The organism is Austwickia sp., assembly GCA_016699675.1.
GTDB lineage: Bacteria > Actinomycetota > Actinomycetes > Actinomycetales > Dermatophilaceae > Austwickia.
The window spans coordinates 286,887-1,209,632 of record CP064985.1 but is presented as its reverse complement, the minus strand read 5'-3'; the positions used below and the strand labels follow the sequence as shown (position 1 = coordinate 1,209,632).

The following is a 922,746-nucleotide window of genomic DNA, read 5'->3' as shown; positions in this document are numbered from 1 at the left end:
GCGTGGCGTTCCTGGAGGCGATCGGCTTCACGCCGGTGGCGCTCTATTGGTCGGAGAGCGACCCGGCCCTCCTCGACCACGGCGAGTTCGCCTGGCGCGGCACCGGCGCCCTGATGTGCGGGTCTGCGGCGCGGGAGGCCCCCGGCGCGTACGAGCGTCGGGTCGGGACCGCCTCGATCTACTGCGTGGTCGCGACGGACGCAGACGTGGACGACGTCTACGCCCGGGCCCTCGCTGCCGGCGCGACCGAGGCGTTGGCCCCGGCGGACCAGGACTACGGCGGCCGCAGCGCGACCGTGCGGGACGCCGAGGGCAATCAGTGGAGCTTCGGGTCGTACGCCGGGGCGGCTGGCGCTTCCGACTGAGACCAGCGCCAGCTCCCAGGCCGCGGTCGCCCGCCAGCAGCATCCGACAGGCGTGGCGCCGTTCAGAGAGCGGCGCTGCGCCAGAACCGTTTTCGGAGTTCACCGGGGAGTAGGCTCCCCGTTCACGAAAACCACGGACGGCATGGCGGTGAGCGACGATGAGTGACCTGGGACCCGAGGTCGGCGGCGGATTCCTCCCGAACCTGGCGAGTCGGGGCGAGGCGGATGAGGCCTCGCCTCGCGACCCCGACGAGTGGGCCGACGACCGTCAGCCCGGCGAGCCCGCGGAGCCGCTCATTCGCGCCTCGGCCGACGCCTGAGACCCGGAGGCTTGCCGCCTGGGGCTCAGCGCGTCCCGGTCGGCGCCGACAGGCTCCGCGCGCCCTGGAGCAGGCTGCAGCCCGTGGCCGCGACCGCGGTCACCCCGGCGAGGACGAGCAGGCCGGAGGCGTCGATCAGGATCCCCACGACGAAGAGCACGGCGGCGGCCACGGCGAGCGCGCCCGCCTCGAACGAGATGTAGTCCCGGGGGTCGAGGCCCACCCGCTGGGTGGCCGGCTGCGCGTCGTTCAGGGGCGCCGCGGTCGCGGCGGTGGGGGCGTCGAGAAGGTCGGGCATGGAAGGTCCTTCCTGTCGCGCAGGAAGGCACGACGGCGCATCCTGCACGGCCGTCGTGCGCCCGGATCGGGCGACGTATTGCGTTGTCGAATCGATTCGTTCGACAGGCTCAATGATCCTCTTCCGGTGCGGCCCGCGCAAATTCGGCCATTTCGTCGATGCCCGCGGCGGGTGCCGTGGGTACCCTGACGCAGTGACCGCTCGTCCGTCGGTGCTGGTGGTGGAGGACGACGCCGCCATCGCCGGCCTGCTGTCGTTGCGGTTGCAGGGCGCCGGCTACGACGTACGGCACACTCCGCACGGCGAAGCCGTCCCCACCCTCACGGCCGAGCGGCGGCCTTCCGTGATCCTCCTCGACATCGGGCTGCCCGGCATCGACGGCATCGAGGTCTGCCGGCGGCTGCGGGCCAAGGGCGACTGGACCCCCGTCGTCTTCCTGACGGCCCGCGACGACGAGGTCGACCGCGTTCTCGGCCTGGAGCTCGGCGCCGACGACTATGTGACCAAGCCGTTCTCGCCGCGGGAGGTGCTGGCGCGGGTGGCGGCCCTGATCCGCCGGTCGAGCCTGCCGCCGAGCCACGAGCCGGCGACCGGCGGCGACGGCCTCCTCACGGCCGCGGGCGTCAGCCTCGACCGGCGTACCCGCGTCGTCCTCGTCGACGACACCGAGGTCGAGTTCACCGCGCGCGAGTTCGACCTGCTCGCCTACCTGCTCCTCGCTCCCGGGCAGGTCTTCAGCCGAGGTCAGCTGCTCCGGGACGTGTGGGGCTCTCGGCGAGGCTCCCTCGCTGACGGACCTGGACAACGGCGACCTCAAGGCGACCACGGATTTCCGGGCGGTGTACGCCGAGCTGGTCCGCCGGTTGCTCGGGGCGGACCCCGGCCGGGTCGTGCCGGGCGCTCCCGCGGAGCTCGGCGTCCTGGCCTGACCCCTCCGGTGGTCCGACCCTTCGCGGATGCGGCGGTCGCTCGCGCTCACGGGTGTGGTTGCCGCTCACGGGTGGGGCTGCGGCTCGCGGTTGCGGTTGTCGCTCGCGGTTGTGGTTGTCGCCACCACCGTGAGCGCTACCCACAACCGTCAGGGGGAGTGGGACCGGCAGGGCGGCACCGCCGCGGCCTCCCGCTCGCCGGACCGGCCGATCGACACAATGCGACCATGACCGCACTCACGCCGCCGCGTGTCGTCGTCGTCACGGGCGCCGGCTCCGGGCTGGGCCGGGCGATGGCCGTCGCCCTGGTGTTCGGGGGCCACAGCGTGGTCCTGGCCGGCCGACGCGAGGACCCGCTGCAGGAGACGATCGCCGTCGCGGCGCAGGAGGCCGCCGACCGCGGCGTACCGCTTGATCTGGCCGACCGCATGCTCGCCGTACCCGCCGACGTGACCCGTCCGGAGCAGGTGGCGGCGTTGTTCGACGCGACGATCGGCCGGTACGGGCGCGTCGACGTCCTCGTCAACAACGCCGGCGGGTGGGCGGCGCCCGGCTCGGCCGACGAGCTTTCGGTCGAGGACTGGCAGGCGGCGGTGACCGGCAACCTGACCGGCCCGTTCCTGGCGGCCGCCGAGGCGATGCGCCGGATGAAGGCCCAGGACCCCCGCGGTGGCCGGATCGTCAACAACGGCTCGATCTCGGCGCACGTCCCGCGCCCGCGCAGCGCCGCCTACACGATCACCAAGCACGCCATCACGGGCCTGACCAGGTCGATCGAGCTCGACGGCCGGGGGTTCATGATCCGGTGCACCCAGCTCGACATCGGCAACGCCGCCACGGACATGACCGCGCGGATGGCCGACGGTGTACCCCAGCCCGACGGGTCCGTACGGCCCGAACCCACCTTCGACCCGGCGCACGTGGGGCGGTTGGTCCGCTACGTGGTGGAGCTCCCGCTGGAGGTCACCCTCCCGTACGTCACCATCGCCGCCGCCGAGATGCCCTGGCTCGCGCGCGGATGACCCGCGCCTCAACCGGCCGCCGCACCCGCGGGGGCGCCTCCGGGGCCGGTTTCCCCCCGCGTTAGCGTGGGTGCGTCAGGTACGGCGAGACGGCGGCGGCGTGAAGGTGCTCGCGGCGCGCAAGGAGGCGACACGATGACGGGGCAGGTCAGCGAGCATCCCTACCGTGGCTTCACCCCCCGCGCGGGCGTCTACAGCATCACCTGTCGGCCGACGGGCCGGATGTACGTCGGGTGCACCGACCATCTCGTCGGCGCCATGAACGGCCACCGGTTCAACCTGTCCAACGGCATGCACCCCAACCGGGAACTTCAGGCGGACTGGGACGCGTACGGCGACGGCGCGTTCGACTTCAACATCCACGACGAGCTGGCGAGCGACGACCTGGCCGCCCCGGCCGATCGGATGGGCCGGGAGCTTGAAGCGCTGCGCGACCTCTGGGTCGACCAGCTCGGCCTGGACGAGGGCACGACGTACTGACGTCCGGTATCCCAAGGGCCGTGCTTGGCATGATCTGTGGGGTGCGCGTCATTGCGCCATCGAGCCCGGTCCGGTCAGGATGGCTGCGTGGAGCCGATGGTCGTGGTCGCGTATGACGGCGTGCAACCCATCGACGTCGTCGGACCGTACGAGGCCTTCGCCTTCGCCAACGATGCCCTGACGAGACGGGGCGAGGCTCCGGCGTACGACCTGTCCATCGTCGGCCCGACGCGCGAGGTGACGGGCGGCTCGGGGGTGCGGCTCGGCGCCGACCCGCTCGGGGAGCACGGCCCGGTTCAGGGCGGCACGCTGCTCATCCCGGGAGGGCGGGGCGCGCGGGGGCCGGTTGCGCCCGAGCTGACGGACTGGCTGGCGCGGGCGCGGCCGCGCCGGCTGCTGGTGGTCTGCACGGGCGCCTATCTCGCGGCGGACGCGGGCCTGATCGGCGGCCCCATGGGCTTCGGTGGCTGCCGGGTGACGACGCACTGGAAGTACGCCGACGACCTCGCCCACGCCCACCCCGGCCTTCGGGTCGACCCCGAACCGGTCTGGCTTCGCGACGGCAACGTGTGGAGCTCCGGGGGCATCACCGCGGGCCTCGATCTCGCCGTGGCCGTGATCGGGCACGATCTGGGCGCCGCGATCGCCCAAGACGTGGCGCGCACGCTGGTGATGTACGTCCAGCGACCCGGCAACCAGTCCCAGTTCGCCGAGCCCGTCTGGGTGGAGCGCGCCAACGATGACCGGATTCGGGCGGTCGAGCGTGCGATGGCCGCGCGCCCCGGCGACGACCACAGCGTCGGCGCGCTCGCCGCCCGCGCCGGCATGTCCCCGCGCCATTTCCAGCGCCTGTTCTCCGCTCAGACGGGGCGCCCAGTGGGGGCGTACCTCGCTGACCTGCGCCTCGGCGCGGCGGAACGCCTGCTCACCCAGACCGACCATCCCACGCCGACCGTGGCGCGGCTGGCCGGCTTCGGCTCGGAGGAGTCGATGCGCCGGGTCTTCACCAGCCAGTTGGGGGTCGCGCCCACGGCGTACCGCTCCCGATTCCACCCCGCCACCGAGCACTGAGCACACCAAGGACGCGCCCGTGACCCCTCTCTCTGCCCCCACCGACCGGCGGCCCGCCTGGCGACACCGCGCGTGGCTGGTCGCCGCGGTGACGCTGGGCGCCCTCGTGGCGGGCTCGTCGTTCCGCTCCTCCACGGGCGTGCTGATGGAACCGCTGGAGCGCGAGTTCGGCTGGTCCCGGACCGTCACCTCCGGGGCCGTCACCGTGAACCTGCTGTTTTACGGGCTGACCGCCCCGTTCGCGGCGGCCATCATGGAGCGGTTCGGGGTACGTCGGGTGGTGACCGCCGCCCTGGTCTTCGTGGGCCTGGGAAGCGGGCTGACGTGTGTGATGACCGCGGCGTGGCAGCTCTACCTGCTCTGGGGCCTGTTCATCGGCGCCGGGACCGGCTGCACCGCCCTCGTGTTCGGCGCGATCGTGGCGAACCGCTGGTTCGCTACCCACCGGGGCCTCGTGACGGGGATCTTCTCCGCCGCGAACGCCCTGGGGCAGCTCGCGTTTCTCCCGCTGATCGCGGCGGCCGCGGAGGGCCCGGGGTGGCGCTTCGCCGCCGCGGTGGTGGCGGTCCTCGCGCTGGCGTTGGCGCCCCTCGTGTGGTTCCTGCTGCATGACTACCCGCACGAGGTGGGCGTCGAGCCGTACGGCGCCGCCGCCACGCCCAGCTCGGTTCCCGGCCCGCCCGACACCGGCGTGGCCGACCGGGCGAACACTGACCACGCCGAGCCGCACGACGCGCCCGACCCGGCCCTCGATGCGGTCGGGGTGACCACGGATCTGCCGGCGCCCCCGCAGGTCGAGGCGGCCCGCGGTCCGGCCCGCGTCGCGCTGCACACGCTGCGCGAGGCCCGCGACAGCTGGGCGTTCTGGGTGTTGGCGGGGACGTTCTTCGTCTGCGGCTGGAGCACCAACGGGCTGATCCAGACCCATTTCGTGCCCGCGGCGCACGACCACGGCATGCCCGCCACGACGGCGGCCGGGCTGCTCGCCGTCGTCGGCGTCTTCGATGTGGTGGGGACCGTCGCTTCCGGCTGGCTCACCGACCGGGTGGACTCGCGGCTGCTGCTCTGGGCGTACTACGGGCTGCGCGGCCTCTCGCTGATCGGGCTGCCCTGGTTGTGGGCGCCGGACGTCCAGCCGGGCATGTGGGCGTTCATCATCTTCTACGGCCTGGACTGGGTGGCGACCGTGCCGCCGACGCTGGCGCTGTGCCGGCAGCACTTCGGCATCGAGCGGTCCGGGATCGTGTTCGGCTGGGTGTTCGCCGCGCACATGATCGGCGCGGCCGCCGGGGCTAGCGTCGCCGGCTGGATCCGGGAGGCCCACGGCGACTACCGGCTGGCCTGGTGGGCGGCGGGGTTGCTCTGCGCGGCGGCCGCCGCGAGCGTGTTCACGATCCGCAAGCCTGAGGTCCCCGCCCGAGCCGAACGGGTGCCGGAGCCGGTCTGAGCGCGGGGCGCCGGACCCGGTCTGAGCCCGGCCGGAACTAGCGGTCGCGAACGGATCGCGGGCCGGCCACCCCCACACCGAGCCCGCCCAGCCGGGCGATCAGACCCCGGTCCGCGCTGGCCAGGGTCACCGTCGTCCCCTCGGCGACCAGCTGGGTGCACGTCGCCACGATCTGGTCGTCGCCGCTACCTGGGGCATGCACGGTGCGCACGGCGGCCGTCTGGCCCTCGGGCACCCCGCGCCGCGCCTGTCCCTCGACGACCAGCACCACCTCGTCGTACGGCAGCGTCCCGCCGGTGTGATCCGATCGAGCAGGCCGGCGTGCAGCCGCGCGGTCGCGCCCGGACGGTCCCGCCACCAGCCGTCGGGCACATCGCCGACGACATTGGCGGCGTCGACGACCAGCACCCGTCGCGCGGCCTCCATGGCGCGCCAGTCTGCCCGACCGCGGCATCGCTGCACACGACTGCGAGAATGGCGCGGACCGCATCCGCCGTCCCCCAGGAGGCCCGATGTGCCGCAATATCCGGCCGCTGCACAACCTCACCCCGCCGGCGACCAGCGCGGAGGTCCATGACGCGGCGCTGCAATATGTCCGCAAGATCGCGGGCAGCCGCACCCCGAGCCGGGCCAACCAGACGGCGTACGACGAGGCCGTGACGGCTATCACCCTGGCGAGCCAGGCCCTCCTGGACAGCCTGAGCACCTCGGCCCCGCCGCGCACCCGCGAACAGCTCGCCGACCAGGCCCGAGCCCGCTACGTGCGCCGTACCGGCGGATCTGTCATAACTTCGTACCATGGTACGAAGTTATGACGGGCTGGGTGACTGGCTGGTGACCGCACTCTCCGGCATTGGCACGCGGCCTGTGTCGCGCCTCACCCGCAAACCGTGAACGTGCGCTCACGCGCCTTGGTTATGGTCACTTGCATGAGGCAACGATCCGAGTCGGAAGCCATCCGCGACGTACTCGAGCAACTGATGGTCCGCTTCCCGGACGTGCCGCCCGAGGTGGTCGAGGCCGCCGTACGGACCGAGCACCAGGCCCTCGACGGTCCCATTCGCGACTTCATCCCCCTGCTCGTCCAGAAGCACGCCGGGCGCCGCCTGGCGAGCCTGGTACCCGCCGCCGGCTAGCCCAGCCGCCACCCACCGCCCCTGTCGGGTGGCCTACGCGGCCGGTAGGTTCGGGCGCATGAGCGCCGCCGAGTACGACCGTTGCCAGGCCCCCTTCATGGCCGTCGTCGACGCCCTCGCGCCGACCGACTGGTCCCGGCCCTCGCCGTGCGCCGGCTGGACCGCCGCCGACGTCCTCGCCCACGTCATCGACACCCAACGCGACGTGATGATGCGCGCGGGTCACGACCTGGGGCTGCCCCCCGACCTCGCCGATCCGCCCATCGGGTGGCGCACGCACGCCGAGGCCGTCGCCCGCTACCTGGCCGATCCGGTTGTGGCGGATCAGGAGGTGCCCTCGATGGGCGGTACGTCGACGCTCGGCGAGGTCATGACCCGGTTCTACGGGTTCGACATGCTCGTGCACCGCTGGGACCTGGCCCGGGCCGCGGGCCGCGACGCCGCCTGGACCGACGCCGAGCTCGACGCCATCGAAGCCGCGCTGGACGGGTTCGGCGAGCACCTGTATGGCGAGGGCATTTGCGCACCCGCCGTACCCGTTCCCGACGACGCCCCGCGCGCCGACCGCCTGCTCGCGCGGATGGGTCGCGACCCGCGCTGGGCGCCCGCGTCGTGACGCTCGACGCGCTGCTACCGGGCCTGTCGGCCCGTCCCGAGGCACGGCTGACGGTCGCGGGGGAGTCGATGTCGTACGCCGAGGCCGGCGGGGTGGCCCTGGCGCTCGGCGGGCGGCTCCGCGCGCTGGGCGCGGACCGGGTCGCCGTCCTGGCCCAGCCCACTCTCGACACCGTGCTGGCGGTCGTGGGCATCCTGGCCGGCGGACTCACGGCGGTGCCAGTCCCCAAGGACGCCGGCGCGACCGAGCTGGCGCACATCCTGGCCGATTCCGCCGTGTCCCACTGGGTCGGGCCGGCACCGGAACCGGGCACGGCGGCCGCGGCGGCGGGTGGCGCGCTGCCCGTCGTGCCGGTTCGTGGGGTTCCCACTGGAGTGCCGACGACGCCCGGCTTACCCGCCGCCCCGGACCCTGAAGCGATCGCGATGATCCTCTACACCTCGGGCACGACCGGCCTGCCGAAGGGCGTCCAGCTCTCCCGGCGCGCGATCGCCGCCGGCCTGGACGGGGTGGCCGACGCCTGGGGATGGACGGCCGCCGACACCCTCGTGCACGGGCTGCCGCTGTTCCACGTCCACGGGTTGATCGTCGGCTGCCTCGGCCCGCTGCGGGTCGGCGGGTCGCTGATCCACCCGGGTCGGCCGACCCCCGAGAGTTACGCCGACGCCGTCGAATCCGCGCTGGCCCAGGGCGCGAGCGCGATGTGCTTCGGCGTACCGACGATCTGGGGCCGCATCGCCGCCGAGCCCGCCGCCGTCCGCCGGCTCGCCCCCGCGCGGCTCCTGGTGAGCGGGTCGGCGCCGCTGCCCGTGCCGGTCTTCGAGCGGATGCGCGAGCTGACGGGTCAGGAGATGGTGGAGCGGTACGGGATGACGGAGACGCTGCTTACGGTCAGCGCCCGGCACGACGGTCCCCGGGTCGCCGGGCACGTGGGCTGGCCGGTGGCGGGGGTGCAGACCCGGCTGCGCGACGAGCACGGCGCCGCGGTGCCCTCCGACGGCGAGGCGGTCGGGCGGCTGGAGGTGCGGGGACGGTCGCTGTTCAGCGGGTACCTGAACCGCCCCGACGCCACCGCCGAATCCTTTACGGCCGATGGTTGGTTCGTGACCGGCGACGTAGCGACGATCGGTCCGGATGGAAACCACCGCATCGTCGGCCGCGAGTCGGTGGACCTGATCAAGTCCGGGGGCTACCGCATCGGCGCCGGCGAGATCGAGACGTTCCTGCTCGGGCAGCCGGGGGTCGCGGAGGTCGCCGTCATCGGCGAAGCGGACGACGACCTGGGGCAACGGATCGTGGCGTACGTCGTGCCGGCCGACGCGACCGACCCGCCCGACGGCGACCGGTTGGCCCAGGCCGTGGCCGACGGGCTGAGCGTGCACAAGCGCCCCCGTGAGGTGCGCTTCGTCGCGTCCCTGCCGCGCAACGAGATGGGCAAGGTCCAAAAGAAGCAGCTGCTGCAGCCCTGACTGGCGGGGTCACCCCGCTCGTCCAGGCTGGCGGGCCCAGCCCTGATCTCCGGTGCGTCAGCCCGCGGCTACCGCCACCTCGCGGCGCTCGACCGAGCTGATCCGGGCGGCGTCGATCACGGCCAGCGTGTGAACCGCCTCCTCGGGGTCGACGGGCATGGCCGCCTGCCGCGCGGCGTACCCCTCCGGGCCCGCCGGACAGGCCTTCAGAGCCGCCGCCACCCCCCGGTAGAAATCCGCCGCCCCGTCGGCGGCACGGTCGGGGAGTGGCGCGGGGCGGCGCGTCGCCCCCGCCACCACCCAGCCCGAGGATCCCGGTGCGTCGCGCAGGTCCGGATAGGCCCCCTCGTCCTCGAAGTCGTCCCAGACGTACGCCGCACGGGTGCCCACGGCCCGCAACCGCGGCCCCGGGGCAGGCTGCACCGACGAGACCCACAGCACCGACGTCGCCCCGCCAGCGCTACCGTCCGCGTCGCCACCAACCTCGTCGCCGCCACGGTCGCCAACCCCGCCGCCCGCGCCGCCGCCAACCCCGCCGCCCGCGTGGCGACAGAACAGCACGGCGTCGTCGTCGGCGGTGGTCGTCACCGACGCCACCTGCGCCGTCACGCTCGTGACGGGGCCGAGCACCTGCACCGCCAGGTCCACCACGTGGCTGCCCAGGTCCAGCAGCACGCCGCCGCCGGCCTGCCACGGCGAGTCCTCGCGCCACCGGTGCCGCGGCTCCGGCCGCCACCGCTCGTACCGCATTTCCAACCGCCGCACCGTCCCCAATTCCCCGCCGGCCAGCAGCGCCCCGAGCGCGCGCGGGCCCTCGTCGTACCGCCGGTTCTGGTACACCGTCAGCGGCACCCGCGCCGTCCGCGCCGTCGCCACCAGCGCCGCCGCGGAAGCCGCCTCGCACGCCAGCGGCTTGTCGACGACGCAAGGCAACCCCGCGTCGAGCACCGCCCTGACGTGCTCCGCGTGCAGGCCCGTCGGGGTGGCCAAAACCACCAGGTCAACCCCCAGAGCGGGCGCCGTCGCCAGCATTGCGAGCAGGTCGGGCACCACCCGCACGCCGGGCCAATCCGCCTCGGCCTGCGCCATCCGCGCGGGGTCGCCGGTGGCGGCGAGCACGACCTGGGCGCCGGCGGCCCGGAGGAACGGGGCGTGGATGCTGCGGGCGTAGGCGTACCCGGCGAGTGCGACGCGCATGGGCCCCAGCTTGACCCGTCGCACCGGACCGCGCCACGCCGACGCGGGGATCGAACCCTCGCTCGCCAGGCTGGAGGCACCGGTTTCGGGCAAACTGGGCCGGTGGCGAACAGTGGCAGTCCCTCCCCGCGCAGCGCGGCGACGACCATCCCCTGGCAGGAGGGTGATCCGATCCGGGCGGATCTGTTCAGCCCCGAACGGTTCGAGGAGCACGCGGTCTCGCTGGCCGACGGCCACACGACCGTACGCCGTCCGCCGCGCGTCAAGACCCTGTTGGCGCGGCTGAACGACGACGCGTTGGCGCTGACCAAGGCGTACGACGTGCTCAACCACGACATCGCCGAGAAGCGCGCCCTGACCCCCGCGGGGGAGTGGCTGGTCGACAACTTCCACCTGGTCGAGCGGCACATCCGCCAGATCCGGCTCGGGCTGCCGGGCAACGCCCTGGACGACCTGCCCCGGCTCGGCAGTGGCTTCCTGGAGGGCTACCCACGGGTCTTTGCCATCGCGTGGGCGTACGTCGCGCACAGCGACTCGGTGTTCGACCCGATGCTGCTGGCCCGCTTCGTTCGGGCGTACGAATCACGCAAGGCCCTGACCGTGGCCGAGCTGAGCGCGCTGCCGCTGATGCTGAGCCTGGTCCTCATCGAGAACATGCGGCGCCTCTCCGACAGCCTCGCCGACAGCTCCCGCCAGTTGGCGGCGGCCGACGCGGCGGCCGACCGGCTCCTGGGCCTCGGCCCGGACGCGCATGGTCCCGCCGAGGCGTCCCAGGTGCTGCCCAACGGCCTGACCGGCCAGGGCCGCACCTTCGTCGTGCGGCTGATGCGCCGCCTGACCGGCACCAACCTGGACGAGACGCTCGCCTGGCTGGACAACGACCTGGAGTCGCGCGGCCTGGAGCCCTCGGCGCTGGTCCACGAGGAGCACCAGCTCGTGGCGCGCGACTCGGTCACGATGCGCAACATCTTCCAGAGCCTGCGCCTCATCAACGACGTGTCGTGGAGCGAGTGGTTCGAGAGCGTCTCGCTCATCGAGCGCGAGCTGCGTACCAACCCGGACTACGCCGCCCTCGACGCTGCCAGCCGCGGGCTCTACCGGCAGGCCGTCGAGGAGCTGGCCCGCGGCTCCCGGCAGAACGAGATCGACGTCACCCGGGCGGTGCTGCAGCAGAGCGCCTATTCGTCCGACGAGGTGCGCCAGGACGTCGGCTACTGGCTGATCGACGAGGGCCGCCCCACCTTCGAGGCGCGGCTCGGCTACCGGCCGGATCGTCACCAGCGCGTCGTGCGGCTGATGCGCGGCGCCGGGCTGCCCGGCTACCTGGGCGCGCTCACCGTCCTGACGCTGGCCATGTCCGTGCTCGCGACGTACGTCATGTGGCGCCTGGTCGACCCCGCCGTCGGGGTGCCGGGCCTCGGCACGCACCGGTTCGGGTCGCTGCCGCCCACCTGGACCCTCATCGCCGCGGTGCTGCTCGGCCTGCCCGCCAGCGACCTGGCCCTGAGCATCGTCAACTACTGGTCGACCCGCCTCATGCCCGAGACTCCGCTGCCGGGGCTGGCGCTGACCCGCGGGGTGCCGGAACGGCTGCGGACCCTCGTCGTCATCCCGACGATGATCACCTCTCCGGAGGGCGTCGATGAGCTGGTCTCGGACCTGGAGGTGCACTACCTCGCCAACAAGGACCAGGAGCTGTACTTCGGCGCCGCCACCGACTGGAAGGACGCCGACGCGGAGATCCTGGACGGCGACGAGGCCCTGCTGCAGCGGGCCGTCGACGGGATCAACCAGCTCAACGGCCAGTACGGCGACCGCTTCCTCCTCTTCCACCGCCCGCGCCGCTGGAACCCCAGTGAGGGCAAGTGGATGGGCTGGGAACGCAAGCGCGGCAAGCTCGAGCAGCTCAACCACCTGCTCCAGGGCGACCAGAGCAACGACATGGAGGTCAAGGCCGGCCGGCTGCCGGGGCCGTTCCGCTACGTCGTGACCCTCGACTCCGACACCCGGCTGCCGCGCGAGTCCGTGCGCCAGCTCGTCGGCAAGATGGCCCACCCGCTCAACGTGGCGCGCCTGCACCCCTCGGGGCAGGTCCTGCGCGGCTACGGCATCCTGCAGCCGCGGGTCAGCCCCTCCCTGCCGTTGGCGGAGGAGAGCTCGACGTACCAGCGGATCTTCTCCACCCCGCAGGGCACCAACCCCTACGCGACGACGGTCTCCGACGTCTACCAGGACCTCTTCGACGAGGGCTCGTTCTCCGGCAAGGGCATCTACGACCTGGCGGCGGTCACCGCGGCCTGGGAGGGGCGCATCCCGGAGAACACGCTGCTGTCCCACGACCTGCTCGAGGGCAACTACGCCCGGTCCGGCATGGCCACCGACGTCGAGGTCGTCGAGGCCTACCCGACCAGCTACTTCGTCGCCTCCCGGCGCGACCACCGCTGGATCCGCGGCGACTGGCAGCTGCTGCCCTGGATCCTGTTCCGGCGCCAGGGTATCAACGGCCTCGGCCTGTGGAAGATGATCGACAACCTGCGGCGCTCCCTCGTCCCGATCGCGGTCGTCGTCGGCATCATCACGCTGCTCGCCCTGCTGCCGCCGCTGGCGGCCTGCGTGGCGATCTTCGCGCTGCTCGCGGCGTACTTCATCCCGCCGCTGTTCTCGCTGCCCGCCGCCCTGAGCCGGCGCGAGAAGGGCGTGATCCGCTCCAGCTACTTGGGCGCGGTCATGGAGGACGCCCGCGACGGCATCATCCTCGGCCTCACCAACACGGTGCTGCTCGCGCACCGGGCGACCCTGTGCCTCGACGCCATCTTCCGGACGATGTTCCGCCTGCTGGTCTCCCGCAAGCACCTGCTGGAATGGACCACCGCCGCCGCGTCCGCGGCCGCGAACAAGAACACGTTGCGGTTCTTCACCCGCGCCATGGCGGTCGGCCTGATCCCGGCGTTCATCCTGCTCGCCGTGGCGATCTGGCGCGGCCCGTGGTCGCTGCTCGTGGCCGCTCCGCTGGTCCTGGCCTGGCTCGCGGCGCCCCTGGTGGCCTGGCTCATCAGCCGCCCGCACTCCTCGACCGACCTGCACGCCTCGCCCGACGACCTGCGCTCGCTGCGGCTGGTCGCCCGCCGGACCTGGCACTTCTTCGAGACCTTCGTGGGCCCGAGCGAGAACCACCTGCCGCCGGACAACTTCCAGGAGGCGCCGGTCCCGGTCGTGGCGCACCGCACCTCCCCGACCAACATCGGGCTCTACATGCTCGTCTGCGTGGCCGCGGCCGACAACGGCTGGATCGGCGCGGAGGAGGCCGTGACCCGCATCGAGGGCACGCTGGAGACCGTCGACCGGCTGGAGAAGCACAAGGGGCACCTGCTCAACTGGTACGACACCCAGAGCCTCGTCCCGCTGCCCCCGGCGTACGTCTCCTCCGTCGACTCCGGCAACTTCGCCGGCCACCTCATCGCGCTGCGCCAGTCCTGCCTGGACTGGGTCGGCGGCATCAAGACCCCCGGCGTGGACCGCGTCGAGGGCGTCCGCGACACGCTCGGCGTCCTGCGGCAGGTGCTGGAGGAGCAAGAGACCGTACGTCGCATCGGCGCGCCCGGCATCGCCCGCATCGAGGAGGCCGTCTCGACCGTGGAGCGGGCCCTGGAGCCCGGCTCCGACGGCGAGGTCAACCTGGCCCGGGCGGCCGACATGGCCACCGCGCTCGTCGAGGTCGTCGGCGCGACCGACCCGGACCACCGCACCGGCGACCCGCACGACCCGGCCGGGGCGGGCACCCCCACCGCCTGGGCGCAGGCCGTGGCCCGCGCGGTGGTCGGCCTGCGCGCCGACCGGCTGCCCGACGGCGAGCGGTCCGCGCTCGACGGGCGGCTCATGGACATCGCCCGCCGCTGCACCGAGCTGGCCAACGCACACGACTTCAAGTTCCTCGTCGACCCGCGCCGCGGCCTGCTCTCGATCGGCTACCACGTGCCCGACGCGCAGCTGGACGACAGCTGCTACGACCTGCTCGCCTCCGAGGCGCGGCTGGCCAGCTTCTTCGCCATCGCCAAGGGCGACGTCAAGACCCGCCACTGGGTCATGCTCGGGCGGCCGCTGTGCGCGGCCGGCGGCGGCGCGGCGCTCGCGTCCTGGTCGGGCTCGATGTTCGAGTACCTGATGCCCGGCCTCGTCATGCGCCAGCCCTCGACCGGCCTGCTCGCCAAGACGATGCGGCTGGTCGTGCGGGCGCAGATGAGCTACGCGTCCCGCTTCGACATCCCGTGGGGCATTTCGGAGTCGGCGTACAACGCCCGCGACCCGCAGCACACCTACCAATACAGCCCGTTCGGCGTCCCCGACCTCGGCCTGGTGCGCGGGCTCTCGGACAATCTCGTCATCGCGCCGTACGCCACCGGCCTCGCCGCGATGGTCGACCCCGGCGACGCCGCGGCGAACTACGACCGGCTGCGGGGCCTCGGGGCGCGTGGGCCGTTCGGCTTCTACGAGGCCGTCGACTTCACCGGGGCGCGCCTGCCGCAGGGCGAGAAGTACGCCGTCGTGCAGTGCTACATGGCCCACCACCACGGCATGACCCTGCTCGCGATCCACAACGCCGTCCACGACGGGCTGATGCGGGAGCGGTTCCACGCCGAGCCGATGATCGCGGCCTGCGAGCTGCTGCTGCAGGAGCGGGCGCCGCGCTATGTGCCGGTGTCCCCGAAGAAGACCCGCGAGCAGGGACTGCGGACCGGCCGCGACGCGATGATGGCGCCGACCGAGCGCGCCTACATCGGCAGCTCGGCCTTCTCCCCGGCCGTGCACCACCTGTCCAACGGCCGGCTCTCCCTCACGCTCACCCCGGCGGGCGGCAGCCAACTGCGTTGGAACGGCAACGCGCTCACCCGCTGGCGGGTCGACCGCAGCACCGAGCAGCTCGGCGACTTCGTCTACCTGCGCGACGACGAGACGGGCCGGTACTGGTCCGCGACCGGCATGCCGGTCCGCGGCGCCACCGGCGAATACGAGGTGCGGTTCAACCAGGACAGCGCGATCTACCGGCGGCATCGCGGCACGATCACGTCGATCCTCGACTGGCGCGTGTCGCCGGAGTCGGACGTCGCCGTACGCCGGGTGACGTTGACCAACGAGGGCGACGACGCCCGCACGATCACGCTGGCCAGCTACGCCGAGCTCGTGCTGGGCGCCGCTGCCGACGACGACGCCCACCCGGTGTTCAGCCGGATGTTCGTGCACACGGAGTACGACCCGGGCCTCGGCGCGATCATCGCCTACCGTCGGCCGCGCGCCTCGGGGGCTCCCAATGTCTGGCTGGGCCACATGCTCGTCGTGGAGACCCCGCTGGCCCGGCGGGGCACCCCCGACGCGGCGAGCGTGGTGGAGGCCCCCGAGGTGGGGCCGCTGGTGCCGCAGACCAACCGCCGAGCGTTCCTCGGCCGCGGCGGCAGCACCCGCGCGCCGGCCGCGATGGAGAACGGCTGGCCCTACAGCGACGGTCGCGCCGTCGGCGCCGACGACCCGGAGGCCCTCGGCTACACCCTCGACCCGATCGCCGCGCTGGGCCAGCGCGTCTCGGTGCCGCCCGGCGGGCGGGTCCGGGTGTTCCTGTGGACCGCTGCGGCGGCCACCCGGGAAGACCTGGTCCGGCTGCTGGATCAGCACCGACAGACCTCGGCGTACGAGCGCATCGCCTCGCTGGGCTGGACCGAGGCCCAGATCCAGCTGCGCTACCTGGGTGTGGCGGCCGACGAGGCCGACCAGTTCCAGACGCTCGCCGGGCACGTGCTCTACCCGCACCCAGTGCTGCGTCCCGACGAGCAGCTGATGATCCGCTCGGCCGCGCCGCAGAGCTCGCTGTGGCCGTTGGGGATCTCCGGCGACCTGCCGATCGTGCTGGTCAACATCGCCGACGGCAGCGAGCTGCCGCTGGTGCGGCAGATGGTCCGGGCGTTCGAGTTCTGGCGGCTGCGCCGGTTCGCGGTCGACCTCGTGGTCGTCAACCTGCACTCCACGAGCTACGCCGAGGACCTGCAGCAGCGCCTGGAACACCTGGTGGTGTCGATCCAGCCGCGGACCGGGTCGCCGGACTCGACCGGGCGCATCTTCCTGCTGCGTGCCGACCAGACCGACCCAGAGGTGCTCGCCTCGCTGACGGCGGCCGCCCGGGTCGTCCTCGACGCGCGCCGCGGCGACCTCGCCGCGCAGCTCCCGCTCGCGGCGTCGGCGACGCTGCCCGCGGAGCCCGCCACCGAGACCAGGGCGGTTGGCGCAGGGACGGGCGCCACCGCGCGTCCCGCCGCCCTGCCGGCGGTCCTGCCCGCCGCGCGGTCCGCGGCAAGCCCGGCCCGGCGCCCCGCGCCCGAGATCCCGCCGACCCCCGTCCCGGACCCGCTGCTGTTCTTCAACAGCTACGGCGGGTTCGCCGCCGACGGCAGCGAATACGTCACGGTCCTGGAGGAGGGCCGGCACACCCCGGCGCCGTGGACCAACGTCGTGGCCAACCCGACGTTCGGCTTCCACGCCACGGCCGAGGGGGCCGGCTACACCTGGTGGCGCAACAGCCGGGACAACCAGATCACGCCGTGGGGCAACGACCCGGTCAGCGCCCCCGTTTGCGAGGTCGTCTACGTCCGCGACGACGAGTCCGGCACCGTGCTCTCGCCGATGGCGGGGGCGATCGGCACCGGCCGGCACGTCGTCCACCACGGGTTCGGCTACACCCGCTACCGGCACCACCGGGCCGGGCTGGAGCTGGACCTGACCCAGTACGTCGCGGGCGACGACCCCGTCAAGGTGTCCTGGCTCAAGATCCGCAACGCCACCGGCACGGCGCGGACGGTCACGATCACGTCGTACGCCGACCTGCTCCTCGGCTTCAAGCGCGACGACGGGCCGCGGCACCTGCTCACCGAGGTCGACCGGGCCACCGGTGCGCTGTTCGTGCGTAACCCGTGGAGTACGGCGTTCGCGGACCAGGTCGTCGCCTTCGACATGGGCGGGCGCCAGGATTCACTGACCGCCGCCCGGCGCGAGGTCCTCGGGCTGCACGGCGACCTGACGGCCCCGCGGGCCGTGATGCTCGGCGAGAAGCTGGCCGGCCGGGTCGGCGCCGGGTTCGACCCGTGCGCCGCGCTGCAGGGCACCTTCACGATCGGGGCGGGCGAGACGCTGTCCGTGCCGATGACGATGTGCGCCGCCACCGACGCCGACGGCGCCCGGCGACTGGTGCAGGCCTACCGCGCCGCCGACCCCGGCGAGACGCTGGAGACGGTGCGGGCGAGCTGGCGGCACCGGCTCGGCAAGGTCGCGGTGCGCACCCCGGACCGCGCGTTCGACCTCATGATGAACGGCTGGCTGCTCTATCAGACCCTGGCCTGCCGGCTGTTCGCGCGGTCGGGCTACTACCAGACGTCCGGTGCCTACGGCTTCCGCGACCAGCTGCAGGACTCGATGGCGACGCTCCTCGTCGACCCGGGCCCGGCGCGGGAGCACCTGCTGCGTGCCGCGTCGCGCCAGTTCGTCGAGGGCGACGTGCAGCACTGGTGGCTGCCGGCCACCGGCGCCGGCGTACGGACCCGCATCTCCGACGACGTCGTCTGGCTCGTCCACGCGACGGCGCACTACCTGCGGGTGACCGGCGACGTCGCCGTGCTGGACGAGCAGGTCCCCTTCCTCGTCGGCCCGACCCTCGAGGACGACCAGCACGAGAACTTCTTCACCCCGGAGCGGTCGCGGCGCACCGCCTCGCTGCAGGATCACGTCATCCTTGCGCTGCAGCGCGCCTTCACGGCGGGCGTGCACGGCCTGCCGCTGATGGGCTGCGGCGACTGGAACGACGGGATGAACCGCGTCGGCGAGCGCGGCAAGGGCGAGAGCGTCTGGCTGGGCTGGTTCCTGCACAAGACGATCTCCGACATCATGCCGACGCTCTCGGAGCGGGCCCCGCAGCTCGCCGAGCACGCGAAGGCCTACCAGCGCAAACTCCTGGAAGCACTGGAGGGGCACGGCTGGGACGGCGACTGGTACCGGCGCGGCTACTTCGACGACGGCACCCCGCTGGGGTCGAAGGCCCGCACCGAATGCCGCATCGACGCCATCGCCCAGAGCTGGGCGGCGCTGTCCGGCGCGGCCAAGCCGGAGCGCGCGTTGAGCGCGATGCGGCAGGTCGACGAGCACCTGATCATGACCGAAGAGAAGGTCGCCCGCCTGTTCACGCCCCCGTTCGAGACCTCCGACCCCGACCCGGGCTACGTGCGGGCCTACCCGCCGGGCGTCAGGGAGAACGGCGGGCAATACACGCACGGCGCCCTCTGGTCGATCTTCGCCAACGCCGCCCTGGGGCGGCAGGACCGGGCGGGCGAGCTGTTCTCGCTGATCAACCCCATCAATCACGCCCTCGACGGGGACGCGGCGGACGTCTACCGCACCGAGCCGTACGTCATCGCCGCGGACGTCTACTCCGTCGAACCGTACGTCGGGCGCGGCGGCTGGACCTGGTACACGGGCAGCTCCGGCTGGATGTTCCGGGCCGGGCTCGAAGGCATCCTCGGCGTGCGGCGGATGGAGGACCGCCTGGTCCTCGACCCGAGCCTGCCGGGCGCCTGGACGACGGCCAGTGTCACCTACCGGCATGGCGGCGCGACGTACGAGATCACCATCGACGCCAAGGGCCAGGCCCCGCGGCGGGTGACGGCGATCGAGGTCGACGGCGTACGGCGGGCCGGGTCGCGCACCGTGCAGCTCGTGGACGACGGCGAGACCCACAAGGTGACGGTCCTGCTGGAACACGCCCCCGAGCTGGAGGCCGTGCTGCGGCGCCTGGAGGAGGGCCCGGACGGGGACGAGTGATGGCTGGTCATCGGCACACCTACGACGTCGTGGTGACCTGGACCGGGAACCGCGGCCCGGGGACCACGACGTACGCCGGGTACGGCCGCGACCACGAGGTGACCGCCGCCGCGGGCCTGCCGGGCGGGCCGCCCGTGCTCCTGGGCAGCGCGGACCCGGCGTTCCGGGGCGATCCGACGCGGTGGAACCCGGAGCAGCTGCTGGTCGCGGCGCTGAGTCAATGCCACATGTTGTGGTACCTGCACCTGGCCGCGGCCTCGGGCGTGGTCGTCACGGCGTACGAGGATCGCGCCCACGGGGTGATGGTGACGGACGCCTCGGGCGGCGGCCGGTTCGAGCGGGTCGCGCTGCGTCCGGTCGTCACCCTGGCGGCCTCGAACGAGGGGGGTGACGCGGCCGACGCGCGCGAGGCTGGCGACGCGCCCCGCTCTCCCGATGCGCCCCCCTCTCCCGATGTGCAGGCGCGGGCGCTACTCGCCCACGAGGAAGCGCACGAGCGCTGCTTCGTCGCGAATTCGGTGAACTTCCCCGTCGTGGTCGACCCGCAGCTCCGCTGGGACTGAGGTCCGGCGGGGTTAGTTCTCGACCAGCTTGGCGAGGCGTTCGAGGGTGGCCGCCATGGCCTTCTCGTACCGCGCGGCCTGGCCGGTCCGCTCCATGATCGGCCCGACGACACCGGCCTGCGACAGGTCGTAGGACTCCCGCACCAGCGTGCCGTCCTCGCGCGGCTCGACCTCGTACCGCCAGATCTGTCCGCCCGCGACGCGTCGGCCGGCGAGCTCGCTGGAGGTGGCCCACGCGATGCGGCGGCCCTCCTCGAACTCGACCACGTCGTTCACCGAGCGGTACGGGAACGGCCCCACCTTCTGGGCCATCGTGAAGCGGACGCCGGGGGCGAGCCGTCCCGGCCCGTGCGGGGTGCCCTTGACCATCCCAGAGCCGTCGAAGTCGGCGTGCCGGAACGGGTTGGCGATGACGTCGAAGATGAGATCGGAGTCGGCGTGGATGAGGCGTTCGACGCTGCGCGTCGCGGGGCTCGTCATGGCGACCAGGCTATCCGCGTGCCTTAACGTGGCGGCCGTGAGTCCGTCGCCGATCCACCGCCTCTACGCCTCGGCGCCCCTCCTGTTGTGCCTGGCCATCCTCGGCTGGTCGGGCAACTTCGTGGTGGGGCGACTGGTCGGCGGAACCGTCCCCCCGATCCAACTGTCCTTCCTGCGTTGGACGATCGCGACGGCGCTGCTGACGCCGTTGGCGTGGCGGGGGGTGCGGGCGGACACCGGCGAGTTGCGGGCGCGCTGGAAGACCGTGCTGGTGTTGGCGGTGACCGGGATCGCCATCTTCAACACGTTCGTCTACCGGGGGCTGGAGACCACCACGGTCGTGAACGGGGTGCTGTTGCAGTCGGTGTGCCCCGTCCTCATCGTGCTCCTGACGCTCGCCGCGCACCGGGAGCGGCCGCACCTGGCGCAGCTCGCCGGGCTGGTCGTCTCGCTGCTCGGCGTGTGGCTCGTGGTCTCCCAGGGGCGGGTGATCGGCGGCGCGGGTTTGTCGGCCAACGCCGGGGATGCCTGGATCCTGGCGGCCGTCGCGGCGTACGCCGTCTACACCGTCGTGCTGCGCGACAAACCGGCGGTCCGGCCGCTGACGCTGCTGGTGACGACGTTCGGGCTGGGGGCGCTCATGGTGGCGCCGTTCGCGGCGGCCGAGCTGGCCGGGGGGCGGGCGGTGCGGGCGACGCCGGGGGCGCTGGCGGCGGTCGCGTACGTCGGGGTCATCCCCTCCATCGTTTCGTTCTTCTGCTTCAACCGCGGCGTGGAGCTGATGGGCGCCTCGCGGGCCGGGCAGTTCATCCACCTGATGCCCGTGTTCGGGGCGGCCCTGGCGTTCCTGTTCGTAGGGGAACGATTGGCCTGGTACCACCTGCTCGGCGGTGCCGTTATCGGGTGTGGCATCTGGCTGTCGGGGCGGCAGATCAGTGGCGGCAATCCGGCGGACAAGGAGTCGGTGGGCGGCCCGGCGGGCGACTGAGTCCCCAGCCCGCAGGCCCCCTCGCGCGCGGGCCCGGCGCACCCGGCATGCTGGAGGGGTGACCGACTACAACACCGAACAGCCGCTGCGCGCGGACGTCGACGCGATGCGCGGCCCGGCGGTCGTGGCGTTCGGCACCGACTGGTGCGGCTACTGCCTCGCGGCCGAGCGCCACATCGCGCCCGCCCTGGCCGCGCACCCCGACGTCCCCGTGCTGTCGGTCGAGGACGGGCCGGGTCGGCCCCTGGGCCGGTCCTACCGGGTCAAGCTCTGGCCGACGCTGATCTTCCTGCGCGACGGGGTCGAGGTGGAGCGGCTGGTGCGGCCCACGGATCGGGGCAGCGTGGACCGCGCGCTGGCCGCCATCACCGAGCCGTCCTGATCACCGCGCCGGGCTGACACGAGAGCGCAAGCGAAGCGTTATCCACAGGCCGACCGTTCGTGACCTGCCCTTTTGGTGCCATGGCACCCTTTGCGCAGGTCGTGAGCGGTCAGTGGGGGGCAGGGGTGGTGACCGAGTCGTGAGCGATCACTTGGAGCGCTTTGCGCACCACCTCGAGCGCGGGGCTCTCGCCCGCGCTCGCCCGCCAGGCCGCCTCGACGCTGCGGGTGGGGGCCGGGTCAACCGGCAGCGCCACGAGGCCGGGCGGCAGTGGCGGCCGGGCCAGGCGCGGCACGAGGGCGATGCCGCCGCCGGCCGCGACCAGCGCCAGCTGGGTGGAGAAGTCGTCGATGCGATGCCGGACCAGGGGCTGCGGGGTGCCGGCGAAGAGCCGCTGAAACCAGTCGTGACACGCCGTACCCGGCGGGCTCGTCACCCACGCGTCGCCCTGCAGGTCCGGCGCGGCGACGCGGGCGCGGCCGGCCAGCGGATGGTCCTCGCGCACGATGACGTCGCCGACGTCGAGCAGGATCAGGTCGGTGCGCAGCTGCCGGCGTACGTTCGTCTCGCCCGCGCCCGCCGCCCCCGTCCACGCGGGCAGGGCCGCGGAGTCGTGCAGGATCGCGAGGTCCGCGGCGCCGGAGGCCAGGGCCGCGGCGGCCTCCGCGGGGTCGGCCTCGGTGAGGGCCAGGTGGAGAGTGGGATGGCGTACGGCGAGCGCGGCCAGACACGGCGCCACCAGGCCCCGGATCGCCGTCGAGAAGGCGACCAACCGCACCGTCCCGGTGGGCTTGGCCGCCCGGGCGAGCGCGCCCTGCGTCGCGCGCTCCATCGCCGCGAAGACGTCGGGTGCCGCGGCGCTGAGGGATTCGCCGGCCGGGGTGAGCACCACGCCGCGGCCCGCGCGGGCCAGCAGGGGTACCCCGATCTGAGCCTCCAGCCGCTTGACCTGCTGCGAGACGGCCGACGGGGTGAAGCCCAGCGCGTCCGCCGCGCCCGCCACGGAGCCGACCTCGGCGATGACGCTCAGGGCGCGGAGCGCGGCGGGATCGAGCATGTCCCGACGATAACCGGGCCCCGCTCGATCATGAAGCGTTCGTACCGAATAACGAGCGAAATCCATCGCTAGACCTGAGCAATCCTGTGGGGCAGGCTAGGGGCCATGACCCAGACCCCCGCGCGCCCCTTCGGTTCCGTCCTCACGGCGATGGTCTCGCCCATGAAGCCCGACGGCTCGCTGGACTTCGACGGCGCGCGCGCCCTCGTGGAACACCTGCTGGCCACGGGTCACGACGGCATCGTCGTGAACGGCACCACCGGTGAGTCGGCCACCCTGTCCGACGACGAGAGCGTCGAGATGATGCGCGTCGTCGTGGAGGCCGTGGGTGGGCGCGCCCAGGTCGTGGCCGGGGTGGGCAGCAACGACACCCGCCACGTCCTGGAGATGGTGCAGCGGGCCGAGGGCGCCGGGGCGACCGGGCTGCTGCTGGTCTCGCCGTACTACAACAAGCCCACCCAGCGCGGCCTCATCGCGCACTCCCGGACCGTGGCCGAGGCCACCGAGCTGCCGATCCTGCTCTACGACATCCCGGGCCGCACCGGGATCCCCTTCACCACCGAGACCCTGATCGAGCTGGCCGCCCTCCCCAACGTGAAGGGCGTCAAGGACGCCAAGGGCGACCAGTGGGCCGCGACGCGGCTGATGGCCGAGACCGACCTGGCCTGGTACTCCGGCGCCGACGAGGACAACCTGGCCCTCCTGGCGCTCGGCGCCGCGGGCGTGGTGAGCGTCGTGGGGCACGTGGCCGGGCGCGAGTACCGGGCGATGATCGACGCCGTCGACGCCGGTGACCTGACCGCGGCCCGCGAGATCCACCGCCGGCTCGCCCCGGTTGTGAACGCGATCATGCACACCTCCCAGGGCGCCATCATGGCCAAGGCCGCCCTGGTCGAGCTGGGCGTCATCGAGCACGCGACGGTGCGGCTGCCGCTCGTGGAGTCGACCGAGGACGACCTTCGCGTACTGCGCGAGGGGCTGCGCGGCTCGCAGATCGGCGCGCTCGCGCCGGCCTGACCCGAGAGCGTGCTCCCGCTCGACTAGATCCGGACCACGCCGCCGGCGTGCTCGACGATGTTGGCGAGCACCCGCGGGAGGCCGGCGGCGATGGACCGCCCGACGAGGGCACCCCACACCGCCGCCGCGGGGCCGCTGAAGCGGACGCGGTGCACCAGCTCGTACGTCGCGCCATCGGCGGACACCTCGGCCCCGGCCAAGGCCCCATCGGGCGCTCCCGTCGGCCGCATCTGGTGCTCGAAATGCATGGTGGCGCCGGGGAATCGGGTGTGCAGGTCGAAGCGCCAGTCGGTGCGGTCCGCGCGAATCACCGTGAAGTGCGACAGCGGGCCCTTCGCCGGCTTGACCCAGCCGGTGGTGCCGGGCTGCGGCGTACGGTCGGTGGCGGCGTGCTCCAGTCCCGCGGAAGGTGAGGGCGCGGGCTCGCTGGACGCGGCGCGAAGGGGCCTGTGCTCCGGCGCGGCCCAGGCGTCCGGCGGCGTGCCGGCGTGGTCGTACCCCGCGGCCTTCGTGTCCGGGTCGTCCTCAGTCCAGTACGTCGTGTCGACCCAGCGACGCCAGACCGCCTCCGGGTCGACCTGCGCCACCACCCGGTGTTCGCCTGTCCACATGGGCCCACGGTCTCACGAACCGAGCCAGGCGCGATCCGAGACGACCCGGTGCGCGGCTCGGTGGGATGCAACGCGCGGTGGGCGGCGCCTCGGGGTCAGGGCGAGGCCAGCGCCGGCAAGGCATCCGGGCGGGGTCAACCCGCCGACGGGGCGGCGGCCGCCAGCGCACCCTGCACGAGGGCACCGGCGGCCAGCACCGCATCGTCGTCGCCCGGCAGGCCCTGCACGGTGACCCCCACGGGAAGGTCGCCGCTCGCCACGGGTACGGGGAGCGTCAGCATGGGTGCCCGCAGCAGCGTGCCGGGTGCGGTGTGCCGGGTCATCAGCGCAAACACCGGGAGCTGGTCGCCGCGGTGCCACACCAGATCGTCCTGCACGAGCCGGGTCGCCGGGCGCGGGGTCGTGGGGAACAGCATGAGGTGGCACCCGGCGGCGGCGAGGACGGCGTCGTACGTCGTGCGGGCCGCGAACACCGCCTCCCGGGCGGCGCCGTATTCCGCCGGGGCGACCGGCCGGGCGTCGCTGCGGCGCAGCGCCTCGGCGACATCGGGAGTGACCACGCCGTCCAGCAGCACCTGCCAGGCCTGCTCCGGCGGACGATTCAGGGCCGCAGCAGCGAACTGCGCGAAGAGCATTCGCGATTCGTAGCCGACGATCTGCCACGCCGGCCGGCGCAGCGGGGCCAACACGTCGGCCAGCGACACTGGCACGATGTCCCACTCGACGCCGACCGCGTCGAGGGCCCGGCGCCAGGCGGCCTCGGTGCGCTCGTCGAGCCCGACCGTGAACTCGGCGGGGACGGCGACCCGCCCCGGGCGGGGGGAATCGGCCTGGGGCGCCGCGCGATCGGTGATCCAGGCGTCCGCGGTGCGGATCGTCTCCACCGACCGGCCGAAGAGGCCGGCGGTGTCGCGCGTCCACGTCATCCGCACGATCCCGTCCGCCGGGTAGCGGCCCACGGTGGGCCGGAACCCGACGACCCCGCAGACGCTGGCCGGGATGGACACAGAGCCACCGGTGTCGGTCCCGATGGCCAGGTCGGCCTGCCTGGTGGCGACGACGGCCGCGCTGCCGCCGCTGGAGCCGCCGGGCGATCGGTCCGGATGGGTGGGGTGGGTGCCGGCGCCCAGCCAGGCGTTGGCTCCCGTGATGCCGAAGGCCAGCTCGTGACAATGCGTGGTACCGACGACGTGGCCGCCGCGGGGGCGAAGGGCGGCGACGATCGACGCGTCGACGTCGGCCGTGTGGTCGGCGAACACCGGGCAGCCCGCCGACAGCACCGCCCCCTGCACCGCGACGGTCGCCTTGACCGCGAGCCGGAATCCCGTTCCGCGGCTTCCCGATTCGGCGTCGGACCGCGGCGCGGCTGCAGCGATGTCGCGCTCCACCCAGGCGTTCTCGAGCATGCCGCTCACTCTCCAGGCTCAGCCGGCGAGCCGGACGGGGATGCGCCGCGAGCCGAAGGAGCCGGGCTCGGCGTCGAACCGGCCCGCCACTGGGGCCGCGCAGGCCGGACAGCGGCCATCTGGGGTGAGCCGATAGGACCGGATCTCATACCAGTCCCGCTCGATCAGCGTGGCGCCGCAGGCCGGGCAGGACGTCGTGTCCCCCTCCCGGTGGTGCACATTGCCCGTGTAGACGTGCCGGAGCCCCTCCGCTCGGGCGATGTCCCGGGCCATGACGAGGGTTTTCAGCGGTGTCCGGCGCACGTCCCGCATCCGGTGATCCGGGTGGAAGGCCGAGAAGTGCAGCGGCACATCGGGCCCGAGTTCGGCTGCCACCCAAGCGGAGAGGGCGCGCAGCTCGGCGGGGTCGTCGTTGTGTCCGGGGATCAGCAGGGTCGTGATCTCCACCCAGACGTCGGTCTCGTGCACCAGATAGGCGAGCGTCTCCAGGACCGTGGCGAGCCGCGCCCCGGTGAGGCGCTCGTAGAACTCCTCGGTGAAGCCCTTGAGGTCGACATTGGCCGCGTCCATCACCGAGAAGAAGTCGCGTCGGGCCTGTCCCTGCACGTAGCCCGCGGTGACGGCGACATTGCGCAGCCCGCGCGCGGTGCAGGCCGCGGCCACGTCCATCGCGTACTCGGTGAAGATCACCGGATCGTTGTACGTGTAGGCCACGCTGCGACAACCGAATTCGGCGGCGGCCCGGGCGATGTCGTCGGGCCCGGCGGCATCCTGCAGCCGGTCCATCTCCCGGGCCTTCGAGATGTCGTGGTTCTGGCAGAACTTGCAGCCCAGGTTGCAGCCCGCCGTACCGAACGAGAGCACCGACGTGCCCGGGTAGAAGTGGTTGAGGGGCTTCTTCTCGATCGGGTCGATGCAGAAGCCGGAGGATCGGCCGTACGTCGTGAGTTCCAGCCGTCCGCCGGCGTTGGCTCGGACGAAGCAGAACCCGCGCTGGCCGTCACGCAGGCGGCACTCCCGCGGGCACAGGTCGCACTGGATCCGCCCGTCGTCGAGGGCTTGCCAGTAGCGCGCCGGGTGATGCTCCGCAGTCATGGCGTGCTCTCCGCGGGTCCGGGCCCGAGCTCGGGCGAGGGCAGCGGGTGCGCGGGCGGCTGTGGGTACGCCGTGACGGTGTACCGCCACAGCACGATGTCGTCCGACCAAAAGCCCTGGGGGAGGCGGGCCTTCGTCACCAATGAGGCGAGGAAGTCGGCGGGGTCCGGGATCTGGTCCCACACCTGCGGCAGGTAGGTGCCGCGGCGACCGCCGTACTCCAGCACCAGCCCGTCCACGCCCGGCCGCAGCTGGGCGACGAGGTCCGCCCGGTCGGCGTACGGCAGCGGCTCCCGCGGCGACAGCACCGAGACCTCGATGTCCAGGTGGGCGAGCTCCGGCGCGGTGAGCGCCGGGAACCGCGGGTCCGAGAACGCCGCGGCCCGCGCGTTGCCCTGCACGTCCTCGCGCAGCGACCGGTAGGGCTCGATGGTGCCGATGCAGCCCCGCAGCCGCGGCCGACCGCCCCCGCCGGGAACGTGCAGCGTCACGAAGGCAGCGCCGGGCTCGGCCAGCCACGCCGGTTCGGGCTGCGGGCCCGCGGACGAGTCGACCACCGGGACCGGCAGGTCGAGTCCCGCGCGGATCGCGCGCTCCGCGAGGCCGACCAGAATCTCGCCGCGATCGTGAGTCATGCGGCGACCACGGGGGATTCGGCGGGGAACTCGAACGACGCGTACCCGACCACCCGGTCGCGATCCCCGGCGGTGTCGCCGGAGTTGCAGGAACCCAGGAGGCGGGGCGCCAGGCCGCGCCGACGGGCCGCGAGGACCAGCCCGTTCACCGGCGTCGCCCCGCAGGCCTGGTCGTGATCGACGGGATCCGAGGCGGCGAGCACCTGTTCGATGGTGGCCTGGTCGACGGCGCGGGCGCGGTCGTACGGCAGGTAGTGCGACAGGTCCGAGCTGGCCACGATGAGGGTCTCGGGGCCGCCCCACAGCGCGTCGACGACCTCGGCGACCTGGTCGGGCGTGGCGCGGCCGACCGCCAGGGGCACCAGGGTGAACTCGTCGAGGACCACCTGCAGGAACGGCACGTGCACCTCCAGGGAGTGCTCCCAGGCGTGTGCCTCGCGGCTCTGCGTCACCTGCGGCAGCGACGTGATCGCCGCCACCGCGGAGGCGTCGACCAGCACCGTCCCGAGCGGGGTCTCGAAGGCCGCGTCGCCGGGCAGCGCCAGCCCGGGGACGGCGACACGGTGGCAGGGGCCGAGCAGGACGACCCGCCGTACGACGTCGCGCGCCGCCTCCACCCGCGCGTAGGCGAGCGCGGCCGTCGAGCCCGAGTAGACGTACCCAGCGTGCGGGGCCACGACGGCCTTCGGCGCGGGCATCGGGTCCCGGGCCAGCGCCGTGCGCGCCGGGGCGAGCAGCTCGTGCAGCATGGCGGCCAGCGCCTGCGCGGAGCCGGGGTAGAAGCTGCCGGCCACGGCCGGCGGGCGGGCGGCGGTCATGGTGTCGAGCGTAGTTCGCCCCGCCCGGATCGGCATGGGGGCGGCGCCCGGCCTGGCCGCCGTCTCTGTCCCCAAATGACCGCTCACGACCTGCGCAAAGGGTGCCATGGCACCAAAAGGGCAGGTCACGAACGGTCGTCCTGTGGATAACAGGATCCCGTCCCACGCCCCGGATCGGGCCAGGGTCGCTCGTGTCCGCACCGTGACCCGGCGCCCCGCGCGCAAGCTCCTGACCTGGGCCAAGAGGTTGTTATCCGGACGTGACGTCACGATTGCGCGCCGGGGGTAACGGTTGTCGGACCCATCGCGTATTCCAGAGGTAGCAGCCCCCCGACCCGACGGGTCCCCTACCGAGGAAGTCCCATGCGTGCCAGCAGCTTTCGTCCCTCCGCCCGACGCCTCGCCAGCCTCGGCGCAGCCCTGACCGTGAGCCTGGGCTCTGCGGTCGCGCTGGCCGGCTGCGGGGGGCCGGCGACGCCCGCCGGCGCCGAGGGGGGCACCCTGGTCGCGGCCTCCGCACCGGCCGAGGGAGCGACCCGCGCTGGCACGTCCGCCGCGTCGAACTCGGCGACCGGCGCGGCGCCCACGGCCGCAGCCTCGGGGCCGACGGATGCGGCCACGGTGGACGGCGCACCGGCGGCGGGCGGCGCCGCCAGCCGCGCGGCGACCGGCCAGTCCCCGGATCCGCAGGCCGGGTCCACCCCGCCGGCATCCGGCGCCGTGGCACCCGCCGGGTCGCCGGCCCCCAGCGCCGTGCCGCCGCACCGCCCCATCGGTGGGGCACTGGAAGGCCTCGACTGCCGCGCTCGCCTGCACTCGGCGGTCGGCCGGTCCCTGTTCTCGCACCAGATCGCCGGCACCGCAGCCCGCCTGGCCGAGCAGGAGGGGACGCTGGGGTTCGAGCCGGTGCGGCTGGGCTATGGCGGCGGGGCGGGCGACATCGCCAGTGGGCTGGAGTCGTTCGTGGCGACCGACGCGCAGGGGCGGCTGCACTACCTGGAGGTCGAGATCCTGCGCGAGAACACCGACGGGCCGGTGGTCACGAACGTCGCGACCGACGTCGTGCTGGTCGAGGGCCTGGCGGGCGCGAAGGCGGTCGCCGCCGCCATCGTGGGGCACGCGTACGGCGACCCGGAGGTCTTCGTCGTCGATGCGGGCGGGCGGCTGCTGCGCTACACGGTGGCCGCGCGGGGGTCGGCCTTGTCGGCGTCCGAGCCCGCGGTCCTCGCCACGGGGCTGACCAACGTGACGGCGCTCGGCGCCGACGTGTTCGACCTCGACGGGGACCTGTCCCAGGAGCGGGCGGCCGCCACCCGGCTCGTGCTGGTGGACGGGGACGTGGTCCGCCAGATGATCGTGCACCGCGACGGCAGCCACGACGCGCCGACCGCCGTCTTCGGGCCCCAGAGCGCTCTGACCGGGGCGTCGGCGGTGACCCGGATGTGGTGCGCCCGCCCGAGCGGCCTCATGGCCGACCAGGGCGCGCTGGTCGTCGTGGACGGTGCCGGCGCGGGGCTGGTCCTCGCGGGCACCTACACCCCGGCGGTGCGCGAGCCTCGCCTGACCGAGACGGCCACCGTGGACGCCGTACCGGGTCTTCTCGCCGGCTGAGCCACCCGCCGGGTCGCCGCCCCCGCCTTGGTGGGCCACGGCCGGACCGGCCGCGCAAGTGAAGCCGGCGGGCCGCGTCCTACGCCCGGCCTGCCTCCGCCAGCCCGGCGGGCGCCACCCGCCCGTCGCCCTTCGCCGACATGCTCAGCGCGGACAGGCCGGCGCTCGGCAGCGTGAACCGAAAGGTGGTCCCGCCCCAGGCGTTGCCCTCGGCGCGGATGGTGCCACCGTGGCGTTCGACGACGGACTTGCACAGCGCCAGGCCCAGTCCGATGCCGCGGCGCCGCTTCCCGTCGCCCCCGCCTCTGACGCCGCCGTCGCCATCGGTGCCCGCGCCGTCGAGCCGGCCGGCGCGTCCGCCGCCCCCGGACGATCCGCCGGATTCGCCGGAACCGCGCGTGTACGACGAGAAGATGCGCTCCTCGTCGCCCGGTTGGAGCCCGATGCCCCGATCGGCGCAGCGGATCTCGACCCAGGCCGGGTCCGCCGCCGGCACGGCCGTCACCTGAACCCAGGGCGTGGTGTCGGGCCGGGCGTACTTGACGGCGTTGTCCAGCACGTTGCGGAACAGCTGCCGGAGCAACGTCGGGCCGGCCAGCACCGCCTCGTCCGCGGCCATCTCGAGGGTGAGCTGGGGGTACGGCGCCGCGGCCTCGGCCAGCACCGCGGCCGGAGCCGTCACCACGGGGCGCAGCGCCCCGTGCCGCGAGACGGCGTGGGCCAGGTAGTCGTCGATGAGGGCGCGCAGCGCGCCGGCAGCCGCCTGCGCTTGAGCCAGCTCGGCCAGGCTCTCGTCGAGCTCACCCTCGCGGAGACTGAGCTGCGCCGACTCGATCCACAACGCGAGCCCCGCCAGCGGATTCTTGAGGTCGTGCGCCACCGCGCCCGCGAAGGCCTCCAGCTGTTGCTGTCGCTCCTTCGCCCCGGTGCTGTCGCGCAGGAGCACGAGCCGGTGCGCGGCGCCGCGGAAGATCACGGGCCGCTCGGTGAGCGTGAGGATCGGGCCGGGGCGGCCGACCCGGGCCGGCGCGCGGAGGGTGACCGTGCGGGCCGCGCCGGGCTCGGGCCGCTCGGGCTCGGAAGGTTCGGGATCGGGCCGCTCGGACTCCGTGAACTCGTCCGGCGCCCGCCCAGGTCTGCGGCCGGATGTCGGCGGGCAGCGTGGGGCCGAGCAGGGCGCGCGCCGCCGGGTTTGCCAGGCGCAGCGCGCCGGTCTCGTCGGCGAGCAGGACGCCGTCGGTCATCACGGTCAGGACGCCCTCGAGGAGCATGTTCTGCGCCCGCGCACTGCGGCGCCGCACCTGGACGTCCTCGGTCCGCCGCGCGGTGTCCTCGCGCTGGTAGACGATGAGCCACGCCACCCCGGTCACCGCGGCGAGCGCGATCCCGAGGATGCTGTCGGAGGGCATCCAGGTGCCGTTCTCCACGCTCCACACGCCGCGGTAGGACCCGATGACGGAGGCGAGCGCGCCCACATGGCACAGGACGGCCACGGAGCGGGGCGGGTATCGCAACGCGACCCACACGCCGGGCACGAACACCAGCCAGGCGACGGGGTAGTCGCGGACCAGGAACGGGGCGAACAGGCAGGCGAGGCTGAGCAAGACCCCCACGGCGTCCGATCGGTGGGGGCGGTGTTTGAGCACGAACCGGCGGTCGTCGACGATGAGCAGCAGGCAGGCGGGGATGCCCAGCGTGTTGCTGACGAGGATCCGCACGTCCCACAGGATCATCCCGGCGACGCCGTCCGGGGTGGCCGGCAGGCCCACCATGCCACCGGCCAGGAGGAGTGCGGGCGCCGCGGTCCAGCACAGCGCGACGAGCTGGACGGTGTCGGTGGCGTTCCCCGGCGCCCAGTCGGCGGCGGAGTTGAGCCGCCGCCAGGCCGCCAGGACGGCGATAGCGACGGCCACGTGGACCAGGCTCATCCAGGCGGCGGGTCCGGCGGCGACGCCCCAGCTCAGCAGGGCCACGCCGAGTGCCTCGCCCTGGCCGGCGGTGGCCGCCGCAAACAGCCGGCGCGCGGCCCGTCTGGCGACCGCGGCCAGAACAGGGCCAGGGTGATGACGGCGTGGGGAAAGGTGGCCCACATCGGCGTGGTGCCGTAGCTGCGCTGGAACAGCACGAGGCTCAGCCACGAGAAGGAGCTGGCTGAGCGTCTGGGCGACGAGCGTGGACCGGGAGGGCGCGCCGGTTGACCACAAGGGTGACCTCACGACGGCCCCTCCCGAGTCGCGTCGGTCAACGGCAGGGTGAAGTGGAATGTCGCGCCACCCCAGTCGTTGGCCGCGGCCCCGATCGCGCCGCCGTGTCGGGCCACGATCGTGGCGCACAGCGACAACCCCAGGCCGATCCCGGGAGCGGCGTCGGCGTCCTTCGCGGACCGCGCGAAGGCCTCGAAGATCCGCTCCTCGTCCCCGGGTTGCAGTCCCCGGCCGTGGTCGGCGACCTCGACCCGAACCCCCCCGCGGTCGCCGGCAGGCTCCGGACCAGCACGGAGGTGCCCTCGCCGGGCCGAGAGTACTTGACGGCGTTGCCGATGAGGTTGCGGAAGAGCTGCCGGACGAGGGCGGCGTCCGCCCGTACGACGTGTGGGGTGTCGATCACGACCCGCACGGCCCGATCGGTGCCGCCGTACAGGGCTGCGATGTCCTCGACCAGCGGCCGCAGCGGGACCGGCGCGAGGGTCAGCGCGCCCTTGTGGGCGACGGTGAAGGCGAGGTACTCATCGATCAACCCACACATGCGATCCGTCGCACCCAGGGCCGACCGACCGCGGCCTCGCCGCTGGCCACGTCGAGGGCCCGGAGCTCGTCCTCGGCCGTCTCGAGCCAGCCGGTGAGCGCCGCCAACGGGCCGCGCAGGTCGTGGGCGACCGTCCCCGCGAAGGACTCGAGGTCGTGTTGCCGCGCATGCTCGGCCGTGATGTCGGTGAGCAGGTGCAGGGACAGGTCCCTGCCGCCGACCCCGAGCGGTAGGTGGGAGACCGACAGGCGGCGGCGCTCCCCGGTGGGCAGGGGGACGACCACCTCGCGGTGCCGAGGCACCTGCCGGAGCTCGCTCGGGGTGCCCGCGGCCGGCAGGGCCGCGCTGTGCGTCGGCATCGCCGCCGCGCCCGGCAGCGCCGTCGCGACCGGTAGCGCCGTCGCGCCCGGTAGCGCCGTGCCCGGCAGCGTCACACCCGCGATGCGGCGCGCATCCTCGACCTGAAGCTCGGCCGCGGCCGCCCAGGCTTCGGTGATCTTGGCGGGCACCGGCCGTCCGATGAGGCGCGCGGCGGCGGGGTTGGACATCGTCACCGCGCCCTGCGGGTCGGCCAGGACGAGGCCGTCGCTCATCGAGGCGTACACGGTGGACAGCAGCTCGATGCGCTCCTGCTCCTCCGCGACGGCGTCGGCCACGTCGGCGGCGAGGCGGGCCAGGTGGTCTCGCCCGACCGCGACGAGCAACGCGACGAGGGAGGCGAACGCGACGAGCAGATCGAGGAACACCACGGCGGGCAACCAGCTCAGGCGGCCGGGATGGTACTGGGGATACGGCATCGCCAGCTGCACCACGCACATGAGGAACATGAGCAGCCCCAGCGCGCGGGGGCTGAGGACCAGCGCGGCGACGAGCGGGCCGACAACGAACACCCAGGACAGCGGCAGGTTCGGTGCGGCGAGCAGCACCGGATGAGGAATGAGACACATCACCGCGCAGATCGCCCAGGTCCTCAACCCACCGACGCGGGCCGCGGGGGGAGGACTGGAGATCGCTGGGAAGATCGTGGTCAACCCGACCACCATGCCGCCCGCCGCCCGCAACAGGACGAGGTGGGACTCGGAGACCAGCGTGTGCGGGTTGGGGTCCAGCGCGAGCCAGGCCACCAGCTGCAACGGCGAGACGGCCACGGCCCAGGCGGCCACTCGCAGCACCTCGGCCGCGGTGCGCGGGGCCCAGCCCGCGGACACGCGCCGGTGCATGACGCCGACCAGGACCGCGTTGACCAGGGACACCACGGCCACCAGGCCGAAGCGCCACACGGACTCGCCCATGGCGGCGGCCACGCCCATGACGATCAGGACGTGGGCGGCTGCCGTCGCTCCGAAGGCTGTGGTGCGCGGCATCGATCGGTCCGGCCACTGCGCCGCCAGGGCTCCCAGCATCGAGCCGGGCACGGCCAGGCAGGCCGGGGCCGCCCCGGTGGTGTCCATCGCGAGCGTGAACAGCACCGTGCCCGCCGCGGCCAGGAGCTGCGCCAGCCACAGCGGTGTGGCGAGATCGGGGGCGGGCGTCCCCCTGCTGATCTGCCACATTCCGCGCCGCACGGCCGTCCACCTGTCGCTGTCGCGTCGAGGGTCTCCGCATGGACTATCGGCAGGTAGCGCAGCTTTCTCAGGCCGGGCGTCGAGGTGTGCGGATTCCTCAGCGGCGGGTGTCGGCGGGCTCGCCGCCCGCCAACAGGCGCATCAGTCGGGCCGTCTCGGCGCGTACGGCGTCGCGGGCCGGCCCGAAGAACCGTCGCGTGTCGACGACGTCGGGGTTCGCGGCGAGGTAGTCCCGCAGCGCCGCCGAGAACACCGCGTTGAGGTGCGTCGCGATGTTCACCTTGGTCATGCCCGCGGCGACCGCGGCGGCGAGGGTCTGATCCGGCACGCCCGAGCTGCCGTGCAGGACCAGCGGCACCGGGACGGCGTCGGCGAGCGCCGTGATCAGCGGGAGGTCGAGCGACGCCGTACGTTGCGTCATCGCGTGTTCCGAGCCCACCGCGACGGCAAGCGCGTCGACGCCGGTCGCCGCGACGAACTCGCGCGCCTGCGTCGGATCGGTGCGTACCCCGGGTGCGTGGGTGCCCTTCCCGCCGACCTCGCCCAGCTCCGCCTCCAGGCTCGCGCCGACCTCGAGGCACTCGCCGACCAGCGCGGCGGTCCGGGCCACGTTCTCCGCGTAGGGGAGCGTGGACCCGTCGTACATCACCGACGTAAACCCCAACCGCAGCGCCTCCCGGATGAGGTCGACGTCCGTCGCGTGGTCCAGGTGCAGCACGCACGGCGTCTCGGCGGCGGCCGCGAGCGCCCGGGTCGCGGCCGCGATCGGTGCGAGGGCGCCGTGGTACCGCACGCAGTTCTGGCTGATCTGCAGCACCACGGGCAGGCCGGTCTCGATCGACGCGCCGACCAGCGCCTCGGCGTGCTCGATCTGGATGACGTTGAAGGCGCCGACGCCGCGTCCGGCGGCGCGGGCGGGTTGCAGGATGTCGGCCAGCGTGGCCAGGCTCATCAGATCTCCTCGATCCGCACATGGGGGAGCAGCTCCGCCGCTCGGTCTGGGTCGGCCGTCCCCGCGATCGGCGCGAGCACCGCGGCGGCCGACCAGGCGATGCCGCGCCGCAGGAGGTCGACGGTGTCGCATCCGTCGGCCAAGCCGCTGGCCAGGGCCGCGGCGAACGCGTCGCCGGCGCCGGTGGGGTTGCCGGCGAGCGGCGCGTCCAGCCAGGCCCGGTAGGAGGGCCCGTCGGCGGGGACGAAGACGATCCCGCGCGGGCCGTCGGTGACCAGCACGTTCTCCGCGCCGCGGCGGCGCAGGTCGTGGGCGCCGGTCAGCAGGTCATCGCGGCCGGCCGTGGCCGCCAGCTCGGCTCGATTGGGCTTGACGATCGTCGGGTGTGCCGCGCACGCGCGCAGCAGCGCGGGGCCTTCGGCGTCGACGATCGTCGCTGCGTCCGGTCCCGCGGCCGCGACGAGCCGGGCGTAGGAGTCCTCGCCCGCGCCGGGTGGCAGGCTCCCGGATAGCACCAGGGCGGTGCCCCGCGGGTCCGCCATCAGCTCGGCGACGGTCTGCTCCAGGCGGGTCCAGGTCGGGGGGTCGATCGTCGGCCCGGTCTCGTTCAGCAGGGTGGAGACGCCGTCGGAGACGATGTTGACCGTACGTCGGGTGGCGCCGGCCGACGCCACGAAACAGCTGGGGTCGATGCCCCGCGCGGTCAGGTCCGCCCGGATGAACTCGCCGGAGAGGCCGCCGAGCACGCCCGTGGCCCGCACGTCGTACCCGAACCCGAGCAGCACCGAGGCCACGTTGATGCCCTTGCCGCCGGCGACCGCCCGCTGCGTGGTCGGCCGCTGGCTTTCGCCGAGCCGCAGGTGATCGAGGGTGTAGGTGATGTCCAGCGCCGGGTTGGCGGTGACCGTGACGATCATGCGCGCTCCAGCAGGCGCAGGGCGAGCCGGCCCGCCCCGAGGCAGCCGGCGAATTCGCCGAGCGTCGCTGGGACGACGCGCAGGGGGCGCAGGGTGCCGCCGTACGTCGTGACGCCGGCCTGCAGCGGTCGCAGCAGCGCGTCCCCGGCCTGGGCCAGGCCACCCCCGACGACGAGGAGCTGCGCGCCGGAGGCCAGCGCCAGCATGGCGAGGACGCGGGAGATCTGGTCGACGGCCTCGCCCCACACCGCGATGGCGACGGGGTCCCCGGCGGCCACGAGCTCGGCGACCCGCCGCGCGTCGACCTCGACGGCGGAGCTGTCGCTGCGCTGGGCGCTGTCGGCGCGGCCGGTGCCGTCGCCGCGACCCGAGTCGCCGCGACCCGAGCCGCCGCGGCCCGTGCCGTCGCGGCCCGTGCCGTCGGAGCGGCCGGTGCGCTCGGCGTACGTGCGGGCGATCGCCGCGGCGGACGCCACCGCCTCCAGGCAACCGCGGCCGCCACACCCGCAGGCCGGTCCGCCCGGGGCGACGACGACGTGCCCTATCTCGCCCGCGAAGCCGCCGGCCACCAGTTCGCGGCCGTCGACGAGCAGCGCCGCGGAGATGCCGGTGCCGATGGGGACGAAGGCCACGTCGGAGCAGCCCTGCGCCGCACCCACCCAGGCCTCTGCGACGAGCCCGGCCCGGACGTCGTGACCGACGGCGACGGGCAAGCCCGTCGCCTCGGCGATGGGCCTGCGCAGGTCGAGGGCCCGCCACCCGAGGTTGGCCGAGAAGACGCCGATCGCGCGAGTGTCATCGACGAGGCCGGGGGCGGCGAGGCCAACCGCCGCGGGCCGGCGCCCGAGATCCAGCGCGAGTTCCTGGACGATCTGGCCGACGACCTCGCCGAGGCGAAACTCAAGGTCGGGTGGCGTCGGGAAGGTCCGCGCAAGTTCGTGGGTGCCGTCGTCGTGCACGATCGCGGCCTTCAGACGCGTCCCCCCGATGTCGACCGCCGCAACGTCGGCCACGCCTACCTCCGCCCCTGCTGAAGCCCCCCGCGGACCCGCCCGGGCGTGTCGACACGTGCCGTGGCAAGCCGGGACCCCGATGATCGACGCTGCTCGCTAGAACGTCGAATCAATCGTTATCGATCATAGGTCGCGCGGCCTGCGCTGTCGACCCGATCCCGCCGACAGCGTGCCGGACAGAAGGGAATCTACTGGGCCCTAGCATAATTCATCACATCCCAGGTGCGGATGCCGCCGTCGAGATTGCGGACCGGGCGATCGTGCTGCGCGAGCAGGGCCGCAGCGATGTAACCGCGCAGGCCGACGGCGCAATGCACCACCATGTCACCCGGCGGGACCTCGTCGAGCCGATCGCGAAGCTCGTCCACGGGGATGTTCACCGCGCCCGGGATCGCCCCGGCGGCGAACTCGGCGGCCGTACGCACGTCGAGGACGGCGGCCCCGGAAGCCACTGCAGCATCCAGCTCGTGCCACTGGATCGTGTCCACCTGGCCCGTGGCCATGTTGTCGGCGATGAAGCCGAGCATGTTGACGGGGTCCTTGGCGGACCCGAACTGGGGGGCGTAGGCCAGCTCGAGGTCGGCCAGGTCGCTCGCGGTCAGGCCACCGCGGATGGCCGTCGCGATGACGTCGATGCGCTTGTCCACGCCCGCGCCACCCACGCCCTGGGCGCCGAGGATGGCGTCGGTCTCCGCGTCCACCAGGAGTTTCAGGCTCATCTGCTCGGCGCCGGGGTAGTACCCGGCGTGGTGGGCCGGGTGGGTGTGGATCACCCGGATCGGCCGGCCCGCGGCCCGCAGCCGCTTCTCGTTCCAGCCGGTGGCAGCGACGACGAGGCCGAAGACGCCGACGATCGCGGTGCCGAGGACCGGCAGCGCGGCGGTGTCCCTGCCGGTGATCACGTCCGCGACCAGGCGGCCGTGGCGGTTGGCGGTCTGGGCCAGGGGGACCATCGCCGGGCCGCCGTCGATGGCGTCCCGCTTCTGCACGGCGTCGCCGACGGCGAAGATCGCCGGGTCCGACGTGCGTTGCTGCTCGTCCACGACGATGCCGCCGCGGTCGTTGACCTCCAGACCGGCGTCGGTCGCCAGCCGGGAGTCCGCCCGTACGCCGATCGCCGCTACCAGCAACTCCGCCGGGACGGTCGAGCCGTCGGCCAGGGTCGCCGTCCGCCCGTCGTACGAACTGACCTGCGTCCCCCTGCGCACCTGGACGCCGCGCTCCGCGAGGCGATGCTGCACCAGCGCGGCCATCTCGGGATCGAGTGGCGCCAGGACCTGGTCTGCCAGCTCGACGATCGTCACCGCGATGCCGCGCTCGACGAGGTTCTCCGCGACCTCCAGGCCGATGAAGCCGGCGCCGAGGACGAGGGCGCTGGTGGGGTGATGCGTGACGGCCGCGTGCATCGCGTCGACATCGGCGATATTGCGCAGCGTCAGCGCCCGCTCCGCGCCCGGGAAGGCGGGCACGAACGGCGCCGCGCCGGGGGCCAGGACGAGGGCGTCGTAGGGCTCGGTGGTCTCGGTGTCCGTCGCGAGGTCGCGGACCCGCACCGTCTTGGCCGCGCGGTCGATGCCGGTGACCTCGTGGCGCACCCGCACGTCGATCCGGAACCGGGCCGCGAGGCTCTGCGGCGTCTGCAGCAGCAGAGACCGCCGGTCGGCGATGGCACCGCCCACGTAATACGGCAGCCCGCAGTTCGCGAACGACACGTGCTCGCTGCGCTCGAAGACGACGATCTCGGCGAACTCGTCACGGCGCCGCAGGCGCGTCGCCGTCGACATCCCGCCGGCGACGCCGCCGACGATGACCACCTTCATGGACCCTGCCCCTTTCCTCTGGCGCAACCTCTAGCGCACTTCCGCAGCCAGTCTGCGCTGAATCCGGCCTTGTGCGGGCCGGCGCGAGCCGGTCAGCGGCCGAAGAGCTTGGCCATGAACCCGCCCCCGGAGCTACCGGCGGCGTTGTCGCGGGGGCAGCTGCAGCGCTGCGCCGCGGGGACGCCCCGCATGACCTGGTCGACGTGTTGGCCGCAGCCGGCCCACGTGGTCTTGCCGCACTTCTTGCAGGTGGCCGCACGGCACATGGCGGTGCTCCTTTGTCTTGACGTGATGGTGGTCGTGGCGGTGTCGCCGAGGGTGATCGCGGTCGAGGCGCCGCTCCGTCGCAGAGCTGGCGGTGGCATCGCGGGGCGATATCCCTAATATACCCCTGGGGGTATCTAGATCGCAACCGGAGGTGCCGCGGCCAGCGGTCAGTCGGCGGTCGGGGAGTGATAGTCGTAGGCGTGGTGCGGCGCGAACCCGTGCCCGGCGTACAGCTCGCGTGCCGCGGTGTTCGCCTCGGCGACCTGCAGGTACGCGAACTTGGCCCCCGCCCGCACCCCCTCGGCGAGCATCGCCTCCAGCGCCCGGCGACCGTGCCCCTGCCCGCGCTTGGCCGGCAGCACGGTCAGGTTGGTCAGTCCGCACCAGTCGTGAACCAGCGCCAGCCGCCCCGCGGCGACGACGCCGCCGCCCTGCTCGCGCACGGTGATGTAGCGCGCGGGCGCGGCCAGGGTCTCCACCCGCCGACCGCCCGTGCTCCCGTCGAGCGCCCACCACGCCTCGTCCGGGGCGTCGGTCCAGGTGGAGCGCAGGGGGTACGGCGTCGCCCGCGGGGGCATCCGGCGCAGGTCGCCCACCAGGACGAGGGTGGGCTTCGCGGTCGCCCAGCCGCGCGCCGTCAGCTCGGCCGCCAGGGCCTCGGGCGGCCGGCGGAATGCGGGGAACCGCGGCCCCAGCGCCCTCGGCAGCTGGATCTGGGGCGGCAGCCCGCGCTCGGCATACCAGTCGATCACCCGCTGCACCGCCGCGCCCACCGGCAGCCCCGGATCCCCCGTGGGGAGGGCGCTGTTGGCGCGGCTGCTCGCGCCCGCTCCCGCGCGCAGCAGCCACCCGCCGAGCCGCTCCTGTTCGGCGCCGGGCCAGCCGCGGGCCGCGAGCAGCTCGAGGTCCTCGATGGGGGAGACGAGCCGGACGACGCGCGGCGGCACGGCCCGCGCGGCGGAGATGGCGCCGCGGGGGACGACGACGGGAGCCGCGCCGTCGGGCAGGACCGTGAGGGTCTCCGCGTCGATCTCCGTCACCTCGCCGACGGCCTCGGTGAGGCCGTCGGGACCGCGGTACCGGATCGCCACGCGCTCGCCGACGCGAGCCGGCACGGGAGTCGACATCCGCACAGGTTAGCGCGGCTATTGCTGCGTTACTGCGGCACCAGTGCACCGTCGGTTGCGCACGCGACGGGCCACCGATTCGACAAGACGGGTGGCGAGGAAGTAACCGGTACGGAACCATCCGAACATGGATTCCGGACGGGCGGGGACCGCGCGCGACGAGGCGCGCGGGGAGATGAGGGGCCAGGGCCGCGGGGATAGCGAGGACGACGTCCTGGTCATCGGCTCGGGCTTCGGTGGCTCGGTGAGCGCGCTGCGGTTGGCCGAGAAGGGCTACCGGGTGCGGGTGCTGGAGGCGGGGCGGCGGTTCGCGGACGTCGACCACCGGCGGTCGACACGGCTGGACCGGTTCTTGTTCGCGCCCCGGCTCGGCCTGCTGGGGATCCAGCGGATCCACGTGCTGCCCGACGTCCTGGTGCTCGCCGGGGCCGGCGTCGGCGGTGGCTCGCTCAACTACGCCAACACGCTCTACGAGCCGGCCGCGGACTCGTTCTACCGGGACCGGCAGTGGGGGCACATCACGGACTGGCGGGCCGAGCTCGCGCCGTACTACGCCCTCGCCCGCCGCATGCTCGGCGTCGTCACCAACCCGACGATCACGCCCGCGGACGAGATGATCCGCGAGCTGGCCGACGCCTCGGGGCGGGGGCCCACGTTCCGGCTCACCCCGGTCGGGGTGTTCTTCGGTCGGGACGGGCGCAAGGAGCCGGGTCGCACGGTCCCGGACCCCTACTTCGGGGGCGCGGGCCCCGAGCGCACCGGCTGCCGCGAGTGCGGGGACTGCATGTCGGGTTGTCGGTACGGCGCCAAGAACACCCTGGTGAAGAACTACCTTTACCTCGCCGAGCGGCTGGGGGCGGTCGTCGAGGAACGCCGTACGGTCACCGACGTCCGCCCGAGCGCGGGGGGCGGGTACGTCGTGACGACGCGCCGTACCGGCCCGTTCTGGGGGCGCCGCGACGTGCGCACCCACAGGGCCGACCAGGTGGTCGTCGCGGCGGGCGCGTGGGGCACCCAGCTCTTGCTGTCCCGGCTCAAGGCGGAGGGCTCGCTACCCGGCCTGTCGGATCGCCTCGGCGAGCTCACCCGCACGAACTCCGAGGCGCTGTGCGGGGCGACCACAGGGGTCCGCGCCGCGCCGGTGGACTTCTCGCGGGGCGTGGCGATCACGAGCTCGTACCACCCGGACGAGGCGACCCACATCGAGCCGTGCCGGTACGGACCCGGCTCCAACACGATGGGCCTGCTCACGACGCTGATGACGGACGGGGGCGGGCGCTGGCCGCGCCCGCTGCGGTGGCTCGGGCAGATGCTGCGGCATCCCGGGCGGTTCGCGTCGCTGACCGCCGGCCTGCCCCGCTGGTCCGAGCGGACGTTCATCGCGCTGGTCATGCAGAGCTACGACAACTCCCTGACCGTGCGGGGCCGCCGCAGCCGGTTGCGGGGCTGGCATTTGGCGTCCCGGCAGGGCCACGGGGAGCCGAATCCCCGCTGGATCCCCGCCGGGAACGCCGCGATGCGGTTCGTGGCCCGCCGGATCGGTGGCTTCCCGCTGTCGAGCATCGGCGAGATCGCCGACATCCCGATGACCGCGCACTACCTCGGGGGCGCCGTCATCGGCGACTCCCCGGCGACGGGCGTGATCGATGCGTACCACCGGGCGTACGGCCACCCTGGTCTGCACATCGTCGACGGCTCGGCGGTCTCGGCGAACCTCGGGGTGAACCCCTCGCTCACCATCACGGCGCAGGCGGAGCGGGCGATGGCGCTGTGGCCGGTTCGGGGGGAGGCGGACGCCAGGCCGGCGCTGGGCGCGGCGTACGAGCGTCTCGAGCCGATCCCGCCCCAACGGCCGCTGCTGGCTGGCTGGCTGCCGACACCGGCCACCACAGCCTCGACTCCCGCGGCGGTGGCACCCTAACGGCGGTGGCTAGCCGACCGGCACGAGCGTGAGCCGCGGCGGCAGCTCCTCGACCTCCGCGAAGTCGGCGTCGTCGGGAACGCGCGGCTCGGGCTGGGTGTGGCTCGCGAGGTAGCCGATCGGGGCCAGCGTGTCGATGCGGCGCGCGACCCGGGCGCGGGCGTCGGCGGTGCGGCGGGCCAGCGCGGCCGGACGGTGCGGCATCGCGAACAGCCAGCGCAGGCCGAGGTGCTGGGCGGCCTCGTGGACGGCGACGGCGGCCAGCACGATGGCGGCCGTCGCCACGAGTGGGTACACCCACCGGCCGGTGGGGCTGGCGAGCAGCGCGCGGTCGAGGTCGTACAGGCGGCCCGACGCCACCGTCGAGACGGCCATGATCGCCAGGTAGTGCAGCGCGTAGATCGACAGCGTGCGTCGCCCCAGCCAGGCGAGGGGCTTGGTCAGTGGCGCGGCGTCCCGGGTGGCCAGCGAGGCCGCCCCGAAGACGGCGGCGACGCCGGCGAGGGACTGGGCGACGACCAACGGGTACGTCGGGAGGCCGCCCTCCTGCAGCGTGCCGGCGATCTCCCCCAGCATGACGGCGGAGCCGACTCCGCCGGCGAGCGCCAGGGCGGGGCGCGCGCCGATGGCCTCGATGGCGGGCTTGGCGTAGACGCCGATCGCGAAGTAGATCGCCATGTGCGGGATGTTCGCCCACAGCCCCATCTCGACCGGCCACAGGTTGGTGCTCAGCCACCCGAGGGCGAACAGCCCGGTCAGGACGACCGGAGCCGGCACGCGGCGCAGGGCGGCCAAGCCGGCGGTGTACCAGGCCAGGGCGGCGAGGAACCACAGCGTGCTGTACGGCATGAGCAGTTCAGGCAGGAACGTCTGCGGGGTCGGCGCCTGGGCCATCTCCGTGGCGCCGAGCGCCACCGCCGCGGCGGCGTAGATCGCCAGCCACAGCACGTACAGGTAGGCGTTGGCGGCGATCGTCCGGCGGGTTCTCGCGCTGCCCAGCCCCGCCCGCACCCGCGACGAGGCGAGCCAGCCGGACAGGATGAGCAGGGACGGCATCCGCAGGACCTGCAGGACGGAGTTGACCTCGGTCCAGAAGGCGTTGCTCGACTCGCCGGTGGTCATCGGCAGGAAGTGATAGATGCCGAGGTGCATGACCACCACCATCACGACGACGAACCCGCGCGCGACGTCGACCCAGGCCTGCCGCGGCCGCGGCTGCGGGGCGGGTAGCCCCAGCGCGGGCGTGGTGCGGGCAGGCGCGATGGTCACGGGGAAACTCCTTCTCGGGGAACGTCTTCACGATCGGTTGTTAACCTCTGAAATTGCTGTGACCTTCCCCAGGGCGTGCCATGAGCGCGAGCGGTGTCGGCGCAGGTGTCAAGGGGGATGACGACCCCGGTCGCCCCAATCCGACCGTTCGGCGCGCGATGAGCGGTCGAGACTTCTCGACGAGCGGTCACTTCTGGACGAACGCCCTGTTCCATAGGGTGGGACGCCGTGCGCTCAACGGGCGCCGCGGGGGTGTCGCCTGTCGCCGAGCGGTGGTTCGAGGCGGGCTGCCATGAGCAGGCCGTGGCCGGGGCTGAGCGAGCCGGGACGCGCAAAGGCGCCGGGGTGAAAAACTGCTCACCCCGGCGCCACTACCGGTCCGATGGTGCCTTGCGCGTGTGTCAGGCACTGCGTCGGACGTACCCCTCCCCATTCGATTACGCCTGGGGTGGTTGCGCGGTTGCATCGCCGCCAAGATTTTTTTCGGGGGCGCCGGTGGCCGCGTCGACGGGCAGCAGGATCCGGTACGCGTCGTAGGGCCGCGCGTGCGCTGGATGGTCCTCGATGGAGCGGTCGGCGAAGCGCTGCGTCACCGCGGCCAAGGCGTCCGTGACCTCGGCAAACTCCTCAGGGGACAGCCACAGCCGACCGCGGCTCAGCACGCCGGACACGTGCGGCGGCGCGTCCCGGGGTTGCTCGGAGAGCTGGCTGGCGAGTCGCAGCGCCGCCTCGTTGAGGGGGGCCAGGAAGGCAGCCAGGTACGTCGCCACCTCCGCGACCGGAACCCCCGTCAGCGCGCTCGGCCCGACGTTGAGCGATGAGCCGACGGCGCGCCAGGGCCGCTCCCGGCCGTCGCTCGCGGACGCGTCGCGCTCGACGATGCCCCATCGCTCCAGGGCGCGCAGGTGGTAGCTCATGGCCGACGGGGACAGCCCGCACTCGGCCGCGGCCTGGGTCGCGGTGATGGCCACGTCGTGGTCGTACAGCAGGTCCACCACTCGCTGCCGGGCGGGATGGGCTAGAGCCTTGAGGGCCCGCGGGTCGGAGATCGACAGCGCGGGGGCGTCCGTACGGCGTCGCGTCGTCTCCCCGGTGGTCTGCCGAGCCGGGGCGTCGGTACGGCGTCGCGGCGTCTCTTCGGCCATCGTCCGAGCGTATCCGGGGCTTCTTCAGGTGGCCGATCACGACCTGCCCTTTGGGTGCCGCGGCACCAAAAGGGCAGCTCACGAACGGTCGCTATCCACAGAGGCAATGGCGCGAGGTCTGAAGCTCGCGCGTCACATACGTGAAGTGTTAGCTTCGTAACTATGAAGGATGCGCTTCAAGACTCACCGCCGCCCATGCGACGGAGCAGGGCCGCGGCGCCGTACGACGTACCGCTCGTCGTCGGCGCCCGCGCTCTCTCGGTCGCCGGCGACGCAGCGGCGATGATCGCGTTGCTGCTCCGAGCCCACGCCTGGGGGTTGGGGCCGGTGGCGGTCACCGCGCTGCTGGCGGCGTTCGGGTTGCCGATCGTCGCGCTGATGGGGGTGCCGGGTCGGGTGGCCGACCGCTGCGACTCCCGGCGGATCCTCGTCGTCGGCGGACTGGTGCAGGCGGGGGCCGCGGGGCTGCTCGCAACCGCCGACGACCTCGTGAGCACCTGCGCGCTGGTGGTGGTCGTGCAGAGCGCGCACGCCGTCCTGCAACCGACCTGGTCGGCGCTGGTGCCGCGGATGGTGGGGGAGCAGCGCGTGGGCCGGGTGATCGCGCTGCAACAGGGTTGGTCGGCGGTGGCCGCGCCGCTGGGGGCGGCGGCGGGTGGGGTGCTCGTGGGACGGTACGGCGACCGGGCCGCGTTCCTGGCCGACGCGGCGACCTTCGCCGCGGTGGCGCTGGCGGGCCTCGTCGTGCGGACCCGCCGGGGTGGGCGCCGTGATGACCGTCTCGCCGGCGCGTCGGGCGCGGGGCGCCGGGTGGTCGAGCCGGGCCGCGGGGAGCCTGCGGCTGCTCTTCGCCGAACCGGTCTTACGGCCCGTGCTGCTGGCCCTCATCCCGCTGGGCGTCACGCTCGAGGCGGTCAACGTCGTCGAGATCTTCCTCCTGCGGGATGCTCTGGGCGTTCCCCCGGAACAGGTGGGGATCCTGACCGTGGCCCTCGGCGGCGGGGCCGTCGCGGGTTCGGCGGCGGCCGGCCGGATCGACCGCGCAGCAACGCGCGTCCGGGTCATCTTCGCGGCGTTCGGCGCGATGGGGCTGCTCACCGCGGCGAGCGGGGTCGCGCCGTCGTACGGCGTACTGCTCGCGCTTCAGGCCTCCTGCGGAGCGGCGAACGCCCTGTCGAACGGGCTGCTCATGGCCCTGGTCGTGGATCGGATCCCGGACGAGCGGAGCGGCGACGCCAACGCCGCGCTCAACGGCATGGCACGCGCGTTGGGGACCGTGGCGCTGCTGCTCGGCGGCTGGCTGGGTGGGCTCATCGGGCCGCGGCCGACGTTCCTGCTCTGCGGCGCCGTGAGCAGCGTCATCGTGGTCGCGGTCGTGGTGCGCCGGGCTCGGTCGGTGACCGAGGGATCGTCAGCCGCCGAGCTCACGTCCAGCGATGCAGCACGGTGAACCGCTCCAGCACCAGGGGCATGTCGTCGCGAAACCCCCGGTCGTGGGCCGCGTGCTCGTTGAAGAAGCGCTCATGCTCCGCGCGCCAGCTCGCCAGGGTCCGGTCGCCCTCGCCCTCGGCGTACGCATGCTCCTCGCCCACCTCGCGGAACGGCACGATCTGGACATCGTCGGTGCGGACCAGCGCCCGTGGGTGGCCGGCGCCGTCGAGCACGATCGAGAGCATTCCCGGCGTGGGCAGCTCGTCGCCCTCGGCCTCGTAGTCCCACAGCGCCCCCGCGGTCGCCGTCTTGATCCCGTCGAGGACGAGCTGCAGCAGCCGGTCCGCCTGCTCGGGGGTCGCCCCGAAGGACCACGCCGGCGGTTGGATGGCCGAGAGGGGCGTGGCGCCGACGTACGACGCGAGCTCGGTCAGCCCCACGTGGATGCGGGCGTCCTCCCAGAAGGCGTCGATCTCGCTCCGCGACATGCGGTTCAGGCTACGGCGTACCGCCCGGGCCCGGCCCCTCCAGACTGCCCTCGCGGATGCCGTTCCGCTCGATCAGCACCGCCGCGCCCTGGACGACGGGCCCGCAGCCCGGCCCGTTGACCGCGTGGGAGACCGGATGGACCTCGACGTCCTGCGGGCCGACGAGCGCCGCGCCGGTGGCGGCCCGCAGCAGCGTGACGCGCACGGTGACCGGCTCGCTGGGGAGCGCGTCGAGTGGCACCCAGGCCCGCGGGCGCTGGGGGTTCTGGGTGGGGATGACGTCCACCGGTACGTCGTGGCAGCTCTCGCGCAGGCACACCCGGACGCTGAGGCCGCTGGGCTGCGGCTCGTCCCGGATGCGGGCGGTCGGGACTACGGGCGCAAGGTCCGGCGCGACCCACACGGTGACGCCGCTGCTACCACCCATGGCGGTGCACGCCCGGGAAAGACCACACGCCGGCACGAGGGCGACCAACCCCACGACGGCGGCGACGGCGGCGATGCGAGGACTCACGTCCATACAGAGCGCCCAAGCGGGCCGCCCGGTTGCCGCGGGAGTGAGCCCTCCGGATGGGTATGCCATGCGTTGCGCTAGGGCGGCTGGGGGCTGCGGCTCAGGAGACGTCATGTCGAACTGACCGCTTCTTGGTGATCCGGTCTGACCGGCCGACGTGCCCTGGGAGGCCGCGCAGGAAGCTCAGTTCGCGACGAGCGAAATGTCTGGGGCGTTATGCGCTCCCGGGCACGCATAACGCCCCAGTCACGTGGGAAGCGCCCCTTGTCCCCACCCCGGGAGCACCACGTGGCGGTCCACAGCCCGAACTGGCGCGGACCCGAGACCCCACGGGGGTCAGCACCCTAGGGCCATGGTCCAGACATTTCGGCCCGGCCAGGGCAGCACTCGACGTCGGAGCCCGGCGGAACAGCGCCGCCGTCGCGCGCTCGCCGTGGCGGCCTCGCAGTCGGCGGACGATGGCGTCGTCCATCGCGCGGAGCTTCGCGCGCTCGGCGTGACGAAGGAGGACGTCCGCGCCGAGGTCAGGGCCGGCCGATGGCATCGCGCCGGGCGACACACGATCGTCGTCGCGGGCACCACGCCGCAGGGGCGCGGGATGCTGTGGCAGGCGGTGTGGGAGAGCGGCCCGGGCGCCGTCCTGGACGGAGCGGCCGCGTTGGTCGCGCACGGCCTGACCGGTTTCCGGCTGGACGTGATCGACGTGTCGGTGCCCACCGGCAACGACCGGCACCCCATGCCCGGCGTCGTGGCGCGCCGGTGCCGGTCGTGGGCATCGGCCTGCCGCGCGTCACCCCCGACTGGGCCGTGATCCACGCGGCGCAGCTGGCCGTCTCGGACCGGCAGGCGGCCTTGCTCATCTGCCTCGCCGTGCAGCAGCGGCTGGTCGCGCCGGCTCGGCTGCTCGCGGCGTGGCAGACCGTACGGCGGAGCCCGCGTCGCGCCCTCATCGATGCCGTGATCCGGGACGTCTGCGATGGCGTGCACTCGCTCGGCGAGCTGGACTTCGCCCGGATGTGCCGACGGCACGGGCTCCCGCGGCCGAGCCACCAGGTCGTGCGTTCCCTCCCGGGCGGTCGGATCTACCTCGACGTCGAGTGGGAAGACATCGGCCTCGTCGTGGAGATCGATGGGGGCCAGCACGCGCTCGCGCTGAACCCGGTCGATGACGCGCTGCGCCAGAACGAGGTGACCCTCACCCGCCGTGCGGTGCTGCGCATCCCGGTGGTGGGGCTGCGCCTTGCGCCGGAGCGCTTCCTGGATCAGATCGAGCGGGGGCTCGCGGCGCTGCGGGCCGATCGAGCGAGCGACCCCGCCGCGGTGGCCGGCTGACGCCAAACGAACAGGTCGCGGCCGGCCTGACCTTGCGACCAGGGCTCCTCGTGACCGGGGGCAGTGACTGGGGTATGCGCTCCGGGGAACTCATAACGCCCCAGTCACCTCGTTCGGCGATCGTGCAGTGGCCATGAGCACCAAGCGTCCACGCGCCTGCGCAGGTGGCGGACCCGGCGAGGCGGCGGGGCAAATGGGACGATGGGGCATGACGAATGTCGACGACGGGCAGATCGACGGCGAGCGGTTTCTCGAGATCCTCATCGACCGGCTGGGCCCGGACCTCGTCGGGGGCGTGCGACACGAGTATCCCCGGGGTTACACCATCGGGATCGTCGGCCTCGCGCCCATCCAGCGTGGCCGGTCCGCCGAGGGGTTCCGCGTGTCGATGGAGTTCGTCCCCGCGCGCTACTCGGACGCTGAGCTGCGCGTGGGGCAACGTCGACTCTCGGAGGCGTTGGACTGGGAGGCTCTGGGGGTGGTGCGCATGGGCCGCACGGCTGAGGACCTCATCGGGATCGGCGTCTTGTCGCCCTCGCCGCACATCGTCAGCGTCATCGAGAGCGAGGCCCGGGTGCCGGTCCGGGTTTGAAATCACCGCCCTTCGTCGCGCTCTGAGCCTCCAACAGGCCGCGTCCGGCTGACCTTGAGGCCCCAGCAGCTGGACCACCGCATGACTGGGGCGTTATGCGCTCCGGGGAACGCATAACGCCCCAGTCACACCGCAGACTCATCCCGCGACGAGGCGATGGGGGCGGTCCGTGACGCGAAGCGGCGCCGCCCCGAGACCTGGGACGGCGCCGCCTCACGACGTACGAATTAACGGCCGGCTTGCGTGTCGCTCTCGCGGATCGCCTCCGGCTGCTTCGCCTTGGCCTTGTCGGGGTCATTGCCGGGGCCGCCGTCGGCCTGGCCCTTCTGGACCTCGGCCTTGATCCGGGCGCCGATGGTGGCGTCGACGGAGGACCAGTACCAGAACGCCCGCTCCAGCACCGGCGGCGTCACGTCCTGCAGCAACGCCCCGGCGATGGTCTCCACGAACCGGTCCCGGGCAGCGTCGTCGAAGACCTCGCGCACCAGCGTGCCCGCCTGGCCGAAGTCGTCGTCATCCGGGCGCAGGGCCTGCGCGCAGCGGATCATCTCGCCGTCGGCCTCCCAGCCCGCCTCGTCGCGACCGTCGTTGTCGGCGTACCCGCGGCCGGTCGAGTTCGCGGCATAGGTGGCCTGGCCGCCGCTGTGGTAGTACCGCATCGGCCCGTCGAAGGTGTAGACGTTGTACTTCGCCTCGACCTCCGGCAGCGGCCGGTTCACCGGCAGCTGGTCGTGGTTCACGCCGACCCGGGCGCGGTGCGCGTCGGAGTAGGCGAACACCCGCGCCAGCAGCATCCGGTCCGGGCTGAACCCGATGCCCGGCACGATGTTGCTCGGCGCGAACGAGGCCTGGTCGATCTGGGCGAAGAAGTTCTCCGGGTTCTCCTTCAGCGTCATCCGACCCACCTCGATCAGCGGGTAATCCGAGTGCGGCCAGATCTTCGTCAGGTCGAAGGGGTTGAAGTGATAGGTCTTCGCCTCGTCGTACGGCATGATCTGCACCTTCAGCGTCCAGCTTGGGTACTCCCCGCGCTCGATGGCCTGGAACAGATCCCGCCGGTGGAAGTCGGCGTCCTCGCCCGCGATCTTCTCGGCGTCGGCGCCCTTCCAGTTCTCCACGCCCTGGTCGCTGTGGAAGTGGAACTTCACCCAGAACCGCTCGCCGGAGGCGTTGACCAGCATGTAGGTGTGGCTGCCGTAGCCGTTCATGAATCGCCAGCTCCGCGGCAGCCCCCGGTCGCCCATCAGATAGGTGACCTGGTGGGCGCTTTCGGGGTTCAGCGTCCAGAAGTCCCACTGCATGTTCTGGTCGCGCAGCCCGGAATCGCCGAGTCGCTTCTGGCTGCGGATGAAGTTCGGGAACTTCATGGGGTCGCGCAGGAAGAAGATCGGGGTGTTGTTGCCGACGAGGTCCCAGTTGCCCTCGGTCGTGTAGAACTTCAGCGCGAAACCGCGCACGTCGCGCCACGTGTCGGGGGACCCGGCCTCGCCCGCGACCGTCGAGAACCGCGCCAGCATCCGGGTCTTGGTGCCGGGCTGGAACACCGCGGCCTTCGTGTACCTCGTGATGTCGTGCGTGATCTCCAGCTCGCCGAACGCGCCGGAGCCCTTGGCGTGCGGCTTGCGGTCCGGGATGTTCTCCCGGTTGAAGTGCGCGAGGGCGTTGACGAGGTGGTGATCGTGCAGCAGCAGCGGCCCATCGGGACCGAGAGTCAGGCTGTGGCGGTCACTCGGCGCGGGGGCGCCGTTGAGCATCGTCGAGCCGGTGTCGTTTCCGGGGTTGGGCGGCGGGGTCGTCGGCTGAGTCATGGGCCCAGCCAACCCCACAATCCGGCGAAATGCACCCCGAGACCTCGGCCTTTCGCCGACCGCGAACGAGGTTCACCCGAAAGGGTGGGTAGCGATCACCGGCCGCCCGACCTCCGCCGGCCAGTTCGCGGCTCCAGGGAGCGCGCTCAGTCCTTGCCGGTGGCCTTCTCCTCGGCCTCGAGGATGTCGCCCTCGGTGAACAGGTAGGTCTTGAGCTCCTCGCCGAACTGCGGGTACGTCCGCCGCAGCCACTCGATCAACATCGCGGCGTGCTCGGCCTCCTCGTCCCGGTTGTGCTCCAGGATCCGGCGCAGCGACTCGTCGCTGGTGGCCTCGACGCGCTGGTTGTACCAGTCGACGGCCTCCAGCTCCTCCATCAGCGAGACGATGGCGCGGTGCCGGTCCAGGGCCTGCGCGCTGAGGTTCTGCTCGTGGAGTTGCTCGCTGCTCATGGGATCCCCTTCGTCATCGTCGGCCCGGTCGGGTCGGGTTCGCCCACCGGGTACGCCGGGTGCGGATGGCACCGTACGCCGGGTGCGGCTGGGCACCGTACGCCGGGTGCGGCTGGCACCCGCACTCCATCCTGCCTCGCATCGGATCGGGACGGCACCCGGGGCCGCCAACTGTGGCGCGGCCCTCGGCGTCGGCCGCCTGCGGTGGTCCGTCAGGCGCCGAGTTCCACGGATCCCGTGATCACCGTGCGGGCCGCCCCGCCCACCCAGACGACGCCCGCCTCGTCGCGGCTCACGTGGACCCGGCCGCGTCGCCCCAGGGCGGTGCCCTGGGCTGCGACGTACGTCGTGGGCAGCCGCCCCGTCCCGATCAGCCACATCGCAAGCGCGGCGTTGAGGGACCCGGTCACCGGGTCCTCGGGGACGCCGTACCCCGGGCAGAACGCCCGCACCTCCACGTCGGCTGGGCCGCCGGTCGGGTGGGGGCCCACCACCCCCACCTTGGCGTCGCCGAGCGCGGCGAAGTCGGGGCGCAGCGCGAGCACCGTGGCGGCGTCGGTGAGCAGCAGCCCCATCCAGCCGGGGCCGTTGTCGGCCCACGCCGCGTCGACGACGTCCCTCGGGCCGAGCCCGAGTGCCACCGCCACCCGCTGTACGTCGTCCGCGGCCACCGGCCCCGAACGCAGCAGCGGGGGCGCCGCGAAGGCGATCCGATCCGCCTCGATGCGCAGGGCGACCAGCCCGATCCCGCACTCCTGCAACACCGTCGCCGACCCGCCACCCGGCCGGGCCCCGCGCGCCAGCCACGCGTGACAGCTGCCGATCGTGGGGTGCCCGGCGAACGGCAGCTCCCCACCCGGGGTGAAGATGCGGACTCGGTAGTCGGCGCCCTGCGCCCGCCCTTCCGCCGTCGGCGGCAGCAGGAAGGTCGTCTCCGAGAGGTTCGTCCACCGCGCGAACTCGACCATCGGATCCTCGGTGAGGCCGTCGGCGTCGTGCACCACCGCCAGCGGGTTGCCACCCGGCGGCTCGGGGCAGAAGACGTCGATCTGGTCGAAGGGGTACGTCGCCATGCGCGGAGAGTAGCCCCCTGTCGATCAGCCCCCGACGCTTCGGCCACCCGCGTCCCGAAGGACGACGAGGGCGACCAGGATGCCCACCGCGACGGCGGCGCCGACCAGGGCGAGGGCGCCGTAGCCGGCGAGCTGCAACACCACGCCCGCGCCCGCCCCGGCGCCGCCGCCGGCCAGCCCCATCACGAGGTCCGACACCCCCTGCGTGGCCGGCCGGTCGTGCACCGGGAGGGCCCGCGTGATGAGCGTCGAGCCGCTCACCAGCGTGCCGGACCAGCCGAGACCGAGCAGGAACAGCGCGACCGCGAGCAGCGTGGACATGCCCTCGTGGGCGCGGGAGGCCAGCAGGCACGACGCCAGCAGGATGAGCGCGCCGCCGGCGGCCACCGGCCGCCCGCCGAACCGGTCGGTGAGCAGGCCCGTGACGGGTGACAGGGCGTACATCCCAAGGATGTGGATGCTGATGACCAGGCCGATCAGGCGCAGGCCGGCCCCAGCGTGGTCCATGTGCAGCGGGGTCATCACCATCACCCCGACCATCACGGCGTGACCGCCGGCCAGGACGAGCAGCCCCAGCAGCGCCCGCGGGTGGCTGGCGATGATCCGCAGCCCCGACCAGACCGAGCCGTGCATGCGCGTGCCGGGTTGCGCCTCCCGCTGCCTCGGGTCGGACCGCGTCCCCGGCGTCGCGCCGGACGCCGCGCCGGGTGTCGGGCCGGACGCCTCGCCGGGCGTTGCGCTGGCCGCCTCGGCCTCCAGCGCCCGCGCCACCAGCAGCGGGTCCGGCCGCAGGAAGGCCTGCAGCACCGCGATAGCCAGCGCGAACCCGGCCATCGAGAAGACGAACGAGCCCGCCATCTCCGGCAGGCCCAGCGCCGAGCCCACGGTCTCCGCCGGGCCGACGAGGTTGGGCCCCAGCACCGAACCGACCGTGGTGGCCCACACGACGAGGCTCAGGTCCCGGCCGATGTGTTGGGGCTCGGCGAGGTCGCTGGCGGCGTACCGGCTCTGGCTGTTCGACGCCGTCGCCCCGCCGAACAGCGCCGTGCCGAGCAGCAGGAGCGGGAACAGGGACAGGATGGCCGCGGCGACGACCAGCGCCGCGCCGGCGGCGGCGACGACGTACCCCAGCGCCAGCCCCGACCGGCGACCCCGCCTGGCCATCCGGCGCGCGAGCGGTACGGCGAGCAGGGCGCCCCCGAAGACCTGCGCCGTCGTGCCCAGCCCCGCGAGGGCCTCCGACCCGGACACCCGCCGGGCCAGTAGGGCGGTGACCGCGATGCCGCTCGCGACGCCCACGCCGCCGAGCACCTGGGCGCCGACCAGCGTCGTCAGCGTGCGCCGCTGGACGGCGCGGCGGTCGGGTGCGGGAGCGGGGGCCGGGGCCGACGCGTCGCGGTACGGCGGGCCGGGCGCGGCGGCGGAGGGGGTGGGCACGGGCGTCAGTATCGCCGAGGCCCCCCGGCATTCCCGCCGGTATTCCCGTCGTTGACCCCGCCGCCCGGCGGAGGATGGGTCCATGCCCGCCTCGACGTACCTGCGTGACGCCGCGGAACGCGGCGCCGTCCGCGCCCTCGCCCGCTCCCCGCGCCTGCTGCACCGCGCCGTCGGGATCCGGTCGCGCAATCTCGCCGGAGCCGACCTCGACCCCGCGGTGGGCGCGGCGCTGCGCTTCATGCGGCTGTCGTCCGGCCCCAGCTTCGAGGAGCTCCCGCTCGCGCAGGCCCGCGCGGCGATCGACCACGAGGCGAAGCTGTACGCCGGCCGGATGGAGCCCTGCGCCGTCGTGCGCGACGTGACGATCCCGACTCCCGAGGGTGCGATTCGGGGGCGCCTCTACCGGGCCGATGCCGGCGACACGGACCGGCTGCTGGTCTACTTCCACGGCGGCGGATTCGTCCTCGGCGGCCTGGACAGCACCGACGGTGTGGCCCGATTCCTGGCCCGCTATTCGGGTGTTTCGGTGCTCTCCGTGGAATACCGTCTGGCGCCCGAACATCCGTTCCCGGCCGCGCCGGACGATGCGCTCGCGGCGTACCGGTTCGCCGAGCAGATGGCGCCCGACTGGGGCCACGACCCCGAACTCATCGCGGTGGGTGGCGACAGCGCCGGAGCAAATCTGGCCACGGTGCTCTGCGCGGATCGGCAGCGGGCCGGGTTGCCGATGCCCGCGTTTCAGCTGCTGTTCTTCCCGGTCACCGACTTCTCGCGCAAGCGCGCGTCGTACGCCGAGTTCGCGGACGGCTTCTTCCTCACGGATCGGCAGATGGACTGGTACACGGAGCAGTACCTCCCCGGTCGCGTCGACGTGGCCGATCCTCGGGCGTCGCCCCTGCTCGCGGGCGATCTGGCCGGGCTCCCCCCGGCGTACATCGCAGTGGCCGGATTCGACGTCCTGCGTGACGAAGGCGAGGACTACGCCCGGGCCCTGGACGCGGCCGGGGTGCGGGTGGCGCTGCGGCGGCACGACGGTCTGGTGCACGCATTCGTCAACGCGACCGGGCTGTTCGCGGCGGGCAAGGAGGCTACTCTCGAGGCGGCCGGCGCCATGCGCATGGGGGTCGGCGGCGGGCTCGCTCGCTACCGTTAGCGTCCCTCGCCTGGCGGTCGGCCGGGCAGGACCGCTTTTTCCGTGGGGCGGGCAGCGGCTTCCGCGCCCGCGCCTGCACGGTTATCATAATCCCCGGGGTAAGCCGGAACATGTGCTGCGGGCGGTCACGCAGGTGCCGGGCGTTTTGATCAGTTATGCCCCGATTTGTTGGCAGACTCGCGAGGGGTGACCCCCCTCGGGGTTCGCGGCGACACGACCAGCTGCTTCGCCGCAGCGACAGGCAAAGGCGGCACGAGTGCATGAGCGGGACTGAGAAGCCGGTGAACACGCCGGCCCGACAGCGTCGGGCGGAGCGGCGGCGGGCGACGTACGAGGAGATGCTGTCGCTCGCCCGCGACGCGCTCCGCGAGGGACGGCCGGTCTCGTTGCGGGCCATCGCCGCGGACATGGGCATGACGGCGCCGGCGCTGTACCGGTACGTCGACTCGCACGCCGCCCTGCAGGAGGTGCTCGGCGAGTCGATCCTCGACGACGTGCTGGGCCGGATGCGGGAGGCGGCGGACTCGTGGCCACCCGAGCGGCACGGGCATCGGCTGGTCTGCTCGCTGTACGCCTTCCGGAGCTGGGCGCTCTCCCGCCCCGAGGAGTTCCGGCTGGTCTTCGGGCAGCCGCGCACGCCCGAGGACGCAGAGGCGACGCTCGCGGGGCGGCTGCCCCATCGGATCCGGTTCACCTGGCACCTGATGAGCTGCCTCGCCGGGATGCACCGCGCCGGTCGGGTCGGTGCCGCGCTGGACGAGGAGGTCCCGGAGGAATTCCGCGCCGAGCTGGTGCGCCTCCAGGAGCTGTGCGCGCAGGACGGCCACGAGATCGACGCGCCGATCGGGTTGTGGTGGACCGCGGTCACCCACTGGATCGTGCTGTGCGGCGTGGTCCGCATGGAGGTCGACCGGATGCCGGGGGAGGCCCTGGTGGCCGACGGCATCCTGTTCCGCGAGGCGCTCGCGCTGTGTGGCCAGGGGATCGGCGTCCCCGCCGACCGGGTGAGTGAGACCGTCGGCGAGGCCGTCCGCCGCTGCTGACGGGCTCCCTTTGACGGCCCCCGACTGGGGTCGCATCGGCTGGGGACTTCACCGGCTGAACCGCCTGACATGCTGGGCTCGTGCCTGCCAACACCGTCGTTTCCCTCGAGCCCGTTGCTCCCGTTGCCTTCGGCCGGTTGGCCGCATGCCGCCGCGGGCGCCGTCGGCCGTTCGCTGCCGTGGTCTGCGGGATGCTGCTGGCGGCTCTCGCGGCGGGCTGCGCGGACTCGGGCGGGTCGCCGGCGGCGGCGAGCGATGCGGCGACGGGGGCCGGCCCGGCGCCGACCTCGCTGTCGGGTTGGCCGACGCCGGCGGGCCGCCTGTCCGACGCCGAATCCACGACGGTATTCGACCGCGCGTCCGCGGCCCTGGCGGCCCAGCAGACCATGCTGGTCAACTTCTCGTACGAGCGCACCGACGGCTTCTGCGTCCCGCAGGTCCTCAACCCCGTCATCCGGCTGGACGCGCGCGACCGGTCGGCGCCCGTGGCCTCGCTCGGCCTGAGCATCCTCGCCAGCAACGTCGCCGTCGGCGGGAAGGTCTACCGGCAGCAGCCCGACCCGTCCGGCTCCTCGACGGTGTGGGTGGTCGGCCCCGAAGCGCGGACCGCCCTGGAGTTCGTGCTGTGGAAGCCGGGGGCGGCCGGGTCCGCCGTGGCCTACCTCGGCAGCGAGCAGGTGGCCGGTCGCAACGCCCGGCACTACCGCGCGTACGACCCCGCCGCGTACGCCGGGCCGACCTCGCCGTCGGCGTCCGGTGCCACGTCCGGCGCATCGGGCGCGCCGGGGGCGTCCGCGTCGCCGACCCCGTGCCGGACGCCCCCCGCTGCGGCGACCCCGACCGGCACGTCGAGCGGTACGGCGAGCGGCGGTGCCAGCGCGGGTACGGCGAGCGCGGGTACGCCGAGCCCGGGCGGGACCACCGCGCCCGCCCCGACCACGAAGGCCACCGGCCCCGGCGGGTCCGGGGGGATCGGCGGGATCGGCGACTACGACGACTTCTGGCTCGGCGACGACGGGACGCTGCTGCGGATGGGCAGCGTCCTCGGCGAGCTCAAGCTCACGTCGCACACGATCACCTACGGGCGCGACCTGCGCGTCGACGTACCGGACGTGCGCGCGGCGATCACCGAGGAGGACTACGCGCGGCGCCAGTCGTCCGGCTCGGCCACCGCATCGCCCTCCGCACTGGGGTGACCGCGACCGTTCGTGACCTGCACGTTTGGTGCCATGGCACCCAAAGCGCAGGTCACGAACGGTCGAACTGCCCAACCACGGCTCGCGCGAGTCATGATGAGGCATGCCGAGACTCGCCGTGCCCCGCTCGCCAGCGCGACCCCGGGACCGGCGCCGTCGCGTCGCCGCCGGCATGGCGGTGGCGGCCGCGCTGGCGGCGACGGGCTGCTCCAGCAGCCAGCCGGGCACGCATGTCCCCACGGCCGGCTCGCCCACCCCGGCGTCGGGGTCGGGTGGCGCCGCCGGGCCAGGAACCGGCGCCGCGCTCGACGTACAGGTTCTGACCCGCGGCATCAGCCACGGCTGGGACGTGGGCTTTCTCCCGGACGGGAACCTCCTCGTCAGCGAGCGCGGCGGCCGGTTCGTCGTCGCCGACCCGCGGCGCGCTCCGGACCAGCCGCGGGCCGTCGAGGGCGACCTGTCGCAGGTGTACGCGCGCGGCGAGGGCGGGCTCCTCGGATTCGTGCTGCACCCCGACTTCGCGACGAGCGGCCTGCTCACCGCGTGCCTCGACCACGCCGAGGGGGGCGCGCCGGTCGACGTCCGGTTGGTGACCTACCGGCTGTCCACCGCGGGATCCAACGGCGCCCGGCGCATCGAACGGGTGAAGGACCTGCTCACCGGCCTGCCGATCAACCCCAGCGGACGGCACTCCGGCTGCCGGCCGACGATCGCCGCCGACGGCGCGCTCGTCGTGGGCACCGGGGATACGGCGAACGGCGCGCTGCCGCAGGACCGCGGCAGCCTGGGCGGCAAGACGCTGCGGCTGGACCTGACGACGGGGCAGCCGGCGGCGGGCAACCCGTTCGCGTCGGCCGGGAATCCGAAGGAGCGGTACGTCTACACCTACGGCCACCGCAACGTGCAGGGCGTCGCCGTGCAGCCCGGGACCGGGGCCTTGTACTCGGTCGAGCACGGCCCGGATCGCGACGACGAGGTCAACCGCCTGAAGGCCGGCGCGAACTACGGATGGGACCCCGCCCAGGGCGGCACGCGCGGCGGGTACGACGAGTCGGTCCCCATGACCGACCTCAAGCGCTTTCCGGACGCCGTACCGGCGGTGTGGAGCTCCGGCGACCCCACCCTCGCGACCAGCGGCGCCGCGTTCGTCGCGGGGTCGGAATGGGGACCGTACGACGGGGCGCTCGCGGTCACCGCGCTCAAGGCGAGCAAGCTGCTGTTCCTGCGCGTCGGCGCCGACGGGAAGGTCACGTCGGTGACGGTGCCAAAGGAGCTGGACGGGACGTACGGGCGGCTGCGCGCGGCCCGAGTCGGCCCCGACAAGGCGCTCTACGTCACGAGCAGCAACGGGGACGGCGACGTGCTGGTGCGCATCACCCGCAAGCCGTGACGCCGGCCAGGTGCTCGCGGAGCGCCGGAATGACCAGGTCCGGGGCCTCCTCCACGAGGAAATGCCCGGCCGGTACGCCGTAGCCGGTGACGTTCGGGAACCACCGGCGCCAGCACGCCAGCGGATCCACCTGCGCGCCCACGACCCCCTTGGTCCCCCACAGGAGCAGGGCGGGGAGGTCGGCAGTGCGACCCTCGTCGGCGCGGTCGTGGTCGAGATCGATGGTCGCGCCCGCCCGGTAGTCCCCGCACCACGCCGCCACGACACTGGGCTTGCGGGCCGCCTGCTCGTACGCCGCGAGCGCGCCCGGGTCGAACACGTCGAGCGGCCCGGAGAGCCCGCCGAGGGCATCGCGCAGGTAGCCGACCGGATCGGACCCGATGAGCCGCTCCGGCATCCCGCCCGGCTGGGCGAGGAACGGCCAGTGGTAGTACTTCATCGCGAGCCACGCGTCCATCTGTGCCCAGACGTCGAGCGTCGGCAGGATGTCGAGCAGCGCGACCGAGGCCACGGCGTCCGCGGAGTCGAGGACCATGCGGTGGGCCGTCCGGGCGCCGCGGTCGTGGGCGATGACGTGGAACCGCTCGTGACCGAGCGCGCGCATGAGCGCGACCTGGTCGGCGGCCATCGCGCGGAACGTGTAGTCGGTCTCGTGGGTGATCGAGTCTCCGTAGCCGCGCAGGTCGGCGGCGACCACGGCGTACGTCGTGGCCAGCTCGGCCGCCGCCCGATGCCACATGGCGTGCGTTTGCGGGTACCCGTGCAGCAGCAGGACCGGCGCGCCCTCGGGAGCGCCGCCCACGCGGGCATGGATGAGCGCGCCGGGCACCTCGACGTCGATCTCCCGAAAGCCCTCGAACATGGGCCGACCCTACCGACCCCGACGCTCACGCTCACCCGGCCCCGACGCTCACGCCCACCCGCTGGCGACCTTCCCCCGCTTTGTCACCATGGTTGCGTTCCAGGGGCCGATTGCCGCAACCATGGTTGCGGCGCCACGGCCGAATCTCGCAACCATGGTTGCGTTCCAGGGGCTGATTTCCGCAACCATGGTGACGGGTTAGGGCAGCCCGTCCACGTAGGCGACGCCGCGCGCCACCCATCCGGCCAGGGCCTCGTCGTCCGCCAGCGCCGCGGGGTCGACGAGCAGCCAGCCCTTGAGCTCGCTGCCGCGCATCACCATCCGCGCCACCCGGTCGCCGTCGAGCAGCCCGTCCGCGTCAGCCGGGTCGACGCGGACCATGAGGCTGCCCGCGCTCGCCGCGGCGACCGCCATGTGTCCGTCGACCAGGAACGCCAGGCCACCGAACATCCGCTTCTCCCGTACGCCGTCGCGCCCCGCCAGCGCAGCACGGATGCGGTGGGCCAGCTCCTCGTCGTACGCCATGCGCGCCAGTATCCCGCCAGCCCACCGAACACCGACAAGCTCCGCCGGGCCGCGTTCTTCTGGGGGCACCCCCGCTGCGCGGGGGACAGCGCTCGTCTTGACGGGAGCGCTTCCTCGAACTCCGCTGCGCTGCGTTCTTCGTCAGCGCTCGTAGACCGTGATGTCGAACGCGTACTGGTCCGCCCGGTAGCAGTGGTCACCGAACTCGACGGCCGCGCCCGACCCGTCGTATGCCTTCCGCGTCATCGTCAACAACGGGTCCGACTTACTCAACCCCAGCAACCGCTGCTCGCGAGTCGACGGGCTCCGTGCCCCGATCGTCTGGTGCGCCACCGCCGGGCGAACCCCGCGACCGCGCAACAGCTCGTACAGGCTGCGCTCGGTCAGGTCGGCCGCCGTCAGGTCCGCGAACTCCGGCGGCAACCAGTTCCGCAGCACCCCGATCGGCGTATCGTCCGCGAGCCGCAGCCGCTCCACCAGCACCAGCGGGGTGTCCGCGCGCACTTTCAGCGCCTCGGCCGCGCGGTCGTCGTACGACTCCGTCTCGAACAGGAGCACCTCCGTGCGGGGCACCCGCCCCTGCCGCCGCAGGTCGTCGTACAGGCTGGTCAGCTCGTCGCGACGGTGAATGACCTCGTTCGCGACGGTCGTCCCGACCCCCCGCCGCCGGACCAGCAGCCCCCGCGACACCATCTCCGCGATGGCGCGCCGCACCGTCGGACGTGAGAGCTGGAGTCGCTCGGCCAGGGCGATCTCGTTCTCGAACGGATCGCCCGGTTTGAGCACGCCGTTCTCGACCGCGGCGGTCAGCTGCTGGGCGAGCTGGTGGTACAGCGGGACCGGGCTCGTCCGGTCGATCACCACCGGTAGCTCTGTGCTCATCTCCCGAGGGTAAACGCTCACACCCGGACATACCTATTCATTGGTCGTGCTGTATGGACGTCCAGACAAAACCCACTGCCTGCCCCGACGCTTGGCCACGGTCCAGGCGGCGGTCGCGCCCGCACCCAAACGCCGGTGCGACGTCCCGCACATTCGCGCTATTGATCTATTGACAGGACAAACCCCTCAGGCGCTAGCGTGGGGCTACCCCAGCTCGCCCGCACTCGAAGGACTCGCGCCATGACGCAGGACAAGTCCCGCAACACCGACCCGCGCTTCAGCAAGCTCGCCATCGGGGTCTGCCCCGACCAGTGGGGCGTGTGGTTCCCCGAGGACCCGGTCCAGATCCCCTGGCGGCAGGCGTTGCAGGAGATGGCGGATGCGGGCTTCTCGATCATGGAGACGGGCCCGTTCGGCTACTTCCCGACCGACCCGAAGGAGCTCAAGACGGTCATGGACGACCACGGCTTCAAGGTCGTCGCCGGCACCGGCTGGGGGATCCTGCACAAGGAGGAGGCCTGGGCCGCAACGGAGGCCACGTTCCGGGCCATCGGCGAGACGCATGCGGCGGTCGGCGCCGAGTACGTCGTGCACCTGCCCCCCATGTTCCGAGACGAGAAGACCGGCGAGTTCACCGACGAGCGGGTCCTGACGGGCAAGGCCTGGGACCTCTACATCGCCAACGCCAACCGGCTGGGCCGGCTCCTCAAGGACGACTACGGCCTGCAGATGGTGCTGCACCCGCACGGCGACAGCCACATCGAGACCCGCGGGGACATCGACCGGATCTTCCAGGCCACCGACCCCGAGTACGTCGGGTTCTGCCTCGACACCGGCCACATCGTCTACGGCCAGGGCGACTGCATCGACCTCATCAAGACCTACCCCGAGCGCATCTCCTACGTCCACATCAAGGCGATGGACCCGCAGCTGGTCAAGCAGGCCCACGACGACGACTGGCCGTTCGTCGCGGCCGTCCACAAGGGCGTCTCGGTGGCCCCGCCGGAGGGCGAGCCAAAGATGCCCAGCCTGATCGAGGCGCTCGCGGACCTGGACAAGGAGCTGTACGTCGTGTGCGAGCAGGACATGTACGGCTGCGACCCCTCCTACCCCAAGCCCAACGCCATCAAGACCCGCGAGTACCTCGCCTCGTGCGGCCTCGGGCTTAAGTGACCACCCCCGCGTACGTCGTTCGCCGCGAGCAAAAGGACTCCTGACATGGCACTGCGCATCGGCATGATCGGCCCCGGCGGCATGGGGCAGGCCCACCTCGACCGCATCCGCACGGTCATCTCCGGCGGCGAGATCGCCGGGGTCAGCGACATCGCCGCGGACAACACGGCGACGGTGGCCAGCAAGTACGGCGTTCGCGCGTTCGCAAGCTCGGCGGAGCTCATCAACTCCCCGGACGTCGACGCGGTGATGATCTGCAGCTTCGGCCCCGCCCACGAGGCGGACGTGCTGGCCTGCATCGCGGCCGGCAAGCCGGTCTTCTGCGAGAAGCCGCTCACCCCGGACGCGCAGGGCTCGCTCAACATCATGGCCGCCGAGGAGGCGGCGGGCCGCAAGTTCACGACCGTGGGGTTCATGCGCCGGTTCGACGAGTCCTATCGCCAGATGAAGACGATCCTCGACTCCGGTGAGATCGGCGCGGCGCTCATGGTGCACTGCGCCCACCGCAACCCGACCGTGCCCGAGCGCTACACCTGGGACATGGCCATCAACGACACGGCCATCCACGAGATCGACACGATGCGCTGGCTGCTCGGCCAGGAGTTCGTGTCCGTGCGGGTGGACAAGCCCAAGCGCACCTCGAAGCGGTTCGAGCACCTGCAAGACCCGCTGGTCCTCATCCTCACCACCGAGTCCGGGGTGCGGGTCGACGACGAGGTGTTCGTCAACTGCCAGTACGGCTACGACATTCGCTGCGAGCTGGTCGCCGAGGAGGGCATCGTCGCCCTCGGTGACCAGGAGAAGGTGCTGCGCCGCGACCGGCGCGGCGCCCACAACCACATCGTCATGGACCACAACGAGCGGTTCTGGGGCGCTTTCGTCACCGAGGTGCAGGAGTGGATCGCGGCCGCCTCGCGCGGCGAGCACACCGGCTCGTCGGCCTGGGATGGGTACGCCGCGGCCGTGGTCTGCGACGCCGGCGTCAAGGCGCTCACCGAGGACGGCGAGGTCGCCATCGAGATGATCCCCAAGCCGGCCCTCTACGCCTGACGCTCGCCCGCAGCCCCGACGTACGCCGTACGACCGTTCGTGACCTGCCCGTTTGGTGCCATGGCACCCTTTGCGCAGGTCACGAACGGTCGAGCCGACATAAGGAGCACCGATGGTGAAGATCCTGCTCGACCCGAGCATGTACCACCCCCACCTCTCGGTCGCCGAGGAGTGTCAGAAGGCCGCCGACCTGGGCTACCAGTACCTCGAACTCAGCCCCCGCTGGGACTTCCACGAGTGGCACCACTACCCGAAGGTGGATCGCGCCGAGCTCGCCAAGGTCAAGGCCGCGATGGCGACCACCGGGGTGAAGATCTGGACCTTCAACCCGGTGTTCAACTGGGCCAGCCCGGACGAGCAGGAACGCCAGGCGCAGGTCCGCAACTTCCGCCGCTTGCTGCAGTTGGCGCACGAGCTGGAGGTCCCGCTCATCGCGACCGAGCTGTCCGGCGATCCGACCGAGCCGCTGAAGTCCGAGCACCAGTTCTTCCGCAGCATCGAGGAACTCGCGCCGGACTTCGAGAAGTACGGCATCGAGTGCACGATCGAGGCACACCCCTACGACTTCGTCGAGACCAACGCGCGGGCGGTCGGCATCGTCCGGGGCGTGGACCGGGACTGGTTCAACTACGAGTTCTGCTGCCCGCACATGTTCCACCTGAGCCAGGGGGCGGGGAACGCGCGGGCGATGCTGGAGTACGCCGGCCCGCGGCTGAAGCACGTGCACATCGCCGACGTCTACAACCACCTGGCCAACGTGGGGAACCGCTACATCGTCAACCCGCCCGGCGTGGACGCCCGCATCCACCAGCACAACGAGATCGGCAACGGCGAGGTCCCCTGGGACGAGGTGTTCGGCTACCTGCGCGACACGTCGTACGACGGCCCGGTCAGCGTCTGCGTGTTCGGCTGGGAGGAACGCGCCGATGACATCCACGTCGCGATGCGGGAACGTATCACTCAGGAGCTGGGCGCCTAGGCACGGCTCGCCCGAGCCCGGGGCAGGCTCGTCTCCCGCGCTCAGTGGGTGCGACGCGCGTCCTCCCACCGGGCCAAGGCCTCGTCGAGGTCGCTCGCGGCTGCGCCGTCCGCGAGCGCCCTCGCGAGCACGTCGGCCATCGTCGGCGGCGACATCCCGTCCAGCGGTGGGTCGCGGTCCAGGTTGGTCGGGAACGCGTACCCCTCCGCCGCCGCCGCGATGACGTTCGCCACGCTGTACGTCGTGGGCTCGCCCCGCTCGGCGTACGGCGTGGTCTCGCCCCGCTCGGCGTACCGGCGGAGTTGCGGGTAGATCGCGCGGACGATCCGCGCCCGGCCGACGCTCTCCATGGCCCGGCCGAAGGCGGAGCTGACCTGCAGGAGGTTGGCCATGCGGCGCACGTCGGCGGTGCGATTGGCCCCCGCCGCGTGGAAGAGGGCCGGGTTGAAGAAGACCGCGTCCCCGAGCGCCAGCGGCAGCTGCACGTGGTGCGCCGCGAAGTAGTCCGCGAACTCGGGGAGCCAGTAGGCGAGGTAGCCCAGCTCGTACTTCTGGCTGTGCGGCAGATAGAGCGTCGGGCCGGTCTCGACCGGCATGTCGGTGTGGGCCACGGCGCCCTGCAGGGTCAGGTACGGCGAGAGCTGGTGCACGTGGCGCGGATAGGTCTCGGAGATGTCCGGGCTCTGGAAGCCCAGGTGGTAGTCGCGGTGCACCAGCTGGGCGGCGCCGCCGGGGTTGACCACGTTGACCTGGCTGGTCACCTGGTAGCCGGGGCCGAGCCAGGCCCGGCAGACCAGCGCGAGCGCGTCGTTGGCGTAGTAGTCGACGAAGGCGGCGGGGTCGTCGACGGCCAGCTTCTCCAGCGCGTTCCACAGCCGGTCGTTCGCGCCCGCGGCCGCGAAGTGGTCTCCGGCCGCGGCGCCCGCGGCCTTCTCCGCCGCGATGATGCGTTCGAACGCGGCCGTCACGGGCGCCAGGACCGCGGGGTCGAAGGCGCCCTCGAAGACGACGATGCCCGGACCGTCGGCCAGGGCGAAGGCCAGCTCCGCCAGCAGGGCGTCGGTCGGCCGCAGGGCGGCCGCGTCGTACACCGGCACCCCCGCCTCGACCCGTGTGGCATGCGGCAGATCCTCGGCCCGCGTCGGTACGCTCACGGTGGCGACCAGGTCCGCCACCTGACAGTCCGTACGCCGGACGTGGTGCGGGCGAGGACTCATGGGACGACCTCCTTGATCCGATCGGTGCCGCCACTGTGCCGGTCCGCGCGGCCGGCGTCCACCGTGAGGGACCACCTTGCGCGAGACGTCATCACATTGTTCATATGTATTGACATCAATCCAGGCGGTGGCTACGGTCGCTGTGACTGGTCACGAGGACGTGGCCGGACGAACGGCGAAGGCGGCAGCTTCTCGTCGGGCCAGAGAGGGAATGTGGCAATGAAGCACGGACTCAAGATGGCGGGCCTCGTGCTCGCGACGTCGGGCCTGGTCGCGGGCTGCGGCTCCACCGGTTCGACCGGCTCGTCGGCAACCACCAGCGGCGGCGCCAGCGGCTCGGGCTCGAGTACCGGCGCCGGTTCGGGCAAGACCGTCGACTACGCGGCCGGCGCCGCGGTCAAGCCGAAGGACGGCAAGAAGCTGAAGATCGGGGTGTCCTTCCCCGAACTCGACCAGTTCCTGCAGAAGGTCGCCGACGGCGTCAAGGCCCGCGCGGCCGAGGACGGCGTCGAGGTCAGCGTGGTCTCCGCCGAGAAGAAGGTCGAGGTCCAGCTCGGCCAGATCGAGAACTTCATCTCCCAGAAGGTCGACGGCATCATCGTCCTGCCGGAGAACACCGATGCCACCGACCAGATCACCTCCAAGGTCAAGGCGGCCAACATCCCGCTGGTCTATGTCAACCGTCGGCCGGCCAAGCTCGACGCGGCGACGCCGTACGTCGGGTCCGACTCCATCGTCGCCGGCCAGCTGCAGGGCCAGGAGCTCGCCAAGCTGCTGGGCAACAAGGGCAACGTCGCGATCCTCAACGGCGACCTGGCCCAGGAGGCGGCGCAGCTGCGCACCAAGGGGTGCAAGGAGGCCCTGGAGAAGGCCGGCCTGAAGGTGACGCTGGAGCAGGAAGGCAAGTGGTACCGCGACAAGGGCCTGTCCATCACCGAGAACTGGCTGCAGACCGGCAAGGAGATCAACGGGATCTGCGCCAATAACGACGAGATGGCCCTCGGCGCGATCCAGGCCCTGAAGAACGCGGGCAAGCTGGCCAACGTCAAGGTCGCCGGCGTGGACGCGACCGCGGACGCCCTCAAGGCCATGGCGGCGGGCGACCTGCCCGTCACCGTGTTCCAGGACGCGAAGGGTCAGGGCGCCGGTGGCGTCGACACCATCGTGCAGATGTACAACAAGGAGTCCGTGCCGAGCGTCGTCAACGTGCCGTATCGGCTCGTGACCCCGGCGAACATGGCCGAGTTCCAGGGCAAGTAGCCCCTCTGGCGACCCGGGCGGACCATGCGGTCCGCCCGGGTCGCCGTCCCCAGGCCCGGCACATCGATGGAGATGGAAGACATGGCCGATGAATTCCTCCTCGAGATGAAGGGGATCCGCAAGACCTTCCCCGGCGTCGTCGCCCTCGACGACGTGGATCTCGAGGTCCGACCCGGCACCGTGCACGCCCTCATGGGCGAGAACGGCGCCGGCAAGTCCACGCTCATGAAGGTGCTCATCGGCATGTACGCCGAGGACTCCGGCACCATCACGTTCGACGGTCAGCAGGTGAAGATCCCGGACACCAAGACGGGTCTCGGGATGGGGATCTCGATGATCCACCAGGAACTCGCCCCGGTTCCCGAGATGACCGTCGCCGAGAACATCTACCTGGGTCGTGAGCCCCGCAACGCCCTCGGCCTGGTCGGTCGGCGGCAGATGGTGGTGGACGCCCAGGCCGTGCTGGACGAGTGGGGCATCAAGATCGACCCGCGCGCCCAGCTGAAGCACCTATCGGTCGCCCAGCAGCAGATGGTCGAGATCGCGAAGGCGGTCAGCTACGACGCGAAGCTCGTAATCATGGACGAGCCCACCTCGGCCATCACCGAGCGCGAGGTCGCCCACCTACACGAGATGATCCGCAAGCTCACGGAGCGAGGCGTCGCGATCATCTACATCACCCACAAGATGGACGAGGTCTTCAAGATCTCGGACTACGTGACGATCTTCCGCGACGGCAAGCTCATCCAGACGCTGCCCGCGGCCGAGCTGGACCGGGACAAGCTCATCACCCTCATGGTGGGGCGCGAGCTGACCAACCTCTTTTCCAAGGAGGACGCCGAGATCGGCGAGGTCATGCTGTCCGTGCGCGGCCTCAACCGGGGCCCGCTGGTGCGGGACGTCAGCTTCGAGGTCCGGCGGGGCGAGATCCTCGGCGTCGCCGGCCTGATGGGCGCCGGCCGCACCGAGGTGCTGGAGACGATCTTCGGCATGTACCCCGCCGAGAGCGGCGAGATCGTCGTCCACGGCAAGACGGTGAAGATCGGCTCGCCCGCCGACGCCATCAAGAACGACCTGGCCCTCCTGACGGAGGACCGCAAGGCCACCGGGATCATGGGCGTGCTGTCGGTGCGCGACAACATGATCGCCGCGGCCCTGCCGAAGTACAGCCCCAAGGGGCTCCTGCAGCTCGGTCGCATCAAGACCGACACCGAGGCCCAGCGGGCCGCCCTGCGGGTCAAGACGCCCACCCTGGATCAGCTCATCCAGAACCTGTCGGGTGGCAACCAGCAGAAGGCGCTGATCGCGCGCTGGATGCTCACCCTCCCGGACATCCTGATGATCGACGAGCCCACCCGAGGCATCGACGTCGGGGCCAAGTCGGAGATCCACCGGCTGATGAGCAAGCTCGCCCAGAGCGGCAAGGCCGTCATCATGGTCAGCTCCGAGATGCCGGAGATCCTGGGCATGAGCGACCGCATCATCGTCATGCACGAGGGCCAGGTCACCGGCGAGCTGAGCCGGGCCGAGGCGACCCAAGAGAAGATCATGCAGCTCGCCACGGCTTCGGCAGTGGTCTCGGTCTGAGAGAGGCAACCATGTCTACCGCTACCCCCGAGGAGACGCGACGCTCCGTCGACACGGGCGAACTCGTCCGCAAGTACGCGATCGTGCTGGTCTTCGTCCTCGTCGTGGTCGTGTTCGCGATCCTCACGCAGGGCAACAACCTGCAGACGCAGAACATGTTCAACATCGTGGTGCAGATGGCGCCGATTGGGATCATCGCCCTCGGGATGATGTTCGCGATCATCACCAAGGGCATCGACCTCTCGGTCGGGTCCACGGTCGCGATCTCCGCCGTCGTGGCCGCCAGCCTGGCCCAGATCCCCAGCGCGACCTCGAAGTTCAACTTCGGTGAGGCCGGCATCCCGGTCATCCTGCCGATCCTGGCCGGCCTGGGCGTGGGTGCGTTGGTCGGCTTCATCAACGGGTCGATCATCGCGATGTTCCGCATCGCGCCGTTCGTCATGACCCTGGGCATGATGTCGATGGCCCGCGGGTCGGCGCTGACCTACACCGAGGGCCGGCCCATCTCTGGGCTGGCGCCGCAGTACAACTTCCTCGGCAACGGCTCCGTGCTCGGCATCCCCATGCCGATCTGGCTGCTCGCCCTGGTGGCCGTGATCACCTGGGTCATCCTGGAACGCACCCGGTTCGGCCGGCACGTGTACGCCGTCGGTGGCAACGACCAGGCCGCCAAGGTCTCCGGGATCAACATCCGGCGCGTGCACCTCGGCATCTACACGTTCATCGGGCTGCTCGCGGGCCTGGCCGGCATGATCGTCACAGGTCGCGTCGGGTCGGCGAACCCCGGCATGGGCAACATGTGGGAGCTCGACGCCATCACCGCCACCGTCATCGGCGGCACCAGCTTCGCCGGTGGCGTCGGCACCGTCTGGGGCACGATCGTGGGCGCCCTGATCATCCAGGTCATCGACAACGGCCTCGACCTGATGGGCGTCAACCCCTACGCAAAGATCATCGTCAAGGGCGCCATCATCGTGGTCGCCATCATCCTCGACGAGCGCAAGAACCGCGGCCGCTGACGGCGCGCGGCGTCACAGCGAACGATCAGTACCCCCGTTTCCGGCCCAGTGGGCTCGGAAATCGGGGGTATTGATCGTTCTGGCGAACTGGCGAACTGGCCGCTGTCGCGGTCGGCCGCGGCCGCTGCGAGGTGTTCTCCGCGCTTGTTATCCACAGGGTGACCGTTCGTGACCTGCGCTTTGGGTGCCATGGCACCTAAGGCGCAGGTCACGAACGGTCGCGTCGTGGAAGTGCGCGTCGTGAAAGGTCGCGTCGTCAAACGGTGGCGTCGCGACGCCGGCCGTCGCACTACGGGTATCGACGTGTCGACGTGGTCCGGCCACCTGGGGCAGGAACTACAGGCCGGCCTTCGCGGCCGCGGCCAGGAGGGTCTTGGCGGAGATCGCGAGCCCCTCGACCTGCCCGTAGTCACCGTCCTCGTGCTCGATGTTGATCGACATCTCCGGGTCGACCGCGGCGCAGGCCTGCAGGAAGTCGGCCCAGTAGTCGACGTCGTGCCCGTTGCCCAGGGCCACGAACCGCCACGCCGGGTCGGCCGGCCAGTTGTTGCACCAGTGGCCGTAGCCCGTGGGCACCTTGCCCGGTGCGTCGGCGGGCACCCGGGTGAACGTGGTGTCGAGGACGCCACGGATCGCCGCCCCCGGGAAGATCCGGGTGTCCTTGGCGTGCACGTGCCGTACGTGCCGGCCCAGGTAGCGCACGCACTCGATCGGCTCCATCTGCTGCCACAACAGGTGGCTCGGGTCCATGTTGACGGCGACGTGGGTGACGCCGGCCCGCTCGATGAGCTGCATGAACGTCACCGGCGAGAACAGCACGTTGGCCGGGTGCAGCTCCAGGCACACATAGACGCCGTTCTCCCGGGCCAGCGCGTCGATCTCCTGCCAGAACGGAATCAGCACCGACCACTGGTAGTCGAGGATGTCCAGGTCGACGCCGTTCCACGGGTTGACGACCCAGCTCGGGTAGAGCGCCTTCGGGTCCGACCCCGGCGTACCGGACATCGCCACCACCTCCGGCACCCCGAGCGCACCCGCCAGCCGGATCGCCTGGCGCAGGTCGTGCGCGTGCTTCGGGCCGACGCCGGGCAGCGGGGACAGCGGGTTGCCGGAGGTGTTCAGGCCTGTCAGGCGCATCCCGCGGTCGGCGAACACCTGCAGGTACGCCGCGCGCGCCGCCGCGTCCTCCAGGAGCAGGTCGACGTGGCAGTGCGGGGCGGGGATGAAGCCGCCGACGTTGACCTCCGCGCCGGTCAGCCCCTGCGCGGCCAGCACGTCGAGTGCTGCCTCCAGCGAGCGGTCCTGCAGGCAGGCGGTGTAGGCGCCGTAGGTGAGAGCCATGGTGGGATCCTTCCGGTACGTCGAGTGGGGTGGCGAAGCAGGGATCAGGAGATGGCGATCGCGGCGCCGCCGGCGGCGGCGGAGCGGGCCACGGCGTCGAGGATGCGCATCTCCCGGTAGCCGTCGGCGAAGCTCGCGCACGGCGGCAGGGCGCCGTCGGTGACGCCGGCGACCTGCTGCAGGAACGCGTACGCCTGGTAGGTGAACTGCTCGATCTGCGTCAGGCCGACCCCGCCGAACGCCATCGAGGAGCCCCGGGCGAAGTAGGGGAACGTCGGGTTGACCAGGACCTGCCGGGCCCCGCCGAGGCCGTCGGCCGAGCCGGCCCCGTCGTCGTACCCGATCTCCCCGCCCCGGGCGAGGTCCCAGGAGACCCGGGCCCGGGTGCCGAGCACGTTGACCATGAACGCGTTGGGCATGCCGACGACGACCCGGGACACCGAGAACGTGCCCGCGGCGCCGGAGGCGAAGTGGGCCGTGAAGGTGGCGACGTCGTCGTTCTCCACGGGCTCGCGCACGGCGGAGTCGCCGGCGCTCGCCGACCCGGCGCCGCGGCCGCCGGCGACGACCGCGGTGGGCACGGGCCGCTCGGTGATCGCCGTCGTCAGCACGGCGCCGGAGACGGACGCGATCGGGCCACAGACGAACTCGGCGGCGTCGACCAGGTGGGAGCCGATGTCGCCGAGGGCGCCGGAACCCATCGGACCCTTGTAGCGCCAGGCCATCGGCACGTTCGGGTCCACGCCGTAGTCGCACCAGTAGCGGCCGTCGAAGTGGATGAGGTCGCCCAGGGCGCCCTCATCGGCCAGGGTCTTGATCCGGGCCAGGGCCGGGTTGCGCCGGTAGGTGTAGCCGATCGCGGTGACGCGATCCGTGGCCGCCTCCAGCTCGGCCATCGCGGCGGCGTCGGCGAGGGTGTCCGAGAGGGGCTTCTCGCAGAGCACGTGCTTGCCCGCGGCGACGAGCGCCTCGGCCATCTCGCGGTGCAGGGCGTTGCCCACCACGATCGAGACGATGTCGATCGAGTCGTCGGCGACGATGTCGCGCCAGTCGGCAGTCGCGGTCGCATAGCCGTACCGCTGCGCGCAGTCCTGCGCGAACGGCAGGTGCGCGTCGGCGATCGTCGCGAGCCGGACCTTCGGGAGGCCCAGGTCGAAGACGGTGCCGACCTGGCGCCAGGCGTTCGCGTGCGTCGTGCCCGCCATGCCGGCCCCGATGACCGCGGCAGAAAGGGTCTGGGTCATGTGCTGCCTCCAGCGCGAATCAAGAGTGAGCCGAAACGTTTCGGTTTCCTTGTCAGAACATTAGCACCCACGCATCGCGGGGGGAAGGGCGTGAGCGGATCAGGGCGGGGGGCAAGGCCGTGGCGACGAAGGCGTGGCTACGAAGGCGTGGCTACGAAGGCGTGGCGACGACGGCGTGCCGACGATCCGTGCGGCGGGCGAACCGGAGCGCCGTTCAGCGCCCTGTGGCCGCGGTGGAAGCGCGCACGATCAGCGTGGTCGGCACCTGTTGATGGCGTCGGGAGAGGGCCGTGGGTGCCCACCGGGGGTCGGCGGCGGCCGGACCGGCCAGCACGTCGTCGTCGCGCAGACGATGCGCCAGCCGCCCCACCGCGGCGACGGCCAGGCCGGTGACATCGTGGCGCACCGTCGTCAGGCCGACGGCGGCCGCCAGGGCCGCGTCGTCGTACCCCGCCACCGCCGTCCCGGCGGGCGTCTCGATCCCGCGGCGGCGTAGTTCCAGCAAGGCCCCGAGCGCCACCTGGTCGTTGAAGCCGAGGATGGCCTCCGGCGGAGGGCCGTCGGCCAGGAGTCTGGCCGTGGCCGTGATCCCGTCGGCCTCGGTCCGTCCCCCGGCGATCACCCGGGTCCGCTCGGTCAGCCCCGCGCGGTCCATGGCGGCGCGGTACGCCGTGCGCCGGCGAGCCGCCATCGCCGAGGCGGCGCCGTCCACATAGGCGATGTCGCGCCGGTCCGTCGCCAGGATGTGGGCCATGAGAGCCCCCATCCCCTCGGCGTCGGCCGACGTCACGGTGTCCACGCCCGGCGCCCGTACGTCGTGGCTGATCAGGACCACCGGAAGGCGGGCGCACAGGTCCGCGAGGTCAGGGCGCGGCAGGCTGGACCCCACCAGCAGGATGGCCTCACAGCGGTTGGCCACCAGGGAGCGGACGCCGGCCGCCTGGGCGTGCCCGGGGGTGGTCGCGGCCAGCACGAGGTCGTAGTCGATGACCGCGGCGGCGCGGTAGACGGCGTCGAGAACGTCCGCCTGGAAGCTCTGCCCGGCCTCGAAGCACAGCCCGAGCAGGCGCCGACGTCGCCGCCTCAGCCGACGCGCCTGGGCGTCCGGGACGTAGCCCATCTCCGCGGCCAGCGCCGCGATCGCCGTCCGGGTCGCGGTGGACACGCCGGGCCCCCCGTTGAGAGCCGCTGAGACGGTCGAGATCGCACAGCCATAGCGCGCCGCGACGTCGTGAATCGTCACCGCGGCCCTACCCATGCGATCAGCATGACAGGCCGACGCCCACTCCGTGCCCGCCGACTGGCTGACGTTAATATGTCCTGACAAAGTCTTGACAGCGCTGCTCGCACTCGGCAGGGTTGGACCCAGCGGAAGTGGGCCGCTCGCCCCGCCGGCCGACTCACCGCCCTCAGCTTTCCGACCCCGCAAGGAGCGATCATGGCCGGCCACCCGCCGTACGATCTCGTCGCCATCGGCCGCTGCGGCGTCGACCTCTACCCGATGCAGACGGGCGTGGGCCTGGAGGACGTGACGACGTTCGGCAAGTTCCTCGGCGGCAGCGCCGCGAACGTCGCGGTGGCCGCCGCGCGCTACGGCCACTCCTCGGCCCTCATCAGCCACACGGGGGAGGACCCCTTCGGGAGCTTCGTCAAGCGCAGCCTCCGGGAGCTCGGGGTCGACGACGCGTACGTCGGGAGCGTGGCCGCCTACCCGACGCCCGTGACGTTCTGCGAGATCTTCCCGCCGGACGACTTCCCGCTGTACTTCTACCGCCACCCCGTCGCCCCCGACCTGCTCATCACCCCGCAGGACGTGCCGCTGGACGCGGTCCGGGACGCCCGCGTCTACTGGGCGACCGCCACGGGCCTGTCCCGCGAGCCGAGCCGCGCCGCGCACCGCGCCGCCTGGACCGCGCGCGGCCGCCGCACCCACACGGTGCTCGACCTGGACCACCGGCCGCAGTTCTGGGACGACGAGGCCAACGCCTCGGGGCAGATCCGCGCGGCGCTGGACTGGTGCACGGTCGCGGTCGGCAACAAGGAGGAGTGCCGGGTCGCGATCGGCGAGACCGAACCGGAGCGAGCGGCCGACGCCCTCCTGGACCGCGGGGTGGAGATCGCCATCGTGAAGATGGGGCCGCGCGGGGTGCTCGGCAAGACGGCGACCGGCGAGCGCGTCGTCGTCCCGCCGACTCCCGTCGACGTCGTCAACGGCCTCGGCGCCGGCGACGCGTTCGGCGGGGCGCTGTGCCACGGCCTGCTGGCGGGCTGGGACCTGGAGCGCATCCTCACCTTCGCCAACGCCGCGGGCGCGCTGGTCGCGTCCCGGCTGGAGTGCGCGACGGCGATGCCCGATCAGGCGCAGGTCGAGCAGCTGATGGCGACCGGGTCCGCGGACGTGGGCACTGCCGTGGGCGGGCGCGTGGTCGCGGGATCGCCCGCCCCGGGCGGTGCGTCGTGACCGCGGCCCCGCTGGTGGGGACGCCGTACGACGAAGCCATCGCCGGCCTGCCCCGCCGCCGCGCCGAGCAGCCCGACTCCGTGGCCGCCGCGTGGGCCGGCCGGCGCCGCCGACCGTTGCTGCGCGAGGACGGGCGCCTGCTCATCGTCGCGGCCGACCATCCCGCCCGCGGCGCCCTCGCCGTGGCCGGGGACGCCGACGCGATGGCGTCGCGGACCGACCTGCTGCGCCGGCTCGCGGTGGCGCTGGCCCGGCCGGGCGTGGACGGGGTGTTGGGCACCGCGGACATCCTGGAGGACCTGCTGCTGCTGGGCCTGCTGGAGGACAAGGTCGCGTTCGGGTCGATGAACCGTGGCGGCCTGGCCGGGGCGTCGTACGAGCTCGACGACCGCTTTACCGGCTACACCGCGCAGGCCATCGCCGCGCACCGCCTGGAGGGCGGCAAGATGCTGACCCGCATCTGCCTGACCGACTCCGCGTCGGCCGCCACGATGGAGGCGAGCGCGCGGGCCGTGACCGACCTGGCCGACCGGGGGCTGGTCGCGATGGTCGAGCCGTTCTGGTCCGAGCGGGCCGGGACCGGCGCCATCCGCAACCTGCTCGACCCCGACTCGGTGATCCGGTCCATGCACGTGGCGGCGGGCCTCGGCGCGACTAGCGCGTACACCTGGCTCAAGCTTCCCGTCGTTCCCGAGATGGGGCGGGTCCTGGACGCCACGACGCTGCCGGTCCTGCTGCTCGGCGGCGACCCGGGCAGCCGGGCGGACGAGACGTACTCGGCCTGGGCGCAGGCGCTGCAGAGCCCGACCACGATCGGCCTGGTCGTGGGCAGGGCGCTGCTCTACCCCGGCGACGGGGACGTGGCCGGGGCGGTCGACGCCGCGGCGCGGCTGGTGCACGGCAGCGGCCCCTCTTCATCCGGCTCCGGATCCGGAGCGAGATCGTGACCATGATCCAGGCCGAGCCCTGCGACAGACCCGACTGAACTGACGAAGGAGCATCGATGAGCGACTGGTTCCGGCGGGCCGGAACGGCCGGCGACGGCGACTACGACCTGGTGGTGAGCCCCGGCGACCTGCCCGAATGGCAGTGCACGGGGTTGCGGACGGCCACGCTGGCCGCGGGGGAGTCCCGCACGGTCGCGGCCGGGTCCTGGGAGTGGATCGTGCTGCCGCTGTCGGGCTCGTTCCGGGTGTCGGCGAGCGCTGGGTCGGGGGCTGGCGCTGGGGAGTTTGTCGCCGAACTGGCCGGACGCTCCAGCGTGTTCGCGGGGCCGAGCGACTCGGCGTACATCGGTCGCGACACGGAGTTCACGGTGACCGCGCTGACCGACGGCCGCGTCGCCCTCCCGCACGCGACCGCGCGGCGCGCCTTCCCTTGCGCCTACGTGCCCGCGGCCGCCGTCGGGGTCGAGCTGCGCGGCGCGGGGCAGGCGTCGCGGCAGGTACAGAACTTCGGTACGCCGGACGCGGTGGAGGCCGACTCGATCATCGCCTGCGAGGTGATCACGCCGGCGGGCAACTGGTCCAGCTACCCGCCACACAAGCACGACACCGAGATCGAGGGCATGGAGTCGGCGCTCGAGGAGATCTACTACTACGAGCTGCGCACCGATGCGGCCTTCGGTCCGCAGTCGGCGGCGGGGCACGGCGCCCCGGATCCGATCGGCTACCAGCGCGTCTACGGCACGGACGAGCGGCCCATGAACGTGCTAGAGGAGGTCCGCACCGGGGATGCCGTGCTGATTCCGCACGGCTGGCACGGACCGTCGATGGCCCCGACGGGCTACGACATGTACTACCTCAACGTCATGGCCGGCCCCGGCGAGCAGCGGGTCTGGCTGATCTGCGACGACCCCGCGCACGCGTGGGTGCGCACGACGTGGGATTACCAAAAGGTCGACCCGCGCCTGCCCTTCCCGGCGCGGTGAGTTTTCCACAGGCCGACCGCTCACGACCTGCCCTTTTGGTGCCATGGCACCCAAAGGGCAGGTCACGAACGGTCATCTGGACATAACCGCAAGCCTTTCGCTCGGGGCACCACACCGAATTCCAGGCCTGGGCCAGCGGCCCAGCCCATAGAGAAACCAGTCAGCCGGCGACGACGTACGAATTAGCCAGCCACGACGTACGAAATTCACCCAGCCACGACGTACGCACCTTTTCATCCACCATGAAGGGAACCACCGTGACCACCCGAATCACCCACCTGATCGGCCACTCCTCCTGGGAGGGCACCGCCGAGCGGACCGGCGACGTCTACAACCCGGCCACCGGCGAGGTCACCCGGACGGTCGATTTCGCGAGCAAGGCCCTCGTCGACGAGGTCGTGGCCAAGGCGGCCGAGGCGGCCAAGGAGTGGGGGAGCACCTCGATCGCGCGGCGGACGCAGGTGCTGTTCGCCTTCCGGGAGCTGCTCATGGCGCGGCGCGACGAGATCGCGAAGATCATCGTGGCCGAGCACGGCAAGACCTACCCCGACGCGGTCGGCGAGATCAACCGCGGCCTGGAGGTCGCCGACTTCGCGTGCGGGATCGGGCACATCCTCAAGGGCGGGTTCAGCGAGAACGTCTCGACGGACGTCGACGCCTACTCGATCCTGCAGCCGCTCGGCGTGGTCGGCGTGATCAGCCCGTTCAACTTCCCCGCGATGGTGCCGCTGTGGTTCGTGCCGGTCGCCGTGGCCTGCGGGAACGCCGTCGTCGTCAAGCCGAGCGAGAAGGACCCGAGCGCCACGATCGCGATCGCGGACCTGTGGCGCGAGGCGGGCCTGCCGGACGGCGCGATGAACGTGATCAACGGCGACAAGGAGGCCGTGGACGCGCTGCTGGACAACCCGACGGTGAAGTCGATCTCGTTCGTGGGCTCGACGCCGATTGCGCGGTACATCTACGAGAAGGGCGTGCTCTCCGGCAAGCGGGTCCAGGCTCTGGGCGGGGCCAAGAACCACATGCTGGTGCTGCCGGACGCCGACCTCGACCTGGCCGCGGACGCCGCGGTTAACGCCGGGTTCGGCGCGGCCGGCGAGCGCTGCATGGCGATCTCCGCCCTGCTTGCTGTGGACAGCATCGCGGATGAGTTGATCGGCAAGATCACCGACCGGATGGGCAAGCTGACCACGGGCGAGGGCATGGCCGACGGCGTCGACATGGGCCCGTTGGTGACCGGGGCGCACCGGGACAAGGTGAAGGGCTACATCGACGCGGGCGAGGCCGCCGGCGCGCGGCTGGTCGTGGACGGCCGCCAGGGCGAGTGGCAGGGCGGCAGCAAGGACGGCTTCTTCGTGTTGCCGACGCTGTTCGACGCGGTCAAGCCCGACATGTCGATCTACCGCGAGGAGATCTTCGGGCCGGTGCTGTCGGTGGTGCGGGTGAAGTCGTACGAGGACGGGCTGAAGCTCATCAACGACAACGAGTTCGGCAACGGCACAGCCATCTTCACGAACGACGGCGGCGCGGCGCGGCGGTTCCAGCGCGAGGTGCAGGTCGGCATGGTCGGCGTGAACGTGCCGATCCCGACGCCGATGGCGTACTACAGCTTCGGCGGCTGGAAGAACTCGCTGTTCGGCGACACCCACGCGCACGGCATGGAAGGGGTCCACTTCTTCACGAAGACCAAGGCCGTGACGGCGCGCTGGCTCGACCCGAGCCACGGGGGCCTCAACCTGGGCTTCCCGCAGAACGTCTGACGACGGACGCAGGGAACGGTACGCCGGGCGCAGGCCCCCTGTCATAACTTGGTGAGCATGAGGATATGGGCCGAAGCCCCCGCCGTTTCTGGGGGTTTCGGCCCATATCGCGCGAGTCGGGCGTTGAGAATGTGACGGATGGGGGTGCGGCCAGCCGATTCATGGCCCATTTGGTGACAAATCATCGCGACGCCTCACCAAGGCCCCAGGCGTTTCCAGAGCGCTCACACTGGGCCCGGGCTCACGCCCGACAGGACTCTGTGGAAGTCCTGTCCCGCCCTCTGTGATGGGAGCGGCCGCCGGATCGTCAAGGGCTGACCGAACGGGACGGTGAGGATGCAACCAGGAAGGGCCGTCGCCAACCGCGGCGGCCCTTCCGTGATGGCGTACCCAGTGACCCGCTGGACAGATCGTGGCCAAGGCGAGCCCAGCTGATTGCCGAAGTCCCTACGCGGGCCGATGGCCCAATAGTGTCCTGCCGACTGGTCAGGACGGGAATAGACCCGGATTTACTTCGGCGGCAGGAGAATTAAATGAATATAGCTGACGTCATGCCTGTGATGCGCACTGCCGGGTTGCGAATCCCGATCTGGCTAGGGGTCGTGCTGATCGTTGTCGGCGTCGTGGCATGGCTTTATTCCAAGCAGCGGGGCCGGTAGTGGCCCTGCGTTCGCCGCGTGGCGTGGCGGGCCTGGTGCTCGCGGTTAGCGCAGCCGCGCTGTTCGGCAGCGCCGGTTGCGCGGACAACGGAGCCATGACCTGCGCCGACTACGGGCAGAAAGACGACAACGAGCGCGGCGCCGTGGTTCGAGAGATGATCCGGGACCACGGTCTTGATCCCCAGAGCAGTGCGATGGGAGCCGCCAAGGTGGGCTCGGACGTCGACGCGTTCTGTGGAACCCTGAGCTTTCCCGGCACCATCCGGCCGGCCACGAAGAATAGCACCCAGAGTATCGAAAATGGTGTGGCGTGGTCCGCATATACACGTTGACCTGCGGCGTTCGGGGCGGGCGCGACAGCAAAGCGCGCTGGACGGATAAGTCATGACGGGCGTTCTCGGGTTCCTCGCCTTCTTATTGCTGGCATGGGCTGCCGTCCGCATAAGCGACTCATTCTGGAGAAAAACGATGCGCACCGTGCGTCCCGGGACGCATCGCCGCGGTCAACAGCTGGCCCATGAGGCCACGGTGGTCAGCGCCCCCGTCTCCCCTCAGCGGCTGCTGGCCGAAATCGTCGCGGCGGTGAACGCGCGGCCTGACCCACCCGCGGTGGTGGCGGAGGTGTATCTCGCCCAGCGCACCCCGACCATGGCCCAGTTCGTCATGGGCACGCGACACGCGACAGGGTTCGTCTTCGCCGTGGAGGTCCGCGGCGACGAGTCGACATCCCAGGGGACAGCGAGTTGCCGGTCGTGGACGGAATCGGACGGCTTGGTTCAGCGGATCGACCGCCTGGAGTTGCTGCATGTCCGGGTCGGCGCAGCGGCCATGCACCTGGGCGGCAGCGTGCAGAGTGCCCCGACCAGAGCGACAGCCGATCAGAGCGACGGAGGAGCGGATCATGGAGCCTGACACCAGCCAACGTCCCTATCTCGGAGACGAACCAACGGTGCGACGAGAAGACGGCGACCGCATGATCCGGTCGGGCATCGGCATCTTCATCGTCGGGGTCGTCCTCGTGGTTCTGCAGTTGGCCTTCCACCTGAGCACGGTCCGGATCTCGCTGGCCGCGTTGATCGGCGGTCCCCTCTGTGTGGCTCTGGGGGTCGTGGTGCGAGCGCGGCGGTGAACCCGGCGTCCAGGTGGGGGCCGTCCGGCTCCTCCAGCCCGGGACGGTCACACGTGACGAATCTCGCGGCGGGGGCGCGCGCGGCCGACGTACCGATCAGCGACGATGGGACGGCGGCGACATTGCTGATGATGACGCCGACACGCGACCCGAGGAGCGATCCATGGCCAAGTACGACATCAACTCCACCACCCTGGGCGAGTTGCTGGACGACCCCGAGGTCGTCGGCATCTTCGACAAGCACGCCCCCGGCCTGACCAGCAACCCGATGATCGGCATGGCCAAGGGCATGACCGCGGCCCAGGCCATGGGCATGGCCGGCTCGATGATCGGCCAGGACAAGCTCGACGGGATCAAGTCCGAGGTCGAGGCGCTCTGACGCCACCCCGTACGGCGTACCTCTGCGGCGCCCGTCCCGATCAGGGGACGGGCGCCGCGGCCATGGCGGCCCGCAACCCGGCCGCGCTGGCCGCGAAGGCGGCGTCCTCGGCGGCGTCCAGGTCGAGTTCGATGACGTGCCGGGCGCCGCGGCGACCGACGCTGGTCGGCACGCCAATGAACAGGTCGGATTGCCCGTACTCGCCGCTCAGCAGCGTCGACACCGGCAGCGACACCTTCTCGTTGCGGAACACCGCCCGGGTGACCCGGGCCAGCGCCATCCCAATCCCGTAGCTGGTGGAACCCTTGGCGTCGATGATGTCGTACGCCGCATCGCGGGTCGCCACGAAGATGTCGTCGAGGTCGGCCCGCAGCTCCGGCCGCTCGGCCAGGCGACGGTGCAGCGATCGCCCGGCGATGTTGGCCGCGCTCCACACGGGCAGTTCGGAGTCGCCGTGCTCCCCGATGATGAGCGCGTGCACGTTGGACGTGGCCACCTCGAAATAGCGGCCGAGGTTGAACCGCAGCCGGGCCGTGTCCAGAGTGGTGCCCGAGCCCAGGACCTGCGCCGACGGCAGGCCGGACAGGCGCCACGTCGCGTACGACAGCACGTCCACCGGGTTGGTCGCCACCAGGATGATGCCGTCGAAGCCGGAGGCCATGATGCGCCCGACGATGTCCGCGAAGATCTTGAGGTTGATGCCGAGCAGGTCCAGGCGCGTCTGGCCGGGCCGCTGGGCCGCGCCGGCGCAAATGACGACGAGCGCCGCGTCACGGCATTCGTCGTAGTCCCCGAAGGACACCGAGACCGGGCTGGGCGCCCACGCCTCGCCGTGGTTGAGGTCGAGCACGTCGGCGCGGGACTTGCGTTCGTCGAGGTCGATGAGCACGAGCTCGTCGATGAGGCCCTGGTTGACGACGGCGTACGCGTAGGCCATGCCGACCGCCCCGGTGCCGACGAGGACGACCTTGTTGTCGACGTATTTCATGGGCCGATCCTGCCAGTACGCCGGGCCCACGCGACACGGTCGATCTCGTAGACGACGTCGCCGTGTTCGGCGCCGGGCAGGGGATCGGACCACGACCGTACGTCGGTGCTCACGTGCCGCATTCCCAGGGCCCGCATGACGCCCCGGGAGCCGGCGTTCACCGCCATCGTCTCGGCCCAGATCACGTCGAGACCCGCGGCGTCGAAGCCGTGGGCGACGAGCGCCCGGGCGCCCTCGGTGGCCAGCCCCTGGCGCCACAGCGCACGCCGTACCCGCCAGCCCGCCTCCGCCCGCCGGGGCTGGTCGGGGCCGGCGACGGTCGCCGCGTCCCCTGCCTGGCTGCCGGCGCCGGCCTGGTCGCCCCACTGCGCCACGTCGGCGCGCGCCGGCGACAGGTCCCACCAGCCGAGGAAGTCGCCCTCCGCCACCCCGGGCACCATTGCGGCGCAGGCCGCGGTGGCGAACCCGGCCCACCAGCCGAGGGCGAGGTGGTCCGCGTAGGCGTCCCCGCAGATCGGGCCCCAGAAGTCGCACGCCTCGGTCTCCGTGCGGGCGCGGCCCAGGATGTAGCGGAGGACCTGTGGGTCGGCGTCCAGCTCGATGAGGTGCGGCAGGTGGTCCAGCGTCAGGGGCCGCAGCTCGATGCGCTGCGTGCGCAGAACGGGGCGGCTCACGCGACCATCATGGCCGCGGTGATTCGTCGGGCGCAGGGCAGCGACATCGCCGGCCACCGAAGGCGCTGGCCATAGACGTCGGCGGCCGCAGACGCCGCAGGCCACCGGCGCCGCAGGCCACCGACGCGCGCGTGGCGTGCCGGTGGCCTGCGGAGCGACGTCAGTGCTTGCCGTTGCCGTTCGCGGGGGCCTCGAACAGCGGCGGGTACTTGCGCTCCTCGCGCGGCACCCACTTCTGGTCGACCGGGCCCACGTAGACCTGCCGCGGCCGGTAAATGCGGCCCTTCGGGTCCTCGTGGATCTCCTTCCAGTTGGCGATCCAGCCGGGCATGCGCCCGATCGCGAACATGACCGTGAACATGTTCAGCGGGATGCCGATGGCGCGCAGGATGATGCCCGAGTAGAAGTCGACGTTCGGGTAGAGCTTGCGCTCCACGAAGTAGTCGTCCTCCAGCGCCGCCTCGGCCAGATCGTGACCCAGGTCGAGGAGCGGGTCCTCGATCTTCATCTCGGTCAGCAGGTCCTCGGCCGCCTCGCGCAGGATCTTCGAGCGCGGGTCGAAGTTGCGGTAGACGCGGTGTCCGAAGCCCATCAGCTTGACGCCGCTGTCCTTGTCCTTGACCTTGCTGACGTATTCCTTGACGTCCATGCCGGACTCGCGGATCTTCTGCAGCATCTCGATCACCGCGACGTTGGCGCCCCCGTGCAGCGGGCCCCACAGCGCGCAGACGCCCGCGGAGCAGGAGGCGAACATGTTGGCCTCGGAGGAGGCCACCATGCGCACGGTGGAGGTGGAGCAGTTCTGCTCGTGGTCGGCGTGCAGCAGCAGGAACAGGTTGAGCGCCTTGGTCTCGGTCTCGCTCGGCTCGTAGTTCCGGTAGGGCACCGAGAACATCATGTGCAGGAAGTTCTCGACGTACTTCAGGTCGTAGCGCGGGTAGACGATCGGCTCGCCGATGCTCGACTTGTACGACGCCGCCGCGATCGTGCGGACCTTGCTCATGAGCACCGCGGCGGCCCGCTCGACGGACTGGTCTTCGTCGGCGTGCCACACGTCGTCGTTGTGGGCCGAGAGCGTGTTGATCATGGCCGACAGGATCGCCATCGGCGGGGCGAAGGTCGGGAAGCCGTCGAAGTGCTTGCGCATGTTCTCATCGAGCATTGAGTTCTCGGTGAGCAGGTGTGCGAAGCGCTCGCGGTCCTCGATGGTGGGCAGCCGCCCGAAGATGACCAGCCAGGCCGCCTCGACGAACGAGCTCTTGCCGGCGATGTCCTCGATCGGGATGCCCCGGTAGCGCAGGATGCCCGCGTCGCCGTCGATGTAGGTGATCGCCGACTTGCAGGACCCGGTGTTGCCGTAGCCGTCGTCCAGCGTGATGTAGCCGGTCTTCGAGCGCAGCCCGCTGATGTCGATGGCCTTCTCGTGCTCCGTGCCCTCAATGATGGGGACTTCGTAGGTCGTGCCGTCCAGCTCGATCCGGCTGATCTCGCTCATACCGTCGTCTCCTTTGTGACAGGGTCGCCGCTGCGTTCAGCGTAGTCAGCCGGGACAGGCGCGGCGCCCTGAGGGGGACCGGGGCTTGGTCACCCGTCCGGACCCGGCCGGTGGTCGGTCGCCGCGGCGTGGGCCCGGGCCGGGAGGAAGAGGGCCCGCTCCAGGCGGGCCCCATCGAGGCGGCATCCGCGCAGGTCAGCACCCAGCAGGCAGGCGTCCGCGAGGTCCGCGCCGCGCAGGTCGGCCCCCAGGAGGCTCGCCCCCGTCAGGTCGGCGCCGCGCAGGTCTGCGCCCCGTAGGCGGCGCCCGGCGAGGTCCGCGCCGGGAGCGCGGGAGGACAGATCGGTGGCGAGCGCGGACGGGGGGCGGGTCCGCACGGACGACGCGCGGGCGATCGCCGCCGTTCGGCGCAGCAGGCCTCCGGCGAGCGCGCGGAGGGGAGCAGGGTCGTACGTCGTCAGGGCCTCGGCCGCCCGGAAGGCCGCGAGTTCGACCTCCCGTTCGGCGGCGGCCAGCTCGTGGGCCAGCCCGGGGTCCTGGGCCAGCGCCGGGTCGTGCGCCCGACCGCCGGGCCCGACCAGCGCCCGGGCCTCCGCGAGGTATCGGCCGACCTCGAAGACGCCGAGTAGCGCGCGGAACACGGCGTACTGCTCCGGCGTCCATGCGGGGGTCGCGCCGCCGGGTTCGCTGGCCCAACCGCGCCCGCCGTACGTCGTGTGCACGGCATGCGGACCGGCGCCGGCGCAGTCGAAGGCGACGCAGCCGCGCCACCCGCGGTCGGCGAGGTGGGCGTGAATGGCGCAGGCGTACGGGCCCTCGGGGCTGCCCAGGTGGCGGCAGGGTCGCCCGGCCGGCTTGCTCTCGGGGAAGTCGGCCGAGCGCTGGTAGGGCAGCGCGACGCAACACAGCCCCGCGCAGCGGGCGCAATCGGCGACGAAGCTCAGGGTCATGGGTGGTATTTCGGCGCGATCAGACCAGGCCGAGGGGCAGGCCCGTGGCGTACTCGCCGTCGACCACCGGCCCGGAGTCGCCGGTCACGCCGACGCGCTCGGCCAACGCGACGAGGGCCTCGCCGAGCCCGGCGTCGAGGTGGTGCGTCGCCTCGGCGTCCCCGCGCGTCCGGCCGCGGGTGATGACGGCGACCGGCGTACCGCGTTTGTGGGCGTGCCGCACGAACCGGTAGCCGCTCATGACCTGCAGACTCGACCCCAGCACGAGGAGCGTGGCCGCGGCGTCGACGGCGGCGTACGCGCGTTCCACGCGGTCCTTCGGGACGGACTCGCCGAAGTACACGACGTCCGGCTTGAGCGTGTCCGCGCCGCAGCGCAGGCAGCGGGCGAGGCGGAAGGACCGTACGGCGTCGTCGGCGATCGCCACGTCGCCGTCGGGGCGCACCTCGCGGGTGCGAATGTGTTCGGCGAAGCCGGGATTCGCGGCCGCCAGCCGGGCCTGGACCTGCTCGCGGGCGGTGCGGTCCGCGCAGGTGAGGCAGCGGACGACCGAGAGCGTGCCGTGCAGTTCGAGGACGTCGTCGGCGCCCGCCTCCTGGTGCAGCCCGTCGACGTTCTGGGTGATGATCGGGCCCACGAGCCCAGCGCGCTGGAGCGCCGCGACGACGCGGTGGCCGGCGTTCGGCCGGGAGGCGGCGAAGCGATCCCACCCGACGTACGCGCGGGCCCAATACCGTTGCCGCGCAGCCGAGGTGGCGACGAACTCGCCATACTCCATGGGTTTGACGCGGCGCTGCCCGTCCGGGCCTCGGTAGTCCGGGATGCCCGACTCGGTGCTCATGCCCGCCCCGGACAGGACGCACACGCCACCGTCGGCGACGAGGTCGGCGATGGCGTCCAGGACCGCCAGGTCCGGGTGGGGCGCAGGCACCCGCCCAGTATGGCCCGCCCCGAGTTCCCGCGGATCGGCGCCCGAAACTCGTCACCACGGTTGCAGGGGGGATCACCACGCGGGGCCCCGGGCGCCCGAAACCCGTCACCACGGTTGCAAGGGGGATCACCACGCGGGGCCCTGGGCGCCCGAAATCCGTCACCACGGTTGCCACAGGTGGGGTGGGCTGGCTGGGGTGGGGTCGCGCGTGGTGAATGTTGGTTCATCGCCGCGGATTGGCGCCGAAACCCTTGCCGTGGCGCAGTTTCGGCCGATGAGAGTACGCCTTCACGTCCAGTCACGAGGAGAGCCCCATGGCGCACCCGAAGCCCGTCGAAGAGCATTCCAGAGGTACGTCGGGACGGGGTCACGCCTTGGGGACGGTGGCGAAGATCCTGAGCGTCATCGCGCTGGTGGCCCTGACGACGCTCGCCGTGGGTGCCGTCGGGGTGTACTCGATTCGCACCGTCGCCGACCTCAACACCGCCACCTCGGAACGCGACGTCGACGGCATCACCAAGGCGTCCGCCCTCAAGTCGGGCTTCGTCACGGTGCGCTTCCTGGCGTCCAGCACCCAGCTGCAGACCGACCCCGCGGCCAAGAAGACGACGGGAGACCAGCGCGACGCGGTCCTGACCCAGACGGCCCAGGACGCCAAGGCCTTCGCTGAGCGGCCGGACCTCTCCGCGGCCGAGCGGACGACGGCCGGCGAGGTCGCCACGGAGCTATCGGACTACAAGAAGGCGATGGACGACGTCAACGCGCTCTTCGCGGCGGGCAAGGCCAACGAGGCCAACGTCCTGCGGGCGCAGACCCTCGGCCCGTTGTCGACCAAGCTCGCGGGCAACCTCGACAAGATCATCGCGATGAAGGTCGAGACCGCCGCTCGGGCGCAGGCCGAGGGTCAGGACACCGCGCGGCGGGTCATGCTGGCCATCGTGGTCGTCGGGCTCCTCGGGATCGTTGCGGCGCTCGCCGTGGGCCTGCGCGTCGGCCGATCGATCGTGTCCGGCCTCAACCGCATCCAGACGGTCGCCCGGGCCGCCGCCGGCGGCGACCTGTCCCAGCGCACCGGTGTCACCAGCGCCGACGAGACCGGGGAAGCCGCCCGCGCGCTGGACGCCTCGCTGACCCAGATCGGTGGCCTGATGACGCAGGTGACGGTGACCGCGGATCGGGTCGCCGAGGCCGTCGGCGGCCTGCAGGGCTCAGCCCGCACCGTCGTCCAGCAGGCGGAGGGTGCGGCCGACGCCGCCGGCCAGGTGTCGGCGGCCGCCGGAAACGTCTCGAGCAATGTGCAGACGGTGGCGGCGGGTACCGAGGAGATGACGGCGTCGATTCGGGAGATCGCGAAGAACGCTAACGACGCGGCGGGTGTCGCCGCCTCTGCGGTGCAGGTGGCCGATCAGACCAATGCGACGGTGGCCAAGCTGGGCGAGTCCAGCGCGCAGATCGGCGATGTGATCAAGTCGATCACGAGCATCGCCGAGCAGACGAACCTGTTGGCGCTGAACGCGACGATCGAGGCGGCTCGGGCCGGTGAGGCGGGTAAGGGCTTCGCGGTGGTGGCCAATGAGGTTAAGGACCTGGCCCAGGAGACGGCCAAGGCGACCGAGGACATCAGCCACCGGGTGGAGCAGATTCAGGTCGACACCGAGGCCGCGGTGGCGGCGATTGCGGAGATCAGTGGCATCATCGCCCGGATCAACGACACCCAGTCCACGATCGCCTCGGCGGTGGAGGAGCAGACCGCCACGACGAACGAGATGGGCCGCAACGTCAACGAGGCGGCGACGAGCAGCTCCCAGATCGCCACGAGCATCGACGCGATCGCTGGCGGCGCGCGGAGCTCGCGAGAAACGGTGCAGGCCATGGGCGGCGCGCTCGACGAGCTCGCGACCATGAGCGGAGAGCTGAAGGCGCGGGTCAGCGCGTTCACGATCTGAGCAGACACCGATCTGAGCAGACACCTCTGCGCAGTCCACACCAGCGCCGACCGGCCGCCGAACATCCCGCGCGGCGTCCGGTCGGCAACGCGGGCGGCCCTGTCGACGACCGGGCCGCCCGCGCCTCGCTGCGGCGGCACGACACCTCCTAGCCAAATGGCGCGATCCCAGGCACTCTTGAACGAGCGACCTGTTATCGCACAGGCGACGGATCAGGAGGTGCACGTGTCGAGGACAGCGCGGTTGGCCGCCGGAATCGGTGGCGTACTCGTGGCGGCCGCGATCGGCGTGACCGGTGCCGCCGTCTCGAACGGGACCTCGACGTTGCCCGCCGCCCCCGTCGCCGCGACCATGACCCCGACCAGCGACGCCCCGGCTCCCCGCCAGCCCGGCAATGCTCCCGCCCATGGCCACCACCAGGACGGATCGCTGACCCAGCTCGCCACGGCGTTGGGCGTCGACGAGGCCACCATGCGGTCGGCCCTGGACAGCGCCCGTGCCGAGGTGCGGGCCCAGCGCCCGAAGCCCGCCGGAGCGGCGGCCGCCCAGGCCGCGATGATCAAGGCCGTCGCCGCCAAGCTCGGCAAGAGCGAAACCCAGGTCCGCGAGGCCTTCCAGGCCTTCCTGGCCGCCCACCAGGCGGGATCGCGGGACGCGCTCACTCGCCGTCTCGACGCGGCGGTCGCCGCGGGCCGGCTCACCGCGGCGGAGCGAGCGGCCGTGCTGAAGGCGTACGACGCCGGCGTGCTCGGCCGCGGCCCCGGCGCGATGGGCCGCATGGGCCACCCGGGCAGCCCCACGAAGTCCCCGGCCCCCCGCGCCTAACCCTCCGCCTCCTGCGCCGACCCCAGCACCCGTACGCCGAGCTGCGCGGCGAAGCTCCCCGCCAGGTCGAGGCACTGCTCCGGCGAGATCGTCGCTCCGGCCAGGCCAGTCAGCCCGTCGAGCCTCCTGAGGGTCGCGCCGGTGAGATCGACGTCGGACAGGCGCGCCTCGTGGAGATCCAGCCGCTCCACGGTCACGTCGACCAGCGTCAGACGCCGTACCGTCGCACCCCCCAGGTCCAGGTCCCCGAGGTGCACCCCCTCGAACCGCACCTCCTCCAGCTCGGCACCGCGCAGGTTCACGTAGTCCCAGCGCCCGTCCACCACGCCCACCCGGGTCCACGAGGCGGATCGCGCATCGAGCACCCCCCACCGGCACGACCGCAGCAGGACGTCGCGGAACTGCGCATGCGCGACCATGAGGGCCGTCGCGGCGACGTTCTGGAAGAGGCAGTCGGCCAGCCGTGCCCCGGTCAGCACCGCGTCGTCCCAGTGGCCGCCGGACACCAGGCACTCCAGCAGGACCGCGTCCGGGGCGACCGCCCCCGGCTGATCGATCCCGCGGAGCTCGACGGCGTCGTACGTCTCGCCGGCGGCGAGCCTGCCGTCGTACGGCGTACGCGGGCCCTCCGTCGGCTCGGGGAGCTGCACCGGCCCGGCCGGCGGGACCGACCGCGAAGCGCGGCGACCCCGACCCGCGCGACCCCCACCCACACCCCCTGCGCGACCTGCGCGAGCCGCGCCGTCCCCGGGGGCACCCCCGACGGCACCCCCGCTGGCCGGTCTCATGCCGACTCCTGCCCCGCGCCCGGCCCCGTGCTCGGCTCCGCGGCCAGTGCGATCGTCAGCTCGAGCACCGCGTTCGGGTCGTCCAGCGCGTCCCCGAACAGCTCCCGCAGCTGGCCCATGCGATAACGCACCGTCTGGGCGTGCACGAACAGCTCCTCCGCAACCTGTTCGCGCTTGCCGTGGTGGAGCAGCCAGGAGCGCAGGGTCTCCGCCAGCCGGGCCCGGGCTGCGGGCCGCAGGCCGTCCAGCGGGGCGAGGACCCGGGCGCGGAGGTCGCCGTACGCCTCGTCGTCGGCCAGCAGCACCAGGTCCACGAGCCGTTCGTCGGTGTCGACGGTGTCGGTGTCCTGCACGAGGCGCAGCCCGCGGAGGGCCCGCGCCACGGAGGCATGGGCCTGCGGCCAGGGGCGGGTCGGTCCGATCACGGCCCCCCGGTCCTGCAGTCGGCGGTGCAGCGCGGCGCGGGTGGCCGGCGTCACGTCCGGGACCAGGAGCAGGGTGAGGTCGTCGTCGAGCCCGGGAACGTCGCCGGTGGCCTGCAGCGTGTGCGGATGCAGCCCGGTGACGACGCCCGCCGCCCGCCGGGCCGGCAGCAGCACCGCCGTCAGCGTCGCCGGCGGCTCCCAACCCGCCCGGTCGGCGCGGCGAAGCAGCTCCTCGCGGTCGGCCCCGCCCGCGACGGCGCGGACGATGCGCTCCTGAAGCCGCTCGTGCGCCCGCCCGCTCGTGGCCAGCTCGTCGGCGTGCCCGGACACGCTCGCGCCGGACAGCTCATCGATGAACGCGAACACGTGGTCCGCGAACTGCCGGACCGCCGCCGCCGGCATGCCGCTGGCCACCGCCTCGCGGGAGAGCCCGCGCCAGGCGACGCGGGCGCCGAGCCGGTACGCCGAGTGCAGCGCCTCCATCGACCGCCCCGAGCGGGCCTCGCCCCGGCCGAGGTCGTACGCCTCCGCCGTGGCCCGTGCCATCGCCGCCGTCACGACCTCCTCGCGAGTCTCGCGCAGCCCGATGTTGAGGAAGACGTCGAGCGCCAGCTGGACGGCCTCTCGGATCCGCTGGCCCCGTTGGCCGGTGAACGGCCCGCGATAGCTCGGGACCTGCTCGATGATGGTCGCCACGGCCTCGTCGGCGACATCGGACAGAACGGACCTCATCCGCTCATAGGTCGCCTCGTCCAGCCGCCACGTCGACGGCTCGGGACGGTCGCGGTCGTCCGGGTCGATCTTCACTCCCGCAGGATAGAAGTTCCCGTCCGATTCACGCGATTCGGTCAGGGATTTATCCCCGCGGAAGCGAATACTGGTCTTGTGGCCACCATGACATCGTCACCCCCTGCCCCGGCGCGGCCGCGTCGAGGCCTGCGGCTTCGGGACGCGGCGCTGAAGGTCGCCTCCTGGGCGACCACGCCGCTGTTGCCGACGGACTATCTCGACCTCATCGATCCGCTGCGGCTGGGCAGCCAGCTCCGCGGCCGGATCGTCGCCCGCCGCCTGGAGACCCCCGACATGGCGACGTTGATCATCCGGCCGGGACGCGGCTGGCAGGGGCACGTCCCCGGCCAGTACGTGCGCGTGGGCGTGGACGTGAATGGCGTCCGGCACTGGCGGTCCTACTCCCTGACCCATCGCGCCGACGCCCGCGACGGGCTGATCTCGATCTCGGTGAAGCGCGGTGGCCGGATCTCCGCCTACCTCATCGACGACATCGCCCCCGGCGACCTGATCCAGCTCGAGCAGGCGGCCGGCGAGTTCGTCCTGACGGCCCAGCTGCCCGCGAAGATCCTCTTCCTCACGGCGGGCAGCGGCATCACCCCGATCCTGGGAATGCTGCGCAACAGCGCCACCCGCGGCGCGGACGTGGTGCACGTGCACTGCGGGCCCGATGCCGACTCGCTGCTATTCGGCGCCGAGATCGCGCTGCTGGGCGCCGCTGGCACGATCACCTTCAAGCCCTGGCACACGCGCGAGCGGGGCCGGATCGACCTGACCGATTCGGCGGCCCTGGATGACCTCGTGCCCGACTGGCGCGAGCGGCAGGCCTGGGTGTGTGGCCCCGGCGCCCTGCTCGATGCGGCCGCCGAGCTGTGGGACCAGGCCGGCTGCCCCGACGCGCTGCACGTCGAGCGCTACCAGGCGGCCCGGGCCGCCGTCGGGGAGGGCGGTGTCGTCTCCTTCTCGCGCAGCGCCGTGGCCGTCGAGACGGACGGTACGACGCCGCTGCTCGACGCCGGCGAGGAGATGGGTGTGCTCATGCCCTCCGGGTGCCGGATGGGCATCTGCTTCGGCTGCTGCGCCTCCCTGACCTCCGGCAGCGTCCGTGACCTGCGCACGGGCGATGTCACCAGCGCTCCCGTGGACGGCCAAATCGTGGTTCAGACCTGCATCAACGCGGCCGCAGGCCCCTGCACCGTCGACCTGTGACGCGAAGGACATCTCGATGACTCTCACCGCCCCCCAACCGACCGCCCCGACCCTGCCGGCGGCCCTCGTGGCTCCAGCCGCGGCGGCCCTGCGCCCCGTCCCCTCGGTGTCCGGCGAGGGCGTCCCGGCCGACGGGCCGCGCGCGGCCAGTCACCATGACGTGAGCACCCGAGTGAACGCGGCCACGATGGAGCGGCACTGGCGTCCCAAGCCCTCCGGGGGCGTCGACCCCGCCGGGCACCTGACCCCGGCGCAGATCGACGAGCTGGGTCGCACCTTCGATGCGATGCGCGAGGAGCTGCTCGCGTCGCGGGGCGCGGACGACGCGGCGTACATCCGGAACATCATCACCGTGCAGCGGCGCCTCGAACTGGGCGCGCGCGTCGTGCTGCTGTTCTCGGGGGCACCGCTGGCCTGGATCGCCGGCACGGCGGCCCTGTCGGTGGCCAAGATCCTGGAGAACATGGAGATCGGCCACAACGTGCTGCACGGTCAGTGGGACTGGATGCGCGACCCCAAGATCCACTCCACGACGTGGGAGTGGGACAACGTGGCCACGGCCAAGGGCTGGAAATACACCCACAACCAGCTGCACCACACGTACACGAACGTCATCGGCATGGACAACGACCTGGGCTACGGACTGATCCGGGTCGACCCCGACCAGCCCTGGCACCCCAGCTACCTGCTGCAGCCGATCTCGAACTTCCTCAACGCGGTGATCTTCCAAGAGGGCATCGCGATGTACGACCTCGACCTCGACCGCAACACGCGCCCCGACGTCACCCCCGAGGAGAAGGCCGAGTTCCACGCGAACGTCAAGGCCACGGCCAAGAAGTTCGGGCGGCACGTGTTCCGGGACTACCTGCTCCACCCCGCGCTGTCCGGGCCGAACTTCGTCTCCACCTTCACGGCCAACCTCGTGGCGAACCTGGCCCGCAACATGTGGAGCAACGCCGTCATCATCTGCGGTCACTTCCCCTCCGGGGTGGCGACCTTCAGCAAGGAATCGATCGAGGACGAGACCCGCGGGGAGTGGTACCTCCGCCAGATCCTCGGCTCGGCCAACATCTCGGGCGGCAAGCTCATCCACCTCATGAGCGGGAACCTGAGCCACCAGATCGAGCACCACATGTTCCCGGACGTGCCGAGCAACAAATACATCGAGGTCGCGCCGCGGGTGCGGGCCCTGTGCGACGAATACGGCCTGCACTACGAGACGGGCCCGATGCCCGAGCAGCTCGCCAGCGTGTGGCACAAGGTGTTCGTCTACGCCCTGCCCAACGGCGCCTGGACCGACCTGCGACGCCAGCCGGTGCGCACCCTGGCCAAGGGCGCTCGCTGGGCCGCGCGCGCCACCGCCTCCGCGGTCGCGAGCAAGGCGGGCGAGGTGGCCCAGGCCACCGGCGAGGCGGCGCGGGCCGGCGGCGAGCGGGGCAAGGCCGCGGTCGTCGGGGTGGTCAAGCGCACCCCCGTGGTCGCCGCCTGAGCACGGCAACGGTGGGTATAGCGTCACGGCTATGCCGAAGCCTCCGTTCTTCGTCTTCGTCCACGACCTGGGCCAGACGCCGCTGCAATGGGAGGACGTGGTCATCGCGCTGCCTCCGGGCGTCGGCGCCGCCTGCCCCTGGCTGCGTGGGACGAGGCCGGGCGGTGCCGCGGTGCCGTTTCGCCCCGCCGACGCCGCCGCGAGCCTGCTGACGGCGCTCGACGAGAACGGCGCCGAGACCGGGACGCTCGTGGGCGTGGGAGTGGGGGCCTCCATCGCCCTGCGGTGCGCCGCGGAGGTGCCGGACCGGGTCGACGCGGTGATTGCCGTGTCGACCCCGTTGCACCCCACGCGCCGGCAGTTGGCGGCCCAGCGCACGGCCGTGCGGCTCATGCCCCGCCGGGCGCTCGCCGCCCGCAACGTGGACAAGGACCGCCTGATGGCCGCGTTGCACGGGTTGGCGGAGGATGCGCAGGCGATGCCGCTGGAAGCAGTGCGCGCCCCCGTGACGCTGGTGGTGGGGGCCGGCGATCGGGCCGGGCTGGTGGCCGCCCGCTCGCTCGCCGCGACGCTGCCCCAGGCCGTGATCCGCGAGCTGCCGGGCGTATCGGGCGACCTGCCCCGCGTGGCGGCGGCGCCCCTCGCCGAACTCGTCTTCGCCGGGGTGCCGAGTCTGGACGCGCTCGAGCCCTGGGACCTCTCGTGACCGCCGCCCCCGCGCCCGCCAGCGGTGCACGCGACCACGCCGTACCCCCGGTGGTCGGCCTCCTCGGGGTGGGGCTCGTGGCGCCGGACCAGCCCATCCTCACCGCCGACGACTGGGGCGCGACCCGCGGCGACGGCTGTTTCGACTCGACGCGCGTCGTCACCGACGCCCGCGGCGAGGCCCGCGCGGATCACCTCGTCGACCACCTCGACCGGCTGGCGGCCTCGGCGGCCGCCCTGGACATCGACGCTCCCACCCACGCCGAATGGCTGCGGCTCCTGGAGGAGATGCTGCGGGCCTGGCACACCCCGGGTGAGGCCGTGCTCAAGCTCGTCCTCACCCGGGGCCGGGAATGGAGTCCGGGCCGGCCCACGGCGTACGCGACGATCGTGCACCACGGGGCCGCGCCCGACCCCGACGCGGCCCCCGATGCTGACTCGGCGCCCGATCCGTTCGCCGCCCGGCGGGGCATCTCGGTCGTCACGCTCAGCAAGGGTCATCCCAGCGACGCGTACGCCGCCGCCCCCTGGCTGCTGGGTGGGGTGAAGACGCTCTCGTACGTCGTGAACGTGGCCGCCCAACGCGAGGCGGCCCGCCGGGGCGCCGACGACGTGCTGTTCACCACGACGGACGGGTACTGCCTGGACGGGCCCACATCCGGGCTGATCGTGGTGACCGGCGACCGGCTGCGCACCACCCCCACCGGCGCGACCGGGCTGCTCGGCTCGGTCACGGTGGCGACGATCGTCGACGCGGCGCGGGAAGCCGGGATGAGCGCCGACTACGAACTCATCCCGGTGGCCGAGCTGGAGACCGCCGACGGGCTGTGGCTGGTGAGCAGCGGCCGGGGCGCGGCACCGATCCGCGTGCTCAACGGACGGCCCTGCGCGGTGTCGGCGGAGTTAACTGACAGGATCGCTCGATTCGCCGGGTTCTGATGGCTTCTCATCCGGCGCCCAACCCCTGAGGAAGGAATGACTGTGGCCCTGACCACCGTGAAGATCAACGGCATGACCTGCGCTAACTGCGTCAAGCACGTCACCGAGGAGCTCACCGCCCTGCCGGGGGTGACCGACGTGGCAGTCAGCCTGGTGCCCGACGGGACCTCGACGGCCACCCTGACCTCGGACGCCCCCCTCGCCAGCGAAGCGGTGGCGGCCGCGGTCGACGAGGCGGGCTACACCGTGGTGACGATGGGTTAAGGGCGCTACCGGCCCGGCCAGCTCCAGCGCACGGAGATCTGGCTGGGCGGGAAGTCCTGCCGCGCGACCACGAGCGTCGAACCGCGCAGGGCGGTGCGCTCGTAGCGCGGCTCGGCGGTGAACGGGCCCATGTAGAGCTCCACGGTCTCGGGCAGGTCGTCCGGGCGGAACTCGATGCGGATGAGGCCTTCCCTGGTGTCGGAGAGATAGGCCCGGGAGAACCAGTCCATCGCCGCCTCGCCGCCGATGAGCCGCACCTCGTGCTCCATGACGTGCGCCGAGCCCTCGGGCACCGGGCGTTCCAGCAGCAGCTCGGCGACCGTGACGAGGTGCGCGGGCAGCACCCGGGACCGCCCGAGGCGACACCCGAGGCGCCCGGTGACCACGGCGAGGCGACCCGCCTCGCCGCCGATGCGGGCCATGACCACCCGGTCCACCCCCGGACCCCGCGAGACCACGACGTCGCGGGTCGTATGCCGCACGGGACGCCGGTCGGCGCCCATGACAGGAGGTCGTGCTGGACCACGCGGTCGACGTCGCCGTCCCAGGTCAGCCCCATCTCGGCCACGATCGCGTCGGCGGCCTCCGCGCCGCTGCTCTGCGAGAGCCAGCCGGTGTGGTCCGGGACGCGCACCTCGGGTGGGTCGACGAGCGCACGGCGGGCCGCCTGGGATTCCAGCAACGCGCGCGCGAGGCTGCCGCGCTCGGCGCGAAGGATGACCTCGAGCGTGCCGATGGCGTCGATGGAGGCCCGTCGCACGGGTGCGCTGCGCCCGGTCTGCCAATAGCTGAGGGTTGCGACCGACATCTCGTGGCCCGCCGCGACCAGGTGCGCCCGGACCCGGTCCAGGGCCAGGCCGCGTGCCGCCAACGCCGCGCGGAGCGCCTCGGCGAAGGCGTCGGGGCTGCCCGAGGGCCCCGAGGGCCCCGAGGGCGAGGCGTGGCCGGCCGGCTCGTCGTGGGCAGCCAAGGGCACCGTGGGTTCGACACCCGTGCCCGGGAGCGCGCGCACGCCTCAGTCCTCCGCCGGCCGACGCATCGGTTGGATGAACGACTCCGGCTCCTCCGGCCAGGCCCATCGCATCGCGAAGAGGCCGGGGCCGAAGTCGTGCACCGTAGCCGTGAACTCGTCACCGGTGACGCGCACGGGCTCGTAGGCCGGGTCGTCCGTCGTGGGCCCCACGTAGACCCAGCACTGCGGCGGGTCCGCGGGGCAGAACGACAGCGTCAACGTGGTGGTGCGGATGGGCTCCAGGTGGGTGCGGTCCCAGTCGCGGATCACCACGCCGGGGGTGTCGTGGCGAGCGAGCGTCTGATAGCGGTAGGCCTCGCCGGAGCGCAGCGGCTGATCAAGCATCACCTCGGTGACGGTGAGGGTCTCGGTGAGGACGGTCGCCGTCCGACCGATTCGGCATCCCTCCACCGCGCTCACCTCGATGAGCACGCCAGGGATGTCGGTGCGGTAGCCCACGAGCAGTCGGTCCAGACCATCGCGCGTGGCCATCACGACGGTGTCCACGGAGATGCCGGAGCACTCCCGCGAGGCGTTGACGTGGACGGTCTGTTCTTGGGAGATGGCCTCGTAGCCCTCGTGGAAGCCGATCCCGAAGGCCGCCGTGATGCGGTTGACACCGGTGGGGGCCAGATGCGGACCCACCGGGTGGCTCACCTGGGGGAGCGTTCGCCTCCCCTGCTGAGACGGCAGTTTCGAGGCCAGCGTCCCGCGCGGGACCTGCAGGATGGTCTCCAGCGCTCCCAGCGCCTGCAGCGAGGCCCGCCGCACGGGCACGCTGCGGCCGGTCTGCCAGTACGACAAGGTGGCCACCGACACGTCGTGGCCGTAGGTGACCAGGTGGGCCCGGACGCGGTCCAGGCTCAGGCCGCGAGCGGCGATGGCGTCGCGGAGGGCGTCGGCGAACTGCTGACTACGCACCTCTCCCATCGCTCACCCCCTGACCTAGTTGTCACGACATCGTGACACAGCGTGCCGCCCTGGTGACGACGCTTGCGCGGCATTACTCGGACGTTCGACCACCTTGCGAGATCCGGCCGCCGGCCGAGGTTGCGGCCAGCGGAGGGGACCGTCGCTGAGCGGCCGGCAACCGCGCCGGGTGGCGTGGCGCGTGTTGGCCCCCGCCTCGACGTACGGGCCGGTCTGCGAACGTGCAACGACGTACGTCGTGCGTAGGCTGGCCAGATGGCGCGCTATCTCGACGTGCATCCCCGCAATCCCCAGGAGCGCCTCATCCGGCAGGCGGTCGACGTGCTGCGGGAGGGGGGCCTCGTCGCGTATCCGACGGACTCCGGCTACGCCCTGGGAAGCCGGCTCGACAACGCCGAGGGGCGGGACCGGATCGTGGCGATCCGGCGGCTGGGCAACCAGCACCACTTCGCGCTGATGTGCGCGGACTTCGCCCAGCTGGGGCAGTTCGTGCACGTGAGCAATGCCGTGTTCCGGGCCGTGAAGGCGGCCACGCCGGGGCCGTACACGTTCGTGCTGCCGGCCACCCCGGAGGTGCCCCGCCGCCTGATGCATCCGAAGAAACACACGGTGGGGGTGCGGATCAGCGCCGACTCGCTCGTTCAGGCGCTGCTCACGGAGCTCGGCGAGGCGATGCTCACGACCACCCTGATCCTGCCGGGCCAGGACGCGCCCATGACCGACGGCTGGGAGGTCAAGGAGGCCCTCGATCACGCGGTCGACGTCGTCATCGACACCGGCGAGTGCGGGATCGAGCCGACCACGGTCATCGACCTGTCCAGCGGGGTGGCCGAGGTGCTGCGGTACGGCGCGGGCGACGCGGCACCCTTCGAGGAGGAGTAGCCGCGCGCGACGAGGGCCCCGCCGGGTGGCGGGGCCCTCGTGACGTGGACTCCCACCCGGACCCGAGAGTGGACATCGGGGGCGGGCGGGGGGCTTGGGGGACTTCAGTTGTCGACGACCGTCAGGACGGGCCAGGCGTTCGGGGCGAAGACCGTGCGGTCGACGACCTCGCCCTCCTCGGCGGTGTCCCGGTGCGCCACCAGCAGGGCCGACGTCGCGCTGTCGCGGGCCACAGCCTTGGCCAAGGCGACCGCCACGGCCTCCTTGGTGGTGTGCGTCCGGTCGAACCCGGGCTGCTCCGGCGTCGTGGTCTCGCCAAGCAGTCCCTCCTCGATCACGAAGTAGCGCGGGTTGTTGCGCCGCGGGTCGTGGATCGAGAGTTTGAGCACGCGCACCCGCGATCCGTCGGTGGCCTGGAATTCGATGCGCATGCCACGGGAATCGGCTGCCCGGGAACGGAGCTGAGCCGAATCGGGACATTCCTCGACGGACGACCGAGGGCCTCGACTCGGCCGCTGCGGCGCCGAATGTCGTCCTGTCCGGGCCCCGCTCGTTCCGCGGTTATCGTGAGGTTAACGACCTCCGGCGCGCAGGCGTACGGGAGGGAGCCCGGCAACGGGCCGCCAAACAGGAGAGACAGTGACGACGCAACCCGGAGGTTCTGGCCAGCCGACCCGTCGCCGGGGATCACGCCCGGTGCGCCGGGTGCTCACCTGGCTGGGGGCCACGGCGTTCCTGCTGGCGGTGGCGGTGCTGGGCTATGCGGTCTTCGAGTACCACAGCCTCGACAGCAACCTGCAGCGCTCCGACATCCTGGGCAAGATCCACCCCGACCAGCCCACGGAGCGGGGGCTCGCGTCCGACACCAACATCCTCATCATGGGCCTGGACAGCCGGCTCGACCTGCAGGGCAATCCGTTGCCGCAGGAGATGTACGACGCCATGCACACCGGCGACAGCTCCATCGGCGGCATGAACTCGAACGTCATGATGATCCTGCACATCCCCGCCGACGGCCGCCAGGCGACGGTCATGCAGATTCCTCGGGACGACTTCGTCGAGTACGCGGATTGCTACGACGCCCCGGCGGCCGGGCGGCGCTGCGACGGCAAGATCAAGGAGGCGTACGACCACGCCTTCGAGGCGAAGAAGGCCACGCTGGCCGGCGACCCTGCCATGAGCGAGCAGGAAAAGCACCGGCAGGCTCGGGACGCGGGGCGCGCGGCCCAAATGCTCACCGTCGAGAAGTTCCTCGGCAACGGGATCCGGTTCGATCACTGGATCGAGGTGACAATGGTGGCGTTCTACCAGATTGCCCAACAAGTGCAGCCGATCACGGTGTGCCTGAAGAACGACACCAAGGACAGCTTCTCGGGTGCGGACTTCAAGGCCGGCAAGCAGGAGATCGACGCGCAACAGGCGATTCGCTTCGTGCGACAGCGGCGCGATCAACTCGGCGACGAGTCCTTCAGTGATCTGGATCGGGAGCGGCGGCAACAGGCCTTCATCGCGTCGCTGATGTACCAGCTCAAGCAGCGCGGGACCTTCGCCAATCCGGCGCGGTTGAACGGGCTGGTCGATGTCGCGACCAAGAACGTCGCCGTCGACAAGGACCTCAACATCCTCGAATTCGCTGGGCAGGCCAAGCAGCTCTCCGACGGCAAGGTGACGTTCTACACCCTCCCCATCGAGGGGTACTTCACCGATCAATACGGGGGCTATGCCAACAAGGTCGACGTCCCCCGCATCCAGGCGACCGTGAAGAAGCTGCTCGACCCCGGCCAGTCCGCGTCCACGCCGCAGCCGACGACCACAACGAGCGGCGCCAAGCCGACCGTTACCGTCGTCAACGCCTCCGGCGTGCAGGGCCTCGCCGGGCGGGTGCTCACGGGACTGGTCGGTGCCGGCTACGGCCGCGGTGGCGATCCGGCCACGGCGGTGGCCCCGGAGGCGGGGACGATGGTCGAATACCCCGCCGGCCAGACCGAGGCGGCCGCGCAGCTCGCTACGCTGCTCGGTGGCAACGTCACCACGGTCGAGTCGTCCGAGGTCTCCTCGGGTTCCCTGCGGGTGACCCTCGGCACGGGCTATCAGGTGCCGGCGGGCTTCGGAACGGCGTCGCAGTCGCCGGGCGCGGCGGCATCCCCGGGGGGCCCGTCGACCCCCGTGACCCCGTCCACGTCGGCGACCCCGCTGTCGCCGACGACCGTGGGAACCGGCGGGCCCAACGAGGACACCTCGTTTACCACCTTGACCGCGCTGACAGGAGGCTCCATCCCGTGCGTGAAGTGAGGCCAGCATGACCGATGCCCGCCAACGGATCGCTTATCAGGGAGAGCCCGGCTGCAACGGCCACCTCGCCTGCCGGGAGATGTACCCGGGTTGGGAGGCCGTCCCCTCCGCCAGCTTCGAGGACGCGTTTGCCGAGGTCACCGGGGGTGCCGCGGAGCTGGCGATGATCCCCATCGACAACTCGCTCGCCGGCCGCGTCGCCGACATTCACAACCTGCTGCCGTCGGCCGGCCTGCACATCGTGGGCGAGCATTTCCTGCGGATCCGCTTCGACCTCCTCGGCGTGCCGGGCGCCACCATCGAGGGCGCGCGCACCGTGCACAGCCACATCCACGCGCTGGGGCAATGTCGCCGGCTGATCAGTCGGCACGGCCTGCGTCCCGTCATCGCCGGCGACACGGCGGGCTCGGCCCGCGAGGTCCGCGACTGGGGCGACCCGACCCGGCTCTCGATCGCGCCGCGCGGCGCGGCGGAGCTCTACGGCCTGGAGATCCTGGCCGCCGACGTGGAAGACGACCCCACCAACACCACGCGGTTCATCGTCCTGGCCCGCGAGGGACGCTTCCCCTCGCGGGCCGAGCTGCGGGGCCCCGCCATGACGAGCTTCGTCTTCCGCGTCCGCAACATCCCGGCCGCGCTCTACAAAGCCCTCGGGGGGTTCGCCACCAATGGCGTGAACATGACCAAGCTGGAGAGCTATATGGTCGGCGACCAATTCGCCGCCACGATGTTCATGGCCGAGGTCGAGGGGCACCCAGAGGACCGATCCCTGGCGCTGGCCCTGGAGGAGCTGGGCTTCTTCACGACCGAATTCCGGATGCTCGGGGTGTATCCCGCGCACGCGTTCCGCCGTCGGGCGAACGTCCTGGACGATTGACAAACAGGAATCCGTAACAATTTGCGGCGCGGCCGTTGGCCAGCGGCGGTTCCCTACTTACGATGAGCCGGTGGCCACCGAGCACGAACGTCAGCCCCTCGCGCCGGATTCGGCGCCCGCAGAACGCTCGGAGGCCCTGCTCACCCGGCGTATGCGGCGGGCCGACCATACCCGCCGCGCGGCCCCGAACCGCCGCCCCTGGCGGGCGTCGCGGGGAGGGCCCGCGCCCCGGCCGGCCCTCGGCGGGGCAGAACAGATGGTCGGATCGGTGCCGCACGTGAATCGGGATGGCAGGTTGTCGGAGGCCGTGGTCGAACGCGCCGGGGCCACGCTCGTCGGCGCGCTCGCCGTGCTCGCCGTGGCCGGCTCGCTGGCCTGGGCCGACGGCGGCGACGACACGGCGCGGACGGTGGCGGCGCTCACCGGCTGGGGAGCGCCGGCCTTCGCCCTGCTCGCGGGCTACCGCTGGACCGCCGGTCTGCCGCTGAGGCAGGCGATGGGCGAGCTCTGGCGGGCGCTGCTGCGACCGTACGTCGGGTGGCTGGCGATGCTCGGCCTGCCCGTGCTGGCCTGGGAATCGGCCTCCGCGGGGACCGTGGCGCGGGAGCGGGCTCGGTCCCTGGCGTGGGGCGGCCTCGCGCTGACGCCGCCCCTCTGGGGCCTGTGGCTGGTGGGGGGTCTGATCGTGGCGCTCGCCCTCGCGCGCTGCGCCGTTGCCTGGCTGGACGTCGACCTCGGGTGGCTCCTGCCGACGGCGCTCGCGCTGACGTACGGCGGACCGCTGCTCGTGGGGCTGCCGGCCGCGATGGGCCTGGGCGGCACGCTGCTCAGCTGGGTCGCCCTGGGCAGACTCCTGCGGCTCCTGCGGCCTCGCCTCGCGAGCCCGGCGCGCGGCACCCTGATCGGCGCCGTGCTGGCGCTCGGGGGCGGGGTGGCGACCCTGTCGTTCGCGGGTCCGGTCGACGTCCGCTCGGGATCGGGCGGCCCCGCCGTCCTCGGCCCCCTGGCGTCGGGGGCGATGGTGGCCGGCCTCGTCGTGCTGGCAGAGCATCTGGCCGGCTCACGGCGGGTGGCGCGCGCCGCGGTGGGTCGGCTCGCCGCCGCCGACCGCCTCCTGCTCGTCGCGCTGATCGCGCTCGGCATCGGCCCGGCCATCGCCGCGGCCCTCGGGCACGGCGGCACCCCCGGGCTCGCGATGGCGGCCGCGCTGGGCGGCGCGGTGGCGACGGCCGCTCTGGTCGCGCTGCTGCCCCGGTCGTCCTGGCTGACGGGAATCGCCCCGGACCCGAGGGGTGGCGGGCGCCACGTGCGTCGGCGGACGGGCGTGCGCGTTCCGGCCAGCGGAACGGGCGATGCGGCCGTGCCGCGGTTCTGAGACGGTGCGGCAGCCCGCGTTGCCGTCCCCGCCTGCGGCCTTTCGTCTGGCCGAAGTTCGCGGCGAACTTGGGGGAGACGAGAACCTGAACGACCGCTACAGTCACGGCCATGACTGCGCAGGCGAACACTGACAAGATCGTTATTCTCGACGGCGCCCGGACGCCGATCGGCACCTTCGGCGGAATCTTCAAGGATGTCGACGGCTACGAACTCGGCGCGCACGCCGTCGTCGAGGCCATCAAGCGCTCCGGTGTCAACAACGAAGACATCGGCGAGGTCGTCATGGGCTGCATCGGGCAGGTCGGCCCGGACGCCTACAACGCCCGCCGCGTTGCCCTCAAGGCCGGACTCCCCGAGAACACCCCCGCTTTCACCGTCAACCGACTCTGCGGCTCCGGCCTGCAGGCCATCTGGTGCGCGGCGCAGGAGCTGCGTTGGGGCGGCATCGACTTCGCCATCGGTGGCGGCAACGAGTCGATGACCCGGATGCCCTACTACGACTTCACCGCGCGCCGCGGTTACAAGCTCGGCGACGGCAAGCTCATGGACGGCACCGTCATGATGCTCACTGACCCGTTCACCGGCGCCCACATGGGCATCACCGCGGAGAACGTCGCCGAGAAGTACGGCGTGAGCCGCCAGGAGCAGGACGAGTTCGCGCTGCAGAGCCAGCAGCGTGCCGCCAGCGAGAAGGCCAAGGCGGCCTTCGCCGAGGAGATCGTCCCGGTCGAGGTCGGCGGCCGCAAGCCGTTCACGGCGAGCGAGGACGAGCACCCCAAGCCCAACACCACGATGGAGACCCTGGGCAAGCTCCGCCCCGCCTTCAAGAAGGACGGCACGGTCACCGCGGGCAACGCCTCCGGCGTCAACGACGGCGGCGCGGCCGTGGTCCTGACCCGCGAGTCGGTCGCCAAGGAGCGGGGCCTCAAGCCGCTGGTCAGCATCGAGGCCGTCGTCACCGCCGCGAACGAGCCGAGCCTGATGGGCTACGCCCCGACGTACGCCCTGAAGAAGCTCTTCGAGCAGACCGGCACCTCGCCCGCGAGCATCGACGTCGTCGAGCTCAACGAGGCGTTCGCCGCCCAGGCCGTCGCCGTCATGCGCGACGCGGGGCTGGACAACGAGAAGACCAACCCGTACGGCGGCGCCATCGCCCTCGGCCACCCCGTGGGCTGCACTGCGGCCGCGCTGACCGTCCGCATCATGAAGGACATGGTTCGCCGCGACCTGGAGACCGGCGTCGTCTCCATGTGCATCGGTGGCGGTCAGGCCCTCGCGGCCCTCTTCAAGCGGTACGACGGCTGATCCTCGGTCGGGCCGGCCGTAGTCGGCTGCGCGGCGTCGCGCGGGTGCGAGACTGCACCTCGTGACGCTGCGCATCGGCTACAAGGCCTCTGCCGAACAGTTCGGCCCCGCCGAGCTGGCCCGCTATGCGGTGCTGGCCGAGCAGGTCGGACTGGACTCGGTCTTCGTCTCCGATCACGTGCAACCTTGGCGGGAGCGCGGCGGGCATGCGCCCGCGGCGCTCCCGCTGTCGTCGTTCATTGCGGCCCGCACCGAGCGCGTCGTGCTCGGGACGAGCGTGCTGACCCCCACGTTCCGCTACCACCCCGGCGTCATCGCCCAGGAGGTCGCCACGCTCGCCGGCCTGGCCCCGGGCCGGGTCGTGCTCGGCGTCGGCACGGGGGAGGCACTCAATGAAGAGGTCATGGGCGCGGTGGCGGGCGGGTGGCCGAAGTTCGGCGAGCGGATGGGTCGCCTCGCGCAGGCCGTCGACCTGATGCGCCGGCTCTGGGCCGGCGAACGCGTCACGGCGGAGCCGGATCCGTCCGGCGCCCCGCCGTACTGGCCGGTGCGGGGGCTGCGGCTCTATGACCTGCCCGACGCCCCCGTGCCGATCTGGGTGGCCGGCGGCGGCCCGAAGATCGCCGCGTTCGCCGGCCGGGTCGGCGACGGCTTCATCGCCACCTCCGGCAAGGGCCGCGAGCTATACGCCGACGAGCTGCTGCCCGCCGTCGCGAACGGTCTCGCCGACCGCGGTGAGGCGGTCGCGCCGGCCCCGGCGTACGAACGGATGCTCGAACTCAAGCTGTCCTACGATCCCGACCCCGCGCGGGCCCTGGAGAACTGCCGGTTCTGGGCGCCGCTCTCGCTCCCCGCGGAGACCAAGCACTCCCTCGGCGACGCCGCCGCCATGGAGGCGGCGGCCGACGAGCTGCCGATCGAGCAGGTGGCGAAGCGCTGGATCGTGGCAAGCGAACCGGAGCAGGTGGTGGCGGCGGCCCGGGAGTACGTCGACATGGGGTTCACCCACCTGGTCGTGCACGGCCCCGGCCCCGACCAGGAGCGCTTCCTGCGGACCTTCGCGGCCGACGTCATGCCGGGCCTGCGTGGGCTCGGGGCGACGCCGTGAGCGGGCCCGCCGCCGACCCCGCGGACGGCTGGGCGGGGATGACCTTCGCGGAGCTGATGACCTACGAGCAGCGGGTCCGCGCCGAGACGGCCACGCCGGTGCCCGAATGGGCGACCCGCGGCAGCGCCGTCGGCGGCCAGTCCTATGCCCGGCTGGTCGAGGCCCTGCGCAGCACCCGCGACGCGATCGCGGACGCCCGCCTGGACGAGGCCGCCTGCGCCTACCTCTCGGAGCGGCTCGACGAGGTGACGGCCTACGTGGGGCAGCTGCGTGCGCAGCCCGGCGAGCGGGTCTGGGCCAACCGGTTCGACCTCACCGCCCGCGGGTCCTCGCTGCCGCCGGCCATGGACGACCTGCGGATCGATCCGGTGCACGGTCGCGTGCGGGCGCGGGTGTCGTTCGGGACGTCGTACGCCGGCGCCGGCGAGGCCGCCCATGGCGGGGCGGTCGCGCTGCTGTTCGACGAGATGCTCGGCCTGTGCGCCAACGCCGGGCGGCCGGCATCGCGCACGGCGTACCTGCACGTCGACTACCGCGCCATCGCCCCCCTGAACGTGCCCTTGGTGGCCCGGGCGCGGATCGACCGGGTGGAGGGCCGCAAGCGTTGGGTGTCGGGCGAACTGTGCCGCAGCGACGCCCCGCAGCAGGCGGTGGCCGAGTCCGAGGGGCTCTTCGTGGAGCTGCGGCCCTGGCACGCGTGAGCTCGGGGATCCTCTCGGCGTGACCGGTGGGCGATCATGCGCCCTTCCGCTCGCCGACCGCTCGGCGCGCAGGGCAGTCTGGGCGCATGACGAAGGACAAACCGGGTGGTCCGCTCGCGGGTCTGCGCGTGGTCGAGATGGCGGGGATCGGCCCGGCGCCGTACGCCTGCCTGATCCTGGCGGAGCTGGGCGCCGACGTCCTGCGCATCGACCGGCCGGGGGGCACCGGCCCGCTCGCCGGGGTGACCGGCGGGTTGAACCGGTCCCGGCCGTGCGCGGCGGTGGACCTCAAGCACCCGGACGGCGCCGAGGTGGTGTTGGCGCTGGTCGACCAGGCGGACGTCCTCGTCGAGGGGCTGCGGCCGGGCGTGATGGAACGCCTGGGTCTGGGCCCCGAGGCGTGCCTGGCACGCAACCCGCGCCTGATCTACGGGCGCATGACCGGGTGGGGCCAGCGCGGCCCCCGCGCGCACGAGGTGGGCCACGACATCACGTACGCCGCCCTCACGGGCGCGCTGCATGCGGTCGGCCCGGCCGACGCGCCCCTGCCCCCGATCAACCTCGTCGCCGATTTCGGCGGCGGGTCGATGTTCTTGCTGGTGGGCATCCTGTCGGCGCTGCACGCCCGGGAGCGCACCGGCGCGGGCCAGGTCATCGACGCCGCGATGGTCGACGGCGCCGCGAGCCTGATGACGATGGTCTACACGCTGCTCGGGCAGGGCCAGTGGACGGACGCGCGGGCCGCCAACCTGCTCGATGGCGGGTGCCCCTACTACCGGACCTACCGGTGTGCCGACGGCGAATTCGTCGCTGTGGGGGCGTTGGAGCCCGCGTTCTTCGCCGAGCTGATCGAGGGGCTGGGGCTGGCCGGCCGCGAGGTCGGCGGCCAGCGGCTGCCCGCGGGCCAGGACGACCGCCGGTCCTGGCCGGAGCTGGAGCGGCTGATCGGGGAGGCGTTCGCGGCGCGGCGCCGGGACGAGTGGGCGGCGACCTTCGCGGGGACGCAGGCCTGCGTGGCGCCCGTGCGCACGCTGCGGGAGGCGGCGAACGATCCGCACCTGGCGGCCCGCGGGGTGTTCGCGACCGTCGGCGGGATCCCGCAGCCGCGGGTCGCGCCGCGGTTCTCCGCCACTCCGGAACTCGACCCGAGCCCGCCGCGCCAGAGCGGTCAGGACACCATCGAGTCGCTCGGCGCGTGGGGCTTCCCGCCCGAGAAGATCGACGCGCTGCTGGCCGCGGGCGTGGTCGTACAGAAGTAGCTGCCGACGCGGGTGGCCTCCGCTCGCGGCCGCCAACGCGGGTGGTCGCCGGCAGTGCGGCGGGACGGCGGCCGGGGCGGGCCTCGCTTCGCGGGCGCCTCAGTTGGCGACGGGCTGGGCGGGGGTGTAGCCGCCGGGGTAGGCGCTGAGCTCCCGCTGCAGGGTCGCCTCGCGCCGGGTCAGGGCGAGCGCCATCCGCAGCCGGGTGTCGACGTCCTTGGCCTCCAGCAGCCGCTGCCGGTCGGCGCGCTCCATCATGACGTGCCGCATCGCCTGGTGGGACAGCTCGACCGGGTCGTCGGGCAGCATCACGTCGGCCAGGCGCAGCTCCGCGCGGTACGCCGTGACCGCGGCACGGAGCCGCTTGGTCAGGGCCATCACCAGCTCGGTGTCGCGGATCCGCTCGGGTAGCCAGGTGACATAGGCGGCAAGGTACGGCGTGCGGCGCCCCTCGACCAGCGCGTCCAGCCGGAAGCGCCGGGTACCCTCGGCGACCACGTCGTACGAGCCGTCGTTCCGCTCGCTCACCTCGACCAACCGGGCCGCCGACCCGACGTCGTGCAGGGCGACCGCGTTGCCGTCGCCGACCTCGTGACCGGCGCGGATGCCGATGACGCCGAACTCCGCCAGGCCCGCTTCGCGGCGCACCCGGAGCAGGTCTCGCAGGAGCACGACGTACCGTCGCTCGAACACCCGCAGCGGCAGCCGCTCGCTGGGCGCGAGCACCGCGCCCAGCGGGAAGAGCGGCAGGGTGGGCATGGCCACACTGTAGGCCGCGCCGAGGCCTGCCCGCTCCCGCCCCGCCGGGTGGGTGCTTCCGAGCGGCCCCCGCGCGAACCCCGGCCGAACCGCGCCCGGCCCCCGCCCGATTGGCCCGGTTCGGAACGGGTAGGGGCCGACCATGAGCACTCCCGGTCACGACCCCCACGGCCCGCAGGATCGCCTCCCGGGCGAGAGCCCGTACGACGGCCCGCCGCCCGCCGCGGGATACCCCGGCGGCATCCAGGACCAGCCGTACGACGAGCCGGCGCCGCGCGGCCGCTGGAGCGCGTTCCCGTTCCCGAACTACACCACCCGCACCCGCGGGGGCTCGCAGGTGACGGTCGGCGGCTGCTGTCTGCCGCTGCCGATCGGGTGCCTGACGGTGCTGGCGGGCGCCGCCGTGGCCGCCGTCGCCGCCCACCGCCGCGGCTGAGGCCTCAGCCGGTCCAGTACGTCGGGTTGGGCGTGCCCGTCGATCCCGGCACCGATCCGGTGGGAACGGGTACGCCGGGAGGGGTGGCGCCGGGGACCGTCCGGGCGGGTGACGTCGCGGTCGGCGCCGACGGCCGGACGCTGACGGTGGAGCGTGTCGGGGTCGGCCGCGGCGGCTCCGGGGTCTCGGCGTTCGAGCGCTGGTAGAAGAAGGCGATCGCGCCGAGCAGGAGCAGCGCCGCGAGGACGGTGGCCACGATCTTGGGCACGCTGTAGGGCCGCTCGCCGACCACGTGCCCGTCGTGGGCGTTGATGTAGACCGTGTAGGTCTTGCCGGCGTACAGGTAGCCGGCCACCCACACCGGCAGCAGCATGAGCTTGAAGGTCAGGTCCCAGTAGCGGGTGTCCATGTCGTGCACCTGCTGCACGTCACCGCCGATGTCGGCACGGACGTCGCCGTCGATCACCCCCCGCATGCGCTCTTTGGCGGTGCCCAGCCCCGCCGCGGGTTCGATGTCGTAGCGCAGCGTGCTGTAGCCCGACAGGAACGCCCGCTGAAACGGCTCGGCGCCGGTCAGCGACCAGGGCTCGAGCTTGCTGACCTCGTCCGGCGCGAGGCGGGACGAGCCGATGACCAGCACGTCGTCGAAGCCGCGGGCCACCGTGCCGGAGGCGGGCCACCACCGGGTGTGCTGCACCATCCGGGTCTGGGTCTTGCCCTGGCCGTCCGTGTAGGTCTCGGTCGTGTAGTAGTAGTCGCCCCGCATGCCCGTGTAGTGCGTCTCGGTCTGCGCGTCGTACGTCCAGTGCGGCACATAGGTGCCGTTGATCCGTTCCGCCGAGCTGACCCTCTTCAGCCCGTTCGGGGCGAACCAACGCGAACCGGTCCAGGCCCGCATCGCCGCCGTGGCCTGGGCATTCGTCAGCGTGAACGGGACGATGCCCTCGGGCACGATCTGTTCGCTCGGGTCCACGGCGATGACGATGGGCGCCGAACAGAACGGGCAGGCCAGCGACAGGTCGTCGGTGGTGACGTTGGCCGCGCAGCGCGGGCAGGCGACGACGTGCGGGCCGGTGACCCCGGTGGGCTTGTCCGGGCTGTTCAGCCATTCCTCGTAGCCGTGCTCGTCGATCGCCCCGTCGCCGTCGCTGTCGGCCTGTCCGGCCTGCGGGACCGGCTGTTCCGCCCCGCAGTACGGGCAGCTCAGCGACATCGTCCCCGGCAGGTAGCGCAGTTGCGCGCCACACGAGCGGCACGCGAACGTGTGCGCGCCCTGCTGCGGACGTGTCGACGTCGCCGGCGACGGGGGCGGTGGCGGGGGTAGGGGTCCGGCGGGTGCCGGATCCGGTACGTCGGGTGGGCCGGCCGCCGGCGGCATGGCCGGGGGCTGACTCACTGGCCGGGCAGCGCCGGGGGCAGCTGACCGGGATCGCCGGCGAGCTCGGGGACGCCGTCCGCGGCGGCCCAGGCGTCCATGCCGGTGCGCCAGACCAGCGTCTGGGCGTCGTATTCCCCCGAGCGCAGCCGACTCTGTAGGTCCGCCTTGCTCATGGGACCGACCTGCTGCCCGGCGACCCCGGCGTACCACTGCTCGGTCGCCGGGAGCGGCGGGGGACCGGCGGGCGTGGGTGCCGGGGCCGGCTGCGCCCCCGCGTTCCCGGGCCCGGCCTGCGGTCCGCCGCCCTGCGGGGCGCCGCCTTGCCCGCCCTGGGCGCGCATGGACTCGGCGGCGGCCTGGCCCATGCCCATCCCCATGCCCATCCCCATCGAGGCGCCCATCCCGCCCGAGGGGTTGTTCGCGGCGGCCTCCATCGCGTCGGCGGCCTGCATCTTCGTGTACCGGTCCAGGTCGCCGAGCACCCCCATCGAGGTCCGGTTGTCCATGGCGGCCTCGACCTCGGGCGGGACGGAGATGTTCTCGATGTAGAAGGCCGGGATCGTGATGCCGACCTGGCCCAGGTCCTCGGACAGGACGGCGGCAACGGAGTTGCCGATCTCGTTCTGCCGGGCGGTGAGGTCGAGCATGCTCACGCCGGCGGTGGCGAGCGCCTTCGACAGGCGCGCCACGATCATCTGGCGCAGGTACTCGCTCACCTCCTCCGTGCGGAACTGGGGATCGGTGCCCACCAACTCGGAGAGCAGGCGCGGCGGGTCGATGACCCGCATCGCGTAGCCCCCGAACGCCCGCAGCCGGACCATCCCGAACTCGGGATCGCGGACCATGACGGGGTTCTGGGTGCCCCACTTCAGGTCGGTGAACTGACGCATGTTGACGAAGTAGACCTCGGCCTTGAAGGGGCTCTCAAACCCGTACTTCCACCCCTTGAGGTCCGACAGGACCGGCAGGTTCGCCGTGGTCAGCTCGTACGTGCCGGGTCGGAACGCGTCCGCGACCCGACCCTCGCTGACGAACACGGCCGCCTGCGACTCGCGCACGATGAGCTTGGCGCCGTTCTTGATCTCGTTGTCGCCGCGCGGATAGCGCCACACGATCGTGTCGCGGCTGTCGTCCAGCCACTCGATGATGTCGATGAACTGGCCCCGGATGCCGTCGAACAGGCCCATCGGGCTCCCCCGTCGTCGTCGGTACGGCGCGCCGCGGCCGGCGCGTCCTGAGGGAATCCTAAACGGCGCGGTACGGCGGGCTCCCTGGCTCCACGGAAACTCCGCCGCCGGCCCGGTCCTGGGCGGGACGAAATGGGTGAAATGGTATTCCGGTTGGGCCCATCGCCAGCCGAACTCGGCCGACTTGCTCTCGGAGCCCGCAATCGCGCGCTCATGCTTCGACCCGGGAGTGGGATATGGCGCGGCGGAACGAGTCGACCGGAGCGGCCACGACGAAGGGCGGCCGGTCACGCGGCCTGCTGCAGCGGGCCGCGGATGTGCGGATCGCCAACAAGCTGCGCGCGGCGGGCGTCTGGGCGGTGCTGGGGATGCTGTGCATCGCCCTGGTGTCCTGGGCGTCGAACAACGCCATGCGGGACAACAGCAGCGCGCTCGCCCGGTCCGCCAGTCGCGCGGCCGCCTCGGCCCAGCTGAAGTACCTCTACTCCGACATGATCGTCTCCTACCAGGAGTTCTCCAAGGACGTCATGACGCGCGGCGCCCCGGCGCTCGATGACGCGGCGCCCGCCCGGGCGGAGTCCGTGAAGTCCATGGGCCGGCTGTCCGATGCCCTCGCCAAGTACCCCACCGAGGGCATCAGCGACGAGCAGAAGACGCGCCTGGAGAAGCTGCGCACGCTGTTCCGGCAGACCAGCGAGGCGGGCGACAAGGCCACCGCGGCGATGAAGAAGGGCACCCAGGAGGGTGCGGCCGAGGCGGCCGCCGCGATCGTGCCCGTCGCCGACTACTACGACGACTACAACGCCACCGCGGACGGGATGATCACCCGCGCGAACAACCAGGTCAACACCTTCACCAAGGCGATCGCCGACACCGGCGACAGCACGCAACTGCGCCTCATCGTGGTCGTGGCCCTCGTCGCCCTCAGCATCTTCGTCGCGGTCCAGTGGCTGATCGGCCGGCTCGTCAGCAGCGTCGCCGCGCTGCGCGGCTCGATCGATGCGCTCGGACGCGGCGACCTGACCGTGCCCGCCGTGGCCCTCAGCCGTGACGAGATCGGCCAGATGGCGGTGGCCACCGAGACGGCGCGCCAGCAGATGGCGAAGACCATTGCCGCGGTCGGCCGCTCGGCCGGCGTGGTCGCCGACGGCGCCTCCTCGATGCGAGGCATCGTCTCCGAGCTGCGGGAGAGCGCCGAGGGTGCCTCCCGGGAGCTCTCCGCCGTCCGGGCCACTTCGGACGACGTCACCCGCAGCATCCAGACGGTGGCCGCGGGTACCGAGGAGATGACGGCGTCGATTCGGGAGATCGCGAAGAACGCGAACGACGCGGCGGGTGTCGCCGCCTCTGCGGTGCAGGTGGCCGATCAGACCAATGCGACGGTGGCCAAGCTGGGCGAGTCCAGTGCGCAGATCGGTGATGTGATCAAGTCGATCACGAGCATCGCCGAGCAGACGAACCTGTTGGCGCTGAACGCGACGATCGAGGCGGCCCGGGCCGGTGAGGCGGGTAAGGGCTTCGCGGTGGTGGCCAATGAGGTCAAGGACCTGGCCCAGGAGACGGCCAAGGCGACCGAGGACATCAGCCACCGGGTGGAGCAGATTCAGGTCGACACCAAGGCCGCCGTGGCGGCGATTGCGGAGATCAGCGGCATCATCGCCCGGATCAACGACACCCAGGCGACGATCGCCTCGGCCGTGGAGGAGCAGACCGCCACGACGAACGAGATGGGCCGCAACGTCCAGGGCGCCGCAGCCGGTGCCGAACGGATCTCGAGCGCGATCGGCAGCATCAGCGGGGCGGCGGGGACCAACGCCGACGCCGCCGGTCGCGGCGCCACCGAGGTGGACGGCCTGGCGGGCAACGCCGAGGAGCTGCGCGCCGTCGTCGGCCAGTTCACGTACTGAGTTCGCCGCCCAAACCAGGCGATTCGGCGGCCCGCGGGGGAACACCCCCTCGCGGGCCGCTGTAACGCCCCCGCGGCTGCGGCGATGGAACAACGTCGGTTGCGGTCGGCCCCTGGGCCGGCCTGGAACGGTCGCGCCGGCCGGTAGACAGGGGGGCGGCCGGCGCGGCTGTTCGCCGGCTCCGCGGTTCAGCGCGCGTTCGCCGGGTCCGGTGCCGTTGGGCCGGACGCTCGCCGCGGCCGCCGCGGCCCGACCGACAAACCCGTTTGTCCCCGGCGGCCCGCCTCGCGAGGATGGACGGCGTGACCGCGACCATCCAGGCCAGGGATGTGGCCGCCTCGTTCGGAGACACCCACTTGTTCGCCGGGCTGGACCTCATCGTGGCGCCCGGCGATGTCGTCGGTCTCGTGGGCCCGAACGGGGCCGGCAAGTCGACCCTGCTGCGCATCCTGGCCGGCCTGCGGCCCCCCGACGGCGGCTCGGTCACGACCTCGCCACGATCCGCCCACCTGGGCTTTCTCGCCCAGGAACCGGATGCTCGGCCGGGTGAGAGCGTGCGTGCCCAGCTCGGTCGACGTACGGGGGTCATCGCGGCGACCGCGACGATGGAGGCCGCCGCGCAGGCCCTCGGCGAGGGCCGGGACGGAGCCGATGAGGCGTACTCGGCGGCCCTGGAGAGCTGGCTCGCCCTGGGCGGCGCGGACTTCGACGACCGGCTGGGCGTCGCGGCCGACGACCTCGGGCTGACCGTCGACCTGGACCGGGCGATGACCACGCTCTCCGGCGGCCAGGCCGCCCGGGTGGGCCTGGCCGCGCTGCTGCTGTCGCGTTACGACGCCTACCTCCTCGACGAGCCCACCAACGACCTCGACGTGGCCGGGCTGGACCGGTTGGAGGAGTTCGTCGACGGCCTCGACGCGCCGTGCGTCCTGGTCAGCCACGACCGCGAGTTCCTCTCCCGCACCGTCACGACGGTGGTCGAGATCGACCGGTCGCTGCAGCGCGTGGCGGTGTACGGCGGAAGCTACGACGCCTACCTGCAGGAACGCTCGATCGCGCGGCGCCGGGCCCAGGAGAGCTACGAGGGGTACGCCGAGCGCAAGGCCAGCCTGCAGGCCCGGGCCCGGATGCAGCGGGCCTGGATGGCCAAGGGGGTCCGCACCGCGCTGCGCAAGAAGAAGTCGCGCACCGAGAAGGACAAGTTCATCAGCCATCGGCACCGGGCCAGCTCCGAGAAGCAGGCCGCGAAGGCCAAGCAGACCGATCGGATGCTGGAGCGGCTGGAGGTCGTCGCGGAGCCCCGCAAGGAGTGGCAACTCCAGTTCGCGATCGCCGACGCGGGCCGCTCCGGGGACGTGGTGGCGGTGGCGCGGGCGGCGACCGTACGTCGGGGCGCCTTCACGCTCGGGCCCGTCGACCTGCAACTCGACCTGCGGGATCGGGTGGCCATCACGGGTCCCAACGGGTCGGGGAAGACCACCCTGCTGGGGCTGCTGCTGGGCCGCATCACCCCGGAATCCGGCTCCTGCTCGCTCGGGTCGGGAGTCGTCGTGGGGGAGGTGGACCAGGCCCGGGCGGCGTTCGCCTCCGACGTGGCCCTGGGGGAGGCCTTCGCGGCCGAGGTCCCCGACTGGCCGACGGCGCAGGTGCGGACGCTGCTCGCGAAGTTCGGCCTGGGCGCCGACCACGTGCCCCGGGCCGCCAGCTCGTTGTCGCCGGGCGAACGGACCCGCGCGGCGCTCGCGCTCCTCCAGGCGCGGGGGGTGAACCTGCTGGTCCTCGACGAACCCACCAACCACCTCGACCTGCCCGCGATCGAGCAGCTGGAGCAGGCCATCGACGCGTTCGCCGGAACGGTGCTGCTGGTGACGCACGATCGACGGATGCTGGAGACGATCCGGCTGACCCGTCGCTGGGAGGTCGACGAGGGCGCGGTCCGCGAGATCGCCCCGGAGGACGTCGGCTAGCCCATCGTCCGCCCAGATGGCTTAGCGGCGGGCGACCACGTGGCGCGCGAGGAGCTCGCGGCCGGCGCCGAGTTCGGCGGTCTGGGCCAGGTAGAGCTCGGCGCAGGCGATCGCGTCCACGAGGGCGTCGTGGGCCCGGTACGTCGGGAGCCCGTAGCGCGCCCGGGCAGCCCAGAGCCGAAGACTGCCCGGCGGCGGCTCCTGACCGTGCGGCAGGGTCGTCGTGACGACCCGCTCCTGCAGCAGCAGGGTGTCGACGCTCGCCAGCCGGGGCGCCTCGCCGTAGACCTGGCGACAGGCACTAGCCAGGAAGTCGGTCTCGATCACGCTGTGGTGGGCCAGGAGCAGCCGGCCGGTGAGCGCGGCGAGGACCTGATCCAGCGCCGACTCCAGCGCCACCCCGGCGCCCACCACGTCGTCGGTGAGGCCGTGCACGACGGCGCTCTCCCCGACCTCGGCGGCCGGCCGCACGATCAGCCGGCGGGCGCCGTCCAGGCGGATGGCGCGTCCGTCGACCGGCACCCACCCGATGCTGACGATGTGGGCGTCGCGCGCGTCGAGTCCGGTGGTCTCGAAGTCCAGGGCGAGCAGCGGCAGCTCGCCGAGGGGGGTGGTCCGGGTCGGGGGCGCGGCCGAGAGGTAGTCGCGCAGGGCACCGGCGGGGGCGCGGTCCCGGGCCCGCAGGCGGGCCCGGTCGCGGGCGCGCTCCCGGTGCCGCTCGGCGAACGAGATCACCGGCGCCACCGGGGGAGCGCGCGCCTGCTCATCGCATGAACGAGACGGAGTACAGGTGGGACAGGGTGCGCTGCGCCTTGGACACGATGGCGAACGCCTCGCGCAGGTGCCGCTGGTCGAACTCGGTCAGGTCGTCGGGGCGGACGTGGTTGTCGGGCTGCTGTCCCGCCCGCACCTGGCCGGCCTGGTGACGCAGCCGCACGTAGGAGATGAACTCGAAGGCGTCCCGCAGGTCCTCGCCCCGGTGGCGGTCCATGGCCCCGGTGTCGATGGCCTCTTGCAGGCGCTGCCGCGTGTTGACGGCGCGGATGCCGTTCGACAGGGCGATCACGCGCGCGACCTCCACCACGGCGCGCACCCCGCCGCCCTTGATGTCGAAGGTGTCGCGGTGTTCGCCCTGCTTGGCGACGACGAGTCCCCGGAAGAACCCGATCGGAGGCTCGACGCCCACGGCCCCCCGGGTCATGTGCCCCAGGAAGAGTCGCGACTGCGGCGCGACGGCCGCCACGTGGTCACTGAGTGCGGCGTACAGGTCGATGGCCCCGTGGACCGGCCGCATGTCGAAGAAGATCCCCGCGCGCAGGATCGCGTCGGCGACGGGCCGAGTCATCCACTCGTCGAACTGCTGGCGCCACACCCGGACGGGCGCGCGCAGCCGGTCGTTGCTCGCCATCACCTTGCCCGGGCAGTGCGCGTAGCCGGCCTCGGCGAGCGCGCCGCAGACGGATTCGGCGAGGGCCTGGAAGTAGGCGCCGTGCCGCGCCTCGTCGTAGCTGTCGTCCAGGATCAGGGCATTGTCCTGATCGGCGCCCAGCGCCTGCTCCAACCGGGCCCGGGACCCCATCACGACCCAGCAGTACGGGATGGGCGGCGGCCCGAGCTCCGCCTCGGCTAGGAGGATGAGTCGGCGATCCACGGCGTCGCCCACCGCCGTGACCACCCGGCCGATCTCGTCGGCGGACGCGTCCTGCCGCACCAGGGTCTCCACCAGCCCGGGCAGCCGATGCGCCACGGCGACGATGCCCGCGACCGACTCCTGGGCCGCGATCTCGCGCGTCAGGAAGAGCGGGTTGTCCTGCTCCACGCGCACGATGTCGTTGGTGGTGAGCACCCCGATCGGCTGGCCCGCCTCGGTGATAGGCATGTGGTGGATGTTGCGGGACACCATGTCCAGGAGGACCTCGAACACGACCGCGTCGGCGTCGGCCGTCACGGGGCTCGGCGTCATGATGGTGTGGACTGCCTCGGCGACGTCGACGCCCTGCGCGACTACCTTCGAGCGCAGGTCTCGGTCGGTGACGATCCCCGCCAGCACTCGGCCCAGCATGACCAGCGCCGAGGAGCGCCGGTCGTCGGTCATCTGCTGCGCCGCGCCCTGGATGCTGGTGTCGACCGAGACGATGCTGGCCGGTTGGCGGATCAGATCGCGGGCCCGGGCCTTGAAGACACTGGAGCCGGTCTCGCTGGCCTGGATCGCGGCGGCCGCCTCGCTCATCCGGGACGCGCGCTGGGAGTCGAAGAACCGCGCGAACCCCTCGTGGGCCTGCGCCAGCGCATGGAAGTCGGCCGCCGGCAAGACCAGTGCGAGGACGTCTTCGATCGCGGTGACGTCGAACCGGGACGGGTTGCCTCGGACTAGCGTGGTGGATCCGAAGCAGGTGCCCACGCCGCCTCGATCCACGAGACGGCCCTGCTGATTGAGGACGTCTACGGCCCCGGAGCGCACGACGTACAGCTCGTCGTTGTTCCTCCCCACCGCCATGATGGCCGTGCCGCGGCGGAAGTACTGCATCGTCATCGAGCGCGGCAGCGCGTCCAGCACGGCTGCCGGCAGCGTGTCGAAGGGGGCCACCCCGGCGATGAAGTCCCTGACCTCAGCCAGTTCCACGTCCGCGCCCATCGTGGGTCTCCTGCTCACCTCGTCCGATCACCTCGTCTCCAGAAGTCAACCGCGACGCCGCGCGCCGGTGCGGTCGGGGGCGGGCCTGGTACGGCGAGTGGCGCGCCCCGGTGAGAGGGACGCGCCACCCGCGGTCGTGGACGGGGCTCGCCGGGTCCGCTGATCGACGAGCCCCGTCGTCAGTGGTCGACCACTTCGACGTGGGCACCGGCCCCGGTCAGGGACCGGACCTCCATCTCCGCCCACTTCGCGTCGTCGATCTCCTGCTTGCTGGTCACGCTGCCCAGCCAGCCGAGGAAGAACGCCAACGGGATCGAGATGATGCCGGGGTTCTCCAGCGGGAAGAAGTGGAAGTCGATGTTCGGGTTGGTAATCATCGACAGCGACTTTCCGGCCGCGTCGACCTTGCCGGACATCACGGGGCTGAAGATGATCAGGCCCAGCGAACTGATCAGGCCGCCGTAGATGCTCCAGCACGCGCCGCGGGTGGTGAAGCCGCGCCAGAACAGCGAGTAGAGGATCGTCGGCAGGTTCGCGCTCGCCGCGACCGCGAAGGCCAGGGCCACGAGGAAGGCGATGTTCTGGCCGTAGGCGAGGATGCCGCCGAGGATCGCGACGACGCCGATGCCGAGCGCCGCGAAGCGGGCGACCCGGACCTCCTGCTCCGGCGTGACATTGCCCCGCTTGAAGACCTCCTTGTAGAGGTCGTGGGCGAAGGTCGCGCTGGAGGTGATCGTCAGGCCGGCGACCACCGCGAGGATCGTGGCGAAGGCGATGCCCGAGACGACGCCGAGGAAGACGGAGCCGCCGAGCTCGTACGCCAACAGGGGGGCCGCCGAGTTCGCGCCACCGGCCGCGGCCTTGATACGGGCGGGGCCGACGAGGGCCGCCGCCCCGAAGCCGACGACCAGGGTCAGCAGGTAGAAGCCACCGATGAGCCAGATGGCCCACTCCACCGACTTGCGGGCCTGCTTGGCCGTCGGGACGGTGTAGAAGCGGATCAGCACGTGCGGCAGGCCGGCCGTGCCGAGCACGAGCGCCATCGACAGGGAGATGAAGTCGATCTTCGTGGTGTCGTTGATGCCGTACTTCAGGCCCGGGTCAAGCAGCTTCTCGCCACCCTTGCCGGTCTTGTCGACCGCCGCCTGGAACAGGTCGGAGAGGTTGAACCCATACTTGCCGAGCACCCAGAGGGTGATGATCGCCGTGGCGGTGATCAGCAAAACCGCCTTGATGATCTGCACCCAGGTGGTGCCCTTCATGCCGCCGATCATGACGTAACCGATCATGACGGCGCCGACGATGGCGATGACCAGGTATTGCGCGGCCTGCGAGCTGACACCCAGCAGCAGCGAGACGAGCCCCCCGGCACCGGCCATCTGGGCCAGGAGGTAGAAGAACGAGACTGCGAGCGTCGACGTGGCGGCGGCGATGCGGACCGGCCGCTGGCGCAGCCGGAAGGACAGCACATCGGCCATGGTGTAGCGGCCGGTGTTGCGCATGAGCTCCGCGGTGAGCAGGAGCGCCACCAGCCACGCGACGAGGAAGCCGATCGAGTAGAGGAAGCCGTCGTAGCCCTGCAGCGCGATGGCGCCGGCGATGCCCAGGAACGAGGCCGCCGAGAGGTAGTCGCCAGCGATGGCGATGCCGTTCTGGCGGCCGGAGAATGCGGCGCCACCGGTGTAGTACTGGGCGGCCGACTTCTTGCCGGAGGCCACCTTGATGACAACGGTCAGCGTCACGACGACGAACAGGGCGAAGATGCCGATGTTCAGCGCCGGGGTGCCGACCGTTTCGGCGGCGGGGACCAGGGCGGGAATCAGGTGGCTCATGCGCCGGCCCTCTCCATCTCGTCGCGGATGACGTCGGCGCGCGGGTCAAATTCACGGCTCGCCCAGCGGACGTAAAGCATGGTGATGCCGAACGTCGAGACGAACTGCAACCCGCCGAAGATGAAGCCGAGGTTGATGTTGCCGAAAACCTTCGTCGACATGAATCCCGGCGCGAAGGCGGCGAGCAGGACGTAGAGGAAGTACCAGAGCAGGAAGAAGATCGTCCAGGGGAACACGAACTTGCGGAAGCGATCCCGTAGCTCCGCGAATTGAGGGGTCGCCTGGACCCGCTCGTATTCCGTGAGACCGCCGGGTGGCGAGCCCTCGGTCAGATCGCGATGGTCGGTCAAAGGACACCTCATTCGTGCGGGTTTTTCGGGTACGGCTTCCCGCGGGCGCGGAATGCCGGGCCTAACGTTGTGATCCCCGTCACGATCAGCGATGTCGGGCGATGTGCGCCATAAGCGCGCGCCCGTGCCGCGCCCGGCGGTTCCGGGTGCGCGCTGTGCGGGGCTGCGCGGACCGCGTCACGCGCCGAACGGTCGTTCGGAGAGTCGTGGGCTTTCGCCGATTCGGCGCCTCGACCGCGTAGGTAACGCCGATGTCCGGACCTGGGATGATGCCTCACTCGTCCGATATGTGAGCAGATCCGAGTCGCTCCGTGAGAGACGCCGTGGCCGAGGTGAGTCCGCATCAAACAGGCTTTTTTTCCGGAATCGCTTCAGGTTCAACCGATTTCGCCCGCGCCAGCCGCTCCGGGCCCGGCGGGCAAAGCGCCCAAACCGGCCGTCTGGCTGGCCGGCGCACCCCCGACGCGCGCTTCGTCGGGCCGACCCGTGTTATTACCGGGGCAGCTCCGTGCCAATTGCAGCGGCGGATATGCTGGAGGTCGCTCGGGACCTGCGATGAGGCGCTGAGACGCGCCCGAAAGGTGTCGTTTGATGCCCGCTCGAGACCGTTGGCGGGACGGCTTGGACCCGACGGTCACCCCCGCCGCGACGGCGGTCTTCGGGGTGGCCTACCTGGCTGCCCTGGTCATCTCTCGCGCCCTCATCGTCTCCGACGCCCGGATCGCGGCGGTGTGGCCGGCGGTCGGCGTGGGGTTCGCCTGGTTGCTGCCGCTGCTCCAGGCGCCGCGGTGGTGGTCTCGCCGGTCGCTGTGCGTTCCCGTGCTGGTGATGGTCTTGGCGACGGCCGCCGTGAACGTCATGACGGGGATGGCGCCGGCCTTCGCCCTGCTGGGCGGCGTGTGCAACACAGTCACCGATGTCGTGGCCGTGCGGCTCTACCTCCGGTGGCGCGGTGGGAGCACGCCCTACCTCGGCTCGGGACCAGACCTGCGACGGCTGAGTTTCGCCTGCGTGCTGGGCAACGCGGCGGGCTGGCTGACGCTGCCCCTCGCCCAGCTCGTGCTGGGGGAGTCGAGCTGGCGAGCAGCGCTGTTCTGGTTCATCCGCAACCTCGTCGGCCTGCTCTACGGGGCGGTGGCGGCGGGGCTGATCTTCCGTCGGGAGCGGTGGTACCTGCGCGGCGTCGGCCCGGTGCTGGTCGGCGGCGCCACGCTCGCCACCGTCGTCGGGATCCTTGCCCTGGAGGCGGTGGATGTCCGCTTGCCCCTCGTCTACCTGGTCATCATCGCCGCCATCGGCAGCGCTGCGGTGTTCTCGGTCCTCGAGACCTTCCTCTACCTCGTCGTCGTCGGAGTGGTCGTCCTCGCGTTGACGCTGCTCGGCCACTCCCCGTTCGGACTGGGGGCCGCCGACGTCGAGTCCGCCCACGTCCACACGGTGCTGCTGGTGGTTCTCGTCGTCGCCATGGCCGGGGTCGCCGACCGGGAGAGCCGCTCCCACCTGCTGCATCAGGTGCGACAGGAACGGGCCGTGGCGCGCGAGGAGGCCATCCGATCGGCCCAGCAGGCCGACCTGCTCGGGGCGGTCATCCGGTCGATGACGGACGGCGTCCTCGTCCTGGCCGAGGAGGGCCGGGTGGCCATGCGCAACGCGACGGCGGCCCGTCTCACCGGCATGGACAACGGCGCCGCGCCCCGGTCGGCTGCGCCCCGGTTGGCCGACGCCATCGAGCAGTCCCTGCGGGACGGCGCTGTCGACCTGGTGGCCGAGGAACCGGGCTGCCTCTCGGGCTGCACGGTGGTCGTGCAGGCTCAGGAGCTGACCCACGGGCCGGACCGCGCCACGGTGGTCGCGCTGCACGATGTCACGGAGTCGCGGCGGCAGGTCGACGAGCTGCGCATGTTAGCCCGCGTCGCGGCCCACGACCTCCGGCAACCGTTGACGTCCATCGAGATGTGGACCGACCTGTTGCGAGAGGACCTCGGTGCGGTGCCCGAGGGGGTCTGGCGCGAGCCGACCGATCACGTGCTTGCGGCCGTGGGACGAATGAACGGCTTCCTCACCGACCTCATGGGCTACGCGATGGCGCGGGACATGGCCATCGCCCCGGAACGTCTCACCCTGGGCGATGTCGCCCACGACGCCGTGGAGGATGTCGCCGGCGGCATCACTCGCAGCGGCGCCATGGTGACGATCCGCGCGCAGGACGAGGTGGTCGGCGATCGGGCCCAGTTGCGCCAGCTCCTGGGGAACCTCTTCGGCAACGCGTTGAAGTACGTCGTGCCGGGGACCGTCCCGCGCATCGCGATCGAGAGCCACCGGGACGGCGACTGGGTGGTGCTGTGGGTCGACGACGCCGGCATCGGCATCCCGGCAGGCCAGGAGGCGGCCATCTTCGGCGAGTTCTACCGCGCGCCCGAGCACGCCTCGGCGTACGCCGGGACCGGGCTGGGCCTCGCGATCTGCCGCCGCATCGCCGAGCGCCACGGCGGCCGGATCGCGGCGCTGGCCAGCCCGCTCGGCGGGACCCGCATCGAGTTGCGGTTGCCAGCCCCGGGGGTCATTGACGTCGCCCAGCCCGCCGGGCCGTGACGGGGGCTGCGCCGTGACGGGGTCAAGACAGCACGCGCGTCAGTTCGGTGAGGCTGTGGATCGTCGGCGCGGGGGAGGTGCTCAGGTTGAGCGACTCCTCGACGGTGCGGGGATCGTCGCGATTCAGCCAGGTGGCCCGCAGTCCGGCACGTAGGGCGCCCAGGACGTCGGCCATCAGGTCGTCCCCCACCATGACGGTGTCCGCCGGCGGGCAGTCGATCGCCTCGCAGGCGGCGAGGAAGATCCGCGGGTCGGGCTTGGCGGCGCCGACCTCCTCCGAGGCCACGATGGGGGTCAGCTCGGGCCACAAACCGATGACGTCGGCCTTCTGTAGGGTCTGCTCCAGAGAGTTGTTCGAGACGACCGCCACGCGCAGGCCCATGTCGAGGACCGCGGCCAGGGCCGGGCGCGCGTCGGGGTAGGCCCGCCACCGCGCCTGGTAGTCGGCGAGGTAACCGGCAAAGGTCTCGTCCACCTGCTGATCGGGCGCGTGCACCAGCGCCGGGACGAGCCCGCGCACGCCGTACCGCCGGCGTTCCTGGAAGCTCATCTCGCCGGCGAGGAACCGCTGGTAGCCGTCGTGATCGGCGTCCGACCACAGCTCCATCGCCTCGGCGACGGGCAGGTCGGGGCGCACCCGGGCCACGAAGGCCTCGCCCGCGGCGGCCGAGGCGGCGGCGTGGTCGAGCAGCGTCCCATCCATGTCGAACAGCACCGCGCGCACGCTCATCGGTCCAGGTTCGCACGCGACGGGCGCGCCTGTGGCAGGCGCGCCCGTCGCGGTCGTACCTCGGGCGGGTGGACCCCGGCCGGGCCCTAGATGTTGACCTTGTCGCGGCCCTTGAGCTGCAGGATCTCGCGCGCCTCGTCCGGGGTGGCGATCTCGTGGCCCAGTTCCTCGACGATGGTCCGCAGCTTGCGGACCTGCACCGCCGAGGACTCGGCGAGCGAACCGTCGGTCGTGAAGAGGGAGTCCTCCAAGCCGCACCGCACGTGCGCGCCCATCGTGCAGCCCATCGTCGCCAGCGGGACCTGGCGGCGGCCGGCGCCGAGGATGGACCACTCGTAGCTGTCGCCGAACAGCCGGTCCGCCGTACGCCGCATGTGCATGAGGTCCTCGGGGTGGGTGCCGATGCCGCCGAGGATGCCGAAGACCGACTGGATCAGCAACGGCGGCTGGGCCAGCCCGCGCTCCACGAAGTGCTTGAGCGTGTAGAGGTGCGAAATGTCGTAGCACTCGAATTCGAATTTGGTGCCGTTCGCCGTGCCCCGCGTGAGGATCGTCTCGATGTCCTTGAAGGTGTTCTTGAAGACGAGATCCTTGGAGTTCTCGAGATACTCCGGCTCCCACGCGTGCTTGAAATCGCTGTATCGGGCGAGCATCGGGAACATCCCGAAGTTCATCGAGCCGAGGTTGAGGGAGGCAACCTCCGGAGCGAATTCCATGCACGGCCGCATCCGGTCCTCGACGGTCATCGCCGGCGAGCCGCCCGTCGTGATGTTCAGCACCGCATCGGTATTCGCATTGAGCTTTTCCATGAATGGGCGGAAGGCGTCGGGGTCCTGCGTCGGGCGGCCCTCGTCCTCCGTGCGCGCGTGCAGGTGCAGGATCGCCGCCCCCGCCTCGGCGGCCTCGAGCCCGGCCTGGGCGATGGCGTCGGCGTTCGCCGGCAGGTACGGCGACATCGACGGGGTGTGAATCGAGCCCGTCAGGGCACACGTGATGATGACCTTGCGCTTCTTCGCCATGAGTCCACCTCGAACTGCGTCGGTCGGGTCGGGGGTCGGGCTCAATCTAGGGGGCGGCGTCGGCGTACAACGCGGGAACGACCGGTGATTCTGGTCGTATGGCGGGCGGCGACGTACGGCGGCGGGGCGACGCCGTACGTCGTGCCGGTGGCTGACCGTACGGCGTCAGGCGCCCAGCTCGAAGGCCTCGGTCGGGCACGGCCCGTCGACGGCGGACGCGCCCAGCTTGGCCCGCAGGAAGGCATTGCTGGTGTAGCGGGTGGCGTCGGCGTAGTACCGGTCCATGAGGTCGGTGACCATCTCGACGTACGCGTCGATCAGTTCGGGCACGATCGAGAACTTGTCGTAGTTGACGACGGTCGAGACGGGCCGACCATGCGGCACGAGCAGCCCCGACACCTCGCGGCGGACCCGCTCGACGTCGGCCATCGTGCGGACCTGCAGGCCCTCAAAGTCGACGAAGAAGCGGTCGTGGTCGGCGTCGAGGAACAGCCGGTCGGCGACGGGCACGTCGAGGAGATCGGCGCGCAGGTCCATGTGACCGGGCGCGAAGATCCGCGGGTCCATGAGGGCGGGGGTGCCCTCGACCAGGGGCGCGAAGTCCATCTGGGCCAGGATGTCCCGCTCCAGGTCCACGCCGGGGGCGATCTCGATCAGGCGCAGCCCATTCTCCGTGAGCTGGAAGACGCAGCGCTCGGTGACGTAGAGGACCCGCTGGCCGCGGGAGGCGGCGACCTGGCCGCTGAACGTGCGGTGCTCCACCTCGTGGACGAACTTGGTGCCGGGGCCGTCGGCGGCGATGGCCAGCGCGCCGTCGATCACCCGGGCGTCCGTCGTGCCGGCGCGGAAGGCGCCGGCGAAGACCACGGTGCGCGCGTTCTGGCTGATGTTGATGAAGCCGCCGGCCCCGGCCAGACGAGACCCGAAGCGCGACACGTTGACATTGCCGAGCCGGTCGCACTGCGCGAGCCCGAGGACCGCGATGTCGAGGCCGCCGCCGTCGTAGAAGTCGAACTGGTTGGGCTGGTCGAGGATCGCCTGGGAGTTGGTGCCCGCGCCGAAGTTGAGGCCGCCGGCGGGCACGCCCCCGATGACGCCCGGCTCGGCGGTGAGCGTGAGCAGGTCGATGATCCGTTCCTCGGCGGCGACGCTGGCGACCCCCTCGGGCACGCCGATGCCGAGGTTGACGACGTCGTTCGCGGTCAGCTCCATCGCGGCGCGGCGGGCCATCACCTTGCGCGGGGTCAGCGGCATGGGCGGCAGCGACGACGCCGGGACGCGCAGCTCCTGCGCGAACGCCGGACTGTAGGGCTCGACGAAGGACTGCTGGTGGTATTCGGGCTTCTCCGCGACCACCACGCAGTCGACGAGCACACCGGGGATCTTCACCTGGCGGGCGTTCAGCGAGCCGCGCTCGGCGACCCGCTCGACCTGGGCGATGACGATCCCGCCGGAGTTGCGGGCGGCCATGGCGATGGCCTGCGCCTCTAGGGTCAGCGCCTCCTTCTCCATCGTCAGGTTGCCGTCGAGGTCGGCCGTGGTGGCCCGGACGATGGCGACGTCGATGGGAATGGACTTGTAGAGCAGGTACTCCGCGTCGTCGATCTCCATCACCCGGACCAGGTCCTCGCGGGTGCGCTCGTTGAGCTTGCCGCCCCCGAAGCGGGGGTCGACGAACGTACCCAGGCCCACCCGGGTCAGGGTGCCCGGTTTGCCCGCGGCGATGTCCCGGAACAGGTGGCAGATGACCCCCTGGGGCAGGTTCCACGCCTCGATGAGGTTCTGCGTCGCCAGGCGCTGCAGCTTGGGCACAAGCCCCCAGTGGCCGCCGACGGCGCGGCCGACGAGTTCCTCGTGGCCGAGGTGGTTGAGCCCGCGCTCCTTGCCGTCGCCCTGCCCCGCCGCGAAGAAGAGGGTCAGCCCGCGCGGCGTACCGGTCTGGAGGAACCGCTCCTCCAGCGCGACCGCCACGTTCTCGGCGAACCCGATCGCGACGAAGCCGCTGGTGGCGACCGTGTCCCCGTCGTTGATGAGCCGTACGGCGTCCTGGGCGGTGACGAACTTGCCCGCGTCGGTGGTGGTGGCTCGCAGGGGATGTCCTGGGCGCACGGGTCCTCCTCGGGTGAGCGCGGCATGCCGGCGAGGGGTCGACCGGCATAGGTCTCACCAGCGTAAATGCGGGCTCACCCGGGGTGTGCGGGGTTCACTGGCGCGTGAGTGGACTCACACGCGGACCGCCGCTTCGGGCCTGGCGCGATCCGGGCCCCGTCGCCACGGGCCTGGCGCGATCCGGGGACGGCTGCCTCGACCACGCCGCGCTCTAGGCCCCTGTCCTTGGTGAGGCGCCTCTCCTGGGGTGGAGAGAGCACTCGTACGTACGAGTGCTCTCTCGCCATGAGAGGAGGCGCCTCACGCGGTGCGCGGTTATCGGCGTGAGGAGAGGCGCCTCACGCGGGGTAGGCGCTCACCACGGGGAGAGGCGCCCGCCCCTTGGTGAGGCGCCCACCACGAGAAGAGGCGCCTCACGCGGTGTGCGGATATCGGCGTGAGACAAGGCGCCTCTCTGCCGGTTTGGCGCGACCTGAACCGGTCGAGGCCCGGCCCGCCTAGAAGGTCTTGGCGTCGATCACGAAGCGGTAGCGGACGTCCGAGGCGACGACCCGGTCGTAGGCCTCGTTGATGTAATCCGCGTTGATCTGCTCGATCTCGGCGACGATCCCGTGCTCGGCGCAGAAGTCGAGCATCTCCTGGGTCTCCGGCATCCCGCCGATGCACGAGCCGGCCAGCGCCTTGCGGGCCACGATCAGCGAGAACCCCGCCACCTCCAGCGGGTTGGTGGGGGCACCGAGCTCGACCAGCGTGCCGTCGTACCGCAGCAGCGCGAGGTAGTCGTCCAGCGGCAGGTTGACCGAGACAGTGTTGATGATGAGGTCGAGGCCCCCGCGCAGCTCCGCCATCGCGGCCTCGTCGGAGGTCGCCACGTAGCGGGTCGCCCCGAACTTCAGGCCGTCGTCCTTCTTGGCCAGGCTGTGCGACAGGACCGTGACCTCCGCGCCCATCGCCGCGGCGATCTTCACGCCGACGTGACCGAGGCCGCCCATGCCGATAATGCCGACCTTGGTGCCGGGGCCGACGCCCCAGTGCCGCAGCGGTGAGTACAGGGTGATGCCTGCGCACAGCAGTGGGGTGGTGGCGGCGAGCTTGTCGCCCTGCAGGGACTCGGGGATCCGCACGACGAACCGCTCCTCGACGACCACATGCGTCGAATACCCGCCCTGGGTCATCTGGCCGTCGTACCCCATCGCGCCGTACGTGCCGATGTTGCCCTCGAGGCAGTAGTTCTCGAGGCCGTCCTCGCAGGCCGCGCAGCGCCGGCACGAGTCGACCATGCAGCCGACGCCGACAATGTCCCCGACGGCGAACTTCGCCACGTCGGCGCCGACTTCGGTGACGCGGCCCACGATCTCGTGGCCGGGGGCGAGGGGGTAGGTCATCTGACCCCACTCGTCCCGGACGGTGTGGATGTCGGAGTGGCAGATGCCCGCGTAGGCGATCTCGATCTGCACATCGGTCGCGCCGACGTCCCGGCGGCTGATGGTGATCTTCTCCAGGGGGGCCCCGGCGGCGGGCGCGGCGTAGGCGGCAACGTTCAGCATGCGCCCACGCTAATGAGTTCGGTTGGCTGCCAGCACCCCAGGGGGGTCGTTCGCGCAACGGGCTGGTCCGGGGCGACGATGGGTTGATGGACGAGCGCGGCGGATCGTGGGGGCCGGGGGACGAGCAGGCGTCGTACGTCGTGCGCGAGGACGCCCACCTGCCCTGGCGGGCCATCGCCCTCGAGGCGCTGGCGATGGCGGTCCTGCTGTTCCCGCTGATGACGGTCGCCCAGGCCGTCATCCCGCCGCCCCGGGCCTGGCCGAAGGCCGCGCAGTTCGCCGTCTTCTTCAGCCTGATGTTTCCGCTGGTGAGCGTCCTCGGGCTGCTCCTGCGGGTCGCCCTGACGAGAACGTGCCCGGAGTACGAGGTCGGCCACGGCCGCCTTCGGGCGCAGGAGTCCACCGGCTCCGACGTGACGGTCCCCGTCCAGGGCATTCGCCGGCTGGCCTGGTCTTCGTCGGGCATGCTGTTCGGGGTCGCCCAGGCCGTCCCGAGGCTCCTCGTCACGGTGGCCGACCGCGACGGGTCGCGGATCACGGCGCTCCCGCCGCTCAAGATCTGGGGTCGACGGCGGGCCGAGGCGCTGGCCGGCCTGTGCGCCGCCTGCGGGCTGCCCGCCGACGGCTCGCCGCGCGCGGCCGACGCCGACGCCGACGCCGAGTCGGCAGAGGGCTCGCCAGGGGGCTCGCCATGACCGATCGCGAGGTGCGACGCGACCCGCAGGACGAGGTGGGGGTCCAGGACGTCATCCACGGCCCGGCCGCGGCACCCGACGTACCGTTGGCCGGTCCCGACCCCGGCAGCCCCGGGCAGGCGCGGCTCGGTGACCACGCCCCGCCGCCGCCGATCGAGGTGCGCCGCGGCGACCTGTCCATGCTGGGCGGGAAGCTGACCATCGCGCCGCAACGCAGCACGCTCTTCGGGCCGACGTCGACCCTGGCGGGTATATACGCGGGAGTCGCCCTCGCGCTCGGTCCCGTGTTCTACGGCGGCGAGCCGACCTACCTGGACTCCGTGCTGCACGCGGCGACCACGATGAGCGGGGGTGCCCTGGTCGGCCTCGGTGGCACCGCAGTGGCGCTCCGGGGCGCATGGCACGTGAGCTACGAGGTCAGCGACGGCACCATTCGGGCGGTCAAGGACGGCAAGGTCGTGGCCATCCACGAGACGAACCGGGTGGTGGCGCTGAAGTTCAACCGGTACGAGGCTTCCTCGGCGCCCTGATCGGCGGCAAGAACCGGTACGACGAGCTGCCCCAGTCCAAGGACAAGCCGGAGGGGCGCGTCGAGTCGCCGTACCTGCAGTTGTGGCTCGACGACCGCACCGCGAGCAAGATGCAGGTATTCCCCCCGATCGCGATCTGGGGGCGCGAACGGATGCAAGCGGCCGAGCGGGACCTGCGCCGCGCGTGCGGCCTGCCGGACGACCCCTGACCCCGGCGGAGCCACGCTCAGGAAACCCTCAGCTCAGCCCGGGGGCGCTCCCACGGTGGCCGTGGCACCCTGAGCGCGTGAGCCCGCGTCATCAGCCGCCTCGCCCGCACCCGAGCACGGCCGAGCACGCCCGGCTCGCCGAGGCCCCGCGCGACGACGACCCCTGGCGACTGCGGGGCCGTACGTTTCGGGTCGCCAGTGGGGCACGGTCCGCGAGGACTTTTCCGCCACCGGGGACGCCTGGAACGACTTTCCCTTCGACCACGCGCACGCCCGGGCGTACCGCTGGGGCGAGGACGGCCTCGCGGGCCTGTGCGATCGCTATGGCTTCCTCAACCTCGCGTTGGCGCTCTGGAACGGCCGCGACGACCGCCTCAAGGAGCGGCCGTTCGGCCTCACCAACGCCGAGGGCAACCACGGCGAGGACGTCAAGGAGTACTGGTGGCCCCTCGACGCCACCCCCACCCACAGCTTCGCGCGCTGGCTCTACCGCTACCCGCAGGCCCCCTACCCGTACGACGAGCTGCGGCGCGAGAACGCCGCCCGGGACCGCACGCAGCCGGAGTACGAGCTGGCCGACACCGGGATCCTCGCCGAGGATCGGTTCTTCGACGTGGTGGTCACGCACGCCAAGGCCGGGCCCGACGACATCTGCATCCAGATCGACGTCACCAACCACGGCCCCGACCCGGCGCCGCTGCACGTGCTGCCGCAGCTGTGGTTCCGCAACACCTGGGCCTGGGGCCGCGACCCCCGCCACCCGAGCCTGACGGATCTGGATCGCGCGCCGTCGGCCGACGCCCCGCCGGGCGCCCAGCCCGCCGAGGCCCGCGGCTATCGCCTGGTCGAGGCGGTCCACGACTTCCTCGGTCGCTACCGCTGCTTCGCCGAGGCGGCCGAAGCCACCGATGCCGCCGAACCCGCCGAAGCAGCCCAGACCTCGAGGCTCCCCGAGGTCCTCGTCTGCGACAACGAGACCGACATCGAGGGACTGTACGGCGCGTCCGCGGCCTTTGCCGCCCGCGCCTCCGGTCGCGAGCCGTCGCCCTATCCGAAGAACGGCGTCGACCGCGCCGTCGTGCACGGCGATCGCAGCGCGCTCAACACCGGCGGGGTGGGCACCAAGGTCGCCTTCCACTACGACCTCGGCGACATCGCCCCCGGTCAGACCCGCACCATCCGCCTGCGCCTCGCGGAGGGAGCGGGCAGCGCGGCGCCCTTCGGCACGTCGTACGACGTCGTGCTGGCGGACCGCGAACGGGAGGCGGACGAGTTCTACACCGCGGTGATCCCGGCCGACCGACCGCCGGAGGAGCACCTCGTCGCGCGCCGCGCGTTTGCGGGGCTGATGTGGGGCAAGCAGATCTACCGCTACTCCGTGCGCGAGTGGCTGGCGGGCGACCCGGCGCAGCCGCCGCCCCCGCCGCAGCGCCGCGACCGCGAGTCCGCGGGCCGGAACACCTCCTGGCGCCACCTCGAACTCGCCGACGTCATGTCGATGCCGGACGAGTGGGAGTATCCGTGGTTCGCCTCCTGGGATCTCGCCTCCCACGCGGTGGCGCTGTCGTACGTCGACCCGGCGTACGCCAAGAGCCAGCTGCTGCTCATCTGCAGCGAATGGGCGCAGCACCCGAACGGCCAGCTCCCGGCGTACGAATGGAGCTTCTCCGACGTCAACCCGCCCGTGCACGCGTGGGCGGCGTGGCTGGTCTACCAGCGCGACGGCGCTTGGGATCACGGCTTCCTCACCCGGATCGCGACGAAGCTGCTGGTCAATCTGGCCTGGTGGGTGAACCGCAAGGACGCCGACGGCTCTGACTTGTTCGAGGGCGGCTTCCTCGGGATGGACAACATCTCGCTGTTCGACCGGTCTCGCGACGTCCCCGACGGGTGGCGCCTGGAGCAGTCCGACGCGACCAGCTGGATGGCGTTCTTCGCGCTGTCGCTGCTGCGGATCGCCCAGGATCTCGCCCGGCACGACCAGGCGTGGGACGACGTCGCCACGATGTGCCTGGAACGATTCCTGACGATCGCCGAGGCTATGGAGACGTACGGCGTCACCGGCGTCAGCCTCTGGCACGAGTCCGACGGCTTCTTCTACGACACCCTCGTCGACCCCGACGGCGCCGCCCACCCGGTCCGCGTCCGCTCGCTCGTCGGCATGGTGCCGGTCCTGGCCGTCGCCCTCTCGCCGAGCTGGGTCGCCACCGAGCTGCCGGACTTCACCCAGCGCCGGGCGTGGCTGGCGGAGAACCTTCCCGAGCTCACCCGGGCGCTCCTCACCTCGGGCAGCGGGGACAGCGCCACCCAGACGCTCGCGTTGGTGGAGCCCGCGCGGTACGCCCGCGTGCTGGCGCGCCTCCTCGACGAGCGCGAGTTCCTCTCGCCGTACGGCGTGCGCTCGCTGAGCGCGGCGTACCGGGACGGTTTCAGCGACACCCTGGGAGGCCGGGACCTGTCCATCCGGTACGTCGCCGGCGAGTCTGACACCGGGCTCTTCGGCGGGAACAGCAACTGGCGCGGGCCGATCTGGTTCCCGCTCAATGCGCTCATCGTCGACGCGCTGCGCACCTACGCCCGCGGGGCCGGCGGCGAGCTGACGGTCGAGATGCCCACCGGCTCCGGACATGTCGTGTCCCTTGACGGGGTCGCCGACGAGTTGCACCGCCGCCTCGTCGCGCTCTTCCTGCCAGCCGACGCGGCGAGCGCGTCCAACGCGGCCAGCGCGTCCGACGCCGCCAGCGCGGCCGGGGCCGCCGGCGCCGCCAGCGGCCCCGATGCGCCCGATGCGTCCCGTGCGGGGCGCCGCCCCGGGACTCCGCGGGACCACGGCGACGGGCCGCTGTGGGATCACCCGGCGTTCTCGGAGTACTTCCACGGCGACTCCGGCCTCGGCCTGGGCGCCTCCCATCAGACCGGTTGGACCGCCCTGGTCGCGCACCTCATCTGCCACCCGCTGGCCAGCAGCGACGACCAGGGCGGCGCACACGCCCACGATCCGGCCTCCGGCCCCGCGCCCGCGGGCGCCGAATCCCCGACGCCCCAGCCCGACCCGAGCCCAGGAGCCCAGCAATGACCGATCAGACCCGACCCGCCTCGGACGCGCTGGCGTCCCCGCGGACGAGCGCGGACGCCGACCGACCCGCCCACGTCTCGCTGCCGACCAGCGACCTGCTCGCCGGGAAGACCGTCGTCGTCACCGGCGGCAACACCGGCATCGGGGCCGCGATCGCCGAGGCCGCGGGGGCCGCCGGGGGCAACGTCGTCATCGACTACGTGGTCCATCCCGAGCTCAACGCCGACATCGCCGCGGAGATCGAGGGCTCCGGAGGCAAGGCCGTCGCGGTCCAGGACGACGTCTCGGTCGTGGCGCGGCTGGAAGACCTGGTGGCGCGTGCGGTCGCGACGTACGGCCGGCTCGACGTCTTCGTCAACAACGCGGGGATCGAGACGCGCCAGTCGCTGCTGGAGACGACCGAGGCAGACTACGACCGGGTGATGGGCATCGACCTCAAGGGCGCGTACTTCGGGGCGCAGCTCGCGGCCAAGCAGTTCGTCGCGCAGGGCGGCGGCGGGGTCATCGTCAACATCAGCTCGGTGCACGAGGACTGGCCGATGCCGGGGAACACGGCGTACTGCGTGGCCAAGGGCGGGATGCGGATGCTGACCCGGACGGCGGGGGTGGAGCTCGGCGCGCACGGGATCCGCATGGTCGGCGTCGCGCCCGGCGCCGTGGACACCCCGATCAACGCCTCGACGATGGCGGACGCCGAGAAGACGGCCAAGCTCAACGCGGCCATCCCGATGGGCCGGGTCGCGGCGCCGGAGGAGATCGCGGCGGCGGTGGTGTTCGTGGCCAGCGACGCGGCGTCGTACATGACTGCGACGACCATGGTGGTCGACGGCGGGATCATGCAGGGCAGCGTCGGCCTCTAACCGGGCCCAGGGAAGCGGTCGCTCAGGCGATCCTCGGACGCGTCGGTGCTGTGGTCGTCTCGCTCGGCCCCCGGCTCCGGCTTGGCGGCCGTGGCGACGAGAAACATCGTCAGGAAGAGGAGCCCTGGCACGGGGGTGATGCCGCGCACCGGCACCAGGATCGCCGCGACGACAGCGGCGGCCAAGAACAGCACCGCCAGCGCACGCCTGACCCGTTCCGCCATCAACGACACCCCCGCCGTCCGACACCCTGGCGGCGGCTCCACCGCCCCCGCGAGGGGAGCCGCCCGAATCTCCACCGTAGGCTCCGGCGGGCGTGCGCGCTTGCGCAACGAAGCGACGGTAGACCTTAGGTGGGTTCGGGCCGACTTTAGGCCAACCTGTGTGCGGCGTTCACCGCAGCCTCAGCCGGCGCCCTCCATCGTGCTGGGCATCTGCACCGCAACAACGCGGCCGCGGGCCACGAGCGTGTCGCCTGCGTAGACCTCCTCCGACACCACGACCTTGCGCCCCTTGACCTCGTCGATGGTGCCCCGCAGCACCAGCTCGACGCCCATCGGCGTCGGGGCGAGGTAGTCGACCTCCAGCCGCCCGGTCACGTAGCGCAGCGGCGGCTCGGTGTCGTTCGGGTCGTCGATCTCGCGGCCGGCGGCCCGATAGCCCGCCCCCGCCGCGGACCCGGTCCCGGCGCAGTCGACGAGGGAGGCGATGAGGCCGCCGTACACGAATCCCTTGATCGCCGTGTGCTCCGGGCGGGGCGTGAACCGGGTGATCGTCCCGTCGCCGTCCCAGTAGGTCTTGATCTGGTGGCCGGCCTCGTTGTCCTTGCCGCAGCCGTAACAGGCGGCCACCTCCTCGGGGTAGAAGTCCTGGATGGCGGCGGCGCGCGGCTCCTGCGAACCCGAGGCGCTGGTCATGGCGGCTCCCTGCGGCTTGGTACGGCGTCGGACGCGGGCCACGCTACGCCGTAGGACGTCCGCGGGTCAGGCGAGCGGCGCGGCCGCCGCCGCGTCCAGGGCGAGGCGCAGGGCCGTCTCGTGGGCCGAACGCCCCCAGCCCCGGGCGTCGTGCGCGCCTCCCGCCAACGTGTCCGCCGTGAAGAGCAGCTGGGCGAATCGCGCCCCGCGGTGCCGGGCCACCGCTGCCAGCGCCGCGCACTCCATGTCCACCACGCGGCAGCCCTCGGCGCGGCGCGCCTCCACCTTGGCGCGGGTCTCCCGGAAGAACGCGTCGGTGGTCCACGCGGGGGCGGTCACCGCGGCGTACCCGGCCGCCTCGCAGGCCCGCGCGATCGCGGCCCGTACGGCGGGGTTGGTGTCGATCCAGCGGCCCGGCGGCGCGTAATGCCAGGACGTCCCCTCGTCGCGCAGCGCCCGGTCCGGCAGGACGAACTCGCCCTCCGCGAAGTGCACCAGGCCGCCGCAGGAACCCACCGCGACGCCGACGCGGGCGCCCATCCGGAAGACGTCGTCGGCGACGATGGCGCTGGCCGGGGCCCCGAGCGGCATCTCCACGAGGGTGAGCGGCGTGGCCCCGTGCGCCCCGACGTACACCGGGTATTTCTGACCCAACAGCCTGACGCTGGTGACGCGCTCGTAGCCGTGCTCGGCGGCCCAGCGGTTCGTGGCGTCGCCCAGGTAGGCCAGCACGGCCGCCGGCGCCACGCTCGCCCGCGGTGTCGCGGGCTGCGCCGCGGTGACGACGTCCGTGGGGTCCGGGTCGTACTCCAGCAGCGGGCAGATCTGGTCCGGTTCCGGCGCGCTCACGGCCCCACTCTGGCACCCGTGGAGCGCCTGTGGATAACTCAAGCGGGGCGGTGACCCGCGCGGGCAGGATGGCGCGGACAGCCGTTGCCGGCGCAGCGCGGCGCGGGCCAGACTGGAGAGACCATGAAGGAGGGGAGCCTGATGAGCATGGTCGTGGACGCGGCCGTCCCGGCCCGGGTGGACATCGCCTACTGGGATGAGCACCTCTCGGGGCGCGAGGACGTCTATGAGCTGGTCGAGGGCATACCGACGATGGCAGCGGCGGAAAGCAACGTCAATCGGGCGGCCGGGGCGCTCCTGGTCGGAGCGCTGAACGTTCATCGTGCGGGCTGGCTCGCCGCGATGGACCTGGAGGTCACGCTGGCCGAGGTGCCCCCGACCGTTCGTCGACCCGACGTCGTCGTCGCGGTGAACTCCGCGGTGACGCGGGACCGCGCGCCGTTGCCGACGAACCGGGTCTTCGCGCACGAGGTGTTGCTCGTGGCGGAGGTCGTCTCGCCCACCTCGGTGGAGCGGGACCTGGTGACCAAGCGTCGGGAGTACGCGCTCGCGGGGATCCCGGCCTACCTGCTCGTCGACCTGCGCTCCGAGCCGGGCGAGCTGACGCTGTACGCCGAGCGTGACGCCGACGGTCGGTACGTCGAGGTCGCGCCGACCCAGCGGGTCGAGGTGGGCATGGACGGCACCGTGATCCCGATCGAGGTCGCCGACCTGCTGGTGTGAGGACGAGCCGCGTCCCGAACGGCGCGCCGGTCAGCCGGTGATGTCGTACGCCGCGAGCCGCCGCTTGTCCCGCCGCGTGCCGGACTCCTGCAGCGCCAGCAGCTCGGCGTAGATCCCGCCCGTTCCCGACAGCTCCTCGGGCGAACCGATCTCGTCCACCCGGCCGTCGCGCAGCGTGACGATGGTGTCCACCGAACTGATCGTCGAGAGCCGATGGGCGATGATCAGCGTCGTCCGGTCCCGCATCAGCGCCTCGAGGCCGGCCTGCACCTGGCGCTCCGCCTTGGAGTCCAGCGAGCTGGTGGCCTCGTCGAGCACGAGCACCGGCGCGTCCTTGAGGATGGCGCGGGCCACGGCGATCCGCTGCTTCTGGCCCCCGGAGAGCTTCAGGCCGCGCTCGCCGATGAGCGACTCATAGCCGTCGGCAAACCGGGCGACGAACGGGTGGGCGTTGGCGCGCTCGGCCGCGACCCGGACCTCCTCGGGGGTCGCGTCCGGCCGGGCGTACGCGATGTTCTCCGCGATCGTCCCGCTGAACAGCGACGGGTCCTGGAAGACCACCCCCACCGCGCCCCGGACGGCCTCGACGGGCAGGTCGGCCAGGTCTATGCCGCCGAGCAGGATCCGGCCGCGCTGCGGGCGGTACAGCCCGAGCAGCAGGCTCACCAGCGTCGTCTTGCCGCCGCCGCTCTCGCTGACCAGCGCGACCCGGCGCGCGGCGGGGACCGCGAACGACACGCCCCGCAGCACCTCGGCCGCGGACTCTGCGCTGGACTCGGCACCGGTCACGCCGCCGGTCCCGGGTCCGGTCACCGCCCCGGTGTCGCCGTAGCCGAACGACACGTCCTCGAACGAGATCGCCGTCGGCCCGGGGGGAATCGCCGTCTGGCCTGGCGATCTGCCCGGGGCGTTCTGCTCGGGCGGCAGGGCCAGGACCTCCAGGTAGCTGCGGGTGCCGGCGACGGCGTGCTGCCCCGCGTCGACCAGGAAGCTCATCATCGTCACCGGCTGGCGGGCCATCGTGACCAGCTGCACGAGCAGGACCATGACGCCGATCGTGAACGCACCCTGGACCGTGCGGACGAAGATGATCGCGTAGATCGCCAGGAAGATGAGGTTGAGGGCGCCGCGCCGGGCGGTGTCCATCAGGTGCCAGAACCGCGACTGCGTCCGGGTGATGCCGATCGTCTCGGCGTACCGGCCCTCGAACACCCCCAGCTCGCGCCGCTCCTGCACGAAGCTCTTGACGACCCGGATCTGCCCGATGACCTCGGCGAAGCGGCCACCGGCCGCGTCGAGCTCGGCGTTCTTGCGCCCCTCGAGCACCTGCCAGCGGCGGGTGGTGAGCGTCGTCAGCCACATGAACGTGGGGAACAGGACGAGCAGCAACAGCGCCAGCGGCCAGGCGTAATAGCCGCTGATCGCGACGACCGCGCCCATCGTGATGAGCATGGGGAAAAAGTTGTTGCAGAACGCCTGCAGGAACTGGGTGGTCTCGGTGATCGAGCGGGACAGCCGGTTGACGACGGTGCCGGTGAGCTCGTCGTCGAAGTACCGCTGCGGCAGCCGCAGCAGGTGCGCGAAGTAGCGCCGGGACATGATCGCCCGCAGCCGGGCCGCCATGACGTCGCCGAGGTAGCCGCCGACGTTGGTGATCAGCGTGTTCGCGAGGTCCGCGGCGAAGAGCAGCAGGGCGAGCAGCAGGATCCGCCGTACGCCGTCCTCCGCCGCCCCCGGCGCGTGCGTCGCCTGCGCGACGGCCTCGTCGGTGGCGGCCTTGATGACGAACGGTACGGCGAGCGCGGTGGCCGCCGTGAGGATCGACGCGAGGACGATGCCGAGGTAATACGGGCGCAGCTCCCGGGCGGACCCGAGCAGCCGAAAGACGTCCCTCACGCGCCCTGCCAGAGGGCGTCGAACGGCGCCCCGCCGTGGACCCGGGCGCGGATGCCGCGCGTGACGAACGCCTTGGCGCGGCGGGCGGCCTCCAGCGGGGTGGCGCCCTTGGCCAGCTCCGCGGTGACGGCGGCGGCGAGGGAGCAGCCCGCGCCGCTGACGGCGTGCTCGCCGACCTTGGGCTCGCGCAGCACCTCCAGGGTGGTGCCGTCGTAGAAGACGTCGACCGCGTCGGGGCCCGCCAGGCGTACCCCGCCCTTGGCCAACACCGCCGCGCCGCACCGGTCGTGGATGCGGCGGGCCGCCTCGACGAGGTCCGCCTCGGACTCGATCTGGGCCATCCCGGACAGGGTCATGGCCTCGAACTGGTTCGGCGTCACGAAGGTCGCCAGCGGCAGGATCAACTCGGTCAGCGCGGTGTCGGTGTCGAGCGCCGCCCCGGGCTCCTGCCCCTTGCAGATGAGCACCGGGTCGAGCACGACGTGGGTCCAGGACTTCGAGCGCAGCACGCCGGCGACGGTCTCGATGGTGGCGGGCGTGCCGAGCATGCCGATCTTCACGGACTGTACGTCGTAGCAGGCCAGCTGGGCCTCCAGCTGGTCGGCGATGACTTGCGGGTCGACGGGGACGAACCGGTGCCCCCAGTCGGCCTTCGGGTCGAAACTCACGATGCAGGTCAGCGCGACCATGCCGAACGTGCCCAGCTGTTGGAACGTCTTGAGGTCCGCCTGGGCGCCCGCGCCGCCGGTGGACTCGGACCCGGCGATCGTCAGCGTGATCGGGGGCGGGGGGAGGAGATCGTCGGTCATGCCGCCATTGTCCCGCGCGGGCAGACGTCCCCGCACCCGGCCTGGACGTGCCGGACGCCGACCCGGCCCGGGGCTACCCCCTCCTTCGTCACCATGGTTGCGCGCCTCGTCACCATGGTTGCGCGCCTCGTCACCGTGGTTGCGCGCCTTGTCACCATGGTTGCGAGCAGGGCGGGGTGGGGCGGGGGGTCCGGGGGGCTCAGCCGCGACGGCGTACCGAACCGCGGCGCGGACGCAACCGAACCGGCGGGATCGGGGGCGCCGCGGACCGCGCCGCGCCCGGCGGCGTCGCGCCGAACCGAGGGTCCCCGCGCTCCCAGGCCTCGCGCGCGGCGACGACCTCGTCGTGGGTGGCGGCCACGATGTTCCACCAGAGGATGAACTCCTCCTCGAACGGCGTACCGCCGAGCAGCAGCACCCGGCACCCGGGCAGCGTCGCGAGGTCGACGCGGCGGTGCCCCACGGGCAGGTACGCGAGTTCCCCGACCGCCAGCGGGGTCCCGTCCACCGACACCGCGCCGTCGAGGAGGAGGACGCCGTGCTCGTAGCGTGGCTCCAGGCTCAGCCGCTCCGTCCCCGTCGTCAGGGTGATGTCGGCCGCCACCAGCGGGGTGTGCACCCGGGCGGGGGAGACCAACTCCGCGTACTCGCCGTCCAGCCGGCCGACCAGCACCGTGGCCCGCATCGTGGGCGAGGTCACCCGCGGCGGCGCGTGGATCTCCTGGACCTCGGGCGCCCGACCGCGGACGGCGGCGGGCAGCGCGGCGGCCAGGCGCACGCCGTGCAGGAAGCGCCGCGCGTGCCGGCCCCCGCGGGGATCGTCGACGCCCGCCTCGGCGACGGTGACGCCGTGCCCCGCCGTGCCGAGGCACACGTGCCCGTGGCTGACCAGGATGTCGGTGCCGATGCTGTCCCGCCGGCGAATGAGGCCCTCGATGGGCCAGGTCAGGGACATGAGGCCGACCTCGGGGTAGGCCAACGGCGCGAGGCGGGTCGGGTCCGTCTCCGGGTCGCCGAAGTGCTCGACGAGGCACCACGCGCCGACCGCGGCGAGGCGGCGCTCGGGGAGCGTACGGCGTAGCGCGGGGCCGCCCGGGCGAACGTCCGCGGGACCGGGCGGCCGCTCGGCGGCGGTGGGCGTCGGCGCCTCGTGACCCACTGTCCGCCGGTCGGCGCGCGGCGCGTGCCGGGGCGACACGACCAGCTTGATCGGTTCCATGACAGCCTCCGCGAATGGGTCCTTATGTCAAGGTAACCCGCGTCGCTGCGACCGCTCGACAGGCGCCGATCACGGCACGCGCAACGCCAGCCCCGCGAGGAAGACATCCAGACCGAACGTGAAGCGTTCGGTGGCCGAGGCGGCCTCGTCATCCTGCTCGGCCACCTCCCGCACGCCGAGCGCGCGGGCCTGCGCGTGGTTCTGCGCGTCGACGGCGTGCCCGACCGTGTAGTGCACCAGGGCCGCCGCGGCCGCCGTCGCCTCGGCCGGGGGCAGCCCGGCGCCCGTCAGCGCCGTCACGCAGGGCACGGCGGGGTCGAGCCCGCGGGGTCGCAAGGCGAGCACGGAGGCCACCACCTCGGCGCCGTCCCGATGGGCGAGCAGCGCGTCTCGCAGCGTGGTCGCCCAGACGCGGACGTTCGTGGCCCACGGCCGCCCCTCTTGGGCCACTCCCGGGTCGCTGGTCACGGGGGCATCGACCGGCGTCCCGTCGGCCGGCTCATGAGCCTGCGCACCCGTCGCGGGGGTGAGCACCGGCTGCAGGATCACCTCGGCCACGGCCATGAGCAGCGTTTGTTTGTTAGCGAAGTGCCAATAGAGCGCCCCGGGCTGGACGCCGAGCGAGGTGGCCAGCCGACGCATCGAGAGGTCGGCGAAGCCGTAGCTGTCGAGGGTCTCGATGGCGCGGTCCAGGACGTCCTGCCGGTTCACGCGGCCCGACCCGCTGTGAGCGAACTAACAGATTGATGAAACACGCAGGGCCCGGGTGCTTCCGCTATAGGGCCAGAGTCGTTAACCTGGCTCAGGAATTCGGCATCGGCCAGACGGCGGGGGCGGCCGGGCGGCGCCGGATTCAGCGTTGCCACGCTCGGGCTACGGCCTCGCCGAGGCGGCGGGCGGCCGGCAGAACCTCGCCGATCGCACGACGTACCTCATTGCTCTGGACGACGTTTCCCACCCGCCGTACGACGTCTTCGACGGGGCCGGAACCGACGACCTTGCCTGTGAGGGGTTTCGAGTTGGCCACGCGAACCTCCGGCGTCGGGTGCCGGGCGTGGCTGCCACGTCCGGCGGTACCCCGATGTTAATGTCCCGGCCGGTGAAGCGGTTCGGGGTGGTCCCACCTCGGGGGGTATCGGCAGGCGGATCCGTGCCGATGAGGGGTTGGACGGACCGATCACACGCAGTGCCCAAAGGAGCCATCACCATGTGCCGCCTACTCGCCTACGCCGCGCCGAGCGTCGCGGCCGTCGAGGAGCTCATCGGGAGCGACCAGTGCGAGACGTACCGCCTCATGGCGCGCCTGCACGATGACGGGTGGGGCACCGCGTGGCTGGAGGACGGCCCCGCGGGTTCGGTGGTACGCCGCAAGCGCACGGTCCGCCCGGGGTACGACGACGAGCGGCTCGTCGCGATGATGGACCGCCCGCTGTCCCGCGCGCGCATCTTCCACCTGCGCATGGCCACGGATCACATGGCCGTGATGAAGCGCAACAGCCACCCGTTCCGGGCGGACGGCATGGCCTTCGCGCACAACGGCTCGATCGCGCCCACCGCGGTGCTGCGCGCCATGGTGGGTCCGGCAGCGCTCGCCGCCGTCCGCGGCACGACCGACTCGGAGCTCTACTTCGCGCTGATCCGCGAGGGCGTCGCCGCCGGGTTCACCGTCGCCGAGGCCGCCGCCACTGCGGTACGGCGGATCCGTACGGCGTACCCGCACGCGAGCCTCAACTCGGTCACCCTGACGCCCACCGAGCTCGTCGTCGTGAACTCCAGCAGCGCCGCGCCCGTCCCGACCTGGCACTTCGAGACGGTTCCCCCGGAGCAGCTGCCCTCGCACCATGACGACCGCTACTTCACGATGCGCTACCGCCGCCGGCCCGACGGCGCGTTCGTCGTCGCCTCGGCCGGGCTGGACGTGGCCGGCTGGACGACGCTGCCGCAAGACAGCATCACCACGGTCGACCTCGCCACGGTCGAGGCGACGACGACGGCGCTGGACCTGGTGCCCGCCGGCGCCTACGCCTGAGGGCAGGCGGGACGCCTGAGGGCGGCCACGCCGACGATCACGAGCGTCCCCCGCTCCTGCGCTGCGCCTGGCTGACGCGGCGCACGGAGCGGGTGATCTCCGCCGCCGATCGGTACCGGTTCTGCGTGACCTCGCGGCCCTGGCCGAATGGCCAGGGAAGCTTGGGGCCTTCCTGATACATGGGTGTCCCTCCCCTCGGGTCTGTCGGGTATGTCGGGTCTGTCGGGTCTTGGGTGGTGGTTCGCGTTGGCCGCCGGGTCCCCGGGCGCGCCGACGTACGACGCCCTTGGTCGGTCGAGGCGTCGTCGTGGCTGTCGTGGCTGTCGTGGCTGGTGGGGATCCTGTCCGGCGGTCTCCACGGTGCCTCATCACCCCAGGGGGCGCGCAACCGAATTACGGCAGGGCAGACTTGCGCCCATGAGCCCCGCGAAGCCGGCGCCGTCGGCGATCCGCATCGTGCCGCTCACGGCCGCCCTGTGGCAGGCCGGGGGCCGCGACGTCTTTCAGGCCGGCATCGCGACCGGCCACTCGACCCTGACCAAGACCGCGCCGGACTGGGCGGACTTCGCCGCGGACAAGCCGCCGGAGCACCGCTGGGCGGCGGTGGACGGCGACGGCACCTGCCGCGGCTGGGCGTGCGTGTCGCCCGCGTTCAACCGCTGCGTGTACTCCGGGGTGGTCGAGGACAGCGTGTACGTCGACCCGGCGCTGGCCGGCCGCGGCGTCGGCGAGTCGCTGCTGCACGCGCTGGTGGCGTCCACGGAGGGCGCCGGGATCTGGACGATCGAGGCGCTGATCTTCCCCGAGAACGAGGTGAGCATCCGGCTGCACCGGCGGGTCGGGTTCCGCGACGTGGGGATCCGGGAGCGGATGGGGTTCATGACGCACGGGCCGGCCGCGGGGCAGTGGCGCGACGTGCTGCTGCTGGAGCGGCGCAGCCACACCGTCGGCACCTGACCGCGCTTTCGCTCAGGAGGCGGCGACGACCTTGTCGGCCTGGGCCGCGGCCACCCTCCCCAGGGTGTCGTGGTTGGCGGCCTCGTCGGGTCCGGTGATGCTCGCGGTGATCAGGTTCGCGCCGCGGCGTACCCGGATCAGGTCCAGGCTCGTCTTGTCGGCGCCGCTGCTCAGGTCGAGTCCCAGCGCGGCCGAGTCGGCGACGTCGTACGTCGGGGCGCGCAGCCGCCCGGCCAGCTTCTGCCCCTGGGCGCTGAGTTCGAAGGCGGGGCAGGCGCGCACGGTGGCCTGCGGGTCGGGCAGCGGCGGGGGATCCTGCTGGTCGTACCCGCGGACGGCCACGACCAGGTCCTGCGTCTGCGTCCCGGCGCCGTCCGAGCGGGTGAAGACCCGGGACGCGAACGCCGAGGCCGTCCCGGTCGCGCTGAACGCGCTCAGCGCGTCCCGGCAGGCCGGCGACATGCCCGTGGTCTGGGCGAGCAGGTGGCCCAGCTCGCCGTCCGCGCCCTCCGGCGCGGCCTGACTCGGCGGGTCGGCCAGCCAGCCCGCCAGGTGAGCCGCGTCGGGCTCGATGAGGGTGCCGGCGATCGTGTCCTGCGTGAGGGCCCGCGGGCCGCACCCAGCGACCCCGAGGGCCAGCGGCACCGCGATAGCGCTCGCGGCCAGTGCGCTGCTGATCCGGTGGGTCCAGCGGCGGGCCTGCGGTGCTCGGGGCTCTCGCGGGGGTTGCGCCGCGCTCGCTGCTCGCGGGTGAGATGGGGGCTCGGGGGGCCCGAGAGGGCGGGGACCGGTCATGGCGCCTCCGATGGTCGTCTCCGAGGCAACCTTCCCCCAGTCGGCGTTGCGCAAAGTGCGTGGTGAATGGGCGTGCACCGGCGTTAAGCCGGGTCTGGTGACGCGCTCTTGACCAACTCTTTGAAAACAGCGCCACAAACCCCCCAGGCCAGTCGACCAAGTCGACTGCTACAGCCTTAACAGTTGTCCGACCAGGGGTTTTTCGTGCTCGGCCTTGTCCGTAACAGCAAAGAGACGGTAAAGTTAATCCGTCGATGCGCGACGAAACCGATCGTCAGACCCACACTCCCCGGAGGCTACCCAGATGACCGCGAACGCCACGACGCACGCGAATGCCACTCCCCGCACCCTGCGCCGCCAGCTCCGCCACGTCGAGCTGCAGGGCATCGATGCCACCCGCATCATCAACAGCCTGTCGGGCCGCGGCGCCCGCACCTGGCCAACGAGCAGGACGACCACCCACGCGTGAGCCGCCCCATGGGCGACAGGCTCCGCAGCCCCTCCGGAAAATAGCTGAGCCGCCCAACAGGAGGCCGCCGGTCACACCGGCGGTCTCCTCGTGTGTTTGGGGGTTGTTCAGGCGTGCGGGGTCGCCAGGATGACGGGGTGATCGCCGTCCAGCGCGGGCACCCAGCCGGTCGCCGCACGGCGTACGGTCTCGTTCGCGACCAGCAACACGAGCTGCGCGTTCGGCCGCGCGCGCCGCGCCAGCGACAGCCCCAGGAGGGCCTGGCCGATCCGGGCCCGCAGGCCCTCGGACTCGGCGTCCGCGTGGGTCACGATCTCCAAGATCAGGGTCTCGTCGTCGTTCGCGCCGTCGACCTGAAGTCCGTCGCCACTGGGCAGGCGGATGGTGCGCGGGCGCAGTTCGCCGCAGCCGCGCGAGGACGCGTAGGTGGTCAGCATGTCGCGGCGCAGCCGGCGCAGCTCCGCGGCGTCGGCCTCGACCGGGGCCGAGAGGGTGGTCATCAGCGGTACTCCTGGGCGGTGCCGCCCTTGGGCGGCCTGGGTGTTCAGGTCATTACGCTCTGCTTCGGCGAGAGCTGGGCAAACTGAAGATGTTGTCCGAATGAACGTCCAAGGACGCCTTGCGCTTCCCGCCGGTCCTGGGTGGCGCTCACCGGCGGAGCTGGGTCAGTGCACGTGTCGGCTTTCGCCGAGCCGCGGGGCCTCGGCTGCTGGGGCGCCGTCGGACGTTCGGACCGGGTCCGGCCCCGCACCGGCCTCGGCCGACTGGCTGGGCTGCGCGGGCTGGACAGGGTGGCTGGGCTGGACCTGCTGGGGGCGGTGCCGGCCCGCGGGGCGGGACGCCTCGATGAGCCGCTCGGTCCACTCCGGGCCGAGATCCACCAGCTCCACCGCGACCGCCGAGCCGAGGCCGCCGAGCAGGGTGCCCGCCGACGTTCGGGCCTGGTCGCAGGCGAACAGCAGCACCGAGCGGGCCTCGGGGCGGGTCGCGGTGACCAGCGACAGGGCGAAGACATCCCGCGCCAGGTGGGCTGCGGCGTCCTGGGGGAGCGGTCCCTGGTGGGAGACCGGGATGACGAAGAGGTCCTCGTCCGGGCTGACCCCGTCGATCTGCACCGACTCGCCGCCCTGCAGGCGCACCACGCGGGGGGCCAGCGGCGGCACGTCGATGGCGGCCGCGTAGACCGTCAGCATGTCGCGCTCCGCGAGCGCCGGCAGGTCGGCGGGGTGCGCGTGCCGGGGCGGGCGGACCGTCGAGGCGTCCATGGAACTCCTTCGCGGCGCGAACTGGGGTCCGCGGCCGAGACGAGGGGTGGTGTCACTCGTCCCATCGGCGGATTCGCGCGCGGCTGTAGGCGTCTCGCGACACCGATTCCGCGTTGTCCGGCGTGTCGGCTGGACATGGCGTCCAGCGGCCAGGCGGCCCGCGACGTCTCACTAGGGGCCCCTGGAGCGCTCCACCCACCGTGACCACGGTTGCAGGAGTCGCTACCGCGGTTGCAGAGTCTGCTACCACGGTTGCGGGGGTCGCTACCACGGTTGCGGGGGCTGCTACCACGGTTGCGGGGGCTGCTACCACGGTCACCGGGGCGGGCGGACGATCTCCCGCAGCCCCTCGATGAGGCGGTCGACGTCGGAGTCGTCGCTGGACGGTGCCAGCCCCACCCGCACCCCGCCCTCGTCGCCGAGACCCAGCCGGCGGGAACACTCGATCGCGTAGAAGTTCCCGTTGGGTGCGTTGACGCCGCGAGCGGCCAGGCCACGGCGTACCTCCCCGTCCGCCACCCCCGGCAGGCGGAACAGGAGCGTCGGCGTGCGACGGGCGGCGCGGCTGTAGACCGTCGCCCCGAGTTCGGCGAGCGCCTCCTCGATGCGCGCACGGAGCCGGTCCTCGTGGGCCTCGATGGCCGCGAAGGCGGCGACGAGGCGGGCCCGCCGGGTGGCGTGGTCGGCGCGGTCGGCATCGAGGTTCGCGCCGCTCGTATCACCCCCGCCGCTCGCGTCGCCCCCGCCGCTCGGGGCGAGGGCGGCGAGGACGTCGACGCAGGCGGTGACGCCGGCCAGCAGCTCGTAGGGGAGCGTGCCGAGTTCGAAGCGTTCCGGTACGGCGTCGGTGCTGGGCAGGAGCTTGTCGGGGCGCAGCGACTCCAGCAGGTCGACTCGCCCGGCGAGCGCGCCGCAGTGCGGGCCGAGGAACTTGTACGGGGAACACACGAAGAGGTCGGCCCCCAGCGCGGCGACGTCGATGCTGTGGTGTGCGGTTGCGTGGACGCCGTCGACGTACCCGATCGCGCCCACCCCGTGGGCCGCCGCCATGATCGCGGCGATGTCCGGGCGGGTGCCGATCAGGTTGCTGGCGGCCGTCACGGCGACCAGGCGGGTGCGCTCGGTGAGCACGGCCGTGACGTGGTCAGCGGTCAGCTCGCCGGTCACCGGGTCGAAGTCGGCGAACCGCACCTGCGCTCCCGCGGCCTGGGCGGCCTGGACCCAGGGGCGCACGTTCGCGTCGTGGTCGAGACGGGTCACCACGACCTCGTCGCCGGGCCGCCAGGTCTCGGCGAGGGCGCGGCTGACGTCGTACGTCAGTTGGGTCATGCTGCGCCCGAAGACGATTCCCTGGGCATCGGCGTTGAGGAGATCGGCGATCGCGGCGCGGGCGGCGAGCACGATGGCGTCGGCGCGCCGCTCGGCAGGGGTGACGTCACCCCGGTTGGCGACCGCGCTGGTCAACGCGTCGGACACGGCCTGGGCGACCGCGGCCGGGGTCTGTGACCCGCCCGGCCCGTCGAAGTGAGCGCCCCCTTCGCGCAGGGCGGGGAACTGGGCGCGGAACGCGGCGACGTCGTACGGCATGAGGCACATGGTGTCACCGCTGCTACGACGACCGTTCGTGACCTGCCCTTTTGGTGCCATGGCACCCTTTGTGCAGGTCACGAACGGTCGCCCTGTGGAAAACAGCAAGCCGCAGCACATCGCCGTCCGCGCAGGAACGTCCTAGTGCCGCGTGTAGTTAGTTCATTTACGGTTGCCGGGTTGCGATGATGGGGTATGGCCAATCGACCTGCCCCGGCACTGGGACTGCGTGATGGTGACCGTGCCGAGCTTGCCCGGTTGACTCGGTCGTCCTCGGCTCGGGCCGGTCTGACGCAACGCGCCCGGATCGTGCTGCTCGCGGCGGACGGTGAGTCGAACACGGCAATCGCGGCGAAGGTGGGCGTGTCACGGCCGACGGTGATCGGCTGGCGCAATAGGTACGCCGCGCATGGCATCGCGGGACTGGACGAGGAGCCCCGGTCGGGTCGCCCGAGGACGATCGATCACCGGCAGATCGTGGCGCAGACCTTGAGACCGCCGCCGAAGAAGTACGGGGTGACCCACTGGTCCTCCAGGTTGCTGGGTCGCCACCTTGGCATCAGCAATGGAACGGTGGCCAAGGCATGGCGCGACTATGGCGTGGCACCGTGGCGGGTGGAGACCTTCAAGTTCTCCACCGACCCCGAGCTGATCGCCAAGGTCACCGACGTGGTCGGGCTCTACCTGGCTCCGCCGGAGAACGCGATCGTGCTGTGCGTGGACGAGAAGTCCCAGATCCAGGCCCTGGACCGGACCGCACCGATGCTGCCGATGCAGCCCGGGCTGCCCCAGCGGCGCACCCACGACTACCGGCGCAACGGCACCACGACGCTGTTCGCCGCGCTGGAAGTCGCCACCGGCAAGGTCACCGGCGCGTGCAAGCCGCGCCATCGGCATCAGGAGTTCCTGACCTTCCTCAGGCAGGTCGCCCGGGCCTACCCAACGGTCGAGCTGCACCTGGTGATGGACAACTACGCCGCCCACAAACGCGTCGAGGTCCGCGACTGGCTGGCCGCCAACCCCAGGATTCACGTGCACTTCACCCCGACCTCGGGCTCCTGGCTCAACCTCGTCGAGGTCTGGTTCAGCATCATCGAACGGCAGGCGATCCACCGCGCACCTTCAGATCGGTCAAGGACCTCAACGCCAAGATCCGCGCCTTCGTCGACGGCTGGAACGACCGCTGCCATCCCTTCGTCTGGACCAAGACCGCCGACGAGATCCTCAAGAAGGCCAACCGTCAGACCACTTCAAACACGGGACACTAGCGAAGGACGTCCTCGTCGGACCGGGCGACCCAGGAGCGGAAGGTCTCGCCGGGCTGCTGACCGGCGGCGTAGGCCCGGACGACCCGCTCGATGTACTCGCCCAGCTCGGCCGAGGTCACCTTGTGGCCGCGCAGCTTTCGCCCGTACCCCGCGTCCTCGCCGAGCTGCCCGCCCAGGTGGGCCTGGAACCCCTCGACCTGGTTGCCGTCCGAGTCGGTGACGATCTGCCCCTTGAACCCGATGTCCGCGACCTGGATCCGGGCGCAGCTGTTGGGGCAGCCGTTCAGCGTGATCGCCAGGGGCCGCTCCAGCGCGACGTCGGCCAGCCGCCGGTCCAGGTCCTCGACCAACCCGTGCGCCCGGCCCTTGGTGTCGACGATGGCGAGCTTGCAGAACTCGAGCCCCGTGCACGCGAGAAGGCCGCGCCGCCAGGGGCTCACCTGCGAGCTCAGCCCGAGCGGCGAAAGCAGCGACTCCAGCTCCGAGACCCGCTCCTCAGCCACCCCCACCACCAGCAGTTTCTGGTGCGGGGTCAGGGCGACGTGGGACGCCCCCACTCGACGTACGGCGTCCGCCACCGCACTCAACGTGCTGCCGCTGACCCGGCCCGCGACCGCGCTGAACCCCACAGCGACGGTGCCGTCGCGCAGCGGCGTCACCCCGACGTAGTCGAGGGTCTGCGGCGGCGGCGCGGCGGCGGGACCGTCGAGCAGGGGCGTGTCGAGGTACTCGGCCTCCAGCACCTGCCGCACCTTCTCCGCGCCCCAGTCGGCGACCAGGAACTTCAGCCGCGCCCGGTTCCGCAGCCGCCGGTAGCCGTAGTCCCGGAAGAGCTTGGTGACGGCGTGCCACACCTCGGGGACGCGCTCCAGCGGGACCCAGGCGCCGAGCCGCGGCGCGAGGTACGCGGCCGTCGACAGCCCGCCGCCCACGAACACATCGAATCCCGGGCCGTGCTCTGGGTGGACGACTCCGACGAACGAGATGTCATTGATCTCGGGCACCGCGTCCCAGGACCAGGACACCGACGACTTGTACTTGCGCGGCAGGTTCGCCAGCGAGGTGTCCTCGCGGACGATGCGCTTGATCGCCTCGACCGCGGGGGTGGGATCGACGAGCTCGGCCGGGTTGACGCCCGCGAGGGGCGACCCGAGCACCACCCGCGGGCAGTCGCCGCACGCCTCCTGGGACCACAGCCCCAGCGGCTCGATGGCGTCCCAGATCGCGGGGACGTCCTCGACGCGGATCCAGTGCAGCTGGACGTTCTGGCGGTCGGTGATGTCGGCGGTGTCGCGCGCGTACCTGGTCGAGACCTGCCCGATCGCATCGAGCTGCTCGGCGCTGAGCAGGCCGCCGTCGATGCGGATCCGCATCATGAAGTGCTCGTCCTCCAGCTCCTCCGGCGGGATCTGGCTGGTCCGGCCGCCGTCGATGCCGGGCTTGCGCTGGGTGTAGAGGCCCATCCAGCGGAACCGGCCGCGCAGGTCGTCGCCGGGGATCGAGGCGAACCCCTGCTTGCTGTAGGTGTGCAGGATGCGCTCGCGGACGTGCAGCGGGTTGTCCGCGGCCTTGAACGCCTCGTTCGCGTTCAGCGGCTCGACGTCGCCGAGGGCCCACTGCCCCTCGGAGCGGCGCGGCTTCGCGGCCGCCGGCGCGGCGGGGTGGGGGGTGGTGTCGATGCTCATCGGGCGTTCTCCAGGTCGTCGGTACGGCGAGCGGTGCGCAGGGTCTGGGTGGTGCGGGGCTCGGTGCTGAGGTGGCCGTGGGCTAGGGCGGCGACGGCGCCGATCACGACCACGCTCGGGTTGGTCAGTCCGTCGGCGTGTACCCGGTCGACGAGGCGGTCCAGGGTCGTGACGGCGTACCGCTGCCGCGGCGTGCAGCCCTCCTGGACCACGGCCGCGGGCGTGTCGCCCGGCAGGCCGGCGCGGCGCAGCTCGGCGACGGTCTGGGGGAGCGCGGCCATCCCCATGAGCAGGACGACGGTGGCGTCGAGGCCGACCAGGTGCTCGGCCAGCTCGGGCGTCACCGGGTCGTGGCCGGACAGGACCGTGACGGCGCGGCTCGTCTCGCGGTGGGTGACGGGGATCCCCGCGGCGGCGGGCGCCGCGAAGGCGGAGCTGATGCCGGGGATGACCGTGACGGGGATGCCGGCCGCGGACGCCGCGGCCACCTCCTCGCCGCCGCGGCCGAACACGAACGGGTCGCCGCCCTTGAGCCGTACGACGTGCGCGCCGGTCGCCGCGGCCTCGATCATGTGGCGTTCGATCTCGGCCTGCGACATCCGGTGGTGGCCGGGGGTCTTGCCGACGTCGACGATGCGCGCGGCCGGGGCGAGCGCGCGGATGTCGGCCCGGGCGTCGTGGTCGGCCAGCCGGTCGAGCAGCACGAGGTCCGCCGCCGCGAGGGCCTCCCTCGTGGCGACCGTGTGCAGGCCGGGGTCGCCGGGCCCGGCGCCGGCGAGGGTGATCGTGCCGGCCCGGGCGGGCGCCGGCTCCTCGCGGGTGGCGGGGGCGAGCCGGGTCAGGGCGCGCACCGCGCCGACCCACTCCAGGGCGCCGCCGGTGACGTCCACGACCAGACCGGGGCGGTCGGTGGCCCGGGCGTCGGGGGCGGCGGCCGTCCAGGCGTACGCCTCCGCCCGCGCCGGCGTGGTCAGCCGGATGAGGCGGGCGCCGGCGGCCAGATAGCGCAGCCGAGCCCGGGCGGTCGCCCGCTCGTCGCCGAGGATGGCGACGGTCGTTCCGGTGAGGCTCAATTCGACGAGCATGTCATTCTCCAGGGGTGGGCTCAGGGACGACGGGCGAGGACCGCGCGACGATGGATGACGGAACCGGTGGGCCCGGTGGGGCCGCCGCCCCGGTGCTGGTGGCCTGCGCGCACGGCACGCGCGATCCGCGTGGCCGGCGGGCGGTGGAGGTATTCGTCGACGCCGTACGGCGTGCAGTCGACGCCGTACGGCGGGAGGCCGGCTGGCTTCCCGCCGGGTCGGGTGGGGCGGAGGTCGAGGTGTACGCGGCGTACGTCGATGTGCAGGACCCGACCCCGGCGCAGGTGCTTGCTGCGGTGAGCGGGCGCCCCGCGGTGCTCGTCCCGGTGCTGCTCAGCACCGGGTACCACGTCCAGGTCGACCTGCCGAGGGCGGCGCGTCAGGCCCCCGGGCCGACCGTGGTCGCCGCGCCGCTGGGGCCGGATGACCGGCTCGCGCGGCTGGTGGCCGACGGGTGGGCGGGAGTCGGAGTCGAGGCGGGCGACGACGTACGGCTCGTCGCGGCCGGCTCCTCGCGGCCTGAGGGCCTGGCCGACGTCGAGGAGATGGCCCGGCGACTGGCGGCGGCGCGGGGTGACGCCGTGCAGCCGGCGTACCTGTCGGCCGGTGAGCCCCGGCTCGCTGACGTGGTCGCCGCCAACCGGGCCGAGGGGCGCCGTACGGTCGCCGCGTCGTACCTGCTCGCGCCCGGGTTTTTCCAGGATCGACTCGAGGCCGCCGGGGCGGAGGTGACGACCGGGCCGCTGCTGGATCCCGCCGCCGAGCCGCCGGCGGACCTGGTGGCGATCGTGCTCGACCGGTACCGGGCGGCGGCCGGCGCGATGGGAGTCGACGGGCCGAGCTGAGCGGCGCATTAGTCTCTCGCCGCCGGCGTGGCGGCGAGGGGATCGGCGAGTCCCGCTGGCGGCGCGGCCGTATGCAGTGCCGGGGGGTGGAGCGCAGCGGGGCGGAGCGCACGCCCGCCGACCCGCGTGGTCGCTGACACGATGAGCAACGCGCTCACGAGCGCCCCGCCGATCAGCACCGGGGTGCTTGCTCCGAGCAGCGCCAGGGCCGACGCGGCGAGCACCGCGGTCATCGCGGGCCGGACGAGACCGTCCGGGGCGCCCGCGGACAGCCGCGCCCCGAGGATCGCGCCGGGGATCGCCCCGACCAGCAGCGACCCGGTCAGCGCGAAGTGGACGTCGCCGAACAGGAGGTGACCCAGCGCGGCGGCGCCCACGAGGGGGATGGCCTGGACGATGTCGGTGCCGATCAAGGCCCGGGTGCGGAGGGTGGGATAGGCGAGGAGCAGCAGCGCGATGACCAGGGAGCCGGCGCCCACCGAGGTGAGGCCGACCGCGATGCCGCCGACCACGCCGATGCCGACGGTGCGCAGGCGGCGAACCGGCAGCGGGGCAACGGCGTCGCCGCCGGTGGTGCCGACGTCGCCGACACCGGCGCCGGTGGGGGTGCCGACGGCCGAGCGGCGCGCCCGGTCGAGCAGCGGGCGACCGATCATCGCCGCCACCGACGCCAACAGGGCGACGGCGATGCCGACCTTGAGCGTGGCCGCGACCTGCGTGGCCGACGGGCCGGTGGCCAGGCGGCCGATCGCCGCCGAGGCGAGGAAGGCCGCCGGGACCGACCCGACGGCCAGCCACGCGAACAGCCGCAGGTGCACGGTGCCCCGGCGCAGGTGCACCGCCCCGGCGAAGGGCTTCATGACCAGGCTGGTGACCAGGTCGCTGGAGACGGCGGTGAGGGGTGGTACGCCGAAGACCAGCACGAGCAGGGGCGTAAGCAGGGCGCCCCCGCCCATTCCGGTGAGGCCGACGAGGAACCCGACGAGGGTGCCCGCGGCGGCGAGTTGTGGTTCGAAGGACATGAGATCTCCATGCGTGGGGTGGGCCAGCGAGCGAGGGGTTGAGGTGTGGGCGCGGCGTTCGCCGACTTATCCACAGCGACGACCGTTCGTGACCTGCGCTTTGGGTGCCATGGCACCAAAAGGGCAGGTCGTGAGCGGTCACTCTCCACAAGGGGAGGAGGGGGACGCGGGGCTCGCGGAGATCAACAGCCGCCGAGGTCCAAGCGCAGGAGATCGAGATAGGCACGGCCGACGAGAACCGGCCGCCGGCGCAGAGATTCGCCAGGCAGCGGAGGGAGAGCGGTCGTCGGCATGAAGCCAGAGTGCATAACTGAATGGAACTAGTACAACAACATCTCGTTATGTGAACAGCGTTGGTCGCTGCCGGGCACCCGATGTCACAGTCGGATCATGTCCGTTCGGTCGGTTCGACTCGGTGTCCGCCTCGTGGCGCGGCGCCATGTCGACCTCATGCGCATCGCCAGCGCAGCCGTCTGTCCGCGATGACCGCCTGACCCGCACCGCCCCCCGGCACGTCGCCGCTCGGCCCCTCGATCGGACGGGCGCCGACCTCGGACGCCCACGCGACCAAGGACCCCCGCGGCACCACAGCCGCCCTCGGCGCGCAAGCCACGTGGCGAGTACGCCGCGCACCGCCGGACGACCCCCAAGGACAACCATGACCACCCCCGCCCCCGCCGCGGCCACCCGCTCGCGGCGCCCCGACGACGACCTGCGCAGTCTCGCCGGGGCCGCCGCGCAGCGCCTCGCCGGTGCCCGCGCCGAAGACGTCATCGCCTGGGCCGCCGAGGAATTCGGCGAGCTGTGGGCCGTCGCCTGCTCGATGCAAGACACGGTCCTCGCGCACCTGGTCGGGGAAGTTGCGCCCGGAACGGCTGTGCTGTTCCTCGACACCGGCTACCACTTCCCGGAGACCCTGGCCACGCGCGACGCCGTCGCGGAGCGCTACCCGCTGCGCATCGTGGACGTCCGCGCCCGGCAGAGCGTGGCCGAACAGGACGGCGAATACGGCCCCGCCCTGCACGACCGCGACCCCGACCTGTGCTGCTGGCTGCGGAAGACCACGCCGCTGTTCGACGCCCTCGCCGACCGGGAGGCCTGGGGCACCGGCATTCGGCGTACGGAATCGGAAACCCGCACCGCCGCCACCGAGGTGAGCTACGACGAGGAGCACGGCTTGATCAAGGTCAACCCGCTGGTGAGCTGGAGCGACGCAGAAGTGGCGGGGTACGCCGCCGCGCACGACATCGTCCGCAACCCGTTGCTGGAGCGCGGCTACCCCTCCATCGGCTGCGCGCCCTGCACCCGCGCCGTCCGCCCCGGAGAGGACCCGCGCGCCGGCCGCTGGGCCGGGACAGCCAAGACCGAGTGCGGGATTCACCGATGAGCTCGGTGACCCGGCGAACGCACCCGCACGAACCGGACGCGGTGCGCGTCCAGTCCTCCGGGGGACGGTCGCGCGCGGCCGCCGTGGCCGGGCCCGGCACCCCTGGGCCCGGGAACGCGACGGCCAACCCCGGCGGGACCCTCTGGCTGACCGGGCTCTCCGGCGCCGGCAAGACCACGATCGCCACCGCCCTCGCCGACCGGCTGCGCGCTGCCGGCGTCCGCGTGGAGGTCCTCGACGGCGACGAGCTGCGCGACCACCTCTCGCCCGGGCTCGGCTTCTCGCGTGCGGACCGCGACGCGCACGTCACCCGGGTCGGCTACCTCGCCCGCCTCCTCGCCCGGCACGGCGTGATCGCGATCGTGCCGGTCATCGCGCCGTACGCCGAGGCGCGCGAGCGCGTCCGCGCCGAACACGAGGCGGACGGCGTGGCGTACCGGCAGGTGTACGTCGCGACGCCCGTCAGCGAATGCGCCCGCCGGGACGTCAAGGGCCTCTACACCGCGCACGACCGCGGCGAGGTCAGCCACCTGACCGGGGTGGACGACCCGTACGAGGCGCCCCCGGACCCGGACCTCCTCCTCGACACCACCGACCGCGACCTGGAGGGCACCGTCCGTGCCGTCCTCGCGCTGTTCACCCCCGCAGGAACTCTGATCCAGGCAGGTACCGCATGACCCTTACCACCGACCGCGCCGCAGATACTGCCCGCGCCGACCGTGCAGATCCGGCGGAGCCGGACCAGGTCGAGCGCGGCCCCGCCGCCCCGCGCAGCACCATCCGCGCCCTGGAGGCCGAGGCCATCGAGATCATCCGCGAGGTGATCGGCGAGTTCGACCGCCCCGCACTGCTCTTCAGCGGCGGCAAGGACTCCGCCGTGCTGCTGCACCTGGCCCGCAAGGCGACCGCGCCCGCCCCGCTGCCGATCGTGCTGCTGCACGTCGACACCGGCCACAACCTGGCCGAGGTCCTCGACTACCGCGACCGGGTCGTGGCCGAGGGGGGCCACCGGCTGGTCGTCGCGCGGGTGGAGGAATGGATCGCCGACGGGCGCTTGCAGGAGCGAGCAGACGGCACGCGGAACCCGCTGCAGACCATTCCGTTGCTCGACACCATCGCCGCGGAACGGTTCGATGCCCTCCTCGGCGGCGCCCGGCGGGACGAGGACCGGGCCCGGGCCAAGGAGCGCATCTTCTCCGTCCGCGACGCCTTCGGCGGCTGGGACCCGCGCCGCCAGCGGCCGGAGCTGTGGCGGCTCTACAACGGCCGGCACGCCCCCGGGGAACACGCCCGCGTCTTCCCGCTGAGCAACTGGACCGAGCTGGACGTCTGGGCCTACATCGCCGCCGAGAACGTGCCGCTGCCCAGCATCTACTACGCCCACGAGCGCGACGTGTGGCTCCGCGACGGGATGTGGCTCACGCCGGGGTCCTGGGGCGGGCCCCGGGAGGGCGAGCCCCTCGAACGACGTACGGTCCGCTATCGCACCGTCGGCGACGGCTCCTGCACGGGTGCCGTCGAATCGCAGGCGCGCACGATCGAGCAGGTCGTTGCCGAGGTGGCCGCGAGCCGCCTGACCGAGCGGGGCGCCACCCGCGCGGACGACCGGCTCAGCGAGGCCGCCATGGAAGACCGCAAGCGAGAGGGCTACTTCTGATGACCACCACCCTGGGTGCCGCGGCCGACGCTGCGGAGGCGCCGGCCCTCGCCGACGTCCGCTCGCAACTGCGCCTCGTCGTCGCCGGCTCGGTGGACGACGGCAAGTCCACGCTGGTGGGGCGGCTGCTCTACGACACCAAGTCGATCCTGGCCGACCAGTACGAGGCCATCGAGGAGGCCAGCCGCCGCCGCGGGTCGGGCGACGTCGACCTGGCGCTGCTCACCGACGGGCTGCGGGCCGAGCGCGAGCAGGGCATCACGATCGACGTGGCCTACCGCTACTTCTCGACGTCGCGCCGCTCGTTCGTCCTCGCCGATACGCCGGGGCACACGCAGTACACCCGCAACACCGTGACCGGCGCGTCCACCGCCCAGGCGGCGATCGTGCTGGTCGACGCCCGGCAGGGGGTGCTCGCCCAGACCCGGCGGCACCTGGCCGTCCTGGCGCTGCTGCGGGTGCCGCACGTCGTCGTCGCCGTCAACAAGATGGACCTCGTCGGGTGGGACCAGGGCACCTTTGATGCCGTCGCCGCCGACGTGGCCGCGGCCGCGGCGGCGCTCGGCATGGGGGACGTCCGTTCCCTCCCGGTCAGCGCCCTGACGGGGCAGAACGTCACGCCCGACGCGGTTCGCGCCGGGGTGGGTGATGCCGCGGGCGTGGGTGATGCCGCGGGGGACTGGTACGCCGGGCCCTCGCTGCTGGAGGCCGTCGAGGAGCTCGACGTCTCGCACGACGACGCGGACGCGCCGTTCCGGATGCCCGTGCAGCTCGTGGTGCGGCCCCGGACCTCCGAACACCGGGACTACCGCGGACTGGCCGGTCGGGTGGCCGCGGGTCGGCTGGCGGTCGGCGACGCCATCACCGCCTGGCCCAGCGGCCTGACGTCGCAGGTCACCGGCCTGGACACGCCCACCGGCCCGGCGGCGACCGTCGAGGCCGGGGACGCCGTCACGGTGCTGCTCGCCGACGAGATCGACGCGGGTCGCGGGCAACTGCTGGCCGCCGCGGACGCGCCGCCGCTGGTGACGTCCCGGCTGGAGGGTACGGCGTGCTGGCTCGCCGAGCGTCCCTCCGCTCCTCGGCAGCGGGTGCTCGTCAAGGCCGGTACGGCGACCGTGCGGGGACTCCTCGATCCGGTCGCCGAGGTCTGGGACGTCGACGAGCAGCGCTGGCTGCCCGCCGGCTCGGGTGCCGCGTTGAACGACATCGCGCGGCTGTCCGTGACCCTGGCCGAACCGCTGGCGGTGGATCGGTACGCCGAGTCGCGCTGGACCGGGGGCGCGCTGGTGATCGACCCCGCCTCGGGGGCCACCCTGGCGGCACTGATGATCGACGACGGCGCGAGCTAGGGCTCCGCGTCGGACCGCGAGGGACGAGTTATCCACAGGACGACCGTTCGTGACCTGCGCAAAGGGTGCCATGGCACCTAACGGGCTGGTCACGAACGGTCAGGACGGCAGCACACCTAGTGAGCCGGCGGGGTTGCCAGGTCTCCGGTCAGGTAGTGCTGTACCACCGGGCCGACGGTCGCCACCAGCTGGTCGTCCAGCGCCCCCGCGATCGGCCCGGCCTCGACCACGTGGCGCGCGATCGCCAGCCCCGTCAGTTGGGTCAGGGCGAGGGTGGCGCGGTACGCCGCGTCCGGCGTACCCAATGCCGCCGCGAGCGGGCCGACCACGTGCTCGCCCGCGTAGTCGATCAGCGTCTCGCCGAAGTCGGTCCGGGTCGACAGCGACTGCAGCACCCCGCGGGCGGCGAGGCGGCTCTCCTCGTCCGCCCAGGCCGCGAGCATCCCTCGCACGAGGGCCTCGCCGAGCCGGTCCCGCGGCTCCTCCAGGGCCCGGACCACCACCTCGCGGGGGCTGGCCGGCAGCTCCATCGCCGCGGTGAACAGGTTCTCCTTGGAGCCGAAGTAGTAGCTCAGCAGCGACGCGTCGACCCCCGCCCGTTGGGCCACCTGGCGCAGCGACGTCCCGGCGTACCCGCCCTCCGCGAACGCGCGCCGCGCCTCGCGCAGGATGGCGGCGCGCGTGTCGGCGGCGTCGGCGGTGCGGGGGCCGCGGCGCCCGGCGGAGGTGGAGGTCACGACCGCAGGGTAGATCCACCCCGCGGCGGTGACCAGCGATCCCGGGCGAGTCACAGGACTTCGTGAGGCAACCCCGGCCCAGCACGCGACGACACGCGCATTTCAACGCGTTGAAAAAAGCCGCGTCGCCGACTAGGTTCGGTGTATCACGCGCTCGGGCCGCGGGGCCCAGCGCGGGAGGGCGCTCGAGCAGCGGGGCCCTTCGCGGGAGCCGGAGGTTCGCCGATGGAGGCCATGACGTCGCCCCAGGTCGGTGCCCTGGCTCCCGCCGCCGGTCCGCCGCGAGCCGGCACCGTCCTGCGGATGGGCATCGACATTGGCTCGACCACGATCAAGCTGGTGCTCCTGGAGCCCGGCCGCGACGCCGACGGCGACCGGCTGCACTTCCAGACCTACCGGCGCCACCACGCGGACATCGCCGGCGAACTCGACGCGCTGTTCGACGACGTGCTCACCCAGTTCCCCGACGCCCTCGTTCGCGGCGCGGTCACCGGATCCGGCGGGCTGTCCGTCGCCCAGGCCGTGGGCCTGCCGTTCGTGCAGGAGGTCATCGCCGAGACCGAGGCCATCCGCCGGTACGACGCCGATACCGATGTCATCATCGAGCTCGGCGGCGAGGACGCCAAGATCACCTACCTGCACCCGGTTCCCGAGCAGCGCATGAACGGCACCTGCGCGGGCGGCACCGGCGCGTTCATCGACCAGATGGCGACGCTGCTGCACACCGACGCGAGCGGTCTGGACGCGCTCGCCGCCCGCTACGGCACCCTCTATCCCATCGCCTCGCGCTGCGGCGTCTTCGCCAAGTCGGACCTGCAGCCGCTGCTCAACGAAGGTGCCGCGCACACCGACCTCGCCGCCTCGATCTTCGCGGCGGTCGTCAACCAGACGATCGCGGGCCTCGCCTGCGGCCGCCCGATCCGCGGCCACGTCGTCTTCCTCGGCGGCCCGCTGTTCTTCCTCCCGCAGCTGCGGACGGCCTTCGAGCGCGCCCTCGCCGGGCAGGTCGAGGGCTTCCACACGCCAGCCAAGGCCCAGCTGTACGTCGCGGTCGGCGCGGCCCTGCTGGCCCGCGGCGAGCCGGTCGCCCTGGCCGACGTGGTCCGCCGCGCCCGCACCGCCGAGCGCGGCGCCGGCGAGACGCACCGGATGCGGCCGCTCTTCGCCGACGCGAGCGAACGCGCCGAGTTCGTCGCCCGGCACCGGCAGCACCAGGTGCCGCGGGCGGACCTGGGCAGCACCACCGGACCGTGCTACCTCGGCATCGACGCCGGCTCCACGACCATCAAGGCGGTGCTCCTCGACGACGAGCGCCGCCTGCTGTTCTCGCACTACGCCTCCAACGAGGGCGACCCCGTCGACGGCGCCGTACGCATCCTCACCGCCATCCGCGAGGCGCTCCCGGCGACCGCCACCATCGCGCGCACATGCGTGACTGGGTACGGCGAGGGCCTGGTCAAGGCCGCCCTGCACGCCGACGACGGCGAGATCGAGACGATGGCGCACTACCGCGCGGCCGAGTTCCTGGCGCCCGGGGTGACCAGCGTCATCGACATCGGCGGCCAGGACATGAAGTACCTGCGTATCAAATCCGGGGTCATCGACTCTATTTCTGTGAACGAGGCGTGCAGCTCCGGGTGCGGATCGTTCCTGTCGACGTTCGCCGCGACGATGGGCCGCGACATCGGCGCGTTCGCCGCCGAGGCGCTGGACGCCACGGCGCCGGTGGACCTCGGCAGCCGCTGCACCGTCTTCATGAATTCGGCCGTAAAGCAGGCACAGAAGGAGGGCGCCGGTGTCGGCGAAATCTCCGCGGGGCTGTCGTACTCGGTGGTCCGCAACGCGCTGTACAAGGTCATCAAGCTCAAGGACTCAGACCAGCTCGGCGAGCGCGTCGTCGTTCAGGGCGGCACGTTCCTCAACGACGCGGTCCTGCGGGCGTTTGAGCTCCTGACCGAACGCGAAGTCGTCCGTCCGGATATCAGCGGGCTCATGGGCGCCTTCGGGGCGGCCCTCATCGCCCGGCAGCGGTATCAGGACGGGTTGCCCGGCAGCGCCGTCGACGGCTGGGTCCGGGCGTCCCTGCCGGTCGAGCCCGACCCGCACGCGGGCCACGCCCACGACGTGGCGCGGATCGGCCACACGGTGCCGGTCGCCCTGGGGATGCCGACCCTGCGCCGGGGCCTGCCCAGCGCGACGTCGCGCCTGCTCACCCTCGACGAGCTCGCGACGTTCTCGCACGAGACCGAGCTGGGCGACTGTGCCCTGTGCCAGAACCACTGCCAGCTCACCACCTCGACCTTCGGCGACGGCTCGCGGCACGTCACCGGCAACCGCTGCGACCGCGGCGCCGACCCGGACCCGGCGTCGGCCAAGCGGCGGGCCAAGTCGACGCTGCCGAACGTGGTCGAGGCCAAGTACCAGCGGCTGTTCGCCTACCGGCGGCTCACCGAACGCGAGGCCACCCGCGGCGACATCGGGATCCCGCGGGCGCTGAACATGTACGAGAACTACCCGTTCTGGTTCACGATCCTGACCCGCCTCGGCTTTCGGGTGCAGCTGTCCGGCCGCAGCGACCACGCGCTGTTCGAGGCCGGGATGGACTCGATCCCCTCCGAGAACGTCTGCTACCCGGCCAAGCTGGCCCACGGCCACGTCGAGGACCTCGTGGCGCGCGGCGTCCGGACGATCTTCTACCCCTGCATCGCCTACGAGCAGCAGCTCGTCGCAGCCGCCGACAACCACTACAACTGCCCGGTGGTGATGAGCTACCCCGAGGTCATCGGCAACAACGTCGAGACGCTGCGCGACCACGACGTACGGCTCATCCGCCCCTTCCTGTCGCTGGCCGACCGCGAGCTGCTGGTGGACCGGCTGTGCGGGGTCTTCGCCGACTGGGGCATCGACCGGGCGGAGATGGCGGCCGCGGTGGCGGCGGGGTACGCCGAGGACGCGCAGGTCCGCGAGGACATCCGGGCGATGGGTCGCGACGCGCTGGAGGTCATGGAGCGGACCGGGACGCGCGGGATCGTGCTGGCCGGGCGCCCGTACCACTGCGACCCGGAGGTGCACCACGGCATCCCCGAGCTGATCAACTCGCTCGGCCTCGCTGTGCTCACCGAGGACTCGGTCGTCGGCCTGGGCGGCGGCAGCACCGTGGACGGCGAGCCCGTCGCGCTGGCGCCCCGGCCGCTGCGGGTGCGCGACCAATGGGCCTACCACTCCCGGCTCTACGAGGCCGCCGCCTTCGTCGGCACCCGCGACGACCTCGAACTGGTCCAGCTCAACAGCTTCGGCTGCGGGATCGACGCGATCACCGGCGACCAGGTGGCAGAGCTCCTCGCCGAGCGCGGCAAGGTCTACACCGTCCTCAAGATCGACGAGGTGTCCAGCCTGGGGGCTGCCCGGATCCGGCTCCGCTCGCTGCAGGCGGCCACCCGCGAGCGGGATGGGCAGGCCGCGGCCGGGCGGGCCGCCGAGCAGCTCGCCACGGTCGAGGCGCCGCCGGTCTTCACCAAGGAAATGGCCGAGAAGCACACGATCCTGCTGCCGCAGATGGCCCCGATCCAGTGGCGCCTGTTCGAGGCGGTGCTGCGGCGCAGCGGCTACGACGTACGGCTGCTCGAGCACGCCCGACCCGAGGCTATGGAACTCGGCCTCAAGCACGTCAACAACGACGCCTGCTTCCCCGCGATCGTGCTCATCGGCCAGCTGCTCGACGCGCTGCGCTCCGGCGAGTACGACCCCGACAACTGCACCGTCATCATCAGCCAGACCGGCGGCATGTGCCGGGCGACGAACTACGCCGCGCTGCTGCGCAAGGGCCTGGCCGAGGCGGGGTTCGCGCAGGTCCCGGTGCTGGCCCTCTCGGCGTACGGGCTCGAGGACACCCCGGGCTTCTCGTTCACCGTGCCGATGCTGCACCGCGTCATCCAGGCCATGGTGCTCGGCGACATGCTGCAGACGGCGCTGTTGCGGACCCGGCCGTACGAGGCCATCCCCGGCTCCGCCGACCGCCTCTACCGGACCTGGAACGACGTCGTGCGCGAGTACTTCATCGGCTACGGCTGGTCCGACACCCTCGGCCGGCGGGTCGGCTACCGGTGGATGATCGAGCGGATCGTCCGCGACTTCGACCGGCTCCCGCTGCGTCCCGAGCCGCGCCGACCGCGCGTCGGCATCGTGGGGGAGATCCTGGTCAAGTTCCACCCGGACGCCAACAACGACGTCGTGCGGGTCGTCGAGTCCGAGGGCTGCGAGGCGGTGCTGCCGGGCCTGCTGGGGTTCGTGCTCAACTCGGTCGCGACCGCGCACTGGAACTTCGAGCAGTACGGCGTGGGCGAGCGCGCCCGGTTCGTCAAGCGCGGGGTGAAGGCGCTGCTGGAGCGCTACCAGGCGCCGGCCGTGCGGGCGCTGCGGCGTAGCGGCAAGTTCGACGTGCCCGAGCCGATCGACGAGCTGGCCGCCAAGGCCGCCGAGGTGGTCTCGCTGGGGAATCAGGCGGGGGAGGGCTGGTATCTCACCGCCGAGATGATCAGCCTCATCGAGGAGGGCGTGCCCAACATCATCTGCGCCCAGCCATTCGCGTGTCTGCCCAACCACGTCACCGGCAAGGGCATGTTCCGGGAGCTGCGGCGCCGCTACCCCCAGGCCAACATCGTCTCCGTCGACTACGACCCCGGGGCCAGCGCGGTCAACCAGCTCAACCGGATCAAGCTGATGATCTCGACCGCGATGCAGCGCGCGGCGGTGCCGCATCACGACGACCTGGACGGTACGCCGTACGACGACGACCTGGTCAGCTACACCGCTCGCTGAGGACCCGACCGGGTTGGCGTCGGGCGGTGACCTGCGAGGACCTGGCGAGCTGGACGTACACTGCCAGCATTCGCCCCCGTGGGCCCAGAAGGAGCGCGCCGTGCCCAAGATCGAGGCCCCGACCGTTGCCGAGCACCGCGCCATGCGGCGCCGCGCGGTGGTGGACAACGCGGTGGAGCTGCTGGTCAGCGAGGGGCCGACCGCGCTGACGCCGGCGGCGGTCGCCAAGATGACGGGCCTGGCGCGGACGAGCGTGTATCAGTACTTCCCCACGAGCGGCGAGCTGTTGGGCGCCGCCATCGAGCAGCTGTTCGTGGCCAGCCAGGCCGACCTGGATGCCGCGCTGAGCCGGGCCGGACAGGACGTGGACGAGCGCATTGCGGCGTACGTGCGGGCCACCCTGGAGACGGCCCGCCGTGGGCACTCCCCGACGCGGCTGGTAGGGGTCGAGCTGCCCGCCGCCTGCCGGGTGCGGCTGCGGGAGCTCCACGACGAGGTGGCCCGGCCGCTGCGCGAGATCGTCGCGGCGTCAGGGGCCGAGGATGTCGCGACGACCACCGCGCTGGCGAACGGGGTGATCGCGGGCGCCGTGGCGCTGGTCGAGCACGGCGCCGACCTGGAGCGGACCACCCGGGAGACCCTGCAGTTCCTGCAGCGGGCGCTCCGCGACGGAGTCGTCGGCCATCCCGCTCGACCGTCCTGACACCAGCACGCCCCGGCTCGGGGTCGTGGGCCCCATCGCCGGGGGCTGACGGCGTTGCACGTCGTGCCGTCGATGCCCGCCCGCAAGGCGCTGATGGCCGAGCGCTCGGACGCGTTCCTGGCGCTGCTCGGCGGGTTCGGGACGTTCAAGGCGGTCATGGAGATCCTCACCTGGAGCCAGCTGGGGCTACACCGCAAGGGCGTGGGCTTCCTGCCGCTCCGACCGGAGCGCTATCGCCTCAGGGCACCCCGAACTCACCGATCGGAGCGGGCGGACGATGGGCGGCTTGAGCGGACGCAACTGACACCACGGCGGTCCCATGAGGCCTTTCATGGTCGGCCAGCGCATGTGCTGGTACCGGTTCGGTCCGGGCGGCCTCGCACCCGCGGCGAATGCCACCGGAGTGACCGGCGGTGACGTCGATTCCGTCAACGGCTGTCGGCTGCGGCGAGTCGGGCGACCACCGCAGCTGCGGGGCCCTCCGCGGCCGCCCGCCAGCCGGACCCGGCCCACAGGGACACGCCGCCGATGTCGCCGGCCGCGGCCGACTCCGCCCGCAACGGCTTGGTCAGTTGGTCGACGACGGGATACGCCGCGGGCGCCTGCTCCGAATGCTCCAGCGCAAACCGGTTGGCCAGGCCTCGCGCCGGGCGTCCCGAGAACGCGCGGGTCACGGTCGAGCGGAGTGCCGGGTCGGTCAGCCCCAGGCGGTGGGCGGAACTGGTCCCGGCCTCCTCGGTCAGGAGAAAGGCCGTGCCCACCTGCACCGCCGCGGCGCCCGCCGCCCGCGCCCGGGAGACGTCCCCGGCCGTCGTCACGCCACCCGCGGCGATCATCGGCAGCCCCACTTCGGAAAGGACGGGCAGCAGCGCGAGATGGTCGAGTTCGTTCGGGACGTCCGCCACGTCGTGCGTCGACCGGTGCCCGCCGGCGTCGAAGCCCTGCACGACCAGCGCGTCGGCGCCCACCTCCCGGGCCGCGCGCGCCTCGGCGAGGTCGGTGACCGTGACCCACACCGCCGTGCCGACGGCCTGCAGATCCTCGACCACATTCCCGCCCGGCACCCCGAAGGTGAACGACACCACCGGCACCGGGTCCACCAGCGTGAGGAGGGCGATCTTTTCCTCCCAGCCGTCGTCGTCGGCCCAATTCGGCTCCGGCAGCGTGACGCCCAGCCGGGCGGCGTCGGGGGCGAGAGCTCCGCGGTACGCCGCGACGTGGGCCCGAAGGGATTCCAGCTCAGCGCCGTGTGGCGCCCGGCCCGGCACGAACACATTGACCCCGAAGGGGCGACTCGTCAGCTCCCGAGTGCGGGTGATCTGGTCGGAGAGGGCGGCCGCGGGCACGTAGCCGGCCGCCAGGAAGCCGAGCCCGCCGGCGTCGGCGACGGCGGCCACCAGCTCCGGGGTCGATGGCCCGCCGGCCATCGGGGCGGCCACGACGGGCGCCGGCAGAACGGTCGGGTCAGTGACGTCGAATCGCACGGCCATGACTCCCACGATGGCACGGGGGCAACCTCCGGTGCGCCCCAGATGCTCGTGATCAGGTGAGAAGGTCAAGCGGACCTGCAGCGAGACACAGGAGGCGCGCGATGGGCGGTTCATGGAGTCGGCGCCGGCGCCCCGGCGGCGGTACCGAGGGGGGCGCTGATGGCGGCGACACGCTGTCCGGCGTCCCGCGCCGCGTGGCGTTGGCGGTCACCGCCTCGTACGTCGTGCTGACGGCCGCCGGCGGGGTCGGCGGGGACCACCCGCTCGTCGCGGCCGGGATGCCCAGCCCGCGGGGCACGGCGATCACGGGACCGGGGTCCGCGAGCCCCACCGCCGCGGGCTCGGGCGAGGCCGGGTCGCCGCCCGCCCTTACCGGGACCTGCACCGCGTTCGCGGCGTTGATGCCCGAGGACGCGTGGGCGCGTCGACCGCCCGCACGGCCCTGGACGCCTGGCTACGCACCGCCGCCCAGGAGTGGTCCGACCCCGCCCTGGCCTGGCGGGCCGCGCAGGACCTGAGCGACCGGGTGACGTGGCGGACCGAGCGGCGCGAATTGGTCGCCCACCAAGGGCCGAACGGCACCTGGTTCGTCCTGTCAGGGCGTAGTTGCCACTGAGCTAGGGGAGCGCGAGCCCCATTGGGGGAATCTCGCCTGACCCTGCGTCGGGGTCGGGTCAGGGGCCGCTCGGGGTGCCACCCGATGGTCGCGTCCCCGCGACCCGGCCAGAGTGGAGTTATCGCCGAAGGGGCCCTCCGCCCAGCGATGACAGACCGCACTCGACCCGCGACCGGACCGCACTCCGGACCCGAGGGGTCACGCCCGAAAGGACCGCACGATGAACTCCGTCCACACCGCCATGGCGAAATCCGGCCTAGTCCGCGGCGACGACCGCTGGCTCGGCGGCGTCTGCTCCGGGCTCGCCGCCAAGTTCGGCACCGACACCGCCGCCGTACGACTGGTCATGGTGCTCCTCCTGCTGCTCCCCGGCAGCCAACTGATCATCTACCCGCTGCTGTGGTTCGTGATGCCGGACCAGCCCACGGCGCGGCGCCTCCTGTCGGCGGGGGAGCCCCAGCCGGCTCCGCCGTACTTCACCAACCCCGCCAACGGCACGGGCCCCCAGGACACGATCCACTGAGGGCCACCTCGGGGAGCTGGGCCGCAGGCACCGGAAATAATCACCCCGTGAGCGAATCCCCTCCCACCGCGCAGCCCGGGCCCTCCGCCCGGGCTGCGGCGCGCGCCCGGCTGTGGCGCCATGGCCGGCTGGCCGAGGAGGACTTCCTCCTTGGGCAGCTCGACGTCCACCTTGCCGAGCCCGACAGCCTGGCCTGGGTGGACCTGGTCGCGCCGGATCCGCAAATGCTGGCTCAGCTCGCCGAGGAGCTGGGGATGACGCCGCAGGCCGTCGACGCCACCCTCGCGCACCGGGAACGCCCCAAGGCCATCCGGCACGGCGACCGGGTCTTCCTGACCATGTACGCCACCTCGCTCACCCCGCCGTCCGACGGCGCCTTCGCCGGCGCGCACGAGTCACGCCTCGAACTGGCCAAGATCAGCGTGTTTGCCCTGCCGCGGGCCCTCGTGACGATCCGGCCCGACGAGCGCTTCGACATGGCCGAGGTGACCGCTCGGTGGGACGACAACGCCGCACTCATCGAGGACACCGGCGGCGACGGAATGGGGGCCCTTCTGCACGGTCTCCTCGATGCCGTGGTGGACAGCCACTTCGACACGATCCAGCAGCTCGACGACGCCGTCGAGGCCATCGAGGACGTCCTGTTCGACACCGACGTCCGCACCGCGCAGGTGCAGCGGTCGACGTACCGGATCCGCAAGGAACTCGTCGAGCTCCGCCGCGTGGTGCTGCCCATGCGGGAGCTGGTCAACGGCGTCCTGCGGCATCGCACCGCGCTCCCCGAGGCCGAGCGCAACGCGCCGGCCGAGGCGCTGCTGCGGCCGTGGTACGACGACCTGTACGACCACGTCCTGCGCGCCGCCGAGTGGACCGAGTCGCTGCGCGACATGGTGACTTCGCTCTTCGAGACCAACCTGTCGCTGCAGGACGCGCGGCTCAACACGGTGATGAAGAAGCTGGCCGCGTGGGCGGCCATCATCGCCGTCCCTACGGCGGTGACCGGATGGTTCGGGCAAAACGTGCCGTACCCCGGCTTTCAGGAGGTCTCGGGGCTCTGGCAGAGCGTGGCGCTGGTCGTCATCGGTTCGCTCGGGCTGTACGTCGTGTTCAAGCGGCGCGACTGGCTCTGAGGCCCGCCGGTGCGACCAAGCGTTCCGCTCCGCGCGTCGGGGGTGCCACGGCAGGGTCGGACGACCCACAATGGTGACGGCCATACGTGCGGCGTACTGCGTTGATCAACAAGGGAACTCGCGTTCACTCACGATGATGTGCAGCCGTGCGTGTGCCGGCCCGCGCCCGCCGCCATGCGGCCCGGCAGGGGACAACGGGCGTACCGCCCGCGGGGTGGGAGTTCAAGGGCTGGAGACGGGCTATGCAGCGCAGACGGATACTCGTCGTCGATGACGAAGCGCAGATTCGTCGGGTTCTCCGGGCCTACCTCGAGGCGGACGGTTTCGCGGTCGAGGAAGCCGGCTCCGGGGCGGAATCCCTGGCGGTGGTCGCTCGGGCCGCGCCGGTGCTCATCCTCCTCGACGTCGGGCTGCCGGACATCGACGGCATGGAGGTCCTCCGCCGAATCCGGGCCGTCAGCGACGTCTATGTGATCCTAGTCACCGCCCGCAGCGAGGAGCTGGACAAGCTCGTGGGTCTGACGATCGGCGCGGACGACTACGTCACGAAGCCGTTCAGCCCCCGGGAGGTCGTGGCCCGCGTCAACACGGTCCTGCGCCGCGACCCCTCGATGCGCGGCTCGAGTCCGGCCAGCGCCGTCGACCCCGATGAGCTGCGACGCTTCCCCGGATTGATCATCGACTCGCGCAGCCGGGAGATCCACGTCGAGGGCCGGGAGGTGCCCCTCTCGACGCTGGAGTTCGACCTCCTGTGGGCCTTGGCCGAGGACTGCGGGCGGGTGTTCTCCCGCGCCCAACTGCTGGAGCGGGTCTGGGGCTACGACTTCTACGGCGACGAACGCGTCGTCGACGTGCACGTCCGCAACATCCGGCGGGTGCTGCGCGACGACGCCGCGCGCCCGCGCATCATCGGCACGGTGCGCGGGGTGGGTTACAAGTTCCTGCTGCAACCCGGTGCCGGGCCGGGCGGCGGTGGTGAGCGCACGGCCGGCGGGGGGATGGGTAGTCGGGTGGGGTCGCCGGCCCCGCAGTGGTGACCGGTGACCCGGCCACGGGCGCCGGCGGTGGTGCCGCGCTGAACGGCGGGTCCGGGGTCCGTCAGGCTGCTCCGCCGCTGCCCAGCCGGTGACGGCATGAAGCGCATGTACCTGCGCTCGGTCGGCTCACACGCCGCGGTCGCGTTCGTCGCGCTCGGGGTCACGCTGGGCGTCATCCGCCTGACCGATGCCCCCTGGTGGGTGGGGGCGGCTGCCGGTGGCGTCGTGGCCCTGGCGGCCGCCTGCGCGGCGGCGTACCGCCTGATCCTGCCGCTCACCCGCCTTCGCGATGCCGCCGCCACCCTCGGTGCCGGCGATTACGACGAACCGCTGCCGACGGTGTACGGCAGCCTGGGTGGGCTGGTGACCGATCTCAACCGGCTGCGAGGCGCCCTCGCGGACACCGAAACCCGTCGGCGCCGGCTGTTGGGCGAGGTCGCCCACGAGATGCGGACGCCGCTGACGATCATCGACGGGTACGTCGAGGGGATGATGGACGGCATCATCCCGGTGGACGCCGAGGAACTCGGTCACGTCACCGACGAGGTACGCCGACTGAGGCGCCTGTCCGACGACCTGTCCGCCCTCTCCCGCGCGGAGGAGGGCCGCCTCGAGCTGCGTCCCCTCCTGTTCGACCTGCGCGGGGTCGTGGTCTCGGCCACCGAACGCCTCCGCCCCCAGGTGGAGGACGCGGGGCTACGGATCGACGTGCGGCCGGGTTCGGAGTTGGTGCCGGTGTACGTCGACCCCGATCGCCTCTCGCAGGTCGTGCGCAACCTGGTCGGCAATGCGGTGCGGGCGACGACTTCCGGCGGCACGATCACCGTGCGCGTCGGCCGGTCGGGGCGGTGGACCTGGTTTTCGATCCGAGACAGCGGCGAGGGGATCGATCCCGCCGATCTGGAGCGGATCTTCGAGCGCTTTTATCGGGTGGCCGGTCGGCGCGAAAATCGGGGGGAAACGGGTTCCGGCATCGGCCTCACCATTGCCCGCGAAATCGTTCGGGCGCACGGCGGTGAACTCGTCGCGCGCAGCAGCGGGCGCGGCAGCGGAGCGGAGTTCATCGGCTGGCTGCCGGCGATGGTCTAGCCGGCCGCGGTCAGCCGAGCAGCCCTGCGCTGGCCCACGCCGGCAGCACGGACTGCGTGAAGTTGCTCTGCGTGAAGTTGGACTGGGTGAAGTTGGACTGCGTGAAGTTGGACTGCGTGAAGTTGGACTGCGTGAAGTTGGACTGCGTGAAGTTGGACTGGGTGAAGTTGGACTGGGTGAAGTTGGACTGGGTGAAGTTGGACTGGGTGAAGTTGGACTGCGTGAAGTTGCTCTGGGTGAAGTTCGACTGCGTGAAGTTGGACTGCGTGAAGTTCGACTGCGTGAAGTTCGACTGCGTGAAGTTCGACTGCGTGAAGTTCGACTGGGTGAAGTTGCTCTGCGTGAAGTTCTCCGCGAGCGGGGCGGCCTGAGCGGTGGCGCCGAACCCGCCGACGACGGCGAGGCTGAGCGTGGCGGTGGCGATGGCGGTGCGGGTGCGGAACATCGGGATTCCTCCTGGCTAACTGGTCTTGATGTCGCGACCAAGACAATCGACCGTGCGTTAAAGCCGGAGTAGGCCTGTGATGAAGTTTGCGTGAAACGCAGAGAGTACCCCTTCGGCGTTCGCAATGCACCGGCCCGAGACGAGGTTCGGAGCCTGACAGCGATATCCAGACGCGAGCTTGACGTTCGTTCGACCTGAACTAGGGGGTAACTTTGCGTTAGGTCGGACGCCCGGTAGACATATGGTCGGACGTCCAACTCCTATCGATCAAACAAATGTCCAGAGTCGATCAGTGCTGGTCGCGCAGGGCGTCGAGGATTCCCGGCTCGGGTGCCCCCAGGAGGGGAGTGCGATGGGTGGTGACATCCCACGCGGCCTTCACGGCTGCCAGTGTCTCGCGTTGTTCCCCCGCCGCCCACGTCGCGGCGCTCGCGCGCCCGGACTCGTCGCCCACTCCGACAGCGTCCAGCCCCAAGGCCCGGCAGACAGCAAGGGCCCGCAGAACGTGATAACTCTGTGACGCAACGATCGCGGACCGCACTCCGAAAACTCTCTGGGCCCGGTAACACGAGTCATGGGTAGCCAGCCCCGCGAAGTCGGCGACCACGCGGTCGGCGGGCACCCCCGCGTCGATCAGGTAGGTGCGCATGGCGGTGGGCTCGTCGTACGCCTCGCTGCGGTTGTCGCCGGAGACGAGGACGACCTTGACGGCGCCGCGGGCGTAGAGGTCCCGGGCCAGGTCCAGGCGCGCGGCGAGGTACGGGGTGGGAGTGCCGTCGGCCCTCAGACCGGCGCCGAGGACGAGCGCCACGTCCTTGGCGGGCACCGAGGCCACGTCGTACGTCCGGCCGGCGGCGGACGAGCTCACCCAGGCGCCGGAACCCGCGACGGCGGCCGCGACCGCGACGACGCCAAGGCCCGCCGCCCACGCCCCGCGGCGAAGCCAGTGACGGCCGGCGAGACGCCGCACGGCGACCTACCTCAGCACCGAGCCTGTCGCTACGGTGCGCGGCTCGCCCGCGTCCTCCAGCTCCACCTCGCCCTCGCAGACGACGCCGGAGCCGAACGTCCAGTCCCCCTCGACGGTCAGCGACGTGCAGCCGCGCAGCGACGGCGCGCCCTGGGCGAAGCGCGCCTCGAAGTCGGCGATCCGCTTGTAGTAGCGGGAGTCGAGGTCGATGAGCGGCTCGGCCCGGGCAATCCGCTGCACGGCGCCGTCAGCGGTCACGTCGTAGACGTCCGAGCGCAGCAGGAGCAGGTCGTTGGTGGTCTTCACAGGCAGGAACCGGTCCCGCCCGACCTCCAGGGCCAGGGCTCCCTCGAAGACCTCGACGGCCGCGCCCATCGCCGTCTCGATCTGGAACACCTCGGGCGAGCCCGGGTCGGTGGGGTCCACGGTCTTGACGTTGCGGATCAGCGGCAGGCCGAGGACCCCGCCCCGCTCGGTGAGCACCGCGAGGACCTGTTCCAGGTCGAACCACAGGCTGTTGGTGTTGAAGAAGGCGTGCCGGGCCTCGTCCGTGAACGACGCCATGTCCTCGCTGGCGGTCTGGGCGCTCTCGCGCAGGATGATCCGCTGGTCGCTACGCCGTACGGCGAGGTGGCCCCCCTTGCGATCCGCCGCCGTCCGACGGCAGACCTCCACGGCGTACGGCGCCCCGGACTGCGCGAACCAGCCCGCAATCCGCGCGTCCGGCACCGCGCCGAGGTTGTCCGAGTTGCTGACCGTGGCGTAGCGGTAGCCCTGGTCCACCAGGGAGCGCAGCAGCCCCGACGCGAGCAGCGCCGTGTAGAGGTCGCCGTGCCCCGGGGGGCACCATTCGAGGCTGGGGTCCGCCGGCCACTCCACCGGCGTCAGGTCGTCGGTGCGCAGCTTGGGTTCCTGGTTCTGGACGAAGTCCAGCGGTACGCCGTCGGTGGCGATGTCCGAATGCGCGGCCAAGGCCGCCAGCGTGTCCGTGGACGTGCGGAAGCTGTTCATGAAGATGAGCGGGAGGCGCGCGCCGTACGTCGTGCGGGCCGAGCGCACCTGTTGGCAGATGAGGTCGAGGAAGCTCGCGCCCTCCCGGACCGGCAGCAGCGACTTGGCCTGCTCCATGCCCATGGACGTGCCGAGGCCGCCGTTGAGCTTGAGGATGACCGTCTTGCCGAGGGCCTCGCGGGCCTGCTCGTCGCTGACCTCGATGTCCGCGAGCCTGGTGGGTTGGGGTAAGGGGTCGATGTCCGACTCGGCGATGAGGCCGGTCGCGCCCCCCTCGAGTTCGCCGTAGTAGTGGCTGAAGACGTCGATCGCCTCCTGGCTCACTCCGGCCTCGGCCATCTTCGATTGCGCGCCCGCCAAGCCCTCCGCACTCATGGCGCCAGCCTAGTAGTCACCGGCGTAAACGTCCCTTCGATAACGTTGGGTTAAGCGCTAACTCGATCACTTAATCCAACGTTATTTCATCGACAAACAAGCTGGTCTTGTCCCTGCCGGAGGCCGGCCGCACCGTGGAGACATGACCAGCACCGCTGTGCCGCTGCCCACGCCTGCCCCGGGGACCGCGCCAACCCCCGCGCCCGGGCCCGCGGGGCCCGCGCGAACACCCGCGCCGAGGCCTCCGGAGAGCCCGCTGCTGCGAACCATCCGCGAGGCCGTCATCGGCGATGACCTGGTGATGACCGGCCCCTACGGCCCGCGCCGGGTGACCTACGCCGACTACACCGCCTCGGGTCGCGCCCTGACCTTCATCGAGGACTTCATCCGGGGCGCCGTCCTGCCGTCGTACGCCAACACCCACACCGAGTCCTCCGGCACCGGCCTGCAGACGACGCGCCTGCGCGAGGACGCGCGCGCGATCATCGCCGACTGCGTGGGGGCGGAGGCGGGCGACGCGGTGATCTTCTGCGGTGCGGGCTCGACCGCGGCCATCGACAAGCTGGTCGGGATCCTCGGGATCCGGATCCCCTCACGTTGGAGGACGCCCACGCGCTCAGCACGCACATCCCGGCTGAGCAGCGGCCCGTCGTGTTCATCGGGCCGTACGAGCATCACAGCAACGAGCTGCCCTGGCGCGAGTCGATCGCCGACGTCATCGAGATCCGCGAGGACCGCAACGGGCACGTCGACCTGGCCGAGCTGGAGGCGCGGCTGGTCGAGTACGCCGACCGGCCGCTGAAGATCGGCTCCTTCTCGGCGGCCTCCAATGTCACGGGAATCATGACCGACATCGCGGCCGTGGCCGCGCTCCTGCACCGCCACGGCGCCCTGTCCTTCTGGGACTACGCGGCCGCGGCGCCGTACGTCGCCATCGACATGCACCCCACCGGAACTGACGCTGCGGCCGACGCCTATCTGGACGCGGTGTTCCTCTCCCCGCACAAGTTCGTGGGCGGCCCGAGCACGCCGGGCGTTCTCGTCGTACGTCGGGAGCTGTGCCGCAACCGCATCCCCGACGTGCCGGGCGGCGGCACCGTGGCCTACGTCAACCCGGTGGACCACAGCTACCTACCCGACGTCGTGCATCGGGAGGAGGGCGGCACCCCCGCGATCGTCGAGTCGATCCGCGCCGGGCTGGTGTTCGCGCTGAAGCGGGCCGTCGGCGTGGACGTGATCCGCGCCTTCGAGGACTACTACCTGCGCCGGGCGGTGGCGGCGTGGACGGCGCACCCGGCCATCGAGATCCTCGGCAACCTCGACGCCCAGCGGCTCTCGATCACGTCGTTCGTGGTCAAGACGCCCAGCGGCAAATACCTGCACCACAACTTCGTGGTCGCGCTGCTCAATGACCTGTTCGGGATCCAGTCGAGGGGCGGGTGTTCGTGCGCGGGGCCGTACGGGCACCGCCTGCTCGGCATCGACCTCGCGGCGTCCAAGGAGTTCGAGGCGGAGATCACCGGGGGCTGCGAGGGCATCAAGCCGGGCTGGGTGCGGGTGAACTTCAACTACTTCGTCTCCGAGCGGGTCGTCGACTACGTCATCGCGGCGGTCGAGCTGGTGGCCGAGCAGGGCTGGCGGCTCCTGCCGGACTACCGCTTCGACCCGGCGACCGGGCGCTGGCACCACCGCGACGGCGCCGTGGAGCCGCCGCTGCGGCTGTCGATGCTCGACTGGGAGGAGGGCCGGCTGACCTATCCGGCCCAGCACGTGACGGCGCCGGAGCGGGCCCTGACGGGGTACCTCGACGAGGCCCGCGCCCTCTTCGCCGCGCTGGCCGACGACCCGTCGCGGGACGCCTCGGGGTGGGGAGTGCCGGACGCCTCCGCGGAGTTCGAACACCTGCGCTGGTTCGAGCTCCCCGCGGTCTGCCTGGGTCTGACAGGCTCCTGCCCATGACCTCGGAGCAGAGTTCGGCCATGGCGTCGGACGGCACCTCATCGGCGACGGGTGCCCCGACGACGGCGGCACCGCCGAGTCCCCGCGGCTGCGCGACTACGTGGCCTGGCACACGGAGTACGACGACCCGACCTCGGCCCTGTCCGCTCGCCTGCGCGAGGTGCAGGCCCAGATCGCGGCGGTCCTCGACCGGACCGCGCCGGCGGCCGTGCAGGTCGTGAGCGTCTGCGCCGGGGAGGGCCGCGACCTCCTCGGCGTGCTCGCCGGCCGGGACGACCGCGAGCGGGTGACCGGCGCCCTCGTCGAGATCGATCAGGCCATCTGTGCCGTCGCCGAGGCCGAGATCGAGCGGCTCGGCTGCGCGGGGCGGATCGTCGTACGTCGTAGCGACGCCGGCGAACTCACGGCGTACGACGGCCTCCGGCCCGCCGACCTGCTTCTGCTGTCGGGAATCATGGGCAACATCACCGCGCGGGACATCCGGCGGCTCATCCACGTGGGGCGCACCCTGTGTGCGCCGGGGGCCACCGTGATCTGGACGCGCGGCGCTCAGGAGCCCGACCTCGGGCCGGACATCCGCGGGTGGTTCGACGAGGCGGGGTTCGAGCAGGTCGCGCTGTGCGAGCAGGTCGAGGGCACGGTCATGCGCGTCGGCGTCGAACGGCTGGTCGCCGACCCGGCGGCGGCGCTGCCCGAGGACGCGCGCCCGGAGGAAGGTCGGATCTTCACGTTCTACCGCTGAGGCCACCCGCCGTCGGAGGCTGCCGATCTCGCGGCGGCCGGAGGGGGCCGGCGGGCGACGGGGTTCGGGGCGGCGCTGTCCGGCGGAAAACGTCGTGAGCGTTGTCGGGGGCGGCTGTTAGCGTGCCGACCATGACGGGGGAGGGGCGCGCGGCGGCGCGGCGCGATGCGGGGGTGGTGTCCGGGCAGGGGAGCGTCGATGCCGCCATGCCCGACGCGGACGCTCTGGTGTGGGCGCGGGGGCTGCGCAAGGCGTACGGCGAGTTCGAGGCCGTCCGAGGCATCGACATCGAGGTGCGCCGCGGGGAGCTGTTCGGCTTCCTCGGCCCCAACGGGGCGGGCAAGTCGACGTCGATGCGGATGATCGCGACGGTGAGCCCTCGCACGGGCGGTGACCTGCGCGTCCTCGGAATGGATCCCGAGTCGCACGGCTCGCAGATCCGGGCGCGGCTGGGCGTCTGCCCGCAAGACGACACCCTGGACGCTGAGCTCAGCGTGCGGGAGAACCTCACGGTCTACGGGCGTTACTTCGGGCTGCCCCGCGACCAGGTGCGGCGCCGCGCCGACGAGCTGCTGGACTTCGTCAACCTCACCGACAAGGCGAACGCCAAGGTCGACGACCTGTCCGGCGGCATGAAGCGGCGCCTCACGATCGCCCGGTCGCTGGTGAACGACCCCGAGCTGCTGCTCCTCGACGAGCCCACGACGGGACTGGACCCGCAGGCGCGCCACCTGTTGTGGGACCAGCTCTACCGCCTGAAGCACGCCGGCGTCACCCAGCTCCTGACCACGCACTACATGGACGAGGCCGAGCAGCTGTGCGACCGGCTCGTGGTGGTCGACGGCGGCGTCATCGTGGCCCAGGGCACACCGGTTGACCTGATCCGGCAGCACTCGACCCGCGAGGTGGTCGAGGCCCGATTCGGAGTGATCACGCCGGATGAGATGGTCGCGGTGGCCGCCCGGCTGGACGGGCTCGTGGCGCGCACCGAGGTCCTTCCCGACCGGATCCTGCTCTACACGGACCATGCCGATGCCACTGCGGCGGCGGTGCACGAGCGCGTGGAGCCGCAGACGACCCTCGTGCGGCGCTCCACCCTGGAGGACGTGTTCCTGCACCTCACCGGCCGGACGTTGGTGGATTGACGTGCCCGCTGCGAACGATCCGCCCGCCTCCGCGCCGGCCCCGCCCGGCTCCGTGGCCGCCGAGGCCCACCGGTCAGGCGCCTCGCCCGAGCGACCCGGGCCGCGGCACATGGTGATGGTCAGCCGGCAGTTCGACTACTGGCTGACCGTCTACCAGCGCACCTGGCGCGGCTCGGTGTTCAACAGCTTCGTCACCCCGGTGCTCTATCTGGTCGCCATGGGGATGCTGCTTGGGCGGTTCGTGGACGACTCGGGAGCTCGGCTGCCGGGCGCCACGACGTACCTGCACTTCGTCGCCCCCGGGCTCCTCGCCGCGCACGCCATGCAGATCGCCATGGGCGAGGTGTTGTGGCCGGTCATGGGCATGGTGAAGTGGAACAAGACGTACTTCTCGATGATCGCGACGCCGCTGCGGGTGGTCGACGTGTTCGGGGCGCACATGGCGTTCGTGGCGTTTCGAATCGCCACGACGTGCGCGGTGTTCATGCTGGCCCTGGTCCCGTTCGGGTTGTACGCGAGCTGGCCCGGGGTCGTGCTCGCCTTCGCGGTGCAGCTGTTGATCGGACTGGCGTTCGCCACGCCGTTCTTCGGGGTGGCGGCCTGGGCGAAGTCGGACTCGGTCTTCTCGGTGATCATGCGGATCGTCGTCACGCCGCTGTTCCTGTTCTCGGGGGCGTTCTTCCCGGTGAGCAACCTGGCGGCGCCGCTGCAGGTGGCGGCTCAGCTCACGCCGCTCTACCACGGGGTGGAGCTGACCAGGGCGTTCATGCTGGCGCCGTGGGGCGCGATCGACTGGCCAATGATGGCGGGGCACGCGGCATATCTGCTCGCGATCGTCGTCGTGGGCGCCGCGTGGGCGACCCGGCGACTCGAGCGGCGGCTGATCTCGTGATCGCCTGGCGCCTGGTCAACCGCCACTTCTTTGTCTACCGGCGGGACTGGCTCGTCTTCCTGACGGGCTTCCTCGAGCCGATCCTCTACCTGCTCTCGATCGGCATCGGGGTGGGAGCCATGATCAAGGGCTTCGACGTGGGGGGACGACGGATCGGTTACGCGGAGTTCGTGGCCCCCGCGATGCTGGCCACCGCCGCGACGACCGGCGCGATCTTCGACTCGACCTTCAACCTGTTCTTCCGGATGAAGTACGCCAAGCTGTACGACGCCGTGCTGGCGACGCCCATGACTGTGACCGACGTGGCGATCGGCGAGACGATGTGGGCGCTCATCCGCGGCGGGATCTATTCGGCGGGCTTCCTCGCGATCATGGCGGCGATGGGGCTGGCCTCCTCCGGGTGGGCCGTGCTGGCCCTGCCGGCGACGCTGCTCATCGGCTTCGCATTCGCCGGCGTCGGGATGTGGGTGACCACGCACTTCACGAGCTGGCAGGACTTCGAATACGTCACCCTGGCGCTGGTCCCGATGATGCTGTTCAGCGGCACCTTCTTCCCCGTCGAGACGCTGGCCGGACCGCTGCGCTGGGTCATCGAGGCGACCCCGCTCTATCGGGGGGTGGTGCTCTGCCGAGAGCTGTGCACCGGGCTGCTGACCCCGGCGAGCGCGGTCTCGGTGCTGTACCTGTTGGTCTTGGGGATCGTGGGCATGATGGGCGCCCGCCGCCGCCTGGGCACCCTGCTGCTGCGCTGATCGACGGGATTGCGCTGCAGGACGGAGCGGCGTACGCTTTTCTGTACGGAGGTGACACGATGAGGACCATGAGTTACACCGAATCCCGCGCTCGCTATGCCGAGGTGCTGGATTCAGTGGTCAGCGATCGCGAGGAGGTCGTGATTACGCGCGCCGGGCACGAGCCGGCCGTCATCGTGTCACTGGACGACTACGAGTCTTTGAAAGAGACGGCCTACCTGCTGCGAAGCCCCGCTAATGCCCGCCGCTTGTTGGCATCCATCCAGGAGTTGGAATCCGGCGGTGGCGTGGCACGCGAGCTCATTGCGGAATGACGATCGTCTTCAGCGCTCGGGCGTGGGAGGACTACCTGTGGTGGCAGGAGCAGGACCGCAAGGTGCTCCGCCGAATCAACCAGCTCATCGCGGACATCGGGCGCAACGGTAACGAGGGCATCGGGAAGCCGGAGCCGTTAAGGCACGGCTTCGCGGGATTCTGGTCGAGGCGGGTCACCGACGAGCATCGGTTGATCTACAAGGTCATCGAGGGCCAGATCCAGATCGCGGCGTGCCGGTACCACTATGAGTAGCCTGTTCGCCCTGGGCGAACGTCCAGTTTCTGGCGCGAAATCGCTTGTGGGAGGGCTGAGTCGGCCCGTGAATCGAACAGAGCACCGAGTCGGGATGGCCGCCTGAGCGCTCCCGATCAGGACCGAGCCGCGTCGTACCGCCGGAGCGCCTCCGCGCGCTCCTCGGCGTGATCGAGGACCGGGGCGGGGTACCCGGCGGCGTACCCGTCCGCAGCCCGCCACGGCTCATGCGCCGCCTTGCCCGCCAGGTGGGCGAGCTCGGGCACGTACCGGCGCACGTAGTCCCCGCGCGGATCGAACTTCAGCCCCTGGCTGACGGGGTTGAACACCCGGAAGTACGGCGCCGCGTCCGTCCCGGTCCCGGCCACCCACTGCCAGCCGTGATTGTTGCTGGCGATGTCCCCGTCCCGCAGGTGCTCAAGGAAATGCCGCGCGCCGTGCGGCCACCACACGTGCAGGTCCTTGACCAGGAACGACGCCACGACCATCCGCACCCGGTTGTGCATCCACCCCTCCGCGAGCAGCTGGCGCATCCCGGCGTCGACGAACGGGAACCCGGTCCGCCCCGCGCACCAGGCCGCGAAGTCCTCGCCCGGCTCGTCGTACGCCATCGTCCGCAGCCCCGGCCGCAGGTCCGCCCACGCGGAGTCGGGCCGGTGCCAGAGCACGTCGGCGTAGTACTCCCGCCACGCCAGCTCCGTGCTGAACCGGTCCGCCCCGTCGCCGCGCGCCCCGCCGGGCCCCGCCCCGCTGAACCCGGCACCGCCCCCCGCTCCCGCCGCCGAAACCGCCGCCAGGATCGTGCGGGGATGGATGGTCCCGTACTTGAGGTGCATCGACAGTTCGCTCGTGCCCCGCAGGTCGGCGCGGTCGCGGTCGGTGCCGTACGCCGTCAGGCCGTCGGCCACGAACTCGCCGAGCCGGTCCAGTGCGGCCGCCTCGGAGCACTCCGGCAGCCGGGTGTCCCCGACCGCCGGATCGGCCGGGAGCGCCTCGGTGGCGATCCCGTCGGCCCAGGTCAGCCCCCGCGGGATCGGCGCGGGCTGCGGCCAGCCGTGGTCGCGCCAGGCGCGGGCGAACGGCGTGAAGACCTGGTACGGCGCGCCCCCGCCCGTCAACAGGGTGCCCGGGCCCACGGCGTACGGCGTGCCTGTCGCCACCCACGCGACCCCGCGCGCGGCGAGGGCGGCGCGGACCCGCTCGTCGCGACGGCGACCGTACGGCGTGCTCTCGGCGCTGACGTGGACGCCGCCGGCCCCGGCCTCGGCCGCGACGGCGGGCACAACCTCCTCGGGGCGGCCGGACCGCACGACCAGCCGCCCGTCGCAGCTCTCGCCGAGCGCGCGCAGGGCGCCGAGCAGGCATCGCAGCCGCACCGGACCCGCCGTCGCGTCCAAGGCGGGATCGAGGACGAACAGCGGAACCACCGGCCCGCCGGCTTCGATCGCGGCGCCCAGCGCGGGCAGATCGCCGAGGCGAAGATCGCGGCGAAACCACAGGACCGACGGCATGCGCGTCACCCTAGCGGGGCCGGACCAACCCCCCGAACCAGACGAACTCCCTAGGTCACCATGGCGTCACGATCGGCGTGGGAAGCTTGTGAATCGCCGCAGGTCATGACGATGCTGAGGAATATGACGTGAGGCGCCGACCTCGCGGGTGTTGCCATGACCGGCGGGAGGAGCCGAGATGAGCACGAGGTTCGACAGGTCAACCAGGGCCCGGCGGGGCCGGGTCGGGGCGGTCGCCGTCCTCGCCTGCGTCCCCCTGCTGGCCGCATGCGGCGGCGACACCGAGAAGACCTCGTCGGTCGCCACGACGACGAGCGCCTCCGCGGGCACCTCGTCGCAATCGTCGAGCGGCAGCCCCATGATCAGCGGCACAGCCTCCGGCAGCACGACCGCCTGCACCTTCGACGGGGCCACCACCGCCCCGGTCGACACGACGCTGGCGCCCATGACCGTCACCGGCGTCCGCGCCGGGCAGCAGGACTGCTTCGATCGGCTCGTCATCGACCTCGCGGGGGACGCGGCGAAGAAGCCGGGCTATCAGGTGCGTTATGTTTCCCAGGTCCGCCAGGACGCCTCCGGCAAGCCCGTGGTGCTGCGGGGCGGTGCGTTCCTCACGGTCGTGGTGGGCGCCCCGTCGTACGACGCCGCAGGTCAGCCCACCTACCTGCCCGCGGACGCGACGGAGCTGGTCACCGTCACGGGGTACAAGTCGCTGCGCCAGATCGCCTCGGCCGGCAGCTTCGAGGGCATGACGACGTTCGGCGTCGGGGTCCGTGAGCAGCTGCCGTTCAAGGCCTCGATCATGGACGACGGCGGCAAGACGAGGCTCGTCGTCGACGTGGCGCACGCCGCCAAGTAACCCGGCTGGCCCAGGAGCCCCTCGGGCCCGGAGCAGTCAGGCAAGCAATCAGGCGGGCCGCGCGGTCAGCACGATGGGATCGCCGGTCGTGATCGCGATCGTGTGCTCGGAATGGGCGCCCCGGCTGCCGTCGGCGCTGCGCAGCGTCCATCCGTCCGGGTCGGTGAAGATGCGATCCGTGGTCTCCAGCAGCCATGGCTCGATCGCGATGACGAGCCCCGGTTGCAGGGTCAGGCCGCGGCCGGCGCGCCCGTCGTTCGGCACGTGCGGCTCGCCGTGCATCGTGCGGCCCACCCCGTGACCGCCGAACTGGGTGTTGACGGCGTACCCCGCGTCCCGCGCCACCTGCCCGATCGTCGCCGAGATGTCCCCGAGCCGGCGCCCCGCCCGCGCCACCGCGATCGCCGCCGCCAGCGCCCGCTCGGTGGTCGCGATGAGGTCCAGGTCCTGCGGGCGCGGCGTACCCACCACGACGCTGCGCGCCGAATCGCTCACCCAGCCGTCGATCGCGACCGCGAAGTCGAGCGAGAGCAGGTCGCCGTCGGCCAGCACGTAGTCGTGCGGCAGCCCGTGCAGCACCGCGTCGTTGACGGACGTGCAGATCACGTGCCCGAACGGGGAGGCCCCGAACGACGGGTGGTAGTCGATGTAGCAGCTCGTCGCGCCCCGCTCGCGGATGGCGTCGTGGGCCCACGCGTCGATCTCCAGCAGGTTCGTCCCCACCCGCACCCGCCGACACAGGTCGTCGAGCACCCCGGCGACGAACTCGCCGGCGGGACGCATCTGGTCGATCTCGACGGGCGACATGCGCTCGATCACGGGGGTCCTCGGGGGGTTCGGGCGACTCGGGGGGACGGGGACGACGGTACGTCGTACGCTGGCGGCCTCACCAATCCAACCGACCGGTAGCGAGGCACCCGTGCGCGCAGCGCCCCACGGCGTACCGTCCGCGGCACTCCGCGCCGCCCTCGCCCAGGCGGGCGAGGACGTGCCGCTACCCGCCGCGGTGGTCGACCTCGACGCGGTCCGCGCGAACGCCGACCTGCTGGTGGCGCGGGCCCACGGCCGGCCGATCCGGGTGGCGACCAAGTCGGTCCGGTGCCGCGCGATCCTCGACGAGGCCCTGGCCCGACCGGGATTCGCGGGGCTGATGGCGTACTCCGTCGCGGAGGCCCACTGGCTCGCGGGGCGCGGCCACGACGACATCCTCGTGGCGTACCCGAGCGTCGACGCCGCCGCGCTGCGGGCGCTGGCCGCCGACCCGGCCGCCTGCGCGCGGGTCACGATCATGGCCGACGACCCCGCCCACCTGGCCATGGCACAGCGGGCCTGGGCGGACGCCGGGTCCCGCCCCGACGCCCCGATCCGGGTCTGCGTCGACGTCGACGCCTCGCTGCGCGTCGGCCGCGTGCACCTCGGCGCGCGGCGGTCGCCGCTGCGCACCCCCGCGGGGGTGGCGCGGGCCGCCGGGGTGGTCGCTGGCGCGCCGGGCCTGCTCCTGGCCGGGCTGATGTTCTACGACGCCCAGATCGCCGGCCTGCCCGACGCCTCGGCGGCCGTCCGCGCGGTCAAGCGGGCCTCGGACCGGGACCTGCGGACGCGACGGCGGGCCGACGTCGACGCCGTGGCCGCGGAGCTGGACCGGCTGGGCGCGCCGCCGCTGCGGTTCGTCAACGGCGGCGGATCCGGGAGCCTGCACGTCACCGGCGCGGACGACGCGCTCACCGAGCTGGCGGCCGGCTCAGGGCTGTACGCGCCGACCAGCTTCGACGCCTACCGCGGCTGGTCGCCGCGGCCCGCCTTGTACGTCGTCCTGCCGGTCGTGCGCCGACCGGCGCCGGGGTTCGCGACGGTGTTCGGGGGCGGGTACGTCGCCTCCGGCGCGGCGGGGGCCTCGCGGCTGCCGACGCCGGTGTGGCCGCCGGGCTTGCGGCTGATCGGGTCGGAGGGCGCCGGGGAGGTGCAGACCCCGCTGCGGGCGGCCGGCGCGCCGCCCGCGATCGGCGAGGCCGTCTGGTTTCGGCCGACGAAGGCGGGGGAACCATTGGAGCGGTTCGACCGGGTCTGGCTCGTCGAGGGCGGCCGGGTGACCGGGTCGGCGCCGACGTACCGCGGCGAGGGCCGCTGTTTTGGCTGAGCCCGTCGGAGTCATCCGGCGGGGATGTCCGTGAAGGGGGACCAGGTGGGACCGGACCGGTGGGAGAACTGGGCGGGGAACGTGCGGGCGCTGCGCGCGCGGTGCGTCGCGGCGGCGAGTACGGCAGACGTGGTGGCGGCCGTGCGGGCGGCCCGCGCCGACGGGCTGCGGGTCAAGGCGGTCGGGTCGGGGCACTCCTTCACGGGCGCGGCCTACACCGACGGGGTCCTGCTGGACCTGCGCGCGCTGACCGGCCTGGTGCAGGTCGACCCCGCCGCGGGGCGCGTCCGGGTCCGCGCCGGAACGACACTGCGCGACCTCAACCGGCTCCTCGACGCCGCGGGCCTGGCGATGGCGAACCTCGGCGACATCGACGCCCAGTCGATCTCGGGCGCGCTCGCGACCGGCACGCACGGGACGGGCGCGGCGTTCGGCGGGCTGGCCAGCACGGTGACGGCGCTCCGGCTTGTCCTCGCCGATGGGACCGACGTCACCTGCTCGGCCACCGAGCGGCCCGAGCTGTTCGCGGCGGCGCGGCTCGGGCTGGGCGCGTTCGGGTTGGTCACCGAGGTCGAGCTGGCGGTGCTCCCGGCGTACCGCATCCGGGCCGTGGAACGGCCCGCCCGCCTGCCGGACCTGCTCGCGGACTTCGACGCGACGATGACCGGGCACGACCACGTTGAGTTCTTCTGGTTCCCGCACACCGACGGGTGCCTGCTCAAGACGAACACCCGGCTGGCGCCCGGCGATCGGTCCGGCGAGCCGCTGCCGGCGTGGCGGGCGTGGTTGGGCGGGGAACTCGTCGACAACGCCCTGTTCGAGGGGCTGAACCGGGCGCTCACGGCGTGCCCGCGGGCGACGCCGTGGGCCAATCGCGTCAGCGCCGCGGCGATGTCTCGGCGCGAGTTCACCGACGTCTCGCACCGCGTCTTCGTCTCGCCGCGGCGGGTGAAGTTCCGGGAGAGCGAGTACGCCGTCCCGCGCGCGGCGGCCCCCGAGATCCTGCGTTACCTGGCCGGCTGGTTCGATCGGACCCGTGAACCGGTGAGCTTCCCGCTGGAGGTGCGGTACGCCGCGGCCGACGACGTGTGGCTCTCCACGGCGTACGGACGGGACGTCGCCTACCTCGCCATCCACCAGTACGTGGGGATGGACCACACGCGGGTGTTCCGGGCGTTCGAGGACGTGCTGGCGCGGTACGACGGCCGGCCGCACTGGGGCAAGCTGCACCGGCTCGACGCCGAGGTGTTGGCGGCGCGCTACCCGCGATTCGGCGACGCGCTGGCCGTCCGTGATCTGGTCGACCCGGACCGGGTGTTCGCGAACCCCTACCTCGATCGGGTGCTGGGCCCGTGAGCTCGCTGGGAGACGATCAAGCGGCACGAACCTCTACCACATCGATGTCCCACCACGCGGAGAGAGCTCGCTGACCTGTTGCGTTGTGAAGGGAAGCCGGGTCTCGTGACCCGTTGTGGCAGAGGTTTGGGTCGGTCGCCAAGGCGAAGGGTCGTGTCCCGCAGCCTCCTCCGGCCGTCAGGCCGACATGATGGGCCCATGGATACCTCGGCCCTCTTCGACAAGCTGCGCGTCGACCTGGCGGACCTCGGCGTTGCGGAGGGGCGCGACGACGCCGGCGCCCGCATCCTGACCCGCGACGGCGTACCGTTCGCGCGCCTGGGGACCGACGAGCGGATGGCGTTCCGCGCCGTGGGCGGCGGCGCGGTCCGCGAGCATGCCGAGGGCCTGGTGACCGCGGAGGACCACGGCGACTGGGTCGTGGTGCCGGCGGACGACGTCTCGGAGTGGGAGTCGCTGGCCCGCAAGGCCCTGGCCATGACGTAACCGGATGACGGCACACGGATGACGTCACAGGGATGACGTCACACGGATGACGCCACAAGGATGACGGCGCGGGACAGCGACCGTTCGTGACCTGCACCTTGGGTGCCATGGCACCCAAAGGCCTGGTCGTGAGCGGTCGCTATCGGTCTTCAGGCGTCGTCACGCGCACCGGGGCCGCCGTGGTCGTCCCGATCCGCAGCCGCGTCGGCAGCGTCACGCTCGGCGCGTCCTCGCCGGCGAGGAGGGCGCGGACCACCCGGCCGGCCGTCGCGCCCTTCTCCGTCCCGGGCTGCTCGACGGTGGTGAGGACGCCCGCGAACCAGGGCATTGGGATGCCGTCGAAACCGGTCACCGAGACATCCTCCGGAACCCGGAGCCCACGCTGGGCCGCGGCGCGGCAGACGCCGGCCGCCAGCAGGTCGGACTGGGCAAGGATGGCGGTCGGCCGCCGCGCCGCCGGCAACCGCAGCAGCAGATCCGCGGCCGCTGCGCCGCCGTCGATGTCCGCCTCGGCCGCGACCACCGCGGGGCAGTGCGGACCGAAGACCTCCTGCGTGCCGGTCAGCCGGCCGATCGTGTCCGGCGGGGGCCCGCCGTCGAGCGCGCCCGGGGTGGCCACCGCGGCGAGGATGTCCCCGACCGTGTGCAGCCCGCCCGGCTGCGGCCCCGGGACGAGCGGCAACACGAGGGTGGCGACCCGCTCGTGCCCGAGCGAGCGCAGGTGCTCGGCCGCGCCGATCATGGCGGCCCGGTTGTCGACGTCGACGAGCACGACGCCTTCGCCGATCGGGGAGCCCAGCGCGACCACCGGTACGCCCCGCGCCCGCACCGGCGCCACCAGCGGATTCGCCAGGGGGCCGCAGCCGAGGAAGACGAGAGCGTCGAATGCGGTCCCCGCGAGCCGGCCCACCGCCCGCTCGGGTGCGGCCGGCGATTGGCTCACGAGCAGCAGCCCGAGGTCGTCCGCGTCGAGCTCGGCGGCCAGCCCGTCCAGGACCGAGACGGCGTACGGATCCCGGAACGCGTGCAAGAGGCGCCCCTCGACGACGCAGGCGACCACCCCGGACCTGCCGCGGCGCAGCGACGACGCGAGGGGGTCGGGGCCGCGGTAGCCCAGCTCCGTGGCGGCGGCCAGCACGCGCGCGCGGGTCGTCTCGGACACCGGGCCGCGGCCGCTGAAGACCAGCGACGCGGTGGAGGCGGACACCCCCGCGCGGGCGGCGACGTCGCGCAGGTGGGCGCGTCCGGGGGCGGCGGCTTGACCTGAGGGAGTCATAGGTTCATGCTAATCGAAACGATTCGATCGAATCGATTCGAACTGACTGGTGCGCCATGGTGCGGCGGCCCAAGCGGGCGCGCCGGCCGACGCGCGGCACGCGGGACCGCCGGCAGGAGCCGGCAGACCAAGGGAGGCGAGAGGATGACCACCGTGGACCATGGCGGGCGTCGGACGGGTTCGGGGCTGTCGGGAGGCGGCCACGCCGCGCCCCGGCTGGAACGCGCCAAGGTCGCGACGAGCGTCGTCTTCCTGCTCAACGGGATGACGTTCGCCACCTGGGCGGGTCGGATCCCGACGATCCGCGAGGACCTCGACCTCACCCCGGGACAGCTCGGCTTCGTCATGCTCGTCGGATCGGCGGGCGCGCTCGTCGGGCTGCCGTTCGCGGGGCGGATGGCGGCACGGTACGGCGCCGCGCGCACCGTACTCGTCGGCGCGACCCTCTCGCTGGCGGCGTTCCTGATCGGCGGGTGCACCGTTGGGCTGGCCCACTCGGTCGCGTTGTCGTTGCCGGTCCTCTTCCTGGCCATGCTGGGGATCGGGCTCTGGGACGTCGCCATGAACCTGGAGGGCGCGACCGTCGAGCGGCACCTCGGCCGCACGATCATGCCGCGTTATCACGCCGGCTTCAGCCTGGGCACGGTGCTATCTGCGCTGGTCGCCGCGGGGCTGACGGCGGCTGGGGTGCCCGTGTGGCTGCACTTCGCCGTGGCCGTGCCGGTGCTGTGGGTGGGGATCGCGTACGCCGTACAGTCGTTCCTGCCGCGCACCGAGGAAGCCGAGGCGCCGGCGGCCGGCGAACAGGAGGGCGAGGCGGCCCGGCCTGGCGCCCAGGACGGCGAGGCGGCCCGGGCCGACGTCCGGGCGGCGCGGGCGGACGGCGTACCCGCGCCCTCCTCCCTCGGCGCCGCTCCCGCGGTGCGGTCCGCGTGGACCGAGCCGCGGACGCTCCTGATCGGGCTGGTAACCCTGGTCGCGGCGTTCACGGAGGGCGCGGCCAACGACTGGGTGTCGGTGGCGTTCATCGACGGGTACGGGCTGCCGCAGTGGGCGGGCGTGCTGGGTTTCGCGACGTTCTTGCTGTTCATGACGGCTGGGCGCTGGTTCGGGGCGCCGCTGCTGGACCGGTACGGGCGGGTGCCCCTGCTGCGCGCGCTGTTCGTCGCCGCAGGCGTCGGGTCGCTGCTGGTCGTGTTCTCGGGGTCGACGCCGCTGGCGTACCTCGGGGCGGCCATCTGGGGGATCGGGGTATCGCTCGGCTTCCCGGTGGGGATGAGCGCCGCGGCGGACGACCCCGGCCGTGCGGCCGCGCGGATGAGCGTGGTGTCGACGATCGCGTACGGCGCCTTCCTCGTCGGCCCGCCCGGCCTGGGCTGGCTCGGCGACCACGTGGGCGTGCTGCGCGCACTGACCGTGGTGGCCGCCCTGTTGATCGTGGCGCTGCTCGCGACGCCGGCCATGCGCGAGGAACCCCCCGCCGGCTAGCGCGCGGCGGGGGCTCGGGGGCCTCAGGGGCCGTCAGGTGGTCATGGCGTTGCCGCCGTCCGGGGCGCGGCCGCTGCCGCCCACGCCGCCTGGGGCCCCGAGGCCGCCGGCATCCGCGGCTGCCCCCTGATCGGGGACGCGTCCGCTGTCGACCGCACCCGCCTGTCCCGCCGTCGGATCGCCCGCGGGACCCTGAGCGGCGGGGTCGTTCGCGGGGCGACTGGGGTCGCCGGCCTCGTCGTCCCTGGCCGACGTGATGGTCCCGTCGGCCTGAGGGGCTGCGCCGGTCGGGTCGCCCGGGTCGGCGGGTGCGGGGCGCTGCGGCGTACCGGCTTCGTCGTCGTTACGGAGCGCCTCGATCCGGGACTCGGCCGCGTCCAGGCGCTCGGTGGCGTTGAAGTGCTCGTGCTGGATGCCCAGGGAGTCCTCGGTCATGTGCTCCTCGACCTCGTCGGGCATCGGGCCGGCCTCCTCGCCGCCCGGATCCTGCGGCAACGGCAGGTCCGCGTCGTCCCGGTCGCGGTGAGTGTCGGTGTGGACGTCGTCGTCGCGCGTGGCCCGGCGGTCGTCGGCGGGGTCCATGGGGTGGGCCATCAGATCTCCTTTGGGTGGCTGCTGAGGCGGTACCCAGTCGCGCCCGACTCATGCCGCGCCTGGGCCTGGGCAGTGCGAGCAGCCGGCTGGCATGGCCTCGACAAAAGGGTGAGCAATATGCATAGACTTTCATTGGCCTGTTGCGCGTAATGCCCGACAGCGCCTAACTGGAGGCTGACAATTGTCGACCGCGGCGCGCGACGCCCGGTCCCGATCCGAGGAGGCCGCCCATGTCGTCGACCGAACGCAAGCTCGCCGAGCCCTACCGCATCAAGACCGTCGAGCCGCTCACGATGACCACGCGCGAGCAGCGCGAGGCGGCCATCAAAGAGGCCGGCTACAACACGTTCCTGCTGCCCTCCAAGCTCTGCTACATCGACCTGCTCACCGACTCGGGCACGTCCGCGATGAGCGACAACCAGTGGGCGCACATGATGGTCGGCGACGAGGCATACGCGGGCGCGAAGTCGTTCGACATCCTCAAGGACGCGGTCGAGGAGGTCTACGGCTTCCCGTACGTCGTCCCCACCCACCAGGGCCGCGGCGCCGAGCACCTGATCAGCCGGATCCTGATCCGCCCGGGGATGCACGTCCCCGGCAACATGTACTTCACGACCACCCGCCTGCACCAGGAGATGGCCGGGGCCACCTTCCACGACGTCATCATCGACGAGGCGCACGACCCGCAGGCGGAGCACCCGTTCAAGGGCAACGTGGACCTCGCGAAGTTCCAGGCGCTGATCGACCAGGTCGGGGCGGACCAGATCGCGTACATCAACGTGGCGCTCACCGTGAACCTCGCCGGCGGCCAGCCCGTCTCGATGGAGAACATCCGCGCCGTCCGCAAGATGTGTGACGACCACAAGATCATCATGTGGTCGGACGCCACCCGCCTCGCCGAGAACGCGTTCTTCATCCAGCAGCGGGAAGAGGGGTACGCAGACAAGAGCTGCGCCGAGATCGTCAAGGAGCAGCTGAGCTACTTCGACGGGCTGACCATGTCCGGCAAGAAGGACTGCCTGGTCAACATCGGTGGCTTCCTGGCCATGCGCGACGAGAAGATCCTGGTCGCCGCCCGCGAGCTGGTGGTGGTCTTCGAGGGCATGCCGAGCTACGGCGGTCTGGCGGGCCGCGACCTTGAGGCCATGGCCGTCGGCCTGCGCGAGGCCACCGACGACCACTACCTGGCGCACCGCATCGGCCAGGTCCGCTACCTCGGCGAACGGCTCCAGGAGGCCGGCATCCCGATCGTGGAGCCGGTCGGCGGGCACGCCGTCTTCCTCGACGCGCGCCGGTTCCTGCCGCACATCCCGCAGGACCAGTACCCGGCGCAGGCGCTCGCCGCGCAGTTGTACGTCGAGTCCGGGGTGCGGTCCATGGAGCGCGGCAACGTCAGCTCGGGCCGCGGCAAGGACGGCAAGGAGCAGTTCCCGAAGCTGGAGCTGGTGCGCCTGACGATCCCGCGGCGGGTCTACACCGACCGGCACATGGACGTCGTCGCCGACGCGGTGATCGAGTGCTATGCCAACCGGGACCAGATCAAGGGCCTGAAGTTCACCTACGAGTCGCCGACTCTGCGCTTCTTCACGAGCCGCTTCGAGCCGCTGGCCTGACCCCGGTCGCTTGGTCGCCCGGTCCGTGGTCAGGACGTGGTCACTGGCCGAGGCGATCGAGCAGGTCGGCGTACCGCTGTCGGGCGGCGGCCGACAGTGCCCTGACGTCCCGCTCACGGCCTCGTCGGGCAGCGACCTCGTGAATGGCCCGGATCGTGGCCTCCTGGCGGCTGACCCCGTCTTCCTCCGCGAGGCGCGCGAGCACCGCCTCGTCCTCCGGGGTGAGTCGCAACCTCATGGCCATACGGCGATGAAACCACGGTGCTATCACGGATCGCGTCAAGGACCCTGCTCCACGCCTTGCCGGGTGGTTGCCGGTCACGCGAAACGATCAATACCCCGGATTCGGACGAGGTCTGCGTCCTCATCGGGGGCATTGATCGTCGCGGCGAACATCGCGCGGTGGCCGGCAAGCGTCCCGAGTCGTTGCGGGCGCGGCCTGCGCGTGGAGTAGGTCAGTCCTTACTCACCACCGTGAAGGTGGCCACCGCGTGGGCGATGGGCGCGTCGTCGCCGAGCCGGGTCACGTCGCCCTCGACCAGCACGAGCTTGCCGCCGCGCTTGCGGACCTCCGCCGAGGCGGCGAGCTCGTCACCCTCCTTCGCGCCGTCCAGGAACGTCACGGTCATCGTCACCGTCACCGTGGCCTCGCCCTCGTCGAGCCCGGACCGTACGGCGTCGCCCATCGTCGTGTCGAGCAGGGTGGCCAGGACGCCGCCGTGCAGCCCGCCGTTGACGTTGAGCATCTCGTCGGTGACGAGGAGGCGCTGCCCGGCGTCGTCGCCCGGGCGGGCGGCCTCGCCCGGGCCGGTGGGGTGGATGCCGAGGCGCTCGGTGAAGGTCGTCATGGCCCGTACATACCCACGCGAATCCGGACGAATCGCATTGGTGTTGGCGGCCGCCCGCAGCCCAGAACGCCGGGAGCCGGCAGGAACACCGAGGATCGGCGACGACGCCGAGCTCCCGGCGAACGCCGGCCGGGACGAACGCCGGCTACGGCACGACGTACGTTCCCACCTCGCCATCCACCAGCCGCCCCGCGTCGGCGAGCCGCCCGATCACCGCGCGCTTGCCGGTGCGCTGCACGTAGCGGCACGCCGCCTCCACCTTCGGCCCCATCGAGCCGGCCGGAAAGCCCTTGGCCCGCAACTCACTCGCCGGGATCCGCCCGATCGGGCGGGCCTTGGGTGTCCCGAAGTCCTCGACGACGGACGCCACGTCGGTGAGCACCATGAGCAGGTCCGCCTCGACGTCCACGGCCAGCATCGCCGCCGAGAGGTCCTTGTCGATCACGGCCTCGACGCCGACGAGGTCGCCGTCGCGCATAGCCACCGGCACCCCGCCGCCGCCCGCGCACACCACCAGGACCCCCTCGCCCATCAGCCGCCGGATCAGGGGTACCTCGATGATGCGCAGCGGCTGCGGCGAGGCGATCACTCGGCGCCAGTGCGGGCCGTCCTGGCGCACCTGCCAGCCGTACCGGGCCGCCAGCTCGCGGGCCTGCGCTTCGTCGTACACCTCGCCCACGAACTTGGTCGGGTTCTCGAACGCCGGGTCGTTGAGGTCGACCAGCGTCTGGTTGATCACCGCGGTCATGGGCTTGTCCTCGGGCAGCGCGTTGCCGAACGCCTGGAGCACCCAGTACCCGATCAGCCCCTGCGTCATCGCCCCCAGCGCATCGAACGGGTAGGGCCCGGTGAGCCGCGGATCGGCGGCGCTTTCCATAGCAAGCACCCCCACCTGGGGCCCGTTGCCGTGGGTGATGAGCAGGTCGTGCTCGAGGGCGAGGGGTGCGAGCGCGGCCACGGCGACCCGGATGTTCTCGACCTGGGCGGCGGCGTCGGGCACCTGACCGCGCTGCAGGAGGGCGTTTCCGCCGAGGGCGACGACGATGCGCATGAGTGTCATGATGGGGCGGCGGCGCGACGCGCGTCCGCCGATTTCTGAACTCGCTCCTCGTCGCCCGGTCCGACGACATCCGGCCGCTCGTATGCCGACATCGCTTCGCCTCGTCGCCGCCGTCATCCCGCCCGTCGAGGCCCTCGACCACCTCGACGACTTCCTCGAACCGCGTCGCGCCGCAGACCCGGATCTGCGCTGGTCCGCGCCCGCCCAGTGGCACGTCACGCTGGCGTTCGCCGCGACCGCTCCCGAGTACCTCCTCGACGACATCGCCGACCGCCTCGCCGCGGCGGCCGCGCGCCGGCACCTCGGCCCCCTCGCCATCAGCGGTGGCGGCGCCTTCCCGGACCCCGACGGGGCCCGGGTGCTGTGGTCGGGCCTCGCGCACGACGTACCGTCCGAGCGCGACGAACTCGCCGCCCTCGCCCGCGGCGCCCGGACCGCGTTCGCGACCGCCGGCGCGGAGGTCGACGGGCAACGGTTCCGCGCGCACCTCACCCTCGCGCGCCTCGGCCGGCCGGCGAACGTGACGCGGTGGGTGCGGGTGCTGGACGCGTACGCCGGGCCGACGTGGACCCCCGACGCCGTCAGCCTCGTGGCCTCCCACCTGGGGGAGGGGCCGCGGCGGGCGCCCCGGTACGAGATCCTGGCGACCTGCCCGCTCGCGCCCTGAACGGGAGGGGGTGGGGAACCGCGCCGCACCCTGGGCTGGGCTAGACGCCTACGCTGGCGGTCATGTCCGTCTACGCCGTGCACTACACCTACTGCGCCGACGCCGAGGCCATCGCCGCGGGGCGCCCGAATCACCGCGAATACCTGCGCGGCCTCGTCGAGTCGGGGCAGCTGCTCGCCTCCGGTCCCCTGGTGGGGCTGGAGCGCGACCAGGCGCTGCTGATCTTCCGCGCCGACTCGCCCGCCGCCGTCGAGGAGCTGCTGAGCGGCGACCCGTTCCAGCGCGACAAGCTGGTGGAGCGCCACGAGATCGTGCAGTGGAACGCCCTGCTTGGTTCCTTCGCCGAGCACGCTGGCTAAGCCCGTCGCCCGGCCCTCTCCCGTCGCGCAGGGTGGCGCGTCAGTCGCGCCGGGCCTTGCGTCAGCCGCGCCGGGTGGCGCGTCAGTCGCGCCGGGCCTTGTGTCAGCCGCGCCGGGCCTTGCGTCAGCCGCGCCGGGTGGCGCGTCAGTCGCGCCGGGCCTTGTGTCAGCCGCGGGCCTCGTCCTCGTCGGGCAGCTCGGCGGCGCGGGCGTCGTCGTAGCTTGCCGCCTCCGGGACCTCGGACACCTCGGGACTCGGCCCCGAGGTGTCCGCCTCGGCGTACGCGGCCGGGTCGTAGTCGACGATCCCGGCGTCCCACTCCTCGGTGCCGCCGGTCCCGATCGCGACGAGGGGAGCCGGTACGTCGTCCACGGTCGGCGGCTCGGGCGAGAGCTGGGCCGAGGACTCCTTGCCCAGCTCGGCCGCCCGGGCGTCCCACGCCGCCCACGTCGAGGCGCGCAGCTCCTCCATGGACTTCAGCACCTTCTTGCGGTCGCGGGCGCCGAGGCGGTCGACGTACAGCCGTCCCTCCAGGTGATCGCACTCGTGCTGCAGGCAGCGGGCCAGCGTGCCGGTGCCCTCGACCGTGACCGGCTTGCCGAACATGTCGACCCCGCGGACGACGGCGACCCGGGCGCGCTGCACCTCGGCGACGGGGCCGGGGACGCTGAGGCAGCCCTCCTCGCTGGACTCTCGCCCGCCGGACTGCTCCATCGCCGACTCCAGGCGGGGGTTGAGGACGTGGCCGACGTGACGTACGCCGTACGCGTCCTCGCAGTCGTACACGAACACCCGCAGGTTGACGCCGATCTGGTTGGCGGCGAGGCCGACGCCGTGGCAGCAGGCCATGGTGGCGTGCATGTCGTCGATGAGGGCGCGCAGGCCGGGCGTCCCGAAGGCGGTGACCTCGCGGCACGGCCTGGCCAGGACGTCCTCGCCGATCGTCGTGACGCGGCGGCGCCGGCCGCGGCGGGCCTCGGCGATCACCGCGGGGATGCGGTCCACCGGGTAGCCGTCGATCCGGGGCCGGCGGTCGCCCGGGTCGGGGGCGGCCGGGCCGCGTCGCGAGGAACCGAAGGAGCCGAACACCGAAGCCATGCCCCCATCATCGCCCAAGGGGTCGACAGGCAGGGGAGGCGCCTCACCTGGCGGTGGTTATGCAGGCCCGCAATGGCTGAGGCGCCTCTCCTGAGAGCGAGAGGACTCACGTACATACGGGCGTTGTCTCCCCTTCAAGAGAGGCGCCTCACCTGGCGGTGGTCGTGGTGCCGGTGGTCGTGGTGCCGCGGCCGGGTGGTGCGGCCGAGTCGGCTGAGCCGCCTCACCTCGCGGTGCTCGTGCAGGCCCACGTTGGCTGAGGCGCCTCTCCTGAGAGCGAGAGGACTCGCGTACGTACGGGCGTTGTCTCCCCTTCAAGAGAGGCGCCTCGCCTCGCGGTGGGTTCCGGGCTGGCGCTTGTGGCTGCGGCTGGCGTCCGGGCTGGGGCTGCGGCTGGGGTTGTCACCCTGCGGTGGCCGGCTCACCGTCCCGGGCAGCGAGGCGCTCCTGCGCGAGCTGGCGGCCCAGCTCGAACGCGGCCGCGTTGACGTCAGCGGTGCCCGGCGGGCACAGCCGCGGCATCGCCGCGACATAACATCCCGGGTCGAGCGGGATCAGGGTGCTCATCGCCCCCAGCAGCGCGGTGTTCTTGACCTTCGGGGAGACGCGGTCGCGCAGCTCGCGCGGGTCGAAACGGACCACCGGCCCGAACCGCGAGGCGATCTCCTCGTCCAGCCCCTCCGGGTAGGCGCTCACCCCGGCCGGGTACATGTCCTGGGCGAAGTAACACGCTGCGCCGCCGGGCCGGGCCCACGCGGCCCAGCGCAGCAGCTCCATGCGTTCCAGCGCGTAAATGACGTCGGCCTCGCCCTGCGGGATCGTCGGCGACTGCACGCGGCCCGGCCCGAACCGGACGTGGCTGAACACCGGCCCGCCCCGCTGGGACATGCCGTGGATCTCGCTCTTCTTGACGTCCAGCCCGGCGATCAGCGCCGCCTCGGCCAGCAGGTCGCTGGCCAACACGATCCCCTGCCCGCCGACGCCCACCATGAGCACGTTGACGACCTCGCTGGCACGCGCGTGCGAATCCGCCGCAGCCTCCGGCGTACCCGGTGTCCCCTCAGCCACGGCCCGGTCCCCCGACGTCGATCAGCGGCAGGTGCACGAGCCTGCGGTCCTCGCGCTTGTCCTCCAGCTTGCCGGCCTTGCTCAGCTCCTTGGCCTCGATCACGCACAGCCCGACGACCGCGAGCAGCCGTACCCCGCGGCGGTCGGCCAACTCGTCGATAGTCGCGGTCACCGCGGCGCGGTCGTGGGCGTCGACCTGGGCGAAGTTCTCGTCGGGGATGCCGAAGGCCTTGGCGAGGTACGGATAGCTCAGCGCCCACGCGTCCTCGCGCCCCATCCGCTCCCCGGACAGCGGGTTGGGCTGGGTGCCGGTCATCGCCGTCGTGCCGTTGTCGAGCACAATGTAGAGCCCGTCCCGCTTGTTCCAGCACGCGTTGAGCAGCCCCGTCAGCCCGGAGTGCGCGAACGTCGAGTCCCCGATCACCGCCGCGATCGTCGGCCGGGCCGGGTCGTGGCCGAGGACGGCGTCCATGCCGTGCGCCATCGTGATCGAGGCGCCCATGTCGACGAGGGTGTCCATGGCGTTGTACGGCGGCAGCACGCCCAGGCTGTAGCACCCGATGTCGCCAGAAACGACCATGCCCTTGTCACGCAGCGCCGCGTACACGTGCCCGTGCGGGCAGCCCGCGCACAGGACGGGCGGACGAGGCGGTACGGCGAGCGCGGGCGCCACTCGGGAGCCCTCGGCAGCGGGCGCGCCCAGGCCGAGACCGGCGCGGACGACCTCGGCGCTGAACTCCCCGATGCTCGGGAAGGCATCCTTGCCGATCAGGCGGGTGCCCGATCCGGGGGCGCCGATGCCCCAGGACCGGACCTGGGTCTCGATGACGGGGTCGAGCTCTTCAACGACGTACACCGTGTCGTGGGTGCGGGCGAACTCCTCGATCATCCGCCGGGGCAGCGGGTGCACGATGCCGAGCGTCAGGATGTCGACGGCGATCGGGCCACCGGGGGCGTTCTCGAAGGCCTCGCGGACGTAGGTGTACGGCACCCCGGACGTGATGACGCCGACCCGCGTGCTTCCGGCGCCGGCCGTCACGGTGGTGTCCGCGACCCTGCCGGGCAGCGACTCGATCCTGTTGGCGGGGTGCGTCTCGGCGACCTCGGCCAGCGCGCGCAGGTGCTCCTCCACGACGACGCGGCGGCCGCGGGCGTTGCCGGGGATCATCACGTACTTGGCGGGGTTCTTCGTGAATCCCCGCTCGTGACGCGGCCGCTCGACGGTCGCCGGGTCGGCGACCTCGACCACGGACTTGCTGTGCGACAGCCGAGTGGTGGTGCGCAGGAAAACGGGAGTGTCGTACGCCTCCGACATCTCGAAGGCCGCCTTCGTGAACTCCAACGCCTCCGCCGCGTCGGACGGTTCGAACATCGGGATCTTCGCGGCGATCGCGTAGTGGCGGTTGTCCTGCTCGTTCTGGCTGGAGTGCATCGAGGGGTCGTCCGCGGTGACGATGACCAGGCCGGCGTTGACCCCGGTGTACGCCGCGGTGAACAGCGGGTCCGCCGCCACATTGACGCCCACGTGCTTCATCGTGACGAGGGCGCGGCCGCCGGCCAGCGCGGCACCCAGCCCGACCTCGAGCGCGACCTTCTCGTTGACGGACCACTCGCAGTACAGGTCCGGGTACTCGAACAGCGCCTCGAGGATCTCCGTGGACGGGGTGCCGGGGTAGCCACACCCGACCGCGACGCCGGCCTCCCAGGCGCCCAGCGCGATGGCCTCGTTTCCCGACAGCAACCGCCGGTTCGTGGCCGTCGGATTCTGGCTGGCCAGTACGTTCGTCACGTCCGCACCCCTTCGCTCGGGTGCTACGGGACCCTAGTCGAGAGCCCCTGTTACGAGACGGAACGTCTCACCACCCGGCGGCCCGGAGGCTGGCCGCGCGGGGCTCGGGCGCTGGCCGGCCCGGCCTGGCTGGCGTGCCGGGGCGGAGCGAGCACCCACGACCGTTCGTGACCTGCACGTTGGGTGCCATGGCACCCTTTGGGCAGGTCGTGAGCGGTCATTGTCCACAGGGGACGGCGGTCTGGAGCAGCTCAGCGGGTCAGGGCCAGCCTGGCGCCGAAGCCCACCAGCACCGCCCCCGTGATGCCGTCGATCGAGCGGTTCACCCCGGGGCGGGTCAGCCAGCGCCGAAAACTGCCGGCCAAGAGAGTCACGGTGCCCAGGAAGAGCAGCCCCTCGGCGTTGTGGACCAGCGCCAGCAGCGCGCCCATCGCCGCCGGGGGCACGTCGTCGGGCAGGAACTGCGGCAGCATCGCCACGTAGAACGCGCCCACCTTCGGGTTGAGCAGGTTGGTGAGCAGGCCCGTACGGAAGTTGGCCCACCCGCCAGGGTTCATCCCCCGCCCCGCTGCCGGATCGGCGGCGTCCGTCGGGTCGGCCGGGCCGTGCGGGTCGCGCGGGTCATGCGGGTCGGCCGGGTCGTGCGGGTCGTGCGGGTCGTCGTGCGGGTGCGTGGGGTGGCCGGGTACGGCGGAGCGCCGCCGGGTCGCCGACCACAACAGGCGGCCACCGAGCCAGAGCAGGTACGCCGTGCCGACGTACCGCAGCACGTCGTACGCGATCGACGACGCCGCGAGCAACGCCGACACCCCGAGCGCCGCGGCCAACCCCCAGCACAGCACCCCGGCGTTGACGCCCAGCGTGGTCAGGATTCCGGCCCGGCGGCCGCCGCGCAGCGTCGAGCGGAGCACGATCGCGGTATCGAGCCCGGGGGTGATCGTGACCAGCCCGGCGACCAGCGCGAACGAGATGACCGCCTGGTGAAGAGTCACGCGGTCACATCCTTTTGTCGTGGAGCTAGAGGGAATGCGCAGGAACAGGAACAGAGCCGTGGACGGCTGCGGCCATTGTCGGCGTGATCGTGCCGGTTAGGCCATGCGGGCACAGATGAAACCGTGTCGGCGCGCCGGATCGGCACGATCCTGCCGGTTCCGCCGAGCCCTGCGCCGACACGTGTTTGCGCCGGCCGGCATCGCAGCCGAGATCGCAGACCTACTGTTGTCCACCCGTCAGCAGGTCTGCGTCCTTGCCTGCGACCCGGCCGTGGGACGGGCGGTCGACACCCGCGGGTTTCTGCCGCCGCGTACGGCGTACGACCACCGCCGCGTACGGCGTACGGTCGCCCATGCTCACCCCGGTAGCCTTGGTCATCGTGCTGACGATGCAAGACGCGCTGCGGATTCTCACCGACTACTGGACCGCGAAGGGCTGCCTCACGGTGCAGCCGTTCAACACGGAGGTGGGCGCCGGGACGATGAACCCCGCGACCGTCCTGCGCGTGCTGGGGCCGGAGCCGTGGGACGTCGCGTACGTCGAGCCGAGCGTGCGCCCCGACGACTCCCGCTACGGCGAGAACCCGAACCGGCTGCAGACGCACACCCAGTACCAGGTCATCCTCAAGCCCGAGCCCGGCGACCCGCAGGAGCTCTACCTCGGCAGCCTCGAGGCGCTCGGGATCGACCTGCATGCCCACGACGTACGGTTCGTCGAGGACAACTGGGCCCAGCCGGCGATCGGCGCCTGGGGGCTGGGCTGGGAGGTCTGGCTGGACGGGATGGAGATCACCCAGTTCACCTACTTCCAGCAGGTCGGTGGCCACAACCTGGACCCGATCCCGGTGGAGCTCACGTACGGCATGGAGCGCATCCTCATGGCCGTCCAGGGCGTCACCCACTTCAAGGACATCGTCTACGCGACGACCCCGGACGGCGGCGTCATCACGTACGGCGAGGCGTTCGGCCAGGCCGAGTATGAGATGAGCCGCTATTACCTCGACGACGCCGACGTGGCGACCAACCAGAAGCTCTACGAGTCCTATGTGGCCGAGGCGACCCGGATGGTCGAGGCGCGCCTGCCCGTCCCCGCCCACTACTTCATCCTCAAGTCCAGCCACGCCTTCAACGTGCTCGACGCCCGCGGCGCGATCTCGACGACCGAGCGGGCGAAGGCGTTCGCGTCGATGCGGCGCCTCATGCGCGACACCGCGACGCTGTGGATCGAGCGGCGCGAGGAGCTCGGGCTGCCGCTGCTCCGGGAAGAGCGCACCAAGCTCGCGGCCGTGCCCTCGCCGAGCCGCACCGAGGTCCCGACCACCCCGCAGACGCTGGCGTTCGAGATCGGCCTGGAGGAGCTGCCGCCGCACGTCGTGCCGGAGACCATCACCGCGGTGCGCGCCGCGCTCACCGAGAAGCTGGCGGCGACGCGGCTGGCCCACGGCGAGATCTGGGTCGACGGGACGCCGCGGCGCATCGTCGCGACCGTGGCCGACGTCGCCGCCGAGGAACCGGACGCGGCGCGCCAGGTCAAGGGGCCCAAGTGGGCTGCGGCGTACGACGCCTCCGGCGAGCCCACGAAGGCGCTGCAGGGCTTCGTCCGTGGCCAGAAGGCGAGCCTTGAGCAGGTGGTCAAGGCCGAGATCGGCGGGAACGAGCACGCCGTCATCGAGGTCACCGAGGCGGGCCGCCCGGCGCTGGACGTGCTGGGCGAGGTCCTGGCGGAGGTGGTGCTCGGGCTGCGCGCCGAGAAGAACATGCGCTGGCGCGACCCCGAGCTGAGCTTCTCCCGGGCGATCCGCTGGCTGGTCGCGCTGTGGGGCCCGGTCGTGGTGCCGGTCACGGTGTCGTCGGTGGTGGCCGGGCGCTCGACGTACGTCCTGCGCGGCGCCGAGCGACCCTGGGTCGAGGTCGCGCAGGCTGGCGACCTCGTGGACGCCCTGCACGACGCCGGCATCGAGGTGTCGGTGGGGGCGCGTCGGGATAGCGTCGTGAACCAGGCGCGCCGGCTCGCGGAGGCCGTCGGGGGTCGGGTGGACGTCGATGGCGATGCCGCGGTGGTGGACGAGATCACCAACCTCGTCGAGCAGCCGCACGGGATTCTCGGCTCCTTCGATGAGCGCTATCTGGAGTTGCCGGACCGCATCCTGACCACGGTGATGCGCAAGCACCAGCGGTACCTGCCGGTGCGTTCCGGCTCGGGGGAGCTGATGCCCTACTTCGTCACGATGGCCAACGGGGACTGCGACGACGACGTGGTGCGGCGCGGCAACGAGTCGGTGCTGCGGGCCCGCTATGAGGACGCGCTGTTCTTCTGGAACGCCGACCTGCGCGCCGAGGCGGTGGACGCCTTCGTCCCGGGCCTGGAGAAGCTCACGTTCGAGAACCGGCTCGGCTCGGTGGGGCAGCGGGCCCGCCGCATCGCCGACGTCGCCGGACGCCTCGCTGAGCTGCTCAGCGAGCGCCGCACCAGGCTGTCCGACGCCGAGGCGGCGACGCTGGCCCGCGCCGGCGAGCTGGCCAAGTTCGACCTGGCCAGCCAGATGGTGGTGGAGATGAGCTCGCTGGCGGGTTTCGTGGCCAAGGAGTACGCGGTCCGCAAGGGCGAGACCCCCGAGGTGGCCCAGGCGCTGGCCGAGATGGAGCAGCCGCACACGGCCGCGGATGCGGTGCCGGCGAGTCTCCCGGGCGCGCTGCTGGCGCTCGCCGATCGGTTCGACCTGCTGATGGCGATGTTCGCGCTCGGCGCCAAGCCGACCGGGTCCAGCGACCCCTATGGGCTGCGGCGCGCCGCCCTCGGGGTAATCCGGATCCTGCGCGAGGACGCGGCTGACGGGCCGCTGTCCGCGCTGGCGAACCTGACCGTGTGGGACGGGTTGGCGGCGGCCGCATCCCGCTTGGCGGTGCAGGGCATCGAGGTGCCCGACGGTTCCATCGAGGCGGCCGAGGAGTTCGTGGCGGGACGGTTTGCGCAGCTGTTGCGGGACGAGGGCGTCGGTGCCGGCTTCGTCCAGGCGATCCTGCCGGGCGCCGGTTCCCCGGGCCGGGCGGCGGCGACGTTGGCGGCGCTGCAGGGTCTGGCCGGGGACGAGGGCTTCCGGGACCTGGTCGCCGCGTTGCAGCGGATCGAGCGGATCGTGCCGGCCGGGACCCCGACGACGTACGACGGCGCGCTGCTCACCGAGCCCGCCGAAGAGGGCCTGCACCAGGCCCTCTGGGCGCTGAGACTGGACCATCCGAAGGACGTGGCGGAGTACGCGGCGGCGGGCCGAGCCCTGGTCGGGCCCATCGCGAAGTTCTTCGACGACATCCTCGTGATGGCCCCGGACCCAGCCGTCAAGGCGGCCAGGCTCGGGCTGCTGGCCGCGGTCCGGGCCAGCGCCCCGCACACCGTGGACTGGCGCGCCCTGGACCTCGCGCTGGGCGCCTGAACCGGCTTGCGTCCACGCTCCGACCGCTCCGGTTTCCCCTGCGGCGGCCCGGGCCTACGGTGTGGGGCAAGGGCCGTCGAGCAGGGAGCGGGGAACGGGCGATGGACGATGACCGGATCCGGTGGCTCAACGCTCGCCTGCCCAAGACCCGCGTCATCGGGCATGGTCTGATCCGCGACCAGTCGGGTCGGGTCTTGCTGTGCGAGCTGACCTACAAGCAGCAGTGGGACATGCCCGGCGGCGTGGTCGAGCCCGCGGAGCCGCCCCGCCGGGGCTGCCTGCGGGAGGTCCGCGAGGAACTCGGCGCCCTGTTCCAGGCCGAACGGCTCCTGGCGGTTAACTGGCTCCCGCCGTGGCGCAGCTGGGACGATGCCGCCATCTTCCTGTTCGACCTCGGTCGCCACGAGGCCGCGCTCACCGAGACGTTCCGGCTCGAGCCGCACGAGATCCGGGCGGTGCACTGGTGCGCCCCGGACGAGATCGCCGACCACGCGGCCGCCGCGACAGCCCGTCTCCTGGCCCGGGTGCTGCGGGACGGCGAACCCGGCGACGGCGTCCTCTACCTGGAGGACGGTGCCGACCCCACCGGCTGACGCCGCGGGCTCCACCGGCTGACACTCCGACCCCACCGGCTGGCGGCCCAGCCCCCAACAAAACGGCCCGAGCCGACCGGGTGGGCGGCGATGGTGCCCCGCAAACGGGGCAAGCCGGCACCCGGCGTACCGCTCCCCCCTACAGTGACGTCCATGACCCAGGCCGCCCACCCCAGCCCCGAGTCCGCCGGCACGCGAGCCGCGCTGAAGTCGATCCCGGCGTACAAGCCCGGGTTGCCGCCGACGCCCCGACCGGGCGTGACGGCGTACAAGATGTCCTCCAACGAGAACCCCAACGCCCCGCTGCCCGGGGTCCTGGAGCGGGCGCACGCCGCGGCGGACACCGCGAATCGTTATCCCGACATGTTCTCCACCCGCCTCGTCCAGCGCCTCGCGGCTGAGCTCGGGGTGCCCGAGGACGACGTCATCGTCGGCACCGGGTCCTCCGGTGTGCTCATGCAGACCGTCCTGGCCACCTGCGAGGCCGGCGACGAGGTGGTCTACGCGTGGCGCAGCTTCGAGGCGTACCCGATCATGGTCGGCATCACCGGCGCCCGCTCCGAGCAGGTCCCCCTCGACGAGCGCGGCCGGCACGACCTCGCGGCGATGGCCGCGGCGATGGGCCCCCGCACGCGCCTCGCCTTCGTCTGCACGCCCAACAACCCCACCGGACCGGTGGTCCGGCACGGCGACCTGCGCGAGTTCCTCCATCGCGTCCCGCCGCACGTGCTGGTGGTGGTCGACGAGGCGTACGTCGAGTTCATCCGCGACCCCGACGCCGCCCGCGGGCTGGAGCTCTACCGCGAGTTCCCCAATGTCATGGTGCTGCGGACGTTCAGCAAGGCGTACGGGCTCGCGGGGCTGCGGGTGGGGTACGGCGTCGCGCACGCCCCGATCTCGACGGCGATCCGCAAGACCGCGGTGCCGTTCGGGGTCAGCACCGTCGCCCAGGAGGCAGCGCTGGCCAGCCTGGACGAGCGAGAGGCGCTGCTGGCGCGGGTCGAGGACATCGTCCGCGAGCGCGGCCGGGTTGTCGCTGCGCTGACCGAGCAGGGCTGGCGGCCGCCGCAGACGCATGCGAACTTCGTCTGGCTGGCGACGGGGGAGCGCACGGACGAGATCGCCGCCGCGCTGTCGCAGGAGGGCCTGTCGGTGCGTCCGTTCAGCGGCGAGGGGATCCGGTGCTCGATCGACGTGCCCGAGGCCAACTCGGCCCTGGTCGCGGCGCTGAGCGGGTTCGCCCCCGAGGTCTGAGCGGGCAGCCAGCGCGGTCGCGTCAGGCGGCGGTGTCGTGGGCCCCGTCGGCGTACCGATTCCGGCGCCGGCCGCCGACCCGTCGACGCTGCGCGCGCCCATCCGCCTCGCTCTCATGAGCGGCGGCGCCCGCCGGGTCCGAGCGAGCACCGCGGGACGGCGTGAAGAGCACGAGGACCCGCCGGCCCCAGGCCAGGCCCACGCGACCGATCGTCAGGAGTGCGGCCAACAACACCGCTGAGGCGGCCCAGCTGCGCCACCCGGCCGGTTCGGCCACCGACCACGGCGTACCGTCGTCGCCCCGCTCGGACTCGATGACCACCGGCAGCACGTCGCCGGGCTGCGGGAAGAGGAACCCGGCGTACGCCAACGGGACCAGGTCGTGGCCGTCCCGGGCGACGCTGACCGCGCACATCCCGCGGCTCCCCCCGGATGGCGGGCATGTGACGACGACGGCGTCGACGCCGGGACGGCCGGCCTGACGGGCGGTCTCCGCGAACTGCGGCCCCGCGAGACCCACCAGCAGGGTCCCCAACAGCGCGCACGCCGCAAGCGCGAGCGCGGGCCCGACGATGCGGGCTCGCCCGGGGCGGGGGCGCCGTACGTCGTCCGCGGGGGACCGAGCCATGCCTGCCCCATCGGCTCCGCCGCCGGTGACTTGAACGGCCTGGCGCCGGGCGACGGTGCCCTGAGGGCGAACCGTCCGCGTTGTCCGCGTTGTCCGCGTTGTCCGCGCGCTGGTCGCGGGCCGATGCGGGGACGTGTGACGTCAGTCTCAGGTACGGTGTCGGGGAACGTGCAGCACGTCGGCCGCGGACACCTGTGGGCGGGCGGGCGCGCGGCCAGCCGGCGTCACCCTCGCCGCTGGATCACGCGGTCGGCCCGGCGATCCCGGGCCGCGAAACGGTACGAAGGAGTGCCTGTGAGCGACTCAGTCCACCTGGCGTTCGGCGGTGACTACTCCGGCGTCGACCACCACGAGTCCGTGGTGGGCATGCCGCACCTGCGGCACGACGGCGGCCCCGAGACGATCCGGTTCATCGACAAGGACGGCAACCGGATTCGCAACGATGTGAACCTGCCGTACGACCCCATCGTCGACGCGATGACCGACGAGGACGCCCAGGACCTCTACCGGGACATGGTGCTGATCCGCCGCCTCGACATGGAGGGGACGGCGTTGCAGCGCCAGGGCCAGCTCGGGCTGTGGCCGGGGCTGCTCGGCCAGGAGGCCGCCCAGATCGGCATCGGCCGGGCGATGGCGCGCCAGGACTACGCTTTTCCCGGTTACCGCGAGCACGGCGTCGCCTACTGCCGCGGCGTGGACCCGCTGGCGATCTTCGGCCTCTACCGCGGCGTGACGCTCGGCGGCTGGGACCCGAACGAGCACAACTTCCATCTCTACACGATCGTCATCGGCAACCAGGCGCTGCACGCCGTGGGCTACGCGATGGGCGTCCAGCGCGACGGCGACGTGGGCACCGGTGACCCGGACCGGGACGCGGCGGTCGTCGGCTTCTTCGGCGACGGCGCCACCGCCCAGGGCGACATCAACGAGGCGTTCGTGTTCGCGGCCGTGAACCAGTGCCCGATCGTGTTCTTCTGCCAGAACAACCAGTGGGCCATCTCCGAGCCCAACGAGACGCACACCCGGATCCCGCTCTACCAGCGGGCGCGCGGCTTCGGCTTCCCCGGGGTGCGCGTGGACGGCAACGACGTCGTCGCCGTGTACGCCGTCGCCAAGGCCGCCCTCGAGCACGCCCGGTCCGGCCAGGGCCCGTTCCTCATCGAGGCGTACACCTACCGGATGGGCGCCCACACGACGTCGGACGACCCGACGAAGTACCGCGACTCGGCCGAGGTCGACCTCTGGCGGGACCGGGACCCGATCGAGCGGGTCAAGACCCACCTGCTCTGGCGAGGCAACACCGACCCGGAGTTCTTCGCCGGCGTCGACCGGGAGGCCGACGAGCTGGCGCAGCGGATCCGCGCGGCCGTGCAGGAGATGCCCGACCCCGAGGTGGACGCGATGTTCGAGCACGTCTACGCCGATCCCCATCCCGGGCTCGCGGCGGAGCAGGCCGCGCTGCACGAGTACGAGGCGGGCTTCGAGGGTGCCGAGGGTTCGCAGGGGGCCGCGCGATGACCAAGTTGACGCTGGCCAAGGGCATCACCGCGGGGCTGCGCCGGGCGATGGAGGCCGATCCGAAGGTGCTCGTCATGGGCGAGGACGTGGGCCGGCTCGGCGGCGTCTTCCGCGTGACGGAGGGGCTGCAGAAGGACTTCGGCGAGGACCGCGTCATCGACACGCCGCTCGCGGAGTCGGGGATCGTCGGTACGGCGGTCGGGCTGGCCCTTCGCGGCTATCGACCGGTGGTCGAGATCCAATTCGATGGTTTCGTCTACCCGGCGTTCGACCAGATCACCAGCCAGGTCGCGAAGATGCACAACCGCTCCGCGGGGCGCGCCAAGCTGCCGATGGTGATCCGGATCCCGTGCGGCGGCGGCATCGGCGCGGTCGAGCACCACAGCGAGTCGAACGAGGCGTACTTCCTGCACAGCGCCGGCCTGCGCGTCGTCGCGTGCTCGAACGCCGAGGACTCGTACTGGATGATCCAGCAGGCCATCGAGGTCGACGACCCGGTGATCTTCTTCGAGCCGAAGCGTCGATACCACGACCGCATGGAGGTCGACGAGGGCGGCGCGGCGCCGCGCGGGCTGTACGAGGCCCAGGTGGTGCGGTCGGGTGGGCACGTCACGGTGGCTTGCTACGGGCCGATGGTGAAGACCTGCCTGGCCGCCGCGGACGCCGCGGCAGAGGAGGGCAAGGAGCTGGAGGTCATCGACCTGCGCGGGCTGAACCCGCTGGACTTCGGTGCGCTGCGGGCCTCCGTGGAGAAGACCGGCCGCCTGGTGGTCGTGCACGAGGCGTCGCGGTTCATGGGGTTCGGCGCCGAGATCGCCGCCCAGGTCCAGGAGCAGCTCTTCTACCACCTGGAGTCGCCGGTGCTGCGGGTGGCGGGCTACTCGATCCCGTACCCCGCCAGCAAGCTTGAGGAGCACCACCTGCCCGACCTCGACCGCGTGCTCGACTCCGTCGACCGCGCGCTGAGCTACTGACCCGCGCGGTGCGCGCCGGAGAGGAGACGCCGCGATGGGCGTGAAGGTGTTCAAGCTGCCCGACCCGGGCGAGGGTCTGACCGAGGCCGAGATCATTTCGTGGAAGGTCGCGGCCGGTGACACGGTGACCGTGAACCAGATCGTCGTGGAGATCGAGACCGCGAAGTCGCTGGTGGAGTTGCCGATTCCGTGGGCGGGGTCGGTGGCCCAGTTGCTGGTGGGGGAGGGCGAGACCGTCGAGGTCGGTACCCCGATCATCACCGTCGAGGTCGCCGGGATGGAGTCCGACCCGGGCGTGGGGGGCGTCGGCGGGACCGCGCTGGGCTCGCCCGCCGGAGCGGGCGGGGCCGAGGCCGCGGTCGCGGGTGAGATGGCCGGCGCCGCCGAGGGCGGCGCGGCGGTCCCCGGTGACTCCGCGCGGGTCGTCGACGATGCCCCGGGGGCTGGTGGCTCGGGTGGTGCGTTGAGAGGCGCCGGTACGTCGGGAGGCGCCGGTACGTCGGGGTCGGTGAAGACGTTCCCGCTGCCCGACCCGGGCGAGGGTCTGACCGAGGCCGAGATCATCAGCTGGAAGGTCGCCGTCGGGGACTCCGTGACGGTGAACCAGATCGTGGTCGAGATCGAGACGGCGAAGTCGTTGGTGGAGCTGCCGATTCCGTGGGCCGGAACGGTGGCCGAGCTGCTGGTGCCGGAGGGACAGACCGTCGAGGTCGGCACCCCGATCATCACCATTGCCGTGGAGGGCCCTGCTGGTGGCGGCGCCGGGGCTGCCGGAGCCACTGGTGGTGCGGCCGGCTCGGCTGGTGCGGCTGCCGCCGGTGCGGCTGCCGCCGGTGCGGCTGCCGCCGGTGCGGCCGGTGGCGGTTCGGCCCAGGGCGAAGCCGAGAAGCGCGAGCCGAATCTGGTCGGCTACGGCGCGATTGCCGGGTCCACCAAGCGGCGCGCCCGCAAGGGTGGCGTGGCGCCCGCCCCGGCAGGGGGCCAGCTGGGCTCAGGTGGTACGCGGCCAGGGGCCGGTGCGGCGGCAGCTCCCGACGTACAAGCATCTCCCGACGTACCGGCAGCGTCCGACGTACCGGCTGCCCCCGCCGTACCCGCTCCCGCGGCGCGCCCAAGCGGCGCTGCCGGACCGACGTCCCCGGCGGGGCGGCCACTGGCGAAGCCGCCGGTGCGCAAGTACGCCAAGGACCGCGGCGTCGACCTGAACCAGGTCAGCGGCTCGGGCGAGGGCGGCATCATCTCGCGCGACGACATCGACGCCTTCCTCGCCGGAGGGGCCGCCGGCTCCGGAAGTGGCACGGCCGAAACCCGACCGCTCACGACCAGCACGTTTGGTGCCATGGCACCCAATGCGCAGGTCACGAACGGTCGCCCTGTGGATAACTTGCGCTCGGGCGAGCGCGAGACCCGGATCCCCGTCAAGGGCGTCCGCAAGATGACGGCGGACGCGATGGTGCGCAGCAAGTTCAGCGCGCCGCACGTCACGGAGTTCGTGACCATCGACGTCACGCCGACCATGGAGCTGGTCGAGCGGCTGAAGGCGGACCGGGAGTTCCGAGACGTCAAGGTCACCCCGCTGCTCGTGGTGGCGAAGGCGCTAGTGCTCGCGTGCCGCCGCAACCCCGGCGTCAACGCGGTCTGGGACGAGGCGAGCCAGGAGATCGTGGTCAAGCACTACGTGAACCTGGGCATCGCCGCCGCCACGCCGCGCGGGCTGGTCGTCCCGAACATCAAGGACGCCGACGCGATGACGATGCGCGAGCTGGCCGAGGCCATCGGTGGGCTCGTCGACGTGGCGCGCGCCGGGCGTACCCAGCCCGCCGACATGGCCGGCGGCACCATCACGATCACCAACGTGGGGGTGTTCGGGGTCGACACGGGGACGCCGATCATCAACCCCGGCGAGAGCGCAATCCTGGCGTTCGGGGCGGTGAAGCGGATGCCGTGGGTCATCGACCACGGCGGCCAGGAGATGGTGGTGCCCCGCTGGGTCACGCAGCTCGCGTTGAGCTTCGACCACCGGCTCATCGACGGGGATCTGGGCAGCCGCTTCCTCGCCGACATCGCCGCGATCCTCGCCGACCCCGCGAAAGGCCTGGTCTGGGGTTAACGTCTCGCCGACGCTCGGTCCCGAGGGTCGCACCCGCCGGGGTGCGGCCCTCGTCGACGCTCGGGTTTTGACGGCGTTCCGAACCGATACCACAAGGGGTTCCCGCGACACGCAGTGACGCTTTTCATCAGCATTTATGTCATAAGAGTACGTCGCTCCACTTGGCGGTGAAATCCGTTGGGGACGGCAGAGCACGCGGTACCCACTGCAGCCCTCACTCTGTGGTGATTCCGTGGTTCCCGCAGGGCACGCCGCCCCACTAGCGCGACATCCCACTGCCGCCCTTTTCCTGGCACTGGCGCCCGGCTTCAAGTAGGGCGTCAGTGGGGGAGACAGGGCGGCCGTCGGGGAAAGAGGGCGTCAGTCGAGGAAACGGGGCGGCTGTTGGGTTCACCGGGCACCCCGTCCCAGTGCCGCCCTTTTTCTGGCACTGGCGCCCCGCTTCAAGGAGGGCGTCAGTGGGGGAAAGAGAGCGGCAGTCGGGGAAAGAGGGCGTCAGTCGGGGAAAGAGGGCGTCAGTCGGGGAAAGGGGGCGGCAGTTGGGTTCACCGGGCACCCCGTCCCACTGCCGCCCTTTTCCTGGCACTGGCGCCCCGCTTCAAGCAGGGCGCCAGTGGGGGGAACAGGGCGGCAGTCGGGAACAAGGCACAAACGGAACGCGGGCACTAGCGGGGAAAGAGGGCGGCAGTGTCAAGGGACAGTCGGAACTGCCCAGTGGCGGACATGAAAGCTGCCCGCTGACGGTCACGAGATCTGCCCGGTGGTGGCCACGGGATCTACCCAAGGGGGTTGTGGCCACCACCGACCAGGGTGGTCAGTTCAACGGGCTCACCCCTTGACCGGCGAGTGCTTGGGTGAGCCGGACGCTGTCGCCGCTGGTCTGGCAGACGTGGGCGTGGTGGAGCAGTCGGTCCACCGTGGCGGTGGCCAGCGTCTTGGGCATCAGCTCGTCGAACCCAGAGGGGTGGAGGTTCGAGCTGATCGCGACTGACCGCTTCTCATAGGCGGCGTCGACGAGTCTGTAGAGCCCCTCGGCGGCGTCCGCGGCGACCGGCAGCAGGCCGATGTCATCGACGATGACCAGGTCGGCGCGCAGGACCCGGGCGATGGCCTTGGTGACAGTGTCGTCCGCACGGTGCCTTCGGAGTAGGACGCCGAGGTCTTCCAGGGTGAACCAGGCGACCTTCAACCCGGCCTCGACGGCTTGCTGGCCAAGGGCCTCCAGCAGGAACGTCTTCCCGGTGCCCGACGGGCCGCAGACCACGAGGTTCTCGCGGCGGTGGACCCATTCCAGGGTGCGGAGCGCCTGCTGGGTCGGGACTGGGATCGAGGATGCCTCGGGCTGCCACGCGTCGAAGGTCTTCCCGGTGGGGAAGCCCGCCGACGCTCGCCGGGTGACAAGTGCGGAACGCTCCCGGCCGGCGACCTCCTCGGCGAACAGCGCCTTCAACACCTCGGCGGGCTCCCAGCGTTGGGCTTTCGCGGTTGCGACGACCTCGGGTGCGTGACGACGGATGTGCGGCAGCCGCAACCGGCGCAACAGCTCCTCCAGTTCGGCTGGCAGCGGCGGTGCTGACGCCGTGCTTCTCGTCGTCATCGGGCCACCTCGTTCCCGTCGCGGCCGTCGTGCTGGCCGACCTGTTCACCGAGCCGTGCCCATGCGCTGGTGCCCTGGGTCAGCGAGGAGTCCTCGCTGGCCCGGTGCTCACCGGCTTTCGGTGCTCGGGCGTGGTGGTCCAGGATCGAGGACAGGTCTGCTTCGGCGAACCGGCCGTGCACGGCGGCGTGGCCCAGTGCCCAGTCGACCTCGACGGGGTCGAACAGCTTGGCCAAGCTGAGGGCTTCGGCCATCTTGACGCGCATCCGTGGTGTGCCTGCGGCGGCGGCCTCGATCAGCCACAACCTCGCGCCCTCGCCCAGGTCGAGGAAGTCGGACTCGGCCGGGTTCTTCGCACGGGGCTGGCGGTCCAGTGGCCCGGACGGCTGGGCTGGGAAGTGCTCGTCATCGATCTTCGGGGTGCCGGGTGTGGCCCGGCGGTGGCGGGCGACTTCGAGGGGACCGTCCTGGCCGACGTGGACGATGACGACCCACTCGTCCTCGCCGACACCATGGGCACGGACCCACACCGTCGCACCCAGCAGGGCATGCGGGACCGAGTACTGGCCGGACTCGAACATCACCATCGGTGTGTTGCCCGGCACCACCCGCGTGGTGCCGAACGCGACCGTGTGCGGGGTCATCGGGACCGGGTGCAGCCGGACCCGTTCCTCGGCGAGCATCTCGATCGGTGGCCGACGAGTGACCCGGTGCGCTCGGGTGTTGACCTTCTCGCAGAACTCCACGCACGCCGCCTCGAGCTCGGCGAACGAGGCGTACCCCTCGCGCAGGTTGGTGTCCTTGGGGACCAGGTCGGCCTTGCTGATCTTCACCGACGACTCGGTGCCGCCCTTGGACGCCGGATCGGCCGGGACGCAGGTGTGCACGACCATCGAGTAGTGCTCGGCGAACGCCACCAGCTGCGGATTCCGCACCGGAATTCCGGCGATGTGCTCGACCGTGACGGTCTTCTCGTTGTCGGTCAACACATAGGTCGGCACCCCACCCAGCCGCCGGAACGTCACGTCCAGGGCAGCGAACACCGAGGGCATCGTCTTGTCGCGGATCGGCAACACGACCCGGAACCGCGACCAAGCCAGCCAGGCGACGAACAGCACGGTCTTGACGCCGTCGACGACGGGGCCATCGCCGTAGTCGTACTGCAACCACATCCCCGGCTCAGTCACCCAGGGACGGTGCACCCGCACGTGTCCGGCCCGGTAGGACTTCTTGACCTTCGCGACCGCACGGCGGGTGGTGCGCTCCGACCCTCCGTAGCCCAGGGCGAGCAGCTTCTCGTGCGCCACATCGGCACGGACCTTCCCGACCGACCGCTCGACCCACTCCTCGACCTTGGGCAGATACTCATCGATCAACATCGGCCGCACCGCCGCCGCCGGCAACTCCCCGCCGCCAGCACGGCGATCCACGTACCGCTTCACCGTGTGGTGGGAGCAGCCAGCCAGCTCGCCGGCATCGCGCAACGAACCTGTTAGGTCGTAGGCATCCAACATTTCCATGATCTCCTCGGCAGACTTCAACTCATCCCTTCCTCGGGAGCGATAGGGCGCATCAGCACCGCTCATCGCACCCGAGGAAGGGGGCCTCAACCGCGCAGGTCGGCGAGGCAGACGACGTCGTGTCGGGCAGATCCCATGACCGTCAGTGGGCAGTTCTCACGTCCGCCAGCGGGCAGCTTCGTGGCCGTCTCCGGGCAGTTTCTCGTGGCCGCCGACACGGCAGTCGGGGAAGAGGGCGGCAGTCGGGGTGGGGAGCCTGTCACAGCCAGCGGGCATCCGGACATAGTGGAGTGTGCGCGAGGACGACGAGCGGGACCGGCGGGACGCCTTCGAGGCGGCCTATCGGGCGCACTATTGGCAGGTCGTCGCGTACGCCGCCCGTCGGCTCGGCCCCGGTGAGGACGCCGCCCGGGACGCAGCCCAGGAGACCTTCGCCGTCGCCTGGCGCCGCCGCGCCGACCTGCCGGAGACGCCGTTGCCGTGGCTGTACGCCGTCGCCGCCCACGTCGTCCGCAACGCCCAGCGCGGCGATCGGCGTCGGGATCGGTTGGCGGCGCGGCTGCAGGCCGTACCGGATGCCCCCGGCGCCGAGCGTGCCCCTGCCCCGGCGTCCGGGGCGCTGGTCGCGGATGTCGACGACGATCCCGTAGGTCGTGCGCTCGACCGCCTCTCCGCCGCGGACCAGGAGGTGCTGCGGCTGGCCGCCTGGGAGGACCTGGGCACCGCCGAGATCGCGCAGGTCCTCGGCTGTTCGGCGAACACCGCCGCGGCGCGCCTGTCCCGTGCGGAGAAGCGGCTGCGCGCCGCGCTCGACGTACCGGTCCAACCGCCACCGGCGACGGCGAAGGTGCCGCTGCGCCCGCCGACCCCCGCCGCACCGATCGTGAACGACAAGGAGGTACGCCGTGCGTGATCACGCCGACGTCATCGATTCTCTTCGGGCCGTCGACCCGGCGGCCACCACCGCCGACCGGCGCGCGCTGGATGCCCGAGCCCAGGCGGAACTGCATGCACTCCTGGCCGACGGCGACGAGCTGGCTCCGCGCCGGCTGCGGCGCCAACCCGGGCGCGGCCCGCGCCGTTGGAACGCCCTGGGCGCCGCCGCCGCCGCGGTCGCGGTGCTGCTCACCGGTACGCTCGGCGGGGCCCAGATCGCTGCCCTGCGCGGCGACGACCAAGCGCCGAGATCGGCGCTCGTCGATCCGGGCGGCCCGTCCTCCGGCGCAGCCGCTGCCACCAGCGACACCCCCGACGCCGTAGCGCGCCAGCGGATGCAGGCCACGCTGGATGCCTACCGCGCGGCGACGGCCAAGGCCACGCCGCCGTACCTCTTCGGCGCCCTTTCCGGGCGCGACCTGATCGAGGCCCAGCTGCGGCTGGACCCGACGCACGATCCGGCGGTGGGCGAGGCCGTCCGGTCCCGCCGGCTGCTGGGGGTGCCGATTCAGCCTCGGTGGGCGGCGTCCTGGGACGCGTTCCGTACCCGGGCCGTTCCCGACGCCCCCCGAGTGTCGCCGACGGGGGTGGCCCCGACGCACTCCCCGAGGGACACCCTGGTGCCGGTCCAGACGGCCACCGGGATGATCGAGGTGGATGGCATGGATTTGACCATGGGACATGAGGGCAGCGGCGTGCATCTGCTGGTGCCGTACGGGGAGGCGGGATCGTACGTCGACCTGCCGCGCGCCGACCCCACCGGCCGGCCGGCCTTCGTGCGCGGCTACGACTCGAGCAGCCGCACCATCGGGGCCGCCGTCATCGAGGACGAGAACGCGACGCGCGGGGAGTACGCGCTCGACGTCCGCGAGGAGCACGACGTCGTCGTGGTCAGCGTGCGGGTGATCCGCGACTCGCGGCCGACGGCCGGCGCGAGCGCCGGCGTCATGCGTCGGATGCGCACCGTGGAACTGCCCGCGGTCCAGCTGAAGGAGCCCCTGGCTAGCCGTCCGATGCTGGACGCGGCCACCGGAAGTTATGTCGACAGCGCCGGGTGGTGAGGCGCAGTCGGACAGCGGAGGCGATTCTCGGCCAAGATGGGTCCATGAAGCCGCCTGAGGAGACCGTCGACACCACCGGAGCCCGCCTCCACGAGGCCCTGGAGGCCTTCCGGGCCAGCAAGAAGCCGGCCCCCAAGAAGCGCGCCACGAAGAAGGCCGCGGCGAAGCCGGCGGGGGCGGCCGGCGCGGCGAGCTTGGCGGCGGGGGAGCAGGCGGAGTCTGCGCCTGGGACCGCAACGGCTCCAGTGAAGACGGGCGCTGCGGCCCCGTCGGCGGCGGGCGAGCCGCATGGCCGGCCGCTGTTCGCGGGCAAGCCGTACGACGCCACGACCACCAAGCTCTCCCTGGTCGTCTTCGAGGACGAGAACGCGACCAAGGGCACGTACGCCGTCGACTATCGCGAGGAGACCGACGCCGTCGTGGTGGGCGTTCGGGAGATCACCCCGTCGCGGCCCGACCCCAAGGCCAAGCCGGACCCCCGCCAGACGCTGATGCGCCAGATGCGCACCGTCAAGCTGCCGAAGGTCACGCTCGACGCCCCGCTGGGCGAGCGACCGTTGCTCGACGCCGCCACCGGCCGCCCGGTCGAGGTCTGGTCGGACTAGGAGCCACCCCCAACGCGACCGTTCGTGACCTGCGCAAAGGGTGCCATGGCACCTAACGTGCAGGTCGACGAACGGTCGCCTGTGGATAACGCGGCGCGTACGGCGTGCGGGGGTCACCGCGTGCGCCGTACGCCGGCGGTTACCGCGTACGTCGTACCGCGTGAGTCACCCCATGCACGACCAGACCGGCGATGAGCGCCCAGAACGCCGCCCCGATGCCGGCGACCGCGAACCCCGACGCCGCGACCAGGAACGTCACGGCTGCGGCCTCCCGGTGCACCTCGTCGCCCATGGCCGCGCTCGCCGACGCCGCGAAGGTGCCCACAAGGGCCAGCCCGGCCACGGCCGCGAGCAGACCCGGCGGCGCGGCCTGCGAGACGGCGGCCACGGCACGTGAGGCGGGCCCGAAGCCGCAGTACACCACCCCGCACGCCACCCCGGCGATCCAGCGCCGCGACCGGTCAGCCCCCGCCTCGGGGCCGGCCGCGAGGGCCGCGGCGATGGCCGAGAGGTTGATCGCGTGCCCGCCGAACGGAGCGCCGAGGACCGTCGCCGCCCCGGTGTACGCCAACGCGTCGCGCACCGGCGGCTCGTACCCGAACGACGCCAGCACCGCGATCCCCGGGATGTTCTGGCTGGTCATCGTCACGATGTAGAGCGGTACGGCGATCGCCACCACCGCCGCCGGCGCGAACGACGGCCCGACCCAGGCCAGCCGCGGCACCAGCTGCCCGGCCGAGACGGCCCCGAATGCCCCGGTCACCGCCATGACCGCCACCGCGGCGACCAGCGCCCCCGGCACCGCCCACCGCCGAGCCACCCGCAACAGGACCAGCCACGTCAGCACGATCGGCGCGATCGTCGCCGGGTGCCGCGCCAGGTCCCGGAACGGCGCCACGCACAGCCCCAGCAGCACACCCGCCAGCATCGCGTTGGCGATGGCCGTCGGGATCCGCCGGACCAGCTCGCCGAACGCGGGCACCAGCCCCGACAACGCCAACAGCACACCTGTCAGCGCGAACGCCCCCACGGCCGCGGCGAACCCACCCTCGGGCGCGACCGCGGTCGTCAGGAGGGCGGCGCCCGGCGTCGACCAGGCCGTGGTCACCGGCGAACGATGGCGCAGCGACAGCAACACACAGCCCAAGCCCATCGTCACGCACAGCACCGCCAGGCCCGAGGCCGCCTGATCCGGAGTCGCCCCGACCGCCGCGAGCCCCGTCAGCACCACCGCGAACGAGCTGGTGAACCCGACGATGCCGCAGACCACGCCCGCCAGGACGGGCTGCGCGAGGGACGAGCGCACGTGCGGGTCAGGGGGTGACGACGAGCGCATCCATGAACCGGCGCGCGATGTCCTCGTCGCCCAGCACCGTGTAGACGCAGTCCTCCGTGGCCCGGCGTCCGGCCGCCCGCCGCATGAAGACCTCGGTGGACATCTGCAGGGACGTGGTCCGCCCGATCGCCGGGATCGGGCCCGTCTCGTCCGACGCGCCCGCGAACATGAGCTTGCCGATCGGCTTGCCCGGGGTCCCGTCGGCGTCGTCCTCCGACGCCTCGACCCGTACGCCGGATCGGGCCACAACAGGCCCCGTCAGCTCCACCATCAGCACCTTGCCCGGCTCCAGACCGACCCGCTTGACGACGATCATCGGCAGCGCGTCGAGCACCTGGCTCACCGAGACGGCGGCGGCGGGGGAGTCGAGATTGCCGGGCCGGCCGAGGGCCTCGCGAATGTCCTGCTCGTGGATCCAGGTATCGAAGATGCGGAGCCGGAGCAGGTCCCCCAGCGTCGTCGGCTTGTCGGAGAGCACACCGGGGACCTCCGTCTCCTCGGTGAGGTTGGCATCCCGCAGCCGTCCCAACCGAGCGCCCAGCACCTTCTGCAGCTCGCCGGTGACCTCCTTGCCGGACCGGGGGCGACGCAGTTCGACGCCGTTCTCCATGTGCCGGCCGATGTCGTTCTTGATCCAGTCGTACGCCGGGACCTCCACCTGCGGGTCGGGGCGACCCAGCAGGCCGGCCTCGATGCTGGTGACGTGCGCCACCTGGTCCTTGACGGTCCACCCGGGGCAGGCCGTGGACTTGGCCAGGTCGGCGTCCCGGAGGTTGAACGTGAGGTCGACGACCGCCCGCGCGGTGCCCGCGAATGCTTCGACCAGGCCGTGCAGATCTTCGGGTGCTACGGGATGCATCGGCATGCGCTCACCCTATCTAGGCTGGGGGACATGGCCACGTCGACCGCGTCCCCCAATACCGCCCGCCCGGCTCCCGTGCAGGTGAGGGCTCGACGCGGGGTGGTTCTGGGGGCCGCCGGGGCCCTCGCCGTCGTCGCCATCGTGGCCATGCTCGCCGCCGGCGCCTTCGGCGGGGCGTTCGAGCGACTCCTCGGCTTCTCGGACGGCGGTGCGATCGCGATCTACGGCCTGCCGATAGCGCGGACGATCCACGACGCGTTCGGTGCCGCCACTGTCGGCCTGCTGCTGCTCGCCGGGACGATGCTTCCCGACACGACGCACACGCGGCGCCGCGAGACGGCGTGCCGGCTGGCGACGGCGACGGGCGCGGTCTGGGTCGTCGCGGGCTTCGTGGCGATGCTGCTGCTCATCAGCAATGTCACCGGCATCGGGGTGGGCGAGTCGGCGTTCGTTTCGACCGTGACCAGCTTCGTCTGGAAGGTCGACCTCTTCCGGGTCTACTTCATCAGCGTCCTCATCGCGCTCGGGGCGGTCGTAGGCTCGGCCCTCGCCCGCACGAAGACGACGATGGCCTGGATGGCCGCCCTGTCCGTCATCGCCCTGCTCCCCCTGGCGCTTGCCGGCCACTCGGGCGGATCGTTCGCCCACGACACGGCCGTGAACTCCCTGGCCGTCCACCTGGCCGCCGCCTTCGTCTGGTGCGGTGGGCTGTTCGCGATCCTCGTCCTGTGGCGCGTGCTCACCGGCGCGGCCGGTGTGGTGGTCCGGCGCTACTCGGTTCTGGCCGCCTGGTGCCTGTTCGGGATGGCGATCTCGGGGTTCCTCAACGGCATGGTGCGGGTCGGCGAGCTGGAGGGCCTGACCAGCCCGTACGGCGTCCTGCTGGTCGTCAAGACCGTCCTGCTGGTGGCGCTCGGTCTCGCCGGGCTGGGGATGCGGCAGCGCATCATCGGCCGCCTCGAGGCGGCCGACGCGGAGGGGACCGGCGCTGCCGGGGAGTTCCGCCGCCTCGCCGCCGTCGAACTCGGCCTCATGGCCGCCGCCATCGGCGTGGGCGTGGGCCTGTCCCGCACCCCCACCCCGGTGCCGCGCAGCGGCCTGCCGGATGCGGACATCGCCGTCGCCCTGACCGGCTATCCGGCCCCCACCAAGGCCCTGACCGGCGCCGACTGGTTCACGGTCTGGCGGATCGACTGGATCTGGTTCGCGGTGGCCCTGCTCGGGATCGGGATCTACCTGTGGGCCGTCCGGCGCCTCGCCAAGCGCGGCGACGCCTGGCACCTGCGACGTACGGTCGCGTGGACCTTCGGCTGGCTGCTCTTCATCTGGACGACCTGCGGGGCGCCGGGCGTCTATGGCAAGGTCCAGTTCTCGACGCACATGTTCATGCACATGATGCTGACGATGGGCATCCCGATCTTCCTGTGCATCGGGGCGCCGCTCACGCTGCTGGCCCGCGCGATCCCCGCGCGGCGGGACAAGACCATGGGCCCGCGCGAGCTGCTGCTGTCCACCGCGCACAGCCGCTGGCTGAGCTTCTTCTGCAACCCGATCATCGCCTCGATCAACTTCGCCGGGTCGCTGTACGTCTTCTACTTCACCGGACTGTTCGAGCTGGCGCTGAAGACGCACACCGGGCACGTGGCGATGGTCGTGCACTTCCTCCTCGCCGGCTACGTCTTCTGCTGGTCCCTCATCGGCATCGACCCCGGCCCGAAGCGGTGGCCGCCGTCGCTGCGGTTGGTCGCGCTGTTCGTGACGATGAGCGTGCACGCCTTCTTCGGGATCGCGATCATGTCCGCGACGACGCTGCTCGCGGGGGACTTCTTCACGGCCCTGCAGCAGGGCGGGAAGATGGCCTGGGTCGGCCCGTTGCTCGCGGACCAGCAGGCCGGCGGCGGCATCACCTGGGGCATCGGCGAGATTCCGATGCTGATCCTCGCGCTGCTCACCGGCGTCGCGTGGATGCGCGCCGACGAGCACGAGGCGCGCCGCACCGACCGGCAGGCCGAGCGCGACCACGACGCGGCGCTGGAGGCGTACAACGCCGAGCTCGCCCGCCGCGGCGCCGAGATGACCCGCGCCGAGGCCGACTGGCGGGAGCACCACCAGGGGCCGCACGTCCGGCACGGCGGCCGCGACCGGCACGGCGACTGATCGCCGGTGGCGCCGGTGCGGGCCGCGGTGTTGCAGGTCGCGTACGACGACGCGGCCGATCCCGCCGTACGTCGGGAGGCCGTGGCCGCCCGCGTTCGTGAGGTGGGCGCCGGCGTCGACCTCGTGGTGCTCCCCGAGCTGTGGCTGGCCGGGGCGTTCACCGCGAGGCGCTGGCGCGAGCGCGCCGAGCCGCTCGACGGGCCGACCTGCACCGTGCTGGCCGAGGCCGCCCGCGACGCCGGCTGCGTGCTGCACGGCGGGTCGATCATCGAGACGCCCCCACCCGACGACGAGGCCGCCGCGCACGGGCACCTCTACAACACGGCGCCGGTGTTCGGGCCGGATGGTGCCGTGCTGGCGGCGTACCGGAAAATCCACTGCTTCGGCGCCGGTGGGGTCGAGAAGGAGCTGCTGGAGCCCGGGCACGAGCCGTGCGTGCTCGAGTTGCCGCTGCCGGCGGCTGGCGCGTCCGGAGCCGGTACGTCGGTGCGGGCGGGCCTCGCGACCTGCTACGACCTGCGCTTCCCGGAGTTGTTCCGGGCGCTGGCTCGCGACGAGCCGGAGCTGATGATCGTGTCGGCGAGCTGGCCCGCGGCACGGGCCGAGGTGTGGTCGCTGCTCCTGCGCGCGCGGGCGCTGGAGAACCAGGCGTTCGTGCTGGGCTGCGCCGCCGCGGGGATCAACGGCAAGACGGCGATGAGCGGCGCGAGCGCCGTCTTCGGGCCGGCGGGCGATCTGTTGGCGGAATCGCCGGGCCCCGCCGACGGAGAGGGGCCGGCCCCGGACGACGTACTGATCTGCGAATTCGACCCCGCCGACGCGACCAGCGCGCGCGAGGCGTTCCCCGTCCTGGCGGACCGCCGGCTGGACCGCTGCTGAGCGGTGTGACCGCTCCGTCCGTACCGGGAAGGGGCGCGCCCGGACCGCACGAGGCCAGCCTCCGCTGTCCACATGGTGAGCGAAGCACTGCGGACTCGCGCTTGTCGTAAGGGGGTGTGACTGCCGATCCCCCAAGAGCCACGCGCGATCAGCGGAGAAGAGGCCCCTCGCTTATGACATGGCGCGTTGCGGCGACCTCATCGGACGTTGCCGGCGCGCTCACAGCGTGGGCAGGGTTGGGGCACAGACATGGGGAGCTCGCGATCTCGGGGGGAGTCGTTATGCGGGAAATCGACGAAGTTCAGGCCGGTGGCGATCAGTCGACGACATGGGCGGCAGGGGTGAGCCTGGGGCGGATCGCGTTGTACGCCGGCGCCGGCCTCGCGGCGGCGGGTTTCGCCACGGTGAGCGCCGATCAGGCCCAGGCACGACCGGACGACCCCCGCCCGGTGAGCACGAAGGCCGTCGCGACGAAGAGCAGCGCGGCCAAGCCAGTAGCTCAGCGCGTTGCGAATCCGGCGGCAAGGCCCGCCGCGAAGCCGGCAGCTCAGCCCGTTGCGAAGCCAGCGGCTTCGATTCCGATGCCGAAGCAGCCAGTCCAGTCGTCCATGGCGGCGATGAACGAGGCTCGCAAGGAGCAGGCACAGGCGCGGGTGGCGAAGCCTGCTGCCAGGCCGGCGGCCAAGCCTGCTGCCAGGCCGGCGGCCACGCCCGTTGCGAAGCCGGCGGCTTCGATTCCGATGCCGAAACAGCCAGCGCAGGGAACAGCGTCAACGGTCCGGTCGGACGGCCGCATCTCGCGGTCGTCTCCGACGCCGGGACCGGACTTCGTGCCGCCGCAGGCCCCTGATTCGCCGGCGACCCCGCCGCCGACCCCATCGCCGTCTCCGCAGCCGTCCCCCGTGCCGCCGCAGCAGCCGACGCCGGAACCGAACTTCGTGCCCCCGCTGGGACCGGACTCGCCGTCCAACCCCACCCCACCGCAGCGGCCCACGCCGCCCGAGTACGACACGCCGCTGGACAACACTCCGGTCTACCCCGAGCGCATGCCGTCGCCGCAGTTCCAGCGCGGTGTGCCGATGCCGTATGTCCCCATGCCCGGTGAACTCGGTAACGAGCAGGTGCTGGTCGCGGGCTACACCCTCAGGGGGTGAGCCGCTCGACCAGCGGCCCGCGTGCTGGCGGAGGTCAGGCCCGCCACGCCTCCGCGAGGAGCTCGTAGCTGCGGATGCGCTGCGCGGGGTCGTGCGTGTACGTCGTGGTGATGACCTCGTCGAGGCCGTGGTGGGCCACGATCGCCTCGAGTTCGGTCACTACGCGCTCCGGCGTACCGATTGCCCGCACCGCCTGGTGCTCCGCGACCACCGCGCGGACCTGGGGCGGCAGCGAGTGGAGGTACCCGGCCTGCGGGGGGTCGAGCGGGCCGCGGCCGCCGGTGCGGATGCGCACGGCCATCTGCTGCGCCGTCGTCGCCAGCAGGTCCGCCTCGTCCTGGGTGGGGGCGACGAGGACGTTGACGCCGGCCATGACGTACGGGCGGTCCACCTGCGCCGTCGGCGCCGAGGCGTCGAAGTGCTCGCGGTAGTGCGCGATCGCGGCGCTGAGCGCCTGCGGGGCGAAGTGCGAGGCGAACGCGAAGGGCAGGCCGAGATAGGCCGCCACGCTCGCCCCGCCCAGGCTCGACCCCAGCATCCACAGCGGCACCTTGGTGCCCTCGCCGGGGATCGCCCGCACGCGGGCGGGCGCCTCGGGGTCCGGATCCGCGAGATAACCGTGCAGTTCGACCACGTCCTGCACGAAGGTGTCCAGCTCGCCGGTGCCCCGCCGCAGCGCCGCCGCCGTCCGCGGGTCGGTGCCGGGCGCCCGGCCCAGGCCGAGGTCGAAGCGGTCGCCGTAGAGGGTGGCGAGGGTGCCGTAGTACTCGGCCACCATCAGCGGCGCGTGGTTGGGCAGCATGACGCCGCCGGAGCCGAGGCGGATGCGCTCGGTGTGGTCCGCCAGGTGGCCGAGGATCAGCGCCGTGGCCGAGCTCATGAAGGTCTCGCTGCCGTGGTGTTCGGCGACCCAATACCGCTCGTAGCCCAACCGATCCGCCGCCTGCGCCAGCGCGGTGGTGTCCTGCAGCGCGTCCCGCCTGGTCCGGCCCGCCGACGCAGGGGACAGATCGAGGATGGACAGGGGCACACGCGTCGAGGAGCTCATGATGGCGGCAACCCGGCGGGGCGAAGAAGCATTCCGTTCCGCTGATCACATCGAAGCGCCAGTCCGGCGGCGGCCGCCCGCACCGTGCCCGCCCCCTCGGGTGCCGCGACGCGCCGTACGTCGGTCGCAGGTGCCACCCGCGACGTACGTGCCTCACTATGACAAATGAGGACGTCATCTCCTCGACCGGCGGCGTGCAGAACGGTCGCGCCGACGGATGGCCGCAGGCGGGCGGCGAGCCGTGCCGCCGCGTACGCAGGGAGGCACCCATGGGCGCCGGAATCGGCATTTTCCTCATCGTGGTGGGCGCGATCCTCGCGTTCGCCGTGCAGGATCGGATCAGCGGGGTCGACCTGGTGATGGTCGGCTACATCTGCCTGGGCGCGGGCGTGCTTGCGCTGCTCATCTCGCTGCTGCAGATGAGCCAGCGGGGCAAGACCGAGGTACGCCAGGTCGTGGAGCGCCGCGACGTCAACGTGGCCGCGCCGCCGCCGGAGGACCCGCGCGTCTGACCGAGCGGGCGGGTTACAGTCGCGGGCATGGGGCTCGGACTGCTGCTGCTGACTGCGGGCGCGTTTGTGCGGTTCGTGCTGGGCCGGTACGCCGGGATGCTCGGGGCGTACGACGTACCGGGCGCCATCCTGATGGGTCTCGGCGTCGCCGCCATGCTCCTCGCGACCGCGCGACACGTCCTCGGCACGCCGTACGTCGTGCGCAGCCCGGCGCACGCGGACACGGCGGCCACCGGCGACGCTTCGGACGACGACCGAACGACCCAGCCCACCGCGGACACCCGGTAACACCGCGACAACCTCGCCACGAACCGCAGCCGCCAACCGCGGCACGCACCGCAGCACAAACGGCGACGACGCCCGCCGGGGATCACCCGGCGGGCGTCGTCGTGCCGTGCCACGGCGCAGGGACGTGTGCTCAGGTCGCACGTCCCGGCACGGCGCCGGACGAAGCGCCTAGAAGGCGCTCTCCGGCACGTCCATCAGGGCGTTGTCGGTCGCCTCCGCCATCGCCCGCTCCGCGCTCAGCCGCGGGAGCACCTGGTGGGCGAAGAACTTCGCCGCCGCGACCTTGCCCGTGTAGAAGTCCGCGTCGGCGCCGCTCGCTCCCGCCGTCAGCTTCTCGCTGGCCACCTCGGCCTGCCGCAGCAGCAGCCAGCCGATGATCGCGTCGCCGGCGGCCATGAGCAGCCGGGTCGTGTTCTGGCCGACCTTGTAGAGGTTGCGGACGTCGGCGTTCTCGCCGGCCATCTTCGGGTTGGACTGCATGGCCGCCCCGATCAACCAGGCGATGATGCCCTGCAGGTCTTCGATGGCCTTGCCGAGCAGCTTGCGCTCCGCAGCCAGCGGGTCGTCGGCGCCCTCGCCCGGGCCCTTCACCGTGACCGTCATCTCGGCGGCCAGCGCCTGCAGCGCCTGACCCTGGTCCCGGACGATCTTGCGGAAGAAGAAGTCCTGGCCCTGGATCGCGGTGGTGCCCTCGTAGAGGGTGTCGATCTTGGCGTCCCGCACGTACTGCTCCACCGGGTAGTCCTGCAGGAACCCGGACCCGCCGTACGTCTGCAGCGACTCCGTCCCCAGCAGCACCCACGCCCGCTCCGAGCCACAGCCCTTGACCAGCGGCAACAGCAGGTCGTTGATCCGCGCGGTCAGGTGCTCCGGCGATCCCTTCTCGGGCTCGGCGCCGTCGTGGGCGAGCCGGTACTGGTCCACCTTGTCCTGCTGCAGCGCCGTGAACAGCACGAGCGCCCGCAGGCCCTCGGCGTACGCCTTCTGCAGCATGAGCGACCGGCGTACGTCGGGGTGGTGGATGATGCTCACCCGCGGCGCGGACTTGTCGGTCATCTGGGTGAGGTCGGCGCCCTGGATGCGCTGCTTGGCGTAGTCGAGCGCGTTCAGATACCCCGTGGACAGCGTCGCGATCGCCTTGGTGCCGACCATCATCCGGGCGTTCTCGATGACCCGGAACATCTGCGCGGTGCCGTCGTGCACGTCGCCCACCAGGGTGCCGATCGCCGGGTGCTTCTCGCCGAAGCGCAGCTCGCAGGTCGAGGAGACCTTGAGGCCCATCTTGTGCTCGACGTTGGTGACGTAGGCGCCGTTGCGCTCGCCGAGCGCGCCGGTCTCGGGGTCGACCATGAACTTCGGGACGACGAACAGCGACAGGCCCTTGGTGCCGGGCGCCGCACCCTCGGGGCGGGCCAACACCAGGTGAATGATGTTGTCCATCATGTCGTGCTCGGCCGAGGTGATGAACCGCTTGACGCCCTCGATGTGCCAGGTCCCGTCGGGCTGCTGGATGGCCTTGGTGCGGCCGGCGCCGAAGTCGGAGCCGGCGTCCGGCTCGGTCAGCACCATCGTGCAGCCCCAGTGGTTCTCGACCATGTGGCCGGCGATCTTCCGCTGCTCCTCGTTGCCGATCTCGAAGAGGATGCGGGCGAAGCCGTAGCCGGCGGAGTACATGTAGATCGCCGGGTTCGAGCCCAGCACCATCTCCGAGGCCGCCCACATCAGCGACGGCGGGACAACGGTGCCGCCGAGCTCGCCGGGGACCGAGAGCATCCCCCAGCCGGCGTCCTGGTAGGCCTTGTAGGACTTCTTGAACGACTCGGGGATCGTCACCGTGCTCTCCACCGGGTCGAACACCGGCGGGTTGCGGTCGGCGTCGAAGAAGCTGTCGGCCAGCTCGTTCTCGGACAGCCGGGCGACCTCGCGCAGGATCTCGCGCGCGGTGTCGACGTCGACATCCTCGTACGGCCCCTGGCCGAGGACGCTGCCCCGGTCGAGCACCTCGAAGAGGTTGAACTCGAGATCGCGCAGGTTGCTCTTGTAGTGACCCATCTGGAGACCAGTTCCTCCCTTGGCGCGGGCAGGGCTGCCCCCGGCGCCTTTACTCGTCGGTAACAACTGACTATGACGGGCGGGGGATCGGCGGGCAAGAGGTGGAGCGCCCGTGTGAGCGAGTTCACCGCGACGATCACCGACGAGGCCTCGTCCGCTCCCAGCATGTCCGGTGTGGTCCCCGAACAACCCTCGATCACCTGTGAGAAAGGCCGCAGGGTGGGGGAGAATGACGGCCATGGCGGCGAATTCCGAGGAGATCGAACGTAAATTCGAGGTGCCGCGCCGCTGGGCGTGCCCCTCCTTGGCCGGCGTCGAGGCCGTCGCGCGCGTCGAGGGCCCGAAGCGGTTCGTCCAGACCGCGACCTACCTCGACACGCCGCACCTGCAGCTCCTGCGCGCCAAGCGCACGCTGCGCCGCCGGGTCGGCGGCATCGACGCCGGCTGGCACCTCAAGCTGCCGAAGTCCGCGGACACCCGCACCGAGGTGCACGAGCCGCTCGGCTCCGCGGTCAAGGTGCCGCCCGCGTTGCGGGCGATGGTTGCGGACGTCATCGGTACGGCGGCGCTGGTGCCCGTCTGCCTCCTGCGCACCCGCCGGGCCCGTCGCGAACTGCTCGACGAGAACGGCGCGCTCGTCGCCGAGGTGGTCGACGACACCGTCGAGGCGACCGTGCTGCTCGATGCCGGCAATGGCGAGCGGATCGTCCGCTGGCGCGAGGTCGAGCTGGAACTCGGCCCGGCCGGCACGACCGAGGATCTGGGGGCGCTGACCGAGGCCCTGCTGCGCAGCCGCCTGGTCGCCAGCAGCGCGCCGTCCAAGCTCGGCCGGGCGCTCGCGGAGCCGCTCGCTCGGCGTACCAGCGTGGCCGGGGGCGGCAAGGCCGGCGCGAAGGGGAGCGGCACGACCACCGCCACCGGCGCGTCCGCCACCGCCGGCGATGTGGTGATGGACTACCTGGCGGCGCAGCTCGGCGTGCTGCAGGCCCTCGAGCCGGCGGTGCGCGAGGACGCCCCCGACGCGGTGCACAAGTCCCGGGTGGCGACCCGGCGCGCCCGCAGCGCCCTCAAGACCTTCCGGGACCTGTTCGACGGGTCGGTCGCGGAGCACCTGCGCGGCGAGCTGTCCTGGCTCGCCGACCTGCTCGGTGGTCCGCGCGACGCCGAGGTCCTCCTCGCCCGGCTGGAGCCGCTGATTGACGACGTGGACCCGGCGTACGTCGTCGGCCCCGTCCGCGACCGCCTCCTCGGCATGCTGCGGGCCGACCACGACGCGAGCCGCGCCCGCCTCGTCGCGGGCTTGGACTCGCGCCGCTACGAACGCCTGCTCAGCGAACTGACCGAGGCGGTGATTCGGCCGCCGTACCTCGGCGAGCTCGCCCACGCCCCCGCCCCCGACGTGGTGGCGCGCCTGTCCGGCAAGGCCGCCGCCGCCGTGGTGCGCACCGCTCAGAAGGCCAAGGCCGCCGAGCCGGCCGAGCGCGACGAGATCATCCACGACGTGCGCAAGCGGGCGAAGGCGGCGCGGTACGCCGACGAGGCCGTGACTCCGGTCCTCGGCGTGAAGGGCGCCGCCCCGGCGTGGACGAAGCTGCAGGAGGCGCTGGGCGACTACCAGGACGGCGTCGTCGCGATCGAGACCATCCAGCGCGCGTGTGGCGAGGCGCGCGCGGCGGGGGAGGACACGTTCACGTACGGCGTCCTGGTGGAGCGCGAGGCCGCGGAGCATCGCCGGATCCGGGAGCAGTACGAGGCCCTGCTCCGGGCCGCCGTCAAGCGCAGCAAGTCGGTGCGCGGCTGAGCCGCAGGGCTATTGGACGGGGCAGGTTACGGGGGAGTTAGACGGTCGACCAATTTTCCTCAGACAGGCCGCGGACCAGCCGAAACAACACCCGTAGGCGCTCGGCACAGGGACCGGGTCGCCCTTGATCTCGGGGGAGATTGACATGTCCGTAGCAGCAACCCCATGGCCGGGGATGCCGACGCGAGAGCCCGCTCGGGTGCGCCTGTTGGCCGCCGTCCGGGACGAGCCGCGCGCCCAGGAGGGTGGCGGCATCTGGTCCGACGCGGCGTACGCCGTGGAGGCCGACGAGCTGACGACCTGGCTTCGTGGCCTGGCCCGGCTGGAGGCCGAGGTCCTGTCGGTGTAGGACCCGCACGACGTCCGAGCGGCCGCCGCGGGGGGTGGCGGTTCGCTCGATGAGGGAGGGGGCCCCGGCTGCGCGCCGGGGCCCCTCGCTATGCCCTCCGTTCGGCCCGGGCGTCACCCGGCGTACGCGAACGGGAGCTTCCCGCGGCCGCCCGGCACCACCCGGAACAGCGAACCAGCCTGGGGGTCCTCGCCGTCGGCGAGGTTTTCCCGCGAGGTGGTGATGTACAGCTCGTCGAGGTTCTCGCCCCCGAACGTGCAGGCGGTGACCTTCTTCGCCCCGACCTCGATCACGTCCGCCAGCGTGCCATCCGGCAGGTAGTGCTCGACCCGGCCGCCGTTCGCGATGGCGGTCCACACCCCGCCCTCGGCGTCCACGGTGAGCCCGTCGGGTCGGCCGCCGTCCGGAATCGTGGCGAACGGCCGCCGGTTGACGAGGCCGCCCTCCGCGGACCAGTCGAACACGTCGATGCGCCCGGTGGCCGTGTCGTTGTAGTAGGCCAGCGCGCCGTCGGCGGTCCAGTCGAGGCCGTTGCTGATCGTGAGGTCGCCGAAGACGCGCTCGGCGTGGTGGTCGACGGAGAGCCGATACATCGACGCCGCGCCGGGGGTCTTCTCGTACGCCATCTGCCCGGCGTAGAAGCTTCCGTCCGGGGCGCAGCCGCCCTCGTTCATGCGCAGCGCCGGGTCGTCCGAGACGTCCGGCAGGTCGGTGACGATGTCGTCGGCGTCGAGGAGGGTGAAGCCGCGCTCGGTCGCGACGACCATGCCGCGCGCGCTGCCGCCGTGCTCCCGCGGGCGCACGCACGCGGCGACCCGCCCCACCCGACGGCGGCTCAGGTGCCCCTCGCCGTCCAGCTGCACGACCTCACCGGCCAGCATGTCGACGAACCGAAGCCCGCCCCACTGCGGCCACCAGCACGGGCCCTCCATGTGGTAGCAGATGACGTCGGTGATGCGCTCGGCCTGCATGACAGTTCCTCTCTCGCGTGGGCTGGCCAGCCCTTCCAGGTCACGCTACGGGGAACGGACCCGGCCGCAGGGCGCAGGACGCCCGTCCATCGTCGGGAGGACGCCGGCCGTTCGTCACGAATGACAACCCCGTATCGCCTTGCCCCCGGCCCTCAGCGCGCCCCCTCGTCAGCCGATGTGAAATCGAACGGGGGAGGTGGCAGGCATGGACTCGGCGGCGGCGCTACGGCGCGCCATCGGGGGCACCGCGGGCGGGACGGCGGGGTCCCTCGGCGAACGGCCCGGAGAGTCCGCCGTACCCGTTCTCACCCCCCGCGGCCACGTCCTCTTCAGCCTGATCACCTGCGGTTGGGGCACCTACTTCGGGCTGACCTACGTGGGCTTCCCGGAGATGCTCTCCGCGTGTTGGATGTACCAGGCCGCGATCTTCCTCACCCTGGCGATCTTCGGGCCGCTGGGACGCAGGTCGCCGACGCTGTGGCGGGCGTTGGGCAGCATGACCGCGATGTACGTCGTGGGCGGGCTCGCGGCCGGATACGGTCTGGGCCGGCTCACCTGGATGGCGGCGACCAACGCCCTGGGCGCCGCGATCGGGGTGTGGCTCTACCGCCGCGACCCCCAGCGGTCCTGGGTGCCGCGCGACCTGTCCGAACTGCTGTGGCTGTGGACCGCGGCGGCGCTGCCGGCGGTGGTGACCGAGATCCTCGGCGGCTTCCCCTACCTCGGCGCCGCCACCGATCCCCCGCTCGGCGACCACGTCTGGTCCATCATTCGGCAGGTCGTCATCCTGACCACCGCGGTGAACTGCCTGCTCCCGGTCTTCTTCCGCGCCGGCAGCCAGCTCCTGCCGCCGCTTCGCAAGAGCTGGTGGGGACCGTACGCCGTGTTCACGGTGGCCTGTCTGTGGGCGACGTACCAGTGGCCCGACCTGCCGGTCTCCTGGGTCGGGGTCATCCCCGCCGTCGTGGCCGGCGCGCTGATGACCCGGCGGGCCGCCGCCCTCACGGTCCTGGTCATCTGCGTGGCGGCAATCGGCGTCCCCTACCCCGAATACGTCCTCGAGCCGTTGCTGGGCGTGCTGCACCCGGCCGTCGGCGTCGACATGGTCCTGGCGCTGATGTCCGACCTCACGATGATGATGGTCGTGTTCCGGGAGTGGGGCGCCCACCTCGTGACCACCTACCGTGCGTTGGCTGGCTCCTCGCGGGCCCACCGCGAGGTGCGCGACGCCGTCCTCGACGCGATGTCCGACGGGCTGCTTCTCACCGACGACCGCGGGCGGGTGTTGCTGAGCAACGCGGCCCTGACCGGTCTGCTCGGCCAGGGGCCGCCCGAGATCGTCTCGCTCGCCTGGGCCCGGCAGGTCAACCTGCAGACGGCGGACGTGGAGCGCATCCTCGGCGCGCGCGAGTTCGCCCGGCTGGTGCGCCCGCGCGCCGGCGGCGTGAGCCGCAGCGCGCTGGTCGTGCCGGCAGGCCCGGCAGCGCCGGCTGGGCCGCAGGCCTCCGATGGGCCCGCCGGCGCCGGCGTACGGCGGCTCGCCGTGACCACCCAAGACCTCCTCGTCGGCCAGGACGGATTCACCCTGTGGCTGTTCAAGGACGTCACGGCCGCGCACGAGCAGGCGCGGGTTCTGGAGGACTTCGCGGGCCGGGTCGCGGGGGACCTGAAGGCGCCGCTCGTGGCGCTGGCGACCTGGATGGACACGGCGGACGACGAGCTGGCGGGCGACCAGGCGGAGGCGGGCCATTACGCGATGACGCAGGCCCAGGACGCGATCGACCGGATGCGCGGGCTGATCGATGAGTACCTCAGTCAGGCCGTCGGCCGCGGTGGCGCGCTCACCCTCACCGACGTGCGCCTCGCGGATGTGGTCCGGGAGATCTGCGCGGCGTACGCGGCCGGGACCGCGGGCGCCGAGTTCGACGTCGAGGTCGAGGTCGAGCACACGGTCCACGCCGATGCCGCGCTGACGCGCCAACTCTTCGCGAACGTCATCGGTGCCGGGGTCCGCAACCACCCGCCGGGCCGGTCGCCGTACGTCGTGGTCCGCAGCATGGACGAGGCGCCCGGCTGGGCCGAGGTCTCGATCGCGGACCGCGGCGCGGGGGCGTGGTGGGAGGGCGACGGCCAGGCCGACCCCGGATCCTCCTCGCCGACCCCGAACCTCACGATCTGCCGCGCGATCGTCGCCCGGCACGGCGGGCACATCGGCACCGAGCTGAACGCGTGGGGCGGCGCGACGGTCCGTTTCACCCTGCCGCTGGCCGCCCCCGAGCAGGCGCTCCCATGATCCGGAGGCAGCCCCGGGCGGTCGCCGCGGCGGCCCCCGACCCGTTCGCCGGCCGGGCGATCAAGCCGCCGGAGCGGCGCCCCTTCGGAATGGGCCGCGCCATCCCGCTCATGTTCGCCGTCGTCATCTTCGCCGTGACCACCGCGGCGTCGGCGTTCGTCTACGCGCAGCATCAGCGCAACGGGTTGTTCTCGGTCAGCCCGGGGGTCGCCATCGCGATCCTCTGCCTGACGTGGCCGTCCCGACCGGTCTGGCAACGGCGCGACCGCGCCCAGATCGCGGTGGTCGCGGTGCTGCTGCTGGCGGGGTACGTCGCGATCTCCGCCCGCTGCGGCGGCGACCCGCGGGCGGCGCTGCGCGCCGGCGGGGTGTTCGTGCCGCTGGCCGTGGCCTTCCTGGCGCTCTACCGCCGGTCCTGCCCCGGCACCGAGTGGTTCCCCACGACCCACCGGCAGGGGCGGGCGTTCCTGGGGTGGAGCGCGACGTACGCCTTCCTCGTCGTGCTCGCCGGCGGCCTGCCGGGCTCGGGGATCAGCGGCTCCGACGACGTGCTGAAGGGCGCGTGGTGGGCGTGCCTGGCGTACGGCCGGGTGCTCGAGGCGAGCATCGTCACCTTCGCCCTGCTGCAGCCGGTGCGCCAGTTCAGCCGGGTGCAGTTGCGCGAGACGATCCCGGCGGGCGTCCTCGTCGGGGCGGCGTGCCTGGTCCTGCCCGCGCTGTATCCCCGCTACCCGCTGGAGTGGATGCTCCTGATCCCGGCCCTGTGGATCGGGGTCACGCTGCCGCTGCGGGCCGCGGTCGCGGCGGCGATGTCGATCCCCATCGGCCTCGGGGCCATCACGTCGTTCGCCCACCCCGGCCAGCTCTACGGGCCCACGGTCGACAACGCCCTGCAAAGCCTGCTGTACGTCATGTGCGTCGCGCTGGTGACGGCCATCGCGGCGGAACGCGAGGGGCTGGCCCGGCTGTTCGACCAGGTGGCCGACGCCGCCCACGAGGAGGCGGCGCACAGCGCGTTGGTGGACGCCGTCATCGGGTCGATGAGCGACAGCGTCGTGCTCACCGGTCGCTCCGGCGACGTGGTCATGGCCAACCCGGCCTCGCGCGCCATGCTGGGGACGCTCAGCGGGCCCGCCGACGACGGCGTGCCGTGGGTGCGCGCCGCCGGCGTCGCCCGCCGCGACGGCACGTCGCTGAGCGAGCCGGAGGTGCAGCGCCTGCTGGCCCCGCACCCCGACGACACGGTCCGGGTGACCGTCCGCAGCACGGACCCTCAGGCGGGCGAGCGGTTCTACACGATTTCGGCCCGGGCCCTGCCGGGCCAGGAGGAGGCGATGACGCTCGTCGTTCTGGCGGACAGCACCGCCGAGCACCGCCGCCACCGCGAGCTGGAAGCCTTCGCCGGCGACGTGGCCCACGACCTGAAGGGCCCGCTCTCGGCCATCGCCATCTGGATGGACACCGCTGAGAGCGACGCGCTCGACGACATCGATGCGGGCCGGTTCGCCCTGCGTCGCGCGCGGTTGGCGAGCAAGCGGATGGCCGACACCATCGACGATTGCCTGGCCTACACCACGACGAGGTCGGGCCTGCTGCATCCGCGCGACGTCGACCTCGGCGACGTCGTCCGGGAGGTGGCCAGCGTGTACGAGGCGGGCGGGGCGGTCGTCGAGGTGGCGGCCGAGGCCTCGGTCCGGGCGGACGCGACGCTGTTGCGGCGCCTCGTCGGCAACCTCATCGGCAACGCGGTGAAGTACGCCAAGCCGGGCGAGCCACCATGGATCCGGGTCTCCGCCGCGCCCGACCGCGGGACGGGTTGGCTCCGGATCACCGTCGCCGACCGCGGCATCGGCATCGACCCGAGCGAGGCGGAGACGATCTTCGCGCAGTTCTCCCGGACGGCCCACGGCTCCGCCACCGGCGACGGCACCGGCCTGGGGTTGGCCCTCTGCCGGTCCATCGTCGAACGGCACCAGGGGAAGATCTCGGCCTACCGCAACGAGTGGGGCGGCGCGAGTTTCGAGTTCACCCTCCCGCAGGGCCGCACCCTCGTCCGATGAAGGACGGCACCGAGGGCGCCGGCGCAGAGCAGACTGAGCTGACGCCCCGGCGAGCGGGGAGGTGGACGATGGGGTCACGCGCGCGACCCGCGGCGTACCGGCCGTTCTGGCGCGGCGTGGTCACCTCGGTGGCCATCGGGCTGGCGTTCGTGGTCTGCGCCGTGCTCCTCGAGACCGGCAGCGCGCCGGAACTCGCCTGGCTGGCGCTCGCCAACGCCGCGAGCGCGGGCACCGTGGCGGGTCTCTACCGGCTGCCGCGACCGGGCCGCCCGTGGTTGCCGCAGCGCGTCGGGGACGTGCTGGCGATGACCCTGGCCGCCGCGGGGGGCGCGCTGGGTAGCCTCCTGCTGGGGGCGTTCCCGCCCACCCCGCTGGGGGGCACCGGCGACGCGCGCCTCGACCTGTGGAACGCGTCGTGGCAGTTTCTCGCTCTCCGTCGTCACCGCGAACAGCCTCATCCCCCTGTGCTTTCGCCGCGACCGGGAGGTGCTGCCGCCGCTGCCGCGCGCGTGGTGGCCGGTCCTCGTGCTCGTGGCGGTGTTCTGCGTGCAGGCCCCCGACCTGGTGCCGGCCTACCCGGTGGACTGGGTGTTCGTCGTCCCGGCCGTGCTGGCGGGCAGCCTGCTGCGGATGCGGTCCTGCGCGTTCTCGATGCTCGTCCTGGCGGTGTGGTGGGCCGTCACGCCGTACGCGGACTACGCCGACCCCCCGCCCGGTCAGCTCGTCGCGCCCGAGGCGGTCGTCGACCTGGTGTTGGGCTTCCTCAGCGTGATGGCGATCGTCATCGTCGTGTCGCGGGAACGTACGGCGGTGCTGGCCGGCGTCCTGCGCGACCGGGCCGCCGCGGAGCAGACCCGCGAGGCGATGCTGGCCGCCGTGCTGGCATCGATGCGCGACGCCGTGGCGCTCACCGAGAGGGACGGCACGGTGCTGCTGGCCAATGCGGCCGCCCACCGGCTGTACGGCGACGTCCCGCCGCGGGTGACCTTGCCCTGGCTGCATCGGCTGGGCCTGCGGAATCGAACCGGCCAGGACCCCGACCAGGCCGAGGTCGACCGGCTGCTGGCCCCGCCGGGGCCGCGGCCGGTGCACGGCGAGATCGTGCGCCTCGACCCCTCGGGGGAGCGCCGGCACCTGGCCACCGCCCAGTCGGTCGAGACCCCGGACGGTCCGCGAACCGTGTTGTTGGTGCGCGACATCACCGTGGAGCACGCGCGGTTTCGCCGGCTCGAATGGTTCGCCACCTCGGTGGCCGGCGACCTCACCGAACCGCTGACCACGCTGGATCGGCGCATCGACGCGGTGGTCGCGGCGGCCGCGGACCCCGTCGGCTCGGCGGCTGAGGCGCCCGAGCTGGTCGAACGCGCACAGGAGGCCGTGGCCGGGATGCGCCGCTCGATCGAGGACTACCTGGTGCGCGCCGTCGCCCGCGCGGACGGCCCGACGGATCAGGTCGTCGACCTGCGGCAGGTGACGGGGGCCCTGGCCGCGGCGCATGTCGAGGAGGGGGACGTGGTGCTCGCAACCGACACCCCCCACCTGGTCCTGGTCGACGCTCACCTGGTCACGCAGCTGTTCGCGAACGCCCTCGCGGTGCTGGTGGCCGGCCTGGCGCCGACGCCGGCGCCGCGGGTCTCGGTCCGGAGCCGGCGCATCGACGCGCGGTGGGTGCAGGTCGTCCTGGTTGCCGAGGGGACCGCCGCCTCGGGTGCGGGGCCGTCGCCGGGATCCTGTGGTGCCGCTGGTCCCGCTGCTGGTGCCGCCGCCGCTCCCGCGGCTGGTCCCGCCGCCCTCGCGGCTGGTCCCGCCGCCCTCGCGGCTGGTCCCGCAGGGGGCGACGGGCTTGCGGTGTCGTTGTGCCGTGCCGCCGTCGCGCGACACGGCGGCACGTTCGACGCCGCGGCGGCCGCGCCGGGCCGGGCGAGCGTCGTCTTCACGCTCCCGGCGGCGGGGGCGGCGTCATGATCGTGCGCGGGCGCGTGTTCGGTTGGTCCGCCGCTCAGCTCGCCGTCCTGGTCACCGCCGTGTACGTCGTGTGCCTGGTGCTGGGATTCGTCGCCGCCGAGCAACCCGTCCGCGTCGTGTGGGGCTGGCCCGTCCCGGGGTCGACGGTCGTCCTGCTCACGCTGATCTGGCCGGGTCAGGGGCAGGGCGGCGGGGCCTCCTGGCGACCGTTCGCGGCCAAGCTGGCCGGGCTGTGGGCCCTCTTCGTCATCACGGGTGGCCTTCTCGACGTCGGGTGGTGGCGCGCCGCGGGCTGGGGCGCGATCGAGTTGGGCGCCGTGACGGGCCTGCTCGCGGCGTACCGTCGCTGGGTCAGCCCGACGCAGTGGTTCCCCGAACGACCGCGCCAGCTCCTCGCGGTTGCGGGTCTGACGATCCTCGCGGGGATCCTGACCGCGGCCGACGCGTGGTGGGGCATCGGTCCGGAGGGGCCGCTGGAACGGGGGCCGGAGCTGCTGTTGTGGTACGCCGCTGGGTGGTCCACCCGCGTCATGATCGGCGGCGTGATCGGCCTGGCGTGGGCCCATCCGCTGCGGGAGGACCCGAGCCAGACCCGGCCCTGGATCGCCGGGGTCTGGCTGCCGGTGAGTCTGGTCGGTCTCCTCGTCGCCGGGCTCAATCCGGGGCTGCCGCTCATGTGGCTGCCGCTCATGTGGCTGCCGCTGGTCCCGGCGCTCGCCATCGGGCTGTCGATGGCGCCCCGCTGGGGGTCGTTCGCGGCCTCGGCGCTGGGGGTGCTGGTGTGGGTGACGCCGCACGCCTTCCCCGGGTGGTCGGCCGAGGACGGGCTCATCCGCCCGGCGGCCCTGAACGTCACCGCGCTGGCGGCGCTGATGTTCGCGATGACGCTGGTCCTCGTCCGGCATCATCAGGGCGTCCTCGACGACGGCGTGGAGAACTCCCGGCGGGTGGCGGCCGCCCAGAACGCCGTCCTCGACGCGATGATCTCGGCGATGGCGGACGGGGTGCTCCTCGCGGACCGGGAAGGCGCGGTGCTGCTCGCCAACGCGGCGGCGCGCGCCATGCTACGCCCGCCGGCCGGCGGCGTCGTGGCGGAGACGGGGGAGGGCGCCGGGTGGGTCGCGCACTACCGGCTCCTCGGCGACGGCGGCCGCCAGCTGCGCGCCGGGGAGATCACCGCGCTGGAGGCGCCCGGCAAGGCGCCGGTCCGGGTGCCCCTGGCGACCCGAGACGAGCGCGGTGAGCTGCGAAGCCTGCAGGCCACCGCCCAGGAGATCCCCGCCGGCGGGGCGGCGGCCGTCCTCGTGGTGCTGACCGACGAGACCGTCGCCCGGGCGCGCCGCCGCGAGCTGGAGGCGTTCGCTGCCGTGGTCGCCCACGACCTCCGCAACCCGTTGGGCGCGGCCTCGCTGTGGCTCGACGCCGCGGCCATGCAGTGGGAAGAGCCCGGTGGCGCCCTGGAGTCCGCGCTGCTGGCGCGCGCCGCCAGCCGCCGGATGCGTCAGGTAATTGAGGACTACCTGGCGTACGCCGTCGGCCGCGAGGGCGTGCTGCGCCTTGAGGACGTCAACGTCGCCGAGGTCGTGGGTGCCGTCGCCGCGCTGTACGGCGGGCCGGGCGGGGGCCCGACGATCGAGCTGCCCGAGGCGTCTTGGGTGCGCGCCGACGAGGCCTTGCTGCGCCAGGTGTTCGCCAACGTCATCGGCAACGCCGTAAAGTATGCGCGCCGCGATGAGCCCGCCTTCGTCCGGGTCCGCATCGGCGCCGACGCGCCCACCGGCTGGGTACGGATCCTGGTCGAGGACAAGGGGATCGGGATGGAGGACAGCGACGCGGAGGCGATGTTCGCCCCGTTCGGCCGCACCGTCCGGGGCGCCTCCGTCGAGGAGGGCACCGGCCTGGGGCTCGCGCTCTGCCGCGACATCGTGACCCGCCACGGCGGGACCATCACGGCCCGCCGCAACGACTGGGGCGGTACGACGATCGAGCTCCTCCTCCCGCAGGCCGGCGCCGGCCGGCTGCACTGACGGGACCGGCCGACTCGCTCGCTGGGGAGTTGCGGCCCTGACCGGGATCCCCCGTGCGCAGCCCGCCCGGAAGTTCGGGGGAATGACGAACGCCGCAGGTAGACCGCCTGTGGCGGGTGGGGAACCTGCGGCGTTCGTAGCTCGTGCCATCCCAGAGCGAGTGACGGGAATCGAACCCGCGTGTCCAGCTTGGGAAGCTGGCGCTCTACCATTGAGCTACACTCGCGCAGCCTCTGACCTGCAGTTCTGCACAGATCTGGCGGGGTGGCGGGCCGGTGTGGACGGCCCCCGCCGACGAGGCTTGGACCACTCTAGCCCAGCGCGAGCGCTGCGTTGAAACCGTCGCCACGCCCTTGTCGGATCAGCCGACGCGCGGCCCGTCGCCGGCCCCATCGACGGCCCGGCGGCTGCTCGGTGGCCGTGACGCCATCGTGATCCGTTCGGGTGCAACGTGGCCCGGCCGCCGGGCGTATGAGAAGTATTAGGTCGTTCGACCCAATGTCTCCGGCCGACCACGGCCGCACCAGGGGGTTGCCGTGTTCCTCTCCACCGCGCGTGCCAGGCCCGCGCGCCCCGTGATCGCCCTGACGTTCCTCACCACCGCCGCCGTCGCGCTCGCGGGCTGCAGCGGAGCCAGCGGCTCGGCCGGCTCGTCGGCGACGGCCGCCGCGCCAGCGGCGTCGTCGGCCACGACCGCAGCCGGCAGCGCCTCGAACGCCTCGACGGATCAGGCCACGCCGTCGACCTCGACCACCACCACAGCCCCACAGTCCGACCAATCTCCGCCGGCCGAGCCGAATCCCCAGGCCCCATCCGACGTACCGTCATCCGCGCCCCCGGCCCACGCAGCCCCCGCCCCCGCGAGACCGGCCGCGCCCGTCGCAGCGAAGCAACCCACGTCGCCAGCGCCGCCGAGTGCCGCGCCCCACGGCGTACGCGTCGGCGGCTTCCACGAGAGCCGCCAGTGCGGGGCGGACCCGGTGCTGCAGTACCGGACCGCCACTCCCGGCGCCGCCCTGCCCGCGCTCGCCATCGACATCGACGGCCAGACCCGCCCGATCGCCCAGGGTCGCTACGTCTTCCGGGCGGAGGATCGGACCCCGAGCGGGGCCCCCAAGCCGTACCGGGCTCTCGCCGACGGCGTCGCCCAGCCGGTGATGATCGACTACCTCGCCCCCGTCGGCCCGCGCTGCCTCACCGACGTGCCGGGGCCGGTGTTCTGGAACGTTCGCGGCCCGTCGCGGGGCTTCACCGTCCCCGGCGACGACCAGGTCACCTATCAGGCGATCATCGGCGACGTCACCGAACCGGTCTCCGACACGGCCGGATGGGCCACCGTCGGGTACGGATTCCACCCCGTCCAGGGCCAGACCATGGTGCACCTGAGGGCCGTCGCCAAACCCGGCTTCGAGCTGGCCTACCCGACCGGGTGGATGCAGTACTTCGGCGCCCCCCGCGCCATGGCCGCGCCGACGCCTCACCTGCTGACCGGCGGGGCCGGCACCATCACCGTCCATTGGGAGCGGCCCGACGCGGCGCCACCGAGCACGACGTACTCCGTCGTCGTCACCGACATCACCGGCGGCGTCCGCGGCAAGCCCGTGCTGCGCCAACAGAACGAGCCCAAGCTCGCCTGCGACGTGCCCGTCTCGCTCGGCCGCACCATCGAGATCGAGGTCGTCGCCAACGCCGACGCCGGCGCGCAGATCACGCGCGGCACCACGACGTACACGTTCGTGGGGTAGGCCGGGGGAGGGGGTCGGGTGCCGTACGTTGGCTGCGTGCTGCTCTCCGATCGCGACCTGCGCCACCTGATCGAGTCGGGACGGGTGGGGCTGAGCCCGTACGACGAGGCGATGATCCAGCCCTCCAGCGTGGACGTGCGGCTGGACCGGTACTTCCGGCTGTTCGACAACCACAAGTACCCCTACATCGACCCCGCCGAGCCCCAGCCCGAGCTGACCCGCCTGGTCGAGGTCGACGCCGCCGAGGCGTTCGTGCTGCACCCGGGCGAGTTCGTGCTCGGCTCGACGTACGAGCAGGTCACCCTCCCCGACGACGTCGCAGCCCGCGTCGAGGGCAAGTCGAGCCTCGGCCGCCTCGGCCTGCTCACCCACGCGACCGCCGGATTCGTCGATCCGGGCTTCACCGGCCACGTGACGCTCGAGCTGTCCAACGTCGCGACGCTGCCGATCAAGCTGTGGCCCGGCATGAAGATCGGGCAGCTCTGCTTCTTCCGGCTCAGCTCGCCCGCCGAACACCCCTACGGCAGCGGGCGGCCCGGCAGTCACTACCAGGGGCAACGCGGTCCGACGGCGAGCCGGGCGCACGAGAACTTCCATCGCACGCCGCTGGGCCCGAGCTGATCGCGGGCTAGACACACGGGACGTTGTCCGTTCGGGAGAGCGGGCGCCCCGGAAGGGGGTCGGGGCGCCCGCCGCGCGCCGCACAGGGGGAGAGGTACGACGCCGTGGTGCACCCCCGAAATTCACCCACCTGACAAGTGAATTCAACCATTCGTCCAGGGCATCCGGGAAGTGACTCGGTCAGATCGGCCGAAATTCGCGCGATCGGTTTCGGAGCCCGTTCGGTTCAGCCGGCCGCCTCGGAACGCTGCTGTCGCCAGGCCCGCAGATCGCGCGCCAGCTTGGCGCGGCGGAAGCCGGCGCGGAACAGCCGTTCCAGGTCATAGCGGTTGTCGTGGCTCAGCTGCACGTGGAAGTAGTTCACCTGCTCGGCCACGGCCAATGCGGCAAGGCCCGCTCCCGGCAGCCAGCCCGCCAGGCGACCCCCGCCGAGCGCTTCGACCTGCCCCGGTCCCGCCGCCACGGAGACCGCGACGGCCGCCAGCACCAACGCGAGGCAGGGCCACTGGACCCCCGCGAAGAAGCCCAGCCCGCGCGGCAGTTCGGTTCTTTCGCGGAGCTGTTCCCACTTCGCGGCCCAATAGGCGCCGCCGACCAGGAGCAACGCCGCCACCGCGACGAAACCCAGCACATTGGCGGCGGTCAGGGGCCAGCCGAAGATCGGGAAAAGCGCCGCGACCACGCCGACGTTGAGGGGCTCCAGGAGGGCCATGCTGCGATAGCGGGAGGCCAGCTTCTCGCGGGGGTAAGCCACCGCTGCACGCTAGCCTTCGCGTCTCGCGCGGGGCCCCGCACGCCGTACGTCGTGTGCTTGGCTGGGCCGATGAACGAGGCAACCGACCGGCGGTCGATGCGCGAGCGGATGGACGCGGGCGAGCTCTACGTCGCGGACGACCCCGAACTCGCCGAGGCACACCTGCGCTGCATGGACCTGCAGGAGCAGTACAACGCGACCTCGGCGCGGCAAGGCGACCTGCGTGCGGACCTGCTGCGCCGGATGCTCGGCCACTGCGGGGACGGGGTCGTGGTGCGGCCGCCGATTCTGCTCGACTACGGGCGGAACCTGTCCATCGGCGCGAGGACCTTCGTCAACTACCACCTGGTGGCCCTCGACGCCGCGCGGATCACGATCGGCGCCGACTGCCAGATCGCGCCCAACGTGCAGCTCCTCACCGCGTGGCACCCGCTCGAACCCGGCCCGCGGCGCGCCAAATGGGAGGCCGCGACGCCCATCACCATCGGCGACAACGTGTGGCTCGGCGGGGGCGTCATCGTGCTGCCTGGAGTAAGCATCGGCGACGACACGGTGGTCGGCTCGGGCGCGGTCGTGACCAAGGACCTGCCCGCCGGGGTCGTCGCCGTGGGCAATCCCGCGCGGATCGTGCGGCAGCTGTAAGGCGTACGGCGGCGCCCGACGCGCCGCGATCATCCGTCACGCTCGACGCGCCGTTGTCGGCGCCCGCGGATAGCGTGTCCGCATGATCCGGTTTGACGAGGTCACCAAGCGGTACGGCTCCGGCCCGCCCGCCGTCGACGGCCTCACGATGACGGCGCCCGAGGGCCGGATCACGGTGCTGGTGGGCCCGTCGGGCTGCGGCAAGACCACCTCGCTGCGGATGGTCAACCGGATGGTCACCCCGAGCGCCGGCCGCATCACCGTCGGCGATCAGGACACCGCGACGATGGACGCGGCGCGGCTGCGCCGCGGCATCGGCTACGTCATCCAACACGGCGGCCTGTTCCCGCACCTCACGGTGGAACGCAACGTCATGACCGTGCCGCTCCTCCTGGGCACGCCGAAGGCGACGGCGCGCGACCGGGCCCGGGAGCTGCTCGACCGCGTGGGCCTGGACTCATCGCTGGCCCGGCGCTACCCCGGGCAGCTCTCGGGGGGGCAACAGCAGCGGGTGGGGGTGGCGCGCGCGTTGGCCGCCGACCCCCCGGTGCTGCTCATGGACGAGCCGTTCAGCGCGGTCGACCCGGTGGTCCGCGACCAGCTGCAGGCCGACCTGCTCGCGCTGCAGCAGCAGCTCCGCAAGACGATCCTCTTCGTCACCCACGACATCGACGAGGCCATCCGCCTGGGGGACCAGGTGGCGGTGCTGCGGGTGGGCGGGCGCCTCGCTCAGCTCGCCGACCCCGCGACGCTGCTGGCCAGCCCGGCGGACGACTTCGTCGCCGGCTTCGTCGGCCGCGACCGCGGCTACCGGGCGCTGGGCTTCGTGCCGGCGCCGGGGGTGATCGCGCCGGCCCCGGAGCGGCCGGTCCGCCTCGGCGAGCCCACGGCCGGGTCCGGCGAGGACGGGTGGGTGCTCGTCGTCGACGACGTACGCCGTCCGCTCGGCTGGACCCGGACCGACCGCACCCGCGCCCCCGAGCGGCACGAGGACCTGGACCTCGGCGGGACCGTCGCCACGCTCGGCGGCCCGCTGCGGACCTACCTCGACGCGGCCCTGTCCTCGCCGTCGCGCCGCGGGGTGGTCGTGGACGACTTCGGCGCCCTGGTCGGCACCGTCCGGGTCGCCGACCTGGTCGCCGCCATGGACTCCCCGCGCGGGCCCGCGGGCGCGAGCGACCCGGGGGCGGCGCCATGACCTGGTTCCTGGAGCACGCCGGGGCGGTGGGTCAGCTCGCGGTCCAACACGCGTACCTGGCCGGCCTGCCCCTCCTCATCGGGCTGCTCCTCGCCCTCCCGCTCGGCTGGCTCGCGCAGCGGGGCGGCTGGTGGCGCCCGGCGCTGCTCACCGGCACCGGGCTGCTCTACACGATCCCCAGCCTCGCGCTGTTCGTGCTCATCCCGTTGGTGCTCGGCACGAAGATCCTGGACCCCGTCAACGTCCTGGTCGCCATGACGATCTACACGATCGCGCTGCTCGTGCGGTCCGTGGCCGACGGGCTCGCCTCCGTGCCCGCGGAGACGGTCGCGGCGGCGACGGCGATGGGGTACGGCGGGCTGCGGCGCCTCCTCGCCGTCGACCTGCCGCTCGCGATCCCGGTCATCGCGGCCGGCCTGCGGGTCGCGGCGGTCAGCAACGTCAGCATCGTCTCGGTGGCCTCGCTCATCGGCGTCGCGCAGCTCGGGTCGCTGCTCACCGATGGCTACCAGCGGTTCTACGGCGAGGAGCTGCTCGTCGGCATCGTCTGCTGCGTGCTGCTGGCGCTGGCGTTCGACCTGGTCATCGTGGTGCTGTCGAGGCTGCTCACGCCGTGGACGCGGGCCGGTCGGCCGAGCGCCGCCCCCGCCCACACCGCCGCCGGGGCCGCCTCGTGATCGGCCAGGTCTGGGCCTGGCTGACCGACCCGGCCCAGTGGTCCGGCCCGTACGGGATCCCGACCCGGCTGGGCGAGCACCTCGCCTACTCCGCGCTGGCCCTGGCGATCGCGGCGCTCGTCGCCCTCCCGGTGGGCCTCTGGATCGGGCACACCGGCCGGGCGAAGTGGCTGGTCTCGTCGACGAACGCCGTACGGGCCATCCCCAGCCTCGGCCTGCTCTTCGCCACCGCCCTCTACCTCGGCCCGCACCTGCGCGGGTCCACCGCGTTTCTTGTGCCCGGGCTGGTCGTGCTCGTCTTGCTGGCGATGCCGCCGCTGCTGGCGGGCACGTACGCGGGGGTGGAGGCCGTCGACCCCGCCGCGCGCGACGCCGCGAAGGGGATGGGGATGACCGGGCGGCAGGTGCTGCTCGGCGTCGAGCTGCCGTGCGCCCTGCCGCTGCTGCTCTCCGGCGTGCGCAGCGCGACCCTGCAGGTCATCGGGACGGCCACGATCGCGGCGTACATCTCCCTCGGCGGCCTCGGCGCCTACCTCTCCGAGGGGCTCAACATCGGCGACTACCCGATGGTCGCCGGCGGCGCGCTCCTGGTGGCCACCCTCGCCCTGCTGCTCGACCTGGCCCTGGCCGGGCTGACCCGCGCAGTGGTCTCGCCCGGGCTCGGCGGCGCCGCGCGCCGGAGCCGGCGGGCCGTCCCCGAAGCACCGAACAGCACAGCGTCCAGCGACCGCACCGCCCCGACAGAAACGAGAGCGTCATGACCGCCCGCCCGGCCCTGCCCCTGTCCATGCTCGCCTGCGCCGCCCTCGCCCTCGGCCTCGCCGCCTGCGGCGGCGGCTCCAACAACCCGCTCTCGACGAGTTCCGGCGCGTCCGGCGCCTCGGGGTCGGCCAGTTCGGGGGGTTCGGGGGGATCCGGGGCGCCGGGCGGCGGCACGGTGCTGGTGGGCTCGGCCGACTTCACCGAGTCGGCGCTGCTCGCCGAGCTGTACGCCGGGGCGCTCAAGGCCAAGGGCGTCAACGCCTCGACCAAGCTGCGGATCGGCTCGCGCGAGGCATACATGAAGGGCATGCAGGACGGCTCCATCCAGGTCATCCCCGAATACACCGGCGCCCTGGCCCGGTTCTACAACAAGGACTTCGCCGAGAACGACCCCACGAAGACCTACGACGCCCTGAAGTCCCTGCTGCCCGCCGACCTCACCGTGCTGGAGAAGTCGGCCGCCGAGGACAAGGACTCGATCACGGTCACGAAGGAGACGGCCGACAAGCTGGGCCTGAAGACGATGACCGACCTGGCCGGGAAGGCGGGGCAGATGGTGCTGGGGGCCCCCGACGAGTTCAAGTCCCGGCCGCAGGGTGTCCCCGGGCTGGCCAAGACGTACGGGATCACGTTCCAGCAGGTCCGCACCCCGCTCACCGGGCAGGCCGCCGTCCAGGCCCTCAAGAACGGCCAGATCCAGGCGGCCAACATCTTCACCACCGACCCGGCGATCACCGCCAACAACTTCGTGGTGCTCGACGACGACAAGCGGCTGTTCGGCACCCAGAACGTCGTACCACTTGTCGCCCGCAAGGCTGTCTCCGACGCCGTGACCCAGTCGCTCAACGCGGTGTCGGCCAAGCTCACGACCGACCAGCTGCGCGGGCTCGTCGGGAAGGTCGACCTCGACAAGAAGGACGCCGCCGCGGTCGCCAAGGAGTGGCTCACCCAGCAGGGGCTCGGCTGAGCGCCGAAGCCCCTGAGCACCGAAGCCCCTGAGCAGCGGGGCGACTGAGCAGCACGGCAAGGCTTTAGCGCGGCCGGGTGGCCGTGTCACGCTTCCCCCTGAGCGCGTACTCGGGGAAAGGTGACCGCGACCATGCCACACCTGGCGTATCTTCCAGCCCTGCTGCCTGCGGATCTGTCGGCGGCCCGGCCTGCCGTCACGCCCGCCGCCCTGCCCGCGGCGGACACCTGGGGCATCCCGTCCGGGGTCTTCCTGCTCGGCTACCTGCTCGTGTGGGTCGCCATCATCACGACGTACGTCGTGCGCCGGCGCGCCGTCCGGCACGGCCAACTCGGCTGCGCCCCACGGGATCTGAGCTCCTGGGACATCGCGGCCGCCCAGGGCGGCACCCGTCCCCTGCGCGACGTCATCCTGGCCGAGCTGTTCGCGAACGGCGCCCTCGACGCCGACGGCCACCTCACCCGGGCCCGGCCCCCGGCGTCCTACCGACCGGCGGCCGTGGTGGGCGCCTACGACCTGATGGCCGGCCAGCAGGCCCGCGGGGAGAGCCCGCACCTCGCGGTGCGTGACGTCGACTCGCTCGCGGTCGCCACCGCGGAGGCCGAGACGAGCCGGGAGCGGCTCGCGCGGCACGGCTACCTGATCGCGCCGGCGGCCCTGGCCGGGGCGCGGCTCGGCCCGGTCATCGCGGCGGCCTGGGTCTGGTGGCTGGTCGGGGTGCTCCGGCTCGCCACGTCCGTGGCCGGGTCGCCGCGGGGGTTTCTGATCCCGCTCGTCCTGATCACCCCGTTTGTCGCGGTGGCGATGATCGTCGCCCGGCCGAAGGCCTATGCGCTCACGGCCCCGGGTCGGGCGGCGATCGACTCCCTGCGGCAGGACTACCGCAGCTACGACCCCCGCGCGCAGGGATCTTTGCTGGCGGGCGGCCCGCGGATGGCCGTCATGACCGTGGCCCTGCTCGGCGCCGGCGTCCTCGCCGCGCACGCGCCGGGGCTGGCGGTGCTGGACCCGTACGGGCCGCTGCTGGCGGCCGGCGGCTCCAGCTCGGGCTTCTGGGGCGGCAGCTCGTCGTCCTGCGGGAGCAGTTCGTGCGGCGGCGGGTCGTCCTGCGGGGGCGGGTCATCCGGCGGTGGCGGCGGCTGCGGCGGTGGGGGTGGCTGCGGGGGATGAGCGCCGACGCGCCGGCCGGCGTCGGGCTCTGCGGCGTCGGGCTCGGCTGGCGGCCGGAGATCGCGCCGCTGGTCGCGGCCCTGCCGAACCTCGGGTTCGTCGAGGTGGTCGCCGAGAGCGTGGCCTGCGAGTTCGCCGGGTCGGACGGCTCGGGGGTGGCGGGTCACGGCTCCGCCGTCCCAAGCCACGGCTCCCCCGTCCCAAGCCACGGCTCCGCGCGGGCCGAGCTCGCGGCGTACGTCGCGCGCGGTGTCCCCGTCGTTCCGCACGGCGTGGGCCTGTCGCTGGGATCGGCGGACCCGGCCGATCTGGGGCCGGTCGACGTGCTCGCTCGGATCGCGAGCGCGCTCGGCAGCCCGCTGGTCAGCGAGCACCTGGCCTTCGTGCGCGGCGGCGGCCTGGAGGCGGGGCACCTGCTGCCCTGCCCCCGCACCCGCGAGGGCGTCGCGGTCATCGCCCGCAATGTGGCGCGGGTCCGGGCCGAGCTGCCCGTCCCGCTGGCGCTGGAGATGCCGGCCACCCTCCTGAGCTGGCCCGACGACGAGCTGACCGACGCCCAGTTCGTCACCGAGTGCCTGGACGCCACCGGCTGCCGGCTGGTCCTCGACATCGCGAACGTCTACGCCAACGCCGTGAACACCGGCCGCGACCCCGCCGCCGAGATGGCGGCCTATCCGCTGGAGCGGATCGCATACTGCCACATCGCTGGTGGCGTGTGGCACGACGGCGTCTACCTCGATACGCACACCCACCCGATCGTGCCCGAGGTCCTCGACCTCGCGGCGGAGCTGGCGCGCCGCGCCCCCGGCGTACCGGTCCTCCTCGAACGCGACGGCGACTATCCCTTCCCACACGTCCTCGCGGCCGAACTCGACGCCGTACGGCGTGCCGTCGCACCCCCGCGGGCGGCCACGCTTCCGACCACCGAGGGCGAGGCGCCGCCCGCGCGAGACGGCGGGTCCGGGTCTGGGTCTATCCCCGGTCCCGTTCCGGGGCACCGCCTCGCCGCCCGCCAGGCCGAACTCGTCGGCGCCCTGGTGCGAGGGACGCCCACGCCGGACGGATTCGATCCGGTGGGGGTCGCCCGCACGGCGCGCACCCTGGTCCGCAAGCGGTGGGCCGCCGTGCGGCGGCACTGGCCCGTCGCGACCGCCGACGTGATCGGCCAGGCCACGGCGCAGACCGCCGCGCAGACTGCCGTGCAGACCTCCGGGCGGGGCTCCGAACAGGCGCAGCGGGGCACCGCGGCCGACCTGTTCGCGGCGTGGGCCGCCGAGCATCGCGCCGCCGGCGGGCTGCCGCTGGGCGGCTTCGCCGACGGCTACCGGTTCCTGGCCTGGCGGGAGTCGGCGGGCCGGCTCCCCGATGCGGCGGCCGCGGACCTGGCCCGGGCGCGGCTGTTCTGGCGCTCCGTGAGCGACGGCGGCGCGGCCGGCGGGGGGCTGGCGGCCGACGGGGGCGGCGTCGCGCCGCGCGCCTGGCGGGTGTGGGCGACGGCGCGGGCCCGCGGTACGTCGGGCGTGGTGACCGCCCGGGCCTGGGGGAGCGCGACCCGGCCGCGCGGCGTCCGCACCCGGCCCTGACGTGTCCCCGTGGCCTCAGCCCGGGGGGCGGCGCTGCTCGACTCCGGGCAGATCGGTGGCGCAGGATCGCAGCACCTCGACCGCCGCGGCCTCCGGCGGGGTCGGCCGCCGGTCCCGCAACCGCGCCAGCAGCACGCGCCGGGGCGCCGGGTCGCCGGTGATGGGGACGACCCGTACGTCGTGGCGCAGCACCGTGGCCGCAAGCCGGGGGATGAGGCAGATGCCGATCCCGGCGGCCACCATCCCCTGCGCCTCCTGGTAATCGTTGGCCGCGAAGGCCACGCGCGGCTCGAAACCCGCCTCCGCGCAGAGGCGGAAGAGCACGTCGGCCACCGGATGCTCGGATCGGGTGATCCACTGCTCCTCGCGCAGGGCGCCGAGCGCGACGGAGCGCTTTCTGGCCAGCGGGTGGCTCGCGGGCAGCAGGAGCAGGACGGGATCGCGCAGCAATCGCGTGACGGCGAGGTCGGGGTCGTCGACCTGCGCCCACGGGTAGTCCCATAGCAGCGTGACGTCGAGTTCGCGGCGCTTGAGCATGTCGACGAGCGGGCCGTAGCGGGCGCTGCGCACCGTCACCTCGATCTGCGGGTGGCGCTCCCGGAAGCGGGTGACGACCCGGTGACACGAGAACGTTGACCATCGGCAGACGACGCGGCCACCAGGAAACCGGCGAAGCCGTCATCCCTCCCTGAAAGGACCCCTATGTTCACGCTGCCCGCGTACCTCTATCGAGGGGGTACGAGCAAGTGCTGGCTCTTCGCGGCCGCCGACGTGGCTCCCTTCGCGCCCGATCAACTGGCGCTGTCCCACCTGCTGTCGGCCGCCCTGGGGGGGTGACGACCCCCGGGAGATCGACGGGGTCGGCGGGGGGACGACGACGACGTCGAAGGCCGCGGTCATCACGCCCACTCCGGGCGAGGACCACCACATCGCGTATACCTTCGCCCAGGTCGGCATCGGCGACGGGACGGTGGAGTACGGCTCGAACTGCGGGAACTGCGCCACCGGCGTCGGGCTGTTCGCGCTGGACCAGGGCTACGCGCCCGTCGTGGACGGCGTCTCCGAGGTCCGCATGTACAACACCAACACCAACACGACGCTCACGGCCCGCATCGTCACGCCGGGGGGTGTCGTCCCGAGCGAGGGTGGGGCCAGGGTGCCCGGCACCCGCGCCGGGGGTGTCCCGGTCGAACTCGGTTTCCTCGACCCGTCGGGTCGCAGCACCGGCAGCCTCCTGCCGACCGGGCACAGCGTGGACCTCCTGACCGTCGGGGCGGAGAGCGTCGCCGCGACCATGGTCGACGCCGGCGCCCCCACCGCGCTGCTCCGCGCCGCCGACCTCGGCCTGCTCGGCAGCGAGCCACTCGCGGTCGTGGCCCAGCACGCGCCGCGGCTGGCGGCCTTCCGCCGCCCGGCCGCGTTGGCGATGGGCCTGGTCACCGAGAGTGACCCGATCAGTCACGCGGTGCCCAAGGTCGGCATCGTGGGGCCGCCCGCGGACTACACCACGCCGCTCGGCGAGGCCGTGTCGGCCGCCGACTACGACATCTCGGCCCGGATGCTGTCGATGGACGCGCCACACCCGGCCATCGGCCTGACCTCCGCCGTCGCGGTCGCCGCGGCGGCCACCGCCCCGGGGAGCCTCGTCGCCGAGCTTCTCGGTGGCGTGCTCAGCCCCGCGCAGCAGCGGGTCGTCCGCGTCGGCACCCCCGGTGGCATCGTCGCCGTCGAGCCCTCGTTCGCCGCCGACGGATCGCTCGCGCGGGTCGGCCTGCACCGGGCCGCGCGACGCATCGCCCAGGCGACCTTGTCCATGTCCCTGCCCCAGCCCGTCGCGGCCACGGCCTGATCCGAAGGAGGTCTGTCATGCCCCTCACCCAGATCATCCCGCTGGCGATCCTCATCCTGATGTTCGTCGTCGCCACGAAGTGGCCCGTGAACATCGGCATCATGGGCTTCGTCGCGTCGTTCTTCGTTGGCTGGTTCATGCTCGGCCTGAACGACAAGAAGATCCTCGAAGAGTTCCCCGCGACGATCGTCCTGACGATCATCGGCGTCACGTTCTTCTTCTCGATGGCGCAAGCCAACGGCACCATCGACGTGATCGTGCGGGCCTGCGTCCGGGCCGTCGGCGGCCGCGTCTCGCTCATCCCCTGGGTCTTCTTCTTCATCGCCTCCGTGCTGACCGCGCTGGGGACCTTCTCGCCCGCCGCCGTCGCCCTGCTCGCCCGGCCGCGATGCTCTTCGCCGCCGAGGCCGGGATCAGCGGCGTGGTCATGGGCGCACTGATCATCAACGGCGCCCACGCCGGCGGGTTCTCACCCATCTCCGTCGCCGGCGTGCTGGTGCGCGAGATCTCCGAGAAGAACCACTTCGCGATCACGCCCATCCCGCTGTTCCTGTCCAGCTACGCGATCAACCTGATCGTCTCGATCATCACCGTCGTCGTCATGGGGATGATGGGCCGGCTGCACACCCGCCACCCCGACGAGCCCGCCTCCACCCACATGGGCCGGGTCGGCCCGATCAACCGGATCCAGGCGGTGACGCTGGGACTGATCGGCCTCATCCTGATCGCCGCGCTCGTCTTCAAGCTGCCCATCGGCTTTGTCGGGCTGACCGCGGGCCTGATCCTCGCGTTCTTCAGCCTGGACCAGCACAAGAACTTCGTGTCGGGGATCTCCTGGTCCACGGTGCTGCTCGTCGCGGGAATGATCACCTACGTCTCGATCCTCCAGGACGCCGGCGTGATCGACGGCCTGGCCGACCACGCGGTCAAGATCGGCGTGCCGCTCGTGGTGGCCCTCGTGCTCTGCTACGTCATCGGGGTCTCCTCGGCGTTCGCATCCTCGACCGCCCTGCTCACCGCCTTCATCCCGCTGGCGGCCCCGCTGCTGGCGCAGAGCAGCCTGTCCGCGGCGGGTGTCGTCGCCGCCCTGGCCATCTCCGCCACGATCGTCGACGTCTCGCCGTTCTCCACCGACGGGGCGCTGGTGGTGGCCAACGCCCAGGGCCGCGACAAGGACCGGATCTACACCCAGCTGCTGATCTACGCCGGCTTCATCGTGGCCCTCGCGCCCGCCCTGACCTGGGCGCTGCTCGTGCCCACCGGCATCATCTGAGGCGTCGCCTCGCGGGCGCCCCGCCCGACCTGTCTGCCCCGCCGACCGGAGTGATCCTCCGGCCGGCGGGGCGTTCCGGCGTCCCGGCGCGGCGGTGCCTCGGGCCCCCGGTGCGGCGAGCCAAGCCGGGTCCGCCGCCCGGCGCCCCTCAGTGAGTGCGGTGCGGCGGCTCCCACGACGTAGGCTGGTCGCCCCCGGGTCCGGCCAGGTCACCCGGGATGCCGACTCGGTGTTGTGAGTGAGTGCTCACTCACTTCATGATGGCGGCGTGACCAGCAGCAGGAGCAGGGTGAGCGGTTCGCGCCCGTACGCCGGCCGCGCCCTGCCGCTCCCCCCCGAGGAGCGGCGGCTGGGCCTGGTGGAGGTGGCGCTCGACCTCGTCCGCCGCAACCAGGCCATGCCCAGCACCCGCGAGCTCGCCCTGGCCGCGGGCATCGCCGAGGGCACCATCTTCCGGGCGTTCGGCACCAAGGACGCCCTGCGCGAGGCGATGATCAGCGCCGTCGCGTGCCCCTATCCCTACCGGGACAGCGTCGACGCCATCGACTCCAGCCTGCCGCTGGACGAGAAGTTCCTGGCCATGACCACGCTGTTGTGGGACCGGTTCGCCGAGATCTTCGCCAGCCTGGGCCCGCTCGGAGTGTTCGGACCGCCACCGCACGGCGAGCACCCGGGCTGCCCCGGCGACCCGCCCGAGCCGCTCGACACCGCCGCCTTCCGCGACCGGACCCGGCGGCTGCTCGCCCCCCACCAGAGCGAACTGCGAACCGACCTCGACGAAGTGATCGACGCCATGCGCTACCTCTGCTTCGCGGGCAGCAATCGGGGGATCACCGACAATCAGCTCCTCGCCCCCGAGCGGATCGTCGACCTGCTCCTGAACGGGGCGCGCGCGACAGGGATGCCCGCAGGGCCGACCCCGCCGGATGTCCGCACCGGGCCCGGCGTACCCACCGATCCCGGCGTACCCGCCGCTTCCGACGGACGCCCCAAACCAGCCGTACCCACCGACTCCGCAACCCCCCTGGAGGACCCGCCATGCTGACCAAGGTCCTGCGCGACCATCTGCGCCCCTACCGGGGATACCTGACCGCCGTCGCGGTGCTGCAGCTGATCGGGACGATCGCGTCGCTCTATCTGCCCAGCCTCAACGCCGACATCATCGACAACGGCGTGGCCAAGGGCGACACGGCGTACATCTGGCGCGTCTCCGTCTTCATGCTCGTCGCCAGCCTCGTGCAGGCCACCTGCCAGATCGCCGCCGTGTGGAACGGCGCGCACGCGGCGATGGGCATGGGCCGGGACATCCGCGCCAACCTGTTCGGGCGGGTCATGTCGTTCAGCGCCCGCGAGGTGAACCACTTCGGCGCCCCGTCGCTGATCACGCGGACCACCAACGACGTCCAGCAGCTCCAGCAGCTCGTCGTCATGGGCTGCTTCATCCTGGTGGGCGCGCCGATCATGATGGTCGGCGGCGTGATCATGGCCCTGCGCGAGGACGTCGGGCTGTCCTGGCTCGTGGCGGTCGCCGTGCCGCTGCTGGCGATCTCGATCCTGCTGGTCGTGCGCCAGATGGTGCCGCTGTTCCGGCAGATGCAGACCCGCATCGACGCGGTGAACCGGGTCATGCGCGAACAGATCACCGGCATCCGGGTGGTGCGCGCGTTCGTGCGGGAGGACCACGAGCGGTCCCGGTTCGGGGCCGCCAACCAGGCGCTCACCGAGACCGGCCTGGGCGTCGGGCGCCTGATGGTCCTGATGTTCCCGATCGTCATGCTCATCATGAACCTGTCCACCACCGCGGTGATCTGGTTCGGCGGGCACCGCGTGGACAGCGGAGACATGCAGGTGGGGGCCCTGTTCGCGTACATGAGCTATCTCATCCAGATCCTCATGTCGGTGATGATGGCGACGATGGTCGCGACCATGGTGCCGCGCGCCGCGGTCTCCGCCGAGCGGATCGGGGAGGTGCTGGACACCGAGTCGAGCGTGCTTGCTCCCGTCGCGCCCGTGCGGGTCGGACAGGCGCACGGGCTCGTGGAGCTGGACGGGGTCGAGTTCACCTACCCCGGCGCTGACGCTCCCGTGCTGCAGGACATCACGTTCGTCGCGCGCCCCGGCACGACCACGGCGGTCATCGGCAGCACCGGCGCCGGCAAGACCACGCTGGTCAACCTGCTGCCCCGCCTGTTCGACGCGACGGGCGGGCGGGTCCTGGTCGACGGCGTCGATGTGCGCGACCTGGACCCCGAAGACCTCTGGCGGCGTGTGGCGATCGTGCCGCAGCGCCCGTACCTCTTCTCCGGCACCGTGGCGAGCAACCTGCGCTACGGCAACCCGGACGCCACCGACGAGCAGCTCTGGGCGGCCCTGCGGGTCGCGCAGGCCGAGGACTTCGTTCGGCGGATGGACGGCGGCCTGGCGGCGCCGATCGCTCAGGGCGGCACCAACGTCTCCGGCGGGCAGCGGCAGCGGCTCTGCATCGCGCGTGCCCTCGTGGCCGAGCCCGAGATCTACCTGTTCGACGACAGCTTCAGCGCGCTGGACCTGGCCACGGACGCGCGGCTGCGGGCGGCGCTGCGGCCGCTGACCCGCGAGGCGACCGTGCTGATCGTGGCGCAGCGGGTCTCGACCATCGCGGACGCCGACCAGATCGTGGTGCTCGACGTGGGCCGGGTCGTCGGGATCGGCCGGCACGAGGAGTTGCTGGCGACCTGCCCGACGTACGCCGAGATCGTCCAGTCCCAGCTCGGCGTGGAGGAGGCGGCGTGACCAGCGAGGAGGCGCGGGTGCCCACAGGTGACGACGTACGGCGTGGCGGGGCCGACCCGGCGGAGGGCGGCACCACGAAGAACCCGACCGGGCAGGCGATGGCGACCACCGAGCGGCCGGCCGGTGGGCGCGGGCACGGTCCCATGGCGGGAGGCCCGGCGCAGAAGTCGCTGAACTTCCGGGCCAGCGGCCTGCGGCTGCTCGGCCTGCTACGCCCGGTGCGCGGCCAGGTCGCGACCGCGGTGGCGCTGACCGTGGCGAGCGTCGCGCTGTCCGTGGCCGGCCCGAAGGTGTTGGGGCAGGCGACGAACCTCATCTTCGCCGGGCTCATCGGCCGCCAGCTCCCGGCCGGAGTCAGCAAGGACCAGGTCGTGACGCGGCTGCGCGCGGACGGCCAGGGCACATTCGCGGACATGATCGCGGCGATGGACCTCGTGCCGGGGCGGGGGGTCGACTTCGACGCGGTGGGCCGGGTGCTGCTGCTGGTCCTGGGCCTATACCTGGTCTCGGCGCTGCTCATGTGGGCCTCGGGCTGGCTGGTCAACCAGGTGTCGATGACGACGATGCGCCGGCTGCGCTCCGACGTCGAGGAGAAGCTGCACGCACTGCCGCTGAGCTACTTCGACGCCCAGCCGCGCGGCGAACTGCTCTCGCGGGTGACCAACGACATCGACAACCTGGGCATGAGCTTGCAGCAGACCTTCGGCCAGCTGCTCAACTCGCTGGTCACGGTGGTCGGCATCCTCGTGATGATGCTGCTCGTCTCGCCGATCCTCACCGTCATCGCGCTGGTGGCGATCCCGCTGTCGGTGCTGGCCACGGCGCTGATCGGGAAGCGCAGCCAGAAACAGTTCATCGCCCAGTGGGCGGAGACCGGGCACCTCAACGGCACGATCGAGGAGGCGTTCACCGGGCACGAGCTGGTGACGGTCTTCGGTCGCCGGCGCGAGGTGGTTGCGCGGATGCAGGAGACGAACGAGCGCCTGCACGACGCCGCGTTCGGGGCGCAGTTCATCTCCGGCCTGATGATGCCGGTGATGTTCCTGGTCGGGAACCTCTCGTTCGTCGCGGTGGCCGTGGTCGGCGGGCTGCGGGTGGCCAGCGGGGCGCTGACGCTGGGGGACGCACAGGCGTTCATCCAGTACAGCCGCCAGTTCACCCAGCCGCTGACCCAGGTGGCCTCGATGGCGAACCTGCTGCAGAGCGGTGTCGCGTCGGCGGAACGGGTCTTCGAGCTGCTCGACGCGCCCGAGCAGGTCCCTGCGGCCGCGGCCACGGGCCGCAGCGGGCCGGCGCGCGGCCGGATCGAGTTCGAGGACGTCAGCTTCTCCTACCGGCCCGACGCCCCGCTCATCCACGACCTGTCCCTGGTCGTCGAGCCCGGCCAGACCGTGGCGATCGTCGGCCCCACCGGCGCCGGCAAGACGACGCTGGTCAACCTCATCATGCGGTTCTACGAGCTGGACGGCGGCCGGATCACGCTCGACGGGGTGGACATCGCCGCCATGCCGCGCGGCGAGCTGCGCGACCAAATCGGGATGGTGCTCCAGGACACCTGGCTGTTCGAGGGGACGATCCGCGACAACATCGCCTACGGCAAGCCGGGCGCGACCGACGCCGAGGTGCGGGCGGCGGCGGAGGCGACGTACGTCGATCGCTTCGTCGCCCACCTGCCGGACGGGTACGACACCGTCCTCGACGACGAGGGCGGCAACGTGTCGGCGGGCGAGAAGCAGCTCCTCACGATCGCGCGGGCCTTCCTGTCCCAGCCGAGCCTGCTCATCCTCGACGAGGCGACCAGCTCCGTGGACACCCGCACCGAGTTGCTGCTCCAGCACGCCATGGCGGCCCTGCGGACCGACCGGACGAGCTTCGTCATCGCGCACCGGCTCAGCACCATTCGCGACGCGGACCTGATCCTGGTCATGGAGGAGGGGGCCATCGTCGAGCAGGGCACGCACGCGTCGCTGCTCGCGGCGGACGGGGCATATGCGCGGCTCTACCGCAGCCAGTTCGCCGGGGCGATGACGGACGACGCCGGCGCCGTGGGCGTGGGGGCGAGCGCTGGGCCTACGCCGGGGCCGGCGCTGGCGTAGGCCCAGGCGGGCTTCGGCTCGCCCGAGGAGTGGTGGCTGGTGATCAGCCAGTTGGTGCCGTCCCAGACGTAGGTGAACGTGTAGCGCGCGTACACATCGTCCCCGGTCAGGCCGAGGTGGAAGGTGTAGTGGCCGGTGTCGACGGCGATGCCGTGGCCGCGGTAGATCCGGCGGTCGGTCACCGTGCCCCACGGCTTCTTCGCCAGGAACTTGGTGAAGTAGTCGATCCGGTCCTCGCAGTCCTTGCAGAACGTGGACGACAGCGTGGGCAGCAGGGTCGCGTCCTGCGTGTACAGAGCCACGACCTCGCGCGGCTCGCCCGTCTGCAGCGCCGCGTTCCACCGGTCGAACAGCGCGGCCACCTCGGCCTCGGTGGGCACCGGGTAGCCGTGCGCGGCCAGCGCGAGCGGGGAGACGGGGATGCTCGGGGCGACGTACGCCGGGTCGGCGGCAGTGGCCTGCGCGGGGATCGCGGTGTCGGCGACCGCCGTCGACGCCTCGACCTGCGTCGGGAGCACCTCGCGGACGGCCTCGACCACGCCGGATCGGGTGACCGCGTAGTCCGCCACGGCCTCGGGGCCGGATTCGGGCGCGAACGCGGGGGCGGCATCGAAGCCGCTGGCCTCGTCGGCGTACGCGCGGACGTCATCCACCTCGACGAGGGTCTCGGTGGGCAGGGCAGGCTGGGGGTGCTGGTCCACGGGCGGGGACTCCTTCAAAGGCGGTCGCGGGCGAAGGCCGGCGCGGGCGCCCGATGACGCGCAGGAGGGGGACCGGCATACCCCCATCGACCGATCCGCGGGGGACTCAAGCGCGTCCGCGCGGTCGTTAGCCCGGCGAACGGTCCGCCGTCAGAGCATCTGCAGGGGGACCGGGCGGGTGGGCGGCGGGAACGCCGCGTCCAGCGCGCGCAGGTCGTCCGCGTCGAGCGTGAGGTCCAGGGCCGCCGCGTTCTCGCGGGTGCGGTCGGGGTCGGCGGACTTCGGGATCGCCAGGACGTCGCCGCTGCGGACGGTCCAGGCGAGCGCGACCTGCGCGGGCGTGGCCCCGTGCCGGGTGGCGACGGCGCGCAACGCCTCGAGCCCCGGGCCCGGCCGGAGGAGGCGGCCCTGCTCGACGGGGGAGTACGCCATCGCCGGCATCCCGGCCGCCGCCATCTCCGAGAGCAGGCCGGTCTCGGGACCGCGACGCGTCAGGTTGTAGAGGATCTGGTTGGTGGCGCAGGCCGCGCCGCCCGGCACGCCGCGCAGTTCCTGCAGGTCATCGACGTCGAGGTTCGACACGCCCCAGGCGCCGATCTTCCCCGCGGCCAGCAGCGCCTCGAACCCTTCCACGGTCTCGGCGAGCGGGTGGCTGCCCCGCCAATGCAGCAGGTAGAGGTCGATGCGGTCGATGCCGAGGCGGCGCAGGCTGCGCTCGCACGCGGCGGCGACACCGGAGCTGCTGGCGTTGTGCGGATACACCTTGCTGACGACCAGGGCGTCCTCGCGTCGGCCCTGGAGTGCCCGGCCGACGACCGTTTCCGCGCCGCCCTCGGCGTACATCTCCGCCGTGTCGATCACCCGCAGCCCCGCGTCCAAGCCGGCGCGCAGCGCGTCCGCCTCCGCGGCGGCCGCGGCCGGGTTCTCGCCCATGTGCCAGGTGCCCATGCCGACCGCGGGCACGTCCGCTCCGGCGAAGCTCAGGGTGCGCATGGCCCGAGGGTATGCCCGGCGGCGAGGGCTGGGGCTGGTGGGGGGCGGGTCAGCGGACCAGGAGTGCCCCGGCCGCGACCGCGCTCGCCACCAGGGCCAGGGCGTCGAAGGTGGCCTGGCTGACGCGGTGCACGAGCCGTACGCCGAGCCACGTGCCCACCAGCGCGAAGGGCGCGAGCGCCGCGGTCAGCGCGAGCGTCGAGGCCGGGAACAGGCCCAGGGCGGCGCTGAACGGGGTCTTGCTCAGGTTGACGAGCAGGAAGAACCAGGCGTTCGTGCCGACGAAGGCCATCTTGTCGACGCGACAGGCGAGCAGGTAGAGGGTCATCACGGGGCCGGCGGCGTTGGCCGTCATGGTCGTGAACCCCGCGGCCGTCCCCGCCGCGAGGCTCAAAGCGGGGTGGGGATGTTGCGGGTCGCCGCCCGCCTCGGCGGTGGACCCGCGGGCGCGCAGCCGCATTGCCAGCTGGATCGCGACCATCACGGTGAGCATGAGCCCGATGGAGACCCGCAGGGTGCGGTCGTCGACGACCCGCATGAACAGCGCGCCCAGGGCGACGCCCGGGAGCACGCTCGGCAGCAGCCGCCGCAGCAGCGGCCAGCTCGCCGCGCGACGGTAGCGGGCCACGGCGACGATGTCGCCGACGATGAGCAGGAGCAGGACGGCGGCGGTGGATTCCTTGGTGGGCAGGTACGCCGCGAACGCCGCCACCGCCAGCGCGGCGAACCCGCCCACGCTGGTCTTGGCGATGCCGATGATCACGGCGGCGATCGCCAGGATCGCCCCAGCGAGGGAGAACGGCTCGACGGGCACCGGCCCATCCTGCCGCCTCTGCGTGGTTGTGAGAGGTCTCCGGCCAACTCCGAGCCGACTGGCGCACGGCGGGTGATTCGCGCACCTGCCGTGGCACGCGAAGGGGCCGCCGGGTTTATGGCCCGGCGGCCCCTTCGATGGTGCGATGCGGCTAGCCGCCGAGGATCTTCATCGCCTCGGAGGCGGGCATCGTCGTGCGGTCTCCCAAGGCCTCCCGGAGCTTGGCCCACTGGCCGTTGCTCGCCGCCGGCTGAGCCGGAGCCGCCGCCGCGGCCGCGGACTGTTCAGCCGCCTCAGCGGCAGGCGCTGGCTTCGGCTCGGGCTCGGGTGCGGCCTTCGGCTCGGGCTCGGGGGCCTCCTTCGCCTCGGGCTCCGGTGCCGCCTTCGCCTCGGGCTCCGGTGCCGCCTTCGCCTCGGGCTCCGGTGCCGCCTTGGCCTCCGGCTTGTCGTCCGTGGCGGCCGACGCGGCTGCGGCTGCCGTGGCGCCCGCCGCTGCGGCCGCGCCGGACTTCTTCAGGACCGATGCCAGCTTGACCGGCTTCTTCGCCGCCGGGGCGGGCTCGGGCTGTGCTTCTGGCTCGGGCGCCGGCTGGGCCGCGACCTCCGCCGTCGGTTCGGCAGCCGGCTCCGGCGTGGCGTCGGGCTCGGGCGCCGATTTGGCCTCGGGCTCGGGCGTCGGCTCGGCCTTGACTTGCGCAGCCGGTTCGGCGGCAGGTTCGGGCGCCGCGGCCGCCGGCTCCGGAGTGGGCTCTGGCTCGGCAGCCTTGACGTCCGCGGGCAGGCTGCCCAGCACGGACATGGCCTCCGAGGCCGGGATCATCTTCCGGTCACCGATCTTCTCCCGGAGCGCGGACCAGGCCGCCGCCCCGCCAGTGGCTACGGCACCGGCGACCGGCGCTGCCGCCGCAGCAGCCTTGGCCGCGGGGGCCTCCGGCTTCGGCTCCGGGGTAGGTGCCTCGGCCTTTGCCTCGGGTGCAGAAGCAGCCTCTGCCGGCGGGGCCTCCGCCACGGCCGCGGGCTGAGCCGACTCGGGCTCGGCCGGCTCCGGCTTGGCCTCGGGCGCCTCGGCCTCGGCGGCCGGCTCGGGCTCGGGCGCAACAGGGGCGGCCTCAGCGGGGGCGGCCTCAGCTTCGGCCGGTGCCGCGGCAGGTGCGGCTGCGGCCGGCGCGGCACCCAGGACGGCGAGCGCCTCGGAGGCCGGCATCATCTTCCGGTCGCCCAGCTTCTCGCGCAGCGCCGCCCACGCGGCCGCGCCGCTGGCTGACGGGGCCGCCTTCGCCGGGGCGGCGGCCTCAGCCGGTGCCCCGGTTGCCGCGGGCGTCGGTTCCTCGGCCGCCTCAGCAGCCGCCGGTGCCTCCGCGGTGACCTCCGGCTCGGCCTTAGCCTCGGCCACGTCGGCCTCGGCATCGGCCTTCGCTTCGGCCCGCTCGGGTTGGTCCGCCGCCTGGGCGGCGACGCCGCCGGCGGCGGCCGCGCCACCCATGGCCGCGAGTGCCTCGGCCGCCGACATCTTGCCCTTGGGCATGGCGCCCGCGGGCTTCGCCTCGGCCTCCGGCGCAGCCTCAGCCTCAGTCGGCGCGGGTTCCGCCGCCTTGGCCTCGGGCGCAGCCTCAGACTCGGCCCCGGCCGCTTCCGCAGGCTCGGTGGCCTCGGTCTCGTCCGTCTCGCCGCCGCCGACGGGGGCCTGCTTGGCCTCCTCTTCAGCGCGCTCGACGGCCTCGGCGGGGGCGGGAGCAGCCGCGGTGTCTTCGGCGTTGGCTCCGGAGGTGTCCGCGTCGGTCTCGCCGGCCGCCTTGGCGGCCTCGACCTCGTCGGCGAACTCGCCCGCCGGGGCCGGCGCCGACGCGCCGGGGGCCGCCCCGGCGGGGGCGCTCGCCACCTCGGGCGCCCGCTCGACGGGGGCGCGCACTGCCGCAAGCAGCATCTGGGCGACGTCGACGACCTCGACCTCGGCACGCGCCGTACCGTTCTCCTTCTGCGCGTTCAGCCCATCCGAGAGCATCACGCGGCAGAACGGGCAGCCGATGGCGATACGGTCGGCGCCGGTGGCGACTGCCTCCGCCGTACGGTTGGCGTTGATCCGCTCGCCGAGCTTCTCCTCCATCCACATGCGCGCGCCACCGGCGCCGCAGCAGAAGGACTTCTCCTTGGACCGGGCCATCTCCGCGTAGGAGACCCCGGGCAGGGCGCCGAGCAGCTCGCGCGGCGGGGCGTACACGTGGTTGTGCCGGCCCAGGTAGCACGGGTCGTGGTAGGTCACCGACCGGCCGGTCGAGGCGACATCCTTGGTCGAGGCCACATCCGGGCGCGACACCGGGGTCAGCTTGCGCTCGCGCACCAACCGGTTGAGCAGCTGGGTGTGGTGGATGACCTCGTAGTTCCCGCCGAACATCGGGTACTCGTTCTTGAGCGTGTTCAGGCAGTGCGGGCAGGTCACGACGATCTTGGTCGCCTTGGACTCGTTCAGGATCTCGATGTTCTGCGACGCCAGCATCTGGAACAGGATCTCGTTGCCGGCGCGGCGGGCCGAGTCGCCGGTGCAGGACTCGCCCTCGCCGAGGACCGCGAACGTCACCCCGGCCGTGTGCAGCAGTTCCGCGACGGCGCGGGTGGTCTTCTTGGCGCGGTCTTCGTACGCCCCGGCGCAGCCCACCCAGAACAGGTAGTCGACGGCCGAGAGGTCCTCGACGTCGGCGCCGACGACCGGTACGTCGAACGCCAGCCCCTTCGTCCAGTCCATCCGGGCCTTGGGCGCCATGCCCCAGGGGTTGCCCTTGCCCTCCATGTTCTTGAACAGCCCGCCCAGCTCGCCGGGGAAGGCCGACTCGATGAGCACCTGGTGGCGGCGCATGTCGATGATCGAGTCGACGTGCTCGATGTCGACGGGGCACTGCTCGACGCAGGCGCCACAGGTGGTGCAGCTCCACAGCACGTCGGTGTCGATGATCGCGTCCGGGCCGAGGGCGTCGTACGCCCCGAGGGGGTACTTCTCCTCGTAGCCCGTGTCGCCGATCAGGGGGATCTCTTCCAGCCGCTTGATGTGCTTGGGCTCGTCGTGGCGGGTGTCCTCGCTGGCGAGGATCCACGGCGCCTTCTCGTGCGCGTGGTCGCGCAGCGTCATGACCAGCAGCTTCGGGGACAGCGGCTTGTCGGTGTTCCATGCCGGGCACTGGCTCTGGCAGCGGCCGCACTCGGTGCAGGTGGTGAAGTCGAGCAGCGACTTCCACGAGAAGTCCTCGGCCTTGCCGACGCCCATCCGGGGCTCGGCCGGCTCTTCACCCTCGGCGGGCTCCTCCTCGCCCATGGCCTCGATGTCGGCCAGCGTCATCGGCGTGCCGGCGGGGGACAGCATCGGGCGCACCGCGCCGAGCGCCGTACGGCCGGAGGCCTCGCGCTTGAACCAGATGTTGACGAAGGCGAGGAACCGGTGCCACGCGACACCCATGGTGGGCTGGCAGGAGATGACGATCATCCAGGCGAAGCTGATGAGGATCTTGAGCATCGCGAAGATGTAGATGGCCTCGTACAGCTGCGGGAGCGCCTCCGTGCCCGCGCCGAACCGGGTCCACATGCCCGCCATCCAGCCGGTCAGCGGGAAGTGCAGGGCCAGGCTCTCCTCGGGGTTCTGGATCTGAACCATGCGCGCCTCGAGCGAGCGCAGCAGCAGGATCATGATCGTGACGCCGAGGATCGTCGCCTCGACGTAGTAGGCCTGCCACCAGGTCGAGCCGAAGAACCGGCTGCGGCGGCCGTGGATGCCGGCGGCCTTGCGCGGGTGGTTCTTCTGGCGGATCAGGATCAGCGCGATGATGCCCACGAGGCCGCCCCAGCCCAGCAGCTCGACGAGCCACTCGAACGGCGGGAAGTGCCCGATGATCGGGAGGCGGAACTCCGGCCAGACCAGCTGGAAGAACGCGTTGACCAGCGTGGAGAAGAGCACGAAGAAGCTCACGGCCACGAACCAGTGCGCCAGCGAGACGATCGGCAGGCGTTTCATCCGGGTGTGGAAGAGGAATTCCTTGATCACCACCCACGTGCGCTGGAGCGGGCGGTCCGTGCGCGTCGGGTCGGCCGTGCCCATCCGGAAGACTTGCGAGTACTTCCACACCCTCCGGAACAGCAGGATCCAGCCGAGCGACGGGACGATGAGGCACAGCACGATCGCGGTGATCTGGAGCGCTGACATGCTGCGATGATACGGAGCCGCCTACGGACAGACGGCCGATAAGCCTGTGACGTCTCTCTCGACCTGAAGGGAATTCGCGGGCCGCGGACGGCCCGAAGGCCCGCCACCAGGGCAAAGGTTACCCGCGGGTACGTCGAGGCGTCCAAACCCTCGGACCCTGGACGGTCGACCTGTGAGACGGGCTGCATAAGTTTTTGTTGGAATATTCATAACGACCCTACTGTTGACCCCGACGACCGCCACGAGCCGACCCTTCGGGAGCCACCTATCATGCCCGTCTTTGCCGACGTGACCGCCATCGTGGGGCGTACGCCCCTCGTCCGCATCAACCGCATCGTTCCCGCCGCCGCCACCGGCGGATCCGGCGCGACCGTCCTGGCCAAGTGCGAGTTCAACAACCCGGCCGGCTCGGTGAAGGACCGCATCGGCGTCGCGATCGTCGACGCGGCGGAGGCCTCCGGCCAGCTACGCCCCGGCGGCACGATCGTCGAGGCGACCAGTGGCAACACCGGGATTGCGCTGGCGATGGTCGGCGCCGCCCGCGGCTACAAGGTCGTCCTGACCATGCCCGACACGATGTCGACCGAGCGCCGCGCCCTGCTGCGGGCGTTCGGCGCCGAGCTGGAGCTGACCCCCGGCGCCCAGGGCATGAAGGGCGCCGTCGACCGCGCGGGCGAGATCGCCGCCGGGGACAACGCCATCCTCGCGAGCCAGTTCGCCAACCCGGCCAACCCCAAGATCCACTACGACACGACGGGCGCCGAGATCTGGGCCGACACCGACGGAAAGGTCGACGTGCTGGTCGCGGGCGTGGGCACCGGCGGCACCGTGTCCGGCGCCGGCCGCTACCTCAAGGAGCACAACCCCAACCTGCGCGTCGTGGCCGTCGAGCCCGCCGAGTCGCCCATCCTCTCCGGCGGCCAGCCCGGCCCGCACAAGATCCAGGGCATGGGCGCGAACTTCGTCCCCGAGAACTTCCAGCGCGACGTCGTCGACGAGGTGGTCACCGTCGACGCGCCGACCGCCGTCGAGTACGCCCGCAAGGCCGCCACCGACGAGGGCCTGCTCGTGGGCATCTCCGCGGGCGCGAACCTCGCCGCCGCCGCGCGCCTGGCCGCCCAGCCGGAGTACGCCGGGAAGACCATCGTCACCATCCTGTGCGACACCGGCGAGCGCTACCTCTCCACCATCCTCTTCGAGGGCCTGACCTCCTGAGCCCTCTCTCCGTCCTATCTGGAGCTGCCGACATGAGTGCCATCTGGAACGACGAGGTGGGCCTTCGCCCCGACGAGGGCGGTCCCGTCTCCCGGACCTCGACCCGCCTGCTGCGGGTGATCCGCGGGGACCGCGACGTACGTCGTGCGCCTTGGGCGCCCCAGGGTCCGGAGGGGACCGACGTCTCCTCCCAGGAGGAGGCGCGCGAGGCGGGCCGTCCTGAGTACGAGGTGCCGACGCCGCGGACCCGCCGCGACGCCGACCAGGCCGGCCTGCAGCGCCGCAGCAAGCTCGCCAAGGCTCGCGACAGCGTCCTGGAGGACCTCGACGCGGCCATCGAGCGCGACCCGGCCGCGACGGGCCGGCTGCAGATGGCGCTGGTCAGCCCGGGGCTGCACGCGGTCTGGGCGCACCGGCTGGCGCACGAGATGTGGGCCCACGACAAGGGCAAGCTGCCCGCGCGGCTGCTGTCTCAGTGGACCCGGGCCCGCACGGGCATCGAGATCCACCCGGGCGCGACGATCGGGCGCCGGTTCTTCATCGACCACGGCATGGGCGTCGTCATCGGCGAGACCGCCGAGGTGGGTGACGACGTGATGATGTATCACGCGGTCACGCTCGGCGGTCGCACCCTGGCCAAGGGCAAGCGCCACCCCACGGTCGCGAACAACGTGACGCTCGGTGCGGGGGCCCGCGTGCTCGGTGCCATCACGGTCGGTGCGGGCGCCCAGATCGGCGCGAACTCGGTGGTCGTCAAGGACGTCCCGCCGAACACCGTCGCGACCGGCGTGCCGGCCAAGCACCGGGCGATGGAGCTGGGCCCGACCGAGGACCCGTACGAGGCGATGTTCGCCGAGCCGCAGCTGTGGATCTGACGCGGCGCGGCCGGCTCTGAGGTAGCTGCCCGGCCCCGGGCGGCAACCTTCGGCCAGATCTGAGGTAGTCGGGCCGGGCGGGGTACGGCGTTCGCCCGATGTGGCCCGCTACCTCATCCGACGAGCCTGAGGCATCGACATCCGGCCCGGATGTCGCAGCCAGAAAGGCCTCGTCATGAGCCTCGTCTTGACCCCCGACACCCTGGCCGCCGAGATGGAATGGCGGTACGGCGACACCCGCGGCGCCGCTCGCTACGCCCCCGCGCGGCCCTCGCGAGAGATCGCCGCCACCGTCCGCGCCCGTCTGCGCGCCGCCCTGAGCCGCCCGGCCGGCCCGGGCGCCGTCCCCGAGGCGTCGGCCACGCGCACGTCCCGCACAGCCGCCCGCCCGATCAGGGCCGCCGTCGCCTCCTCGTGACGGTCCCCGGCGTTGTCGGTGCGCCACCCCATAATCGGGAGGTGCCGCTGTACGCCCCCGCGACGCCGCTCATCGGGCGCCGGGACGACCTTGACCGCCTGCGCCGGGCCCTCGATCTGACCGGCGGAGGCGGCATCGTCCTGCTGTCCGGGGACGCAGGGATCGGAAAGTCGCGGCTGCTCGCCGCCGCGGCCCACGCGGTCGCGGAGGAGGGCGTCCTGGTGGTGGCCGGCTACTGCGTCGGACTCGCCGGGGCGGCCCCGGCGTACCTCCCCTTTGCCGACCTCGTCGGCGAGCTGGCGGCCGCCGAGCCCGACGCGGTCGCGCAGGTCGCCGCCGCGCACCCCGCGCTCGGCCGCCTCCTGCCGGGGCTCGGCGCCGAGGCGTCGACCGCACCCGACGTACCGCCCGATCCGGCCCGCATGGCCGCCGCCGTGCACGCCTGCCTGGAGGCCGTGGCGCGCCGTCGCCCGCTGTTGGCCGTGGTCGAGGACGTGCACTGGGCGGACAACTCGTCCCGCGACCTGCTGTCCGTGCTGTTCACCAGGGGGTTTTCGGCGCCGGTGGGGCTCGTGGCCTCGTACCGCTCGGACGACCTGCACCGCCGCCACCCGCTGTACGAGACGCTCGGGGTGTGGGCACGGCTGCCGCGGGTGACGCGCTTCGAGCTCGGCGCGCTGCCCGACGACGACATGCGCACGTTGGTGGCCGGGCTCGCCGGCGCGCCGGGCGATCCCGCCGTGGTGGCTGACGTGGTGGAGCGCGCCGAGGGCAATGCGTTCTTCGCCGAAGAGCTGGTCGCCGGCGGCGCCACGGTGTCCGGGGACCTGGGCCGGGTGCTCTGGCTGCGGGTCGACAGCCTCGGCGAGGACGCCCGCGCGGTGGTGCGGACGATGGCGGTGGCCGGGCGGTCGGTCTCGGCCGACCTGCTCGGGGCGGTCACGGACTGGGACCCCGGCGCGCTCGACGCGGCGCTGCGGGAGGCTCTCGACCGGCAGCTGGTGGTCCGGGCCGACGCCGACCTCGCCTTCCGGCACGCCCTCCTGGCGGAGACGTCGTACGACGACCTGTTGCCGGCGGAGCGGACCCGGCTGCACGCGGCGTACGCCGCCGCCCTGCTGAGCCGACCCGACCTCGGCACCGACGCCGACCTCGCCCGCCATTCCCATGCGGCCGGTGACGACGAGGTCGCGGTGGCGGCCGCGGTGCGCGCCGGACAGGAGGCCATGCGGGTGGGCGGGCCCGCGGACGGGTTGGCGCACTACGAGCGTGCCCTGGGCTGGCTCGCCGCCGACGACCCGGACCGGGACCGGATCACCGAACTCGCCGCAGGCGCCGCGACCGCCTCGGGCAACACGCTGCGAGCATTCCTGCTCATCAAGGACCGGATCGAACACCCCGGCGCGAGCCAGACCGCGCAGCAGCGCGCGGGGCTGTTGGCCCTGCTGGCGCTCAAGGCCCGGATCCTCGACTCGCCGTTCGACGCCCTGGGCACGACCGCCGAGGCGCTGGAGCTGTTACCCGCCGACGCGCCCCCGCACCTGCAGTGTCGGGTCCGGTTGGCCCGGCTGCAGGCGCTGGTGGACGACTACCGCTACGCCGAATCGCTGGCGCTGACCGACGAGATCACCCGTCTCGCGGAGGTGTACGAGCTGCCCCGGGTCGGCACGGAGGCGAGGGCGATCCTCGGCCGCGTGATCGAGGCGGAGAAGGACACGGCCGCGATGGGCGCGCACCTGGAGGCCGTCCGGGCCGAGCTGACGGGCCTGGACGACCCGGTCCTCATCCGGGTCTGCCACAACCTCGCGGGCGTCTACCACCGCGGCGGCGACCTCCGCCGGGCCCGCGCCATGCTCGCGGAGGGTCGCGAGGTCGCGGAGCGTCGACACCGGCCATGGGCTCCCTGGGCGACCGAATGCCGTCTGCTGGAGGGCGTCTACAGCTTCGAGCTGGGGGATTGGGAGCGGGCCGCCCGGCTGCTCGACCTGCCCGTGGCGATGGTCTCGGACGTGAGTCAGGCGTTGATCGCCGCCGGCGGGCTGGTCCTGCGCGTGGCGCGGGGGGAGTCGATCTCGGAGACCGAGCTGAGCATGTTGGGTCGGTGGTGGCCGTACGACGGGCTGGTCACCCTCCTCACCTGCGTCGGGGGCGTCGAGTCGCTCGCGGCCTCCGGCGATCCCCTCGGTGCCGCGCGGCTGCTGAACGCCGGCATCGACACGCTGGATCGGTTGTGGGGCACTGACTACCAAGGGGTGGTCCGCCTGACCGCGGTCGGCGTCGGCGGCATCGCCAGCCCGATCGCCACCACCCCCGGCCCGAGCGCCTCCACCGCTGGCCCGAGCGCCACCACCGCCGTCCCCGAGCCGGCCGTGCCGGAGATCGTCAGCCTCCTCGCGCCGCTCGTCGGGCGCGCCGCCGGCCGCGTCGCCCAGTCGGACCACTACGTCGGGGCCGAAAGCCGGGCGTGGGCCCTGCGGCTCGCGGCCGACTGGTGCCGGCTGCTGCGTCGCCTTGGTGCCGGGGCCGGCCCGACCGCCGCCACGGCCTTGGCCGAGGCGAGGGCCCTGGCGCCTGCGGCGGAGGACGAGGTGGCGGCCTGGCGCGCCGCGCAGGCGGCGATGGCCGCTTACGGCCACGGGTACGAGACCGCCCGCTGCCGGGCCCGGCTCGCCGAGGCGCTGGCCGCCGCCGGGGATCTCGCTGGGGCGGCGACGGAGGCGGCCGCGGCCCGCTCGGTGGCCGAGGCGTTGGGGGCGCGGGCTCTTCTGGCGGAGCTCGACGCGCTGACGCGGGGGTCGTCGTCTGGCCTCGACACCGAGACCGCGCCCGGCGCCGGCACTGCCGACGGGCCCAGCACCGGCGGCGTCACCCGGGCCGCGAGCCCGCTGACGGCCCGCGAGCTGGAGGTCCTCGCCCTGCTCGCCCTGGGCCGGACCAACGGCCAGATCGGCAAGGAGCTGTTCATCAGCACGAAGACGGCGAGCGTGCACGTGTCGAACATCCTCGCCAAGCTCGGCGCCCAGACCCGGGGGGCGGCGGCCGCCGAGGGCGCTCGCCGGGGCCTGCTGTAGCGCCGGTCTCGGGTCCGGGCGTCGTGGTCCCTAGGCTTGGCCCGTGACCCCGCCCGGCCCGCCGTACCCCGCCGTCCGCGACCTCTGGCTCCAGCAGTCCGGCTGGGATCGGCGCGGCCACGATCGACTCTCCGACGACGCCGACAGCGTCGCGTTGGCGGCGCCGGGGACTCGCGTGTGCGACGTGTCCGGTCTGGAGGTGCGGCTGCGGGAGGACCGCCGCGGGCTGGCCTGGCGACGGCCCGAGAGCGGCGACGCCGGCCCTGAGGTCCTGACGATCTGGGTGGGCGGCCCGGAGGGATCGCGGCGGCTCGTGCGGGTGCACGGCACGGCCGGTACGCCGGAGGACGGCTGGACCCCCTGGCGCGAGGCGACCCCGGCGCTGTCGGTGCCGGACGCCGAGGCGATGGCCATCGGGTTGGGGGTGGGGCGCTGGCACCGGTTGCACGGCTACTGCGGCCGCTGCGGCACGGCCACCTCGCTCGCCGCGGCGGGCTGGTTGCGGCGCTGCCCGGGCTGCGACACCGAGCACTACCCGCGGACGGACCCCGTCGTCATCATGGCCGTGGTCGACGCCGACGAGCGGATCGCCCTGGCGCGCGGTCATCATTGGGTGTCCGCGGTGGGGATGTCGTGCCCCGCGGGTTTCGTGGATGCCGCGGAGTCGCTCGAGGACGCCGTACGTCGGGAGGTCGCGGAGGAACTCGGCCTGACCGTGACCGAGGTGTCGTACGCGGGCAGCCAGCCCTGGCCGGCCGCCGCCCAGCTCATGGTCGCGATGGTGGCCCGGGTCGACGACCCCACCCTGGCCATCGACCCGGGCGAGGTCTCCGCTGCGCGCTGGTTCACCCGCGCCGAACTGGACGCGGCCCTCGCGGCGGGCGAGGTCACGCTGCCCGCGGCGTACGCCGCAGGGCGCTGGCTCGTCGAGGCCTGGCTCGGCCACCGGGTGCCCGACGACTATGCGACGGTGTACAGCCGCGCGCCGTACTGAGTGATGGGGGACTGACTGATCGGGCGGCCCGACTGACGTCGGGCCGCCCGATCAGGGCAATGCGCTCGCTCGGTCAGCCGAACTCGACGCCGCCGGTGGCTTCCTCGGCGGTCCGGCGAATCTCCGGCTCGGGGTTGAGGGTGCGCTCCTCCGATTCGGCGAGGATCGCCTCGGCCTGCCCAATCGGGTCGTCGCTGCCGGCCGCTACTTCCTCGGGCAGCAGTTCGGCCCGATCCGGGACGGCTTCCTCCACGACCTCGTCGACCGCGGGGTCGGGACGGGCGGTGTCGTCGACGCTCATCGTGGCCGGGCCTACTGACCCTGCTCCGAGTGCGGCGTCATGCCGTCACGGATGTCGTCGTCGTCGCCTGCCCGGGCAGTCATCGGCTGGCCGGCGGGCGGCGCGCCGGCGCCCGTGTACGTGACGCCCGACGCGTCGTCCTGCTTGCCGCCCGTGACATCCGCGACCTTGGCCTTGGCGGCGCCGGCCGCGTCGCCCAGCTTGCTCTGCAGGTCGGGGGCCTTCTCCTTGGCCGCGCCGACGACGGCCCCGCCGGTCTCGGCGACGAACGACTGGGCCTGGCCGACCTTGTCCTGGACCCGCGGGTCGTGCCAGAGGGTGTCTGCCTGGGACTTGATCTGCTCGTACCGTCCCCGTCCAGCCTTGGCGCCCAGCACATAACCCAGAGCGGCGCCGGTAAGGAAACTCAGTCGCCCGCGCATCGCAGGCCCCCTTTCGAAGGAACACCGGTGCGGCGAGTGCCTCGCCGCAGTGCCCGCGAGCCTAGTCCGTTTGGACCTTCCCGGCATCCGGGGCGTCCCTGACCAGCGGCGATGAGGCATGATGAGGCTGACTCGCTAGGCTACGACGCTGACCCGCGTGTGAGGAGGGGCGCCATGGCGAGATTCTGCGCGCAGTGCGGCGCGTCTCTGCCGCCGAGCGCCCGGTTCTGCGTGTCGTGCGGGCACCAGGTCGACGGTGCGGTCCCGGCGTCGGCCTCGGGCATCTCGGCGTCGGCCTCGGAGATCGACCAGCCGACGGCACCGATGACCCAGGCGGGTCCGCCCGCCGTCGCGCCACCGCCCGCGGCCTCGTCGCCTTCCGGCGCCCCGCCCCGGGCCGAGTCGCCGCCGCTCGCCGACACCGCGCCGATCCGTGGGGGCGCCCAGGGTCCGGGGGACTCGGCTGCGCCGCACGTCGAACGTCCCGCCGGGGTGTTCGATCAGTTCGCCGCGTGGCCCGATCACCCGGACGCGCGGACCGGGCGGTCCGCAGCGCCGTACGGCGGGAGCGGGTCCGGCGCGTCGGCCCTGGCCGCCACCCCGTCGGCGCGCGGCGAGGACCCGGACCGGCTCGCTCGGAAGCCCCCGACGTGGCCGCTGCTCGTCGCCGTGGCCGTCCTTCTGGTGGCCGGACTGATCTGGGCGTTCATGGCGCTGAGGGGCGGCAGCGGACCGAGCCCCAGCGCCTCGACCTCGGCGGCGGCGAGCAGCGGAACCGTGGCCTCCTCCTCGCCCGCCCCGACCACCACGCTGAACGACGAGGCTCAGGCGGCCCGCGTCGCGGTGGGGCAGATCTTGGACTCCGGGCGAGGCTCCCGGACCACCCTGATGCAGGGCATCGAGGCGTATTGCACCAAGGGGGACAAGCCCGGCGGCAAGGCCCAGATCGACGAGGCCCTGCAGGGGCGGATGGCGCAGCTGGCGAAGGTCAACGACGTCGGCGACGGTCCCTTCGCGAAGGTCAAGGGCGGCATCGACGCCCGCGACAAGCTGAGGGCCGCGCTCCAGGCCTCGGCGGCCGCCGACCAGGTCTACGTGCAGATGGCCAACGCGGGCACCATCTGTCAGGGCGGCTTGGAGCTGACGCAGGCGAATGCGCACGCATCGACCACCAAGAAGACTTTCCTCGACACCTGGAACCCGATCATGACCGCGCCAAACTGCAGCCGTTGGGTTACGACGAGATCTAACTGACAGTCCGAATTATGTTGTCATTCGGGCCCGCCCGACGTAGCGTTTGCGCCATCGAATTCCTAGCTGCCACAGACGGTTTCGCGCCGGGTGGCAGGAATGCCTCGATGCCGGCGGCGTAGGGGCCCGCAAGGTCGGCCGATGCCGCGTGATCGCCTGATCCGTTGATCGCACGGTTGCGAACGCGAGGGGGGACGCGTGATGTCACCAATCCGCTTGGTTGCTGCGGATTGCGCGCGGGCTGACCGCCTGCGCGGCAGAGTACGCCGCGCCCGGTGACCTCCCCGCAGGTCGCCGGTGGGTTCGGGACGGAATAGGCGGCGCGTAAGGGCATACGACGGTGCCCCGTCCCTGGACGTCGTTTCTTGTGGAATCGAGGTCCGCATTTCCTGCCGTTGGCGCGGCGTCCCTTGGGTCACACCGGGATCTGGCTGCGTCTGTCTTGTCGTGCCCGCCGACACGGCTTGTGTTTGCCGTCCTCGGCGGCACGAGGCAGCACGTCGCCGCGTCCGCGACACGTCTCAGTCTCCCTGCATTGTTGCGCGTCACATTCCGGCCGTCGGCCCGAGCGCCCCCGGCCGGTTCACCAGAACAGGAGCACGTCCATGTCTGCACTCTCGAACCGACCCCTTCGCCTTCTCGCCGGCCTGGTCCTGGCCAGCGCCGGCCTGGTCGTCCCGCTCGCCCCGGCGAGCGCGACGACGGCACCGCCCGCTGCCGTGACCGTGCCCGCCGCCGCCCCGTGGGGTGGCTGGCAGTCCTTGGGCGGGACGCTGACGTCGCCGCCTACCGCCGTCACGACCGGGCTACAGCGCGCCGCGGTCTTCGTGACCGGCACCGACAACGGGCTGTGGACGCGGTCGTTGGCGAACGGAACCTGGACCGACTGGACGTCCCTCGGCGGCGTCCTCACCTCGACGCCCGCGGCGGTGACCAGCGGGACGAGCGTCGCGGTGTTCGCGCGGGGCACGGACAACGCGCTGTGGACGAGGTGGTGCTCCAACGGCACGTGGGGCAACTGGAAGTCGTTGGGTGGCAGCATCACGTCGGCTCCGACGGCTGTCGCGTACGGCTCCGGCCGCGTCGCCATCTTCGCCAACGGCACCGACAACGCCCTGTGGATGCGCACGCTGGGGACCGGCGGCTGGAGCGCCTGGCAGAGCCTGGGCGGCACGTTGACCTCACCGCCGACCGCGGTCAGCTACGGCTGGGGCCATATCGCGGTGTTCGGCCTCGGCACCGATAAGGCGCTGTGGACCCGGCAGTTCAGCGACGGCGCCTGGAGCCCCTGGACCAGCCTGGGCGGTGTCCTCACCACACCGCCCGCGGCCGTCGCCGCGGGCTGGGGTCGCGTCACCGTGTTCGGGCGGGGCACCGACAACGCGCTGTGGACCAAGGCCCAGGTCAGTGGCCGATGGGGCAACTGGGCCTCCCTCGGCGGGTCGATCACGACGACCCCGGCGGCCGCCAGCACCGGCGTGGCGCAGATCTCGGTGTTCGCCCGGGGCACCGACCAGGCTCTGTGGGGTCGCAGCCAAGCCTCGGACGGCCGGTGGGGTGCGTGGTCGTCGTACGGCGGCGTCCTCACCTCCCAGCCGGCGGTGACGAGTCCCACCGCGGGCCAGGCAGCGGTGTTCGGGCGAGGAACCGACAACGCCCTCTGGACGGGGACGCTGACCCGCTGAACCCTGACCCGCTGCCCCGTCTGACCCGCTGACGGCCAGCACGGGTTGACGCCCACCCAGCACGAAACCCGGTCCGGCGACGCGCGCCGGACCGGGTCTCGCTCGGTGGGCGCGCGGTCGCCGGCGCTCTATTCTGAGCGGCGAGTTGCTGCGGCAGCTCGCCAGGAGCCGGCACGGTCAAGGGGGTTCAGCGGTGAATGTGGCACGCGAGTCGTTCCGGCTGCTCGAGGATGTGGTGGGACGCCTGGAGGAGGGGGACTGGGAGCGGCCGTCGAACCTCGACGGCTGGTCCGTGCGGGACGTGGTCGCGCACGTGACCGGGAGCGTCGCCAAGGCCCGCGGCCTCGCGCGTGACGAGGCGATCTCGCAGCTGCGATCGGATCCGGAGGCCTGGTACGTGGCCGACCCCGTCGCCGAACTTCGCGACACCTGCGCGGGCGCCTTGGCCGCCTTGGCGGAGGCCGACCTGGGTGCGCCGCGCGAGATGCGGGGCGCGCGCATGCCGTTGTCCGCGGCCCTGGCCTTTCCCGTCGTAGACGCGATGGTGCACGCCTGGGACATCGAGCATTCGCTGGGCCGACGCCTGGAGTTGGCGCCGGAGCTGCTGGACTATGCTCGCGCGTTGACCGACCGCGTGACCACGGCTGCCAACCCGAACTTCGCGCCGCCGATCCCGGCGCGCCCCGACGCGAGTGCCACCGAACGGTTGATGGCCCAACTGGGGCGGCCGAGCTAGACCCGGTCGAGCGCGGGGAATCAGCAAGCGACTCGTGCTGACGATGCGGAGGGCGTGGGATTCGAACCCACGATGAGGGATCACCCCATAGCGGTTTTCAAGACCGCCGCACTAGGCCACTATGCGAGCCCTCCCTGCCCGGTTGCCCGAGCAGGCCCAGTCTACGGCGGGCCCGGCGAGCCTCAGTGAGCCGTCGGCCGTGTCGGCGTACCGCGTGATCACGCGAAGGACAGGAAGATCTTCTCCAGGCGCTTGGCGTCCAGGCTGGACTCGTCCCCGGCGTCGATGCAGCGCCGCAACGTGGACGCGATCAGCGTGTACGCCGCCCGATCGACCGCCTTGCTCACGGCCGCGAGCTGGGTGACGACGTCCTCGCACTCGCGGCCGTCCTCGATCATGGCGAGCACGCCCCCCAACTGCCCCTGGGCTCGGCGCAGTCGGTTGATGACCGGAGCCATGTCGTCGGGATCCAAGGAGACCATGGGCATCGCCTTCCAACCGGGACCGGCGGGCCGGTCGCCACACCCGGCACGATTCCGGGAGGAGCCCATGATACCGGCGGGGGTATGTGCGGTGGGAGTGGGGCATCCCGTCAGCGCGCCGGGACCACGCGGACCTCGTCTCGGAGCGATCTGGTGCGCGAAGATGTGCCCATGCCCACTGTCACGATGACGATGGTCGCCCGGGATGCGGGCGTGTCCGTCAGCACCGTGTCGCACGTGGTCAATGGCACCCGGCCGGTCAACCCCGAAACCAGGCGCCTGGTCCTGGAGTCCATGGAGCGCCTGGGATTTCGGCATCGTCCGGTGTCCGGGTCCCTTGCTGCGGGCTCGACGCTGACCATCGGACTGGCGCTGTCCGCCTCGGTGAACGCGGGTCTGCGCGAGCTGGTCGACGGCATCGAGGAGGAGGCCTCCCGGCGGGGGCTGCAGATGCTCCTGGCCGACACCCACGACGATCCGGAGCACGAGGCGCGGGTCGTCGCGCGGCTGCTCGCGCACCACGTGCACGGGCTCCTGCTGGTCCCCTCGGTCGCCGGTGAGGACGGCGCCCTCAAGCTCATCCAGGAACGATCGGTGCCGTTCGTCGTCGTGGACCGCGTCCAGGACGTCCGCGCGGACCAGGTCGGCGTGGAGAACGAGGCCGCGGCCTGTTCGCTGGTCGAGCACCTGATGCAGCGCGGGCACACGCGGATCGCCTACGTGGGCGGCCCGACCGGCCATCCCACCTTCCGGGAGCGGCGCCACGGCTACGAGGAAGCCCATCGCCGCCGTCGCCTCGCCATCGACCCGGATTTGGTCGTCGCGGAGTGCGCCGGGGAGGACGCGGCGCGGCGGTCCGTCGGGGCACTCTTGGCGAGCCCCGCCCCGCCGACTGCGTTGTTCACGGCCGGGTACGCCGCCACCGTCGGCGCCCTTCGCGCCGCCCGCGCGGCCGGCGTCTCCGTGCCCGGGGACCTGGCGATGGTGAGCTTCGACGAGGTGCCCTGGTCCGGCGTCGCCGAGCCGGCCATGACCACGCTGGTCCAGCCGTGGTTCGCGATCGGAGCTCGCGCCGTGCAGATGCTCATCCGGCGCATGAACACGCCGGACGCACCGGCGCAATCGTTGCGGCTGGCGGGGGAGATCCTGCATCGCCGCAGCTGCGGCTGCGAGGCGCCGGCGCGCGGCTGAGCGCACCGGCCGGCCGAAGAAACTGGGCAACCGACCTATTGGCCCGTGGGAGCTCCGTGCTACGGTGAAGCTGGTTGCACAAGCAGTTCCTCGCAGCATAATCCGGTCCAAGCATCAGCAAGGGCCGGGAAGTGGGCCTGTCCCGCGGTGACGGGGTACGCCGCAGCCAGGCGGCGCGCACGATGGGTTCGCGCCGACGGCCTCACAGATAGAGAGTTGTATTTCGCATGGCTCAGGGCACCGTGAAGTGGTTCAACGCCGAAAAGGGCTTCGGTTTCATTGCTCAGGACGGCGGCGGCCCCGACGTCTTCGTTCACTACACCGCCATTCAGACGAGTGGCTACCGCTCCCTCGATGAGGCGCAGCGGGTCGAGTTCGAGGTGACGCAGGGTCCCAAGGGCCCGCAGGCGGACAACGTTCGCCCGCTCTGAGCGTCGCCACTCCTCAGACTTCGACGAAGGGCTCCCGGGTTTCGACCCGGGAGCCCTTCGTCGTGCGCGGAGTCGGGTGGCGCCGTGCTCAGACCTCGTGCCGTCGCCCAGCCTCGTGCCGGGTCCCAAGCCTCGTGCCGACGCACGCCCGGGGCCTCGGCTGGCTCGGTCCGCACGCCGGGGCCACGGGCGACCTCGAGTCCGCCTGGGACGCTTTTGTCTTGCGCCGCCGGGACCGGGTAACCTTGCCACGTCCTGCGGCGGCCTCTCCAGGCCGCTCCAGCGGTGGAGGCGTCGCCTAGTCCGGTCTATGGCGCCCGCCTGCTAAGCGGGTTTGGGGGTTATACCCCATCGAGGGTTCAAATCCCTCCGCCTCCGCCAGTGGTCACCGGGGCTCGGCGCGACTCCTCGCGCCGGGCCCCGGTGGCGCTTTCGGCGTCAGCCGCCAGCGGCGGCTCGGCCTCGGCCACGAACCGGGCGTCGGCCGGGTGGGGCTCGCTCATCCACGACCGGAACACCACGAACTTCACCACGGTGGCCACTACGTTCGCCGTACCGACCACCGCGGTGACCACCGCGGTCGGCGCACCCGGCGCGACCCAACCGAGCACCCAGAGGGCGAACGCCGAACTCGCCCAGGTCAGCGCGAAGATCGCCAGGCCCACCAGCTGATGGCGCCACCAGCCGTGCCGGCTCCGCACGCCGAACGTGAAGCGCCGGTTCGCCGAGGTGTTCCAGAGCGTGGCGACGATGAGGGCCAGCGCGTTGGCGACCTGCGCGGCCACCCCCGCGGCGTGCATCGCCGCGAACGCCGCGAGATTGAGGACCGTGCTCGCCGCGCCGACGCCGGCGAATCGGCCCGCCTGCCCCAGGATCGAGTTGCCGAGCCGCCCGCGCCCGATGCGGATCGCGAGGTCATCGACGGGGATCAGCCCCCGCGCGAACGTCCGCCGCATCCGCAGGACGCCGGCCAGGTCATCGCGGGCGGTGCCGGCGACGTCGACGCGGCTGTCCGGGTCGTCGTACCAGTCCACCGGCACCTCATGGATCCGCAGCCGACAGCGTTCGGCGAGCACGAGCAGTTCGGTGTCGAAGAACCACGTCGGATCCTGCACCCACGGCAGCAGCTCGCGGGCGACGTCGGCGCGGATCGCCTTGAACCCGCACTGGGCGTCGCTGAATCGGGCCCCCAGTGCGCCGCGGAGGATGAGGTTGTAACTGCGCGAAGTGAACTCGCGGAACGGCTGACGCACCACCCGCGACCCGTGGCTTAGCCGGGAGCCGATGGCCAGGTCGGAATGCCCGCTCATCAGGGGCGCGACCAATGGCCACAGCGCGTCGAGGTCGGTGGACAGGTCGACGTCCAGATACGCCAGCACCGTCGCGTCGCTGCGGCCCCACACCTCCTTGAGTGCGCGCCCGCGACCCTTGCGGTCGAGGTGGTAGGGCAGGACGGTCGGGTACCGCGCGGCCAGGGTCTTCGCCACCTGCCAGGTTCGATCGGTGGAGGCATTGTCGGCGATGGTGATGCGGTACGGGTAGGGGAACGTGGCGCGCAGGTGGGTGTCGAGGCGGTCGACGCAGGCCGCGAGCGTGGCCTCCTCGTTGTAGACCGGGACCACGACGTCGAGAACGGGGTTGGTCATCAGGTGTTCCTCCACGTCACGAGGCGTCGGCGAGTGGCTGGGTCAGGTCGTAGAACGTCTGGCCGCCGATGTTCACCGAGGTGTAGTTGGCCTGCACCCAGGCGCTGATCTGCGCGGCGGCGTTGCTTCCGCCGTTCTGCCGCCCGCCCATGCCGCCGCCGGCGAGGAAGTAGTGGATCTGGCCGCTCGTCACGTACGACTGGAACTGCGCCAGCGTCGGGCTCGGGTCCGAGCCGTTGAAGCCGCCGATCGGCATCACGGGTTCGCCGGTGCCGAGCTGGAGCCCGGCCGCGTTCTGCGACCCGATCGTGGCGGCCACCCAGCGGTAGCTGCCGGCGTTGGCCTGCAGGGCCTGCACCACCGCGGTGCTGGGGGTCGCGGCGTTGAGCAGGCCGCTCGCCCCTCCGGTCCTGCCCGTCACGCCTGTCCCGCCCATGCCGCCGGGCATGCCGCCGGGGAACTGGGGCTGAGTGCCCCCGCCCGACTGGGTGCCTGCGCCGGGTTGCATGCCCGCGCCGGGTTGCGCGCCCGGTGCGCCGGGCGGGAAGCCGCCGCCGAACTGGCCACGGCCACCGAAACCGCCGGGACCGCCCTGCCCCACGCCGGCTGGGCCAGCCGTCACGATCGACCCCTGATGCGCGCTCGTCACCGTGGAGGCGGAATAGGCCGCGGGACCGGCGAGGGAGGCCGCGATCGCGGTGGCGGCGACGATCGGCACCACCCGCCGGTGAATCCGGTGGTGGACGAGGAGGAGCAGCGCGGCGGCGAGGCCGGCGATCAGCACGACGTACCGCAGCGGACCGTACGCGACCGTCGCCACCCGGGTGAGCAGCACGAAGGCCCAGATCGCGGCGGCTGCCGTGCCGAGCGCCAGGACCGCGGTCCACAACCGGACGTCGCGGCGCCGCCAGCCGAGGCCGGCGCCCAGTCCGACGAGGCCCGCAATGCCGGGGGCCAGCGCCACGGTGTAGTAGTCGTGGTAGATCCCCGCCATGAACGAGAACACCAGCGTGGTCACGATCGTCCAGCCGCCCCAGACGAGGAACGCGGCGCGCAGCGGATCCGTACGTCGAGTGCGGGCGGTGGCCCACAGCCCCGCCACGAGGAAGATCAGGGCGGTCGGCAGCAGCCAGCTCACGTGGCCGCCGGAGATCCCCAGGAACATGCGGAACAGTCCGGTCTGGCCCCACATGCTCCCGCCGCCGCCTGCCCCGCCGGCCGCTCCGACCGGGCCGCCGCCGACGGAGCCGGTCTCGTTGCCGTCGATGCGCCCGAGTCCGTTGTAGCCGAAGGTCAGCTCCAGGAACGAGTTCGTCTGGCTGCCCCCGACGTACGGGCGCATGTTCGCCGGCAGCAACTCGACGATCGCCACCCACCATCCACCGGCCAGCACCATGGTGCTTACTCCAGCAAGCGCGCCAAGGGCCCGCCGGCCGATCGACCCGGGGGCGGCGATCAGGTAGACCAGCCCCAGGACCGGCACCAGCAGGAACGCCTGCAACGTCTTGGTGAGGAAGGCCAGGCCGACGAACAGCCCGACGACCGCGAACCAGCGCACGCTGGTCATGGCGAACCGGCGCCGCGCCCCGCCGTACGGCGTCTGCTCCTCCGGTTCAATCGCCCGCAGCGTCGCCCACGCGGCCGCCACTAGCAGCAGGGTGAGGAGCGCGTCCGGGTTGTTGAACCGGAACATGAGCACCGCGACGGGCGTCAGCGCCAAGGCGGCCCCGGCGAGCATGGCGCCGCCGTGCCCGACGTAGCGGCGCACGCTGCGATACAGCAGCCCCACCGTCGCGACGCCCATGAGGACCTCGGGGACGAGGATGGCCCAGGAGTTGAGCCCGAAGAGCCGCAGGGACAGGGCCATCACCCACAGGGCGGCCGGCGGCTTGTCGACCGTGATCGAGTTGCCCGCGTCGGAGGAGCCGAAGAAGAACGCCGTCCAGTCCACCGAACCCGCCTGGGCCGCCGCGGAATAGAACGAGTTGGCGTAGCCGTTCGCGGACAGCCCGTAGAGGTAGAACCCCAGCGTGGCCAGCAGGAGCGCGCCGAACCCGAGCCGCTCCGCGCGCGGCCAGTGCCGCAGGCTGCGCCGGTCGATCCACGAATCCCGCGGGGCGCCAAGGGCGCTTGGGGTGTCGTAGGCAGGGAGGGTGGGGCTGGGGGGTGGTACGTCGGATGTGGCTGGGCCGCGCGAGGCCTCGGTGGCGGTGACGTTCATAACTCGACGATCGGCTCGCTACCTGTGGCGACCCTGTGCGGCCTCTGTCGCGCCCTGATGACTGCGGTGAACTGCCGTGATGACGAATGGTCAGGTCGTGGCCAGGGGGAGGCGCACCGTGAACACCGTGCGACCAGGGACGCTCTGCACCCCGACGGCGCCGTGGTGGGCCGCCACGACGGCGTCAACGATCGAGAGCCCGAGTCCCGTCGAGGCCGTCGGCGTACCGTTCACGCCCGTCGGCCGCGTGCGCGCCTCGTCGCCGCGGGTGAACCGCTTGAAGATGCGAGGGAGGAGTTCGGGCGGGATCCCGGGACCGTCGTCGGCGACGACCAGGACGGCCGTGTTCGCGTCCCGACGGACGCTCGCCACGACCGTCGTTCCCGCCGGCGTGTGGGTCCGGGCGTTCCCCAACAGGTTGACGATCACCTGGGTGAGGCGGGCCTGGTCCCCGACGGTCTCCACGGACTCCTCGGGCAGGTCGAGTTGCCACTTGTGGTCCGGTCCGGCGGCGCGCGCATCGCTGACCGCGTCGATGACGAGATGCGTCAGATCGACTGGCTCCCGGGCGAGTTCGCGGCCCGCGTCGAGTCGCGCCAGCAGCAGGAGGTCCTCGACGAGACTGGCCATGCGCGCGGATTCGGAGTCGATGCGGGTCAGCGCGTGGCGGACGCCCTCGGGCACCGGCTCGGTCTCCCGGCGGGACAGCTCGGCGTACCCGCGGATCGACGCCAACGGCGTCCGCAGCTCGTGGCTGGCGTCAGCGACGAACCGGCGCAGCTGCGTCTCCGACTCGTGCCGCGCCCGCAGCGAGGTGTCGACGTGGTCGAGGAGCTCGTTGAGGGCGGCACCGACCTGGCCGACCTCGGTGCGCGTGTCGGTGTCGGCGGCGGGGACCCGCTCCGCGATCTCGACCTCGCCGGTCGACAGAGGCGTCCGGGACACCTTCCCGGCGATGGTGGCGACCCGCTCCAGTGGGGCGAGGTTGCGGCGTACCAACCAGGAGCCGCCGAGCACCACCAGCACGATCCCCGACAGCCCGACCAGACCCATGATGGTCACCAGGCGCGTGACGGTGTTCTGCGCCTCGGTCGAGGACAGGCCGCTGACCACAGTGTTCCCCGCGGGATCCGTGCCAGCCACCGCCCGGTAGCTGCCGAGCGATCCGCCCAGATCCACCGTCTTGGGGGTGCCGTCCAAGTCCGCGGAGGCGACCAGGGCGATCTGGTCCGCCGAGAGCGCGGTGACCGAACCCGGTCGCGTGACGCAGGCGACGGTGTTCCCCGATCGCGTGGTGGCGACCGTGAGGGCCTGCCGCCCGAACGCCCCGCCGGCCGCGCGGCCGCCGCCGACCCCCTCACACGCCGCCTGGGCCGCGCCCCACCCGCCTCTCCCCTGGCCCTGTCCCTGGCCCGGGCCGTCGTCGTCGCGCCGCAGCCGGGAGCCCGCCTGGAGCTGTTCGTCGAGCTGGCCGATCACCGAGTGCTGCAGAGCCGCGACGGTCGCCGCGCTGGTCGCGACGGTCACGATCGCGAAGAGCAACAGGATCGACAGGACGAGCTTGCGGCGCAACGACATGGCACCCAGCATCTCGCGGCTCCGCTTCGTCATGAGACCAGCACACGCCCGGCGGCCCTGCAGCCACTGTCGGACCGCTGTGGCCTTCCTGTGGATGACTCAGGCGGCGGGTTTGAGGACGTACCCGACGCCGCGCATCGTGTGGATCATCGGCTCCCGGCCCGCGTCGATCTTCTTGCGCAGGTAGGAGATGTAGAGCTCGACGACGTTCGCCTGCCCGCCGAAGTCGTAGTTCCACACCCGGTCGAGGATCTGCGCCTTGGACAGCACCCGCTTCGGGTTGCGCATCAGGTAGCGCAGCAGCTCGAATTCCGTGGCGGTCAGGTTGATTTCGGCACCGGCGCGGGTCACCTCGTGGCTGTCCTCGTCCAAAGTGAGGTCGCCGACGACGAGCAGGGAGCTCGATTCGTTGGTGGCGACGGCGGTACGTCGCATGAGCGCGCGCAGCCGCGCCACGACCTCCTCGAGGCTGAACGGCTTGGTCACGTAGTCGTCGCCGCCCGCCGTCAGCCCGGCGACGCGGTCCTCGACGGCGTCGCGGGCGGTGAGAAAGAGGACCGGTACGCCAGGATCCTCGGCGCGCATCCGCCGCAGCACCTCCATGCCGTCGAAGTCGGGCAGCATCATGTCGAGGACGACGGCGTCGGGTGCGAACTCCTTGGCGGTCCGCACCGCGCTCAGGCCCGTGCCGGCGGTCTCGACCTGCCAGCCCTCGTAGCGCAGCGCCATCCGCAACAGCTCGGTGATGTTGGCCTCGTCGTCGACGACCAGGACGCGGACCGGGGAACCGTCGGCGCGGCTCAGCGTGGGTGCGGGAGTGCTCATGGATCCCATTAGAGAACAGGACCCCTCGCGTTCCCTAGGGCGCTCCTGTGGCTTCCCTGTGAGCGCTTCGGGTTCCGGACGACGGTGTTCCCAGTCGTCTCCTGCGTCGACCACAGCCTCCGGACAGCATTCGAGCCGACCGTAAGGACAACGTCTCGCCCGTGGATGCACGCCCGACGCGGGACGCCAGAGTAGCGAGGAGCCCTGCCATGGAACGCCCCACACCCCCGCCGTACGTCCCGTCGGCGGCGCAGCCAACCCCTCCGCCGGCGCAGCCAACCGCTCCGTCGGCTCAGCCAACCCCTCCGCCAACGCCGCCCGACGTGGCGGCCATCGCGGAGTCGTCGACCGCGCCGGCGGTTCGACCGGTGCGCTGGTCCGGCCGGAAGACGGCGGTGGCGGCCGCGATGGCCATCGGCTTCGCCGCTGCGGGTACGGCGGCTGCATCGACGGTTCTCCCCGCCGGCGCCGGCGCTGGAGCAGAGGGCGGCCCGGGCGGGACGCGAGGCGGCCACAGTCGCCAGTTCCCGGGGCAGCCGGGCCAAGTCGGCGGCCAGCAGGGCCAAGCGCCGGGCCAGGGTCAAGCGCCAGGTCAGGGCCAGGTGCCCCCGAACCGCTGATCCCGAGGTTCGGGCGCCGACGGAGGGCGCCGGCGGGGAAACGACGTACGGCATGCCGCGTCCCGCCCGCGGGAAACCGCCGGTTTCCCGCGAAAACGCTCACTGCAGCGGGTGCTGTCGTCGGAAAAGTGCGGTCGCCGTCGGAGCGGCTTGCGCGCACCCAGACGCCGAGGGCCGGCCACCCACGAAAGGTGACCGGCCCTGGACCGGGGCGCTTCCTGGATCGTCAGGCGCCGACGCGCTGCTTCAGACCCTCGAGCTCCTTCTTCAGCTCCTCGGGGAGCTTGTCGCCGAACTTGGCGAGCCACTCCTCGATCATCGGGATTTCCTTCTTCCAGCCCTCTTCGTCGTACGCGACGGCCGTGGCGACCTGCTCAGGCGTCAGGTCGAGGCCGGTCACGTCCAGCTCCTCGGGCTTGGGCATGACGCCGACCGGGGTCTCGACGCCCTCGGCCTTGCCCTCGAGGCGGTCGATGACCCACTTGAGCACGCGGACGTTGTCGCCGAAGCCCGGCCACACGAACTTGCCGTTCTCGTCCTTGCGGAACCAGTTGACCTGGAAGATCTTCGGCAGGCCCTCTTCGCCGTGGGTCTTGCCGATGTTGATCCAGTGCTGCACGTAGTCGGCCGCGTTGTAGCCGATGAAGGGCAGCATGGCCATCGGGTCACGACGTACGACACCCACCGCGCCCGCCGCAGCGGCCGTGGTCTCGGAGGACAGGATCGCCCCGACGAAGGTGCCGTGGTTCCAGTCGCGCGACTGGTAGACCAGCGGAACGGTGCCGGCGCGGCGGCCGCCGAACAGGAACGCGTCGATCGGCACGCCGTTGGGCTCGTCGTACTCCGGCGCGATCATCGGGCACTGCTTCGCCGGGGTGGTGAACCGGGCGTTCGGGTGCGCGGCCTTCTCGCCGCTCTCCGGGGTCCAGTCGTTGCGCTTCCAGTCGGTCAGGTGCGCCGGGGCCTCCTTGGTCATGCCCTCCCACCACACGTCGCCGTCGTCGGTCTTCGCGACGTTGGTGAAGATCGAGTTGCCGGCCTCGATCGTCAGCATGGCGTTGTTGTTGGTGTCCGCGCCGGTGCCGGGCGCGACGCCGAACAGGCCGGCCTCGGGGTTCACGGCGTACAGGCGACCGTCCTTACCGAACCGCATCCAGGCGATGTCGTCGCCGACCATCTCGGCCTTCCAGCCGGGGATGGTGGGCTCGAGCATGGCGAGGTTGGTCTTGCCGCAGGCGCTCGGGAAGGCGCCGCCGATGTAGTACGTCTTACCCTCGGGCGACGTGAGCTTGAGGATGAGCATGTGCTCGGCCATCCAGCCCTCGTCGTGCGCGATGGCCGACGCGATGCGCAGCGCGAGGCACTTCTTGCCGAGGAGCGCGTTGCCGCCGTAGCCGGAGCCGAAGCTCCAGATCTCGCGGGTCTCGGGGAAGTGGCTGATGTACTTGGTCTCGTTGCACGGCCACGCCGCCGACTTCTCGCCCTCGGCGAGGGGCGCACCCACGGAGTGGATGCACTTGACGTACGCCGCGTTCGTCTCCTCCATCTGCTTGAGCACGGGCGCGCCGATGCGGGCCATGATCCGCATGTTGATGACGACGTACTCCGAGTCGGTGAGCTCCACGCCGTACTTGGGCTCGTCGGCCTCGAGGTGACCCATCACGAATGGGATCACGAACATCGTGCGGCCCTTCATGCAACCCCGGTAGAGGTCGGTCATGAGGGCCTTCATCTCGGCGGGGTCCATCCAGTTGTTGGTGAACCCGGCGCCGTCCTGAGTCTGGCTGCAGATGAAGGTCTTGTCCTCGACGCGCGCGACGTCCTTGGGGTCGGAGGCGCACCAGAAGCTGTGCGGCTTCTTCTCGTCGTTCAGGCGCTCGAACGTGCCCGCGTCGACGAGGTCCTGGCACAGGCGCTCGTTCTCTTCCTCAGAGCCGTCGACCCACACGACCTTGTCGGGCTGGGTGAGGGCTGCGACCTCGTCGACCCAAGCGGCCAGACCGGCGTGCGTGGTGCCTCCCTGGGTGGGGGTCTTCGTGGTTTCGGTCATCGCGTGTCCCTTCGTGTCGTGGGTCTGCGTACGTCGTACGTCGTGAGCCCGTCCGCTCTCGGTCTGTGCAGGTCGGCCTCGGTCCCCAGTGCGCGGACTACGGACGGGGCGGGCCGGGTAAAGGGCCGACGACGACACGTCCCCGACCGCTGGCGGGGCTTGCTGCACACCTTACGAGCTGAGCTTCGGCAACGGACCTGGACGTGGGGGACCACTTGTTGAGGATTACCTCACAGGGGTGAGCCCGATCGTTCGTACGCCGTCCGCGGCGCCCAAGCCGGGGCGCTGGGGGCGCCGATTAGGGTCGGGAGTAGTCGACCGGATCCTCGATGGACTGACAGTCGCGCTCGATGAGGTTGTGGCACCAGGGGAGCGCTCCGGGGTGGGACGGCCTCGTAGACGCGCACCGCCTCCAGCGTCGAGGACCGACGCCTCCGGGAGACGATGAGCTGGGCCAGGGTCATCGGATTCACGTGCCCAAGCGCAGGATCAGAGCCCACAGGCTTGAACTGCGGTAGCACCCACGGTCGCTCCGCCACCAGGTCGGCAGGGGGGGCCCGTGTGAGCAAAGCCGTTGGCAAGAGGGTCAAAACGTAGAGAGGTCGGAACCGGTGATCTGGGTCCGACCTGGGATGTTGGTTGGCGCGCCCGAAGGGATTCGAACCCCTAACCTTCTGATCCGTAGTCAGATGCTCTATCCGTTGAGCTACGGGCGCAGGTCGCGCTCCCGCGCAACGACCTCACATGTTACCCAGCCCCGGTGGTCGGCGCGAATTGGCTGGTGACGTCACCGTACGCTCAGCAGCCCGACCCCGCCGGCGCGCCGTCGATCGACATCGGCATCTTCGCGGTCGCCCGCGCGCGACCCTGCAGGACCGCCACGAGCGCGTCCCAGGTGGCCGTCGTCCGGCCGAACGTCGCGACCTTCGCGATATCAGCGCGGGCCATTCCGAGGTAGGTGGGGTTGTCGAGGCCCACGGTGATATCGCCACGGGTCGCTCTGGCGGTGCCCGCGTACGACGTACCGGCGTACATCGCCGGCGCACCCACCAGCGCGACCCGCGTGACGCCCTGTCCCGCCCCGCCGGTCACCCGCAAACCGGCCCGCCGGGCGGCTGCGGCCAGCGCCGCTCGATCGGCCGCCTCTCCGCCCTCGATCGTGATCGCCGAGCCGACCAGCGGCGCACCGCACGTGCCGCCGAGCTGGACGATGGAACCCCGGGCCAGCTCCGCGGCCACAGCACCGTTGCCACCGATCGCGGCGGACACCGGGACGTCGGTGCCCGAGGCGCCCGGCGTCGGGCGCGCCCGGACCGCCGCGTGCCGCAGGGTCGCCACGAGCCGGGCCGCGGCCTCCTCCACCCGCGGCCGCGGCAACGCCCCCGACGCCATCGCGGCGACGATGCCGTCCCGGGCGGCCACCGGGTTCTCCGGCTTCAGGACCACGTCGGCGCCGGCGGCCAGTGCGGCGACGGCGGCGGGGCCGGGCTCGGCGTACCGCGAGATCGCCCCCATGCCCATCGAATCCGTCACGACGAGACCGCCGTACCGAAAGCGCTCCCGCAACAGCCCGGTCAGCACGGGACGCGACTGGGTCGCGGGCGCGGCGGGGTCGACGGCCGGGACGACCACGTGCCCGGCCATCACCCCGGGCGCCCCGGCGGCGGCGAGTCGCGCGAACGGCGCGAGGTCGCGCGCGAGCAGCGACTCCAGCGACCCGGACAGCACCGGCCGGTCGACGTGGCTGTCGGTCCGCAGCCGCCCGTGGCCGGGGAAGTGCTTGGCGGTGGAGACGATCCCGGCGTCGGCGTACCCGCGCGCCATCGCCACCGCCATCCGGCCCGCGAGCTCGGGTTCGCCTGCGAGCGAACGGGTTCCGATCACCGCGTCGCGCCCGTCGGTGACGTCGCCTGCGGGGCTGAACGTCATCGTGAAGCCTGCGGCGCGCAGCTCCCGCCCGGAGGCTTCGGCGACGGCGCGGGCGAGCTTGGGGTCGCCCGCCGCGCCGACCGCCATGGGCGCCGGGAACGGCGTGAGGGGCTCGGCGAGCCGGGTGACGATCCCGCCCTCCTGGTCGACCCCGACGAGCGCCGGCCAGGCGCGTCCGGTCCGCGTCAACTCGGCCGTCGCGGCGGCCGCCAAGTTCTGCATGGCGGGGACCCGATCGGCCGCCGCCACAGGCACATTCCCGCCCAAGACGATCACGCCCGCCGCGCCGGAGGCGCGCATCAGGGAGGCGGCGTTGCCGGTGCCCTTGCCGTCGTACCCGATCACCAGCACCTGTCCCGCCAACGCGGCGGGGGAGAGCTTCGCAACGTCGGCGCGGGCGCGAGCCAGCTCCTCCGGGGTAGGAAGGCCGTCGATCGGGGGATCGGCCTGGGTCTGCGCCGCCGCCTCGTCGGGCGTGCCGCTCGGCCTCGGCTTGCCGGGCGCGCCGGGCAAGCCCGCCGAACCCCCTGCTGCCGCGCTCGAACTCGTGCCGGTCGCCGCAGACGTGGCTTGCGTCAGCGACGCCGTGCCGCCGTGCGGGCCCCCCGTGTAATCCCCGACGACCAGCGCCGCAATCGACACGGCCCCGACGGCGCCCGCCGCGACCAGCCGCGTACGTCGTGCGCCGCCTCGCGGCGGAGTCAACAGTCCCATCAGCGGCAGGTTAACTCGGCCAACTGCCCAGGCGGTCCAGGCGACTCCACTCCGGGACGGCCCAGGGAGCGATGCTCACGTCGGAGCCGCCCGATCGGCGATCCCGGTCCGCCGGTGGCCAGGCGCGGGCAGGCCGCATACTGGTCGGGGCGCTCACCAGGGGGCGAGCGACGGGTCCAGAGTGATCGGGGAAGAACGGATGAGCCGTACGCCGAGTGGGTGGCCTGAGCCGCCGGGCGGCGAGTCGCACGAGCAGCACTGGCAACAGGGGCAGTACGGCCAGCAGGGCGGCCAGCCGCAGGAGCAGCAGCAGGGGCACTACGGCCAGCAGCACTGGCAGCAGGGCCAGTCTGGCCAGCAGGCCGGCGAACAGCACTGGCAGCAGGGGCAGTACGGCCAGCAGAACTGGCAGCACGGTGGGCCGCAGGACGGCCCGCGGTGGGGGCAGCCGGTTGAGCGTGCGGATCTGGGCGGCTCGCCGTGGCAGGCGCCGTCCTACGGAGCGACGGCCCCGCCGTGGCTCTCGGCGTACGGTCAAGGTGGTCCCCGCACCGCCCCCCGCGGCAGCCGCGTCGGCGCCGAGGTGCTGGACCTCTTCATCCTCGGCATCCCGCTGATGCTCCTGATCTTCGTGCCGGTCCTCGCCATCAGTGCGGCGGTGGGACCGTCGACGGGCGCGCGCTCCACGGGCATGACGTCCGGCGACGTGGCGCTCTTCATCGCGCTCCTCGGCGTGTGGTTCTGGCCGGCGGTGGCGCCGGCGATTTACTACGGGTCCTTCGACGGCGTCCGCGGCGCGACCCCGGGCAAGCGCATCTGCGGCCTGCGGGTGGTCGGCATCCACAGCGGTGCCCCGATCGGGTTCTGGCGCACGGTGCTTCGCCGGCTCGTGCTCGGGCTGACGTCGAGCGCGTTGCTGCTGGGGTACTTCTCGATCCTCTTCGATTCGTCCGGTCAAGACCGCGGCTGGCATGACATGGTCGCCGATTCAAGGGTGGTGCAGGCGTGAGCAACGACAACCAGCGGTACGGCGACGGTGGTCGGCCTCCGGAGGGCGATGGCGAGCGGCCGTACGGCTTGCCGCCGGAGTTCGGCCAGCAGGGGTACGGGCAGCAACCGCACGAGGGCCAGCCGCCCTACGGGCAGCCGGAGTACGGGCAGCAGCCGCACGGCCAGTCCCCGTACGGGCAGCCGCAGTACGGCGAGCAACCGACATATGGCCAGCAGCCCACCTACGGGGCGCAGCCGTATGGCCAGCAGCCCTACGGGCAGGACCCGTCGGGCGTCTGGCAGGCACCGACGTACCAGCAGGGCACCGTCCCGCCGTGGCAGTCCCAGTACGGCGGCGGCCCCGGCCAGCCGCAGATCCCCAGCGCGTGGGCTCGCCTCGGCGCGCGCATTATCGACGGCTTGATCGTCGGGATCCCGCTGGCGATCCTCGGGGCGATCACCGGGTGGGACACCGTGACCCGGTCCACCGGCGAGTTCAACTACAACGCCAGCAACGGGCTGTTCAACCTGTTCCGGGCGCTGGTGATGGCGGCGTACGGCGCGTACTTCTACAGGAGCCGCGGCGCCACCCCCGGCAAGATGGCGCTGAAGCTGCAGGTGGTCAACGAGCAGAACGGTCAGCGGCTGACGTTCGGACAGGGCTTTGCCCGCGAGATCGTGCTCTGGCTGTCGGGTTTCCTCTGCCTGATCGGGTACTTCTCGCTGTTCTTCGACGGCACGGGCCGTAAGCGCGGCTGGCATGACAAGGCCGCCAAGTCCTGGGTGATCGAGCAGCGCCCCCGGTGACCGGCCCCGGCGAAGACAACCGAGACCCGTACGGCGGCGCCCCCGGCGAGCCCTACGGGCCGCCGCCGCAACCGCCGTACGGCGGGAGCGCGCCGCCCCCGGCGTACGGCGAGACCCCGCCCGCCCCGCCGTACGGCACGTGGGCCCCTCCGACGCAGGCGCCGTACCAGGGGGTGGGCATGCCACCCTCCCAGCCGGGGCCCGAGGCGCGCTGGCCCGGTCAGCAGGAGCAGCCCTCGTGGCAGGGCGAGCAGGTCTGGCAGGTGCCGCAGTACGGGGGGCAGGCGCCGCCCTGGCAGTCGGCGTACGGGCAGGGCGACGGTCCGCTCGCGCAGGCCCGCACGGCGGACGCGGGGCCGCGGCTAGGGGCGCGCATCCTCGATTGGCTGATCGTGGGAATTCCGTTCGCCGCTCTGGGACTTGGGCTGGGCTATCTCGCCGAGCCGCAGGTTTCGGCGAATGGCACGGTGCAGATGTGGGACACCGCCATGATCGTGTTGCAGCTCGCGGAGATCGTCGTGCGGCTCGTCTATCAGGCGGCGTTCGTGGCGTTCAAGGGCGCGACGCCGGGGAAGATGGCGTGCGGCATCCGGGTCGTCGACGAGAGCACCGGGCAGCGGCTGTCGTTCGGCCGGGCGCTCGCGCGTGAGGTGGTGCTGATGTTGTCGGCGCTGCTGTGCCTGATCGGGTACTTCTCGCTGTTCTTCGACTCGCTCGGGCTGAAGCGCGGCTGGCACGACAAGGCGGTCAAGTCACGGGTGATCCGCGCCTGAACACGGGTCGGGGGCGCCCCGCACGTCGCGTGCCTCGCTGAGCGCCGCGGTGCGCCGACGGGCCCATTGAGCGGCGCGTCGCTCAGAAGCGGCGGACGTTCGAGTGCGTGACGGCCTGACGCGGCTGCACGCGCTCGCGGGCACGGCGGACCAGCTCTTCGGCGTCGATCAACCCGCGCAGGTAGAGGTCCGAGTCGCGCTCGGCGTCGTCCCCGCTCGAGGGGTCGGGCGTGGTGTTCATGGCCCCCATTACGGCGCGGCGCGGGCGAACCTGAGTACGACGGTTCGCGGGGTTCGCGTTAGGGTGGGCGAGTCAGGTGGCGGTCGTCCGGCCGGGCGGCGTCATCCGTGTGGCTCTGGGGCTCAACACGATTGGGTCGCGAGGCGGACACGATGATCCGGCCGGAGTTACCGATGTGGTCCCGGGGTCGCAGGGGCCCAGGCGGCCTCGTCGCCGACGCGAACCGGTGGGCATGACCCGCCGCGCGTCGGTGGGGGCCGCGGCCGTCGCTCCTCGTGGCCGTGTCATCCCTGGAGCTGAATATGTCGAAGAACTGGCCCCGCGTGGGCCGAATCAGTGCTGCGCTGGTGGCCTCGCTCGCGTTGGCGGCGGGGGCCGCAGGGTGCAGCGGCGAACCGGCCGCGCCGGTCTCCGGGTCGGGGTCGTCGACGGCGGGGGCGTTCACCCCGATCAAGGCCGACGCCAAGGTGGCGCTGGCGTTTCGGATGGGCAGCCGGGTCGAACCGGCGCTGGGCGCCGCGCTGAAGAAGGCCGGTTTCGCGGTGGAGTCGCGGTTCGCGGACACGGGCGAGGATCAGGATCGGTACGTCGGGATGCTCCTCGACGCCAAGCCCGCCGTGCTGGTCGTGGAGGCCGTCGATGCCGGCAAGCTGAAGGGCCGGCTCGACCAGGCGGAGAAGGACGGGGTCGTGGTGATCGCCGCGACGGCCCTGCCGAAGGACGACACCACCATCGACTACTACGTCGGCGCCGACCCGAAGCTGCGCGGCGAGGCGCAGGCGGAGGCGCTGCTCAGCGGGGCCACGGGGCGGCGGACCAAGGGAGCCCAGCGCGTCGAGGTGCTGGCCGGCAGGTCGGACGACGCGGCGGCCAAGCTGCAGTACGACGCCACCATCGCCAAGCTCAAGCCCAAGCTCGACGACAAGAGCTTCGAGATGCCGTCCGGCGAGGCGGACTTCGGGAAGGCCTCGCTCGGTTCCGCCGGTGACGCGAAGGGTCGGGTCGCGGGGCTGCTGAAGGACAAGTACGGCGAGGAGGCCCCCGAGGGCGTCGTCGCGCCCTGGGACGCGGCGGCGCTCGGTGCCGCGGATGCGGCGACGGAGGCGAAGCGGCAGATGCCGTACGTCGTGGGCGCTGGCTCGTCCCTCGCCGGCGTGCGGGCCCTGATGCAGGGGCGGCTGGGCGCGACCACATGGGACGACCCCACCGCCTTGGGGAACGCGATCGCCCAGCTCGTCACCGATCTCAAGGGCAAGGACCGGCCCGTCACCGACAAGTCGAACATCAGCACCGGAAAGCGCGAGGTCGGCACCCGGATGCTGGCGCCGGTGACCGTGGTGACGCGCGGAAATGCCAAGACGCTCTTCGCCAACGACGCGGAGCTGAAGAAGCTGACCGGGTGACGCCGGGCGGCGCTTGGCGTTGACCGAGCTGGCTTGACGCCGGCCCCGCGTCGCCCGGCGCCGGGCCCGCGTCGCCCGGCGCTGGCCGCGCGTCGCTAGGCGCCGGCCGCGCATCGCGCAGGACCCGGCGCAGGGCTCGCGCGGGGTCACCGCGCGGGTCTCTCGGCCTGCCTCTCACATCTCCCGTGCGGGTGCCGGTCGCGCGTTTTCGATGCGAGCCGCATGTTGCCCGGACCCGTTGTGCGTTTCGGCGCGGCTCGTGGCGGGTCGCCGGCGGCGCGCCCGGTCATGCGCCGGTGCCTGATCGAGGGCGCCAGCGGACGCGGCCGTCGACGAGTTCACCGCGGAGTCGATGGGCATGCACGATGTCGTGATGTCGGCAGCAAAGCAGGGCGAGCCGGTCGACATTGGTCTGCCCGCCGTCGAGCAGCCATTCATCGAGGTGATGGGCTTCGGTCCAGGCAGGCGGCCTCGTGCAGCCCGGGAATGAGCATCCCTTGTCGCGTTGTCGCAGGTAGCGGACCTGGTCCGGCGACGCCAGTCGGCGGGCCCGGCCCCAGTCGAGGATGGCGCCGTCGCCTCCGAGCACCGCCGGGATGAGGGCCGCGTCGCAGCACATCCGGCGTACCGTCGCCGCCGTCAGCGGCGTCCCGTGCCCGTCCGCGCCCGGACCCAGCCCGGCGCGGAGCCGGTCGTAGTCCATGGTGATCGTGACCTGGGCCTTCACGGCGGACGTGGGTCGGACGTCGGCCAGCGCGGCGCCGTTCGTCGCGAGGACACGGGCCATCTCGATAAGCGCGTCGTGGCGACGCTGCCCCGCCGTACGGTCGTCGCGTCCGAGCGCCGTCACTTTGTCGAGCTCGTCGTCGCCCTGCGGCCCGCATGACGTGTCATCGGCGCTTGCGTGCTCTCGATCGTCCTGGTGGGCGCATTCGTCCCGGATCCAGCCGGCGGCGACCAGGGCGGCGCGGACGTCGGCATACGCAGCTGCCCTCGCCGCCTCGGCATCCCCCGGTCGCGCGGAGCCGGAGCTCCCCAGCCCGCCGGCCGCAGCAAACGCGGCGCGGGCCTGTGCGGTGAGGGGGTCGATGAGGCGGTCGTCGTCGTGTGAGGAGGCGAAGGCAACCGCCTGGGCGAGGCTCGCCCCGTCCGTGACGGGACGGTTCGCGACCGTGGCGGCGACCTCTGCGCTGGGGCCGGCGAGCGCGTCGAATGCTGCGTCGAGGATGGCTCGGCCCTCGTTGTCGGTGCGGAGGCGGCAGGTCCACCCGCCGGCGTCGTCGGCGACCCATCCGCTGAGTTCGCGGTGGCGTTTGGCGGCGGCCTGCTCGTCCTCGAAGGCGTCGGTCCCGTACGTCGCCGCGATGCGCTGCCGGGCCGCGCGCAGTTCGCCGGGTGCTGCCCCCTCGGCTGCCCAATCGATCAGCTCGGCGGCCGCCGTCTGCCAGACATCGTCGGGGATGTAGCGGGCGAGGAGGTCGAGTTCGCGGCCGAGGACCTTGGCGGAGGACACGGGCACCTTGCCTGCCACCACCGCGGCGGCCAGGGGGCGCAGGTCGGTGGGCTTGGTGCGCCGCGCCTGCTCGGCCACGGTCTTGATGGCGGCGGCGAGGCTGGGAGGGACGCCGATGCCCGCTTGCCACGCCTGTTCCCGCACCCAGCCCGCCAGGTCGGTGCACACCGATTCCGCGACGATGCCGCGCTCGACCGCCTCCAAAGCCACCGCGACAGCCGCCCCCTCGGCGAGCGCCCGCAGCCGTAACAGCTCGCCGCAGAGGGCGGAGAGGTCCCCGCTGGGGACTCCTACGGCAGTGGTGCCGCGGGTGGGGTCCGTCGGGTCGGCGCCCGCCGTGAACGCGCCGAGCGCGAGGGTGGCCGCGGCCACCGCCTCCCGCGCGACCCCGGCCATCCCATACGCCGTCACGTCCTCCCAGCCCAACAGCCCTTCGGCGCTGGCTCGGTCGAGTACGGCGGTCATGGACTGAGTATATCGAACAGGTGTCTGTTTGAACAGACCTTGAAAAGGTAGAGAATCCGATTGATGCCGCATAGAGTCCGTGAAAAATATCGAAGTTGTTTACTGACAACAGATGTCGGCCACTATTGATCCGTGACGCATGTCACCGCTGATCCGCGGGCGTTCTGGCCCGGCGGCAGCGCTGCCGCGCCTTCAGGCCAGCTCGGCCGCGGTGATCGTGACCGGGTCGCAGCCAGGGATGTGGATCGTCACCGAAGTCCCGTCGCCGGTGGGGTCCGGGTAGGGAGGGTACGTCGCGGGCTCGCTCGGCCCGTCCGCAAGGACCTGTTCAAACAGCCACAGCTGCGGGGCATCACCGCGGACGTCGACGATGAGGTAGTTCGGGATGCCCGCCGCGGCGTACTCCCTTCGTTTCGTCACCCAATCCCGCTCGATCGATGACGGGGAGACAACCTCGACGACAAGGGCCGCTGCGTGAGCCTCGACGTACGGCCTGGCGATGTCCACGTCGCGCGGGAGGACGAGTAGGTCCGGCTGGCGCACGGTGTCACGGCCGTCGGCTGTCCTCACGTGGACGCCGTAGTTGGGAAGCACCCGATGCCCCGGACGAACGAGGGGCGCAAGTCGCTCATGAAGCAGGGCGGCGGCTTCGATGTTGGTTCCGGCTTCGGGGGGCGTCATGGTGGGTACGCCGTCGACGAGCTCGTAGGCGTCCTCGACCAGGTTCCAGGTGGTTTCCCACTCGTGGAGGCTGACGCGGGGGGGCGCGGCAAGGCTCATCCGGCTGCTCCTTTCCATGCCTGTCAGTGTGGCGCGCGGGTCGGTTCCCCGAAAGGTACGGCGCCACCTGTCCCGCCTAGCGCCGCCAGTTCGCCCCGGTGGAAAACCCGCGCCGCCGCCGAGGGGTGTGGACGACGCCGGCTCAGGCCAGCTCGGCCGCGGTGATCGTGACCGGGTCGCAGCCAGGGATGTGGATCGTCGCCGAGGTCCCGTCGCCGGTGGGGTCCGGGTAGGGAGGGTACGTCGTGGGCTCGCTCGGCCCGTCCGCAAGGACCTGTTCAAACAGCCACAGCTGCGGGGCGTCGCCGCGGACGTCGACGATCAGGTACTACGGGATGCCCGCCGCGGCGTACTCCGCCCGTTTCGACACCCAGTCCCGCTCAATCGATGACGGGGAGACGACCTCGACCACGAGAGAACCACGGCGGCGATGTGGTTGGCGAGGGCTTCGGGGGGCGTCATGGTGGTACGCCGTCGACCAGCTCGTAGGCATCCTCGACCAGATTCCAGGTGGTCTCCCACTCATGGAGGCTGACGCCGGGGGGGCGCGGCAAGGCTCATCGCGTCGCTCCCTCCCATGGGTCGAGTATCCGCATGCCGACGTGCGCACGCTACGGCCGAGGCCGCGGGGATCAGAGCGCGTCGCGCAATTCGGCGGCGGTGATCGTGACCGGCTCGCACTCGTCGATGCGGATGGACACCGAGGTGCCGTCGCCGGTGGGGTCGGCGTACGTCGTGGTCGGCGCGCCGTCCGGAGCCGGGGGACCGGGCACCAGGCGGTCGTACAGCGTTAGCGTGGCGGCGCCGCCGCTGTTTACCGCGCGGACGTCGACGACGAGGTAGGCGGGGATTCCGGCGGCGGCGTACTCGCGGCGTTTGGCGACCCGGTCGGTGCGCACCGTGCCGGGCGAGACGACCTCGACAACGAGACGGATGCCGGTGAGGTCGCCGTGATTCGCCGGGGGTCCGGCGGCCCGAGCGCGCACGATCAGGTCGGGCACCCGCACGGTGCCGCGTGCGGCGCGTGGGGAAAGCACCGCGTCGTAGTCGGGGGCGCACACGTAGCCCGTGCCCAGGCTGTCGCGGAGCCGGTACGCGATTTCCATGACGGCGGTGCGGTTTGTCCAGGACTCGCTGGCTGCCATGACGGGGACGCCGGCGACCAGCTCCCAACGTTCGCCTTCACGGTCGCTGTAGTCACGGAAAAACTCTTCGATCGTGAGCTGTCGCGCGGGTGCGGTGGTCATGGCGGTCCTCCTCTCCGCTGCATTCGATGATGCCCGCCTCGGGCTGGCCCCCGCTATGGCGACCGTGGCTCTTGCCGTGGGGAGCGGGGCCGTCACTGGTGATAACGGCGGGGTGCCGGGCTCGCGTCGCGGATGGCCCCGCTGGTGCGATCAACCGCCACTCGAGTCGATAGAGGCATCAGATGCCAGCAGCCGCGTCACCGCTTGGCGGAGGGCAGGTACGTCCACGGTGACGGTCTGCGACACAAGTGCGTGCGCGGTGTCGAAGTATCGGTGGGCCAGGTGGTCCCGCATGCGCGCCACCTGTCGCCAGGGGATGGACGGTTCGGCGCGCAGAAGGTCGTCAGGCAGCGACTTGACGGCTTCGCCAATCTCAATCAGGCGCATCCGGCATGCGTCGAAGACGAGGCCGTCCGCCAGGCTGCCACGGCGCACGTGTTCGCTGATGGCGTCGCATGCGGCCAGGATGTCGTCCAGTCGCTGCCGGTCTCGAGAATTCACAGCGGGACCGCTTCGGCAAGGACTTGCTCCCGGACCCCCGGCTTGAGGTCCGCCAGTGGCACAAGGTCGATCTTGGCCTGCACGATCTCGCCGAGGTCCTCTTCCGCCGCGGCAAGAGACCAGAGGGTCAGGCTAGGCGGGAGCGTGGCCAACAGGTCGACATCGCTGTCTGGGCGCTCGTCTCCGCGGGCAACACTTCCGAAGAGCCGCAGGTCGGTGATGTCGTAACGGCCGGCGGCCGCAATCAGTTCGTGCCTGCGGTCCATGACTCGCCGACGCAGGGGATGGGTGCTCGCCCCTGGACGGACCGTGCGCACCTGTAATTCATGCCCCGTGGCTTCGACGAGACGCCTCAACGTCGCCAGCGACGGCTCTCGCGCACCCGACTCGTAGGCACTGATCACACTCTGCGTCGTACCAGCCCGCTGCGCCAGCGTCCGTTGGGTGAGGCCCGCGGAAGCCCTGGCCTCGCGCAGGATGACGGCGGCGGATTCCATGCGTCAAGGATATCGCGGATTGTCGATATCAGCCTGCGGTCTGCACGAGTCGGCGCCAGGTCGTGCTGACCGCGGTGCGTCAAAGAGCCTCGGCGAGCTCCGCGGCGGTGATCGTGATGGGGTCGTGGTCGTCGATGCGGATGGTCACCGAAGTGCCGTCCCCGGTGGGGTCGGCATAGCGCGGGTACGTCGTCGCCTCGCGCGGCCCACTGCCCCCATCGAGCGCGTCCTCGACGGGCAGGAGGCGGTCGAAGAGCCACAGCTGCGGTACGTCGGGGCGTACGTCGACGATCAGGTAGCTGGGGATCCCCGCCCGGGCGTAGTCGGCGCGTTTGGCGACCCAGTCGCGTTCGGTGGAGCCGGGGGAGACGACCTCCACGACGAGGGTGACGTCGGCGGCGCGGACGAAGTGGTGCCGGATGTCGACGGAGCGGGGGACTACGGCGAGGTCGGGCTGCCGGACGGTGTCGCGGCCCTCGACGCTGTGCAGGTGCACGCCGCAGCTCGGCAGGAGTCGGTGGGTGGCGCCGACCACGGGCGCGATCGTGTCGCGGATCAGCATGGCGGCGCTGACGTTGAGGGCGGCTTCGGCTGGCGACACGGTGGGTACGCCGGCGACCAGCTCGAAGGCGTCCTCCTGAGACTCCCACGTCGCCATCCATTCGGCGACGTCGAGGTGCCGCGGTGGGGCCGTCAGGGTCATCCGGCTGCTCCTCATGGTTCTCAGTGTGGCCGACGGCCACGGATCTGGGAACGGTGGGCCCAGCGAGCCGCCCGCGGCAGGCCCGCGCATCCAGGCTGTGGACGACGAGGGCGCCGTCGCGGGGGTGTGCACGGTGACGAGGAGCTGGGCACCGGCTCGTCGACGCCGTCGAGCCGGCCCTCAGGACACAAGGGACGTGCTGACGACGCAGCTCCGGCGGCAAGATTGCAGATTAGAGAGCGTCGGCGAGGTCTGTGGCGGTCAGGGTGACCGGCACGCCGTCCACATGCAGGGTCACCGTGCTGCCGTCGCCCCGGGGCTCCGCATAGCGGCCCGTGTGCCGGCCCGATCCACCCGATCCGGCAGGGTCACTGGTGACGTTGTCGTACAGCGTCAGCGTGGGCACGTCGCCGCGGACGTCGACGACCAGGTAGCTGGGGATGCCGGCGGCGGCGTACTCCCGGCGTTTGGCGACCCGATCCGTCCGGACCGATCCGGGCGACACGATCTCGACCACGAGCACGACGTCGGTCAGGTCCCCGTGGGGTGGGGTGTGGCCTGGGATGCGTCGGCGGACCAGCAAGTCGGGCATCCGCACCGTGTCGCGTCCTCCGGTGGGCGGCAGGATGACGTCGGAGTCGGGCTCGAAGCGGTACGCCGTGCCGAGCTGGGTACGCAGGTGGTAGGCGACGGTGAAGACGGTGGCCCGGTTGTTGGCGGATTCGCTGGGGGACATGACGGGGACGCCGGCGACCAGTTCCCAGCGTTCGGTCTCGCGGTCGCTGTAGTCGCGGTAGAACTCGTCGATCGTCAGGTAGCGCGCGGGTGCGGTGGTCATGGCGGGCCTCCTTCCGCTGCTCTCGATGATGCCGGTCTGGGGTACCGGCACGCTAGCGAGCCGCCTGATGTGCTTGCCGGCCGGCGACAGCCAGCTGTGGATGAGCACCGGATGGCCGCGGAGTTGCCGTGGAGTTCGCGGCAGTCGGCGCCGCCACGGCGAGGCGGACAGGTACGCCGGGCCTGGGTCGCCGCCGGAGCCGGTGGGTGAGAGCCCGGGTCCCCCGGGGGTCGACCATCGCCGGCATGTCCCCGCTCAGCGCTGGTCCTGCGATTCCGCCTCCAACGCGGCGCCGGCCAGTCAGCCCACTGGGGGCTCGCGCCCCAGGGCGACCGCCGTCCGGGCCACACCGCAGAGTCATCGAGCCCTCGACTCCGTGGAGGCAAGATCACCGCCAGGGCCTGACCACGCGAGGGTGGTCGAGGGCGCGTAGCACTAGTTCGCGGTAGCGCTCAGGCTTGCCACCGTGGACGGCCCCTTGGCCGGGCTGTAGTGCGGGATGTGTACCCACCGAATGGTGTTCCGGTCGGCGCGCAGGGCGGTGGCCAAGGCGCCGAGCCGCGCCGGTCCGGTCGCGAGCGTCTGGCATCGGCCCCCGATCAGCACCAGGAGGGGGTCCTGGGCCTGAAGGAGGCGCAACTCATCGGCGAGCGCGGCGACGTTGGCGTCGACGACGGCGCGGGACGTGTCGACCGAGGCGAGGCGGCCATTCCTCTCTTCGAGCAGGTCCGTCATGTAGCCGCCCCACAACGGGGTGTCCCGGCAGGCGACGGCGAGGAAGTGGTCGTTGTGCTTCCGGGCCGTGTGGAAGTTGGTCCACGGCGGCAGCGGCGTGGACCCCGGTCCGTGGCCCCCGCGGTTGATGGCGATCAGGACGGCGCCGGTATGCAGGCCCGCGGGGCGCGCGGGGAAGCTGATGTTGTCGTCCTCCCACACCGCCCACGAGGCCGACTCGCGGTGATCCGCCATCCGCTGGAGCAGCTGCTGGGAGCGATCGTCTGACCCGTGAGGCGTCATCTCGGTAGCGTGCGCCTCGCGCGGAGGGGACACGAATGCGGTTGCGTCTCAAGGGTCTTGCCGCCGGCGCGCAGCTGACTTACCGTCGGAGCACAGCGTCGGTCGGGGAGAGGCCGGCGCAGATCGGCAGCTGACCTGGGGAGGTCGACGCAGGAAGAGAAGACGGCGACGGGCCCGAGCTGTCGTGACGACAGTGGTGCGGGTGGACGGCGCCGGGGGAGGATCCCGCGGGGGAGGCTTCGCGGGGCAGCGAGCGGTACGGCGACGCGGGCGAGCGCCCGAGACCCTCGCGGTCGGTATCAGGCCGCGGGTGTCAGGCGGCGCGGAAGCCGAAGCCCCGCGGGCCGCGAAGCGTGCGGCTGGTTCGGCCGGTGTGCAGGCCCTGCGGGGACGGCACCGGACGCAGCAGCAGACCGCTCGTCAGACCCCAGCGCACAGACCCGGAGAGGGCCAAGAGATCGTGGAGTTCATCGCGCGCGGCAATGGGCGCGAGATCGCGCTCCACGCACTCGCTGCGCAATTCTTCCATGGCTCTTTCCGCTTCTCTTGAGGGGTCGATAAAGCACGCTGTGTAAGGGTGCCCGAAATGACGCCGTGCCATATTCCGGTAGTCCACAGCTCTCCCCTCATCGGCCGCCCGCCCCCCGAGCTGAGCGCTCCGGCCCACCGGATGTCGACATCCCCGTACGCCGCCGCCGCCGCGCACCCCCGACCGTCTCAGCAGGTGACTTGTCATAGTCTCGTCGAGACCCTAGTCGGTGACCCCACCGCCCCACACCTGCGCCGATGCCTCGGTCGTCCGTCTTATGCGCGGTCAGCGCGATGGCCTCGGCAAGAAGATCGGAATGCCCGCGGAATAGCCGAAGTCGCGCGTACGTCTTAAACGCCCGTCCATTTCACATTCCGAGACTCCGTGAAAATTTTCGCGTGGCGACTTCCATTTCTTGGCAAAGCCGGTGCAGTATGTATCTGTCATCCCTGGCCGCTCGGCCGCAGGCGTGCCCTGCGACGAGCACTCATCGAAAAGAGAGCAACCTTGTCTCACAAGACTGGCAAGCGCGTCCTCACCGCTTCCACATCCCTGGCGCTGGCCGTCGTTGGCCTGGCTGCCTCCCCGATCGCGGCCCACGCAGCCGCAGCCAACGTGCAGGTGGTCAACGTCTGCGGCGGTGCCTTGCTCGACTACATCACCATGCCCGCTAACTCCGGGACGTACACCATTAAGGCCGTTCTCGCTTCCGACGCAGACGAAACGATCGACACGACGTTGACCACGGGTGCATTGGCAGGCTCGGAGACGGCTAAGGGGGCGTCGCTCCTGGCTGACGGAGTTACCGTGAAGTACCCGTTGCCGGCAGGTGCATTTGTCACTGACGTGAACAACAATTCGGTCGCTGATCCCAAATTTGCAGTCTATGACTCACTGGGTACTCGTGCGTCCCTCAGCACATACGATGGGGCGACATGCGCCGTGCAGTCTGTGCCCGCCCCGACGAGCAACCCTTCGGCCAGGACAATCACGGTCACCAAGGGCTCTGGCCTGGTATGGAACGTGGCGGCTGCCGCGGCAACATCTGTAGTGACTGATGGTCCGAACACGTCGAATGCAAGCAAGACCATTGCCGCAACGACAAACGCTGACCTTACATGGCCCGTGGGGTCAGGGCCGACCGCGACCCAGACTCTCACCGTAACTGGCACCGGCAACGTGACGGTCTCACCGACTGTTGATTCGTTGCATGGCTACACCGGCCCTGCTTCAATTCAGAATTATGTCTTTGCGATGGATGGCAAGACCCCATGGACTTGGACAGCCCCCGTCGTCAACGATCGCGATGGAATAGCTGCTGACACGGTGACGCTGCCTAATGTGCCAGGTATCACCTGGTATTATAAGAAGGCAACGGCCGCGGGCGCGGCGGCTGAAGTCACGGCTAGGAATGCGGATGCCGATTCGGGTAATGGCGCCTATGTGCCTGCGGGATATACGGCGGCAACCACGGGAGCGGGCGGCACTGTCACCCTGACGCGTCCCGCGAGTATGCTCGACACAGAGGTCTTTGTGGTCGTGGCGGTAGCGGACGCGACGCACAAGATCGACCTTGGGGCCGGTAGTTTTGCCCCGCACAAGGCTGCCTCTACGGCTGCATTCACCAATACCGTTTACATTACGTCGGTGCCCGCTCCGACAATGGTCGATGGGCCAGGTCCCTCGGATTACTACATCCTCCCAAGTGTGCCTGGAATCAAGTGGCAGGTGACTGGTGTAGACAACCAGGCGAACCCCATCCCGCAGGTCGACTATCCGTCGGGTGACCCCAGACTGGGCCAACAGATTCCTGTCTACACCTCCAACCCCCCGGTCACTCTGACCTTCACCGCGGTGCGTGACGCGAACGCCACAACCCCGGACGGCACCGTTGGTGGCTACCAGATCGATGCTACGAAGGTTACAAAGACCTCGTGGTCACAGAAGTTCGACAACCGCGCGTCGGTCGTACCGGTGGCCCCACAATTCGTTGACAAGACAGGCCTCGTCGATGATGCCGTGATTTTCCCAGCCCTTCAAGCGGGGCTTGACGGATACAAGTTCGCTGTGACAACCAGTTCCTCTGGTGAGCCTGCTGATGCCGGAAACCCCGGGGACTACAAGTACGCCGATTACACGTGGTACGGGAAAACCGTCACCCTGACAGACCTCCAGAAGTCCTTTACGGGGTCGGTTGACCCAACGAAGACTAAGGTATGGGTCAAGGTCGCTGCTAACGGGACGACCTATGTACTGGCGACCGATGCTGCGGGCAACGCGGTCACTTCCAAGTGGAACTATGTGTTCACCAACTCGGTGAACATTGTCCCGGCGGCTCCCACGCAGACAGCAGTGGCGGGTGACCCGACCAAGTACACGCTGACGTTCCCGGTAGACGAGAAGGTCATCTACTCTGTGACGGACGCTAGTGGGATCACCAAAGACATCGCGTACGGTGACCTCGGGAAGCCGTTGACCTACTCGGGCACCACCACGGTTCGGGCACGTGCAGCATCCAGCATCTACACGATCCAGCCCAACGCTGACGGCACTGCTCCGGCTCCGTGGACGTTCCTGGCTCCCAGCGCCACGATCAAGCCGCAGGCGCCGACCATGAGCAACCCGGCGGGGACGGCCAATGACACCTATACGCTGCCGGCGCAGACCGGGATCGTGTGGAACGTCGACGGCAAGGACGTGCCGCTCTCGGCGTACGGTTCGCCGATCTCGACCGGCGGGGCGACGAAGGTCATCGTCATCGCGCAGGCTGGCGCCGGCTACGCCCTGGACAGCACTGCCCAGGCGAAGTGGACGTTGGACTTCGGCAACACGCCGCCCACCAACGCCCAGGTCGACAACTCCATCACCTCTGACGCGCCTCCCACGGCGGAGTTCTCCTGGAGCGCCGATGGGGCGACGTCGTACGACGTGACCTACCACAAGACCCTCCTGAACGGCAGCGCCGGGCCGGAGATCGACTGGAAGATGGACACGACGGACACCTCGGCAAACTTCGTCGCTGAGGCTGGTGATGAGTACACGGTCACCGTCGTGGCCAAGAACGACAACGGCGACGCCAGTGCCGTCTCTAGCACGGTGAAGTTCCCGGGCGGTAGCCCCATCGGAGATGTCACCACCGGTCAGGGCAGCTTCAGCGCCGGCTGGAACCTGCTGGGCAAGTCTCAGCTGGGTGGTCTGCCCTACTACGGCGACACCGCGGCGCTTGCGTCCAACGGTGCGACGTGGACCTACACCGTGCCGGCCGGCACGAAGAGCTTCGACCTCTTCGCGACTGTCCACTCGCTCGGTGCCAAGGGCAAGATCTGGGTCAACGGCGTGAACTGGGCCGACTTCGAGACCAACCCGAGCTACTGGGGCACCGTCTCGAACCCGTACGGCTACCCCGTCCGTCGGGTCCAGGGCTGGGACAACACCAAGTCGGCAACCATCACGGTCCAGCAGACCGAGGGTGGCAACCTGTACTTGGCTCTCGACGCCTACCGCGTCAACAAGTGACCGATCGTCACGGTGACCGGCTACATAGGTCGCGTGACGTGACGTGACACGACGAGTGGCCCGCCGCAAGGCCAACGCACAATCCGGCTCTTGCGGCGGGCCCCCGTCGATGTAGACCTGCACCAGGACGAGGACGGTGCCGCCGTTCCTCGGACGCCGGAGGGCCGGCGGCTGCCTGGTCTGCGAGGTCCCAGGGAGCCTCAGGTGCGGCAGATCCCCCATTCACCGGCTGCAAAGCCCGGCTCGAATGGGGGATTTGCCGTTTCCGGTTATGTCAGGGTTTTTCTCAACGGCGCGTGATTGCGCCGGCGTGCGGCGGTGCGATAGCTGGCGCGGACTCCCGACTGGCGCCGGCTTCGTTCCGTTCCGTGGAACATCAAGAGGTTGAGGCATGCCATGTCAATCCAGGCTGCGAGCTGGATTCTCCCTTAAATCCATTCCTGGTCGCGCTCGGGGATGTGAAGTAGTACCCCCTCGGGGTGAGTGAAACACGAGAGGATGTCCCGGGTGAGGCGCGGGAGACGGTTTCTGTCGAGCTCTATAAGTATCACTACTTGCTCTATCGCGACGAGCTGCTTCGTGCGGCCACGGCTTTCGAGGCAGCAGTCAAGGATGCCTTGGACCGTGCGGCCATCCCCTGTCATAGCGTCGAAGCTCGTGCCAAGACCCATTCTTCGTTCACCGTAAAAGCTGACCGTAGGATTGGCGAAAGGTACAAGTACGCTGATCCGTTGAGTGAAGTCAAGGACTGCATTGCGGCCAGAGTCATCGTCTTTACGACTGAAGCTCGGAGCCAGGCCGTCAGTGAACTCGGTAAGGCCTTCACTGTTTCGGTCGTGGAGAATCCTGGAGAACGAACTTGCAATGGTTACGATAGTGACCATTTGGAAATATCCGGCCTCAGTGCAGATGTGCGTGAGAGATACAAAGACTTGGACTGGTTCTTCACTACGTGGTACGAGGGTGCCCGCGCTGAGATTCAGGTACGAACCGTTGCTGGGCATGCCTGGGCCGAGTATGAACACGATGTCCGATACAAGCCCTCGGGGTACCTTGACCTCGATGCAACTCGACGGACCAAAGTGGACCAGCTCTTCATTGAAGCCGGCGGATTCCGCCGTGAAATTGACCGTAGGTTTGCCGAAGTCGACGAGCAATGATCAGAACCTGTGGATGGCCCTCGGCCTGGTGACGTGAAGGGGCGCACCTTCCCGAGGATGATCTGAAGTCCAAGAAGCTCTGATCAGGACCGGCGTTGGAGCGCTGGTTCGGGAAGGCACGCCCATGCTCACGGTAGTCCACGATGCCGCACAGCCAAACGAGGACGACGCGGCGCTTGGGGCGTCGTTGCTGGATGAGATCGTTCGCGATGGTGCCCGCAAGATGCTCGCGGCGGCGTTGCAGGCCGAAGTCGCCGCCTACATCGAGGCGCATGCGGACCAGGTCGACGAGCACGGTCACCGGTTGGTGGTCCGCAACGGCTACCACGCCGAACGGCGGGTCACCACGGCCGCGGGCGCGGTGACGGTGCGCCAGCCCCGCGTGAATGACAGGCGCACGGACGAGGGCACTGGGCAGCGGATGCGGTTCTCCTCGACGATCCTGCCGGCGTGGGCGCGCAAGTCGCCGCGGGTCACGGAGGTGCTGCCGCTGCTGTACTTGCACGGGCTGTCCAGTTCCGACTTCGCCCCGGCGTTGGAGCAGTTCCTCGGCACCAGTCATGGCCTGTCGGCGGCGACGATCACCAGGTTGACCAGCCAGTGGCAGAACGACGCGCGCGCGTTCGCGGCCCGGTCGCTGGCCGACGTCGACTACGTCTACCTGTGGGTCGACGGGATCCACCTGAAAGTCCGGCTCGAGCAGGACAAGGTCTGCCTGCTGGTGATGATCGGGGTCCGCGCCGACGGCACCAAGGAACTGGTCGCGCTCGCCGACGGGTTCCGCGAATCATCCGAGTCGTGGGCCGACCTGCTGCGGGACTGCAAACGCCGCGGCATGCGCGCCCCGGTCCTCGCAGTCGGCGACGGCGCGCTCGGGTTCTGGAAGGCACTGCGTGACGTCTTTCCCGACACCCGCGAACAGCGGTGCTGGTGGCACAAGATCGGCAACGTGCTGGCCGCGCTGCCGAAGTCGGCGCACCCGGGAGCGAAGAAGGCGCTGGCCGAGATCTACAACGCTGAGGACCGTGACCACGCCGTCGCCGCCGCCAAGGCGTTCGCCGCGGCGTACGGCGCGAAGTGGCCGAAGGCGGCCGCCAAGATCACCGACGACCTCGATGTGCTCCTGGCGTTCTACGCCTACCCGGCCGAGCACTGGATCCATCTGCGCACCACGAATCCGATCGAGTCAACCTTCGCGACGGTCAGGCTCCGGCAGCGAGTGACCAAGGGCCCCGGCTCCAGAGCGGCCGGGGTGGCGATGGCGTTCAAGCTCATCGAGTCGGCCCAACGCCGGTGGCGGGCCGTGAACGCACCCCACCTGGTCGCCCTGGTCCGTGCCGGCGCCAAGTTCGAGAACGGCAAGCTCGTCGAACGACCCGACGAATCAGGAGGCGATGCTCACGCCGCGTGACACGCCGATCCACAGGTCTTGACTATTCCTCGAAGTCGACGAGATTGTTCGCTCGTCGGAAGCCGATGACGCGTCGGAGCCGGACGACGAGTCGCCTGAGGTTATTGCACCTCCTGATGGCATGCCAACGGAAGAGACGGCGACCTCTTGGCTTCAAGGATTTCTCAAGGAGCGCTACGCCGATGGTACAAACCAGACGATGGTCCTTGAAGAGTTGGAAAGAGCGGCTTCTGTCCTTGACGCTTTGAGGATCAACGAGACGGCGCTCACAAAGTTGCTCAGCGACTATAGCGACGCCGATCGGTCGCGTGTCGAGCAGCTGATGGACTACTCGGTCCCTCCGGATATGGTGAGGCGCTTCCTGGACGATTTGCTATTCCTTCTGGGTGAGGACGTTATCCGTGCCGCCTTCCATGAGGATGGCAATTTCGGGGGGACTCTGGAGCTGCGCAGTCGGCGGCTGAACACGAAGTATCGGATTTATAGCGTGGACGGAATATCTGATGTTTCGGATAAGCTGAGAACTGCGGCGGGAATGTTGCGGCTCTTGACAAAGTATGTGGCCGAGAACTGCGACCCGAATGATGCTGTCATTGAGGGGTTTACGGGCAGGAATCGCGAGACTGTTGGCTCTCCCCGTGTCCGCGAGGTAAGTACGAACGTCGGGCCCATGTGGGTTAATGCCAACTTAAGTCGAGAAGCCGCGGAGTCCGCTATGATTGTGCTTCTTTCAAAGATTCCAGGCGACAGTGTGTCAGTGAAGCGAAACGGGGCGCCCATTGCCCAACTAGGTGAAGGATCTTACAATCCATAGCGACAAGAGCAAGGGCGCGGGCGCCGCTTTGCATATTGCTATACCGTTAGCCCCTCGTTTATGCTCGCGAAGCGTGTCGATGGCGGCGCGGAGCGTGGCGTCGAGAGTCCAGACATCGACGTCGTAGAGTTTTCGCGATACGTTGAGGCTTATTCAGCCGGCTTGTAGGTGAAAGTGCAGTCCGAGCACTGCGCTGATGGTGTCCGCGAAGGTTTTTAGTGGTCTGCGGTAGTCGTGGGCGAGGATTTTCCAGTTCTTGAGGTGGGCCACTGCGCGTTCGACGATCCACCGGATTTTGTGGATGGCCTCGTTGGTTGCTTTTTCGGTTTCTGTGAGGTCGCGGTAGGTCGGTTTTCGGGTGGGGGTGTGGATTTCGGCGCCGATGTATCCTTTGTCGCCGATCCATTGCGACAGGTCCAGGCCGTCGAGGACGTGGGATTGGGTCAGGGCGTGCATGTCGTGGCGGGAGCCGTCGACGGGATCGCTGACCCAGGCCAGGGTTCCGCTCAGCGTGACCGCGATCTGGATGTTGTACCCGGTGGTCTTGTGCTTGCCCGAGTACAGCTGTGGGTGTGCCCGCCATGACAACCAGCAGGGAAGCAACGTTCCGTCGATGATGTAGATGGCGTCGGCATGGAGGTCTTCGGGCAGTGGACAGCTGTACGCCAGCAGGGTCTTCAGGGTGGTGGTGACGGCGTCGATGACCCGGCTGATGGTGGACTGGGATGTCCCGAAGGTCTCGGCCAGGTCTTCTCGGGTGCGGGCGGTGCGCAAATACGTTGCCGTGATCTGCAGGGCGCGGTGCGTGATGACCGATGGCGGACAGTGCGGAATGCTGCCGCCGTGAAAATCTTCAATCAACCCGCTCATCTCGCGCAACTGCTTCCTGGTCATCCCAGTGGTATGATACATCTCGGCGGCTTTCTTTGTGAGTATTGAGTGTGGTAACCCAATTCTCTCGGGAAAGTCGCCGCCCCTATTCACGACACGCCGGTAATGCCAGCCCCGTGAATCCGCTGTTCAGTTATCGGCGGTACGCGGCTGAATAAGCCTCGTTGGCGGCGGTCTGACGCCATTCCTCGACAATCGCGAGGTCGCCGATCTCGAAAACGGCATCGGCTAGGCTTCATTCTAGCGGGTAATGATGTCCTTGGCCGGCGATCATGTTGCTAATGACGGCCTCGGTCCACTCGAAATTGAGGAAGGACCTCGGGGCCTCGCCGGTGAGTGCGCTCGTGAGAAAACCGACGAATGCGTGAGCACATGTTCGGCGATGGTGTTCGTTATCGATGCGGCGCACGTGGGCGCCGGTTTCCAGGACCGTGGCCGCGGGAATGCGCAAATGGACGCCTTCCGCGACGTACAGGTCGAACTGTTCCACGGTCGCTCGATGACGATCTGATTCGTAGGGAACCCTGAGGATTTCGAGAAGAACGCTGGTGTCGATGAGAAGCTGTCGCCTCTGCAGACTCATCCCAAAGCCTCGGCAAGCGTGATCTGCCGGATCGGCCGCTGTTTGGTGAGCTCCCCGCGGGTGAGGGCCAGACCGAGGTGCCCTGATTCGACAAGGTCAAGGTAGCGGGGGTGCTGGATGAGCGGCACCATCCGGCCGCGTCCCTGGCCGTCACGTTCGCACACCACGATGCCGTCGTGATCGTCCGTGTTGACGGCATCCAGCAATGCCGGGCTATGGGTGGTGGCCACGAGCGTGATGCCTTCGTGGAGGGCCTCTTCTCTGAGCAGTTGCAGCACGCGAGCCGCCTGATCGGGAAAGAGACCGTTCTCGATCTCCTCGATGACCATCGTTCGGTGCCATCCTGGGCATCTCGCATCAGGGGGTCGCGCAGATCGTCGCCGCTGACTCCGGGACGCATCGGCGCTAGCTCACGGCCCCTGCTGGTGCCGCTGGATCTCCGGGTAGGTGGAAATGACGACATATCACGCCTTGGCGCGTCGGGTGGGGGAGTTCTGGGCGATTCATGTCGACGGGGTAGGGCCCACCCAGGCGCGGCGCCTCGGTGAAATCGAGGACGTGGCGAGAGATCTCGTGGCGAGTCTGAAGGGCGTGGATCTGATCAGCGTTGACATTGATGTCAAGATTGAGCTTCCGGACGGCGTACGGCATTCATTGGCGCGTGCCAAATCAGCCCGAGCGACTGAGGAGCAAGCGCGGGCTGAGGCCGTGCGCAGCTACCGCAGTGCCGCCCAGGAGCTTCGGGATGAGGGCTTGACCGTGCGAGAGATTGGCACGTTGTGGGGCGTCTCGTATCACCGCGCGCATCAACTCTTTGCAGTCTGAACGTTTCTCACGCGCGCAGATCCGGCGCGCTGGTCGACGCTCAGGATGCCTCTGAGAGGCGACGGACCAGGTACTGGTTGAGGCTGAGGTTTTCCTCGGCGGCGCGCATGGTCAGCGTACGATGCAGATGCTCGCCGACGCGGACGTTGAACTTCCCCGAATAGGTGCGCGTGGCCAAGGGCTCGGGGGTCGGTTCGCCACCAGCGCTGAGGTCGTTGATGACCTCCCGGACGAGATTGCGGATACCGGCCAACGCTTCCTCCTGACTGCCGGCGAGCCATGACAGCGAAGGCAGCTCGAGGCAGGTCCCGACGAATTCTTGGTCCTCCGCAGACCAGGTCACTCGATAGCCATAGTGAGCGATGTCGACGTCGGTCATGGCTAGGCCCCCTTCTTGTCTATAGCCGCGAGTACTTGCCGAACCTGGTAGGCCTTGGCTCTTCCGTTGTCGTTCTGGATGTTCACTCGGGGATCCCCCGGCCAGGGCGTCTTGTAGACCGCGTGAGAGCCGCCGCTGTTACGGGCGGGCCCGAAGTAGTGCTCACACGCTTTGGCGAGGTCGGCATACCGCACATTTCGGGGGTTGGCCCTCATCGCGGCCACGATCTTCGCAACGGATGACACACGGTATGGTACCGCCCGTTGTACCAGGGTGCAATGTGTGGGCTGGCGTCCTGGGTGCGCCGCACGTGGGACACGAGGCACAGCGCACCCGATAACGACATCCTGAAGTTCCGGGTGACCAGGACCGAAGCGACCGCCATCGCCCTGCAGGTCGAGCTGCTCAAACGCGAAGGCAAGCCCATCCCCAAGTGGATGCGTCAGATCGCGGCGGCGGTCTGACGTAAGACAGACTCGGCCGGGGTGATTTGGGCCTTTCGTCGCTTCACGCGGACCTCTGTACGCGGGAGACTGGAGGCGTCATCCCTGGCCAGCGCCCCGCTGGCGCATGCGTGGGCGCCTCACGAATCGAGAACGCCCGTGTCTCCCGCCCACCCGACGTACCCCTCCGACCCGACGTACCGCCGTCAGCCGACGCCCCCTGAGGACTCGACGTCCCTCCGACTGACCGCCCGCTCCGGTCGCCGCGCGGCCATCCTGCGGCTCGCAGGCCTGACCGGCGTCGCCGCGATGCTCGGTGTGGCGCCCGCCGGTCTGGGCGCATTCACCCCGCCGGCGCACGCCGTACAGGCGTCCGTCCTCACGACCCCGCGGGCTCCCGCATTCACCAACGTCCCGGGCACCGAGAACGACACCTTCACCGTGTTTTCCAACCCCGGAGTCGACTGGTTCGTCAATGGGGTCCGGCTGGACGCCGCGTCCCTCGACCGGCCGCAACCTGTGGACGGTCGGTGGTCGCTGGTGATCGCGGCGAGACCCCAGCCGGGCTACACGTTCCCCGCCGGGGCGCAGACGACGTGGACGATGATCGTCTACCCGCTGCCGATGACCGTCGCCACGGAAACACTCGCGGACGCTGACCGTCCCACCACCAGGCTGTCCTGGAGCTCAGCCCGGGGCGTGACGTACGACGTCAGCTATCACAAGGTCCTCGTCAACGGCTCGGCTGGACCCGAAATCTCCTGGTTCACCCGCACCACGCGCGAGACGGCGGACTTTGTCTCGGGATGGGGCAGCCAGTACGTCGTTACGGTGATCGCCTACGACGCCAAGGGGAACCGCACCGAGACGGCAAGCGCATCGATAGCGATCATCGGGGACCCAGTCTTCGGTGACATTGCGCCGGGTGTTGGCACCTTCAACTCGGCCTGGCAGCACCTGCGCAACCTGGGCGCCCAACGGCTGCCGTACTTCGGAGACACCGCTGCCTTGGGGTTCCGCGGTGCCGCGTGGCAATTTCAGGTGCCGGCCGGCACCCGGGGCTTGGAGCTCTACGCGACGGTGCACCCGCTGGGTGCGAAGGGACGGATTCTCGTCAACGGCCGCGACTGGGCCGACGTCGAGACCAACACCCGCTATTGGGGCCAGGTCGACGACCCATATATGTACCCGGTGCGACGCATCCAGGGTTGGGACTCCACGCGGCCGGCCACGATCACCGTGATAGTGACCGACGGCGGCACCAACTACCTGGCGCTCGACGCGTACCGGGCGTTGAACTAGTACCGCCACCCGCGGCGGGCGCCTCAAGGCAGCCTCGGAGTTAGCAATCCGACGGGAGGGCGCTCAGCATCGTCACGAGGTGATTGGCCGCGAGATCGACGCCGGCGATCCCGGCCTGGAAGCCCGCCGCGGAGCGGGCCGCCACTGCGACCCCGGCGACCCTGCCCGACGGCAGGCGGAGCAACCCGAACTGGCGCACCAGATAGCTTCCCTCGGGGTCCGGGCCCCAGCCGCCCTTGAACGCCGGCACCGCGGCGTGCCGGCCCAGCCCCCACCGCTGGTCCGCCGTGATGGCGGCCATCGCGGTCACCGTGGGGGCTGCGCCCTGGAGGCCCGGGAGCTGGCGAGCAAAGATCGCCTGATCCCGCAACGTCCAGTTCGTCTGGCCGAACACCGAATACCCAGGCCGCAGTGGGCGATCGGGCACCAGAGTCGACGCATTCGCGCCGTCGGCGAGCACGGCCGTCATGGCCGCCGCCCCGGCCGCGCCGCCGCCGAGGCGGTCCCACAGCGCCTGCGCGGCGCCGTTGTCGGAACGCCCGATGGCCGCTCGGAGGTTGACGTCGTCCGCAGGCGACGGCGTACCGCCATCCGCCCGCGTCACCGCGATCGCGAGGGGCACCTTCGACGTCGACCACGCCGGACCCTGCTGCAGGGGACCCCAGGTCAGCACCGGGCCGCCGTCGGGGAGGGCGATCGCGATGCCAAGGGTTCCCGAGTAGCGCGCGGCGACCGCGGCGAATCCCTCGTCCCACTCCTGCCGGACGCCCGCTCCCACCACACAGGCCGGCGCGCCGCCCCGCCGCGAAGGTTGCGTCGCCGCGGCGGCACCGCCCGCGGTGGCCACCGCGGCCTGAGACACCGCCTGAGAGGTGGGCGACGAGCTGGACGGGGGCTGCGGGGACGGGGACGCGGACAGGGTCGGGGTGGCGTCGCGGGCCGCGGAGCCCGCCGACTCAGATGGCGCCGCCCCGCACGCGGCGCACGCCGCACACAGCGACGCGGCGAGCAGGCCCACGACGTACCGGCCCGGCCCGCCACGCCAACCCCGGCGGGGCCGCTGCGGCGGCGTCGCTCTTCGTTGCATACCTGCTGATCGGCCCCATACGCGCTCGACCAAGGACTGCGGCGACGTTCGAGTAAGCCAATCGTCCGAGAACTCTAGGGACGGGCGAGCGGCGGTCGATACCTGAAGTGCGGGCCAGGACGGCCTCGAGAACGGCGCTCACGCTCAGTGAGCACCCCACGGATGGAGGAATCATGGGCGAAACCGCCGCCGGGCGCTTCTGCGGGGAGTGCGGCCAACCCCGACCGGAGGAGGGCCGCTTCTGCCCAGGCTGCGGCAGTGACGCCGCGCCTCCCGCCTCATCTGTCGAACCTCCGGAGCCGGCCCACGCTGCGGAAGATGCCGCGCCCCACCCGCACGCGTTCGCCGAGACGGTCGCCTTCGCGACCCCGCCGATGACGCCGCCCGCTCCGGTCGCTCCCATCGCTGCGGTTACGCCCGTGGTCCCGGCTCCAGGCGTCGCGGCTCCCGTCGTCGCGGCGCCGGTCGGCGCGATGGCGGCTCCCGTGGCGGCGGTGGCGGCGCCCGTCGCCCCAGCCCGGCGGACCTCGACCTTCCCCCTCGTTCTCGCCGCCATCCTGGTGCCGCTCGTGGCAGCGGCGTTCTTCGGCGGTTGGTGGTGGCAGACCCACCAGCGCAGCGCGAGCGCCCCCCAGGCCGCCCCGACGCCGTCCAGCGCCACGGTTCAGCCGGCCGCCGACGTCATGCCGAAACCGGCGGGGCCGGCGCCCGCGGGGATCCAGCCGAGCGTGGAGCCGTCCCCGACCGCGCTTCCTGACGTGGTCGCCGGCGCCGAGGCCGTCGAGTGCGAGCGGGTGGGCACGGGTCAGTACGCCGCGGTCGCGCGCGCCACGAAGGAGACCTCTTGCGAGTTCGCGCGCGCGGTGCGAGTCGAGTACCTGCGCGCCGGCCTCTCCGGCACCCCCGGCGAGGTCACCGCCGACAGTCCCGTCACCGGGCGCAGCTACGTCATGCACTGCGAGGGGCGTCAGCCCGTTCGCTGCACGGGCGGCACCAATGCGGTCGTGCTGCTGTACGGCGGCCGCCTCGTCCTCTCCTAATCCACCAGACCCCGTAACACACTTCTCGAAAGGACCAGCCATGCCGTTCTGCACCCAATGTGGGTCGAGCCACGACTCCACCATCAACTTCTGCACGGCCTGCGGGACGCGCGTCGCCGCCGCCCAGGAGGCCGCCGTGACCGCGGCAGTCGATGCCGCCCTCGTCAGCCCGGTCCCGCCGCTCACGCCGATTCCGGCACCGGTTACTCCCGTGGCTGCTGCCTCTGTGCCGGTGGCCTCGGCGCCTGTCGCTGCCGCGTCGGCCGCCCCCGGCGCGCAGCCCGGCGCCGCCGTGGATGGGGCGGTGAACCGCGTCGCGTCCGCCCTCGGGCATGAGGGGGAGCTCAGCCCCAACGCCAAGCTGGGCATCAAGGTCGCTGGTGGGGCCGCTGCGGTCGTTGTACTCTTCATGCTCTTCGGTGCGCTGTTCAGCGGAGGCTCGACCCTGATCGTTCTTCTCTTGGTCGCGGCGGCTGCTACCGCGGGCGTCCTGGCCTACCGAGCGCATGCCCAGGAGACGCGCGAGGCCCGCACGCTGGCGTCCCTGCCGCCCTCCGTGCAGCATGTCGTGGCCCAGATGGACGGCGGCGCCCAGGCGGCGTTCTTCAACGAGTACGAGCGCCTCAAGAAGCGCGTCTCGATCGCCTATCTCCTGTGGTTCTTCTTCGGCGCGCACTACTTCTACCTGCGCCAGGCCATGCTCAACGTGGCGTACTGGTTCACTGGTGCCGGCTTCGGCCTTTGGGGTCTGATCGACCTGTTCCGGATGCGGTCGCTGGTCCGGGCCGCGAACGAGCAGAGCGCGCGGCAAGCGCTGCAGACGCTGCACGTGGGCGCCGTCTTCGCGAATCTTCCCGCGGCCCCGGTCGCTATGACCCAGCCCGTGCCGCCGATGCCGCTGCCTCAGCAGGTCGGGTACCCCGCGCCGCAGGGCTATTACCCGCAGCAGCCCGGGTACGTTCAGGCGCAGCCTGGTTACGTTCAGCAACCGGTCGACGTCGTCCGCCCGGCCGACTCCCAACAGCCTGGCCAACCCATGGGGATCTGACCAGCGGCGAGTCAGGAAGCCGCTCGTCCGGCAGCGCAGCGGGTCCGTTCGTTCTGGACGATTTGTCCCGTCGCGCTGGAGGTGCAGGTCGTGAGTGGTCGCCGCGTGCATCGACGCAGCGCGGGTGCGTCGTCGCCGCTGGGTCGCGTCGTCGCCGCGGCTGCCACCACCCGGCGGTCGTCGCCGCGTACGTCGTTGCACTTGCTCCGTGGATGAACGTGGCGTCCTGCCAGGATTCAGCCGTATCTGTTCCGGGTAAAATTCGGGCCCGGCTGGAGGCCCGACGTGGTGGGCCTCTGACGGTTGGCGTAACGCCAACGCACCACGTCAGTGTTCGTACCCTCCCAGACCGCTGTCGCAGGGGTAGCCGCTCGCCGGTTGACCGTTCGTCACCTGGGCGTTGGGTGCCATGGCACCAAAACCGCAGGTCGTGAACGATCGCTTTCGGCCACAATGGCGCACGCCGATGGGACGGCGCCGCGCGTCTCCGTCCCTGATAGTGTCGGCGTACGCCGGGAAATGGGCGGCCACGGCTGTGCTGGTCGACCGTTAGAAACGGTTTCGCTGGACTTATTCAGACGGGTTCCCCTGCGCTTTTCGATCCGCTAGAATCGAACACAACACCGAAGCACTGGCTTCGTTATGGCGTACAGGGGATCGGGATGTCGGGTGGGGCGGTGCGCGTGCCGGAGGGGTGCGCTGCGGTGTTCGTGCCCGACCCGGCTCGGCTGGCGCTGCTCGATGATGACGACCTCCTCGATGCGATGGCCGCCTATGAGAAGGCGACCGCGGGTGCGGCGGCGATGTCGGCGCAGGCGGCGGGCTTGTTGGCGGGTCGGCGTCGCGAGCTGGCGGTCGATGAGGTCGGACCGGATGCCTCGAAGACGGTGCGGGACCGGGCTCTGGGTGAGGCTGAGGCGGCGGTGGTCGATGAGATCCGGTTGGCCACCGGGCTGGGACTGTACGACGCCCTCGGGCGGGTCCGTCTCGGCGCCGGCTCACCGACTCGGGCCGCGGGGATGCGCGACGCCCTCACAGCAGGGGCGTGTACCTGGGCGATGGCTCGGGCCTGGTCCGACCGCACCGCCACCCTGGCCCCGGAGTTGGCTGCCGAGATCGGGGCGGCGGCGTTGGCGCCGACCAGGGACGGGGCGGCACTGTCGTATCGGACGTTCCGGTGCCGGTTGGATCGGCTGGTCGCCGAGCATGTCCCGGCCAAGGAACAACGCGACTACGACCTGTCCCGTCGGGACGCCTACGCCACACTGACCCCGCACGGCACGGGCGAATACCTGATCTCAGGATCGGCGGAGCGGGTCACCGCCGCGGCCCTGCGGATCGACGCCATCGCCCGGGCGGCCCGTCGCCGCGGCGATGGCCGCACTCTGGGCCAGCTCCGCAGTGATGTCTCGCTGGACCTGATCCTGTACGGCGACATCCCCGGCCTGGTCACCCCGGTGCCGGCAAATACTGTCTTCGGCCGCACCGAGCACACGCCCCCGGCACCTGCCGCGCCCGCAGCCACCCCGACCACCGACGTCGGCGTGGACCGGCCCGGCGCCGCGGCGCGGGCGGCCGCCACCAGCTCTGGCGCGTCGGGCGACGCGACGCGCGGCGCAACGAGCGCCCAGAGGGGCGGTGCCGCGGGTGCTGACACAGGCTCCGTCGCGACGGGTGCCACTACCGCTGCGGACAACCGTGCAGGTGGCACCCAGGACGTTGAGACCGCCTTTGACGTGGCGAGCACGACCACCGCCTCCGGCCAAGCAGGTGGGTTCGGCGCGTCGACCGGTGCCGGCGGCTCTGCCGCAGCCAGCGGCACGGCAGCCACCGCGAGCGCGTCGAACGGTGCGGACGCTACGGGCGCATCGGATGCGGAGGCCGGGCCAGAGGTCAGCGGCGCCAGCGGCACGGACGACACCAGCGACACTCGGCAGGATCTCCAGGAGATTGCCGCTTCCTGGCTGGCGTACCTGCCCGGGGGACTGCCGCCGGCGGAGTTGCGGATCGTGATCTCCGCAGCCGCGCTGCTCGGCCTGAGCGAAGAACCCGGGACGCTGGCGGACGGGGAGCCGCTGGCGGCGCACATCGTGCGGGACCTGGCCTACGCCGCAGGATCTACCTGGCGACGACTTGTGACGGACCCGGTCACCGGGGAGGCCATCGAACTGACCTCCACCAGCTACACCCCACCAGCCCGGCTCCGCGAAGCGATCCACGCCCGCGACGGGACCTGCCGCGCCCCAGGGAGCACCCTCCCGGCAGAGCGGTGCGACCTGGACCATGACCTGCCCTGGGACCAAGGCGGAGCCACGTCCGCAGCCAACCTCTCCGCCAAATCCCGACGCCCCCACGGCCACAAAACCCGGGGGCAGTGGTCCACCACGCGGTCCCCGGACGGGACGATCGTGTGGACCACGGGGACCGGGCGGCAGTACAGCACGTACCCATACCAGTACGACCCCACCGCACCCGGCCGCACGTCCCATGAACCCAGCGCGCCCGGCGACACCGGGATGCCGATCGTGTCGGCGCAGGCGAAGCAGGCCCCGCCGGACCGCGGCGGCCCGGGGCAGGACGCGTCCGAGGAGGGGCGGGGGGCACCGATCGACTACCGCGCCAAGGGATTCACTCCCACGACGCGGCCGGCGCCCCGCCGCCCCGGCCAACGGCGGCCGGAAGCGCCACGTCGGGAACAACAGCGTCGCGCAACCGCCACGGACGCAGCCGTGACGAGCCCTCAGGCGGCGGCCCGTGCCTCCACCACTGCGGGCGAGCGCCCGGACCCCGGGCCGCCACCCTTCTAGCGTCGAAGACGGACCCAGTCCCGCAGGCCGCCGGTGGCGTGCGGGACCGGGGAGCGCCGGGTCAGGGGCCCCGACCAGCGACAAGCATCGCCGGGCCACGCCACCAGATCCCGGGACGCGCCCCGTCGTGCGGTCGCTCGCTCAGCGTCGAGACACCCGCGCCGGCACGCCCGACGTACCGTCGTCGGCAACACCAGCTCGGGAAGCCCGCCGGCGCACCCGACGTACGGTCGTCGGCAACGCCAGCCCGGGAACCTGCGCCGGCGCACCCGACGTACCGTCCTCGACTACGCCAGCTCGGGCACCCTCCCCGCAGCGGGGTTAAGGCGCTCCCAGGCGGCGCCGAGGCCGAGCACCTCGGCCTCGCGGAACGGCTTGCCGATGATCTGCAGGCCGATGGGCAGGCCGTCGTCGGAGAAGCCGCACGGCACGGACAGCGCGGGCAGGCCGGTGAGGTTGCCGGGAGCGCTGGTGCGCACGTAGGAATCGATGATCGCCTCGGGCTCGCCGTGCGTGAACTGCTCCTGGCCCACCTTCGCCGCGACGTTCGGCAGCGTGGGGGCGATGACCGCGTCGAGACCGGTGGCGAAGAGGTCCCGCCAGCCGGCCTGCAGCAGCGTACGCACCCGCAGCGCCTTGATGTAATCCGTCGCGAGGATCATCTCGCCGGCCTCGAGAAGCAGGCGTACGTCGGGCTCGAAATGGTTCGCCTGGTCCCGGAGCCGGCGCTGGTGGTAGGCGCTGGCCTCGGACATGAACAGCGCGTACTCCGCGGGCATGTACGCCGCCGGCAGCGGCACGTCCACCTCCACCACCTCGGCCCCGGCACCTGCGAGCGCCTCCGCCGCAGCCCGCACCGCCGCCTCGACGGCCGGGTCGGTGTTGTCGAAGAAGTAGTTCCTCGGCAGGCCGAGCCGGACCCCGGCGAGGTCGCGCGTCAGCTGGGCCGAGTAGTCAGGTACGGGCTCGGCCACGGTGGCGGGATCGGCGCGGTCGTACCCGGCCAAGACCTGGAGCATCGCCGCCACATCGGCGACCGTGCGCGCCATCGGCCCCACGTGGTCCAGACTCCAGCTCAGCGACGCGATCCCACGCCGGGACACCCGCCCGTACGTCGGCTTCAACCCCACCACCCCGTTCACCGCGGACGGGATGCGAATCGAACCCCCGGTGTCCGTCCCGATCGCGAGGTGGCACATGCCCGCCGCCAGCGCTGCCCCGGACCCGCCGCTCGACCCGCCGGGGATGTGGTCGAGATTCCACGGGTTGCGCGTGGTCGGAGTGATGACGCCGAACGCGAACTCGTGCGTCTGCGTCTTGCCGACCATGACGGCTCCGGCCTCCCGCAGCCGCTCGACCACGGCGCCGTCGCTGGTGGGGACGTTGCCGGCCATCGTCCGCGAACTCGACGTCGTGAGCACGCCGGCGGTGTCCACCAGGTCCTTCACGCCGACGGAGACCCCGTGCAGCGGGCCGCGGTACCGACCCGCGGCGATCTCGTCCGCGGCCGTCGCCGCGGCAGCGCGGGCGAGGTCAGCCGTGACGGTCACGTACGCGCCGACCCGCCCGTCCACCGCCTCGATCCGCTCCAGCACCGAATCCACGAGCTCGACGGGGGACAGCTGCTTGCTGCGGATCGCCTCGCCGGCCTGGAGCGCGTTCATCTCGTAGGGCTTCATGAGTCACTCCCACCTCGCGTCGTACGCCGTAGCCGGCGGGGTCTCGCCGAGTTCGACCTGGTCGAGACTGTCCAACACCCCGTTGACCATCTGCAGCAGGCCGGACACCGGGTCGTGACGCTCCGTCGCGAGATCGAGCCGCGCATTGGTGACGAGCGTGGGGAACGAGTCCCCGTCAAGGGGTGGGCGGGAGGGGAAGGTCATCGGTGCTCCTCGGCTCTGGTGGTAGGGCCCTGAGTAAGCGGCGAGCCTACGGGGTTGTCGCCCGGGTCGCAGCGCGAGAGGCCGAACGTGGTGGGGCCGCCCGGGCGAGTCAAGCGGTCGTCCGACAAGTCTGGCGACGCGGCCGTTTTGGCCGATAACTGAAGTGCGGGCCAGGACGGCCCCACCAGGTGAGCTGGTGCGTGCCAGGGATGGAGGAATCATGGCCGGGAACGATGGCGGTGGCTTCTGCGCGCAGTGCGGACAGGCCCGAGCTGACGGTGCGAGCTTCTGCCAGGCCTGCGGAGCGGGTGCGACGGAGACGCTACCGGTGGCGACGGCGCCGCTGGTAGCGGCGACTGCGCCGTTGGTCGTGCCCGAGGCGCGCACCTCGTCGAGGATGGCCCTCGTCCTCGTGGCGGTCCTCGCCCCGCTGATCGTGGCGGCGTTCGTCGGCGGCTGGTGGTGGCAGACGCACCAATCGCCCGCGGCCGCCCCCGCCGCGGCGGTGACCCCCGCAGCAAGTGCGACGTCCTCGGTCCTGCCGGCGCCCCCGACCGCGGCTGCGCCGGTCGCCACGAGTACGCCGGCCGCGGCGACCACCTCGGCGCCCGTCCCCGCGGCCCCGGCGCCGGTGCCGGCGGCCCCCGTGGCGCCCGCCCCCGGAGCGCCCGGCTGCGCGACCACGTCGGCCCGCCAGGCGGCGGCCGCCGCCTTGCCGAAGGTGCCTCGGTTCGGCGACGGTGACGGCTGGGACTGGGTCTTGTTGGAGCACGAGCTGAGCAATTACGACCCGTGCGCCGACCTGTCCTGGGTCGTGCTCGGGATCCCCGGCCCAACCGGCTCTTCCCCGTACCAGATCATGCTGTTCCACCGCGGCGAGTTCCTGGGGACAACCTTCAAGAACGCTCGGGGCTTCTATCCGACGGTGACACGCCTGTCCGGGTCGGCGATCCGCGTTCAGTACCGCTACCGCGTGGGCAACGAGGGCACGGCCAACGCCTCCGGGGTCGCGATATCGACCTTCACGTGGAGTGCGAGCGCCCAGCGCGTGATCCACGCCGGCCAGATCCCTCCGGAGCGCTGAGAAGGCAGCTGACGACAGCGGCGGTCGCGAGCGGCGATGCGACCGAATCGTCCTGAGCTGCGCGGCTACCCGGGGCGGGGTATGTTCGCACGATGCCGCTCCGACAGCTGGTCCTCGTCCGCCACGGCCAGTCCGTGGGCAATGTCGCTGCCGAGGCCGCGGATCGAGACAGGCTCGACCGCATCGACGTACCGGCTCGTGATCCCGACGTCGTCCTCTCCGCGACGGGCGAGGCGCAGGCGCGCGCGGTCGGCCGGTGGATCAGCGCGCTGCCCGCGGACGAGCGGCCGGAGATCGTGTGGACGAGCCCGTACCGGCGCGCCCGCCAGACCGCCGAGATCGCCCTCCAGGTGGCGAGCTGCGACCTGGACTTCCGCGTCGACGAGCGGCTCCGCGACCGCGACATGGGCATCACCGACCAGCTGACGGGGGCGGGGATCCGGGCGAAGTACCCGGAGGAGGCCGAGCGGCGCGCCTGGATCGGCAAGTTCTACTACCGGCCGCCGGGCGGGGAGTCCTGGGCGGACGTGGCCGGCCGGGTCCGCGCGGTGCTGACGGACCTCGCCAACACCGAGAAGCACGAGCGCGTCCTCCTCACCGCGCACGACGTGGTCATCCTCCTGTTCTGCTACGTCGCCGAGGGGCTGGACGAGCAGGCCGTCCTCGACCGCGCGCAGACCAACGGCCTGCGCAACGCCGCGATCTGCCGCCTGCTGCGCGACGAGGACTCGCCCACCGGCTGGGTCGTCACCGACTACAACCTCGACAGCCACCTGCGCGCAGCGGGCGTCGCCGTGACCGACCAGCCGGGCGCCTCCGACGAGGTCGGCGGCAGCAATGCCTGATGCGGCATCCACGTCGACCGCGAAGTCGACGGCAAAGTCCCCCCCGAAGTCACGGACCGCGAGCGACGGCCGATCGACGTACCACGACGGTGGCGTGCCCGACGACGTCGCAGGCGGCGGCACCGACCGTCCCACCCTGATCACCCCGGCGCTCCTGCGTACGTGGTCGCTGCCGGAGCCGAGCGGATCGAAGTACAGCCGGGGCCAGGTCCTCGTCGTGGGCGGCTCCCGGTCGACGCCAGGGGGAGTGCTGCTGGCGGGGACGTCAGCGCTGCGGATGGGCGCCGGGCGCCTCAGCATCGGCGCGGCGGAGGGCATCGCCCCGCACATCGCCGTCGCGCTGCCGGAATGCGGCACCACCTCCCTGCCCGAGGACGCGGACGGCGCGGTGACGGGGAAGCGGGTCGCCGACCTGCTGCGCAGGGAGATCGAGCGGTCCGACGCGATCCTGGTCGGCCCGGGACTGACCGACGCCCAGGGTTCGGGTGAGCTGCTCGCCGAGGTCCTTTCGGTCCTGCCCGACGACGTGCCCGTCGTCCTCGACGCCTTCGGCCTGACCGTGCTGCCGCAGCTCACCGTGGCCCAGCAGGAGACGCTCCGGGGCCGCGTCGTCCTCACTCCCAACACCGGCGAGCTGCGCCGCATCGTCGAGTGGGACGAGATCCCCGACGACCGGGTGGTCGACGCGGCGCTGGAGGCGGCGCAGCGGTACGGCGCCGTCGTCGGCTGCGACACCTGGGTCGCCTGGGACGGCCGCGTCTGGCAGGTCACCACCGGCGACACCGGGCTCGGCACCTCCGGTAGCGGCGACGTCGTGGCCGGCGCCACCGTGGGCCTGCTCAGCCGCGGTGCGGGGCTGGCCCAGGCGCTGGTCTGGGCCAAGTACGTGCATGCGGCCGCCGGTGACGCCCTCGCCATGCGGTACGGCCGGATCGGCTTCCTCGCCAGCGAACTTCCGCCCCAGCTGCCGCTGGTGCTGCGGTCGCTGCGCGGCGACTGATCGCTCGGCATGACGCGGCCCGCCGCAGGCCAGGGCCTGCGGCGGGCCGCCATCGCGGGAAGTGCCCGAGGACGGAGCCGGTTGCGCCCCTGGACGCCCAGAGGCGGCGGCCCCGGTCTGCGAGGTCCCAGGGAGCCTCTCGATGCGATGCATCGACGGACACGTGGTCTCCACACGACGTTCATCACTCTGCCACCTCCGCCCCGCGCCGGCCCGTTTTGCCGCGCGAAACGCAGGGTTCCCCCCACAGCCGGGGACGTTGCCGCCCGAGCAGCATCGAGGCCCCCTCCCTAAGGGGAGGGGGCCTCGACGGTCATCCCTGGCGCGTCACCGCCAGATTGCCGCCCCTGGCGAAGGCGGCCTCTTCACTTTACAGGACGAACGACCAACTGCGACAGCCCTCAGAAGTGGCCGCCGGCGGCCGGGTTGCCGCCGTGGTGCTCGTGGTGGCTGACGTCCTCGTACTCCGCCGAGTGCGCGTGCTTGGCCAGCCGCGAGTTCCGGTAGGAGTAGCCGAAGTAGATGAAGAAGCCGATCGCCATCCAGATGAGGAACCGGAACCAGGTCTCCACCGACAGGTTGAGGGTCAGCCAGAAGCAGGCCAGCGCCGACAGGATCGGCAACACCGGGCTGAACGGCACGGTGAACGAGCGCTTGAGGTCGGGGCGCTTCTTGCGCAGCACCGGCACCGCCAGCGAGACCAGGATGAACGCGGTCAGCGTTCCGATGTTGACCATCTCCTCGAGCTTGCCGATCGGGGTGAACCCGGCGATCAGGGCGACGACGGTGCCGATGGCCACGGTGAGCTTGATCGGCGTGCCGGTCTTGGGGTTCGTCCGGCCCCAGCTCGCGGGGAGCAGCCAGTCGCGGCACATCGCGAAGGTCACGCGGGTGGCGCCGATCATCAGCGTCATGACGACGGTGCACAGACCGGCGACGGCGCCGGCCGCGATCAACGTCGCGTACCCACCCCGCCCCACGTCCTCGAACGCCGTGGCCAGCGCGGCCTTGGGGTTGATGTGGTCGTAGTGCACCATGCCGGTGATGACGAGGGCCACGGCGACGTACAGGATCGTGCAGATGATCAGCGACGCGATGATGCCGATGGGGAGGTCGCGCTGCGGGTTCTCGGCCTCCTCGGCGGTCGTCGCCACGACGTCGAAGCCGATGTAGGCGAAGAACACGATGGAGGCGCCGGCGAAGATGCCGCCCCAACCGTACGTCGTGGGCGAGAAGCCCGAGATCACCTGGATCAGGGGGGCGGTCAGCCAGTTGCCGCCGACCTCGGCCGCGGGCACCGCGTCCGGGATGAACGGGGTGTAGTTGGCCGAGTTGATGTAGCCGAAGCCGGCCACGATGACGAACAGCACGACGAACAGCTTCAGCGCCACGAGCACAAGGTTGACCCGCAGGGACTCCTTGATCCCGTACGCGATCAGCGCCGTCAGCACCACCACCAGCATGAACGCCGGGGCGTCGAAGGTGGCGCCGGGGGCGATGGCTTCGGGCCACGTGACGCCCAGGCGGCCGAGGAAGACCACGAAGTACTGCGACCAGCCCTGCGCCACGACGCTCGCGCCGAGCATCATCTCGAGGAGCAGGTCCCACCCGATGATCCACGCCACCAGCTCACCGAGCGTGGCGTAGGAGAACGTGTACGCGGACCCCGACACCGGCACCGTCGACGCGAACTCCGCGTAGCACAACGCGGCGAGGCCGCAGGCCAGCGCGGCGCCGACGAAGCTGATGACGATGGCGGGACCGGCGTACGCCTGTGCCGCGCGCCCCGTCAGGGTGAAGATGCCGGCACCGATGATGACCCCGATGCCGAACACCGTGAGGTCGACGGCCGTGAGGCGTTTCTTGAGTTGAAACTCGGATTCGTCGGTCTCCGCGATCGATTGCTCGATCGTCTTGGTCCGCATGACGCTCATGCCGGGACCTCCTTGGCTGGACAGGAAGGGAAGATTGGGACGGGTCGGCAGGAGTCGACACGCGCGCAGGCTACCGAAACCCCGGCGTCGCCACCCCGTAACCGGCCGGTAATTGACCCGCCAGTCGGACGGGTGGCTCGGCCAGAGGGTCGAACGGCGCGGGCGCGGTTCCGGGAAAAGCGGACAGCCTGGGGCCTGGGCCAGTTGTTGCGAAGAACTCGCAATAAGACCAGGATGCCCGTATGCACGTACCCGACGGCTTCCTCGACGCCCCCACCTCCCTCGCCACCGGGGCGATCGCCGTCGGCGCGGTCGGATTGTCCCTGCGCCGCAGCGAGGCCGAGCTGCGCCAGTCCGGGCCCGCGCTGGCCGGGCTCACCGCCGCGTTCGTCTTCGCCGCGCAGATGATCAACTTCCCGGTGGGGGCGGGGACGTCTGGGCACCTCCTCGGCGGGGTTCTCGCCGCCTGCCTCGTCGGCCCATGGACCGCGATCCTCGTGATGACCGTGGTCTTCCTCGTCCAGGCCCTCCTCTTCGCCGACGGCGGGCTCACCGCCCTAGGCACGAACGTGCTGGTCATGGGCATCGTCACGGTCCTCGTCGGGTACGGCCTCACGCGCATCCTGCTGCGCGCCCTGCCCCGCCGGCCGCGCTCGGTCGTCCCGGCCGCCGCCGTGGGCGCCGCGATCTCGACGCCCACCGCCGCGCTCGTGTTCACAGCCCTGTACGTCGTGGGCGGCACCGTCGCGATCCCACTGCCCGCCCTGGCCACCGCCATGATCGGTTGGCACCTGTTGATCGGGATCGGGGAGGCGATCATCACCGCCGCCATCCTCGGCGCCGTCGTCGCCACCCGGCCGGACCTCGTGTACGCCGCCCGGGGTGCCCGCCCCGACCTGATCCTGGTGGCCGCGGACGGCACCCGCCGTACGGTCGCCGCCGACGCGACCCCGGCGGGACGCGACGCCACTGCCGGCACGGGGGCGCACCGCGCCGGAGGCGCCGGCACACGCGGCTTCCTCGCCTCCGGCGGGCTGGTCACGCTCATGGTGGCGGGGCTGCTGTCGCTGGCCGCGAGTGGCCACCCCGACGGCCTCGAATACGTGGGGGAGGAGCTCGGCTTCGGCGGATCGGCGCACGAATCCGCCGCGGCCGGGTCCCCCCTCGCCGAGTACGCCCTGCGCGGGCTCGACGGCCCCCTCGCCACCTCGATCGCGGGGGTCATCGGGGTGCTGATCACGCTCGCCCTCGGCGCGGCCGCGCTGTGGCTCGTCGGCCGGCGCCGCGCCCGGAGCCACGCCCGCAGCAACGCCGGCCCGGCCGAAGCAGCCGACGCCGGCCGCGCCTCCGAGCTCTCCCGGCGGTGAGCGGCCCGCACACCCACGGCATCGGCGATGGCCTGGTCGTCCACCGCCACGGCCCGCTGCACGGGCTGCCCGCGCACGGCAAGCTCCTGGCCCTGCTGGGGTTCGCGCTCGTCGTGGTCGCGACCCCCGTTCCTGCCGAGCTGGGTTCGCGGGGCTGGCTGCCCTATCTGGGATACGCCCTCCTGTTACTCGCCGTCGTGATCCTGGCGCAGCTCCCGCCCTCGCTCGTCGCGCGGCGCAGCCTGATCGACGCGCCCTTCCTGCTCTTTGCCGCTTTGATGCCGTTCGTGACCGGCCGGCCCACGGTGCAGCTCGGCCCGTTGGCGCTGTCCGAGGCGGGACTCGTCGGCGGCCTCGCCATCGCGGCGAAGGCCACGCTGGGCGTCGTCGCGGCCGTGGTGCTGGCCGCCACCACGCAGGTCCGCGACCTGCTGGTCGGCCTGGAGCGGCTGCGGCTGCCCGCGCCGTTGGTGGCGATCGCCGCGTTCATGGTCCGCTACGTCTCGGTCGTCGCCGGGGACGCCGCCCGGATGCGGGTGGCGCGGGAGTCCCGGGGGTACGCGGGCGGCCGGGCCGGTCACCTCGCCGCCGTCGCGGGCGGCGTCGGCACGCTGTTCGTGCGCAGCTACGAGCGCGGCGAGCGGGTGCAGCTGGCGATGGCCTCGCGGGGGTACGCCGGGCGGATGCCGCGGCTCGACGAGCTCACGGGGTCGGGGGTGCCTGGTCCGCTCGGGTCCGGCTCGCCCCGCTCGACGTACCGTCGTGACCTCCTGCGCTGCGCGCTGCTTCCGGGGGCCGCCGCGATCGTGCTGGTCGCCGCGAGGATGATGGCCGGGTGAGCGCGACGGGACCAGGCGACGACGTACCCGCGGTGGAGGTCCGGGACCTTGCGTTCGCCTACCCGGACGGGCGGCAGGCGCTTTACGGGGTGACCACCCGGATCGAACCCGGCGAGCGGGTGGCCCTCCTGGGCCCGAACGGCGCAGGGAAGACGACGTTCGTCCTGCACCTCAACGGGATCCTCGGTGCGGTCGCGGGGGGTGCCGGGGCGGGTCGGGTGGCGATCGGGGGACTGCCGGTACGCCGGGAGAACCTGGCCGAGATTCGCCGCCGCGTCGGGATCGTCTTCCAGGACCCCGACGACCAGCTGTTCATGCCGACGGTGCGGGACGACGTGGCGTTCGGTCCCGCGAACCTGGGGCTGCGGGGGGCGGCGCTGGTGGCGGCGGTGGACGACGCGCTCGACCAGGTGGGGATGTCGGAGGTCGCCGATCGGCCGCCGCACCATCTGAGCTTCGGGCAGCGGCGCCGGGTCGCCGTCGCGACCGTGCTGGCGATGAATCCGCAGCTGCTCGTGCTGGACGAGCCGTCGTCGAATCTCGACCCCGCCTCGCGGCGCGAGCTGGCGCAGATCCTGGTCGGGCTCGAGGTGACGACGCTGATGGTCACGCACGACCTGCCGTACGCGTTGCAGCTCTGCCCTCGCGCGCTCCTCATGGACGGCGGCCGGATCGTCGCCGACGGCCCGACTCGGGAGCTGCTGGCCGACACCGAACTGATGGCGGCGCACCGGCTGGAACTGCCGTACGGGTTCGACCCGCTGTCGGTCCCGGGCGCCTGACTGGCGCCTGACTGAGGGCTCAGGCGGCCGAGGACTCGCGCCGGCCGTCGCGCGCCTGGAGCATGTCGAGGACCTCTTGGTTGTGGCTGGACGACGGGATCGGGCCCTCGTAGCTGCGGTCCGCGGCCGCCAACACGTCGGCCAGCGCGTTCATCTGACGGCGCGCCACGCCGGCGTACCGCACCACGCCCTGCCGCAACGTCCAGGACGACATCCAGATGTGGACGTCACTGCCGCCGCCGGGCCGCGCCACGGCCTCCACCGACAGGCCGGGCCGCTCGGGCAGCACGTGCTGGCGGTTGACCGCGCCGTCGCCGGGGGCCGGCTTCCAGTCGGCGTACGCGAACTGCGCCTGGGCCAGGTCCAGCGCCCACTCCGGCGGCATCGCCAGCTCGAGGAAGAGGCCGTCGCGGACGCTCGCCGTACGGTTCTTCCCGACCAGGTGCACCGTCGCCCACAGAATGGCCATCCCCGCGAGCGCGGAGGGGGTCGCGAACAGCATCACCTGTTGAATCGTCACGCCCCCCATTCGGCGTCGTCGCGGGTGAACCTGAGCCCGTGCCTTAATCTGGTGGGCATGGCAGACGTCCGGGGCCTGACCATCGCCCTCAACGCCGGGGACTTCACCGAGGTTCTCGACTTCTATACCCAGGTCTTCGGCCACGGCCCGGACACCGCCCCGCTCGACGATTTCCTGGAGTGGCAGATCTGCCCCGGCGCGTGGCTGCAGATCTCGACCGGCCACGACCGGCCCGGCGCGAACAACGCGCGGGTGCGCCTCGAGGTCGAGCACATCGAGACCGCGGTCAAGCGGCTCACGACGGCGGAGGTCCCGGTGGGGGACATCGTCGTCGTCCAGGACGTCGTCAGCTTCGCGAACTTCTCCGACAACTGGGGCAACGCGCTGGGCTACTACCAGCTGCTCAGCCCTCGCAACATCCTCTCGCCCGAGGAGCGCGCCCGGCGGGACAAGGAGCGGGCCGACGAGGCCGCCCAGGAGAACGCGCTGGACGAGGTGGCCGGGAAGCCTCCGGCCGCGGCGGAGAATCCGCAGCTCCCGCCGACCGGCGCTGGGGTGCCCGGGCAGCAGCTGTAGCCGGGGGCTCAGCCCCAGTAGCCGGTCGAGTCCCGGGGCTGGTCCCGGCGCTCGTCGTCGTCGCGGGTGCCGTCGCTGCGATAGATGTACTCGCCGTCGGGGTTGACCCGGTGCTGCGCCCCCACCGAGGGGTCGGGATGCGGTCGGGCGTAGGCCGGTCCGCGGCCCCGGCCCAAACCGCGGAGCCGATCGCCCCACCGCTGCGCGTCGTCGGGGGACAGGGCGTACCGCTGGGTCGGGTCGTCGTCGGCGGGTCCATCGTCTGAGCCGTCGTCGCGACCGTACTCACCGTCGTCGTCCACGCTTGGGACCTCCGCGTCGACGTCCTTGTGGAAGATCTCGCTGACGATCGCGCGGTAGGCGGGATCCGGGTGCGGGACGTGGTCGATCGTGTGCAGGGCCTGGTCCTGGCCCGCGCTTTCCAGCACGAACGTGCCGTAGCCGAGCACCCACCCCAGCGGGGAGCGGTGATAGCTCATGTCGGTCACCTTGGCGAGCGGCATCATCGCGACCTTGCGGACGAGGAAGCCGTACACCATGAGCAGGCGCCGGTCCGTCGCCACGAACCACGTGCGCCGGTGATCAAAGCTCGCCCAGACCGCGCGCCCCAGCAGCGCGAACCACAGCCACCACAGCACGTCCAGGGGCCGGCCGGCCCGCGGGTCGGCCACGTCGAACGTCAACCACGCCACCAGCAGCAGCGATCCGACCGCCGTCAGCCACGGCTCCGCCACGACGATCCAGTGCCGCCGCACGGCGACGACGCATCGCTCGCCCGAGAGGAGGAAACGCTCGATGGCCCGCGGCCGGTGCCCTACCCCGCCGTTGGCGCCCACGTCAGCTCACCGCTGCAGCACGCGGTCGAAGAAGACGGCGAGGTTGTGGAATCCGTTCGCGATGATGTCCCAGATCGAGCGGACGATGTCGGCGGCGCGGTCTGGCGAGGTGAAGATGGCGTAGATCAGGAAGATCCAGAAGATCCACTGCAGCACCTTCTTGACCTGGGACGGCATCGGGAACTCCGGTCGCTCGTGGGCGGGATGGGCAGAAACGTCCAGTGGCAGCCTAGGTCGTCCTGTCGCCGAACCCCGCGCGCCACACCGCTGGTGGGTGCAGTTACGCTGCCTCCCGCCGAGGGGGCTCAGTCTCGTTCGCGCTGGGCGTCCCGGGCGTAGCCCCAGGCCGCCAGGGCACCGAATGCGACGAACGTCGCCGCCAGCCAGGCAAGCTGCGGCCCGGGGCCCGCGGTCTGCATGCCGTTGAAGTGCCGCACGTCGTCGGCGGGCGCGACGCCGCCCCACACCAGCAGCCCGAAGTGGTACGTCGGGAGCCATGGCGCGGCGTCCCGCAGGAACTGGGGCAGGCTGCTCAGCGAGGTGAAGAATCCTGACACGAACGACAGCGGGAGGAACAGCAGGTTGCCGATCGCGGCCGCCGCCTTCGGGCGCGCCCAGAACGCCAGCGCGAAGCCCATCGGCGCGAACGCCACGACGCCGATGAGCAGCGCCGCGAGGGTGCGCGCCGCCCGCGCCGCGTCGAACGGCACCTTCGCACCCGCGATCGCCAGCGCCCAGACGAGGGCGTAGACCAGAACCGCCAGGACCAGTGCGGAGACGATCTTGGCCGCGAAGTACGCCCACATGGGCATCGGCGTGCACCGCAGCCGCCGCAACCAGCCGCGGCCGCGCTCGCCGGCGACGTCGACGCCGTACGTGAAGATCGCCAGCGACACCACGGCGTACGCGGAGAAGGACGCCACCAGCATCGCCCCCACGTCGGTGCCGCCGGGCAGCAGCGTGCCGGCGTTCGACAGGCCGAACATCGCGTAGAGGATGACGGGGACCCCCGCGACACCGATCACGTACTCCGGCACCCGGACCATCTGCCGCAGCTCCGCCGCGACCTGCGCGCGGAGCTGGGCGGCGTTCATGCCGCGTACCCGATCAGGTGCAGAAACGCCGTCTCCATGTCGGCGTCCCCGACCACCAGCCGGTCTACCCGCGCGCCGCCGCGGAAAAGCGCGCCCACGGCCTGCTCGGGGGCCGTGGAGTCGATGTCGTACCGCGTCAGCCCGTCGGCCGGCCCGTCCGCCAGGCCGTCGGTCAGCCCGTCCGGCGCGATCCCGCCCGTGCCCGACCGGTGCACCGCCACCGTGCCCACCAGCTCCCGCAACCGCGACTCCGGAACGTCCGTGGTGAGGCTGATCCGGCGGGTCGCGACGGCTCCGGCCACGTGGGCCGGCGTGTCGTCGGCGACGACCCGCCCCCGGTGCACGACGACGACCCGGTCGGCGAGCGCCTCGACCTCGCCCATGTGGTGGGACGCGAACAACACGGTGACCCCTTCTGCGGCGTACCCCCGCACCTGCTCCCAGAACGCCCGCCGCGCCTCCACGTCGAGCGCCGCCGTGGGCTCGTCGAGGAACAGCAGGTCGGGGGCGCCGACAATCGCCATCGCGAACGAGAGCCGCTGGCGCTGGCCGCCGGACAGCTGATTCGCCCGGGTGTCCGCCTTCGCGGTCAGGTCGGCCCGGCGCAGGGCCCCGCCGACGTCGACTGCCCGCGGGTAATACGTCGCGACCAGCCCCACGATCTCGGCCACCGTGAGGCTCTGCGGGATGTCGCTGTCCTGCAGCATCGCCCCGACCCGGGCCTTGACCGCCCGGGAGCCGGGCCGCTGCCCGAAGAGGGCCACCTCGCCGGCGTCCGGCCGGCGCATCCCCAGCAGCATCTCGATGAGCGTCGTCTTGCCGGCTCCGTTGGCGCCGAGGATCGCCACGACCTGACCCGCGGGCACTGACAGGTCGATGCCGTCAACGGCGCGGGTGTCGCCGTACGTCTTCCGCAGCCCCCTGGCCTGCACTGTGTCCATGCTTTCGACCGTACGGCGAGGCCGGACGGGGGCGCGCGTGCCTGCCGTCACGACCTGCGACCATGACTTCCGGCACCCCTGCGGGGGCGAGCGCGGTTAGCTCGGGCCAGCAGCCTGCGGCTAGCTCGGGTCGACGTCCGCGACGAACAGGCGGCGGATGTTGCCGTCGGCGCGGTCGTGCGCCGGGGGCGCGACGTGCGCCGCCGCCCACAGCACCGCCACCTTGTCCACGCTGACGATGACCGCGAGTTCCAGGTGGGTGAGCTCCACGAGCGCCTCGTTGAGCTGGCCCAGCCGGTGCAGCAGGTCCTCCAGCGCGGAGACGGCGAGTGCGGGGCTGCCGCCGTACCCCAGCAGCAGCGGCGCCGAACCCAGCCCGCGGACCATGTCGTACGCGTCAAACTCCGTCAGCGGCGGGATCCCGTAGGCGATGTCGCCCAGCAGCTCCGACGCCGGCCCCGACGGGCCCAGCGACAGGATCGGGCCGAAGGAGGGGTCCTCCGTGGTGGCGACGGACATGGGCAGGCCGGGGCCGACCTGCTCCTGCAACACGTACGTCGCGGTCGCCGCCTCCCCGATCTCCTCGGTCAGCGAGCGCCACGCGGCCGCGACCTCGTCGGGGCCGCTGAGCCCCGTGCGCAGGTGCCGCACGAACGGGTGCCGCCGCAGTTGCACGTCGGTGGCCTTCAGGACGAGCGGGCCGGGCAGCTCGCGCGCCACGGCGCGCGCCTGCTCCAGCGTCGAGACCGGTCGGGTGCGGCTCAGGTGCACGCCGTACGTCGCGAGCAAGGCCGTCGTCGCGGCGTTGCCGAGGTCCCCGCCCTCGGGGTGCTCGGCGAGCCAGGCCTCGACGAGCGCCTTGGCGGCGTCCGCGTCGGCGTTTTCCAGCGTCGGCACGGGGGTGACGGGGCGGTGCCGCCACTCGGCGTACTGCACGGCGTGCGCCAGGACCCGCGCGGCGCTCTCGGGGGCGGAGTAGGACGGCACGGAGCCGCGGGCCGTCCCCCCGTTGGCGTCGATGACCCGCAGCGCTTCGGGCACGCCGCGCTCGGCGTGGAACGTCGTGAGCAGCGGCTTGTGGCTCTCCCGGCCGACCGCGGCCATCGCCTCGGCCACGGACTCGTTGCGCTCCTCCAGGGGCGGGGAGTAGACGGCGAAGACCGCGTCCACGGTCGGCCGGTGCATGGCGCCGCGCAGGGCCGCCTCGAACTCGCGACCCGTCGGGGAGACCGGCAGGCGGTGGGTGTGCTCGACGACGAGCCGGGCCCCGACGAGAGCGTCGGCGGCGAGGTTCAGGACCTCGTCGGAGTTCGCGATGAGCGCGACCCGTGGGCCCTCGGGCAGCGGCTGGTAGGCGAGCAGCTGCGCCACGTCGAACATCTCGTCCAGGGTGTCCACGTGGATGAGGCCGGCCTGGCGGAACATCGCGTCCCAGGCCGCCGCGGGCGCCAGCGAGCGGCGCACCCGGTGCCAGGTCGGCGCCCCGCCCAGGGCCGCCCGGCCCGACTTGACCGCGACGACGGGCTTGTTGCGGCCGACCCGGCGGGCGATGCGGGAGAACTTGCGGGGGTTGCCGATCGACTCCAGGTAGAGCAGGACGACGTCGGTGGCCTCGTCCTCCTCCCAGTACTGCAGCAGGTCGTTGCCCGAGACGTCGGCGCGGTTGCCCGCCGAGACGAAGGTCGACAGCCCCAGGCCGCGGCCGGCCACGTTGCGCAGGATCGCCATGCCGAGCGCGCCGGACTGGGAGAAGAACCCGACCCGGCCGGGCAGCGGCATGAGGGGCGACACGGTGGCGTTGAGGGACATCGTCGGGTCGGTGTTGATGACGCCGAGGCCGTTTGGCCCGACGAGCCGCATCCCGTAGCCGCGGGTGATGTCGAGCAGCCGGCGCTGCCGGGCGATGCCCTCGGGGCCCGCCTCGGCGAAGCCGCTCGAGACGACGACGAGGCCGTGCACGCCGTGCCGCGCGCATTCCAGCGCGACGTCGTTCACCTGATCGGCGGGGACGGCGATGATGGCGAGGTCGATGTGGTCGGAGATGTCGGCCAGCCGCCGGTGCGCGGGGATCCCCAGGACCGCGTCGGCCTCGGGGTGCACGACGTACACGCGGCCGGTGAAGCCGCCGACGACGAGGTTGCGCACGAGCCGCTGCCCCATGCTGTGCGGCTGCCGGCTCGCCCCGAAGACCGCGACGCTGCGGGCCGCGAAGAACCGCTGCATGGAGCGGGCCTCGGCGCGGTGCTCCCGCGACCGCATCACGCTGAGCGATGACCGGGTGGGCGCGATGGGGAACTCGAACCGCATGAGCCCCTGCGCGAAACCCTGGCTGATCTGGTAACCCGCCGCGCGGAACGCCCGGAGCATCTGGCCGTTCTCGGGGAGAACCTCGGCCACGAACCGCCGTACGCCGCGCTCCCTTCCGGCCTGGGCGAGGTGCTCGAGCAACAGGGTCCCGACGCCGCGGCCCTGCTGGTCGTCGGGGACCATGAACGCGACCTCGGCCTCGTCGTCGGACATCCGGTCGTAGCCGCCGGTGCCGATCATGTCCTCGCCGAGCGTGGCCACGAGCACGACGCGCTGCAGCTGGTCGGCGTCCGTGAACCGGTGCACCTCATAGTCGGTGAGGGCGTTCTTCGGGGAGAAGAACCGCATGTAGCGCGAGTCCTCACTCATCTTCTCGAACATCGCCACGAGGCGATCGCCGTCGTCCGGGCGGATCGGTCGGATCCGCGCCGTGCCACCGTCGATGAGCAGGACGTCGGCCTCCCAATGGGTGGGGAAGTCATGCGCCAAAGCCATGGCCCGAGCTTGGCACAGCGGCCCGCGCCGACGCGCCGCTCCGCCGGGCAGATTCTGGGTCCGGGCCATGACTTCCGGCACTGACCTGGGCTGCTTGCGGATGTTTACGCTGAAGGCATGAGCACACCGGTGGCGCGCGACCGGGAGATCTCCGACGCGACGCTCGATTACCTCGGTGTCGCGGCCGGTGCGGCGGCCTGGCTGGCCGGGGTCCTGCCGGTGGCCGTGGACGGCTCGGTGGGGGAGCCGCGGGTGGCGGCGTGGCTGGCGACGGCGGTGCTGTTTCTGGTGGTGTTCCTCCTGAACGCCCGGGCCGTGCCGGCGTGGCTCGACCGGCTGCAGGCCGTGGTCCTAGTAACGCTGTTCGGGGTGCTGCTGGTGCTCCAGCCGAGTTATGGCACCAACGGCATCTTTGCGGTCATCGCGATCACCAGCGTCGCCTACGCCGCCTCGACGGTCCTCGCCGGCACGGTCGCCGTGGGGCAGGCCGCCGCGCTCGCGGCGATGATGTACGCCGTCGGCGAGCCGGGTTCGCTGGTGGCGGCGCTGACCTGGGGATTGGCCTACCTGGGCATGCAGCTCTTCGCCCTCGTCATGGTGGCGGCGACCAGCCGCGAATACCTGGCGCGGCAAGACCTCGCCGCCGCGCAGGCGGCGCTGGCCGAGGCCAGCCGCGCCGAGGAGCGGCTGCGGATGGCGCGGGACCTGCACGATCAGGTGGGACACCAGCTCACCGGGCTGGCCCTGCACCTGGAGGCGGCGACCCACCTGGCCGCGGGCACGCCGGCGGCCGAGCCCGTGGAGCGGTGCCGGGTGCTCGCCAAGGACACGCTCGCCGACGTCCGGGCGGTCGTCGCCGGCTGGCGCGGGGAGGCTGGTGCGGACCAAGCCGGTACGTCGTATGACGGCGCCGCCCTGGAGGCTCGGCTGCGGGAGCTGGCCCGCGCGGTGCCGGCGCCCCGCGTCGTGGTCCGGGTGCGGGACCTGCCGGCGCTGTCGGCTGCGGCGTTCGACGCGCTCGTCCGCGCCGCGCAGGAGGCCATCACCAATGCCGCCCGCCACTCCGGGGCGCGCGAGCTGCGGCTCGACGTGATCGGCGAGGACGGCGAGGTCGTGCTGCGGGCCGTCGACGACGGTCGCGGCGCCGGCGAGGTGGTCGCCGGGAACGGGCTGACCGGGATGCGGGAACGGTTCGCGCGGCTGGGCGGGCTGGTCACCGCGACGGGCGCACCGGAGCAGGGGTTTCGCGTGGTCGCGCGGCTGCCGGAGCGGCCGTGAGCGGGGCGCCGGGCGCCGGTGCGGGCGGCGCGGCCGCGGGTGCGGCGGCCGGCGCGGCCGGCGGCGACACGGTCGTCCGCGTCGTCTTGGTGGACGACCAGACGCTGGTGCGGCTCGGCATTCGGCAGCTGCTGGAGCTGGCGCCCGGGATCGAGGTCGTCGGGGAGGCCAGCGACGGGATCGAGGGGCTGGCCGTCATCGGGGCGGCGCGGCCGGACGTCGTGCTGCTCGACCTGCGGATGCCCCGCCTGGATGGGCACGGCGTGCTGGCGGAGCTGGCGAAATGGCCGGAACCGCCACCCGTCCTCGTGCTGACCACGTTCGACGACGACGACGCGGTGCTGGGGGCGCTGCGGGCGGGGGCGCGGGGGTACCTGCTCAAGGACGTCACTCTGGACCAGCTCGTCGAGGCGGTGCGGACCCTGGCGGCCGGCGGACGGCTCGTGCAGCCGGCCGTGACAGCGGCGCTGCTCGATCGGCTGGTCTCCGGGACGGTCGCCCCGTCTGACGAGCAGCCCGCCACGTGGATCGACCCGCACCTGACCGACCGGGAGCTGGACGTGCTGCGCCTGATGGCCGCCGGCTACTCGAACCGGGAGATCGCCGAAGGGCTGCACCTGGCCGAGGGCACTGTGAAGAACCACGTCAGCGCGGTGCTGCTCAAGCTGGGCACCCGGGACCGGACCCGGGCGGTGCTGAAGGCGCTGGAGCTGGGCCTGGTGGCTGGCTGAGCCAGTGGGGGTGCGTTTGAGCTGGTCAGACCACGACGTACGACTTAGACCACGCCGTACAGGCGGTCGCCCGCGTCCCCCAGCCCGGGCACGATGTAACCGTTCTCGTTGAGGTGATCATCGACGGCGCCGACCACGAGCTGGACGGAGACGCCCGTGCCGTCGTACGTCGCCCGCACGTGCTCGATCCCCTCCGGCGCCGCGAGCAGGCACACCGCGGTGACGTCGTCCGCGCCGAGCTGCAGCAGGTAGTCCAGCGCCATCACCAGCGAATGTCCCGTGGCCAGCATGGGGTCGACGAGGTAGCACTGCCGGCCGGTGAGGGTCTTGGGGAGGCGGTTGGCATACGTCGTGACCTCCAGCGTCTCCTCGTCGCGGACCATCCCGAGGAAGCCGACCTCGGCGCTGGGCAGCAGCCGCGTCATGCCCTCGAGCATGCCCAGCCCGGCGCGCAGGATCGGCACGATCACCGGCTTCGGGCTGGCCAGCCGGACCCCCGTCGTGGGGCACAGCGGCGTCTCGATCGGCTTGGGCTCGACGCGGACATCGCGGGTGGCCTCGTAGGCCAGCAGCGTCACCAGTTCCTCCGCGAGCCGCCGGAACGTGGGGCTGTCCGTGTTCTTGTCGCGCAGGTAGGTGAGCTTGTGGTTGATGAGCGGGTGGTCGGCCACGTGGAGGCGCATGGGTGAAACTTAGCGCGTGAGTTCGCCACCCCCTTCGCCGTACGACGCCGCGCGCGGGAGCGAGCCGTACGGCGAGCCGCGGCGCGGCCTCGGCGTCGACGCACGCGACGCGGCGGGCATGGGGCGCGCGCTGGAACTGGCGCGCGGCGCGGTCGCGACCGGCGACGTGCCGATCGGGGCCGTGGTCGTAGATCCGGCCGGGCGGGTCGTGGGGGAGGGCCGCAACGTGCGCGAGGCGTGCGGCGACCCGACCGGTCACGCGGAGATCGTGGCGCTGCGGGCGGCGGCGGGTGCGCTGGGGACCTGGCGCCTGGACGGCTGCAGCCTGGTCGTCACGCTGGAGCCGTGCCCCATGTGCGCGGGGGCCGCCGCGCTGGCGCGGGTGGCCCGGATCGTGCTCGGCGCCTGGGATCCCAAGGCCGGCGCGTGCGGGTCGGTGTGGGACGTGGTGCGCGATCGGCGGGCGCTGCACCGGGTCGAGGTCGTCGGCGGGGTCCGCGAGGCCGAATGCGCCGCGCTACTGGTGGATTTCTTCGGCGAGCGGCGCTGACTGGACCTGCCGGGAACGGATTTCGTGGCCGGTTGCGCCTCTAGTACCCTGGTCCGCGGTGGCGTGTCCGAGCGGCCAAAGGAGCACGCCTCGAAAGCGTGTGTGGGGGCAACTCCACCGTGGGTTCAAATCCCACCGCCACCGCCATAACGTTCCAGCGCTCCGTAGTTCAGGCGCTGACCTGAAGCACCAGCAGTGCGAGCGTGATGGGCATCGCGCCCCAGATGCAGGCCTGGGCGGTCGTGCCCCACAGCTGCAGCGCCTGGTCGGTGTCGGGGCTCGGGGAGCCCACATAGCGGTGCACGGCCAGGTGGTAGCGGCGGAACGCGGCCCAGATCCCGAGCAGCAGCGCGGCCGACGCGGCCCAGGTCGCGCCCGGGCACAGCATCGAGACGACGACGACGGTGCCCAGCCCGAAGGCCAGCGCGAGGTAGCGCTCGTACCGCTGGTACTCCTCGTACACCTCGGAAACCAATGCCGAGCTGTCGGCTGAATTCACGTTCATGGTGGGGTCCTTCCTGCCTGGCTCCCTGTCGGCAGGGCGCCGGTGGACCTGAACGAGATTCGGCGCCCGGATGGGTCCGGCTGTCGGCCTCGACGGGGTCAGATCGGGCTGATGGGGTCGATGGGGCCGAGCCCCGGGACGCCGCCGATCGGGCCCCGTCCGCCGCCGCGGCGGCGCAGCTTCGGGCAGGCCGCCGTGTAGTGGCCCGGCTGCAGGCAGTGGCCGCAGCGCGGCGCCTGCGGGGGCGGCGCGGGGGGCGGCGGCTTGCGGACCGGCCGGCTGAACGTGCCCGATCCGGGGGTCGGGGCGGGCGGCGGCGGGGCCTGGACGAGATCGTCGAAGTACGTCGGGATGCCCAGCGAGAGCGCGGCCGCGCGCAGGTGCCGGACCTGGTCCTGGGTGACCGCGCCGCGCGCGAAGGCTGCCACCCGCACCGACTCCAGGAGCCGTTCCAGGACCGCGTGCAGCTGGGTGGCGGGGTACCCGGCCCGGACTGCCGCGCCGGTCAACTCCTTGACCTCGTCGGCGACGATGCGGCCGGTGGGCAGGACGGTGGTGAGCGCGTCGAGGTACGCCGCGAGCCGCGGGTCGTGCCCCTCGGCGGCGCTCATGGCGAGGTCGGTCATGAGGTCGGCCAGCCAGCCGTTCGGCGGCATGCCGGTGGTGCCGGCCGGGCGGGGCAGCGTCGGGGCAGTCCTCCGGTGCCGGCCCACCGGGGTGGTGGAGAGCGCGGTGCGGGGCGAGGGCGCGACGGGGTAGGCGATGCGGTCCCCGAGGCGGTTGAGCACGCCTGGCAGGATCGCCGCGAGGAGGGTGGCGTCGTCGAGGGCCGAGGAGGGTACGTCGCGGCGGCGGCCCGCCCGGCGCGCGAGGGTGGCGAGGCGGACGTTGGGGGCGGGGCCGGCGAGCGGTGCCATCCGCAACAGGTCGAACGCGGGGAGGGTGGGAGCGAGCACGCCGACGCGCAGCAACTCGGCGGCGAGGAAGGCCTCGAGCAGGCCGGCGTTGTGGGCCACCACCACGCGCTCCTCGCAGCGGGTCAGCAGCTCAGTGGCGACGTCGGCGAAGGCCGGGGCGCCCGGGAGCATCCCGGGCGCGATGCCGTGCAGCGCGGCGCCGCCGATGTCGTCGCGGCGGGGGTCGACCAGGGTGGTCCAGGTGTCCTGGATCGCGCCCGTGGCGTCGCAGTGCACGACGGCGAGCTCGACGATCCGTTCCCGCGCGGCGGAGAAGCCGGTGGTCGCGGCGTGGACGCAGGCGTAGTCCCCGGTGTGGGGCGGCACGCCGCCCTCGTGCGGCGCGTCGGGCTCGGCTCGCCCGCGGGGGGCGGCGACCGTCCCGTAGGCGAACAGGCTGGATCGTGGCCCCCGCTGGTCGGCGGCGCGCGACGGCGCCGTACGTCGGGGCTCGTCGGCACCGCGGGCCTCGGGGGCTTCGGGGGCGGGGGGTTCGAGGGCGGGCGGCCCGGCGTCGTGGCTGGTGGGCACGGGCTGCGGCGTACCGGCGGTGGCGCTCTCCGGCGGCGGCGCTGGGGCGGCGACGACGGGGGTTTCGGCGGGGGCGGCGCCGGCACGCGAATTACCGCGGGGCCACACCGCCCAGGCGACGGCGGCGCAGGTGGCGAGGAGTAGCAGCGCGAAGATGGTGCCGTTCATGCCCCTCCCGCGCGTGGCGTGCCGCGACCCGGTGGGGGCGGGGCGGCCCGGGCGGTCCGCTCCGCCGACGTCCCATCGCCCGCAAAACCCGAGGCCTGAGCCCTCGCGGGGCTACTCCTCCTTGACCGGTCTGGGGCGCAGCGGCAGCGGGGCGCGCTCGTGCGCCTCCAGTGCGGCGCGGACGGCAGGGGTCATCTCGCTGGCGCGGCCGGTGCTGAGGTCCTGCACCACCAGGGTCGTCTCGGCGACCACCGCGGGGGCCGCGCCGGACGGGGCGTGGCTGATCGTCGTGTCGAGCGTGAAGGACGAGGAGCCGACGCGGGCGGTCCAGACCCGCACGACGTACGGCTCGACCAGCGAGGGCAGGAGCTCCTGGTGGTACTCCAACCGGTGCGAGACCACCACCGGGAGCAGGCCGTCCGCGAGCGCGTCCATGACCCCCGGCGCGTGCTCCCCGGTGCGCGGGCTGCGCAGGCCGAAGAACCGCATCCGCGCCTCGTCGACGACCCGCAGGGCCTCGACGTTGTCGACGTGCCCGGTGAAGTTGACGTCGCCCACTCGGGTCTGGATCGCGACGGTGAACGGTTCTCCCATAGCCTGCATCGTGCCAGCGCGACCGACGCCCGGGAGGGGGCACGCGATGAGTGAGCACGTGACGTACGCCGCGTTCCTGCGCGCGGTCAACCTGGGCCGCACCCGCAAGCTCCCGATGGCTCGGGTGCGCGAGGTGTTGCCGACCGAGCTGGGATTGGACCCGGTGAAGACCCACATCGCCTCGGGGAACATCCTGTTCGGCGTCCCGCCCGAGTCAGCACAGGCCAACGAGGGCACCGATGCCGCGGCGGCCCGGCACGCCGAAGCCATCGCCCGAGTGCTCGGCGAGGTCGCCGGTTTCGAGGTCCCGACCGTCGTGCTCACCCCTCCGGCGCTGGCGCAGGTGCTGGCGGAGGAGCCATACGACCCCGCGGTCGCCAAGCACGTGAACGTGGCCCTCGTGCAGGGAAAGGTCCCGGCTGCGCTGCGCGCCCGCGTCGAGGCCATCGCCGATCGCGCCGTCGACGGCGAGGGCATCACCGTGGGTGCCCGGGCGATCTACCTGCACGTTCCGCATTCGATCCACGCCAGCAAGCTGGCGGCGGCGTACGGTCGCGCCGCCCCCGAAGCCACCGCCCGCAACCTCGCCACCGTCCGCACCATGGCGGAGCTCCTCGCCGCGCTGTAGCGATGCGCAAGGATGCCGGGGTGCGCAGCTACGAGGATCTCGTCGACGAGGCGGCGGCCGCGGACGTCTCGGGGTGGGGCTGGGAGTGGCTGCACGGTCGGGCCAGCGAGGACCGGCCGCCATGGCGCTACGCGCGGATCCTCGCGCAAGAATGGTCCCGGGCCGCCGCGGCCCTCGACGTCGACACCGGCGGCGGGGAGGTGCTCGCCGAGGCGCTGGACGCGGTGATCGCTGAGGGCGGGAGCCTGCCGGTACGGCGCGCCGCCACCGAGGGCTGGCCGCCGAACACGCGGGTCGCGAGAAGTGCACTCGGACGGTACGGCGTGGGCGTGCGCCAGGTCGACCCCGGGGAGCCGCTGCCTTTCCCGAACGCCAGCTTCGACCTGGTGACCAGCCGGCACCCGGTCCGGCCGGACTGGGCCGAGATCGCCCGGGTCCTGCAGCCGGGCGGGTGGTACGTGGCTCAGCACGTGAGCCATCGCTCGGCGTACGAGCTGTTCGAATGGTTCCTCGGACCGCAGCCGCGCGGCCGCGACCCACGGGATCCCGTGCGCGAGGGCGCCGCGGCGCAGGCGGCGGGCCTCGTGGTGCCGGAGCTGCGCCTGGCGACGTCGCGGATGGAGTTCCACGACATCGGGGCGGTCGTGTGGACGCTGCGCAAGTGCGTGTGGTGGGTGCCGGACTTCACGGTGGAGGCGTACGACCGGGAGCTGCGCGCGCTCGACGCGAAGATCCGCGCCGAGGGGCCGTTCGTCGCCTATTCGACGCGACACTTCCTGCGCTGTCGGCGCCAGGGGTGAGCCGGCGCCAGGGGTGAGCCGGCGCCGGTCCTGAGCGGTTAGCGCTGGTGGTCCAGGTGCTTGCTGAAGAAAGCATCGATGCGGGCCCAGGCGTCCCGCGCCGCCTCGGGGTCCGGGCCCACCCCGGCGATCTTGGCCAACGGCCGCATGACCACCGGCGTATTGGCCACGTCACCGAGGAAGGAGTGCCCCGCGTGCGGGTACTCCTTCACGTCGTGCGGGATCCCGAACTCGGTGAGCGCCCCCTCCAGCCGCGCGGCCGAGCCCTGCAGCAACAGGTCCCGGCCGCCGTAGCTGGCGACGATCGGGCATGCCCCCCGCAGCACGTCGAGGTCGCCGGGGACCTTGCCGTAGTTGACGCTGGCGGCGTCGAATCCCCGGTCGGCGAGCACCAGCGCGAAGCCGCCGCCCATGCAGAATCCGATCACGCCCACCCGTCCTGAGCTGCCGATGTGTCCCATCAGCCAGCGTCGGGCGGCCTGGACGTCGGCGAACGCCCGGCCGTCCCGCCGCGCGATGTCGGTTACCACCTGGCGGACGCAGCGCAGGCCGCCGCCCTCGCTGTACAGGTCGGGCGCGACGACCAGATAGCCCAGCGACGCGAGGTGTTCGGCCTGGCGCCGCAACACGTCGTCGAGCCCCCACGGCTCGTGCAGGGCGACGATGCCGGGCCAGGGGCCGGGCGTCGGCGGGGTGGCGACGTAGGCGTGCAACCCCCGCGAGGTCCCCGGATATCCGGGCCCGGACAGGTCGACCCACGACATGGCCCTCAGGCTCCCACATCGCGACGGGTTCGGGCCATGGGGTGCCCAGTCGTTTCCACGTCAGTGCTTGCTCGCGGCAGCCCGCTGGCTGATGCGGTTCGCGATGCGCAGCGCGAGATCCCGGTCCTCGGCGACGACGTACGACTGGCGCCGCCGCAGCGGGTGGCCCCGATGGTCCAGGCCCATCGCCGCGACGACGTGACCCTCGCCGGGCAGCAGCGCGACGAACGACCAGCCCTGCGCCAGGGGTTCCTCGGCGGTGACGGCGGAGTAGGTCAACCCCGGGATGGTGAGGCCGTCGAAGCGGGGCGCCAGCGCGGTCACCGCGGCCCCCGAGGACACCATCTCCGCGATGAGCGTCGAGACCTCCTGGGGCATCTGCGGGATCTGGTGGTAGGTGACGTAGGCGTCCGCGTGGTCGCCGCAGGCGGTCACCCGGGACACGATCTCGCGGACGCGCTCCAGCGCCACCGCCAGGCTGTCGACCGCCGCGGGGTACCGCGACGCGGCCTGCTCATAGGGGCTGAGGTCGTCGGTGGAGGCCGAGTCCTTGCGTACGTGGGTCAGGGCCGAGAGGTCCTGGTTGTCGTAGAGCGGGCCGGCGAGGTAGTCCGCGCCACAGACGTTGCCCGCCCACTCGTCGACGACGGTCGCGACGCTGCCCATCACGACCGCGGCCCGGTGCGGCGCGACCTCCTCGCGCAACCGGACCACCTCCTCCAGGCGGTCGCGGTAGTCCATCGGGGCGGCGACGTCGAGCATCAGCACGTCCGGGGCCAGCAGCCGGACGACCTCGTCCTCGCTGCCGTCCGCCTGAATCCCCGTCAGAGCCGGCCGGATCCCGAACTTGCGGACCCGAGCGAAGATCTCGCGACACAGTTCGATCCGGTGCCCCGCGGCGCGGACGTCGACCTGCAGCACGGAGTCGTGGGGCAGCAACCGCAGGAACTGGTCGTGCTCGCCGGTCAGCAGCGCATCGAGGCGGGCGACGACGAAGAGCGGGGGCACCTCGTCCTCCTCGGCCAACGCCTCGACGAGCATGCGGCGCTGGCAGTCCAGGCGCAGCTCCATGAGGCGCTGCAGCTCGGGGCTGGCGATGAGCGCCGCGCGCAGCGCCCAGGCGTCCTCGGCCGTTCGCACCGCGGGGTGCCCGAGGATCCAACCGGCCACGTCCCGGCTCATCGCCTTCGTGATCGGGCGCAGGTCGGTGCTGCCGGGGTCGGCCAGGAAGGCGCTCAGCAGCTCGCTGGTGTGGCTGGTGGGGGCCTCCGGCTCGGTGGGGACGGGACGATGCCGGACCCTGTCCAGCCATCGGGTTCGAGCCATCCCCCTGCCTCCTGACCTGCGCCTGGTCGGGCCCTCACCCGTCGTGTCAGCACGCCCCCGCCTATCGACTTTACGCCGAGGTAGCCAGCCCAGTCACCACCGCTGTCGCGAAGAGGTCGGCGCGTCAGACCGATTCGCGGGGCTTAAGATTGATGCCCGCCGCGGTCGCGGCTCGCGCGTACGCCGCAGCGAGGCTGGGCACGTTCTCGTGGGCGTTCAGCCCGCTGGGATTGGGCACGACATACACCTCCGCCGGGCCGACCCGCCGCTCCTGACGGCCGGCGACGGCGCGATGGGCGCGATAGGCGATCCGGTACGCCGTGATGCCCGCGAAGGCCACCACGGCCGGGCGCACCTGCATCGCGAGCTGCTCCAGGCGATCGGGGGCGGCGCGCAGCTCGGCCACGCCGAGCTCGTCGGCCCGCGCCGACGCCCGCGGCACCAGGTTGGTGATGCCCAGGCCGCGCTCGAGCAGGTGGGCGCGGTCGGCGTCGGCGTACCCGCTGGACGCGTCGATGAGGCGGTCGGTGATGCCGGCGGCGAACAGCGCCGGATAGAAGCGGTTGCCGGGCCGGGCGAAGTGCGCGCCGGTGGCGGCGGTCCACAGGCCGGGGTTGATGCCGACGAACAACAGTCGCAGCGGCCCCTCGCCGGGGCCGGGAAGCAGGTCGGGCACGACGGCCCCGGCGTACGCCGACAGGTCCCCGCGTGGTCGCGTTCTCGCTGCCATGCCCCGAGCATGTCAGCCGGCTCGAGTTGGTGACCCGACCCCCCCATGCGACCATTCGATGCGCGCCTGGTCCGCACCCCGACGGACCTCGCAGGAGGACCGATGCCCACGCCGAAGAACAAGCCCGCCCCGGGCACTCACGCCTGGTACGACGCCATGGGCGACGTGGGCGGCCGCCTGAACTGGCTGCGCGCGGCCGTGCTCGGTGCCAACGACGGGATCGTCTCCCTCGCCGGGCTGCTCATCGGCGTCGCGGGCGCCGACGCGCCCCCATCGGCGCTGGTCACCGCCGGGGTGGCGGGATTGTCGGCGGGCGCGATGTCGATGGCCGTGGGGGAGTACGTCTCCGTCAGCGCCCAGCGCGACTCCGAGCGCGGCGTCCTGGAGCTGGAGCGGCAGGAGCTGCAGGAGCTGCCGGAGCAGGAACTGGCCGAGCTCGCCGGGATCCTGCGCAAGCGGGGCCTGTCGGAGACCACCGCGCTGGTTGCGGCTCGGGAGATGACGGACTACGACGCGTTCGCGGCGCACGCCGACCTGGAGCTGGGCCTGGACCCGACCGAGCGCACCAACCCGTGGGAGGCGGCGGGCGCGTCGGCGCTGGCGTTCACGGTCGGCGGCTTCGTGCCGTTCCTGGCGATCCTGCTCGCGCCGCACGCGTACGCCGTGCCGGTGGCCGTCGCGGCCGTCGTCGTCGCCCTCGCGATCACCGGCGTGCTGTCGGCGCGGCTGGGCCGCGCCAACGTCTGGGCCGCGGTGCTGCGCAACGTCGTCGGCGGGTTGATCGCGATGGGCGTCACGTACTGGATCGGCCGCTTCTTCGGGGCCCGGCTCGATTAGTCGCCGGTGGCGCCGCGGCTAATCGGGCGCGTCGAGCCCGTCGAACCCGGCGAGCCCGGCGAGGAAGATCGTCACCCCCAGCAGGTCCGCCGTGCCGCCGGGGGACAGGCGCGCGGCGATGAGTTCGTCGTCGAAGCGCTCCATCGCCTCCCGGAACCCGGGCGCCAGCGCCCCGCCCGCGGCCAGCAGCTCGGTGGCGCGGCGGCGGACCAGCGCCACGCCCGTGCGGCCGCCCCGGGCCGCGAGGTTCGTGTCGTCGTGCGCGGCGAGCAACTCGAGCAGGGCCTGCGCCAGCGCGGCCGACTGGTCGCCGGAGGCGTTGACCACGCGCCGGTACGCGGGCAGCGCCCGGTCGCGCACGGTCGCGTAACCACTCGCGGCCTCCCCCCGCGCCCCGCGCATCCCGTACGCCGTGTGCGCGGCCAGACCGTGCGACGCCTCTCGGCCCCGACCGCCCGAGAGCTCCGCGAGCACCGTGAGCTCTGCCAGCGTCGGGGCCGCGATGCGGGCGACGGTCTCCCCAACCGCGGCCACGGTCACCGGCCGGCCCGCGCCGCGCAGGTATCCCGCCGCCGCACACAGCAGCCCGAACGCGAAGATCGCGCCGCGGTGGGTGTTGACGCCGCCCGTGGCGTCGAGCATTCGGGCCTCGGCGGCCAGGCCGACCGGCCGCAGCTGGGCCAGCAGCCGGGGCAGCGCCGCGGGGGACGCCGAAGCCCCCGCCAGCTCACCGAGGGTCTCGCACTGGCCCAGGGCGCCGACGATGGCCTCGGCGCTCGCCTCGAACAGGGGCACGTCCATGTCGTCGTGCGCGCCGGTATTGCGCAGGTCGACCAGGCCGGGCTTGGGCGTGTGGTGCAGCTCCGCGAGCAGCGCGGCGTGCGCGGCCGCGGCGTACGGCGTCGCGCGCGACAGCTCCCAGCGACCCACCAGCGCGCGGGCGACCGCGAGCAGGGCCGCGACGTCGTGGCGCCGCGAGCGGGCGCACCCGGCCGCGGGCTCCGCGCAGGCGAGGCAGCTGCGGACGGGAAGCCCCAGCTCGGCGCGGGACAACGGCCCGCTTGGTACGACCACATCGAGGTCCCACAGCCGCCCGATGGGGTGGCCGTCCTCGGCCGCCACCAACGCGGCCTTGACCTGGCAGGGGTCGGTGGTCAGGCCCCACAGGGCCTCGGGACCGATGGGGGCGGCGCGCCGCACCTCCTCCCACGTGTGGCCCCAGCCCCCGGCCGCGATGGCCTCGCGCACTACCCGGTCCGCCTCGTCGAAGACCGGCGCCGTCCACGGGGGCCGCTTGTCCGGCCCCGGGACGACCAGCGTCACCGACACGACGCAGGACGTGTTCGCCTGCTGCAGCGCCAGCCGCTGCCGAAATGCCCTGGACTCGCGGGCCGCCAACACGTCGGAAAGGGTCGGGGGCGCCTGCGCCCAGTCGGCGCTCACGGCGCGGCCCGATGTGTCGTCACGGTGCGGCCCAGCGCGCCGTCACGACGGCGCCCGCACCCGCCGTACGACGTCGATGACCGAGCCGTCGCGATAGCGAACGAGGCCCACGATCTGGTCCTCGAACTCGATCGGCCGGGGCTCGCCCGAGATCAGGCGCGCCCGGTCGTGCAGCTCCTCGATCGAGCACACCGGCAGCCGGGCTGCGCGCAGGCGGTCGGCGAGCTCCGGGCGGGCGGGGTTCACCGCGATGCCATGGTCGGTGACCAGGACGCCGACGTTGGCGCCGGGGTGACCAGCGTCGTCACGCGGGAGACGACCGTCGGGATCCGGGACCGGATCAGTGGCGCGACCACGATCGACAGGTGCGCCCCGGCCGCGGTGTCGCTGTGGCCGCCCGAGGCCCCCATCATGAGGCCGTCAGAGCCGGTGATGACGTTGACGTTGAAATCCAGGTCGACCTCCAGCGCCGAGAGGATCACCACGTCCAACTCGTCGACGGAGGCGCCCTTGCTGGTCAGGGAGGCGTACTCGTTCGTGGAGATCTCGTGGTGGCGCGGGTTCTCGGCCAGCGACCGAGCCGCCACCGCGTCGAAGCTCTGCGTGTCCAGCAGCGCCCCGATCAGCCCCTTCGCGTGCAGGTCCACCATCGCCCCGGTGATGCCGCCGAGCGCGAAGCTCGCCGCGATGCCCTTTCGGCGCATCCGGGCCTCCAGGAAGCGCGCGGTCGCCGTGGCGGACCCGCCCGAGCCGGTCTGGAACGAGAAGCCGTCGTTGAAATAGCCGGAGTGCTCGACGACGTCCGCGCTCATCCGGCTGATGAGCAGCTCCCGGGGGTTCTGGGTCGCGCGGGCCGCGCCGACGGAGATCCGGCTCGGGTCGCCGACCGCGGCCACCGGCACGATCCAGTCCACCTGGTCCTGGCGGATCGAGGCGGGCAGCTGCGGGTACTGCACGATCTCCTCGGTCAGCAGCACCACGTGATCGGCGTGGGCGGCGTCGACCATGGCGTACCCGAGGCTGCCGCATGCGCTGCGCCCCGAGGTGCCGTTGGCGTTGCCCATCGAGTCGCACTGGCTCACCCCGAGGAACGCGACGTCGAGGTGTAGCTCGCCGGTCTGGATGAGGTTGACCCGGCCGCCGTGCGAGTGGATGTGGATCGGCTCGGCGAGCAGGCCGGTCGAGATCTCCCGGGCGAGCTGGCCGCGCATCCCCGAGGTGTAGATCCGCCGGATCACGCCGGCGCGGATGAACTCGACCAGCCCCGCGTGGCAGCTGTTCAGGGAGCTGGAGGCGAGGGTGAGATCGCGCAGGCCCAGCTCCGCCAGCGCGGCGACCACCGCGACGATGGTCTTGTCGCCCTCGCGGAAGTGGTGGTGGAACGAGATGGTCATCCCGTCGGCCAGGCCACACCGGCGGGCCGCCTCCTGCACGGACTCCACGAGCTTGCGGGTCCGCTTGGCCGCGGCGTCGGCGAGATGGGGCGCCGCCGCGTCGAAGGTCGTGAAGGGCCGCAGGCCCGCGACGGCCGGGTTGCGCAGGTCCCCGACGCGCCGGCAGTTGTCGGCGTAGTCGTTCACCTTGTGCGTCCCCTCGGCCGCGGCGCTCATCGCCGCACCCCGGACGCCTCGGCGTACTGCACCGTACGCCGCGCCGCCACCACGATGGGCGCGTCGACCATCTTCCCGTTCAGGGCGACGACCCCCAGGCCCTGCGCCTCGGCCCGATCCGCGGCCTCGATGACGAGCCGGGCGTGGTCCAGCTCGGCCTGCGTCGGCGCGTAGGCGTTGTGCAGCAGGTCGATCTGGCGCGGGTTGACCAGCGACTTCCCGTCGAAGCCGAGGCGCTTGATGAGCTCCACCTCGGCGAGGAAGCCGTCCTCGTCGGCGAGATCGGACCAGACCACGTCGTACGCCCCGATCCCCGCGACCCGCGCGGCGTGCAGCACCGCGCACCGGGCGTAGAAGAGCTCCGTGCCGTCCCCGCGGGTGGTCTGCATGTCGATGACGTAGTCGAAGCCGGCGAGGGCGATCGAGTCCATCCGCGGGCTCGCCGTCGCGATGGCCACGGCGTTGACCACCCCGGACGCCGACTCGATCGCCGCCATGAGCCGCGTCGATCCCACCGGCCGGCCGCAGTCGGCCTCGATCGCGGCCACCCGCAGCTCCAGCTCGACGATGTCGTCGGCGGTCTCGGTCTTCGGCAGGCGAACGATCTTCGCCCCGGCGCGGACGACGGCCTCCAGGTCCAGGGGGCCGTACGGGGTGTCGAGCGGGTTGATCCGCACCACCGTCTCGAAGTCGGCATAGACCGGATGCCGCAGCGCCTGAAACACCAGCAGCCGCGCGGAGTCCTTCTCGCGCAAAGCGACCCCGTCCTCTAGGTCGAACATCACCGCGTCGGGACGGAAGACGTACGCCGTGGACAGCATGGCCGCGCTGCTGCCGGGGATGAACAGCATCGAACGGTGCGGGCGGGACTCGCGCGCGGGCCGCCGGTGGGCGTGCGGCGCGGTCGCGTGGGACGCCTGGCTCACAGCGCGTTCCAGTCCACGTCATCGGGGGAGCCGCTGCCGCGCAGGCAGGCGGCCTGCACGCGGGCCCGGATCGTGCAGTCCAGGGCGCCCTTGTCCTCGACGACGACGCGCCCGTGGGTGAGCCCGAGCTGGTCCACGGTCTCCTTCACCACGGCGCTGATGGCGTCACCGAACTGCGCCAGCACCGTCGAGGTGATGACGATCTTCAGGTTCTCGGTCGGGTGGCCGTCGGGCGATCCCGGCCGGGGACTGACCTTGACCATGACGTCGCTGGACTCCAGCGTCCCGGCGACGGCTTCGCGTTCGATGCGCATCAGTCCTCCTGGTCCAGGGTCACGGGTTCGTCAGGCGCCGGGGCGAGCGTACGCGCTCGCGGCGAAGCCCACGCCGGCACTGGCGTAGGCGCGCGCGGAGGCTGCGGTGGTCGCGGCGGTGGCCCTCGCCTTGTCCTCCGGGGTTCCGTAGGTGGCGATGATGAACGCGTACGTCGCGGCCGGGACCAACCGATCCAACCCGGCCAGCCGGCCCTCGATGATGCGGCGCCGCACCTGCGTCGCGGAGATCGCGCGGCCCTCGTGGGCGACCCGCTCCACCTCGACCACGCGGACCGGGTCGTGGTCGCCGTGTGCTTGCTCCAGCCAGCGGTGCATGTCGGCGTTGTAGGCACGCGTCACCGCGCAGAAGGGCTCGGTCCCGACGTAGCGGTGCGTGATGCCCAGCGACGGGGCGATGTGCTCGCGGAAGATGCGCAGGTCGACCGCCGTCGAGGCCTGCTGCACGACGGCGGCATCCTTGAGGAAGTACGTCGGGAAGGTGGCCTTGCTGACGAGATAGCGCGAGCCGGGGTGGACGTGGATCCGGTCCCGCTCGGGCAGCTCGGCGACCCCGGCGCGCACGAGGGCGAGCCGGTCGGCGTAGCTGAAGAAGCTGGCGTCCTCGCTCACGACGAAGACATGCAGGTAGTCGCAGTCTTGGGCGGCCTGCTGCAGCAGGTACCGATGGCCCAGAGTGAACGGGTTGCAGTTCACCACGACCGCGCCAACCTTGGGCCGCTGCCGCCGGTAGTAGCTCAGCTCCTCGGTCCACTTGGTGATCCCAGCGCGCGAGTTCTCCATGAAGACGACGCCGGCGGCTCCAGCCCCCCCATCGGGCCGCTGGGCCTCATCAGGCACCGCGACGATCCGGTGGAACCCGCAGGCCAGGAACTTCTCCTCGTTGGCCAGGCTGGTGTAGAGGAAGAGGTGGCTCACGCCGCGGTCCAGCGCCGCGTAGGTCAGCTCCGTCATCAGCCGTTCCAGCACGCCGAGCCCCTGGGCGGCGGGGGCGATGGCCGTGCACTTCACGACGTCGTGGGCCAGCCCCGCGCAGGCGAGCACCCGTTGCCCCTGGCGGCCCACGCAGAAGGTGTCGACCTCCGCCTCCGGGTCCAGACCCTGGCGGGCCAACAAGCCGCGGATCTGGGCCATCGTCGCCGGCTGGAGCGCCGGGAGCACGGTGTCGTAGGCGATCTCTACGGCGTCGGACTCGTCCACGGCAGCTCTTCGGTGCTCGACATCTGGTGGCTTCCAGGGTATGCCGGGTGCCCTTGCCGCGCCGCGGGTTCGGCGGTTCTGGGGGGCGCGGCCTCCTGGCGCCGCACCCGCTCGCGCCCCGTCGCGACGGTGCCGAGGAACCCGATGGCCAGCGCCACGAGGATCCCGAGCCCACTGCCCGCCAGTGCCCCGTCGCGGCCGCCGAGCGGTCCGAGGAGGTAGCCCTGCCACGCCATGGCGGAGTTCACCACGAGGCCCCAGCCGATCAGGGTGCCGAGTGCCCACCACGCGAGCGCGAGCCGGTTGGTCGCGCCGTACCGCCCGTCCGCGCGGTGCAGCGCCGTCTCGTCGTACGGCGTGCGGCGCAGCGCCAGGTCGCCGAGGAACACCCCGGTCCACGCCGCGAGCGGCGCGCCCAGGGTGAGCAGGAACGCCTGGAAGGCACCGAGGAAGTCCTCCGCGACCCACACGACGTACGCCGTGCCGATCACCATGAGGACGCCGTCGAGGGCGACGGCCGCCCACCGCTGCACCGGCAGGCCGAGCGTGAGCAGCGTGAGCCCGGAGGAGTAGATGTCGAGGATCGCGCCCGCGACGAGGCCCAGGAGCGCGACGACGGCGAAGGGCAGGACGTACCAGGTGGGCAGCGTCGTCGTCAGCGCCCCGATCGGGTCGTGCGCGATGCCGTGCGCCAAAGTGGGGTCCGAGGCCGCGAGGAGCAGGCCGCTGAGCGTGAGCACGAGCGGGGGCGCCGCGGCCCCAAGCGTGGTCCAGCCGACGACGGCCCGCCCGGAGACGTCGCGGGGCAGGTAGCGCGAGTAGCCCGCGGCGCAGTTGACCCAGCTCAGCCCGAACCCGGTGAGGCAGAACACGAACGCACCGAGGCCGGCGGCCGCGGATCCCTGCGGCAACGCCGCGAGCCCGTCGAGCCGCATCTGCGGAGCGACGAGCGCCAGGTATCCCACCGTCAGGGCGGCGGTCACCCAGGTGATCAGCCGCTGCACCCGCATGACCAGCCGAAAACCGTGGATCCCCGACGTGAGGACGACCCCCACCACCAGCACGAAGGCGACGATCATCGCCTGCGTGCCGTCGGCGCCGAGCCGCTGCGCGACCGTGCGCGACATGAGCACGGCGAGCGAGACCAACACCACCTCCCACCCGACGAGGGAGAGGTAGGCGAGGAACGTCGGCACGGCGTTGCCCCGCACGCCGAAGGCCGCCCGGGAGAGCACCATCGTGGGCGCGGAGCCGCGCTGCCCGGCGAGGGAGGCGAACCCCACCAGCAGGAACGAGCCCACCACGCCCGCCACCACGGCGGCCACGGTCTGCAGCGCCGAGGCCCCGAAGGCGAGGACCCAGGCCCCGTAGCTCAGCCCGAGCACCGAGATGTTCCCGGCGAACCACGGCATGAACAGATCACGGGGTCGGCCGCTGCGTTCGGCCGGCGCGATGGTGTTGATGCCGTTGACTTCCACGCTCGTACTGTGCCGGAAAAGCCCGTCCGCGGCGTGCAACCGCCCATGCGGCGCAGATCCGCGCCGCGCCAGGGCGATTCGGCCACGGGTCGCTTGACACGACCCGCGCCCGCCGACCACCGTGGCCGCCATGGATTCCCCGGGGGACGTCCGCGCTGACCGGGCCCGCGGCGCGCTGGTCGGCCTCGCCGTCGGCGCGCTGGCGCAGCACGCCGCGCAGATGCTGCAGGTGGCCCGGGAGCTGCGCGACCTGCTGGGCGGCGCGGGGGCCGTCGATCCCGCGAGGGTGGCGCAGGGGTTCGACCGCGCTGACGGGGCGGCCCCGCCCGTCCTCCCGGCGTTGCGGGCCGTGCCGGTGGGGATCGTCCGTACGCCGGAGCCGGTGGCCGACCTGCTCGATCTCGTCGAGGCGGCGGGCCGGCCGGTCCAGGACACCCGGATCGCGCATGCCGGGGCGTCGGCCGTGGCCATGGCGGTCTCTGCGGGGATCGAGGGGCTGGACGCCGCGGAGATCCTCACGCGGGCGCTCACCGCGGCGGCCGAGGGCGGCACGCGCGGCCAGGCGACCGGCGGCCCCGATGTCGCGGCGCGGATCGCCTGGGCCTGCGGACTCGCGCGGGGGGCCGACGACCCGCTGGACATCATCGATCTGCTCGTCGGCACCTCCGCGGCGACGCAGGAGGCGGTGCCCGCGGCGTTCGCCGTCGCCGCCGTGCACGACGACCCCTGGGCCGCCTGCCAGGCCGCCGCCGGCCTGACCGGCGAGTCCGAGACCATCGCGGCCCTGCTCGGAGCGATGCTCGGTGCGCGGCACGGCCTGTCGGCCTTCCCCGACGACGCCGTCGCCGGTCTGCCTGCTGGCCACCCCCGCTCGGAGCTGACCGCGATGGCGGACGAGCTCCTGGCCCTGCGAGGGCCTCGGACGACGAGAGAGGAGGCCTCGTGATCGGGGCCCCACGGCGACTCGTGGTCGCCGGCAGCGTCATCGTGGACGTGCTGACGCGCGTCCCGCACCTGCCGGAACGGGGCGGCGACGTGCTCGCCCTCGACGCGGCCACCCACGCCGGGGGCGGGTTCAACGTGCTCGCGGCGGCGGCCCGACTGGGGCTCCCGGCGGCGCTGGCCGGCCGGGTCGGAACCGGCTCGTTCGGGACGGTGGTCCGCGCCGCGCTGGAGGCCGAGGGCGTGGCGAGCCTGCTGGCGCCGGTCGACGGCGAGCAGGGCTTCTGCGTCGGGATGATCGAGCCCGACGGGGAGCGCACCTTCGTGACCATGCCGGGGGTCGAATCCCGGCTCACCGCCGCCGAACTCGACCAGGTCCGGCTCGGCCCGGGGGATGTCGTCTACGTCTCGGGCTACGACCTGCTCTACCCGATCGCCGGGCCCGCGCTCGCGGCCTGGCTGACCGGGCCGGCCGCGGAGTGCGCCCTGTTCTTCGACCCCGGCCCGCTCGTGGCGGAGATCCCCGACGCGGTGCTCGATGCGGTGCTGCCGCGGCTCGACGTGCTGGGGTTGAACGCCCGCGAGATGACGCTGCTGTCCGGCGAGCCCGTCGGCGCCGGCACCCCGGAGCTGTTGGCGGAGCTGCGCCCCGACGCCGTGCTGCTCATTCGGGACGGCGCGCGTGGGACGATGCTGGTGCGGCCCGGCCGATCGCTCGTGCGGGTGCCGGCGCTCGACGTACCGGAGGTGGTGGACACCACCGGGGCCGGGGACGCGCACACGGGCGCCTTCCTCGCCGAACTCGCCCGGGGTGCCGACCTGGAGGAGGCGACCCGGATCGCGAACGTCGCCGCGGCCCTGGCGATTCAGGTCGCGGGCTCGGCGGGCGGGCCCACCCGCGCCGCGCTGGACGCGGCGCTCTCGGCGACCTCGGTGGGCGGCTGAGGCAGACAGGGTCAGCGGCGTCAGGGGCGCTGGCAGGCCCGCGGCGTCAGCGGCGGTGGCAGGGCCAGCGGCGTCAGCAGGTGGGCGTCGGGGTGGCGGTCGGGGGCGGCGCGACGGCCGCGAACTTCTCGCCGATCGCGACGTCCACCAGCTCGTCCGTGCGCTTCTCGTCGACGACCTTGACCGCCCCCGGGAACCGCTGGGCCACGACATCGGCCTTGGCGGCGGCGGCCTTGCCGAACCTGATCTCGGCCGGGACGTCGACCTTCTTGCCCAGCGGGTCGTTCGTCACTTCGCCCAGGACGAAGCCCTGGTCCTTGAGTGTCTTGGCGGTGCTCGCCGCGAGTCCCGCGCGGTCGGTGGCGTTGTAGACGTTGATGGTGATGGTCGTCGTCGCCGGGGCGGGCGGCGGCGTGGTGCACGAGGCGGTGGGCCGCGAGGAGGTCGCGACGGGCTCAGGCCCCGAGCCCTTGGGGGGAATCCAGCCTTGGATGTAGGAGAAGGCCACCAGGAAGGACACGAGCAGGAAGGCGCCGAGCCCCGTCAGGATCGCCACGGATCGGCGGCGCTGCCGCTCCGCCGCCGACGCGCCCTGCCTGCCTACCTCGCCCACAAGCCCCTCCTCCTGCCCCCAACGCACCTACGGCCCCGCGCTCCCCGTGACCTCTATCCTGCCGGACGTGGAAGTGACCCGGCGGGTGATCCCCCCAGCCGGGCGCGCCGTCGTACGCTTCCGGACGTGAGCGCTAAAGCCAAGCCCGCGAGCCAGCCCGACCAGCTGGAGGCGATCCGCGACGGGTACACGTTCTCCGGCCTGGCCATGCAGCTGGGCGCCGCCGTGTCCGAGGGCGGGACCGCCCATCCCGACGTCCAAGTGAATCTGCCGTTGTCGGTGATGAACCGGCACGGGCTGGTCGCCGGGGCGACCGGCACCGGCAAGACGAAGACCCTGCAGCTCATGGCCGAGCAGCTGTCGGCGAACGGCGTACCGGTCTTCATGGCCGACATCAAGGGCGACCTCTCGGGGATTTCGACGCCCGGGGCGGACAACGAGCGCACCCAGACGCGCGCGAAGGACGTCGGGCAGGCCTGGGCCGCCAGCGGATTCCCGGTCGAGTTCTACAGCCTGGGCGGCCAGGGCAGCGGCATCCCGATGCGCGCGACCATCACCAGCTTCGGACCCACGCTCCTGGCGAAGGTGCTGGGGCTCAACGACACGCAGACCTCGAGTCTCGGGCTGATCTTCCACTACGCCGACAGCAAGGGCCTCGACCTGCTGGACATCAAGGACCTGCGCGCCGTCGTGCAGCACCTGACCAGCGACGAGGGCAAGGCCGACCTGAAGAGCCTGGGCGGGCTGTCCGCCGCCACCGCGGGGGTGATCCTGCGCAACCTCGTGACGTTCTCCGACCAGGGCGCGGACGTCTTCTTCGGGGAGCCGGAATACGACACGGCGGACCTCATGCGTACGGCGGGTGGGCGCGGCGTCATCTCCTGCCTGGAGCTGCCGGCCGTCCAGGACCGGCCGAAGATGTTCTCGACGTTCCTCATGTGGCTCCTCGCGGACCTGTTCCACGACATGCCCGAGGTCGGCGACGTGGACAAGCCGAAGCTGGTGTTCTTCTTCGACGAGGCGCACCTGCTGTTCGACGACGCGAGCAAGGAGTTCCTCGACTCGATCGAGCAGACGGTGCGGCTGATCCGGTCCAAGGGCGTCGGCGTGTTCTTCGTGACGCAGACCCCCAAGGACGTGCCGGGATCGGTATTGGCGCAGCTCGGCAACCGCGTGCAGCACGCGCTGCGCGCCTTCACCCCGGAGGACGCCAAGGCGCTGCGGGCGACGGTGTCGACGTTCCCGAAGAGCGGGTACGACCTGGAGGAGCTGCTGACCCAGCTCGGCATTGGCGAGGCCGTGGTGACCGTCCTGTCCGAGCGGGGCGCCCCCACGCCCGTGGCCTGGACCCGGATGCGGGCACCGCAGTCGCTGATGGGCCCGGCGGATCAGGCGAAGGTCGACCAGGTCGTCAACGGGAGTCAGCTGCTGGGGAAGTACCGCGACGCCGTCGACCGGGAGAGCGCCTACGAGAGACTCACCGCGGCCCAGCAGGCTGCGGAGCAGGCCGCGCAGCAGGAGGCCGCCCAGCAGGATCAGGAGCAGGCCGCGGCGCAGGAGCAACGGCGGCAGGAGCCCGCCCGCCAGGCGCGCGCGCCGAAGGAGGACCCGGGGATCGTCCAGCAGGTCGTGGAGTCTTCGGCCTTCCGGTCCATGCTCCGGTCGGCCGGCACGGTCGTCGGCCGCGAGATCACTCGGTCGATCTTCGGGACCGCCCGGCGTCGCTGAATCTCTTAGCTGGTCTAGAAACAGTCCGCCTCGTCCAGCAGCGCCTGCGCGTAGCGGAGAAGGCGTCGGGCGGTATCGACGGTGACCAGGTTGGGTGAATAGTGCGCGGCATCCTTCTCCGAGAGCAGTCGACGCATTTTCGAGGGCAGGGCGGCGTCGCGCAGGCTGACCTCGCCGAGGAGAGCGATTGCCTCAGCGTGATCTCGACCGCGACTCCAGCTGCCGAGAGCAAAGCCGCAGACGGCATCCGCGGCAGCGATCCCAGCCAGTACCGCCAGTGCGGCGGACACATGGGCCTCCCGCGGGTCTTCGCCGAGGACCAGGCCAGCGACCTCGAGAAAAGCACGTGCTTGCTCGCGTCGGGACCGGCATTCGGCCGACGTACACGGGCGCGTTCTCCCTCGCGTCATCGAGGTCTCCGGAGCAGGTCCGACAGCCGTTGTCCACGCACATGGACCATGTCCGCACGCCAGGAGCCGAGGAGGGGGTCCTTCGCCGCCGCCATGGCAGCCAGGGCCTCTGTCGACACCGCGACAAGTTGAGCACGATTGCCCGTCCACGCTCTGACCCGCGCCTCCAGCTCGCCGAGCTGGGTCGCCCAGGCGTCCTCGGTATCCCGGTTTGCGAGGGCGGGATGGACCAGCAGCACGTCGATGTCGCTGTCGCTGTCGGCTTCCCCCCGAGCGAATGACCCAAACAGGCCCGCGTGGACTGCCGCCACGCTCCACGTGTCCAGTTCGGCACCGATCCGTCGGATGATCTCGCTTCGCACCATGGCGAGCCCCCGAATGTGTTCAGCAGCTACGTGATCGCGGTTGAATCGATAGAGCGGGTGACGACTGGGACCCTCCATGACGACCACGCCCTGAGCAACCAATCGGGCAAGAACCTTGCGGACGCCCTGGTCGCTGCCGCGACCGAGCCGACGATGCACTTCACCGGTCGTGATACTCGACCTTGTCGCGGTGAGAACCTGCAGCACGCCCGCATCGAGGGTCGGTGTGACCGTAGCCAACGGAGAGGTGAGATCCACCTGACAGATGATCCAACTATTGTTGGCACTCGTCAACAATAGTTGGTGCTCACGCTGGGTGGGAGCGCAGCTACGAGCACGGGCGCCCCATCGAGGCGGTCAGGTGAATTTGGCCCACATTGGGACCGCCCGGCGTCGGTGACCGACGCCGGATTGGGCGACTTCTGCTCGGGCCGAAGGGGATTGGGCCGATGGGGTCAGTATGACCCGGAACCCTGCGCCAGGCCATGACGTCCTCGCCGTGACGATCGGGCCGGGTGGCGTCCGCGCTCGGCGTACCGGTCGATCCGACGCGGCGGATTCGTTCGTCGAGGTCCCGGACGCACCGGTCGCGCCCGGCGCGGCGTCGGCGGCGGAGCTGGTGGCGGCGGTGCTGGGGTTGACCGAGCGGGACGCGCGGCCGCCGGAGGCCGTCGTGTGGGCGGTGCCGGAGAGTTGGTACGGCGGGCCGGCGGTCGACGTGCTCGCCGCCACCCGGGAGCGCTGTCCTGACGGGCGGATCGCCGTGGTCGCGCACCTGTTCGCCACGCACGTGGGGGCGTTCGGGGCGGTGCGGCCCGGCACCTGCCTCGAGGCCGGCGCCGGGTCCGCCGCGCTGGCCACCGACCTCGACCAGGTGTGGCATCGGGTCGACGGCTGGGGCTTCCCGCTGGGTTCGCGCGGGTCTGGCGCGTGGATCGGCGCCCAGGGGCTCGCGGCGGGGTTGCGCTGGCGCGACGGCGTACCGGCGGGTTCCGAGGCGCTCCTGCACGCGGGCCGCGCGGCGCTGGGCGACGAGGCGACCTGGCCGGCGCTGCTGGCCGGCGCGGATTCGGACATCGCGTTGACGTCGTTCGCGCCGGCCGTCGCGGAGGCCGGGCACGAAGACGTCATCGCACGGGAGATCCTGCGGCACGCCGGCGAGGCGCTGGCCGAGTCCCTCCTGGCCGGGCGGGCGTTGCTTCCCGGCACACCGATCGTTGCCGTGGGCGGGCTGCTCTACCTGGACGCCGTCCGGGTGGCCCTCGCATCCGCGCTGGGCCAGCGCCAGGTCTTTCTCGTTCCCGGCCTGGGCGGCGCCCTGGAGGGCGCGCGGTTGATCGGGGACCACCTCCTGGGCGGCGGGGCGCTGCCGCACCGCCCGCCGTACGTCGTGCTCGATCACCCCCGCGCGATCGGCGGCTGACTCCGGACCCGGGCCGACCTGAGCATTCGTGAGCCGAACGTGAGCTTTCCGCAAGCCTGACGAGAGCGCCGCGCCATATCCCCGGTGGGGCCCTGCCTGGGCTCCCGGCTTGAAGGGGACAGCAGTGACCAGATATCTCCCGACGCCCGGCGGTTCCGGGCAGCGCCGGGTGTCACCGGCGACGGCGTACGGGGTGGGGCGATGATCTCGCCCAGCCGCTGGCGCCACGGCAAGTTGATCGCGACCGCCACGGCGGTCACGCTCGCGACGTTCCTGCCGATGACCGGTGCGCACGCCGCGGTCGTACCGGCCGCGACCACGACCGTCGCGAGCGCGCAGCTCGCGCCCGCCGCGACCCCGCTCTACGACAAGGTGTTGGTCTGCAAGTACTCGGCCAAGCCGTCGTACGGCGAGAAGGCCCAGACGGTCAAAAGCGTCGCCTGGCAGCCGGGATACGACCCGGGCGGCTCCTTCACCCACGCCCAAGGCCTGTCGCTGATCCTCACGTGGGACACCGGCCAGAACAAGCCGACGACCGGCGACTGCCCCACCTACACGGCGCTGCCCCCGGCCCCCACCGTGAACGACCCGTGTGGCCTCAACAATGCGACGTGGAACGTTCCGGCCGACACGAGCACGCTGCGCTGGTACGTCGACAGCAGTGGCCACCTGTGGGTCGAGTCCAAGCTCGGCCCCAACGGCTATCCGCTCGTCATCTTCCCCGACGGCACGAGGCACGACTACGGGCTGCCAACCGACTCCGGCGCCCTGTGCGTGGCGGCCGTTCCGGCCGCTCCCACCCAGACCGTGGTCTGCGGCACGACCGACAACGACACCGTCGCCGTTCCGGCGGATACGGCCGAGATGGCCTACACCAGCTCGGGTTGGGTCAACGGGACCTGGACCGTGACCGTGGCGACGAAGCCGGGCTACGTGTTGCGGGCGGGCGCGACCACGAAGTGGACCTTCACCGACGCGCACACCCCGTGTGTGGCGGCGATGCCCGCGGCGCCGACGTGGACCGAGGTCTGCGGGCTGACGGACAACGACACGGTGACGGTGCCGGCGGACACGGCCGAGGTGGCTTACACCAGCTCGGGTTGGGTGAACGGGACCTGGACCATCACCGTGGCCGCGAAGCCGGGCTTTGTCTTGCCTGCTGACGCGACCGCGACGTGGACGTTCACCGACAAGCACACCCCGTGTGTGGCGGCGATGCCCGCCGCTCCGACGTGGACCGAGGTCTGCGGGCTGACGGACAACGACACGGTGACGGTGCCGGCGGACACGGCCGAGGTGGCCTACACGAGTTCCGGTTGGGTCAATGGGACCTGGACCGTAACGGTGGCTGCGAAGCCGGGCTATGTGTTGCCGGCTGGTGCGACGACGACGTGGACGTTCACCGATAAGCACGCTCCGTGTGCGATTACGACGGCGCCGGCGGCGCCGACGGTGACGGACAAGTGTGGCGTGGCGGACAACGACGAGGTGGTCCTGCCTTCGGACACCGACCAGTACAGCTACGCGAGCACTGGTTGGGTCGATGGCAAGCTCGTGGTGACGGCGACGGCCAAGGATGGTTGGTCGTTCCCGGCGGACATGACGCACGTGTGGACGTTCACAGACGCGCACACCCCGTGTGTGGCGGCGATGCCCGCGGCGCCGACGTGGACTGAGGTCTGCGGGCTGACGGACAACGACACGGTCACGGTTCCGGCGAACACGGCCGAGTACGCGTACACCAGCTCGGGTTGGGTCAATGGGACCTGGACCGTGACGGTGGCGGCCAAGCCGGGCTATGCCCTGCCGGCCGGTGCGACGACGACGTGGACGTTCACGGATAAGCACACGGCGTGCTCGGCGGCGATGCCGGCGGCTCCGACGTGGACCGAGGTCTGCGGGGCCACGGACAACGACACCGTGACCGTTCCGGCGGACACCACGGAGTACGCGTACACCAGCTCGGGTTGGGTCAACGGGACCTGGACCGTGACGGTCGCGGCCAAGGCGGGCTATGCCCTGCCGGCTGGTGCGACGACGACGTGGACGTTCACGGACAAGCACACCCCGTGTGTGACGTGGAACGGACGAACACCCGGCTATTGGAAGAACCACACCGGTGACTGGCCGAAGTTCTCGATCGTCAACTCCGCCGGCAAGTCGGTGGCGATCACCCCGTCGACCACGGTGCGCAGCGTCTTTGACATCCCGAACACGAAGACCTATTCGTGCATCGGCACCAAGGACACGCTCTCGACGGCCCTGAACTACGGCGGCGGCAGTGACCTCTGCAGCGCGGTGAAGAACCTGCTCCGCGCGGCGACGGCGGCGCTGCTCAACGAGGCGTACTACGGCAGCAAGTACCCGGCGTACTCCTCCACCCAAGAGCTCATCAGCGCGGTGAACCAGGCGATCGCCAGCGGCGATCGGGCCACGATCATCGCCCTGCAGACGCAGCTCGACGCGTGGAACAACGGGGACCACTCGGCGGTCTGACCCGACCAGTGCCCTCGTGACAAGGCCCCCGGACCGACCGGTCCGGGGGCCTTGTCCCATGCGGGGTGGCCTGCGGCGCAGCGGATTCGATCCGAGCCGGACGCTCCGGTACCCTGGTCCGCGGAGGATTCGCATAGTGGCCTAGTGCGCACGATTGGAAATCGTGTTGGGGATGAAACCCCTCGCGGGTTCAAATCCCGCATCCTCCGCCAGCCATCGCCCGCACCGTGGGCCGTCCGCTCATCGGTCGGGTCGCGGGGGAGCAGGAAAAGACGCGGTACGCCGAGCCGGCGTACCGCATCTTTTCTGTCCCTCGACGACGCCTTCGCGCGGTCCGTGCGACACCGCAGGGGCGGGTCCGCGGGGCGGGCATGCGAGGACCCCCCGCGTACCTGGAAGAGCTCGCCTACCCTTGCTGCATTCCTGCCCTGGGGGAGTTCGGCGAGGTACCACCACACGGGGGGCCTGGGCACCACTCTAGTGCAGCCGGAGCACCCGCAGCGCGGGGCCCGCACCGGCCGCGACCCGGGGCCTCAGGCCGAGGCGCGCTCGGCGTCCGACAGCTCGATGGGTCCGGCGATCGGCGCGCCGTGATCCCACGGGTCGGTGAGGGCGGTGAGGACGGCGGGCGCCGGCGAGGCGCGGTGCGTCAGCCGATAGCCCACGCCCCGGACGGCCTGCGCGACGACTGGGCCGCCGGCGGCCTGGATCTTGGTCCGGAGCCGGCTGAGGTGCACCTCCAGCAGGTGATCGTCGCCCATCCACTGGCCCCACACGGCCCGGACCAGGTCCGGCCGGGACCACACGACGTACGGCGAGTCCATCAGCAACGCCAACAGGTCGAACTCGGTGCGGGTCAGGTGCACCGCGTGGCCGCCGACGCTGACCTGCCGCGTGCTGCGGACCAGCTCGATCGACTCGTGCCGCACCATGTCGGCTGTCTGCGAACACCGCGGGGATAGCCCCGTCGTACGGCGGGTGGCGACGCGCACCCGCGCCGCGAGCACCCGGGCCGACGTGGGCCAGGCCACGTAGTCCTCGGCGCCCGCCGCGAAGGCCATGAGCTCCTCCGTCTCGTCCGGGCGTGCCGCGAGCATGAGGGTCGGGGTGCCCGCGGCGGACCGCACGTACTGGCACAGCTCATGGGCGCCGTTGCCGGGCAACCCGAGATCGCAGATGAGCGCCGCGGGGGCGTACGCATGAATAGCCGTCCGCGCGGACGAGATATCGGGGCAGCCGACGCACCGAAATCCATTGGCCCGCAACGATTCCATCACTACGGCCCGCATGGCATGATCGCTGGACACGCATAAGACTGTCGGCATTTATCCCCCCACGCCCCAACTAACGACCGGTCCCCACCCCGATCAACCAACTTTAGTGCCAAATTCGGCAATCCTCTACCCTCGAGTCATCGCGAATGACTTGGTCGTGTTAGCGCGCTTTGTGACACGAGTTCTCGCGGGAGGCCAGCCAGGAGGCTGGCCGGGGCAGGTGCCGGCTGTCGGTCTGCCCGATTACCCTCGGGGCGTGACCACCGCCCTGTACCGCCGCTACCGGCCCCAGACGTACGCCGACGTGATCGGGCAGGAGCACGTCACCGAGCCGCTCATGCAGGCGCTCCGCTCCGGGCGGGTGGGCCATGCCTACCTGTTCAGCGGCCCGCGCGGCTGCGGCAAGACCACCAGCGCTCGCATCCTGGCCCGCTGCCTCAACTGCGAGCAGGGTCCGACGCCGACCCCGTGCGGCGAGTGCCCCTCCTGCGTGGCCCTCGCGACCGGAGGGCCCGGCTCGGTCGACGTCATCGAGATCGACGCCGCGAGCCACGGGGGCGTGGACGACGCGCGCGACCTCCGCGAAAAGGCGGCCTACGGTCCGGCGCAAAGCCGGTTCAAGGTCTACATCATCGACGAGGCCCACATGGTCACCCCGCAGGGCTTCAACGCGCTGCTGAAAATCGTCGAAGAACCGCCCGAGCATGTGAAATTCGTGTTTGCCACGACAGAGCCGGAAAAGGTCATCGGGACCATTCGGTCGCGGACCCACCATTATCCGTTCCGTCTCGTGCCGCCGACGCGGCTCAGCGAATATCTTGAATCCCTGTGCGCCCGTGAGGGGGTCGCGGTCGAGCCCGGGGTGCTGTCGTTCGTCGTCCGCGCGGGCGGGGGGTCGGTGCGCGACTCCCTCTCGGTCCTCGACCAGCTGATCGCGGGGTCGGGTCCGGAGGGACTGACGTACGCCGGGGCTGCGGCGCTGCTCGGCTTCACCGAGGCGGAGCTGCTTGACGCCGTCGTGGACGCCCTCGCCGCCGGGGACGGCGGGGCGGTCTTCCGGCAGCTCGACAAGGTCATCGAGACCGGCCACGACCCGCGCCGCTTCGTGGAGGACCTGCTGGAGCGCTTCCGGGACCTCATCATCGTCTCGGCCAGCGAGGACGCCGCCGCCGCGGTGCTGCGCGGCGTCCCGGAGGACCAGCTGACCCGCATGCGGCAGCAGGCGGCGTCGTTCGGTCCGGGGGAGCTGTCGCGCAGCGCGGACATCGTCAACGCCGGCCTCACCGAGCTCAGCGGCGCGACCGCCCCGCGGCTGCAGCTGGAGCTGATCTGTGCCAGGCTGCTGCTGCCGGCGGCCGCGGGTCCGGGTGGGTACGCCGCCCGCCTCGACCGCCTTGAACGTCGCCTCGAGATGGCCGGGCCGACGCCGCCGGACGGTACGTCGAGGCCGGCGCGGCACCCCGACTCCACCCCGGTCGAGGATTCTGCCTTCGCTTCGGGCTCGGCCGGTGCCCCGGCGGGGGGCAGGGAGGCGCTGCGCCAGGCGCACGCCGCCAGCCGGGGCGGTGCGTCGGATCCGGTGGACTCGCCCCCTGCGGCCCGGGCCGAGGCTGCTCCCGCGGGTGCGGAGTCTCCATTAGCGGAGCCCTCCCCGCAGCGGGTCGCAGAGCCCACGCGGCAGCGGGGCGCCGAGCGGTCGCCGCAGCGGCCCGAGGCCGAGCAGTCGCCGCAGCGTGGTGCCGAGTCGTCGCCGCAGCGCGGCGCCGAGGCCTCGCCGCAGCGTGGCGCAGCGCCGCCCCGCGGGGGTCTCGACACCGACGCCGTACGCCGGAGCTGGCCCGACGTGCTCGCGAAGGTCTTCGGGATCCGGCGCGTGACCTGGACGTTCCTGTCGGAGCATGCGCAGGTGCTGGAGTACGACGGGCGCCGGCTCGTCCTCGGCATCGCCACCGAGGGGCTCGCCCGGACCTTCCACCACGGCCCGCATGGCGAGGTGGTCCGTCAGGCGCTGATCGAGACGCTCGGGGTCGACGTGGCCGTCGAGGGCCGGGTGATGCCCGCCCGCGGCAGCGAGCCCCTGTCGCAGACTGCCCCCCTGTCCGATCCCGGCCCGCCCCGGATGAGCCCCGTCGAGCCGACCGAGCCCACGATGGGTGCGCGCGAGACGAGGCTCGAGCCGCCGGCGTCCCCGCCGTCCACCCCTTCCCCGCCGTCTACCCCGTCCGCGTCGCCCACCCCCTCCATGTCGCCCACCCAGTCCACGTCGCCTGGGGCGAGCACCGCAACGAGATCGGAGGGAGCGGCACCCGGCGTACCGGCCTCCGCGCAGCGGCCGACACCGCTCGACGCCCTCGACGACGACGAGGCCGAGGAGCTCCTGGACGACGACGACACCGAGCTCGCGCCGCCCATGGGGGTGGTCGACGAGACCGCAAGCGCGGCCGGTCTCGACGATGCTGACGACGGAGTCGACGACGGCGACGATGACGATGACGGCGGGCCTACGACGGACGTGTCGCACGTCGGCGAGGCCAATGACGGAAAGGATCCGGTGCCCCAGACCGGGCCGCCCGGCGCCCCCGCCGACCCGGGCTGGCCGGCCGACGACGACCCAGGCGACGGCGCCGGCTACGGCCCCCAGTACGCAGCCGACCCGGATCCGGACGAGGAACCCGACGACGAATGGGCCCCGGTTCCCGGCCCCAAGGGCGACCCGCTCAACGTCTTTGCCACTCCCGAGCCGGCGGCTCCTGCGGCACCGGCCGTCTCCTCGGAACCGGACCGCGCGTCCGAACCCGCCGCGCCTGCCGAACCCCCTGCCCCCGCTCCTGCGGCACCGCCCCCGCCGGCTGCCCCACGACCGGCCGGGGGGCGGGCCCGGATGAGCGCCTACGAGCGCGCCAAGGCGTCCCTCGGCGAGCGCGACCCGGGCGTCGCCGGTGCCTCCAGTGGTTCCCGAGGCGACCGCGGCCGGACCGGCCGTGCCCTCCCGGCGACTCAGGAGGCCGAGGACGCCGAGGTCAGCGTGGATGACGAGAACATCCAGGACTCCGGTGCAATCGGTCAGCCCGTCATCGCGAAGGTGCTCGGTGGGGTCGTGATCGACGAACGTCAGGAGTGACCGTTCGTCGGTCCGCACCCACCCCCCGGCGTGGCCCCGAGTGTCGCCCCGCGCCGACGTACGCCTAGGATCGCCGCCCGTGGAGACGACCAGGTTTTACGCGCTGGCGCGGTCCGTCGCGGCGCCCGTGCTGCGCACGGTGCTGCGCGCCGACGTCCGCGGCGCCGAGCACGTCCCGGCCAGTGGGCCGGTGATCATCGCCAGCAACCACCTGTCGTTCTTCGACAGCATCGTGTTGCCCGCCGTCGCGCCGCGGCCGATCACGTTCCTGGCCAAGGCCGAGTACTTCACCGGCAAGGGCCTGTCCGGCGCCTGGAATCGGGCCTTCTTCACCGCCGCCGGCACCATCCCCGTCGACCGCGACGAGACCGCGGCCGCGTCGCAGTCGCTGCAGGTGGCCCTCGATGTGCTCTCGGCAGGCGGCGCCTTCGGGATCTATCCGGAGGGCACCCGGTCCCGGGACGGGCGGCTCTATCGCGGCCGGACCGGCATCGGACACCTGGTCCTGACGTCGGGCGCGCCCGTGGTCCCGGTGGCGATTCGCGGCACCGAGCGCATCCAGCCGGTGGGCTCCCGGTTCGTCCGCCCCGCCAAAGTGTCCGTCGAGTTCGGGGCGCCCCTCTGGCTGGGGGACCGGTACGGCGTGCTGCCGCCCGGGCGCGCCCGGCGGGAGATCGCCGACGAGGTGATGGCCGCGATCCAGGCGATGAGCGGCCAGGAGCCGGCCGGGATCTACAACGAGCGCCCACCCAGCTGACCCGGCGCCGCGGGCCGACGCCGCTTCGCGGGCCGACGCCGCGTCCCAGGCCGACGCGCGCACTGAATTGTTGACTGAGCGCCCGCCGACATCGCCCGGGTTGGACGCTCGGCCTTGTCGGGGCCGCCGCGTAGGCTGGTCGTCGTGTACGAGGGAGCGGTCCAAGACCTGATCGACGAGCTCGGGCGGTTGCCCGGGGTCGGCCCGAAGGGTGCCCAACGGATCGCGTTCCACATCCTGGCGGCCGACGCCATCGACGTGCAGCGCCTGGCGGACGCGCTGATTGCGGTCAAGGAGAAGGTGCGGTTCTGCGCCACGTGCGGCAATGTCGCCGAGGAAGAGCTGTGCCGCATCTGCGCCGATCCGCGCCGCGAGGAGCGGGCGATCTGTGTGGTCGAGGAGCCCAAGGACGTCCTCGCGATCGAGCGGACGCGCGAGTTCCGGGGCCGCTACCACGTCCTCGGTGGCGCGATCAGCCCGATGGAGGGCGTCGGGCCTGACGATCTGCGGTTCGCCCAACTGTTCACGCGCCTGTCCGACGGGCGGGTCGACGAGGTCATCATCGCGACCGACCCCAACCTGGAGGGCGAGGCCACGGCGGCCTATCTCGCCCGCCTCCTGGTGCCTCTGCAGCTGCGGGTCACGCGGCTGGCCTCCGGCCTTCCGGTCGGCGGCGATCTCGAATACGCCGACGAGGTCACCCTCGGTCGGGCCTTTGAAGGGAGGCGCTTGCTCAATGCCTGACACTCCGTCCACTCCCGATGTCGCCGAGCCGGCGCGTCCCGCCGGTCCTGCGGACGCCGTCGCCGACGCTCAGGCCGACACCGCGGCCGAGCCCCCGATCGCCGAGGCCGACGAGCACGCGGTCGCCGAGCCCATCGACGCCGACCTGGCCCTGCTGGGCGAGGAGACCGCGGCGGAGGCCCGCCAGTTCCTCGCCGTCGTCCGCCGGGTCGGCTCCGGCGAGTCTCCCGAGCAGGCCATCCCCCTGTTGCTGCTGGCCACCTCGCAGATCCTCGTGACCGGGGCCCGCCTCGGGGCGATCATGGACGTGGTCCCGGCGGAGCAGTTCGAGGCGGACCTCGGCGCCGACTTCGACCTGGAGGGCCTGCGCGGGTCGCTGGGTTCGCTGCTGACGGGGCTCGATGACTACTGCGAGGTCGTCGACCCGATGACCACCCCGGAGCTGGGGGCCAGCACGCTGTCGGGCGACCTCACCGAGGTGGCTGCGGCCCTGGTGCACGGGCTGCGGCACTACGCCGACGGCCGGATCAGCGAGGCGCTGTGGTGGTGGCAGTTCAGCTACCTCTCCGACTGGGGCGTCCGGGCCACCGGTGCCCTGCGGGCGCTGCAGTCGATCATGAGCCACATCCGGCTGGACGCCGACGAGGACACCGTCGCCGAGGCCGAATTCGACGCCCTGCACCGCTGAGCAGTCCGGGCTCGGGCGATGCGCGCGGCACGGGCCATGCGCATCCCCCGAGGCGATCTACGCGATGCGCGTCCCGCGCGGGAGCTTGTGGCAGGGCGTGCGAAGGCGCCGAGTCGCGATCGCCAGCGCACCCGCGCCGAGCAGGGCGTACGTCGTGACCCCGAACGGACACCCCGGGTCGTCGAGCCGCCGGGCGCTGTCGTCGCTGCTGCGGGGATCCTCGATAGGGGTCTCGGTGCCGGTCCAGCACTCCACGATGGGCTCGGTGGCCCCGCGCCGGGCAATCCGCACGCCCTCGCGGATGATGCCGAGGGGTTCGCTGGTCCCCGCGCGCAGGGAGCGCGCGCCGGGCGCAGCGTCGGCGACCAGCACAAAGGGGTTGGCTGCCAGCAGCCACCAGGTGCGTTCGGTGTGCACCATGGTGCGCAGCTCGGTCGCCTCGACGCAGGGCGGCGGTTCGGTGGTGCCGGGCGCGGGGCGCCAGTTGCTGGGGCGCCAGTTGCTGGCGTCGTGGCGCAGGACCCGGTAGCTCTCCGTGCTCTGGGTCAGCGGCAGGGTCAGGCCGAACAGCAGCGGGATGCCGATGACGAGGAATCCCAGCACGACGTACGTCAGCGTCGTCGAACTCACCACCCGGGCCGTCAGCGCGGAGATCGCCAGCCCGAGGGCGCAGACGGTCCCGGTGATCAGGATGAGCGACAGCAGCGCCACCAACAGGGTGCCGAGGCTGACCCCGCCGGCGAGCAAGGCCCACAACAACACCGGCGCGGCGATGGCGAGGAAGCCCAGCGCCGCCGCCCACGCGGCGAGGAACTTGCCGAGCACGATCTGGGCGGGACTGAGCAGGGTGACCTGGAGCGAGACCAGCACGCCGTCGGCCCGGTCGCCGCTGATGGCGCTCGCGGACAGGGACGGCGCCACGAGCAGCGCGAGGGTGAGGACGACGAACATCGTCACCCCGTAGAACACCGAGGCCTGACTCTGGATCGTCATCTGGTGGGTGGCCAACCAGGTCAGCCCCACGAATCCGTAGACGGCCACGATCCACGTCAGCAGCACCCATCGGGTGCGCGCGGCGCGCCAGCGTTGGCGAAGATCCAGGCTCGCCACGGTGCGGATCCCCGCCCAGAACGGCACGGCGGCCGGGGTCAGGTGGTCGGCGCGCGGGGTGCTCATCTGCACGGTCATCGCCGTACCTCCTCCAGCTGGGGCGCGGTCGCGCTGAGATAGGCGGCCTCCAGGCCGCCGTCGCCCGCCGGTGCCAGGCCGCAGACGCCCACGCCCGCCCGGCTCAGCTCGGTCGTCAGGGCGGCCGCGGCGCGCTGGTCGCCGATGGCGAGCTCGTACGTCGCGGGCCAGGCGGGGTCGGGCAGACGCCGTACGGCGAGACCATCCGCCCGAGCGGACATCGCCGCCTCGAACGCCGCAGGATCGAGGACCGCGAGACGCCATCGCCCGGCCCGGTCCTGGGCGCGCAAGTCGTACGTCGTGACGGTCCGGCCGTTCGCGACGATCACCGCCCGGTCCGCCATCTCCCGCAGCTCGACGAGGATGTGGCTGCTGACCAGCACGGTCCGGCCGCGCTGGGCCAGCCCGCGCAGCACGTCCCGCAACTCGATCCGGCTGCGCGGGTCAAGCCCTGAGGCCGGCTCGTCGAGGAGCAAGACCTGCGGATCGTGGATCAGGGCTCGAGCCAGGCCCAGCCGCTGCTTCTGGCCCCGCGACAGCACCCGCGCCGGTCGATCCGCGAGCTCCTCCAGGCGAAGCAGCGCGAGCAGCTCGTCGATGCGCTGCGCGGCCGACGCCCGGCCGATCCCGTAGGCCGCCGCCACCATCGCGAGCAGCTCGCGCACGCTCAAGGTGTCCCAGGTGCCGAATCCGTCCGGCATCCAGCCCATGAGCCGACGTACCGCCTGGGGCGACGCGACCGGATCGTGGCCCGCCACGCGCACGTTGCCCGTGTCGGGGGCCAGCAACGTGGCGAGGATGAGCAGGAGGGTGGTTTTGCCCGCCCCGTTTGGGCCCCACCAGGGCCGTCACCTCGCCGGGCGCGGCCCGCAGCACCATGTCGTCGACGGCCTTGACCGTGCCGAAGCTCCGGTGCAAGCCGTCGACTTCGATGCCGGCAAATCCCTGCTCGGTGGCGCCCATAGCGCCAGTCTGCGGGGCGGCGTCGGGTGCGGCGAGGACCGGCGCGGTAGCTCAGCCAAAAGTGGGAACGCAGGGGAGCGACCGCGTCTCGCCGGTCGAGCCTCCCGGACCGCGTTGGGGCACACGATTAGACTCGGCTACCGTTCGTCAGCCCATCGAGTCGTCAGCCCATCGAAGCAGTGCGGGAGTTCGCAGTGTCCCTGGTCGTCCAGAAGTACGGCGGGTCGTCCGTCGCCGACGCCGAAAGCGTCAAGCGCGTCGCCCGGCGCATCGTCGAGACGAAGAAGGCGGGACACTCCGTGGTCGTGGTGGTGTCGGCCATGGGCGACACCACCGACGAGCTCATCGACCTCGCGGCCTCGATCAGCCCCATCCCGCCGCCGCGCGAGCTGGACGTCCTGCTCAGCTCCGGTGAGCGGATCTCGATGGCGGTCCTCGCGATGGCGATCGCGAACCTCGGCTACAAGGCCTTGTCGTTCACCGGCAGCCAAGCCGGCGTGCTCACCGACGAGAACCACGGCGCCGCCCGCGTCATGGGCGTCACGCCCGGCCGGATCGAGGCGTGCCTCGGGGACGGTCACATTGCCATCGTGGCGGGCTTCCAGGGCGTCTCGCAGACCACGAAGAACATCACCACGCTCGGTCGCGGCGGTTCCGACCTCACCGCCGTGGCGCTCGCCGCCGCGTTGAAGGCCGACGTCTGCGAGATCTACACGGACGTCGACGGGGTGTTCACCGCCGACCCGCGGATCGTGCCCACGGCCCGCCGAATTCCGGTGCTCTCGACCGAGGAGACGCTGGAGATGGCGGCCAACGGCGCCAAGATATTGCACTTGCGCTGCGTGGAATACGCCCGGAACTATCAAATCCCCATTCACGTGCGGTCGTCCTTCTCCCATAAGGAAGGCACCCGCATCACAGACCACCCCGAAGGAGAAGCCGTGGAGGCCCCCGTCATCGCGGGCGTCGCGCACGACCGCAGCGAGGCCAAGATCACCGTCGTCGACGTGCCTGACCGGCCCGGTTATGCCGCGAAGATCTTCGAGCTCGTCGCGCAAGCCGACGCCAACATCGACATGATCGTCCAGAACGTCTCGGCCGTGGAGACGGGCAAGACGGACATCTCCTTCACGCTGCCGACCAAGGACGCCGACCGGGTGGTAAAGATGCTCGACCACCACAAGGAGGCGATCGGGTTCAAGAGCCTGATCTTCGACGACGCGATCGGCAAGCTGTCGCTGGTGGGCGCAGGCATGCGCACGCACAAGGGCGTGAGCGCGACGCTGTTCAAGGCGCTCGCGGACGCGGACATCAACATCCAGATGATCTCCACCTCGGAGATCCGCCTGTCGGTGGTCACCAGCGAGGACCAGCTCAACGACGCCGTACGGGCTGTGCACACGGCCTTCCAGCTGGATTCCGCCGAGGGCGAGGCCGTGGTCTACGGAGGGACCGGACGATGAGTGACCTGAACGAGCGTGGCAAGCCGACCCTCGCGGTCGTGGGGGCCACCGGTGCCGTCGGTAGCGTGATGCTGTCGATCCTGTCCAGCCGCCAGGACGTCTGGGGCGAGATCAAGCTCGTCGCCTCGGCCCGGTCCGCGGGCAAGGTGCTGCAGGTCCGCGGGGAGGACGTCACCGTCCAGGAGATCACCCCGGAGGTCTTCGACGGCGTGGACGTCGCGATGTTCGACGTCCCCGACGAGATCTCGGCGGAGTGGGCGCCCATCGCGGCGTCGCGCGGCGCCGTCGTCGTCGACAACTCCGGCGCCTTCCGGATGGACCCCGAGGTGCCGCTGGTCGTCCCCGAGGTCAACCCGGCTCAGGTGAAGAACCGGCCCAAGGGCATCATCAGCAACCCGAACTGCACCACGCTGACGATGATGGACGCCCTCGGCGCCCTGCACGCGGGGTGGGGGCTGACCGGGCTGGTTGTCGCGTCTTACCAAGCGGCGTCGGGCGCGGGTCAGCCGGGTGTCGACCGCCTGTACGCCGAGATCGAGGCGGTCTCCGGCGAGCGGGTGGGCAGCCAGACCGGCGACGTGCGACGGCTCATCGAGAGCAAGCTGGGTTCGGAGTCGCCGTTCCCGGCGCCGCTGGCGATGAACGTGATTCCGTGGGCCGGCTCGCTGAAGGACGACGGGTGGACCAGCGAGGAGCTGAAGGTCCGCAACGAGTCCCGCAAGATCCTCGGCATCCCCGACCTCAAGGTCTCCGCGACCTGCGTGCGGGTGCCCGTGGTCACGACCCACTCGCTGATGGTGCACGCGACGTTCAGCAAACCCATCACCGTCGACGAGGCCCGAGAGGCGCTGGTCACGGCGCCGAGCGTCGTCCTCCTCGACGACCCCGAGAGCGGCGAGTGGCCGACCCCGGCCGACGTGGTGGGGACGGACCCGACCTGGGTGGGCCGGGTCCGCCAGGCCTTGGACTTCCCGCACACCATCGACCTGTTCGTGTGCGGCGACAACCTACGCAAGGGCGCGGCGCTCAACACCGCGCAGATCGCCGAACTGGTCTGCGCGGAGCTCAGCGGCCGCTAGCGGTGCCAGAGCTTTCGTCGCTACAGCAAGCGGCCCGCCAGGTGTTTCCTGGCGGGCCGCTTGGTGGTCTGGGGCCGGAGGCGTCCGAGGCGGTGACCCTGGGTGCTGGGGTGGGCGCGACCGGCGGGAGGGGTGCAGTGGGCGGTTAGACCGGGGCGCTCACTTTGGCAGGCGTGCGGGTGGGACGGGCGCGCTCGACGGTGCTGCCTGGCGGATACTCGTGGCTGCGCGTGCGGCGGTCATCGAGGCGCCGGCGGTCGACCGCTGCCTGAAGGCGGAGTCGTTCGGATTCGTCGATGTACGTCAGGCCTTCTTCCAGCATCTCTGGGTCACCTACCTGGGGATGGGGGTGATCGTTGCCAGATCGCAACGATCGGGGGATTAACACAGAGTTACATAAGTTGATGGCTGCCGCTAGAGGGCGTGAGCGGGATTTACCGCGGCTTTGCCGAGTCGGGGGAGCGCCGAGACGAGCGCCCGCTTGTCAGGCGGCGACGGCCGCGCCCACCTGCAGTGTTGCCGGTCCGAGGGGACGCAGGTACACCGCCGCGCGGGCCCCTCTGGCGCCCGTCGCCACGAGCAGGCCGGGCAGGCTCGGCACGTCGGCCTGGGCGATGTCGACCATCCGGCAGCGGGTGACGCGCTGCACCACCTCGAACTGCGCCTCGCCGATGCCGATGCGCAGGCCGTCGTCGGCCCAGCCGTCCTCGACGTACGGCTCGTCCGTCTCGATGACCAGATTGGCGCGCAGGTGCCGCGGGTCCACCGGCTCGGCCTCGCCGAGCGAGGCGGCGAGCTGTTCGAGCGTGGCCGTCCCGACCAGGCTGATCGGGGCCGCGTCCACGTGCGCGACCTCGCCTTCGTTCGCCAGCCGGACCGGTTCACCGCACGCAGTGCCCAGGGCCGCCTCCGCTCCCGGATCGGCGACGGACAGCCAGGTCCCGTCGGGTCCGCTGACCTCGGGGGTCGCCGTCGGATCCGCGAGCCGGGCCCGCCAGGTGAACAGCGCGTCGAGCCGGCGGAAGCGGCGGCTGTCCTTACCCGAGCCCAGTCGGCCGTTCGAGTCGACGACGGCCCAGCCGCGGTCGCCGGCGAGACGGTACGGCGTCACCGGCCAGGTCGGCACTGACTGACCGGCCATGGATTTCACCGGGAACACGTGGATCTGCTGCAGCCGCATGCGCGCTCCCGCCTCGGTCGGCCGATGGGCAACCAGCCCGTACGCCGGAGCGGCGGCGGGCCTCAGCTACTCAACCACATGCGCAGCACGTCGCCGCCGACGTCGGGCGACTTCGATGCCGGGGCCGCGCGACGCGTCTCCTTCACCGCGGCGATCTGGCAGGTCGCGATGAAGTGTGGGCCGAAGGCTTCCGGCTGGCCGGCCGCCTTGCGGGTGCGGTCGTATTCGGTCATCGCCCCCAGCATGTTCCCGCCGGGGCGGCCGCCGAACACCGTGGACCGGATCGTGGCCACGTGGGTCGCCTGCGCGGGCGTGTCACCGCGCAGCACGGGCCAGGTGACGACGCGACCCAACCCCCTGGCGAGCAGGGCCAGATCCGAGTCGGTGAGCACGAGGCCCCGCGGGTCGATGTGCACCCGGTCGCGGGGGGTGGGGCGGCTGCTGGCTGGGGTGCCGCTTGGTTCGGTCATGGCTCGTCAGGCTCCCGGTCTCGGCCGCTGGGTTGGGCCGTGGATTGAGCCCTGAACGGGCCCCGGATGGGCGCGGCGAATCTTCCCTGCCCTCGACGTACGCATCGGCCGCGAACCGCCCAAGGTGAGCCGGGAACGCACCTCCGGTAGGGGATTTGGTCGGTCCCTCGGGAGGCCCGCCACGGCCATCCGAGGGACACTGAGGTATGTCGGAAGCCCCGCTCGGGAACGACCCCGAGCCGGTCTGTGTGCCGCTGGAGCAGCTGTTGGCGGGCAAGCCGCCCGGAGCCGCGGTCGACCCTCGGGAGGTGGCGCGGCGTGCGGCCTCCGCGGGCCGCGTGCTGGTGGTCCTCGACGACGATCCCACCGGCACCCAATCGGTCGCGGACCTGCCCGTCCTGTTGACGTGGACGGTCGAGGCGTTCGCCTGGGCCTTCGCGCAGGGGACGCCGGCCGTCTACGTGATGACGAACAGCCGCAGCCTCGACGGTCGCCACGCGGAACGGCGCAATCGCGAGGTCGCTCGCGCGGCGTTCGCCGCGGCGGAAAAGGCCGGTGTGACAGTCGACTTCGTCTCGCGGTCCGATTCCACGCTGCGGGGACACTTCCCCGCCGAGCCGGCCACCCTCGCTCAGGAGGTCTCGGCGCACGACGGGCGCCCGGTCGACGGCGTGGTGATCGTGCCGGCGTTCGGCGACGCGGGCCGCATCACGGTGGACGCGGTTCACTACGCGGGCTGCCCGACCGCAGGGTTCACCCCGGTGGGACAGACGGAGTACGCCCGGGACGCCACGTTCGGCTACACCCGCTCCGACCTGCGGGAATGGGTGGCCGAGAAGACCGCGGGCGCGATCCCGGCCGAGCGCGTCGCCTGGATCCCGCTGGCCGTGCTGCGCACCGATCCCACGCAGACGGCGGCCATCCTGGCCGGCCTCGCTCACGCGCGGCCCGTGGTCGTCGACATCGTCGACGAGGACGACCTGCGTCGATTGGCGCTGGCCCTGTACGACGCGGAGGCCGCCGGCCGGCGCTTCATCTACCGGGTCGCGCCGCCCTTCCCGCGCGCCGTCATCGGGCAACCTCCGCGGGCGCCGCTCAGCGCGGCGGAGGTGGCAGCCATCCGAGATGGCGCGGTCGGCGCAGGCTCAGGTGCGGGCGATGCGTCCGGCCGGGCGGCTGGCGGGTTGATCGTGGTCGGCTCGCACGTGTCGACGGCCACCCGGCAGCTGGGCGCCTTGGTCGTGCAGGATCACCCGGAGGTCGTCGAGATCGACGTCGGCACGGTGCTGCTTGGCGGCGTCGGCCATGTCGCGGATGTGGCCCGCCGGGTGGCCGAGGCGCTGCCGCGCGGCAACGTCGTCGTGACGACCAGCCGCTCCCTGGTACGCGGCGACGACGCGGAGGAGTCCCTCGCCATCGCTCGGCAGGTTTCGGCGGCCGTGGTGGAGGTGGTCCGTCGGGTGCTGGCCCGCACGCCGCCCCGGTTCGTGGTCGCCAAGGGCGGCATCACCTCCTCCGACGTCGCCGCGAAGGGGCTGTCGATCGAGCGGGCGATGGTGCGCGGGCCGATGCTGCCGGGGATCGTGTCGCTGTGGGAGCCGGTCGACGGGCCGGCCAAGGGCATCCCGTACGTCGTGTTCGCCGGCAACGTCGGCGGTCCCACGTCGCTGGCCGAAGTGGTGCGTACCCTCTCGGCGTAGCAGGCGAGCCGCCCACCCCACCGAAAGGACCTGACGATGCGCATCGTGATCACCGGCGGCCATGGGTTCATCGGCACCCGGCTCGCCCGAGAGCTGGTGGCCCGGGGCCACCTGTCCGGCCGGACGATCGAGCGGCTGGTCCTGGCCGATCTGGTCGAACCGGAGGGCCACCCGTTTGCGGGGATGCCCGGCGTGCGCACCGTGCCCGGCGATCTCGCGGACACCCTGCCGGAGCTATTCGCCGAGCCCGTGGACGCCGTCTTCCACCTCGCGTCGGCCGTCTCGGCCGAGTGCGAACGCGACCTCGACCTGGGTCTGCGCGTCAACCTGGACGCCCCCCGGGCGGCGCTGGACGCCGCGCGTCGCCAGCACGCCGCGGGCGGCCCGCTGACGACGCTGGTGTTCTCCTCGTCGGTGGCCGTATACGGGTCGGTCCCGGCGTTGCCCCTGCCGGAGGTCGTCTCGGAGGCGACGCTGCCCACGCCCCAGTCGAGCTACGGGGCGCAGAAGTTCGCCTGCGAGCAGCTCATCGCCGACTACACCCGCCGGGGTCACGTCGACGGGCGGATCGCCCGACTCATGACGGTCGCGGTGCGCCCCGGCCGGCCGAACGCCGCGGCCTCCAGCTTCGTCTCGGGCATCATCCGCGAGCCGCTGGCCGGCGTGGTGGCGCCGTGCCCGGTGGGCCCCGACGTACGGTTGGCGATCGCCTCCCCCGGACGGGCCGTCGCGGGGTTGCTCGCCCTCGCGGAGGGCCCGGTCGTTGGCCGCCTGCCCGTCAACCTTCCGGCGCTCACGGTCACCGTCGGCGAGATGATTGCGGCCCTGCGCGCCGTCGGCGGCGAGGCCGCGGCGGCGCTCGTCCGGCCCGAGCCGGATCCGCGGATAGAGGCGATCGTGGCCTCCTGGCCGGCGCGGTTCGACAACGCCAGGGCGGCTGCGCTCGGCCTGGCGCCGGATCCGGACGTGGCCAGCATCATCCGCCAGTACCTGGCCGAGCACCCGGACGCCGTCCACCTGCCGTAACCGCGTTCGCTGCCGGTCCTGGCACCGGCCGGGGGTGTCGTGGCGACGTCCCGATGCTGCTCAGGTTGCCGTCAGGAGACTGAGAGAAACAGCGCCCACCCGTTACGGTGGAGTGCTCCCAGCGTCGGGTCGCTCCGGCGCGCCAGGGTAAGGGAGCTTCTCGGAGGGGGAAGTCATGTCAGCAGTACGTCCTCGCACCGCCGCGCCCATCGCCATCGCGGCCGCCGCCTTGGCCCTGTCCGCGTGCGGCGGATCGGGCAACACCAGCGCCACCCTGCCGGTCGGCACCGGCTCCTCGGGCGACGGCAGCTCGTCATCCTCGCCTTCCTCGCCTTCCTCGCCTTCCTCGGCTTCCTCGTCGTCCAAGTCCACCAGCGTCGACCCCACCGCGCCGATCACGCTGGGCGACCCCAAGGCCGCGATCACCGCGCCCGGCACCGCGCTCAGGGTGGGCCAGCCGGCGACCCTGGTCGCGGAGTCCGGCAAGAAGGGCGACAAGTACTACACCAAGGCCATCTACAAGGTGACCGTGACCGACATCAGGCAGGGCACCAACGCGGACTTCGCCACCTTCAAGAACAAGGACGAATTTGTCGGCGTGACCCCGTGGTACATCGAGTCGACCAACGAGATCGTCTACTGGGAGGGCAGCCCCTACGGGTCACCCAGCCTGTCGTTATCCGGCGTGGTCGCCGACGGTCGCAAGGCCGGCTGGGTGTCGGCCTTCGGCGGGTTCGACAAGTGCAGTGCACCTCGTTCAAGATCCGCGAGGTGGGCGAGAAGTCGAAGCCCTGCACGATCGCCGCGACCAAGGGCGAGGCGGTCACGGGGGCCCGCTACGAGGGCGACAGCACCAGCGACTACTACAAGGCGCCGGTGGTCTGGCAGAAGTAGCTGAGCGGGCGGGTCAGGGCACCAGCCGGGCGGCGCCCTTGTCCGCCGACTGAGCGTATTGGGCGAAGATCCGCAGCGCGGCCGACACCTTCCGATCGCGCTGAGCCGGGCGCCAGCCCGTGGCGTCCTGTTCGGCGCGGCGGCGGGCCAACTCCTCGTCGGACACCTCGACCCGCACGGTGCGGTTCGGGATGTCGAAGGAGATGACGTCGCCGTCGCGGACGAGCCCGATGGCGCCACCCGACGCGGCCTCGGGGGAGACGTGTCCGACAGAAAGGCCGGAGGATCCCCCGGAGAAGCGGCCGTCGGTGATGAGCGCGCACTGCGGCCCGAGACCGACGCCCTTGAGGTAGCTGGTCGGGTACAGCATCTCCTGCATGCCCGGGCCGCCCTTGGGGCCCTCGTAGCGCACGACGACGACGTCGCCGGCCACGATCTTGCCGCCGAGGATCATGTCCACGGCCTCGTCCTGGGACTCGGCGACCTTGGCGGGACCGGAGAAGGTCCACTGGTGCTCGGGGACGCCGGCCGTCTTGACCACGCAGCCGTCGGGGGCCAGGTTGCCGTGCAGGATCGCCAGGCCGCCCTCCGCCGTGTAGGCGTGCTCGACGTCGCGGATGCAGCCGTTCGCGGCGTCGGTGTCCAGGGACTCCCAGCGGTTGGTGGAGGAGAACGGCTCGGTGGTCCGTACGCCGCCCGGGGCGGCCCGGTAGAGCTCGAGTGCCGCGGCGCTCGGCGTACCGCCTCGCACGTCCCACTCGGCCAGCCATTCCCGCAGCGATCGCGCGTGCACCGCGTGGACGGACTCGTCGAGCATACCGCCGCGCGCCAGCTCGCCCATGATGGCGACGATCCCGCCGGCGCGGTGGACGTCTTCCATGTAGTAGTCGTGGGTGTTGGGCGCGACTTTGCACAAGCACGGCGTACGCCGGGAGAGGGCGTCGATGTCCGTCTGGTTGAAGTCGACGCCGGCCTCCTGGGCGGCGGCCAGCAGGTGCAGCACCGTGTTGGTCGAGCCGCCCATCGCGCAGTCGACGCGCATGGCGTTCTCGAAGGCGGCCTTGCTCGCGATCGCCCGGGGCAGGGCCGAGGCGTCGTCCTCGTCGTAGTAGCGGCGGCACAGGTCCACGGCGAGGGCGCCGGCCCGCTCGAACAGTCCCCGGCGGGCCGCGGAGGTCGCAAGGGTCGAGCCATTGCCCGGCAGGCCAAGGCCGATGACTTCGACGAGGCAGTTCATCGAGTTGGCGGTGAACATGCCCGAACAGGACCCACAGGTCGGGCAGGCCGAGCGCTCGACCGTCTCGATGGTGGCGTCGGAGACGTTCTTGTCGACGGCCTGGATCATCGCGTCGATGAGGTCGAGGCGGGTCGGCTTGCTGGCGACGCCGTCGGTGATGACGGCCTTGCCGGCCTCCATGGGGCCGCCGGAGACGAAGACCGCGGGGATGTTGAGGCGCAGCGCGGCGAGCAGCATTCCGGGCGTGATCTTGTCGCAGTTGGAGATGCAGACCAGGGCGTCGGCCTGGTGGGCGTTGACCATGTATTCGACGCTGTCCGCGATGATCTCGCGGCTCGGCAGGCTGTAGAGCATCCCGTCGTGGCCCATCGCGATGCCGTCGTCGATGGCGATCGTGTCGAACTCGCGGCCCACGCCGCCGGCCGCCGCGATGGCCTCGGAGACGATGGCGCCCATGTCCTTGAGGTGCACGTGGCCCGGGACGAACTGGGTGTAGCTGTTGACGACGGCGATGATCGGCTTGTCGAAGTCGTCCTCGCCCATGCCGGTCGCGCGCCACAGGGCGCGGGCGCCGGCCATGTTGCGACCTTGGGTGGTGGTGCGGGAGCGCAGCTGCGGCATGACGCGACCTCGTCAGGGGAGGGGACCGGAACAGGCCCCCAGGCTAGCCCGAGCCGTAGCCACCTGCCCGGGCGGGTTTGGATCCCGCCCCTCGCGCCTCCACTCGGTGCCACCCCCGCCACCACTCGTTGCCTCCCCGCCCGCTCCACCGCGGCTTTGCCGCCCCGCCCGTTGCCGCGCCGCCTCTTGTCGCGCCGCCCGTTGCCACCGTGCCGTTGCGGCCGCGGCCACTCCACCCCGGCTTTGCCGCCCCGCCCGTTTCCGCGCCGCCGGGGCCGCCGGGGCCGTTGCCGCGCCGCCTTTTGCCGCCGGGGCCGTTGCCAAAATGGGACCCGCCCTGCCGGCCAGCAGAGGAGAGACGCCGTGGCCGCGCGCTTGTTGCGCCTCGCCCGCACGTTGACCTGCGCCCTGACGCCCAGAGCAGCGCTGGTAGCTCAACGTCGTCAGGCCAACGGCAACTCGCTCCGTAGGCCTCAACGAGGAGGTCATTAGCGTCGAAAAAAGTTGCTATAAGAGATGGCAGGAGTCGTACAGCAGTGCTGTTCTAGACGCATGGCGGCCACCTCGATACGGGAGACCCCGCCGGGAGTGGCCTGCCCTGAGTCCGTTTGCTTAGAGGCGGAGTCGCGCGCGGCACAGCTCGCCGGCGAACTGAATCGTTGGCATGCGCAGCTCGTTGGACTGACGGCCGACGCGATCTCCAGCAAAGCGTGGTTCGGCGTGGGTATCAAGTCCGTCGAGCATTGGCTGATGCTGCGCGTGGGACTCGATCGGGGCCGGGCTCGGCAGGTCACACTGGTGGCTCGTCGGCGTGACGAACTGCCCGCGACGATGAGGCACTTCGGTGCCGGCCAGCTGTCGATGGAGCAGGTCCTGGCGATTGCCAGGCGGGTTCCTTCAGCCTACGAAGAGGCCGTGGCTTCGCTGGCGCTCCACGCGACCGTGCCCCAGATCGTGCGCGCCACGGCGCGCTACCCGTTCCCTGCAGACGAAGCGCCCTGCCCGCCCGGTGCGAGCGACACGGGATCACACTCCGGCGCCGCCATGGGGTTGCGCTCCGAGGCCACCGCCCCGCCGGTGCGCACGCAGCCGGACACCCAGGGGGCGGCCAGTGAAGCAAAGGGGGCCACTGATGCGAGCGAAGCGACTGAAGCAATTGAAGCCAGCGAGCCACTCGCGGCACCGACCGATCGCATAGATATGGAAAATCGGGAGAGAGATACGGTTGGTGCTGACGCGGTGGGGTCGTCCGAGGCAGCAGCATCACCGGCGACGTTCGCGCACGGCGAGGGCGCCGGGGCGGGATCCCGCGAGCCGGACGCACCTCCTCGGCTTCAGATGGGCCTGGACGAGGATGGTCGCTTCCGGTTGCGCTACGACGCGCCGGCCCACATCGGCGCGCTGGTGGAGGCCGCCCTGCGCGAGGGCAAGGACCGGCTCTTCCATCTTCGCCCCGATCATGCCGACCATGCCGACGAGGCCGACCAGATCCACGGTGGCCAGCAGGCCCACAAGACCGATCGCGCTCGCGGCACCGGTGGTTTCGGCTCTTGCGCGCGGGTCGACGAGACCCAGTGCGCCTGCGGCGCCGGCGAATTCGGCCCTGGCGCGCGTGTTGGGCGTGCCGACCTTGGCGCGAACCTCGCCACGTCAGCGCGTTCCGGGAGTGAGCCGACCGCGGACGGCCCCCCAACGCACGGGGATGTCGGTGACCACGGCGCCTCAGATGCTGGTGTCGGCGACGTCTGCGCGGGCAAGATTGACGACGATTCGGCCGATCGGACGGGGAGTCCGGCTCCAGGAGAGTGGCCCGCCGAAGGTGCTGGCCGAGTGCGAGCCCAGCGCGCGAACGAGGCAGGAAGCCCAGCATGGGCCGAGTGGTGCCCCGAGGTCCCACGTCCAGGCTTCTGCGGGGGCGATGATCTGACGGCGTCGCTGCGACATGTTGAGGGGATGCCCTATCAACCCACCCTCGCCGACGCGCTGACGGCCCTGTGCGTCGAAGCTGTCGCGGGGCGATCCTCCGCCAGTCGGCGCGACCGATACCGGGTGCTCGTGCACCTCGACACGGAAGGCGCGTGGCTGAACGCTGGGCCACGCCTGCCCGGTCCGGCGCGAGACGCGCTCACCTGCGACGGGGTTCTGACGCCCGTCTGGGAGACCCAAGGCGCCCCGACCAACCTGGGCCGGAGTCAGCGCATCGTGCCCCACCGGGTCAAGGCCCTCATTGCCGACCGGGACCGCGGCTGCCGCGCCCCCGGCTGCCCGCAGGCCGACTCCAGCAGCGGTCACGTGGAGGCACATCACATCGTCCACTGGCTCGACGGCGGCCGCACCGACCTCGACAACCTCGTCTCGCTGTGTCCGTTCCACCACGACCGGCACCACGAAGGACACTTCGCGATCTCCGGCAACCCCAACCTGCCCGACGGCGGCCCAGGCGGTCTGCAGTTCCTGACCCGCGGAGGCTGCCCCATCACCGCCAGCCCGCCGGCCCCCGCGCCTTCGCCGCTGGGCCTGACCGGGCTGACCGGCGTCCCTGTCCTCCCCGGCGCCCTCGGCGTCGCCGGCGTCGCCGGCGTTCCAGGCTTCAACGGAGTCAGGGGCGCCGACGTCGATCTCGCCGGCGTCCCCTATGACGGCCCGAGTGGCTACCCCCTGGATCGCTCGGCCGTGTACTTCTGGCCGCGTCATGACCCGGACACCGACACGGCGGCCTGATCGGCTCTGATGACGCGTTTCAGATGGGCCCGGTCTTGGCGCCATTGCGGGAGGCCGGGCGCCCGTCACCTGTGTAGGCGCCCAGCTGCGGGTGCGCACGCTGAGAAAGCGCATCTGCTGCAAGCGCGCACCTGCCTAGAGGCGTGCACCTGCTACAGGCAGTGGGGCAGCGCGCGGAAGGCAAATCCGCGGCCCGCCAGCGTGGAAAGGATCGTGCGGAGCGCGGCGACGCTCTGAGAGCGATCGCCGCCCCCGTCGTGCATGAGCACGATGCTGCCGTCTCGGGTGTTCGCGAGGACGGTCGACGCGATGGCCCCGGCGCCTGGCCGGCGCCAGTCCTGCGGATCGACGCTCCACATCACCACGCTCTGGCCCTGTTGCGCCGCGACGGACCGCACCCGGCCGTCGATGAAGCCGCCCGGCGGCCGCAGGCATCGGGTTCCCCCGAGCGCGGTCGAGGCGGAGCTGATCTCGCCGGCGATGGCGGTGTTGGACAGGCCCGTGAGCCACGGGTGGGAGTAGGTGTGGTTGCCGACGGCGTGGCCGCCGGCCCGCACGGCGGCGACGAGGCCGGGGTTGGCCTGTGCCTGCCGTCCGATCATGAAGAACGTGGCCTGCGCGTGGTATTCCGCCAGGGCGGCGAGCACCTGAGCCGTGAACGAGGGTCCGGGACCGTGGTCGAACGTCAGGTACACGGTGGCCGTCGTCGCCGGGGGTGGCTCCGGGGGCACCGGCAGCGGGGCGCGATGCCCGGGCCGGTTGGCTTCGGCGTCGGTGGGCGCGCGGTCCACGCGGGCGGGTGGCTGGGTCGGGCGCGTGGTGCCGCCGGAACCCGGAGTGCTCGCCACGGCGGGGGTGACGGTCGCGGCGAGCGTGGCGTTCGCAGTAGCGGCGGCGGGCGTGGTGGTCGCGGCGGTGGCAGTGGCGGCGCCTGTCGCGACGCACGCGACGGTGGCGAGCGCGCTCAGGAGCGCGCGCAGGTGGAGCTGGTAACGAGGCATGACTGTCCCCCGAACGAGCCGCAGCGTCCGTGCCGCGCACCAGCCCCTTGATCGGCGTCTTGGACGCTCGTTCGAGGATTTCCAGCCCGCGATTCCCGAGCGCGACCTCAGACCGCCTCGCTCAAGACGACGCGCTGGGCGAGGACGCCTGCCGAGGAATCCGGGTGCCCGCCACGAGCGCCCCGACGAGCGCGACCGCGCCGACGGCGATGCAGGTGAGCTGGGGGTGGACCTGGTACGCCGGGACGGCCACGGGGAACACCGCCCCGCCGAGGAACTGCATCGACAGAGCGAAGCTCGTGGCGCCGGCGGGGTTGGCCGGCGTGGAGCGCACCGCCAACGACTGGGCGGTCACCCGGGAGCCGGTGTTCCCGATGCCGGCGAGGAAGGTGACCAGCACCAGCAGCCACAGCCACGGGGCCACCGCGGCGGTCGCGATGCCGAGTCCCAGCAGCGCCATGGCTCCCGCTCCCACGACGCGCAGCCCGTACCGGTCGGCCAGCCGGCCGGTGAGCGTGCCCGTCAGCAGCCCCGCCACCCCGAATCCGGCCGTGACCAGGCCGCGTTGCGCGGCGTCGAGCCCGAACCGGTCGTGCGCGAGGAGCGCGACCAGGATGCCCACGCCCGTGGCCGTGAACTGGAGGCAGAACCCGATGACGCAGGTCCGCGCGAGCTCGCGGTTGCGCAGCGCGGCCCACTTCTCGCGTTCGGTCGCCGCGCCGGACGCCGGTACGGCGTGCGTGGTCGGCATCAGCGCCGCCAGGGCCAGCGCGACCGCCGCGGCGGCGCCGAAGGCCAACCGATAGTCGACGGCCGCGGCCGCGCCACCGATGACGGGCGCGAAAGCCGTGCCGCTGGCCTGCATGCTTGCGAAGATGCCCATCGCGCGGCCGCGCCGCTCCGGCGGAGTCAGGGCCGCCAGCATGGCGATGAGCAGCGGTGTCGTGAAGGCGTTGGATAGGCCCTGGAAGGCCCGACCGGCGAGGAACGGGGGCAGCGCCGTCGCGAAGACGCCCACCAGGGACGATGCCGCGTAGGCCACGAACGCCGTACGCACCACGCGCGCCTGCCCCCAGCGCGAGGCGAGGGTCCCCGAGAAGAGGAGCGCCGCCGCGAACGGGACCATGAACCAGCTCACCGCCAGCGACGCCCCCGAGATCGTCGTGCCGAGCCCGTCGGCGAGCTCCGGCAGCATCACCCCGGTCATCGCGCCGGCGAAGGGCCCGAGGAACCCACCAGCGTACAGGGGCCACAATCGCGGCGCGGCGCCCCGCCCGGCATCCCCAGCATCTCCGACCGGGTCGGCCGGGTGGACCGGGTCCCCGGGCTCGGCCGGCTGGGCAGGTTCGGCCGGCGGCACTACCGCCTCACGGGACGTCGGGCGCGATGAGCTCGCAGCGCTGCTGCCCGAGCCCGTCGATGAACATCTCCATCACGTCGCCGGCCTGGAGGTAGGGGTACTTGCCCGACATGGCCACGCCCTGCGGCGTACCGGTGCTGACCACGTCGCCGGGCGAGAGCGTCATGACCTGGGACAGGTCCCGGATCAGGGTCGCCACCGAGAAGATCATGTCGGCGGTCGATGAGTCCTGGCGGGTCTCTCCGTTGACGGTGCTGCGCAGGTGCAGGTCTTGGGGGTCGGCGATCTCGTCGACCGCGAGCCACGGGCCGAGCGGGAAGAAGTCGGGGCAGCACTTGCCCTTGCTCCACTGCCCGCCCGAGATCTTGCGTTGGAAGTCGCGCTCGGACACGTCGTTGGCCAGGGCATAACCGGCCACGCACGCCAGCGCGGCCTCGTCGCTGTCGAGGTAGCTGGCCCCGCGGCCGATGACCACGGCCAGCTCTACCTCCCAGTCGACGGACTGCGCGCCGCGGGGGACGCGCACGTCGTCGTGGGGCCCGCGCAGCGTATTCGGGTGCTTGAGGAAGACGATCGGGTGCTGCGGCGGTGCGCTGCCGGACTCGGCGGCGTGCGCGGCGTAATTCTGACCGATGCAGATGATCGCCTGCGGGGTCGCGATCGGGGCGCCGATGCGCTGACCAGCGATGTCCCGCTGCTGCAGCCGCCGTGCGCCGAGGTCCGCGCGCAGCCGCTCCAGGCCGTCGGCGCCGAAGAAGGTGGGGTCGAAGTCGCCGTACGCCGAGGCGTCGTACCAGGTCTGCCCGTCCTCGCTGACCACGGGCTGTTCCTCGCCGACCGCCCCGACCCGCATCAGCCGCATGAGCTCGCCCCTCCGTCGCTGCGCGGCGCCCCCCGGTGGGCCACCTGCGCGTCCGAGACTAGCGAGTCGACCCCGGACCTGCGCGGCCGACGCTCTGCTAGCGTCGCCGCCGTGCCCGTCTCGCCCCTGCTCAGCCGCGCCGCAGGGGTGGCGCTGGGCGTGGCGGCCGACGCCGTGTTCGCGGATCCGCGGCGATGGCACCCGGTGGCGGGCTTCGGGCGGTACGCCGCGTGGGTGGAGCGTCGTACGTACGGCGACTCGCGCTCCGCGGGCGCGGTTCACCTCGCCGTCTGTGTGGCTCCGGTGGTGCTGCTGGGCACGGCCGCGGAGCTGACCACCCGGGACCGGCCGGTCGCGCACGCGGCCGCGACGGCCCTGGCCACCTGGGCGGTCGTGGGCGCGGCGAGCCTGACGCGGGAGGGGGAGGCGATGGCCACGGCGCTGGCGGCCGGTGACCTCGCGGCGGCGCGGGATCGCTTGCCGCACCTGTGCGGTCGCGCACCCGACGGGCTCGGCGAACCCGAGCTGGCCCGCGCCACGGTGGAGTCGCTCGCCGAGAACGCCTCCGACGCGGTGGCCTGCCCCCTGGTGTGGGGGGCGGCGCTCGGCGTCCCCGGGCTGCTCGCGCACCGGGCGGTCAACACCCTCGATGCGATGGTGGGGCACCGGTCGCCGCGGTACGCGCGCTTCGGTACGGCGTCCGCCCGCTGCGACGACTTCATGGGGCTGCTGCCCGCCCGGTTGACCGGGGTCCTCGGGTGTGCGGCCGCGCCGCTGGTGGGTGGGGACGCCCGCGCCGCCGGGCGGGTGATGCTCCGGGACCACGCCGCCCACCCCAGCCCGAACGGGGGCTGGCCAGAGTCGGCCTGGGCCGGCGCCCTGGGGGTGCGGTTGGGCGGGGTCAACGTGTACGCCGGGCGGGTCGAGGAGCGGCCCAGGCTGGGATCGGGTGGGCCGACGGCCGCGCCCGACGTACGGCGGGCCGCCCAGCTGGTGACCATCGTGACGTGGCTGGGGACGGCGGCGGCGGTGGCGTGGTGCGCGGCCCGCGGAACGCGTCGTGGAGCTGGCCGCAAGCGGACCGCCGAATCTGGCTTCAAGCGACCTGGAGGTTCCCGGTGAGCGGCGTTTTGGTGTGCGGCACCTCGTCCGATGCGGGCAAGTCGCTCGTCGTAACCGGGCTGTGCCGGGCGGCGCGGCGGCGGGGGATCGACGTGGCGCCATACAAGGCCCAGAACATGTCGAACAACTCGATGGTCTGCGCAGACGGCGCCGAGATCGGGCGCGCGCAGTACCTGCAGGCGCTCGCGGCGCGGGTGGAGCCGACGTCGGCGATGAATCCCGTGCTGCTCAAGCCGGGGACGGACCGGCGGTCCTTCGTCGTACTGCGCGGCCGGCCGGGCGGGACGCTGGAGGCGGGGGAGTACGCGACTGGGCGACGGCATCTCGCGGAGGCGGCGTTCACGGCGTACGACGAGCTGGCGGCGGCCCACGAGCTGGTCGTGTGCGAGGGTGCCGGGTCGCCGGCGGAGATCAACCTGCGGGCCGGTGATTACGTCAATCTCGGTCTGGCGCAAGCGAAGTCGCTGCCCGTGGTGCTGGTGGGCGACATCGACCGAGGCGGTCAGCTGGCCTCCATCTACGGGCACTGGGCGATCCTGGACGACGCCGACCGAGCCCGCCTCGCAGGCTACGTCATCAACAAGTTCCGCGGCGACGTCGAGGTGTTGCGGCCTGGGCTGACCGAGCTCACCCGGCGCACTGGATTGCCCTGCCTGGGCGTGCTGCCCTGGGTCGACGGGGTCTGGCTCGACGGGGAGGACGCCCTCGAACTGGCGCGGTGGCGGGCGCACGGGGCGGGGCGGGCCGACGACGCCGAGAACCCCGAGGCCGAGGGCGTGCTGCGGGTCGCCGTCGTGGGGTTCCCGCGGACCTCGAACGCCACCGACGTGGACGCCCTGGCGCACGAGGCCGGGGTGGACGTGGTGGTGACCCGCGACGCGGACCGGGTTCGGGAAGCCGACCTCGTGGTGCTGCCGGGCTCGCGGTCCACGCTGGACGACCTGGCCTGGCTGCGGGCCAGCGGGATCGCCGACGCGGTGCTGGCGCGGGCCGCGGCGGGGCGGCCGGTGCTGGGGATCTGCGGCGGCTACCAGATGCTCGCCCGCGAGATCGGCGACGAGGGCGGGGTCGAGTCGGCGCGGGCGGCGGGGGCCGACGAGCCCACGCCGGGACTCGGGCTGCTGCCGGTCCACGTCGAGTTCGGGGCCGCCAAGATCCTGGGTCGACCCCGCGGCGCCTGGCGCGGACATGAGGTGGTCGGGTACGAGATCCACCACGGCATCTGCACGGTCGACGGGTCTCCTGATCGCGAGCCTGAGCCGTTCCTCGACGGCTGCCGCGTCGGCGCCGTCTGGGGAACGTTGTGGCACGGGGCGATGGAGAACGACGCCTTTCGACGGGCGTGGCTCACTGAGATCGCCCGCGCCTCGGGGAGCGGATGGCGGCCCCGCGACGGCGTACCGGGGTTCGCCGACCGCCGGGAGGCCATGATCGACGCGCTCGCGGACGCGGTGGAGACCCACCTCGACGTGCCGGCACTGCTCGCGCTGGCCCGGTGATCGCGAGTGAGCGTCACGCGGCGTTGGGTGGGGCGGGGATTCGAGGAGGTGGGCAGGCCGGGAGAGGGGTCTCTCAAGCGGGAAAAGCGTCTTTAGCTTGTTCGACCCCTCTCCCGGCCTGCCCTTCGGGTCGCCCTCCGGTCTTCGTGAGACTTCGGTGGGGGTTGGTTGCTTTCGACCCCACGCCCGGCCTGCGCTGGGATTGCCTCCGCCCGCCGTGGGGTGGCGGTGTGGCAGGATGACGGACGCGCCAGGAGCGGAGGAACACCGGTGAGCACGTCAGTGCGAGTCCGGGGCGGTCCCGCCACTGTGAGGGCGTACGTCGTGAGCTGCGGGGACCCAAGGTGCTTGCGACGTACTACCCGAGCCAGGAACTCCACCTGACGTCGGCGATTCGTTCGGGCGGTAGACCTGAGGAGGCCACGTGGACGCCACGACCCCACCCACGCCGGGAGCTGACCGAGCTGAACCTGCCGGCCCCGCAGCGCCATTCGCGCGCCGGCTGGTCGGCGTCGGCGTCGGCCCCGGAGACCCCGAGCTGGTGACGGTCAAGGCGGTCCGGGCTCTGGAGGCCGCCGACGTCGTGCTGGTCCCGGAGACCGAACGGTCCACCGCCCACGGACCGGGCAGTGCGAACGGGACGGGCGGGGCGGGTCGCGCCGAGCGGATCGTGCTGGGGTGCTGCCCGCAGGCCGCGCCGGCGCTGCGGCGGGTGCCGTTCAGCATGGCCGACCGCAGCGGGGTCACCGACCGCCGCCGCGAGGCCTGGGAGACGTCCGCGGCGGCGGCGCTCACGGCGTACGAATCCGGCGCCCACACCGTCGCCTTCGCCACCGTCGGCGACCCCAGCGTCTACTCGACGTTCTCCTATCTGGCGGCCACCGTGACCCGCGAGCTGCCGGACGTGCGCGTCGAAGTGATCCCGGGGATCACGGCCATGCAGGCGCTCGCGGCGGCGAGCCGGACCCCGCTGGTCGAAGGCACCGAGGTGCTCGCTCTGGTGCCCGTCACCGCGGGGCTAACGGCGCTCGACGACGCGCTGTCGAGCGCCGACACGGTGGTCGCATACAAGTCGGGGCGACGCATGCCCGAGGTCATCCGTCGACTCCGGGCGGCGGGCCGCGCGGACACGACGGTGGTCGGGACCGACGTCTCGCTGCCCGAAGAACGCCTGATCAACGTGGGCGAACTGGGCGAGGACGAGGCCGCGCCGTACTTCTGCACGGTCCTCTCCGCGCCCCTGCGCGAGCGGATCGGGGGACGGCTGTGACGGCCAGGGGGAGTGGGGCGGCTGGGGCGGCCGGGACGACGAGACCGGAGGGCAAGGTCGTCTTCGTCGGCGCCGGGCCGGGGGCCGCGGACCTGGTGACGGTGCGCGGGGCGCGGGTGATCGCCGAGGCGGACATCGTGATCTGGGCCTCCAGCCTGGTCCATCCCGGGATCGTCGCCGGCGCCCGGCCGGATGCTGAGGTCATCGACTCGGCCAGCGCGTCGCTGGAGGACCTGGAGCCGGTGCTCGTGCGGGCCCGCGACGAGGGGCTGCTCGTGGCGCGCGTGCACACCGGCGACCCCTCCATCTACGGCGCCACCGCCGAGCAGCGCGACCAGTGTGACCGGCTGGGGCTGGCGTACGAGACGGTGCCGGGCATCTCGGCGTACGCAGCCACCGCCGCCCGCTGCGACGTCGAGATCACCGTGCCCGAGGTCAGCCAGAGCTTCGTCCTGACCCGGTTGGAGGGCGGGCGAACGCCGATGCCGCCGCGCGAGAGCGTGGCGGGCTTCGCCGCGCACGGGACGACGATGGCGATCTACCTCTCGGCGGCGCGGCACCGGCAACTCCAGCAAGCGCTGCTGGACGGGGGGTACCCGCCGGACACGCCGTGCCTCGTCGGCTACCGGGTGACCTGGGAGGACGAGATGATCCTCCGGTGTCCGCTGGCGGAGCTGTCGACCACCATGCGGGACCGCAAGCTCTGGAAGCACACGATCGTCATGGTCGGGCCGGCCCTGGCCGAGGGCCCGATCGACGCCCGCAGCCACCTCTATCACCCCGGCTTCCGGCACGAGTACCGCCGGGCCGACCCCGCCGCCCAGGCCGACCTGCGGGCGCGGGGCGCGGTCGGGGTGGCTTCCGAGCACGGGGCGGGACCGGCGTGATCGAGGTCTACGGCTACCTGGGGTCGCCGGACGAGGGCGTACGTCGTGCCGTCGCGGCCGCCGGACGCGTCGTGGCGGGGACGCGCGCGCTGGAGGCGCTAAGCGTGCCCGCCGAACGCCGGATCGTGCTCGGCGGCGTGACGGCCGCGATCGAGGCGCTCACGGCGTACGAGGCGGCAGGCCGCCCGGACGGACCCGCGGCGGTCTTGGCCAGCGGCGACCCGCTGCTGTACGGCGTCGTGCGGCGGTTCCGGGCCGGCGGCCTGAGCTGCCGGGTCCACCCCGGGGTGTCGTCCATCGCGGCAGCCTTCGCGGCGGTCGGCCTGCCCTGGGACGACGCCCAGGTGGTGAGCGCCCACGGCCACGGCATGGCGCCGACCTGGGCCGCCTGCCGGGCGCTGGCGAAGGTGGGCATCCTCACCGCGCCCGGCCACGGGGTCCGCGAGATCGCCGGGGCGCTGGCGGACCTCACGCGCTGGTACGTCGTGGCCGAGCGACTCGGCGAGAGCGACGAACTCGTCCGGATCCTCGACGGACCCACCGCCCGGGACATCACCGACGTCGCCGAGCCGAACGTGGTCCTGGTGCTCGCCCACGAGCCGGGCTCGCCTGACGCGCTGGGCCAGGTCGGGCCGTACGCTGGGGGCCCGCGCGTGATCGCGCGAGAGCGAGGCGGGACGGATTCGGGGTCGGACTCAGGGGCGCCTGGGCGCCCGTCGATTCGCGGGGCGGCCGGGCGACAGAGCCCGGCGCTCGCGCAGGTGCTCGGCCGCTGGGTTCCTATCCTGGGAGACACGGTGTGGACCGCGGGGGAGCCGGCCGAACAGGTGGCCGCCTGGTGTGCCCGCACCGGAGCGGCGGTCGTCGACCTGGACGTGCTGCCCGCGGATGATGCGGACGGGTGGGAAGGCAGGGCCACTTCACGAGGCCCCGAGGGGCCGGGAGGGTCGGGCCGCCGCCTCGTCCCGGCGTACCTTCCCGATCCCGACCTGGTGATCCTCGACGACCCGTCCTGGTTGGGTGCGGTCACCGCTCGGCGGCCGCGCCGCATCGTGCTGATCTGCGGGGACGAGGATGCCGAGCGGACCGCCGACGCCGTGGACGCCGCCGGCGACGACGGCGCCACGGTGACCGTCGAGCACCTCGCGCTGACCGACGCGGACGGCGCGACCGCCACGACGTACCTGACGACGATCGAGCGCCCCCGGGAGGACGCGTGACGACGACGACCGGAGTAGCCACCCCGACCGAGCGCATCGGCCAGGTGGTCGGGTCGAGCCCCGCCGCCCGGCGCCGAGCAGACCACCTCGACGAGGCGCTCGGCGGGACCACGATCTACGCCGGGCCCGCCGCCGAGAACCTGCCCCGCGCGTGGGCGGAGTGCGACCTCATCGTCAGCCACCTCGCGCTCGGGGCGACCACCCGGATCATCGCGCCGCTGCTGGCGGGCAAGAAGGTCGATCCCGGCGTCGTCGTGCTCGACGAGGCCGCCCGCTTCGCCGTACCGCTCGTCGGCGGGCACGCCGGCGGCGCGAACGACCTGGCCCGCCGCGTCGCGGAGGCGACCGGCGCAACCGCCGTGGTCACGACGGCGACCGACTCGCTCGGCGTCCCGGCGCTGGACACGCTCGGCTGGCCGTACCGCGGCGACGTCGCCGGCACGACCCGGGCGCTGCTCGACGGGCGACCGGTGCGGCTGGTCCGCGAGTACCGTTGCCCGCTGCCGCCGCTCCCGGACAACGTGGCCGAGGGCCCCGCCGCCGCCGCCGACCAAGCCGAGACCGCCGACGCCGTTGACGAGAGCGTTGGGGAGCGGGCGCCGGCCGCGCGGATCGTCGTGACCGACCGGGCCAGCGCCGCCGTCCTCGCCGAGTCGGAGCTACCGACCGTGGTACTGCAGCCGCGCAGCCTCGTCGTCGGGATGGGCTGCAACTCGGGCACCGACGTCGACCATCTCCACGAGCTGCTGCGGGCCACGCTGGCGGAAGCCGGCCTCGCCGAGGAATCGATCGCCGCGCTGTCGACGATCGACGCCAAGGCCGGCGAGATCGGCCTGCTGCAGCTCGCCGCGCGGCTGGGCCTGCACCTGCTGCCCTTCCCGGCCCAAACGCTGGCCGAACTGGACGTCCCGACCCCCAGCGAGCGCGTGGCCGGTTTCGTCGGGAGTCCCAGCGTGGCCGAGGCGTCGGTGCTCGCGCGCGGTGGCGTCCTCGTCGTGCCGAAGCGCAAGTCCACCGACGCGACCTGTGCGATAGGTCGGCTGCCCGCCCGCGGTCGGCTGTCGGTGGTCGGGCTCGGCCCGGGCGCGCGGGACCTGCTCACGCCGCGGGCGGTGCGGGCCATCCAGGAGGCGCGCTATGTGGTGGGCTACGGACCCTACGTGCGCCAGATCCGCGATCTGGCCCGCCCCGGGGCCGAGGTCGAGGCGAGCACGATGGGCTCCGAGCACGACCGGATCGCCAAGGCCGTGGCGCGGGCCCGCCGCGGTGACGGGGTGGCGCTGGTCTGCGGGGGAGACCCCGCGATCTATGCAATGGCTAGCCCGGTGCTGGAGTACGGCACCGACGGCGTCGACGTCGTGATCGTCCCCGGGGTCACCGCGAGCCTCGCCGCGTCGGCGATCCTCGGCGCCCCGCTCGGCCACGACCACGCGACGATCTCACTGTCCGACCTGCACACGACGTGGGAGGCCATCGAGCGGCGCCTCGTCGCGGCGGCCGAGGGTGACCTGGTGACGGTCCTGTACAACCCGAGCAGCCGGACCCGGACCTGGCAGCTGCCGCGGGCGCTCGAGCTCTTCGCCGGGCACCGGCCGCCGCAGACCCCGGTGGGGGTGGTGATGCAGGCGGAGCGCCGCCGCCAGGGCGTCGTGTTGGCCACGCTGGCCGACTTCGACCCGGCGGTGGTGGACATGAATTCGCTGGTGATCATCGGTTCGAGCAGTACGACGTTCGTGCCCAGCGAGGGGCGCCCGCCGTACGTCGTGACCCCGCGCGACTACACCTGGATGGGGGACGAGCATGACGAACATGCCGACGCAGCCCGGGCCTGAGCCCCTGCCGGGGGTCCCCGCCTGCGTGGTCGCCGCGCACGGCACGCGGGACCGCGACGGGGTGGCGGCCTGCCGCGCGCTGATCGACCGGGTGCGCGGCCTGCTGCCGGGCGTGGCGGTGCACGAGGGGTACGTCGAGCTCGTCGAGCCGCCGATTGCCGATGCGGTGCGGGCGGCGTTCGCGGGGGGCGCCGATCAAGCGGTGGTCGTGCCGCTGATGCTGGGTACGGGCACCCATGTGCGCGAGGACATCCCGGAGGCCATCGCGGCCGGCCTCGACGGCCCGGCGCTGCTGACCCGGGTGCGCTATACCCGGCCGCTCGGGGCCGACCCGCGCCTGCTTGCTGCAGTTCACGCCCGCGCGGCCGCTGCCGCCGCGGCTGCGGGGGACTGGCCGCTGCGCGACGTCGGGGTGGTCTTCCTCGGCCGCGGCGCGAAGGTGCCCGAGGCGAATGCCGATCACGCCCGCCTCGCGCGGCTGTTCGCGGAGCGGACGGGTGCCGCGGTGGAGGCGGCGTTCATCCAGGTGAGCAGGCCCTCGCTGCCCGAGGCGCTGGGCCGGCTCGCGACGCTGGGGCATCGTCGGATCGTCGTGGCCCCGAACTTCCTGCTGCCCGGACTGCTGCGGACCTGGATGCGCGAGCAGGCCCAGGCGTGGGCGGCGACCCACCCCGAGGTCGAGGTGGCCGTCGCCGACGTCATCGGCGACTGCGACGAGCTCGCGGCCGTCGTCGCCGACCGGTACCGCGAGTCCGCGGACGACCTGGCGCCGGGCGCAGGGTCCGCTGCCGCTCGCGTGTTGGGGGGGACGGCCGGGTCGGCCGAGCCCGGGGGGATCAGCGCGACGGAGGGGGCGGGCGCGGGAGAGGACGGCGCGCCGGTCTACCTGTCGGGGCTGCGCCTCGCGGGGCGCGAGGTGCTCGTCGTCGGCGCCGGCCACGTCGCCGACCGGCGGGTGCCGCGGCTGCTGGAGTCGGGCGCGCGGGTCCGGCTGATCTCGCCGACGCTGAGCGTGCGGCTGCGCGGGTTGGTCCGATCGGGCGCCGAGATCGCCTGGGAGCAAAGGCCGTACGCCGACGGCGACGTGGGCTCGGCGTGGTACGTGCTGGCCTGCACGAACGACCCGGAGGTCAACGCGCGGGTGGCGGCCGAGGCGGAGGCGGCCCGGGTGTTCTGCGTGCGGGCCGACGCGGCGCGGCTCGGCACGGCGTACACGCCCGCGGTCGAACGCGCCGCGGGCCTGACCGTCGCGGTGGTCGGCGACCGCGACCCGCGGCGCTCGGTGCGGGTGCGGGACGCCCTGCTGCAGGTGCTGCACGACTGACGAGACGATTGGCGCGACGACTCACGACAGCGACACGACAATGACCGGCCCGACCGCCCGCGACGGGCGGGACGGGCGGGACCGGCCGACGCGGACGACTCAGGCGCGGCCGACGATCGTCCCCGCGCGGTCGATGCAGATCACGTCGACGTCCACGTGCGCCCCGCCGAGGACGCGCAGCGCCTCGTCGCGGGCCGCGGCGGCGACGAGGTCGCCGAGGGGTACGCCGTGCGCGGTGGCGACCTGGAGCGCGCCCAAGGCCGTCGTGGCCTCGCCGATCGCGGGGAGCCCGGCGAGACGCGCCAGGTAGCCGACGTCGACGCTGGAGCGGCCGGAATGCAGGTCCAGGTGGCCGTCCGCCAGCTTGCTCAGCTTCGCGAACCCTCCGCAGATCGTGAGCCGCTCGACCGGCCGATCCCGCAGGTACTTCAGCACGGCCCCGACGAAATCCCCCATGTCCAGCAGGGCCAGGTCGGGCAGGGCGTGCACCTCGCGCGCCACGCGCTCCGACGTCGAGCCCGTGCAGCCCGCCACGTGCCGCAGCCCCGCCGCCCGGGCGACGTCGACCCCGCGGCGGATGCTGTCGATCCAGGCCGAACACGAGTACGGCACGACGACGCCCGTCGTGCCCAGCACGGACAGGCCGCCGATGATGCCGAGGCGGGGGTTGAGGGTGTGCCGGGCGATGTCTTCGCCGCGGTCGATGCCGATCCGGACGAGCACATCGGTCACGTCAAGCCCGTCGAGCGCGGCCGCTGCGCGCAGGTTGTCCTCGATCATCCGGCGAGGCATCGGGTTGATGGCCGGCTCGCCGACGGCCAGGGGCAGTCCCGGGAGGGTGACGGTGCCGACGCCGGGGCCCGCGGCGTACGTGATTCCCGAGCCCGGCGCACCCGGGCTCAGCCACGCGCGGACCACCGCTCCGTGCGTCACGTCCGGATCGTCCCCGGCGTCTTTGGTGACCGCGACCATCGCCGCACCGTCCCGGAATTCGCTTGCGGTTAAAGCGAATTCGGGAGATCCGCCCGGAAGTTCGACGCGAACCGGATCGGGAAACGCCCCGGTGCGCAGCGCGACGAACGCCGCCCGGGACGCCGCCACGGCACACGCCCCGGTCGTCCACCCCGGGCGCAGGCCGGACGCCGAGAGTTGGCCGGCCCGACCACCGCTCACTCGGCCGCCGAGGCGGTCGCGTTCACGGCGGCAACCGTCACGGCGGAACCGCCCCGCCGGCCGCGGACGACGAGGTAGTCCAGGCCCAACCCGCTGTCCACCAGGGCCTGCTTGGATTCGGCCGCCCCGACGAAGCCCACCGGGATCCCGAACACCGCGGCTGGGCGGTCGGATCCCGCCGCCACCAGCTCCAACAGCCGGAACAGCGCCGTCGGCGCATTCCCGATCGCGACGACCGCCCCGGCCAGAAGCCCGCGTTCCGCCCACAGCTCCACGGCGGCCGCCGTCTTCGTGGTGCCTCGCTCGCGGGCGAGGTCGGCCAGCCCGGGCTCCGGCAGGAGGCAGACCACGTCGTTGGCGCGCGGCAGCCGGGCGCGGATGATGCCCGTCGCGACCATCGTCGAGTCGCACAGGATCGGGGCGCCCCCGGCCAGGGCGGCCTCCGCGGCCGCCACCACGTGCGGGCTGAACTCCACCTCGTCGGCGATCGTCACGTCCCCGGCCGCGTGGCACATGCGCACGACGACCCGCTCGACGTCGGCCGGGAACCGGCTCAGATCCGCCTCGGCGCGGATGATCCGGAACGACTCGGTGTAAATGTCCGCGCCGGACTTGCGGTACTCGTACCCGTCGGTGCCGGCCGCCGTTTCCGCCGTACCCGCCGTCTCGCCGCCCATCGGACTCCTCCTCGGCTCGTCTCCCGAATCGCGCGCGGCGCTTCGGCGTGCGGGCCCACGGTAGCGCCGTCGCGCGACGATCCGCTCGAGTCGGGACGTTGGTCTGCGGATTCGCGGAGCGCCCCTGTGCCAGGATGGGCGCACCACCCCGCGGGGGCCCGAGGAAGCCGGGAAGAGCCGGCACGGTCGCGCCACTGTGTACGACGCCCGGGCCATGCCCCGAGCGCCGGAAGTCAGGAACTCCACCTCCGCGGGCCTGTCGATCGAGACGCGTCATCTCGAGCAAGGAGTGCCGATGCACATCGCCGAAGGATTCCTCCCGCCTGCGCACTGCGCGCTCTGGTTCGCGGCGGCTACCCCGTTCGTCGTCCACGGCGCCCGCGCCGCGGCCCGTGAGGCCCGCGCGGACCCGGAGAACCGGTTACTGCTCGCCGCGGCGGGCGCCTTCACGCTGGTCCTGTCCGCGATCAAGCTGCCGTCGGCGACGGGAAGCTCTTCGCACCCCACCGGGACCGGGCTGGGGGCGGTGCTCTTCAAACCGCCGGTGATGGCGTTCCTCGGCACGGTCGTCCTGCTGTTCCAGGCGCTCCTGCTCGCGCACGGCGGCCTCACCACCCTCGGCGCCAACGTCTTCTCGATGGCCGTCGCGGGGCCTTGGGCCGGGTACGCCGCGTTCCGCGCCCTGCAGTCTCTCCGGCTGCCCGCCGAGGCGGGCGTGTTCGCAGCGATGTTCGTGGCCGACCTCTCGACGTACGTCGTGACCGCCCTCCAACTGGCGATCGCCTACCCGGACCCGGCCAGCGGACTCGCCGGCGCCGCCGCGAAGTTCCTGGGGGTCTTCGCCCTCACCCAGATCCCGCTCGCCCTCGCCGAGGGCTTCCTCGGCGTGGTGGTCTACCGCTTCCTGCGCCGTGTCGCGGGCAGCGACTTGGCGCGGACCCCGCTGGCCAGGGGCCGGTCCGGCCTGTCCGGGCGGACCCGCGAGGAGACCAGCCATGTCTGAGCACGCCCGGCCCCCGCGCCGCTGGATCAGCGCGCTGTGCGTCCTCGCGACGGTCGTGCTGCTCGTCGCCTGCTGGGTCCTCGCCCCGCGGCCCTCCGGCGAGGGGGAGGCCTTCGCCGGCACCGACGCGACGGCCTCGGCCACGCTGGAGGAGGCCGGGGTCACGCCCTGGTTCCAGCCCCTGTTCGCCCCGGGCAGCGGCGAGATCGAGTCCGGGCTGTTCGCGCTGCAGGCGGCGGCGGGGGCGGGGCTGTTCGGGTACGCCGTGGGCCGCCTGCACGGTCGTCGCCGCGGCCAGCGCGAGGCCGACTCGGGAGCAAGCTCGCCCGCGAGCGAGCCGACCGGCTCCGGGGTCTGACGCGTGCACCTGACCGCCCTGGACGACGCCGCCTGGACCAGCCCCTGGCGGCGTCGACCCGTCGCGGACAAGGCGCTGTTGAGCCTCGCCCTGGTGCTCACCGCCCTGTTCGCGCCGCCGTTCCCGGGCGGCGTGCTGGTGGGGCTGCTCGCCGCGGGGTGCCTGCTCGGACCCGCCCGGGTGCCGGCGCGGCTGCTGGTAGAGGCGGCTGGGCCGCCGCTGGTGTTCGTGCTCGTCGGTGCCCTGTCGGTGGTGATCGCCGTCGGGGACCCGGTCCCCGGGGCGTGGTGGGCTGCCGGCCCGCTGTCGATCGGGCCGGAATCGGCGGCCCGGGCCGCCGGACTGGTCGTGCACGGGCTGGCGGGGGCGCTGGCCGTTCTGGTCCTGGCGACAACCACCCCGATGGTGGACCTGATCACCGCGGCGCGGCGGCTGCGCGTCCCGGCTGCCTGCCTGGACATCGCCGCGCTCGTCTACCGGCTGCTGTTCGTGCTGCTCGACGTCGCGGTCGCCGCGCACGCCGCGCAGGCGGCCCGGCTCGGCGGCGCGGGCGGCACGCGGGACCGGATCCGCGCGGCCGGCGCCACCGCGGGGACGGTGCTGGTGCGCGCGTGGGCCCAGGCGCGGCGGCTGACCGACGGCCTCGCGGGGCGCGGCTACGAGGACGACCTGCGCACCCTCGGGGTGACCCGCCCCAGGTCTGCGCGGTTCGAGGCGGCGGCCCTCGCGGCGGTCGCCGGGGTGTGGCTGGTCTGCCTGGCGCCGTGGCCGGGGCTGGCCTCATGATCCCGCTGCTCGCCGCGGAGGCCGTGACCGCGGGCTATCCCGGGTTGGCGCCGGTGCTGCGGGATGCCTCGCTCAGCCTCGCCCCGGGGCGCCGTACCGCCGTCCTCGGCGCCAACGGATCCGGCAAGACCACGCTGTTGCGGTGCCTGTCCGGGGCGCACCGTCCGGCCGGCGGGGTGATCCGGTACGGCGGCGGCGCGCTACGCCATGACCGCGCCGGGCTGCGGAAGCATCGCGCCCAGGTGCAGCTCGTCCTCCAGGACCCCGACGACCAGCTGTTCTCTGCGGACGTGGCGCAGGACGTCTCGTTCGGCCCGCTGCATCTGGGGCTGAGCGAGCCCGAGGTCCGCGTCCGCGTCGCCGAGGCGCTCGACCTCGTCGGCGCCGCGCACCTCGCGGAGCGGCCGACGCACCAGCTGTCGTACGGCGAGCGCAAGCGCGTCGCCCTCGCCGGGGCCGTGGCCATGCGCCCGGCCGTCTTGCTGCTCGACGAGCCGACGGCCGGACTGGACCCGGCGGGCTCGGCGGCGCTGCTGGGTGCCCTCGGCCGCTTGGAGGGATGGGGGACCACGGTCGTCATGGCGACCCACGACGTGAACCTGGCGCTGGCCTGGGCCGACGAGGCCGCGGTCGTCGTCGGCGGGGCCGTCCAGACCGGGCCCGCGACGACCGTGCTGGACGACGACGGGTTGCTGCGCCGCGCGGGGCTGGCCCGGCCGTGGCCGCTGGAGCTGGCCCGCCGGCTGGGGCTGGCCGCGGACCCGCGCGGCATGGACGAGGTCGTCGCCGCGCTGGCCGCCGACGCGGCCGACCCGCGGCGCGGTCAGGAGGTGGGCCGGTGAGCCTCGTACGACCACTGCACGACCGCGCGCAGCGGCTTCCAGCCGAAGAGGCCGCCGAGCGGCTCGGCGTACTCGACGGCCAGGCGCGTCAGGGTGCCGCCGTGGGCGCGGAACGCGGCGACGAGCACCTGCTCGGTGTCGATCGTCACCGAGTGGGCGACGAGTCGGCCGCCGGGCTGCAGGGCGGCTCGGCACGCGTCGAGGACCACGGCGCTGCCGCCGCCGCCGACGAACACCGCGTCGGGGCGGGGGAGGCCGGCGAGCACACCGTCGTCGGCGGCGGCGCCCTCGACCACGGTGACCTGCCCGGGGGCGGTCAGCCGCTCGGCGTTGCCGCGGGCGCGGGCGGCGCGGACGGGGTCGCGTTCGACGCCGTACGCCGTCGCTGGCCGGGGCAGTACGCCTCCGGCCCGGCACCACTCCACGGCCACCGACCCGGCGCCGGTGCCGATGTCCCAGAGCACCCGGCCGGGGCCAGGGCGCAACTCCGCGAGCGCGCAGGCGCGCAGCGGCCGCTTCGTGATGAGCCCGTCGTGGTCGAAGACGTCGTCGGGCAGCCCGGGGCTCGTCCCGAGGGCGTCCGCGTCGCCGCCGCGGTCGGTGTCGCCGGGGTCGGTGTCGCCGGGGTCGGCGGCGCCGCGGTCGGCGTCGGGGTCGTCGGCGTCGCGGGTGGCGTGGTCGTGGGCGGCGAGGGGGTCGGGGGTGGGGCCGGAGGTCACCTGGGCAGGGTACCGATGCCCGGGGCCGCCGGCGCCGTTGTCGCCGCCAGGGCCGCCGGCGCCGTTGACGCCAGGGCCGCCGAGCTCGTCAACGACGCGGAATTCACCTGGTCGCTTCCCCGGATCGTCGTGGCCGCGCCCGCCTCGGGGCATGGCAAGACCACGATCGCGATCGGGCTCATGGCCGCGCTGCGGCGTCGGGGTCTCGCGGTCGCCCCGGCCAAGGTCGGGCCCGATTACATCGACCCTGGCTACCACCTGTTGGCGTCCGGTCGGCCGGGTCGCAACCTCGACCCCTTCCTCGTGGGGGAGGACCGGATCGCGCCGCTGCTGGTTCACGGGGCCCGCACCCCGGTCCCGTGTGACGTCGTGGTCATCGAGGGCGTCATGGGGTTGTTCGACGGGCGGCTCGGCACCGATTCGTTCGCGTCCACCGCCCATGTCGCGCGGTTGACCGAGGCGCCGGTCCTGCTGTGCGTCGACGTACGGCATCAGTCCGCGACGGTCGGCGCGGTGGTGCACGGGCTGGCGACGTACGACGAGCGCATTCGCGTCGCGGGCGTCGTGCTCAACCAGGTCGGCTCGGCCCGCCAGGAGGCGGAGGCGCGGCGCGCCATCGAGCGGACCGGGATTCCGGTCGTGGGCGCGCTGCCGCGCAATGCCGCAGTCGAGGCGCCGTCGCGGCACCTGGGGCTGGTCCCCGCGGCCGAGCGGCCCGAGTCGCGGCAGGCGCTCGACGCCCTCGCCGACCTCGTCGCCGAGCGGGTCGACCTGGACGCGGTGCTCGCGCTCGCGGCGTCCGCCCCGCCGATCCGGGCGACGCCGTGGGATCCCGCGGCGGCGCTGGCGGCGGTGCCGGCGGCGACCGCGACGACTCCGACGACCGCGACGACTCCGACGACCGCGACGACTGCGGGGGCGCCGGTCAGGTCTGGCACGGCGCGGCCCGTGGTCGCGGTGGCGGGGGGGCGGGCGTTCACGTTCCGGTACGCCGAGACCGAGGAGCTGCTGCGCGCCGCGGGCTGCGATGTCGTCGTCGTCGACCCGCTGACCGACGCGGAGCTGCCGGCCGGGACGGCCGGCATCTACCTGGGCGGGGGATTCCCGGAGGTACACGCCGCCGAGCTGACCGCGAACGCCCCACTGCGAGACCGGATCCGCGCCGCCGTGTCCCGTGGCCTGCCGACGGTCGCGGAGTGTGCCGGCCTGCTCTACCTGTGCCGCACCGTCGACGACGCCCCAATGGTCGGCGCGCTGCCGCTCACGGCCGCGATGACGCCGAAGCTCGCGATGGGCTACCGGGAGGCCGCCGTGCCGCGGGACACCCTGCTGGCCAGGGTCGGGGAGACGGTTCGGGGCCACGAGTTCCACCGCACCCGCACCACGCCCGTCCCGGCCGGCGCCGTCGACGGCACCGGCAAAGGCCAAGACGCCGGCAACAGCCACGCACCCGGTGCCGTTCCGCCGAGTCCCGCCTGGTGCCTCGGCGAGGCGCCGGACGGGCTGTCCCTCGATCCGGCGGGCACGGGGCGGCCGACGCTGCACGCGGCGTACCTGCACGTGCACTGGGCCGGCCATCCCGAGGCGGCGGCGCGGTTCGCGGCGGCCGTGCACGAGTACGCCGGGGACGTGAACGCTTACGCCGGGCAGGGGCACGGACCCGTCGCGACGGACCCGCTGGCGGAGCAGGCTGGCGCGGCCACGCAGCCCCAGATCGCCCCGGTCGCGCAGCTCGTCCCGGCCGAGTCAGGCGAGTCGGCCAAGCCGGTCGCAGCGGCCGCCCCGGTCGCTGCGGCCGAGCCGGTTGCCCAGGCCGCGACGGTCCCGGCCAACGAGGGAGTTGACCTGGCGCCGGCTCTTGACGAGCCCGACCTGCAGCATCACGGCGACCGCGACATCGCGCCGGGCCTGATCGACCTGGCGGTCAACGTGCGCCCGGCGCGGACGCCGGACTTCCTCGTCGCCGCGGTGACCGACGCCGCCGACTGGTCGGCCTACCCCGACGCGACGCCCCTGCGGGAGGCCCTGGCCGCGCACCACGGCGTACCCGTCGATCACGTCCTGCCGACCGCGGGCGGAGCCGAGGCGTTCACGCTGGTGGCGCGGGCCCTGCGCCCGGCGTACCCGCTCGTCGTCCACCCCCAGTTCACCGAGCCGGAGGCGGCGCTGGCGGCGGCGGGCCACGACGTACGGCGCCACGTGCTCACCGCCGCCGACGGATTCCGCCTGAACGCCGCGGCGGTGGAGGCCGCGCACGCCGCGGCCGACCTGATCGTCGTCGGCAACCCCACCAACCCCACGTCCGTGCTGCACCCGCGGGGCGAGCTGGCGCGACTGCTGCGGCCCGGCCGGGTGCTCGTCGTCGACGAGGCGTTCATGGACCTGGTGCCAGGCGAACCGGAGACGCTGATCGACCCCTGGCTCGACGACCCCGGCGGCCTCCTCGTGCTGCGCTCGCTCACCAAGACCTGGGGCATCGCGGGGCTGCGGCTCGGCTACGTGGTCGGCGATCCCGCCCTGGTGGGCGCCTTGGCGGCGCACCAACCGCCGTGGTCCGTGTCGACGCCGGCGATCGCGGCCGGGTGCGCCGCGCTCACCCCCGCCGCGCAGGACTGGGCCCGCCGTGCGGCGGACGAGATCGCCCCGGCCCGCGCGGACCTGGCCGAGCGTCTGACCCGGCTCGGGCTGCGCTGCGTCGAGCCGGCCCGGGCGCCGTACCTGCTCGTCGACACCAGCCCCCTCGGGCCCGGGTCGGTGCGGGAGGCGCTGGCGGCGCGGGGCTTCGCCGTACGGCGTGGGGAGACCTTCCCCGGCCTCGGCCCCACCTGGATCCGCCTCGCCGTGCGCGACCCCGCGACCCACGCCGCGCTCGCCACCGCGCTGGCCGAGTTGGCCGAGCTGCCCGAGCTCGCCGACCTGGCCAGCCCCCCGTCCAGCCAACCGTCCACTCACCCCGTCCCGAAGGACCGCCGATGACGATGCGTTTTGACCTCGAACCCGGCACCGTCACCCTCGTGGGCGGCGGCCCCGGCGACCCCGGCCTCATCACCGTCCAGGGCCTGCACGCGATCCGGCAGGCGGACGTGCTCGTCTACGACCGGCTCGCGCCGCTGGAGTGCCTCGCGGAGGCGCGGCCGAGCGCCGAGCTGGTCGACGTCGGCAAGATCCCGCGCGGCCGGCAGACCCCGCAGGAGCGCATCAACGAGATCCTCGTGGCCGAGGCCGCCGCCGGGAAACGGGTCGTGCGGCTGAAGGGCGGCGACGCCTTCGTTTTCGGGCGCGGCGGCGAGGAGTGGCAGGCGTGTACGGCGGCGGGCGTGCCGGTGCACGTCGTACCCGGCGTCACCTCGGCGGTCGCGATCCCCGAGCTCGCGGGGATCCCGGTGACGCACCGCTCGCTGACGCAGGGCTTCACCGTGGTCTCCGGGCACGTGCCGCCCGGCGACCCACGCGGAACGGTGGACTGGGCGGCGCTGGCCCGCGCGCGGACGACGCTGGTGATCCTGATGGGGGTCAAGTACCTGCCGGAGATCGTCGCGGCGCTGCGGGAGGCGGGACTGGACGACGGTACGCCGGCCGCGGTGATCGCCAGCCACCTCCAGGCCGGTGGCCACACGGCCGCCGCGGACCAGGTGCTGCGCGGGGAGCTGGCCGACATCGCCGCCCTGAGCGCCGGCGCGGGCATCGAGCCGCCCGCCGTGGTCGTCATCGGGTCCGTGGTGGCCCTGCACCTGGCCGACCACCGCCACCAGGACCTGGGCTTCGCCGCGGCCGTCCCCTCCCAGGTGGGGTGAGCGTCCCGGCTCAGGTGCGGTGAGCGGCCCCGCTCGGACGGGAGGGATCGCTCAGCTCCGTGATCAACGCGTTCAAGTGCGCTGCGACGGCGTCGACGATCGCGGGGAGCGCGGCGCGGACCGCCGGGGTGAGCGTGTCCGCGCCGTCGTCGAAGTCGCGGGCCGCGACCTCCACGAGGGCCACCGGCGGGAGTGGCGCCTCGCCGTCGTCGCCCTCGCCCAGCGTCAGCTCGGCCAACGCCAGCAGCGCCTCGGGGGTGACGTGGTGCGAGGAGATTCCCCCGGCCGCGGCGGAGGGCTCGACCCGCCGATGGGACTGGGTCCCGGGCGGCACGTCGTACGCCTCCCGCGCGTCGACGAGGACGACGGCGCGGGCGCGGGCGACGTCGTACGCCAACTCGGGCAGGAGCTGGAACTCCTGCCGTACGTCGCAGCCGGCGAACCGCGGGTCGGCGGCGAGCAGCCCGGCGACGCGCCACCCCACGCCGTCGTCCTGGCGCAGCGAGTTGCCGTAGCCGACGACGAGGGGCCGCGGGTCCGTCACGACCCGCGCCCGGCGGGGCGGGTGCGCACCGCAGCTAGCGCTTGATCTCGTCGACCACGGTCCCGTCGGGCGCGACCGTCTGGATGTGCAGCGCCATCTGCCCCACGGCGTGCGTCGAGCAGGACAGGCACGGGTCGTAGCAGCGGATCAGGCCCTCGACGCGGTTGAGGAGCGCCTCCTGCAGCGGCTCGCCGGCCTTGATGAAGTGCTTCGCCACGTCGGTGACGCCTCGGTTCATCGCCAGGTTGTTGTGGCCCGTCGCGATGATGAGGTTGGCCCACTTCATGATGCCGTCGTCGTCGACCTCGTAGTGGTGCAGCAAGGTCCCGCGCGGCGCCTCGGAGACCCCGATCCCGGTGTTGGAGTTGATGCCCGCCACGGAGCGGACCCGGTCCGAGAGGATGTCCGGGTCGGTCAGCAGCGCCTCGATCTTCTCCAGGCAGAACAGGGTGTCGATGAGCCGGGAGTAGTGGAAGTGGAAGCTCGACTTGGGGAACCGGCCGAACCGGAACCGATAGTGCTCCAGCTCCTCCTGCGAGCGCGGCAGCCCCGTCTGGTCGCAGGTCGCGATCCGGGCCATGGTGCCGACCCGGTAGACCCCGTCCGGGTAGCCCTTGTCCTTGAAGTAGGTGGACTTCAGGTACGAGAACGGCTCGACGTGCTCCCCGAGGTAGGACGTGTAGTCGTGCGGGTCGCACCGGTCCCGCAGCATCGTGCCGTCCTGGTCGACGATGCGCAGGTCACCGTCGTAGTGCTCCATCCCGCCGTCGTCGGAGATCAGGCTCATGAACGCCGAGGGGAACCCGCCCATCGCGGTCGCCTCGTCCTCGAAGCGGATCATCTCCTTCTTGAACCAGGCGAGGGTGCGGTCCACGATCGCGTACGCCTCGGGCATGCCCGCCAGCATCTGGTCGCGCAGCCCCGGGTCCAGCGGCGACGAGACTCCGCCCGGCACCAGCCAGGCCGGGTGGATCCGCTTCTTGCCGAGCCACTCGATGATCTGCTGGCCGTAGCGGCGCAGCGCGATGCCGTCCCTGGCCAGCTGCGGGTGGGCGCCGAGCATCCCGTAGAGGTTGCGCTGAGCCGGGTCCCCGTCGTACCCGAAGAGCAGGTCGGGGGAGGACAGGTGGAAGAACGACAGCGCGTTCGACTGCACGATCTGGGCGAGGTTCATGATGCGGCGCAGGTTCGCGCCGGTGGGCGGCGGGGTCACCGCCATGATCGCGTCGACGGTCTTGGCCGAGCAGGTCAGGTGCGAGACGGGGCAGATGCCGCAGATGCGCGCCATGAGGGCGGGCATCTCGTGCACCGGCCGGCCCTCGCAGAGCTTCTCGAAACCCCGGAACTGGGTCACGTGGAACTGCGCCTTGTCCACGCTGCCGTCGTCGTGCAGGAAGATCGTGATCTTGGAGTGGCCCTCGATCCGGGTCACCGGGTCGATGACGATGGTGTTGGTCATGGCTTCCTCACCGCTTCCTGGGACGTGCAGAGGTGGTGGCCGGTCATCGGCCGAACCGGGCGGTGCCCGCGGCGTCCGCGACATCGTCGGCCAGCAACGCCGTCACGCAGTGCCAGATGTCGTCCGCCGACGGCGGGCACCCGGGCAGGTAGGCGTCGATCTTGACGTAGTACTGGGCCGGCCGGATCGGGTCCAGCAGCTGCGGCACCACCTCGTCGGGGTGCATGGGGTTCTCGTCGGCGTTCTCGACGTACGCCCGATCCAGCACCGCCTCCTTGCCGAACGGGTTCCGCATGCCCGGCACGTTCGCCGTGATCGCGCAGTCGCCGAACGCCACGACGATCTTGGAGTGGGCCCGCACCTTGCGGAGCTTGGCGAGGTCGTCCGTCGAGGCCACGCCACCCTCGACGAGCGTCACGTCCACCATGTCGGGGAAGTCCTTGCGGTCGACCAGCGGCGAATACACCAGGTCGGCGCGTTCCCCAAGGTCGATGAGCCGCTCGTCCATGTCCAGGAACGACATGTGGCAGCCGGAACAGCCGTCGAGCCACACCGTGGCCAGCTTGATCTTGCTCATCGGGGACGCTTCTCCCAGCTGTCGGCCTGCCCACGCAGGTACGGCATGAACGGACGGTGCTGGCGATCCTCCGAGGAGGGCCGGCCCTTCTCGAACAAGGCGCCCGTCGGGCAGACCTGCACGCACTTGCCGCAGCTCGTGCAGGTGCTGGCCTCGCCCCACGGCTTGCCGAGCTCGGTGACCAGGCGCGCCTCGATGCCGCGGCCCTGGATGTCCCACACGTGGGCGCCCTCGATCTCGTCGCAGACGCGCACGCACCGGGCGCACAGGATGCACCGGTTGTGGTCGATCGCGAACTTGTCGTGGGTGGCGTCGACCTCGAGCCTGGGGTTGAGGTAGGGCAGGTCGAAGTGGGTCACGCCGTGCCGCTCGGCCTGGTCCTGCAGCTCGCAGTGGTTGTTGGCGACGCAGACCGAGCAGACGTGGTTGCGCTCGGTGAAGATGAGTTCGAGGACCTGGCGCCGGTATTCGTGCAGCTTCTCGGAGTTGGCGGTGATGTCCTGGCCCTCTTCGATCTTCGTGGTGCAGGCCGGCACCAGCTTGCCGGTGCTGCGGATCTCCACGACGCACATCCGGCAGGCCCCGAACGGCTTGAGGCCGCCGAGGTGGCACAGCGTGGGGACGCTGATGCCGTTCTCGCGGGCCACGTCCAGGACGGTCTCGCCGGCCACGCCGGCGACGTCCCGTTCGTCGATCCGGAGGGTGTAGACGTCGCTCATACCCCTGCCACCTCCCGCTGCGCGACCGGGCAGACGTTCGCCGGGCACTGTCGGTCTTCGATGTGGGCCAGGTATTCGTGGCGGAAGTAGCGCAGCGTCGAGAACACCGGGTTCGGTGCGGTCTGGCCGAGCCCGCACAGGCTGGTCGCCTTCACCATGCCGGCGAGCCGCTCCAGCGCCGCGAGGTCGTCCATGGTGGCCTCGCCCTCGGCGATCTTGGCCAGCAGGTTGTGCATGTGGGTCGTGCCCACCCGGCACGGGACGCACTTGCCGCAGCTCTCCTCCACGCAGAACTCCATGAAGAACTTGGCCACGTCGACCATGCAGGCCGTGTCGTCCATGATGATCATCCCGCCGGAGCCCATGATCGAGCCCTTCTCGGCGAGCGACTCGTAGTCCAGGGGCATGTCCAGGAACTCGGCCGGGATGCAGCCGCCCGAGGGTCCGCCGGTCTGCACCGCCTTGAACGGGTGGTCGTCGGTGATGCCCCCGCCGATGTCGTAGACCACCTCGCGCAGCGTGATGCCCATCGGCACCTCGACGATGCCGGTGTTCTTCACGCGCCCGGCCAGTGCGAAGACCTTGGTGCCCGTGGACTTCGGCGTACCGATCGAGGCGTACCACGCACCCCCGTTGCGCACGATCGGCGCGATGGCGGCGAAGGTTTCCACGTTGTTCAGCAGGGTGGGGCGGCCGTGCAGCCCGCGAAGGGCCGGGTACGGCGGCCGTGGTCGAGGCGTGCCCCGGCCGCCCTGGATGGAGCGGATGAGCGCCGTCTCCTCACCGCAGACGAAGGCGCCCGCGCCGAGCCGCACGTCGACCTCGAAGCTGAACCGGGTGTCGAAGATGTTCTTGCCGAGGATGCCCTCGCGTTCCCCCTGCCGGATCGCGTGCCGCAGGCGCTTGACCGCCAGCGGGTATTCGGCCCGGCAGTAGATGTAGCCCTCGCTGGCCCCGACGGCGTACGCCGCGATCGCCATCCCCTCGATGACCCGGTGCGGATCGGACTCCAGCAGGGTGCGGTCCATGAACGCCCCGGGGTCGCCCTCGTCGGCGTTGCAGATGACGTACTTGCCGTCCGGGCCTGCGGCCTTGGCCACGGTGGTCCACTTGAGCCCCGTCGGGAAGCCGCCGCCGCCGCGGCCGCGCAGCCCGGAGGTCGACACCTCCGCGATCACCTGGCCGGGGGTCATCTCGTGCAGCGCCTTCTGCAGGGCGTCGTAGCCGCCGCGCGCGAGGTAATCGTTGAGGTCCTCGGGGTCAAGCAGCCCGAAGTTCTCCATGGCCACCCGCAGCTGGCGGGAGGCGAACTCCGAGGTCTCGCCGGTGGGCTGCTGGCCGGGTTCGACGGCGGCGAGCGCGTCGATCGCGCCCTGCAGGTTGTCGGCGGTGAGTTCCTCGAAGTACTCGCCCGATTCGTCGATGCGGGCCAGCGGTCCGCGGGCGCAGAGCCCCACGCCCAGGCAGCCCGTGCGCTTCACGGCGACGTCGGTCACGCCCGCCTCCGTGAGGCGCTCCGCGAGGGCGTCGACGGCCTGCTCGGAGTTCAGCGAGCGGCAGCCCGACGCCTCGCAGACGTGGATGCTGGCCCGGGTGGGGCCGAGGGGAACCAGGCCGTGGGTGCGGACGCGGCGCTTCGTGGGCCGGCCCCCGGTGCTCAGGCCTTTCGTGCTGATCTCCTGGCTCACTGGTCCGCCCCCTTCGGCAGCGCCATGAGCAGCTGCACGACCTCGTCCGGCGAGAGCTTGCCGACGAGCTCACCGTCGACCACGATGACGGGCGCGATCGAGCACGCGCCGACGCAGCGCGCCGTGAGCGTCGAGACGCGGTTGTCCGCCGTCGTCTCCCCGGACTTGATGCCCAGCTCCTGCTCGATGCGCTTGCGGATGGCGCCGGCCCCGTTGATGTAGCACGCGGTCCCCGTGCACACCACGCAGGTGTGCTCGCCCTGGGGCTTGAGCGTGAAGTAGGAGTAGAACGTCGCCACCGCGAACACCCGCGAGCGGGGCACGCCGAGGTAGTCGCTGATGAACAGCATGGCCTCGTCGTCGAGGTAACCGAACGCCTCCTGGGCGGCGTGCAACGACTCGATGAGCGCGTCGTACGAGCCGCCGAGGCGACGCATTCGTGCCTCGACGATCTTCCAGCGCTTGTCCTCGCTCGGCGCCTTCGGCAGGGTCTTCACCACCGCGTCAAACCTCCTGGATGGGGGGTGTGTCTGGGAATTCGGGTGGAGCGCACGCCGACCGAAGCATCGCCAGGGGGCTGGTGGGGGAGCGGGCCGCGCTCATGCTATGGGCGACCCAGCGGTAAGAAAGGAGTTCGCCGGAAAATCACATTTCGTCGGGACGCGGTGCCGGATTCCTTGCGCCGAGCCGTCTTCGGCTTCCCGCGGGAGCGCGGAATTCCCTGGTCAGGCGGGTCGGGACGCGCGTCAGCGTCCCGCCGCGCGCTCAAGCCGCGCGTTGGTGAGGAGAACTTGGTACGTCGTGCGCCGGCGCAGCGCGGTGGCCTCTGGGCCCGTGAGCAGATCGCAGGCGAAGTCCCAGTGCACGGCGACCTCCGCGTCGGGGCCCAGCGCGGCGAGCGCGTCGACGTCGATGAACGTCCCGTCCGGGGTGCGGTAGGCCACGGTGCGCGGGGCCGGATCGGTGCGGCGGAGCCGGGGTCCGTCGAGGGTCAGCGTGTCGAGGCTGACGCGCAGCGCGGTGTCGTCGGCGTCGAGCACCCGCCCGGACCGGATGCGGCAGGAATCCAGGACCATCAGGGGCTCGGGGAGGCCGGTCGGCAGCAGTCTCGACCAGGGGTAGATGCCGAACACGTGGAACGCGTGGGTCGGGGTGACCTCGGGCAGCAGGGCCTCGTCGAGGTGGGCCCAGTAGTGCCCGGCCTGCGCGGCGAATCTTGTCAGCAGCGCGTGGCCGAACCGGGCCCGGTCGACGAGGTCGGTCAGGTCGTTGCCGGTCCAGTACGCGCGGCCGACCTGCTCGCTCAACGGGTCCGCGCCGTCGGTCTGCTCCGCGATGAGGCACTGGTAGGGCCAGGCGCCCGAGAACTGCCGGGCGGCGCCGCGGGCCCGGGCCGCATCGGTCGGATCTGTCGACCCGCAGGCCACCCGCTGATAGGCGCCGCCGACGTCCGGGCCGCAGTAGCCGCGGGCGTTCGGGGCGTGCGCGTAGCGCGCGAACAGCCGCAGCCCGGGATCGGTCGCGCGGGGCTCGGCCACGCCGGGATCGGCCGCCCCCGGGTCGGTCACGCCGGGGCCCGGGTCAGCCGCATCCGGCCGAAGGTGTAGTACGCGGCGCAGGCGCCCTCGGGGGAGACCATGCAGGTCCCGATGGGGGTCTCCGGCGTACAGGCCGTGCCGAACACCCCGCACTCCCACGGCTTGATGACGCCGCGCAGGACGTCGCCGCACTGGCACGCGGGCGGATCGGCGACCCGGCGGCCGGGGATGGCGAAGCGCGCCTCGGCGTCCCAGTCGGCGAAGTCGGGATGTACGGCGAGCGCACTGCCCGGGATCTCGCCGAGCCCGCGCCACTCGAAGGTCTCCCGCGGCACCATCGTCTGCGCGACCAGGGCCTGCGCCGCGAGGTTGCCCTCCGGTCGGACGACGCGGGAGTACTGGTTCTCGACCTCGCAGCGGCCCTCCACCAGCTGCGCGACCAGCATCTGCACGGCCTGCAGGATGTCCAGCGGCTCAAACCCGGCGATGACCAGCGGCTTTCCGTAGTCGCGGGGGCAGAACTCGTAGATCCGGGTGCCCGCGATCGTCGAGACGTGGCCCGGGCCGATGAAGCCGTCGAGCCGCAGCGCGGGGTCGTCGAGGATCGCGCGCATCGGCGGCTCGATGGTGACGTGGTTGGCGAAGACGCAGAAGTTCCGCACCCCGGCCTCCCGCGCCCGCAGCAGGGTCACCGCGGTGGACGGCGTGGTCGTCTCGAAGCCGACCGCGAAGAACACCACGAGCCGGTCGGGGTTGGCCTCCGCGATGGCGAGGGCGTCCAGCGGTGAGTACACGAAGCGGCAGTCGGCGCCGCGGGCCTTGGCCTCCAGCAGCGAGCCGCGCGACCCCGGCACGCGCATCATGTCGCCGAACGTCGTGAAGATGACGTTGTCCTGCTCGGCGAGCCAGATCGCGTCGTCCACGCGGCCCATCGGGATGACGCACACCGGGCAGCCGGGGCCGTGCACCAGCTCGACCCCGGGGGGGAGGATCTGCTCCAGCCCGTGCCGGTAGATCGTGTGGGTGTGCCCGCCGCACACCTCCATGAGCGCGATTCGTCGGTCGCCGATGAGGTCGGTGATTGAGCGCACCAGCGCGCGGGCCATCGCGGGGTCGCGGAACTCCTGCGTGCCGGTCATGGGGCCGGTCATGGCGCGATGCTCCCCGAGAACGCGGCCAGCTCCTCGGCGTACCGTTCGTCCAGCCGCCGCAGCGCGGCGAGCGTCTCGGCGGCCTCCTGTTCGTCGACCTTCGCCAGGGCGAAGCCGACGTGCACCAGGACCCAGTCGCCGATGGCGACGCCGGGTGCGCCGGGCTCGTCGCGGCCCTCGCGGGCGTCGCGCGCGTCGGCGAGGAGGCGGACGCTGACCGTACGGCGTACGCCGGAGACGTCCACCGTCGCCAGGTGCTGCTGCTCATCGACCAGGTCGACGACCTGACCGGGAATCCCGAGGCACATGGGGGTGTCCTTTCGTCCGGCGCGCGGGAGCGCGGGGAGGTCAGCAGATTCTCGGTAGGGGGTCGCCGACCAGCATGTCGACGACGCGGGTGCCGCCGAAGAGGGTCTCGATGAGGACCAGCCCCGGGGGGTCGGCGGCGATCCGGCCGACGGCCACGGCCTCCTCGCCGCCAGGGAGGGACCGCAGCGCGGCGAGGCCCGCGTCGGCCTCGTCGGGTGGCACGACGGCGACGAAGAGGCCCTCGTTCGCGACGTACAGGGGGTCGATCCCGAGCAGCTCGCACGCCCCCGCGACCACCGGCGCGACGGGCAGACTCGCCTCGTCGAGGACCACGGCGAGGTCGGTGGCCGCCGCGAGTTCGTTGACGACGGTGGCCACCCCGCCGCGGGTGGCGTCCCGCAGCCAGCGGGTGCCGGGCGCTGCCTCCAGCAAGCGGGCCACGAGGGCGTGCAGCGGGCGGGTGTCGGAGCGGATGTCGGCGTCCAACGCCAGGTCGCCGCGGGCGAGGAGCACGGCCATGCCGTGCGCGCCCATCGGGCCCGACAACAGCACGCGGTCGCCCGGTTGGACCAGCTCGGGCCCGAGCCCCCGGCCGGTCGGGATCAGGCCCACGCCGGCGGTCGTGATGAACAGGCCGTCGGCCGCGCCCTTGGCGACGACCTTCGTGTCGCCGGTGACGATCGCGACGCCGCTGGCGCGGGCGGCGTCGGCCATGTCGGCCACGATGCCGCGCAATTCGTCGATCGGCAGGCCCTCCTCGATGACGAAGGCCGCGGAGAGCCAGGCGGGGACGGCGCCGCTGACGGCCAGGTCGTTGACGGTGCCGTGCACGGCGAGATGGCCGATGGAGCCCCCGGGGAAGCGCAGCGGCTGCACGACGTAGCTGTCCGCGGAGAGGGCGAGCCGGCCCCCGTGTGGCAGCTCCGGCAGCGTCATCACGGCGGCGTCGCCGAGCTGCTCCAGGGTGGGGTTGCGGAAGGCGTCGAGGAAGACGGCATCGGTCAGCGCGGCCGAGGACTTGCCGCCGGCGCCATGCGCCAGGGTGACGACGTCCTCGAGGAGGCGGGGGCGGCGCCGCCGCACCTGCTCGATCCGGGCGGCGACCTCCTCGGCGCTGCGGGTCGGCCTGGTCACGCGGGCGTCCCGACCGGGCGCTCGGCCGCCGGCAGAACCGCGATCGCCAACCCGGCGTGAATGAGGACGACGTCGCCCGTTCGTACGCCGTCGACCAGGCACAGGTCGACCCGCTCCTCGCCGCGATCCGTGCGGACCAGGGCCGGTTCGCCGGGTCGGGCGTCGGCGGGAAGCGCGAGAATGACGCCCGGGCGCCCCTCGTCGGAGCACGTGACGCAGGTGGTCTCGCCTGCCTCGTCGCGGCCGTCCCCGGTCATCGGTCCGCCCCGGCGAGGTCGTCGGACGCGAGGGCACCCGCCGTACGTAGGGCTTCAAGGGTGAGGCGCGCCTCCTCCTCGTCGAGGCGCTGCAGGGCGAACCCGGCGTGCAGGAGCGTCCAGTCCCCGGCCTGCAGTTCCGGCACGAGGTCGAGCCGGATGACGCGGTGGTCCCCGGCGAAATCGGCCTCGCCCAGGCGCGCCTCGCCGTCCTGCCAGGTGCGCAGGATCTTGCCGGGCAGTCCGAGGCACATGTCGGGGATCCTCACGTCGGGTGGTGTCGGGCCGCGGCGACGGCGCATTGGCCCAGCGACAGGCCGCCGTCATTGGGTGGTACGACGCGGTGGGTCAGGGTGGTCAGGCCCCGGGTGGCCAACTGGCGTCGGGTGGCGGACAGCAGGAGGCGGTTCTGAAAGCAGCCGCCGGTCAGGCCGACGGTGGCGATACCGTATCGGCTGGCCGCCCGGGCCGCTAGCTCCGCGAGGCCGGCCGCCATCCACTCGTGGAAGCCCAGGGCCCACGCGGCATACCGTTCGGCGGCGTAGCTGCCGGCCGCGGCCGATCCCGGGTCAGCGACCCAGCCGTCGGCGGCCGTGCGCCGGGAGACGTCGGCGAGGACGGCCAACGCGGGCCGGGGATCGAGCATGAGGTGGCCGTCGGCCTCGCTCGTGTGGGGGGCACTGTCGCTGTCGCTGGTGTCGCCGGTATCGCTGGTGATCAGGGGGCGGGGAAACGGCGCCGGCTCGGTGGCCGTGCGCGCGAGGGCCTCCAGCTCGATGGCGGCCTGGGCCTCATAGGTAACGTCCTGGCGGACCCCGAGCAGCGCTGCCGCCACGTCGAACAGCCGCCCGGCCGAGGACGTCGCCACCCAGCCTCGGGAGCCGGTGACCAGCGCGGCCAGCGTCGCCGCCGAGGCCCCCGCGGCGATGTGCGGGACGGTTCCCGCGGCGTCGATGCCGGCGGCGGCCAGGGCCCCGACGGCCTGTCGACTCGGGTGCCGGACGCCGGAGTCACCGCCCGGCAGGGGCCACGGCCGCAGATGTCCCAGGCGCTTCGCCGTCGCGCCGCCGTCGGTCAGCAACAGGAGCTCGCCGCCCCAGATGGTCTCGTCGCAGCCGTACCCCGTGCCGTCGGCCACGATGCCCAGCACCGGCTCCCCGCCGAGCAGGCCGTGCTCGGCGGCCAGCGCCGCCAGGTGCGCGTGGTGGTGCTGGACGGCGACCAGCGGGACGCCGTACGCCTCCGCGGCGGCGACGGCCCACGCCCGGCTCGCGTACCCGGGGTGGGCGTCCGCGGCGACGACGTCGGGCGCCCTGCGATGGAAGGCGACCAGGGCGGCGGCGGTCGCCTCGTAGTGCCGCCGCGCCGACAGGGTCTCCAGGTCGCCGACGTGCCCGGATACGAACGCCCAGCCGTCCCGCGCCAGCGCGACGGTGTTCTTGACCTCGGCGCCGGCGGCGAGCACGACCGGTGCGTCGACGGGTGGAGTCTCGGGGCCCGCGCGGAGGACGACGGGCAGCGGGGCGTACCCACGCGAGCGGCGCACGGGCAGCGGCTCGTCCCCGTCGAGCATCCACACCGAGTCCTCGCAGGGCACGACGATCTCCCGGTCGTGGGCGAGGATCAGGTCGGCGATCCCGCCCAGCCGAGCCAGGGCCTCGTCGTCGCGGGTGACCAGCGGTTCGCCGCTGACGTTCCCGGAGGTCAGCACGAGCAGCGGGAGCTCGTCGTCGAGGAGCAGGTGGTGCACCGGGGCGTAGGGCAGCATGACGCCCAGCTCGGCCAGGCCGGGGGCCACGCCGGGCGCGACGCGGGGCGCCAGGCCAGGCGCGACGCGGGGCGCCGCACCGGGTGCGTCCGGCCGGGCGTGCAGGATGACGATCGGGCGCGCCGGATCGGTGAGCAGCGCCTCCGCGGCCGGGTTCAGCTCGGCGATCGCGCCGACCGTCGCCAGGTCGCAGGCCATCAGCGCGAACGGCTGGTGCGGCCGATGCTTGCGATGCCGCAGCCGCGCCACCGCGTCCTCGCGGCGGGCGTCGACGGCGAGGTGATAGCCCCCGATGCCCTTGATCGCGACGATCTGCCCGGCCAGCAGGGCGGCGCGCACCCGGCCGAGCAGGCGCGCCGCGTCCGCGGCATCCCGGCCGGCGTCGAGGGGCTCCCCGGCCGGGTCGGTGTCGGAGGGGCGGCTGAGCACCAGCCTCGGGCCGCAGCCCGGGCAGGCGATGGGTTGGGCGTGGTAGCGGCGGTCGGCCGGGTCGGCGTACTCGCGCGCGCACGCCGCGCACATCGGGAAGCGCGCCATCGAGGTGGCCGGCCGGTCGTACGGGACGTCGGTGATGATCGTCAGTCGCGGGCCGCAGTTGGTGCAGGTGATGAAGGGGTGCCCGAACCGACGATCGTTCGGGTCGCGCAGCTCGGCCAGGCAGTCGTCGCAGGTCGCGACGTCGGGGGGGACGAGGGTGCGGCCGCCGGGCGCGTCGTCGCTGGCCAGGATCGCGAACGCGGCCGGTCCCGTCGCGTCGGCGGTGTCGTCGGTGCCGTCGGGGTTGTCGGGTGCGAGAAGGACGGGCCGTACGTCGTGGCGGACGGTCAGGATCTTCGCCAGCGGCGGGGCCTGCTCGACGAGCTCCGCGCGGAACGCCTCCACGGCGGCCTCAGCGCCCTGGACCTCGACGGTCACCGCCGTGCTGGAGTTGCGGCACCAGCCGGTGAGCCCGTGCCGCGCCGCCAGGCGGGCGACGTGCGGGCGGAAGCCGACGCCCTGGACGACTCCGGTGACGACGATGCGGTGCCGGACCACGAGCGCGACGATAGCGGCGACCCTTGCGGGTTCGGGCGGGGACCACGATAGTGACGCACGCGGGCGTCGGCTGGCCGCCGTCGCAACCCCCGCATACGTCGAGGTCGCGGAGGTCGAACATGCACGAGCTGTCGCTGTGCGAGTCGATCCGCGACGTGGTCCTGACGGCCGCTCAGGGTCGGCCGGTCACCGGGGTGACGGTGCGCATCGGTCGGCTCCGCCAGGTCGTGCCGGAAAGCCTGCTGTTCTGCTGGGACGCCATCCGGCACGAGTCGGCGCGCGGCGACGGGCTTCTCGCCGACGCGGAAATGGCCATCGAGGAGGTCCCCGTGACCCTGGCCTGCGCGAACTGCGGCAAGCAGACCCTCGTCGAGGACGACCTCGCCATGCTGTGCCCCGGCTGCTTCGCCACCGCGGTCGAGCCGGTCACCGGTACGGAATGCCTCGTCCTGACGGTCGACGTCCGCGAGGCCGGCGCCGACCGTGCCGGGATCGCCGACCACGCGGCGGCGGGCGCCGGGATGGGGAGCTGAGGATGGGCCGGTTCCACCGCCACGCGGACGGCACGACCCACGCGCACGACGATCACGAGCATGACCACGAAGATCACGACCACGTCGATCACGAGCACGTCGATCGGCACCACGACCACGACCCCGGCGGTCACAAGCACGGCCTGGGGCCGGCGCCCCGCCGGGGCGGTGCCAGTCCCGAACACCCCGAAGCGCGGGAACGGGAGGTCGGGGACCACTCGGCGTACGAGACCGGCACCACCCGCGTCGCCGTACTGACGAGCATTTTCGCGGAGAACGATCGCGCCGCGGACGGGAACCGGGCGGCGTTCGACGCGGCCGGCGTCGTCGTGATCAACGTGATGAGTTCCCCGGGCGCCGGCAAGACCACCGTGCTGGCGGCCACGCTGGCGTGGTGCCGGGACGCCGGCATCCGGGCCGGCGTGATCGAGGGCGACATCGAGACGAGCCTGGACGCGGAGCGGCTGGCGGGGTACGGGGCGCAGGTCTCGCTGCTCAACACCGGTGCGGGCTTCGGCGGGGAGTGCCACCTGGACGCGCCGATGGTGGCGCACGCGCTCCGCCGGCTCGACCTCGACAGCCTCGACGTGGTCTTCGTCGAGAACGTCGGCAATCTGGTCTGTCCGGCGGAGTTCGACGTGGGGGCGCACCACAGCGTGATGGTCTATGCGATCACGGAGGGCGAGGAGAAGCCGCTGAAGTACCCGGTGATGTTCCGGGCGTGCGAGTTGGTCCTGCTCAACAAGATGGACCTGGTGCCCTACCTCGACGCGGACCCGGAGGACTTCCGCGCCCACCTGGCCCGGGTCAATCCGGCGGCGACCGTGCTGCCGGTGACGAGCCGGGACCTCACGTCGTACGAGCCGTGGTTTGCGTGGCTCTCGGCGCGGCTCCCGACTCGCGGCTAGCAGCGGTCGTCGGTCGCCGGAACGTCAGCTCCCGATGATGATGATGGCCGGCTTGACCCACACGTGGGCGAGGCCGACCGCGGCCAGAGCGAAGGACATGATCTTGAGCGTGCGACCGGTCATCGTTGCCTCCTGAAGTTGGTGCTGTTCCAGTCGGCTCCGGTGGGCCGGTGCTGACGCCGCCTGGCTCACCCCAGGCCCGCCCATGGGTTCGGCTCGGCTCGGCTTCGGCCCAGCGCCTGCGGCTTCGACTCAGCGTCCCGGGGCGCCCCGGAGCCCGGCGCACCAGCGGCGCGCGGCGGCGGCATCCCCGACCTCGGCGGCGACACCGGGGGGCGTGGGCGGCCGGCGCACCATCACGACGGCTGCGCCCGTCTCCGCGGCGACGTCCAGCTTCGCCGCGGTGGCCGCGCCGCCTGAGTCCTTGCTGACGACCAGGCGGATGCGCTCGCGGGCGAACAGCTCCCGCTCGCCGTCGGCCGAGAACGGCCCCCGGGACTGCAGCAGTCGCCAGCCGGGCGGCACGCGCAGGTCGCCGGCCTCGGCGACCCGGGCCACGACGGGACGGTCAACGAGGGCGGGCACATACCGCGGGGTGGCCTGCCGCCCGACGGCGAGGAGGACGGCGCCGCCGACGTCGGAGTTGAGGGCGCGGGCCCGGGCGGCGGCGTCCGCGTGGTCGGCGGCCCAGGTCCACCCGGCGGCATCGGGATGGGTCTGGGCCCAGCTGGGGCGCCGCAGGTGGAGGAGCGGGACGCCGGCGTCGGCGCAGGCGGGCGCGGCGTTCGCGGAGATGCCGGTGGCGAACGGGTGGGTGGCGTCGACGACACAGGCCGGCCGGTGGGCGGCCAGCCAGTCGCGCAGGCCCGCCGGGCCCCCGAAGCCGCCGGTGCGGACCCGACCCGCCGGCCGGACGGGCGCCGCGGTGCGTCCGGCCAGCGACGTGACGACGTCCCAGCCGTCCGCGGCGAGGGCCTCGGCCAGCTCGCGGCCCTCGGTGGTCCCGCCGAGGATCAGCACCGACGGAGCTGATGGCGGCTGGGAGACGGCATCGGCGGGGGACACGGCGGTCAGTTTAGGGACCAGCGACGATGCCGAGCGGTCCCGGCCCGGGACATGTGACTGGGGCGTTATGCGCTCCGGGGATCGCATAACGCCCCAGTCAGAAGGGGTGGAGGAGCCGATGCCACGGCCTAGAGGCGGCCGAACGTCCCCGCGTTGAAGTCCTGGACCGCCTGGACGATCTCCGCTTCGGTGTTCATGACGAACGGGCCGTACGAGACGGTGGGCTCGCCGATCGGTTCCCCGCCCAGCAGCAGCGCCCGGGCCCCCAGCTCGCCGGCGCGCAGTCGCAGCTCGTCGCCGGACCGTTCGAACAGCCCCAACTGCTGCGTGTCGAGCCGACCACCGTCGGTCGCCACCTCGCCGTCGACGACGAAGAGCATCGTGGTGTGGCCGTCGGGGACGGCCAGGGTCGTGTCCTCGCCCGGCCCCAGGTGGATGTCCCAGAGGTTGATCGGGGTCGCGGTGCGCGCCGGGCCGTGCTCGCCGTCCAGCTCCCCGGCGTACAGGTTGACCTGCCCGCCGTCGGTGAGCTTGACCTTGCCGAGCGACTCGGCCGTGAGCGCCTGGTAGCGAGGGGCGTCCATCTTGTGCGCGGCGGGGAGGTTCACCCACAGCTGCATCATGTGGAACCGGCCGCCGGTCTGGGCCCACTGCGTCTCGTGGTACTCCTTGTGCAGGATCCCGCGCGCCGCCGTCATCCACTGGCAGTCACCCGGGTAGATGACCCCGCCGGCGCCGGTCGAGTCGTGGTGCTGCACGGCGCCTTCGAACGCGATAGTGACGGTCTCGAACCCGCGGTGCGGGTGTGCGCCGACGCCGCGGGGCCGGTCGGTGGGCGGGTACTCCTTCACCGGGTGGTAGTCCATCAGCAGGAACGGGTCGGCGAGCTCGGCCAGCTCGGCGGTGCCGGGCAGCACCTGGGTGACGTAGAAGCCGTCACCGACCCAGTGGTAGCCGTCGCCGGAATGGACGCTGCGCAGGGTGCGGATGGTCATGGGGTCGTCTCCTCGTGGTCCATAGGGGTCAACGGTGAAGTGGTCTCGGTGGGTTCGGGCTTATCGCTACTAGAGGCCAGGACCCCGAGTGCCTCGGCCCGACGGTGCCAGCCGCGGGCCTCGTCGGGCCGGCCCAGCCGGGTCAGCGTGCGGGCGAGGAGCAACGCCGCGTAGGCATCGGTCTCGTCCCGCGCGACCAGCCCACGCGCGGCCTCCTCGGCGCGGTGCAGCTGCGCGGAGTGGTAGTAGGCGCGGGCCAGCAACAACGGCGCGTCGCCCACGCCGTACGGCGGAGCGTCCGCACCCAGGAGGGCGGTCAGCTCGCGCGCCGCGTCGGCGTACCGGCGCTGCGAGAACAGCAGCTCGGCGGTGCGGTAGCGGTCGAGGTCGGTCATCATGACGGGCTCCGGGTTCGGTCGGGAGGCAACGCCCTCATGGGGGGCTATGCTTGGCGATGTAGCTATTAACGTCATAGCTACTCGATTATTCCGAGCCCAGGGAGCGCACCCGATGACCGACGTGGCGGGCGACTGCGCGGGGGTCGAGCGCGTCCTGGCCGTGCTGGGGCGGGCCTGGGCGGGCGCCGTGGTCCTGGCGCTGTTGGGCGGGGCCGAGCGGTTCAGCGACATTGCCCGGGCCGTGCCCGGGGTGACCGACGCGGTGCTGTCCGCCCGGCTGAAGGAGCTGTGCGCCCGCGGGTTGGCCGTCCGGGAGGTGGCGCCGGGGCCGCCGGTGGCGGTGCGGTACCGGCCGACGGACGCCGGTCGGGCGCTCGCTCCGATGCTGCGGGAGATGGAGGCGTACGGGCGGCGGTACGCCGAGCTGGTGGCGACGTGGCCCGGCCGGTCGTGAGGCCGGAGGATCTGGGCGCGCGGCGTGGGCGCGCCGATGACGTCTCCTGGCTCGCCGCCCTGGTCGGTGCACGGCCCGACCAGGCCGAGCCGATCCGCGGCGGCCCGGCGTCGACGCGGGAACGGACGCCCACCGAGCGGTCCGGAAGTTCCGAGCGGGCCGAGGTGTGGGGCTTCGGCGAGCTCGTCGCCAAGATCCACGCCGCAGGGACGGACGCGACCCTGCTGACGCGCCGGCTCGGAGTCGCGGCCGACCCCGCCCTGGCAGGGATCCTGCTGGCCCCGCTCGCCGCGCGCCCGGAGGTCGCGCCGTCCGGGCGGCTGGTGAGCCTGTGGCCCCGGGTCGAGGTCGTCGATCCGTACGACGTGGCGGCTTATCCCTGGTCCGACCTCGGGGACCTGCTGGCGCGGCTGCACGGGACGCCGCCCGCGGGGTTGCCGCCGGCGCGCCCCGACGTACGCGCTCTGCGCGCCCTGGCCCGCCTCCCGCAGTCCGCCGAGAAGACCCTGCTGTCAGCCGTGCTCGACACCGTGCTCGACACGGGCCTCCAAACAGCCCCCGCGGGAAGCGGCCTCTCGGGCTTTTCCGGGTCGAACGCCGGCGCCGTGGTGCACGGCGACGTCCATCTCGGCCAGCTCGGGCGGCGCGCCGGCGCGTGGGTGCTGCTGGACGTCGACGACCTGGCGACCGGCGACCCGGTCCTCGACCTGGCCCGACCGGGCGCGCTGTGGGCTGCCGGGGTGCTGCCGACCCCCGACTGGCAGGCCCTGCTGGCGGGCTATCGGGCCCGGCGCCCCACGGGGGATCCGGCCGGGATCCCCGCGGACCCGCAGCTGTGGTGGCGGCTCGACGGGCCGGCCCGGATCGCCCTGGTCACCGTGACCGCCCGGGCCCTGGCGGCACCCCCGAAGGAGCGCGAGGACGAGGATGCCATCGGGCTTTTGCTGGGCGCCTGCCGGGGCATCGCTCAGCCGAGCGAGAGATGATGTGGCGATGACGATCCCGCCGTACCAGCCACCCACCGGGCCCCTGCAGGACGGGCCCACGACGCTCACCTGCCCCAAGTGCCGCGGCACCATGCGCACCTACGAACGCAACGGCATTCACCTCGAGCAGTGCGAAAGCTGCCGCGGGGTCTTCCTCGACATGGGCGAGCTCGAGGCGTTGACGCGGCTCGAGGCGCAGATGAGCCAGATGACGCAGTACCAGTCGGCGCCGCCGCCGCAGGCCCATGGCAACTACGGCCCGGGCTGGGGCAACCACCACGGCAAGCCCTACCGCAAGCGCGGTTTCGGGGGCCTGTTCTTCTCCAGCTGACCCGCCGTCCCGCGGCCGACGCCCGACGGCAAACCCCACGCTGGCGCTGCTCACGGCAGCGCCGGCTAGCCGCGGCCACCCCCGGACGGTCAGCGTGGGCCCATGACACAGACCGCCATCGATCCGGGCCAGTGGCTCGACGAGGAGCTGCGGCGGCGCCTGCTGGAGCACCGGACGCTCCTGCTGGGCGAGCCGCTGGAGGAGCGCAACGGGAACCGGATCATCGCCGGGCTGCTGCTCCTGGCCGCCGACGATCCGCACGCAGACATCCGCCTGTTCATCAACTCCCCGGGCGGCTCGGTGCCGGCCATGCTTGCCATCCGGGACGCCATGCGGGCCATCCCGAACGACGTACCCACCGTCAACCTCGGGATGGCCTACAGCGCAGGGCAATTCCTGCTCAGCGCCGGGACGAAGGGAAAGCGGTTCGCCCTGCCGCACGCCAAGGTGCTGCTGCATCAGGGCTCCGCCGGGATCGGCGGCAGCGCGATGGACATCGCGATCCAGGCCGACGACCTGCGGCACACCCGCGACGTCGTGCTGGCCCTCGTCGCGCAGGACACCGGGCAGGACGTGGCGACCATCGAGGCGGACTCGACCCGGGACCGCTGGTTCACGGCCGAGCAGGCCCGCGACTACGGGTTCGTCGACGAGATCGTCACCGATGCCGCGCTCATCCTGCCGGGGCGGGCTCGCGCGATCGGGCTCGGCGACGGCATCCCATCGGGCGGGCGGCGGGAGGGTACGTCGTGAGCGGGTACCCCATCCCCTATGTGACCACCCGGACCCCGGCGGGGGAGCGCACCACCGACATCTACAGCCGGCTGCTGGCCGACCGGATCGTCTACCTGGGCACGGCCATCGACGACGGCGTCGCGAACGCGGTCATCGCGCAGCTGCTGCACCTGCAGTACGAGAACCCGGACATCCCGATCGGCCTCTACCTCAACAGCCCCGGCGGGTCGATCCCGGCCATGCTGGCGATCTACGACGCGATGCAATACGTCCGGCCGCGGGTCGAGACCACCTGCGTCGGGCAGGCGGTCTCGACGGCGGCGGTGCTGCTGGCGGGCGGGGCGCCCGGGTTCCGCCAGATCCTGCCGCACGGCCGAGTCGTCATCCACGCGCCCGCCGCGGAGGGGCGCGGCGCGATCCCGGACCTGATCCTGGAGGCCGACGAGGTGGAGCGGGTGCGGACGTTGCTGGAGGGGCTGCTGGCCGAGCACACCGGGCGCTCGCCGGCGCAGGTGCGCGACGACACCGAGCGGGACCTCATCCTGACGGCGGACGCGGCGGTGGCGTACGGCGTGGTCGACCACGTGGTCAACCGGTCGCTCTGATCGGACCTGATCGGATCAGGGTTCCAGGTAGCGGTCCAGCAGTCCCGGCGTCGCGTCGCGGACGATCTCCAGCGCCCGCGCGCGGGGCACGTCGAGGATGCGGATCTTGCCGCGGGACGTCGCCACCGTGGCCTCCAGCGTGACCAGCCCGGCGCGGCGCTGGAAGAACGTCTCCCGCAGCACCCAGCCGATCACCGCGCGGGAGCGCAGGCAGCTTCGGTCCTGCGGGAACGCCCCCGAGCGGCCCACCAGGTAGCCCGCGTCGGGCCCGAGCAGCACGCGCGGGTCGCCCAGCACGGCATGCCCCAGCGAACGGGCGCGCAGGGTCGCCAGGACGGGGGCCAGGGCCAGGACGAGCACTGCGACGACGTACGTTCCCCGCGGCCAGTGCCACCACCACGCGGCCCCCGCCACCGTGGCCGCGACCGGCGCGAGCCCGAGCAGGGCCCGGGTGTGCCGCCGCCTGACCGCGCGCGGCCCGTGCCCGAGCAGCGGGGCCGTCAGCGGCGTCGCCGTACCGAGGACGTCCCCGGCCGCCGCCCGCACGAGCGCCGCCGGCGCCGGCGGGACCAGCAGATGGGTCGCGCGCGCCCCCTCCTCGGACCGCCGCTTGCCCCCGGTGACCAGCGCCTTGGCGCGCGCGCCCCGGGGGATCCGCAGGAGGAGCGGCCGTTCCAGCACGACGCCCCGCAGCCGGCGTTCCTCGATCGTCATGGCCCGCGAGGTGAGCAGCCCGCGGCGTACGTACAGGGTCGCGTCGCCGCGGCGGGTGAGGCGGTAGCCCCAGTTCGCGAGCGAGTACGCCGCGACCGAGAGCACCGACACCAGCACCAGGCCGCCGATCAGGACGGTGAGGACGAGCACGAGCAGGCTCAGCTGCGCGGTGGCGTCGCGCAGCCGGTCCACCCAGGGGGTCACGGTGTCGCCCAGCTGGAACTCGTTGACGATTCGGCCGCCGATCGCCCAGGCCGTCAGCACGGTCGCGACGCCGCTCATCGTGAACGGGGCGAAGCGCAGCCACGCGGGGGAGAAGGCGGCGATGGTGCGTTCGGGTGCGGTGTTCTCCTCGGTGAAGTCGCCGTCCGCGGCGCCGGGACCGTACGCCGGGTGCTCGGGCGACCCCTCGGAGGGTAGGTGCGGTAGATCCGGCCGGTGCGGCTGGGCGTGCCGGCGGCGTGCCAGCAGGCCGCAGTGCAGAGCGGCGGCTTCGGTGGCGTCGATGCCGTGGACCGAGACAGCCTCGTGCGCGCCGGTGCCCACGTGGAGGTCCACGATGTGCAGCGCGCGCCGCAGCAGCGAGGCCTCCTCATCGACCGTGCGGATCCGGTCGAGTTGGGCGGTCAGCAGGTGCTTGCGCACGATCCCGTGCCGCACCTGGAACTGGTCGCCGGCGATCCGGTAGCCGGTGTTCCACCAGCGCAGCACCGCGATGAGCACGGGGACCACGACGAGGAGCAGGAGCAGCCAATACGCCTGACCCCCCTGCGAGACCGCCAGCACCACGACCGGGGCCAGGGAGGGGATCAGCTCTTTGGCGGTGCGCAGCGGCGTGACGAGCAGGGACCGGGCCGCGGGGCGGCGCCAATCGGTCTGCGGGGCGCCGTCGATCACGTGGGCCGGCGCGCCGTCGGGCACCTGGTGCGGCGCGGCGGCGGCCATGGGGTTCGGCGCACCGTCGGCCGCAGCGCGCGGGGCGCCGTCGGTCACGTCGCGTCCCCCTCGTCGCGGGAGGTCACGGCGGTCAGGCGGGCGACGAGCTCCTCGACCTGGGCGCGGGGCAGGCCGGCGACCTCCACGGCGCCATGCGCGGACGCGGTGGTGACTTTGAGCGTGCCCAGCCCGAAGGCGCGCTGGATCGGGCCGTAATGGCTGTCCACGGTCTGCACCCGGCTGATCGGGGCCACCCGGGAGGTCTGCGTGATCCACCCGGTGAGCGTGTAGACGGCCTCGTCGGTGACCTCCCAGCGGTGCACCCGATAGCGCCATTCCGGCATGACCATGCAGACGACGACCGCGATCACCGCCAGGGCAATGGTGGCCATCCCCAGCTCAGCCGGGGCGTCGTCGGGCAGCCAGGCGAGCAGCCCGAGCGGGACGAGCAGCAGGAGCCAGCTGAACAGCGCGGTCAGCCCCCACACCCAGCGGGCGCGGGGATCGACGCGGTGGGCGGGCCGGCGCAACGCCCCCGGCGGCGTCATTGCTGGTCCCGGCGGTGGCGGCGCGGTTGGCATCGCCGATGCAGCCGGTGGCGCCGGCGCGGTTGGCGCGGCCGGTGGTGCTGGTGCGGATGGCTCGGTCGCTGTCGTCGGTGCTTCGTCTGCCGTCGGTACCGCGGTGGCCGCAGGCTCCGGATTCCCCCGAATCGTCATGGCGCGCTACGCCGCCAGGCGGACCTGGCCGCGGCCGCGCGGGTCGGCCAGCCGGCGCGTCGCGCCGCCGGTGAGGTCGATGAGCCGCAGCCCCAGCGACCCGGCCACCGCGGCGAGCATCTCCGAGGAGGCGTCCTTGCGGCCGCGTTCGATCTCGGACAGGTACTGCGGCGCGATCCCCGCCCGCCCCGCCACGTCGGCGATGCGCTCGCCGCGGGCCTGCCGGACCGCGCGGAGCTGCTCGCCGATGGCCTCCCGCCACAGCGGCTCGGGCCCGCTCGCCAGTGGCCCCCGCTTCCTCGGCTCCGCCGGCCCCGCTGGCGCCGCCGGCGCCGCCGGCGCCGGGGTGGGCCGGTCCTCGCGTCGGCGCAGTTCGCGCACGTTGTCCATACCCCGAGGGTACGTCGTGCGCCGTCGGCCGACGGTGCGGTCGGCACGTCCTGGCGGGTCCAGCACCCCGGACGCGTGCTGCGCCCCCGTCGTTGACGGATGCGCCTAGCACTCACGGTCGCGGTTGTCGTCGCTACCGTGAGCGCCACCCGCCACCGGAGCGCCACCCGCCACCGTGAGCGCTAACGGCCACCGTCTGTGCCACCCCGCGCCGTGACCCGCCACCCGCCACCCGCCAACCTGAGTGAGTCGAACCACGACCGTTCGTGACCTGCGGAAAGGGTGCCATGGCACCAAACGGGCAGGTCGTGAGCGGTCATTGCGGGCGGGCCGCTCGGATCTGCCCTGCACGGAGTGCGCGCGAGGCGGTTTGTCGCTCGTCGCTGCCCGGGTGGGAAAGCGCCTGGGCCCGGCGCTTCGCTACGGCTTGCTCAGGGCGGCTGCGGCCCGGGCTGCCGTCGTGATGGCGGCCCAGTCGGACCGCGCGATGTCAGCCCGGCGGGCCACCCAGGTGCCGCCGACGCAGGGGACCTGGGGGAGTGTCAGGTACTCCGGCGCGCTGGTCGCGGTGATCCCGCCCGTGGGGCAGACGCGCACGTCCGCGACGGGGCCGACCAGGGAGCGCAGGAAGGCCACCCCGCCGAGCGCCGCCGCGGGAAACACCTTGACCGCGGTGAACCCGGCGTCCAGGAGCTCCAGGACCTCGGTCACGGTCGAGGCGCCCGGCAGGCAGGGGACGCCCGACGCCCCCGGCGCGGATCGCACGGCCGCGAACGCCTCCCGCAGTCGGCCCGGGGTGCCGGGGGAGACCAGGAAGCGCGCCCCCGCGGCCAGGGCGATGTCCACGTCCGCCGGGCGGCGCAGCGTGCCGGCGCCGACGACGACCACGGGCACCTCGGCCGCGATCGCGGCGATGGCGGCCGGCGCCGCCGGCGTACGAAGGGTCACCTCCAGCACCGGCAGCCCGCCGGCGAGCAGGGCCCGCGCGAGCGGTACGGCGTGTGCCGCGTCGTCGATCTCCACGACCGGCAGCACGGGCGCCAGCGCCAGCGGGTCCAGCGACTCGGTTCGACCCTGGCCAACGCCAGAAGCGCCCTCGGGAGCGGACCCAGAAGAGGACCCAGCGGTCCCGGTGGCCCCGGCCGTCATGCCGGTTCCCCGGTGGCGGTGAAGCTGGCCGAGATCCGGTCCGCGCAGGCGACGACGAGCGGCGCGATGTCCGCCGCGTCCGCCCCGCTGAGGTCGAACGCGAGCGAGGAGACGCTGACGCCCGCGACGGGTTCGCCGCGGTGATCGAGGACGGCCGCGCCGACGCACCGGGTGTGCGGTTCGTTCTCCTCGTCGTCCACCGCGTACCGGCGCGCCCGCACCTTCTGCAGGTGGCGTAGGAGCTCGCCGGTGTCCGTGAACGTGCGGGGCGTGGCCGCGGGCAGGCCGGTGCGGGCGGCGAGCGCCCGCACGTCCGTGTCGGACATGGCGGCCAGCACCGCCTTCCCGATCGAGGTGCAGTGCATCGGGATCGCCATCCCCACCCGCGACTTCATGGCGTAGGAGCCGCGGCCCTCGATCTTGTCCAGGTAGACGAGCTGGTCGCCGTCGGTCATCGCGAAGTGCACGGTTCGGCCGGTCTGGGCGGCGAGATCGCGCAGCGCCGGCCGCGCCAGCCGGGCCAGCTCGGCGCCGCCGGTGGAGCGGGACGACAGCGCGAGCACCCGCGCCCCGAGGGAGTACCGCCCGCCGGCCTCCCGCGCCCATCCCAGCGCGACCAGCTCCTGCAGGATCCGGTGCGTGGTCGAGACGGGCAGCGCGGTGACCCGCGCGATGTCGCTGAGGTGGCGCTGTACGCCGCGCTGGGCGGCGGCCCCGAGGCCCTTGCTGGAGGCGACCCGGGCGCGCTCGCCGCGCTCCCCGAAATCGCCGAGGGCGGCTCGATCGCCTGGCCGGCGGCGTTCCCCGACCGCGGCGCGGGCCCACGGACCGGGCGGTGGCGGCGGCGCCATCTGCCCTGGGACGGGCTCGTCGACGAGAGCGTGTTCTGCTACGTCCCGACCTACCGGGAGTTCCTCGCCGGCTGCGTCCTCGAGGTGGACCAGCCCGAGGTTCGTCGCCTCCAGGTGCGGTGCACCGGGCCGGCCCGGCTGTACGTCGGGGGCGAGCTGCTGCTGGACCACGCCGAGTTCGGCTACATGCAGCCGTGGACCCGCGAGGTCGAGGTGCTGCTGCAATCGGGCACCACCGAGGTGGTGCTCTGGTCCTGGAACGTGGCGCTGCGCGAGGTGCGCCAGGTGCTGGGGCTGCGCGTCCTCGGCCTGCCGGTCCGCGTCGTGCTGCCCGCCGACGGCGCCGACGAGGTCGCCGACCTGGCCGCCCAGCAGCTGCTCGACGCGGTCGAGGTGCGCCGCTGGGAGTGCGACGAGGGCCGCGGCAGGCTGCACGGGCCGGCGGGGCTGCGGCTGCGGGTCGCCGTCGACGACGGCCCGCCGCGACCCGTCGCGATCGGCGCGGACGGCTCGGTCCTGGTCCCGCTCGCCGACGCCAATGCCCACCGCGATGTCCACGGCGAGGCCGACTCTGCTGCTGACGCGGACGATGAAGACGTGTCGATGCTGGCCAGCGGCGAGGCGACGCTGACCGTGGCCGTCGACGACGACGCCTGCCCGGCGCGGCGCGAGCTCGTGGTGGGCCACCTGACGCACCCCACCCGTGAGGCGGCCACCGGCGAGGCGCCGCAGTGGCGCCGCGAGGTGCTGGGGCACGTGGCGACGTACACCGGCTCGGCGGCCTGCCTGGCCCGGCAGGCCCTCGCCGGCGGGGCCGGCGGGGCCCGCGCGGTCGGGGAGCCCGACACCGTCGTGACCCTCGCCCAGGTGCGGCAGGCGCTGGACTTCCTGCTCGAGCGGCGCGACTGCCCCGACTTCGAGGCGGTCGGGCTGCTGCTGCTGTGGCACCGCGTGCCGGAGCAGTGCTGGGAGCCGGCCGCTCGAACGGCCGTGCGGGATGCGCTGGTGGGGATGAAGTACTGGATCGACCAGCCCGGCCTCGACGCCAGGTGCTACTTCACGGAGAACCATCAACTCGCCTGGCACACGCCGGAGACCCTCGCCGGGGAGGCGCTCCCGGACGCCGACTTCGGCAACACCGGCTGGCGCGGAGGCCGGCACGCCGAGCACGGCCGGAGCATGGCCCGGGCCTGGATCGCCCGCAAGCTGACCGACGGTTTCAGCGAGTTCGACTCCAACGCCTACCTCGCCATCGACGTCCTGGCCCTCGTGGCGCTGGTCGACCACGCGGCGGACGCGGACCTGCGGGCGGCCGCAGAGGCGCTGCTCGACAAGATCCTGCTGGCCCTGGCGACGAACTCCTGGCGCGGGGTGCACGGCAGCGCCCACGGCCGGTCCTACACCCCCACCCTGCGGGCCTCCTGCCTGGAGGAGACCGCCCCACTGATGTGGCTGTGCTGGGGCGTCGGCGCCCTCAACGACGCGGTGCTCCCGGCGACGGCGTTGGCGACGACCACGACGTACCGCCTGCCCGAGGTCATCCGCGCCATCGGCGGCGCGGGCGACGTGGACTGGGCCGGGGAGCAGACCTACCGGGGCAGCTACGCGGTGGAGCGGGACCTGCTCGCTCGACCGTACGCCTCGCGCGTGCTGCTGCGCCGCGGGCCCGGGGGCATGGTGTCGTCCGTGCAGGACTACCGCCCCGGCCTGCCGGGCTCCAGGAACACGTGTGGGGGGTGACCCTGCCCGGGCAGGTCCAGGTGTGGGCGACGAATCCGGCCGCCTCGGGGCACAACAGCTCGACCCGGCCGAACGCCTGGGTCGGGCACCGCGTGCTGCCGCGAGTTCGCCAGCACGACCGGACGGTGATCGCGCTGCACCCGCTGGTCGGGGGCGCAGCGGGGGCAACCGCGGGGACCCACCTGTGTGGTTCCCGGCGGCGCGGTTCGACGAGTGGGTCCAGCACGACGGATGGCTGGTCGGGCGGCGCGGCGAGGGGTACGTCGCCGTCGCCTGCGCCGGCGGCTGGGAGCCGCAGCGCGGCGGCGACGAGGCGTGGCAGCGGTGGCTGCCCCGCGGGGACGGCGCGGCGATCGTGGCGCTCCATCGCGACACCCGCGACACCGCCGGCCGCCCCGACCTCGACGCCCTGATCGCGACGATGCCAGCCCTGACGTTCCACCGCGGGTCGCCGGGGGTCGCCGTGGCTGCGGTCGGCGAGATCGGCGGGTCGCCGGCGCTGGAGCTGCGCTGGACCGGACCCCTGCTCGTGGCGGGGGAGCCGGCGGACGTGGCGGAGGCGTCGGCGGGCGACGCCGGGACCGTACGCCGTGCCCCGCACCTGGCCAACCCCGCCTGCCGGGCGGCAGACGGCCGCGCCGACCTCACCGTCGAATGGGCGGGGCACCGGCTGCGCCTCGACCCGCGGGCCGGCCGGCGGCTGGAACCGGCGAGCACGGTCCCCGCGCCGACCGCCGGCCCATCCGACGACAGCGCAGGCGCAGGGGACGGCTGATGGCCTCCGCCGATACCGACAACGCCCGACTCGCGGCCCCGCCGCGACCGCCGGTGGCGGCCGAGCGGCTGAGTCGCGCCGCGCTGACGGCGCAAGCGGACGAGGTCGCGGCCGCCACGTGGGGCCTGGGCCTGCGGCGCTGGTTCTGGGGGGAGGGGGTCTGCCTGCTGGGGCTCGTCCAGGCGGCGCGGGCCGCGGGTCGGCCGGTGCCGGGGGAGGTGCTGCGCTGGTACGACGAGCGGCTCGGCAGCCCGGGGGCCGACCCCTCGCGCACCCTGGACCACGTCAACGAGGTCGCCCCGGGGACGGTCGCGGTCGCGCTGGTCGAGGATGCGGCGGCCGCGCGTACGGCGTACCTTCCGGCCCTGCGCCGCCTCGTGGACTGGACCCGCGGGCCGGGCGTGACCCGCGACGCGACCGGCGCGATCGAGCATTGGCCGGGGGGCGTGTGGGCCGACACGATGTATATGTGCGGCGTGTTCGTGGCCCGCCTCGGCGCCCACCTCGAGGACGCCGACCTGGCCGCGGAAGGGGTGCGCCAGGTGACCAGCCACGCCCGGGTCCTGCAGGCCGAAAACGGGTTGTTCGCGCACGGGTCGCACCGGGGGGAGACGATCCCGTGTTTTTGGGGGCGCGCGAATGCCTGGGCCGCCCTCGCGCACGTGGAGGTGCTGGAGGCGGCCGCGGCGCATCCCGGGCTGGGCCTGGACGTGGGCGCGGTCGCCGACGGGTTGCGGCGCCAACTGGCGGCGTTGGCCGCCCACCAGCCCGAGCACGGCGTGTGGGACGTCCTCGTGGACGGCCAGGAGGAGAACCGGGGGGTCCTCGAGACGTCCGCCGCCGCGGGGCTGGTGGCCGCGTTCCTGCGCGGCGCCGACCTGCTGGCCGAGCCCGCCCTGGCCGAGCCGGGCTGGCGGGCGGTGCGGGGGGTGTTGGCGTACGTCGACGCGGGCCTGCTCACTCGAGTAAGCGCCGGGACCGTGCTGCAGCTCGTGCCGTTCGGCTACTCGGTGATCCGCGACGACCGCCCGCAACCCTGGGGCCAGGGACTGCTGCTGACCGCCCTGGCGGCGGCGATCGAGCGGGCCGGGCCATGACCCAGACCGGGGCTGAGACCCGAACGGAGACCGGCACTGGGACCTGGGCTGTAGCCGGGAGCGTGGCCTGCGTCGGGGAGGCGCTGGTCGTGCTGGCCCCGCCCCCGGGTCGGACGCTGCAGGACGCGGACCGGCTGGACGTGGGCGTCGCCGGCGCCGAGCTGAACGTCGCCATTCACCTGGCCCGGCTAGGGCAACCGACGCGCTTCGTGGGCGTCGTCGGCGACGACGCGTTCGGCCGGCGGGTCGTCGCGGCCGCGGCGGCCGAGGGGGTCGACACGACGGGCGCCCGGGTGCGCGGCGGGTGGCCCACCGGGTTCTACTTCAAGGAGCAGACCGGGCAGGGACCGGCGGTGACCTACCATCGCGCCGGGTCCGCGGCGGCCACGTTCCCGGCAGCGCCGTCCGAGGTGCTCACCCCCGGCGTCGAGCACGTGCACCTCAGCGGGGTCACGGCCGCGTTGAACCTGGCCAGCCGCCGGGCGTGCCGAACGCTGCTGCGGCAGGCCGCCGGGACCGCCGGCGTGAGCTTCGACGTCAACTACCGCAGCGCCCTGTGGCACCCCCGCGACGCCGGTCCCGCGCTGGCCGATCTCGCCGTGCTGGCCGACCTCGTCTTCGTGGGCCTCGACGAGGCGCACGCCGTGTGGGGCTGCGCGGACGTGTCCGACGTGCGGCGGCTGCTGCCCGACGTCGCCGAACTCGTCGTCAAGGACGCGAGCCGCCCGGTGACCGTGTTCCGAGGGTCTGACCCGGCCATCCAGGTTGCGCCGCCGCCCGCCACGGTCGTCGAGCCGGTGGGCGCGGGTGACGCGTTCGCCGCGGGTTACCTCGCCGGCCGGCGGCTCGGCGCCCCCATCGAGGCCAGCGCTCGGGCCGGCCACGCCCTGGCGGCGCACGTCATGGCGTCGACGTCGGATCAGGGCCCCGCGGACCCGGCCCGGTATGCCCGGATTGCCGACGACATCCGACACTCTGTCCGGCTCCCGAGACGCCTTCTCGGGGGCTGATCACCCGCCAGGCCGGGATGTACCGCCAGTTCAGGCCCCAGACAAGGGCAACTCGGCTAGAACCGGGCGGTCCCGGCTCAATCGCCGCCGATTTGGTCTTCAGACGGTATCGAACCCGCCCCCACCCGGCGTACGGTGAAGGCGTCTCGACGGGCGTGCAATGGCGCGGTGACCGCGTTGGCGCCCTCGTCATTCTTCGAGGACGTGAATATGGTGGGCGGTCTGCTCAGTGCCGTCATCGTCGCCGCGGTCGTCATCGCGGCGCTGCTCCTGCTGACCTGGGTCGCGGGAGTCCGGCGCATCCCCAGCGACAAGGTGGGAGTCGTCGAGAAGTGGTGGAGCCCGAAGGGCTCCCTCAAGGATTCGATCATCTCGCTGGGTGGGGAGGCCGGCTACCAGCCCTACGTGCTGCGCGGCGGCCTGCACCTGCGCACCCCGCTGATGTACAAGGTGCACGTCATGCCCCTGGTCACCATCGCCAGGGCAAGATCGGCTACGTCTTCCCCCGGGACGGTGCGCCGCTGCCCGCCGGGCAGACCCTCGGTCGGGTCGTGCCGGCCAACACCTTCGAGGACGTCGGGGCGTTCATCGCCGGCGGTGGCCAACGCGGCCCGCAGCGCCAGATCCTGCGGGAAGGCACGTACGCGTTCAACCTGGCCCAGTTCGTCGTGATGACGGCCGGTCAGGTCTACTACCTGCCGATGGGCAGCAAGGCCGAGCAGGAGACCATCGTCTCGATGGCGCAGCACCTCGGCTCGCTCGACGGGTTCCGGCCGGTCGTCATCAAGGGCGCCGACGACTCCACGGGCATCGTCACCGTCAACGACGGCCCGAGCCTGCCCACGGGCGACATCATCGCCCCGGCGGTCGGCGACAAGGCCGACGACCCGGACTATCACAACAACTTCCAGGACCCCGAGGCGTTCCTGCGGGCGGGCGGCTATCGGGGCCGGCAATACCAGGTGCTCACCGAGGGCACGTACTTCATCAACCGCCTCTTCGCCACCATCGAGTTCATCCCCAAGGTCACGGTGCCGGTGGGGTTCGTGGGAGTGGTGGTCAGCTATCACGGTCGCGTCGGCGAGGACCTGTCCGGGCAGGACTACCGGCACGGCGAGCTGGTCGCGGCCGGACACCGGGGCGTGTGGGCCGAGCCGCTGATGCCGGGCAAGTACGCGTTCAACACCTACGCGGGTTCGGTGTCGCTGGTGCCCACCACCAACATCATCCTCAAGTGGATCCAGTCCGAGTCGGGCCGGCACGGCTACGACGAGAGCCTGTCCGAGATCGAGCTGATCACCAAGGACGCCTTCGAGCCGCGGCTGCCGCTGAGCTGCGTCATCCACATCGACTACCGGCAGACGCCGCTGGTGATCCAGCGGTTCGGGGACATCAAGATGCTGGTCAACCAGACCCTGGACCCCATGGTGTCGGCGTACTTCAAGAACATCGGCCAGACCAAGACCCTGATCCAGCTCATCCAGGAGCGCTCCGACATCCAGGAGCGCGCGAGCATCGATATGAAGGAGCGCTTCGACCACTACAACATCGAGCTGGAGGAGGTGCTGATCGGCACCCGCGGTCGGCCACCGGCGACGACCGGATCGAGACGATCCTCACCCAGCTGCGCGACCGGCAGGTGGCGTTCGAGAAGCTGGAAACGTTCGAGCGGCAGAAGATCGCGGCCGACAAGGAGCGCGAACTCAAGCAAGCGATGGCGATCGCCGAGCAGCAGACCTCGCTGACCCAGTCGGAGATCAACATCAAGATCTCCGAGAACAGCGGTCGCGCCGAGCTGCAGAAGGCGCACCAGGACGCCGAGCGCGTCAAGACCCTGGCCGGCGCGGAGGCGGAGCGCACGAAGCGGCTGGCCGACGGTGAGTCCACGAAGGTCAAGCTGCTTGCCGAGGGTGAGGCGCACCGGGTCAAGCTGCTCGCCGACTCCGAGGCGACCAGGATCCGGCTCACCGCCGAGGCGGACGCCGACCGGGAGGCCCGGGTCGGCATCGGCAAGGCCATCGCCATCGAGGAGCAGGTCCGCGCGTACGGCGGCCCGCAGCTCCAGCCGTGCTCGGCCGGCTGGCCTCGGCGATCGAGCACGCCAAGATCCCGATCGTGCCCACGACGTACGTCGACATGGGCGGTTCGCACGCGACCGGCGGTGCCGACGGGACCGGGACCAACGGCGGTACGTCGGGCGGGGGCGCCAACGCGTTCAACCTGCTGATGACGCTCTTGGCGACGGATCGCCTCCAGGCGGCCCCGGCGCAGCTCGCCGAGGCCGACCCCGACCAGGCGGCGGCCGTGCGGGCCATCAAGGCCGAGATCCGCGCCTCAGCGGCCGCCGGCCAGGTCGAGGGCGGCGTTGACGATGCTTGATTCGTCGATGCCGTGCAGCGCGTAGGCGTCATCCAGGGCGGATGACTGCCCCCAGGTGGTGACGCCGAGGCTCCGCGAGGGCACGCCCTGGATGGCGCCGAGGAACGACAGCGCGTGCGGGTGCCCGTCGACCACGCTGACGATCGGGCACCCGCCGCGTCGATCGGCGGCGCGGGGGAACAGGCGGTCGGCGACCCCGCTCGGCGTACCGGTCAGCGGGCTCGGCTCCCCGCGCCAATCCCGGTGCAGCAGATCGGCGCTGGTCAGGCAGATGACGCCGGCGGCGACGCCGTACGTCGTGAGCTTTGGCCGCCGCGACCACCTGCGGGAGGACCGCGCCCATCCCGACCAGGGTGACCTCGTCCTGGCCGGGGGAGCCGGTCAGGCGGTAGCCGCCCTCGACGGCGTGCCGGCGCCGGCGCTCGACCAGCGTCGCGTCGGTGGGCAGGCGGCACAGCTGCTGGTCGATCGAGCGGGTGGAGAGGCGGAAGTACGCCGACGTGCCGCCCGGCACGCCCACCCGCGCCATCGCCGCCAGCAGCGTCCAATCCAGGTCCTTGGCGAAGGCCGGCTCCCAGGCGACGCATTCCGGCAGGCCGATGCCGATCGAGGGGGTGATGATCGACTGGTGCGCGCCGCCCTCGGGGGCCAGGGTGACGCCCGAAGGGGTGGCGATGAGGATGGACTGGCCGCCGGCGTACATGCCGAACCGCCACGGCTCCAGCGCGCGCTCCACGAACGGGTCGTAGATCGTGCCGATCGGGATGAGCCGCTGGCCCCACCGGGACCAGGTGGCGCCGAGCTCGCCCAGCAGCGAGACGAGGTTGACCTCGGCGATGCCCAGCTCGATGTGCTGGCCGTTGGTGCCCTCCGCCCAGCGCAGCAGCCGCTGCCGGTCGTCCTCGAACCAGTCGTGCCGCGCGACCGAGCTCCATACCCCGGTGCGGTTGATCCAGCCGCCGAGGTTGGTCGAGGAGGCGACATCGGGGGAGCAGGTGACGACCCGGCTGGCCGCCTCCGGGCAGTCGTGGGCCAGGTCGCGCAGGAAGCGGCCGAGGACGGCCTGGGTGGAGGTGCGCTCGGCGTACCCGTGCGGCATCGTCGGCGGGATCGGTACGGGCGGCTGGGCGTGGCCATCCGGGCGCTCCAGCGCTCGCGCGACCTCCTGGCAGGCCTGCGCCTGCGGGGAATCGGCCGGGAACGGCACCCAGGGGTCGTCGACGTCCATCCCGAGTCGGTCCGCGAGCAGGTCGACCTGCGCGGGGGTGAGCAGGGCCGAGTGGTTGTTGGGGTGGCCCTCGGTGGGCAGGCCGCGGCCCTTGATCGTGTAGGCGAAGATCACGGTGGGTCGGGCGTCGTCGACGGCCGCGAACGCCTCGCGCAGCACGTCGAAGTCGTGCCCGCCGAGGTCGCGCAGGAGCCGCGGCCAGTCCTGCGCGGGGACGGCGTCGACGGCCTCGCGCAGCCCGGGGGTGGGGTCCTCGCGCAGGAGACGGCGCACCAGCTCGTGCGGGTCGTCGGTGCGCAGGAGCCGCTGGTACTCCTCGTTGGACATTGCCGTCAGCCGCTCGCGCAGGGCATCGCCGCCCGGCGCGGCGAACCGGCGCTGCAGCTCCCGCCCCCAGGTCGTCGTGAGCACCTGCCAGCCGGCGGCGGCGAACATCCGCTCCAGCCGCTGGATCTGGACGTCGGGCACGACTCGGTCGAGCGACTGGCGGTTGAGGTCGACGATCCAGAGCAGCTCGCCGAGCTGGGCGGTCTGCGGGTCGCAGATGGCCTCCCAGACGGCACCCTCGTCGAGTTCCGCGTTGCCAAGCAGGCTGATGAACCGTCCCGCGGGGGGCGTGTCGTCGAACCGGCTGGTGAGGTAGCGGTGCGCGAGGGCGGCCCAGATCGGGGCCGTGGCGCCGATGCCGACCGAACCGGTGGAGAAGTCGACGCGGTCGGGGTCCTTGCGCCGGCTCGGGTAGCTCTGCAAGCCGCCTAGCGCGCAGAAGCCGCCGAGGGCCTCCCGGTCGAGGCCGCCGAGCAGGTAGTTGATCGCGTGCAGGACGGGGGAGGCGTGCGGCTTGACGGCCACCCGGTCCTCGCGCCGCAGCTCGGTGAACCACAGCGCCACCATGATGTCGACCATCGAGGCCGAACTCGCCTGGTGCCCACCGGTCTTGACGCCCGACGGCGGCTTGCCGCCGCGGTTCGCGCCGTCGACGATGGCCGTCGAGAGCCACAACACCCGGTCGGCGATCGTCCTCAGCAGCCCCGATTCCACGGTTCCCGAGCCTAGTGGGGGCGCCCGCCGGGGGCGCGCCGGTTCGCTGCGCTGCGTTGTCGGTGCCCTCGGGCAGGATGAACGTCATGGCCGCGCACCCCCACGATCCTCCGGAGCACCGGAAGGCGCGGGGCGCGTTCTTCACCCCGCCGGCGGTGGCGCGCTACGTCACGCAGTGGGCGGTGCGGACGCCGCGGGACCGGGTCTTCGAGCCGTCGTGCGGGGAGGCGGCCTTCCTGCTGGCCGCGGGGGAGCGGCTGGGCGCACTGGGGGCGTCGGGCGACCTGGCTGCCCAGCTGGCGGGGGTGGAGCTGCACGAGCCGTCGGCCCGGGCCGCCGTGGCGGTTCTCGGGGCTTCCGGGCTGCGCGCCGACGTCGCGGTGGCGGACTTCCTGCGCGGGGAGCCGCGGGCGGCGTACGACGCGGTGATCGGCAATCCGCCGTACGTGCGGTACCAGGCGTTTTCCGGTCCCGCGCGGGCGGCGGCCCAGCGGGCGGCGCTGCGCGCGGGGGTTGCGCTGACGGCCCTGGCGAGCAGCTGGGCGGCCTTCACGGTGCACGCCGCGCTGCACGTGCGGCCCGGAGGGCGGTTGGGGCTGGTGCTGCCCGCGGAGATGCTGACGGTCAACTACGCGGCGCCGGTGCGCGACTTCCTGATGCGCTCCTTCGCGCGGGTGCGGCTCGTCGTGTTCGCGGAGCGGGTCTTCCCGGGGGTCCAGGAGGACGTGCTGCTGGTGCTCGCCGAGGGGCGTGGGCTGGGGCCGAACGACCACTGCGAACTCCTGCAAGCGCGCAACGCCGAGGCCCTGGCCGAGCTGGGTGACCGCGACGTCCGGCGCTGGAGCCCGGTCGGCGACGGGCGCTGGTCGGGGGCCCTGCTGCCGGCGGACGCGGCGCGGGCGTATGGGACGGCGCTCGCCTGCGCGGACGTGGTTCCTCTGCTCGCCTGGGGCGAGACGACGCTGGGGATGGTCACCGGCAACAACCGGTTCTTCGCGATGGCGGGGACGGCGGTACGCCGGGCGGGGTTGGCGCCAGGGGACGTGATCCGGCTGTCGCCCCCCGGGAGCCGACACCTGCGAGGGCTGGCGCTCACCACCGATCGTCTGGCGGAGCTCGACGCCGACGGCAAGGCGACGTGGCTGTTCCGCCCGGGGGCCGAGCCGTCCCGGGCGGCGTGGCGCTACATCGCGGCGGGGGAGGCCACCGGTGTCGACGCCGCCTACAAGTGTCGGGTGCGGACCCCGTGGTGGCGGACGCCGTACTTGCCGCCCGCCGACCTCCTGCTGACGTACATGAACGCCGACACGGCGCGGCTGTGCGAGAACGCCGCGGGGGTGCACCACCTGAACTCGGTGCACGGGGTCTACTTGCGCTCCGGCTTGGGCGTTGAGCTGCGCGCGCTGGGCCGGGAGCTCCTGCCGTTGGCGGCCCTCAACAGCGTGACGCTGTTGGGCGCGGAGGTGGTGGGCCGCGCGTACGGCGGCGGCGTGCTCAAGCTGGAGCCGCGCGAGGCGGACCGGTGGCCGATGCCGGCGCCGGACCTCGTGGCCGCGCGGGCCGGCGCGCTGCGCGCCGTCCGCGGCGAGGTTGCGGGGCTGCTGGGGCGCGGGTCGGTGTTCGCGGCGGCGCAGCTGGTCGATGCGGCCCTGTGGCCGGACGACGGTGGCGGTGCGCGCGTGGGCGCGCCCGGCCCCGAGGACCTGGCGGCCATGCGGCGCGGGCGGGAGGCCCTGCACGGCCGGCGGCGAGCGCGGGCGAGGGCCTCAGCGGGTTAGGGCGAGGGCCTCAGCGGGTTAGGGCGAGGGCCTCAGCGGGTTAGGGCGAGGGCCTCAGCGGGTTAGGGCGAGGGCCTCAGCGGGTTAGGGCGCGGGCGTGCGGGTTAGCCCAGATGTTGCATAGGGGGTCGCTGGTGGGGGTCGGGCCGTCGGTAACGCCTGGATGGGTCTGATTGTGGCGGGTGGGTGTGACAACGGGCCGGGATGTCGTTTCCGGTGGGCGTCGTCTTCCACGGACGATGACGGGCTGTGGGTCGTTGGGGTGGGGGTATGCGCTGGTCAGGGGGGTGCGAGGCCGGTGAGGCGGTCCCAGCCGGTGGTGAATAGCGCGGCCCAGGGCGCGGTGGTCTTGATGTGCAGGAGTCGCTGTCGGGCCGTGCGGGCCAGGGTCGCGGCGATCGTGAAGAGCCGCAGCCGCAGCGTCTTGGGTTCCCACCGGCGGGCCTGGTGCTCGGGGTAGGCCAGCAGAGCGGTCCAGGTGAGCAGGTCGCCTGCGATCTGGACGATCAGGAGCCAGATCCGGTTTTGGTCGAAGCCCTGCAAGGGCAGGTTCGTCAGACCGCAGTCTTTGGCGATGCGGATCCGGTCTTCGCAGCGGGCTCGGCGGCGGTGGCGTAGTTCCAGGTCGGCGAGTTGCCGCGGGTGGTGTTCGTGACAAATGCGGTAAGTCGGTCGGTACGTGTCAAGGTGTTTGGGACATTTAGGCCGCTTCGGAAGTGTGGGAAGCGGAGCTGGTCTGGATGCTGGCTGGCGGCTGGTTGATCCAGGCCTTGGTCGGCACCTTGGGTGCCTGGGGGCGGCCGCCCGGGAAACGGTCGGGACGGGCCCGCCAGGCCGCGTCCAGGGTCTCTTGACGGGTCCGGCGTTGATCGCGCCAGGTCCCGTCATGGACGGAACAAGGGGTGTACAGCCCGATCCCGCAATGCCGGTGATGCTGGTTGTAGTAGCCGGCGAAATCGCGCATGAATATTTGCGCGTCGATCAGCGACCCGAAGTCGTCGGGGAAGGCAGGACAGTACTTGAGGGTTTTAAACGCCGCTTCGGAGTAGGGATTGTCGTTACTGACCTTGGGTCGCGACAACGACCTGGTGATATCCAGCGCCGACAGGAGCTGCGCGACGGTGCCCGAGGTCATCGGGCCGCCATTATCCGAATGAATGTATCGAGGCAGGACGCCGCGGTTCGCGCGGATCGCGGCATCGATGAAGTCGCGGGCCAACACCTTATCCTCACGGGTATGGACTTCGACGTGAATGATTTTCCGGGAGTAGATATCAATCATCACGTACGCGCTGTAGTACACCCCCCTTGCTCGGGCCCTTGAGTTTGGTGATGTCCCAGCTGAACACCTGATCGGGGCCGGTAGCCAGCAGCTGCGGCTTGACCCGCGAGGGGTGGGAAGCGACCGCCCGCCGCTCACGAACTTGCTGGTGAGCACGCAGGATTCGGTACATCGTGGATACCGAGCAGGGCCTGTCAACTTCTCTGTGTAAGCGGGTCGGGCTTTCAGTAGGTCAGGTAGGGGTTGATGCGTTCGGGGTAGGCCACGGCGAGCTGGGCGAGGGCTTGCTTCCAGTTCGTGGTGACCTGGCCCTCGACGAGCCGGCCTGAGGCCTTGCGCTCGTTCGCGGGCTTGCCGCGTTCCTTGGCTCGTTCGCGGGCGCGGCGGTCCTCGATGTTGCAGATCGCCAGCCACAGCAGCTTGCGGGCGGCGTCGTCGGAGGGGAAGTGACCACGGTTCTTGGTCACCTTCCGCAGCTGGTAGTTCAGCGACTCGATCGAGTTCGTCGTGTAGATCACTCGCCGCAGCTCGGGCGGGAACGCCAGGAACGGGGTGAACCGCTCCCAGGCCCCGGTCCAGGTCGCGACCGCGTGGGGGTATCTGCGGCCGAGTTCGCTGGCCTCGAACGCTCCCAGGGCGTCCAGGGCGGCCTCGGCGTTCGCGGCGGTGTAGACCGGCTTCAGGGCGCGGCGACGGCCTTGCGGTCGCCGTAGGAGACGAACCGCATCGCGGCGCGGATCAGGTGGACCACGCAGGTCTGGACCAGTGAGTTCGGCCAGGTCGCCTCGATCGCCTCGGGGAAGCCCTTGAGGCCGTCGCAGCACACGATCAGCACGTCACGGACCCCGCGGTTGGCGAGCTCGGCGCAGACCCCGGCCCAGAACTTCGCGCCCTCGGTGTTCTCGATCCAGATGCCCAGGACGTGCTTGATCCCGTCCATGTCCACGCCCACGGCGATGTGCGCGGCCTTGTTGCGCACGTGCGCGCCGTCGCGGATCTTGACGATGATCGCGTCGAGGTAGATGACCGGGTAGAACGCCTCCAACGGCCGGTTCTGCCAGGCCATCACCTCATCGGCGATCTCGTCCACGATGTTGCTGATCGTCTCGTGGGACAGCTCGGTGCCGATCGTGGCCGCGAGGTGATGGGCGATCTCCCGGACCGTCATCCCACCCGCATACAAGCTGATGATCATGTCGTCGAGGCCGCCGAGGCGCCGCGCACCCTTGGGTACCAGCATCGGGGTGAACGTCCCCGCCCGGTCCCGAGGCACCTCCAGGGCGACGTCGCCGACCTCGGTCGAGACCGTCTTGGGCGTCGTGCCGTTACGCGAGTTCGGGAAGTGTTTCGCCTCCGGGTCGCCCTTGTCGTATCCCAGGTGATCGGTCAGCTCGGCCCGCAGGCCACGCTCGAGCGCAGCCTTGATCATCGCCGGCAGCATCCCGCCCTCACCGGTCAGCTGCACCTCACCGGAATCGATCCGGGAGAACAACCCGTCCAAGGCGCCAGAAGCCACCAGCTCCTCGGCCATCGCCGCCGTCGCCTCCGCGCCGTTCGTCGATGCCGTCATCTCGTCCATCATGCTCACGCGTACTGCGTCCTCTCGTGTCAGGCCCGAAGACCCTTACACAGAAGAGTTGACACCCCCACCGAGCACAGGTACCGGCCCTCGTCCAGCAGCGTGGCCCACACCTGCGCGGGGGCCTTATCGGCGAACCGGTCGCTGTTGAGGACCTCCAGCACAGCAGCCGTCTCAGCGGGGCTCAACGCCGAGGGCATCACCTTGGGTTTGGGCGCCCGAGACGGTCCGAACGGTTTCCTGTCCCGGGCCCGCCACCGATACACACTCGAGCGGGCAATCCCGGTCAACGCCGACGCAGCGCTGGTCCCGGCCAGGGCCTCGATCGCCTCGAACGCGGGCCACAGCACCGCGGTCACTGCTGCTTTCCCGGCGCGCTCTTGGACACCGTCTCCAAGAGCGCGTGTGCTTTCCCATGACCTCCAACATCGATTTCGTCATGTCCAACTCGGCCTGCAACCGCACATTCTCGGCCTCTAACTGGGCCTGCCGCGAACGGTCCCGGCTCGGGGTCAGACCCGCAACCGGGGTATCCCGCAAACGGCCCTCCTCGACCGCTTTGCGCCACTTCTGCACATGAGAGTCATACAAACCCTCACGACGCAAAATCGCGCCCCGCGCCCCCGGACCGTCCGCCGCGTCATACTCCTGGACCACCGCCGCCTTAAACGCCGCCGTGAACCTACGCCGCGAAGACCGCGCCGGCCGATCTGAACCGCCCCGGCATGTCCGGAGACTTCGAACCTTGGGAAGGTTGGAGTCATGCCAGGAGACACACACAAGCGGTACCCGCCTGAGCTGAAGGAGCGGGCGGTGCGGATGGTCGGTGAGATCGCCGAGGATCAGGGCTCGGAGTGGGCGGCGATGTCGCGGGTGGCCGAGTTGCTCGGGGTCGGGACGCCGGAGACGGTCCGCAAGTGGGTCCGTCAGGCGCAGGTCGACGCCGGTGCCCGACCGGGGACCACAACGGAGGAGTCGGAGCAGGTCCGCCGGTTGAAGCGGGAGGTCGCCGAGCTCCGGCGGGCGAACGCGATCTTGAAGGCGGCGTCGGCTTTCTTCGCGGCCGAGCTCGACCGGCCCTGCCGGTGATCGTGGACTTCATCCGCGAGCACGCCGACCGCCGTGAACCCGGTGGCCTGCGCTGGGGTGTCGAGCCCATCTGTGCCGTGCTCACCGAGCACGGTCTACCGGTGGCCCCGTCGACCTACTACGAGCACGTCGGGAAGTCCCCGACTGCCCGCGAGCAGCGCGACCTCTATCTGGTCGGTGAGATCCGGCGGCTGCATGCCGCCAACTACGGGGTGTACGGCGCCCGCAAAGTCTGGCTGCAGCTGAACCGGGAGCAGATCCCGGTCGCGCGGTGCACCGTCGAACGCCTCATGAAGGCCGACGGACTCAGCGGCGCGGTCCGCGGGAAGGTCAAGCGCACCACCATCGCCGACCCCGCTGCGGAGCGGGCGCGCGACCTGGTCGGACGCAATTTCGCCCCCAGCGCGCCGGACCGGCTGTGGGTCGCCGACATCACGTACGTCTCAACCTGGTCAGGGTGGGTGTACGTCGCGTTCGTGACCGACGCCTACGCCCGCCGGATCCTGGGCTGGCGATGCGGGACATCGATGACGGCCCAGCTGGTCCTGGACGCCCTCGAGCAGGCCGTGTGGGCTCGGCAACGCGACGGGCGATCGCTGGATTCCGTTGTGGCACATACCGACCGCGGTTCGCAGTACGTCAGCATCCGCTACACCGAGCGGCTCGCCGAGGCGGGCATCGCCGCTTCGGTCGGGACCGTCGGTGACAGCTTCGACAATGCTCTGGCCGAGACGGTCAACGGCCTGTACAAGACCGAGCTCATCAAGCCGCGCAAGCCGTGGAAGTCCGTCGACGACGTCGAGTACGCGACCGCCGAGTGGATCGACTGGTTCAACCACCGCCGGCTCTACGAGTACTGCGGCGACATCCCGCCCGTCGAGGCAGAGGACCTCTACTACGCTCGAATCCAAGCCCAGCAAGAGCTGGAGCCGTCAAACCAGTAAGTCTCCGGACATGCCGGGGCGGTTCAATCCGCCTGACTCATCGTCACCGATCCATCTGCTCTCTCGCCCCGTCAACCACCACACAACCGGACCCACCGGCTGTCCCACTGCACCTTGACAGACAGGGGGTAGCCTTCGACGTCGCTGAACCGTAGTTGCGCGCCGGGGTGGGGCCGCTCTCGACGCACGATCACCCGCATCCCGGGCGGGTACCCCTTTAGGAGGTTCGTGCTGGTGAGCAGGTCGGTGAACTCCACGACGGCGGCGCCGTCGCGCAGGGCGCCGTCGGCGTCGTAGGGGTCCTGCCACGCGGTGGCGGGTAGGAGGGCATACAGCTCCGGGGTGATCGCGGGCAGGGTGTACCCGATCGAGTACGACAGGCCACGTCGGTGCAGGAACCCCAAGAACTCCCTGCTGCCGCCAGCGCCATCGGTGCGGATCAGGACCTTCTTACCCGGGCGGGTCGGGTTGATCCCCGGGACGGCGGTCAGGGCTTGCTTGGTGAGGGTGACGTGGTCGGTCGCGGTGTTAGAGCCGGCGTTCCCGGGACGCAGCAGCATCGCCAGGGATTCACCGGTGCCGTGTGGGCCGTGGTCGGCGAAGGCGCACAGGGGGTGGAATCCGAAGGTCTTCTTGAACGTCGCCGCGGCGGCCTCCTTGTCCGAGTGGGCCGTGATCAGCGTGGCGTCCAGGTCGATGACCAGCGCATGAGAGGCCGACATCTGCTGGTTGGGGGCGTGCCGACCGGCCAGGGTCCACACGTGCGCCCGTGCCGCGGTACGAGCGGTGGCCACAGCTTTCTCCACGGCGGCCACGTCGCCGGCCAGGGCCGCGATCGTGCGCGAGATCGTGGCATCAGAGGCCACCAGGCCATACAGGCCCGGCTCGGAGCGGATGAGCGCCACATCACGGCAGGCGTCCCCACCCAGGACCAGCGAGATCGCCAGATCGAGCAGCACCTTGGCCGGGTCATGCCGGGCCAGCGACTTACGCCACGGCGTCAGCGCAGCGCTCAACGTCGCGGCCAGCCCCGACACTGTCGCAGTCTGGGCCAGCAGCGCCCCACCGGCCTGGGCAACCGCCGGAACGGTGGCCGCGTCGACCTTGATTCTGGGGTAGATCCGGGTAGTGTGCTTCACCTGAAAGGTGCTCCCTTCGACCCGGCAATATCGACCTCAGCAATCGATATTCTCCCAGGTCAAGAGCACCTTTCAGCGTTTACCGGCCACACTAACCATGAAATCTCCGGGTTAGGGCGCGGGCCTCGGCGTCTTGCGCCGCTCCCTGGCCTGTCGGTGGAAGTTGACCGGGGAGTTGTCGAGCACCCGCGCGCACATGGCCGCGAAGAAGCGCCCGGGGTCCAGCTCCGCGGGCACCCGGTCGCGTAGTAGCCGCACCCGGGGTAGCCGCGCCAGGTCCACGGGTGGCTGGGCGTCGTCGAGGCTCGGCGTCCCGGGTGCGCCGTCGGCGCCGCCGAACAGGTCGTCGGGAAGCTGGAGGGGCAGCAGCGGTTGGCCCGCGTCCCAACCCCATTCGGCCGTCGCGCCGGCCTCGATGGGCCCCGCCGGCTCGTCGGGCGGCTCATCAGCCGCATCGCCTGGCGCCACATCGACCCGCGCGGATGGGCCGTCCCGCCCGTCCAGACCCGCTTGCTCGGCTTGCCCGTCCTGCACGGCCAGTCCGTCCGGCGCGGCCAGCCCACCCGCCGTGGCTTGACCGTCTTGGCCGTCGGGCCCTCCCGGGCTGGCGGCGCGGTCGGGCAGGAGCAGGGCGACGGCGTCGTACGCGTCGTCCTCCCGCCCGAGCTTGATGAGCAGGTCGATCAGCCACTCCGCCGCCTCGGCCTCGGTGCTCAGGGCGAGGGCAGACAGGGCGTACACGAAGCCCAGCGCCGCCTGCGGATGCCGCAGTCGCAGGTTCTTCGCGTCGCCGTAGCTCTCCTCGACGCGGTTGGCGGCGTTCTTGCCGAACGAGGAGTCCATCCGCTTGGTCGAGACCATCAGCTCGGGCCCGGTGGCCCACGAGCTCATCACCACGTCGACCTGCTTGACGTAGTTCTTGCCCAGCAGGTTCGCGGTGCCCGTGCCGCCGTGCCCGCGACCGATGTAGGCCCACAGCGCCGCGCGTTCCCGGCGGGGCAGGCGCTCGACGAACAGGGTGACCTCCGCGGGCAGCACCCGCGGCGGCTCGGCCCGGGGCCAGACCCGGTCGGGGTCGAACCCGGCGCGGCGGAACTCGTACGCCACCCAGACATCGAGGGCCAGAGCGGGCACGCCGGACTGCGAGGTCGCGCCGAGGTGCACGGGCACGCCGAGCAGGAGCTCGAGGGTGTCGTAGTCGGGCTCGTACGTCGGGGGATCGGCCGGATTCCGGCGCGACGCGCGCCAGGGGTTGGCGTCGCGCAGCGGGGCGGCCGCGACGATGGCGTCGAAATGGGCCCAGCCCTGGTCGCGAAGGTTGGCCACGGAAGCCACCTTATGTCGGGGCCAAGGGCTATCGTTCGCGGCATGCGAGCCCGCCTCGACGTACCGCCTTGGGCCAGGTGACGCCCCCACCATGGACGGACTGCTCGACTTCCTCACGTGGGCGCGGCTGCTGCTCGGGGGTTTCGTCACCTCGGCGGGGTTCGGCGGCCTGATGACCGGGCTCGGCGTGCTCGTCGCGGTGCAGAAGAACATCAACGATCGGCGCACGGTCCACGACAGCGCGGAAGCGACCGGTGGTGGAAAACGTTCGACTGGGTGGACAAGAACATCGACGAGCTGGACCCAGACACGTTCGCGGACGTGTACGCCGAGTTGCTCGACGCCTCGACCGTGCAGGGTCAGCGTGCGATCCTGGGAGGGCTGATGGCCAAGTACCAGGCGCACACCGTGACCCGGGCGGAGGCCCGCCGAGAGGCGGCGCTGGGTCGGCGGGGCGCCGTGGCCGCGGCGCGGCGGAGGCAACGGTCCGGATGAGGGCGCGGGAGGAGGCCGGGATGGCGAAGCGGGCGCGAAAGATCAACGGCACGACACCGTACGGCGACGCCGAGGGCGCCACGGAGCCTGTCGTGCGGTCCGCGATCAGCGGTCGGTTCGTGCTCAGCGAGGACCAGGCCAAGAAGCTCGCGGCCCTGAAGGCGGCGGCGCGCCAGCCCACGACCCTGCCGCACGGCTTTTAGTCCGCATCCCGCCCGGTGCTCCTCGAGGCCGGCGCCGCCGCGTGCCTTCAGGCGTCCCGATGCCTCGCCCCGACCGACGAATTCCTCAGACGCCCCAGCCCGGCCGACGAGTTCGCCCCTGTGATCTCCCCGCTGCCGTCGTCGAAGCAGCAGCAATGCGGCCACGACGGGGGCGATCATCGGGTCCGTCTCGGTCTCGGCGCTCACCGAGAGGTCCGGTGGCAAGGGCGACCGCAGCCACCGAACCGAACGCGGCTTCCGTCGGCCGCCGCCGGTCAGGGCTGAGGCTTCTCGTCGGTCGGGTGTAGGTGCTGGTGGTCGCGGGTGCGGAGCTGGGCGCGGCCGTCGACCTCCAGCGCGGGGTGCAGCCGCTCCCCGGGTGGTGGCGGCGGGAAACGGACCCCGAGGTCGTCCAGGTCCACCTCGATGTCGAAGACGCCGTCGGCCGGGTGAATGCGCAGCGTCCCGGCGTGCTTGGCGAGGGCCAGCGAGGCGGCGTTGTCAGTGGAGATCTCGGTCAACAGGTGGGTGACCCCGGCCGGCCGGAGCCCGATCAGGCGCGGTACCAGCTCCGACGCGATGCCGCGTCGCTGCCAGGCGTCCTTCACGGTGATGGCGATGTCGGCGGCGTCGGGGACCGACTCGTGGCGGACGATCCGGCCGATGGCGGCGGGCTCTGGGATCCCGTCGTGGTCGACGAACACGACGAGGGCGACGTGGTCGATGAAGTCGACGTCGTCCACGAGAGCGTCGAGCAGCGCCGGAGTGAGATGCTGGACCCCGCCGAGGAAGCGGTGCCATTTCGAGGTGTAGGACAGGGTCTCGTACTCGCGCTCCAGGTCGGCACGGTCCTTATGCTGCAGCGGTCCGATCCAGGCGGTGGTCCCGTCGCGCAGGACGATCCGGTCGAGGAGTTCCGCGGCCCGGCGCTGGTAGTGCCGGTGCTCGTCCTCGATGCTCAGCATGGTGGTCATCGAGCTCATCCCCTTCGGCTGTGCGTTCGCCGAACGCCGCCCGGATGCCGACCTTGCGCTGCCACGCCGGGTCCCAACCGCGACGTTCCGCAGCTCAAGCCTAGGACTGCGCGCGCCCCGCGGCGTCCGTCTGGTTCCTCACAAGCCCACCGGCCGCGCCACGCCACGGCGCAGAACTCCCGTCACCATGGTTGCGGTTTTCGATGCCAGCACGGGGTCCGTGGTACGGACTGGGTGACGTCACTCACTCAGGGCGATAGTCCGCTGCTGACGTCATCGACGGGGCCGGGCCTGAAGGCCGTAATGGTCGGGGTGACAGGATTTGAACCTGCGGCCTCTTCGTCCCGAACGAAGCGCGCTACCAAGCTGCGCCACACCCCGTGGCATGTCGCCGGGTGAACTCCCGCTGAACGCATCCCGCGGGAACCGGCGACGCCCCATGCTAGCGGATCGTGATCGCAGACTCCGAATCGGTGCCCCCGCGGCGCTAAGGCCCGCGTCGAGATGACCCAAAGCACTACCACAACGCCGTCAGATCGCCGGAGCGCCATATCTCGAACAGGATCTATGTCATAACCTCGGCGCGAGGCGCGGTGAAGTGGTAGAGGTTCGGTCGTTCTCGTCAGCGGTCGCGCGGCGTCAACGTGAGCAGCGTCGCCTCGGGGCGGCAGGCGAACCGGACGGGAGCGTACGGCGACGTGCCCAGCCCCGCCGAGACGTGCAGCCACGCGGCGTCCGCGGGGGCCTGCGCATCGGGCGCGCCGGCAGCGCCGGGCCACCACCGCGACACGCCCTTGGCGCGCCCACGGTCGAGGTCGCAATTCGTCACGAGCGCTCCAAGAGCCGGCAGCGCCACCTGGCCGCCGTGGGTGTGCCCCGCGATGACGAGCCCTGCGCCGTCGCGGGTCATCGCGTCGAGAACCCGCTGGTACGGCGCGTGCACGACCCCGACGGTCAGGTCGGCGGAGGGGTCGGCCGGCCCGGCGACGGCGTCGTACCGGTCCAGCTGGATGTGCGGATCGTCCACCCCGATCAGCTCCAGCTCCAGGCCGCCGACCGACAGCGGGGCGCGGGCGTTGTTGAGATTCAGCCAGCCCTGCGACGCCAGGCCGGCAATCAGCGCCTCGGTGGGCAACCGGGGGCCGTCCGGATGCTCCGAGTTCCGCCACAGGTAGCGGGCCGGGTTCTTCATCGTCGGCGCGTAATAGTCGTTGGAGCCCATCACGAAGGCGCCCGGCAGGTCGAGGAAAGGCGACATGGCCTCCAGCAGCGGCGCGACCGCGTTCGGGTGCGAGATGTTGTCCCCGGTGTTGATGACGGCGTCCGGGCGCAGCCGGGCGAGCTCCTTGATCCAGGCGACCTTGCGCTGCTGGCTGGGCATGAGGTGCACGTCGGCGACCTGGAGGATGCGCAGTGGGCGGGAGCCGCGGGGCAGCACCGGCGCGGCCAGCTCGCGCAGGACGAACGCGTTGCGTTCAACTAAACCTGCGTAGGCGAGGCCGCCGACCGCGGTGCCGACCAGCGTGAGGGCGGACTTGGTGATCGTCTTCATCACGCACCATCGTCCCAGACGCCGCGCGAGGGTCGGATGCCGGTCAGTCCTGCGTCGTGGGTCGGGCGGCCGGAGCGCTTCGCGACGCCGACGGGCGCGGAGCGGTGGTCTGCGCCCGGCTCGGCTGCGGCTGCTGGCGCGGCGCGGGCGGCGGCGTGTAGCGGGCGGCAGCGAGCGTCAGGGTGACGGCGGTCCCGCGATCCACGGTCGTGCCCGCCGCGGGATCGGTCCGAACGACCTGGCCGCCGTCGAGGTTGTTGTCGCTGACCCACTGGCCGGTGCGCACGGTCAGGCCGGCGTCCTCGAGGATCTGCCGCGCCTCGTCCTGGTAGGACCCGCGCAGATCCGGCACGACGACCTTGCCGTCGGCGCTGGTGCGGGCGATGATCCGGAACGACTCGTTGGGCAGGTTGGCGTGCGCGACGTTCATGATGCGGCGCCAGCTCGGCCCGGACACCTGGGACCCGACGGGGTTGCCGTACCAGTTGTTGCCGATGCGCGCGCCGGTCAGCGGCTTGTTGTCCTTGGTCCGGCCGGTCCAGACGGCGGTGGAGCGCTGCGGGGTGTAGCCGATCATCCACAGGTGCGAACCCTGGTCCGCCGTACCGGTCTTCGCCGCCGCGTCGCGGCCGTCGGCGAGCTGGTTGGGCGGAACCACGCCGCGCAGAATCTGCGTGGCGTTGTACGCGATGCGCGGGGAGACGCTGGTGTCGCGGCAGTTGCCGACCTTGAGGTCGAGCTTGCTCCCGTCGTACTGCGTGATCGACTCGACCGGGTAGGGCTCGCAGAACTTGCCCCCGGCGGCGAGGGTCGCGTACGACGCCGCCATGGTCAGCGGCGAGGCGTTGTCCGCGCCGAGGATGATCGAGGGGGAGACGTCGCCGTAGTCGCTGCCGTCGGCCTTGTGCAGACCCATGTCCTTCATGAGGGCCTTCGTGTCGCACACGCCGATCTTGGTGGCCAGGTCGGCGAAGGCGGTGTTCACCGAGTAGACCGTCGCCGACTGAAGGCTCATCGCCCCGCTCTGGGTGCCCTCGAAGTTGCCGACCTTCCACGGCGTACCCGCCGCGTTGCAGTCCCCGGCGCGGAACATGTTCTGGTTGTAGACCGTGCCGCCGGGCGGCGCGTACAGCGTCGTCCACGGGCCGAGGCCCTTCTTGAGCGCCTGGACCACGGCGTACGTCTTCGCCGTCGACCCGATCTGGAAGCCGCCGCCGTGCCCGAGGTCGGAATCGATGGACCAGACCAGCTCGTTGGTGGGCTGCGAGCTCTGCCAGATAGCGAGGACCTTGCCCGTCCCCGGCTCGACGACCGCCGCCGCCGTGCCCACCTCGTTCTCCTGGTCCGGGGGGATCCACTCGGTGAGGATCTGGCGGGTCGACTTGATGAGGTTGACGTCGAGGGTGGTCTTGATCGTCAGCCCGCCGCGCAGCAGCCGCGCGGTGCGCTCGGACTCGGTCTTGCCCAGCGAGGTCGCGTTCTTGACGAGCCAGTTCTGCACGTACAGGCAGACCCACTTGTCCACGGCCGACTGGCAGTTGCCCTTGATCTCGGTCTTGTTCAGCGTGATCGGGGTCTTCTTCGCGGCCGCGACCTCCGCGGCGGTCGCCTTCCCGGTCGCGGCCATCCGGTCCAGGACGTCGTTGCGCCGGTTCACGGCGGCGGTCATGTTGGTCATCGGGTTGTACGTCGTGGGCGCCTGCGCCATCCCGGCGATCATGGCGGCCTGGGGCAGGTTCAGGTCCTTGGCGTGGACCCCGAAATAGCGCATCGCCGCGGCCTCGACGCCGTACGAATTCGCGCCGTAGAACACGAGATTCAGGTAGCCCTCGAGGATCTGGTCCTTGCTCATCCGCTTTTCGAGCTCGATGGCGAACTTGGCCTCCTGCAGCTTGCGGACGATGCCGGGGATGCCGCGCTGCTCCTGGACCCGCTTGGCCCGCTCCTCGTCGTCGTTGAGCAGGGCGTTCGTGATGAGCGACTGCCGGACGTATTGCTGCGTGATCGTCGAGGCGCCCTGCCGATCGCCGCGCATCGTGGAGACGAAGGCCCGCATGAGGCCCCGGGTGTCGATGCCGCCGTGCTCGTAGTAGCGGTCGTCCTCGATCGCGATCTGGGCGTCCTTCATGGCCTTGCTCACGGCCGTCAGCGGGACGATCGTGCGGTTCTCGGTGTAGAGCGTCGCGAGTTCGGTGGCCCCGTCGTTCGCCAGGATCCGCGTTTGCTGGGCGAGCACCGGCATGGTCAGCTCGGTGGGTAGCGCATCGAAGGTGCCCACGGCTGCCTTGGCCGTCGCGCCGCCCGCCCCCACGAAGGGGATGGCGATGCCCGCGGCCAACAGGCCCATGACCATGGAGGCTGCGACGAATGCGGCCATGAGGCGCAGGACGTTCGCGAACCCGGAGGGACGGCTCTGCATGCAAGCAGAGTACGGCGCCGCGCTGTGCGACCGCCTGACGGCGGGCCGTGTGACGGGTTTATCGGTGCGGGCCGAGTTTCGCCCGGGGCGCCGAAGAACTACCGCGCGGCCGAGGATCGAGCAGTCCGAAGCGGCCAGTTGCGCTGTCGCACACCGGAACTCATGCGGGCAATAAGTTCGGACGCGGGTGGTGACTACCTAGTAACTAGTCCATAGTGACCACCGGGTCAGGCCCGCGCGGGGGATGGGCAGCGGGTTGGGGGCGTTTCTACTGTGCAAATTGTTGGCATGTCGGTGGCCCGCCACGAGCAGGGCCGGGACAAGGATGGACATCAGTGAGCAAAGTCGCTCCCATGAACCGCGAGCAGCGGACCACGTGGACCGTCGAGTGGACGCCGCTGGCGGCCTGCCGTACGTCGGCGCCCGACGCTCTGTTCGTCCAGGGCGCCGCCCAGCAGCAGGCCAAGCAGATCTGCCAGCGCTGCCCCGTCGTCGCCGAATGCCTCGCGGACGCCCTCGACAACCGGACCGAGTTCGGGGTGTGGGGCGGCATGACCGAGCGGGAGCGCCGCGCCATGCTGCGGCGCCACCCCAACATCCGGTCCTTCCGGGCGCTCTTCGAGGCCGACCGGCTCGGCGAGACCTCGGCCACCGCCTGATCTGGAGACCGAGCTACGCCCTGGCCCAGCCGGCCAGCTCGGCGCCGATGGTCCGCAGCCCGTCGAGGTCGTGCACGTCGGTGGCCGCCGCCGGCACCTGGGCGACCGGAACCCCGGGGTGGGCGTCGGACAGGCGCTTGGCTGCCGCGCGATGCCGTTCGGCCAGCGCGTCCCGCGTGGCGTGGATGCGCAGCAGCGCCGCCGCGACGTGCTCGGCGGTCGCGCCCCGCGGACCCGCGCCGGCGCTGGCGGCCTCGAGTCGGCTGGCGCCCCGGTCGGCCACGTCGGCGTCGAGCGTGAGCGTCGTCCGCCCCATCCGGTTCACGATCACGCCGGCCAGCGGCATCCGGTCCGCGGCAAGCCGGTCCATGAAGTAGCCCGCCTCGCGCAGGGCGTCGCGCTCCGGCGAGGCGACCACGAGGAACGCCGTGCCGGAGTCCTGCAGCAGCGCATAGGTCTGCGTGGCGCGCTGCCGGAAGCCGCCGAACACGGAGTCGAGCGCGGCCACCAGCGTCTGCAGGTCGCCCAGCAACTGCGAGCCGAGGATCTTGTCCAGCGTCGACGCGGCGAGGTTCATCCCCGCCTGGACGACCTTGACGTAGGCCCGACCGCTCGCCTTCGCCGGCGCGAGCAGCAACCGGATGAACCGCCCGTCGAGGAAGCTGCCCAGCCGCTCGGGGGCGTCGAGGAAGTCCAGCGCCGAGCGGCTCGGCGGGGTGTCGACCACGACCAGGTCCCAGCGCGGCCGGCCGTCCGGGCCGCGCATATCGTGCAGCTGCCCGAGCTTCTCCATCGCCATGTACTCCTGCGTGCCCGCGAACGAGCTGGACAGGGCCACGTAGAAGGGGTTGGCCAGGATCTGCTCCGCCTTCTCGGGGGAGGCGTGCGCCTCGACGATCTCGTCGAAGGTGCGCTTCATGTCGAGCATCATGGCGTCGAGAGAACCGCCGGCCGAGGTGTCAATCCCGGCGACGGCGCGCGGGGTGTTGTCGAGCTCCACCAGGCCGAGGGACTGGGCGAGCCGGCGGGCCGGGTCGATGGTCAGCACCACGACGTGCCGGCCCTGCTCCGCGGCGCGCAGGCCGAGCGCGGCGGCGGTGGTCGTCTTCCCGACCCCGCCGGCGCCGCAGCACACGAGGATGCCGGTGCTGGTGTCGCGTAGCAGCGCGTCCATGTCCAGCGCGGGGGCGGCCGACGACAGGGACCGGCCCGGTTGACCGGGACGTTTGGCGGCGTGCGTGGTCATGGGGCTCACCACCTTCCTTGATCGGCGAGTTCCTGGGCGAGGATGCGAACGCCGTCCGCGTCGACGCCGCCGCGCAGGGGCGGCAGGACGTACACCGGCCGCCCCAGCGACTCGACGACCGCGAACTGCTCGTCCTCCAGCCGCATCCGCTCGGCGTGCGCGCCGCCCTCGGCGAGCAGGGCGTCCAGGCAGGACTCGCTCCAGTCGTCGCGGTCGGTGGCGTGCCCGGACCCGTCGTCGCCGGGGTAGGCGCCCGAGCGGCGCAGCGCCGCCCCGACGCCGGCCCGGTCGACGTGACCGGCGGCGAGGGCCGACAGCTCCTTCGGATCAAGCAGCGGGTCGCGCGCCTGGTTCACGATGATCCCGCCCACCGGCAGCTGCGCCGCGCGGAGCTCCGCCACGGCGTCCACGGTCTCCTGCACGGGCATCTCTTCCAGCAGGGTGACGATGTGCACGGCGCTGGAGCCCGAGCGCAACATGGCGGTGATGGAGTCGGCCTGCGCCCGGATCGGACCGACCTTGGCCAGGTCGGCGACCTCGCGGTTCACCCCGAGGAAGCGGCCCACCCGGCCGGTCGGCGGGGCGTCGAGCACGACCGCGTCGTACTGCCAGTCGATCCCGCCGTCGGGCCGCGGTCGCGCCCCGCGACGGCGTACGGCCTCGTAGACCTTGCCGATGAGCAGCACGTCCCGGACGCCGGGGGCGATCGTCGTGGCGAAGTCGATCGCGCCCACCTTCTCGAGCGCCCGGCCGGCGCGGCCCAGGTGGTAGAAGATCGCGAGGTACTCGATGAGGGCGGCCTTCGCGTCGACCGCCATGCCCCAGACCTCGCCGCCGCCCGACACCTTCATGATCGGGCGTTCCTCGAACGCCAATGGCGGTACGTCGAGGGCCTGCGAGATCCCCTGCCGACCCTCGACCTCGGCCACGAGGACCTTGCGGCCCGTGCTGGCCAGCGTCAGCGCCAGCGCTGCGGCGACCGTCGTCTTGCCGGTGCCGCCCTTGCCGGTCACCACGTGCAACCGCACGTCGGGCCAGTCGGGGGTCGAACTCTCGGCGCTGCCCTCGGGCGCGCCAGAACCGGTCGTGGGGACGTCGTCCGACATGCCTGCCACTCTACGAGCGGGCCCGATGCGCCGCGCACCGAAGCCGTCGCATTTGTCGGTTCGGAGGGTTGCGCTGCTCACGTTTGATCTCCGCGGTCGGCGCCCCGTTCCGAGCGGCCCATTAGGGTGAACGGCATGACGAGGTGGGAGTACGCGACGACGCCGGTCCTCATCCACAACACCCAGGCCATCCTCAACACGTGGGGCGAGGACGGCTGGGAGCTGGTGGCTGTGGTGACGATGCCCGAGGGCAACCTCGTGGCCTACTTCAAGCGGCCGAAGGAGGCCTGAGCCGTGGGCCGGATCGAGGAGCGCCTGGCGGAGCTGGGCCTGACCGTGCCGCCGGTGAATCCGCCCGTCGCGGCGTACGTTCCCGCCCTGCGCGACGGCCGCTACGTGTACGTCTCGGGCCAGCTGCCGCTGGCGGGCGGCGCCATGGCGGCGACCGGACCCGTGGGGGAGGGCCCGGACGCGGTCAGCCCCGAGCAGGCCAAGGAGATGGCCGCCACCTGCGCGCTCAACGCCATCGCCGCCTGCCAGAGCGTGGTCGGCGACCTCGACGCCGTGGAACGGGTGGTCAAGCTCGTCGGGTTCGTCGCGAGCGAGCCCGGGTTCACCGGCCAGCCCGGCGTGATCAACGGCGCCTCCGAACTGATGAAGGACGTCTTCGGCGAGGCGGGCGCCCACGCCCGCAGCGCTGTCGGGGTGCTGGCGCTGCCCCTCGGCGCGTCCGTCGAGGTCGAGGCGATCTTCGCGGTGCGGGACTGACCATGCCGGCCGATCCTGACGGCAGCACCGTCCCCGAGGTCCATTACGCCCTCCCGCCCGCGCTGGCCGAGCACGCGCGGGCCTGGGTCGAGCGCGGCGGCGTCGCCGCGCCGACGAAGGACGCCTCCACCGTCATGCTCGTGCGGGACGGGGAAGCGGGTACGCCGGGTGACCTCGAGGTCTTCGTCCTGCGCCGGGCCGCGACGATGGCGTTCGCCGCGTCGGCGTACGTCTTTCCCGGTGGCGGCGTCGACGACCGCGACGCCGAGGAGGCGCTGCCGTGGGCGGGACCGTCCCCGCAGGAGTGGGCGCGCCGCGTGGCGGCCCCCGGCGAGGCGCAGGCCCGCGAGCTGGTCGCCGCCGCCGCCCGGGAGCTGTTCGAGGAGTGCGGGGTGCTGCTCGCCGGGCCGGACGAGTCGACTGTCGTCGCCGACCTGACCGGTCCGGAATGGGACGAGGCGCGGGTGGCCCTGGTCGGGCGGGAGATCTCCTTCGCGGAGTTCCTCCTGCAGCGCGGGCTGGTGCTGCGCACCGACCTGCTGCGCGCGGTCGACCACTGGATCACCCCGGAGTTCGAGCCGCGGCGCTACGACACCCGCTTCTTCGTGGCCGAGCTGCCCGCCGGCCAGGTTCCCGACGACGACTGCACCGAGGCCGAGCACGTCCGCTGGGTGCGCCCGGCCGACCTGCTCGCCGAACAGCGCGCCGGGCAGGCCCTGCTCCTGCCGCCGACCGAGGTGTCGCTCGGGATGCTCGCCTATGACCGCGACGCCCACGAGGCGGGCGGCTGGGACGGCAGCGCGGCCAGCCTCATGGCGGGGCTCGACGTGTCCGACCCCCTGCCGGTGGTGCTGCCGGTGCCCGTGCTCACCGAGACGGGCGTGGCGGTGGCGCGCCGATGGGCGGTCGCCGAGGGCTCCGCATGAGCGGGGCGCCCGGGTCGGCCCCGACGCCGTGGGTGACGCGCCCGGCGAGCTGGGCGCCCAAGTCCTGGCCGGGCGGGGTGTGGAGCGGGTACGCCGAGTGCGTGCTCTGCCCCAATCCCTCGCCGATGACGCTGGAGGGGACGAACACCTGGCTGCTGGGGGCGCCCGATCAGGACGGCCTGATCGTGGTGGACCCCGGTCCCCTCGACGAGGCGCACCTGCGGCGGGTCCTCGACCGCGTGGGGGAGCGGCGAGTGGTGCAGACGCTGCTGACCCACGGCCACCCCGACCACGCCGAGGGCGCGGCCCGGTTCGCCGAGCTGACCGGCGCCCCGGTCCGGGCCATCGGGGCGGGCCACGACGACCTGGCCGACGGCGACGCGGTTGCCGACGCTGGCGTGGAGCTGGTCGTGGTGGCGACCCCGGGGCACACCTCCGACTCCCTCTCGTTCTGCCTGACCGTCGAGAACGCCCTGCTCACCGGCGACACCGTCCTGGGCTGGGGAACGACGGTGGTCGCCTGGCCCGATGGCGTGCTGGAGGACTACCTCGCCAGCCTCGAACGCATCGCGGGCCTGACCGGCTCGGGTCGCGTGACCGACCTCCTGCCGGGCCACGGCGGGCCGATCGCGGACGCCGCGGGTGTGGTGGGGTACTACCGCGAGCACCGGGCCGAGCGGCTGCAGCAGATCCGCGACGCGCTCGCCGGGGGTGCGCGGGGTGTGGACGAGGTGGTCGAGGTGGTGTACGCCGACGTGGATCGGTCCCTATGGCCGGCGGCCGGCCTCAGCGTGCGGGCACAGCTCGACTATCTGGGTGAGCCGCATGGTTCGCCGCCGCCGCGGATCGACCCGCGACACGACTGAGGCCGGGGACTGCAGCTGACTCGACGCGGTCTGGGACTGAGTCGATGCTCAGCGCGACCGGCGCTGCAGGCGCTCGACGTCCATGAGCAGCACGGCGCGGGCCTCCAGCTTGAGCCAGCCACGCGAGGCGAAGTCGGCCAGGGCCTTGTTCACGGTCTCGCGCGAGGCGCCCACCAGCTGGGCGAGCTCCTCCTGGGTGAGGTCGTGCGCCACCAGGACGCCCTCCTCGCTGGGCCGGCCGAACCGGCTGGCCAGATCGAGGAGGGCCTTGGCGACCCGGCCGGGCACGTCGGTGAAGACCAGGTCCGCGACCGAGTCGTTGGTGCGGCGCAGCCGCCGCGCCAAGGCGCCCAGCAGCGCAAGGGAGACCGCCGGGCGGTCCTTGAGGTATTCGTGCAGCGACTCGTTGCCCATCCCGATGAGCTCGGTGTCGGCGACGGCCGTGGCGGTCGCCGTGCGCGGGCCGGGGTCGAACAGGCTGAGTTCGCCGAACATCTCGCCGGGGCCGAGGATCGCCATCAGGTTCTCGCGGCCGTCCGTGCTCGACCGGCCGAGCTTGATCTTGCCGGTCACGATGACATAGAGCCGATCGCCGCGCTGCCCCTCGCGGAACAGGACCTCGCCGCGCTGCAGGCGCGTGGTCGACATCGTGGAGCGCAACGCGCTGACATCGCCGTCGTCCAGAGCGGCGAAGAGGGCAGCCCGTCTCACCACGTCGTTATCCACGGTCCTACTCTGCCACATATGTGCCCCAGGTCACGTGCGGCACAGGGTGGTCGAAAGTTCCGGCCGGCACTGCGATCCGCAGACCGAAACCGCTTGTCGGCACGGGCGCCTACGCTGGCCGGTGTGGCGAAGCGCGCGAACCCGACGACGGCCGTGCCGGCCGACCCCACGACCGCCTCGCTCAGTGGCGTGGCCACCGTCGCCGAGACGCCGCTGGCGCGTACCCGCCGGGCGCGCCGCATGTATCGGCTGCTGGCGCAGCGCTACCCCGACGCGCACTGCGAACTGGACTTCGCCGACGCCTACCAGCTGCTCGTCGCGACGGTTCTGTCCGCGCAGACCACGGACGTCAACGTCAACAAGGTCACGCCGGGGCTGTTCGCCAGATATCCCGACCCCGCGGCCCTCGCCGCCGCCGATCGCACCGAGCTGGAGACGATCATCCAGTCCACCGGCTTCTATCGGGCCAAGTCGGAGTCGCTGCTGCGGCTGTCGGCTGACCTCGTGGAACGGTACGGCGGCGTGGTGCCGCACCGGCTCAAGGACCTGGTCACGCTGCGCGGGGTCGGCCGCAAGACCGCCAACGTGGTGCTCGGCAATGCGTTCGGAGTGCCCGGCATCACGGTCGACACCCACTTCGGCCGGCTCGCGCGCCGCTTCGGCTGGACGACCAGCGAAGATCCGGTCGTCGTCGAGGCCGAGGTGGGGGCCCTCATCCCGAAGCGGGACTGGACGATGCTCTCGCACACGCTGATCTTCCACGGGCGGCGCACCTGCCATGCGCGCAAGCCCGCCTGTGGCGCCTGCCCCGTGGCGGCGCTCTGCCCGTCGTACGGCATCGGCGAGACCGACCCCGCCAAGGCGGCGCGGCTCGTCAAGGACCCCGAGCGGGAGCCGCGGTGACCGAAGCTGCGGGGTGGCTGGTTCCGCCGGTCGCGCCGGTCTCGCCGCCCCTCCCGCCGGTCCCGCCACCGGCGTGGCTGCCGCACCTCGTGGACCGGCTGCAGGGGTTGGACCCGGCGTACTTCGCGCGGCACCGCCCCGACCCGGCGCGCGGCGGTCGGGCCTCGGCGGTCCTGATGCTCTTCGGCCCGCGGGACGACGGCGGCCAGGACGTCGTCCTCACTCAGCGGACCGCCCACCTGCGCAGCCACGCCGGGCAGGTCTCCTTCCCGGGGGGTCGCGTCGACCCCGACGACGACGGGCCGGTGGGGGCGGCGCTGCGCGAGGCCAACGAGGAGATCGGGCTCGACCCGGCGGGGGTGCGGGTGCTCGGCGCGTTCCCCGAGCTGTTCCTGTCGGCCTCGACGTCGGCGGTCACGCCGGTGCTGGCCTGGTGGGAGCGACCCACCCCGATCTTCGTGCGCAGCCCCGCCGAGGTGGAGCGCGTCGCGCGGGTGGCCCTGGCCGACCTGCTCGAACCCGCGCACCGGTTCATGGCCGTCCACCCCAACGGGTTCACCGCTCCGGCGTTCGAGGTCGACGGGCTGTTCGTGTGGGGCTTCACGGCCGCTTTGCTCACCTCGACCCTGGAACTGGCCGATTTGGACCACACGGAGTGGAACCGGGACCTGAGCCGGGACGTTCCGTTTCAGCGAGGCGGCCCACCGGGTCACCGCCCGCAGGCACCAGGGGAGGCGCGGTGACGCTCGGCACGACACTGGACGTCGTCCTCGTGGTGTTCCTTGCCCTGTGCGCCCTCGCGGGACTGCGGCGCGGGCTGCTGCTCACGGTCGTCGCCGCCGCGGGGTTCATCGCGGGCGCCGCGCTCGGGCTGTGGCTGCTCCCCGACCGGATCGCCGCCCTGATCGCCGGGGGCCCGCCGCTGCTGCGGCCGCTCCTGCTCGTCGCGGGCGTGATGCTGCTGGCCTCGATCGCGCAGGGTCTCGCGGTGCGGCTCGCGAGCGGCGCCGCCCATCGTCTCGGCAAGTCGCCCCTGGGGGCGCTGGATGCCGTCCTGGGGGCGGCGCTGACGCTGGCCGTGGCCGCCGCGACGACCTGGTTCGTCGCCGGCACCATGCGGGTCGTGGTGCCCGGCGAGCTGGCCCGCGGGGTCGGGCAGTCCCGGGTGGTCACGGCCATCGGCACGGTCATGCCCGCGAGCAGCGAGGCCGTCCTCGGCAGCCTGAAGGCCACCCTCGACGAATACGGCTTCCCCCGGGTCTTCTCCTCGATCGACTCCGAGCCCATCCGGCCCGTGCCGGCCGTCGACGACGCCGCGGTCGCGACGCCGCAGATCCGCCAGGCCACCCGGTCGGTGCTGCGGATCGACGCAGACGCCCCGTCCTGCTCGCGCGCCCAGGAGGGGACCGGGTGGGTCTACCAGCAGGGACTGGTCGTCACGAACGCTCACGTCGTCGCGGGGTCGCAGGGAGTCCGGGTGCGTTCCGGCGGCAGCAGCCTGACCGCCCGGGTGGTCGTCTTCGACCCGGCCAAGGACCTGGCGGTGCTCTCGGTCGACGGCCTGGGCGCGGCCCCGCTGGCCCTGGGGCGTCCCCTGGGGCACGGCGACTCCGCCGTCGTCGCCGGCTACCCCCTGGGCGGCCCCCTGAAGGTCGATGCCGCCCGCGTCCGCGAGGTGCTGCAGGCCCGCGGCGACGACATCTACGGCCACGACCGGGTGCAGCGCGAGGTGTATTCGCTCCTCGCGACCGTCCAGCCCGGCAACTCCGGCGGGCCACTGCTAGCCCCCGACGGCACGGTGTCCGGCGTCTTGTTCGCCCGCTCCCTCGACGACGCCCGCACCGGCTACGCCCTCACGCTCGACGAGGCGCGCCCGGTGTTGCAGCAGGCCAGCCGTACGGCGGGCGCGGTGGGCACCGGCCCCTGTACGGCCGCCGCCTGACGAGCGGCGCCTGCACGGCCGCCGCCTGACGAGCGGCGCCTGTACGGCCGCCGCCTGACGAGCGGCGCCTGCACGGCCGCCGCCTGACGAGCGGCGCCTGCACGGCCGCCGCCTGACGAGCGGCCCGTCAGGCCTGCGCGCCCAGCGTGCCGATCCAGTCCACGAGCGCGGCGCTGACCTCGGCCGGGCGCTGTTCGTGCGGGGCGTGGCCCGCCCCCTCGATGGACCGCCATGTGTAGGGGCCCGCGACCCAGCGGCGGCTGCGCTGCGCCAGGGCGGACACCACGATCTGGTCGTGGCTGCCGTGCAGCTGCAGGGTCGGCACCAGCACGGACTGGCGCACCCCGCGCAGATATTCGCGCCCCTGCATGTGCAGGCGCGCCCGGACGAGCCAGCGGTAGCCCTCCGCGGCCGAGTGCGCCACGAACGGGATCGCCATCGCCTCGGCGTACCGACCCGCCTCCTCCGCGGAGGGCCAACTCGCGTCGACGCCGCGCCACGAGACCAACATGCGGTGGACGTACGCCGGCCCGCGCGTCAACTCACGCTCGGGGTGGAACGGGCGGTTGAGGCCCAGCAGGGCCATGGCCCCGCGGGCCTGGGCGGGGATTGGCGGCCCGGAGAGCGCGGCCGCGGGATGGGGGCACCCGATCGTCGCGACGGCGCGGACCACGTCGGGGTGGGACATCGGCAGGGTCCAGGCCAGCCAGCCCCCGATGCCGTGCCCCACCACCACGGCGTCGGCCTCGCCCAGCGACCGGATCACGCCCGCGACGTCGGCGGTGAGGGTGGTGGCGTCGTACCCGGTCGGCGGCTTGTCCGAGGCCCCGTAGCCGCGCAGGTCCATGGCCACGGCGCGGTAGCCGGCGTCCGCGAGCGCGGCGAGCTGGTGCCGCCAGGTCCACCAGAACTGCGGGAAGGCGTGCAGGAAGAGCACTAGCGGGCCGTGGCCGGCGCAGGCGAGGTGGAATCGGGCGCCGTTGGCGGCGACGTACCGGTGCTCCCACGGCCCCGGAACGAGCACGACGGAGGAGTCGACACTCATGACGACTCCTCCGTCATCGCACGCTCCCGGCTGCTCGCCGCTGGCACCCGACTGGGGGTCAGCCCTGCGCCGCCTTCTTGACGACCTCGACGGTCTCCTTCGAGGTGGCGATCGTGCGCTCGGGCTTGCCCTTGACCTTGCTCATGCGGCCCTTGCCCACCATCGCGAGGATGCCGGCGATGAGGAACAGCAGCACGGTGACGATGAGGTAGCCGGCCCACAGCGGCAGGAAGACGCCGATGGCCTGGGCGATGGTGTGGAACAGGAAGGTCAGGCCGAAGACGGCCAACACGCCGGCGACGGCGAAGAATGCGGCCCCCTGGCCGCCCTTCTTGACGTCGGCCGTGATCTCGGTCTTGGCCAGCTGAATCTCGCTGCGGACGAGCGTGGAGACGTCCTGCAGGGCGTCGTGCACGAGCCCGCCGATCGTCGGCTCGTTCTCTCGGGCCGCGACCCGCGCGGCCGCAGTCGCGGCATCCGTCCGGGCGCTGCTGCCCTCTCCGGCGGCGGTTGCCATCGATTCTCCCCTCTGGGCGGGCCTGCAGCCCGATGTTGGTGTCCTCATCGACCTTAGCGACATCCGCGGCGTTCGGCCCCCTCATGTCGCCATAAGCGGCTCCGCGCCGCGCCGCGGCCGGTCCCGGACCGCGCGCTGCGGCAACGGTGTGGAGGCCGGTCGGTGACGTCGCGGTGACGGGCCGGGGGAGTCGCGTGAGCGCCGCCCCACCGCGGCGTGAAGGCTACGTGAACAGCGCGTTCGTCCTTCCCGTGGGCCTGGCTCGGGTGGGCGGCCGCAGGTCAGGCTGGGGTCATGCGGTACGTCGAGGCCGGCTGGCCGATCGGTCTGGTTCATCGCGGCGGCGGGATCCTGGCCCCGGAGAACACGCTGGCGGCCTTCGCCTACTCCGTGGCCCTCGGCTACCGATATCTCGAGTCCGACGTGCGGGTCACCGCCGACGGCCACATCGTCCTCTTCCACGACGCGACGCTCGACCGCGTCACCGACGCGACGGGTCCGGTCAGCGAGCGGTCGCTCGCGGAGCTGCGCCAGCTGCAGGTCCGTGGGCCCGCCGGGTGGACCGGTGAGCCGACCCCGGAGACCGCGATCTGCACCCTGGAGGAGGCGCTGGACGCCTTCCCGGACGCCTGCTTCTCGGTCGATCTCAAGGATCCGCGTGGCATCGACCCGCTGATCCGCATCCTGCGCCGGCCGGGCGTCGCCGACCGGATCTGCGTCGCCGGGGCGTGGGACCGCGCCCTGGCCCACGTCCGGGCGGAGGCCCCCGGGGTGGCCACCGCGCTCGGGTGGCGCGCCCTGACCGGACTGATGACGTGCGCGCGGCTGCGGCTGCCCGCGCCGCGGTCGCTCGCCACGGGCGAGTTCGTCCACGTGCCCCTAGCGCTGGGTGCGGTGGGGGTGTGGGACGACGCGGTGGTCGGATGGGCCCACGGGGTGGGCCTGCGGGTGGTGGCCTGGACCGTCGACACACCCGAGGCCGTCGCCCGGCTCCTCAATGCCGGGGTCGACGCCGTCATCACGGACCGCCCGGACGTGGTGCGCGAGGTGCTGCTCGCCCGCGCAGCCTGGCGTCCGATGGCCGGTCCCGAACCCCGCCACGCCAGGGCATGATGGGACCGTTCGTCCGCCTCGACCGAAGGAAGCCCCATGACTGAGCAGACCAGCGCGGCCCAGCCGGTCCGCGCCCGCATCGGCGTCCTGACCAGCGGTGGCGACGCCCAGGGCATGAACGCGGCGGTCCGGGCGGTGGTGCGGACCGGGATCCACGTCGGCGCGGAGGTCTACGCGATCACCGAGGGCTGGCAGGGGGCCGTCGACGGGGGCGCCGCGATCCGGGCGATGGACTGGGACAGCGTGGGCAACATCCTGCACCGCGGCGGCACGGTCATCGGCACCGCACGCAGCAAGGACTTCCGGGAGCGCACCGGCCAGCTGGCGGCGGCGCGCAATCTCCTCCAGCACGGCATCGACCGGCTCGTGGTGATCGGCGGGGACGGCTCGCTCACGGGGACGAACGAGTTCCGCAAGAACTGGGCCGGGCTGCTCGCGGAGCTCGTCGAACGAGGCGAGCTGGAGCAATCGGTCGCCGACCAGCACCCAGCCCTGCTGATCGCAGGCCTGGTCGGCTCCATCGACAACGACATGGTCGGCACGGACATGACGATCGGCGCCGACTCCGCGCTGCACCGCATCGTCGATGCCATCGACGCGATCTCCTCGACGGCGGCGAGCCATCAGCGCAGCTTCGTCATCGAGGTGATGGGGCGGCACTGCGGCTACCTGCCGCTGATGGCCGCGATCGCGGGTGGGTGCGACTACGTGTTCATCCCCGAGCTGCCCCCCGCGGACGGCTGGGAGGACGACCTGTGCGCCAAGCTTCGGGCCGGCCGCGCCGCCGGCCGGCGCGACTCCATGGTCCTGGTCGCCGAGGGGGCCGCGGACCGGCACGGCAACCGCATCTCCGCGGAACAGGTCAAGGACGTGCTGGCCGAACGGCTCGGCGAGGACACCCGCGTCACGATCCTCGGCCACGTGCAACGGGGTGGCTCGCCCAGCGCCTACGACCGGTGGATGTCCACGCTGCTCGGCTACGCCGCGGTCCAGGAGGTCCTGGCCGCCACTCCGGACTCGACGCCCCACGTCCTGGGGGTGCGGCACAACCGCATCGCCCAGATCCCGCTCGTCGAGTCCGTCGCCGCGACGCGCGCCGTCGCCGATCACATCGCGGCAGGGGACTACGAGCAGGCCATGACCGCGCGGGGCGGCAGCTTCCGCCAGATGGTCGACGTGTTCGCGACGATGTCGCGGCCCCCGACCGACGGCGACACGGCGCAGGCCGCCGGCTCCCACCGGGCGCCGCGGGTGGCCATCATGCACGCCGGTGGCCTGGCGCCCGGGATGAACACGGCCGCCCGCGCCGCCGTACGGCTGGGCATCGACGCCGGGCTGCAGATGGTGGGGGTCTACGGCTCGTTCAAGGGCCTGCTCGACGGCGAGGTCTGGCCGCTGAGCTGGGGAGACGTCGAGGGGTGGGTCGGGGATGGGGGCGCCGAGCTGGGCACCCGGCGGGAAGTGCCGGGGGTGGAGCACCTCTACGCGATCGGCCGGGCCATCGAGAAGCAGAACATCGACGCGTTGCTGATCATCGGGGGCTACGACGCCTACGAGGCCGCCGCCCGGCTCGTCACCGAGCGGGAGCGCTACCCGGCCTTCGACATCCCGATCGTGTGCCTCCCGGCGACCATCGACAACAACTGCCCCGGCGCGGAGCTGTCCATCGGGGCGGACACCGCGCTGAACAACATCGTCTGGGCCCTCGACCGGGTCAAGCAGTCCGCCTCGGCGTCGCGCCGGTGCTTCGTCGCCGAGACGATGGGCCGGCGGTGCGGCTATCTCGCGCTCATGGCCGGGCTCGCCGCCGGGGCGGAGCGGGTGTATCTGCACGAAGAGGGCATCACGCTGGCCGACCTGCAGAGCGACGTCGAGCGCATGGTGGGCACCTTCCGGCAGGGCCGCAGGCTGTTCCTGACGGTCCGCAACGAGGAGGCGAGCACGATGTACACCACCGACTTCCTCGCTCGCCTCTTCGAGCAGGAGGGGGCGGAGCTGTTCGACGTCCGGCAGGCGGTGCTGGGGCACCTGCAGCAGGGCGGCAGCCCCTCGCCGTTCGACCGGCTGCTGGCGACCCGCCTGGTCAAGGCCGCCATGGACGACATCGCGCGGCAGCTCGCCGAGGGCGCCGCCGAAGGACGCTACCTCGGCCACGTCGGCGACCGGGTCGAGTCCATGCCGCTCGCTCACTTCGACGAGGAGGTCGACCGCGTCAACCGGCGCCCGCGCCAGCAGTGGTGGCTCAACCTGCGGCCCGCTATCGCGGCCGTCTCCGAAGCCGAGGCCCGGGCGGGCGAAGCCGTCATCCCGGTCCTCGCCGCGGACTAAGCGGCGCCGCTCACCACGAGGACGACCTTGCCCCGGGCGTGCCCGGCCTCGAGGAGCCGGTGCGCTTCTGCGGCCTCCGCCAGCGGCAGCACGGTGGAGACTTCCACGTCGAGCCGGCCGTCGCCCAGGCGCTCGGCGATGGCCGCCAGCCGCTCGGCGTCCGGCGCGACGAGCGGCACGGCCACGTCGATGCCGCGTTCCCGCGCGGGGGCCAGGTCGGCCAGCGTGGGCAGGATGACGAGCTTGCCGCCCTCGACGAGCAGGTCCATGTTCTTCTGATAAGTGCCGAAGTAGACCCCGTCGATGATGACGTCCGGGCGAGGCACCGCGGTCGCGAAGTCGACCCGGGCGTAGTCGACGTGCGTCGCGCCGAGCGCCTCGACGCGCTCGCGGTTGCGGGCGGAGGCGGTGGCGTACACCGTCGCCCCCAGTTCCCGGCACAACTGCAGCACGATCTGGCCCACGCCTCCGCCGCCGCCGTGCACCAGCACGGTCTGCCCCGCCCGCACCTGACCCAGGTCGTGCACCGCCGCCCAGGCCGTGAGGGCCACGAGGGACGCGCCGCCCAGGGCCGCATCGGAGACGTTCGACGGCGCGGGGACGAGGCAGTCGGCCGGCAGGTTGACGAACTCGGCGTAGCAGCCGCCGCGGTGCTTCAGCGGCGCCATCCCGAACACCCGCTGCCCGACGGCGATGTGGTCGACGTCCTCGCCGACCGCCTCTACCGTGCCGCAGCATTCCCGCCCGAGCACCAGCGGGAAGTCGGCGGGGTCGAAGTCCTTGACCAGCCCGGAGCTGCCGTCCCGCATCTTGTAGTCGATGGGGTTCACGCCGGCGGTGTGCACGCGGACCCGTGCGTCGGTCGCGCCGATCGGGGTCAGCGGTACGTCGACGGTGCGCAGCACCTCGGGCGGTCCGAAACGGTCGATGGCTACGGCGCGCATAGCGAGAAGTGTGACATGCGAGGAACTCGGGCGGGCCTCGAGTGCCCGCCCCGGGCGCGAGCGAGGGGCCCGAGCGCTGCGCCCGGGCCCCTCGTCGTACGACGTACGTGTTCTGTCGGCGCTACTTCTTGGCCTGCAGGTTGTTCTTGATGAAGTCCATGACCGAGGAGTCGGCCAGGGTCGTCACGTCGCCGACCTCGCGGTTCTCGGCGACGTCGCGCAGCAGGCGGCGCATGATCTTGCCCGAGCGGGTCTTAGGCAGCTCGGAGACGATCATGACGGACTTCGGCTTGGCGATCGCGCCGATCTCCTTGCCGACGTGGCTGCGCAGCTGCTCGGGCAGCTCGTCCGTGACCTCGGTGCCGCCGCGCAGGATGACGAAGGCGACCGGGGTCTGACCGGTCATCTCGTCGGTGGCGCCGACCACCGCGGCCTCGGCCACCGCGGGGTGGCTGACCAGGGCCGACTCGATCTCCGAGGTGGACAGGCGGTGACCGGAGACGTTCATGACGTCGTCGACGCGGCCCAGCACCCAGATGTTGCCGTCGGTGTCCTTCTTGGCGCCATCACCGGCGAAGTACAGCGACGGCCAGCGGCCCCAGTAGGTCTCCTTGTAGCGCTCCGGGTCGCCCCAGATGCCGCGGAGCATGCCCGGCCACGGCTTGGTGATGACCAGGTAGCCGCCCTGCCCGTTCTCGACCGGCTGGGCATTGTCGTCGACGACCTCGGCCACGACGCCGGGGATGGCGTACTGCGCCGAACCCGGGCACAGCGAGGTCACGCCGGGCAGCGGGGAGATCATGTGGCCGCCGGTCTCGGTCTGCCACCAGGTGTCGACGATGGGGGCCTGCCCGCCGCCGATGGTCTCCCTATACCACATCCAGGCCTCGGGGTTGATGGGCTCGCCCACCGACCCGAGGAGCCGCACCGAGGAGAGGTCGAACTTGTTCGGGACCTCCGCGCCCCACTTCATGAAGGTGCGGATGGCCGTCGGCGCCGTGTAGAGGATCGTGACCTTGTGGTCCTGGATGATCTCCCACCAGCGGCCCTGGTGCGGGGTGTCCGGGGTGCCCTCGTACATGATCTGGGTCGCCCCGAGCGCCATCGGCCCGTAAACGATGTAGGTGTGGCCGGTGACCCAGCCCACGTCCGCGGTGCACCAGTAGACGTCCTCGTCCGGGTGGACGTCGTGGACGACGTGGTTGGTGTAGGCGGCCTGGACCAGGTAGCCCGCGGTGGTGTGCAGGATGCCCTTGGGCTTCCCGGTCGTGCCGGAGGTGTAGAGGATGAACAGCGGGTGCTCGGAGTCCACGTGCTCCGGCGGGCAGTCCGCCGAGGCAGCCTCGAGGGCCTCGTGCCACCACACGTCGCGGTCGGCGTTCCAGGCGACCTCGGCGTCGCACCGGTTGACCACGAGCACGTGGGTGACGGGGCTGCCCTCGACCGAGACCGCGTCGTCGACGGCGGGCTTGAGCGGGAAGGCCGAGCCGCGCCGGTAGCCGGCGTCGGAGGTGATGACGACCTTGGCCTCAGCGTCCGCGATGCGGGACTTCAGCGCGTCGGCGGAGAAGCCGCCGAAGACGACCGAGTGGGGCGCGCCGAGCCGCGCGCAGGCCAGCATGGCGATGGCGGCCTCGGGGATCATCGGCAGGTAGATCATGACCCGGTCGCCCTTGCCGACGCCCAGCGCCTTGAGGGCGTTGGCGGCCTTGGCCACCTGGGTCTGCATCTCGGCGTAGGTGATCTCCCGGATGTCGCCCGGCTCGCCGATGAACTTCAGGGCGACCTTGTCACCCTTGCCGGCCTCGACGTGCCGGTCGACGCAGTTGTACGCCGCGTTGAGCTCGCCACCGACGAACCACTTCGCGAACGGGGCGTCACTCCAGTCGAGCACCTGGGTGAAGTCCTTGTACCAGGTGACGTACTTGTGGGCCTGGTCAGCCCAGAATCCCTCGAAGTCCGCAGCGGCCTGGTCGTACAGCTCCTGCTTGCCGTTGGCGTAGGCCGCGACAGCGTCAGTCGGGGGGAACCGGCGGTCTTCGATCAGCAAGTTGGACAGGGTCTCTTCGGCCACAGCGGAACCTCCAGGCGCGTGCGTCTTTGGACGCGCACACTCTTTCCGGTTTAGACCCGGCGCGGCAAGGGGGCAAATGGACAAACGCGTCAGGCGCAGGCTCAGGCGCGGCGAGCGGACACGACCGTTCGGGTGCCTTGACGTTCACCCCTGCGGGACCCGACACCGGCTTTCCCGGTCGGCGCCGTCGTATTGCGCGAACGAGGCTTCACACCACTTCTGGGCGTCGCTTGACGTGCGCCATTGCGGGTTACTCACGGTGAGGCGCCACGCACTCTTCTCGCCGTCGGCGTGCGCCTGCAGCACCGCGCCCGGCCACGCGCTGGTGCGCTGCCGGTACAGCCACAGGATGTCTTCCGCCTGCCAGGTGGTCGAGCCGGACTCGGTCTTCAGCCGCGGGTTCTCCGCCCCCTCGGTCAGGTCGAAGAGCACGGCGTACACCTGCCCCTGGGGGCGGCGTTCGTGGTCGGCGGCGATCTGCCGCAGCTCCGCGGCGGCGTTCGACGGCTCGGTGCTGCGCGAGGCGCTGGGGGACTGGCTGGCGCTGGTGGCCGTCGTGCTGTCCGACCGGCTGGTGGTCGCGGTGCCGGCGGCCACCGATCCGGGCGAGGTCGCGCTGGGTGGGGCCGCGGCCGCGACGGCCGGCGCGAGCGTGGCCGACGGGGGCAGCGGCGCTCGCAGTGTCGAGATCGCCGTGACGACGGCGACGATCAGGAGGATCCCCGCCGCGCCCAGCACGAGTGGGGCGATGATCCGCGCGGCGCCGGTGCGGCGCCGGGGCGGGGCGCTTGCTACGGCAAGCGTGCCCGGCAGGTCAGCCCACGTCGGGTCGGTGCCCTCGTCGTACCGCTCGTCGTCCATCGTGACCGTCCTTCACGTCGCCAGGGGGGGCGGGCCGGTCCCTTGACGAGGGCGGCCCGAGCGTGCCCTGCGCCCGAATGTACGACGCGAGAACGGATTTGAAGCGCAGGGCGCTCCGAGCGGCGGGTGCGGAAAGCGGTGATCGGGTGCGGTCGGGCCTGCCGCGAGGCTCAGCCCAGGAGGCCGAGCTCGGCCAGGACGGCCGCGTCGCCGACGAGCGCGTCGGCCACAGCCGAAACTCCCGTGTGCACCACGGTGTGGACGACCTTGGTGTGGACGACCCCGGTGTGGACGACCCCGGTGTGGACGACGCCCGTGTGCACGACCTTGGTGTGGACGACCCCGGTGTGGACGACGCCCGTGTGCACGACCTTGGTGTGGACGACCCCCGTGTGGACCACTCCCGTGTGGACGACCTTCGTGTGCACGACGGCCGGGGCGTCGATGGCGGCGTGGGCGGCGGTGGGCACGGCCAGCAGGCCAAGCGAAGCGGCGGCGAGGACGACGGTGTGCAGACGGGACATCTCGAGCTCCTACGGGTGCGGTCGGACTGGATCGCCGGGACGGCGCTGTGGGGTGAGGAGGAAGAGGGGTCATCCTTCGGAATCCACTGGGACCATCGGCTGTCCGGTCGGGCTCGACACCGAACCTTTCGTCAATTCCTCGTAAAGTGCCGTTCCGATCAACGGAACGATTGACGGGCGCAGATTGGCATCGCCGCAGAATAACCGGGGGTTATCGCCTGTATACGCGCCGTACCAGCGCCAATGTGACGAATGCGCTGGCCGCCGCAGGCGATTATGCGCGCGGCGGCGTTGACAGCTGCAGGGATTCGGGCGTATGTAACCGCACTAGCGTCTGCAGCGCGTTCTTCGGGATCTGGCGCGGGGTGAGCAGCGAGACGATCACGGTCAGCCCGAAGGCGAGGGGGACGGTCCAGGCGCCCGGCTGAGCCAGCAGGATGTGGATCCATCCCGTGCCGGTGACCCCGGCGACCGTCGCGACCGTGGCGACGAGGGCCGCCACGGCCCCGGCGGACATGCCCGCGATGGCGCCGGCGGGGGTGAGCCGCCGCCACCACACGCCGAGGATGAGCAGCGGGCAGAACGTCGAGGCCGTCAGCGCGAACACCAGCGCCACCGTGGTGGCCAGCCCCGCGCCGCTAACGCCGAGCAGCAGGAGGCACGGGATGGTCGTGGCGGCGACCGTCGCGATGCGGAAGCTGCCGATGCCGTTGGCGCCCTGGGTGAGGCCGAGCGCGGGGCGCACGACGTCCTGATCCAGGACCCCCGCGACCGCCATCGCCACGCCCGAGGCGGTCGACAGGAAGGCCGCGAAGGCGCCGGCGGCGAGGATCGCGGTGAGGGTGTCGCCCAGCGCGCCGGGGGTGATGAGGTTGGGCAGGAGCAGCACCAGCGTGTCCGCGGCCATCCCCGGGGGCAGCGTCGGGAGATAGGCCCGGCCCAGCGCGGCGTACATCGGCGGGAACAGGTAGAACAGCCCCAGCAGCCCGATGACGACCACGGTGCTGCGGCGCGCCGAGCGCCCGTCCGGGTTGGTGTAGAACCGGACGACCACGTGTGGCAGGCCCATCGTGCCCAGGCAGAGCGCGAGCAGCGTGCTGTATGCGGCGTACAGCGTCATCGCGGACGACTGCGTGGCGTCCAACGGCCGCTCCACGAGGGAGACGCCGTCGGGGATCGGCTGCCCGTTGCGGTTCCAGACCCACACGAGGATGACCGCCGGAATCGCGATGGCGAAGAGTTTCACCCAGAAGTGCGCCGCCTGCACGAGGGTGAGCGAGCGCATGCCGCCCGCGAGGACGTTCGCGGTGACGACGACCGTGACGATGAGGCCGCCGGTCCAGTGCGGCGCCCCGGTCAGGGCGTGGATGGCCAGTCCGGCGCCCTGGAGTTGGGGCAGCAGGTAGAGCCAGCCGGTGACGATGACCAGGGCGGTGCACAGCCCCCGCAGCACCGGACTGCCCAGCCGCGCCTCGGCGAAGTCGGACAGCGTGTAGGCCCCCGATCGGCGCAGCGGGGCCGCCACGAAGATCAGCACCATGACGAAGCCGAGCGTGTACCCCACCGGGTACCAGAGCGTGTCGAGGCCCGCGAGGTACACCAGCCCGGCGACCCCGAGGAAGGAGGCCGCGGAGAGGTATTCGCCGCCGATCGCCGAGGCGTTCCACGATGGGGGCACGGCGCGGCTGGCGACGTAGAAGTCGCTCGTCGTCCGCGACCAGCGCAGCCCGAAACCCCCCGCGGCGACGGTCAGGACGCAGACGAGGACGATCGCGCTCACCGAGAGCGTGGCCGTCACGACTCGGCCTCCAACAGGTCGCCGAAGTCCCGCTCGACGCGCTCGGCCGCCCACGTGTAGGACCGGGCCACGAGCAGCAGGAAGGGGTAGAGCATCGACCCCACCAGCACCCAGGTGAGGGGGACCGGGCCGACCCTCAGCTCACTCAGCGCGGGAACCAGGATGAGGAACGCGGGCAGGATGCCCACCGCGACGCCGACGCCACCGGTCACCACGATCGACAGCCGCAGCTGGGCCCGGATGAGGGAGGTCACGTAGACCTCACCGAGCTGGGTCTGCTCCCCGATCTCGCTGCTCAGGGGCCGTTGCGGCGGCCGCCTGCGCGCCTGACTGCGCGGCGAGGTGACGCGCACCCGACGGGGCACGTCCCGGCCGCCGCGGGCCGCGCGCGACAGCGCCCCGCCCGTCGAGGACGCGGGAGTGGCCCCCGACTGGTCGCTGCGGCCGCGATCGCCGCGCCGGCGCGGGGGCGTGCCCTCGGCGGGAGGCTGGGTCATCGGGGCCGGGTCTCGTCAGCGCAGGTGCGGCCGGACGGCCTCAGCCGCGCTCCTGACCGGGGAGCCGCAGCAGGCGCTCGCGCAGCTCGCGGGTGTGCCGGCGGCTGACCTGCAACTCGATGCCGTCGAGGACGACCACGCAACGGCCGCGCTCGGTGCGCACCTGGGTGACCGCCGGCAGCGACACCAGCGTGCTGCGGTGGATGCGGACGAAGCCGACGCTGGCCCAGCGCTCCTCGAGCGTGGTGAGGGAGACCCGGATCAGGTGGCTGGCGGTGCGGGTGTGCAGCCGGGCGTAGTCGCCCTGGGCCTGCACGTAGATGATGTCGCTGCGCTGGACGAACGTCGTCACGCCGCCGAGTTCGACCGGGATGGTCTCGTCCTCCGGCGGGGCGGGGGCGGGCGCCGGGCTGGCGGCGTGGTGCGCCGTCACCACTCGGCGTACGGCCTCCGCGAGCCGCTCCTCGCGGATGGGCTTGACCAGGTAGTCCGTGGCCGACACCTCGAAGGCGTCGACGGCATGTTTCTCATGAGCAGTGACGAAGACGATCTGCGGTCGCTCGACGAACCGGCCCAGCACGCGAGCCAGTTCCAGCCCGTCCAGGCCGGGCATGCTGATGTCGCAGAAGACCACGTCGGCGGGCGCGGCGTCCAGGGCGCGCAGCGCGTCGGCCCCGCTGGGGGCGGTGCGCACCTCGGCCACCCGCTCGTCCTGCCGCAGAAGCCACGCCAATTCGTTCAGGGCCGGCGCCTCGTCGTCCACGACCAGCACCGACAGGCCGTCCTTGGGCTGGGCAGCTTCCGTACTCATGCGTTGAGCGTACCCGCGGGTGCGCTCAACGGTCCTGCGCACGGCGTGAGTACTTGGGCACACGGAACGAGACCCGCGACCCGGCGCCGACTGCGGTTTCGACGACGAGTCCATAGTCGTCGCCGTACGTCTGGCGCAGCCGCGCGTCCACATTCGTCAACCCGACGTGATCCCCGCGCTCTCCCGCGAGCATCGCCCGGATCTCGTCGGGATCGGCGCCCACCCCGTCGTCCTCGATGGCGATCTCCGCGTCGGGACCCATGTCCCGGGCGCTGATCGAGATGTGGCCGACCCCGGGGGAGGACTCGATGCCGTGCTTGACGGCGTTCTCCACCAGCGGCTGGATGGTCAGGGTGGGCACCTGCACCGCGAGGACCTCGGGGGCGAGCATGAGGCTGACGACCATGCGGTCCCCGAAGCGGGCCTGCTCCAGCGCGAGGTAGCGCTCGATGTTGGCCAGCTCCTCGGACAGGGTGGCCATCGGCCCGGACTTGCGCAGCGAGTAGCGGGTGAAGTCGGCGAATTCGAGCAGCAACTCGCGCGCCCGCGGCGGATCCGTCCGCACGAAACTGGCGATCGCGGCGAGGGAGTTGTAGATGAAGTGGGGGCTGATCTGGGCCCGCAGCGCGCGCAGCTCGGCCTCCATGACCCGTTCGCGCTGGGTTGCCAGCTCGGCGAGGTCCACCTGCGTGGAGATCCAGTCGGCCACCGCCTCCGTGGCGCGCACGAGGTCGGCGGTGACGGTGTGGTCGTAGCTGCCGAGCACGCCGACCGTCCGGTCCTCGCTGACGATGGGGGCCAGGATGGCTCCGCGGATGGGGCAGTCGATGTTGCCGCAGTGCAGGTCGGTCTCGCCCAGGCGCACAGTCGCCCCGGTCTCCAGCACCGCGCGGGACAGCTCCAGGACCTGCTCGCGGTGATGTCCGCCCGCGCCCTCCCACGCGAGGACGTCCGTGGGGTCGCACATTGAGATCGCGGCCACCTGCAGCAGCGGCCGCAGGTCGCGGGCCGCGCGGGCGGCGGCCTTCGGGGTCAGCCCGTCGCGCAGGTGCCGGCCCGCCTCGGCGGCGACATGCAAGGCCTCGTACGTCGCGCGCGCCTCCGGCGACGAGAGTCGGCCGCGGTGCCGCAGGCCGTAGGTGATGATCACCGCGATGGCGACCGCCCCGGTGATCATCACGGCCAGGACGGCCCACCCCGGTGCGCCCTCCACCGGCTCCAGGGCTGGGTGCCGCAACGCCATCACCCTGCGAACTCTAGGCTGAGGTCGTGACCCGGGCCGACATCCTGCGCGACATGGCCGAGTGGGCAGCCGTCGCCCCGCTCGTCGACGAGGTGCGTGAGGCGTGCACCCAGCTGCGGTGGCACCCGGCGCTGCGCCGCCGCATCCCCGAGGCGGCCGCCGAGTCGCGCGTGCGCGGGGCGCGGGCGAGCGCGGACCTGGACGGGGCGCGGGTGGACGAGGCGACCGTACGCCGGATGCTGTGCGGCGCCGCCGAGCCCGCCACGGGGCAGGACGCGACCGATGCGGTGGTCCGCGCTGCCGTCCAGGCCACGGCGGAGGCCGAGCACGTGGCCGCCCTCCTGCGCAAGGCGCCCGGGCAGGCGATCACCCGGGTCGCGGTCGCCGCCGGCGCGCCCCTGCTGCCCGCGGACGCGGTGGCCCGCCCCCGGCGCGACGGGGAGGCCGTCTTGGAGCTGACCGACCTGGGGCAGCCGCCCGCGGCCGGTGACGTCGCGGCCAGGCTGCAGGGGGTCTCGGCGCTGCTCGTCGACACGGGCGCCCCGGCGTACGTCGTGGCCGCCCTCGTCCATGCCGAACTGGCCCACGTCCGCCCGTTCGTGCGCGGGAACGGCCTGGTGGCGCGGGCGGTGGATCGGGCGTACGTCGTCGCCAGCGGCCTCGATCCCACCGGGGTGGCCGTCCCCGAGGTGGGGCTGGGGCACGAGGGCAGCGCCGCGTACGTCGGCTCCCTGGCGGCCTACGCCACCGGTCGTCGCGAGGGCGTCGAGCTGTGGCTCATCCACTGGGGCCGGTCGATGTTGGCGGCGGTCGCCGAGGGGCGCCAGATCGCGGACGCCGTGCTCGCGGGTCGGCTCGGCTGAGCCCGGTGCCTGAGGAAACTCCCGCGAGCCCAGGGTGACCAATACCCGCCCCCCGAGTTGATATTCATCCGGGCGATGTGATATCGGCGACGTGCCGGAAAGCTGGTGGTCACGCGTCATCGGGAGTACACCTGAAGTCAAGACGGCGGGCTTCCGCCGCCGACGTGAGACGAACGAGAACCCACTCGCGGGCAGTCCACTGATGGACGGGACCCAGCGGGTGCCGGTCGGACGGACCCCTCCGGTTCCGACCGTGCCCCGCCGGGCGCGTTAGGTGCACGCTTGTTACCTCGTGAGGCTCACGTCTTCGATGGCATCTCCCGATGCGTCGGGAGGTGCCATCGAGTTGTTCAGCGGGCTGGTTCGCCAGGCGAGTTCGTCGCCGCGCCAACTCAGCTCGCGATGATCGCGCCCCTCGCGGGCGGTGTTCGGGCTGGCCACGGTGGTGCCGCCGAAACACACCGCCCGCCCGGGGCGCGACACGCGTCGCGACACGCAAACTCGGGTTTGCCACGCGGGCTTCCGAGAGGCAGACTGTCCTTGGCGCTCCCTTCGGGTTGAGCGCGGCGCACCGACTCCTCCCCCCCGGAGTTAGGCGCGTTGGCGGCCCCCGTTGTCCCCCCAACGGGGGCCGCCCCGTTTCTCCGTGGGTTTCTCCTGGCCGCGAGCCGTTCAGGCGCCCAGCCATCGCATCCCTCCGTGCTATCCACACCCCCGGGTGGTGCCACTCGCCGTCCACAGTCACCGCCGGCGAGCCGTCGCCCGCCGCCCGGAACGGCGAGGGTGAGGCGCATGTCGCGACGCAGGAAGTGGGAAGGGCACGACACGCGCGGCGGGCAGGCCCGGGGCCGCCCTCGCGTCGTGGGAGTGGTGGGCGGATCGGGCGGCGTCGGTACGTCGTGTCTGGCGGCGGCGCTCGCGACGAGGGCCCGGTCGGACGGCTGGAGCGTCGTGTGCGCCGACGCTGGCGCCTGGGGCGGCGGCATCGACGCGCTGTTCGACCTGGAGTCTCGGCCCGGGGTGCGCTGGCCCGACCTCGCCGAGGCCAGCGGGCGTCTGGACGGGGCCGTGCTCCTGCGCCACCTGCCCGAGTCGGCCGGCGGCGTACGTGTCTTGTCTGCGGCCACGACCACCCCGGACGAGCCGGGCCACGATCCTGGTCGCGGGACCCCCGCGGCGGCCGCGGCCGCCGTCTTCGAGGCGCTGACGCGCGTGGTCGACGTCCTGGTGCTTGACCTGGGCACGGTCCCGGCGGCGGGGCTCGCGACCGCCTGGGGCGAGGTGGGCTGCACCGACCTGCTGCTGGTGGTCGGCACGGGGGTGCCGGCGCTGGCCCGGGCGGGGCGAGCCGCCGAGGCCCTCACGACCGGGGCCTGCGAGCAGGTCTGGCTGGTGCAACGGTGCCCGCGGGGGAGGGCGGACCTCGCCGAGCTTGTCGCGGAACGGCTCGGGCTGCCGCTGCTCGGCGTCGTCCCCGACGACCCCCGGCTGGACGACGCGCTGGCCCGGGGCGAGGCGCCGGGCAGCGGCCGGAGCCGGCTCGGCGCCGTCGCGCACGAGCTGTGGACCGGCCTGACCCGCGAGGAGCGGGTCGCATGAGAGCGGGACCCGCGTGAGCGGGTGGCGGCGGGGCGAGGAGTTCCGAGCTGCGGGGCTGGCCCGGGCGGGTCAGTCGCCCTCCGCGGCGGGGGTCGACGCGGTGCTCGGCCCCCAGGCCGAGCTGCTCGGCACGGACGGGCTGCGGGCCGCCCGGGCCGATCTCGCCGCGCGGGTGCTGGGTGCGGGCCCCTTGCAGGGACTCCTCGACCTGCCGGGGGTCACCGACGTCCTGGTCAACGGATCGGGTGGCGTGTGGGTCGATGACGGCACCGGGCTGCGCCGGGTCGACTGCCCGGTGGGCGACGGGGAGGACGTCCGACGACTCGCCACCCGGCTTGCCGGGTTGGCCGGGCGCCGACTCGACGATGCCAGCCCGTTCGTCGACGGGTGCCTGCCGGGCGGGGTGCGGCTGCACGCGATCCTGCCCCCGCTCGTGCCCGCCGGCGCGCACATCAGCCTGCGGGTGCCGCGGCGGCAGGCCCCGACGGTCGCCGACCTGGCCGCGTGGGGCTCGGTGCCGCCGCAGGCCGAGGCCCTGCTACGCGCGATCGTGGCGGCCAAGGCGTCGTACGTCGTGACCGGCGGCACCGGCAGCGGGAAGACGACCCTGCTCGCCGCCCTGCTGGCCGAGGTCCCCGCCGCCGAACGCCTCGTCATCGTCGAGGACGTCCGCGAGCTGGTGGTGCCGCACCCACACGCCGTACGGCTGGAGGCGCGCACCCCCAACGTCCGAGGGCCGCGGCGGCGTGGACCTGACGACCCTCGTCCGGCAGTCGCTGCGGATGCGTCCGGACCGGCTCATCGTCGGCGAGGTACGCGGCGCCGAGGTGCGCGAACTGCTCACCGCGCTCAACACCGGCCACGAGGGCGGCGCGGGCACATTGCACGCTAATCGCGTCGAGGACGTGGTCACCCGGTTCGAGGCCCTGGGCGCCCTGGCGGGCATGGCACCGGCGGCGACCCGGGCCCAACTCGCCAGCGCCGTGCAGGCCGTGGTGCACCTGCGCCGCACGGCCCAGGGCCGTCGGGTCGAGACCATCGGGGTGCTGGCGGGTCGCGGCGCCGCGCTGGCGGTCGTCCCGGCGTGGCGGGCCGACGGGGGGCCTGGTCCGGGCGCGGCCGCCCTCGACGACCGGCTGGCGCCCCGATGAGACTCGCGCTCGCCGTCCTGGGGTGCGTGGCGGCCGTGGTCTGCTGGCCGGGTCGTTCCTCGCCGCGGCGGGGGCGCGCCGCAGGGCGAGGGTTTCCGTGGCCCGGTCGCCGGCGCGCCCAGCGGCGTTGGCGGGGCGACGCGGTCCTTCGGGCCCTCGACGCGCTGGCCGCGGGACTGGAGGTGGGGCTGGCCGCCCGTGACGCACTGCGCGAGGCCGCCGGGACCACCGACGATTTGGCCGTGCGGGAGGGGCTGCTGGCCTCGGCAGCGGGGCCGGAGCCCGGGGGAGAGCCGGCGGGGCTGGGCGCGGCGGGCCCGGGAGAGGACCTCGAGGGGTTGGCGCTCCTGGCCCGCGCGTGGCAGCTCTCCGACCGGCTGGGTACACCGCTGGCCCAGAGCGTCCGCGCCGTCGCGTCCCTGCTCCGCGCCGAGGTCGCGGCGCGGCGGGCGGTGGCCGTCGCCATGTCGGAGGCCCGGGCCACGGTCCTGGTGCTGGTGGCGCTGCCGCTGCTCGGGCCGCTGTTGGCGGCCGCCGTGGGTGTTTCACCCGCGGACCTCTACGGTTCGGCACCGGCCCGCGTCAGCGCCGCGCTCGGGGTGGGGCTCGTCGGCCTGGGGATGTGGTGGATGCGGCGGCTGCTGCGTCGGGTGGCGACCGCGGGAGATGCGCGATGACCGCGTCGTTCGTTGCTGTCGTCGCCATTCTGCTCGGGGTCGCCGTCGCGGGTTGGCCGCGGGGACGGCCGCACCTGGAGTACGTCGTGCGCCCGCGCCGTACCGGAGCCGGTGACGATCCGTCCGGTCTGCCCGCCGCGGTCCCACTCGGGGAGGTGGCGGCGACCTGCGACCTGGTGGCGCTGGCCCTGCGGGCGGGCGCCGCGGTGGACGACACGTTGACGGAGGTGGCTGCGGCCTCCGAGGGGTCGGTCGCGGGCGGGCTCCGGGCGATGGTCGCGGCCCGCCGGTGGGGCATCGATCTTCCCCCGGACGAGATTGGGGGCGCGGCGTGGGCGCCGCTGGTTCGGGCGCTGCGCCTGGCCGATTCCGCCGGCGTCCCACCGGCGGCGTCGATCAGCGCGGTCGCGCAGGACCTGCGGGGCGAACGGCAGCACCGGTTGGAGGTCGCGACCGCTCGGCTGCGCGTCCAAGTGGTCCTCCCGCTCGGCCTGTGCTTTCTGCCGGCCTTCGTGCTGACCACCGTGGTCCCGGTGGTGCTCGCGCTCGCCGGTCGGGTGGCTGGGCCCTGAGTCGCCAGGGCAGGCCCGCGTGGGGCTCGGTTTTGTTGGCGCAGTGATCCACACCCCCCAGCGGCGAGGCCGATACCCACAGGCCCGCGCCGGGCCTCGGCGGCCGGACCGGGCGACCGACGACGCTGACCGGGTGCCGACACACCGTCGGCCGCCAGGAAAGGAGCACACCATGGTCCGTTCGCTCGCTCGGCTGCGCGCCCGTCGGCCCCTGCGCGACAGGGAGGCGGGCATGACGACCGCCGAATACGCCATCGGGACGGTCGCCGCCTGCACGTTCGCCGCCCTCCTCATCGCCGTCGTCCGGTCCCCGGAGATCAAGGCGGCCCTGCTCGGCATCATCACGCGGGCGCTGGGGCTGGGGGCATGAGATGCGCGACCTGCCCGCCCGCGGCGCCGGACCCGGCGGCCGGCGGGCCTCGCAGCAGGGGATGGTGACGGCGGAGACCGCCCTGGTCCTGCCCGTCGTCGTCGTCGTGCTGGCCGTCTCGCTGGCGGCGATGCGGTACGGCGTCGATCAGGTGCGCTGCCTCGACGCGGCCCGGGCCGGCGCTCGGGCGGCGGCGCGCGGGGACAGCCCGGACGCGATCCGCGACGTGGCCCGGCGCGGTGCTCCCCAGGGCGCCGAGGTCGCGGTCACCGCCGGATCGCAGCTCGTCACCGTTCGGGTGCGGGCGCCCGTGCCCGCGCCGATGGGGGCGCTGGCGGGATTGCCGCCGCCGCAGGCCGAGGCGGTGGCCCAGGCCGAACCTGGCATCGCCGGCGTCCCGTGACGCGCGAGTCGGGCGCGGGCACGGTGCTGGCCCTGGCGCTGATCCTGGTGGTGCTGACGCTGACGGCTGGCGGGCTCGCCGTGCTTGCTGCGGTTCACGCCGGACATCGCGCCGCCGCGGCGGCGGACCTGGCCGCCCTGGCGGCCGCGTCGGTGCTCGGCGTCCAGGAGGATGGGTCGCGGGCCTGTCGGGAGGCGGAGCGGGTGGCGACGGCGAACGGCGCCGTCCTGACCGGCTGCCGGGTCCGCGGCGTCGAAGTGGAGGTGTCCGCCCTGGTCACGCCGAGCCTGCGAGGCATGCCCGACGCCACGGCCCGGTCCCGGGCGGGCCCCCGCCGTCGTGATCGGGCGGGCCCTCCGCCGTCGTGTCTTGGCGTGACTCGGCGCGCCCGGCTACGGCGTACCGAGGTGGTGAAGGAGCACGTCGAGGAGGGTGACGGCGCCGCGTTTGTCCAGCGGACGGTTGCCGTTGCCGCACTTGGGGGACTGGACGCAGCCCGGGCAGCCGGTCTCGCAGGCGCAGTCGGCGACGCCGTCGCGCGTGGCGAACAGCCAGCGCGGGGCGACGTCGAAGCCCCGCCGCGCGAACCCGGCACCGCCCGGATGCCCGTCGTAGACGAGGACGGTCGGCAGGCCGGTGTCCGGGTGCAGCGCGGTACTGACTCCGCCGATGTCCCACCGGTCCGCTGTCGCGATCAGCGGCAGCAGGCCGATGGCCGCGTGCTCCGCGGCGTGCGCGGCACCGGGCACAGCCCCCGGGGGGACGCCGGCCTCCCCGAGCGAGTCCGGCGTCAGCGTCCACCACACCCCCTTGGTGCGCAGCGTCCGCTCGGGGAGGTCGAGGGCGTGTTCGCCGATCACCTCGCCGCTCGGCAGCCGGCGCAGGAAGGACGTGATCCGGCGCCGGACCACGACCTCGCCGAAGCTCATCGAGACCGGTCCGGCGTCGCGGCGCGCGGCGACGGCCCCCACGTCGAAAGCGGACACCCCGCGTGCCTGCGTGAACCAGCCCGGATCGCCCGCGGTTACCATCGCCGCGCCGTCGGCCAGGTCGAGGTCGGTGACGACGTACGTCGTGCCCTGGTGGACATGGACCGCTCCCGGATGGACCGCGGCGTCGGCGCGGGCCTCGTCGATCGTGCCGAGCACCCGCCCGGTGCCGTTCTCGACGATGCGCAACTGGGCGCCGGCGTCGCGCAGGCTCACGTGCGCCGTCGGTCGGTCGGGGCGGGTCCAGTACCAGCCGGTGGGCCGGGCCCGCAGCAGCTCGCGGCGCACCAGGTCCTGGGCGAGCGGGACCGTTCCCGCGCCGAAGTACTCGGCGTCGGCCGCCGTCAACGGGAGTTCGGCGGCCGCCGCGGCTAGGTGCCCGGCGAGCACGTGCGGATTGTCGGGGTCGAGGACCGTCGCCTCGACCGGCGCCCCGAAGACGGCCTCGGGATGGCGCACGAGATAGCCGTCGAGGGGGTCGTCGTCCGCGACGTACACGGCCAGCGCGGCGCGACCGGACCGGCCGGCGCGGCCGGCCTGCTGCCACAGGGACGCTCGCGTGCCCGGCCAGCCGGCGATGACCACCGCGTCGAGGCCGCTGATGTCGATCCCCAGCTCCAAGGCCGAGGTCGCGGCGAGGCCCCGGATCGTGCCCGCGCGGAGGGCTGCTTCGAGGAGCCGCCGGTCCTCCGGCAGGTACCCGCCGCGATAGGCGGCGATCCCGGCCGCCAGGTCCGGCCGATCGCGCAGGGCCCGACGCGCCTGCGCGGCCACCGCCTCGGTGCCCGCCCGGGACCGGACGAAGGCGACGGTCTGGGCGCCCTGGCGGACCAGTTCGGCCAGGAGATCGGCCGCCTCGGCCGCGGCCCCGCGCCGCCGTACGGACCCGCCGTCGGTCGCGACCGGCGGCTCCCACAGCGCGAACGTCAGGCCGGCGCGGGGGCCGCCGTCCTGCGTGCTGGCATCCACGGGCAGGCCGGCCAGGGTCCCGGCGTGCCCGGCCGGATCGGCGACGGTGGCCGAGGCGAAGGCGAAGGTGGGCGCGGCGCCGTACTGAGCACAGATCCGCCGCAACCGCCGCAGCACGGCGGCGACGTGCGCGCCGAAGACCCCGCGATAGGCGTGACATTCGTCGACGACCACGTACCGCAGCGCGCGCAGGAAGGGGGTCCAGGCCTGGTGCCCCGGCAGCAGCGCATGATGCAGCATGTCCGGGTTCGTGAGGACGTAGTTGGCGTGGGTCCTGATCCAGCGGCGCTCGTCGAGGGGGGTGTCCCCGTCGTAACTGGCCGCGCGGACGCCCGGGACGGCCAGCGCCGTGACCCGCGCGAGTTGGTCGGCGGCCAGGGCCTTGGTGGGGGCGAGATAGAGCGCGGTCGCCCCGCGGCCAGACACCGCGCGGGCGCCCTGCGCCAGACTCGACAGCACGGGCATGAGGTAGCCGAGCGTCTTGCCCGAGGCGGTGCCGGTGGCCAGAACCGTATGCCGTCCGTGGTGCAGGCCCTCCGCCGCCTCCTGCTGATGACGCCACGGCCAAGCCGCGCCCGCGTCGCGCAGCGCGGCCGCGACGTCGGGTTCGAGCCAGGTCGGCCAGCCGGCGAGTACGGCGGGCCGCGGCGCCAGTTCGTGCACGTGCCGGAGCCGGCCGGGGAAGCGTTCGGCCAGAGCGGGGAGCCAGGCGGCGCCGGCGGCGCACGATCCGGCGGCATCGCTCATGGGCACCCACCGTAATCGGCGGGTGTGCCCAGGGCGCCATCGCTGTAGCGTGGTGGCCTGCTAAGGCATTTCGGCAGGATGGAGGCGCGACCCGTGGCGGATCTCGAGGTATCGGTCACGGAAGAGCGCGGCATCTGGGTGGTCACGGTGGTCGGCGACGTCGACGTGAGCAACGCGGCGAAGCTGCGGGACGCCCTGGACCGGGTCTTGGCCAACGGCGAATCCCGGTTGGTGGTGGACCTGTGCCGGGTGTCCTTCATGGACTCGACGGGCCTGGGCATTCTCGTCGGTCGCCTCAAGGTCGTCCGGGCCCGGCGCGGTTCCATGCGGCTGTTGTGCGTGGCGCCGAGACTGTTGCGGGTGCTCTCGATTACCGGTCTGGACACGGTTTTTCCGCTGCACGAGACCCTCGCGGATGCCGTTGCCGCCCTCTCATCGAGCCCGCTGGGCGAGGGCTGCTGAGGCCGGTTTCCGTCGGCGGTCTGAGGCGGTCGTTCGAGGCGGCCACCCACAGGGGTGAGGTAGGCCGCGACCAGTTCACTTTAGCCTTCTGACACGGGGCAGGACTGAACGTCCCCAGTTGTGAAGCTATTGCGATATGTCGCGTTCGCGGCTTAGCGTTCAAAGCAGTGGCGTGCGCCATCCTCGCGCACCGTGTCGGTCAGAGGGAGGGAGTCGCAATGCCACGCAGCCTGGCGAGCGCCGCCCATGACCTGACGTTATGGCTTGAGGGCCGGCATGTCGGCGAGCTTGACGCCCCCACCCGCGACGAGCACAGCCACGAATTGCTCGCGCTGGCGCACCTTGAAACCGCGCCGCACATCCGGCAGGCCTATCTGGACCAGGTCGTGCTCCTCAACGGACCTATCGCGGAGTCGATCGCCGCTCGTTATCGCCAGCGCGGCATCGAGGCGGACGACCTCGTGCAGGTGGCCTACCTCGGGCTGGTGAAGGCGGTTCAGGGGTACAAGCCGGGCGAGGGTCCGGGCTTCCTGGCCTACGCCGTGCCCACGATTTCGGGCGAGATCAAGCGCCACTTCCGGGACTTCGGGTGGGTCGTCCGGCCGCCCCGGCGTTTGCAGGAGCTGCGCAGCCAGGTGGCGGTCACCCGCTCGGATCTGCAGCAGACCAAGGGACGCCCGCCGACGTCGGCCGAGCTGGCCACCGAGCTCGGGGTTCCCGAGGGTGAGCTGGCCGAGGCCGAGATGGCGGATGGCTGCTACTCCACGCTCAGCCTCGATTCGCCCAGCCGCGCCGGTGGTGCGGCAGTCCTGGCCGACCTCCTCGTGGACGACTCCGACCCGTTCGACCACGTGGAGAACATGGAGGCCCTGCGCCCCGCCCTACAGCGGCTCTCTGAGCGGGACCGGCAGATCCTCCGGCTGCGGTTTGTCCGTGGCTGGACGCAGGAACAGATCGGCAAGGAGATCGGCGTCAGCCAGATGCAGGTGTCCCGCCTGCTGACGCGCATCCTCGCCGAACTGCGGCTGGACCTCGAGGGTGCGGAAACCCCCGCCGAGGCGTGACCCACCCGGGGACCCGACTGATCGGCAATTCAGGCGAAGGGATAAAATGAATTCGCAGGTTTGTCACCCCTGGAAACGAGTTCCGTTGAATCCCAAGGCTTCTGACTTTGCCGACCTGGCCCAGCGCCTACACGCGCAGGGCGATGTCGAGGAGACGCTGCAGAGCATCGCCGAGATGGCCTGCGAAACGATCCGCGCCAACATGTGCGGCGTCATGCTCGTGCACCGCGGCAACAAGGTGGAGACCGCCGCCGTCACGGACGACATCGTGCGCCGGGCCGACGACCTGCAGCTCGAACTGGGCCAAGGCCCCTGCCTCGAAGCGATCGACGACCGCACCACCTTCCTTATCCGCGACACGTGCACCGAGACGCGCTGGCCCGTGTGGTGTCGGCAGGTGGCCGACCTCGGGATCCGCAGTGTGGTGTCCGTGCGGCTGTTCACCCAGGCGGGGACCATCGGCTCGCTCAACGTCTACGGCCACGAGCCCGACCAGTTCGACGCCGACGACGCTGTCCTCGTGGCGATCTTCGCGGGACACGCCTCGGTCGCCCTCGCGGCGGCGCGCACCGAGAGCGGCCTGCGGCAGGCCATGGACGGACGCCATCTCATCGGGCTCGCCCAGGGCATCCTCATGGAACGCTTCGACCTGTCCACCGACAAGGCGTTCGCGGTGCTGCGGCGCTACAGCCAGGACCGCAACATGAAGCTGCGCAACGTCGCGGCGTACGTCGTGGAGTCGCGCGGCCTGCCCGACTGATCAGCCTCCGTATCAGTGTCCGGGTCCGTGTCCGCGCCAGACGCCCGCGCCGACGTCCCGCAGCTCGACCGCGGGCTGATCACGGAGCTGCGTGCCGACCTGCGCGAGGTGGGCTACACCGTGGACGGCGTCGAGCAGCTGCTGGGTCCGCAGGCAGCCACAGCCCTGCACCGCGACAACCCCCTTCCGGCGCGGCGGGTCCTCCAGGTGGAGTGCCAGGGCGAGCTGACGGCGGTGGTCGCGGCCTTCACGCTCGGTTTGCCGGTGGTCCCGGATCGGTTGGAGCGCGCCCTGCCTCGCACCGGCATGGCCGGCCTGGTCGACCTCGGCCTGATCGCCGGTTCGGCCGAGGCCCCACGCCGTGGCGCGGATCTGGTGGCGGCGACCTGCGACCTGCGGCCCTACGCGGCGGATCAGGAGACCTGGTGGGTCGCCTCGGACCTGGGCGAGCTGGCCACCGGCGGGCCGCTGCGCACGGACCACGTCCTGGGCGTGGGCGGGGCCTCGGTGACGCTCGCCTCCTGGACCCCCCGGCCGACGGCGCGGCGCGCCCTCGACCTCGGCACGGGCTGTGGCATTCAGGCCCTGCACCTGAGCGGCCACGCTGACCAGGTGGTGGCCACCGACGTCTCCCGGCGGGCGCTGGCCTTCGCCGCGTTCAACGCGGCGCTCGCCGGCTGTGCCTGTCTCCCCGCGCCGCGCGGGCTTCCCGACGTACGAGTATCGCGACGGCGGCCGCGCCGGCCACGCGATCGTGGCGGAACTGGCGCGAAATGTAGGCGAGCACCTGAACTCCGGCGGCATCGCGCACTTTCTTGGGAACTGGGAACTGGCCGCCGGCCAGGACTGGCGCGAGGTGTGGGAGGGCTGGCTGGAGGGGACTGGCCTGGACGCGTACGTCGTGCAGCGCGAGGTCCAGGACGCGGCCGAGTACGCCGAGACTTGGGCCCGCGATGGCGGCCACCGGCCGGGAACGCGAGCGTACGACGAGCTGGTGGGCGCGTGGCTCGACGACTTTGCCGACCGCGGGGTGGCCCACGTCGGCTTCGGCGTGGCGACCCTGCATCGACCGGTGCGCGAACGCCCGGCGTACCGCGACCTCGTCGACCACCGCGGCGCGGTCGCGGCCCCGATGGGCCCGGCGGTGCTCGCGCGCTTGGAGGCCCGCGACTGGCTGGCCAGCCACGGGCTCGTCGGCGCGCTGGAGCGGGCCTGGGTGGCGCCCGCGGACGTGACCCAGGAGCGGCACTATCGCATCGGCGAGGACGACCCGTGCGTGATTCGCGTCCGGCAGGGCGGGGCGCTGGGCGAGGCGATCAGCGCCGACACGGTCCTGGCCGCGTTTGTGGGGGTCTGCGACGGGGAGCTGACAGCCGGCCAGGCCCTCGGGGGGATCGCCGCGCTGCTGGACCGCCCGGTGGCCGAGGTCATCGCGCAGGCGGCGCCGGACCTGGAGCGCCTCATTGCGTCGGGAATGCTGCTCCCCGCGCGGGATTAGGAGAAGGTCCAGCTCCGCTTGGACAGGCCATACCAGAAGCCGTCGATCTCGCACGTCGCGTCGAACGTGGATGGTGCGTCGGGGGTGTCCTTGGCCCCGGGTCGCAGGGCCGCGCCGACCGCGACGTACAGCGGCGCCCAGTGCTCGCTGCGCGGATGCGCCTGCGCGAAGTCCGGCGCGCGCCGCGGCGCGTCCAGCAGCGCGGCGACGTCCCCGGCGGCCATCGCTTCGGCGGCCCAGGCGTCGAACGCCGCCGAGACGGCCGGGGCCGGCGCGTTCGCGCCGTCCGGCAGGGATCCGGTCGCGGCGAACCAGGCGAGGTTGTGCGTGGTGAATCCCGAGCCCACGATGAGCACGCCCTCCTCCCGCAGCGGTGCCAGCTGGGTCCCGAGGGCGAGCAACCCCGACGGGTCGAGGGTTGGCAGCGAGAGCTGGACCACGGGGATGTCGGCGGCGGGGTACATGGCGACGAGCGGCACGTACGCCCCGTGGTCCAGGCCGCGCGCCTCGTCGCGCCGTACGGCGGTCGCCCGAGCCGACGCAGCACCCGGAACCGGCGCAGCACCCGCAACCGGCCCGTCGGCCAGCAGCTCGGCCACCCGGTCGGCCAGCGCGGGCGCGGGCGGCGCGTCGTACCGCACGGCGTAGTACCGCTGCGGGAAGCCCCAGAAGTCGTAGACCAGCCCGGCGCCGGTCGTCGAGGACAGCGTCGGCGGCCGCTCCTCCCAGTGCGCGGAGACCATCAGGATCGCGGTCGGCCGGGGCAGCCGCCCCGCCCACGCCGCCAGCTGCTGGGGCCAGATCGGGTCGTCGGCCAGCGGGGGAGCACCGTGGGACAGGAACAGGGTGGGCATCGCAGTCACCCACCGAGTATAGATGACACATCAACTAAAGGCGACCCGACATCGGTGGCCGGTGAGCGCGAGGCCCGAGGAGCGGGCGGAGGTTCAATCCGGCGTATGGTGTCGGGGACCTCGCGCGTCAACACGGCGACGAATCCGCCGTACGTGGGGGCAGAACAGGAACAGGGGCGAAGTGGCAGGGAGTGGACGCAGGCTCGTCATCGTCGAGTCGCCGAACAAGGTCAAGAACATCGCCGCCTATCTGGGCGACGGATTCACCGTCGAGGCCTCCTCCGGGCACATCCGTGACCTGCCGAATCCCTCCGAACTGCCTCCCGACATGAAGAAGGGCCCCTACGGCAAGTTTGCCGTGGACGTGGCCAACGGATTCGATCCCTATTACGTCGTCGACGCCGACAAGAAGCGCCGCGTCACCGAACTCAAGCGGGCGCTCAAGGAATCCGACGAGCTGCTGCTCGCCACCGATGAGGACCGCGAGGGCGAGGCCATCGCCTGGCACCTCATGGAGGTGCTCAAGCCCAAGGTGCCGGTCAAGCGGATGGTGTTCCACGAGATCACCAAGGAGGCCATCCAGCGGGCGCTGAACGAGACCCGCGACCTCGACACCCGCCTGGTCGACGCGCAGGAGACCCGCCGCATCCTCGACCGGCTCTACGGCTACGAGGTGTCGCCGGTGCTGTGGCGCAAGGTCCGCCAGGGGCTGTCGGCGGGCCGCGTGCAGTCCGTCGTCACCCGGATGGTCGTGGAGCGCGAGCGGGAGCGGATGGCGTTCGTGCCCGCGTCGTACTGGGACGTCGACGGCACCTTCGCGACGCAGGCCGGCTACGAGGGTACGGCGGGCGGCGGCGAGGCCTTCGACGCCCGGCTGGCGACCCTCGACGGGGCGCGGGTGGCCACCGGACGCGACTTCGACGACCGCGGCGCGCTGCGCTCGGTCAAGCTCGTCCACCTCGATGAGGCGGCCGCGCGGGCGGTCGCAACGGCGGCGCAGGAGTCCACCGCGACGGTCACGGACGTCGCCGAGAAGCCCTACACGCGGCGGCCGTACGCGCCCTTCACCACCTCCACGCTGCAGCAGGAGGCGGGTCGCAAGCTGCGGATGACCTCCCGCACGGCCATGTCCGTGGCGCAGCGGCTCTACGAGGGCGGCTACATCACCTATATGCGGACCGACTCGACCACCCTGTCCGAGTCGGCGCTGACGGCCGCGCGGACGCAGGCGCGGGACATGTACGGCGCCGAGTACGTCCCCGACAAGCCCCGCCGCTACGAGAAGAAGGTCAAGAACGCGCAGGAGGCCCACGAGGCGATCCGGCCCGCGGGGGATCGATTCCGTACGCCGGCGCAGGTGGCGGGGGAGCTGCGCGGTCAGGAGTTCGAGCTCTACGAGCTGATCTGGAAGCGCACGGTCGCCAGCCAGATGGCGGACGCCCGCGGCTCGACGGCGACGGTCCGGCTGGGGGTCGACCTGGGCGGCGCGACGCCGTACGGTCGCGCCGAGTTCAGCGCCAGCGGCACGGTGATCACCTTCCGCGGCTTCCTCGCGGCGTACGACGAGGGCCGCGACGAGGAGGAGGCCGCCCGCGCGGCGGCCCGCGACGAGGAACGGCGGCTGCCGAAGGTCAGCGTCGGACTGGGTCTGGACGTGCGGGAGGTCCGCGCCGACGGGCACGAGACGACCCCGCCGGCGCGCTACACCGAGGCCTCGATGGTCGCCGCGATGGAGGAGAAGGGGATCGGGCGGCCCTCGACGTACGCCGCGACCATCGCCACCATCCAGGACCGCGGCTATGTGCACAAACGCTCCTCGGCGCTCATCCCCACGTGGCTCGCGTTCGCGGTGACCCAGCTGCTGGAGGCCCATTTCCCGCAGCTCGTGGATTACGAATTCACCGCGCGGATGGAGGAGGACCTCGACGAGATCGCGGGCGGCGAGCAGGGCCGTGTCGACTGGCTGACGCGGTTCTACTTCGGCGACGAGGCGACCAACGCCGAGGGGCTGCGCGAGCTCGTCGACGACCTCGGCGAGATCGACGCCCGGGAGATCTCCACGATCCCGCTCGGCGACGGGATGGTCGTGCGGGTGGGGCGCTACGGGCCGTACGTCGAAGAGCTCGCCCCGGCGGGCGTGGACCCGGCGACCGGCGAAGTCGCCGACGACGCGGCGGCGGCCCTCGCCGATGACGCGGCGGCGGCGCTCGCCGACGGGACGGTCAAGGCGCGCCGCGCGACCATCAACGACGACCTCGCGCCCGACGAGATGACCCCGGCCAAGGCCCGGGAACTGCTGGAGATGGCCTCGGACGACGGTCGCGAGCTGGGCCTGAACCCGACCAGCGGCCGGACCGTCGTGGCGAAGGCGGGGCGTTACGGGCCGTACGTCACCGAGGTGCTCACGGCGCAAGAGGACGAGCTGACCGGCAAGAACAAGCCGAAGCCGAAGACGGCGTCGCTGTTCAAGAGCATGGACCTGGCCAGCATCGACCTCGACACGGCGCTGCGGCTCCTGTCGCTGCCCCGCATCGTCGGCGCGGACGCCGAGGGGCAGGAGATCACGGCGCAGAACGGGCGGTACGGGCCGTACCTGAAGCGGGGCACCGACTCGCGGTCGCTGGCCACCGAGGACCAGCTGTTCGACATCACGCTGGACGAGGCGTTGGCGATCTACGCCCAGCCGAAGCAGCGCGGCCGGGCCGCAGCCAAGCCGCCGCTGGCCCAGTTCGACGCCGACCCGGTGAGCGGAAAGCCGGTGCTGGTCAAGGACGGTCGGTTCGGGCCCTACGTGACCGACGGCGAGACCAACGCGACGCTACGCCGCGACGACGACCCGGCCGAGCTGACGGCGCAGCGGGCGTACGAGCTGTTGGCGGACAAGCGCGCCAAGGGCCCCACGACGCGCAAGCGGGCCGCCAAGAAGACGACCGCGAAGAAGTCCACCGCGAAGACGACCGCGGCCAAGACCACGGCGACAAAGACGGCAGCTAAGACGGCCACGAAGTCGGCCACGAAGACCGCGACCAAGACCGCCACGAAGACGGCGGCGAAGGCGACGGCCAAGAAGGCCGCGGCCCGCCCGGCGCCGGCGCCGTCCGACGCCTGACGGGGCCGCCGCAAGGGCGTTGGTGGACAGCGATTCTCGCAGGTCAGCTCAGGTGTTGGCGGGTCGGGTCGATGGGCGTGGTGGACACTGGACCAAGTACTCGAACCCACAGGAGTGGACATGGATGTCCTGGCGATGACGGCCAGCGTGCTCGGCATGCGCTCGGCGGCCGCGGCGCAGGATGCGCAGGTTTCGCTGCTGAAGAAGGCGATGGACACCGAGGGTGCGGCGGCGGCCAAGCTGCTGGACTCCCTCGCGCTGCCGCTGGCGACCGAGGGTGCGCTCGGGCGCAACATCAACACGTACTGCTGAATCCCGCCCAGCTCCGGCCGGGCGTCGGCGTGCTCCGGGACGCGCCGCAGGTGCTTGTCGGCGCCGTGTCCTAGGCTGCGAGTGTGAACGAGGCTGAACGGCGCCGTGGCGAGGGCCAGGCCCGGCCCCGCGGCGTCCTGATCGCGTTCGAGGGCGGCGACGGCGCCGGAAAATCGACGCAGATCGCCCGGCTGACCCGTTGGCTGGCGGCGCGCGGCCGCGACTTCGTGGTGACCCGCGAGCCCGGCGGCACCGATCTCGGTCAGCAGGTTCGCGACCTGCTCCTGCACGGCGGGACGGTCTCGGCCCGGGCGGAGGCGCTGCTCTTCGCCGCGGACCGGGCGCACCACGTCGACACGGTGATCCGCCCGGCCCTGGAGGCCGGCCAGGACGTCATCACGGACCGGTTCATGGACTCTTCGATCGCCTATCAGGGTGCCGGGCGGGACCTGGACGCGGCCGACGTCAAGACGCTGTCCCTGTGGGCCACGGGCGGGCTGCTGCCCGACCTGACCATCCTGTTGGACGTCGACGTCGACGTGGCCCGGGCTCGGCGGCACGGCCTGCACGATCGACTGGAGTCCGAGCCGCACGCCTTCCATGAGCGGGTCCGGGCGCACTTCCTGGCCCTGGCCGAGTCGGCCCCCGAGCGCTATCTCGTCGTCGACGGCGGTGGCACCTCCGATCAGATCGCGGCCACCGTCGCCGATCGGCTGGCTGCCACCGGCTGGTTTGACGCGGATCCGGCGGACCTGCCGCGATGAAGGTGTTCGACGATCTCGTCGGGCAACGGCGTACGGTCGAGACGCTCATGCGCGCCCTGCACGACCCCGCGGCGATGACCCACGCGTGGCTGTTCACGGGGCCGCCCGGCTCGGGCCGCTCGACGGCCGCGCGAGCCTTCGCGGCCGCGCTGGAGTGCCCGAAGGGCGGGTGCGGCGAGTGCCGGGAATGCCGTACGGCGTTGGAGGGCACCCATGCCGACGTGACCGTGCTCGCCACCGAGGGGCTGTCGATCCGGGTGGAGCAGGCGCGGGAGTTGGCCGGGCTGGCGGCGTTGCGCCCGAGCGTGGGGCCGTGGCGGGTCATCATCGTGGAGGACGCGGACCGGCTCACCGAGCGCGCGGCGGACGCGCTGCTCAAGGCGCTGGAGGAGCCGGCGGCGCCGACCGTCTGGATGCTGTGCGCGCCCTCGCTGCAGGACGTCATCGTCACGATCCGGAGCCGGACGCGGCATGTGCGGCTGCGGACGCCGCCGGTCAAGGACGTGGCGGCGCTCGTGCAGCGCCGGGACGGAATCGACGCGGCGATGGCGACGTACGCCGCGCGGGCCGCGCAGTGCCACGTCGGGCTGGCCCGGCGCCTGGCCCGCGACGAGGGGGCGCGGATCCGGCGCCGCGACGTCGTACGGCTGGCGTCCCGCATCGGCGACGTCGCCGACGCGGTGGCGGCCGCCTCGGATCTGGCGGCCATCGCGACGGAGGAGTCCGGGGCGGCTGCGGCGGAGCGGGACGCGCGGGAGAAGGCGCGGCTGCTGGAGACGCTGGGGGCCGATCCCGCCGCGCGGACCCAGCCGCCGCACATCCGCGCGCAGGTCGCCGCGCTGGAGAAGGAGCAGAAGACGCGGGCGACGCGGGCCGCCCGGGACGTGGTGGATCGGTCGCTGACGGACCTGCTGTCGGTCTACCGGGACGCGCTCGTGCTGCGGCTGGGCGGGCCGGTCGAGCTGATCAACGAGGACCTGCGGGTGGAGGTCGAGCCGGTGGCGCGGGCGTTGGGGCCCGAGGCGCTGCTGCGGGCGATGGATGCGATCGGGACGGCGCGGGAGCGCATCGCCGCCAACGTGCCGCCGCTGCTGGCGCTGGAGGCCATGGCGATCTCGCTGCGGCTGCCGCGGCGCTGACGCTGCGCCGTTGTCGACGCTGCACCGGCGCTGACGCCGCACCGGCGTCCTGGGCTGTCGGCGGCCCCAGGTACCCTCGAGACACACGGCGAACGGGAGTGCGGGCGGCATGACGACGGGGCAGGCGCGGGGGACCGGCAGGACGGGCATGGCCCGGGCGCGAAGGGGATTCGCGGGCGGCGTGGTCGCGACGGTGGTGGCCGGGGCGAGCGCGGCGTGCGCCGTGGGGCCGCTCGGCGGCGGGCCGGCGTCGGCGACGCTGGGCCCGGTCGGGTCGAGCAGCGGCACGGCGACGGCGCCGGCGGGGCAAGAGAAGCTCGCTGAATACTACGGACAGAAGCTGTCGTGGCAGGACTGCGACGGCAACCAGTGCGCGTGGCTGACGGTGCCGGTCGACTACGCCAAGCCCGAGGGGGACAAGCTCAAGCTGCGGGTGCTCAAGGTGCCGGCGCGGGGTGAGTCGAAGGGCGTGCTGTTCGTCAACCCGGGCGGGCCGGGCGGGTCGGCGACGGAGTACGCGGCGGTGGCGAACTTCATCGTGACGACGAAGGTGCGCCAGACGTACGACGTGGTGGGGGTCGATCCGCGCGGCGTCGCCCAGTCCAATCCCGTGCGGTGCCTGGACGACCCGGCGATGGACACGATGCTGGGCTTCGACCCGTCGCCCGACGACGCGGCGGAGCGGGCCGAGGCGGAGAAGATCGGCAAGGACTTCGGGGCGGCGTGCGAGGCGAAATACCCGGCGCTGCTGCCGCACCTGGGCACGACCGACGTGGTGCGCGACATGGACATCGCGCGGGCGGCCATGGGCCAGAACAAGTTCATCTACCTGGGCAAGTCCTACGGGACCTATCTCGGCGCCATCTACGCCGACACGTTCCCCGGCACGGTGGGCCGGATGGTGCTCGACGGCGCGATGGCCCCGTCGCTGACCGACAAGGAGCTGTCGCTGGGGCAGGCGCAGGGCTTCGAGACGGCGACGCGCTCCTATGTCGCCGACTGCGTGAAGAAGGGCGGTTGCCCGCTGGGCGGCAGCGTCGACGAGGGCATGAAGGCGATCCGCGACCTGCTCACCAGCTTGGACGCCAAGCCGATTCCGATCAAGGGCGATGCGCGGGTCAAGCAGCTCACCGAGGGGTGGGCGTCGCTCGGGCTGGCGGCGGCGATGTATGCCCAGGAGCGCTGGCCGCAGCTCACGACCGCGCTGCGCGGGGCGAAGGCGGGCGACGGGACGAACCTGTTCGAGTTGGCGAATTCGTACGCCGACCGGGAGAACGGCCGCTACACCAGCAACATCATGCAGGTCATCTCGGCGGTGAACTGCCTGGATCACCCGGTCGAGCGGCTCAGCGAGGAGCAGCAGAAGGCGCAGGTCGAGGAGTTCACCAAGGCGGCGCCGACGTGGGGTCCGTTCATGTCGGGCTCGTCGTACACCTGCCTCAACTGGCCGGCCCAGCCCACCCTGAAGCCCAAGGCGGTCTCGGCGGAGGGCGCGCCGCCGATCATGGTGGTCGGCACCACGCGCGACCCGGCGACGCCGTACGAGTGGGCCCAGAAGATGGCGCGCGAGTTCAAGAACGGGCGCCTCGTGAGCTGGGACGGGGACGGGCACACGGCGTACATGCGGTCCAACCGCTGCGTCAACGACGCGGTCGACAACTACCTGGTGGACGGCAAGGTCCCGGACGGCGACGTCAAGTGTTGAGCTGCAGCTAAGCGCGCCCCGCCAGCCCCGAGAGGGGGTACGTCGTCGCTGGTCGGCGCCCGTTTTGGCTGGTCGCGCGGGGATCCGTATACTGGTGAGCCGCATCGCGGTTCGCTCCCTGGCGGGCGTGATGCACCCGCCGCTTTAGCTCAGTCGGCCAGAGCGATTCACTCGTAATGAATAGGTCGTCGGTTCGATTCCGACAAGCGGCTCAGACAACGCCACCCGGCCCACCGGGTGGCGTTTCTGCTGCTCAGCGTGACTCGCGCGAGCCGGGCTCTCGAGCTCGGCTATGGGCTGGGCGGCTTTGCGTGGCTTGGGGTGAGGGGCAGTTCTACGATGGAAACGTGCGCAAGCCGCCCGTGATGGTTGGGGCCTGGCCCGGTTCGGCCGGGGCGCTGATGGGAGCCTCGTACGCGCTGGGTGAGCCCGTGGTGACCGGGCTCGTGGCAGTCTTCGGCGTCGTCTTGCCCGCACGCTATTGGGATGCTCTCCGGCCGGGGATGCCGGGCTTCCACGTGAAGCTCCGTTTGCTCGGACACGGTGAACTGGGTGCAAGATCGACCGCAGGACTATGTGCCAGAGGATGCGACAGGTCCGCGTCCGCCTAAAGCGTGAGGCCGCCCTCGGCGTACGGTTGGAGAACGTTTACTCCGCCAGACCCAAGCCGCGACGTCCGTTGTCGTTGAGGTCCGCGGGCGCGAAGCGTCCCGTCCAGCCGACCTCGTAATCCTCCTGGGGGAAGTCCTGGGGAGAGCGGCCCGCGACGAAGTCGGCATAGCACTGCCGGGCGAAAGTCAGGTTCTTGTCGCACATCGGCGCGGCGGGGATGTACATGACATTGCCCCAGCCCTTCTGATTCCGGACCGCACCGACGGAATGCACCAGGTCGGCGTGCCACCAGACCGAGTCGCCGGCCTTGAGGTCCGGGATCGGCGTCATCGCGGCGAGGAGCTCCGGATGCCAGCGGTCGAGAACCGGGAGAACCCGCTGCGCCATGGCGCCACACAGCTCGTCCTCGGGCACGTCGGGCAGCAGGGCGCGGAGGAGAATCGCTCCGATGGCCTCCGGGATTGGCAGGACATGCAGTACACCTTGGTCGTTCTCCATGTCGGACAACGCGGTCCAGCCCTGGAACGTCCGGAAGGCCGAGCACATCGTCGTACCACCCTCGTACTCGTTCATCAGCGGCCGGTACGCGGCGTCCCACGGGTCGTAGTCCTGCGGTTTCCCGTCGAACAGCGCCCGGTACACGCGACGGTATTCCGGAAGCAGCCAACGCTCCAGAGAGCCGGAATCGCAGTGGGCGCCCAGGCCGTCGTTGTCGGTCCCCGGCGGCCGGCGGCGGATGCGATCGGGATAGAGCGTATTCACGTCGGGGTTGAACCACACCGTCCCCTCGGACTCGAAGGTCCAGAGACGATTGAGGAAGCTTTGGACTACCGCCATCCGCTCGGACTGACGCGCCTCCATCTGCGTCGGCGACCAGTACACCGGGTAGATGCTCGGCTTGGAGGCCGACGTCGTCCCGAAGAAGTCATCACCGGCCCCGCGGTAGACGGTGGCGAAGTCGTTCGCGTCGACGTAGGCCTCGAGCCGGCGGTCCCAGTCGAGGGCCTGATCATGGGAGAAGTGTCCGCGCACCACGAGGCAGCCGCGCCTACGGACAAGGTCACGGACCTCGTCATCCAGGCCGCTCGCAGCAAGATCGTCGTAGCTGACCTCCGGCCACACCGACCCGCCCGCGTCCCGCCGGGCGACGATTTTCGGCGACCGCGGGGCGGAGATGGTCGAGCACTATCGCGTACGCCGTGCCGACGTCGCCGATGTCGGAGCGCAACTGGACCTTGGCAGTCCGGATTGCCTCTGCCACGTCGGCGGGCGGTATCGATGCCTGGACCTGCATGAAACGAACCTTTCGCTCGGGCCTGACAGCGACGTGTCGGCTAGCTTCGGGGGATGACTACTGCCGACGCGCATAAGTTGCAGCGTCAAAGTTTGTGGTCCGGCGGCGTCGGCTCGGCGCTGGGCTGTTTCCTCGTGGTGTTCGCGACTCGACAACAGTCGGAGTGGGCGCTGGTGGTGGGAGCCATTGTTCTCGGTACCGCCGTCGGGCAATGGTTTTCGTGGGTCTCGTTCACGATGTGGTTGGCCAAACGCGCGGAGGGTCAGGCTATCAAGTCCGCCGAACTGGACGTGCCCACCCGTTGGTTTCGTGCCCTCTCCGTGTTGGCCATGCAGGTCGGGCTCTGTGGGACGGGAGTCGTGCTGTTCGTCGCGGGAAGCGTTACTCACGCTGGCCGGTTGGCGGGCGCCGGGGCTGGCATAGGCATTGCGGGCGCTGTCATATTTGCGGGCACGCTGCTCGTGTTTCGCAGGCGATCCTAGCCAGGTGCGGTGGGGCAGCGCTGCTGACCCGGTGCCCTGCGAATCAGTGTGGATTAGCCTGTCAGGCGTGACGCCCCGCGCGAAGGCCCTAACGTACGTCGTCGTGGCTGTGCTTTTGGGGGCCGCCGTGATCATTGCCGGCTTGATCGGCATAGTCACGGACGCGCAGCCTCCGACGCTCTGGTATGTGCTCTTCTCCTGCGGATTCATGCCGCTCGGGAGTTTGATCGGAGCAATGATCACTCTTCGTCGCCGCCAGGGCAGCAATCAGTGACGCGACGACACGTACGTCCCGGTGGGCCCTTCGGCGGACGCCGAGTCTAACCTGTCGGCGAGGTTCACCACCTGCCGGCTCAATGCCAGGTGACGCTGTGCGTCCCGCCATGCGCGGAAATCCAGGGGCGATGAGGACGGCGCCGGCGTACTGTCGAACCATGTCGCGACAGCCCATCCGCTGGTCCTGGCGTCAACGACTTCTTTTTGTCGGCGGGATGCTTGTCTTCAGTGGAGTGCTGATGCACATCTTTGAAATGGCAATGCGCGGCGAATGGTCCATCTCAAAACTTGCCTGGTTTGCGATCGTGGTTACGTTGACTCTCATGATCGTCGTGAGGGGCATTCGTGCCGAACAGATCCAAGCGGTGGGACCCCGGTAGCCGGATCGAGCACGACGTACGGCTTCGAGCACGACGACGGCGGGTGAGCCGGATCCTCACGACAGGCTTTCCACCGAGGCGCCGTTGCTCCAGGCCTAGGCTGCGCACATGGATGGCCGACATCGGTGGCGTGTCGTTCTGTTGACCGTGCTCGTCCTGGCGTGCCTGGTCGTCGCGGTGCAGGGCATCCGCACCGGTGAGTGGCCCGCCTACATGGGCGGACTGGTCGTCGTCGTCCTGTTCGGGACTTGGGAGACCGTGGCCACCATTCGACGAGTCAAGAAAAAGGCTCATCACGGCGACTCCTGCTCCGAGCGCGGCGGCGACGCTGCCGTTAGCCACGGCGCCAAACCCGGAGATTAGGGTGAGCGGATGGAGCGGCGCGCGTTGGTGCTGGGGGTGGGGGCCTGGTCGGGATCGCCTGGGAGACCGGGTTATTGGTCGGCCTGGCCGACCTGGGGCTCGACCTGCGCGACGCCGACCTGATTATCGGCACCTCCGCGGGCGCCGCCGTCGGGGCGAACCTGCGGTCCGGGCGGACCCTGGAGGACCTGTACGCCGCGCAGGTGGAGGGTCGCTCGCGGGAGCTGCCCGCCCGCAGCGGTCCCGCCGTGATGCTCCCGATCCTGTGGACCGCTTTGGCGGGGCCGGAGGGGTACGGCGCGCTGGCCCGGTTGGGTCGGCGGGCCCGAGCCACGGCCACCGTCAAGCCGCCGGAACGCCGTGCCGTCATCGAACGGCGCCTGGAGCGCACCACCTGGCCGGACTGGCCGGAGCGCGGGTTGTGGCTGACGGCGGTGGACGCCGACTCCGGGCGGCTGCACGTCTTCGGGCGCGACTCCACCCCCGACGTGGTGGACGCGGTGGCGGCCAGCTGCGCCGTTCCGGGGGTGTGGCCGCCGGTACGGATCGGCGATCGCGACTACCTCGACGGCGGGCTGCGGAGCGGCGCCAATGCCGATCTGGCCACCGGGTGCAGCGTCGTCGTGGTGCTCGCCCCCCAGCCGGGCGGCATGCGCGCCGCCGCGAGGACGCCGTACCAGCTGCGGTCCCTCGGGACCGACGTGACCAGCGTGGAAGTCACCCCGGACCGGATCGCGCGCCGCTCGATGCTCGGCAACCCGCTGAATCCCGGTCTGGCCGGCGCCGCCGTACGAGCCGGTCGCGACCAGGCGGCTCGCGTCGCGGAGCGGATCCGCGCGGCCTGGACAGGCTGAAGGCGGGGCGCCCGCTCAGATCTCGAACGGCTGGCCCGTGAGTTCCTCGCACCGCGTCCACAGCGCCGCCGCCAGCTGGGCGTCGTGGGAGCGGGCCGACGAGCCGACCGGACGGGGGTGACCCTGCGCCTCCATGAAGCCGTCCGGCCCGACGTACGTGCCCCCGGCGAGATCCGGCACCGTGGCCGCGAACAGCGTGGGGAGCGCGCCCATCTCGGCCGGCTGGGCGATGAACGGCACCTTGTTGAACAGGCCCATGACCTGGTCCTGCCAGGTGCGGGTGTGCGACTGCAGGTTGGTCGCCGAGTAGCCCGGGTGGGCGGCCATCGACCGCAGCCGCGAGCCGGACCGGGTCAGGCGCCGCTGCATCTCGTAGGCCAGCATCAGGTCGGCGAGCTTGCTCTGCCCGTACGCCTTCCACGGGCTGTACGGCCGCCGCTCCCAGTTGAGGTCGTCGAGGTCGATCTCGCCGTTGCGGTGCACCGCCGAACTCAGCCACACCACGCGGTCCGTCAGCCGCGGCGCGAGCAGCGCCGTCAGCAGGAAGTGGCCGAGCACGTTGGTGCCGAACTGGCTCTCGAAGCCCTGCGCGGTGCGGCCCAGCGGCACGGCCATGATGCCGGCGTTGTTGATGAGCACGTCCACCGGACGGTCGCCGAGGTCGCTCGCGAACGACCGGACCGAGTGCAGGTCGGACAGGTCGAGGAGGCGCACCTCCGACGTACCGGTCGCGGCCTCCCCCTGGACCTCCTCGCGCGCCGCGTCGGCCTTGGCCGCGTCGCGGCAGGCGAGTACGACGTGTGCCCCCTTGGCCACCAGCGCCTTGGCGGTGTGCAGTCCGAGCCCCGAGTTCGCCCCCGTCACGACGAAGGTGCGGCCGCTCTGATCGGGCATGTCTGTCGCTGTCCACCGTGCCATGGCCTCACCGTAGCGGCACCGCGTCCGATCCTCCCGCTGGGGCGGCCGCGCGCGGGGGGAGGGCGAGCATCGCGAGGGCGGCGAGGAGGTACGTCGTGACCTGCCAAGGCATCACCTGCGCCAGGGCGTGGCCGTACGAGGCGGCCCCGCCGGCGGCCCGGGCCGTGCTCGCAGGGGTGAGCGCGGCGAAGAAGACCGTGCCGAGGACGGCCACGCCCACGGCACCCGCGAGCTGCGTGATCGTCGACAGCACGCCGCCCGCGGCCCCGGCGTGGCGGCCGGGAACTCCAGCAAGCACCACGTTGACGAGAATGGGCGCGCCGAGCCCGAGCCCCAGGCCACCGACGAACATCGCCACCGCCAAGGACCAGGACGACGGGGGCGTCGCGCCGTCCCGCACCAGCCACCACAACAGCGCGTGCGCCCCGGCCAGCGTCAGCGAGCTGACGATCAGCAGCGCCCGCCCGGCCCTCGCGGCGAGCGCCACCCCGGCGCCGGAGGTGAGCAGCGAACCCACGGCGTACGGCAGCATCACCAGCCCCGTATCCCATGCCGAGCGGCCGGTGCCGACCTGCAGGTAGACGGAGAACACCAGGAAGAACGGGGCCAGGCCGCCGAAGAAGAGCGCCGCGGCGGCCAGGCCCGCGACGAAGGGCCGGATCGCGAGGAGCGCCGGCTCGAGCATCGGCTGCCCGCCGCGGCGCGCGACGCGTCGCTCGTAGCCGACGAAGGCGACGGCAAGCAGCAGGCCGCCGCCCAGGAGGGCCCACCCGCACGCCGGCCACCCCCAGTCGCGGCCCTGCACCAGCGGCAACAGCACGAAGAACACGACGACGGAGCCCAGGCAGGCGCCGACCGCGTCGAGGCGCGCGCGAGCCCCGGCGAGGGACTCCGGAAGCACCCGGGCGCCCAGGACCAGGGCGACGGCGGCGACGGGCAGGTTGAGCCAGAAGATGGTGCGCCAGTCGAGGCCCCACAGGTTCGCGTCGACGAGCGCGCCACCCAGCAGGGGGCCGGCGACGGAGGCGAGGCCCTGCACGGCGCCGTACGCGCCGAAGGCCTTCGCCCGCGCGGCCGGCGCGAACGACGACCGGATGATCCCGAGAACCTGCGGCACCATGAACCCGCCGGCCAGTCCCTGGACCGCGCGCAGGAGGACCAGACCCGTGGCCGAAGGGGCCAGCGCGCACGCCGCCGAGGCGACGGCGAAGCAGCCCAACGAGACCAGGAAGACCCTCCTGCGGCCGTAGTCGTCGCCGAGCCGGCCGCCGGTGATCAACCCCGACCCGAGGGCCAGCGGGTAGGCGGCGAGTAGCCACTGCAGCTGCGCCGGCGACGCCTGCAGATCGGCGGCGATGTGCGGCGCGGCGACGGTCACGATCGTCACGTCGAGCAGGTCCATGAACGCGGCGAACAGGACGACGAGCAGGGCCATCGCGGCCGGGCGGCCCGACAGGACGGCGGGCTCGGGCGGGGAGCTGGTCAGCGGGTGCGTGGTGGGATCCATGCCCGCACCGTGACAGCGGTGGCGGCCATCGAATGTCCGCCACCGACGGCATGATCGCGGCATGGCCGATACATCTGCGCGCATCCTGCGGCTGTTGTCGCTGCTCCAGGCGCGCTCCGACTGGCCCGGCGCCGCGTTGGCCGACCGGCTGGGGATCTCGGTGCGTACCCTGCGGCGGGACGTCGAGACCCTGCGGGACCTGGGCTATCCCGTCGAGGCGGGCAAGGGCCCCGGCGGGGGCTACCGGCTGGGGCCCGGGGGGAAGCTGCCGCCGCTCGTCCTCGACGACGACCAGGCCATCGCGATCGCCCTCGCTCTGCAGACGGCGCCGGCCACGGTCAGGGGCATCGACGACGCGGTCGCTCGGGCCCTCACCACGCTTCGACAGGTGCTGCCCGCTCGGTTGCGAGCGGCGAGCGAGGCGTTCGAGGTCAGCGCCCTGCGCAATTACTGGGACTTCGCCGCTGCGCCCGTCGACGTGGCGACCCTGCAGGTGGTCGGGTCGGCCATCCGCTTGCGGCGCGTGCTGCGGTTCGACGAGACGACCGCGGAGGGTCACCTCCCCGGACCCGGTGAGCCGGGCTTCCGGCCGCCGCGCGAGGTGCAGCCGCACCACCTCGTCGTGTGGGCGGGCCGGTGGTACGTCGTCGCGCGGGACCACCGCGATCTGATGTGGCACACCTTTCGGGTCGACCGGATCCGGCCGCGCACCGGCGCCGGCGCGCCCTTCCCGGCGCACCCGCTGACCGCCGACGACCTCAGCCGCCTCGTCGTCCAGAACCCGGATCGCGGCGACACCCCAGGCCAATGGCAGTGCGTCGGATCCGCGACCCTGGCCCTCCCCGCGGACGTGGTGGCCCGCTGGGCCCCCGGCGGTTCGGTCGTCGAGGCGATCGACGACGGCCGCTGCCGGCTCACCATCGGGGCCTGGTCGTGGGCCGGCGTGGCCGGCCTGTTCATCACCTTCGATACGGCGCTGGCGGACGTGGAGCCCGCCTCGCTCCGGGAGGCGTTCGGCGTCATCCGGGGCCGCCTCGCGGCGTCGGGCTAGTCCTGGCTCGACCCGCCGGAGCCGTCGGTGATCCACGGCGTACCGATCCGGAACACCCGCGCCAGAGCCGTCGCGAGCAGGCGGCGCTCCTTGCCGTCGCGGCCCTCCCGCCAGCAGTCGATGCGGAAGACGGCGGTCCGCTTCGAGAGGCTGATCTCGACCCCCTCACACGTCAACGTGTCGCCCTCAGCGCCGGCGCTGAGGAACTCCGTGTGCACGTCCTGCGCGACGGCGAGCGTGCCGTGGCTGTTGCTCACCGCGGCGTGGACCACGTCGATCAGGGCCATCATGACGCCGCCGTGGGCGGTGCTCACGGCGTTGAGCATCTCGGCGGTCAGCACCATCGACGCGCGCGCGTAGCCGGGCTGGATCGAGTCGATGCGGATGCCCAGCAGCTTGGCGAAGGGGTCGGCGGCCAGCTTGTCGTACAGGTCCTGGCTGATCTCTTGGTTCGCCGGGGCATCCGCGGTCATCTCGTGGTCCTTTCGCAGGGGCGCAGGGGTCGTCAGCGCCAGGCTAGTGGTCGGTGCGACGCAAACCCGGGTCGTCAGTCGTCGAACTCTGCCTGGTCGTCGTAGGGCTCGTCAGGGACGATTCGCGGCAGGAAGATCGGGGGCGCGGGGGTGCGCGGCGGGGCCAGGGCGGGGGCGGTGGAGTCGTAGCTGTGGCCGGTGGGGGTGCGGGTGCGTACGGCGTGGCGCCCCGCGTCCCGGCCCGCGCCCGGGGCCGCTCGATCGCTTGGGGGGACGACACGAGCCGTCCAGCCGGGAGCGGTCTTGGCCTGATTGCAGCGCTGGCAGAGGCCCTGGCCGTTGGCGAGGCTGGTAGGCCCGCCCGCGGCGTGGGGATGGGCGTGGTCGAGGTCTCGGATCGGGGCGCCGCACCAGGGCGTGCGGCAGTAGCGGTCGCGGGCCACGATCAGCCGCCGCAGCCGCGCGGGGAACGCGCGGCGACGTTCGTCGATGTGGTCGGCGCCGCCGGAGACGGGGTCGGTGAACACCCGGCGTACCCACGCCGTGGCTCCCTCGTCGTTGAGCCAGGACCGGGCCTCCGCTGCGGGGATCGGGCCGTAATCGGGCACGTAGGCGGGGTCCTCGTCGCCGAACAGGGCGCGGTCGGACATGACCAGAGTGACCTCGACGGGGGCGCTGCCCGGCTGGCTCAGCCCGGTGAGCCGGATCACGAGCAGATCGGCCATCAGCTGCGCGCGGGTCCGTGGTTCGGCGGGAGCCTCTGCGCTCGGGGTGTTCCCGGCGGGAGCGGCGGCAGCAGTTGGGTCGGCTGGGCCGGTCTGCGCAGCTTCGGCGCCCGCGGCCAGGGCCGCGTCGGCAGCCTTGGCCAGCGCGGCGTAACAGGCCACCCCGTCACGCAGGGGGAGGAGCGCCGTCAGGTAGGTCATCGATTCCGGGGCCGGTCGCAGCGAGACGTAGCGGCCCTTGGCCGCGTGTGCTCGGCGAGCCAACACGCCGGCCGGGTCCAGCCGGTAGGCGGCCGCGCGGGTCTCGGCGGCCAACTGCCGGTTGGAGAGGGTGGCGGCGGTCGGTGCCATCTCGGCGTCCACGGCCCGGCGCAGCTCGGGATCCAGGCACGCGGTCTCCCGCGCGATCAGGGTGGCCCGCCACTCGCTCAACGTGCCGGCGGCCAGGAGCGCCATCGTCGCGGGCAGCTCGGCCGAGGACCCGCACAGTGCTTTCGCCAACCCGAGGAGCCGACTGCCCTGGCTGGGAGACTCCCGCCGCGCGAGCGCCACCTGCTCGGCGACCCCTCGACCCAGCCGGCTCGCGGCCACGCCCGCGTCTCGCTGCTCGGCCCGCTGGGCCAGGTCGAAAGCCACGGCCGCTCGGGCCTGCGCCGCGCACGCGACGTTCTTCAGGGTCTCCAACTCCCCGAGCAGATCCACCAGCGCCGCCGACGAGAGCCCCCCGCTGTCCAGGCTCGAGATCCATGCGCGCATCGAAGCCAGCGAGCTGAGGGGCTCCGAGGCGAACTCGTCGAGGCGGTCGTCAGCACGGAAGACCACCTGCTCCAGCGCTGCTTCGCGCGATGCGTCGCCGCCTGGCTGGGACGCGCACCTCACATCCCTGAGCGTCGGCGCGGTTACAGCTGAAGTCATACGTATATCCTAACAGAAGCAGCCACTATCTGCTAGAGTAGCGCGAACGAAAATCCGAACAGGTCGGGGCCGGGTGAAGATGCTGTCGGGGGTGAAGACAGGTAGTAGAGGGTGGGGTGAACGGAGAGGGGTCTAATAAACACGAGTTTGCCGTAAAAAAAGGTTCCAGCCGCGTCTTGGCGTCTTGGCGTCTTGGCGTCTTGGCGTCTAAGTGACGAGCCATGAGCGCGAGCGGATACCGCCGTACCGACGGGTAGGATGGCCTCATCGGCGTGGTTCGAGGCGGCCGCGCCGCGTCGAAGGCGAGGGCAGGTATGTACGACGAGACGCCCCAGGTCTCCGGATGCGTGGTGGCCGGGATCGATGGTTCCGAACTCTCCGTGGCTGCGGCGCATTGGGCCGCTCGCTGGGCGCTGGCGCGCCACGACCAACTCGTACTGATCGCCGTCGTCCCGCGCATGCCCGTGCCGAAGCGGACCGGCGCCCTGCGGGCGATGCTCGACGGCGTTGACTTCCCCGCCCGGGTCGCGCAGGCCGGCCGCGCCCACCTTGACGAGGCCCTGGCCGCGCTGCGGGCCGCCTACCCGGAGCTCACCCCGGCAGGCGCCCTCCTCGAGGGCCACCCGGTCGAGGTCCTGGCGCAACTCTCGGCCACCGCCTCGACGACGGTGCTCGGCGCGACCGGCGCGGGCGGCGTGCGCGGAGCCGTCCTCGGCGGCACGGTGGCCGGGGTGCTGCATCAGGCCCAGGGATCCGTGGTCGTGCTGCCCGCCAGCGGGGGAGACCCCGAGGGCCCCGTCGTCGTGGGGCTCGACGGCGCGGACGCCTCGGCACGGGTTGCGCGGGCCGCCATCGACGCCGCCGCGGCCCTGAAGCGCCGGCTCGTGGCCGTCCACGCCTGGCACCTGGAGCCCGCCGCCACGACGTACGGAACCCTCGGGCTCCTCAGCAAGGACGAGCTGGAGATCGAAGCCGAGGCGACGCAGCTGCTCCAGGAGCTCACCTCGACCGCCGCCGCCGCCGGCGTGGCCGTGGACCTCGCCGTTCGATGGGGCCGGCCCGCCCCGGTGCTCGTCGAGTCGGCGGCGTCCGCCGCGCTGCTCGTGGTCGGCAGCCGGGGGATGGGCGGCTTCCCCGGCCTGCTGCTCGGTTCGGTGAGTCGGGCCCTGACGCACCAGCCGCGCTGCCCCACCCTCGTCGTACGGTCCTGAGTCGATCCACCCGCGAACCCGCGGGGCGCCCGTCCGCCAACCCGCGACGACCACGCCCACCGGTTGGGCCAGGGGGAGCCGGATGACCACGGTCGTCCCGGAGTCCTCCACGGACTCCACGCTCACGTGTCCGCCGTGGCCCTCCACAACGGCCTTCGTGATCGACAGGCCGAGCCCGGTGCCGGGCGTCTCGGCCCGGGTCGCGTTGGAGGCGCGGTAGAACCTCGCGAACACGCGGCCGACCTCGGCCGCGGGGATGCCGACGCCCTCGTCGCGGCAGGTGACGACGACGGTGTCCGGCTCCACCTCCGCGCTGACGTGGACGACGTCGCCCGCGTCGGAGAACTTCACCGCGTTGCCGATGACGCAGCGCAGGGCCCGCACGAGCTGGTCGTGGACCCCGTTGACCGTGGCCACGAGGTCGGGAGCGACGCCGTCGTACTCAATGCGTACGCCGTTCGTGCCGCCCTCCTCGCGGACCTCGGCGAGGGCGTCGCGGACCACGCCGTCGATGGGCAGGCGCTCCGGGGTGGTGATCGCCCGACCCGAGTCGAGGCCGCTGAGGATCAACAGGTCGTCGACGAGCGAGCGCAGCCGCCGGACATTGCGTTCCACGACCGCGAGGGCGTGCGCCTGCTCCGGGTCGATCGCGCCGAATTCGCCCTCGGTCAGCAGCTCGAGATAGCCAGAGATCGAGGTCAGCGGCGTGCGCAACTCGTGGCTGGTGGTCGCGAGGAAGGCCGACTTCTGCGCCTCCAGATCGTGCAGGCCGGCCCGCTGCCGCGCGTCCGCGACGGTCTGGGCGGCCGCGAAGCCGCACCGCTCGACGGTGTCCAGCTCGGCCCCGCGCCAGGTGCGGTCGCTCAGGCACCAGACCGACAGCACGCCCACGACGCCGTCGGCCACCCGCAGCGGCTGCAGGATCCAGGCCCGGCCGCCGCGCGCGCGGATCAGGTCGGCCAGCTCGGCCGGGAAGCGCTCCGCGATCTCGTCGGGGCAGCTCGCCACGATGGCCTCGCGCAGCACCCGCGCCGCGCCGCGGCCGTGCACCTCGGTGAGGAAGAAGTCGGCCGGCGGCGTACCGGGAGCGGCCCACGAGCCGAGGGGGACGAAGTGCCCGTCCTCCCAGGTGTTGAGGACGACGCGGTCGGCCCCGAGCGCGGCGCCCAGGTAGGCGCAGGCCGGCGCCCAGTGGCCGTCCTCGCTCGGTGCGATCGCCAGTTCGGAAACGACCTGGGAGGTGGTGGCCAGCATGCGCAGTGACAGTTCGCGCTCCTCGCGGGCCGCGATCTCGGAGGCGGCCAGGCGATTCAACGCGGTGGCGACCTCCACGACCTCGGTCGCGCCGCGGTGCGTGGGCGCGCGGACGCTCCAGTCGCCGGAGTCGTAGGCGCGGACCACCGTCGCGAGTTCGTGCAAGGGCGCGGCCAGCGCGCCCTCGGAAGACCGGAAGACCCGCCAGCCCGCGATGCCGGCCAGTGCGGCGGCCACCAGGCTGATCAGGATGCCCGTCGTCAGAGTGCGGTCGTGGACGGCCGCCCATTCGTCGCGCACCTGGACCGTGTCGGCGGTGGCGGCTCGGGACGCCTCGATGGCGCGGGCGTAGGCCTGGCTGGCGGGGGCGGCGTCCGCCGGGGCCGCAGCACGGACGTCGGCGATGACGCGATCGGCGGCGGCGTACCACGCCGTACCGGCGTCGCGCAGCGACCGCACCCGATCGCGCGACAACGGGCCCGACGCGTCCTGTTGGTCGAGCACCGTGGCGTAGTCCGCGCGGGCCCGATTGAATCCATCGAGCTGCTTGACGTTTCCGCTGGTCAGGAACGCGTCATAGGCCGCCAACGATTCGGTGAGGTCGTCGCGGAGCCGATTCACGCTGTCCCGCATGGGCGCCACGGTGGTGCGGTAGTGGTCCGCCTGCGCGCGTGCCAGCACGGCGGTGCTCAGCCCCGGGAGGGCCAGCAGCAGGGTCACGCCCACGAGCCGGATCAGGTGCCAGCGGACCAGGCTCGCCATGGGCCTGGTCCGGGCCCCGGCGGTCAGTCCCGCCGTCCCCATCGAGGTCCTCCTGCTCCGCACGCCGAAAACCGGCGGTAGCTGCGCCGACATCTCCCCATCGGCCCTGGGTGGACCCACCTGAGCGGCGCGCCGGCCCGGCCTGGCCGCGATGTGACCGACCTCGCAATAACGGCCGAACACATGGGGTAAACAAACGTTCACCACATTTGTTACCGTGAAGTAGGAAAGAAGCGCGGCCGCCATGGGGCGGCCGCAGAGAAAGGAGGGCTCATGCCCAACGACGGGATGCCTTGGTGGTCGAAGAGGACGAGGTGGCCCAGGCCATCGAGTGGATCAGGCGAGCCATGCACGTCGGAGCCCAGATCTGACTGATCTGAGTCGACGCTCCGCGTTGACTGCGGGTCCTGCGAAGTGAACCTCGCGCGGGGGTGAGTGCCGTCACGTCGGCCCGCCTGGGCTGGCATTCCGGCGCCGCTCCCGCGACCATGAAGGACGTGATCGGGACCTTGGTCAGCGCCTGCCTTGCCGGTAGGTCCTGCCTGCCTCCCGGTGAGGAATACAGCGATCCCGACCTCGTCGCGGCCGAACGGCGCGGCGAGGTCGTCGCCGTCTGCCCCGCCCTGGAGGGCGGCATGTGCTTCGCCCGCGATGACGTCTATCTCGACGGCGGCGCGGGCATCGACGTCTTCAAGGGTGCCGCCAGGGTGCGTACCTCGGCCGGTCAGGACATCACCGACCAGGCCGTTCTGGGCGTGGTCAAGGTCATGGCGGAGGTGCGCTCCGAGCGGTTCAGCCACGCCATCCTGCAGGCCGGCAGCGCGCTGTGCGGCGTCGAATCGGCGCCCGACCGGCTGGGCGTGGCCGTGGGCGACGGACTGTTGACGGCTGCCCTGCGCTGCCAGGGGGTCACCGTCCGGGAGGTCAGCGGCCGTCCGGCCGAGCCCCCGTCAGGGGACTGAAACCGGCGATTCCGACGTGGCGGACGGGACCGGCCCGCGCGGCAGCCAGGTCAGCAGGACGGCCGCGGCGGACAGCGCCAGGACCGAGACCGACGCGACCCCGACGGTGAGCGATGCCGCGCCGGCCAGCACCGAGACGAGAGCCGGCCCGCCGGCCGAGCCGATGTCGCCCAGGAACCGCGCGGCACCGAGGAACTGCGGACGTCCCACGTCCGGCGAGGCGTCCGCGGAGATCGTCATGACGATGCCCGAGCCGAACCCGTTGCCCAGCGCGATGAGGACCCCGACCGCGAGCAGCTGCCAGAACCCCGTGGTGAGCGGGAGCAGGGCGAAGCCCAAAGCCATGCCCAGCGTGGTCGGCATCGCGGCGACGCGGCGGCCATAGCGATCCATGATCCAGCCACCCGGGAAGAACAACAGCATGTCCACGCCCCAGGAGATCGCCACGATCAGCGAGGTGGCGGCGTCGGAGAGGCCGAGGTGCTCCGCCCACAACGGCAGCACCACCATCCGGGCGCCCCGCACCGCCATGAGCAGCAGGATCCCCACGCCGAGGGTGCCGAAGAAGCGGCGATGGTCGCGCACCACGTCGGCCATGTGCACCGGGGTGGCCCGACGTACGGTCCGCTCGCCCGGCAGGTCCGGCAGGCGCGCCGCGAGCGCCGCCGCGGCCAGAAGCAGCGCCGCGGCCATCAGGAAGACCGCCGGGCGCCCCCACAGCAGAATGACCCCGGCCCCCGCGAGGGGTCCGGCGAACATGCCGATCCGCAGGACGCCGCCGAGCGTCGACAACGCCCGCGCCCGCATCCGGACCGGGATCGCCTCGGTGAGATAGGTCTGCCGGGCGAGGCCGAAGACGACCTGACCGGCGCCGAGCACGAACGCCGCCACGCCGACCACGACCAGCGACGGTGCCCACGCCATGAGGGCCAGCATCGTCGCGTCGACCAGGGCCGATCCCACCAGCGCCGCGCGCTCGCCAACCTTCGCCGTCAGCACGGAGCCGGGCAGCGAGGCCACCAGCGAGCCGAGCACGATGAGCGTGACGACGAGCCCGGCCTGCGCCGTCGTGGCTCCGAGGCCGAGCGCGACCAGCGGCAGCACCGGGGTGACGGCGCCGACTCCGAAGCCGCCGAGGAGGCTGGGACCGTACGCCGTGAGGGCGATGTCGCGAAGCCGGACGTCCTCCTCGACCGGACCCGTTGGCGCGGCGGTGGGCGGGGCGGTCAAGGAGGACATGACTCAACGGTGGCGCTTCCGGCCGGTTTCCGTCAATCTTGATCAAGTCAACCGTTGATCGGGTCAACGCGGGAGGTACGTCGTGGCCGAGGCGCTGCTGTCCACCGCCCAGGCGGCCCGCTATCTGGGGGTCAAGCCGCAGACCGTGTATGCCTACGTGAGCCGCGGCCGGCTCGTCCCCGCGGCCCGTACGGCGACCGGCGGGCGGCACACCAGCTGGTTCCGTGTCGACGACGTCGAACGCCTGCGAGCCGGGACCCGCCGGGGCGCCGCGGCCGCGCCGGTGATCCGCACCCGCATCACCGCCATCGAGGACGACGACACCCTGCTCTTCCGCGGCCGGCCCGTCGAGGAGCTGGCCGACGAGTCGACCCCGGAAGAGGTGTGCGCCGTGTTGTGGCAGGCGGCGGGCCCGCTCTCGTTCGCGGTGGGGGAGGAGACCCTCGCTCGGCTGCGGTCCGCCCTCGACGTGTTGCCCGACGGCGCCCAGCCCATCGACCGGATGCGCCTGGTCGTCCTCCTTCTCGGGGCCGCCGACCCGCAGCGGCATGACCTGGAGGAGGACTCGGTGCGCCAGCGCGCGGCCACGGTCCTTGGGGCGGTGCCCGCGGCGCTGGCGCCCCCGGCGTACGCGGTGCTGCGCCCCGACGGTGCCGGCCTGGCTCGGCTCTGGTGCGCGGTGGTCGGCGCCAACGCCGACGATCCCGCGGCCGTCGACCTGGTCCGCCGGCTGCTCGTCGTGCACGCCGACCACGACCTGGCGACCTCGACGACGGCCGTGCGGGCGTCGGCCAATGTGCATGCGGACCTGTACGCCTGCCTGCTCACCGGCCTGTCCGCCATCGACTCGCCGCTGCACGGGACGGCGAACGTCGCCGGTCGGCTGGCCTTGGACGCGGCGGTGCTCGACCCCGCCCGGGCCCTGGGTGCGGCGCTGGCGGCGGCCACGCCCCCGGCCGGGTTCGGCCACCCGATCTATCGGGGGCAGGATCCGCGCGCGACGTACCTCCTGCGGCACCTCCGGGCGACCCGACCCGGGCCCGCCGAGCAGGCGGCCGCGCTCCTGGAGGACGGCCTGGCCCGGCGCCGCGGCTGGTTCCCCAACACGGACTGGGCGATGGCGCTGGCGACGTACGAGCTGGGCCTGCCGGCGCAGGCCGCGCCCGTCCTGTTCGCCGCCGGTCGGATGGCCGGGTGGGTGGCGCACACGCTGGAGGAGTACGCCGCCGCCGGTCCCCGTCGCCGCATCACCGGGGTCTACACGGGCCCGAGATGACGGACGCCCGGCGAGCGGCGATGATGCAAGCATGGGCAGGGTGACGGTACGGCGCCGCCTGGTCGCCGTCGAACGGTCCGGTCCAGGCGCGCCCTGCCGCGCGGTGGGCCGCATGGACCGGCTCGCCGTCGAGGAGCCGCTGGAGGTCCGGGTCGGCGGCGCGGCGTACACGACCACGATGCGCACCCCCGGTCACGACGTCGAGCTGGCCCACGGGCTGCTCGCGGCGGAGGGGATCATCGACGCGGCGCAGGACGTGGCGACCGCCCGCTACTGCGCCGGGTCCGTCGTCGACGACGAGGCCGGCGCCCCGCAGAACACCTACAACCTCCTCGATGTCGGCCTCGCCGGGGGCGTCGTGGTCCCGCCCGAGCGGCGCCGGAGCCTGCTGACCACGTCGGCGTGCGGCGTCTGCGGGACGGCGAGCATCGAGCTGCTGACGGCCCGGCGACCCTACGACCTCACCGTCGACGATCTCCCCGTGCCCGCCGAGCTGATCCTCGCCCTGCCGGACCGGCTCCGCACGGCGCAAAAGACGTTCGAGACCACCGGGGGACTGCACGCCGCGGGCCTGTTCACGGCGGCCGGCGAACTGCTCGTCGCCCGCGAGGACGTCGGCCGGCACAACGCTGTCGACAAGGTGGTGGGCTGGGCGATGCTCAACGGCCATCGGCCCGGACGCGGGCTGATCCTGCAGGTCAGCGGGCGCACGTCGTACGAGCTGGCTCAGAAGGCCGTCATGGCGGGCATTCCGGTCCTCGCCGGGGTGTCGGCCCCAAGCTCGCTGGCGGTCGAGGTGGCGGAGGCCACCGGGCTCACGCTCGCCGGGTTCGTGCGCGGCGACCGGATGAACGTGTACGCGGGCGCGCACCGCATCAGCACCGAGGCGGACCCGGGCGGGCCCGCCGACGCCGAGGAGGATCGATGAGCGACCGGGACCGGGCGGGCGGCGGCAAGGACAGCCCGCGCGAGATGGAGCGGATGAACGCCTGGCTCGACCAGGCCTGCGCCGCCCTCGCGGTGGACCGCGCCGAGGTCGCCGCGGTCACCCCCGACATGCTGCGGTTGATCGGCGAGGTCGCCCACGGACCGTCCCGGCCCGCCGCGCCGCTGACCGCCTTCGCGCTCGGCGTGGCCGCGGGGCGCGGAGCCGACCTCCCGGCGGGCGTGGCGGCGGGCGCCGTCGCGCTGCGCGCCCTACTCGCGGAGCGGAACTGGACCGACGACGCGCCGTCGTGACCGGACCGTTGCCGCCTCCTCGTTAACGCCGCGGCCGCCCCGCCGATAAGGGTTCGGAAAGGCGGCACGACGCCGCCGCGGGGACACACCGGGCAGGGACCGAGGGGCGGATGGGGATGCGGGTCACCACGAGGCGCGCCGCCGTCGACCTCGGGCTCGGGCTGGTCCTGTCGGCCGTCGCGGTCGCCGTGCCGCATGCCGGCTGCGCCGAACAGCCCCGCGACGACGCCGTGATCCTCAAGGGTCACCCCGGCCAGGCGGTCACCTTCCGGCCGGCGTACGGTGACTTCCCCGTCACAAAGGTGCCGGCCGGCGAACGCTGACCACGCCGGCCGACCGCAACCTCAGGTCTGCGCCGGCCTCAGTGGCCGTGCGGCATCGGCCAGCGGTTGGTGGTCATGCCGTGGTCCTTGGCGCGCTGGATGGCCTCGTTGATGATGCGCTCGGCCGTGACGCGGTCGGCCCAGTGCGCACCCTCCACGGACTTGCCGGGCTCAAGGTCCTTGTAGGTCTCGAAGAAGTGCTGGATCTCCAGCCGGTCGAACTCGCTCACGTCGTCCAGGGCCTGGATGTGGGTGACGCGGGGGTCCTTCGCGGGCACGCACAGGATCTTGTCGTCGCCGCCGGATTCGTCGCGCATGTGGAACATGCCGATCGCGCGGCACAGAATCACCACGCCGGGGAAGGTGGGGGAGTCCAGGAGGACCAGCGCGTCGAGCGGGTCGCCGTCCTCGCCGAGGGTGTCCTCGATGTAGCCGTAGTCGCTCGGGTATTGCGTGCTCGTGAACAGCATCCGGTCCAGGCGGATCCGGCCGGACTCGTGGTCGATCTCGTATTTGTTGCGCTGACCCTTGGGGATCTCCACGGTCACGTCGAAGAACATCGGCGGCGTCGACGGGGTGTCGGGGGTGTCCCCGGTGCCGGGCTGGAGCTCGATGTTGCTCGTCATGTCGTGGCCTCCTGGTCGTGCCGGTGTCGTACGCTCTCTGGGCGCGGGCGCAGCGCGTCAAGCCCCAGTCTGTCGCATTGTGGCTGCTGCTGAGGCCGGAAGAGGAGACTGATGAGAAGGGCTCGGGTGGCCGGCGCGGTGGCCGTCTTGGCCCTCGCCGGGTACGTCGGGCTCGACATCGCCGACGTCGTCCCCGGCGTTCTCACCACCGATCGTCCGGTCGCCGCCCCGACCGGGGCGCCCGCGCCGACGCCGTCCGGCACCCCAGCGACCGGGGCCAGCCCCGCGACCGGCGCCAGCCCCGCGACTCCCACGCCGCCCCGCCTGGGGCTTCGCCCGGCGAGCGAGCTGCCGCTCGCCGCGGTCGCCTCGTCGGCCGCCAGCCCGGACCCGGCGGCCCTCGCCGCGACCCTGGCGCCCCTGGCCGCCGACCCCGCGCTCGGGCCGCGCGTCGGCGCCGTCGTCCGGGACGGCCTGACCGGCCGGGTGCTCTACGCCAAGGACGAGGCCACGCCCCGGACGCCGGCCTCGACGACCAAGCTGGTGACCGCCGCCGCTGTCGCGACTGCCATGCCGATGGCGACGACGCTCGACACCTCGGTGGTCGCCGGCGCCCCCGGGCAGCTCGTTCTGGTCGCCGGGGGCGACACCCTGCTCAGTCCCGGGGCCGGGACCCCTGGCAGCGTCCCCGGGCGGGCCGGACTCGCCGACCTGGCCGACCAGGTCGCCGCCGCCGTACGCGGGGGTTCCGTGACCACCCCGCCCGGCGGCCTGCGGCTCGTGCTCGACGAGGCCGGGCTGGCCGGCCCGCGGATCGACCCGGCCTGGGTGCGCGCCGACGTCGACTACGGGTACGCCGGGCCGGTCGCGCCGCTCGGCCTCACGACGTACCGTCCCGTGCCCGGCACCCGCGCCCCCGACGACCCGGCGCTCGCCACCGGCGGGGCCCTGCACGGCCTGCTCGCGGCGCGCGGTCGCGCTCGCGCCGGGCGTGACCCGCGCCGCCGCCCCGGCGGGGGCCGCCCGGCTGGGCGTCGTGCGGTCCGCCCCGGTGGGGGACCAGCTCGCCCTGGCCCTGGCGGAGTCCGACAACACGCTCTCGTCGGCGCTGGCTCGGGTCGCCGCGGTGCGCACCGGCGTCGCGCCGACGTTCCCGGCGGTCGCCGCCTGGGTCGTCGCCCGGGTCGCCGCGCTCGGCGTGCCCACCGATGGCCTCGTGGTCGCCGACCCCTCCGGGCTGGCCCCGGGCAGCAAGGCCTCGGCGGCGACGCTCGCGGCCCTCCTCGTCAAGGGCACGGACGGCAGCTCGCCGGAGCTGGCGCGGGTCTATGCCGACCTGCCCGCGGCGGGCCTGATCGGGACGCTGGCCGAGCGCTATCTCACCGGGCCCGGCCGGGCGGGCGCGGGCCTCGTGCGGGCGAAGACCGGGACCCTCACGGGCGTGTCGTCGCTGGCCGGCACGGTTGTCGATGCCGACGGGCGCCTGCTGACGTTCGCGGTGCTCGCGGACCAGGTGCCCGCGGACGGCACCGACCCGGCGCGCCAGGCGCTGGACCGGTTCGCGGCCCGGCTGGCGTCCTGCGGTTGTCGCTGACATTTGCCGGTCCGGCGTGCATCGCCGCCGACGCGAAGCTAACGTCCCAGCAGCGGGCCGTTCGGCCCGGCCGACGCGAATGCCCGGCTCGAACAGGGGAAGGTCTTGCCATGACGGACATCCAGTCGCTGTACTCCCAGCTCCCGATCGACCAGATCGCCGAGCAGGTCGGCGCCTCGCCGGAGGAGACGCGCGAGGCGGTCGGCACCCTCCTGCCGGCGCTCCTCGGCGGCCTCCAGGCCAACGCGCAAGACCCCGCGGGCGCGCAGTCCTTGGCGGCGGCGCTCGGCCAGCACGACCCGGCGCTCGCCGACGCGCCGAGCCTGGACCAGGTCGACACCGCCGATGGCGCCAAGATCGTCTCGCACATCTTCGGCGAGCAGGAGCCCGAGGTGGTCAACCGCCTGGGCGGCCAGGGTTCCATGACGCAGGGGCTGGTGCAGAAGCTGCTGCCGATCCTGGCCCCGATCGTCCTGGCCTGGCTCGCCAAGCAGGTGCAGGGCCAGCTGGGCGGTGGCGCGATGTCGCCCGACCCCAGCCAGAGCCAGCCGGAGGGCGCCCAGGGCGGCGTCGGCGACATCCTCGGTCAGATCCTCACCGGTGCGGTGACCCAGCAGACACAGCAGCAGGGCGGTCTCGGCGGCGGCATCCTCGGGTCGATCTTGGGCGGACTGCTCGGCGGCGGCCGCCGCTAGGGCCGAACGACGGGCGGGGACCGGAATGACATCGGTACGGCGCGAGGCGAAGCCATGAGCGCGCAGGCGGCCGGTCCACCCACGGCCAGCGCTGCGGCGAGCCGGCCGCCCCAGGACCCGGCGGGTAACCCGGAAATCGGCGCGTCGGTGACCACCGGCACTCTCCAGACCAACTATCACGACGTCGGGTCGGGCGAGCCGGTGTTGTTGTTCCACGGCTCGGGTCCGGGCGTCAGCGCCTGGGTGAACTGGCGGTTGGTCATCGATCGGCTCGCGCCGACGCATCGCCTGCTGGCGCCGGACTTCGCGGGTTTCGGGTTCACAGCGGTCCCGCCCGGCACGACGTATAACCGGACGTTGTGGCTCGATCAGATGGTCGGCTTCATGGATGCGATCGGTCTGGACAAGGCCAGCATCGTGGGCAACAGCTTCGGTGGGTCCATGGCCTTGGCGATGGCCATCGCGCACCCCGAGCGGGTGGCCAAGCTGATCCTCATGGGCTCGGTGGGGGTGCCGTTCCCGATCACGGAGGGCCTGGATGCGGTGTGGGGCTACGAGCCGTCGCGGGAGAGCATGGCGCGGCTGATGCGGACGACGTTCGCGTACGACGCGAGCCTGGTCACCGACGACATGGTGGAGAGTCGCTACCAGGCCAGCATCCGGCCCGGCGCGCAGGAGGCGTTCTCCGCGATGTTCCCGGCCCCGCGGCAGCGCTGGGTCGACGCGATGGCCCACGCCGAGGCCGACATTCGTGGCATCGCCCACCCCACCCTGCTGGTGCACGGCCGCGACGACCGGGTCATCCCGCTCTCGACCACCCTGACGATGCTGGACTGGATCGACGACGCGCGCGCCCACGTCTTCGGGCGGTGCGGGCACTGGACGCAGATCGAGAAGGTCGACGAATTCTGCCGTCTGGTCGCGGACTTCCTGGCGGACTGACCAGTCGTAGGCCGCCTGACGGGCGACCGTGCGCCCACGATGGTGCGGCGGTGGAGCGCCGGGCCCGGCGGGCTGAGAGGATGCCGCAATGAGCGATATCCAGCCCGCCGGAGTCCGGATGGTCGACTGGTCCCTCGCGGCGCGCGGGGTACGAGTCATCACGCCGCCCGGGCCGAAGCTGCCCGGAGCCCAGGCCCGCGCGGTCGTGGCGGAGCTGCGCGACGCCTCCCAACGCGCGTATGAGCCGGTCGCCGAGACCTCCGGGCTGGTCTCGCCGACCGGCCCGAAGCCGGCGCTGGTGGTCGACCGGCCCACCTGGGCCGAGGTGAACATCACCAGCTTCGCCGCCATGCTCGACCCGGTGGTGAGCAAGCTCGCGAACCGGCCGGGCAAGCCGCTGCCCGGCCCGATCACCCAGAAGATCGGCGGGGTCGCGACCGGCAGCGAGGTGGCCGCCCTGCTGGCGTTCATGTCGACGAAGGTGCTGGGCCAGTACGACCTGGCCTACGCCGAGGGCTCGCAGCCCCGCCTGCTGCTCGTCGCCCCCAACGTGGTGCAGGTCGAGCGCGAGCTGGACCTGTTCCCACCCGACTTCCGGCTCTGGGTGTGCCTGCACGAGGAGACCCACCGGGTGCAGTTCACCGCGGTGCCCTGGCTGCGCGAGCACATGCTCGCCCGCACCCGCCAGATCGCCACCGACCTGGTCCCCGACGCGGACCAGCTCGTGGACCGCCTCAAGCTGGCCGCAAAGAACGCGCCCGAGGTGCTGCGCCCGGGCGGCACGGGGCTGCCGGAGCTGTTCCTCGACGCCGACCAGCGGGCCGAGCTGGCCGCGATCGGCGCCGTGATGGCCCTGTTGGAGGGCCACGCCGATGTGGTCATGGACGAGGTCGGCCCCAAGGTGGTGCCGTCGGTGGCCACGATCCGCGCGCGGTTCGACAAGCGCCGCCAAGGCATCTCGGGCATAGACATCCTCATCCGGCGACTGCTGGGGCTGGAGGCCAAGATGGCCCAGTACCGCGACGGCGCCGCCTTCGTCCGCCACGTCACCGACAAGGTCGGCCGGGACGGCTTCAACGCGGTGTGGACCTCGCCGGACACGCTGCCCCAGGCGGGCGAGATCCACGACCCGGACCGCTGGATCGCCCGCGTCCACGGCTGAGACCGTGACCGGCCCGGATCCCGCCGTGGCCGCCGTGCGGGTCGCCGTTCGCGACCACCTCGCGGACGTCCCACCGGGGGAACTGGTCCTGGTGGCCTGCTCCGGCGGGCCCGATTCGCTGGCCCTGCTGGCGGGCGCGACGTTCGAGGCGCCGAAGGCCGCGGTACGGGTCGGGGCGGTCGTCGTGGACCACGGGTTGCAGGACGATTCCGCGGCCGTCGCCGCGCGGGCCGCGGGGCAGTGCCGGGCGGTGGGGGCGGCGCCGGTGCTGGTACGCCGGGTGACGGTGCCGCCCGCGACGCGCGGCGGTGGCCCCGAGGCGGCCGCGCGGGAGGCCCGGTACGCCGCCCTCGCTCAGGCCGCCACCGAGCTCTCGGCGTACCGCGTCTGGCTCGGCCACACCCTCGACGACCAGGCCGAACAGGTGCTCCTCGCGCTCGCCCGCGGGTCGGGGACGCGCAGCCTGGCGGGCATGCCGCGCCGCCGTACGCCGTACGAGCGGCCGCTCCTGCACCTGCCCAAGGCGACCACGCTGGCGGCCTGCCGGGCCCAGGGGCTGGAGCCCTGGCACGACCCGACCAACACGGACCCGGCGTACCGGCGCAACCGCGTGCGGGTCGCCCTCGCCGATCTCGAACGCGACCTGGGCCCCGGGCTCGCCCGCGCTCTGGCCCGCACGGCGGACCTGGCCCGCGAGGACGCCGACGCGCTGGACGCCCTGGCGGGCCAGGCCCGGGAACGACTCGGCGACCCCCCCTGGCCGGTCGCCGACCTCGCGGCGCACCCGCATGCGATCCGGGGCCGGCTCTGGCGGCTGCTCGCGGCCGAAGCGGGGTGTCCGCAGACCACCGCCGCCCACGTCGGCGCGCTCAACGCGCTGGTGGACGACTGGCGGGGGCAGGGCCCGGTGGCGCTGCCCGGCGGCCTGGTGGCGGTCCGCCACGACGGGGCCATCCGATTTGAGAGGTCCGCCGGGCTCGCGGGCAGGGGCGCCGGCCCCGCGACCGCGGGTGATGGGTGAGAATGGGCGCGTGGACGCCGAACACATGGGTTCTGACCTGGAAGAAGTGCTGCTCACCGAGGACCAGATCCGCGAGCGCCTGCAGGACCTGGCCGATCAGATCTGGGCGGACTACGAGGGCAAGGACCTGATCCTCGTCGGCGTCCTCAAGGGTGCGGTGATGATCATGGCCGACCTGATGCGCGCCATGCCGGGCACCGTGCCGATGGACTGGATGGCGGTGAGCTCCTACGGCTCGGGCACCAAGTCCAGCGGCGTCGTCCGGATCCTCAAGGACCTCGACACCGACGTCACCGACAAGCACGTGCTGATCGTCGAGGACATCGTCGACTCCGGCCTGACGCTGTCCTGGATCCAGGCCAACCTCGCCTCCCGCAGCGCCGCGTCGGTCGAGATCTGCACGCTGCTGCGCAAGCCGGAGGCGGCGAAGGTCGCGGTGCCGGTGAAGTACGTCGGCTTCGACATCCCGAACGAGTTCGTGGTCGGCTACGGCTTGGACTTCGGGGAGCGCTACCGCAACCTGCGGTGCGTCGGGACGCTGGCCCGGCACGTGTACGCCTGAGCCGGGCTGCCCATGGCTGCCCAGGCGACGGGGCTGACCGGCGACGAGGTCGCGGCCCGGGTCGCCGCGGGTCAGATCAACGACCTGCCGCCGCGGTCGGGGCGCACGGTCGGCCAGATCGTCCGGGCCAACGTGTTCACCCGGATCAACGCCATTCTCGCGGTGCTGTTCGCCCTGGTGGCGGTCACCGGATCGTTCAAGAACGGCCTGTTCGCGCTGCTCATCATCATCAACAGCGGCATCGGCATCATCCAGGAGGTCCGGGCCAAGAAGACCCTGGACAGCCTGGCCATCGTGGGGGAGGCCAAGCCCGTCGTACGCCGCGCCGACGGCACCGCGCGCCGGGACCGCCGCGAGATCGTCGTCGACGACGTCATCGAGCTGCGGCCGGGGGACCAGGTCGTCGTCGACGGCGAGGTCGTCGAGGTCGACCACCTGCAGGTCGATGAGTCCCTCCTCACCGGCGAGAACGACCCCATCGACAAGGAGGTCGGCGACCCGGTGCTGTCCGGCAGCTTCGTGGCGGCGGGGGCCGGCGCGTACCGGGCGACGAAGGTGGGGCACGAGGCGTACGCCGCGCAGCTCGCCGCCGAGGCCAGCCGCTACACCCTGACGAACTCCGAGCTGCGCAATGGCGTCAACGCGATCCTGCGGTGGGTCACCTTCCTGCTCATCCCCGTCGGGCTGCTCACCATCTGGGTGCAGGTCAACCTCGTGCACACCACCGGAAAGGAGGCGCTGCTCAACCTCGTCGGAGCGCTCGTGCCGATGGTGCCGGAGGGCCTGGTCCTGCTCATGTCGGTCGCCTTCGCCGTCGGCGTGGTCCGCCTCGGCCAGCGGGGCGCCCTGGTCCAGGAGCTGCCCGCGATCGAGGGGCTCGCCCGCGTCGACACCGTCTGCGTCGACAAGACCGGCACGCTCACCGAGGGCGGGATGGCGTTCGAGCGCATCGTGCCGCTCGCGACGGCGTACGACGAGGCCGGTGCCCGCGCCCTGCTCGCTCAGCTCGCCGCCACCGACGGCCACCCGAACGCCACGATGCGCGTCGTCGCCGAGGCCGTCGGCGCCCCGGCCGACCCTTGGCCGGTGACCGCCACGGCGCCGTTCACCTCGGCGACCAAGTGGTCGGGGGCCAGCTTCGACGCCCCCGACCGCGACCCGGTGAACCTCGTCATCGGCGCCCCCGACGTGCTGGCCGCGCCGGGGAGCTCGGCGGCCGCGGAGGCCGAGCGGCTGGGCGCGGAGGGGTTGCGGGTGCTGCTGCTGGCCGGCGCGGATCGTCGCGTCGACGCGGGCGAGGTGGGGACGATGACCCCGTTGGCCCTGGTCGTCCTGGCCCAGCGCGTACGCGGCGACGCGGCCGACACCGTGGCGTTCTTCCACGAGCAGGACGTCGAGGTCAAGGTCATCTCCGGCGACAACGCCACGTCGGTGGCCGCGGTCGCCCGGTCGGTGGGCATCGGGGGCAGCGCGGCGGGCGGCGAAGGCGCGACGGGAGCTGGCGGCGCCGTGGATGCCCGGGAGCTGCCCGAGGACCCGACGGCGCTGGCGCGCGCGATCGACGACCACGCCGTGTTCGGGCGGGTGACCCCCCAGCAGAAGCGGGCCATGGTCGGGGCCCTGCAGGCCCACGACCACGTCGTGGCCATGACCGGCGACGGGGTCAACGACGTGCTCGCGCTCAAGGACGCCGACGTCGGGGTGGCCATGGGTTCGGGCTCGGAGGCGAGCCGGTCCGCGGCGCAGATCGTGCTGCTCGACGACCGGTTCGCGACCCTGCCCCACGTCGTCGCCGAGGGCCGCCGGGTCATCGGCAACATCGAGCGGGTCGCCGTCCTGTTCCTCACCAAGACCTTCTATTCGGTGGTGCTGGCGCTGCTCGTCGGCCTCGCGCAGCTGCCGTTCCCGTTCGTGCCGCTGCATGTGACGATCACGGCCTGGTTCACGATCGGGATCCCGGCTTTCTTCCTGTCGTTGGCGCCCAACCACGACCGCGCCCGATCCGGCTTCGCGCGCCGCGCACTCATCCGGGCCGCCCCGGCAGGTCTGGTCATCGGGGCGGCGACGTTCGCGGTGTACGCCGTGCTGCGGGCCGACCCCCGCGGGGCCAGCGCCACCCAGATCAGCACGGCGGCGCTCGCGGTGGTCATCGGTATCGCCATGTGGGTCCTCAAGGCGGTCGCCCGGCCCGACGCGCTGTGGAAGTGGGTCCTCATCGTGGGCGGGGCGGTGGCGTACGTCGTCATGTTCGTCACGCCGCCGCTGGCGCGGTTCTTCATGCTCGACGTCGGCAGCGCGTGGGCGATGGGGGTGGCCGCGGTCGCGGTCGTGCTGGGGATCGTCGCCTGCGAGCTCGGCTGGCGGGTCACCGCCCGGGTCACGGCACCGGAGCCAGGAACACCGCGGCACGGCTGACCGTTGCCTCAAGCGGTTGAGGGGTGTTGCGCGGCGCGGTGTACCGTCAAGGGGGCCGTTGACCACGGACACCGTCGTCGAACAACGTGTCGCCCAACGGTATGTCAGTCACGATCAGGAGGTCCGGGGCCGCGCCCCGCTGATGAAAGCCAAATCCATCCTCAAGAACCCGATCCCGGTGATCGTGGTGCTGGCCTGCCTCCTGCTCATCGCCCTGCAGATGATGCCGACCGGCGGCTTCAGCGAGGTCAAGACCTACCAGGCCGAAAAGCTGATCAACGAGGGCCGCGTCGAATCCGCGACCTTTGTCGACGACGACCGCATCGAATTGACGCTCAAGGGCAAGCAGGACGTCGGCGACGCCAAGAACGTCGACAAGGTCTATGCGCTCTATGTTCCCCAGCGCGGCGAATCGCTGATGCAGGAACTGAAGGCCAAGCAGCCGCCGAGCGGCTACAACGACAAGCCCCCGCAGTCCTCGCTGTGGACGGCCTTGCTCGTCAACGTGCTGCCGATGCTGCTGTTCCTCGGCCTGTTCGTCTGGATGCTGAGCCAGGCCCAGGGCGGCGGCGGCAAGATCATGCAGTTCGGCAAGTCCCGCGCCAAGCTCGCGGACAAGAACACCGAGCCGGTGACGTTCGCCGACGTGGCGGGGGCCGACGAGGCCATCGAGGAGCTCACCGAGATCAAGGAGTTCCTCGCCGAGCCGACGAAGTTCCAGGCGGTGGGCGCGAAGATCCCGCGCGGCGTGCTGCTCTACGGCCCGCCCGGCACCGGCAAGACCCTGCTGGCCCGGGCGGTCGCCGGCGAGGCCGGCGTGCCGTTCTATTCGATCTCCGGCTCCGACTTCGTCGAGATGTTCGTCGGCGTCGGCGCCTCCCGGGTCCGGGACCTCTTCGACCAGGCCAAGCAGCACGCGCCCGCGATCGTCTTCGTCGACGAGATCGACGCGGTCGGCCGGCACCGCGGCGCGGGCCTCGGCGGCGGGCACGACGAGCGCGAGCAGACGCTGAACCAGCTCCTTGTCGAGATGGACGGGTTCAACGCCCGGCAGAACGTCATCCTCATCGCGGCCACCAACCGCCCCGACATCCTCGACCCGGCGCTGCTGCGCCCGGGCCGGTTCGACCGGCAGATCGCGGTCGAGGCTCCCGACATGCTCGGGCGCGAGGCCATCCTCAAGGTGCACGGCCGGGGCAAGCCCCTGGCGCCCGGGGTGGACCTTGCCGCCGTCGCACGACGTACGCCCGGGTTCACCGGCGCCGACCTCGCGAACGTGCTGAACGAGGCCGCGCTGCTCACGGCGCGCTCCAACGCCCAGCTCATCGACGACCGCGCCCTGGACGAGGCCATCGACCGCGTGGTCGCCGGGCCGCAGAAGCGCACCCGGCTGATGAGCAACAAGGAGAAGAAGATGACGGCGTACCACGAGGGCGGCCACGCCCTGGTGGCCGCCGCCCTCAACCACACCGACCCGGTGACCAAGGTGACGATCCTGCCCCGCGGGCGGGCCCTCGGTTACACGATGGTGCTGCCGCTGGAGGACAAGTACAGCCAGTCCCGCAACGAGATGCTGGACCAGCTCGCGTATGCGCTCGGCGGGCGGGTCGCCGAGGAGATCATCTACCACGACCCCACGAGCGGCGCCGCCAACGACATCGAGAAGGCCACCGCGATGGCCCGCAAGATGGTCACCCAGTTCGGGATGAGCGAGCGGATCGGCGCGATCCGGCTCGGCCAGGACAGCGGCGAGGTCTTCCTCGGCCGCGACATGGGCCACCAGCGGGACTACTCCGAGGGGCTGGCGACGATCGTCGACGAGGAGATCCGCCGGCTCATCGAGGCGGCCCACGACGAGGCGTGGCGCGTCCTCAACGACAACCGCGACATCCTCGACCGGCTCGTGCTCGAGCTGCTGGAGAAGGAGACGCTGAACGCCGAGCAGCTCAAGACCGTGTTCCAGTCCGTGCGCAAGCAGGAGCCGCGCCCGGTGTGGCTGTCGAGCGACCGCCGCGGCGTCAGCGACCAGCCCCCGGTCCTGACCCCCGCGGAGCGCGCGGCGATCGAGCGCGGCGAGGACCCCAACGCCAAGCGACCCGGCGAGGAGCACCCGCCCGTGGCCGTCATCGAGACCCCGCCCGGGGGAAGCGTCGGTGGCTGACGCCGGGCTGGAGTCGGCACCCAGCCCGGTCGACCTGGTCCGTGCGGAGGCGGCCGTCCGGGAGCTGTTGCTCGCGCTCGGCGAGGACCCCGAACGGGACGGCCTGCGGGACACGCCGGCCCGCGTGGCCCGGGCGTACGGCGAGCTCTTCGCCGGCCTGAGCGAGGACCCGCGCGCCATCCTGGAACGCCGCTTCGACATGGACCACGACGAGCTGATCCTGGTGCGCGACATCGAGGTGTTCAGCCTGTGCGAGCATCACCTGTTGCCGTTCCACGGGGTGGCGCACGTGGGGTACATCCCGGCCAAGGACGGCCAGGTCACCGGGCTGAGCAAGCTCGCCCGGCTGGTCGACTGCTTCGCGCGGCGCCCGCAGGTGCAGGAGCGGCTGACGACGCAGATCGCCGACGCGCTGGTGTCCGAGCTGCATGCCCAGGGCGTCATCGTCGTCGTCGACGCCGAGCACCTGTGCATGTCGATGCGCGGGGTGAAGAAGCCCGGCTCGCGCACGACCACGTCGGCGGTGCGCGGCGTGCTCCGCCGCCCGGCCACCCGGGCCGAGGCGATGAGCCTCATCCTGCGCGGGGCCCGCTGATGACGCCGCCGGGCCGGACCCTGGTGATGGGCATCGTCAACGTGACGCCGGACAGCTTCAGCGACGGCGGGCTGTACCTGTCCGCGGGCGCCGCCGTCGCGCACGGGCTCGAGCTGCTCGCGCAGGGCGCGGACCTGCTCGACGTCGGCGGGGAGTCCACCCGGCCCGGGGCGGAGCGCCCCGACGAGGCCGAGGAACTCGCGCGGGTGCTGCCGGTGGTCGCGCGCCTCGCGGCAGCCGGGGCGCGCGTCTCGATCGACACGATGCGTTCGGGGGTGGCCGCGGCGGCGCTGGACACCGGGGCCCAGATCGTCAACGACGTCAGCGGCGGGCTGGCCGACCCGGCGATGTTCGAGGTCGTGGCCGGGCGCCCCGGCACGCCGTACGTCCTCATGCACTGGCGCGGGCACGGCTCGGTGATGAACGACCGGGCGACGTACGGCGACGTGGTGGCCGACGTCACCGCGGAGCTGGCGGAGCGCGTGGCCGCCGCGCTCGCGGCGGGCGTGGCCCCCGACCAGCTGATCCTCGACCCGGGGCTGGGCTTCGCCAAGGACGCCGAGCACAACTGGGCGCTGCTGCGGGCCCTGCCCGCGCTGCGCGCGATGGGCTACCCGCTGCTCGTCGGCGCCTCCCGCAAGCGGTTCCTGGGGGCGCTGATGGCGGCCCCGGACGGTACGCCGGGAGACCTCGCGGTCCGCGACGCGGCCACGGCGGCGGTCAGTGTGCTGGCGGCCCAGCAGGGGGCCTGGGCCGTGCGCGTGCACGACGTACCGTCCTCCGTCGCCGCCGTCCGGGTGGTCGACCGCGTGGGCGACCGCGTCGTCGACCGGGTGGGGGGTCCGGCGTGAGCGACATCATCAGCCTGCGGGGTCTCGCCGTGGAGGCCTGCCACGGGGTCCTGGCGCCCGAGAAGACCGAGCCGCAGCCGTTCCTGATCGACATCGACCTGGCGGTGGACCTGTCGCGGGCCGGGCGCAGCGACGATCTCGCCGACACGGTCAGCTACGCGGACATCGCCGGGCGCGCCGCGGCGGTCGTGGCGGGGCCGAGCGTCGACCTGATCGAGACGCTGGCGCAGCGGGTCGCCGAGGCGTGCCTTGCCGCCTCGGAGCTGGTGGAGGCCGCGAGCGTGACCGTCCACAAGCCGCGGGCGCCGATCGAGGAGCCGTTCGCCGACGTTGCCGTGACCCGGCGGGTGGCGCGCGCGGCGACGGCGGTGGTCGGGTTGGGCGCGAACCTGTCGGATCCGGCGGGGCGGCTCGCGGACGCGGTACGCCGGATCGCGGCGCTCGACGGCGTGCAGGCGGGCACCCTCAGCCCGCTCGTGGAGACCGACCCGGTCGGTGGGCCGCCCGGCCAGCCGGCCTACCTCAACGCCGTGCTGGTAGTGCAGACCCGCCTCGCGCCGCGCACGCTGCTGGGCCGGCTGCAGGACATCGAGGCGCTGCACGGGCGCACCCGCGACGTGCGCTGGGGTCCCCGCACGCTGGATCTGGACCTGATCTCGTACGTCGACCCGCGCCAGGGCGGCGAGGTGCGCAGCGACGACCCCGAGCTGACCCTGCCGCACCCGCGCGCGGCCGAGCGCGCGTTCGTGCAGGTGCCCTGGGCGATGGCCGACGCGAGCCGGCCGGCGGTGGCCCTGGGCGACGGCGTACGGCGTGGTCCGGACTGGCCCGCGCACCTGGCGGCGGTCGTCATGGTGGCGCCGTGGTGAGCCGGCCGGGCGCCGGCCCGCCGCGCCCCGACAACCGCGGCCTGCGCGCCAGCACGGTGGCCTGGGCGTTCGCGCTGGCCCTCACGGTGGGTTATCTCGTGCAGCGCTATCTCAACGACCACGTCGGGCGGATGCCGTTCCCTGGGTTGATCGGGGCCACGCTGCCGCTCCTGCTCTGCATCGCCCTGATCGCCGTGGCGCTGCCGATCCGGCGCTGGCGGACGGGCAAGCTCGACCGCCGCCTGGACCCGCTGCGGGCGTTCCGGACCCTGATCCTGGCCCGGGCGACGGCGCTCACCGGCGGAATGGTGGCCGGGTGGTACCTGGCCCAGGCCCTGGTCCTTGCGCCGGATGCCGAGTCCGCGACGGTGCTGCGGGGGGTCCAATGGTGCCTGGCGTACGTCGGGTCGGGCGCGCTGATGGTGGGGTGCGGCCTGCTCGTGCAGAGTTGGTGCCGCCTCGATCCGCCGGACGGCGACGACCGGGACGACCGAGACGCGTACGACGACGCCCCGTACGACGTGCGCTGACCACCTGGCCGGCGGCTGCGCATATCGAGTGGACAGGGAATTCGTCGCCGAGCCGGGGGCTGATCGGGGGTAGGCTCGGTTCAATGGCCGAACGGCCGCGCCGGTCCCGAATCTCGGCAATTACGGGCGCAGCCCGGACACAGATGTGCCGAACGCGACAAGGAGGAATCCGTGGAGTCCCTGTGGGCAGTGGTGATCGCGATCGTGCCATCTATTGGGGTGGGCTTCCTCTTCTACAAGGTACTGAAGGCCATCATCGAGGGCGATCGGAAAGAGCGTCTTGCGCACGCCCAGTGGGAAGCACACCAGGAAGCCGAGTCGGTGAACATCCCTAGCGATTCAGGCCCGGCTGCGAGCGGCGCCCCCGACCAGCCCATTCGCCGCTAGCGAGGCGCGCGCGCCGCGATAGTGCGGCGTAAGTGTCGACTTTGCGAATGGGATACGCGTAGTTGACGATTCGCGGAGAGTCCACAGGTTGTGTCGAGAGTCTGCGTGTTGCATTTCCAAAATGCCGTTCGATCAATTAGTATCGCGCCTGGGTAATAAACCCCCTCACCCTACTCGTCAGACATCAGGAAGAGAGCCCCCGATGGCGCAGAAGGTCCAGGTCCTCCTGGTTGACGACATCGATGGAGGCGAGGCCCGGGAGACCGTGTCCTTCGCCCTTGATGGCGTCACGTATGAAATCGATTTGTCCGAGGCGAACGCCGGGAAGATGCGGGACCAGCTCGCCAAGTGGATCGGTCACGCCCGTCGGTCGGGCGGGCGCAAGGTCAGCACTCGCCGGACCGGAACGTCGGGCCGTCGCGACCTGAATGCCGTCCGCGAATGGGGCCGGGCCAACGGTTTCCAGGTCAGTGACCGCGGCCGGGTCTCCGGAGAGTTGCAGGCGGCCTATGACAAGGCCAACGGCTGATCGCCGACGGCTGATCGGGAGCAGGGCCATCCCCCCTACGGATGGCCGGCGAGGAGGGCGGCGCCACGGCGCCGCCCTCCTCGCCTGTCCGGCACGATGGGCCCATGGGCGAGGAGGGGCTGAGCGCGGGCGAACTGGGCCGCATCGCCGACGAGATCACGACGCGGCTCGGCTATGTCGACATCGTGGTGACGGGTGCGGGGATGGGGTCGGCGCTGCCGCACCGCTGCGCCGACGTGCTGACCGCCCAACTGGACGGCGAGGACCCGACCGCCGACTGGCGCCGTCAGGTGGGCGCCAACCAGGCCGCGTACTACGGGGCGGCCGCGCCCCCGCAGGTGGGGGCCGCGTTCGTGCTGCAGTGGTATCTCGGCGTCCTGGCTCTGCCCCTCGCCGGGGCGGCCGTCCTCAGCCCGTGGGTGCTGGCCGGGACCCCCGAGACGTTGTCCTACGACCTCGCCGAGCCGGAGCTGTTCCCGATCGCCATTGGGGTGACGGCGGCCGGCGCAACGGCCGTGTCCGACCCCGCGGCGCGGCTGGACCTGGCCCACGAGCGTTACCTCGCGCACGCCACCGCGTTCGCCGAGGCGTACCACCCGCCGGAGGTGCGGATGGGATCCGGGCAGCGGGGCGGGCTGGTGCACGACGCGTGGACGATGGCTTTCGAGAGCGCCCGCGAGTGGGTCGGCTCGCCCGGCGACCACCCGCCCCGCAGCAGGCGCCGCGGCTGCTGCATGATCTACGCCCTGCCCGGCGCGCAGGAGTGCGCGGCCTGCCCACGCGGGGGGCGGCGCTAATCCGTCAGGGCCGCCATCAGGTCGCCGTCGGCCGCCAGCCGCGCCAGGACCTCCTCCGGGGAGGCCTGCCACAGCTCGCCGTGCTCGGCCGCCGCCTCGATCTCGGCCCAGTCGCGCGGCGCCGCGACGTACGGCGTGTCCCGCTTTCCCCGCAGCGAATAGGGACAGATCGTCGTCTTCGCGGGGGTGTTCTGCGACCAGTCGAAGAGCACCTTGCCGGGGCGCTTCGCCTTGGTCATCGAACTCACGACCAAGCCCGGTTCGCGCCGCTCCAGGGCCTCGGCGATGGCCTTGGCCACCTGGTGGGGGCTGCCCTCGCCCGTCGCGGGGACGGCGCCGGGGGGCACGGCGTACAGCTGCATCCCCTTGCTGCCCGAGGTGACCGGCACCGTCCGCGCATAGCCGGCCTCCCGCAGCGCCTCCCGGGCGAGCAGCGCGACCCGGGCGCACTCGGCGAGGCCGGCTGGGGCGCCCGGGTCCAGGTCGACCACGAGCCGGTCCGGGGGCTGCGGGGTGCCGTCGGCGTCGACCCGCCACTGCGGCACGTGCAGTTCGAGGGCGCCGAGGTTGGTGACCCAGGTCAGCCCGGCGAGGTCGTCGATCAGCGGATAGGTCACCCGCTCGCCCGCGCCGCGCGACCCCCGCGAGCCGGGGGAGTCGAGGGTGACCCGGCGGATCCAGTCCGGCACGCCGTTCGGGATGTTCTTCTCGAAGAAGGACTCCCCGGCAGTGCCGCTCGGCCAGCGCACCCGGGTGAGCGGGCGGTCGGCCAGCTGCCCCAGCAGGGCGGGGGCGACGGCGGCGACGTACGCGAGGACCTCGCCCTTGGTGGTGCCGGTGGCGGGGTACATGATCTTGTCGAGGCTGGACACGCTCATCAGCCGGCCGTCGACGGTCACGCTGACCTTGGCCCCCTCGGCGGGCGGCGTCACGACGGCGGGGCGACGTAGGGGCCCGGATCGGTGGCCTGCGTGTCGGGGATCTCCTCCAGGATCGCCTCGGGGTCCATGTCCGGGCGGAGCCGCTGGTAGGAGGGCTGCTTCAGCAGGCCGTCGGCCCCCAGGCCCACCGCGCGGACGTCCACGACCACCTCCGGGTCGGTCCAGGAGACGTCGCTGTCCGCGGGCGCGTCCAGGAAGGGGCTGGTGGCGCGTCGACGGGGGTGCACCTCGGCCAGGAGGTCGACCTGCGATCGATCGGCCAGGCCGGCGCTCACGCGTCCGATGAACCGCAGCCCGTTCTCGCCCGGCATGCCCAGCCACAGCGAGCCGATGCGGCCGGGGTGCTCGCGGTCCGCCCGCCAGCCGCCGACGACGACCGAGAACAGCGGCCGGTGCGGGGCCTTGATCCAGGTGGGGGACCGAACGCCGGACAGGTACGGCGCGTCGCGGCGCTTGCTCACGACCCCCTCGTGGCCCTGGTCGAGGGTCAGGTCGAAGAGCGCGGCGCCGTCGTCGTACACCGGGGACACCTGCCAGCGGGGGCCGCGCAGGCGCAGGCCGTCCAGGATTCGGCGACGCTCGACCCAGGGACGATCCGTGAGGTCGGTGCCGTTCAGGCGCAGGACGTCGAAGATGACGTACGACACCGGTTGGCCCTGCGCCATCGCGATCGCGGTGGCGCGGTCCTTGACGTGGATCCGGTCCGCGAGGGCGGCGAACTGGCACTGCCCGCGGTTCAGCACGCAGATCTCCCCGTCGAGGAGGAGGTCGTCGTGCTTGACGGCCAGGCCCGCGAGCTCGGGGAAGCGGTCCGTGGCGGACTTGCCCGATCGCGTGGTCAGCTGCAGCCGCCCGGCGCGGACGTCCGCGAGCGCCCGCATGCCGTCCCACTTGATCTCGTGCACCCACTCGGCGCCCACCGGGGGGTAGGTGGCGCGCACCGCGAGCATGGGAAGCATGCCCCTCATCATCGCGCACCCGGACCGGCGGCGTCCTGTCGCGTTCACCTGGCATGTCAGGGCGTCCCGCGGGACGATGGGCTGGTGCGCGCCATGTGGAAGGGGGCCGTGTCGTTCGGCCTCGTGACGGTACCCGTGCGGATGTACTCCGCCACCGAGAGCCATGACCTGCAATTTCGGCAGGTGAGGGCCTCGGACGGATCGCGGATCCGCTATCGCCGCGTGGCCGAGGCGGACGGCGAGGAGGTTCCGTACGACCAGATCGCCAAGGGTTATGAGACCCCCGACGGGCGGATGGTCGTGCTGTCCGAGGAGGACCTGGAGTCGCTGCCGAACAAGAGCAGCAAGGAGATCGAGGTCGACAAGTTCGTCCCGGCCGAGCAGATCGACCCGATCCTGTTCGACAAGGCGTATTACCTGGAGCCGGACAAGGCGTCCGCCAAGTCGTACTCCCTCCTGCGCGAGACCCTGCGCGACTCGGACCGGATGGCCGTCGTGACGATCAGCGTGCGCTCGCGGATGACGATGGCGATTCTGCGGGTCCGCGACGACGTGATCGTGCTGCAGACCCTGTTGTGGCCGGACGAGATCCGCAAGCCCGAATTCGACACGCTGTCCGACGTGCCCGAGCCCTCGGAGCGCGAGGTCAAGATGGCCCACCTGCTGGTGGAGTCGCTGTCGGAGGACTTCGACCCCGGCGAGTACGAGGACGATTACGCCGGGGCCGTCGAGGCCATGGTGCAGGCCAAGATCGCGGGCGGTGCGGTCGAGATGCCGTCGGCGCCGGAGGAGTCTCCCGGCCAGGTCGTCGACCTGCTGGCGGCGCTGCAGCAGTCCGTCGACCGGGCCAAGGCCGCGCGGGCGGCGGCGGGCGGCGGCAAGGCGTCGTCTTCGGCCGGGGAGTCCGGCGCGACGGAGTCTGGCGCGGCGGAGTCTGGCGCGGACGAGGCGGCCGAGGCGAAGACAGAGGCGGCGCCGAGCACGAAGGGCGGCGCGAAGAAGTCGGCCGCCAAGAAGGCCACGGCCGCGAAGGGGGCGGCCAAGAAGACGCCGGCCAAGAAGGCCGGCTGAGGTGCCGGAGGGCCACACGATCCACGCGTTGGCCCGGCGCATCGAGCGGCGGTTCGGGGGCATGCCGGTAGCGGTGACCAGCCCGCAGGGGCGATTCGCCGCGGAGGCGCGGCTGCTCGACGGGCGCGAGCTGGTCGGGGCGTCCGCCGCGGGAAAGCACCTGTTCGTGGAGTTCGCGGGGCAGGACTACCTGCACGTGCACCTGGGGCTGATCGGCAAGTTCGAGGTGCAGCCGTACGGCGTCCCCGGCGGGCCGCCCGAGGCGGTGGCGGTTGGGGCCGCGCATCTCGGGCCCGAGCCGCCGGCGGTGGGCGCCGTCCGGTGCCGGCTGCGCAACGCCACCCACGTCGCCGACCTGCGCGGGCCTAACCTGTGCGCGGTCGCCACCCCGGAGACGGTGGCGGGGGTTCTGGACCGACTAGGGCCCGACCCCCTGCGCCAGGACGCGGACCCCGACCGGGCCTGGGTCAAGATCGCGCGCAGCCGCAAGCCGATCGCCGAGCTGCTCATGGACCAGGCGGTGGTCGCCGGCGTGGGCAACGTCTACCGATGCGAGCTGCTGTTCCGGCATCGGGTCGACCCGCACCGTCCCGGGGTGGAGATCCGGCCGGCGACCTGGCGGGCGCTGTGGTCGGACATGGTGACGCTGTTCCCGCTCGGCGTACGGTTCGGGCAGATCCTCACCCTCCCCGAGCAGGTGACCGCGGCGCTCGCGGCGTACGACACCCCCGCCGCGCTCGCGACCGAGGAGGCCTCGACGGGAGGCGCGCTCGGTACGACGTACGAGCGGGCGTTCGCGGTCTACAAGCGGACGGGGGAGCCGTGCCTGACCTGCGGTTCGCGGGTGCGGTCGGAGGTGCTGGCGGGGCGGACGCTGTACTGGTGCGGGCGGTGCCAGCGGCGGCGCTGAGCCGGGTTACCCTCGCGGGGTGAGCAACCCGACCGTCGCCGGGCCCCGACGCTACCGGCCAGCTCGGATCGCCTGGCTGGTCGGGTCCTGCGTCGTCCTGTCGGCCGGGGTGGCGCTGCTGCTCGGTTCGCGGCAGGGCTCGGACGGCTGGTCGACGATGCTCAACGGCCTGTACCTGCGCACGGGACTGCCGTTCGTCGTGGTGAGCCTGGCGATGTCGGTGCTGTTCATCGGGATCGCGTGGGCCCGGGGGCTGCGGCCAGACCTCGGCACGCTGGTGCAGCCGCTGGTGGTGGGGTCCGCGGTGGGGGCCTTCCTGCCGCTGGCGCCACGCCCGGAGGCGCTCGCCGGGCGCTGGCTGGAGTTCGCGGTGGGGTTCGTGGTGATCTGCGTGGGGGTCGCCGGGTACCTGTCGGCCGACCTCGGGATCGGCCCCACCGAGGCGCCGTCGATCGCGTTCGACCCGCCGGTGCCGTTCCGGTGGAGCTACATGGCGGTGCAGGCGGCGGGGTGCTTGCTGGGGTTCGCATGCGGCGCGGACGTGGGGATGGGGACGCTGCTGGTGGTGTTCGGGATCGGGCCGATCGTGGATCGGCTGCGCGGGGTGCTGCCGCGCTGGGAATGAGGCGGCTCGGCCGGGTGTGCGCTGGTACCGGGGTTGTCGGCGGCGCCGCGTAGGTTGCGCGGCATGTACAGCGTGGTGGCGGTCGCCGGATACCGGTGCCTGCGCGAGGTGATCGTGCCGCTCGGCCGGCTGACCGTCGTGACCGGGCCGAACGGCAGCGGCAAGTCGAGTCTCTACCGGGCGCTGCGGCTGCTCGCCGACTGCGGCCTGGGCCGGGTGGTCGCGTCCCTGGCGCGGGAGGGCGGGCTGCCGTCGGCGTTGTGGGCGGGGCCCGAGACGCTGCAGTCGGCGCGCCGCACGGGCGTGGTGCAGGGAACCGTGCGCAAGGGCCCGATCTCGCTGCGGCTGGGCGTGGCCGGGCCCGAGCTGGGCTATCTCGTGGACCTTGGGCTGCCGCCACAGGCGCCGGGGGCGACGTCGTACTTCCTGCGCGACCCCGACCTCAAGCGCGAGGCGATCTGGCACGGGCCGGTGATGCGGCCGGCGACGCTCGTGGCGCGCCGGCGGCGGCACGTCGTGGAGCTGCGCACCGCGGCGGGACGGTGGGTGCCGGGGGAGGTGGAGCTGCCGGCGCACGCGAGCATGCTGGCTGAGTACGGCGACGCGGGCGCGGCGCCCGCGCTGTGGGCGGTGCGGCGGGAGCTGGCGGCGTGGCGGTTCTACGACGGCTTCCGGGCGGACGCGCAGGCCCCGGCGCGGCGTCCGGCGGTGGGGACCCGGACGGCGGCGCTGGCCGATGACGGGGCCGACCTTGCGGCGGCGCTGGCGACGATCCTGGAGGACGGGCGGGCGCCGTTGGGGCGGTTCGTGGCGGAGGCGTTCGAGGGCGCCGAGGTGAGGGCGCAGGCCGCGGACGGGGTGTTCGACGTGGTGCTGCACCAGCGCGGGATGCTGCGGGGGTTGCGGTCCGCGGAGCTGTCGGACGGGACGCTGCGCTATCTCTTGTGGCTGGCGGCGCTGCTGACGCCGGCCCCGCCGCCGCTGCTGGTGGTCAACGAGCCGGAGACCAGCCTGCACCCGAGTCTGCTCGGTCCGCTGGCGGGTCTGATCGCGGACGCTGCGCGGCGTACGCAGATCGTGGTGGTCACGCACTCGGCCGCATTGCTCGCGGAGCTGGGGCGGGCCTACCCGGGACTCGGCGACGACGCGTCCGACGATCCCACGCGGCCGGGGGAGATCCCAGCGGCGCGGCTGGTGCGGCTGGCCAAGGATCTCGGGGAGACGCGGGTCGAGGGCCAGGGCCTGATGACGACGCCGCTCTGGGAGTGGGGGCATCGCTAGAACGCGTTACCGCTGGCGACGCCGGTAGAGGAAGACGCCTACCCCGGTCAGCAGGAAGACGGCGACCGTCGGGCCCGCCAGCGCCGGGAACGTCACCGCGAGGGCGATCATCGGCAGCACGACGATCGCCACGAGCATCCCGGCCACCAGCTTGGCGTTGCGGGAGGAATCGGCCATACCCCCATCTTGCCTCCTGAACCCCGCCCGCGGTCGGGGCCGATCATCTCCCGCTCGGTGTCAGGCTGAGGACATGGAGGTTCTGGTTCTGGGCAGCGGTGGGGCGGACGGCTGGCCCACGCCGTACTGTCGCTGCTCCTCCTGCCTCGCCGCCCGCGCGACCGGCGAGCTGCGCACCCCGAGCAGCGTCCTCATCGACGGGCGCATTCTCCTCGACGTCGGCCCCGAGGCCGGCCGGCAGGCGCTGCGGGCCGGCGTGGACCTCGCCGACCTGCACACCATCCTCGTGACCCACGTCCACCCCGACCACTGCGACCCCGCCGCGCTGCTCTACCGCGGCTGGGCCACCGACGCGCCCCTCCTCGTCGTCGGCCCCCAGCCGGTCATCGAGGCCTGTCGGCCGTGGCTCGACCCCGCCGGCTCGCGCGTCACCCTGCGCGCGGTGACCGCCGGCGACCGCCTCGTGCTCCCCGCGGCGGACGCCGGCGAGGGGCAGCACGCCCACGACCGCGCCCAGTACGTCGTGCGCGTCCTGCCCGCCGATCACCACGCGCTGGGCGAGGCGGCCCTGTACGACGTCACGGGCCCCGCCGGCGAACGCCTCCTCTACGCCACCGACACCGGGCCCTGGCCCCCCGCCTTCGCGGCGATGCGGGCGGAGCTGACGGCGTACGACCTCGTCCTCCTGGAGGAGACCTTCGGCGACCGGCCCCGCGACCCCGGCCACCACGACCTCGCCAGCTTCGCCGCCGCCGTCGCCGACCTGCGCGCCTGGGGGTTGGTCACCGACGCGACCCGCGTCCTGGCCACCCACCTCAGCCACCACAACCCGCCGCCCGATCAGCTCGCCGAACGCCTGGCCGCCCCCGGAGCGGCCCCGGCCCGCGACCTGGCCCGGATCGAGGTGCCGCAGCGGTCGGCCGGCTCCGATCCGCCAAGGCCTCGCCGATAGGGCAGCGATGCGCCGGCCGCAGGAACCGGACAGTCGTCCAGGATTCTGGCACTGTAGGACCGCCGAATCGCCGGGTCGGGTGCGTCCGACCCGGCCCGCACCCGCCGAGGAGCCACGCAGTGAGCAGCGCCGCCGCGCCACCGAGGGCGCGCGCCCGATGGACGCGGGACGCCCTGATCCTCGCGCGCCGCATCGGGCTGCTCCTGCTCGGCGCCCCGGCCAGCCTGATCCTCGCCGGGTGGCTCGTCGTCGCCAACGCCGCGGCCCACCTCGCCCCCGCCGAGACCCGGCAAGCCCTGGACCAGACCCTGCTCCTGCGCGCCGGCGAACTGCCCGCCCGCCCCTGGACCCCCCTCACCGCCCTGCTGCTGCCGGCGAGCCCGGCCGATCCCTGGGTCACCCGCGGCGCGCTCGCCACCGTGGCGGTCGTCCTCACCCTCGGCGTCCTCGCGGAGCGCCGGATCGGAGCCCGGCGCTATCTCGCCGCCCTCGTCGTCGGCCAGCTCGGCGGCGCCGTCGGCACGGCGGCCTTCGCCTGGGCCAGCGCCCCCCTGTTCCCGGACTGGTCCACCCAGATCCGAGAAGCCAGCTTCGCCGGCCCCGCGATGGCGGTCGTCGCCGCGCACGTCGCCGCGAGCGCGAGCCTGCCTCGCCTCTGGCGGCGCCGCATCAGGCTCACCGGGCTCACCGCCGCCGTGACCATGGCGCTGTACCACGGCGGTGCCGTCACCGTGTACCTCCTGGCCGGCGCCCTCGTCGGGCTGATCGTCGGCCGCTGGTCCCGCTCCGGCAGCGCCGACACCCGCCCCGTCGGCACCCTGCGCGAGGCGCGCGTGCTCGTGGCGCTCATCGTCGCGGCGGCCGCCGTCGGACCGTTGGTCGGGGCGCTGCTGGGATTCGCCGACGGGCCCTTCGCCATCCTCGGCGGCTTCATCGCCCGACCCCTGCCGGACAGCGAGGCCGGCGCGGCCATCGCAGCCGGGTGTCCGGTCGAGTACGACGCCCGCAGCTGCGCCATGGACCTGCTGATGGTCGACCCCAACCCGGGGCTGCTCCTACTGACCTGCGTGCCCGCGGTGCTGCTCCTGATCTGCGCGCTCGGGCTGCGCCGCGGCCGCCGCCTCGCCTGGTGGATCGTGATCGCGATCCAGGCCATCCTGGCCGCGTTGCTGGTCACCACGTTCGTCGCGTTGCTCGACCTGATCGGGGACATCTCCGAGACGCCGCTGTCGACCGTCGAGATCGTCGCCACGCTGCTCCCCGTGCTCGCGCCCGTAGGCGTCGTGACCCTCCTGCTGCTCACCCGGCGGCTCTTCCGCGTCGCCAGCGAGCCGGGGGAGCTGGCCGCCCTCGCGGGCTGGGTCATCGCCGCCATGCTCGCCGGTCTCACCGCGTACGTCGTCGGGGGCCTGCTCGTCGCCGACCAGTGGAGCGAGCCCGCCACCCTGCGTCAGCTCGTCATCGACGCCCCGCGCCGGCTCGTGCCGCTCGAATACCTGCTGCCCGCCACCGACGCCTTCCCGACGCTGCTGCCCCTCGGCAGCGCGGCCACGGCGCTCTATTCCTGGGTCGGCGTCGCCACCTGGGTGCCCATCGTCGTGGCCGGCGTCCGGGCCATGCGCCACGCAGCCCCGGACGGCACCAGCTCCGCGCGGGCGCGGGACCTGCTCATCCGGTACGGCGGGGGCTCCCTGGCCTGGATGGGTCTGTGGGACGGCAACCGGCATTGGTTCTCGGCGGACGGCGAGTCGTACGTGCCCTACCGCGTCATCGGCGGCATCGCCGTGACCACCGGCGACCTCATCGGTCCGGCCGACCGGCTCGACGCGGCCCTGCGGGAGTTCCTCACGTTCGCCGACGCGCGCGGCTGGCGGGTGTGCTTCTACTCCGCGACCGCGGACCTGCGGCGCCGCACCGAGGCCTTGGGCTGGGAGAGCACCCAGGTCGCCGAGGAGGCCTACCTGAGCCTGCCCACGCTGGCCTTCACCGGCAAGAAGTTCCAGGACGTGCGCACCGGGCTCAACCACGTCCGCAAGTCCGGGCTGAGCACGACCTGGACGACGTGGCGCGAGACGTCGTTCGAGACCCGGCTGCAGGTCAGAGAGATCTCCCGGGCCTGGGTCGGTGAACAGGCCCTCCCCGAGATGGGCTTCACGCTCGGCGGGATCGCGGAGCTCGCCGACCCCGACGTACGGCTCTTCCTGCTCACCGACGCCGACGGCGTCCTGCAGGGCTGCGCGTCCTGGCTGCCGATCCACCGGGACGGGCGGCTGCTGGGCTGGACCCTGGACTTCATGCGGCGCCGCCCCGACGGGTTCCGGCACACCATGGAGGTCCTCATCGGGCAGGCGGCCCTCGACCTCAAGGAGCAGGGCTTCGAGGAGCTGAGCCTGTCGGGCGCCCCGCTCGCGCGGGTGGGGGAGGGCTCCGGGGCCGCTGGGCAGGATGATCGCCCGTCCCGGCCGGAGGGGTTCCCCGCCGCCGTCGACGCGATCCTCGACCGGGTGGGCCGGCAGCTCGAACCCGTCTACGGCTTCCGCTCGCTGCTGCGGTTCAAGGCGAAGTTCGCGCCGACGTACCGGCCGCTCTACCTCCTGTATCCCGATCCCGCCGCGCTGCCGGCCATCGGTACGGCGATCGCGCGCGCCTACCTGCCCGACACCTCGCTGGGCACGTTGTGGAAGGCCGGCGGCTCGCTGCTCGATGCCCACGCCGAGGCCGCCCGTCAGTCCGAGGCCGCGCGCCAGGCGGAGGCGTCCCGCGCGACGACCGAGGCGCCGTCGTGACCGGGGACTCGACGGTCGACGGGTTCTGGCAACACCCGCTCGTCCTGCAGATCCTGCGCTGGCAGATCGTGGGGACCCAGGCGGAGCTGACCAGCTACGGCATCGTCCTGCTCGCGGTCCTCGTGCTGCTGCTGCGGCGCCGGGCCGACCGACCGGCGAACTGGTGGCGGCGGTCCCTCCTTGCCGCCACGCTCGGCGCCCTCGGGGCCGCGGCGCTGATCCTGATCCTCGACGACGGGCTGCACCAGGTCCCCGGCGGCCTGCCGCGGGGCGGCCGCACCTGGGTGGTGCTGCTCGGCGTGGTCGTCGGCCTGGCGCTGGCCAACCTGCGCCGGACCAGCTGGTGGCGCAAGGCGGCCGCCGTGCTCGTCGTACCGCCCGTGCTCGCGGTCGCGACCGTGGGCGTGAACGCGTCGTACGGGATCATGCACAGCCTCGGCGAGCTGCTCAACAAGCCGGTCGCCGAGATCGTCACGTTGAAGGACCTGCCGACGACCCAGGGGCACAACCCGGCCGCGATTGACTGGCTCGCCCGCGACTGGACCCCACCGCCGGGCATGCCGGGGCAGGGGCGCCGGGTGACCCTCGCCATCCCCGGTCCGGTCTCGGGGTTCGTGGCGCGGCCCGCGAGTGTCTACCTGCCCCCCGCGGCGCTCATCGAGAACCCGCCCAGCCTGCCCGTCCTGGTGCTGATGATGGGCCAGCCGGGCACGCCCGACGTCACCTATGTCGCCGACGCCCTGGACGCCAAGGCCGCCCGGCACGGCGGGCTGGCGCCCATCGTGGTGGTCGCGGACCAGACCAGCAGCCCCTGGAACGACACGCTCTGCATGGACACGGCCAAGTTCGGCAAGGTCGAGACCTACATCAACACCGACGTGGTGACCTGGATCAAGACCCACCTGCGGGTCTCCCATCACCGCTCCGACTGGATCGTGGCGGGCTACTCCAACGGCGGCCTGTGCGCGGCCCGGTTCGCGGCCCTGCACGGCCAGATGTGGGGCAACGTGCTGAACATCTCCGGGGAGGAGTTCCCCGGCTCCGACAACGCCGAGCGGCACCTGGAGGAGATCTTCGGCGGCGACAAGGAGGCCTACGACCAGCACCGCCTGCCCCGTCAGCTGCCCCGGGCCGCCTTCGCCGACACCTGGTTCGTGACCACGGTCAGCGCCGACGACCCGCACCACATGCCGGGGGAGCGCCGCGTCGCCGCCGCCGCCCGCGATGGCGGGGCGCGATCCTATTACCTGGAGTTCGACAGCGGCGGCCACGGCGTGGACACGGTGAAGCAGGCACTCGACCGAGGCCTCGAGCTGCTCTATCCGCGGCTGGGGCTCGACCGGGAGGTCTCGCCGGCCCACGCCGAGTCGATACCCCCGCCGCCGATCCCCGCGCCCTGACGAGTGTCAGGAAGGCGCTCGTCGGGCAGGTGTGTCCGGCGGGTGCGTCAGGCGGATTCCACCGGGCGACCGGACTGCTCCGCGCCCCACTCCGTCCAGCTGCCGTCGTACACGGCCAGCCGCCCGGGGTCGCGGCCGGCGAGCACGCTCGCCAGCGCGGCCACGCAGGCCGTCACGCCGGAGCCGCACGTGAAGATGACCCGGTCCCGGCCGCCCGCGGCCGCCTCGACCAGCGGCGCCAGCCCGTCCGGCGCCATGAGGTGACCGTCGGTCTGGACGTCGAGGTAGGGCAGGTTGCCCGCCCCCGGCATGTGGCCGCTCCGCAGCCCGGGTCGCGGCTCGGACGCCGTCCCCGCGAACCGCGTCGCGCTGCGGGCATCGACCACCGCGACCTCGTCGCCTGCGAGCGCGGCCGCCACCGCGTCGGCGTCCACGATGGCGCCCGGGACGGGTCGCGCCACGAAGTCCCCGCCGTCGTCGCGGGTGGCCTCCGCGGCGTCGATCGGCTCGACCTCGCGCTGGGCCTCCTCCCAGCCTTCGAGGCCGCCGTCGAGCAGCCACACCCGGTCCAGGCCCATCGCGCGGAACATCCACCACGCGCGCGCGGCCGAGTAGACGTCGTGGATGTCGTAGACGACCACCGTGCCCCCGTCGCGCACGCCCAGGCGCCGCGCCTCGGCCTGGAAGGCCTCCGGGGTCGGCATCGTGTGCGGCAGCGGCGCGTCGGGCGCCGAGAACGCGCCCTCCAGGTCGAACCGCCGGGCGCCCGGAATGCGAAGGCCGCCGGGGTCGTTCGGGGGGATGCTCGCGTCGAGGACGACGAGGCCCGCGTCGCCCAGATGGGCGGCGAGCCAGTCGACATCGACGACGGGACGCTGCGGCGAGGGCTCGGCGCTCGCGTACGACGACGTACTCGACTCTGTGCTCACCCGCTCACTCTGCCAGGTACGAAGGCCGTGGATGCCGGATTCGCGTCGTGGTGCAGGTCGCGGCGCGGCGCGGGTCGGCCGCGCTTTCCGCGCGCTTCAGACCGTACGCCGTGGGCGAACGACGCTGTGCCCCAAACGAATCAGTGCCGCATGCTGCTTAGCCCCGGTCTTTCATGACGGTGCCGACGACGGCATCGCTGCGTGGGGTGAGTCGATGACGGTGCGCGGGTACGACGTTGGGCCGGCTGGCGCTGCCGGGCTGCGGTTCTCCGGGTCGTGATGTCGTGGGCGGACGGGGGTCAGGCGGGTTGTGGGATCGCGGCGATGTTGGCGAAGACTGCGACGATCGCGGCCGCCCATGGCCACGACTCGGGTATCCGCAAGCGTCGTCGGCGGGCGCTGTGAGTCAGCCGGGCTGGGACGTGAAGGAAGCGGTAGCGCAGCGCTTTCGGCTCACACGCCGCCAGCGACTTCGCGTCTCCGGTCAGTGCGAGGAGCCGGGTCCATGCGGTCAGGTCGGCAGCGATCTGCACCAGCATCAGCCACACCCGGTTGATCTCGAACTCCCGCGACGGGAACCGCCCCAGCCCCGAGTCCTTGGCGTGCCGGATCCGGTCCTCGACCCGAGCGTGCGCCCGATGCCGGGCCTCGAGGAAAGCCAGTTGTCCGGTCGTGGTGTTGGTGACGAAGGCTTGGTAGCGCCAGCCGTCACGTTCCTCGAACAGCGACAGTTGGGCGCCGGGATGGGGTCGTTCGCGGCGCACGATGACGCGCATTCCGGTCGGCCAGCTGCTCAGGTCCAAGAGCCCGGTGAGCTCGGCGACGTCACCTCCTTCGCGGATCCCACCGTCGGCGTCGAGTGCCGGGGTCCAGACCTTCTTCGGGACCAGGTCGATGGCGTCGCGGATCTTCTCGGTGACCGCGAAACCCACGCTGTACTCCACGCTGCGGCCACGGACCCGGTTCTGCTCGGTAAGCCAGTCCAGCAGCTTGTGCGATGCGCCCGCGCCGTCGGAGCGGATGAGCAGCTTCTTGCGGTGCGTGCCGGGGATCTGCGCGATCGCGTCGGTGAGGACCTCGATGTGGTCGGCGGCGGTGTTCGAGCCGGCATTGCCAGCGCGGAGCTTGGCGGCGAGGAACTCACTCGTGTTGTCGCACCACACCCCGAGTGGGTGGAACCCGAAGGTCCGCTTGAACGTGGCCGCCGCGTTCTCCTTCTCGCTGTGGCTGATCACGATGGTCGCGTCGGTGTCGAGCACGATCAGATCGTCAAGATCGGTCCCGGCGACCTTGCTCGCCGGGACGCCGTCAGGCAGCTGGGACCAGACCTGGCGGCGGACCCGCGCCCGCGCGTTCTGGATCCTCTTCAACCGGCCAGGTGTGACCTCGTCCAGTGCCCGCCACACCGTCGGCGCCGACGCGACACGGCCCAGCACGCTGGACTGGTGGCGCAGCACGTCGATGTCGGCGATCGCCTCCCCGCCGTCGGCGAGCATCACCGCGACGTCGGTCAGCACCCTGCCGCGGTCGTGACCGGGGACGAAGTTGCGGCGGACCATCACCTTGGACAACTCGGACGTGAGGCCGACCCGGTCGGCCAGAAGGCGGGTGGCGACGCTGCCCGCATGGGCCACCACGCCGACACCATCGGAGGTCACGGACAAGCCGGTAGACCACGAAGTACGCTTCACCTACGGAGTGCCTTCCGGTTCGGAGATCTTGAGTCGTCGCAAACCAAGTTTCCCTTGCTGGACAGGCACTTCCGTGCTTCCACGCGCCGATCACACCCGAGTCTCGTGAACGATCCGGGTTAGGGTGGCGACTCGCGCGCCGACCATAAGGGAGATGGGGTGGGGTGGGTTTCCACCGGCGTGGGGCGGAATCACGGCGGGGCCCGCGGCGTTGGAGGGATCAGGGCCGATCGACGTGCTGCTCAAGGGCGTCGAATCGGCCGTCTCAGCAGGGCACCGATAGCATCGAGGTATCTCGATAGCGAGGAGCGAGTGACAATGTTCGAACGGTTCACCGACCGGGCGCGTCGTGTGGTCGTGCTTGCGCAGGAAGAGGCGCGCATGCTCAACCACAACTACATCGGCACGGAGCACATTCTGCTCGGCCTCATCCACGAGGGTGAAGGCGTGGCCGCGAAGGCCCTGGAGAGCCTTGGGATCTCGCTCGACGCCGTGCGTGAGCAGGTGCAGGAGATCATCGGCACCGGCACCCAGGCCCCCAGTGGTCACATTCCGTTCACGCCGCGGGCGAAGAAGGTCCTGGAGCTGAGCCTGCGCGAGGCGCTGCAGCTCGGCCACAACTACATCGGGACCGAGCACATCCTGCTGGGCCTGATCCGCGAGGGCGAGGGCGTCGCCGCCCAGGTGCTGGTCAAGCTCGGCGCCGATCTGTCCCGGGTGCGCCAGACCGTGATCCAGCTGCTCTCCGGCTACCAGGGCAAGGAGGCCGCGACCGCGGGCGTCGGCGGCCAGTCCACCCAGGAGGGCACCCCGGCGGGGAGCCTGGTGCTCGACCAGTTCGGGCGCAACCTGACCCAGGCCGCCCGGGAGGGCAAGCTCGACCCGGTCATCGGGCGCGAGAAGGAAATCGAGCGGGTGATGCAGGTGCTCTCCCGGCGTACGAAGAACAACCCGATCCTCATCGGCGAGCCCGGCGTCGGCAAGACCGCCGTCGTCGAGGGCCTGGCCCAGGACATCGTCAAGGGCGAGGTGCCCGAGACGCTCAAGGACAAGCACATCTACACCCTCGACCTCGGCGCCCTGGTGGCGGGCTCCCGCTACCGCGGTGACTTCGAGGAGCGGCTGAAGAAGGTGCTCAAGGAGATCCGCACCCGCGGCGACATCATCCTGTTCATCGACGAGATCCACACCCTCGTCGGGGCGGGCGCCGCGGAGGGCGCCATCGACGCGGCGAGCATCCTCAAGCCGATGCTGGCCCGCGGTGAGCTGCAGACGATCGGCGCGACGACGCTGGACGAGTACCGCAAGTACATCGAGAAGGACCCCGCGCTGGAGCGCCGGTTCCAGCCGATCCAGGTGGCCGAGCCGACGCTGCCGCACACCATCGAGATCCTCAAGGGACTGCGGGACCGCTACGAGGCGCACCACCGCGTCTCGATCACCGACGCGGCGCTGGTCGGGGCGGCCAACCTCGCGGACCGCTATGTCAACGACCGGTACCTGCCCGACAAGGCCATCGACCTCATCGATGAGGCCGGCGCCCGCCTGCGCATCCGGCGGATGACGGCGCCGCCGGACCTGCGCGAGTTCGACGAGAAGATCGCCCACGTCCGCCGCGAGAAGGAGGCGGCGATCGACGGGCAGGACTTCGAGAAGGCCGCCAAGCTGCGCGACGACGAGAAGCAGCTCATCGACGCCAAGGCCAAGCGCGAGAAGGAGTGGAAGACCGGCGACATGGACGTCGTCGCCGAGGTCGACGAGGAGCTGATCGCCGAGGTCCTCGCCGCGTCCACCGGCATCCCGGTCTTCAAGCTCACCGAGGAGGAGTCGACCCGGCTCCTCAACATGGAGGCCGAGCTGCACAAGCGCATCGTCGGCATGGACGACGCAATCAAGGCACTGTCGCAGTCCATCCGGCGGACCCGCGCCGGCCTGAAGGACCCGCGCCGCCCCGGCGGCTCGTTCATCTTCGCCGGCCCGACCGGCGTCGGTAAGACCGAGCTGGCCAAGGCCCTGGCCGAGTTTCTGTTCGGGGACGAGGACAGCCTGATCACGCTCGACATGTCCGAGTTCGCCGAGAAGCACACCGTGTCGCGGCTGTTCGGCTCCCCGCCCGGTTACGTCGGCTACGAGGAGGGCGGCCAGCTCACCGAGAAGGTGCGCCGCAAGCCGTTCTCGGTGGTGCTCTTCGACGAGGTCGAGAAGGCCCACGCGGACATCTTCAACTCGCTGCTGCAGATCCTGGAGGACGGCCGCCTGACCGACTCCCAGGGCCGCGTGGTCGACTTCAAGAACACCGTCATCATCATGACGACCAACCTCGGCACGCGGGACATCTCCAAGGCCATCGGCGGCCTGGGCTTCGCCCCGGGCAACGACTCCGGCGGCGACTACGAGCGGATGAAGAACAAGGTCCAGGACGAGCTCAAGCAGCACTTCCGGCCCGAGTTCCTCAACCGCGTCGACGACGTGGTGGTCTTCCCGCAGCTGAAGATGGAGGAGATCGTCCAGATCGTCGACCTGATGATCGCGCGCCTGGACGAGCGCCTGCGCGACAAGGACATGGGCATCGAGCTCACCCCTGGCGCGAAGGAGCTGCTGGCCAAGAAGGGCTACGACCCGGTACTCGGCGCCCGCCCGCTGCGCCGCGCGATCCAGCGGGACATCGAGGACGTCCTCTCGGAGAAGATCCTGTACGGCGAGATCGGGGCCGGCGAGCTGGTCACCGTGGACGTCGAGGGTGAGGAGAAGGAGCAGCACTTCACCTTCGTCGGCACCCGCAAGTCGCTCGACCCGGTGCCGGTGCCGGATCACGCCCCGGGCAGCGCCTCCGAGCACGGCCCGGACCACATCGGCAGCGTTTCCGGTGGTGGGGCGGCCGGCGGCAGCGCGCCGACGCCGCCGATGGACCACCCGAGCAGCGGCGTTCAGTGACGCAGTGACTCGCGACGCGGTGTCTCTTTGCGCACTGACCCGAGGCTGAGTCGAACGATGAACCGGCGGCCGGTCACCTCCCCTCGGGGGGTGACCGGCCGCCGGCGTTAGGCTGGCCCGGTCATGGAAGCCCCCCTCGGTCCCGTCCTCGCGCTCGGCGCCGCGCTCTCGTTCGGGATCAGTGACTTCGCGGGCGGCATGGTCTCGCGGCGCCGCCCCGCGATCGCCGTGGTGGGCGTCTCCCAGGCGATCTCCCTCGTCGTCGTGGTGGCGGTCGCGCTGGTCGTCGGGTGGCCCACCGAATGGGGCGCCCTGCCCTGGGCCGCCGCGGCCGGGCTGTGCGGGGCTGCCGCGCTCGTGCTCTTCTACCAGGCGCTCGCCGTCGGCACCGTCGGCGTCGTCTCGCCCATCTCGGCGCTGGGGGCCGTCATCCCGGTCACGCTGGGGCTGCTCGCGGGGGAGCGGCCCGCGCCGGTGACGGTCGCCGGCATCGTCGTCGCGCTCGTCGGGGCCGTGCTGGCCAGCGGGCCGGAGCTGGCCGGGGAACCGCACGTGAAGGGGCGGGCGGTGCTGTACGCCGCGGGGGCGGCCCTCGGCTTCGGCCTGGCCATGTACGGGCTCGCGCGCGGCGCGGGGCACTCCGTCCTGGCGACGCTCGTCGGGATGCGGCTCACCAGCGTGACGGCGTTCGCTGTCGCCGCGGTGGCCTACCGGAGCGTCGGCGGCATACGCCCGCGGGACCTGCCCGTGCTCGGCTTCCTCGGCGTCGCCGACGTCGGCGCCAACCTGCTGCTGGCGGTGGCCACGACCATGGCCCTGATGTCGGTGAGCACGGTGCTCGCCGCGCTCTATCCCGTCGTCACCGTCGCGCTCGCGGCCGCGCTGTTGCACGAGCGAATGCGCCCCGTGCAGATCGCCGGCACGGTTCTCGCACTGATCGGCGTCGCGCTGATCGCGGTGCGCTGAGTCTCGGCTGCGGCGCGTTGCTAGCCTGAAGGCGGCGGTCCGCAGCGGAGGCCGCCCCGGACGAGAGGCCCGCCGTACCCGGACGTGACGACGGCGCGGCACGGGAGTGCGCCATGAGCTGGGTCGTTCTGATCGTCGCCGGGATGTTCGAGACCATGTGGGCGACGGCCCTCGCGCAGGACGGGTGGTGGCGGCGCCCCCCGGTGCTGGCGCTCTTCGTCGCCGGGACGGTCATCTCGCTCGGCGGCCTGTCCTATGCGTTACGGACGATTCCGGTGGGAACGGGGTACGCCGTGTGGACCGGCGTCGGGGCCGTCACGACCGTGGCGTTCGGCGCGATCGTGCTCGGCGAGCCGGTGACCGTCGCGCGGATGGCCTGCATCGGCCTGATCCTGTGCGGCATCGTCGGCCTGAAGCTGGTGTCCTGACGAGGCTCAGGCGCTGCGGACGCAGGCCGCGCAGGTGCCGAAGATCTCCAGTGTGTGCCACACGTCGGTGAAGCCGTGCCGCTGCGCCAGCTCGTGGGCCCAAGCCTCGTCCTGCGGGGCCTCGACCTCCACGGCCTTGCCGCAGTCGCGGCAGACCAGATGGTGGTGGTGGCGGGTCGTCGAGCAGAGCCGGTAGATGGCCTCCCCGTCGTGGCGCCGGATCATGTCGGCCTGGCCGTCCGCGACGAGACCGGCCAGCGCGCGATAGACCGTCGCGAGCCCGATGGACTCGCCGGACTCCCGCAGCCGAGCGTGCAACGCCTGCGCGGACACGAAGTCATCGGACTGGCGCAACGTCGCCTCGACCGCCCGCCGCTGCCGCGTCCCGCGGCGTTCGCCCTCAGCCATGGCCCACCTCGTCGTGGGGTCGCCGCCTCTCGATGGCCAGCGTCCCGTGCCGGTCGACGATCGCGTCGTCGACATGCCCGTGTTCGTCGTAATGCCCGTGATGCGGCGCGTGCCGGTGCCCGTCGTGGAGGTAGTCCACGTGGTCGCCGTGCGGGATCGCCTCGTGGCCGCACCCGGGCCCGTGCTCGTGCTCGTGAGCCAGGGTATGCCGTTCCCGGCGGCTGCGGAGCCGCGCCCAGAGGCCGGCCGTGGCGGCGACCACGGCGTACACGCCGATCGCCCCCACGACGATGGTTCCGCCGGAGGGGGTGTCGAGGTAGTACGACGACGCGACGCCGCCCACCGCGCACGCCATCCCTATCGCCACGGCGATGCCCATCCCCGCGCGGAAGCTGCGCGCCAGGGGCTGCGCGGCGGCGTTCGGCACGATCATCAGCGCGCTGATCAGCAGGAGCCCGACGACCCGCATGGAGACCACGACGGTGACGGCCGTCAGCACGGCCAGCAGCACGTTGATCGCGAGCACGGGGTGGCCGGCCGAGCGGCAGTATTCCTCGTCGTTGGCTACCGCGAACAGCCACGGCCGCAGCCACAGCGTGAGCAGGACGACGAGGCAGGCCAGCGCGACGAAGATCCACAGGTCGCCGGCGCTCGTGGTGGTGATCGCCCCGAACAGGTACGAGTTGAGGCTGGCCCCGCCAGCCGGGGCCCGCGCCATCAGGACCACGCCGAGGGCGATGCCGCCGTAGAACATGATCGCGAGGACGACGTCGCCGCTGGCGCCGCCGCGCAGCCGCACCACCTCGATGGCCACCGCGCACGCCACCGACAGGGCCAGCGCGGTCAGGATCGGCTGCTGGCCGGTGAGGACGCCGATCGCGACGCCCGCCAGCGCCACGTGCCCGATGCCGTCGCCGATGAGGGAGAGCCGGCGCTGCACCAGGAAGACGCCGACGAGGGGCGCCGAGATGCCCACCAGCAGAGCGGCCAGGAGGGCGCGCTGCATGAAGTCGTACTGGAGGAGTTCAGGCATGCCGACGACCGCCCAGCTCGGGGATGACGGGAATGGCGGGAACGATGGCGGCCGGGAACGGCGGCGGCAGGTGGTGATGATGGTGGCCCGCGGCCAGTCCGGCGGTCACCTCGGCGGGTGGGCCGTCCGCCACGACGTGGCCGCCCCGCATCGCGATCGCGCGGCCGATCACCGGGGCGAGGGAGTCCAGCTCGTGGGTCACCGTGATGACCGCGACGCCGTCCTGCGTCAGCCGACGAATGGTCGCCCCCAGGATGCGCTGATTCGCCTCGTCGACCCCGGCGGTCGGCTCGTCCATGACGAGGATGCGGGGCCGGGCGGCCAGGGCGCGCGCCACGAGGACCCGCCGCTGCTGCCCGCCGGACAGGTGGGTCACGTCGGTGCCGGACAGGCCGGTCAGTCCCACCGCGTCCAGGGACTCCTCGACGATCTCGGCGTCCCGTCGGCCGGGCCGCCCCCACCAGCCGAGGTGCGGGAGCCGCCCGATCATCACGACCTCGCCGACCGTGGCCACCACCGACGACGAGAGGGTGTGCCGCTGCGGGACATACCCGATCCGGTCGGTGCGGCCGAGCGTCGCCAGTGGCCGGCCCCGCACCCAGACCTCGCCGGCAATGTGCTCGGTCAGCCCGAGCAGGCCCTTGACCAGCGTCGATTTCCCACACCCGTTGGGCCCGAGGAGGGCGATCGACTCGCCGGCGGTCACCCGCAGGTCGATGTCCGAGACGACGGCACGGCCGGCGTACCCGAAGGCCGCCGACCGTACGTCGAGCACGACGTCCGCGCCGGACGCGTCAGCTTCCGTCACGGGCAGGGCTGACCCTTCTTGAGGGTCGCGAGGTTCGCGCGCATCACCTCAAGGTAGTCCTTGCCGGCAGAACTGTCGGAGAGGCCCTCGATCGGGTCGAGCACGGCCGTCTGCGCCCCGGTCTCCGCCGCGACCGTCTTGGCGATCGTCGGGCTGACCAGCGTCTCGGTGTAGATCGTCCGGACGTTGTTCTTCTTGGCGAACGCCGCGATCTCGGCGAGGCGCGCCGGCTCCGGCTCCTTCTCGGGGGACAGGCCCGAGATGGCCTGCTGCGTCAGCCCGTAGCGCTCGCCCAGGTAACCGAACGCGGCGTGGCTCGTCACCAGGTTCTTGTTCGTGCAGGTCTTGAGCCCGGCCGTGAACTCGCCGTCCAGCGCGGTGAGGTCCTTGGCGAAGCCCTCGGCGTTCTTGTCGTAGTCGGCCTTGCGGCTCGGGTCGAGCTCGCCCAGCTTGGCCGCGATGCCCTTCGCGACCTTGGCGTAGCGCTGCGGGTCGAGCCAGAAGTGCGGATCGGTCGAGCCGTGGTCGTGGCCGTCGCCCGGGGTGTGCTGGTGGTCCGAGCCCGCACCCTCGTCGTGGGCCTCGAGGTCGGCGTCCTTGCTGACGTCGTACGCGCCCTTGGCCGACTGTTCCGTGATGGCCTTGTCGACCGCGGGCTGGAAGCCCTTCGTGTAGACGGCCAGCTTCGCGCCCGTCACCTTCGCCACGTCCTGCGGGGTCAGTTCCAGGTCGTGCGGTTCGGCGCCCGGCTTGGTGAGGTTGGTGACGGCGACGTGGCCCCCGCCGACGCGCTCCACGGCGTACTGCAGCGGATAGAACGCCGCCACGACCTGCACCTTCTCGCCGCCCGAGCCGCCGGAGCCGCCCGCGGCGGCCGTCCCGGACGACGTACCGGCGGTGCTTCCCGTGCCCGACCCGCCGGACCCGCAGGCACTCGCCGCGGCGAGGGTGAGAAGGGTGAGGGCGGCGAGCGGCGCGGTACGGAGTTTCATGCCCACGACACTAACGGGAATGAGAAGCGTTGTCATTTTCGATGGTCGGGGGCGGCCCGCCGCGTCTGGCAGGCTTGGGGGATGACCAGCGCGGAGCCGACGGCGGGTATCGAGGTGGTCCGTCCTCGCACGAGCGACGTCGCGGCGATTCGGGCGCTGGTGGCGCCGTACGCCGAGCGCCGCATCCTCATCGCCAAGGACGCGGTTGCCTATTTCGAGGGGCTGCACGAGTTCCGGGTGGCGCGCGACCTCGCGACCGGCGAGGTCCTCGGCTGTGGCGCCCTCCACGTGATGTGGGAGGACCTCGCCGAGATCCGCACGCTGGCGGTCGCGCCGAGCGCGAGTCACCGCGGGGTGGGCGGGGCGATCGTGGAGCGGCTGCTGGCCGACGCGCGGGACATCGGCGTGGAGCGCGTGTTCTGCCTCACCTTCGAGGTGGATTTCTTCACCAGCCATGGCTTCCGGCCCATCGACGGGCAGGCGGTGGAGCCGGAGGTCTACGCGCAGCTGCTGCGTTCGTACGACGAGGGCGTGGCGGAGTTCCTCGATCTGGAGCGGGTCAAGCCGAACACCCTGGGCAACACCCGGATGCTGCGGATCCTGTGACTCAGGAGGCCAGCAGGTCGGCGTAGTCCGGGTGCTTGTCGATCCACCCCGCGATGAACTCGCACTGCGGCACGACCGAGCGCCCGCCCTCGGACCGGACGTCGTCGAGCGCGCCGCGAGCGAGCGCGCCGCCGACGCCGCGGCCCTCGAACGCGGAGTCCACCTCGGTGTGCGTGAACGTGATGCGGTCGCCGTCGACCCGGTATTCGGCGAAGCCGGCGAGCTTGCCCTCGACGTGGGCCTCGTAGCGGTTCTTGCGGCGGGCATTGGACACGGTGACCTGGGACATGACGACGCCTCGACGAGTGTGATGGGGATTCTTGCTCGGAGGTTATCGCCGCTCAGGGTCCCGCGCAGCCTCTGGGCGCGCCCGGTCCGGGGCCTTCCATAACTTGCGGCGGCCGGCGGCGCGATTGTCAGGGTGGGTCCGGCCGGCCAGCGTGGGGCGGATCAGCGGGAGGCGAGGTACAGCCGCCGTACGACGTCTTCGATGTCCGGCTCCTCGATCGACAGGTCCCGGACCTGCGCGCGCTCGGCGACGGCCGCGAGCACGGCCGCCGCGCTGGTGGCCGCCGCGTCGAAGGCGAGCCGCTGGCGCAGCCCGTCGCCCTGCGAGCCGAGGTGCTCGGTGCCGGCGATCCCCGCGAGGTCGGGCGTCGGGGCGGCCAGGTCGACGACGAGCACGCGCCGCGCGCCGACGGAGGCGGCCAGGCCGGGCAGCGTCCCGTCGTACGCCAGCCGCCCGTGGTCGACCACCAGCACGCGCTCGCAGAGCCGCTCGATGTCGCCCATGTCGTGGGTGGTGAGCAGGAGCGTGCGACCGTACGCCGTGCGCTCGGCCACCAGGAACTCCCGCAGCCGCGCCTTGCTCAACACGTCGAGGCCGATCGTGGGCTCATCGAGGATGAGCAGGTCGGGGGAGTGCAGCAGGGCCGCGGCGATCTCGGCCCGCATCCGCTGCCCCAGCGAGAGCTGCCGCACCGGCGTGCCGAGGAACTCGGCCAGCTCCAGCCGCTCGACCAGCTCGGCGGTGCGGGCGGCGGTGCGCTCCGAGCCGAGCCGGTGGATCGCCCCGAGGATGGCGAACGACTCCCCGGTCGGCAGGTCCCACCACAGCTGGCTGCGCTGCCCGAAGACCACGCCGATCCGCCGGGCCAGGTCGCGCCGGCGCCGCATCGGATCCAGCCCGCAGGTGCGCACCTCGCCCGCGGTGGGGGTGAGGATCCCGGTCAGCATCTTGATGGTGGTGGACTTCCCGGCGCCGTTGGCCCCGATGTAGCCCACGGCCTCACCGGGCGCGATGGCCAGGGTCAGGTCGTCGACGGCGCGGAGCACCTCGCGGCGGATGCCCGGTCGTGCCCGCCGGACGAACTCGCGCGTCAGGCCGCGCGTCGCCACGATCGGTTCTGGCAGCTCTGCCACCTCAGCCACCGCCTCCCTGATAGTGCCGTCCGCCGAGGCGCCACAGCCCGCCCACCACCACCCAGACCCACGCCGCGACCAGCGGCGTCGCCCACGCCAGGCGCGGGTCCAGCCACGGCAGCTCCGCGGGCGCGCCGAGGCCGAGCAGCGCGAGCGTGGGCACGTACCCCACGAACGCCACCGGCACCGCCAGCACGAACGCCCCCACCAGATAGGGCGGGAAGATCGAGGCGGGCTGCTGGCTGGCGTACCGGCCGCCGTAGCTGAACGCGTTCGTCAGCTCCGTCCCGTCGATGAGGAAGAACTGGCAGGCCGCGGCGGCCACGAAGATCCCGCAGAAGATGGCCAGCCCGGCGACCAGACTGATGACCAGCAGCGCGACGGTCGCCGGCGACCAGTCGATGGGGTTGACCGCCAGCCCGTAGCCGAGGGCGGCGATCCCAACGGCCATCCAGCCCAGCCGGCGCAGCGCGATCTCGCTGGTCACGAGCTGGCCCAGGAGGGAGAGCGGGCGCAGGTAGAAGGCCTCCAGGGTGCCGTCGCGCAGGTATGTCGGGAGCGTGTCGACGTGCCCGACGAGGACCTGGCTCAGGGCGTAGGCGCAGTGCGACAGCCCGAACAGCAGGCACACCTGGTCGAAGGTCAGGCCGCCGAGGCTGCGCACGTTGTGGAACACGATCCACACCTCGAAGAACTCGATCACCCCGAACAGCAGGCTCGCGGCCAGGTCGAACGCGAACGAGGTGCGGTAGACCTGCTGGCTGCGTAGGCGGGAGCGCAGGATCGCGGCGTACGGGCTAGCCACCGGCCACCACCAGCCGGCGCGTCCCGGCGCGCAGCGCCACCCGCCCGGCGAGACCCAGCGCGACCACCCAGCCGAGCTGGAGGCCGAGGGTGGCCAGGGCCGACGCGCCGGTAGCCCGCCCCGAGAACAGGTCGGCCGGGGCCTGGATCAGCGCCGGGAAGGGCGTGACCAGCGCGGCGAGGCGCAGCGGCTCGGGCATGATCGCCAGCGGCACGATCAGCCCGGAGAAGATGCCGGCGGCTCCGGCGTACAGGTTGATCACCCCGCGCGTCTCGGTGATCCAGAACGCGGCGGTCTGCACGAGGAACCGGGCCAGGTAGCTGACCACCATCGCGAGGAGCAGGCCCGCGAGCCCGGCGGCCCAGATCAGCGGGTCGACGGGCAGCCGGACGCCGACCACGGCCATGCCGACCAGCAGCGTCGGGATCGAGCGCGGCAGGACCGCGGCGAGCGAATAGCCCAGGTCCTGGGCCAGCAGCGCCCCCTGGACGTCCAGGGGGCGGGCGAGGTCCACGGCAATGTCGCCGGAGCGGATCCGGTCGCGTACGTCGGTGCCACCCCAGATGCTCACGGGGCCGAGCAGCGCCTGCGAGATGAAGGCGTAGGCGAGCAGGCCCGCCTCGTCGTAGCAGCCGAGCGTGCTCCCCGCCGCCCCCGCCCCCGCCGCGAGGGCCACCAGGACGGCGCAGCGGATGAGCCCGAAGGAGGAGTTGGTGACGACGCCGGCGAAGAGCGCCAGCCGGTATGTCGTGCGCCGGCGGAACCCGGCCACGAAGAGGCGGGCGTACGGGAGCAGTGCGGCGCGCACAAACGCCAGAACTTACGCCGTGTCGGCCGCGGAGGCAACCGAATTCCTGGTGATGACCGGGTGAATTCCCGGCCATCGGCGCCGTTGAGGTGGCTCGGACCTGGGACGTCGTGTGAGGGTGGCTCGGTCAGGGGTCCGTCGAGCGGGGGGTGAACGGGTGCTGTCGTGGGCGTGGTGGCTGCCGGAGGAGCGGCGCAGCTGGATGTCGGTCACGGTCGCCACCGGCGTGGTCGTCGTGGCGTTGGCGGGGTGGGCCCGGCCCACGGGCCGGTCGGGGAGCGATCTCATCGCGCACACCACCCGGCTCGTCGTGGGGAGCTGGCTCTCTACCTGCTGTTGTACGTCGTGCTGACGCTGGCGGCCTTCCGGCGCGTGCCCGCGGCGCGGACCCGGGCCTGGGCGGCGGCCACCCGCCCGGGAAGCTGGGTGCGCCGGTACGTGCTGGCCACCGAGCCCGGCGCCGGCCTGGCGACGATGGCCAGCGCGCTGGCGCTGCTCGCGGTCTACCTGCTCCCTCGCGCCGGCGGCGACGCGCCCGCCGAGCTGCCGGTGGTGCTCTCGGTCGTGCTGATCGTCGCGTCCTGGCTGTCGGTGGCGCTCTCGTTCGCCGTCGACTATTTGTGCCGCGACCAGCGCGGGCCGGGGTCGCTGGAGTTCCCGGGCACGCCGGAGCCCGAGTGGACGGACTACCTGTATTTCGCGGTGGGGGTCTCGACCACGTTCGGCACCACCGACACCGGCGTGCGGACCTCCCCGATGCGGCGGACGGTCACCACGCACGCCGTCCTCCCGTTCGTGTTCAACACGGTGATCCTGGCGTAGGTGGTCAGCGTGATGGTGGGCTGAGTCCGCATGGTCGGGCCTGGCCGCCCGCGCGCTGCGCTCGCGGTTGGGGGTAGCGCTCACGGTTGCGGCGACAACCACCACCGTGAGCGATGACCACGACCATGAGCGATAACCACCACCGTCAGCGGTCACATGGTAGCGGCCCTGGTCACCCGGGGCCACCTTCCCGGGGTCGCTCACCGCCCACGACCTGCACTTTTGGTGCTGCGGCACGATACCTGCAGGTGACGAGCGGTTGATCAGCAGAATGGCCGGGCCTAGCCGCCCACGCGCCGTGCTCACGGGTGCGGGTAGCGCTCACGGTTGCGGCGATAACCACCACCATGAGCGATAAGCGCCACCGTGAGGGGTAAGCGCGCGTCCGCCCGGCTCGGTCAGGAGGGGAGTGCGTAGCGGCCGTCGGAGAGCGGCTCGACCAGGCCGTCCTCGATGAGTGAGGCGAGGCAGCGGTCCCGCTGGGCGTCGTCGGCGGGCCAAGCGGCGGCCAGGGTCGCGGCCTCGACCGGCTCCGGGCTCTGGCGCAGCACCGCCAGCAGGGCTCCGCGGACCTGGCGGTCGGTCCCGGCCCAGGCCTGGCCGCGGTGCGGCCGCCCGTCGTACGGCGGCTTCCCTGCGAGCCGCCACGCGCACGAGCCGGCGACCGGGCACGACCCGCAGCGGGGGGACCGGGCCGTGCAGGCGAGCGCGCCGAGCTCCATGACCGCGACGTTCCAGCGGGCGGACGTCGCGGGGTCGGCCGGCAGCAGCGTTGCGGCGAGCGCGGATTCGGCGGCGGTCAGGGTCGGGTGGGGCAGCGCCGAGCCGGTGACGAGGCGGGCCTGCACCCGCCGTACGTTCGTGTCGACCACCGCCGTCCGCGCCCCGAAGGCGAAGGCGGCGACGGCGGCGGCGGTGTACGCGCCCACGCCCGGCAGGGTCCGCAGCGCGGCCTCGGTGGCCGGTACGGCGCCACCGTGCTCGGCCACCATCGCGGCCGCCGCCGCGTGCAGCCGCAGGGCGCGGCGCGGGTAGCCGAGGCGTCCCCAGGCCCGTACGGCGTCGCCCGGCGCGGCCGCGGCCAGGTCGGCGGGCGTGGGCCAACGCTCCAGCCAGTCGCGCCAGGCCGGCTCGACCCGGGCCACCGGGGTCTGCTGCAACATGACCTCGGAGACGAACACGCCCCAGGGGGAGCAGTCGGGACGTCGCCAGGGCAGGTCGCGGGCGGCGACGTCGTACCAGGTCAGGACGCGTTCGTGCAGCGCACGCAGCCTCGGGAGGCCGGGCAGGGCGGAGCGTTGGGGCGGAGCCGGCGGCACGGGCGCGATCAGGCGTAGCGCTCGAGGATGCTGGACTCGGCCAGGCGCGCGACGCCCTCGCGGACCGTCCGGGCGCGCGCCTCGCCGACGCCGTCGACGGCCATGAGGTCCTCCTGGCTCGCCATGAGCAGGGCCTGCAGGCCGCCGAAGTGCTCGACCAGCCGGTCGGCGATGGATCGGGGCAGCCGGGGGATCTTCGCGAGCAAGCGGTGGCCGCGGGGGCTGACCGACTCATCGAGCGCCTCGGCCGTCATGGGGTAGCCGAGCGCGCCCGAGACCTGCACCGCGTCCAGCAGCTCGGAGGAGCTGAGTTTGGCCAGCGTGCCGAGGGTTTCGTCGAGTCGATGCCGGTCGTCGGCCGGGAGGTAATCCCCGACGACGAGGTCCCGTTCCACCCCGACGCCGCCGATGAGCTCCTCCAACTGCAGCGACAGGAGGCGGCCGTCGGTGCCGAGCTCGACCACGAAAGTGGAGACCTCCTCGCTGATCCGGCGCACCATCTCGTGCCGCTGGATCACCAGCGTGACGTCGCGGATCGTGACGAAGTCCTCGACCTCCAGCGCGGACAGCGTCGCGGTGACCTCGTCGAGGCGCGCCTTGTAGCGCTCCAGGGTGGCCAGCGCCTGATTGGCGCGCGACAGCACCACCGCCGAGCCCTCGAGGACGTGGCGGCGTTCGCCGACGTACACGGCGATGGTCTGCATCGACTGGCTGACCGAGATGACCGGGTGGCCGGTCTGCTTGGCGACGCGCTCGGCGGTGCGGTGCCGGGTGCCGGATTCGGTGGTCTCGATGGCGGCGTCCGGGACCAGCTGGGTCGCGGCCCGCACGATGCGGGACAGGTCGTTCTCCACGACCACCGCGCCGTCCATCTTGGCCAGTTCCCGCAGCCGGGTCGCCGAGAACTCGATGTCGATCGGGAAACCGCCCGTGCAGATCTTCTCGACCCCGCGGTCGTAGCCGAGCACGACGAGCGCGCCGGTGCGGCCATGCAGGATGCGTTCGAGGCCCTCGCGAAGCTCGGTCCCCGGGGCCATCGTGGCGAGGGTGACGCGCATCAGTTCCTCGTCGCTGCGCTCCACGGTCCTCCTGTTCGCCACGCCCGCATCACCAGGGATGATAGTGCGCGGGTCTGTGCCGGCCGCTACTCCATCAGTCCGCCATCAGTCCGCCGCGAGAAGCAGGTGGACCGCCTCGGTCACGTCGGCGACCTCCGTGACGGCCATCCCGGCGGGCACCCCGTGGCCCGTGGCGACCGGCCCCACCGGGCGCGGCGAGCGCCCACCCCGCCCGAGGGCGCCCGTCCCGGAGCCGAACGAGCCCGCGGGCACCACCGCCCGCTCGAACCCGATGCGGCGCGCCTCGGCCAGCCGGCGGGGCACGCCGGAGACCTGGCGTACTTCCCCAGCCAGCCCCACCTCACCTACCGCGATGGTGCCGGCCGGGATCGGCCGGTCGAGCAGCGCGCTCGCCATGGCCAGCGCGATCGCGAGGTCCGCGGCGGGCTCGGTGACGCGCACCCCGCCGACGGTCGAGACAAACGCGTCGCAGGTGCCCACCGGCAAGCGGCCCCGCCGTTCCAGGACGGCCAACAGCATCGACACGCGGGAGGGGTCCAGCCCGGACGTCGTACGCCGGGGCGCGGGCGCCCGCGTCGGCACCAACAGCGACTGGACCTCGGCGACCAGCGGGCGCTGACCCTCCAACGTCACCATCACGCTCGTGCCCGGCACCACGAGGTCGCGGCTCGACACGAATAGGCCGCTGGGGTCGGCGAGGCCCTCGATGCCGCTCTCCCCGAGGTCGAAGCAGCCCACCTCGTCGGTCGGCCCGTAGCGGTTCTTGATCGCCCGGACCAGCCGCAGCCGGCCGGTCCGTTCGCCCTCGAACTGGATGACGACGTCGACGAGATGCTCCAGGACCCGCGGCCCGGCGATCGAGCCGTCCTTCGTCACGTGCCCGACCAGCAGCGCCGCCATGCCCCGCGCCTTCGCCACCGCGATGAGCGAGGCGGCGACCTCCCGGACCTGGGCGACGTTGCCCGCGGCGCCCTCGACCTCGGCGGACGCGACGGTCTGCACCGAGTCGACCACGAGCAACTCCGGATCGACCGCCTCGACGTGCCCGAGCGTGGCCGCCAGATCGGTCTCGGCGGCGAGGTAGAGCGAGGACGCCATCGCCCCGATGCGCTCGGCCCTGAGCCGCACCTGGGCCGCGGACTCCTCGCCGGTGACGTAGAGCACCGTGCGGCCGGTGCGGGCCGCACGCGCCGCCACGTCGAGCAGCAGCGTGGACTTGCCGATGCCCGGCTCGCCGGCCACGAGCGCCACCGCGCCCGACACCAGGCCCCGGCCGAGCACCCGGTCCAGCTCCGGCACCCCGGTCGGCCACGCCTGCGCCGGCCGCGCGTCGACGTCGGCGATCGGCTGCGCGGGGCGATCGAGCCGGGTCGCGGGCTGCGTGCGGGCGCTGACCTGACCGATCTCCTCGACGCTGCCCCAGGCCTGGCACTCGCCGCACCGACCCACCCACTTCACGGTGGTCCAGCCGCACTCCGCGCAGCGGTAGCCCGTGGTCTGCCGGCCGGGCCGGGTCGCGCGCGCGGTCGCAGTCTTCGCCATGACCGAGACGGTACGGGTGGGGTCCGACAACGCTCGCGGGCACCGGCGATGGCCAGCGATAGGCAGCGGCGCGCCGGCCCGCCGCCCCCGCCGCAGCGGCGCTGCCTGGCCGTGCGGTCGCCTCGTGCCGGGGCACGACGTACCCTCGGCGCCATGGCCCAGAACTCCGCAACCGATTCGCCCGTCGTCGATCCCGACCAGCCGCGCCCCGGCGAGGGGGTCCGCCCGGAGGCCCCGGCCGCCCAAGGCGTCGGGCCGACCTCGCCGGAGACGGCGGAGCGGCCGCTGCCCAGCGCCGCCGAGATCACCGACGACCTGCAGGACGCCTCGGGCGACGCCGTGAGCGCGCAGCCGTTCGACACCGAGCCCGCCGATCTCGCGGACGCCCGCGAGCGGGTCGCCTGGGACGCGGACACCGACCAGAACTGAGGTGCGCCTGGTGGTCAGTAGTGCGACCACCAGAGGTTGACCGCGTAATCCACCTCGCAGCCGGGGTGGGCGGCGAGGAACGCCGCCGCCACCCGCGGCGAGAACTCGATCCGCACGCACGCCTCGAAGTCGGCCCGGCAGTCCATCCGCCAGCGCATCGGGATCGCCTCCCGGGCGAACCCGCGGCGGCGCCAGAACCGCTCGACGGCCGCGGGATCGTACGCCGGGTGCTCGCGCCGGAACCAGCGTCCGAAGGTGCTGGTCGTCGCGTCGTTGTCGATGACGAAGGCCGTGCCGCCGGGCCGCAGCACCCGGGCCAGCTCGGCCAGGCCGGGTTCGCAGCCGGGGCCGAAGAAGTACGCCCACCGCGCATGCACGACGTCGACCGAGGCGTCCGGCAGCGGGATGGCCTCAGCGGAGCCGGACAGCACCCGTACGTCGGGTGCCCGCGCCGACCCGACCCGGCGTACCGCCGCGGCCACCAGCGGTGGGTGCGGTTCCACGCCGGTGACGCTCCCACCCAGCCCCACCAGGCCGGCGAAGACCGGCAGGTGGTAGCCGGTGCCGCAGCCCAGATCCAGCAGGTCGACGCCCGCCAGGGGGTGGATCCGCTGCATCGCCGCCAGCAGCAGCCCGTCCGGGTCGACGGCCCGGTTCTCGATCTCGTAGACCGCGGGGTGGTCCCAGATGTTCGGCGAGGGGATCGCCGCGGCGGAGGCCGCGCGGGCCCGCGCCAGGGGCGCCGCATCCCCATGGTCGGCGGGGTGGGACAGCCACGCGGCGTACGTCGCGGCGTCGTACGGACCCCCCGGCAGCCGCGGCGTCCGCCCGCACCCGCCGGTCACGATCAAGCCTCCCCGCGCGCCACGAGCGTCGCCGGGTGGACCAGCAGCGGCAGCAGGGCGCGCCCCGCCGGAGTGGCGCGTGCGGCCGAGACTCCCGCCAGGTGCGCCGCCGCGAGGTCGGCCAGCACGCCGTACGCCGCGTCCCCCATCAGCTCGCGCAGCTCCACCGCGGAGCTGACATACAGCGGCGCCGTCCCGGTGTGGGCCAGCGGCGATCCGGTGCAGTACCAGTCCAGGTCGTGCCCGCCCGGACCCCAGCCGCGGCGGTCGTACTCGCCGATCGACACCTCCAGGTAGTCCGTCTCGTCCGGGAGCCGCACCGTCCGGTAGGCGCGCCGGATCGGCAGCTGCCAACAGACGTCGGGCTTGGCCGTGTGCGGGGCGGCCCCGGTCGCGAGCGCGTGCCGGTGCAGCGCGCACCCCGCGCCCCCCGTGAAGTCCGCCCGGTTGAGCAGGACGCACGCCCCGTCGACCTGCCGGGTCTTGAGCTCGGGCTCGGCCCCGGGCTCGCCGTCGACATCCTCCCACCAGCCGTCCGCGCCCCCGGCCAGGGCGGCCTCGCGGAGCTGCCACTCGTCCGGACCGAGCGCCTCGACCACCGCGCGCACCCGCGCGAGATCGTCTGCGTCGGTGAAGTGCGCTCCCAGTGTGCAGCAGCCGTCCTCCGGCCGGTCCCGATCGATGCCGCGGCAGCCCGCGCCGAAGATGCACCGGTAATCGGACGTCAGCCACGTCAGATCGCACCGGAAGCGTTGGCCCGGCTCCGCCGGATCGACGAACTCCACCCAGGTCCGCGCGACGTCCAGTGGGGTCTCGGCGGGCTCCGCGGTGCGGTCGCGGGGGGTCCGGTTCGGGCGCTTGCCTGCGGCGGGCATGCGCGGATCGTACGTCGTACGCCGTGCCGCCCGCCCCCGACCACCGGGATAGCCTGGGCGCTATGCGCATGGGTGTCATCGACGTCGGTTCCAACACGGTGCATCTGCTGGCGGTCGATGCCTATTGGGGCGCCCACCCATTCGCGGCGTCGTCGTACAAGATGACGCTGCGGCTCTCCGAGCACACCGAGGCTAACGGCGACATCAGTAAGGCCGGCCGGGACAAGCTGGTCGACTTCGTGCGCGGCTGCACGGTCAAGGCCGAGGACTGGGGCATCGAGAACCTCATGGGGTTCGCGACCAGCGCCATCCGGGAGGCACCCAACGGGGACGAGGTCCTGGCCGCGGTCAAGAAGGAGACCGGCGTCGAGCTGCAGGTGCTCCCGGGCGAGGACGAGTCGCGGCTGACATTCCTCGCCGCGCGCCGGTGGTTCGGCTGGTCCAGCGGTCGGCTCATGCTGGTCGACATCGGCGGCGGCTCCCTGGAGCTGGCCGCGGGCATCGACGAGGACCCCGACGTCGCGCTGTCCCTGCCGCTGGGCGCGGGCCGGGTGACCCGCGAACGGCTCTCCGGCGACCCGCCCAAGCCCGCCCAGGTCAAGACCGTCCGCAAGGAGATCCGCACCGAGATCGCCAGCGTGATGCGGGACCTGAAGAAGGTCGGCGAGCCGGACCGCTACGTCGGCACGTCGAAGACCATCAGGTCGCTGGCGCGGATGTGCGGCGCGGCGCCGAGCGGCGACGGCGCCTACGTTCGGCGGGTCCTGAACCGGGACGACCTGCACGAGCTGGTGCCCAAGCTGGCCAAGCTCTCCGGGGCCCAGCGCTGCGACCTGCCCGGGGTCTCCGAGGAGCGCTGCCACCAGGTGTTGGCGGGCGCGCTGGTGATCGAGGCCGTGATGGACATCGTCGACATCGACAAGCTCGTGGTCTGCCCCTGGGCGCTGCGCGAGGGCGTCATCCTCAACACCCTCGACCAGATCCCGGTCCACATCAGGTGAGCGACCCCGCCGGGGTCGACGCGCTCGCCGACCGGGAGAGCCTCACCGTCCTCGTCCTGTCCGACACCCATGGCCCGGCCCGGTGGCCGGGCATCCCCGCCGCGCTCGCGGAGCCGCTGCGCCGCGCGGACGTCGTGCTGCACGCCGGGGACCTGTGCCGGGCGGGCGTGCTCGACGAGCTGGCCGCGGCCGCCCGGGTGCCGGTGCTGGCCGTGCTGGGCAACAACGACGGCGCGGACGTCGCCGCCTGGGGGGACGGCGGGGTGCCGGAGCGGCGCGAGTTCGTGCTCGCCGGCGTGCGGTTCGCGATGGTGCACGACTCGGGCGCCCGGGTCGGCCGCGCCCGCCGGATGCGGGCCTGGTTCCCCGGCGCCGACGTTGTCGTCTACGGGCACAGTCACGTCCCGTACGACGCCGTCGAGGACGGCCTGCACCTCTTCAACCCCGGCTCGGCGGGGGACCGGCGGGCGCAACCGACCACGACGTACGGCGTCCTGCAACTCACCCGCGGGCGCCGGGTCGCCGCGCGAATCCTGCCGCTCGCCTGACCGGCGGGGGCCCCGGACACCACGCGGCGAGGCCACCCCCGCGCCGGTCGCTAGGCTGTGGTTATGACCTCCGTCACGCCACAGAGCGCCATCGCGGTGACGCTGTCGACGTCGTCGGTCTACCCGCTGGGCCCCGAGGCGGCGTTCGAGACGGCCGCGCGGCTCGGCTATGACGGGGTCGAGGTCATGGTCCTCGGCGATCCCCTGACGTACGACCTCGGGCTGCTGCGCCGCTGGTCGGACGAGTACGGCATACCCGTCCTGTCCATCCACGCGCCCTGCCTGCTGGTCACCCAGCGGGTCTGGGGCACCAGCGAACCGTGGGTCAAGCTGGACCGGTCCATCGAGCTGGCGCACGAGCTGGATGCCGAGGTGGTCGTGGTCCATCCGCCGTTTCGGTGGCAGCGGGACTACGCGGCGGCGTTCATCGACGGGATCGCGCAGCGGGAGGACGCGGACGGCGGCCTGCTGCGCATCGCCGTGGAGAACATGTTCCCCTGGCGGGCGCGCAACACCGACGTCCAGGCGTACCTGCCCGCCTGGGATCCCGTGCCCCAGCCGTTCGACAGCGTGACCCTCGACCTGTCCCACACCGCCACCGCGGGCAGCGATGCGCTCGCCATGCAGGCGGCCCTGGGGGACCGGCTCGCGCACGTGCACCTGGCGGACGGCAGCGGGTCGTTCATGGACGAGCACCTCGTCCCGGGTCGGGGAGGCCAGCCGTGCGACGAGTTCCTCGCGCGGCTGCCGGAGATGGGCTACGGCGGGCTGGTCTGTCTCGAGGTGGGCACCCGCAAGCTCTCCCCGCAGGACCGCGAGCTCGACCTGGTCGAGGCGCTGGCCTTCGCGCGGCTGCACCTGGGGCACCCGCCGCTGGGCCACGCCCCGGAGCATCATCCGCACCGGCGCGTCACGACCATGCGGGCCGGGGCCGCGCGCCGCCGCGAGCGTCGCCTGGACCGGCGGTCGCGCCGCAAGGCCCGCCGAAACCTGCGCGGCTGAGGCGGCCCGATGGCATCGCTGCTGCGCACCGTGGTCGCCGGTCCCCGGGACCGGGGCGGGGACCTGCCGCAATACGCGGACGTCTTCGGTCAGGTCAGCGTCGGCGGCACCGGGATGTGGTCGTTCCGGTCCGTGACGGAGAAGGGTCGCGACGCCGGCAAGCCCGCCCCCGTGTGGCACCTGCGCCGCGGGTTCGGGTCGACGGAGCCGGGCCTGATCCAGGTGGGCCTCACGCTCGCGCTCGCCCACCGGCCGGGGGCCGCCTCCGACCTGGGGCAGGCCGTGATCCGCCGGCGCCGCCTCGACCCGGGCCAGGACGTCGTCGTGGTCCCCGAGCTCATGGACGCCTGCCGGGGTCTCAAGGAGCTGCCGTTGGCCCTCGTGGTGACCAGCGCGGAGGAGTGCGACACGATGCTCACCGAGCTGGCGGCCGCGACCGGCTGGAGCGTCACGGCCGCGGTGATCTCGCGTCGCTGAGCGGCGCCGCCGGACGCGCGGGCGAGAATGAGCGGATGAGCCCCCGTGGGCGCCGGCCCGGGTCGGCCGAGCAGACGCGCGAGTCGATCCTCGCCGCCGCGCGGGCGGAGTTCGCGGACAAGGGGTACGACGGAGCAAGCCTGCGCGGCATCGCCCGGGCGGCCGGCGTGGATTCGGCCCTCGTGCACCACTACTTCGCCGGCAAGGCGGACGTCTTCGCCCAGGCCCTGAGCATCCCCGTGAACATCCCCGAGCGACTGGCGGGGGTGCTGGCCGGCCCGCGGGACCGCCTGGGCGAGAACATGGTCCGCGCCTTCCTGACCGCCTGGGAGGAGCCCCGGGCGAGCGTGGCACTGCAGGCGATGGTGCGTGGGGCGATCGCCGTACCGGAGGCCGGCCGCCAGCTGCGCGAGTTCATCCTGCACGAGGTCCTGGAGCCCGCGGCCCGGCACACCGGCGTCCCGGACCCGGAGCTGCGCGCAGCCGCGGCCGCCGCGCAGTTGGTCGGGCTCGGTCTGCTGCGGTTCCTCGTCCCGCACCCGCCGGTCGTGCAGGCCTCGGTCGAGGAACTCGCGGCCCTGGTGGGCCCGACGCTGCAGCGCTACCTGGTGGAGCCTTAGCGAGCTGGACGGGGCTTGCGCTGCGGGGGTCGAGGGCGCAGAATTCATCACATGATGAATGAAGCGGCGGTGACCGTGCGCGGGCTGCGCGTCCGACGCGGCGGTCGGGACGTCCTGCCCGGCATTGATCTTGACGTTCCTTCTGGTCAGGTCGTCGGGCTCCTCGGCCCCAGCGGGGGCGGCAAGTCCACCCTGCTGCGGGCCATCGTGGGGGTCCAGAAGATCGCCGGCGGCCAGATCACCGTCCTCGGCCGCCCGGCGGGGTCGCGCGAGTTGCGCCATCGCGTGGCGTACACGACGCAGTCCCCGAGCGTGTATCGCGACCTCACGGTGCGCGACAACCTGCGCTACCTCGCGGGGCTCTACGGGGCGAGCGCGGACGACGTCCAGCGGGCGATCGAGGGCGTGGACCTCGCCGACCACGCCAATGCCCGCGCCGACGCGCTCTCGGGGGGCCAGCGCAGCCGCGCCTCCCTCGCCGGCGCGCTGGTGGCCCGCCCGGAGCTCCTGGTCCTGGACGAGCCCACGGTGGGCCTCGACCCCGTGCTTCGGCGGGACCTGTGGGACCTCTTTCACCGCCTCGCCGGCGACGGCGCCACCCTGCTCGTCTCGAGCCACGTGATGGACGAGGCCGCGCGCTGCGACCGGCTGCTGCTGTTGCGGGCCGGCCGGATCCTGGCTGACGAGACCCCGGATGCGCTGCTGGCCCGCACCGGAGCGCGCGATGCGGAGGGTGCCTTCCTCGCCCTCATCGACGCGGAAGCCGACGCCCATCCCGACGCGCGGGGGAGGGCGTCGTGACCGCGCGCGGCTTGTTCGGCACCGCGGCCCGCGTGCTCCGTCAGCTCCGCGGCGACCACCGCACGATCGCCCTGATCCTGGTCGTGCCGTGCGTCATGCTCGGCCTGCTGGCCTGGATCTACGACGGCACTCGGGTCTTCGACCGCATCGGTCCGGCCCTGCTCGGGATCTTCCCGTTCACGGTGATGTTCGTCGTGACCAGCGTCAGCACCTTGCGGGAGCGCACCGACGGCACCCTCGAGCGCCTCATGACGACCCCGCTGCGCCGCGCCGACCTCGTCGGCGGCTACGCCCTCGCCTTCGGGGCGGTGGCGGTGGTCCAGGCCGTGGTGGCCACCGCCTGGTCGGTCGGGGTGTGCGGCCTGGACGTGGCCGGGCCGCTGCCGGCCCTCGGCCTCGTCGCCTTGGTGGATGCCATCGCCGGTACGGCGTTCGGGCTGCTCGCCAGCGCCTTCGCCCGCACCGAGTTCCAGGCCGTGCAGTTCATGCCCGCCTTCGTGCTGCCGCAGTTCCTGCTGGCCGGGCTGCTGCAGCCCCGCGACGCCCTACCGACCGCCCTGCGGTATCTCTCCGATGTTCTGCCCCTGTCGTACGCCGTCGACGCGATCGAGCACGTCGCCCGGCTCGCCGACCCCTGGTCGGAGATGGCCGCCCCGTTCGGCATCCTCGTCGCCTTCTGCCTCGCCGCGCTGGCGCTGGCGGCGCTCACCCTGCCCCGCCGTACGCCCTGATCCACCGCACCCGCGCGCCCGGGACGCCGGGCACCGGGCCCTGTGCGCTCTCGCCGCATCGCGGCTAGCCTGACCCCCGACACCTGGCGGGCCTGCCGGCCCGCGAGCCGCACCACCGCAGGGGGAACCGTGCCCGACGCCAAGGCCGTGCTGTCGGCATCGCTGCGCCGGGTCGCCCGGGAGGGCCGCCTGCGCCGCTTCGTCGAGGCCCCGACCATGAGCCACGAGATCGTGAGCCGCTTCGTGGCGGGGGAGAGCGTGAGCTCGGCCGTCGACGTGGCGGGGGACCTGATCGCCAAGCGGCGCGCGGTCTGCCTCACCTCCCTGCAGCCCTGTCCCGAGGACGAGGAGGCGGCCCGGTCTGCGGCCAAGCGGTATCGCAAGGTGCTGCGCCGCCTCAGCGAGGCGGGGCTCGCCTCCGACGGCCGATGCGAGGTCAGCTTCACCCTGGACGCCCTCGGGCTGGGACTGGGGCTGGGGGGCCCGGTGCTGGCCCTCGGCCACGCCCGCCGCATCTGCCAGGCGGCGGCCAACGTCGGCGCGCTCGTCACGGTCGAGACCGGCGACCCGGCCGCCGTGGACGCCACCTTGGAGACCGTGGCCGACCTGCGCGAGGACTTCCCGTTCGTCGGGGTGGCGGTGCAGGCCGCGCTGCGCCGTACGGAATCCGACGTCCGCGACCAACTCGGCCACCGCGTCCGCATCGCCAAGGGGCCGGCCGGGGCCCGCGACGAGCGCTACGGCTCCGCGGCCGAGGTCGACAAGGCCTTCGCCCGGATCGTCAAGCTGCTGATGAGCCACCCGGGGACGCCGGTCGTCGCGACGCACGACCTGCGGCTCGTCGAGATCACCGAGGGCCTCGCCCGCTACCTGGGCCGCCCCAGCGACTCCTACGAATACCAATTCCGCTACGGCGTGCGCCCCGAGACCCAGGCGATGATCGGCGACCGGGGCGACCAGTGCCGGGTCTACGTGCCGTTCGGGCAGGACTGGTACGCCTACCTGATCTCCCGCGTGGCCGACGACCCCACCAACGTCGGCGACCTGCTCAAGGCCGCCTTCGCGCGCTGACGCGACCACCCACCGTTTCCGGGAAAGGACTCACGCATGGCTCGACTCGCGGTGCTGGGCGCCGGGGTGATGGGGACCGCGATCCTGTCGGCGTGGCTCGACGCGGGCGCCTTCGGGCGCGAGGACGTGCGTGCCTCGACGCTCGACGACGACTCGCGGCGGCACCTGTCCGACGACCTCGGCGTCCGGGTCGTCGACAGCCGCAAGGCCGTGGCCGGCGCGGACGTGGTGGTCGTCGCCGTGAAACCCGATGCGGTCGTCGCCCTGCTGCAGCAGGTTCGCGACGAGCTCGACGAGGGCGCGCTGGTCATCAGCGTCGCCGCGGGTGTGACCCTGGACACCCTCGAGACGCATCTGCCCGAGGGGACCGCGGTCGTCCGGGTCATGCCCAACACCCCCGCGCTGATCCGCGAGGGCATGCTGGCGATGTCGCCGGGCAAGGAGTGTCGCCGCGACCAGGTCGGAAGGGCCGAGGAGCTGCTGGGGCACCTCGGCTCCGTGGTCACCGTCCCCGAGAAGCAGCAGGACGCCGTCACCGGCCTGTCGGGCTCCGGCCCGGCGTACGTCTTCGCGCTCGCCGACGCCCTCGTCGAGGCGGGGGTCGTGCAGGGGCTCGCGCGCCCGGTGGCGACGGAGCTCGCCGTACAGACGCTGTACGGGGCCGCCGCGCTGCTGCGTCGCAGCGGCGACCACCCGGCGATCCTGCGGGAACGCGTGACCAGCCCGGGCGGGACGACCGCGGCCGGACTGCGCGTGCTCGACGCGGCCGGACTGCGCTCGGCCGTCGTGGACGCAGTCGAGGCGGCCACCCGCAGATCGGCCGAACTGGGGGCCTGACCTGGCCGCCCACCGCCCGGCGGAGGCGCCCATCAGGCCGCCCACCAGCGCTGTTACCGTGTGTTCATCGCGTTCTGGGACGCTCGCCCCAACGGGGCCTGGGCCCAGGAAGAAGATCTGAAAGGTTGGCCAATGACCGAAACCACCGTGCGCCGCCTCGCCGTCGGAGAGTGGAAGAAGTACCGCGACCTGCGGCTGAAGTCGCTTCAGGAATCGCCGGAGGCGTTCGTGAAGACCTACGCCGAGGAGAAGGACTTCGACGAGTCGGTGTGGCATGACCGGATGGAGCGCGCCGACCGGCTCATCGCCACGCAGGGCGGCTCGGACGTCGGCGTTCTGTCCATGCGCCCGGCGGACGAGGACTTCGAGGACTCCGCCGAGATCTTCGGTCTGTGGGTGACCCCCGAGCTGCGCGGCAAGGGCGTCGCGGTCGCCCTGTTCCAGGAGGCGGTGAGCGAGGCGCTCAAGGACGGGCACGACCACCTCGTCTACTGGGTCGGCACGGACAACGGTGCCGGGGTGGCGTTTGCGAGCGCCCGCGGCTTCCGGCCCAGCGAGGCGCGCCGGCCCATGGAGGGCGCGCACGAGGGGGAGCAGGAGATCGCGATGGTGCTCAGCCTCAGCTGAGACACGCGGGTGAACGGGTGAACGCTCGCCTTCACTCGCGGCCCGCGGGCCGATAGCGTTGCCAGCATGTCGCGGACCGGGATCGTGTGGCACGAAAGCTTCACGGGCTACAACTTCGGAGCAGAACACCCCATGAACCCGGTGCGGTTGGACCTGACCGCACGACTGTGTCGCGAATTCGGTCTGCTCGACGGCGAGGGCGTCGAGGTGCTCAACCCCGACATCCCGAGCGACGAGACGCTGCTGACCGTGCACTCGCCGCAGTACGTGGCGGCCGTGCGCCAGGCCTCGGAGAACCCGGCGGCGGCGCAGACCCGCTTCGGCCTGGGCACCGACGACGACCCGGCCTTCTTCGGGATCCACGACGTCAGCGCGCGGATCGTCGCCGGCACCCTCGCGGTGACCAAGGGCGTGTGGGAGGGCACCTACCGGCACGGCGTGAACTTCTGCGGGGGCATGCACCACGCCATGCCGGACGCCGCGTCGGGCTTCTGCATCTACAACGACGCGGGCGTGGCGATCCAGTGGCTCCTCGACCAAGGGGCGCAGCGGGTCGCGTACGTCGACGTCGACGCGCACCACGGCGACGGCGTCGAGCGGGTCTTCTGGGACGACCCGCGGGTGCTGACCATCTCGATCCACGAGACCGGTGCCGTCCTGTTCCCGGGCACCGGCTTCCCGGGCGACACGGGCGGCCCGAACGCCCGCGGCACCGCGGTCAACATCGCCCTGCCGCCTGGGGTGGGCGACTCGCCGTGGCTGCGCGCCTACCACGCGATCGTCCCCGGGGTGCTGCGCGCCTTCCGGCCTGAGTTCATCGTGAGCCAGCACGGCGCCGACAGCCACGCCCACGACCCCCTCGCGCACCTGGCGCTGTCCGTGGACGCCCAGCGGCTCACGATCGAGTCGATCCGCGACCTCGCCTTCGAGCTGTGCGGCGGCAAGTGGGTGGGCCTGGGCGGTGGCGGGTACGACGTGCTCAACGTCGTCCCCCGCACCTGGACCCACCTCGTCGCCGCCGCCCGGCACCGCGACATCTCCGTCGACGCCGACGTCCCGCAGGCGTGGCTCGACTACGTCAAGGACCGGTTCGGCGCCGACGCGCCGCCGCAGATGGGCGATGGGGCCTCGGAGAACGGGCGGATCTGGTGGCGGTCCTGGAACGCCGGCTTCGACCCCGAGAACAGCGTGGACCGGTCGGTCATGGCCACCCGGGAAGCCATCTTCCCGTCGCACGGTCTGGACCTCTGGTTCGACTAGCTGGGCTGTCGCACAGGCCAGTTCGCGTGTCATGATCTTGCTCGCCCGCGGCGTGTCGGCTGGACGGCGACGCGCTCGTCGGGCACGTCATCCCTGTTGTGTCCCCCCGCCTCGGGTGGGCGCGAACCCTGGCCCCGGAGGTTCCCCATGCCTGACCTCATGCGCATCGACGCGTCCAACCTGCTCACCGTCGCCGAGGTGGCCCATCGCATGCGCGTGTCGAAGATGACGGTCTATCGCCTCATCCACTCCGGTGAGCTGCCCGCGTTGCGGGTGGGCCGCAGCTTCCGGGTGCCCGGCAAGGCCGCGACGGACTACCTCGCGTCGGCGTACGTCGAGACGGCCTGAGCCGCCCCGCGCCTGGCGCCGCGCGGCACGCAGGAGATCGGCGAGAGCCGACGGGCCCTCGGGGAGCCGGCCGGTGCTGGCGTGCCTGGGCGGGTCGCGACCTGCGGGACGATTTCCGCGGCGTGGCGCCCGCGCAGTAGGCTTTGCCGGATCGTTCTGGAAAGGACCACACATGGGCTCAGTCATCAAGAAGCGCCGCAAGCGGATGGCCAAGAAGAAGCACCGCAAGCTGCTGCGCAAGACGCGTCACCAGCGTCGTAACAAGAAGTAGCCGGGTCGGCGCGCCGTCGCGCGCGCCGACGCTGGTGGGCCCGCACCTCGGACCAGGGGCTGCGGGCCTCGTCGTGTGCTCCACCGCCTAGGATCGGGCCAAACGACCAGGAGGCGAGGCATGCCCCGAACGGTGCTCGTGACCGGCGTGAGCCGGCACTTGGGCGCGCGCGTGGCCCGGGCCCTCGCCCTGCATCACGACGTCGGCCGGGTGATCGGCCTGGACGTCATCACGCCCGCGGAGGAGCTCGGCCGCGCCGAGTTCGTCCGGGCCGACGTGCGCAATCCCGTGGTCGGGCGGCTGCTCAACCAGGCCCGCGTCGACACGGTCGTGCACCTGGCGTTGTCGACGTTTCACGCCCAGGGCCGGGCCAGGTCCTCCCAGAAGGAGGACAACGTCATCGGGACGATGCAGCTGTTCGCCGCCTGTCAGCAGGCGACCAGCCTGCAGCGGATCGTCCTGAAGTCGACGAGCGCGGTGTACGGGTCCTCGCCCCGGGATCCGGCCCTGTTCACCGAGGACCAGACCGCCCCGCGGTCTCGGGCGCGCGGCCCGGTGCGGGACGCCCTGGAGGTGGAGGGTTACCTCCGCGCGACCCGGCGGCGGCGGCCCGAGCTGGAGTACACGACGCTGCGGCTCACCCACGTGGTGGGGCCGCACATGTCCTCGCCGCTGCTGGACTACCTGGCGCTGCCGATCGTGCCGATCCCGCTCGGGTTCGACGCCCGCCTGCAGCTGCTGCACGAGGACGACGCCATCGCCGCGATCGTGTCGTCGGTCCTCGGCCCCGCGGTCGGCGTCGTCAACGTCGCCGACCCCGGGGTGCTCAAGTTATCGCAGGCGGTCGCGCTGGCCGGGCGCCCGTTCGTGCTCGTGCCGACCACCACCGGGCTGAGCGTCGGGCGCCTCACCCGCCTGGGCAAGCTCGGCACGCTGGGCGGCCCGGATCTGGACTACCTGCGCTTCGGCCGGGTCCTCGACACCACCCGCGCGACCGAGATGCTGGGCTTCCGCCCGAAGTATTCGACCCGCTCGGCGTTCCTCGACGCCGCGGCCTCCTTCCCGCCGCCGGTCCCCGGGGTGTCCGCCGTGCGCGGGTGGGCGGGGGCGCTGGCGGCCGCGCTGCTGCCCGGCGACGGCTCCGCCCCTGCCGACCCCGAGCCGCCGTACGACGTGGCGTCCCTCGCCGAGCCGGTCGACGCGCTCGAGCCGGTCCACGCGCCCGAGCCAGCCGACGCACCCGGGCCGGTCGACGCGCTCGAGCCGGTCCGCGCGCCCGGGCCGCCGCGCCGGCGCCGCCGACCGGCCCGACACCTGCCCCCGGCGCAACCGGGCGCCACGACTGAGGAGGAGGTGACCGACGGTGCTCTCTGAGCCGCACGACCGCGCGCCGGGCGAGGAGCCGGTGGACCTGGGGGAGGCCGGCGCGCCCGGCGTCGACGAGATCGCCGAGGCCGTCCAGACGCTGATCAGCGCGCTGCGGTGGGCCGCCCGACAGGTCGGCATCCCCGATTCGGACGTCGAGGAGCGGGTGGCGCTCACGCTGGCGTTCCTGCGGCGCCGCCTCACCGGGGATTACACCGTCGACGAGTTCGGTTTCGACCCGGACTTCGCCGACAACGTGTTGTTGCCGCTGCTGCGCCCCCTGTATCAGCGCTGGTTCCGCGTCGAGGTGCGCGGCGTCCACCACCTGCCCGACACCGGCGGTGCGCTGATCGTGTCGAACCATTCCGGGGCCGTCGCGGTCGACGCCCTCATGGTGCAGCTCGCGGTCCACGACGAGCACCCGGCCCGTCGGCACCTGCGGATGCTCGGTGCCGACTTCCTGTTCGCCTCGCCGGTCGCGGGGGAGTGGTCCCGTCGCTGCGGCAGCACGCTGGCCACCCCCGCCGACGCGGAGCGGTTGCTGTCGGCCGGTGAGATCGTCGGCGTCTGGCCGGAGGGGTTCAAGGGGGTCGGCAAGCCGTTCAAGGAGCGCTACCGGCTGCAGCGGTTCGGCCGCGGCGGGTTCGTGGCGTCCGCGCTGCGCGCCGGCGTACCGATCATTCCCTGCAGCGTGGTCGGCGCGGAGGAGGCGTATCCCATCCTTGGCTACCTTCCCGGCGCCGCGAAGGCGCTCGGCGTGCCGTACTTCCCGGTGACGCCCCTGTTCCCGCACTTCGGGCTGCTCGGGATGATGCCGCTGCCGAGCAAGTGGATCATCGAGTTCGGGCGGCCGCTGCGCACGGCGCACTACGGCCCGGACGCCGCCGACGACCCGGTGCTTGTCTTCGACCTCACCGACCGGGTGCGCGAGACGATCCAGCGCACCCTCTACAGCCTGCTCGCCCAGCGCGGCTCCGCGTTCCTGTAGGCCGGGTCGGGTGAGCCCTATGACGGATGGGGACGGCACGCAGCCGCGCGCCGAGTCGAGCCTGCGGCTCGAGATCGTCACCATCCCCGACTGCCACCTGTGCGACCAGGCCCGCGCCGCGCTCGCGGACCTGGCGCGGCGGCGCGGCGAGGCGTGGGTCGAGCGCGACCTGACCGAGCAGCCGGCGCGTGAGGAGATCTGGTGGGAGCAGGTGCCGCTGGTCCTCGTGGACGGCCAGGTCGTCTGCTATTGGCGCTTCGACGAGGCCGCGGTGGCCGCCGCGCTGGACCGCCGGTGAGGGGATAACCCGCTGGTCAGCGCTGCGCCCGCGTGTCGAAGAGCGTGCCGCCCGGGCCGCGGACCTGGGCCGCCGGCGTGCCGCGCAGGTCGAGGGTGACCTCCAGCCAAGTGCCCTCGTCGTTCGGGGGCGTGACCCGGTAGACGAAGCGCTCGTTGTCGAGCGAGATCTTGCGGCTGCGGGCGCCGACGACCCACGGGTGCCGGCGGCGCAGCCCGATGAGGTCCTGGTGCAGCCGGTAGGTCGGCCAGCCGAATGGCGCGAGGTCCGCCGGCGTCGCCGGGAACGCCGGGCGCACCGCGTCGTCGCCGCCGGGCCGGTCCGCCTTGACGCCGCGGAAGGCCTGCTCGTCCCCGTAGTAGATCGACGGCGTCCCGCCCAGCGTCATCAGCAGCGTGATCGCCAGGGGCACCGCGTCGGGGCCGATCTTCTCGGCGAGGCGCGTCACGTCATGGTTCCCGGTGAAGGTCCAGGGGGTGAACTGGGTGAGCAGCTCGTTGTGCCGCTCCAGCGCCCAGGCCAGTTCGTAGAAGTTGCGGTCGTTGATGGCGCTCCAGATGGCCTTCCACAGCTCGTACTGGGTCACCGAGTCCAGCCCGCCCTCGCGCACGTAGGCCGCGTAGTCGCCGTGGATCACCTCGCCGAGGAAGAGCGCGTCGGGGCGTCGCTCGCGGACGGCGCCGATGATCGGCGCCCAGTCCTGCGGCGCCACGCGGTACGCCGCGTCCAGGCGCCACCCGTCCGCTCCGCGCTCCAGCCAGTACGTCATGGCGTCGGCGACGAGGCGCTGGGCTGGCTCGCGCTCGAGGGCCAGCTCGACCAGGTCGAAGTGCCCCTCGAAGACATACGGCTCCGGGCGCCCGTCGCGCCAGGACAGCCGGAACACCTCGCCCGCAGGTGCGCCCGGGCCGTCCGCCACCGCCTTCAGGTACGCCGGGTGCTGCGCGGACACGTGGTTGAAGACGCCGTCGAGGACGACGGCCATACCCCGCTCGTGCGCGGCGGTCACCAGCCGGTCGAACGCGGCGTCGTCGCCGAGGCGCGGGTCGATGCGTGTGTGGTCGAGGGTGTCGTAGCCATGCGTGGCGGAGGCGAACAGCGGGCCGACCACCAGGCCGTTGATGCCGAGGTCACGGGCGTAGTCCAGCCAACCCGTGAGGCGGTCCAGGCGCGGCCCAGGGGTGGGGTCCGCCTCCCGGATCGGCGCCCCGCAGAAGCCCAGAGGGTAGACGTGCCACCAGATCGCGTGCTCCAGCCGGTTCATGGTCATCCTTCGAGGGTATTCGGGTGCTCCGACATCGCCTTCGGGGAGAGTTCGGAGGTTTGGGGGCGCTAGTGAGTTACGCTCACTTACCTAACTGAGACTAACTCACTAAGGGGTAGAGTGTCCACCATGACTCGACGTACCGATCGCGCCCCGCGCCAGCGGCTCGACGAAGCGACCCGGCGGGCGGCCATCCTCGCGGCGGCGGGGCAGGCGTTCGCCGACACGCCGTACGAGCAGGTCCGCCTCGCGGAGGTGGCCCGGGACGCGGGGGCGAGCGAGGCGCTGGTCTTTCGGTATTTCGGCAGCAAGGCCGACCTGTACGCCGCGGTCGTCGCCGCGGCGATGGACCGGCTCCGGGCGCGGCAGGAGGAGGCCGACGGGCGGCTGGGGGCCGGCGCGTCGACGCGGGACCGGGTGCGCAGCTCGCTGCTGGTCTACCTCGATCACATCGCCGAGGGCGCGGTGGGCTGGGCGGCGCCGTTCCTCGCGCCCGGGGCAGAGCCCGTGACCGCGGTGGCGGCGCGGCGGGCGGAGCGGGAGCGGTACGTCGGGCTGCTCGTCGACCTGCTCGGCGTGAAGGAGTGGCCGCGCCATCGGTACGCCGTGTGGGGCTACTTCGGCTTCCTCGACGGCGCCTGCCTGGCCTGGGTCACGCGGGGCTGCCCCGAGGCGGAGCGGCACGCCCTGGTCGAGGCGGCGCTCGGCGCCCTGGAGGGCGCGCTCGGCGACTGGGCGGTGTAGTTTTGTCGCCCTCCGATGCGAGCGCCTAAGGTGAAGTACCTCGGACGCGTGTTCTGCACGGGCCGGCCCGAGCCGATCCGGGACAGGGCGGGAAACGCCAGGCCCGCGGGGTGAAAAAGGAGTAGGTGACGTTGGTCGAGGACCGCAGCGCCCGTCGTGGGCTGCCGCAGGCGACCGTGGGTCGACTCCCGGAATACCTGCACGTCCTCGAACGCCTGGTCGCCGAGGGCACCCGCTCGGTGAGTTCGGCCGAGTTGGCCGCCTCCGCCGGGGTCTCGCCGGCGCAGCTGCGCAAGGACCTGTCGCAACTCGGTTCGTACGGCGTGCGCGGGGTCGGCTACGACACCGAGCATCTGGCCGGCCGCATCGCCCACGCGCTCGGGTTGACACGGGCCTGGCCGGTCATCATCGTCGGGATCGGCCGGCTGGGGCAGGCGCTGGCGCGCTACCCGGGGCTGACGGAACGCGGCTTCGAGATCGCCGCGCTGTTCGACATCGACCCCACCCTGGTGGCGCAGCCGGTCGCGGGCTTGCCGATTCGCCCGATGCTCGAGCTGCCTCGCGTCGTGGCCGAGAAGTCCCCGGTCATCGGCGTGATCGCCACGCCGGAGCAGGCCGCGGCGGGCGTGTGCCGCTTCCTCGCCGACGCCGGCGTGACGGCGATCCTCAACTTCGCCCCGGCCGTGCTCACCGAGCCGCCGGGGGTCCACCTGCGGCAGGTCGACGTGGCCAACGAGCTGCAGATCCTGGCGTTCCACGTGCAGACGTCCCAGGCCCAGGCGGCCGAGCTGGAGATGGCCGAGGGTGCGGCCGAGGCTCGGCTCGTTGATGGGGGCCTGGCGCAGGACCCGGCGCAGCCGCAGGCGGTGCCCGCGAGCCCGACGGGTCTGGCGGGTTCGGCGGGGGTGGGCGGATGAGCCTGCTCGCCGTCGGGTTGTCGCATCGCAGCGCGCCGATGGCCGTGTTGGAGGAGGCTGCGGTCGACGCCGCGGGCGTCGAGGCGCTCGCCCAGGCCCTCGCCGCGTGCGAGAACGTCCGCGAGGTGCTCGTGCTCGGCACCTGCAACCGGCTCGAGGTCTATGCCGAGTGCGGCACCTTCCACGGCGCCCTCGCGGAGATCGGGCAGTGTCTCGTCGCCGCCACCGGGATCGAGCGGGAGCGGCTGACCGAGCACCTGTACGTCCATTACGAGGAGCGCGCGATCGCGCACCTGTTCACCGTCGCCTGCGGGCTGGATTCGATGGCCCTGGGGGAGGGCCAGATCCTCGGGCAGCTCCGCACCAGCCTGCGGCGGGCCCAGCGGGCCGGCCGGGCCGGGCCGGTGCTCAACGCGCTGGTCCAGCAGGCGCTGCGGGTCGCCAAGCGGGCGCACACCGAGACGGGCCTGGACCGGGCCGGACTCTCCCTGGTGGAGACCGCCCTCGGGGCCGCGGCCGACCACGTCGGTCCGCTGACCGGGGCCTGCGTGCTGGTGCTGGGCGCGGGCTCGATGAGCAGCCTCGCCGCCACCACCATCGCCCGGTCGGGCTGCCGGGACCTGGTGATCGTCAACCGCACGTACGAGCGGGCCGTCCTCCTCGCCGAGGCGACCGCCGGCCGGGCCGTCCGGGTCACCCGGATGGCGCAGGCGCTCACGGAGGCCGACGTGGTCGTGTCCTGCACGGGCGCGGTGGGGTACGTCGTCAGCGCGGACCAGGTCGGCGAGGCCGCGGCCGCCCGCCAGCACCGCCCCCAGGTCTACCTCGACCTCGCGCTGCCCCGGGACGTGCAACCCAGCGCGGGCCAGACCCCCGGGATCACCCTGCTCGGGCTCGCCGAACTCGGCGACCTGCTGGCCGGTAGGGACGGGGACACCGCCGCCGACGAGCTGGGGGCCGCGCGGGACCTCGTCACGGCCGAGGTCGCGGCCTACCTGGCGCACCGCCGCACCCTGCAGGTCGCGCCGACCGTGGCCGCGCTGCGCAGCCGCGCCCAGCAGGTGCTGGAGGCCGAACTCGACCGGCTGGCGGCACGCGTGCCCGACCTCGCCGAGCGGGAGCAGGCCGAGGTCCGCCTCGCCATGCACCGCGTCGTCGAGAAGCTGCTGCACACCCCGACCGTGCGCGTGAAGGAGCTGGCCGGCTCGGCCGAGCCCGGCGACTACGCGCATGCGCTGCGGGAACTGTTCGGACTCGATCCGTACGACGTCGCGGCCGTGTCCACGCCCGTCGAACCCGGGGGGCGGCCATGACGGCGCCCGCGCAGCCGTTGCGGCTGGCGACCCGCCGCAGCGAGCTGGCGACGACGCAGGCCGGCTGGGTCGCCGACCTGCTGCGCTCCGCCGGCCACGACGTGGACCTCGTCACGATCGTCACCGAGGGCGACGTCTCGGCCGCCCCGCTGACCCAGATCGGCGGCACCGGGGTGTTCGCCTCGGCCATCCGGCGGGCGCTGCACGACGGCCGCGCGGATCTGGCCGTCCATTCGTTGAAGGACCTTCCCTCGGCGCCCGAACCCGGCCTCGTCATCGCCGCGGTCCCCGAGCGGGAGGACCCCCGCGACGCGCTCGTCGCCCGCGACGGGCTCACGCTGTGGACGCTGCCGCCGGGCGCGCGGGTCGGGACCGGGTCGCCGCGCCGGGCCGCCCAGCTGCTCGCGGCCCGGGAGGACCTCGTGGTGGTGCCGATCCGCGGCAATGTGCCGACCCGGTTGGCGCAGGTCAGCTCGGGGGCGCTGGACGCTGTCGTGCTCGCCCGGGCCGGCCTGGCCCGCCTGGGTCGCCTCGAGGCCGTCACCGAGGTCCTCGACCTCGCCGACATGCTGCCCGCCGCGGGGCAGGGGGCGCTTGCGATCGAGTGCCGCGCGGACCGGAGCGACGTCCTCGGTGTCGTCCAGCCCGTGGCCGACCCGGCCGCCGACGCCGCCGTGCGCGCGGAGCGGGCACTCCTGGCCGCCCTGGAGGCCGGCTGCACCGCACCCGTCGGGGCGCACGCCCAGATAGCCCAATCGCCGACGGGAATTATTCTTCAGCTCTCCGCGTTCGTCGGTACGGCGGACGGGCGTGAGCACCTCCGGCGCAGTCACGCCGGATCCCCCCTCGACCCTGAGGGGATCGGCGCCGAACTCGCTCGCCGACTGCTGGACGAGGGCGCCGCGCGCTTCACGGGCGGCTAGCTCGGCCGGCTCACGACCGCACGCCCCACGCGCCACCCGAGTCAAACGTCCCACCTGACCAGCCTTACCCGCAGGGAGCCCGTCCGTGACCAGCCCACGCCTCGAACTGGACACGTCGTCGAACGCGTCCGACGCGTCTGACGCGTCCAGGCAGGGCGACGCCCTCGCCAGCGTTGCCTTCGTGGGCACCGGCCCCGGCGCCCCCGGCCTGCTCACGGTGCGCGGCGCCGACCTGGTGGCGCACGCGGACGTCATCGTCCTCGACCACGACACCCCGGCCTCGATCGTCGAACGGCACGCGCGCGCGGGCGTGCGTCTCGTCGAGGCGCAGGAGGTCTCCAAGCAGGGGGCGGGCACGCTGCTGACGGGGCTCGTCCGCGAGGCGGCCCGCAAGCCGACGGACGAGCAGGGCTCCCCGCTCGTCGTACGGCTCATGGACGGCGCCGGCGGCCTCACCGACACGCTCCGCGCCGAACTCGCCGCCTGCCTCGACGCCGGTCTCGCCGTCGAGGTGGTGCCCGGGGTCAGCTACGCCACGGCGGTCCCCACGTACGCGGGCATTCCTTGGGCCAGCGCCGACACCCCGGCCTGCCTCGTCATCGCCCAGGTCGACGCGGTCGACTCGTGGGGGCCGGCGGCCTCCTCGGACCTGCCCGTCACCGTGATGGGGCCGACGTCGGATGTCACCGCCGGGCTCGAGCGGATCCTCGCCGAGGGCCGCGACCCACACACCGACGTCGCCCTGGTCGCCCACGGCAGCACCACCGAGCAGCGCACCACGGTCGTCGCGCTCGGCGAGGCGCCCCGGCTGCTGCGGGCCGGCCGCGTTCCCGATGTCCGGGTCGCGATCGTCGGCGGCGGCGTCGCGGGCCGGGAGGCGTTCAGCTGGTTCGAATCGCTGCCGCTGTTCGGCTGGCGGGTCCTCGTGCCGCGCACGAAGGAGCAGGCCAGCTCGATGATGGCGGAGCTGGAACGGTACGGCGCGGTCGGCGAGGTCGTCCCCACGATCAGCGTCGAGCCGCCCCGCACCCCGGCGCAGATGGACAAGGCGATCGAGGGGATGGTGACGGGCCGGTACGAGTGGGTCGGCTTCACCTCGGTCAACGCGGTGCGCGCCGTGCGGGAGAAGTTCGCCGAGCGGGGGCTCGACAGCCGGGCGTTCGCCGGGCTGAAGATCGCCGCGGTCGGCGGGGTCACCGCCGAGGCGCTGCGCGGCATGGGCCTGGTGCCCGACCTGGTGCCGAGCGGGGAACAGTCCGCGCGCGGGCTGCTGGAGGAATGGCCCTCGTACGACCGGGATCTCGACCCGATCAACGGCGTCTTCCTGCCGCGGGCCGACATCGCCACCGACATCCTCGTGGCCGGGCTGCAGGAGCTGGGCTGGGCCGTCGACGACGTCACGGCGTACCGCACCGTCCGCGCCGCCCCGCCGCCCGCGCCCGTCCGCGACGCGATCAAGAAGGGCGACTTCGACGCGGTGCTGTTCACGAGCTCCTCGACGGTGCGCAACCTGGTGGGCATCGCCGGCAAGCCGCATGCGAACACCGTCGTGGCCTGCATCGGGCCCGCCACCGCCGAGACCGCCCGCGAACACGGCTTGACCGTCAGCGTGGTCGCGCCGGAACCGAGCGCGGCGGCCCTGGTGGCGGCCCTGGCGGCGTACGGCGACGAACGCGCCCGCGACGCTCGCGCGGCGGGCGAGCGCCCCACCCGGCCCAGCGAGAAGTCGGCCCGGCGCCGCAAGAAGGCCTGAGATGACCCCCGAGACGGATGTGGGCGCCACGAAGGGACCGACGATCCGGCCGCGGCGGCTGCGGCAGACGCCCGCCGTACGCCGGCTCGTGGCGCAGACCCGGCTGCACCCCGCGGACCTGATCCTGCCCGTGTTCGTGCGGGAGGGGGCCACGGAACCGGTGCCGATCACCTCGATGCCCGGCGTGCAGCAGCACTCGATGGATTCGCTCGTCGAGGAGGCGCGGCGGGTGGTGGCTGCGGGGCTGGGCGGGATCATGATCTTCGGCGTGCCGACCCGCCGCGACGCCACCGGCACCGGCGCCGACGACCCCGACGGGATCCTCAACGTCGCGCTGCGGGCGGTCCGCGACGCCGTCGGCGACGACACCGTCGTCATGGCCGACCTGTGCCTCGACGAGTTCACCGACCACGGCCACTGCGGGGTGCTGACGGAGCGGACGCTGCCGGGCGGGTCGCGTCGCACGGTCCCCGTCGTCGACAACGACGCGACGCTGGAGCGGTACGCCGCGATGGGCCTCGCCCAGGCCCAGGCGGGCGCCCACGTCCTGGGCCTGTCCGGGATGATGGACGGCCAGGTCGGCTACGTGCGGGCCGCTCTGGATGCGGCGGGTTTCCCGGACACGATCCTGTTGGCGTACGCGGCGAAGTACGCCTCCGGCTTCTACGGCCCCTTCCGCGAGGCCGTCGAGTCGACGCTGACCGGGGACCGGACGACGTACCAGCAGGACCCCGCCAATCTCACCGAGTCCCTGCGCGAGGTGCGCCTCGACATAGAAGAGGGCGCCGACCTGGTCATGGTCAAGCCCGCCCTGCCCTATCTCGACGTGCTGCGCGCCGTGGCCGCCGAGTCGCCGGTGCCGGTGAGCGCCTATCAGGTGTCGGGGGAGTACGCCCAGATCGAGGCCGCCGCCGCCAACGGGTGGATCGATCGCGACCGGGTCATGCTGGAGTCGCTGACCTCGATCCGGCGCGCCGGAGCGGGGCAGATCCTGACGTACTACGCGCTGCGCGCCGCCGAGCTCCTGAGCTGAGCCGCGCCCTCGTGGGACGATGGGTCGACCATGACCGATCCGACCCCGCTCGAGCAGACCCGCTGGCTTGACCCCGAGGAGCAGCGCGCCTGGCGCGCCTACCTGCGTGGCGCCGCCCTCGCCATAGACGCGCTCGACCGGGACCTGCAGGCGCACGGGGTGTCGCTGTCGGAGTACGAGATCTTAACGCTGGTCTCCGAGTCGCCGGACGGTCGGCAACGCATGTCGGTGCTGGCGGACGCCGTTGTGCAGTCCCGCAGCCGGCTGACCCACACGGCCGCCCGGCTGGAGCGCCGCGGGTGGGTGCAGCGCCGCCAGAGCCCGCACGATCGGCGCGGCGTGGAGTTGTGCCTGACGGCCGCCGGGCACGAGGTCCTCGCGGCGTTGGCTCCCGTGCACGTCGAGGGGGTCCGGCGGATCCTGCTCGATCCCCTCGGGCGCGAGGCGTTTCTGCAGCTGGGCGAGACGATGGCCACGGTGGCCGAGGCGGCCGTCGAGTCGTGAGCCAGGCGTCGTCACTGGTGGTCCACCCGGGCGTTGCGCGCGCTTCAGGCTTTTCCATGGGCATGGCACGGACGGCGGCCGGCCGGCCGGCCGGGACGAGCGTCCGGGAAACGTCCAGGAGCCGCCCAGTCGCCACGGGTAGGCTCGTCGGGTGTCCACCCCCACCCGCCGTACCGTCAAGAAGCACCATTTCGTCGAGTTCATCCAGTTCGGGCTCGTCGGCGGCTCCGGGTTCGTGGTCAACATGGTGGCGTTCATCGTGCTCAGCAAGGTGTTCACGGGCGACGACCCGGCGCGCGCCCACGAGGTGCTGTTCCCGCTGTTCCTGTTCGACAAGAACTTCCGCGTCTACCACCTGCTGTCGACGATCGCGTTCGTCATCGCCAACATCTGGAACTTCGAGCTCAACCGCGCCTGGACCTTCCGCAAGGGCGGCAAGTCCAGCCGGCGACGGTTCAGCCGCTACTTCCTCGTCGGCGCTGCAGCCCAGGTCGTCGGCCTGGTCATCATGTCCTTCCTGCTGCACCCCGCCTCGCCGATCGCCCTGCCGCGCGACGTCTTCGACGACTCCAGCGGGTTCCGCAACGCGAAGTACTGGGCCCAGCTGATCCAGATCATCGCAACCATGCCCGTCTCGTTCGTGCTGCAGAAGCTGTGGACGTTCGCGGCGCACGAGACGCCGGACGATGCGCCGAGTCCTGGTGGCCCGGTAGGGCCTCGTAGGGTCGGCACGACGCGATAGGCCAGGATGGGGGCCATGGCTGAACCTGGTGCCCCCGCCGTCCCCGAACGCACGGGATATCCCTACGACGCCCCGGCCTCGGCCGCCCTGATGGCGCGCGCGGAGCGCGTCACGCCCGGCGGGGTGAACTCGCCCGTACGCGCGTACCGGGCCGTCGGCGGGACGCCGCGGTTCATGGCGAGCGCGAAGGGCGCCTGGCTGACCGACGCCGACGGGCGACGGTATGTCGACATGGTCGGCAGCTGGGGACCGATGATCCTGGGCCACGCGGACGAGCGGGTGCTGGCCGCCGTCCGTGATGCCGCGGCCAGCGGATTCAGCTTCGGCATGCCCAGCGAGAACGAGGTGGCCCTCGCCGAGGAGATCGTCGGGCGGGTGGGCCCGGTCGAGCAGGTGCGGCTGGTCAGCTCGGGCACCGAGGCGACCATGTCCGCGGTGCGGCTCGCGCGGGGGGCGACCGGACGGCCGGCGATCGTCAAGTTCGCCGGGTGCTACCACGGCCACGTCGACGCCCTGCTGGCGCACGCGGGATCGGGGGTGGCGACGTTCGCGCTGCCGGACTCCGCGGGCGTGCCCGCAAGCGCGGCGGGCGAGACGATCGTGCTGCCGTTCAACAACGTCGCGGCGCTGGAGGCGGCCTTCGCCGAGCACGGCCCGCGGATCGCGGCCGTCATCACCGAGGCCGCACCCGGCAACATGGGCGTCGTCCCGCCCGCGCCCGGCTGGACCGCGGCGCTGCGGCGGGTCACCCGGGCGCACGGCGCGCTCCTGATCAGCGACGAGGTGATGACGGGGTTCCGGTGCTCGCGGGCGGGCTGGTACGGGCTGGAGGGTCCGTACGCCGTCGCTGATGGCGCCGGGTCCCGCGACGTGGGCGCTCCCGACCTGTTCACGTTCGGCAAGGTGATGGGCGGCGGCTTCCCGGCCGCGGCCTTCGGCGGCCGCGCCGACCTCATGGAGCTGCTCGCGCCGACCGGCCCGGTCTACCAGGCCGGCACCCTGTCGGGAAACCCCGTCGCGACGGCCGCGGGGCTCGCGACCCTGCGGGCCTGCGACGACGCCGTCTACGCGAGGCTCGACCGGGCGGCGCACTCCATCGCGGACGGAGCCTCGGCGGCGCTGTCCGCCGCGGGCGTGCCGCACGTGGTCCAGTGGGCGGGCAGCATGTTCTCGGTGTTCTTCACCGAGGGCCCCGTCGTCGACTACGACGGCGCCCGGGCCCAGGACCTGGACGCCTTCCGGGCCTTCTTCCACGCCATGCTCGCCGCCGGGGTGCACCTGCCGCCGAGTGCGTTCGAGGTGTGGTTTGTCTCCGCGGCCCACGACGACGCCGCGGTGGAACTCGTGCTGGGTGCCCTGCCCGCAGCGGCGCGGGCGGCGGCGGCAAAGGCCGACCCCGCGCATGGCAGCATGGGCGCATGAGCGGCTCGGCGAGCGCGGGCCCATGGGGCGAAGGCAGGGCATGAGCGGGCGGACCGTTATCCATCTCGTACGACACGGCGAGGTCGAGAACCCGGAGGGCATCCTCTACGGTCGGCTGCCCGGTTATCACCTGTCCCAGCGCGGCCGCGCGATGGCCGACCTGGCCGCGCACCACCTGGCCGATCGGGACGTCACCGTCGTGGCGTCCTCGCCGATGGAGCGCGCGCTGGAGACGGCAGAACCGCTGGTCGCCCAGTTCGGGGTGCCGCTGCGGATCGAGGAGCGGCTCATTGAGGCGAAGAACGCCTTCGAGGGGCAGAAGTTCCACGCCAGCAGGGTGCTGGCGCCCGCGGTGTGGCCGCGCCTGGTGAACCCGCTGCGGCCCAGCTGGGGGGAGCCGTACGTGCAGATCGCCGCCCGAATGCGCGCCGTCGTCGAGGCGGCGCTGGTGGCGGCGGACGGCCACGAGGCCGTGCTCGTGTCGCACCAGCTCCCCATCGAGATCCTGCGCCGCGCCGTCGAGGGCGAGCGGCTGTGGCACGACCCGCGGCACCGCAAGTGCCAGCTCGCGTCGATGACCTCGCTGGAGTACCACGACGGGCTGTTGTCCTCCGTCACGTACGCCGAGCCCGCCTTCACCCTCTACCCCGGCGCCAGCGAGGTGCCCGGCGCATGACTCGCTTGCTGGCTGCGGCCCTCCTGGCCGGCGTCGGCCTCCTGGGTGGGGCGAGCGGCTGCGCCAGCCCGCCCGCGACCGGCCCGGCGGTCATGGAGACCGGCGGCATCGAGCGCATCGCGCCCCCCAAGCGGGCCGAGCCGGTGAAGCTGGACGGCAAGCTGCTGGACGGTACGCCGTGGCGGCTGGCCGACCAGGGCGGCAAGGTCGTGGTGGCCAACGTCTGGTACAGCACCTGCGGCCCGTGCGAGGCGGAGATGCCCTTGCTGGAGAAGACCTGGAAGCAGATGCAGGCCAAGCAGCCCGACGTCCGGTTCATCGGCATCGACTTCGGCGAATCCCCGGAGAGCGGGAAGAGCGCGCTGGCGCGCTACGGCACGACGTACCCGAGCCTGTCCGACGAGAGCCGCATGCTGACCCTTGGCCTACAGGGCAAGGCCAACGCGACCCCGACCACACTGATCCTGGACCGGCAGGGCCGCATCGCCGCCCGGATCACCGGGGCCGTGACCAGCGAGTCCACGCTCGTCGGGCTCATCGAGGACGTCGTGAAGGAGTCCTGAGATGGGACTCGCGGCCGCCGCCGGACCCATGGCGGCCCTCGCCGCCGCCTCGACGCTCGTCGACGGGAACCTCCTGCTGGCCGCGCTGATCGCGGTGGCCGCAGGGGTGGTGTCGTTCGCGAGCCCGTGCGTGCTGCCGCTGGTGCCGGGGTTCCTAGGGTACGTGACGGGGCTGTCGGGGCAGGCGCGGCAGGAGGAGTACGCCGGGCCGCGGCGCTCCCGGGTGCTGGCCGGGGCGGGGCTGTTCGTGCTGGGCTTCTCGATCGTGTTCCTGGCGGGGGTGGTGCTGGCGACGGCGGCCGGCACCGCGCTGCGGGCCCACGAGCGCACCGTCTCGATCGTCGGGGGGGTGCTGGTGATCGTGCTGGCGCTGGCGTTCCTCGGGGTGGGCTCCCAGGCGAGCTGGGCACCGCGGTGGCGGCCGGTGGCCGGGCTGGCCGGCGCGCCGCTGCTGGGGATGGTGTTCGCGGTGAGCTGGTCGCCCTGCATCGGTCCCACGCTGGGCGTCATCATGACGCTCGCCACGACCACGGGCGGCGGCTCGGTGGGGCGGGGGGCCGCGCTGGGAGCGGCGTACTGCCTCGGCCTCGGCGTACCGTTTTTGCTGGTGGCGGCAGGGTTCTCGTGGGCGTCCTCGGCCTCGGCCTGGCTGCGCCGGCACCACCGCGGGCTGCAGCTGGTCGGCGGGGCGATGCTGCTGGCGGTGGGGGTGCTGCTGCTCACCGGGGCGTGGAGCGCTGTGGTTCAGTGGCTGCAGGTGCACCTGATCGGCGGCTTCGTCCCGGCGCTCTGACGCTCGCCGCGGCGGCGGTCTTGGCCGGGGCAGGGCTCGGTGGACTAGCCCTTATCGACCGCGGGCACGGTGTCGAGGTCCACGCCGGCCACTGCGGCGATGCGGTCCATGTCCTTGTCGGCGTGCAGGACGGCGGCTCGGGTGCGCCAGGCCACGGCCATGATGAGGCAGTCGAGGAGCCCGCGGGGCGTGACCCCGGACCGCCGGCAGCGCCGATACAGGGCGGCCGCGGCGGCGAAGTCGGCCGCGGGTTCCAAGGGCAGCAGGGTGAACCGGGTCAGGAGACGGCGGAGATCCCGCTCGCGCGCATCGCTGCGCGCGCCGGCGAGCACCCCCATCACCACCGGTTCGGTGATCGCCACCGGGCCATCGGCCCTGATGAGGGCGGTGAGGCGTCGGTCGACGGGGCTGTCGGTGGCGCGGTCGTACTCCACCCAGGCCGACGTATCGACCAGGATCATCCGCGGGCCGGCGCCGACCCGGGCGCGGGGGTGCCCGCGGGCTCCTCGAGGTCGAGGGCGAGGTCGTGGGTGTCGTTGACGAGGTCGAACGCGTGGGCGCCCCGCATGCCGAGGGCCTCCTCGCGCGACATCGGCTGCCCCGCGAGCGACCGCAGCGCGAGATCGACCGCGTCGGTCTTGGTGCGCAGCCCGTAGCGAGCCATGATGACGCGCACGTGATCGTCGTCGATTTCGATGTTGGTGCGGGTGCGCATACACCAATCGTACACGTCGCGCCCCACCGTGGTCGCGCCCACCGTCGCCGCGCCCACCGTCGCCGCGCCCGGCGCAGTCAGGACCGGTCATGAGCCGGGCACCGTGGGGGCCCGGGGCCGTGTGGCAGGCTGGGCCGGTCATGAGCAAACGCCAGGATCCGCCGCCCGCCGACGTCGCCGAGGACCCCGCCGCACCCGACGTACCCGCCGCAGTTCCGGCCGGGCACGTTCCCGCCGCGGGCGACGCGGCCTTCGTCGACCTGGACGCGTCGGCGGCGCCGAGGATGCCGCGGCTGGGGCCGGTGGGCTGGGCCCGCTGGGCGTGGCGGCAGCTCACCAGCATGCGGACCGCGCTGTTCCTGCTATTGCTCGTGGCCGTCGCGGCCGTGCCGGGGTCGATCTTCCCGCAGCGCAGCCTGGACCCGAACCGGGCCGCCGACTGGATCGCGGACCACCCCGGCGTGGGGCCGGTACTCGACCGCATCGGCATGTTCGACGTGTTCACCTCGCCGTGGTTCTCGGCGATCTACCTGCTCCTGATGCTCTCCCTGGTCGGCTGCGTCATCCCGCGGACCCGGCTGCACCTGCGCGAACTGCGGGGTCAGCCGCCGCGCGCCCCGCGTCGGCTGGATCGGTTGCCGAGCCACGCGGAGACGGTCGTGGCGGGTACGCCGGAGGAGGCGCTGGCCCGGGCCCGTGCCGCCCTGCGCCGGGGCTACCGCATCCGCCGTGACGACCAGGCCGCCTCGGCCGATGGCTCCGCCGAGCGCGTGCTGTCCGCCGAGTGCGGCCACCTGCGGGAGACCGGCAACCTGCTCTTCCACGTCGCCCTGCTCGCCTTGATCGGGGCACTCGCCTGGGGGCATCTCGTGGGGTGGCGCGGCGACCGGATCATCCCGGTGGGGCAGTCGTTCGCGAACACGGTCGCCGGCTACGACACCTTCAACCCCGGCCCGTGGGTGGACACCGCTGCGCTGCAGCCGTTCACGGTGCGGGTGGATTCGCTCGACGTACGGTTCGAGACCGATCCCCGCGCCGCGCAGCAGGTCGGCGCCCCGCGCGACTTCCGCGCGCAGACCACCGTGACCACCGGCCCGGGCGCGGAGCCGGAGCGGCGCGAGTTCGCGGTCAACAAGCCGCTGGGCTTCGGCGGCGCGCAGGTCTACCTGCTCGGGAACGGCTACGCCCCGACGATCACCGTGCGCGATGCGGCCGGCCAGGTGACCTTCCGCGGGCAGGTGCCGTTCCTGCCGCAGGACAACATGTACACCTCGCTGGGCGCGGTGAAGGTGCCCGCGGCGACCCCGAAGCAGCTCGGCTTCGTGGGGTTGTTCCTGCCGACGGCCGGTACGTCGAGTGACGGCGGCCTGGTCTCGACCTTCCCCGACCTGACGAATCCGGCGCTGGTGCTCGCGGCGTACGAGGGGGAGCTCTTCCCCGGCGGCCGCCCCCAGAACGTTTACACGCTGGACACCGCGCGGATGGCCCAGGTCAAGGACGATGCGGGCAACCCGGTGCGGCTCACGCTGGCGCCCGGGCAGAGCGCGCAGCTGCCCGGGGGGCGGGGGAGCGTGACGTACGAGGGGACGCAGCGCTGGGCGGGGGTCTCGACGCGGTACGACCCTGCGCGACCCCTGGCGCTCGGATCGGCGCTGGTCAGCGCGCTGGGCCTGGTGGCCTCGCTGGTGGTCCGGCGGCGTCGGGTGTTCGTCCGGGTGCGGCCCGCGGACCCGGGTCCGGATGGGGCGCCGCGCAGCCACGTGCAGGTGGGGGCGCTGGCCAAGAGCGAGGACGCCGGCTTGGACGAGGCCGTCCGGCGACTCGTTCGCCGGATCGGCGGGCCGGGCGGCGAGGGGGATGCTCTTGGCCGCAGCGTTGTCGGTGGACCGGGATAGTCTGGCCGAAACCTTCCAGTACCCCACCTCGCGGACGGTCCCATGCCGAATCTCCAGCTGTCCAACCTCGCCAACCTCGCCCTGTACGGCGCCATGGTCGCCCTCGCGCTCGCGATGCTCGCGTTCGCGGTGTACGTCGCGTTCGCCGATCGGCCTCGGCTGCGGGGCGCCCGGGAGGCGGGCTCGGAGGGCGCGGCGAACCTGATCGCCGGGCAGGCGGAATCCGCGCCGGCGGAAGCCGCGCTGGTGGGCGCGGGCTCGGCGCGATCCGCGGGGGAGTCGGCGGCGTCGGCCGGGTTGGGCCGCCGCCTGGTTCCCGCCGGGGACGACGGTGCGGGCGCGGGCGCCGATGGCGTCGTGGCGGCGGACTCCGGCGCGGGGGAGTCGCGGGCCCGGGGCGCGCGCGGCGCGAGGGCGGGCCAATTCGGGATGACCCTGACCTGGCTCACCCTGATGTTGCTGGTCGTGTCGGTGGTCGCGCGCGGAATCGCCGTACGTCGGGTGCCCGTGGCGAACATGTTCGAGTTCGCCGTGTTCGGGGCCATGATGGCGCTGGGGCTCTACCTGCTGCTGGCGATGCGGCGGCCGCTGCGCTGGCTGGGGCTGTTCGTGGTCACGCCGGTGCTGCTGGTGCTCGGGCTCGCCCTCTCCGTCTGGTATTCGCCCGCGGCGGAGCTGCTGCCCTCGCTGCAGAGCCTGTGGCTGGCCATCCACGTGCCGATCGCAGTGCTGTCGGTGGCGTTCTTCACGGTGGCGTTCAGCGTGCTGCTGCTTCAGCTCGCCCGCGAACGCCACGACGCACGCGTCGCCGACGGGCGGGCGCAGGAGAGCTTCCTCGACACCCTGCCGAGCGCGCGCACGCTCGACCGGATCGCCTACAGCCTGCACATCGTCGCGTTCCCGCTGTGGACCTTCTCGGTGATCGCGGGGGCGATCTGGGCGCAGCAGGCGTGGGGTGCGTACTGGAACTGGGATCCCAAGGAGACCTGGACCTTCGTGATCTGGGTGATCTACGCGGCATACCTGCACGCCCGGGCGACCAGCGGCTGGAGCCGCCGCACGGCCAACATCCTCGCCGCCCTGGGCTACCTCGCGATCATCGTCAACTTCGCGATCGTCAACGTCTACTTCGTCGGCCAACACTCCTACTCGGGACTGTGAGATAGATGCTCTCGCCCTTCGTTCGCTACACCATCCTGCGGCTGCTCGCGTTCTTCGCCTGCCTGCTGCTGCTGTTCGCGATCCCGTGGATGCGGGAGAACCCGCTGATCCTGCTCATCTCTGCGGCCCTGCTGTCCGCGGTGCTGTCGCTGTTCTTCTTCCGGGGCCCGCGCGACGAGATGAGCGGCAAGCTCGCCGAGCGCATCGAGCACCGGATGGAGCACAAGCAGGCCGCCCACGCCCGGCGCGCCGACGGCCGCGTCCGCGACGAGGACACCGAAGAGGCGGAGCTCGCCGCCGATCAGGAGCGCTACCGCTGACGCAGGGTGCGTCCAGCCGTAACGTTCGCGGACCCGCCGGCACTATCAGGGTGTGAGCGGACGCAGCGGGCAGGGCGGTCGGGACGAGGCCTGGTTCGAAGCCTTCTTCCGCGCCCATCACGCAGCGGTGCGCGCCTACGCGCTTCGCCGGGTCGGCGCAGATGACGCCGACGACGTGGTCGTCGACGTCTTCGCCACGGCCTGGGCCTGCCGAGACCAGCTGCCCGACGAGGCGCGGCCCTGGCTGTATCGCTGCGCCTGGCATCGCGTCGCCGCGCGCCAGCGCGCCGATGCCCGACGGGCGCGGCTCATCGCGCGGGTCGCGGCCCAGCCCGGCGGCGTGAGCGGGGGAGGGGGCGGCGGGCCCGTCGGGCACGCGGGGTTGGCCGGGGTCGCGGGGGTCGCGTTCGGGGGCGAGCCGGCCGGCGCCGGCGGCGGCGAGTTGGCCTGGGTTAACGACGTGCTCGACGCGCTGCCGCCCGACGAGGAGGAGCTGTTGCGGCTGGCCGCCTGGGAAGGGCTCGCGCCGCGGGAGATCGCGGGGGTGCTGGGCTGTACGCCGGGCGCCGCCCGCGTCCGCCTCCATCGGGCGCGCCGCAAGGCCGAGGCGCTGTGCCCACCCGGCGTACGGCGTGCGGGCTCGAGCGCCTCCGGCACCTTGCGCGCCGTCCGCCACCCGGCACCGCAACCCGCGCCCGAGACCGCACCCGAGACCGAGAGGAGCAAGCCATGACGTTCGTGGACGACCTGGCCGCGGCGAACCCGGTGCGGGACGAGACGCCGTACGGCGACGCGCGCGCCGCCGCCCTCATCGCCGACATCACCGCCGGTCGCGTGACCGCGCCGCCACCGCCGCCGGCGCCGACCCGGCGGCCGTGGCTGGTCGGCGGCATCGCCGTCGCGGCCGCCGCGACCCTGGCCGGGGTGCTCATCATCCCGCCGGTCCTGCGCCACGACGCCCAGGTCAGCCCGGGCCTCCCGGTCGCCACCTCCTCCGTGACCCCCCGGCCGGTCACCCCGACCTCCGCGTCGCAGTACTGGAAGACCGTGCTGCACGGAACGACGTTGGTCGGAGAGGGTTATGGGCCGTCGGTGAAAGCGACCGAGCAACGCGGCGTCTGGCTAGTGCCCGCCTCGATCGTCCGGTACGACTCGGTGGACCCCGGCCGGCCGGGCTGGAGCGTTGCCGAGACCGGACTCGGAGCCGCCACGTTGGTCGGCGGCGACGGGTCGGGAGGGCCGCCGGCGCGAGTCCGTTCGGTGGACCGCGAACCGGAGATCACGCGTGGATCGTGGGCGCGACCGGACGCCGACTGGGCTGCGGCACGGCCCCGGGATCCCCAGCTGCTCCGCCAGGATCTCTACGCCTCCGTCGAGGAAGAGATCCGCCGCACCCGGATGGTGTCGACGCCGGATGCGCTCGCTCGGGGGCACGCGATCGAGGCGCTGGAGAGCCTGCGCCTGCCCGCTGATCTACGGCACGCCATGACGATGCTCCTGCCGACGTTGCCCGGGATCACGGTGCAGCCAGCGGTGCTCGAGGGGCGGGCCGGGACGGCGTACGGCTATGACGATGCCGACTGTCGGCGGCCACGAGAAACTGCCCGGAGACGGCCACGAAGCTGCCCGCTGGCGGACGTGAGAACTGCCCACTGACGGTCATGGGATCTGCCCGACACGACGTCGTCTGCCTCGCCGACCTGCGCGGTTGAGGCCCCTTCCTCGGGTGCGATGAGCGGTGCTGATGCGCCCTATCGCTCCCGAGGAAGGGATGAGTTGAAGTCTGCCGAGGAGATCATGGAAATGTTGGATGCCTACGACCTAACAGGTTCGTTGCGCGATGCCGGCGAGCTGGCTGGCTGCTCCCACCACACGGTGGAAGCGGTACGTGGATCGCCGTGCTGGCGGCGGGAGTTGCCGGCGGCGGCGGTGCGGCCGATGTTGATCGATGAGTATCTGCCCAAGGTCGAGGAGTGGGTCGAGCGGTCGGTCGGGAAGGTCCGTGCCGATGTGGCGCACGAGAAGCTGCTCGCCCTGGGCTACGGAGGGTCGGAGCGCACCACCCGCCGTGCGGTCGCGAAGGTCAAGAAGTCCTACCGGGCCGGACACGTGCGGGTGCACCGTCCCTGGGTGACTGAGCCGGGGATGTGGTTGCAGTACGACTACGGCGATGGCCCCGTCGTCGACGGCGTCAAGACCGTGCTGTTCGTCGCCTGGCTGGCTTGGTCGCGGTTCCGGGTCGTGTTGCCGATCCGCGACAAGACGATGCCCTCGGTGTTCGCTGCCCTGGACGTGACGTTCCGGCGGCTGGGTGGGGTGCCGACCTATGTGTTGACCGACAACGAGAAGACCGTCACGGTCGAGCACATCGCCGGAATTCCGGTGCGGAATCCGCAGCTGGTGGCGTTCGCCGAGCACTACTCGATGGTCGTGCACACCTGCGTCCCGGCCGATCCGGCGTCCAAGGGCGGCACCGAGTCGTCGGTGAAGATCAGCAAGGCCGACCTGGTCCCCAAGGACACCAACCTGCGCGAGGGGTACGCCTCGTTCGCCGAGCTCGAGGCGGCGTGCGTGGAGTTCTGCGAGAAGGTCAACACCCGAGCGCACCGGGTCACTCGTCGGCCACCGATCGAGATGCTCGCCGAGGAACGGGTCCGGCTGCACCCGGTCCCGATGACCCCGCACACGGTCGCGTTCGGCACCACGCGGGTGGTGCCGGGCAACACACCGATGGTGATGTTCGAGTCCGGCCAGTACTCGGTCCCGCATGCCCTGCTGGGTGCGACGGTGTGGGTCCGTGCCCATGGTGTCGGCGAGGACGAGTGGGTCGTCATCGTCCACGTCGGCCAGGACGGTCCCCTCGAAGTCGCCCGCCACCGCCGGGCCACACCCGGCACCCCGAAGATCGATGACGAGCACTTCCCAGCCCAGCCGTCCGGGCCACTGGACCGCCAGCCCCGTGCGAAGAACCCGGCCGAGTCCGACTTCCTCGACCTGGGCGAGGGCGCGAGGTTGTGGCTGATCGAGGCCGCCGCCGCAGGCACACCACGGATGCGCGTCAAGATGGCCGAAGCCCTCAGCTTGGCCAAGCTGTTCGACCCCGTCGAGGTCGACTGGGCACTGGGCCACGCCGCCGTGCACGGCCGGTTCGCCGAAGCAGACCTGTCCTCGATCCTGGACCACCACGCCCGAGCACCGAAAGCCGGTGAGCACCGGGCCAGCGAGGACTCCTCGCTGACCCAGGGCACCAGCGCATGGGCACGGCTCGGTGAACAGGTCGGCCAGCACGACGGCCGCGACGGGAACGAGGTGGCCCGATGACGACGAGAAGCACGGCGTCAGCACCGCCGCTGCCAGCCGAACTGGAGGAGCTGTTGCGCCGGTTGCGGCTGCCGCACATCCGTCGTCACGCACCCGAGGTCGTCGCAACCGCGAAAGCCCAACGCTGGGAGCCCGCCGAGGTGTTGAAGGCGCTGTTCGCCGAGGAGGTCGCCGGCCGGGAGCGTTCCGCACTTGTCACCCGGCGAGCGTCGGCGGGCTTCCCCACCGGGAAGACCTTCGACGCGTGGCAGCCCGAGGCATCCTCGATCCCAGTCCCGACCCAGCAGGCGCTCCGCACCCTGGAATGGGTCCACCGCCGCGAGAACCTCGTGGTCTGCGGCCCGTCGGGCACCGGGAAGACGTTCCTGCTGGAGGCCCTTGGCCAGCAAGCCGTCGAGGCCGGGTTGAAGGTCGCCTGGTTCACCCTGGAAGACCTCGGCGTCCTACTCCGAAGGCACCGTGCGGACGACACTGTCACCAAGGCCATCGCCCGGGTCCTGCGCGCCGACCTGGTCATCGTCGATGACATCGGCCTGCTGCCGGTCGCCGCGGACGCCGCCGAGGGGCTCTACAGACTCGTCGACGCCGCCTATGAGAAGCGGTCAGTCGCGATCAGCTCGAACCTCCACCCCTCTGGGTTCGACGAGCTGATGCCCAAGACGCTGGCCACCGCCACGGTGGACCGACTGCTCCACCACGCCCACGTCTGCCAGACCAGCGGCGACAGCGTCCGGCTCACCCAAGCACTCGCCGGTCAAGGGGTGAGCCCGTTGAACTGACCACCCTGGTCGGTGGTGGCCACAACCCCCTTGGGTAGATCCCGTGGCCACCACCGGGCAGATCTCGTGACCGTCAGCGGGCAGCTTTCATGTCCGCCACTGGGCAGTTCCGACTGTCCCTTGACAGCCGACAACGGGATGCGCGTGGAGCTGATGCTCGATTCGGCGTCGACGGACGTCATCGGTTGGCGCGGGACGACTTTGGGTCCACGTGTCGGCGCCGCACCGGTACCGGTCCGAAGCGGTGTGTCGATGACCATCGTGGTGGAGTCGCGGCAACTGGTGGACGCGATATCGGCCGAGGATCTGGAGGAGGTCGTCGCCCAGTGCGCCTTGATGCGCGAGGGACCTGCCTGCGTGACCACTCCGCACACGCCCAGGCCCACGCCCCCCACGTCCTGACGACGAGGTGGCCCTGCCGTCCGGGCGCCTCGGGCCTCCCGGCGGCCTGTCGACGCGCCCGCCGATCACCCTGCTGTGTCTAGGCTCGGGTCATGCAGAGCAACCTCTTCGACCAGGCCAACTTGGAAGTGCAGACGAACCAGCGGTTCGCGTTGCAGAACAGTCAGCTGCTGCGGGTCAGCCTCGGACCCGACGTCCTGGCCGTGAAGGGCTCGATGGTCGCCTACCAGGGGCAGATCGAGTTCCAGCACGAGGGCGCCGGCTCGGTGGGCAAGCTGCTGAAGAAGATGATCGCCCAGGACGACGTACCGCTCATGCGCGTGCGCGGCCAGGGCGAGGTCTTCTTCGCGGCGTCCGGCGGGTACGTCTACCTCATCGACCTCGGCGGCGACGGCATCTCGATCAACGGCCGCAACCTGCTGGCCTTCGACGCGGCCCTGAACTGGGACATCCACCGCGTGCAGGGCGCCGGCATGATGTCCGGCGGGATGTTCAACACCCTCGTGCACGGCCAGGGCACCGTCGCGCTCGCCTCCGTCGGCAAGCCGGTGGTGCTGGACTGCGCGCAGCAACCGACGTACGTCGACATGAACGCCTGCGTCGGCTGGTCGGCCAACCTCGTGCCCCAGGTGGTCAACTCCATGAACGTCCGCAGCCTGCTGCGGGGCGGGACGGGAGAGGCGTTCCAATACGCGTTCCACGGCCCGGGTTTCGTCATCGTGCAGGCATTCGAGTGGACCCCGCCGCCGTCGTCCGGGGGCGGGGGCGGCCTGTTCGGCTAAGTGCCCAACCGGCCTCCGGGTGGGTGACCGCCCTAGGCTGCCGCCATGAGCCTGCACCCCGTCGCAGCTCAGCACCTCCTGCCCGGCATCCAGGCGGCCGACGTCGCCACCGACCGGCTGCGCCTGCGCGTGCTGACCAGGGCCGACGAACCGGACCCCGGCGCACGTCCACTCCTGCTCGTGCACGGCAACGCGTCGAGTTCGCTGTTCTGGCAGCGGCTGATGCTGGCGCTGCCGGACGACGTACGGCCTCTGGCCGTCGACCTGCGCGGCTTCGGCGAGACCGAGCCGCGCCCGATCGACGCGACCCGCGGCCTGCGGGACCACGCCGAGGACCTGGTGGCCCTGCTGGACGCGCTCCGCCTGGATCGGGCCGACTTCGTCGGCTGGTCGATGGGCGGCGGGGTGGTGGCGCGGCTGGCCGCGGACGCGCCGCAGCGGGTGCGGACGCTGACGCTGCAGGCGCCGATCTCGCCGTACGGGTTCGGCTGCACGGTCGACGCGGCTGGACGGCTGGCGTTCGAGGACGGGGCGGGCACCGGCGGCGGGGGCGGCAACCCGCGGCTCGTGGAGCTGATCGCGGCCGGCGACGGCGAGGGGACGGGCACGAAGGCGGAGCCGGAGCTCGCCTCGCCGCGCGCGACCGTGCGGGGGTTCTACGTGGCGCCGCGCGAGGAGCCGTGGCCGGACGAGGATCTGTGGGTCGCCTCGGTCTGTACGACGCGTACCGGGCCCGATTTCTACCCCGGCGACGCGACGACCTCGCCGAACTGGCCGGGCTTCGCTCCCGGGACGCGGGGCGTGCTGAACTCGATGTCCCCGCTGTACTGCCGCTGGGACGACCTCGCCGACCTGCCCAGCCGGGCCCCCGACGCGCCCCGGCCGCCGGTGCTGTGGATCCGCGGCGAGGTGGACCGGATCGTCAACGAGCCCTCCGGCCTGGACCTGGCGCTGCTCGGGCAGCTGGGGTTGTTCCCGGGCTGGCCGGGCGCGGATGTCCTGCCGCCCCAGCCGATGCTGGCTCAGACGCGGGCGGTGCTGGAGCGGTACGCCGCCGCCGGTGGCCGCTACCGCGAGCTGGCCCTGCCCGGCGTGGGCCACGGCCCGCACCTGGAGGCGCAAGACGAGGTCGTCGCGGCGCTGCTGGAACACCTGGCCCAGGCCTGACCGCACCTGGCCCACGCCTGACCGCACCGGGACAGAAATGTTGTTGCCTGGAAACGTGCGCTATAGACATAACCTGTCACCATGGTGATGGGTTATGTCTGTATCCCCGTCACCATGGTGACGGAAAACGGCCGCAGATCGGGGTGCGTGGTACGCGTCAGCCGCGGGGTGTAGTCATCGTCAGCCGCCGAAGCGGTCCCGCGCCGCCTGGGCTGCCAGTTCGCGCAGCAGCCGGTCGGCGTCGCGTATGCACACCGCCGGGTCGGGTTCGAGGTCCACGAGCTGGTAGATCGCGTCGAGCCCGGTCTGCGCGACCTCCTCGTCGCTCAGCAACGCCCGCCCGCACAGGGCGATGACGGGTACGCCGGCCTCGCCCGCCGCCCGCGCCACCCCCGCCGGGGCCTTCCCGAGCAACGTCTGCAGATCCAGCGCCCCCTCCCCGGTCACCACGAGGTCGGATCCCGGCAGCAGCGAGGTGAACTCGCCCAGCTCCAGCACCACGTCGATGCCGGGCCGCATCCGGGCGCCGAGCACGGCCAGCGCCGCGTACCCCACCCCGCCCGCCGCTCCCGCCCCCGGCAGCTCGGTGTCGTCGCGACCCATCGCCGCGGTGACCTGCGCCGCGTAGTGTGTCAGCGCAGCCTCCAGTTCCGCCCGCATCGCCTCGTCGGCGCCCTTCTGCGGCGCGAAGATCGCCACGCAGCCGCGCTCGCCCAGCAGCGGGTTGTTGACGTCGCTGGCCAGCGTGATCGTGCTGTCGGCGAGCGCCGGGTGCAGCGTGCTCAGATCCAGGGTGGCCAGCCGGGCCAGGGCCGCGCCCCCGGGCGGCAGCTCGGCCCCGGACGCGTCGAGGAGCCGGGCCCCCAGCGCCTGCAGCATCCCGGCGCCGCCGTCCGTCGAGGCGCTGCCGCCGATGCCCAGCACCAGATCGCGTACCCCCGCGTCCAGCGCCGCCCGCATGACGTCGCCGACCCCGCGGCTGGTCGCGCCGAGCGCGTCACGTCGGTCGCCCGCCCGGACGATGCCGCAGGCGTCGGCCATCTCGATGACAGCCTGCGCACCGCGTACGGCGTACGACGTCTGCCCCGGCTCCCCGAACGGACCCGCCGCGGTCACGGGGACCCGCGTGAACCCACACGACTCGGCCGCGTCGAGCGTGCCGTCGCCGCCGTCGGCGATGAGCGTGCTCGAGACCTCGAGATCCGGCACGGCCGAACGCATCCCGGCGGTGATCGCCGCCAGCACCTCGGACCCGGTGAGGGAACCCTTGAATTTGTCGCAGGCGATCAGGACGCGGGGCATGGCACTCCTTGGGAGGACGAGGTACGCCGCCGATTCTCCCGCGGTCCGGCGAGCATAGGGGAGACTTTGGGCAGAGTTTCCCGCGTGGTGTCCTCAGCCCAGCAGCGGCTGGGACAGGATCGCCATGCCGAGGCCGGTGAGCAGCCCGTACGCCAGCGTCAGCCGGCCAGTCTCCGCCAGCACCGGAATCAGCTCCTTGCCCTTCGCCCCGCTGCGCGTCGTCCGCACCGGGGCCACGGCCAGCGCGAACGCGAGCAGCCCGGCGAGCGCGCCGCGGTGGTACAGGGCGGCGAGCACCGTCGCGAGGACGGCCCCGGCGAGATAGAGCTGGTACGTCGCGCGCGCCGCCTTGTCGCCCAGCCAGACGGCGAACGTCTTCTTCCCGCTGGCCCAGTCGCCGGGGATGTCCCGGATGTTGTTGATCATGAGGATCGCGCAGCTCAGCAGGCCCACCGCGATCGCCGCGAACCACGCCCCGCCGGTCAGCCGTAGCGCCTGGGTGAACTGCGTGCCCAGCACCGCGACCAGCCCGAAGAAGACGAACACGAACAGCTCGCCGAGGCCGTGATAGCCGTACGGCTTCTTGCCCCCCGTGTAGAACCACGCCGCTGCGATCGCCGCCGCGCCGATGATGAGGATCCAGAACGTGTTCGCCAGGGCGCACAGCCCGAGCCCGCACATGCCGGCGAACGCGAAGCAGCAGTACGCCGCCGCCTTGACGTCCGCGGGCTTCGCCAGGCCCTGGCCGACCAGCCGCACCGGACCCACCCGGCGGGTGTCCGTGCCGCGGACCCCGTCCGAGTAGTCGTTGGCATAGTTGGCCCCCACCTGCAGCGACACGGCGACGAGGAGCGCGAGGAGGGCGCCGGCGGCGGAGGCCTGGCCGGCGGCGTAGGCGGCCCCGGTCCCGATCACCACCGGGGCGACGGCGGCGGGGAGCGTGCGCGGGCGCGCCCCCTCGACCCATTGCGCGAGGGTGGCCATCAGAGCTTCTTCAGGAAATCGGGGTCGTCATCCGGTCCGCGCGGCCCGGTCGGCCCGGATCCGCCGCCGCGGCCGCCCCAGCCTCCCGGCCCGCGAGGGCGGTCCTGGGGACCACCGCCGAACGGGCCGACGCCGGGGCCGATCCGGGGGAAGCCCCCGGCGTCCGTCGGGCGCCCGGCGATGAACCAGGCGATGCCGCCGGCCGGGGTGAAGAGCAGGACCAGCGCCACCCAGGCGAGCTTGGGCAGATTCCGGACGCGCTCGTCCTCGGTCTGGATGCAGTCGACGACGGCGTACACGGTGAAGCCCAGCAGGGCAAGGGTCAGCAGGACCCGCAGCACGGGTGTTCCTCTTCGCTCGATCCGGTGGGGGTGCGGCCCATTCTGTCAAGCCCGCGCCGCGAATGCCGCTCGCACCGCCGCGCGGTCGGGTTTCCCGATCCCGAGCAGCGGCAATGCGGGCAGAACGAGGAGCGCGCGGGGGAGCGCGTACGCCGGGAGCGCGGGCCGTACGGCGTCGCGCAGCTGCTCCAGGGTCGGCGGGGTGCGCGGCTGATGTTCTGGGTCGGCGGGGGCTAAGGCGGCCGCGACGACGTGGCCCCAATCGGGGTCGGGGACGCCGACGACCGTGACGTCCCAGCCGGGGAGGGCGGCGCGGATCGCGTCCTCGACCTGGCCGGGCAGGACCTTCAGCGCGCCCGTGACGATGACGTCGTCGGCGCGACCGAGCACCGTGACCTGGGTGCTGATCCGGCCGAGGTCGTCGGTGCGGAAGACGCGGCGGCCGTCGTACGTGGGGAAGGCCGCGGCGCTGCGGGCGGGGTCGCCGAGGTACCCCGCCGCCAGCATCGGCCCGCCCAGCAGCAGGCGCCCGATGCCGGTCTCATCGGGGCGCTCCACGACGACGTCGGCGCAGTCGAGCGGCACGCCGTCGTACACGCACCCGCCGCAGGTCTCGCTGGACCCATAGGTGGTGACGACCCGGACGCCCGCCGCGGCGGCCCTGGTCAGCAGCTCGGGCGGGCAGGCGGCCCCGCCGACGAGCACGGCGGCGAAGCGGCTCAGCTCGGCCGTTGCCGGGGCGTCGTCGAGGAGGCGACCCAGCTGGGTGGGGACGAGCGAGACATAGCCGGGCGCGCTGGAGCCTGCAGCCGGCGTCTCGTCGTGCAGGGCCGCGGCCGCCGCGGTGAACGCCTCGGCGCGGAACGGGCCGGCCGGTAGGACGCGGACGCGGGTGTCCCACGCGGCCGCGCGCAGCAGGACCTGCAGCCCGGCGATGTGGTGCGCGGGCAGGGCGAGCAGCCAATCGCCTCGCCCGCCCAGTCGAGCCGCAGTGGCGTCCGCGCTGGCGGCGAGCGCGGCGGCGCCGAGCAGCGCCAGCTTGGGCGGCCCGGTCGACCCCGACGTCCCGACCACCACGGCGAGGTCGTCGGGCAGGTCCGACTCGACGTACGGGGGGAGGACCAGCGGGGCGCCCTCCGCGGCGTACGGCGCGACCGCGGGGCCCGACCCGGCCAGCGCCGCCCGCAGCGCGGGCACGATGCGCAGGCACGACGGACCCGCGGGCACGGGAAGCGGGACCAGGCGCGGCACGGCCTCACTGTAAGAGGTCCCGCGGAGGATCAAGCGCGCGGGACCGCAGGTGTCTCGCCGCGAGCACGGTGGCGCAGAATGACCGCCATGACGAACCGTGGAGTGGCAGTGGTGACGGGCGCGAGCAGCGGCATCGGCAAGGCGACGGCCCGGCGGCTGGCCCGCGACGGGTTCGAGGTGGTGGCGGCCGCGAGGCGGCTGGACCGCCTGGAGGAGCTGGCCCGGGAGACGGGGTGCCGGGCCGTGGCGTGCGACGTCACGGACCCCGCGGACGTGGCGAAGCTGGCCGAGTCAGCCGGGAAGAGCGTGACGCTGCTGGTCAACAACGCCGGCGGCGCGCTCGGCACGGACCGGATCGACGCCGCGGACCTGGACCGGTACCGGGCGATGTTCGAGACCAACGTGCTCGGCACGGTCGCGGTCACCAAGGCGCTGCTGCCCGCGCTGATCGCCTCCGGCCAGGGGACGATCATCACGATCACGAGCATCGCCGGGCAGATCGCGTACGAGGGTGGGGGCGGCTACAACGCGGCCAAGTTCGCCGAGGTGGCGATCAACGACGCGCTGCGGCTGGAGCTCAACGGCAAGCCCGTCCGGGTCTGCGACATCGCCCCGGGGATGGTCGAGTCGGACGAGTTCTCGCTGGTGCGCTTCGACGGGGACGCGGACAAGGCGAAGAAGGTGTACGAGGGCGTCGACCGGCCCCTGACCCAGGACGACGTCGCCGAGTGCGTCGCCTGGGTGGCCGAGCTGCCGCACCACGTGAACATCGACAAGATGACGGTGAAGCCGGTGGCCCAGGCGGCGCCGTACAAGCTGCACCGCGGCCCGATCTACCGCTGAGTCAACCCGAGGGGGTTAGCGTGGGCAGGGACGCTGGCAATCGGCGCGATCATGACGTACTGGTTCGGACGCCGGCCCGGCGACCCCCGCCGCGCCGCCAGCGGTTGGGGTGGGCTCCTCGTCGCCGCGGTCGCGACGGGCGCGGTGTGCGTTCCGTCGGTGTCGACCGAGCGGCTCTTCCCGCCCGACCTGCCCCAGCTCAGCGCGGCTCGCGTGGCGCTGCCCACCGGCAGCAATGTCACCCTGTACCACTACCCGGCCCTAGGTCTCCTGCGTTATCCGCTGCCCGTCGTGTACCTCCACGGCGGACCGGTCCGAGGCATCGCGCTGCTCGACCACCGGTTCTTCGCCGAGCTTGCCGAGCGCGGTTATGACGTTTACCTGTACGAGCAGGCCGGGGCAGGCCGCAGTGGCCTGCTTCCCCTCGGCGACTACTCCATCGACCGGCAGGGGCGCGACTTCGACGCTGTGCTCGACGTCCTGGGTGCCGAGCAGGTCGACGTCGTTGGGTTCTCGGCGGGCGGAACGCTGCTCACGCGGGCCCTCGCCACGCCTCACAGAACCCGACGCATTCACGCCGCGGTCATCGCCGAGCCCGGTCCCATGGACGGGCCGACGGCGGCGCTCGATGGCCCGCCATCGGTTCCAACCGCCGCCACGCTCGCGCCTGCGCCGACGGGACCGCGATCAACGACGACACCGCGGTACGCCGTCGCCTTCGGCCTCATGCGCCTGGGCTTCGTGGCGGCCGGAGACGGGCTGGTCGGCCAGGCGGAAGCCCTCAACGCGTTCACTCCTGCGGATCTTGGCTCGGACACGGCGAACTCCTACTGCGCAGCCGACGCCTGGCGCATCCCGATCGAGGACTCGCCCGCCAAACTTCTCCTTCAATCCGGCCGCGTCGTTACAGGTCATGGCGAGCATCAGGCAGTCGCCCTCGATCGGCGCAGAGCTGGGGCGCAGCCAGACTCGGGCGATGCTGCTCACCGGGGAGTGTTCGGCGCAGATGCCCGGGTGGAACTCGGCGATTCTGGGGGCGGACCCGCGGATGCGCCGGGTGATCCTCCCCGGCGTCGACCATCACCTGTGGAACGGTCTGGACGATCACAACGCCCGAGCCGCAGACGCCATTGCCTCCTTTCTGGCGGAACGGCCGCCATCGCGTCCCGGAAACCGGGTACCTCCCCGGCCCCCGGGCGTGGTGCACTGGCGCTCGTGAGCACTGAGATCCGGCAGGCGCTGCGCGCCGAGTTGACCGCCGCGATGAAGCGACGCGACCGCGTCGCCATGGGGGCGTGCCGCAGTGCGCTCGGGGCGATCGACAACGCCGAGTCGGAGGGGGTGGCGGCGCCGCGGGCCGGGGCCATCGAGACCTCCGCCGTGGGAATCGGGGCCGCGGAGGCCGCACGTCGGGTGCTCACCGAACCCGACCTGCGGGCCGTCGTGGCTGCGGAGGTGGCCGAACGTCGCTCCGCCGCGGCCGAGCTACCCGCCTCCGTCGCCGACCGCGCGGCTGAGCTGCGCGCCGAGGCCGCGGTCTTGGAGCACCTCCTCGAGGAGGTTTAGAAGTACCAGGGGAACGGGCTCCAGTCGGGGTTCCGCTTCTCCAGGAACTGGTCGCGGCCCTCGACGGCCTCGTCGGTCATGTACGCCAGCCGCGTCGCCTCGCCCGCGAATACCTGCTGCCCGACCAGCCCGTCGTCCACCAGGTTGAACGCGAACTTCAGCATCCGCTGCGCCTGCGGGGACTTGCCCATGATCTCGCGGGCGACCTCGATGGCCTGCGCCTCCAGCTCGGCGTGGGGCACGACCAGGTTCACCGCGCCCATCCGGTGCATGTCGTCCGCCCCATAGGTGCGGCCGAGGAAGAAGATCTCGCGGGCGAACTTCTGGCCGACCATCCGCGCCAGATAGGCGCTGCCGTAACCGGCATCGAAGCTGCCCACGTCCGCGTCGGTCTGCTTGAACCGCGCGTGTTCGGCGCTCGCCATCGTCAGGTCGCACACCACGTGCAGGGAGTGGCCACCCCCCGCGGCCCAGCCGTTGACCAGCGCGATCACCACCTTGGGCATGGTGCGGATGAGGCGCTGCACCTCCAGGATGTGCAGCCGCCCACCCTCGGCCTTGACGCGGGCCTCGTCCACCGAGCTGGCACCCTCGTCGCCGGCGGCGGTGGCGTCCTCCGAGGCGTACTGGTAGCCCGACCGCCCCCGGATCCGCTGGTCGCCGCCGGTGCAGAAGGCCCACTTGCCCGCGCTGCCGGTGCCCTCCGGCCCCGGCCCGTTCCCGGTCAGCAGGACCACCCCGACGTCGGGGGACATCCGGGCGTGATCCAGCGCCCGGTAGAGCTCGTCGACCGTGTGCGGCCGGAACGCGTTCAGCACCTCGGGGCGGTCGAATGCGATCCGCACCGCCCCCAGCGTCCGGGCGGGCACGGGCCCGGGCAGGACGCAGCGGTGGTACGTGATGTCCGTGAACGCGAACCCTGGCACCTCGGCCCAGGCGGCCGGGTCGAAGGTCTGCGAGACGGCGAGGGAATCGGCGGGGGAGGCGGTACGCCGGGAGCGGTCGTCGGCATCTTCGGTGCTGGTCACGTCCGCGATCCTAGGGGCCGAGCCGGCGGGCCGCGGGCGCAAAAGCCTCCCGAGCGCCGCGCGCCCGCCGATAGGGCACACGAAAGTCTCGCGCGTTGCGCGCCCGGCCCCGCCGGCCTCGCCATGCGCGGCACCCGCCAGTCATATGCCAGCCAGTCATATGCCAGCAACGAAAAAGGGAGCCCCCTCATGGCCCGCAGCATCCTCGTCGTCCCGGTGAACCACGGCGCCGGCGTTACCGTCGCCTGCCTCGGGCTCGTGCATGCGCTGAGCGAGCGACACGTCGCGGTCGCGTTCTGCAAGCCGTTCGCGCAGGCCGGGGGCTTCGGCCAGGACCAGTCCACCGAGCTGTTCCGGCTGGCCACGTCGCTGCGCCCGCCGCAGCCGATCTCCGTCGAGGAGCTGGACCGGCGGCTCGCCGGGGGCCGCCTCATCGGCGCGATGTCCCGTATCATCGAGCGCACCGCCGACCTCGACGCCGAGAACCGCGTCCTGGTCCTGGAGGGACTGGCGGCGACGGCCAACCAGCCGTACGCCGACCGCATCAACATCGAGACCGCCCAGGCCCTCGACGCCGAGGTGGTCCTCGTCGCGGCCGCGGGCGCGTTGGAGCCCGAGCGGTTCGCCGACCTGGTGGCGACGGCCGAGCAGATGTACCGGACCCGCGGCCAGTCCCGCGTCATCGGCGTCGTCGCCAACCGGATTCCCCCCGAGGCCGACCACCAGGCGTACGTCGACGCCGTCGCCGGCCGCCACCTGAGCTGCGTCGGGACCGTCGGCGATCACCCCGAGTTCGTTCAGCCGCGGGTATCGGACGTCGTCCGGGCCCTCGGCGTCCAGGTCATCTCGGGCCACGACCTCGGCCGCCGCGTCGCCCGGACGGTCATCGCCGCCCAGGCGGTCCTCGGGTTCATCCCCTCCCTGGAGGAGGGCTCGCTGATCGTGGCGCCGGGCGACCGGCACGACGTCCTGCTCTCCGTCGCGCTCGCGGAGGCCGGCGGCACCCGCCTGGCGGGCCTGCTGCTCACGGCGGGGATCGCGCCGCACCCCGACGTACTCCGTCTCGTCGAGCCCGCGCTGGAAGCCGGCCTGCCGCTCCTGCTCACCGACGAGAAGACCTTCCCGACGGCGCAGCAGATCGTCGGGATCGACCAGGACATCCCCGCGGACGACGAGGACCGGGCCCGTCGGGTCATGCGCGTCGTCGCCGCGGGCTTCGACGAGGACTTCCTCGCGTCGCTGCCCACCGCCGAAAGCTCGGTGAGGGTGACGCCGGCGCAGTTCGAGTACCACCTGCGCGCCGAGATGAGCAAGGGTCGGGTCCGTCTCGCGCTCACCGACGGGGACGACAGCCGGGTGCTGCAGGCGGTCTCCCACCTGCACCGGTTCGGCGCGCTGCAGTTCACGCTGATCGGCGACCCGGCGGCCATCGACGCCCAGCTGGACCGCTTGCACCTGCAGCTGCCGCTGGGCACCCAGGTCGTCAACCCCGCCCAGCAGACCCCGGAGACCATGGCCATCCGCGACGCCCTGGTGGCGGCGGGCACGTTCTTCGAGCCGGGCGACCCGCTGATCCGTGCCCTGGCGCTGCTGCGGGAGGGCGAGGTCGACGGCCTGGTCGGCGGCATCGGCGAGGACCGCGACCGCTTCCTGGCGGCGGTCCGCTCGGCCGTGGCGCTCGGCTCGAACGTGCGCACGCTGTCGAGTTCGTCGGCGACGATGCTGCCCGACGAGGTGGTCTTCTTCGCGGACGCGCTGATCAACCCGCATCCGAACGCCGAGCAGCTCGCCTGCATCGCCGACCAGACCGCGGCGACAGCCCGGCTCGCCGGGCTCGTCCCGCACATCGCGTTCGTCGCGCCGACGTCCTGGTCGCCGACCGCGCACCACGACCGCCAGACCATCGCGGCGGCCCGCCAGATGCTCGCCGAACGACGCCCGGACCTGCGCACGGAGGGCCCCGAAGCCTTCCAGGACGCGGCGCGCCGGCACCGCTCGCCCGACGGCGACGCGACGGTGTTCGTCTTCCCGGACATCGCCTCCGCCGCGGTCACCGCGAAGGCGATCGGGCAGTCCGGCCGCGCCCAGGTGCACCCGCCGGTGCTGCAGGGGCTCTCGAAGGCCGTGAACATGCTGCCCATGGACGCCACCGTGGAGGGCGTCATGGACCTCATCGTGGCCACCGCGGTCAAGGCCGCCGAACTGGGCTGACGCTAGCGTGGGCGGGTGAGCTCCGCGGACGACGTACCCGTTCCCGCGCTGGATGACCTGCTCGCCGCCGCGCGGGTGGTGGCCATCCCGCTGCGCGTGCGGTTTCGCGGAGTGACGGCGCGCGAGGCGCTGCTGCTGCGCGGCCCCGCGGGGTGGGGGGAGTTCGCGCCGTTCGTGGAGTACGGCGATGCCGAGGCCGCCCGCTGGCTCGCCGCGGCGATCGAGGCGGCGTGGGTCGGCTTTCCGCCGCCGGTGCGCACGTCGGTGCCGGTCAACGCGACGGTCCCGGCCGTGGTGGCTGACGATGTGGCCGCGGTGTTGGCGCGGTACGACGGGTGCTGCACCGCCAAGGTGAAGGTCGCCGAGGCCGGGCAGTCGCTCGCCGACGACGTGGCCCGGGTGGCGCGGGTGCGCGAGGTCATGGGTCCGGCGGCGCGGCTGCGGGTCGACGCCAACGGCGGGTGGTCGGTGGACGAGGCGCGGGAGGCGGTACGGCGGCTCGCGGCGTACGGCCTGGAGTACGTCGAGCAGCCCTGCCGCGCCGTCGAAGAACTCGCCGAGCTGCGCGGGGTGCTGGCCCGCGACCGGCTGCCGGTCCCGATCGCGGCCGACGAGTCGATCCGCAAGGCCGCCGACCCGCTGCGGGTGCGCGACCTGGGCGCGGCGGACCTGGTCGTCGTCAAGGTGGCGCCGCTGGGCGGGGTGCGGGCGGCGCTGCGCGTCGTCGCGGACTGCGGGCTGCCCGCGGTGGTGAGCAGCGCGCTGGACACCTCGGTGGGGATCGCGGCGGGCGTCGCCTTGGCGGCCGCCTTGCCGTCGCTGGAGCACGCCTGCGGGCTGGGCACGGTGGAGCTGCTGGCCGGCGACGTCGCGGCGGAGCCGATGGTGCCGGTGGCGGGGGAGTTGACGGTACGTCGGGTGTCGGCCGACCCGAAGCTCTTGGCGGGCTGGGCCGTCCCGCCGGCGCGAGATCTGTGGTGGCGGGCCCGCCTGACCCGATGTCACGCTCTGCTGGCTGCGACCAAACTACTGCCATAAGACTCGGCCGCCACCAGCGCCAAGCGTAGCCAAGAGCCGGTGGTCTGCGCCTTTGTCATACTGCCATCGACTCTGCGTTTCGTTGTGGTAGCAGTTCGGTCGTGCTGCGCCCCATCAGAACGTTGCCACCAGCAGCAGCACGCAGGCCGCGACCTCGACGAGGGCGCCCAGCACGTCACCGGTGATGCCGCCCAGCCGGCTGCGGACGAAGGTCAAGGCCGCTTCGACGGCGCTTGCCGCAGCAAGCACCCCGACGACCGCGACCGGCACGGATCTCGCCCCCGCAACGGCGGCCAACGCCACCATCAGCAGGGTCGCGGCCCAGCACCCGAGCCAGCGCCACCACGACACGGATCCGGCGACCGCCTCGCCCAGCCCCTCGGGTCGGGCCGACGGCACCCCCACTCGGGTGCCCGTCGCCAGCGCGGCCCGCGACGCCGCCAGCAGTGCTGCGGCACAGACCCAGCTGCCCCACCCCGCCCGCGACCCCGGGCCCGTCAGCACGGCACCGAGGCAGGCCGCCTGCAGCCCCACCGCGACGATCAGCGCGGTGGCGCCCATCGGGCCGACGTCGCCCCGCCGCATGACGTCGAGCGCGCGGTCCCGATCCCAGGCGACGCCGAGGCCGTCGATCGTGTCGGCCAGGCCGTCGGCGTGGATCGCGCGGGTCCCGGCCAGCACCAGCCCGAGCGTGAGCATCCCCACCGCCAGGGAGGGGGCGCCGGCCCGGCCCGCCAGCCATCCGACCAGCGCGGCGACTAGCGTGATCGGCAGCAGCACGACCGGGCCGAGCACCATCGCCCAGCCCGCCACGCGGCGGTTCACGGCCGTCGGTACCGGCGTCGGCAGCACCGTCAACGTGCCGGCCGCCAGCGCGAACGCGTCCCGCGGCAGAATCCCCGGCCCCTGCCCCGGCCGGCTCTTGGAGTGCGGGCCCGCGTTCACGCCGTTCGGTCGCCCGCGCCGGCCCCGCCACCGGCGCCCGCCCCGCCACCAGCGCCGGCGTCGTCCCCGGCCGGGCCGGCCCCGACGATGTCGGCGAGCAGAGCCACGTCGCGCAGGGCGGCCACGGCTGAGCGCACCACGGGGACAGCGGCGACGGCGCCGGACCCCTCGCCCAGCCGCATCCCCAGGTCGAGGATCGGCGCCAGACCCAAATGCTGCAGCGCCAGCGCGCACGCGGGTTCGGGGGACAGGTGCCCGCCCCGGAGCCATGCCGCCGTACCCGGGTAGAGCCCCTCCGCGAGCAGCGCCTCCGCGGCGGCGATCACGCCGTCGACCAGGACCGGGACGCCCCGGGTCGCCGCGCCCGCGATGAAGCCCACGGCGGCCGCCATGTCCGCGGAGCCCAGAGCCGCCAGCCGCTCGAACGGGTCGGCGGCCCGGCCCCCCACCCGCTCCAGCGCCGCCGCGATCACCTCCGTCTTGGCGGCCAGGCCCGCGTCGTCCAGCCCGGTGCCGCGGCCGGTCACGACCCGGGCGGTCAGGCCGCACGTGGCCGCGATGAGGCACGCGGCGGGGGTGGTGTTCCCGATGCCGATGTCGCCGGCGATGAGCAGCTGCGCACCGTCGGCGATCTCCTCCGCGGCCACGAGGTCGCCCGCCGCCAGCGCCGCCGCGCACTCCTGGTGCGTCAGGGCGTCGCGCAGGTGCAGCGGCGCGCTGCCGGTGTTGATCTTGTGGGCGGTGAGCTCGGGGGGCGCGTCCGGCACGTCGTGCGCGCAGGCGATGTCGAGTACCCGCACACGCAGCCCGTGCGCCGCGGCCAGCGCCGAGACCCCGGCGCGGCCGGAAAGCGCGGCGTTCACCACCGCGGTGGTGACCTCGGGCGGGTACGCCGAGACGCCGTACTGCGCGACGCCGTGATCCCCCGCGAACACCACCACGCGGACGTCGTCCAGCGGGTCGGGCGGGCACTTGCCCTGGCAGGACGCGACCCAGGCGCCGAGCTCCTCCAGCTGCCCGAGCGCGCCGAGCGGCTTGGCCTGGGCGTCGCTGCGGGCCCGCGCGGCGGCGTAGATGTCGGCGTCCGGCGGGGCGATCGACGTACCGGTGGTGGTCACGCTTCCCTGCGGTGTCACGGATCCTCCTGGGTGGGTGGGTCGATGCTTGCCCCGGCCGGTGTCACGGCCTCCACGGCGATGAACGCGAGTCGCTGCCCCACCCGGCTGAGGACGCAGGTCAGCTCCGCCCCGGAGCCGTCCAGCCGAAGGTCGTGGCGCAGCCGGTCCACGTCGAGCGCGACGCCGCGTTTCTTGATCACCAGGCGGCCGACGCCGCGGGCGCGCAGCCAGGCGCGGAGGGGTTTGACCTGCAGCGGGAGGGCCTCCACCACGCGATAGCGCCGCGCGTAGCCGAGGTCAGGCGCCGCGCCGGGGCCGCCGGCGTCGGCCGCCACGACGTACCCCGCTCCCGGCGCCAGCTCGGCACCCCCCGTCGCCGCGGTGACCGCCCCGACCAGCCCGGCGCGCAGGACGGCGCGGTCGGGGTCGTAGAGCCAGTCGCCGGGCGCTGGCAGGCCGCTGGCCAGGGCGTGGCCGCCGTCCGGGGCCGGGTCGGTGTCGGCCTCGGCGACGACGTACTCCGTTGCCGCCCGCCCACCGGACGCGGGCCGCAGCACCCGCGCGCTGCGGCCCGGCCGCTCGACGAGCGGCCCCCACCAGAGGGCGCACTCGAGCACCTCGCCGGCGTACGACGTCCACTGCGCCTCGCACCCCGCCGGCACCGCGGCGTGCGGCAGCGACGGGGAGAGCTTCGCGCCGGTGGCGGGCACGCGGGCGGCGGTGGCGAGCACCGTGTCGAAGCTGGGGGAGATGTCGTCGAGGCGGAAGGTACGGCGGGTGCGGCCGCGCGCGTCCGTGACCCCGGGCAGCCGGCGCGCCGGGTCGAACCAGGCGCCGTCGCCGGTGGGCACCTGCGCCGCGGTGGACTCGGCATCCCCGACGCGGCTGGTCGCCTCAGGGAAGTGGCGCAGATTCACGCCGGCGATGGCCGCGGTGGCGGGGTGGGCGTCGAGGGCGGTGACCCGTACGCCGAGCGCCGCCAGCGCCATCGCGTCCGCCCCGATCCCGCAGCCGAGGTCCCACACGTGCGCAATGCCGGCGGACCGGAAGCGCCCGGCATGCCGGGCCGCGAGTTCGAGCCGGGTGGCCTGCTCCAGGCCGTCCGGGGTGAAGAGCATCCCCGACGCGAAGTCGCCGAGCTTGTCGGCCGCTCGGGCGCGCAGCCGGGACTGGGTCAGCGCGGCGGCGACGAGGCCGGCGTCGTACCCCGCGTCGCGCAGCGCCGCGCCGAGGGCCAGGGCGGTCGCCTCGTCGTACGGCGGGAGGGACTCCAGCAGCGCCCACCCCTGCGGGGACAGCAGCTGCTCCAGGGCCCCGATCTCCACGGGGTTCATCCTGCCGTACGCCGTCCGGCCATCGCGGCTCCCGGCCCAGCCATGGCGCCAGTGAGCGGCGCGGCCATCGGTTGGCACTCAAGTTGACCGAGTGCTAACCGCCGACTTAGATTCGACTTAGCACTCCCGGTGAGCAAGTGCTAACGAGTTCGCCGGCGCGTGACCGCTCCCGACGTACGCACGGTGACCCCCGCGACGGCGCCGTACGGACCAGGGCGCGACTCCCAAGTCCATCCGCGTCCGTCTCCGGGCGCGACTTCAAGCGAAAGGTGCCGACCGTGTCGGTTTCCATCAAGCCGCTCGAGGACCGCATCGTCGTCAAGTCCAGCGAGGCCGAGCAGACCACCGCGTCCGGGCTCGTGATCCCGGACACCGCGAAGGAGAAGCCCCAGGAGGGCGAGGTCCTGGCGGTGGGTCCGGGTCGTATCGACGACAACGGCAACCGGGTTCCGCTCGACGTCAAGGTCGGCGACAAGGTGATCTACAGCAAGTACGGCGGCACGGAAGTAAAGTTCTCCGGCGAGGAGTACCTGATCCTCTCGGCCCGCGACGTGCTCGCGATCGTCGAGCGCTGAGGATCGAGCGAGTGCAGCGAGCGTTGCCGAAGCGCTCCCAAAGCTTCGAGCGCTGACCCGATGAGCCACGACGCGCCCCGGCTGCACCCGACGGTGCGCCGGGGCGTCGTCGGTACTGACCGAATCTGACGTACCGAGAGAAGGATTGACATGGCCAAGGAGCTGGAGTTCAACGACTCCGCCCGCAAGGCGCTGGAGCGCGGCGTCGACGCGCTCGCGAACACGGTCAAGGTGACCCTCGGCCCCAAGGGCCGCAACGTGGTCATCGACAAGTCGTGGGGCGCCCCCACGATCACGAATGACGGCGTCACGATCGCCCGGGAGATCGAGCTGGAGGACGCGTACGAGAACCTCGGCGCCCAGCTCGCCAAGGAGGTCGCGACCAAGACGAACGACGTCGCCGGTGATGGCACGACCACCGCGACCGTCCTGGCGCAGGCGATGGTGAAGGAGGGCCTGCGCAATGTGGCCGCCGGTGCCGCCCCCGCCGCGCTGAAGAAGGGCATGGACGCCGCCGTCGAGGCGGTCTCGAACAAGCTCCTGGCCAACGCCAAGGAGGTCGAGGGCAAGACCGAGATCGCGCAGGTCGCGGCGCTGTCGGCGCAGGACACCGAGATCGGCGAGCTCATCGCCGAGGCGTTCGACAAGGTCGGCAAGGACGGCGTCATCACCGTTGAGGAGTCCCAGACGGCCTCCACGGAGCTGGAGTTCACCGAGGGGATGCAGTTCGACAAGGGCTACCTCTCGCCGTACTTCGTCACCGACGCCGACCGCATGGAGGGCGTGCTGGAGGACTGCTACGTCCTCATCAACTCGGGCAAGATCAGCTCGGTCCAGGACGTGCTGCCGCTGCTGGAGAAGGTCGCCACCGCGAAGAAGCCGCTGCTGGTCATCGCGGAGGACGTCGACGGCGAGGCGCTCTCGACGCTGGTCCTCAACCGGATGCGCGAGGTCCTCAAGGTCATCGCGGTGAAGGCCCCCGGCTTCGGCGACCGCCGCAAGGCGATGCTGCAGGACATGGCGATCCTGACGGGCGCCACGGTCATTTCCGAGGAGGTCGGCCTCAAGCTCGACGGCGCCGGGCTCGACGTGCTCGGCACCGCGCGCCGCGTGGTGGCCAGCAAGGACAACACCACGATCGTCGAGGGTGGCGGCCAGCAGGGCGAGGTCGACGCCCGGATCGCGCAGATCAAGCAGGAGATCGAGCGCACCGACTCCGACTGGGACCGCGAGAAGCTCCAGGAGCGCCTCGCGAAGCTGGCCGGCGGCGTCTGCGTCATCAAGGTCGGCGCGCACACCGAGGTGGAGCTCAAGGAGAAGAAGCACCGCATCGAGGACGCCATCTCGGCGACCCGCGCGGCCATCGAGGAGGGCATCGTCGCCGGTGGCGGCACCGCCCTCGTGCACGCCGCGGAGGCGGTCGACGGTCTGAACCTGACCGGCGACGAGGCCACCGGTGCGGCGATCATCCGCAAGGCGACGGCCGAGCCGCTGCGCTGGATCGCGGAGAACGCGGGCATGGAGGGGTACGTCGCGGTCGCCAAGGTTCGGGAGCTGCCCGTCGGGCAGGGACTGAACGCGGCGACGGGACAGTACGGCGACCTGTACGGCGCCGGTGTCATCGACCCCGTCAAGGTGACCCGGTCGGCGCTGCGCAACGCGGCCTCGATCGCGTCCATGGTGCTGACGACCGACACCCTGGTGGTGGAGAAGAAGGTCGAGGAGCCCGCCGCGGCGGGCGGTGGCCACGGGCACGGCCACGGGCACTGATCGCCCGCAGGCTCAGCTAGGCACGTCGAAGGGCCCGGTCCAGGCGGACCGGGCCCTTCGGGCGTCAGGTGCCGACCTCAGCAGGCGGCGGGAATGTGCCGCTGCGCGACGTACAGCGCCTCGCGCTCGTCCTCGGTGAGGGCGCCCCACACGCCGTACGGCTCACGCACCGTCAGGGCGTGCTGGCGGCACTGCACGAGGACGGGGCAGGCGCGGCAGATCGCCTTCGCCGACTCGTCGCGACGGCGCCGGGCGGCTCCGCGCTCGCCCTCCGGGTGGAAGAACATGTCGGGGCTGGACGTGCGACAGGAGCCCTCGAACTGCCACTCCCACTGGTCGGCACGGGGGCCCGGCAGCCTTGAGATCTCGGCCACGAACGCCTCCTTCGGCGGTCGGAGTCTGGTTGCGATTTCGGAGCGGGTCCGGCAGAGTCGAAGTTCGGAATACGCTCGTCCCAATGCCGGACTGGTTCTCGGACGGGCGCCCGACCCGGGCACCCTGGACTCTGGGGTACCCGCCCGGGGACGGATCAAACCTGGCGATGCCACCGGGTCCGTCCGGCGACTGGAGAGGGGGAGGCCGATGGCGATGGCGTGCGCAGCGGTTCTCCCCGCTTCCGCCGGGACCCCGCGAAGGTGAGCCCCAGGCCCCGAGGCCCGGTTCAGGTGGTGCGGGACACCATGACCGACCAGGGCGCCGAGAGGCCGAGTGATCTGCGTCACACTCAGTCGGCGGTAACGTCCGGACCCGCGGCGGCGATGGACACCACGTCGGGCCGGTCGGAGATGACCGTCCTGGCTTTGCGGGCGCAGGAAGGAGATGCCCAGGCGCGGGAGCTTCTCTTGGCCGCAGTCCACGATCGAGCCTTCCGCTACGCGCGCGCGAGACTCCAGAGATTTTCGCAGGCGGCCGGTGCCGCCGAGGACGCAGCGCAGGAGGTGTGTGTCGCCGTGTTGATCGCCTTGCCCAAGTACGACGACCGCGGCCTGCCCTTCGAGGCGTTCGTCTACTCCATCAGCGCCCGCAAGATCGCGGACGTCCAGCGTTCCGTGATCCGCTCGCCGCAGCCCACCGAGGAACTCCCGGAGCCGTCCGAGCACGTCAACAGCCCGGAGGATCAGGTCGTCGGCGCGGACGAAGCCGCCCGGGCCTGGGCCATGCTGGATCGCCTCCCGGAACATCAGCGGGAGCTGTTGACGTTGCGTATCGCAGTCGGCCTGTCCGCCGAGGAGACGGGCCGGTCGCTCGGGATGACGGCGGGGTCCGTCCGGGTTGCGCAGCACCGCGCGCTCACGAAGCTTCGCCAGCTCCTCGCGGCGCAAGGGGGTGAGAGCGAATGAACGGCGACGTGTACGACGTCGACGATCAATTCCTCGACGCCCTGGGCCGCGGCCAGGCCCCAGCGGGTGACCCGCTCGGGCAGCTCCTGTCCAGCTGGGCGGCGCCCATCCAGGCCGATGCTGCGCAGGTCGCCGGTGCGTTCAGCCTCGCCGCGCTCGAGGCCAAGGCCGCCGCGGCGGCGCTGGCCGGCACGGGGACGTCGAGCGCCGCCGGTACGTCGGGCGCGGCGGGCACCGCATCCACCACCTCGACCACCTCCACCGCCGCGGGCTCCACCACGACGGGCACGACAGCCGCGGGCGGCGGCGCCGGGACGTCCGGCGCGTCGGGTTCCGGGGTGACCGGCCTCACCGGGATGGGCTCCGGCACGGCCGGGGGCACCGCCGGGGGCGTGTCGGGCACCCTCATCGCCGGCGGCGGGGTCGCGGCCGGCGTGGTCCTGTCGGTCGGGCTGACGCTGAGCGGGATGGACCTGCCGGTCATCTCACCCACCCCTGGGCCGTCGTCGGCTGCCCCTGTGGCGCCCGCGCCACAATCCACGAGCACCAGTTCGTCGAGCCCCGCGGCCCCGCCCCCCGCCAGCTCGCCCTCGGACATCCCGACCATCCCCGCTCCGGTGCCGCCCGCTGAGCCGGCGCCGCAACCGCAGCCCCCTGTCGTGCCCGTGCCGCTACCCCCGAACGAGCCGGTGCCGGTTCCGGTTCCGCCGGCGCCGAGCGTGCCCGCGCCCAGCAGCACGGTCCCACCGGAGCCCAGCCCGAGTGCTCCGCCGGCGCCCCCCACCGTCGTACCGTCGCCGCCGCGACCCACCCGCACGCCGGCGCCGCCGACGTTCGTGCCGACCACGCCGCCGCCCTCGCCCAGCTCGACGCCCTGCTGGCCGCCCGGCCACTGCAAGGGATCGACCGGTCCCGGCAACTCGACCTGGACGGCGGTGCCCCCCGGCCAGTCGCGCAAGTCCAACCGACCGCGGGAGGCTCCCGCGACGGCCTCGGCGGCTGCGCTCCCCGCGACGCCGGCAGCACCGGCGGTGACCGTCTCCCTCGCGAACTGGACCGTGCGCATCCTCCTGCCAGCCCTGGGCGGGGCACCCCTGGGCGGACCGCTGCCCTAGCGGCGGAGCACTCTAGACTCACGAAGGTGAGCGATGCGACGGCCGGACCCCAGGACCCGTTTGCGACGATCGGCCTGACGTACGACGACGTCCTCCTCCTGCCCGGGGACACCGACGTCATTCCCAGCGAGGTCGACACCACGGCGCGCCTGACCCGCGGGCTGTCGATGCGGCTGCCCCTGATCTCCGCGGCCATGGACACGGTCACCGAGGCGCGCATGGCGATCGCGATGGCCCGCGAGGGCGGCATCGGCGTGCTGCACCGCAACCTGTCGATCGAGGATCAGGCCTACCAGGTCGACCTGGTCAAGCGGACCCAGACGGGTCGGATCAGCAACCCGATCACCATCGGTCCGGACGCCACCCTGGAAGACCTGGACACGATCTGCGGGCAGTACCGCGTCTCGGGGCTGCCGGTCGTGGCCGCCGACACCACCCTCCTCGGCATCTGCACCAACCGGGACCTGCGTTTCACGCCCGTCGCGGAGTGGGGCCGGACCCTGGTGCGCGACGTGATGACGCCGATGCCCCTGATCACCGCGCCGGAGGGGATCTCGCGCGAGGACGCGACCCTGCTGCTGCGCCAGCACAAGAAGGAGCGGCTGCCCCTCGTCGACGAGGCCGGCCGCCTCGCGGGCCTGATCACGGTGAAGGACTTCGTCAAGGGCGAGCAGTACCCCCTCGCCAGCAAGGACAAGGACGGCCGCCTTATGGTGGCCGCCGCGATCGGCTACTTCGGCGACGCCTGGGAGCGGGCGACCGCGCTGGTGGAGGCGGGCGTCGACGTGCTCGTCCCGGACGTCGCCAACGGCCACGCCCGCCTCATGCTGGAGATGATCGCCCGACTCAAGAGCGACCCGGCGACCCGGCACGCGCAGGTGATCGGCGGCAACGTCGCCACCCGGGCGGGCGCGCAGGCGCTGGTGGACGCCGGCGCGGACGCGGTGAAGGTCGGCGTGGGGCCGGGCTCGATCTGTACGACGCGGGTGGTCGCCGGCGTCGGCGTACCGCAGATCACCGCCGTCTACGAGGCGTCGAAGGCGTGCCGGCCGGCGGGGGTTCCGCTGATCGCCGACGGCGGCCTGCAGTATTCGGGCGACATCGCCAAGGCCCTGGTGGCCGGCGCGGACACCGTGATGATCGGCTCGCTCCTCGCCGGCTGCGACGAGAGCCCCGGCGACCTGGTGTTCATCAACGGCAAGCAGTTCAAGAAGTACCGCGGCATGGGCTCGCTCGGGGCGATGGCCTCCCGGGGCAAGAAGTCCTATTCCAAGGACCGCTACTTCCAGGCCGACGTCGTCAGCGACGACAAGATCATCCCCGAGGGCATCGAGGGGCAGGTCGCCTACCGCGGCCCGGTGTCGGCGGTCGTCCACCAGTTGATCGGCGGCCTGCACCAGTCGCTGTTCTACGTCGGCGCCTGGGACATCCCGCAGCTGCAGGCCAAGGGGAAGTTCGTGCGCATCACGAGCGCCGGCCTCAAAGAGTCTCACCCGCACGACATCCAGATGACCGTGGAGGCCCCGAACTACTCGGGGACCATCCGATAGCCCCCGGCTGGCCGTAGCCGGCGGGCCCGGCCGCGCGTCGCCCGCCGATAGGGTTGCCGGGTGAGCGAATTGGGGACCGGCCAGCGGCGGATCGCGCTGGCCCTCGGGGGACTGGCGGGCAGCAACGCCTTCGGGGCGGGGGTGTTGGAGGCGGCGTACGACCTGGGGGTCCGGCCGCACCTGATCTCGGCGACGTCCGGCCAGATCGGCTGGGTGCATGCCTACCTTGCCCGGGCGGCTGGCGGCCGGCCCCTGCGCGAGGTGCTCGTCGAGACGATCAAGCAGGTCGAGAAGACCGGCCTGCGCGACATCGACGCGACGATCCTCGCCGTGGCGGGGGTGCGCGGGGCGTTCCGGCCGGCGTGGTTCGAGCTGCCGAAGGACCTGCTGGACAACTGGGCGACGACGTGGCAGCGGCTCTCCAGCGCCTCGCGGCCGCACCCCTCGGTGATCGAGGCCCTCGCGAGGCTGGCGCCGGCCCGCCTGCTGGTGCCGGAGTTCCCGCCGGAGTTCTTCGCCGGGATCGCGCAGGCCTTCGCCGGCTCCGACGTACCGGTCCTCTTCAACAGCTACAGCCCCGCGGAGGGGACCGAACACGTGCACCTCAACCCGGCCGCGCGGCGCGTGCTGGAGGAGGCGCGGGCGGGCGCGGGGGCCTACGCGCCCGGCACGCCGAGCGGGCACCGGGACAACACGATCTACCAGGACGTCACCGCCGAGTCGGTGCGGGCGGGGCTGTGGCTCTACGAGTACGGATTCACGGACAGCAACGCGTACGTCGACGGCGCGTACTACCGGCAGATGATGCTCTCCGAGCTCTGGCCGGCGACCGACATCGTGGCGGTGCGGCCGCTGGCGAACGCGTGGGCGGGGGCGTTGCCGCGCAGCTACGTCGGGGTCCAGGACCTGAAGACACAGGTGTACTTCGACGGCGCCTACGACGCCGAGCGCTCGCAGATTCAGCTGGTGAACACCCTGGTCGAGGCAGGCGAGCTGCCGCCGGACCGGTACCACCCGATCGCGTTCCACGAGGTGCAGCTCGCCGAGCGGCGCGGCTTCCTCGACTACGTCTTCGAGGACGAGGAGGTCTTCGACATGGGTTACGCGAAGGGCACCGAGGTGCTGGGCGCCCTCCGCGTGGGGTGAGGCGCCTCTCCTGAGGTCGGGTGAGCACGCGTGCGTACGTGTGCTCACCCGACCTGGGATGAGTCGGCTCACCCCAGGTTGGGGCGGGTAGATTGACCCGGTGACCGAGATCGAGATCGGCCGCGGCAAGCGCGGTCGCAGGGCCTACAGCTTCGACGACATCGCGATCGTCCCGTCCCGGCGGACCCGCGCCCCGCAGGACGTGTCGCTGAGCTGGCAGATCGACGCCTACCAGTTCGAGCTGCCGTTCGTGGCCGCGCCGATGGACTCGGTGATGTCGCCCGAGACCGCCATCGCGTTCGGGCGGCTCGGCGGGCTGGGGGTGCTCGACCTGGAGGGGCTCTGGACCCGCTACGAGGACCCCGCGCCGCTGCTCGCGGAGATCGCCGCGATCGACGGCGCCGCGGCGACCGCGCGGATGCAGGCCATCTACGCCGAGCCGATCAAGCCCGAGCTCATCACCGCCCGACTGCGGCACATGCGCGAGTCCGGCGTCGTCGTCGCGGGTGCGCTGTCGCCGCAGCTCACGCAGCAGCACTGGAAGACCGTCGTCGACGCGGGCGTCGACCTCTTCGTCATCCGCGGCACCACCGTCTCGGCGGAGCACGTCAGCTCGGAGGCCGAGCCGCTCAACCTCAAGCGGTTCATCTACGAGCTCGACGTCCCGGTGATCGTCGGTGGCGCCGCGACGTACACCGCCGCCCTGCACCTGATGCGCACCGGCGCGGCCGGCGTGCTCGTCGGCTTCGGCGGCGGCGCGGCGCACACGACCCGGGAGACCCTGGGCATCCACGCGCCGATGGCCTCGGCGATCGCCGACGTGGCGGCGGCTCGGCGCGACTATCTGGACGAGTCCGGCGGCCGCTACGTGCACGTCATCGCCGACGGCGGGATGGGCAAGTCCGGCGACGTCGTCAAGGCGGTGGCCTGCGGCGCCGACGCGGTCATGCTGGGCGCGGCGCTGGCCCGCGCGCAGGACGCCCCCGGCCGCGGGTTCCACTGGGGCCCCGAGGCGCACCACGAGGAGCTGCCCCGCGGCGAGCGCGTCCAGGTCGGAGTCTGCGCCAGCCTGCAGGAGATCATCCACGGGCCCAGCCGCTCCGCGGACGGGACGACGAACTTCGCCGGGGCGCTGCGTCGCTCGATGGCCACGACGGGCTACAGCGACCTCAAGGAGTTCCAGCGGGTCGAGGTCATCGTCGCGCCGTACACCCTGAGCTGACCGGGGCTGCCCGCCGGCACCGGCCGGACGGCCGGCGCCTCCCGGGCCGCGCGGGTCAGCCCGGGACCTGGCCGGAGCCGTCGAGTGTTACCCGGAGGTAGCGTGGCGCGCGGCGACACGACGTACCGTGGGAGCCATGACGACCGGAACCCTGTCGAGTACGACGTCCGTCGCTGCCGCCGCACAGACCCGCGCGGTGCTGCACCCGGCGTGGGTACGCCGCTTGACCGCCCTGGCCGTGACCTCCCCGCGCGCCCAGACGCTGACCGCGGTGACCCCGATGACGGGGCTGCCGCTCGCCGAGATCCCGCTGTCGACCCCGGACGACGTACGCACCGCAGTCGCCGGCGCCCGCGCCGCCCAACCCGACTGGGCCGCCCTGCCCGTGCAGTCCCGCGCGCAGATCCTGCTGCGGTTCCACGATCTGGTCCTCGCCCACCAGGTGGAGATGCTGGACCTCATCCAGCTGGAGAGCGGCAAGTCGCGGATCCACGCCTTCGAGGAGATCGTGGACGTGGCGCAGGTGTCCCGCTATTACGCCCGCACCGCCGCGCGGCACCTGCGGCCGCGCCGGCACGTGGGGCTGGTGCCCGGGCTCACCGAGGTGACCGAGCTGCGGCACCCCAAGGGTGTGGTCGGCATCGTCGCGCCGTGGAACTACCCGCTGTCAATGGGCATCACCGACGTGATTCCGGCGCTGATGGCGGGCAACGCCGTCGTGGTCCGACCGGATACCCAGACCTCGCTCACTCTGCTGTTCTGCGCCGAGCTGCTGCGCCGCGCCGGGCTGCCGCAGCGCGTCGTGCAGGTGGTGCTCGGCCGGGGCAGCGTGGTGGGCAACGCGCTGTTCGAGCAGGTGGACTACGTGGGGTTCACCGGGTCGACCGCGACGGGCCGGACCGTCGCCGCCAAGGCCGCGGAGCGGCTCGTCGCGTGTTCGCTGGAGCTGGGCGGGAAGAACCCGCTGTACGTCGCGGCCGACGCCGACCTCGAGCGCGCCGCGGAGGGCGCCGTTCGAGCCTGCTTCGCCTCGGCGGGTCAGCTGTGCGTGAGCATCGAGCGGCTGATCCTGCACGAGGCGATCGCCGAGCCGTTCTTGGCCGCGTTCCTGCCCCGGGTGCGGGCGCTGAAGCTCGGCCCGCAGCTCACCTACGACGCCGACATGGGCAGCCTCGTCTCCGCCGATCAGCTGGCCACCGTGGAGCGGCACGTCGAGGACGCCCGCGCCAAGGGAGCCGTGGTGCTTGCTGGCGGCAAGCACCGCCCCGACCTGGGGCCGTGGTTCTACGAGCCGACGGTGCTCGACGGGGTCACCGAGGACATGGCGGCCTGCCGCGAGGAGACGTTCGGGCCGGTCGTCTCGGTCTACCGGGTCGCCAGCGACGACGAGGCGGTCCGGGTGGCCAACGACACGGCGTACGGCCTGAACGCCTCCCTGTGGACCCGCGACCTGCGCCGCGGGCGGGCGCTCGCAGCGCGCATCGAGGCGGGCACGGTGAACGTGAACGAGGGGTACGCCGCGGCGTACGCGTCCACGGCGTCCCCGATGGGCGGGTTCAAGGACTCCGGGCTGGGGCGTCGGCACGGGGCGGAGGGGATCCTGAAGTACACGGAGTCCCAGACCGTGGCCGTGCAGCGGCTCCTGGGGCTGGGCGTGCCGCCGCAGCTGACGCCCGAGAAGTTCAGCGACGTGATGACCGGCTTCTTCAAGGTGATGAAGGGGATCGGCCGGCCGTAGGGTCGGGGACATGAGCGAGCCCACGCAGCAGGCCGGCCGTGAGCCGATCACCTATGTCCTCGTCGACGGCGAGAACATCGACGCGACGCTGGGGCTCTCGATCCTGGAGCGGCGGCCCGACCGGGACGAGCGGCCGCGCTGGGACCGCGTGCTGACCTTCGCCGAGCGGCGCTGGGAACAGCCGGTGCGCGGCCTGTTCTTCATCGCCATTCACGAGGGCTTCGACATGCCGTTCGCCTTCGTCCAGGCCATGCGCAGCATCGGGTTCCGGCCGATCCCCGTCACGGGGCGGCGCGACCAGAAGGTGGTGGACATCGCCATCAAGCGCACGCTGGGGGCCATCGCCGAGCGCTCCGGCGACGTGATGCTGGCGAGCCACGACGGCGACTTCCTGCCCGAGCTGCAGGCGCTGATGGACGGTCGGCGGATCGGCGTGCTCGGGTTCAACGAGTTCCGCAACGTCGGCTACGCGGACCTGGCCGACGACATCGAGCTGTTCGACCTGGAGTTCGACGTGGGGGCCTTCACGCAACCGCTGCCGCGACTGCGGGTCATCCCGATCGACGAGTTCGACCCGGTCCCCTTCCTCTGATCGGGGGTGGACTAGCCTGGCAAGCGTGCTGCGAACCGCGCTGTCTCCCAAGTGGCTGGGGCTTCTCGCCCTGGTCATCGCGGTGATGGTCGGGTTCGCCGTGCTGGGACGCTGGCAGCTCGACGTCGCCCAGGAGAAGGGGCTCGCCGAAGCCACCCGGGAGGCCGCCGCGCGGCCCACCGCCCCGCTGACCGAGGTCATCAAGCCGGGCGCGCCCTTCCCCGCCGACGGGCTGGACCGGAAGGTCACGGTGGCGGGGGAGTACGTCGCGAGCCAGCAAGTCCTGGTCAGCGGCCGCAAGCTGGGCGACCGGACCGGCTATTGGGTCGTGACGCCGCTGCGGGTCGAGGGCTCCCACGCCCCCGGCGCCGAGCCCGCCGCCATCCCGATCCTGCGCGGCTTCATCACCGATGCCGGGGCACCCGCCGCCCCGCCGGCCGGCCGCGTAAGCATCACCGGCACCCTCGCGCAGAGCGAGCCGTCGCCCGACCAGTTCCGGCCGATGCCCGCGGGGCAGATCCAGACCCTCAACATCCCGGTGCTACTGAACCGGTGGGGCGGCGAGCTGTACGCCGCCTTCGTCTTCCTCGCCAGCCAAGACCCGCCCGCCGCGGCGGACGCGCCAGGTGCGGCCGCTGCCCTGACCGTGGTGCCCCCGCCCGAGTCCGGCGTGGGCCAGCTCAACTGGCGCAACCTGGGCTATGCGCTGCAGTGGTTCTTCTTCGCGGCGTTCGCCCTCTACATGTGGTGGCGGATGGTCCGCGAGGACGCCCACGCCCGCGCGCTGCTCGGCACCGACCCGACGCCGCCATCGCCCGCCGGCTCCGACGTACCCGCGGGCGGTCCCGCAGACTCCGACGTACCCTCCCAGCCCGACGTGCCCACCCCCGAAGGAGAACCCTCCCGATGACCACCCAGCCACGCGCGGCCCGACCGGAGCTCCTCGCGAGCAACGACGAGATCCGCAAGGCGCTGACGTTCTTCAAGGTCATGGCGTTCGTCGTCGGCGTGGGCCTGCTGCTGCTTGTCGTGGAGATGGTCCTGGCCTACGGCGTGGGGCTCAAGGGCAAGGACAACCCGCTGTGGTGGTGGCCGCAGCCGCACGGGTTCCTCTACATGATCTACGCCGTCGCCACGTTCTACCTCTCGCTCAAGGTGCGCTGGCCGCTCGGCCGCCTGGTCGTCATCCTGCTCGCGGGGTGCGTCCCGTTCCTGTCGTTCGTCGCCGAACGCAAGGTGGAGCACGAGGTCCGCGGCATCCTCGCGGCGCGCGGGGATGGCGCACGCGGCGACTAGGCTTTTGCGGGTGAGCACCGACCCGCACGCCCATCCCGTCCTCGTCGTGGACTTCGGGGCGCAGTACGCGCAACTCATCGCCCGGCGGGTCCGCGAGGCGGGCGTCTACAGCGAGGTCGTCCCGCACACCGCCGGCGCGTCGATCCTGGACCGCGAGCCCGCGGCGATCGTGCTGTCCGGGGGGCCGAGCAGCGTGTACGCCGACGGCGCCCCCGCCCTCGACCCGGCGCTGCTCACGGCCGGCGTACCGGTCTTCGGCCTCTGCTACGGCTTCCAGGCGATGGTGCGCGCGCTCGGGGGCGAGGTGCAACGCACGGGCCTGTCGGAGTACGGCGCCACGCCCATGCAGGTCGCCGGAGCCTCTTCGACGCTGTTCACCGGCCAGCCCGAGGGCCAGTCGGTGTGGATGAGCCACGGCGACTCCGTCACCACGGCGCCGGAGGGGCTGCGGGTCACCGCCTCGACGCCGGGCGCGCCGGTGGCGGCGTTCGAGGACGACGACCGCAAGCTGTACGGCGTGCAATGGCACCCCGAGGTGTTGCACACGACGTTCGGTCAGCGCCAGCTGGAGAACTTCCTGCACCGCGGCGCCGGACTGGCCGCCGACTGGAACGCCGGGTCGATCGTGGAGGAGCAGATCCGCCGGATCCGCGACCAGGTCGGCGAGGACCGGGTGCTGTGCGGGCTGTCCGGCGGGGTGGATTCCTCGGTGGCTGCCGCGCTGGTGCACCGTGCGGTTGGCAGCCAGCTGACCTGCGTGTTCGTCGACCACGGGCTGCTGCGGGCCGGGGAGGCGGAGCAGGTCGAGAAGGACTTCGTCGAGGCGACCGGGGTCGACCTGGTCGTCGTGGACGCCGCGGACACGTTCCTGGCCGCGCTCGCCGGGGTGAGCGAGCCGGAGGAGAAGCGCAAGATCATCGGGCGCGAGTTCATCCGGGCGTTCGAGCGGGCCGCGCGGGACGTGGTCGCGGGGCACGCCGGGGGGGCGAATGACGTCGACCATCCCGTGAAGTACCTGGTCCAGGGCACCCTCTATCCCGACGTGGTCGAGTCCGGCGGGGGCACCGGGGCCGCGAACATCAAGAGCCACCACAACGTCGGCGGCCTGCCCGCGGACCTGCAGTTCAGCCTCGTCGAGCCGCTGCGCGACCTGTTCAAGGACGAGGTCCGCCAGGTGGGGCTCGAGCTCGGCGTACCGGAGGCCATCGTCTGGCGCCAGCCCTTCCCAGGGCCGGGCCTCGGCATCCGTGTCATCGGCGAGGTCACCCGCGAGCGGCTCGAGATCCTGCGCGCCGCGGACGCCATCGCCCGCGAAGAGCTCACCAAGGCGGGGCTCGACCGGGACATCTGGCAGTGCCCGGTCGTGCTGCTGGCCGACATCCGCTCGGTGGGGGTGCAGGGCGACGGCCGCACGTACGGCCATCCCGTCGTGCTGCGCCCGGTCAGCAGCGAGGACGCCATGACGGCGGACTGGACCCGGGTGCCGTACGACGTGCTCGCCACCATCTCCACCCGCATCACCAACGAGGTCGCGGAGGTCAACCGGGTGGTCCTCGACGTGACGAGCAAGCCGCCCGGCACGATCGAGTGGGAGTGAGCGTGCAGACCGGGCGCCGGGGCGAGCTGTTCGCCTACCTCGCGATCATCGCGGTGAACCTGCTCGTGCTGCCGAACTGGTTCTCGCCCGGCCGGTTCGCGCTGGCGGCGCGGCTGGGCTTCATCGCGCTCAGCGTGCTGGTCATCGCCTTCTGCGCGTGGCGGATCACGGGCATCCTCGGGGTCAGCCCGTTCACCAAGCGCAAGCACCCGCAGTACGCGCCGTACGGCGTCGATGACGAGGACGACGGCGCGGAGGACGCGGGCCCGTTCGCGGCCGCCCGGCGGCGCCGGCAGGAGGCGCGGAGCTGGGGCCAGTCGGAGGACTTCGAGGAATACGACCCGTACGACGACGCTCCCGACGCCTCCCATGAGCACGATCGCCGCGAGGCCCGCGAGGCCCGCGAGGCCCCTGACGACCCCGGCGACCGCGACACCCGAGGGCGGCGCCCATGAGCCTGGTGGGGCAGGCCGCCCTGCTCGTGTCGTTCCCCGTCGCAGCCTCCGCGGTCGGGGCGATCGTCGCGGCCGTCCGGCCGCCCGGCCCCCGGGTCGTCAGCGGCGTCCAACACTTCGCGGCCGGCGTGGTCACCGCGGCGCTGGTCGGCGAGATCATGCCCGAACTCGCCCGCGAGGGGCGGCTCGGCTGGACCGTGGTGGGGTTCGTCGCCGGGGCCGTCCTCGTGCTGCTGCTGGGGGCCTACGGCCGTCGGCAGGAAGAGGCCGCCGCCCTCGACGCGGAGGCACCTCGCGCCGCGGCCGGACACCTGCGTCGACGGGCGGTCGCCGCGGCGACGGCCGCGACCCTGCCGATCGGCATGCTCGGCGCGATGGCCGTCGACCTGCTGCTCGACGGGGTACTCGTCGGTCTCGGGGTCCGGCTCGGCTCCACGCAAGGCCTGATCCTGACCATCGCCCTCACCCTGGAGATCCTCTTCCTGGGCCTGTCGGTGGTCGCCGAGTTGACCGAGGCGGGCCTGAGCAAGGCGCGGTCGGTGCTGGTCTGCCTGGCGTTGGGCCTGATGACGGCGGTCGGGGCCATCGGTGGCGCCCTCTTACTGGCGGACGCGAGCGAGTCGGTCATGTCGGCGGTGCTGGCGTTCGGCGCCGCGGCGCTGCTCTACCTCGTCGTCGAGGAACTGCTCGTCGAGGCCCACGAGGAGCGCGAATCGGTGGCGCTGGGGGCGATGTATTTCCTCGGCTTCCTTGTCATCTACGTGCTGGCCTCGATCGGAGCCTGAACGCTCGACGGCGGGCGACTCGTTCGCCGGGCGACCTGGTGGGCGGCCCCCGCTCGCCGTACGGTAACCCCATGAGCAGCCAACGCACCCCCGACGACCCGCGCAAGACCGTCCAGCGCTACTACGACGCCCTCGACCGCGACGACCTGGAGGCGGTGCTGGAGCTGTTCTCCGGCGACGTGCTCTACCGGCGGCCGGGGTACGAGGTCATCGCGGGGATGGACCGCCTGCGCGACTACTACAGCGGCGACCGCAAGCTCGCCGCCGGCCGCCACCTGGTGCGGGACGTGCTGGTGGAGGGGCAGAAGGCGGCGGCGCACGGCATGTACGAGGGCCAGCTTAAGGACGGCGACCGCACCGCCATGGGCTTCGCGGCGTTCTTCAGTTTCGACATGAACGGCCGGATCGCCGAGCACACGACGTACTTCTTCACCCCCGCCGTCTAACGACGCCTGCGACGACGCGTCCGGCGTCCTGGGATGCGTCCCGCCGCGCGCGGAGCTGGGCGGTCGTCCTATCGTGAAGCGCATGCGGAGAGACGGTGGGGACGGCGCGGGGGGCGGCGCGCTGGTGACGCGGGTGGTCGAGACGCGGCTGCCGACGAGGCACGGCACGTTCCGAATCCTGGGCTACCGCGACGAGGGCGGTACGCCGGGCATGGTCGAGCACGTCGCGATGGTCATGGGGCTCGGCGACGGCCAGCCCCGGTCCGAGGCTCCGCTGGTGCGGGTGCATTCGGAGTGCCTGACCGGCGACGTGCTCGGGTCGCGGCGCTGCGACTGCGGCGAGCAGCTCGACGCCGCGCTGGCCCGGGTCGCCGCCGAGCGCGAGGGCGTCGTCATCTACGTGCGCGGGCACGAGGGCCGCGGGATCGGCCTGGTCGAGAAGCTGCGCGCCTACCGGCTTCAGGATGACGGCGTCGACACCCTCGACGCCAACCTGCAGCTGGGGCACGTCGCGGACGCCCGGGACTACCGGCAGTCCGCCGCGATCCTGCGCGACCTCGGGCTGCGCCGGATCCGGCTGATGTCGTCCAACCCGAGCAAGGAGAAGGCGCTCGCCGGGCTCGGGATCGAGGTCGTCGAGCGGACCGGCATGTTCGTGCCGCCCCGCCCCGAGAACGCCGCCTACCTCGACACCAAGCGCGCCCGGATGGGCCACGACCGGCCCGGGCTGGACGCCTGGGCCGCCCTGCTTGCCGGGCACGTGCCGCCGCACCCGGCGGAGGGGGCCGAGCGGGAGCTGGTGGAGCGGTACGGCGACCTGGCCTCCTGCGGGCCGCGCGTGACGATCGCGCAGCTCGGGCAGAGCCTCGACGGTTTCATCGCCAGCCGCACCGGCGACGCCGACTTCGTCACGGGCGAGCTGGACCGGGCGCACCTGCACCGGCTGCGCGCGCTGGTCGACGCGGTGGTGGTCGGGGCGGGCACGGTGGTCGCCGACGACTGCCGCCTCACCGTGCGCGCCGTGCCGGGGGAGCACCCGGTCCGGGTCGTGCTCGATCCCCGGGCTCGGGTGCCGCTGACCTCGCAGGTCCTCTCCGACGGGGTGGCACCGACGTTGTGGCTGGTGGGCGCGGAGGCCCGTACGTCGGGGCGGGTGCCCGAACCCACGTCCCTGCCGGCGCGGGTCGACGTCGCGGTGGTGCCGGTCGGGCCGGACGGGCACGTGGAGCCGGCCGAGGTACTGCGGGTGTTGCGCGGCCGGGGCCTGGGGCGGGTGCTGGTCGAGGGCGGCGGGCTGACCGTGTCGTCGTTCTTCGAGGCCGACGTGCTGGACCGCCTCTACCTCACGGTGGCGCCGGTGCTGATCGGCGACGGCGTCCCGGGCCTGCGCTTCGACGGCGAGGATCGGCTCGCGGACGCGTTGCGCGCCCCCGCCCGGCGGTTCCTGCTGGGCGAGGACACCTGCACGGAGCTGGTGCTGCACACCTGAGAAGCCCAACGCGACCGCCTCCGCTGACGCCGGACCCTTCCGGCGACCCCTGGATCGCGAGTGCCCGTCCCAGCTGACGTACAGAACGCGGTTCGGCCGGGGTGCCGATTTCTATCGCTGCTGATCACAGGCCCGTGCCTGGCGGCTCAGCGGGCTTGCAGGCCGGTACTGTACGTCGCCAGGGACGGACCCGGGGATCACGCGGGCAGGAGCAGCAGGTCCTGGTGGTCCACCTGGAGGATCAGCTCCCCGGCGCTGACCTGGGCCACGCGCCGGGCCCGCCACGCCGCCACCTGCTCCTGGGCCAGCGGCTCGCCGGCGAGCTGTTCGATCGCCGCGTCGGCCCGGTCGGCCAGGTAGCGGCGCAGGAAGTCCTGGGTCGAGGCCGCGGCGGCCACGCGCCAGGGCGTCTGGGCGGTCCGGACGAGGGCGCCGGCCCGAGTGGCGGCGCGGGCGACGTACGTCGATGCCGCCGGGCCGGGCCGGGCGGACCTCGCCTGATGAGCGTCGAATGCCGCGCGGACCAGCTCGTCGGCGGCGTCCGCAGGCTCGATCCTCACGTCGCCGGTCACGGTGAGCGCGAACAACGCCGGGACCCCGGCGGCGACCACGGCATCGACCAGGGCATCCAGCTCGGCGGCCGCAAGGAGGTCGAGCAGGGCCGAGCAGGTGACCAGCCGCGGCCCGGACCCCAGCTCCGCCAGGACCCCCGCCAGCTCAGGGATCCCGCCAAGCACGCGCCGACAGCCTTCGTTGTCCGCCGCCGCCAGCAGCGCGGGATCGTGGTCGATCAGCGTCCAGGACGTGGGGAAGGGCAGGCGGGGCTCCAGGTACGCACGATTGGCCCCGGTCCCCGCGCCCACATCGACGACGTGGACGGACGCGCCGGCGGGGTACGTCGCGGCAAGCTCGCCCAGCAGCCCGACCGACGATTCCCGCGCGGCCTCATCCAACGCCCGCCGCAGCGCCAGCCAGTCCGCGGCGATGGGCCGGTCCGGGCCGCCAGCCTGGCCGCCTCCAATCGGCCGCCCGGCGTCGCTCGGCTGGTCCGGCCCGCAGCCCGGCACGCGGTCGGTCACGCTCCCGGGCCTGCGCTGACGGCCTGGACGAACTCCCACAGCTCGTCCGCGGCAGCCGACCAGGGGCGCAGGTCGGCCCGCCGGGCCAGCGCCCGCGCGCGCCACGTCGTACGGGTCGTCTCCTCATCCAGCCAGCCGCCGAGCACCCGCGCCATGTCCTCGCGGCTGCGCGGATCGATGAGCGCGCCGGCCGGATCGGCAGGGTCGACGCCATCGCACGGCGTACCCGTCAGCGCCTCCACCGCTCCCGTCCCTCGCGAGACGACGGCGGGGATCCCGTGCGCGAGCGCCTCGGTGACGACGAGGCCGTACGTCTCGTGCAGCGACGGCAGGACGAGCAGGTCGAGTCGGGACCAGAACCGTTCGAGGTCGGCATCGTCGAGAACGCCGGGGAGCGCGATCCGGTTGGCGAGGCCGAGGGCGGCGGCGCGGTCGCGGACGGGGGCGGCGTACGCCGGGTCGGGTTGCGGCCCCACGAACTCAGCCGTCCAGGCCCGGTCGGCAAGCACGGCCAGCGCCTCGACCAGGCCGGACTGGTTCTTGCGCGGGGTGACGGAGGCCAGGACGCCGAGCCGCGGGGCATCGCCCGCAGCGTCGGAGCCGTCGAGGGCCCCACCGGGTTCCGGCACCGAGCCCGGGGCGATCGGGCGGGGATCCGCCCCCGGCGGCACCGCACCCACCCGGGGCAGCTCGTGTCGGCGCCGGACGTCCTCGGCCGCGGTCTGGCTCGTGGCGACCACGGCCGTGGCCGCGTGGGCCGCCCAGCGCTCCAGTCCCTCCAGGTCGCGGGCCTGGTCGAGGGCCAGGCCGGTCTCGTCGGCCAGGGGCAGGTGGATGAGCAGGACGACCTGATGCCCGGTGGCGACCGCCTCCTGGATCTGCTGGGGGCAGCACGCGCCGACCAGTCCGTCGACCAGGCTGACCGGATGTTCGCGCAGGGCCGCGGCCAGTCGCTCGCGCGCGGCGTCGTCCGGGTGCGGCCAGCCGCCGCCGACGGTGACGGCCTGGGCCGGGTGCCCTCGCTCGGCCCAGTGCCGCAGGACTCGGTCGTTATAGGTGTGCCCCCCGCTGGGCGTACCGCCCGGTTCCGGAACGACGAAACCGACCCTCACGCCGCGCCCCCCAGCGCCCGGCGGTAGCTGGCCCACGCGTCGGGGTGCTCGCGAAGGACGACCTCCAGCTCGACGAAGTCCGCCACCGGCAGCCCCACCCCCGGCATCCCGGCGGCGACGGCGTCGGCGATGTGCCGGGCCACGGCCTCGGTCGTGGACAGGCGCCCCGCAAAGGCCGGGTGCTCGTCGAGGTTGCGGTAGTTCAGATCCGCCAGGACCTCGCGCAGCAGGGTGCCCGCCGCGCCGATGTCGAGGACCACGCCGTGCGCGTCGAGGTCCGCGCGGCGCCAGGTCACCTCGGCCACCAGCGTGGCGCCGTGCAGACCCTGCGCCGGGCCGAAGAACGGGTCGGGCAGGCTGTGCGCGATCATCACGTGGTCGCGGACGGTGAGCGCGAACATGGGACTCCTGTGTCGAAGGCGGGTCGAGGGGCTGTCGGGGGCTGTTTCGGGGCTGTCGGGCGCGACCGGTCAGGGGTAGGTCACGACATGAGCCAGGCCGGGCCACCGACCCACGGCGATGTCGTCCATCCTGGCAGGTAGCTCGTCGAACGGGCAGGCGCCGGTGAGCAGGACGTCGTACGCCGGGTCGGCCAGCTCGGCGAAGGCGAGGGCGAGGCGGTCCTGGGTCGTACGCCGGGCGCGGCGCGCCGCCGAGACCTGGCCGACCTGCGAGGCCCGCATCGTCAGGCGCCGGGCGTGGAAGGCCTCGCCGAGGGGTACGGCGGGGGACCGCTCGCCGTACCAGCTCAGCTCCACCACCTCCGCCTCCTCGCCCGCCAGACGCAGCGCCGTGGCCAGCCCGGCCTCGGTGGCCGAGGCGTGCAGCACCACGTCGCAGTCACCGGCGGCCCGCTCCGGCGGCACGAGGGACACCCCGAAGGCGTCCGCCACCTCCCGGCGGGCGGGCTCGGGGTCGACGAGCTCCAGTCGGGCGAGCGGGAATTGCCGCAATAGGGCCGCCGCGCACGCGCCGATCATGCCCGCGCCGACGACCGCGACCCGGTCGCCATAGCGCGGCGCCGCGTCCCAGAGCGCGTTGAGCGCGGTCTCGACGGCGCCCGCGAGGACGGCGCGGTCGTCCGGTACGTCGTCCGGGACGGGCGTCAGGGCGGTGGCCGGCACCACGTACCGATCCTGGTGCGGGTAGAGGCAGAACACGCGCCGCCCGATCAGACCCGTCTCGACCTGGTCTCCGACGGCCTCGACGACGCCGACGGACAGGTAGCCGTACTTGACCGGCCCGGGCAGGTCGCCCGCCTGGAACGGCGCGCGCATGAGATCGCGGACGGGCTCGGGGACCCCGCCTCGGTGCACCAGCGACTCGGTGCCCCGGCTGATGCCCGAGCGGGTGGTCCGGACCAAGGCCTCGCCGGCTCCCGGCGAGGGCAGCGGCTCGGTGCGGATCTCGCCGCGGCCGGGCTCAGTGGTCCAGTACGCGCGAGCCTCCATGACCTCGACCCTAGGTGCATCCCGCCGGCCGCGCCGGTTATGCCCGCGCGTGGGTGGGGCGCTCGTGGACCTGCATCGCCGCCGGGACATAGACGCACGTCGGGTCCGAGCCGAGGATGTCGCCCGTCACGGCGTACGTGTGCGAGCGCGAGCCGCCGCACACCTCGTTGTATTCGCAGACCCCGCACTTGCCGTGGTAGTTCTCCGGGTGCCGCAGCGCGACGAGCAGCGGGTTCGTGCGGTAGATCTCTCGGAACCCGGTGTCCTTGACGTTGCCGCAGTGCTCCGGGAAGAAGCCGCTGGGGTAGACGCCGCCGACGTGGGACACGAACGCGAAGCCCCGGCCGGAGTTGACGTCGATGGGCGGCCGCGGCGTTCGGCGTACCAGGTCCGGGTCGTCGAGCAGGGCCGCCACGGCGGCGCGGAGGCGGCCGTAGAGCTCGCCGTGCTCCACCGGCGGCAGTGAGTCCTCCGCCGCGCCGCCGGCGAGCGCCGCCGCCCGGCGGGCCCGCTGGATGGCCACCCGTCGGTAGTGCGGGGCCTCCGTCGTCTTGACGGCGAGCAGGTCGGAGACGTCGTGCAGCCAGTGCAGCACGTCCTCGACCTCGGCCGCCGACAGCGCCTGCAGCGCGCTCCCGCGGCCGGTCGGCACCAGGAAGAAGACGCTCCACAGCGAGGCCCCCAGCCGCAGCACCAGCCGCAGCAGGTCGGGCAGCTCATCGACGGTGTCCCGAGTGACCGTGGAGTTCACCTGCAGCCGGTAGCCCAGCTCCTTGCACCAGCCCGCCGCGCGCACGGTCGCGTCGAAGACGCCGTCGACCCCGCGGAACCCGTCGTGCACCTCGGCCCGGGCGCCGTCGATGGACAGCGAGATGGCGTGTACGCCGGAGTCGCGGAAGACGCCCAGCGACTCCCGGCTCATCTTCGGGGTGACCGACGGCGACAGCGCCATGTGCAGGCCGAGCCCGGCGCCGTACCGCACCAGCTCCGGCAAATCCGTCCGCTCGAACGGGTCCCCGCCGGTCAGCACGACGATCGGGAACGGCCGCCCGAACCCGGCGATCTCGTCGAGCAGCGCCTTGCCCTGCGCGGTCGTCAGCTGGTCGGGGTGCGGTGCCTTCTGGGCGTCGGCGCGGCAGTGCCGGCAGACCAGCTGGCAGGCGCGGGTGGTCTCCCAGATGACGATCATCGGCCGGTCGCCGACGTCGTGGTGCAGGTGGCGGACGGCCCGATCGCTGTTCGGGTGCGCCGCGTGGGGGTGCCCCTGCTGCGGGTGCGAGTGGCCGGCGTTCGTGGTCATGCGCTGGTCTCCTTCGTGAGCTGCCGGACGGCGTCCTCCGCCGAGGCGATACAGGCGCCGAGGCCGATGCCGTCGTACGCCGCGCCCGCCAGCGCGACGCCGGGAAGTGCGTGCGCCAGTTCGCGGCGCACGTACGTCGTACGGTCCACGTGCCCCACCGTGAGCTGTGGCAGCCCACGCGGCCACCGCTGCACGAGCACGACCGTCGGTGCGACGTCGAGGCCGGTGAGCTGCCGCAGGTCCCGGCGGAGGTGGTCGACCAGCGTGTCGTCGGTCATGCCGGCCACCAGGTCCTGGCCGTCCCGGCCCGCGGACAGGCGCATCAAGAAGAGGTCGCCGCCGTCCGGGCCCGCCGCGTACTGGGGCCACTTCGCCGTCAGGTTCGTCACGGCCTTGAGTAGGGTGCCCGTCGTCGACGGAACCAGCAGGCGGTTGCCCTGCAGCGCCGGGACGCCCGCAACGCCCGCGCGCGGGAAGCCCAGCAGGACGCTGACCGTCGAGGCCGTCCGGGTCTGAGCCAGCGTGTCCGCCGCCCGCGACGCGTGGGGGCGCACGAGGTCCGCCGCGGCCCACGCGGGCACGGCGAGGACGACGACGTCCGCGGGGAGGTCGCCCGTCGGGGTGCGGACCAGGTAGCCGCCGCCGTCGGCCAGTGCGATGCCCGTGGCGGGGGAGCCCAGCCGTACGTCGACGGCCACGTCGGCCAGCACGGCCTCAAGCACGGCTGCCAGCCCGCCGGGCCAGGACAGGAAGTCCATCGTCGGCCGCTTCCGCGCCGGCAGGTTGCGTGCCGGCTGGGGTAGCGGCATCAGCGAGCGCCCGGTCGTGGCGGCCGGCACCAGCGTCGGGGTCGTGGCGCGCAGGCTCAGCCGCCGCACGTCGCCCGAGTGCAGGCCGCCGAGCAGCGGGTCGACGAAGCGGTCGACCACCTGGCGGCCGAACCGGCCCGCCACGAACTCGCCCACCGCCACGTCGTGCCCGGGGCCCAGCTCGGGGGCGCGCCGGAGCCGGGCCGCGAGCGGCTCCAACCCGGCCCGCACCAGCCCGGCCGGGGACATCACACCGCTGGCCAGCACGGGTCGCAGCCGGGTGGGTCCCGCCGGGCCCACCCCGGCCGGGAGCCGCCGCCGGCCGCGCGGGGTCCACAGGTAGCTCTGGCCGGTCCGGGCGGTGACCATCGATGCGCGCAGGCCCAGCTCGTCGATCAGCGCCAGGGCCCGCGGGGCCATGGTGTGCATGGCCTCGGCGCCCATGTCGACGACGTACGTCCGGCCGCCCCCGTCGACCGAGCCGACGGGCACCGTCCGGATCTGGCCGCCCAGCCGGTCCGAGGCCTCGAGGATCGTCGTCGCGTACCCCGCCTGGGCCAACCGCCGCGCGGCCACCAGTCCCGTGATCCCGCCCCCGACCACGACGGCACGCCGTCCGGCCTCACCCATGAAATCGAGCCTCCTCGTCGCCGGTGGCGACCGCCCGCCGCGGGCGGTGCGGCCGCGCCCTCACTGTAACGCGTCGGCAACCTGAGCCGGCGACCATCCAGGTCACAAGGCTTCGCGGGGGCCGCAAGGCGACGAGGTGTCGGCTTCCTCCGCCCCACCTGTGCGGCAGGCGCGGCGCGCCCAGCACCCGTGCAGGTCGCTCGCAGTCGGTTCGGAGACGATAGGGAGTATGCACAGCACCGGACTCGACCGAGGGGCGCGCCGCGGTCCCGCCCTGGAGCCGGGCCGCCGTCGCTCGCGGGCGATCGGCGTCGGCCTCTTCCTCGCGGCCCTGACGGCTCTTGCCGTCCCGGCGCTCGTCGCCGTCTTCGTCAACTCCGCGCGGGGCCAATCGGTGGAGGAGGTGGTCATGGCGGCCATGTCCACCGACCCCCGCACCGATCACGTGTTCCTCAGCGGGCTCCAGCTGGTCAGCGAGGGCGCCGTGGCGCTTGCCATCGTCGCCGTCCTGGCGCTGGGGGCGGCCCGGCGTCGGTTGGATCTGGGGCTCGGCGCCGCCCTCCTCATCGGGGGCGCGAACGTCACGACCCAGCTGTTGAAGTACGCCGTGATCGAGCGGCCCGACTTCGGGGACGGCGGCGGCAACACCCTGCCGAGTGGCCACGTCACGGTCATCACGTCGATCCTCGTGGCCGGGTTGCTCGTGCTGCCTGCGCGGATCCGGCCGGTCCTGGTCCCGGTGGTGGCCTTCCTCGCCACCTGCGCGGGAGTCGGGACGATCATCCTGAACTGGCACCGGCCGAGCGACGTGGTGGCCGCCTATGCCGTGGTCCTCGGGGCGACCGGCCTGACCGTGGCGGGGCTCGGCGCGGCCGGTCGCGTGCGCCCGCGGGTTCCCGGCGGGGCGGCGCGGGTCGCGCGGTACGCCGGGTGGGCCGCGCTCGCCGTGACGGCGGTCGGCGTGCTGATCCTCGTGGCCGGGGTGTCCCCGACGTACGGGCGACGAGACATGCTGGTGGCGGTCCTAGCCCTCGCCGCGACGGCCGCGGCCTGCGCGGCGGCGATCGCGGCGGCGTCGTACGCCGTTGACCTCCTCGGCGACGGCGAGCCCGCGCCCCCTCGGCCGCGGCCCGCGCGGGCGCACTAGGGCCGATTCCTCGTCGCGAACACCCGCACCGCGCGGCGCGGCGGCACCGACTCCGGCGGCGTCGCTCGGCGGCCGGGCGTAGGCCAACGCGGGGGTGAATCCGCGGATGGCGAGGTCCCGCACGAGGTTCACGATGACGATCCACATCCCGAAGAGCATGGCCCAGGCGCCCGCGACCTGCTCCGGGCCGACCTGCGCCAGCGCCCAGGTGAGGGGGTCGACGCGGCCGGGGTCGGGATAGCCCACCGCGGCCTGCAGGTCCGCGCGGCTCTGGTCGGCGCCGGGGGCGACCGCCTGCGGTGCCGCCGCCAACGGCAGCCCCGGCGGCAGGAACCGGTGGTCCACCAGCCAGGCCCGCGCGGTTTTGGCAAGGCTGGCGTGCCCCCGCGCGTTCGGATGCAGGCTGTTATGGAACCAATTCGCGGGGTTGATCTGTTGCTCGAGCTCCCCGCTGACCGAGACGCGGGTCAGCGCGTTGACCCCACCGGAGCCCGCCGGCCCGTCGTACAGCCGCAGCCCCTCGGCGGCGAACGCCTCGGGCACCGTATCCATCAGCATCAGGCGGCCGGCGGTGCCGGGTTCGGCTGCCACGCGGGCCATGGCGCCCGCGATCTGGGCGTTCAGGCCCTTGACCAGGCGGTAGATGAAGACGCGTTCGGCGTTGGTGAAGAGCGGCGGCCCCGCGTCGGCACCCGTGCCGGGCCCCTGGTCCCGGCCCGCTTCCTCCCGCGCGACGCAGGCGCTCGGCCCGGTGTCCGTCGCGCCCTGGTCAGCGCCGCAGATCGGCGGCGCCACCGGGATGGGATAGGGCACGACCACCACCACGGCGGCATCGGCGGCTTCGCGGAGCACGCCGCGGTACAGGTCCGCGAGGCTGTCGGTGAGGCCGGGCAGGATGCGCCGAGTCCAGTACCCGCCGATCGCGGAGCACTCCCCAGGGGCGAGGCAGGTGGTGCCGATCTGGCTGAACTGCAGGTCGTTTCCCCCGCCGTCGACCAGCACGATGCTGTCCTTGACGCGGTTCGTCCCCTCCCGGGCCCGGCGCAGCAGCTCCAGCTGGTTCGGCTGGCTGACGTGGTTCGTCGGGCTGCTGCCCGCGATCTCCGGCACGGTGGCCCCCGAGCACGCCAGCAGGGTGAGTTCCTTGCCGGTCTGGTCCGCCAGCAGCGCCGCGTAGGCACTCGGTGCCCGGTGGCACGACGCCTCGTCGGGGGCCCGCTCGCGGTAGAACTCGCGAGCCCCCTCGCCGGACATGTAGGAATCTCCGAGCGCGATGATTCCGCCGCCGTCGGTCGCCCGTGGGCTCGCCGCGTCGGTCGTCCCGGGGACCGTGGTGAACAGCAGCATGCCGGCCAGCACGCCGGCCATCGTGTCGGCGGAACTGCGGGCGCAGACCGCGAGCCCGACCACGAACGCGATCACGACCACGCTGCCGATCACCCGGCCGTCCAATCGCCCCAGCGCCCAGGCGAGGAACGGAATGCCCACCGCTGCAAGCCCTCCCATCAGCACCGCGGGCGCCCGGACGAGCCGTCGAGGCACGATTCGCGGCGGGTCGGCGAGCAGGGCGATCTCCGACATGAGCGAACAGCCCACCGTGCCGCTCGCCACCCCGGCGAGGAGGAGCGCGCCTATCGCGGGGCTTGGCGTCCCGGGGGCGGCCCGGGCGAGCAGCATCGCGGCGACGATCAGGACCGCCCCGGCGACGGCCCACCGCACGCCGGCGGACGGCGCGGTGCGGCGGCCGATGCGGTACGCCGTCGCGGCGCCCCCGATGCCCGCGGCCGCGATGGCCAGGAGCGGCGCGTACCCGACGCCCGGGACGGGTCCCACCAGCAGGCCGGCGAGGAGAGCCACCGCGAGCATGGTCAGGCTTCGATCCGCGCCGGGCGGCCGTCGCCGCCCCCAGAGCGCCCACCCGGCCGTGCCGCCGGCGGCCGCCAGCGCGACCAGCTGCAGCGGGCCCCACGGCAGCCACGGCAGCCACGCCGCGCCCGCCAGGCCGGGCCGCCGGGTCCCCACCCCATCACCGGCGGGGATGCCCTGGCCGCCCACGGCCGCGGCGACGACGAGCAGGCACAGGATGATGATCGCGAGGAAACTCCGACCCATTCGAGGCTGCGCGAGCGCATCGCGGCGGCGCTCCAGGTGTTCGCTCAGGAAGCGGGACCCCGCCATCGCCAGCGGAACGAGCACCGCCGCCGCGACGGGCAGCAGGGCGGGCGACCCCAGCTGCGCCGTGAACCAACAGACGCCCGCGCAGATCAGGAAGGCGAAGCCGGCCCGTTGCAGGGGACTGAGCGCTCCGATGTCCGCCTGCCGCTCGACCCAACGCATCGGTCCTCCTGTGAGACGAATCACATTGTCACGCGGGCGGATTGCGGCCACAAGGGCCTGCCTCGGCCGGTGCGGCGGGTGGCCGCAGTTGGCCCGGCTATGGTGTGCGCGTGGTGAGGACCCTGTTCGCCGTCGCGGCCGGCAAGGCCGCCCGCCTCGCGACCCGGCTGCGCGGGGGCGGCTCCGCCTTCCCCGGGCTGGTCGCCGAGCGGATCGACCCCACGTTCCTGGCGACCGCACTGTCGGACGTCCGCGGCGGCATCGTCGTGGTGAGCGGCACGAACGGCAAGACGACGACGACGAAGATGCTGGCCGAGGTGTTGCGCGCCCACGGCCGCACGGTCTTCAGCAACCCCACCGGGAGCAACTTCACCCGCGGCGTCATCTCGTCGTTGCTCGGTGAGGTCGGCCCCCGCGGCCGGGTCCGCGCCGACATCGCCGTCCTCGAACTCGACGAGGCCCACTCGATCCCGTTCGCGCGCACGGTCCCCCCGACCCATGCGCTGCTGCTCAACGTCGCCCGCGACCAGCTCGACCGGTTCGCCGAGATCGACCACACGGCGGCGCTGCTGGCCCGGCTGGCCGCCCTGACCACCCAGGGGCTCGTCCTCAACCGCGACGACTCGTTCATCGCCCGCATCGGGGACGGACCCACCGCGGCCGAGGGCGCGGCCCCGTCCGCCCGGCCGGTCCGCTACTTCGGCGTCCATCCCTCCATCGCCGACCGCCTCCCCGAGCTCCTGGAGGCCGACCTGCGCGCCGATCACGACGCGCCCCCGCCCGACCTCGGCGGCGCCGACGGGCTGCTCAGGCCCCTGGACGACCGCTCGTTCGAGGTGGTCTTCGCCGACGGGGCCACCGTCGGCCCGGTCGCGCTGCGTCAGCGGGGACTGGCCGCGATGATCAACGCCACGGCGGCGACGACGACCGCACGGATGGTCCTGGGCGAGGCCTTCGACGCGGGCGTGACGGCGACGACGCTGGCGGCGGTCGCGCCGCCGTTCGGCCGGGGCGAAGTCGTGGACGTCGACGGCCAGCCCCTGGAGCTGGTGCTCGTCAAGAACCCCGCGGGCTTCACCGTCGCCCTCGGCACGTACGGCGCCTCACACGTCGCCACGATGATCGCCATCAACGACGACTATGCGGACGGCCGGGACGTCTCCTGGCTGTACGACGTCTCCTTCGACTCTCTCGCCGACCGTGGGGTCGCCGTGACCAGCGGCGTCCGCGCGTACGACATGGCCCTGCGGCTGAGCTACGACGACATCGACACGGCGCTGGTCGAGCCGGACCTGGAGCGGGCGCTGACCGGTTTCCTCGCGGCGCACCGCGGCGAGCCGACGCGCATCTTCTGCACGTACACGGCCATGCTCGCGCTGCGCAAGATGCTCGCCGCGCGCTACGGGCTGGCGGCGATGGGGGAGGAGCGGTCCTGATGCCGACAGCGAACGACGGACCACGACGTACGGCGCCGGTGGCGAGCGTCGCGGGGATCACCGAGCCCACCGGCCCCAGCAAAGGGACGATCGTGCTGGTGCACATCTACCCGCGCGAGATGAGCATCTACGGCGACCTCGGCAACACGCGGGTCATGCAGCATCGGCTGAACTGGCACGGCTACACCTGCGACCTGCGCCGGCACCACCCGGGCGACGAGTTCCCGCGCGATGCGCACCTCGTCCTCGGCGGCGGCGGCCAGGACAGCGGGCAGGCGCACGTGGAGGCCGACCTGGAGCGCAACGCCGACGTCCTGCGCGGGCTGGCCGCCGACGGCACGCCGATGGTGATGGTCTGCGGCATGTACCAGCTGTTCGGCAACGCCTTCATCACCGTCGAGGGTGCCCGCCTGCCGGGCCTGGGGATCCTCGACGTCACGACGACGGGGGGCGCGGACCGCATGATCGGCCCGGTGGCGCTCGACACGCCGTACGGTCGCGTCGTCGGCTACGAGAACCATTCCGGCCGTACGACGCTCGGGGCGGGCCAACAGCCCTTCGGGCGCGTCCTGCACGGCCACGGGAACAATCCCGATGACGGCCTCGAGGGCGCGGTGACCCACCGGGTGATCGGCACGTACCTGCACGGCCCGATCCTGCCCGCGAACCCCGCGCTCGCCGACGCCCTCATCAAGGACGCGGTGGAGCGCGGGCTGGGTCGAGCGTTCGAGCCCGAAGCCATCGACGACCACCTGGCCGACCAGGCCCGCGAGCGGCAGATCGCCCGGCTCCTGTCGGGTCGCGAGCGGCGCGACCGCGCGAGCGGCCAGGCGCGCGGCGCCTGACTGGGTGCGGCGTCCGCCGCCGCCCGCCGACACCGGATTCCGGATAAATCGCCTAAATGCCCACCTAACGGTACCCTTATCTTTGGCGCAAACGACCTCCGCGGCCGAACGCCTTGGAAACGCCGGTTTGCCGACGATGCCTTCAGGGAACCCAGCGGCCCATTCCAGCCCGACCGCGCGTGCGGTCGGGTGGTCCGCACCCAGCCGTGGAAAGGTCAATTGTGGCTCCTGCATCTGGTCAGCGTCGTTCGGCGCGCGCGCTCGGACTGCGCGCCAAGATCCTGCTCGTCGGTGGCATCGGGCTAGCCGGCGCCCTCGCCCTCGGCGGGGTCAACGTCTGGTCGCAGTCGCGACTGACGGCGGCGGCCCACGAGATCGAGTCTGCCGCGAGGGCCCAGCAGGCCGCGCTCAACGCCGCCATCACGATGAACACCTACAACGGCGCGCAGACCGAGTACGTGCTCGCGGTCAACGAGGACGGGACCAAGGCCATCGATCCCGGCAACAGCCACCGCAAGTCGTTCCTGGATGCGGGGGCCTCGCTCAAGCAGCAGCTGGCGGACTTCCCCACGCTGAAGACCGACGCCGGCAAGGCCGCGCTCGCCAAGTTCAAGACCGACCTGCTGGAGTTCAACGCCCTCGACGAGAAGATCGTGGCCCTCATCGCCACGGGCGACCCGGCCAAGGCGGCCCAGGCGCAGTCGCTCACGCTGAAGGAAGAGGTCGCCGTCACCGCCCAGGCGACCCAGGCTATCAATGCCCTGGTCAAGACGACCGAGGGCCGCATCGCCGCCGCGTCGCAGAGCCAGGACGACACCGCCCGGGCCGCCAACATCGTCACGATCGTGACGCTCCTGGTGGTGCTGGGCGCGGTCGCCGCGGTGGCGCTGCTGGTGAGCAGGGCGGTCCTGGCGGCCGTCAGCGGGGTCCGCGCCAGCATGGAGGCCATGGGCCGCGGCGACCTGACCGTCGCGGCGCAGGTCAACACCAACGACGAGGTCGGTCAGATGGCGAAGGCGGCCGAGGCCACTCGGCAGTCCATGCAGGACGTGCTGAGCCAGGTGGGCCAGGCGTCGTCGACCGTCGCGGCCGCCGCGGAAGAGCTGACCGCGGTGGCGACCCAGGTGGGTGCGTCCTCGACGGCGGCGACCGAACAGCTCACCGAGGTCACTGGGTCGGCGGAAGAGGTGTCCCGCAACGTCCAGACGGTGGCGGCCGGCACCGAGGAGATGACCGCGTCGATCCGCGAGATCGCGAAGAACGCCTCCGACGCGGCCGGCGTGGCCGCCCGCGCGGTCGGGGTGGCCACCGCCACGAACGCCACGGTCGCCAAGCTCGGCGAGTCCTCGGCGGAGATCGGCAATGTCATCAAGGTGATCACGAGCATTGCGGAACAGACCAACCTGCTGGCGCTCAACGCCACCATTGAGGCCGCCCGGGCCGGCGAGGCGGGCAAGGGCTTCGCGGTCGTCGCCAACGAGGTCAAGGACCTGGCCCAGGAGACCTCCCGGGCCACCGAGGACATCGCCCGCCGGGTGGAGGCCATCCAGGTCGACACCGACGCGGCCGTGGCCGCCATCAGCCAGATCAGCGGCATCATCGCGCAGATCAACGACACGCAGTCGACGATCGCCTCCGCGGTGGAGGAGCAGACCGCGACCACGAACGAGATGGGTCGCAATGTCACCGAGGCCGCCGGAGGGTCGCACGCCATCGCCACCACGGTGAGCGAGGCCGCCCGCGGCGCCGCGGAGTCGACCGAGGCCGCCAAGAGCGCGGCGCAGGCGGCGGGCGAGCTCTCGCATCGCGCGGCGGATCTTCAGGCGCTCGTCGGCCGGTTTACCTACTGAGCGACCCCCGCGTCAGGGGGTCGCTCAGAAGGGGGGCGCTGGCAGGGCGTCGTTTGGCAGGGAGTCGTTCAGGGGATCAGCGTCAGTGGAACGCCGGCAGGCCGTGTTCCGGGCCGTCGTCCGGACCGTCGACCTGCCCGACGAAGTAGCGCTCCTTCGTCGCCCGCCAGGCCACGAACGCGAGCATCCCCAGCGGGATCTCCAGGATGTGGCTGTAGATCGCGAAGAGGACGACGGCTGCGGCGGCCTGGTGCCCACCGGCGCCGAACGCCACCATCAGCCCGGCGGCCAGCTCGGTGACGCCGATCCCGCCGGGCGTCAGCGGCACCATCGTCAGCATTCGGGACAGGGCGTAGCAGGCGAACGCCTGGGCCCACGGCAGGTCGATCCCGAACGCGAGCATGCACTCGCGGAAGAGGAAGAAGTAGATCCCGAGGAAGCCCACGATCCCGAACGTGAGACGCAGCCACCCCGGCCGCACCACGCCGATCACGCGGGACCGCATGTCCAGGGCGATGGCCTCGACGTCGACCTGGTCGTTCTTCTTGAGCAGCCGCAGCACCGGGCGGACCACCTTGTTGAGCAGTTTGCCGATCGCGTGGGCGCTCTTGTCGGAGGCGAGGATCGCGACGGCCAGCCCGACCATCACCGCGGCGACCACGACGGCGCCGCCGACCCCGATGACGATGAGGTGCGGCAGGTCCGTGGTCCCGCTCACCAGCAGCCAGATCACCGCGATCATCGGCAGGATCGCGCGGACCAGCAGGTTCCAGATCGAGGTGATGATCAGCGACGTGCCGATGTTGCGGTGGCTGAAGCCCCAGGACCGGAAGATCGCGTACTGCGCGGCGACGCCCACCGCGCCACCGCCGGGCATCGAGTTCGACACCCCGGACCCGCACAGGTTCACGATGAGCGCCGGCGCGTGCTTCAAGCCGGGCAGCGAGGCCGACAGCGTGAAGGTGTAGCAGTACAGGCCGGCCATCATGAAGCCGAAGAGCATGAGCGCCTTGCCCCAGCCGAGCCGGCGCAGCTCCCAGCCGATCTGATGCCAGGACGTGTGGGTCAGCCAGGGCAGGACCCATCCGAGCAGGACGACGGCGACCCCGAGGCCGACCACCACCTGGAGGGTCTTCTTGACGACGTCGGCCGTGCTGCGTGCCGGCTTGCCCGCGCCGGGCCCGGGCGCGGGCGCGTTGGTCTCGCGGGTGGTCTCGTCGGTGGCCACGGGTCCCCTTGGTGGTGTGCTGTCGGTCGGCACGGGCGCAACGATCTCGCCGCGTCGTCCCGGGTTGGGCGGTCGGCCGGTCACAGGCCTGCGAAGACGTCGTTCTTGAGGGTACCTGGTGGGCGGTGAGGCGCCGGCGTACCCGGTTCGAGGCCCGTCGCGTCGACGTACCATTCCCGCCCGAAGACCAGCGCGAACAGCGGCCGCGGGATCCGCAGGAAGGCGGCCAGCGTGCGGTCGGCCCCGTCGTCCGCGGCGGCCTGCGAGGTGTGCGCCGCCATCGCGGCGCGCTTGGCGCGGGCGAACGCGCGTACGTCGACGCGGTGCGTGATCTGATCCCGGGGCGAGAACGACCGCCGAAACGAGGTGGGGTCGAAGTCCGGTGGGAAGCGGTAGACCTTGCCGACCAGCTCCACGGCCCGGGCGATGAGGTCCCGCGGGATCGTGGCCTCCAGGAGCCGCGGGGTGTCGGCCAGCAGCGTCGCCCGGCGGACGACCTCGTGCAGCCGCACGTGGTCGCGATGGCCGTAGCCGCCGTTGGCGTCGTACCCGATCACCACGTCCGCCCGCTCCGCGCGCAGCACCTCGGCGACGCGCTCGGCCGCCTCGGCTGGGTCGGCGGCGAGGAACCGCGTCCGTCCCGGCGGGTCGGGGAACAGCTCCGGGCCCATCCCCGAGTCGGCATAGCCCAGGTGCACGACCCGCGCGGCGCCGAGGGCGTCGGCGCTGGCCTGCAGCTCGGCGAGCCGGCGGTGGCCCAGCGAGGCCCCGCTGCCCAGGCCCAGCTCGGTCGAGGTCAGCCCCAGCTCACCGTCCGTGGCCACGACCAGCACCACGCGATGTCCGGCGGCGGCGGCCTTGGCCAGCGTCCCCGCCATGAGCAGGGCCTCGTCGTCGGGGTGGGCATTGACGGCGACGATCGTGCGGCTCATGCACCGATCATCGCCGAGAAACCACCCGAACCCACGGAGCTGGACATTCGACCCGATCTTGCGCGGCGTGGGGGTGCGCCGCCCGCGACTGTGTGATCCTTGGGCCTTGTGAAGATCGCGTTGCTGTCCGACTGCTACCTGCCCCGCCTCGGGGGGATCGAGGTGCAGGCCCGCGATCTGGCGTACCGGCTGATGGCCGCGGGGCACGACGTCGAGGTGTTCACGGCGACGCTGGGGGAGAGCGACGAACGGGCCGGCGTCGTGGAGATCGTCGACGGCCTGCCCATCCACCGGATGGGCGCGGACCTGCCCGGGCGGCTGCCGATCAACCCGCTGGCCAAGTCCGAGGTGAAGCGTCGGCTCGCGGCCGGCGGCTTCGACGTGGCGCACGTCCAGATGGGGATCACGAGCCCGTTCACGGTCGACTGCACCCGGGTCGCCCTGCAGCTGGGGCTGCCGGTGGCGATGACTTGGCATTGCATGCTCGGCCCGGCCGAGCCGCTGTTCCACCTGAGCCAGATCGCCCGGCTGTGGGCCCGCTCCGGGGTGGCGATGAGCGCGGTCTCCCGGGCGGCCGCCGAGCCCGTGCAGCGGGCCCTGGCCGGCCGCGGGACGGTCAAGGTCGTCCCCAACGGCATCGACATCGACCACTGGTGGCACGAGGCCGCGGCCACCCCGCTCGATCCGCCCGGCCGGGACGGCGAGCTGCAGGTCGTCTCGGCGATGCGGCTGGCCACCCGCAAGCGGCCGCTGCCGTTCCTCGCGCTGATGCGCCGGGTCCGCGAGATGGTGCCGGAGGTGCCGTTCCGGGTCACCATCCTCGGGGAGGGTCGCCTCGAGCCGTTGGTGCGGGCGTACGTCGAGCGCCGCCACATGACCGACTGGGTGGACCTGCCCGGCCGCGTCAGCCGCGCCGAGCTGCTGAGCCTCTACCAGCGCAGCCATGTCTACGTCTCGCCCGCGAAGCTGGAGTCCTTCGGCATCGCCGCCCTGGAGGCCCGGTGCGTCGGGCTGCCGGTGGTCGGGTTGGACTCCAGCGGCTGCGTCGAGTTCATCGACAACGGGGTCAACGGGATGCTCGCCGAGGACGACGAGGGCATGGCGCGGGCGATCGCCCGGCTGCTCTCGGACCACGAGTGGCGCGAGGCCATGTGGCGCCACAACGTCACGACCCCGCCGGTGCAGGACTGGTCGTACGTCGTCGACGTGACCCTGGCCGAGTACCGGCGCGCCGCCGCGCTGCGCGGCCTGACCCTCGCCAGTTCATGACGTCGCCGGCGGTCCCGGCGGACCCGGCGTACGGCGTGCTCCTGCGCGCCCGCAGCGGCTCCGACGTGGTCGTCGACCTCCCGCTGGGCCACGGCCAGGATCCCGAGCTGCTGCTGAACCGGGCGGGCTGGCGGATCGAACGGCCGGTGTCCGCGGTTCGCGAGGGGAACGGGGCGGTCTCGATCGAGTACGCCGTGCGAGCCGCCTCCCCGTGTTCCCCGCCGCAGCGGCTGATCGGGCCGGAGCCGGTGGTACTGCGCCGCCGCGGGGTCGTGGGTCGCGACGACGGGCTGGAGCTCGCCGAGGGGGAAGAGCCGGTACGCCGGCAGCGGGTCTCCGCCGCGGTCCTCGTGGTGGCGGAGGTCCCGGCGGGGGTGCGGGACTCGCTGGGCCGGGCGGGGCCGGGGGGCCGGTGCGTGCTGGCGACGCGCTACTCGGGTGCGGCGTTGCGCTGGGACGGCACCTGGGGACTGCCGGGTGGCGGCCTCAATGAGGCGGAACACCCCGCCGTCGCAGCGCGGCGCGAGGCCCTGGAGGAGACCGGGCAGGACGTGATCGTGGGCGAGCTGGCGTTCGTGCAGAGCGCACATTGGGTGGGTCGCTCTCCTCGTGGGGTTGCGGAGGACTTTCACGCGGTGCGGCTGGTCTACCGCGGCGAGTGCGCCGCGCCGGCCGACGTGGTCGTGCACGACCTGGGCGGGACGACGTCCGAGGCCGCCTGGGTGCGCGTGGACCGGGCCGCCCAGGTGGACTGGGCGCCCGGTCCGGCCGAGCAACTGCGGGCACTCGGCGTGCTTGCTGACTGACCGGCGTGCTCGCGGATCGATCGGCGCGGCGGTCAGGTCCGGCGCCGGCGCCGGCCGATCCCGAAGGCGCCGATCACGACGAACAGCACCCCGAGGCCGGTGAACACCCCCGGCCCCACGTGGGACCAGTCGATGACCAGGCCGGCCGTCACCTGCACGATGGTGAGCGCGCCGGCGACGACGCACACCAGGCCGAGGACGATGGCGGCGAAGTTCGGGCCGGTGACGTACGTCGGGGCGGTGGTCTGCGGTGGCGCTGGCGGCTGCGGGCTCAGCGGCTGGAGGTTCGACGGCTGCGGGTCCAGGTGCTGTGGGGCCAGCGGCTGCGGGTCGAATGGTTCGGGGCCGACAGGCTGCTGCGCGCTCATCGCCGGGTCCTTTCTACGAGGGCCTCGCCCATGCCGACCTGGAGGTCGATGACGACGGTCGGGCCGTCGCCGAGGCTGGCGGTGCCGTTGACCCCGGCGCCGTCGCGCGTGACCGTGGTGCCGTCCACGTCAGCGGTCTTGACCTGGCCGAGGCCGACCTTGTGCCGGACCTCGACGCGCACGTCCGAGGGCACGAGGATCCGCAGCTCGCCGAAGCCCACCTTGGCGCGCACGGTTCGGTTCGCCAGGTCGGTCGCGGCGAGCCCGGTGAGGTCCAGCTGGCCCTCGCCCGCGCCTACCTCGAATCGTCGGTCAAGTTCGCTCGCGGCGACCGGGCGCCAGCTCACCTCGCCCATGCCGGCGTCCGGGCCCACGTAGCTGCTCGCGGAGGGTGCCAGCAGGGCCAGCGACGCGACGATGGCGGCGGTCGGCGCCACCCCGCTGGTCCGATAGCCCCGCGCGCCGATGACGAGGATCGCGACGCCGACCACGACGCCCGCGACGCCCATCGCGAGGCTGGCCGCCGGGCCCTGGCCGAGTCCCTGGGCCAGCGCGATCTGGTGGGCCAGGGAGTAGGACCCGAGGGCGAGGCCCCCGCAGAGCAACCAGGCGCGCCAGCCAAGCCGCCGCCGTCGCGTCCGCGGGGGGACGGGCGGGGTGACCACGCGCGCCGCCTGCGGGGCGGCCGCGTGCGCGCTCGGGTGGGCGTCGGCGCCGTACGTCGTGATGTGCTCGCCGTCCCTCCCACCCCACGGGGTGATGACCGGCATCTCCGCGGGTCGGCCGGGTCCCGCGCCGGCGGGAGCCTCGGTGGGCTGCGCGGTCGTGGCCGGCATCGGGCTCGCTGCGGTAGGCGTGTCAGCGGCGTCGGCCGAGGGGACCGGGCGGGTGACGACCCGGCCGGTGGCGTCCGAGCCGCCGTCCACGGAGCTTGCCGTGCCCCGGTCGGCCGCGGGGCTTGACGTGGCCGACCCGGCCATACGCGAGCCGGTCGCCTGGCTAGCGGCGCCGCCGGTGTGCCGAGACTCGCCCTTGCGCCAGATCAGCACCGCGATGCCGATCAGGACCAGGAGTCCGACGAACCGGCCGCCGCGATCGCCGAATCCCACGGCGAACCCCAGGATGCTCAGCGCAGCGACGACGACCAGGGCGATCGAGGCCCCGGCCCGCTCGCGGGCCGCAGTCAGCAGCGGCGTGTGCCCCCGGTCGTCGGGAAGGAGGACCCACGCGAGCAGGTACGCCGCGATGCCGAGGCTGCCGAGGAAGGCGGTGACGATGAAGCCGACGCGCACGACCACCGGGTCGACGTCGTAGCGGGCCCCGATGCCGCGGGCCACCCCGGCGATCATGCGCCGGTCGTGCCAACGCACGATGCCCGTGGCCGCCGAGCGCTGCGCGATCTGGTCGAGGGCGGTGTTGTCGGTCATGACTCCATCGTGGTGTTCGCGGGCCCGGCGGCCCATGCGGGCCGACCCTGAGCCGACCCTGAGCGGCCCCCCATTGTGGTCCGGGACCCTTCTGCCCGGCCCGCCGGCTGAGTCAGGATAGGAACGTGAGCTCCGCAGCGACGATCCTGACGCCGCCCGAGGTGCGCCGGATGTACCGGCCGCAGTCGGGTCGAGTGCTCGTGGGCGTCTGCGCCGGGCTCGCCACGCACCTGCGGGTGCCGCTGGCCTGGACGCGCGGCGGCTTCGTGATGGCGACGTTGTTCGGCGGCATCGGCGTACCGGTCTATCTCCTGCTCTGGGTTTTCACCCCCGCGGGCTACCTGGTGGACCCCCGCACGGGCGAGGTGCAGGGGGCCGACGGTGGGTCCCTCGGGGAGCGGCTCGGGCGGGTCGACCCCGCCTGGCGGGTGCTGATCGCCGGCGCGGGGATGCTGGCCATCGGCGGCCCGCTGCTGGCCGGGATGTTCGGCACCGACCTGCCGTTGACCAGCGTGCTCGCCATCCTCGCCGTGGTCGGCGGGGCCGTCATCGCCTGGTCCCATCTCGACACCGAGGAGCGCCGGCACTGGCTCGGGGTCCCCTCCAGGGGACGGGATCGCAGCAGCCTCGCGCGGATCATCGCGGGCGCCGCGCTGGCGGTGTCCGGATCCATCGTGCTCGCGACGCGCGGGTCGGGCCCGACGATCCTGTGGGACGTGCTCATCGCCACGGTGGCGGTGCTGTGCGGGCTCGGACTCGTGCTGGCGCCGTGGGGGATCCGGTTCTGGAAGCGGCTCCAGGCCGAGCAGGCCAGCCGAATCCGCGAGACCGAGCGGGCCGACATCGCCGCCCACCTGCACGATTCGGTGCTGCAGACGCTCGCGTTGATCCAACGCACCGACGACCCGGCCCGCATCGCGCAGCTGGCCCGCGCGCAGGAGCGCGAGTTGCGCACCTGGCTGTACGGCGGGGGCAAGGCCGCGACGGACTCCCTGGCGACAGCGGCCACCGACGTCGCCGCGGAGGTCGAGGAGCTGCACGGCGTACCGATTGACCTCGTCGTCACCGGCGACCGGCCCCTGGACGAGGGCGCCGAGGCGCTGGTGCGGGCGTTGCGGGAGGCGCTGCTGAACGCCGTACGGCACGGTGCGCCGCCCGTCACGGCGTACGTCGAGGCCGGCCGCGACCGCGTGGAGGCGTTCGTGCGGGACCGCGGCGCCGGCTTCGACCTCGACGACATCCCCGAGGACCGGCTGGGCGTCCGGGAGTCCATTCTTGGCCGGATGGAGCGACACGGCGGCACTGCCAAGATTCGACGCCTGGAGGGCGGCACCGAGGTCGAGCTCTGCCTGCCCGTCGCAGCGCCGGAGGCCCCCGAGCCGGCCGAGCCCAGCGCGCGCCCCGAGCCGAAGGCCACCCCCGAGGCACCAGCGCCGACCTCGCACCCCGAGCCGAAGGACGCCGACGAGCCGGCCGAGCCATCAGAGCCGGCCGTGGCGCCAGAAGCGCCCGAACGCGTCTCGACGGAACCGGTGCGATCACCATGACCACCGGTCGCCACCGCCAAGCCATCACCGCCGTCACCACGGGCGTCCCCGTGGCCCTAGTTTCCGCAACCATGGTGACGGTTATTGGCTCCCGGGAGCCGCGCGTGGTGACCGGTCCCACGGCCGAGGAGGCCCCCGCATGAGCAACGCCCAGATCCGCCTCGTCCTCGTCGACGACCACCGCATGTTCCGCAGCGGGGTCCGGTCCGAACTCGCCCAGGTCGGCGCCGGGCTGACCGTGGTCGGCGAGGGGGCGGACGTCGAGGAGTCCGCCGAGGTCATCGCGCGGGAACGCCCGGACGTCGTACTCCTCGATGTTCACCTCCCCGGCGGCAACGGCCACGGCGGCGCGGACGTCATCGCGGCCTGCCGCGAGGTCACCACGGCCTCGGGCGGCCCGGTCCGCTTCCTCGCGCTGTCGGTGTCGGACGCGGCCGAGGATGTGATCTCGGTGATCCGGGCCGGGGCCCGCGGGTACGTCACCAAGACCATCTCGCCCTCCGATCTGATCACGGCCGTACGTCGGGTGGCCGACGGCGACGCCGTGTTCAGCCCGCGGCTGGCCGGCTTCGTGCTGGATGCCTTCGGCGCCGCCGCCGGCGAGGTCGCGGAGGTCGACGAGGAGCTGGACCGGCTCTCGGCCCGCGAGCGGGAGGTGATGCGGCTCATCGCGCGCGGCTACCAGTACAAGGAGGTCGCCAAGGAACTGTTCATCTCGGTGAAGACCGTCGAGACGCACGTGTCCAGCGTGCTGCGCAAGCTGCAGCTGTCCAGCCGCCACGAGCTGACGGCCTGGGCGATGCACCGGCACCTGCTCTGACCGAGACGCTCACGGTCGCGGGTAGCGCTGACGGTGGCGGCCACAACCGCAACCGTGAGCGCTACCCACCACCGTCAGCGCCAACGCGATCCGCTCCGCGCCAACGCGATCCGTTCCGCGCCAACGCGGGCAGGCCGCAGCGTGGTTCGCCACCTGGGTCGCGGGCCCTCACCCGCGCCCCGTTAGAGTGGACGGATGGTCCAGGCCTTTCAGATCCTCGGAATCGTCCACATCGGCGTCGCCGCGCTCATCGTCGCGGGGTACGTGCTGACGCTGTCCAGCAGCCGGATGCATCCTCTGATGACCTGGTCGGCGCGGGCGCAGCTGCTTCTCGGCCTGATCCTCGTGGGCCTCGCCGAGGGGGGCCACGTCATGACCCTCAATCACCTCTGGGTGGGGCTGAAGCTGCTCGTCGCCCTCGGGGTGGTGGCCTGCTGCGAGATCGCCTCCTCGCGGGACCGCAAGGGGACGCCGGCGCCGATGTTCGCGCACGTCGCGCTCACCCTGACGCTCATCAACATCCTGCTCGCCTACTCGCCGCTGCACTGACCCCATCCGGCCGGCCCTGGGCCAGCGTGCGCAGGGCCGCCCCGGTGACCCGATGGGTGGTCCAGTCGGCCAGCGGCTCCGCACCGAGACCGCGGTAGAAACCGAGCGCCGGCTCGTTCCAGTCCAGCACCGTCCACTCCAGTCGCGGCCAGCCACGCCGTACGCACTCCGCCGCCAGCTCCGCCAACAAGGCCCGCCCGAGCCCGGCGCCCCGGTGCGCGGGGTCGACGTACAGGTCCTCCAGCCACATCCCCTGCCGCCCGGTCCAGGTGGAGAACGTTGGGAACCACAGCGCCATCCCGGCCGGCGCCCCCGCGACCTCGGCGACATGGGCAGAGGCGACCGGTCCGCCAACGGTCGGGAAGAGTGCCGCCGTGAAGTCGTCCTCCGTGGCGGCCACGCTGTCGGGCTCCCGCTCGTAGGTGGCCAGATCGCGGACGAACCGCAGCAGGTCCGGTACGTCGTCCGGGCGGGCGGGTCGGATGGCGGCGCGCACCCGGTCGACGTTAGCCCAGCTCGATCCAGTAGCGCCGCTTGCCCTCGACGACGTTCTCCAGCACGCCGCCGTTGCGCTCGATCGTGCCCCGAGACGCGATGTTGTCGTCGTCGCAGGTCACCAGGGCGCGCTCGATGCCGAGGCCGGCGGTCAGGCCGAGGGACTGTCGCAGCGCCTCGCTGGCGATGCCGCGGCGGCGGGCCGACGGGCGCACCGAGTAGCCGATGTGACCGCCCTCGCGCAGCAGCCAGTCGTTGAGCTCGTGCCGCAGCGAGAGCGAGCCGAGGAACCGGCCGCCGGCCACGATCCACAGCTTGCTGTCCGGGACGAACCCGAGCGGCTCCGCCACGGCCCGGTCGCGCCGGGCGTGCATGGCCGCCACGAAGGCGGCGAACCGGTCCGGGTCGGCGAGCTGGGTCGGGCGGAAGATCTCGCCGCGGACCTGCTCGTCGGGCATGTCGTCGGGGGCAAGCCCGGAGCCGTGCTGGTATTCGCCGCGCTCCGCGAACTCAGCCGCCGCCTCCAGCCAGGTCAGGTGATACCGGACGTGCGGGGCGATCAGGGCAATCTTCGCGGGTGCCGCGGGGGTCATCGGCGAGCTCCATGGGCGCGTGCGGGCTGAACCGGGGTGGGGGCGGGGCAGGGGACGGCCCGTGGGCTCCCGCGTACGGCGTACGGATCGGTTCCCGTACGTCGCAGCGGGGTGCGCGCTGGACGAGGCGCGCTCCCACGGGCCGCGGTGGTCGCGGTGGATTGCCCACGGCCACCCGTCCGCTGCGCTCGCAGGACGAGTGGCGCCTAAGCGGCGACCACCTCACGCGTCCGATAGTCAATCACTATGCGGATCACCTCCTTTCCCGTGTAGAGGGACGGTACGTCGACGCGGCCGCATGGGGCAACGGATTTTTCCGCGCCGATCGATCGCTCCTCGACCGGCGACCGGCGACCCGTTCCACTGGATTCCACTGGACAGCTGTCAGGACCGGCTATCTGCCGCGATCACGACCCGCCGGCTGTCCGCACGGCTGCCCACACCCCGCTCGGGACCTCGTCGGCACCTCAGCCCCGCTCCGGGCACGGGTCGTGCGGCCAGGTGGCCCCCGCCGCTGTCAGTGCTCCCGCCTAGGATGGGCCGCGCGATGAGCCTCTTCGATCTCGACAACGACGTACCTGTTCCCGGTCTCACATCCGCCCAGGCCAGCGGGGCCGTGGACGCCTCCGGAGTGCCCCTGTGGGCGCGGGCGGAGCCGCCGCCGGACGACGAGGGCGCGGGAGCGGACCCGTACGACGGGAGGGCGCCGGGCTGGGGCGAGGACCAACCGTCGCGGCCCCGCTACGAGAGCGCCGACCCGGACGCCCTGCTGGAGGGGCTCAACCCGCAGCAGCGCCAGGCCGTGGTGCACGAGGGCAGTCCGCTGCTCATCGTGGCGGGCGCCGGGTCGGGCAAGACCCGGGTGCTGACGCACCGCATCGCCTACTTGCTGGCCGCGCGCAACGTCCAGCCCGGGCAGGTCCTCGCGATCACGTTCACCAACAAGGCCGCCGCGGAGATGCGCGAGCGCGTCGAGGCGCTCGTCGGGCCGCGCGCCAAGGCCATGTGGGTGAGCACCTTCCACAGCGCCTGCGTGCGGATCCTGCGCCGCGAGGCCAGCCACGTGGGCCTGAAGTCGAGCTTCTCGATCTACGACGCCGCCGACAGCCAGCGCCTCATGGGGCTGGTCATGCGCGACCTCGACCTGGATCCCAAGCGTTACCCCCCGCGCAGCTTCTCCGCGCAGGTCTCCAACCTCAAGAACGAGCTGATCGACGAGGAGACCTTCGCGTCCCGGGTGGAGGAGGGCAATCACGCCGACCGGATGCTGGCGGAGGCCTACACCGGCTACCAGCGGCGTCTCCGCCAGGCCAACGCCCTCGACTTCGACGACCTCATCATGACGACGGTCAACATCCTGCAGGCGTTTCCCGACGTCGCGGAGCACTATCGGCGCCGCTTCCGGCACGTGCTCGTCGACGAATACCAGGACACCAACCACGCCCAATACGTGCTGGTCAAGGAGCTGGTCGGCACGGGCATCGCCAAGCCGGACCAGCCCGCGGTGCCGCCGGCCGAGCTGTGCGTCGTCGGCGACGCCGACCAGTCCATCTACGCGTTCCGCGGGGCGACGATCCGCAACATCGTCGAGTTCGAGGAGGACTACCCGCACGCCACGACGATCCTGCTCGAGCAGAACTACCGCTCGACCCAGACCATCCTGCAGGCCGCCAACGCGGTCATCGCCAAGAACTCGGCCCGCCGCCCCAAGAACCTGTGGACCGACTCCGGGGACGGCGCCAAGATCGTCGGGTACGTCGCGGACAGCGAGCACGACGAGGCCGCCTTCGTGGCCCGGCAGATCGACGTCCTGGGCGACCGCCACGGCGTACGACCCGGCGACGTCGCCGTCTTCTACCGCACCAACGCGATGTCCCGCGCCCTGGAGGAGGTGTTGGTCCGGGTCGGGCTGCCCTACAAGGTCGTCGGGGGCACCCGGTTCTACGAGCGTCGGGAGGTCAAGGACGCGCTGGCCTATTTGCGGGTGATCGCCAACCCCGCCGACACCGTCAACCTGCGCCGGATCCTCAACGTGCCCAAGCGCGGCATCGGCGACCGCGCCGAGGCGGCCATCGCCCAGCTGGCCGAGCGGGAGCGGATCACGTTCGTGCAGGCCCTGGCCATGCCGGAGGACGCCCCGGGCATCGCCTCGCGCTCGGTGGCGGCCATCAAGCGGTTCACCGATCTCCTGGAGGCCCTGCGGACCGTCCACGAGGGCGGCGGGGGGATCGCCGAACTCCTGGAGGCGATCGTCGTCCAGACGGGCTACCTCGACGAGCTGCGCGCCTCCCAAGATCCTCAGGACGAGACTCGCGTCGACAACCTCGCCGAGCTCGTCGCCGTCGCCAAGCAGTTCGACGACGCCCGCGCCGACGCGCTCAGCGCGGGCGGGGTCGGCGCCGACGCGGAAACCGGCGCTGCGGCCGCCGACGCCGCGACCGCCGACCCAGCGGCCGCCGACCCGGTCGCGGACCCCGCGGCCACCGATCCCGCAGCTGCCCTGAACGACTTCCTCGAGCAGGTCTCGCTGGTCGCGGACGCGGACGAGATCCCCGACGACGCGGCCGAGGGGGCGGACGGCGAGGGGGACACGCGCGGGGTGGTCACCCTGATGACGCTGCACACCGCGAAGGGCCTGGAGTTTCCGGTGGTCTTCCTCGTCGGGATGGAGGACGGAACGTTCCCACACCAACGCTCCCTCGGTGACCCGAAGGAGCTGGAGGAGGAGCGTCGGCTCGCGTACGTCGGGATCACCCGCGCCCGCGAACGCCTCCACATCTCCCGGGCCGCGGTGCGCTCCGCGTGGGGTCAGCCGCAATACAACCCGGCGTCGCGGTTCCTCGGGGAGATCCCGACCGGGCTCATCGAGTGGCAACGGGAACAGCCCACGTCGTACGGCGGGGGCGGCGTCACCACGAGCCGCCGCGAACCGGCGGTCGCCACCCTCGCGGGCCGCCCCGGCGTCCGCTCACCCGGAAACCGGCCGGTGCCTGCGCTCAAGGAGGGGGACCGCGTCAGCCACGACTCGTTCGGGCTCGGCAAGGTGGTGCGCGTCGAGGGGGAGGGCGACCGGGCGATGGCGCACGTCGACTTCGGCGGGCCGCAGGTCAAGCGGCTGCTGCTGCGGTACGCCCCGCTGGAGAAGCTGTAGCAGCGGTCAGCTCACGGCCAGGCCGTGCGCCTTGATCCAGGGCAGCGGGTCCACGTCGGCGCCGCCGCCGGGGTGGATCTCCAGGTGCAGATGCGGACCGGTGCTCTCGCCGCTGTTGCCCAGCTGGCCGACGGTCTGGCCGGGGGCGACCGCGTCGCCGACCTTGACCGCGATGGCGTTCATGTGCCCGTAGTAGGAGACGGTGCCATCCCAGTACTTGATCTGCACGATGTTGCCGTAGCCGCTCTGCTGCCCGGCGAACGTGACGACGCCGCTGCTCAGGGCCTTCAGGGGAAGGCCCACGGGCCCGGCGAGGTCGATGCCGCGGTGCATGGTGCCCCAGCGGGGACCGTACGTCGAGCTGAGCGAGGTCCCGGTGACCGGAACGACCCACACCTTCAGGGGGTCGATCGTGGGTGTCGGCGGCGCCGGCTCGGGCCGCGGGTTCGCGGCCCGATACCCCGACAGGCTCATCGTGTCGGCGACGGGGACGGCGCGTGCCGGAGTGGGACTCTGCGCGGCGGGGGTGGTGGTTGACCCCGGAGTCGACCCCGGGGTCGGCGTGGCGGACAGCCCGTCCGCACCCCCGGCTCGGGGGAGCACGACGCTCTCGGCGGGCGCGGATGTGCTCGACATCGTGGCCGGGACAAGGGCATTCGCCCGCGTGGTCTCCCCGAGGCTGGTGGCCGCGTGGATGAGGCCCAGCGTCAGGCTCAGGCTCACCGCGGAGACGGACAGGGGCCGTACGGCCGCTCGGACGGCTCGGGCGCGGCGCGGCGGGTGGGGCTGGGGCGCGGTGAAGGGCACCGCGCGATGGCGGCCCGTGTAGGGATGGGGCACGAAGGGGTTCCTCGACGGTCGGGGTCGCGGGGTGGGCGACTGGACAAGTCTTTATCAAGTTGCGACCCGAACGTTATCTCAACGCGCCCCTCCGGTCGATGACGTGAGCGGCATCGCCGTGCTAAGCAGAAGCAATCCCGCGTCCGTGCCAAGACGTCCCGGCCCGCATCGATGCAGGTCAAGGGCGTGGCGGCGGGCCTTGCGAGTTTTATGTCGGATTTTTCCGAGGTTCCGGGGCCTCAGCGGCGCGGTGGATCGCCCGCACGGCGGCCCTCCGCGGTGAAAAAGCCCTGCTGACGAGGCGATTCGCCCCGCTGGTGGGACGCGGCGCAACGCTTCGGCGCGCCATGCGCCGCGGCGCTGTGATATCGGTCGCAGTCACGGCGTTATCGGCCGCCCACCCGGCGCTCGGGATGCGTGCGCAGCGCTGCTGGGCCCCCGCGGGGACCGCGATTCGCGCAGAACCCCCCTGGCCCATCGGGGCCGATAGGCTGACGCCATGAGTGAATCTCCGTTGCGCATCGTGGTGGCCAAGCCCGGTTTGGACGGGCACGACCGCGGCGCCAAGGTCATCGCCCGGGCCCTGCGAGACGCGGGGATGGAGGTCGTTTACACCGGCCTGCACCAGACGCCCGAGCAGATCGTGGAAGCCGCCATTCAGGAAGACGCCGACGGCGTCGGCCTGTCCGTACTCTCCGGCGCCCACATGACGCTGTTCGCCCGGACGATCGAGCTACTCAAGGAGCGCGACGCCAGCGACATCGTCGTCTTCGGCGGGGGCATCATCCCCGAGGACGACATCCCCCAGCTCGAGGCGTTGGGGGTGGCCAAGGTCTTCACGCCCGGCGCGACGACCACCGAGATCGTCGACTGGGTCAAGGAGAAGGTCACCTCGGCCTGACGCGAGGCACGCAGCGGGGGCGACACCGGTCGGGTGTCGCCCCCGCTGCGTGTCGGGTGCGGTCGCGCGGATGGCCTCAGGCGTTGCGGCGGGAGACGACGATCAGCGTGCCGCCGCCGCCGAAGAGCAGGCCGCCGTACAGGATCATGGCCGCCAGCTGGGCGCCCGTCTCGGGTAGGCCCCCCGAGGTGCGGGTTTCGCTGGACTGTCGCGACGCGGCCGGAAGGGCGGCGGCGGCCGGTCCCGTGGACCCCGGTCGTACGGCGTCCGGGGTCGACGCCTCGGCGCCGTTGGCCGGCGACGTCCCCTCAGCCACGGCGTGCCGCGCGATCACGTCGGCGATCCCCGCGTTCAGGCGGCCCTCGCCATGACCCACGCCGGCTGTCGGCGCGGCCGCCGACGGCACGGCGGTTGACGGCGCGGTCGACGGGGAGGAAACGGGGGCCTCGGCGGTTTCCGGAGTCGGCTGGACCGGCGATGGGATCGGGACCACGAAACCGCCGGTGGCGTCGCCGGTTGAGGGCGCCGGGGGCGTTGTGGGCTGCGTCGGCGTGGCCGTCGGGGGCACGACGGTGGGCACCGGAGTCGGCGCCGGAGCAGGTGCCGGGGCGGGCGCGGGAGCGTACGGCGGCGCCGGGATGGGCAGGGGCGTCGGCGTGGGCACCATGATCGGCGACGGCGCGACCCAGGGGGCTTCGACCGGGGTCGGGGCGGGGGCGGGCGGGGCCGTGGTGGTCGGCGCCGGGGTCGATTCCGGCCGGGGGAGTGTCTCCACGGGTGGCGCGGGCGCGGGCTCCTGACCGTCGCTCGGGCCCGCGGTCGTGGATCCGTCCGTCTGGTCCGCGGGTGCCGGGTTCTCGGCCGGGGCGCCGTCGCTCGGCTCCGCCGGCGTCGGCTCGGCGGGCGTCGGCTCGGCGGGCGTCGGCTCGGCTGTGGTCGGGACGGCAGTGGTCGGGTCGGTAGGCGCTGGCTCCGGGCCATCGGCCGGGCCTGCGGGGTCCGGGCTCGACGGCTCCCCCGGAGTGGCGGGGGCCTGATCCTGATCCGCGACCGGTGCGGCGCCTTCGCCGGCGAGTACCGGGGGCAGGGGCTGGTCGGGAGCCGGGGTGGCTTCGCGCTCGGGCGGGAGCGGGACCTCCTGCTCGGGCTGCGGCGCCGACGTCGGGGCCGGTGCGTCGGGGGCGGTGGCCACCGGAGCCGGGACGGCGCCCGCATCAGGGGCGGTCGCGATGGGCTGTGGGTCGGTCCCCGGGGCCGGCGTCGGGGCGGTGGCGACGGGCGCCGTGATCGCCTCCGGAGCGGGCTGACCGCTCAGCTCCGCAGCGCTCGCCACACCCACTCCGGTCATGGGCAACACCAGCCCGGCGACGACGGTCGCCAGGCGGATGTGGCTACGGCGCAGGACGGTCATGAGGGACGACTCCTGGATGGGGGGCTCCACTTGCCGGCCTCATCGGCCCTGGGGGCGCCATCCTAAGGAGTTCTGTCCCAAGCCATCTGGGCGCGCATCGCGCTCGGCGGGGCCGCTGGATCGAAAAGGTTCGCGCGCGGACACCAGGCTGCGAGGCCCGCTCTGGATGCTCCGGGTGACGTGCTCGCGGCGTCGCGTCACATGGAACTGAGCCGCTCAACGCGGGTGAGAAAGCTCACGCGCACCCCCGGTCGGGGTCGCTCAAAGAACGGCTGCTCAGGAGCCTATTCCGACCGTCTGGTTGGGTAGGATCGGCCGCGGATCTGACCATCGATGACGAGGGAAGCTGCCGTGGATCTTTTTGAGTACCAAGCTCGGGACATCTTCGAGAAGCACGGCGTACCCGTGCTCGCAGGCAAGATCGCCGAGACGGCCGCCGAGGCGAAGGCCGCGGCCGAGGAGATCGGCGCGAAGAGCGGCGGGGTGACCGTCGTCAAGGCCCAGGTGAAGACCGGCGGGCGCGGCAAGGCCGGCGGCGTCAAGGTCGCCAAGTCCGCGGAGGAGGCCGAGCAGCACGCGCAGCAGATCCTCGGCATGGACATCAAGGGTCACAAGGTCCGCGTCGTGATGATCGCCCAAGGCGCTCAGATCGAAGAGGAATACTACTTCTCCATCCTGCTGGACCGCGCCAACCGCAACTACCTTGCGATGTGCAGCAAGGAGGGCGGCATGGAGATTGAGCAGCTCGCCGTCGAGCGGCCCGAGGCCCTGGCGCGCATCGCGGTCGACCCCAACGTCGGCATCGACGAGGCCAAGGCCAAGGAGATCGTCGAGGCGGCCAAGTTCGACCCCGAGACGGCCGCCAAGGTCGCCCCCGTGCTGATGAAGCTGTGGGACGTCTACCACGGTGAGGATGCCACGCTGGTCGAGGTCAACCCCCTGGTCAAGGTCGCCAGCGGCGAGATCATCGCCCTCGACGGCAAGGTCACCTTGGACGGCAACGCCGACTTCCGCCACCCCGACCACGCCGACCTCGTCGACGAGGCGGCGGAGGACCCGCTGGAGGCCAAGGCCAAGGCGATGGACCTCAACTACGTCAAGCTCGACGGCAACGTCGGGATCATCGGCAACGGCGCGGGCCTGGTCATGAGCACCCTCGACGTGGTCGCCTACGCCGGGCAGGACCACACCGGTGGCGTGAGCAAGCCGGCCAACTTCCTCGACATCGGCGGTGGCGCCTCGGCCGAGGTCATGGCCAACGGACTGGACGTCATCCTCAACGACCCACAGGTCAAGGCCGTCTTCGTCAACGTCTTCGGCGGCATCACGGCGTGTGACGCGGTCGCCAACGGCATCGTCGGCGCCCTGAAGACCCTGGGCGACGAGGCGAACAAGCCCCTCGTCGTCCGCCTGGACGGCAACAACGTCGAGGAGGGCCGCCGCATCCTGGCCGAGTTCAACCACCCGCTGGTGACCATCGACGAAACCATGGACGGTGCGGCCAAGGACGTCGCCATCCAGGCCGCGAAGTAAGGAACGAGACAGATCATGGCAATCTTCCTCAACAGCGACAGCAAGATCATCGTCCAGGGCATGACCGGCAGCGAGGGCATGAAGCACACCCAGCGCATGCTGGCGTGCGGGTCCAAGATCGTCGGCGGCGTCAACCCCAAGAAGGCCGGCACCGAGGTCGACTTCGACGGCGGCGTCAAGGTCCCCGTCTTCGGCACGGTCAAGGAGGCCATGGACGCCACCGGCGCCAACGTCTCCGTGGTGTTCGTCCCGCCGAAGTTCGCCAAGGACGCCGTCATCGAGGCCGTCGACGCCGAAATCCCGCTCCTGGTCGTCATCACCGAGGGCATTGCGGTGCGCGACACCGCCGAGTTCTTCAACTACTGCAAGGCCAAGGGTAAGACGCGCATCATCGGCCCGAACTGCCCCGGCATCATCAGCCCCGGACAGTCGAACGCCGGCATCACCCCCGCCGACGTCTCCGGCCCGGGCAAGCTCGGCCTGGTCTCCAAGTCGGGCACGCTGACCTACCAGATGATGTACGAGCTGCGCGACATCGGCTTCACCACCGGCCTCGGCATCGGCGGCGACCCGATCATCGGCACGACCCACATCGACGCCCTCGAGGCGTTCGAGAAGGACCCCGACACCGTCGGCATCGTCATGATCGGCGAGATCGGCGGCGACGCCGAGGAGCGCGCGGCCGCTTACATCAAGGACCACGTCACGAAGCCGGTCGTCGGCTACGTGGCCGGGTTCATGGCGCCCGAGGGCAAGACCATGGGTCACGCCGGCGCCATCGTCTCCGGCGGCTCCGGCACCGCGGACGCCAAGAAGGTGGCCCTTGAGGCCGCCGGGGTCAAGGTCGGCAAGACGCCGACGGAGACCGCGAACCTCATGCGGGAGATCATCAAGAACATGTGAGTCGCGGCGGTCGCGCAGCGACCGCACTCGACGTACGGCGGCGCCGGTCACCCTTCGAAGGTGACCGGCGCCTTCGCGTCCGGCCCGTCGCGGCCTGGTTCCGGCCCGCGAATTCGCACGTACGTCGCGAAAGAACCGGACCCGGGCTCTCCATTCGCTGGTCCGCAGCTATGTACCTGACCACTTATTCGGGCAACCTGGCGCGATACCCGACCGCTTGGCGCGGTGGGACCTTCGACCCCAGGGTCCGGGGGTGACCGGGACAAACCCGTGGACATAAGTTGGCCGCCACTGAACGACACCACTTGCAATGGCGCAGGAAGGTAGGTGATCCGAGTGGCCGATCTGTTTGGCGCTTCTGGTCCGACGATCGTGGAGCCCAAAGAACCGCGCAAGGACAGGACCCACTGGCTCTACATCATGGTGATCGCGGCGGTCATCCTGGGCATCCTCATGGGCCTGTTCATGCCGGACACCGTCAAGTCGCACAACCTGGCGATTCTCGGGACCTACTGTCAAGGGACAGTCGGAACTGCCCAGTGGCGGACATGAAAGCTGCCCGCTGACGGTCACGAGATCTGCCCGGTGGTGGCCACGGGATCTACCCAAGGGGGTTGTGGCCACCACCGACCAGGGTGGTCAGTTCAACGGGCTCACCCCTTGACCGGCGAGTGCTTGGGTGAGCCGGACGCTGTCGCCGCTGGTCTGGCAGACGTGGGCGTGGTGGAGCAGTCGGTCCACCGTGGCGGTGGCCAGCGTCTTGGGCATCAGCTCGTCGAACCCAGAGGGGTGGAGGTTCGAGCTGATCGCGACTGACCGCTTCTCATAGGCGGCGTCGACGAGTCTGTAGAGCCCCTCGGCGGCGTCCGCGGCGACCGGCAGCAGGCCGATGTCATCGACGATGACCAGGTCGGCGCGCAGGACCCGGGCGATGGCCTTGGTGACAGTGTCGTCCGCACGGTGCCTTCGGAGTAGGACGCCGAGGTCTTCCAGGGTGAACCAGGCGACCTTCAACCCGGCCTCGACGGCTTGCTGGCCAAGGGCCTCCAGCAGGAACGTCTTCCCGGTGCCCGACGGGCCGCAGACCACGAGGTTCTCGCGGCGGTGGACCCATTCCAGGGTGCGGAGCGCCTGCTGGGTCGGGACTGGGATCGAGGATGCCTCGGGCTGCCACGCGTCGAAGGTCTTCCCGGTGGGGAAGCCCGCCGACGCTCGCCGGGTGACAAGTGCGGAACGCTCCCGGCCGGCGACCTCCTCGGCGAACAGCGCCTTCAACACCTCGGCGGGCTCCCAGCGTTGGGCTTTCGCGGTTGCGACGACCTCGGGTGCGTGACGACGGATGTGCGGCAGCCGCAACCGGCGCAACAGCTCCTCCAGTTCGGCTGGCAGCGGCGGTGCTGACGCCGTGCTTCTCGTCGTCATCGGGCCACCTCGTTCCCGTCGCGGCCGTCGTGCTGGCCGACCTGTTCACCGAGCCGTGCCCATGCGCTGGTGCCCTGGGTCAGCGAGGAGTCCTCGCTGGCCCGGTGCTCACCGGCTTTCGGTGCTCGGGCGTGGTGGTCCAGGATCGAGGACAGGTCTGCTTCGGCGAACCGGCCGTGCACGGCGGCGTGGCCCAGTGCCCAGTCGACCTCGACGGGGTCGAACAGCTTGGCCAAGCTGAGGGCTTCGGCCATCTTGACGCGCATCCGTGGTGTGCCTGCGGCGGCGGCCTCGATCAGCCACAACCTCGCGCCCTCGCCCAGGTCGAGGAAGTCGGACTCGGCCGGGTTCTTCGCACGGGGCTGGCGGTCCAGTGGCCCGGACGGCTGGGCTGGGAAGTGCTCGTCATCGATCTTCGGGGTGCCGGGTGTGGCCCGGCGGTGGCGGGCGACTTCGAGGGGACCGTCCTGGCCGACGTGGACGATGACGACCCACTCGTCCTCGCCGACACCATGGGCACGGACCCACACCGTCGCACCCAGCAGGGCATGCGGGACCGAGTACTGGCCGGACTCGAACATCACCATCGGTGTGTTGCCCGGCACCACCCGCGTGGTGCCGAACGCGACCGTGTGCGGGGTCATCGGGACCGGGTGCAGCCGGACCCGTTCCTCGGCGAGCATCTCGATCGGTGGCCGACGAGTGACCCGGTGCGCTCGGGTGTTGACCTTCTCGCAGAACTCCACGCACGCCGCCTCGAGCTCGGCGAACGAGGCGTACCCCTCGCGCAGGTTGGTGTCCTTGGGGACCAGGTCGGCCTTGCTGATCTTCACCGACGACTCGGTGCCGCCCTTGGACGCCGGATCGGCCGGGACGCAGGTGTGCACGACCATCGAGTAGTGCTCGGCGAACGCCACCAGCTGCGGATTCCGCACCGGAATTCCGGCGATGTGCTCGACCGTGACGGTCTTCTCGTTGTCGGTCAACACATAGGTCGGCACCCCACCCAGCCGCCGGAACGTCACGTCCAGGGCAGCGAACACCGAGGGCATCGTCTTGTCGCGGATCGGCAACACGACCCGGAACCGCGACCAAGCCAGCCAGGCGACGAACAGCACGGTCTTGACGCCGTCGACGACGGGGCCATCGCCGTAGTCGTACTGCAACCACATCCCCGGCTCAGTCACCCAGGGACGGTGCACCCGCACGTGTCCGGCCCGGTAGGACTTCTTGACCTTCGCGACCGCACGGCGGGTGGTGCGCTCCGACCCTCCGTAGCCCAGGGCGAGCAGCTTCTCGTGCGCCACATCGGCACGGACCTTCCCGACCGACCGCTCGACCCACTCCTCGACCTTGGGCAGATACTCATCGATCAACATCGGCCGCACCGCCGCCGCCGGCAACTCCCCGCCGCCAGCACGGCGATCCACGTACCGCTTCCACCGTGTGGTGGGAACAGCCAGCCAGCTCGCCGGCATCGCGCAACGAACCTGTTAGGTCGTAGGCATCCAACATTTCCATGATCTCCTCGGCAGACTTCAACTCATCCCTTCCTCGGGAGCGATAGGGCGCATCAGCACCGCTCATCGCACCCGAGGAAGGGGCCTCAACCGCGCAGGTCGGCGAGGCAGACGACGTCGTGTCGGGCAGATCCCATGACCGTCAGTGGGCAGTTCTCACGTCCGCCAGCGGGCAGCTTCGTGGCCGTCTCCGGGCAGTTTCTCGTGGCCGCCGACAACCTACTTCGTCAACCTCATCAAGATGATGATCAGCCCGGTCATCTTCTGCACCATCGTGCTCGGCATCGGCTCGGTCGCGGCGGCATCGAGCGTCGGCAAGGCCGGCGGCATCGCCCTGGGCTACTTCCTCACAATGTCGACGTTCGCTCTCGCCATCGGCCTTGTGGTCGGCAACCTGATCCACCCGGGCGGTGGCCTCAAGGTGACCAAGGGCGCGGCGGATCAATACGCCAAGCAGGCCGAAGCCAGCGGTGACTTCATCCTCAACATCATTCCCACCACGATGTTCTCCGCGGTGACCTCGGGCGCGGTCCTGCAGACGCTGTTCGTCGCGCTGCTCGTGGGGTTCGCGTTGCAGCGGATGGGCAAGCAGGGTGAGCCCATCCTGCGCGGCATCGGCCACCTGCAGAAGCTCGTCTTCCGGGTGCTGATCATGGTGCTGTGGGTCGCCCCCATCGGCGCCTTCGGCGCCATCGCCGGCGTCGTCGCGAACACCGGGGTCGAGGCCCTGAAGCAGTTGGCGCTCCTCATGGGCGGCTTCTACCTGACCTGTGTGCTCTTCATCGTGGGCGTGCTGGGGACGCTGCTGTTCCTCGTCGCCCGGGTCAGCATCATCAAGCTGCTCGCTTACCTCGGCCGGGAATACCTGCTGATCGTCGCGACGTCGTCGTCGGAATCGGCGCTGCCGAACCTCATGGCCAAGATGGAGCACGTCGGCGTGCACAAGTCGACGGTCGGCATCGTGGTCCCGACCGGCTACTCCTTCAACCTGGACGGCACCGCCATCTACCTGACCATGGCGTCCCTGTTCGTCGCCAACGCCATGGGCAAGCCGTTCTCCCTCCCGGAGCAGATCGGGCTGCTGCTGTTCATGATCGTCGCCTCCAAGGGCGCCGCCGGCGTCTCCGGCGCCGGCCTGGCCACCCTCGCGGGCGGCATCCAGGCGCACCGTCCCGACCTGCTCGACGGCGTCGGCATCGTCGTCGGCGTCGACCGGTTCATGTCCGAGGCCCGCGCGCTGACGAACTTCACGGGCAACGCCGTCGCCACGATCCTCGTGGGCAAGTGGACGAACAGCGTGGACCTGAACCGGGTCCGCTTCGTCCTGGACGGGAACGACAAGTTCGACTACACCTCGATGGTCGGCCACGGCGAAGAGCCGGAAGACCTCGCCGACATCGGGCATGGGACCCTCAACCCGGCAGACCGGCTGCAGCCCACGCCGTACCCGGTCGTTCCGACCGGTGGCGCGCACCTACCGGACGACCGGAAGAGCTGAATCCGCAGGCTGAGGCCCGGCGTGACGCCGGGCCTCAGCTTTGCGTTCGTACCAGAGCACCCGGGCCTGGGGGTGCGCAGCGGCCATGTCGCCCAGGGAGCCCAGGGCGTAGCCCTGCTGCCGCGCGGCCGCGATGAGCCGGCGGGTCAGTTCGCCCCGGTGGAACGTCGGTTCCGGGGTGGGCGGCCCCTCGGTCGTCGGCAGCCCTGAGGTCGCGTCGTGCAGCAACAGGACGCCACCCGGGTGCAGGGCCGACGCGGCGCGGCCCACCAGGACGTCCACGGTCGCGTTCTCCCAGTCCCGCGCCCACGCCGTCCAGACCGGCACGTCGAGCCCTAGGGCATGCACGGCGAGCAGCTGGGGGAGCCGGATCGCGCCGTACGCCGGCCGGTACCAGCGCGGCCGCTGCCCGGTCAGGGCCTGCAGCCGGCGGCGGGCCGCCAGCAGCCCGATGACGAAACTGCCCACCGAGTCGGTGGAGACGCGGCGGTGGTCGGCGCCGTGCAGCCCGACCTCGTGGCCTTGGGCGACCATCCGGCGAATCAGGTCGGGGTGCGCCTCCGCGCGTTCCAGCAGCACGAAGAAGGTGGCGCGCGTCCCGGTCTGCGCCAACGCGTCCAGGACCCCCGGGGTGTGCCGCGGATCCGGCCCATCGTCGTAGGTGAGCGCGACGAGAGGTTCGTCGGTCACGGCCGAGCAGTATGCCGTCGCGGGATGGAACAACCCATCGGCCGGGACGAAGGGTGGCAGCAGGGGAACGACAGGGCGCGGCCCGGCCTCGTAGGCGCAGGCATAGCGGCGGCGAACGAGCACACTACTCACGTGAATTGCTCCGTGGTGTAAGGCGGTTCGGTGACGCCGAGGCCGACGTTGCCGACTTCGACGGCGTGCGCTCGCTCCACGTACCAGCCGAGCCGCCACGCCAGGCCCCGGACATTGTGCGACTCGAACACGCCGCGGAACGCGGCGGCGAGCTTGGCAGAACGGGAGTCGGAATGCTGGCCAGCGCGGGCGCACGTGCCGGGAGTCAGCGGCCCGTAACGCCGTTCGAGTCCAGACTGCCCTCTCGCGTAGCTGCGGCCCTGGGCAAAGTTCCCCCGCAGCGTGGACCGGAGCCGGGTATGCAGCAGCAGGTCCCGGTCGAACACCAACGGGGTGCCGGCCAGCTGGACCCGCCAGCACAGGTCGGTGTCCTCCAGGCACCGGAGCCCCTCGTCGAAGCCGCCGACGCGGCGGAAGACCTCGCGGTGGATGGCCATGTTGCCCGCCCCGGCGTGCGGCAGCCCGAGCCGGTTCCCGCTGGCCGGCTGCAGGCCCTCCTGCTGCTCCATGGCCCGGGACAGCCAGAGGGAGGGGGGATTGAGCAGCTGCACGTCGACGCGGCCGGCGACGAACGCGTGGCGTGACATCGCGGCACACACCCGCGCCAGCCAGTCGGGTGCCACGACGTCGTCGGCGTCACAGAAGGCGATCCACGCTCCGTGGGCCGCGTCGACGCCGACGTTGCGGGCGTGCGCGGGGCCCCGGCGGGTCGAGGCGTCGACGACGCGAAGAGGCAGTCGCCCGGCGAAGGACCGAGCAAGCGCCGCCGACCCATCGGTGGAGCCGTTGTCGGCGACGATCAGTTCCCACGGGACGGGGCAGGGCTGGTTGGCCAACGCCTCGAGCTGATCCCCCAGGGTTTCCGACGAGTTGTAGCAGGCGATGACCACGCTGAGGCGCGGTGTAGTTTCGACGTTCACGAGTTCCCCCTGTAGTGCCGCATCATGACAGGCCCTACACCACGAAAGCCTAGCATAGGGGCGGTCGTCCGGGTCGAGCGCCCTCCTGCCGAAGGGCCCGCGCGACCTGCGAAGATTGTCCAGTTCGGGCAGCCTCCGTTGCCGTCGCCTGGTCCGCCGGACGTTCGGGTAGGGTTTTCCCCGGCGGCCCACCTGGACTTCTCCGGGAGTCGCGTCCCGGGGGAACACCTGTCGTATCGGCCCCCTAGTCGGTCCCACTGGGGCCACGGAAGCGGAGTCGCTGATCCATGAAACGGTTCGCCGGTACGGCGTTCTGGACGTTCTTCGACCAGGCGGTCTGCAGCCTGACCACGGCCGTCCTGAGCATCGTCGTCGGCCGAAGTGTCTCGCCGCACGAGTTCGGTGCCTTCGGCATCGCCTTCCTCGTGTTCACGCTCCTCGTGGGGCTGTCGCGAGCCATGGTCACGGATCCGATGGTCGTGGTCTATTCCGGCGGTGACGACCCCGCCCGCGCCGATGCGACGAGCAAGGCGACGGCGCTCTCGACCGCCTTCGGACTCGGCACGGGCCTGGTGACGGTGCTGGTCGGCCTGGCCTTCGGCTACACCTCGACGCTCGGCGCCTCTCTGATCACGTTGGGCGTGAGCCTGCCCGGGCTGCTGCAGCAGGACGCCTGGCGCTACGCCTTCTTCATGGCTCGCCGGGCCCGCCCGGTGGCCGTCAACGACACCGTCCGGGCGATCGTGATGTTTGCCCTGCTGGCCGCGCTGTTCGCCCGCGACCGCGTCACGGTGCCGGTGATGATCCTGACCTGGGGCCTGTCGGCGTACGTCGCGGCGTTCCTCGGCGTCCTGCAGTCGCGGATCATCCCCCGGGCGAGGGGTGCCCTCGCCTGGTGGCAGGGGCACCGCGAGCTGTCGCTGCGGTTGGGCGCGGACTTCGGGATCAACCAAGGGGCAGCGAACGGGGCCACCATGGCCGTCGGGCCGGTGAGCTCACTGGCGGCCGTGGGTGCTCTCAACGCGTCCCGCACGCTGATGGGGCCGCTGACGCTGCTCTTCAGCGGGATGACCGCGCTGGTGCTGCCCGCCATGTCGGCGCGCATCCGGGAGTCCCTGACCCGGATCGCCGGGATCGTAGCGATCGCCCTCGGCAGTCTCGCGGCCGTGTGGATGCTGTTTCTCATGGTCATGCCGGAGGCCTGGGGCCTGTGGCTGCTCAAGGAGAACTGGGCGGGCGCCAAGGGCACCATCCTTCCGACGGGCGTCGGAATGGTGTGCATCTCGATGGCCATCGGACCCAACCTGGGCCTGAAGGCGCGGGCCCTGGGCAACGCCGTGCTGCGGGTCACGGTCGTGCAGGCGCCGCTGCTGGTCGTTCTCGGCACCGGCGGCGCCGCCCTGGCCGACGCCCCGGGCGCAGCCTGGGGGTTCGCCGCCGCGCAGGCGGTCGGCCTGGCCCTGACCTGGCGCGAGTTCCTCGCAGCGGAACGGCACCACGCCCCCGAGGTCGACGAGACCGTCGAGCTACCTCGCCCCGCGCAGCTCCCGCAACTCTCTGAGGTCTCGGAGCTCGGCGGGGCTCAGACGCGTGGCGCGCACCAGCGCCCACCACGCCAGCAGGGCGCCGTCAACCGGCGCGTGTCGTAGCGACCGTCCGCCCACGACGCCCAGCGGCGGAAGCGCCGCCGCCGTCAGCGCGGCCCACCAGCCAACCGGGGCCATTCGGCGGGTTGCGACCCCCGCCACCGCTGTGCCCACGCCCACGACCGCCCAAGACGCCGCGCCCAGCACGAGGAGTTGGCTCTTCGGGCCCATGGACGCGAACCAGCCGCGCGTCGACGTGTGCCACCGTTCCCGCCGGGCGAACGCGCGCAGCGTCGGCGCGAAGCCTCGGTGAATCGCCACCATGGCCGGGGCCCGCCCGACGCGATACCCGGCGTCGATCAGCCGCTGGGACAGGTCGCTGTCCTCCCGGGTGGCCAACCGCTCGTCGAAGCCGCCGACCGCGGCGAACGCCTCGGACCTGACCGCGAGATCCTGGGTCCACAACAGCGTGCCCCCGTGCGTGTCCTCCAGCACGGCCCAACGCCGCGCCACCCACGGGTCCGTCTCGGGGGCCAGGCAGCGCTCCCCGGCCGCGTCCAGGCCGCCCGAGATGGCGTCGAGCATCCCGCGGGCCCACCCGGGCGTCACGACGCAGTCGGCGTCGACGAAGGCGATCACGTCCACGGCGTCGAGCCGGGCCGCGCCGGCATTGCGCAGCGCGCCGATGCCCCGGATCGCAGCGGCGTCGACCACCTCGGCGTACGGCGCCGCGAGCGCCTGACTGCCGTCCGTCGAACCGTTGTCCATGAGGATGATCCGCTGCGGCGCCGGCGTCTGGGCGGCCAGTGCGGCGACGCAGTCGGCGATGTCCGCGGCCTCGTTCTTGCACGGAATGACCACGCCGTACGTCGACGCGGTGCGCGGCGTCATCGGACGGCCACCGAGCCCCTGGCGGCGTCCGGAACGAGCGGCGCCGGCGCCCGCCCCACCCGCTGGCCCAGCACCTCCCGCCGGCGAGCCTGGGCGACTTCCTTCCCGCCGACGGTCGCGGTCTGCGTCAGGAGCCCGGCGAGATAGGCCGCGTATCCGCGCGCCCGAGGACGATCGAGGACGGCCGCGTGGACCATGCGCAGCACCGTCCCGGCGGCCGACGCGGCCACGACCGACCGGGCGCGGGCGGCCGGGTGGTAGGCACGCATGTAGCCGCTGAACGACGCCCCACGCAGCCGGCTCATCTCGACCGACGGGGCCCCGGAGTTGCCCTCGGCGTGCCTGATGGTCAGATCCGGCACCAGCACCTGGCGGTAACCGTGTGCGCGCGCCACCCGGCCCAGCGACATGTCCTCGGAGTAGACGTAGAACTGTTCGTCGTAGCCGCCGACCTCGCGGAACTTGGCCATGTCGACCACGAGGCAGGCCCCGCTGGTCCAATCCACGAGGCAGCGCTCGGCGGGCCGCGGCTTGGCGTAGATCCCCCGCCGATGCGCCAGCTTGTGGAGGCCGGTGGCGTAGACCAGGGCCCGAGCGGTGGTCGGTTCCCAGCCGGCCGTCCCGATCTCGGTGCCGCCCTCGTGATCGAGCATGGTGGCCGAGTAGGAGATGGCGCCCGGGTCGGCCGCGAGTCGGCGGGACAGCTCGCGGATGTCCGCGACCGAGGGCCGCGAATCCGGATTGACGAAGGCGACGTGCGTCGCGGTGGAGCTGAGCGCGCCGAGGTTGGCCGCCCGCGCGTAGCCCTGGCCGCCCCCGTCGAGGAACCGCCAGCCCGGCGCGTCGTCGACGACCTCGCGGACGCCGTCGGCGTTGCCCGAGTTGTCCACGACGACCACCTGCAGGCTGGCGCCCCACGTCGTCCGGAGGGCCTCGATGTGGGGCCTGCTCCGATAGGTCACGATGACGACCTCTAGGTCCGGGGTGTTGCCGTCATCCATGGTGATCTCGTCTCCTGTCGGGGCCCGGTGCCGGATCGCGGCCGGGCGTCGTTGTGGCGACTAACGGTTTCGCCAGAGCTCACGGTACTTCTGCGCGGATCGCGGATTCTGATCCTTCTCGAAGATCCCGGATCCCAAGTCTGTGCCGGACTCGCTGAAGTAGTTCTCGAACAGGATGTCCTCGGCGTGCTTGTCGAGGAAGGCGCGCATCGTCTCGATGAACTCCGGGTGGTCGCCTGGGCCCAGCTGCTGATGCAGACCCCATTCGGGAATCGCCATGGGCTTGCCGTGCCGCTTGGCGAAGTCCAGCACCTCGCCGACGTTGGGTCCCTTCTCCGTGCCGCCGAGGTGCTCGGGGACGCCGTCGAAGCGCATCTCGTTCTCGTCGTACACGTCGCACCCCACGACGTCGACCACGTCGTCCCCGGGGTACAACCGCTCCAGCGGGGCCATCCGGTTGGTGTCGCCCACGACCTCGGCACCGCAGCTGATGTCGAAGACGAACCGCAGCTTCGGCTCGGCCGCCCGCATGACGGCGACCACGCGACGGAAGGCCGCCTTGTAGTCCTCGGCGGTCTTGGCGTCGGCGCCCCAGGAGGACCAACGGCTCCCGTTGGCCTCCGGGGCGACCCGGACCAGCGTGTCCGCGCGGCCGTTCTTCTGCAGGTTGGCGACGATCTGCCGCCAGGTGTCGTCGTGTTTTCCGTCGGCTACTGCCGCGAGGGATGAATTCCCGCCCTTGGCGGGGAGCACCGGGACGCCGAAGATCAGCGTGCCCTCGAAACCGGCCATCGCCTTGATGGTCCAGTCGTCGCGCATCACGTCCCAGCTCTCGTACGACGTGTAGCTGGTGGCGGTTTCGACGGGTGCGCCGCGCCAAGCTCCGAATCGCGCCAGCGGCTGCGGGGTGAACCCACCAAGCCAGATCCCCGACAGGTAGCGCCGCTTGGCGGTCGGGTCCTTGCGCAGATTAAAGGTGGGCTCCGTGGCCGTCAGCACAGCCGGGGCCGCCGTGGCCGGTGCGGGCACCTTGGCGTTCGGGGTCTGCACGGGGGGGGCCGGCGGCCGAGAGGACGTCGGCGATTGCGTCTCCGACGGGGGCGGTGGCTCCGGCGAGCTGCAGGCACTGACCGCCAGCAGGGCGGCGGTGAACGCCAGTGCGGGGCGGAGGCGACGCCTGCTCATGACGGCTGGTAGGTCGCGGTCTTCGCCGACCAGTTCAGGTGGGTGCGATAGGACGGCGAGCCGCCGGTCAGCGCCTCGCTCAGCGTGTCGGCCTGCAGCCCCGCGGCGGCGTAGGTAGCCAAGATCCGTTCGGTCAACGTGCTCCTAATGTCGAGCACCTCGTCGAGAGAGCAGCCAGGGTCGGCCTCGTTGGGGGCATCGTGCAACAGGATGATGTTCCCGCGGCGCACTCCCATCGTGGCCACGGTGGCGCGGCGTTCCTCGGAGGTGGCGTTCCAGTCCCACCCGGTGCGGTTCCAGTGCACGGGGGTCATGCCCAGGTCGCGGACGACGCGATGCCCGACCCGGTTGACGAGGCCGTGCGGCGGCCGGTACCAGATGACGGGTCGACCCGTGAGATCCGCCAGGCGGTCTCGCCCCTCGCGCAGGCGCGTGGTCAGCTGTGCGGCGGAGGCACCCAGGATGTGCCGATGATCCATGCCGTGCAGCCCCACCTCGTGCCCCGCGGCGCACACGGCCTCAAGCGTCGCGGGGTGCGCCAGCGCGTTGCCGACCAGGACGAAGAACACGGCCTTGGCGTCCCAGCGCGCGAGGACCTCCAGGATGCGGGGGGTGATCAGCGGGTGCGGACCGTCGTCGTACGTCATGGCGAACCGCGGGCGAGTCGTCCGCACCGAGGCGAGCACGCCCAGGGCGGCGGGGCTCACCGACTCCATGATGTCGCCGGCCTCCAGCTTGGCGCGGTGGAGCAGCAGGCCGCGGTCGACGGAGGCCAGCGAGGCGCGCAGGCCCTGCGCTCGGGCGCTCATCGCGCCGCCCCCGCCGGGGTCGGGCCCGCAGCGGTCGTTCCGGACGCGGCGGCGGCGGGACCGCCGGCGCTGGCGGGACCGCCGGCGCTGGCGAGGGCCGGCGGGGCGCCCAGCAGCAGGCCCTCCAGAAAGCCGAGGCCCCAGCCGTAGTGCATGGCGGCGAAGGCCGCGGGTAGCGCGGCCGCGTTGGTCGACCCGTCGGTGCCACGGGAGCGCCACGCGGCCGCCGAGGCGGCGGTCACGCCGAGCGCGTACGGCGTGAGCAGGGCCAAGGCCTGAGGTCGGCGGGGGGACAGCAGCACGCAGCAGGCGGTGCCGACCACGGCCGCCGGCGCGGCCAGGTGTCGCGGCCGCACGGCGCCACGGCCGTTCTTGCGGACCATGGCCGCCTTGCCTCGGCCATAGCGACGGTACTGGGCGAAGAAGGCCGGAATGGTGGGCCGGACCTCCCAACGAATCACCATCTCGGGGTCGAAGCCGATCCGGCCGCCGGCGGCCATGAGGCGCAGGTCGAAGTCGACGTCCTCGTTGACGAGCAACGTCTCGTCCCAGCCGCCCACGGCGCGCGCCTGCTCGATCCGGTAGACGCCGAAGGAGGCGTGGTCGGTCTCCTGGTAGCTCGTCGCGTAATGGTTGATGCTGTCGCCCACGCCGAAGCGGCTGGACAGGGCGAGCGCCACCGCGCGCCCGGTCGACGTGCTCGAGACCCCGCGGCGAAGCCCGCCCACGGCGACCAGCCCGGGGTCGTCGCTCAGGCGCCGCAGGGCGCGGGCCAGGTAGTCCGGGGTCACGGTGGCGTGGGCGTCCACCCGGGCGATGAAGTCGCCGGTGGCATGGGCCAAGCCGAGGTTGAGTGCGGCGGGGATGGTGACGGCGGGGTTGTGCAACAGCCGGATGCGGGGATCGTCCTGCGCGAGGGCGGCCACGATCTGCGGCGTACGGTCCGTGGACGCGCCGTCAACGACCAGCAACTCGATGGAGACGTCTTGCTGCGCCAGAACCGAGGCGACCGCGTCGGCGACGCAGGCTTCCTCGTTCAGCGTCGGCATGACGACGCTGACTACGTGTGCGTGCATGACCCCCCCGGGCGATGCTGGTGTCTCGAATGGCCCTGGGTCAGCTTACTGCAGGGTGTAGGACGACCGTCCAATCGGGTGGGCCCGGCCGGGCTAGTAGGCCCCGGACCCCGCCAGGACGGCCCGGAACGTCCGCAGCATGATGCGCAGGTCGAACGTGGGGGACCAGTTGTCCACATAGCGCAGGTCCAGCCGGATCGAGTCCTCCCAGCTCAGGTCGCTGCGGCCGCTGACCTGCCACAGCCCCGTCATGCCCGGACGGACATGCAGGCGACGCAGGTCATCGGGGGCGTAGCGGTCCACCTCGGCCTGGCTCTGCGGGCGCGGGCCGACGAGCGACATGGTGCCGAGCAGGACGTTGAACAGCTGCGGCAGCTCATCCACCGAGTAGGTCCGCAGGAACTGGCCGACCGAGGTGACGCGTGGATCGCGCTTCATCTTGAACTGCACCGTGTTGCCCTCGTTGTTGGCCATGAGCTTGGCCAACTGCTTGTCCGCGTCGACCACCATGGTGCGGAACTTGAAGATGCGGAACGGGCGGCCCTGCCGTCCGATTCGGGTCTGGGTGTAGAACACCGGACCCTTCGAGTCCAGCTTGATGGCCAATGCCGCCCCGAGGAGCAGCGGGCTGCACAAGATGATCAGCAGGAAGGACAGGACGCGATCCATCAGCGCCTTGCCGATGTGGTGCAGCCGGCTCGCCGCGGGACGCTCGATGTGCAGCAGGGAGGTGTCCTCCGAGGGCCGGATGCTCAGGCGCGGCCCCGCGACATCGATGAGTCCGGTCGACACCAACAGCTCGACGTCGAGGGAGTCCAGGCGCCAGGCGAGCCGACGCAGGCCGGCTCCGGAGAGCCGCGGCTCGCTCGTGACGATGACCACATCGGCGCGGCTCTGCTCGACGACCTCGGACGCCCTCCGCGGGTCCCCGAGGATGGGCAGGCCGGCGACGCGGTGCGGCGACTGCCCCGCGGCCTCGGTGCAGGCCGCGATCGGGAGCAGGCCCTCTCGGGAGCAGCGGCGCAGGCTCAGCGCGAGGCTCTCCACAGCGTCCCGGTTGCCTACCAGGAGCGCGCGCTGCATCATCAAACCCTTGGCGCGCTGCCGGTGCAGCCAGCCGCGCAGGCCGACGCGCAGCAGGGTGCTCAAGGCGTAGAGCGACGGCAGCCAGATGAGCAGGAAGGCCCGGCTGACGGTCTCGTTGATGACGACCGAGACGGCGCCCACCAGGCCGAACAGGATGAGGGCCGCGCGGTTGACGGCGCGGTATTCGTCCACCGTGACGGCCAGGTGGCGGTGCTCGTAACCGCGGGCCAGCCAGATCAGGAAGGGCCAGATCACGAGCCCCAGGGCGGCGACCGTCCAGTAGTGCTGCTGGACGAAGGCCTGCGGCCCCCACTGGGCGCCGAGCGCGCCGGCGATCGCGGCGACGAGGATGTCGCCCGCCACGATGCGGCGCAGGTAGGGCTCGTGCCACCCGCGACGCCGTACGGCGTAGTCGCGGAGCCCGTCGATCTGTCGGCCCGGGATCTCCCACGGGCCGGCAGTGGTGGCGCCGGTGGCCGGTCGGATCGTGTGTCGGGCCGCCGTCGTGGCAGCCTCGCGTGGCCTGCTGGTCGTGGTCACTTGCCCAAACCCCCTGGTTCCCAGCCCCCAAGCGTGCTCTTCATTGCCCCCACCCGCTGTCCTCGCCTGCGACGACCCGCTCCCACGGGTGCCTGGCGCAGCCGCATCTCACGCGGCTGAATCCCCTCTGCCGCTTCTGCGTCGGACGTTCGTCACACTAGGCGACCGGCACGGGGGGCGCAACCTGCCCGGGCCGGCCCAGGCCGCTCGAATTCCAATGATTCTTAAGGGATTCCGGGGCGGCGAGAGTGCTGTACGGCGCCCGTCCCGGAGGTCGACTCCTGCCAGTCGGGCACTCGGTCCGGCTCCGGTGTGGCTATTTTCCACGGACCTTTCCCTCAAGTTGTCGGGGGGGATGCCGAACAAGCGTCGAGAAGAGTGCGGCCCACCCAAGGAATGTTGACATAATCTATTCCTTGTGCCGCCATTGATCGCTTCCTCTGGGGGAGTGCCCATGGAACGCTCATGTGCCTAAGTGGGTGGACGAAGGGTTAGGCGTCCCCTGCTGATTGAGGTTTAGCTGATGCCCTCGAAATCACCCCTACGCCGCCGCCCCATGGCAATGGCACTGTCTTTCCTGGCCCTTCCCGCCCTTGCGGGAGGCGCCTCCATTGCAGCCTCCACCAGTGCAGAAGCCGCTGGTGTCTCCATCTTCCGGATGACCGCCGGAACGTCTGTCGTGACGGACTCGCAAGGCCGCGCATGGCAGGCCGCGAGCGGATTCAATCAAGGTGACCGCAGCCAGGATTATTGGCGTGCCGGTGATGTAAAGAATACCGCTGATGGCCAGCTGTATTTCTCCGAGATGGTCCGAATGTCCCGCTGGGACAAGCCCATTGCTAATGGCAATTATCGGGTTACCCTCAAGATGCGCGAGAGCTGGTGGACCCAGCCCGGGCAGCGCGTCTTCTCGGTGTCCGCCGAAGGTAAACCTGCGCTCACGGACTTGGACATTGTTGCGGCCGCGGGTAAAGACACCGCTTACGACCGCAGCTTCGACGTCACCGTCGCCGACGGCCAGCTGAACCTCGGCTTCACGGCCACGAAGGACAGCGCCCTGGTATCAGGGATCGAGATCACGTCGCTCGGCGGCAGCACGGCGCCGACCACCACCGCCCCCACGTTCAACCCCACGACGCGCACTGAGGTCGTCGCCCGGGTATCGATGGGCAACGGCGCGGTCAAGGACACCGCCGGCAACACCTGGGAGGCCCGCAACGGCATCCGGGGCGGCTGGCTCGGCAACAACCCGTACGGCGCCACCGGCGATGTCCGTGGCACCAGCGACGACGCGATCTACCGCGACGGCTGGGTCTTCCCGACCAGCTGGAGCCGCAGCGTGCCCAACGGCACCTACGAGGTCACGCTGAAGATGCGGGAGTCCTACTTCAGCGCCGCCGGACAGCGCGTCTTCGACGTCACCGCGGAGGGCCAGACGAAGCTGTCGGGCATCGACATCGTCAAGGCCGTCGGCGCCAACACGGCGTACGACCGGACCTTCACGACCACGGTGAGCGATGGCCAGCTCGACCTCGGCTTCCCCCGTAAGGTGGACGGCGCGGTCGTCTCCGCGATCCAACTGGCCAAGGTGTCCGTGATCTCACCGCAGTCTCCCGCTCCGAGTTCGCCGTCCAGCGCGCCCACGACGGCGCCGACCAGCGCGCCCACGACTGCTCCCACCACTGCGCCGACGAGTGCCCCCACGACATCGGCGCCCGCGCCCAAGCCCACCACGAGCACGACGACGCCCCCGACCACCCCGGCGCCGACTGGCTCCACCAAGGGCACCCGCAGCGGCATGCTGTTCGACTCGGGCGGCTTCACCATGCACGAGGCCTCGCGCGTCTCCCAGCTGGAGGCGCTGCGCGGCCGCAAGGTCGACATCATCTCCGTCGCGCCCTCGCGGGAGAACTGGTCGGAGATGCAGAACCCCTGGTTCATGGACTCCGAGCGGCTCCCGGCCGGTTACACGGGCAACCTGGAGGTCGCCGTGCCGCTGTGGCCCGAGGACGGCAACCTCGGCACCGCGGCTGCCGGCGGCTACAACCAGCAGTGGCAGGCCATGGCCTCGATGATCTCCGCGCGGTTCCCGAAGGCGTACATCCGCCTGGGCTGGGAGATGAACCTCAACGGCTGGCCGCACAGCGCCTACCCGGCGTCCGCGGAGCAGTGGAAGGCGGCCTACCGCCAGGCCGTCACCGCGATCCGTCGCGGCGGCTCCCAGCTGCGCATCTCCTGGGTCCCCAACGAGGGACGCGGCCAGACCGGCACCGAGGACGCGGGCGTCTTCTACCCCGGTGACGCCTATGTCGACTTCATCGGCATGGACGCCTACGACTGGTGGCCCGGCTACACCAACGAGGCCAACATCGCCGAGCACCGCGACAGCAAGTACGGCTGGAACTACTGGCTGAACTTCGCCAAGGCGCACAACAAGCGGTTCGTGCTGCCCGAGTGGGGGATCGCCCCGGCCAACGACGCCAGTGGCGGCGACAACCCGACGTACATCAACTTCGTGTACTCATGGCTGAAGGCCAACGCGGAGTGGGTGCAGTACGAGAGCTACTTCCACGAGACCGGTTCCTACATCCGTTCGGACCTGATCTCGGGGCAGAACCCGCGGGCGCTGGCCGAGTACAAGCGGTGGATGCCGCTGATGGGCAAGAGCTGAGCACGGCGCTGCGCGACTAACGATCCCGCCGGCTCTCCTGGACTTCAGGGGTGCCGGCGGGTTCCGTTGCGTCCGGGGTGGGCGCTGCCGCCGTACGCCGTGGCCGCCGCTCCATGGCCCGCTCGTGCTCGAGGAATTTCACCCAGGTCAGCGCGCACCCCACGGACTGGGCCAGGGCGAGGCCCACCGCGCCGCCGACGGCCCCGTACTTGCTGGCCCCGACGGCGCCCAACACCACGAACAGCGGAGCCTGCAGCAGCGTCACGGTCAGCAGCTGACCGGCGCGCTCGCGTGCCTTGAGGCCGAGGATCGCCCCCATGGCAAACCCGACCATGGCGACGGTCCACCCCATCGCCGGGAGCACCGACCTGGCCCCCGGCCAGTTGTCGCCCAGCAGCCATACCCCCCCCAGGACGTCGGCATCGCCAGGAGGAAGATCGTCACGCCGACCGTGCTGGCCCCCAACGCGACACCGACGACGACGGCCAACCGGCGCGGTGACTCGGTGGCGAGCCGCCGCGCCATCGTCGGCAGCACGAAGGAGGCGGCCGCCGAGGACAGCAGCTGCATAGGGCCGAGCAGCGTGCGCGCCGCGCTCAGTGCTCCCACGGCTTCGAGCCGGTCCACCTTGCCGATGAGCAGGAGGGATCCGTTGTAGGACCCTTGGTTCAGCGCGAACTCGGGACCGAGCCGGCTCGTGAGGTCACGGTGCTGGGCCAGCCAGCCGGCGGCGGCGCTGACCTTCGGTACGGTGCGCATCTGGACCAGGCCCACGAGCGAGCCGACGGCGGCGCCCGCCACCCAACAGGCCATGAGCAGGCCGACCCGGTGCTCCTCCTCCCGCAGGGCCACCGCGAGCCCGCCCAACTGCACCACCGCCCAAGTCATGTCGTTGACGAAGGCCTTGGCCGGGGCCTCGCGCGACAGGAAGACGTAGCGCCACGCGTCCTGCAGCAAGAAGAAGGGCAGGCCCAGGGCGGTGAGGCGCATCGCTACCGTCAGATCGGGCGGAAACACCGGCAGGAGGGAGACCCCCGCGACGATCAGGCCGCATCCGCACCCCGAGGCCAGCGCGGCGCCCGTGGCCCGTCGCGCGGCGTCCCGGTGTGCCTCCTGCGCAGCCGCGGCGTAGCGGATCACCAAGGGATCGGAGACCACCGCGCGGGCGAGGCCGACGAGGAAGTTGTAGATCAGCAGCCCGACGCCGTACGCCCCGAACTCGCTCTCGGTGACGGAGCGCGCAATGACGATGGACAGGGCTGCCGTGGACAGGCTGGAGACCGCCTGGTCGGCAAACGTCCACAGCGCGCCGCGCGTTGCCACCAAGAATCCCTTCGTGGATGCCCGCTCCGCGTCACCGGTGCGGCGGGGCGGAAAGCATTGGCATCGTAGCGTGCTCGTCCGTGGGCCAGTCCTGCGGGAGGGGCGCCGGGGCACGCTTGCGCAGCGCGGGGGCACACCACGTGATGCAGGCCAGGCTGCAGGTCACCAGCGGCTGGGAGGCAGGCTGAATCACCAGGAAGGACACCAGCACGCTGATGCCGAGGGCCGGGTAGGCAGACCTCGTGTGCGCCACCACGATCACGGCGACGAGGACGAGCCCGGCCAGGAGCCCGTACTCGAAGAGCATCTTGGCGACATTGGGCACCACGAGGCCGGGTTGGCCCAGGTCGTCGATGTACAGGCGGGCCGAGCCGGCCCCGTAGCCGAACAGGACGCCGGGCGGATCCGCCAACCAGCGGGGAACGAGCACGGCGTACGGTTCCACGGCCCGCAACGAGGACGAGGAGTTGGTCTGCGAGACCTCGCCGAAGCGGCCGAAGACGTAGGCCCCGATCGGGGTGAAGGCGCTGGCGACGAGCAGAGCTAGCCCGACCGTCAGGTGCCGACGCAGCCCGGCCGCCTCCGGCGTGAACGGCAGGATCACAATCGCGATCGCGAGGACGGCCAGGCCGGAGCCGGCGAACGTCGACAGCATGCCCGCCAGCAGCAGCGCCGTCCGCCAGACGGAGACCCTGGCGACGAGGGCACACACGACGGCGATCCCGAGCATGAACGACAGGAACGAGGGTTCCAGGGCGAGCCAGCCGTTGGAGCGGTAGATGGGGCTGCCGTACGTGATCGGATAGGTGATCACGAAGCCGTCCACCAGGTAGGGGGAGGGGACGACCGCGGCCAGGTGGTCCCGGTAGGGCAGCCCGGCCAGCTGGCTGCCGAGGAACACGAGCGACACGGCGCTGATGCCGCAGCTCACATTGGCGATGGCCGCCGCCACCCGACGGGTCGTGTCTGCGGAGGTGTCGCGGAAGCGGACCGCGATCCCGACCCAGATCACCAGCCAGAAGGCCCAGCTGGGCACGCTGATGTTGAGGGCCGTGTGGAAGCGCATCTGAAGCAGCGTCGCCACCGCGGTGGTCGCCACCGCCCACCCGAAGAGCTGGGCGCGCCGCGGCTCGATGACCAGCACGCCCTTCACCAGGCCGAGGCCGATGACCAGCAGGGTCAGCGGGGTCGAGGCCGAGATGGACAGCCCAGGCAGCGCTGAGATGCGTTGCAGGAGAAAGTTGCCCAGGAAGAGCGCGCCGGCCCAGGTGGCTGGGTCGGCCGCCCACCGGTGGCTGGACTGGCTAGGCCGTGGCATGGGCCCGCTGGCGAGCCGATGCCACGTCGGGCGATCCCGCGGGGTCCACGACGAGCAGGGCCGACCGGCCTCGGGCGTCCGCAACGGCCCGGTCGAGATCCTGGATCTTGGTCCGCCGCAGATGCACCGGCCAGAGCACCAGCGAGGAGGCGCGCTGCCGGCGGCGGGCATCCTGGGGGGTCGTCGACACGAGGGTGACGTCGCCGGGACCGCCGGCGAAGTCGGCGAGCGGGGCCCGGGTCAAGACGCCGACCGAGGCCAGGGATTGGACGACCTGGTGCGCCGCGTCGTCCGCGCCGCTGGACGCGGCGCCTGAGCGCTCGTGGTCAACGACGAAGACCGAGTCGACGGACTCATCGACGAGCCGGGGCACCTCGTTGGGCCGCACGGTGTCCAAGTCCGGATAGAGGCCGGCCAACTCCTCCATCGAGGAGACCCGCCCGCGGCGGCGGAAGAACAGCTGGACCGGCAGCAGGCCTAGGACGAGGCCACCGACGGCCCCCAGCAGGGCCAGGCTCGTGAGCGGTGCCCGAGTCGCGGCGGCGGGGTCCGCCTCCTTGAGCACGGACAGGCGCCCGGAGCTCGCGAGGAGGTCGCCTTGGCTGGCCGCGAGGCGTGCGGCGAGGCCATCGGTGCGGGCCTGTTCCGCGGTCGTCGACTTGAGCTGGGGCGTCTCGATCAGCTTCGAGGTGGCCGCCGTCACGGCATCGAGCTCCGCGCGCAGGCGGGCCTCCGACGCGGCGACTGCGGCCTTCGCCACGGCGTTGGCCTGCTGGGCGGCCTCCTCAGCGGTCGGCGCGCTCACCTCGATCTGGACCACCGCGGCATCGCCGGACGTGGCGACGCGGGTGCGCTGGCGCAGGTCGTCCGCCGGCACGCCCGTCTGCTGGGCCGCGACGTCGAAGGCGTTCGAGGCCTGGATCTGCGCCAGCGTGCTGGCGTTGTTGCGGGCGACGGTCTGGGCGTCGTTGTTGGCCCCGCTGGTCACCATCAGGAGTTGGGCCGACGTCTTCGGTTCGATAGAGCGACCGACCCAGCCCATCGCCAGCAACAGCGCGATCGTGGTGATGACGGGGAGCCACCACCACCTCTTCAGCGCGAACTTCATCGCGGTTGTCCCCTCGTCCTCGGTGTCGTCGATTCGCCCCCACCCGGCGGCCCCCGCCGACGCGCGACACTGCTTGCTGCGTGCGCGGCCCTCTAGCACCGGGGTGGCGCTGGTCGAGCGCGCTGGTTGAACGATCGTTCGGCACCAAGATACCGCGCGACCCGTGGCACTCGGGCACGCTCGATCAGCGGGGCAGGGGGATGGGAACGCCGGTGGCGGTCAGGGCGGCGTAGGGATTCGGCCCCGAGTACACGGTGCCCGCGCCGCTGGCGGACCACGCGGCGACGCCGCCGGCGCCTGTCGCGCTCGTCGTGAGCCGCCCCAGGGTGGTCGTCCCGGCCAGGCCGCTCGAAACGAGCTGGGCCACCGTGCCCGTGCCGCCGGCGGGCACCTTGACCAGGACCAGTCGATCGCCGGCGACCACATAGGCCCAGATGCCGTTCGCGGCACCGGGGTTGGCGAGCGTGGCCGCGCTGACCCCCGGGAGGCTGGCGACGACGGCCGGGGCGCCGACGGTCGGTGCCGCGCCGACGCCGACCGCGCCGATGACCAGTCGCGTCACGGTCCCCCCGGCATGAAAGGCCAGCACCGTCACCTGGCGGGCGCCCGCATCGACGGTCGCGACGAGTCCCTGCGCATCGGCCCAGTCGGTCTTGAGGACGCGATCCTCGAGCATCTTGCCGTCAGCGAACAGCGTGAGGTGGGAGGCCCCGTCGGTCCCCACGCCCAACGCCGCCGCGACCGGCTTGTGCACCGGACTGGTCACCGACCCCGCGGCCGCCGTGGCGATTCGATGCTTATAGGGCAGCGTGCCGCTGGGCGCCCCGAAGACCCCGCCGGCGCTCACCCGCTCGCCCACGCGGCCGCCCGCCACGGCGTTGTACAGGGTCACCTGGTACGCCGTCGCCGGAAGCGTCGTCGACCCCGGTGCGGTGCTGGCCCCGCTGGTCGGTGGGCTGCCTGCCGATGGCCCCGTCGTGGGGGACGCGCTGGGCGTCGCGGTGGGTGCCGGAGCACCGGTGGTGCTGGAGGAACTCGGCGGCCCCGCGCTCGAGCTGCTGCTCGCCGAGGGCGTCGGCGTCGTGCTGGCCGCGGAGGACGGTGCCGGCGTCGAGCCGGTCGCGACCGGCGGGCCGCCCGCGGACGGCGTCGCGGAGGATGCGGAGCCCGGAGCCTGCTGGCCCGGTCCCGGGACGGACGTCGGCGCCGGTGCAGGCACCGGAGCGGGCGCCGGCACCACCGAGGCCTGTGGCGCCGTGGGCACCCAGCTGGGCATGGGCTGCAGGTCGACGTCGGTCGGGGAGACCCAGGGCGTCGGGCTGGAGCTCCGGGGAGCGGCGGTGCTGCCGCTGGCGGCCTCGGAGGCGGCGATGAGGCCTGCGCCGCCTCCCTTGGTCATCAGGCCGAACGTGCCGGTCGTGACGAGCACGAGGCCGGCGGCGACGCCAATGCTCTTGGCGAGGCGGCGGTGATCGCCGGAGCGACGCACCGCGACGGCGTCGGCCAGCGTGGCCCGCCGCGCCGCGTCGCGGGCGAGGTCCCGCAGGAGGGGATCGAGGTCGAAGTCAGCCACGCTGAGACTCCTTGGCGTCGGACAGGACCGTCGCGAGTGCGGCGCGGCCCCGAGACAGGCGTGCCTTGACCGTGCCGAGGGGCACGCCGGTCAGGGCGGCGACCTCCTCGACGGGCAGGTCACACAGGTGGTGCAACACGATGGTGTGCCGCTGCGCCTCGGGCAGCTCCCGCAGGGCGGTCACGAGCAAGACGTGGTCGGGCGAGATGGACTCCACCGCCTCGGACTCCGCCCGACGCATCCAGGCGACCGCGGCGTTCTTGGTCTTGCGCCACCGGGAGACGGCCAGGCGGTAGGCCACGGTGCGCAGCCACGCCTCGGGCGAATCGACGAGCGAGAGTTGATCGCGCCGCTCCCAGGCCCGGGTGAAGGCCTCCTGGACGACGTCCTGGGCCTCCGCGAGGTTGCCGCACACGGCGTACATCTGCCCGACGAGGCGCCGCGAATGGGCCGCGTAGAGCTCGTCGAAGGCGGCAGCGTCCATGCGGTCCTCGGCCCCCCTCTCCGCGGACATGACCAGCCAGGCCTCACCTGATCCGGCCAGCCTAGGCCGAACGGAGGGGCGGAGCGTGGTGGTCAGCGCGGGAGGAGCGCTGCGGACTCGGGGTGCGGTCGCCAGGGCGGCCGCACCCCGAGCGGCGGGCGGATGGCCCGGCCGGGTCACCGGATGCACCCGTCGGCGGACGGACCGACGGGACCGATGGCCGATCGGCATGGGGGCAGCCGAAATCGCCGGAAGCACACAAAGCTCCACGGTCGTCATCGCTGGCCCCCACATACCCATGCCGCGTCGGCGGCACATCTTCTCTGTGGGTCATACGCCTGGCTTACGGTCCCGGTTGCGTGTGGTGCAGGGATCGGCCAAAAGTCCAGATGGCGAGACGCCGGCGTCAGCCCGGCCCCGGTGGAACGGCGAGGATCGCGGCGGCCGCGCCGAGCACCATCGCCGGGCCGAAGGCCAGTCGGGTGTGGCGCCCCGCCCGCCGACGGAGCAGCAGCCAGCCGGCCACGACTCCGCCGATCAGAAACATCGCGTAGATCCCGCCGAGGAGGCGTTCCCAGGAGAACCAGCCCAGGAGGGCGCCGAGGGTGCCCGCCAGCTTGACGTCGCCAAGGCCGAGGGCTCGTCGCGAGACGACATGGAGCACGGCGAAGGCCACCAGGGCGACGACACCGGCCAGCACGGCCCGGCGCGCGGCTCCGGGGCCCCCGTCGCCCCGCCACGCGGCCGGGGCGAGCGCGAGGGCCAGCGCCGGGTAGGCGGGCAGCGTCAGCCGGTCCGGGAGCCGATGCACGTCGACGTCCACGGCCGCCAGCACGCCGTACAGCGGGACCGCCGCGACGTACGGCGCCGCGACGGCGGGGCCCGCGGTGGCGAGCCGCACCGCGAGCAGGGCGGCGACGAGCGCGAAGGCCGCCGGGAGGAAGCGGTACGTCGGGAGCGGGCGCTGCCACTCGTCCGCATACCGGCGATGCCGCCCCTGGGCCAATCGGTCGCGGGCCAGGAAGCCCGCGCCGGCCCCGTACGCCGCAGCGACCAGCACCCCGGCCACCAGCGCTCCCGTCAGTTCCACGCTCCCCATGATGCGACCGGGTGGCGACGCCCCGCGGACGCTTTCCACAGCCCCGAAACCTCATCCCGGCGTGGGGGTTTGGGACGCGACGGACGCCGGGGGACGATGGGCGGGCCATGGCTAGACGACCGTCGCACCTGACTCACGCCATCGGTGGCGCCCTCGACACCGCCCCCGGGTGGCTGCGCGCTGCCCTCGCGGCGATGGAGGCGGCCTCGGTGTCGCTGGTGCTCATCGCCCTGCCGGTGTTCCTGGTCTGGTTGGCCAGCCCGAATGTCAGCGTCGGCGGGTGGCGCGCGGTGCAGATGGGGCTCGCCGGCTGGTGCCTCGGGCACGGTGGGGCACTGGCCGTGCGGATTGGGACCGTGTCCCTGGTCCCGCTGCTGTACACGCTCGTCGCCCTCGTCACCGCGACCTGGTCGGCCGGACGACTGGCGGCCGGCTTGGTGCGGCAGGCTCCCGGGCGGCTCGCCTGGGCGAGCGGTCTGCGCCGCGACGTGGCCGTCGAGGGGGGCGTTTTCGTCGGCCTCTACACGCTGTTCGGCCTGCTCGCGGCGCTCCTGGCGCGCACGGCCGACTTCGCCCCCTCGGTGCCTCGGGCCCTGGTCGGCTTCCTCCTCGTGGGTCTCGGCGCCTACGTCCTGGGGCTGCGGTCGGAATTCCGCGCCGACCTGGGGGAGGTGGCCCCGGGCCTGCGCGCGGGGCTCCGGTGGCCCGCGTGGGCCCGCCAGGGCTGGGCGGCGGGCTGGCGCACCCTGGCGTGGCTGTTGCTGCTCGCTCAGATCCTCGTGTTCCTCGTCATCGTCGTGCGGTTCGATCGCATCGCCGGCCTGTACGACGCGCTGAGCCCCGGCGTCTTGGGTGGGGTCGTCCTCACCGGCGTCCAGGCCCTCTACCTGCCCAACCTCGCGGTCTGGGCGCTGAGCTGGCTGGCCGGGCCGGGTTTCGGGATCGGCGTGGACTCCTCGGTCACGCTGACCACGGCGGAGCCCGGGCTGCTGCCGCTGATCCCCGTGTTCGGCGCGCTGCCCGAGCCCGGGCCGCTGCCCGCGATCGTGCGGGCGGCGCTGATCGTCCCGGTCGCTGCCGGCGTCTTCCTCGAACGACGCTGCGCGCGCGCCGTCGGCCCCGACCCGCTGGATCGGGCGCTGGCGGCGGCCTCCGGCTGCCTGGTCGCCGGAGCCGGCGCGACCCTGCTCGCCGTCATCGCGGGAGGGGCCCTCGGCTCGGCCCGGCTGGCCACAGTGGGCGCGCCCCCGTTCCTGCTCGGGGCGATGCTCGGCGGTGAGCTGGCGCTGGGGGCGGCGCTCTCCCTCGGCGTCCGATGGGGCCGTCGATCGATGCGCCCAGGCGAGTCGACGGCCACCCCGGCGCCGCAGGCCGTCCCGGCAGGCCCTGCGTCGACCCGACGGTAGGGTGCCGGCGTGAGTCTCCCCGCCTCCGCCTCGGCACCCGGCGTACCGATCGTCGTCCTCGTCTCCGGATCCGGCACCAACCTCCAGGCCTTGCTCGACGCGGCCACGGACCCGGCGTACGGCGTCCGCATCGTCGCCGTCGGCGCCGACCGGGACGGCATCGAGGGGCTGGCGCGGGCGCACCGCGCGGGCGTGCCCACCTTCGTGTGTCGCGTCGGCGACCGCCCGGATCGCGGGGCATGGGACGCGGCCCTGGCGGCGGCCGTTGCCGCCTACGACCCCGCCCTCGTCGTCGGGGCCGGCTTCATGAAGATTCTCGGGCCGGCGTTCCTGGACCGCTTCGGCGGCCGGGTGGTCAACACGCACCCGGCGCTCCTGCCGAGCTTCCCGGGGGCGCACGGGGTGCGGGACGCGATGGCGTACGGCGTGCGGGTGACCGGATGCACCTGCCACCTCGTCGACGCCGGCGTCGACACGGGCCCGATCATCGCGCAGCGCGCCGTGGAGGTCCGTGACGACGACACCGAGGAGTCGCTGCACGAGCGGATCAAGGTGGGGGAGCGGGAGATGCTCGTCGAGTGCGTGGGCCGGATGGCGCGGGAGGGGTACGTCGTGTGCGGGCGCCACGTCCGCCTCGGCGCCGCGGGCGGATAGGCTCGGAGCACACGACTGGCGTAGGTGGGCCACCACCGGGGAGTGACGTCGTGGGCATCGTCCGCCTGGGTGCCCACCCGCCACCGGCGGGTGCTCAGCCGACGCGCTCGCCCTCGGACCCCTCAGGAGTGCTCCATGACCACCCCACCGGCCGCACCCGTCGCCCCTGCCGCCGAGGACCGCCGCCCGATCCGCCGCGCCCTGGTCAGCGTCTACGACAAGTCCGGCCTGGACGAGTTGGCTCGAGCCCTGGACCTCGCGGGCGTTGAGATCGTCTCCACCGGGGGCTCGGCGGCGATGATCGCCGGCCTCGGCATCCCCGTGACGAGAGTGGAGGAACTCACCGGCTTCCCCGAGTGCCTGGAGGGGCGCGTCAAGACGCTGCACCCCAGGGTGCACGCAGGGATCCTCGCCGACACGCGCAAGCCTGACCATCTCGTTCAGCTTGAGGACCTCGGGGTGGCGCCCTTCGAGCTCGTCGTGTGCAACCTGTACCCGTTCGGCGAGACCGTCGCCTCGGGCGCCGGTCCGGATGAGTGCGTCGAGCAGATCGACATCGGCGGGCCCTCGATGGTGCGCGCGGCGGCCAAAAACCACCCGAGCGTGGCGATCCTCACCGCGCCGGCGCAGTACGGCGACGCGGTGGCCGCGTTGGCCGAGGGCGGCTTCACGCTGGCGCAACGCCAGCGGCTCGCGGCGGAGGCGTTCGCGCACACCGCGACGTACGACATCGCGGTCGCCTCCTGGATGGGCAGCGTGCGCACCGACACCTCCGGGGGCGACGGCTTCCCCGCGTGGGTGGGCGGCAGCTACACCAAGCTCACGACCCTGCGCTACGGCGAGAACCCGCATCAGGCGGCGGCCCTGTACGCCGCGGCCAACGGCGCCCCCGGCCTCGGCCAGGCCCGCCAGCTGCACGGCAAGGAGATGAGCTACAACAACTACCTCGACGCGGACGCCGCCGTCCGCGCCGCCTACGACCACGGCGACGCCCCCACCTGCGCGATCATCAAGCACGCCAACCCGTGCGGGATCGCCGTGGCCGGGCGCGGCGAGGACATCGCCGTCGCGCATCGCAAGGCGCACGAATGCGACCCGCTGAGCGCTTTCGGCGGGGTGATCGCCACCAACCGCGAGGTGAGCGTGGCGATGGCCGAGACCGTCAAGGACATCTTCACCGAAGTGGTGGTGGCTCCGTCGTACGAGCCCGCGGCATTGGAGATCCTGTCCGCCAAGAAGAACATCCGCCTGCTCGTCTGCGAGCCGCCGACCCGCGGCGGGGTCGAGACCCGCTCGATCGCCGGCGGGCTGCTCATGCAGCGTCGGGACACCCTGGACGCGGTGGTCCCCGAAAACCCGGACGACAAGCCGACCGCGGGGCACGGGGACGACTTCGCCCGCTGGACGCTCGTGGCCGGGGAGCCCGCCGACGAGGCCACCGCGGCGGACCTGCAGTTCGCGTGGCGGGCGGTGCGCGCGACCAAGTCGAACGCGATCCTGCTGGCCCGCGACGGCGCCTCCGTCGGCGTCGGGATGGGGCAGGTCAACCGGGTCGACTCCTGCAAGCTGGCCGTGGCCCGGGCCGGCGAGGAGCGCGCCCGCGGGGCCGTGGCCAGCTCGGATGCCTTCTTCCCGTTCAGTGACGGACCGCAGATCCTCGTCGACGCGGGGGTCCGCGCGATCGTCGCGCCCGGCGGCTCGATCCGGGACCCGGAGACCATCGAGCTGTGCCAGTTGCGAGGGGTGACCCTCTACTTCACGGGTACCCGCCATTTCGCCCACTGACATGCGGCCGGCCCGGGGATCCGCTCTCGTCGCGGCGCTCGCCGTGTTCGTCGGCGGCATCCTCATGGCCGCCCAGTCCCGCGCGAACGGCACGCTGGCGACGGTGCTCGGCGACCCGGTGGTCACCGGCATCTGGAGCATCGGGTCGGGTTGGCTCCTCATGCTGCCGGCGTTCCTGGCCCCCGGCCCGCGGCGGGTGATGGGCGCGCTTCATGCGGCGTACCGCTCCGGCGTCCTGTCCTGGTGGATGTTCCTCGGCGGCCTGGCGGGGGGTCTCCTGGTGACGATGCAGGGCTACGCCGTACCGCTGGCCGGCGTCGCCCTCGTGCTCGTCTGCCTCGTCGCGGGCCAGACGAGCAGCGCGCTGGCCGTCGACCAGTCCGGCATCGCGCCCGGCGGCGCCAAGCCGATCAGTCGCGCCCGCGTCGCCGCGGCCGCGCTGACCCTCGTCGGCGTGCTCGTGGCGGTCGGCCCGAAGGTCGGCGCGGGCGGGGTGCACTTCGTGCTGCCCGCGCTCGCCGCGCTCGCGGTGGGCACGCTCCTTGCCGTGCAGACGGCGACGAATGGGCGGGTCAACGTCGTGGGCGGAAACCCGCTGGTCACCACGTGGATCAACTTCACTTGGGGACTGGTCGTCGTGGTTGTGGCGTGGCTCGTGCGCGCCGCCGCGGGCAACGCGGCGCTGCCCCGGTCGTACGACGCCCCGTGGTGGGCCTGGACGGGCGGCCTCCTCGGGCTGACCTACGTGGGGATCAACGCGGTCGCCGTACGCCGGGTGGGGGTGCTGCTCGTGATGCTACTGGGGGTCGCCGGCCAGCTCGGCGGTGCGCTCGTCCTCGACCTGGCCAACCCCGTGACCCGGGGCACCGTGACCGCATCCACGGTGCTGGGCGTGCTGGTGACGATGGCCGCGGCGATGGGCTCCGCCCTGGCGGCGCGACGGTCCTGAACGCCCGTTAATCCCGATCTCTCCCGGGCGAAGGTCCCGGTCGTCGCGGCCGATGAGCAGGTGGAGTGAGAGGGGTGAACCTGCCGTGGCCTGGCCCGTACCGGCGACCGCGTCGACCAACGCGGCTCGCCTCGCCGTACCCCTCCTGCCGCGTACCGCCCTCCTGATCCTGCTGGGGGTCGGCACGGCCCTGTTCGGCTGGGTCGGCTTCCTCCTCATCGATCCCAACGACGGCCTGTCCGACTTCTGGGGGGTGGACGGGGCGTTCTACCTCGCCTACGCGATCGGCGTCTCGGCCGGCCCGGGCGGGCGTCGACGCGGGGTGGTGCTCCATGTCGCGTGCGCCGCGGCGGGCTTCCTGGCCGGGGGAACCCTGGCCGGGGTCGAGCCGGGCCGGCTGCTGGCCATGATTCCGGGGAACGTGGCGGCCGGACTCGCCTTCGCGCTGGTCTATCAGCGCGGTGGAGGCACGGCCTCCTGGGTGCCGCGCACGGCGGAGGAGTCCGCCCGGCTCATCGCCGCCATCGCGCCCGGGCCCATCATCGGCGTCCTCCTCGGGGCCTATCCGGCGACCGGGTGGGGCGGCTCGGCCGACATCCACACCAGCTTGTGGGCCTTGGCGCGCCAGTTCAGCTCCCTCGCGGTCGCGGCCCACTGCATGATTCCGCTGCTCTTCCAGGCCCCGACGAGCCTGCTGCGCTTCCCGCGGCTGCGCTGGCTGCCGGTGTACGCCCTCGCCGCCGCCATAGGGCTCCTCGGGCAGCCCTTGCTGATGGACCTGCCCCTGTCCTGGCTGATCATCCTGCCCGCCGCCCTGGCGGGCCTGCTCTTCACGGTCCGCAGCGCCGGTCTCATGGCCTTCGCCCTGATCATGCTGTACGTCGTGATTCCGTACCCGGAGGGGGCGGTGGAGGTCCAGCGCGGCCCGGTCAGCCCCGAGATCCTGGCCGACTTCATGCTGGGGTTCGTCAGCCACGTGGCGGCGACCGTCGCGGTCTTCCGGGAACACTTGGCGCACCTGCGGGCGGAGGCCGCCGCCCGGGTTCGGGCGGAGAGCGCCCAGCACGAGCTCCTTGACGGGGTGATCCAATCGATCACCCACGGGCTGCTGCTCACCGACGGCGACGGGCGCGTGGCTATGTCCAACGCCGCCGTCTCCGCCCTGGTGGGCGAGGCCATTCCCGACCAGGTGACCCAGGAGTGGGCGCGCGGCGCGCAGCTACAGTCGGCCGACGTCCGGCGGATCGTCGGCTCTCCCAATTGGGTCTCGATGCTGCGGCCCCCACCGGGGGAGGCGATCCGCACCGAGGTGGCCGTCGGCTCGGCGGCCACCGAGACCCGCCGGGTCAGCGTCAGCAGCCAGGCCCTGACGATCGGCCCGGACCGCCTCAGCCTCATTCTGATCCGCGACATCACCCGCGCGCACGCGCGGCAACAGGAACTCGAGGCGTTCGCCGGCACGGTCGCCCACGACCTCAAGGGTCCGCTCACGGCCCTGGCGGGCTGGATGGAGGCGGCGGCCGACGAGTTTGAGGAGGGCGACGCGGCGAGCGGCCAGCGCCTGCTCTCCCGGGCCCGCGACGCCGTCTTCCGGATGCAGACCCTCATCGACGACTACCTCGCGTACGCCGTCAGTCGCGGCGGCGTGCTGACCCTCACGGAGGTGCCGCTGGCCGTCGTCGTGCGCGAGATCGTTGACGTGTACGCCGCTGCCGGCGAGCACCTCGGCGCGACCTTCGACATCGACACGCCGCACGTGCTGCATGCCGACGCGGCGCTGACCCGGCAGTTGATGGCCAACATCATCGGCAACGGCGTGAAGTACGCCCGCGACGGGGAGGCCGCCCACCTGCGCATCAGCAGCCTCGACGAGGCGCCGGGCTGGGCCGAGGTGCAGGTGGCCGACCGCGGACGGGGCCTGCAGCCCGGTGACGAGGACCGGATCTTCCTGGCGTTCAGCCGCAGCGACAAGGACGCCACCGCGGTGGCGGGTGTCGGGCTGGGACTCGCCCTCTGTCACGCCATCGTCACCCGCCACGGCGGGCGGATCTCCGCCGAGAACAACGCCTGGGGCGGGGCGACCTTCCGGTTCACGATGCCCACGGTGGGGACGGTCGAGGCATGACCTGGCCGGTCAAGGGGATCCCTGCGGCGCCGGCGGCCCAGGTGGACCGCGCTTCCGTCGTCGCCCTGGCTCTGCTGTACGCCGGGGGCGTCGCCGGCGGCCTGACCGTCGGTCCCGAATCCCCGTTGATCGAGTTTGGGATTCTGCCGGTGGTCGCGGTCGGCGTGCTCAGCCTGCTCTGGCCCGGGCAGGAGGAGGGGCGAGGGCCGGCCGTCGGACGCCGCCCCTTCGCTGCCGCCATCGCCTGGTTGCTGCTCTCGCCGGCGCCGGTCGCGGCGGCCATGCCCGGGTTCAGCGTGTCGGACGGGCTGCGGATCGGCCTCGTCGTCACCGCGGTGACCCTCGCGACCCTCGTGGCCTACCGCCGCCTCGGATCGGGCTGCTGGTTCCCCCGGGAGATCCGCGATGTCCTCCTCCTCGCTTTCCTGCTCGTCCTTGGCGGCGCGGCGTCCATCGCGCTGGGGGGACTGCCGGGCACCTCGTTGGGGGGGACGGGGACCTTCCAACTGGATGTGGCGCTGCTCGTGCGGTACGACGTCAACGCCATCTCCGGCACGCTGGCGGTCCTGTCGTTGTGGCACTACCCCCGGCCCCAGCACAGCACGCGCCGGCTGGCGCAGTTCCTGCCGGTCCTGGTGCCGCTCAGCGTCGGCTGCCTGACGCTGCCCTACCTCTACCCGCACTATCCGATCGCGTGGCTCGTCTTCCTCCCCGCCATGTGGACCGGGCTGACCCTGACGCCCCGCAGCGTGGGCATCGCGGCGATCGTCATCCCGATCGGACCGGCGATCGTCGCCCGAACGGAGTTCTCTCAGCTCTCCAGGGACGACTGGCTGCCCGCCCAGCTGGTCATGGAGCTGCTGCTGGCCGTCTCGATCGTCCTCGCCTTCGTCATCATCGTCCTTCGCGAGGCCACGGCCCGGGTCATCGTGGGCAACGCGGCGGCCGCGGAGGCGGAGGCCGCGCAGAACGCGCTGCTGCACAAGGTCATCGAGTCGATCGAGGACGGCGTCCTGCTGGTCGACGCGGTCGGGCGCATCGTCATGTCCAATCCCGCCGCCCGGACGCTCCTCGGGCCGGGGATGGGCGCGCCGGGCGCCAGCTTGAGTCGCCCCGAGGCCGACCGCGAGATGGCCGAGCTCGTCGCCGCCTCGTTGCGGGAGCTGTTGGCCGCACCGAGCGACGGACCGGTGCGCACCGAACTCCGGATGACCACGGGCGACCGGCAGCACCGCGTATACGCCCTCGCCGCCCGTCCCCTGTCGGACAGCGCCGGGCGGCTGCACATCGTGGTCATCTCGGACATCACCGCCGAGCACGACCGGCGCAGCCAGCTGGAATCGTTCGCCGGGGCGGTGGCCCACGACCTGAAGAATCCGCTGGCGTCGCTCGCGCTGTGGATGGACGTGGCGGACGATGAGGCGCAGGACGACGTCGACCGCGGGCGCGAGGCGCTCGAACAGGCCCGCGAGGTGGGCCTGCGGATGCGGGACCTCATCGACGACTACCTCGCCTACACGGTGACCCGGGAGGGGACCCTGCGTCCCGCGCCGGTCGACCTCGCCGCCCTGGCCGGCGAGGTGGCCATGCTCTTCCGTGCGGACGAGAGCCTGGCGACGGTCCTCATCGACGCCCCGGAGGTCGTTCGCGCCGACCCGGCGCTGGTGCGCCAGCTCCTGTCGAATCTCATCGGGAACAGCGTCAAATACCGTCGGCCGGGCGAGCCCGCCCACGTCGCGCTGTCCGCCGGTCCCGACGACGAGCCCGGTTGGATCCGCGTGTCGGTCGCGGACCGGGGGATCGGGATCGCGCCCGCGGAGCGGGATCGGGTCTTCGAGCCGTTCTCGCGCGGCTCGGTCCGCAGCGCCTCGGGACCCGCCGGGACGGGGCTGGGGCTGGCGCTGTGTCAGGCCATCGTGGTCCGGCACGGCGGGCGCATCGTCGCCACCGGCAACGACTGGGGCGGCACGACAATCACCTTCACCCTGCCCGAGGCGCACGCCACGGTCGCGGCCTAGAGGCCGGCGTCGCGCACGATCGGGGTGAGGATCGAATACCGCTCGACGCCGAGGCTCGCCAACCGGCGCAGCATGACCTCGAGCTCGGCCGGGCTGAAGCGCAGGGCAAGGGCCTCCAGCAGCAGCACCTCGGCGACGGTGGCTCCGGCCACCCAGCCGACCTCCACCCGAGGCCGAGCCCAGGTCACCGGGGCCTCGTCGGGACCGCCGCGCCACACGCCCACCGTGTAGGGCAGCCCGGTCCGCTCCGCGATGGTCCAGGTCCGCTCCCCGATCGTGGCGCGAAGCCGCCGCGGCCCGTGCCCGGCCGTCAGGCCGCCCACCAGGCGCAGGCGCAGGTCGTCCTCGCCGAGGCTGATGCCGCACGGCGCGTCGAGACGGCTGGCGCGGTGGGCGCCGAGCGCGTCCACCGCCCCCAGGAGCCCGCGGCGCGCCCGACGTACCGCCACCTGCCCCACCGGGCGATGGTCCACGGACAGGATCCGGGCGTCGGGGTCGGCCCCCGCGCAGACCTCCACCTCGTGCCGGTGCAGGCGGTAGCGGTGCAGGGTCAGGGTGCCACCGGGGCAGCCGCCGGCGCGCCACCGATCCAACGCCCGGTGGTCGACGAGCTGCCGGCGCGCGGCCTGGCCCCCGCGGCCCAGGCTCGTCTCCAAGATCGGCAGCACGCTGACATCGTAGGGGCGGCCGAGTGCACCGGGTCCCGCCGCGGGCCGCGCCCGGGCACCTCCGCAACGGTGGCAGGATCGGGGTATGAGCGCCCAGATTCTCGACGGCAAGGCCACCCTCGCGACGATCAAACAGGAGCTGGCCGCGCGCGTGGCGGCCCTCGCCGCCGCGGGAGCCACCTCGGGCCTGGGGACGATCCTCGTGGGGGACGACCCGGCGAGTCGCTGGTACGTCGGGGCCAAGCACCGCGACTGCGCCGAGGTCGGCATCACGAGCATCCAGCGGGAGCTGCCCGCCACCGCGACGCAACGCGAGGCCGAGGACGTCATCGACGAGCTCAACGCGGACTCGACCTGCTCGGGCTTCCTCGTCCAGCAGCCCACGGGGCTCGACGAATTCGCGTTGTTGTCGCGGGTCGACCCCGCCAAGGACATCGACGGGCTGCATCCGCACAACCTGGGCTGCCTGGTGTTGGGGAAGCCGGCGCCGCTGCCGTGTACGCCGTACGGGATCGTGGAGCTGCTGCGCCGGTACGACGTGCCGATCAACGGCGCCGACGTGGTCGTGCTGGGCCGCGGGTTGACGGTGGGCCGCCCACTCGGCCTGCTCCTGACCCGCAAGTCGGAGAACGCCACGGTCACGCTGTGCCACACCGGTACTCGCGATCTCGCCGCGCACGTGCGCCGCGCGGACATCGTGGTCGCGGCGGCCGGCGTGCCCGGCATCGTCACCGCCGACATGGTCAAGCCCGGCGCCGCCCTCCTCGACGTCGGGGTCTCCCGCGTCGACGGCAAGGTCGCCGGGGACGTGGCGCCCGACTGCGCCGCGGTCGCCGGCTGGATCGCCCCCAACCCGGGGGGAGTGGGGCCGATGACGCGGGCGATGCTGCTGCGCAATGTGGTCGACGCGGCCGAGCGGCGGGCCGGACTCGCCTGAGGGCGGCCCGGACGCGCGATGAGCACAGGCACGAGCACCGGGCCGGGAGCCGTCGGCCTCGCGGTTCGGCAATCACAGGGGTCGGGGGTCCCTCGGTGACGGGGGAGCGGCCGCACCGGCACGTGCTGGGCGCCTGGTGGGCACCCGCCGGGGTGGTGACGGCGGGGTTTCTCGTCGTGCTCGTCGGCAACCGCGCGCTGGTCGGCGGTCTCGTGATGGGCGCGGGTTTCCTGCTCGCGGCCCTCTTGCGGCTGGTGCTGCCCGAGGACCGGGCCGGGGGGCTGGTGGTCCGCTCGCGGGCGCTGGACCTGCTCGCGCTGCTCGGCCTCGCGGTCGCCGTGGTCGTCGCGTTCGCCCTCGTGGACTGGGCCTCCCGCGGCTAGCCTCAGGCACCCAAGCCCGACGGAAGCGCCGGTTCCCGACGGAAGCGCTCGCTGCAGCGGGTGTTTCCGTCGGCAGCCGGTGCGTACGAAGGCAGCGGGTGCGCTGACGTGGGCGCGCCCCGTCGGGCACGCGTGCGGGGCCGCCACCCGAGCCCGGGTGGCGGCCCCTCTCGAGCCGGGGACGGCGCTTACTTGATGAGCCCGAGCTCCTTGACCGCGTCGCGCTCTTCGACGAGCTCGGCGACGGAGGCGTCGATCTTGCCGCGGCTGAACGGGTCGATCTCCAGGCCCTGGACGATCTCCCAGTCACCGTTCTTGGTGGTGACGGGGAAGGAGCTGATGATGCCCTCGGGTACGCCGTACGAGCCGTCCGACACGACCGCCATCGAGAGCCAGTCGCCCTTGGGGGAGCCCTGCAGCCAGTCGCGGGCCGCGTCGATGGTGGCGCTCGCCGCGGAGGCCGCCGAGGAGGCGCCGCGCGCCTCGATGATCGCCGCGCCGCGCTTGGCGACGGTGGGGATGAAGTCGTTCTCGTACCAGGACTGGTCGCCCACGGCCTCGTAGGCGTTCTTGCCGCCGACCTCGGCGTGGAAGAGGTCCGGGTACTGCGTCGCGGAGTGGTTGCCCCAGATCGTCATCTTGGTGATCTCGGTGACCGGTACGCCGAGCTTAGCGGAGAGCTGGCTGATGGCCCGGTTGTGGTCCAGGCGGGTCAGCGCGGAGAACCGCTCCTTGGGGATGTCGGGGGCGTTGCTCATCGCGATGAGGGCGTTGGTGTTGGCCGGGTTGCCGGTGACGCCGATGCGGATGTCGCTGGCCGCGTGGTCGTTCAGGGCCTTGCCCTGGCCGGTGAAGATCGCGCCGTTCGCGGAGAGCAGGTCGCCGCGCTCCATGCCCTTGGTGCGGGGACGGGCGCCGACGAGGAGGGCGAGGTTCGCGCCGTCGAAGATGACGTTGGGGTCGTCGCCGATCTCGACGCCGGCCAGCGTCGGGAAGGCGCAGTCGTTGAGCTCCATGACGGTGCCCTCGAGCGCCTTGAGGGCCGGCGTGATCTCCAGGAGACGCAGCTCGACGGGCTGGTCGGCCCCGAGCAGCGCGCCACTCGCGATGCGGAACAGGAGGCTGTAGCCGATCTGACCGGCGGCGCCGGTCACGGCGACCTTGACGGGGGACTTGCTCACGGATCTCCGCCCTTCGGATGAGAGAACTCTGGATGCTTGCGAACCTACCAGCGTACGCGGACCGAACGGCCGGGCCGAGCAGGCCAGAACGACGGTCGTACAGCGTGCGCGGCGGGCGGATCGCCAGCGCTCGCGCGCGTGGAACTCGGAGTCAGGTGGGGTCGGCGGTGAGGCGGTTGGTGGCGGTGAGGACGGTCAGGGTGGGGAAGGTCGTGGTCTGGGTGGAGCTGCCGGGCAGGGGCTGCCAGGGGCCGCCGTCGATGCGGTAGTCGGCCGTGATGACGGTGGTGGCTGTCGGGCTCAGGGTGCCGGCGCGGCGGTAGGTGTGGGTGATGTCGCCGGTGGGGTAGGGGCCGCCGGTGCTGGTGGTGGGGCCGTGGGTTGCGCCGTCGCCGTAGTCGTACCGGTGACCTCCGGTCTTGAGGCGCAGGTCGACCGCGTGGCCGAGCATGGTCAGGGATCTGGTCTGGCCCGGGCGGTAGCCCTGGTCCGGCCAGGTCAGGGCGAAGTACGTGGGCAGGTTGACCAGGGTTCGTCCGCCGACGGGTTGGGAGCTGCCGATCGGGGTGGCGAACGGGGTCTCGGCGAACGCCCGTTGGATGTCGGCCAGCGTCAGGGTGGCGACTGGGGTGGTGGCGGCGGGGTAGTCACTAGGGATGCAGGTTTGACCCGTGGGGGTCCATGTGGTGGTCCCGACGGCTCGGGAGTACACGTTCGACAACGGTCCCGGGCCGAGCCCGGCCTTGGTGCAGGCCAGGACCGCGGACTGGCACGAGTTTTCGTCGTTGTTGGGACCACCACCGCCGGGTCCGCACACCGGCACGACGCGATACTCGGTCGTCGGCTGGGCGACGTCTCCTGCACTCTGCGGCCCGGTTGGTCGGGGCGGCGGAGGCTGCGGGCCGCGACTCTGCTCGCCGGTGAGAATGACCGCTCCCGGCGCCACCTGACCTGAGAAGGCCGAGTCCGGGGGAGCTGGCGGCGGTGGGGCGAAGGGGGCGGTTGTGAGAATCGTGGCGGCGAGCCACAGCGCGGTGGTGTTCACCGCGATGCGGTGGGTGCGACTTGGCTCTGGAAATCGGCCACAAGCCATTGGTCGCCGTTCCATGCGAGACCAAACTTGATCAAAACATCGGCACCCTTGGGTCGCGTGGTGGGTGGGGCGCTCCCCGACGTGACGCCTACCGGATTAGTCGTGACCCGGGCTGCCAGAGCAACGTGTTTCTCTGGCCCCGCGCTGGTGCTGTCGAGGTCAGGCATGGTGACGTCGAGGACGCGGTAGTAGAGGTCTTGCCAGCGGATGCGTTGATCCACGCCCTCGTCAATGTGCCGGGCCACCTGGAGGCATTCTTGGCACTCGGGTAGATAGAGCTTGCTGAGCTGCCCTTTGGCAGGATCCATCAACAGCCGCCCGACCGCCTCGATGTAGTAACGCGCGAAGGCCTGGGCGCCGGCGTTCGTGTGCTGCTTGGCGGCGGCCGGTATGTTGGCCAACACGTCGAATCCGGTGGTCGAACCGCTGCTGCTGACCAGCGACGTGGCGTCCGCGGTGGGGAGAACCACGACGGAGGCGGCGCTGGTGGCCGGCCGGGTGGGGGCATCAGCGCCGGGCGCCCCGGAGCAGGCCGCCAGCGGGCTGGCGCCCAGCACGCCGACGGCCAGCGTGGCGGCGAGGCGTCCGGCGTACCGTCGCCCAACCCCGCGCGAATCAACGGTGAACCGTCTCCCGGCGTACCTGCTCATGATCGCCCCCCACGTCCCGCACCAAGGCTCGATTCTGCCGCAGGCAGGCCCGGCTCGGGGACGCTTGGCGATCCCCCTGTGGAGCGCTGACCAGCGCACTTGTGCCGCAACGGGGTTCACGCAGCGCCCCCACACGGGGGCGCGCAACGGCCGCGCCCCCGTGTGGGGACGCGGCCGCTGCGTACGTCGGGTGCGGCGAGGACTCAGGCGTGAACGCGCGCCTCGCCCTCGATGTCGACGGTCTTGCGCTCGCCGGTCAGGGCGGCGTACGCCGCGCCGGCGATCGCCGCGCCGATGATCGGCGCGACCCAGAAGAGCCACTGCTGGGCCACGGCGTCGCCGCCCTGGAAGAAGGCGACGGCGGTACTGCGGGCCGGGTTGACGGAGGTGTTGGTCACCGGGATGGAGATGAGGTGGATCAGCGTCAGGCCGAGGCCGATCGCGATGGGGGCGAAGCCCTTCGGGGCCCGCCCGTCGGTCGAGCCGAGGATGATGAACAGGAAGAACGCGGTGCAGATGACCTCGACGAGGAAGCAGGCCACCAGCCCGTACCCGTTCGGGGATCCGGCGTCGTAACCGTTGGCGGCGAAGCCCTCGGACGCCTTGAAGCCGGGGCGGCCGGAGGCGATGGCATAGAGCGCGCCACCGGCGACGAGACCGGCGATCACCTGGGTGATGATGTACGCCGGGACGTCCTTCATGGGGAAGCGCTTGGCGACCGCGCAGCCGATGGTCACGGCGGGGTTGAAGTGTCCGCCAGAGATGTGGCCGAGGGCGTACGCGGCGGTCAGCACGGTCAGACCGAACGCGAGCGCGACACCGGCGAAGCCGATGCCCATGTTGACGGGGCTCGGGTCCTTGGACAGCACGTGCGCGGCGAAGATCGCCGAGCCGCAGCCGCCGAAGACGAGCCAGAAGGTACCGAGGGCCTCAGCGGCCAACCGGTGGGGCAGTGCAGGAGTCTGCATGAGGGAGGAAGTCCTTCACGTGGTGCGGGTGACCCCCGAGGGCGACGGTGCCGTTCGACTGCGGGGTCCTTAGCCCGGAGATTTCACGGCGGTGAGCGTGCCGTGACGTGAAAAGTGCCCTTGAGCTGCGAGGATGTCGATTGTCTAGGCCGATATCCGCGTGGTTCGAAGGGCACTTCCCAGGTGAGTAAGCGTAGCGGTCCCTATCCCCTTGTCCGAGTCGACACCGCGGCAGTGCCCGCGGTCGCGCACGCGGGGGTGTGCTGCTGACCCGGACCGCGACCACCTCCGGGCTGGTCGGGGCGTTGAGTGCGGCGCTGACGCCGTGGCGTAAGTCGCTGGCCCGGCATGACCCGGCCAAGGTGCTGCTCGATCTGGCGATCTCGCTGGTCCTGGGTGGGGACGCCTGCCGTGATGTGGCGCTCATCCGCTCCGAGCCGGGCCTGTATGGCCTGGTGGCCTCTGATGCCACGATCTCGCGCACGATCGCGGCCCTGGCCGGCGACGTGGCCGCCGTGGAGAAAGCTGTGGCCACCGCTCGTACCGCGGCACGGGCGCACGTGTGGACCCTGGCCGGTCGGCACGCCCCCAACCAGCAGATGTCGGCCTCTCATGCGCTGGTCATCGACCTGGACGCCACGCTGATCACGGCCCACTCGGACAAGGAGGCCGCCGCGGCGACGTTCAAGAAGACCTTCGGATTCCACCCCTGTGCGCCTTCGCCGACCACGGCCCACACGGCACCGGTGAATCCCTGGCGATGCTGCTGCGTCCCGGGAACGCCGGCTCTAACACCGCGACCGACCACGTCACCCTCACCAAGCAAGCCCTGACCGCCGTCCCGGGGATCAACCCGACCCGCCCGGGTAAGAAGGTCCTGATCCGCACCGATGGCGCTGGCGGCAGCAGGGAGTTCTTGGGGTTCCTGCACCGACGTGGCCTGTCGTACTCGATCGGGTACACCCTGCCCGCGATCACCCCGGAGCTGTATGCCCTCCTACCCGCCACCGCGTGGCAGGACCCCTACGACGCCGACGGCGCCCTGCGCGACGGCGCCGCCGTCGTGGAGTTCACCGACCTGCTCACCAGCACGAACCTCCTAAAGGGGTACCCGCCCGGGATGCCGGTGATCGTGCGTCGAGAGCGGCCCCACCCCGGCGCGCAACTACGGTTCAGCGACGTCGAAGGCTACCGACTTACCGCATTTGTCACGAACACCACCCGCGGCACCTCGCCGACCTGGAACTACGCCACCGCCGCCGAGCCCGCTGCGAAGACCGGATCCGCATCGCCAAAGACTGCGGTCTGACGAACCTGCCCTTGCAGGGCTTCGACCAAAACCGGATCTGGCTCCTGATCGTCCAGATCGCAGGCGACCTGCTCACCTCCTGACTTGCACATGTCGGGTGTGATTCTGCGGTCGGGCTCGCGTTTGTCCTGGTCAGGGATGTGCGGGGTTGGGCGTTGACACACTAACCGGGTGGGTAGCGTGCCTTCTCGTGGTGTTCCTGCGGAAGGTGCGGACGGCGTCGGGAGCGACGGCGGTGCAGATCGCTGAGCGTGTTGGCGGGCGGGACAAGGTGATCGAGCATCTTGGGTCGGCGCATTCGGAGGCTGAGCTGGCGGTGTTGATGCAGGCCGGCCGCCAGAAGATGCATGAGGGCCAGGGCGAGCTGGATCTGGGCCTGGGAGAGCGCGGTTCGCGTGAGGCGGTCGTGGTCGGGCAACGCTCGCGGGTCCTGATCGAGGTGGTTGAGGGGAGCTTGGCGACAGCTCGGGTTCGACGTTGTCGGGGACGAGGCGTTCTTCCAGCTGGTGCTCGCGCGCCTGGTGGAGCCGACCAGTAAGGCCGATTCGGTGCGGGTGCTGACCGAACTGGGATTGGCTGCGGCGCACCGCAACACGTTCACCGCGACGTTGAAGCGGTGTGGGCAGCGCGGATACCGCGACCAGATCGCGACCGCCTGCTTCACCCAGGCCGCCACCAGTGGGGACGTGTCCTTGGTGCTGTACGACGTGACGACCCTCTACTTCGAGGCGGAGCACGAGGATGACCTGCGCAAGGTCGGTTTCTCCAAAGAACGCCGGGTCGATCCTCAGATCGTCGTCGGGTTGTTGGTCGACCGGGCCGGGTTTCCCCTAGAGATTGGGTGCTACGAAGGCAACAAGGCAGAGACGACCACGATCGTCCCGATCGTCAAGGGGTTCCAGGCCCGGCACAACCTGAGCGACATGGTGGTCGTCGCTGACGCCGGGATGCTGTCAGCGGGCAACTTGAAGGGCCTCGACGAGGCCGGACTGCGGTTCATCGTCGGGTCCCGGGTCACCAAGGCCCCAGCTGATCTGGCCTCGCATTTCCGGTGGCACGGAGACGCGTTCACCGACGGGCAGCTCATCGACACGATCACCGCGCGCGTGGCCACCGCCGCCGCGCGTTGCGTCAATGACAGCTCCCAGCGGCCCGAGCCGGTGTGGGACCCGGCAGTCCACACCCGCTCATGGCGTGCGGTGTGGGCGTACTCCCGCAAACGAGCCACCCGCGACGGGCACACCATGAGGCTGCAGGAAAACCGCGCCCGGGCCGTCGTCGCCGGCGAGAAGGCCGCGCGCACACCACGATTCGTCACCACGAAGAACGGCACCCAGTCCTTGGACGAGGCGTCCCTGGCTCGAGCCCGACGCCTCGTGGGCTTGAAAGGGTACGTGACGAACATCCCCACCAACGTCATGCCCGCGGCCGAAGTCATCGCCAGCTACCACGACCTGTGGCAGGTCGAAGCCTCGTTCCGGATGAGCAAGGCCGACCTGCGAGCCCGCCCCATCTTCCACCACAACCGCGACGCCATCGAGGCCCACCTGACCATCGTCTTCACCGCCCTGGCAGTGGCCCGCCACCTCCAGAACAGCACAGGGATGAGTATCAAGAAGATCATCCAGACCCTGCGACCCCTGCGCGATGTGACCATCGCCATCGCTGGCCAGACCATCACCGCCCATCCCGCGATCCCCGACGACATCCAAGCCGTCATCCACAAGGCGACCCACTAAACCTGTGCAACTCGGGTCGAAGGCTACCGACTTACCGCATTTGTCACGAACACCACCCGCGGCACCTCGCCGACCTGGAACTACGCCACCGCCGCCGAGCCCGCTGCGAAGACCGGATCCGCATCGCCAAAGACTGCGGTCTGACGAACCTGCCCTTGCAGGGCTTCGACCAAAACCGGATCTGGCTCCTGATCGTCCAGATCGCAGGCGACCTGCTCACCTGGACCGCTCTGCTGGCCTACCCCGAGCACCAGGCCCGCCGGTGGGAACCCAAGACGCTGCGGCTGCAGCTCTTCACGATCGCCGCGACCCTGGCCCGCACGGCCCGACAGCGACTCCTGCACATCAAGACCACCGCGCCCTGGGCGGGACTCTTCACCACCGGCTGGGACCGCCTCGCGATCCTGGCCCCGCCCTGAGCAACGCCACCACCCCGCCCCGACAACCCGCAACACAGCCCTCGTCCGTGGAAGACGACGCCCACCGGAAGCGCCGCCCCGGGACATTGTCATACCCACCGGCCAGAATCAGCCCCACCGAGGCGTTACCGACGGCCCGGCCCCCAACAGCGACCCCCTATGCAACATCTGGGTTAGGTCAGGAAAACCTTACGGGCCGCCCGCAGCGACTCGGACGAGCGACCCGCGATCGCCTATTCCGATTCGGTATCGAATGTGAAAGTGCCAGAAGGAAACACGTAAACCGGGCAATGAGCACCCGCCGCGACGTCCACATCGTGGACGTCGCATCTCACTCCGGGCGACGCCCGAACACCCGCTTGAAGAAGCCCTTCTTCTCCGGCTCCTCGGCGCCGGTGGACGGAGCCTGCCCGGCTCCCTGCCACGGTGCGGCCTCAGCCGGCTGGTCCCCGGCCGTCGCGCCGGGCACCGGGGGCACCGGGGACACCGGCGGCATCGAGGGCACCGCGGGCGGGTAGGGCGTGGCGGGCTCGGCGGGTGCCGAGGTCGAGGCGGCCGGCGACTGCACGGGTTCGGGCGAGACCGCCTCGGGGACATCGACGGGAGGCGCCTGGACGACCCGATCGGGGTCCGGGGCCGCCGGCATCCACACCGTGGTCGGCTCGTCCGGCCCAGGCTCCGGCGCGGGTCGCTCCGGATCGGCCGCGTGCGGGGCGGGTTCGACCACATGGGGCTCGGGTTCCGCGGCCATGGGCGCCTCGACGGGCGCCGGTGGCGTCCACGGCTCGGGCGTCCAGGGCTCCGGCGCTTGCGCGTCGTCGGCGGGCGTGGCGGTCGCGGCGGGTTCGATCGAATGCGGGGCGAACTCGGCGGCCGGGATCTCCTCGGGGGCCGGCACCGCGTCGGATCCCGGCGCGGGGGACGCGGGCCCCCAGGCGGGGATCGTGCCGGGGATCGTCGCGGGTGGCGGCGCACTCGGCGTACCGTCCCCGTAGTCCATCCCCAGGAACCGGCGCGTCTCCTCCGAGAAGACCTCGATGCCGTCCTGTTCCTGCAGCGCCGCCACGATGCGCTGCGCCGTCGCGGCGTGTACCCGCTCGGGGTCCGGCTGGCCGTGCAGGTCGATCATCGACTCGCAGCGGGACAGCCAGCGGCGGCGGGCGCCCTCGGGCAGGTACGTCGCGTAGCGGTCCGCCACGCCCTCGGCTTCCTCCAGCCAGAAGCTGAACAGGTAGCCGCCGAGGGCCATGTCGACCCGAAGCGGCTTGTCGGTGACGTCGGCGTCGGGGAAGAGGCCCTCCAGGAAGACCGCCAGCGACTCCTTGTCCAGCCCGGCGTCGGGTTGCACGAAGACCATGTGCGGGTAGCCGTTGCTCGCCATGGCCCTATCCTTGCGCACCCGCCGGTGGCGGCGAAGCAACCGGTAGGTTGGCCCTGGAGTCCGACCGTAAGCAGCCTCGTTGACCTCGACCCGGGAGTGAGCATGACAAGCGGCAAGATCGTCTGGACCAAGATCGACGAGGCGCCGGCGCTGGCGACGTACTCGTTCCTGCCCATCGTGCAGGCCTTCACCAAGACGGCCGGCGTCGACGTGGAGACCTCCGACATCTCCCTGGCCGGCCGGATCCTCGCCCAGTTCCCGGATCGGCTCGCCGCGGACCAGCAGGTGCCCGACAACCTGGCCAAGCTCGGCGACCTCACCCAGGACGCGACGGCCAACATCATCAAGCTGCCCAACATCTCCGCCTCCGTGCCGCAGCTCAAGGCCGCGATCAAGGAGCTGCAGGACAAGGGCTACCCGATTCCGGACTTCCCCGAGTCGCCCAGCAGCGAAGAGGACAAGGACGTCGCGGCCCGCTACGCCAAGGTGCTCGGCTCGGCCGTGAACCCCGTCCTGCGCGAGGGCAACTCGGACCGCCGCGCCCCCGCGTCGGTGAAGAACTTCGCCAAGAAGCACCCGCACAAGCTCGGCGAGTGGACCCCCGCCAACCACGCCCGGGTCGTTTCGATGAGCGATGGCGACTTCTACGGCAACGAGAAGTCGGTCGTCGTCTCCAAGGGCGACACGCTGCGCATCGAGCTCGTGAACAGCTCCGGGACCACGGTGCTCAAGGATGCCGTCACCGTCCTCGACGGCGAGATCGTCTCCACGACGTTCATGTCGGCCGCGGCGCTCAAGGCGTTCTACGCCGCCCAGATCGAGAAGGCGAAGAACGACAACCTGCTCCTCTCGCTGCACCTCAAGGCGACCATGATGAAGGTCTCCGACCCGGTGATGTTCGGCTACGCCGTGCAGACCTTCTTCAGTGACGTCTTCGACCGGTACGGCGAGCGCCTGGCGGCCCTGGGCGTCAATCCCAACCTGGGCCTCGGCGACCTGCTCGCCCGCCTGGAGAAGCTGCCGCCGGAGGAGAAGGAGGCCATCGAGGCGTCGATCAAGGCGCAGTACGACGCGCGCCCGGCCCTCGCCATGGTCGACTCCGACAAGGGCATCACCAACCTGCATGTCCCCAGCGACGTCATCATCGACGCCTCGATGCCGGTGGTCGTGCGCGACTCCGGCCAGATGTGGAACGCGGCGGGCGCCCAGCAGGAGACCCTCGCGATGGTCCCGGACCGGTGCTACGGCCCGATGTACGCCGCAGTCCTCGACGACTGCCGCGCCCACGGCGCCCTGGACCCGGCCACCATGGGCGACGTCCCCAACGTGGGGCTCATGGCGCAGAAGGCCGAGGAATACGGCAGCCACCCGACGACCTTCATCCTCGAACAGCCCGGCACGGTGCGGGTGCTCATGTCCGACGGCTCCGTATTGTCCGAGCACCACGTCGAGGCCGGCGACATCTGGCGGATGAGCCGGGTGCGGGACATCCCGATCCAGGACTGGGTCAAGCTCGCGGTCACCCGCGCCCGGGCCACCGGCGCCCCGGCGTGCTTCTACCTGGACAAGAACCGCGCCCACGACCGCAACGTCATCGCCAAGGTGCACAAGTACCTGGCCGACCACGACACCGACGGCCTGACCATCGAGATCAAGCCGCCGGTCGAGGCGATGGCTTACTGCCTGCAGCGGATTCGCCGCGGCGAGGACACCATCTCGGTGACCGGCAACGTACTCCGCGACTACCTCACCGACCTGTTCCCGATCCTGGAGCTGGGCACGAGCGCCAAGATGCTCTCGGTCGTTCCGCTGCTCGCGGGCGGCGGGCTCTTCGAGACCGGCGCGGGCGGCTCGGCCCCCAAGCACGTCCAGCAGTTCGTCAAGGAGGACTACCTGCGCTGGGACAGCCTGGGGGAGTTCTCCGCGCTCGGCGCGAGCTTGGAGCACCTGGCCAGCACGCAGGGCAACGCCAAGGCGCAGGTCCTCGCCGACGCGCTCGACGCCGCGATCGGCAAGTTCCTCGACGAGAACAAGTCCCCGGCGCGCAAGGTCGGCCAGATCGACAACCGCGGCAGCCACTTCTACCTGGCGCAGTACTGGGCCCGCGCCCTCGCCGACCAGGACGCCGACGCCGAGTTGAAGGCCCGCTTCGAGCCGGTCGCGGCCGCCCTGGAGAGCAACCAGGACGCGATCGACGCCGAGCTGCTGGGGGTCCAGGGCAAGCCGGTCGACATGGGCGGCTACTACCGGCCGGACGACGCCAAGACCTCGGCCGCGATGCGACCGAGCGGCACGCTCAACGCCATCATCGACGGGATCTGAGCTCGGACTCACGGGTACGTCGTCGCAGCGCGGCACCGGTCGCTTCGACCGGTGCCGCGCTGCCGTCGAAAGCCGCCCTTTCTTGCCTAGATTCTTAGTGCCACAACGAATTTCCTGACCAGGTTGGTGGGTGGTCTGGCGACCGACCCGGTCCGGGTGGCTACGATCTGAGGCGATGACGCCTTGCCCGCCCCCCGCACCCCCGGACGACGCCAACGGCGGCGCCGGCGGGGGCGATGACGCCTGCGGATCGGTCTTCACCCAGGCGCTGCGTGCGGCGATCGCGACCCGGGGAGCCAGCCTCGAATCCCTGCGGCAGGCGCTGGCCGAGCTGGGTTCCAGCGTGAGCGTCGCCACCCTCAGCTATTGGCGCTCGGGGCGCAGCCGGCCCGATCGGGGCGGCTCGATCATCGCCCTGGCCAATCTGGAGGGCGTCCTGAGGCTGCCCGCGGGCTTCCTGACGAGCAAGGTGAACCCGCGCGGACCGGGGAGCGCGGTGGCCAGCGAGCTGCCCACGCACTACTTCATGGCGGAGGTCCCGACCACCGGCCCGGGCGACGGCACCGACGCCGACGTGGTGCGTGCGGGATTCGCGATGCTGGGGATGGAGTCCGACGACGGGCTCGTGCGGGTGACCTACCACGACCGCCTGGAGGTGCGCCCGGACCGCACCGACGGGGCCCACGACGTACGCACGGTCTTCCTGGCGCGGCGCGGCGGCGTGCAACGGTTCCCGATCTGGTACAGCCACTCCGACGCCAAGGCCTTCCCCTTCATCATGGCGCTGTCCAACTGCAGCCTCGGCCGGGTCATCGAGTTCCGGGAGAAGACCGCGGTCGCGGCGGAAATGGTCCTCGACCACCCTCTGGACGAGGGCGAATCGGTGATCGTCGAGCACCGGATGGAGTCGATCGGGCAGACCATCGCCGTGCACAACCTCATGCGCCGGGTGACCCACCCCATCCGAGAGCTCGTGATGGAGGTGCGCTTCCCCGACGAGCAGATCCCCGTGGGGGCGGAGGTGCACACGGTCGTCGACGGCCAGCCGGTGCGGCGGCAGACCACGCTCGTCGGCAGGACCCTGCACCTGCTCGTGATCGACCCGCAGCCTGGGGTGTACGGCTTGACCTGGTCCTGGCCCGGGGGCCCGGCATGACGCTGTCCCCGCACAGCGGCGAGAACGATCCGTTCGCCGCCGCGCTCCGCGCCGCGATCGCGCAGCGTGGCCTGTCGCTGGACCGCATCCGCTACCACCTCATCCAGCGCGGGCACGAGCTGTCCGTGGCGACCATCAGCTATTGGCAGTCCGGGCGTAGCCGTCCCGAGCGCGCCTCGTCGATCGCCGCCATCGCCGCGCTGGAGGACATCCTCGGCCTCGAGAACGGGCACCTGGCCGCGAAACTGCCTGCCCGGCGCCGTGGTTCGGGACCGTCGATGCAGAGTTCGGCGGAGGCGGCGGACGCCTATCTGCCGTGCGCCGACGACCTCATGGGCCGCCTGGGGCTGTCCCGTGACGTGAGCCTCACCCTGGTGTTGGTCCACGACCAGGTGCACATCGACGCCGCCGGTGCGGAGGTCGCCCACCACGTGAAGCAGCTGTTCGTCGCCGAGCGGGACGACGTCGACCACTACTGGGCGTACTACCAGGCGACCTCGCAGCCGTTCATCGAGAGCGTGCACAACTGCACGGTGGCGGACGTCGCGGAACTGCCGGACCAGGGCGTCATGGTCGCCAAGATGGCGCTCTCGCGGACCCTTGCCAAGGGCGAGTCGATCCTCGTCGAGCACCGCGCCGGGCAGCGTGAGCAGGCCATCTCGGACCGCACCATCGAGCGGGCCTTCCTCCATCCGGTCCGCTCGGCGCACACGGAGGTGCGCTTCGATCCGGCCAGGCTGCCGCTGGCCGCGGAGCGATTCACCGTCGTGGACGGCGTGGAGAAGGTGGACCCCATCGTCATCGTGGGCCGCAGCGTGCACGCCCTCGTGCTGGACTTCGGCCCCGGCCTCTACGGGGTGAGATGGGAGTGGTGAGCCGGTGAGCACGTCCGCCGACCCGGTGACGATCGGCGTCGCGATCGCCGTCCCGGAGCCGCACGGCAGCCGGCTGCAAGCGGCCCGCCGCCGCTTCGGCGACCCCCTGGCGGACCTCATCCAGACGCACATCACACTCGTCGGGCCGCGCGCGGTGCCGCGGGCGGCGTTGCCGGAGATCGCCGCCCACCTGGCGGCCGTCGCGGCTCGGCACCCGGCGTACCAGGTCGTTCTCGACGGGACCGGCACCTTCCGCCCGGTCACCCAGGTGACCTTTCTCCGGGTCGGCGACGGCGCGCAGGCGTGCACGCGGCTGGCGGCGGACCTGCAGACCGGACCGCTGGCCTGCGCCGCCGCGTACCCCTATCACCCGCACGTCACCCTCGCCCACGACGTGGCGGAGGGCCGGCTCGACGCCGCCCAGCGGGAACTCGCGGACGAGCGCATCGAGTTCGCCGCGGACGCGCTGGGCCTGTACGTGTGCGGCGAGGACGAGCACTGGCATCCGCACCGCCTGTTCCCGCTGACGGGTGCGCCCTAAGGGGCCGCTCCCGTCAGCGGCGGTCGGTGCCGATCAAGGCCATTCAGCGCCCACCTTCGGTCAGTGGCGCTGATCCAGCCGGTGCACGCCCCAGGAGTCACCCGCGTCGCCCAGGGAGGGGTCGTACGCCGTCGTCCCGTCAGCCGTCATGGCGTACGCCGTCGCCTGGTACGCGCTCGCTGTCTGCGAGTCCACCTGGTAGGCGTCCTCGGCCACGGTCCACTCATCCGAACCGGCAGCGGAGGGGGCCGAGGTCGTCGAGGCCGCCGTGGGCGCCGCAGCGACCCCGGCGAAGGCCGGCACGGCGGCGTGCGCGGCAGCGTGTTGGGGGGCCTTCGCGGGGCGCGGGGCCGGGGCAGCCGTCCGCGTCGTCCGGACCGCTCGCACGGGCCGCCTGGGCCGCTTCGCCGGCGCCTCGGTGGGGTAGGGGGCGCGGGTGCTGGGGTGCTCCGGCCGCACGACGCCCGCCATGCTCGCCTCGAGCCGCTGACGGCGCAGCTCCCGGCGGCGGGCGTCCCGGCGCAGCTTGCGCACCCGCAGGGCGACGACGGCCACGGCCAGGATGGCGACCGTCCACGCCAGGACCTTGAGCACGGTGAGGAAGAAGCCGACGATCGCGGCGAGCAGCCCACCGGCGGGGGCTACCTCGGCGCCGGTGGCCACGTTCGCCGCCGGCGCCGCGACGGGGGCGGCCACGGGGGACGCGGCCCCGGGCAGCTTGCCCACAGCCTTGGCCTTCGACCCGTTGGCGAACGCCCAGTCAAGCAGGCCGGCCATCGGGCGCCAGTCGTTGGACTTGGCGCCCATGAAGGCCACGGCGTACGTCTTGTCCCCGCGGCGCACCGCTCCGACGAAGGTGTGACCCGCCGCGTCGGTGTAGCCGTCCTTGCCGCCGATCGTGCCCTCGTAGTTCCACAGCAGCTTGTTCTGGCTGGCGACCTGCTGAGTTCCGGCGAGCGAGGGCCCGCCGTTGGGCGCCGCGCTCGGCGCACCAGTCTCGGCGCTCGAGGCGGAGGCGGACGAACTCGGCTGCTCCACGGGCTGGTACTTCGGGAACGGATAGGTCTGCGTCGTGAGGATCTCCGCGACCTTGGGCGTGTCCAGCGCCCCACGCAGGATGGCGACTAGGTCGTACGCCGAGGTCTGCTGGCCCTCGGCGTCCAGCCCGTGCGGCGACCTGGGCACGGTGTCCTTGGCGCCGAGCTGCGCGGCGCGGTCGCTCATCTGCTTGAGGCTCTGTTCCAGTCCGCCGTTCGCGCGGGCCAACGCCTCGGCGGCGTCATTGGCCGAGCCCATCAGCAGGGCGTGGAAGAGCTGGTCGGCGGTGTACTCCCGGCCCGGCACCATGCCCACCCGGGTGCCGTCGACGCGGGCGTCGGAGTCGGTGGCGCGGATCTTGAGGTTGCCGTCCAAGCGGGGCAGCAGCGTTTGCGCGGTGAGCAGCTTCATCGTGCTGGCCGGCAGGTGGGCCTCGTGCGCGGCCTTGCCGACGAGCACGTCGCCCGAGCCCAGATCGGCGAGCAGATAGGAGGCGGCGGGGAGCTCCGGGGGGGCCTTCACGTCCGACGGCACGTCGGCGACCACGCCTGGATCGCCCAGCCGGTCCTCCGTGGGCGCGATCCTCGCGGCGGAGCCGGACCCGGCCCGGGCCCCAGACACGGCGGCGGCGGCCGCGTGCGCCGGGAGCGCGCCGTCCCGAGCGGAGGAACTCGCGGGCTGAGCGCCGGCGGGTGCCGCGGAGCACAGGAGGCAGGTGAGCACGGCGACGGAGCCGAGGACGACGCGGCGCCGTCCGGCCGGTGGCCGGAGACCCGCAAGGAGGGGGGCAGGCACGGAACCTCCTGGAGCGAAGCGTTGCTGCGACGCTACCGGCTCAGGCGATGCGCACCCGTGAGCCATGCCGCGACACGGCGACATAGCGCTCGACGAGGGCCTCGGTGAGCGCGTCCCAGGTCCGGCCCGCCACCTTGGCGGCACCCGCCTCACCCATCAGGGCCCGCCGCTCCCAGGCGTCCTCGGCGCACGTCAACTGAGCGACGCAGGAGCGCAGCGAGCCCTCCTCGGACTCCGGCGCGCCGGGCTCGAAGAGCAGCCCGGTCTGGCCGTGCTCGACCAGGTCCAGCGGGCCCCCCGCCGCCGGCGCGACCACCGGCAACCCGGTCGCCGCCGCCTCCTGCAGGGTCTGGCCGAACGTCTCCGAGGTCCCCGTGTGCACGAACACGTCCATGGCCGCGTAGACCCGGGCCAGGTCGTCGCCGTCCCGGCGCCCGAGGAACACGGCCCCGGGCAGGGCCGCTTCCAGCTCCGCGCGGCTTGGCCCGTCCCCGGTGATGGCGAGCCGCACTCCGGGCAGGTCGCGCAGCGCCGCCAGGCGGTGGACCTCCTTCTCCGGGGCGAGCCGACCCACGTAGCCGACGATCGTCTCCTGCCGGGGGGCCAGCCGCCGGCGCAGCGCCCGGCACCCCGCGTCGTCGCGCCAGAGCGGGTGGAAGAGCCGACCGTCGACGCCGCGGCCCCACAGGGCGGTGCGATCGATCCCCTCCCGGGCCAGGTCGGCGAGGGCCGCCGTCGACGGGGCCAGGGTCAGGTCGGCCAGGGCATGCACCTTGCGCAGGTAGGCCCACGTGACGTTCGCGAGCGGCGCGCCCGCCGCGCGGCCGTGCCGGGCGACATAGCTCGCCATGTCCGTCTGGTAGATGGCCACCGACGGGATGCCCAGCGCGCGCGCGACGTACAGGCCCCGCGCACCCAGGAAGAACGGCGAGGCGACGTGGACGACGTCCGGGGCGAACGCCCGCAGGACCGCCTCGATCTGGCGGGTCGGCAGACCCACCTGGAACTGCCGCACGGGCACGCTGGTGAGGCCGATGACGGGAAAACCGCGGTACGTCGAGGGCGCCGGGGATGGGGCGACGATGACGACGTCGTGGCCCAGCGCGGCCAGCGAGTCGACGACGCGACAGACGCTGGTCGTCACGCCGTTCACGGTCGGCAGGAAGGACTCGGTGACGATCGCGATCCGCACAGTCTGTACGGTGGCGCGTCAAGGTTGTGCCCAACCGACCGTTGGGGGAGTGTCGAGTGAGCGGTAGGTGACGCCCCGGCGACGCACCGCCCGCTCCGCGGCGGGGCGGCCTGCGGGTCTGCGACATTGGCGTGGCGGCGTCGACTAGCTTGCGATTATGACCGACGCGAACGAGGCGATCGAGGCGATCGAGGCGATTGAGGCCACGGACCCCACGGACGACTTCTGGTCGGTCATTCCCGCCGGCGGGGCGGGGACACGACTGTGGCCGCTCTCGCGGGCGGCCCGGCCGAAGTTCCTCCTCGATCTCACCGGGGCGGGGCGGTCGCTCCTGCAGGCCACGGCGGACCGGCTCCGCCCGCTGTCGGGGGAGCGGCTCGTCGTGGTCACCGGGGTGGCGCACGAGGACGCCGTCCGCGAGCAGCTGCCGGGCCTACGCCCCGAGCGCCTGATCGCCGAACCTTCGCCGCGCGACTCCATGGCCGCGATCGGCCTGGCGGCGGCGGTGGTGGAGCGGCTCGACCCCGACGCGGTCATCGGCTCGTTCGCGGCCGATCACGTCGTGGGGGAGGAGGCCGCCTTCCGCGATCGGGTGCGCGAAGCCGTCGCCGTCGCGCGCACGGGAATGCTGGTCACGCTCGGGATCGCGCCGACGCACCCGGCGACGGGCTTCGGCTACATCCACGTGGGTGACCCCCTCGAGGTCGAGGGTGCCCCGAACGCGCACCGCGTGGCCGAGTTCGTGGAGAAGCCGGACTTGGTCACCGCGACGGCGTACGTCGAGGGCGGCGCCTACGTCTGGAACGCCGGCATGTTCGTGGTGCGCGCGAGTGTGCTGCTCGACCTGCTGGAGCGCTATCACGTGGACCTGGCCCGGGGGCTACGCGAGATCGCGGCGGACCCGCACCGGCTCGACGAGGTGTGGCCCTCCCTGCAGAAGATCTCGATCGACCACGCCGTGGCCGAGCCCGCGGCGGACGACGGTCACGTGGCGGTGGTGCAGACCGACTTCCCCTGGGACGATGTGGGCGACTTCCAGTCCCTGGCGACGCTGCTGCCCACGCCCCCCGAGCCGCTGCCCGACGGACTGCGCGTGCTCGGCGACGAGGCCTCGGTCGTGGCCCGGGAGGCCACCGGGATCGTCGCGCCGGGAGGCGGCCGGCTGGTCGCGGTCGTCGGGATCAGCGACGTGGTGGTCGTCGACACCCCCGACGCGGTGCTCGTGACCACCCGCGAACACGCCCAGGACGTCAAGAAGATCGTGGACGAGCTCAAGGTGACGGGGCGGACCGAGCTGACCTGAGCGAGTCGATCTCGGCGAGTCGACCTCAGTGGAGTCGCGTCAGCAGCCGCACGGCGGCGTCGGCGCGTCACCCGCGGAGGCGAGGAACACCTCGGCGAACTCCCGGTCGCTGCCGAGGATGTGGCCGCTGAGCCAATCCCGCAGGAAGGTCAGCGTCTCGGTGCTGACGTCGGAGCGGCGCGTGTCGAAGCGCTCCTTGAAGGCCAGCACCTGCTCGGCGAAGAGGTGGTGCTCCTCCTGATGCTCGGCGAGCATCGGCAGGGCGTGGGTCTCCATGCGCCGTTCCTCGAACGTGAAATGGCAGACCGTGTAGCGGACCAGGTCGGTCAGGATCGACCCCAGAATGTGGAAGCTGTAGCTCTTCTTCACCCCGGAATCCAGGGCGTTCAACAGGTCGACGAGTTTGCGGTGTTGGCAGTCGATCTGCGCAATCCCGAGTTCGAGGTCGGGGGACCACAGCAGCAGCGTCATGACGGGGTCCCTCCTTCGCGTCTCGGTGTGGCGTGCTTCCGCCGTACCCATCGACGGCACTGCTCCGCAGATGAGCGGCCGATCACCGGAATCGGCGCAAGCCCGGCGAACGTCCGGCGCCGGCTGACCGAGGCTCCGGGGGCTCGTCGCCCGGGGGCCATTCCGAGTGAGCAGGACCAAGGGCCCGCCGCGCAGTTCCGCACCGTCGCGCCCCGTTCCGGGCGGCGCCCGCGCACTAGGCTGCGTCCATGGGTGAAACGACGGCACGTACCGAGTCCGACCTTCCGATCCAGTCGGTCTACTCCGCCGACGACCTGGCAGCTTTCGATGCTGCCACCAAGCTCGGCGAGCCCGGCAAGTATCCGTTCACGCGCGGTGTGTACCCGACGATGTACACCGGGAAGCCGTGGACCATGCGCCAGTACGCGGGCTTCGGCACCGCGAAGGAGAGCAACGAGCGTTACCGCCAGCTGGTCGCCGCCGGCACCGGCGGCCTCTCGGTCGCGTTCGACCTGCCCACCCAGATGGGCTACGACTCCGACGCGCCGCTGGCCAGCGGTGAGGTCGGCAAGGTCGGCGTCGCGATCGACTCGATCGACGACATGAAGGTGCTGTTCGACGGCCTGCCGCTGGACAAGGTCAGCACCTCGATGACGATCAACGCGCCGGCCTCGACGCTGCTGCTCATGTACGAACTCGTCGCCGCCCAGCAGGGCGTCTCCGCCAACCAGCTGACCGGCACGATTCAGAACGACGTGCTGAAGGAATACATCGCCCGCGGCACCTACATCTACCCGCCGGCCCAGTCGCTGCGGCTGATCTCGGACATCTTCGCCTACTGCTCCAAGGAGATTCCGCGCTGGAACACGATCTCGATCTCGGGCTACCACATGGCCGAGGCCGGGGCGACGCCCGCGCAGGAGGTCGCGTTCACGCTTGCGAACGGCAAGGAATACGTGCGCGCCGCGCAGGCGGCCGGGCTCGAGGTCGACACGTTCGCGCCGCGGCTGAGCTTCTTCTTCGTGGCCCGCACGACGCTGCTCGAAGAGGTCGCCAAGTTCCGCGCGGCCCGTCGCGTCTGGTCGAAGATCATGAAGGACGAGTTCCAGGCCCAGAGCCCGAAATCGCAGATGCTGCGGTTCCACACCCAGACGGCCGGCGTGCAGCTCACCGCCCAGCAGCCCGAGGTCAACCTCATCCGCGTGTCGCTGCAGGGCCTCGCGGCCGTGCTCGGCGGGACCCAGTCGTTGCACACGAACTCCTTCGATGAGGCCATCGCGCTGCCGACGCAGAAGGCGGCCCGCCTCGCGCTGCGCACGCAGCAGGTCATCGCCTACGAGACCGACGTCTGCAAGACCGTCGACCCGTTCGCGGGCTCCTACGTCATGGAGTCGCTGACCGACGAGCTGGAGGCGAAGATCTGGGAGCTGATCCAGGCCGTCGAGGACAAGGGCGGCGCGGTCAAGGCCATCGAGCAGGGCTTCCAGAAGCAGGAGATCGAGCGCTCGGCGTACCGCACGCAGCTCGCCACCGACTCCGGCGAGCGGATCGTCGTGGGCCTCAACAAGTTCCGCATCGACGCCGAGGAGAAGTACGACCCGCTGCGGGTCGACCCGGCCATCGAGGCGGAGCAGTGCGCACGGCTGGAGAAGCTGCGCAAGGACCGCGACAACGGCGCCGTGGACGACGCGCTCACGCGGTTGAAGAAGTCCGCGGAGCAGCCCGGCGGGGAGAACCTGCTCATCCCGATGCGCGAGGCCCTCGCGGCCCGGGCGACCGGTGGCGAGGTCAGCAACGCGCTGCGCGACGTGTGGGGTCAGTACGTCCCGACCGACGCCTTCTGATCGACGACCGTTTCGGGCGACAACGCCGCATTCCGACGGAACCGCTTGCTGCAGTGAGCGCAACCGTCGGAATGCGGCGTTAACGGCGAAAGGGCGCGCATGACCGTCGTGGATTGGGATGCGCTGCACGCGGCCGCGGTGGCCTCGATGCGGTGCGCGTACGCGCCGTACAGCAGTTTTCCCGTCGGCGTCGCCGCGCTGGTTGACGACGGGCGCGTGGTCAGCGGGTGCAACGTCGAGAACGCGTCGTACGGCGTGGGATTGTGCGCCGAATGCGGCCTGGTGTCGGAGCTGGCCCGCACGGGCGGCGGGCGCCTCGTGGCCGTGTGGTGCGTGGACGGGCGGGGCGAGACGTTGATGCCGTGCGGCCGGTGCCGTCAGCTGCTGTACGAGTTCGGCGGGCCCAGCTGCGAAATCCGTACGCCGGAAGGGCTGCGCACCCTCGCCGACATCCTCCCGCAGGCCTTCGGCCCGGCCGACCTCGCCGCGGTCCGCGACGAGGCGTAGGTGGGTTTCGACTCTCACTCGCTCGGTTCCAGCCCCTTAGCCCTGTTCGTTTTGTTCGTTTATGGATACTCTTGTCGAGGAGGTGGCGATCATGACGAGGCAGTCCGCGGCAGTCGACGTACACACATATGTACCCGACGGCGCCCAGGAAGTCCTGATCCAGCGCTTCCTGGACGTCCTCGGCGACGCCGAGTCGACCCCTGAGAGGGGCCAGTCGCAGCTTCTCGGACCAGACGGAGAGCGAGTGCCTATCCCCGAGGCCCTGTTTCCTGTCTTGCGGCAGATCGCCGAGACACTCGCGCAGGGCATGGGCGTCACGGTGGCGCCCATGGGTGCGATGCTCACGACCCAGGAGGCGGCGGACTTCCTGGGCATCTCTCGCCCCACACTGGTCCGCATCCTCGAACGCAACGAGATCCCGTACGAGAAGCCCGGCAGACACCGCTACGTGCGGCTAGTCGACCTCATCGAGTTCCAACGCGTCGAGCGGCAGACACGACGCGCCGCCTTGGCGCGGATGGCACACGACGCAGAAGAGATGGGGCTCTACGAGGCAACCGAGGGCATCCCCCCGAGGATGCGATAGTCGCCGTGCCCTTCCCGGTCACCGCCGAAGCCGTCCGCCGGTATCCGATCGCCACTTGGGAGGCTCTGTCGTAACGGACGCCAGCCGATTCATCGGTAAGCGGTGGTCGCGATGTCCGACACGCCCCAGGCCCACCCCAGCCTGACACCACCGGCAGGGTTCGGGACCGGGGTGGAACCAGCCCCCGTACCACCCGCGGGTTAGCGCTCCTTCTCGTTGAACTTCGCCGAGGCGCGGTTGCCCAGGGCGGTCAGCTTCTCCACCGTGGGTGAGTTGAGCAGCCGCCGGGCGGTGTGGCCGTCGATCGTGCCCGTCGCCGTCGGGTCGCCCGCCGGGGCATCCGGCAGGAAGCGGCCCACCACGCCCAGCGCCGCCCCGGTCAGGCTCGGCGCCAGGCCCGCGACGCGCATTCCCACCTGGGCGGCGGGGGTCAGCACCACGTTCGCGCGGCCAGCCAGGACGCCGTGCGCGATGCGGGCCGCGGCCCGTTCGGCGTCCATCGACAGCACCGGCAACGACGCGCTCGGCGCGAACCAGGCGTACTCCTTCGCCTGATCCCCCGTGAACTGCGCCGCGACGTGCGAGCCGGTGCGCATCAGCCCCGGCACGATCGTGGTGGCCGTGACGCCGGTCCCGGCGAGCTCGGACCGTAACCCGTCGCAGAAGCCGACTGCCCCGAACTTCGCCGTCGAGTACGGCAGCAGGTGCGGCACCGAGACCTTCCCGCCGATCGAGGTGACGATGCCGATCCGCCCGCGACCCCGGGCGCGCATCCCGTCCACGACTCCGAGGGAGAGGTTGATCGGGCCCCACAACATGATGTCGAGGCAGGTCTGGAAGTGCTCCCGGGTCATCGACTCGGCCGGGCCGACCTGGATGACGCCCGCCACGTGAACGGCCACGTCGATCGGCCCCACCTCGGCCTCGATGATCCCCAGCGTCGCGACCAGGCCCGCGTTGTCGGTGACGTCGGCGGGATAGGTCACCAGCTCGTGGCCCCACTCGCGCATCGTGGCCTCGGCCTCGGCCAGCGACTCCGGTGACCGGGCCAGGCCGACGACGCGACAGCCCCGCACCGCCAACTCGCGGCAGACCAGCAGGCCGAGACCTCGGGAGGCCCCCACGACGACGGCGACGGGGTGCTCGGGCAGGGGAGCGGCGCCGGCGATGAGGGCGCTGACGGAGGGGATTCGCGACATGCCGGGAAGGTACCCCGTCGCGGTCCCGATTATCCCCTGTGACGGCTACCGGTCCGCCGCCCGGGATCAACCGTGGGTCAGGCGAATCGATCCGCGACCGCCGCCCACCGGCGCAGCACGCCGGGCAGCGACTGCGGATCGTCCCCCTCCAGGGCCGCACCCACCTCGGCGGCGAAGGTCCGCCACGCGGCCGGGGGCAGCGCGCGCGCCCACGGGGCGACCGTGTCGAGAGGGCTGCGGAGAGTGCGCGGATCCCGACGTACGGCGGTCCCGGCGAGCACCCACGCGAGCTGACTCGCCTCGCTGTCGGGATCGCTGGGGGCCCCCGCGTCACCGGCGCGCCCGGGACCTGTCGACACCTCGTCCGCGGGCCGAGGTTCGGGCCCGCCACACCCGGTCTCGGCATCCCGGGCCGGAGAAACCTGAGCTGCGGAGCTGGTAGGCAGGTCGGCGGAGGGGCTAGTGGGCAACGGGGCCGTCGTGGACGCGACGCGAGGCGTCGTCGAGGTCGGCGTGGGCGTCACGGACCAAGTCTTGCAGGACGGTCGTCCGCGAGGTAGCCGCAGCCGCTATCCGTGAGGCCAGCCACCGGAGGCAATCCGTGAGCGGCGCTAATGGGGCAGCTAATAGGGGAGCGGCACCTTCGGATCGAGCAGGTCGACGTCCCAGGACCACCACACGCCGTACCGACCCGTCCACAGGTCACGGCGCTGCACGATCACCGAATGCTCGTCCTCGAGCCGCAGCCGGGTACGCCGTTCGCGCTCGTCGATGACGTCGACCGCGACGACGTACCGCGGCGGGCGACCCTGGTAGGTGATGACCTGGATCAGTTCGGTGAGGTGCCCGGAGACGGCCCGCTCGCTGCCGAGATCGGGGGTGGTGGCGCCGACGGCACCGTACTCGAACTCCACCCGAATCGCCTTGCCCTCGGTCAGCGGGTGGGGGAAGATCAGCTCCGCGAGGACGCACGGCACGGTGGGATCCTCCAGCACGCGCCCCAGCCGGCACCCCGAGATCGTCGCGACGTAGGGATGGGCGTGCGGGTCGGCCACGGACTGGTACTTCATCAGGCTGGTCGGCCCGTCGCGGTCGGCGATGAGGCCCTCGCGGACGTAGTGACGGCCTTGCGTGCCGTCCTCGTGCACGGTGACGTGATGGTAGGCGCTCACCCGCCGCAACCCGTCGTCCCAGGGCAGGCCGAGCTCCTCGCGCATCCGGTCCACGGACTCGCGCAGCGAGTCGTGCAGGATCTCGCCGTCCTGCCACGTCAATGGCCGCGGCTCGGCGACGAGGCGACGGCCGGGAAGCGCCGCGATCAGGCGGCCGGGGGGCAGTCCGAGCACCTGCTCCAGCGAGACGACCGAGGCGATCGTCGCGGCGCGTTCGGGATGGGTGCGCCCGTTCCGCCACGAGTCGAAGGTGGCCTTGGACAGCGCGTCCCCCTGGGCCCGGAGGCAGCGGATGACCTCCTGGTGCGTGAGGCCGCTGGCTCGTACGGCGTCCGCCAGCAGCCGCGCGAATTCTTCGCGGCTTCCCCGAGCTGCCATGACCAGATTTTATGTCGCGTGGCCCCCGGCCAGCGCAGAAACGCGGATTCCGGTCAGCGGGCTAGGTGCGCGATCAGGCGCTCCAGCATCTGCTCGCAGGCGGCGAGCTGGTCCAACTCGACGTACTCGTTCGGCCCGTGGGCCTGCGCGATGTCGCCGGGGCCGCAGACGATCGCGTCCATTCCCGCCCCGGAGAACTGGCCCGCCTCGGTGCCATAGGTCACCTTGGCGTCGCTGACCTCCAGCCCCAGGTCGTGAGCGAGGCGCGCCGCCGGGCCGTCCGCTGCGGTCTCCAGGCCGGGCACCAGCGACTTCAGCCGCACCTCGACCCGGCCGGCCGGATTGGCCTGGCGCATAACCTGCTCCTGGGCCAGGCCGAAGCCGCGCAGGGTCTCGTAGAACTGGCGCGGGTCGTCGGCGGCGATCGTGCGGAAGTCGGCCTGGATCACGCAGGTGTCGGCGACCGTGTTGGAGGCGATGCCGCCGTGCACGAGGTTGGTGCCGACCGTGGAATAGGGGACCTCGTAGGCGTCGTCGTACGGCCCGTTGGCGGCGAGCTGCTCGCCGTACTCGGCGATGCGCCGGATCACCGCCGCCGCGTGCTCGATCGCGTTGAGGCCGTGCGGCTTGAGGGAGCTGTGGCAGGCCAGGCCGCGGAACTCCATCTCGACCAGGTTGACCGACTTGTGCCCGCGGATCGCCCGCATCATCGACGGCTCGCCGATGATCGCGCAGCGCGGGTTGAGGCCCAGGTCGGCGAAGTCCTTGACGATCTGCTCGCCGCCGATACAGCCGATCTCCTCGTCGTAGCTGAACGCGAGGTGGATCGGCTCGGCGAGGCCCGCCGCCAGCATGTCGGGCAGCAGTGCGAGGACGCAGGCGATGAAGCCCTTCATGTCGCACGCGCCGCGCCCGTAGAGCTTGCCGTCCCGGATCGCCGGGGCGAAGGGCTCGCTGGCCCAGGCCTGGCCGTCCACCGGCACGACATCGGTGTGGCCGGACAGGACCACGCCGCCGTCCGTGGCGCCGTCGCGGGCCGGGATCGTGGCGATGAGGTTCGCCCAGCCGTGGGTCGGGGCGGGCCGGACGTGCGTCGCCAGGCCGCGCTCGTGCAGCTCGGCCGCGACAACGTCGATCAGCGGCAGGTTCGGATCCCGGCTGGTCGTGTCGAGCGAGACGAGCCGCATCGCCCAGTCGAGGGTCTCCTGGCGCGGTTGGCTCATCGGGTGCTCCTGTTCGTACGGCGGGGGACCTGGCCAATGTAGCCCGACCGCCGCGGCGGGTTCTGCCCGTTGCCGCAGATGGGCCACCTCCTAGGGCACGCTAGGGCCATGAGCGAAGCCTTCGACGCCGTCGACGTCATCTGCGCGAAGCGGGACGGGCGCCGGCTCACGGACGCCCAGATCGACTGGGTGGTGGCCGCCTACACCCGCGGCGTCGTCGCCGACGAACAGATGGCCGCACTCGCCATGGCGATCCTGCTCAACGGCATGGACCGCGGCGAGATCGCGCGGTGGACCGGCGCCATGATCGCCAGCGGGGAACGGATGGACTTCGGCGCGCTCTCTCGGCGTACCGCCGACAAGCACTCCACCGGCGGCGTCGGTGACAAGATCACGCTGCCGTTGGCGCCGCTGGTGGCGGCGTACGGCGTCGCGGTGCCGCAGCTCTCGGGACGCGGGCTGGGCCACACCGGCGGCACGCTCGACAAGCTGGAGGCGATCCCCGGCTGGCGGGCCGACCTGTCCAACGCCGAGATGATGGCCCAACTGGAGGACGTCGGCGCGGTGATCTGCGCCGCCGGGTCCGGGCTGGCGCCGGCCGACAAGAAGCTCTACGCCCTGCGCGACGTCACCGGGACCGTCGAGTCGATCCCGCTCATCGCCAGCTCCATCATGAGCAAGAAGGTCGCCGAGGGGACCGGGGCGCTGGTCCTCGACGTCAAGGTGGGCTCCGGCGCGTTCATGAAGACGCCGGATTCGGCACGGGAGCTGGCACAGACCATGGTGGGGCTCGGCCAGGACGCCGGCGTCCACACGGTCGCGCTGCTCACCGACATGGCGACGCCGCTGGGGCGTACGGCGGGCAACGCGCTGGAGGTGCGCGAGTCGGTCGAGGTGCTGGCCGGCGGGGGGCCGGCCGACGTCGTGGAGCTCACGGTGGCCCTGGCCGCCGAGATGCTCGCCGGGGCGGGGATGCCCGGCGTCGACCCGGCCGACGCGTTGCGCGACGGCCGCGCGATGGACGCCTGGCGGCGGATGATCGCGGCCCAGGACGGCGACCCGGACGCGGACCTGCCGGTCGCGCGCGAGAACGAGACCGTGCTTGCTCCCGCAAGCGGGGTGCTGCGGCGGCTGGACGCGTACGCCGTGGGCCTCGCCGCCTGGCGCCTTGGTGCGGGCCGCGCCCGGCAGGGCGAGCCGGTGCAGGCCGGGGCGGGCGTCGAGATCCATGCCAAGCCCGGCGAACGGGTGCAGGAGGGTCACCCGCTGCTGACCCTGCACACGGATACGCCGGAGCGGTTCGGGCGCGCGCGGGAGGCCCTCGCCGGGGCCTGGGACATCGACCCTGTGGGGGACGACGGCCCCGCGGTGGACGGTAGCTTCGCGGGGGACGACGGCCCCGAGGGCGCGGGGCAGCGGCGCGCTCCCGGCGTACGGCTCATCCTCGACCGCATCGCCTGAGCCCCGGATCGACCGGCGGGCTCGGCGCAAAATCGTTGGTGCGGATGGGCGGCGGCCCCGCACGATGGTGAGGTGAGCCGCCTCGACCCGATCCGCGCGATCCGTGCGGAATTCCTGGGCCTGCCGCATCAGGTGCGGCAGGTCTACGTCGGGGTGGCGTTATCGACGCTGGGGTCCGGGCTGACCGTGCCCTTCCTCTACGTCTACCTGTCCCAGATGCGGGGCGTGCCCACCATCGGGGTCGGGCTGCTCCTCGGGGCGATGGGGGCGGTGACGCTCGTGGTGGTCCCCGTGGTCGGGACGCTGATCGACCGGTTCGGGCCGCGCGCCGTGGCCATCGGCGGTCAGCTCGCCATGGTCGTGGCCGTCGCCGTCCTGGCGGTCGCCGACTCCCTGCCACGCATCGTCGCGGCGCTGGCGCTGCTGACGTCCGGGCACGCCGCGACCCACCCGGCGACGATCGTGCTGGCGCAGCTGGTGGCGCTGCGGTACGTCGAGGGCCGGCGCCGCAGCTCGATGCTGTCGCTGACCGGCGCGGTGTGGGCCGTGTCCTGGGCGGTGGTGGCCGCCGCAGCGGTCGTGCCCGGCTCGGCCGCCGCGGCGTGCATCGTCGGCGGCCTGGCTCTGTTCGGATTGGGCGAGACGGTGCTGTCGCCGACGGCCCCCGCGCTGGTCAACGACCTCGCGACGGAGGACCTGCGGGGGCGGTACAACGCGCTGGCCGGGCTGACGTAGACGGTGTCCAATATCGCCGGCCCCGCCATCGGGGCGATTCTGATCGGGACCGGCCACGCCGCCGTCTGGGTGGTGGCGACCGTCGGCGGCGCAACCGTGTCGGCCGTGCTGTTCAGGCGGCTGCGCGGGCACCTGTCGGAGGCTCAGGACGGGGTTGGCCGGGACCTGGTGCCGGCGGCTCACTAGCCTGGGGCCCGTGCCCGAACTCATCCAGAACCCGGTCCGGATCCCCGCCGACGGCAGCAAGGTCATCGCCGAGCACCTCGGGCGGGCCAGCACCGGCCACGAGAGCGTGTCCGTCGCGCACATGAAGGCGCCCGCGGGGTGGAAGGAGCCCTACCAGACACCGGAGTTCGACGAGGTCACGCTCGTCATCTGCGGCACGCTGCTGGTCGACCACGCCGGGGGGCAGGCCCGCGTCAGCGCGGGGCAGTCGATCATCACGCGGGCGGGCGAGCGGGTGCGCTATGCGGTCGGCAACGACGGGGCCGAGTACGTCGCGGTCTGCCTGCCGGCGTTCAGCCCCGACGCGGTGCACCGGGAGGACGACTCCCCGAGGTGAGGCGCGTCAGGGGTGGCCCGTGAGCCGCCGCCGCAGGGCCTCGTCGCGCTGGAGCCGCAACCAGTCGCGGCGCCCCCGCTCCACGAGCAGCGCCTCGAGGAACACCTCGGGCGGGGTGCCCAGCGGGGGACCGGGGGAGACGTACGCCGTCGCCTGCCGGGCCAGCGCGTTCGCGAGCTGGTAGCGCGGCTGCGGCCGGATCTCCGACGCCCTGGCCAGCAGCTCCCGAATCGACAGGGCGAGGTGGTCGGGCAGCGGGGCGATGTCCGCGGTGCCCGCCCACGCCACCAGCGGCGGTGGCACCACGCCGGTCTTCGGCCACGGGGGGCGGATCCGGTCGCGCACGACGTATGTGCCCGCCGCCAAGTCGCCCAGCCGCTTCGACTTCCGGTTCAACAGGCCGCAAACCAGGGCCGGGGCACCCATCAACACGTACACCTCGACGAGCCCCACCAGGTGCCGCGTCAACGCGTGCCGGAAGGACACCGGCCCGCCGTCGTCGCGCAGGGTTCGCAGCCCCAGCATCATCTTCGCGAAGGTCCGGCCCGTGAACGTCTCCATGACCGTCGGTACGCCCACGAACAGCAGCACGCTGAGCACGATCGCCACCCCGGCGGTGGCGGCCGGGTCCAGACTCGAGGCCACCGCGGCCAGCGCGATCGACATGATCGTGCCGCCGATGCTGGCGGTGAGGATCAGGTCGAGGAGCCCCGACATGGCCCGCATGCCGAGCGCCGCCGCCGGCATGTCGAGCGCGACGGCCTCGCCGGTCAGAAGGTCGTCGCCGGCCAGGAGCGGGCCGAGGTTGCCCTCGGCGTACCCCCCGGTCGTCGTACTCACCTGGTCAGGGTAACCGCCGCGCGCCCCGGAACCCGGACGCACTCGACGTACAGTGACGACGTGGACCTGGACGCCTACGTCGCCGCGAAGTCGCCGCAGTGGCGCCGCCTGGAGGAACTGACCGGGCGCAAGCGGCTCTCCGGCGCCGAGGCCGACGAGGTCCTCGACCTCTACCAACGCACCGCGACGCACCTGTCCGTCGTCCGCTCCGCCGCGCCGGAACCGGACCTGGTCGGCTACCTGTCTTGGCTCCTCACGCGAGCCCGCGGCACGGCGGCCCGGCCCGCATCGCGGGACTGGCGCGCCGCCACCCGATTCTTCACCGACACGTTCCCGGCCACGCTCTACCGCACCCGCCGCTGGTGGCTGGCCGTCCTCGCCGCCAATGTCCTGGCCGCGGTCTTCCTCGGCTGGTGGTTCCTCGCCAACCCGCAGGTCGAGCAGAGCCTCATGACGCCGGGCGAGATCGACCAACTCGTCAACCACGACTTCGCGCACTACTACTCCGAGCACGCCGCGAGCAGCTTCGCCTTCCGGGTCTGGACGAACAACGCCTTCGTGGCCGCGCAGTGCATCGCGTTCGGAATCCTCGGCGCGCCGGTCATCTGGGTGCTCTTCAACAACATCCTCAACGTGTCGATCATCGGCGCCCTGATGATCCGCCACGACCGCGCCGACGTCTTCTTCGGCCTGATCTCCCCGCACGGCATCCTCGAACTCACCTGCGTCTTCGTCGCGGCCGGCGTGGGCCTGCGGATCTTCTGGGGCTGGGTCGAGCCCGGCGCGCGGACCCGCGGACAGGCGGTGGCGCAGGAGGCTCGGGCCGCGATGAGCGTCGCTCTCGGCCTCATCGTCGTCCTCCTGATCTGCGGGTTGATCGAGGCGTTCGTGACGCCGTCGCCGCTGCCGACGGCCGCGCGGGTGGGGATCGGGGTGGTCGCCGAGGCGGCCTTCTTCGCCTACGTCTTCACGCTGGGGAAATGGGCCGTACGTCGAGGCGAGACGGGCGACGTGGCGACCGATCAGGCGGGGTACGTCGCGCCGGCGCGCGACTGAGTTCCCGGCGCGGGTCAGGGCTCGAAGCGACAGAGCCCGAACGTCAGAGCAGGCCGCGGGCCTTGAGCGCCAGGTAGTGCTGGCACAGTGCGAGCGGCAGCCGGTCCGGGGGCTCGTCGAGCACGTCGACGCCGAGCCGGCCCAGGACGGCCGCGGTGCGCCCCCGTCGCGCCAGGGTCTGCTCGGCCGCGGCGGCGGCGTACGGGTCCGAGACATCTTCGGGGCCCCAGCGGGCCGACACCGGTGCGTACGGGCGACCATCGATGGCCGTGCCCGGCCCATTGGCGCTGGCCACTTGGGGCGTTGTGGGATGGGCGGCCATCGATGGTCGTGGTTGGTGACGCGGCCCCGTCAGGGTCGCCGCCGCGAGGGCCGGATCCTGCACGGACGCGACCACCACCCGGTGGCGCCCCGTGAGGGTCGGGAGCACCGGGAGCAGGCTCTCCTCGACCGCGGCCGGCTCCAGCGGCGTCAGCAGCACGATCAGCGCCCGGCGGCGCACCCGCGTCGTCACCGCCCCGATCAGCCGCGGCCAGTCCGCCTCGACCAATGCCGGCTCGAGCGGGGCCATGGCGTTGACGAGCCGGTGCAGCAGGTCCCCGCGCCGGTCGGCGCGCACCTGGGCGTGCACCTGCCGATCGCCCATCAGCACCTCGACGCGGTCGCCCGCGCGGGACGCCAGCGCCGCGAGCAGCAACGCCGCGTCCATGGCCGAGTCCAGGCGGGGCATGTCGAGGACCCGGCCTGCGCTGGTCCGGGACGTGTCCAACACGAGCACGACGTGCCGATCGCGCTCCGGCTGCCAGGTGCGCACCACGACGTCCAGGCGGCGGGCGGTCGCGCGCCAGTCGATGCTGCGGACGTCATCGCCCTCGACGTAGTCGCGCAGCGAGTCGAACTCGGTGCCCTGGCCGCGGGTGCGAACGGCGGAGCGCCCGTCGAGCTGCCGCAGCTCCGCGAGCAGGCTCGGCAGGTGTCGCCGGGACGTGAACGGCGGCAGCGCGCGGGCCACGCCGGGGACCTCAAACGACCGTTGCCGCGCCCCCAGTCCCAGCGGGCCGAACACGCGGAGGGTCAGCCGGTCGGCCAACCGATCGCCGCGTCGGGTCGGGGTGAGTGCGACGTCGACCAGCTCCGTGCGGCCGGGGTGCAGCGTGAGGCGGCGACGTTCGCCACGCGACCCTGCCGACGGCTGCCAGGCGTCGCGGACGAGCACGCGGACGGTACGCCGGGTGGGGTTGGTCACGGCGAGCCGGCTGCGGGTGGTCTCACCGAGGCGCACCGGCTCGACCGGCTCGCGACGCGCCGCCAACCGGCCGGGCGCGCTCGCCAGCGCGACGTCGACCGCGACGAGCAGCAGCGCCCCCAGCCACCACAGCCGGACGATCGCCGCCTGCGGCCAGAGCAGCAGGGGGATCAGACCGGCCGCGATGAGCAGCACGAACCGTCCGGTCACCGCCATGTCGGCCCCGTTCCGTCGCTTGCCGCTCGCCTCATCCGCGCGTCCTCTCAGGCCTCACCGACGCCTCACCGACGCCTCACCAGCGCCTCACCGGGGGACCGGCACCGAGGCGATGGCGCTGGCGAGTACCGAGCCGACCGACACCCCGTCCAACTCGGCCTCGGGCCGCAGCCGCAGCCGGTGCGCGAGGGTCGCGTGGGCGAGGGCCTTCACGTCGTCCGGGGTGACGAACCCACGGCCGTTGAGCCACGCCCAGGCGCTCGACGTGGCCAGCAGCGCGGTGGCGCCGCGGGGGCTCACCCCGAGAGACAGCGAGGGGGACTGACGGCTGGCCCGGGCGATGTCGACGATGTACGCCGCGACCTCGGGCGTCACGCTCACCCGGCGTACCGCCTCCGCCGCCGCCAGCAGATCAGCGGGCCCGGCCACGGGACGCAGCCCCGCCGCGGCGAGATCCCGCGGGTCGAACCCGGCCGCGTGGCGCTGCAGCACGGCCACCTCGTCCTGGCGGGGCGGCAGCCCCATCTCGACCTTGAGCAGGAATCGGTCGAGCTGGGCCTCGGGGAGGGGATAGGTGCCCTCGTACTCGACGGGGTTCTGCGTCGCCGCCACCAGGAACGGCGGGGGCAGCTTGTGCGGCTGCCCGTCGACGCTGACCTGGCGTTCCTCCATGGCCTCCAGGAGCGCCGCCTGGGTCTTGGGTGGGGTCCGGTTGATCTCGTCGGCCAGCAGCAGGTTGGTGAAGACCGGGCCGGCCCGGAACGAGAAGTCGCCGGAGTGCGGGTCGTAGACCAGCGAGCCCGTGATGTCGCCGGGCATCAGGTCCGGGGTGAACTGGACCCGCTTGGTGTCTACGGCCAGCGCCGCGGCCAGCGACCGGACCAGCAGGGTCTTCGCCGTTCCGGGGACCCCTTCGAGGAGCACGTGACCGCGCGCGATGAGTCCGATGATCAGGCCCATCACGGCGCTCTCCTGGCCCACCACGGCCTTGCCCACCTCGTGCCGGACGGCGAGGAGCTTGCCACGGGCGTGGTCGTCGGGCCCCGCGCCCCGATCACCAGGGGCGCCCTCCGGCGGTCGGTTTCCGTCACCATGGTTGCGGGCTCCGTCACCATGGTTGCGGGCTCCGTCACCATGGTTGCGGGGGTCCGGCGCGGCGGGGGTTGGCGGCGGGTTTTCGCTCATGCGCGGCGTACCTCTCTATCGAGCCGGGCCAGCTCCTGCGTCAGCGTCGCCAGGTCGGCGTCGCCGGCGGGAGACCGAGTCAGCAGGTCATGGATCTCGTGGGGCTCGCGACCGCTGGCGCGGGCCGCCGATTGCGCGAGCTGGTTCGGGTCGGCGGACGGCGGCACGGACAGGGCCGCGGACAGCCGACGACGTACGGCGTCCTGCAGCACCCGCGCCGCGTGCGCGGGGTCCTTGCCGCGGCGGTAGAGCCGCCCACGGGCGAGTGTCGTCTCGTTGGCCTGGACCACGACCGGCAGGGGCTCGATCGCGAGGCGTCCCAGCCGTCGGCCGCGCCACAGCATCAGGGCGACGACCACCCCGGTCAGCCCGAGGGCAAACGGGCCCAGCCAGGCCGGCGGCCAGGGCCGATCCGTCGTCTCCGCGGTCTGGGCGGCGTCCTCGGCACCCCCGACGTACCACGTCACCCGCCCGTCGTGCCCCAGCAGCCGCAACGCGACGGCGGCGTTGTCGACCTCCTGCAACCGGGCGTTGGTGAAGAGGTCGAGGTTGCCGACGGCGACGGTACGGCGACCGCCGGCGCTCACCCAGGCCACCGCGCCGGGCTGCCCGGTACCCCCGCCCACCTGTGTGAAGCAGGACCCGCCCTGCCCGCCGGCGCTCGCTCGGACCCGGTAGAAGTGGGTTTCGCCGCTCGTTTCCATGCCGGTCTCGAGGTCCGGCATCGCGCAATTGGCCCGCAGCACGCCGGAGGTGCGGCCCTGCTCGGTGATCTGCGGGGCGAGCGCCTGAAGCGTGTCCCCGTGCGGGCGGACCAGGACCAGGGTGCTCGCCGACCGCGCCGCGTCCCGCAGCCGCCCGGTGGTCTGCTCCGACAGCTTGCGGGAGGTGGCGACGACCAGGGTGCCACCGCCGACGTCACCCACGTCGCCGACCCGGCGCGCGGTCCGGACGTCGACGCCGCCGCGCTCGCGCAGGATCGTGGCGACCGCGCGGGCGCCGCCGGGGTCGGGGGAGTCCGGGTCGCCCTTGGTGGTGCCGACGGCGCCGCCGCCGAGCCAGTACGTCGCGAGCAGCGCGGCCGCCACGATCCCCACGAGCAGGCCGATCACGCCCAGTGGTCGGGCCGCCGTCCTCATCGCGGGACCGCCAACGGCACGGGGAGATCGGCCGCCTCGAGCGCGCGCGGCGAGGCGCGCTGCAGGTCATCGTCGAGGGCCAGCAGGTCGCGGGCCGCCTGCGGGGTCGCCGGGAGGCGGCCGTACAGGGTGGCGTCGAACGCCCGAGCCGCGGGAGCGAACCGGTCCCCGATCGCGGGGAACCGCGCGCCCGCCGCGGTGGCGAACTCGTGCGCGGTGCGGTCGCGCGCCTCATCGAGGACGTGCCGCTCGAGCAGTTGAGCCGCGATCGCGCGAAACGCCTCGACGACCGCGCGCGAGGCGTCGCCGGCCTCGAGGGCCTCGCGAGCGCGGCGCCGGTAGTCGGCGGCCGCCAGCGCGGGCTCGCTGAAGACCGCGTCCTGCGCCTCGTCCGCGGGGGCCGGGGTGCGCTTGCCGCGGCTCGCCCGCACGAGCCAGAACACGAGGGCGGCGATGAGGAGGATGGCGAGGATCGCGAACAGGTTCGGCATCGGGACGGCGCCGGGTGGCCCGGCGGGTTGGAAGAGCGAGGACAGCAGGTCGGAGAGCCAGGCGCCGAACCGCTCGATGAAGGACTTGCCGTAGGCGGGCTTGGCCAGCTCCTCGGCGGCCCACCGGCGGGCCTCGTCGGGGGAGGGGCGGACCGGGTCCCCGGCGAGCCAGCCCCGGGGGCCGAGTCCGCCCAGCGCGTCGAGTCCGCCCAGCGCGTCGAGTCCGCCCAGCGCGTCGAGTCCGCCCAGCGCGTCGAGTCCGCCCAGCGCGTCGAGTCGGCCCAGCGCCGCTCCGACGGCCGTCCCGCCCGGGCCGCTCACGGTTCGCCCCGCCGGGCGGCGTCGACGAGGAGCACGTCCAGGCCCTCGGCGCGGACCCGCACGTCCACGTAGTACAGCGACCGCAGCGTCGCCTCGAACGGCAGCGTCAGGCAGGCCGTCAGCATGCCGAACAGCGTGGACAGGGCCGGCCCCAGCAGGGTCTCGTCCAGGGAGAAGCCCGACGTCGCGGACGCCACGGCCACGGCGACGGCGAGCGGGGTCGCGAGCGCGGTCGTGACCAGCAGCACGAGGAGGCGCGCGAGGAGGGCCACGGCGAGGGTCCGGCCGAGGTAGCCCCGGACCAGGCGGACGGATCGGCGGATGGCCTGCCAGGGGCCGGCGCCCTCCAGCACCACGGCCGCGGGGGCGGCAAAGAGCGGCAGGCTGACCAGCTCGGCGACGAACCCGAGCACCACCAGCGCCAACAGCAGGTCGCTCTGCTGCGCGGCGCGGCCACCGAGGGCAAACCAGATCAGCAGCGTCGGGACCAGGCAGGCCACGGCGGCGAGGGTGACGTACCCCGCCACCGCGCGGGCCCGCGGCCGAAGCTGGGTCCGCAGCCGCGCGACCGTGGGAGCCCGACCGAGCACGGCCTCCGCGGTCGGCAGGGCGAGCACCGCGCTCAGCAGCGCCGCCATGACCGGGACGAGCGCCAGGCTGGGGGTGATGCGGACCGCCGCCGTGCCGTCCGGGCCCACGATGGTGACGCCCACCAGGGCATCGATGACGGCGCGCAGCACGGTCCCCACCAGGACGGCCAGCGCGCCCACCCCGAGGAACAGACCGGGGCGCAGCCGGATCGTGCGGACCGCGCCATCGAGAAGATCGCCGAGTGAGGCCGGCCGCAGCGTGACGACCCCCGGCCGGAACGTCAACCGCCCGGCCGCCGCGCGGCGGATCCCGGGCGCGCCGATCGCGCCGGCCAGCGACGGCGGCGAACTCGGGCCACCCAGCGGCGCCGAAACCGCGGCGCCGGTGCCGAACCGGGCCTCGTACGCCGGGTCGCCGTACCGCGCGCCGTACAGCGGGCCGCGCTGCGGACTCGGCAGCGGGCCCGGTGCGACGAGGGTGGCCGGCCGGTCCGGGGGCAGCGGCACGTCCCGGCCGGAGCCCGTGACCTGGCTCATCCGCGGGACCTCCCCGATCGACGCCGCTGATCGCGCCCACCGGCGCACGCTCCATCATGCCCCACGGCCCCTCGATATCCTCGGGGCTAAGGATCGTCCGGACGGGGTGAGTCGTGCAGCGTCGCAGTTTCCGGCAGTGGGGTCAGCTGATGGTCGGCACCGTCCTCGGGGCGCTCGCGGTCGGCATCGCCTGGGCCATGGCGGGCGGCTGGCTGGCGCGGTCCGCGACCGGCGTGGCCTGGTGCGTGGTGCTGGTGGTGGTGTCGTACGCCGTGTTCCTCCGGCCCTGCGTCGTGGTGGACGAGCGAGGCGTCGAGGTGCGCAACATCCTGCGGGACGTGGTCGTGCCGTGGCGGGCGGTGGCCGGCGCCGGGTCGTCCTGGAGCCTCGTCGTCGACACCCAGGGTGGCCCGGTGACGTCGTGGGCGATCTCGGGCACGGCGAGTCCCGGCCGCGACGCCCTGCTGCGCCGCCGTCGTGCAGGCGCGGGGGTCGGCGCGGGTGCTGGCCAGCCCCGATTCGGAGCGGGGAATGCGGCCGATCCGCTGGCGGGAGCCACTCACGTCACGACGGTCGATGCGGCCGGCGTCGCGGCCGGGCTGGTCCCGCCGGCGCTGGGCTCCTCCGCGGCGGCCATCGCGGCGCTGATCGAGCGGCTGGCCGGGGATCGGAACGACGGTTCCGGCCGGGACGCCGCGCAGGCGCGCGTCGTCTGGTCGAGTGTGGCGTTGCTGGTGCTCGCCGCGCTCGCCGTACCGCTCGCCGCCCTCCTCTGAGCGGACGCGGTCAGGCCCGCGCCCCCGGCTACACCCGGGTCATCTCCTCGAAGGCCGCCCGCAGCGCCGCCAGGCGCCGATCCGCCTCCGCGCGCGCCGCGGCGAGTCTCGCCGGGTCGGCCGGGGAGGGGGCGATGGCCTCGAGGTACACCTTCAGCTTCGGCTCCGTCCCACTCGGCCGCACGATGACGCGTGAGTCGTCGGCCAAGACGTAGCGGATCCCGTCGGTCGGCGGCAACCCGTCCGTGGGCCGGTCGAGGTCGTCCAGCGCCGCGACGGGGACGCCGGCGATCTCGGTCACCTCGCCCGCGGTGTCGCGCAGTCGCGCCATGATCTGGCCGATCAGCGCGAGGTCGGCGACGCGGACCGAGAAGGCATCGGTGGCGTAGACGCCGTGCGCGAGCGCCAGGTCGTCCAGGACGTCCCGGACCGTGCGGCCCTCGGTCTTCAGCCGCGCCACCAGCGCCGCGACCAGTAGCGCGGCCGAGATCCCGTCCTTGTCCCGAACGACCTCGGGGGCGACGCAGTAGCCGATGGCCTCCTCGTACCCGTACCGCAGCCCCTCCGCACGGGCGATCCACTTGAACCCGGTGAGGGTCTGGGTGTGCCGGCACCCGGCGGCCGCCGCGATGGCGTCGACGAGGCGGCTGGAGACGATCGAGCGCGCGAGCACGTCGCTGGGGGCCACGCCGCGCGAGACCACGTCCCACGCCAGCACCGCACCGAGCTCGTCCCCGCGCAGCATGCGCCAGCCGTCGGGATCCTGCGGACCGGCGGCGAGGGGGTCGGGGATCGCCACCGCGCACCGGTCGGCGTCCGGGTCGTTCGCAATGACCACGTCGGGCCGTTCTGTCCTGGCCAGAGCCAAGGCCAGGTCGATCGCGCCAGGTTCCTCCGGATTGGGGAAGGGCACGGTTTGGAACGCCGGGTCGGGATCGTGCTGCTCGGGCACCACCGTGGGCACGGCGAAACCCGCGGTCTCGAACACCCTCCGCACGGTTTCGCCGCCGACGCCGTGCATCGAGGTCTGGACGACGGACACGCCGCGGGGCGCGTTCGCGGGAACGAGCGCGGCGACCGCCTCGACGTACGCCGTGAGCACCTCCTCCCCGAGCACCTGCCACCCGTCCTGCGCCATCGGTACGTCGTCGACCCGGCGGAGCGCCTCGATGTGCCGCCGAATCTCGACGTCCGCCGGCGGGACGATCTGGCTGCCGTCGCCGAGGTAGACCTTGTAGCCGTTGTCCTGCGGCGGGTTGTGGCTCGCCGTGACCATCACGCCCGCGGCGCAGCCCAGATGCCGAATGGCGAACGCCAGCACCGGAGTCGGCAGCGGACGCGGCAGGAAGAGCGCGGTCCCGCCCGTCCCGACGACGACGGCCGCGGTGTCCGCCGCGAATTGGGCCGACCCGAGCCGGGCGTCGAACCCGATGACCACCCGCGGGCCCCCGCTCGGGCGGGACGCCACCTCGGGTCCGTCGGTGTCGTGCTCGCGCAGGTAGGCCATGAGGCCCGCCGCAGCCCGGATCACGACGGCGCGGTTCATCCGGTTCGGGCCGGCGCCGAGGGCGCCGCGCAGCCCCGCCGTACCGAATTCCAGCAGCCCGGCGCAGCGGTCGCGCAGGTCGCCGAGCGCCGCCGCGTCGCCGTTCTCGGCGGCGTTGAGGACCTCCTCCAGCTCGTGCCGGGTGGCGATGTCGGGATCGTCGGCCGCCCACTCGCGCGCGTAGGCGAACAGGTCGTCGACCCCGTCAGGACTCCCGGCCCCGGCGCGGTTCTCGGCCCCGCCCCCCTGTGCCTCGCGGCGGGCTCGGCGGGTGAGCAGTCCCTCGGTCATGTCGCTCCTGGTGGTTAGCGGGGGATAGCGGCTGGTCGGATCGGCGGCGGTGCGTGCCCGCCCCGGTTCAGAGCCGCGCCACGATGTCGGCGAGCAGCCGGCCGCAGCGGGCCGCGGCGGCGCGCCCGGCCTGGAGGACCTCGTCGTGCGACAGCGGCCCGGCCGCGATGCCCGCGGCGGGATTGGTGACCAGCGAGATGCCGAGCACCTCGAGGCCGGCCTCGCGGGCGGCGATCGTCTCCAGGGAGGTCGACATCCCGACGAGGTCGCCGCCGAGGATGCCCGCCATCCGCACCTCGGCCGGGGTCTCGTAGTGCGGCCCCGGGAACTGCACATAGACCCCCTCGGGGAGCGTGGGGTCGATCTCGCGGGCGAGGGCGCGCAGCCGCGGGGAGTAGGCGTCGGTGAGGTCGACGAAGGTCGCGCCCTCCAGCGGCGACGTGCCGGTGAGGTTGATGTGGTCGCTGATGAGGACCGCCGTGCCCGGGGCCCACTCGGGCCGCAACCCGCCACAGCCGTTGGTCAGGACCAGGGTGCGGCAGCCCGCCGCGGCCGCCGTACGGATCGGATGGGCGACGGCGCGCACGTCCCGGCCGTCGTAATAGTGCCGGCGGGTCCCGAACACCAGGGCGCGTCGCCCCGGGTCGGGGGCGTCGGTGCCGTGGGGGCGGTCGGGGCGGTCGGGGCCCTCGGGGCCACGCAGCAGCACCGACCGGACCGTCGCGGCGTGCCCGGCGACGGTCGCCGCCGGGAAGCCGGGGATCGCCGCGTTGTCAAGGGTGGCGACGGTCTCGCCGATCAGGTCGGCGGCCCCGCCCCACCCCGACCCCAGCACCAGAGCCACGTCGTGGCGCGGGCAACCGGTGCCCTCCGCGATCGCCGCCGCCGCCAGCGCGGCCATCGCGGCCGGGTTGCCGTCGTCCAGCCGCCGTTCAACAGCCATGTGCGGCAGCCTAGTTCCTGAAGTGCGCCGGCCGGGTACGCCGCTCGGGCTCGGCCGTCACCCCCGCGAGGTGCCAGGATGGTCCGGTGAACGAGCGAGCGCAGTCCGTGGTGATCATCGGTGGCGGCCCCGGCGGGTACGAGGCGGCCCTGGTCGCCGCCGCCCTCGGCGCGCAGGTCACCGTGGTCGACGTGGACGGCGTCGGCGGCGCGTGTGTGCTCACCGACTGCGTGCCCAGCAAGGCGCTGATCTCGACGGCCGCCTACGTCGGGCGCGTCGGCCAGGCCGTGTCGATGGGGCTGCGGACGTCGGCCCCGGCCCCGGCCGGCCCGGCGCGCGCGGACAACGCCGCGGTCCTCGACGCCGACCTGGCCGCGGTCAACACCCGCATCGTGGCGCTGGCCGGGAAGCAGAGCGAGGATATCGGTGCCGGCCTGACGGCGCGGGGGGTCACCGTGGTCGCCGGGCGGGCCCGGCTGACCGGCCCGGCGACCGTGCGGGTGGAGCCTGCGGTCGGCCCGGCGTACGACCTCGACGCCGACATGATCCTCCTCGCGACCGGCGCCGCGCCGCGGGTCATGGACACCGCCGTCCCCGACGGCGAACGCATCCTTACCTGGCAGCAGGTGTGGGCCCTCACCGAGCTACCCGAACACCTCGTCGTCGTCGGGTCGGGTGTGACGGGCGCGGAGCTGGCGCAGGCCTACCTGGGGATCGGCGCGCGCGTGACGCTGGTGTCGTCGCGGGATCGGGTCCTGCCGGGCGAGGACGGCGACGCCGCCACGGTCATCGAGGACGTGTTCCGCGAGCGCGGCATGGAAGTGCTGGGTCGGTCGCGGATGACGGCTGTACGCCGAGAGGGCGACCGGGTCATCGTCGCGCTGGAGGACGGCCGGGAGATCACGGGGAGCCACGCCCTGCTCGCCGTGGGGTCGGTGCCCCGGACGGAGGGGCTGGGCCTGGCCGAGGCGGGGGTCGCGCTCACCGAGCGCGGCCACATCGCGGTCGACCGCGTGTCGCGCACCTCCGTCCGCGGGATCTACGCGGCCGGCGACTGCACCGGCGTCCTGCCGCTGGCCTCGGTGGCCGCGATGCAGGGCCGGATCGCGGTCGCGCACGCGCTCGGCGACGCCGTTGCGCCCCTGAACATCAAGGGCGTCGCGTCGAACATCTTCACCGACCCCGAGATCGCCACGGTCGGGATGACGCAGCAGGAGGCCGAGGCGGCCGGGGACATCCGGATGGTGTTGATGCCGCTGGAGACGAACGCCCGGGCGAAGATGGACGGCATCGAGCAGGGCTTCGTCAAGCTCTTCGCGCGCCGGGGCAGCAACCAGCTCGTCGGTGGCGTGGTCGTGGCGCCGCGCGCCAGCGAGCTGATCTTCCCGATCGCGCTCGCGGTGGGGCAGCGGCTTACGTCCGATCAGGTCGCCTCGACGATCACGGTGTACCCCTCGCTGTCGGGTTCCGTCGCCGAGGCGGCCCGGCGGCTGTACGGCGGCCCGGCGGACGACTCCGCGTAACGCAGCAAGGCCGACCTGCCGCTCCGATCGGAGCGCCGGCGCCCCGGCGCACCCCGAAGGCTCCGTTCGGAGCCGGCAGGGCGGGGCGGATGGGGTGGGGGCGGACGGGTTGGGCAGTGGGGGTTGCCGGATGATGGGCTCGACTCACGCCCACGCTCACGAACCAGGAGGCACCCGATGGACGTTAAGGGACTGATCGCCAAGGCGAAGGACCTCGCGCGCAGCAATCCCGACAAGGTGCGCTCGGGGGTGGACAAGGTCGAAGAGGTCGTCAACCGCAAGACGGGCGGCAAGTACGCCGATCAGGTCGCCAAGGGGGCCGCCGCCGCGGAGAACGCGCTGGGCGTGCCCGGCGAGGCCAAGAGGGCGTTCGCGGAGGAGGCCGGCTCCACCTGGAAGCGGCCCGACGCCGTCCGGGCCGACCCCATCGACGCGCCGGCTCCGATCGAGCGCCCCGACAAGATCTGACCGGGCGCCGAACGTCACGCCGACCGCTCATGACGCGAGGCCCCGACCGGGATCACCGGTCGGGGCCTCGGCGGCACAGGGGATGCGCCCGAACTCACTCCTCGGCGGCAGCCTCGCCCTTGATATCGCACAGCACGGACCCGCTGGTCACGGTCTCGCCGACCGCGGCCTTCAGGCCGGAGATCGTGCCGGACTTGTGCGCATTGATGGGCTGCTCCATCTTCATGGCCTCCAGCACGAGGACCAGGTCGCCCTCGTTGACGCTGTCTCCGTCGGCCACGTTGAGCTTGACGATCGTGCCCTGCATCGGGGCGGTGAGGCTGTCGCCGCTGGCCTTCGCGCCGCCCTTGGCGCCGGCGCCGCCACGGCGCGGGGCCTTGCGACGCCCGGCGCCGATGGTGCCACCGCCGCCGCCTCCACCGAACGACATGTCGCCAGGCAGGCTGACCTCGACGCGCTTGCCGCCGACCTCGACGATGACCTTCTGCCGCTCGGGCTCGGGCTCGGCGGCGTCGGCCGACGGACCGCCGTACGGCTCGATCTGGTTGTCGAAGTCCGTCTCCATCCACGTCGTGTACACGGAGAACGGCTCGTCGGCGCCCGCGGGCGCGAACGCGGGGTCGTCGACGACGACGCGGTGGAACGTCAGGGCCGTGGGCATGCCCTCGACCTCGAACTCGGCCAGCGCGCGGCGCGACCGCTCCAGCGCCTGCTGCCGGTCGGCGCCCGTGACGATCAACTTGGCGAGCATCGAGTCGAACTGCCCGGAGATGATGTCGCCCTGTTCGATGCCGGAGTCCAACCGGACGCCGGGGCCCGACGGCGGCCGGAACGTCAGCACGGTGCCCGGCGCGGGCAGGAAGTTGCGGCCCGGGTCTTCGCCGTTGATGCGGAACTCGAACGAGTGCTTGCGGGCGATCAGCGGGGCCAGGTCGGTCTCGTCGTAGCCGAGCTCCTCGCCGTTGGCGATCCGGAACTGCTCGCGGACCAGGTCGATCCCCGTGACCTCCTCGGTGACCGGGTGCTCGACCTGCAGGCGGGTGTTGACCTCGAGGAAGCTGATGAGGCCGTCCTGGCTTACCAGGTATTCGCAGGTGCCCGCCCCGACGTAGCTCGCCTCCTTGAGGATCGCCTTGCTCGCCCGGATCAGCTCCGCGTTCTGCTCGTCGGTGAGGAACGGCGCCGGCGCCTCTTCGACCAGCTTCTGGTGGCGGCGCTGCAGCGAGCAGTCGCGGGTGGACACGACGACGACGTTGCCGTGCTGGTCGGCCAGGCACTGGGTTTCGACGTGCCGCGGCTTGTCGAGGAAGCGCTCCACGAAGCACTCGCCGCGGCCGAACGCCGTGACGGCCTCGCGGGTCGCGGACTCGAACAGCTGGGGGATCTCTTCGATGGTGCGCGCGACCTTCAGGCCGCGACCGCCGCCGCCGTACGCCGCCTTGATCGCGACGGGCACGCCGTATTCCTTGGCGAACGCGACGATCTCGTCGGCGTCCTTGGCGGGGTCCTTCGTGCCGGGCACGAGGGGCGCGTTGGCGCGCGTGGCGATGTGCCGCGCCTTGACCTTGTCACCGAGGGCGTCGATCGCCTCGGGCGACGGCCCGATCCAGATGAGTCCGGCGTCGAGCACCGCCTGGGCGAAGCTGGCGTTCTCGGCGAGGAAGCCGTAGCCGGGGTGCACGGCGTCCGCCCCGGACTGCTTGGCGACGTCGAGGAGCTTTTCCTGCACGAGATAGCTTTCGCCGGGCGTGGAGCCGCCCAGTCCGTATGCCTCGTCGGCCACCTTCACATGCAGCGCGTCACGGTCGGGGTCGGCGTAGACCGCGACCGAAGCGATGCCGGAGTCCTTGCAAGCACGGGCGATGCGGACGGCGATCTCGCCGCGGTTCGCGATCAAGACTTTGGAGATGGCCATGGCCCGGAGCCTAGTAGCCCGTCCGGGGCGAATGGCCGTTCGCGGCCGGGCCATCTGCCCGTGACCTGCCCCACGCCACTTGGTCGTCGCCCTGCGCATCGCGGTCTACTTCGCGGTGCCCGTCGAGGTGGTCTTCTCAACGGAGCCCTTCCCGCTCCTCGGCAGCGGCCGCGCGGGCTGACGCCAACTTCCCGGGCTGCCGGGCGCCACCACTGTTCGGCTCTCAATCGGACGTCCAACTTCTCCCGCGAGAATCCTCACGCCGAGCCCCGCCACGACGATCAATCCGATGGACACGGATGTCCCCGCGCCAGGGCTGGCGCGGCAGTCGTCAAGGAGTGGCGCATGAGAATCGGGACCGACGGCGACCTGTCGCGCCGGATCGCGCTGGAACACTGGCACGCGCAGGTTCACGACATGCAGACGTCGGCGGCCCGGCTCGCCTCCGGGCTGCGGATCAACGCCGCGGTCGACGACGCCGCGGGCCTGGCCATCGCCGAGAGGATGCGCAGTCACGTGCTCGGCGCCCGCCAGGCGCAGCACAACGCCCAGGACGGCATCAGCCTGTTGCGGGTCGCCGACGGCGCGCTTGCCGAGACGGCCGGGCTGCTGCAGCGCATGCGGGTCATCGCCGGGCAGGCCGCGAACGGCACCTGGAGCGATGCCCAGCGGGCCGCCCTGCAGGTGCTCCTCGACGCCTCGCTGCGCGGGATCGACGAGATCGCCCGGACCACGGCGTACCACACCATCCACCTCCTCGACGGCTCCCGCAGCGGGCTGACCCTGCAGGTCGGCTCCACCGCCGGGGACAGCCTCGCGATCGATCTGGGCGGCTCGTGCGCTGCCGAGGGCCTCGGGCTCGGCTCCGCGGCCGTGACCACGACGACCTACCGCACGGTCGCCACCACGGCGCCGGGCCAGACCGTGACCACCACGGCCCCGGACCAGGTCAGCACGACCACGACCACGACGTACGCCGCCAGCGGCTTCACCGGCCGCGCCACCGCACTGACCGGGCACACGGGTGATCTGACCGACGGCACGTACTTCGTGTCGTCGGGCTCCCTGTATGCCGGCGCCACCGCCGCAGGCCCGGTGATCGGCACGTACAACGACGGCACGCGCACCGTCACGTTTGCCAGCGGGGCCACGGCGGTCTTCGACAACACCCTCTACATCAAGACCGGCGGCCTGAAGCACGGCGAGTTCACGCTGACCTCCTCGGTCAGCACCACGACGACCGTCATCCCGGGTGCCACCACGACCACGGTCATGCCCGGGGCCACCACCACCACGCAGGTCGCCGAGACGGTGACCACACCGGGGACGGCGGTGAGCGTCGCCACCGCGGCGGATGCGGGGGCGGCCATCGGCCGCATCGACGCCGCGATCGAGCTCCTGCAGGATCGCCGGGCCGTAATCGGGGCGGCGGAGGGATCGCTGACCCATGCGATCGCCGCCCTCGCGGTCCAGGAGATCAACCTCTCGGCGGCGGAGGGCCGGATCCGGGACGCCGACGTGCCGGCCGAGGTGAACCGCCTCGCCCGGCTCCAGACGGCGGCGGAGGCGAGCGCGCAGGCCGTGAGCCAGGCGATCCTGGCCCAGTTCGCCGCGGTGAACACGCTGCTGGGGACCCTGGACGCCGCGCCGCCGGCAGCGCCGTCCGGTTCCGGTACGACGGGCCCGGCGGGCTCGGCCGGCACGGGTGGTGCCGCCGGCGGATATGCCGGTGCGTCGGCCCCGCCCCGTGGGGCGGCGCACGCCGCCCCCGCCGCCGGCTCGGCCGCGGCACCCCTGGGTCAGGCTTGGGGGGCGGGAGGGTTCAGATAGGCCCCGTCGCGGCCGATGAGGTGGGTAGGGCCCCGTTCGCCGTCCCCCCAGGCGACCGGTGCCGTCCCGCACGGGCGTACGGCGAGGGGAGTCAGCCATGAGGATCGGCACCGAGGGCGACCTGTCCCGGCGCATCGACCTGGAGGCCTGGGCCGCCCAGATCGCGGCGATGCACCTGTCGGTGTCCCGGCTGACGCCGGGGGCGAAGACCACGACCCAGCAGGACGACCAGGGCGTTCCCACGGTGGGGGCGGCCGAGTCGCTGCGCGCCCAGGTGCTGTCCTCGCGCCAGGGCCAGATGACGGCCCAGGACGGCCTGGGCTATCTGCAGGTCGCGGCGGCTGACCTGGGTCGCTCCGGCGAGGTGCTGCGCTGGATGCGGGTGGTCGCCGCGCAGGCGGCGGACGGCACCTTCGATGCGCCGCAGCGCGAGGCGCTGCAGAAGTACGTCGACCGATCCGTCCAGGAGCTTGAGGGCATCGCCGAGCAGGCCAGATACCACACCTTGAAGATGCTCGGCGGCACCGCGTCGACGTGGGCGCTCCCCGAGGGCGCGCCGACGCAGGCGGCGGCGGTCGCCCCGGTCGTGCCGGCCGTCACGCCGCCCAGTCGGCCGGGTCCGGCAGGCCAGGCGGGTTCGGCCGGGCAGCCCAGGGCGGCTGCCGTCGCGCCCGAGGGGCCGGCCTCGCCCCAGGGGTCGCCCGGCGTGGCCCCGGTCTCCACCCCCAGCACCACTGCCGTACCGCCCACCGCCCGCCCCGACGCGGCGCCGTTGGGCGGGTACGAGCAACGCACCCCCGGCGTCTTCGCCGCCAGGGCCGCCCTGGTCGGCACCGAGCCGAGCACCGTCGACGTTGCCGCCGCCGCCGACCTGGCGACTCGCGCGACGCCCGCCGGTCACGCCACGCAGCACACGGGCGCGTTCGCGGGTCGGGCGCCGATCGGCACCGCCGGCGAGGCGCGCGACCTGATGGACCGGCTCGACACCGCCGCGGACCTGCTGTCTCGCGTTGGCGCTGCCGTCGACGCCGCCGAGCAGAGCCTGCTGCGGACCATCGGGGCGCTGGGGCTCGACGAGGTTCGGCTGCCGGGCGATGGCGACGCGCCGGCCGCCCAACAGAGCGCCGCCACCAACGTCCTGCGGCAGCTGACCCTGCAGTCGGCGGCGCAGTCCAGCGCCGCGGTCCTGGTCGAGGCCACCCGTTCGCAGTTCGATGCGGTGACGACCGTGCTCGGCGGCACGGCCGCGGCGGCCGCCGTCGGGGCGTACGCCGGCGTCGCTCCCCGGGACCCGGGGATGGCGGCCCGCCCATCCGTGGAGCCCGTGATGTTGACCTCCCGCTCCTCGCGCGCGGAGACCAGCCGCGAGCGCAGCGACCGCGGCGGTTCCGGCTCTGGCTCCGGCGTCGCCCGGCGTTGACCGGCTCCGGCGCCGCCCGGCCCCGGCGCCGACCTCAGGCGAGCTCGGCGAGCTCCTCCTCGCAGCGGCGCTGGAGCTCGTCCAGCTCATGCAGCAGCAGGTCCAGGTCGGACCGGCGTTGTTCCAGGTCGGCCCGGCGATCCCCGATCTGGGAGAGCAGGTAGCGCAACTGGCCGGCCTCGCCGGGGTGGTCGTCGTACATGTCGACGATCCGCCGAATCTCCTCCAGCGGGAACCCGAGTCGCTTGCCCCTGATGACGAGGGAGAGGCGGATGTGGTCGCGGCGGTGATAGACCCGCGCCGTACCGCGCCGTTCCGGAGCGATGAGCCCCAGGTCCTCGTAATGCCGGATGGTGCGGTGCGTCACCCCGAACTCGTCGGCCATCTCGGCGATCGTCCACGTCGTCGCGCGACTAGCGTCGGAAGTGACCGTCTGGCCACTGTCGGCTACCGCTGGACCCGGTTCCCGCCCCGGTGGACGATCCTGGCTCGGGCGACTTGTCATGATCGAGATGGTCCTTTACGTTTACGTCAACGTCAAGATGTCGAGCCAGCGCCCGGCGTACCGGCCACCGCGAGGCGACCCGAACAGAAGGGTAGTGAGGATGTTCGAGCTCTCCGCCGATCACGAGGAGTTCCGTCAGCACGTCCGCGATTTCGCCGCCGGCGAGGTCGCCCCCCACGTGGCGCAGTGGACCAAGGACCACTACTTCCCCGCGGACCTGATCCCCAAGATGGGCGAGCTCGGGTTGTTCGGGCTGGTCGTGCCCGAGGAGTACGGCGGCTCGGGCATGCCCCACGAGGAGGGTCCGTTCACCTACCTCTGCCTGGCCATCGAGGAACTCGGCCGCGTCGACCAGTCGATCGGCATCACCCTCGAGGCGGGCGTCGGCCTGGGCATCAACCCGATCATGAACTACGGCACGGACGCCCAGAAGCAGCGCTTCCTGCCCGACCTGGCCGCCGGCCGCACGCTTGCCGGGTTCGGCCTCACCGAGCCGGAGGCCGGCTCGGACGCGGGCGGGACCCGCACGAAGGCCACGCTGGAGAACGGGCAGTGGACGGTCAAGGGCGCCAAGGCCTTCATCACGAACTCCGGCACCCCGATCACCTCCGTGGTCACCGCGACCTGCCGCACCGGCACGCGGGACGACGGCAGCCCGGAGATCAGCGCGATCATGATCCCGTCCGGCACGCCCGGCTTCACCGTCGAGCCGCCCTACGACAAGCTGGGCTGGTGGATCAGCGACACCCACGGGCTGACCTTCGACAACTGCACGGTCCCCGAGGAGAACCTGCTCGGCCAGCGGGGCAAGGGCTATGCCCAATTCCTCGCCACGCTCGACGACGGCCGGGTCGCCATCGCGGCGCTGGCCGCCGGCTGTGTGGTGCGGATGCTGGAGGAGTGCGTCGAATACAGCAAGACGCGGCTCTCGTTCGGTAAGCCCATCGCGACCTACCAGGGCGTCAGCTTCCAGATCGCCGACCTGCAGGTGATGGCCGAGGCGAGCCGCCTGCTCACCTACAAGGCCGCCGCCATGAAGGACCAGATGCACCTCGGCAAGGTCTCCGTGGCGCAGTTCAAGCACGCGGCCTCGATCGCCAAGCTCTACACCAGCGAGGCCGCGGTCACCGCGACCCGGATCGCGACGCAGGTGTTCGGCGGCAACGGCTTCATGGAGGAATACCCCGTCGCCCGCTTCTTCCGCGACGCCAAGATCCTGGAGATCGGCGAGGGCACCTCCGAGGTGCAGCGGATGCTCATTGCCCGGGGCCTCGGGCTCCCGAGCTGAGCCGGCGCTCGGCCCCGACGGACGACGGCAAGCGAGGAGGCTGTGATGGATTCCGAGGCGGCGTTTGCGCCGGCGACCCCCGCCGAACAGGGCGGTGACGCCCGGGTCGGGGACGTGCGGGCGCGGCTCAATGCGGCGTACGCGTCGACGGCCAGCCTGCCCCCCAAGGCGAAGACCAAGCTCGACGCCCAGGGCAAGATGTTCGTCCGCGACCGCGTCGCGATGCTCTTCGACGAGGGCGGCTTTGTCGAGGACGGCCGGTACGCCAACGCGATGGCCGGCGGCTCTTTGCCCGCGGACGGCGTGGTGACCGGCCGCGGCACCGTCGACGGCCGCCCCGCCATCGTCGTGGCCAACGACCCATCGGTGAAGGCGGGCTCGTGGGGGGCCCGCACGGTCGAGAAGATCATCCGCGCCACCGAATCTGCCCTGCGCGAGGAGCTGCCGATCTTCTGGTTCGTGGATTCGGCGGGGGCGCGCATCACCGACCAGGTGGACCTGTTCCCGGGCCGCCGCGGGGCGGGGCACATCTTCCACAACGAGGTGGCCCTCTCCGGCCGGGTGCCGCAGATCTGCTGCCTCTTCGGGCCGAGCGCCGCCGGTGGCGCCTACATCCCCGCCTTCACCGACCTGGTGATCATGGTCGACGGCAACGCCTCCATGTACCTCGGCAGCCCCCGCATGGCCGAGATGGTCGTGGGGGAGAAGGTGAGCCTGGAGGAGATGGGCGGCGCGCGGATGCACTGCACCGTCTCCGGCTGCGGGGACGTCCTCGTCGAGACCGACGAGGAGGCGATCGAGGTGGCGAAGCTCTACTTCTCCTATCTGCCCTCGACCTGGCGCGATCAGCCGCCGGTGTTCCACCCGGAGGAGCCCAGCGTTCCGCTGACGCGCGCCACGGTGCCGGAGGTCGAATCGGTGCCCTTCGACATGCACGAGGTCATCGACGGCCTGGTCGACGAGCACAGCTTCTTCGAGATCAAGGCGCTGTTCGCGGCCGAGCTCATCACGGGGTTCGGTCGGCTCGGTGGCCACTCGGTGGGGATCGTGGCGAACAACTCCGCCGTCAAGGGCGGCGTGCTGTTCGTCGACAGCGCCGACAAGGCGGCCCGGTTCGTGCAGCTCTGCGACGCCTTCTCGATCCCGCTGATCTACCTCGCCGACGTGCCCGGCTTCATGATCGGCTCGGACGTCGAACGCGCCGGGATCATCCGGCACGGCGCCAAGATGGTGAGTGCGATCTCGGAGGCGACGGTCCCGCAGGTGTGCGTCGTGGTGCGCAAGGCGTACGGCGCCGGCCTGTACGCCATGGCCGGTCCGGGCTTCGGCCCGGACGCCACGATCGCCCTGCCGACCGCGCGCATCGCCGTGATGGGCCCGGAGGCGGCCGTCAACGCCGTCTACGCGAACAAGATCGCCGAGATCGGCGATCCGGCCGAGCGTGCGGCCTTCATCGCGGCCAAGCGTGAGGAGTACGAGGAGGACGTGGACCTGGAGCGGCTGGCGTCCGACCTGGTGCTCGACGACATCATCGAGGCGGACCGGCTGCGGGACGACCTCATCAAGCGATTGACGTACGCCGGGCGCCGGGAGCGGGCCTTCAGCGAGCGACGACACGGCGTTTCGCCGGTCTGAGCGGTTCACGGGGGCGCCACGGTGGGGCGGGGATTCGCCTGTGCCCCAGCGAGTTGACCCGCATGCGAGCGCGGTGTAGCCTGTGGAGGTTGCCCCAATCAGGGTGGCATCGCGGCGTCGGCCTCTTGGCAAAGGCGTCCACTTCCACAACACGACGATGAAGCCGATTTCGGCATTCTTCGGCATGTCGCGGAAGCAGCGATTTGACTCCGCTGATCGACGGTGGCAAAGTTCCTCGGGCTGTCCGGCTCGGGTAGCGAGTTCGCATTTCGGTGAATGCTTGTCATTCCCCACAAACCGCGGATTTGACACTCGACCGAAAGCCTAGATAACTTAGAGAAGTCGCCAAGGGAAAGGCCGAAAAGGCCCGCCCCAAGGTGTGCAGCCGATTCTTGAGAACTCAACAGCGTGCCGAAAATCGATGCCAATTGTTTGTTGGTTTCAAGTCAATTTTGCACCCTTTTTTGGGGTGTGTGTTGGTTTGGGGTCAGGGTTTTTCCTGGCTTGGCGCCTTTGGGTGTTGGGTTGGGGTTTGTTTATTTATGGAGAGTTTGATCCTGGCTCAGGACGAACGCTGGCGGCGTGCTTAACACATGCAAGTCGAACGATGAAGGCAAGCTTTCGGGGGTGGATTAGTGGCGAACGGGTGAGTAACACGTGAGTAACCTGCCCTTCACTTCTGGATAACTCTCGGAAACGGGGCTAATACAGGATATGACTCAGCCTGCATGGGTTTGGGTGGAAAGATTTTTTGGTGGGGGATGGGCTCGCGGCCTATCAGCTTGTTGGTGGGGTGATGGCCTACCAAGGCGTCGACGGGTAGCCGGCCTGAGAGGGTGACCGGCCACACTGGGACTGAGATACGGCCCAGACTCCTACGGGAGGCAGCAGTGGGGAATATTGCACAATGGGCGCAAGCCTGATGCAGCGACGCCGCGTGAGGGATGGAGGCCTTCGGGTTGTAAACCTTTTTCGCCAGTGATGAAGCCTTTCGGGGGTGACGGTACCTGGAGAAGAAGCACCGGCTAACTACGTGCCAGCAGCCGCGGTAATACGTAGGGTGCGAGCGTTGTCCGGAATTATTGGGCGTAAAGAGCTTGTAGGCGGTTTGTCGCGTCTGCCGTGAAAATCCAAGGGCTTAACTTTGGGCGTGCGGTGGGTACGGGCAGGCTAGAGTGTGGGAGGGGAGACTGGAATTCCGGGGGTAGCGGTGAAATGCGCAGATATCAGGAGGAACACCAATGGCGAAGGCAGGTCACTGGGCCATTACTGACGCTGAGGAGCGAAAGCATGGGGAGCGAACAGGATTAGATACCCTGGTAGTCCATGCCGTAAACGTTGGGCACTAGGTGTGGGGTCCGTTTCCACGGGTTCTGCGCCGTAGCTAACGCATTAAGTGCCCCGCCTGGGGAGTACGGCCGCAAGGCTAAAACTCAAAGGAATTGACGGGGGCCCGCACAAGCGGCGGAGCATGCGGATTAATTCGATGCAACGCGAAGAACCTTACCAAGGCTTGACATACACCGGAAAAGTGCAGAGATGTGCTCCCCTTAAGGTCGGTGTACAGGTGGTGCATGGTTGTCGTCAGCTCGTGTCGTGAGATGTTGGGTTAAGTCCCGCAACGAGCGCAACCCTCGTCCACTGTTGCCAGCACGTTGGGTGGGGACTCATAGGAGACTGCCGGGGTCAACTCGGAGGAAGGTGGGGATGACGTCAAATCATCATGCCCCTTATGTCTTGGGCTTCACGCATGCTACAATGGCCGGTACAAAGGGCGGCGATACCGTGAGGTGGAGCGAATCCCAAAAAACCGGTCTCAGTTCGGATTGGGGTCTGCAACTCGACCCCATGAAGTCGGAGTCGCTAGTAATCGCAGATCAGCAACGCTGCGGTGAATACGTTCCCGGGCCTTGTACACACCGCCCGTCAAGTCATGAAAGTCGGTAACACCCGAAGCCGGTGGCCTAACCCGTTTGGGGGGGAGCTGTCGAAGGTGGGACTGGTAATTAGGACTAAGTCGTAACAAGGTAGCCGTACCGGAAGGTGCGGCTGGATCACCTCCTTTCTAAGGAGTCAACACGTTGGTGCTGCGCCCGTTGGGGGCGTGGGCTGGTGTTGCTGGGTGATATTGTTGGCTGCGCCTGGTTCTGGTGCGCGTGTGAGTGCCTCTGCTGTGGTGGGGGGTGGGAAGCGGTGCGTGTCAGGGGTGGGTGTGGTCGTGGTGCGCTGTTGGGTTTTGAGGGCTCGGCTGCTCTGCCTGCGTCCTCAGGGTCATGGTGGTGGTGGGTCTGGGGTGTGTGGGTGGGTGGTGGGGTGCTTGTGGTGGGGTCTGCCGGTCGTATGCCTGGTCTCTTCCTCCGGTGTGGGGTGGGGGTTGTGTGGTGCGGCGTGGGGTGGGTTTTGCTGGTGGGTGGTGTTTTGAGAACTGTATAGTGGACGCGAGCATTTTTGCTTTTTGTTGCAAGTTTTTAAGGGCATACGGTGGATGCCTTGGCACCAGGAGCCGATGAAGGACGTGGGAGGCTGCGATAAGCCTCGGGGAGCTGATAACCGGGCTGTGATCCGGGGATGTCCGAATGGGGTAACCCGGCCTGGAGGCAAGTACAGTCACCTGCACCTGAATGTATAGGGTGTGTGGAGGGAACGCGGGGAAGTGAAACATCTCAGTACCCGCAGGAAGAGAAAACAAGAGTGATTCCGTGAGTAGTGGCGAGCGAAAGCGGAAGAGGCTAAACCAGGCGTGTGTGATACCTGTCAGGGGTTGCATGTTTGGGGTTGTGGGAGCTTCTCGGTCGATGCTGACACGTCGGCGCGCAGTAAGAAATCCATGCTGTAGGCGAACGGTCTGGGAGGGCCGGCCAGAGAGGGTGGTAGCCCGGTAGCTGAAATGGTGTGGACTGCGTGGGGAATTTCCCGAGTAGCACGGGGCTCGAGGAATCTCGTGTGAATCTGGCGGGACCACCCGTCAAGCCTAAATATTACCTGGTGACCGATAGCGGACGAGTACCGTGAGGGAAAGGTGAAAAGTACCCCGGGAGGGGAGTGAAATAGTTCCTGAAACCGTGTGCCTACAATCCGTCGGAGCCTCTTTGTGGGGTGACGGCGTGCCTTTTGAAGAATGAGCCTGCGAGTTAGTGGCTTCGTGGCGAGGTTAACCCAGGTGGGGTAGCCGTAGCGAAAGCGAGTCTGAATAGGGCGTTTGAGTCGCGTGCTCTAGACCCGAAGCGGAGTGATCTACCCATGGCCAGGTTGAAGCGCCGGTAAGACGGCGTGGAGGACCGAACCCACTTAGGTTGAAAACTGAGGGGATGAGCTGTGGGTAGGGGTGAAAGGCCAATCAAACTCCGTGATAGCTGGTTCTCCCCGAAATGCATTTAGGTGCAGCGTTGCGTGTTTCTTGCCGGAGGTAGAGCTACTGGATGGCTGATGGGCCTTACCGGGTTACTGACGTCAGCCAAACTCCGAATGCCGGTAAGTGTAAGCGTGGCAGTGAGACTGCGGGGGATAAGCTCCGTAGTCGAGAGGGAAACAGCCCAGATCACCAGCTAAGGTCCCTAAGCGTGTGCTAAGTGGAAAAGGATGTGGAGTTGCGATGACAACCAGGAGGTTGGCTTAGAAGCAGCCACCCTTGAAAGAGTGCGTAATAGCTCACTGGTCAAGTGATTCCGCGCCGACAATGTAGCGGGGCTCAAGCACACCACCGAAGCTGTGGCAGTGACATATTTCCCGAGCCTTCGTGGTTCAGGGGTGTTGCTGGGTAGGGGAGCGTCGTGTGGCGGGTGAAGCGCCGGAGTGATCCAGGTGTGGACGCTACACGAGTGAGAATGCAGGCATGAGTAGCGAATGGCGGGTGAGAAACTCGCCCGCCGAATGACCAAGGGGTTCCAGGGTCAAGTTAATCTGCCCTGGGTTAGTCGGGTCCTAAGGCGAGGCCGACAGGCGTAGTCGATGGATAACCAGTTGATATTCTGGTACCGGCGAAGAACCGCCCATATCGAGGCCAGGGATGCTAAGCACCTGAAGCTTGCTTTAACCCCGCTTTCGGGTGGGGAGGGCAGGGGAGCGTGTGACCCGATCTGGTAGTAGGTAAGCGATGGAGTGACGCAGGAAGGTAGCCTCCGCGTGGCGATGGTTGTCCACGTCCAAGCAGGTAGGACGAGGCCTAGGCAAATCCGGGTCTCATAGTGTCTGAGATGTGATGGTGACACCGTTTGGTGGAAGTAGGGTGATCCTATGCTGCCGAGAAAATCCTCTAGCGAGGTTTGAGCCGCCCGTACCCTAAACCGACTCAGGTGGTCAGGTAGAGAATACTAAGGCGATCGAGTGAATCGTGGTTAAGGAATTCGGCAAAATGCCCCCGTAACTTCGGGAGAAGGGGGGCCTTACCCTTGAAGCAGCTTCGCCTGCTAGGGGGGAGGGCCGCAGAGACCAGGGAGAAGCGACTGTTTACTAAAAACACAGGTCCGTGCGAAGAAGTAATTCGATGTATACGGACTGACGCCTGCCCGGTGCTGGAAGGTTAAGCGGACTGGTTAGTGCCCTTTGGGTGCGAAGCTCAGAATTTAAGCCCCAGTAAACGGCGGTGGTAACTATAACCATCCTAAGGTAGCGAAATTCCTTGTCGGGTAAGTTCCGACCTGCACGAATGGCGTAACGATTTCTCCACTGTCTCAACCGCGAACTCGGCGAAATTGCATTACGAGTAAAGATGCTCGTTACGCGCAGCAGGACGGAAAGACCCCGGGACCTTTACTATAGCTTGGTATTGGTGATCGGTACGACTTGTGTAGGATAGGTGGGAGACTTTGAAGCTCATGCGCCAGTCTGGGTGGAGTCAACGTTGAAATACCACTCTGGTTGTACTGGATGTCTAACTTCGGACCATGATCTGGTTCAGGGACAGTGCCTGGTGGGTAGTTTAACTGGGGCGGTTGCCTCCCAAAAGGTAACGGAGGCGCCCAAAGGTTCCCTCAGCCTGGTTGGCAATCAGGTGTTGAGTGTAAGTGCACAAGGGAGCTTGACTGTGAGACAGACATGTCGAGCAGGGACGAAAGTCGGGACTAGTGATCCGGCCATGGCTTGTGGAAGCGTGGTCGCTCAACGGATAAAAGGTACCCCGGGGATAACAGGCTGATCTTGCCCAAGAGTCCATATCGACGGCATGGTTTGGCACCTCGATGTCGGCTCGTCGCATCCTGGGGCTGGAGTAGGTCCCAAGGGTTGGGCTGTTCGCCCATTAAAGCGGTACGCGAGCTGGGTTTAGAACGTCGTGAGACAGTTCGGTCCCTATCCTCTGTGCGCGTTGGAAACTTGAGAAGGGCTGTCCCTAGTACGAGAGGACCGGGACGGACGAACCTCTGGTGTGCCAGTTGTTCTGCCAAGGGCACCGCTGGTTGGCTACGTTCGGAAGGGATAACCGCTGAAAGCATCTAAGCGGGAAGCATGCTTCAAGATGAGGTTTCCGTGACACTTCGAGTGTTGAGAGGCTCCCAGCTAGACGACTGGGTTGATAGGCCAGATGTGGAAGCACAGTAATGTGTGGAGCTGACTGGTACTAATAGGCCGATGACTTGACTAAACCTTCAGCATGTAATGTTCGCGTCCACTGTACGGTTCCCGGAACACCAACCAAACAGTTGTGGTGGTTAGTACGATAAGGTTACGGCGGTCATAGCGAAAGGGAAACGCCCGGTCCCATTCCGAACCCGGAAGCTAAGCCTTTCAGCGCCGATGGTACTGCACTGGTGACGGTGTGGGAGAGTAGGACGCCGCCGGACAACACGTTAAGAAGGGGCCCCATCCACGCGGATGGGGCCCCTTCGGCATGCCCGAGAGACCTGAATGCTCGGGGGATTCGAATGCCTGGGAGAGCTGTCCGGGAGAGCTGAATGCCGGGCAGAGCTGACCATCGTGTGCCACGTCGGCAGGCGCCGCGAGAGCCGTCAGCCGCGCCGACTCCACAACCTCGGCCACGCGACGCCGATCTCCGCGAGCATCGACCGGAGGGCGGGCAGAGAGAGCCCGACGACGTTGTGTGGATCCCCGACGACGCCCGTCACGAATGCCCCGCCGTACCCGTCGATCGTGAACGCCCCCGCACAGGCGAGGGGCTCGCCGGTGGCGACGTACGCCTCGATGTCGTGCTCCGACATCGACGCGAAGGTGACCTCCGTCGTCACCGTCTCCCCGAACGTTCCTCCCGTGCCGCCGGCCTCCGGGGCGCGCGCGTCGATCAGCCAATGCCCGGTGTGCAGGGCTGCGCTCTTGCCGGACATCGTCCGCCACCGGTCCCGCGCCTGCGCCGGGGTGGCCGGCTTGCCGTACGCCGTCCCGTCCAGCTCGAAGATCGAGTCACAGCCGAGCACCAGGTCCGCGCCGCCCCCGGGCACCAAGACGTCGCCCGGGACGTCGCCCGTCGAGAGCCTGCTGGCGACGTCCTCGCACTTCCCTCGGGCGAGCAGGAGCGCCGCGTCGGCGGGGGTGAGGGGTCCGTAGCGGTGCGTCGCCGCGGTCAGCACGGCGTCCTCGTCGACGGCCGAGACGACCACGGCCGGGTCCACCCCGGCGGCCCGCAGCGTCCCCAGCCGCCCCGCCGAGGCGGAGGCCAGGACCAGTCGCACGGGAGCGGTCATCCCGCGAGCACGGCCCGGCGGAGCGTGTCGAGTCCGACCCCGCCCAGGTCCAGGCTGCGCCGGTGGAACGCCTTGAGGTCGAACGCGTCTCCCTCCCGGGCGCGCACCTCCTCGCGCAGCTGCAGCCAGAGTCGCTCGCCCACCTTGTACGACGGAGCCTGCCCGGGCCAGCCCAGGTAGCGGTTGAGCTCGAACCGCAGCACGGGCTCCTCCATGGTGCAGTGGGCGGTGAGAAAGGCCCACGCCTTGTCGTAGGTCCATGCCCCACCGCCGACCTCGGCCGGCGCCTCCAACTCGCAGTGCACGCCGATGTCGAGGACGACGCGCGCGGCCCGCAGCGACTGCGCGTCGAGCAACCCCAGCCGGTTGCCGGGATCGTCCATGAAGCCCAGCTCCTCCATGAGTCGCTCGGCGTACAGCGCCCAGCCCTCCCCATGCCCGGAGGTCCAGGCCAGGAGGCGACGCCACTGGTTGAGGCTGTCGGATCGGTAGACCGTCTGCGCCACCTGCAGGTGATGCCCGGGCACTCCCTCGTGGTAGACCGTGGTCCGCTCGCGCCAGGTGCCGAACGTCGTGACCGCCTTGGGCACCGACCACCACATGCGACCCGGGCGGGAGAAGTCGTCCGACGGCCCCGTGTAGTAGATGCCACCGCTGGTGGTGGGCGCGATCTTGCATTCGATGCGGCGTACCGGATCGGGGATGTCGAAGTGGGTCCCGGCGAGGGTCGCGATGGCCGCGTCCGCGGTCTCTTGCATCCAGGCCTGGAGCGCGTCGACGCCCTCCAGCCGGTACGCCGGGTCCTGGTCGAGGATCTGGGCGGCCTCGGCGACCGTCGCCCCCGGCCGGATCTGGTCGGCGACGGCGCGCATCTCGGCCTCGATGCGGGCCAGCTCGATCTGGCCCCAGGCATAGGTCTCCCCGAGATCGATCGAGGCGCCCAGGAACTCGCGGGAGCACAGCGCGTAGACGTCGCGGCCCACCGGGTCGCGGTCCGGGCTCTCCGGGAGGCGCGCCGCGAGCCGTTCGGCGGCCTGCGCGTAGCCGCGGCGCGCCTCGCGCGCCCCGTCCTCCAGGAGTCCGCGGAGCCGTACGTCGTCGCCCGCGAGGTCCTCGACGCCCCCGAAGTAGCCGTCGTCGCCGGCGAGCTCGCGGGCCTGGGCCAGGCACGCCTCGACCTGTCGGCGGGCCGGCCGGAGTCCGCGTTCCGCGGCGACGGCCAGCGAGGCCTCCCAGCCCGTCAACGCCTCGGGGATGCGGTGCATCCGGCGCGCGATCGTCTCGATCTGCTCGGGAGTGTCGCTCGGCATGAGGTCGAGGACGTCCCGGACGTATTGCAGGGGGCTCGCCAGGTTGTTGAGCTGCGCCATGTCGAGACCGGCGGCGTGGATCTCCTCGGCGAGGCCCAGGCGCTCCCGCATGGCCTCGATCGTCACCTCGTCGATGGCGTCGACGGGGTGGGCCTGGGACAGTGCGGCCAGGGTGGCCCGCCGCAGGTCGGAGACCGCCTGGCAGCCGTCGGGGGAGAAGTCGTCGTAGTCGTCGTGCCGGCCGGGGAGCCCGTAGTGGGTCGCGTCGATCGGGCTCAGTTCCATGGCCTGCGCCACGTAGTCCTCGGCGATGCGGTCGACGTCGGTCTGGGGCCGGGGGCCGCCACCGGCAGCGGTGCTGGGGTCACTCACCGTTCGAACGTACCCCAATGCTCGGGATCGCCACTGGCAGATGGCGCGAGCCGCGATCCCGGGCAAGGGGATCGCGGCTCCCGCCATGGTCAGGGGCTCGTGAACTCCCAGCCGTCAGGGACAGCGCGGGATCAGAGACCACCGCCCCAACCCGCGCCGCGAACAGCGCCCGGATTGAACGTGCGCGCCTTGCGGGTCCAGCCGCCGCGGGCCTGAGGGCCGCCGTCCTCGTCCCCGCCGGCCGCCGCCGCGAAGAGCACCAACAGCGCGGCGATCTCCTCGGGGGTGGCGTTGCCTCGCTCGATCTGGATGCGCGGCAGCGGGGTCGCCTCGGCCTCCGGCTCGGCGGTCGTCGCCTGCTCGCTCATGGGCGTCTCCTCGTGGTCGGGACGTGGTGCGGGGCCCGGTGGCTGCCGCGCGTCAGAGCGGGATGTTGCCGTGCTTCTTCGGCGGCAGCTTCTCGTGCTTGCTGCGGAGCGCACGCAGCGCCTTGATGATCTGCACCCGGGTCTCGGCGGGCTCGATCACCGCGTCGACGTAGCCGCGCTCGGCGGCGATGTAGGGGTTGGCCAGCGTCGTCTCGTACTGCTCGATGAACTCCTTGCGCGCTGCGTCGATGTCCTTGCCCTCCTTCGCCGCGTCAGCCAGCTGCTTGCGGTAGAGGATGTTCACCGCGCCCTGCGCGCCCATGACCGCGATCTGCGCGGTCGGCCAGGCCAGGTTGATGTCGGCGCCGAGGTGCTTGGAGCCCATGACGTCGTACGCGCCGCCGTAGGCCTTGCGGGTGATGATCGTGACGAGCGGGACCGTGGCCTCGGCGTACGCGTAGATGAGCTTCGCGCCGCGGCGGATGATGCCGTTCCACTCCTGGTCGGTGCCGGGCAGGAAGCCCGGGACGTCGACGAAGGTGATCACCGGGATGTGGAAGGCGTCGCAGGTCCGCACGAAGCGGGCGGCCTTCTCGGAGGCGTCGATGTCGAGGGTGCCGGCGAACTGCATCGGCTGGTTGGCCACGATGCCGACGCTGCGGCCCTCGACCCGGCCGAAGCCGCAGATCATGTTGGGCGCGAACAGGGCGTGCACCTCGGTGAACGCGCCGTCGTCCAGCACGGTCTCGATGACCGTGTGCATGTCGTAGGGCATGTTGGCCGAGTCGGGGATGAAGCTGTTGAGCGCCTCGTCCTCCGCGTTGATGTGCGGCTCGTCGTCGTATTCGAAGACGCTCGACTCTTCCAGGTTGTTCTGCGGCAGGTAGCTCAGCAGCTCGCGGACGTATTCGATCGCGTCGTCCTCGTCGGAGGCCGCGTAGTGCGCCACGCCGGACTTGGTGTTGTGCGCCCGGGCCCCGCCCAGGTCCTCGAACTCCACGTCCTCGCCGGTGACCGTCTTGATGACGTCCGGGCCGGTGATGAACATGTGTGAGGTGTTCTCGACCATGACGATGAAGTCGGTGATCGCGGGGGAGTAGACCGCGCCGCCGGCGCACGGGCCCATGATGAGGCTGATCTGCGGGATGACGCCCGAGGCGTGCACATTGCGGCGGAAGATCTCGCCATAGAGGCCGAGGGAGACGACGCCCTCCTGGATGCGCGCGCCGCCGGAGTCGTTGATGCCGACGACCGGGCAACCGATCTTCATCGCCAGGTCCATGACCTTGACGATCTTCTCGCCGAAGACCTCACCCAGCGAGCCGCCGAAGACCGTGAAGTCCTGGGCGAAGACGCACACGGGGCGGTGATCGATGGTGCCGTAGCCGGTGATGACGCCGTCGCCGTAGGGCCGGTTGCGGTCCTGCCCGAAGTTGCTGGAGCGGTGCCGCGCCAGGCCATCGAGCTCGACGAAGCTGTCCTCGTCGAGAAGCTGGAGGATGCGCTCGCGCGCGGTCTTCTTTCCCTTGGCATGCTGCTTCTCGACCGCGCGCTCCGAGCCGGCGTGCAACAACTCGTCGTTGCGGCGGCGGAAATCGGCCAGCTTGCCGGCGGTCGTGTGCAGGTCAGGCGTCGTCGCCCCGGTCGTGGCAGCATCGGTCATGGCCGCAGCCTAGCCTTGTGCGCATGGCGATGGCCCTGAGCGAGACCCCCATCCGTGAGGCCCTCGTCACGGCTGCCGGCCCGTGGCGAGAGGTGCTCTGCCCCGGCGAGATCGACTCCACCAATGCCGCCTCGCTGGCCGATCCGAGGCCCTGGCGCGTGCTCACGAGCCGCCATCAGACCTCGGGCCGCGGCCGGCATTCGCGGGCCTGGTCGTCCCCGCCCGGCGCCTCGGTGGCGCTGTCCCTGACCGTGCCCATGGCCCCGGATGCCGGGCGGTGGGGCTGGCTGCCGTTGGTGACCGGGGTCGCGGTGGTGGACGCGCTGGGACGCGTGACCGGCGCCCCCGACCGGTTCGCCCTCAAGTGGCCGAATGACGTTCTGGCCTGCGACGAGGGGGGTCGCTGGGGGAAGCTCTGCGGGATCCTGTGCGAGCTGGCCCCGGCGCGCCGCGGCCCGGGCGCCGACCCGCTGGTCGTCGCCGGGGTCGGCATCAACGTGGCCCTCTCGCGCGAAGAACTGCCGGTGCCGACCGCGACGTCGCTGACCCTGGCGGGCTTCGACCGGCCCGGCGAGGGCGACCTGGTCGTCGCTGTGGCACGGGCGTTCGCCGACTGGCACGATGCCTGGTACGCCGGCCCGGCCGACGCGGTACAGGCGGCGTACCGGTCCCGATGCGACACCCTCGGTCGCGACGTGGAGGTGCACTTGCCTGACTCCTCGACAGTTCGCGGTCGCGCGGTCGACATCGCCCGTGGTGGCGAGCTCGTGGTGGAGGTCGCGACGGCGAACGGCGGGTCGGAGCGCCGCGAGTTCGCGTCCGGCGACGTGATTCACGTGCGGCCCTCCGGAGCTCCCGGACCGATCGGTCAGGAATGATGGGGGCATGAGCGGCGAGCAAGAGCGGGAGCCGGGGCCCGAGCGTCCCGGGTCGCGGTCGAGCATGGCCGACGACCCCCATCCCGCGCTGCTCGGCCACCCGCACGAATACATGCGGCGCGAGGTCAGCGAGGCCGTCGGCGTCTCGCTGCTGTCTGCGCGGCGGTTCTGGCACGCGCTGGGGTTCCCGCGGGTGGGCGACGACGACGTGGTCTTCACCGAGGCCGACGTGCAGGCCCTCGATCGGGTGGTGTCCCTGGTCCGCGCGGGCGTCCTCGACGACGACAGCGCGATGTCGCTCACCCGGGCCATGGCGCGCAGCGCCGACCGACTCGCGGCGTGGCAGACCCAGCTCGTCTGGGAGTTGGTCCAGGAGCGCCGCCAGCGGGCGGCCGACGCCGGCGAAGCCCCCGACGGCGTGGCCCTGGAGACGGCGGCCGCCGAGCTGACGATTCAGCTCGCCGACGAGATCGAGCCGCTGCTGGTCTACGCCTGGCGCCGGCACCTCGCCGCCGCCGTCGCCCGCCTCGCCTCTCAGGCCGAGCCCCTCGGCGCCGAGCACAACGCCGTCGTGGGGTTCGCCGACATGGTGGGGTTCACCCAGACCGTCCGGCACATGTCGGAGCGGCAACTCGGGCGGATGGTGCAGCGGTTCGAGGCCATTGCGGCCGACACCGTGGCGGCGTACGGCGGTCGCCTCGTGAAGACCCTCGGCGACGAGGTCTTGTTCTCCTGCCGCAGCCCCGTCGATGCGGCCGGCATCTCGTTGACCATGGTCGAGGGGGTGCACGCCGTGGGGGACATGCCGCCCCTGCGGGTCGGCCTCGCGCACGGCCCCGTGCTCTCCCGCCTTGGCGATCTCTTCGGTACGACCGTGAACCGTGCCGCCCGGCTCACCAGCCTGGCCCATCCGGACACCGTGCTCGTGGACGCCGCCATCGGGCGCCTGCTCCACGACCGGGCCGATGTGCGCCTGTCGCCGATGCGGCCGCGCGACCTGCGTGGGTTGGGGCCCACCCGCGCGCACGTCCTTCGTCCCGGCCCGGACGGCCCGCCCGTGCCCGCCCCGCTGCGCCGGTGACGGCGGTCCGCCACCTGCCTGATCGACCGACCACCCCCGGACCGCCACCGGCGGTCCCTACCCCGAAAGGCGCGCGATGAGCAGCACGGATGCCATGGTCACGATCAACCGGCACGGGGAGGAGGGCCACGTCGCCGAGCTGGTCCTGGACCGGCCGAGCGCCATGAACGCGGTCTCCACCGCGATGGCGCAGGCGCTCGGCGAGGCCGCGGCGACCCTCGCGGCGGACCGGGACGTGCGCTGCGTGGTGGTCACGAGCAGCCACCCCAAGGCGTTCTGCGTCGGGGCCGACCTCAAGGAGCGCAACAGCTTCACCGACGCCGACCTCGTCCGGCAGCGGCCGCATGCGCGGGCGGCGTACACCGGCGTCCTCGAGCTCCCCGTGCCGAGCATCGCGGCGGTCGAGGGCTTCGCCCTCGGGGGCGGCTGCGAGATCGCCCTGTCCTGCGACATCCTCGTGGCCGGCGAGCAGGCGACGTTGGGCCTGCCCGAGGTCTCGGTCGGCGTGATCCCCGGCGGTGGGGGCACCCAGTTGCTCACGCGTCGGCTGGGCTGGTCCAAGGCCGCCCTGCTGGTGTTCAGCACGAAGCGGCTCACCGGCGTCGAGGCGGCGGAGTACGGCCTCGCCGACGTCCTGGCGCCCGCGGGGACCGCGCGCGAGAAGGCGTTGGAGCTCGCCGCGCAGATCGCGAAGAACTCGCCGGTCGGGCTGCGCAACGCGAAGAAGGCCATGCGGCTCGGCTTCGACGTGGACCTGCGTTCGGGACTGGAGATCGAGGATGCCTGCTGGCGGGCGACTGCGTTCAGCGGCGACCGCGCCGAGGGGGTGGCCGCGTTCAACGAGAAGCGGGCGCCGCGCTGGCCCGGCCAGTGACGGCCGGCGGCGGGCCGCCGGGCCCGCCGCGGGGCCGGTCCCCAGGTCGAAGCGCTCTGCGCCGAAAGGACATTCGACGGCGCGTCCAAGACGCGACCGGGGCGCGCAGACCGCGTCGACCCCTAGGATGACCGCATGATCCGTGTCCTGCTGGCCGAGGACGACCCGGCGATCAGCGAGCCCCTCGCGCGCGCCTTACGGCGCGAGGGGTACGACGTCGGGGTGTCCGACGACGGCCTGCGCGCCCTGGCTGCCGCACAGGACAATCCCGACCTCGTGATCCTCGACCTCGGCCTGCCCTCCATGGATGGGCTGGAGGTTTGCCGGCGCCTGCGGGCCGAGGGGCGCACGGCGCCGATCCTGATCCTCACTGCGCGCGCCGACGAGGTCGACACCGTTGTCGGCCTCGACGCCGGGGCCGACGACTACGTCACCAAGCCGTTCCGCCTCGCCGAGCTCCTGGCCCGGGTGCGCGCGCTGCTGCGCCGTACGCCGACCGCCGCGGGCGAGGAGGACGGCGGGGTGCGCATCGACGCCCAGGCGCGGCGGGCCTACATGAACGACGAGGAGCTGCAGCTCACCGCCAAGGAGTTCGACCTGCTGCGCGTGCTCGTGCGCGAGCAGGGCAAGGTCGTCTCCCGCGAGCAACTCATGCGGGAGGTGTGGGAGACCCAGTGGTTCGGGTCGACCAAGACCCTGGACATGCACGTGTCCGTGCTGCGCCGCAAACTCGGCGACGACGCGACCAGGCCGCGCTACATCACCACCGTGCGCGGCGTGGGGTTCCGCTTCGAGCGGCCCGAGGGACCGAGCTGAGCCGTGCGGCGCCTGCTGATGCGCTCGACCGCCCTGGCGAGTTCGGTCGGGTTGATCGTCTTCTTCGTCCCGCTCGCCGTGCTCGCGGGCCTGATCATCAACCGGCACCTGGCCATCGACGCATCCTGCGACTGCAGTGCCCCGGCGTACAGCCCCTGGTGGGCCCTGGCGATCGCGCTCGGGATGGCGATCGTCGCCTTCGCCGTCGGCCTGTGGGTCAGCGTCCGGCAGGCGGAGCGCTTCGTCGAGCCGATGCAGCGGCTCACCGAGCAGGCCGAGCGTCTCGGCGCGGGCGACGCCCGCTATGAGCGCATCCGCTCCGGCATCGCCGAGATCGATCGCGTCTCGGACGTGCTCTCCAACAGCGCCCAACAGCTGCTCGCCTCGCTGAGCTCGGAGCGGGACTTCGCCTCGGACGCCTCCCATCAGCTGCGGACCCCGCTCACCGCCCTGCTGATGCGGCTGGAGGAGATCTCGCTCACCGAGGAGCTGGAGGTGGCGCACGAGGAGGCCAACATCGCGATCGATCAGGTGGAGCGCCTCAACGCCACGGTCGACGCGCTCCTCGCGCGCTCCCGCACCCATGCGCCGACGGCCACCGCCGCCCCGACCTCGCTTGACGCGGTCCTGGCCCAGCTGCAGCGGGAGTGGATGCCCGCGTTCGAGGCCGCCCAGCGGACGGTGCGGGTCAGCGGCGAGCGGGGGCTGCGGCTCATCACGACGCCGGTGGCGTTGGCCCAGATCCTGTCCACGCTGATCGAGAACTCCCTGGTCCACGGCAAGGGGCTCGTGCGCATCGACGCGCGTCGCTCGGGGCCGTCAGTGGTCGTCGAGGTCTCCGATCAGGGGCCGGGGGTCTCGCCCGAGCTGGCGCCGCACATCTTCGAGCGCAGCGTCTCGACGAAGAGCACCGGCCTCGGCCTGGGCCTCGCCCGCGACCTCGCTGAAAGCCACGGCGGACGCCTCGAACTGGTCCAGGGCTATCCCGTGGTGTTCGCGCTGTTCCTGTCGGCCGCCGAGCCCACGCTGGACGGGCCCGCCCTGTTCGGCTGAGCGCCGTGGTCGTCCGCCTGGAGCGTCGCCCGGGCCGGATAGCCTGGCCCCCGTGAGTGTGCTGCGCGCCCCCGGAGGATTTCCCCTCGTCGGCATCATCGGCGGCGGGCAGCTCGCCCGGATGTGCCAGCCGCCGGCCGTCGGGCTCTGCGTGCAGCTGTCGGTCCTCGCCGAATCCGCGTCGGCCTCCGCCGCGCTCGTCGTACCGTCCGCGCCCGTCGGCGCCCACGACGACCTGGCCGCCGTCCGTGCGTTCGCGGCCGAGTGCGACGTCGTGACGTTCGACCACGAGCACGTGCCCCAGGCCGTCCTCGCCGCGCTGGCCGCCGACGGGATCAATCTGCAGCCGTCGCCGGAGGCGCTGGTCTACGCCCAGGACAAGCTGGCGATGCGCCGGGCGATGGGGGAGCTGGGCATCGGCTGCCCGCGGTGGCGGCAGGTGCGGACGCTGGAGGAACTGGACGCGTTCGCCGCCGAGGTCGGCTGGCCGGTGGTGCTCAAGGCGCCGCGGGGCGGGTACGACGGGAAGGGCGTGCTGGTCGCCGACCAGCCCGACGACGCGCGCGACTGGTGCGAGCTGGTCCGCCGCGACGAGGCCGAGCTGGCCCGCCGCCAGGAGGCGGGGGGCGCCTTCGCGCGGCCCGCCTTCGCCGACGGCATCCTCGCCGAGGAGAAGGTCCCCTTCGCCCGCGAGCTGGCCGCGCTGGTGGCGCGCAGCCCCTCGGGGCAGGCCGCGGCCTGGCCGATCGTCGAGACCGTGCAGACCGACGGCATCTGCACCGAGGTGTTGGCGCCCGCCCCAGATCTCGCGGAGGCCGACGCCGCGCGCCTCACCGAGGCGGCCTTGCGGATCGCGGGGGCGCTCGGGGTGACCGGGGTCCTGGCGGTCGAGCTGTTCGAGATCCCGGCCGATCCGGCGCTCGGGGGGGACGCCCACCCGACGTACGTCGTCAACGAGCTCGCCATGCGCCCGCACAACAGCGGCCACTGGACCATCGACGGGGCCGTGACCAGCCAGTTCGAGCAGCACCTGCGGGCGGTGCTGGACCTGCCGCTCGGGGATCCGCGCGCCCGCGCGCCGTGGACCGTGATGGGCAACGTGCTGGGGGGCGAGGGCTACGAGGAGCTGTACTCGACGTACCGGCACCTCCTCGCCCGCGACCCCGGGCTGCGAATGCACCTGTACGGCAAGGAGGTCCGGGCGGGTCGCAAGATCGGCCACGTGACCGTGTGCGGTGCGGAGCTGGACGAGCTGCGGGGGCGCGCCCGGCACGCCACCGACTACCTGGCGGGAGTGATCGAGGAGTGAGGATGCCATGACGCAGGCGAGCGCGCCCGAGGGCGCCGAGGTGGTCGTCGGGATCGTGATGGGCAGCGACAGCGACTGGCCGGTTCTGCAGGAGGCCGCGCAGGCCCTCGACGAGTTGGGGGTCGGCTACGAGGCGGACGTCGTGTCGGCGCACCGGATGCCGACGGAGATGATCGACTACGGCCGGTCGGCCGCGCAGCGGGGGCTGCGGGTGATCATCGCGGGCGCCGGCGGGGCCGCGCACCTGCCCGGGATGCTGGCGGCGGTCACCCCGCTGCCGGTGATCGGGGTGCCGGTTCCGCTGAAGTACCTCGACGGCATGGATTCCCTGCTCTCGATCGTGCAGATGCCGGCGGGGGTGCCGGTGGCGACGGTCTCGATCGGAGGGGCCCGCAACGCGGGGCTGCTGGCGGCGCGGATCCTCGGATCCGGTACGTCGAGTGCCGACGCGGCCCTGCGCGACCGGATGGTCGCCTTCCAGGCCGAGCTGCGCGACCAGGCGCACGCCAAGGGGGCGGCGCTGCGCGAACGCCGCGGCTGAGTCGGGCCGCCGCCACCGGGCGGGCGGCGCGGGCGCGGGCCGGTTCGTTCGGCTGCGCTTTGCGACCGCCGACGGATGAGTTGGGCAAATGTCCAGATTGCGTCCGGTGTGGGGGCCGCCCCGCCACCGGCAGTGACCTACCCTGTCCGAATCACGGGGGAAGGTTGAGGCGATGCCGCAGATCACGGGTCCAACGGCGCCGGGCGTGAGCCGAAGACAGGTGCTGCGCTGGGGCGGGCTGGCCGCCACGGCGGCCGCGCTGCCGGGGCTGACCTCCTGCTCGTCCCCGTCGTCGGCGTCCGACGGGATCAACACCCAACTGGTCCACGGCGCCACCGGCGGCGGGCTGAAGGACACCCTGGACCCGCACTTCCCGGTCACCATGCCGGACATCGCCCGGGTGCGGAACCTCTACGAGCCGCTGCTGCGGTACACCACCGACTACGAGGTGGAACCCGCGCTGGCCGAGTCGGCCGAGCCCAACGCCGACGGCACCCAGTGGACCTTCCGGCTGCGGCGCGGCGTCACCTTCCACGACGGCCGGCCCCTGCAGGCGCTCGACGTCAAGGCCAGCATCGAGAGGATGGCGAACCCCAAGAAGCCCGCGTCGCTGCTCACCGACGTGGCGCCGCTGATCGACCTGCCGGCCTGTCGCGCGCTGGACGAGCACACCTACCGGATCGTGCTCAAGGAGCCGCACGGGATGCTGGACAAGGTCCTCGCGGCGTACTCCCTCGGCATCGTCCCGCGCGACTTCAACCCGGCGCGACCCATCGGCACCGGGCCGTTCAAGGCGATGACGTTCGTGCCGGGGCGGCGCAGCCTCTTCCGGCGGCACGACGACTACTGGGACCGCAAGGCCTCAGTGGACGCGCTGCTCATCCTCGACTTCGCCGACGACACAGCCAAGGTCAATGCGCTCCTCGCGGGGCAGGTCCACACGATCGACAACCTGCCCGGCTATCTCGCCGAGGGGGTCGAGCGCCAGGGTGCCCACGCGCTGATCTCCGAGACCGGGGGCTGGGTGCCGTTCACGATGCGGGTCGACCGGGCGCCGTTCTCCGACGTACGGGTCCGTCAGGCGATCCGGCTCATCGCCGACCGCAGGCAGATGATCGACCAGGCCCTGTCCGGCTACGGCCGGCTTGCCAACGACCTCTACGGGCCGTTCGATCCCGACTACCTCGGCGCGCAGCTGCCGCAGCGGGAGCAGGACATCGACCAGGCCAAGGCGTTGCTGCGTCAGGCCGGACGCTCCGATCTGCAGATCGAGCTCGTCACCTCCACCGCGGTCGGCGCCGGTGGCGTCGAGTCGGCCAACCTCTTCGTCCAGCACGCAGCGAAGGCCGGGGTGCAGGTGCGCCTCACCAAGGCTGACCCGAACGTGTTCTACGGCGACCAATACCTCTCCTGGGACTTCGCCCAGGACTTCTGGTCGACCCGGCTCTACCTGCCCCAGGCGATCGCGTGCGCGCTCAAGACCTCGCCGTACAACGAGACCCACTTCACCGACCCGGACTTCGCCGACCTCATCGCCGCGGCCCGGCGCAGCCTCGACCCGGCTCGCCGTAGGGTGCTGCTGCAGGACGCGCAGCGGATCGAGTACGAGCGGGGCGGCTACCTCATCTGGGCCTTCGCGAATCAGGTCGACGGCTACACCGATCAGGTCCACGGCCTGGTCCCGGCTCGGGAGCAGCCCTGCTCGGCGTACCGGTTCAACCTCGTCACCCTGGACCGGTCATGAGCGCCGCGACCCAGCGCTCGCCGCGCGCGGCCGGGCGGGCGGCCCTGCGGCAGCGAACCGCCGCGCGCGGGTGGGCCCGCTGGCTGGTCCGGCGGCTGCTCATGGCGCTCGTGACGCTCGGCCTGGTCTCCGTCCTCGTCTTCGTCGCGACCTCCGCGGTCGGCGACCCGGTCCGGGCCATCCTCGGCAAGGACTACGCCGTGAGTCCGGAGCGGGTGGCCCAGATCCGGGACGCGCTGCACCTGGATGAGTCCCTCCCGCAGCGGTACGTCCTGTGGCTGCGCGGCCTGCTCAGCGGCGACCCCGGCACGTCGGTGGCCAACGGGCTGCCCGTGCGGGACCTTCTCGGCGACCAGATCGCCAACAGCGTCGTCCTGGTGCTGATCACGACGCTCGTCATGGTTCCGCTGGCCGTGGGCCTGGCCCTGCTGGCCGGGGCCCGCCGCGGGGGCGCGGTCGATCACGTCATCTCGGGGATCACGCTCGCGCTGGCCGGGGTGCCCGAGTTCGTGACCGGCATCCTCCTCGTCGCGCTGCTGTCGACGAGCGTGCTGCACGTGCTCCCGGCGGTGACCGTGCTGCCGCCCGGGGCCATGATCTGGGACCGGCCGACCTCGCTGATCCTGCCGGTCGCGACGCTGGTCATTGCCGTGGTGCCTTATCTGACCCGGATCCTCCGCGCCAACCTCCTCGAGGTGCTCGACTCGGACTACGTCGAGCTGGCCCGGCTCAAGGGGGTGCCCGAGCGGGAGGTGCTGCTGCGGCACGCCGTACCCAACACCCTCGTCCCCACGATCCAGGTGACCGCGCTGCAGCTCGCGTGGCTGCTCGGCGGGGTGGTGCTGATCGAGTACCTGTTCAACTTCCCGGGCATCGGGGCCGCCCTGGTCGACTCGGTGCGCAACTCCGACTTCCCGATGGTGCAGGCGCTGTGCATGCTCATCGCGGCGGCGTACGTCCTGGTGAACCTCCTCGCCGACGCCGCCTCGATCCTGCTCACCCCGCGCGCGCGGACGGAGATGGCGGCATGACGGCGGCGCTGCGGTCCCCGGGCGGGCCGGGTCGGGTGGGGGGCCGGGTGAGCGGCGCGGTGCGCGGCGCAGTGCGCGACCCGCGGATCGTCATCGGGGCGCTGCTCACGCTGGTCGTCGTGGCCCTCGCGGTCCTCGGGCCGTACGTCGCGCCGTACGGCGAGTACGACATCGTCGGGCGGCCCTTCACCGGCGACGGCTCCCTCTTCGGGACCGACTACCTGGGCCAGGACGTGCTGAGCCGGCTGCTGCACGGCGGCCGCGCCATCCTGCTCACCGCGCTGCTCGCCACGGCCTTGAGCATGGTGGTGGGCGTGACGTACGGCGTGCTGGCGGCCTACCTCGGCGGCTGGACCGACGAGATCCTCATGCGCGCCAACGACGTGCTGCTGGCCTTCCCGCAGATCCTTGTCGCGCTGCTGGTCCTCGCGGCGGTGAAGGACCCGGGTCCGTGGGTGATCGTGGCGTTCGTGGCGCTCGCCTACGCGCCGCGGGTGGCGCGGGTGGCCCGCGGGGTGGCGCTGCCGTACGTCGACCAGGACTTCGTCCAGGCGGCCGAGGCGGTGGGCGAACGACGCTGGCGCATCGTCCTGACCGAGCTGGGTCCCAACCTCACGGTGCCGCTGCTGGCCGAGGCGGGGCTGCGGCTGACGTACGCCATCGGCCTCATCGCCGGCATCAGCTTCCTGGGCTTCGCCACGAACCCCGGCGCGGCGGACTGGGGCCAGATGACCAACGAGAACCGGCTGGGCTTGCTGGTCCAACCGTGGGGGGTGCTCGCCCCGGTGCTCGTGCTCGCCCTGTTCACGATCGGCACCAACCTGCTCGCCGAGGCGGTCGGGGCGCGCGCCGCGAAGGGGGACTCATGAGCGAGCCGATCTGCACCGTCCGGGGTCTGCGCGTCGCGCTGGTCGGCTCGCGTGCTGCCGCCGTCGAGGGCATCGACGTCGTCGACGAGGTCGACCTGCGGCTCGCGCCTGGCGAGATCGTCGGCCTGGTTGGCGAGTCGGGATCGGGGAAGACGACGACGGGCACGGCGCTGCTGGGGTACGCCCGGACCGGTGCCGCGATCACCGGCGGCGAGGTGGTTGTCGCCGGCCACGACGTACGATCGCTGCGGCCCGCCGAGGTGCGCGCGATCCGCGGGGTGGTCGTGGGCTACATCCCGCAGGATCCCAGTTCCGCGCTCAACCCGGCGATCCGGATCGGCGAGCAGCTGCGCGAGCCGCTGGACCTGCACGACGTCGGCACCGAGGCGGATCGGGACCAACGGGTCCGCGAGATCCTGCCCCAGGTGGGCCTGCCCGCCGACGACGAGTTCCTGCGCCGGTTCCCGCACCAGCTCTCCGGGGGGCAGGTGCAGCGGGTGGCGATCGCGATGGCGTTTCTGCCGCGGCCGGAGGTGCTCGTGCTGGACGAGCCGACCACCGGGCTGGACGTCACGACCCAGGCGACGGTGCTGGCGACGTTGGCCGAGCTGTGCGACGAGTTCGAGGTGGCCGCCCTCTACGTCACCCACGACCTCGCGGTGGTCGCGACGATCGCGGACCGGGTGGCGGTCATGTACGCCGGCCGAATCATCGAGGAGGGCCCGACCGAGCGGGTGTTCGCCGATCCGACGCACCCCTACACGCGGGCGTTGCTCCGGGCGATCCCGCATCTGGACCGGCCCTACCACCTCTCCGGCATCCCCGGCCGGGCCCCGAGCCCCGGGCACCGGCCCACGGGGTGCCGGTTCCACGACCGGTGCCCCGAGGCCGTCGCCGGGTGCGCCGCGAAGGACCCGCCGGCGGTCGAGGTCGGCCCGGGCCACCGCGCGCTCTGCCTGCGGGTGGGGCAGCTCGCGCCGTGGGATCCCGCCGGGCGGGTCATGGCCGACACCGACCCCGCGGCGACGCGGGAGGTGCTGCTGTCCGTGGCGGGGCTGAACGTCGCGTACGCCGGGAGGCAGGTCGTGTTCGACGTGGACTTCGACCTGGCCCGCCGGGAGGTCGTGGCGCTGGTGGGGGAGTCCGGTTCGGGCAAGACGACGATCTCGCGCAGTGTCGGCGGCCTGCACCACCAGTGGTCCGGGACCGTCCGGTTGGACGGGGCGGAGCTGGCCCGTTCGGCGCGGCAGCGCACCGGGGAGCAGCGGCGACGGATCCAGTACGTGTTCCAGAATCCCTACGCCTCGCTGAACCCACGACGTACGGTCGAGCAGATCCTCACCCGGCCGCTCGAGCTGTTCGGCCTGGCCCGGGGCCGCGCGGCGCGCGACCGGGCCGCGGAGCTGCTGGAGTCCGTGCAGCTCGGCGAGGGGGTGCTGCGGCTGCGCGCCAACCGGCTCTCCGGTGGGGAGCGGCAGCGCGTCGCCATCGCCCGGGCGCTGGCGGCCGAGCCGGACATCCTCGTCTGCGACGAGATCACCTCGGCGCTGGACGTCTCGATCCAGGGGGCGATCACCGGCCTGCTGACCCGGATCAAGAACGAGCGCGGGATCTCGCTGCTCTTCGTCACCCACAACCTCGCGCTGACCCGAACCATCGCGGACCGGGTACTGGTGCTGCGGCAAGGCCACCTCGTGGAGTCCGGCCTCACGGCGCGCGTGCTCGACCACCCCGAACAGGACTACACGCGCGACCTCGTCGCCCACACCCCTCGGCTGGTTTCGGCCGGCTGAGGTGGTGTCGGCGCCGCCGACCTCCTGCACTGGCGCCACCGACGCCCGCACTGGCGCCCTATTTCCCCCACTGGCGCCCCCCTTGAAGACGGGCGCCAGTAAGGGAAATGGGGCGGCAGTCGCGCCATGGGCGACCAGGGGGCAGACCTGCTCGCACGGACTCAGGAGGAGCCCTGCTGCGCGGCGCGTTGCAGGAGATCCGCCAGCGCGGTGGTGCCCTCGCGCAGGGCGGCCTCGAAGGCGTCGATGTCCGGACGGTCGCGCTCGTCCCAGTTGAGGCAGAACTCGTAGACCTGCCCGTCGGCGGTCGGCAGGGGCACGTAGTAGACCCCGATCCCGCCGGCGCTGGTCGGGTGGAACGCGGCGCGGATGATCGTCGCCTGGTCGCCGAGCGACGTCGTCGACAAGAAGTCCGTGGTGAGCAGCCGATAGCCGGGGTCCGCCACCAGCGGGTTCTCCAGGCCGAGCCGTCGCGCCATCAGGTCCAGCCCCAGCAGGTGCCGGTCGATGCCCTGCCCGGCCTTGCAGCGTTTGACCTGGTCCCGGTGGGCCGCGAGGGCGGCGGCCAGGTGCTCGGGCGTCGCCGTACCCGCCACCATCGCCCGCGCGCAGTCGGCCATCGCCGGGGTGTTCGGCCGCAGGCACTCGGTGCGGCCCCCCTGGAATTCGCGCATGTCCACGGACTCGTACGTGCTGCGCAGCCGCCCGTAGGCGCGCAGCTGCGCGTACGCCAGCACCAGCTGGCAGCCCGCGTCGTGGCTGAGCCGGAACGGCACCGCGGGCACCGGGCCGAGGGTCGTGGGGACGATGCGGAATCGCAGGCGGCGGGCCTGCTCGTCGTACGTCGTGAGCGCCTGCACCAGGCCCGCTTCCTCCGCCGGCGTCAGCTCCCACGCGAGCGCTTCCGGGCTGTCGACGCCCTCGACGGGACCGGTGCCGGCGCCCCGGTCTTCGGCCTCGTCGCCCGCCAGCTCGACCTGCGCACGCGCGATGAGCGCGCCCACGGTGGCCCCGTCCAGCATGCTGTGTTCGAGGTGGATGCCGGTGAACTCGTCGGCCAGGCCGACCTGCAGGGTGAGGGGCTTGAACGGCCAGGCCCGGCCCACGGCGTACGTCGCGGTCTCCAGGTGCGCGGCCACCGCCGCGGCGTCGGGGACGAGGGTGACGACGAAGAGCGCCGCGGCCAGCCGCGCGTAGGTCGCGGCGTTGCCCGGCCGGCGGGTCAGGTCTTCCAGGAGCCGGGCCGCGCCCTCCGCGTCCAGGTAGCCGGGCGCCCCGAAGGGCACGCGGGCTTCCGGCGCGGGCTCGGCGTCGCCCGCGCGGATCCCGGCCAGGGCGTTCTCCACGGCGGCGACCGGGACCGGGTGCCCGGCGGCGTCGCTCACCGGAACCGCGTAGGCCCTTCCTCCACACAGAACGACGACCTCGCGGCTGGCCGGATCCGCGGACCCGGCCAGGAAGGCGTCCGCGCCCGGCCGGGGATCCCGGATGCCGCCGCGCACCGGCAACCACTGCTGGCGATCCAGCGGATCCCCGCGCAGGCTCGTCTCGGCGGGCGCCTCGCCGCGCAGCTCCCGCAGGTACGCCGCGGCGAACGCGCGCACGATCCGGGCCGCCCGGCGCACCCCCGGCGAGCCCGCGGCCATCGCGATCTGGAAGGCGACGTTGCTGACCAGCGGCAGCGGGCCGCGGGTGGAGTGGTACCCGACCAGCCAGGCGTCCCACAGCCAGCTCGTGCCCGCCCGGTGCTCCTGCGCGGCGTACCGCTCCAGCTCGGCCTGGCACGCGGGTCCGGCGCCATCGCGGAACTCGGCCACCGCCGCGCGGGTGAGCGCCCGCTCGGGCTCGTCCTGAAGGACGGCGACCGTGCGTAGGTAGGCCTCCAGGGTCTGCTCGAGGGGTGGAACGGGCAGCGGCTTCATCGGCGGTCCTCCCAGCCAGCATCGATCGTCGAGAACTCTCTAGCATCCCGGCGCAGCGGCGGGGGCCGGGGAGGTCGACGATGTGCCCGCGAGGCGGGCAGGGGCAGGGGCAGCGTCGGCGCGCGAGCCGTCAGGTGGCGCTGGGGGGCGTGACCACGCCGAGCGCCGGCCACTCGGTCATCACCGCGTCGAGGCAGGTCAGCTCCAGGCTGGCCACACGGCCCGCGCGGACGAACAGCACGATGATGCCGCCCGGGCAGCCCGCCGTGATCTCCAGGCTGGCCGCGTCGGCGGCCTGAACGTCGTCCGCAGGGCGCAGCGCCACCGTCGGGCAGCCGCACGCGCAGTCCGGCCGCGCCTGCAGGCCCGTGAGTTGCGGCAGGAGCGCCTCGGTGGGCACGCCCGGCGCGCGCACCAGGTACTCCAGGAGCGCCAGCTCCTGGGCGGTCGCCGCCCGGAATTCTTCCGACATACTCGCAGGATCGCATGGGATCGGCCGAGCATCGAACAGCCACACGGCGATTCGTCGCCGTCCGAGGCTGGTCGCTGGCCTGTCCCAGGCCAGTCCCCAACCGGTCCCGGGTCGGTTCTCGTCCGGTCCCGGGCCGGTTCTGGGCCGACTCAGACGGCGGTCCGGCGCCGGGTTCGGCCGGGTAAGGTCGCTGGTACGGCGGCGCGTTCGACGTACCGCTGCATCCCGTCGCCGTCCGCGCGTCGCGAGCGACGAGAGGGACGAGAACGACGGAGCGACGCTGAGCGAGCCCAGGAGGCCAGGATGCGGTTCGGACTGTTCATTCCGCAGGGTTGGCGGATGGATCTGGTGGGCATCGACCCGCTCCAGCACTGGGGCGTGATGGCCGGCCTGGCCCGGCGCGCCGACTCCAGCGACGACTGGACCAGCGTGTGGGTCTACGACCACTTCCACACCGTGCCGGTGCCGAGCGAGGAGGCCACCCACGAGGCGTGGTCGCTGATGAGCGCGCTGGCCGCGGTCACCGGGCGGGTGCGGCTGGGGCAGATGTGCACGTGCATGGCGTACCGGCCCCCGGCGTACCTTGCGAAGGTCGCCGCCACCGTCGACGTCATCTCCGAGGGACGGCTGGAGATGGGCATCGGGGCGGGCTGGTACGAGCACGAGTGGCGCGCTTACGGCTACGGCTTCCCGGGGATCGCCGATCGGCTCGGGGCGCTGCGTGAGGGGGTCGAGATCTTCCGGCAGGCCTGGACCACGGGCTCGGCGACCCTCGACGGCAGGTACTACCAGGTCGACGGCGCGCTGGTGCACCCGCGGCCGCTGCAGGGCACGTCCGTGGCCGGCTCGCCGCGCAACGGGATCCCGATGTGGATCGCGGGTGGCGGGGAGAAGAAGACGCTGCGGCTGGCGGCGGAGTACGCCGACTACACCAACTTCGACGGCACCCCCGAGGCGTTCGGGCACAAGAGCGAGATCCTCGCCGAACACTGTCGGGTCGTGGGCCGCGACTACGACGAGATCGTGCGCAGCGCCAACTACAACGTCGTCATCGGGCGGGACGAGGCGGAGGTGCGGGCGCGGCTCGACTGGTACCGCGAGCACCTGCTGTCGGCCGGCGTCCCCGAGGCCAAGGCCCTGGAGAGCACCGACAGCCTGATGCGGCAACCGCTGGTCGGGACCGTGGAGCAGATCATCGAGACGCTGCACGGGCTGCGGGCGCAGGGCATGACGTACGCGATCTGTTACTTCGCCGAGGCCGCGTACGACGTCAGCGGCCTGGAGCTGTTCGAGCGGGCCGTGATCCCCGAGCTGCACGGCGCAGGGACCCATCCGGGCGCCGCCCACGAGCGCGGTCAGCACGACGGCGGGATCGGGCACCACGGCCGGCACCACCTGTTCGGCGGGCGGTGACTGCTATGGCGACCCTCGTGCTCACGGTCATCGGCGACGACCAGACCGGCCTCGTCAACGCCCTCGCCAAGGTCGTCTCGGACGGGGGCGGCAACTGGGAGGGCAGCCACCTCGCGGAGCTGGCGGGCAAGTTCGCCGGGATCGTCGTGGTCACCGTGGCCGACGAGCGCGCCGAGGAGCTCACGGCCGCCCTGCGGCCGCTCGCGGGGATGCTCGAGATCGCCGTGCACGCCGGCCAGGAGGGTCGGGCCGGCGGCGGCCCGGTTCGCACCGGTACGTCGGGGGCCGCCGGTGCGTCGGAGGAGGGCGGGTCCACGGTGTCCTTGGAGCTGATCGGCAACGATCGGCCGGGCATCGTGCGCGAGATCTCGGGGGTGTTCGCGCAGCACGGCCTGAGCATCGCCGAGCTGGCGACGGCCACCCGGGAGGCGCCGATGGCCGGGGGCCGGCTGTTCGAGGCCCGGCTGCGCGCGCCCCTGCCGGCCGGCGCGGACCTGGACGCGGTGCGCGCCGACCTGGAGCGGCTGGCCGACGAGATCCTCGTCGACATCGCGGTGGCCACGGACTGAGCCTGGCTGCGTCGCCGCTGACTTCGCCGTGGCGCCGCGTGGCGCCCGCCGAGTTCAGCCCTGGCGTTCGCGGTGGCGGCGGCCGACGTCGGCGAGGAGTTCGCGGCGGCGGAGCGCCGCCGGCAGCGAGATCTCCCGTTTGAACGCGGCGAGCTCGGCCATGCCCCGTGCCTCCAGCGCCGCGATCTGGCCCTCGACGTCGGTCGGGGCCTTGTTCTGGCTCATCTTGGCCTTGCCGACGACCCGCGTGACGCGCAGCTCCAGCCCGATCACGGCGCGCACCATGCGCTCCACGAACTCCGCCGGCGGGTCGTCGACCGACCACGTCGGCGCCTCGTTGCCCGCCCACTGCTCCTCGTGCCGCTGGGTGAGGTCGCGCATGCTGGCCAGGATCCACTCGGGATCGTCGTGGCGGACCAGCTCGCCGTACGCGTGCACGGTGACGTAGTCCCAGGTCGGCACGATCTTGCCGTGCTCGGCGCGGCTCGGCAGATCCATCGGCGAGACGTAGTGATCCCCCGCGTGCGCGATCACCAGCGCCAGCGCGATGGGGGTGCGGGTGGCCTGCGGGTTGTTGCGGGCGACATGTCCGACGAGCGACCCGAGGGGGCCGGGCTGCCCGCCGCCGGGCAGCCTCTCCTCGCTCCCGACGTACGCCAACGGCAGGTACGTCGCGTCCGGGCCGTCCTCGTGCACGGTGACCAGGTCCGCCGCCCCCAGCTGACGCAGGATGGCGAGGCAGTCGGGCGTGGCGAGGGCGAAGTGTCCGGGGACGTACATGGCCGCCAGTATGGCGCGGCCGGGCCCTGCGCCCGCCCCGGGGTGGTCGAGAGGTCACGTTGGTCACACTCTCGACATCAAGCTACTTGCGGGCTCCCCGCGGGGGCCGCCGCGGGGGGAGGATGCGGTTATGGCTGGAAACCCTGACTTCGACCTGTTCAAGACCTCCGAGGACCACGAGGAGCTGCGCCACGCGATCCGCGAGATCGCCGAGGAGCAGATCGCGCCGTACGCCACCGAGGTGGACAAGACCGCCACCTTCCCGCAGCACGCGTACGATGCGCTGCGCCGCGCCGACTTCCATGCGCCGCACGTGCCGGAGGAGTACGGCGGGGTCGGTGCGGACGCCCTCGCGACGTGCATCGTCATCGAGGAGGTGGCGCGCTGCTGCGCCTCGTCCTCGCTGATCCCGGCGGTGAACAAGCTGGGCTCGATGCCGGTAATCCTCGCGGCGAACGAGGACATCAAGCGCAAGTACCTGCCGCCGATGGCGCGCGGCGAGGCCATGTTCAGCTACGGCCTGTCCGAGCGGGAGGCCGGCTCGGACACCGCCGGCATGAAGTGCCGCGCTCGGCGGGACGGCGACGACTGGATCCTCAACGGCCAGAAGAGCTGGATCACCAATGCGGGGGAGTCGGAGTTCTACACGGTGCTCGCCGTCACCGACCCCGACGGCCGCCGCGGCGCGAACGTGTCCGCGTTCGTCGTCGAGAAGTCCGACCCCGGTTTCGGCTTCGGGGCCAAGGAGCGCAAGCTCGGCATCAAGGGTTCGCCGACCCGGGAGCTGCACTTCGACAACTGCCGCATCCCCGGCGACCGCATGATCGGCGGCGAGGGTGAGGGCCTCAAGATCGCCCTGCGCACGCTCGACCACACCCGCGTGACCATCGGTGCCCAGGCCGTCGGCATCGCCCAGGGCGCGCTCGACTACGCCCTGGGGTATGTCAAGGAGCGCAAGCAGTTCGGCAAGGCCATCGCGGAGTTCCAGGGGCTGCAGTTCATGCTCGCCGACATGGCGATGGAGCTGGAGGCGGCGCGGCAGATGGTGTACGTCGCAGCGGCCAAGTCCGAGCGCAACGACCCCGACCTGCCGTTCTTCGGCGCGGCGGCCAAGTGCTTCGCCGCCGACGTGGCGATGAAGGTCACCGTGGACGCCGTACAGCTTCTGGGTGGCGCGGGCTTCGTGGAGGACCACCCGGTCGAGCGCATGATGCGCGACGCGAAGATCACCCAGATCTACGAGGGCACCAACCAGATCCAGCGCATCGTGATGGCGCGCCAGCTGTTGAAGTGACGCGCTGACGAGGCCGTCGGCCTGTCAGCTACGCCGTACGTCGGGTCGCGCGGCGTACGGCGTGCGTCGCGGTGGAGTGGCAGCCGTGGCGGTCGAGGCGTGTCGACGGTCACGCCGCAGTGGGCGAATCGCCCCGCCATCTCCAGGGTTTGGCCAGCAATGACCTTGATACTGGGGACATCATGACTCGGCAACCCGGGATGCCCCCTGCCCGCGACCCCTATCTCCAGGGCAACGAGCGCGGTCGCGATGGCGATGTCGACCGCGACCGCGACGGCAGCCCTCGGCAGCGCGGGCGGCGCATCCTGGCCGACCCGGAGGCGCTGAGCCCGCGGCTGCGGCGGCGGCGCGCCTTGACCCTCGTGGGCCTGACCTACCTGATGCCCGGGTCCGCGCAGGTCGTCGCGGGGAACAAGCCGCTGGGCCGGTTCGGGCTGCGGGTGTGGTTCGCGGGCGTGGCCGTCGTCGTGACGGCCGTCGTCCTGGGACTGGTCAAGCGCAACTGGTTGCTGGGGTTCGCGACCCGGACGTGGGTGCTGTGGGGGCTCGCCGCGCTGTGCGTGCTCCTCGCGGTGGTGTGGCTCGTGGCGTTCGTCGATACGGCCCGCCTGGCCCGGCTGAAGTCCCTGCCGGTCCGCACCCGGCGGGGCGTCCTGCTGCTCACCGTGCTGGGGATGGCGCTCACCGCCGGACCGCTCGGCTGGGCCGCGAATTCCCTGTACGCCGGCGGGAGCGTGCTGCGCTCGGTGTTCGGTGCCGGGGTGAGCCAGCCGCCGTCGCACGGCCGCTACAACATCCTCTTGCTCGGCGGCGACTCCGGTGCCGACCGGCTCGGCACGCGGCCCGACACGATCATGCTGGCCAGCATCGATGCCGACACCGGCAGCACGGTCACGTTCGGCTTCGCCCGCGACACCGAGAACATCAACTTCCGCCCCGGCTCGACCATGGCCCGCCTCATGCCGCAGGGCTGGAACTGCGGCGACGAATGCCTGCTCAACGGCCTGTACATGTGGGCCACCGAGCACAAGGACCAGTTCCCGCCGGACACCCGGGACCCGGGTGCCCTGGCGACCAAAGAGGCGGTCGAGGCGCTGTCGGGGCTGGACATCCAGTACACCGCGCTCGTCGACCTGGCCGGCTTCCAGACCATGATCGACGCGGTCGGCGGCATCGATCTCATCACGCATACCCGGGTGCCGGTCGGCGGCGGCAGCTCCCCGATCCACTACTACATCGAGCCGGGCCGGCTTCACCTCAACGGGGAGAACGCCCTCTGGTACGCGCGGTCTCGGGAGGGGTCGACGAACTACGAGCGGATGGCCCGGCAGAAATGCGTGCTGCACGCCGTGACCAAGCAGGTGGACCCGCAGACAGTCATCCTCAAGTTCCGCGAGCTGGCGGCCGCCGGGCAGGACACCATCCACACCGACGTGCCGCAGAGCGACCTGGGCGGCCTGGCCGAGCTCGTCGTGAAGTCGCGCTCCCAGCCCATGCGCAGCGTGAACTTCACGCCACCCCTCATCAACCCCTGGGATTACGATCCTGCCGTGATCCGCGACACCGTGGCCCGAACGATCGCTACCCCGGCGGGGGCGCCGAGCGCACCCACGACCGGGCGCGCTCCGACCCCGCAGCCCGGCGCGAACCGCAGCACCACCAGCGCCGCCGCCGACCCCTCGGACGGAGACGACGGCGGCCAGGGACGGGCCGGGGGAGGCGCGCAGGACTCCAGCCGCGGCGAGCCGAGCGCGCCGGCGACGCCCGCCGACGAGTCCGCGATCTGCCAGGTGCCATGAGCGACCCGACGAGCGGTCCGGCCCCGTCCTGGCCGAGCATCAGCGTGGTGATGCCGATCCTCAACGAGGAGCGGCATCTCGCCGACGCCGTGGAGCGCGTGCTCGCCCAGGCCTACCCCGGCCCGCTCGAGGTGGTGCTGGCGGTGGGACCGTCCCGAGACGCGACACAACGCCTCGCCGACGGGCTCGCGGCGGCCGACCCGCGGATCCGCGTCGTCGCCAACCCCAGCGGCCGTACCCCCGACGCGCTCAACGCCGCCCTCGCCGCCGCCCGGCACGACGTCATCGTGCGCGTCGACGGGCACGCCGAGCTCAGTGAGGAGTACCTGCGCACCGCGGTCACCGCGCTGGCCGCCACGGGGGCCGTCAACGTGGGCGGCATCATGGACGCCCAAGGCATCACCCCGTTCGAGCGCGCGGTGGCCGCCGCGATGAAGTCCCGGCTCGGGGTCGGCAGCGCCCGGTTCCACGTCGGCGGCGGCGCCGGCCCCGCCGACACCGTCTACCTCGGGGTGTTCCGCCGCGAGACCCTGCTCGCCGCCGGGGGATACGACCCCCACTTCACCCGGGCCCAGGACTGGGAGCTCAACCACCGGCTGCGCGCGGCCGGCTGCCTGGTGTGGTTCACCCCGGACCTGCGGGTCACCTACCGGCCAAGGCCGGACGTACCCGCCCTGGCGCGGCAGTACTTCGAGTACGGCCGGTGGCGGCGGGTCGTTGCCGCCAGGCACGCCACGATCAACCTGCGCTACCTCGCCCCGCCGACCATGGTGATCGCCACCACGGCGGCCACCGCGGTCGGGGTGGCCGGGTGGCGCCTGCCCTGGGCCCGCGCCGCGCTCGCCGTACCGGCCCTGTACGCCGCCGGGGTCACCGCCGGCGGCCTCGCGGTGGGTCGGGACGAAGCCCCCCGGACACGGGCCGCGCTGCCGCTGGTTCTCGCGGTGATGCACTGGTCCTGGGGGATCGGCTTCCTCACCAGCCCGCGGTCCCTGCGCCGCCGGACGGTCGCACGATGAGCCGGGCCGACGCGCGGCCACTGACCGCGCGCGTGGACGTGAGCGTGCTCACGAGCGGCCACAACGTCGCGGACGCGCGGCTGCACCGCGAGGTGGCGGCCCTGCGCGCGCGCAGACTCACCGTCGAGGTGCTCGGCCTGGGCGACGCCGCGGACGCCCCCGCGGGCGTTGCGGCCCGCACCTGGGCCCGGCCGGGCATGGCGGCGCGGGCCGCGCTCGCGGTGCGCCTGCCGCTGCTCGCCCGCGGGCGAGTGCTCCTCGCGCTGGACCCCGACTCGGGCCTCACCGCCTGCCTGATCGGCCGCGCTCGGGGCCGGCGGGTGGTCGTCGACGTCCACGAGGACTACGCGGCGCTGCTGGGCGACCGCGGCTGGGCGCGCCGGTTCGGCGGCGTGCCGGGCCTGCTCGGGCGTCTCCTGGTCGGCCTGGGCCTGCGCGTCTTCCGCGGCGCCGACCTCGTCGTCGTCGCCGACGAGCACGTCCCGCCCGCCGCCGCGCCGCGTCGACTCGTGGTGCGCAACCTGCCCGACACCTCGATGCTGCCGCCGCCCGGTCCCCGCGCGGACGCGCCGCGCGCGCTCTACATCGGTGACCTGCGCGCGTCGCGGGGCCTGTTCGCGATGGTCGAAGCCGTACGCCGGGCGCCCGGCTGGCACCTTGACCTGGTCGGCCCCGTCGCGCCTAGTGACGCGCCCCGCCTGGAGGCGGTGCTTGCTGCAGACAGCGGCCTCGCGGCGCGGGTCCGGCTGCACGGTCGCCAGCCCCCCGCCGAGGCCTGGCGCTGGGGCGCGGGCGCGTGGGCGGGGTTGCTGCTGCTCACCGCGACGCCCGCCTTCCGCGACGCCGTCCCGAGCAAGCTCTACGAATACCTGGCCTGCGGACTGCCGGTCATCACCACCGATCTGCCCCGATCGGCGGAGCTGGTGCGCGCCGCCGACGCCGGCGCCGTCGTGGCCGGCGGTGCCGATGATGCGGTGGCGGAGGAGGTGGCGCGGGTGCTGCGCGACTGGGCCGCCGACCCTGCTGCGTTCGATGCCCTCCGCGACCGGTTGCAGGCGGAAGCGGCGCAGGTCACGCGGCGGCGCACGCCGTACGAGGAGCTCGCGGATGCCATGCTGGAGCTGGCCGATCCCGGCTCCGACCCCGCCGCCGCCCGCACCTCCCGTCCCCCCGACAGCGCCTGACTTCCCCACGAAGGAGACCACGATGGCCGTCCGCATCATCGACAGCGCAGACGTCGCCGACACCGCGACGATCGGCGACGGGAGTTCCATCTGGCATCTCGCCCAGGTCCGTGAGGGCGCCGTCCTCGGCGAGAACTGCATCGTCGGGCGGGGGGCGTACGTCGGCACCGGCGTGGTCATGGGCGACAACTGCAAGGTCCAGAACTACGCCCTGGTCTACGAGCCCGCCAAGCTCGGCAACGGCGTCTTCGTCGGTCCCGCCGCGATCTTCACGAACGACCACTACCCGCGCGCCATCAACGCCGACGGCACCCTCAAGACCGGGGACGACTGGGACCACGTCGGCGTCGTCGTCGCGGACGGCGCCTCCGTCGGGGCCCGGTGCGTCTGCGTCGCCCCGCTGCACATCGGCGCCTGGGCGCTCATCGCCGCCGGCTCCGTGGTCATCCACGACGTGCCGGCCTACGCGCTGGTGGCCGGCAACCCCGCGCGCCGCGTCCGCTGGGTGGGCGAGGCCGGGCTCCCGCTGGTCAGCATGGGCGGCAACATGTACCAGTGCCCCCGCACCGGCCGCACTTACCGCGAGGACCACGACACGCTGACCCCGATGCCGTGACCGAGCCGCCCGCGGGGTCTCGCGTGGGTCGCGTGGCGGTCTCCTACCGCGGGGATCCGCGGGTGCTCACCGTCAACGTGGCCACCGCGCCGACCACCGTGGGTCAGGGACCGCGCACGGCCAGCACCGGCATCGTCAAGAGCCCCGCCGCCGGTGAGGTATGGGCGCGGGCGCCCGGCGACCGACGGACCGGATTAGGCAGCGGGCTGGTCGGCGACACCGTCGTCTCCCGGCGCCACCACGGCGGCGACGACCAGGCCGTCTACGCCTACGCGCGCGAGGAACTGGACCACTTCGCCGGCCTGCTCGGGCGCGACCTCGCCAACGGATCCTTCGGCGAGAACCTCACCACCGCCGGGCTCGACGTCAGCGGCGCGCTCATCGGCGAGCGCTGGCGCATCGGTCCCGACGGGCCCCTCCTCGCCGTCCGCGGTCCGCGCATCCCGTGCGGCAACTTCCGCGCGTGGATCGGCGCCCGGGGCTGGCTGCGGACCTTCGACCGGAGCGGATTGAGCGGCGCCTATCTCGCGGTGCTGGAACCGGGGCCGCTGCGAGCCGCCGCGGCGATCATCGTGACGGATCGACCAGACCACGGCGTGCGCGTCTGCGACGTCTACCGGGCCATGACCAGCGAACCCGACCGGTGGCCCGACGTGCTCGCCGCCGGCGTCGAGCTGTCCGACGAGGCGCGGGAGATGGGACGGGCGGGGCAGACCTATCGCATCGGCTGAGGACGCGACGGCGGCCGGCGCACCCGTCAGGTGCACCGGCCGCCGCCGTACGTCGTGAGCTGAGTTCCAGCCGGAGCCCTCAGGCCTGCTTGGTCTCCTTGAAAATCTTGTCGATCTCGTCGATCTTGGCCAGCAGCTGGTCGGCCTTGGCGACGTCGAACTCACCCTTGGTGCCCGTGGCGCCGGCGAGCTTGGTGGCCTCGTTGAACAGCGTGTGCAGCTGCGGGTACTTCTCGAAGTGCGGGGGCTTGAAGTAGTCGGTCCACAGCACCCACAGGTGCTCCTTGACCAGGTGGCTGCGCTGCTCCTTGATGAGCGTCGCGCGGACGCGGAAGTCGGGGTCCTTGTTGTCCGCGACCTTCTGGCAGATCGCCTTGACCGACTCGGCCTCGATGCGGGCCTGGGCGGGGTCATACACGCCACAGGGGAGGTCGCAGTGGGCGCTGACCTCGACGGTGGGGGCGAACAGGCGGAACATGGTGTCTCCCTTCGGGGCACGGTTTGCCGTACGCGGTCCAACCTACCCATCCGCCCGCCCGGAATCGACCGGAGAACGCGCCAGGCCCACTATCGCCAAGGGTTCGCGATAGTGGGCCTGATCTGCTGCGACGCGAGCGACGCGGGTGACGCCCCGGACAGTCAGCGGTCGTAGCGGTAGAGGTTGTACGTCTTCATGAGGCGGATCACCTTGGCCGCGTAGGCCGGGTCGGTGGCGTAGCCGGCCCGCGCCACCTCGCGGACGAACTGATCCGGCTGGCCCGTGTAGCGGAAGGCGTTGCGGTAGCGGGAGTTCCCCCGGAGGAACCGGGCGTAGTCCGCGAACGAGGCGGCCGCATTCGGGTAGCTGCGGAAGGTCTCCAGCGAGGCGATGGCCTTGCCCTGGCGGTGCTCCTTCGTCGCGTAGTCCACGCAACCGCTGCCGAGCCCGGCGCCACCCCAGCACTTGATGCCGAAGTAATTGTTGTTGTTGCGGGTCAGCGAGGTCTGGCCCCACCCGGACTCCAGGATCGCCTGGGCGATGATGACGGAGGCGGGGATCCCGCTGCTGCGTTGCGTTTGCTGGGCCGCCGGGGCGATCCGCGCGATGAACGCCTGCTGGCTGCTCTGCCCGGCGACGGCGCGCGCCGGCTGGTAGCCCGCTGCCACGGGACTGGCGGCGGCGGCGCCGATCGGCCCTGCCACGGCGAAGGTAGCGACCGCCGCGAGGGTGCTAGCGGCATACCGCGTCCAGCGTCGAGCATCGTGCATGACAAGCTCCTTGGGTCGTCAGGTCGGGGTGGGCGTCCGTTGGCCCCGAGTCGTCGAGGCGCCCACTCCCGGGCGTAAGACTTCCCGCCGCACCCCCGAGAGAGCCACAACGACAGTGCCGTGGGCCCCTCAGGCGGTGAAGCCGCGCCCGGCTGAGCCGAACGGACGACGGGATCCGTTTGAACCGTTGCTCACCCGAGCCATCCCAGCCCCTCGGCGATGAGCAGCAGGCCGAACGCCACGAAGGCCACCGCCGCCCCGATCTTGATGGCGCGATCGGGCAGGCGCCGCCCGAGCACGGCGCCGACCCCGATCGCGAGCGCGTCGGCGGCGACCATCCCGAGGGTGCTGCCGACCCAGGTGCCGAACCACTCCTCCTTGGTGGCGAGCGTGATGGTCGCCAGCATCGTCTTGTCGCCCAACTCCGCCAGGAAGAACGCCACGCCCACGGCCACCAGCGCGGCGCGGCTGTTGCTGCGGGCCTTCTCCGCCTCCGCTTCGGTCAGCTCGTCACCCCGCAGCGTCCACGCCGCGAAGAGGAGGAACGCGACGCCGGCGACGATCGAGACGATCCACTGCCGGTCGGCGAAGGCCGTGCCGACCGCCGATCCGATGCCGACGGACGCCAGATGGACGAGGGCCGTCGCTACGGTGATGCCGAGCAGGACGTCGCGGGCCCGGTAGCGGGCGGCAAAGGTCATCGCCATGAGTTGGCTTTTGTCGCCGAGCTCCGCGACGAAGATCACCGCGGTGGCGAGCAGGAAAGCGGACATGAGGGCCTCTCATGGGCGGCCGACCGGGCAAGACTCGGCGGCGGCCCGGGGACGATGCGGGACACGGCCGAAAGTCTCGTCCGCCGCCCGCACGTCCGGGCCGAGCCCGACACGACGTACGGCGACCGCCCGCACCGGGCCGAGCGCGTGCTCGGGGCCAGCATGTCGACGCGGGCGCGAAGGACTACTCCCTTTCGCGGCCCCATCGTATCCCGCGGGGGAGGCGCCCCAGCACGACCGCTCGGATCGCGGCGGGGGGCAGCGCCCCCACCAGCCAGGAATCGACGCCCTCGGCCGGGTTGTCACGCTCCACCCACCACCCGGGTCCGGGCAGCCCGAGGTGCTCGGCAGCGCCGGTGAGGCGCTTGACGGACACGGGACGCGGCGAACCATCGGCGTCGGGTGGCAGGTCGCACAGCACGAGGCGGCCCGGTCGTGGGCGGGCGCCGTACGCCACGAGCAGCCGGTCGCCCTCGGATAGCGTGGGCAGCATCGAGCGCCCGCGAACAATGGCGATGCCCAAGCGAAACACGTGCGTGGCTCCTCGTCGGTGGGGCGGCGGCACCGCCCCGGCTTTCGGTCGTCCCCATTCTTCGCGGTCATCAATTTTCGGCAACCGTGAGGAGCCCTCTCATGATGGATCAGCGCCGGTCGACGGGCTTCCCGCAGGTCGAATGGCCCCGAACGCGAAGATTTAGAGGAGCCGTCGTGGTTGCGCTGCGCCCGTCCGCCCTATCCGTGCGAGCCAAGCTCGCCGGGCTGATCGCCGTGCCCCTGGTGATGCTCATCCCGCTCTCCGCGTCGCAGATCGCGGATGCCAGCTCGGCTCGGTCCCGGGCACAGACGCTGGTCGGGCTGGCTCGGTTGTCGACCCTGACCACCAGCCTGGTCCACTCGCTGCAGGCCGAGCGGGGCGCGACGAACACGTTCATCGCCGCCAAGGGTCGCAAGATGACGGACAAGCTTCCCGGGCTGCGCCAGTCCACCACCGAGGCCAAGGTCGCGCTGAAGAACTACCTCGCGGGCGGCCCCGGCATCGACGGCACCGTGCTCGCGGCCTCGACGAGCGCGCTCGGCGCCTTCGACGGCCTGGACACCACCCGCAGCAAGGCCGACGCCTTGAATCTCACCGGGCCGGAGGCCGTGGGCTACTACACCACCGGGATCGGGGGGCTCCTGTGGTCCCTGTCGCCCATGGCCGAATCCGCCGGCGAGGCGCACCTCGCCGCGCAGATCTCCGCCATCCAGTCCTTCGCGCAGGCCAAGGAGCGGATGGGTCAGGAGCGGGCCCAGCTCTCCGGGGTCCTGGCCGCCGGGAGTTACGCGCCCGGGCAACAGGCCAAGATCAACGGCCTCTCGGCCGCCCGGGAGGCATTCCTGACCAGCTACGCCGCCAGTGGCGGCGCGGCCGCCGAGGGCGCGGCGAAGGCGCTGCTGGACACCGAAGCCGCCCAGCGGGTCGCGAAGATGGAGACCGACAACTTCTCCCGGATCACGGGCTTCACGACCACCGCGGAGGACTGGTTCGCTGCGGCGACCGCCCGGATCGACGAGATGCGGGCCATCGAGGTGAAGAGCCTCGACGCGATCGGCTCGCGGGCGAGCGACCTCGCGGCGACGGCCACGCGCAACCTGGCCCTCCTGGTGAGCGGCCTCGTCGCCGCGATCGCGCTGACGGTGGGGCTCGCCGCCTGGCAGATGAAGCGGCTGTGTTGCTCGTTGGCCAACGTGCGCGCGGTTCTGGAGCGGCTGGGCGAGGGACACCTCACCGACCGCATCACCGTCACCAGCCAGGACGAGATCGGGCGCATGGGCCTGGCCGTCAACGGCGCCCTCGATGCGCTGGAGGCCTCGCTGGGCGATGTGCGCTCGCGCGCCGCCGAGGTGAACAGCGGGGCCGGTGCCCTCACCGCGGCGTCCGAAGCCATCTGCAGCGCGGCCACGGACTCCGCCGGCCGCGCGGTCCAGACCGCCTCCTCGGCGCGGCAGGTCTCCGACGCGGTGGGTTCCGTGGCCACGGCCAGCGAGGAGATGGCCGCGTCCATCGCAGAGATCGCCCGGTCCGCCGCGCACGCCCAGGGCATCGCGGCGAACGCCGTCGAGGTGGCTAGCCACGCCCGCGAGACGGTCGCCGAGCTGGGCGTGTCCAGCGAGCGGATCGGCGACGTGCTCAAGGCGGTCGCGGCCATCGCCGAGCAGACCAACCTGCTGGCGCTCAACGCGACGATCGAGGCGGCGCGGGCGGGGGAGGCCGGCAAGGGCTTCGCGGTCGTGGCGAGCGAGGTCAAGGACCTGGCCCGGGAGACCAGCGAGGCGACCGAGGACATCGCCCGCCAGATCGATCAACTCCGGTCGGATTCGCGCGCTGCGGCGCAGACGATCGGGGAGATCACCACCGTGATCGGGCAGATGAGCGAGGTGCAGGCGACCATCTCGGCGGCCGTCGAGGAACAGGACGCGACGACGCGCGAGATCGAGCAGCATGTGCGCAGCGCGGCCGCGCAGAGCACCTCCATCGCCGACATCGTGGACCGGGTCGCCGGGGACGCCACGGGGGCCCAGCAGGCCGCGGGGTCCAACAGCAAGACCGCCTCACGGCTCTCCGGGGTCGCGGGCGAGCTGGACGCCATCGTGGGCCGGTTCCACTTCACCGGCTGACCCGGCGCATTCGGCTGACCCGGCGCCCCGTTCTCCGGGGTCGCATGACCAGGCCACCGCGGTGGCGTGCGCGAGCATCACGCACCACAGGGGCATGGCCAGCGCGGAGCTGACGACGACCCCCGTCACGGCGAACGCGACCAGCAGCGCGCCGATCTCGACCCGCGCCGAGATCCCGCATGTCGCGAGCGCCCGTTCGCGTCGCGCCGGGCGCACGGCGTACCAGCCCAGCACCCCCACCAACAGCGCGAGGGGAACGGTCCCGAGCAGCCCGTACTGGCTCAGGATCTCCACGAACGCGTTGTGCGCGTTGATGGTCGGATCGGGGACGCCGACGGGCCGCCCGGTGGCGAGGTGGTACTCGTACGTCCCCGGCCCGGTGCCCAGCCACGGGCTCTCCCGCCAGTAGCGCAGCCCGGCGCGGATCAGCTCGATCCGTTGGGCATCCGAGGCCTCCTCGCCGGCCTTCGGTGCTCGGAGCAGCGGATTGCGGGCGGCCAGGGCCGGTACGACGAAGCTGGCCAGCAACCCCACCGCCAGCAAGGCGCCGACGACGGTGGCGCCGAGCCGGCCCGCTCGCGAGGCGCGCAACCGGGCGCCGAGGCCCAGCGCGGCGGCGAGCCCCACGGCGGCGACGACGAGCTGGACGGCGATCGCGGCGAACGCACCGCGCGACAGCGTGGCCCAGACCAGCCAGGTGGCGAAGACCGCGGCGGCCAGCAGCAGCGCCGCCCCCCAGCGCGACGCCCGCCCCCACATCCCGGCGAGGGACCAGCCGAGCAGCGCACCGACGACGGCGACCAGCACGCACGCGTAGTTGTTCGGGTTGGTGAACGTGGCGGCGGGCACGTGCGGGGTGAAGTTCCAGACCCCCTCGCCCCACCGGCTCAGGACGATGTGCTGGTCGGTGCGGATCTCCCAAAGGGCGACCGGCGCCGTCGTGACCAGGATCGCGAGCCAGAGCCACCGAAACCCGCGCACCCCCCGACGCTCCCCGCGGGACAGCACCAGCAGGGCCGAGGCGGCGGCCGCGCCCAGCCCGAGCTGCGCGATCTCCTCCCGGGCGGAGACCACCGCGCGCACCTCCCCGAGGACGGGCGTCTCACCGATCGGCAGCGACCGCCAGGTCAGTGTCGCCGCGACGGCCAGGGCGGCCCACCACGCCCACCAGGTCAGCACCACGGGGGAGCGCCACCAGCGCAGCCGCCAGAGGCGGGCGACGGCGACGAGCACGGCCAGCACGCCCAGCGCCAGCACCGCGAGCCGCGCCGGTCCGCTGAGCCGCAGGGAGATTTGGGACTGCCAGGCCAGCAACAGGCCGATCACCACCATGGCCCAGGGCGCGGCGCGCTCGACGGCTTTCTCGGCGGCGGTCTTGGGTGCGGTCTCGGTTGCGGTCCGCGCAACCCGACGCCGCCGCGGGGGCGTCGCCGAGCTCACGACGGTCGGATCCCGGACCACTGTTCGTGGCGGCGATGCGTGGACAGGAGGAACTTCACCGCCCGCTCCGAGCAGTTGTCGATGGCGTAGTCCGCCGGCACCACCGGGTGCACGTCGCCGTGCTCGTCGCGGCCGGCCAGGACGGTGCGCACGCCCTCCACCACGTTGCCGGGGTCGAGGCCGGTCATCACGATGGCGCCGGTGTCCAGCGCCTCCGGCCGCTCGATGGAGTCGCGCAGCGTGACGGCCGGGAACGCCAGGATCGAGGACTCCTCGCTGATCGTGCCGGAGTCGGAGAGCACGGCGAGTGCTTCCTGTTGCAAGCGCACGTAATCGATGAACCCCAGCGGCTTGTGCCAGGTGATGCCGTCGGCCAGGGTGCGCCCCGTGTCGGCCAGGAGCGCGTCCAGCCGCTTGCGGGTGCGCGGGTGGGTGGAGACGAGCATCGGTACGTCGTACGCGGACTGGGCCGCCTCCAGGCAGTCCAGCAGGGCCGACAACCGGGCGGGGGAGTCGACGTTCTCCTCGCGGTGGGCGCTGACCAGCAGGAACTCGCGCCGCCGCAGCCCCAGGTCGGCGAGCACGGTCGACGCCGCGAACTGGCCCGCGTGATGCCGCAAGACCTCCTTCATCGGCGATCCGGTCAGCAGCACCCGGCGCGGGTGCATGCCCTCGGCGAGCAGGTTGCGCCGGGCGTGCTCCGTGTAGACGAGGTTGTAGTCGGAGACGTGATCCACCATCCGGCGGTTCGTCTCCTCCGGGACGTTGAGGTCGAAGCAGCGGTTGCCGGCCTCCATGTGATAGACCGGCACCTTCATCCGGCGGGCCATCAGCGCGGCGATGCAGGAGTTGGTGTCACCCAGGACCAGCAGCGCGTCCGGTCGCTCCGCGAGGATGGCCTCCTCGGTCTTGGCGAGCACGCCGCCCAGCACCGCGCCGAGGGAGCCCGTGTCGACCTCGAGGAACCGGTCCGGCTTCCGGATCCCCAGCTCCTCGAAGAAGATCCCGTTGAGTTCGTAGTCGTAGTTCTGCCCGGTGTGCACGAGCACGTGGTCCACGGTCGCATCGAGGCGGGCCATCACCCGGGACAGCCGGATGATCTCCGGCCGGGTCCCGACGACGGTCATCACCTTCGTCTGGGCGGTGCTCACGACGGGCTGCCTTCCTGCAGAACCTTTTCGGGATGGGTGTCGGCGTCGGCGGGGTCGTAGAGCTCGTTGATCCAGAACAGCGTGAGCATCTCGTCGGTGCCCACGTTGGTGATGGCGTGGGTCCACAGCGTGGGCATGTCGACGGCGGTGGGTGTCTCGCCGTGGACCGGGATCTCGATGATCTCCGCGGGATCCCCGGCGAGCTTGCGGAGCCGGATCAGGCCGGTGCCGCGCACCACCACGAACCGTTCGATCTTGCGGAAGTGCACGTGGTCGCCGCGGGTCACGCCGGGGACCGTGGTGGAGAACGAGCTCTGCCCCTGCCCCCCGTGTTGCCGCAGCACCTCAACGAACGCGCCGCGGTGGTCGGCCTGCGGGGTCAGCGCGAACGAGCGGGCGCCCTGGTCCCACATCGCCGCCCGCAGGACGTTGAACAGCCGGACGTCGACCGCGTCGTGCAGCGCGGGGATCTGGCCGTGGCGATAGACCTCGTGGAACGCCGCCAGCCGCTCGGCCACCCACGAGATGCGCAGCGGGGTCACCGCCGTCGGCCGGATCAGCGGCGGCGGGTCGGGCTCGGCCGCGGCCGCGAGCAGGTCGGCGACGGCGTCCTGCACGTGCAGCAGCGGGATCTCGCGGTCGCCACTCACCTGCGGTTCCTCGCCCGCGGCGATGCGGTGCGCGAACGTCGCGACGAACGAGTTGTACGCCGGGCGCCCGTGCTCCCCATACAGATTCGGCAGCCGCACCTCGGCGCACAGCACGCCCGCCCGCTCGGCGTACGCCGCGAGCTTCTCGGCGGCCAGCCGCTTGCCGACGCCGTACGGCGACTCGGCCGCCCCGGTCATGTCGGCCTGGAGGGACCCGGCGACGACGAGACGGGCGCGGCAGCCGGTGGCCTCGTACGCCGCGATGAGCCGGTCGGCCAGGGCGATGTTGCCGTCCCGCACCTCGCTCTGGTCGTCGCTCGAGGCGCGGTTGATCCCCGCGAGGTGCAGCACCGCGTCGCCGGGACCGAGCTCGCGCAGCGCCTCCTCCACGGCCTGGCCGGCGAACGCCGTACGGTCGATGGGGATCGCCTCGACGCCGTCGAGGGCGGCGACCCTTGCCCGCGTGTGCCAGCCGAGGAACCCCGCCGCCCCCGTCACCACCAGCCGCATCACAGGCCCGCCACGATCTGCTGCATCTCCGGCAGCGTCATGAGCATGGCCTTGGTGCCCGCCACATCGAGCCGCTCGGTGTTCTCGCTGGTGTAGTCGGTCAGCTGGGCCACGGCCTCGGTGCCCTCCTCGAAGTACTGCTCGTACTGCATCGACCGCGCGTCCACCGGAACGCGGTAGTAATCGCCGTGGTCGTCCGCCTTGACCATCTCCTCGCGGGACAGCAGCGTCTCGTGCAGCTTCTCCCCGTGCCGGGACCCGATGACGCGGATCGGGTGGTCCGGGTGGCCGAGCAGGTCGGCCACGGCCCGGGCCAACATCTCCACGGTGGAGGCCGGCGCCTTGCGCACGAACAGGTCGCCCGGCTGCGCGTGCTCGAAGGCGTAGCGCACCAGGTCCACCGACTCCTCCAGGCTCATGAGGAAGCGGGTCATGCTCGGCTCGGTGATCGTCAGCGGCTTGCCCGACATGACCTGCTGCACGAAGAGGGGGATGACGGAGCCGCGGGAATACATGACGTTGCCGTAGCGGGTCACGCTGATCGTGGTTGCGCTGTTGGGCTGCTGCCGCGCGAAGGCCTGGGCGGTCTTCTCCATGAGGGCCTTGGTCATGCCCATGGCGTTGACCGGGTAGACGGCCTTGTCCGTGGATAGGCAGACCACCGAGCGAACGCCCGCTGCTGCGGCGGCCTCGATGACGTGGTGGCTGCCGAGGACGTTGGTCTTGACCGCCTGCTGCGGGAAGAACTCGCAGCTCGGCACCTGCTTGAGGGCCGCCGCGTGGAAGACGTAGTCGGCCCCCACGAACGCCTTCGCCACCGACTCGGCGTCCCGGACGTCGCCGAGGAAGAACCGCAGCCGCGGGTCGCCGAACCGCAACCGCATGTCGTGCTGCTTCGCCTCGTCCCGGGAGAAGACGTGCACCGCGCCGACGCCGTCGGCGAGCAGGTGCCGGGCCATCGTGGCGCCGAACGAGCCCGTCCCCCCGGTGATGGCAACGGTCGCGCCGGACAGGGTGGTCATCGGTCCTCCCGGACTCGGGTCGGGTCGACGGCGTCCTCGCCGCCCTCCAGCGGACTGCCGCTCGCGGCGACCGGGGACACGGCGTTGGCCGGCGTCACCGTGTCCGGTTCCGTGCCCAGCGCGGCGCCGCGCATCCACGCGTAGGCCGAGACCGCGTCGTGCAGGCCGGTCCGGTGCACGAGCGCCGGGGACAGGCCGGGCACGTCGACGGCGTCGATGAGGGGGTGCGCGGTCTCGCGGCGGGGGTCGGCGTCGGAGAACAGGTCCTCGCCCAGCTTCTCGCCCGGGCGCAGGCCGGTGAAGACGATCTTGACGTCCTTCTTGCCGGACGCGCGGATGAGGTTGCGGGCCACCTCGAGGATCTTGACCTGCTCGCCCATCTCCAGCACCATCACCTCGCCGTCGTGGCCGATGGCGCCCGCCTGCAGCACGAGCTGGCAGGCCTCGGGGATCAGCATGAAGTAGCGCTGCACCTCCGGGTGGGTCACCGTGACCGGCCCACCGGCCGCGATCTGGGCGGTGAAGGCGTGCAGCATCGACCCGCGCGAGCCCAGCACATTGCCGAACCGCACGGAGACGTAGCGGCCGGGTTGCGTGTCGGCGAAGTGGGCCGTCAGCCGCTCGGTGCACCGCTTGCTGTAGCCGAGCGTCGACGTCGGGTCGGCCGCCTTGTCGGTGGAGACGTTGACGAAGGCCTCCACGCCCACGGCGGCCGCGGCCTCCAGCACGTTGAGCGTGCCCTGCACGTTGGTCTTCCAGGCCTCCAGCGGGAAGCTCTCCAACAGCGGCAGGTGCTTGAGCGCCGCCGCGTGGAAGACCACCTGCGGGCGGGCCTGTTCGAAGACCAGGCGCAGACCCTCCGGGTCGCGGATGTCCGCGAGCAGTACGTCGTCGCTGGCGAGCAGCCCCTGGCCGGTGAGGCTCATCTGCGTCGACTGCAGGCCCGACTCGTCTCGGTCGAGCAGGTAGATGCGCGCCGGCGCGAACTTGGCGAGCTGGCGGCACAGCTCCGACCCGATGGACCCCCCGGCCCCGGTCACGAGCACCCGGCGGCCCTGGATCTGCGCCGCGATGACCGTTGTGTCGAGGTGCACCGGCGGGCGGCTGAGCAGGTCCGTCAGGTCGAGATCGCGCAGGTCGCGCACCCCACCCGACGTACCGCCTCCGCTGCCGGCCGACTCGTCGAGCACGTCCGACAGGCTGGGCAGGATCTTGACCGTCAGTCCGGCCTGGTTGGCCCCCTCCGAGAGCTCGCGCAGGTCGGCCGAGGTGGCGTGGGGGGCGGCGACGATGAGCATCGTCGCTCCGACCGCCGCGGCGACCGGGGCCACGTCGGCCTTGCCGCCGCGCACGCCGATGCCCTCGATCTTCAGGCGAGCGCGTTCCTTGGTGTCGTCGAGGATGGCCACGGGCAGGATGCCGGCGTCCTGCTCGCGCAGGGCGCTCTTGATGAGTCGGCGGCCGGTGTCGCCCGCGCCGTACACGATCGCGCGTTCGGCCACGTCATTGCGGCCGCGGATCTCGTGGGTGCGGAAGGACCGGAACAGGATCCGCAGGCCGAACGCTCCCAGCAGCGCCCAGCCGCCGCCGATGACGGCGGCGGAACGGGGGTACGGCGCAGGGGGCCAGCCCACGAGCTGGATCGCCGCCGCCACCGCCGTCGTGGCGAGGAACGACCGCATGAGGTCGAAGGTCTCCTCGAAGCTGCCGCGGGCGTGGCTGACCCGGTACGGCCCGAGGAGCGTGCCCGAGACCACCTGCAGCAACCCGCAGAACACACCGAACAGCACCATGTAGCGCTTGACGCCGACCGGGAACGAGAAGTCGTGGCGCAGCCACACGGCCGCGACGACGGCGACCACCCAGACGAGCACATCGATCGCGGCCCACAGCCAGCGGCGGACGCGCGCGCGAGCCGTGGGCGACTGCGTCGACACGAATCCCTCCCTAGGCCTTCGATTGCGCACCCCAGCCTAGCTGGGCTCGCGCGAGGCCCTCGGCGGGCGCGCCCAGTCGGGCGGGTCCCGGACGGTCCCGGCCACTCGAGCCCTTCGGCAAGGCGAGCGCCCCACGCCGCCGCCGCGGGTTGTCGCTGCGTAGGCTGACGACCATGCTCGCCGTCTACTGCGAAAGCCAGTCGAAGACCGATCCGCTCGCGGGGCTCGTCGTGGGGGAGCGGCCTGAGCCGCAGGAGCGCCCCGGATGGACCGTGGTCGACCTGAAAGCGGCCACGCTCAACCACCACGACCTGTGGTCCCTGCAGGGGGTGGGCCTGCCCGCGGACCGTCTGCCGATGACCCTGGGCTGCGACGGCTCCGGCGTCACGCCCGACGGCCGCGAGGTGATCATGCACGCGGTGATCGCGAGCGAGGGCTGGAGCGGCGACGAGACCCTCGACCCGAAGCGGTCGCTGTTCTCCGAGGTGCACCAGGGGACGTTCTCCGAGAAGGTCCTCGTGCCGAACGCCAACCTCATCGACAAGCCGGCCGGGATGAGCTGGGAGGTCGCGGCTGCGCTGCCCACGGCGTGGCTCACGGCGTACCGGATGCTCTTCAGCAACGCCGATGTCACGCCCGGTTCGTTGGTGCTCGTGCAGGGCGCGGGCGGGGGCATCGCCACGGCCACGATCCAGCTCGGCGTCGCGGCGGGCCTGCGGGTCTGGGCGACGACGCGGTCGGAGGCGAAGCGGGCCGCGGCGCTGGAGCTGGGCGCCGAGGCGGTCTTCGAGTCCGGCGAGCGGCTGCCCGAGAAGGTCGACGCGGTGATTGAGTCGGTCGGCGCGGCCACCTGGTCGCACTCCGTCAACGTGCTCCGTCCCGGCGGCACCATCGTGATCACCGGCGCCACCAGCGGCGACAACCCCCCCAAGACGGAGCTGACCAAGATCTTCTTCCGTCAGCTGCGGGTCGTCGGTTCCACGATGGGCAACCGGCACGAACTGGAGCGCCTGACCCGGTTCGTGCAGACCCGCGGGATCGAGCCGCAGATCGAGACGGTCCTGCCGCTGGCGGAGGCACGACGCGGATTCGAGCTCATGCACGCCGGCGAGAACTTCGGCAAGATCGCCTTCACCGCGTGAGCGGCTCGAGTGACGTGGGCGGCGTCGCCGTGAGCGGGGAGACGCGTCCGATCCGGATCGGGCTGCAGCTGCAGCCCCAACACGCCGAGTACGCGGCGCTGAGGGACGCCGTCTCGCGCGCGGAGGACCTCGGCGTGGACGTGATCTTCACCTAGGATCACTTCTTCCCGCTCTCCGGCGATCCCGACGGCGCGCACTTCGAGGCCTGGACGACGCTGGCGGCGTGGGCCGAGCAGACCCACCGCGTCGACATCGGCGTGCTCGTGACCGGCAACTCGTATCGGAATCCCGACCTGCTCGCCGACATGGCGCGCACGGTCGACCACATCAGCGGCGGCCGACTGATCCTGGGGATCGGTTCGGGGTGGTTAGAGCGGGACTATGAGGCCTACGGCTACGACTTCGGCACGGTCGGCTCCCGCCTGGATGACCTCGGCGCGGCTCTGCCCCGCATCGAGGCCCGGTGGGAGGCCATGAACCCGCCGCCCACGCGACCCATCCCCGTGCTGATCGGCGGTGGCGGCGAACGCAAGACGCTTCCGCTCGTCGCGCGGCACGCGCACGTGTGGCATTCGTTCGATCAAGCGGAATTGCCCCGCAAGCTGGAGGTGCTGCGCGGACACTGCGCGGCCATTGGTCGCGACATGGGTGAGATCGAGGTGTCCATCGGCGTCGGCGGCCTCGGCCGCGAGGGTCGCCAACCCGCGGCACCGGAGATCGAGGGGGAGCCCCTGCTCCGGCACGGCGCGACCCTGTTCACGATGGGCGTGGGCGGGCCGCACTACGACCTCGACTTCGTGGCGCCCTGGCTGACCTGGCGCGACGCCCACAACGCCGGCCGTCGGGCCTGATCGCTCCGCGCTCGGCGCCGGGCGCGACCCCGGCCTGACCCCCACGGCGCGACGGTCGCGAAATGGGCCGAGGCTCGGGAAATATCGGGGGGCGTCGGCCCATTTCGCGCGTGTGACCAAGTGATGCCGAGACCAAGGGCTCCGTCAGGGACTGCCGGGCAGCTCGCGGCGCAGGGACACCGACCCGGACCGCGTGCGCGCCTTGATCACCAGCGCCCGGTCACCCTCGCCGCGATGCACCGTTCCGCGCCGACCCTGGGCCGCGCCGGTGCCCTCGTCCCCGCCAGGTTCCGCAGGGCCTTCGCCTGGTACGTCGTGTGCCGGGCCGGACAGGTCGGGTTCTGCGCCGTCTGCGTCGCGTTCCGCGCCGGGTGCGTTGTCTGTCTCGCCGGATAGGTCGGGTTCTGCGCCGGGTACCTCAGGCGCGGCCACGTCCCCCGCGCCCGCGCCGGGGCCAGGGCCAGGGCCAGGGCGCTCGCGAGGATCATCGCCGTCCGGGAGTACCACCGCACCGTCGATGGACACCGCCCCGCGGGGAGCGGACGCCGTGAGGTCATAACCGGCCCCGCGCGGGGCCCGCACGTCCAGGGAACCCCCGGCCGTCGTCGACGTCACCAGGCAGTTCGACACCGCAAGGTCCAGAGACAGCCGCCCGGAAACCGTCGCCAGCCCGGCCGCCCGCAGCTCTGCCCCCTGCACCGCCACCCCGCCCGTGGCCGTCTTGACCTTGAGCTGGCCAGCCAGGTGCGTGGCCTGGACGGCGCCGGCCCCGGTGGTCACGTCCGTCACCCCGCTCACGTCCCGCAGGGTCACCGCGCCGCTCACCGTGGTGATGGCGAGAGCGGCCGTCAGGCCCTCGACGTACACCGCCGCCGTCGCCGTCCGCACTGTCACCGCGGCACCCGCCGGCACCACCAGGGCGAGCCGCGTGGCCGGCAAGGCCAGAGCCGAGACGGCGCGGCGCAGCGCGGCCCAGAGCTGTTCGCCGGGCTCTCGATGTTCGACCCGGAGCGCACCTTCGACCCAGGACACCGACAGCGGCGGCCCGGAGACCTCGTGGACCTCCACGCGGGCGGGCTCGTCGGCGCCGCACGGCAGGACCGCGAGGTCACCGCCGCCCAGCCACACCGTCACCGACGAGATCTTCTGCGGGCAGGTCAGGATTTCCGCGCCGGACACCCGGCGTACGTCGTCCATCCCGCCTCCCGGCGTCACCTCGCCCCCGGCGCCACGCCAGCCTCCTCAGGGCGCGATCTGCAGCCAGTGCTCCCAGCCGCCGTGCAGCACCAGCCAGGCGAGCAGCCCATAGCCGGCCTGGCCGGGATGGCGCTGGTCCGAGGAGGCACCCAACTCCTGGAGCCACTGGTCGTGCTCGAGGAGGGGGTAGTAGCAGTCGACGTAGGGGACGCTGCGCCGCCCGCACACGTCGGATTGGGCCTCGACCAGCGACTCGAGGCGGCGGTTGAACTCCGGGTCCAGCGTCGGCGGGGGGCCGACGACGAACGTCGAGATGCCCCTCGCCGTCGCGTCGTCCAGCATGTTCGCGATGTTGAGCCGCGACCGCGCGATCGTGAGGTCCTGATCGAGGTCGGCCTGGCCGATGCCGACGACGAGCCGCCGCTCGCGCCGCTCGGCCCACCGGGGCATGCCCTCCGAGCGCCACCGGTTCAGCAGGTCGGCGGAGGATTGACCGCGGATGCCCAGGTTGTACGCCGTGAGATCCAGGTCGGGATGGGTGGTGCGGGCCACCACCCGGTTCACCCAGCCGAGCGCCTTGGGATCTCCGTAGCCGGCGACGAAGGAGTCGCCGACGAAGACCAGGCCGACGTCGCGGGGTCCGTCCGCCGCGAGGGCGTCTGCGCTGGCGATGAACTCCATGGGGGGCAGGCCCCCGTCGTTTGCCCTGCCGTTGTCGATGCTCACAGCCCTCTTCAGTCCTCGTCCCAGCTCGTCGCGTCGTCTCGTCGTCTGCCGCTAGTCGTCGTCCTCCAGACGGGCGAGCCAGGTCGCGAGGCGCTCGATCGGGATCTCGAACTCGGGGTTGAGGTCGACGAACGTCCGCAACTGGTCGGCCAGCCAGTCCAGGGTGACTTCCTCTGCCCCGCGGCGGGCCGCCAGTTCCTCGATACCGCGGTCGGTGAAGTACACGGGAAGCATTCTGCCGCACGCGGGAGGCCGCCGGGGACACGGGCTTTCGCCCGGCCTCGGCGGCCTGCCCGCGCACCGATCACCGTCCTGCTCGCGCGGCGATCAGTGTCCTGCTCGGCGGCGATCAGTGTCCTGCTCGCGCCGCGATCAGCGGTCGAAAGCGTCGCGCAAGAGGGTGTCCCGCTCCCGGTCGTGCTGCTTGTGCGAGCCGGTCGACGGGGCCGCCGACTCGGGCCGCGAGACCACCCGGACCGGCCGCTCCTCGCCGGCGTCCGCGAGCAGCCCCGGCAGGTTGACGGCCATGAACGGCCAGGCGCCCTGGTTTTGCGGTTCGTCCTGGCACCAGACCAACTCGGCGTTCGGGTACGCCTTGACCGCCTCGGCGATCTCCCGCGCGGGCACCGGGTAGAGCTGCTCGACGCGCAGGATGGCCGTCGACCCGTCCTGGCGCTTGTCCCGCTCCGCCTCCAGGTCGTAGACGACCCGGGCGGAGGCGAGCAGCACCCGCGTCACCGCGTTGCCGTCGAGCGGGGCCTTGTCGCGCAGCACCGGCTCGAAGCGGCCCGTCGTGAAGTCCTCCACCGCGCTGGTGGCGGCCTTCAGCCGGAGCAGCTGCTTCGGCGTGAAGACGACCAGCGGCTTGCGCGGCCGCGCGTAGGCCTGGCGGCGCAGCAGGTGGAAATGGCTGGCCGGAGTGCTCGGGTAGGTCACGGTCATGTTGTCCTGGGCGCACAGCTGCAAGTAGCGCTCGATGCGGGCCGAGCTGTGGTCCGGGCCTTGGCCCTCATAGCCGTGCGGCAGGAGCAGCACCACCGAGCTGCGCTGGTTCCACTTCTGCTCCGAGCTGGAGATGAACTCATCCACGATGATCTGCGCGCCGTTGGCGAAGTCGCCGAACTGGGCCTCCCAGAGGACCAACGCGTCGGGTCGTTCCACCGAGTAGCCGTATTCGAAGCCCATCGTCGCGTACTCGCTCAGCAGCGAGTCGTACACCCAGAACCGGGCCTGGCCGTCGCCCAGGTAAAGCAGCGGCGTCCACTCCTTGCCGTTGGTCCGGTCGATGAGGACCGCGTGCCGCTGCACGAACGTGCCGCGCCGGGAGTCCTGGCCGGCCAGCCGCACCGGCGTACCCTCGCTCAGCAGCGACCCGAACGCGAGCAGCTCGCCCATGCCCCAGTCGACCCCGCCGTCGCGGGTCATCGCCCTACGCCGTTCGAGCATCTGCCGTAGCTTCTTGTGCGGCTCGAACGTCTCGGGCCAGCTGGTCCACAGGTCGCCGATCTTCTCCAACAGCTCCGTGCTGATGGCGGTCGAGTGGGTGCGGTGCGAGCGGATCTCGTCCTCGATCTGCGCCTCGGGCCGCTCCAGCCCGTCCATGATCGCGGCGTTGCTGGAGACGCTCGCGCTGTGCGTGCGCGTCGCCTCCTTGGTCTCGACGAAGACCTGCTCCAGCCGGCTCTGGTAGTCCTGCAGCGCGGCCTGGGCATCTTCGAGCGTGATGTCGCCACGGCCGACGAGCGACTCCGTGTAGAGCTTGCGAACGCTGCGCTTGGCCTCGATGAGCTTGTACATGAGGGGCTGCGTCATCGAGGGATCGTCGCCCTCGTTGTGGCCGCGGCGCCGGTAACAGATCATGTCGATCACGACGTCCTTGGCGAATTCCTGGCGGAACTCGTAGGCCAGCTCCGCGACCCGCACGCACGCCTCGGGGTCGTCGCCGTTGACGTGGAAGATCGGCGCCTGGATCGTGCGGGCGGGGTCGGTGGAGTACACCGAAGATCGCGAGCTCGACGGGGCGGTGGTGAAGCCGACCTGGTTGTTGACGACGACGTGGATGGTGCCGCCGGTGCGGTAGCCGCGCAGCTGGGACAGCTGCAGGGTCTCCAGGACCACGCCCTGTCCCGCGAACGCCGCGTCGCCGTGCATGAGGATCGGCAGGACGGTGAACTCCTCGCCGGCCTTGTTGATGCGGTCCTGCTTGGCCCGGACGATGCCCTCCAGGACCGGGTTGACGGCCTCCAGGTGACTGGGGTTGGCGGCGAGGTAGACCTTGGTCGTCTGGCCGTCCTCGGAGGAGAAGACTCCCTCCGTGCCCAGGTGGTACTTCACGTCGCCGCTGCCCTGGACGCTGCTGGGGTCCTGGGTGCCCTCGAACTCGCGGAAGATCTGGGCGTAGCTCTTGCCCGCGATGTTGGCCAGCACGTTCAGGCGACCGCGGTGCGGCATCCCGATGCAGACCTCGTCCATGCCGTCGGCCGCCGACCGCACCAGCACCCGGTCCAACAAGGCGATGACCGACTCGCCACCTTCCAGGCTGAACCGCTTCTGCCCGACGTACTTCGTCTGCAGGAACGTCTCGAAGGCCTCCGCCGCGTTCAGGCGCCGCAGGATGCGCATCTGCTCGTCGCGGCTGACCTTGGTCGCCTTGACCTCGACCTTCTCCTGGATCCAGTGCCGCTGCTCCGGGTCCTGGATGTGCATGAACTCCACGCCGATGGTGCGGCAGTAGCTGTCCTGGAGCACGTCCAGGATCTCCTTGAGCGTGGCCCGTTCCTTGCCGCCGAAGCCGCCGGTGGCCACCTCGCGGTCCAGGTCCCACAGGGTCAGGCCGTAGGTCTCCAGGTCGGTGTCCGGGTGCTTGCGCATCCGGTATTCCAGCGGGTCGGTGTCGGCGAGCAGGTGCCCGCGCACGCGGTAGGAGTGGATGATCTGCTGCACGCGGGCGGCCTTGCCCAGGTCGTCCTCGTGGTTGGACAGGACGTCGCGGGCCCAGCGCACCGGCTCGTACGGGATCCGCAGCGAGGTGTAGATGTCGTCGTAGAAGCCGTTCTCGCCGAGCAGCAGCGCGTGCACGATCTTGAGGAACTCGCCGCTGGTGGCGCCCTGGATGATGCGGTGGTCGTACGTGCTGGTCAGCGTGATGATCTTGCTGATGCCGTGCCGGGCGATGGTCTCCATCGAGCTGCCCTGCCACTCGGCCGGGTAGTCCAGCGCGCCCGCCCCGATGATCGCGCCCTGGCCCTGCATGAGCCGCGGTACGGACTGCACGGTGCCGATGCCGCCGGGGTTGGTCAGCGAGATCGTGGTGCCCGCGAAGTCGTCGACGGTGAGCTTGCCGGTGCGGGCCTTGCGCACGAGCTCCTCGTAGCCGTTCCAGAAGTGGAAGAAGTCCGTCTTCTCGGCGGCCTTGACCGACGGGACGACGAGGCTGCGGGTGCCGTCCGGCTTGGGCAGGTCGATCGCGAGCCCGAAGTTGATGTGCGCGGGCTGGATGAGCACCGGCTTGCCGGCGTCGTCGAGCTTGAAGTTGGCGTTCATGTCCGGCAGGACCTTGAGGGCCTGCACGATCGCGTAGCCGATGAGGTGCGTGAAGCTGATCTTGCCGCCGCGGGTGCGGCGCAGGTGCTGGTTGATCGCGGCGCGGTTGTCGATCATCGCCTTCGCCGGTACGGCGCGCACGCTGGTGGCCGTCGGTACGGCGAGCGAGGCGTCCATGTTCGTGACGATGCGAGCGGCCGGTCCCTTGATGGCCTTGACGACGTCCTGGTCGTCGGCCTTGGGGTTCTTCACCTGCGGGGTGTCGCGCGGGGTGGGTGCGGCCTTGGCGCCCGGCGCGGGGGCGGCGGGGCTGGTCTCGTCGCCGCCGGCGCTCGCGGCCTTGGACTCGGCACCGGTCGTGGCGGCGGCGGCGCGGTCGGGCGCGGGCTTGGTGGCGGCCTGGTCGCCCTCGCCGGCCTGCGGGGCGGCGGCGGCGTCGGCCTGCTTCTGCGCGGCGTGCTGCGCCGGGGGGTTGGGCGCGGCCGGCTGGGGCGTGGGGGCGGACCCCGTGCTCGCGGCCGCGGCCGGTGCCGGTGCGGGGGCGGGAGCCCGGCGTGGTCCGGGCTGCTGCCCGGCGGCGGGGGAGCCCTGCTGCGGCGCCGGTGGGGCTGCCGCGCTCGACGTACGAGAACTCGGTGCCGATCCGTTGCCGCCCTGCTTCCCCCGCGCCATGTAGCCGTCGAAGAACGGCCACCAGGCCTCATCGACGGCGTTCTTGTCCTCGAGGTACTGCTCGTACAGCTCATCGACCAGCCACTGATTCGGTCCGAAGCTGGTGGGGTCGCTCTGAGCGGGCAGCTGTGCCACGGCGTACTCGTCTCTCTCGCACGTCGCCGGGATCGGCCATCAACAGCGGCCAGCCGACGACTTCGCTGGTCCGCCGGTGCCAGGCTACCGTGCGAGGGATGCCTAAGGTGGGCTGGGTCACTCCCCGGCCCACCGCCCGAGGCTGCCGCCCGGGCCGGCCCCTTGCGGCCCACAACGGGAGGCGCGCGGCCGGGCGGGCGCGGGCTCTTCGTGGGTTGTCGGTAGGGCTCTCTAGGATGGCTCCACTATGACCGAGTGGCTCCTCGTCGGGGTGGGCGTCCTGCTGACGATCGGCACGGCACTGTTCGTCACCGCGGAATTCTCCCTGGTCGCGCTCGACCGATCGCGCGTGACGAGCGCGGCCGAGGCCGGCGACGCGGGGGCGCGCAGCGTGCTGGGCTCCCTGCGCACGCTGTCGACGCAGCTCTCCGCCGCCCAGGTCGGCATCACGCTGACCACGCTGGCGTTGGGCTACCTGGCGACGCCGTCGGTGGGGCAGTTGCTCGCGGGACCCGTGGCGCGGGCAGGCGTGCCGGCGGAGAGCGCCGCGGCCGTCGCGTCGCTGGTGGCCCTGATCGTGGCGACCCTGTTCTCCATGGTGTTCGGGGAGCTGGTGCCGCAGTTCCTGGGGATCTCCGAGCCGCTGCCGATGGCCAAGATCGTCGCCGCTCCCGTGCGCATGTTCGCGCTGGTGATGCGGCCCCTCATCATCGTGCTCAACGGGTCGGCGAACGCCATCCTGGAGTCGCTGGGCATCGAGCCGCAGGAGGAACTGTCGGCGGCCCGGACTCCGCAGGAGCTCGCCTCGATCGTGCGGCGCAGCGCGCAGGCGGGCACGCTCGATGAGGATCTCGCCGAGCGAATGACGCGCTCCCTGGACTTCGGCTCGCGGACGGCCGCGGACGTGATGACGCCTCGGGTGCGGTGCGTCTCGGTGGACCGTACGGCGACCGTCGCGGACGTCGTCGAGCTGGCGCGCCGCACCGGGCATTCGCGGTTCCCGGTGCTCGGCGACGACTGGGACGACGTCGACGGCATGGTGCACGTGAAGAAGGCGGTGGCCGTGCCGCACGAGCGCCGCGCCCGGGTGCCGGTGTCCGGGCTGATGACGCCGCCGACGTTCGTCCCGGAGACCATCGGGCTGGACCCGCTGTTGGTGTTGTTGCGGCGGGCAGGTCACCAGATCGCGATCGTCGTGGACGAATACGGCGGTACGTCGGGGGTGGTCACGCTCGAGGACGTCGTCGAGGAGCTGGTCGGCGAGGTGGCCGACGAGCACGACCGGACCCGCAGCACGGCCCGGCGGGACGCGCGGGGACGGTGGAGCGTCCCTGGGATGTGGCGGCCGGACGAGGTGCGGGAGAAGTTCGGCGCGGAGGTGCCGGACTCCGGGGCGTACGAGACCGTCGGCGGGTTCGTGATGGCCGTGCTGGGGCGCCTGCCCGCGGTCGGTGACGAGGTGCGCGTCCCGGGCTGGGTCGTTCGGGTCGAGGCCATGGAGGGCCGACGGGTGGATCGGGTGCGGTTCGTGCCGAGCGAGCCCCCGCCGACCGCCGAGAAGGAGCCGTCATGACGCCCGGGCTGGCGCTGGCGTTCTCGGTGCTCCTGCTCCTGGGCAACGCCTTCTTCGTCGCCGCCGAGTTCTCGGTGATGGCCGCCCGGCGCAGCCAGTTGGAGCCGCTGGCGGAGCAGGGTCGGCGCAGCGCGCAGCTCGCGCTGGAAGCCCTGGAGCGGGTGGCGTCACTCCTGGCGTGCGCCCAGCTGGGCATCACGGTGTGCTCGTTGCTGCTCGGCGCCCTGGCGGAGGAGGCCATCCACCACCTCATCGCCGGCCCCATCGACCGGATCGGGTTGCCGCCCGCCGCGGCGCACGCGGTCGGACTGGTGCTGGCGCTGCTCATCGTGGCCTATCTGCACGTGGTCATCGGGGAGATGGTGCCGAAGAACCTGGCCCTCGCCGGACCCGACCGGGCGGCGCTGTGGTTGGCGCCGGCGCTGCTCTATCTGACTCGGGCGTTGCGGCCGGTGATCCGGGTGCTGGAGTGGATCGCCAAGTCGCTCGTGCGGCTCCTGGGGGTGGAGCCCAAGGACGAGGTGACCAGCGCCTTCACCGCGCAGGAGGTCAACGCGATCGTGGCGGAGTCGGCCCGGGAGGGCCTGCTGGAGGAGCAACAGCAGCACCTGGCGCGGCGAGTGCTGGAGTTCAGCGACCGGGTGGCCGGCGACGTCGCCGTACCGCTGTCCGAGCTCGTCACGCTGCCCTTCGGGTGTACGCCGGACGACGTCGAGCGGCTGGTCGCCAAGCGCGGTTTCAGCCGCGTGCCCATCACACACACCTCGGGGGAGGTCGGCGGGTATGTGCACCTCAAGGACGTGCTGTACGCCGCCGATGACGAGCGGCACCTAGCCATCCCCGTCAAGCGGATCCGCCGGTTGGCCACCGTCGCGCCGGGCGACGAGGTCGAGGACGTGCTGGAGACGATGCAGGAGACGGGCTCGCACCTGGCCCGGGTCGTCGAGCCCGGGGGACGAGTGGTGGGCATCGTCTTCCTCGAGGACGTGCTCGAGGAGTTGGTCGGCGAGGTCACGGACTCCACGCAACGCGTCCCGGGGACTCGGCCGCATCGCTGATGCGTTGCGACACAGGCGAAGACGGAGCTTCGGTACTCCTTAGTTAGGGTCTACTATGTGATGTGGGTTACACCACGCAGGCCTCATCCGTCGAAGGAACCGCCATGGCTACGACCGCTACCGCCACCATCCGCATCCACCACGCGGAGCTCGACCGCAAGACGATCCTGGGCCGGGGGATCGGCGTCGACCGGCTGCCCGTGGCCAGCCTTCCGACCTCCGAAGAGGTCACCGAGATCACCGTCCCCGCGGGCACCCACATCCTGCAGATCCGCAACGGCGTGTTCTTCAGCTCGGCGCTGCGCTACTCGGCGGCACCCGGCACGGTGCTCGACTACGAGGCTGTCGCGCACGAGCCCACTTGGGGTGAATCGGTGTTCGGGTCGGGCGTGGCGCTGCGTCGGATCGCGTCGCCCGTCGCTGCCGATGAGGACCCCCGCAACGGGACGCACCTGCACGACTACGTGACCGGGACCGTTTTCGGCTGAGTCCCGGCCGCTCGGGTCCTGCCTCTCTTGCAGCCTGAGCCGGCCGTATGACAAGGTCAATACATGGCTGGTCGGCAGGGAGGAACCAAGGGTGCGCGGGTAACCGCTGCCCGGGCGGGGACCGTGATCATGCAGGCCCGGGTAGACGCCGCCTTCGCTCGCGAATTGACTCAGGAGGACGCGGTGGTCCTCGGCCTGGAGGGTCCCTCGGCGCTCGTGCGTGAGGGCTTGCGGCTCGTGCATGAGCGTGCCCTGGAGGCGGCCATGGTGGCTGCGTACGACGACTTTTATCGGGGTGGGATCGCTCCCCTCCCGGCGGGAGTAGCGAGCGACGACGTCGAGGCCTGAGGTGGACCCACTCCGCGGCGAGGTGTGGGACGCCCGGATACCTCTGGTCGGCGAGCATCCCTGCGTTGTTCTCACCATCAACCCGATGATTGGCCGCCTCGCGGCGGTGACGGTCGCCGTCGTCACCGGTACGCCGGGGCCTGCCCCCACCCACATTCCGGTCGACGCCGAGTCGGGCTTGACCAAGTACGAGATGAGTTTCGTCAACGCCACGGACCTGCACACGATCGCCCGGAGTCGCCTCCGGCGACGGCGCGGGCGGCTACATCCCGCGGAACTCCACCGGCTGGAATCGGCCGTCCGCACGTACCTCGGCCTGTGACGCGCTCCGTCGGTCTGGTGGCGCCCCCGGCAGGATTCGAACCTGCGCTCCCGCCTCCGGAGGGCGGTGCTCTATCCCCTGAGCTACGGGGGCCGATCGCGGCGCTGACCCGAAAAGAGCTGGTCGGCGGCGCAGGAGAAGACCTTACCAGGTGTGGGTGGGGAGCACTGAACCTGCTGGTGGGGCGGGGGCGGCACGGCCATGACGGAGCCGTTCGCGCGCATCCCTAGAATGCCCAGGTGACACCCGACGAGCTCGCCTCCGCCATCACCGCCTGTCTGCGCGACGCCGTCGCCGCCGGCCAGACCTCGCTGCCGGCCGAGGCCGTGCCGACGACCGTCCGGGTGGAACGTCCCAAGAACCGCGACCACGGCGACTGGTCGACCAATGTCGCGATGCAGCTCGCGAAGAAAGCAGGGCAGAACCCCCGCGAGCTGGCGACGGTCCTCGCCGAGCGCCTGGCCGCCACCCCGGGCGTCGCCGGCGCCGACGTCGCCGGTCCGGGCTTCCTCAACATCACCCTCGACGCCGCAAGCGCGGGCGAGCTGGCCCGCACGATCGTCGAGGCCGGCACGGCGTACGGCCGTGGCGACGCCCTCGCCGGGCACACCGTGAACCTTGAATTCATCTCCGCCAACCCCACCGGCCCGCTGCACATCGGCCACACCCGCTGGGCCGCCCTCGGTGACGCGCTGCGCCGGCTGCTCGCGGCGGCCGGGGCCAGCGTCACGAGCGAGTACTACATCAACGACGCCGGCGCCCAGATGGACAAGTTCGGAGCCTCGATCATCGCCAAGCTCACGGGCGAGGAGGTGCCCGAGGGGGGGTACCCGGGGGAGTACGTCGAGGAACTGGCCCGGCAGGCCCTCGCCCGGCGCCCCGACCTGCTCGAGCTGAACGCGACCGACCACGACGCGGCCGTCGCCCTGGCCCGGGACCTGGGCTATGAGCTGCAGCTGGCCCACATCCGCGACACCCTGGTCGACTTCGGGGTGAGCTTCGACGTGTGGTTCAGCGAGAAGACGCTGCACGAGAGCGGCGCGGTGAGCGCGGCCATCGATCGGCTGCGCGAGCAGGGCCACGTCTTCGAGAGCGACGGCGCGATCTGGCTGCGGACCACGACGTTCGGTGACGACAAGGACCGCGTTCTGATCCGCGCCGACGGTGTCCCGACCTACTTCGCCGCGGACGCCGCCTATTACCTGTCCAAGAAGGACCGCGGCTTCCCAGAGAAGGTCTACATGCTCGGGGCGGACCACCACGGGTACGTGAACCGCCTCAAGGCCATCGCCGCCTGCGCGGGGGACGACCCCGAGGTCAACATCGAGGTGCTGATCGGCCAGCTCATCAACATCGCCGGCGTCCGCATGGGCAAGCGCAAGGGCAACGCGCTCTACCTGACCGACCTCATCGAGGACATCGGCACCGATCCGGTGCGCTATTCGATGGCCCGCTACCCCGCCGACTCCCCGCTCTCGCTCGACGGCGAGGAGATGCGGCGCCGGACGAACGACAACCCGGTCTTCTATGTGCAGTACGCGCACGCCCGGACCTGCAATGTCGCCCGGTTGGCCGCGGGCGACGACGTACGGCGTGCGGACGGGTTCGACCCCGCCCTGCTGACCCACGAGACCGAGTCGGCGCTGCTGGCGATCCTCGGCGACTACCCGCGGATCGTCGCCCAGGCGGCGGCGCTGCGCGAGCCGCACCGGGTGGCCCGCTACCTGGAGGACCTCGCGGCGCGCTATCACAAGTGGTACGACGAGTGCCGCGTGCGCCCGGCCCTGGTCGACGACGAGCCCGAGCCGGTCACCGACCTGCACCGGACCCGGCTGTGGCTCAACGACGCCACCCGGCAGGTGCTCGCGAACGGCCTCGACCTGCTGGGCGTCTCGGCGCCCGAGCAGCTGTGAGCCTCGGGACCGGGCGGGAGGGGCACCGATGGGCAAGGTGATGCGCGCGCACGAGGCGGGCGCGCTGCACAGCGACGGCTACGGCGCCGCCCCCCAGTGGCTGCCCCATCCGGAGGACGTCAACGCCCTGCTGCCGGTGCTCTGGGCCCGCAACGTGGCCAAGGGCGCCGACGGCGTGCTCGCCATCGCGGGGGTGCCGGTCACCCGGATCGCGCAGGAGTTCGGGACCCCGGCGTACGTCGTGGACGAGGACGACTTCCGCGCCCGCGCGCGGGCCTTCCGCGACGAATTCGCCGCGCCGTTCGCCGGCCCGGACGGATCAGGGCCGGGCCTGGACGTGTACTACGCCGGCAAGGCCTTCCTCTGCTCGGCCGTCGCGCGCTGGGTGGCGGAGGAGGGCCTGGGCCTCGACGTGTGCAGCGGCGGCGAACTGGCCGTCGCGATGGCGGTGGGCTTCCCCGCGGCGCGGATCGGCATGCACGGGAACAACAAGTCGGTGGCGGAGGTTCGCGCGGCGCTGGAGTACGGCGTAGGGCGCATCGTCCTCGACAGCTACGCCGAGATCGAGCGGGTGGCCGCAGTCGCCGCCGAGCTGGGCGTCGTCGCGCCGGTGATGATCCGGGTCACCGCGGGGGTCGAGGCGCACACCCACGAGTTCATCGCGACCGCCCACGAGGATCAGAAATTCGGGTTCTCGCTGGCGGGAGGCCATGCCGCGAAGGCGGCGGCGCAGGTGCTCGCCCACCCCGACACCCTCGACCTGCGGGGGCTGCACAGCCACATCGGCTCCCAGATCTTCGACACGGCCGGCTTCGAGGTGGCCGCGCGGCGGGTGCTCGGGCTGCACGCGGCTGTCGCCCGCGAGCACGCCGTCGAGCTGCCGGAGCTGGACCTCGGCGGCGGCTTCGGCATCGCGTACACGAGCGAGAACACCCCGCTGGCGACGGCCGACCTGGGCGCCCAGCTCGCGAGCATCGTGACCCGCGAGTGCGCGGCCGAGGGGGTCCCGGCGCCGCGGGTCTCGATCGAACCCGGCCGGGCGATCGCCGGGCCGAGCACGTTCACGCTGTACGAGGTGGGCACCATCAAGAAGGTCGAGCTGGACGGCGGGGCCCGGCGCGCGTACGTCTCGGTCGACGGCGGGATGAGCGACAACGTCCGCACCGCGCTCTACGGGGCGGACTACTCGGTGACGCTCGCCAGCCGGCGCAGCGCCGCTCCGCCCATGATCAGCCGGGTGGTGGGCAAGCACTGCGAGTCGGGCGACATCGTCGTCATGGACGAATACCTGCCGGCCGACCTGCGCGCCGGCGACCTGCTGGCGGTGCCGGGGACGGGGGCGTACTGCCGCGCGCTGTCGAGTCAGTACAACCACGTGCCGCGCCCGCCGGTGGTGGCGGTCCGGGACAGCGCCGCCCGGCTCATCGTCCGCCGCGAGACGATCGACGACATCCTGGCCCTCGACGTGGACTGACCTGAGATCGACTCCGTCGTGCGCCGCGAGTCAGCTCTCCCGAGGGCGGGTGGACTCTCCTGCGCACGGGTGTTCACCCGACCCCAGGAGAGCGGACTCCTCCGCGTCGGGGAGGCGGCATCGCACCCAGCCGCAAGGCGCCAGCGCCGAGCGCCTTCGGCACGGAGGTCTCGTGGTGGGCGCGGCTCGGGCAGCGAGACGGTGCGCTCCAGAGGGTTGGACCGTCGGCAGACTAGGCTTTCGGCGTCATCTGGAGATCGTGAGGAGAACCGCGCGTGAGCGAGAACGCTGGCGGGCCAACGTCCGAGCCGTTGCGGGTCGCTCTGCTCGGCTGCGGGGTGGTGGGTTCGTCCGTGGCCCGGCTGCTGACCGCGACCGCCGCGGACCTCGCCGCGCGGGTGGGGCGGCCGCTGGAGATCGTCGGCGTCGCCGTCCGGCGGACCGGCCGCGACCGCAGCGACACCGGCCTGCCGGCGGAGGCGTTCACCGCCGACGCGGAGGCGCTCGTCGAGCGGGCCGACATCGTGGTCGAGGTGATCGGCGGGATCGAACCCGCCCGCGGGCTCATCCTGCGGGCCATGGAGCACGGCGCGAGCGTCGTCACCGCCAACAAGGCGCTGCTCGCCGAGGACGGTCCGACCCTGTACGCCGCCGCCCGGCAGCACGGCGTCGATCTGTACTACGAGGCCGCGGTCGCCGGGGCGATCCCGCTGCTGCGCCCGCTGCGGGAGTCGCTCGCGGGCGACGACGTACGGCGCGTGCTCGGCATCGTCAACGGCACCACCAACTACGTCCTCGACAAGATGGCGACTACCGGCGCCGGGTTCGCCGAGGCGGTGCAGCAGGCGCAGGCGCTGGGCTACGCCGAGGCCGACCCGACCGCCGATGTGGAGGGTTTCGACGCCGCCGCCAAGGCCGCCATCCTCGCGAGCCTCGCCTTCCACACGCGGGTGAGCAGCCGGGACGTCTACCGCGAGGGCATCACCGAGGTCAGCGCGGCCGACGTCGCCGCGGCCGCGGAGATGGGCTGCGTCGTCAAGCTGCTGGCGATCTGCGAGCGGGTCGCCGCGGGTGCGGCGCCGGGCGGAGCGGCCGGCGTCAGCGTGCGCGTTCACCCCGCGATGATCCCGAACAGCCACCCCCTGGCCGGCGTCCGGGAGGCCTTCAACGCGGTCTTCGTCGAGGCCAGCGCCGCGGGGCAGCTGATGTTCTACGGGCCCGGCGCGGGCGGCGATCCCACCGCGTCCGCGATCCTCGGCGACGTCGTCGCCGTCGCCCGGCACCGGGTGGGCGGCGGGCTGGGGCCGCGCGAGTCCGCCTACGCCGACCTGCCCGTGTTGCCGATGGGGCGGGCCCTGACCAGGTATTACTTCAGTCTCGACGTCCTCGACCGGCCGGGGGTGCTGGCCCAGATCGCCGGGGTCTTCGCCGAGCACGCGGTCTCGATCGAGCAGGTCCGCCAGGAGACCCACGTGGACGACGACGGTGCCCGCGTCGGCGCTCAGCTCGTGATCGTCACCCATACGGCGCCGGACGAGGCCCTGGCGGCCACCGTCGACGCGCTGTCGACCATGGAGATCGTGCGCGGCGTGACCAGCGTCATGCGCGTGGAAGGGGAATGAGATGGCCCACCAGTGGCGCGGGGTGATCCGCGAGTACGCGGACCGACTGCCCATGCTCGCGGGCGCCCCCGTGGTGACCCTCCTCGAGGGCGGCACGCCGCTGATCGAGGTCGAGAAGCTGTCGGAGCGGGTGGGTGCGCGGGTCCTCGTGAAGTTCGAGGGGCTCAACCCGACCGGCTCGTTCAAGGACCGCGGCATGACGACCGCGATCTCGATGGCGGCGGCCGCCGGCGCGAAGGCGGTCATCTGCGCCTCCACGGGCAACACGAGTGCCAGCGCCGCCGCGTACGCCACCAAGGCCGGCATGGCCTGCGGCGTCCTGGTGCCGGACGGCAAGATCGCGATGGGCAAGCTGTCCCAGGCGGTCGCGCACGGCGCCACGCTGCTGCAGGTCGACGGCAACTTCGACGCCTGCCTGGAGGTGGCCCGCAAGCTCGCCGAGTCCTACCCGATCGAGCTGGTCAACTCGGTGAACCCGGCCCGGATCGAGGGCCAGAAGACCGCGAGCTTCGAGATCGTCGACGCCCTCGGCGACGCCCCCGACATCCACTGCCTGCCGGTGGGCAACGCCGGCAACATCACCGCCTACTGGCGGGGCTACCGGGAGTACGTCGAGGGCACGCCGGGCGCCACCGGCCCCGACGCGGCGGCGGCCTCGTCATCCGGCCCGGCCAGCCACACCCCCCAGATGTGGGGCTTCCAGGCGGCCGGCGCCGCGCCCATCGTCCTCGGCCACCCCGTCGACGACCCCGAGACCATCGCCACCGCCATCCGGATCGGCAACCCGGCCAGTTGGAAGCAGGCCGAGGAGGCCCGGGACACCTCCGGCGGGCTGATCGACTTCGTCACGGACGAGGAGATCCTGGCCGCGCACCGGCTGCTGTCCGCCACCGAGGGCGTGTTCGTCGAGCCGGCGTCGGCCGCCAGTGTCGCGGGCCTGCTCAAGATGCACGCCGCGGTCCGCGTGCCCGGCGGGGCGACCATCGTCTGCACCGTCACCGGGCACGGCCTCAAGGACCCTGCCTGGGCGCTGAAGACGGCGGACGGCACGGAGGTCCTGCCGACCCGGATCCCTGTCGACGCCGTCAGCGCCGCGCGGGCGCTGGGCCTCGAGAGCTGACGGGACGACGACGGCGATGGTGCTGGCGAGCCTGCCCGACGGCCTCGCCGTCGCCGTGACCGTGCCCGCGAGCAGCGCCAACCTCGGGCCCGGCTTCGACTCGATCGGGCTCGCGCTGGGCGTGTGGGACGACTACACGGTCCAGGTGGGCGGCGCCGGCCTGCGCATCGACGTCGTGGGCGAGGGCTCGGGGCAGGTGCCCCGCGATGGTCGCCATCTCGTGTACCGGTGCCTCGCGCGCGGGCTGGCCGCGCAGGGGTACGCCCTGCCCGCCGGCCTCGACCTCCGCTGCACGAACCGGGTGCCGCACAGCCGCGGCCTGGGCAGCTCGGCCACGGCGGCCGTGGCCGGGTTCGCGCTGGCCAACGCGCTGGTCGTGGCTGCGGGGTCGGCGGCTCCAGCCTCCGCCACCGCCGAGGCGGCGCCCGGCGACGACGTACCGCTGGATCTGGCCTTCGTCGGCGAGCTGGCCGCCCAGGCCGAGGGGCACCCGGACAACAGCTCGGCGAGCGTGTACGGCGGACTGACCGTGTCGTGGAGCGACGACGTCGCCGCCGTCGCGGGCGTGCACACGGTCCGCATCGAGGTGCACCCGGGCATCGAACCGATCGTGCTCGTTCCCGACATCGAGCTGTCCACGGCCGCGGCCCGGGCGGCGCTGCCGACCGAGGTGCCGTTGAAGTCGGCCTCGCTCAACGCCGGCCGAGCCGCCCTGCTCGTGGAGGCGATGACACGCCGGCCCGACCTGCTGCTCGCCGCGACGCGCGACTGGCTGCATCAGGAGCAGCGGCGCATCGCGTACCCCGCCACGATGCGGGTCGTCGATCGGGTGCGCGCGCGGGGTCTGGCGGCCGTCGTCTCGGGCGCGGGCCCGACGGTGATGCTGCTGGTCACCAGGGAACACGCGGAGCGGGCCCGGTCGATCGTGGCCGAGATCGTGGCCCTGGAGGACGCCCGATGGGAGATCGGCGCGCCCGGCGTGCCCGCCGACGGGGTGCGTGCCCGGCGGGTGGGCGGGACCCTGCCGCCGCAGCCGCCGACTCGGTGACACGCCGCCGGACGTGCTACATTCGTCATGCTCCACGGGGAGCGCAGTTCGACCTCAGGCAGATCGCCGCGGTCGTGGGGCGCACTGGAGCACTCCGACGGTCGATTGAGATCCCGTCGCCGCCCCCCAAAATTCGCCGCCACAGTTCCGGCCAGACAGTGCCGGGCGGCCTCCCGAGTCCCGGGACGGTGGCAAGCACACATCGGCGCCTCCGTGGCTCTCTGCGAGCCCACGGCAAGACGCCGGCCGATGACGGGACCGCCACGATGCGGGCCCGCGTGACGAGGGAAGGACCTTCGTGACCGACACCACCGAGCTCACCCTGCCTGTCGAGGCGCCCAAGCGCCGAGGGCTCACGACCATGCGACTGGCAGAGCTCCAGAGCCTCGCCCAGGGCATGGGCATCTCCGGCACCTCCGGGATGCGCAAGGGCGACCTCATCCTGGCCATCAAGGACCGGCAGGGCGGCTCCTCCCCGCGGTCCGCGTCGCGCGCGGCGGGCACGGACGCGAGCAGTGCTCCGCAGGGCTCCGACGCCGGCCGGTCGGCGGGCGGCGCGGGTGAGGCGGACGCGGCGGGTGTCGACGGTACGGCGGGAGCGGGTGGCCCCACTCGGCGTACGCGTCGTGCGGTCGCCCCGGTCAGCGCGCCGGACCAGCGCGCCGAGCAGCCGGCGCAGGCCGGCGGGCCCGAGCCGACGGGCGGCGACGCTGCGTCGCGTCCCAGTCAGGCGAGCGACGCAGGCGAACGAAGCGAACCGAGCCAGCGGTCCGATCAGTCGGAGGCCGGCCAGCGTCCCGACCAGCAGGGGCAGGGCGACGAGGGGCAGGGCCGGCGCCGGTCGCGCCGGGAGCGGCAGCGGGATTCGCGGTACGGCGACCGTGCGGGCCAGGACGGCTCCGGCGACCAGCGCCGCGACGGCGGCCAGAACCAGGGCCAGCGCGATCAGCAAGGCCAGCGCGACCGGCAGGACGGCGGCCAACAGGGCCAGCGCGATCAGCAACAGCAGAGTCAGCGGGACCAGCAACAGGGCCAGCGCGAGCGGCAGGACGGCGGTCAGCAGGGCTACCGCGACCGTCAGCAGGGCGACAACCGCCAGCAAGGCGATAACCGCCAGCAGTCGGACAACCGGCAGGGCGACAACCGGCGGTTCCGGGACGACGACGACGGCCCGGGCGGGCGTCGTCGCAACCGGCAGCGCAGCCGAGACCGCAAGCGCCGCGGCACCCGCGGCGGCATGGGTGAGGACTACAGCGACCAGCTGGAGACCTTCTCCGAGGACGACGTGCTCGTCCCGATCGCGGGCATCCTCGACGTGCTCGACAACTACGCCTTCGTGCGGACCAGCGGCTACCTGCCGGGACCGAACGACGTGTACGTGCCGCTCGGCATCGTCAAGAAGCACGGGCTGCGCAAGGGCGACGCGGTGACCGGCGCGGTCAAGGCCATGCGGGAGGGCGAGCAGCTGCCGGCGCGGCAGAAGTTCAACGCCCTGGTGCGCCTCGACACGGTGAACGGGACCAACCCGGACGCGGCGCGCAATCGGGTCGAGTTCTCCAAGCTGGTGCCGCTGTATCCGCAGGAGCGGCTGCGGCTGGAGACCGAGTCGAACATCCACACGACCCGAATCATCGACCTGGTCAGCCCGATCGGCAAGGGCCAGCGCGGGCTCATCGTCAGCCCGCCGAAGGCCGGCAAGACGCTGATCCTGCAGGCCATCGCCAACGCGATCACCAAGAACAACCCCGAGGCCCACCTCATGGTCGTGCTCGTCGACGAGCGCCCCGAGGAGGTCACGGACATGCAGCGCACGGTGAAGGGCGAGGTCATCGCCTCGACCTTCGACCGGCCGGCTGACGACCACACGACGGTCGCGGAGCTGGCGATCGAGCGCGCCAAGCGCCTGGTCGAGCTGGGCCACGACGTGGTCGTGCTGCTCGACTCGATCACCCGCCTGGGTCGGGCCTACAACCTCGCGGCGCCCGCCTCTGGTCGCATCCTGTCCGGTGGTGTGGACTCCAGCGCCCTCTACCCGCCGAAGCGATTCTTCGGCGCGGCCCGCAACATCGAGAACGGCGGCTCGCTGACGATCCTCGCCACGGCGCTGGTCGAGACCGGCTCCAAGATGGACGAGGTGATCTTCGAGGAGTTCAAGGGCACCGGCAACATGGAGCTGCGGCTCAGCCGCCAGCTCGCTGACCGGCGCATCTTCCCGGCCGTCGACGTGAACCCGTCGGGGACGCGCCGCGAAGAGATCCTCATGAGCCCCGAGGAGCTCAAGCTCATGTGGAAGCTCCGCCGGATCCTGTCCGCGCTGGAGTCCCAGGCGGCGCTGGAGTTGCTGCTGGCGCAGCTCAAGAAGACCAAACACAACGCCGAGTTCCTCATGATGGTGCAGCGCAACAGCAGCATCAAGCTCGACGACGAGGAGTGACGAAGGCCCCGTCTCGGGTCCTGTCCCGGACCTGAGACGGACGCTTAGATCCCCTGGTGGCCGGTCGATGGGTAGTCGGTCTCCCTGCGATGCTCGCGGGTGGGCCCACGGATTCGCATCACACGCCACGGACGGCGGTCGTTTCGCCGTCTCTGCACTCGGGGGAACGCCATGACCGGACCTAGCCACATCCTCGTGGCCGACGACGACGCAGACATTCGTGACCTGGTCACGTTCAAGCTGACGCAGTCGGGCTACACGGTGGAGGCGTACTCCGATGGCGCCTCCGCGTGGGCCGCGATGACCGAGCGCCCGCCGCGGCTCGCGCTGCTCGACGTGATGATGCCCGGCCTGTCCGGCCTCGACGTCCTGCGCAAGGCGCGCGAATCCGCCGCGACCGCGAACATCCCCGTGATCCTGTTGACGGCGCGCAGCCGCGACGTGGACGTCGAGGACGGGTTCGCGTGCGGCGCGACCGACTACGTCATCAAGCCGTTCAGCCCGCGCGAGCTCGTTCATCGGGTCGCCGCGGTGCTGGGGCGATGACGGGCTCGTCCAGCCTGCTCCTGCTGTCCCTGTCGGCCCTCGCGGTGGTGGCCGTCGCCCTGATCGGGCTGACGGTGCAGGCCCGCGTCAGTCGGCGCCGCCGGGAGCGGGCGCTGGCGCGGGTGCAGGGTCGTTACCGACACCTCCTGCTCGAAGTCGCCTCCGGGGAGGACGAGGACCGCGCGGCGTGGGCGGAGCTCGCCACCTTGTCCCGGCGCGACTGGGCGAGCGTGCGGCCCGCGGTCATCGCCCTGCTGGCGAAGGTCCGCGGCAAGCCCGCCGTCGAGCTCGGGGCGCTGGTCGAGGGCTTCGGCGAGTTGGCTCGGGCCCGAGAGGGCTTGACCTCCCGGTTGGCGGGACGGCGCGCCCGTGCGGCGTACCTCGTCGGTTTGGCCCGGGACGCCCAGGCCGTGCCCGCGCTGTGCCGGCTGCTGCAGGATCCGTCCGGCGACGTGCGCTTCGTCGCGGCGCGGGCCCTCGGGATGGTGGGCGACCCCACCGTGGCGTCGGCGCTCCTGGCCGCGGCCGGTCACCAGCCCGGCGTGCGCGACGGTCACTCCGGTCTGCCCGCGTGGGTGGCCGCCGAGGCCCTGCTGCGGATCGGCCCCGGCTGCCAGGACGCGGTGGCGCAGGCCCTCAGCTCGAAGGACGCGCACGTGCGCGCCGTGGCGGCGCAGGTGGCCCTGCACGGGTCGTTCCCGGCCGCTCTCGCCCCGGCGCGTGTCTGCATGCTCTTCGAACCCGAGGTCGGCACGAAGGAGACGCTGATGGCGCTGCTGGGCACGCTCGGCGACCCCCAGGACGTGTCCGTGCTGGCGGCCTACCTGGATCCGTTGGTCCCGGCCCGGCTGCGCCGCGCGGCGGTGGGTGCGCTCGGTCACCTCGGTACGCCGACCGCGGCGGAGCGCCTCGCCCGCCTGCTGGGCGACGACGACCGGTCGGTGGCGACCGCGGCCGGGGACGCCCTGGCCGCGATGGGGGAGCGGGGCCACGAACTCCTCACCAGTGCCATGAGCGGCGCGGATGCGGCCCGGCGGGTGGCCTCGGCCTGTCTGCACCTGGCCCGCCTGCGCGCGGAGGTGGTCCCGGCATGATGGACGCACTGCGGTACGTCATCGCCGGGGCGCTGCGCCTGTGCGAGACGCCGATCCTGGTCTACTTCCTGCTCATCAACACGTCCTATCTGGTGCTCATGCTGGCCGGGGCGTACGACTTCGGCGCCCACGTGCGGCGCCGCACCTGGGTCGACCGGGACGCGGCGGCGGCCTCGCCGATGGTGCCGGGGGTGAGCCTCATCGTCCCGGCGTACAACGAGGCGGCGGGCATCGTCCCCGCGGTGGAGTCGCTGCTCAGCCTGCGGCACCCGCGCCACGAGGTGATCGTCGTCGACGACGGGTCGACCGACGACACGTTCGCCACCCTGGTGAGGCGGTTCGAGCTGGTGGGCGTGGACCGCGAGATCCCGATGGACGTGCCGGTCCGCGCCGAGATCCTGGGCGTCTACGTGCCCGACGACGGCCGCACCCGCCTGACCGTGGTGCGCAAGGCGAACTCCGGCAAGACCGAGGCCGTCAACACCGGCATCAACGCCGCGACCCAGCACGTCGTGGCCATCGTCGATGCGGACTCGGTGCTCGATCCCGACGCGTTGATCGCCGTCACCGAACCCTTTGTCGTCGACCCGGTGCGCACCGTCGCCACCGGCGGGGTGATCCGCGCCGCGAACGGCTGCACGGTGCAGGACGGCCGCGTCGTCCAGGTCGCCTCGCCCCGCGACTGGCTGGCCCGGATCCAGGTCGTGGAGTACCTGCGCGCGTTCCTCATGGGCCGATCCGGCTGGTCGCGGCTGCAGGGCCTCATCATCATCAGCGGGGCGTTCGGCGTCTTCCGGCGCGACATGCTGGTCGACATCGGCGGCCTGGACCACGGCAGCCTGGGTGAGGACTTCGAGCTGGTCATGCGCATCCACCGGCTGTTCCGGTCGCGGGGCGAGGACTACCGGGTGTTCTTCGTGTCCGAGCCGGTCTGCTGGACGGAGGTGCCGGTCACCCGCCAGGTGCTGCGCCGGCAGCGCACCCGCTGGCATCGCGGCCTGTGGGAGGTGCTCTGGAAGTACCGCGGCATGGTGTTCAACCCCCGCTACGGGCGCATCGGCATGGTCGTGTTGCCGTGGTTCTGGCTGTTCGAGCTCGCCGCTCCGGCGCTGGAACTCGGCGGGTTGCTGCTCATGGCCCTGGGCTTCGTGCTGGGCCTGGTGCAGCCGGCGTACGCGGTGTTGTTCATCGCGGTCGCCTACGGCTACGCGGTCTGCATCAACCTCACCGCGCTCGCCATTGAGGAGCTCACGTTCCATCGCTACCCCCGGTGGCGCGACCTGGCCGTCTGCCTGGTCGCCTCGCTGCTGGAGAACTTCGGCTACCGCCAGCTGACGGCCGTGTGGCGCTGCCGCGGGGCGTGGGACGGGATCCGCCGGTCCCAGCAGGTGTGGGGGACGATGACCCGCACCGGCTTCACCGAGGCCGTCCCGGACTCCGTCACGGCGCCGGCCGGCGCGCGCGTCCTCGAGGGGGACCGAGCCGGATGAACCGAGATCGCGGAGCGCAGGCATCGACCGCGCGAGGGCTGCTGACCGACCGGCAGGTGCTGCCGGCCGTGTCCGTGCGCTCGCGGTTGATGCTGCTCACCGCGGTCTTCGGCGTGCTGGTCATGATCGGTGGGGTGGTGGCGTTGCTCGGCCTGCGCGATTCCCTCGCGAGCACCGAACGGAACACCACGGCGGTGGCGCCCGCCCTCGACGCCAACCGAGACGTGGCGAACACGATGATCACCGCGCAGTCCTCGCTGCGCGGCTATCTCGTCGCCAACCTCTCGCTGCGTTCCGGGGTGGCCAACGGCGCCTTGAACGTCGAGGACTTCCGCAAGCGGTACGCCGACGCCGAGTCGCGCTATCCCTCGGACCTGCAACGGGTGGACGCGCTGCTGTCCCGGGCCGAATACACGAGCGACACGGCCGCACGGGCTGACCTGGAGCGGTTGCGGCAGCGGCAGCGCGACGCCGTCACCGCCTGGTGGGAGTTCGCCCGCACGGTCCAGTCCCGCTTCGACCTCGACCCGGCGTTCATCGCCTCGGGGGACAAGCTGTTCGATGCGTCCAGCCAGGCCAACGACGACGTCAGCCGTCGGATCATCGTCGAACGGGACGCCCTGCGCCAGGACATGAGCGCAACGATCCGCCAGACGCAGCGCCAGGTGTTGATGGCCACCCTGGCCGCGCTCGTGGCGGCCTGGGCCGTCGGGCTCTCGACCACCCGTGGGCTCACCGGCCCCCTCGCTCGGCTGCGCGACACCTGCCGCCACCAGGCCGGCGGAAGCCGAACGGCGTGGGCCGACGAGCGCAGCGGAGCCCGGGAGGTGCGCGACCTGGCGCGGGGACTCAACGCCCTGACCGCGGCCCAGCACGCCCTCCTTGACGAGCAGGCCTACGCCTTGGCGCTGTCGCAGACGACGCGCGAACTGGCCCGGCGCATTCAGGACGCGCAGAGCGTGGAATCCGCGTTCGCGATGGCCGTCGAGGGGGTGAGCGCGGCCCTGTCGGCCGGCCGGGTGGTCTGCGTGATCACGCACGGGTCGGAGGGCGGCAACTGTACGTCGTTCGAGCCGCGGGCCCAGTTGGCTCGTTCGCTCGTCGAGCGGGACGCGCTGGTCGCGATCCAGGACGACGTACGGCGGCTGTGGACCGGCGATCGCTGCCTGGTGGTCGAAGACCTGGCGGCGGACGGGCCCGCGCTCCCGACGCCGTCGGGCGAGCGGCGCCAGCACGGCGCCGCCATCATCGCCGCCTTCGGCACGGCCAGCACCCCCCGCGGGGTCTTGACGGCCACCGAGCCGTCCCCGCGCGCGTGGACCGCGACCGAGACGAGCTTCGTGCAGGCCATCGCGGCGGAGATCGGACTGGCCGTGGAGGCGGCCGAGGTCGGGCGGGCGCGGGCCGAGCACGGGCAGCGGCTGGAGGACCTGGACCGGCAGAAGGACGGCTTCCTGTCCACGGTGTCGCACGAGCTGCGCACCCCCCTGACCTCGATCAACGGCTACCTGGAGCTGCTCGGCGACGGCGACGCGGGCCGGCTCAGCGAGGAACAGGCGCGCATGTTGGCGGTCATCGAACGCAACGCCGTGCGGCTGCGTGGCCTGATTGAGGACCTGCTGTTGATCAACCGGATGCGCGACGGGGTGACCGGCGAGGTCGAGGCCGTCGATCTCGACCGGCTGGTCGCCCACGCCGCCGAGGAGATGGCTCCGCTGGCCGGGGCCAAGGGCGTCATCCTCGACATCGCCTCGATGACCGGGGTTCCCGTCGACGGGGACCGGGCGCAACTGGCGCGGGTGCTCACCAACCTGTTGTCGAATGCCGTGAAGTTCACCCCGGCCGGCGGCCGGGTCCGGGTGCGGACGCTGCGAGCGATCGGCAGCGATTCGGTGCGCATCGTCTGCTCGGACGAGGGCATGGGCATTCCCGCGGCCGAGCAGAGCAAGCTGTTCACCCGGTTCTTCCGGGCGAGCAACGCCACCAAGGCGGAGGTCCCCGGCACCGGGCTCGGCCTCGTCGTGGTGAAGGGCATCGTGCGAAGCGCACGGCGGCCGCCTGCAGCTGTCCTCGACGGAGGGTGCCGGGACGACGGTGGTCGTCGAGCTGCCCGTCGCCGCGCACGCCCCCCAGGGCGCCTGAGGCCCGATTCGCGGCGGCGCGGGCGGGTGAGGGGGGCCGATTTCCGGCCGCATTGAGCCCTCTGGCACACTTGAGGACTGGCTCCGGTTCACGTCGTACCGCCTCCGGCACGACGACCCGGCTCCGATCGCCTCCAAGGAGAGACCCGTGCAGAAGGACATTCACCCCGCCTACGGCGTCACGACCGTGACGTGCACCTGCGGCAATAGCTTCACCACGCGCAGCACCGCCAAGAGCGGCGTCATCAACGCCGACGTGTGCAGCCAGTGCCACCCGTTCTACACGGGCAAGCAGAAGATCCTCGACACCGGTGGCCGCGTGGCCCGGTTCCAGGCTCGTTACGCCAAGAAGGCCGCCAAGTAGCGACCTCGCCGACGCCGGTCTCCGGGCGCCTTCGCGCCGGGACCGGCGTCGCGGCATGTCCGCCCCCGGGTCGGGGCCCGCGCCGAGCGCGGCGACTCGACCGCCCAGCGACGCTCGAAAGGACCGCCGATGCTCGACTCCGCCGCCGCGCTCGCGGACGAGTACGCGCAGCTGGAGGCGCGGCTCGCCGATCCCGAGGTGTTCGGTGACCCGGCGCAGGTCCGCCGGCTCAACAAGCGGTACGCCGCCCTCGCCCCGACGGTGCGCGCCTATGAGCAGGTCCGTTCGCTGACCGACGACCTCGCCGCCGCCCGCGAGCTGGGCCAGGAGGACGCCGCCTTCGCCGCGGAGGTTCCGGAGCTGGCTGCCGAGCTGGACCAGGCGAGCGAGCGCCTGCGCCGGCTGCTCGTTCCGCGCGATCCCGACGACGACCGCGACGCGATCGTCGAGGTGAAGGCGGGGGAGGGCGGCGAGGAGTCCGCGCTGTTCGCGGGCGACCTGCTGCGGATGTACCTGCGGTACGCCGAGCGCCGCGGCTGGACCACGCGCCTGCTGGACGCCACCGAGTCGGACCTGGGCGGCTACAAGGACGCGCGCCTGGCCGTCACCGCGAAGGGCCCGGCCCAGCCGGGCGAGGCCCCCTGGGCGCGGCTGAAGTTCGAGGGCGGCGTGCACCGGGTCCAGCGGGTGCCGGTCACCGAGAGCCAGGGCCGCATCCACACCAGCGCCGCCGGGGTGCTGGTCATGCCGGATGTCGACGACCCCGAAGAGGTCGAGATCGCCGCGAACGACCTGCGGATCGACGTCTACCGCAGCTCCGGGCCCGGCGGGCAGAGCGTCAACACCACCGACTCCGCCGTGCGGATCACGCACCTGCCGACCGGCCTGGTCGTCAGCTGCCAGAACGAGAAGAGCCAGCTGCAGAACAAGGAGTCGGCCCTGCGCGTGCTGCGCGCGCGGCTGCACCGGATGCGCGTGGAGGAGGCGGAGGCCGCCGCCGCCGACGCCCGCCGCAGCCAGGTGCGCACCGTCGACCGCAGCGAGCGGATCCGCACCTACAACTTCCCGGAGAACCGGATCGCCGATCACCGCACCGGGTTCAAGGCGTACAACCTCGACCAGGTCCTCGACGGGGATCTCGATCCGGTGGTGCAGTCCTGCCTGGACGCCGACGAGGCGGAGCGGCTCGCACACCTCGCGGACGGTTCGTGACGCCGCCGATCTCGCCGGTCCCAGCGCCCGAGCCCGTCGAGCCCGTCGGGCCCGTCGACGCCGGGGGACTGGGCGGGAGGCTGGCCGGCGCGCTTCGCGCGGCGACGGCGCGGCTGGAAGCGGCGGGGGTGGCCAGCCCGCAGGCGGATGCGGTCGCGCTCGCGTCGCACCTGCTCGACACGTCGTACGGCGACGTGCGCCGCGCGGCGGTGCTTGGGGCCCCGGTCCCGGCGGGGTACGCCGAGCTCGTGGCGCGCCGCGCCGCGCGCGTGCCGCTGCAGCACCTCACCGGGGTGGCGCACTTTCGTCGGCTCACCCTGTCCGTCGGTCCCGGGGTGTTCATCCCCCGGCCGGAGACCGAGGTGTTGGTCGGGCACGTGGTGGCCGAGCTGACCCGGCTGGCCGCGGTCGACCCGGCGGCGCCCGCCCCGATCGTGGTGGACCTGTGCACCGGTTCGGGAGTGATCGCGCTGGCGGTGGCGGACGAGATTCCGTGCGCCCGGGTCTGGGCCGTGGAGAAATCTCCGCAGGCTGCGACGTACGCGCGGGCCAACGTGACCGCCTCGGGACGGCCAGTGACCCTGGTCGTCGGGGACGCCGCGGACCCGCTGCCCGAGCTGGCGGGCCTGACGGGCGCCGTGGACGTCGTGACGTGCAACCCGCCGTACATCCCCGACGGCATGGTGCCGATCGATCCCGAGGTGCGCGACCACGATCCGGAGCTGGCGCTGTACGGACGCAGCGCCGACGGTCTCGCCGTGCCGCTGCGGATGGCCGCGCGGGCCGCGGCGCTGCTGCGGCCGGGCGGTTTGCTCGCGATGGAGCACGGCGACGCCCAGGGCGAGTCGCTGCCGGCCGCGCTGGCCGCTCAGGGCCATTGGCGGGACGTCCGCGACGAACCCGACCTGGCCGGCCGGCCACGTGTCACCCTCGCGCGGCGCGGGTAAGGGCCGGGGGCAAGGGCGGGAACGATGCGGCGCGCGACCGCGTTGCCCCGCACGAGAGCGGCCGCTCGGGTCGCCGGCCCCGAAAGGATCGACATGGGCTTCCTCGACCGGCTGTTCGGCCGCGGCCAGCAGCAGGGCAACCAGCGGTACGCCGGGCAGCAGGGTTACGGCCAGCAGGGTTATGGCCAGCAGGGCTATGGGCAGCAGGCGTACGGGCAGCAGGGCTACGGCGCCCCGCAGGACATGCGCTCGCCCCAGCAGCAGGAGAACGACCAGGCGATTCGGCGCTACCAGTACCTCCTCCAGACCGCGCCGCCCGACCAGATCGAGAAGGCCCACGAGGAGGCGTTCGCCAAGCTGACGCCGGACCAGCGTCGCGAGGTGCTCGCGCGCCTGTCGCAGGGCAACCCGATGGATCGGCCCGCGGACGACAGCCCGCAATCGCTGGCCCGGGCGGCCACTCGCCAGGAGATGCGCCAGCCGGGGACGATGACCCGCATGATGGGTGGCGGCATGATGGGCGGCGGCATGGGGATGGGCGGCATGCTGCTCGGCTCCCTCGCGGGCGCGTTCATCGGCACCGCGATCGCCAACGAGTTCTTCGACCACGACGGCTTCATGGACTGGGACACCGGCGGAGGAGACCAGGCGTTCGCCGACGGCGGGGGCGGGGACTTCGGGGCGGGCGACGGCGGCGGCTTCAACGACCAGGCGAGCCTCGACACCAGTCAGGTGGGTGGCGACGCCGCCGGCTTCGGCGGCGACGGCGGCGGTTACGACGCGGGCGGCTTCGACGCGGGAGGTTTCGACGGCGGTGGCTTCGACGGCGGCGGATTCGACGGCGGGTTCGACTTCTAGACTGGCGGCGTGAGCCCAGTTCTGGATTGCACCAGCGAGGACTCCCGCGCGAACGCGGTGGCCCAGGCCGCCGAGGCCGTTCGCGACGGGCGTCTCGTGGTGTTGCCGACCGACACGGTGTACGGCGTGGGGGCCGACGCCTTCGCCCCGGACGCCGTACAAGCGCTGTTGGCCGCAAAGGGCCGCGGCCGCGAGATGCCTCCGCCGGTGCTCATCCCGAACCTGCGCACGGTCGACGGGCTCGCGACGGACGTGCCCGACTACGCTCGGGCGCTCATGGCGCAGTTCTGGCCGGGGCCGCTCACGGTGATCCTGCGCGCCCAGGCCTCGCTCATGTGGGACCTCGGCGACACCAACGGCACGGTCGGGCTGCGGATGCCGGCCGACCCGATCGCGTTGGCGGTGCTCGAGCAGACCGGCCCCATGGCCGTGACCAGCGCGAACGCCACGGGGCAACCGGCGGCGACGACGATCCTCGAGGCCGCGACGATGCTCGGCCCCGCGGTGGACGTCTATCTCGACGGGGGACCCTCGCGCGCCGGTCTCGCGTCGACGATCGTCGACTGCACGGGGACCGAACCACGGGTGCTCCGCCAGGGCGGGGTCAGCGAGGAGGATGTCCGTCGGGTGGCCGGGGCCGGTGGCGCGGAGGCCGCGCCCGCGTCGCGCGAATCAGCCGAGGTGGGCGAGCCGGCCGAGCCAGGCGACTACGCCATCTGATCTGCCGGTCAGCCCTGCCCGGGCCGCCGCCAATTGAGCGCGGAGTAGGCGAACCGGATGTGCTCCTCGACGGCGTCCGCCGCGGCGAGTTCGTCGCCCGCGCCGATGGCCTCGGCGATCTGCCGGTGTCCCGATCGCAGGTCGTCGACGAAGCCGTCCCAGTCGGGCATCTCGTGGAAACTGTCGAGGATCGGCAGGCGCATCGACTCGCGGATGGCGCTGGTCATGTCGCCGACCAGCCGGTTGCCCCCCGCCTCCGCAATGGTCACGTGGAACTCGGTGTCGAGGTCGTTGAACTCGGCCCGGTCCACGTCGGGCGACTCCATGTAGTCGGCGAGCCGCCGCAGCCGGGCGACCTGGGTTTCGGAGCCGGCGCGGGCGGCGAGGCGCGCGCTCCAGCGCTCCAGCATGACCCGCGCCTCGATGACGTCGCCCATGGGGAAGTTCGACAGCGCCACGTGCAGTCGGAGCATGCGGGAGAGGGCCTCGCTCGGCATCGCGCACACCGTGGTGCCGCCGTCGGGCCCCACCCCGACGGCCGCGTGCAGGACCCCCTGCGCCTGCAGCGTGCGGATGGCCTCGCGGACTGCCGCCCGGGAGACGCCGAGCATCGCCGCCAGGTCGCGCTCCGCCGGGAGCCGGTCGCCGACGGCGAGGGTGCCGTGCAGGATCTGCTCCTCGATCTGCGCCACCACCTGCTGATAGGCACGCTGGCGGCGGACCGGACGCCAGGGGCCGGCGGCCGCCTCGCCGGTGGTGGCCTCGCCGGTGATGGCCTGGCCGGTGGTGGCCGCGTTCTCACTCGTGGCGGCGTCGCTCACGGTCACGACGTACCTCCCTTCACCCTCACTCTGCTCCACTTGCGCACAGATCGGGCCGCATTGGTCTGACATTTCGCAAGAAGGCCTTGACCGCGCTCTCGGTGGTCTCTACCTTCAATGGTTAGACCATCAGCGTGCGAGCACAAGGCCCCGCCCGGAGAACCCGCGGCGCGGGACGCCCGCCACCCGACTGGTTGTCCTGACCCCCGAGCCCGGAGTTGTGCTCATGTTCCTGACCGCCTTCAAGCCCGACATCTCGCCCGTGGGGCCCATGTGGCTCTCGGCCCTCATCGGCCTGCTTCCCCTGATCACGATGTTCGTCACCCTCGGCGTCCTGCGCTGGAAGGCCCACCTCGCTGGCCTGACCGCGCTGGCCGTGGCGATCCTCGTGGCCGTGCTCGGCTGGAAGATGCCGATCGTCCCGGCCCTGTCCGGCGCGGTGGAGGGGGCCGTGTTCGGCCTGTTCCCCATCGCGTGGATCGTGTTCATGGCGATCGCCCTCTACGAGGTCACGGTGGCCTCGGGCCGCTTCGAGGACCTCCGCGACGTGTTCGACGCGATCTCGGACGACCCGCGGATTCAGGCCATCCTCATCGCCTTCTGCTTCGGCGGCCTCATGGAGGCGCTGGCCGGCTTCGGCGCGCCCGTCGCGATCACCGGCGTCATGCTTATGGCCTGCGGCTTCTCGGCGATCCGCGCGGCCACCGTCGTGCTGCTGGCCAACACGGCGCCGGTCGCCTTCGGCGCCATCGGCACCCCCATCACGACCGCGGGCGCGCTGACCGGCATCCCCGCGTCGCAGATCGGTGCCTACGTCGGCCACCAGACCCCGATCCTGGCCTTCATGGTGCCGCTGTTCCTGTGCTTCCTCACCGACGGTATGCGCGGGGTCCGGCAGTGCTGGCCGGTGGCCCTCGTCACCGGGCTCACGTTCGGCATCACCCAGTGGATCAGCGCCACCTACCTGTCGATGGAGCTCACCGACATCATCTCCTCGCTGGCCGGCCTCGCCGTCGTCGTCATCATGCTGCGGTTCTGGCACCCCCAGGGCCGCGACGAGGTGCGCGCCGACCTGCGCCGCGCGTACGTCGCCGAGCGCGAGGAGGCCGGGCTGCCGGTCGAGCCCGAGCACGGGCACGCGCACGCCGCGGTCGGCGGCGGCGCCGCCACGGCGACCGCGACGCGTCAGCAGTCGATGGCCAGTGCGGCCGCCGCCGAGCGACTGACCGCCGGCAAGGTCGGCATGGCGCTGTTCCCGTACCTCCTGGTCATCGCCGTCTTCTCCCTGGCCAAGCTGGTCCCCGCCGTGAAGACCTGGCTGGCGAGCACGGACATCAAGGTCAACTGGCCGGGCGTGGCGGGGGAGGTCCTCACCGCCGCCGGCAAGCCGAACAGCTCGGCCGTCTACAACTTCCAGTGGCTGTCGAACCCCGGCACGATGCTGCTGATCTGCTCCGTGATCGTCGCCCTGGTCTACGGCGTGGGACTCGGCGGCCTCGCCAAGGTCATCGGCGCCGTCGCCGTACGGATGAAGTTCTCCTTCCTCACCATCGCCTCGGTGCTCTCGCTGGCCTACGTGATGAACCTGTCCGGCCAGACCGTGACGATCGGCACCTGGATCGCCGGTGCGGGCGCCGCCTTCGCCTTCCTGTCGCCGATCCTCGGCTGGATCGGTACGGCGGTGACCGGCTCGGACACCAGCGCCAACGCGCTGTTCGCCACGCTGCAGCAGACGGCCGCCAAGGAGGCCGGCATCGACCCGACGCTGCTCGTCGCGGCCAACACCGCCGGTGGCGTCGTAGGCAAGATGATCAGCCCGCAGAACCTCACCATCGCGGCCACGGCCGTCGGGCTCCTGGGGCGCGAATCCGACATTCTGCGCCGCGTCATGTGGTGGAGTGTGAGCCTGCTCGTCGTCCTGTGCCTCTTGGTCGGCCTCCAGTCCACGCCGGTGCTGTCCTGGATGCTGCCTCACTTCTGATCGGTCCGATCACTCGACCCTCCCCATGCACCCCACATCCGAAAGGGTGATCTCATGACCATGGTCGACGAGGCGCGCCGGGCCCCCGCGGGCACGCGCGTCGCCCTCTTCGCCACCTGCGCGAACGACGTGATGTTCCCGCAGACCCCCAAGGCCGTCGTGGCCCTGCTGGAGCGGCTGGGCTGCGAGGTGGTGTTCCCGGCCCGGCAGACCTGCTGCGGGCAGGCGTTCACCAACACCGGCTATTTCGACGAGGCCGTCCCTGTCGTGCGCAACTACGTGGAGACATTCCGGGACTACCAGTACGTCGTGGGCCCCTCGGGCAGCTGCGTCGGCTCGGTCCGGCATCAGCACGAGATGCTCGCGAACCACGCCGGCGATGCCGGGCTGGCCCGGGAGGCGGCCGAGGTCGCCGCGCGCACCTACGACATCAGCGAATTCCTCATCGACGTGCTGGGGTTGACCGACGTGGGGGCGTACTTCCCGCACAAGGTCACCTACCACCCCACCTGTCACTCGATGCGTATCGCGCAGGTGGGCGACAAGCCCATGCGCCTGCTGCAGGCGGTGCGGGGCATCACCGTGCTTCCCCTGGTCGACGACGACCGCTGTTGCGGCTTCGGCGGCACCTTCGCCATGAAGAACCCGGACATCTCGACGGCGATGGCCGGCGACAAGGCCCGGCACGTCGCGGACACCGGCGCCGAATACCTCGTGGCCGGCGACAACCTGTGCCTGCTCAACATCTCCGGCGTCCTCAATCGGCAGAACGCCGGGGTCAAGCCCATCCACCTGGTGGAGATCCTGGCGAGCACGGAAGGAGATCGGACATGAGCACGCTCGAATCCGACCCCCGGGTGGCCCCCGTCGCCGGGCATCCGGCCCCGCGCTTCGAGGGCGACCGCAAGACGCCGGCCCCCCCGGCGGGCGAGCTGATCGACGAGCCCCGCTTCCCGGTGGCGGCCCGGCGCGAGCTGGGCCTTCCGGTGCAGCGCGGAAACCTGCACCATGCGATGACGACGATCCGGACGAAGCGCGGCCGGGTGACCGCCGAGCTGGACCACTGGGAGGACCTGCGGCTGGCCGGCGAGGCGATCAAGAACCGCACGCTGCGCCATCTCGACGCCTACCTCGTCCAGTTGGAGGAGAACCTCACCGCCGCGGGCGCCGTGGTGCACTGGGCGCGGGATGCCGCCGAGGCGAACCGCATCGTTGTGGACCTCGTGCGGGAAGCCCTCGTCGACGAAGAGGTGACCTACGACGGCACCGGCCTGGCCGGCGACGAAGTGGTCAAGGTCAAGTCGATGGTGACCCAGGAGATCGGCCTCAACGAGGCCCTCGAAGAGGCCGGGATCGCCGCCTGGGAGACCGACCTCGCGGAGATCATCGTGCAGCTGGGCCACGACCGGCCCAGCCACTTCCTCGTCCCGGCGATCCATCGCAATCGGGCCGAGGTGCGCGAGATCTTCCTCGACGAGATGGGCAACTACGGTAAGCCCGCCCCGGAGGACCTGGACAGCGAGCCCCGCAACCTCGCCGGCGCGGCCCGGTTGCACCTGCGGGAGAAGTTCCTGCGGGCCAAGGTGGGCGTGTCCGGGGCCAACTTCGCCGTGGCCGAATCCGGCACGCTCGTCATCGTCGAGTCCGAGGGCAACGGCCGCATGTGCCTGACCCTGCCGCAGACGTTGATCTCGGTGATCGGCATCGAGAAGGTCCTGCCGACGTTCGACGATCTCGAGGTGTTCCTCCAGCTGCTGCCGCGCAGCAGCACCGCGGAGCGGATGAACCCCTACACCTCGCTGTGGACCGGCCCGCGCGACGGCGATGGCCCGGAGAAGATGCACGTCGTCCTCCTCGACAACGGCCGCACAAGGGTCTTGGCCGATCCGCAGGGGCGCGCCGCGCTGCGGTGCATCCGGTGCTCGGCCTGCCTCAACGTGTGCCCGGTCTACGAGAAGGTCGGCGGGCACGCCTACGGCTCCGTCTATCCCGGCCCCATCGGGTCGATCCTCACCCCGCAACTGCGCGGTACGTCGAGCGCGGTGGACAAGTCGCTGCCGTTCGCGAGCTCGCTGTGTGGGGCGTGCTTCGACGTGTGCCCGGTGCGCATTCCCATCCCGGACCTGCTGGTCTACATGCGCCATCAGGTGGTGCAGGCCAAGAAGGCGGCGGCCAAGAACGCGCACCGGCCGTTCCTCGCCCACGGTGAGCCCGCGGCGATGACCGCGGCCGCCTGGATGATGTCCGACGCCAAGCGGTGGACGCGCGCCACGAAGGGGGCGGGACTCGGCGGCCGGATCCTCGGCCGGGCCGACCACCTCGGGCCGCTGCCGTGGCCGGCGAGCTTGTGGACGAATGCTCGCGACGTGCCGGTTCCGCCGACGGAATCGTTCCGCAGCTGGTGGCAGCGGGAACGGGAAGGGAAGCAGCGATGAGCACGACGAGCGTCGCCGGGCGCGCGGCCGCCAACGCCGCGGCGCGGGCCGAGATCCTGGGCCGGATCCGCGGCTCGCTGGCGGACGTGCCGGCCACCCCGGCCGAGACCGACATCCCGGTCTCGTGGACCTACCACCAGCCGACGCGGACCGAGTTGGACCACGACGGCATCGTCGATCTGTTCGTCGAGCGGGTCGAGGACTACAAGGCGACGGTGGTGCGCTGCCGGCCGGAGGAGGTGCCCGACCGCATCGCCGAGGCGCTGCGCGCGCACGACGTACGCTCCGTCGTCGTCCCCGACGGGCTTGACGCGGCCTGGACGGGCGCGCTGGGGGAGTACGACGTCCGGCGCGACGAACCGCGGCTGTCCCGCGGCGAGCTCAACGCGATCGACGCGGTCGTGACCGCCTCGGCCGTGAGCGCCGCCGAGTCCGGCACCATCGTGCTCGACCATCGGGCCGACCAGGGCCGCCGCGCCCTGACGCTGGTGCCGGACGTGCACGTCTGCGTCGTGCGCGCCGATCAGGTGGTCTCTGACGTCCCGGAAGCCATCGCCCGGCTCGCCGCCTCGGTGCGCGAGGGTCTGCCGCTCACCTGGATCTCCGGGGGCAGCGCCACCAGCGACATCGAGCTGTCCCGGGTCGAGGGCGTGCACGGCCCCCGCACCCTGGTCGTCGTCCTGCCACAAGGCTGAGCAGCCGCCACAACGGCTGAGCAGGCCCCGGCCGGCGCGGGCGCCGTTCGCGCCGGCCGTGGCGCCGGACCTGCCCGGCGCGGCGCGGGCCGGCGCTTAGAGTGGGTCGCGTCGGTGCAAGAGACGTGGCGAGAAGGGCGACGAGGTGCGCGAATACCTGCTCGTGTTCGTCGTCGCCCTCGCCGTGACCTACGCGGCGACGCCGTTGATCAGGCACCTGGCGATCCGGATCGGTGCCATCACCCCCGTGCGGGACCGCGACGTGCACGACACCCCCATCCCGCGACTGGGCGGCGTGGGCATGCTCGTCGGTTTCCTGGCCGCGGTCGCCATCGGCAGCCAGCTGCCGAAGCTGCACTGCATCGTCCGCGGCGACGTCGGCGACGTCACCGCCATGGGGGCCTGCGGCGGCCCCGGTGGTGGGGTGGAGATCCGCGGGATCGTGATCGGCGCGGTGATCGTGGCCTTGGTCGGCGCGATCGACGACGTCCGCGAACTCGACTGGATGACCAAGCTCTCCGGCCAGGTCATCGCCGCGGGCGCGATGGCGTACTCCGGCGTGCAGCTGCTGTCCCTGCCGATCCTCGGCGTGACCGTGCTGCCCGCGCCGCTGCTCATGGCGCTCACCGTCGGCATCGTGCTCGTCACCACCAACGCGGTGAACTTCATCGACGGCCTCGACGGGCTCGCCGCCGGCATCATCGCGATCGCCGCGCTGGCCTTCTTCATCTACGTCTACGGCCTGTCGCGGTCCTACAACCCGCCCAACGTCTTCTCGACCGCGACCTTCGTGACGGCGGCGACCCTGGGCTGCTGCCTGGGTTTCCTGCCGCACAACTTCCATCCCGCGCGGCTCTTCATGGGCGACTCGGGCGCGCTGCTGCTGGGCCTGCTGATGGCCTCGGCGACGATCACGTTCATCGGCAACGTCGACCCCTCCGGCAACATCGATCCGAACAACGCGCAGGTGGCGGGCAACCAGCAGCTCGCGATGTACCTGCCCATCGCCCTCCCGCTCGCGGTGATGATCATCCCGCTGCTGGACATGACGCTCGCCGTCATCCGCCGCACGCGGCGCGGCCAGAACCCGTGGGCGCCCGACGCCCAGCATCTGCAGCACCAGATGCTGCGGATCGGCCACACCCACACCGGCGCCGTGCTCGTGCTCTACGCGTGGGCCGGGGTGGTGGCCTTCGGCGCGGTGTTCCTCGCCTATCACGATGACCCGATCGTTCCCCTCGTCTCCATCGCGGCGGGCGTGCTGGGAGCGTTGTGGCTGACCCGACGGTTGCCAGGTTGGCTCGACCGACGCGCCTTGTGATAGCTTTCACAAGGCGCTCGGCACGGCGCGCGGCCCCTACCGCGCCGCCGTCGCCGCCCCTGTTCGCCGCCTCTTTTCCCCAGTGGCGCCCCTCGTCGAACGGATAGCATGCAGCTCGTGGCCGATGCACCGAAGCCCCTTGGGTCTTCGGGCTCCCGCGACACCGGCCGAGTGACTCCGGGTCTGCGCCCACCCCGCTCGACGTACGGGGCGATGCTGCGCACGGCCGCCGGATGGACCGCGGCGGCGGGGGTGCTTGCTGCAGTTGCCTATGGACTGACGCGCGGGCTCGAGGCCCTCCTGTCGTGCGCGGCCGGCGTCGCCTTCGTCGCGGCCATGTTCGCGTCCGGGATGTGGGGCCTGCGGCTGGTGCTGCGCGGGGCGGCGCACCTCGCGCAGGCCGGCGCGTTCGCGGTGTTCTTCCTTCAGATGTACGTCGGGACGCTCCTCGCCGTCGCCGGCCGATCCGCCGCTTGGCTGGACACATCTGCCCTGGCCGCAGGCGCCATCGGCGCCACGCTGGTGTGGCAGGCTGGCATGGTCACCGGATTTGCCACGGCGCGTCGGCAGGTCTACTCCCGCGAGGACGGCGCGCCCGATCCGGGCGCGCAACCATCGAACACCGCGGGGGAGGGGGGTCGGCCGTGAGTCCCACCGACGGGCCTACTCCGGGACCCACTCCTGGGCCTTCCCGGTCCACCGGCGCTGGAAGTGATGATCGCCACTACGACGGTCTCGGACCGATCGGGGGCGGCGACGACATCTACAGCAACGTCATTTCTCGCCTGCTCGCGGGGCCTTTTGTGTTCGGGCTCCTCGGTTGGCTGGCGGACCGCTGGCTCGGCACATCCTTCCTGCTGCCCATCGGCCTGATCGGGGGGATGGCGTTGGCCATTTACGTGATCTGGCTCCGGTACGGTACAGCCGTGGCGCCCGCGCAGCGGGCTGACCGCACGAAACCCCCCTACGAGGAGACGCAGTGAGCGCGACCGCGTTGAGCACCCTGGCGATCCTGCCGGCCGAGGGAAGCTCGCACTTCCCGCCGAAGCCGGAAGACTTCTGGCTGCCGCTGTGGCAGGTGGGCGGCTTCTGGATCACCCGCCCGATGCTGATTTGCGCCTTCGTGACCCTCGGCCTGGCGATCTGGATGATCACCATGGCGAAGAAGGCGTCGGTGGTGCCCAGCAAGGGCCAGCACTACACCGAACTGATCTACGACTTCGCGCGCAACTCCGTGGCGCGGGACATGATCGGCAGCAAGAAGTTCCGGCCCTACCTGCCGCTGATCTTCGCCCTGTTCGTCTTCATCCTCTTCAACAACCTCGCGGGCATCATTCCCCCGTTCCAGCTGCCGACGATGAGCCGCATCGGCTTCCCGATCGGGCTGGTCCTGGTCGTCTATGTCGTCTACCACTACGTCGGCATCAAGCACATGGGCTTCGGCGGCTACTTCAAGCACATGGTGCCGCCGGGGCTGCCGGCCTGGGTCGTGCCGGTGGTGTTCGTCCTCGAAGTCATGACGTACTTCATCACCCGCCCGCTCACGCTCGCCCTGCGACTCTTCGGCAACATGTTCGCCGGCCACATGGTCCTCGTCGTCTTCATCGTCGGCGGGTGGACGCTCTTCACCAGCGACTCGATCGGCCTGAAGTTCGTCGCCCTCCCCGCGTGGCTGATGGCCTTCGTCATGACGCTCTTCGAGGCCCTGGTCCAGTTCCTGCAGGCCTTCGTCTTCACCCTCCTCACCGCGTCCTACATCGCCGGTGCGCTGGAGGATTCGCACTGACCCCCTGAACCGTCCGGTTGTCCGGCACCCGCCGGGCGCTTGCCCCACCAGAAATAGGAGAACCTGGAAATGACTGGCAGCATCAGCCTTGTCGGCTACGGCCTTTCCGCTATCGGCCCGGCCATCGCCGTCGGCCTGATCTTCGCGGCCTACATCAACGGCGTCGCCCGGCAGCCCGAGGCCCGCGGCATGCTCCAGCCGATCGCCATCCTCGGCTTCGCCCTCGCCGAGGCGCTCGCCATCTTCGGTCTGGTCCTCTTCTTCATCAAGAGCTGACCACCGCCCACGTCATCCACCCGCCCCGACGGGGCATGGCACCGAGGAGAGACACGTGGAGCACGTTCTAGCGGCCGTGGGATGGTTAGCCGCCGAGGGCGAGGGAGAGCACGGCGCGGCCACGCATGAGTCGGCGACGCTGCCGATCCTGCCGTACCTGCCGGAGCTGATCTTCGGCCTCATCTGCTTCGCCATCATCCTGGCGATCGCGTCGAAGATGTTCGTCCCCGCGATGGAGAAGGCGTACGCCGAGCGGCGCGACGCCATCGAGGGCGACATGTCCCGCGCGGAGAATGCGCTCGCTGAGGCCGAGGAGCTCAAGCGCCAGCACCAGGCGCAGCTCACCGAGGCCCGCAGCGACGCGGCGCGGCTGCGCGAGGAGGCTCGCGAGCAGGGGGCCTCGATCATCGCCGAGATGCGCGACCAGGCCCAGGTGGAAGCGGCGCGGATCCTGGAGAACGCCAACAAGCAGATCGAGGCGGAGCGCGGCCAGGCGATGCAGCAGCTCAAGGGCGACGTGGGCCAGCTGTCCACAGACCTCGCGAGCCGGATCGTCGGCGAGTCCCTGCACGACGAGACCCGCCAGCGGGGCATCGTCGAGCGCTTCATCGCCGACCTGGAGGCCGGCCGGATCGCCGGCGGGCGGGACGCGGCCGCGACGGCACCTGTCGCCCGGGAGGTCGACTTCTGATGGAGGGTTCGTCGCACGGCGCCTGGCTGGCCACGCTGGCCAAGAGCCACGAGGTCGAGAAGATCCCCGGCCTGGACCTGCGCGCGGTGGCCGGCGAACTCTTCCTGGTCAGCCAGCTCGTCGCCGCCGAGGCCAAGCTCCGTCGGGCCTTGGCGGACCCGGCCCGGGACGCCTGGCCCAAGCAGGACCTCGCTCGCAAGGTCTTCGGGAGCAAGATCTCGCAGCCCGCGCTGGACCTGGTCCTCGAGGCCGTCGCCGGTCGCTGGGTCAAGGATCACGATCTGACCGATGCCTTCGAGCGGATCGGGATCAACCTGGTCTTCGCCGCGGCCGAGCAGGAAGGCAGGCTGAACAAACTGCAGGACGAGTTGTTCAGCATCCTCGAGGCGGCCACGAAGAACCAGGGCATCCACGATGCCCTCGCTCGGCGTGACGTCGACTCGGGTCCCAAGTTCGAACTGATCCGGCGATTGCTCGAGGGCAAGGTGTCCCAGGACGCGTTGTGGCTGGCCACCCGGCCCGTCATCAACCCGCGGGGACGTCGTTACACGGCCACGATCTGGCGCATGCTCGCCATCGCGGACCTGCGGCGGCGCAACGTCACGGCGGTCGTCACGTCGGCCGCGCCGCTCTCGCCGGATCAGAAGCACCGCATCGAAGCCGCCCTGTCCAAGACCTATGGCCGGGCGGTCAACGCCAACCTCGAAGTGGACCCGTCGGTGCTGGGCGGCGTTCGCGTCCGGGTCGGCGACGACGTCATCGATGGCAGCATCGCCCGACGCCTGCACGACGCCCGACGCGCCGTCAGCGCCACCTGATATCCCACGCCGCGAGCCGGCTGCACCGCAAGTAGACCCTCGGCCATCTCTCAGCGAGTCGAAGAGGCCGGACGCATACGAGGAGAAGAGACAAGACGATGGCTGAGCTGACCATCAGCCCGGACGAGATCCGGGACGCACTGAACACGTTCGTTCAGTCCTACGAGCCCGAAGCGGCCGCCCGGGAAGAGGTCGGTCGGGTCACCGACGCCGGCGACGGCATCGCCCACGTCGAGGGCCTGCCCTCGGCGATGACCAACGAACTCCTGCAGTTCGAGGACGGCACGCTCGGCCTGGCGCTCAACCTCGACGTGCACGAGATCGGTGTCGTCATCCTGGGTGACTTCTCCGGCATCGAGGAAGGCCAGACCGTCAAGCGCACCGGCGAGGTGCTGTCGGTGCCGGTCGGCGACGGCTACCTCGGCCGGGTGGTGGACCCGCTGGGTCACCCGATCGACGGGCTCGGCGACATCCCGAGTGAGGGTCGGCGCGAACTGGAGCTGCAGGCCCCCAACGTCATGCAGCGCAAGAGCGTCCACGAGCCGCTGCAGACCGGCATCAAGGCCATCGACGCGATGATCCCCATCGGCCGCGGCCAGCGCCAGCTCATCATCGGTGACCGCCAGACGGGCAAGACCACGGTCGCCGTCGACACGATCATCAACCAGAAGCAGAACTGGGAGAGCGGCGACGTCGACAAGCAGGTTCGCTGCATCTACGTCGCCATCGGCCAGAAGGGCTCCACGATCGCGTCCGTCAAGGGCACGCTCGAAGAGGCCGGCGCGATGGAATACACCACGATCGTCGCGGCGCCCGCCTCGGACGCGGCCGGCTTCAAGTACCTCGCCCCCTACACCGGCTCGGCCATCGGCCAGCACTGGATGTACCAGGGCAAGCACGTCCTGATCGTCTTCGACGACCTGAGCAAGCAGGCCGAGGCCTACCGCGCCGTGTCGCTGCTGCTGCGCCGTCCGCCGGGTCGCGAGGCCTACCCGGGTGACGTGTTCTACCTGCACAGCCGGCTGCTGGAGCGCTGCGCCAAGCTGTCCGACGACATGGGCCACGGGTCGATGACCGGGCTGCCCGTCATCGAGACCAAGGCGGGCGACGTCTCGGCGTACATCCCGACCAACGTCATCTCGATCACCGACGGCCAGATCTACCTGCAGGCCGACCTCTTCAACGCCAACGTGCGGCCCGCGATCGACGTGGGTGTCTCGGTCTCCCGCGTCGGTGGGTCGGCGCAGATCAAGGCCATGAAGGAGGTCGCCGGCCGGCTCAAGCTCGACCTGGCGCAGTTCCGCGCGATGGAGGCGTTCGCGATGTTCGCATCCGACCTGGACGCGGCGTCCAAGGCCCAGCTGGCCCGCGGCGCCCGCCTGGTCGAGCTGCTCAAGCAGCCGCAGAGCTCGCCGTACCCGGTCGAGGAGGAGGTCGTGGCGGTCTGGGCCGGCACGACGGGACACCTCGACGGCGTCGAGGTCGAGGACGTCAAGCGATTCGAGAGCGAGTTCCTCGACTTCCTGCGGCGCGAGCGCGGCGGAGTGCTCCAGGCCATTCGCGAGACGAAGAAGCTCGACGACGACGCCAAGCAGGGCCTGGATGACGCGATGGCGGCGTTCAAGCAGCAGTTCTCCCCGGGCAAGGGCGGCTCGCTGGTCGGCGAGGCGCAGGACGAGCCCGTCGACAACCTGCAGGACGAGGACGTGGACCAGGAGCGGATCGTCCGGCAGCGATGAGGTCGCCGGCGACGCCGTACGCGGCCTTCGGCCCCCAAGCCGTACGGCGTCGCCCGGGACCAGCCTGAGCCAGACGCCACCCCGACCCATTCCCAGCACCGACAGAGAGGCGGAAAGACATGGGAGCGCAGATCCGGGAGTACCGGCAGCGCATCCGGTCCGTCAAGGCGACGCAGAAGATCACCAAGGCCATGGAGCTCATGGCCGCGTCCCGCGTGATCAAGGCGCGCCAGCGGGTGGAGGACACGACGCCGTACGCCACCGCGATCACGCGTGCCCTCACCGCCCTGGCGAGCCACTCCGACACGGCCCACCCGCTCACCACCGAGCCGGAGAACCCGCGCCGGGCCGCCGTCGTGATCATCGCGAGCAACCAAGGGCTGGCGGGCGGCTACATCTCGTCGGTGCTGAAGGAGAGCGAGGCGCTGGTCGGCAAGCTCCGGGACGAGGGCAAGGAGGTCGTCCCGTTCCTCGTCGGGCGAAAGTCGGTCTCGTTCTATCGCTTCCGGCACCGCGAATACGCGGCGAGCTGGGAGGAGTCCACGGACAACCCGAGCTACGAGACGGCCAAGAAGATCAGCGACCGGGTCATCGAGGAATTCCTCGCCCAAGGCGAGACCGGGGTCGACGAGGTACACGTCGTCTACACCCAGTTCCGGTCGATGGTGACCCAGGTCCCCCGGGCGTTGCGGCTCCTGCCCATGGAGGTCGTCGACGCCGACGAGGGCAACGCCCCGGCGGAGGCCGCCCCCCGCAAGGGACATGACCTGCTGCCCCTGTACGACTTCGAGCCCGGCACCGACGAGGTGCTGGACGCGATCCTGCCGCAGTACGTGACGCACCGGATCTTCAACTGCCTCTTGCAGTCCGCGGCCAGCGAGCTCGCGGCGCGGCAGCGGGCCATGAAGTCGGCCACGGACAACGCGGACGAGCTCATCCGGAAGTACACCCGGCTGGCCAACCAGGCCCGCCAGGCCCAGATCACCCAAGAGATCAGCGAGATCGTGGGCGGCGCAGACGCCCTCGCGGACGCCAAGTAAGAACACGAGGAGCACTTGCCATGAGCACTGCCTATGCCGAGCCGCAGGCCCAGTCGGCGCCGCACCAGGGCGGTCAGGGCCGCCTGTCCCGCATCATCGGCCCGGTCGTCGACGTGGAGTTCCCCGCCGACGCCATGCCCGAGATGTACAACCTGCTGACCGCTGAGGTCGAGGTCTCCGGGGAGACGAAGAAGCTCAACCTGGAGGTCGCCCAGCACATCGGCGACAACATGGTGCGGGCCATCTCGCTGCAGCCCACCGACGGCCTGGTCCGCGGCACCATGGTGCAGGACACCGGCGGTCCGATCTCCGTGCCCGTCGGTGACGTCACGCTCGGCCACGTGTTCAACGCGACCGGGGACTGCCTGGACCTCGCGGGGACCGGCGAGACCCTGGAGATCAACGAGCGCTGGGGCATCCACCGGTCGGCGCCGGCGTTCGACGCGCTGGAGTCCAAGACCCAGATGTTCGAGACCGGCATCAAGGTCATCGACCTGCTCACGCCGTACGTTCAGGGTGGCAAGATCGGCCTGTTCGGCGGCGCGGGCGTCGGCAAGACCGTCCTCATCCAGGAGATGATCGCCCGCGTGGCGCGCGACCACGGTGGTGTGTCGGTGTTCGCCGGCGTCGGCGAGCGCACCCGTGAGGGCAACGACCTCATCGTCGAGATGGAGGAGGCGGGCGTCCTCGGGCAGACGGCGCTGGTCTTCGGCCAGATGGACGAGCCGCCGGGCACCCGCCTGCGGGTCGCGCTGTCCGCGCTGACGATGGCGGAGTACTTCCGCGACGTGCAGAAGCAGGACGTGCTCCTCTTCATCGACAACATCTTCCGGTTCACCCAGGCCGGCTCCGAGGTCTCCACGCTGCTCGGCCGCATGCCGTCTGCCGTGGGTTACCAGCCGACCCTCGCCGACGAGATGGGCGTCCTCCAGGAGCGCATCACCTCGACGCGTGGTCACTCGATCACCTCGATGCAGGCGATCTACGTGCCCGCGGACGACTACACCGACCCGGCGCCGGCGACGACGTTCGCGCACCTCGACGCGACGACCGAACTATCGCGTGAGATCGCCTCGCTGGGTATCTACCCCGCCGTGGACCCGCTGACCTCCACCAGCCGGATCCTCGACCCGCGGTATGTGACGGCGGACCACTACAACACCGCGGTGCGGGTGCGCCAGATCCTGCAGCGCAACAAGGAACTTCAGGACATCATCGCGATCCTCGGCATCGACGAGCTCTCCGAAGAGGACAAGATCCTCGTCAACCGGGCGCGCCGGATCCAGCGGTTCCTGTCCCAGAACACCTACGTGGCCAAGCAGTTCACGGGCATCGAGGGCTCGACGGTCCCGCTCGTCGACACCATCGAGGCGTTCACCAAGATCGCGGACGGTGACTACGACACCGTGCCGGAGCAGGCCTTCTTCATGTGCGGTGGCCTGGACGACGTTGAGCGCCAGGCTCGGGAGATCGAGAAGAACAGCTAGCAGTCGACGGGGGATAGCCCCGGACCAGGAGGGGCGGGCCCGATCGGGCCCGCCCCTCCTGCCGTTCGGGCCTGCCGTTCGGGCCTGCCGTTCGGGCCTTCGGACGGTGGCCGGTAGCCGTTGGGTTGAGGGACCCGGATCAGGCGCCGGCGCGATCGGTCACGGCGTGCGCCGGTACGCCGACGTACGTGCGGTCCGGCTCGGTGTCCTTGACGACGACGGCGCCTGCGCCGATGCGGCAGCCACGCCGTACGGTGATCGGACCCAACACCTGGGCGCCCGAGCCCAGCATCACGTTGTCCTCGATCCGGGGGCCGGGCAACAGGTGCGTCATCCCGATCGTGACGCGGTGGTAGATCACCACGTTGGCGCCGATGACGCAGGTGGGGTGGATGATCACCCCGCGGGCGGCGTGCGGGATGCGCACCCCCGGCCCGCAGACGACCTGCGTCGGGAGCTCCGCGCCGATGAGCCCCCGGATCCAGAGCCCGTCGAGGACCTGGACCACCCGACGACACAGGAACGCGGCGAACCCGCGCCGCCCACACAGCGCCTGACCGGCGCGCCAGATGAGCAGCGTGAGGCGTTGCATCGGGTACGGGTTCTTCGGCCAGTCGGCGGCCAGCAGCGCGCGCGCCTCCGCGACCGCATCGCGCACCGATGCCGACTTCGCGGTGTGCAGGGCGTCCGCCGAATTGGCCCCCCAGGTGATCCGAGCCATCATGCGTGCGGGGTCCTCACGTATCCGTGGAGATGCTGTCGCGACGCCGGTGACTGGAGGCAGCCCGGCGCCGCGCCGCCAGGACGGCGTTGACGGCGCGGGTCGAGGCGCTGGCCTGCGCCCGGGCGGCGGCGGCGACCGGTGGCGTGGTCGCCGTCTCGGCGGCACCCACCTGCGCGGCCGGCGTCGAGCCGGTCGCGGGCAGCGTGCCTGCGGGAAGATCGGCGGCGGGAAGCTCGGCGGCGGGACGCCCGGCCTCAAGGGTCTGCTTGGGGCCGAACCGGTGGTCCCGCCACACTCGGAACAGGAAGAGCGGGTTGCCGATGACGTAGCGCCGCCACATCCGGCCCGGCTCCTGCATCAGCCGCCAGACCCACTCCATGCCGATCTCGCGCACCCACAACGGGGCGCGCGGGATCCGCCCGGAGTAGAAGTCGAAGAGGCCGCCCACCCCCATGAGGACGGCGGGGCGCAGCTGGGGACGCATCCGCTCGAGCCACAGCTCCTGCTGCGGGACGCCCATCGCGACGAGCAGGATCTGGGCGCCTGAGGCGTTGATCGCCGCGACCACCTCGTCCTCCTCGCCGGCGATGTACCCGTGATGGGTGCCGACGATCCGCAAGCCCGGGTAGCGCTTGGTCATGGCCCGCCCGGCCTCCGCCGCCACGCCGTCGCGCGCCCCGAGCAGGTACAGGGGTGTCCCCTCCGCCGCGGCGCGCTCACACAACCGGGGGAACAGGTCGGTGCCGTTGACGTTTTCCCGCAGGCCTACCGCCTGCATTCGGGTCGCCACCTTGATGCCGATGCCGTCGGGCAGGACCAGGCTCGCCCGGTGCAGCACCGCTCGGTAGCCGATGTCCTGCACGGAGATGTTCAGGCAGCTGGGGTTGACGAAGCAGACGAGCCGCCCGGCGCCCACCCGGTCGCCACCGGCGCCGGCGCCGTCGGATGATGCGGCTGCGCCGGTGCGGGTCTGCTCGAACACCCAGTCGATCGCTTCCTGCATGGTCTTGTTGGCGATGCTCACGTCCAGGATGCGCAGATGCTCCGGGGTCACGGCGGACGCCCGGCCCGTCAGGCTCGACGCGATGAACGACCGGGCGACGAGCGCCAGCCCCTCCCGCGTGGTCACCGTCGATCCCTCGGCGAGCGCCCGATCCGCGGCAGCGTCGCCGTCGTAGTCGATGCCCAGCTGTTGTTGGAGGCGCCGGGGTGAGAACAGCCCGGGTACGGCGTGCCGGCGCCAGTCCTCCTGCGGCGGAAGCTGCTCCAGCTCCGCGCCGGTGAGCGGCCGAGGGCCGACTAGGCGCAGATCACCGCGGGCGACCGCCGTGAGGTGGAGCAGGTCCGAAGACCCCTTCTCCCCGGCGAAGCGCAGCAGGCGCAGCGGCTGACCGTCGCGGCCCACCACGGCTTCGCCCTCGACGACGTGTCCGGTCCGCACGAGCGCGCGGACGCTCCGAACAGCCAGGACGGGCGAGGCGGCGGCCAACACGACGTACGCCACGGCTTTGTCCACGATGTCTCCCTTCCGGCCTGTGCCGTCACCGAGACGACAACAGGCGAGCAGGTCGCAGAGGGTGCCCATGAGTCCCCATGTGATCCTGGTCACACATTTCCCGAGAACGCCCCGTCCGCGCGGCTGTGGGCGGGCCAGCCTTATTGTCACCCACCGGGTTTGCGACGGCAGCACCCGGCCCCCGGCGCGTCGGGTCGCTATTCATGTGACCGGGGCCAGGGCCGATGGGGGTGGCGATTGGATTCATGTACTCGCCACGGAAGGCGTCCCCCATGCGTACCATTTCGCGCCGAACGCGCGCGGCGACCGTCGTCGCTTCCCTCGCGATGCTCGCCGGTCTGCCCGCCGCCGCGGAGGCGGCCTCGGTCGCGACCGAGGCCCCGGTCCACCTGACCGCGTCCGACGACGTCAGCTTCACCGGCAAGCGGTCGGGGACGACCGCCCTGCGCGGCCTGGCCCGACGCCCGGCGCCCAAGGCCACGCCCGGCCCTACCAGCCCCACCCCGACGAAGAACCCCGGCGGCACCTCACCCACACCTGAGGCGAGTGGTCGGAGCACGACGGCGCTGGTCAACTTCGCCGCGCGCAGCTTCTTCTACGACGACATCAGCACTGCACCCCTCGATCGCAACAGCCCGGCGATCGCCGCCAACCTGGCCCGGCAGGTGTCGTCCCACTTGGGCGGCGTCGCCGCCCTCAACGCCCACGCCTGGAACACCACCTTCTACCGGGTGGATGCCAAGACCCCGCGCGTGAACGTCAAGTGGTCCAACTGCATGAAGTTCTCGTGGACACCCGACGGGATGTTCAACGGGGCCAAGGTGTTCCTCAACGTCCCGGTCCCCACCCACGCCGTGGCCGCCACCGGCTCGGACGGGGCCATGTCCATCTATGACCCCACGACGGACACGTCCTGGGAGTTCTGGCAGATGAAGAAGGACGCCACCGGGGCCTGGCAGGCGTGCCAGGGTGGCCGCATCGACAAGGTCTCGACGGCCATGGGCCAGTTCCCCGTCGGTTTCGGCGTCAGCGCCTCCGGGCTACACATGGCCGCGGGCACGATCTCCGCGGCCGAGGCCCGGGCCGGGAAGATCGATCACGCCATGTACCTCGCCGTCGTCGAGGCCCGGCACTTCTCCGAGTTCAGTTGGCCGGCAGTGCGATCCGACGGATACACCAAGGACCCGAGCGCGCCTCTGGAGGGCCAGCGGCTGCGGTTGGACCCGACGCTGAACGTCGATGCTCTCCCCATCAGCGCCTTCGCCAAGACCGTCGCGAAGGCCGCCCAGAAGTACGGCTTCATCGTGTGCGACAAGGGCGGGGCCGTCGCGGTCGTCGGCGAAGCCGCCCAATCCCTCAAGGCCACCACCGGAACCGACCCCTGGCCCACCATCCTGGGGGTGTCAACTCTTCTGTGTAAGGGTCTTCGGGCCTGACACGAGAGGACGCAGTACGCGTGAGCATGATGGACGAGATGACGGCATCGACGAACGGCGCGGAGGCGACGGCGGCGATGGCCGAGGAGCTGGTGGCTTCTGGCGCCTTGGACGGGTTGTTCTCCCGGATCGATTCCGGTGAGGTGCAGCTGACCGGTGAGGGCGGGATGCTGCCGGCGATGATCAAGGCTGCGCTCGAGCGTGGCCTGCGGGCCGAGCTGACCGATCACCTGGGATACGACAAGGGCGACCCGGAGGCGAAACACTTCCCGAACTCGCGTAACGGCACGACGCCCAAGACGGTCTCGACCGAGGTCGGCGACGTCGCCCTGGAGGTGCCTCGGGACCGGGCGGGGACGTTCACCCCGATGCTGGTACCCAAGGGTGCGCGGCGCCTCGGCGGCCTCGACGACATGATCATCAGCTTGTATGCGGGTGGGATGACGGTCCGGGAGATCGCCCATCACCTCGCGGCCACGATCGGCACCGAGCTGTCCCACGAGACGATCAGCAACATCGTGGACGAGATCGCCGATGAGGTGATGGCCTGGCAGAACCGGCCGTTGGAGGCGTTCTACCCGGTCATCTACCTCGACGCGATCATCGTCAAGATCCGCGACGGCGCGCACGTGCGCAACAAGGCCGCGCACATCGCCGTGGGCGTGGACATGGACGGGATCAAGCACGTCCTGGGCATCTGGATCGAGAACACCGAGGGCGCGAAGTTCTGGGCCGGGGTCTGCGCCGAGCTCGCCAACCGCGGGGTCCGTGACGTGCTGATCGTGTGCTGCGACGGCCTCAAGGGCTTCCCCGAGGCGATCGAGGCGACCTGGCCGAACTCACTGGTCCAGACCTGCGTGGTCCACCTGATCCGCGCCGCGATGCGGTTCGTCTCCTACGGCGACCGCAAGGCCGTCGCCGCGCCCTGAAGCCGGTCTACACCGCCGCGAACGCCGAGGCCGCCCTGGACGCCCTGGGAGCGTTCGAGGCCAGCGAACTCGGCCGCAGATACCCCCACGCGGTCGCGACCTGGACCGGGGCCTGGGAGCGGTTCACCCCGTTCCTGGCGTTCCCGCCCGAGCTGCGGCGAGTGATCTACACGACGAACTCGATCGAGTCGCTGAACTACCAGCTGCGGAAGGTGACCAAGAACCGTGGTCACTTCCCTCCGACGACGCCGCCCGCAAGCTGCTGTGGCTGGCGATCTGCAACATCGAGGACCGCCGCGCCCGCGAACGAGCCAAGGAACGCGGCAAGCCCGCGAACGAGCGCAAGGCCTCAGGCCGGCTCGTCGAGGGCCAGGTCACCACGAACTGGAAGCAAGCCCTCGCCCAGCTCGCCGTGGCCTACCCCGAACGCATCAACCCCTACCTGACCTACTGAAAGCCCGACCCGCTTACACAGAGAAGTTGACAGGCCCACCATCCTCGGTGGACCCGACCACGAGGCCCTGCGGGGATTCCCGTGGGACCGCATTCAGGCCCTCCCCAAGGACTACGGCAAGCGCTGAGCCCTCCCGACGGAGGCGGCGCGGCCTTCCGCGCCCGCCGCCGACGCCGGTGGCGCATGTCGCCCATCCCTCGGCGCACGCCGTCGCCTGCAGCAACACGCACCGCCTCTCGGCGTGCTCCCGTCCTTCCTCGCTGGCCCTCCTCGCTGGCCCTCCTCGCTGGCCCTTCTCGCCTACCCTTACCCTCCGTGCGCTGCGCCGTGAGGGCGCCATCGCGCCTCCGGTGACCGCCGGCCCCCGCCACACCCCGCGAACCGCGCCGTCGGGTGGGGTCGCGGATCACATCAACCCCAGCAGTCACATCAACCCCACTAGTCACATCAGCCCCACCAGGCACGTCATCCCCACTAGTCACATCAGCCCCACCGCACCTGCTGTTCCCCACTGACCCAGGCGTTCCCCTCCGAAGGCGCCCATTGCCCAAGGAGATGTCATGTTCCACACCCGTCCGGGGGTCGCCTACGCGGCCTTATGCCTCAGCCCCCTGTCGCTCGTCACCGTAGGGTCCGCCCTGGCCGCCGGCCCGGCTCCCGCGCAGGTGGTGGCCCGCACGGTCGCCGCCTTCTCCGATGTCACCGACTCGACCGGGCGGGTGTGGAAGGCTCGCGTGGGACTGGTCGGCGGGACCACCAATTCCAGCGCACTCACCGGCAAAGACGTCCTCGGCACCACCGAGGATGCCCTCTACCAGAGCTCGACGTACACCTCGACCGGCTACACCCTGCCCGTCCCGGCGGGCCGCTACAGCGTCCGGCTCCTCATGGCCGACGGGTATTGGACCAAGGCCGGCCAGCGGGTCTTCGACGTGACGGCGGAAGGCGCCCCGGCGCTGGCCGGGGTCGACATCGTCGGCGCGGTGGGTCGGGCGACGGCGTACGATCGCACGTTCGCGGTCGACGTGACCGACGGCGTGCTGAACCTGGGCTTCGTGAAGGTGGTCGACAATCCCCTGATCGCCGCCGTCGAGGTGAGCCTCGTCGGGTCCGCCGGCGAGCCCAGTGCACCCACGAGCACGACCGGCACACCGACGACGAACGTGCCCACGACGAGCACCACCAGCCCGATCAGCGCGCCGACGACGAGCATCCCCACGACGAGCATCCCCACCACGGGGACGAGCGCCAGCAGCACGACAGCCACCCCCTCGCCCAGCGCCACCAGCTCGACCACGCAGGCTCCGCACGTGGTGGCGCGCTCAATCGCGACCTACGCCAACGTCGTGGACGCCGCGGGCAACGTCTGGCGTTCGCGCGCGGGATTCGTCGGCACCGATCGCAACTCGCGCGCGCTCGTCGGGGTCGACATCAAGGGCACCACCGATGATGTGCTCTACCGCGAGCTCACTTTCGGCACGACCGGATACTCGGTCGCGCTGACCGACGGTCGGTACCGGGTCCGCCTGCTGATGGCCGAGGACTATTACTCCGGCGCCGGCAAGCGGGTCTTCGACGTGACGGCGCAGGGGGCCCCCGCCCTGCAGCGGGTCGACATCGCCGGCGCGGTGGGCCGCGCGGCGGCGTACGACCGCACCTTCGAGGTCGACGTCACCACCGGATCCCTCGCGCTGCGGTTCGTGCCCGTCGTGGACGTGCCGCAGTTCGCGGCCATCGAGGTGGCGCGGGTGGGCGCGGCGGCCACCCCCACGTCGCCGCCGACAACGCCAACGACAACGTCGCCAACAGCAACGACGACAACGACGGGTACGCCGAGCGGGGTGCCGACGACCCCGTCGGAGCCCACGACGACGCCGCCGAGCAGCACGACGACGACCACGACGAGTACGCCGAGCGGGGTTCCGACGACGCCGCCGGACAGCACGACGACGCCGCCGAGCAGCACGACGACGACCACGACGAGTGCGCCGACCGGAGTGCCGACGACCCCGCCGGCGACGACGACCGCCCCGCCGGAGACCCCCACCTCGTCATCTCCGGACTCCTCGACGACAACGCCAACGACGACCCCGACGAGCCCGGCGCCGACCAGCACGACGACGACAGCACCCGACCTGATCTCCGACGGCACCGCGCCCATCCCGGTGGGGGTCGGCAGCCCGTGGATCACCCGCATCGGGGACGCTCCGCTCGATCCGAACTCCGCGGCCATGGCGGCGAACCTGCGCACGGACGTCCTCAACAACTGGGGTGGCATCGCCGCGTTCAACAACACGCACTACAACACCTCGTTCTACCGGGTGCCGGCTGACCAGCCCCGCGTCGACGTCGACTTCGTCGACTGCCAGAACAAGCGTTGGGTCGACCCGAACCTGTTCACTGGGCCGGCGTTCTTCAAGGGGGTGCCGATCCCGGCCGACGCGCAACCGGCCAAGGGCACCGACGGGGAGCTCACCATCCACGACCCGGCGACTGACCAGCTGTGGGAGTTCTGGCAAGCGCGGCGCAACCCGCTGTCGGGGAACTGGGAGGCCTGCTGGGGCGGCCGCATCGACGCGGTGTCCCAGGGCATGGGAATCTTCCCGCGCTACTACGGCGCCACCGGCACGGGCGTGGCCATGGCGGCGGGGATGATCGGCCTCGACGAGGTGCGCCGCGGCTCGATCGACCACGCCATGTACCTCGGCGTCATGAACGCCCAGTCCTACCCCGTCATGTCGTGGCCGGCCCTGCGCACGGACGGCAATCTCACCGATGCCAACGTCGTCCGGGAGGGCCAGCGGCTCCGACTCGACCCGACCCTGGACCTGACCCAGTACGACCTAACCCCGGTGGGCCGGATGGTCGCGCAGGCGGCGCAGCGGTACGGGTTCGTCGTGTCCGACCGCTCCGGCGCGGTCGCGGTCGTGACGGAGTCCGGCCAGCGGGAACGTGCGCTCACCGGCACCGACCCCTGGACGGCGCTGTTGGGACGCTGGCAGCCCTACGAGGTCATGCGCAACTTCCCCTGGGAGGCGATCCAGGTGGTCGAGAGCGATTGGGGTCGGCCCGCCGACGCGACGCTCGCCACCCCCACCCCGACGACGCCGCCGGCGACGCCGACCACCAGCAGCCCCACCGGCGGCACCGGCCCCACCCAGCCCTGACTCGCCGGCGGGCTCACCCGGTCCCGGGCGTCCCGGACGTTGCTGGCGCGGCGGCGGGCACCGCAGCGGGCACGGTCTGCGCCAGGAAGTGGGCTATGGCCGGGCCCGTCGTCGCGGGCGTGAACTCAGCGAGCACGGCGTCCCGGCCCGCCGCGCCCAGGCGGGCGCGCAGAGCGGGGTCGCCGGCCAGCCGCTCCAGCGCGTCCGCGAGCTGGTCCGGTCGGCCCGGCCGCACCAGCAGCCCGTTCGCGCCGTCGACCACCAGCTCGGCCACGCCCGAGATGTTCGTCGCCACGGCGGGCAGCTCGGTCGCCATCGCCTCCATGAGCACTGTCGGCAGTCCCTCCATGAACGACGGCAGGACGTAGACGTCGGCCCAGTGGTAGTACGCCGGCAGATCGTCCTGCCCGACGGCGCCGACCAGCTCGAAGCTGGCCTCGATGCCCTCGGCCGCGACGGTCTCGCGCAGGGCCGCCATGTCCTCGCCGTCCCCGATGACGCGCGTGTGCGTGGCGACTCCCCGGGACGCCAACAGCTGCACCGCCTCGATCAGGGTGGGGATGCCCTTCAGGGCGACGAGCCGGCCGACGGTGACCAGCCGCAGCGGACCGTCGTGGCCGCGTGGCGACGGCGGCGGGGGATAGGCGGCCGGGTCGACGCTCATGTGGACGACCTCGATCTTCGCCCACTGGTCGGTGGTGGTCAGGCGCATCAGCTGGCTGCGGGTGAAGTCGCTGATCGCGGCGATGCCGCGGGCCTCGCGGATCTTCGCCGGCACGTCCCACTGGTCGACCCACTGGAACTCGGCGTAGCCGTGCACGGTCAGCGACCACGACCAGGACCCGGGCCCGTCGATGGCGCTCCCGATCGCGACGACGAGTCGGGCGACGTCGGCGGACACGTTGGCCATGTGCACGTGCAGGTGCCGCAGGCCGAGCTCGGCCATCCAGCCGTGCAGGAGGACAGCCTCGGCGAGGTAGAAGCCCTGCCAGGTCTTGCCGCGCAGGGTGCCGTAGCCGCAGCGGGATGCGTACGCCGCCGCCCGCGCCAGCGCCCCGGGATGGGTGCCCGCCAGCCGGGCGATCCCCGCCGCGACGGCCGCCTTGTCGGACAGGATCACGCGGGTCCGCTCGTGTTCGGCACGCATGGCCGCGGAGCGGAGTTCGTCGGGGGGACAGGGCCGCACGCTGAACGTGTGGACCTGCCACCCCTGGTCGCGCAGCGCGGCGATCTCGCGCTCGATGAAGGTGTGGGACACGGCGGGATATTGGCTGTTGAGGTACGCCACGCGCCGCCCCGGATCGGGCGGCGGCGCGGCCGTCCGGACAGCCGTAGCGACGGGATCGTCCGTCGCTCGGGTGGAGCCGTCGCGGTCCCAGGTGCTGGTCGCGGAGGCCGTACGTCGAGCGCGCAGCCGGGCCGCGGCCGTGACCCCGGTGTAGGCCGCCAGCGCCGGCCACAGCCGTGGCGTGCTGGCCGCCAGCCGCGCCAGCGCCCTCGTCGTACCGGCCGTGCTGGCCGAGAAGTCCGCGGCGCCCGCGTCGGCGACGCCCAGCTCGCCGTGCTCGGCGCTCGCGAGCTGCGCGTTGCCCCGGGCGACCCGGGTGCGCACGGCGATGAGGTCGGGCAGCGTGCGCGGGGCGCGCACGATGGACAGCCCGGCCACGGCGACGTGCTCGTCGGGGGCGAACAGCCGGCCGACGAACTTGTCGTCGTTCTGCACCTGCGGAAACGCGCCCCAGCGCGCTCGCCCGGCCCGCGAGACGCCGTACACCCCCCGCCCGACCAGGGTCTGGGACATGGCGGGCAGGGCCAGGAAGGCCTCGTGGAAGGCGCGCACGGGATAGCTGCAGCCGTCCAGATCGAACGCCAACTGCGGTGCAGCACAGCGGGGCTGGTCCGTCGAGAGCGCGTCGATGAGGGCCCGCAGGGCGCCCTGGCCCAGTTCGATGTCCGCGTCGAGGTAGATCCGCGGGTATGTGCTCGCCACCTCATCCGCCGCGTTGAGCGCGCCGATCTTGCCGGGGGTGGGCAGGTCGAGGACCGTCACGCCGGGGAAGGCGCGGGCCGCGGCCACCGTGTCGTCGGTGCAGCCGTTGGCCGCGACGACGATCTCCAGCGGCCCGACCTCCTCGCTCGCCAGCGCGGCCAGGCAGCGCCCGATGACCTGGCCCTCGTTGTACGCCGGGATGACGACGGACGCGTACGGCGACGCGACATGCGGCGTTGCGGCCCGCGGTGCCTCGCTCACGCGTCGCCCCCCTGCGGGCGACAAGCCCCGGGTACGTCGGGGCCGGGCGGCGCCGCCCCCGCCCCGGCGGGCAACCGCGACCTCAGGACGCGCGCCGGCACGCCGCCGACGATGCTGTACGGCGGAACGTCCCTGGTCACGACGCTGCCGGCGGCCAGGATCGACCCGCGACCCACGCGCACGCGGGCGGTGATGGTGACGTTGGCGCCGATCCACACGTCGTCCTCGATGACGACCGGCCGATCGACCTCGCTCCAGCCCTGCCGGTTCATCGGGACGGTGACGTCATCGAAGCGGTGGTTGGCGCTGATGATCGTGCAGCGCGGACCCATCATCACGTCCTCGCCGATGACGACCGGCCCGAGGATCTCGGCGTCGACGCCCAGCCCGGAGCGGGCGCCCAGGCTGATGCCCTTGCCCGAGCCGAACGTGGCGCCGTGCTCGATGTTGACGTCCGGTCCGGCGTGGTCGAGCAGGCGCTGGCCGGCGCGGGCCCGCAGCCGGGCCGCTGGCCCGCCGCCGGGCGCATAACTGCGGGGAAGGTGGGTGCCGACCGCGTAATACGCGACATAGGCGGCGCCGCGCAGGGCCTGGGACAGCAGGGGTCTGGGCACCGGGGGGCCTTTCTTGCGGTGGGGGCGGCGGTGCGTCGCCAGGCGAGGGATAACTCGGCGCCCGGCCCCGTCATTATCGCCGCCGCCGGGGGGATGGCCCTCGCGGCGCGCCCCGTCGGGGCAGGAACCGGGCACCGATCGCGCGGGCGTCCAGGGCGCGAATCCCGTTGCCGCCGTGCCCTTCCCGGCCGGGTCGCGGCGGGGTCGGGGAGTGCGGCTCCGTACACTGGGGCCAGCGAAGGCCCAGCATCGACTGCGAAGGGGGCCGGATGAGCACTCCGGGGCAGACCGCGGATCCGGCGGCGCGCGAGGAGTCCACCGAGGCGGCACCCGCGCACCGCCGCGGACCGTCGCGCAAGGTCGTGGCGGCGCTGGCGGCCCTCGCGGTGCTGGCGGGCGGCGTCGTGGTGGCCCTGGAGCGGGCGACGCGCCCGGAACCGCCGTCCAGCTCGCCCTCCCCGGGTCCCTCCGAGACCGGTCGCGGGGGGTTGCCGGCGGACTTCGGGCCATACCCGACGTTCGCCCCGGACTCCGTGTTCGCCGCGGACGTCACGTCGGCACCGGTGAACCCGCGCGGTCCCGCCATGACGGCCCTGCTGGCGCGCAATGTCGCCGAGAACTGGGGCGGTGTGGCCGCGCTCAACGTCGCGAAATACGGGGCGGGCTACGCCGTCGCCGACGCGGACACCCCGAAGACCGATGTGAAGTATGTCGACTGCCAGAAGAAGGGGGCGACGCCGCCGGGGCTGTACGACGGGCCCAAGTACTTCTCGCAGGTGCCGATCCCGGCCGACGCCGTGCCCGCCCCCGGCTCCGACGGGCACCTGGCCGTCTACGACCCGGGCCGGGACTCGCTGTGGGAGTTCTGGATCGCCAGCAAGGACGACGCCGGCGCGTGGCAGGCCTGTTGGGGTGGTCGCATCGACGGCGTCCGCTCCGCGAAGGGACAGCACAAGCCGCCGTACGGCGTGGGCGCGGCAGGCCTGGCGACGGCGGGCTACATGGTGCGCCTGGAGGAGGCGAGGGCGGCTCGCATCGACCACGCGATGGGTCTGGTCGTGATGGAGGCGGCGCCAGGCCACGGCTATCCGGCGAATCGTGACGACGGCAACAGCAGCCATCCGGGGGCCGTGCAGGAGGGGATGCGGCTGCGCCTCGACCCCTCGGTCGACGTCGACCGCCTGCCGATGAACACGCTCGGCAAGGCGATCGCGCGGGCGGCGCAGAAGTACGGATTCATCGTGTGCGACAAGGGCGGCGCGGTCGCCGTCATGGCCGAGACCGGCGGCCGCTGGGAGAAGCGCACCGGGACCAACCCGTGGGGCTCGCTCGGCTACGGCGGCGAGGCCTATCAGGCCCTGCGCGGATTCCCGTGGGACAAGATCCAGGTCATCGAGAAGGACTGGGGCAAGCCGGCTCGGTGATCGCGGCGCCGACCCGAGCCGGCCCGGCCGCTCCCGGCGATGCGGTCGTCTCGCCGAGCCCGGCGGCGGTCGGGTCGGCCACCGCCCAGGGGTAGGCGGCCACCCCCGCCAGCAGCCAGGCGACGTAGTTGGGGAACGGCAGCGCGAGCGGACCCAACAGCCCCGTCACCACCCAGGCGACGAACGCGGCGGCGCCGAGCGCCCGCCAGCCGAAGAGGTCGCCGCGCGCCCTGCCGACCATGCTGCGTCCCGGCCCGAAGACCCAGATCAGCAGGTATGCGGCGGCAGCGGGAATGCCGAGCTCCGCGGCCCGGGACAGGAGCACGTTGTGGATCTCGATGACGACGTTGTTCATGGCGAAGTCGTCGGAGATGCGGAACCACTCCGCGCCGTCGGGATAGAACCGGCGCCAGCCGATCCCGGTCCACGGCAGGTCGTGCAGCAGCGCGAGAGCGGCCGCATTGCTGCCGAGCCGGTCGTCCACGGAGTTCTGGTCGCCGAGGCGACTGGCGAAGAGATCGGCGACGCCGGGGATGGCCACCAGGGCCACGACGGCGACGCCCGCGATGGCGGCGAAGGCCGCGGGGATCCAGCGCCGCAGCCGCGGAATGAGCAGGCCCCCGATGAGCAACCCGGCGCCGGCGCCGAACCACGTGGCCCGGGTCAGGCTGAGGGCCGTCGTCGTCAGGCCCGCGCCCGCGGCGACCATCGCGAGGAGCCGCCATCCCGAGGTGCGCACTCGAGCAAGCAGCAGCATCGCCGCGAAGGCGCAGATCGCGGCGGAGAGGCCCATCGCGTCGCTGGCGACGAACGGGCCCCGGGCGCGGCCGTAGCCGAGGCCCACCTCTGGGTCGGTGATGTAGCCCGGGACGACGAAGTCGGGCGCGGCCATCTCGAGGATCCCTGTCAGGCCGAGGTAGACCCCGATCAGCGTCAACGTCTTGAGCAGGAGGTCGCGGTGGCTCGGCCGGTCGAAGAAGAGCGGCGCCGTGACGAAGAGGAGCATCGGGATCACCATGCGATCGGCCAGCGCGAACAGCGGCACCACCTGGAACAGGTTGCCGTGCCACATCATCGACCCGACGGTCCAGGCGACCAGGGCGAGCATGAGCGTGTGCACGCCGTGCCAGCGCAGGCGCCCGCGCCGACCGTCGAGCAGGAGCAGCAGGAAGGCCAGCGGGATGAACAGGCGATCCGGGCTGACCGGCAGCCGGAGCTGTTGGCTGTTGCCGTTGACGAGGTTGCAGGCCAGGCCGATGAGCAGGCACCACACGTAGGCGGGCACGGCCCCTCGGCCGGTCACGGGTGCTGGGCGCTGTCTGCGACCGTCTCGGCCGGCGCCTTGCGGGCCCGGCCCAGGCGGCCGCGCCGGTCGGTGTTCACGGCTCGATCGGGGGCCGGTCCGCCCTCGCGATGCGGGCTCGGCGCGGGCTCCGGGCGGGCCGTCCGCCGACGCCGCCGCCGGTCGAGACCCGAGGCGATGAGCAACGCCAGCAGGGCGCCCGCTCCGAACCCGAGCATGGCCCCACGCTGGAGGGTGCTGGAACGGTCGTTCCCGACGATCTGGGCGCCCTGGCCGGTGGAGCGCAGATCGGCCTCCGTGGAGTTCTGGCTCACCAGGCGGCGGTACTTGTCGAGGCGGGCGTCCTGCTCCGCCTGCAGCTGGGCTCGCACCGTGTCGGTCTTGGCGAACTCCTCCAGGTCGGCCGCGATGACCTCGGCCGACGCCTTGTTGGCCAGGTCGCGGTTGTACTTGCCCAGGTTGCCGGCGGCCCCGGCCTGGGCCTTGGACAGGTCCGGGGCGTGGGCGACGATGTCCTTCATCACCTCGGCCGGGTTGTTCTCGGCGCGCACCTTGTTGACCTCCGCCATCAACGCGTCCGCGGCGGCCTGGCTTGCCGCCGTCGCCACCTCCGGATCGGTCGCCTTCGCCTCGATGCGGATGATCGAGGACTCGGGGATGGGGGAGGCGGACAGCGAGATCGTGCCCGGTGGGGGTTTGATGCCCGAGGTGCCCTGGTCGGTCACCCAGCGCGAGTAGTTCGAGGCCATCTCCTTGGCGGCCGTGGGGTAGCCGGGGATGTTGAGGGCGCTCATAGCGCCCTTGCCGATGGCGAGGCGCGTCTCGCCGGTGTAGACGACCGGGCGCGTCGTCGCCGCGCCGATGCCGAGGATCGTCACGAGCAGGGTGATCAGCAGGGCGGCGAACCAATGGTGCCGTAGGGCGGTCAGCGCCGAGCCCTGATCGGTGTCGGTGGTGGACACGAGTCTCCTAACCGTTGCTAGGGAGGCATGCCAGTTGCCATCCCGTGGCCGATTTCCGGTCACCCGCAAGGAAACTCGGACGTCCGTGCCATCGCTCGGCCATGCTCATTCTGGGTCGCCGAGCCCGCTGTCGCCCAACTGCCGCCCCGGCGCGTCGCGAGCGGTTTGGTGGGTTCGGTCCCCCACCCGACCGTGCGGCGCCGCCTGGTTCCGACGCGGCAGAGGCCCACCTCCGACGCGGCTGCGGCCCACCTCCGGATCGGCGGGCCCGGATCGGCACCGATGTGCACTGGGTCGCATCTCGTCGCGGCGATCTGCGGCGCGACGCTCGGATAGACTCCGGGGGAAACCTGCCCCACAGACCGGAGGACTCCCGTGGCATCTCTGCATGTCGAGCTCGTCGCCGCAGACCGTCAGGTCTGGGAGGGCGAGGCCCGGATGGTCAGCGCCCGTGGCATCGAGGGCGATCTGGGGATCATGCCCGGACATGCGCCGCTCCTCACGGTGCTCGTGGAGGGCGACGTACGGATCGACGCCGAAGGCGGCCGTCAGACCGCCCACGTCGACGGGGGATTCCTCGCCGTCGATGAGAACAACGTGCGGATCGTCGCCGAGACGGTGACCACGGCCTCCACGCCTGCCCGAGGTTGATTCGTGTCGGTGCTGGTCACGGCTGAGATCGTGGCTGGCGCCTGCCTCGCTGCGGCGCTGCTCGCGCTCGCGTTCATCTTTGCCCGGCGCCGCCTCCTCGCTCGCGGGGGCGACCCGATGCTGTGCGACCTGCGTCCCGCGGCCACCGCGCATTGGCGGGCGGGGTTGCTGCGGTTCGACGACGCCTCGATCGCCTGGATCCCGCTGCTCGGCGTGACGCTGCGTCCCGCGTATTGCTGGGATCGGCAGGGCCTCGACCTCGGGAGCTTGGCCGAGCTGGCGCCCGGCCAGCGGCTCGAGGCCGGCACGGTGCACGCCTTCCTGGAGGGGACCCCCGTGAGCCGCGGCCCGCGCAGGGTGGAACTCGCCCTGGGGTCCGATCCCTACACCGCCCTGCGCGCCTGGCTCGAGGCGACACCGCCGGAGCGCCGACCGGTCGACTGGTAACGGCCGGCGCCGCGGCGGTGACCAGCCCTGATCAACCCTGGGGCGCCTGCGTGCGGCCCCCGCCGGGCTGCCAGAGCACGTCTCCGCCCGCGTCGATGTTCGCCACCCGGGCGAGGACGAAGAGCAGGTCGGAGAGCCGGTTGAGGTAGGTGGCGGTGGTCGGGTTGATCCCGCCCGGACGCTCGGATCCCTCCGCCGCCGGCTCGGTGCCGTAGGCCTCGATCGCGGCCCAGGTCGCGCGCTCGCCTCGCCGTACGATCGTGCAGGCCAGATGAAGGTACGCCGATCCGGGCGTGCCGCCGGGGAGGATGAAGCTGCGCAGCTTCTCCGTCATCGCGTTGTAGTGGTCGCAGTCGGCCTCCAGCTCGGCGACCCACTCCTCCTTCACCCGGAGCGGCTCGTACTCGTAGCTGGTCGCCAGGGGATTGCACAGGTCGGCGCCGACGTCGAAGAGGTCGTTCTGGATGCGGATCAACGTGGTCCGCACGTCGTCGCGCAGCCCGCCGGCGGCCACCGCGATGCCGATGGCGGCGTTGGCCTCGTTGCAGTCGGCGTACGCCGCGAGCCGCACGTCGGTCTTCCGGGTTCGGCTGAAGTCCCCCAGCGCCGTGCTCCCGTCGTCGCCCGTCTTCGTGTAGACCCGCGTGATGTTGACCATGCCCTCGATCCTGGCACGGTGCCGACGAGGCCGCGCCGCTGGGCGAAGTTCGGCCCGCTGTGAGCACATTCACCGGCGCTAACGCCGCGGGGAAAGCCCAGGTCGGATACCTTCCGCTCATGGGTGAACGAAGCAAGCCGTGGGTGATGCGCACGTACGCGGGGCACTCCAGCGCCGCCGCGAGCAACGAGCTCTACCGCCGCAATCTCGCCAAGGGCCAGACGGGTCTCTCGGTCGCCTTCGACCTGCCGACACAGACGGGCTACGACCCGGACCATGAGCTGGCGCGCGGCGAGGTGGGCAAGGTCGGCGTCCCGATCAGCCACATCGGGGACATGCGGGCCCTGTTCAAGGACATTCCGCTGGCCGAGATGAACACCTCGATGACGATCAACGCCACCGCTATGTGGCTGCTGAGCCTCTACGAGGTCGTGGCCGAGGAGCAGGCGAAGGAGCGCGGGGCCGGCGCGGAGGACATCGAGGCCGACGTCGCCAAGCTCGCCGGCACGACGCAGAACGACATCATCAAGGAATACCTGTCCCGGGGAACCCACGTGTTCCCGCCGGCGCCGAGCCTGCGGTTGACCGTCGACACGATCGCCTACACCGTCTCGCGCATGCCGAAGTGGAACCCCGTCAACATCTGCAGCTATCACCTGCAGGAGGCGGGCGCGACGCCGGTGCAGGAGGTCGCGTTCGCCATGGCGACCGCGATCCAGGTGCTGGACGCGGTGCGCGACTCCGGACAGGTGTCGCAGGAGAAGTTCGGCGACGTCGTCGCCCGGATCAGTTTCTTCGTCAACGCCGGCGTGCGGTTCGTCGAAGAGATGTGCAAGATGCGCGCGTTCGTGCGGCTGTGGGACGAACTCACGGAGGAGCGGTACGGCGTCGCCGACCCGAAGCACCGGCGGTTCCGCTACGGCGTACAGGTCAACTCGTTGGGCCTCACCGAGAGCCAGCCCGAGAACAACGTCCAGCGCATCGTGTTGGAGATGCTCGCCGTCACGCTGTCCAAGGACGCGCGGGCCCGCGCGGTCCAGCTCCCTGCGTGGAACGAGGCCCTCGGCCTGCCCCGGCCCTGGGACCAGCAGTGGAGCCTGCGGCTGCAGCAGGTGTTGGCGTTCGAGTCCGACCTGCTGGAATACGAGGACATCTTCGATGGCAGCTCGGTCATCGAGGCCAAGGTCGCCGAGATCGTCGCGGGCGCCAAGGCCGAGATGGCCAAGATCGAGGAGATGGGCGGCGCGGTCGTGGCCGTCGAGAACGGCTACATGAAGCAGGCGCTGGTCGCCAGCCACGCGCTGCGGCGCCAGCGCATCGAGTCCGGCGAGGACATCGTGGTGGGCATCAACAAGTTCACGACCACCGAGCCGAGCCCGCTCACGGCCGACCTCGACACCGCGATCCAGACCGTGGACCCGAAGGTGGAGGCGGCGGCCGCCGCGGCCGTGAAGAAGTGGCGCGACGAACGAGACGCCGACCCCGCGGCCAAGGAGAACGCCGAGAAGGCGCTGGCCGCGCTGAAGGCCGACGCGGCCGACCCCGGCAAGAACCTCATGGCGGCCTCGCTGCAGTGCGCCCGCGTCGGCGTCACGACGGGGGAGTGGGCCGCCGCGCTGCGCGAGGTCTTCGGCGAGTTCCGGGCCCCGACCGGGGTCACCGGTTCGGTCGGCGTCGGCGAGGCCCCGGCCGGGTCGGCGCTGGAGCGCGTGCGCGCTCAGGTCCAGCGAACGGGCGACGAGCTCGGCGCGCGGCTGCGCTTCCTCGTCGGCAAGCCGGGCCTGGACGGTCACTCCAACGGCGCCGAGCAGGTCGCCGTGCGCGCCCGGGACTGCGGCTTCGAGGTCGTCTACCAGGGGATTCGCCTGACGCCGGGCGAGATCGTCGCGGCCGCCGTGGCCGAGGACGTGCACGCGGTCGGCATCTCGATCCTCTCCGGATCGCACATGGAGCTGGTCCCGGACATCCTGCGCGGGCTGCAGGAGGCCGGCGCCGCCGACGTCCCGGTCATCGTGGGCGGGATCATCCCGGACAGCGACGCGCGCAAGCTGCGCGACGCCGGGGTGGCCGTCGTGTTCACGCCCAAGGACCACGACCTGACCGAGGCGATGGGCCAGATCGTCGACGCGATCCGGGCCAGCCACGGCCTCGCGAAGCTGGCCGAGGCGACCGTCTGAGTCCTGCGGCGCACGACGGCAGTCGCGCACCGATCCGGCCCGGATGCCCCGTTGACGGGGCGTCCGGGCCGGATCGGTGCGGGGTCAGACGTCCCGCGGGGGGGCCAAGCGAGCGCCGGGGCCACGCCGTCGAGACCGGGCCAGGCCGGTGGCCCGCCCGGCCATGGCCACCGCCTCGATGCCGGTGCGGGTCAGCCGATCGAGGTCCCGGCGGGCCACCCCGGCACACATCTCGCGCGCGAGACGCCGGCCCAGCGGCAGCACGTAGCCCCGTACCGACGGATGCAGGCCGTACTCCGCGTCGACGCCGCCGTTGACGACGTTCGAGTAGAAGGCCCGCTTCAGAATCGACGGGGTCGTCAGCCGGTGACCGGGGGTCGGCTCGTTGATGCACGCGTCGTCGCACCAGATCAGCCGGCCGCCGGCCGCCCCGACGCGGCGGAAGAATTCGTAGTCCTCACTGCCCACGAGGCCCAGGTCAGGGCGGAACCAGGGCGGCCCCAGCCGATCGGCGATGCGCCGCGCGATGACGATGTTCTGGGTGCAGTTGAGACACGACACGGGGCCGGTGGGGAATCGCGGACGGCCGCCGTAGATGCTGTTGCGCGCGAGGCGGGAGCTGCCCGGCGGAAGCTGGCCCAGCACCGGGCCCCCCGCGAGGTCCGCGTCGAAGCGCTCCGCAGTGTCGATCAGCGCGGCGAACCACCCCGGCAGAACCAGGCCGTCGTCGTCCAACATGATCAGCCAGCGCCAGTCGGGCGCGACATCGTACGTCGCCGTCAGCAGCGCATTCCGGACCTGCGACAGCCCACGCTCCGGGACGCCAAGCACCTGCACGGGGGGGAGGCCAACCGCGTCGTCGGCCACGGCCGCGGCCGTCGTGGCGTCGCAATCGTTGTCCGCCACCAAGATGGCTGCCACGCGGTGACTGTTGATCTCGGCGCTCAGGGAGCGCAACAGGGCCCCGAGCTGGAGGTGTCTTCGGAACGTGGGAATTCCGATGACGACGTCCGGTTGACTCATGGCGCCCTCCTCGTGGCGGCAGCGAGGCGGCCCGGTTCGGCCCGCTTCCGTCAACAGCCCCCGCAGTCGGCGAACGCAAGTCTAAGCACGCCACGGGGCGGCGACGGGTCCGCCACCCCGGTCGACGTACGCAGACCTGTTCTATCGCGCGGACGTGGTTCGCCAACCCCAGGTCGAACGTACGACCTATCCAATGAGCGTCGAACTGCCTTGGGCGCGTAGCTGGTTGGCATCCAGGTGCAATGATGGGGCGAGGGTCCTGGTCGGCTCGCCCCGGGGGAGGAAACGGAATCGAATGGGCGCCAAGGTCAGTGTCATCATCGCGGCGTACCAGGCCGAGCGCACGATCGGCGCGGCGCTGGCGAGCGCTCGCGCCCAGACCTATCCCGACCTCGAGATCGTCATGTGCAACGACGGCTGCACCGACGGGACCCGGGCCATCGCGGAGGGCTTCGGTGCGCACGTGCGCATCGTCGACCAGGCGAACGCCGGCCTGCCTGCGGCGCGGAACGCTGCCATCCGGGCCGCCACCGGCGATTATTTCGCCATCCTCGACGCCGACGACCTGCTCCTGCCGAGCTACGTCGAGTCCCTGATGCGGATCCTGACGACGGCCCCGCACGAGCGCGTGTTCGTCTGCGCGAACTCCTATCTCATGTCCAGCCACGGGGTGACCGAGCGGGCGCACTGGACCGGTCGGCATCCCCGCGGGAGCGACCAGCGGCTGCGCCAGTTGGAACACAACATCGGCACGGCCTTCGCGCTCTACCCGCGGGCGATGTGGGAGGAGCTGGGCGGGTACGCCGAGGAGATGCGCGCCTGCGAGGACTACGACTTCTGGAGCCGGGCGATCTTCAGCGGTTGGGAGGTGCTCTACGAGGACCGCCCGCTGGCCCTCTATCGCTACGAGGGCGGCTCGATGTCGTCGAACCCGGAACGCATGAACACCTACGAGAAGAAGATGCGCCATCGGCTGGCCGCGCAGTTCCGCGACCGGATGACGCCGGAGGAGCAGGCCCTCCTGGATCGTTCGCTGCAGGCCGAGACCGTCGACTGGTATCTCGCGCTGGAGGCTCAGGCCCTGGCCGCCGGGGAGGTGGCGCGGGCGGCCGAGATGTGCCGGGCGGCGTCCGACCTGCGGCCGAGCGACCGATCGCTGCGCCTCAAGGCTCAGCTTCTGACCGTCGCCCCCGCGACCGCGAGGGTCTACTCCTGGCGGGCCCGGCGGCGCGCCACCCGCGGTTGACCCGGCGAGCGGCGAAAACACAGCGAGCGAACGATGGGGACGGACGAGATGGCCGGGGCGCTCTTCTGCTACGTGATCATGGCCCACACCGACGCACCCGGGGTGCTGCGTCTCGTCGCCCGGATCCGCGAGCTGTCGCCCGAGGCGGCGATCGTCGTGCGCCACGAGGACCCCGCACTGATCGGGCCCGCCGAGCTGGGGCCGCTGGGAGCGATCGACCTCCGCAGCGACGTGCGGGTGCGGTGGGGGAGCTGGACCATGGTGCGGGCGATGCTCGAGGCCCTTACCGCGGCCGCGGCCCTGACGGCGGCGGACCACATCACGCTGATCTCGGGCCAGGACTACCCGATTCGCGATCTGGCGCGATGGGAGCGCGAACTCGCCGCCACCGGGGCCCAGGCGGTGCTCGCCCCGATGGGCCCGAACCCGCGCGGCTACGCCCGCCACTTCGGCACCTTCCGGCTGCCCGGTCCGCTCTGGGTGCCGAAGCGCGCCGTGCACTGGGGCATGGATCGGATGGGGCGCCGCACGAGGCCGTACGTCGAGCTGTACCGGCTCCAGCAGACCGGCCCGGACGTCTGGTGGTTCTCGGTCCCGCGCCGCGGCGGCGTCGAGCGGCCGCCGTGGTACGTCAAGGCCAGCATGTGGATGACGCTGCGCCGAGACATCGTCCAACGGATCGTCGCGGAGGCCGACGCGGGCGGGTCCGGGCTCCGCCGCGCCCGGACCATGCTCGTCCCGGACGAGGTGGCCGTTCAGAGCCTGGCGAGCGAGCTGGCCGACCGGCTCGTGCACGCCCCCACCTCGGCGTTGCACTTCGGGGCCCGGCGCGTCTAGCCCGCTATGGCTGACCGCCGACCTCGTCGAGCAGCTCAGCGCGACCAGCCCGGCGCCGTTCGCGCGCAAGATGCCCAGCCAGGGTTGGGAGGCGGTCGTGGCGGCGGCCGACGAGGCGGTCCGGCGCGACCGGGCCGCAGCGGCACCCCCGCGGCGCCGCGGCCGCCCGGCGCGGCTCAGCCCCGCGGGCTGGTGAGCCGGCGCCGGCCGGCCCGCGCGATCATGTGGCCGGCATGCCGGGCCCGGTCCGCGTCCACCGCGCGCGGCCGCAGGTCCCGCACGACGCGCAGCACGTCCAGGACGGCGCCCTGTTGGGCGAAGACCTCCATGACGAACTCCTGGCTGGCGGCGACGTCCGCATCGCTCATCTGGGGGTAGTCCTCGCGCAGCCGGTCGTAGACCCGTCGGTGCCCCTCGATCACCGAGGTCTTCCGGGTGGAGATCCGATGCGGGTCGCCCTCGGCGTGCGCGTAGTGCACCAGCACCTCGGGCACGACGCACAGGCCCGTCACGCGGTTGGCGCGGATGACGAGGTCCCAGTCCTGGCAGCTCGGCAGGGACAGGTCGAGGCCCCCGAGCTCGGCGAGGAGGTCGCGCGCGACGAGCATCGTCGAGAACGTGCCGACGATATTGCCCGCCAGCAGCTCGGGTCGATGGAAGCCCTCGACGGAGGTGCCCCGCGGCGGCCGGACGGTGCCGTCGCCGAGGATCACGTCGTACCAGGTGTAACAGAACCGGAAGTCGGCCCCGGCCTGCGCCAACCGGGCGAGCTGCCGGGCGAGCTTGGCCTCGGCCCAGGTGTCGTCGCTGTCGAGGAAGGCCACCCACGTCCCCCGGGCGGCGTCGATGCCGGTCTGCCGGGCGGCATTGCCGCCGCGGTTGGTCTCGTGGACGATGAGCCGGACGCGGGGATCACGGACGGCGCGCACCGCCTCCGGCGTACCGTCCGTGCTCCCATCGTCGACGACGATGACCTCCAGGTCGCCCATGGTCTGGGCCAGGGCGCTGTCGATCGAGGCCCGCACGGACGCGGCGCGCTGGTAGGCCGGGATGACGACGGAGACGAGCGGTGCGTCCATGGGAGTGCCCTTCGGGGAGGGGGTGGCCGGGGGGTCTGCGGGTACGTGGGGTGGCGCGCCGATCCGGTACGACGGGCGCGGTCAGGTTTCGCGGTGCCGCCGGGCCTGGAAGGTCGCCAGGGCGCGGCCGGTCAGCGGTGCCCGCAGGAGGGCGGCCTTGCGGCGCAGGCCGACATTGCTGGGCAGTAGCTCGGCGGCCTTGGCGAACTCCCGGGCGGCCCCCCGCGAGTCGCCGCCCGCCAGCGCCGACTCGCCCCGGGCGATGTGGAGCAGGGGCGAGTCCGAGCCGAGCCGCAGCTCGATCCGGGCGCGTTCCGCGGCACTGAGCTCGACCCCCGGGTCGGTGAGCAGGCGGCGCAGCACGGTGTTCTCGTCGGCGGCCATCTGCTCGACCCCCTGGGACAGGGTCGCTCCGGCGCGCCGATAGAGCGCCTGCGGCTCCATCTGGAAGCACACCTCGTAGCCGGCGTACACGGCGCGCACCCAGAAGTCGTAGTCCTCGGCCGTCCGCAGCGTGACGTCGAAGCCGCCCAGCTCGACGTACATCTCCCGCGGGAAGAGCGCGAAGCCGGTGACGAACGGACCCTCCAGCGCGCGCATCCGCTGCTGCGGCAGGGGCACGGCGTCGTGAATGACCCGGCGCCGGGCGGAGATTCCCGCGTCGGTGAGGAAGTACGCCGTCGCGGTGACCATCCGGCGGTCGGCGCCGGCGTCCCGCCAGGTGGCCACCATGTGGCGCAGGTAGTCGGGCAGCCAGAGGTCGTCGGCGTCGAGGAGCGCGTACAGCTCGCCGGTGGCTGCCGCCATCGCCGTGTTGCGGGCCGCGGCGACCCCGGCGTTGTCCTGGCTGATCACCCGGACGCGGTCGCCGTACGCGCTCGCGATGGCCGCGGTGGCGTCGGTGGAGCCGTCGTCGCACACGACGATCTCGGTGCGGGCGTAGGTCTGGGTGAGCACCGAGCTGAGGGCGGCGCCGAGCGTCCGCTCCGCGCGGTAGGCGGGGATGATGACGCTGACGAGCGGGTCGACGGGCACGACGCAGCTCCTGAGGACGGTCGAGCAAGCGAGATGACCGCGCCAGTTTAACTGCGCCGCAATGCGGCTCGTCCCAGGCTCGTCAGCTCGCGCGGGCCGCGCCGGCCCGGCGCGGGTCCGCGGCGGCGACCAGGCCCCCGTCCGGGAGGTGGAGGGTCGCGCCCACGCCGCCGAAGTACATGTGCAGGGCGTCGTGGGCAACGGTGGCCAGGCCCGACTCCCGCGCGAGGGGGCTGATGGGGTCGGACGCCTCGTAGTGCAGCGTGGCCGCGCCGGCGTCGTCGAGCGCGACGTGCAGCCGCGGCTGGTCGACGGCCTGTTGAAGCGGCAGGTGGTCCAGGCACAGGCCGCCGAGCACCTGGAACAGCGCCGTGGTGATGCGGTCCGCGCCGGGGGACCCGACGGCCAGGGTGGCGCCGTCGTCGCGCCGGGCGGTCGTCGGGGCCATGTTCGAGGCCAGCCGCGTGCCGGGCGCCAGGGCGTGCAGTCCGCGGCGGTTCAGCTCCTCCTCGCCCAGGGCGTTGTTGAGCGCCAGGCCTGTGCCCGGGAGCGTCACCCCGGAGCCGTAGCCGGCGGAGGTCGTGAGCGCGCAGGCCAGCCCGTCGGTGTCGACGGTCGAGACGTGGATCGTGTCCTGCGAGGTCGCGACCGCCGCGAGGCCCTCGGGACCGATCTCCTCCAGGCTCCGGATGAGCTCGTGGCCGGCGAGCTCGAGGTCCTCGGACCGGTCGATGAGCCGGCGGCGATAGTCGAGGACGAGTCGTTCGATCTCCAGGACGTCGCGCGCGTCGGTGGTCCCGCGCTCGGCCCGGCGGCTCTGCAGCAGGCGCAGCATCGCCGTCAGCACCGGGCCGCCGATCGACGGGGCGGGGTTGACGCCGAGGTCCCAGTCGCCGAGCCGGGTGCGCAGCGCCGGCCGGACGCGCGGCTCGTAGGCCTCCAGGTCCGCCAGCGAGAGGAGACCGCCGTTGTCGTCCATGTACGCCGCGAGCGCGTGCCCCAGCTCTCCGGTATAGAGGTCGTCCGCGCCCTTGGCGCCCACGTGGTCCAGGGTGGCGGCCAGGCTGGGGTCGCGCAGGATTGCCCCGGTCGTCGGCGGCTGGCCGCACTGGGCCAGGAAGGCGACGGTCTCCTCGTCCTGGGCGAACAGCTCGGCGGTGGCGTAGCCGAGGTAGTACGCCGAGGAGGCGCCCAGCCGATAGCCCCGCCGCAGCACCTCGGCCGCCGGTGCCAGCAGCTCGGACCAGGGCAGCACGCCGTACCGTTCGGACGCCTCCGCCAGCGCCGCGAACATCCCCGGGGTGCCCACCGAGCCCGGGCCGCCGGACACGTAGATGCCGCCCGAGTACTCCATCCACACCCGCCAGACCCCCGAGCCGAAGCGCTCGCGCTCCCGGCCTCGGCCCGGCATCTCGGCGTAGCCGTCGATGACCATGGGGGACCCACCCGGCTGCCAGACGTTGACGAACGCGCCGCCCATCGGGCTGACGATCCCCGGCTCCGTGCAGGACGCCACGACGATGGCGGCGATCGCGGCGTCGACGGCGTTCCCGCCGGCCGCGCCGATCGCGAGCGCGGCGTCCGCCGCGTCTGGGCCCGGCGCGGCCACGGCCAGTCGCGGCATCTGATGCTCCCTCTCCGGCGGTTCCGAGCTGCTCGCAGCCGCGCTGCTCGGCTCGACGGAGCGAGACTACCGGTCGGTCGACTCACCGGCCCCGTTGCGGACGAGTGATCAGCCCCGCAACGCGGGCAGGGACCATGGCGACACGCGGGGGGCTGCCACGGCCTCCACCAGGGGACCGACCGAGGCCGTCAGGTCGGTGCACGCCCGCTCGATGGCCGCGTCATCGGCGAGGACCGCTCGACGTGAGACCTCCGCCAGCGAGGACAGGTCGGCCAGGTCGACGCCGCGACCGGCGGTGGGACGGGCCACGGTTTCGTGGTCCCAGAACTTGAAATCGTGCCCGTACAGCGGCGTGCTCGTGCGCACCCAGAGCGCCGGGATTCCGAAGGCGTCGGCCATGATCAGGCCGTGCAGCGAGGAGGTGAGGATCGTCCGGCATTCGGCGACGTCCGCGGCGACGGCGAGGGGACGGCGCCGTACGCCGATGAACCGGACGCGACCGGCCCCCTCGCGTGGGATCGCCGTGAGTTCGCCGTCGGCCTCGTGCGAGAAATGCACCACGACGCCGAGGTCGAAGCGCTTTCGCCGGGGCGAGACGAACCGGCGCACCAGCAGGCCGGGGTCGCCGAGGGCGATCACGGCGGGGCCGCCCAGCCGCTCCCGGGTGAGTTCGCCCCGCAGGGCGACGGCCCGCACCCCGGGCAGGTCGAGGGGCTCGTCGGCGATCTGACCGGTGCCCCACAGCACGCCGGAGAACTCCTGGGGGAGCTGCTGCAGGAGGGAGCCCACGCCCACCACCTGCGCCGAGTCGATCTCCGCGCGGACGGCGAGCACCCCCAGCCGACGCAGGATGACGGGGGTCAGCAGGTCGCCGAAGTTCTTCTTCGCCTCCCACCAGTAGGCGCGCACGATGGGCGCCTGCGGGTGCAGGGCGGGCGTGGAGAGGTCGGCGAGCGCCCGCCCCGTCCGCCGGCCGAGGGTGCGGGCCCGCCCGTGATACGAAAACCTGGGGAGTCGGCGGCCCGGGCTGATCATCTTGCTGACTGTAGTCGGGGAGCTCGCCCGGCCCCTACGTGAACACTCTTGTCACGCAAGCGATCTCGCGCAGACTCGGAACGGCGGAGTCTGAACGGGGGAGTCAGAACAGCCGCGAGGCGCTGTCGTCCATCCCGCGCAGGGCCTCGTAGTCGAGGGTGACGCAGCGGATGCCGCGATCGGTCGCCAGGGTGCGCGCCTGCGGCTTGATCTCCTGGGCCGCGAACACCCCCTGCACCGGGCCGGCCGCCACGAGATGCGGGTCGCGGTTCATCAGCTCCAGGTAGCGGGTCAGCTGCTCGACGCCGTCGATCTCGCCGCGCCGCTTGATCTCGACGGCGATGCTGCGCCCGGCGGGGTCGCGGGCGAGGATGTCGACCGGGCCGATGGCCGTCATGTATTCCCGCCGCACCAGCTGATAGCCCTCGCCCAGCGTCGCGATGTGCTCGGCGAGCAGGGCCTGCAGGTGCGCCTCGACGCCGTCCTTCACCAGGCCGGGGTCCGTGCCCAGCTCGTGGGAGCTGTCGTGCAGGACGTCGTACAGGCGGATCCGCAGCGTGTCCGCGGACTTGGCGTGGCGGACCACCCACACCGCCGCGACGCCGGCGGCAGCTTCGTCGGCATCGGGCGCCTGCTCGCTCATCGCGCACGGCGGCGACATCCAGTTCAGCGGCTTGTAGGAGCCGCCGTCGCTGTGCACCAGCACCGATCCGTCCGCCTTGACGAGCAGCAGGCGGGTCGCCAGCGGCAGGTGGGCCGACAGGCGGCCGGCATAGTCGACGCTGCAGTTCGCGATCACCAGGCGCACGGGGCACACCTTCTCACACCGTCCGCGGCCCCTGCCGACATCGCCCGCCGGCGCCTGGAGCGCCTGCCCAGGTCGGGTGGCTGACGTCTCAGTTGCTACGAGACCCGCAGGGCCTTGCGCGCTGGCAAACTCGCGCTCATGACACGTGACATCGCAAAAGTCGGGGTAGTGGGGCTCGGCACCATCGGCGGCGGCATCGTCGAGGTCTTCGCCCGGAGCGGCATCGACGCCATCGGTGTCGAGGTGAGCGACGAGGCGTTGACTCGGGCGCAGACGTTCGTGGAGAACTCCACCCAGAAGGCCGTCGACCGGGAGAAGATGACCGCCGACGAGCGCACCGCGCTGCTCGGAAAGATCTCCTACACCAAGGACCTCGCCGGCCTCGCCGACTGCGACCTGATCATCGAGGCGGTCCCCGAGGACCTCGACCTGAAGCGGAGCATCTTCACTCAGCTCGACGACATCGTCGCGGAGGACGCGATCCTGGCGACGAGTTCGTCGGCGCACTCCATCACCGACGTGGCCATGTCCACCAAGCACCCCCAGCGCGTGCTCGGCATGCACTTCTTCGCCCCCGTGCCCGTGCTCAAGCTCGTCGAGGTCATCGACACCGTCGTCACCGACCCGGCGATCGCCCAGCAGATCCAGGCGCTGGCCGAGCGGCTCGGCAAGCAGCCCGTCCGGGTGGGCGACAAGGCCGGCTTCATCGCGAACGCCCTGATCATGGGCTACATCAACCACGCCGTCGGCATGTACGAGAGCAAGTACGCCACGCGCGAGGACATCGACGCCGCGATGATGATGGGCTGCGGCTACCCGATGGGCCCGCTGGCGCTGGCCGACCTCGTCGGCGTCGACACGATCTTCGCGGTCCTGGAGACCATGTACGAGCAGAGCGGCGAGCGCCTGCACGCCCCGGCGCCCATCTTCAAGCAGATGATGTCGGCCGGATGGCTCGGCCGGAAGACCGGCCGGGGCTTCTACAGCTACGAGAAGCCCGGCTCGAGCAAGGTCGTCGCCGACGAGCTGACCCCCGCGAAGGGCGCCGCCGCCGATGCCAACCTGCGTGACGTCAAGACGGTCGGCGTCATCGGCAACGGCACGATGGCGATGGGCATCGTCGAGGTCTTCGTCAAGGCCGGCTACGACACGACCTTCGTCGCCCGCTCCGACGAGAAGGCGCAGAACTCCCTGGGCATGCTCCGCAAGAGCCTGGACCGGGCGCTGTCCAAGGGCAAGATGACGCAGGAGAAGTACGACGCCACGCTGGCGCTCGCGCACCCGTCGAGCAGCTACGACGACCTGAAGGACGTCGACATCGTCGTCGAGGCGATCGCCGAGGACCTTGCGGTGAAGATCGACACGTTCCAGCGCCTCGACCAGGTGTGCAAGCCGGGCTGCATCCTGGCCTCGACCACCTCGTCGTTGCCGGTCGTCAAGATCGCCGCGTCGACGTCGCGGCCCGCGGACGTCATCGGGATGCACTTCTTCAACCCCGCGGCGATCATGAAGCTCGTCGAGATCGTCTCGACCGTCATCACCGCCAAGGACGTGCGCGACACCGTCGACGACCTGTGCGCGAAGATCGGCAAGCGCGCCGTGCACTGCGGCGACCGCTCCGGGTTCATCGTCAACGCGCTGCTCTTCCCCTACCTCAACGACGCGGTGTCGATGCTGGAGGAGCACTACGCGACCGCCGACGACATCGACCTGGCCATGAAGCAGGGCTGCAGCCTGCCGATGGGCCCGTTCGAGCTGCTCGACGTGGTCGGCAACGACGTCTCCCTGGCCATTCAGAAGGAGCTCTTCACCGAGTTCCGCGACCCGCACTTCCGCCCGGCGCCGTTGCTGGAGCACCTGGTCAAGGGCGGCTACATGGGACGCAAGACGGGACACGGGTTCCGCTCGTACGCCAAGAAGTAGCGCCCAGGGCGGGCCGCGCCAGCGTCTGTGTGCGCTGCCGGCGGCCCCCGCTCGCCCAGGGTGCCCACCGCGGCCGCCGTACCTCCTTGCTCGCGTCGGGAGGCACGGCGGCCGTCGGCGTCCGTGCCCGTCTTGGCATGATGAGGGGCGTCCCGCTCGCCCGTCCGCCGAGCCCGCCCCGCGACCCACGAGGTGTCTGCCGATGTCCGTACCGCCCGCCGCCGATCCCACCACGGGCTCGCTGCGCGTCGTCGCCCCGCGGGAGATCCGCGCGAACAGCGTCCTGCCGGCGCACCGCGAGGACATCGAGCTGCACACGGCCGACGGACTGGTGCTGGTGGGGGAGCTGGCCACGCCCCTCGGCAAACCGCCGGTGGCGACGCTGATCACCCTGCACCCGCTGCCCACGCACGGCGGATTCATGGACAGCCACGTCTACCGCAAGGCGGCCTTCCGGCTGCCCGCGCTGGCCGACATCGCGGTGCTCCGGTTCAACACCCGCGGGACCAGCTCGGCGCGGGGGACGAGCGAGGGGGAGTTCGACTACGCGCAGAGCGAGCGGTACGACGTGGCGGCCGCCATCGAGTACGCCGAGTTCCACGACCTGCCCAACCGGTGGCTGGTCGGTTGGAGCTTCGGGACCGACCTGGCCCTCATGCACGGCCACGACCCGGCGATCGAGGGCGCGATCCTGCTGTCGCCCCCGCTGCGCTACAGCCACGAGCAGCACCTGGCGCAGTGGGCCCAGGAGGGCAAGCCCGTCGTCGCGCTCGTGCCCGAGGAGGACGACTACCTGCAGCCGGAGGAGGCGTTCGCGCGGTTCGCGGCGATCCCGCAGGCGCGCGTGGTCCCGATCGAGGGCGGCAAGCACCTGTGGGTGGGGGAGACGTTCGTACGCCGGGCGCTGCAGGAGATCGTCGACGTGGTGGCGCCGGGACACGGCGACCTGCCGACCACCTGGGCGGGCCCGATGGGCGAGGCGGACGCCCCAGACCTGGGCTGACGCGCGCCCCCGACTGTGCAGCCCGAGAGGCCGTGTTCCCCGAGCCGCGATAATCCGCGGTTCGGGGAACACGGCCCAGCAGGCAGCGGTGGCCCGGGGACGAGGGCCACTTTCCTGGACTCCGCTGCGCTGCTCCCGTCGTCAGTGGCCGGTGCCCGGCTCCACCAGCTCGACCAGGATGCCGCCGGCGTCCTTGGGGTGGATGAAGTTGATGCGGCTGCCCGCGGTGCCGCGCTTGGGCTCGGCGTACAGCAGGCGCAGCCCGCGCTCGGTGAGGGTCGCGCAGGCCTCGTCGATGTTCTCGACACGGTACGCCATCTGCTGGATGCCGGGACCCGACTTGGCCAGGAACTTGGCGATCGTGCTGTTCTCGTTGAGCGGGGCGAGGAGCTGGATGCACGAGGTCGAGCCGCCGACCTCCATCATCGCCTCCTGGACGCCCTGCTCCTCGTTGGTCTCCCGGTGCGCCATGCGCATCCCGTATTTCTCCTCGTAGAACGCGATGGCCGCGTCGAGGTCCGGCACCGCGATGCCGACGTGGTCGATGTGGGTGAACAGTCCGGTCATGGCTTCGCTCATGCGGTTCAGCCTAGGGGCCGCGACGCCGCGCCGGTCGGGTCAGGCGCATCGGCTTGAGCGACGCGGACCCGGGGACGGATGCCGCAGCGATGCGAAGGCCGGCCCGCGCGGCGACGAGTTGTCGACCGATCGGCGCATCACTTTCGCAACGGACTGGCGAGTAGCTACGGCGTGGCTAGAGTTGCCGTAACTGAACGCTCATTAGGGAGGTTCCATGTCTGAGTCCACCGTTATCGTCGCCGGCGCACGCACCCCGATGGGTCGGCTGCTCGGTTCCCTCAAGGATCTGTCCGCGATGGAGCTGGGGGGCGTGGCGATCAAGGGTGCCTTGGACCGCGCGGGGGTGGCGCCCGAGCAAGTCGAGTACGTCATCATGGGCCACGTCATCCAGGCCGGCTGCGGCCAGATGACGGCGCGGCAGGCCGCCGCCAAGGCCGGCATCCCGATGACCACCCCGGCCCTCACCATCAACAAGGTCTGCCTCTCCGGCCTGACCGCCATCGCCCTGGCCGACCAGGCGATTCGCGCCGGCCAGTTCGACATCGTCGTGGCGGGCGGCATGGAGTCCATGACCAACGCCCCGCATCTGCTGGAGAAGAGCCGTTCGGGCTACAAGTTCGGCACGGTGGGTCTGCGCGACGCGATGGAGTACGACGGCCTATGGGACGCCTTCACCGACCGCGGCATGGGCAACATCACCGACGAGGCCGGCCACGGGGTGAGCCGCGAGGAGCAGGATGCCCTGGCCGCCCGCAGCCACCGGTTGGCGGCCAAGGCCTGGGCCGACGGCGTCTTCGCCGACGAGGTCGTTCCCGTGGAGATCCCGCAGCGCAAGGGGGAGCCCAAGATCGTCGACCGGGACGAGGGCATCCGCGCGGACACCACGGAGGAGTCGCTGGCCAAGCTGCGGCCGGCCTTCTCCAAGGACGGCACGATCACGGCGGGCTCGGCCAGCCAGATCAGCGACGGCGCCGCCGCCGTCGTCGTGATGCGCAAGAGCAAGGCCGAGGAACTGGGCCTGTCCTGGCTCGCGGAGATCGGCAGCTATGGCACCGTCGCCGGGCCGGACTCGGGCATCGTCTACCAGCCCGCCGGCGCCATCGCCCAGGCGTGTGAGCGCGAGGGGGTCGCGCCGACGGATCTCGACCTGATCGAGATCAACGAGGCCTTCGCCGCCGTGGGGATCGCCAGCGCCAAGCAGCTGGGGCTCGACGCGGACAAGATCAACGTGCACGGCGGCGCGATCGCGATGGGCCACCCGCTCGGCGCCTCCGGGGCCCGGGTCGTGTTGACGCTGGCCCTGGAGCTCAAGCGCCGCGGTGGCGGCGTCGGGGTGGCGGGGCTGTGCGGCGGCGGCGGCCAGGGTGACGCCCTGATCGTGCGGGTGCCCAAGGCCTGACCACAGCGCCTGTAGACAGGGGTCGGGACGCCGGTACGCCGCGTGCGGCGGGCCGGCGTCCTGCCGTTCCCGCACCGCCCATTCGCCCTGTCTCCGCTGGGTAAGGTGAGGTTCATGTCCCGCCGCGCCGTCGATGTCCCCACCCTCGTGTCCCAGGCCCGGGAGGGCTCGCCGCGCGCCGTGGCGCGCCTGATCTCGCTCGTCGAGGACGCCTCGCCGCTGCTTCGCGAGGTGATGGCGGCACTGGCCCCGCACACCGGGCACGCGCACATCATCGGCATCACGGGCAGCCCCGGAGTCGGCAAGTCGACGTCCACCAACGCGCTCGTCACGGCCTTCCGCAAGCAGGGCAAGCGCGTCGGCGTGCTGGCCGTGGACCCGAGTTCGCCGTTCTCGGGCGGGGCCCTGCTCGGCGACCGGGTGCGCATGCAGGACCACGCCCTCGACCGCGAGGTCTACATCCGCTCGATGGCCAGCCGCGGTCACCTGGGCGGCTTGTCCTGGGCCACCCCGCAGGCCCTGCGGGTGCTCGACGCCGCCGGCTGCGACGTGCTGCTCGTCGAGACCGTCGGCGTCGGCCAGTCGGAGGTCGAGGTCGTGGGGCTCGCCGACACCACGATCGTGCTGCTCGCGCCGGGGATGGGCGACGGCATCCAGGCCGCCAAGGCCGGCATCCTGGAGATCGGCGACGTCTTCGTCGTCAACAAGGCCGACCGCGAGGGCGCCGACGCCACCGTCCGCGACATCCGCCACATGATCAGCCTGGGCGAGCGCACCGACGGCCCGCAGTGGCGGCCCCCGGTCCTCAAGACCGTCGCCGCGCAGATGCAGGGTGTCGACGAGGTCGTCGAGGCCATCGATGGACACCACGCGTGGATGTCCGAGCACGGCGAGCTGCACCGCCGCCGGGTGGCCCGGGCCGCCGACGAGATCGAGGCCATCACCCTCGCGGCCCTGCGCGAGCGCATGGGCGACCTGCGAGGCGGCCACAGCATGGAGGAGCTCGCGCACAAGGTCGTCACGGGCGACCTGGACCCGTACGCCGCCGCGGACAGCGTCCTCGACAACATGGGCTGAGCGGCTGGCGGCTCCGACGTACCCGCCGTTGCCGCCGTACGGCGGGGCGGTGTGCCTGTCGGGCCCCGCGCGCGGGCCCGATTACCGTGAGGCGATGGAGCTCGTCGCGCTGGACCTGGCGAATCACGCTGAGGCTGAGCATTATTGGCGCGTCCGCGAGACGGCGCTCAGCGCCGGGCGGCCGCGCTACCAGCCCACGGCGCTGGAGGACTTCATCGAGCTGATGGCCCTCCCGGACGAGCAGCACCGGCGGCACGTCATCGGCGTCACCGCCCGGGGCTCCCTGCTCGGCGCGGCGATCGAGCTGACCCCGACCGCCGCGGACTCGGAGGACGTGTGGGTCTTCCCGTACGTGCCGCCGCACTACCGCGGCGACGGCATCGGCCGGATGCTGATGGAGGAGCTGCTGACTCGAGCGCAGCAGAACGGGCGGACCCGGATGCTCTCGGCGGTCGAGTTCGCGGGGGACAACCTGATGGAGGCGAGCCGACACCCGTACGTCGGGTTCGCCCGGACCCACGGATTCGAGATCGGGCGGCGGATGATCCGCTGGGAGCTGACGCTGCCCTTAAAGCCCGACACCGTGACCTCGTTCGTCCAGGCCGGCTATCCACGGATGGAGGGCTACCGGTTCGCCCTCTTCGAGGGCCTGCCCCCGCAGCACTGGCGCGACGAGTTCCTCGCGCTGCGGGCGACCTCCGACGAGCACGACCTCGCGCGCGGGCTGGCCGTGCAGCCGGAACAGGCCACGGGCGACTTCGAGCGGACGACGACGATGTGGCTCGGCCAGGGTCACCGGGTCGTGACGGCGGTGGCCTTGAGCCCCGAGGATCGCCTCATCGCGTTTTCCACCGTGCGGGTGCCCCCCAAGCCGGAGTTCGCGGCGACGCTGCAGCGCGCGACGTATGTCGACGAGGCCCATCGCCGCAAGCGCCTGGCCCCCATGCTGCTGGTGGCGACCGCGGGTTGGCTGGGCCGGCACGCGCCGGAACGCACCCACGTCCAGACGACGACCGTGGAGATCGACCGCAAGCTGGCCTCGCTGAGCCGGGCGTTGGGGTACGAGCCCATCGAGACGATGCTGCGGGTCACCCGTCGGATCACCGCACCGGACGACGAGAGCCCTGGGCGGTGAAGGTGGGCGGGTGGGGGGTGGGGTGAGTTCGCCGCCGACCGCCCCGCTTCGCGCGGGATGCGGGCGTAGCCTGCCGGTATGACGGCCGGTCGACGGGGGTGGCGCAGCCGGCCCGGGCAGGACCGGGCTGCGCCGGGGGAGCCGGCTTCCCCTCGGATCGCCTCGCGGGCCAGGTCCGCGGTGTCCGCCCGCTGGGTGGTCGCGGCGATGCGGCACCGACCCGGCAGACCGTCGGCGTGCTCGTGTTGGCGTTCCTCGTCGGGGCCTGCGTCGTGCTGATACGGCTCGCCACGCGCTCCCTGGAGCAGGGCGTGGTCAAGCCGGCGGTGACCCTCCGCCCCGCGGTGGCGAGCGCCCTGATCGTCGACGCCGGGTTGCGGGAGGCGCCCGCGTCCGAGGTCGGCCAGGCGGCCGAACTCCTCGGCCCGGTCACCCGCAGGGTCTACCCCCGGGGCGTCGGCAACTGGGCCGCCGACGGGCTGACGCAGGTGTTCCCCGAGCCCGCGCCGCCCAACCCCGCCCAGCTGCTCGTCCGCGACGACGTCTGCGCGCACCTGCGGTTCAGCGCGGGCCGGTGCCCCACGGCCGCCGGAGAGATCGCGGTCAGCGAATCCGACAGCGACGCCTACGGCTGGCGGGTGGGCACGACGCGGCCGTACGCCGCCCCCACGGGTTCCGGCGACCCGCGTCGGGGCACCCGGTCCGTGCCGTCCGGGCCCGGGCAGCCGGCCATGGACATCGTCCAGCTGACCGTGGTGGGGGTGTACGTTCAGGCCCCCGACGACCGCTTCTGGCTGGGCCGCCACCTCGGCGGGAACCGCGCCATCGTCCAGGACCAGGGCGTCAAGCTCGATCCGTGGGTCGCCGCGCCGGCGACCGTGCGGCCCGGGTGGGTGGTGTCGGCCACGCGCGAGTACGCCGTGGACCCGCTCGCCCTGACCATCGACGACCTGCCCGCGGTCCAGCGCGAGATCGGCGCGGCCCAGGAGCGGGCCCCGTCCGGCACCGTCCTGCGCGGTGGGGTGGCGGCGGCCGGCGAGGAGGTCGCCTCGTCCGCCGCGCAGATCCGCCTCATCGTCCCCCTGGTTCTCGGGCAGCTCGCGGCGTTGGTGGTCGCCGTCCTGTACGCCGTCGCCCGGTCCGCAGCCGACGAACGGCGGGGCGAGGCCGCCCTGGCCCGGTTGCGCGGCGGGGGCGCCCGCGGGGCCCGTCGGCTGCTGCTCGGCGAGCTGCTGCCGCCGGTGCTGGTCGGGGTGGTGCTCGGCGGGCTCGGCGCCGTGGGCATCGACGCCGCCCTGCGGGCCCGGATCCTGCCGGCGGGGGTCCCCGCCGAGATCGGCCCGTCCACCGGGGTGGCGGTCCTGGTCGCGGCGGTGGTCGCCGGTGCGGTCGTCGCGCTCGCCGTGTGGCCGATCGTGCGGCTCGACGTCTTCCGGCTGCTGCAGCGGCTGCCCGTCCTGCCCCGCGGCATCGGGGCCGGGACATGGGTCGTGCTCGCGCTCACCGCCGCCGCCGTGCTGGCGCTGCGGACCACGTCCGATCCCACCCCGCTCGCGTTGGCGGCGCCCACCCTGCTGGCGCTCGCGCTGGGACTGCTCGGCGCGGGTCTGCTGGGGCGGCTGGGTCCGGCCGCCGCACGCCGGGCGCGGCGTCGCGGGGCCGCCGGGGCGGCGCTGGGCTGGGCCGCGGCGGCTCGGCGCCCCGTCGGACGGCTCGTCGCCGTGATCGTGGCCGTGGCCACGGCGTCCACCGTGGTCGCCGCCAATGCGGCCGTCGTGGGCGCGCGGAACCGGCAGTTGCGCGCGGAACTGGAGGCCCGGGCGCCGTACGCCGTGCAGGTCGGCACCGCCGATCTGCCCGCCCTCGTCGACCTGGTGCAGCGGGCCGACCCCGCCGGGGAGAAGGCCACCGTGGTCGCGGTGACCCGTCCCGCCGACGGCGAGGCGCCGGCGACGCTCGCGGTGGACCCGCGGCAGCTGGGTCGGGTGGCGTACACGTCGACGCTGCCCGGTGCGGACCTGGACCGCCTCTCCGCCGGGGAACGGCCGCCGTCCCTGCGGGTCGCCGGCTCCGTCCTCGCGCTGACCGGCACCACGGACCTGACGCCGCTGGACTCGACGGCGGCGGGGACCCCGGGCACGACCCCTGGCCCGGCGCCGGGTGAGACCCCTGCCGCCGACGACCCGGTCTGGCGCGCCTGGGGGCTGCGGGTGGGCGCGGTCGTCACGACCCCCGACGGGCGCCGGCTCGATCGTCCGCTGGGCGTGTTTCCGCTGCGTACGACCGCGCCCACCCAGCTCAGCGCGCCCCTGCTGTGCCAGGAGGCGTGCCGCTTCGACCGGTTGACCTTCGCCCTGGCGCCGCTGCCCGGCGGCACGCCCGGGGCGGCGTCGCAGGCTTCGACCGGTTCGACCGGGTCGCAAGGATCCGGGCGGCCCCCTGCGATGGTGCGGGGCCGCGTCACGCTGACCGGCCTGACGGTCGACGGGCGCCGGGTGGGGCTGGGGCCGGCCGGCGCGTGGCGCACCTGGCGGGACCCGGTGAACCCCGCCGCGGCGGCCGTCGAGGTGGTGGATGCGGCTGCGCAGGATTCCCTGGCGCTGTCGGTCACGGTGTCGGGCGGCCCGGTGGCGATGCCGTACGGCGACGTCCCCGACCCCCTTCCCGGTCTCGTCGTCGGCGTCGACGGGACCACGACGGTCGAGGCCAAGGGCTGACGGACACGATGCTGCCGATCCGCCCGATCGGCACGGGCGCCGGGCAACTGCCGCTGCTCGCGGCGCGCGGCATCCTCGGGGACCGCACCGTCCTGGGCCTGCGCGGCGCCCACCTCGGACCGAACGACACCGCCGAGGTGTGGTTCGCCGGCGACTCCGACGGGACCCGCGCCGCCGTACGCGACGCCCTTGCCGCCCGCGGCATGGCCGTGACCGGGGTGCGGGACGCCGAGGTGGTGCGGGCCCGGTACGACGCCTCCGGGTCCGCCTGGGGCCTGTCGCTGGCGCTCGTGGCGGCCGCCCTCTCGATGCTCGTGGCGGTCGCCTTCGTCGTGGTGGCGGCGCTGTTGGGGTGGCGCCGCGCGGCGACCGACGCCGCCGTCCTTCGCATGGCCGGCATGCGCGCTAGGACGGTGCGGGCGGCGGCGGTCCGCGAGCGAGTCATCGTCAGCGGCGCGGGCGTGCTCCCGGGGGTGCTCGGCGCGTTCCTCGTCATGCCCTTGTTCCCGCTGTTCACCCGGCCGGCGGCGCGCCCGCTGCCCGCGCTGCTCCCCGACCCGCCGGCCGTGGCGCTGTCCTGGTGCCTGGTCGCTCTCGCGGTCACGGCGGCGGCGACCGGTTCCGCCCGTCTCGTGGCTCGGCGGGCTCGCGCTCGCCTGGTCGAGGAGGAGCAGTGACCGGCCTGGCGGTCGCGACGCGCGGCCTCGTCCACGTGTACCGCACCGAGGGCCAGGACGTGGCCGCCCTCGCCGGTGTGGACCTGGCGATCCGCCCCGGGGAGACGGTGGGGCTGCTGGGTCCGTCGGGGTCGGGGAAGTCGACGCTGCTGGCGCTGCTGGGTGGCCTCATGCGGCCGAGCGCCGGGCGGATCACGGTGGGCGGGCGCGATCTCGTCGACCTGACCGAGGCGGAGCTGGACGACTACCGGGCCGGCGAGGCCGGCGTCCTGCTGCAGGGCGCGCGCCGCAATCTCGTGCCGTACCTGTCGGCCGCCGACAACGTCGTTTTCGCGCAGGCGGCCGCGCTGCGGCGGGGCCGGTCCTGCCCCGACGTGCTTGACACGTTGGCCCTCGTCGGCGCGGACCAGTTCGCGACCCGTCGACCGGCGGACCTGTCTCCCGGCCAAGCTCAGCTGATCGCGCTCGCCGTCGCGTTGGCCGCCGGTCCCGGCCTGTTGCTCGCCGACGAGCCGTCTTCGGCACTCTCACACGCGGCGCGGGACGACGTGCTGGCGGCGATCGACCACGTCAACCGCGAACGCTCGGCGACCGTGGTCGTCGTGACCCACGACGAGGCGGTGGCGCGGCGCATGCGGCGTACGGTCACCATCCGCGACGGCAGGGTCGGCGGCGAGGGGCGGGACGGCGAGGAGTTCGCGATCGTCGCTGCGGACGGCTCGCTCCCGCTCCCGGTGGGGGCGCTTGCGGATCTGCCGCCGGGCACCGCCGTGCGGGTCCACCGCGAGGGGGCCCGGTGGCTGCTGGTCCCGGACGGGTTGCCGGGCGCGTCTGGCGCCGCTGGCGACGGTACGCCGGGTGGGGCTGGCGACGGTACGCCGGGCGGGGTGCGGCCATGAGCGCGGCGCGGCTGGAGGCCCGGGAGCTGACGGTGACGTACGGCGAGCTGCGGGCCGTGGATGGAGTCTCGCTGCAGGTGCCGGCCGGTCGGCTGGTGGCCGTCACTGGGGAGTCCGGGGCGGGGAAGTCGTCGCAGTTGTGGGCGCTCGCCGGGGCCGTGCGGCCGCAGTCAGGGGTCGTGCTGGTGGACGGCGCGGAGATCGCCGGCCCGGACGCGGCACGGGCGGCCGGGGTGGCGCTGATGCCGCAGTCCTTCGGCCTGGCGACCGTGCTGACCGCGGCGGAGAACATCGTGCTGCCGCTGCTCGACGCCGGGGTGCCCGCCGGTGAGGCCGAGCGTCGGGCCGCGGACGCGTTGGCCGCCGTGGGTCTGGACGACATCGGCTGGCACCTGGTGGATGAGCTCTCCGGCGGCCAGCGGCAGCGGGTGGCCTTCGCGCGAATGCTGGCGGGGCGACCCGGCGTACTGCTTGCGGACGAGCCCACCTCCGCGCTCGACCACCGCAATCGGGAGCGGACGATGGCGCTCCTGCGAGCGGCGGCCGAGGCGGGGGCCGCGGTGCTGGTCGCGACGCACGACCCGGAGGTCGCGGAGCTGGCCGACGCGGAGTTACAGCTGACGCCGGTCGCGCGGCCTGGGTGCGCGGCGAGCCTCGGCCCCAGCCCGCGTCGCCAGGAGATGGGCGGCCGCCCGGTGACGCGGGTGCGGGGTCGGGTGGGTCTGCCTAGGCTGCCCGCATGTTGCTTGCCTTTTCCGTGTCCCCGGCGATCGCCGCCGACGAGTCCGGCTCCGTGCACGAGGCGGTCGCTGCCGCGGTGCGCGTGGTGCGGGAGTCGGGGTTGCCGCACCACACCGACGCGATGTTCACCACGATCGAGGGGGAGTGGGACGAGGTCTTCGCCGTGGTGAAGGCGGCGTGCGATGCGGTTGCGCGATTCGCGCCGCGGGTCTCCCTGGTGCTCAAAGCGGACATCCGGCCCGGCTTCATCGGCGAGCTGACGGGCAAGGTGGAACGGCTAGAGCGGGCGTTGGCCGACGGCGCCTGAGGGGTGGACGGGCCGCGCCGATGGGTGCCGAGCCGGCCTGCGGGTTCGGGGGCGGCGCGTCGGCGGCGGGGGCGGAAGCTGACTCCTCGGTAGTCTCGTGGGGTGCCCGCGCCGTTGTCTCTGCCCTTCGACCCGATCCGTCGGGCCGCGGTGCTCTGGGAGCGGCGGTGGGGGCGGGCCTCGGCCCCGCAGGCGATGGCGGCCGCCACCTCGGTGATGCGGACGCAGCAGTTGCTGCTGGCGACGTACGACGCGGTGCTCGCCCCCTACGAACTGAGCTTCCCGAGGTTCGAGGCGCTGACGCTGTTGGAGTTCTCCCGGGACGGGCGCCTGCCGATGACGAAGCTGAGCCGGCGGTTGATGGTGCACCCGACGAGCGCGACCCACATCATCAAGCGGCTGGCCGAGCAGGGCTTCGTGGCGCGCGTGCCGAATCCGGAGGACGGGCGGGGCACGTTGGCGGCGATCACGCCGGCGGGTCGAGCAGTGGTGGCGGACGCGACGACCGCGCTGGTCGGCGCGGGATTCGCGCTGGATGCCCTGACGGGGGCGGAGCGGGTGGAATTGTTCCGGCTCTTGGAGAAGGTACGCCGTGGGGCGCGCGACTTCGACGATCAAGTGAGCGCCGGCGAGCGTTGAGGAGGAGTCGTCGAGGTCGTGGGCTCGACGATCAAGTGAGCGCCGGCGAGCGTTGGGGAGGGAGACGTCGGGGTCGTGGGCTTCGACGATCAAGCGAGCGCTGGCGAGCGCTGCGGAGATGAGCAGTCCGCGCCGCTTACCCTCGTGGACATGTGTCAGGGCACGTTATCGGTGGTGATCACAGCGCGTAACATGTCCTGAAACCTGTCCACGGAGCTTGTGTAGCGGCCGGTGCACAGAGGTCGCGCACGGCAGGGCTTTGGCGATCAAGCTGGCGCTGGCGAGCGTTGCGGAGCTGCCACAGTTCGTGGCGCCCACCCTCGTGGGCATGTGTCAGGGCACGTTATCGGTGGTGATCACAGCGCGTAACGTGTCCTGAAATCTGTCCACGAAGCTTGTGCGACCGCCGTCGAGCGTTGAGCAGCAGTCGACGGAGTCGTGGGCTTCGACGATCAAGCGAGCTCCGTCGAGCGTTGAGGTCGCCCCCCCAACATCGACTGGCGCCCTCTGTCCCCCGACTGCCGCCCGGTTACCTCGACTGGCGCCCGCCTTGAAGAAGGGCTCCAGTGCGGTCAAGAGGACGGCAGTGCAGTCGCGGTGGGTGACTAGGGCGGCAGTGCGGGAAAGGCCGTCAGATCTGGCGAGCACCAGCCCTGGGTCGACTGCCGCTCTCTTTCCGCAACTGGCGCCCTGTTACCCCGACTGGCGCCCGCCTTGAAGAAGGGCGCCAGTGCGGGAAAGAGGGCGGCAGTTCGCGGAACGGGGCGCCAGTGCGGTCAAGAGGGCGGCAGTGGGGCAAGTAGGGCGGCAGTTCGGGAAACGGGGCGACAGTCGGGGAAAGCGGGCGGCAGTCGAGGCGGTCACCGTTGAAGGCGTCGACGGGCACCCACAATGAGTACGGCGTAACCGTCCGGTGAGTACGGCGTAACCGTCCGGCGCACGGCGCCTCGCCCGCACGTGGCCTGACCTGGAGCTCCGTGGTCCGTCCAGCGCTCGATGGCAGCTCGTCCACCACGCCCTAGCCATTTACTAGGAAGTCCTAGTAAATTGGCGGGCATGACGACGACGGACCGCCCGCAGGCCGACACGGCCGCCGCCCCCACGACCCCTCAGCCCGCGGCCGACGCCGTGGCGCGCACCCTCCCGACGTACACGCTCCCCACCACCGACGGTGCTAACGGCAGGCAGCGGTGGCAGCAGCGGTACCAGACCGCCCTGGCCAAGGGCCAGGTCCGCAACGCGGACTTCACCACGCTGTCCGGCATGGAGGTCGAGCCCGCCTACGGCCCGAGCGACGAGCAGGCCGCCGCCGACCCGAACTTCGACCGGATCGGCTGGCCGGGGGAGTACCCCTTCACGCGCGGCCTCTACAGCACCGGCTACCGCGGCCGCACCTGGACGATCCGGCAGTTCGCGGGCTTCGGCAACGCCAAGCAGACCAACGAGCGCTACAAGATGATCCTCGGCCGCGGCGGCGGCGGCCTGTCCGTCGCCTTCGATATGCCCACCCTCATGGGCCGCGACTCCGATGACCCCATGTCCCTCGGCGAGGTCGGCCACTGCGGCGTCGCCATCGACAGCGCCGCCGACATGGACATCCTCTTCAGCGACATCAAGCTCGACGGTGTCACGACATCGATGACGATCAGCGGCCCCGCCGTACCCGCCTTCTGCATGTACCTGGTCGCCGCCGAGCGCCAGGGCTGCGACATCTCCGCCCTGAACGGCACGCTGCAGACGGACATCTTCAAAGAGTACATCGCCCAGAAGGAGTGGCTCTTCGAGCCCGAGCCGCACCTGCGCCTGATCGGCGACCTGATGGAGTACTGCGACACCAACATCCGCGACTACAAGCCGCTTTCGGTGTCCGGCTACCACATCCGCGAGGCCGGGGCGACGGCCGCGCAGGAGCTCGCGTTCACGCTCGCCGACGGGTTCGGGTACGTCGAGCTCGGTCTGTCCCGCGGCCTAGACGTCGACTCCTTCGCGCCCGGGCTGAGCTTCTTCTTCGACGCCCACGTCGACTTCTTCGAGGAGATCGCCAAGTTCCGCGCCGCGCGCCGGATCTGGGCGCGCTGGCTGCGCGACCGCTACGGCGCCAAGACCGAGAAGGCGCAGTGGCTGCGCTTCCACACCCAGACCGCGGGAGTCAGCCTCACGGCGCAGCAGCCGCTCAACAACGTCGTGCGTACGGCGGTCGAGGCGCTGTCCGCGGTCCTCGGTGGGACCAACTCGCTGCACACCAACGCCCTCGATGAGACCCTGGCCCTGCCGAGCGAGCACGCCGCAGAGGTGGCGCTGCGTACCCAGCAGGTGCTGATGGAGGAGACGGGCGTCGTCAACGTCGCCGACCCGCTGGGCGGGAGCTGGTACGTCGAGGCGCTCACCGACAAGATCGAGGCCGAGGCCGAGCGCATCTTCGCCAAGATCCTGCAGATGGGCGAGCTGGGCAAGAAGCCCGGCCCGGACGGAGCGATCGAGCACAAGATCGGTCCCATCACCTCCGGCCTGCTGCGCGGGATCGAGGAGGGCTGGTTCATGGCCGAGATCGGCGACGCGGCGTTCCACTACCAGGTCGCGCTGGAGCAGGGCAGCAAGAAGGTCGTCGGCGTCAACTGCCTGACCGACTCGATCAGCCACGAGCTGGAGATCCTCCGGGTCAGCCACGAGGTGGAGAAGGTCCAGGTCGCCGAGCTGACCGACCGAAAGTCGGGCCGCGACCAGGCCGCCGTCGACGCCGCCGTGGCGCGGATGGTCGAGGTCTCCCGGACGAGCGAAAACATGATCCCCGCGATGCTCGACGCGGTGCGCGCCGAGGCCACCATGGGCGAGATCTGCAACGCCCTCAAGGCGGAGTGGGGCATCTACCGGGAGCCCGCGCGCTTCTGAGTTCCGGCCCCGCCGGAACCCCATCCTGCGGCGGATCGTTGGGCCTGCGGCCCCGCGATCCGCCGCTGCGCGTTTTGGTGGCCGCTTCGGGAGCGCCCTACTCTTCCGAGGGAGAGGGGACCAGGACCTCGGCCCCGCAGGGGCCGGATCGAACGACGGAAGAAGGACGCGTTGCCAACAGCACGCCGCCCCGCGTGGGTGTCGACGGTGGCCCTCATCGCCGGGGTCACTCTGCTGGTCGTGGGGGCGGTGTTCGCGGTGGCGCTCGGCCCCTCGGGACGGGTCGAGGCGAGCTCGCGGATCGCTTCGCCCGGGGTGGTGGTCCTCGACAAGAACGCCCTGCGCGCCTCCTCGGCGCCGGTCCAGGTCTCGGCGCGCGGCGCCTCCGGCCAGGTGACGGCGGTCCGCATGCTCGACGACGACGCGCTCGCCGCCCTCGACGGCTCGCGCCACACGTTGATCGATGGCGTCTCGTTCCTGCCGCGCGCGCTGCAGGCGACCGAACGACGCGACGGCCCACTCCCGCACGCGTTCAACGCGGACACCTTCCTCGCCCCGCCGGTGACGGGCGAGCAGGTCACGATGGACATCGTTCCGAGTCGGCTCCCGCAGGCCCTGGTCGTCTTCCCCGGCACTGTCTCCGACCCCCGCGACGACGCGGTCGACGTCACCATGTCCTGGGCCAACGCGGCGTGGTGCTGGCAGGCCGTGGCGCTGGCCCTGGCCGGTCTCGGGTTGCTGATCTCCGGAATGCTGGGGAGTCGCCGGCGCCCGCGGCCGGCGCCCGGTCACGATGCGCCCGGTCACGATGCGCGCGTCCACGATGCGCCTGTCCACCCTGCGCCCGAGGAGGAGGCCCGATGAGCCGGCCGCCCGCCCCCGGTCGCGCCGTTCGCCGGCCCCGACGCTCGGGCCTGCTCGCCGTGGGACTGGCGGCCGCGCTCGCCACGAGCCTCGCCGGCTGCGGCGCGCCGGGCATGCCCGGTGCGGGCGGTCCCCAGGACGATCCCGGCGCGGCCGTCACCGAGGACCAAGCCACCAGGGTCCTGCAGCGCGTGTTGGCGGACGATGCGGCGGCCCGGTCCGGCAAGCCCGGCGCGGCGTCGTCGCTGGCGAGCACGTACGCCGGCGAGGGGCTGGTGGCGGCCAAGGCGGCGGTGCAGTTCATCGCGGCCGGCGTGACGAGCCCGGCGTCCGGGGTGCCCACGGACATCAAGGTGCTGTCGACGTCGCGGGGCACCGACTACCCCCGATACATCCTCGGCGCGTCCACCGCACCGAACGCGCAACTGCCGGTGGTGCACCTGTTGGTCGCGACGAAGCCCGACACGCCGTACCGGCTCACCCTCAACGCGCAGATGCTCCCGGGGGCCCAGATCAACGCGTTCCCCGGCCTCGGAGACGGCGCCCGGGTGGTGACCAACGGCGCCGACATGGATCTCAAGCCGGCCGACCTGCTCAAGAGCTACGCCGAGGGCTTGGCCGCGCCGAAGGACGACGCGCCGTACGAGTCGGACACCTTCGCGGAACAGCTCCACTCGCGCGCCGAGGCGGCGAAGAAAGCGGTGGCCAGCCAGGCCGACTTCACCCAAACCTTCCAGGTGCGCCCCGATCCGGTCGTGGCCTTCCGGGAGCTCAACGGGGACACACTGGTGCTCGGTGCCATCGAGCGGGTCAGCGACTACCTCATCAAGCCGGGCCAGCAGATGCAGCCGACGCCGTACTTCTCCGCACTCGTCCCCAACCGCACCGTCCTCGTGCAGCAGGTCCGCACCCAGGTTTCGCAGAGCCTGATCTTCACCGTGCCGAAGCAGGGCAAGGCGCGGCTCGTCGCGGCCACCGAGCAGATCACCGGGGCCTCCGGCTACTGAGCCGGCCAAGGGAGGGCCTCCCGGAGGGCCGGCGAGGCCTTGCCGGCAGGACGGGCACCGGCGGCATCTGACGGCTCCCGCGGGGCCGGTTCCCCGAGTTTCCCGGGCGCATCCTCCTGGGCAAGAATGGCGCCATGAGCTTGCCCGGATCCTCGCCCTCCCTACGCGGCGCCGTCGACCTGTCCGCCCTGGGCCGCCCCGCCCCCACCCCCTCGGCCGCCGGCGCGGCCTCCGGGATCACCCTCGACGTCACGGACGCCAACCTCGAAGAGGCGATCCTGCTCACCCGCGACGTACCGGCCCTCTTCGTCCTGTGGGACGGGCAGGCGGCCCAGACGAAGCAGGCGCTGGACAACGCCGTCGCCGCGGCCGAGCGGGTCGCCGGCCGGCTTCGGGTGTGCTCGGTGGACATCCGCAAGGCGCCGGGCACCGCGCAGGCGTTCCAGGTGCAGCAGGTCCCGGTCACCCTGGCGATCATCGCCGCCCAGCCCGTGCCGCTGTTCCCCGGCGTGCAGCCGGTGGCCCAGCTCGACGCCGTCGTGGCGCAGGTCCTGCAGCTAGCGGCGCAGCACGGCGTCACCGGCCGGTTCGATGCCGGGGTCGCCGAGGGCGACGTCGAGGCGGGCGGACCCGACCTGCCGGTGGCGCATGCGACGGCGTACGACGCCATCGAGCGCGGCGACTACGCGGCGGCGGTCACGGCGTACGAGCAGGCCCTCAAGGACAACCCGGCCGACGCGGACGCGAAGGCCGGTCTCGCGCAGGTGCAGCTCCTGCAGCGCGTGGCCACGGTGGACGCCCCCGCAGCGCGGGCCGCGGCCGCCGCCGACCCACGCGACATCGACGCGCAGCTGTTGGTCGCCGACCTGGACCTGTCCGGCGGCCATGTGGAGGACGCGTTCGCGCGGCTCGTGGACCTGATCCGGGCGACCGTGGACGAGGACCGGGACCGGGTGCGGACCCACCTGCTGGGCCTGTTCGAGGTGGTCGGCACCGCCGACGAGCGGGTGGCCAAGGCCAGGCGGGCCCTGATGAGCGCGCTCTTCTGAGCCTCGCTCGTCGCCCTGGGCTTCAGTCGAGCGCCGGGAGCAGGGACTCCTGCAGGCGGGCCAGCACGGCCACGGCCTGGGCATCGACGTCCTCGGTCGAGAGCAGCCGCAGCCCGAGCGGGTAGGTCTCCTCGGTGCCGTCGAGCACGATGAGGTGGATCTCGTCGGGGCTGCACAGGTCCCGGAAGTCCGCCAGCCGGCGCTCCGGGAGGTCCTCCACGACCAGTACGTCGTAGCCGGCGCGGCGGTAGGTCTCGGCCAGCGCGATCTGGGCGCAATAGCGCAGCAGGGCCGTGCGGATCGTCCCGAGTTCGTCCGCACCCGAGGCGTGTTCCGAGGCGACCATCGCCGCGAGGATGGGCCCGTCGACCACGACGGACTGGTCCAGCCGACGGGCCATGGCCCAGGCGAGCCGATGGCAGCCCGGGCCCATCGGCCCGGTCACGACGATGAGCCGCCCCATGGGCGCGGGGAGGTCTCCCGCGCCCATGGGTTCGTCCGGCTCCGGCAGATCGACCGGCTCGCCGTCCGATCCGGTCACGACGACAGGGCCGCCGAGACGACCTCGCGGGCCTGTTCCTGGACCTGCGCCAGGTGGTCCGGGCCCTTGAAGGACTCGGCGTAGATCTTGTAGACGTCCTCGGTCCCGGACGGCCGAGCGGCGAACCAGGCGCTCTCCGTGGTGACCTTGAGGCCGCCGATCTTCGCCCCGTTGCCCGGGGCCTCGGTGAGCTTGGCCGTGATCGGCTCGCCCGCCAGCTCGCTGGCCGTGACCGCGGCCGGGGTGAGCGCGCCGAGCTTGGCCTTCTCCTCGCGGTTCGCGGGGGCGTCGACCCGCGCGTACGCCGGCTCGCCGTGCTTGGCGACCAGCTCCGCGTAGTGCTCGCTCGGGGACTTGCCGGTCGCCGCGAGGATCTCGCTGGCCAGCAGCGCGAGGATGATGCCGTCCTTGTCGGTGGTCCACACGCTGCCGTCGAAGCGCAGGAAGCTCGCGCCCGCGGACTCCTCGCCACCGAACGGGCCGGACCCGTCGAGCAGGCCGGGCACGAACCACTTGAAGCCCACCGGCACCTCCACGAGCTTGCGGCCGAGGTCGGCGGCGACGCGGTCGATCATCGAGGAGCTGACCAGGGTCTTGCCGATGAAGCCGTCGGCGGGCCAGGCGGGGCGCCCCCCGCCGTACAGGTATTGGATCGCCACCGCCAGGTAGTGGTTCGGGTTCATCAGGCCCGCGTCGGGGGTGACGATGCCGTGCCGGTCGGAGTCGGCGTCGTTGCCGGTGCTGATCTGGAAGGCGGCGCGGTTCTCGATGAGGCTCGCCATCGCCGAGGGGGAGGAGCAGTCCATCCGGATCTTCTCGTCCCAGTCCAGCGTCATGAACCGCCAGGTGGCGTCGACCAGCGGGTTGATGACCGTGAGGTCGATGCCGTGCCGCTCCGCGATGGCGCCCCAGTATTCGACGCTCGCCCCGCCGAGCGGGTCGGCCCCGATGTGCAGCCCGGCCTCCTTGATCTTGGCGATGTCGACCACGTGGGGCAGGTCGTCGACGTAGCGGCCCAGGAAGTCGTACGCCGTCGCCGCGGCCCGGGCCCGCGCGAACGGAATCCGCTTGACCCCCTCGAGGCCCGCCTTGATGTAGGCGTTCGCCGCCGCCGCGATCCACTTCGTGGCGTCGGTGTCGGCGGGCCCGCCGTGCGGCGGGTTGTACTTGAACCCGCCGTCGCTGGGCGGGTTGTGCGAGGGCGTGACCACGATCCCGTCGGCGAGCCCGGCGTTCGCGGGCAGGTCGTCCACGCCGCGGATCTTGCCGCGGTTGGCCACGAGGATCGCGTGGCTCACGGCCGGGGTGGGGGTGTAACCGTCGTGGTCGTCGACCAGCACCGTCACCTCGTTAGCCGCGAGCACCTCCAGCGCGCTGGCCCAGGCCGGCTCGGACAGGCCGTGGGTGTCCCGGCCGATGAACAGGGGACCGTCGAAGCCCTGCTGCCGCCGGTAGTCGACGATGGCCTGCGTCGTCGCGAGGATGTGGTCCTCGTTGAAGGCGGTCTTCAGGCTGGAGCCGCGATGCCCCGAGGTGCCGAACGCCACCTGCTGGTCGATGTTCTCCGGGTCGGGGTGCTGCGTGTAGTACGCCGTGACGAGATGCGCGACGTCAACGAGGTCCTGGGGCTGGGCCACTGTGCCCGCTCGCGATGAGGTCATGCCCCCATCCTGGCAGTCCGGCGGGGGCCGAATCGCCGTGTCGGCGACCGAGGATCGGACCTGCATCGGTCGGGGATCACTATGCTCCAGGAATCCGTGAGCAAGGACTGCGAGCAAGGGAACCTGAGGCGACGTGCTGGACTCTGGCGCCACGATGAAGATCGGCGAGGTAGCCGAACGAACGGGCCTGAGCCTGCGCACGATCCGGCACTACGACGAGACCGGCCTGGTCGTCCCTTCGGCGCGCACGACGGGCGGATTCCGGATGTATACGGCCGCCGAGGTCGCCCGCCTCCTGGTCATTAAGCGGATGAAGCCGCTCGGCTACACGCTGGAGGAGATGGCCGACCTGCTCACGACCCTCGACGAGCTCGGCGGGCCGTGGATGCCGGACAGCGACCGGTCGTACGCCGTGCGGGAGGCGTCGGGGTCCAACCGGGCCGACGACCTGCGTCGCCTGGACGCGTACATCGCCGACGCCGACGAGCGGCTGACGAAGCTGCGGGAGCGGGCCGCGATGGCCGAGGAGTTCGCCCGCACGCTGCGCTACCAGGCCGAGCGGCACCGGCACGAATCGCCGCGGGGCTAATCCCACGCGCCTCCCCCGCCCCACGCGCTCACGCGGCCGCCCCTGCCGGTAACTGTTACGCTGCGTGAGGGTTGAACCTTCACGCGACGTAAGGTTCCCGAGGGGGGTCCCTCGCTCGCGTCGAGGGCCGGGTCGCGACGTCAGGGGGATCTATGACCAGCGCGTCTTCCGTCGGCCTGCCACCGTCGCGGGCGGCCAATGCCTTCGGGTTGCTGCGGCTGGTCATGGCGAGCGCCGTGATCGTCTCGCATGCCTTCCCGATCGGCGGGTTCGGAGCCGACCCGACGTACCGCCTCTTTCGGGGCCAGGCCGACCTCGGGGACCTCGCGGTCCTCGGATTCTTCGCGATCAGCGGTTTTCTCATCACGCGCAGCGGCGCGTCGGGCAGCGTCCGGGCGTTCCTGTGGCGCCGCGCGCTGCGGATCCTGCCGGCCTTCTGGGTGGTCCTGCTGGTCGGCGCGCTGGTCGTGGGGCCGATCTCGTACGCGGCCAGCCACGACGGTCTCGCCGGATACTGGCATCTCGGCGCCCAGGGCCCCGCGGCGTACGTGCTGCGCAATGGCGCCCTCCACATCTCCGATTACGGCATCGACGGCGTCTTCGTCGGCAGCGCGTACGGGCAGGTGCACGGCGTCGACGCGGTGAACGGCAGCCTGTGGAGCCTCTTCTTCGAATGCCTGTGCTACCTCGGCGTAGCCGCGGCGATGGCGCTGGGGCTGCTGCGCTCGCGCGCCCGCCGCGCGTTGCCGGCGCTGCTCGCGGTGGTGCTGGTCGTCGTCCAGCTCGCGCCGTACGTCGGGGTCTGCGCCCGGCTGGTCGAACGGGTGACGATCGGCAGCGGCGGTCCGGAGCTGTACCTGGCGTTCGGTTGCGGGGCCGTGGCCGCGCTCTTCCCGGAGCGGATCCGGTGGTCGGCGCCGGCGGCGACGCTCGCTGTGGGCGCGACGGCCGCGACGTTGCTGGCGGGCGGATTCCTCGGGGTCGGCGTGGTCGCCCTCTCGTACGCCGTGCTGGCGGCGGCGCACCTTGCGCCCTCGTGGGCCTGCCGCATCGGCGCCGTGAACGACGTCTCCTACGGCGTCTACATCTACGCGTGGCCGGTCGCGATGCTGCTGCAGCAGTTCGGCATCGCCGGGGCCGGGCTGCTGCCCTTCCTCGCCGGCACGCTGTTCGGCGCGGTGGCGCTTGCCGCGGGAAGCTGGTTCCTCGTGGAGCGTCCGGCGATGCGGTGGAAGTCCCGCGGTCCGGGCCGGCCGCCCGGGCGGACGTTTTCTGGCCGTGGGGCTCCCGCCCGCGACAAAAGTCCTGTTGGGGCGCGCGATTGCACGGCGTCTCGGGGCGCGAGGGCTGGTGTTACCATGACCAAGGTCGAGCGTCCAAGTCCGGGGCCGGTCTAGGCAGTTCTCGCCGGTCGGCGGACCTGAGGGCACTCGCGGATGGATCTGGGGGAGCTGTACCGGGGGACTTTCGTAGGGGGGAACCTACCGCGCCAGTCGGGCTGCTGCGGGCTGCTCGCGTGGCGTTCGGTGGCGTTCGACGGGCTCCTGCGTGCCCCGGCGGCTCCCGGTGGCTTCGCCGCCCTGACCATGCGGTGTTCCGGTGGCAGGCAACAGGGAGGAAAGACGTTGTGAAGGCCGTCATTCTGGCCGGTGGGTTGGGCACCCGCCTTTCCGAGGAGACCGTGCTCAAGCCGAAACCGATGGTCGAGGTCGGTGAGAGGCCGATCCTCTGGCACATCATGAGCGAGTACGCCGCGCACGGCATCAATGAGTTCGTCGTGTGTTGCGGCTACAAGGGGACCTACATCAAGGAGTGGTTCTCCACCTACGCCATGCGCTATTCGGACATGACGTTCGACCTCGGCACCGGTGACGTGGAGATCCACAAGCGCGACGTCGAGGACTGGCGCGTCACGCTGGTGCACACCGGCGGACGGACGATGACCGGTGGCCGGCTGCGCCGGGTCAAGGACTACATCGGGGACGAGACCTTCTGCTTCACCTACGGCGACGGCGTCTCCGACACCGACATCAGCGCCACCATCGACTTCCACCGCGCCTCGGGCCGGCTCGCGACGATGACCGTCGTGCAGCCCCCGGGGCGCTTCGGCGCGATCTCGCTGGGCAAGAACGACACGACGATCGAACACTTCCAGGAGAAGCCGGACGGCGACGGCGCCTGGGTCAACGGCGGCTACTTCGTCTGCGAGCCCGGCGTCATCGACTACATCACCGGCGACGACACCGTCTGGGAACAGGAGCCGCTGCGCAACCTCGCCCACGACGGGCAGCTCAACGCCTACAAGCACGACGGCTTCTGGCAGCCCATGGACACCCTGAACGACAAGAACAAGCTCGAAAACCTCTGGGAATCGGGCCAAGCCCCGTGGAAGGTGTGGAACTGACATGAAGATCCTGGTCACCGGCACAGACGGCTACATCGGTTGCCTGTTGGCCCCGATGCTGCTCGACGCCGGCCACGAGGTCGTCGCCGTCGACACGGGCTTTTACAAGAACGGCTGGCTCTACAACGGCCTGCCGAGCGCGCCGCTGACGCTCGCCAAGGACATGCGGCACCTCACCGCCGAGGACTTCGCGGGCGTCGACGCGGTGGTCGCCCTCGCCGAGTTGTCCAACGACCCGGTCGGCGACCTGGTCGGCCCGATCACCTACGAGATCAACCACCTCGGCAGCGCGCACGTCGCGAAGGCGGCCAAGGAGGCCGGCGTCGAGCGGTTCGTCTACATGAGCAGCTGCTCGGTGTACGGCGTGGCCGACGGCACCGTCGACGAGACCAGCCCGGTCAACCCGCAAACGGCCTACGGCAAGTGCAAGTACCTCACCGAGCAGGACCTGTGGGCGCTGGCCGACGACAACTTCCACCCGGTGGCGCTGCGCAACGCGACGGCCTTCGGGGCGAGCCCGCGGCAGCGCTTCGACATCGTGCTCAACAACCTCGCCGGCCTCGCGTACACCACCGGCGTCATCGCGATGACCAGCGACGGTACGCCGTGGCGGCCGATGGCCCACGCCCTCGACCTGTGCAAGGGCATCATGCTCATGCTGGATGCGCCGGCCGAGAAGATCCACGGCCAGGCGTTCAACTCGGGCAGCAACGCCAACAACTACACCGTGCGCAAGATCGCCGAGACCGTCGCGGCCGAGTTCACCGGGTGCGAGCTGAGCTTCGGGGCACCCGGCGCGGACAACCGGTCCTACAAGGTGAACTTCGACAAGATCTCCGACCTCGGTTTCACGTGCGACTGGGACCTGGCCGCCGGCGCCAAGCAGCTGCACGAGGTGTTCGACGCGATCCAGCTGGACGAGGCCACCTTCACCGGTCGCGGGCACACCCGCCTGAAGCAGATCGAGTGGCTGCTGAAGACCGGCCAGGTCGACGAGAAGCTGTTCTGGAAGCGGGAGTGGTGAGCATGGAGTTCACCCAGACGGCCGTCGACGGCTGCTGGATCATCGACCTCCAGCCGTTCGAGGACGCCCGCGGCGGCTTCGCCCGCACGTTCTGCGTGGACGAGTTCGCGGCGCACGGCATCCCCACCGAGGTCATGCAGGCCAACATGAGCTGGAACCACAAGTCCGGCACGATGCGCGGCATGCACCGCCAGATCGCGCCCGCCGCCGAGGGCAAGCTCGTCCGCTGCACCCGCGGCACCATCGTCGACTGCTGCCTCGACCTGCGCGAGGACAGCCCGACGTTCGGTCAGAACGTCATGGTCGAGCTCTCCGCCGACAACCACCGCGCGCTGTGGATCCCGCCGTACTGCGGGCACGGCTACCTGACGATGACCGACGACACCGAGGTCACCTATCAGGTCTCCGGCATGTACAGCCCCGAGCACGAGCGCGGTCAACGCTACGACGACCCGGCGTTCGGCCTGGCTTGGCCGGGCGAGGTCGTGGTCATCTCGGACAAGGACAAGGCCTGGCCGGACTGGGACGGGAAGAAGATCAAGTGATCATCGTCGACGAGCTGCTGGCGAAGCGAGCGGCGGACGGCAACCCCGTCCGCGTGGGCATCGCCGGCCCCGGGTTCATGGCCAAGGGCCTGATGAACCACCTCATCAACACCAAGGCGGGCATGGAGGTGGCCTGCGTCTACGCGCGCACCCCGGACAAGGGGGTCGCCGCCCTGGAGCTGGCCGGCCGCTCCGGCGACGCCGTACGGATCGTGGCCGATGCGGCCGACATCGACGCGATCGCCGCCGCGGGCGGCACGGCCGTCACGAGCGACTACGCGGCGATGGCGCGGGCAGCCAGCGTCGAGGTCGTCATCGACTGCACCGGGTCCGTGGAGTTCGGCTGCCAGCTCGCGCTGGAGGTGCTTGCTGCCGGCAAGCACCTCGTGCTCATGAACGCGGAGGTCGACGCGACCGTCGGCACCATCCTGAACGCCAAGTTCGAGGACGCGGGCCTGGTTTACACCGGCTGCGACGGCGACCAGCCGGGCGTGCAGATGAACCTCGTCAGGTTTGTCCGTGGCCTGGGCCTGACGCCGCTGGTGGCCGGCAACGTCAAGGGCCTGCAGGACCCCTACCGCAACCCGACCACGCAGGAGGGTTTCGCGAAGCAGTGGGGCCAGGACCCGCACATGGTGACCTCGTTCGCCGACGGCACCAAGGTCTCGGTCGAGCAGGCGCTGGTCGCGAACGCGGCCGGCCTGTCGGTGACCAAGCGCGGCTGCGAGCAGCGCGACCACCGCGGCCACGTCGACGAGCTGACGGGCATGTACGACGTCGAGGAGCTCAAGGCCATCGGCGGCACCGTGGACTACGTGGTCGGCAGCCAGCCGGGGCCGGGCGTCTACGTGCTGGCCACCCACGACGACCCGAAGCAGCAGCACTACCTCAACCTCTACAAGCTGGGCCAGGGCCCGCTCTACAGCTTCTACACGCCCTACCACCTGTGCCACTTCGAGGTGCCGGACACCGCCGCGCGCGCCGTACTCCTCGGTGACGCGACGATCAAGCCGCTGCGCCAGGCCCCCAAGGTCGAGGTCGTCACCATCGCCAAGAAGGACCTGGTGGCTGGGGAGACGCTCGATGCGCTGGGCGGCTACCTGTACTACGGGGTGTGCGAGAAGGGCGAGGTCACCGCCGCGCAGCGGCTGCTGCCCGTCGGGCTTGCCGAGGGCTGCGTGCTCAAGCGCGACATCGCCAAGGACGAGGCCATCGGCTACGACGACGTCGAGGTGCCGACGGGACGGCTGTGCGACGAGCTGCGGGCCGAGCAGGACCGCGCCTTCCCCCAGCCCGTGGCGCTCGAGGGGGACCGGTGAGCACGGCGACGAGTACGTCGACCGGGGCCGGCCCCGGAGCCCGCCGGGGGGGTGAGCCGCGGGTCTACGACTTCGCCGTCGTCGGCGGCGGCATCGTGGGCCTGGCGACCGCGATGACCCTGCTCAAGGAACGGCCCGGCAGCGATGTCGTCGTCATCGAGAAGGAGGCCGACGTCGCCCGGCACCAGACGGGCCACAACAGCGGGGTCATCCACGCCGGCATCTACTACAAGCCGGGCAGCCTCAAGGCCAAGCTCTGCAAGGAGGGCGCGCAGTGGACGCGCGCCTTCTGCGACGAGCACGGCATCCCCTACCGCAACACCGGCAAGCTCATCGTCGCGACCAACGAGGCCGAACTGGAGCGGATGCACGCCCTCTACGAGCGCGCGCTCATCAACGAGCTCGACGTGGAGCTGGTCGACGAGGCGGAGCTCAAGCGTCGCGAGCCCAACATCACCGGCATCGGGGCGATCTTCCTCAAGAGCACCGGCATCGTCGACTACAAGCTGGTCTGCCGCACGATGGCCGACGTCATCGCCGCGAACGGCGGCACGATCCGGCTGAACACGCGGGTCGTCGACATCCACGAGTCGCTCTCGGAAGTCGCCATCGACGTCGAGACCTCCGACCCGATGGCGGCCGAGCTGCGGGAGCGGGTCTACGCCAAGCAGCTCGTCGTCTGCGGCGGCATCCAGGCCGACCGGCTCGCCCGCATGGCAGGCCTGGACGTCGACTTCCAGATGGTGCCGTTCCGGGGCGAGTACTACCGGCTCGACCCCCGGCACAACGACATCGTCGACACGCTGATCTACCCGGTGCCGGACCCCGAGCTGCCGTTCCTCGGCGTGCACCTCACGCTGATGATGGACGGCGGGGTGACGGTCGGCCCCAACGCCGTGATGGGGCTCTCCCGGGAGGGCTATCCGAAGTTCTCGCTCAACGTCGCCGACATGGCCAGCTTCGTGCGCTTCCCCGGCTTCTGGAAGGTCGCGAAGAAACAGCTCAAGACCGGGCTCATCGAGCAGAAGAACAGCCTCTACAAGCCCGGCTACCTGCAGCTGGTGCGCAAGTACTGCCCGAAACTGACCACCGCGGACCTCACCCCCGAGGAGTGTGGGATCCGGGCCCAGGCGGTCAAGACGGACGGGTCGATGGTCGAGGACTTCCTGTTCTATGACACCCCGCGGATGCTGCACGTCTGCAACGCCCCGTCACCCGCCGCCACCTCGGCCATGCCGATCGCCGCGCTGATCGCCGAGAAGGTGCTGGCGCACGACGTGGTGGGGGCCCACCGCAGCGACGCGCCCACCCCCCGATAGCTCTACTCCTCCCCCCGCGAGGCGGGCGGACGAACCGTCAAGGTTCGCCCGCCCGCCTCATAGGTTTGGCGCCGTCGTGCGCCTCAGGACGTGCCGGGCAACGCCGCGTCGCCCTGCTCGCTCAGGTCCGCGCCCTTGACCGGGGGCAGCTCGCCCAGGCCGGAGTCGACGACCTCATCGCCCTGGACCGGGGTGTTCGACAGCTCGGGCCGCGGGATGCCCGGCGTGGGCGGTTCCTTCGGCTGGGCGGCCTGCTCCGGCTGCTCCGACGGCACCGGCACGGCCTCGCCCGTAGCCTCGAACCAGACGGCGGAGAGCTTCTGCACCCGCACCGTCGCCGAGAACGGCTGGCCGTGCCACGGCACCTCCTCGGCGTAGATCTCGCCGAGATTGCCGAGCCCGGCGCCGCCGTACTCCTCGGAGTCGGTGTTGAGGATCTCGCGCCAGACGCCGCCCTGCGGCAGGCCGATCCGGTAGTTGTGGTGCTCCATGCCGGCGAAGTTGGCGACGCAGGCGATCACCGGGCGCTCGCCGGCCGCGGTCGGGCTGCCGAACCGCAGGAAGCTGTAGGCGTTGCCGAAGCTGTCGTTGGCGTCGATCCAGCGGAAGCCGTCCGGGTGGCTGTCGAGCTGCCACAGCGCCGGGTGGCTGGCATACAGCTGGTTGAGGTCCTTGACCAGCTTGTGCATCCGCCAGTGCGGCTCGTGGTCGAGCAGCCACCAGTCGAGGCTGGAGCCGTCCGCCCACTCGGCGTACTGCGCGAACTCGCTGCCCATGAACAGCAGCTGCTTGCCCGGGAAGCTCCATTGCCACGCGAAGTAGGCGCGCAGCCCGGCGAGCTGCTCCCACCGGTCGCCCGGCATCTTGGCCAGCATCGAGCCCTTGCCGTAGACGACCTCGTCGTGGCTGATCGGCAGCACGAAGTTCTCGCTGTAGGCGTAGATCATCGCGAAGGTCATCTCGTGGTGGTGGTATTGCCGGTAGATCGGCGCCAGCGACGCGTAGTGCAGCGTGTCGTGCATCCAGCCCATGTTCCACTTCAGGCCGAAGCCGAGGCCGCCCATGTAGGTCGGCGCGGTGACGCCACCCCAGCTCGTCGACTCCTCGGCCATCGTGACGACGCCGGGAGAGCGCCGGTAGACCGTGGCGTTCGTCTCCTGCAGGAACTGGACCGCGTCGAGGTTCTCCCGGCCGCCGTACTGGTTCGGCAGCCACTGCCCGTCCTCGCGCGAGTAGTCGAGGTAGAGCATCGAGGCCACCGCGTCGACGCGCAGCCCGTCGATGTGGAACTCCTCCAGCCAGTAGCTGGCGTTGGCCACGAGGAAGTTGCGCACCTGCGGGCGACCGAAGTCGAAGATGTAGGTGCCCCACTCGGTGTGCTCGCCGCGGCGGGGGTCCGGGTGCTCGTAGAGGGCCTGGCCGTCGAAGCGGCCCAGCGCGAAGCCGTCCTTGGGGAAGTGCGCCGGCACCCAGTCGACGAAGACGCCGATGCCCGCCTGGTGCAGCTTGTCCACGAGGTAGCGGAACTCGTCGGGGGAGCCGAAGCGGGAGGTCGGCGCGTAGTAGCCGGTGACCTGGTAGCCCCAGCTCGGGCCGTAGGGGTGCTCCGCCACGGGCAGGAACTCCACGTGCGTGAAGCCCAGGTCCTTGACGTAGTTCACGAGGTGCTCGGCCAGCTCGACGTACGACAGGCCCAGGCGCCAGCTGCCCAGGTGCACCTCGTAGATGCTCATCGGCATCTTCTGCGGCTCGGTGTGCTTGGTCCGCTCCGCCATCCAGGCGTCGTCCTGCCACTCGTACCGGGTCTCCGTGACGACGGAGGCGGTCGCCGGCGGGCATTCCGTCGCGCGCGCGAGGGGGTCGGCCTTCGTGCGGCGGTAGCCGTCCGCGCCGAGGATTTCATACTTGTACGTCGTGTTCTCGCCGATCCCGGGCACGAACAGTTCCCACACGCCCGTGCTGCCGAGGGCCCGCATCGGGTGGCAGGTGCCGTCCCAGGTGTTGAAGTCCCCGACCACGCGGATGGCGCGGGCGTTCGGCGCCCACACCGCGAAACTCGTGCCGGTCACCGGGCCCATGGGGCCGTCGTAGGTGCGGATGTGGCTGCCGAGCACCTTCCACAGCTGCTCGTGGCGCCCCTCGCCGATGAGGTGCAGGTCCACCTCGCCCAGCGTGGGCAGGAACCGGTACGGGTCGTCCTGCCGGTGCACGAATCCGTCGCCGTAGTCGCACAGGACGCGGTAGTCCGGCTTGGTCGGCAGGTCCAGCTGGAGCTGCCAGACCCCCTCGAAGTCGTGCTCCATGTCGTGGACGCTGCCGTCGGGCAGCTCGATCTGGACGGTCTTGGCCCCGGGCCGCAGCACCCGGATCGTGATGCCGCCGTTCCAGGGGTGCGCGCCGAGTACCCCGTGCGGGTTGCCGTGGCCGCCATGAACGAGCAGCCCCAGCTCGTCCCAGCTGGCGGGCTTCAGCTTCGCCGGGGCGGCGGGCGCGGCGGCGGGGGCCGCAGACGCGGGTGCCGCGGCGGGAGCCGCCGGGGCGTCCAGGGCGGCTCCGACGGGCGAGTCGAGGGGGGCGGCAGGATCGGCCGGCCGAGAGGTCTCGCTGGTCATGGTGTTCTCACTTCCGTCGGGTCCGTCGGGGGAGGTGGCGCAGAGCCGGTGGACGGCCTTCGCCGGCACCGCAATCCAATCGGGTCGGTTCCTGGCCTCGTAGACGACCTCATACAGGGCCTTGTCCAGCTCCAGCGCGCGCAGCAGCGCTGCGGCGGCGGGGTCGGTGCGGGGGTCCTCGGCCCGGGAGGCGTAGCCGTCCAAGAAGGCGTGCCGGCAGGCCGCGGCCCAGGCGTTGGCGCCGGCGGCTTCGTCCGGCCGGGCCTGGGCGTGGGTGCCCGCAGCGTAGTCGAAGCTGCGCAGCATGCCGGCGACGTCGCGCAGCGGCAGGTCCGGGCGGCTGCGCTCGGCGAGCGGGCGCAGCGGCTCGCCCTCGAAGTCGATCAGCACCCACCCACGGTCGGCGACATCGAGCACCTGACCGAGGTGGTAGTCGCCGTGAATGCGCTGCAGCCGGGGCCAGCTCGCTGCCGCGGCGCGCTGGAATACCGCGGTGATGGCCGGCGTGTACTCGCCCAGCTCCGGCAGGGCCAGCACCGCGGCGTGCGCGCGGTCCTGCCACGAGGCCAGTTGCTGCTGCCGGGCCTCGGGCCCGGCCTCCTGCGTGGGGAGCGCGTGCGCGAGGTCGGTGTGGACGGCCGCCGTCGCGACCCCGAGGTCATAGGCCCGGCCGGTGAAGTCGATGGCGTCCGCGACCGCGTCCACCGCGACGCGCCAGGCATCCCGCGTGCCGGGCAGGAACGCCCCGGCGAACGCGAGGTGGCCGCTCGCCTCCGCGTCGGCGCCCACCCTCGGGTCGGTCCAGGCGCCGGTCATCGAGCCGAGCGGGTCCGGGACGAACCGGGACCCCGCCTGCGCGAGCGCCGACTGCAGGATGACATCGGGATTGTCGCCGGGGGAGAGCGCCCGGAACAGCTTGACGATCAGCGGACGCGACCGCCCGGCGTCGTCCCCGGAGCGGACCTGCGCGTCGATGATGATCGAGGTGTTGGACTGTTCCCCGGTCAGGACGCGGCTGCCGGTGACCTCCAGCTCCGGCACGCCCGGCAGCGGACAGCCCCGGGCGGGGGTGTTGGCCCCGGTCGCCGCGAACCCCTCGTCGGACGTGGCGCCCCAGACGATGAGGTCGAGCAGGCCCGCCACGTACGTGGGGTCCTGCGGGCCGTCGTAGACATAGCGGGTGCCGAGGACCGAGTGCTCACACGTGCCCACGAGGGCGTGCTCCGCGCCCGGCAGCGGCGCCTCGCGATAGGTCAGCGGCACCTGGTAGACGACGGGGGTGGGCGCGGCCTCGTCGAGCAGCAGGAGCGTCTCCATGCCGACCTTGCCCGCAGGGTCCTCGAAGCGGAACCCGCCCACCCGCCGCAGCTTGGGCGTCCGGCCCTTGGCGGTGTACCAGCGCTGGGCGGGCATCCACGCGGTGACCAGGTCCAGCTTGCTCGGGGTGATGGTGGCGCCGTGATGGATCTCAGCCATGGCTTGCCCCCTCCTGCTCCCGCTCGTGCAGACCGAGCCAGAAGAAGTCGCGCGAGCCGAGCATCACGGTGTACGCCGCGTCGGGCCCCACCTTGGGGAAGCCGGACCCGCCGAACAGGTCCCGCACCTTGGCCCCGGCGTACCGCTTCGGCAGCCGCACCGTGCCGGCCTGCGGCCGGCTGCTCAGGTTGTGCAGGCACAGCACGTGCTGGGCCTCCTCGCGGCCCTTGCTGGGGTCCGCTTCGAGCGTGCGGGTGAAGGCGAGCACCGCCTCGTTGTCGACGTCCCGCAGCGCGAAGTCGCCGAGGCCGAAGACGGGGTGGGTCGAGCGGACCCGCAGCATGGCCCGCATCCAGTGCAGCAGCGAGCTGCTGGAGGCCATCTGGGCCTCCACGTTGACGTTGTTGTGGTGGTAGACCAGCGACTGGATCACCGGGAGATAGAGCTTGCCGGGGTCGGCGCTGGAGAACCCCGCGTTGCGGTCGGGCGTCCACTGCATCGGCGTACGGACCGCGTCGCGGTCGTTCAGCCAGATATTGTCACCCATGCCGATCTCGTCGCCGTAGTACAGGCACGGCGAGCCCGGCAGGCTCAGCAGCAGGGCGTTGATCAGCTCGACCTCGGCGCGGCTGTTGTCGAGCAGGGGCGACAGGCGCCGCCGGATGCCGATGTTGGCCTTCATCCGCGGGTCGGGGGCATACCAGCCGTACATCGCGGTGCGCTCTTCCGCGGTGACCATCTCCAGCGTCAACTCGTCGTGGTTGCGCAGGAACGTGCCCCACTGGGCGCCCTGGGGGATGGCCGGGGTGTCGTTGAGGACGTCGATGATCGGCGCCGCCTTCTCGGCCCGCAGCGAGTAGTACAGCCGCGGCATCACCGGGAAGTGGAAACACATCTGGCACTCGGGCGCCTGCGGCGTCCCGAAGTAGTCGACGACCTCGTGCGGCATCTGGTTGGCCTCGGCCAGCAGGATCCGCCCGGGATATTCCGCGTCGACCATCGCGCGCAGCGTGGCGAGGAACTCGTGCGTCTTGGGGTGGTTCTCGCCGTTGTGGCCCTCCTCCTCGAAGAGATAGGGCACGGCGTCCAGGCGGAAACCGTCGATGCCGAGGTCCATCCAGAACCGGACGACGTCGAACATCGCCTCCTGCACGGCGGGGTTCTCGAAGTTGAGGTCCGGCTGGTGGGAGAAGAACCGGTGCCAGAAGAACTGGCGGCGGACCGGGTCGAAGGTCCAGTTGGACACCTCGGTGTCGACGAAGATGATGCGGGCCTCGGCGTACTTGGTGTCGTCGTCGGACCAGACGTAGAAGTCGCCGTACGGGCCCTCAGGGTCGCTGCGGGAGGCCTGGAACCAGGGGTGCTGGTCGGAGGTGTGGTTCATCACGAAGTCGGTGATGATCCGGATGCCGCGGGCGTGCGCCTGGGTCACCAGCTCGGTGAACTCCGGCAGCGTGCCGAATTCCGGCAGCACCGCCGTGTAGTCGCTGATGTCGTAGCCGCCGTCGCGCAAGGGACTGGCGTAGAACGGCGGCAGCCACAGGCAGTCGACGCCGAGCCACTGCAGGTAGTCCAGCTTGCCGATCAGCCCGGTGAAGTCCCCCGAGCCGCTGCCCTTGCTGTCCGCGAAGGCGCGCACGAGCACCTCGTAGAAGACCGCGGTCTTGTACCAGTCCGGATCGTGCTTCAGTCCGGGCTGGCTGAGGTTGAGGCCCTGCATTCCCGCCAATCCTCCGAAATCGTGAGAGAAGCCGCGCCGCCGGGCGTCTTAGAACCGACGGGCGCTGATGATGTGGATCGGCTCGGTGTCCCGACCGAGGCGCACGAAGGCGTCCTGCCCCCACTGCCAGGACTGCCCCGTGATGAGGTCCTTGGCCACGAAGCCGGTGCCCCAATCAAACCCGAGCGCCGGCATGTCGAGGTGCACCCAGGTCTCCCGCGTGGCGTGCGGATCGAGGTTGGCCACCACGATGATCGTGTCCTCGCGGCCGGCCTGGACCCGACGCTTGCTGAAGACCAGCACGTTCTCGTCCTCGGCGGAGTGGAAGCGCAGGTTGCGCAACCAGTGCAGCGCGGGGTGGTCCCGGCGGATCTCGTTGACCGTCCGCAGGTAGTCGGCCATCCACAGGTCGCCCTCTTTGGCGCCGCCCGGCTCGTAGTCCCGCCAGCGGCGGTCCTTGAACTGGTACTTCTCGTTGTCGATCTGTTCCTCGACGCCGGGCCGCGGGACGGCCTCCATCAGCTCGTAACCGGCGTAGATCCCGTACGTCGGAACCAGCGTCGCAGCCAGCGCCGCGCGCAGCTTCCACGCCGTCGGGCCGCCGAACTGCATGTACGGCGTGAGGATGTCGTGCGTCGTCGGCCAGAAGCTGGGCCGCATGTAGGCGGCGGCCTCGCCGGCCAGCTCGCGGCAGTATTCCTCGATCTCCCAGCGCTGGTTGCGCCACGCGTAGTAGGTGTAGCTCTGCTGGAAACCGACCTTGGCCAGCGCCTTCATCATCGGCGGCTTGGTGAACGCCTCGGCGAGCCAGATCACCTCGGGGTGGGCCTTGGCGACGTCGGCGATGATCCACTGCCAGAACTCGACCGGTTTGGTGTGCGGGTTGTCGACGCGGAACAGCGTGACCCCGTGGTCGATCCACACCTGGATGACGCGCCGCACCTCGGCGTAGATGCCGGCCGGGTCGTTGTCGAAATTCAGCGGGTAGATGTCCTGGTATTTCTTCGGCGGGTTCTCGGCGTACGCGATCGTGCCGTCCGCCCGCGTCGTGAACCACTCGGGGTGCTCGCTCACCCACGGGTGGTCCGGGGAGCACTGCAGGGCGATGTCGAGCGCGACCTCCATGCCGTTGCGGCGGGCCTGCGCGACGAAGTGGTCGAAGTCCTCGAAGGTGCCCAGGGTGGGTTCGATCGCGTCGTGGCCGCCGTCGGGGCTGCCGATGGCGTACGGCGAGCCGGGGTCGTCCGGCCCGGACTCCAGCGTGTTGTTCGGGCCCTTGCGGTTCGTCGTGCCGATGGGGTGGATCGGCGTGAGGTAGATGACGTCGAAGCCCATCCCGGCGATCGCGGGGAGGCGCTCGGCGGCGGTGCGCAGGGTGCCGGTGGTCCAGGTGCCGGTCTTCTCGTCGTACCGGCAGCCTTCGCTGCGCGGGAAGAACTCGTACCACGCGCCGTACAGCGCGAGTTCGCGCTCCACCCGCAGCGGGTACTCGGGGGAGGGCGAGACCATCTCGCGCAACGGATGGTGGATCAGCTCGGACCGTACGGCGTCGCCGGTGCCCCCCGCGAGCCGTTCCTCGATGCCGAGCGAGCCGTCGCGCAGCCGCGCCGCGCCGGCGGTGAGCACCTCCCGGGCGTGCTCGGTGCGCGCGACGAGGTCGCGGGCCCGCTCCAGCAGCCGCGCGCCCTCCTCGAACATCAGCTCCACGTCGACGCCGGCCCGCACCTTGATGGTGGCGTCGTGCTCCCAGGTGGCGTACGGATCGCTCCACCCCTCGACCCGGAACGTCCACGACCCGGCCCGATCCGCCGACACCGTGGCGTCCCAGGTCATCAGGCCGACATTCGTGCACCGCATCGGCTCGGTCCGCTCGGCGCCGTCGGGGTCGGTCAGCACCACGCTGGCGTTGACCGCGTCGTGCCCCTCCCGGAACACCGTGGCGGTGACGACGAACTCCTCGTCGACGACGCAGACCGTGGGCCACGAGCCGGCCTCGATCGTGGGTTGGACGTCGAGGACGGGAATGCGCCCGATGGGGCGGCCCACGGGAAACGCCTCTTTGCGGACCGGCGCGGGGGAGACGTCGGGGACGGTGACGGGCCGGGGTTCGGCCTGGGTTCGCGGTGTCGCAGTCACAGGTAGGACGCTATCTGGTTCCGGGGGAGGTTCGGCGCCCCAGCGGTTGTGCTGTGTGCCCCGACAGCGTCAATGGGCGCGGAACCGGGGTCGCGGGCCGCCCCGGCCGAGCGGGCGCGGGGGGTGTCCGCGGCGTCGCCTAAACTCGGTCCCGTGAAGGCGATTCGACGTTTCAATGTCCGGTCTGTGCTGCCCGATTCGATCAGCGAGTTGGGGGAGCTGGCCATCAACCTGCGGTGGTCCTGGCACACAGCCTCGCGGAACCTGTTCGCGGAGACGGCGCCGGTGCGCTGGGCGAAGGTGGGGCACGACCCGGTCGCGCTCCTGTCCAGCCTCTCGGCCGCCGAGCTGGACCGGCTCGCCGCCGACCCGGAATACGTCGCGAAGGTCAAGGCGGCCTACGCGGACCTGCAGGCGTATGTGACCGGCGACCGGTGGTACCAGCGGTGGGCGGCCGAGGTGGGCACCGAGGTGCCCAAGGCCATCGCCTACTTCTCGGCCGAGTTCGGCATCACCGAGGTGCTCCCGCAATACTCCGGCGGCCTCGGGATCCTCGCGGGGGACCACCTGAAGTCGGCCTCCGACCTCGGCGTACCGGTCATCGGCGTCGGCCTCTTCTACCAGACCGGCTATTTCGCGCAGTCGCTCAACCGGGACGGCTGGCAGCAGGAGACCTACCCGGTCCTCGACCCCGACGGGCTGCCGCTGTCGCTGCTGCGCGACGCCGACGGCAAGCCTGCGGCGATCACCCTGTCGATGCCGGGGCACCGCACCCTGCGCGCCTTCGTGTGGAAGGCCCAGGTGGGGCGGATCCCGCTGCTGCTGCTCGACAGCGACGTGCACGAGAACGACCCCGACCTGCGCAGCGTGACGAACCGGCTGTACGGCGGGGGCGGCGAGCAGCGGCTCCTGCAGGAGATGCTCCTGGGCATCGGCGGCGTGCGGGCGCTGCGCCTCTACAGCGCCATGACCGGGGCGCCGGAGCCCGACGTCTACCACTGCAACGAGGGCCACGCCGGCTTCCTCGGCATCGAGCGCATCCACGAGCTGGTCACCCAGCGGGGCCTGACCTTCGAGGAGGCCCGCGAGGCGACCCGCGCGGCGACCGTCTTCACCACGCACACCCCGGTCCCGGCGGGCATCGACCGGTTCGGCGCGGACCAGATCCGGCACTTCTTCGGCGGCGACAACGCCCTGCCTGGGGTGCCCACCGAGAAGCTGTTGGCGCTCGGCGCGGAGACCTACCCCGGCGGGGACGGCGGCGTCTTCAACATGGCGGTGATGGGGCTGCGGATGGCCAAGCACGCCAACGGCGTCAGCCAGCTGCACGGCATCGTGAGCCGCGACATGTTCCACGGCCTGTGGCCCGGATTCGACGACACCGAGGTCCCGATCACCTCGATCACCAACGGAGTGCACGCCCCGACGTGGGTCGACCAGCGCATCTTCGACGTGGGCGCCTCGTTCGACCCGGACGAGGAGTCTTCCAGCGGCAAGCTGGCGCTCTTTGCGGCGCAGGCCACCGACGAGCAGATCTGGTCCGTGAAGCGAGAGCTACGCCAGACCCTCGTCGACATGGCGCGGGATCGGACCAAGGAGAGCTGGGTCCGCCGGGGCGCCTCGCCGGCCGAGCTCGGCTGGACGCAGGACATCCTGGATCCGGACGTGCTCACGATCGGGTTCGCCCGCCGCGTCCCGACGTACAAGCGCTTGACGCTCATGTTGCGCGACCCGGCGCGGCTCAAGAAGATCCTGCTCGACCCGCAGCGGCCCGTGCAGCTGGTGATCGCGGGCAAGTCCCACCCGGCCGACGACAACGGCAAGCGCCTGATCCAGAAGATGGTCCAGTTCGCCGATGACCCGACGGTGCGGCACCGGATCGTGTTCCTGCCGAACTACGACATCGGGATGGCGCGGCACCTCTACCCCGGGTGCGACGTGTGGCTGAACAACCCGCTGCGGCCGCTGGAGGCGTGCGGCACGTCGGGGATGAAGGCCGCGCTGAACGGCGGGCTGAACCTCTCGATCCTCGACGGTTGGTGGGACGAGTGGTACGACGGCCAGAACGGCTGGGACATCCCCACCGCCGACGGCGTCACCGACCCGGACCGGCGCGACGACATCGAGGCGGCGGCGCTCTACGACCTCATCGAGAACCGGGTCGCCCCGCGGTTCTACGACGTGGACGAGGCCGGCGTGCCCCGGCGTTGGGTCGCGATGATGCGGCACACCCTGGCCACGCTGGGACCCAAGGTCTTGGCGACCCGGCAGGTCCAGGACTACACGACCGAGCTCTACAAGCCCGCGGCCGACGCGCACCGCGCGATGGTCGACCGGGGCTTCGAGGCGGCGAAGTCGCTGGCGGCCTACCGGGTTCGGGTGGCCGAGAACTGGTCCAACCTGCACATCGACCACGTGGAGTCCTCCGGCGTCCCGGACGCCGTGCAGGTGGGGGACAGCTTCGCGGTCCGGGTGTTCGCCTCGCTGGGCGCCCTGCGGCCCGAGGACGTGGAGGTGCAGGTCGTGCACGGGCACGTGGACGTCAACGACCAGCTGTCTGCGACGGAGGCGAGCGCGCTGCCGGTCGTGGAGAGCTACGAGGGCGGTCGGCACCGCTTCGAGGGGGACCTCCGGGTGACCCAGACCGGTTCGTTCGGCTACACCGTGCGGATCGTGCCCACCCACAAGGCGATGACGACACCGGCCGAATTGAGCCTCACGGTCAACGCCTGACGATCAGCACTGCCCAGAGGGCGTCCCCCGCTCCGGCGGGGGACGCCCTCTGCAGTGTTTCCGCCGCGTGTCGGGACCGGCCTAACGGACCTGGTAGACCTGCATGGTCGCCGCGTCGACGCGGGTCACGTGGCCCGGGTCGATGAGGCCGCCGCCGGACCCGGTCGCGGCGCTCCAGCCGGAGTCCCACACGAGGTCGTAGGCGCGGCCCGGCTCCAGGGGCGGCATCCTCACGTCCTCGGGGGCGTGCTTGCCCTGGAAGACCAGCAGGAACGAGGCGCCGGTGATGTCGTCGCCGCGCAGCAGCATCTGCAGCACGCGGCAGCGGGGGTCCTCCCAGGATTCGCTCGTCATCGGCTCGCCGTACCGGCCGAACCACAGCACATCCACGCGACCGTCGCCGGGGCGCGGGTGGCTGGAGAAGAAGCTGCCCTGCCGGAACACGCGGTGCGAGCGACGCAGCCGCGCGAGGAAGCCGACGGTGTCCGCCAGGTCTTCCTGCCAGGGCTGCAGGTCCCAGTCGAACCAGCTGATCTCGTTGTCCTGGCAGTAGGCGTTGTTGTTGCCGCCCTGGGTGCGGCCGATGGCGTCGCCGCCGCAGAGCATGGGGACGCCGGTCGCCAGCAGCGTCGTGGCCAGCAGGTTGCGGATGCTGCGGCGCCGCGCGGCGAGGATCTGGGGATCGGTCGTCAGGCCCTCGACGCCGTGGTTGTACGACCGGTTGTCGCCGTGTCCGTCGCGGTTGCCTTCGCCGTTGGCCTCGTTGTGCTTGCTGGCGTAAGCAGTCGTGTCCGCGAGGGTGAACCCGTCGTGGGCCGACACGAAGTTGACGCTGGCGAGGGGGCCGCGGTCGTGATGGCCGAAGAGGTCCTCGCTGCCGGCCATCCGGGTGGCGAGTTCCCGCACGCCGTGCCCGCGGTATTCGCTGGCCGTCATGTCGATGAGCCAGTACGTGCGGATGGCGTCGCGGAACCTGTCGTTCCACTCCGTGAAGGGGGGTGGGAACTGGCCCGTCCGCCAGCCGTGCACGCCGCAGTCCCAGGGCTCGGCGATGAGCTTGGTCCGGGACAGCACGGGGTCCGTGCGCAGGGCGACGAGGAACGGGTTGTCGGGGTTGAAGTCGTGCCCGCGACCCCGGGCGAGCGCCACCCCGAGGTCGAAGCGGAAGCCGTCGACGCGGCACTCGTTCACCCAGTAGCGCAGCGAGTCCAGCACCATCCGGGAGACCATCGCGTGGCGCATGTCCAAGGTGTTGCCGCACCCCGTGACGTCGATGTCGTAGCCGCGTTCGTCGAGCCGGTAGTACGCCTCGTTGTCCAGTCCCCGCCACGACAGCGTGGGCCCGTTCTGGCCCTGCTCGCAGGTGTGGTTGTAGACGACGTCGAGGATCACCTCGAGCCCGTGGTCGTGGAAGGTCTGCACCATGGCCTTGAACTCGCGCACCTGGTCTTGCGGGTCGGTGGCTGCGGCGTACGCCGGGTGCGGGGCGAAGAACCCGAGCGAGTTGTAGCCCCAGTAGTTGGACAGGCCGAGTCGCTTCAGGTGCGGCTCGGAGGTGAAGGCGTGGACCGGCAGCAGCTCGACCGTGGTGACGCCCAACCGCAGGAGGTGCTCGATGAACGCGGGGTGCGCCAGCCCGGCGTACGTCCCCCGCAGTTCCTTCGGGATGCGCGGGTGCCGCATGGTGGCGCCACGGACGTGCACCTCGTAGACGATCGTTTCACCCCACGGGATGCGCCGCATCGGCGCTCCCCATTCGAAGGCGTCGTCGACCACGACGCCCCGGGGCACGTAGGCGGCGCTGTCCCGGTCGTCGATGTAGTGGTCGGGCCCGATGAGGTCCGGGCCGACGGTGTGCCCGTAGACCTCGGGGCGCAGGTCGACGCGGCCGGCGATGGCTCGGGCGTAGGGATCCAGGAGCAGCTTGGCGGGGTTGTGCCGCAGGCCGCGTTCCGGACGCCAGGCGCCGTGCACGCGGTAGCCGTAGCGTTGGCCCGGTCGGATCTCGGGGACCTCGCCGAACCAGACGCCGTGGATGCGGTCGGTGAGTTCTACCCTGCGTTCGGACTCGCCGGTCGCGTCGTCGGGCTCGAAGAGGCACAGCTCGACGGCGTCGGCGGCGGAGGCGAACACCGCGAAACCGGTGCCATCGCGAACCGGCATCGCCCCGAGCGGCGGCGGCAGATCCGGCATGTGGTGCACGCGCGACACTCTAGCGACAGCGGGGCCCTCCGCGTCGAGGCCGAGGGCGCCCATTGCCCGGGGCCAAAGGCGCCCACGGCCGCGGGCGGTTCGGTGCCCGAGCCGCGGACCAGGACGGAAGTGGCGCAGGCCATCCCGAACCCCCGGCCCTCGGCTGGTGTCGGGCGCCGACGCGCTACTAGGTTGTCGACATGAGCGATCCCACCAGCTTGCCCAACTTCCCGCCGCCCGCCGACGAGCAGCAGCTGCGGGGCCGGGTCCTCGACGCCCTGCAGGACGAGGGGTTCCGTCCCGACATCGACGCGGACGGCGACATCGCCTTCAAGGTCAACGGCCAGCAGTTGTTCGTGCACTGCTTCGAGGGCGACGTGCCGCTGATGCGGGTGTTCGGTCAGTGGCAGATCGACGAGGCGCTGCCCAGCGACGAGCTGACCCGGCTGCAGAAGTGCAACGAGCTGTCCCTGCGCCTGAACGTGGTCAAGGTCGGCCTCAACAACGAGACGCTTTTCGTCACCGCGGAACAGATCTGCACGCCCGAGGTCGACGCCAAGATGGTGTCCACGCTGCTGACGCAGCTCGTGCTCCAGGCGGTCCACGTCTGGCACGAGATGATGACCGGTAAGGACCCATTTGGGGAGGCGCAGGCCTGATGAGTGACTTCGTACGGCTCGAGGTGGACGGCGGGATCGCGACGATCCGCGTCGACAAGCCGAAGATGAACCCGCTGAACGCGGAGATCCAGGACGCGATCGGCGCGTACGCCGCGGAGGTGGACGCCCGCGACGACGTGGCGGCGGTGATCTTCTACGGCGGCGAGCGGGTGTTCGCGGCGGGCGCGGACATCAAGGAAATGCAGCAGATGTCGTACGTCGACATGGTGGCCCGCGCCAAGCACGTCGGCGGGTTCGCCACGGCCGTGCAGCGCATCGGCAAGCCCACCGTGGCCGCGATCGAGGGTTACGCCCTGGGCGCCGGCTGCGAGCTGGCCCTGGCCTGCGACTTCCGCTATGCGGCGAGCAACGCCAAGCTCGGCCAGCCCGAGGTGCTGCTCGGCCTGCTGCCGGGCGCCGGTGGGTCGCAGCGCCTGCCGCGGCTGATCGGCCCAGCCAAGGCGAAGGAGATGATCTTCAGCGGTCAGCACGTCGGCGCGGAGGAGGCCCTGCGCATCGGCCTGATCGACGCGATCGCCGAGCCCGGCCAGGTGTATGCGTACGCCCGGGAGCGGATGGCCATCTACGTGGGCGCCGCGGGCGTCGCCATCCGGCACGCCAAGGAGGCGATCGACCGCGGTCTCGAGGTCGACATCGACACCGGCGCGGCGATCGAGGCCATGCTCTTCGCGGGGGCATTTGCCACCAAGGACGCCCAGACCGGCATGGTCTCGTTCATCGAGAACGGCCCGGGGAAGGCCAAGTTCGAGGGCAAGTGAGCCGCGCAGGTTCGGCGCGGCACGGTCGATAGGGCGGCGGGACTCCGCGCGTGCGCACGCGGCGGCGTCCCGCCGTCGCCACCTGTCGCCGAATCGAGCGTGCCAGGGAGCATCATGAGGGAACCTCTGGCCCAACTGCGCTGGGCGGCGATGCGTGGTGCGTACCGACCGGAGCACCTGGCGGCGTACGCCCGGCAGACGGCCGTCGCCGCGCGCTTTCCGAACGTCACCTTCCTCGGGCCGTGCTTCATCCGCGAAGACGTGACCATCGAGGCCCGGAAGGACTACGGCCGCATCATCATCGGGCCCTGGGTGCACATCGGCGCGGGGACGGCCCTGCGCTGCCACGAGGGGACCCTGCGCATCGGCGCCAAGACCGTCTTCGGACGCGAATGCACGATCAACGCATGGCTGGACGTCGAGATCGGTGACGCCTGCCTTTTCGCCGACGACGTCTACCTGTGCGACTTCGACCACGTCACCGACCGCCTGGACGTGGCCATCAAGGACCAGGGCATCGTCAAGTCCCCGGTGCGGATCGGCGACGACGTGTGGCTGGGGACCAAGGTGGTCGTCACGCGGGGGACCCGCGTCGGGCACGGCTGCGCGGTGGGGGCGGCGTCGGTGCTCCGCGGCGACTTCCCGCCGTTGTCGGTGGTCGTGGGCTCGCCCGCGCGCGTCGTACGGTCCCGCGATCCGGAGGTGGAACGCGTCCGGCGGGCCGCCGGGATGGACTCCCTGCGCCTGCGGGACGCGGTGCGCGGGCTCGTGACCGATGATCAGGGGCGCATCCTGCTCGTGCACTACACCGTGCCGGACGAGGAGGCGCCGGTCGGCGTGTGGGCTTGCCCGGGCGCCGCGGTGGAGGGCGACGAGGACTCCGGGGCGGTCCTGCTCCGCGAGGTGGAGCGGGTCTTGGGCCTGCGCCTCGACGGCGTCGGCGACCCGGTGTGGGTGCGGGAGATGGTGCAGCCCTCCGACGAGGACGACGGGCTGCGCGAGACCTATCACCTGCTCGAGATCGAGGGCATCCCCGCCGGGCAGGTGGATATCGATGTCAGCCGGCTCGACGTGTCCGAGCACGTCGACGCGGTGCGCTGGTGGACGCTGGAGGAGATCGCGGAGGCACAGCGACGCCCCGAGGGTGAGGCGCGCCCCGCGGAGGGAGGCATTCCCGGCGTCGTTTTCTCCCCGCTGGCGCTCTCCCACCTGCTGGGGGACCTGTTCGCGCACGGTCGCCCGGAGACGCCGCGCCAGGTGCCCGCCGAGGGGGAGCGCCGAGTCCCGGGAGTCCGCCGCCACTGAGCGGCGTCGTGGACGTTCGTGGACCCTCGCGGGCGCAAGGCACGGGCGCCCGCCCGCGCGCTCCGATCGGGGACTTCGGGGCGTCCTGAGGCGTCACCGCATCGATCGGAGCGCCCGTGAGGTGGGTGTGGGCGGTATCACCCGGATCCCGGTCGAGGCGGCGGCCCCGGCAAGTTACTGTCGAGTTCACGGTGTTCGTGCGCTTCGTCCTGTCCGCGCCTGGGTGGTCCAGGGTGGTGCTGACCGCCCACGCCACCGCCGCGTCGACGTACCGTGGAGTTCGTGCCCAGCGGCCGGCTGCCGGCGCGCCGCACGCACCAAGTCGTCGTTGCCCGTAAGCCACCCACGAGAGAGGGCCAGAGATGAACATCGTCGTCTGTGTGAAGTACGTGCCGGACGCCCAAGGCGACCGGTCGTTCGAGAGCGACGAGACCACAGACCGCGACTCCGTCGATGGGCTGCTGTCCGAGCTGGACGAATACGCGGTCGAGGAGGCCCTGAAGATCAAGGAGGCCGGCGACGCCGAGGTCACCGTGCTCACGATGGGCCCGGCCAAGGCCGTCGACGCGGTCAAGAAGGCGCTGCAGATGGGCGCCGACAAGGGCATCCACATCAGCGACGACGGCATCGCGGGCTCCGACTCGGCGGCGACGTCGCTGGTGCTCGCCAAGGCCGTCGAGAAGATCGGCAGCCCCGACATCGTGATGACCGGGATGGCCTCGACGGACGGCACGATGGGCGTCGTCCCCGCGATGCTGGCCGAGCGCCTCGGCCTGCCGATGCTCACCTACGTCTCCGAGCTGACCGTCGACGGCGGCAGCGCCAAGGGCCGCCGCGACGGCGACGTCGCCACGGAGATGATCGAGACGAAGCTCCCCGCGGTGATCTCGGTGACCGACCAGATCAACGAGCCACGCTATCCCTCGTTCAAGGGGATCATGGCGGCCAAGAAGAAGCCCGTGGAGACGTGGAGCCTGTCCGACATCGGCGTCGACGCCGGTGAGGTCGGCCTGGAGGCCGCCTGGACCAAGGTGCTGAAGTCCACGAAGCGCCCGCCGCGCGAGCAGGGCCTCATCGTCACCGATGACGGCGAGGGCGGCGCGGTGCTGGCCCAGTTCCTGTCCATCCACAAGTTCGTCTGATCGAGCACGAGACGCGAAGGAGTTCAACCATGGCTGAGGTTCTCGTCCTCGTCGACCACGCCGACGGCGCGGTCCGTAAGACGACCCTCGAGATGCTCACGCTGGCCGCCCGGCTCGGCGAGCCGTCCGCGGTCTTCGTGGGCGACGGCGCCGAGGAAGCGGCGGCGACGCTCGGGAAGTATGGCGCGGGCAAGGTGTACGCCGTGAGCGGCGAGGCCAACGACTACCTCGTGGCCCCGGTGGTCGAGGCGCTGGCGCAGATCATGGAGCAGGCCTCGCCGGCCGCGGTCCTGATCCCGAGCAACCAGCACGGCAAGGAGATGGCGGCCAGGCTGGCGATCAAGACCTCCTCCGGCCTCATCACCGACGCCGTCGACGTGCGGGCCGGCGGCGACGGCGTCGAGACGACGCAGTCGGTGTTCGCGGGGTCCTACACGGTCGACGCGACCGTCACCAAGGGCACCCCGATCATCACGGTCAAGCCGAACTCCTGTGGGCCGCAGGAGGCTTCGGGCGCCGGAACGGTCGAGAAGGTCGACGTGGCCTTCTCCGACGCCGCCAAGGCGGCGCGCATCACCGAGCGCAAGGAGAAGCAGAAGTCGGGTCGGCCGGAGCTCACCGAGGCGGCGATCGTCGTGTCCGGCGGGCGCGGCACGGGCGGCGACTTCGCCAAGGTCGAGAGCATGGCCGACACCCTCGGCGCGGCCGTGGGCGCCTCGCGCGCGGCGGTGGACGCCGGTTGGTATCCGCACACCAGCCAGGTGGGGCAGACCGGCAAGCAGGTCTCGCCGCAGCTGTACGTCGCGTGCGGCATCTCCGGGGCGATCCAGCACCGGGCGGGCATGCAGACGTCCAAGACCATCGTGGCCATCAACAAGGACGAGGAGGCGCCGATCTTCGAGCTCGTGGACTTCGGCGTCGTCGGCGACCTCTTCGAGGTCTTGCCGCAGGCGGAGGAGCAGGTCAAGGCGCTGCGCGCCTAGTCCGCGCTTGCCCCATCCAAGGCCGGGTCGCCAGGTGCGACCCGGCCTTGGTGCTGCGTGGGTGCTGCCTGCGTGCCCCGTTCGATGGCCCGGTGGGTGGGCCGGTTCGCCGGCCCGGCGGCGTCCCGCGGCGGAACCACCTCGCCGCGCGAAGTGCGTGCTCGAGTTAACGGGGTTCGTGGAAGAGGACCAGGTCCCGTCGGCGATCGTACGTCCGTTGTGGACGACCGTGCTGCCTGCAGAAAGCACCGAGCCCCGACGGCTTCGGGGGGCAGCGTCGGGGCTCAGTGGTCCACATGTGTTTACGCAGGTCATGTCGCGTGCTTACGACCGGCTAACACCTCGTGCTTAAGATAACTGACTCTTCGGCCAGGAGCCGAACCGGGCCCCTAGTGCGACCTGCCTGTTTGTCCCGAACTTTGCGCAACGTCGGATTGGCGCGCCGAGTGGTCTCGCGTCCAGGCCGGGCGGCCGGGCTCGGGCGCCGAGCCGTAGTATCGACTGCCGTGAGCGCCTACCTCGACCACGCCGCCACCTCGCCGACCCGCCCCGAGGTCATCGAGGCTGTGCGCGAGGCCATGGGGCAGGTCGGGAACCCGAGTTCCCTGCACGCCGCCGGGCGCAGTGCGCGCCGCGCCGTCGAGGAGGCCCGCGAGGACATCGCCGACGCCCTGGGCGCGCGGCCCTCCGAGGTGCTGTTCACCTCCGGCGGCACAGAGTCCGACAACCTCGCCGTCAAGGGCCTCTTCCGGCACGCCAGCGACGCCGACCCGCAGCGCCGACGCCTCATCGTCTCGGCGGTCGAGCATTCGGCCGTGCTCGACAGCGTCTCGGCGTTGGCCGAACGGGAGGGGGCCGAGATCACCTGGGTGAATCCCGGCCGCGACGGCCTGATCAGCGTTGATGCCCTCGAGGCTGCCCTGCAGGACCCGGCCGCGGGCGGCGCGGGGTCGGTGGTCGCGCTGGTGCAGATGTGGGCCAACAACGAAACCGGCGTCGTGCAGCCGGTCGCCGACATCGGCGCCCTCGCCGCCGCGCACAGCGTGCCGTTCTTCACCGATGCGGTGCAGGCCGTCGGCAAGGTGCCGGTGGACTTCGCGGCGTCCGGCGCGACGTTGCTCGCCGCGACCGGGCACAAGATCGGTGGCCCGGTCGGCGCGGGCCTGCTGCTCGCCACGAGGGACGCCCCGGTCCAGGCCATCTCGCACGGTGGGGGACAGGAGCGCAAGCTGCGCAGCGGAACCCCCGCCATGCCGCTGATCGTGGGCCTGGCCCGAGCGATCCGCCTGGCCGTCGATGAGGCGGCCCAGGAGTCGACCCGCCTCGCGGCGCTGCGCGACGCGCTCCTGGACGGGGTGCTGGACGCCGTGCCAGGCGCCGGGGTGACCGGCGCCTGGCGCCGCGGCGACGTGACCCGGCGGACGCCCACCCACGCGCACGTGCTGATCCCCGGGGTGGAGTCCGATTCGCTGCTGTTCCTACTGGACGCCGCGGGGATCGCCTGCTCGACGGGGTCCGCCTGCCATGCCGGGGTGCCGCAGCCGAGCCACGTGCTGCTCGCGATGGGCTACCCGCAGGCGCAGGCCCGCGGTGCGCTGCGGCTCACGCTGGGCTGGTCGAGCACGCCGGACGATGTGGCCGCGTTCCTGGCGGCCCTGCCCGACGCGGTCGAGCGGGCCCAGCGGGCGTTCGACGCGACGCAGGCGCGGGCGTCGGCGCGGGGCGACGCCCGGCGTACCGTTCCGCGCTCCGCACCGGCGGCCGGGGTGCTCCCCGGCCCCCCGGGGGCGTCCTGATGCGGCTGGTCGCCGCGATGAGCGGCGGGGTCGATTCGGCCGTCGCCGCCGCCCGCGCTCGCCAGGCGGGCCACGACGTCGTGGGCGTGCACCTCGCCCTCGCCTCCGCCCCGGCGACCCTGCGCACGGGGAGCCGGGGCTGCTGTTCCGCGGAGGACGCCGGGGACGCGCGCCGGGTCGCGGACCGGCTGGGGATCCCGTTCTACGTGTGGGACATGGCCGCCGAGTTCGAGGCCGACGTGATCGAAGATTTCGTCGCGGAGTACGCCGCGGGCCGCACCCCGAACCCCTGCCTGCGGTGCAACGAGAAGATCAAGTTCGCGGCGCTGCTGGATCGGGCCTGGGCGCTGGGGTTCGACGGGGTGGCGACCGGCCACTACGCCCGCATCTCCAGCCCGGGCGACGAGCTCAACCGGACCGGACGCCGGGAGCTGCACCGCGCCGTCGACCTGGGCAAGGACCAGTCCTACGTGCTCGGCGTCCTCGACGCCGACCAACTGGCCTGCGCGGTCTTCCCGCTGGGGGACTCGACGAAGGCTCGGGTGCGGGTGGAGGCGGCCGCGCTGGGCCTCGGGGTTGCCGCGAAACCCGACAGCCACGACATCTGCTTCATCGCCGACGGGGACACCCGGGCCTTCCTGGCGGCCCGGCTCGGCGAGACGCCCGGCGAGGTCGTGGACGAGGACGGCGCGGTCGTGGGGGAGCACCGAGGGGCATACGGCTTCACGGTGGGACAGCGCCGCGGCCTCGCGATCCGGAGGCCGCACGCCGACGGCCGACCGCGCTACGTCACCGCGGTCGACGTGGCCACCAACCGCGTCGTGGTCGGTCCCGAGGAGCTGCTGGGCATCGACGTCATCGAGGCGGACGCGCCCCGGTGGTGTGGCGCGCCGCCCACCGGCGAGTTCGGCTGTGGGGTGCAGCTGCGGGCCCACGGGGAGGAGGTGGGCGCCACGGCTCGACTGGATCCTGACGGGCGCCTCCAGGTCCGCCTGGCGAGACGCACGCGCGGGGTGGCCGCCGGTCAGGCGGCGGTGCTCTACGACGGGACACGGGTGGTCGGATCGGCCACGATCGTCGCGACCGGCCGGGGCTGACGGCCGCGCCCGGGGCGGCGGGCGAGGTCCGGAGTCGGAATGCCCGTGGCGGTCGACCGCCCCCATGTGATGAGGTCGGGTGGTGACCGAATCGGGGCTAGCCGGTGGGGAATTGGTGCGAGTGTCGGTGGCCTCGGCCGTGGCGGCGCTGACGCCGTACGCCGAGGGCGACTGGTGCGGAACGCACGCGCGCGATCTGGACCTGAGCTGCCGGGACACCTTCTCGCACGCTGTTGACTGCCTGCACTACTACGCCTGCCTGGTGGCGACCGCCCGGATCGAGCCGGGGGGCACGCCGTACGAGCTCGTCCCGCGGCCGCGCACAAAGGCGGAGGATCTGGTCCGCGGCCTCCCGACGTACGGCGGGATGCTCGCCGCGGTGGTGGAGGCCGCCGACCCGGACTCGAGGGCTTACCACGCGTACGGCGTGTCGGATCCGGCGGGCTTTGCCGCCATGGGCGCCCTGGAGGTCGTGGTGCACGCCTACGACATCGTGGCGGGGTTCGGCGGGACCTGGCGCCCGCCGCGGGACGTGGCGACGGCCGTCGTGGATCGGCTGTTCCACGCCGAGGAGTCCTCCCTGGGCGCGTTCGGCCCCGCCGATGCGCTGCTGTGGTGCTGCGGGCGGATTCCGATCCCCGGGCGGCCCCGTCGCGACGAGAGCTGGCGCTGGGACGGGCGGCCCGCCGTGGACCGGCTTCGTCCGGTCGCCCCGGCCGCGGCCCCCCGGGTGCGCGCGGCGACCGAACCCGCTGCGCACCCGCGGGCGCCGTCTGCGGCCTTCCCCAGCCTCCTCCCGTGAGGCCTCGCCCCGGCGGCCGGTGGACTACGGTCGGTCCATGAGTCCTGCCGCGCGGGGAGCGACCGAGGCCGGACGCCACCGAATCCTCGGGAACGGATGGGGTTTCGTCGGGGCGCTGATCATGTTCTGGCAGGCCATGACGCCGACGCTGGTGCCGCGGAACTGGTGGATGAACGCGGTCGTCATCGGCGTGAGCTCGGCGTTCGGCTACCTCGTGGGGTCCCTGCTCCGCGCCGTCTGGCGGTGGCTGCGACCGCGCCTCGGGATCACCGTGGCTATGGCGGAGCCGCAGCGCACGTGGGCGCGGCGGCTCGCCATCGGGCTACTGGTGGTGGTCACGCTGGTCGCGGCGGTCTTGGGTCACCTGGCGCAGGACCAGGTGGCGGACCGGCTGGGGGCACCTCAGCGCGGGCCGGTCACGTTCGTCGTCGGTCTCGTCGCGGGGGCGGCGCTCTTCGCCGTGCTCGTGTTGGCCGGCAAGGGCATCGCCACCCTGCGCCGCTGGCTGAAGGGGCACGCCGCGCGGTTCGCGCCCGACCTCGTGGCCTCGGGACTGGCCACCCTCGTGATCGTGTTCGTCATCCTGATGCTCACCGACAGCGTGCTGTTCCGCGGGCTGATGGAGCCGGCCATGGAGAAGGCGACGCGGAACGCCGCCAGGTCTCCGGAGGGGCGCAGCGCGCCGACCCTGGCTGAGCGCTCGGGCAGTCCCGCGTCCCGCGAGTCGTGGGACAGCCTGGGCTATGAGGGCAAGATCTTCGTCACCAGCGGGCCCACGCCGGAGCGCATCGCGGCCGTGACCGCCCAGCCGGCGAAGCAGCCGATCCGGGTCTACGCCGGAAAGTCCGCCCACCAGGACGTCGCCGACGCGGCGCGGGCCGTGGTCGCGGAGCTGGAGCGCACCGGCGCGTTCGAGCGCAGCCACCTGCTGGTCACCACCACCACCGGCACCGGCTGGGTGCCGGAGTGGTCGATGTCGTCGTTCGAGATGCTCGGCGGCGGCGACACCGCGATCGCCTCGATGCAGTACTCGTTCTTCCCCAGTCCCCTCGCCTACGTCTCAAGTCGGGCGCACCGTGCGCTTCGCCACGCGGCGGGAGGACCTGTCCCGCACGTACTTCGGGGGCCGCTACGACCCCTGGGGCGAGCGCCGGATCGTCTACCTGCAGCACCCGTCGGATGCGATCGTGTGGTGGTCGCCGCAGCTGCTGCTGGGCGAGCCGGATTGGATGCGCGAGAAGGTCGGCCACGACGTGGCGGACAAGGTGGCCTGGTACCCGTGGGTGAGCTTCTGGCAGCTCGCCGCGGACATGCCCGTCGCGACCGCCGTGCCGCCCGAGACCGGCCACCGCTACCTGGAGAGCTTCGTTCCCTCCTGGGCCGCCGTGCTGCATGTCGAGGATGCCGCGGCCGTCGAGCGGGTGCTCGCGGAGCTGCGGCAGAGCATTCACCAGACGTGAGGTCGGGGGCCCCGTGACGACCTTGGAGCGACGGCTGGGGCTGGGTGATGCCGTCATCGTGGGCCTGGCGGCAATGGTCGGGGCGGGCGTCTTCGCGGCCTTCGGTCCGGCCGCGCGGGCGGCCGGGGGCTGGCTGTCGGCCGCGTTGCTGCTGGCCGCCGGGGTGGCCTGGTGCAATGCCACGTCGTCGGCGCGGCTCGCGGCCCGCTATCCGGCTTCCGGGGGCACCTACGTCTACGGCCGGGAGCGCCTCGGGCCGTTCTGGGGCTACCTCGCGGGCTGGTGCTTCGTGGTGGGCAAGACCGCGAGCTGCGCGGCAATGGCGCTGACGGTGGGGGCGTACGCCTGGCCCGCGCACGCGCACCTCGTGGCGGTGCTGGCCGTGGCTGCCGTCGTGGCCATCGATTGTGCCGGGGTGGAGAAGAGCGCGCGAGCGTCGCGGCTGATCGTGGGGTGCGTGCTCGCGGTGCTGCTGCTGTTCGTGGCGGTCGCGTTGGCCAGTCCTCGTCCGGGCGGTCCGGACGCGCGGGAGGCCGCGGGGGCGGCGTCGCCGTACGGCGTCCTGCAGGCCGCCGGCCTGCTGTTCTTCGCCTTTGCCGGGTACGCGCGGCTGGCCACCCTGGGGGAGGAGGTGCGCGAGCCGGAGCGCACGATCCCGCGGGCGATCCCGGTGGCGCTGGGGATCGCGCTGGCGGTGTACGCCGGGGTCGCGGCGGCGCTGTGGTGGCTGCTGGGGCCCGGGGGTCTGGCCGAGGCGGGGTCCCCGCTCGCGGACGCGGCCGCGGTCTCCCGGTGGCCCGGGCTCGGTGCCGTGCTGCGGGCGACGGCGGTGGTGGCGGCCTTCGGTTCCCTGCTGTCGCTGCTGCTCGGAGTGTCCCGCACGGCGTTCGCGATGGCCCGTGACGGGCACCTGCCGGAGGTGCTTGCTGAGGTGAGCGCCCGGACTCGGGTGCCGCATCGGGCGGCCCTGGCCGTGGGGCTGGTGGCCGGTCTGGTGTCGGCCGTCGCGGACGTGCGCGCAGCCATCGGCTTCAGCTCGGTGGCAGTGCTGACCTACTACGCCATCGCCAATGCGGCCGCCTCGACCCTTCGCGCCGACGAGGGCCCGCCCGCGCGAGGGGTTCCGTGGCTCGGGCTGGCCGGGTGCCTGGTGCTGGCGGCGACCCTGCCGTGGGCGTCGGTCGTGGGTGGGCTGGCGTTGATCGCGGCTGGGGCGACGGCGTACGCCGTACGTCGTCGCGGGTGACTGACCGAGGAGGGCCAGGGCGTCCGGGGGGGGGGCGACCGCGGCGCTGGAGCTGCGACCGGCGTCAGGGCGTGAACACCATCCGGGTCGTTCCCGTGGTGAAGGTGAGGCCGCTACCGTCCGCGGACAAGGTGAAGGATTCCGCGGTGGTCAGGGCACGGAACGCGGCGACGGCTTCGCCGGGCGTGGCCGCTGCGCCGGCTCCCGGCGCCGCCGTGCACCGGACGGGCTTGATCCGGTAGGCGGCATCCTGGGAGGTCATCCGGCCTTCGCACCAGTTGAGTCCGTACATCCACGTGACCCGGTGGGACTGGAAGGTGATCTCCGCGAGCGCGGCCGACACGTCGACGTCCTGCCGTTGCGGCCGTGTATCTCCGACCCGGCGCAGATGCCAGACCGTGTCGGCCGAGCCGGTGGGGGAGGCGTGGGTGTATCCCCAGGCGACCACGGACACGGCAGCAAGGACCACGAACGCGGCCACGGTGATCCCGATGATCAAGCCCAGTCGCATCGCGCGCATGGCTCCCCTTCCTCCGAGCGGTGCCGTCGGGCATGGTTGGGCGGCGCCAACGACCTGTCGGCGGCGACGCGCCCGTCGTGAGGAGCGACGGTCACGCAGTGCCGACCAGGGCGCCATTCCGTCCCGCTAGGCAGTCAGGGAGATCTGGGCTCTCGGCGAGGCCTCAGTCAGTAGCCACGGCTCGTGTCGGTCACTCCGCCGTCGCCGGACAGGGCCGCCGCGAAGTCGGTGGATGTCGTGGGGCGACTGAACATCGGGTAATCGCGGGCGATGGCGTTGTCGTGCTCCTCGGCGCTGGTCGCGGCCACGCAGTCGGTGAGGGTGTAGACGTCGTAGCCCTTCTCGTACGCCGTACGCATCGTCGACTCGACGCAGCAGTTGGTGAGGAAGCCCGCCAGGGCGATCGTGGACAGTCCCTTGCTGCGCAGGATGAAGTCGAGGTTGGTGGAGGCGAAGGCGTCCAGGCCGCGCTTGCCTTCCACGACGACGTCGTCGTCTTTGGGGGTCAGCACGTCGACGATCTCGCTGCCCCACTTGCCGGCGAGGAAGCTCTGCGACTCGACGACGCCTGCGAGGATGCCGTACGGGGCGTTGGTGAGCTCGCCGTACCCCGGCTTGAACGAGATCGGGACGTGGACGACGGTGGCGCCGGCCGCGCGCGCGGCGTCGGCCATCGCCACCGTGTTGTCGAGCATGTTCGTGCTGCTCATGACGTCCTTCACGGCGTCGTGCAGGGTGCCGCCTTCGGAAGTGAAGTCGTTCTGGAACTCGATGAGGACGAGCGCGGTGCGCTGCGGGTCGATGCTCATGCCTCGGACGCTAGCCCGGATCGTTCACGAGACTCGGGTGTGATCGGCGCGTAGAAGCACGGAAGTGCCTGTCCAGCAAGGGAAACTTGGGTTTGCGACGACTCAAGATCTCCGAACCGGAAGGCACTCCGTAGGTGAAGCGTACTTCGTGGTCTACCGGCTTGTCCGTGACCTCCGATGGTGTCGGCGTGGTGGCCCATGCGGGCAGCGTCGCCACCCGCCTTCTGGCCGACCGGGTCGGCCTCACGTCCGAGTTGTCCAAGGTGATGGTCCGCCGCAACTTCGTCCCCGGTCACGACCGCGGCAGGGTGCTGACCGACGTCGCGGTGATGCTCGCCGACGGCGGGGAGGCGATCGCCGACATCGACGTGCTGCGCCACCAGTCCAGCGTGCTGGGCCGTGTCGCGTCGGCGCCGACGGTGTGGCGGGCACTGGACGAGGTCACACCTGGCCGGTTGAAGAGGATCCAGAACGCGCGGGCGCGGGTCCGCCGCCAGGTCTGGTCCCAGCTGCCTGACGGCGTCCCGGCGAGCAAGGTCGCCGGGACCGATCTTGACGATCTGATCGTGCTCGACACCGACGCGACCATCGTGATCAGCCACAGCGAGAAGGAGAACGCGGCGGCCACGTTCAAGCGGACCTTCGGGTTCCACCCACTCGGGGTGTGGTGCGACAACACGAGTGAGTTCCTCGCCGCCAAGCTCCGCGCTGGCAATGCCGGCTCGAACACCGCCGCCGACCACATCGAGGTCCTCACCGACGCGATCGCGCAGATCCCCGGCACGCACCGCAAGAAGCTGCTCATCCGCTCCGACGGCGCGGGCGCATCGCACAAGCTGCTGGACTGGCTTACCGAGCAGAACCGGGTCCGTGGCCGCAGCGTGGAGTACAGCGTGGGTTTCGCGGTCACCGAGAAGATCCGCGACGCCATCGACCTGGTCCCGAAGAAGGTCTGGACCCCGGCACTCGACGCCGACGGTGGGATCCGCGAAGGAGGTGACGTCGCCGAGCTCACCGGGCTCTTGGACCTGAGCAGCTGGCCGACCGGAATGCGCGTCATCGTGCGCCGCGAACGACCCCATCCCGGCGCCCAACTGTCGCTGTTCGAGGAACGTGACGGCTGGCGCTACCAAGCCTTCGTCACCAACACCACGACCGGACAACTGGCTTTCCTCGAGGCCCGGCATCGGGCGCACGCTCGGGTCGAGGACCGGATCCGGCACGCCAAGGACTCGGGGCTGGGGCGGTTCCCGTCGCGGGAGTTCGAGATCAACCGGGTGTGGCTGATGCTGGTGCAGATCGCTGCCGACCTGACCGCATGGACCCGGCTCCTCGCACTGACCGGAGACGCGAAGTCGCTGGCGGCGTGTGAGCCGAAAGCGCTGCGCTACCGCTTCCTTCACGTCCCAGCCCGGCTGACTCACAGCGCCCGCCGACGACGCTTGCGGATACCCGAGTCGTGGCCATGGGCGGCCGCGATCGTCGCAGTCTTCGCCAACATCGCCGCGATCCCACAACCCGCCTGACCCCCCGTCCGCCCACGACATCACGACCCGGAGAACCGCAGCCCGGCAGCGCCAGCCGGCCCAATGTCGTACCCGCGCACCGTCATCGACTCACCCCACGCAGCGATGCCGTCGTCGGCACCGTCATGAAAGACCGGGGCTAGAGGCAGGGGCCGGGAGCGACAACCCCCTGGTGGGATCCCACCGGCGGCTCGAACCTCAGGATTCGGCGGCCTCACGGAGCGCATCGAGCATCTGCGCCCAGGACGCCTTGAACTGCTCGGCCTCGGCCGCCGAGCTGGCCCCGGACTGGACCAACGTGAGCTTCGTAGCCCCGTCCTCGGGCCTGAGGGTCCAGGCCAGGCGGTGGTAGTTCTCCGGAACGTCCTCGCCGCCGGACAACGCGCTGAAGTGGGTATGAACCAGCCGCCGCGGCGGCTGGGATTCGATGACCTCGCCCTTGTCCTCAAACGGTTGCCCTCGTACTCGCCGCGCCAGGTGACGGGGTCGCCCGGCTGCCAGGTGCTCTGGACCTCGGCGCCCATCATCCACGAGGCCACGAGCGAGGGGCTGGTCAATGTTTCCCACACGCGCTCCGGAGCGGCGTGAATGGTGCGGGTGACGGTCACATCGTGGGTGGTCATCGCAGGTCTCCAGCGTTGGCGGGGGCGGCCCGGTTCGAGCCGCAGGTGCCCCGCCACGCTAGGGCTCGCAGGACTGGGCCGGATAGTACGAATCGGTCAGCGCCCGAGCAGTTCGGACGGTGTGCCGCGCCCGATGGCTCTGGCGTCGCGCACGAGGTGCTGATGGTCGTGGAATCCGACCGCGTGGGCGAGGGCGCTGATCGAGCTGTCGGGGTGGCTGCGGCCGAGGTCGAGGAACCGATGTAGCCGATGGACGCGGCGCACGACGGCGGGGGCGAAGCCGAAGCTGTGTAGGACCCGACGCCTGAACTGACGCTCGCTCAAGCCCACGGTGCCGGCGGCCGCCGCGACCGACAGCGCGGGACGCGCGTCGAGCAGCCGCATGCCGGCCATCGCGAGCCGATCGGGGGCCGCGTCGTCGCAGAGACCGCCCACCAGCCGCGTCAGCATCCTGACCCGCTCTGCGTCGCATCGCGCCGCGTGCAGTCCGTCGACCACCGGACTCGCCGCGCGCCCGAGGAGGTCCGCCAGATCGATGCGCTGGTTGGCCATTTCGTTGGCGGGAACGCGGAGCAAAGCCGGGGCCAGGCCCGCCTTGAGCCGGATCCCGCTGGCGATCTCCCCCGGCGGAAGGGTGAAGTCCCAGCCGACATCCTCGGTGCCACACACCACGACCCCTGCCGACGTCCACACGAGATCGACGCAGCCGTCGGGGACGAGCCGATGCGTGCGGGTCGTCTCGGCACGCCATACCAGCTGGACCCATTCGCTCAGGGCACCGCCTAGGGCAACCCCCGTGAACCAGGGCGACTGGGACGCGTCGTCCCCCACGGCTCCATTCAACCGCGCGGGCACTGATTCCTCGATAGGGGCGATGGGGGGCGGTGGCACCAGTGCCGGTGGGCAGTGCATGTCCGTGTACGCTAAGTGCATGGCCGTGAAGACCATCACCATCGATCTGGACGCCTACGAACGACTGAGCCGGCTGAAGAATGGCGATTCGTTCTCCCAGGTGATCAAGAAGTACCTGCCCGCGGCTGGCTCGACCGCGGGAGACCTGCTCGACGCGCTGGATGATGTCGCGCTCTCCGAGGAGACGGTCGATGCCATCGACGCTGCTGTCCAGGACCGAAGGAATCACGCTGTGCGAGTGCCGAACTGGTGATTCACCTCGACACGACCTTCGTCGTTGACGCGATCTGTGAGAGCCGGCGGGGCGAGCTTGGGCCGGCGCGGCGATGGCTTTCGGATCACCGCGGCGAGGCCCTCGGCCTCAGCGTATTCGTGCTGTCAGAGCTCTTGGTCGGCGCCGAACTCCATGGCGATCCCCTCGCGGAGCGGCAACGCGTGCTTCGCGTGTGCGGAGACCTGCCGGTTGCACTCCCGGATGCCGGGCTTGCTCCGACGTATGCCAGCGTCCATGCTGCCCTCCTCCGGCAAGGCTCGCCGCTCGCGACGATGGACCTACTCATCGCGTGCGTGGCTCTCGGCGCGGGTGCTCCCCTCCTGACGGCGAATCACCGCACCTTCTCCCGAATCCATGGGCTGCGGGTGCTCGACTACTGAAGCTGGTAGCGCGGGTCGTTATCGTGGCCGGCGTGAGCAGAGCGAGCGCGCTGGGGTCGTGGCCTGGCACCGACAACAGCGCCATGGCCGAGGCGGTGCGGGTCGTCCGGGACACCCTCACCGACGCCTCGATCTCCGGGGAGCCGGGAATTCCCTATCTCCCCGAGGTACCCGCCCGGGGCCCCGGCGCCGACATGATCGGGCGGGCGGCCGGCATCCTCGCGGGGCTCTCCGTCGACCTGCAGCCCTCCGGCTGGCGGCTCGTCGACAGGCCAGGTCGGGACGAGTCCCGGGCGACGGCGTACCTGCGGGCCGATCTGGACAAGCTCGCGGAGGCGTACGACGGGTACGCCGGGCTGCTCAAGCTCCAGGTCGCCGGCCCCTGGACGCTGGCCGCCGAGCTGCGCCTCAACCGTGGCGAGCGCGTGGTGGTCGACCCCGGCGCCTGCCGCGACCTGGCCGCATCGCTGACGGAAGGTGTGCTCGGGCACGTCGCCGACGTACGTCGGGTGGTGCCGGGCGCCGAACTCGTCCTGCAGCTCGACGAACCCCTGGTGCCGGCGGTGTTGGCGGGAGAGCTGCCGACGAGCAGCGGGTTCGGTCGGCTCCGCGCGGTGAACGCGGACGACGTACGGCGGGTGCTGGCCGAGCTGATCGGGGCGCTGGACGCCACCGTGGTGGTGCACAGCTGCGCTCCGCAGGTGCCGGTGGCGCTGCTCCAGGAGGCTGGAGCCGCCGCGATCTCGCTGGACGTCGGCCTGCTCGGCCCGCGGGGCTGGGAGTCGGTGGCGGTTGCCGTGGAGGCGGGGACGGCGCTGTGGGCCGGAGCGCTGCCCACGAACGACCCGGGGGCTGCACCGGGGGCAGTCGCCGAGCCGGTACGCCGTGCCTGGCGGAAACTGGGCCTCGACCTGCGCTTGCTCGATCAGGTGGTGATCACCCCGGCCTGCGGGCTGGCCCGGATGGCGCCGGTGGACGCCGTACGCGTCCATCGCACCCTCCCGCGCGCCGCCGCCGAGCTGACCGAGGCCGCCCGCGCCTGACCGGCCGCGCCCAGGAAACCGTGGCCTGTCGGCGGTGCCTCAGGAATCCCGCGGGGTCATGATCAAGGGGTGATCGGGAAAACGACCAGGGCGCCGCGCGTATATCGGATGGTCCGCAGGCGCGTGGCCGCACTCACCGTCATCACTCCCAGCGCCGCCGGCGTCATGGCGGGGCGCTCGGTCAACCTCGCTGACTACGAGAGGATCTGTGCGCCGCCGCCCTGTGCGTCAGGCTGAGGTGAGACACCCCTTCTGAGTTCTTTCCCTCTGCACGGGGCGGAGAAGCGAGACACCTGATGACCATGACGTTGGCTGATGCCGCCCGCCTCGATGATGGGGTGGTGACCCCGAGAGCTGACCAGCCCAAGCGTCGGATGTTCACCGCGGAGTACAAGGCGCGGATCCTGGATGAGTACGACACGGCGGACCGGGGTGAGCGGGGCGCGATCCTGCGCCGCGAGCACCTGTACTCATCCCACATCACCGAGTGGCGCAAGGCTGCCGAGGCCGGTGCGACCGCGGCGCTGGGACCTGGGTGCCCGAAGACCCGGGACCGCCGCGACCGGGAGGTCGAGCAGCTGCGAGCCCGGGCAGAGAGGGCCGAGGCCGAGCTGGTCCGGACGAAGGCGGCGTTGGAGATCGTGGGAAAAGCACACGCGCTCTTGGAGATGCTCTCCGAGAGCACGAACCTGCCGAAGCGGCGCGGTGATCAACCCCGCCGTCGACGAGCTCGCCGAGCAGGTCGGGGTGAAGCACGCCTGTGCGTTGCTGGGCCGGCCCCGCGGCAGCCACTACCGAGCGAAGAAGCCGCCCGGTACGTGTCAAGGTGTTTGGGACATTTAGGCCGCTTCGGAAGTGTGGGAAGCGGAGCTGGTCTGGATGCTGGCTGGCGGCTGGTTGATCCAGGCCTTGGTCGGCACCTTGGGTGCCTGGGGGCGGCCGCCCGGGAAACGGTCGGGACGGGCCCGCCAGGCCGCGTCCAGGGTCTCTTGACGGGTCCGGCGTTGATCGCGCCAGGTCCCGTCATGGACGGAACAAGGGGTGTACAGCCCGATCCCGCAATGCCGGTGATGCTGGTTGTAGTAGCCGGCGAAATCGCGCATGAATATTTGCGCGTCGATCAGCGACCCGAAGTCGTCGGGGAAGGCAGGACAGTACTTGAGGGTTTTAAACGCCGCTTCGGAGTAGGGATTGTCGTTACTGACCTTGGGTCGCGACAACGACCTGGTGATATCCAGCGCCGACAGGAGCTGCGCGACGGTGCCCGAGGTCATCGGGCCGCCATTATCCGAATGAATGTATCGAGGCAGGACGCCGCGGTTCGCGCGGATCGCGGCATCGATGAAGTCGCGGGCCAACACCTTATCCTCACGGGTATGGACTTCGACGTGAATGATTTTCCGGGAGTAGATATCAATCATCACGTACGCGCTGTAGTACACCCCCTTGCTCGGGCCCTTGAGTTTGGTGATGTCCCAGCTGAACACCTGATCGGGGCCGGTAGCCAGCAGCTGCGGCTTGACCCGCGAGGGGTGGGAAGCGACCGCCCGCCGCTCACGAACTTGCTGGTGAGCACGCAGGATTCGGTACATCGTGGATACCGAGCACAGGTACCGGCCCTCGTCCAGCAGCGTGGCCCACACCTGCGCGGGGGCCTTATCGGCGAACCGGTCGCTGTTGAGGACCTCCAGCACAGCAGCCGTCTCAGCGGGGCTCAACGCCGAGGGCATCACCTTGGGTTTGGGCGCCCGAGACGGTCCGAACGGTTTCCTGTCCCGGGCCCGCCACCGATACACACTCGAGCGGGCAATCCCGGTCAACGCCGACGCAGCGCTGGTCCCGGCCAGGGCCTCGATCGCCTCGAACGCGGGCCACAGCACCGCGGTCACTGCTGCTTTCCCGGCGCGCTCTTGGACACCGTCTCCAAGAGCGCGTGTGCTTTTCCCATGACCTCCAACATCGATTTCGTCATGTCCAACTCGGCCTGCAACCGCACATTCTCGGCCTCTAACTGGGCCTGCCGCGAACGGTCCCGGCTCGGGGTCAGACCCGCAACCGGGGTATCCCGCAAACGGCCCTCCTCGACCGCTTTGCGCCACTTCTGCACATGAGAGTCATACAAACCCTCACGACGCAAAATCGCGCCCCGCGCCCCCGGACCGTCCGCCGCGTCATACTCCTGGACCACCGCCGCCTTAAACGCCGCCGTGAACCTACGCCGCGAAGACCGCGCCGGCCGATCCGCCTGACTCATCGTCACCGATCCATCTGCTCTCTCGCCCCGTCAACCACCACACAACCGGACCCACCGGCTGTCCCACTGCACCTTGACAGACAGGGGCCGGCCCACGGACCGGCACCCAAGCGGCCCACGCCACCCAACGCCCTCACGCTGGCCGAGCAGGCCCAGGTGCTGGCCGTGCTGACCAGCGAACGGTTCTGTGACAAGAGCGTCTCCCAGGCCTGGGCCACGCTGCTGGACGAGGGCACCTACCTGTGCTCGATGTCCACGATGCACCGGATCCTGCGCCGCAACGACGCAGCTGGGGAACGTCGCCGGCAGGCGGTCCATCCGGCGAAGAAGAAGCCCGAACTGCTGGCCACCAAGTCCGGGCAAGTCTGGTCGTGGGACATCACCAAACTCCGCGGCCCCGGCCGTGGGATCTGGTTCCAGCTCTACGTCGTGCTCGACATCTTCTCCCGCTACGTCGTGGCCTGGACCGTCCAAGCCTGCGAGGACTCGCAGATCGCCAAGACCATGCTCGAGGAGGCATTCGGCCTGCACGGCATCCCCGACGCGGTCCACGCCGACAGAGGCACCTCGATGACCTCCAAGCCCGTCGCCCAGCTCCTGCTCGACCTGGGCGTGGACCGCTCCCACTCCCGACCACGGGTCAGCAACGACAACCCCTACAGCGAGTCGGCGTTCAAGACCTTGAAGTACGCCCCCGTGTTCCCCGACGCGTTCGGCTCTCTGGCCGACGCCCGCACGTTCTGCGAGGCGTTCTTCACCTACTACAACCACGAGCACCGACACTCCGGGATCGGACTTCATACCCCCGCGTCGGTCCACTTCGGCACCGCCGCCGAGATCCGCGCCCAGCGCCAGGCCACCCTCGACGCCGCCCACGCCACCCACCCGCACCGATTCGGCAACCGCCGACCCCAGGCACCCAAACTGCCCCAGGCCGCCTGGATCAACCAACCCTCACCGGAGGCCCTCATACAGACCGCGTAACGACACGTGTCTCAGACTGCTTGACATCTTCCGCCGAGCTACCCGGTGCATTGGACGTCACCGTACGCCGGGGAGACGACCCGACACCCCGTCGCCTGCATCGGCTCATCGAGCCCTGTCCCTTCGGGGTACGTGACGTTCCCGCAGGGCAAGACCCCCTCGCTGCACACCCAGCTGGCCACGTGGCCGGACTGGAGCACCCCGACCGCCAGCCCCTAGTGAAGCGGTCGGTCAAGCGAACCGGTCGGTCGGGCGAAGCGGTCGGTCGAGGCGAGGTCGGCCTGACCGAGATCGTCCGCCGCCCGCCGCTAACTGGTCTGCACTGGCGCCCTCTTTCCCTTACTGCCGCCCCGCTTCAAGAAGGGCGCCAGTAGGGGAAAGAGGGCGCCAGTGCGGCGGGAGAGGGCGGCGGTGGCTACGGCGTGCGCGGTGACGGCGCCACCTAGCGGCTCAGCGCCAAGCAGTTCGTCTCGCCTTATGACATCGGCACTGGCAGAGCGCATCTTGTCTGGCGCGAGCGTCCTACCTGGGGTTTTATTCTTTCCCTTGGCGGTCACCTGACGTAATCTTGACCACGCGTCCGCAACGGTCGCGCTCGAAGGCGATGGCGTGGGCTCACGTCGACGCAGTCCCTGGCGGGGCGACCTAGGACCTTCCCGATACCCCTGCCGTGCGTCGTCGACGTCGTACGACGTGGCCGGTGGCACGTCACGCCCCCGGCCGAGCCCCTGCCCGCCGTCGGGCTCCTGGCAGATTCACCGGTGCCACTCCAGGTGGGCCGGAAAGGGGTAGTCATGGCGACAACTCGTGTCCTCACCCTGGGCGCCGCCGCGGCGCTCGGTCTCGCGCTGACCGGCGGCACGGCCCACGCGGCGTCGGGTGATCCACGGCCGGAGCCGAAGCCCGCCGCGTCGTCCCAGGCCTCGGTGCCCGGGCAGGACCGGGCCCGAGCCGCCCGGGATGAGGCGGCGCGGGCGGCGGCGGCGGGATTGCCGACGATGCCGGCCGAGGCCACGCCGGTCACGACCGCGGCGGCGGCGGGGGTGACGATCACGTCCTACAACCTCGCTGAGCAGCGGATGTTCGGGTTCACGTTCACGGGTCTGCGCAGCGGGGATGTCGTGCAGGTCGTGTGGCGCACCGTCCTCAATCCGTTGGGGGTCACCCACTTCAACGTCAACCGGGGGCCGCATCCCGAGCTGGGACTCGGGTACTGGGACAGCGGCCACCAGCCGGGCTGGACCACCGCGACCGTGACGGTCCTTCGGGGTGGGGCGCCCGTCGCGAGCCTCGAGCTGTCCAACGACAAGGCGGTGCAGATCGCCGCCACCCGCAACGGAGCCCACTTCGCCTTCCAGCTCGCCAACACCCGCCCGGGGGACCACATGTACGTCTCGTGGACCCTCAAGGACGGGGGCACCGATCAGTACGAGGGCCCGGCGGGCGAGTTCACCCGGCACGTGCCGAGGTGGTCCACCGCGACCATCGTCGTGTTTGAGGGGACGGATCGCCGCGCGCTGCTGGCCCACCCGCTCACGATCTCCTCACCTGCGTCCGAGGAGTAAGCACGGCCGGGGCGCCGCCGACCCTGGCACCGTGTCGGCGGCGAACCTTGTCGGGTCCGGGGCCGGCGGCGCGGGTCAGGCGTCGAAGTACCGCTCGTGCCAGACCAGGAAGATGAAGACTGTCCAGATCAGCCGGCTGTTGTCGGCCACCCCGGCGCCGTGGTCGTCGAGGAGCCGGCGCAGCATGGCGACGTCGAAGTACTGCCGCGCGGTCGCCGAGGCGAACGCCTCGGTGACTCTGCCGTTCCACGGCTGCTCCTTGAGCCACACCCGGATCGGCACCGGGAAGCCCAGCTTGGGCCGCTCGTAATAGGCCCGGGGGAGCTTCTTCGCCGCCGCGGCTCGGAACGCCGTCTTGGTCTGCGTCCCGTCCATCCGATAACGCGTCGGGATCTTCGCGG

Annotated in this window: 812 protein-coding genes, 9 tRNA genes, 3 rRNA genes, 1 other RNA gene, 28 pseudogenes and 1 riboswitch (2 of these 854 running past the window's edge); of the genes and pseudogenes, 494 read left to right on the top strand and 359 right to left on the bottom strand. The window is 72.2% G+C overall.

Annotated features, from left to right (window positions below; genetic code table 11):
• Both IPK37_05625 and IPK37_05620 read left to right on the top strand, forming a co-directional pair.
• Positions 1-365, top strand: partial view of a glyoxalase gene (locus tag IPK37_05625; protein QQS01880.1) — the 3' portion only. 49 nt of this gene lie to the left of the window's left edge; the window shows 365 of its 414 coding nt (coding positions 50-414); its start codon lies beyond the left edge, outside the window; its stop codon occupies positions 363-365.
• 158 nt (positions 366-523) lie between these two features.
• Entirely contained in the window at positions 524-685 is a 162-nt protein-coding gene (locus IPK37_05620; GenBank protein ID QQS01879.1) for a hypothetical protein, read from the top strand.
• A gap of 25 nt (positions 686-710) precedes the next feature.
• On the opposite strand, the gene IPK37_05615 is transcribed toward IPK37_05620, so the two are convergent.
• Complete coding sequence (locus IPK37_05615; GenBank protein QQS01878.1) at positions 711-983, bottom strand: hypothetical protein; 273 nt, start codon at positions 981-983, stop codon at positions 711-713.
• A gap of 193 nt (positions 984-1,176) precedes the next feature.
• Here IPK37_05615 and IPK37_05610 point away from each other — a divergent pair, with 193 nt between their 5' ends.
• The 4 genes from IPK37_05610 to IPK37_05595 all read left to right on the top strand — a co-directional run bounded on the left by IPK37_05610 (position 1,177) and on the right by IPK37_05595 (position 5,932).
• Positions 1,177-2,934 (top strand): SDR family NAD(P)-dependent oxidoreductase, encoded by a 1,758-nt coding sequence (locus IPK37_05610; GenBank protein QQS01877.1) that lies wholly within the window; start codon positions 1,177-1,179, stop codon positions 2,932-2,934.
• Between the two features lie 135 nt (positions 2,935-3,069).
• Positions 3,070-3,414 carry a GIY-YIG nuclease family protein gene (locus IPK37_05605; GenBank protein QQS01876.1) on the top strand — a complete coding sequence of 115 codons (345 nt, stop codon included), beginning with the start codon at positions 3,070-3,072 and terminating at the stop codon, positions 3,412-3,414.
• An 87-nt stretch (positions 3,415-3,501) separates the two neighbouring features.
• A complete protein-coding gene (locus tag IPK37_05600) occupies positions 3,502-4,485 on the top strand; it encodes a helix-turn-helix domain-containing protein (protein QQS01875.1) in 984 nt (327 codons plus the stop codon).
• Positions 4,486-4,504: 19 nt separating this feature from the next.
• Positions 4,505-5,932, top strand: coding sequence for an MFS transporter (locus IPK37_05595; GenBank protein ID QQS01874.1), 1,428 nt, complete (start codon positions 4,505-4,507; stop codon positions 5,930-5,932).
• 37 nt (positions 5,933-5,969) lie between these two features.
• On the opposite strand, the pseudogene IPK37_05590 reads toward IPK37_05595, so the two are convergent.
• Positions 5,970-6,358: pseudogene (locus IPK37_05590) on the bottom strand (hypothetical protein).
• Positions 6,359-6,444: 86 nt separating this feature from the next.
• Between IPK37_05590 and IPK37_05585 the strand changes: the two are divergent.
• The 4 genes from IPK37_05585 (at position 6,445) to IPK37_05570 (ending at position 9,153) form a co-directional block, all read left to right on the top strand.
• Positions 6,445-6,747, top strand: a complete 303-nt coding sequence (locus IPK37_05585; GenBank protein QQS01873.1) for a DUF2277 domain-containing protein — start codon at positions 6,445-6,447, stop codon at positions 6,745-6,747.
• Positions 6,748-6,861: 114 nt separating this feature from the next.
• Positions 6,862-7,068 (top strand): hypothetical protein, encoded by a 207-nt coding sequence (locus tag IPK37_05580; GenBank protein QQS01872.1) that lies wholly within the window; start codon positions 6,862-6,864, stop codon positions 7,066-7,068.
• Positions 7,069-7,126: 58 nt separating this feature from the next.
• On the top strand, positions 7,127-7,684 hold the full coding sequence (locus IPK37_05575; GenBank protein QQS01871.1) for a TIGR03086 family protein: 558 nt from the start codon (positions 7,127-7,129) through the stop codon (positions 7,682-7,684).
• A gap of 68 nt (positions 7,685-7,752) precedes the next feature.
• Entirely contained in the window at positions 7,753-9,153 is a 1,401-nt protein-coding gene (locus tag IPK37_05570; GenBank protein ID QQS02691.1) for an acyl-CoA synthetase, read from the top strand.
• A 57-nt stretch (positions 9,154-9,210) separates the two neighbouring features.
• Here IPK37_05570 and IPK37_05565 read toward each other — a convergent pair whose 3' ends face one another.
• Positions 9,211-10,350 (bottom strand): Gfo/Idh/MocA family oxidoreductase, encoded by a 1,140-nt coding sequence (locus tag IPK37_05565; protein ID QQS01870.1) that lies wholly within the window; start codon positions 10,348-10,350, stop codon positions 9,211-9,213.
• 102 nt (positions 10,351-10,452) lie between these two features.
• On the opposite strand from IPK37_05565, the gene IPK37_05560 reads away from it, so the two are divergent.
• Entirely contained in the window at positions 10,453-19,200 is an 8,748-nt protein-coding gene (locus tag IPK37_05560) for a glycosyl transferase (GenBank protein ID QQS01869.1), read from the top strand.
• Positions 19,200-19,763: an OsmC family protein gene (locus IPK37_05555; GenBank protein QQS01868.1), complete on the top strand. Its 564-nt coding sequence runs from the start codon at positions 19,200-19,202 to the stop codon at positions 19,761-19,763. The genes IPK37_05560 and IPK37_05555 overlap by 1 nt, the downstream gene beginning before the upstream one ends.
• 12 nt (positions 19,764-19,775) lie before the next feature.
• On the opposite strand, the gene IPK37_05550 is transcribed toward IPK37_05555, so the two are convergent.
• Positions 19,776-20,243 (bottom strand): SRPBCC family protein, encoded by a 468-nt coding sequence (locus tag IPK37_05550; protein ID QQS01867.1) that lies wholly within the window; start codon positions 20,241-20,243, stop codon positions 19,776-19,778.
• Between the two features lie 37 nt (positions 20,244-20,280).
• Here IPK37_05550 and IPK37_05545 point away from each other — a divergent pair, with 37 nt between their 5' ends.
• On the top strand, positions 20,281-21,231 hold the full coding sequence (locus tag IPK37_05545; protein QQS01866.1) for a DMT family transporter: 951 nt from the start codon (positions 20,281-20,283) through the stop codon (positions 21,229-21,231).
• The gene (locus IPK37_05540) at positions 21,188-21,613 is read left to right on the top strand and encodes a thioredoxin family protein (protein QQS02690.1); all 426 of its coding nucleotides are present in this window, start codon (positions 21,188-21,190) and stop codon (positions 21,611-21,613) included. The genes IPK37_05545 and IPK37_05540 overlap by 44 nt, the downstream gene beginning before the upstream one ends.
• 109 nt (positions 21,614-21,722) lie before the next feature.
• Here the strand turns inward: IPK37_05540 and IPK37_05535 are convergent, their stop codons facing one another.
• Positions 21,723-22,670: a LysR family transcriptional regulator gene (locus tag IPK37_05535; GenBank protein QQS01865.1), complete on the bottom strand. Its 948-nt coding sequence runs from the start codon at positions 22,668-22,670 to the stop codon at positions 21,723-21,725.
• A 105-nt stretch (positions 22,671-22,775) separates the two neighbouring features.
• On the opposite strand from IPK37_05535, the gene dapA reads away from it, so the two are divergent.
• Entirely contained in the window at positions 22,776-23,687 is a 912-nt protein-coding gene (gene dapA, locus IPK37_05530; GenBank protein ID QQS01864.1) for a 4-hydroxy-tetrahydrodipicolinate synthase, read from the top strand.
• A 23-nt stretch (positions 23,688-23,710) separates the two neighbouring features.
• Here the strand turns inward: dapA and IPK37_05525 are convergent, their stop codons facing one another.
• The 5 genes from IPK37_05525 to amrB all read right to left on the bottom strand — a co-directional run bounded on the left by IPK37_05525 (position 23,711) and on the right by amrB (position 28,252).
• Positions 23,711-24,298, bottom strand: a complete 588-nt coding sequence (locus IPK37_05525; GenBank protein ID QQS01863.1) for a hypothetical protein — start codon at positions 24,296-24,298, stop codon at positions 23,711-23,713.
• A 134-nt stretch (positions 24,299-24,432) separates the two neighbouring features.
• The gene (locus IPK37_05520) at positions 24,433-25,704 is read right to left on the bottom strand and encodes a hypothetical protein (protein ID QQS01862.1); all 1,272 of its coding nucleotides are present in this window, start codon (positions 25,702-25,704) and stop codon (positions 24,433-24,435) included.
• Positions 25,705-25,722: 18 nt separating this feature from the next.
• Positions 25,723-26,799 (bottom strand): AmmeMemoRadiSam system radical SAM enzyme, encoded by a 1,077-nt coding sequence (gene amrS, locus IPK37_05515; protein ID QQS01861.1) that lies wholly within the window; start codon positions 26,797-26,799, stop codon positions 25,723-25,725.
• Complete coding sequence (amrA, locus tag IPK37_05510; GenBank protein ID QQS01860.1) at positions 26,796-27,434, bottom strand: AmmeMemoRadiSam system protein A; 639 nt, start codon at positions 27,432-27,434, stop codon at positions 26,796-26,798. The genes amrS and amrA overlap by 4 nt, the downstream gene beginning before the upstream one ends.
• Positions 27,431-28,252 (bottom strand): AmmeMemoRadiSam system protein B, encoded by an 822-nt coding sequence (gene amrB, locus IPK37_05505; protein ID QQS01859.1) that lies wholly within the window; start codon positions 28,250-28,252, stop codon positions 27,431-27,433. Before amrB ends, amrA begins: the two co-directional genes overlap by 4 nt.
• Before the next feature lie 363 nt (positions 28,253-28,615).
• Here amrB and IPK37_05500 point away from each other — a divergent pair, with 363 nt between their 5' ends.
• Positions 28,616-29,863, top strand: a complete 1,248-nt coding sequence (locus IPK37_05500; protein QQS01858.1) for a hypothetical protein — start codon at positions 28,616-28,618, stop codon at positions 29,861-29,863.
• 79 nt (positions 29,864-29,942) lie between these two features.
• Here IPK37_05500 and IPK37_05495 read toward each other — a convergent pair whose 3' ends face one another.
• The 10 genes from IPK37_05495 to IPK37_05450 form a co-directional block, all read right to left on the bottom strand.
• Positions 29,943-30,743, bottom strand: coding sequence for an ATP-binding protein (locus IPK37_05495; protein ID QQS01857.1), 801 nt, complete (start codon positions 30,741-30,743; stop codon positions 29,943-29,945).
• A complete protein-coding gene (locus IPK37_05490) occupies positions 30,664-31,836 on the bottom strand; it encodes a hypothetical protein (GenBank protein QQS01856.1) in 1,173 nt (390 codons plus the stop codon). Before IPK37_05490 ends, IPK37_05495 begins: the two co-directional genes overlap by 80 nt.
• A gap of 239 nt (positions 31,837-32,075) precedes the next feature.
• A complete protein-coding gene (locus IPK37_05485) occupies positions 32,076-32,291 on the bottom strand; it encodes a hypothetical protein (protein ID QQS02689.1) in 216 nt (71 codons plus the stop codon).
• 304 nt (positions 32,292-32,595) lie between these two features.
• Positions 32,596-34,173: a PAS domain-containing protein gene (locus IPK37_05480; GenBank protein QQS01855.1), complete on the bottom strand. Its 1,578-nt coding sequence runs from the start codon at positions 34,171-34,173 to the stop codon at positions 32,596-32,598.
• Between the two features lie 97 nt (positions 34,174-34,270).
• Positions 34,271-35,125 carry a class II fructose-bisphosphate aldolase family protein gene (locus tag IPK37_05475; GenBank protein ID QQS01854.1) on the bottom strand — a complete coding sequence of 285 codons (855 nt, stop codon included), beginning with the start codon at positions 35,123-35,125 and terminating at the stop codon, positions 34,271-34,273.
• Positions 35,125-36,042, bottom strand: a complete 918-nt coding sequence (locus IPK37_05470; GenBank protein ID QQS01853.1) for a hexose kinase — start codon at positions 36,040-36,042, stop codon at positions 35,125-35,127. The genes IPK37_05475 and IPK37_05470 overlap by 1 nt, the downstream gene beginning before the upstream one ends.
• Positions 36,039-37,055, bottom strand: coding sequence for an ROK family protein (locus tag IPK37_05465; protein ID QQS01852.1), 1,017 nt, complete (start codon positions 37,053-37,055; stop codon positions 36,039-36,041). Before IPK37_05465 ends, IPK37_05470 begins: the two co-directional genes overlap by 4 nt.
• Before the next feature lie 188 nt (positions 37,056-37,243).
• Complete coding sequence (locus IPK37_05460) at positions 37,244-38,875, bottom strand: FAD-dependent oxidoreductase (protein ID QQS01851.1); 1,632 nt, start codon at positions 38,873-38,875, stop codon at positions 37,244-37,246.
• Between the two features lie 92 nt (positions 38,876-38,967).
• Entirely contained in the window at positions 38,968-39,141 is a 174-nt protein-coding gene (locus tag IPK37_05455; protein ID QQS01850.1) for a hypothetical protein, read from the bottom strand.
• A gap of 168 nt (positions 39,142-39,309) precedes the next feature.
• Complete coding sequence (locus IPK37_05450) at positions 39,310-40,269, bottom strand: GNAT family N-acetyltransferase (protein QQS01849.1); 960 nt, start codon at positions 40,267-40,269, stop codon at positions 39,310-39,312.
• 175 nt (positions 40,270-40,444) lie between these two features.
• On the opposite strand from IPK37_05450, the gene IPK37_05445 reads away from it, so the two are divergent.
• Complete coding sequence (locus IPK37_05445) at positions 40,445-42,190, top strand: GMC family oxidoreductase (GenBank protein QQS02688.1); 1,746 nt, start codon at positions 40,445-40,447, stop codon at positions 42,188-42,190.
• Between the two features lie 9 nt (positions 42,191-42,199).
• Here IPK37_05445 and IPK37_05440 read toward each other — a convergent pair whose 3' ends face one another.
• Positions 42,200-43,459, bottom strand: a complete 1,260-nt coding sequence (locus IPK37_05440; protein ID QQS01848.1) for an acyltransferase family protein — start codon at positions 43,457-43,459, stop codon at positions 42,200-42,202.
• Positions 43,460-43,896: 437 nt separating this feature from the next.
• Positions 43,897-44,604 carry a winged helix-turn-helix transcriptional regulator gene (locus tag IPK37_05435; protein ID QQS01847.1) on the bottom strand — a complete coding sequence of 236 codons (708 nt, stop codon included), beginning with the start codon at positions 44,602-44,604 and terminating at the stop codon, positions 43,897-43,899.
• Between the two features lie 162 nt (positions 44,605-44,766).
• Between IPK37_05435 and IPK37_05430 the strand changes: the two are divergent.
• A pseudogene (locus IPK37_05430) lies at positions 44,767-45,372 on the top strand (MFS transporter).
• A gap of 1 nt (position 45,373) precedes the next feature.
• Positions 45,374-46,054 (top strand): MFS transporter, encoded by a 681-nt coding sequence (locus IPK37_05425; GenBank protein QQS01846.1) that lies wholly within the window; start codon positions 45,374-45,376, stop codon positions 46,052-46,054.
• Here IPK37_05425 and IPK37_05420 read toward each other — a convergent pair.
• Positions 46,029-46,523: an ASCH domain-containing protein gene (locus IPK37_05420; GenBank protein QQS01845.1), complete on the bottom strand. Its 495-nt coding sequence runs from the start codon at positions 46,521-46,523 to the stop codon at positions 46,029-46,031. The two genes, IPK37_05425 and IPK37_05420, sit on opposite strands and share 26 nt — an antisense overlap.
• A gap of 10 nt (positions 46,524-46,533) precedes the next feature.
• Positions 46,534-47,037, bottom strand: coding sequence for a hypothetical protein (locus tag IPK37_05415; GenBank protein ID QQS01844.1), 504 nt, complete (start codon positions 47,035-47,037; stop codon positions 46,534-46,536).
• Positions 47,038-47,389: 352 nt separating this feature from the next.
• Here IPK37_05415 and IPK37_05410 point away from each other — a divergent pair.
• Both IPK37_05410 and IPK37_05405 read left to right on the top strand, forming a co-directional pair.
• Positions 47,390-48,369: pseudogene (locus tag IPK37_05410) on the top strand (hypothetical protein).
• 208 nt (positions 48,370-48,577) lie between these two features.
• Positions 48,578-48,961, top strand: coding sequence for a hypothetical protein (locus tag IPK37_05405; GenBank protein ID QQS01843.1), 384 nt, complete (start codon positions 48,578-48,580; stop codon positions 48,959-48,961).
• 227 nt (positions 48,962-49,188) lie between these two features.
• Here IPK37_05405 and IPK37_05400 read toward each other — a convergent pair whose 3' ends face one another.
• The 4 genes from IPK37_05400 to IPK37_05385 all read right to left on the bottom strand — a co-directional run bounded on the left by IPK37_05400 (position 49,189) and on the right by IPK37_05385 (position 53,815).
• The gene (locus IPK37_05400; protein QQS01842.1) at positions 49,189-50,769 is read right to left on the bottom strand and encodes a catalase; all 1,581 of its coding nucleotides are present in this window, start codon (positions 50,767-50,769) and stop codon (positions 49,189-49,191) included.
• A 146-nt stretch (positions 50,770-50,915) separates the two neighbouring features.
• On the bottom strand, positions 50,916-51,221 hold the full coding sequence (locus tag IPK37_05395; protein ID QQS01841.1) for a ferritin: 306 nt from the start codon (positions 51,219-51,221) through the stop codon (positions 50,916-50,918).
• Between the two features lie 212 nt (positions 51,222-51,433).
• Complete coding sequence (locus IPK37_05390) at positions 51,434-52,294, bottom strand: PhzF family phenazine biosynthesis protein (GenBank protein ID QQS01840.1); 861 nt, start codon at positions 52,292-52,294, stop codon at positions 51,434-51,436.
• 24 nt (positions 52,295-52,318) lie between these two features.
• Positions 52,319-53,815 carry an MFS transporter gene (locus tag IPK37_05385; GenBank protein QQS01839.1) on the bottom strand — a complete coding sequence of 499 codons (1,497 nt, stop codon included), beginning with the start codon at positions 53,813-53,815 and terminating at the stop codon, positions 52,319-52,321.
• Here IPK37_05385 and IPK37_05380 point away from each other — a divergent pair.
• The 4 genes from IPK37_05380 (at position 53,814) to IPK37_05365 (ending at position 58,513) form a co-directional block, all read left to right on the top strand.
• Complete coding sequence (locus tag IPK37_05380; protein QQS01838.1) at positions 53,814-54,884, top strand: alpha/beta hydrolase; 1,071 nt, start codon at positions 53,814-53,816, stop codon at positions 54,882-54,884. The genes IPK37_05385 and IPK37_05380 overlap by 2 nt on opposite strands.
• A 260-nt stretch (positions 54,885-55,144) precedes the next feature.
• Positions 55,145-55,927 carry a WHG domain-containing protein gene (locus tag IPK37_05375; protein ID QQS01837.1) on the top strand — a complete coding sequence of 261 codons (783 nt, stop codon included), beginning with the start codon at positions 55,145-55,147 and terminating at the stop codon, positions 55,925-55,927.
• Between the two features lie 80 nt (positions 55,928-56,007).
• On the top strand, positions 56,008-57,123 hold the full coding sequence (locus IPK37_05370) for a hypothetical protein (GenBank protein QQS01836.1): 1,116 nt from the start codon (positions 56,008-56,010) through the stop codon (positions 57,121-57,123).
• A 103-nt stretch (positions 57,124-57,226) separates the two neighbouring features.
• A complete protein-coding gene (locus IPK37_05365) occupies positions 57,227-58,513 on the top strand; it encodes a PQQ-dependent sugar dehydrogenase (GenBank protein ID QQS01835.1) in 1,287 nt (428 codons plus the stop codon).
• On the opposite strand, the gene IPK37_05360 is transcribed toward IPK37_05365, so the two are convergent.
• From IPK37_05360 to IPK37_05350, 3 genes are all read right to left on the bottom strand, one after another.
• Positions 58,497-59,375, bottom strand: coding sequence for an alpha/beta hydrolase (locus IPK37_05360; GenBank protein QQS01834.1), 879 nt, complete (start codon positions 59,373-59,375; stop codon positions 58,497-58,499). The two genes, IPK37_05365 and IPK37_05360, sit on opposite strands and share 17 nt — an antisense overlap.
• 198 nt (positions 59,376-59,573) lie before the next feature.
• On the bottom strand, positions 59,574-59,900 hold the full coding sequence (locus tag IPK37_05355; protein ID QQS01833.1) for a TfoX/Sxy family protein: 327 nt from the start codon (positions 59,898-59,900) through the stop codon (positions 59,574-59,576).
• A 141-nt stretch (positions 59,901-60,041) separates the two neighbouring features.
• A complete protein-coding gene (locus IPK37_05350; protein QQS01832.1) occupies positions 60,042-60,782 on the bottom strand; it encodes a GntR family transcriptional regulator in 741 nt (246 codons plus the stop codon).
• A gap of 240 nt (positions 60,783-61,022) precedes the next feature.
• Between IPK37_05350 and IPK37_05345 the strand changes: the two genes are divergently transcribed.
• From IPK37_05345 to IPK37_05335, 3 genes are all read left to right on the top strand, one after another.
• Entirely contained in the window at positions 61,023-61,955 is a 933-nt protein-coding gene (locus IPK37_05345) for a TIM barrel protein (GenBank protein ID QQS01831.1), read from the top strand.
• Between the two features lie 45 nt (positions 61,956-62,000).
• Positions 62,001-63,005, top strand: a complete 1,005-nt coding sequence (locus IPK37_05340; GenBank protein QQS01830.1) for a Gfo/Idh/MocA family oxidoreductase — start codon at positions 62,001-62,003, stop codon at positions 63,003-63,005.
• 112 nt (positions 63,006-63,117) lie between these two features.
• On the top strand, positions 63,118-63,984 hold the full coding sequence (locus tag IPK37_05335; GenBank protein ID QQS01829.1) for a sugar phosphate isomerase/epimerase: 867 nt from the start codon (positions 63,118-63,120) through the stop codon (positions 63,982-63,984).
• Between the two features lie 41 nt (positions 63,985-64,025).
• On the opposite strand, the gene IPK37_05330 is transcribed toward IPK37_05335, so the two are convergent.
• A complete protein-coding gene (locus IPK37_05330) occupies positions 64,026-65,201 on the bottom strand; it encodes a phytanoyl-CoA dioxygenase family protein (GenBank protein ID QQS01828.1) in 1,176 nt (391 codons plus the stop codon).
• A gap of 219 nt (positions 65,202-65,420) precedes the next feature.
• On the opposite strand from IPK37_05330, the gene IPK37_05325 reads away from it, so the two are divergent.
• From IPK37_05325 to IPK37_05315, 3 genes are all read left to right on the top strand, one after another.
• Positions 65,421-66,461 (top strand): sugar ABC transporter substrate-binding protein, encoded by a 1,041-nt coding sequence (locus IPK37_05325; GenBank protein ID QQS01827.1) that lies wholly within the window; start codon positions 65,421-65,423, stop codon positions 66,459-66,461.
• An 81-nt stretch (positions 66,462-66,542) separates the two neighbouring features.
• The gene (locus IPK37_05320) at positions 66,543-68,048 is read left to right on the top strand and encodes a sugar ABC transporter ATP-binding protein (GenBank protein ID QQS01826.1); all 1,506 of its coding nucleotides are present in this window, start codon (positions 66,543-66,545) and stop codon (positions 68,046-68,048) included.
• 11 nt (positions 68,049-68,059) lie between these two features.
• Complete coding sequence (locus tag IPK37_05315) at positions 68,060-69,067, top strand: ABC transporter permease (GenBank protein ID QQS01825.1); 1,008 nt, start codon at positions 68,060-68,062, stop codon at positions 69,065-69,067.
• Positions 69,068-69,403: 336 nt separating this feature from the next.
• Here IPK37_05315 and IPK37_05310 read toward each other — a convergent pair whose 3' ends face one another.
• From IPK37_05310 to IPK37_05300, 3 genes are all read right to left on the bottom strand, one after another.
• Positions 69,404-70,408 (bottom strand): sugar phosphate isomerase/epimerase, encoded by a 1,005-nt coding sequence (locus tag IPK37_05310; protein ID QQS01824.1) that lies wholly within the window; start codon positions 70,406-70,408, stop codon positions 69,404-69,406.
• Positions 70,409-70,452: 44 nt separating this feature from the next.
• The gene (locus tag IPK37_05305; protein ID QQS01823.1) at positions 70,453-71,652 is read right to left on the bottom strand and encodes a Gfo/Idh/MocA family oxidoreductase; all 1,200 of its coding nucleotides are present in this window, start codon (positions 71,650-71,652) and stop codon (positions 70,453-70,455) included.
• 214 nt (positions 71,653-71,866) lie between these two features.
• Entirely contained in the window at positions 71,867-72,910 is a 1,044-nt protein-coding gene (locus IPK37_05300) for a LacI family DNA-binding transcriptional regulator (GenBank protein QQS01822.1), read from the bottom strand.
• A 180-nt stretch (positions 72,911-73,090) separates the two neighbouring features.
• On the opposite strand from IPK37_05300, the gene iolC reads away from it, so the two are divergent.
• From iolC to IPK37_05260, 8 genes are all read left to right on the top strand, one after another.
• Positions 73,091-74,113: a 5-dehydro-2-deoxygluconokinase gene (gene iolC, locus IPK37_05295; protein QQS01821.1), complete on the top strand. Its 1,023-nt coding sequence runs from the start codon at positions 73,091-73,093 to the stop codon at positions 74,111-74,113.
• A 47-nt stretch (positions 74,114-74,160) separates the two neighbouring features.
• Positions 74,161-75,060 carry a deoxyribose-phosphate aldolase gene (locus IPK37_05290; GenBank protein ID QQS02687.1) on the top strand — a complete coding sequence of 300 codons (900 nt, stop codon included), beginning with the start codon at positions 74,161-74,163 and terminating at the stop codon, positions 75,058-75,060.
• A gap of 56 nt (positions 75,061-75,116) precedes the next feature.
• Positions 75,117-76,043, top strand: a complete 927-nt coding sequence (gene iolB / locus IPK37_05285; protein QQS01820.1) for a 5-deoxy-glucuronate isomerase — start codon at positions 75,117-75,119, stop codon at positions 76,041-76,043.
• A 242-nt stretch (positions 76,044-76,285) separates the two neighbouring features.
• Positions 76,286-77,800: a CoA-acylating methylmalonate-semialdehyde dehydrogenase gene (locus IPK37_05280; protein ID QQS01819.1), complete on the top strand. Its 1,515-nt coding sequence runs from the start codon at positions 76,286-76,288 to the stop codon at positions 77,798-77,800.
• Positions 77,801-78,482: 682 nt separating this feature from the next.
• On the top strand, positions 78,483-78,791 hold the full coding sequence (locus IPK37_05275; protein QQS01818.1) for a hypothetical protein: 309 nt from the start codon (positions 78,483-78,485) through the stop codon (positions 78,789-78,791).
• A 52-nt stretch (positions 78,792-78,843) separates the two neighbouring features.
• Positions 78,844-79,371 carry a hypothetical protein gene (locus tag IPK37_05270; GenBank protein QQS01817.1) on the top strand — a complete coding sequence of 176 codons (528 nt, stop codon included), beginning with the start codon at positions 78,844-78,846 and terminating at the stop codon, positions 79,369-79,371.
• A complete protein-coding gene (locus IPK37_05265) occupies positions 79,361-79,588 on the top strand; it encodes a hypothetical protein (GenBank protein QQS01816.1) in 228 nt (75 codons plus the stop codon). The genes IPK37_05270 and IPK37_05265 overlap by 11 nt, the downstream gene beginning before the upstream one ends.
• 163 nt (positions 79,589-79,751) lie before the next feature.
• The gene (locus IPK37_05260; protein QQS01815.1) at positions 79,752-79,967 is read left to right on the top strand and encodes a hypothetical protein; all 216 of its coding nucleotides are present in this window, start codon (positions 79,752-79,754) and stop codon (positions 79,965-79,967) included.
• Positions 79,968-80,007: 40 nt separating this feature from the next.
• Here IPK37_05260 and IPK37_05255 read toward each other — a convergent pair whose 3' ends face one another.
• From IPK37_05255 to IPK37_05235, 5 genes are all read right to left on the bottom strand, one after another.
• On the bottom strand, positions 80,008-80,955 hold the full coding sequence (locus IPK37_05255; protein ID QQS01814.1) for an L-lactate dehydrogenase: 948 nt from the start codon (positions 80,953-80,955) through the stop codon (positions 80,008-80,010).
• Entirely contained in the window at positions 80,952-81,629 is a 678-nt protein-coding gene (locus IPK37_05250; protein ID QQS01813.1) for a GNAT family N-acetyltransferase, read from the bottom strand. Before IPK37_05250 ends, IPK37_05255 begins: the two co-directional genes overlap by 4 nt.
• A 160-nt stretch (positions 81,630-81,789) precedes the next feature.
• Complete coding sequence (locus IPK37_05245) at positions 81,790-83,124, bottom strand: citrate synthase (GenBank protein ID QQS01812.1); 1,335 nt, start codon at positions 83,122-83,124, stop codon at positions 81,790-81,792.
• Positions 83,125-83,213: 89 nt separating this feature from the next.
• Positions 83,214-84,074: a pentapeptide repeat-containing protein gene (locus IPK37_05240; protein QQS01811.1), complete on the bottom strand. Its 861-nt coding sequence runs from the start codon at positions 84,072-84,074 to the stop codon at positions 83,214-83,216.
• Positions 84,075-84,093: 19 nt separating this feature from the next.
• Complete coding sequence (locus IPK37_05235) at positions 84,094-84,984, bottom strand: NAD-dependent protein deacetylase (protein QQS02686.1); 891 nt, start codon at positions 84,982-84,984, stop codon at positions 84,094-84,096.
• Positions 84,985-85,871: 887 nt separating this feature from the next.
• On the opposite strand from IPK37_05235, the gene IPK37_05230 reads away from it, so the two are divergent.
• A complete protein-coding gene (locus IPK37_05230) occupies positions 85,872-86,951 on the top strand; it encodes a methyl-accepting chemotaxis protein (protein ID QQS02685.1) in 1,080 nt (359 codons plus the stop codon).
• 225 nt (positions 86,952-87,176) lie between these two features.
• Positions 87,177-87,776: a hypothetical protein gene (locus tag IPK37_05225; protein QQS01810.1), complete on the top strand. Its 600-nt coding sequence runs from the start codon at positions 87,177-87,179 to the stop codon at positions 87,774-87,776.
• On the opposite strand, the gene IPK37_05220 is transcribed toward IPK37_05225, so the two are convergent.
• Together IPK37_05220 and IPK37_05215 are read right to left on the bottom strand one after the other, a co-directional pair.
• On the bottom strand, positions 87,773-88,426 hold the full coding sequence (locus tag IPK37_05220) for a pentapeptide repeat-containing protein (protein QQS01809.1): 654 nt from the start codon (positions 88,424-88,426) through the stop codon (positions 87,773-87,775). The two genes, IPK37_05225 and IPK37_05220, sit on opposite strands and share 4 nt — an antisense overlap.
• 134 nt (positions 88,427-88,560) lie before the next feature.
• Positions 88,561-89,721: a helix-turn-helix domain-containing protein gene (locus tag IPK37_05215; protein ID QQS02684.1), complete on the bottom strand. Its 1,161-nt coding sequence runs from the start codon at positions 89,719-89,721 to the stop codon at positions 88,561-88,563.
• 162 nt (positions 89,722-89,883) lie between these two features.
• Here IPK37_05215 and IPK37_05210 point away from each other — a divergent pair, with 162 nt between their 5' ends.
• From IPK37_05210 to IPK37_05190, 5 genes and pseudogenes are all read left to right on the top strand, one after another.
• The gene (locus IPK37_05210; GenBank protein QQS01808.1) at positions 89,884-90,987 is read left to right on the top strand and encodes a ferredoxin reductase; all 1,104 of its coding nucleotides are present in this window, start codon (positions 89,884-89,886) and stop codon (positions 90,985-90,987) included.
• Between the two features lie 16 nt (positions 90,988-91,003).
• Positions 91,004-92,476, top strand: a complete 1,473-nt coding sequence (locus IPK37_05205; protein ID QQS01807.1) for an acyl-CoA desaturase — start codon at positions 91,004-91,006, stop codon at positions 92,474-92,476.
• Positions 92,433-93,182 (top strand): annotated as a pseudogene (locus IPK37_05200) (alpha/beta fold hydrolase). Before IPK37_05205 ends, IPK37_05200 begins: the two are co-directional and overlap by 44 nt.
• Positions 93,183-93,232: 50 nt before the next feature.
• The gene (locus IPK37_05195; protein ID QQS02683.1) at positions 93,233-94,120 is read left to right on the top strand and encodes an aminodeoxychorismate lyase; all 888 of its coding nucleotides are present in this window, start codon (positions 93,233-93,235) and stop codon (positions 94,118-94,120) included.
• A gap of 36 nt (positions 94,121-94,156) precedes the next feature.
• Positions 94,157-94,384, top strand: coding sequence for a heavy-metal-associated domain-containing protein (locus tag IPK37_05190; GenBank protein QQS01806.1), 228 nt, complete (start codon positions 94,157-94,159; stop codon positions 94,382-94,384).
• A gap of 5 nt (positions 94,385-94,389) precedes the next feature.
• Here IPK37_05190 and IPK37_05185 read toward each other — a convergent pair whose 3' ends face one another.
• Both IPK37_05185 and IPK37_05180 read right to left on the bottom strand, forming a co-directional pair.
• Positions 94,390-94,887: a hypothetical protein gene (locus IPK37_05185; GenBank protein ID QQS01805.1), complete on the bottom strand. Its 498-nt coding sequence runs from the start codon at positions 94,885-94,887 to the stop codon at positions 94,390-94,392.
• Positions 94,888-95,399: 512 nt separating this feature from the next.
• Positions 95,400-96,326, bottom strand: a complete 927-nt coding sequence (locus tag IPK37_05180; protein ID QQS01804.1) for a helix-turn-helix domain-containing protein — start codon at positions 96,324-96,326, stop codon at positions 95,400-95,402.
• 255 nt (positions 96,327-96,581) lie between these two features.
• Between IPK37_05180 and IPK37_05175 the strand changes: the two genes are divergently transcribed.
• Positions 96,582-97,208, top strand: a complete 627-nt coding sequence (locus IPK37_05175) for a threonylcarbamoyl-AMP synthase (protein QQS01803.1) — start codon at positions 96,582-96,584, stop codon at positions 97,206-97,208.
• Positions 97,209-97,312: 104 nt separating this feature from the next.
• Here IPK37_05175 and IPK37_05170 read toward each other — a convergent pair whose 3' ends face one another.
• On the bottom strand, positions 97,313-97,639 hold the full coding sequence (locus IPK37_05170; GenBank protein ID QQS01802.1) for a hypothetical protein: 327 nt from the start codon (positions 97,637-97,639) through the stop codon (positions 97,313-97,315).
• A 265-nt stretch (positions 97,640-97,904) separates the two neighbouring features.
• Between IPK37_05170 and IPK37_05165 the strand changes: the two genes are divergently transcribed.
• The 7 genes from IPK37_05165 (at position 97,905) to IPK37_05135 (ending at position 106,127) form a co-directional block, all read left to right on the top strand.
• Positions 97,905-99,500 carry an LCP family protein gene (locus tag IPK37_05165; GenBank protein ID QQS01801.1) on the top strand — a complete coding sequence of 532 codons (1,596 nt, stop codon included), beginning with the start codon at positions 97,905-97,907 and terminating at the stop codon, positions 99,498-99,500.
• Positions 99,501-99,507: 7 nt separating this feature from the next.
• Entirely contained in the window at positions 99,508-100,377 is an 870-nt protein-coding gene (locus IPK37_05160; protein QQS01800.1) for a prephenate dehydratase, read from the top strand.
• A 307-nt stretch (positions 100,378-100,684) separates the two neighbouring features.
• Positions 100,685-101,752, top strand: a complete 1,068-nt coding sequence (locus IPK37_05155) for a hypothetical protein (GenBank protein QQS01799.1) — start codon at positions 100,685-100,687, stop codon at positions 101,750-101,752.
• A 110-nt stretch (positions 101,753-101,862) separates the two neighbouring features.
• The gene (locus tag IPK37_05150; GenBank protein ID QQS01798.1) at positions 101,863-103,059 is read left to right on the top strand and encodes a thiolase family protein; all 1,197 of its coding nucleotides are present in this window, start codon (positions 101,863-101,865) and stop codon (positions 103,057-103,059) included.
• A 61-nt stretch (positions 103,060-103,120) separates the two neighbouring features.
• The gene (gene fgd, locus IPK37_05145; GenBank protein QQS01797.1) at positions 103,121-104,167 is read left to right on the top strand and encodes a glucose-6-phosphate dehydrogenase (coenzyme-F420); all 1,047 of its coding nucleotides are present in this window, start codon (positions 103,121-103,123) and stop codon (positions 104,165-104,167) included.
• On the top strand, positions 104,164-104,868 hold the full coding sequence (locus IPK37_05140; protein QQS01796.1) for a PaaI family thioesterase: 705 nt from the start codon (positions 104,164-104,166) through the stop codon (positions 104,866-104,868). The genes fgd and IPK37_05140 overlap by 4 nt, the downstream gene beginning before the upstream one ends.
• Positions 104,869-104,954: 86 nt before the next feature.
• Positions 104,955-106,127 carry a CoA transferase gene (locus IPK37_05135; GenBank protein QQS01795.1) on the top strand — a complete coding sequence of 391 codons (1,173 nt, stop codon included), beginning with the start codon at positions 104,955-104,957 and terminating at the stop codon, positions 106,125-106,127.
• A gap of 99 nt (positions 106,128-106,226) precedes the next feature.
• On the opposite strand, the gene IPK37_05130 is transcribed toward IPK37_05135, so the two are convergent.
• Positions 106,227-106,886: an LON peptidase substrate-binding domain-containing protein gene (locus IPK37_05130; protein ID QQS01794.1), complete on the bottom strand. Its 660-nt coding sequence runs from the start codon at positions 106,884-106,886 to the stop codon at positions 106,227-106,229.
• Positions 106,887-107,028: 142 nt separating this feature from the next.
• Between IPK37_05130 and IPK37_05125 the strand changes: the two genes are divergently transcribed.
• Positions 107,029-107,322, top strand: a complete 294-nt coding sequence (locus tag IPK37_05125; GenBank protein ID QQS01793.1) for a hypothetical protein — start codon at positions 107,029-107,031, stop codon at positions 107,320-107,322.
• Positions 107,323-107,326: 4 nt separating this feature from the next.
• On the opposite strand, the gene IPK37_05120 is transcribed toward IPK37_05125, so the two are convergent.
• On the bottom strand, positions 107,327-108,700 hold the full coding sequence (locus IPK37_05120; GenBank protein ID QQS01792.1) for a hypothetical protein: 1,374 nt from the start codon (positions 108,698-108,700) through the stop codon (positions 107,327-107,329).
• Positions 108,701-108,714: 14 nt separating this feature from the next.
• A complete protein-coding gene (locus IPK37_05115; protein QQS01791.1) occupies positions 108,715-109,887 on the bottom strand; it encodes an SPFH domain-containing protein in 1,173 nt (390 codons plus the stop codon).
• Positions 109,888-110,123: 236 nt separating this feature from the next.
• Here IPK37_05115 and IPK37_05110 point away from each other — a divergent pair, with 236 nt between their 5' ends.
• Together IPK37_05110 and IPK37_05105 are read left to right on the top strand one after the other, a co-directional pair.
• The gene (locus tag IPK37_05110) at positions 110,124-111,794 is read left to right on the top strand and encodes a methyl-accepting chemotaxis protein (GenBank protein ID QQS01790.1); all 1,671 of its coding nucleotides are present in this window, start codon (positions 110,124-110,126) and stop codon (positions 111,792-111,794) included.
• Positions 111,795-112,096: 302 nt separating this feature from the next.
• The gene (locus tag IPK37_05105) at positions 112,097-113,761 is read left to right on the top strand and encodes an ABC-F family ATP-binding cassette domain-containing protein (protein ID QQS01789.1); all 1,665 of its coding nucleotides are present in this window, start codon (positions 112,097-112,099) and stop codon (positions 113,759-113,761) included.
• A 21-nt stretch (positions 113,762-113,782) separates the two neighbouring features.
• Here the strand turns inward: IPK37_05105 and IPK37_05100 are convergent, their stop codons facing one another.
• The 4 genes from IPK37_05100 to IPK37_05085 all read right to left on the bottom strand — a co-directional run bounded on the left by IPK37_05100 (position 113,783) and on the right by IPK37_05085 (position 118,590).
• On the bottom strand, positions 113,783-114,445 hold the full coding sequence (locus tag IPK37_05100) for a DNA polymerase III subunit epsilon (protein QQS02682.1): 663 nt from the start codon (positions 114,443-114,445) through the stop codon (positions 113,783-113,785).
• 79 nt (positions 114,446-114,524) lie between these two features.
• Complete coding sequence (locus IPK37_05095; GenBank protein QQS02681.1) at positions 114,525-116,396, bottom strand: cyclic nucleotide-binding/CBS domain-containing protein; 1,872 nt, start codon at positions 116,394-116,396, stop codon at positions 114,525-114,527.
• 179 nt (positions 116,397-116,575) lie between these two features.
• Entirely contained in the window at positions 116,576-118,228 is a 1,653-nt protein-coding gene (locus IPK37_05090) for a cation acetate symporter (GenBank protein ID QQS01788.1), read from the bottom strand.
• Entirely contained in the window at positions 118,225-118,590 is a 366-nt protein-coding gene (locus tag IPK37_05085; GenBank protein ID QQS01787.1) for a DUF485 domain-containing protein, read from the bottom strand. The genes IPK37_05090 and IPK37_05085 overlap by 4 nt, the downstream gene beginning before the upstream one ends.
• Before the next feature lie 579 nt (positions 118,591-119,169).
• Between IPK37_05085 and IPK37_05080 the strand changes: the two genes are divergently transcribed.
• The gene (locus tag IPK37_05080) at positions 119,170-121,170 is read left to right on the top strand and encodes a hypothetical protein (protein ID QQS01786.1); all 2,001 of its coding nucleotides are present in this window, start codon (positions 119,170-119,172) and stop codon (positions 121,168-121,170) included.
• Positions 121,171-121,192: 22 nt separating this feature from the next.
• Here the strand turns inward: IPK37_05080 and IPK37_05075 are convergent, their stop codons facing one another.
• From IPK37_05075 to IPK37_05060, 4 genes are all read right to left on the bottom strand, one after another.
• Positions 121,193-121,900, bottom strand: a complete 708-nt coding sequence (locus tag IPK37_05075) for an HAD family hydrolase (protein QQS01785.1) — start codon at positions 121,898-121,900, stop codon at positions 121,193-121,195.
• 86 nt (positions 121,901-121,986) lie between these two features.
• A complete protein-coding gene (locus tag IPK37_05070) occupies positions 121,987-122,919 on the bottom strand; it encodes a 3-keto-5-aminohexanoate cleavage protein (GenBank protein QQS01784.1) in 933 nt (310 codons plus the stop codon).
• 165 nt (positions 122,920-123,084) lie between these two features.
• Positions 123,085-125,028: an acyl CoA:acetate/3-ketoacid CoA transferase gene (locus IPK37_05065; protein QQS01783.1), complete on the bottom strand. Its 1,944-nt coding sequence runs from the start codon at positions 125,026-125,028 to the stop codon at positions 123,085-123,087.
• A gap of 497 nt (positions 125,029-125,525) precedes the next feature.
• Entirely contained in the window at positions 125,526-126,575 is a 1,050-nt protein-coding gene (locus IPK37_05060) for an NAD(P)-dependent alcohol dehydrogenase (GenBank protein QQS01782.1), read from the bottom strand.
• Positions 126,576-126,661: 86 nt separating this feature from the next.
• Between IPK37_05060 and IPK37_05055 the strand changes: the two genes are divergently transcribed.
• The 4 genes from IPK37_05055 (at position 126,662) to IPK37_05040 (ending at position 131,945) form a co-directional block, all read left to right on the top strand.
• The gene (locus IPK37_05055) at positions 126,662-127,270 is read left to right on the top strand and encodes a hypothetical protein (protein QQS01781.1); all 609 of its coding nucleotides are present in this window, start codon (positions 126,662-126,664) and stop codon (positions 127,268-127,270) included.
• Positions 127,267-127,800: a hypothetical protein gene (locus tag IPK37_05050; protein QQS01780.1), complete on the top strand. Its 534-nt coding sequence runs from the start codon at positions 127,267-127,269 to the stop codon at positions 127,798-127,800. The genes IPK37_05055 and IPK37_05050 overlap by 4 nt, the downstream gene beginning before the upstream one ends.
• A gap of 552 nt (positions 127,801-128,352) precedes the next feature.
• Positions 128,353-131,085: a glucosidase gene (locus IPK37_05045; protein ID QQS01779.1), complete on the top strand. Its 2,733-nt coding sequence runs from the start codon at positions 128,353-128,355 to the stop codon at positions 131,083-131,085.
• Positions 131,082-131,945, top strand: coding sequence for a glucose 1-dehydrogenase (locus IPK37_05040; protein ID QQS01778.1), 864 nt, complete (start codon positions 131,082-131,084; stop codon positions 131,943-131,945). Before IPK37_05045 ends, IPK37_05040 begins: the two co-directional genes overlap by 4 nt.
• On the opposite strand, the gene IPK37_05035 is transcribed toward IPK37_05040, so the two are convergent.
• From IPK37_05035 to IPK37_05025, 3 genes are all read right to left on the bottom strand, one after another.
• Positions 131,942-132,169, bottom strand: a complete 228-nt coding sequence (locus tag IPK37_05035) for a hypothetical protein (GenBank protein QQS01777.1) — start codon at positions 132,167-132,169, stop codon at positions 131,942-131,944. The two genes, IPK37_05040 and IPK37_05035, sit on opposite strands and share 4 nt — an antisense overlap.
• A 180-nt stretch (positions 132,170-132,349) precedes the next feature.
• Positions 132,350-132,862, bottom strand: coding sequence for a PaaI family thioesterase (locus tag IPK37_05030; protein QQS01776.1), 513 nt, complete (start codon positions 132,860-132,862; stop codon positions 132,350-132,352).
• Positions 132,863-132,928: 66 nt separating this feature from the next.
• Complete coding sequence (locus IPK37_05025) at positions 132,929-133,711, bottom strand: nucleoside phosphorylase (GenBank protein ID QQS01775.1); 783 nt, start codon at positions 133,709-133,711, stop codon at positions 132,929-132,931.
• A 123-nt stretch (positions 133,712-133,834) separates the two neighbouring features.
• Here IPK37_05025 and IPK37_05020 point away from each other — a divergent pair, with 123 nt between their 5' ends.
• Entirely contained in the window at positions 133,835-134,434 is a 600-nt protein-coding gene (locus tag IPK37_05020) for a Uma2 family endonuclease (protein ID QQS01774.1), read from the top strand.
• Between the two features lie 30 nt (positions 134,435-134,464).
• Here IPK37_05020 and IPK37_05015 read toward each other — a convergent pair whose 3' ends face one another.
• From IPK37_05015 to IPK37_04995, 5 genes and pseudogenes are all read right to left on the bottom strand, one after another.
• Positions 134,465-136,330 (bottom strand): ABC transporter ATP-binding protein, encoded by a 1,866-nt coding sequence (locus IPK37_05015; protein QQS01773.1) that lies wholly within the window; start codon positions 136,328-136,330, stop codon positions 134,465-134,467.
• Positions 136,327-137,139, bottom strand: coding sequence for a hydroxymethylpyrimidine/phosphomethylpyrimidine kinase (locus IPK37_05010; GenBank protein ID QQS01772.1), 813 nt, complete (start codon positions 137,137-137,139; stop codon positions 136,327-136,329). Before IPK37_05010 ends, IPK37_05015 begins: the two co-directional genes overlap by 4 nt.
• Positions 137,140-137,338: 199 nt before the next feature.
• Positions 137,339-138,358: a pirin family protein gene (locus IPK37_05005; protein ID QQS01771.1), complete on the bottom strand. Its 1,020-nt coding sequence runs from the start codon at positions 138,356-138,358 to the stop codon at positions 137,339-137,341.
• Positions 138,359-138,427: 69 nt separating this feature from the next.
• Positions 138,428-139,072: pseudogene (locus IPK37_05000) on the bottom strand (TetR/AcrR family transcriptional regulator C-terminal domain-containing protein).
• A gap of 139 nt (positions 139,073-139,211) precedes the next feature.
• Positions 139,212-139,385 (bottom strand): hypothetical protein, encoded by a 174-nt coding sequence (locus IPK37_04995; GenBank protein ID QQS01770.1) that lies wholly within the window; start codon positions 139,383-139,385, stop codon positions 139,212-139,214.
• A 180-nt stretch (positions 139,386-139,565) separates the two neighbouring features.
• Between IPK37_04995 and IPK37_04990 the strand changes: the two genes are divergently transcribed.
• On the top strand, positions 139,566-140,387 hold the full coding sequence (locus IPK37_04990) for a class II glutamine amidotransferase (GenBank protein ID QQS01769.1): 822 nt from the start codon (positions 139,566-139,568) through the stop codon (positions 140,385-140,387).
• A 417-nt stretch (positions 140,388-140,804) separates the two neighbouring features.
• A complete protein-coding gene (locus IPK37_04985) occupies positions 140,805-141,344 on the top strand; it encodes an N-acetyltransferase (GenBank protein QQS01768.1) in 540 nt (179 codons plus the stop codon).
• Positions 141,345-141,356: 12 nt separating this feature from the next.
• On the opposite strand, the gene IPK37_04980 is transcribed toward IPK37_04985, so the two are convergent.
• Positions 141,357-141,989, bottom strand: coding sequence for a hypothetical protein (locus IPK37_04980; GenBank protein ID QQS01767.1), 633 nt, complete (start codon positions 141,987-141,989; stop codon positions 141,357-141,359).
• A gap of 454 nt (positions 141,990-142,443) precedes the next feature.
• Here IPK37_04980 and IPK37_04975 point away from each other — a divergent pair, with 454 nt between their 5' ends.
• Entirely contained in the window at positions 142,444-142,608 is a 165-nt protein-coding gene (locus tag IPK37_04975; protein ID QQS01766.1) for a hypothetical protein, read from the top strand.
• A 107-nt stretch (positions 142,609-142,715) separates the two neighbouring features.
• Here IPK37_04975 and IPK37_04970 read toward each other — a convergent pair whose 3' ends face one another.
• From IPK37_04970 to IPK37_04960, 3 genes are all read right to left on the bottom strand, one after another.
• Positions 142,716-143,108: a hypothetical protein gene (locus tag IPK37_04970; protein ID QQS01765.1), complete on the bottom strand. Its 393-nt coding sequence runs from the start codon at positions 143,106-143,108 to the stop codon at positions 142,716-142,718.
• Positions 143,109-143,273: 165 nt separating this feature from the next.
• Positions 143,274-143,873 (bottom strand): hypothetical protein, encoded by a 600-nt coding sequence (locus tag IPK37_04965; protein ID QQS01764.1) that lies wholly within the window; start codon positions 143,871-143,873, stop codon positions 143,274-143,276.
• Between the two features lie 315 nt (positions 143,874-144,188).
• Positions 144,189-145,460, bottom strand: a complete 1,272-nt coding sequence (locus tag IPK37_04960) for a cysteine desulfurase-like protein (GenBank protein QQS01763.1) — start codon at positions 145,458-145,460, stop codon at positions 144,189-144,191.
• A gap of 219 nt (positions 145,461-145,679) precedes the next feature.
• Between IPK37_04960 and IPK37_04955 the strand changes: the two are divergent.
• A pseudogene (locus IPK37_04955) lies at positions 145,680-146,728 on the top strand (IS630 family transposase).
• On the opposite strand, the gene IPK37_04950 reads toward IPK37_04955, so the two are convergent.
• Entirely contained in the window at positions 146,725-148,413 is a 1,689-nt protein-coding gene (locus IPK37_04950; protein QQS01762.1) for a nitrite/sulfite reductase, read from the bottom strand. The pseudogene IPK37_04955 and the gene IPK37_04950 overlap by 4 nt on opposite strands.
• Positions 148,410-149,498 (bottom strand): uroporphyrinogen-III C-methyltransferase, encoded by a 1,089-nt coding sequence (gene cobA / locus IPK37_04945; GenBank protein QQS01761.1) that lies wholly within the window; start codon positions 149,496-149,498, stop codon positions 148,410-148,412. Before cobA (IPK37_04945) ends, IPK37_04950 begins: the two co-directional genes overlap by 4 nt.
• 50 nt (positions 149,499-149,548) lie before the next feature.
• On the opposite strand from cobA (IPK37_04945), the gene IPK37_04940 reads away from it, so the two are divergent.
• On the top strand, positions 149,549-150,343 hold the full coding sequence (locus tag IPK37_04940; protein ID QQS01760.1) for a cobalamin biosynthesis protein CbiX: 795 nt from the start codon (positions 149,549-149,551) through the stop codon (positions 150,341-150,343).
• 8 nt (positions 150,344-150,351) lie between these two features.
• Here the strand turns inward: IPK37_04940 and IPK37_04935 are convergent, their stop codons facing one another.
• A complete protein-coding gene (locus IPK37_04935; protein QQS01759.1) occupies positions 150,352-151,365 on the bottom strand; it encodes a sulfite exporter TauE/SafE family protein in 1,014 nt (337 codons plus the stop codon).
• A 658-nt stretch (positions 151,366-152,023) separates the two neighbouring features.
• Between IPK37_04935 and IPK37_04930 the strand changes: the two genes are divergently transcribed.
• Genes IPK37_04930 through IPK37_04915 form a run of 4 tightly spaced genes read left to right on the top strand, consistent with a single transcriptional unit; the run spans position 152,024 to position 155,761 of the window.
• Positions 152,024-152,752 carry a phosphoadenylyl-sulfate reductase gene (locus IPK37_04930; GenBank protein QQS01758.1) on the top strand — a complete coding sequence of 243 codons (729 nt, stop codon included), beginning with the start codon at positions 152,024-152,026 and terminating at the stop codon, positions 152,750-152,752.
• Positions 152,749-153,429 carry an adenylyl-sulfate kinase gene (cysC, locus tag IPK37_04925; GenBank protein QQS01757.1) on the top strand — a complete coding sequence of 227 codons (681 nt, stop codon included), beginning with the start codon at positions 152,749-152,751 and terminating at the stop codon, positions 153,427-153,429. The genes IPK37_04930 and cysC overlap by 4 nt, the downstream gene beginning before the upstream one ends.
• Positions 153,426-154,409 carry a sulfate adenylyltransferase subunit 2 gene (locus IPK37_04920; protein QQS01756.1) on the top strand — a complete coding sequence of 328 codons (984 nt, stop codon included), beginning with the start codon at positions 153,426-153,428 and terminating at the stop codon, positions 154,407-154,409. Before cysC ends, IPK37_04920 begins: the two co-directional genes overlap by 4 nt.
• Positions 154,409-155,761 carry a 50S ribosome-binding GTPase gene (locus IPK37_04915; GenBank protein QQS01755.1) on the top strand — a complete coding sequence of 451 codons (1,353 nt, stop codon included), beginning with the start codon at positions 154,409-154,411 and terminating at the stop codon, positions 155,759-155,761. Before IPK37_04920 ends, IPK37_04915 begins: the two co-directional genes overlap by 1 nt.
• A 116-nt stretch (positions 155,762-155,877) precedes the next feature.
• On the opposite strand, the gene IPK37_04910 is transcribed toward IPK37_04915, so the two are convergent.
• Positions 155,878-156,498, bottom strand: a complete 621-nt coding sequence (locus IPK37_04910; protein ID QQS01754.1) for a TetR family transcriptional regulator — start codon at positions 156,496-156,498, stop codon at positions 155,878-155,880.
• 1,992 nt (positions 156,499-158,490) lie between these two features.
• Between IPK37_04910 and IPK37_04905 the strand changes: the two genes are divergently transcribed.
• The 3 genes from IPK37_04905 to IPK37_04895 all read left to right on the top strand — a co-directional run bounded on the left by IPK37_04905 (position 158,491) and on the right by IPK37_04895 (position 162,436).
• A complete protein-coding gene (locus tag IPK37_04905) occupies positions 158,491-161,316 on the top strand; it encodes a 2-hydroxyacyl-CoA dehydratase (protein QQS02680.1) in 2,826 nt (941 codons plus the stop codon).
• Between the two features lie 100 nt (positions 161,317-161,416).
• Positions 161,417-162,019 carry a TetR/AcrR family transcriptional regulator gene (locus IPK37_04900; protein QQS01753.1) on the top strand — a complete coding sequence of 201 codons (603 nt, stop codon included), beginning with the start codon at positions 161,417-161,419 and terminating at the stop codon, positions 162,017-162,019.
• A 72-nt stretch (positions 162,020-162,091) separates the two neighbouring features.
• Positions 162,092-162,436 carry an LOG family protein gene (locus tag IPK37_04895; GenBank protein ID QQS01752.1) on the top strand — a complete coding sequence of 115 codons (345 nt, stop codon included), beginning with the start codon at positions 162,092-162,094 and terminating at the stop codon, positions 162,434-162,436.
• 11 nt (positions 162,437-162,447) lie between these two features.
• Here the strand turns inward: IPK37_04895 and IPK37_04890 are convergent, their stop codons facing one another.
• Complete coding sequence (locus tag IPK37_04890; GenBank protein QQS01751.1) at positions 162,448-163,509, bottom strand: nitronate monooxygenase; 1,062 nt, start codon at positions 163,507-163,509, stop codon at positions 162,448-162,450.
• Positions 163,510-163,924: 415 nt separating this feature from the next.
• On the opposite strand from IPK37_04890, the gene IPK37_04885 reads away from it, so the two are divergent.
• From IPK37_04885 to IPK37_04865, 5 genes are all read left to right on the top strand, one after another.
• Positions 163,925-164,125, top strand: a complete 201-nt coding sequence (locus IPK37_04885) for a hypothetical protein (GenBank protein QQS01750.1) — start codon at positions 163,925-163,927, stop codon at positions 164,123-164,125.
• A gap of 220 nt (positions 164,126-164,345) precedes the next feature.
• Positions 164,346-164,648 (top strand): PspC domain-containing protein, encoded by a 303-nt coding sequence (locus tag IPK37_04880; protein QQS01749.1) that lies wholly within the window; start codon positions 164,346-164,348, stop codon positions 164,646-164,648.
• Between the two features lie 47 nt (positions 164,649-164,695).
• Positions 164,696-165,778 (top strand): magnesium transporter CorA family protein, encoded by a 1,083-nt coding sequence (locus IPK37_04875; protein ID QQS01748.1) that lies wholly within the window; start codon positions 164,696-164,698, stop codon positions 165,776-165,778.
• Between the two features lie 242 nt (positions 165,779-166,020).
• Positions 166,021-166,815 (top strand): response regulator transcription factor, encoded by a 795-nt coding sequence (locus IPK37_04870; GenBank protein QQS01747.1) that lies wholly within the window; start codon positions 166,021-166,023, stop codon positions 166,813-166,815.
• A gap of 96 nt (positions 166,816-166,911) precedes the next feature.
• Positions 166,912-167,904 carry a HAMP domain-containing histidine kinase gene (locus IPK37_04865; protein ID QQS01746.1) on the top strand — a complete coding sequence of 331 codons (993 nt, stop codon included), beginning with the start codon at positions 166,912-166,914 and terminating at the stop codon, positions 167,902-167,904.
• Between the two features lie 10 nt (positions 167,905-167,914).
• On the opposite strand, the gene IPK37_04860 is transcribed toward IPK37_04865, so the two are convergent.
• The 3 genes from IPK37_04860 to IPK37_04850 form a co-directional block, all read right to left on the bottom strand.
• Positions 167,915-168,349, bottom strand: a complete 435-nt coding sequence (locus tag IPK37_04860; protein ID QQS01745.1) for a pentapeptide repeat-containing protein — start codon at positions 168,347-168,349, stop codon at positions 167,915-167,917.
• Between the two features lie 289 nt (positions 168,350-168,638).
• Entirely contained in the window at positions 168,639-169,319 is a 681-nt protein-coding gene (locus tag IPK37_04855) for a YdcF family protein (GenBank protein ID QQS01744.1), read from the bottom strand.
• Between the two features lie 6 nt (positions 169,320-169,325).
• Complete coding sequence (locus IPK37_04850) at positions 169,326-170,705, bottom strand: UTP--glucose-1-phosphate uridylyltransferase (GenBank protein ID QQS01743.1); 1,380 nt, start codon at positions 170,703-170,705, stop codon at positions 169,326-169,328.
• Between the two features lie 142 nt (positions 170,706-170,847).
• Here IPK37_04850 and IPK37_04845 point away from each other — a divergent pair.
• The 7 genes and pseudogenes from IPK37_04845 (at position 170,848) to IPK37_04815 (ending at position 176,763) form a co-directional block, all read left to right on the top strand.
• Positions 170,848-172,664, top strand: a pseudogene (locus IPK37_04845) (aminotransferase class V-fold PLP-dependent enzyme).
• A gap of 100 nt (positions 172,665-172,764) precedes the next feature.
• Positions 172,765-173,406, top strand: coding sequence for an SAM-dependent methyltransferase (locus IPK37_04840; GenBank protein QQS01742.1), 642 nt, complete (start codon positions 172,765-172,767; stop codon positions 173,404-173,406).
• Between the two features lie 206 nt (positions 173,407-173,612).
• Positions 173,613-174,551, top strand: coding sequence for an ABC transporter ATP-binding protein (locus IPK37_04835; GenBank protein QQS02679.1), 939 nt, complete (start codon positions 173,613-173,615; stop codon positions 174,549-174,551).
• Between the two features lie 115 nt (positions 174,552-174,666).
• Positions 174,667-175,443, top strand: coding sequence for an ABC transporter permease (locus tag IPK37_04830; protein ID QQS02678.1), 777 nt, complete (start codon positions 174,667-174,669; stop codon positions 175,441-175,443).
• Positions 175,440-176,195, top strand: a complete 756-nt coding sequence (locus IPK37_04825; protein QQS01741.1) for an ABC transporter permease — start codon at positions 175,440-175,442, stop codon at positions 176,193-176,195. The genes IPK37_04830 and IPK37_04825 overlap by 4 nt, the downstream gene beginning before the upstream one ends.
• Before the next feature lie 59 nt (positions 176,196-176,254).
• On the top strand, positions 176,255-176,509 hold the full coding sequence (locus IPK37_04820; protein QQS01740.1) for a type II toxin-antitoxin system prevent-host-death family antitoxin: 255 nt from the start codon (positions 176,255-176,257) through the stop codon (positions 176,507-176,509).
• Positions 176,506-176,763, top strand: coding sequence for a Txe/YoeB family addiction module toxin (locus IPK37_04815; GenBank protein QQS01739.1), 258 nt, complete (start codon positions 176,506-176,508; stop codon positions 176,761-176,763). The genes IPK37_04820 and IPK37_04815 overlap by 4 nt, the downstream gene beginning before the upstream one ends.
• A gap of 116 nt (positions 176,764-176,879) precedes the next feature.
• Here the strand turns inward: IPK37_04815 and IPK37_04810 are convergent, their stop codons facing one another.
• Positions 176,880-178,274, bottom strand: coding sequence for a deoxyribodipyrimidine photo-lyase (locus tag IPK37_04810; protein ID QQS01738.1), 1,395 nt, complete (start codon positions 178,272-178,274; stop codon positions 176,880-176,882).
• A gap of 256 nt (positions 178,275-178,530) precedes the next feature.
• On the opposite strand from IPK37_04810, the gene IPK37_04805 reads away from it, so the two are divergent.
• On the top strand, positions 178,531-179,133 hold the full coding sequence (locus IPK37_04805) for a hypothetical protein (protein ID QQS02677.1): 603 nt from the start codon (positions 178,531-178,533) through the stop codon (positions 179,131-179,133).
• 48 nt (positions 179,134-179,181) lie between these two features.
• On the opposite strand, the gene map is transcribed toward IPK37_04805, so the two are convergent.
• Complete coding sequence (gene map, locus IPK37_04800) at positions 179,182-179,952, bottom strand: type I methionyl aminopeptidase (protein QQS01737.1); 771 nt, start codon at positions 179,950-179,952, stop codon at positions 179,182-179,184.
• Here map and IPK37_04795 point away from each other — a divergent pair.
• The 3 genes from IPK37_04795 (at position 179,939) to IPK37_04785 (ending at position 183,112) form a co-directional block, all read left to right on the top strand.
• A complete protein-coding gene (locus IPK37_04795) occupies positions 179,939-181,270 on the top strand; it encodes an alanine racemase (protein ID QQS01736.1) in 1,332 nt (443 codons plus the stop codon). The genes map and IPK37_04795 overlap by 14 nt on opposite strands.
• 24 nt (positions 181,271-181,294) lie before the next feature.
• On the top strand, positions 181,295-182,626 hold the full coding sequence (locus IPK37_04790) for an FAD-binding protein (protein QQS01735.1): 1,332 nt from the start codon (positions 181,295-181,297) through the stop codon (positions 182,624-182,626).
• A 198-nt stretch (positions 182,627-182,824) separates the two neighbouring features.
• Positions 182,825-183,112 (top strand): hypothetical protein, encoded by a 288-nt coding sequence (locus IPK37_04785; GenBank protein QQS01734.1) that lies wholly within the window; start codon positions 182,825-182,827, stop codon positions 183,110-183,112.
• Positions 183,113-183,251: 139 nt separating this feature from the next.
• Here IPK37_04785 and IPK37_04780 read toward each other — a convergent pair whose 3' ends face one another.
• On the bottom strand, positions 183,252-184,388 hold the full coding sequence (locus IPK37_04780) for a LacI family DNA-binding transcriptional regulator (GenBank protein QQS01733.1): 1,137 nt from the start codon (positions 184,386-184,388) through the stop codon (positions 183,252-183,254).
• Positions 184,389-184,532: 144 nt separating this feature from the next.
• On the opposite strand from IPK37_04780, the gene IPK37_04775 reads away from it, so the two are divergent.
• Positions 184,533-185,876 carry an MFS transporter gene (locus IPK37_04775; protein QQS01732.1) on the top strand — a complete coding sequence of 448 codons (1,344 nt, stop codon included), beginning with the start codon at positions 184,533-184,535 and terminating at the stop codon, positions 185,874-185,876.
• Positions 185,877-185,909: 33 nt separating this feature from the next.
• On the opposite strand, the gene IPK37_04770 is transcribed toward IPK37_04775, so the two are convergent.
• Complete coding sequence (locus tag IPK37_04770) at positions 185,910-186,470, bottom strand: hypothetical protein (protein QQS01731.1); 561 nt, start codon at positions 186,468-186,470, stop codon at positions 185,910-185,912.
• A 230-nt stretch (positions 186,471-186,700) separates the two neighbouring features.
• Between IPK37_04770 and IPK37_04765 the strand changes: the two genes are divergently transcribed.
• A complete protein-coding gene (locus IPK37_04765; GenBank protein QQS01730.1) occupies positions 186,701-188,083 on the top strand; it encodes a tyrosine phenol-lyase in 1,383 nt (460 codons plus the stop codon).
• Positions 188,084-188,123: 40 nt separating this feature from the next.
• On the opposite strand, the gene IPK37_04760 is transcribed toward IPK37_04765, so the two are convergent.
• The 3 genes from IPK37_04760 to IPK37_04750 all read right to left on the bottom strand — a co-directional run bounded on the left by IPK37_04760 (position 188,124) and on the right by IPK37_04750 (position 189,982).
• Positions 188,124-188,327: a CopG family transcriptional regulator gene (locus IPK37_04760; GenBank protein ID QQS01729.1), complete on the bottom strand. Its 204-nt coding sequence runs from the start codon at positions 188,325-188,327 to the stop codon at positions 188,124-188,126.
• Between the two features lie 211 nt (positions 188,328-188,538).
• The gene (locus IPK37_04755; protein QQS01728.1) at positions 188,539-188,931 is read right to left on the bottom strand and encodes a PaaI family thioesterase; all 393 of its coding nucleotides are present in this window, start codon (positions 188,929-188,931) and stop codon (positions 188,539-188,541) included.
• Positions 188,932-189,076: 145 nt separating this feature from the next.
• Complete coding sequence (locus IPK37_04750) at positions 189,077-189,982, bottom strand: carbamate kinase (GenBank protein QQS01727.1); 906 nt, start codon at positions 189,980-189,982, stop codon at positions 189,077-189,079.
• A 91-nt stretch (positions 189,983-190,073) separates the two neighbouring features.
• Here IPK37_04750 and thpR point away from each other — a divergent pair, with 91 nt between their 5' ends.
• On the top strand, positions 190,074-190,658 hold the full coding sequence (thpR, locus tag IPK37_04745; GenBank protein ID QQS01726.1) for an RNA 2',3'-cyclic phosphodiesterase: 585 nt from the start codon (positions 190,074-190,076) through the stop codon (positions 190,656-190,658).
• 62 nt (positions 190,659-190,720) lie between these two features.
• On the top strand, positions 190,721-191,017 hold the full coding sequence (locus IPK37_04740; protein ID QQS01725.1) for a hypothetical protein: 297 nt from the start codon (positions 190,721-190,723) through the stop codon (positions 191,015-191,017).
• A 166-nt stretch (positions 191,018-191,183) separates the two neighbouring features.
• Here IPK37_04740 and def read toward each other — a convergent pair whose 3' ends face one another.
• The 5 genes from def to IPK37_04715 form a co-directional block, all read right to left on the bottom strand.
• Complete coding sequence (gene def, locus IPK37_04735) at positions 191,184-192,116, bottom strand: peptide deformylase (protein ID QQS01724.1); 933 nt, start codon at positions 192,114-192,116, stop codon at positions 191,184-191,186.
• Positions 192,117-192,518: 402 nt separating this feature from the next.
• A complete protein-coding gene (locus IPK37_04730) occupies positions 192,519-193,184 on the bottom strand; it encodes an indolepyruvate oxidoreductase subunit beta (protein ID QQS01723.1) in 666 nt (221 codons plus the stop codon).
• Positions 193,177-194,925, bottom strand: a complete 1,749-nt coding sequence (locus IPK37_04725; protein QQS02676.1) for an indolepyruvate ferredoxin oxidoreductase subunit alpha — start codon at positions 194,923-194,925, stop codon at positions 193,177-193,179. Before IPK37_04725 ends, IPK37_04730 begins: the two co-directional genes overlap by 8 nt.
• A 299-nt stretch (positions 194,926-195,224) precedes the next feature.
• Positions 195,225-195,965, bottom strand: a complete 741-nt coding sequence (locus tag IPK37_04720) for a LysE family translocator (GenBank protein ID QQS01722.1) — start codon at positions 195,963-195,965, stop codon at positions 195,225-195,227.
• 220 nt (positions 195,966-196,185) lie between these two features.
• Positions 196,186-196,344, bottom strand: coding sequence for a hypothetical protein (locus IPK37_04715; GenBank protein QQS01721.1), 159 nt, complete (start codon positions 196,342-196,344; stop codon positions 196,186-196,188).
• 10 nt (positions 196,345-196,354) lie between these two features.
• Between IPK37_04715 and IPK37_04710 the strand changes: the two genes are divergently transcribed.
• From IPK37_04710 to IPK37_04700, 3 genes are all read left to right on the top strand, one after another.
• On the top strand, positions 196,355-199,396 hold the full coding sequence (locus IPK37_04710; GenBank protein QQS02675.1) for a glycine--tRNA ligase: 3,042 nt from the start codon (positions 196,355-196,357) through the stop codon (positions 199,394-199,396).
• A 101-nt stretch (positions 199,397-199,497) separates the two neighbouring features.
• Positions 199,498-199,989: an NUDIX hydrolase gene (locus tag IPK37_04705; protein ID QQS01720.1), complete on the top strand. Its 492-nt coding sequence runs from the start codon at positions 199,498-199,500 to the stop codon at positions 199,987-199,989.
• Positions 199,990-200,142: 153 nt separating this feature from the next.
• Positions 200,143-201,243, top strand: coding sequence for a histidinol-phosphate transaminase (locus tag IPK37_04700; GenBank protein QQS01719.1), 1,101 nt, complete (start codon positions 200,143-200,145; stop codon positions 201,241-201,243).
• A gap of 22 nt (positions 201,244-201,265) precedes the next feature.
• Here IPK37_04700 and IPK37_04695 read toward each other — a convergent pair whose 3' ends face one another.
• Positions 201,266-201,871 carry a hypothetical protein gene (locus IPK37_04695; GenBank protein ID QQS01718.1) on the bottom strand — a complete coding sequence of 202 codons (606 nt, stop codon included), beginning with the start codon at positions 201,869-201,871 and terminating at the stop codon, positions 201,266-201,268.
• Between the two features lie 366 nt (positions 201,872-202,237).
• Between IPK37_04695 and pdhA the strand changes: the two genes are divergently transcribed.
• The 3 genes from pdhA to IPK37_04680 are packed head-to-tail and all read left to right on the top strand — an operon-like array spanning position 202,238 to position 206,473.
• Entirely contained in the window at positions 202,238-203,389 is a 1,152-nt protein-coding gene (gene pdhA / locus IPK37_04690; protein QQS02674.1) for a pyruvate dehydrogenase (acetyl-transferring) E1 component subunit alpha, read from the top strand.
• Positions 203,386-204,363 carry an alpha-ketoacid dehydrogenase subunit beta gene (locus tag IPK37_04685; GenBank protein QQS01717.1) on the top strand — a complete coding sequence of 326 codons (978 nt, stop codon included), beginning with the start codon at positions 203,386-203,388 and terminating at the stop codon, positions 204,361-204,363. Before pdhA ends, IPK37_04685 begins: the two co-directional genes overlap by 4 nt.
• A gap of 34 nt (positions 204,364-204,397) precedes the next feature.
• Positions 204,398-206,473, top strand: a complete 2,076-nt coding sequence (locus tag IPK37_04680) for a 2-oxo acid dehydrogenase subunit E2 (GenBank protein QQS01716.1) — start codon at positions 204,398-204,400, stop codon at positions 206,471-206,473.
• An 814-nt stretch (positions 206,474-207,287) separates the two neighbouring features.
• Here IPK37_04680 and IPK37_04675 read toward each other — a convergent pair.
• Both IPK37_04675 and IPK37_04670 read right to left on the bottom strand, forming a co-directional pair.
• Positions 207,288-208,070: an ATP-binding protein gene (locus IPK37_04675; GenBank protein ID QQS01715.1), complete on the bottom strand. Its 783-nt coding sequence runs from the start codon at positions 208,068-208,070 to the stop codon at positions 207,288-207,290.
• Complete coding sequence (locus IPK37_04670) at positions 208,067-209,611, bottom strand: IS21 family transposase (protein ID QQS02673.1); 1,545 nt, start codon at positions 209,609-209,611, stop codon at positions 208,067-208,069. The genes IPK37_04675 and IPK37_04670 overlap by 4 nt, the downstream gene beginning before the upstream one ends.
• A gap of 271 nt (positions 209,612-209,882) precedes the next feature.
• Here IPK37_04670 and IPK37_04665 point away from each other — a divergent pair, with 271 nt between their 5' ends.
• From IPK37_04665 to IPK37_04655, 3 genes are read left to right on the top strand one after another with little or no spacing between them, the layout of a single operon-like run.
• Complete coding sequence (locus IPK37_04665) at positions 209,883-210,503, top strand: sigma-70 family RNA polymerase sigma factor (GenBank protein ID QQS01714.1); 621 nt, start codon at positions 209,883-209,885, stop codon at positions 210,501-210,503.
• Entirely contained in the window at positions 210,496-211,587 is a 1,092-nt protein-coding gene (locus tag IPK37_04660; GenBank protein ID QQS01713.1) for a hypothetical protein, read from the top strand. Before IPK37_04665 ends, IPK37_04660 begins: the two co-directional genes overlap by 8 nt.
• 44 nt (positions 211,588-211,631) lie before the next feature.
• Positions 211,632-212,192, top strand: coding sequence for a hypothetical protein (locus tag IPK37_04655; GenBank protein ID QQS01712.1), 561 nt, complete (start codon positions 211,632-211,634; stop codon positions 212,190-212,192).
• A gap of 139 nt (positions 212,193-212,331) precedes the next feature.
• Here the strand turns inward: IPK37_04655 and benE are convergent, their stop codons facing one another.
• Positions 212,332-213,528, bottom strand: a complete 1,197-nt coding sequence (gene benE, locus IPK37_04650) for a benzoate/H(+) symporter BenE family transporter (GenBank protein ID QQS01711.1) — start codon at positions 213,526-213,528, stop codon at positions 212,332-212,334.
• Entirely contained in the window at positions 213,506-214,387 is an 882-nt protein-coding gene (locus tag IPK37_04645; GenBank protein QQS02672.1) for a maleylpyruvate isomerase family mycothiol-dependent enzyme, read from the bottom strand. The genes benE and IPK37_04645 overlap by 23 nt, the downstream gene beginning before the upstream one ends.
• Before the next feature lie 150 nt (positions 214,388-214,537).
• On the opposite strand from IPK37_04645, the gene IPK37_04640 reads away from it, so the two are divergent.
• The 3 genes from IPK37_04640 to IPK37_04630 all read left to right on the top strand — a co-directional run bounded on the left by IPK37_04640 (position 214,538) and on the right by IPK37_04630 (position 218,580).
• Entirely contained in the window at positions 214,538-216,547 is a 2,010-nt protein-coding gene (locus IPK37_04640; GenBank protein QQS02671.1) for a bifunctional copper resistance protein CopD/cytochrome c oxidase assembly protein, read from the top strand.
• 15 nt (positions 216,548-216,562) lie between these two features.
• Positions 216,563-217,426 carry a hypothetical protein gene (locus IPK37_04635; protein ID QQS02670.1) on the top strand — a complete coding sequence of 288 codons (864 nt, stop codon included), beginning with the start codon at positions 216,563-216,565 and terminating at the stop codon, positions 217,424-217,426.
• A gap of 281 nt (positions 217,427-217,707) precedes the next feature.
• On the top strand, positions 217,708-218,580 hold the full coding sequence (locus IPK37_04630) for a hypothetical protein (protein QQS01710.1): 873 nt from the start codon (positions 217,708-217,710) through the stop codon (positions 218,578-218,580).
• A gap of 34 nt (positions 218,581-218,614) precedes the next feature.
• Here IPK37_04630 and IPK37_04625 read toward each other — a convergent pair whose 3' ends face one another.
• On the bottom strand, positions 218,615-219,628 hold the full coding sequence (locus tag IPK37_04625; protein ID QQS01709.1) for an LLM class flavin-dependent oxidoreductase: 1,014 nt from the start codon (positions 219,626-219,628) through the stop codon (positions 218,615-218,617).
• Positions 219,629-219,897: 269 nt separating this feature from the next.
• Between IPK37_04625 and IPK37_04620 the strand changes: the two genes are divergently transcribed.
• Both IPK37_04620 and IPK37_04615 read left to right on the top strand, forming a co-directional pair.
• Positions 219,898-220,140: a hypothetical protein gene (locus IPK37_04620; GenBank protein ID QQS01708.1), complete on the top strand. Its 243-nt coding sequence runs from the start codon at positions 219,898-219,900 to the stop codon at positions 220,138-220,140.
• Positions 220,141-220,167: 27 nt separating this feature from the next.
• The gene (locus tag IPK37_04615) at positions 220,168-220,428 is read left to right on the top strand and encodes a hypothetical protein (GenBank protein ID QQS01707.1); all 261 of its coding nucleotides are present in this window, start codon (positions 220,168-220,170) and stop codon (positions 220,426-220,428) included.
• A gap of 168 nt (positions 220,429-220,596) precedes the next feature.
• Here the strand turns inward: IPK37_04615 and IPK37_04610 are convergent, their stop codons facing one another.
• Positions 220,597-222,480 (bottom strand): acyl-CoA dehydrogenase, encoded by a 1,884-nt coding sequence (locus IPK37_04610; protein ID QQS01706.1) that lies wholly within the window; start codon positions 222,478-222,480, stop codon positions 220,597-220,599.
• A 238-nt stretch (positions 222,481-222,718) separates the two neighbouring features.
• On the opposite strand from IPK37_04610, the gene IPK37_04605 reads away from it, so the two are divergent.
• Together IPK37_04605 and IPK37_04600 are read left to right on the top strand one after the other, a co-directional pair.
• Positions 222,719-224,281: a CYTH and CHAD domain-containing protein gene (locus IPK37_04605; GenBank protein ID QQS01705.1), complete on the top strand. Its 1,563-nt coding sequence runs from the start codon at positions 222,719-222,721 to the stop codon at positions 224,279-224,281.
• A gap of 145 nt (positions 224,282-224,426) precedes the next feature.
• A complete protein-coding gene (locus IPK37_04600; protein ID QQS01704.1) occupies positions 224,427-224,630 on the top strand; it encodes a hypothetical protein in 204 nt (67 codons plus the stop codon).
• 113 nt (positions 224,631-224,743) lie between these two features.
• Here IPK37_04600 and IPK37_04595 read toward each other — a convergent pair whose 3' ends face one another.
• On the bottom strand, positions 224,744-225,601 hold the full coding sequence (locus IPK37_04595; GenBank protein ID QQS01703.1) for an SMP-30/gluconolactonase/LRE family protein: 858 nt from the start codon (positions 225,599-225,601) through the stop codon (positions 224,744-224,746).
• Positions 225,602-225,806: 205 nt separating this feature from the next.
• Between IPK37_04595 and IPK37_04590 the strand changes: the two genes are divergently transcribed.
• The 4 genes from IPK37_04590 (at position 225,807) to IPK37_04575 (ending at position 233,946) form a co-directional block, all read left to right on the top strand.
• Entirely contained in the window at positions 225,807-227,894 is a 2,088-nt protein-coding gene (locus IPK37_04590; protein ID QQS01702.1) for a PAS domain-containing sensor histidine kinase, read from the top strand.
• Positions 227,891-229,954 (top strand): HAMP domain-containing histidine kinase, encoded by a 2,064-nt coding sequence (locus IPK37_04585; protein ID QQS01701.1) that lies wholly within the window; start codon positions 227,891-227,893, stop codon positions 229,952-229,954. Before IPK37_04590 ends, IPK37_04585 begins: the two co-directional genes overlap by 4 nt.
• Before the next feature lie 486 nt (positions 229,955-230,440).
• Positions 230,441-231,919 carry a hypothetical protein gene (locus IPK37_04580; GenBank protein ID QQS01700.1) on the top strand — a complete coding sequence of 493 codons (1,479 nt, stop codon included), beginning with the start codon at positions 230,441-230,443 and terminating at the stop codon, positions 231,917-231,919.
• A gap of 14 nt (positions 231,920-231,933) precedes the next feature.
• Positions 231,934-233,946: a hypothetical protein gene (locus tag IPK37_04575; GenBank protein QQS01699.1), complete on the top strand. Its 2,013-nt coding sequence runs from the start codon at positions 231,934-231,936 to the stop codon at positions 233,944-233,946.
• Positions 233,947-234,101: 155 nt separating this feature from the next.
• On the opposite strand, the gene IPK37_04570 is transcribed toward IPK37_04575, so the two are convergent.
• Positions 234,102-234,172, bottom strand: a tRNA-Gly gene (locus tag IPK37_04570).
• Positions 234,173-234,926: 754 nt separating this feature from the next.
• Here IPK37_04570 and IPK37_04565 point away from each other — a divergent pair.
• Together IPK37_04565 and IPK37_04560 are read left to right on the top strand one after the other, a co-directional pair.
• Entirely contained in the window at positions 234,927-235,691 is a 765-nt protein-coding gene (locus IPK37_04565; GenBank protein QQS01698.1) for a hypothetical protein, read from the top strand.
• Between the two features lie 36 nt (positions 235,692-235,727).
• Positions 235,728-236,312: a dCTP deaminase gene (locus IPK37_04560; protein ID QQS01697.1), complete on the top strand. Its 585-nt coding sequence runs from the start codon at positions 235,728-235,730 to the stop codon at positions 236,310-236,312.
• A 226-nt stretch (positions 236,313-236,538) separates the two neighbouring features.
• On the opposite strand, the gene IPK37_04555 is transcribed toward IPK37_04560, so the two are convergent.
• Positions 236,539-237,024: a hypothetical protein gene (locus tag IPK37_04555; protein ID QQS02669.1), complete on the bottom strand. Its 486-nt coding sequence runs from the start codon at positions 237,022-237,024 to the stop codon at positions 236,539-236,541.
• A gap of 111 nt (positions 237,025-237,135) precedes the next feature.
• Between IPK37_04555 and IPK37_04550 the strand changes: the two genes are divergently transcribed.
• From IPK37_04550 to IPK37_04520, 7 genes are all read left to right on the top strand, one after another.
• Positions 237,136-237,708, top strand: coding sequence for a sugar O-acetyltransferase (locus tag IPK37_04550; protein ID QQS01696.1), 573 nt, complete (start codon positions 237,136-237,138; stop codon positions 237,706-237,708).
• An 82-nt stretch (positions 237,709-237,790) separates the two neighbouring features.
• Positions 237,791-238,906, top strand: a complete 1,116-nt coding sequence (locus IPK37_04545) for an ATP-binding cassette domain-containing protein (GenBank protein ID QQS01695.1) — start codon at positions 237,791-237,793, stop codon at positions 238,904-238,906.
• A complete protein-coding gene (locus tag IPK37_04540) occupies positions 238,903-239,583 on the top strand; it encodes an ABC transporter permease subunit (protein ID QQS01694.1) in 681 nt (226 codons plus the stop codon). Before IPK37_04545 ends, IPK37_04540 begins: the two co-directional genes overlap by 4 nt.
• Positions 239,580-240,344 carry an ABC transporter permease subunit gene (locus IPK37_04535; protein QQS01693.1) on the top strand — a complete coding sequence of 255 codons (765 nt, stop codon included), beginning with the start codon at positions 239,580-239,582 and terminating at the stop codon, positions 240,342-240,344. The genes IPK37_04540 and IPK37_04535 overlap by 4 nt, the downstream gene beginning before the upstream one ends.
• On the top strand, positions 240,341-241,312 hold the full coding sequence (locus tag IPK37_04530; protein ID QQS01692.1) for an ABC transporter substrate-binding protein: 972 nt from the start codon (positions 240,341-240,343) through the stop codon (positions 241,310-241,312). The genes IPK37_04535 and IPK37_04530 overlap by 4 nt, the downstream gene beginning before the upstream one ends.
• A 132-nt stretch (positions 241,313-241,444) precedes the next feature.
• A complete protein-coding gene (locus IPK37_04525) occupies positions 241,445-242,482 on the top strand; it encodes a TIGR04222 domain-containing membrane protein (protein QQS01691.1) in 1,038 nt (345 codons plus the stop codon).
• Entirely contained in the window at positions 242,479-244,065 is a 1,587-nt protein-coding gene (locus IPK37_04520; protein ID QQS02668.1) for a DUF692 domain-containing protein, read from the top strand. The genes IPK37_04525 and IPK37_04520 overlap by 4 nt, the downstream gene beginning before the upstream one ends.
• 15 nt (positions 244,066-244,080) lie before the next feature.
• On the opposite strand, the gene IPK37_04515 is transcribed toward IPK37_04520, so the two are convergent.
• Positions 244,081-244,647, bottom strand: coding sequence for a hypothetical protein (locus IPK37_04515; GenBank protein QQS02667.1), 567 nt, complete (start codon positions 244,645-244,647; stop codon positions 244,081-244,083).
• 120 nt (positions 244,648-244,767) lie between these two features.
• On the opposite strand from IPK37_04515, the pseudogene IPK37_04510 reads away from it, so the two are divergent.
• The 5 genes and pseudogenes from IPK37_04510 to IPK37_04490 all read left to right on the top strand — a co-directional run bounded on the left by IPK37_04510 (position 244,768) and on the right by IPK37_04490 (position 252,055).
• A pseudogene (locus tag IPK37_04510) lies at positions 244,768-245,914 on the top strand (PrpF, AcnD-accessory).
• Positions 245,915-245,931: 17 nt separating this feature from the next.
• Positions 245,932-247,187, top strand: a pseudogene (locus IPK37_04505) (SLC13 family permease).
• Between the two features lie 268 nt (positions 247,188-247,455).
• Positions 247,456-248,232, top strand: coding sequence for a TetR/AcrR family transcriptional regulator (locus tag IPK37_04500; protein QQS01690.1), 777 nt, complete (start codon positions 247,456-247,458; stop codon positions 248,230-248,232).
• Positions 248,226-249,959 (top strand): ABC transporter ATP-binding protein, encoded by a 1,734-nt coding sequence (locus IPK37_04495; GenBank protein QQS01689.1) that lies wholly within the window; start codon positions 248,226-248,228, stop codon positions 249,957-249,959. The genes IPK37_04500 and IPK37_04495 overlap by 7 nt, the downstream gene beginning before the upstream one ends.
• Before the next feature lie 98 nt (positions 249,960-250,057).
• Positions 250,058-252,055: an ABC transporter ATP-binding protein gene (locus tag IPK37_04490; GenBank protein QQS02666.1), complete on the top strand. Its 1,998-nt coding sequence runs from the start codon at positions 250,058-250,060 to the stop codon at positions 252,053-252,055.
• Here IPK37_04490 and IPK37_04485 read toward each other — a convergent pair.
• The 4 genes from IPK37_04485 to IPK37_04470 all read right to left on the bottom strand — a co-directional run bounded on the left by IPK37_04485 (position 251,959) and on the right by IPK37_04470 (position 258,749).
• Complete coding sequence (locus IPK37_04485; protein QQS01688.1) at positions 251,959-252,843, bottom strand: SgcJ/EcaC family oxidoreductase; 885 nt, start codon at positions 252,841-252,843, stop codon at positions 251,959-251,961. The genes IPK37_04490 and IPK37_04485 overlap by 97 nt on opposite strands.
• A gap of 63 nt (positions 252,844-252,906) precedes the next feature.
• Complete coding sequence (locus tag IPK37_04480) at positions 252,907-253,749, bottom strand: aldo/keto reductase (protein QQS01687.1); 843 nt, start codon at positions 253,747-253,749, stop codon at positions 252,907-252,909.
• Between the two features lie 49 nt (positions 253,750-253,798).
• On the bottom strand, positions 253,799-254,563 hold the full coding sequence (locus IPK37_04475) for a sulfite exporter TauE/SafE family protein (protein QQS01686.1): 765 nt from the start codon (positions 254,561-254,563) through the stop codon (positions 253,799-253,801).
• Positions 254,564-254,714: 151 nt separating this feature from the next.
• Positions 254,715-258,749 carry a 4Fe-4S dicluster domain-containing protein gene (locus IPK37_04470; GenBank protein ID QQS01685.1) on the bottom strand — a complete coding sequence of 1,345 codons (4,035 nt, stop codon included), beginning with the start codon at positions 258,747-258,749 and terminating at the stop codon, positions 254,715-254,717.
• 270 nt (positions 258,750-259,019) lie between these two features.
• Here IPK37_04470 and cysK point away from each other — a divergent pair, with 270 nt between their 5' ends.
• The 5 genes from cysK to nudC all read left to right on the top strand — a co-directional run bounded on the left by cysK (position 259,020) and on the right by nudC (position 265,322).
• Complete coding sequence (gene cysK / locus IPK37_04465; GenBank protein QQS01684.1) at positions 259,020-259,964, top strand: cysteine synthase A; 945 nt, start codon at positions 259,020-259,022, stop codon at positions 259,962-259,964.
• Positions 259,965-260,236: 272 nt separating this feature from the next.
• Positions 260,237-260,839 (top strand): serine O-acetyltransferase, encoded by a 603-nt coding sequence (gene cysE, locus IPK37_04460; protein ID QQS02665.1) that lies wholly within the window; start codon positions 260,237-260,239, stop codon positions 260,837-260,839.
• Positions 260,840-261,014: 175 nt separating this feature from the next.
• Entirely contained in the window at positions 261,015-261,257 is a 243-nt protein-coding gene (locus tag IPK37_04455) for a hypothetical protein (protein QQS01683.1), read from the top strand.
• Positions 261,258-261,298: 41 nt separating this feature from the next.
• Positions 261,299-264,328, top strand: coding sequence for an AAA family ATPase (locus IPK37_04450; GenBank protein ID QQS01682.1), 3,030 nt, complete (start codon positions 261,299-261,301; stop codon positions 264,326-264,328).
• 43 nt (positions 264,329-264,371) lie between these two features.
• On the top strand, positions 264,372-265,322 hold the full coding sequence (gene nudC, locus IPK37_04445) for an NAD(+) diphosphatase (GenBank protein QQS01681.1): 951 nt from the start codon (positions 264,372-264,374) through the stop codon (positions 265,320-265,322).
• Between the two features lie 73 nt (positions 265,323-265,395).
• On the opposite strand, the gene IPK37_04440 is transcribed toward nudC, so the two are convergent.
• Both IPK37_04440 and IPK37_04435 read right to left on the bottom strand, forming a co-directional pair.
• Positions 265,396-265,575 (bottom strand): hypothetical protein, encoded by a 180-nt coding sequence (locus IPK37_04440; protein ID QQS02664.1) that lies wholly within the window; start codon positions 265,573-265,575, stop codon positions 265,396-265,398.
• A gap of 59 nt (positions 265,576-265,634) precedes the next feature.
• Positions 265,635-266,045 carry a YtxH domain-containing protein gene (locus IPK37_04435; GenBank protein ID QQS01680.1) on the bottom strand — a complete coding sequence of 137 codons (411 nt, stop codon included), beginning with the start codon at positions 266,043-266,045 and terminating at the stop codon, positions 265,635-265,637.
• 174 nt (positions 266,046-266,219) lie between these two features.
• Here IPK37_04435 and IPK37_04430 point away from each other — a divergent pair, with 174 nt between their 5' ends.
• The 3 genes from IPK37_04430 to IPK37_04420 all read left to right on the top strand — a co-directional run bounded on the left by IPK37_04430 (position 266,220) and on the right by IPK37_04420 (position 269,717).
• Positions 266,220-267,299 (top strand): zinc ribbon domain-containing protein, encoded by a 1,080-nt coding sequence (locus tag IPK37_04430; protein ID QQS01679.1) that lies wholly within the window; start codon positions 266,220-266,222, stop codon positions 267,297-267,299.
• 602 nt (positions 267,300-267,901) lie between these two features.
• Positions 267,902-268,981, top strand: coding sequence for a hypothetical protein (locus IPK37_04425; protein ID QQS01678.1), 1,080 nt, complete (start codon positions 267,902-267,904; stop codon positions 268,979-268,981).
• A 193-nt stretch (positions 268,982-269,174) separates the two neighbouring features.
• Complete coding sequence (locus IPK37_04420) at positions 269,175-269,717, top strand: TIGR03086 family protein (protein QQS01677.1); 543 nt, start codon at positions 269,175-269,177, stop codon at positions 269,715-269,717.
• 46 nt (positions 269,718-269,763) lie between these two features.
• On the opposite strand, the gene IPK37_04415 is transcribed toward IPK37_04420, so the two are convergent.
• Positions 269,764-269,851: transfer RNA gene (locus IPK37_04415), tRNA-Ser, on the bottom strand.
• 84 nt (positions 269,852-269,935) lie between these two features.
• A complete protein-coding gene (locus tag IPK37_04410; GenBank protein ID QQS01676.1) occupies positions 269,936-270,199 on the bottom strand; it encodes a metal-sensitive transcriptional regulator in 264 nt (87 codons plus the stop codon).
• A 171-nt stretch (positions 270,200-270,370) separates the two neighbouring features.
• Between IPK37_04410 and IPK37_04405 the strand changes: the two genes are divergently transcribed.
• From IPK37_04405 to IPK37_04395, 3 genes are all read left to right on the top strand, one after another.
• Complete coding sequence (locus IPK37_04405) at positions 270,371-271,390, top strand: LacI family DNA-binding transcriptional regulator (GenBank protein ID QQS01675.1); 1,020 nt, start codon at positions 270,371-270,373, stop codon at positions 271,388-271,390.
• Between the two features lie 227 nt (positions 271,391-271,617).
• Positions 271,618-271,821, top strand: coding sequence for a cold-shock protein (locus IPK37_04400; GenBank protein ID QQS01674.1), 204 nt, complete (start codon positions 271,618-271,620; stop codon positions 271,819-271,821).
• A 287-nt stretch (positions 271,822-272,108) separates the two neighbouring features.
• A tRNA-Ser gene (locus IPK37_04395) sits at positions 272,109-272,202 on the top strand.
• On the opposite strand, the gene IPK37_04390 is transcribed toward IPK37_04395, so the two are convergent.
• The 7 genes from IPK37_04390 to IPK37_04360 form a co-directional block, all read right to left on the bottom strand.
• Positions 272,181-273,467: a bifunctional glycosyltransferase family 2/GtrA family protein gene (locus IPK37_04390; GenBank protein QQS01673.1), complete on the bottom strand. Its 1,287-nt coding sequence runs from the start codon at positions 273,465-273,467 to the stop codon at positions 272,181-272,183. The two genes, IPK37_04395 and IPK37_04390, sit on opposite strands and share 22 nt — an antisense overlap.
• Before the next feature lie 16 nt (positions 273,468-273,483).
• Positions 273,484-275,688: a glycosyltransferase family 39 protein gene (locus IPK37_04385; GenBank protein QQS01672.1), complete on the bottom strand. Its 2,205-nt coding sequence runs from the start codon at positions 275,686-275,688 to the stop codon at positions 273,484-273,486.
• A 90-nt stretch (positions 275,689-275,778) separates the two neighbouring features.
• Positions 275,779-277,278 (bottom strand): HAMP domain-containing histidine kinase, encoded by a 1,500-nt coding sequence (locus tag IPK37_04380; protein QQS02663.1) that lies wholly within the window; start codon positions 277,276-277,278, stop codon positions 275,779-275,781.
• A gap of 87 nt (positions 277,279-277,365) precedes the next feature.
• A complete protein-coding gene (locus tag IPK37_04375; protein QQS02662.1) occupies positions 277,366-278,070 on the bottom strand; it encodes a response regulator transcription factor in 705 nt (234 codons plus the stop codon).
• Between the two features lie 867 nt (positions 278,071-278,937).
• Positions 278,938-280,761: a phosphoenolpyruvate carboxykinase (GTP) gene (locus tag IPK37_04370; protein ID QQS01671.1), complete on the bottom strand. Its 1,824-nt coding sequence runs from the start codon at positions 280,759-280,761 to the stop codon at positions 278,938-278,940.
• 640 nt (positions 280,762-281,401) lie between these two features.
• A tRNA-Arg gene (locus tag IPK37_04365) sits at positions 281,402-281,477 on the bottom strand.
• An 82-nt stretch (positions 281,478-281,559) separates the two neighbouring features.
• Positions 281,560-283,404 (bottom strand): beta-N-acetylhexosaminidase, encoded by a 1,845-nt coding sequence (locus tag IPK37_04360; GenBank protein QQS01670.1) that lies wholly within the window; start codon positions 283,402-283,404, stop codon positions 281,560-281,562.
• 199 nt (positions 283,405-283,603) lie between these two features.
• On the opposite strand from IPK37_04360, the gene IPK37_04355 reads away from it, so the two are divergent.
• The 3 genes from IPK37_04355 (at position 283,604) to IPK37_04345 (ending at position 285,974) form a co-directional block, all read left to right on the top strand.
• Positions 283,604-284,413: an RDD family protein gene (locus IPK37_04355; protein QQS01669.1), complete on the top strand. Its 810-nt coding sequence runs from the start codon at positions 283,604-283,606 to the stop codon at positions 284,411-284,413.
• A complete protein-coding gene (locus IPK37_04350; protein QQS01668.1) occupies positions 284,410-285,201 on the top strand; it encodes an RDD family protein in 792 nt (263 codons plus the stop codon). The genes IPK37_04355 and IPK37_04350 overlap by 4 nt, the downstream gene beginning before the upstream one ends.
• Before the next feature lie 179 nt (positions 285,202-285,380).
• The gene (locus tag IPK37_04345; GenBank protein ID QQS01667.1) at positions 285,381-285,974 is read left to right on the top strand and encodes an RDD family protein; all 594 of its coding nucleotides are present in this window, start codon (positions 285,381-285,383) and stop codon (positions 285,972-285,974) included.
• Between the two features lie 82 nt (positions 285,975-286,056).
• Here IPK37_04345 and IPK37_04340 read toward each other — a convergent pair whose 3' ends face one another.
• The gene (locus tag IPK37_04340) at positions 286,057-286,215 is read right to left on the bottom strand and encodes a hypothetical protein (GenBank protein QQS01666.1); all 159 of its coding nucleotides are present in this window, start codon (positions 286,213-286,215) and stop codon (positions 286,057-286,059) included.
• A 302-nt stretch (positions 286,216-286,517) separates the two neighbouring features.
• On the opposite strand from IPK37_04340, the gene IPK37_04335 reads away from it, so the two are divergent.
• Positions 286,518-287,618, top strand: a complete 1,101-nt coding sequence (locus IPK37_04335) for a substrate-binding domain-containing protein (protein QQS01665.1) — start codon at positions 286,518-286,520, stop codon at positions 287,616-287,618.
• Positions 287,619-287,904: 286 nt separating this feature from the next.
• On the opposite strand, the gene IPK37_04330 is transcribed toward IPK37_04335, so the two are convergent.
• The 9 genes from IPK37_04330 to IPK37_04290 all read right to left on the bottom strand — a co-directional run bounded on the left by IPK37_04330 (position 287,905) and on the right by IPK37_04290 (position 295,708).
• Entirely contained in the window at positions 287,905-289,596 is a 1,692-nt protein-coding gene (locus IPK37_04330; GenBank protein QQS01664.1) for a DUF222 domain-containing protein, read from the bottom strand.
• 192 nt (positions 289,597-289,788) lie between these two features.
• Positions 289,789-290,376, bottom strand: coding sequence for a Uma2 family endonuclease (locus tag IPK37_04325; GenBank protein QQS01663.1), 588 nt, complete (start codon positions 290,374-290,376; stop codon positions 289,789-289,791).
• Positions 290,377-291,008: 632 nt separating this feature from the next.
• Positions 291,009-291,623, bottom strand: a complete 615-nt coding sequence (locus IPK37_04320; GenBank protein QQS01662.1) for a Uma2 family endonuclease — start codon at positions 291,621-291,623, stop codon at positions 291,009-291,011.
• A 150-nt stretch (positions 291,624-291,773) separates the two neighbouring features.
• Positions 291,774-292,124: a DUF86 domain-containing protein gene (locus IPK37_04315; protein QQS01661.1), complete on the bottom strand. Its 351-nt coding sequence runs from the start codon at positions 292,122-292,124 to the stop codon at positions 291,774-291,776.
• Entirely contained in the window at positions 292,121-292,621 is a 501-nt protein-coding gene (locus tag IPK37_04310) for an XRE family transcriptional regulator (protein ID QQS01660.1), read from the bottom strand. The genes IPK37_04315 and IPK37_04310 overlap by 4 nt, the downstream gene beginning before the upstream one ends.
• A 79-nt stretch (positions 292,622-292,700) precedes the next feature.
• Positions 292,701-293,324: a Uma2 family endonuclease gene (locus tag IPK37_04305; protein ID QQS01659.1), complete on the bottom strand. Its 624-nt coding sequence runs from the start codon at positions 293,322-293,324 to the stop codon at positions 292,701-292,703.
• 232 nt (positions 293,325-293,556) lie between these two features.
• Positions 293,557-294,162: a Uma2 family endonuclease gene (locus IPK37_04300; protein QQS01658.1), complete on the bottom strand. Its 606-nt coding sequence runs from the start codon at positions 294,160-294,162 to the stop codon at positions 293,557-293,559.
• Positions 294,163-294,597: 435 nt separating this feature from the next.
• Entirely contained in the window at positions 294,598-295,179 is a 582-nt protein-coding gene (locus tag IPK37_04295) for a hypothetical protein (GenBank protein QQS01657.1), read from the bottom strand.
• Between the two features lie 313 nt (positions 295,180-295,492).
• A complete protein-coding gene (locus IPK37_04290) occupies positions 295,493-295,708 on the bottom strand; it encodes a hypothetical protein (protein ID QQS01656.1) in 216 nt (71 codons plus the stop codon).
• A gap of 507 nt (positions 295,709-296,215) precedes the next feature.
• Here IPK37_04290 and IPK37_04285 point away from each other — a divergent pair.
• The 4 genes from IPK37_04285 (at position 296,216) to IPK37_04270 (ending at position 302,609) form a co-directional block, all read left to right on the top strand.
• Positions 296,216-299,224, top strand: coding sequence for a hypothetical protein (locus IPK37_04285; protein ID QQS01655.1), 3,009 nt, complete (start codon positions 296,216-296,218; stop codon positions 299,222-299,224).
• Between the two features lie 479 nt (positions 299,225-299,703).
• A complete protein-coding gene (locus IPK37_04280; protein ID QQS01654.1) occupies positions 299,704-300,384 on the top strand; it encodes a hypothetical protein in 681 nt (226 codons plus the stop codon).
• A gap of 124 nt (positions 300,385-300,508) precedes the next feature.
• Positions 300,509-301,795 carry an IS256 family transposase gene (locus IPK37_04275; protein ID QQS01653.1) on the top strand — a complete coding sequence of 429 codons (1,287 nt, stop codon included), beginning with the start codon at positions 300,509-300,511 and terminating at the stop codon, positions 301,793-301,795.
• Positions 301,796-301,916: 121 nt separating this feature from the next.
• Entirely contained in the window at positions 301,917-302,609 is a 693-nt protein-coding gene (locus IPK37_04270; GenBank protein ID QQS01652.1) for a hypothetical protein, read from the top strand.
• Between the two features lie 153 nt (positions 302,610-302,762).
• Here the strand turns inward: IPK37_04270 and IPK37_04265 are convergent, their stop codons facing one another.
• From IPK37_04265 to IPK37_04255, 3 genes are all read right to left on the bottom strand, one after another.
• Positions 302,763-303,503: a transposase gene (locus IPK37_04265; GenBank protein ID QQS01651.1), complete on the bottom strand. Its 741-nt coding sequence runs from the start codon at positions 303,501-303,503 to the stop codon at positions 302,763-302,765.
• 232 nt (positions 303,504-303,735) lie between these two features.
• On the bottom strand, positions 303,736-304,083 hold the full coding sequence (locus tag IPK37_04260) for a hypothetical protein (GenBank protein ID QQS01650.1): 348 nt from the start codon (positions 304,081-304,083) through the stop codon (positions 303,736-303,738).
• Positions 304,080-304,412: an ATP-binding protein gene (locus IPK37_04255; protein QQS01649.1), complete on the bottom strand. Its 333-nt coding sequence runs from the start codon at positions 304,410-304,412 to the stop codon at positions 304,080-304,082. The genes IPK37_04260 and IPK37_04255 overlap by 4 nt, the downstream gene beginning before the upstream one ends.
• 154 nt (positions 304,413-304,566) lie before the next feature.
• On the opposite strand from IPK37_04255, the gene IPK37_04250 reads away from it, so the two are divergent.
• Positions 304,567-304,908, top strand: coding sequence for a hypothetical protein (locus tag IPK37_04250; protein ID QQS01648.1), 342 nt, complete (start codon positions 304,567-304,569; stop codon positions 304,906-304,908).
• Between the two features lie 40 nt (positions 304,909-304,948).
• On the opposite strand, the gene IPK37_04245 is transcribed toward IPK37_04250, so the two are convergent.
• Positions 304,949-305,287, bottom strand: a complete 339-nt coding sequence (locus tag IPK37_04245; protein QQS01647.1) for a toxin-antitoxin system HicB family antitoxin — start codon at positions 305,285-305,287, stop codon at positions 304,949-304,951.
• A gap of 602 nt (positions 305,288-305,889) precedes the next feature.
• Here IPK37_04245 and IPK37_04240 point away from each other — a divergent pair.
• Positions 305,890-307,032, top strand: a complete 1,143-nt coding sequence (locus IPK37_04240) for a hypothetical protein (GenBank protein QQS01646.1) — start codon at positions 305,890-305,892, stop codon at positions 307,030-307,032.
• Positions 307,033-307,072: 40 nt separating this feature from the next.
• Here IPK37_04240 and IPK37_04235 read toward each other — a convergent pair whose 3' ends face one another.
• On the bottom strand, positions 307,073-307,894 hold the full coding sequence (locus IPK37_04235) for a hypothetical protein (protein QQS01645.1): 822 nt from the start codon (positions 307,892-307,894) through the stop codon (positions 307,073-307,075).
• Between the two features lie 644 nt (positions 307,895-308,538).
• Between IPK37_04235 and IPK37_04230 the strand changes: the two genes are divergently transcribed.
• From IPK37_04230 to IPK37_04220, 3 genes are all read left to right on the top strand, one after another.
• Entirely contained in the window at positions 308,539-309,159 is a 621-nt protein-coding gene (locus IPK37_04230) for a hypothetical protein (GenBank protein ID QQS01644.1), read from the top strand.
• Positions 309,160-309,199: 40 nt separating this feature from the next.
• Positions 309,200-310,207 (top strand): NINE protein, encoded by a 1,008-nt coding sequence (locus IPK37_04225; protein ID QQS01643.1) that lies wholly within the window; start codon positions 309,200-309,202, stop codon positions 310,205-310,207.
• A 662-nt stretch (positions 310,208-310,869) separates the two neighbouring features.
• A complete protein-coding gene (locus tag IPK37_04220; GenBank protein QQS01642.1) occupies positions 310,870-313,014 on the top strand; it encodes a hypothetical protein in 2,145 nt (714 codons plus the stop codon).
• Positions 313,015-313,301: 287 nt separating this feature from the next.
• On the opposite strand, the gene IPK37_04215 is transcribed toward IPK37_04220, so the two are convergent.
• Together IPK37_04215 and IPK37_04210 are read right to left on the bottom strand one after the other, a co-directional pair.
• A complete protein-coding gene (locus tag IPK37_04215) occupies positions 313,302-314,693 on the bottom strand; it encodes an amidase (protein QQS01641.1) in 1,392 nt (463 codons plus the stop codon).
• A gap of 3 nt (positions 314,694-314,696) precedes the next feature.
• Positions 314,697-314,897 carry a hypothetical protein gene (locus tag IPK37_04210; GenBank protein ID QQS01640.1) on the bottom strand — a complete coding sequence of 67 codons (201 nt, stop codon included), beginning with the start codon at positions 314,895-314,897 and terminating at the stop codon, positions 314,697-314,699.
• A 220-nt stretch (positions 314,898-315,117) separates the two neighbouring features.
• Between IPK37_04210 and IPK37_04205 the strand changes: the two genes are divergently transcribed.
• The 3 genes from IPK37_04205 (at position 315,118) to IPK37_04195 (ending at position 317,826) form a co-directional block, all read left to right on the top strand.
• Positions 315,118-315,981, top strand: a complete 864-nt coding sequence (locus tag IPK37_04205) for an LppP/LprE family lipoprotein (protein ID QQS01639.1) — start codon at positions 315,118-315,120, stop codon at positions 315,979-315,981.
• Positions 315,982-316,073: 92 nt separating this feature from the next.
• Positions 316,074-316,826 carry a histidine phosphatase family protein gene (locus tag IPK37_04200; protein ID QQS01638.1) on the top strand — a complete coding sequence of 251 codons (753 nt, stop codon included), beginning with the start codon at positions 316,074-316,076 and terminating at the stop codon, positions 316,824-316,826.
• The gene (locus IPK37_04195; protein QQS01637.1) at positions 316,819-317,826 is read left to right on the top strand and encodes an NAD(P)H-hydrate dehydratase; all 1,008 of its coding nucleotides are present in this window, start codon (positions 316,819-316,821) and stop codon (positions 317,824-317,826) included. The genes IPK37_04200 and IPK37_04195 overlap by 8 nt, the downstream gene beginning before the upstream one ends.
• 401 nt (positions 317,827-318,227) lie before the next feature.
• Here the strand turns inward: IPK37_04195 and IPK37_04190 are convergent, their stop codons facing one another.
• The gene (locus IPK37_04190; protein QQS01636.1) at positions 318,228-319,760 is read right to left on the bottom strand and encodes an amino acid permease; all 1,533 of its coding nucleotides are present in this window, start codon (positions 319,758-319,760) and stop codon (positions 318,228-318,230) included.
• Between the two features lie 242 nt (positions 319,761-320,002).
• On the opposite strand from IPK37_04190, the gene IPK37_04185 reads away from it, so the two are divergent.
• Genes IPK37_04185 through IPK37_04175 form a run of 3 tightly spaced genes read left to right on the top strand, consistent with a single transcriptional unit; the run spans position 320,003 to position 322,748 of the window.
• On the top strand, positions 320,003-321,127 hold the full coding sequence (locus IPK37_04185) for an energy-coupling factor ABC transporter permease (GenBank protein QQS01635.1): 1,125 nt from the start codon (positions 320,003-320,005) through the stop codon (positions 321,125-321,127).
• 32 nt (positions 321,128-321,159) lie between these two features.
• Complete coding sequence (gene cbiQ, locus IPK37_04180) at positions 321,160-321,966, top strand: cobalt ECF transporter T component CbiQ (protein QQS02661.1); 807 nt, start codon at positions 321,160-321,162, stop codon at positions 321,964-321,966.
• Complete coding sequence (locus tag IPK37_04175; GenBank protein QQS01634.1) at positions 321,963-322,748, top strand: ABC transporter ATP-binding protein; 786 nt, start codon at positions 321,963-321,965, stop codon at positions 322,746-322,748. The genes cbiQ (IPK37_04180) and IPK37_04175 overlap by 4 nt, the downstream gene beginning before the upstream one ends.
• Positions 322,749-322,767: 19 nt before the next feature.
• Here the strand turns inward: IPK37_04175 and IPK37_04170 are convergent, their stop codons facing one another.
• A complete protein-coding gene (locus tag IPK37_04170) occupies positions 322,768-323,268 on the bottom strand; it encodes a hypothetical protein (GenBank protein ID QQS01633.1) in 501 nt (166 codons plus the stop codon).
• 57 nt (positions 323,269-323,325) lie between these two features.
• Here IPK37_04170 and IPK37_04165 point away from each other — a divergent pair, with 57 nt between their 5' ends.
• Positions 323,326-323,844, top strand: a complete 519-nt coding sequence (locus IPK37_04165) for a VOC family protein (GenBank protein QQS01632.1) — start codon at positions 323,326-323,328, stop codon at positions 323,842-323,844.
• 8 nt (positions 323,845-323,852) lie between these two features.
• Here IPK37_04165 and IPK37_04160 read toward each other — a convergent pair whose 3' ends face one another.
• The 5 genes from IPK37_04160 to IPK37_04140 form a co-directional block, all read right to left on the bottom strand.
• A complete protein-coding gene (locus IPK37_04160; protein QQS01631.1) occupies positions 323,853-324,680 on the bottom strand; it encodes a PH domain-containing protein in 828 nt (275 codons plus the stop codon).
• A 6-nt stretch (positions 324,681-324,686) separates the two neighbouring features.
• Positions 324,687-324,857, bottom strand: a complete 171-nt coding sequence (locus IPK37_04155) for a hypothetical protein (GenBank protein QQS01630.1) — start codon at positions 324,855-324,857, stop codon at positions 324,687-324,689.
• A 128-nt stretch (positions 324,858-324,985) separates the two neighbouring features.
• Positions 324,986-325,774 carry an ABC transporter permease gene (locus IPK37_04150; GenBank protein QQS01629.1) on the bottom strand — a complete coding sequence of 263 codons (789 nt, stop codon included), beginning with the start codon at positions 325,772-325,774 and terminating at the stop codon, positions 324,986-324,988.
• Complete coding sequence (locus tag IPK37_04145; GenBank protein ID QQS01628.1) at positions 325,771-326,715, bottom strand: ATP-binding cassette domain-containing protein; 945 nt, start codon at positions 326,713-326,715, stop codon at positions 325,771-325,773. The genes IPK37_04150 and IPK37_04145 overlap by 4 nt, the downstream gene beginning before the upstream one ends.
• Positions 326,716-326,835: 120 nt before the next feature.
• A complete protein-coding gene (locus IPK37_04140; protein ID QQS01627.1) occupies positions 326,836-329,517 on the bottom strand; it encodes a GNAT family N-acetyltransferase in 2,682 nt (893 codons plus the stop codon).
• 117 nt (positions 329,518-329,634) lie between these two features.
• On the opposite strand from IPK37_04140, the gene IPK37_04135 reads away from it, so the two are divergent.
• Both IPK37_04135 and IPK37_04130 read left to right on the top strand, forming a co-directional pair.
• Positions 329,635-330,795: a sensor histidine kinase gene (locus tag IPK37_04135; GenBank protein QQS01626.1), complete on the top strand. Its 1,161-nt coding sequence runs from the start codon at positions 329,635-329,637 to the stop codon at positions 330,793-330,795.
• Complete coding sequence (locus IPK37_04130) at positions 330,792-331,526, top strand: response regulator transcription factor (protein ID QQS01625.1); 735 nt, start codon at positions 330,792-330,794, stop codon at positions 331,524-331,526. Before IPK37_04135 ends, IPK37_04130 begins: the two co-directional genes overlap by 4 nt.
• Positions 331,527-331,570: 44 nt before the next feature.
• On the opposite strand, the gene upp is transcribed toward IPK37_04130, so the two are convergent.
• Positions 331,571-332,209: a uracil phosphoribosyltransferase gene (gene upp / locus IPK37_04125; GenBank protein ID QQS01624.1), complete on the bottom strand. Its 639-nt coding sequence runs from the start codon at positions 332,207-332,209 to the stop codon at positions 331,571-331,573.
• Positions 332,210-332,327: 118 nt separating this feature from the next.
• On the opposite strand from upp, the gene IPK37_04120 reads away from it, so the two are divergent.
• Both IPK37_04120 and IPK37_04115 read left to right on the top strand, forming a co-directional pair.
• Positions 332,328-332,759, top strand: a complete 432-nt coding sequence (locus IPK37_04120; protein QQS02660.1) for a nucleoside deaminase — start codon at positions 332,328-332,330, stop codon at positions 332,757-332,759.
• 57 nt (positions 332,760-332,816) lie between these two features.
• Positions 332,817-332,906, top strand: a tRNA-Ser gene (locus IPK37_04115).
• 22 nt (positions 332,907-332,928) lie between these two features.
• On the opposite strand, the gene IPK37_04110 is transcribed toward IPK37_04115, so the two are convergent.
• The 3 genes from IPK37_04110 to IPK37_04100 form a co-directional block, all read right to left on the bottom strand.
• Positions 332,929-333,264: a hypothetical protein gene (locus IPK37_04110; GenBank protein QQS01623.1), complete on the bottom strand. Its 336-nt coding sequence runs from the start codon at positions 333,262-333,264 to the stop codon at positions 332,929-332,931.
• A gap of 98 nt (positions 333,265-333,362) precedes the next feature.
• Positions 333,363-334,919, bottom strand: a complete 1,557-nt coding sequence (locus IPK37_04105; protein ID QQS01622.1) for a hypothetical protein — start codon at positions 334,917-334,919, stop codon at positions 333,363-333,365.
• A 111-nt stretch (positions 334,920-335,030) separates the two neighbouring features.
• A complete protein-coding gene (locus IPK37_04100) occupies positions 335,031-335,513 on the bottom strand; it encodes a thioesterase family protein (GenBank protein ID QQS01621.1) in 483 nt (160 codons plus the stop codon).
• A 46-nt stretch (positions 335,514-335,559) separates the two neighbouring features.
• Here IPK37_04100 and IPK37_04095 point away from each other — a divergent pair, with 46 nt between their 5' ends.
• On the top strand, positions 335,560-336,141 hold the full coding sequence (locus IPK37_04095; protein ID QQS01620.1) for a DUF1697 domain-containing protein: 582 nt from the start codon (positions 335,560-335,562) through the stop codon (positions 336,139-336,141).
• 20 nt (positions 336,142-336,161) lie between these two features.
• Positions 336,162-336,941 carry a methyltransferase domain-containing protein gene (locus IPK37_04090; protein ID QQS02659.1) on the top strand — a complete coding sequence of 260 codons (780 nt, stop codon included), beginning with the start codon at positions 336,162-336,164 and terminating at the stop codon, positions 336,939-336,941.
• Between the two features lie 38 nt (positions 336,942-336,979).
• Here IPK37_04090 and IPK37_04085 read toward each other — a convergent pair whose 3' ends face one another.
• The 3 genes from IPK37_04085 to IPK37_04075 form a co-directional block, all read right to left on the bottom strand.
• Complete coding sequence (locus tag IPK37_04085; protein ID QQS01619.1) at positions 336,980-337,705, bottom strand: dienelactone hydrolase family protein; 726 nt, start codon at positions 337,703-337,705, stop codon at positions 336,980-336,982.
• A gap of 60 nt (positions 337,706-337,765) precedes the next feature.
• The gene (locus IPK37_04080) at positions 337,766-339,031 is read right to left on the bottom strand and encodes a hypothetical protein (GenBank protein QQS01618.1); all 1,266 of its coding nucleotides are present in this window, start codon (positions 339,029-339,031) and stop codon (positions 337,766-337,768) included.
• A gap of 124 nt (positions 339,032-339,155) precedes the next feature.
• Complete coding sequence (locus IPK37_04075; protein QQS01617.1) at positions 339,156-339,761, bottom strand: mismatch-specific DNA-glycosylase; 606 nt, start codon at positions 339,759-339,761, stop codon at positions 339,156-339,158.
• A gap of 102 nt (positions 339,762-339,863) precedes the next feature.
• Here IPK37_04075 and IPK37_04070 point away from each other — a divergent pair, with 102 nt between their 5' ends.
• Positions 339,864-340,598 carry a VIT family protein gene (locus IPK37_04070; protein ID QQS01616.1) on the top strand — a complete coding sequence of 245 codons (735 nt, stop codon included), beginning with the start codon at positions 339,864-339,866 and terminating at the stop codon, positions 340,596-340,598.
• A gap of 18 nt (positions 340,599-340,616) precedes the next feature.
• Here the strand turns inward: IPK37_04070 and citX are convergent, their stop codons facing one another.
• From citX to IPK37_04040, 6 genes and pseudogenes are all read right to left on the bottom strand, one after another.
• Complete coding sequence (gene citX, locus IPK37_04065) at positions 340,617-342,041, bottom strand: citrate lyase holo-[acyl-carrier protein] synthase (GenBank protein ID QQS01615.1); 1,425 nt, start codon at positions 342,039-342,041, stop codon at positions 340,617-340,619.
• 42 nt (positions 342,042-342,083) lie between these two features.
• Positions 342,084-343,651, bottom strand: a pseudogene (gene citF / locus IPK37_04060) (citrate lyase subunit alpha).
• Positions 343,648-344,502 (bottom strand): HpcH/HpaI aldolase/citrate lyase family protein, encoded by an 855-nt coding sequence (locus IPK37_04055; GenBank protein ID QQS02658.1) that lies wholly within the window; start codon positions 344,500-344,502, stop codon positions 343,648-343,650. Before IPK37_04055 ends, citF begins: the two are co-directional and overlap by 4 nt.
• Positions 344,503-344,573: 71 nt before the next feature.
• Positions 344,574-344,891, bottom strand: a complete 318-nt coding sequence (gene citD, locus IPK37_04050) for a citrate lyase acyl carrier protein (protein QQS01614.1) — start codon at positions 344,889-344,891, stop codon at positions 344,574-344,576.
• A 30-nt stretch (positions 344,892-344,921) separates the two neighbouring features.
• On the bottom strand, positions 344,922-346,109 hold the full coding sequence (gene citC, locus IPK37_04045; GenBank protein QQS01613.1) for a [citrate (pro-3S)-lyase] ligase: 1,188 nt from the start codon (positions 346,107-346,109) through the stop codon (positions 344,922-344,924).
• Positions 346,088-347,719, bottom strand: coding sequence for a cytosine permease (locus IPK37_04040; protein ID QQS01612.1), 1,632 nt, complete (start codon positions 347,717-347,719; stop codon positions 346,088-346,090). The genes citC and IPK37_04040 overlap by 22 nt, the downstream gene beginning before the upstream one ends.
• Here IPK37_04040 and IPK37_04035 point away from each other — a divergent pair.
• Positions 347,718-348,533, top strand: a complete 816-nt coding sequence (locus tag IPK37_04035) for an ADP-ribosylglycohydrolase family protein (GenBank protein ID QQS01611.1) — start codon at positions 347,718-347,720, stop codon at positions 348,531-348,533. The genes IPK37_04040 and IPK37_04035 overlap by 2 nt on opposite strands.
• Positions 348,530-349,474 carry a sugar kinase gene (locus IPK37_04030; GenBank protein QQS01610.1) on the top strand — a complete coding sequence of 315 codons (945 nt, stop codon included), beginning with the start codon at positions 348,530-348,532 and terminating at the stop codon, positions 349,472-349,474. Before IPK37_04035 ends, IPK37_04030 begins: the two co-directional genes overlap by 4 nt.
• A gap of 73 nt (positions 349,475-349,547) precedes the next feature.
• On the opposite strand, the gene IPK37_04025 is transcribed toward IPK37_04030, so the two are convergent.
• Positions 349,548-350,087, bottom strand: coding sequence for a LytR C-terminal domain-containing protein (locus IPK37_04025; GenBank protein ID QQS01609.1), 540 nt, complete (start codon positions 350,085-350,087; stop codon positions 349,548-349,550).
• Between the two features lie 207 nt (positions 350,088-350,294).
• On the opposite strand from IPK37_04025, the gene IPK37_04020 reads away from it, so the two are divergent.
• The gene (locus IPK37_04020) at positions 350,295-351,815 is read left to right on the top strand and encodes a DUF853 family protein (protein ID QQS02657.1); all 1,521 of its coding nucleotides are present in this window, start codon (positions 350,295-350,297) and stop codon (positions 351,813-351,815) included.
• 14 nt (positions 351,816-351,829) lie between these two features.
• On the opposite strand, the gene IPK37_04015 is transcribed toward IPK37_04020, so the two are convergent.
• Positions 351,830-352,105 carry a hypothetical protein gene (locus IPK37_04015; GenBank protein QQS01608.1) on the bottom strand — a complete coding sequence of 92 codons (276 nt, stop codon included), beginning with the start codon at positions 352,103-352,105 and terminating at the stop codon, positions 351,830-351,832.
• A gap of 116 nt (positions 352,106-352,221) precedes the next feature.
• Positions 352,222-352,848 (bottom strand): nucleotidyltransferase domain-containing protein, encoded by a 627-nt coding sequence (locus IPK37_04010; protein ID QQS01607.1) that lies wholly within the window; start codon positions 352,846-352,848, stop codon positions 352,222-352,224.
• A gap of 202 nt (positions 352,849-353,050) precedes the next feature.
• On the opposite strand from IPK37_04010, the gene IPK37_04005 reads away from it, so the two are divergent.
• From IPK37_04005 to IPK37_03995, 3 genes are all read left to right on the top strand, one after another.
• Entirely contained in the window at positions 353,051-354,013 is a 963-nt protein-coding gene (locus IPK37_04005) for a hypothetical protein (protein ID QQS01606.1), read from the top strand.
• 201 nt (positions 354,014-354,214) lie between these two features.
• On the top strand, positions 354,215-356,509 hold the full coding sequence (locus IPK37_04000; GenBank protein QQS01605.1) for a hypothetical protein: 2,295 nt from the start codon (positions 354,215-354,217) through the stop codon (positions 356,507-356,509).
• A 122-nt stretch (positions 356,510-356,631) separates the two neighbouring features.
• Positions 356,632-356,721, top strand: a tRNA-Ser gene (locus IPK37_03995).
• 160 nt (positions 356,722-356,881) lie between these two features.
• Here IPK37_03995 and ffs read toward each other — a convergent pair.
• Both ffs and IPK37_03985 read right to left on the bottom strand, forming a co-directional pair.
• An RNA gene (ffs, locus tag IPK37_03990) (signal recognition particle sRNA small type) lies at positions 356,882-356,978 on the bottom strand.
• Positions 356,979-357,042: 64 nt separating this feature from the next.
• On the bottom strand, positions 357,043-357,816 hold the full coding sequence (locus IPK37_03985; protein QQS01604.1) for a response regulator transcription factor: 774 nt from the start codon (positions 357,814-357,816) through the stop codon (positions 357,043-357,045).
• A 223-nt stretch (positions 357,817-358,039) separates the two neighbouring features.
• Between IPK37_03985 and IPK37_03980 the strand changes: the two genes are divergently transcribed.
• From IPK37_03980 to IPK37_03965, 4 genes are all read left to right on the top strand, one after another.
• Entirely contained in the window at positions 358,040-360,904 is a 2,865-nt protein-coding gene (locus tag IPK37_03980) for a DNA polymerase III subunit gamma and tau (protein QQS01603.1), read from the top strand.
• A gap of 79 nt (positions 360,905-360,983) precedes the next feature.
• The gene (locus tag IPK37_03975) at positions 360,984-361,661 is read left to right on the top strand and encodes a 1-acyl-sn-glycerol-3-phosphate acyltransferase (protein QQS01602.1); all 678 of its coding nucleotides are present in this window, start codon (positions 360,984-360,986) and stop codon (positions 361,659-361,661) included.
• A 144-nt stretch (positions 361,662-361,805) separates the two neighbouring features.
• Positions 361,806-362,405 (top strand): recombination protein RecR, encoded by a 600-nt coding sequence (gene recR / locus IPK37_03970; GenBank protein QQS01601.1) that lies wholly within the window; start codon positions 361,806-361,808, stop codon positions 362,403-362,405.
• Positions 362,398-363,093: a DUF5063 domain-containing protein gene (locus IPK37_03965; GenBank protein QQS01600.1), complete on the top strand. Its 696-nt coding sequence runs from the start codon at positions 362,398-362,400 to the stop codon at positions 363,091-363,093. Before recR ends, IPK37_03965 begins: the two co-directional genes overlap by 8 nt.
• Before the next feature lie 57 nt (positions 363,094-363,150).
• Here IPK37_03965 and IPK37_03960 read toward each other — a convergent pair whose 3' ends face one another.
• Positions 363,151-364,281, bottom strand: coding sequence for an ABC transporter permease (locus IPK37_03960; protein ID QQS01599.1), 1,131 nt, complete (start codon positions 364,279-364,281; stop codon positions 363,151-363,153).
• Positions 364,278-365,244 (bottom strand): annotated as a pseudogene (locus tag IPK37_03955) (ABC transporter ATP-binding protein). Before IPK37_03955 ends, IPK37_03960 begins: the two are co-directional and overlap by 4 nt.
• Before the next feature lie 194 nt (positions 365,245-365,438).
• Between IPK37_03955 and IPK37_03950 the strand changes: the two are divergent.
• Positions 365,439-366,707 (top strand): aspartate kinase, encoded by a 1,269-nt coding sequence (locus IPK37_03950; protein QQS01598.1) that lies wholly within the window; start codon positions 365,439-365,441, stop codon positions 366,705-366,707.
• Complete coding sequence (locus IPK37_03945) at positions 366,704-367,786, top strand: aspartate-semialdehyde dehydrogenase (GenBank protein QQS01597.1); 1,083 nt, start codon at positions 366,704-366,706, stop codon at positions 367,784-367,786. Before IPK37_03950 ends, IPK37_03945 begins: the two co-directional genes overlap by 4 nt.
• Before the next feature lie 145 nt (positions 367,787-367,931).
• Here IPK37_03945 and IPK37_03940 read toward each other — a convergent pair whose 3' ends face one another.
• From IPK37_03940 to IPK37_03930, 3 genes are all read right to left on the bottom strand, one after another.
• Positions 367,932-368,108 (bottom strand): hypothetical protein, encoded by a 177-nt coding sequence (locus tag IPK37_03940; GenBank protein ID QQS01596.1) that lies wholly within the window; start codon positions 368,106-368,108, stop codon positions 367,932-367,934.
• A gap of 162 nt (positions 368,109-368,270) precedes the next feature.
• Positions 368,271-368,966, bottom strand: a complete 696-nt coding sequence (locus IPK37_03935; protein ID QQS01595.1) for an MOSC domain-containing protein — start codon at positions 368,964-368,966, stop codon at positions 368,271-368,273.
• Between the two features lie 62 nt (positions 368,967-369,028).
• Positions 369,029-369,436, bottom strand: a complete 408-nt coding sequence (locus IPK37_03930; GenBank protein QQS01594.1) for a hypothetical protein — start codon at positions 369,434-369,436, stop codon at positions 369,029-369,031.
• A 206-nt stretch (positions 369,437-369,642) separates the two neighbouring features.
• Between IPK37_03930 and IPK37_03925 the strand changes: the two genes are divergently transcribed.
• Positions 369,643-371,136 carry a hypothetical protein gene (locus IPK37_03925; GenBank protein QQS01593.1) on the top strand — a complete coding sequence of 498 codons (1,494 nt, stop codon included), beginning with the start codon at positions 369,643-369,645 and terminating at the stop codon, positions 371,134-371,136.
• A 36-nt stretch (positions 371,137-371,172) separates the two neighbouring features.
• Positions 371,173-372,162 carry an NAD-dependent epimerase/dehydratase family protein gene (locus IPK37_03920; protein ID QQS01592.1) on the top strand — a complete coding sequence of 330 codons (990 nt, stop codon included), beginning with the start codon at positions 371,173-371,175 and terminating at the stop codon, positions 372,160-372,162.
• 102 nt (positions 372,163-372,264) lie between these two features.
• Here the strand turns inward: IPK37_03920 and IPK37_03915 are convergent, their stop codons facing one another.
• Entirely contained in the window at positions 372,265-372,600 is a 336-nt protein-coding gene (locus IPK37_03915) for a hypothetical protein (GenBank protein QQS01591.1), read from the bottom strand.
• Between the two features lie 303 nt (positions 372,601-372,903).
• Between IPK37_03915 and IPK37_03910 the strand changes: the two genes are divergently transcribed.
• The gene (locus IPK37_03910) at positions 372,904-373,056 is read left to right on the top strand and encodes a hypothetical protein (protein QQS01590.1); all 153 of its coding nucleotides are present in this window, start codon (positions 372,904-372,906) and stop codon (positions 373,054-373,056) included.
• Between the two features lie 13 nt (positions 373,057-373,069).
• Here the strand turns inward: IPK37_03910 and ilvD are convergent, their stop codons facing one another.
• A complete protein-coding gene (gene ilvD / locus IPK37_03905; GenBank protein QQS01589.1) occupies positions 373,070-374,914 on the bottom strand; it encodes a dihydroxy-acid dehydratase in 1,845 nt (614 codons plus the stop codon).
• A 552-nt stretch (positions 374,915-375,466) separates the two neighbouring features.
• Here ilvD and IPK37_03900 point away from each other — a divergent pair.
• Entirely contained in the window at positions 375,467-377,635 is a 2,169-nt protein-coding gene (locus tag IPK37_03900; GenBank protein QQS01588.1) for a DUF222 domain-containing protein, read from the top strand.
• 152 nt (positions 377,636-377,787) lie between these two features.
• On the opposite strand, the gene IPK37_03895 is transcribed toward IPK37_03900, so the two are convergent.
• The 3 genes from IPK37_03895 to IPK37_03885 all read right to left on the bottom strand — a co-directional run bounded on the left by IPK37_03895 (position 377,788) and on the right by IPK37_03885 (position 380,858).
• On the bottom strand, positions 377,788-378,636 hold the full coding sequence (locus tag IPK37_03895; protein ID QQS01587.1) for a polysaccharide deacetylase family protein: 849 nt from the start codon (positions 378,634-378,636) through the stop codon (positions 377,788-377,790).
• A 121-nt stretch (positions 378,637-378,757) separates the two neighbouring features.
• Entirely contained in the window at positions 378,758-379,843 is a 1,086-nt protein-coding gene (locus tag IPK37_03890) for an MFS transporter (GenBank protein QQS01586.1), read from the bottom strand.
• 160 nt (positions 379,844-380,003) lie between these two features.
• Positions 380,004-380,858 (bottom strand): fumarylacetoacetate hydrolase family protein, encoded by an 855-nt coding sequence (locus IPK37_03885; protein ID QQS01585.1) that lies wholly within the window; start codon positions 380,856-380,858, stop codon positions 380,004-380,006.
• A 111-nt stretch (positions 380,859-380,969) separates the two neighbouring features.
• Between IPK37_03885 and IPK37_03880 the strand changes: the two genes are divergently transcribed.
• The 7 genes and pseudogenes from IPK37_03880 to IPK37_03850 all read left to right on the top strand — a co-directional run bounded on the left by IPK37_03880 (position 380,970) and on the right by IPK37_03850 (position 390,012).
• Positions 380,970-381,980 (top strand): cobalamin biosynthesis protein, encoded by a 1,011-nt coding sequence (locus IPK37_03880; GenBank protein ID QQS01584.1) that lies wholly within the window; start codon positions 380,970-380,972, stop codon positions 381,978-381,980.
• On the top strand, positions 381,977-383,479 hold the full coding sequence (locus tag IPK37_03875; protein QQS01583.1) for a cobyric acid synthase: 1,503 nt from the start codon (positions 381,977-381,979) through the stop codon (positions 383,477-383,479). The genes IPK37_03880 and IPK37_03875 overlap by 4 nt, the downstream gene beginning before the upstream one ends.
• Positions 383,480-383,704: 225 nt before the next feature.
• Positions 383,705-383,875, top strand: a riboswitch (cobalamin riboswitch).
• 28 nt (positions 383,876-383,903) lie between these two features.
• Complete coding sequence (gene cobI / locus IPK37_03870; protein QQS01582.1) at positions 383,904-384,749, top strand: precorrin-2 C(20)-methyltransferase; 846 nt, start codon at positions 383,904-383,906, stop codon at positions 384,747-384,749.
• Positions 384,698-385,636 carry a precorrin-4 C(11)-methyltransferase gene (cobM, locus tag IPK37_03865; GenBank protein ID QQS02656.1) on the top strand — a complete coding sequence of 313 codons (939 nt, stop codon included), beginning with the start codon at positions 384,698-384,700 and terminating at the stop codon, positions 385,634-385,636. Before cobI ends, cobM begins: the two co-directional genes overlap by 52 nt.
• Positions 385,633-386,262: pseudogene (cbiE, locus tag IPK37_03860) on the top strand (precorrin-6y C5,15-methyltransferase (decarboxylating) subunit CbiE). Before cobM ends, cbiE begins: the two are co-directional and overlap by 4 nt.
• Before the next feature lie 434 nt (positions 386,263-386,696).
• Positions 386,697-388,688, top strand: coding sequence for a precorrin-3B C(17)-methyltransferase (gene cobJ / locus IPK37_03855; GenBank protein ID QQS02655.1), 1,992 nt, complete (start codon positions 386,697-386,699; stop codon positions 388,686-388,688).
• Entirely contained in the window at positions 388,666-390,012 is a 1,347-nt protein-coding gene (locus IPK37_03850; GenBank protein ID QQS01581.1) for a cobalamin biosynthesis protein, read from the top strand. Before cobJ ends, IPK37_03850 begins: the two co-directional genes overlap by 23 nt.
• Positions 390,013-390,111: 99 nt before the next feature.
• Here IPK37_03850 and IPK37_03845 read toward each other — a convergent pair whose 3' ends face one another.
• Positions 390,112-391,185 carry a cobalt-precorrin-5B (C(1))-methyltransferase gene (locus tag IPK37_03845; GenBank protein ID QQS01580.1) on the bottom strand — a complete coding sequence of 358 codons (1,074 nt, stop codon included), beginning with the start codon at positions 391,183-391,185 and terminating at the stop codon, positions 390,112-390,114.
• Positions 391,182-391,862 carry a precorrin-8X methylmutase gene (locus IPK37_03840; GenBank protein ID QQS01579.1) on the bottom strand — a complete coding sequence of 227 codons (681 nt, stop codon included), beginning with the start codon at positions 391,860-391,862 and terminating at the stop codon, positions 391,182-391,184. Before IPK37_03840 ends, IPK37_03845 begins: the two co-directional genes overlap by 4 nt.
• A 295-nt stretch (positions 391,863-392,157) precedes the next feature.
• On the opposite strand from IPK37_03840, the gene IPK37_03835 reads away from it, so the two are divergent.
• From IPK37_03835 to IPK37_03820, 4 genes are read left to right on the top strand one after another with little or no spacing between them, the layout of a single operon-like run.
• Positions 392,158-392,865: an energy-coupling factor ABC transporter permease gene (locus IPK37_03835; GenBank protein ID QQS01578.1), complete on the top strand. Its 708-nt coding sequence runs from the start codon at positions 392,158-392,160 to the stop codon at positions 392,863-392,865.
• On the top strand, positions 392,858-393,223 hold the full coding sequence (locus IPK37_03830) for an energy-coupling factor ABC transporter substrate-binding protein (protein QQS01577.1): 366 nt from the start codon (positions 392,858-392,860) through the stop codon (positions 393,221-393,223). Before IPK37_03835 ends, IPK37_03830 begins: the two co-directional genes overlap by 8 nt.
• A 3-nt stretch (positions 393,224-393,226) precedes the next feature.
• On the top strand, positions 393,227-394,009 hold the full coding sequence (gene cbiQ / locus IPK37_03825) for a cobalt ECF transporter T component CbiQ (GenBank protein ID QQS01576.1): 783 nt from the start codon (positions 393,227-393,229) through the stop codon (positions 394,007-394,009).
• Positions 394,006-394,851 carry an ATP-binding cassette domain-containing protein gene (locus tag IPK37_03820; protein ID QQS02654.1) on the top strand — a complete coding sequence of 282 codons (846 nt, stop codon included), beginning with the start codon at positions 394,006-394,008 and terminating at the stop codon, positions 394,849-394,851. Before cbiQ (IPK37_03825) ends, IPK37_03820 begins: the two co-directional genes overlap by 4 nt.
• Here the strand turns inward: IPK37_03820 and cbiT are convergent.
• Positions 394,833-395,570 (bottom strand): precorrin-6Y C5,15-methyltransferase (decarboxylating) subunit CbiT, encoded by a 738-nt coding sequence (cbiT, locus tag IPK37_03815; GenBank protein QQS03037.1) that lies wholly within the window; start codon positions 395,568-395,570, stop codon positions 394,833-394,835. The two genes, IPK37_03820 and cbiT, sit on opposite strands and share 19 nt — an antisense overlap.
• Before the next feature lie 15 nt (positions 395,571-395,585).
• Here cbiT and IPK37_03810 point away from each other — a divergent pair, with 15 nt between their 5' ends.
• Together IPK37_03810 and cobA (IPK37_03805) are read left to right on the top strand one after the other, a co-directional pair.
• The gene (locus IPK37_03810) at positions 395,586-398,546 is read left to right on the top strand and encodes a cobyrinate a,c-diamide synthase (protein ID QQS01575.1); all 2,961 of its coding nucleotides are present in this window, start codon (positions 395,586-395,588) and stop codon (positions 398,544-398,546) included.
• Positions 398,543-399,364, top strand: coding sequence for a uroporphyrinogen-III C-methyltransferase (gene cobA, locus IPK37_03805; GenBank protein QQS01574.1), 822 nt, complete (start codon positions 398,543-398,545; stop codon positions 399,362-399,364). Before IPK37_03810 ends, cobA (IPK37_03805) begins: the two co-directional genes overlap by 4 nt.
• A 10-nt stretch (positions 399,365-399,374) precedes the next feature.
• Here the strand turns inward: cobA (IPK37_03805) and IPK37_03800 are convergent, their stop codons facing one another.
• From IPK37_03800 to hypF, 13 genes are all read right to left on the bottom strand, one after another.
• On the bottom strand, positions 399,375-399,908 hold the full coding sequence (locus IPK37_03800; protein ID QQS01573.1) for a hydrogenase maturation protease: 534 nt from the start codon (positions 399,906-399,908) through the stop codon (positions 399,375-399,377).
• A gap of 34 nt (positions 399,909-399,942) precedes the next feature.
• Positions 399,943-401,367 carry a Ni/Fe hydrogenase subunit alpha gene (locus tag IPK37_03795; protein QQS01572.1) on the bottom strand — a complete coding sequence of 475 codons (1,425 nt, stop codon included), beginning with the start codon at positions 401,365-401,367 and terminating at the stop codon, positions 399,943-399,945.
• Positions 401,368-401,410: 43 nt separating this feature from the next.
• Positions 401,411-401,944: an NADP oxidoreductase gene (locus tag IPK37_03790; GenBank protein ID QQS01571.1), complete on the bottom strand. Its 534-nt coding sequence runs from the start codon at positions 401,942-401,944 to the stop codon at positions 401,411-401,413.
• Entirely contained in the window at positions 401,941-402,663 is a 723-nt protein-coding gene (hoxU, locus tag IPK37_03785) for a bidirectional hydrogenase complex protein HoxU (GenBank protein QQS01570.1), read from the bottom strand. Before hoxU ends, IPK37_03790 begins: the two co-directional genes overlap by 4 nt.
• Entirely contained in the window at positions 402,660-404,276 is a 1,617-nt protein-coding gene (locus IPK37_03780) for an SLBB domain-containing protein (GenBank protein ID QQS02653.1), read from the bottom strand. Before IPK37_03780 ends, hoxU begins: the two co-directional genes overlap by 4 nt.
• Before the next feature lie 71 nt (positions 404,277-404,347).
• Positions 404,348-404,788 (bottom strand): NAD(P)H-dependent oxidoreductase subunit E, encoded by a 441-nt coding sequence (locus IPK37_03775; protein ID QQS02652.1) that lies wholly within the window; start codon positions 404,786-404,788, stop codon positions 404,348-404,350.
• A 309-nt stretch (positions 404,789-405,097) separates the two neighbouring features.
• Positions 405,098-405,853, bottom strand: coding sequence for a hypothetical protein (locus IPK37_03770; GenBank protein QQS02651.1), 756 nt, complete (start codon positions 405,851-405,853; stop codon positions 405,098-405,100).
• Positions 405,854-405,915: 62 nt separating this feature from the next.
• Positions 405,916-407,028, bottom strand: a complete 1,113-nt coding sequence (gene hypD, locus IPK37_03765) for a hydrogenase formation protein HypD (GenBank protein QQS02650.1) — start codon at positions 407,026-407,028, stop codon at positions 405,916-405,918.
• A gap of 8 nt (positions 407,029-407,036) precedes the next feature.
• Positions 407,037-407,348 carry a HypC/HybG/HupF family hydrogenase formation chaperone gene (locus tag IPK37_03760; GenBank protein QQS01569.1) on the bottom strand — a complete coding sequence of 104 codons (312 nt, stop codon included), beginning with the start codon at positions 407,346-407,348 and terminating at the stop codon, positions 407,037-407,039.
• Between the two features lie 40 nt (positions 407,349-407,388).
• Positions 407,389-408,483 (bottom strand): hydrogenase expression/formation protein HypE, encoded by a 1,095-nt coding sequence (gene hypE / locus IPK37_03755; GenBank protein ID QQS01568.1) that lies wholly within the window; start codon positions 408,481-408,483, stop codon positions 407,389-407,391.
• Complete coding sequence (locus IPK37_03750; GenBank protein QQS01567.1) at positions 408,480-408,740, bottom strand: HypC/HybG/HupF family hydrogenase formation chaperone; 261 nt, start codon at positions 408,738-408,740, stop codon at positions 408,480-408,482. The genes hypE and IPK37_03750 overlap by 4 nt, the downstream gene beginning before the upstream one ends.
• The gene (locus IPK37_03745; GenBank protein QQS01566.1) at positions 408,737-408,994 is read right to left on the bottom strand and encodes a HypC/HybG/HupF family hydrogenase formation chaperone; all 258 of its coding nucleotides are present in this window, start codon (positions 408,992-408,994) and stop codon (positions 408,737-408,739) included. The genes IPK37_03750 and IPK37_03745 overlap by 4 nt, the downstream gene beginning before the upstream one ends.
• Positions 408,995-409,005: 11 nt before the next feature.
• Positions 409,006-411,555, bottom strand: a complete 2,550-nt coding sequence (gene hypF, locus IPK37_03740; protein QQS02649.1) for a carbamoyltransferase HypF — start codon at positions 411,553-411,555, stop codon at positions 409,006-409,008.
• A gap of 107 nt (positions 411,556-411,662) precedes the next feature.
• Between hypF and IPK37_03735 the strand changes: the two genes are divergently transcribed.
• Both IPK37_03735 and hypB read left to right on the top strand, forming a co-directional pair.
• A complete protein-coding gene (locus tag IPK37_03735; protein QQS01565.1) occupies positions 411,663-412,076 on the top strand; it encodes a hydrogenase maturation nickel metallochaperone HypA in 414 nt (137 codons plus the stop codon).
• 2 nt (positions 412,077-412,078) lie between these two features.
• A complete protein-coding gene (gene hypB / locus IPK37_03730; GenBank protein QQS01564.1) occupies positions 412,079-412,984 on the top strand; it encodes a hydrogenase nickel incorporation protein HypB in 906 nt (301 codons plus the stop codon).
• Positions 412,985-413,236: 252 nt separating this feature from the next.
• Here hypB and IPK37_03725 read toward each other — a convergent pair whose 3' ends face one another.
• The 3 genes from IPK37_03725 to IPK37_03715 are packed head-to-tail and all read right to left on the bottom strand — an operon-like array spanning position 413,237 to position 415,442.
• Positions 413,237-414,136, bottom strand: coding sequence for a cobalt-precorrin-6A reductase (locus tag IPK37_03725; GenBank protein QQS01563.1), 900 nt, complete (start codon positions 414,134-414,136; stop codon positions 413,237-413,239).
• Between the two features lie 41 nt (positions 414,137-414,177).
• Positions 414,178-415,044: a pirin family protein gene (locus IPK37_03720; GenBank protein QQS01562.1), complete on the bottom strand. Its 867-nt coding sequence runs from the start codon at positions 415,042-415,044 to the stop codon at positions 414,178-414,180.
• Positions 415,041-415,442 carry a tetratricopeptide repeat protein gene (locus IPK37_03715; protein ID QQS01561.1) on the bottom strand — a complete coding sequence of 134 codons (402 nt, stop codon included), beginning with the start codon at positions 415,440-415,442 and terminating at the stop codon, positions 415,041-415,043. Before IPK37_03715 ends, IPK37_03720 begins: the two co-directional genes overlap by 4 nt.
• 112 nt (positions 415,443-415,554) lie before the next feature.
• Between IPK37_03715 and IPK37_03710 the strand changes: the two genes are divergently transcribed.
• The 5 genes from IPK37_03710 (at position 415,555) to IPK37_03690 (ending at position 418,553) form a co-directional block, all read left to right on the top strand.
• On the top strand, positions 415,555-415,896 hold the full coding sequence (locus IPK37_03710) for a helix-turn-helix transcriptional regulator (protein QQS01560.1): 342 nt from the start codon (positions 415,555-415,557) through the stop codon (positions 415,894-415,896).
• Positions 415,893-416,882 (top strand): phosphotransferase, encoded by a 990-nt coding sequence (locus tag IPK37_03705; protein QQS01559.1) that lies wholly within the window; start codon positions 415,893-415,895, stop codon positions 416,880-416,882. Before IPK37_03710 ends, IPK37_03705 begins: the two co-directional genes overlap by 4 nt.
• 7 nt (positions 416,883-416,889) lie before the next feature.
• Positions 416,890-417,213 (top strand): zf-TFIIB domain-containing protein, encoded by a 324-nt coding sequence (locus IPK37_03700; protein QQS01558.1) that lies wholly within the window; start codon positions 416,890-416,892, stop codon positions 417,211-417,213.
• A 102-nt stretch (positions 417,214-417,315) separates the two neighbouring features.
• Complete coding sequence (locus IPK37_03695) at positions 417,316-417,966, top strand: ATP-dependent Clp protease proteolytic subunit (protein ID QQS01557.1); 651 nt, start codon at positions 417,316-417,318, stop codon at positions 417,964-417,966.
• Positions 417,963-418,553 (top strand): ATP-dependent Clp protease proteolytic subunit, encoded by a 591-nt coding sequence (locus tag IPK37_03690; GenBank protein ID QQS01556.1) that lies wholly within the window; start codon positions 417,963-417,965, stop codon positions 418,551-418,553. Before IPK37_03695 ends, IPK37_03690 begins: the two co-directional genes overlap by 4 nt.
• A 15-nt stretch (positions 418,554-418,568) precedes the next feature.
• On the opposite strand, the gene IPK37_03685 is transcribed toward IPK37_03690, so the two are convergent.
• The 5 genes from IPK37_03685 to IPK37_03665 form a co-directional block, all read right to left on the bottom strand.
• Positions 418,569-420,260, bottom strand: a complete 1,692-nt coding sequence (locus tag IPK37_03685; protein QQS01555.1) for a PH domain-containing protein — start codon at positions 420,258-420,260, stop codon at positions 418,569-418,571.
• A complete protein-coding gene (locus IPK37_03680; GenBank protein ID QQS01554.1) occupies positions 420,257-420,751 on the bottom strand; it encodes a PH domain-containing protein in 495 nt (164 codons plus the stop codon). The genes IPK37_03685 and IPK37_03680 overlap by 4 nt, the downstream gene beginning before the upstream one ends.
• A gap of 177 nt (positions 420,752-420,928) precedes the next feature.
• Positions 420,929-421,312 carry a helix-turn-helix transcriptional regulator gene (locus tag IPK37_03675; GenBank protein QQS01553.1) on the bottom strand — a complete coding sequence of 128 codons (384 nt, stop codon included), beginning with the start codon at positions 421,310-421,312 and terminating at the stop codon, positions 420,929-420,931.
• Between the two features lie 420 nt (positions 421,313-421,732).
• Positions 421,733-422,461, bottom strand: coding sequence for a bifunctional 4-hydroxy-2-oxoglutarate aldolase/2-dehydro-3-deoxy-phosphogluconate aldolase (gene eda, locus IPK37_03670; GenBank protein ID QQS01552.1), 729 nt, complete (start codon positions 422,459-422,461; stop codon positions 421,733-421,735).
• On the bottom strand, positions 422,458-423,312 hold the full coding sequence (locus tag IPK37_03665; protein QQS01551.1) for an IclR family transcriptional regulator: 855 nt from the start codon (positions 423,310-423,312) through the stop codon (positions 422,458-422,460). The genes eda and IPK37_03665 overlap by 4 nt, the downstream gene beginning before the upstream one ends.
• A 30-nt stretch (positions 423,313-423,342) precedes the next feature.
• Between IPK37_03665 and IPK37_03660 the strand changes: the two genes are divergently transcribed.
• The 7 genes and pseudogenes from IPK37_03660 to IPK37_03630 all read left to right on the top strand — a co-directional run bounded on the left by IPK37_03660 (position 423,343) and on the right by IPK37_03630 (position 430,313).
• Positions 423,343-425,052 (top strand): hypothetical protein, encoded by a 1,710-nt coding sequence (locus tag IPK37_03660; GenBank protein QQS01550.1) that lies wholly within the window; start codon positions 423,343-423,345, stop codon positions 425,050-425,052.
• Between the two features lie 184 nt (positions 425,053-425,236).
• Positions 425,237-425,827 carry a hypothetical protein gene (locus tag IPK37_03655; protein ID QQS01549.1) on the top strand — a complete coding sequence of 197 codons (591 nt, stop codon included), beginning with the start codon at positions 425,237-425,239 and terminating at the stop codon, positions 425,825-425,827.
• Complete coding sequence (locus IPK37_03650; protein ID QQS01548.1) at positions 425,827-426,924, top strand: glycoside hydrolase family 88 protein; 1,098 nt, start codon at positions 425,827-425,829, stop codon at positions 426,922-426,924. The genes IPK37_03655 and IPK37_03650 overlap by 1 nt, the downstream gene beginning before the upstream one ends.
• Before the next feature lie 62 nt (positions 426,925-426,986).
• Positions 426,987-427,934, top strand: a complete 948-nt coding sequence (locus IPK37_03645; protein ID QQS01547.1) for a sugar kinase — start codon at positions 426,987-426,989, stop codon at positions 427,932-427,934.
• 210 nt (positions 427,935-428,144) lie between these two features.
• Positions 428,145-429,679: pseudogene (locus IPK37_03640) on the top strand (hypothetical protein).
• Positions 429,574-430,161: a hypothetical protein gene (locus IPK37_03635; protein QQS01546.1), complete on the top strand. Its 588-nt coding sequence runs from the start codon at positions 429,574-429,576 to the stop codon at positions 430,159-430,161. Before IPK37_03640 ends, IPK37_03635 begins: the two are co-directional and overlap by 106 nt.
• Positions 430,161-430,313 carry a hypothetical protein gene (locus tag IPK37_03630; protein ID QQS01545.1) on the top strand — a complete coding sequence of 51 codons (153 nt, stop codon included), beginning with the start codon at positions 430,161-430,163 and terminating at the stop codon, positions 430,311-430,313. Before IPK37_03635 ends, IPK37_03630 begins: the two co-directional genes overlap by 1 nt.
• Here the strand turns inward: IPK37_03630 and IPK37_03625 are convergent.
• Positions 430,269-432,582 (bottom strand): annotated as a pseudogene (locus IPK37_03625) (pyruvate dehydrogenase). The gene IPK37_03630 and the pseudogene IPK37_03625 sit on opposite strands and share 45 nt — an antisense overlap.
• An 86-nt stretch (positions 432,583-432,668) precedes the next feature.
• Here IPK37_03625 and IPK37_03620 point away from each other — a divergent pair.
• Positions 432,669-434,360, top strand: coding sequence for an SAM-dependent DNA methyltransferase (locus IPK37_03620; GenBank protein QQS01544.1), 1,692 nt, complete (start codon positions 432,669-432,671; stop codon positions 434,358-434,360).
• A gap of 279 nt (positions 434,361-434,639) precedes the next feature.
• Here IPK37_03620 and IPK37_03615 read toward each other — a convergent pair.
• The 5 genes and pseudogenes from IPK37_03615 to IPK37_03595 all read right to left on the bottom strand — a co-directional run bounded on the left by IPK37_03615 (position 434,640) and on the right by IPK37_03595 (position 437,878).
• Positions 434,640-435,031 (bottom strand): annotated as a pseudogene (locus tag IPK37_03615) (transposase).
• A gap of 29 nt (positions 435,032-435,060) precedes the next feature.
• Entirely contained in the window at positions 435,061-435,663 is a 603-nt protein-coding gene (locus IPK37_03610) for a transposase (protein QQS01543.1), read from the bottom strand.
• Between the two features lie 203 nt (positions 435,664-435,866).
• A pseudogene (locus IPK37_03605) lies at positions 435,867-437,212 on the bottom strand (IS256 family transposase).
• A gap of 38 nt (positions 437,213-437,250) precedes the next feature.
• Complete coding sequence (locus IPK37_03600; protein ID QQS01542.1) at positions 437,251-437,409, bottom strand: hypothetical protein; 159 nt, start codon at positions 437,407-437,409, stop codon at positions 437,251-437,253.
• Complete coding sequence (locus IPK37_03595; GenBank protein QQS01541.1) at positions 437,396-437,878, bottom strand: hypothetical protein; 483 nt, start codon at positions 437,876-437,878, stop codon at positions 437,396-437,398. The genes IPK37_03600 and IPK37_03595 overlap by 14 nt, the downstream gene beginning before the upstream one ends.
• A 105-nt stretch (positions 437,879-437,983) precedes the next feature.
• Between IPK37_03595 and IPK37_03590 the strand changes: the two genes are divergently transcribed.
• Positions 437,984-439,254, top strand: a protein-coding gene (locus IPK37_03590) for an IS3 family transposase (protein ID QQS01540.1) whose coding sequence is annotated in 2 segments (ribosomal slippage) — positions 437,984-438,272 and positions 438,272-439,254 — 1,272 coding nt in all. Because the reading frame shifts where the segments join, the coding sequence is not laid out codon by codon here.
• A gap of 71 nt (positions 439,255-439,325) precedes the next feature.
• Here IPK37_03590 and IPK37_03585 read toward each other — a convergent pair.
• A complete protein-coding gene (locus tag IPK37_03585) occupies positions 439,326-440,393 on the bottom strand; it encodes a transposase (protein ID QQS01539.1) in 1,068 nt (355 codons plus the stop codon).
• 111 nt (positions 440,394-440,504) lie between these two features.
• Positions 440,505-441,719: a hypothetical protein gene (locus IPK37_03580; protein ID QQS01538.1), complete on the bottom strand. Its 1,215-nt coding sequence runs from the start codon at positions 441,717-441,719 to the stop codon at positions 440,505-440,507.
• Positions 441,720-441,995: 276 nt separating this feature from the next.
• Between IPK37_03580 and IPK37_03575 the strand changes: the two genes are divergently transcribed.
• Both IPK37_03575 and IPK37_03570 read left to right on the top strand, forming a co-directional pair.
• Positions 441,996-442,214 carry a hypothetical protein gene (locus IPK37_03575; GenBank protein QQS01537.1) on the top strand — a complete coding sequence of 73 codons (219 nt, stop codon included), beginning with the start codon at positions 441,996-441,998 and terminating at the stop codon, positions 442,212-442,214.
• Positions 442,215-442,234: 20 nt separating this feature from the next.
• The gene (locus tag IPK37_03570) at positions 442,235-442,417 is read left to right on the top strand and encodes a hypothetical protein (GenBank protein QQS01536.1); all 183 of its coding nucleotides are present in this window, start codon (positions 442,235-442,237) and stop codon (positions 442,415-442,417) included.
• A 275-nt stretch (positions 442,418-442,692) separates the two neighbouring features.
• Here the strand turns inward: IPK37_03570 and IPK37_03565 are convergent, their stop codons facing one another.
• The 4 genes from IPK37_03565 to IPK37_03550 form a co-directional block, all read right to left on the bottom strand.
• Positions 442,693-443,391 carry a GNAT family N-acetyltransferase gene (locus IPK37_03565; GenBank protein ID QQS01535.1) on the bottom strand — a complete coding sequence of 233 codons (699 nt, stop codon included), beginning with the start codon at positions 443,389-443,391 and terminating at the stop codon, positions 442,693-442,695.
• A gap of 304 nt (positions 443,392-443,695) precedes the next feature.
• A tRNA-Pro gene (locus tag IPK37_03560) sits at positions 443,696-443,772 on the bottom strand.
• 241 nt (positions 443,773-444,013) lie between these two features.
• A complete protein-coding gene (locus IPK37_03555; protein QQS01534.1) occupies positions 444,014-444,943 on the bottom strand; it encodes a metallophosphoesterase in 930 nt (309 codons plus the stop codon).
• Positions 444,944-444,986: 43 nt separating this feature from the next.
• Positions 444,987-447,362 (bottom strand): penicillin-binding protein, encoded by a 2,376-nt coding sequence (locus IPK37_03550; GenBank protein QQS01533.1) that lies wholly within the window; start codon positions 447,360-447,362, stop codon positions 444,987-444,989.
• A 353-nt stretch (positions 447,363-447,715) separates the two neighbouring features.
• Here IPK37_03550 and IPK37_03545 point away from each other — a divergent pair, with 353 nt between their 5' ends.
• On the top strand, positions 447,716-448,021 hold the full coding sequence (locus tag IPK37_03545) for a WhiB family transcriptional regulator (protein QQS02648.1): 306 nt from the start codon (positions 447,716-447,718) through the stop codon (positions 448,019-448,021).
• 13 nt (positions 448,022-448,034) lie between these two features.
• On the opposite strand, the gene IPK37_03540 is transcribed toward IPK37_03545, so the two are convergent.
• Both IPK37_03540 and IPK37_03535 read right to left on the bottom strand, forming a co-directional pair.
• Positions 448,035-449,267, bottom strand: a complete 1,233-nt coding sequence (locus IPK37_03540; protein ID QQS01532.1) for an ArsA family ATPase — start codon at positions 449,265-449,267, stop codon at positions 448,035-448,037.
• 5 nt (positions 449,268-449,272) lie between these two features.
• Complete coding sequence (locus IPK37_03535) at positions 449,273-450,373, bottom strand: AAA family ATPase (protein QQS01531.1); 1,101 nt, start codon at positions 450,371-450,373, stop codon at positions 449,273-449,275.
• A 135-nt stretch (positions 450,374-450,508) separates the two neighbouring features.
• Between IPK37_03535 and IPK37_03530 the strand changes: the two genes are divergently transcribed.
• From IPK37_03530 to IPK37_03515, 4 genes are read left to right on the top strand one after another with little or no spacing between them, the layout of a single operon-like run.
• Complete coding sequence (locus IPK37_03530; GenBank protein QQS01530.1) at positions 450,509-450,664, top strand: hypothetical protein; 156 nt, start codon at positions 450,509-450,511, stop codon at positions 450,662-450,664.
• Positions 450,665-450,667: 3 nt separating this feature from the next.
• On the top strand, positions 450,668-451,141 hold the full coding sequence (locus IPK37_03525; GenBank protein ID QQS01529.1) for a RidA family protein: 474 nt from the start codon (positions 450,668-450,670) through the stop codon (positions 451,139-451,141).
• A 2-nt stretch (positions 451,142-451,143) separates the two neighbouring features.
• Positions 451,144-452,067: an NUDIX hydrolase gene (locus IPK37_03520; GenBank protein ID QQS01528.1), complete on the top strand. Its 924-nt coding sequence runs from the start codon at positions 451,144-451,146 to the stop codon at positions 452,065-452,067.
• Entirely contained in the window at positions 452,064-452,933 is an 870-nt protein-coding gene (locus IPK37_03515; protein QQS01527.1) for an MBL fold metallo-hydrolase, read from the top strand. The genes IPK37_03520 and IPK37_03515 overlap by 4 nt, the downstream gene beginning before the upstream one ends.
• Positions 452,934-452,981: 48 nt before the next feature.
• On the opposite strand, the gene IPK37_03510 is transcribed toward IPK37_03515, so the two are convergent.
• The gene (locus tag IPK37_03510) at positions 452,982-453,677 is read right to left on the bottom strand and encodes a Crp/Fnr family transcriptional regulator (protein QQS01526.1); all 696 of its coding nucleotides are present in this window, start codon (positions 453,675-453,677) and stop codon (positions 452,982-452,984) included.
• On the opposite strand from IPK37_03510, the gene nth reads away from it, so the two are divergent.
• From nth to IPK37_03495, 3 genes are all read left to right on the top strand, one after another.
• Complete coding sequence (nth, locus tag IPK37_03505; GenBank protein ID QQS01525.1) at positions 453,678-454,562, top strand: endonuclease III; 885 nt, start codon at positions 453,678-453,680, stop codon at positions 454,560-454,562.
• Between the two features lie 176 nt (positions 454,563-454,738).
• On the top strand, positions 454,739-455,305 hold the full coding sequence (locus tag IPK37_03500; protein QQS02647.1) for a CoA pyrophosphatase: 567 nt from the start codon (positions 454,739-454,741) through the stop codon (positions 455,303-455,305).
• Positions 455,302-456,504, top strand: coding sequence for a MarP family serine protease (locus IPK37_03495; GenBank protein ID QQS01524.1), 1,203 nt, complete (start codon positions 455,302-455,304; stop codon positions 456,502-456,504). Before IPK37_03500 ends, IPK37_03495 begins: the two co-directional genes overlap by 4 nt.
• A 127-nt stretch (positions 456,505-456,631) precedes the next feature.
• Here IPK37_03495 and IPK37_03490 read toward each other — a convergent pair whose 3' ends face one another.
• Both IPK37_03490 and IPK37_03485 read right to left on the bottom strand, forming a co-directional pair.
• Positions 456,632-457,549 (bottom strand): alpha/beta hydrolase, encoded by a 918-nt coding sequence (locus IPK37_03490; protein QQS01523.1) that lies wholly within the window; start codon positions 457,547-457,549, stop codon positions 456,632-456,634.
• A 58-nt stretch (positions 457,550-457,607) separates the two neighbouring features.
• Complete coding sequence (locus IPK37_03485) at positions 457,608-458,066, bottom strand: phage holin family protein (protein QQS01522.1); 459 nt, start codon at positions 458,064-458,066, stop codon at positions 457,608-457,610.
• Between the two features lie 294 nt (positions 458,067-458,360).
• Between IPK37_03485 and IPK37_03480 the strand changes: the two genes are divergently transcribed.
• On the top strand, positions 458,361-459,179 hold the full coding sequence (locus IPK37_03480) for a glycerophosphodiester phosphodiesterase (protein ID QQS01521.1): 819 nt from the start codon (positions 458,361-458,363) through the stop codon (positions 459,177-459,179).
• Between the two features lie 36 nt (positions 459,180-459,215).
• On the top strand, positions 459,216-461,507 hold the full coding sequence (locus IPK37_03475) for a 6-phosphofructokinase (GenBank protein ID QQS01520.1): 2,292 nt from the start codon (positions 459,216-459,218) through the stop codon (positions 461,505-461,507).
• Here IPK37_03475 and IPK37_03470 read toward each other — a convergent pair.
• The 8 genes from IPK37_03470 to IPK37_03435 form a co-directional block, all read right to left on the bottom strand.
• The gene (locus tag IPK37_03470) at positions 461,504-462,451 is read right to left on the bottom strand and encodes an NADP-dependent oxidoreductase (GenBank protein ID QQS01519.1); all 948 of its coding nucleotides are present in this window, start codon (positions 462,449-462,451) and stop codon (positions 461,504-461,506) included. The genes IPK37_03475 and IPK37_03470 overlap by 4 nt on opposite strands.
• Positions 462,452-462,572: 121 nt before the next feature.
• The gene (gene acs / locus IPK37_03465) at positions 462,573-464,525 is read right to left on the bottom strand and encodes an acetate--CoA ligase (protein QQS01518.1); all 1,953 of its coding nucleotides are present in this window, start codon (positions 464,523-464,525) and stop codon (positions 462,573-462,575) included.
• Positions 464,526-464,669: 144 nt separating this feature from the next.
• The gene (locus IPK37_03460; protein ID QQS01517.1) at positions 464,670-465,386 is read right to left on the bottom strand and encodes a hypothetical protein; all 717 of its coding nucleotides are present in this window, start codon (positions 465,384-465,386) and stop codon (positions 464,670-464,672) included.
• A gap of 170 nt (positions 465,387-465,556) precedes the next feature.
• Positions 465,557-465,910, bottom strand: coding sequence for a hypothetical protein (locus IPK37_03455; GenBank protein QQS01516.1), 354 nt, complete (start codon positions 465,908-465,910; stop codon positions 465,557-465,559).
• Positions 465,911-466,184: 274 nt separating this feature from the next.
• Entirely contained in the window at positions 466,185-467,708 is a 1,524-nt protein-coding gene (locus IPK37_03450; protein ID QQS01515.1) for a cation acetate symporter, read from the bottom strand.
• The gene (locus IPK37_03445; protein ID QQS01514.1) at positions 467,705-468,205 is read right to left on the bottom strand and encodes a hypothetical protein; all 501 of its coding nucleotides are present in this window, start codon (positions 468,203-468,205) and stop codon (positions 467,705-467,707) included. The genes IPK37_03450 and IPK37_03445 overlap by 4 nt, the downstream gene beginning before the upstream one ends.
• 40 nt (positions 468,206-468,245) lie before the next feature.
• Positions 468,246-469,016: a response regulator transcription factor gene (locus IPK37_03440; protein QQS01513.1), complete on the bottom strand. Its 771-nt coding sequence runs from the start codon at positions 469,014-469,016 to the stop codon at positions 468,246-468,248.
• Positions 469,017-469,041: 25 nt separating this feature from the next.
• Entirely contained in the window at positions 469,042-470,259 is a 1,218-nt protein-coding gene (locus IPK37_03435; protein ID QQS02646.1) for a histidine kinase, read from the bottom strand.
• Positions 470,260-470,312: 53 nt separating this feature from the next.
• On the opposite strand from IPK37_03435, the gene IPK37_03430 reads away from it, so the two are divergent.
• The 7 genes and pseudogenes from IPK37_03430 to IPK37_03400 all read left to right on the top strand — a co-directional run bounded on the left by IPK37_03430 (position 470,313) and on the right by IPK37_03400 (position 475,894).
• Positions 470,313-471,122, top strand: coding sequence for a hypothetical protein (locus IPK37_03430; protein QQS02645.1), 810 nt, complete (start codon positions 470,313-470,315; stop codon positions 471,120-471,122).
• Positions 471,123-471,914: 792 nt separating this feature from the next.
• Entirely contained in the window at positions 471,915-472,721 is an 807-nt protein-coding gene (locus IPK37_03425) for a pilus assembly protein FlpE (GenBank protein QQS01512.1), read from the top strand.
• A 55-nt stretch (positions 472,722-472,776) separates the two neighbouring features.
• A pseudogene (locus IPK37_03420) lies at positions 472,777-473,872 on the top strand (TadA family conjugal transfer-associated ATPase).
• Positions 473,869-474,549, top strand: coding sequence for a hypothetical protein (locus IPK37_03415; protein ID QQS01511.1), 681 nt, complete (start codon positions 473,869-473,871; stop codon positions 474,547-474,549). The pseudogene IPK37_03420 and the gene IPK37_03415 overlap by 4 nt, the downstream one beginning before the upstream one ends.
• On the top strand, positions 474,546-475,121 hold the full coding sequence (locus IPK37_03410) for a type II secretion system F family protein (protein QQS01510.1): 576 nt from the start codon (positions 474,546-474,548) through the stop codon (positions 475,119-475,121). Before IPK37_03415 ends, IPK37_03410 begins: the two co-directional genes overlap by 4 nt.
• A gap of 172 nt (positions 475,122-475,293) precedes the next feature.
• On the top strand, positions 475,294-475,491 hold the full coding sequence (locus IPK37_03405; protein ID QQS01509.1) for a DUF4244 domain-containing protein: 198 nt from the start codon (positions 475,294-475,296) through the stop codon (positions 475,489-475,491).
• 61 nt (positions 475,492-475,552) lie between these two features.
• Positions 475,553-475,894, top strand: a complete 342-nt coding sequence (locus IPK37_03400; GenBank protein ID QQS02644.1) for a pilus assembly protein TadE — start codon at positions 475,553-475,555, stop codon at positions 475,892-475,894.
• Between the two features lie 392 nt (positions 475,895-476,286).
• On the opposite strand, the gene IPK37_03395 is transcribed toward IPK37_03400, so the two are convergent.
• Positions 476,287-478,599, bottom strand: coding sequence for a DEAD/DEAH box helicase (locus IPK37_03395; GenBank protein QQS01508.1), 2,313 nt, complete (start codon positions 478,597-478,599; stop codon positions 476,287-476,289).
• Between the two features lie 78 nt (positions 478,600-478,677).
• Between IPK37_03395 and IPK37_03390 the strand changes: the two genes are divergently transcribed.
• The 4 genes and pseudogenes from IPK37_03390 to IPK37_03375 all read left to right on the top strand — a co-directional run bounded on the left by IPK37_03390 (position 478,678) and on the right by IPK37_03375 (position 482,383).
• The gene (locus tag IPK37_03390; GenBank protein ID QQS01507.1) at positions 478,678-479,061 is read left to right on the top strand and encodes an STAS domain-containing protein; all 384 of its coding nucleotides are present in this window, start codon (positions 478,678-478,680) and stop codon (positions 479,059-479,061) included.
• A 218-nt stretch (positions 479,062-479,279) separates the two neighbouring features.
• Positions 479,280-480,125 carry a sigma-70 family RNA polymerase sigma factor gene (locus tag IPK37_03385; protein ID QQS01506.1) on the top strand — a complete coding sequence of 282 codons (846 nt, stop codon included), beginning with the start codon at positions 479,280-479,282 and terminating at the stop codon, positions 480,123-480,125.
• Between the two features lie 46 nt (positions 480,126-480,171).
• Positions 480,172-480,885 (top strand): GAF and ANTAR domain-containing protein, encoded by a 714-nt coding sequence (locus IPK37_03380; protein ID QQS01505.1) that lies wholly within the window; start codon positions 480,172-480,174, stop codon positions 480,883-480,885.
• A 27-nt stretch (positions 480,886-480,912) separates the two neighbouring features.
• Positions 480,913-482,383, top strand: a pseudogene (locus IPK37_03375) (SAM-dependent methyltransferase).
• Here the strand turns inward: IPK37_03375 and IPK37_03370 are convergent.
• A complete protein-coding gene (locus tag IPK37_03370; GenBank protein ID QQS02643.1) occupies positions 482,380-483,237 on the bottom strand; it encodes a dioxygenase in 858 nt (285 codons plus the stop codon). The pseudogene IPK37_03375 and the gene IPK37_03370 overlap by 4 nt on opposite strands.
• A gap of 22 nt (positions 483,238-483,259) precedes the next feature.
• On the opposite strand from IPK37_03370, the gene topA reads away from it, so the two are divergent.
• From topA to IPK37_03340, 6 genes are all read left to right on the top strand, one after another.
• Entirely contained in the window at positions 483,260-486,346 is a 3,087-nt protein-coding gene (gene topA / locus IPK37_03365; GenBank protein QQS01504.1) for a type I DNA topoisomerase, read from the top strand.
• Positions 486,347-486,466: 120 nt separating this feature from the next.
• Positions 486,467-486,658 carry a YjfB family protein gene (locus IPK37_03360; GenBank protein ID QQS01503.1) on the top strand — a complete coding sequence of 64 codons (192 nt, stop codon included), beginning with the start codon at positions 486,467-486,469 and terminating at the stop codon, positions 486,656-486,658.
• A gap of 83 nt (positions 486,659-486,741) precedes the next feature.
• Positions 486,742-487,422 carry a dTMP kinase gene (gene tmk, locus IPK37_03355; GenBank protein ID QQS01502.1) on the top strand — a complete coding sequence of 227 codons (681 nt, stop codon included), beginning with the start codon at positions 486,742-486,744 and terminating at the stop codon, positions 487,420-487,422.
• Positions 487,419-488,561: a DNA polymerase III subunit delta' gene (locus IPK37_03350; protein ID QQS01501.1), complete on the top strand. Its 1,143-nt coding sequence runs from the start codon at positions 487,419-487,421 to the stop codon at positions 488,559-488,561. Before tmk ends, IPK37_03350 begins: the two co-directional genes overlap by 4 nt.
• Positions 488,562-488,670: 109 nt before the next feature.
• Positions 488,671-490,266, top strand: coding sequence for an alpha/beta fold hydrolase (locus tag IPK37_03345; protein ID QQS01500.1), 1,596 nt, complete (start codon positions 488,671-488,673; stop codon positions 490,264-490,266).
• Positions 490,267-490,404: 138 nt separating this feature from the next.
• Positions 490,405-490,478: transfer RNA gene (locus IPK37_03340), tRNA-Thr, on the top strand.
• Positions 490,479-490,914: 436 nt separating this feature from the next.
• Here IPK37_03340 and IPK37_03335 read toward each other — a convergent pair.
• Positions 490,915-492,172, bottom strand: a pseudogene (locus tag IPK37_03335) (DUF1479 family protein).
• A gap of 53 nt (positions 492,173-492,225) precedes the next feature.
• Here IPK37_03335 and IPK37_03330 point away from each other — a divergent pair.
• The 5 genes from IPK37_03330 to IPK37_03310 all read left to right on the top strand — a co-directional run bounded on the left by IPK37_03330 (position 492,226) and on the right by IPK37_03310 (position 494,527).
• Positions 492,226-492,654, top strand: a complete 429-nt coding sequence (locus tag IPK37_03330) for a hypothetical protein (protein QQS01499.1) — start codon at positions 492,226-492,228, stop codon at positions 492,652-492,654.
• 67 nt (positions 492,655-492,721) lie between these two features.
• Complete coding sequence (locus IPK37_03325; GenBank protein QQS01498.1) at positions 492,722-492,928, top strand: hypothetical protein; 207 nt, start codon at positions 492,722-492,724, stop codon at positions 492,926-492,928.
• Positions 492,929-493,088: 160 nt separating this feature from the next.
• Positions 493,089-493,310, top strand: a complete 222-nt coding sequence (locus IPK37_03320; protein QQS01497.1) for a hypothetical protein — start codon at positions 493,089-493,091, stop codon at positions 493,308-493,310.
• A gap of 108 nt (positions 493,311-493,418) precedes the next feature.
• Positions 493,419-493,673: a hypothetical protein gene (locus tag IPK37_03315; GenBank protein ID QQS01496.1), complete on the top strand. Its 255-nt coding sequence runs from the start codon at positions 493,419-493,421 to the stop codon at positions 493,671-493,673.
• A gap of 44 nt (positions 493,674-493,717) precedes the next feature.
• A complete protein-coding gene (locus IPK37_03310) occupies positions 493,718-494,527 on the top strand; it encodes a patatin-like phospholipase family protein (protein QQS02642.1) in 810 nt (269 codons plus the stop codon).
• Positions 494,528-494,542: 15 nt separating this feature from the next.
• On the opposite strand, the gene IPK37_03305 is transcribed toward IPK37_03310, so the two are convergent.
• Both IPK37_03305 and IPK37_03300 read right to left on the bottom strand, forming a co-directional pair.
• Positions 494,543-495,445, bottom strand: a complete 903-nt coding sequence (locus IPK37_03305) for an SDR family NAD(P)-dependent oxidoreductase (protein ID QQS01495.1) — start codon at positions 495,443-495,445, stop codon at positions 494,543-494,545.
• A 4-nt stretch (positions 495,446-495,449) separates the two neighbouring features.
• Positions 495,450-496,952, bottom strand: coding sequence for an MFS transporter (locus IPK37_03300; GenBank protein ID QQS01494.1), 1,503 nt, complete (start codon positions 496,950-496,952; stop codon positions 495,450-495,452).
• Between the two features lie 61 nt (positions 496,953-497,013).
• Between IPK37_03300 and IPK37_03295 the strand changes: the two genes are divergently transcribed.
• Complete coding sequence (locus IPK37_03295; GenBank protein QQS01493.1) at positions 497,014-498,003, top strand: WYL domain-containing protein; 990 nt, start codon at positions 497,014-497,016, stop codon at positions 498,001-498,003.
• On the opposite strand, the gene IPK37_03290 is transcribed toward IPK37_03295, so the two are convergent.
• The 3 genes from IPK37_03290 to IPK37_03280 all read right to left on the bottom strand — a co-directional run bounded on the left by IPK37_03290 (position 498,000) and on the right by IPK37_03280 (position 503,385).
• Positions 498,000-498,476 (bottom strand): PaaI family thioesterase, encoded by a 477-nt coding sequence (locus tag IPK37_03290; protein QQS01492.1) that lies wholly within the window; start codon positions 498,474-498,476, stop codon positions 498,000-498,002. The genes IPK37_03295 and IPK37_03290 overlap by 4 nt on opposite strands.
• 74 nt (positions 498,477-498,550) lie before the next feature.
• Entirely contained in the window at positions 498,551-499,906 is a 1,356-nt protein-coding gene (locus IPK37_03285; protein ID QQS02641.1) for a DUF222 domain-containing protein, read from the bottom strand.
• A 242-nt stretch (positions 499,907-500,148) separates the two neighbouring features.
• Positions 500,149-503,385, bottom strand: coding sequence for a HAMP domain-containing protein (locus IPK37_03280; protein QQS01491.1), 3,237 nt, complete (start codon positions 503,383-503,385; stop codon positions 500,149-500,151).
• Positions 503,386-503,774: 389 nt separating this feature from the next.
• On the opposite strand from IPK37_03280, the gene IPK37_03275 reads away from it, so the two are divergent.
• Positions 503,775-504,305 (top strand): DUF523 domain-containing protein, encoded by a 531-nt coding sequence (locus IPK37_03275; protein QQS01490.1) that lies wholly within the window; start codon positions 503,775-503,777, stop codon positions 504,303-504,305.
• Here the strand turns inward: IPK37_03275 and IPK37_03270 are convergent.
• Positions 504,294-505,544, bottom strand: coding sequence for an MFS transporter (locus tag IPK37_03270; protein QQS01489.1), 1,251 nt, complete (start codon positions 505,542-505,544; stop codon positions 504,294-504,296). The genes IPK37_03275 and IPK37_03270 overlap by 12 nt on opposite strands.
• Before the next feature lie 82 nt (positions 505,545-505,626).
• On the opposite strand from IPK37_03270, the gene IPK37_03265 reads away from it, so the two are divergent.
• The 4 genes from IPK37_03265 to IPK37_03250 all read left to right on the top strand — a co-directional run bounded on the left by IPK37_03265 (position 505,627) and on the right by IPK37_03250 (position 508,382).
• Positions 505,627-506,820 (top strand): helix-turn-helix domain-containing protein, encoded by a 1,194-nt coding sequence (locus tag IPK37_03265; protein QQS01488.1) that lies wholly within the window; start codon positions 505,627-505,629, stop codon positions 506,818-506,820.
• Positions 506,821-506,851: 31 nt separating this feature from the next.
• Complete coding sequence (gene fdhD, locus IPK37_03260) at positions 506,852-507,748, top strand: formate dehydrogenase accessory sulfurtransferase FdhD (GenBank protein QQS01487.1); 897 nt, start codon at positions 506,852-506,854, stop codon at positions 507,746-507,748.
• Positions 507,745-508,059 carry a molybdopterin-guanine dinucleotide biosynthesis protein gene (locus tag IPK37_03255; protein QQS01486.1) on the top strand — a complete coding sequence of 105 codons (315 nt, stop codon included), beginning with the start codon at positions 507,745-507,747 and terminating at the stop codon, positions 508,057-508,059. The genes fdhD and IPK37_03255 overlap by 4 nt, the downstream gene beginning before the upstream one ends.
• Before the next feature lie 110 nt (positions 508,060-508,169).
• A complete protein-coding gene (locus IPK37_03250; GenBank protein QQS01485.1) occupies positions 508,170-508,382 on the top strand; it encodes a hypothetical protein in 213 nt (70 codons plus the stop codon).
• A gap of 38 nt (positions 508,383-508,420) precedes the next feature.
• On the opposite strand, the gene IPK37_03245 is transcribed toward IPK37_03250, so the two are convergent.
• Positions 508,421-508,942, bottom strand: coding sequence for an inorganic diphosphatase (locus IPK37_03245; protein QQS02640.1), 522 nt, complete (start codon positions 508,940-508,942; stop codon positions 508,421-508,423).
• 177 nt (positions 508,943-509,119) lie between these two features.
• Here IPK37_03245 and IPK37_03240 point away from each other — a divergent pair.
• From IPK37_03240 to IPK37_03165, 16 genes and pseudogenes are all read left to right on the top strand, one after another.
• A pseudogene (locus tag IPK37_03240) lies at positions 509,120-509,893 on the top strand (D-alanyl-D-alanine carboxypeptidase).
• A gap of 106 nt (positions 509,894-509,999) precedes the next feature.
• Positions 510,000-510,602: a D-alanyl-D-alanine carboxypeptidase gene (locus tag IPK37_03235; protein QQS01484.1), complete on the top strand. Its 603-nt coding sequence runs from the start codon at positions 510,000-510,002 to the stop codon at positions 510,600-510,602.
• 110 nt (positions 510,603-510,712) lie between these two features.
• Positions 510,713-511,297, top strand: a complete 585-nt coding sequence (locus IPK37_03230; protein QQS02639.1) for a DUF937 domain-containing protein — start codon at positions 510,713-510,715, stop codon at positions 511,295-511,297.
• Between the two features lie 54 nt (positions 511,298-511,351).
• A complete protein-coding gene (locus IPK37_03225) occupies positions 511,352-512,239 on the top strand; it encodes an alpha/beta fold hydrolase (protein QQS01483.1) in 888 nt (295 codons plus the stop codon).
• Between the two features lie 88 nt (positions 512,240-512,327).
• Positions 512,328-513,401, top strand: a complete 1,074-nt coding sequence (locus IPK37_03220) for a zinc-dependent metalloprotease (protein ID QQS01482.1) — start codon at positions 512,328-512,330, stop codon at positions 513,399-513,401.
• Positions 513,402-513,405: 4 nt separating this feature from the next.
• Positions 513,406-514,422, top strand: coding sequence for a tRNA lysidine(34) synthetase TilS (gene tilS / locus IPK37_03215; protein QQS01481.1), 1,017 nt, complete (start codon positions 513,406-513,408; stop codon positions 514,420-514,422).
• A 10-nt stretch (positions 514,423-514,432) separates the two neighbouring features.
• Positions 514,433-514,984 carry a hypoxanthine phosphoribosyltransferase gene (hpt, locus tag IPK37_03210; protein QQS01480.1) on the top strand — a complete coding sequence of 184 codons (552 nt, stop codon included), beginning with the start codon at positions 514,433-514,435 and terminating at the stop codon, positions 514,982-514,984.
• A gap of 12 nt (positions 514,985-514,996) precedes the next feature.
• The gene (locus tag IPK37_03205) at positions 514,997-517,399 is read left to right on the top strand and encodes an HAD-IC family P-type ATPase (protein ID QQS01479.1); all 2,403 of its coding nucleotides are present in this window, start codon (positions 514,997-514,999) and stop codon (positions 517,397-517,399) included.
• A gap of 142 nt (positions 517,400-517,541) precedes the next feature.
• Positions 517,542-519,560 carry an ATP-dependent zinc metalloprotease FtsH gene (gene ftsH, locus IPK37_03200; GenBank protein QQS02638.1) on the top strand — a complete coding sequence of 673 codons (2,019 nt, stop codon included), beginning with the start codon at positions 517,542-517,544 and terminating at the stop codon, positions 519,558-519,560.
• The gene (folE, locus tag IPK37_03195; GenBank protein QQS01478.1) at positions 519,553-520,155 is read left to right on the top strand and encodes a GTP cyclohydrolase I FolE; all 603 of its coding nucleotides are present in this window, start codon (positions 519,553-519,555) and stop codon (positions 520,153-520,155) included. Before ftsH ends, folE begins: the two co-directional genes overlap by 8 nt.
• Before the next feature lie 26 nt (positions 520,156-520,181).
• Positions 520,182-521,006: a dihydropteroate synthase gene (gene folP, locus IPK37_03190; protein QQS02637.1), complete on the top strand. Its 825-nt coding sequence runs from the start codon at positions 520,182-520,184 to the stop codon at positions 521,004-521,006.
• A complete protein-coding gene (gene folK, locus IPK37_03185; GenBank protein ID QQS01477.1) occupies positions 521,003-521,875 on the top strand; it encodes a 2-amino-4-hydroxy-6-hydroxymethyldihydropteridine diphosphokinase in 873 nt (290 codons plus the stop codon). The genes folP and folK overlap by 4 nt, the downstream gene beginning before the upstream one ends.
• Positions 521,869-522,405 (top strand): DUF3180 domain-containing protein, encoded by a 537-nt coding sequence (locus IPK37_03180; GenBank protein QQS01476.1) that lies wholly within the window; start codon positions 521,869-521,871, stop codon positions 522,403-522,405. The genes folK and IPK37_03180 overlap by 7 nt, the downstream gene beginning before the upstream one ends.
• Positions 522,406-522,576: 171 nt before the next feature.
• Positions 522,577-522,792 carry a hypothetical protein gene (locus IPK37_03175; protein ID QQS01475.1) on the top strand — a complete coding sequence of 72 codons (216 nt, stop codon included), beginning with the start codon at positions 522,577-522,579 and terminating at the stop codon, positions 522,790-522,792.
• A gap of 202 nt (positions 522,793-522,994) precedes the next feature.
• A complete protein-coding gene (locus IPK37_03170; GenBank protein ID QQS01474.1) occupies positions 522,995-523,321 on the top strand; it encodes an Lsr2 family protein in 327 nt (108 codons plus the stop codon).
• Positions 523,322-523,425: 104 nt separating this feature from the next.
• Positions 523,426-524,118: a (2Fe-2S)-binding protein gene (locus IPK37_03165; GenBank protein ID QQS01473.1), complete on the top strand. Its 693-nt coding sequence runs from the start codon at positions 523,426-523,428 to the stop codon at positions 524,116-524,118.
• Here IPK37_03165 and ligD read toward each other — a convergent pair.
• Both ligD and IPK37_03155 read right to left on the bottom strand, forming a co-directional pair.
• Positions 524,115-524,996: a non-homologous end-joining DNA ligase gene (ligD, locus tag IPK37_03160; GenBank protein QQS02636.1), complete on the bottom strand. Its 882-nt coding sequence runs from the start codon at positions 524,994-524,996 to the stop codon at positions 524,115-524,117. The two genes, IPK37_03165 and ligD, sit on opposite strands and share 4 nt — an antisense overlap.
• A gap of 50 nt (positions 524,997-525,046) precedes the next feature.
• Positions 525,047-526,018: a DNA ligase gene (locus IPK37_03155; protein ID QQS01472.1), complete on the bottom strand. Its 972-nt coding sequence runs from the start codon at positions 526,016-526,018 to the stop codon at positions 525,047-525,049.
• 84 nt (positions 526,019-526,102) lie between these two features.
• On the opposite strand from IPK37_03155, the gene IPK37_03150 reads away from it, so the two are divergent.
• The 4 genes from IPK37_03150 to IPK37_03135 all read left to right on the top strand — a co-directional run bounded on the left by IPK37_03150 (position 526,103) and on the right by IPK37_03135 (position 529,905).
• Positions 526,103-527,089: a Ku protein gene (locus IPK37_03150; GenBank protein ID QQS01471.1), complete on the top strand. Its 987-nt coding sequence runs from the start codon at positions 526,103-526,105 to the stop codon at positions 527,087-527,089.
• 1 nt (position 527,090) lies between these two features.
• The gene (locus IPK37_03145) at positions 527,091-527,999 is read left to right on the top strand and encodes an Fpg/Nei family DNA glycosylase (GenBank protein QQS01470.1); all 909 of its coding nucleotides are present in this window, start codon (positions 527,091-527,093) and stop codon (positions 527,997-527,999) included.
• 19 nt (positions 528,000-528,018) lie between these two features.
• Complete coding sequence (locus IPK37_03140; protein QQS01469.1) at positions 528,019-528,624, top strand: hypothetical protein; 606 nt, start codon at positions 528,019-528,021, stop codon at positions 528,622-528,624.
• 63 nt (positions 528,625-528,687) lie between these two features.
• Positions 528,688-529,905 (top strand): AAA family ATPase, encoded by a 1,218-nt coding sequence (locus IPK37_03135; GenBank protein ID QQS01468.1) that lies wholly within the window; start codon positions 528,688-528,690, stop codon positions 529,903-529,905.
• A 6-nt stretch (positions 529,906-529,911) separates the two neighbouring features.
• Here the strand turns inward: IPK37_03135 and IPK37_03130 are convergent, their stop codons facing one another.
• Positions 529,912-530,082: a hypothetical protein gene (locus tag IPK37_03130; protein ID QQS01467.1), complete on the bottom strand. Its 171-nt coding sequence runs from the start codon at positions 530,080-530,082 to the stop codon at positions 529,912-529,914.
• A gap of 73 nt (positions 530,083-530,155) precedes the next feature.
• Between IPK37_03130 and IPK37_03125 the strand changes: the two genes are divergently transcribed.
• The 3 genes from IPK37_03125 (at position 530,156) to IPK37_03115 (ending at position 535,220) form a co-directional block, all read left to right on the top strand.
• Positions 530,156-531,034, top strand: coding sequence for an MBL fold metallo-hydrolase (locus tag IPK37_03125; protein QQS01466.1), 879 nt, complete (start codon positions 530,156-530,158; stop codon positions 531,032-531,034).
• 119 nt (positions 531,035-531,153) lie between these two features.
• The gene (locus IPK37_03120) at positions 531,154-533,820 is read left to right on the top strand and encodes a DUF2156 domain-containing protein (GenBank protein ID QQS01465.1); all 2,667 of its coding nucleotides are present in this window, start codon (positions 531,154-531,156) and stop codon (positions 533,818-533,820) included.
• Complete coding sequence (locus tag IPK37_03115; protein QQS01464.1) at positions 533,817-535,220, top strand: esterase; 1,404 nt, start codon at positions 533,817-533,819, stop codon at positions 535,218-535,220. The genes IPK37_03120 and IPK37_03115 overlap by 4 nt, the downstream gene beginning before the upstream one ends.
• Positions 535,221-535,267: 47 nt before the next feature.
• Here IPK37_03115 and IPK37_03110 read toward each other — a convergent pair whose 3' ends face one another.
• Both IPK37_03110 and IPK37_03105 read right to left on the bottom strand, forming a co-directional pair.
• Positions 535,268-536,149, bottom strand: a complete 882-nt coding sequence (locus IPK37_03110; protein QQS01463.1) for a sulfurtransferase — start codon at positions 536,147-536,149, stop codon at positions 535,268-535,270.
• A 299-nt stretch (positions 536,150-536,448) separates the two neighbouring features.
• Entirely contained in the window at positions 536,449-537,840 is a 1,392-nt protein-coding gene (locus IPK37_03105) for an IS1380 family transposase (GenBank protein ID QQS01462.1), read from the bottom strand.
• A 318-nt stretch (positions 537,841-538,158) separates the two neighbouring features.
• Here IPK37_03105 and IPK37_03100 point away from each other — a divergent pair, with 318 nt between their 5' ends.
• The 3 genes from IPK37_03100 (at position 538,159) to IPK37_03090 (ending at position 542,168) form a co-directional block, all read left to right on the top strand.
• Positions 538,159-540,774, top strand: coding sequence for an ATP-dependent Clp protease ATP-binding subunit (locus IPK37_03100; GenBank protein ID QQS01461.1), 2,616 nt, complete (start codon positions 538,159-538,161; stop codon positions 540,772-540,774).
• A 123-nt stretch (positions 540,775-540,897) separates the two neighbouring features.
• The gene (locus IPK37_03095) at positions 540,898-541,740 is read left to right on the top strand and encodes a DMT family transporter (GenBank protein QQS01460.1); all 843 of its coding nucleotides are present in this window, start codon (positions 540,898-540,900) and stop codon (positions 541,738-541,740) included.
• A 113-nt stretch (positions 541,741-541,853) separates the two neighbouring features.
• The gene (locus IPK37_03090) at positions 541,854-542,168 is read left to right on the top strand and encodes a multidrug efflux SMR transporter (protein ID QQS01459.1); all 315 of its coding nucleotides are present in this window, start codon (positions 541,854-541,856) and stop codon (positions 542,166-542,168) included.
• Between the two features lie 6 nt (positions 542,169-542,174).
• On the opposite strand, the gene IPK37_03085 is transcribed toward IPK37_03090, so the two are convergent.
• Genes IPK37_03085 through IPK37_03070 form a run of 4 tightly spaced genes read right to left on the bottom strand, consistent with a single transcriptional unit; the run spans position 542,175 to position 545,409 of the window.
• Positions 542,175-542,576: a transcriptional repressor gene (locus tag IPK37_03085; protein ID QQS01458.1), complete on the bottom strand. Its 402-nt coding sequence runs from the start codon at positions 542,574-542,576 to the stop codon at positions 542,175-542,177.
• Entirely contained in the window at positions 542,569-543,609 is a 1,041-nt protein-coding gene (locus tag IPK37_03080; protein ID QQS01457.1) for a metal ABC transporter permease, read from the bottom strand. Before IPK37_03080 ends, IPK37_03085 begins: the two co-directional genes overlap by 8 nt.
• Positions 543,602-544,384: an ABC transporter ATP-binding protein gene (locus tag IPK37_03075; protein ID QQS02635.1), complete on the bottom strand. Its 783-nt coding sequence runs from the start codon at positions 544,382-544,384 to the stop codon at positions 543,602-543,604. Before IPK37_03075 ends, IPK37_03080 begins: the two co-directional genes overlap by 8 nt.
• Before the next feature lie 29 nt (positions 544,385-544,413).
• The gene (locus IPK37_03070) at positions 544,414-545,409 is read right to left on the bottom strand and encodes a zinc ABC transporter substrate-binding protein (protein ID QQS01456.1); all 996 of its coding nucleotides are present in this window, start codon (positions 545,407-545,409) and stop codon (positions 544,414-544,416) included.
• An 81-nt stretch (positions 545,410-545,490) separates the two neighbouring features.
• Here IPK37_03070 and IPK37_03065 point away from each other — a divergent pair, with 81 nt between their 5' ends.
• A complete protein-coding gene (locus IPK37_03065) occupies positions 545,491-546,015 on the top strand; it encodes an amino-acid N-acetyltransferase (GenBank protein ID QQS01455.1) in 525 nt (174 codons plus the stop codon).
• A gap of 1 nt (position 546,016) precedes the next feature.
• Here the strand turns inward: IPK37_03065 and IPK37_03060 are convergent, their stop codons facing one another.
• From IPK37_03060 to IPK37_03045, 4 genes are all read right to left on the bottom strand, one after another.
• Positions 546,017-546,304 (bottom strand): N-acetyltransferase, encoded by a 288-nt coding sequence (locus IPK37_03060; protein QQS01454.1) that lies wholly within the window; start codon positions 546,302-546,304, stop codon positions 546,017-546,019.
• 161 nt (positions 546,305-546,465) lie between these two features.
• Positions 546,466-547,428, bottom strand: coding sequence for an ATP-binding cassette domain-containing protein (locus IPK37_03055; GenBank protein QQS02634.1), 963 nt, complete (start codon positions 547,426-547,428; stop codon positions 546,466-546,468).
• A 10-nt stretch (positions 547,429-547,438) separates the two neighbouring features.
• The gene (locus IPK37_03050) at positions 547,439-548,242 is read right to left on the bottom strand and encodes an ABC-2 family transporter protein (GenBank protein ID QQS01453.1); all 804 of its coding nucleotides are present in this window, start codon (positions 548,240-548,242) and stop codon (positions 547,439-547,441) included.
• On the bottom strand, positions 548,235-549,038 hold the full coding sequence (locus tag IPK37_03045; protein QQS02633.1) for an ABC-2 family transporter protein: 804 nt from the start codon (positions 549,036-549,038) through the stop codon (positions 548,235-548,237). Before IPK37_03045 ends, IPK37_03050 begins: the two co-directional genes overlap by 8 nt.
• Before the next feature lie 169 nt (positions 549,039-549,207).
• Here IPK37_03045 and IPK37_03040 point away from each other — a divergent pair, with 169 nt between their 5' ends.
• Positions 549,208-549,402: a hypothetical protein gene (locus IPK37_03040; protein ID QQS01452.1), complete on the top strand. Its 195-nt coding sequence runs from the start codon at positions 549,208-549,210 to the stop codon at positions 549,400-549,402.
• Complete coding sequence (locus tag IPK37_03035) at positions 549,387-549,872, top strand: DUF1345 domain-containing protein (GenBank protein ID QQS01451.1); 486 nt, start codon at positions 549,387-549,389, stop codon at positions 549,870-549,872. Before IPK37_03040 ends, IPK37_03035 begins: the two co-directional genes overlap by 16 nt.
• Positions 549,873-550,270: 398 nt before the next feature.
• Here IPK37_03035 and IPK37_03030 read toward each other — a convergent pair whose 3' ends face one another.
• The 3 genes from IPK37_03030 to radA all read right to left on the bottom strand — a co-directional run bounded on the left by IPK37_03030 (position 550,271) and on the right by radA (position 553,812).
• On the bottom strand, positions 550,271-551,035 hold the full coding sequence (locus IPK37_03030; protein ID QQS02631.1) for an A/G-specific adenine glycosylase: 765 nt from the start codon (positions 551,033-551,035) through the stop codon (positions 550,271-550,273).
• A gap of 164 nt (positions 551,036-551,199) precedes the next feature.
• Positions 551,200-552,249, bottom strand: coding sequence for a DNA integrity scanning protein DisA (gene disA / locus IPK37_03025; protein QQS02632.1), 1,050 nt, complete (start codon positions 552,247-552,249; stop codon positions 551,200-551,202).
• Between the two features lie 105 nt (positions 552,250-552,354).
• Positions 552,355-553,812 carry a DNA repair protein RadA gene (radA, locus tag IPK37_03020; protein ID QQS01450.1) on the bottom strand — a complete coding sequence of 486 codons (1,458 nt, stop codon included), beginning with the start codon at positions 553,810-553,812 and terminating at the stop codon, positions 552,355-552,357.
• Between the two features lie 153 nt (positions 553,813-553,965).
• Here radA and IPK37_03015 point away from each other — a divergent pair, with 153 nt between their 5' ends.
• Positions 553,966-554,241 carry a hypothetical protein gene (locus IPK37_03015; protein QQS01449.1) on the top strand — a complete coding sequence of 92 codons (276 nt, stop codon included), beginning with the start codon at positions 553,966-553,968 and terminating at the stop codon, positions 554,239-554,241.
• A 14-nt stretch (positions 554,242-554,255) separates the two neighbouring features.
• On the opposite strand, the gene IPK37_03010 is transcribed toward IPK37_03015, so the two are convergent.
• A complete protein-coding gene (locus IPK37_03010) occupies positions 554,256-554,978 on the bottom strand; it encodes a class I SAM-dependent methyltransferase (protein ID QQS02630.1) in 723 nt (240 codons plus the stop codon).
• Positions 554,979-555,088: 110 nt separating this feature from the next.
• Positions 555,089-555,961, bottom strand: coding sequence for a hypothetical protein (locus IPK37_03005; protein QQS01448.1), 873 nt, complete (start codon positions 555,959-555,961; stop codon positions 555,089-555,091).
• 62 nt (positions 555,962-556,023) lie between these two features.
• Here IPK37_03005 and IPK37_03000 point away from each other — a divergent pair, with 62 nt between their 5' ends.
• The 16 genes from IPK37_03000 to IPK37_02925 all read left to right on the top strand — a co-directional run bounded on the left by IPK37_03000 (position 556,024) and on the right by IPK37_02925 (position 568,206).
• A complete protein-coding gene (locus tag IPK37_03000) occupies positions 556,024-556,962 on the top strand; it encodes a Ppx/GppA family phosphatase (protein QQS01447.1) in 939 nt (312 codons plus the stop codon).
• Positions 556,959-557,510: a metallophosphoesterase family protein gene (locus tag IPK37_02995; protein ID QQS01446.1), complete on the top strand. Its 552-nt coding sequence runs from the start codon at positions 556,959-556,961 to the stop codon at positions 557,508-557,510. Before IPK37_03000 ends, IPK37_02995 begins: the two co-directional genes overlap by 4 nt.
• A gap of 63 nt (positions 557,511-557,573) precedes the next feature.
• A complete protein-coding gene (locus IPK37_02990; protein ID QQS01445.1) occupies positions 557,574-558,512 on the top strand; it encodes a sugar phosphate isomerase/epimerase in 939 nt (312 codons plus the stop codon).
• A 9-nt stretch (positions 558,513-558,521) separates the two neighbouring features.
• On the top strand, positions 558,522-558,989 hold the full coding sequence (locus tag IPK37_02985; GenBank protein QQS01444.1) for a hypothetical protein: 468 nt from the start codon (positions 558,522-558,524) through the stop codon (positions 558,987-558,989).
• Between the two features lie 35 nt (positions 558,990-559,024).
• Positions 559,025-559,609, top strand: coding sequence for a TetR family transcriptional regulator (locus IPK37_02980; GenBank protein ID QQS01443.1), 585 nt, complete (start codon positions 559,025-559,027; stop codon positions 559,607-559,609).
• A 51-nt stretch (positions 559,610-559,660) separates the two neighbouring features.
• Entirely contained in the window at positions 559,661-560,410 is a 750-nt protein-coding gene (locus IPK37_02975) for an ABC transporter ATP-binding protein (protein ID QQS01442.1), read from the top strand.
• A gap of 11 nt (positions 560,411-560,421) precedes the next feature.
• Positions 560,422-561,141: an ABC transporter permease gene (locus tag IPK37_02970; GenBank protein ID QQS02629.1), complete on the top strand. Its 720-nt coding sequence runs from the start codon at positions 560,422-560,424 to the stop codon at positions 561,139-561,141.
• Between the two features lie 129 nt (positions 561,142-561,270).
• Positions 561,271-562,212: a proline dehydrogenase family protein gene (locus IPK37_02965; protein QQS01441.1), complete on the top strand. Its 942-nt coding sequence runs from the start codon at positions 561,271-561,273 to the stop codon at positions 562,210-562,212.
• A 36-nt stretch (positions 562,213-562,248) separates the two neighbouring features.
• Positions 562,249-563,049: a pyrroline-5-carboxylate reductase gene (gene proC / locus IPK37_02960; protein QQS01440.1), complete on the top strand. Its 801-nt coding sequence runs from the start codon at positions 562,249-562,251 to the stop codon at positions 563,047-563,049.
• Between the two features lie 132 nt (positions 563,050-563,181).
• Positions 563,182-563,676 (top strand): GNAT family N-acetyltransferase, encoded by a 495-nt coding sequence (locus IPK37_02955; protein ID QQS01439.1) that lies wholly within the window; start codon positions 563,182-563,184, stop codon positions 563,674-563,676.
• A 66-nt stretch (positions 563,677-563,742) separates the two neighbouring features.
• Complete coding sequence (locus tag IPK37_02950; protein QQS01438.1) at positions 563,743-564,936, top strand: acetoin utilization protein AcuC; 1,194 nt, start codon at positions 563,743-563,745, stop codon at positions 564,934-564,936.
• A gap of 147 nt (positions 564,937-565,083) precedes the next feature.
• Positions 565,084-565,284, top strand: coding sequence for a helix-turn-helix domain-containing protein (locus tag IPK37_02945; protein ID QQS01437.1), 201 nt, complete (start codon positions 565,084-565,086; stop codon positions 565,282-565,284).
• 172 nt (positions 565,285-565,456) lie between these two features.
• Positions 565,457-565,555: an AURKAIP1/COX24 domain-containing protein gene (locus IPK37_02940; protein ID QQS01436.1), complete on the top strand. Its 99-nt coding sequence runs from the start codon at positions 565,457-565,459 to the stop codon at positions 565,553-565,555.
• A gap of 120 nt (positions 565,556-565,675) precedes the next feature.
• Positions 565,676-566,929, top strand: a complete 1,254-nt coding sequence (locus tag IPK37_02935; protein ID QQS01435.1) for an NAD-dependent epimerase/dehydratase family protein — start codon at positions 565,676-565,678, stop codon at positions 566,927-566,929.
• A gap of 31 nt (positions 566,930-566,960) precedes the next feature.
• Positions 566,961-567,908, top strand: coding sequence for an acyltransferase family protein (locus IPK37_02930; protein ID QQS02628.1), 948 nt, complete (start codon positions 566,961-566,963; stop codon positions 567,906-567,908).
• A 19-nt stretch (positions 567,909-567,927) separates the two neighbouring features.
• On the top strand, positions 567,928-568,206 hold the full coding sequence (locus IPK37_02925; protein QQS01434.1) for a glutaredoxin family protein: 279 nt from the start codon (positions 567,928-567,930) through the stop codon (positions 568,204-568,206).
• Between the two features lie 16 nt (positions 568,207-568,222).
• On the opposite strand, the gene IPK37_02920 is transcribed toward IPK37_02925, so the two are convergent.
• Positions 568,223-569,470: an alpha-amylase family protein gene (locus IPK37_02920; protein QQS02627.1), complete on the bottom strand. Its 1,248-nt coding sequence runs from the start codon at positions 569,468-569,470 to the stop codon at positions 568,223-568,225.
• A 129-nt stretch (positions 569,471-569,599) separates the two neighbouring features.
• Here IPK37_02920 and IPK37_02915 point away from each other — a divergent pair, with 129 nt between their 5' ends.
• The 12 genes from IPK37_02915 to IPK37_02860 all read left to right on the top strand — a co-directional run bounded on the left by IPK37_02915 (position 569,600) and on the right by IPK37_02860 (position 580,853).
• Positions 569,600-570,214 (top strand): TetR/AcrR family transcriptional regulator, encoded by a 615-nt coding sequence (locus tag IPK37_02915; protein QQS01433.1) that lies wholly within the window; start codon positions 569,600-569,602, stop codon positions 570,212-570,214.
• A 131-nt stretch (positions 570,215-570,345) separates the two neighbouring features.
• The gene (locus IPK37_02910) at positions 570,346-571,131 is read left to right on the top strand and encodes a redox-sensing transcriptional repressor Rex (GenBank protein ID QQS02626.1); all 786 of its coding nucleotides are present in this window, start codon (positions 570,346-570,348) and stop codon (positions 571,129-571,131) included.
• Positions 571,128-572,444, top strand: coding sequence for a glutamyl-tRNA reductase (locus tag IPK37_02905; protein QQS01432.1), 1,317 nt, complete (start codon positions 571,128-571,130; stop codon positions 572,442-572,444). The genes IPK37_02910 and IPK37_02905 overlap by 4 nt, the downstream gene beginning before the upstream one ends.
• Positions 572,441-573,367: a hydroxymethylbilane synthase gene (gene hemC / locus IPK37_02900; GenBank protein QQS01431.1), complete on the top strand. Its 927-nt coding sequence runs from the start codon at positions 572,441-572,443 to the stop codon at positions 573,365-573,367. The genes IPK37_02905 and hemC overlap by 4 nt, the downstream gene beginning before the upstream one ends.
• Positions 573,368-573,473: 106 nt before the next feature.
• A complete protein-coding gene (locus IPK37_02895; protein ID QQS02625.1) occupies positions 573,474-575,120 on the top strand; it encodes a bifunctional uroporphyrinogen-III C-methyltransferase/uroporphyrinogen-III synthase in 1,647 nt (548 codons plus the stop codon).
• A 1-nt stretch (position 575,121) separates the two neighbouring features.
• Positions 575,122-576,153 (top strand): porphobilinogen synthase, encoded by a 1,032-nt coding sequence (gene hemB, locus IPK37_02890; GenBank protein QQS01430.1) that lies wholly within the window; start codon positions 575,122-575,124, stop codon positions 576,151-576,153.
• Positions 576,154-576,183: 30 nt separating this feature from the next.
• On the top strand, positions 576,184-576,657 hold the full coding sequence (locus IPK37_02885; GenBank protein QQS01429.1) for a MarR family transcriptional regulator: 474 nt from the start codon (positions 576,184-576,186) through the stop codon (positions 576,655-576,657).
• Between the two features lie 151 nt (positions 576,658-576,808).
• On the top strand, positions 576,809-577,399 hold the full coding sequence (locus IPK37_02880; GenBank protein QQS01428.1) for a GtrA family protein: 591 nt from the start codon (positions 576,809-576,811) through the stop codon (positions 577,397-577,399).
• A 15-nt stretch (positions 577,400-577,414) separates the two neighbouring features.
• Complete coding sequence (hemL, locus tag IPK37_02875; protein ID QQS01427.1) at positions 577,415-578,821, top strand: glutamate-1-semialdehyde 2,1-aminomutase; 1,407 nt, start codon at positions 577,415-577,417, stop codon at positions 578,819-578,821.
• A 40-nt stretch (positions 578,822-578,861) separates the two neighbouring features.
• Entirely contained in the window at positions 578,862-579,497 is a 636-nt protein-coding gene (locus IPK37_02870; protein QQS01426.1) for a histidine phosphatase family protein, read from the top strand.
• Positions 579,494-580,060, top strand: a complete 567-nt coding sequence (locus IPK37_02865) for a TlpA family protein disulfide reductase (GenBank protein QQS01425.1) — start codon at positions 579,494-579,496, stop codon at positions 580,058-580,060. Before IPK37_02870 ends, IPK37_02865 begins: the two co-directional genes overlap by 4 nt.
• Before the next feature lie 28 nt (positions 580,061-580,088).
• Positions 580,089-580,853 carry a cytochrome c biogenesis protein CcdA gene (locus IPK37_02860; GenBank protein ID QQS02624.1) on the top strand — a complete coding sequence of 255 codons (765 nt, stop codon included), beginning with the start codon at positions 580,089-580,091 and terminating at the stop codon, positions 580,851-580,853.
• Positions 580,854-580,897: 44 nt separating this feature from the next.
• Here IPK37_02860 and IPK37_02855 read toward each other — a convergent pair whose 3' ends face one another.
• Both IPK37_02855 and IPK37_02850 read right to left on the bottom strand, forming a co-directional pair.
• Complete coding sequence (locus IPK37_02855; GenBank protein QQS01424.1) at positions 580,898-581,314, bottom strand: PIN domain nuclease; 417 nt, start codon at positions 581,312-581,314, stop codon at positions 580,898-580,900.
• Positions 581,311-581,568, bottom strand: a complete 258-nt coding sequence (locus IPK37_02850; GenBank protein QQS01423.1) for a type II toxin-antitoxin system VapB family antitoxin — start codon at positions 581,566-581,568, stop codon at positions 581,311-581,313. The genes IPK37_02855 and IPK37_02850 overlap by 4 nt, the downstream gene beginning before the upstream one ends.
• 284 nt (positions 581,569-581,852) lie before the next feature.
• On the opposite strand from IPK37_02850, the gene IPK37_02845 reads away from it, so the two are divergent.
• The 10 genes from IPK37_02845 (at position 581,853) to IPK37_02800 (ending at position 591,395) form a co-directional block, all read left to right on the top strand.
• The gene (locus IPK37_02845; protein QQS02623.1) at positions 581,853-583,463 is read left to right on the top strand and encodes a cytochrome c biogenesis protein ResB; all 1,611 of its coding nucleotides are present in this window, start codon (positions 581,853-581,855) and stop codon (positions 583,461-583,463) included.
• A 42-nt stretch (positions 583,464-583,505) separates the two neighbouring features.
• On the top strand, positions 583,506-584,624 hold the full coding sequence (gene ccsB, locus IPK37_02840; protein QQS01422.1) for a c-type cytochrome biogenesis protein CcsB: 1,119 nt from the start codon (positions 583,506-583,508) through the stop codon (positions 584,622-584,624).
• A gap of 5 nt (positions 584,625-584,629) precedes the next feature.
• Complete coding sequence (locus IPK37_02835) at positions 584,630-584,944, top strand: DUF4229 domain-containing protein (GenBank protein QQS01421.1); 315 nt, start codon at positions 584,630-584,632, stop codon at positions 584,942-584,944.
• Positions 584,945-584,996: 52 nt separating this feature from the next.
• Positions 584,997-585,677, top strand: coding sequence for an RNA polymerase sigma factor (locus IPK37_02830; GenBank protein ID QQS01420.1), 681 nt, complete (start codon positions 584,997-584,999; stop codon positions 585,675-585,677).
• Positions 585,674-586,600, top strand: a complete 927-nt coding sequence (locus IPK37_02825) for a hypothetical protein (protein ID QQS01419.1) — start codon at positions 585,674-585,676, stop codon at positions 586,598-586,600. The genes IPK37_02830 and IPK37_02825 overlap by 4 nt, the downstream gene beginning before the upstream one ends.
• Before the next feature lie 120 nt (positions 586,601-586,720).
• Positions 586,721-588,265, top strand: a complete 1,545-nt coding sequence (locus IPK37_02820; GenBank protein ID QQS02622.1) for an IS21 family transposase — start codon at positions 586,721-586,723, stop codon at positions 588,263-588,265.
• A complete protein-coding gene (locus tag IPK37_02815) occupies positions 588,262-589,044 on the top strand; it encodes an ATP-binding protein (protein ID QQS01418.1) in 783 nt (260 codons plus the stop codon). Before IPK37_02820 ends, IPK37_02815 begins: the two co-directional genes overlap by 4 nt.
• A 144-nt stretch (positions 589,045-589,188) precedes the next feature.
• Positions 589,189-589,446, top strand: coding sequence for a hypothetical protein (locus IPK37_02810; GenBank protein QQS01417.1), 258 nt, complete (start codon positions 589,189-589,191; stop codon positions 589,444-589,446).
• Positions 589,447-589,538: 92 nt separating this feature from the next.
• A complete protein-coding gene (locus IPK37_02805) occupies positions 589,539-590,228 on the top strand; it encodes an AIM24 family protein (GenBank protein QQS01416.1) in 690 nt (229 codons plus the stop codon).
• Between the two features lie 45 nt (positions 590,229-590,273).
• Positions 590,274-591,395, top strand: a complete 1,122-nt coding sequence (locus tag IPK37_02800; GenBank protein ID QQS01415.1) for an alpha/beta fold hydrolase — start codon at positions 590,274-590,276, stop codon at positions 591,393-591,395.
• A 180-nt stretch (positions 591,396-591,575) separates the two neighbouring features.
• Here the strand turns inward: IPK37_02800 and IPK37_02795 are convergent, their stop codons facing one another.
• From IPK37_02795 to IPK37_02780, 4 genes are all read right to left on the bottom strand, one after another.
• On the bottom strand, positions 591,576-592,697 hold the full coding sequence (locus IPK37_02795; protein QQS01414.1) for a glycerate kinase: 1,122 nt from the start codon (positions 592,695-592,697) through the stop codon (positions 591,576-591,578).
• A 93-nt stretch (positions 592,698-592,790) separates the two neighbouring features.
• The gene (locus IPK37_02790; protein QQS01413.1) at positions 592,791-593,681 is read right to left on the bottom strand and encodes a 1,4-dihydroxy-2-naphthoate polyprenyltransferase; all 891 of its coding nucleotides are present in this window, start codon (positions 593,679-593,681) and stop codon (positions 592,791-592,793) included.
• Positions 593,681-594,022: a PLDc_N domain-containing protein gene (locus IPK37_02785; GenBank protein QQS01412.1), complete on the bottom strand. Its 342-nt coding sequence runs from the start codon at positions 594,020-594,022 to the stop codon at positions 593,681-593,683. Before IPK37_02785 ends, IPK37_02790 begins: the two co-directional genes overlap by 1 nt.
• A 45-nt stretch (positions 594,023-594,067) precedes the next feature.
• Entirely contained in the window at positions 594,068-595,273 is a 1,206-nt protein-coding gene (locus IPK37_02780) for an AMP-binding protein (GenBank protein ID QQS01411.1), read from the bottom strand.
• Positions 595,274-595,360: 87 nt separating this feature from the next.
• On the opposite strand from IPK37_02780, the gene IPK37_02775 reads away from it, so the two are divergent.
• Together IPK37_02775 and IPK37_02770 are read left to right on the top strand one after the other, a co-directional pair.
• Positions 595,361-596,116 (top strand): SDR family oxidoreductase, encoded by a 756-nt coding sequence (locus IPK37_02775; GenBank protein ID QQS01410.1) that lies wholly within the window; start codon positions 595,361-595,363, stop codon positions 596,114-596,116.
• A 51-nt stretch (positions 596,117-596,167) separates the two neighbouring features.
• Positions 596,168-597,682: an alpha/beta fold hydrolase gene (locus IPK37_02770; protein ID QQS01409.1), complete on the top strand. Its 1,515-nt coding sequence runs from the start codon at positions 596,168-596,170 to the stop codon at positions 597,680-597,682.
• Here IPK37_02770 and IPK37_02765 read toward each other — a convergent pair.
• Entirely contained in the window at positions 597,679-598,710 is a 1,032-nt protein-coding gene (locus IPK37_02765; protein QQS01408.1) for a 1,4-dihydroxy-2-naphthoyl-CoA synthase, read from the bottom strand. The two genes, IPK37_02770 and IPK37_02765, sit on opposite strands and share 4 nt — an antisense overlap.
• Positions 598,711-598,899: 189 nt before the next feature.
• Between IPK37_02765 and IPK37_02760 the strand changes: the two genes are divergently transcribed.
• On the top strand, positions 598,900-600,921 hold the full coding sequence (locus IPK37_02760) for an AAA family ATPase (GenBank protein ID QQS01407.1): 2,022 nt from the start codon (positions 598,900-598,902) through the stop codon (positions 600,919-600,921).
• 15 nt (positions 600,922-600,936) lie between these two features.
• Positions 600,937-601,959 (top strand): o-succinylbenzoate synthase, encoded by a 1,023-nt coding sequence (locus tag IPK37_02755; protein ID QQS01406.1) that lies wholly within the window; start codon positions 600,937-600,939, stop codon positions 601,957-601,959.
• A gap of 114 nt (positions 601,960-602,073) precedes the next feature.
• Here IPK37_02755 and IPK37_02750 read toward each other — a convergent pair whose 3' ends face one another.
• From IPK37_02750 to IPK37_02740, 3 genes are read right to left on the bottom strand one after another with little or no spacing between them, the layout of a single operon-like run.
• Positions 602,074-602,904: an adenosylcobinamide-GDP ribazoletransferase gene (locus tag IPK37_02750; protein QQS01405.1), complete on the bottom strand. Its 831-nt coding sequence runs from the start codon at positions 602,902-602,904 to the stop codon at positions 602,074-602,076.
• A complete protein-coding gene (cobT, locus tag IPK37_02745) occupies positions 602,901-604,001 on the bottom strand; it encodes a nicotinate-nucleotide--dimethylbenzimidazole phosphoribosyltransferase (GenBank protein ID QQS02621.1) in 1,101 nt (366 codons plus the stop codon). The genes IPK37_02750 and cobT overlap by 4 nt, the downstream gene beginning before the upstream one ends.
• Before the next feature lie 35 nt (positions 604,002-604,036).
• Positions 604,037-605,347 (bottom strand): methyltransferase domain-containing protein, encoded by a 1,311-nt coding sequence (locus IPK37_02740; protein QQS01404.1) that lies wholly within the window; start codon positions 605,345-605,347, stop codon positions 604,037-604,039.
• Between the two features lie 287 nt (positions 605,348-605,634).
• Here IPK37_02740 and groES point away from each other — a divergent pair, with 287 nt between their 5' ends.
• Both groES and groL read left to right on the top strand, forming a co-directional pair.
• Complete coding sequence (gene groES / locus IPK37_02735; protein QQS01403.1) at positions 605,635-605,931, top strand: co-chaperone GroES; 297 nt, start codon at positions 605,635-605,637, stop codon at positions 605,929-605,931.
• A gap of 150 nt (positions 605,932-606,081) precedes the next feature.
• Positions 606,082-607,701, top strand: coding sequence for a chaperonin GroEL (groL, locus tag IPK37_02730; protein ID QQS01402.1), 1,620 nt, complete (start codon positions 606,082-606,084; stop codon positions 607,699-607,701).
• Between the two features lie 77 nt (positions 607,702-607,778).
• On the opposite strand, the gene IPK37_02725 is transcribed toward groL, so the two are convergent.
• The gene (locus tag IPK37_02725; GenBank protein ID QQS01401.1) at positions 607,779-608,075 is read right to left on the bottom strand and encodes a WhiB family transcriptional regulator; all 297 of its coding nucleotides are present in this window, start codon (positions 608,073-608,075) and stop codon (positions 607,779-607,781) included.
• Between the two features lie 384 nt (positions 608,076-608,459).
• Here IPK37_02725 and shbA point away from each other — a divergent pair, with 384 nt between their 5' ends.
• From shbA to ribA, 14 genes are all read left to right on the top strand, one after another.
• A complete protein-coding gene (gene shbA, locus IPK37_02720; GenBank protein ID QQS02620.1) occupies positions 608,460-609,041 on the top strand; it encodes an RNA polymerase sigma factor ShbA in 582 nt (193 codons plus the stop codon).
• Positions 609,038-610,156 (top strand): hypothetical protein, encoded by a 1,119-nt coding sequence (locus tag IPK37_02715; protein QQS01400.1) that lies wholly within the window; start codon positions 609,038-609,040, stop codon positions 610,154-610,156. Before shbA ends, IPK37_02715 begins: the two co-directional genes overlap by 4 nt.
• Positions 610,157-610,224: 68 nt before the next feature.
• Entirely contained in the window at positions 610,225-611,706 is a 1,482-nt protein-coding gene (gene guaB / locus IPK37_02710) for an IMP dehydrogenase (protein QQS02619.1), read from the top strand.
• Positions 611,707-611,766: 60 nt separating this feature from the next.
• Entirely contained in the window at positions 611,767-612,852 is a 1,086-nt protein-coding gene (locus IPK37_02705; GenBank protein QQS01399.1) for a hypothetical protein, read from the top strand.
• Between the two features lie 100 nt (positions 612,853-612,952).
• Complete coding sequence (locus tag IPK37_02700) at positions 612,953-614,074, top strand: GuaB3 family IMP dehydrogenase-related protein (protein QQS01398.1); 1,122 nt, start codon at positions 612,953-612,955, stop codon at positions 614,072-614,074.
• Between the two features lie 136 nt (positions 614,075-614,210).
• Entirely contained in the window at positions 614,211-615,812 is a 1,602-nt protein-coding gene (locus tag IPK37_02695) for a succinate-semialdehyde dehydrogenase (NADP(+)) (protein ID QQS01397.1), read from the top strand.
• A gap of 10 nt (positions 615,813-615,822) precedes the next feature.
• Positions 615,823-616,404: an NYN domain-containing protein gene (locus IPK37_02690; protein QQS01396.1), complete on the top strand. Its 582-nt coding sequence runs from the start codon at positions 615,823-615,825 to the stop codon at positions 616,402-616,404.
• A 25-nt stretch (positions 616,405-616,429) separates the two neighbouring features.
• A complete protein-coding gene (locus IPK37_02685) occupies positions 616,430-617,314 on the top strand; it encodes an SURF1 family protein (protein ID QQS01395.1) in 885 nt (294 codons plus the stop codon).
• Complete coding sequence (locus tag IPK37_02680) at positions 617,311-617,700, top strand: DUF3817 domain-containing protein (protein ID QQS01394.1); 390 nt, start codon at positions 617,311-617,313, stop codon at positions 617,698-617,700. The genes IPK37_02685 and IPK37_02680 overlap by 4 nt, the downstream gene beginning before the upstream one ends.
• Positions 617,681-619,297 (top strand): glutamine-hydrolyzing GMP synthase, encoded by a 1,617-nt coding sequence (guaA, locus tag IPK37_02675; protein ID QQS01393.1) that lies wholly within the window; start codon positions 617,681-617,683, stop codon positions 619,295-619,297. Before IPK37_02680 ends, guaA begins: the two co-directional genes overlap by 20 nt.
• Complete coding sequence (locus IPK37_02670) at positions 619,294-619,752, top strand: hypothetical protein (GenBank protein QQS01392.1); 459 nt, start codon at positions 619,294-619,296, stop codon at positions 619,750-619,752. Before guaA ends, IPK37_02670 begins: the two co-directional genes overlap by 4 nt.
• Positions 619,749-620,537: a ZIP family metal transporter gene (locus IPK37_02665; protein ID QQS01391.1), complete on the top strand. Its 789-nt coding sequence runs from the start codon at positions 619,749-619,751 to the stop codon at positions 620,535-620,537. Before IPK37_02670 ends, IPK37_02665 begins: the two co-directional genes overlap by 4 nt.
• Positions 620,538-620,608: 71 nt before the next feature.
• Positions 620,609-620,983 carry a nuclear transport factor 2 family protein gene (locus IPK37_02660; protein ID QQS01390.1) on the top strand — a complete coding sequence of 125 codons (375 nt, stop codon included), beginning with the start codon at positions 620,609-620,611 and terminating at the stop codon, positions 620,981-620,983.
• 82 nt (positions 620,984-621,065) lie between these two features.
• Entirely contained in the window at positions 621,066-622,472 is a 1,407-nt protein-coding gene (gene ribA, locus IPK37_02655) for a GTP cyclohydrolase II (GenBank protein QQS01389.1), read from the top strand.
• A 197-nt stretch (positions 622,473-622,669) separates the two neighbouring features.
• Here the strand turns inward: ribA and IPK37_02650 are convergent, their stop codons facing one another.
• The 7 genes from IPK37_02650 to IPK37_02620 all read right to left on the bottom strand — a co-directional run bounded on the left by IPK37_02650 (position 622,670) and on the right by IPK37_02620 (position 632,337).
• Entirely contained in the window at positions 622,670-623,551 is an 882-nt protein-coding gene (locus IPK37_02650) for an SAM-dependent methyltransferase (GenBank protein QQS01388.1), read from the bottom strand.
• Positions 623,548-624,663 (bottom strand): glycosyltransferase family 4 protein, encoded by a 1,116-nt coding sequence (locus tag IPK37_02645; GenBank protein ID QQS01387.1) that lies wholly within the window; start codon positions 624,661-624,663, stop codon positions 623,548-623,550. The genes IPK37_02650 and IPK37_02645 overlap by 4 nt, the downstream gene beginning before the upstream one ends.
• A complete protein-coding gene (locus IPK37_02640) occupies positions 624,660-625,064 on the bottom strand; it encodes a 6-carboxytetrahydropterin synthase (protein ID QQS01386.1) in 405 nt (134 codons plus the stop codon). The genes IPK37_02645 and IPK37_02640 overlap by 4 nt, the downstream gene beginning before the upstream one ends.
• Before the next feature lie 69 nt (positions 625,065-625,133).
• Positions 625,134-626,114, bottom strand: coding sequence for a zinc-binding alcohol dehydrogenase (locus tag IPK37_02635; GenBank protein ID QQS01385.1), 981 nt, complete (start codon positions 626,112-626,114; stop codon positions 625,134-625,136).
• A gap of 37 nt (positions 626,115-626,151) precedes the next feature.
• Positions 626,152-627,414, bottom strand: coding sequence for a TIGR04053 family radical SAM/SPASM domain-containing protein (locus IPK37_02630; protein QQS01384.1), 1,263 nt, complete (start codon positions 627,412-627,414; stop codon positions 626,152-626,154).
• Positions 627,411-628,853: a protoporphyrinogen oxidase gene (gene hemG / locus IPK37_02625; GenBank protein ID QQS01383.1), complete on the bottom strand. Its 1,443-nt coding sequence runs from the start codon at positions 628,851-628,853 to the stop codon at positions 627,411-627,413. Before hemG ends, IPK37_02630 begins: the two co-directional genes overlap by 4 nt.
• Before the next feature lie 1,024 nt (positions 628,854-629,877).
• Entirely contained in the window at positions 629,878-632,337 is a 2,460-nt protein-coding gene (locus IPK37_02620) for a hypothetical protein (protein QQS01382.1), read from the bottom strand.
• Positions 632,338-632,447: 110 nt separating this feature from the next.
• On the opposite strand from IPK37_02620, the gene IPK37_02615 reads away from it, so the two are divergent.
• The 3 genes from IPK37_02615 (at position 632,448) to IPK37_02605 (ending at position 636,468) form a co-directional block, all read left to right on the top strand.
• Positions 632,448-633,773: a DUF1727 domain-containing protein gene (locus IPK37_02615; protein QQS01381.1), complete on the top strand. Its 1,326-nt coding sequence runs from the start codon at positions 632,448-632,450 to the stop codon at positions 633,771-633,773.
• Positions 633,773-634,618 carry a cobalamin biosynthesis protein CobB gene (locus IPK37_02610; GenBank protein QQS01380.1) on the top strand — a complete coding sequence of 282 codons (846 nt, stop codon included), beginning with the start codon at positions 633,773-633,775 and terminating at the stop codon, positions 634,616-634,618. The genes IPK37_02615 and IPK37_02610 overlap by 1 nt, the downstream gene beginning before the upstream one ends.
• 425 nt (positions 634,619-635,043) lie before the next feature.
• Positions 635,044-636,468 (top strand): HAMP domain-containing protein, encoded by a 1,425-nt coding sequence (locus IPK37_02605; GenBank protein QQS02618.1) that lies wholly within the window; start codon positions 635,044-635,046, stop codon positions 636,466-636,468.
• Positions 636,469-636,550: 82 nt separating this feature from the next.
• On the opposite strand, the gene IPK37_02600 is transcribed toward IPK37_02605, so the two are convergent.
• Positions 636,551-637,696: a flippase-like domain-containing protein gene (locus tag IPK37_02600; protein QQS01379.1), complete on the bottom strand. Its 1,146-nt coding sequence runs from the start codon at positions 637,694-637,696 to the stop codon at positions 636,551-636,553.
• Between the two features lie 80 nt (positions 637,697-637,776).
• The gene (locus IPK37_02595; GenBank protein QQS01378.1) at positions 637,777-638,628 is read right to left on the bottom strand and encodes a PIG-L family deacetylase; all 852 of its coding nucleotides are present in this window, start codon (positions 638,626-638,628) and stop codon (positions 637,777-637,779) included.
• A 99-nt stretch (positions 638,629-638,727) separates the two neighbouring features.
• Here IPK37_02595 and IPK37_02590 point away from each other — a divergent pair, with 99 nt between their 5' ends.
• Positions 638,728-639,897: a glycosyltransferase gene (locus IPK37_02590; protein ID QQS01377.1), complete on the top strand. Its 1,170-nt coding sequence runs from the start codon at positions 638,728-638,730 to the stop codon at positions 639,895-639,897.
• On the top strand, positions 639,894-640,703 hold the full coding sequence (locus IPK37_02585) for an NUDIX domain-containing protein (GenBank protein ID QQS01376.1): 810 nt from the start codon (positions 639,894-639,896) through the stop codon (positions 640,701-640,703). The genes IPK37_02590 and IPK37_02585 overlap by 4 nt, the downstream gene beginning before the upstream one ends.
• A 32-nt stretch (positions 640,704-640,735) precedes the next feature.
• Here IPK37_02585 and IPK37_02580 read toward each other — a convergent pair whose 3' ends face one another.
• Together IPK37_02580 and IPK37_02575 are read right to left on the bottom strand one after the other, a co-directional pair.
• Positions 640,736-641,071 carry a hypothetical protein gene (locus tag IPK37_02580; protein ID QQS01375.1) on the bottom strand — a complete coding sequence of 112 codons (336 nt, stop codon included), beginning with the start codon at positions 641,069-641,071 and terminating at the stop codon, positions 640,736-640,738.
• On the bottom strand, positions 641,068-642,498 hold the full coding sequence (locus tag IPK37_02575) for a PspC domain-containing protein (protein ID QQS01374.1): 1,431 nt from the start codon (positions 642,496-642,498) through the stop codon (positions 641,068-641,070). The genes IPK37_02580 and IPK37_02575 overlap by 4 nt, the downstream gene beginning before the upstream one ends.
• Before the next feature lie 170 nt (positions 642,499-642,668).
• Between IPK37_02575 and IPK37_02570 the strand changes: the two genes are divergently transcribed.
• From IPK37_02570 to IPK37_02560, 3 genes are all read left to right on the top strand, one after another.
• Complete coding sequence (locus IPK37_02570; GenBank protein QQS02617.1) at positions 642,669-644,045, top strand: PspC domain-containing protein; 1,377 nt, start codon at positions 642,669-642,671, stop codon at positions 644,043-644,045.
• Positions 644,046-644,184: 139 nt separating this feature from the next.
• Positions 644,185-644,865 carry a response regulator transcription factor gene (locus IPK37_02565; GenBank protein ID QQS01373.1) on the top strand — a complete coding sequence of 227 codons (681 nt, stop codon included), beginning with the start codon at positions 644,185-644,187 and terminating at the stop codon, positions 644,863-644,865.
• Between the two features lie 195 nt (positions 644,866-645,060).
• Positions 645,061-645,414 (top strand): hypothetical protein, encoded by a 354-nt coding sequence (locus IPK37_02560; GenBank protein QQS01372.1) that lies wholly within the window; start codon positions 645,061-645,063, stop codon positions 645,412-645,414.
• Here IPK37_02560 and IPK37_02555 read toward each other — a convergent pair.
• Both IPK37_02555 and IPK37_02550 read right to left on the bottom strand, forming a co-directional pair.
• Complete coding sequence (locus tag IPK37_02555) at positions 645,380-645,910, bottom strand: GNAT family N-acetyltransferase (protein ID QQS01371.1); 531 nt, start codon at positions 645,908-645,910, stop codon at positions 645,380-645,382. The two genes, IPK37_02560 and IPK37_02555, sit on opposite strands and share 35 nt — an antisense overlap.
• 10 nt (positions 645,911-645,920) lie before the next feature.
• Entirely contained in the window at positions 645,921-646,502 is a 582-nt protein-coding gene (locus tag IPK37_02550) for a GNAT family N-acetyltransferase (protein QQS01370.1), read from the bottom strand.
• Positions 646,503-647,049: 547 nt separating this feature from the next.
• Here IPK37_02550 and IPK37_02545 point away from each other — a divergent pair.
• The gene (locus tag IPK37_02545; GenBank protein QQS01369.1) at positions 647,050-649,653 is read left to right on the top strand and encodes a UvrD-helicase domain-containing protein; all 2,604 of its coding nucleotides are present in this window, start codon (positions 647,050-647,052) and stop codon (positions 649,651-649,653) included.
• A gap of 6 nt (positions 649,654-649,659) precedes the next feature.
• Here IPK37_02545 and IPK37_02540 read toward each other — a convergent pair whose 3' ends face one another.
• Complete coding sequence (locus IPK37_02540) at positions 649,660-650,493, bottom strand: peptidoglycan DD-metalloendopeptidase family protein (protein ID QQS01368.1); 834 nt, start codon at positions 650,491-650,493, stop codon at positions 649,660-649,662.
• 499 nt (positions 650,494-650,992) lie between these two features.
• On the opposite strand from IPK37_02540, the gene IPK37_02535 reads away from it, so the two are divergent.
• Positions 650,993-651,394, top strand: a complete 402-nt coding sequence (locus IPK37_02535; protein QQS01367.1) for a cobalamin B12-binding domain-containing protein — start codon at positions 650,993-650,995, stop codon at positions 651,392-651,394.
• A 76-nt stretch (positions 651,395-651,470) separates the two neighbouring features.
• On the opposite strand, the gene IPK37_02530 is transcribed toward IPK37_02535, so the two are convergent.
• Positions 651,471-652,835: a hypothetical protein gene (locus tag IPK37_02530; GenBank protein QQS01366.1), complete on the bottom strand. Its 1,365-nt coding sequence runs from the start codon at positions 652,833-652,835 to the stop codon at positions 651,471-651,473.
• Between the two features lie 321 nt (positions 652,836-653,156).
• Here IPK37_02530 and sucC point away from each other — a divergent pair, with 321 nt between their 5' ends.
• The 3 genes from sucC to IPK37_02515 all read left to right on the top strand — a co-directional run bounded on the left by sucC (position 653,157) and on the right by IPK37_02515 (position 655,793).
• On the top strand, positions 653,157-654,338 hold the full coding sequence (sucC, locus tag IPK37_02525) for an ADP-forming succinate--CoA ligase subunit beta (protein QQS01365.1): 1,182 nt from the start codon (positions 653,157-653,159) through the stop codon (positions 654,336-654,338).
• A gap of 15 nt (positions 654,339-654,353) precedes the next feature.
• Positions 654,354-655,241 carry a succinate--CoA ligase subunit alpha gene (sucD, locus tag IPK37_02520; protein ID QQS01364.1) on the top strand — a complete coding sequence of 296 codons (888 nt, stop codon included), beginning with the start codon at positions 654,354-654,356 and terminating at the stop codon, positions 655,239-655,241.
• Positions 655,242-655,577: 336 nt separating this feature from the next.
• Positions 655,578-655,793 carry a hypothetical protein gene (locus IPK37_02515; GenBank protein QQS01363.1) on the top strand — a complete coding sequence of 72 codons (216 nt, stop codon included), beginning with the start codon at positions 655,578-655,580 and terminating at the stop codon, positions 655,791-655,793.
• An 87-nt stretch (positions 655,794-655,880) separates the two neighbouring features.
• On the opposite strand, the gene IPK37_02510 is transcribed toward IPK37_02515, so the two are convergent.
• Together IPK37_02510 and IPK37_02505 are read right to left on the bottom strand one after the other, a co-directional pair.
• Entirely contained in the window at positions 655,881-656,663 is a 783-nt protein-coding gene (locus IPK37_02510) for an ATP-binding protein (GenBank protein QQS01362.1), read from the bottom strand.
• Positions 656,660-658,205: pseudogene (locus tag IPK37_02505) on the bottom strand (IS21 family transposase). Before IPK37_02505 ends, IPK37_02510 begins: the two are co-directional and overlap by 4 nt.
• Positions 658,206-658,424: 219 nt before the next feature.
• On the opposite strand from IPK37_02505, the gene IPK37_02500 reads away from it, so the two are divergent.
• A complete protein-coding gene (locus tag IPK37_02500) occupies positions 658,425-659,681 on the top strand; it encodes a cation:dicarboxylase symporter family transporter (GenBank protein ID QQS01361.1) in 1,257 nt (418 codons plus the stop codon).
• On the opposite strand, the gene IPK37_02495 is transcribed toward IPK37_02500, so the two are convergent.
• From IPK37_02495 to IPK37_02460, 8 genes are all read right to left on the bottom strand, one after another.
• Entirely contained in the window at positions 659,658-660,371 is a 714-nt protein-coding gene (locus IPK37_02495) for a polysaccharide deacetylase family protein (protein QQS01360.1), read from the bottom strand. The genes IPK37_02500 and IPK37_02495 overlap by 24 nt on opposite strands.
• A gap of 128 nt (positions 660,372-660,499) precedes the next feature.
• Complete coding sequence (locus IPK37_02490) at positions 660,500-661,423, bottom strand: glycosyltransferase family 2 protein (GenBank protein QQS01359.1); 924 nt, start codon at positions 661,421-661,423, stop codon at positions 660,500-660,502.
• 1,526 nt (positions 661,424-662,949) lie between these two features.
• Positions 662,950-663,900, bottom strand: coding sequence for a glycosyltransferase (locus IPK37_02485; GenBank protein QQS01358.1), 951 nt, complete (start codon positions 663,898-663,900; stop codon positions 662,950-662,952).
• A complete protein-coding gene (locus IPK37_02480) occupies positions 663,897-664,901 on the bottom strand; it encodes a glycosyltransferase family 2 protein (GenBank protein ID QQS01357.1) in 1,005 nt (334 codons plus the stop codon). Before IPK37_02480 ends, IPK37_02485 begins: the two co-directional genes overlap by 4 nt.
• 60 nt (positions 664,902-664,961) lie before the next feature.
• Complete coding sequence (locus IPK37_02475) at positions 664,962-665,951, bottom strand: hypothetical protein (GenBank protein QQS01356.1); 990 nt, start codon at positions 665,949-665,951, stop codon at positions 664,962-664,964.
• A 131-nt stretch (positions 665,952-666,082) separates the two neighbouring features.
• Positions 666,083-666,895 carry a polysaccharide deacetylase family protein gene (locus IPK37_02470; GenBank protein QQS01355.1) on the bottom strand — a complete coding sequence of 271 codons (813 nt, stop codon included), beginning with the start codon at positions 666,893-666,895 and terminating at the stop codon, positions 666,083-666,085.
• Complete coding sequence (locus tag IPK37_02465; protein ID QQS01354.1) at positions 666,892-667,971, bottom strand: glycosyltransferase family 2 protein; 1,080 nt, start codon at positions 667,969-667,971, stop codon at positions 666,892-666,894. The genes IPK37_02470 and IPK37_02465 overlap by 4 nt, the downstream gene beginning before the upstream one ends.
• 93 nt (positions 667,972-668,064) lie before the next feature.
• Complete coding sequence (locus tag IPK37_02460) at positions 668,065-669,486, bottom strand: sugar transferase (GenBank protein QQS02616.1); 1,422 nt, start codon at positions 669,484-669,486, stop codon at positions 668,065-668,067.
• A gap of 769 nt (positions 669,487-670,255) precedes the next feature.
• On the opposite strand from IPK37_02460, the gene IPK37_02455 reads away from it, so the two are divergent.
• A complete protein-coding gene (locus IPK37_02455; protein QQS02615.1) occupies positions 670,256-672,268 on the top strand; it encodes a glycosidase in 2,013 nt (670 codons plus the stop codon).
• A gap of 16 nt (positions 672,269-672,284) precedes the next feature.
• Here the strand turns inward: IPK37_02455 and IPK37_02450 are convergent, their stop codons facing one another.
• The 7 genes from IPK37_02450 to IPK37_02420 all read right to left on the bottom strand — a co-directional run bounded on the left by IPK37_02450 (position 672,285) and on the right by IPK37_02420 (position 679,164).
• Positions 672,285-672,533, bottom strand: a complete 249-nt coding sequence (locus IPK37_02450; GenBank protein ID QQS01353.1) for a hypothetical protein — start codon at positions 672,531-672,533, stop codon at positions 672,285-672,287.
• 2 nt (positions 672,534-672,535) lie between these two features.
• Positions 672,536-673,591 carry a hypothetical protein gene (locus IPK37_02445; protein ID QQS01352.1) on the bottom strand — a complete coding sequence of 352 codons (1,056 nt, stop codon included), beginning with the start codon at positions 673,589-673,591 and terminating at the stop codon, positions 672,536-672,538.
• A gap of 31 nt (positions 673,592-673,622) precedes the next feature.
• The gene (locus IPK37_02440; GenBank protein QQS01351.1) at positions 673,623-674,909 is read right to left on the bottom strand and encodes a hypothetical protein; all 1,287 of its coding nucleotides are present in this window, start codon (positions 674,907-674,909) and stop codon (positions 673,623-673,625) included.
• Positions 674,896-676,017, bottom strand: coding sequence for a hypothetical protein (locus IPK37_02435; GenBank protein ID QQS01350.1), 1,122 nt, complete (start codon positions 676,015-676,017; stop codon positions 674,896-674,898). Before IPK37_02435 ends, IPK37_02440 begins: the two co-directional genes overlap by 14 nt.
• A 184-nt stretch (positions 676,018-676,201) precedes the next feature.
• Positions 676,202-677,590 (bottom strand): hypothetical protein, encoded by a 1,389-nt coding sequence (locus IPK37_02430; protein ID QQS01349.1) that lies wholly within the window; start codon positions 677,588-677,590, stop codon positions 676,202-676,204.
• Positions 677,583-678,074: a SigE family RNA polymerase sigma factor gene (locus IPK37_02425; GenBank protein ID QQS01348.1), complete on the bottom strand. Its 492-nt coding sequence runs from the start codon at positions 678,072-678,074 to the stop codon at positions 677,583-677,585. The genes IPK37_02430 and IPK37_02425 overlap by 8 nt, the downstream gene beginning before the upstream one ends.
• Positions 678,075-678,480: 406 nt before the next feature.
• Positions 678,481-679,164, bottom strand: a complete 684-nt coding sequence (locus IPK37_02420) for a prepilin peptidase (protein QQS01347.1) — start codon at positions 679,162-679,164, stop codon at positions 678,481-678,483.
• A 116-nt stretch (positions 679,165-679,280) separates the two neighbouring features.
• On the opposite strand from IPK37_02420, the gene IPK37_02415 reads away from it, so the two are divergent.
• The 6 genes from IPK37_02415 to IPK37_02390 all read left to right on the top strand — a co-directional run bounded on the left by IPK37_02415 (position 679,281) and on the right by IPK37_02390 (position 688,110).
• The gene (locus IPK37_02415) at positions 679,281-680,579 is read left to right on the top strand and encodes a hypothetical protein (GenBank protein ID QQS01346.1); all 1,299 of its coding nucleotides are present in this window, start codon (positions 679,281-679,283) and stop codon (positions 680,577-680,579) included.
• 9 nt (positions 680,580-680,588) lie between these two features.
• Positions 680,589-681,233 carry a phosphoribosylglycinamide formyltransferase gene (locus IPK37_02410; GenBank protein ID QQS01345.1) on the top strand — a complete coding sequence of 215 codons (645 nt, stop codon included), beginning with the start codon at positions 680,589-680,591 and terminating at the stop codon, positions 681,231-681,233.
• A 135-nt stretch (positions 681,234-681,368) separates the two neighbouring features.
• Complete coding sequence (purH, locus tag IPK37_02405) at positions 681,369-683,018, top strand: bifunctional phosphoribosylaminoimidazolecarboxamide formyltransferase/IMP cyclohydrolase (GenBank protein QQS01344.1); 1,650 nt, start codon at positions 681,369-681,371, stop codon at positions 683,016-683,018.
• A gap of 1 nt (position 683,019) precedes the next feature.
• Positions 683,020-683,967: a DMT family transporter gene (locus IPK37_02400; GenBank protein ID QQS01343.1), complete on the top strand. Its 948-nt coding sequence runs from the start codon at positions 683,020-683,022 to the stop codon at positions 683,965-683,967.
• 85 nt (positions 683,968-684,052) lie between these two features.
• On the top strand, positions 684,053-686,092 hold the full coding sequence (locus IPK37_02395; protein QQS01342.1) for a hypothetical protein: 2,040 nt from the start codon (positions 684,053-684,055) through the stop codon (positions 686,090-686,092).
• Positions 686,089-688,110, top strand: a complete 2,022-nt coding sequence (locus tag IPK37_02390; protein ID QQS01341.1) for a PAS domain-containing sensor histidine kinase — start codon at positions 686,089-686,091, stop codon at positions 688,108-688,110. Before IPK37_02395 ends, IPK37_02390 begins: the two co-directional genes overlap by 4 nt.
• Here the strand turns inward: IPK37_02390 and IPK37_02385 are convergent.
• On the bottom strand, positions 688,107-688,778 hold the full coding sequence (locus tag IPK37_02385) for a hypothetical protein (protein ID QQS01340.1): 672 nt from the start codon (positions 688,776-688,778) through the stop codon (positions 688,107-688,109). The two genes, IPK37_02390 and IPK37_02385, sit on opposite strands and share 4 nt — an antisense overlap.
• 85 nt (positions 688,779-688,863) lie before the next feature.
• Between IPK37_02385 and IPK37_02380 the strand changes: the two genes are divergently transcribed.
• Entirely contained in the window at positions 688,864-689,715 is an 852-nt protein-coding gene (locus tag IPK37_02380; protein QQS01339.1) for a bifunctional methylenetetrahydrofolate dehydrogenase/methenyltetrahydrofolate cyclohydrolase, read from the top strand.
• Between the two features lie 95 nt (positions 689,716-689,810).
• Positions 689,811-690,098 carry a DUF3017 domain-containing protein gene (locus tag IPK37_02375; protein ID QQS01338.1) on the top strand — a complete coding sequence of 96 codons (288 nt, stop codon included), beginning with the start codon at positions 689,811-689,813 and terminating at the stop codon, positions 690,096-690,098.
• A 188-nt stretch (positions 690,099-690,286) separates the two neighbouring features.
• Here IPK37_02375 and IPK37_02370 read toward each other — a convergent pair whose 3' ends face one another.
• From IPK37_02370 to aqpZ, 4 genes are all read right to left on the bottom strand, one after another.
• A complete protein-coding gene (locus IPK37_02370) occupies positions 690,287-691,279 on the bottom strand; it encodes a malate dehydrogenase (GenBank protein ID QQS01337.1) in 993 nt (330 codons plus the stop codon).
• Between the two features lie 151 nt (positions 691,280-691,430).
• Positions 691,431-692,102: a hypothetical protein gene (locus tag IPK37_02365; protein QQS01336.1), complete on the bottom strand. Its 672-nt coding sequence runs from the start codon at positions 692,100-692,102 to the stop codon at positions 691,431-691,433.
• Positions 692,103-692,320: 218 nt separating this feature from the next.
• Positions 692,321-693,022: a hypothetical protein gene (locus tag IPK37_02360; protein ID QQS01335.1), complete on the bottom strand. Its 702-nt coding sequence runs from the start codon at positions 693,020-693,022 to the stop codon at positions 692,321-692,323.
• Positions 693,023-693,225: 203 nt separating this feature from the next.
• On the bottom strand, positions 693,226-693,990 hold the full coding sequence (aqpZ, locus tag IPK37_02355; protein QQS01334.1) for an aquaporin Z: 765 nt from the start codon (positions 693,988-693,990) through the stop codon (positions 693,226-693,228).
• A 120-nt stretch (positions 693,991-694,110) separates the two neighbouring features.
• On the opposite strand from aqpZ, the pseudogene IPK37_02350 reads away from it, so the two are divergent.
• The 3 pseudogenes from IPK37_02350 (at position 694,111) to IPK37_02340 (ending at position 697,457) form a co-directional block, all read left to right on the top strand.
• A pseudogene (locus IPK37_02350) lies at positions 694,111-695,373 on the top strand (IS1380 family transposase).
• Positions 695,374-695,489: 116 nt separating this feature from the next.
• Positions 695,490-697,038 (top strand): annotated as a pseudogene (locus IPK37_02345) (IS1634 family transposase).
• Between the two features lie 15 nt (positions 697,039-697,053).
• Positions 697,054-697,457 (top strand): annotated as a pseudogene (locus tag IPK37_02340) (transposase).
• A 331-nt stretch (positions 697,458-697,788) separates the two neighbouring features.
• On the opposite strand, the gene IPK37_02335 reads toward IPK37_02340, so the two are convergent.
• Positions 697,789-698,838 carry a hypothetical protein gene (locus tag IPK37_02335; GenBank protein QQS01333.1) on the bottom strand — a complete coding sequence of 350 codons (1,050 nt, stop codon included), beginning with the start codon at positions 698,836-698,838 and terminating at the stop codon, positions 697,789-697,791.
• 102 nt (positions 698,839-698,940) lie between these two features.
• On the opposite strand from IPK37_02335, the gene IPK37_02330 reads away from it, so the two are divergent.
• The 4 genes from IPK37_02330 to IPK37_02315 all read left to right on the top strand — a co-directional run bounded on the left by IPK37_02330 (position 698,941) and on the right by IPK37_02315 (position 703,732).
• The gene (locus IPK37_02330) at positions 698,941-701,160 is read left to right on the top strand and encodes an NADP-dependent isocitrate dehydrogenase (GenBank protein QQS01332.1); all 2,220 of its coding nucleotides are present in this window, start codon (positions 698,941-698,943) and stop codon (positions 701,158-701,160) included.
• A 175-nt stretch (positions 701,161-701,335) separates the two neighbouring features.
• Positions 701,336-702,316 carry a hypothetical protein gene (locus IPK37_02325; GenBank protein ID QQS01331.1) on the top strand — a complete coding sequence of 327 codons (981 nt, stop codon included), beginning with the start codon at positions 701,336-701,338 and terminating at the stop codon, positions 702,314-702,316.
• Positions 702,313-703,191, top strand: coding sequence for a hypothetical protein (locus IPK37_02320; GenBank protein QQS01330.1), 879 nt, complete (start codon positions 702,313-702,315; stop codon positions 703,189-703,191). The genes IPK37_02325 and IPK37_02320 overlap by 4 nt, the downstream gene beginning before the upstream one ends.
• A 4-nt stretch (positions 703,192-703,195) precedes the next feature.
• On the top strand, positions 703,196-703,732 hold the full coding sequence (locus IPK37_02315; GenBank protein QQS01329.1) for a 2'-5' RNA ligase family protein: 537 nt from the start codon (positions 703,196-703,198) through the stop codon (positions 703,730-703,732).
• A 60-nt stretch (positions 703,733-703,792) separates the two neighbouring features.
• Here IPK37_02315 and IPK37_02310 read toward each other — a convergent pair whose 3' ends face one another.
• Together IPK37_02310 and IPK37_02305 are read right to left on the bottom strand one after the other, a co-directional pair.
• Positions 703,793-705,565, bottom strand: coding sequence for a D-alanyl-D-alanine carboxypeptidase (locus IPK37_02310; GenBank protein QQS01328.1), 1,773 nt, complete (start codon positions 705,563-705,565; stop codon positions 703,793-703,795).
• A gap of 40 nt (positions 705,566-705,605) precedes the next feature.
• Complete coding sequence (locus tag IPK37_02305; GenBank protein QQS01327.1) at positions 705,606-706,757, bottom strand: glycosyltransferase family 1 protein; 1,152 nt, start codon at positions 706,755-706,757, stop codon at positions 705,606-705,608.
• Between the two features lie 157 nt (positions 706,758-706,914).
• Here IPK37_02305 and IPK37_02300 point away from each other — a divergent pair, with 157 nt between their 5' ends.
• Positions 706,915-708,060: an NTP transferase domain-containing protein gene (locus IPK37_02300; protein QQS01326.1), complete on the top strand. Its 1,146-nt coding sequence runs from the start codon at positions 706,915-706,917 to the stop codon at positions 708,058-708,060.
• A 39-nt stretch (positions 708,061-708,099) separates the two neighbouring features.
• On the opposite strand, the gene IPK37_02295 is transcribed toward IPK37_02300, so the two are convergent.
• A complete protein-coding gene (locus tag IPK37_02295) occupies positions 708,100-708,531 on the bottom strand; it encodes a hemerythrin family protein (protein ID QQS01325.1) in 432 nt (143 codons plus the stop codon).
• A 248-nt stretch (positions 708,532-708,779) separates the two neighbouring features.
• Here IPK37_02295 and IPK37_02290 point away from each other — a divergent pair, with 248 nt between their 5' ends.
• From IPK37_02290 to IPK37_02280, 3 genes are all read left to right on the top strand, one after another.
• Positions 708,780-710,375 carry an acyl-CoA mutase large subunit family protein gene (locus IPK37_02290; protein QQS01324.1) on the top strand — a complete coding sequence of 532 codons (1,596 nt, stop codon included), beginning with the start codon at positions 708,780-708,782 and terminating at the stop codon, positions 710,373-710,375.
• A 99-nt stretch (positions 710,376-710,474) separates the two neighbouring features.
• Positions 710,475-710,882: a cytidine deaminase gene (locus IPK37_02285; GenBank protein QQS01323.1), complete on the top strand. Its 408-nt coding sequence runs from the start codon at positions 710,475-710,477 to the stop codon at positions 710,880-710,882.
• Between the two features lie 91 nt (positions 710,883-710,973).
• Entirely contained in the window at positions 710,974-711,468 is a 495-nt protein-coding gene (locus IPK37_02280; GenBank protein QQS01322.1) for a helix-turn-helix domain-containing protein, read from the top strand.
• Between the two features lie 200 nt (positions 711,469-711,668).
• Here the strand turns inward: IPK37_02280 and IPK37_02275 are convergent, their stop codons facing one another.
• From IPK37_02275 to argE, 4 genes are all read right to left on the bottom strand, one after another.
• On the bottom strand, positions 711,669-712,667 hold the full coding sequence (locus IPK37_02275) for an SDR family NAD(P)-dependent oxidoreductase (GenBank protein QQS01321.1): 999 nt from the start codon (positions 712,665-712,667) through the stop codon (positions 711,669-711,671).
• A 77-nt stretch (positions 712,668-712,744) separates the two neighbouring features.
• A complete protein-coding gene (locus IPK37_02270; protein QQS01320.1) occupies positions 712,745-713,191 on the bottom strand; it encodes a hypothetical protein in 447 nt (148 codons plus the stop codon).
• A 99-nt stretch (positions 713,192-713,290) separates the two neighbouring features.
• Positions 713,291-714,217 (bottom strand): hypothetical protein, encoded by a 927-nt coding sequence (locus tag IPK37_02265; protein ID QQS01319.1) that lies wholly within the window; start codon positions 714,215-714,217, stop codon positions 713,291-713,293.
• 53 nt (positions 714,218-714,270) lie between these two features.
• The gene (gene argE, locus IPK37_02260) at positions 714,271-715,440 is read right to left on the bottom strand and encodes an acetylornithine deacetylase (GenBank protein ID QQS01318.1); all 1,170 of its coding nucleotides are present in this window, start codon (positions 715,438-715,440) and stop codon (positions 714,271-714,273) included.
• 108 nt (positions 715,441-715,548) lie between these two features.
• On the opposite strand from argE, the gene IPK37_02255 reads away from it, so the two are divergent.
• From IPK37_02255 to IPK37_02240, 4 genes are all read left to right on the top strand, one after another.
• Positions 715,549-716,901 carry a thymidine phosphorylase gene (locus IPK37_02255; protein ID QQS01317.1) on the top strand — a complete coding sequence of 451 codons (1,353 nt, stop codon included), beginning with the start codon at positions 715,549-715,551 and terminating at the stop codon, positions 716,899-716,901.
• A gap of 72 nt (positions 716,902-716,973) precedes the next feature.
• The gene (locus IPK37_02250; GenBank protein ID QQS01316.1) at positions 716,974-717,636 is read left to right on the top strand and encodes a hypothetical protein; all 663 of its coding nucleotides are present in this window, start codon (positions 716,974-716,976) and stop codon (positions 717,634-717,636) included.
• 3 nt (positions 717,637-717,639) lie between these two features.
• Positions 717,640-717,822, top strand: a complete 183-nt coding sequence (locus IPK37_02245; protein QQS01315.1) for a hypothetical protein — start codon at positions 717,640-717,642, stop codon at positions 717,820-717,822.
• Positions 717,823-717,832: 10 nt separating this feature from the next.
• Positions 717,833-718,198 (top strand): cupin, encoded by a 366-nt coding sequence (locus tag IPK37_02240; GenBank protein ID QQS01314.1) that lies wholly within the window; start codon positions 717,833-717,835, stop codon positions 718,196-718,198.
• Positions 718,199-718,204: 6 nt separating this feature from the next.
• Here the strand turns inward: IPK37_02240 and IPK37_02235 are convergent, their stop codons facing one another.
• Positions 718,205-718,945 (bottom strand): RDD family protein, encoded by a 741-nt coding sequence (locus IPK37_02235; protein ID QQS02614.1) that lies wholly within the window; start codon positions 718,943-718,945, stop codon positions 718,205-718,207.
• A 153-nt stretch (positions 718,946-719,098) separates the two neighbouring features.
• On the opposite strand from IPK37_02235, the gene IPK37_02230 reads away from it, so the two are divergent.
• Complete coding sequence (locus IPK37_02230) at positions 719,099-720,094, top strand: stage II sporulation protein M (GenBank protein ID QQS01313.1); 996 nt, start codon at positions 719,099-719,101, stop codon at positions 720,092-720,094.
• Positions 720,095-720,137: 43 nt separating this feature from the next.
• On the opposite strand, the gene IPK37_02225 is transcribed toward IPK37_02230, so the two are convergent.
• From IPK37_02225 to IPK37_02205, 5 genes are all read right to left on the bottom strand, one after another.
• Positions 720,138-721,556: a DUF58 domain-containing protein gene (locus IPK37_02225; GenBank protein QQS01312.1), complete on the bottom strand. Its 1,419-nt coding sequence runs from the start codon at positions 721,554-721,556 to the stop codon at positions 720,138-720,140.
• Positions 721,557-721,643: 87 nt separating this feature from the next.
• Entirely contained in the window at positions 721,644-722,741 is a 1,098-nt protein-coding gene (locus IPK37_02220; GenBank protein ID QQS01311.1) for a MoxR family ATPase, read from the bottom strand.
• Entirely contained in the window at positions 722,738-723,880 is a 1,143-nt protein-coding gene (locus IPK37_02215) for a DUF4350 domain-containing protein (protein ID QQS01310.1), read from the bottom strand. Before IPK37_02215 ends, IPK37_02220 begins: the two co-directional genes overlap by 4 nt.
• Complete coding sequence (locus tag IPK37_02210; GenBank protein ID QQS01309.1) at positions 723,877-724,692, bottom strand: DUF4129 domain-containing protein; 816 nt, start codon at positions 724,690-724,692, stop codon at positions 723,877-723,879. The genes IPK37_02215 and IPK37_02210 overlap by 4 nt, the downstream gene beginning before the upstream one ends.
• A complete protein-coding gene (locus tag IPK37_02205; GenBank protein ID QQS01308.1) occupies positions 724,689-725,819 on the bottom strand; it encodes a hypothetical protein in 1,131 nt (376 codons plus the stop codon). Before IPK37_02205 ends, IPK37_02210 begins: the two co-directional genes overlap by 4 nt.
• Before the next feature lie 113 nt (positions 725,820-725,932).
• Between IPK37_02205 and IPK37_02200 the strand changes: the two genes are divergently transcribed.
• A complete protein-coding gene (locus IPK37_02200; protein ID QQS01307.1) occupies positions 725,933-726,595 on the top strand; it encodes a PH domain-containing protein in 663 nt (220 codons plus the stop codon).
• A 28-nt stretch (positions 726,596-726,623) separates the two neighbouring features.
• On the opposite strand, the gene IPK37_02195 is transcribed toward IPK37_02200, so the two are convergent.
• Together IPK37_02195 and IPK37_02190 are read right to left on the bottom strand one after the other, a co-directional pair.
• The gene (locus IPK37_02195; GenBank protein QQS01306.1) at positions 726,624-728,432 is read right to left on the bottom strand and encodes a phospho-sugar mutase; all 1,809 of its coding nucleotides are present in this window, start codon (positions 728,430-728,432) and stop codon (positions 726,624-726,626) included.
• A 67-nt stretch (positions 728,433-728,499) separates the two neighbouring features.
• Positions 728,500-729,375, bottom strand: a complete 876-nt coding sequence (locus IPK37_02190) for a purine-nucleoside phosphorylase (GenBank protein ID QQS01305.1) — start codon at positions 729,373-729,375, stop codon at positions 728,500-728,502.
• A gap of 86 nt (positions 729,376-729,461) precedes the next feature.
• Between IPK37_02190 and IPK37_02185 the strand changes: the two genes are divergently transcribed.
• Together IPK37_02185 and IPK37_02180 are read left to right on the top strand one after the other, a co-directional pair.
• Positions 729,462-730,898: an NAD(P)H-quinone dehydrogenase gene (locus tag IPK37_02185; protein ID QQS01304.1), complete on the top strand. Its 1,437-nt coding sequence runs from the start codon at positions 729,462-729,464 to the stop codon at positions 730,896-730,898.
• Between the two features lie 177 nt (positions 730,899-731,075).
• Complete coding sequence (locus IPK37_02180; GenBank protein QQS01303.1) at positions 731,076-731,366, top strand: antitoxin; 291 nt, start codon at positions 731,076-731,078, stop codon at positions 731,364-731,366.
• Between the two features lie 94 nt (positions 731,367-731,460).
• On the opposite strand, the gene IPK37_02175 is transcribed toward IPK37_02180, so the two are convergent.
• Positions 731,461-733,281, bottom strand: a complete 1,821-nt coding sequence (locus tag IPK37_02175) for an ATP-grasp domain-containing protein (GenBank protein QQS01302.1) — start codon at positions 733,279-733,281, stop codon at positions 731,461-731,463.
• A 345-nt stretch (positions 733,282-733,626) separates the two neighbouring features.
• Between IPK37_02175 and IPK37_02170 the strand changes: the two genes are divergently transcribed.
• Both IPK37_02170 and IPK37_02165 read left to right on the top strand, forming a co-directional pair.
• Entirely contained in the window at positions 733,627-735,111 is a 1,485-nt protein-coding gene (locus tag IPK37_02170) for a hypothetical protein (GenBank protein QQS01301.1), read from the top strand.
• Between the two features lie 97 nt (positions 735,112-735,208).
• The gene (locus tag IPK37_02165) at positions 735,209-736,531 is read left to right on the top strand and encodes a hypothetical protein (protein ID QQS01300.1); all 1,323 of its coding nucleotides are present in this window, start codon (positions 735,209-735,211) and stop codon (positions 736,529-736,531) included.
• Positions 736,532-736,565: 34 nt separating this feature from the next.
• Here the strand turns inward: IPK37_02165 and IPK37_02160 are convergent, their stop codons facing one another.
• A complete protein-coding gene (locus tag IPK37_02160) occupies positions 736,566-737,036 on the bottom strand; it encodes a MerR family DNA-binding transcriptional regulator (GenBank protein ID QQS01299.1) in 471 nt (156 codons plus the stop codon).
• A gap of 100 nt (positions 737,037-737,136) precedes the next feature.
• Between IPK37_02160 and IPK37_02155 the strand changes: the two genes are divergently transcribed.
• The 5 genes from IPK37_02155 (at position 737,137) to rrf (ending at position 745,736) form a co-directional block, all read left to right on the top strand.
• On the top strand, positions 737,137-738,324 hold the full coding sequence (locus tag IPK37_02155; GenBank protein ID QQS01298.1) for an acyl-CoA dehydrogenase family protein: 1,188 nt from the start codon (positions 737,137-737,139) through the stop codon (positions 738,322-738,324).
• Between the two features lie 45 nt (positions 738,325-738,369).
• The gene (locus IPK37_02150) at positions 738,370-739,959 is read left to right on the top strand and encodes an acyl-CoA carboxylase subunit beta (GenBank protein ID QQS01297.1); all 1,590 of its coding nucleotides are present in this window, start codon (positions 738,370-738,372) and stop codon (positions 739,957-739,959) included.
• 539 nt (positions 739,960-740,498) lie between these two features.
• A 16S ribosomal RNA gene (locus IPK37_02145) occupies positions 740,499-742,024 on the top strand.
• A gap of 393 nt (positions 742,025-742,417) precedes the next feature.
• Positions 742,418-745,537 (top strand): 23S ribosomal RNA (locus IPK37_02140).
• A gap of 82 nt (positions 745,538-745,619) precedes the next feature.
• Positions 745,620-745,736, top strand: a 5S ribosomal RNA gene (gene rrf, locus IPK37_02135).
• Together the 16S, 23S and 5S rRNA genes form the textbook arrangement of a ribosomal RNA operon.
• A gap of 165 nt (positions 745,737-745,901) precedes the next feature.
• On the opposite strand, the gene maf is transcribed toward rrf, so the two are convergent.
• From maf to IPK37_02115, 4 genes are read right to left on the bottom strand one after another with little or no spacing between them, the layout of a single operon-like run.
• Positions 745,902-746,591, bottom strand: coding sequence for a septum formation inhibitor Maf (maf, locus tag IPK37_02130; protein ID QQS01296.1), 690 nt, complete (start codon positions 746,589-746,591; stop codon positions 745,902-745,904).
• Positions 746,588-748,360 (bottom strand): DUF885 domain-containing protein, encoded by a 1,773-nt coding sequence (locus tag IPK37_02125; GenBank protein ID QQS01295.1) that lies wholly within the window; start codon positions 748,358-748,360, stop codon positions 746,588-746,590. The genes maf and IPK37_02125 overlap by 4 nt, the downstream gene beginning before the upstream one ends.
• Positions 748,361-748,404: 44 nt before the next feature.
• The gene (locus tag IPK37_02120) at positions 748,405-748,641 is read right to left on the bottom strand and encodes an acyl-CoA carboxylase subunit epsilon (protein ID QQS01294.1); all 237 of its coding nucleotides are present in this window, start codon (positions 748,639-748,641) and stop codon (positions 748,405-748,407) included.
• A 52-nt stretch (positions 748,642-748,693) separates the two neighbouring features.
• Positions 748,694-750,304 carry an acyl-CoA carboxylase subunit beta gene (locus tag IPK37_02115; GenBank protein ID QQS01293.1) on the bottom strand — a complete coding sequence of 537 codons (1,611 nt, stop codon included), beginning with the start codon at positions 750,302-750,304 and terminating at the stop codon, positions 748,694-748,696.
• A 23-nt stretch (positions 750,305-750,327) separates the two neighbouring features.
• On the opposite strand from IPK37_02115, the gene IPK37_02110 reads away from it, so the two are divergent.
• The 11 genes from IPK37_02110 (at position 750,328) to IPK37_02060 (ending at position 762,293) form a co-directional block, all read left to right on the top strand.
• Positions 750,328-751,182 (top strand): biotin--[acetyl-CoA-carboxylase] ligase, encoded by an 855-nt coding sequence (locus IPK37_02110; protein QQS01292.1) that lies wholly within the window; start codon positions 750,328-750,330, stop codon positions 751,180-751,182.
• Between the two features lie 7 nt (positions 751,183-751,189).
• Entirely contained in the window at positions 751,190-752,263 is a 1,074-nt protein-coding gene (locus IPK37_02105; GenBank protein ID QQS01291.1) for an adenylate/guanylate cyclase domain-containing protein, read from the top strand.
• Positions 752,264-752,339: 76 nt separating this feature from the next.
• Complete coding sequence (locus IPK37_02100; GenBank protein QQS01290.1) at positions 752,340-753,137, top strand: enoyl-CoA hydratase/isomerase family protein; 798 nt, start codon at positions 752,340-752,342, stop codon at positions 753,135-753,137.
• 135 nt (positions 753,138-753,272) lie between these two features.
• Positions 753,273-753,953, top strand: coding sequence for a response regulator transcription factor (locus IPK37_02095; GenBank protein QQS01289.1), 681 nt, complete (start codon positions 753,273-753,275; stop codon positions 753,951-753,953).
• A 3-nt stretch (positions 753,954-753,956) separates the two neighbouring features.
• On the top strand, positions 753,957-755,006 hold the full coding sequence (locus IPK37_02090) for a HAMP domain-containing histidine kinase (GenBank protein QQS01288.1): 1,050 nt from the start codon (positions 753,957-753,959) through the stop codon (positions 755,004-755,006).
• A 43-nt stretch (positions 755,007-755,049) separates the two neighbouring features.
• Entirely contained in the window at positions 755,050-756,315 is a 1,266-nt protein-coding gene (locus IPK37_02085; GenBank protein QQS02613.1) for a 5-(carboxyamino)imidazole ribonucleotide synthase, read from the top strand.
• A gap of 7 nt (positions 756,316-756,322) precedes the next feature.
• Positions 756,323-756,856, top strand: a complete 534-nt coding sequence (gene purE / locus IPK37_02080) for a 5-(carboxyamino)imidazole ribonucleotide mutase (protein ID QQS01287.1) — start codon at positions 756,323-756,325, stop codon at positions 756,854-756,856.
• Between the two features lie 172 nt (positions 756,857-757,028).
• A complete protein-coding gene (locus tag IPK37_02075) occupies positions 757,029-758,600 on the top strand; it encodes an ABC transporter substrate-binding protein (GenBank protein ID QQS01286.1) in 1,572 nt (523 codons plus the stop codon).
• A complete protein-coding gene (locus IPK37_02070; GenBank protein ID QQS01285.1) occupies positions 758,597-759,631 on the top strand; it encodes an ABC transporter permease in 1,035 nt (344 codons plus the stop codon). Before IPK37_02075 ends, IPK37_02070 begins: the two co-directional genes overlap by 4 nt.
• A complete protein-coding gene (locus IPK37_02065) occupies positions 759,628-760,500 on the top strand; it encodes an ABC transporter permease (protein QQS01284.1) in 873 nt (290 codons plus the stop codon). Before IPK37_02070 ends, IPK37_02065 begins: the two co-directional genes overlap by 4 nt.
• Positions 760,497-762,293, top strand: a complete 1,797-nt coding sequence (locus IPK37_02060) for an ABC transporter ATP-binding protein (protein QQS01283.1) — start codon at positions 760,497-760,499, stop codon at positions 762,291-762,293. Before IPK37_02065 ends, IPK37_02060 begins: the two co-directional genes overlap by 4 nt.
• A 161-nt stretch (positions 762,294-762,454) precedes the next feature.
• Here IPK37_02060 and IPK37_02055 read toward each other — a convergent pair whose 3' ends face one another.
• Together IPK37_02055 and IPK37_02050 are read right to left on the bottom strand one after the other, a co-directional pair.
• Positions 762,455-764,215 carry a choline/carnitine O-acyltransferase gene (locus tag IPK37_02055; GenBank protein QQS01282.1) on the bottom strand — a complete coding sequence of 587 codons (1,761 nt, stop codon included), beginning with the start codon at positions 764,213-764,215 and terminating at the stop codon, positions 762,455-762,457.
• 130 nt (positions 764,216-764,345) lie between these two features.
• Entirely contained in the window at positions 764,346-764,687 is a 342-nt protein-coding gene (locus IPK37_02050) for a hypothetical protein (GenBank protein ID QQS01281.1), read from the bottom strand.
• A gap of 303 nt (positions 764,688-764,990) precedes the next feature.
• On the opposite strand from IPK37_02050, the gene IPK37_02045 reads away from it, so the two are divergent.
• Together IPK37_02045 and IPK37_02040 are read left to right on the top strand one after the other, a co-directional pair.
• Positions 764,991-766,100, top strand: a complete 1,110-nt coding sequence (locus IPK37_02045) for a TIGR03560 family F420-dependent LLM class oxidoreductase (GenBank protein ID QQS01280.1) — start codon at positions 764,991-764,993, stop codon at positions 766,098-766,100.
• A gap of 5 nt (positions 766,101-766,105) precedes the next feature.
• Complete coding sequence (locus tag IPK37_02040) at positions 766,106-766,669, top strand: ACT domain-containing protein (protein QQS01279.1); 564 nt, start codon at positions 766,106-766,108, stop codon at positions 766,667-766,669.
• A 54-nt stretch (positions 766,670-766,723) separates the two neighbouring features.
• On the opposite strand, the gene IPK37_02035 is transcribed toward IPK37_02040, so the two are convergent.
• Positions 766,724-767,449, bottom strand: a complete 726-nt coding sequence (locus IPK37_02035; GenBank protein ID QQS01278.1) for an FMN-binding negative transcriptional regulator — start codon at positions 767,447-767,449, stop codon at positions 766,724-766,726.
• 130 nt (positions 767,450-767,579) lie between these two features.
• Here IPK37_02035 and IPK37_02030 point away from each other — a divergent pair, with 130 nt between their 5' ends.
• The 6 genes from IPK37_02030 to IPK37_02005 all read left to right on the top strand — a co-directional run bounded on the left by IPK37_02030 (position 767,580) and on the right by IPK37_02005 (position 774,092).
• Positions 767,580-768,743 carry an acyl-CoA dehydrogenase family protein gene (locus tag IPK37_02030; GenBank protein ID QQS01277.1) on the top strand — a complete coding sequence of 388 codons (1,164 nt, stop codon included), beginning with the start codon at positions 767,580-767,582 and terminating at the stop codon, positions 768,741-768,743.
• Between the two features lie 305 nt (positions 768,744-769,048).
• Positions 769,049-770,542 carry an LCP family protein gene (locus IPK37_02025; GenBank protein QQS02612.1) on the top strand — a complete coding sequence of 498 codons (1,494 nt, stop codon included), beginning with the start codon at positions 769,049-769,051 and terminating at the stop codon, positions 770,540-770,542.
• Positions 770,539-771,561, top strand: coding sequence for a glycosyltransferase family 2 protein (locus tag IPK37_02020; GenBank protein ID QQS01276.1), 1,023 nt, complete (start codon positions 770,539-770,541; stop codon positions 771,559-771,561). Before IPK37_02025 ends, IPK37_02020 begins: the two co-directional genes overlap by 4 nt.
• Positions 771,558-772,745 (top strand): glycosyltransferase family 4 protein, encoded by a 1,188-nt coding sequence (locus IPK37_02015; protein QQS01275.1) that lies wholly within the window; start codon positions 771,558-771,560, stop codon positions 772,743-772,745. Before IPK37_02020 ends, IPK37_02015 begins: the two co-directional genes overlap by 4 nt.
• A gap of 22 nt (positions 772,746-772,767) precedes the next feature.
• A complete protein-coding gene (locus tag IPK37_02010) occupies positions 772,768-773,361 on the top strand; it encodes an N-acetyltransferase (GenBank protein ID QQS01274.1) in 594 nt (197 codons plus the stop codon).
• Between the two features lie 62 nt (positions 773,362-773,423).
• Entirely contained in the window at positions 773,424-774,092 is a 669-nt protein-coding gene (locus IPK37_02005; protein ID QQS02611.1) for an MOSC domain-containing protein, read from the top strand.
• Positions 774,093-774,171: 79 nt separating this feature from the next.
• On the opposite strand, the gene sodN is transcribed toward IPK37_02005, so the two are convergent.
• The 4 genes from sodN to IPK37_01985 all read right to left on the bottom strand — a co-directional run bounded on the left by sodN (position 774,172) and on the right by IPK37_01985 (position 776,606).
• Complete coding sequence (gene sodN, locus IPK37_02000; GenBank protein QQS01273.1) at positions 774,172-774,570, bottom strand: superoxide dismutase, Ni; 399 nt, start codon at positions 774,568-774,570, stop codon at positions 774,172-774,174.
• 161 nt (positions 774,571-774,731) lie between these two features.
• A complete protein-coding gene (locus IPK37_01995; GenBank protein QQS01272.1) occupies positions 774,732-775,340 on the bottom strand; it encodes a glycoside hydrolase family 73 protein in 609 nt (202 codons plus the stop codon).
• A gap of 191 nt (positions 775,341-775,531) precedes the next feature.
• A complete protein-coding gene (locus tag IPK37_01990) occupies positions 775,532-776,113 on the bottom strand; it encodes a TMEM165/GDT1 family protein (GenBank protein QQS01271.1) in 582 nt (193 codons plus the stop codon).
• A gap of 184 nt (positions 776,114-776,297) precedes the next feature.
• The gene (locus tag IPK37_01985; protein QQS02610.1) at positions 776,298-776,606 is read right to left on the bottom strand and encodes a peptidase S24; all 309 of its coding nucleotides are present in this window, start codon (positions 776,604-776,606) and stop codon (positions 776,298-776,300) included.
• Positions 776,607-776,821: 215 nt separating this feature from the next.
• Here IPK37_01985 and IPK37_01980 point away from each other — a divergent pair, with 215 nt between their 5' ends.
• Positions 776,822-778,771, top strand: coding sequence for a methyl-accepting chemotaxis protein (locus IPK37_01980; GenBank protein ID QQS01270.1), 1,950 nt, complete (start codon positions 776,822-776,824; stop codon positions 778,769-778,771).
• On the opposite strand, the gene IPK37_01975 is transcribed toward IPK37_01980, so the two are convergent.
• Genes IPK37_01975 through IPK37_01955 form a run of 5 tightly spaced genes read right to left on the bottom strand, consistent with a single transcriptional unit; the run spans position 778,706 to position 785,481 of the window.
• The gene (locus tag IPK37_01975) at positions 778,706-780,211 is read right to left on the bottom strand and encodes an O-antigen ligase family protein (protein QQS01269.1); all 1,506 of its coding nucleotides are present in this window, start codon (positions 780,209-780,211) and stop codon (positions 778,706-778,708) included. The two genes, IPK37_01980 and IPK37_01975, sit on opposite strands and share 66 nt — an antisense overlap.
• A complete protein-coding gene (gene wecB, locus IPK37_01970) occupies positions 780,208-781,338 on the bottom strand; it encodes a UDP-N-acetylglucosamine 2-epimerase (non-hydrolyzing) (GenBank protein ID QQS02609.1) in 1,131 nt (376 codons plus the stop codon). Before wecB ends, IPK37_01975 begins: the two co-directional genes overlap by 4 nt.
• Before the next feature lie 20 nt (positions 781,339-781,358).
• Positions 781,359-782,522 (bottom strand): NAD-dependent epimerase/dehydratase family protein, encoded by a 1,164-nt coding sequence (locus IPK37_01965; protein ID QQS02608.1) that lies wholly within the window; start codon positions 782,520-782,522, stop codon positions 781,359-781,361.
• On the bottom strand, positions 782,522-783,544 hold the full coding sequence (locus IPK37_01960; protein QQS01268.1) for a polysaccharide biosynthesis protein: 1,023 nt from the start codon (positions 783,542-783,544) through the stop codon (positions 782,522-782,524). Before IPK37_01960 ends, IPK37_01965 begins: the two co-directional genes overlap by 1 nt.
• Positions 783,541-785,481 (bottom strand): polysaccharide biosynthesis protein, encoded by a 1,941-nt coding sequence (locus tag IPK37_01955; GenBank protein QQS01267.1) that lies wholly within the window; start codon positions 785,479-785,481, stop codon positions 783,541-783,543. Before IPK37_01955 ends, IPK37_01960 begins: the two co-directional genes overlap by 4 nt.
• 173 nt (positions 785,482-785,654) lie before the next feature.
• Here IPK37_01955 and IPK37_01950 point away from each other — a divergent pair, with 173 nt between their 5' ends.
• Both IPK37_01950 and IPK37_01945 read left to right on the top strand, forming a co-directional pair.
• A complete protein-coding gene (locus IPK37_01950; protein ID QQS01266.1) occupies positions 785,655-786,623 on the top strand; it encodes a zinc-binding dehydrogenase in 969 nt (322 codons plus the stop codon).
• A gap of 29 nt (positions 786,624-786,652) precedes the next feature.
• Positions 786,653-787,474 (top strand): annotated as a pseudogene (locus IPK37_01945) (LLM class F420-dependent oxidoreductase).
• A gap of 144 nt (positions 787,475-787,618) precedes the next feature.
• Here the strand turns inward: IPK37_01945 and IPK37_01940 are convergent.
• The 4 genes from IPK37_01940 to IPK37_01925 all read right to left on the bottom strand — a co-directional run bounded on the left by IPK37_01940 (position 787,619) and on the right by IPK37_01925 (position 793,747).
• A complete protein-coding gene (locus tag IPK37_01940) occupies positions 787,619-788,671 on the bottom strand; it encodes a DUF4097 family beta strand repeat protein (GenBank protein QQS01265.1) in 1,053 nt (350 codons plus the stop codon).
• 45 nt (positions 788,672-788,716) lie between these two features.
• Positions 788,717-789,352, bottom strand: a complete 636-nt coding sequence (locus tag IPK37_01935) for a G-D-S-L family lipolytic protein (protein ID QQS02607.1) — start codon at positions 789,350-789,352, stop codon at positions 788,717-788,719.
• A 96-nt stretch (positions 789,353-789,448) separates the two neighbouring features.
• Complete coding sequence (locus tag IPK37_01930) at positions 789,449-789,622, bottom strand: hypothetical protein (GenBank protein ID QQS01264.1); 174 nt, start codon at positions 789,620-789,622, stop codon at positions 789,449-789,451.
• Between the two features lie 147 nt (positions 789,623-789,769).
• A complete protein-coding gene (locus IPK37_01925; protein QQS01263.1) occupies positions 789,770-793,747 on the bottom strand; it encodes a multifunctional oxoglutarate decarboxylase/oxoglutarate dehydrogenase thiamine pyrophosphate-binding subunit/dihydrolipoyllysine-residue succinyltransferase subunit in 3,978 nt (1,325 codons plus the stop codon).
• A 247-nt stretch (positions 793,748-793,994) separates the two neighbouring features.
• Between IPK37_01925 and IPK37_01920 the strand changes: the two genes are divergently transcribed.
• From IPK37_01920 to IPK37_01900, 5 genes are all read left to right on the top strand, one after another.
• Positions 793,995-795,320, top strand: coding sequence for an HlyC/CorC family transporter (locus IPK37_01920; GenBank protein ID QQS01262.1), 1,326 nt, complete (start codon positions 793,995-793,997; stop codon positions 795,318-795,320).
• Positions 795,317-796,378 carry an HlyC/CorC family transporter gene (locus IPK37_01915; protein QQS01261.1) on the top strand — a complete coding sequence of 354 codons (1,062 nt, stop codon included), beginning with the start codon at positions 795,317-795,319 and terminating at the stop codon, positions 796,376-796,378. Before IPK37_01920 ends, IPK37_01915 begins: the two co-directional genes overlap by 4 nt.
• Before the next feature lie 104 nt (positions 796,379-796,482).
• Positions 796,483-796,866 (top strand): hypothetical protein, encoded by a 384-nt coding sequence (locus tag IPK37_01910; protein ID QQS01260.1) that lies wholly within the window; start codon positions 796,483-796,485, stop codon positions 796,864-796,866.
• Between the two features lie 129 nt (positions 796,867-796,995).
• Positions 796,996-797,214 carry a hypothetical protein gene (locus tag IPK37_01905; protein QQS01259.1) on the top strand — a complete coding sequence of 73 codons (219 nt, stop codon included), beginning with the start codon at positions 796,996-796,998 and terminating at the stop codon, positions 797,212-797,214.
• A 1-nt stretch (position 797,215) separates the two neighbouring features.
• Complete coding sequence (locus IPK37_01900; GenBank protein QQS01258.1) at positions 797,216-797,536, top strand: type II toxin-antitoxin system PemK/MazF family toxin; 321 nt, start codon at positions 797,216-797,218, stop codon at positions 797,534-797,536.
• Between the two features lie 18 nt (positions 797,537-797,554).
• Here the strand turns inward: IPK37_01900 and IPK37_01895 are convergent.
• Positions 797,555-797,629 (bottom strand) — tRNA-Arg (locus IPK37_01895).
• Positions 797,630-797,775: 146 nt separating this feature from the next.
• Here IPK37_01895 and IPK37_01890 point away from each other — a divergent pair.
• From IPK37_01890 to IPK37_01820, 15 genes are all read left to right on the top strand, one after another.
• On the top strand, positions 797,776-799,449 hold the full coding sequence (locus tag IPK37_01890; protein ID QQS01257.1) for an arginine--tRNA ligase: 1,674 nt from the start codon (positions 797,776-797,778) through the stop codon (positions 799,447-799,449).
• Between the two features lie 40 nt (positions 799,450-799,489).
• Complete coding sequence (gene lysA, locus IPK37_01885; protein QQS02606.1) at positions 799,490-800,923, top strand: diaminopimelate decarboxylase; 1,434 nt, start codon at positions 799,490-799,492, stop codon at positions 800,921-800,923.
• 275 nt (positions 800,924-801,198) lie between these two features.
• Positions 801,199-802,545 (top strand): homoserine dehydrogenase, encoded by a 1,347-nt coding sequence (locus tag IPK37_01880; protein ID QQS01256.1) that lies wholly within the window; start codon positions 801,199-801,201, stop codon positions 802,543-802,545.
• Position 802,546: 1 nt separating this feature from the next.
• Positions 802,547-803,665: a threonine synthase gene (locus IPK37_01875; GenBank protein QQS01255.1), complete on the top strand. Its 1,119-nt coding sequence runs from the start codon at positions 802,547-802,549 to the stop codon at positions 803,663-803,665.
• A 16-nt stretch (positions 803,666-803,681) separates the two neighbouring features.
• Positions 803,682-804,713, top strand: coding sequence for a homoserine kinase (locus tag IPK37_01870; protein QQS01254.1), 1,032 nt, complete (start codon positions 803,682-803,684; stop codon positions 804,711-804,713).
• A gap of 298 nt (positions 804,714-805,011) precedes the next feature.
• Positions 805,012-807,147 (top strand): transcription termination factor Rho, encoded by a 2,136-nt coding sequence (gene rho, locus IPK37_01865; GenBank protein QQS01253.1) that lies wholly within the window; start codon positions 805,012-805,014, stop codon positions 807,145-807,147.
• 171 nt (positions 807,148-807,318) lie between these two features.
• Positions 807,319-807,693, top strand: coding sequence for a response regulator (locus tag IPK37_01860; protein ID QQS01252.1), 375 nt, complete (start codon positions 807,319-807,321; stop codon positions 807,691-807,693).
• On the top strand, positions 807,690-808,787 hold the full coding sequence (locus IPK37_01855) for a HEAT repeat domain-containing protein (GenBank protein QQS01251.1): 1,098 nt from the start codon (positions 807,690-807,692) through the stop codon (positions 808,785-808,787). The genes IPK37_01860 and IPK37_01855 overlap by 4 nt, the downstream gene beginning before the upstream one ends.
• Positions 808,784-810,277 carry a glycosyltransferase family 2 protein gene (locus IPK37_01850; GenBank protein QQS01250.1) on the top strand — a complete coding sequence of 498 codons (1,494 nt, stop codon included), beginning with the start codon at positions 808,784-808,786 and terminating at the stop codon, positions 810,275-810,277. The genes IPK37_01855 and IPK37_01850 overlap by 4 nt, the downstream gene beginning before the upstream one ends.
• On the top strand, positions 810,274-812,475 hold the full coding sequence (locus IPK37_01845) for a hypothetical protein (protein ID QQS01249.1): 2,202 nt from the start codon (positions 810,274-810,276) through the stop codon (positions 812,473-812,475). Before IPK37_01850 ends, IPK37_01845 begins: the two co-directional genes overlap by 4 nt.
• 91 nt (positions 812,476-812,566) lie before the next feature.
• Positions 812,567-812,782 carry a 50S ribosomal protein L31 gene (gene rpmE, locus IPK37_01840; GenBank protein QQS01248.1) on the top strand — a complete coding sequence of 72 codons (216 nt, stop codon included), beginning with the start codon at positions 812,567-812,569 and terminating at the stop codon, positions 812,780-812,782.
• Positions 812,783-812,911: 129 nt separating this feature from the next.
• Positions 812,912-813,994: a peptide chain release factor 1 gene (gene prfA / locus IPK37_01835; protein QQS01247.1), complete on the top strand. Its 1,083-nt coding sequence runs from the start codon at positions 812,912-812,914 to the stop codon at positions 813,992-813,994.
• A gap of 80 nt (positions 813,995-814,074) precedes the next feature.
• Positions 814,075-814,941, top strand: a complete 867-nt coding sequence (prmC, locus tag IPK37_01830; GenBank protein QQS02605.1) for a peptide chain release factor N(5)-glutamine methyltransferase — start codon at positions 814,075-814,077, stop codon at positions 814,939-814,941.
• Between the two features lie 93 nt (positions 814,942-815,034).
• Positions 815,035-815,799 carry a hypothetical protein gene (locus IPK37_01825; protein QQS01246.1) on the top strand — a complete coding sequence of 255 codons (765 nt, stop codon included), beginning with the start codon at positions 815,035-815,037 and terminating at the stop codon, positions 815,797-815,799.
• A 9-nt stretch (positions 815,800-815,808) separates the two neighbouring features.
• Entirely contained in the window at positions 815,809-816,519 is a 711-nt protein-coding gene (locus IPK37_01820; GenBank protein QQS01245.1) for a threonylcarbamoyl-AMP synthase, read from the top strand.
• 8 nt (positions 816,520-816,527) lie between these two features.
• Here the strand turns inward: IPK37_01820 and IPK37_01815 are convergent, their stop codons facing one another.
• A complete protein-coding gene (locus IPK37_01815; protein ID QQS01244.1) occupies positions 816,528-817,412 on the bottom strand; it encodes a FadR family transcriptional regulator in 885 nt (294 codons plus the stop codon).
• Positions 817,413-817,566: 154 nt separating this feature from the next.
• Between IPK37_01815 and IPK37_01810 the strand changes: the two genes are divergently transcribed.
• From IPK37_01810 to atpD, 14 genes are all read left to right on the top strand, one after another.
• On the top strand, positions 817,567-819,321 hold the full coding sequence (locus IPK37_01810; GenBank protein QQS01243.1) for an L-lactate permease: 1,755 nt from the start codon (positions 817,567-817,569) through the stop codon (positions 819,319-819,321).
• Between the two features lie 54 nt (positions 819,322-819,375).
• Entirely contained in the window at positions 819,376-820,155 is a 780-nt protein-coding gene (locus IPK37_01805) for a (Fe-S)-binding protein (GenBank protein ID QQS01242.1), read from the top strand.
• Complete coding sequence (locus IPK37_01800) at positions 820,152-821,756, top strand: lactate utilization protein (protein ID QQS01241.1); 1,605 nt, start codon at positions 820,152-820,154, stop codon at positions 821,754-821,756. The genes IPK37_01805 and IPK37_01800 overlap by 4 nt, the downstream gene beginning before the upstream one ends.
• Complete coding sequence (locus tag IPK37_01795; GenBank protein ID QQS01240.1) at positions 821,753-822,451, top strand: lactate utilization protein C; 699 nt, start codon at positions 821,753-821,755, stop codon at positions 822,449-822,451. The genes IPK37_01800 and IPK37_01795 overlap by 4 nt, the downstream gene beginning before the upstream one ends.
• Before the next feature lie 145 nt (positions 822,452-822,596).
• Entirely contained in the window at positions 822,597-823,772 is a 1,176-nt protein-coding gene (locus IPK37_01790; GenBank protein ID QQS01239.1) for an undecaprenyl/decaprenyl-phosphate alpha-N-acetylglucosaminyl 1-phosphate transferase, read from the top strand.
• Between the two features lie 117 nt (positions 823,773-823,889).
• Positions 823,890-824,420, top strand: coding sequence for a hypothetical protein (locus tag IPK37_01785; GenBank protein QQS01238.1), 531 nt, complete (start codon positions 823,890-823,892; stop codon positions 824,418-824,420).
• Positions 824,417-824,755, top strand: coding sequence for an AtpZ/AtpI family protein (locus IPK37_01780; protein QQS01237.1), 339 nt, complete (start codon positions 824,417-824,419; stop codon positions 824,753-824,755). The genes IPK37_01785 and IPK37_01780 overlap by 4 nt, the downstream gene beginning before the upstream one ends.
• Before the next feature lie 20 nt (positions 824,756-824,775).
• Positions 824,776-825,558 (top strand): F0F1 ATP synthase subunit A, encoded by a 783-nt coding sequence (atpB, locus tag IPK37_01775; GenBank protein QQS02604.1) that lies wholly within the window; start codon positions 824,776-824,778, stop codon positions 825,556-825,558.
• Between the two features lie 69 nt (positions 825,559-825,627).
• A complete protein-coding gene (locus IPK37_01770) occupies positions 825,628-825,834 on the top strand; it encodes an ATP synthase F0 subunit C (GenBank protein ID QQS01236.1) in 207 nt (68 codons plus the stop codon).
• A gap of 76 nt (positions 825,835-825,910) precedes the next feature.
• Entirely contained in the window at positions 825,911-826,525 is a 615-nt protein-coding gene (locus IPK37_01765; protein QQS02603.1) for a F0F1 ATP synthase subunit B, read from the top strand.
• Positions 826,525-827,343, top strand: coding sequence for a F0F1 ATP synthase subunit delta (locus IPK37_01760; protein QQS01235.1), 819 nt, complete (start codon positions 826,525-826,527; stop codon positions 827,341-827,343). The genes IPK37_01765 and IPK37_01760 overlap by 1 nt, the downstream gene beginning before the upstream one ends.
• 98 nt (positions 827,344-827,441) lie before the next feature.
• Entirely contained in the window at positions 827,442-829,082 is a 1,641-nt protein-coding gene (locus IPK37_01755) for a F0F1 ATP synthase subunit alpha (protein ID QQS01234.1), read from the top strand.
• 119 nt (positions 829,083-829,201) lie between these two features.
• The gene (locus IPK37_01750; GenBank protein QQS01233.1) at positions 829,202-830,122 is read left to right on the top strand and encodes a F0F1 ATP synthase subunit gamma; all 921 of its coding nucleotides are present in this window, start codon (positions 829,202-829,204) and stop codon (positions 830,120-830,122) included.
• Between the two features lie 20 nt (positions 830,123-830,142).
• Entirely contained in the window at positions 830,143-831,609 is a 1,467-nt protein-coding gene (atpD, locus tag IPK37_01745) for a F0F1 ATP synthase subunit beta (protein QQS01232.1), read from the top strand.
• A gap of 139 nt (positions 831,610-831,748) precedes the next feature.
• Here the strand turns inward: atpD and IPK37_01740 are convergent, their stop codons facing one another.
• Positions 831,749-832,201 (bottom strand): hypothetical protein, encoded by a 453-nt coding sequence (locus tag IPK37_01740; GenBank protein ID QQS02602.1) that lies wholly within the window; start codon positions 832,199-832,201, stop codon positions 831,749-831,751.
• A gap of 145 nt (positions 832,202-832,346) precedes the next feature.
• Entirely contained in the window at positions 832,347-833,849 is a 1,503-nt protein-coding gene (locus IPK37_01735) for a WecB/TagA/CpsF family glycosyltransferase (protein ID QQS01231.1), read from the bottom strand.
• A 272-nt stretch (positions 833,850-834,121) separates the two neighbouring features.
• On the opposite strand from IPK37_01735, the gene IPK37_01730 reads away from it, so the two are divergent.
• The 3 genes and pseudogenes from IPK37_01730 to IPK37_01720 all read left to right on the top strand — a co-directional run bounded on the left by IPK37_01730 (position 834,122) and on the right by IPK37_01720 (position 839,835).
• Positions 834,122-835,285, top strand: a complete 1,164-nt coding sequence (locus IPK37_01730; protein ID QQS01230.1) for a hypothetical protein — start codon at positions 834,122-834,124, stop codon at positions 835,283-835,285.
• 38 nt (positions 835,286-835,323) lie between these two features.
• A pseudogene (locus IPK37_01725) lies at positions 835,324-836,668 on the top strand (IS256 family transposase).
• A gap of 560 nt (positions 836,669-837,228) precedes the next feature.
• On the top strand, positions 837,229-839,835 hold the full coding sequence (locus tag IPK37_01720; protein ID QQS01229.1) for a hypothetical protein: 2,607 nt from the start codon (positions 837,229-837,231) through the stop codon (positions 839,833-839,835).
• 13 nt (positions 839,836-839,848) lie between these two features.
• Here IPK37_01720 and IPK37_01715 read toward each other — a convergent pair whose 3' ends face one another.
• Positions 839,849-842,086: a glycosyltransferase gene (locus tag IPK37_01715; GenBank protein QQS01228.1), complete on the bottom strand. Its 2,238-nt coding sequence runs from the start codon at positions 842,084-842,086 to the stop codon at positions 839,849-839,851.
• Complete coding sequence (locus tag IPK37_01710) at positions 842,083-843,210, bottom strand: acyltransferase (GenBank protein QQS01227.1); 1,128 nt, start codon at positions 843,208-843,210, stop codon at positions 842,083-842,085. The genes IPK37_01715 and IPK37_01710 overlap by 4 nt, the downstream gene beginning before the upstream one ends.
• Positions 843,211-843,284: 74 nt before the next feature.
• Here IPK37_01710 and IPK37_01705 point away from each other — a divergent pair, with 74 nt between their 5' ends.
• Positions 843,285-844,124, top strand: a complete 840-nt coding sequence (locus IPK37_01705; protein ID QQS01226.1) for a DUF4124 domain-containing protein — start codon at positions 843,285-843,287, stop codon at positions 844,122-844,124.
• On the opposite strand, the gene IPK37_01700 is transcribed toward IPK37_01705, so the two are convergent.
• Together IPK37_01700 and IPK37_01695 are read right to left on the bottom strand one after the other, a co-directional pair.
• A complete protein-coding gene (locus tag IPK37_01700; GenBank protein QQS01225.1) occupies positions 844,090-845,409 on the bottom strand; it encodes an O-antigen ligase family protein in 1,320 nt (439 codons plus the stop codon). The two genes, IPK37_01705 and IPK37_01700, sit on opposite strands and share 35 nt — an antisense overlap.
• A gap of 14 nt (positions 845,410-845,423) precedes the next feature.
• Positions 845,424-846,389, bottom strand: a complete 966-nt coding sequence (locus IPK37_01695; GenBank protein QQS01224.1) for a hypothetical protein — start codon at positions 846,387-846,389, stop codon at positions 845,424-845,426.
• A 375-nt stretch (positions 846,390-846,764) separates the two neighbouring features.
• Between IPK37_01695 and IPK37_01690 the strand changes: the two genes are divergently transcribed.
• Together IPK37_01690 and IPK37_01685 are read left to right on the top strand one after the other, a co-directional pair.
• Positions 846,765-847,040: a F0F1 ATP synthase subunit epsilon gene (locus IPK37_01690; protein ID QQS01223.1), complete on the top strand. Its 276-nt coding sequence runs from the start codon at positions 846,765-846,767 to the stop codon at positions 847,038-847,040.
• A 3-nt stretch (positions 847,041-847,043) separates the two neighbouring features.
• Complete coding sequence (locus IPK37_01685; GenBank protein ID QQS01222.1) at positions 847,044-847,487, top strand: DUF2550 domain-containing protein; 444 nt, start codon at positions 847,044-847,046, stop codon at positions 847,485-847,487.
• A 31-nt stretch (positions 847,488-847,518) separates the two neighbouring features.
• Here the strand turns inward: IPK37_01685 and IPK37_01680 are convergent, their stop codons facing one another.
• Positions 847,519-848,145: a cob(I)yrinic acid a,c-diamide adenosyltransferase gene (locus tag IPK37_01680; GenBank protein ID QQS01221.1), complete on the bottom strand. Its 627-nt coding sequence runs from the start codon at positions 848,143-848,145 to the stop codon at positions 847,519-847,521.
• A 119-nt stretch (positions 848,146-848,264) separates the two neighbouring features.
• On the opposite strand from IPK37_01680, the gene IPK37_01675 reads away from it, so the two are divergent.
• The gene (locus IPK37_01675) at positions 848,265-850,322 is read left to right on the top strand and encodes a protein meaA (GenBank protein ID QQS01220.1); all 2,058 of its coding nucleotides are present in this window, start codon (positions 848,265-848,267) and stop codon (positions 850,320-850,322) included.
• An 84-nt stretch (positions 850,323-850,406) separates the two neighbouring features.
• Here the strand turns inward: IPK37_01675 and IPK37_01670 are convergent, their stop codons facing one another.
• Positions 850,407-851,345, bottom strand: a complete 939-nt coding sequence (locus IPK37_01670; protein ID QQS01219.1) for a glycosyltransferase — start codon at positions 851,343-851,345, stop codon at positions 850,407-850,409.
• 295 nt (positions 851,346-851,640) lie between these two features.
• On the opposite strand from IPK37_01670, the gene IPK37_01665 reads away from it, so the two are divergent.
• Together IPK37_01665 and IPK37_01660 are read left to right on the top strand one after the other, a co-directional pair.
• A complete protein-coding gene (locus IPK37_01665) occupies positions 851,641-852,591 on the top strand; it encodes a glycosyltransferase (GenBank protein QQS01218.1) in 951 nt (316 codons plus the stop codon).
• 33 nt (positions 852,592-852,624) lie between these two features.
• Entirely contained in the window at positions 852,625-853,428 is an 804-nt protein-coding gene (locus IPK37_01660) for a hypothetical protein (protein QQS01217.1), read from the top strand.
• Between the two features lie 176 nt (positions 853,429-853,604).
• On the opposite strand, the gene IPK37_01655 is transcribed toward IPK37_01660, so the two are convergent.
• The 5 genes from IPK37_01655 to nucS all read right to left on the bottom strand — a co-directional run bounded on the left by IPK37_01655 (position 853,605) and on the right by nucS (position 859,009).
• Positions 853,605-854,507 carry a glycosyltransferase family 2 protein gene (locus IPK37_01655; protein ID QQS01216.1) on the bottom strand — a complete coding sequence of 301 codons (903 nt, stop codon included), beginning with the start codon at positions 854,505-854,507 and terminating at the stop codon, positions 853,605-853,607.
• Between the two features lie 81 nt (positions 854,508-854,588).
• Positions 854,589-855,542 carry a glycosyltransferase family 2 protein gene (locus tag IPK37_01650; protein QQS01215.1) on the bottom strand — a complete coding sequence of 318 codons (954 nt, stop codon included), beginning with the start codon at positions 855,540-855,542 and terminating at the stop codon, positions 854,589-854,591.
• Positions 855,543-855,624: 82 nt separating this feature from the next.
• Entirely contained in the window at positions 855,625-857,166 is a 1,542-nt protein-coding gene (locus IPK37_01645) for a gamma-glutamyltransferase (GenBank protein QQS01214.1), read from the bottom strand.
• 108 nt (positions 857,167-857,274) lie between these two features.
• Complete coding sequence (locus IPK37_01640; GenBank protein ID QQS01213.1) at positions 857,275-858,201, bottom strand: polysaccharide pyruvyl transferase family protein; 927 nt, start codon at positions 858,199-858,201, stop codon at positions 857,275-857,277.
• A 103-nt stretch (positions 858,202-858,304) separates the two neighbouring features.
• Positions 858,305-859,009, bottom strand: coding sequence for an endonuclease NucS (gene nucS / locus IPK37_01635; protein QQS01212.1), 705 nt, complete (start codon positions 859,007-859,009; stop codon positions 858,305-858,307).
• A 138-nt stretch (positions 859,010-859,147) separates the two neighbouring features.
• On the opposite strand from nucS, the gene IPK37_01630 reads away from it, so the two are divergent.
• Together IPK37_01630 and IPK37_01625 are read left to right on the top strand one after the other, a co-directional pair.
• Positions 859,148-860,932 carry a 3-hydroxyacyl-CoA dehydrogenase family protein gene (locus tag IPK37_01630; GenBank protein ID QQS01211.1) on the top strand — a complete coding sequence of 595 codons (1,785 nt, stop codon included), beginning with the start codon at positions 859,148-859,150 and terminating at the stop codon, positions 860,930-860,932.
• 202 nt (positions 860,933-861,134) lie between these two features.
• On the top strand, positions 861,135-861,935 hold the full coding sequence (locus IPK37_01625) for an alpha/beta hydrolase (protein QQS01210.1): 801 nt from the start codon (positions 861,135-861,137) through the stop codon (positions 861,933-861,935).
• A 141-nt stretch (positions 861,936-862,076) separates the two neighbouring features.
• On the opposite strand, the gene mce is transcribed toward IPK37_01625, so the two are convergent.
• Positions 862,077-862,514, bottom strand: a complete 438-nt coding sequence (mce, locus tag IPK37_01620) for a methylmalonyl-CoA epimerase (GenBank protein QQS01209.1) — start codon at positions 862,512-862,514, stop codon at positions 862,077-862,079.
• Between the two features lie 214 nt (positions 862,515-862,728).
• Here mce and IPK37_01615 point away from each other — a divergent pair, with 214 nt between their 5' ends.
• From IPK37_01615 to IPK37_01555, 13 genes and pseudogenes are all read left to right on the top strand, one after another.
• Positions 862,729-863,913, top strand: coding sequence for an acetyl-CoA C-acetyltransferase (locus IPK37_01615; GenBank protein QQS01208.1), 1,185 nt, complete (start codon positions 862,729-862,731; stop codon positions 863,911-863,913).
• Positions 863,914-864,027: 114 nt separating this feature from the next.
• Positions 864,028-864,990, top strand: coding sequence for a methylmalonyl Co-A mutase-associated GTPase MeaB (gene meaB / locus IPK37_01610; GenBank protein ID QQS01207.1), 963 nt, complete (start codon positions 864,028-864,030; stop codon positions 864,988-864,990).
• 94 nt (positions 864,991-865,084) lie between these two features.
• A complete protein-coding gene (locus IPK37_01605) occupies positions 865,085-866,125 on the top strand; it encodes a GNAT family N-acetyltransferase (GenBank protein ID QQS01206.1) in 1,041 nt (346 codons plus the stop codon).
• 236 nt (positions 866,126-866,361) lie between these two features.
• Complete coding sequence (locus IPK37_01600) at positions 866,362-868,842, top strand: hypothetical protein (GenBank protein ID QQS01205.1); 2,481 nt, start codon at positions 866,362-866,364, stop codon at positions 868,840-868,842.
• A gap of 8 nt (positions 868,843-868,850) precedes the next feature.
• Entirely contained in the window at positions 868,851-869,519 is a 669-nt protein-coding gene (locus IPK37_01595) for a hypothetical protein (protein ID QQS01204.1), read from the top strand.
• Positions 869,516-870,418, top strand: coding sequence for an ATP-binding cassette domain-containing protein (locus IPK37_01590; GenBank protein QQS01203.1), 903 nt, complete (start codon positions 869,516-869,518; stop codon positions 870,416-870,418). Before IPK37_01595 ends, IPK37_01590 begins: the two co-directional genes overlap by 4 nt.
• Positions 870,415-871,038: pseudogene (locus IPK37_01585) on the top strand (ATP-binding cassette domain-containing protein). Before IPK37_01590 ends, IPK37_01585 begins: the two are co-directional and overlap by 4 nt.
• 119 nt (positions 871,039-871,157) lie before the next feature.
• The gene (locus tag IPK37_01580; GenBank protein QQS01202.1) at positions 871,158-871,466 is read left to right on the top strand and encodes a thiamine-binding protein; all 309 of its coding nucleotides are present in this window, start codon (positions 871,158-871,160) and stop codon (positions 871,464-871,466) included.
• Between the two features lie 102 nt (positions 871,467-871,568).
• Positions 871,569-872,105, top strand: coding sequence for a MarR family transcriptional regulator (locus tag IPK37_01575; protein QQS01201.1), 537 nt, complete (start codon positions 871,569-871,571; stop codon positions 872,103-872,105).
• 1,056 nt (positions 872,106-873,161) lie between these two features.
• Positions 873,162-874,994 carry a methylmalonyl-CoA mutase gene (locus IPK37_01570; GenBank protein QQS01200.1) on the top strand — a complete coding sequence of 611 codons (1,833 nt, stop codon included), beginning with the start codon at positions 873,162-873,164 and terminating at the stop codon, positions 874,992-874,994.
• A 171-nt stretch (positions 874,995-875,165) separates the two neighbouring features.
• Entirely contained in the window at positions 875,166-875,858 is a 693-nt protein-coding gene (locus IPK37_01565) for a hypothetical protein (protein QQS01199.1), read from the top strand.
• Complete coding sequence (locus IPK37_01560) at positions 875,855-876,865, top strand: hypothetical protein (GenBank protein ID QQS01198.1); 1,011 nt, start codon at positions 875,855-875,857, stop codon at positions 876,863-876,865. Before IPK37_01565 ends, IPK37_01560 begins: the two co-directional genes overlap by 4 nt.
• Positions 876,866-876,999: 134 nt before the next feature.
• On the top strand, positions 877,000-877,914 hold the full coding sequence (locus IPK37_01555) for a tetratricopeptide repeat protein (GenBank protein QQS01197.1): 915 nt from the start codon (positions 877,000-877,002) through the stop codon (positions 877,912-877,914).
• 22 nt (positions 877,915-877,936) lie between these two features.
• On the opposite strand, the gene IPK37_01550 is transcribed toward IPK37_01555, so the two are convergent.
• Together IPK37_01550 and IPK37_01545 are read right to left on the bottom strand one after the other, a co-directional pair.
• A complete protein-coding gene (locus IPK37_01550) occupies positions 877,937-878,455 on the bottom strand; it encodes a hypothetical protein (GenBank protein QQS01196.1) in 519 nt (172 codons plus the stop codon).
• On the bottom strand, positions 878,452-880,116 hold the full coding sequence (locus tag IPK37_01545) for an alpha-D-glucose phosphate-specific phosphoglucomutase (GenBank protein QQS01195.1): 1,665 nt from the start codon (positions 880,114-880,116) through the stop codon (positions 878,452-878,454). The genes IPK37_01550 and IPK37_01545 overlap by 4 nt, the downstream gene beginning before the upstream one ends.
• A gap of 154 nt (positions 880,117-880,270) precedes the next feature.
• On the opposite strand from IPK37_01545, the gene IPK37_01540 reads away from it, so the two are divergent.
• The 7 genes from IPK37_01540 (at position 880,271) to lhgO (ending at position 887,316) form a co-directional block, all read left to right on the top strand.
• A complete protein-coding gene (locus tag IPK37_01540; protein ID QQS02601.1) occupies positions 880,271-880,705 on the top strand; it encodes a MerR family transcriptional regulator in 435 nt (144 codons plus the stop codon).
• Between the two features lie 152 nt (positions 880,706-880,857).
• Positions 880,858-882,102, top strand: a complete 1,245-nt coding sequence (locus tag IPK37_01535) for an acyltransferase (GenBank protein ID QQS01194.1) — start codon at positions 880,858-880,860, stop codon at positions 882,100-882,102.
• Positions 882,103-882,332: 230 nt separating this feature from the next.
• Positions 882,333-883,109, top strand: a complete 777-nt coding sequence (gene rfbF, locus IPK37_01530; GenBank protein QQS01193.1) for a glucose-1-phosphate cytidylyltransferase — start codon at positions 882,333-882,335, stop codon at positions 883,107-883,109.
• 1 nt (position 883,110) lies between these two features.
• On the top strand, positions 883,111-884,133 hold the full coding sequence (locus IPK37_01525) for an SDR family oxidoreductase (protein ID QQS01192.1): 1,023 nt from the start codon (positions 883,111-883,113) through the stop codon (positions 884,131-884,133).
• Positions 884,134-884,135: 2 nt separating this feature from the next.
• A complete protein-coding gene (rfbC, locus tag IPK37_01520) occupies positions 884,136-884,678 on the top strand; it encodes a dTDP-4-dehydrorhamnose 3,5-epimerase (protein ID QQS01191.1) in 543 nt (180 codons plus the stop codon).
• The gene (locus IPK37_01515) at positions 884,675-885,997 is read left to right on the top strand and encodes an NAD(P)-dependent oxidoreductase (GenBank protein ID QQS01190.1); all 1,323 of its coding nucleotides are present in this window, start codon (positions 884,675-884,677) and stop codon (positions 885,995-885,997) included. The genes rfbC and IPK37_01515 overlap by 4 nt, the downstream gene beginning before the upstream one ends.
• Positions 885,994-887,316, top strand: a complete 1,323-nt coding sequence (lhgO, locus tag IPK37_01510) for an L-2-hydroxyglutarate oxidase (GenBank protein ID QQS01189.1) — start codon at positions 885,994-885,996, stop codon at positions 887,314-887,316. Before IPK37_01515 ends, lhgO begins: the two co-directional genes overlap by 4 nt.
• 83 nt (positions 887,317-887,399) lie before the next feature.
• Here lhgO and glgB read toward each other — a convergent pair whose 3' ends face one another.
• Genes glgB through IPK37_01495 form a run of 3 tightly spaced genes read right to left on the bottom strand, consistent with a single transcriptional unit; the run spans position 887,400 to position 895,260 of the window.
• A complete protein-coding gene (gene glgB / locus IPK37_01505) occupies positions 887,400-891,404 on the bottom strand; it encodes a 1,4-alpha-glucan branching protein GlgB (protein ID QQS01188.1) in 4,005 nt (1,334 codons plus the stop codon).
• On the bottom strand, positions 891,397-893,124 hold the full coding sequence (gene treS / locus IPK37_01500; GenBank protein QQS01187.1) for a maltose alpha-D-glucosyltransferase: 1,728 nt from the start codon (positions 893,122-893,124) through the stop codon (positions 891,397-891,399). Before treS ends, glgB begins: the two co-directional genes overlap by 8 nt.
• A 48-nt stretch (positions 893,125-893,172) precedes the next feature.
• Entirely contained in the window at positions 893,173-895,260 is a 2,088-nt protein-coding gene (locus IPK37_01495) for an alpha-1,4-glucan--maltose-1-phosphate maltosyltransferase (GenBank protein QQS01186.1), read from the bottom strand.
• 153 nt (positions 895,261-895,413) lie between these two features.
• Between IPK37_01495 and glgP the strand changes: the two genes are divergently transcribed.
• Positions 895,414-897,993, top strand: coding sequence for an alpha-glucan family phosphorylase (gene glgP / locus IPK37_01490; GenBank protein ID QQS01185.1), 2,580 nt, complete (start codon positions 895,414-895,416; stop codon positions 897,991-897,993).
• Positions 897,994-898,074: 81 nt separating this feature from the next.
• On the opposite strand, the gene glgX is transcribed toward glgP, so the two are convergent.
• Positions 898,075-900,186, bottom strand: a complete 2,112-nt coding sequence (gene glgX / locus IPK37_01485) for a glycogen debranching protein GlgX (GenBank protein ID QQS02600.1) — start codon at positions 900,184-900,186, stop codon at positions 898,075-898,077.
• Between the two features lie 200 nt (positions 900,187-900,386).
• Here glgX and IPK37_01480 point away from each other — a divergent pair, with 200 nt between their 5' ends.
• The 10 genes from IPK37_01480 to IPK37_01435 all read left to right on the top strand — a co-directional run bounded on the left by IPK37_01480 (position 900,387) and on the right by IPK37_01435 (position 911,455).
• Positions 900,387-900,845 (top strand): hypothetical protein, encoded by a 459-nt coding sequence (locus tag IPK37_01480; GenBank protein QQS01184.1) that lies wholly within the window; start codon positions 900,387-900,389, stop codon positions 900,843-900,845.
• Positions 900,845-901,624, top strand: coding sequence for an enoyl-CoA hydratase/isomerase family protein (locus IPK37_01475; GenBank protein QQS01183.1), 780 nt, complete (start codon positions 900,845-900,847; stop codon positions 901,622-901,624). The genes IPK37_01480 and IPK37_01475 overlap by 1 nt, the downstream gene beginning before the upstream one ends.
• Positions 901,625-901,738: 114 nt before the next feature.
• The gene (locus tag IPK37_01470) at positions 901,739-902,929 is read left to right on the top strand and encodes an NUDIX domain-containing protein (GenBank protein ID QQS01182.1); all 1,191 of its coding nucleotides are present in this window, start codon (positions 901,739-901,741) and stop codon (positions 902,927-902,929) included.
• Positions 902,930-903,291: 362 nt separating this feature from the next.
• The gene (locus IPK37_01465) at positions 903,292-904,071 is read left to right on the top strand and encodes an electron transfer flavoprotein subunit beta/FixA family protein (protein QQS01181.1); all 780 of its coding nucleotides are present in this window, start codon (positions 903,292-903,294) and stop codon (positions 904,069-904,071) included.
• 29 nt (positions 904,072-904,100) lie between these two features.
• Positions 904,101-905,054, top strand: coding sequence for an electron transfer flavoprotein subunit alpha/FixB family protein (locus tag IPK37_01460; protein ID QQS01180.1), 954 nt, complete (start codon positions 904,101-904,103; stop codon positions 905,052-905,054).
• Positions 905,055-905,560: 506 nt separating this feature from the next.
• On the top strand, positions 905,561-906,850 hold the full coding sequence (locus IPK37_01455; protein QQS01179.1) for a cysteine desulfurase: 1,290 nt from the start codon (positions 905,561-905,563) through the stop codon (positions 906,848-906,850).
• Positions 906,850-907,947 carry a tRNA 2-thiouridine(34) synthase MnmA gene (gene mnmA, locus IPK37_01450; protein ID QQS01178.1) on the top strand — a complete coding sequence of 366 codons (1,098 nt, stop codon included), beginning with the start codon at positions 906,850-906,852 and terminating at the stop codon, positions 907,945-907,947. The genes IPK37_01455 and mnmA overlap by 1 nt, the downstream gene beginning before the upstream one ends.
• Positions 907,948-908,026: 79 nt before the next feature.
• Positions 908,027-908,749, top strand: a complete 723-nt coding sequence (locus IPK37_01445; protein QQS01177.1) for a hypothetical protein — start codon at positions 908,027-908,029, stop codon at positions 908,747-908,749.
• 37 nt (positions 908,750-908,786) lie between these two features.
• A complete protein-coding gene (locus IPK37_01440) occupies positions 908,787-910,226 on the top strand; it encodes an alpha/beta-hydrolase family protein (GenBank protein ID QQS01176.1) in 1,440 nt (479 codons plus the stop codon).
• Positions 910,151-911,455 (top strand): APC family permease, encoded by a 1,305-nt coding sequence (locus tag IPK37_01435; protein ID QQS01175.1) that lies wholly within the window; start codon positions 910,151-910,153, stop codon positions 911,453-911,455. Before IPK37_01440 ends, IPK37_01435 begins: the two co-directional genes overlap by 76 nt.
• A 64-nt stretch (positions 911,456-911,519) precedes the next feature.
• Here IPK37_01435 and IPK37_01430 read toward each other — a convergent pair whose 3' ends face one another.
• Both IPK37_01430 and IPK37_01425 read right to left on the bottom strand, forming a co-directional pair.
• On the bottom strand, positions 911,520-911,975 hold the full coding sequence (locus IPK37_01430) for a hypothetical protein (GenBank protein ID QQS01174.1): 456 nt from the start codon (positions 911,973-911,975) through the stop codon (positions 911,520-911,522).
• 167 nt (positions 911,976-912,142) lie between these two features.
• Positions 912,143-912,784, bottom strand: a complete 642-nt coding sequence (locus tag IPK37_01425) for a cysteine hydrolase (protein ID QQS01173.1) — start codon at positions 912,782-912,784, stop codon at positions 912,143-912,145.
• 134 nt (positions 912,785-912,918) lie between these two features.
• On the opposite strand from IPK37_01425, the gene IPK37_01420 reads away from it, so the two are divergent.
• Complete coding sequence (locus tag IPK37_01420) at positions 912,919-914,310, top strand: IS1380 family transposase (protein QQS01172.1); 1,392 nt, start codon at positions 912,919-912,921, stop codon at positions 914,308-914,310.
• Between the two features lie 198 nt (positions 914,311-914,508).
• Here the strand turns inward: IPK37_01420 and IPK37_01415 are convergent.
• Together IPK37_01415 and IPK37_01410 are read right to left on the bottom strand one after the other, a co-directional pair.
• Positions 914,509-914,933 (bottom strand): annotated as a pseudogene (locus IPK37_01415) (SRPBCC domain-containing protein).
• Between the two features lie 96 nt (positions 914,934-915,029).
• The gene (locus IPK37_01410; protein ID QQS01171.1) at positions 915,030-915,764 is read right to left on the bottom strand and encodes an AraC family transcriptional regulator; all 735 of its coding nucleotides are present in this window, start codon (positions 915,762-915,764) and stop codon (positions 915,030-915,032) included.
• Positions 915,765-915,864: 100 nt separating this feature from the next.
• Here IPK37_01410 and IPK37_01405 point away from each other — a divergent pair, with 100 nt between their 5' ends.
• The 3 genes from IPK37_01405 to IPK37_01395 are packed head-to-tail and all read left to right on the top strand — an operon-like array spanning position 915,865 to position 917,542.
• Positions 915,865-916,098: an antitoxin VapB family protein gene (locus IPK37_01405; GenBank protein QQS01170.1), complete on the top strand. Its 234-nt coding sequence runs from the start codon at positions 915,865-915,867 to the stop codon at positions 916,096-916,098.
• Entirely contained in the window at positions 916,095-916,499 is a 405-nt protein-coding gene (locus IPK37_01400; protein ID QQS01169.1) for a type II toxin-antitoxin system VapC family toxin, read from the top strand. Before IPK37_01405 ends, IPK37_01400 begins: the two co-directional genes overlap by 4 nt.
• A 32-nt stretch (positions 916,500-916,531) precedes the next feature.
• Positions 916,532-917,542: a methionine synthase gene (locus IPK37_01395; protein QQS01168.1), complete on the top strand. Its 1,011-nt coding sequence runs from the start codon at positions 916,532-916,534 to the stop codon at positions 917,540-917,542.
• 839 nt (positions 917,543-918,381) lie between these two features.
• Here the strand turns inward: IPK37_01395 and IPK37_01390 are convergent.
• Positions 918,382-919,431 carry a DDE-type integrase/transposase/recombinase gene (locus tag IPK37_01390; GenBank protein ID QQS01167.1) on the bottom strand — a complete coding sequence of 350 codons (1,050 nt, stop codon included), beginning with the start codon at positions 919,429-919,431 and terminating at the stop codon, positions 918,382-918,384.
• Positions 919,428-919,796 carry a transposase gene (locus IPK37_01385; GenBank protein ID QQS01166.1) on the bottom strand — a complete coding sequence of 123 codons (369 nt, stop codon included), beginning with the start codon at positions 919,794-919,796 and terminating at the stop codon, positions 919,428-919,430. Before IPK37_01385 ends, IPK37_01390 begins: the two co-directional genes overlap by 4 nt.
• Positions 919,797-919,952: 156 nt before the next feature.
• On the opposite strand from IPK37_01385, the gene IPK37_01380 reads away from it, so the two are divergent.
• The 3 genes from IPK37_01380 (at position 919,953) to IPK37_01370 (ending at position 922,345) form a co-directional block, all read left to right on the top strand.
• Positions 919,953-920,780: an IS3 family transposase gene (locus IPK37_01380; GenBank protein QQS01165.1), complete on the top strand. Its 828-nt coding sequence runs from the start codon at positions 919,953-919,955 to the stop codon at positions 920,778-920,780.
• A gap of 45 nt (positions 920,781-920,825) precedes the next feature.
• Positions 920,826-920,999 carry a hypothetical protein gene (locus IPK37_01375; GenBank protein ID QQS01164.1) on the top strand — a complete coding sequence of 58 codons (174 nt, stop codon included), beginning with the start codon at positions 920,826-920,828 and terminating at the stop codon, positions 920,997-920,999.
• A 575-nt stretch (positions 921,000-921,574) separates the two neighbouring features.
• On the top strand, positions 921,575-922,345 hold the full coding sequence (locus tag IPK37_01370) for a hypothetical protein (protein QQS01163.1): 771 nt from the start codon (positions 921,575-921,577) through the stop codon (positions 922,343-922,345).
• Between the two features lie 75 nt (positions 922,346-922,420).
• On the opposite strand, the gene asnB is transcribed toward IPK37_01370, so the two are convergent.
• Positions 922,421-922,746, bottom strand: the 3' end of a protein-coding gene (gene asnB / locus IPK37_01365; protein ID QQS02599.1) for an asparagine synthase (glutamine-hydrolyzing). It continues 1,507 nt past the right edge of the window; only the last 326 of its 1,833 coding nucleotides appear in the window; its start codon lies beyond the right edge, outside the window — the gene reads right to left on this strand; the stop codon is at positions 922,421-922,423.

Excerpts from the sequence above, each read along its gene's own strand:
- IPK37_05620 (QQS01879.1), top strand. The coding sequence starts at position 524 with ATGAGTGACCTGGGACCCGAGGTCGGCGGCGGATTCCTCCCGAACCTG.
- IPK37_05615 (QQS01878.1), bottom strand. The coding sequence starts at position 983 with ATGCCCGACCTTCTCGACGCCCCCACCGCCGCGACCGCGGCGCCCCTG.
- IPK37_05605 (QQS01876.1), top strand. The coding sequence starts at position 3,070 with ATGACGGGGCAGGTCAGCGAGCATCCCTACCGTGGCTTCACCCCCCGC.
- IPK37_05585 (QQS01873.1), top strand. The coding sequence starts at position 6,445 with ATGTGCCGCAATATCCGGCCGCTGCACAACCTCACCCCGCCGGCGACC.
- IPK37_05580 (QQS01872.1), top strand. The coding sequence starts at position 6,862 with ATGAGGCAACGATCCGAGTCGGAAGCCATCCGCGACGTACTCGAGCAA.
- IPK37_05575 (QQS01871.1), top strand. The coding sequence starts at position 7,127 with ATGAGCGCCGCCGAGTACGACCGTTGCCAGGCCCCCTTCATGGCCGTC.
- IPK37_05570 (QQS02691.1), top strand. The coding sequence starts at position 7,753 with ATGTCGTACGCCGAGGCCGGCGGGGTGGCCCTGGCGCTCGGCGGGCGG.
- IPK37_05565 (QQS01870.1), bottom strand. The coding sequence starts at position 10,350 with ATGCGCGTCGCACTCGCCGGGTACGCCTACGCCCGCAGCATCCACGCC.
- IPK37_05555 (QQS01868.1), top strand. The coding sequence starts at position 19,200 with ATGGCTGGTCATCGGCACACCTACGACGTCGTGGTGACCTGGACCGGG.
- IPK37_05550 (QQS01867.1), bottom strand. The coding sequence starts at position 20,243 with ATGACGAGCCCCGCGACGCGCAGCGTCGAACGCCTCATCCACGCCGAC.
- IPK37_05535 (QQS01865.1), bottom strand. The coding sequence starts at position 22,670 with ATGCTCGATCCCGCCGCGCTCCGCGCCCTGAGCGTCATCGCCGAGGTC.
- dapA (QQS01864.1), top strand. The coding sequence starts at position 22,776 with ATGACCCAGACCCCCGCGCGCCCCTTCGGTTCCGTCCTCACGGCGATG.
- IPK37_05525 (QQS01863.1), bottom strand. The coding sequence starts at position 24,298 with ATGTGGACAGGCGAACACCGGGTGGTGGCGCAGGTCGACCCGGAGGCG.
- IPK37_05520 (QQS01862.1), bottom strand. The coding sequence starts at position 25,704 with ATGCTCGAGAACGCCTGGGTGGAGCGCGACATCGCTGCAGCCGCGCCG.
- amrS (QQS01861.1), bottom strand. The coding sequence starts at position 26,799 with ATGACTGCGGAGCATCACCCGGCGCGCTACTGGCAAGCCCTCGACGAC.
- amrA (QQS01860.1), bottom strand. The coding sequence starts at position 27,434 with ATGACTCACGATCGCGGCGAGATTCTGGTCGGCCTCGCGGAGCGCGCG.
- amrB (QQS01859.1), bottom strand. The coding sequence starts at position 28,252 with ATGACCGCCGCCCGCCCGCCGGCCGTGGCCGGCAGCTTCTACCCCGGC.
- IPK37_05500 (QQS01858.1), top strand. The coding sequence starts at position 28,616 with ATGCGTGCCAGCAGCTTTCGTCCCTCCGCCCGACGCCTCGCCAGCCTC.
- IPK37_05475 (QQS01854.1), bottom strand. The coding sequence starts at position 35,125 with ATGAGCCTGGCCACGCTGGCCGACATCCTGCAACCCGCCCGCGCCGCC.
- IPK37_05470 (QQS01853.1), bottom strand. The coding sequence starts at position 36,042 with ATGATCGTCACGGTCACCGCCAACCCGGCGCTGGACATCACCTACACC.
- IPK37_05460 (QQS01851.1), bottom strand. The coding sequence starts at position 38,875 with ATGAAGGTGGTCATCGTCGGCGGCGTCGCCGGCGGGATGTCGACGGCG.
- IPK37_05455 (QQS01850.1), bottom strand. The coding sequence starts at position 39,141 with ATGTGCCGTGCGGCCACCTGCAAGAAGTGCGGCAAGACCACGTGGGCC.
- IPK37_05450 (QQS01849.1), bottom strand. The coding sequence starts at position 40,269 with ATGTCGACTCCCGTGCCGGCTCGCGTCGGCGAGCGCGTGGCGATCCGG.
- IPK37_05445 (QQS02688.1), top strand. The coding sequence starts at position 40,445 with ATGAGGGGCCAGGGCCGCGGGGATAGCGAGGACGACGTCCTGGTCATC.
- IPK37_05435 (QQS01847.1), bottom strand. The coding sequence starts at position 44,604 with ATGGCCGAAGAGACGCCGCGACGCCGTACCGACGCCCCGGCTCGGCAG.
- IPK37_05420 (QQS01845.1), bottom strand. The coding sequence starts at position 46,523 with ATGTCGCGGAGCGAGATCGACGCCTTCTGGGAGGACGCCCGCATCCAC.
- IPK37_05405 (QQS01843.1), top strand. The coding sequence starts at position 48,578 with ATGACGAATGTCGACGACGGGCAGATCGACGGCGAGCGGTTTCTCGAG.
- IPK37_05400 (QQS01842.1), bottom strand. The coding sequence starts at position 50,769 with ATGACTCAGCCGACGACCCCGCCGCCCAACCCCGGAAACGACACCGGC.
- IPK37_05395 (QQS01841.1), bottom strand. The coding sequence starts at position 51,221 with ATGAGCAGCGAGCAACTCCACGAGCAGAACCTCAGCGCGCAGGCCCTG.
- IPK37_05390 (QQS01840.1), bottom strand. The coding sequence starts at position 52,294 with ATGGCGACGTACCCCTTCGACCAGATCGACGTCTTCTGCCCCGAGCCG.
- IPK37_05380 (QQS01838.1), top strand. The coding sequence starts at position 53,814 with ATGCCCGCCTCGACGTACCTGCGTGACGCCGCGGAACGCGGCGCCGTC.
- IPK37_05385 (QQS01839.1), bottom strand. The coding sequence starts at position 53,815 with ATGGACCCATCCTCCGCCGGGCGGCGGGGTCAACGACGGGAATACCGG.
- IPK37_05375 (QQS01837.1), top strand. The coding sequence starts at position 55,145 with ATGAGCGGGACTGAGAAGCCGGTGAACACGCCGGCCCGACAGCGTCGG.
- IPK37_05365 (QQS01835.1), top strand. The coding sequence starts at position 57,227 with ATGCCGAGACTCGCCGTGCCCCGCTCGCCAGCGCGACCCCGGGACCGG.
- IPK37_05360 (QQS01834.1), bottom strand. The coding sequence starts at position 59,375 with ATGTTCGAGGGCTTTCGGGAGATCGACGTCGAGGTGCCCGGCGCGCTC.
- IPK37_05355 (QQS01833.1), bottom strand. The coding sequence starts at position 59,900 with ATGGCGTACGACGAGGAGCTGGCCCACCGCATCCGTGCTGCGCTGGCG.
- IPK37_05350 (QQS01832.1), bottom strand. The coding sequence starts at position 60,782 with ATGAGCACAGAGCTACCGGTGGTGATCGACCGGACGAGCCCGGTCCCG.
- IPK37_05345 (QQS01831.1), top strand. The coding sequence starts at position 61,023 with ATGACGCAGGACAAGTCCCGCAACACCGACCCGCGCTTCAGCAAGCTC.
- IPK37_05340 (QQS01830.1), top strand. The coding sequence starts at position 62,001 with ATGGCACTGCGCATCGGCATGATCGGCCCCGGCGGCATGGGGCAGGCC.
- IPK37_05335 (QQS01829.1), top strand. The coding sequence starts at position 63,118 with ATGGTGAAGATCCTGCTCGACCCGAGCATGTACCACCCCCACCTCTCG.
- IPK37_05330 (QQS01828.1), bottom strand. The coding sequence starts at position 65,201 with ATGAGTCCTCGCCCGCACCACGTCCGGCGTACGGACTGTCAGGTGGCG.
- IPK37_05325 (QQS01827.1), top strand. The coding sequence starts at position 65,421 with ATGAAGCACGGACTCAAGATGGCGGGCCTCGTGCTCGCGACGTCGGGC.
- IPK37_05320 (QQS01826.1), top strand. The coding sequence starts at position 66,543 with ATGGCCGATGAATTCCTCCTCGAGATGAAGGGGATCCGCAAGACCTTC.
- IPK37_05315 (QQS01825.1), top strand. The coding sequence starts at position 68,060 with ATGTCTACCGCTACCCCCGAGGAGACGCGACGCTCCGTCGACACGGGC.
- IPK37_05310 (QQS01824.1), bottom strand. The coding sequence starts at position 70,408 with ATGGCTCTCACCTACGGCGCCTACACCGCCTGCCTGCAGGACCGCTCG.
- IPK37_05305 (QQS01823.1), bottom strand. The coding sequence starts at position 71,652 with ATGACCCAGACCCTTTCTGCCGCGGTCATCGGGGCCGGCATGGCGGGC.
- IPK37_05300 (QQS01822.1), bottom strand. The coding sequence starts at position 72,910 with ATGGGTAGGGCCGCGGTGACGATTCACGACGTCGCGGCGCGCTATGGC.
- iolC (QQS01821.1), top strand. The coding sequence starts at position 73,091 with ATGGCCGGCCACCCGCCGTACGATCTCGTCGCCATCGGCCGCTGCGGC.
- iolB (QQS01820.1), top strand. The coding sequence starts at position 75,117 with ATGAGCGACTGGTTCCGGCGGGCCGGAACGGCCGGCGACGGCGACTAC.
- IPK37_05280 (QQS01819.1), top strand. The coding sequence starts at position 76,286 with ATGAAGGGAACCACCGTGACCACCCGAATCACCCACCTGATCGGCCAC.
- IPK37_05270 (QQS01817.1), top strand. The coding sequence starts at position 78,844 with ATGACGGGCGTTCTCGGGTTCCTCGCCTTCTTATTGCTGGCATGGGCT.
- IPK37_05265 (QQS01816.1), top strand. The coding sequence starts at position 79,361 with ATGGAGCCTGACACCAGCCAACGTCCCTATCTCGGAGACGAACCAACG.
- IPK37_05260 (QQS01815.1), top strand. The coding sequence starts at position 79,752 with ATGGCCAAGTACGACATCAACTCCACCACCCTGGGCGAGTTGCTGGAC.
- IPK37_05255 (QQS01814.1), bottom strand. The coding sequence starts at position 80,955 with ATGAAATACGTCGACAACAAGGTCGTCCTCGTCGGCACCGGGGCGGTC.
- IPK37_05245 (QQS01812.1), bottom strand. The coding sequence starts at position 83,124 with ATGAGCGAGATCAGCCGGATCGAGCTGGACGGCACGACCTACGAAGTC.
- IPK37_05240 (QQS01811.1), bottom strand. The coding sequence starts at position 84,074 with ATGACCCTGAGCTTCGTCGCCGATTGCGCCCGCTGCGCGGGGCTGTGT.
- IPK37_05230 (QQS02685.1), top strand. The coding sequence starts at position 85,872 with ATGAAGGTCGAGACCGCCGCTCGGGCGCAGGCCGAGGGTCAGGACACC.
- IPK37_05215 (QQS02684.1), bottom strand. The coding sequence starts at position 89,721 with ATGAGGTCCGTTCTGTCCGATGTCGCCGACGAGGCCGTGGCGACCATC.
- IPK37_05210 (QQS01808.1), top strand. The coding sequence starts at position 89,884 with ATGACATCGTCACCCCCTGCCCCGGCGCGGCCGCGTCGAGGCCTGCGG.
- IPK37_05205 (QQS01807.1), top strand. The coding sequence starts at position 91,004 with ATGACTCTCACCGCCCCCCAACCGACCGCCCCGACCCTGCCGGCGGCC.
- IPK37_05190 (QQS01806.1), top strand. The coding sequence starts at position 94,157 with ATGACTGTGGCCCTGACCACCGTGAAGATCAACGGCATGACCTGCGCT.
- IPK37_05185 (QQS01805.1), bottom strand. The coding sequence starts at position 94,887 with ATGGGCGCCGACCGGCGTCCCGTGCGGCATACGACCCGCGACGTCGTG.
- IPK37_05180 (QQS01804.1), bottom strand. The coding sequence starts at position 96,326 with ATGGGAGAGGTGCGTAGTCAGCAGTTCGCCGACGCCCTCCGCGACGCC.
- IPK37_05175 (QQS01803.1), top strand. The coding sequence starts at position 96,582 with ATGGCGCGCTATCTCGACGTGCATCCCCGCAATCCCCAGGAGCGCCTC.
- IPK37_05170 (QQS01802.1), bottom strand. The coding sequence starts at position 97,639 with ATGCGCATCGAATTCCAGGCCACCGACGGATCGCGGGTGCGCGTGCTC.
- IPK37_05160 (QQS01800.1), top strand. The coding sequence starts at position 99,508 with ATGACCGATGCCCGCCAACGGATCGCTTATCAGGGAGAGCCCGGCTGC.
- IPK37_05150 (QQS01798.1), top strand. The coding sequence starts at position 101,863 with ATGACTGCGCAGGCGAACACTGACAAGATCGTTATTCTCGACGGCGCC.
- IPK37_05135 (QQS01795.1), top strand. The coding sequence starts at position 104,955 with ATGACGAAGGACAAACCGGGTGGTCCGCTCGCGGGTCTGCGCGTGGTC.
- IPK37_05130 (QQS01794.1), bottom strand. The coding sequence starts at position 106,886 with ATGCCCACCCTGCCGCTCTTCCCGCTGGGCGCGGTGCTCGCGCCCAGC.
- IPK37_05125 (QQS01793.1), top strand. The coding sequence starts at position 107,029 with ATGAGCACTCCCGGTCACGACCCCCACGGCCCGCAGGATCGCCTCCCG.
- IPK37_05120 (QQS01792.1), bottom strand. The coding sequence starts at position 108,700 with ATGCCGCCGGCGGCCGGCCCACCCGACGTACCGGATCCGGCACCCGCC.
- IPK37_05115 (QQS01791.1), bottom strand. The coding sequence starts at position 109,887 with ATGGGCCTGTTCGACGGCATCCGGGGCCAGTTCATCGACATCATCGAG.
- IPK37_05110 (QQS01790.1), top strand. The coding sequence starts at position 110,124 with ATGGCGCGGCGGAACGAGTCGACCGGAGCGGCCACGACGAAGGGCGGC.
- IPK37_05095 (QQS02681.1), bottom strand. The coding sequence starts at position 116,396 with ATGGGCGCGGACGTGGAACTGGCTGAGGTCAGGGACTTCATCGCCGGG.
- IPK37_05090 (QQS01788.1), bottom strand. The coding sequence starts at position 118,228 with ATGAGCCACCTGATTCCCGCCCTGGTCCCCGCCGCCGAAACGGTCGGC.
- IPK37_05085 (QQS01787.1), bottom strand. The coding sequence starts at position 118,590 with ATGAGGTGTCCTTTGACCGACCATCGCGATCTGACCGAGGGCTCGCCA.
- IPK37_05080 (QQS01786.1), top strand. The coding sequence starts at position 119,170 with ATGCCCGCTCGAGACCGTTGGCGGGACGGCTTGGACCCGACGGTCACC.
- IPK37_05075 (QQS01785.1), bottom strand. The coding sequence starts at position 121,900 with ATGAGCGTGCGCGCGGTGCTGTTCGACATGGATGGGACGCTGCTCGAC.
- IPK37_05070 (QQS01784.1), bottom strand. The coding sequence starts at position 122,919 with ATGGCGAAGAAGCGCAAGGTCATCATCACGTGTGCCCTGACGGGCTCG.
- IPK37_05060 (QQS01782.1), bottom strand. The coding sequence starts at position 126,575 with ATGCTGAACGTTGCCGCCTACGCCGCGCCCGCCGCCGGGGCCCCCCTG.
- IPK37_05055 (QQS01781.1), top strand. The coding sequence starts at position 126,662 with ATGGACGAGCGCGGCGGATCGTGGGGGCCGGGGGACGAGCAGGCGTCG.
- IPK37_05050 (QQS01780.1), top strand. The coding sequence starts at position 127,267 with ATGACCGATCGCGAGGTGCGACGCGACCCGCAGGACGAGGTGGGGGTC.
- IPK37_05040 (QQS01778.1), top strand. The coding sequence starts at position 131,082 with ATGACCGATCAGACCCGACCCGCCTCGGACGCGCTGGCGTCCCCGCGG.
- IPK37_05035 (QQS01777.1), bottom strand. The coding sequence starts at position 132,169 with ATGGCGGAACGGGTCAGGCGTGCGCTGGCGGTGCTGTTCTTGGCCGCC.
- IPK37_05030 (QQS01776.1), bottom strand. The coding sequence starts at position 132,862 with ATGACCAGCGCCTCGGGTTCGCAGGAGCCGCGCGCCGCCGCCATCCAG.
- IPK37_05020 (QQS01774.1), top strand. The coding sequence starts at position 133,835 with ATGAAGGAGGGGAGCCTGATGAGCATGGTCGTGGACGCGGCCGTCCCG.
- IPK37_05010 (QQS01772.1), bottom strand. The coding sequence starts at position 137,139 with ATGACCGACGATCTCCTCCCCCCGCCCCCGATCACGCTGACGATCGCC.
- IPK37_05005 (QQS01771.1), bottom strand. The coding sequence starts at position 138,358 with ATGGAACCGATCAAGCTGGTCGTGTCGCCCCGGCACGCGCCGCGCGCC.
- IPK37_04990 (QQS01769.1), top strand. The coding sequence starts at position 139,566 with ATGTGCCGCCTACTCGCCTACGCCGCGCCGAGCGTCGCGGCCGTCGAG.
- IPK37_04985 (QQS01768.1), top strand. The coding sequence starts at position 140,805 with ATGAGCCCCGCGAAGCCGGCGCCGTCGGCGATCCGCATCGTGCCGCTC.
- IPK37_04975 (QQS01766.1), top strand. The coding sequence starts at position 142,444 with ATGACCGCGAACGCCACGACGCACGCGAATGCCACTCCCCGCACCCTG.
- IPK37_04970 (QQS01765.1), bottom strand. The coding sequence starts at position 143,108 with ATGACCACCCTCTCGGCCCCGGTCGAGGCCGACGCCGCGGAGCTGCGC.
- IPK37_04965 (QQS01764.1), bottom strand. The coding sequence starts at position 143,873 with ATGGACGCCTCGACGGTCCGCCCGCCCCGGCACGCGCACCCCGCCGAC.
- IPK37_04960 (QQS01763.1), bottom strand. The coding sequence starts at position 145,460 with ATGCCGTACGACGTCGCCGCGTTCCGCGCCCAGTTCCCCGCCCTGCGC.
- IPK37_04950 (QQS01762.1), bottom strand. The coding sequence starts at position 148,413 with ATGAGCATCGACACCACCCCCCACCCCGCCGCGCCGGCGGCCGCGAAG.
- cobA (QQS01761.1), bottom strand. The coding sequence starts at position 149,498 with ATGCTCGTCGAATTGAGCCTCACCGGAACGACCGTCGCCATCCTCGGC.
- IPK37_04940 (QQS01760.1), top strand. The coding sequence starts at position 149,549 with ATGGATGACGGAACCGGTGGGCCCGGTGGGGCCGCCGCCCCGGTGCTG.
- IPK37_04935 (QQS01759.1), bottom strand. The coding sequence starts at position 151,365 with ATGTCCTTCGAACCACAACTCGCCGCCGCGGGCACCCTCGTCGGGTTC.
- IPK37_04930 (QQS01758.1), top strand. The coding sequence starts at position 152,024 with ATGACCACCCCCGCCCCCGCCGCGGCCACCCGCTCGCGGCGCCCCGAC.
- cysC (QQS01757.1), top strand. The coding sequence starts at position 152,749 with ATGAGCTCGGTGACCCGGCGAACGCACCCGCACGAACCGGACGCGGTG.
- IPK37_04920 (QQS01756.1), top strand. The coding sequence starts at position 153,426 with ATGACCCTTACCACCGACCGCGCCGCAGATACTGCCCGCGCCGACCGT.
- IPK37_04915 (QQS01755.1), top strand. The coding sequence starts at position 154,409 with ATGACCACCACCCTGGGTGCCGCGGCCGACGCTGCGGAGGCGCCGGCC.
- IPK37_04905 (QQS02680.1), top strand. The coding sequence starts at position 158,491 with ATGGGCGCCTTCGGGGCGGCCCTCATCGCCCGGCAGCGGTATCAGGAC.
- IPK37_04895 (QQS01752.1), top strand. The coding sequence starts at position 162,092 with ATGCCCGCCCGCAAGGCGCTGATGGCCGAGCGCTCGGACGCGTTCCTG.
- IPK37_04890 (QQS01751.1), bottom strand. The coding sequence starts at position 163,509 with ATGGCCGTGCGATTCGACGTCACTGACCCGACCGTTCTGCCGGCGCCC.
- IPK37_04880 (QQS01749.1), top strand. The coding sequence starts at position 164,346 with ATGAACTCCGTCCACACCGCCATGGCGAAATCCGGCCTAGTCCGCGGC.
- IPK37_04870 (QQS01747.1), top strand. The coding sequence starts at position 166,021 with ATGCAGCGCAGACGGATACTCGTCGTCGATGACGAAGCGCAGATTCGT.
- IPK37_04865 (QQS01746.1), top strand. The coding sequence starts at position 166,912 with ATGAAGCGCATGTACCTGCGCTCGGTCGGCTCACACGCCGCGGTCGCG.
- IPK37_04860 (QQS01745.1), bottom strand. The coding sequence starts at position 168,349 with ATGTTCCGCACCCGCACCGCCATCGCCACCGCCACGCTCAGCCTCGCC.
- IPK37_04850 (QQS01743.1), bottom strand. The coding sequence starts at position 170,705 with ATGAGTGCGGAGGGCTTGGCGGGCGCGCAATCGAAGATGGCCGAGGCC.
- IPK37_04835 (QQS02679.1), top strand. The coding sequence starts at position 173,613 with ATGCCCGACGCGGACGCTCTGGTGTGGGCGCGGGGGCTGCGCAAGGCG.
- IPK37_04830 (QQS02678.1), top strand. The coding sequence starts at position 174,667 with ATGGTCAGCCGGCAGTTCGACTACTGGCTGACCGTCTACCAGCGCACC.
- IPK37_04820 (QQS01740.1), top strand. The coding sequence starts at position 176,255 with ATGAGGACCATGAGTTACACCGAATCCCGCGCTCGCTATGCCGAGGTG.
- IPK37_04815 (QQS01739.1), top strand. The coding sequence starts at position 176,506 with ATGACGATCGTCTTCAGCGCTCGGGCGTGGGAGGACTACCTGTGGTGG.
- IPK37_04810 (QQS01738.1), bottom strand. The coding sequence starts at position 178,274 with ATGCCGTCGGTCCTGTGGTTTCGCCGCGATCTTCGCCTCGGCGATCTG.
- IPK37_04795 (QQS01736.1), top strand. The coding sequence starts at position 179,939 with ATGCGCTCGATCACGGGGGTCCTCGGGGGGTTCGGGCGACTCGGGGGG.
- IPK37_04790 (QQS01735.1), top strand. The coding sequence starts at position 181,295 with ATGTCCGTGAAGGGGGACCAGGTGGGACCGGACCGGTGGGAGAACTGG.
- IPK37_04785 (QQS01734.1), top strand. The coding sequence starts at position 182,825 with ATGGATACCTCGGCCCTCTTCGACAAGCTGCGCGTCGACCTGGCGGAC.
- IPK37_04780 (QQS01733.1), bottom strand. The coding sequence starts at position 184,388 with ATGACTCCCTCAGGTCAAGCCGCCGCCCCCGGACGCGCCCACCTGCGC.
- IPK37_04775 (QQS01732.1), top strand. The coding sequence starts at position 184,533 with ATGACCACCGTGGACCATGGCGGGCGTCGGACGGGTTCGGGGCTGTCG.
- IPK37_04770 (QQS01731.1), bottom strand. The coding sequence starts at position 186,470 with ATGGCCCACCCCATGGACCCCGCCGACGACCGCCGGGCCACGCGCGAC.
- IPK37_04765 (QQS01730.1), top strand. The coding sequence starts at position 186,701 with ATGTCGTCGACCGAACGCAAGCTCGCCGAGCCCTACCGCATCAAGACC.
- IPK37_04760 (QQS01729.1), bottom strand. The coding sequence starts at position 188,327 with ATGGCCATGAGGTTGCGACTCACCCCGGAGGACGAGGCGGTGCTCGCG.
- IPK37_04755 (QQS01728.1), bottom strand. The coding sequence starts at position 188,931 with ATGACGACCTTCACCGAGCGCCTCGGCATCCACCCCACCGGCCCGGGC.
- IPK37_04750 (QQS01727.1), bottom strand. The coding sequence starts at position 189,982 with ATGCGCATCGTCGTCGCCCTCGGCGGAAACGCCCTCCTGCAGCGCGGT.
- thpR (QQS01726.1), top strand. The coding sequence starts at position 190,074 with ATGCCGACATCGCTTCGCCTCGTCGCCGCCGTCATCCCGCCCGTCGAG.
- IPK37_04740 (QQS01725.1), top strand. The coding sequence starts at position 190,721 with ATGTCCGTCTACGCCGTGCACTACACCTACTGCGCCGACGCCGAGGCC.
- def (QQS01724.1), bottom strand. The coding sequence starts at position 192,116 with ATGGCTTCGGTGTTCGGCTCCTTCGGTTCCTCGCGACGCGGCCCGGCC.
- IPK37_04715 (QQS01721.1), bottom strand. The coding sequence starts at position 196,344 with ATGACCAAGGCTACCGGGGTGAGCATGGGCGACCGTACGCCGTACGCG.
- IPK37_04710 (QQS02675.1), top strand. The coding sequence starts at position 196,355 with ATGCAAGACGCGCTGCGGATTCTCACCGACTACTGGACCGCGAAGGGC.
- IPK37_04705 (QQS01720.1), top strand. The coding sequence starts at position 199,498 with ATGGACGATGACCGGATCCGGTGGCTCAACGCTCGCCTGCCCAAGACC.
- IPK37_04700 (QQS01719.1), top strand. The coding sequence starts at position 200,143 with ATGACCCAGGCCGCCCACCCCAGCCCCGAGTCCGCCGGCACGCGAGCC.
- IPK37_04695 (QQS01718.1), bottom strand. The coding sequence starts at position 201,871 with ATGGCTCGGTCCCCCGCGGACGACGTACGGCGCCCCCGCCCCGGGCGA.
- pdhA (QQS02674.1), top strand. The coding sequence starts at position 202,238 with ATGCCGCACCTGCGGCACGACGGCGGCCCCGAGACGATCCGGTTCATC.
- IPK37_04685 (QQS01717.1), top strand. The coding sequence starts at position 203,386 with ATGACCAAGTTGACGCTGGCCAAGGGCATCACCGCGGGGCTGCGCCGG.
- IPK37_04680 (QQS01716.1), top strand. The coding sequence starts at position 204,398 with ATGGGCGTGAAGGTGTTCAAGCTGCCCGACCCGGGCGAGGGTCTGACC.
- IPK37_04675 (QQS01715.1), bottom strand. The coding sequence starts at position 208,070 with ATGACGACGAGAAGCACGGCGTCAGCACCGCCGCTGCCAGCCGAACTG.
- IPK37_04655 (QQS01712.1), top strand. The coding sequence starts at position 211,632 with ATGAAGCCGCCTGAGGAGACCGTCGACACCACCGGAGCCCGCCTCCAC.
- benE (QQS01711.1), bottom strand. The coding sequence starts at position 213,528 with ATGCGCTCGTCGTCACCCCCTGACCCGCACGTGCGCTCGTCCCTCGCG.
- IPK37_04645 (QQS02672.1), bottom strand. The coding sequence starts at position 214,387 with ATGCATCCCGTAGCACCCGAAGATCTGCACGGCCTGGTCGAAGCATTC.
- IPK37_04640 (QQS02671.1), top strand. The coding sequence starts at position 214,538 with ATGCTCGCCGCCGGCGCCTTCGGCGGGGCGTTCGAGCGACTCCTCGGC.
- IPK37_04630 (QQS01710.1), top strand. The coding sequence starts at position 217,708 with ATGCGGGAAATCGACGAAGTTCAGGCCGGTGGCGATCAGTCGACGACA.
- IPK37_04625 (QQS01709.1), bottom strand. The coding sequence starts at position 219,628 with ATGAGCTCCTCGACGCGTGTGCCCCTGTCCATCCTCGATCTGTCCCCT.
- IPK37_04620 (QQS01708.1), top strand. The coding sequence starts at position 219,898 with ATGGGCGCCGGAATCGGCATTTTCCTCATCGTGGTGGGCGCGATCCTC.
- IPK37_04615 (QQS01707.1), top strand. The coding sequence starts at position 220,168 with ATGGGGCTCGGACTGCTGCTGCTGACTGCGGGCGCGTTTGTGCGGTTC.
- IPK37_04610 (QQS01706.1), bottom strand. The coding sequence starts at position 222,480 with ATGGGTCACTACAAGAGCAACCTGCGCGATCTCGAGTTCAACCTCTTC.
- IPK37_04605 (QQS01705.1), top strand. The coding sequence starts at position 222,719 with ATGGCGGCGAATTCCGAGGAGATCGAACGTAAATTCGAGGTGCCGCGC.
- IPK37_04600 (QQS01704.1), top strand. The coding sequence starts at position 224,427 with ATGTCCGTAGCAGCAACCCCATGGCCGGGGATGCCGACGCGAGAGCCC.
- IPK37_04595 (QQS01703.1), bottom strand. The coding sequence starts at position 225,601 with ATGCAGGCCGAGCGCATCACCGACGTCATCTGCTACCACATGGAGGGC.
- IPK37_04590 (QQS01702.1), top strand. The coding sequence starts at position 225,807 with ATGGACTCGGCGGCGGCGCTACGGCGCGCCATCGGGGGCACCGCGGGC.
- IPK37_04585 (QQS01701.1), top strand. The coding sequence starts at position 227,891 with ATGATCCGGAGGCAGCCCCGGGCGGTCGCCGCGGCGGCCCCCGACCCG.
- IPK37_04555 (QQS02669.1), bottom strand. The coding sequence starts at position 237,024 with ATGGCCCTCCTGGAGCCCCTCAACGTCGGCGTGGTCGCGGCGCTTTTC.
- IPK37_04550 (QQS01696.1), top strand. The coding sequence starts at position 237,136 with ATGAACGAGGCAACCGACCGGCGGTCGATGCGCGAGCGGATGGACGCG.
- IPK37_04545 (QQS01695.1), top strand. The coding sequence starts at position 237,791 with ATGATCCGGTTTGACGAGGTCACCAAGCGGTACGGCTCCGGCCCGCCC.
- IPK37_04540 (QQS01694.1), top strand. The coding sequence starts at position 238,903 with ATGACCTGGTTCCTGGAGCACGCCGGGGCGGTGGGTCAGCTCGCGGTC.
- IPK37_04530 (QQS01692.1), top strand. The coding sequence starts at position 240,341 with ATGACCGCCCGCCCGGCCCTGCCCCTGTCCATGCTCGCCTGCGCCGCC.
- IPK37_04525 (QQS01691.1), top strand. The coding sequence starts at position 241,445 with ATGCCACACCTGGCGTATCTTCCAGCCCTGCTGCCTGCGGATCTGTCG.
- IPK37_04520 (QQS02668.1), top strand. The coding sequence starts at position 242,479 with ATGAGCGCCGACGCGCCGGCCGGCGTCGGGCTCTGCGGCGTCGGGCTC.
- IPK37_04495 (QQS01689.1), top strand. The coding sequence starts at position 248,226 with ATGCTGACCAAGGTCCTGCGCGACCATCTGCGCCCCTACCGGGGATAC.
- IPK37_04490 (QQS02666.1), top strand. The coding sequence starts at position 250,058 with ATGGCGACCACCGAGCGGCCGGCCGGTGGGCGCGGGCACGGTCCCATG.
- IPK37_04485 (QQS01688.1), bottom strand. The coding sequence starts at position 252,843 with ATGGGGGTATGCCGGTCCCCCTCCTGCGCGTCATCGGGCGCCCGCGCC.
- IPK37_04480 (QQS01687.1), bottom strand. The coding sequence starts at position 253,749 with ATGCGCACCCTGAGCTTCGCCGGAGCGGACGTGCCCGCGGTCGGCATG.
- IPK37_04470 (QQS01685.1), bottom strand. The coding sequence starts at position 258,749 with ATGTCAGCGCTCCAGATCACCGCGATCGTGCTGTGCCTCATCGTCCCG.
- cysK (QQS01684.1), top strand. The coding sequence starts at position 259,020 with ATGCCCGTCTTTGCCGACGTGACCGCCATCGTGGGGCGTACGCCCCTC.
- IPK37_04455 (QQS01683.1), top strand. The coding sequence starts at position 261,015 with ATGAGCCTCGTCTTGACCCCCGACACCCTGGCCGCCGAGATGGAATGG.
- IPK37_04435 (QQS01680.1), bottom strand. The coding sequence starts at position 266,045 with ATGCGCGGGCGACTGAGTTTCCTTACCGGCGCCGCTCTGGGTTATGTG.
- IPK37_04430 (QQS01679.1), top strand. The coding sequence starts at position 266,220 with ATGGCGAGATTCTGCGCGCAGTGCGGCGCGTCTCTGCCGCCGAGCGCC.
- IPK37_04425 (QQS01678.1), top strand. The coding sequence starts at position 267,902 with ATGTCTGCACTCTCGAACCGACCCCTTCGCCTTCTCGCCGGCCTGGTC.
- IPK37_04410 (QQS01676.1), bottom strand. The coding sequence starts at position 270,199 with ATGGTCTCCTTGGATCCCGACGACATGGCTCCGGTCATCAACCGACTG.
- IPK37_04405 (QQS01675.1), top strand. The coding sequence starts at position 270,371 with ATGCCCACTGTCACGATGACGATGGTCGCCCGGGATGCGGGCGTGTCC.
- IPK37_04400 (QQS01674.1), top strand. The coding sequence starts at position 271,618 with ATGGCTCAGGGCACCGTGAAGTGGTTCAACGCCGAAAAGGGCTTCGGT.
- IPK37_04390 (QQS01673.1), bottom strand. The coding sequence starts at position 273,467 with ATGACCAACCCCGTTCTCGACGTCGTGGTCCCGGTCTACAACGAGGAG.
- IPK37_04385 (QQS01672.1), bottom strand. The coding sequence starts at position 275,688 with ATGAACGTCACCGCCACCGAGGCCTCGCGCGGCCCAGCCACATCCGAC.
- IPK37_04380 (QQS02663.1), bottom strand. The coding sequence starts at position 277,278 with ATGCTGGGTGCCATGTCGTTGCGCCGCAAGCTCGTCCTGTCGATCCTG.
- IPK37_04370 (QQS01671.1), bottom strand. The coding sequence starts at position 280,761 with ATGACCGAAACCACGAAGACCCCCACCCAGGGAGGCACCACGCACGCC.
- IPK37_04360 (QQS01670.1), bottom strand. The coding sequence starts at position 283,404 with ATGGGACTGTTGACTCCGCCGCGAGGCGGCGCACGACGTACGCGGCTG.
- IPK37_04355 (QQS01669.1), top strand. The coding sequence starts at position 283,604 with ATGAGCCGTACGCCGAGTGGGTGGCCTGAGCCGCCGGGCGGCGAGTCG.
- IPK37_04345 (QQS01667.1), top strand. The coding sequence starts at position 285,381 with ATGCCACCCTCCCAGCCGGGGCCCGAGGCGCGCTGGCCCGGTCAGCAG.
- IPK37_04340 (QQS01666.1), bottom strand. The coding sequence starts at position 286,215 with ATGAACACCACGCCCGACCCCTCGAGCGGGGACGACGCCGAGCGCGAC.
- IPK37_04335 (QQS01665.1), top strand. The coding sequence starts at position 286,518 with ATGTCGAAGAACTGGCCCCGCGTGGGCCGAATCAGTGCTGCGCTGGTG.
- IPK37_04330 (QQS01664.1), bottom strand. The coding sequence starts at position 289,596 with ATGACCGCCGTACTCGACCGAGCCAGCGCCGAAGGGCTGTTGGGCTGG.
- IPK37_04325 (QQS01663.1), bottom strand. The coding sequence starts at position 290,376 with ATGAGCCTTGCCGCGCCCCCCCGCGTCAGCCTCCACGAGTGGGAAACC.
- IPK37_04320 (QQS01662.1), bottom strand. The coding sequence starts at position 291,623 with ATGACCACCGCACCCGCGCGACAGCTCACGATCGAAGAGTTTTTCCGT.
- IPK37_04310 (QQS01660.1), bottom strand. The coding sequence starts at position 292,621 with ATGGAATCCGCCGCCGTCATCCTGCGCGAGGCCAGGGCTTCCGCGGGC.
- IPK37_04305 (QQS01659.1), bottom strand. The coding sequence starts at position 293,324 with ATGACCCTGACGGCCCCACCGCGGCACCTCGACGTCGCCGAATGGATG.
- IPK37_04300 (QQS01658.1), bottom strand. The coding sequence starts at position 294,162 with ATGACCACCGCACCCGCGCGCTACCTGACGATCGACGAGTTCTACCGC.
- IPK37_04295 (QQS01657.1), bottom strand. The coding sequence starts at position 295,179 with ATGACGCCTCACGGGTCAGACGATCGCTCCCAGCAGCTGCTCCAGCGG.
- IPK37_04290 (QQS01656.1), bottom strand. The coding sequence starts at position 295,708 with ATGGAAGAATTGCGCAGCGAGTGCGTGGAGCGCGATCTCGCGCCCATT.
- IPK37_04275 (QQS01653.1), top strand. The coding sequence starts at position 300,509 with ATGCTCACGGTAGTCCACGATGCCGCACAGCCAAACGAGGACGACGCG.
- IPK37_04270 (QQS01652.1), top strand. The coding sequence starts at position 301,917 with ATGCCAACGGAAGAGACGGCGACCTCTTGGCTTCAAGGATTTCTCAAG.
- IPK37_04265 (QQS01651.1), bottom strand. The coding sequence starts at position 303,503 with ATGACCAGGAAGCAGTTGCGCGAGATGAGCGGGTTGATTGAAGATTTT.
- IPK37_04260 (QQS01650.1), bottom strand. The coding sequence starts at position 304,083 with ATGAGTCTGCAGAGGCGACAGCTTCTCATCGACACCAGCGTTCTTCTC.
- IPK37_04255 (QQS01649.1), bottom strand. The coding sequence starts at position 304,412 with ATGGTCATCGAGGAGATCGAGAACGGTCTCTTTCCCGATCAGGCGGCT.
- IPK37_04245 (QQS01647.1), bottom strand. The coding sequence starts at position 305,287 with ATGACCGACGTCGACATCGCTCACTATGGCTATCGAGTGACCTGGTCT.
- IPK37_04225 (QQS01643.1), top strand. The coding sequence starts at position 309,200 with ATGCCGTTCTGCACCCAATGTGGGTCGAGCCACGACTCCACCATCAAC.
- IPK37_04220 (QQS01642.1), top strand. The coding sequence starts at position 310,870 with ATGTCGGGTGGGGCGGTGCGCGTGCCGGAGGGGTGCGCTGCGGTGTTC.
- IPK37_04215 (QQS01641.1), bottom strand. The coding sequence starts at position 314,693 with ATGAAGCCCTACGAGATGAACGCGCTCCAGGCCGGCGAGGCGATCCGC.
- IPK37_04210 (QQS01640.1), bottom strand. The coding sequence starts at position 314,897 with ATGACCTTCCCCTCCCGCCCACCCCTTGACGGGGACTCGTTCCCCACG.
- IPK37_04205 (QQS01639.1), top strand. The coding sequence starts at position 315,118 with ATGGCCGGGAACGATGGCGGTGGCTTCTGCGCGCAGTGCGGACAGGCC.
- IPK37_04200 (QQS01638.1), top strand. The coding sequence starts at position 316,074 with ATGCCGCTCCGACAGCTGGTCCTCGTCCGCCACGGCCAGTCCGTGGGC.
- IPK37_04195 (QQS01637.1), top strand. The coding sequence starts at position 316,819 with ATGCCTGATGCGGCATCCACGTCGACCGCGAAGTCGACGGCAAAGTCC.
- IPK37_04190 (QQS01636.1), bottom strand. The coding sequence starts at position 319,760 with ATGAGCGTCATGCGGACCAAGACGATCGAGCAATCGATCGCGGAGACC.
- IPK37_04185 (QQS01635.1), top strand. The coding sequence starts at position 320,003 with ATGCACGTACCCGACGGCTTCCTCGACGCCCCCACCTCCCTCGCCACC.
- IPK37_04165 (QQS01632.1), top strand. The coding sequence starts at position 323,326 with ATGGCAGACGTCCGGGGCCTGACCATCGCCCTCAACGCCGGGGACTTC.
- IPK37_04155 (QQS01630.1), bottom strand. The coding sequence starts at position 324,857 with ATGCCGTCCCAGGTCAAGAAGGTGCTGCAGTGGATCTTCTGGATCTTC.
- IPK37_04150 (QQS01629.1), bottom strand. The coding sequence starts at position 325,774 with ATGAACGCCGCCCAGCTCCGCGCGCAGGTCGCGGCGGAGCTGCGGCAG.
- IPK37_04145 (QQS01628.1), bottom strand. The coding sequence starts at position 326,715 with ATGGACACAGTGCAGGCCAGGGGGCTGCGGAAGACGTACGGCGACACC.
- IPK37_04140 (QQS01627.1), bottom strand. The coding sequence starts at position 329,517 with ATGGCTTTGGCGCATGACTTCCCCACCCATTGGGAGGCCGACGTCCTG.
- IPK37_04135 (QQS01626.1), top strand. The coding sequence starts at position 329,635 with ATGAGCACACCGGTGGCGCGCGACCGGGAGATCTCCGACGCGACGCTC.
- upp (QQS01624.1), bottom strand. The coding sequence starts at position 332,209 with ATGCGCCTCCACGTGGCCGACCACCCGCTCATCAACCACAAGCTCACC.
- IPK37_04120 (QQS02660.1), top strand. The coding sequence starts at position 332,328 with ATGGGGCGCGCGCTGGAACTGGCGCGCGGCGCGGTCGCGACCGGCGAC.
- IPK37_04110 (QQS01623.1), bottom strand. The coding sequence starts at position 333,264 with ATGAACGTGAATTCAGCCGACAGCTCGGCATTGGTTTCCGAGGTGTAC.
- IPK37_04105 (QQS01622.1), bottom strand. The coding sequence starts at position 334,919 with ATGAACGGCACCATCTTCGCGCTGCTACTCCTCGCCACCTGCGCCGCC.
- IPK37_04100 (QQS01621.1), bottom strand. The coding sequence starts at position 335,513 with ATGGGAGAACCGTTCACCGTCGCGATCCAGACCCGAGTGGGCGACGTC.
- IPK37_04095 (QQS01620.1), top strand. The coding sequence starts at position 335,560 with ATGAGTGAGCACGTGACGTACGCCGCGTTCCTGCGCGCGGTCAACCTG.
- IPK37_04085 (QQS01619.1), bottom strand. The coding sequence starts at position 337,705 with ATGTCGTGGGTCGACCTGTCCGGGCCCGGATATCCGGGGACCTCGCGG.
- IPK37_04080 (QQS01618.1), bottom strand. The coding sequence starts at position 339,031 with ATGGCTCGAACCCGATGGCTGGACAGGGTCCGGCATCGTCCCGTCCCC.
- IPK37_04075 (QQS01617.1), bottom strand. The coding sequence starts at position 339,761 with ATGGCAGCGAGAACGCGACCACGCGGGGACCTGTCGGCGTACGCCGGG.
- IPK37_04070 (QQS01616.1), top strand. The coding sequence starts at position 339,864 with ATGCCCACGCCGAAGAACAAGCCCGCCCCGGGCACTCACGCCTGGTAC.
- IPK37_04055 (QQS02658.1), bottom strand. The coding sequence starts at position 344,502 with ATGCTGTTCATCCCCGGCAGCAGCGCGGCCATGCTGTCCACGGCGTAC.
- citD (QQS01614.1), bottom strand. The coding sequence starts at position 344,891 with ATGCGCATCGAACGCGAAGCCGTCGCCGGGACGCTGGAGTCCAGCGAC.
- IPK37_04035 (QQS01611.1), top strand. The coding sequence starts at position 347,718 with ATGGATTCCCCGGGGGACGTCCGCGCTGACCGGGCCCGCGGCGCGCTG.
- IPK37_04040 (QQS01612.1), bottom strand. The coding sequence starts at position 347,719 with ATGGCGGCCACGGTGGTCGGCGGGCGCGGGTCGTGTCAAGCGACCCGT.
- IPK37_04020 (QQS02657.1), top strand. The coding sequence starts at position 350,295 with ATGCAGCTGGGCGCCGCCGTGTCCGAGGGCGGGACCGCCCATCCCGAC.
- IPK37_04005 (QQS01606.1), top strand. The coding sequence starts at position 353,051 with ATGACCCGGAACCCTGCGCCAGGCCATGACGTCCTCGCCGTGACGATC.
- IPK37_04000 (QQS01605.1), top strand. The coding sequence starts at position 354,215 with ATGATCTCGCCCAGCCGCTGGCGCCACGGCAAGTTGATCGCGACCGCC.
- IPK37_03965 (QQS01600.1), top strand. The coding sequence starts at position 362,398 with ATGCCTGACACTCCGTCCACTCCCGATGTCGCCGAGCCGGCGCGTCCC.
- IPK37_03960 (QQS01599.1), bottom strand. The coding sequence starts at position 364,281 with ATGACCGTGCAGATGAGCACCCCGCGCGCCGACCACCTGACCCCGGCC.
- IPK37_03945 (QQS01597.1), top strand. The coding sequence starts at position 366,704 with ATGAGTGACCTGAACGAGCGTGGCAAGCCGACCCTCGCGGTCGTGGGG.
- IPK37_03940 (QQS01596.1), bottom strand. The coding sequence starts at position 368,108 with ATGCTGGAAGAAGGCCTGACGTACATCGACGAATCCGAACGACTCCGC.
- IPK37_03935 (QQS01595.1), bottom strand. The coding sequence starts at position 368,966 with ATGCGGCTGCAGCAGATCCACGTGTTCCCGGTGAAATCCATGGCCGGT.
- IPK37_03930 (QQS01594.1), bottom strand. The coding sequence starts at position 369,436 with ATGACCGAACCAAGCGGCACCCCAGCCAGCAGCCGCCCCACCCCCCGC.
- IPK37_03925 (QQS01593.1), top strand. The coding sequence starts at position 369,643 with ATGTCGGAAGCCCCGCTCGGGAACGACCCCGAGCCGGTCTGTGTGCCG.
- IPK37_03920 (QQS01592.1), top strand. The coding sequence starts at position 371,173 with ATGCGCATCGTGATCACCGGCGGCCATGGGTTCATCGGCACCCGGCTC.
- ilvD (QQS01589.1), bottom strand. The coding sequence starts at position 374,914 with ATGCCGCAGCTGCGCTCCCGCACCACCACCCAAGGTCGCAACATGGCC.
- IPK37_03900 (QQS01588.1), top strand. The coding sequence starts at position 375,467 with ATGGCGGCCACCTCGATACGGGAGACCCCGCCGGGAGTGGCCTGCCCT.
- IPK37_03895 (QQS01587.1), bottom strand. The coding sequence starts at position 378,636 with ATGCCTCGTTACCAGCTCCACCTGCGCGCGCTCCTGAGCGCGCTCGCC.
- IPK37_03890 (QQS01586.1), bottom strand. The coding sequence starts at position 379,843 with ATGACCGGGGTGATGCTGCCGGAGCTCGCCGACGGGCTCGGCACGACG.
- IPK37_03885 (QQS01585.1), bottom strand. The coding sequence starts at position 380,858 with ATGCGGCTGATGCGGGTCGGGGCGGTCGGCGAGGAACAGCCCGTGGTC.
- IPK37_03850 (QQS01581.1), top strand. The coding sequence starts at position 388,666 with ATGCCGACGCAGCCCGGGCCTGAGCCCCTGCCGGGGGTCCCCGCCTGC.
- IPK37_03840 (QQS01579.1), bottom strand. The coding sequence starts at position 391,862 with ATGGGCGGCGAGACGGCGGGTACGGCGGAAACGGCGGCCGGCACCGAC.
- IPK37_03835 (QQS01578.1), top strand. The coding sequence starts at position 392,158 with ATGCACATCGCCGAAGGATTCCTCCCGCCTGCGCACTGCGCGCTCTGG.
- IPK37_03830 (QQS01577.1), top strand. The coding sequence starts at position 392,858 with ATGTCTGAGCACGCCCGGCCCCCGCGCCGCTGGATCAGCGCGCTGTGC.
- IPK37_03820 (QQS02654.1), top strand. The coding sequence starts at position 394,006 with ATGATCCCGCTGCTCGCCGCGGAGGCCGTGACCGCGGGCTATCCCGGG.
- IPK37_03810 (QQS01575.1), top strand. The coding sequence starts at position 395,586 with ATGCCCGGGGCCGCCGGCGCCGTTGTCGCCGCCAGGGCCGCCGGCGCC.
- cobA (QQS01574.1), top strand. The coding sequence starts at position 398,543 with ATGACGATGCGTTTTGACCTCGAACCCGGCACCGTCACCCTCGTGGGC.
- IPK37_03795 (QQS01572.1), bottom strand. The coding sequence starts at position 401,367 with ATGACCAACACCATCGTCATCGACCCGGTGACCCGGATCGAGGGCCAC.
- IPK37_03790 (QQS01571.1), bottom strand. The coding sequence starts at position 401,944 with ATGAGCAAGATCAAGCTGGCCACGGTGTGGCTCGACGGCTGTTCCGGC.
- hoxU (QQS01570.1), bottom strand. The coding sequence starts at position 402,663 with ATGAGCGACGTCTACACCCTCCGGATCGACGAACGGGACGTCGCCGGC.
- IPK37_03775 (QQS02652.1), bottom strand. The coding sequence starts at position 404,788 with ATGCGTCGCCTCGGCGGCTCGTACGACGCGCTCATCGAGTCGTTGCAC.
- hypD (QQS02650.1), bottom strand. The coding sequence starts at position 407,028 with ATGACCGGCACGCAGGAGTTCCGCGACCCCGCGATGGCCCGCGCGCTG.
- IPK37_03760 (QQS01569.1), bottom strand. The coding sequence starts at position 407,348 with ATGTGCCTCGGGATTCCCGGTCAGGTCGTCGACCTGGTCGATGAGCAG.
- IPK37_03750 (QQS01567.1), bottom strand. The coding sequence starts at position 408,740 with ATGACCGGGGACGGCCGCGACGAGGCAGGCGAGACCACCTGCGTCACG.
- IPK37_03745 (QQS01566.1), bottom strand. The coding sequence starts at position 408,994 with ATGTGCCTCGGACTGCCCGGCAAGATCCTGCGCACCTGGCAGGACGGC.
- IPK37_03735 (QQS01565.1), top strand. The coding sequence starts at position 411,663 with ATGCACGAGCTGTCGCTGTGCGAGTCGATCCGCGACGTGGTCCTGACG.
- hypB (QQS01564.1), top strand. The coding sequence starts at position 412,079 with ATGGGCCGGTTCCACCGCCACGCGGACGGCACGACCCACGCGCACGAC.
- IPK37_03725 (QQS01563.1), bottom strand. The coding sequence starts at position 414,136 with ATGCGATCCCCGGAGCGCATAACGCCCCAGTCACATGTCCCGGGCCGG.
- IPK37_03720 (QQS01562.1), bottom strand. The coding sequence starts at position 415,044 with ATGACCATCCGCACCCTGCGCAGCGTCCATTCCGGCGACGGCTACCAC.
- IPK37_03715 (QQS01561.1), bottom strand. The coding sequence starts at position 415,442 with ATGATGACCGACCTCGACCGCTACCGCACCGCCGAGCTGCTGTTCTCG.
- IPK37_03710 (QQS01560.1), top strand. The coding sequence starts at position 415,555 with ATGACCGACGTGGCGGGCGACTGCGCGGGGGTCGAGCGCGTCCTGGCC.
- IPK37_03700 (QQS01558.1), top strand. The coding sequence starts at position 416,890 with ATGACGATCCCGCCGTACCAGCCACCCACCGGGCCCCTGCAGGACGGG.
- IPK37_03695 (QQS01557.1), top strand. The coding sequence starts at position 417,316 with ATGACACAGACCGCCATCGATCCGGGCCAGTGGCTCGACGAGGAGCTG.
- IPK37_03680 (QQS01554.1), bottom strand. The coding sequence starts at position 420,751 with ATGACGCCGCCGGGGGCGTTGCGCCGGCCCGCCCACCGCGTCGATCCC.
- IPK37_03675 (QQS01553.1), bottom strand. The coding sequence starts at position 421,312 with ATGGACAACGTGCGCGAACTGCGCCGACGCGAGGACCGGCCCACCCCG.
- eda (QQS01552.1), bottom strand. The coding sequence starts at position 422,461 with ATGACGGCCGGGGCCACCGGGACCGCTGGGTCCTCTTCTGGGTCCGCT.
- IPK37_03665 (QQS01551.1), bottom strand. The coding sequence starts at position 423,312 with ATGGCGCCGCCGCCACCGCCCGGTCCGTGGGCCCGCGCCGCGGTCGGG.
- IPK37_03650 (QQS01548.1), top strand. The coding sequence starts at position 425,827 with ATGGCCTCCGCCGATACCGACAACGCCCGACTCGCGGCCCCGCCGCGA.
- IPK37_03630 (QQS01545.1), top strand. The coding sequence starts at position 430,161 with ATGACGCTCTTGGCGACGGATCGCCTCCAGGCGGCCCCGGCGCAGCTC.
- IPK37_03620 (QQS01544.1), top strand. The coding sequence starts at position 432,669 with ATGGCCGCGCACCCCCACGATCCTCCGGAGCACCGGAAGGCGCGGGGC.
- IPK37_03570 (QQS01536.1), top strand. The coding sequence starts at position 442,235 with ATGGCGAAGCGGGCGCGAAAGATCAACGGCACGACACCGTACGGCGAC.
- IPK37_03565 (QQS01535.1), bottom strand. The coding sequence starts at position 443,391 with ATGACCACCATGCTGAGCATCGAGGACGAGCACCGGCACTACCAGCGC.
- IPK37_03555 (QQS01534.1), bottom strand. The coding sequence starts at position 444,943 with ATGAAGACGATCACCAAGTCCGCCCTCACGCTGGTCGGCACCGCGGTC.
- IPK37_03550 (QQS01533.1), bottom strand. The coding sequence starts at position 447,362 with ATGCAGAGCCGTCCCTCCGGGTTCGCGAACGTCCTGCGCCTCATGGCC.
- IPK37_03545 (QQS02648.1), top strand. The coding sequence starts at position 447,716 with ATGAACCGCGAGCAGCGGACCACGTGGACCGTCGAGTGGACGCCGCTG.
- IPK37_03540 (QQS01532.1), bottom strand. The coding sequence starts at position 449,267 with ATGACCACGCACGCCGCCAAACGTCCCGGTCAACCGGGCCGGTCCCTG.
- IPK37_03535 (QQS01531.1), bottom strand. The coding sequence starts at position 450,373 with ATGTCGGACGACGTCCCCACGACCGGTTCTGGCGCGCCCGAGGGCAGC.
- IPK37_03530 (QQS01530.1), top strand. The coding sequence starts at position 450,509 with ATGACGAGGTGGGAGTACGCGACGACGCCGGTCCTCATCCACAACACC.
- IPK37_03520 (QQS01528.1), top strand. The coding sequence starts at position 451,144 with ATGCCGGCCGATCCTGACGGCAGCACCGTCCCCGAGGTCCATTACGCC.
- IPK37_03515 (QQS01527.1), top strand. The coding sequence starts at position 452,064 with ATGAGCGGGGCGCCCGGGTCGGCCCCGACGCCGTGGGTGACGCGCCCG.
- IPK37_03510 (QQS01526.1), bottom strand. The coding sequence starts at position 453,677 with ATGTGGCAGAGTAGGACCGTGGATAACGACGTGGTGAGACGGGCTGCC.
- nth (QQS01525.1), top strand. The coding sequence starts at position 453,678 with ATGTGCCCCAGGTCACGTGCGGCACAGGGTGGTCGAAAGTTCCGGCCG.
- IPK37_03500 (QQS02647.1), top strand. The coding sequence starts at position 454,739 with ATGCTCTTCGGCCCGCGGGACGACGGCGGCCAGGACGTCGTCCTCACT.
- IPK37_03490 (QQS01523.1), bottom strand. The coding sequence starts at position 457,549 with ATGAGTGTCGACTCCTCCGTCGTGCTCGTTCCGGGGCCGTGGGAGCAC.
- IPK37_03485 (QQS01522.1), bottom strand. The coding sequence starts at position 458,066 with ATGGCAACCGCCGCCGGAGAGGGCAGCAGCGCCCGGACGGATGCCGCG.
- IPK37_03480 (QQS01521.1), top strand. The coding sequence starts at position 458,361 with ATGCGGTACGTCGAGGCCGGCTGGCCGATCGGTCTGGTTCATCGCGGC.
- IPK37_03475 (QQS01520.1), top strand. The coding sequence starts at position 459,216 with ATGACTGAGCAGACCAGCGCGGCCCAGCCGGTCCGCGCCCGCATCGGC.
- IPK37_03470 (QQS01519.1), bottom strand. The coding sequence starts at position 462,451 with ATGCGCGCCGTAGCCATCGACCGTTTCGGACCGCCCGAGGTGCTGCGC.
- IPK37_03460 (QQS01517.1), bottom strand. The coding sequence starts at position 465,386 with ATGGACGACGAGCGGTACGACGAGGGCACCGACCCGACGTGGGCTGAC.
- IPK37_03455 (QQS01516.1), bottom strand. The coding sequence starts at position 465,910 with ATGTCCCGTCTGCACACCGTCGTCCTCGCCGCCGCTTCGCTTGGCCTG.
- IPK37_03445 (QQS01514.1), bottom strand. The coding sequence starts at position 468,205 with ATGACCCAGCCTCCCGCCGAGGGCACGCCCCCGCGCCGGCGCGGCGAT.
- IPK37_03440 (QQS01513.1), bottom strand. The coding sequence starts at position 469,016 with ATGAGTACGGAAGCTGCCCAGCCCAAGGACGGCCTGTCGGTGCTGGTC.
- IPK37_03435 (QQS02646.1), bottom strand. The coding sequence starts at position 470,259 with ATGGCGTTGCGGCACCCAGCCCTGGAGCCGGTGGAGGGCGCACCGGGG.
- IPK37_03430 (QQS02645.1), top strand. The coding sequence starts at position 470,313 with ATGGCCGAGTGGGCAGCCGTCGCCCCGCTCGTCGACGAGGTGCGTGAG.
- IPK37_03425 (QQS01512.1), top strand. The coding sequence starts at position 471,915 with ATGTCGCGACGCAGGAAGTGGGAAGGGCACGACACGCGCGGCGGGCAG.
- IPK37_03415 (QQS01511.1), top strand. The coding sequence starts at position 473,869 with ATGAGACTCGCGCTCGCCGTCCTGGGGTGCGTGGCGGCCGTGGTCTGC.
- IPK37_03410 (QQS01510.1), top strand. The coding sequence starts at position 474,546 with ATGACCGCGTCGTTCGTTGCTGTCGTCGCCATTCTGCTCGGGGTCGCC.
- IPK37_03405 (QQS01509.1), top strand. The coding sequence starts at position 475,294 with ATGGTCCGTTCGCTCGCTCGGCTGCGCGCCCGTCGGCCCCTGCGCGAC.
- IPK37_03400 (QQS02644.1), top strand. The coding sequence starts at position 475,553 with ATGGTGACGGCGGAGACCGCCCTGGTCCTGCCCGTCGTCGTCGTCGTG.
- IPK37_03395 (QQS01508.1), bottom strand. The coding sequence starts at position 478,599 with ATGAGCGATGCCGCCGGATCGTGCGCCGCCGGCGCCGCCTGGCTCCCC.
- IPK37_03390 (QQS01507.1), top strand. The coding sequence starts at position 478,678 with ATGGAGGCGCGACCCGTGGCGGATCTCGAGGTATCGGTCACGGAAGAG.
- IPK37_03385 (QQS01506.1), top strand. The coding sequence starts at position 479,280 with ATGCCACGCAGCCTGGCGAGCGCCGCCCATGACCTGACGTTATGGCTT.
- IPK37_03380 (QQS01505.1), top strand. The coding sequence starts at position 480,172 with ATGAATTCGCAGGTTTGTCACCCCTGGAAACGAGTTCCGTTGAATCCC.
- IPK37_03370 (QQS02643.1), bottom strand. The coding sequence starts at position 483,237 with ATGCCCACCCTGTTCCTGTCCCACGGTGCTCCCCCGCTGGCCGACGAC.
- topA (QQS01504.1), top strand. The coding sequence starts at position 483,260 with ATGACACATCAACTAAAGGCGACCCGACATCGGTGGCCGGTGAGCGCG.
- IPK37_03360 (QQS01503.1), top strand. The coding sequence starts at position 486,467 with ATGGATGTCCTGGCGATGACGGCCAGCGTGCTCGGCATGCGCTCGGCG.
- IPK37_03350 (QQS01501.1), top strand. The coding sequence starts at position 487,419 with ATGAAGGTGTTCGACGATCTCGTCGGGCAACGGCGTACGGTCGAGACG.
- IPK37_03345 (QQS01500.1), top strand. The coding sequence starts at position 488,671 with ATGACGACGGGGCAGGCGCGGGGGACCGGCAGGACGGGCATGGCCCGG.
- IPK37_03330 (QQS01499.1), top strand. The coding sequence starts at position 492,226 with ATGACTACTGCCGACGCGCATAAGTTGCAGCGTCAAAGTTTGTGGTCC.
- IPK37_03320 (QQS01497.1), top strand. The coding sequence starts at position 493,089 with ATGTCGCGACAGCCCATCCGCTGGTCCTGGCGTCAACGACTTCTTTTT.
- IPK37_03315 (QQS01496.1), top strand. The coding sequence starts at position 493,419 with ATGGATGGCCGACATCGGTGGCGTGTCGTTCTGTTGACCGTGCTCGTC.
- IPK37_03305 (QQS01495.1), bottom strand. The coding sequence starts at position 495,445 with ATGGCACGGTGGACAGCGACAGACATGCCCGATCAGAGCGGCCGCACC.
- IPK37_03300 (QQS01494.1), bottom strand. The coding sequence starts at position 496,952 with ATGGATCCCACCACGCACCCGCTGACCAGCTCCCCGCCCGAGCCCGCC.
- IPK37_03295 (QQS01493.1), top strand. The coding sequence starts at position 497,014 with ATGGCCGATACATCTGCGCGCATCCTGCGGCTGTTGTCGCTGCTCCAG.
- IPK37_03290 (QQS01492.1), bottom strand. The coding sequence starts at position 498,476 with ATGACCGCGGATGCCCCGGCGAACCAAGAGATCAGCCAGGACCTGTAC.
- IPK37_03280 (QQS01491.1), bottom strand. The coding sequence starts at position 503,385 with ATGGGGACGGCGGGACTGACCGCCGGGGCCCGGACCAGGCCCATGGCG.
- IPK37_03270 (QQS01489.1), bottom strand. The coding sequence starts at position 505,544 with ATGTCCTCCTTGACCGCCCCGCCCACCGCCGCGCCAACGGGTCCGGTC.
- fdhD (QQS01487.1), top strand. The coding sequence starts at position 506,852 with ATGGGCAGGGTGACGGTACGGCGCCGCCTGGTCGCCGTCGAACGGTCC.
- IPK37_03255 (QQS01486.1), top strand. The coding sequence starts at position 507,745 with ATGAGCGACCGGGACCGGGCGGGCGGCGGCAAGGACAGCCCGCGCGAG.
- IPK37_03250 (QQS01485.1), top strand. The coding sequence starts at position 508,170 with ATGGGGATGCGGGTCACCACGAGGCGCGCCGCCGTCGACCTCGGGCTC.
- IPK37_03245 (QQS02640.1), bottom strand. The coding sequence starts at position 508,942 with ATGTTCTTCGACGTGACCGTGGAGATCCCCAAGGGTCAGCGCAACAAA.
- IPK37_03230 (QQS02639.1), top strand. The coding sequence starts at position 510,713 with ATGACGGACATCCAGTCGCTGTACTCCCAGCTCCCGATCGACCAGATC.
- IPK37_03225 (QQS01483.1), top strand. The coding sequence starts at position 511,352 with ATGAGCGCGCAGGCGGCCGGTCCACCCACGGCCAGCGCTGCGGCGAGC.
- IPK37_03220 (QQS01482.1), top strand. The coding sequence starts at position 512,328 with ATGAGCGATATCCAGCCCGCCGGAGTCCGGATGGTCGACTGGTCCCTC.
- IPK37_03205 (QQS01479.1), top strand. The coding sequence starts at position 514,997 with ATGGCTGCCCAGGCGACGGGGCTGACCGGCGACGAGGTCGCGGCCCGG.
- ftsH (QQS02638.1), top strand. The coding sequence starts at position 517,542 with ATGAAAGCCAAATCCATCCTCAAGAACCCGATCCCGGTGATCGTGGTG.
- folP (QQS02637.1), top strand. The coding sequence starts at position 520,182 with ATGGGCATCGTCAACGTGACGCCGGACAGCTTCAGCGACGGCGGGCTG.
- IPK37_03170 (QQS01474.1), top strand. The coding sequence starts at position 522,995 with ATGGCGCAGAAGGTCCAGGTCCTCCTGGTTGACGACATCGATGGAGGC.
- IPK37_03165 (QQS01473.1), top strand. The coding sequence starts at position 523,426 with ATGGGCGAGGAGGGGCTGAGCGCGGGCGAACTGGGCCGCATCGCCGAC.
- ligD (QQS02636.1), bottom strand. The coding sequence starts at position 524,996 with ATGAGCGTGTCCAGCCTCGACAAGATCATGTACCCCGCCACCGGCACC.
- IPK37_03155 (QQS01472.1), bottom strand. The coding sequence starts at position 526,018 with ATGCTTCCCATGCTCGCGGTGCGCGCCACCTACCCCCCGGTGGGCGCC.
- IPK37_03135 (QQS01468.1), top strand. The coding sequence starts at position 528,688 with ATGTACAGCGTGGTGGCGGTCGCCGGATACCGGTGCCTGCGCGAGGTG.
- IPK37_03130 (QQS01467.1), bottom strand. The coding sequence starts at position 530,082 with ATGGCCGATTCCTCCCGCAACGCCAAGCTGGTGGCCGGGATGCTCGTG.
- IPK37_03125 (QQS01466.1), top strand. The coding sequence starts at position 530,156 with ATGGAGGTTCTGGTTCTGGGCAGCGGTGGGGCGGACGGCTGGCCCACG.
- IPK37_03100 (QQS01461.1), top strand. The coding sequence starts at position 538,159 with ATGTTCGAACGGTTCACCGACCGGGCGCGTCGTGTGGTCGTGCTTGCG.
- IPK37_03095 (QQS01460.1), top strand. The coding sequence starts at position 540,898 with ATGGAAGCCCCCCTCGGTCCCGTCCTCGCGCTCGGCGCCGCGCTCTCG.
- IPK37_03090 (QQS01459.1), top strand. The coding sequence starts at position 541,854 with ATGAGCTGGGTCGTTCTGATCGTCGCCGGGATGTTCGAGACCATGTGG.
- IPK37_03085 (QQS01458.1), bottom strand. The coding sequence starts at position 542,576 with ATGGCTGAGGGCGAACGCCGCGGGACGCGGCAGCGGCGGGCGGTCGAG.
- IPK37_03080 (QQS01457.1), bottom strand. The coding sequence starts at position 543,609 with ATGCCTGAACTCCTCCAGTACGACTTCATGCAGCGCGCCCTCCTGGCC.
- IPK37_03070 (QQS01456.1), bottom strand. The coding sequence starts at position 545,409 with ATGAAACTCCGTACCGCGCCGCTCGCCGCCCTCACCCTTCTCACCCTC.
- IPK37_03065 (QQS01455.1), top strand. The coding sequence starts at position 545,491 with ATGACCAGCGCGGAGCCGACGGCGGGTATCGAGGTGGTCCGTCCTCGC.
- IPK37_03060 (QQS01454.1), bottom strand. The coding sequence starts at position 546,304 with ATGTCCCAGGTCACCGTGTCCAATGCCCGCCGCAAGAACCGCTACGAG.
- IPK37_03030 (QQS02631.1), bottom strand. The coding sequence starts at position 551,035 with ATGTTGCAGCAGACCCCGGTGGCCCGGGTCGAGCCGGCCTGGCGCGAC.
- disA (QQS02632.1), bottom strand. The coding sequence starts at position 552,249 with ATGCGCGTCACCCTCGCCACGATGGCCCCGGGGACCGAGCTTCGCGAG.
- radA (QQS01450.1), bottom strand. The coding sequence starts at position 553,812 with ATGGCGAAGACTGCGACCGCGCGCGCGACCCGGCCCGGCCGGCAGACC.
- IPK37_03015 (QQS01449.1), top strand. The coding sequence starts at position 553,966 with ATGGCCCAGAACTCCGCAACCGATTCGCCCGTCGTCGATCCCGACCAG.
- IPK37_03005 (QQS01448.1), bottom strand. The coding sequence starts at position 555,961 with ATGCCCGCCGCAGGCAAGCGCCCGAACCGGACCCCCCGCGACCGCACC.
- IPK37_03000 (QQS01447.1), top strand. The coding sequence starts at position 556,024 with ATGCGCATGGGTGTCATCGACGTCGGTTCCAACACGGTGCATCTGCTG.
- IPK37_02990 (QQS01445.1), top strand. The coding sequence starts at position 557,574 with ATGACCTCCGTCACGCCACAGAGCGCCATCGCGGTGACGCTGTCGACG.
- IPK37_02985 (QQS01444.1), top strand. The coding sequence starts at position 558,522 with ATGGCATCGCTGCTGCGCACCGTGGTCGCCGGTCCCCGGGACCGGGGC.
- IPK37_02980 (QQS01443.1), top strand. The coding sequence starts at position 559,025 with ATGAGCCCCCGTGGGCGCCGGCCCGGGTCGGCCGAGCAGACGCGCGAG.
- IPK37_02975 (QQS01442.1), top strand. The coding sequence starts at position 559,661 with ATGATGAATGAAGCGGCGGTGACCGTGCGCGGGCTGCGCGTCCGACGC.
- proC (QQS01440.1), top strand. The coding sequence starts at position 562,249 with ATGGCTCGACTCGCGGTGCTGGGCGCCGGGGTGATGGGGACCGCGATC.
- IPK37_02955 (QQS01439.1), top strand. The coding sequence starts at position 563,182 with ATGACCGAAACCACCGTGCGCCGCCTCGCCGTCGGAGAGTGGAAGAAG.
- IPK37_02950 (QQS01438.1), top strand. The coding sequence starts at position 563,743 with ATGTCGCGGACCGGGATCGTGTGGCACGAAAGCTTCACGGGCTACAAC.
- IPK37_02945 (QQS01437.1), top strand. The coding sequence starts at position 565,084 with ATGCCTGACCTCATGCGCATCGACGCGTCCAACCTGCTCACCGTCGCC.
- IPK37_02940 (QQS01436.1), top strand. The coding sequence starts at position 565,457 with ATGGGCTCAGTCATCAAGAAGCGCCGCAAGCGGATGGCCAAGAAGAAG.
- IPK37_02935 (QQS01435.1), top strand. The coding sequence starts at position 565,676 with ATGCCCCGAACGGTGCTCGTGACCGGCGTGAGCCGGCACTTGGGCGCG.
- IPK37_02925 (QQS01434.1), top strand. The coding sequence starts at position 567,928 with ATGACGGATGGGGACGGCACGCAGCCGCGCGCCGAGTCGAGCCTGCGG.
- IPK37_02920 (QQS02627.1), bottom strand. The coding sequence starts at position 569,470 with ATGAACCGGCTGGAGCACGCGATCTGGTGGCACGTCTACCCTCTGGGC.
- IPK37_02915 (QQS01433.1), top strand. The coding sequence starts at position 569,600 with ATGACTCGACGTACCGATCGCGCCCCGCGCCAGCGGCTCGACGAAGCG.
- IPK37_02905 (QQS01432.1), top strand. The coding sequence starts at position 571,128 with ATGAGCCTGCTCGCCGTCGGGTTGTCGCATCGCAGCGCGCCGATGGCC.
- hemC (QQS01431.1), top strand. The coding sequence starts at position 572,441 with ATGACGGCGCCCGCGCAGCCGTTGCGGCTGGCGACCCGCCGCAGCGAG.
- hemB (QQS01430.1), top strand. The coding sequence starts at position 575,122 with ATGACCCCCGAGACGGATGTGGGCGCCACGAAGGGACCGACGATCCGG.
- IPK37_02885 (QQS01429.1), top strand. The coding sequence starts at position 576,184 with ATGACCGATCCGACCCCGCTCGAGCAGACCCGCTGGCTTGACCCCGAG.
- hemL (QQS01427.1), top strand. The coding sequence starts at position 577,415 with ATGGCTGAACCTGGTGCCCCCGCCGTCCCCGAACGCACGGGATATCCC.
- IPK37_02870 (QQS01426.1), top strand. The coding sequence starts at position 578,862 with ATGAGCGGGCGGACCGTTATCCATCTCGTACGACACGGCGAGGTCGAG.
- IPK37_02865 (QQS01425.1), top strand. The coding sequence starts at position 579,494 with ATGACTCGCTTGCTGGCTGCGGCCCTCCTGGCCGGCGTCGGCCTCCTG.
- IPK37_02860 (QQS02624.1), top strand. The coding sequence starts at position 580,089 with ATGGCGGCCCTCGCCGCCGCCTCGACGCTCGTCGACGGGAACCTCCTG.
- IPK37_02855 (QQS01424.1), bottom strand. The coding sequence starts at position 581,314 with ATGATCCTGGTCGATACGTCGGCCTGGGTGGAGTACGACCGCGCCACC.
- IPK37_02850 (QQS01423.1), bottom strand. The coding sequence starts at position 581,568 with ATGCGCACCCGCACCAACATCGAAATCGACGACGATCACGTGCGCGTC.
- IPK37_02845 (QQS02623.1), top strand. The coding sequence starts at position 581,853 with ATGCCGCGGCTGGGGCCGGTGGGCTGGGCCCGCTGGGCGTGGCGGCAG.
- ccsB (QQS01422.1), top strand. The coding sequence starts at position 583,506 with ATGCCGAATCTCCAGCTGTCCAACCTCGCCAACCTCGCCCTGTACGGC.
- IPK37_02835 (QQS01421.1), top strand. The coding sequence starts at position 584,630 with ATGCTCTCGCCCTTCGTTCGCTACACCATCCTGCGGCTGCTCGCGTTC.
- IPK37_02825 (QQS01419.1), top strand. The coding sequence starts at position 585,674 with ATGACGTTCGTGGACGACCTGGCCGCGGCGAACCCGGTGCGGGACGAG.
- IPK37_02815 (QQS01418.1), top strand. The coding sequence starts at position 588,262 with ATGACGACGAGAAGCACGGCGTCAGCACCGCCGCTGCCAGCCGAACTG.
- IPK37_02805 (QQS01416.1), top strand. The coding sequence starts at position 589,539 with ATGCAGAGCAACCTCTTCGACCAGGCCAACTTGGAAGTGCAGACGAAC.
- IPK37_02800 (QQS01415.1), top strand. The coding sequence starts at position 590,274 with ATGAGCCTGCACCCCGTCGCAGCTCAGCACCTCCTGCCCGGCATCCAG.
- IPK37_02795 (QQS01414.1), bottom strand. The coding sequence starts at position 592,697 with ATGCCCCGCGTCCTGATCGCCTGCGACAAATTCAAGGGTTCCCTCACC.
- IPK37_02790 (QQS01413.1), bottom strand. The coding sequence starts at position 593,681 with ATGGCCACCCTCGCGCAATGGGTCGAGGGGGCGCGCCCGCGCACGCTC.
- IPK37_02775 (QQS01410.1), top strand. The coding sequence starts at position 595,361 with ATGACGAACCGTGGAGTGGCAGTGGTGACGGGCGCGAGCAGCGGCATC.
- IPK37_02770 (QQS01409.1), top strand. The coding sequence starts at position 596,168 with ATGACGTACTGGTTCGGACGCCGGCCCGGCGACCCCCGCCGCGCCGCC.
- IPK37_02760 (QQS01407.1), top strand. The coding sequence starts at position 598,900 with ATGGCCCGCAGCATCCTCGTCGTCCCGGTGAACCACGGCGCCGGCGTT.
- groL (QQS01402.1), top strand. The coding sequence starts at position 606,082 with ATGGCCAAGGAGCTGGAGTTCAACGACTCCGCCCGCAAGGCGCTGGAG.
- shbA (QQS02620.1), top strand. The coding sequence starts at position 608,460 with ATGGACACCACGTCGGGCCGGTCGGAGATGACCGTCCTGGCTTTGCGG.
- IPK37_02715 (QQS01400.1), top strand. The coding sequence starts at position 609,038 with ATGAACGGCGACGTGTACGACGTCGACGATCAATTCCTCGACGCCCTG.
- IPK37_02695 (QQS01397.1), top strand. The coding sequence starts at position 614,211 with ATGACGACCGGAACCCTGTCGAGTACGACGTCCGTCGCTGCCGCCGCA.
- IPK37_02690 (QQS01396.1), top strand. The coding sequence starts at position 615,823 with ATGAGCGAGCCCACGCAGCAGGCCGGCCGTGAGCCGATCACCTATGTC.
- IPK37_02680 (QQS01394.1), top strand. The coding sequence starts at position 617,311 with ATGACCACCCAGCCACGCGCGGCCCGACCGGAGCTCCTCGCGAGCAAC.
- guaA (QQS01393.1), top strand. The coding sequence starts at position 617,681 with ATGGCGCACGCGGCGACTAGGCTTTTGCGGGTGAGCACCGACCCGCAC.
- IPK37_02665 (QQS01391.1), top strand. The coding sequence starts at position 619,749 with ATGAGCCTGGTGGGGCAGGCCGCCCTGCTCGTGTCGTTCCCCGTCGCA.
- IPK37_02660 (QQS01390.1), top strand. The coding sequence starts at position 620,609 with ATGAGCAGCCAACGCACCCCCGACGACCCGCGCAAGACCGTCCAGCGC.
- ribA (QQS01389.1), top strand. The coding sequence starts at position 621,066 with ATGCGGAGAGACGGTGGGGACGGCGCGGGGGGCGGCGCGCTGGTGACG.
- IPK37_02640 (QQS01386.1), bottom strand. The coding sequence starts at position 625,064 with ATGTTCGCGCTCACCGTCCGCGACCACGTGATGATCGCGCACAGCCTG.
- IPK37_02635 (QQS01385.1), bottom strand. The coding sequence starts at position 626,114 with ATGGAGGCTCGCGCGTACTGGACCACTGAGCCCGGCCGCGGCGAGATC.
- IPK37_02630 (QQS01384.1), bottom strand. The coding sequence starts at position 627,414 with ATGACCACGAACGCCGGCCACTCGCACCCGCAGCAGGGGCACCCCCAC.
- hemG (QQS01383.1), bottom strand. The coding sequence starts at position 628,853 with ATGGGTGAGGCCGGACGGCGTGCCGTCGTGGTCGGGGGCGGGATCACG.
- IPK37_02620 (QQS01382.1), bottom strand. The coding sequence starts at position 632,337 with ATGCGTTGGGTCGAGCGGCAGGCGGACATCGGAGCGCTCAGTCCCCTG.
- IPK37_02610 (QQS01380.1), top strand. The coding sequence starts at position 633,773 with ATGCCGACAGCGAACGACGGACCACGACGTACGGCGCCGGTGGCGAGC.
- IPK37_02605 (QQS02618.1), top strand. The coding sequence starts at position 635,044 with ATGAACACCTACAACGGCGCGCAGACCGAGTACGTGCTCGCGGTCAAC.
- IPK37_02595 (QQS01378.1), bottom strand. The coding sequence starts at position 638,628 with ATGAGCCGCACGATCGTCGCCGTCAATGCCCACCCCGACGACGAGGCC.
- IPK37_02585 (QQS01376.1), top strand. The coding sequence starts at position 639,894 with ATGACGTCGCCGGCGGTCCCGGCGGACCCGGCGTACGGCGTGCTCCTG.
- IPK37_02580 (QQS01375.1), bottom strand. The coding sequence starts at position 641,071 with ATGAGCGCGCAGCAGCCTGTCGGCCCCGAACCATTCGACCCGCAGCCG.
- IPK37_02575 (QQS01374.1), bottom strand. The coding sequence starts at position 642,498 with ATGACCGACAACACCGCCCTCGACCAGATCGCGCAGCGCTCGGCGGCC.
- IPK37_02570 (QQS02617.1), top strand. The coding sequence starts at position 642,669 with ATGTACCGGCCGCAGTCGGGTCGAGTGCTCGTGGGCGTCTGCGCCGGG.
- IPK37_02565 (QQS01373.1), top strand. The coding sequence starts at position 644,185 with ATGAGCAACGCCCAGATCCGCCTCGTCCTCGTCGACGACCACCGCATG.
- IPK37_02560 (QQS01372.1), top strand. The coding sequence starts at position 645,061 with ATGGTCCAGGCCTTTCAGATCCTCGGAATCGTCCACATCGGCGTCGCC.
- IPK37_02550 (QQS01370.1), bottom strand. The coding sequence starts at position 646,502 with ATGACCCCCGCGGCACCCGCGAAGATTGCCCTGATCGCCCCGCACGTC.
- IPK37_02545 (QQS01369.1), top strand. The coding sequence starts at position 647,050 with ATGAGCCTCTTCGATCTCGACAACGACGTACCTGTTCCCGGTCTCACA.
- IPK37_02535 (QQS01367.1), top strand. The coding sequence starts at position 650,993 with ATGAGTGAATCTCCGTTGCGCATCGTGGTGGCCAAGCCCGGTTTGGAC.
- sucD (QQS01364.1), top strand. The coding sequence starts at position 654,354 with ATGGCAATCTTCCTCAACAGCGACAGCAAGATCATCGTCCAGGGCATG.
- IPK37_02510 (QQS01362.1), bottom strand. The coding sequence starts at position 656,663 with ATGACGACGAGAAGCACGGCGTCAGCACCGCCGCTGCCAGCCGAACTG.
- IPK37_02500 (QQS01361.1), top strand. The coding sequence starts at position 658,425 with ATGATGATCAGCCCGGTCATCTTCTGCACCATCGTGCTCGGCATCGGC.
- IPK37_02485 (QQS01358.1), bottom strand. The coding sequence starts at position 663,900 with ATGACGCCGCGCACCGCGTCGACGTACGGCGTGGTCATTCCGTGCAAG.
- IPK37_02480 (QQS01357.1), bottom strand. The coding sequence starts at position 664,901 with ATGGATGACGGCAACACCCCGGACCTAGAGGTCGTCATCGTGACCTAT.
- IPK37_02470 (QQS01355.1), bottom strand. The coding sequence starts at position 666,895 with ATGAGCGCCCGAGCGCAGGGCCTGCGCGCCTCGCTGGCCTCCGTCGAC.
- IPK37_02465 (QQS01354.1), bottom strand. The coding sequence starts at position 667,971 with ATGCACGCACACGTAGTCAGCGTCGTCATGCCGACGCTGAACGAGGAA.
- IPK37_02455 (QQS02615.1), top strand. The coding sequence starts at position 670,256 with ATGACCGCCGGAACGTCTGTCGTGACGGACTCGCAAGGCCGCGCATGG.
- IPK37_02440 (QQS01351.1), bottom strand. The coding sequence starts at position 674,909 with ATGCCACGGCCTAGCCAGTCCAGCCACCGGTGGGCGGCCGACCCAGCC.
- IPK37_02435 (QQS01350.1), bottom strand. The coding sequence starts at position 676,017 with ATGAAGTTCGCGCTGAAGAGGTGGTGGTGGCTCCCCGTCATCACCACG.
- IPK37_02425 (QQS01348.1), bottom strand. The coding sequence starts at position 678,074 with ATGGACGCTGCCGCCTTCGACGAGCTCTACGCGGCCCATTCGCGGCGC.
- IPK37_02415 (QQS01346.1), top strand. The coding sequence starts at position 679,281 with ATGGCTAGACGACCGTCGCACCTGACTCACGCCATCGGTGGCGCCCTC.
- purH (QQS01344.1), top strand. The coding sequence starts at position 681,369 with ATGACCACCCCACCGGCCGCACCCGTCGCCCCTGCCGCCGAGGACCGC.
- IPK37_02400 (QQS01343.1), top strand. The coding sequence starts at position 683,020 with ATGCGGCCGGCCCGGGGATCCGCTCTCGTCGCGGCGCTCGCCGTGTTC.
- IPK37_02390 (QQS01341.1), top strand. The coding sequence starts at position 686,089 with ATGACCTGGCCGGTCAAGGGGATCCCTGCGGCGCCGGCGGCCCAGGTG.
- IPK37_02380 (QQS01339.1), top strand. The coding sequence starts at position 688,864 with ATGAGCGCCCAGATTCTCGACGGCAAGGCCACCCTCGCGACGATCAAA.
- IPK37_02360 (QQS01335.1), bottom strand. The coding sequence starts at position 693,022 with ATGAGCAGGTACGCCGGGAGACGGTTCACCGTTGATTCGCGCGGGGTT.
- aqpZ (QQS01334.1), bottom strand. The coding sequence starts at position 693,990 with ATGCAGACTCCTGCACTGCCCCACCGGTTGGCCGCTGAGGCCCTCGGT.
- IPK37_02335 (QQS01333.1), bottom strand. The coding sequence starts at position 698,838 with ATGGCGAGCAACGGCTACCCGCACATGGTCTTCGTGCAACCCGACGCC.
- IPK37_02330 (QQS01332.1), top strand. The coding sequence starts at position 698,941 with ATGACAAGCGGCAAGATCGTCTGGACCAAGATCGACGAGGCGCCGGCG.
- IPK37_02325 (QQS01331.1), top strand. The coding sequence starts at position 701,336 with ATGACGCCTTGCCCGCCCCCCGCACCCCCGGACGACGCCAACGGCGGC.
- IPK37_02320 (QQS01330.1), top strand. The coding sequence starts at position 702,313 with ATGACGCTGTCCCCGCACAGCGGCGAGAACGATCCGTTCGCCGCCGCG.
- IPK37_02300 (QQS01326.1), top strand. The coding sequence starts at position 706,915 with ATGACCGACGCGAACGAGGCGATCGAGGCGATCGAGGCGATTGAGGCC.
- IPK37_02295 (QQS01325.1), bottom strand. The coding sequence starts at position 708,531 with ATGACGCTGCTGCTGTGGTCCCCCGACCTCGAACTCGGGATTGCGCAG.
- IPK37_02290 (QQS01324.1), top strand. The coding sequence starts at position 708,780 with ATGGGTGAAACGACGGCACGTACCGAGTCCGACCTTCCGATCCAGTCG.
- IPK37_02285 (QQS01323.1), top strand. The coding sequence starts at position 710,475 with ATGACCGTCGTGGATTGGGATGCGCTGCACGCGGCCGCGGTGGCCTCG.
- IPK37_02280 (QQS01322.1), top strand. The coding sequence starts at position 710,974 with ATGACGAGGCAGTCCGCGGCAGTCGACGTACACACATATGTACCCGAC.
- IPK37_02275 (QQS01321.1), bottom strand. The coding sequence starts at position 712,667 with ATGTCGCGAATCCCCTCCGTCAGCGCCCTCATCGCCGGCGCCGCTCCC.
- IPK37_02265 (QQS01319.1), bottom strand. The coding sequence starts at position 714,217 with ATGGCAGCTCGGGGAAGCCGCGAAGAATTCGCGCGGCTGCTGGCGGAC.
- argE (QQS01318.1), bottom strand. The coding sequence starts at position 715,440 with ATGAGCCAACCGCGCCAGGAGACCCTCGACTGGGCGATGCGGCTCGTC.
- IPK37_02255 (QQS01317.1), top strand. The coding sequence starts at position 715,549 with ATGAGCGAAGCCTTCGACGCCGTCGACGTCATCTGCGCGAAGCGGGAC.
- IPK37_02235 (QQS02614.1), bottom strand. The coding sequence starts at position 718,945 with ATGCCGGCGGCGGCGCTCGGCATGCGGGCCATGTCGGGGCTCCTCGAC.
- IPK37_02225 (QQS01312.1), bottom strand. The coding sequence starts at position 721,556 with ATGGCGGTGACCGGACGGTTCGTGCTGCTCATCGCGGCCGGTCTGATC.
- IPK37_02220 (QQS01311.1), bottom strand. The coding sequence starts at position 722,741 with ATGAGCGAAAACCCGCCGCCAACCCCCGCCGCGCCGGACCCCCGCAAC.
- IPK37_02215 (QQS01310.1), bottom strand. The coding sequence starts at position 723,880 with ATGAGGACGGCGGCCCGACCACTGGGCGTGATCGGCCTGCTCGTGGGG.
- IPK37_02205 (QQS01308.1), bottom strand. The coding sequence starts at position 725,819 with ATGAGCCAGGTCACGGGCTCCGGCCGGGACGTGCCGCTGCCCCCGGAC.
- IPK37_02195 (QQS01306.1), bottom strand. The coding sequence starts at position 728,432 with ATGACCGAGGGACTGCTCACCCGCCGAGCCCGCCGCGAGGCACAGGGG.
- IPK37_02190 (QQS01305.1), bottom strand. The coding sequence starts at position 729,375 with ATGGCTGTTGAACGGCGGCTGGACGACGGCAACCCGGCCGCGATGGCC.
- IPK37_02180 (QQS01303.1), top strand. The coding sequence starts at position 731,076 with ATGGACGTTAAGGGACTGATCGCCAAGGCGAAGGACCTCGCGCGCAGC.
- IPK37_02175 (QQS01302.1), bottom strand. The coding sequence starts at position 733,281 with ATGGCCATCTCCAAAGTCTTGATCGCGAACCGCGGCGAGATCGCCGTC.
- IPK37_02170 (QQS01301.1), top strand. The coding sequence starts at position 733,627 with ATGAGAATCGGGACCGACGGCGACCTGTCGCGCCGGATCGCGCTGGAA.
- IPK37_02165 (QQS01300.1), top strand. The coding sequence starts at position 735,209 with ATGAGGATCGGCACCGAGGGCGACCTGTCCCGGCGCATCGACCTGGAG.
- IPK37_02160 (QQS01299.1), bottom strand. The coding sequence starts at position 737,036 with ATGACAAGTCGCCCGAGCCAGGATCGTCCACCGGGGCGGGAACCGGGT.
- IPK37_02155 (QQS01298.1), top strand. The coding sequence starts at position 737,137 with ATGTTCGAGCTCTCCGCCGATCACGAGGAGTTCCGTCAGCACGTCCGC.
- IPK37_02150 (QQS01297.1), top strand. The coding sequence starts at position 738,370 with ATGGATTCCGAGGCGGCGTTTGCGCCGGCGACCCCCGCCGAACAGGGC.
- maf (QQS01296.1), bottom strand. The coding sequence starts at position 746,591 with ATGACCGCTCCCGTGCGACTGGTCCTGGCCTCCGCCTCGGCGGGGCGG.
- IPK37_02125 (QQS01295.1), bottom strand. The coding sequence starts at position 748,360 with ATGGCGGGAGCCGCGATCCCCTTGCCCGGGATCGCGGCTCGCGCCATC.
- IPK37_02120 (QQS01294.1), bottom strand. The coding sequence starts at position 748,641 with ATGAGCGAGCAGGCGACGACCGCCGAGCCGGAGGCCGAGGCGACCCCG.
- IPK37_02115 (QQS01293.1), bottom strand. The coding sequence starts at position 750,304 with ATGACCGATGCTGCCACGACCGGGGCGACGACGCCTGACCTGCACACG.
- IPK37_02110 (QQS01292.1), top strand. The coding sequence starts at position 750,328 with ATGGCGATGGCCCTGAGCGAGACCCCCATCCGTGAGGCCCTCGTCACG.
- IPK37_02105 (QQS01291.1), top strand. The coding sequence starts at position 751,190 with ATGAGCGGCGAGCAAGAGCGGGAGCCGGGGCCCGAGCGTCCCGGGTCG.
- IPK37_02100 (QQS01290.1), top strand. The coding sequence starts at position 752,340 with ATGAGCAGCACGGATGCCATGGTCACGATCAACCGGCACGGGGAGGAG.
- IPK37_02095 (QQS01289.1), top strand. The coding sequence starts at position 753,273 with ATGATCCGTGTCCTGCTGGCCGAGGACGACCCGGCGATCAGCGAGCCC.
- purE (QQS01287.1), top strand. The coding sequence starts at position 756,323 with ATGACGCAGGCGAGCGCGCCCGAGGGCGCCGAGGTGGTCGTCGGGATC.
- IPK37_02075 (QQS01286.1), top strand. The coding sequence starts at position 757,029 with ATGCCGCAGATCACGGGTCCAACGGCGCCGGGCGTGAGCCGAAGACAG.
- IPK37_02070 (QQS01285.1), top strand. The coding sequence starts at position 758,597 with ATGAGCGCCGCGACCCAGCGCTCGCCGCGCGCGGCCGGGCGGGCGGCC.
- IPK37_02065 (QQS01284.1), top strand. The coding sequence starts at position 759,628 with ATGACGGCGGCGCTGCGGTCCCCGGGCGGGCCGGGTCGGGTGGGGGGC.
- IPK37_02060 (QQS01283.1), top strand. The coding sequence starts at position 760,497 with ATGAGCGAGCCGATCTGCACCGTCCGGGGTCTGCGCGTCGCGCTGGTC.
- IPK37_02055 (QQS01282.1), bottom strand. The coding sequence starts at position 764,215 with ATGAAGCCGCTGCCCGTTCCACCCCTCGAGCAGACCCTGGAGGCCTAC.
- IPK37_02050 (QQS01281.1), bottom strand. The coding sequence starts at position 764,687 with ATGTCGGAAGAATTCCGGGCGGCGACCGCCCAGGAGCTGGCGCTCCTG.
- IPK37_02045 (QQS01280.1), top strand. The coding sequence starts at position 764,991 with ATGCGGTTCGGACTGTTCATTCCGCAGGGTTGGCGGATGGATCTGGTG.
- IPK37_02040 (QQS01279.1), top strand. The coding sequence starts at position 766,106 with ATGGCGACCCTCGTGCTCACGGTCATCGGCGACGACCAGACCGGCCTC.
- IPK37_02035 (QQS01278.1), bottom strand. The coding sequence starts at position 767,449 with ATGTACGTCCCCGGACACTTCGCCCTCGCCACGCCCGACTGCCTCGCC.
- IPK37_02030 (QQS01277.1), top strand. The coding sequence starts at position 767,580 with ATGGCTGGAAACCCTGACTTCGACCTGTTCAAGACCTCCGAGGACCAC.
- IPK37_02020 (QQS01276.1), top strand. The coding sequence starts at position 770,539 with ATGAGCGACCCGACGAGCGGTCCGGCCCCGTCCTGGCCGAGCATCAGC.
- IPK37_02015 (QQS01275.1), top strand. The coding sequence starts at position 771,558 with ATGAGCCGGGCCGACGCGCGGCCACTGACCGCGCGCGTGGACGTGAGC.
- IPK37_02010 (QQS01274.1), top strand. The coding sequence starts at position 772,768 with ATGGCCGTCCGCATCATCGACAGCGCAGACGTCGCCGACACCGCGACG.
- sodN (QQS01273.1), bottom strand. The coding sequence starts at position 774,570 with ATGTTCCGCCTGTTCGCCCCCACCGTCGAGGTCAGCGCCCACTGCGAC.
- IPK37_01995 (QQS01272.1), bottom strand. The coding sequence starts at position 775,340 with ATGCACGATGCTCGACGCTGGACGCGGTATGCCGCTAGCACCCTCGCG.
- IPK37_01990 (QQS01271.1), bottom strand. The coding sequence starts at position 776,113 with ATGTCCGCTTTCCTGCTCGCCACCGCGGTGATCTTCGTCGCGGAGCTC.
- IPK37_01985 (QQS02610.1), bottom strand. The coding sequence starts at position 776,606 with ATGCTGCCCACGCTATCCGAGGGCGACCGGCTGCTCGTGGCGTACGGC.
- wecB (QQS02609.1), bottom strand. The coding sequence starts at position 781,338 with ATGACCGTCGTCGGGACCCGGCCGGAGATCATCCGGCTGTCCCGGGTG.
- IPK37_01965 (QQS02608.1), bottom strand. The coding sequence starts at position 782,522 with ATGCGGCTGGTGGTGACGGGGGCGGCGGGGTTCCTCGGCTGGCACACG.
- IPK37_01960 (QQS01268.1), bottom strand. The coding sequence starts at position 783,544 with ATGACCACCCTGTCCGGCGCGACCGTTGCCATCACCGGGGGGACGGGC.
- IPK37_01950 (QQS01266.1), top strand. The coding sequence starts at position 785,655 with ATGCTCGCCGTCTACTGCGAAAGCCAGTCGAAGACCGATCCGCTCGCG.
- IPK37_01940 (QQS01265.1), bottom strand. The coding sequence starts at position 788,671 with ATGGACGACGTACGCCGGGTGTCCGGCGCGGAAATCCTGACCTGCCCG.
- IPK37_01935 (QQS02607.1), bottom strand. The coding sequence starts at position 789,352 with ATGGAGTTCATCGCCAGCGCAGACGCCCTCGCGGCGGACGGACCCCGC.
- IPK37_01920 (QQS01262.1), top strand. The coding sequence starts at position 793,995 with ATGACCGAGTGGCTCCTCGTCGGGGTGGGCGTCCTGCTGACGATCGGC.
- IPK37_01915 (QQS01261.1), top strand. The coding sequence starts at position 795,317 with ATGACGCCCGGGCTGGCGCTGGCGTTCTCGGTGCTCCTGCTCCTGGGC.
- IPK37_01910 (QQS01260.1), top strand. The coding sequence starts at position 796,483 with ATGGCTACGACCGCTACCGCCACCATCCGCATCCACCACGCGGAGCTC.
- IPK37_01905 (QQS01259.1), top strand. The coding sequence starts at position 796,996 with ATGCAGGCCCGGGTAGACGCCGCCTTCGCTCGCGAATTGACTCAGGAG.
- lysA (QQS02606.1), top strand. The coding sequence starts at position 799,490 with ATGCGCGCGCACGAGGCGGGCGCGCTGCACAGCGACGGCTACGGCGCC.
- IPK37_01875 (QQS01255.1), top strand. The coding sequence starts at position 802,547 with ATGGCCCACCAGTGGCGCGGGGTGATCCGCGAGTACGCGGACCGACTG.
- IPK37_01870 (QQS01254.1), top strand. The coding sequence starts at position 803,682 with ATGGTGCTGGCGAGCCTGCCCGACGGCCTCGCCGTCGCCGTGACCGTG.
- IPK37_01860 (QQS01252.1), top strand. The coding sequence starts at position 807,319 with ATGACCGGACCTAGCCACATCCTCGTGGCCGACGACGACGCAGACATT.
- IPK37_01855 (QQS01251.1), top strand. The coding sequence starts at position 807,690 with ATGACGGGCTCGTCCAGCCTGCTCCTGCTGTCCCTGTCGGCCCTCGCG.
- IPK37_01850 (QQS01250.1), top strand. The coding sequence starts at position 808,784 with ATGATGGACGCACTGCGGTACGTCATCGCCGGGGCGCTGCGCCTGTGC.
- IPK37_01845 (QQS01249.1), top strand. The coding sequence starts at position 810,274 with ATGAACCGAGATCGCGGAGCGCAGGCATCGACCGCGCGAGGGCTGCTG.
- prfA (QQS01247.1), top strand. The coding sequence starts at position 812,912 with ATGCTCGACTCCGCCGCCGCGCTCGCGGACGAGTACGCGCAGCTGGAG.
- IPK37_01825 (QQS01246.1), top strand. The coding sequence starts at position 815,035 with ATGGGCTTCCTCGACCGGCTGTTCGGCCGCGGCCAGCAGCAGGGCAAC.
- IPK37_01815 (QQS01244.1), bottom strand. The coding sequence starts at position 817,412 with ATGTCAGACCAATGCGGCCCGATCTGTGCGCAAGTGGAGCAGAGTGAG.
- IPK37_01810 (QQS01243.1), top strand. The coding sequence starts at position 817,567 with ATGTTCCTGACCGCCTTCAAGCCCGACATCTCGCCCGTGGGGCCCATG.
- IPK37_01805 (QQS01242.1), top strand. The coding sequence starts at position 819,376 with ATGACCATGGTCGACGAGGCGCGCCGGGCCCCCGCGGGCACGCGCGTC.
- IPK37_01800 (QQS01241.1), top strand. The coding sequence starts at position 820,152 with ATGAGCACGCTCGAATCCGACCCCCGGGTGGCCCCCGTCGCCGGGCAT.
- IPK37_01795 (QQS01240.1), top strand. The coding sequence starts at position 821,753 with ATGAGCACGACGAGCGTCGCCGGGCGCGCGGCCGCCAACGCCGCGGCG.
- IPK37_01770 (QQS01236.1), top strand. The coding sequence starts at position 825,628 with ATGACTGGCAGCATCAGCCTTGTCGGCTACGGCCTTTCCGCTATCGGC.
- IPK37_01760 (QQS01235.1), top strand. The coding sequence starts at position 826,525 with ATGGAGGGTTCGTCGCACGGCGCCTGGCTGGCCACGCTGGCCAAGAGC.
- IPK37_01755 (QQS01234.1), top strand. The coding sequence starts at position 827,442 with ATGGCTGAGCTGACCATCAGCCCGGACGAGATCCGGGACGCACTGAAC.
- IPK37_01750 (QQS01233.1), top strand. The coding sequence starts at position 829,202 with ATGGGAGCGCAGATCCGGGAGTACCGGCAGCGCATCCGGTCCGTCAAG.
- atpD (QQS01232.1), top strand. The coding sequence starts at position 830,143 with ATGAGCACTGCCTATGCCGAGCCGCAGGCCCAGTCGGCGCCGCACCAG.
- IPK37_01740 (QQS02602.1), bottom strand. The coding sequence starts at position 832,201 with ATGCAACGCCTCACGCTGCTCATCTGGCGCGCCGGTCAGGCGCTGTGT.
- IPK37_01730 (QQS01230.1), top strand. The coding sequence starts at position 834,122 with ATGCGTACCATTTCGCGCCGAACGCGCGCGGCGACCGTCGTCGCTTCC.
- IPK37_01720 (QQS01229.1), top strand. The coding sequence starts at position 837,229 with ATGTTCCACACCCGTCCGGGGGTCGCCTACGCGGCCTTATGCCTCAGC.
- IPK37_01710 (QQS01227.1), bottom strand. The coding sequence starts at position 843,210 with ATGGCCCGAAGTCCGCCGGCAACCCCCCGCGACCGGTCTCGGAGGGAC.
- IPK37_01705 (QQS01226.1), top strand. The coding sequence starts at position 843,285 with ATGACGGCCCTGCTGGCGCGCAATGTCGCCGAGAACTGGGGCGGTGTG.
- IPK37_01680 (QQS01221.1), bottom strand. The coding sequence starts at position 848,145 with ATGGTCAACATCACGCGGGTCTACACGAAGACGGGCGACGACGGGAGC.
- IPK37_01675 (QQS01220.1), top strand. The coding sequence starts at position 848,265 with ATGGGTGAACGAAGCAAGCCGTGGGTGATGCGCACGTACGCGGGGCAC.
- IPK37_01670 (QQS01219.1), bottom strand. The coding sequence starts at position 851,345 with ATGAGTCAACCGGACGTCGTCATCGGAATTCCCACGTTCCGAAGACAC.
- IPK37_01665 (QQS01218.1), top strand. The coding sequence starts at position 851,641 with ATGGGCGCCAAGGTCAGTGTCATCATCGCGGCGTACCAGGCCGAGCGC.
- IPK37_01660 (QQS01217.1), top strand. The coding sequence starts at position 852,625 with ATGGGGACGGACGAGATGGCCGGGGCGCTCTTCTGCTACGTGATCATG.
- IPK37_01655 (QQS01216.1), bottom strand. The coding sequence starts at position 854,507 with ATGGACGCACCGCTCGTCTCCGTCGTCATCCCGGCCTACCAGCGCGCC.
- IPK37_01645 (QQS01214.1), bottom strand. The coding sequence starts at position 857,166 with ATGCCGCGACTGGCCGTGGCCGCGCCGGGCCCAGACGCGGCGGACGCC.
- IPK37_01640 (QQS01213.1), bottom strand. The coding sequence starts at position 858,201 with ATGATCAGCCCGGGCCGCCGACTCCCCAGGTTTTCGTATCACGGGCGG.
- IPK37_01630 (QQS01211.1), top strand. The coding sequence starts at position 859,148 with ATGACACGTGACATCGCAAAAGTCGGGGTAGTGGGGCTCGGCACCATC.
- IPK37_01625 (QQS01210.1), top strand. The coding sequence starts at position 861,135 with ATGTCCGTACCGCCCGCCGCCGATCCCACCACGGGCTCGCTGCGCGTC.
- mce (QQS01209.1), bottom strand. The coding sequence starts at position 862,514 with ATGAGCGAAGCCATGACCGGACTGTTCACCCACATCGACCACGTCGGC.
- IPK37_01615 (QQS01208.1), top strand. The coding sequence starts at position 862,729 with ATGTCTGAGTCCACCGTTATCGTCGCCGGCGCACGCACCCCGATGGGT.
- meaB (QQS01207.1), top strand. The coding sequence starts at position 864,028 with ATGTCCCGCCGCGCCGTCGATGTCCCCACCCTCGTGTCCCAGGCCCGG.
- IPK37_01605 (QQS01206.1), top strand. The coding sequence starts at position 865,085 with ATGGAGCTCGTCGCGCTGGACCTGGCGAATCACGCTGAGGCTGAGCAT.
- IPK37_01595 (QQS01204.1), top strand. The coding sequence starts at position 868,851 with ATGCTGCCGATCCGCCCGATCGGCACGGGCGCCGGGCAACTGCCGCTG.
- IPK37_01580 (QQS01202.1), top strand. The coding sequence starts at position 871,158 with ATGTTGCTTGCCTTTTCCGTGTCCCCGGCGATCGCCGCCGACGAGTCC.
- IPK37_01570 (QQS01200.1), top strand. The coding sequence starts at position 873,162 with ATGACGACGACGGACCGCCCGCAGGCCGACACGGCCGCCGCCCCCACG.
- IPK37_01560 (QQS01198.1), top strand. The coding sequence starts at position 875,855 with ATGAGCCGGCCGCCCGCCCCCGGTCGCGCCGTTCGCCGGCCCCGACGC.
- IPK37_01555 (QQS01197.1), top strand. The coding sequence starts at position 877,000 with ATGAGCTTGCCCGGATCCTCGCCCTCCCTACGCGGCGCCGTCGACCTG.
- IPK37_01545 (QQS01195.1), bottom strand. The coding sequence starts at position 880,116 with ATGACCTCATCGCGAGCGGGCACAGTGGCCCAGCCCCAGGACCTCGTT.
- IPK37_01540 (QQS02601.1), top strand. The coding sequence starts at position 880,271 with ATGAAGATCGGCGAGGTAGCCGAACGAACGGGCCTGAGCCTGCGCACG.
- IPK37_01535 (QQS01194.1), top strand. The coding sequence starts at position 880,858 with ATGACCAGCGCGTCTTCCGTCGGCCTGCCACCGTCGCGGGCGGCCAAT.
- IPK37_01525 (QQS01192.1), top strand. The coding sequence starts at position 883,111 with ATGAAGATCCTGGTCACCGGCACAGACGGCTACATCGGTTGCCTGTTG.
- rfbC (QQS01191.1), top strand. The coding sequence starts at position 884,136 with ATGGAGTTCACCCAGACGGCCGTCGACGGCTGCTGGATCATCGACCTC.
- glgB (QQS01188.1), bottom strand. The coding sequence starts at position 891,404 with ATGGCTGAGATCCATCACGGCGCCACCATCACCCCGAGCAAGCTGGAC.
- treS (QQS01187.1), bottom strand. The coding sequence starts at position 893,124 with ATGCAGGGCCTCAACCTCAGCCAGCCCGGACTGAAGCACGATCCGGAC.
- glgX (QQS02600.1), bottom strand. The coding sequence starts at position 900,186 with ATGCCGGATCTGCCGCCGCCGCTCGGGGCGATGCCGGTTCGCGATGGC.
- IPK37_01480 (QQS01184.1), top strand. The coding sequence starts at position 900,387 with ATGAGCGATCCCACCAGCTTGCCCAACTTCCCGCCGCCCGCCGACGAG.
- IPK37_01475 (QQS01183.1), top strand. The coding sequence starts at position 900,845 with ATGAGTGACTTCGTACGGCTCGAGGTGGACGGCGGGATCGCGACGATC.
- IPK37_01470 (QQS01182.1), top strand. The coding sequence starts at position 901,739 with ATGAGGGAACCTCTGGCCCAACTGCGCTGGGCGGCGATGCGTGGTGCG.
- IPK37_01465 (QQS01181.1), top strand. The coding sequence starts at position 903,292 with ATGAACATCGTCGTCTGTGTGAAGTACGTGCCGGACGCCCAAGGCGAC.
- IPK37_01460 (QQS01180.1), top strand. The coding sequence starts at position 904,101 with ATGGCTGAGGTTCTCGTCCTCGTCGACCACGCCGACGGCGCGGTCCGT.
- mnmA (QQS01178.1), top strand. The coding sequence starts at position 906,850 with ATGCGGCTGGTCGCCGCGATGAGCGGCGGGGTCGATTCGGCCGTCGCC.
- IPK37_01440 (QQS01176.1), top strand. The coding sequence starts at position 908,787 with ATGAGTCCTGCCGCGCGGGGAGCGACCGAGGCCGGACGCCACCGAATC.
- IPK37_01435 (QQS01175.1), top strand. The coding sequence starts at position 910,151 with ATGCCGCGGCCGTCGAGCGGGTGCTCGCGGAGCTGCGGCAGAGCATTC.
- IPK37_01430 (QQS01174.1), bottom strand. The coding sequence starts at position 911,975 with ATGCGCGCGATGCGACTGGGCTTGATCATCGGGATCACCGTGGCCGCG.
- IPK37_01425 (QQS01173.1), bottom strand. The coding sequence starts at position 912,784 with ATGAGCATCGACCCGCAGCGCACCGCGCTCGTCCTCATCGAGTTCCAG.
- IPK37_01405 (QQS01170.1), top strand. The coding sequence starts at position 915,865 with ATGGCCGTGAAGACCATCACCATCGATCTGGACGCCTACGAACGACTG.
- IPK37_01385 (QQS01166.1), bottom strand. The coding sequence starts at position 919,796 with ATGAGTCAGGCGGATCGGCCGGCGCGGTCTTCGCGGCGTAGGTTCACG.
- IPK37_01370 (QQS01163.1), top strand. The coding sequence starts at position 921,575 with ATGGCGACAACTCGTGTCCTCACCCTGGGCGCCGCCGCGGCGCTCGGT.